The following is a 902,846-nucleotide window of genomic DNA, read 5'->3' as shown; positions in this document are numbered from 1 at the left end:
ATCCGAAATACTCGGAAAAACAATTAATGTTTTTCTTTTCTCTTCGCTGCAGTGTTTCTTTATTCTATTTCATCCGGACCGTGTTTGGCAATTCGGGATAATTCCCGGTTACCGTTTCATCCGGCTGGACGAACCCATCACAAAGCATCCGGATTATCTCCGCTGCTGTGTTGTGGGATGTTGCCGGATCCGGGAGTCTCGCTTGCAGACCATGTCCGCTGGGCGCTCTCCGGGGCAACTCACTCAACTTTACACAGAGTTGCCGGACCGTGCAAACCGCTGGAGTGTGACCTCCTGCACTTTGCCGAACCGCTTTCCCGGTAAGGCCTGAGCTTCGCTGAAAACCAACGATTAATAGTGTGCAACACGGCTTCGGCGCCCTGCAAGCCTCCTACCCGTTGCCTCACTCACAGCAAAGCTGCCTACAGCGGGGCGCCGCCCCGCAGGTACTGCAGCTGCGCCGCCACTGACAGTTCGGCCGCCCGCCGCACGTTGGCCGGCACCTCGGCGTACACCAGGTCCGCGACCGCTGAGACAGAAGCATCGGCGCCTGCGCTCTGCAGTGCCGAGCGGATTTGTTCGAGCCGTTCCTGGCGGTGGTCGCGGTAGGTGAGGACCACTGTACTGAGATCAGGCAGCACCGGACCGTGGGCCGGAAGCACCGTGGCGTGCCCCAGCTCGGAAAGCCGGTCAAGCGAGGCGAGGTAGTCGCCCAGAGTTCCGTCCGGATAGTCGAGCACCGTGGTGCCGCGCCCGAGGATGGTGTCCCCGGTCAGCACGGACCCGCCCGGACCGTCGTCCGGAAGGTGAAAGCAGACGGAGTCCGAGGTGTGGCCCGGCGTTGCCAGCACGGTGATGTCCACTCCCCCGGCCTGCAGCTTCTCGCCGTCGGCCAGCGGATCCCCGCCCACGCAGTAATTCGGATGGAAGGCCCGGACCGGAGCGCCCGTCAGTTCGGCGAAACGCTCGCTGGCCTCGGTGTGATCGGGGTGGCGGTGTGTGATGAGGACCAGCTCCACCGTCCCGGCGGATGCCAGAAGCTGCAGGTGGTCCTCATCCAGAGGCCCCGGGTCCACCACCACCACATGGCTTGATCCCTCAGCGGCAATGACATAGCTGTTGGTCCCCTCCAGGCTCATGGGACCGGGATTCGGCGCCAGGGCAAAGCGGGTCAGCGGGCTGCTGCGGGTCAGGGTGGTGGCGGACATCGGGTTCCTTTGTTGAGCTTTAGGCCAGGCGGGTCAGCCAGCCGTGGGTATCTTCCACGGTGCCGGTCTGGACGCCCAGGAGCTGTTCACGGATGGACATGGTGACCGGGCCGGCAACGGCGTCGGCCGAACCGATGGTCTCGGTTTCAGTCTTCAGCTCGCCCACCGGTGTGATGACGGCTGCGGTTCCGCAGGCGAAGACCTCGGTGATGTCGCCGGAGGCAACGCCGTCGCGCCATTCGTCCAGGGTGATTTTGCGTTCCTGGACGTTCAGGCCGCGGTCCCGGCCCAGCTGCAGCACCGAGGAACGGGTGACGCCGTGCAGGATGGTGCCGGAGAGTGCCGGAGTAACCAGGGTGCCGTCCTTGAAGACGAAGAAGACGTTCATGCCGCCGAGTTCTTCCACGGCGTTGTCATTGGCTGCATCCAGGAAGAGCACCTGCTTGCAGCCGTGTGCCTCGCCTTCCATCTGGGCGATGAGGGAAGCGGCGTAATTGCCGCCGCACTTGGCTTCGCCGGTACCGCCGATGCCTGCGCGGGCGTACTTGGTGGACAGCCAGATGGAAACGGGCTTCAGCTCGCCGCCGAAGTAGTTGCCGGCCGGGGAAGCAATAACCCGGTAGGAAACCTCACGCGCGGGGCGAACGCCCAGGAACGCCTCGGTGGCGATCATGAACGGGCGCAGGTACAGCGCGGCGCCGTCGCCCTCGGGGATCCAGTCCGCATCCACGGAGACCAGCTGGCGCAGCGACTCCATGAACAGCTCTTCGGGAAGTTCCGGCAGGGCCAGGCGGCGGGCGGAGAGATTCATGCGCGCGGCATTGGCTTCGGGCCGGAAGGTCCACACGGAACCGTCGGCGTGCCGGTAGGCCTTGAGGCCTTCGAAGATTTCCTGGCCGTAGTGCAGCACGGCAGCGGCGGGGTCCATGGCGATGGGGCCGTACGGTTCGATGCGGGCGTTCTGCCAGACACCGGTGCCGGTTTCATCGACTTTGTAGTCAATGACGGCCGTGTGGTCCGTGAAGTAGTCTCCGAATCCGGGGTCCGCCAGAATGGCTGCACGCTCCTCGGCCGGTTTCGGGTGGGCAGAGAGCTGCTGGGAAAATTCCAGAGCGCTGACAGACATTTTTCCTCCACGGTGGGCGGCGCGGGCCGCCCGACGAATTGGTTATTGGTACTTCCCGAGCTTATGACACCGCTGCGGCAATCGCATTGCCGACGTCCGCCGTCGTCCGCGGTTCACCGGTGCGCGCAGCGACGTCGTCCGCCACCGCCTGTTCCACGCGGGCGGCCTCCTTTTCCCTGCCAAGGTGGCGCAGCAGCAGTGCGGCGGAGAGGATGGCGGCCGTGGGGTCGGCTTTCTGCTGGCCCGCAATGTCGGGGGCGGAGCCGTGCACCGGTTCAAACATGGAGGGGAAGGTGCCGTCCATGTTGATGTTGCCAGAGGCCGCCAGTCCGATGCCGCCGGTCACAGCGGCGGCCAGATCCGTAATGATGTCGCCGAAGAGGTTGTCCGTGACGATGACGTCAAAGCGTGACGGATCAGTCACCAGGAAGATGGTTGCCGCATCCACGTGCAGGTAGTCGTGGCTCACTTCCGGGAATTCGACGGCGACGCGCTCCACCGTGCGCTTCCACAGCCGGCCGGCGTAGACCAGCACGTTGTGCTTGTGGACCAGGGTGAGCTTTTTGCGGGGGCGCTCGTTGGCACGCCGGAAGGCATCGCGGACCACGCGCTCCACTCCGAAGGCCGTATTGAGGGACACCTCGGTGGCCACCTCCTGCGGGGTTCCCTCGCGGAGCACTCCCCCGTTGCCGGTGTACGGACCTTCGGTGCCTTCGCGGACGACAATGAAATCCACGGTGCCCGGGTTGGCCAGCGGACTTTCCACCCCGGGGTACAGCCGGGACGGACGCAGGTTCACATAGTGGTCCAGGCTGAAGCGCAGTTTGAGCAGCATTTCCCGTTCGATGAGTCCGGACGGAATGTTTGTGTCCCCGGGAGCTGCGCCGACGGCGCCGAAAAGAATGGCGTCATGGCCCTTGAGCGCCTCCAGCGTGTCCTCCGGCAGGGTTTCCCCGGTGGCCAGCCAGTGCTCGGCACCGAGCGGATACTCGGTCAGCTCAAACTGCACGGGACCGCCTTGGGTCACGGCAAGGAGCACCTTGACGGCCTCGGCGGTGACTTCCGGGCCAATGCCGTCGCCGGGAACGACGGCCAGGGAAACGGTGGAGGACTGTTCGCTCATTTGGCCATTCTAGGAACGCAGTCCACATCCCGGGCAAACCATCCCACATGCTGGACAGCATGTGGAGCTCCGGGATAGCAGCGCGATGATAGCTCGCCACCCGGAGTGCCCCATCCGGATTGCCCGGCCCGGTATCAGACCGTGGCATGAGGCGCCGGGGCGCGTGCTGGCCCTAAAGTTGTTGTTCATGCTCGTGCACCGCCGAATTCAAGCCTGGCTCCAGGCCAACCCGTTCAAGGTCGACCTCACCCTGATGCTTTTCGGTGTCCTGATCTTCGTGCTGTCGGCTACTGCTGTTGGAAGCACGCATCCGGTCTTCGATGTCGCCCTATCCCTGGGCATCGTGGTGCCCCTGGCCTGGCGCCGGACCCGTCCGGTGCTGTCAGGAAGCATTACCGCCTTCTTCTGTCTCGTGCAGATTGCCTTCAGCGGGTTCCCCCTGCCGGCGGATATCCTGCCGCTGGTTACCGTCTATACGCTGGCTGCCTACGGCCCGCGCTGGGCGAGCCTGGGCGGATTGGCCCTGGCCCTGGCGGGCGGCGTGCTGTTCGTTTTTCGGTACTTCGGTTTCCCTTATGCAGCCTCAAGCCCGGTTGAACTGGCCATGTACTTTTTCAGCTTGGTGGCCTTTGAAGCCGTAATCCTGGTGGCCTGGACTTTCGGCGACCTGGCCCGCACCCGCAGGCTCGCCATCCAGGCGCTGGAGGACAGGGCACGGCGACTGGAAACCGAGCGCCAGCAGGAACGGGACCTTGCGGCTGCCGACGAACGGACGCACATTGCCCGCGAAATGCACGACATTGTGGCCCATTCCCTCTCGGTCATCATTACCCAGGCTGACGGCGCCAGGTATGCGAGCGCCTCGGATCCGGAAATTGCTGCGAAGACCCTGGCCACCATTGCGGAGACCGGCCGCGGCTCTCTGCGCGAAATGCGCCGCCTGCTTGGAGTCCTCCGCGGGGACGAGCTGGCCTCCACCCGTCCGCTGCCCTCGCTGTCCGACGTCGGAGCCCTCGTGGACGCGGTCAAACGCGCCGGCGTGGAGGTGGTGTTGACCGAAACGGGAACGATGCGCCGGCAGCTTCCCGCCGGGGCCGAGCTGACCGCGTACCGGGTCATCCAGGAAGCGCTGACCAACGTCCTGAAACATGCCGGCTCTGCGGCACAGGCAGCAGTCGATCTGGAATGGACATCCCGCGGAGTGGAGATCAGCGTCCGTGACGATGGCCGCGGCGCCGGGGCAGACAGCGGGCCGGCTTCCCCGGCCTCCGGTTCCGGGCAGGGCATCAACGGCATGGCCGAGCGGGTGGCCCTCTACGATGGGAGACTGAAAGCGGCCCCTGTGCCCGGCGGAGGATTCCGCGTTGAAGCATTCATTCCCTACACGGAGGCCTAGGCTCGTGCCCCACTCCCCCTGGACCCCTGAGTCCGATTCCGCCGACACCTCCGCGGCCCCCATCCGCGTGGCTTTGGTTGATGATCAGCAGTTGGTGCGCGGCGGTTTCAAGATGCTGATCAACTCCCAGCCGGACCTGACGGTGGTGGCCGAGGCCGGCAACGGAGGGGAAGCCCTGCACGCGCTCTCCGCCGTGCGCGCCGACGTCGTCCTGATGGATGTGCGTATGCCCGGCATGGACGGCATCGAGGCGACCGCCCGGCTGCTGGAGCGGGCGGCCGCACAGCCCAAGGGATCCAGCGACGCCGAGCTCAAGGTGGTGGTGCTGACCACCTTCGACCTGGACGAGTACGCGCTGTCCGCGATCCGCGCCGGAGCCAGCGGTTTCCTGCTCAAGGACGCCCCGCCGGAAGAACTCCTCGAGGCCATCCGCACCGTGTACCGCGGCGACGCGGTGATTGCGCCGTCGACCACCCGCAGGCTGCTGGACCATGTGGCGCCCCTGCTCCGCGAGCCCACCGCCGAGGTCAGCCGGCACGCGGCCGACGTCGAACGCCTCACCCCCCGCGAGCGCGAAGTCTTCGGACTGATCGCGCAGGGACTCTCCAATCCCGAGATTGCCGCGCGTCTGTTCCTCTCGGATGCCACCGTAAAAACGCACGTGGGCCACATCCTGGCCAAGCTTGGCGCCCGGGACCGCGTGCAGGCTGTGGTGATTGCCTACGAGACCGGTATCGTCGCCCCGTAGACAGGGGCCGCCCCGGCGCCCCGGAGCCAGGGGAGGCTGCCGTGTCCGCTGAAGCCGACGTCCGTTCCTTCTGCCTTGGGCTGCCCGGAGTGACCGAACGGCTCAGCTGGCAGCAGCCGGCGTGGTTTGCCCGGACCCTGATGGCGCGCATCTGGGATGACGGGGTGCTGACCGTCAAGTCTCCCGAACGGGAGGCACTTGCGGGCACCAGCCCGGACACCTTCTTTTGGACGCCGCACCACGACCGTTCCCCGCTTTTGCTGCTGGTGCGCCTGGACCGGGTGGACCGCGGCGAACTGGAGGAACTGCTGCTGGAGTCCTACCAACTGGCGGGCCCGCTTCCACCCACGGTATGAGACGGAGCGGGCTGATCCCCGTCCCTCCTCCGATGCTCCGGCAACCGGCCGCCGCATAACGTAGCAGGTATGACAACCCTTACTGAGAAATCTTCCGTGCCCGGCGGCACCACGGCCGCCGCTGCCGCGCAATCCCTGAACAAGACTTACGGCTCCGGGGATACCGCGGTCCATGCCCTGCAAAACGTGGACGTCACTTTCCAGGCCGGCACCTTCACCGCCATCATGGGCCCCTCCGGCTCCGGAAAGTCCACGCTCATGCACTGTCTGGCCGGGCTGGACACCGCCGACTCAGGAAAGATCTGGATCGGTGACACGGAGATCACCGCCCTCAAGGACGCCGAGCTGACCCGCCTGCGCCGCGACAGCGTGGGCTTTGTGTTCCAGTCCTTCAACCTGGTGCCCACCCTCACGGCAGAACAGAACATCACCCTGCCCGTGGCGCTGGCCAACGGCAAGGTGGACCGGAAGTGGCTGGAAGAGATCACCGGCATTCTGGGCCTGACCGGGCGGCTCAAGCACCGCCCCCACGAGCTCTCCGGCGGACAGCAGCAGCGCGTGGCCGTGGCCCGCGCCCTGCTGACCCGCCCGCACGTGGTCTTCGGCGACGAGCCCACCGGCAACCTGGATTCGAAGTCCGGCGCCGAGGTGCTCTCCCTGTTGCGCCGTTCCACCCGCGAAATGGGCCAGAGCATCATCATGGTCACCCACGACCCGGTTGCTGCTTCCTATGCGGACCGCGTGGTCCTGATGAACGACGGCGCCCTGGTGGGCGAGTTGTCCGAGCCCACCCCGGAAACCGTGCTCGCAGCCCTGACCAAGCTGGGGGCCTGATCATGCTGCAGGTAGCGCTGGCGCAGGTGCGCCTGAACGCCCGCCGGTTCATCGCCGTTTCCCTCGCCGTGATGATTGCGGTCGGGTTCCTGACCGCCACGCTGATCATCAACTCCTCCTCCAAGGCCTCCCTGACGCAGAGCATCGGCGAGGGCTACCGGAATGCAGACCTGGTGGTCACGCCGGAAGTTTCTTACGACGATCCACCCACCGTCATCACCCAGCAGATGGCGGACGCCGTCAGGGAAACTGACGGGATTGCCGGAACGTACGCGGTCATTTCGTCCTACGTCAACATGGACGAAGGGAAAAAGACCTCCTTCGCCGAGATGAATAACACCGCCGAAGACCGCGCCCTGTTTCCGGTCGACATTGTGACAGGTGACCTGCCCGCCGCCGGGGAGGTTGCCGTGGACCAGGACACCGCAGACCGTCTGGGGCTCTCGCTGGGTTCGGTCCTGACGCTCGCTGCAAGCGGCGAACAGGATGCCGCCGCCACCGAGCTCACCACCAGTGCCATTGTGTCCACCTCCCGGGATCCCATGAAGATGGGAGCGCCGCAGCTTTATGCCGCCACGGCAACGGTGGAACAGTTCCCCTCCACGGAGCAGGGGTTCCGCAGTGTGCAGGCAGCTCTGGAACCGGGAGCCAAGCTGGAGGATGTCCAGGCCGCGCTCGAACAGACACTGACGGACGCCGGATTCACCGGCCTTTCGGTGCGCACCGCGGCCGAGCAGACCGAGGCAACAGTGGCCGGTTACACGGGCGGTGAGGACCAGCTGACAGTGATCCTGCTGGCCTTTGCAGCTGTTGCGCTTCTGGTCTGCGCCCTGGTGGTGTCCAATACGTTCTCGGTGCTGGTGGCCCAGCGGACCAGGGAGTTGGCGCTGCTGCGCTGCATTGGAGCCGCCCGCTCGCAGATCCGCCGCTCGGTAATCGTTGAAGCACTGCTGGTGGGCGTCGTCGCGTCAATTGCCGGCGTGCTGGTTGCCGTGGCCCTGGTGGGTGCGACCGTGGCCTATCTCCGGAGTATTCCGGAGAGCGGCTTCGCAACACTGTCCGTTTCCCCGCTGTCCGTCGTTGTTGGCCTGGGCGTCGGTGTGGTGATGACCGTGCTGGCCGCCCTGGTTCCGGCGCGGGCCGCCACTGCTGTGGCACCGCTGGCCGCACTGCGCCCGGCGGACGACGTCCGTGCCGGTACGCGCCGCGGCAAGATCCGGCTGGTGAGCGGGCTGGTCCTGCTGGCCGTTGGAGTTGCCCTGTTGGCAGCCGGGGCTGTCCGTTCCGATCTGCTCCTGGCTCTTCCCGGCGGCATGCTGAGTTTTGTGGGCGTGCTGATGTGCGCCACTCTCTTTATTCCTACCCTGGTCCGTGCCGTTGGTTCCCTGGCAGCTCCGCTCGGAGTCCCGGGCAAACTGGCGGCAGTCAACGCAGTGCGCAACCCGCAGCGGACCTCGGCAACGTCGTCGGCCCTGCTCATCGGTGTGACCCTGGTGGCCATGATGATGACCGGCGCCGCAACCGCCAGGGATTCGTTAAGCACCCTCCTGTCCCAGGAGTTCCCGGTGGACGTTGCCATCAGCGGCGGCCTGTCGGACGGCTCGCCCTTCACCGGTGACGACGCCGATATTGCCCGGGCGGTTCCCGGCGTGACCTCTGCGGCGCTGCTGCCGGTGGCCGGCACCACCGATATGGACGGTTACCCTGCGGAGGTTTACGCACTGGATCCGGCGGATCGAGGGGTACTGCAGGACACCACGGTGGACATCGCACCGGGCAGCATCCTCATGCCCCAGGGCACCAAGGAAAAGACCGTCACGGTCAACGGCGCCAAGGGTGACGTAACACTGGACGTGGTTCTGAGTGAAAGCGGCGCCATGCAGCCGCTGGTCGCGGGCTCAACCTCTGATGAGCTGGGCGGTGTTCCGAAGACCACAGATCCGGACGCCTATCTGTCCGGGCCGCAGCTGTGGCTCTCCGTTGACGACACTCTGACCAGCAACGAACTCCTGAACCTGCAGTCGGACCTCGCCGAAGCCCTGGGCGTGGACGACTACATGGTTTCCGGGGCTGCCATTGTGCGCGCGTCCTTTGAACAGGTCATCGATGTCCTGCTGATGGTGGTCACCGGCCTGCTGGGCGTAGCCGTGGTGATTGCCCTGGTCGGAGTGGCCAACACCCTCTCCCTGTCCGTCCTTGAACGCACGCGGGAATCATCCCTGCTGCGGGCGCTCGGACTGACCCGAGGACAGCTGCGCGGAATGCTGGCGCTGGAAGCGGTGCTGATAGCCGGCGTCGCCGCCCTGTTCGGTACGGTGCTTGGAGCGCTGTACGGATGGCTGGGGGCCCAATCCGCCCTGGGTGCGTTCAGTCCGGTGGCTGCATCCATCCCGTGGGGACAACTCGGCGTGGTGCTGGCCGTAGCCCTCCTTGCCGGTCTGGCCGCCTCGGTGCTGCCGGCCCGCCGCGCTGCCCGTCTTTCGCCGGTGGCCGGGCTCGCCGCCGACTGACCTGCGGCTGAGCAGCGGTTGAGCAGCGGTTGAGCAGCGGTTGAGCAGCGGAGCAACCGCAGTCACCGCTGCTCAGGCCACCCCGCGGCGGTGCGCTCGCGGCGGTGCCGGTGATCTGACAGGATAATAAGCAAACTGATCAGCACGAGTTGAAGGAGCACCTGATGTCCAACCCCGGAGCCGCTTGGAAGCCCAAGCATCAGTCCCTGTCCGCCTACCTGGACGATCATCTGCTGGGTGCTGAAACCGGGGTCCGGCTTTTCGGTGCTGCCCGGCGAACCTGGGAAGGGTCCGGCTATGAGCAGACCTTCGCTGATCTGGAATCGGAGATTGCCGGCGAACGCGATGAGCTGGAACAGCTGATTGTGACTCTGGGCTACCGGCGCAGCAAGGTCAAGAAGGCCATGGCCATGGCGGGTGCGGCAGTCGGAAAGCTCGGTCCCATGAATCCGATGAGCACCGGCGGGGGTACCACCGGCCAGTTTGAGCTGGAAGGCCTGCAGTCCATTGTCCGCGCCAAGGAATGCCTGTGGCGCACCCTGCTGGCTTTGTCCGCACACGACCACCGGTTCAATCCGTCCCGGCTCCGGGAGATGATCGATATGGCCGGCAGGCAGCAGGATGCGGTGGCAAAGGTGATGGAGGAAACGGCACCGGCACGGTTCCTGACCGGTCCGCTCAGTTCCGTCTCCTAGGTCCCTACGCCCCTAGGCCCGCTCTCCCCGAAATAGCAGAAAGTGCCCTTCTGAGCGTTCAGAAGGGCACTTTCTGCTATTTCGGCGTGCTGTTTTCGCCGGCAGGGACTTGAGACCTATTCGGCGGGTTCTTCGTACCGCGGGAAGATCGGCGCCGGAGCCGGCAGCGGCGTGCCGGGCACGAGGGGCGTGCCGATCGCACTGAACCGGCGGGCGTCGTCGTCGGACTGGCCCAAAACGGTCAGCAGCTTGGATGCGCTGTCCGGCATCACCGGCTGAATGAGGATGGCAACGATCCGCAGCACCTCCAGCGTCACGTAGAGCACCGTGTTCATGCGCTCGACGTCGGTCTTCCGCAGCACCCACGGTGCCTGCTCCGCGAAGTAGGCATTCGTGTCGCCGAGGACCTTCCACGTGGCTTCGAGCGCACCGTGGAAGTCCTGTACGTCGTACGCCTTGCGGGAAATCTCCAGCAGCTCACCGGCGGCCGCCATGATGGCCTTGTCCTCATCGGTGAACTCGCCGGGCTGCGGAACCGCGGCGCCGCAGTTCTTGGCCACCATGGACAGCGAGCGCTGGGCCAGGTTGCCCAGGTTGTTGGCCAGGTCGGAGTTCATCCGGCCGACCACTGCCTCGTGGCTGTAGGATCCGTCGCCGCCGAAGGGCACCTCGCGCAGCAGGAAGAAACGCACGGAGTCCAGGCCGTACTGGTCCGCCCACTGTTTCGGCGCCACCACGTTGCCCAGCGACTTGGACATCTTGACGCCCTTATTGTGCAGGAAGCCGTGGATCATGATCCGCTTGGGCAGCTCGATCTTGGCGGACATCAGGAAGGCCGGCCAGAAAATGGCGTGGAAGCGGGAGATGTCCTTGCCAATCACGTGCACATCGGCGGGCCAGTACTTCTTGAAGGTCTCGCTCTCGGTGTCCGGGAAGCCGACGCCGGTGAGGTAGTTGGTCAGTGCATCCACCCACACATACATCACGTGATCCGGGTTGCCCGGAACCGGAACACCCCAATTGAAGGTGGTCCGGGAAATGGACAGGTCTTCCAGGCCGCCCTTGACGAAGCTGATGACCTCGTTGAACTTGGACTGCGGAGCGGCAAAGGTCGGCTGGGACTCATAAAGTGCCAGCAGCTTGTCCTGATAGGCGGAGAGGCGGAAGAAGTAGCTCTCCTCCTCGGTCCAGGTCACCTCAGTGTCGGTCTCCTTGGAGTACCGCACGCCGTCTTCGCGGACTTCGGTTTCATCCTCGGTGTAGTACGCCTCGTCCCGCACGGAGTACCAGCCGGCGTACTTGGAGAGGTAGATGTCACCGTTGTCCTCCATCCGCTTCCAGATGGCCTGGGCTGCGGCATAGTGGTCCGCGTCGGTGGTGCGGATGAAACGGTCGGGTGAGGTGCCCATGTCCGCTTCCATCTGCTGGAAGGCGGCCGAGTTGCGGTCCGCGAGTTCCTTGGCAGTAATGCCTTCCTTATCCGCGGACTGCTGCATCTTCAGGCCGTGCTCGTCCGTACCCGTCATGAAGAACACGTCGTAACCGTCAAGGCGCTTGAAGCGGGCCATGGCGTCGGTGGCGATGTGCTCATAGGCGTGCCCGATGTGGGGTTCGCCGTTGGGGTAGGAGATGGCAGTGGTGATGTAGAACGGGGTCTGGGAATCGGAAGAAGTCACATAAGAAAATTACCCTGTTTTGCCCGTCGGTGTCGCTTCGGCCCCGCCGCTGCGGGCAAGGAGCAGCAGGACGGCCGTGATCCGGGACTACACGTCGGCTTTCAGCACCCCGGTCAGCACCGAACCGGTGGCAGCGAGCCCGGCCCGCACCAGGGCCACCCCGACGGCGACCGACCCTACCAGGAACGCAACGGACACCGGGGCCACCAGCAGCGCTGCTCCCGTCAGCGGAAACAGCAGCACCGCGGGCACGGCGGTGGACACGATGCTGACCAGCAGCAGCGGCTGCATGACAGCACCGATGCGCGCAGCATCAATCACCTCGCGCGGCATGCCCATCCGGTCCAGGCTGCGGTAGAGGTCTGCCCGGTCCAGCACGGTGGCTGCCTGGTTGATTCCTGCCGAGCAGGCCACCATGAGGAAACCGGCAATGACCGTGATCAGGACGCCCGTCATGATGTCCTGCAGCAGAAAGTCCTCCGGCCCCTCGGCCTGCGCTCCCTGCAGGGCGGCGGCGCCGGCACCGGCAACCACTGCGGTGAAGCAGACCATTGACAGGGCGCTGACCTGCCGCCAGGCGGTTTTCGGCGCATCCAGGACGATCCGCGCGGACATCAGTGCCTGCGGTGTCGCGGCCCGGCGCAGCCGCTGCCGGGCGGAAACGGACACCAGCCAGGGTCCCACCAGGTTCAGCACTGCCAGCCCGGCTGCGAACGCGCCGAAGATAACGGCAAGGGCTATCGCGGCTGCGGCCACCGGGGTCATCAGGGCAAAAACGCAGAGGGCGAGAATGAGCACCGCCGCACCGGCCCGTGAGCGGCCCACCCTTTCGGGGGCGGAACGGGTGCGGATGCCCAGCGGTGAAACCACCACGCGCCGCAGGCCGACGGCGGAACTGACGGCGGCCAGGATCACCACCGCCAGGACGGCCATGGCGCCGGCCGCGGGGTTCAGCCAATAAGCCGCGCCGAGTGCTTCCCCGCGGAAGTGGATCAGCTGGACGAACGGAGCGAGCACCAGATATCCCACCACACCGGCCAGGGCTCCGGCGAGCGCCTGGGCGCAGGCCTCCAGCACCGTCACCTGGCGGACCGTCTTCGCGGAAGCACCCAGCAGGCGCAGTGTTGACAGATGTTCATTACGCCGGCGGGCCGACAGCCGCGCGGCCGAACCGCCAAGCGTGATCAGGGGCAGCACCAGCAGGATGAGTGCGAAACAGGCGAGCAGCAGGTAAAGATTGCCCTCGTCATCCCCCCACTGCAGGAAGGACAGGGCACCGGCCAGGACCGTCAGCAACAGGGTGGTGACGACGGCGAAGGACACCGCAGGCAGCAGCGCCGCCGCTCTCCCCGTGGTGCCGGGACGGTTCAGGAGCCAGGCAATCCGCAGCGGTACGGCCAGTCGGGAGGAGCCGGCTGCGCGGGCAAAAGCGGAAGAGACCGGGCTGCTCATCGGATCATTCCTGCCGCACCGGCTGTATCGGCCACGACCCGGCCGTCGGCCAGGGTGACTACCCTGCCGCACCAGCGGGCCACCTCGGAATCGTGCGTGACAACCACCAACGAGCGCCCGGTTCCCTCCACCGTGCCCAGCAGCAGCTTCATCACCTCCGCCGAGGTACGGGAATCGAGTGCACCGGTGGGCTCGTCGGCGAACAGCACGCGGGCGCCGGTGACCTGTGCCCGGGCAATGGCAACACGCTGCGCCTGTCCCCCGGACAGCTCACCGATCCGCCGTCCCTCCATGCCGGCCAATCCCAGGGCGGCCAATGCGCCGGCTGCAGCCTGTTCCGCCTGCGGGCGGGCCGTGCCGCCCAGCATGAGGGCCAGAGCAACGTTCTCCCCCGCAGTGAGCTCGGGAATCAGCAGCCCCTGCTGGAACACGAACCCGAAGTCGGTGCGGCGCAGGACCGACCGGGCGTCGTCGTTCAAGGCAGTGATCTCGACCGGAACACCGGCGCTGCCGAACAGCCGTACAGTGCCGGCGTCGGGCGAGATGATGCCGGCCAGGCAGTGCAGCAGGGTGGTTTTTCCGGAACCGGAAGCTCCCATCACTGCGATGGACTCACCGGGCCGGACAGTGAGGCTGACACCGGCCAGAGCGGGAGCGGTGTTGTAGGTCTTGACAAGGTTCTCGGCCGCCAGCAGTGGCATACCGGGCATGGGTGCAGTCATACCTTCATGGTGTCCCCGCAGGGCAGCCCGGCACCTCGGAGCCCGGCATGAACTCCATGCCGGGCTCATCCTACCCTGGGCGGAGAGTGTGATGGCGAGTGGATGCCCAACGGGTGGGCGCGACGGTCCTGCTGACCCGTTATCTGCACGAAAGAGGTCGCTTACCGGCCCAACGGGTCCAACCGGGATCTCTCGGACAGATCAAGGGCCTTCCCGAAATCCTTCGTACAGATGAAGGGCTCAAAACGGCGTTTTCGGGGCTCTTGGGCCCGTTGCCTGCACGAAAGATTGGTTCGACGGCGCTGAGTCCCCGTTATCTGCACGAAGGAACAGCCCGATGACGCCGGAGCTCCAGTATCTGCATGGAAGACAAGCTGGATGCCCGTCGGACGCACGACGGGACAAACCGCGAACAAGCCAGCAGGGACCGGCCCGCCGAAGCGGACCGGTCCCTGGTAGCGGTGGTGGTGCTGCTGCGTTGCGCGCGGACTCTAACCCTGCAGGTCAACCTCGCGGACCACCGTCGCGCCGATTTCCGTACGCAGGGTTTCCAGCACGTCCTGCGGTACGGAGGAATCCACGGTCAGCAGCGACAGCGCCTGGCCGCCCTCGGTGTTGCGGGCCACCTGCATGCCGGCAATGTTGATGCCCTTCTCCCCCAGGATCCGGCCCAGGGCGCCGATGACGCCGGGGCGGTCAGCGTAAATCAGCACCAGCAGGTGCTCGCTGATCGGAATTTCCAGGTCGTACCCGTTGACGCCCACAAGCTTTTCGATCTGCTTGGGTCCGGTCAGGGTGCCGGCCACTTCCAGCTGCGTGCCGTCCGAGAGCGCCCCGCGGATGGTCAGCACGTTGCGGTAGTCGTCCACTTCGGAGGTCTTGAGCAGACGCACTTCAATGCCGCGCTGCTCGGCCAGGACCGGAGCGTTCACGTAGGAGACCTGTTCGGAAACGATGTCCGTGAAGATGCCCTTGAGTGCCGCCAGTTCCAGCGCCTTGACGTCCAGGGCGGCAATCTCGCCGGCCACCTCAATGTCGATGGCGGTCACGGAGTCGGAGGAGAGCGCAGTGAAAATCCGGCCCAGCTTTTCGATCAGCGGGATGCCCGGGCGGACCTCCTCGGCGATCACGCCGCCGGCAACGTTGACGGCGTCGGGCACCAATTCGCCGGCCAGGGCCAGGCGGACGGACTTCGCCACGGAGACACCGGCCTTTTCCTGGGCTTCGTCGGTGGAGGCGCCCAGGTGCGGGGTGACAATGACGTTGTCCAGGGACTGGAACGGCAGGTCCGTGGAGGGCTCCTTGACGAAGACATCCACGCCGGCACCGGCAATCTTTCCCTCGGTCAGCGCGGTGTAGAGGGCATCTTCATCTACGAGGCCGCCCCGGGCCACGTTCACCACATACGCACTGTCCTTCATCTTTTCGAAGGCCTCGGCTCCGAGCATGCCCAGCGTTTCCGGAGTCTTGGGCATGTGGATAGTGACAAAGTCCGCCTGTTCCAGGAGTTCATCCAGGGTTACCAGCCGGACATTCAGCTGGGCTGCGCGGGCCGGGGTGATATACGGGTCATAGGCGAGGATTTCGGTGCCGAAGCCCTGCAGCCGGGCCGCCACCAGCGCGCCGATGCGGCCCAGCCCGATGATGCCGATTTTCTTTTCGAACAGCTCGGTGCCGGTGTACTTGGAACGCTTCCACTCCCCGCCCTTGAGTGCCGCGCTGGCCTGCGGAATGTGGCGGGCCAGGGACAGGATGTGGCCCACGGTCAGTTCCGCGGCGGAGATGATGTTTGACGTCGGGGCGTTGACCACCATGACACCGGCCTGAGTTGCGGCCTTAATGTCCACGTTGTCCAGGCCCACGCCGGCGCGGGCAATGACCTTGAGGTTCTTCGCGGCGGCAATGGCCTGGGCATCCACCTGGGTGGCCGAGCGCACCAGGATGGCGTCGACGTCGGCGATCGCGGAGAGGAGCTGGGAGCGGTCGGCGCCGTCCGTGGAGCGGATTTCAAAGTCAGGGCCGAGGGCCTCGACAGTGGCGGGCGAGAGTTCCTCCGCGAGGAGTACGACTGGTTTGGTGGCAGACACCGGTGACCTCTTTAGCTGTGGAAGATTCAGGTGGGGTTTTCGCGCAGGAGGCCGGACCCAACGGGTCCGGCCTCCTTGCCGATTCGGCTTGCTTTTCGAGCCTAGCGCCTGCCTCCCGGGCGGGCGTGAATCGGTGCTTCTGTTACGGCCGGCTACCGGGAAACGGAGCCCTCGGTGTAGTCATCATCGGACTTGATCCAGGAGAAGAGCTTGCGCAGTTCGCGGCCCGTGGCCTCGATGGGGTGGTCTTCGCCCTTTTTGCGCAGTGCCTTGAACTCCGGAGCGTCGGCGTCCTGGTCATCGATGAAGCGCTTGGCGAAGGCGCCGTTCTGGATGTCCGCGAGGACGGCCTTCATGTTTTCCTTCACGCTCTCGTCAATGACGCGGGGTCCGGAGACGTAGTCGCCGTATTCGGCGGTGTCGGAGACGCTCCAGCGCTGCTTGGCGATGCCGCCTTCGACCATCAGGTCCACAATGAGCTTGAGCTCGTGCAGCACCTCGAAGTAGGCAACCTCAGGCTTGTAGCCGGCCTCGGTCAGGGTTTCGAAACCGTACTGGATCAGCTGCGACGCACCGCCGCAGAGCACGGCCTGCTCGCCGAAGAGGTCCGTTTCGGTTTCTTCGGTGAAGGTGGTCTCGATGACGCCGGCGCGGGTGCCGCCAATGGCCTTGGCGTAGGACAGCGCCAGTTCCTTGGCCTTGCCGGAGGGGTTCTGCTCGACTGCGATCAGGTCGGGAACGCCGCGGCCGGCCTCGAATTCGCGGCGCACAATGTGGCCCGGGCCCTTGGGTGCCACCAGGGCGACATCGACATCAGCCGGCGGCTGGATGTAGCCGTAGCGGATGTTGAAGCCGTGGCCGAAGAACAGGGCGTCGCCGGCCTGCAGGTTCGGGGCGATGTCCTCGGCGTAGACAAAACGCTGGACCTGGTCCGGAGTGAGGATCATGATCAGGTCCGCCTCGGCGACGGCGTCGGCCACGTTGAGCACGCGCAGGCCCTCCGCTTCGGCCTTGGCGCGGGACTTGGAGCCTTCCTTGAGGCCAACGCGGACGTCGACGCCGGAATCACGCAGGCTGAGGGCGTGGGCGTGGCCCTGGCTGCCGTAGCCGATAACCGCGACGGTGCGGCCCTGGATGATGGACAGGTCGGCGTCGTCGTCGTAATACATGTCAGTCACAGTGTTCTCCTACTGAAGTTTCTTGGATAAAGGTTTGGATCGGAACAGCAGCTGTTGCCTAGGCGGTGCGCAGGTGCGCACGGTCTCCCATGGACTTGGCGCCGCGGCCGATGGCCAGCGTTCCGGATTGAACTATTTCGCGGATGCCAAAGGGTTCAAGCACTGCAAGGAGCGCGTTGAGTTTTTCGGCGGTGCCTGTGGCTTCAACGATCAGCGAGTCGGTGGACACGTCAACCACTGAAGAACGGAACAGCTCGGCTGCCTGGGTTACCTGCAGCCGGGTTGCGGCATCCGCGCGAACCTTGACCAAGATGTGGTCGCGTTGCACGGAAGACTCGGGAACCAGCTCAACAATCTTGATGACGTTGACGAGCTTGTTCAGTTGTTTGGTGACCTGCTCCAGCAGGTCGCCCTCGGCCTCGACCACCACGGTGATGCGGGACAGTCCCGGCACCTCAGAGGGGCCCACGGCCAAAGAATTGATGTTGAATGCCCGGCGGGCAAACAGCGACGCTACCCGGGTCAGGACACCGGGAACGTCTTCGACCAGTACGGAAAGGGTGTGGCGTGCCATGGCCCTAGTCCTCCTCTTCCCATTTGGGTGTCATGTTGCGGGCAATCTGGATCAGGTCGTTGGGGACACCGGAGGGAACCATCGGCCAGACCATCGAGTCGCGGCTGACCACGAAGTCGATGACCACCGGGCGGTCGTTGATCGCCAGCGCCTGGCGGATGGTGTCATCGATGTCCTCGTCCCGCTCGCAGCGCAGGCCCACGCAGCCGTAGGCGTCGGCAAGCTTCACGAAGTCGGGAACCCGGACGGTGCCATGGCCGGTGTTCAGGTCCGTGTTGGAGTAGCGGGACTCGTAAAAGAGGGTTTGCCACTGCCGCACCATGCCCAGGGAGGAGTTGTTGATGATGGCCACCTTGATCGGGATCTTGTTGATCAGGCAGGTGGCCAGTTCCTGGTTGGTCATCTGGAAGCAGCCGTCGCCGTCGATCGCCCAGACGACGCGGTCCGGGCTGCCCACCTTGGCTCCCATGGCCGCGGGCACCGAGTAGCCCATGGTGCCGAGGCCGCCGGAGTTGAGCCAGGCGCGAGGGCGCTCGTACTTGATGAACTGGGCCGCCCACATCTGGTGCTGCCCGACGCCGGCCACGTAGACGCCGTCGGGGCCGGTGAGGGCTCCGATGCGCTCGATGACCTTCTGGGGCGCAATGTGGCCGTCTTCCGGTTCGCTGTAGCCCACGGGGTAGATTTCGCGCAGCCGGTTGATGACTTCCCACCACGGCGCGATGTCCGGGCGTTCGACGGCGAATGCGGCGCGGACCGCCTCGGTCAGTTCCGGCATGATCTCCTTGACCGAGCCGACAATCGGCACGTCCGCCGGGCGGTTCTTGGAGATCTCGGCGGGGTCGATGTCCGCGTGGATGACCTTGGCGCCGGGAGCAAAGGAGGAGAGCACGCCGGTGACGCGGTCATCGAAGCGCGCACCGAGGGTGATGAGCAGGTCCGACTGCTGCAGGGCCGCCACGGCCGAGACCGAGCCGTGCATCCCGGGCATGCCGGCGTGCTGGGGGTGGGAATCGGGAAAAACGCCGCGGGCCTGCAGGGTGGTGACCACGGGCGCACCCACCAGCTCCGCCAGCTCCAGCAGTTCCGCCGAGGCGTCAGCCTTGAGCACTCCTCCGCCCACGTAGAAGACGGGGCGCTGTGAGGCGGCAATCAGGCGGGCCGCCTCGCGGACCTGCTTGGAATGGCCGCGGACCACAATCCGGTAGCCCGGCAAATCGATTTTGGGCGGCCAGGAGAACATCGTCTTCGCCTGCTGGGCGTCCTTGGAAATGTCCACGAGCACCGGGCCGGGACGGCCGGTGGTGGCAATGTGGAAGGCTTCGGCCAGGACCCGGGGAATGTCGTCCGGATTGGTGACCAGGTAGGAGTGCTTGGTGACGGGCATGGTGATGCCCACGATGTCTGCCTCCTGGAACGCGTCGGTGCCGATGAAAGCACTGGACACCTGGCCGGTAATGGCCACCATGGGAACCGAGTCCATGTGGGCATCAGCGATGGCCGTGACCAGGTTGGTGGCTCCCGGGCCGGAGGTGGCAATGCAGACTCCGGCGCGGCCGGTCACCATGGCATAGCCCTCTGCGGCGTGCCCGGCGCCCTGTTCGTGGCGGACCAGGATGTGCCGCAGCTTGGTGGAGTCCATGAGCGGGTCATACGTGGGGAGGATCGCGCCGCCGGGCAGTCCGAAAATGTCCTCCACTCCGAGTTCCTCCAGAGCCCGGACGATGGCCTTGGATCCGGTCATCTCGGTGGGGGGAACCACGTTGTTGGGGCCCTGCACCCGGTTGTCCGCGGCTTCGGGCGGGGTTGATACGGAGGAGGCAACATCACGTGTCTTTGCCGTGGCTGCCTTCGCAGCAACACTGACTTTGTTGGCCATCAGCGACGGGCTGATTGGCGATCCCTTACTCATAAAGACTTCCTTACGGATACTTATTCATGTGATCTGCTGCGGCGGCCGTCCGGACGGTTAGCCCGGGCCGGCTTTTCTGCTTTGTCTGAAGCCAATAAAAAAACCCCTCGTGCCGGTTGGCTCCGTAGGGGTTCGCGCGTGACGTTCTTGCAAGCTCGGCGGTTAGGCCACGCGCTTGGTAAGGACGACGGGTACGATCTGCATGCCTTTCATCCTTCCCGTCCCCTGCGGGGGTGTCAATCTAATGAGACGCCCGTCTCACTATGTGGACGTAATATCCACCTTTTGGACGCCTCCCCTTTCGCCGCTACGCCCAGGCGGCAGCTACCGGCTGCTGCCATGGGTGTCGGTGCCCCGCGGAACGAGGCACTAAGGCGGCAGGGCTTAATAAGGTTGAAAACCCTAAGGGGCCCCAAGCAGCAGGCGCTCCGGCGCCTGCTGCTTGGGGAGGGTTTTTAACCGCAGTACGCCCCGGTGGAGGCCGAGTTGACCAGCTTGGTGTACTTGCCCAGGACACCGGTGGTGAACTTGCCCGGCAGGGGCTTCCAACCGACCTTCCGCGCTTCCAGCTCGGCCGGCTCCACCAGCAGGTCGAAGCTGCGGGCGGCAATGTCCACGCGGATCCGGTCGCCGTCCTTCACAAAGGCGATGGGGCCGCCGTCGACCGCTTCCGGAGCGACGTGGCCGATGCACAGGCCGGTGGTGCCGCCGGAGAACCGGCCGTCAGTGAGCAGCAGGACGTCCTTGCCCAGGCCTGCACCCTTGATGGCGCCGGTGATGGCGAGCATTTCACGCATGCCCGGTCCGCCCTTGGGGCCTTCGTAGCGGATGACGACGACGTCGCCGGCGTGGATGTCTCCGTTGTCGAGGGCATCCAGGGCGCCCTGCTCGCGTTCGAAGACGCGGGCGGTGCCCTCGAAGACGTCGGCGTCGAAACCGGCGCTCTTCACCACGGCGCCTTCCGGAGCCATGGAGCCGTGCAGGATGGTGATGCCGCCGGTCTTGTGGATGGGGTTGTCCATGGCGCGCAGGACCTTGCCGTCCGGATCCGGCGGATCGATCTTCGCCAGGTTCTCTGCCACGGTCTTGCCGGTGACGGTGAGGCAGTCGCCGTGAATCAGGCCGGCGTCGAGCAGTGCCTTCATGATCACGGGCACGCCGCCGATCTTGTCGACGTCGTGCATCACGTACCGGCCGAAGGGCTTCAGGTCACCCAGGTGCGGAATCCGGTCACCGATCCGGTTGAAGTCCTCCAGCGTGAGGTCCACCTGCGCTTCGCGGGCAATGGCCAGCAGGTGCAGGACGGCGTTGGTGGAGCCGCCGAAGGCCATGGTGACGGCAATGGCGTTCTCGAAGGCCTTCTTGGTCATGATGTCGCGGGCGGTGATGCCCTTGCGGAGCAGGTTGACCACGGCTTCGCCGGACTTGCGGGCAAAGTCGTCCCGGCGGCGGTCTGCTGAGGGCGGCGCAGCGGAGCCGGGAAGGGACATGCCCAGGGCCTCACCGATGCAGGCCATGGTGTTGGCGGTGTACATGCCGCCGCAGGCACCTTCTCCCGGGCAGATGGCACGTTCGATGGTGTCCAGGTCCTTGAGGCTCATCTTGCCGGCGGCACAGGCACCCACCGCTTCGAAGGCATCAATGAGGGTCACTTCGCGCTCGGTGCCGTCTTCCATCTTGGCGAACCCGGGCATGATGGAACCGGCGTACAGGAACACGCTTGCGAGGTCCAGCCGGGCGGCAGCCATCAGCATGCCGGGCAGGGACTTGTCGCAGCCGGCCAGGAGGATCGATCCGTCCAGGCGCTCGGCCATCATGACTGTTTCCACCGAGTCGGCAATGACTTCACGGGAAACCAGCGAGAAGTGCATGCCTTCATGGCCCATGGAGATACCGTCCGAAACGGAAATCGTGCCGAACTGCATCGGGAATCCCCCGCCGGCGTGAACGCCTTCCTTGGCACCCTGGGCCAGGCGGTTCAGTGACAGGTTGCAGGGGGTGATTTCGTTCCAGGAACTGGCAACGCCGATCTGCGGCTTGGCGAAATCATCGTCTCCCATGCCGACGGCGCGGAACATGCCGCGGGCCGGGGCGGCATGGATTCCATCGGTGACTACTCGGCTTCGGGGTTTGATGTCAGGGGTATTCTCCACACTCATAGTCCCGATCTTAGGACCATTGCGATGTTTCCCGGGGGCATGTGACGGACGCGCTTCGCGGTTGTTACGGAGAGTTAAGAACGCGTGACAAGTGGATGTCCATGCGGGTGTTGCCGCCCGGGGCTTCCATCGATCGGGCCCGGTGTTCATAGACTGGGGGCATGACCTCGGCACCAGAACCCCGCAACCAGCCCTCCAGCGATGAGATCAAGGCTGTGCTCCGGCATGTGTTCGAGTCGCAGATTCCCAACTACGGCGATTACAACCTCGTGTGCGCAGGTCCCGGCGGGGACGGAGCCGACACGTTCTACGTCGTGGGCTACCGCTGGCGCCCCGCCGAGCTGGTCTTCGCACCCTTCTCCACCGGCACCCTGTCCGGTCTGGAAGCACCCACGGCAGTAAACTCGACCAACCTTTCACACACCGAGGAAGTGGAGGCCGGAGACTACGAGGTGGGGACGAACACCGGCCGCATCTTCCGTTTCCAGGTTCGGGCCAGCGCCCCGCTTCCCGATGACGGCGAGGCCGGCAGGGTCATTGAACAGGACGCCGACCTGGAGGACTTTGAGTCCTTCCTGGAGCATTTCCTGACCCTGGGCTGACTTCTCCCGGCCGGCACGGCGGCCGGTTAGGCCCAGGGGCCGGGTCGAACGAGGTTCTCGGGTTCCTCGCCGCGGGCAAGGCGGCCCACCTGCTCCTTCAGCAGCTTTTGGATGCGCGGCACAAAGGCTTCGGTGTTTCCGCCGACGTGCGGGGTGATGATGGCGTTGGGCGCCTTCCACAGCGGGTGATCGGCCGGCAGCGGCTCGGGATCCACGACGTCGAGCGCCGCATGCAGCCTGCCGGAAAGCACCTCTGCGGTGAGTGCCTCCGTGTCCACCACCGGGCCCCGGGCCACATTCACCACGAGGGAACCGTCCGGCAGTGCCGCCAGGACCTCCCTGCCGATGAGGTGCCGGGTCTGGCCGGTCAGCGGCGTGATGACCACGAGCACCTCCGCGGTCCGGGCAAGCTCCACGAGTTCATCGGTTCCGTGGACCGTTCCGCGCTCATCGGTCCGGGCCCTGGTTCCCACCCGGGTCAGCTCCACTTCGAAGGGCTCGAGCCGCTGGGCGATCGCGGCGCCGATGCCGCCCACGCCGACCATCAGCACGCGGCGGTCCGCGAGGCCGGGATAACGCCGGCTGCTCCAGGTTCCGCTCTGCGCGTTCCGCACGGCGTCGTCAATGCCCCGCAGGCTGGCAAGCATCAGGGTCAGTGCCAGCTCCGCAGTGCCTGCAGCATGCACCCCCGCTGCGCTGGCGATGGCGACGTCGGGTCCCACCAGCTCCGGGAGCCCGTCATAACCGGTGGTCTGGGCCTGGATCATCTTCAGCCCGGGTACCCGGTCCAAGGCCTGGCGCCAATTGCGGCCGGCAGCATACGGCAGCACGACGGCGTCGATCTCGCCGTAGTCCAGCCCCTGCGGTTCCCCGGCCAGATCCCAGACACCGGCCCGGATGCCTTCGGGCAGGGGGCGCAGCGACTCCAGGAGGTCTTCGCTGGGAACGGTAATGGTCTGCACGGGACGAAGTTGCTCAGTCATGCCTGACAGCCTAGTGCCGAAGGCCCAACTGTCCGCGGACCTCTGGACAGGGGACGGAAACCAACCGTAACGTCAAAGACCGAGCCGGTAGTGCCTCACCGCCTCCCCTTCGTTTCCCCTTTGTCCCCCTTTGTCCCCGCAGTGGTTTCCAGTTGCGGGAGAGTCCGGAAGAGCAGATACGTGAAACGTTCGTCCCTGTTTGCATCCGCCGCCGTTTCTGCAGCGGCACTCACCGCGGCGGCGTCGGTGCTGCGCCGGTTGCTGCACAACGGCGTGGTGGAGAAAGCCCTGCCCCCGGCATTGCCGGTTACGCCTGTACCCAGGGATTCCGTGACAGCCACAGCTGCCCAGACGCCCGCGGAAACAGATTCCGGCCCTGAGGATCCCGCAGCCGGGGGCGGCGGCAGTGCCGGTCTGCCGTCGCGGACCTGGCTGGTGGATAACAGCGAAGACTGGGACGGCAGCCCCGTGGAGCTCGTGGTCCCCCCGGGCACAGGCCCGCAGGCAACGGAACCGGGGGATCCGATGCCCTGAATTTCCCATCGATTTTTCTTTTGGGGAGAAGTACTGGTAGTGTTTCATGTCGTTGCGGAGAGCAAATCGAGCAGAAAAGTTCGGCTTGCACTACTAAACAAAATGCACCTCTAGCTCAATTGGCAGAGCATCTGACTCTTAATCAGAGGGTTCCGGGTTCAAGTCCCGGGGGGTGCACCAATCAAAACCCCGACTCATCGGCAGCACGCCGATCGGTCGGGGTTTTTTGTTGTCCACCTCCTTTTGCCTGCAGCCCCTGGCATGCCGGCATTCCCTGGTGGCCCGGGTTGGTCTGGCCCTTGCTACCTGTCCCTTCCTCCCCCGGCTCGATCATCCGCAGCACCGCCTCCTGATTGACGCCGGCCCCAAAACTGCACCCGCATCCTATGACCTGCATCTCACTGCACGATTTGAGGCTCCCTGCGTTCGCGGAACCCATAAAATGCTGGTAGTGTTGTTTGTCGTTGCGGATGACAAATCGCCGGTTTTACCGGGGAGGCGGTAACGCAGCAGATGCACCTCTAGCTCAATTGGCAGAGCATCTGACTCTTAATCAGAGGGTTCCGGGTTCAAGTCCCGGGGGGTGCACCAAAAGCAAGGAGCGGCTCAGCTCGGTGAAAACCGGCGGGGCCGCTCTTTTGTTGTGCGGGCACTTTGTTGCTTCAAGCTCCGGCGCCGCACCGCCGGGCAAAGCAAAAGGCACGCCCCGTTGCGGGACGTGCCTTTGCACAAAAAGCCTTAGGCGCTCTCGGCGGCTTTCGCGTCTGCACCGTTAACGGCTTCATCGGAGACAGGCTCCTGTGCCGTTGGGGCAACTGCTTCCTGCGGAACCACGGGAATTGGCAGGCCGGGAACATCCACAGCCAACTGCCAGCGCGGGTTTCCAAGCTCCCTGATGACATTGCGAAGCTGGCCGCGCAGCTGTTCGGACATCAGCTCCCCACCATCAATAAGTGTGCTCTCGATGTCCTGCGCCTCATGCAAAACGTCAATGCCCTGCGGCGTAATGGACACCATGTGGCTCCGCCGGTCCAGATCATTGCGGACGCGGACCACGTGCCCGTGAGTTTCCAGCCGGGAGAGGGTCTTACCCATTGTCTGTGCCTGAACGCGGACGATCTGAGCCAGTTGCGCCTGGGTCATGGGTCCCTGGGAGTCAAGAACTCCCAGCGCGATTACTCCCGCATGGGTCACGCCGATTCGAACAAGCCTCTCGTTCCAGGCGTGTTCAACCAGGCGTGCCGCCGTTGACAACAGGCGACCTGTGGGCCAGTGCTCCATATCGGGCATAAAACAGAACTCTTCCTTTCAGGGTGAGGATTCAGTGGCCATTCGGATAACCTACAAAACCCACCACATACTAGGATAGCCACCTTGGCCGTGCACTGTCGCCCTGTGACACAGCCGGATCTTCCATCGATACCAAGGAGTGACCTATGCCCCGCCTGTCCCCCGGTGATACTGCCCCCGATTTCACCCTTCCGGCAACGGACTCTGCTTCCGTCTCACTCGAGGGTTTCCGCGGCCGCAGCACAATTATTTACTTCTACCCGGCTGCAGCCACTCCCGGCTGCACCAAGGAAGCCTGTGACTTCCGTGACAACCTGAACAGCCTCCAGGATGCCGGGTACGCTGTCGTCGGAGTTTCTCCCGATCCGGTGCCGAAGCTCGAAAAATTCGCGGCGGCGGAGAACCTCAACTTCCCCCTGCTCTCCGACCCGGACCACGCCGTGGCCGAGGCGTACGGTGCGTGGGGCGAGAAGAAAAACTACGGCAAAACGTATGAGGGCCTCATTCGTTCCACCGTGGTGGTGGACCCGGACGGCAAGGTCTCCCTCGCCCAGTACAACGTCAAGGCCACCGGCCATGTGGCCAAGCTGTCCCGCGATCTTGGACTCGCCTAAACCTCAGGTAGACTGGAGGCTGGTTTTACGGCTTTCCGCCTTAAATGCGGCGGCGGCGTAATTCCGGGCGCGAGTGGCGGAATTGGTAGACGCGCTGGATTTAGGTTCCAGTGTCTTCGGACGTGTGGGTTCAAGTCCCTCCTCGCGCACCATTGGAATGGTCCGAGACATTGTTCACGGATGAGTCGCAACATAGAAAACACCCCGGTCTTCGGACCGGGGTGTTTTTCTTTTTAACCATTGTTCGCCGAGGGTGTTTGCCTAGGGAGCCGGCGGCTTTGCGGCCGGATCCGCAGCCGTCGGCGGCACACCCAAAAACTTTTCCGGCACTGCACCCATCCGGCTCCGCAGCCGGGCCGAAGACCTTCTGAGACCTCGCACCAAGAGGTATTCACACCAACCAGGAGGCCCCGCCGTGCGGGTCCTCGCCAGAAGGAGAAAAACAATGGCTTTCAAGACCCGCCGGAACATGTCCATCCTCGGAATCGCCGCTGTCTCCATGCTGGGCATGGCCGCCTGCAGCACCGACTCCTCCGACACCTCCTCCGACAGCTCCTCCTCGGGCATGGCTTCGGAATCCAGCATGTCCCCCTCCGCTTCCGAATCCATGAGCCCCGGCGCCACCTCCAGTGAATCCATGAGTGCGGATCCGGCAGCCAACCTGGTGGGCGGAAGCTGCGCCGACTACGCTGCGGCAGTGCCCGAAGGAGCAGGCTCCATCGAGGGAATGTCCCTCGACCCGGTCGCCACGGCCGCCTCCAACAATCCCATGCTGACCACGCTGACCGCTGCGGTCTCCGGCCAGCTGAACCCGGATGTCAACCTCGTTGACACGCTGAACAGCTCCGAATACACCGTCTTCGCTCCCACCGACGACGCTTTCGCCAAGCTGGACCCGGCCACCCTCGAAACCCTGAAGACCGATCCTGACCTGCTCTCGAGCATCCTGACCTACCACGTGGTTCCGGGCCAGGTCACGCCTGACGAGCTTGCGGGCATGTACACCACGGTCAACGGTGCCGATGTTGAGGTCACCGGCTCCGGGGACAGCCTGATGGTCAATGATGCGGCAGTGGTTTGCGGCGGCGTGCAGACCAAGAATGCCACCGTGTACCTGCTGGACACCGTCCTGATGCCGTCGATGTAATCTCCGCGAACGGCGCAGCCCAAAGGCACGGGCAAGCAGGCCTTTGCAGCCAAAGCTAAAGGCGGATACCCCTCGCGGGGTATCCGCCTTTTGCGTGACCAAATTGTGACCCTGCCGGGAGTCCAAATACCTTTGTAATCCCCGTCACCCATTAGGCTCGGTCCATACGTATGTGTCACACGACACACATTGACCCCACGCACCGCACTGCACCCGCCTTATTGCACGGGTATCTCTCGCCCCAGAGGAGTAAGACCATGTCACCTGTTGGCCGAACTATGAGCGGCTCCCGCCCAAAGCGGCGCGCCGCTGCCATCACCACGGGGATAGCCCTCAGCGCCCTGATTCTCTCCGGCTGCGCCCAGAGCGAGCGCGAGGAGGGAACGGGCGACGCCGCTGCGTCGTCGGACGTTGACGGAACCTTCGTCTTCGCAGCCTCGTCGGATCCCAAGTCCCTGGACCCGGCTTTCGCCTCCGACGGCGAATCCTTCCGCGTCAGCCGCCAGATCTTCGAGGGCCTGGTTGGCGTCAAGCCGGGAACCGCGGATCCGGAACCGCTGCTGGCCAAGTCCTGGGAGACTTCCGAGGACGCACTGACCTACACCTTCGAGCTGCAGGACGGCGTCAAATTCCACGACGGCACCGATTTCAACGCCGAAGCCGTTTGCGCCAACTTTGACCGCTGGTACAACTTCACCGGCATCCAGCAGGCTGAAAGCCTTGCCTACTACTACAGCAAGCTGTTCAAGGGCTTCTCCGATACCCCGGAGACCGCCACCTACGAGTCCTGCGAAGCCACCGGTGACACCGAAGCGGTAGTGACCCTGGCCAAGCCGTTCGCCGGATTCATCGCCGCGCTGTCCCTGCCGGCCTTCTCCATGCAGAGCCCGACGGCGATGGACCAGTACGCGGCCAACGAAGCTTCCGGCACGGCCGAGGCCCCCACGCTGACCGAGTACGCCAAGAGCCATCCCACCGGAACCGGCCCCTTCAAATTCGAGAACTGGGAAGTCGGCAACCAGATCACCCTCTCCGCCAATGAGGACTACTGGGGCGAGCAGGGCCAGGTCACGGACATCATCTTCCGCGTCATCGACGATCCCAACTCCCGCCGCCAGTCCCTCGAGGCCGGCACCATCGACGGTTACGACCTCGTGGCTCCGGCTGACACAAAGTCGCTGGCCGACGCCGGGTACAACGTGATAGCCCGCGAGCCGTTCACCATCCTCTACCTCGGCATGAACCAGAAGGTTGAGGAACTGGCGAACCCGCTGGTGCGCCAGGCCATTGCCCACGCGATCGATAAGCAGGCCCTGGTGGACCAGACCCTGCCCGAGGGCACCAAGGTGGCCACCCAGTTCATCCCCGACGTGGTCAACGGCTACAACGAGGACGTGACCGAGTACGACTACGATCCGGAGAAGGCCAAGTCGCTGCTGGCCGAGGCCGGCTACCCGGACGGCTTCTCGGTGGACTTCAACTACCCCACCGGAGTCTCCCGCCCGTACATGCCGACGCCGGAGCAGGTCTACACCAACATCACCGCCCAGCTCGAAGAAGTGGGCATCACCGTCAATCCGCAGCCGAACAAGTGGTCCCCGGATTACCTGGACCGCGTCCAGGCCTCCGAAGACCACGGCATCCACCTGCTGGGTTGGACCGGCGACTACAACGACACCGACAACTTTGTCGGCGTGTTCTTCGGCGGCGAAAAGCCCGAGTTCGGGTTCAACAACCCGGAGATCTTCGATGCCCTGGAGGAAGCCCGCCAGGTCAGCAGCCTCGAGGAGCAGACTCCGCTCTACGAGCAGATCAACGAGGACATCGCCGAGTTTGTACCGGCCATTCCGCTGGCACACCCGGCTCCCTCACTCGCCTTCAACGAGCGCGTGGTTTCTTACCCCGCCAGCCCGGTGAATGACGAAGTGTTTAACAAGATCGAACTCAACAAGTAAGCAGCACAGGGCCGGGGTCTCTTCGGAGATCCCGGCCCTTTCACTGTTTCCCTTCCTTCATCCAGCGCCTCTACCACGCTGAGAAAGGACACCTGTGCTGCAAGTCATCGGCAAACGTCTTCTCATGCTGATTCCCACACTCATCGGTTTGTCCATCCTGTTGTTCGTCTGGGTCCGCAGCCTTCCCGGCGGCCCGGCCACCGCGCTGCTCGGCGACAAAGCAACACCGGAAGCGATCGCAAGGATCAACGCCGCCTACGGCTTTGACCGCCCCCTTCTGGAGCAGTACTTCGTCTACGTCGGCAAGCTCCTGCAGGGCGACTTCGGCGTTTCCACGGTCACCGGCCGGCCCGTGCTGGAGGAGTTCGCGACCCGTTTCCCCGCGACCCTGGAACTGTCCGTGGTGGCGCTCATCTTTGCCATCGGCATCGGGATTCCGCTTGGCTACCTCGCGGCAACCCACTACGGACGCTTCTGGGATCATTCCTCGGTGGTGCTTTCGCTCGTGGGAATCACCATCCCGGTGTTCTTCCTGGCCTTCATCCTGAAGTGGCTTTTTGCCATCCAGCTCCCCTGGTTTCCCCCGGACGGCAGGCAGAATCCGCGCATTGACGCCACCCACATCACGGATTTTTACGTGCTGGACGGGTTGCTAACCCGGGAATGGGACGCGTCCTGGGATGCGCTGACGCACCTGGTCCTGCCCGGAATTGCCCTGGGCACCATCCCGCTGGCGATCATTGTGCGCATCACCCGCGCCTCCGTCCTGGAGGTCCAGGGCGCTGATTATGTGCGCACCGCGCGCGCCAAGGGCCTGATGGAGAAAACCATCCGCGGCCGGTTCGTCCTCCGCAACGCCATGCTTCCGGTGACCACCACCATTGGACTGCAGACCGGCCTGCTGATTTCCGGTGCCGTGCTGACGGAAACGGTATTTGCCTTCAGCGGTATCGGCAGATTCCTGCGTGATGCCATCTTCAACCTGGACTATCCCGTGCTGCAGGGATTCATCATTTTCATCGCCATCGCCTATTCATTGATCAATCTGATCGTTGACGTGTCCTATGGCTTCATCGACCCGAGGGTGAGGGTGCAATGAGTACAGTTCTCCCACCGGCTCCCGGCGGCGCCATCCGCCCCGACGAGCCCGCAGCGCCGATCCAGGCCGACACCCGCGGAACGGGTATGTGGCGTTCCGCGTTCAAGCGGCTGCGCCGCAATCCGGCGGCCATTGCCGGGGCCGTGATTATCGGCCTGTTCATCCTGGTGGCCATTCTGGCACCGGTACTGGCACCGTTCGGCGGTGACGATCTTCCGGGACGGACGGACATCACCCCCACGTCCATCCCCGGGCCCGGTGAGATTGACGCCTACCCGCTGGGGCTGGACCGGTTCGGCGGCGACGTCCTGTCCAAACTCATCTGGGGCGCCCGCGCCTCACTCATCATCGGTGTCATTTCCACAGCGCTGGGACTGGCGGGCGGCATGCTCCTGGGCATCATCGCCGGCGGAATCGGCGGCTGGGTGGACAACGTCATCATGCGTTTCGTGGACATCCTGCTCTCCGTCCCGAACCTGCTGCTGGCGGTGAGCATTGCCGCCATCCTGGGGCAGAACACCTACGCCATCATGATCGCCATTGGTGTCTCCCAGATCCCGATCTTCGCCCGGCTGCTGCGCTCGTCCATGATTTCCCAGCGCAGCGCCGACTACATCCTTTCGGCGCAGTCCCTGGGCCTGAGCCGGCGCACCATCACCATGAGCCATCTGCTGCCCAACAGCATGGGTCCGGTGATCGTGCAGGGCACCCTGACCCTGGCGACGGCTGTCATTGACGCCGCCGCCCTGTCCTTCCTCGGCCTCGGCGGCGGCAAGCCGCAGACGGCGGAGTGGGGGCGGATGCTGACCTACGCACAGAATGAACTGGCCGTGGCACCGCAGCTGGCGTTCCTGCCGGGCATCTGCATCGCCGTCACGGCCCTGGGATTCACTCTGCTGGGCGAATCCCTGCGGGAGGCCCTGGATCCCAAGACCCGGAAGAAATAGCCGGTCCGTACCACGAAAAAAGCGCCGCTCCTGTTCACAGGGGCGGCGCTTTTCCGTTCGTCGAGCAGATTAGGAAGCCAGTTCGTCTTCCCCGATGTTCAGCTCGTTGCCTGGGATCGAAGCCAGCAGTTTGCGGGTGTACGGGTGGCGGGGGTTGGAGAAGACTTCCTCCGACGACGCCGCCTCCACCAGTTCACCGTCCTTCATCACGCAGACATAATCCGAGATCAACCGCACCACGGCCAGGTCATGGGAGATGAAGAGGTAGCTCAGTCCCAGTTCTGCCTGCAGGTCCCCCAGCAGTTTCAGGATCTGCGCCTGCACCAGGACATCCAGTGCAGAGACCGGCTCGTCACAAACGATCAGTTCGGGCTTGAGCGCCAGAGCACGCGCAATCGCCACACGCTGGCGCTGCCCGCCGGAGAGCTCCGCGGGGTAGCGGCCCAGCATGGAATGCGGCAGCGCCACCTGGTCCATCAGCTCGCGCACGCGGGCCTCGCGCTCGCTCTTGGAACCGCGCTTGTAGGTTTTCAGCGGCTCGTCCAGGATTCGCGCAATGGTGAACATGGGGTCCAGGGAGGAGTACGGATCCTGGAAGATCGGCTGCACCCGCTGCCGGAAGTCCCTCAGCTTTGCCTTCTCCAGGGACCCGACGTCGATTCCGTCAAAAGTCATGGTGCCGCTGGTGGGTTCGACCAGCTTCAGCAGCATCCTGGCAGTGGTGGTCTTGCCGGAGCCGGATTCACCGACGATGGCCACGGTACGCCCGCGGGGGATGTCCAGCGTCACGTTGCGGGCAGCGTAGAAGTCCTCGGAACGGCCCCGGATTTTGTAGACCTTGGTCAGGTCCCGGATCTCCACAATGTTGTCCGGCGCTGCGGTTTCCGGCTGCCCCGCCGCGGTCACTCCGGCCCTGTGCTTCGGTGACGGAACCGCGTCAGCCGGGGCACCGCCGTCGTTCGCTCCCGGGCTTGCTCCGTCCGCGTGTTCGGCATACACCTGCTCCGCGAGCCGCAGGCGCTGTGCCGCCGGGGCCTTGAAGGCTCCCGGGCTCAGGCGCACCGCGGCGACGCTGGGCGCTGCGGCCACCAGCGACTGGGTGTAGGGGTGCTGGGGATCTTCGAGCAGCTGCCGGGCCGGGCCGTGTTCCACCACAAGGCCCCGGTGCATCACCACGAGTTCGGAGGCACGTTCGGCTGCCAGCCCGAGGTCATGGGTGATGAGCAGGACCGAGGTGCCCAGCTCCTCCGTCATGTTTCCGATCTGGTCCAGGATGGTCCGCTGCACCGTCACGTCCAGGGCGGAGGTGGGTTCATCGGCGATCAGCAGCTGCGGCCGGCAGGCCAGGCCAATGGCGATCAGTGCCCGCTGGCGCATGCCGCCGGAGAACTCGTGCGGATACTGCTTCGCCCGTTCGGCGGCGTCCGGCAGCCCGGCGGCGGTGAGGACCTCAATGACTTTGCGGTCCACATCCTTGGAGGTGGCCATGCCGTGGACGAGCAGGGTTTCCGCAACCTGGGTGCCGATCTTCGTGACCGGGTTCAGGTTGGACATGGGGTCCTGCGGCACCAATCCTATGGACCGGCCCCGGATGGCGCGCATCTTGGATTCAGGCATCCCCACCAGCTCAGTGCCGTCGAAGCGGATGCTTCCGGCCGCCACTTTCCCGTTTCCCGGCAGCAAACCAATTACCGCCATGGCCGTGGTGGATTTACCGGAACCGGACTCCCCCACAATCGCCAGGGTTCCTCCGCGCGGGAGGCTGAAGGAAGCATTCTTAACGGCTTGGACTTCACCGTCGGTGGTGCGGAAATTAACCGCGAGATCGGTCACCTCAAGCAGGGGTGAATCAAGGCTGATATCAGTCATTTCCCTATCCTGCCCTACTTACCGCGCCAATGTGAGCAGGGTCTCACCAGCGGGTGCCTGTTTTTTTATCATTTAGACTGGAAATCCACGCATAAAACCAAGAGAACCAGACGCGCCCATTGACGGAGCGTAGGAGAATAACCGCTGTGACAGATTCCGGCATGGGCCGCCGCTCCTTCCTCCGGGCCGGTGCACTGCTTGGCGCCTTGGCCCTCGCCGGATGCACGGCCACCCCTCCCGACGGCAATGCCACGGCCTCGCCCACCGGCAGCCCCTCCGCATCAGCGCCGCAGGCCACCTTCACCTTCGCCACTGCGGCCCGCCCGTCCACTCTGGACCCCTTCCTGGTCACGGACACCGAAAGCCACCGGGTCACCCGGCAGATCATGGAGGGCCTGGTGGGCGTTGACCCGCTGACCTCCGCACCCGCTCCCCTGCTGGCCGAAAGCTGGACGGAGTCCGAGGACGGACGCACCTACACGTTCAAGCTGCGCAGGGACGTCACGTTCCAGGACGGCGAACCCTTTAACGCCGACGCCGTCTGCGCCAACTTTGACCGCTGGTACAACCTTCCGGTTTCCGCCCGCGGATCAGGAAACCTTGCCTATAAGGCCGTCTTCAACGCCTTTTCCGACAGCCCGGAGCTCGCCGTCTACAAGGCCTGCACCGCGGTGGATGAATACACCGTCCAGGTGGAGCTGGCCACGCGCCTGACCGGGTTCATTCCCGCCCTGGCCACGCCGGAATTTGCCATGGCCTCACCGGCGGCCCTGAAGCAGCACACTGCCGACGCGCTCAGTGTGGAAAAAGACGGCCAGAAGATTTCCGCCTACGGCCTGCACCCCGTGGGAACCGGTCCGTTCACCTTGGAATCCTGGGAGGGTGATGAGGTCCGGCTCGCGGCCTACCCGGGGTATTGGGGCCGGCAGGGGCAGATCTCCACCGTGGTCTTCTCCACCATGGCCAACCCCCAGACCCGCCTCCGCGCCCTGAAGAACGGCGACGTGGACGGTTATGACCTGGTCACAGTGGCCGATGTGGACGACCTTGCCCGCAACGGCCTGCAGATCCTGCAGCGGGATCCGTATTCGGTGCTGTACCTGGGCATCAACGAGGCTTTCCCCGGCATGGACAACCTCAAGATGCGCCAGGCCGTTGCCCACGCCATTGATAAGGGCGCGCTCCTGGACGGGCTCTTCCTCAACGGCACCAAGCAGGCCAACCAGTTTGTGCCGGAAAAGCTCGGAGTCAGCTCGGGAACCGTCACGAGCTACGGATACGATCCGGAGAAAGCTGCGGACCTGCTCAAGGAAGCAGGGTACGACGGCGCCGAGCTGCCCTTCTACTACCCCCGCCACGTCACGCGGGCCTACCTGCCGACCCCCGAGCGTGTCTACGCCGAACTCAGCCGGCAGCTCACCGCGGCGGGATTCAACATCAAGCCCGTGCCGGTGGAGTGGTCCGATGACTACCTGCACAAGGTGCAGAGCAGCGGGGACCGCGCATTCCACCTGCTCGGCGTCAGCGGAACCTATGACGACCCGGACAACTTTGTGGGCACCCTCTTTGGCAGCTACACCGAGGAGCTCGCCTACGACGACACGCAGCTGCTGAGCAAGATTGACCGGGCACGGACCCTGAAGGCGGGACCGGAACAGGCGGAGGCGTATAAGGCGATCGCAGACCGCATTTCCACCCGGGTGCCGGCCATTCCGCTGGCCTTGCCCATCTCCGCGCTGGCACTCTCACCGCGGGTGGCCAGCTACCCCACGTCCCCGCTGCTCAACGAAGTCTTTAACCGGATCGAGCTCCGGAAGCAGTAGCCGGTTCCCCTCACAGGGAACTTGCAGGCCGCAGGTGATTTTAGTAAGGACGCTTGGGACGATACGCTTCTAGAGCTAGCGCCCTCGCGACTGGAGATACGAAGTTGACTGCTAATAGCCCGGCGGATAAGTCCGCAACTAAAACCGATGTACTGCTGATCGGCGGCGGCATCATGAGCGCGACCCTCGGGGCGTTCGTGAAGCAGCTTCAGCCCGATTGGGATATTTCCCTGTTTGAGCGCCTCGACCGCGCCGGACTGGAAAGCTCCGACCCCTGGAACAACGCCGGAACCGGCCACGCCGCGCTGTGCGAACTGAACTACAGCCCCGCAGCGGCCGACGGCTCCGTTGACCCGGCCAAGGCGGTGGGCATCAACGAACAGTTCCAGGTTTCCCGCCAGTTCTGGTCGCACATGGTCTCCTCCGGCCACATTACGAACAACTTCATCAACCCGCTGCCGCATATGAGCTTTGTCTGGGGTGACGCACACTCCGAGTACCTCCGCCGCCGCTACGAGTCGCTCAGCGCGCAGCCGCTGTTCAAGTCCATGGAATTCTCCGAAGACCACGCCAAGCTGGCGGAGTGGGCTCCCCTGATCATGGAGGGCCGCGACTCCTCCCAGCGCGTGGCCGGTTCCCGCGTAGTCGGAGGCACCGACGTCGACTTCGGTGCCCTGACCCGTGAGCTGACCGGTTACCTTGCCGCCAACGGCGTGGAAATGAACTTTGGCCACGAGGTCAGCAACGTTTCCCGTTCCTCCACCGGCGGCTGGGACGTGTCGGTCAAGAACCGCGCAACAGGCGAGTCCCGCACCGTTTCCGCCCGCTTTGTCTTCATTGGCGGCGGCGGCGGCGCCCTGCACCTGCTGCAGGCCTCCGGGATCCCCGAGGGCAAGGGCTTCGGCGGTTTCCCCGTCTCCGGCCAGTTCCTGCGCTCCACTGACGAGTCCATCATTTCCCGGCACAACGCCAAGGTATATGGCCAGGCCTCCGTCGGCGCACCGCCCATGTCCGTTCCGCACCTGGACACCCGGTTTGTCAACGGCAAGCGGTCGCTGCTGTTCGGCCCATATGGCGGCTTCTCTCCCAAGTTCCTGAAAACGGGATCGTTCCTGGACCTGCCGGCGTCAGTGCGCCCGGGCAACCTGGTGCCGATGCTGGCCGTCGCCAAGGACAACATGTCCCTGGTCAAGTACCTGGTCACCGAGGTGATGAAGACCCGCGAGGGCAAGACCGAGGCACTGCAGGAATTCATGCCCCGCGCGGTCACCGAAGGCTGGGAGCTCATCACGGCCGGCCAGCGCGTGCAGGTCATCAAGAAGGATCCGAAGAAGGGCGGCGTGCTGCAGTTCGGCACCGAGCTGATCACTGCCTCGGACGGAACCATCGGCGCCCTGCTGGGTGCTTCGCCGGGTGCTTCCACGGCCACCCCGATCATGATCAACCTGCTCAAGCGTGCCTTCCCCCGCCAGTTCGACGGCTGGGAGCCGAAGATCAAGGAAATGATTCCGGGCTACGGCGTCAAGCTCAATGAGAACGAATCCCTGCTGGAAGAACTCACCGGCGACACCAACCGTGTCCTGGGCCTGAACTAACCCGGTACTTCTTCCCCGCAAAAATTTCTTACCCGTTGGACCGGGCTGACCCATCCGGTCGGCCCGGTCCAACGAACGTTAAGTGCCGGAACCGGCTTTGGTCCGGAGTGTTTTGCCGATTTATCTCAGTTCAGCTTCTCTTAAAGGCAGGCTCATGGACCGTTTGGCCAAGTTTTCGCTCTCCAACCGGGCGCTCATCGCCCTGATCACGGTGTTCATAGCCGTGTTCGGCGTGATTTCCATGGGCTCGCTCAAACAGGAGCTCATTCCGTCGCTGGAATTCCCCCAGATCACCGTGATCACTGCGCTGCCCGGAGCCTCCCCGGAAGTTGTGGACAAGCAGATCAGCGAGCCGCTGGAGGGGGCCCTGACCGCCGTCGAGGGATTGGAAGATTCCTCCGCCACGTCCCGCAGCTCGCTCTCCACCATCAGCCTGACCTTCGCCTACGGAACGGATCTGGACCGTGCCCGAGGACAGGTGGACCGCGCCATCTCCAACGCCCGGCAGCTGCTGCCCGACGACGCGAATCCGCAGTCCCTCGCCGGCAGCATCAGCGACTTCCCGATTGTGTACCTGGCCGTGTCCTCGGACCAGCCGCTGGCGGAACTGAACGCCGATCTGCAGCGCCTCACCGTTCCGCGGCTGCAGAAAATCGAAGGGGTCCGGACCGCGGAAGTCACCGGCGGATCCACCCGGAGCATTTCCATCCTCCCCGACCAGGCAGCCCTCGCTGCCCGGGGTGTTACGCCGTCGGCCATTTCCTCCGCATTGGAAAACAGCGGCGCCCTGGTCCCGGCCGGCACCGTCACCGAAGACACCCGCACCCTGCCCATCCAGATCGGCAGCCCGCTGGACAGCCTCGAGAAGGTCTCCGCCCTGCCCGTTGAATCCGCCGGCAGCGGCTCCGCCTCCGGGGCCGGTCCCGTGACCATCGGCGACGTGGCCTCGGTGGAAATCGTCGAAGACGAGAACACCTCCATCACCCGGACCAACGGGCAGCCCACACTGGCCGTGTCCATCACCAAGACTCCGGCCGGCGACACGGTGGGCATTTCGCACCAGGTCACGGACCTGCTGCCGTCCCTGGAATCCGAACTGGGCAACGGCGCCAAGTTCACGGTGGTCTTTGACCAGGCACCGTTCATCGAAGAATCCATTTCCAACCTGACCACCGAAGGCATCCTCGGCCTGGGGTTCGCTGTCCTGGTCATCCTGGTCTTCCTGCTCTCCGTCCGTTCCACCCTCGTCACGGCGGTGTCCATTCCGCTGTCCCTGCTGGTGACGTTCATCGGCCTGCTGGCGTTCGGCTACTCGCTGAACATCCTGACCCTGGGCGCCCTGACCATCGCGATCGGCCGGGTGGTGGATGACTCCATCGTGGTGATCGAAAACATCAAGCGGCACCTGGGCTACGGCACCGACAAGCGGACGGCCATCCTGACGGCCGTGTGCGAAGTGGCCGGCGCCATCACCGCCTCGACGCTGACCACGGTTGCCGTCTTCGCCCCGATCGCCTTTGTGGGCGGCCTGGCCGGAGAACTTTTCCGGCCCTTCGCCATCACCACTTCCCTGGCCCTCCTGGCCTCGCTGCTGGTCTCCCTGACGATCGTGCCGGTGCTGGCGTACTGGTTCCTGAAATCCGGCAAACCGGTTGCGGACCCCGCCGCCTACCGCGCAGAGGTGGAAGCCCGCGAGTCCAAGTCGTTCCTGCAGCGCGGGTATGTGCCCGTCCTGCAGACCACCCAGCGGCATCCGGTCTACACAGTGGTGGCCGGACTCATTGTCCTGGCGGGAACTGCCGCCATGACACCGCTGCTGCAAACCAATCTCCTGGGCGACACCGGACAGAACACCTTCAGCGTCCGGCAGGAACTCCCGCCGGGCACCTCGCTGGAGACCACCTCCGCTGCGGCCCAAGACGTGGAGGACGTGCTGCGCGGAACCGAGGGCGTCAAGGACGTCCAGGTCACCATGGGCACCTCCGCCTCCGGTTTCGCCGCCTTCGCTTCCGGCGGATCCTCGGTGGCCTCCTACACCGTCATCACCGAGCCGGGTGTGGACCAGGTGGCGCTGCGGGAGACCGTCAGCAGTGAACTGGATTCACTGGACGACGACGCCGGGAACCTCACCCTGGGCAGCACCGGCGGCGGTTTCGGCACGTCCAACACGGTGGATATCAGTCTGTCCGCCGGGGATCCCAGCGAGCTGCAGCCTGCCTCCGAGCAGGTGGTGGAAGCGATGTCCTCGCTGGCTTCCGCCGGGGAAGTCACCAGCAACCTGTCATCCTCCTCCCCCGTGGTCCAGGTATCCATCGACCGTGCCAAGGCAGTGGCCGCCGGACTGAACGAACAGCAGATTGCCGGCCTGGTGGCCTCCACGCTGAGTCCGCTGCCCGCCGGAACCATCCGCATCGGCACCGATGACTTCCCCGTGCTCATCGGTGAAGGAACGCAGATCACCAGCGTGGAACAGCTCAGCCAGGTTCCCGTGCCCGCAGGGTCCGGCACCGTGCCGCTGAGTTCACTGGCCACGGTTGAGGAAGTGGACACGCCCACGTCGATCTCCGCCTCCGGCGGCGAACGCACCGCCGTCGTCTCGGTATCCCCGGCGGGCGAAAACCTGGGCGCGGCCATTACCGAAGTCCAGGCCAAGCTCGCCGAACTGGATCTTCCGGCCAGCGTGACGGCCACGCTGTCCGGTGCCGCCACCCAGCAGAATGAGTCCTTTACCCAGCTGGGACTGGCACTGCTGGCGGCCATCGCCATTGTCTACGTGATCATGGTGGCCACCTTCAAGTCCCTCATCCAGCCCCTGATCCTGCTGGTGTCCGTGCCGTTTGCCGCCACCGGCGCCATCCTGCTGCTGCTGATCACCGGCGTGCCGCTGGGGCTTCCGTCCCTGGTGGGCATGCTGATGCTGGTGGGCATTGTGGTCACCAACGCCATCGTGCTGGTGGACCTGATCAACCAGTACCGGCAGCCGCGCAACGGGCAGCCCGGCATGAACGTCGCCGATGCCATTACCCGCGGAGCCCGCCAGCGCCTGCGGCCCATCCTGATGACCGCACTGGCCACTGTCTTTGCCCTGACCCCCATGGCCTTGGGCGTCACCGGCGAGGGCGGCTTCATTTCCCGGCCGCTGGCGATTGTGGTGATCGGCGGCCTGGTCTCCTCCACCGTCCTGACCCTGATCCTGGTGCCGGTCCTGTACCGGCTGGTGGAGGGTGCCCGGGAGAAGCGGGCAGGCCGGCGCCGCCACTCCGCGAATCACACAGCGGAGGTTCAGCAGGGGCAGGTTTAAAGGCCGGCCGCTTCCCTCCTCAGCTGTCCTTTACGCCAACCGCGGGCGCCTCGGCGGCGCCAGGGTAATTTCGGCAAAGTAAAACACAGCGGGGTTCCCCCGGTCCGCCGGCCGTATCAACCGCTAGGGTGGGACCACTGTCAACATCTCCCGGGGGAACCATGAGAAAAGCCGTCGCCGTCCCTGCCATCGCCCTGCTGCTCATTACCGGTTGCAGTGCCGCAACCGCTGAACCGGGCGCACCGCATAACTCCGATCCCGCGACCTCCGCATCCGACAATTCCGCTCCTGCAAATTCCGCTCCTGCCGCCGCCGCCCCGCCGTCGATCCAGGCGTCGGTAGAGGACTCCGAAGAGCAGACCTGCTCCAAGCTCCTCAAGACCAATGGTGAGGGCCCCCTTTACCAGGCCACTTACATCTACCGGATTGATGACTTTGGTGCGAGCACTTTCCTGGGAAGTGCCGAAAGCGCCCGCACCCTCAACGAAGCACTGGATGGAATAGCCCGAGACGCTCCGCAGGACATGGGCGCTGCGCTGGCGGCGCTGGCGTCCCCCATGGAGGGCGCCATGCAGACGGCGGGGGACCCGGGCTCGCCCTGGGTTGCCGACTTCGTGACCTGGCAGGGCTCCGTCGCGGAGCTCCTGACCCGCTGCGCACCCTATGAGTCCGGCACGGGCGATGCGGCAGCTTCCTCTTCGGCAGCCCCGGCCGCGGCCGCCGAAGCCAGCGCCGCCTTCCCCGGTTATCCCTTGATCGTGGATGCCGCATCCCTTGACTACCGCGTTGGTGCCTGGTTCGGGGACAGGCTTGTTGCAGGACAGGTTGTGGCGCTAGCTCCTCGGCTCTACGCGCCATATGACCCCGCTGCCCCGGATCTGTTGTCCTACTACGCTGCGGACCGTGCGGTGGGAGACGGCGTCATGAAACACATCGTCTTTCCCGGCTCCGGAAACGCGGCCACGTTCTCGGGACTGCGGCCAGGGAGCCAGGAACCCCAATAGGCCCCACGGCAGTCCTGCGGGAATGAATCGCCGGCAGGCACCGTTGTTCCGCTATGTAGATGCAAATGCATATACTTGTAGCTGGACCAGCCACATCGGAGGACACCATGCAGATCGGCGTATTCAGCGTCAGCGACATCACCCGCGATCCTGTCACCGGACGGATTCCCACGGAGGGCGAACGGATCAAGGCTGCCGTCGCCATCGCCAAGAAGGTCGAAGAAATCGGCATGGACGTGTATGCCACCGGCGAGCACCACAATCCGCCGTTCTACGCGTCCTCCCCCACCACCCTGCTGGGCTACATTGCCGCACAGACCGAACGGATCATCCTCTCCACGGCCACCACGCTGATCACCACCAATGACCCGGTGAAGATTGCCGAGGACTTCGCCACCCTCCAGCATCTCTCCGACGGCCGCGTGGACCTGGTGCTGGGCCGCGGCAACACCGCCCCCGTTTACCCGTGGTTCGGCAAGAACATGCAGGACTCGGTGGAGCTGACGGTGGAGAACTACAACCTGCTGCGCCAGCTCTGGGACAAGGAGACAGTGAACTGGGAGGGGAAGTTCCGCACTCCGCTGAGGAACTTCACCGCCACCCCGCGCCCGCTCGACGGCGTTGCCCCCTTCGTGTGGCACGGCTCCATCCGCACTCCGCAGGTGGCCGAGATCGCCGCCTACTTTGGTGACGGCTTCTTTGCCAACAACATTTTCTGGCCGAAGGAGCACTACATGCAGCTCATCAGCCTCTACCGCGAGCGCTATGAGCACTACGGCCACGGCCGGGCCGACCAGGCCATCGTGGGCCTCGGCGGGCAGTTCTTCATGCGTAAAAACTCCCAGGATGCCGTCAACGAGTTCCGGCCGTACTTCGACAACGCTCCCGTTTACGGGCACGGCCCCTCTATGGAGGACTTCACCGCGCAAACCCCGCTCACGGTCGGCAGCCCGCAGGAAGTGATCGAGAAGACCCTTTCCTTCCAGGAGTACTTCGGTGATTACCAGCGCCAGCTGTTCCTGATCGACCATGCGGGGCTTCCGCTGAAGACGGTCCTGGAGCAGCTGGATCTGTTCGGCGAATATGTGCTGCCGGAACTGCGGCGCGAATTCGATGCCCGCCGGCCGGCCGACGTTCCCGAGGGCCCCACACATGCCGCCCGGGTGGCCGCGGCCCGGATTTCGTCACGTTCAACTGCTGCTCCTTCTCTTCAGTAGGCTAGAGGCATGTCCTTGGATACCAGCAGCGCACCCGTTCGACAGGCAGCAGAGACCTGGGAGTCCCTGTTCCGGACCCAGGTGGGAGTGATGCGCCGGCTTCAGAAGGATCCGGCGTTCAAGGAACTGTCCATGCGGGAATACGACGTCCTGTTCAATCTCACCCGCTGCCCCACCGGCTGGATCCGCCTGAATGAGCTCAATGTGCACCTGCTCATCAGCCAGCCAAGCCTCAGCCGGATGGTGGAGCGGATGGAGTCCAAGGGATTGGTCCAGCGCCGGCCCGCAGAGAACGACCAGCGGGGCGTCGAAGTGTCCCTGACCGAGGAGGGGCGTGCGCTGCAGCGGAAGCTGGGCAGCGCCCACGTCCGCGGCATCTATGAGCTGCTCACTCCCGCCCTCAGCGAAACCGAGATGCAGGAACTGAAGTCGCTGACGGACAAGCTGCTCGCCAGCCTGCCCGCGAACGACGGCTAAGTCCCGCCGGGACAGCCCTGAAACCGGAACGACGGCGGGAGCCACGTGGAGAATTTCAGCGCTGAGAGCATCCCGGACCTGTCCGGGACCAACGCCGTCGTTACCGGCGCCAACAGCGGCCTGGGCCTGGAAACCGCCCTGGTCCTCGCGGCGAAGGGGGCCCGCGTGGATCTGGCTTGCCGGGACCTCACGCGCGGGGCGGCTGCACAGGACCGGATCCGCTCCCAAACCGGAAACGACGACGTGCGGCTGCGCCGGCTCGATCTCGGTTCACTGGAATCCGTGCACCGGTTCGCTGCCGAGCAGGACGTCCCGGTGGACCTGCTGATCAACAACGCCGGGGTGATGGCCACTCCGCACCGGACCACCTCTGACGGCTTTGAGCTTCAGTTCGGGGTGAACCATCTGGGACATTTTGCCCTGACCGGCCTGCTGCTGCCGGCGCTGCGGCAGGCTCCGGCTGCACGCGTGGTCACCGTTTCCAGCCTGGCCCACCGCGGCGGGCGGATTGACTTTGAGGACCTGGCCGCGCAGCGCCGCTACCGCCCGTGGAGCCGGTATAACCAGAGCAAGCTGGCCAATCTGCTGTTTACGTTTGAATTCCAGCGACGGCTCGAGGCGCACGGTGAGAAGCTGCTGGCAGCGGCAGCCCATCCGGGCTTCGCCAACACCAACCTCACCTCGGGTATGAACCATCCGGCAACACTGGACATCCTGGGTTCCTTCTTCCGTCTGCTGGGCCAAAGCGGAACGTCAGGGGCGCTGCCCACACTGTATGCGGCCACCGCGCCCGGGGTCCGGGGCGGGGAGTTTTACGGTCCCGGCGGGCCCGGGCAGCTCCGCGGGCGGCCGGTCCGGGTGACCCCGGCTCCGCAGGCGTCGGACCCCGACACGGCCCGCAGGCTCTGGGAAGTCAGCACCGAACTCACCGGTGTTCGGTTCGCCGGGTTGGAGTAGCGCAGTCGAGGTAGCCTTGCTGCCACACCCCCGCATCCGCCGTTTCCGTTTCAGGAGGATAAATGACCAGCTCCACGGTCCTGGTGAGGCATCCGGTGGAAAGCGATGCTCCCCGGCTTGCCGACATCCATATTTCGGCGTGGCGGGCTGCCTACCGGAATGTCATGTCCGACGAATACCTGGACGGCCTAAACCTCGAGACTTCCGCGAGGGGCTGGCGGCGGAACATTCTGGAGCCCAGGCCCGGAATCTTCCATTTGGTCGCGGAGACGGACAGCGGAGTCGCCGGGTTCTGCATATTCGGACCCGCGGAAGGTACAGCCGGTCCGGAACCGGAGGGCGGCACAGCAGCTCCAACCGGACAGCTTTACGCAATCAATGTGTATCCGGATGCCTGGGCCCGGGGTGTCGGTTCAGCCCTGTTCGCCGCTGCGGAGGAAAAACTCACGTCGCTGGGATATCACCGGGCATTCCTGTGGGTTGAAGCAACCAACAAACGGGCCATTGATTTTTACACCAACCGGGGATGGCTGGACGACGGCGGAACCCTGCAGGACACCCGGTTTGATCCGCCCGTGTCAGAGCGCCGCCACAGCCGGGACCTGCTTTCGGAAGTCGCGAGCGTGTCGTTCAATCACCTGGACTTTGCCACGGCAGCAACCCGTCGTCGAGGACCGGGTGCAACGGAACAGCCACCACCGGACGGTGCTGATGGTGGGCAAGCTGAACCATGATGGAGGTGGTGAAAAACTCTTCAATTGAACCCCGGAAACCTGATTCGCGTGTGCCGACAACGATCATAGCCGCGTCCAGTTGGTCGGCCAGCCGGGCAAGCTCCTGCACCGGACCACCGGCCAGTGCACGGACGGACCACGTTACGGGGTGCGAATCCAATGCTCCCGCAATCTCTGCCCGAAGTCCGGGATCGAACTCCTGGGTCTCTTCGAAAGGCAGGTCGGGATTGATGGGCTCGGACACCACCGTTCCGTCGGCTCGTTGCTTGACTTCCTCGCTGGAGGCGTCGACAGTGGCGCAGACCAAGTCCGCCCCGAGCCTGTCGGCTAAGCCTCCCGCTACGTCGACCACCGCGGCAGCCGTACCGGGCACGACACCCACCAGGACCTGCGGCTTGGAATTGGGGCTCGTCATGATGTTGACTCCTTCTCTGGGACCGTCCATGAGTCTCATGTTGTACAGCTAAGGTGTCACAGCACTTCGAGCATGTGTACCGGATTAGAGCACCATCTGCCTCATGAGGCACGGATTGCTGGCGGGCGCTTGACTCGTTGGGCCTTGCCCGCTGCAAGCGGGCCCCGGCGCCAGTCCCCCCACTGCTTCGACGGCGGCGGCGACCGCCCGCGCGGCCCGGTCGACGTCGTCCTCCCGGAGCGCAGCTGTAAAGGTGAAGCGCACGGCCGTCTGCGCGGTCGCCCGGTCCAGCCCCATCGCTGTCAGGACAGCCGACGGTTCATCAGAGCCGGCGGCACAGGCCGAGCCGCTGGAGCACAGCACACCGGCCCGTTCCAGTTCCAGCAGCACCGCTTCGCCCGAGGTCCCCGGAAAGCAGAACGAGGCGTGGCCGGGCAGCCGTTCGCTGCGGTGCCCGGTCAGCAGGGCGCCGGGAACCCCGCGCAGCACGGCGTCAATCAGCCGGTTCCGCAGCATCTCCGCCCGCCGGGCGGCGTCGTCGCGCTCCGCGGCAGCCAGCGCCAGCGCCGCAGCCATCCCCACGGCCCCGGCCACATTCTCGGTACCGGAACGCCGGCCGCGCTCCTGCCCTCCCCCGTGCATCACCGGCTCAAGTGCCGGCGCTCCGCGCAGGTACAGCAGCCCGATCCCCTTGGGCGTGCCCAGCTTGTGTCCGGACAGGCTCAGCGCGTCCGCCCCCAGGCGAGTCGCATTCAAATCCAGCCAGCCGCCGGCCTGCACCGCGTCCGTGTGGAACGGCACGCCCGCCGTACGGCAGCGGGCGGCAATGTCCCGCACCGGCTGGACGGTGCCGACTTCGTTGTTGGCGTACATCACCGAGCAGAGCACCGTCTCCGGCGTCAGGGCCGCGGCGGCCTCCTCCGGATCCACCATGCCCGTTTCGTCCACGGACAGCAGCGTCACGCGGAAGCCGTGGCGGCGCTGCAGGTAGTCCAGGGACTCCAGCACCGCGGGATGCTCGACGGCGGTGGAGACCAGGTGCGGAGCGGCACCTGTGCCTTCCTGCGCCGGACGGTCCCGCCGGGCCAGGCGGTCCATCCCCGCCAGGGCCAGGCCCTTCACTGCGAGGTTGTCCGACTCGGTGCCGCCGGAGGTGAAAATGATTTCCCCGGGGCGGCAGCCGAGCACCCCGGCCGCTGTCTCCCGGGCTGCCGCGAGGGCACGGGCGGCCGATTCCCCGGCCGAGTGCGAGCTGGAGGGATTGCCGAACTCCGTGGTGAGGTACGGCCACATGGCCTCCAGCACTTCGCGCCGCGGCGGGGCGGTGGCGGCTGCATCCAGGTACATCACACCAGGTCCAACCCCAGGTCCAGGGCCCGGACGCTGTGGGTGAGTGCTCCCGCGGAAATCAGGTCCACCCCGGTGGCGGCAATCTCCGCAACTGTTTCCAGCCGGACATTGCCGCTGGCTTCGGTGAGCGCCCGTCCGGCGATCAGGTCCACGCCCCGGCGCAGATCCGCCGGAGAGAAGTTATCCAGCAGCACGGTGTCCGCACCGCCGGCCAGTGCTGCTTCGATCTGGTCCAGCCGGTCCACCTCCACCTCGAAGTGCACGGTGTGCGGCAGCCTCGCCTTGGCCGCCGCCAGGGCCTGCGCCAACTCCACGGTGCCGGCGGCCAGCAGCGCCAGGTGGTTGTCCTTGGCCATCACGGCATCGGAGAGACTGAACCGGTGGTTGTTCCCGCCGCCGCACCGGACGGCGTGGCGTTCCAGGATGCGCAGGCCCGGTGTCGTCTTGCGGGTATCCGTAATCCGGGCGGAGGTCCCGGCGGTCTGCGCAACAAAGGCCGCGGTCAGGGTGGCGATGCCGCTGAGCCGCTGCGCCAGGTTCAGGGCCACCCGTTCACCGGTGAGCACCGCGCGGGCGGGTCCGCTGATTTCCGCCAGGACTGTTCCGGCGTCGAAGGACTCGCCGTCCCGGAGCGGGAACTGAACTGCTGTTTCCGCAGAGGTGAGCCGGAACGCAGCCTCGATCACCTGCGCTCCGCAGAAGATGCCTGGTTCACGGGCGGTGAGGACGGCCGAGGCCCGGGCTTCCACCGGGACCAGGAGTTCGGAGGTGATGTCGCCCCACGGTGCGTCCTCGGCGAGCGCCGCGGCAACGATGCGGTCCACTGCATCCTGCGGAACAGGTGCCGGCAGATGAACGGAACGGGGAAGCGCTGTGCTGGTGGTCATGGAGGTGTTTCCCTTCGGGGAGCTCATGCGGTGAGGTGCAGGGTGTTGTCGGCGGGGCGGGTGCCGGCGGCTTCCTCGGCCGGGCGGATCTCGGCGTCGGTGCGGTAATGGGCGCCCACGGATTCGGTGCGCCGCAGTGCGGCGGCCAGGAGCAGCCGTGCGCAGGTCAGCAGGTTCGCGTCTTCCAGCACCCGTACTTCCGGTGCCGGCAGTGTCGTGGCTGCGTTCCCCGCCGCTTCCCGCTCCCAGCGGGCGACCTGGGCGGCGGCAGCGGCCAGCCCGTCGGCGCTGCGCAGCACCCCGGCCCGGGCGGACATGAGTTCCTGAAGGGCAGCACGGCTAAAGGCAGGCTCCTTCCGTCCGGACTCCGCCGGCAGGGACGATGCCCGTTCGGGGTCTGGCCGGGCGGCAGGAAAGGCAGCGGAAAGAGCCGCGCGTGAGACGGCGGAAAGTGCAAGGGTTCGACCGTCCGTTACGGCAGCGGCGCCGGCCCGGGAACCGAACACCAGTCCCTCCAGCAGGGAATTGGAGGCCAGCCGGTTTGCGCCGTGCACACCGGTGCAGGCACACTCGCCCGCAGCGTACAGTCCGGGCACCGTGGTGCGGCCCCGTAAATCGGTGGACACTCCGCCCATCCAGTAGTGGGCAGCGGGAACCACGGGCAGCAGGTCCCGCTCCCAGTCCAGCCCGTGCCGGCGGGTCAGGGCGTCCAGGCCGGGAAAGCGCCGGGCCAGGTATCCGGGTCCGCGGGCGGCTGCAACACCGGTGGCGTCCAGCCAGACGCACGGTTCCCCGCTGTCCAGCAGATAGGCGCTGACGGCCCGGGAGACGACGTCGCGCGGAGCCAGTTCAGCGTCCGGGTGGGCGGCCCGGGCTGTCCGGCCGGCCAGCAGGAAGCGATCCCCCGCGGCGTTGCGCAGCACGGCTCCCTCGCCGCGGACCGCCTCGGAAATCAGTGGGTTCCCCGGCACGTCCAGGGAGGTGGGATGGAACTGGAAGAACTCGAGGTCGCGCGTCGCCGCACCGGCTCCCGCGGCCAGTGCCACGCCGTCGCCGGTTGCCGGCTCCGGGTTGGTGGTGTGCGCGTACAGGACGCCCGCTCCCCCGGCGGCGAGGATCACGGCGTCGGCCGTCAGCGCCGTGATCTCGCCGTTCCGGAGCAGTTGCACGCCGGTGACCCGGCCGTTTTCCTGCCGCAGGCCGGCCGCGAAGGTGTGCTCGGCGACGGTAATCCGCGGTTCCGCCGCCACGGCCTGCAGCAGGGCGGCGGCAATGCCTGCTCCGGTGCTGTCGCCGTTGACGTGCAGGATCCGTCGGGCCGAATGTGCCGCTTCCCGGCCCAGCGCGAGGGCGCCGGCCGGATCGCGGTCAAAGGGCGTGCCCAGCTGCAGAAGGCGCCGGATCTGCTCGCCGGCTGCCGAGCAGAGAACCTGCACCGCCTCGGGGTCGCCTTTCCCGGCACCGGCGGCGAGTGTGTCCGCCGCGTGCGCCTGCACGGTGTCTCCGGGCGCCGCCGCGTCCGGTACGACGGCGGCAATTCCGCCCTGGGCCAGCCAGGTGTTGGACTGCTTCACCGCACCCTTGGCCAGCACGGTCACTTCCACGGCCGGGTCAGTCTGGACCGCGCTCAGCGCGGCCGTCAGTCCGGCGATGCCGGCTCCGACGACGGTGATCACGGGCGCGCCGCCAGCATCCGTTCCAGCGCGGTGCGGGCAGGAACGGCAACGGTGGCGGGAACAGTGATCCGGTTCAGGACTTCGCCCCGGACCAGGCCCTCCAGCACCCAGGCCAGGTAGCCGGGATGGATGCGGTACATGGTGGAGCAGGGGCAGATGACGGGATCCAAGCAGAAGATGGTGTGCTGCGGATACTGGGCCGCCAGCCGGTTGACCATATTGATCTCGGTGCCGACGGCAAAGATGCTGCCGTCTTCAGCGGCGTCGATGGCCTTGAGGATGTAATCGGTGGAGCCGGCCTCATCGGCGGCGTCCACGACGGGCATGGGGCATTCCGGGTGCACGATCACCCGGACGCCGGGATGCTCCGCCCGGGCCTTTTCGATTTGGGCGACGGTAAAGCGTTTGTGCACCGAGCAGAAGCCGTTCCAGAGCAGCACCTGTGATTCCCGCAGTTCCTCCGCTGTGTTTCCGCCCAGCGGCAGCCGCGGGTTCCACATGGGCATGGCCTCCAGCGGTATGCCCATCGCCTTGGCGGTGTTCCGGCCCAGGTGCTGGTCCGGGAAGAACAGCACCCGCCGGCCGCGCTCAAAGGCCCACTCCAGCACCGCTGAGGCGTTGGAGGAGGTGCAGACAATGCCGCCGTTCTCACCGCAGAAACCCTTCAGCGCGGCCGAGGAGTTCATGTAGGTGACCGGAATGACCGGGACCCGGCCGTCGTCGTCCGGCTCCGAGCCGAAGAGCGCGGTGAGCTGTTCCCAGCACGCAGCCACCGAATCGATGTCCGCCATGTCCGCCATGGAGCAGCCCGCGGCCAGGTTGGGCAGCACCACGGCCTGATTTGGCCCGGAGAGCAGGTCAGCGGTTTCGGCCATGAAGTGGACGCCGCAGAAGATGATGGCCTCGGCGCCGGGCTTGGACTTGGCTGCCTTGGCCAGCTGAAAGGAATCGCCCACAAAGTCCGCGTGCCGGATGACTTCGTCGCGCTGGTAGAAGTGGCCCAGGATGACGGCGCGGTCCCCCAGCTTTTCCTTGGCGGCTGTGATGCGCAGGTGCAGCTCGGCGTTCGACGCCTGCCGGTATTCCTGGGGAAGACTGCCCTGCCGGGGCGTGGCGGGCGGCGCGGCGTCATGCATGGAGGCGCCGGGGCCGTAGTCCGGCAGCGGGGCGCCGTCGAATTCCCACGGCGGCATCACCAGCTCCGGCGTGCAGGTTCCGGCGGAGGAGGCTTTTCCGGCGGCGGCGCCGGCGGCTGAAATCAGTGCGACGGCGGTGGCAACGCTGGGGGCGGAGGTGCCGGGGATGTTGCTCATGGTTCACTGCTCCGTTGCTGGGGTGGTGGATGTTTGGGTGCCGGCGGATGTTTCCGGGCCGGCGGATGTTTCCGGGCCGGCGACTGTTTCCGGGCCGGACAGGAGCGCTCCGGTGTAGCGGTAGAGGCGCGGCGGGCGGTGCCTGCCGCCCTGCAGATACTGGTCAGTGGGCTCGATGTCCGGTGCTGCCCGCAGCTGGCGGCGGAAGTTGGCCGGTTCCAGTTCGCGACCCAGCACTGCTTCATGGACTTCCCGCAGCTGCGCCAGGGTGAAGGTGTCCCCCAAAAAGGCGTAGGCGATGGAGCCGTATTCCATCCGGTTGCGCAGGCGCCACAGGGCGTACTCCACAATCTCGTTGTGGTCGAAGGCCAGCTGCCCCGGCGCGGCGGCCGGAAACCAGCGGACATTCTCGTCCTGCCGTGACAGCGCGGCTTCATCGGGCTGAACCAGGGCCCAGTACACGATGGACACCACCCGGGGCGACGGCGACCGGTCGGTCCCGCCGAAGGCATAGAGCTGCTCCAGATGCTTCGGCGCCAGCCCGGTGGTGGAGGCGAGGTTGCCGGCGGCGGCTTCCTGCAGCGACTCGCGGGCCCCGAGCGGGCCGCCGGGCAGTGCCCAGAGACCCCGGAACGGCTCGCGGATGCGGCGGACCAGGGGCAGCCAGAGGGCGGGGCGGCCGGTGTCCGGGTCCGGCCGCAGGGCAAAGATGACGGTGGAGATGGCCAGTGCCGGTGGCTGCCGGGCACGTTCGGAGACGTTGGCGTACCCGTGGGGTACCTGCTGGGGAACCATGAAGGCCCTTCCCTGCCGGCCGCCACGGCGGTGAAGCCCGGCGGGAAGAGTAAAAGTCAGAATGACTCTAACTCATTTTCCAGCTGTGCAAGGCGACCTGCGTCACAAGTGCAGGATTAGCCCGCAGCGGCCGGGCTTGCCGCCGGGTCCGCAGCGGAGGCGGCGTGCAGCAGCGGCAGGGTCCGGCCGTCAAAGTGCGTGTTCAGGACGATCACGGACGAGGACCTCACAATCGTGCGGGTAGCCACGATGGAGTCGATCACCCGCTGCAGGTCGGAGTTGGAGCGTGCCGCCACCCGGGCCAGGAGGTCGCTCTCACCGGAGACGGTGTGGATTTCCTGGATTTCCGGAATTTCGGCGAGGGCTCTCACCACTGCGTCGTGTCCGGTGTCCTGGCTGATGGTCAGGGAACAGTAGGCAAGGACTGCGTAACCCAGCGCCGCGGGATCTATCCGCGGCCCCCAGCCCGAAATCACCCCGGTGCGCTGCATGCGGTCCAACCGGGCCTGCACGGTGGCGCGGGCCACCTTCAGGGAGCGTGACGCTTCCAGGACGGACATCCGCGGTTCGTCGGTGAACAGCGCAATGATCTGGGCATCCAGGGCATCCGTTGACATGTTTTCCTCTCCGGCACCGCTTCTGCTGTGCAAACTGTAAGCATTGTGGCATGGATCATGAACAGCGTGGATAACGCCCAAGGCGGCATAAGATAGTTAGCTAGGTCCGGACCGGCTTGTTCCCGCCCGCCCTTCACCGGAATCCCCAACGTCAAAGGCTCCTTTTCCATGAGTACCCGAACCTCCGCGGCTGGCTCCACCGGACCGGCAGCGCCCGCCCCGGCAGGACCGCCCGCCGCACGGAAAATGCAGCCGCGCCACCTGGTGTTCATGAGCCTGGGCAGCGCCATTGGAACCGGGCTGTTTGTCGGGTCCGGCGCCGGCATCGAGGCAGCCGGACCTGCCGTCCTGCTGTCCTTCCTGATCGCGGGCACCATGGTTATCCTCGTCATGCGCATGATGGGCGAGATGGCCGCAGCAGATCCCACCAGCGGAGCCTTCTCGGTATACGCGGAGAAGGCCCTGGGCCGGCCGGTGGGAACGACCATCGGATGGCTGTGGTGGCTGCAGCTGGTCATCGTCATTGCTGCGGAAGCAACTGCGGCAGCTGCAATTGTTGCCTCCATGTGGCCCGGCTCGCAGCAGTGGCTGCTGGCGCTGGTGTTCATCAGCCTGTTCACGGCAATTAATCTGGGCGGCGTCGCCAGCTTCGGAGAGTTCGAGTACTGGTTTGCCCTGCTCAAGATCGTGGCCATCGTGGCCTTCCTCGCCGTCGGCATCGCCTTCATCGCCGGCTGGCTGCCCGGCGTCGATGCGCCCGGACTGAGCAACCTCACCGGCAACGGCGGTTTCATGCCCCATGGCTGGAGCGGGGTGGGCGCCGGCCTGCTGCTGGTGGTCTTTGCCTTTGGCGGAACCGAAATTGTTGCCGTTGCAGCTGCCGACACTGAGGATCCCGGCACCAACATCGCCAAAGCCATCACCTCGGTGGTGTGGCGCATCATCATCTTCTACATCGGATCCGTCCTGGTCATCGTCACCATCCTGCCGTGGGACAGCGAGTCGCTGAGCACCGGACCCTTTGTCGCCGCACTTGCCGCGGCCCGCGTTCCCGGTGCCGACGTCGTCATGGCGGTCGTGATTGTGGTGGCCCTGCTTTCGGCCCTGAACGCCAACCTTTACGGTGCCTCGCGTATGGTCTTCTCGCTGGCGGAGCGGGGCCGCGCTCCCAGGGCTCTGGCGCGCAAGGGCACCAGCGGCGTGCCGCGGGCCGCCGTCATCGCCTCGGTAACCTTCGGCTTCCTGACCGTGGTGCTGAACTACCTCTACCCCGAAACCGTCCTGATGATCCTGCTGAACCTGGTCGGGTCCACCTGCCTGGTGGTTTGGGGCGTATCGATTGTTTCCCAGATCATCCTGCGGCGCCGCGCCGAGGCCGCCGGAGTGAAGCTCAGCTTCAAGATGTGGGCCTTCCCCTGGCTCTCCTACTTTGCCCTGGCCCTGCTGGCCGGCATTGTGGTCCTTGGCTTCCAGGATCCCGCAGTGCGCATCCAGCTGGTGGCCACCCTCGCCCTGACGGCCGTCCTGGGGTTCGCCGCCTGGCTTCTGGACCGCAGCGCCGTGCGCTCCGGCCGCCAGCTGGGCTGACCCGGCGCCGGAATTCGAGTGCGGGCGTAAAGGCAGGTATTTCCCACGGCTTTTGAGTAACCTGCGGAGACTTTTACCGGCGCTACTTGGAAATCTCGCTAAAGGGCTTGCCCCGCTGTTGAATCGGGCAGCAGAAAGGGCCGCGGTAATCCGCGGCCCTTTCTGCTGCTGCCGACCGGCCGGCGGTTACCGGCCTACTGCTGCGGGCTAGAGGCCCTTGCGCTTCTTGGGAGCCACTTCTGCTTCGCTGGCACTCTTGGCTCGTTTTTCGGCCCGCTTATCCTTGATGGACTTGCCCGGCTTTTTCTCATTTGAACCCTGCGGGGATTTACCTGACATTTAGGCTCCTCTTGAAGAACAAATACGGATAGTCCCGACCATACGCTGTATAAAAATAAAAGCCAGTCCCCGTGCGTGCTGTTCTATTTCCCGCCCGGCATGCCCCGCCCTGCGTGCTGCGCCGGCGCCGCCGCCTGACCGAACATCTTCCAGTGTCGAGAGGACGCCGCTCTTTTCCGTCGAGAGTAGAAAAGATGACCCTTCGCGACGCTGAAAAGGTCACGTACGCGACACTTGACGAGGCAAACAACCGGAGGGCCGAAAGACACACCACGCAGACACTGCACAACTTGTACAGGCGCCCACTCGGTACCAACTCGAAAACGCACACTGTGTACAGATATCCCCGCGCGAATTGCATGCTTCGGCACTGCCGGACTAGGTTGCCACTATGGTCTCAGTCACAACACAGGTCCCGGAGCTTTCCGGAGACGAACTGCGCCGGCTGTATCGGTTGATCACAGCAGTGCGGCAGCTCGATCTCGCGGCGGTCGCCTGGCAGCGCCAGGGCATCATTCCCGGCTATGCGCCCGAACTCGGGCAGGAGGCCGCCCAGGTGGGCAGCGCCTTCGCCATGGACCGGAGCCGGGATTTCATCTTCCCCACCTACCGCGAAATGGGCACGGCCCTGACCCTCGGCGTAGACATGGTCCAGTACATGGCCACACACAAGGCCTCCTGGCACGGCGGTCTGTACGATCCGGTGGCCACCCGCCTTGCTCCCATTCAGGCGGTAGTGGGCGGTTCGGTGCTCCACGCGGTGGGCTGGGCCCACGGGCAGCGGCTGGATGCCCAGGCAGGCGGCGGCATTCCCGCCGAAGGTTTGCCCGCGGCACTCACCTACTTCGGTGACGGCGCCAGTTCCCAGGGTGACATCCACGAAGCGATGAACTTTGCAGCGGTGCTCAAGGCGCCGGTGATCTTCTTTGTCCAGAACAACGGCTGGGCCATCTCGCTGCCCACCGAGGCCCAGGTGGCCGGCGGCACCGTCGCCGCACGCGCCGCCGGGTACGGCATGAAGTCCCTGACGGTGGACGGCAATGATGCCCCCGCCGTCGTTATGGCCACCCGCGAAGCGCTGGCCCACGCCCGTGCCGGGAACGGTCCGGTGCTGATCGAAGCCATGACGTACCGGCGCGGCCCGCACTCGACCAGTGATGATCCCGGGCGCTACCGCACCCTGGAGGAAGAACGGCGCGACGCCGGCACCGACCCGGTGGAGCTGCTGGCCGGCCGGCTGCTCGCCGATGGCCACGCCGACCAGGAATTCCTGGCCGCCGCCAAGACCGATGCCATAGCCGGCGCAGACAAAATCCGCGATGGAGTGCAGGCCCTGGCACCGCGCCCCGGCGCGGAAATGTTCAAGTTTGTGTTCGCCGAATCCACTGAGCAGTTGAATGACCAGGCACTCACCTGGCGGAAGGAATCCGAACATGACTGACCAGATGACCGGCAGCTCGGACCTCGCCGCGGCGCAGGCCAACACCGAAGACACTGCAGCCCAGCAGCAGTCCGCCACCCCGTCCGTTCCTGCTGTTTCCGGAACCACCGAGACGCTGTCCATGCAGGCGGCGCTGAACCGTGCCCTGGCGGAGACCCTCGCGGACAATCCGAAGGCAGTGATGCTGGGCGAGGACGTCGGCCGCCTGGGCGGGGTCTTCCGCATTACGGACGGCCTGCAGCAGCGTTTCGGCGCGGACCGGGTCTTTGACACTCCGCTGGCCGAGTCCGGAATCCTCGGCATGTCCGTGGGCCTGGCGATGGCCGGCTTCCATCCGATTCCGGAAGTCCAGTTTGACGGCTTTGCCTACCCGGCCGTGAACCAGATTGTCACCCAGCTGGCCCGGATGAACTACCGCAGCCGCGGCACCATGCCCATGCCGGTGACCCTGCGGGTGCCCAGCTTCGGCGGCATCCGCGCTCCCGAACACCACGGCGAATCCCTTGAAGCACTGTTTGCCCACGTCCCGGGCCTGAAGGTAGTCTCCCCCTCGTCGCCGCACGAGGCGTACCACCTGCTCAAATATGCCGCCACGCGCCCGGATCCCGTGATCTTCATGGAACCGAAGTCCCGCTACTGGCAAAAGGGCGAGGTGGACACGGCCGACGGCGGCAGTCCCCTGGGCTCCAAGGTGGTGCGCAGCGGCAAGCACGTCACCCTGATCGCCTGGGGCGCCATGGTGGCGCGCTGCCTGCAGGTTGCCGAACTTGCCGCCGAGGACGGCATCGAGGTGGAGGTCCTGGACCTGCGCTGGCTCAAGCCGATCGACGCCGAGGGCCTGGCCGCATCCGTCAGCCGGACCCGGCGCGCCGTCGTCGTGCATGAAGCTCCGCTGACCTCCGGACTGGGAGCGGAAGTGGCCGCCCTGGTGACCGAGCGCTGCTTTGACACCCTGCGCGCCCCCGTTGAGCGGGTCACCGGTTTCGACGTACCGTATCCCTCAGGCGATCTTGAAGATGAATACATTCCGAACATTGACCGCATCCTGTTCGGAATCCAGCGAGTATTGGAGTACCGGCGTGGCTGAAATCCCCTTTCCCCTTCCCGACCTGGGCGAAGGCCTGATTGAAGCCACCGTGCTGGAATGGCTGGTGGCCGAGGGCGAGCAGGTGGAACGCAACCAGCCGCTGGTGGAAGTGGAGACCTCCAAGTCCGCCGTGGAGCTTCCCTCCCCGCAGGCCGGCCGCGTGGCACGCACCTACGGCCGGCCCGGCGAGAAAATCAACGTGGGCGAGCCGCTCATCGTCTTTGAAGTACCGGACAACACCGCAGGCATTGTTGGAACCGTGCCGGCCGAAGCGCCCGCCCGCCGGCGGGTCCGCCTCACCGCAGCCCTGGACGAGGACTAAGCCATGCAGCTGAATACCCATGCCGTGGAAGGCTCCGATCCGGGCCTGTTTGCCGAGGTCATCGCGCCCGACGGCGGTGCCCCCGCCTCGCGGCCGGTGCTGCTGCTGCACGGCTTTGCCTCCTCCTCGCAGCTGAACTGGCATGACACCGGCTGGGTAAGCGCCCTGACGTCCGCCGGCAAAACCGTGATTACCGTGGATCTGCCCGGCCACGGGCGCAGCGCAGCCCCTGCAGATCCGCAGGCATATCGCCCCAGCCGCATCCGCGCAGACCTGCTGCAGCTGCTGATGGATGCCGGGGTGCTCCCCCTCGCGGATGACAATCCGGCGTCGGGCGTGGACATCATCGGTTATTCGCTGGGCTCGCGCCTGGCGTGGGAATTCGGAGCCACCCAGCCGGAGATGGTGCACCGCCTGGTGCTCGGCGGCGGTCCGGGCATCACCGATCCCCTGACGGGCTTTAACCTGTCCGCGGCACGGGCAGCTCTGGCCGGCAACGGAGAGATTCACGATGAAACCACCGCCGAGATGGTACGGATGGCCCAGCTGGTTCCGGACAATGATCTGGCTGCGCTGCTGACCATGGTGGAAGCAGTGAAGGAGGAGCCGTTCATTCCGGATGAAGCTGTTCCCGGCATGCCTGCGCTGCTGGTGGCCGGAGACCGTGATTCCTTTGCCGAGGGCACAGCTGAGCTGGCCGATTTGTCCGGGAAAGCGGAAGTGCTCCTGCTGCCGGCCCGGACCCACGCCAATGCGGTAACCTCGCGGTCCTTCAAGCAGGCCGCACTGGAATTCCTGGCCTCACCGGATGCGGCCCCGGTCACCCACGGGTGAGAAGCGGCATATTAATAGTTGGTTCCCCGGCCTTGAGGCGCGAATCGCCGGGGACCCGCCGCGATAGGGTTAAACCGATAGCAGAGTACGATTCCTTTAGTCAGGCTGCTGATTAAATGTATTTCCGGTGCCACACAAGAACCCTGGGAAATCACTGCCGCTTCTTCATTTTTTCGACAGACCCTCAGGGAGGACACCCGTGGATGTACTCCTTGGGCAGCGCTACCGCACCACTGAACTCATCGGTTCCGGCGGCGCTGCGTCGGTCTACCGCGCGGTGGACCAAAACCTCGGCCGGGAGGTCGCAGTCAAGCGCTTCCGTCCCGAAAGCAGCGACACAGACGCAAACCGCCGGCAGCAGCAGGAAACCCTTCTGCTCGCCACGCTGAACCATCCCGGACTGGTGACGCTGCTGGATGCCGGAACCTTCGAGGAGGAAGACGGCCGCACCTCCACCTATCTGGTCATGGAGCTCGTGGACGGGCCGGACCTGCGGGGAACCCTGAAGTCCGGGCCGCTGACACCGGCGGGCACCGGCTCGCTGGGGGCCGATCTGGCCGACGCCCTGAATTACGTGCATTCCAACGGCGTGATCCACCGCGATGTAAAACCGGCAAATATCCTGCTCTATCCACAGGCGGAAAATGACACGCGGCTCTACCCCAAGCTGACTGACTTCGGCATCGCCCGGATGACCGACGCAACCCTGGCCACCGCCCACGGCGCCACCATCGGAACCGCGAATTACCTCAGTCCCGAGCAGGTACAGGGCGGCACCGTTGATCGGCGCACGGACATTTACTCCCTGGGCCTGGTGCTGCTCGAATGCCTCACGGGCGTGAAGGCTTTTCCGGGACCCATTGTTGAGTCCGCCGTGGCCCGCCTGCTCCGGGATCCCGAGGTCCCCGCCGAGCTGGGGTCGGACTGGGTGGAGCTGCTGCGCTCCATGACCGCCCGGACCGTTGACGCCCGGCCGGACGCACATGAGGCTGCCGAAGCCCTTCGTGCCCTTGCCGTGGAGCCGGAGGTTCTGCAGCATCTGGGGTTCCCGACGGATTCCGGTTCCGATGACGCCGTTACCGGCGGAATCACCACCGGCAACATCTACATTCCGCTGCCTCCGGCGCACGCCCCCAGCCTCGGCTGAACCAGCGCAAACAAAAGCCCGGGCCGGAAGAAACTCTCCGGTCCGGGCTTTTGTGCACCGGCTGATTTGCTGCCGGTTCCGCTTCTATTGGTTACAAAGCGTTACTTGGATCCGCCCTCGGCAGACTCCTGGTCTTCCTCGGGTTCAAAGTTCGACGCTTCACCGGTGGACGCGGCGGCCACGCCGTCTTCAGTGTCGGGGATGGTCCCTTCGGGTCCGGTGGTCTTCTCGCCGTCTTTCGAGGAACTCTCGTTGGCGTTCTTTTCGCTGCCCATGGTGGGTCTCCTCATCCGCTGCGGCTCTCGCCGATTGTTCCGGCGCTTACCTTCGATACTAAGCCACCTGTTGACCGCACCGACAGCTGAAGCGGATTTGCCGCCGCTGCCGGGGGCTTGTTCCGTGCCCCGGACAGCCCCGGACGCCCCCGAGAGCTCAGGCACGCCGCCGGCGGGCAGCAACGGCCCACCTGGTGCACAGGCTCAGGATCAGCAGCGCAGCAGCCGCTCCCACGGTGACCAGGAACGCTGCCTGATGCCCGTGACTGTCCGCCAGCCGCCCGGCCAGGGCCGCACCGAGGGCGGTTCCGGTGACGACGCCGCTGGCGAGCATGGTCATGACGGTTCCCATCAGGTGTCCGGGGGCAACCACGGCACCGATGCCGAAGATGCTCACCATGGTGGGACCCACCGGAATGCCCAGGATAAAGAGTGCCACCAGCATGGTGGGAATGTTTGTGGGCAGCAGCAGGAGCACCGAGAAGGCCGTCATGGCAGCCGCGGCGGCCATCCACCGTGCCGCCGGACCGAACCGCTCCGGCCAGAAAGCCACGGACAGTGCAGCGGCCGCGGAGCTGATGCCCATGACCGCGTACAGCAGACCGGCGGCAGAGGAAATGCCAAAGACACCGCCGAAGGCAGTGAGGCTGGTCTGGGTTCCCCCGAAGAACGTTCCCATGGCCACCATGCCCAGCACGGGAAGGGCGATCAGCAGCCAGTCGGCGCGCGGCTCTGCGGTTGCGGCCGGTTCCGGCTGGCCGGAGGCCGCTGCAGCGCTCCGGGCGGCCTTGGCAGCGCGGGCCGGGATGACCGTTCGCACCGTGGGGTGCACGGCAAAGGCGGCGACCATGGTCAGAGTCAGGACGGCGGCGAGCGTCAGGGGCAGCCAGGGTGCGACGGCGGCAGCCAGCAGGCCGACGAGGGCCGGGCCGAGAACGAAGCTCAGTTCGTCAGCCGTTCCTTCGTAGGACATGGCGGTATCCAGATCCCGGGCACCTTCGGTGCCGGCGGTACCGGTGGAGGTGCCGGCCGGACGCCGCGACGTCATGGACATCCAGCGCACGCGGGCCAGCGGACCGACCTGCGGGCAGGTGGCCCCCATGAGGAACGCTGCAGCCAGGATTCCGGCCGCGCTGGAACCGTCGGAGGCGGCGGATAGAAGGTGGGCCATGTAGAGCACCAGTGCCGTGGCCAGCGGGTTGACGATGGCAGCGGCCAGCAGAATCGGACGCTGTCCCACGCGGTCTGCCGCGAAGCCGAGGATCGGAGCGCCGATGGCCGAACCGATGCCGACGGCGCCGGCTGCCAGTCCGCCGGTGGCGTAGGAGCCGGTGACGCTGGTGACCAGGGTCAGGGCGCCCACCGTCAGCATGGCCAGGGGAAGCCGGGCGAGGAAGGCGACCGGAACGAAACCGCGGCCGGCGAGCGCAAAGATCCGTGCGTAACGGCCGGCGGTGCCTGCGGCAGCCTGGTCCGGCTCCTGCGGATGCGCCTGCTGCTGCCGGGGATCCTGCGGCTGCAGGGGGTGGGAAGAGGCTGAAATTGGGGTTTGTTGATTGCTCATGCGATATCCAGATACGTTGCATCGCGCATCGTCCCCCCTCCCGATGCGCCCAACCCGGCTACCCAGCAACCTTACCCTTTATCCGCGGTGCCGATCGAGTTCCGGGGCCCGCCCGCCGCTGCGTGGTTACACCCCCACCGGGTCTCCGGCGGTGAACCGCACGGTGGATCCGTTGCGGCCCTTGGTGATCTGCAGCTGCGCACCGATCCGCTGCTTCATTTCCGCCACGTGGCTCACCAGCCCCACCACGCGGCCGCCGTCGCGCAGTCCTTCCAGCGCGTCCATGACCTGTTCCAGGGAGGTGTCGTCCAAGCTCCCGAAGCCCTCGTCCACAAACAGCGTTTCAATGCTCACCCCGCCGGCTTCCTGCTGAACCACGTCAGCCAGGCCGAGGGCCAGTGCCAGGGAGGCCATGAAGCTCTCTCCGCCGGACAGGGTTGACGTGTCCCGGTGCTGGCCGGTCCAGGCATCCGTGACGTGCAGCCCCAGGCCGGCCTTCTTATTGCCCGACGTGGAGTCACTGTGCACCAGGGCGTAACGTCCGCCGGTCATGGCGGAGAGCCGTTCAGTGGCTGCCGCCGCAACCTGTTCCAGTCGGGCGGCGAGCACGTAGGTGCTCAGCGTCATCTTGTAGCCGTTCTCCCCGAGACCGCGCGCGGTGTCAGTCACCGAGCGGAGAAGCTCATGCCGCTGCTCCAAGGGCTGGATGCGTTCCGCGGCGCCGGCCAGCTCGCGGCTGTAAGACTCCAGCGCATGTGTGGAGGCTTCGAGGAGACCCAGCCGCACCGAGCACCGGGTCAGCTGCGCCCGTGCCGCCGCAGCTGCCTCGGACGCCAGGACCACATCCTCCTCCTCGGGAACCGGGAGGGGTTCCCCGTGTCCGTCCAGTGCCGCGGACGAGTCCTCGCCCTCCCGGCGAAGGGCAAGCCGCTGCCCTTCCTCGTCGTATCGGGCCACTGTGAGCTGAAAATCAGCGGCAGCTGCGGAATCCAGCAGGGCATCGCGCACATCCTGCACCGTGGCGAAGTCCGATCCGAGCAGCCTGGCCGCGAGATCTTCGCGGGCTTCAGCCTCGTTTTCCCGTGCCGTCTGCAGCTCCGCCAGGCTGCTGCGCGCGGCCGTCAGCAGGAGGTGAAGTTCAGACAGGCAGTCAACCCGCTCGCCGAGGGACGCGAAGCCGTCCCGGGCTGCTTCCACCCGGCCGCTGAGCTGTTCGATCTGCCGTTCGCCTGACAACCGCTGCTCATCGGCCTGCGCTGCAGCGAGCAGCGCGGAGGATTCATCGTCGGCGAGCTGCTCGAGCTGCCGGGACAGCTCGGTGCGCCGGGCTGTTGCCTCGGCCAGCTTGCCGGCGGCCGCTGCAGCCGCGGCGAGTTCGGCGCCGGCTGCTTCTTCGCGGGCCCTGGCAGCACCGGCATCGCCGTCGCCGCCCTGGACCTTGAGCTCGGCGACCCGGCGACTGTCCCTGTCTGCCTGCAGCCGCGCAGCCTCGAACTCTTTCTCTGCGGTTTCGGTGCTCTGGCGGGCCTTGTCCTCGTCCTCTTTGGTGACGGCGCTCTCGCCGTCGGGCAGGGCCGCAGGTGCGGGGTGTTCGGCGCTTCCGCAGACCGGGCATCCCTGTCCGTCAACAAGCCGTCCGGCCAGTTCAGCTGCTGCCTGCTCCAGCCGGCGCTGGAGCTTGTCCTGCCATTCCTGGCGCCGGTCCTGGTAGACGCCGCGCAGCCGTGCTGCCTCGGCTTCGGATGCCGCTGCCGTCCGGGACGCTTCGGTGAAGTCTTCGATGGCGCGGGTTAGGGAGCGGGCCTGTTCCAGCTCGCTGCGTGCTGATTCCTGCTTGGATGCCTGTTCGCGCAGGGTGTCCAGTTCCCGGGCAAGGCCGTCTTCTTCGGTGCGGAGTTCCCCGGCGGCAGCTTCCGCAGCCGCCGCAGCAGCACGGCTTGCTGCGGCCCGTGTGGCGGCATCCGCACAGTCCGCTTCGAGCTCGCCTATGCGCTGTTCCTCGGCCAGGGCGGCTTCCGCTGATCCGCGTTCGCTGGTCAGACGGGCATCCGCGGCCGACAGCACCGGCAGCACGGCTTCCCGTGCCCGGCCGTTGTCTGCAGCCGTTTCCTGCCTGATGCCAAAACCGGCCGCCAACGGATGCTCGACCAGGGCCTGACGGGCCTGGTCCGCAGCGCTTTCTCGGCTTTCCAGCCGTTCCTGCGCCGTATCGACGGCCCGGACATAGCCGCTGAGCACCTCTGCCTGCAGGTGGCGGGCCAGGCTCTGGCGCACCGGTTCCACTTCCTCGCGGTGCCGGAGGTGGTCCTGTTCATCGCGTTCGAGCTGCTCACGTGCGATGCCGCGGGCACGGCGGTGCTCCACGTCCTGACGAAGGTCCTCGGCTTCGCGAAGCGCCGTCTCCAGGGCGGCGTGTTTTTCCCTTTCCTGCGCGGTGCGTTCTGCCAGCCGGCGGCGGAATTCTTCGACGGATTCGATTTCGCCTGCGGCGTCCTCCCCTGCCGGGTCGGGCAGCAGGCCGGCTCCGTCAACAGCATCGGCGGCGGATTCGCCGTCGTCGCCGCTGTCCGCCCACCTGTCCATTTCATCGCGTGCCCTGCGCAGGACGTGCTCACTCTCCGCCCGGGCGGCGACCAGCTCCCCGGCGGCGACGGCGAGATCATCCCTCAGCTGCGCTTCAATGTTCTCGAACCGGGTGGTTCCAAACAGTTTCTGCAGCAGGGCGGCCCGGGTGAGCGCGTCAGCTCGCAGGAAGGCGGCAAAGTCGCCCTGCGGCAGCATCACCACGCGGGTGAACTGTTCCTTGTCCATGCCCATGAGGGCCTGGATCTCCGCACCTGCCTCATCGTTGCGGGCGGTTTTCTGGATCCATTCCCCGTTAGCAAACTCGCGGAGCGTGGTTTTGGCCTGCTCGACCACCGTTTTTCCGGTGCCGCGCTTGGCCGGACGGTTCCACGCGGGATTGCGCACCACTTCAAAGCGGCGGTCGCCTGAACTGAATTCACACAGGACTTCCGGCGCGGTGTCCGGGGCGGCATGATCACTGCGCAGCCGCTTGGAGGTCTGCCGGGCGCCGGGAACGGATCCGTACAGGGCATAGCAGATGGCATCGAGGATGCTGGTTTTCCCTGCTCCGGTGGGGCCGTTGAGAAGGAACAGCCCGTGTGCTCCCAGTTCATCGAAATCGATGACCTGACGTTCGGCAAACGGACCGAACGCCTGGATTTCAAGCCGGTGGATCCTCACTGTGCCGCCTCCGCTGACTGGACTTTCGACAGGACCTCGGCGAAGAGCTGTTTCTCCTGTTCATCGGCACGGCGGGACCGCACGTGGTCCAGGAAGCCGCAGCAGATGTCCAGATCATCAGTGGCCCGCGCCAGCCGCTGGCTGTAGGTCTGGGTGGCGGTCCGCGGGCCCGACGCCGGCTCAAACGTGAGCACGAGGGTATCCGGGAAACGGGTGCGCAGCCGTTCCATGGCTTTCGCCGGACGCTCGTCGTCGGTGAGCGTGACCTGGCAGTAAGCGTCTTCAGCGTCGGTGAGCCCCGGATCGGCGAGCAGGTGCTCCAGCGTCCCCTTGAGCACGGCGAGCCGGCGCGGCGCCGGCCAGAGGACCGGTTCCACCGATGCCGGCCCGCCGCCGTCGAATTCCACCAGCAGCCCGCCCTTTTGCTGCCGCGCTTCGGAGAAGGAGTACGGCAGCGGAGAACCGCTGTACCGGACTGAGGAGCTCAGTTCCTGCCGCCCGTGCAGATGTCCCAGCGCGGTGTAGGCAAAGTCGTCAAAGAGGTCCAGGGGAACAGCACCGACGCCGCCCACGGTCAGGTCACGTTCACTGTCCGAGGTGATGCCGCCGCTGGCAAAAACATGGGCCATCGCCACGGGGATGACCGGCTGCCCCTCCGCGGCGCGTCGCTCAACGTCCGTCCGGATCCGGCGTACGGCCTCGCCCACGACACTGGCATGGTGCGGAACGTCAACGCCGAGCTCCGGGGCGGCCAGCCGCGGCTCAAGATAGGCAATGCCGTAGACGGCGACGGGAGCGCCGCCGTCCTGCGAAAGCAGCACCGGTTCCGCGATCTCGCTGATCCGGGTCCGCAGGTAGACGCCTCCGCGCTCGAAGATTTTGCTGCCGAAGCCCAGCCGGGCCGCGGAGTCGTGGTTGCCGCTGGAGAGGATGACCTTGGCTCCCGCGGCGGTGATGCGTTCCAGGGCCGAGTCGAGCAGGCGCACGACGTCGACTCCGGGCAGCGCGCGGTCGTACACGTCACCGGCGATCAGGACGGCATCCACGTCCTTCTCGCGGACCGTCTCGACCAGGCGGTCGATGAACTGCTGCTGGGCGCCGAGCATCCCCACGCCGTGGAAGGAACGGCCCAAATGCCAGTCGGAAGTGTGCAGTAATCGCATACCAACAAAACTACCCCGAGGCACCGACACTCCCCGGCCACCGGGAACATAAGAACGCCCACCCCCTTCCGCGGGTCCTGCTGCGGAAGGGGGCGGGCGGGGTAATGCTCGACGCCGGCGCCTGGCTGGCGGCGCGGGCTGCCAGCGGCGCCGGCTGCCCGGGCTAGGCCTTGGCGCTGCCCGGACGGTCGCCGTCGTCGTCGCCGTCGTCGAAGAACCCGCGGGCGTCGTCCTTCTTCTCCAGTGACACCGCATGCGGCGCAGCGGGAGCGGAGGTGCCGGCAGGCGCTGCGGGAGCGGCAGCTACTGCATGATCTACGTCATCAACGTCGGTTTCGGTTTCGGTATCTTCTGCCATGCGCTCACGGGCGGAAACCGTCAGGTCGACGCTGCGGTAGATCAGTCCGGTGATCAGCGCACCCAGGATCGGTGCTACCCAGAAGAGCCACAGCTGTTCCAGGGCGTCGGTGCCGGCGAAGATTGCCGCCGCCGTTGACCGTGCCGGGTTGAGGGAACCGCCGGTGATCGGGGCCAGGAAGGTCAGCAGGACGGCGTAGGTCACGCCCACGGCAAAGGCGGCCGAGATGGCGGGGATCCGGCCCTTGGAGGCGCCGAGGAACACGGCCACCAGCAGTGCGGTGCCCACTACCTCTGCGAGCAGGGCGCTGGCCAGCGGAAGACCAAGCTGGTAATCGGGGCCGTAGCCGTTGGCGAGCGCGGTGAAGATGTCCGAGCGCTGTGCAATCTCGGCCGGGACGCCCTGGAACACTACCCACAGGATCAGGAACGCCAGGAGCGCACCGATAAGCTGTGCCACCACGTAGACGGGAAGGGCCTTCCAGGACGTGCGGCCGGCTGCGGCGCTGCCCAGGCTGATGGCGGGGTTGAAGTGGCCCCCGGAGACATAGCCGAAGGCCACCATGCCGGCTGCGGCGGCCAGTCCGACGGCCAGGGGCGCCGAGACGCCGCCGGTGGAGCTGAAGATGGCGGCGGCCGTGGCGAAGACCAGCAGGAAGGAACCGATGAATTCCGCGGCGCTGCGCCCCAACAGCCCGTAGCTGTGCAGCGGCTTGCGGCGTCCGGGTCCGACGGCAGGGCGCACAGCGCGTGCGCCGCCTGCAGAGATGGGATCAGCATTCATTGGCAAAAGTTTCCTCTTCCTAGTTATTGCGGCATGGCGGTCGGCTCTCCGTGGAGCCGCCGCCGCCCCGAGCCGTATCTTCGGCGCCGGGGCAAACTCCACCAGCCTCCCATCCCGCGCTGTGAAGTTCCTGTGGGCGCGCTCACTGGGGGACCCTCGATATGCTGGAACGGTGAGTCCTAACCCTGAAAATGTCCCTGCCGCCGAGTCCTCGCCTGCGGAGCCCGATGCAGCTTCCTTCCATCTTCCGTCGAACGGGCAGTCAGGCAAAGTAGTTGGCTGTCTGCTGGGCGGCGCGTTGGGCGATGCCCTGGGCTATGCCGTGGAGTTTTCCAAACTGTCCGAGATCCGGTCAGCCTTTGGCCCTGACGGGCTCCGGGACTTTGCGGCGCTGCCGTCGCCCGTCCCGTTTTCCGATGACACACAGATGACCCTCTACACCCTGGACGGACTGCTGGAGGCGCTGGAATGGGCCAACCAGGGCCTGGGCGCGGATGAGACAGCCTGTATCTGGCTGGCCTACCTGCGCTGGCTGAAGACACAGGGGGTCCCCCTGGATCCCGGTGCTCCCAGCCCGCCGCTGCGCTGGATTGATTCGCAGACCGTCCTGCACCAGCGCCGCGCACCCGGTAACGCCTGCATTTCCGGCCTTTCGGGACCGGACATGGGCACCAAGTTCCGCCCGGTCAACCCGGACTCCAAGGGATGCGGAACGGTGATGCGCTCCGCTCCCTTTGGGCTGCTCCCCTACGTCGAGTCCGAAATGGTGTACCGGCTCAGCGAAGATGCTGCGGCGCTGACGCACGGACATCCGTCCGCCCTGCACTCCGCTGCGGTGTTCTCCACCCTCATCCACGATCTGCTTGCGCCGGACGCCTCCCTGCAGCAGGCCGCGGATGAGGCTGTGCGCCGGGCCGCGGACAGCGGGGTGCCGGAACTGGCCGCCCGGCTCACCGCGGCGGTGGAGCTGGCCCGCTCCGGACCGGTCTCCCCCGAGGCGCTCACCGCTGCCCTGGGCGAGGGGTGGGTGGCCGAAGAAGCACTGGCCATCGGGCTCTACGCGGCCCTGGCCGCTGCCTCGGCCGGCTCGCCGCAGGAGCACTTCCGGGCAGCGCTGGCGCTGGCCGTCAACCACGACGGCGACAGCGACTCCACCGGCTCCATCACCGGCAACATCCTGGGCACTCTCTACGGCGCCGCCGCGCTGCCGGCCGCCTGGCTGGCAGCCCTGGAGGGCCGGGACGTCATCGAGGAGCTGGCGCGGCAGTTCACCGCCGCCACCGCGGGCTAAGCGCCGCCCAGCAGCCGCAGGAATTCCGGCTCGGAAAGCACCTCAATGCGCTGCCCCTTGCCATGCAGGTCCAGGACCCGGCGGGCCTTGCCCGTCAGGACGCCGTTGCGCAGGTCCCCGGCCTCAAAACCGTCCCCCATCACCAGCACGGTGGTGGCCCGGGTGACGTTGGAAGCAGGCCTGGCACCGAGATCGGCTGCCCGGTTCTTGGCGGACTGGCGTGACATGCCGAGGTTGCCGCTGAACACCACGGTCTGCCCGTAGAGGGGGTGGTCCGGGTCGGCCGCCGGGTTGGGGGCCGGGTTCTCCCCCTCGGACGGCCACCCTGCCCAGCCGGTGGCCGCTGCCTTGGCTTCGGTTCCGGTTCCGCGTTCCAGCGCTGCCCGGGTGGCCTTGGACAGGACATCCACGCCGGGGATATAGGCGGGCAGCCGGGACGGAACCATGCCCTGTCCCGTGAAGAACTCCGGCATGTCCGCCGCACCGCTGCGGCGCACAATGTCCAGCATGATTCCGGCGCACGCACGCGCGTCCTCGACGGCGTCGTGGTGGTTCTGCAGCGGCACCCCGGCGGCCTCGGCCGCGAACGGCAGCGAGTGCGATGCCAGGGAATAGGTCCGGCGGGAGTGGACCACTGAACAGGTGTAGTCATAGGCCGGGCCGGGCAGATCGGAGACCTCCAGCGCGGAGCGGATCACGCCCATGTCAAAGGCGGCGTTGTGGGCCACCAAAAGGTCCTCGCCGATGAATGCACCGATTTCCGGAAACAGTTCGCCGAAGCGCGGGGCTCCGGCCACCATCTCCGCTTCGATGCCGTGGATGCGGATGTTGCGGCGGTCAAAGAAGTCGTGGCCGGCGGGCGGGCGCATCAGCCAGGACGTCTCGTCGACGACGACGCCGTCCCGCACCTTGACCAGCCCCACCGAACAGGGAGAACCCCGGAATCCGTTGGCCGTTTCGAAGTCAATGGCCGTGAATTCAATTCCCACGCGGTGTTCGGTTCCTTAGATTTCTGCCTGCAGACACTGCTGCGGTGATGCGGTTTTTCGTACGTGCCGGGGTGCTGGTGAAACGGAGAGTAAAGGCCGGTCCGGACTATTCGCCGTCGACCGGCTCGGCCGGCTGGACCGGACCGACCGGCTGCTGCGCCGAAGCCGACTTCTTGCGGCGGTGCGAGCGGACCTTACTGATCACAAACCACACTGCCACCAGAACACACACAACAATGACGATCTTCTGGAAGACGCCGGCGTATTCCTCAACCACGTGCCAGCTCTCGCCCAGGTAGTAGCCGGAAAAGACGAAGATGGCGTTCCAGATGAGGCTGCCTGCAGTTGTCAGGCCCAGGAACTTCCAGATGGGCATCCGTTCGATGCCGGCGGGAATGGAGATCAGGCTCCGGAAGATGGGGATCATGCGCCCGAAGAACACGGCCTTGGATCCGTGGCGGTTGAACCAGGCTTCCACCTTGTCCACGTCCTCCAGGTCCACCAGGGGAACCTTGGACACCAGTGCCCGCATCCGGCGCCGGCCAAGCCAGGCACCGAGTCCGTACAGCGCCCAGGCGCCGATAACGGAGCCCAGCGTTGTCCAGATCAGGGCCGCGACGAGGGAGAAGTTGCCCTGGCTGGCGGTGAATCCTGCCAGCGGCAGGATGACCTCGCTGGGCAGCGGCGGAAAGAGGTTTTCCAGGGCGATGGCCAAACCTGCGCCCGGAGCACCGATGGTCTCCATGACGCTGACGGCCCAGTCGGCGACCCCTCCCAGCGCCGATCCGTCGGAATTGGCGGTGGCAACTGAGGCAAGAATCTGTGTAGTCATATTGCCCTCAATTCTGCCTTAGGAGCGGCCGGGGCGGAAACCCGACACCGCCGGCCCCGCGGATTGGCCCTTCTTCCCTGCTGCGCGAAGGCGGTGCGGAAGCCTGCGGGCACGCGGTGATCGGTCCGCGCAGGCTCCCGCAAAGACACTCAGGCCAGGGCCTCGATGATGGCCGGCAGCAGCGCCCTGAAGGCCTGCCCGCGGTGGCTGATGGCGTTTTTCTCCTCCGGGCTCAGCTCGGCGCAGCTGCGGTCCAGTCCCTCGGGCTGCAGGATGGGGTCATAGCCGAATCCCCCGTTTCCGCGCGGTGCGGCCAGAAGCGTCCCGCGCAGCTCGGCACGCTCCACCGTGGTGGCTCCATCGGGCAGCGCCAGTGCGGCGGCGCAGACGAAGGCTGCGCCTCTGTGCTCCTCGCCGATATCCGACAGCTGGGCGAGCAGGAGGTCCAGGTTGGCGGCGTCGTCGCCGTGCCGGCCGGACCAGCGGGCGGAGAAGATGCCCGGAGCCCCGCCCAGGACATCCACGGCCAGCCCGGAATCATCCGCGATGGCGGCCAGCCCGGTCGCCTCAGCGACCGCACGCGCCTTCAACAGCGAGTTGGCCTCGAAAGTGACGCCGGTTTCGGGGACATCCGGAACGCCCGCGGCGGCCGCATCAATCACCTGCGTGTCGACGTCGAGCCCCTCGATCCGCCCGCGCAGCAGTTCGCGCAGCTCCCGCAGCTTACCGGCGTTGCGCGTAGCCAGGACCAGGCGGGCCTGAGCGGGAACGACGGCGGTCATACCGTTTCCTTAAGGGCCTCACCGAGGGTCCGGCGCTGGATTTCGGCCAGTTCCGAAGTGCCCAGCAGGGCCAGGTCAAGGAGGGCGTTCAGCTCGTCGCGGTCAAACGGTGCACCTTCGGCAGTGCCCTGGACCTCCACGAACTTTCCGGATCCGGTCACCACCACGTTCATGTCGGTTTCGGCGCGGACGTCTTCCACATACGGCAGGTCCAGCATGGGCACCCCGTCGATGATGCCCACGCTGATGGCCGCTACCGTGTCCAGCAGCGGGTTGGCGTTCTTGGCAATGAGCTTGTTCTCCTTGGCCCAGGCCAGGGCGTCGGCGAGGGCCACGTAGGCGCCGGTGATCGCGGCGGTGCGGGTGCCGCCGTCGGCCTGCAGTACGTCGCAGTCCAGGACAATGGTGTTTTCGCCCAGCGCCTTGGTGTCGATGATGGAGCGCAGCGAGCGGCCGATCAGCCGGGAAATCTCGTGCGTGCGCCCGCCCAGCTTGCCCTTCACGGATTCACGGGCGTTGCGGGTGTTGGTGGCGCGGGGCAGCATGGCGTATTCAGCGGTGACCCAGCCCTTGCCTTCGCCCTTGAGCCAGCGGGGAACGCCGGCCGTCAGGGACGCGGTGCACAGCACCTTGGTGTTGCCGAATTCGATCAGCGCGGATCCTTCGGCCTGCTTGGACCAGCCGCGGGTGATGGTGATGTCGCGCAGCTGGTCGGGGGTGCGGCCGTCGGAACGGACGACGGCGGTGCCTGCGGAGGGCGTGGAGGAAGAACTGTTTGCGGCTGTAGTCATGCGCCCAGTCTATCGGCCGGCTCCGCGGGGCAGGCCGCAGCGGGGGCCCTGGTCCCCCCGGCTTTCCCTCGTGGCTGATACCTGCCTGAGGTTGTGCCATCACACGGATCCGCGACCGCCTGTTCAGGACCACCCAACAGGAAGACCACGTCAGATACAGCCCGGCCGATTTTCTCCATGACCGCTGCGATGCGTCCGGACTTGGGAACGGGGAATGGGAACGACATGGTCACAGCAAGGCGCCCGCCAAAATGCGTCATATTGCCGGACGTACACGTTCTAGGCTGCGCGACGGAGCCGACTACTGTTTGAGCTGGCTGTGGGCCGCCGCGGCTTCACCGGATGCGACCACTGACTCATCGTCATCATCCATGGGGAGAACCAACACGGCGCCTGCCGGCCGAGCTGCGACATCGCCCATCAGTTTCTCCAGTACCGCCCCGGTAGCCAGGCGGAAGGCCGCCGCCTGCCTGTCGGGTGAAGCCTCTGCTCCCGACACGTCGATGGAGGGCGGGTCAGGCAGGCTGGCAAGCTTCTTCACCGGAGCCGGTGTTTCACGGCCCAATTTTCCGTCGAGAGAGACACGCAGCCGCGCAGCCGAAATATCCCGCCCCAGTTCGGCCAGGAATTCAGCTGCCTCGTTACGGCTCAGCTTGTGCGTTTCGCTCATTGCCGTCCTCTCGGTCGCCCGTGTCGTTCCCATTGTGCTCTTCCTTGCCTGCCTCGTCCATGACCCGCTGGTACGCGGCTAAGTAGTCATCGCCGATGATGCCCTGGGCGGCCATGGCCTGAAGCGTACTTGACGCTGTATCCATGGTCTCCTCTGCCTGGGCAGCGCTTGATGCTGCCGTCGGACGCCATGCCGGGTCCAGCAGTGTCAGATCCTCATCATCGACCTTGCCGGCCGCAGTGAGTCGATCCAGCATCTTGAATCCAAGGTCCTGCCGCTTGACCTGATCGGACAGGGAAGCGTCCAGGGCCCATTGGACCCTCTTCCACCACTCAGCCCGGTCATCGGCGCGGCGGCGTTCAGCCATGGCGTTCCGGTTATCCTCAGACTGCTTTTCCGCATTGATTCTCTGCCTACGGACGGAAGCCAGCCCGATCCACAACGTAACCCCAGCACCAATGAGGACGGCCAACGGGCTCAGGGCAGCGGCGATTTCCCACCACGCCGGATCGGCACGGGCTAGTTCCGCCGCCTGACGGGCGATCTCTTCAAGCTGTTCCTCATCCATTGCGGGCCAGCCTAGCTGCTGTCCTGCCAGCTACGGGTGAGCGCCGCCACGTACTGGACATGCCCTCTCTGCAGCCCCGCGATCCAACTGGCCGGCCGCAGCGGGGGCGGTCAGCCCGCGGGCAGGACTCCGCGGTTGACTGCCAATCCCGCGGTAAAGGGGCTGCCGACGTCGTAGGAGACGCCCGCAACGGCCACCGCGAGGTCTCCGGCATAGGTTTCCCGCGCCTCGGACACTGAGGCGTTCGCGTCATTCCACACCGGCAGGTGGGTGAGCAGCAGGCGGCGGGCGCTGGCTGCCGAGGCGGCTGCGCCGGCGCGCTTTCCGGTCAGGTGCACGCCTTCAATCGCGTCGTCGCGGCCTTCGTGGAAGGCTGCTTCGCACAGGAAGACGTCGCTCTCACGGGCGGCCTCTTCCAGGCCGTCGCAGGAGTCCGTGTCTCCCGAGTAGGCCAGGGTGTGCACTACGGGGAGGCCCTCAGCGTCGAAGCCCGGTGCCTCCACGCGCAGGGCGTACGCTTCCTCGGCCGGATGCAGGACCGGGTAGGGCGTAACCGTGAACGGCCCGATGGTGACGGCCTCGCGGCTGGTCCAGTGCTGGAACTCGAAGTCCTCATGCATGCCCGGATCGGCGGGCAGGCCGTAAGCCGTGGCCATCCGGTCCGCCGTGTCCTTGGGACCCCACACCGTGATGCGGTCGCGGTTCCATCCTTCGGGGTCCCAGTGCACGGCCACGTGCAGGCCGCACAGGTCCATGCAGTGGTCCGGATGCAGGTGAGTCAGCAGGACCGCATCAATGTCGCGCAGGTCCATGTAGCGCTGCAGTGCGCCCAGGGAGCCGTTGCCCAGGTCCAGGAGGATGCGCCAGTCGCGTTCGCCGTCGTTGGCGGTCACGAGATAGCAGCTGGCGGGTGAGGCCGGGCCCGGAAAGGACCCGCTGCAACCCACAATGGTCAGTTTCATAAGGTGCCGTTCCGAAGGGCGCCGGGCGGCCTTCCGTGGTTGCGGTGAGTGGAGCGGTCTGCGGCGACCATGTCCGGAGTGATCCGGGCCATGCTGCCGGTGGGGTAGTGGGCGGCCACGTTGTCCACATGCTCAACGCTGAGGACTTCGGGGCCGAGGAAGCGCCGCGCGAGCAGTTCAAACGACGTCGAATCCCCGGTGGCCACGAAATGGTGCTCCGGAGCGGTTTGAGCCGTGCGCTGCAGATTATGGGAGATCAGTGCCCGGTAAACGTCCTTGGCGGTTTCCTCGGCACTGGAAACCAGCGTGACACCGTCGCCCATGACATAGGAGATCACACCGGTCAGCAGCGGGTAGTGCGTGCAGCCCAGCACCAGGGTGTCCACGTCCCGAGCCTTCAGCGGGGCCAGGTATTCTTCGGCCGTGGCCAGCAGATCGGGTCCGGCAGTGACACCGGCTTCCACGAATTCCACGAAGGCCGGGCAGGCGACGGAGGAGATCTCCAGGTGCGGGGCGGCGGCAAACGTGTCGTTGTAGGCCCGTGAGCCAACGGTGGCTTCGGTGCCGATCACGCCCACCCGCCCGGAGCGTGTGGCGGAGACGGCCCGCCGCACCGCGGGCTGGATGACTTCGATGACGGGAATGCCGTAGCGGCGGGTGTAACGCTCACGGGCGTCCCGGAGGACGGCGGCGGAGGCGGTGTTGCAGGCGATCACCAGAAGCTTGACGCCGGAATCCACCAGTTCATCCATCACGCCAAGCGCATTGGCCCGGACTTCGGCGATGGGAAGGGGACCATACGGCCCCTTGGCGGTGTCCCCCACGTAAAGAATCGACTCATTGGGCAGCTGGTCGATCACCGCGCGGGCAACCGTCAGGCCTCCCACGCCGGAGTCGAAAATACCAATGGGGGCGTCCTGGCGCTGTGCATTCGGCGATTCGGTCATCAGCATGGAACTACCCGGGTCAGAGCTCATAATGTAACGACAATAGCCCCCGGGCGGCCCGCCGCGTACTTAGGCCGGAGTGCTCTTGATCACAGCAGGGAGCGTGTCATCGCCTGCATGAGTGTCTCCTGGAGCCAGGTGACAAAGTTGTACACCAGGGCCAGGTAACCGTCCACGTCCTGTGCCTTCGACGGGTCCGTGATGCCGTGCAGGCGCTCGGCGTCTTCGTCCGTTTCCAGGTCCAGCCGGTCCGCGAGGACCAGCCGTACATCGTTGAGAGCCCGGGCAAAATACTGGGCCTGTTCGGGGTTCAGCAGCAGCGGCTTGGACTCCAGGAGCAGAGCAGATGCCCGCAGCGCACCGGTCTTGTCCTCCCTCAGCGAGCGCTCGGTCAGGCGGCGGAATTCGAGGGCTTCGTCGTCGTCGCCCATCACGCCGTCCGGCAGCAGCCGGCGCAGTGCGGAGTCGGACGGGACACGTGCACTGGTGTCCAAACCCACCATCGCGGCGAGCGGGTCGGTATCCGCAGGGGTGTCCGGTTCCAGCATGCCGAGCACATCGGCGAAAAGGCTGCGCAGCAGCTCCCGCTCCCCCGCCTCCAGCGATGCTGAGATTCCCTTGCGGGTGACCTTGAATCCGGTTGCCACGTTTGTCCTATCCGCCGGCCGGGGGCCGGTCTGTGCTGCGCGTTGGTGCTGCTCGGTGCTGGAAAGCCGGGCCGGCGGTGCGGCCTACGGCTCGTCCGTCTTCTGGAAGGTGGCCCAGAGGCCAAAGGAATGCATCGCCACGGTGTCGCGCTCCGCAGATTCCCGCGAGCCGGCTGCCACCACCGATTTTCCCTGTTCGTGCACTTCCATCATGAGCTTGTTGGCCTTGGCTTCCGAGTAGCCGAAATAGCTGCGGAACACGTAGCTGACGTAGCTCATCAGGTTGACGGGGTCATTCCACACAATGACCACCCAGGGCACGTCATTGTCCACCAGGGACTCCGTCCCGGTCCGCTCGAGGGTATCGGTGCCGGGCGACGTGCCCAGCACAGCGCCGGCTGCAGTGCTCAAAGTCATGACTCCAATTGTAGGTTGGACGAGGTTCCCGAACCGCCAGCGGATGCCTTCTACTCAATAAGCGAACGGAGGATAGAGTTTTGACTGTGAACAGTCCTTCCGCGTGGCGCCAGCCGAATGCCGCCCTCTATACCGACCACTACGAGTTGACCATGCTGCAGGCTGCCCTGCACTCGGGCACCGCCTCCCGCCGCTCAGTCTTCGAGGTCTTCGGCCGCAGGCTGCCGGACGGGCGCCGATACGGCGTGGTGGCCGGAACCGGCCGGATCCTCGAGGCCCTCGCCGCGTTCAGGTTCGACGATGAACAGCTGGAGTTCCTGGAGCGCACCTCCGTGGTGGACGCACGCACGCTCAGCTGGCTGGCTGATTTCCGGTTCTCCGGCAACATTTTCGGCTATGCCGAGGGTGAGGCGTATTTCCCCAATTCGCCCATTCTCACCGTGGAGTCCAGCTTCGCCGAGGCCTGCATCCTGGAGACCCTGCTCCTGTCCGTGCTGAACCATGACAGCGCCATTGCCTCCGCCGCGTCCCGCATGGTTTCTGCCGCCGGCGGGCGCCCGTGCATCGAGATGGGATCGCGCCGCACGCATGAGGAAGCAGCCGTGGCCGCAGCACGCGCCGCCATCATTGCCGGCTTTGACAGCACCTCCAACCTGGAGGCCGGCCGGCGCTACGGATTGAAGACGGTGGGCACCGCAGCGCACTCCTTCACCCTGCTGCATGACACGGAACGGGCCGCCTTCCAGGCACAGGTGGACTCACTCGGCTCCAACACCTCACTGCTGGTGGACACGTACGACGTCGAAGCCGGCGTCCGCAACGCCGTCGCCGTCGCCGGGCAAAAGCTGGGCGGCGTGCGGCTGGACTCCGGCGACCTGGTGGCGCAGGCCCGCTGGGTCCGCGAACTCCTTGATGACCTGGGGAACACGGAAACCCGCATCATGGTGACCTCCGATCTGGACGAGTACGCCATTGCAGCCTTGGCCTCCGCACCCGTGGACGCCTATGGTGTGGGGACGTCGCTGGTGACCGGTTCCGGCGCACCCACCGCCGGCATGGTCTACAAGCTGGTCAGCCGGGAAGGGGACGACCACGAGTTTGTCTCCGTGGCCAAGGCCGCCAAGAACAAAGCGTCCCGGGGCGGACGCAAGTACGCGCTGCGCCGGCTCAACGAGCGCGGAACCGCCACGGCGGAGGTCATCGGCATCGGCCACCGTCCGCTGGATGACGGCAATGACCGGCCGCTGCTGGAGCAGTTTGTTGCGGACGGTGAAATCCTTCCCGGCTGGACCGGAGCCGAGGCCGTGGAGCGGGCGGCCAAGCGCCATGCCGCCTCCCTGGCAGAACTTCCCAGCTCGGTGAACCGCCTGCAGCGCGGCGAACCGGTAATCCCCACTGAATACGAGGAGTAAGAATGACGCGTGCCCTGATTGTTGTAGACGTCCAGAACGACTTCTGTGAAGGGGGTTCCCTCGCCGTTCCCGGCGGAGCCGACACGGCGTCCGAAATCACCGACTACATCGAAACGACGCTGGGCCGCTACGCCGTCGTCGCCGCCACCCAGGACTGGCACATTGAGCCCGGCGCCCACTTCTCCGACACTCCCGATTACAAGGAGTCCTGGCCGGTGCACTGCGTCGCCGGCACGACCGGTGCCAATCCGCATCCGGACCTGGACACCGAACACATTGATGCATTCTTCCGCAAGGGACAGTACGAGGCAGCCTACTCGGGCTTTGAAGGCGTCCTGGCACCCGAGGATGAGGTGCCCACCGGCGATTTGGACGCGGCCACCGCACCGGTGGACCCCGCCGAAACGGTGAGCCTGGATGACTGGCTTCGGGACAACGACGTCGATGAGGTGGTCATCGTGGGCCTGGCCACCGACTACTGCGTCCGGGCCACCGCGCTGGACGCCATCGCTGCCGGCTATGACACCTACGTCATTCCGGACCTGTGCGCCGGGATCGACCGCGCGGACACCCGGGCTGCCCTGGCCGAGCTCGAAGACGCCGGCGTGGAGCTGCTGGACCTGTAACACCGGTTCGGGCGGGCTGCACAGAGCAGATCACAAAGACAGAAGAGGTGCCGGAGCGTATTGCTCCGGCACCTCTTCTGCGTCTTCCGGGAGCCTGCGGTCAGGGCTGCCCCTCCTGGGTGTGCCGATACGGCGCCCCGCCCGGTTCTTTCGTGCAGCTAACGGGGCTTGGAAAAATCCCTCGGACAGATACCGGGTTTATTTAGCCCGAATTCGCGGTTTCAGCCCGTCAGCTGCACGAAGGATTCGCCCCGAGCCCACCAGAGCCCGCTACCTGCCCGAAGGTTGCGCCCGAGCCCCTACTTGCGCCCGATGAACCAGTCCTGCAGCTTCTTGAGCCGCTGGTTGAGCTGTTCCTCGTTTGCCTGCGCCACGGGCGGCCCGCCGCAGATACGCCGCAGTTCGCTGTGCACCATGCCGTGCGGCATTCCCGACCGGGCAGCCCACGCGGACACATTCTTTGCCAGCTGCCCGCGCAGTTCGGTGAGCTGGCGGTGGTCCATGACGGTGGGGGCAGGTTCGGGCTCGGGTGACGCCGCTGCCTTGCGCCCGCGCCGGGACTGCTGCTCATGCTGGCGCTGGCGCAGCAGCATGCCCACCTGGTCTGCGTCCAGCAGGCCGGGGATGCCCAGGAAGTCCTGTTCCTCTTCGCTGCCCAGCTCTCCGCCGGTCCCGAACTCGCCGCCGTCGAACAGCACGCGGTCAAAGGATGCCTGCGATTCCAGTGCCTCGAACTTCTGCTTGGTGAGGGAATCGGAGGCTTTTTCCTCGCGGTTGGCGGCCTCCATGAGGCTGTCCTCCAGCGCGAACCCTTCCTCCTCGAGGTGGTTCTCCGGCCGGTCCAGGGCGTGGTCGCGTTCCAGTTCCAGCTGGTTGGCCAGGGCCATCAGGTTGGGCACCGACGGCAGGAACACCGACGCCGTCTCTCCCCGCTTCCGGGCACGGACAAACCGGCCCACAGCCTGCGCAAAGAACAGCGGCGTGGCTGTGGAGGTGGCGTACACGCCCACTGCCAGGCGCGGAACGTCCACGCCTTCGGACACCATGCGCACAGCCACCATCCAGCGGCGGTCCCCGGCGGAGAACTCATCGATCTTGTCCGAGGCCTTGGCGTCATCGGAGAGGATGACCGTGGGAGACTCCCCCGTGATCTTCTTCAGCTGGCCCGCGTAGGCGCGCGCGTCGTCGTGGTCCGTTGCGATCACCAGCCCGCCGGCGTCGGGCACTGCCCGGCGCACCTCGGAAAGCCGGCGGTCAGCGGCGGCCAGCACCGCAGGGATCCATTCACCCGTGGGGTTCAGCGCCGTGCGCCAGGCCTGAGCGGTGATGTCCTTGGTAACGGCGGCTTCGCCGAGGGAGGCGGCCATTTCATCACCGGCGCTGGTCCGCCAGCGCATGGTGCCGGAGTAGGCCATGAACATCACCGGACGCACCACGTGGTCCTTCAGTGCCTGCCCGTAGCCGTAGGTGTAGTCCGCCTTGGAGCGGCGGATCCCGTCGCGGTCCTTCTCATACTCCACAAAGGGAATGGCCGCCGTGTCCGAGCGGAACGGCGTACCGGTCAGGGACAGCCGCTTGACGGCCGGTTCGAAAGCCTCACGGATGCCGTCACCCCAGGACAGGGCGTCGCCGCCGTGGTGGATCTCATCCAGGATCACGAGGGTGCGGGCAGCTTCGGTCTTGGCCCGGTGCAGCATGGGTTTGGAGGCCACCTGCGCGTAGGTCACGGCCACGCCGATGAAACCGTCGCCGTGGCGGCCGTCGGCGTTCTTGAAGTTGGGGTCCAGGGCCAGTCCCACCTTGGCGGCGGCGTCGGCCCACTGGCGCTTGAGGTGGTCGGTGGGCGCGACGACGGTGATCCGCTTGACGATCCCGCGGTCCACCAGCTCGGTGGCAACGCGCAGGGCGAAGGTGGTCTTACCTGCGCCGGGGGTGGCGACGGCGAGGAAATCATCGGCGTCGGCGGCAAAGAACTTTTCGAGGGCTTCGGCCTGCCACTGGCGAAGCTTCGGGGCTGTGCCCCACGCGGCTCGTTCCGGGTAGGCGGGCGGCAGGGCCGGTCCGCCGAAGAGGGTGTCTGGGCTCACGCTGTGAACGGCACCTTTCCTGTGTTTGGGGTAACAATTGCACTGCGGGCACCGGAGACAATCCCCAGGCACGCGAAAACGGCCAGGACAAGCCACATGACGCGGAACACGCCGGTTTGTCCGGAAGCAGCGGGGTCCTGCAGGAGGGCGAAAAGAATTCCCGCCACTGTGGTTCCCGCAACGGCTCCAAGCTGGTCCGAAATCTGGAGGGACGCGGAGTTGCGTCCCCGGTCCGCGGAAGTGGACAGGGCCAGCACCATCACGGAGGTACTGGAGAGGGCCAGGCCCATGGCTGCTCCCGCGAAGGACCACACCAGGACGATCACCCAGAAGGGGACGGCCGGTGAGGCAAGCAGCCCGATTCCTCCCACGGCTGCGGCCAGCATGGTTGCGCCAATCACCAGAAGGCGGTGGCGGCGACCGGAGGCACGTGCCTGCAGGAAGGAACCCACAGCCCAGCCTACCGCTCCTGCGGTCAGGGCCAGTCCGGCAGTGGCGGGGTCCACACCGTAGGAGGCCAGCAGCATCAGCGGCAGGAAGGCTTCAGCCGCCACGAATCCGGCGCTGAGCAGTCCGCGCGTGGCAACCACGCTGGGCAGCCCGCGGGTCAGGCGCAGCGTGCCGGCAGGCAGCAGGCGGATCAGGGCGACGACGGCGGCTCCGGTCCCCAGTGCGGCAGCGGCCCAGACCGGCACGGCGGCCGACGGCGAGGAGGCAGCGGCGCTGCCCGCCCACTGGGCAACGAACACGGCAACCGCCAGCACGGTGCCCCAGAGTGCCCGACGGCGCCCGGCCGCCGCATCCAGGGCCGGGTTTTCCGGCGGACCGAGGCTGCGGACCCGCGGCCAGACCAGCAGCCCTGCAGCCAGCACAATCGGAATGACTGCAGCAAAGACCCAGCGCCAGCTCACGAACTGTGCCAGCAGGCCTGCTGCCAGCGGACCCACCATGGACGGCAGGATCCAGGCGGCCGCGAGCCAGCCGAACACCACGGGCTGCAGCGCCGACGGGTAGATCTCGCCGATGATGACGTATACCGCCACGATCATGGCCCCGCCGCCGAGGCCGGAGACGGCCCTGCCCGCGGTGACAATCCAGAACTCACCGGCCAGGGCGGACAGCAGCAGCCCGGCGGTCATCAGGACCATTCCCGCTCCCAGCGACGGCAGCGGCCCGTCCCGGTCGCATCTGCTGCCGGCCACCACGGTGCCCAGCAACGATGCCGTGAGGAACATGGAGAAGGCGAGCCCGTACCCGGCGCCCGCGGAAAGTTCCTGCGCCACCACGGGCATCGCCGTCGTCACCGCCATGGCTTCGAAGGCAGAACAGGTGATGATCGCCAGGATCCCCAGGGTGAGCGCGCGGTATTGGGCGGACATGGCGCCTGCAGGGCGCGGCTGCGCAGCCGAACCGCTCATGCGTGCACCGGAATTACTTCTTGCCGTCCTTGGGCGCGCTCAGCCCTTCGTAAATTTCCTTGCAGGTGGGGCACACCGGGAATTTCTTCGGATCCCGGCCCGGGGTCCAGACCTTGCCGCACAGCGCGATCACGGGCTCCCCGGAAAGCGCGGACTCCATGATCTTTTCCTTGCGGACGTAGTGGGCAAACCGCTCGCTGTCACCGGGCTCGGTGTACTCGCGCTGCTCTTCGCGCTCGATGACTGCAGTGGAACCGCCGCCGTCGTCGAGGCGGCGGGCGGGGTCATTTTCGAAAGGATCGGGAGGAAGACTCATGGTTTCCATCTTAGTACGAGGGGGCCTGTGCCGAGCCGATGCCCCGCCGCCCGGCATGGGCGGGCACAGGCCCGTGCCGGTCCGTGCCGGCGCATCATTTGTTGACCGATACTGCCTGCAGCAGCTCGGGTCCCCGCCGGTCCATCCAGCGGCCGCCGATGCGGATCCCGGCCACCAGCAGCCCGGCCCCGAGGAGCAGGCCGGCCGCCAGGGTCAGCCAGCTCAACAGCGCACTGCCGGTCAGGACCGCCGCCAGGGCCAGCGCCAGGACGGGCAGCACAATCACCACCTGCGCCGTCATGCCCAGGCCCTGCACCAGGAAGGTCCGGGCACCGGAACCCGGAGGTGTCTTAAAGGCGTTCTCCCCGGGCAACGGAACGTTGTAGGTGTAGCGGGCCGACACCACGCTGGACAGGCCGAAACCGCTCAGCAGCATCCCCAGCGAGACGCCGAGCACCACCGGCAGCAGCTCCGTCCGCCCCAGCAGCAGGTACGGCAGCACGCTAGCGATAAGCACCGTCGGAACGGCGAAAACGGCGCACGCGAGGACGCGTCCCGCGCGGTCGGCGGCACCGGAGACCCCGGTGCTGAGGTGCAGGGTGAAGGCGGTGTTGTCATAGGCGACGTCGGCCGACAGCCCATAGGCGAGCAGGAAAGCCACCAGCGGTCCCAGGAACAGGGGCAGCACCGGCTCCCCGTTGGTGCGGTTCAGGAACAACAGCACCACAACCAGCAGCGGAATGGTCAGCAGTGAGGCACCGTAGCGCGGATCCCGGATCCAGTAGGTCAGCGCCCGGGCGGCTACGGCGCCGGTGGGGGTGCCCGGGAACACTCCAAAGAATCCAAGCTTCCCGCCCTTGCGCCGGGCGCCTGCGTTGTGCGGAGGCGTCACCAGCGCCCGCACCAGGAGGACCTTCCAGGCCCAGGCGAGCAGTCCAAGGAAGACGACGGCGATGCCCAGCTTGGCAGCCGCGGATCCGGTCTGCCCCAGCGCCATGTCTCCCGGAACGGCCCACACGGCACCGAGCGGGGTCCAGGACACGGTGCGGGCCAGGGACGGCAGGTAGTCGGAGGCACTGCCGACGCCGGAGGCAATTCCGGCAATGGCAGGGCCCAGCAGCACCAGCGGGATGATGGCCACCAGACCGGATATGTCCTTGAACCTGCGGGAGGAGGACAGCGAGGTACTCGCCGCCACCGTCACCCGGGCTGCGATGACGCAGGTGAAGACCGCGATCAGGGCGCTCACCAAACCTGCGGCAACTGCGGCGGGAGAACGCCACCACACAACTGCGCTGGCCAATGCTGCCAGCAGGGTGACGGCACCGGGAATGCCGATGAGCCCTCCGATGGCCAGCCCGGCCAGCAATTTGGGCAGCGGAACGGTGAAGGTGACAAACCGCGCCGGGTCCAGGGTCAGGTCCACCCCGGTGGCCAGGAGGGGAATCAGGGCCCAGCCCAGTAAGGCAGCAGCTCCCACCAGGACGATTGCGGTGCGCGCCAGCTCCTGGTCGGTGGTGCTCAGGAAGAACAGTCCCGCGAACAGCCCGGTCAGGACAAAGAGCCCGTACAGAGCACCGAGGACAATGCCCACAATCTGCCAGGGGCTTCGGCGGAGGGAGTTGCGCAGCAGCGTGAGCTTGAGCCTCAGGAGGTGCGCAACCACGGCAGTCCCTCCGAGTGGGTGCGTCCGCCGACCAGCTGCACGAAGCGCTCTTCCAGGCTCTCGCCGGCGCGGACCTCATCCACGGTTCCGGCTGCCAGGAGATTGCCGCCGGCAACGACGGCGACGTGGTCACACATGCGCTGGACGAGGTCCATGACGTGGCTGGAGACAATGACCGTGCCGCCGGAGGCCACGTAGCCGGAGAGGATGTCCCGGATGTTGGCGGCGGACACCGGGTCCACTGCTTCGAACGGCTCGTCCAGAACCAGCAGCCGCGGCGCGTGGATCAGCGCCGATGCGAGGGCAATTTTCTTGGTCATTCCGGCGGAGTAGTCAACCACCAGGGTGCCGGCATCCCGGGTGAGGTCCATTGCTTCCAGCAGGTCCTGCACGCGGCTGGCCACAGTTTCCCGGTCCATGCCGCGCAGCAGGCCGGCGTAGGTCACCAGCTGCTCCCCGGTGAGCCGGTCGAAGAGCCGGACTCCGTCCGGGAGGACACCCATCAGGCGTTTGGCTTTCAACGGCTCGGCCCAGACATCAGTGCCGTGCACCCACACCTGGCCGTGCCCCGGACGCAGCAGTCCCGTTGCCATGGACAGCAACGTGGTCTTGCCGGCACCGTTGGGACCCACCAGGCCATAGAAGGAACCCGCGGGAACGTCCAGGCTGATCCCGTTGACCGCGATCTTGTCCCCGAAACGCTTGCCCAGTGCCCGCACGGCCAGAGCCGGGGCACCGGGAGCCGGGGCGGCGGGAACGGCGGGAGATTCCCCGGGCATGTACTCGGTCATGTCATCACCACGTTCATCATGGCTCCAAGGTACCGTCGCCCGGGGCCGGCAGGGATCATCCGCAGGGACCAATTCCGCCCGGCCCGTACCCGCCCTCCGGACCAGACTGTCCCCTCCCCCGGCGCCGGTCACCGGCGATCCGTCAGCCGCGCCGGAGGCATACGCCGGGGGTGTGCGTCAGGGGTGGGCCCTTTCGTACTGCGGCGCCCAGGGCAGCTTGGCATCCAGCTCGGCGGCAGCATGCAGCCACCAGTGCGGATCGCTCAGCGCGGCGCGGGCAATCAGCACGGCATCCGCACGGCCGGTGCGCAGTGTTTCCTCCGCTTCGGCGGCGGTGCGGATGAGGCCGACGGCGCCCGTCGGCACCCCCGCGTGCGTGCGGACGTGCTCAGCGAATCCGGTCTGGTATCCCGGTGCCACCGGAATGGAAGCGGCCGGAACGGCTCCGCCGGTGGAGACATCCACGAAATCGACGCCCCGGTTCCGTGCCTGGTCCGCCAGGCGGGCGGAGGTGTGCTCGTCCAGGCCGCCGGGGGTCCAGTCGGTTGCCGAGATGCGCAGCAGCAGGGGCATGGACTCCGGGATCACGGCGCGAACGGCGTCAATGACTTCGAGGGTGAGGCGGTTGCGGGCGTCCTCCGAGCCTCCCCAGCCGTCGGTGCGCGTATTGACCAGCGGGGTCATGAACTGGTGCAGCAGGTAACCGTGGGCGGCATGGATTTCTATCGTGTCAAAGCCCGCTTCCACGGCCCGCTCGGCCCCGCGGGCAAAGTCTTCGATAACCCCAGCGATGCCCGCCTCATCAAGTTCGCGCGGTGCTGCGTAGTGGCCGAAGGCTTCCGAGGTGGGACCAACAGTGCCCCAGCCGCCCTGGTCCACCGGGACACTGCCGCGGCCGGCGGCAAAGGGAGCATAGGTGGAGGCCTTCCGCCCGGCATGGGCGAGCTGTACGCCGATCTTTGTGTCCACCGCGCCGTACCGGTGGACAAAGTCGGTGATCCGGCGCCAGGCGTCCGTCTGCTCCTGATTGTAGATTCCGGTGTCCTGCGGACTGATCCGGCCCTCCGGGCTGACGGCGGTGGCTTCGGTGATGATCAGGGCCGCTCCCCCGGCGGCAAAGGAGCCAAGGTGCATCAGGTGCCAGTCATTCGGTACGCCGGGGGCGTTCACCTCATCGGCCGAGTACTGGCACATGGCCGCAACCCAGCCCCGGTGGGCCAGCTCGAGGCCGCGGAGGGCAAAGGGGTCAAACAGGCCGGGGAACAGGTTCTTCGGAGAGTTGGTCATGCCGGCCCGCTTAGAACAGTGCCCGGGCGAGGGCGGAGCGCGCCTTGGTCACCCGCGGATCGGCCACGCCCACCACCTCGAACAGATCAAGCAGCCGAAGGCGTGCCTTTTCCCGGTCGTCTCCGAAGACGCGGGAAATCAGGCGGACCACCCGGTTGAAGGCGTCCTCAACGTGGCCGCCGGAAATATCCAGATCCGCAACTGCCAGCTGCGCATCGACGTCGTCCGGGTTTTCCGCAGCGTCGGAGCGGAGCTTCTCTGCGTCAACTCCCTTGAGCCGGGCCATCAGCTCCACCTGGGCGAGCCCGGCCTTGGCTTCGGCGTCGGCCGGCGTTTCCGCCAGCGCCCGGCGGTAGGCGTCGGCAGCGCCGTCGTAATCCCCTTCAACAATGGCGTCGTACGCTTCCTGGTGAAGCGGAGACAGCGGAGCCTCTTCGGCCGGTTCGGACGCGCCGGCCTCATTCAGGCTTCCGGTGACGCCGTTGGCTGCGGCCACCTGGAGCAGCTCGGCAACCAGGGCGCGGATCTGTTCCTCGGGGACCGCGCGGTCAAAGAGCGGCACGGGCTGGCCCTTGAGGACCGCCGCGACGGTGGGAACAGCCACGGCTTGGAAGGCCTGGGCAATCTGCGGATGCGCGTCAACATCCACGCGGGCCAGGAGCAGCTTTCCGTCAGCCTCCGTGACCACGTTCTGCAGCACCGCACTGACCTCGGCGGACTCCGGGCTGCGCGGGGAATACAGGTCAATGATGACGGGCACCTGGGCGGAGAGCTGGACCACCTGCGGGAAGGACTGTTCCGAGACCTCCACAATGTAGGGGCTGGAAGCTGCCGGCGCTGCGCCGGCCGGTCCGGCAGCCGCTGCAGGGGGCGCCGTGGCCTTTGCCTTCAGGGCGGAAAGGTCAACGGCTCCCCGCAGGTTCATCGAGGAAGCGGCCGGGGCGGGACGGTGATTCGGAGTGCTCATGGCTTTACCTTAATACGCAGTCTTGGGTCACCGGCATCCCCCGGCTCTCCCTGACGGAGGGTGGGCTTACTTCAGGTTTGCGGACAGCAGTTCCTGGACGGCACCAATGACCTGAGCCTGGTCCGTGCTGCCGGCCGGCGGAACGTAGAGCATGACGCCTTCGCCGTATTTGACGTCGATTCCGGCTTCAGTGTTCGCCTTGCCCGTCAGCTTCTGGTAGATCGTGCCCTCCAGGTTGATGGAGTCACCGGCCTCGCGCGGAATGCTGGTGTAGGTGCTGTCCATGTAGCCAAAGACAATGGCGCCGCCGTCCGGGGTGCGCAGAGCGCGGGTATCGCCCGGGTTGGCGGTGTGCTTGAACGCAATTTTGGCGAACTTGTTGTCCGGGCTGGCCAGGACATCGGCCTGGAACTTGGTGACTGCCTCCGTGAAGGTGTTGGCGGAGAACGTGTCCTTGTTGGAGCCCTCGGGGTTGGTCAGGGCGTCCGCCAGGCAATCGACAGCAGTCTTCGGGGCTGCGGCCAGACCGTCGGAGGAGTCGGCCGGCGCGGGACTGACGCCCGTGTTAGCCGCCGGGCGGGCGGGGAAGGTGGTTCCGGGCAGCATCTTGATGGCCGAAACCAGCTTGTAGTTTTCACGGGCGGATTCCTGCACCATCAGAAGTGCCTGCGGAACCTCGTTGTCCGTTCCCTGGGTTACGGCAACAATGCTGCGCGGGAATTCCGTTCCGCCCATGACCAGGTCAGTCTTCAGGGGATCTGCAACCACCGGTTCCGGCGCGGCGTTCTCCGGCACCTTTGCTGCGGTGGCGTAGTTGGCCTCCCGCAGGGTGGCGGCGGCACCGCCGGCCCGCGTTGCCAGGAGTTTGGCGTCCTTGGCGGCATCTGCCTCGTTGACCGTGCCTGCCACCTCGGTGAGGATGCGCTCCAGCTGCGAGTCCAGAACCACGGGAGGGGTGGCCTCACTGTTCGCCTCCGCTGTGGGGCTGGCCGTCAGCGGCAGGGCCGCGACTGCGGGCACCGCGCCCAGCGACAGGGAAGCAACCAGGACGGCGCTGAAGGCCGTGCCGCGGCGGCGAAGGGCGGGAAGGACTGCAAAGGAGGAGACGGAACCGGAGTTTCCGGCATGCTTGCCGGCGCCTGCCTTAGCGGCTGCCGGCTTGTCGGCAGCCGGAAGCGACGTGGTGGTTCCGGTGGCCGGATGTGCGGCGGCCGCCGGAGTCTTAGCGTCGGGGCCTGCATTTACCGGACCGTTGCCGCCGGACGGGCGTCCGCTGCGGCCCCGCCCGGAGGTGAAGGCCAGGGCCAGGCCGAGAACGGCTATGAGCGCGCCCGCAACGATCAGCGGGATGGCGAACGGGGTGGAAGCGTCATTGGCGTAGGTGACGGAGACATCCGCAGGAGCGGCACCGGTGCCGTCGGTAGCCAGCAGGATCTGCCAGTCACCCGGCGCGGGGGCTTCCCAGGTGAAGGTGGTTTCGCCGTCAATGTCCTGTTCCGAGACCCAGAGGTCGGAGCCGGCGGGGTTGGGCACTGTCGCAGTGCCGTCCGCAATCTCCGAGGTCAGGGAGTCGCCGTCGGCTCCAATCCGCAGAACGGAGGCATCCCCCACCCAGGCATCGACGTCGTCGGCCCGGCCCACGGCCATCAGGAAGGTGCCGTCCCCTGCAACAGTCAGGTCCACGCCCCCGGAATGTTCGGTGAGGACATCCGAGCCGATGACGGTCAGAGGTGCTTCACGGTCTTGGGTCGGTGCTGCGGCGGTGAGGGTGGTGGGAGGAGCCCAGATGGTGCGCTGGCCGATGCCAACGAGCATCAGGAGCACTCCGATCACAATCAGCGGAACTGCAATTTTGTTTCGCACAACTTACCTATCTTCAGTCTCGGTGCAATCGCCTCACCTGCGGGCAGGCGGAACGGGACGTGGGCCTCTTGGCTGTCGGGGCGGTAACCGGTTTATAACCCAATGGTAACGAAATACATGTTGGGGTCACATTCGGGCCCCTGTGTTGGACTGTGACCCCCTCCTGCCGGGGCTCCTGCTGATAATGTGACGCTTCGTACGGCGGGCGTTCGCCAGAGCTAGGAGACTTGGAAAATTATGGCCGAGAACCAGGACCAGCCGGCTGAACAGCCTCCTTCCGGGCCGCAGCAGGCAGGGGAGCCGGCTCCGCAGGAACGCCCGGGGCGGCGGTTCCTGACGGGAGCCTCGGAGCGGATCCGGCTTGCGGTGCCCCGCAGTGTTCCCGGCCCCCTCCCCCGGCCCCGGTTTGAGGTCCCGCCCGAAGCCGCTGCAGCCGATGAAGCCCCCGGACAAGCCGGAACCCCGGCCGCCGGCTTGGACCGCGCAGGCACCGACGATCAGCCCCGCGGCATGAACGGCCATCCGATTCACTTTGGCTTCATGTTTTCAGTGGGCGTGGGAATTGCCCTGCTGGGATATTTCATTCTCACCAACGTGGGTGAACTGCTGGTGTGGATTGGCGCAGCACTGTTTATTGCCCTGGGCCTGGACCCGGTGGTCCGGTGGCTGGGGGCACGGCGCATACCCCGGCCTGCCGGAATTGCCATCACCGTACTGGGCCTGGCCGCCATCGTTATTGGTTTCTTCGCAACCCTGATTCCCACAATCGTCCGGCAAACCTCGGAAATCGTCACCAATGCGCCGGGTTACGTGGACAAGTTCCTGGAATCCGATTTCTTCGTCAGCATTGAAGATCAGTTCCATGTGCGCGAGCGGATAGAAGACGAGGTCAACAAATTCTTCACCAACGCCGACGCCCTCGGCGGAGTTTTTGGCGGCGTGCTCTCCGTGGGCACCGTCATTGCCAATGGTCTTTTCGGTGCCCTGATCATCCTGGTCCTGACTCTCTATTTCCTCTCATCCCTGCCCTCCATGAAGAAATGGGCCTATCGGCTGGCTCCGCGCAGCCGGCGGCGCCGGGTCGAGACATTGTCAGAAGAAATCACCAGCAGTGTGGGCAATTACGTAATCGGCCAGGGACTGGTGGCCCTGCTGGACGCCACTTACGCCTTTATCGTCATGTCCATCACGGGAGTGCCGTTCTCGGTCCTGTTGGCGTTTGTGGTCGCCCTGCTGGCCTTCATTCCGCTGGTAGGACCACCCATTGCGCTGGTCCTGGTTTCCCTGGTGGCGCTTACCGTCAGCTGGCAGACGGCCGTGGTCTTTGCCCTGTTCTACGTGGCCTACCTGCAGTTCGAGGCTTACTTTGTGTCCCCGCGCATCATGCAGCGCGCCGTGGCGGTGCCCGGAGCCGTAGCCGTCATTGCGGTCATCGCCGGCGGAACCCTGCTGGGCGTCCTCGGCGCCCTGATTGCCATTCCCACCGCTGCGGCGGTGCTGCTGCTGCTCAAGGAAGTGTTTATTTCGCGCCAGGACCGGCTCTAGCGGCGCCGGCCGCCGGTTCGCCGCGTGCGCCAGCACCGCTCGTGCCAGTGCCGGCGGTCTGCGACGGCGGTTTCACGGCCCAGGAGCGAATCCTCCTGCCACACCACCAGGTGCGGGATCCCCGGGGGGATAATCATGCCGCATCCGGGGCATTTGTACTCTTTTGCCGCGTTGCGTGCCGTGATTTGCCGCACTGACCATTCGCCGTCGGGCGCACTCTCGCGATGCGGAATGCCGGCGCGGGTCCGCTCCAGGTCCAGCTCCACGGCAGGCATTGCCCACTTACTGCGGGCACTTCGGCCCAGATTGGCGTTGGCTGCGCCCGGCGGGCGGCGGGGTCGGTTGGAACGGGGCATATAAATCATTTTGCCCGAGCGGAGCCGGTAAAGTGCAACTGTGCGTTTAGTAATAGCCCGCTGCTCTGTTGACTACATCGGCCGCCTCCGTGCCCATCTTCCGCTCGCCGTCCGTCTGCTGATGGTAAAAGCCGACGGTTCCGTCCTGATCCATTCCGATGGCGGCTCCTACAAACCCCTGAACTGGATGAGCCCTCCGGCCACCCTGCGCATCACCGCGCCCAGCGAGGACGACGCCGAAACGGGCGTGATCGAAACCTGGAACGTTCAGAGCGCCAAGACTGACGACAAACTGGTCATCAGCATCTATGAACGGTTCTCCGAGACCAACCATGACCTGGGTGTTGACCCCGGCCTGATCAAGGACGGAGTGGAAGCTGACCTGCAGCGGCTTCTGGCCGAGCAGATCACCAAGCTGGGCGCCGGCTACACCCTGATCCGCCGGGAATACATGACGGCGATCGGCCCCGTGGACATCCTCGCCCGTGACGCCTCCGGGGCCACCGTGGCCGTGGAGCTCAAGCGCCGGGGAGATATTGACGGCGTGGAGCAGCTGACACGGTATCTGGAACTGCTCAACCGCGATCCGCTCCTTGCCCCCGTCAAGGGCGTGTTTGCCGCGCAGCAGATCAAGCCGCAGGCCCGGGTGCTGGCAAATGACCGCGGCATTGAATGCCTGACGTTGGATTACGACGCGATGCGCGGCGTGGACGATTCGGAGTCGCGCCTCTTTTAGGCTGTTTTAGCCCACCGGCGTAATGCCCGGCCGGGGATCGGAACACCTGCAGACGACCCGGAAGAATACTCGACGAAATACTGGGAAATTTTTTGGGCCAATTCGTTGACCAGCCATTACGGGTGTGTAATCCTATAACCAGTCTTTGTGTAGGTGTTATTCATGCTCGCAAGACCGTTGCGAGCGTGAAGCTCCTCAAGGAACTGCTGAATGGCAAGGAACTTGAGCCTTCCCGTTTCAGTAACATAAGGCCGCCGCGGGGTGTGGCGGCCGGTAGTTCCACTTATGAGGAGAAACAAAATGGCACAGGGTACCGTCAAATGGTTTAACGCTGAAAAGGGCTTCGGCTTCATCACTCCCGATGATTCAGACGGAGACGTCTTTGTTCACTACTCTGAAATTCAGACCGGTGGCTTCAAGACGCTTGATGAGAACCAGCGCGTTGAGTTCGAAATCGGCCAGGGCGCCAAGGGCCCCCAGGCCACCGGCGTCACCGCCCTCTAAGCTTCACCACAAACTCAGCATTACCTGTCCGGGGTTTCCCGGATAGACAAAGGAAGTCCCCGGCACATGCCGGGGACTTCCTTTGTCGGTGCGGCCCGGAACCAGTCCGGATCGAAGGACCAGCAATCAGCTGCGCCGGCGCACGACCCGCGCTCCGAGTCCGCGCAGGTTCTCCATGAAGTTCTCGTAGCCGCGGTCAATGTGGTCGACCCCGCGGACCTCCGTGGTGCCCTCCGCCGCGAGCCCGGCAATCACCAGTGCAGCTCCTGCGCGGATGTCGTTGGCTTCCACCGGTGCACCCGAGAGCCGGGGAACGCCCTGGATCAGGGCGTGGTGGCCGTCGAGCCGAATCACTGCCCCGAGCCGGGCCAGCTCCGAAGTGAATCCCCAGCGCGCTTCAAAGACGTTTTCGGTGACCATCCCGGACCCGGTGGACACCGCGTTCATAGCCACCACAAAGGGCTGCAGGTCGGTGGGAAAGCCCGGGTACGGCAGCGTAGACACGTTGATGGGCTCCGGGCGGTCGTTGCCCTTGACCGTGAAGCTGTCCTCCCCCACTGTGACAGTGCAGCCGGCCTGGGAGAGCTTGTCCAGGACAACGCTCAGGGCGGAGGCATCGGCGTTGCGGACTTCGATGCAGCCGCCGGTAATGGCAGCGGCAAACGCCCAGGTTCCCGCCACGATCCGGTCCGGAACTACCCGGTGGACCACCGGGTTCAACCGCTCCACTCCCTCGATTACCAGGGTGTTGGTGCCTATCCCGGAGATCCGAGCGCCCATCTCGTTGAGCATCTCGGCAATGTCGGTGATTTCCGGTTCGCGCGCAGCGTTGTCGATCACAGTGGTGCCGGCAGCCAGGGTTGCGGCCATCATCAGGTTTTCGGTGGCACCGACGGAGGGGAAGTCCAGCAGATGGCGGGCACCGATCAACCCGTCCGGAACGGAGGCCACCAGATAGCCGTGGTCAATGGTGATGGTGGTTCCCATCAGCTCCAGCCCGGCGCGGTGCATGTCCAAACCGCGGGAACCGATGGCGTCGCCGCCCGGAAGTGCCACCTCGGCCTGCCGGCAGCGCGCCACAAGGGGGCCGAGAACGGAGATGGAGGCACGCATGGCCCGCACCAGGTCGTAGTCTGCCTGGTGGCCGGGCAGCTCGGGAACGTCGATCGAGACCGCGGCCGCGTCGACGTCGTAATCAACAGTGCACCCCAGCCGGCGCAGCAGCTCGGCCATGATCCAGACATCCTGGATATTGGGCACGTTGGTGATGGTGGAGCGTCCTTGGGCGAGCAGCGTTGCCGCCATAAGTTTCAGGACGCTGTTTTTGGCTCCGGGGACACTGACCGCTCCGTTGAGCGAGGCCGGGCCGGTAACAACAATGACGTCTTCCATCCCTCAATACTAAGGTGGCGGACGGTCAGCACCGACTCAGCGCCAGGTGCCGATGCCGATGACCGGTCCGGCTTCAAGCCATGAGGAAAGGCCGGTATAAACGTCGTACTTCATCGCCACGAGGAACTCAGTCTCCTCGTACCGCAGAGTGACAATAATGGCGCCGGGCTGGATTCGGGCGCGCTCCGCTTCGGTCGGCTCCCTCCAGCTCCCGATCTCCAGGGAGCTGCGCAGGAATCTGTGGGGCGGGCGGGGGCTGAGCGAAATCAGGCGCAGCCATTCCAGATGGGTGTCCGTATAACGACAAACCCCCATCTGCCACCCGCCGGGCGGGAGGCAAATGGAGGCATCGAAAGTACCGAGGGCGCGCCGCAGCTGGCTGCGGCGCACCCCGAACAGAACTACTGCCAGCAGCAGCAGGCAAAGCAGCCCTGCCAGCGCAATGAACAAATAAGAGCTGCTCATTGGGAAGGGTCAGCGAGTCCCAGCGTTGGCTGCGTCGTTCATCTGAGCGTTGTCAGCGACAATTACCACGCGGTTGCTGTCAACGGAGAAGAATCCGCCGTCGACGTTCACCGTGAAGCGCGCACCGGAAACCGGCTCGATGGCGATTTCGCCTTCAGCCAGGATGGCCAGCAGCGGAGTGTGGCCGGGAAGGACCCCGACATCGCCCTCGCTGGTGCGTGCCTTGACCATCTTTGCCGCGCCGGACCACACGAAGTGGTCCGCTGCGACAATCTCAACTTCGAGTTCAGCAGTGTTCGCCATAGGGCTTACTTCCCGGTCTGCTCTTGGATCTTCGCCCAGTTGGCCATGACATCGTCCATGCTGCCGACGTTGAAGAAGGCCTGCTCGGCGATGTGGTCCACGTCGCCGTCGCAGATGGCCTTGAAGCCCTCAATGGTTTCCTTGATGGTAACCGTGGAGCCCTCGACGCCGGTGAACTGCTTGGCGGTGTAGGTGTTCTGCGACAGGAACTGCTGGATGCGGCGTGCACGTGCCACAACAATCTTGTCTTCTTCGCCCAGCTCGTCAATGCCGAGGATGGCGATGATGTCCTGCAGTTCCTTGTTCTTCTGAAGGATCTGCTTGACGCGGACAGCCGTGTCGTAGTGCAGCTGGCCCACGTACTGCGGGTCCAGGATGCGCGACGTGGAGGTCAGCGGGTCCACGGCCGGGTACAGGCCGCGCGAGGCGATTTCACGGGAAAGTTCCGTGGTGGCGTCCAGATGCGCGAACGTGGTGGCCGGAGCCGGGTCGGTGTAGTCATCAGCAGGCACGTAAATGGCCTGCATCGATGTAATCGAGTGACCCTTGGTGGACGTGATGCGCTCCTGCAGGAGACCCATCTCGTCAGCCAGGTTCGGCTGGTAGCCCACGGCGGACGGCATGCGGCCCAGAAGCGTTGAAACTTCGGAACCTGCCTGCGTGAAGCGGAAGATGTTGTCGATGAAGAGCAGCACGTCCTGGTTCTGCACATCGCGGAAGTACTCCGCCATGGTCAGGCCGGACAGGGCCACGCGCAGACGCGTTCCCGGCGGCTCATCCATCTGGCCGAATACAAGGGCGGTGTCCTTCAGGACGCCTGCCTCTTCCATTTCAACCCAGAGGTCATTTCCCTCACGGGTACGCTCGCCAACACCGGCGAATACCGAGGTACCACCGAAGTTGCGGGCAACACGGGTGATCATTTCCTGGATCAGAACGGTCTTGCCAACGCCGGCGCCGCCGAACAGGCCGATCTTTCCACCCTTGATGTACGGGGTGAGAAGGTCGATCACCTTGATGCCGGTTTCCAGCATCTCGGTCGAACCCTCAAGGTCAGCGAAGTTCGGAGCCTTGCGGTGGATGGGCCACCGCTCGGTGATTTCCAGCTGGTCCTCGGCAACGTCGAGGGGCTTGCCCAGGACGTTGAAGATGTGGCCCTTGACGCCGTCGCCTACGGGGACGGAGATCGGTGCACCGGTATCCTTGACGGCTGCGCCGCGGACCAGGCCGTCGGTGGCCTGCATGGAGATGGCGCGCACGAGGTTGTCACCGAGGTGCTGGGACGTTTCGAACGTAATGGTGCGGGTCTCACCGTTGAGCGTCAGCTCGGTGGTCAGCGCGTTGTAGATGGTAGGAATTGCGTCAGCCGGGAATTCGACGTCGACAACCGGGCCGATGACACGGGCGATACGGCCTGTGGCACCCGAGGCTACGGAATCAGATCCGTGCTCGACAGTTTGGGCAGTCATCTCTCTCACTTCACTCAGTTAGATGGCGTGTGGACTAAGTTTGCTTCTGGTGGAACCGTGCGTATTGGGGCGGAGGCTAGGACGCGTTAAGCGCGTCGGCACCAGCCACAATCTCGGACAGTTCCTGGGTGATCTCGGCCTGACGGGCGTTATTGCGAAGTCGCGTGTACTTCTTAATAAGGTCTGTGGCGTTGTCCCCTGCGGACTTCATTGCACGCTGGCGGGCGGCGAGCTCGGAAGCGGCTGCCTGAAGCATGGCTGCGAAGATGCGCGACTCGATGTAGCGCGGCAGCAGTGCGTCAAGAACCTTTTCGGGTTCGGGCTCGTACTCGTACAGAGGCAGCAGCTCAGTCTCAGACTGTGCTTCTTCCTCCACTACCTCCAGCGGAAGCAGGCGGATCACCGTGGGTTCCTGGACAACCATCGACTTGAAGCGCGTGTAGACGATGTGGATTTCGTCCACGCCGCCGTCTTCGTAGTCGGTGTTGAAGTCGTCGAGGAGTGCCCGGCCGATTTCGCGGGCGGTTTCAAAGTCCGGTGCATCGGTATTTCCGGTCCAGACACGCGCAGACTCACGGTCACGGAAGTCGTAGTACGCCTGCGCCTTACGTCCCACCAGGTAGGTCTTGACCTCTTTGCCCTCTTCACGGAGCAGTTCGGCCAAGGATTCGCTTTGCTTGAGCACACTGGCGGAATACGAACCAGCAAGACCACGGTCGGAAGTCAGGACCACCATGGCTGCCCGGCGGATCTGATCCGGCTCGGTAGTCAGCGGGTGGTCGATTTCCGACTGGGACGCCACAGCAGAAACGGCACGGGTGATCGCATTGGAATACGGCAGTGACGCAGCCACACGGGTGCGTGCCTTTCCAATGCGAGAGGCAGCAATCAGCTCCATCGCCTTGAAGATCTTCTGCATCGACGTCGTCGAAGCGATCTTCTGACGGTAGACCCGAATTTGGGCTCCCATACTTTTCCTTTCAGTTCCTAGCGTTCTACTAGGGCTAAGGCAAAGGCCAAGGGTTCCGCGTCCGGATCCACAGGATCCGGACGCGGAACGACAAAGGCGTTAGCGCTTCTGCTTGACGATCTTTTCCTGGTCAACAGCGTCTTCGCCCAGGGCGGAGTGCTCTTCGTGGCCGGCAGCAACCAGGTGGTTGTCGCCTTCGCCGAAGAACCCTTCCTTGAACGAAACAACGCGCTTCTTGAGTTCCTCCACAGTGGAGTCCTCAAGCTTGCCCGTCTGTGCCAGGGTGGTCAGCACGGAAGTGGTGTGCTTCAGGTGGTCAATGAACTCGCCTTCGAAGCGGAGCACATCTTCCACGGGAACATCGTCCAGGTAGCCGTTCGTGCCGGCCCAGATGGAGACAACCTGCTCTTCAACGGGGTACGGAGCGTACTGACCCTGCTTGAGGAGTTCCATCAGGCGCGCACCGCGGGTGAGCTGCTGACGGGTGGCTGCGTCCAGGTCCGAAGCAAACATGGAGAATGCCTGCATGTCGCGGTACTGGGCCAGTTCCAGCTTCAACGTACCGGAGACCTTCTTCATGGCCTTCTGCTGTGCAGCACCACCGACGCGCGAGACGGAAATACCGACGTCGACGGCGGGGCGCTGGTTGGCGTTGAAGAGGTCCGACTGCAGGAAGATCTGGCCGTCGGTGATGGAGATGACGTTGGTCGGGATGTACGCCGAGACGTCGTTTGCCTTGGTCTCGATGATGGGCAGGCCCGTCATCGAACCGGCACCGAGGTCGTCGGAGAGCTTCGCGCAACGCTCCAGCAGGCGGGAGTGCAAGTAGAACACATCGCCCGGGTAAGCTTCGCGTCCCGGCGGGCGCCGGAGTAGCAGGGATACGGCGCGGTAGGCTTCAGCCTGCTTCGACAGATCATCAAAGATGATCAGGACGTGCTTGCCGCCGTACATCCAGTGCTGGCCAATGGCCGAACCGGCGTAGGGTGCCAGGTACTTGAAGCCGGCGGGGTCCGAAGCCGGGGAAGCAACAATGGTGGTGTACTCCATTGCGCCGCGGTCTTCGAGGGTCCGCTTGATTTCAGCAACCGTGGATGCCTTCTGGCCGATGGCTACGTAAATGCAGCGCACCTGCTTCTGGACATCGCCGGATTCCCAGTTGGCCTTCTGGTTAAGGATGGCGTCAACGGCAATGGCGGTCTTACCCGTCTTGCGGTCGCCGATGATCAGCTGGCGCTGGCCGCGGCCGATCGGAATCATGGCGTCAATGGCCTTGAGTCCGGTCTGCAGCGGTTCGTGGACCGACTTGCGCTGGGTTACGCCGGGTGCCTGGAGCTCCAGTGCACGGCGTCCTTCAGCCTGGATCGGGCCCAGGTCATCCATCGGCTCGCCCAGCGGGTCGACAACGCGGCCCAGGAAGGCGTCGCCCACGGGTACGGACAGAACTTCACCGGTGCGGTGAACTTCCTGGCCTTCTTCAATCCCGGCGAAATCGCCGAGTACAACGACACCGATTTCACGGGTGTCAAGGTTCTGGGCGAGGCCCAGTGTGCCGTCCTCGAACCGAAGCAGCTCGTTTGCCATGACGGAGGGCAGGCCCTCCACACGGGCAATGCCGTCGCTGGCGGTTGTTACGCGGCCAACTTCAACGCGCTCTGCGTTTCCGGGTTCGTAGGACGCCGCGAATTCGTTCAACGCATTACGGACGTCGTCGGCGTTGATGGTCAATTCGGCCATCTGCAGTCCCTGCTCTCCTGTGTTGTGATCATCGCTTCGTGCCAATGACCGTGATTAATTCTCAAATGTTCGTGAACTGGTCTCTTACCGTCCGAAAGGACGGCTAGACCGCGAGCTTCCGACGGAGGTCGGACAGACGGGAAACTACTGATGAATCCAGTATCTCGTCTCCCACTGCGATCCGCACGCCGCCGATTAGTGACGGGTCAACGTCGGCGTTGATCTTCAACTCACGGCCGTAGAGTCCGTTAAGAGAGGACTGCAGACGCGAAAGCTGCTCCTGGGTCAACGGACGGGCTGCCCGAACCTCGGCGATCCAGCGCTTCTGGCGCCCAGCGACGAGCTCCAGGAAACGTGCCACGAGGGCGCTGGGCTTCAGGCCACGCGGATGCGTGACTGCCTGGCGGATCAGCACCAGTGCTTCGGGAGTAGCCCCGGGCACCAGTGTCTCTGCCAGGCGGATCTTTGCCTCAGGCGATGCCTGCGGTTCAGACAGTGCCCGCTGCAGCTCGTGGCTGGAAGCTACCGTCCGGTTGAACCGGAGGAGGTCGTCTTCCAGGGTGTCGAGGCCGGCAAGGCCTGATCCCCTGTTTTCGGCCGTTGCTGAAACAACAGTGGCAGCCAGTTCCTCGAGCGCATCACCCAAGTCACGCGGAGACCGCCAACGCGAGGAGACCAGATCAGCCGCAATGGCCTCGGCGTCAGCCGAAACCTTGCCGCGTACCAGCTGTGAAACCAGCGCCGCCTTGGCATCGCTTTCACGGGCGGGGTCGGTCAGCGCGCGCCGGATACCGGCGCTGCTGTCGACAACGCCCAGGATTCCAAAGAGTTCCTCGGCCAGTGACAGCGAAGCAGACGGAAGCTTGGCTTCCAGGTGCTCATGCGCCACGGCCAGTGATTCGCTCGATACTCCTGCCATTACCTAGCTGCACCTGCGTTCTCGTTTTCCAGTTCCCCAAGGAAACGGTCAACCACGCGTGCAGCGCGGGCGTCATCCTCGAGCGTTTCGCCGATGATGCGTCCGGCCAGCTCGGTGGCCAGCGTGCCGACCTCAGCGCGGAGCGACGTAACAGCCGCCTGCCGCTCTGCAGCGATCTGCACCTGTGCCTGCTCGGTGATCCGTGCGGATTCCGCAGCTGCCTTGGCCTTCAGTTCCGCGAGGATCTGGGCGCCTTCGGCACGTGCTTCTTCACGGATGGTGTTGGCTTCTGCCCGGGCATCGGAAAGCTGTGCCTTGTACTCGTTCAGTGCCGCGCTGGCCTCAGCCTGAGCCTTCTCGGCCTTGGCGATGTTGCCTTCGATGGCTTCCGTCCGCTCTGCGAACGTCTTTTCGAAGGCCGGCACCACAAACTTGACGACGATGAACATCAGTATGGCGAAACTGACTCCCGTCACCAGGATTTCCCAGGGGTTGGGAATCAGGGGGTTGGCGCCTTCAGAGGCTGCCAACAGAACTACCTGATCCATAATTCACCCGTCCTATCTGCTTGGTGTGTCAGTGGGCTGTCTTTAGCCAAGGATGAACGCGAGAACCAGACCAAGGATAGCGAGTGCTTCGGTCAGTGCCAGACCCAGGAAGGCGATCGGCTGGAGGACGCGCTGTGCCTCCGGCTGGCGTGCAACGCCGCTGATGTAGGCGAAGAAGACAAGACCCACACCGATGGCGCCGCCGATAGCGGAGAGGCCATAGCCGATTGCGTTGAGGCTACCCGTGATTTCCATGTTCATTTTTCCTTTCAAGATGCCCTGAAGGGCAGGTTGCTTGGGGTTTCCCCGGAGGGAAGTTTTGGTTTTCCCTAAAGGGAAAGCTTAGTGATCGTCTGCCAGTGCGCCCTGGATGTAAATGGCGGTCAGCAGGGTGAAAACGTAGGCCTGGAGCACCATGATCAGTGCTTCAAGCATGTACATGGCGATGCCGCCACCCAGGACCAGCACTGAGGAAGCCTGGAGCAGGATGTTGTCCTGGAGGACCAGGAGGTATTCGATGCCGGCTCCGGCAAGCATGATGATCAGGTGCCCGGACATCATGGTGGCGAACAGACGCAGGCTGTGCGTGATCGGCCGGACCAGGAAGTTGGAGATGATCTCAATGGGAACCAGGACGGGAAGGATGTACCACGGCACGCCCGAAGGAACGGTGGCCTTCACGAAGTACTTCATGCCGTGCTTCTTGATGCCGATACCGATCCACGTGAAGTAGACGATGCCGGCAAGCAGGTATGCTCCGCCCGGATGGGAGAAGCTCGGCAACTGGATCAGCGGAATTGCACCGTAGATGTTGTTGACGAGGATGAAGAAGAACAGCGCGAAGAGGAACGGGACGTACTTGATGAATTCCCGCTCGCCGATCACATCCTTGGCGATGCTGTTACGGACAAAGCCGTACCCCGATTCGCCCAGGAACTGCAGCCGTCCCGGCACGAGCTTTCCCTTGCGGGAAGCGAGGATAAAGAACACGGCGATGATGATGACCGAGATGATGACCAGCAGCATCTGCTTGCCAATACCGGAACCGTATTCGGCGCCCCACGGGAAAATCTCAGGGAGGTGCATTTCGTCAATGGCCGGCGGAACGAATCCACCTTCATTAGTGGCCGGGAGTGCAAGCGCGATCAACGCGTTTCCTCTCTGCTGTGTCCTTCAGCGGGCGTGTGTATCGGGGCAAAGCTTGTTGCCCGGTCAAAAGTCTGTGGCATTACTGTTCGGCTTCTTCACGGTCGTGGGCTGGATGGCCGACGCTGGCTTTCGCAGGTTTGCTTCCGGTCAGGCCGTGCACTTTGGTCAGGTAAAATCCGGCGGCCGCTCCGAAGAGAAGACCGACGAGCACCAACCACTGAGTTTCGAACAGATTGTCCAAAAACCACCCTATCAAACCCCAGGCGACGATCCCGCCAATGATGTAACTGAAGACACGCATGCCGGAGTCGTAAGTGGACTCGGGGTCATAGTCAGGCTTTTCAGACATCCTTTTCCCCTTTATCAGATGGTGTATCCCCGGTTGCCGGATTCGTTCCCCGGTGACCGTCGGCCTCGTCGTTGTACAGCTGGAAACGGATCCGGGAAAAGGCACGAATTTCCGCGGCCTGCCAGACCACTATGGTTCCGATCGCCGAGACGAAGAACCACGTGGCATCCAGCCATGCCGGCCTGCCGATGAGCAGCAGCACCGCGGCGAAAACAACCACTTTGACGATGTAGATCAAAGCGAACATAGCCATGGCGCCGTGCGGGTTGTCCCGGCCCACCACGTGGACGATCAGGAGGCTGACCCCGCTGAACGCAATGATGAGAACCCAGCCGAAGAGTGCGCTGCCCAGTCCCGCAATGCCGGAGGCAACCAGAGAAGCCGCCGCCAGGACGACAAACAGCATGCCCGTCCATTTCATGGACGTGGCAAAGATACCGAGCCAGGGATCGGAAGTGGGCCCTGAGGCGGCCAAGGGACGTCCAGTCTGGGCTCCGTCTGCGGGGCTCATAACTTTAGGAACATCCTTCGGGCCTGGGCGGGTGATAGCAGTGGCGCGGGATTCCGCGACTGAAAGAATTCTACAACAGATAGAAGTGCCCGTGCTCCGCGTCAGTCATGCCGGCTCACACACTGGTGCGCACGCGGCCGAAGATCCGGGGCGCGAGCAGGTAAAACACCACTACCGCAAGGGCGAACAGAGTGACGGCGACCTTGACCACATCGCCGGCCTCAGCGATGACCAGGCCTGCCGCACCGGTCAGCAGCGTGCAGGCAGTCACAACCGACGCCGACTGCAGGTGACTGAGCCCGACGTCGGTCAGGCGCTGGTAAACATGCTGGCGGTGCGCTGCGTACCAGCGCTCCCCCCTGCTCATGCGCCGCAGGAGGGTCGAGAAAGTGTCGGCGAGGTAGATGACAATCGGGAACAGCAGATACTCCACGTTGACGCCGGCCAGGAAGGCTGCCACGGCGATGCCGGAGATCGATGCCCCCAGGAGATAGCTGCCGACGTCGCCCATGAACACTGATCCGCGGCCCAGGTTCCACGGCAGGAAAGCGGCGAAGGCCGCCGCGGTAACCGCTCCGGCCACCGTCATCCACAGCTGGTCCCCCAGCACTCCGGCCACCGAGTACAGGACGCCCACCGTGATGCCGTGCAGCCCGGAGATTCCGTTCACGCCGTCCATGAAGTTGGCAACATTGATGTAGGCGGCGATGGCAAGGGCGCCGACCGGAATCCACCAGTAGCTCTGCCCCATGGTCCACACCAGGGCAGCGGTCCCGGCAATGCCCAGCAGCAGCTGCAGGCCTGCGCGGACCCGAACGGACAACCCGCGGAAATCCTCTATCCAGCCCAGCAGCGAGGCCAAGGCAATGACCGCCATCAGGATCAGCATTATGGAGCGGTCCACCGCCAGCAGACCGGTGGCCAGGGACAGCCCCAGCCCCAGCAGGACGCCGACGGCAATGGTGACGCCCACGCCGCGGATAATCACCTTGGAGTGGGAAGAGCGCTCATTGGGGATATCCAGGACACCGAGACGGCGCAGGAAGGGCACGAACAAAAACGGCAGCAGCAGGCTGGCGAGGAACGCCGCGCCGGTGCACAGGGCAAGCAGCATCAGCCGGTCCGCCGTTCAGCCGTTCCGCCGTTGTAGCGGTGCAGGCCGGCACGGTCCCGGGCGGCTGCGTCGCCGATGCCGGTGACCGGAGGCAGCGTCTCGCCGTGGGTATTCACACCGCATTTGAGCAGCCAGTCCTCGAACTTCAGGTCCGAGGGATCCAGCTCGTCCACCGCGGTGTGGGAAATCTTCGGGTGCAGCGGCCGGGAGTCATCCTCGCCGGTCCCCACCAGGATTTCATGCATCTTTTCGCCCTGCCGCAGGCCGGTGAAGACAATTTCGATGTCCTTGCCGGACATGGCAATCATGCGCTTGGCCACGTCCAGGATTTTCACCGGCTCGCCCATGTCCAGGATCAGGACTTCGCCGCCGCGGCCGATGGCGCCGGCCTGAATGACCAGCTGGCAGGCCTCGGGGATCGTCATGAAGAAGCGGGTGACCTCCGGGTCGGTCACGGTCAGGGGTCCGCCCTGGCGGATCTGCTCCGTAAACAGCGGCAGCATGGAGCCGCGGCTGCCAATCACGTTGCCGAACCGCACTGAGACGTAACGGTCCTTGGTGCTGCCGGCCATCCAGGCGGTGAGCTTTTCAGCCACGCGCTTGGAGTGGCCCAGCACCGTGGTGGGGTTTGCGGCCTTGTCCGTGGAGATGTTCACGAAGTACCGGACCTTGGCCTTCTTGGCTGCCCGCAGGACATTGGCCGTGCCCAGGACGTTCGTCTTCCAGGCCTCCTGCGGGTACTGCTCCAGCAGGGAGACGTGCTTCAGAGCTGCGGCGTGGAAAACGACGTCGGGACGCCGCTCGGAGAAGATCTGGTCCAGGGCTTCGGGGTCCCGGATGTCGGCCAGGACAGTGTCCTTGCCGTTGAGCAGGCCGTGCCCGGTAATGGAGAGCTGGGTGAGCTGCAGGCCGGTTTCATCCCGGTCAACCATGATCAGTTCAGCGGGGTCAAAAGCGGTGATCTGGCGGCACAGTTCCGAGCCGATGGAACCTCCGGCACCGGTGACCAGGACCTTGCGTCCGGTGAGGTAGCCGGCCACTTCCTCCACGTGGATGTCCACGGGACGGCGGCCGATGAGGTCTTCGACGGCGACCTCGCGGAAATCGGTCAGCCCGGCGCCGGCGCCCTTGCTGAGCATGTCCTTCAGCGGCGGCAGCACCAGCACCCGCAGGTTGAGCCCCTCGGCGGTGTCGGTGACCTGCCGCACCTGGCGGGCTTCGACGTCGGCGATTGCAATGATCAACGTGGTGGCGCGGGTTCGCTGCACAATCTCGCGCAGGTCCTCCAGCCGGCCCAGCACCGGAACGGTGGACAGGCGCAGGTGCTTCTTGGCCGGGTCATCATCGATCAGGCCAACGGGGTAAAAGGGGGAATCGGGATCCTTCATCATGCGGGTGACCAGCGAACTGCCCAGGAAACCGGCTCCGTACACGAGTGCGCGCTGGGCCTCGTCGCCCGGCCGGGCCTTGCCCTCCACATACATGCGCTTCAGGTAGCGGATGGCAGCCATGAACAGGCAGGCAAACGGGAAGGCGATCATGCCGGTGGAGCGGGGAATGTCGATGGTCAGGCCGAAGAGTGCGCTTACCAGGACCAGGATGACGGCGACAACCAGGGTGACCATGGCCAGCAGCCGCATTTCATGAAAGCTGCCGAAGCTGTACCGGCCGCGGTACAGGGCGAAGGAATATCCGACCACCAGCTGCACCAGGACGGCCACACCGCAGAAGACTGCGAGACCGCCGAAATTGATCTGGTCCACCGTCAGTTCATAGCGCAGAACCAGTGCCAGGACCACTGCCACAATCCAGGCCAGGGAGTCCAGGATGTACTGTGACCACAGCCACAATGCGGGCTTTTCCTCGCGGAAGGACCCGCTTTCGTCCGTGCTTTTCTGGCTCATAATCCTCAACGGGTATTTCCCCGGTTCTCTTCTCGATGGTTGCAACACAGTTCGGAAGAATCCGGTGTAATAGACTGGAATCTCATCTGCATTCTAACTGCACACCCTTCTCCGTTCGGCTTGTGCCGCGCATCCGGGTTGCCTCGAAAGGACCATTTTGCCGGACTCCGTGGCCGTAGCAGCAGTAACTTTCGACCGCCCAGACGACGTATCCACCCTCCTGGACTCGCTGGCTGCCCAGAGTGCCAACATTACGTCAGTATCCTTGGTGGACTCAGGGAAGACTCCGGTTCAGGATATCGCTGAAGCCTCGCCGGCGCCGGTCACCTACATCCGTTCCAACACCAACCTCGGCGGTGCCGGCGGTTTTTCGCTGGCCATCCTCTCCGCCATGGCCTCGGGTGCCGACTGGATCTGGATCATGGATGACGACGCGCATCCGGAGGACCCCAACTGCCTGGCCGCCCTGCTTGAAGCCGCACAGGAACACCGGATGGACGTGGTCCTTCCCCTGGTGGTGGCCCCGGGACAGCCGGACACCCTTTCCTTCCACTTCCGGCTCGACGGCAAGCTCACGCACAGCCGTGCCGAAGTTGAAAAGCTGGGCTTCATTCCCGACGTCGGACACTTCTTCAACGGCGCGCTGATCCGCGCCGATGTCTTCTTTCGCGTTGGACTGCCGGACCTGCGCCTGTTCATCCGCGGAGATGAGACGGACTTCATGATCCGCCTGCGCCGCGCCGGGATCCGCTTTGGGACAGTCACCTCCGTGGCGCTGACCCATCCCGCGGCATGGGCGGAGGTGCAGCAGGTGGCCGGTGACCGGCTGCACGTCCTGGTTCCCGAAAACGCCTTCAAGCAGTTCTACTTCTACCGCAACCGCGGCCACCTGACCTGGAAGTACAAGCGGCTGCGGTCCTTCGCCGCGGACGCCGTCGGCTATCCCGTGCACTTCGCCAAGACCCGCGACCCGCGCGGTTTCGCCGCGTGGCTGCGTGCTTACGCTGCAGGTATGCGCGGACGCCGGTTCGGGCCACCGTCGGACTTCGGGTTCTGACGTGACCGCCGCCCAGGGTTCCACTGAAACTGCCGAGCTGACGCTTGTCATCACCACGTTCAACCGTTCCGGTTACCTGCGGGGCCTGCTGGATTCCGTGTCCGCGCTTAAGTCCGGACCGGAGCGGATCATTGTGGTGGACAACGCCAGCACCGATGACACGCAGGACGTCCTCGCCGCTGCTGCCAAGCAGCTGACCGTTCCGCTGGTGAACCTGCGCCTGCCCGTCAATGCCGGCGGTGCCGGGGGCTTCGCGGCGGGCGTGGAACGTGCCCTCGCCGAAGGTGCGTCCTGGCTGTGGCTGATGGACGACGACGTCGCCATCCTTCCCGGCGCGGTGGACGCGCTGCGCAAATGGACCGGCACGTATGAGTGCATCCATGGGCGGCGCCTGGACGGGGCGGGGCGGCCCTTCTTCTGGCAGCACCGCTTCCTGCCCTTCCTGGGCATCCACGTGCCGGTCCGCGGGAACGTCTTCCGGGACTCACCGGTGTTTGCCACCAATGTGGGCTGCTTTGAGGGCATGCTGATTTCCGCTGACCTGGTCCGCCGCATCGGCCTTCCGGACGAGCGCTACTTCATCAACGGCGACGACGAAATCTACGGCTGGCTGGCCTCCCGCCTGACGGACGTGGCCTACGTCAATGACTTTGTGCTGCAGAAGGTCCGCCCGCAGAAGCAGATTGATCTGGGCATCAGGCACCTGAATGACTCCAGCGACCTGAGCCGCTTCTATTCCATGCGCAACCGCGGCCACACCGCCCACTATCTGCAGGTGCACGGGCAGTTCAGCCGTCCGGGCTTTGCCCTGGGCACCGTGCTGACCGCCGCCAAGGAACTTCTGCGGCTGCTCGCCGTCGAACACCGGCTCACCGGCGTGGCCAGCCTGTGGCGCGGTTGGCGTGAAAGCCGCAGCATCCTGCACGATGGATCATGGCAGCCCATGCCGCCGCTTGTTCCAGCTCCGCCCAAATGATCGGAAAGCACCAGGTTTGACGCAGCACCCTTCCCCGCAGGAATCCGAAGTCCAGCAGTCCAACGAGTCCGACCGGCCTGAGCGCCCTGGCCCGTCTGAGCAGATTGACCGGCATCAGCAGATTGACCGCCCCGCGCAGTCCGCGAACCGCCGGCAGCCGCTCTGGGTGGTGCTCGGCTCCTCCGGTTTCATTGGCGGCGCCGTGTGCGCAAAGCTGAGGGAAGCCGGAATCACGGTCCGGAGCGTCCCGGCTCCCCGGCTGGAATCCGCTGCCGCTGATGCAGCGGGCCTGCTGGATGAGGCCGCTGACCTGCAGGATGTGCGGGCGAGCCTGGCGGCGGCCTTCGCCGGCGCCGAGGTGGTGGTCAACGCCGCCGGACTGGCCACGCCGGGCGGAGCCGACTCCCCCGCGCTGCGCGGTGCCAATTCGCTGCTTCCGGTGGTGATTGCCGATGCAGCCGACGACGCGGGTGTCCGCCGCTTCATCCATCTCAGCAGCGCAGCCGTCCAGGGGCACCGCCCGTTCCTCGACGAAACCAGTTACGTGCAGCCCTTCTCCGCCTATTCCCGGTCCAAGGCCCTGGGCGAACGGGCCCTGGCTGCCCGGGGCGCCGGTTCCTGCAATACAGTGACCATCCGCGCCACCTCGGTCCAGGGGCCGCGTCGCCCCACCACGGCGAAGCTTGTGCGGCTGGCTTCTTCTCCCCTTGCCACCGTCGCGGGGAGCGGTTCAGCTCCGTCGCCGGTCAGCTCGGTGGACTCCCTGGTGCAGTACGTCCTCACAGTCGGGCAGCATTCCGGAACCGTTCCCGCCGTCGTGCTCCAGCCCTGGGAACAGTCGACCGTGGCCGGCGTGCTGGAAGCTGCCGGCGGACGGAAGCCGCGGCGGCTGCCGGCCTGGCTGTGCCGGAGCGCGCTGTGGAGCGGCTACAAGGTGTCCTCCCTCGCGGGAGAACGGCTGCACGGTCCGCTGCGCCGCCTGGAGATGATGTGGTTTGGGCAGCGGCAGGTTCCGGGCTGGGCCGAAAAGACGGGCAACGTTCCGGAGCCCCGGGTGCAGGAAGTTCTTCGTTCCGTGCACGGCCGGGAACCCGCGGACCGCTAGTCCGGGTTAGGCCGCGTCCTCCGCGGGACCCTGCACGCCCGGCACAACTTCCTGCAGGCGCTCCAGGCTGATCGCACCGAGGCGGACCACGCGAAGAGTCTCGGAGGTGGCGTCCACGATGGTCGAGGGCACCCCGGGTTCGCCGTGCTCAGGCCGGTGCCCGGCTTCAAGGTAGACCTCCACGGACTCGCCCAGCTGCTCTCGGGCTTCCCCTGCGGTCTGCGCGGCGGGGTTTCCGGTGCGGTTGGCCGAGGAGACGGCCATCGGCCCGGTCAGGGCCAGCAGCTCCAGCGCAGTGCTGTCATCCGGCATGCGCAGGGCCACGGTGCCCAGGGTATCGCCCAGATCCCAGGTGAGGGACGGCTGGGACTGGAAGATCAGGGTCAGGCCGCCGGGCCAGAAAGCCTCGGCCAGGGCGCGGGCATCCGCGGAGACATCCACGGCCAGTCCGTCCATGGTCTGCATCCGGGGAATCAGCACGGGCGGCGGCATGGACCGGCCCCGCCCCTTCGCCGCGAGCAGCGTTGCCACGGCCTGCGGAGAAAAGGCGTCGGCGCCAATTCCGTAAACGGTGTCGGTGGGCAGGACCACGCACTGCTTGGCGGCAACGGCCTGCTGCGCTTTGGCCAGGCCCTCGCTTCGGCTCTGAGGATCAGTGCAGTCGTAAGTGGTAGTCACGGGCGTCTTTCATTCCTTCGTTTCGGATGGTTCACGTAAATTCAAATGTGGGGTGGGGTGCCTCAGGCGGCCGACCCCGTCCGCACCGCGGAGGTGGCCCGCGGGCGGCCGTTGAGGTCGGTATGCGAAGCAACGTCCCGCCAGCAGGGCTCCGCAGAGAGCAGTGCAGTGATCCGCTCGGCCTGGACCTCGGCGTGTTCCATCACAAAGTACCCCGCCGGCAGCAGCAGCCGGGCGGCGGTGCGGGCAGCAGCCATCGGCAGTTCCAGCCCGTCCTGCCCTCCCCCGTACAGCGCCATGGCCGGGTCGTGCTCGGCGGCTTCAGGCTCGTTGGGGACGGCATCAGCGGGAACGTAGGGCGGGTTGGACACCACCACGTCAAAGGTTCCGTCTTCATCCGCCAGCGCGGTCCGCAGGTCTGCGTGCAGGAGGCGGACTCCCAGCGGGTCCAGGTTGCGGCGGGCCCAGGCCAGGGCCAGCGGGCTCAGTTCGACGGCGGACACCTCCGCTTCCGGAACCTCGGAGGCCAGCGCCGCGGCGATCGCGCCGGAACCGGTGCCAAGGTCCACGGCCCGAACCGGTGACTTGCCGGCGGCGAGGACGCTGCGGATCCGGTCGATGGCCAGCTGGGCCACTGTTTCGGTCTCCGGCCGCGGAACGAACACGCCCGGCCCGACCTTCAGCTCAAGGTAGCGGAAGGACGCGGTGCCGGTCAGGTGCTGCAGCGGGATGCGGGCGGCACGCTCTGCCACGAGCTCGGCGTACCCCTCAGGCACCGGGGCGTCGGTGAACGCCAGCGCCTTGACCCTGCCGCGTGACTCCCCCAGCAGATGGGCGGCCAGCAGCTCGGCGTCGACGGCCGGGCTGGGCACCCCGGCCGCAGCCAAGGTGGCAGCGGCCTCGCGCAGGGCCGCTGCCAGCGTGGTGGATTCCATGGGCAGGTTAGTTCTCGTCACCAATGGCGTCGAGGCGGGCCTGCTCATCCATCTCGATGGCTGCCTGCACCACTGCCTCCAGTTCACCGTTCAGCACGGTGTCCAGGTTGTAGGCCTTATAGCCGGTGCGGTGGTCCACGATCCGGTTTTCCGGGTAGTTGTACGTGCGGATACGCTCGGAGCGGTCCATGGTGCGGATCTGGGACTTGCGGATGTCCGAGTTCGCGGCGTCGATCTTCTCCTGCTCATGCGCCAGGATGCGCGAACGCAGCACGCGCATGGCGGCTTCACGGTTCTGCAGCTGCGACTTCTCGTTCTGCATGGCCACCACGATGCCCGTGGGCAGGTGGGTAATGCGGACGGCGGAGTCGGTGGTATTCACTGACTGGCCGCCGGGGCCGGAGGACCGGTAGACGTCAATCTTGAGGTCGTTCTGGTTGATCTCGACTTCTTCGGGCTCGTCCACTTCAGGCAGCACCAGCACGCCGGCAGCCGAGGTGTGGATGCGTCCCTGGGACTCCGTGACGGGGACGCGCTGCACACGGTGCACGCCGCCCTCGTACTTCAGGCGTGCGTAGACGCCCTCGGCGGGGTCATTCGAGTTGCCCTTGATCGCCATGGAGACGTCCTTGTAACCGCCCAAGTCTGACTCAGTGGCCGAGATAATCTCGGTGCGCCAGCCGCGGTGCTCCGCGTAGCGGGTGTACATGCGCAGCAGATCACCGGCAAACAGGGCTGCTTCGTCGCCGCCTTCACCGCCCTTGACCTCGATGATGACATCGCGGCCGTCATTGGGGTCGCGGGGAATCAGCAGGCGGCGAAGGGTCTCCTGGGCGTCGTCGAGCTGTTCCTTCAGGACCGGAACCTCGGCGGCAAATTCGGGATCCTCGCCTGCCATCTCCGAAGCGGCCGCAAGGTCGTCTTCAAGGGCGTGCCACTTGTTGTAGGCGTCCACAATGCGGCTGAGTTCGGCGTAGCGCCGCCCAAGCCGCCGGGCCAGGCCCTGGTCCGCATGCACTGCGGGATCGGAAAGCCGCAGCTGCAGCTCTGCGTGCTCATCCAACAGACCCTGTATGGACTCAAACATGTTTTACGTTCCTCTTTCGACGGTGGATCCGGTCCCGAACCGGGACGGATCCGTGACAATTTCACGACGGATAATTTTCCAACTGCCTTCAGCAGTTTATCCGTGCACAGCGTCCGGGCGTGCGCCGCGAATGGACCTGCGCGTTAACTGCCAAGCCGCCCAGACTCCGGCACATCCGCAAAGCGCGGAGGCCGGAGTATGAGCGGCTTGGTAAGGCAGCTAGTTGTCCTTGGTGCCCAAGGTGGTCTGCTGGACCTGCATCAGGAACTCAACGTTGGACTGCGTCTCCCGGATCTTTCCGGTGAGCAGTTCAAGCGCCTGCTGCGTGTCCAGGCCGGACAGGACGCGGCGGAGCTTCCACATGATCTTGACTTCATCAGGCGAGAGCAGGTTCTCTTCGCGGCGGGTACCGGACGCGTTGACGTCCACGGCCGGGAAGATGCGCTTGTCCGCGAGGTTGCGGGACAGGCGCAGTTCCATGTTGCCGGTGCCCTTGAATTCCTCGAAGATCACTTCGTCCATCTTGGATCCGGTTTCCACCAGGGCCGTGGCCAGAATGGTCAGCGAACCGCCGTTTTCGATGTTGCGGGCAGCACCGAAGAAACGCTTGGGCGGGTACAGTGCGGACGAATCCACACCACCGGAAAGGATACGGCCCGACGCCGGAGCGGCCAGGTTGTAGGCGCGGCCCAGGCGGGTCATGGAGTCAAGGAGGACGACGACGTCGTTCCCCATTTCCACGAGGCGCTTGGCCCGTTCGATGGCGAGTTCGGCAACCGTGGTGTGGTCATCGGCGGGACGGTCGAAGGTGGAGGCAATAACCTCGCCCTTCACCGTGCGCTGCATGTCCGTGACCTCTTCAGGGCGTTCGTCCACCAGGACCATCATGAGGTGGACCTCAGGATTGTTGATCGTGATGGCGTTGGCGATTGCCTGCAGGATGAGGGTCTTACCGGCCTTGGGCGGGGAGACGATCAGGCCGCGCTGGCCCTTGCCGATCGGAGCCACGAGGTCGATGACACGCGGGCCGATCACCTTGGCGGAGGTTTCCAGGCGCAGGCGCTCGGAGGGGTACAGGGGAACCAGCTTGGAGAACTCCACGCGGTCCTTGTTGTCTTCGGCCGGCTTGCCGTTGACGGAGGTCAGGCGGACCAGGGCGTTGAACTTCTGGCGCTGGTTGCCGCCCTGGTTTTCACCTTCACGCGGTGCGCGGATGGCGCCGACGACGGCGTCGCCCTTGCGCAGGTTGTACTTCTTGACCTGGGCCAGGGAAACATACACATCGTTCGGGCCCGGCAGGTAGCCGGAGGTCCGGACGAAGGCGTAGTTTTCGAGGACGTCCAGGATGCCGGCTACGGGCAGCAGGACGTCATCTTCGGTGACCTCGACGTCGTCCACATCCGGGTTCTGGTTCCGGTTGCGGCGGCGCTCGTTGCGGTCCCGGAAACGATCGTTGCGGTCATTGCGGTCGCCGCGGTCGTTCCGGTCATTGCGGTTGCGGTTGCGGCGGTTGCGTCCGCGCCCGTTCTCGTCGTTGTCGTCACGGCTGTCGCGGCTGTTATTGTCGCGGTCGCTGCGGCTGTTCTCACGGTCCGCACGGTTGCTGTCGCGGTCGCTGCGGTTGTTGTCACGCTCCGCGCGGTTGCTGTCGCGGTTGTTCTCGCGGTCGCCCCGGTTGTTCTCACGCTCCGCGCGGTTGCTGTCGCGGTTGTTCTCGCGGTCGCCCCGGTTGTTCTCACGCCGGTTTTCACGGGCGTTGTCGCGGTTGTTCTCGCGGGAGTTGTCCCGGTTGTTCTCGCGATTGCGGTCCTCGGACACGGAACCGTTTGCCGAAGCGCCCGTTCCGTTGTCGGAAGAGGCGGACGGTGCTGCCTCGGGAGCCTGCGTCTCCGACTTGGAGTCCGTCCGGCTGTTTTCCGAGGTGCCGTCGCTGTCAGCGCGGCGGCTGCGTGAACGGCGGTTGCTGCGCTCGCGCTGCGGCTGCTCCTCGCGACGGCTTTCCTCGCGCGGGGTCTCCTCACGCGGAGCTTCGGCCTGCGCCGGCTCGCTCTGCGCAGGTGCTTCCGCGGCCGGGGCAGTGACAACGCCGTCACTGGCAGCACGGCGGTTGCGGTTGCGGGTACGGGCAGGACGCTCGGGGGCGGACTGCTCGGCGGCGGGGGCTTCGGCCGCGGCCGGAGCGGCCTTGGCGACGTCAGCCTGGGGGGCTTCGGTCTTGGCACCGCGCACCGGGCGATCGGCTACTGCGCCGCCGCGCTGATGGTTGGAGATGGCGGTCACGAGATCGCCCTTGCGCATGCGCGAACCGCCGGTGATGCCAAGCTGTCCGGCCAGTGCCTGCAGCTGGGCGAGCTTAAGGCCGGCCAGTCCTGAGCTTTTTGAAGTCGCTTCGCCGTTGTTTCCGGCGGTAGCTGAGTCCACACCTGTTGTCAGGTCAGTGGTGTCTGTCACGAAGGATCCTTCCCCCTCGTCGGGCGGTCCGGCGCAGTGCCGGCCGCGGATGATTGGCCCTGGTTCCCCTATGGTCAGACATGGGGATCAGGGTTCGCCGGTCCGGCATGTGCCGGGCAACGGCGAATCTACTTGGGTGCCTCTTGGAAAGAAATCCACAGGAGTTTGGTCAGCTTCGCTGCCGAACTTGCGGCATTCAAGGGAACTGACCTTTTCTTGGCAGTACCCGGAAGGCTGCACCGAGAATTCGAGCTCCCGCACTTGAAACAGTTTTCAACACGGTGTTTGGACACTATGCCCTTGACAACGGGTTTTCAACAAATTTTCAGGGCGGCCCAGAAGCGGACGGCCTGGATGCGGGTGCACAAAAGACGGTTAGTACCGCTGGTGCTCTTCCACTCTAGCACCATCTCGGTCCACACTCAGCCGTAAAACACGCCAGAATTCGCCACTTTCAGCGGCCTTCAGATGCTCGGCAATCAGTGTCTCGGCCCGCTGCGCAGAGGCGGCCCCGTGGGCCAGGGCCATGACGGTGGGCCCGGCGCCCGAGATGACAGCAGCAATCCCGTTGGCGCGCAGGTGCCTCATCAGTGCAGCACTGGGTGCCATGGCCGCTGCGCGGTAATCCTGATGCAGGAAATCCACGGTTCCCGCCGGCAAGAGCGCGGGCTCCAAGGACAGGGCGTGGATGAGCAGGGCAGCCCGCCCTGAGTTCGCTGCAGCGTCCGGATGCGGAACCTGCGCAGGAAGCAGGCCGCGGGCGCTCTCCGTGGACAGTTCAGTGGCCGGCACTGCCGCCACCGGGATGATGTCCGCGTGAACGGGCGCAGTGACGGACCGGAATTTGCCCTCTTCTTCCCAGGAGATCGCCAGCCCGCCAGCCAGTGCCGGTGCCACGTTGTCCGGGTGGCCTTCCAGCCGGGAGCACAGGTCCAGCAGGGCTTCGGCGTTCAGCCGGTGCCCTGCTGGGAGCAGTGCGTTGCCCGCCAGCACGCCGGACACGATGGCAGAGGCCGAAGAGCCCAGGCCGCGGCCGTGCGGAATGACGTTTTCGGCCTCCAGTTGCACGCCCGGCAGGCAGAATCCTGCGGACTCCACGGTTTCCCGGATGGTCTTCACCACCAGGTGGGTGTCATCGGTGGGCAGTGTGGCCGCGCCTTCCCCGCTGATGCTCACCAGGGTGCCCGGCTCCGCCGAGGTCCGGACCCGCACGGTGTCATACAGGCCCACCGCCAGGCCCAGGCTGTCAAAGCCCGGGCCCAGATTGGCGCTGGTGGCCGGCACCCGGACCGTTACATCCTGGCCGGCGGCCACGGCGGGGGCTGCGCCCGCTCGGGACGCTGTCCCGGCCTCAGCGCGCGGAAGTGCTGCGGAATCGCTCACGTGCATGTCCGCTTAACCCGCGGCCTGGGCTTCCAGTCCCAGCGCAGCGGCAACGGAAACGACGTCGAACTCCACCTTGGTGGGTTCAACATCCGAGCCGTCGGCGGTGCGCAGGGCCCACTGCGGATCCTTGAGCCCGTGTCCGGTGACGGTGATGACGATCTTCTTGCCCGCGGGTGCTTCCCCGGCGGCGTGCTTCTTGAGCAGCCCGGCCACCCCTGCAGCGGAAGCCGGCTCCACGAAAACGCCCTCACGGGAAGAGAGCCAGCGGTGCGCTTCGAGAATTTCAGTGTCCGTGACGGCTTCGATCAGTCCGCCGGACTCATCGCGGGCAGCAATCGCCTGCTCCCAGGACGCCGGGTTGCCGATGCGGATGGCGGTGGCAATGGTGTCCGGATCCGTGACCGGATGGCCCTTGACCAGCGGCGAAGCGCCTTCGGCCTGGAAGCCCCACATCACGGGAGTCTTGGTAGCCACGGGAGCCAGTTCGTCTCCGGCAAGGTTCGTGTAGGGGGCGGCGTACTCGGTGTAGCCCTTCCAGTACGCGGTGATGTTTCCGGCGTTGCCCACGGGCAGCAGGTGGAAGTCCGGAGCGTCGCCCAGGGCGTCCACCACCTCGAAGGCAGCGGTCTTCTGGCCCTCGATGCGGGCCGGGTTCACGGAGTTCACCAGGAACACCGGGTAGGCCTCGGCCAGTTTGCGGGCCACATCCAGGCAGTTGTCAAAGTTGCCGTTGACCTGGAGCAGTTCGGCACCGTGGGCGATGGCCTGGCTGAGCTTGCCCATGGAGATCTTGCCGTCCGGAACCAGCACGGCGCAGGTGATGCCGGCCTGCGTGGCATAAGCGGCAGCCGAGGCGGAGGTGTTGCCGGTGGAAGCGCACACCACGGCCTTGGCGCCGGATTCGACGGCGGCCGTCATGGCCATCGTCATGCCGCGGTCCTTGAAGGACCCGGTGGGGTTCATGCCTTCGACCTTGAGGTAGACCTCGTTGCCGGTCAGCTCGGAAAGCGCCTTGGCCTTCACGAGCGGAGTACCGCCCTCGCCGAGGGTGATGATCTCGGTGCTCTCGGTTACGGGAAGACGATCGGCGTATTCGCGGATGACGCCGCGCCATTGATGAGCCACGGTATTAGACCCCTTCTACCCGCAGGACGGATGTGACTGAATTGATGATGTCCAGGCCCTTAATGGCCTCGACGGTGGCTGCCAGCGCAGCCTCGGATGCCCGGTGCGTGACGAAACGCAGCTCGGCGGATGATGCAGTGCCGTCGGCATGGATGCTCTGGCGCATGGTTTCGATGGAGACACCGTGTTCGGCGAAGACCTGGGCCACTGCGGCCAGGACACCGGGCTGGTCGGTGACCTGCAAGCCGATGCTGTAGCTGGTGGTGACCTTGCTGAACGGCAGGGCCGGTACGGAGCCGGTGGGCGTCTCCGCACCCAGCGGCCCGCCCAGGACCACCCGGCGGGCGGTGGACACGACGTCGCCCATCACGGCCGACGCGGTGGGGGCGCCGCCGGCGCCCTGGCCGTAGAACATCAGCTCACCGGCATTTTCGGCTTCCACGAACACGGCGTTGAAGGCGCCTCGCACCGCGGCCAGCGCGTGGGTGCGCGGCAGCAGCGTGGGGTGTACGCGCACGCTGACGCCGGGGTCGCCGTCGTTGTCCAGCTTTTCGGCGATGGCCAGCAGCTTGATGACGAACCCGGCATCCTTCGCCGCGGCAATGTCATCAGCCGTGACGGAGGAGATGCCCTCGCAGGACACATTCGCCAGGTCAAAGTTGGTGTGGAAGGCCAACGAAGCGAGGATGGCACCCTTTGACGCAGCGTCATGGCCTTCGACGTCGGCGGTGGGATCGGCTTCGGCGTACCCGAGGCGCTGGGCTTCGGCCAGGGCGTCGGCGAACTGGGCGCCGGTGCTGTCCATGGCATCCAGGATGTAGTTGGTGGTGCCGTTGACGATGCCCATGACCTTGGTGATCCGGTCACCGGCAAGGCTGTCCCGGATGGGGCGCAGGATGGGAATGGCGCCGGCGACGGCCGCTTCATAGGCCAGCCGCACGCCCGCGGCGTCGGCCTTCTCGAAAAGCGCGGCGCCGTCGGCGGCGAGCAGGGCCTTGTTGCCGGTGACCACGGAGGCTCCGTGGCCGATGGCGTGCAGCATCAGCGTGCGGGCCGGCTCCATGCCGCCCATCAGCTCAATGACGATGTCTGCGTCCTCCACCAGCTTCTCGGCGTCAGTGGTGAAAAGGTTCCGCGGCAGGTCCGCGTCCCGCGGTGCGTCCGGGTTGCGGACGGCAATTCCGGTCAGTTCCAGCCGGGCGCCGGTGCGCGAAGCCAGGTCTTCGGCATCGTCAATGAGGATCCGGGCAACCTGGGAGCCAACGTTTCCGCAGCCCAGCAGGGCAACTTTGAGGGTCTTCATAGTGCGTGCCTACTCCTTCAGCAATTCGGGCGAACGTGCGCCGGCGGCGTCAACGTCCCGGGCCAAGAGATCATCTTCAGTCTCTCCGCGGATGATCAGCCGCGCAGTGCCGTCCAGCACGGCAACCACGGGCGGACGGGCAATGTAGTTGTAGTTGCTGGACAGGGCCCAGCAGTACGCACCCGTTCCCGGAACCGCCAACAGGTCACCGTCGCCGGTGTCGGCCGGAAGATAGACGTCCCGGACCACTATGTCCCCGCTCTCGCAGTGTTTGCCAACCACGCGTGACATAACGGCGTCATCTTCGGACGTCCGCGAGGCGAGCACAGCCGAGTAGTCGGCGTCGTAGAGCACGGGACGGGCGTTGTCGCTCATCCCGCCGTCCACTGAGACGTAGCGGCGTTCGGCGGTGCCGCCGTCGGCCGTGTCAACGCGGACCGTCTTGACGGTGCCGGCGCGGTACAGCGTAAAGGTGGTGGGGCCAACAATGGCGCGGCCGGGCTCAATCGAGATCCGCGGCACGGCCAGTCCCAGCTCCTCACAGGTGGAGCCGACGACGGCGGCCATCGCCTGCGCGATTTCCGCCGGGGGGCGCGGGGTGTCCGCTTCGGTGTAGGCGATGCCGTAGCCGCCGCCGAGGTCCAGCTCCGGCAGTTCCACGCCGTGGGCCGCCTTGATTTCGGCCAGGAAGCCGAGGAGGCGCTTGGCGGCCAATTCGAAGCCTTCGGGTTCAAAGATCTGCGAGCCGATGTGGCAGTGCAGGCCCAGCAGGCGGATGCCCTTGGCTTCCAGCGCGGCTGCCACGGCGGCGGCTGCGGGCGACTCCCCGCCCGCGGCCGGATCCGGTGCCATGGAGAGGCCGAACTTCTGGTCCTCGTGCGCGGTGGCAATGAAGTCGTGCGTGTGTGCATGCACTCCGGGGGTCAGGCGCAGCATGACGGGAGCCTGCTCTCCGCGGGAGGCCGCAAGGGCATCCAGGCGGTGCAGTTCTGCCATGGAATCCACGACGATCCGGCCCAGGCCCATGTCCAGGGCCCGGATCAGTTCGGCGTCGGACTTGTTGTTTCCGTGCAGGCCCAATTCGCTGCCCGGAATCCCGGCGCGGCGGGCCACCGCCAGCTCGCCGCCGGAGCAGGTGTCCAGGCGCAGACCCTCCTCACGCACCCAGCGGGCCACCGCAGTGCAGAGGAAGGCCTTGCCTGCGTAATAGACGTCCACGCCCCCGCACAGATCAGCGAAGGCGGCATCGAAGGAGTCTTTGAAGTCCCGGGCGCGGGCGCGGAAGTCTGCTTCAGACATCACGAACAACGGGGTGCCGAACTCGCGTGCCAGCGCTGATGCCGCTACACCGGCCACTTCGAGTTCGCCGTTGCTGTTCCGGGCAACGTCGCGGGCCCACATCTGCGGGCGCAGCGCATCGGCGTCCGCCGGGTGGCTGAGCCACTCGGGGGCGAGCGGGGAAACAGTCATGGATTACATCCGTTCCGGAGCGGAGACTCCCAGCAGGCCAAGGCCGTTGGCCAGGACCTGGCGGGCGGCAAGGTTCAGCCACAGGCGGGTGCGGTTCACGTCGGTGACCTCCTCATCGCCCTGCGGAGCAATGCGGCACGCGTCGTACCAGCGGTGGTACGTGCCGGCGATGACCTCCAGGTGGCGGGCCACGCGGTGCGGTTCGCGGAAGGCGCTGGCCTGCGCGACGACGCCGGGATACTGTCCCAGCGCGGCCAGCAGTTCGCCTTCGGTGGGGTGGGTCAGCAGGGAGGCGTCGAACGCTGAATCGTCCACGCCGGCGGCCTCGGCGTTGCGGGCCAGGGCATAGGTGCGGGCGTGGGCGTACTGGACGTAGAACACCGGATTCTCGTTGCTGCGCTTGGTCAGCAGGTCCAGGTCAATATCAATGTTGGAGTCGGCGGAGAAGCGGGCCAGCGTGTAGCGGGCGGCGTCCACGCCCACGGCTTCCACCAGGTCCTCCAGGGTGACCACGGTGCCGTTGCGCTTGGACATGCGCACGGGCTTGCCGCCCTTGACCAGGTTCACCATCTGGCCGATCAGCACCTCAACGCACTCCGGGTCGTGTCCCAGGGCGGCGGCAGCGGCCTTGAGCCGGGCCACGTAGCCGTGGTGGTCGGCGCCGAGCATGTAGAAGTTCAGGTCGAAGCCGCGGTCGCGCTTGTTCTGGATGTAGGCGATGTCCCCGGCAATGTAGGCGGCGTTGCCGTCGGACTTGATGACCACGCGGTCCTTGTCGTCACCGAACTCACTGGAGTTCAGCCACCAGGCGCCGTCCTTCTCATACAGGTTGCCGGAGCCCTTGAGCTGCTCCAGGAGCTTGTCCACCTGGCCGTTCTCGTGGAGCGAGTCTTCGTGGAAGAAGACGTCAAAGTCCACGCCGAAGTTATGCAGGGATTCCTTGATGTCACCGAACATCAGGTCCACGCCGACGGCGCGGAAACGTTCCTGGGCCTCGTCGTCGGGCAGGTCGGTGATATTCGGCTCGGCGGCCAGCACGCGGTTGGCGATGTCTTCGATGTAGGCTCCGGCGTAGCCGTCCTCGGGAGCGGGTTCGCCCTTGGCCGAGGCGAGCAGGGACCGGGCGAAGCGGTCAATCTGCGCTCCGTGGTCGTTGAAGTAGTACTCGCGGGTGACTTCTGCACCCTGCGAAGAGAAGACCCGGGCCAGGGCGTCGCCGACGGCGGCCCAGCGGGTTCCGCCGAGGTGGATCGGTCCGGTGGGATTGGCGGAGACGAACTCGAGGTTGATCCGGGTGCCCTTGAGGATTTCGGACGTGCCGTACGCAGGACCGGCGTCAACGATCGTCTTGACCAGCTCACCGGCGGCACCGGCGTCGAGCGTGATGTTCAGGAACCCGGGGCCGGCGATGTCGACCTTGGAGACGCCGTCGATCTTTTCCAGGCGGCCCTTGAGGATCTCCGCGAACTGGCGCGGGTTCATGCCGGCCTGCTTGGAGAGCTGCAGTGCAATGTTGGTGGCCCAGTCGCCGTGGTCGCGGTTCTTCGGCCGCTCCACGCGCACCTCCCGGGGCACGTCGATGCTGAAGTCACCAGCATCGATGGCGTCTTGGAGGCAGGCAGTTACGGCGGAGGAAAGTTCTTCAGGAGTCACCGGTTAAGCATAGCGTCCGGGCAGGCGGCGTTCCGCGAACTGTGACGCCGCCCGCGGACCCCCTCGCGCTGCCCCTCGGACCGCCGGGTGGGCAAGTCAACACCGCGTGCACAGGCGAAGCGCAACCGGATACGTTGTAATGGATAGGGATCCCCACCCCAGGAGAGATATGACCCCCTCACGCAAAGCCCTGCTGTTCACCGCCGCTTCCCTCACCCTGGCCTCCACCGCCTGCGCCGGAACGGCCGACGACGGCGCCTCCGCCGCCGCGGAGTCCACCGCTCCCGCCCCGACCGCTCCCGCAACTGCTGCCGCAGCCGCACCGGCCGGCAGCTACGCCGACGGAGAGTACTCCGCGCAGGGCAGCTACATTCCCCCGTCCAACCAGACGGAGGAAGTCGACGTGACCCTGAGCCTGAAAGACGGCGTCGTCACGGACCTTTCGGTCACCACCTCCGGCAACAACCCCACTTCCAAGCAGTACCAGCGCGAATTCACCTCCGGCATCCAGGAGCAGGTAGTGGGCAAGCCCCTGAATGAGCTGGACGTCCACAAGGTTGCCGGTTCCTCCCTGACCAGCTCCGGCTTCAACAAGGCTCTTGACTCCATCCGGACCGAAGCCGCGAGCTGACCGGCCCCGCCATGCCGGATTTCACGTTCGACGCCATCGGCACGGCCTGGACCGTCAGCACTGCTGAACCGCTGACGGGTCCGCAGCGGACAGCCGTACTGGAACTGGTGGCTTCCTATGACGGCATCTACTCGCGTTTCCGGCAGGACTCGGTCATTTCCGCACTGGCGGCGGCGCCCGGCACCGTGGACCTGCCCCGCTCCGCCGCGCCGCTGCTCAGCCTCTTTGACACGCTCCACCGGCTCAGCGGCGGAGCCGTTAATCCTCTGGTGGGCCGCTCGCTGGAGCAGCTCGGCTACGACGCGGCGTACTCGTTTTCCTCCGCGGGACCCTCCCCCGCACCGGAGTGGCCGGCTGCAGCATCATGGCAGGCGCTCGGGGACCGGACCGTGCTGAGCACCACGGTGCCGGTGACCCTGGATATAGGTGCAGCGGGCAAGGGGCAACTGGTTGACCTGGTCTTTGCGCTGCTGCGCGGGGCCGGGCACCGGGAGCTGACCGTGGATGCGGGCTCTGACCTGCGCCATGCCGGATCCGATCCCCTGCGGATAGCGCTGGAGCATCCGTATGACCCGGCCCGCGCCATCGGCGTCGTTCCCCTGCAGGGCCGGGCCCTGTGTGCCTCCGCCGCAAACCGCCGGCAGTGGGGTGACGGGCTGCACCACATTGTGAACGCGCTGACCGGCCGCTCCGTGAATTCGGTGGCGGCCACCTGGGTGCTGGCCGATGACGCGATGACCGCCGACGGCCTGGCCACCGCCCTGTTTTTCACCGACCCCGGCACCCTTGCCGAAGACTTCGCCTTTGACTATGTGCGGATGTTCTCGGACGGGCGGGCCACCTTCTCACCTTTCATGGCTGGAGTCCTGTTTTCATGAGCGTTTCCCTGTCCGCCTCAACCCGCCGGCTGGACGCCCTGACCGGACGCTGGACCATGTACCGGATCACCGTTTTCCTGCTGCTGGCCCTGACGGCGTGGTCTTTTGTGCTGTCCGCCGCCGGACTGCTGTTCTACACCCCGGCAGAGCTCGCTGCCACGGCCGCCACCGCCGTCGTCGCCTCGCTGGTGGCCAGCCGCGTCATGGGGCTGCTGTTCCGCACCCGCCCGCAAACGGATTCCTCGCTGATCACCGGGCTGCTCCTGTTCTTCCTGTTCTGGCCCACCACCGAAGGCTCCCAGCTGCTGACCGTGGCGCTCGCCGCCGGGGCTGCGACGGCATCAAAGTACCTGCTGGTCTGGCGCGGACGGCACATCTTCAATCCCGCGGCCTTCGGTGCCGCGCTGCTGGCCGTCACCGGCCTGAACAGCGCTGTCTGGTGGGTGGCGGCACCGCTGATGCTGGTGGTCGTCCTGCCCGCCGCCGCCCTGATCCTGTACCGCAACCGCCTGCTGCCCATGGCCGGAGTGTTCCTGCTGGCCTCGGGCGCCATCATCATTGCGCGGTTCCTGGCCGGCGGGGAACCGCTGACAACGGCGCTGGCCACCCTGTTTGCCTCCTATCCGGTGCTGTTCTTCGCCGGCTTCATGTTGTCCGAGCCGCTGACCCTGCCGCCTCGGCGCTGGCAGCGGCTGCTCGAGGCCGCCGTCGTCGGCGTCCTGTTCGCCGTCCCGCTGAACCTGGGCCCGGTCTACATGTCCCCGGAACTGGCCCTGCTTCTCGGGAACCTGCTGGCCTTTGCCCTGGCACCGCGTGCAGGTATCCGGCTGCGGCTGCGGGAAAACCGGGCCCTGACGCCCACCGCGCGGGAACTGGTGTTTGAACCGCAGCGTCCGCTGAAGTTCCAGCCCGGACAATATGTGGAGCTGAGCCTGCCCCACGCCACCCCCGACGGGCGCGGCACCCGCAGGATTTTCAGCCTCACCACAGCGCCGGAGCAGCCGGAAACCGTGGCCGTGGGACTGCGGGTGTCCGATCCGTCCAGCTCGTTCAAAACCGCCCTGCTCAAGCTGAAGCCCGGAGCCGTGATCACCGGAACCTCGGTGGCCGGAGATTTCCTGCTTCCCCGGAACCCCGGGGTCCCGCTGCTGTTCATCGCCTCCGGGGTGGGTGTTACTCCGTTCATCAGCCAGCTGCGGTCCCTGGCCGCCGGAAGTCCGGGCGGTTCCGGCGGTACTGCGGACGGACTGCCGGGACGGGATGTGGTGCTGGTTTATGCGGCCTCTTCCGTGGATGAGCTGGCCTATGCTGCCGAACTGCACCGGATGGGCGTCCGTGTCCTGGTCTGCACTCCGGCGGACCCGCAGATCACCGGATGGACCTGGCTGGGACCGGGGCTGCCGGATGCGCAGGTGCTGGCCCGGGCGGTTCCGGATATTGCGCAGCGCGCTGCTTACGTCTCCGGGTCTCCGTCTGCCGTTGCCGCAGCGCGCGCCGCGGTTCGCGGAGCCGGCGGCCGAACCGTTAAGACGGATGCCTTTCTGGGATATTGATTTTGGCCACGTTTTCACACCGCGCGCCGGACCTGCTAAGCTTCTTGAGTCCCACAGGACCTGCCGGTTTACCGGCGTCCTTGCCCTCGTAGCTCAGGGGATAGAGCGGTTGCCTCCGGAGCAACAGGCCGTAGGTTCGAATCCTATCGAGGGCACTTTGGAACACAGAAGAACCCCGCACTGGTTGCGGGGTTCTTCTGTGTTCGGGGTCAGGCTCCAGTCAAACGCCGGGATCAGGTGCCGGCTCCAAGGGCGGCCACGGTTGCGCCCTCATCCGGTACGGTGTTTTCCCGCAGCACAAAGCTGTTCCCCCTCGCAGGTTTCTCCAGGAAGCGGCGGAAACGCAGCGGCAGGCCCCGTGCAGTCCAGGGATCAATTCCGTCCATGGCCTGCACATGCACGTGCGGCTGCGTGGAGTTTCCCGAATTGCCGCAGGATCCAATCCGCTCACCCTGCACAACGCCCTGGCCGACAGCAACAGTGACAGAGCCGGCCTGCAGGTGCATGACTCCCACCACCGGCGTACCGCCCGGCGGAGCCAACAGGACATAGTTTCCCGCGACGGCACCGATCCCGCTGCGAAGCCTGCCCGCCTGCCCCAGTATGTAGGACACCAGGGCAATCTGGGACCGGCGCGCTTCGTGGTCGGTTTCGCCTTCATGGACCGCCGCCACCTGCCCGCTGACGGGAGCCAGGACAGGACGGCCGTACGCAAAGAAAAGCTCGGGCGGCTCGGTGGCAAGGACGGTCCGCCAGCTGACCCCGGGAGCACAGGCGCCGCCGTCGTCCACCCCCACAAAATCTATGGCGTAAGTGGTCGCCAGCAGGTGGGTTCCGTGGCTGGGGACACGGCGGCGCGGGCTGTTCTCCACCCTCCACGTTCCGGTAAACGGAAGCGATATTTCCACGGGTTCAGGGTCCGGGTTCATGGTTCGCCCCTTGGGATTGGTTCTTCCCATTATGGGTTGACGGGCCAGCGCCGGGACCCTGGTTTTAGTACCGGATGGCGTCGATGACTTTCACCCGCACCGCCACCAGTGCAGGTATCAGTCCGGCCAGCGCGCCCACCGCTGTGGCCGCGCCGAGGCCGATCAGTGCAGCTTCCAGCGGAAACGGCGGCAGCTCCGTCAGCCCGGAGGCAACCGTGCGCTGGACGATCGGCAGCTTGACCACGGCCACCGCGGCCATGACGCCCAGCACGCCGGCAACAAACGTGGCCACCACCGACTCCAGCATGACGCCAAAGAAGATCCGCCCCGACGTCGCCCCGAAGCTGCGCCGAATGCCGATTTCCCGCACCCGGTACTTCACCGTCACCATGGAGATGTTCAGCAGCCCGACTGCGCCCAGCAGCATGACCAGCCCGGCGATTCCGGCCACCGCCCACTGCAGCCCGCCAAAGGGATCTCCCCAAGCGGCGTAGTCGCTCCGGTTCGCGTCAACCTGCATGCCGGGAAACTGCGCCGTCAGGTCCGCGGAGATCGACGCCGCCAGGGCTTCGCTCAGTTCCTCGGGCACCCAGAGTTCCAGGCTCGGATTTGCGGCTTCCAGTCCGAGCCGGTCATAGGCTTCGGAGAGCATGATCGCCTGGGGGTATTCCCCCTCGTAGCGGTCCCGGTTGACGCCAACCACCACCGCGGTGGTTTCCCCGCCCCGGGAGATCGGGAGCACGGGGTGGGAACCCAGGTCCGGGCTCCCCAGGCTGGCATAGAACGCTTCATTGATGACGACGGCGGGTGCCAGCCGCTGGGCGTCAGCGGGGGTAAACCACGATCCCTCGGCCATGGGCACCCGGCGCATCACGTCGTAATCGGAGTCCACCACCATCGTCTGGGTCTGGGTGACTCCGCCGGGCAGCTGAAACGGCACCATTGTCGAATAGATCAGGGAGGAATACTCCACGGCGTAGCGTTCGGGCAGCTCCCGGTAGGCCGCCGTGACCAGCTCGGGATCCGGGTTGGATCCATCGGCCGAGAACATCATCACAGACAGCGTTGCAGGCCGGCCGGACTGGGCTTCGCTGCCCTGGGCGATCGATTCGCGGACCATGTTTCCCAGCCCCACCACCGTGGTGAGGGCAGCGACGGACAGGGCGACGCCGATCAGCGCCAGCAGGATCCGGGTCTTATGGATCCTCAGTTCCGCCCAGGCCTCGACCAGCGTGCCGACTATCCCCGAAAGGCTCATGCCGCCACCTGCAATCCGGGTTCCAGCTGCCCGTCCTGCAGCAGGAAGTGTCGGTGGGCCAGGGCCGCGACGTTGGGATCATGGGTGATGGTGACCAGGGCGGCACCGGATTCGGCGGCCACCTCGGCGAGCAGGTCCATGACGTATTGGCCGGTGGCGATGTCCAGTGCGCCTGTGGGCTCATCGGCCAGGATGAGCTGCGGCGAGCGCACCAGGGCCCGTGCAATGGCAACCCGCTGCTGCTCTCCGCCGGACAGCTTGGACGGCCGGTCCTGGGTCCGGTCCCCCAGCCCTACCCGGTCCAGCATTGCTGCCGCGAGACGCTCCCGCTGCCAGAACTGCCGGCCGCGGGCATAGAGCAGCGGAGTCATAACGTTTTCCAGCGTCGTGCGTTCGGCCAGCAAATTGAACTGCTGGAAGATGAATCCCACTGCGGCTCCCCGCGCCTGCGCCCGGCGTTTCTCACTCATCTGGTCCACCGGCTCCCCCGCGAAGGTCATTGACCCGGAGGTGGGGACGTCCAGCAGCCCCAGAATATTCAGGAGCGTTGATTTTCCCGACCCCGAACGGCCCACAATCGACAGATGCTCCCCCGGATAAACGGCGAGGTCCACACCGGTCAGGATCTGCAGGGTGCCGTGATCCGGCAGCGACACTGAACGGGTGACCTGCGACAGCGCTGCCAGGGGTTCCGGCTGCCCGTCAAAATCGGCTTCGGCAACAGCTGCGCCGGTGAGTTCACCGAAGGTCATCCGCCCACCATTCCGGGCATGCCGTACATCTGTCCTTCGTCTGTGGGAGCAGGAGCACCGGGAACAAACTGAAGCACCATTTCCCCCTCGGCCAGGCCGGAGGTGATTTCCACCGTTTGACCGTCGTTCAGGCCCAGGGCCACTTCCCGTTCCACGGCACCCGCGGCTGACTGCAGTTCTCCGGCAGAGGCAGCTTCCGGTCCTGCGGCCGGGTCGATGTCGGCCGCCCCGTCGGCACCGCTTGCGCCGTCCGGCATTACCCAGACGACGCCGGTCTGGACCGATCCCCGGACCGCCGTCGTCGGAACCGTAATCACGTTTTCGGCCTGGCCTGCGGAAATGTCGATGGTGGCGCCCAGCCCGGCAAAGACGGCTGTTTCCTTTGGTACGGCGCAGCTCACGCTGCCCGCCGCCGTGGCGTCCGCAGCCGGGGGTCCTGCCGGTCCCATGGCCTGGGCGGAAATTCCGGTCTGGGCGGCGGGTGTCTTGCCCATGGTGACGTTGCTGCAGGGGAAGGGTGCAGGTCCGCCGTTGACCGTCACCATGGCAGTGTTCGCCCGGGAAAAGATGCGGAACTGCTGATCCGAGGTGAGTGTTCCGGAGACCGAGAAGGTGCCGGGATCAATCGAAGCAACCTCGGTGCCCACTGACAGCTGCTGTTTCACAAGCACCGACAGCTCGGCGACCGTGCCGTTCGAGGTCGCGACCACATCGGTGTAGGTGTAGGCCGGGGGTGCGGCGGCGGGAGGTGCTGCCGGTTCGTCGTCTTCGGCGCGGTCATCCGAAGGAACGACGGCGGCGGTTTCCGGCTCCGGCTCCGCGAGGGTCTTGACCTGGAAGAGCGGCGTCCCCTTGGCGACGGTCTCCCCTGCGTCCACGTAAATGAAGTCCACGGTCCCGTCGCTCGTGCTCTTGACCGTGACGGCGGGGTCGCTCACCACCGAACCCGGAACAGAGACAAGGTTGGTGACGGTTCCCAAGGCCGCGGGAACCAGCGGAGTACTGATCCGGGCGCTCGGCTGCTCAGAGCCGGCAGCGGCGTCGGCCTGCATCCCGTCCAGGAAGGCAAGCTTGAAAAGAGCCGCAGCCATCACGGCAAAAATCACCAGCCACAGCGTTGGAAAGACATAGCGGCGCACAATCATCGGTTCCCCCGTCGAAGTCATCACCCGGGGCAGTGTTCAGCACCGATTGAAACGGGACGCTACCAGCGCACAGCGGATCTGCAGGGCAAGACACGACCGGTGAAATACTCGAAGGCACCGAAACGCCATTCGGGGCAGGCCCTTCCGGATACTGCTGTTTGCGGTTTTCCGCCGAACCTCTTGCGCGGAGCGGGCCGGTCAGCGGTATGGTGAGCCGCATACCAACCGGTCGGTTCCTCTCCGGAGCCTTTCGGACGGGTACCTCCGAAGACTCCGACACTATGAGAAACACGGAACGCCGACGCATGAAAACCATGAACATCAAAGAGGAACTGGCCCGCGTTTCCGTGGACCTCTTTGCCGCCCAAGGCTATGCCAACACCAGCGTGCAGCAGATTGTCGACGCCGCGGGGGTCACCAAGGGTGCGCTCTACCATTACTTCAATTCGAAGGATGATCTCCTCTTCGATATTTATGACCGCCTCCTCACCCTGCAGCAGCGCAACCTCGAAGAGATCGCAGGCCGGGACCTTCCGCTGGAAGAGACCGTCCGGACAGTCTGCGAGGACGTCATCATTACTTCCATCGAGTGGATCCGTGAAGGTGCCGTTTTCTTCCGGTCCCAGCACATGCTCAGCCCCGACCGGATGGAAGAGGTGAAGACCCGCCGCCGCCGGTACAACGAGGTGTTTGCAGCACTGATCACCCGCGGCCGGGCCGAGGGCATTTTCCGCAGCGACATCCCCACCGCCGTCCTCGTAGCCAACTTCTTCGCCAACCCTCACTACCTCTCGTACTGGTACCAGCCGCACGGAGCCCTGACCAAACAGCAGGTCGCCAAACATTTAACCGACCTCTACCTCGCCGGACTGCGGCCCGCAGCACCTGAAGGAGCAGCACAATGAAAGCCTGGAACGTCGTCACCCTTGCCGAGCCCCGGGAAGCGCTGCAGCTCACCGAGCAGCCCTCCCCCGTGCCCGTGCCCGGCTCCCTGGTATTGAAGACCCGCGCCGTGGCCCTGAACTTCCCCGATGTGCTGCTGTGCCGCGGGGAATACCAGGAGAAGCCGGAGCTGCCCTTCGTTCCCGGCATTGAACTGTGCGGCACCGTCACGGGAATCGGCGACGGCGTCACGGGCTTCCGCCTCGGGGACCGCGTCAGTGCCACCCATCTGGGCGTCATGGCCGAAGAGGTGGTGGTTCCCGCCGATTCAGCTTTTCCGGCCCCGGAGCCGCTGTCCGACGCCGAGGCCGCCGCGCTGTGCATCGGATACCAGACCGGGTACTTCGGGCTGCACCGGCGGGCACGGATCTCACCCGGTGAAACGCTGCTGGTCCACGCGGCAGCCGGTGGTGTGGGCACGGCTGCCGTGCAGCTGGGCAAGGCCGCCGGAGCCACCGTGATCGGAGTGGTGGGCAATGAAGCCAAACGCCAGGTCGCAGAGAAGGCCGGAGCGGACATTGTGGTCAACCGGACCACCGAAGACTTCGTCGAGGTGGTCAAGGAAGCCACCGGCGGACGCGGCGCCGACGTCGTCTACGACCCGGTGGGCGGTGAAACCTTTGAGCGCTCCACCCGCTGCATCGCCTTTGAGGGGCGGATTGTCGTCGTCGGGTTTGCCGGCGGCACCCTGCAGACCGCCCGTATGAACCACGCCCTGGTCAAGAATTATTCGCTCCTGGGACTGCACTGGGCGCTCTACACCAAGAAGGCTCCGGAGCTGGTTGCCGAAGTCCATGAACAGCTCACCCTCCTGGCCGGCAAGGGGCTGATCCGCCCGGTGGTCACCGAAACCGTCCCGTTCAGCGACGCACCTGACGCTATCCAGCGCCTGGGCGACGGCCGGACCGTAGGGCGGGTGGTGCTGACCCTTTAGCGACGGGACCTGGAACCGGACAGGACGGTGCTGCTAGGCCAGCACGTACAGGGTGATCCAGTCGGCAACCACGGCAGGCTTTTGGGCCCCTTCCAGTTCGATCGTGACCCCGGTGACAACGCGGATGCCCTGGGCCGTGGTTGCGACCTTGGCCAGCTCGGAGACCAGCCGGACCCGGCTGTTCACGGGCACCGGGTGGGGAAACCGCACGCGGTCCAGTCCGTAGTTGATGCCCATGACAGTTCCGTCCAGACTTACCCGGTCCGCGGCCAGCGCCGGCAGCAGCGAGAGGACCAGGAATCCGTGCGCAATGGGAGCGCCGAACGGCCCTGCAGCGGCCCGTTCGGGATCAGTGTGGATCCACTGCTGGTCATCGGTGGCATCGGCAAACCGGCGAATCCGGTCCTGGTCGATCGTGATCCATCCGCTGGTTTCCCGCTGGCCCACGGCCGCTTCCAGCTCCTGCACCGAAGTAAAGTGCGCCATGGCTAGGCCCTCGGTCCGCCGGCTACGTACAACACCTGTCCGGAAATAAAAGAGGCTTCCTCCCTGATGAAGAAGGACGCCGCCGCGGCGATGTCCGCCGGCTTTCCGGCCCGGCCCACCGGGATTTCCGCCACGGCGTGCTGAACAAAGTCCTCGAACGGCACTCCGACCCGTTCCGCCGTTGCCCGGGTCATGTCGGTTTCGATGAAGCCCGGCGCAATGGCGTTGACGGTCACGTTGTACCGGCCCAGCTCGATGGCAAGGGTCTTGGTGAAGCCCTGCAGCCCCGCTTTGGCCGCGGCGTAGTTGGCCTGGCCGCGGTTGCCCAGCGCCGACGTACTGGAGAGGTTCACGATGCGCCCCCATTTCTGACGCACCTGGTGCGCCTGGACTGCCCGGCTCATCAGGAAGGCTCCGCGCAGGTGGACGCCCATGACGGCGTCCCAGTCGGTATCCGTCATCTTGAACAGCAGGTTGTCGCGCAGGATGCCCGCGTTGTTGACCAGGATGGTCGGCGCGCCGAGTTCCTCCGCGATCCGGGACACTGCTGATTCCACGGCGCCGGCATCCGACACATCCGCGCCCACGCCCACGGCCTTGCCGCCGGAGTTGTTGATGGCGTCCACCGTGGCCGCTGTGTCCTCTTCCCGCAGGTCGATGACTCCAACGCGGTGGCCGTCGGCGGCGAGCCGCGCGGCAATGGCCGCACCGATGCCGCGTCCGGCACCGGTGACGACGGCGGTGCGCTGTTCAGCGGGCGTCTGGGACTCTGTCATGTCTCTCCCTCAGAAGTGTGCTGCGTCATATCGTGAGCTGAGCGTACCGACCGGGCGGTACGGACGCAACGCATTCACTTCTTCTCCACCCTGCTCCCAAGCCTCGTGCCATGGCGTCTTCAGTAACCGCTAAGCCGGCCCGCGGTGCGCATAGAGATCCCGCAGCAGCGCCACCTCGGCAAGGTGGTGGATCATCTCGCGGTGGATGTGCAGAACCAGTTCCGCCATCGGCGCCTGCGCCCGTGCTCCCTCCGCTTCGCCCGCCGGAGCGGCGAGCGCAGCTTCATCCAGCGCTGGGACCGACCCGATCCAGGTCCCGTAATACTCATCCAGCCGATCCAGGGCTTCGGCCGCCGTGCCGGGATAGTCAAAGCTCTCATAGCTGACCGCCGGCCCGCCGAAATGAAAAGCGTTGCGGGTACCCAGCACACCCACCAGGATGTGCCCGATCCGCCAGGCAATGGTGGTCACCGGTGCCGGCACCGGCTCCGGATACTCAAAGTCGATGGTGAAATTCCCGCTCCCGCCCTGCATCCCGGCGGTTCCTGTTCCCCGCGGCCGGACGTTCCAGGCCTCCGGCACGGGTTCCCAGAAGTATTCGTCATCGGTCAGTCCCTGCAGCCGCGGCCGGGCCTGGTTTTCCCAGTGCCACTGCATCTGATCCGTCAGCAGCCGCGGAATGTCCAGCGGCCCCGCCCCGACTCCAGTGGATTTCTCCTGCTCGCGTTCCATGAATTCCGCCGTCCTTGGTTGTTGTGGGCTTTCGGACCTTTTTCCGTTTCTCACCCTAAAAACTGTTGCGGACAGCTTGTGTCCGCATACGGGAGTACTTTGGGATCATGTTGGAAACGTCCGCGAGACTGCTGCACCTGCTGTCGCTGCTGCAGATGAGACGCGAATGGACCGGAGCTGCGCTGGCGGACCGCATGACCGTCACCGAGCGCACGGTCCGGCGCGACATCAGCAAGCTGCGCAGCCTGGGCTATCCCATCTCGGCGTCCCCGGGCATCGCCGGGGGTTATCAGCTGGGATCCGGCGCCCAGCTTCCGCCCCTGCTGCTGGACGACGACGAAGCGCTCGCCGTCGCGCTCGGGCTGACCGCCGTCGCCACCGGACCGGTGTCCGGGATCGGCGAGGCATCGGTTCGTGCCCTGGCCAAACTCGAGCAGGTGCTGCCGGGACGCCTGCGGCCCAAGTTTTCCGCCCTGCGCCAGTCCGTCAGCGTTCTGGGCGGCAGTGCCGCCACTGTGGATCCGCAGACCCTGACCGCCCTGTCCGGCGCCATTGCCGAGAAGCGGGTGGTCGCATTCCGGTACACCGCGGCGGGAGCAGCACAGGGACGGCGTCTGGTGGAGCCGTACAAGCTCGTCAGCACCGGCCGGCGCTGGTACCTCGCGGCCTGGGACCTGGAGCGCCAGGACTGGCGGACCTTTCGGATGGACCGCTGCCAGAGCATCCCCTCCATCCGTGAGCGCTTCTTTCCCCGCCCCCTGCCCGCCAAGGACATGGCTGCCTACGTCCAGGACTCCATTACGCGCTTTCCCTACCGGTACGACGTCGTCCTGCGGCTGGCCGCTCCCCTGGCTGAGCTGCGGGACCGGATACCGCCGGAGGCAGCCGCCCTGGAAGCCGACGGCCCGGAGCACACCATCCTGCGCGGGGGCTGGGATTCCCTGGATCTTCCGCTGATGCGCCTCGCCGGGTTGAACGTTGAATTTGAGATCCTGGCTCCGGCGGAAATGCGGGACCGGGCAAGGGCCGCGGCGGCTCTGCTTCAGCGGGCCGCCGATGTCCAGCCCTCGGCGGAATACGGAAAAGCCGAAGACTCCAGCCATTAGACTGGAAGCAATCATGGCACTGACTATTTCTTACCCCGCCCAGCTGCCCGTTTCGGAGCGCCGCGAAGACATCATGGCGGCCATTGCCGCCAACCAGGTGACGATCATCGCGGGCGAAACCGGTTCCGGCAAAACCACCCAGATCCCCAAGATGTGCCTGGAACTCGGGCTGGCGGAGAAGGGTCTGATCGGACACACCCAGCCGCGGCGGCTGGCCGCACGCACGGTGGCCGAGCGCATCGCGGAGGAGCTCGACGTCGAGCTCGGCGCGGAGGTGGGCTACCAGGTGCGCTTCACCGGCGAAACCAGCCGGCAGACCAAGGTCAAGCTGATGACCGACGGCATCCTGCTGGCCGAAATCCAGCACGACCGCAAGCTCAAGAAATACAGCACCATCATCATTGATGAGGCCCATGAGCGCAGCCTGAACATCGACTTCATCCTGGGCTACCTGCGCAGGCTCCTGCCGGAACGGCCGGACCTGAAGGTCATCATCACCTCGGCCACCATTGATCCGGAACGCTTTGCCGAGCACTTTGCGGCCGACGGCAAGCCGGCCCCCATCATCGAAGTTTCCGGGCGGACCTTCCCCGTGGAAATCCGTTACCGTCCGCTGAACCAGCCGGCCGACGGCGGATCGGACGACGAAGAAATCGACGATGAGCTGGAAGAAGACCGCGACCCGGTGGACGCAGTCTGCGACGCCGTCGAGGAACTCTCCCGCGAAGCTCCCGGAGACATCCTGATCTTCTTCTCCGGCGAGCGCGAAATCCGCGACGCCGCCGACGCCCTGCGCTCCTCCGTGCAGCGCGTGCCCCGCCTGGCCAACACGGAGATCCTGCCGCTGTACGCCCGGCTCTCCCTGGCGGACCAGCACAAGGTCTTCCACCCCGGCAAGCACCGGCGGATTATCCTGGCCACCAACGTTGCCGAGACCTCGCTGACCGTGCCGGGCATCAAATACGTCATCGACACCGGCACCGCGCGCATCTCCCGGTACTCGCACCGCACCAAAGTCCAGCGCCTGCCGATCGAGCGCATCTCCCAGGCCTCCGCCAACCAGCGCTCGGGCCGCTGCGGCCGTGTCTCGGACGGCATCGCCATCCGCCTGTACTCGCAGGAGGACTTTGAGGCCCGTCCTGAGTTCACGGACCCCGAGATCCTGCGCACCAACCTTGCCGCCGTCATCCTGCAGATGTCCGCCATGGGTGTGGCCAAGGGGCCCAAGGACGTGGCGGACTTCCCGTTCGTCCAGCCCCCGGATTCCAAGGCCATCAACGACGGCGCCACCCTGCTGAAGGAACTTGGCGCCCTGCAGCCAGCCGGCGGCATCACCCCCGTGGGCCGCAAGCTTTCCCAGCTGCCGGTTGACCCCCGGCTGGGCCGGATGATCGTGGAAGCCGGAGCCCGGGGCTGCGCCAAGGAAGTCATGGTGCTCACCGCAGCGCTGACCATCCAGGATCCGCGTGAACGCCCTTCGAAGGACGACGCCGCACGCGCCCAGAAGGCAGCCGAACTGCACAAGCGGTTCGTGGATGAGAACTCGGACTTCACCGGATACCTGAACCTCTGGCGCTACCTGCAGGACAAACAGAAGGAACTCTCGTCGTCGGCCTTCCGCCGCCTCTGCAAAAACGAGTTCCTCAACTATCTGCGTATCCGGGAGTGGCAGGACCTTTTTGCGCAGCTGCGCCAGATCGCCAAGCCGCTGGGCATCACGCTCTCCCCCGGCCCGGTGGACCCGGTGGCCCTCGACAAAGAGATCCACATGAGCCTGCTCGCGGGCCTGCTCAGCCATATTGGCCTCTACGACCAGCGCAAGCGCGAGTACACCGGTGCGCGCGGCACCCGCTTTGCGGTCTTCCCGGGCTCGGCCCTGTTCAAGAAGTCCCCGGACTGGGTGATGGCCGCCGAACTGGTGGAAACCTCCCGGCTGTGGGCGCGGGTGGCGGCCAAGTTCGACCCCCTGTGGGTCGAGGAAGTGGCTCCGCATCTGATCAAACGCTCCTACAGCGAACCGCACTGGTCCAAGAGCCGCGGCTCGGTGATGGCGTATGAGAAGGTCACCCTCTACGGTGTCCCGGTCATCCCGCAGCGCAGCATCAACTACGGCCGGGTGGACCCCGAGCTGTCCCGTGAAATGTTCATCCGCCACGCCCTGGTGGAGGGTGACTGGCGCACTCACCACAAGTTCTTCCACCGCAACCAGGCGCTGCTCGCCGAGGTGGAGGAACTGGAAAACCGGGTCCGGCGCCGCGGCCTGCGCGTTGATGACGAGACACTGTTCGAGTTCTACGACGAGCGCGTGGGCAAGGATGTGGTCTCCGAACGTCACTTCGACAAGTGGTGGAAGAGTGCCCGGCATGAAAATCCGGCCCTGCTGGACTTTGATCCCGATGCGCTTCGCACCGACGACGCCGCCGGCCTGGATGAGAATGATTTCCCGAAGAGCTTCCGCTACGGCGACTTTGACCTGCCTCTGTCCTATGAGTTCTCCCCGGGCGTTGCCGGAGCCGGCGACGGCGTCAGCGTGGAGGTCCCGGTCCTGTTCCTCAACCAGCTGGATCCCGAACCGTTCAAGTGGCAGATTCCGGGGCTCCGCGCCGAGCTCATCACGGCGCTGATCAAGTCCCTGCCCAAGGCCGTCCGGAAGAACTTCATTCCGGCGCCGGACGTGGCACGGGCCGCCGCAGCTGCCCTGGCCGCTGACTTCGATCCAGCCTCGGACGCTCTGGAACCCTCCCTGGAACTGGCCCTGCGCCGGCTCAAGGGCCACATCATTCCGCCCGGCTCCTGGAACTGGGACGCCGTTCCCGAACACCTTCGCATGAGCTTCTGCGTGGTGGACGGCTCCGGCAAGGTCCTGGACGAAGGCAAGGACCTGGCCGCGCTGCAGGAATCCCTGGCCCCTGCCACCCGGCGCGCCATTGCCGAATCCCTCGGCGCCACACCCAAAACCGTGACGCCCAAGATTGCCGGCAAGCGCGGAGGCAAGTCCTCCAACCCGGGCACAAACGCCGGTCCGGGGCAGCGCTCCGGTGCGGCGTCGTCGGACGCGGTTTCCTCCGGGCCCTCGATGGCCGAACAGTCCGGGCTGACCGAGTGGAGCGTGGGCACCATCGAGAAGCAGGTGCAGCGGCTCGTGGCCGGACACACGGTCACCGGGTACCCGGCCCTCGTGGACGAAGGCAAAACTGCCGGCCTGAGGATGTTCCAGAGCGCCGGGGACCAGGCAGTCGCCATGCGCGGCGGCGTTATCCGGCTGCTGGTGCTGCGTGTTCCGAGCCCGGCCAAGTACGTGCTGGAGCACCTGAGCAATACCGAAAAGCTGACCTTCAGCCAGAATCCGCACGGTTCGGTGGCCGCCCTGATCGAGGACTGCACCCTGGCCGCTGTGGACAAGCTGACGCCTGAGGCACTGCCCTGGACCCGGGCAGAGTTCGATGAGCTCTACGAAAAGGTCCGGGCCGAGCTGATTGACACCGTCTTCACGGTGACCGCCACGGTGGAGAAAATCCTGTCCAGCACCCGGCGGATCACCAAGGCGCTCAAGGGAACCCAGTCGCTGGCCCTGATCAGCGCCCTGAACGACATCCGCGCCCAGCTGGATTCCCTGGTCTACCCCGGGTTCGTGGCCCGCACCGGGTACGCGCGGCTCACCCACCTGCCGCGTTATCTGGCGGGTATTGAGCGCCGGCTCGAGAAACTGCCCACCAATGTGCAGCGCGACGCCCAGCAGATGGCCGTGATCCAGGCCCTGGAGGACGACTACGACGACGCCGTTGCCGCCCTGCTGCCCGGCGCCGGAACCCCGCCGGCACTGACGGAGGTCCGCTGGATGATCGAGGAACTGCGGATCAGCTTCTTCGCGCAGGAACTGGGCACGGTGCGCTCTGTCTCGGAAAAGCGGATCCGTACGGCCTTGAACGCAGCCCTGGCTCCGTCTTAGGCCCCGAATCCCTCCGGTTTGGGAAATCCCTGCGCCGGCAAACCGGAGGGATTTCCCAAACCGGAGCAGAATTCCCGGGCGACGGCGGATCGCTCAACTAGGCTGATCCGATGCCGCACCCAACGCAGAACCGCGTCCCCGTCCCGGATTACCGCCGGACCGCAAACCGCCGCACCTTTTCCGAGCTGCCCGACGCCCTGCGGGAGCGGTTGTCCGCCCACGCCGGCGGACGCATCGTCTCGGTCCGCAGCGCGGGCGGCGGGTTCACTAACGGCTTCGCCGCCGTACTGGGCAGCGACACGGGCGTACAGGTTTTCGCCAAGGCGGCACCGGCCTCGGATTCGGTCATTTACCCGGCCTATGAGCGCGAGTCCCGGGTTGTCCCCCTCCTGCCCGAGGGAATGCCCGTACCCCGCCTGCACCTCGCGGAGCACCACGTGGTGGACGGCGTGGACTGGCAGCTGCTGGTCTATGAGGCGGTGGAGGGCCGGATGCCGGGACAGCCGTGGAACGAAGCCGACCTGGCCGCAGTGGAGAGCGCCTGCGTTAGAGCTGCTGAGCGCCTTTCAGGCTTCCCTGCGGCGCTGGCCGGGGACCCGCTGGCCGAGGATATGGCGCAGGTTCCCTCCCAGTTTGCGCCGATCATCGACGGCGGCCCCAGCCCATGGTTCCTGCCGGAGCTGGAGGCCGGTCAGGCCCGCCTGTTCCAGGCCTCACTGGATTTGTGTCCGGAGGCCCTGGCCGGGGACGCCGTCCTGCACGGAGATCTGCGGCCGGACAACATCCTGATCAGCTCCGGCAGGGCGCTCATTTGCGACTGGAATTTCCTGGGCACCGGTGCAGCGTGGACGGACTGGGTGGGGGTGCTCCCCTATGCCCGCGGCGGCGGGCTCGACGCCGATGCCTGGCTGCGGCGCTCGCGGCTCACCCGGGAGGTGCCGGCGGAATACATCGACGCCTGGCTGGCAGCACTGCTGAACTACATGATCAACTCGGGCACCTCCCCGGAGGTCCCGGCAAGCCCGCATCTGCGCAGCCATGGCCGCTACACCGCTGAGCTCATTTGGGACTGGGCAATCAGCCGGCAGGCCGGCAGGGACGGGTTGCCCCGCCCCTGAGCGGCACCCAGCGGAACGCAGCAGCTAAGCCTCCGGCACAAACTCCCCGTGTCCGGCATCGCGCAGCGCCTGGCGCAGCTTTTCCGCGTTGGCGTCCATGCGCTCGGGATCCGGGTTGGAATCGGCCCGGCTGAAGTCGAAGTCCTGCAGCGAATTGGTTGGCCACACGTGCAGGTGCAGATGATCGACTTCAAACCCGGCAATGCTCAGCCCGGCACGCTCGGAACCAAACGCGGCAATCTGCGCGGAACCGATGGCCTGCGCAACGGCGGTCAGCTTCTGCAGCAGATCCGCGGGGGCGTCAGTCCATTTGTCGACCTCCAGGCGGGGCACCACCAGGGTGTGGCCGTCGCTCAGCGGGCCGATGCTCAGGAACGCCGCCACGTCGTCGTCCTTCCAGACAAAGCGTCCGGGGATTTCGCCGTTGATGATCTTGGTGAACAAAGTGGGCATGGAAGCTCCTTGGACGGGGGAAGTGGACTCAGGCGCGGAGCCGGCGGCTGCGCCTGAGGGAACCTGCGCATCGGCAGGCACCCGCAGGTTCAGCGGCGGGGGTACGGGACGGCCGGTAATCATCCTTAGACGCTATCGCTTTTTCCCTGTGCCGGGCCATTCCCCGGGCTGCGGGCCAACGGCCACCGGTGAGCCTTTGGTGGATGACCACTGCGACCAGGATCCCGGATAAAGCGCCGCCTTGTAGCCGGCAACTTCCAGCGCCACCACGTCATGGGCAGCGCTGACACCGGATCCGCAGTACACCGCCACCGGCGCACCTCCGTGCACGCCCAGGGCTTCATAGGCCGCCCGCAGCTCCTCGGGGGAACGGAAGGTTCCCTCCTCCGTCAGGTTGTCGGCGGCGGGAGCGTTGAAGGCTCCGGGAATGTGTCCGGCCTGCGGATCGATCGGTTCGCGGTCGCCGCGGTAGCGTTCCTTCGCCCGTGCATCCAGCAGCCTTCCGGCTGCCACAACGCCGGGAACATCCCACATTTCCAGGACCGGCATCCGGCCCCAGGCCAGCTCAATGCTGCCTTCGGCAGGCACCACGTCCCCGCCTTCCAGAGCCAGGCCCGCCCGGTGCCAGGCGACGACGCCGCCGTCGAGCACGTAGACAGCGTCCACTCCCGCGTGGCGCAGCAGCCACCAGGCGCGGGCGGCCGAGGTTCCGCCCACGGCGTCATAGGCCACTACGGTGTCCCTGGGGTTGATGCCCCAGCGGCAAGCCGTGCGCTGGAAATCCTCCCGGTCCGGCAAGGGGTGGCGTCCTGCGGAGCCGGTCCCGGACGGCGCTGCCAGGTCCTTTTCCAGATCCACGAACACGGCCCCGGGAATGTGCCCGCGCTGGTACTGCTTGTGCCCGTCGGTATGGCCCAGGGCCCACCGCACGTCCAGCAGGACCACCGATTCATCCGAGGCCAGCAGCTCCTGCAGCCCCGGGACATCGATCACCGGGCCGGTCATACCTGCACCGATTCTCCGCTGTCCAGGTGGCGGAACTGCGTGCCGTACTGCGTACTGAAGCGGCCCACGTGCCCTTCGACCATCGTGCGTCCGGTGTCGTTAAGCAGGGCGTCGTGGATGGGGTAGGCATGCTCGGCTCCCGTCGCGATGACAAAGTCGATCACTTCGCTCATTTTTGACCAGGGTGCGTGCAGCGGCACCAGGACCGTCCGGGCCCGCAGCCCGTGCGGAACCACGAAGGAATCACCGGGGTGGTAGACCCGGCCCTCGATCAGGTAACCGATGTTGGCCACCATCGGAATCAGCGGATGAATCAGGGCATGCTGGCCGCCGAAGGAGGACACCTCGAAACCGGCCACAGTAAAGGTGCTGTCCGGTTCCGCGTCGTGGATCCGGGCAGCAGCATCGCCCTCCGCCTCGCTGCGCAGGGAGGCCGCCAGCGCCGCCGGGGCATGGAGCTCAAGACCGGTATTTTGCTGCAGCTGCGCCAGCACGCGCGTCCGGTCCAGGTGATCGACATGCTCGTGGGTCACCAGGACGGCGGATGCTCCGTCCAGGGCCTCTTCAACTTCGGAGAATGAGCCGGGATCCAGTACCAGGACGCTGCCGTCCCGCTCCAGGCGCACGCATGAATGGGTGTACTTGGTCAGTTTCATAGGGGTCACAGTACCCCGCACACCCGGATTCGTGCCCGTACCGGCAGTGCCGCGGCAGGGGCGTTGCGTCCCCGGTGCGATAATCTGGAAACTGCACCGGCGGCGCCGGACCGGCTGCACAGAATCAGTTGCTGCAAGCCGGGTCCGGGAACAACACTGCCAACCGGCTCCGGCATTACCGTTCCAAGGAGTGAGCATGTCATCCGAGACGTCCCGGCCAGCCAAGCGGGCCCCGGAACAGCGGGTCACACGCCAGCGCCTTGCAGTTGGCAGAACACTGGATGAGCTGGACGATTTTGTCAGCACGCAGGAGCTCTACCGCCTGCTGCATGACCGCGGCGACAGCGTCTCGCTGGCCACCACCTACCGCATCCTGCAGTCCATGGCTGAGGAAAACCAGGTGGATGTACTGCGCAACGGTGACGGCGAGGCGCTGTACCGCCGCTGCGCAGTGGAGCACCACCACCATCACCTGGTGTGCCGCCGCTGCGGTAAGGCCGTGGAGGTGGAGGCCCCGGCCGTTGAGGCCTGGGCCGCCGGGCTCGGTGCGCAGTACGGGTTCACCGATGTTGCCCATACCGTGGAGATTTTCGGGCTTTGTCCCGAATGCAGCGCCTGAGCGTTCAGCGCCGCTGATCGGTTAGGCGGCGACGGCCGCAGCCCTCGCCCGCCCCTTGGTCCGCAGCCGCTTGATCAGCCGGCAGATGAGGTAAATCAGGAACGAGATGGTGGTGATGTACGGGCTGATCGAGATTCGCCCGCCCAGCGCCAGCAGGATTCCGCCCACCGCCGAGGTCACGGCAAACAGCACGCTGAGCAGCACCACCAGCCGCGGCGAGGACGTCACCAGCAAGGCGGCGGCAGACGGCGTGATCAGCAGCGACAGCACCAGCAGGGCTCCCACCACCTGGATGGACAGCGCCACGGAGAGCCCCAGCAGAATCATGAAGACAATGGACAGCACGCGCACCGGAACGCCGCGTGCTTCCGCCAGCTCGGGGTCGGTGCTGGCGAAGGTCAGCGGGCGCCAGATCAGCACCAGCCCGGCCATGACGACGACGGCGGTGCCCGCCAGCAGGTTCAGCTGCACGGTGTCGACGGCGACGATCTGCCCGGTCAGCAGGCCGAATTTGTTGGCCGACCTGCCCTCGTAAAGCCCCAGGAACAGGATGCCCAGACCAAGCCCGAACGGCATGATCACGCCCGTCACGGAGTTGCGGTCCCGGGCCTTGAGCCCCATGACGGCCAGCAGCAGCGCCGCAATGACCGAACCCGCCAGGGAACCGATCACCACGTTGGCGCCGATCAGCAGGGCGAAGGCAGCGCCGGCAAAGGACAGTTCAGCGATGCCGTGCACGGCGAAGGCCAGGTCCCGCATCAGGACAAAAGTTCCGATCAGGCCGCCCACCAGGCCGAGGATTGCTGCCGCCCAGATGGAATTGCTGACCAGCGGGAGAAGCTGCCCGTAGTCGCTGAAGTCAAAGACTGCGGAAAACAAATCACTCAAGTCCATGGTCATCCTCGCTCTCGCCGTGGGCATGGGTGGTCGCGTCGGGGATCCCGAGGACCACAATGCGTCCGTGGCTGCGCAGGACTTCCACGCGGCTTCCGTACATTTCCGAGAGCACGTCCGACCGCAGCACTTCCGACGGCGTTCCGGTACGGAAGGTTCCCCCGGCCAGATACAGCACGCGGTCCACGTAATCGATGACCGGGTTGATCTCATGGGTGACAAAAACAACGGCCGAGTCCTGCTCATGGCAGCGCCGGTCAATCAGTGAGCTGATGGCCTGCTGGTGGTGCAGGTCCAGGGACAGCAGGGGTTCGTCGCACAGGAGGAGATCGGGATCGGTGGCCAGGGCCTGTGCGGCACGCAGCCGCTGGAGTTCGCCGCCGGAGAGCAGGCCCACCGGTTCGTTGGCATACCGGGTGGCACCCACCTGCTCCAGAAGCTCATCCACCCGTTTCCGCACGGGTGCCCGGTGCAGCCGCAGGCCCCACTTGTTGCCGTCGACGCCCAGGCCCACGAGGTCACGTGCGCGCAGCGGGGTTCCGGGACCGAACGCCTTCTGCTGCGGGATGTAGCCGATGTCGCGGCTCCCCCGCCGGGCAGGCACGCCGTTGATCTCCACGGTGCCCTGGGTGAGCTGCTGCAGGCCGAGCAGCACTTTCAGGAAGCTGGTCTTTCCGGAGCCGTTGGGTCCCAGCACAGCCAGGAACTCTCCGGCGTTGATATCCAGGTTCAGTCCGTCCCACAGGGTACGGGACCCGAAGGACAGGCCTGCGTCCCGGATCCGGACCACCGGACCGGTCATCGCAGCACGTCATCAATGGCGGCCACGTTTGCGCCCATCCAGCTCAGGTAGTCCTTCCCGTCGGGAAGGGTCTCGGAGAAGTCCAGCACGGGAACCCCGGCATCCTCGGCGGTCTCGCGGACCGCTTCGGTCTGCGAGGTTGAGGTTTGGGTGTTGTAGGCCAGGAAGGCAATGTCTCCGGACCTCAGCAGATCCTGCATTTCCTTGAGCACCGCAGGAGGAACGTCGGCGCCTTCCTCCACGGCGGAGGTGAAATCCGCAGGAGTGACGTTATGCAGTCCGGCAGCCTCGAACAGGTATTCCGGAACGGGTTCGGTGACAGCCACCTCGCGGTTGCCGGCCACTGCTTTGTCTGCGTCCAGCTCGGCCAGGAGGTCTTCGACACCGCTGTTGAAGGTGGCGGCGTTGTCCCGGTAGCCCTCTGCGTTGTCCGGGTCCAGGGTGGACAGACGTTCGGCTGCGGCTTCGGCCAGCAGTCCCATCGCCGCCGGGCTGTACCAAACGTGCTCGTTGAAGGAACCGTGCGAGTGGCCGCCGTGGTCGTGGTCTTCCTCGTGACCGGCGTCGCCGTCGTCGTGTCCCGCGGCGTCGTCGTGTCCCGCGGCGTCGTCGTGTCCCGCGGCGTCGTCTTCGTGCTCTTCCAGCCCGGAAATCTCCACCGCATTCAGGACATCGGCACTGTCCATTCCCGAATCGGCAACCAGCTGCTCCATGAACGTGTCGTAGCCGCCGCCGTTGAGGACCACAAGATCGGCCTCGGAGACGGCAAGCTTGTCCCGCGCCGTCGCTTCATAGGAATGCGGGTCCTGGCTGGGCCGGTTGATGACGGCGGTGACGCTGACGTTGTCTCCGCCCACCGTCTCCAGGATGTTTCCGTACACATTGGTGGAAGCAACAACGTCCAGCTTCCCTTCCCCGCCTCCGCCGGCGGGGGAATCGGTGTTTCCGGTGCAACCGGTCAGGGCGAGGGCGCCGGCGGCAAGGAGTATGCCGGGCAGGCGAACGGACGGTCGTCGCATAAGTGGTGATATCCCTGTCGCGCGAGGAGGGTTAAAAGAAGGAGGGGAGCTCCGCGAACGGAACTCCCCTCAGCATAACCTAAACGCGAATCATTCGCATCTAAGCTGCGGCCTCAGACTCGCGGAACTCCTATTCGGAGTAGCTTTCCCCCGAACGTCGGAAGCCCTGCGCCTGGGTGGCGTCGCGGATTTCACCGACGAGCTGCTCAATGACGTCCTCCAGGAAGAGTACGCCCCGGGTCTGGTTGTCCGGGCCAAGTACGCGGGCCAGATGGGAACCCGTGCGCTGCATCGTTGCCAATGCATCTTCAATGCCGTCATCCAGCCGCAGGTTGGCCAGGGTGCGGACCTTATTCTCCGTCAGCGGGCGGTCATAGGCGTCAGCGGGAATGGCCATGATGTCCTTCAGATGCATGTAGCCCGTCAGATTACCGTGCTCATCCATCAGCACAAAGCGCGAGAATCCGGTCCGGCCCACGGCCTTTTCGAACTCCGCCGGCGTGGTGTCGGTGCGCAGGGTGACAAGCTCATCCAGCGGAACCATCACGGTTCCGGCGGACTGACCGGAGAATTCCAGCGCTCCGGAAATAACGCCGGAGTCATCGGCCACAAGCCCGTGCTTGGTGGATTCCTCCACGATCGACTGCATCTCCTCCAGTGTGAAGGCAGAGGCGACCTCGTCCTTGGGAGTAATCCCCATGGCGCGCAGCGCGTGGTTGGCCAGCCAGTTCAGGCTGAAGATGACCGGCCGGACCACCCGGGAAATGAAGACCAGGGGCGGCGCCAGGAGCAGCACGGCCCGGTCGGCAACGGAAACCGAAATGTTCTTCGGGACCATCTCGCCAAAGGTCACGTGCAGGAAGGTGACAATCAGCAGTGCCACAAGGAACCCTGCTCCGTCGGCAAACTCCACCGGCAATCCCACGGCTTCCAGCGGTGCGGCCAGGAGGTGGTGGATGGCGGGTTCTGCCACGGAGAGGATCAACAGGGAACAGACCGTGATGCCCAGCTGTGCGCAGGCAAGCATCAGGGACACGTGTTCCATCGCCCAGAGCGTGGTTTTGGCACGTTTGGAGCCGGCATCAGCCAGCGGCTCTATCTGGCTCCGGCGTGCGGACATGACGGCAAACTCGCCGCCCACAAAGAAGGCGTTGCCGATCAGCAGCAGGACCAGCCAGAAAATGCCCATAACATCGGTCATCGCTGGGTCCCCCTGCCGGCGGTGTCCTTCAGGGCGGAGTTCTTCACTGCCGCATCCTTCGATGCGGGATCCTTCGATGCGGCATCCCCGGCAGCGCCCCCGGCGGCATCGGACGTCCGCCCCTTTGGCGCGCTTTCATCGGCAGCCGCCGGATCGTCATCGTTCTCCTGAGGAATGAAACTGACGCGGTCAATGCGCCGTCCGTCCATGCGCTCGACCTCCAGCAGCCCGCCGTCCGTTTCCACGCGGTCGCCCGTTTGGGCAATGCGTCCCAGCTCGGCCATGATGTACCCGCCTACGGTTTCGTAGCCGGATTCATCGGGGATGTGCAGCAGGGGCACCAGACGGGAGACTTCATCGGGACGCATGATGCCCGGGAAGTACCAGGCGCCGGCGGCACTCTGCAGCACGCCGGGCTTGATCTTGTCATGTTCATCCGAGACTTCGCCGACGATTTCCTCCACCAGGTCCTCGAGGGTGGCAACACCGGCGGTTCCGCCCCACTCGTCCAGGACGACCGCGAGCTGCAGGTTTGCGTTCCGCAGTTCCGACAGCAGGCTGTCCAGGTGCACCGTCTCAGGGACCCGCAGGACCTCGCTCATAATGGCTCCTGCCGGCAGGTCTGCCCGGCGGCTGCGCGGCACGGCCACGGCCTTCTTAACGTGGACAACGCCCCTGATGTCATCCGGGGAATCACCCAGCACGGGGAAGCGCGAATAGCCGGTACGCCGGGCTGCCTCAATAACATCGGCAACGGACTGTTCGGAATCGATGGTTTCGAGCCGGATGCGCGGGGTCATGACATCCGCCGCAGTCCGTTCCGCGAAGGAGAACGTGCGGGAAAGGAAGTTTGCCGTCCCCTGGTCCAGGGTTCCCATCTCGGCTGAACGCCGCACCATGGAGGAAAGCTCCGCGGGGGTGCGGGCTCCGGAGACCTCCTCCTTGGCTTCGAGGCCAAAGAGGTTGAGGACCTTGTTGGAGAAACCGTTCAGGACCACGATGGCCGGCTTGAACAGCACGGTGAAGGCCAGCTGCGGACGGGCCAGGGCACGCCCCATCCGGAAGGGCAGCGAGATGGACATGTTCTTGGGGATCAGTTCACCCAGAAGCATGGACAGGAACGTCGCGAGGACCATCGCCGCAACCACGGATACGGAATCCACTGCGACCGGGGGAAGCCCGAGACCTGCCAGCGGTGTTTGCAGCAGCCTGCCCACCGACGGCTCCATGACAAAGCCGGTCAGCAGGGTGGTGACGGTGATGCCCAGCTGGCAGCTGGACAGCTGGGTGGACAGTGAGGTGAGGCAGCGCAGCAGGGGCTCGGCCCCTTTGTCGCCGTTCTCCACGGCACGGCGGACCGTGGGTTGGTCAAGGGCGACCAGCGAGAATTCCACGGCTACGAAGAAACCGGTGCCAAGGATCAGCACCAGGCCGAAGACGAGGTAAAGCCATTCCATCAGGGCCTTCCCCCCAAAGTCCGGGGGTCGCCGGCGTCAATGCGCCTGGCAGGCGGAGGGTGATCAGCAGAGGCCGGACTGGAAGGCTCCGATGCGGCGGCGGGAGTGCTGTGGGTCTGGGTTCGGGCGTGGCCGGCTCTGTGCGTGCGGTCCGCAGCAAGTGCGGACGGGGACGCAGGCCGGCGCCTAGAGAAACTGTCCATGAGATTTTCAGTTTACAGGTTCGGCAATTGCGCGCCACCGTTACCCCTGCAGCTAAACCGGGCGCCGCGCAACGTGCGCGCGTGCAGCGGGTGCGCGGATGCGATAGCTCCCGGGGCACCCCGGATGTCAAACCAATTGGCCAGTTGTCCCGCAATGTCACTAGACTGGCATGAAGTCTCGGTCACAGCGCACCGGCCGGGCCGCACCAGTGAGCTTTGCGGCGCAAGCCCTCAGACATGGTGCCAAACAGGGCAAAAGGCAACTCATGGAAGAGGCGTATCAACAGTGCCAGACCAATCCAACCACCGGCTGCCGGAAGAATTCGGCGGCAACGAGTGGCTTGTCGATGAACTCTACGAGCAGTACCTCAAGGACAAGAACTCTGTTGACAAGAAGTGGTGGAGCATCTTCGATTCCTTCAAGGACGAGGAAGCACAGGCTTCCGGCGCAGCAGCGTCCAACGGAAACGGATCCGCGGCCGCAGGCCAGGCCGGAGCGAACCCCACGACCCGCCAGCTTCCGGTAGTGCAGGCCGAGTCCGCCAAGCCGAAGGCTTCCGGGGAGTCCCCCGCATCCACGCAGCAGTCCGGCAAGCCGCCGGTCGCCAAGGAAGCTGCAGCGTCCAACTCTGCAGCCAAGGATGCCAAGCCTGCCCAGGCCAAGAGCGAACCCGCGGAGAGCAAGACCCCGCCGATTCCCGCGCAGCTGCCCAAGACCCAGCCCAGCAGTGTTCCCACCGAGGAAGACAAGGTCAACGTCCTGCGCGGCCCGGCCAAGGCCATTGCCACCAACATGGACCTCAGCCTGAGCGTTCCCACGGCAACCACCGTCCGTGCCGTTCCGGCCAAGCTGCTGATCGACAACCGCATTGTCATCAACAGCCACCTCAAGCGCGCCCGCGGCGGGAAGATCTCCTTCACGCACCTGCTCGGCTACGCCATCATCCGCGCCGCTGCACAGTTCCCGTCCCAGAACGTGTACTACGACGTCGTGGACGGCAAGCCCGTTGCCGTCCAGCCGGCGCACGTCAATTTCGGTCTGGCCATCGACATGCCCAAGCCGGACGGCACCCGCCTCCTCGTGGTGCCGAACATCAAGAAGGCCGAGACGCTGAACTTCTCGGAGTTCTGGCATGCGTATGAAGACCTCGTCAAGAAGGCCCGCGACGGCAAGCTCACCGCCGACGATTACAAGGGCACCACCATCTCGCTGACCAACCCGGGCGGAATCGGAACGGTCCATTCCGTTCCCCGCCTCTCCAAGGGCCAGGCGTGCATCATCGGTGCCGGTGCCCTCGACTACCCGGCGGAGTTCCAGGGTTCCAACGAGAAGATCCTGGCCCAGAACGCGATCTCCAAGATCATCACGCTGACCTCCACCTATGACCACCGCGTCATCCAGGGTGCAGGCAGCGGCGAGTTCCTGCGCATCATCCACCAGCTGCTCCTCGGCGAGCAGGGCTTCTACGACGAGATCTTCGAATCCCTGCGGATCCCGTACGAGCCGGTGCGCTGGAGCCCGGACATTCAGGTCAACCCTGAAGAGCAGATCAACAAGGTTGCACGCATCCAGCAGCTGATCCACTCGTACCGTGTCCGCGGACACCTCATGGCGGACACAAACCCGCTGGAATACGTCCAGCGCCGCCATGCGGACCTGGACATCCTGAACCACGGCCTGACGCTCTGGGACCTGGACCGCGAATGGCCCACCGGCGGTTTCGGCGGCAAGCCGATGCTCAAGCTGCGCCACATCCTCGGCGTGCTCCGCGATGCGTACTGCCGTACGGCGGGCATCGAGTACATGCACATCCAGGATCCGGTTGAGCGCGAGTGGTTCCAGGAGCGCCTGGAAACCAAGTACAGCAAGCCGACAAACGAGGAGCAGCTGCGCATCCTCAGCAAGCTCAACGCCGCTGAGGCTTTTGAGACCTTCCTGCAGACGAAGTTCGTTGGCCAGAAGCGCTTCTCCCTTGAAGGCGGCGAATCACTGATTCCGCTGCTGGACACCGTCATTTCCGGTGCGGCCGACGACGGCATGGCCGAAGTCGGCATCGGCATGGCCCACCGCGGCCGCCTGAACGTGCTGACCAACATCGCGGGCAAGACCTACGCCCAGGTCTTCCGTGAATTTGAAGGAACCCAGGACCCGCGCAGCGTCCAGGGCTCCGGCGACGTCAAGTACCACCTTGGCACCGAAGGAACCTTCACCTCGGACAACGGCAACCAGACCAAGGTGTACCTGGCAGCCAACCCCTCCCACCTTGAGGCCGGGGACTCCGTCCTTGAAGGCATCGTGCGGGCCAAGCAGGACCGCCTGGACCAGGGCGATGACTTCCCGGTCCTGCCGATCCTCATCCACGGTGACGCAGCCTTTGCGGGCCAGGGCGTAGTCGCGGAAACGCTGAACCTGTCCCAGCTGCGCGGCTACCGCACGGGCGGAACCATCCACGTAGTGGTCAATAACCAGGTCGGCTTCACTACCTCGCCCACATCATCGCGCTCCTCGGTGTACTCCACCGATGTGGCCAAGATGGTCCAGGCTCCCATCTTCCATGTGAACGGCGACGATCCGGAGCAGGTGGTGCGCATTGCGCAGCTGGCCTACGACTACCGTCAGCGCTTCCACAAGGACGTTGTCATCGACATGGTCTGCTACCGCCGGCGCGGCCACAACGAGGGTGACGATCCCTCGATGACGCAGCCGATGATGTACAGCCTGATTGAGGCCAAGCGCTCCGTGCGCAAGCTGTACACCGAGTCCCTGATCGGACGCGGCGACATCAGCCAGGAAGAAGCAGAGCAGGCACTGCGCGACTACCAGGGCCGTCTGGAGCGGGTCTTCGCGGAAACGCACGCCGCGCAGACTTCTCCCCTGCCGGTCATCACCAAGGACACCGAAGCCGTCTCCGATCTGGAACGCCCGTCGTCCCAGCAGGAAGGCAGCACCATCGTGTCCCCGGCGTCCACGGCCATCTCCGCGGAGGTCCTGGCACATATCGGCAAGGCGCACGTAGCCGTTCCCGAAGGCTTCACGGTGCATCCCAAGCTCAAGGCCCTGCTGGAAAAGCGGGAGCAGATGTCCCGTGAAGGCGGCATTGACTGGGGCTTCGCCGAAATCGCAGCCTTTGGTTCGCTCGTCATGGAAGGCGTCCCCGTTCGCCTGGCCGGCCAGGACTCCCGCCGCGGTACCTTCACCCAGCGCCACGCCGTCTTCCACGACCGCGCCACCGGCGAAGAGTGGATGCCGCTGGCTGAACTGGATCCCAGCCAGGCAAAGCTGTGGATCTACGATTCCCTGCTGTCCGAATTCGCCGCCATGGGCTTCGAATACGGCTACTCGGTGGAACGCCCGGATGCACTCGTGCTCTGGGAAGCCCAGTTCGGCGACTTCGTCAACGGCGCCCAGACCATCATTGATGAGTTCATCTCTTCGGCCGAGCAGAAGTGGGGCCAGCGTTCCTCGCTGGTGCTGATGCTTCCGCACGGTTACGAGGGCCAGGGCCCGGACCACTCGTCCGCACGGATCGAGCGTTTCCTGCAGATGTGCGCCGAAGACAACATGATTGTTGCCAACCCCTCCACGGGTGCTTCGCACTTCCATCTGCTGCGCCGCCAGGCTTACAGCCGTCCGCGGAAGCCGCTGATCGTCTTCACCCCGAAGCAGCTGCTGCGCCTGAAGGCCGCTGCCACCTCGGTGGAAGACTTCACCTCGGGTTCGTTCCAGCCGGTCATCCCGGAGCACGCGGACTTGGACACCAACGCCGTGGACCGCGTACTGCTGGTCTCCGGCCGCCTGTACTACGACCTGCTGGCCAACCGGCAGAAAACCGGCGACCAGAAGACCGCGATCGTCCGCGTGGAGCAGCTCTACCCGATGCCCGCCGCGGAAATCCAGGCTGCCGTTTCCAAGTACCCGAACGCCGAAGTTGTCTGGGCGCAGGACGAGCCCGCCAACCAGGGTCCGTGGCCGTTCATCGGCCTGAACCTTCCGGCCGAACTGGATCGGCCGCTGCGCCTGGTTTCACGGCCGGCGTCTGCTTCCACCGCAACCGGCTCCGCCAAGCGGCACGCGGTAGAGCAGGACATCCTCGTCAAGAAGGCCTTCGAACGCCAGTAGGCTAAGTTGGGGTGGGGCGCTGCTGGCGCCCCACCCCGTTTTTTGTGACCGGAAAAGGTGACTAGTGGAACAACGCAAAATCAGGCTTGCAGCCGTCGGTGACGAGCTGCTGGCCGGGCACGGCGACCCTCGCGCCCTGGGCTGGCTGGGCCGGGTCCTGGCCCGTACCACCCCCGAGAACGTGAATGTCCAGGCCTATACGCTGGCGGCACCCCAGGAGGGAACCGAGGCCCTGGCAAACCGCTGGCTGCAGGAAGCCGGCCGCCGCTTCGACGACCGCTGCGAGAACCGTCTGGTCATCGGCCTTTCCGACCGTGACCTTGACCTGGACCTGTCGACGGCGCGAAGCCGGCTCAACCTGGCCAACATTCTGGACGGTGCAGCCCAGATGAGCATCAAGGTCTTTGTCGTGGGACCGCCTCCGGGGTTGAACGCGGAACGGAACCGGCGCCTGTCGGATCTCTCAGCCGCCTTCGGCGACGTGACCACCCGGCGGAAACACGTCTACGTGGACACCCTCACTCCCCTGCTGAACCATGAGCAGTGGCGCACGGATCTGGCATCCAACGGAGGCACCCCCGGCCAGGCCGGCTACGGCCTGATGGCCTGGCTGGTGCTGCACCGCGGCTGGTACCGCTGGCTTGACCTGCCGGACATGAACTAAATAAAGAACCGCTTCACGAAGGCCTCCGGCGACACGCCGGGGGCCTTCGGCACTTTACGACGTATTCCTTCACGAACCTCTTTGCACCCGGGTAGACGCCAGGGTTGCAATTCCTTGCAAAGTCAAGGGTCTGCCCCCGGAACCGCCCTCTCTGCAACTGCCTTGATATCTGTGCCGCAGGTAACAATCAGTTAACGTCCGCTCACAGTTAGCACAGTGGAAACATTTAGTGGCTAGTCTTTCGGAACATGTGGCGGTCATCACGGCCGCTTGGGGGAGCCGCCTGTGGTGGTTCCTGACGACTCATCACCAGTTAGGACTACGAATGCGTACGAAGCGCACGGCAACTCTTGCCGCACTTTCCGTGGGGGCCCTCTTCCTGGGCGCCTGCGGCTCAGCCGGAGGCGGCGAAACCGCCGACGCCGAAACCACCGAAGACGCCAACCTCGCGTCGTCCATTTCGGTTGCCATCAGCCAGGCGCCGGACTTCTACAACGGCGGCACGTCCAAGTCCAACAGCGTGTACAACACCTATGTTGACAACCTGGTCCACAGCAACTTCACCGAGTACAGCCCTGAGGGCGTTATTCGGAACGAGGAGTTCGGTACGTTCGAAAAGGTCAGTGACGACCCCCTGACCGTGAAGTACACGATCAACGAGGACGCACAGTGGTCGGATGGAACTCCGATCGACTTCGACGATATCCTGCTGAACTGGGCCGCTTTCTCCGGCAAGGTCGTTGATGGCGAGGCCGAAATTTTCGAGCCCTCCTCCAACAACGGTTTCGAGTACCTGCCTATGCCGGAAGGCGAAGCAGGCGCCAAGGAGTTCACATACGTTTTCGAACAGCCTTACGCCGACTGGGAAAACCTCATGATCGGCTCGCTCATGCCCGCGCACATTGCCGCTGAGCAGGGCGGCCTGAGCGCGGACAACGACGGCGAAGCACTCATCTCCGCCATCCAGGACACCAACCTGGCCGCTTTGAAGCCGGTCGCAGAGTTCTGGAACACCGGCTGGGGTTATGCCGAGGGCCTTCCCTCGCTTCCCGATGCAGCACTGATTCCCTCCTCAGGCCCGTACAAGCTGGACAACGCAGCCGGCGGAAACCTGACGCTGACCAAGAACGAGAACTACTGGGGCGACGAACGCGAGGGCGCCACCGAAAGCATCGTCTTCAAGACTATCGATGACACGGAAGCCGTGCAGGCGCTTCAGAACGGCGATGTGGACGTCATTGAACCGTCCGGTCCCACCGGTGACACCAAGGACCAGATCGAAGCCATCGGGGACTCTGTCTCCCTGATCGCCGACACCGGCATGACCTTCACTCACATTGACCTGGACCAGTCCGAAAACGGTGTCTTCAAGGACCTCAAGGTTCGCCAGGCCTTCTCCAAGTGCGTTCCGCGCCAGGACATCGTGGACAAGTTCGTCAAGCCGGTTGATCCGGAGGCCACTGTGCTGAACCTGCGCGATTTCCAGCAGTCGCAGGCGGAATATGACGAAGTTCTTGAAGCAGCCCCCGCTGCCAGCGAATACGATGAGGTGGACCTCGAGGGCGCCAAGTCCCTCATGGCCGAGGCAGGAAACACCGCTCCGGTTGACGTCCGCATGCTGTTCTCCGCTTCCAGCCAGGTACGCGCCGACATCACTGCCCTGATCAAGGATTCCTGCGACCAGGCCGGCTTCAACATCATTGCCACCCCGGATGCAGAGTGGAGCCAGAAGCTCGATGAGCTCGGCTCCTGGGACGCCGCACTCTTCGGCTGGGCCGGTTCAGGCCTGGTAGCAAGCGCACAGTCGATCTACGACTCCGAGGGTGTCCAGAACTACGGCAAGTTCAAGAGCGAAAAGGTCGACGACCTGTGGGACGAAGTTGCCCGGACCACCGATGCTGACCGCGTACTGGAACTGAAGAAGGAACTCGAACAGGAACTGGCCCAGAACGTCTACAACGTCGTTCTCTACACCCAGGCCGACATCGTTGCCCATAACTCCGGCATGGAGAACGTGGTGTACAACCCCACCCAGAGCGGCGTGACATGGAACGCCTACAAGTGGACCAAGCAGGCCTAACCAAGGCACCTCGCCATAACGGTTAGAAAGCGGGATGGGCAGACCAGTGGTCTGCCCATCCCGGCTTTGTGCCGCAACGGCTTTTCGTACCATCCCCATAGGAGCCATCGGTGTTCTTCTTCATCCTTAAAAGAGCGGTGACCTCGTTCTTTGTCCTCCTCGCAGCCACCGTGCTGATGTTCGTCCTGGCAGTCAACTCGGGAGATCCCCTAGCTGATCTCATCGAACTGCAAAGCGCCGAACGCGAATCACGTATCGCCCAGCGAACTGCTGCGCTCCATCTGGACCAGCCCGTGGCGGTTCGTTACCTGCTGTGGCTGCAGGAAATCGGCCGCTGCGTTATTCCCGGCGGTGCTGAGTGCACGCTGGGACTGAACCGCTCCGGCTCTCCGGTCATTGACCAGCTGCAGACTGCCATGGGGTCCACCTTCCGCCTCGTCGTCGTTGCTACCCTGATCGCCCTCGTCCTCGGCGTCGCCGTCGGTCTGGTCACGGCCCTTCGCCAGTACAGTGTTTTTGACTACTCCATTACCTTTGTCGCCTTCCTGCTCTTCTCCATGCCGCTGTTCTGGCTCTCCACACTGCTCAAGCAGTACATGGCGATTGATCTGAACACCTGGCTGGCCGATCCACAAATGTCCTATCTGGGCATAGCCGCTGTGGGCCTCATAGCCGGCGTCGTCGCGGCCGTGGCTCTCGGCGGCGACAGAAAACGACATCTGCGTGTCTTCGCCATCGTTGCCGTTGCCACCTCGGTCCTGTTCTACCTGCTGCTGGTCACCAACTGGTTCAAAACTCCGGGCCTGGGACCCATCGGCCTCCTGATCACAGCTTTCGGCCTGGCACTCGGCATCACCGCCATGCTGGCCGGCTTCCGCCGCCGCCGGATCGTCTACGCAGCCCTCGCCACAGCGGCGGTTGGCTACGTCGGTTACCTGGTGACTCAACCGCTCATGCAAGATCCCAACTGGGGCATTATTGCGGGCCTCACAGCGCTGACCCTCGTCGTCTCGCTGGCAATCGGTCACTTTGTGGGCGGGCCCTATGCCAAGCAGGCCCGCAACCTGACCGCAGTCATCGGGTTGGCTATCGGGTTCTTTGTGTTCATCGATGCGCTGCTGGGTGCCTACCCGTCGCTCGCCCGCAAAAACGGCGGCCGGCCCATTCCCACCACGGGATCCTCGACACCGAACCTGAAGGGCACTTTCTGGGAGATCAACCTGGACTACGCCCTGTACCTGATCCTGCCCACCATCGCGATCATGCTGATTTCCTTTGCCACCTACACCCGCTACACCCGGGCCAGCATGCTTGAGGTGATGAACCAGGACTATGTCCGCACGGCGCGGGCCAAGGGCTTGAGCGAGCGGACGGTGGTCGTCAAGCACGCATTCCGCAACGCCATGATCCCCATCACCACCCTGATGGCGTTCGACTTCGCCGGAGTGTTGGGCGGAGCCGTTATTACCGAGGCTGTCTTCGGCTGGAGCGGAATGGGACGCCTGTTCACGGAGGGCCTGCACGACGTGGACCCCAACGTGATCATGGCCTTCTTCCTCGTGACCGGCGTGGCCGCGGTGACCTTCAACATGCTGGCCGACATCGCGTACGCGTTCCTCGACCCGCGCATTAGCCTGAACTGATCGGCGGAAGACATGACTGAAAAAATACCGTCCGGAACCCCGGGCAGCAGCCCGGAACTGACGAGCATGACTCTGGAGAGCCAGAGGACGGACATCGCTGATGCGCCCGCAACCCAAGCTGTAATTGCCGATCCGCAGATCACCGCCGCGAAGAGCCAGGGCCAGCTGGTCCGAGAACGGTTCTTCCGCCATAAGGGCGCCCTCGGCGGCCTGACCGGACTGGTTTTCATCCTGCTTCTCTCCTTCACCTCCATCGGGATCTCCGTAGGCCCGCTGCACATCCCCGGCTGGTGGCCGCACACCTTCTCCTCCGTCATGGAGCTGGAAGACGGCGGTTCACCCACCATCTCCTGGACCGGGTTGGGCAACCATCCCTTCGGTCAGGACACTTTGGGCCGCGACTACTTTGCCATGACCATGCGCGGTGCCCAGATCTCCCTGATCATCGCTTTCGTCGTGGGAATCGTGGGAACAGTCGTGGGAACCGTCATCGGCGCACTCGCCGGGTACTTCCGGGGAATCACCGAGGCCATCCTGATGCGTCTGACCGACGTCATCATCACCATCCCCCTGCTGGTGGTAGCCGCCGTGCTGGCCAGCATCGTGGCCGACTTCGGCATCATTGTCTTTGCCGTCTTCCTGGGCCTGCTGACCTGGACGAACCTGGCACGCATCGTCCGCGGCGAATTCCTTTCCCTTCGGGAAAAGGAATTTGTCGAGGCGGCCAAATCCGTGGGCGCCAGCTCCCGCCGAATCATTTTCAAGCACATCCTGCCCAACACCGTTGGGGTCATCATCGTGTCCGCAACCCTGGCAATCTCGAGTGCGATCCTGTTGGAAACCGCACTGAGCTTCCTGGGTCTCGGAGTGCAGCCGCCGGACACCTCCCTGGGCAAGCTCATCAATGAGAACCGGGCCGCCATGACCACCCGTCCGTGGCTCTTCTTCTGGCCCGGCATCTTTATTGTGGCCATCGCCCTTACCGTCAACTTCATCGGTGACGGCCTCCGGGATGCGTTTGATCCCCGACAGACAAGGAAAAAGTAATGAGTTCGGCACCCCTGTACAGCGACGTCACTTCACCGGCGGGTACGGCTCCGATTCTTGAAGTATCGGGCCTGGGCGTCGACTTCAACGTGGACAACAAATGGGTGATGGCGGCCGAGGATGTGTCCTTCACCGTCAGCCCGGGCGAGATTTTGGCCATCGTGGGCGAATCCGGTTCCGGAAAAAGCATGTCGTCCATGGCCCTGCTGGGGCTCCTGCCAGGAAACGGGCGCTCCAAGGGCAGCGCAAAACTGCAGGGCAAGGAGCTCATCGGGGCTCCGCAGTCGGCACTGCGGAAAATCCGCGGCAATGACATTGCCATGATTTTCCAGGAACCCATGACTGCCCTGAACCCGGTGCTCACCGTAGGCGAGCAAATCAAGGAGATCATCGAACAGCACACCGATGCGTCTCCGGCCCAGGCGAAGGAACGGGCCATCGAACTGCTGCGGATGGTGGAAATCCCCGAGCCGGATAAGCGCTACGGCTCGTACCCCCACCAGTTCTCCGGCGGCCAGCGCCAGCGGGCCATGATCGCCATCGCGATTGCCAACGACCCCATCCTGCTGGTGGCGGACGAACCCACGACGGCTCTGGACGTGACTGTTCAGGCTGAAGTCCTGGAGTTGCTCCGGAACCTCAACAAGCGCCTGAACAGTGCGGTCATGCTGATTACCCATGACATGGGCGTCGTGGCCGACCTCGCTGACAAAGTTGTGGTCATGGAGAAGGGCCGCATTGTCGAAGCCGCACCCGTGGCGGAACTCTTCAGCAATCCGCGGGAAGAATACACCCGCCAGCTGCTGGCCGCCGTGCCGCACCTGGGGTCCGTCGTCGGCGGAGTCCTGTCCGCCGTCGAGGTGGAGGATGACGGCTCACTGCAGATAAGCGAGGCTCCCCGTGCCGTCATGCGTGAGTCCGTGGACCTTACGACTCCGGACACAGGCGTTGTCCCGGCCCTGCAGCTGTCGGGCGTTTCCATCGAGTATCCCGGCCGTTTCCGGCAGCCGGCCTTCAAAGCGGTCTCCGACGTTTCCTTTGTGATCAATCCGGGCGAAGTCATGGGTCTGGTGGGTGAATCGGGCTCGGGCAAGTCAACCATTGCCCGAGCCGTGACCGGGCTCCTGCCGGTCAGCGCCGGCAGCGTGGACATCAACGGCACCAACATTGCCGGGCTTTCTCCCAAGAAAATGCTGCCGCTGCGCCGGAAGTTCGCCATTGTCTTCCAGGACCCGGCCGCTTCCCTGAACCCGCGCATGTCCATCGGTGAATCCATCGGCGAGCCCCTGTTCCTGCATGAAAAGCTCTCGCAGAAGGATCTGGACCACCGGGTGGAGGGCCTGCTGGATGATGTCCAGCTGCCCACCAGTTTCCGCAACCGGTACCCGCATGAGCTCTCCGGCGGGCAGCGGCAGCGCGTGGGCATTGCCCGCGCGCTCTCGCTGCGCCCGTCGCTGCTCGTAGCCGATGAGCCCACCTCCGCACTGGACGTCTCGGTCCAGGCCCGGGTTCTGGCACTGCTGCAGGATCTGCAGCAGCAGTACGGCTTTGCCTGCCTGTTCGTCAGCCACGACCTGGCCGTGGTGGAGATTCTGGCCAGCCACATTGCCGTGCTGAACAAGGGCATCATGGTGGAGCAGGGATCCACGGAACAGGTGCTGCGGTATCCGCAGGACCCGTACACGCGCCGCCTGCTGGCGGCGGCGCCCGTGCCGGACCCGGCGGAGCAGGCCCTGCGCCGCGAACAGCGCAACGCCCTCATGGCCGCGGGCAGCTGAGTCCGGCATAAAACCCCGAGCCGCGGTCCGCCAGGGCCGCGGTTTAGGTTGTCGGGCTCACCCTGTGGGACACTGGAGGGCAGAACTTTCAGCAAATCGAAGGAGGCAGCTATGAGCAAGCGTGCACGCAAGCGTCGTGACCGTAAGCGCGGCGGCGCCAATCACGGTAAGCGTCCCAACACTTAAGTCTTGGACTAACCGTGTGGCCCATCGCCACTAAAGGAAGAACCCCCGGAGCCTTACGGCCGCCGGGGGTTCTTTTTTGCTGTCCTGTTAGTGGTCAGCGGTTTGGATCTGGCTGATCCTGGCCAAGATGCTGGCCTTCAGCGTTTCCGGAGCAGCTTCAGTGCAGGAGCGCTTAACAACCGACCGGATGACGCATTCAAGATCGTGTTCCTCGGCGCATTCGGGACACCCGTCGAGGTGCTCTTTGATTTCCACGATGTCCTCGTGGGACAAGGCACCGTCCAGATACTCATAGAGCCGTTCGATGCGGGCGTCCTCGCAATCACCCAGGCTTTGGCAATCGCTCATTGTGTGTTCCCCTGTTTCTTGTTTTGGCCGGCTCCGGCGGCGGCAGGTGCTGCCTTGCCGCGGATGCCGCGTTCATGTGCATATTCGGCCAACAGCTCACGGAGCATTTTGCGGCCCCGGTGCAGGCGTGACATTACGGTCCCAATGGGAGTGTTCATGATTTCGGAGATTTCCTTGTACGCAAATCCCTCCACATCGGAGAAATAAACGGCCAAACGGAATTCTTCCGGAATGGACTGCAGGGCATTCTTCACATCTGAATCCGGGAGATGGTCCAGGGCCACTGCTTCGGCGGAGCGAAGCCCGGAAGAGCTGTGCTCAGCGGCACGCGCCAGCTGCCAGTCCTCAACGCCGTCGGAGTTGGCCTGCAGCGGTTCGCGCTGGCGCTTCCGGTACAGGTTGATATAAGTGTTCGTCAGGATCCGGTACAGCCACGCCTTCAGGTTTGTGCCCGGACGGTACTGGTGGAACGCGGAGAACGCCTTGGTATAGGCCTCCTGGACCAGGTCCTCGGCGTCCGAGGGATTGCGGGCCATTCGCATGGCAGCCGAGTAGAGCTGATCCACATACTGCATGGCATCGCGCTCAAAGCGTATTTTGCGGGCCTCTTCCGATTCGGAAGCGACATCCAGTTCGGAGTCTTCCACTTGGGGGCTGCCTTCCGGCGCATCAGTTCTCATCACCTCCAAGTCTACGGTGCGAGGGACTGGTGATACCCGCAGCTGAACGGAAGACGCCGCAGCCTCCGGCTGCGCGTCTGCCAAGACCATGGCACCTGGCACGTTTACTCCTTACTGCTCCGCGGGTCCCGTTGCCGGGACTGCGCTGTCAACACGCTCTCCACAGTCTTCGCGGTTCCACCGGACGCAGCATCCGCCCGATCCAGCGGCGGCCAACATCCGGTATTCCCTTACGTTCCGAAGAATGCCTTACACTCCCCCAACGCCGTAACAGGGGAGCTTATTCCACGCGCTTCCTTTGGGACGTCCGCTTCTGCGTAAGGTGTGCACTCTGCGTAAAAGTGCCAGACTAGGAGTATTCTGCCCGGCTATTCCGAGACCGGGCAGCAAACAGGAGGCCAATATGTCGATTGTCCGTTTACTCGCCCGCCCGCTGCTTGCCACCGGTTTCATTGCCGCTGGCGTTGACCGCCTGCGCGATTCCGACCAGACTGCAGAACAGCTCCGCCCCGTACTGAAGCGCGCCGGCTCCATGGTCCCCTCCGCTGCCGCCGTGACCGATAACCCCCAGCTTGTTGCCAAGGCACTGGGCGCCACCCAGGTGGGCGCCGGCGCCCTCTTGGCCCTGGGCAAGCTGCCCCGCCTCTCCGGCCTGCTGCTGGCCGGCACCGCCGTGCTGAACGCGGTGGTCGAATACAAGAACGCGGAAACCGACACGAACGACGAGCGCAAGGCCCGCCGCGCGGCTCTTCTGAAGAACCTCTCGCTGATCGGCGCCGTCCTGCTGGTAGCGGTGGACACCAACGGCCGCCCCGGACTTGCCTGGCGTGCCGGCCACCTTGCCGATGACACCCGCCGCAGCGTTTCCTCGCTCGGCAAGGACGCCGGCCGCAAGTCACGCTCGGTCAAGAAGGACGCCGCCAAGCAGCTCAAGAAGGCCAACAAGGCCGTCCGCACCACCGCAGCCGGGATCGCGGGCTCCTAGTTCCATGCCCTCCCCCGCCGCACCGCAGACAGTATCCCCCTGGCCCGCTCCCCGGGTCACCGCCCCGCTGAATGCCGACGTCCGTGTCCCCGGTTCCAAGTCCCTGACCAACAGGTACCTGGTCCTGGCGGCGCTGGCCGACGGCCCCAGCAGGCTCCGGGCGCCTCTCCATTCCCGCGACACCGCCCTGATGGTCCAGTCCCTTCGGACCTTGGGCGCCACGGTCACGGAGGTCGACGGCGACGGAGCCTTCGGGCCGGACCTTGAGGTCCGGCCGATGGAGCAGGGAGGCACCTCCGGGGCCGGGATTGACTGCGGTCTGGCGGGGACGGTGATGCGGTTTGTACCGCCCCTTGCCGCACTGAAGAACGGCAGCACCGATTTCGACGGCGACCCGCACGCGCGGCTGCGCCCCATGTCCGCCATCATCGACGCCCTGCGCGGCCTGGGGGTGGCAGTGCACGACGACGGTGCGGGCGCACTTCCGTTCACCGTGGCCGGAACCGGGGAAGTCGCCGGCGGACGCCTTGAAATCGACGCCGGTGCTTCCTCCCAATTTGTTTCAGCCCTGCTGCTGTCCGGTGCGCGCTTCCGGGAGGGCCTGCATCTGGTCCACACCGGATCGTCGGTGCCGAGCCGGGAACACATCGGCATGACGGTGCAGGTCCTGCGCGGCGCGGGCGTGGAGGTGGATGACTCCGTCCCCAATGAATGGCGTGTGGCCCCGGGACCCATCCGCGCGTTCGACGTGGAAATTGAACCCGATCTGTCCAATGCCGGCCCTTTCCTGGCTGCCGCCCTTGTAGCCGGCGGAACCGTGCGCATGGCCGGCTGGCCGGAGCACACCACCCAGGTGGGCGACCGCTGGCGGGACATCCTTCCCCGCCTTGGCGGCACCGTCACCCTGTCCGGGGGCACGCTGACGGTTTCCGGGACCGGACGCATTACCGGAGCCGATCTGGCCGACACCAGCGAACTGGCGCCCACGGTGGCCGCTCTCTGCGCCCTCGCTGACTCCCCCTCAACGCTCACCGGCATTGCCCACCTCCGCGGACACGAGACCGACCGTCTCGCTGCCCTCGCCGCCGAAATCACCCGGCTGGGCGGCGATGCACGGGAGACCGCGGACGGCTTGGCCATCCGGCCCGCCCAGCTGCACGGCGGAACCTTCGAAACCTACGCGGACCACCGGATGGCAACAGCCGGGGCGCTCATCGGCCTGGCGGTCCCGGACGTTTTCGTCCAGGACATCGGCACCACAGCCAAGACCCTGCCGCAGTTCCCGCAGTTGTGGCGCGAACTCGCCGATTCGTCCGGCCTGCCCTCCGAAGCACACCAGGACGGAGGTGTCCGCTGATGGCCCGCTCCACTGACAGCTGGGATGAATCGGACGTCCGGATCCGGCCCAACAAAAAGGGCTCACGCCCCCGGACCAAGGACCGGCCCGCCTATGACGAGGCAGTCACCGGCCGGATCATTACCGTGGACCGCGGCCGCTACACCGCCGTCGTCGACGAGGACACGCCCACCGAACGCATTGTTACGGCAGCCCGCGCACGCGAACTGCGCCGGAACCCCGTTGTTGCAGGCGACCTGGTGTCGCTGGTCGGAGATGTCTCCGGCGGACCGGACACCCTGGCCCGGCTCGTGCGCATCCAGGACCGCCGCACGCTGCTGCGCCGCAGTGCCGATGACACCGATCCGGTGGAACGCGCCGTGGTGGCCAACGCGGACCAGCTGGTGATCGTGGTGGCCGCCGCCAACCCCGAACCGCGCACCGGGTTCATTGACCGTGCCCTCGTGGCGGCCTACGACGCCGGCATTTCGCCGCTGCTGTGCATCACCAAGGCCGATATCAAGGATCCCGCCGAACTGCTCGCCAACTACGAGCACCTGGATTTGGATGTCATCATCAGCCGCACCGCCGCGGACGACGCCTCCGGCATTGACGCCCGGTCCGACGACGGTTTGTCCGCCCGCCTGCAGGGCGACGCCGTTCAGCAGCTGCATCACCACCTCGAGGGCAAGGTGTCCGTCCTGGTGGGCCACTCCGGCGTAGGCAAGTCCACCCTGGTCAATGCGCTGACCGGCTCGGACCGCGCCACCGGCGGCGTCAACGCGGTAACAGGCCGCGGACGCCACACATCTTCCTCCGCCCTGGCGCTGAAAGTCCTGGATGCCCCGTCCGGCAGCTGGATCATCGATACCCCGGGCATCCGGTCCTTTGGCCTGGCGCATGTGGACCCCGACCGCATCCTGCAGGCCTTCCCGGACCTTGCTCCGGGAACGGACGCCTGCGAACGCGGCTGCCGGCACGATGACCAGGCCAAGAACTGCGGGCTGGAGCCGTGGGTTGAGTCCGGCCAGGCGGGAGCGGCTGGTCCGGCGCGTTTGGCCTCCCTGCGCCGGTTGCTGAGCTCCGGTACGCGCACAGAGAACCGGGCGTCCGCCAAGGAGCTCGGCGCGCAGTGAGGTCCGGAAGAACCGTCTCAGGGCCGGGCCGCTCCCCCAAAGCGGCGCCACAGGGCTTCACCGGCCCGGCAAACGTGGGCAGTGCCCGCCGAATAAGGATAAGTTGAACAGTATGCCGTTCGCTCAGAATTACAACGATGACCTTCGACTCGCCCATGTCATGGCCGACTCCGTGGATGACCAGACGATGTCGCGCTTCAAGGCCCTGGACCTCAAGGTGGAAACCAAGCCGGACCTGACCCCCGTCACCGACGCGGACAAGGCGGCCGAGGATGCCATCCGCGGGCAGCTCTCGCGTGCCCGTCCCCGTGATGCGGTGACCGGGGAAGAGTTCGGCTCCACCGGAAACGGACCGCGCCGTTGGGTCATCGATCCCATCGACGGCACCAAGAACTTCATCCGCGGCGTCCCCGTCTGGGCCACCCTCATCTCGCTGGTGGACGACGGCGTTCCCGTCCTCGGCGTGGTCAGCGCACCCGCCCTCGGAAAACGCTGGTGGGCTGCCACCGGAACCGGCGCCTATATGGGCCGCTCCCTCGCATCCGCCACCCGGCTCCGCGTTTCCAACGTCTCCAACCTCGCTGACGCCTCGCTCTCCTACTCCAGCCTCGGCGGCTGGAAGGAACGCGGGAACCTGGACGAGTTCATCGGCCTGACCGAATCGGTATGGCGCACCCGGGCGTACGGAGACTTCTGGTCCTACTGCATGGTTGCCGAAGGCGCCGTGGACATTGCCTGCGAGCCGGAGCTGAACCTGTATGACATGGCTGCCCTGGTGCCGATCATCACCGAGGCCGGCGGCCGCTTCACGTCGCTGGAAGGCGAGGACGGCCCGTTTGGCGGCAACGCCCTGGCCACCAACGGCGCACTCCACAGTGACGTGCTTCGCCACCTGAATCCCGGTCTGGACGACCTGCTCTAGCCGTGGCCCGTTCTGCCTCCGGCCCCCGCCTGGAAACCGTGCGCCGCCGCGAACTTGCGCGCAGCTACGAGGACGGCGGGGAGCATTATGACCGCATCCGGCCCGGGTACCCCGCCGACGCCGTCCGCTGGCTGTTTGCCGGCAGCCGCACCGCCGATCTTCGGCTAGCAGCAGGCAAGCCGCTCCAGGTGGCGGACATTGGCGCCGGAACGGGCAAGTACACGCGTTCCCTGATCGAAGCCGGATACCAGGCCACCGCCGTCGACCCCTCAGCCGATATGCTCCGGCAGCTGCAGCAGATGCTGCCCGGAGTTCCGGTTCGCGTGGGAACTGCAGAGGACACCGGCCTTCCCACCGCCTCGATGGACGCCGCCACTGTGGCCCAGGCATGGCACTGGTGTGATCCCCTCGCGGCCAGCACCGAGCTGGCGCGGGTCCTGCGCCCCGGCGGCATCCTCGGGCTGATCTGGAACCAGCTCGACGTCAGCGTGCCTTGGGTCCACCGCTATTCACGGATCATCCACGCCGGTGACGTCCTGCGCCCGGGGTTCCGCCCCGCCGTCGGGCCCGAGTTCATGCCCGACGATTCTCACGTCACGCGCTGGTCCCAGCAGATGACGCCCGAAGACCTGATGGAGCTGGCCAAATCCCGCTCCTATTACCTGTCGGCAGCAGAGCCCGTTCGGGACAAGGTCATGGCAAACCTGACCTGGTACCTCTTTGAGCATCTGGGTCACCAGCCCGAAGAGCCGCTGGAACTGCCCTACCTCACGCTTTCCTGGCGGATGGTGCCAACCGGGGCTTCGGACCTGTAACCTGATGCTCCGGCCCCCGTAGGGGCCCGCATGGATCCAGGCACACTCTCTGCTGCGGAACAGGGGCATTACGTGGTCACCTTCGGAATTGAAGAAGAATTCCTGCTCGTGGACCCGGTCACCGCACTGCCCAGTGCCCGCGCCGAGGAGCTGATCCACACCCTGGCTCCCGGCGACGGCAGCAGCTTTACCAGCTCTGCGGAGCTGCTGGCCTGCCAGGTCGAAAGCTCCACGCCCGTCTGTGCCGAACCGGACGAGGCCCTGGCCTCGCTGCTTGAATTCCGCTCCCGGCTCGCCGAAGCCGCCGCAGCGGCCGGGCTCGCTGTGGCTCCCACCGGAGCGGCCCCGACGGTTTCGGCCAGCCCTGCCGTGGTGAGCGGCACGGAACGCTACCAGCACATGGGTGTCATGACCGGTGCCGTCTCGGATGAGCACTACGTGAACGGCACGCACATCCACGTTGAGGTCCCCAGCCGCGACCGGGGCATCCAGGTCCTGAACCGCCTGCGCCCCTGGCTGGCCACGCTTGGCGCCATCAGCACCAATTCTCCTTATTGGCTGGGGCGTGACAGCAGGTTTGCGAGCTGGCGGCTCATCCAATACCGCCGCTGGTCCGTGCAGGGCACTCCGCCCTATTTTTCCGACGCCGCGGATTACGAAGCGCGGCTTGCCCGCCTGATAGCCACCGACGTCGTGCTTGATCAGGGCCATGTCGGATGGATCGCCCGCCTGTCCCACACCTATCCCACCGTCGAGGTCCGGGTGGCGGATACGCAACTGGAAGCCCGGGACGCCGTGCTGTTGGCCCTGATGACCCGGGGGCTGGTGACAACTGCCCTTGCCGAGGACGATGCACCTGTTCAGGGCAGCCCCGACACGCTCAGCGAACCGGAAATTTTGGACGCCGGGCTCTGGCAGGCGGCCCGCTTTGGCCTGAGCGGGAACCTGCTGGACCACGGTGCCGGCGGCGGACATGCCGGACGAACTGCGGCGCAGCAGGTGGGCGCCCTGGTGGACTACATTCGCCCCGCGTTGGAGGAATCGGGGGATTATCGGTATGTCCGCGCCGGGGTGGCCCACGTTCTGGATGTGGGCACCGGAGCGCGGCGGCAGCGCGAGGCAGTTCGCTCAGGCGGGTTTGCTGCCCTCAAGCCCCTGTTCGAACGGTCCCTTACGGCCTCCTAGGCGAAGATCAGCTACCCGTCCTCGAACCGTGAAATATCCATGATCCGTGCTTCCCAGGGCCGCAGCCAATGAGGTTCTCCGGGCTCCTCATAGTTGCCCAGGATGAGGTCTCCGACACCCAGATCGGTCGGGATTTCGAGGTTTTCGCCCGAGACATTGCACTCCACCAGGAACTGCTGGTCTCCGAGGCTCCGGCGGAACGCGTACAGCACCTCATGTTCGGGATGCAGCAGGTGAAAGTCGCCAAGGGCCACCACGGGAGACTCATGCCGCAGGCTGATCAGCTTTTGGTAATAGCGGTAGATGGATTTCTCAGCGGCCCGGTCCTTTTCCGCATTGATCCGGCTGAAATTCGAATTCACCGGAATCCACGGTGTGCCAGTGGTAAACCCGGCGTTTTCCCCGCCGTTCCACTGCATGGGGGTTCGTGCGTTGTCGCGGCTCATTGCCGCCAGCGCCTGCAGCGCCGCTTCCTCTCCCCAGCCGCGGCTCAGCGCGTCCGTATAGAAGTTGAGCGACTCCACGTCCCGGTACTGGTCAATGGAGGTGAAATTGGCGTTGGTCATGCCGATTTCCTCGCCCTGATAGACGTAGGGTGTTCCGCGGTGCAGATGCAGCAGCGTGGCCCAGAGTGTTGCCGATTCATACCGGTACTGCCCGTCATCGCCGAACCGGGACACGTGCCGCGGCTGGTCATGGTTCCCCAGGTAAAGGCTGTTCCAGCCCTTGTCCGCCAACCCCCGCTGCCACCGGTTCCAGCTGGTCTTGAGGTCTGTCAGGTTCAGCGGATGGTAGTCCCACTTGTTCCCCGGGCTCTGATCCAGGCTGACGTGCTCAAACTGGAACACCATGTCCAGCTCTCCGCGGTGCGGATCCGTGTACAGCAGCGCCTGGTCCACTGTTGCACCGGGTGTCTCCCCCACCGTCAGGTAGTCGCCGCTGCGGTCAGCAAACACTGCACTGCGCATTTCCTGCAGGAATTCGTGGATCCGCGGACCCGAGGTGAAGTACGGTGATCCGTCTCCCCACACCCCGCCGGGTTCCACCACTCCGTCCGGCAGCAGCGGATCTTTGGAAATGAAGTTGATGACGTCCATCCGGAATCCATCCACGCCCCGGTCAATCCACCAGTTCATCATTGCGTAAACCCTGGCGCGTACCCGGGGATTCTCCCAGAACAGGTCCGGCTGCTGCGGCGTAAAAAGATGAAGATAATACTGCTGGGTTTTCGGATCATAGGTCCAGGCCGACCCGCCAAAGTGGGATCCCCAGTTGTTGGGTTCGGCCCCGGGCTCACCGGGCTCAAACCCCTCCCGGGCATCGCGCCACCAGTACGCGTCGCGTTCAGCACTGTCGCGCGAACGTGCGGAGCTGATGAACGCCGGATGCTCACTGGAGGTGTGGTTCACCACCAGATCCATGATGAGTTTCATGCCGCGGGAATGAATCCCCTCCAGCAGTTCATCAAAGTCCGCCTCGGAACCGAACAGGGCATCAATGCGCCGGTAATCGCTGATGTCGTAGCCGTTGTCGAACTGCGGCGACTGGTGAACCGGGGACAGCCAAATGACATCCGCACCCAATTGCGCTATATGGTCCAGCTTTGCCGTGATCCCTGCCAGGTCGCCCGTGCCGCTTCCGGTGCTGTCCGCGAAACTGCGCGGATAGATCTGATAGACGACGGCGTTGGTCCACCACGCCGGCTGCCCGGGATCCCTCACGGCGGCCCCTCTCGCTCAGCCCGGCGAAACCGGGCGCGGCCCGCCGCTGACCGGACGGGGTTGCGAGCATAATACGTCTCCTGCGGGAGCCACGACAGGGGTATCGGGCACACTTCCCCGGTAGCCAACCGGTCCTGCCCGTTTCCTTGCCAGTGTCTTGGGAGCGTCATTAGTGTGGGCGCTACTTCGCCAGAGCCCAACCTGTGTGAGGTAGACGTTTTCTGAATCCCAATCGTTTGGAGACACTGCCATGGCAACATTGACCGTTTGGAAATTCCCGGATGCAGGAGCTGCCGAACAGGCAACCGAAACCCTTGATTCCCTGCAGTCGCAGGGTCTCATTAGCGTGCAGGATGAGGCCTACGTCACCTGGCCTCAGGATAAGAAAAAGCCCCGGACCGTTCAGGAACACCATCTGGTTGGGGCAGGGGCTCTCGGCGGCGGGTTCTGGGGCCTGCTTTTTGGACTGATTTTCTTTGTTCCGCTGCTGGGCCTGGTGGTTGGCGCTGCCGCAGGGGCCATCTCGGGTTCCATGGTGGACATCGGGATTGACGACAACTTCATCAAGCAGGTCCGCGACGAAGTGACCCCGGGGTCCTCGGCCCTGTTCGTCCTCAGCTCGGACGCCGTGGAGGATCGTGTTCTGGACGCTTTCCGCAGCAGCTTCCCTGATGCCAAGCTGATCTACACCAACCTCTCCAAGGAGCAGGAAGCCAACCTGCGGCAGGCCTTCGCGGACTAGCAGCACCGCACCGCTTCGGCCTAGTGCCGCCGCACAGGCCACTGGAGGCCGGACCGTCCCGCCGGGGATGGTCCGGCCTCCAGCTGTGCGCGGCTTGATGCCGGGGCCAGATACCCGCGAACCGGCTGAGCCGCCGGAGGGCGTGCCGAGTCCCGTATCGTTAATGGGGATGATTACCAGACGCCAAGCAGCACTTGCCCTCGATATCCCCGTTGAAATGGCCACCCGCCACGGAATTCCCGCCCGCCTCTCCGAAGAGGAGCTGGCCCGGATGCAGGCGGATCCTCCGGCCTGGCTGGTTCAGTCCCGAGCCAACAGGACAGGAAAACGGCCCATTTGGACCGAGCTGGTGTGCACTGTGTGCGGCTACTCGGAGAGCGCCCGTCCCAAGAAGTGGTGGCCCGAGTTCGCGTTCCTTGCCTGCGCCGATCATGCCCTTTCCGAGCTTCCGGAAGTACCGGCCGGACACGTACGCGGCGAGTACGACGGCATTGGCACCCGTTTTGTGGGTTACGTCCATGTCCCGGCCGACCAGGTGCCGGGACGTTCGGATGCTCCGGAGGATCACTAGGCGCTCCGACAGCCGCCTGCGCTGAAGCTTTGGCCGGATGGAAAAAAACCAGGCGTGCTGTGAGCACGCCTGGTTTTTTTACACCTGAGTTTGGAGCCTAGCTCCCGGGAATGGCCAGCCCGGTGCGTGCCATGGCGTCCTTGTAGGCAATCCGCATGGTGGCGAGGCCTTCCTCCTGGCGTTCAGCGGTGGCGCCGAAGGCCCGGCCGTCAACGGAGCGGGCCTTGTAGATCTTGAAGCTGCGCCGGTAAATCATCCGGTTCTCGGTCTTGAGGAAAGCGGCACACAGCCGCTGGGCCTCGGTGCCGTGGGCAACAATGACGGAGGCACGCGGCACCAGCGCGAGGAAGCGCAGCAGGGGCTTGAGCCCCTCCTGGATCTGTTCCTTGGTCAGCTTGCCGTTCGGCTCCCCCGGGACGTACCACGGGTAGGTGTTCCACGGCATGACGTACTCGGGGCGCAGGCCCACCTGCCAGTGCACTCCCAGAAGGCGGGCCACGGCGTCGTCGTCTCCGGCGGTAATGAAACCGGACTTGTGGGCCGTGCCGATGTTGGAGAACAGGCTCACAATGCGGGTCTCTCCCACGTCGTGCATCGGATCAACGTAGGGAACCTCTGTGCCGGGCTTCAGTGCTTTCAGCGAATCGCAGAGCTGATTGACTTCAGCCACGTTGTCGTCGTAGCGACGGTTCCAGATCTCTTCGGACTGTGTTCCATGGTCCAGGCTTTGCATAAAGTGGTGCGTCTCCTACAGGGTCGTATCGACCGGTTATAGCTCATGTGCCCGGACGGAGCACGTACGGGCGGATGCTGCCGAACCCGCAGCGCCGGTACGCGGCGGTTTTCACGGATCCGCCTAAAGCGGTAGGCCGGATGCGGTTCCTGCAACAGGTTTCCGGCTCCTGCCAGTCTAGCAATTCCTGCTGCCCCTCCTCCGCCCCTGTCCTGAAGACGGCCCGAATATGCGCGGCCATGTGACCAACGACTCCACCGGGCTGTACCCCGAAGGGCGGCCCGTCCGGCCGGGACGGCGGCAGCGGGAAACAGTGAAGTTAAACGAAAAGCAGGGAAGAAGCCAAAAGGCTTCTTCCCTGCTTTTCGTTTTATGGGTGGAGATGGGGGGAATTGAACCCCCGTCCGATGTCGTGTTGTCAGGGCTTCTCCGGGCGCAGTCTGCGGTGGATTTTCTCGGCCCCAGCTGTCATGCAGACAAGCAGCTGATCCGGGCCCAGCCGTTTAAGAGTCCCGAACACGCCAACGGCGAGCATGTTCAGCAGTGGCCCTCTAAATGACGCCAGGGTCCGGGACGAGAGCATTCCCGGTCTGACGGACTATGCCCGCTGCTTAGGCAGCGAGAGCGAAGTCAGTGCGCTTTGAATCGGCACTTATTGTTTTACAAGGAGCGTTTACGAGATAACCCTGTATCCTCGGCCCGCTTCACCTGTCTCGACTAACACCGTCGAAACCTGTCATCCCCAATGTATGGGTAACCCATATGTACTTATCAAGAACCGGTCCGTTAGCCGCACCGGTGCGTTAAGTGTAGCCCATCGCCGGACCCGGCGCGGATTGGCTGCTGCTCAGGCGCCGCGGTTCTTCTCCCGCATATCACGCAGGGCTTCGCGGTTGTCCTGCTTTTCACGCAGCGTCTGTCGCTTGTCATAGTCGCGCTTACCGCGTGCGACGGCGATTTCCACCTTCGCGCGGCCGTCCAGGAAGTACAGCTGGAGCGGAACGATAGTGAAGCCGGATTCCCGGATCTTCTGCGAGATCTTATCCAGCTGCTCGCGGTGCAGAAGAAGCTTGCGGCGCCTGCGGGCCGAATGGTTGGTCCAGCTGCCGTTGAGGTATTCCGGAATGTAAGCAGCCTCAAGCCACAGCTCATCGTTGTAGAAGGTACCGAAGCCATCCACCAGGGACGCCCGGCCTTCCCGCAGGGACTTGACCTCCGTCCCCATCAAGACCATGCCGGCCTCGTAGGTATCGAGGATTTCGTAGTTGTGCCGGGCCTTGCGGTTGGTGGCCACAACTTTACGGCCACTTTCTTTAGGCACGGGACAGCTCCTTTTCGACGAACGGAAAACTCTATTGTAGGCCTAGAGCAGGCCCATCGGGTCAACCAGCTCACCGTTGAGCACCGTTTCAAAGTGCAGGTGGCAGCCGGTGGAGTTGCCCGTGGTACCCACATAACCGATCAGCTGCCCGGCTTCCACCCATTGTCCCGGGGAGACTACAAACTTGGTCAGATGGTAGTAGTTCGTTGCCAGCGCACTGTTTCCGATCACGCCGTGGTTCAGGACCACGCGGTTGCCGGTGCCGATCATGCCGTCCGCCTGGCCCTGGTCTGCACGCCAGACCTCACCGGAGGCCGGTGCGTACACGGGAGCGCCGCAGCCGGGGGCGAAGTCGATGCCCGAGTGCAGGTACCCGCCGGTGCCGAAGAAGTCGATGGTTCCCGCCGGTGTGGCCCGCCAACCGAACCCGGAAGAAATGGGGGCCTTCACGGGAAGGCTCAACCCGAACGCCGACGGATTGGTGGGTTTGGTTGATGCAACTTCCGGTACCGGAGCCGGCCTGTTGTTGCGGGCGGCCTCTTCAGCTGCGCGCCTGTTTTCCTCCGCAATGCGGGCCTCTTCGGCCTTCTTAGCCTCTTCAAGCAGGCGGCGCTGGCGTTCCGCGATGTCCGCAGTTGCCTGGGTCTTCGCTGTTTCCAGTGATGCGAGCTGGGCCTGGATGGCCGGCTTCTTGGCCTCCAGGGCGGCGTTCGCCGCAGCGGTCTGCTCGATCAGCGTATCCACCTTGGCCTTTTCTGCGGCAGCCGCGTCCCGGGCCTGCTGTTCCGCTTTCAGGGCTTCTTCGGCCTGCCCCTTGAGCGTGGAGATTTCCTCTTCCACAGCTGCCAGGCGTGCCTCGGAATTCACATTCGTGGCGCTTTGCTGGGAAAGCTGCTGCATGGTGGCGTTCTGTCCGCGGAGGACCTGTTCCGCCAGTCCCATGGAGTCGGTGAGGCTGTCCGCCCCGTCTGCGCCGAGCATCAGCGAGAAGCTCGACGGTACGCCGCCGCTCTTGTAGGCCTGCGCCGCAATTTGGCCGATGACCTGCTGCGTGTCCTTTATGGCAGCCTGGTCCTTCTCAATCTGCGCCGAGATGGTGCTGCGCGTTTCCTGCGCCAGGGCCACCCGGTCCGTCAGTGCGCTGACCTTGCCCACGGCGGCGGAGACACGGCCTTCGGCGTCTGCAAGTGCCTGCTGAGCTCCGGGGAGCTGCTGCTGGTAAACCGCCAGCTCGGCAACCTTCCGGCTGGATTCGGCGTCGAGGTACTCGTAGGTTTCCTGAACTTTTTGCTGTTCGCTTTCGATGGCTGCCTTGCGGTCATCAAGCTCATCTGCGGATGCGGTTCCGCTGAATGCCAGCGTCAGGGCAAGCACGGCTGAAGCAACCACGCCGGCCGAGGTTTTGCGCAGGGCAGGCCGCTGCGCCGGCGGCATGCCCGCGTTAGTCATTGATGCAACCATCCATGGAAATCCGTCCGCTTTCTTTGAGAGTGAGCAACACTCTAAACCTTTAAGTACCGTCGGAGGGTCAGCAGAGAGGATACACCTGCCATTAAGGCCCCAACAATAAGTAGAACCGGGCTAAGCACCAGTACCTGCTGAGCTGAAATGAAGGCCGTTGCCGGGTAGGCCTTCGCCAATGCACCGATAAAGAAGTGTGCCACTGCCCACAGCGTACCCGATGCCAGCACGGCGCCAATGACGGCGGCGATAACGCCTTCCAAGACAAAGGGCAGCTGGATCACTGCCTTCGACGCTCCCACAAGACGCATGATTCCGGTCTCACGGCGGCGGCTGAATGCTGACAGGCGAATGGTGGTGGCAATCAGCAGGATGGCGCACACCAGCATTACACCGGCGATAATCAGTGCGATCAGCGACGCCATATTCATGAAGGAGAAGACTTTTTCCAGGAGTTCACGCTGGTCACTGACGGTTTCCACACCGGGCATCGATGAGAACGCTTCGTGAATAACTTCGTATTTTTCCGGGTCAACCAACGAAACGCGGAAGGATTCGGGCAGCTGGTCCGCGGTGACCGAATCAACCAGCGGGGAGTTTGCAAACTGCTCCCGGAAGTGACCCAGCGCCGTTGCCTGGTCCTCGTAATCAACCGAGGCAATGTACTGGGTAAACTCCGGGGACTTCAGCTCCCCTTCAATGGCGTCACGCTGTTCATCCGTGACGGGACCGGCGGCACAGGAGGCCGTGGTGGAGGAATCCGCGCACAGGAAGACCGCCACCTGGACTTTGTCATACCAGTAGCCCTTCATCTGCCCGATCTGCAGCTGCAGCAGTCCGGCCGCGCCCACGAAGGTAAGGGATACAAAGGTCACCAGGATGACCGAGACCACCATCGAGAGGTTGCGCCGGATCCCGGACCCGATCTCACCGAGGACGAATGCGAGCCTCATTCAGCTGCTCCCGTTCCGGCCGTGCGGCTGCCGTCAGCCGAGGGAGCGGCGTCAGGCGGGCGGACGCCGTCGTCGTCGTCGGATACGGTCACTGTTTCCTGCAGAATCACTGCCCCCTGCTGAGTCTGGGGCGCGCCCAGGTAAATGCCTTCGCGCTCGTCGCGCACGATCTTTCCGTGGTGGAGTTCGACGACCCGTTTGCGCATCGCGTTGACGATGTCGTCATCGTGCGTGGCCATGACCACGGTGGTGCCGTTCTGGTTGATCCGGTCCAGGATCTTCATGATGCCCTGCGAGGTGGTGGGGTCCAGGTTTCCGGTGGGCTCGTCCGCCAGGAGAATCGAGGGCTTGTTGACGATGGCGCGGGCAATCGCGACGCGCTGCTGCTCACCGCCGGAAAGCTCGTGGGGCAGGCGGTTGCCCTTGCCTTCCAGCCCCACAGTCTTGAGGACCTCGGGCACGGAGTCGCGGATCACCGCCCGGCTGCGCCCGATCACCTGCATGGCAAAGGCCACGTTGGCGAAAACGGTCTTGTTGGGCAGCAGGCGGAAGTCCTGGAAAACGACGCCGATGCCCCGGCGCAGGCGCGGCACGCGCCAGCTGGGAATCTTGGCAACGTTGGATCCGGCTACGTACACGGTTCCGCGGGAGGCATGCTCTTCCTTGAGGATCAGCCGTATGAAGGTGGACTTTCCTGAACCCGAAGCTCCCACCAGGAACACGAACTCGCCCCGGTCCACTTCGAGGTTTACGGAGTTCAGGGCAGGCCTGGATTTGCGGTCATAGACCTTGGTGACGTTATCGAAAGTGATCATGTCCGCTTCGCGCCCATCAGTGCAGCCGGAGCACGGGCCTTGGTTTGGGATGAGGGCACCGGCTGTTCGACTATATCGGCGCTTCAACGCGCCGGAGCAGATTAGGTCCGGTGTGTCGCAGGCCCGCTGACGCCGCTTTGCCTCCGGCTGCCGGAGGGCAGGCGCGGCCCTGCCGTAGAATCGGTACTCGTGCCCACATCCCCCTCCGCCAGCCCGACCACCGCACCCGACCAGGCTTCCGCGGTATCCGGCGCTGCAGACAGCGGCGGAAAGACGCGCATCTCCGGCCAGGCCTGCCCCGCCGCTTCGGCGGAAAAGCCTGCCCGGTTCCGCCCTGACATCCAGGGCCTTCGGGCACTCGCCGTCGGGCTTGTTGTGTTTTACCACATGTGGCCGGACGTCCTGCCGGGCGGATTCGTGGGCGTTGACGTCTTCTTTGTCATTTCCGGATACCTGATCGTGGGATCGCTGGTCCGCGAACTGACCCGGACCGGAACCATCGGTCTCCTCGCCTTCTACGGGCGCCGGATCCGCCGGCTCCTTCCGGCGGCGGCATCCGTGCTCCTGGCCACCCTGGCCGCAACCATGCTGATCTTCCCCGAAGGCAGATGGCAGGGGGTCGCCCGGGACACCGTGGCGTCCAGCCTGAACGTGCAGAACTGGAATCAGGCCGTCAACAGCACCAGCTATGCCGGTGCAACCTCCGCGGTTTCGCCGCTGCAGCATTACTGGTCCCTGGCCGTTGAAGAGCAGTTCTATCTCTTCATTCCGGTTCTGCTCCTTGCTGTTGCCGGGATCCTGCGGGCGCTGGGACGAAAAACCGGCAGGGCGACGGCGGCGCTGGCCGCAATTGGTGCAGTCACCGCCGCGTCCTTCCTCCATTCGGTGCTTTTCTCGGCTTCCTCCCCCGATCTCGCCTATTTCTTTACCACCACCCGAATCTGGGAACTGGGCCTGGGCGGCATCCTGGCGGTGGCTGCTGCCGGCCGGAACCTCCCGCAGCGGCTTTCGACGGCGGCAGGCTGGCTGGGGCTGGCAATGATCTGCTTTGCGGCCGCCGTGTTCAGCACGAGCATGGCGTTTCCGGGCTGGATCGCGCTGGTCCCCACCGTGGGTGCCGCGCTGTGCATCGCTGCGGGCAGCACCCCCGGCGCCGGATGGCGCAACGCGTCCCGGTGGCAGTCGCTTCGCCCCGTTACCTACGTGGGCGATATTTCCTACTCCCTGTATTTATGGCACTGGCCCGTCACCGTGTTCGGAGTCTTCCTGCTTGGATCGGCTCCCGGACCGCTGGCCGGCGCCGCCCTCATTGCCGTCAGCGTTGGCGCAGCAGCATTGTCCACGCGGTTTATTGAAAAGCCGTTCCGGACCTTCGGTGCCTCTGCGTCCGGGTTTGCCTCCTCCCGCGGACGGCACGGAGCACCTCGGCCCGCTTACCGTGCCGTCTATGTGCTCGCGGGCGTATTGATTGCCGTGCCGGTTGCTGCGTCCGCGGTTCCCTATCTGGCGGTGCAGCAGAAGATTGATGCCCTGTCGCAGGAGAACGATTCCGCTTCCTACCCCGGTGCCATGGCCTTTGACTCCGCCAATCCTGCACTGGTTCCGTCCGGCATGCCGCTGCGCCCTGATGCGGGTGCGGCCACCATGGACCAGCCGGACGTGAATCCCCAGTGCCTCAAGTACGACCCCGCAGTGATCGATTATTCCGACTGCGTCTACGGGGATACGGAGGCCCAGAAGAGCATTGTCCTTGTGGGAGATTCCCATGCTGGCCAGTTCGTGTCACCGCTGGACATCGCCGCGAAGGAAGCCGGATACCGGCTGTACATCATGACCCGCATCGGCTGCCCGTTCAGCGCCGAGCCCCTGCACAGCGACTCGCGCGTCTATGAGAACTGCTCCGCGCAGAACTCGGGGACCGTTCAGGACCTGCTGGAGATGAAGCCCGATCTGGTGGTCACCACTGCGATGCGGCCGGGCGGCTACAAAGATACCCTCGGCTGGACCTGGAACACGCAGGCGGATGCCGTGAACGGTTATTCGAAGCTGCTGGAACCGCTGGACAAGGCCGGAATACCGGTGGGCGTCATAGGCGACATCCCCTATCCCGAATTCAGCGCGCCCGAGTGCGTAGTGAAAGAGAAGGACCCGGCAGAATGCGCCGTGGACCGCTCGGACCACGCGTCGCAGGCGGACCCGTTGCTGACAGCAGCAGGCAAGCTGGCGAACAGCCGTCCGGTGGACCTGACGGATTACTTCTGCGACGAGACGAAGTGCCCGTCAGTCATTGGCAATGTCCTGGTCTACCGCGACAACCACATCACCAACACGTTCGCGCAGACGCTGAAGACCCCGCTTCAGGCCGGCCTCGGGCTGTAAGGCCCCTGCCCGGCGGTGCGGTCTTTACTTGCGGGCGGAGACGCTGCCGTTGGCACGCCAGCGGATGCCGGCGTCGATGAAATCGTCAATCTCGCCGTCGAACACTGCTGAGGTGTTTCCCACTTCATGTTCCGTGCGCAGGTCCTTGACCATCTGGTACGGGTTCAGGACGTAGGAGCGCATCTGGTCGCCCCAGGAAGCCTTCACGTCACCGGCGAAGGCCTTCTTCTCGGCGTCTTCCTGTTCCTTCTTCAGGATCAGCAGGCGGGACTGCAGCACGCGCATGGCGGCGGCGCGGTTCTGCAGCTGGGACTTCTCGTTCTGCATGGACACCACGGTTCCGGTGGGAAGGTGGGTCAGGCGCACGGCGGAGTCGGTGGTGTTCACGGACTGCCCGCCCGGACCCGAGGAGCGGAACACGTCCACGCGGATGTCGTTGTCCGGAATATCAATGTGGTCAGTGGGTTCGATCAGGGGAATGACTTCCACAGCCGCAAACGAGGTCTGCCGGCGGCCCTGGTTGTCGAACGGGCTGATGCGGACCAGGCGGTGCGTGCCGGCTTCCACCACCAGGGTGCCGAAGGCGTACGGAGCCTTGACCTCGAAGGTGGCCGATTTCAGGCCGGCTTCTTCGGCGTAGGACGTGTCCAGGACCGTGGTCGGATAGCCGTGGCGTTCGGCCCAGCGCAGGTACATGCGCAGCAGCATCTCGGCGAAGTCTGCCGCGTCCACTCCCCCGGCGCCGGAGCGGATGGTCACGACGGCTTCGCGGGCGTCGTACTCGCCGGAGAGCAGGGTGACCACTTCCAGCTGGGACAGCGACTTGCGCAGGGATTCCAGTTCGGTGACCGCTTCGGCCTTGGTCTCGGCGTCGGATTCGTCCTGGGCGAGCTCCACCATGACCTCAAGGTCATCGATCCGGGACTGGATCTTCTCCAGGCGCTCCAGCTCCGTCTGGCGGTGCGACAGCTTGGAGGTGATCTTCTGCGCTTCGGCGGGATCATCCCAGAGGTCGGGAACTCCCGCCATTTCGCTGAGCTCTTCGATGTCCTCTTTGATCTTGGCTACATCGGAGACCTCCTCGATGGAAGCAAAAGTGGACCTGAGGGCGCGGATCTCCGCGGGAAAATCAATTTCAGCCATGGTGCTTACAGCCTACGCCATGAGCCGTGGCCGGTGCTTTCCGAGTGTCCCGGGGGTGCCCGCGGACACGGCACGCCGCGCCTGTCCTCCGTTCAGCGGTCGTCGCCGGGGCTGGGTAAATTGGAAGTGTCAGCACATGCAGAAGGAGCCGACTGTGAGCAACCGCAAATCCGAAGGATCCGCGCAGTCCCTGCCCGTCCGTCATCCGGAATCGGGCCGCCGTTATTCGCTGGAAGAGCTGGAAGCTCTCGCCGCCGAGGGTGACCCCTGGGCGCTGACCAAGATGGACGAGTGGGATGTGCACTTCAGCAACGAGTACATTGGCCCGCTGAAGGACCGTTGCCCGGACCCGGAGTGTGACCAGTACGGGGAGCCGGTCACTCTCTGCTACGCGGAGAACGGCGTCCTGCTGGACATCGACCACGGCGGCTGGGGACACGCGCCGTCGGCTGAGCCGCAGGCCAAGGCCTCCTAGCGCCAGCCCGGCCCGCGAGACCTACTGGCTCAGGCGGGCGCGGGCTTCACTGACCGCGGTAATCGGGATTCCGTCCGGTACCAGGAAGTTCACCAGCGGCGGATGGACGACGCCGGTCAGCACCACCTTGGCCGTGCGTCCGTCCGAGGTTCCGGTTTCACCATCGATGCGCAGCCCCGGCAGCCGGTTGGTCGCGTTGATCTCCGCCAGATACCTGTTGGCCTCCGCACGAACCGCCGCCGGCGCCAGTACGGCGGCCGGCCCCTGCCCGGGTCTGCCTGGCCCCAGCTCGAAGGTATCGGCTGCAGCCAGGGCGGCACCGTCCGCAGCGGAGAGCAGCTTCTTGTGCCCGAGGTAGAGGGCGGAGGAAGCCATGACTACTGTGACAACCAGCAGGCTCACCAACATGTAGCCGATGATCAGGACGCCGATTTGCCCCTCCTCGCCGCGGCCAGTGGACTGCACAGAGGCCCGCAGCCGGTCGGCAAAGTTATGCCCCCTCACCCGTAGCGCTCCACAACCTGTGTGGAGGACGAGTCAACGGTTACCGGGGCAAAGTCCATCCCCGGCAGCCCCGGCATCAGCGGCAACGGAACATCAAAGCTCACCAGCGCGGTCACTGTGGATCCCGGAGCCAGGCACTCCGCGGAACAGGAGATGTCCAGCAGCATATTTTCGGGCTCGAACCCAAAATCGGCGAAGGCCAATTCGGCTGCCATCCGTGCCTGATGTTCGCCGGAATCCGGCTCCCCGGCGTCGGCGTATACCTTTGCCGCGGATTCGGCAGCTCCGACGGCGGCAAACGCAGCACCCTGCACCTGCCCCGCGGTGATGATGAGGTAGATGACCGGCACCAGCAGCACCAGACCCAGAAAGATGAACTCCACCAGGGCACTGCCGTTTTCCCCGTTGTCATCACCTTCGCCAGGATCATTCCCGGCGTTAGCCGTTCGCAGCGGTGTCCTGTCCCCAGAAGGCATGTCCCCTCACCTCCAATCCGTTGCTCGGCCCAATGAAACCAATCACCGGAAGCGGCGCCCGGACCGTGATTTCCAGCATCCGAACGCCGCCGCTGGTCGTTTCCGCATAACTGATGTCTCCGGCCAGCGAGTCGGTCAGTGCCACCTTGATCAGTTCACCGGTGCGTTCTGCGCCGTCGGCCGGGGTGCGGTCGGCCAGCGTCCCGTAGCGGGCCCCTGACGCAGCCGCGTCAGTAAGGGTATTGCGGACATGGAGAACCAGTGCCAGCTGGACAATCGATATGAACAACAGGGTCAGCAGTGCGCCGACCATGACAAAGTCCACCACTGCCGAGCCCGTCTCCCTGCCTCCGGCCCGCGGCCGCCGCACGATCAGGGAGTGCTGACCCTGGCGATTGCGGAGTTGAACAAATCTGTGAGGGCCGGCTTGGCCAGCCCCAGGATAAGAGCCACCAGGGTGGCTGACATGAGGGTGATCATGACCCACCCGGGGACGTCGCCGCGTTCGCGGTCCCCGCTTCGCACTGTCTGTTCGAAACGGACGAGCAGCGAGGTGCCGAGCAGGAGCAGGAGTCGTGGTGCGTGGATGGTGCGCATGGGTTGTTCCTTTCATTGGGTGTCCTAGAGTCCAATTCCCAGCAGGGAAAGACCGGGGAAAATCGAGAAGAGCACGGTGAGCGGAAGGACACCGAAAACCAGAGGGACCATCATGGCGATCTCCTTCTTCCCGGCGCTTTCCATCAGCTCGCGTTTAGCCAGGTCCCGCACGTCCTGGGACTGGGCACGCATCACGTCCGCCAGCGGGGTGCCGCGTTCAATGGCAACGGTCAGTCCGTCCACAAAACGCGAGAGCGGAGCGAGCCGAACACGGTCCGCAAAGTGCTGCAGGGCGCTGGTCAGCGGCACCCCGGAACGGGTTTCCGCGAGGATGCGGGCGAACTCCCCCGCCAGCTCCCCGTTGGCCGTGCGGGCAATGCGTTCCAGTGCCCCGTTGGCGCTTTCTCCCGCGCCGACGGCGAGCGCCATCATTTCCGCAAGGCTGGGAAACTCGGCCAGCATCCGTGTTTCGCGGTTCTGAATCTGGGAGGTAAGGCGGTAATCCCGGAGGACAAAGCCCAGGACCGCCCCCATGATGGTTCCGAGGACGACCCCTGTGGCGCCTATCCGGTCCACGCTGGCGAGCCAGACGGAAATGATGCCGCCGGCCAGGAATCCGCCGCCGGTCCACAGCACCTGCTCGGCCCTGAAGTCCAGCACACTCGTCCCCTGCCCGGACCGTTCCAGCCGGCGCTCCAAATCCCGTGTGACCGGATTGAATCGGTTCAGGCGGTGGACTGCCAGATGCAGGGCCGGACGCAGGATGCGTTCCAGCGGGCCGAAGGGAGTCAGATCACCCGCCGGCATCATCAGCAACCGTGATCCCTGGCCACCGGTGCGCAGCTGCGGGGCGATTCGTTCGCTGAACGTCACAGGCCGCATCCAGGGCATCCGCAGGACCGCGAACCAGAGCGAGGCGCCCAGCGCGAGGCCACAGAGGAGGGCCGGAAACCAAGGTGAACTCATCTCAGCACCCTCTCTTCTTCGGGAAGGGCACCGATGCGCAGCATGAGCCGGTAGCAGAGAACTGAAATGGCGATCCCTGCGGCCAGAACGGCCGCCCCCGCTGCGGAGTTGTAGGCGGCAATGGCTTCCGGCCGGCTGGCCAGGAGCATCAGCACAATCCACGGGGCGGCGACGGCCAGGCGTGCAGCGTTGACGGTCCAGGATTGACGGGCCAGCAGCTCGCTCCGGGTCCTGGCGTTATCCCGCAGGAATTCGTTGAGTGTCCCGAGCAAACGGCCTAAATCCGAGCCTCCCACTTCCCGGGTCAGGCGCAGTGCCTCCACGATCCGGTCCGCGACCGGATCCGCAAGGTTCGCCTTCAGCCTTGTCAGGGAATGGTCAAACTGCCCGCCGGAACGGTAATCCGCCGCGAAGTCGCGGAAAGGCTGCCTCAGCTCCTGCGGTCCGTTCTCCCCCAGCTGGATCAGTGCTTCGGGCAGGGACAGCCCGGCCCTGATGGCTGAGCGCAGGTGATCAACCGCATCGGGCCAAAGTTCGGCACGCGAGCTGCGTTGTTTGCGGGCCTGCCAGCGGACCAGGAACAAGGGGACGCCGGCGCCGAAGAGGCCAAAGCAGGCGGCGATGGGGATGCCGCCTGTTCCGGCGAGGACCAGCAGGGCCACCAAGAGTCCTGAGGCAACGCTGCTCGCGACAACGGCGCGGGGTGTCACGCGCTGAATTCCCGCCTGCAGCAGTTCATCCTCTAGCCTGCTGCTGCGGTGCGGGCGGACAGACGGTGCCGGCATAACCCAGCAGGACCGCCATATCAGGAACAATCCCAGTCCCAGCAACAGCCCGACGGCGGCACTCACGGGCGGGCTTCCAGCAGCTCGGCAACGTTGAACCCGGCACGGGCGAACTTTTCCGGTGCGGGCATAGACGCGGCAGTTACTTCGAGCCGCCCGTCGGTCCGCTGGAAAATGGACGAGGCTTCTATCACTCCGTTTTCCACTCGGTTGCCCAGCGCCAAAATTTCCATGACCTGGCGTTTGCCGGCGGCGTTGCGGGCACAGTGAACAACGAGGTCGATGCAGGACGCGACGGTGGGCACCACAAAGGCACTGGAGATGTTTTCCCCGGCCAGCAGTGGCAGGGTACAGATTTTCGTGACGGCATCATGGGCGCTGTTGGCGTGAACGCTGCACATCCCGGGTAGCCCGGTTATGCCTGAAGCACACTTCACGCTAAGCTTCGTGCGATGCAGCGCACAGCTTTTATTTACTGCCGGATAAGTGATGACAAGACGGGCGCGAAGCTCGGAGTGCAGCGACAGGAGGAAGACTGCCGTTTGCTCGCAGCAGACAAGGGTTACGAGGTCGTCCGTGTCTTCCAAGACAACGACATAAGCGCATACTCGGGCAAGGCGCGTCCGGAGTACGCCGCCATGCTCAAGAGGGTAGCGGCGGGTGAAGTGGATGCAGTGCTGTGCTGGCACCCTGACAGGCTCCACCGCCGTCCAATCGAGCTTGAGGCGTACATCGACGCTTGTCGTGAGGGCAAAGCGGTTACCCACTCGGTTAAGGCCGGGGAGATGGACCTCGCCACAGATTCCGGCCAGATGATCGCACGAATGTTGGGTGCCGCTGCCAGATACGAGTCCGATACCAAAGCAACCAGAATCCGTCGCGCATCGGAGCAGGCAATCCGGGCAGGCAAATGGACGGGTGGAACCCGGCCCTTCGGATGGACAATCACAGACGGCACACCAGAGCTCCACCCGGAGGAATCAAAAGCCATCGCTGACGCATGCACGCGAGTGCTAAAGGGCGAGAGCTTGGGGTCGATCATTCGCAAGATGAACGACCAGGGTCTGAAGACAACCCGGGGCAAGGAATGGGGATACGCACAATTGGCCCAAGCACTGGAGCGGCCCCGCAACGCCGGGCTGGCGGACTACCACGGGGAGATCGTGGGCCCTTCCACCTTCCCTGCCATCGTCTCCGAAAACGTGTGGCGGGGAGTCTGCGCCATTCTTGGGGACCCGTCTCGCAGGCGCTCGCAGTCCAACAAAGCTGTCCACTTACTTGCAGGAATCGCACAGTGCCACTGTGGTGCGTATGTTCGGTCAGCTACGGTGGCTGGCCGTGACGGCCAGAGGCACCGCATCTATCGGTGTGTTGTTCGCGGCCCGGGCCATATCAGCAAGCGGATCGAGTTCGTGGACCATGTTGTTAACAGGGTGATCGTCGCCGTGCGGGCTGCGCAAGCAGCCAAGAAGGATGCCGACAACTTGGGGCGAGACCCCGAAGGCGAGCGCCTGCAACTGGAGGCCACAGCCCTCCGTAAACGGCAAGACGAGGCGGGGACTCAAGCTGCTCTCGGCAAAATACCCATGCAAATGCTCAGCAACATCAACGCTGTCATCGAGAAGGAGCTGGCTGCCGTTACTGCTGCAATGGTTCGCATCGAGGAAGCGGCGGCCCGCCGCCCTCCGCAAGAAGGCGACATTCGCCCCCTCTCTATGGACTCACCGGAGGCGGCCGACTGGTTGAGCATGCACATCGACGATCGCAGGGACTACCTTCGCAGTATCTGCAACGTCGTACTGCTTCCGCATGGCAAAGGATCCACGAAAGTTTTTAACTCCGACACCGTGCAAGTGGTCATCAAGGCACCAGGGGAAGGTCCGGGGCCTTTGGATGAACGGGAAATTCAGCGTGTAGTTCGACAGACTGAGAACCTGAAGGGAATAGGGGGAGGGACGTTCGTAACTTTTCACGAGGATGACCGAGCTACTACCTACCGCATACCGGACGACGCACACGGTTCCCCAGCCATAGCGAGCGGCTGGCGCGCTCGCATGGTTTCTGTGGGAGATGGAAAACCAGAGGCCACAGGAGCCCCTGTGGCCCCCGTAACCCCTCCGAGGTAGTCACCCTCAATCTCCCATGTGGATCCCCTCAGGTCGTCTCCTGTAGGCGCTGAGGGGCCCATGACGGGTGACCCATATGGTCGCGCAGGTTTACCAGCTACTTTCGAGAGGGACGTGACAAGGATAGGGCTTCCAAGCGGCGGTAGAGCGTAGCCCTCGACATCCCTAGGTCGCGGGCAACTTCTGCGGCTGGCTCCCCTGACTCGATCAAACGTGCTGCCTTTTTGATCTGGCTGTCCGTGAACTGGACCCGACGCCCGCCCAGGTCCTTACCAGCCGCCCGGCGCTTGCTGACGCTATCAGTGATGCGCTCGCGTTTGATCTCAAGCTCCATTTGGCCAAGCGCGGCCATGACAGTGAAAACCATGGCCCCCATCGGGGTGCTGGTATCCACGTCCCCACCCCCGAGATTCAGCACCCGCAGCCCGGCACCTCTTGCCTTGATATCCTCTGCCAGCTTCAACATGTTTACGGTGGAGCGCCCCAAGCGGTCCAACGTTGTGACCACCAGCGTGTCCCCTTCATGCAGGGCCCCCAGTGCGTTGTCCAGGTTTAGTCGTGAGGCCCTTGCTCCGCTGACTCCGTGGTCTATATACAGGTCGTCTCGCCGCACTCCAGCGGCGAGCAAGTCGGACTCTTGCCTGTCCGTGTCCTGCGCCTTGGTGGAGACCCGGGCATATCCAATCAACTTTCCCATTTGCCTGCTCACATCCATATGTCTCGCAACAGTGTTTCGTCATCCCAAAAGTAACAAGCGGTTGTGAGACATTCAAGCAAGACACATTATGGGGTCATAAACGGTCAGAGCTGTCTTTCAACCAAAGCGTCTTGAAACTCAAGAGTTGAGAGACACCTTTCGCCGATTCCTCTTCCAACGCCTTCGTGACTGACTGGCAGGTTCGAACAGCACACGGGGAAGCTCTGCGTAGCCTCCACCTTTTAGAATCTCCAGAGGCACGATCTTGCCGTTGGCAGCCCGGACCCAATGAACCCCTTCATAGTCAATGAAGTCGAGTCGAATGGCGTGGTCGGCCCAAGCTAAGGGCTCGTGATAAGGCAAGTCCGTCCTTCGGAGTCGTTGTGTATATGTTTCGCCCGGTTCGACATACTGTCGCCGGAAGCGCAGGTTCCGGCTTGAGCTGCCTACCAGCTGTGAGCCCTCCTGCGTGGTCACGAAAGGTACGCCCTGAACACGAACCTGCCTTATGGGAAACGGGGAGGCATTTACGATGCTCCAACTTACGGTCGTATCGGTTACCTCGATATTTGCGAATGCTCTCGTCTTCTCCATTTTGGTGGCGAGCCGTCTCGCCGCCCTGTCTCGGTAACCCATGACAAGTGATACGAATGCCAGCACGAGGGATAACCCCAGCGTGCCCAGCGTCGCCAGGGCTGTGATCCCGTCGGCGGTCATCCAATTCGTCAAGACTGGCTGGCTATCTGATCCCATTCCGATACTGTGTCAGATTGGAGCCGGGGGGGTAGGAACCCACACCCCGCGCCGAACCCTCCCCGGTCGTCATAGCCGCTCCCTAACCGGACGGGTTGGAAAGTTTTGGGGCCTCCATCGGTCTGCTGGGCCGAAACAACTCGTACATGCCAAGCGTTTGACCTTCGTACGCAGGATGGAGCCGGGCAGCTGAAGTGAATTGATATAGGTGAGGAAGCAGGTCCTCGCCGTAAGCCATTGGCGGTCTTTTGCCGTCGCGCCCATAGGGCGGAAGGTCACCGTAGGGCAGGTCGTTGGCTGAGGCCCACCTCTCGACGTTACGCATGCGAGGGTGCACGCCAGCCGCATCACGCCAGTAGGTGAGGGACCCGGCCAAGGCGCGTGCATGTCGAAGCTGAGAGTTCAGTGTCTCGCTTATGGGCCACAGGTGATCAGGCCGAACGCAGCGCTTTCGGTTACAAAGATGATCCAATGTCTTTTGCCGACCGTGACCGCCGATGAACCACACGTATGAGAAGCGGTGGGCATACCAGTGCCCACCCGCGTGCATCTGACCATAGCCGTCCTCGTTCGGTTGCTCCACCCAAATCCAGCAGCCGGTATCCCAGTCCGCTTCGATACCCGCTCGGAATCGAGCTAGGGATTTTTCCTGAAGCTTCGGGCTTCGCGTCTTCAGGGCAAGCTGTTCATGTGGGCGACAATAACCATGACCCGCTGGAAGACTCTTGCAACCATCGGCCTTGCACTTCTTCTGGCTTCGAAGCCACTTCCTATAGTGCCGCTCACATCTCCCCCTACGTCCACCGCGATCCTGACAACCGTCCTCGATGCATGTCTTCGGATCGCTCATAGGGCTCCTCACCGTGTCCCACATTTATTGGACCTGTAAGCCTACATCAGCCCCGTTGCGCGGCGTGACGGGGCGGATTTTCGCACTCCAGCAGGATGCTTCCAGGCAAGCACCCTACTAAGGTTTTATCTGAGCTGTTCGGTCCTGCCCGCGTAGCCCCAAGCGGAGCGGGGTTTGACTTGCCCTCCCCTTGGTCAGGACGGCCAAGCTGAATAACCCACCCAGTCTGCCGGTCCGTAAGGGACAGGCCGGGCTGGGGCCTGTGGCCCAGCCCGGCAGAGGTTCCACTATGCTGAAAGCTCGTTTCGCAGGGGGGATGGAAGAGGTTGGCAGCTACGACAGAGTCTGATGTGGAGAAGTACGCCGAAATCTGCACAGTGGCCGTAACGCATACGCCTGCTGGCCGTGGCGGTAATGAAGGAGAAATCACCGAGACTGTTCTCGGCACCCTCAGGCGGATGGGCTATCAGGCTGCTGAGCACCCACTTTATGGCTTTGGGGCAGTGACCGGTGGTATGCCCGACGTCCCGCTCGGTGCGGCCATCACGATAGTTCGGCGGCTGACCCGATGGATTTCTGAATGGATCGAGGCAAAGCGGCAGCGGGAGATGGACGCGTTGCTCCCCCAATGCGTCGTCCAGCTCGTTGTCACCGCCAACGCGGGGACAAAATATGCAATCCCCAACCTCGCCGCAGAGCTGTTGGCAACGCTGCCTGCGGTCCTCACCGATTTGCAGGCGGCGGACTACCGCCGCCGGTACTCCTTCATGATTTACACGAGCGCTCCCGGATACGTCCAGGTGACGATGGATTTGTCGGATGAACATATGAGCAACAAGGACATTCTCAAGGTAGTGCGGGCTTGCGCAACAAAACCGGACGTTGAGTATGGACCCGCAGGAGCAACCCTGAGCCTAGGATTCGGCAAGAAACGCTGGGGGATGCCAAAGAAGGTGCGAAGGTCGGTCTCCCCCGTTAGACCGGGTGAGGCTCTGATCGGCCAGCGAGCCCCCCGCCACCCCTAGCCCTATATGGAGTAGTGAATCTTCTCCGACCCGACAGGTCAGCAGAGGTCTGCACTGTGTGTGAACGCGCCTCGGGAAGCCCGGAATTCAGCGCGATCAGCATGTCCAGACTTTCCGCCTCCCGCACTTCGCCAACAATGAGGCGGTCCGGCCGCATGCGCAGGGCCTCCTTGACCAGCCGCCTCAGCGGGATTTCTCCAACGCCTTCCAGATTGGACTGGCGGCACTGCAGTCCCACCACGTCCCGCAGCGGCAGTTGCAGCTCAAAAATCTCTTCAACTGTCACCACACGCTCGCGCGGACCAATGGAGGCACCCAGGCAATTCAGCATGGTGGTCTTGCCTGCCTGTGTTGCTCCGGAAACCAGGACATTCAGGCCGCTGGCGACAGCGGCACCAAGGAACCTTGCCGCTTGCGGTGTCAGGGTTCCCAGCTCCACCAGGTGCTCAAGCCTGCTGGCGCGGGCAATGAATTTGCGGATATTGACCGCCCAGTGCCGCCGGGTGATATCCGGAATCACCACGTGCAGGCGCGAGCCGTCCGGCAGTGAGGCGTCGACAAACGGAGAGGACAGATCCAACCGTCGGCCGGAGCTCTTGAGCATCCGCTCCACCAGGTCCCGCACCTGATCAGCCGAGAGCGACAGGGAGGTCAGTTCGGAGCGGCCGTCGCGTGCCGCGTAGATTTCGGTGGGTGAATTGATCCAGACTTCCTCCACCGTGGGGTCATCGAGCAGCGGCTGCAGGGCGCCGAAGCCGGCCACGGCGTCAAAGACACGGCGTCTGGCGGGCTCCAGCGCACCCAGCGGGGGCAACGATCCGAGGAGGGAGCGCTCGTCGTAATCCGTGACGGCGTCCTCCACCAGGCGCCGAACCTCGGCCAGCTGGCTCGCCGGATCCAAACCGCGCAGGCGGATCAGTTCCCGGACCTCATCCTCGACTATCGCAACGGCGTCCACTCGTTTCCCCCGGGCTAAGCACGGAAAAGGCTGCTGGTGAGCCTGGACCGCGAGACTGATGCGGCCCTTTTGCGGCCACGGCGGCCAGACTAGAAGCCGGACAGGGCGTTGGCTAGCGTAACTGTTGGTGCTGTGGACAACCGGGTAGCCGTACCCGCTTTACCCGCAGGCCGCTCAGTAGTTGGCGGCGGCCGGCAGGCCGGTGTACTCCTCCAGCGTCGCGAAGCCCTCCGCGTGCATTCCCTCGGCGATATCGGCCCCCACGTAGCGCAGGTGCCAGGGCTCATACGCGTAGCCGGTGACAGCCGAGGCTCCGTCCGGGTAACGCACAATGAACCCGAACCGGTGGGCGTTGGCCGCGGCCCACGCTCCGGCGGCCGTGTCCTCGAAACAGCCCTGAAGGGAGCAGGTGCCGTTCGGATCCGCGATGTCCACGGCGAGGCCGGTCTGATGTTCGCTGAACCCGGGACGCGCTGAGATGGTGTCTGCCGTTGATGTCCCGTACTGCGCCGAATAAGCCGCGTACAACGTTGCCTGGCTGCTGTAGGAGCGGTAGCCGCTGATCGCGGTGAAGGCCACGCCGTCTGCTGCCGCCGCCTCCTTCATCGAGGAATAGGCGGCAGCTGCGTCGGCGCGCAGCGGCTGCCCGTCCGCTGTCTGGAGATTCCCGGGAATGTAGTCTGCGGTGCTGAGCGGGCGTTGCTTATTGACGACGACGGCGGCCGAGGCTGGATCATCCACCGCCCGGCTGACGGTGATGCCCTGCGCAGCCGACCAAGAAATGGAACCCCGCTCATACTGCTGGGTGCAGGTTCGATGTCCGCAGCGCGGAGCGTCCAGCGGGTAGCCCAGCGTTCCCGTTTCGAAACCTTCCTCCAGCCAGGCCGAGCGGAGGGCGCCGAGCGACGGCTGCGCACCGGTCTCCGGGGACCAGACGATGGCGCCGTACTGATAGTTGCGGTAACACCCGCCGTCGCGCAGTCCGCACACCTCGCTTCCGGCGGGGCTTCCCAGGCCACCGGAGCTGCCGCCCAGCCGGCCGTAGGCCAGATCAATGGGCGAGGGGACCGAGGCTCCCGTGAGACCCAGCGAAACCAGGGCGCCCAGGAACAGCGGGATAACCTTGGAATGGCGCCGGGGCATAGGTCTCCTGATTCCGTTGGCCGGAGGTCACTGCCACAGCATACGCTTGAGCGGATTTCGCGCACCCTCCCGGTTGGCGCTTCCCCCCGTGCAGGCGTTAAGTTTCCGAGTACATGCCGCAGAGAACAGAACGCAGGTCCACCCAGAATGTCATTGAGCCCCAGGCTGAGTAACCGGCAAAGTAACCGGCTGGATAACCGGCCCCGCCTGGCATCCTTCCTCGTGATGCTCGGCCTCACCTTCGGTGGAGCCGCCCTTGCGTATTTCCGGATCCCGGCCCGCGCAGTCAGTAGGGTTTGGGCGGAGGACGGACCCTTGTTCCTTGCAGAGTACCTGGACCAGGGGCCCGGGCTTTTCACCCCCTATGCCGGATACCTCCACTTGCTGCCGCGCACCATTGTTGCCACGGTGGTGCCGATCTTCGGGCTGGAAGCATATCCGGTGGCGGTCACGGTTGCCTGCTGTATTGTTCTGGGCCTCATTTCAGCGCTGACGTTCTACTGTGCCTCGGCGCTGACCACCAATGCGGCCGCCCGGCTTTGCTGGGCTTCCATCCCGGTGCTTGTTCCGCCGGGCGCAGTGGAGACCCTGGGCAACGTCGCCAACCTGCACTGGTACCTCCTCTGGCTGGCTCCTTGGGTGCTGATGAAATCTTCGCCGGTCCTGAGCCAAAAGATCCTGCTCGGCGCGGTCGCCCTGGTGATCGGATTGACTGAAATCCAGGCCGCACTGTTCCTGCCGTTGATTTTCTTCCGGCTCAGGGACAGGAATCTCTGGTGGGCCAAGGCAGGACTCGCCGCCGGAACGGCCTGCCAGTTGTTCACCCTGTGGCGGTTTCCCCGCTTCCCCGGAGGCACCGGGGAAACCGGGGACCTGCTGTCCGTCGTCTACGGATATTTCCTGAACTCAGCAGCGGCCATTTTCTACGGCAGTGGATCCGTGATTACCGACCTGATACAGCGTTTCGGCGCCGCCCCCATCGTCCTCAGCGCCTTGCCCTTCGCCGCGGCCGCCGTCCTGACGGTGGCGGCGGGAAGGCCTCTGCACCGCATGGCCGGGGCCGTCTGGCTAGTGTCATCCATGGCCGTCTGGGCTGCAGCCGTGATAGTCAGCCCGGCAGCCTACTTCCACTACGCAACGTTTGAGTCGGCCCAAGACTGGGACGAATTCTTCCTCAGCCGCTACAGTGCGGTTCCTTCAATGTTTCTCCTGGCGCTGGTGCCGCTGCTGATCCCGGTCAGCGCGGACCGCCGTCCGGCCTCCGGACGGCTGGCAACATTAGTCAGCAGCTCGGGCTTTCGCGGTGGAGTGGCCGGCGCTTTTCTCATCCTGGTCACGGTCCATTTTTTCCCGCTTGAAACCCTGGGCTCCGCCGGCCCGGAATGGGCTCCCCAGATCCGGGAAGCACGGCAGGAGTGCTCAGCGGATCCGGCGCTGGAGAGCGTTCGGATAACTCAGGCACCGGGAAACTGGTTCACCACCATCGACTGCGCCGACCTGTAGCCCTCCCCGGGCTGCTTCCGCGCTTCAGGCCGCCAGGGCGGGCCGGACGCGTCGTTTCAGCCGCATGGCCGGTCCCTCCACCCAGGTGAAGCTTGCCCACGCCAGCGGCACAACACAGGCGAAGGTGAGGAGGAGATAGACGGGGAGCGACAGATCCGGAAGCCCAACTTCAATCAGGTTTTGAACGGGCACCCCGTAAATGTAGATGCCGTAGGACAGATCACGGTTGGCGCCGATCCGGTTCAGCGGCAGCACTGCCCCCAGGGCAAAGATCAGCAGCGCAAACGGAAGCGGAGCCAGAACTGTTGCTGTCCCAGTGGCCACAGAGATCAGCAGCACCGCGACGGCGACGGCGACCGCAGGCAGAACCCGGATTCTCCGGGCATGCAGGTACAGCAGTGCTCCGCCGCTGAAGGCGGCTATCAGCGGTGGCGCCAGAGTGAGTTCGCTGGCGGGAATCCATCCAACATGTGCGGCAAGGGACAAACAGGTGGCACCCGCAAAAAGCGTTCCCAGGATGGCGGTGCTGCGGCTGCGCAGCGCAGCAAACCCGAGCAGTCCGACGCCGATGTAGCACCCGGCTTCCCAGAAAAGGCTCCACAGGGCGCCGTTCCATATCTCGCCCTCGGGAAGCGTGGTGCCGATGGTGGTCTGCGAGAGGACGGGCGGATACAGGAAGAGATTCCGGACCACGTAGGACAGCGAGTCGCCCAGCGTGAAAGCGCCGGGCGAGCCAACGGCAACTGACAGGGGAGCAAAAACAAAGGCCACCAGCAGCAGTGCCACCAGGAATCCCGGATAGATGCGCAGGAAACGCGCCCGGGAAAACCGCGAAACGGGCTGTCCGTTCATCCTGCTGCGCGTAATCAGGTAACCGGAGATGCCAAAGAAGCCCAAAACGGACCATGCACCCAGCGTCCGGGCGCCCAGCGCGGGCTCCTCCCCCAAATTTCCAATAACCCAGGAATGGGAGACCACAACCAGGGAGGCCAACAGGAGTCGGAGAGCGTTCAGCGAGTTGTTCCGAGGATCAAACAACTCCCCCAGTGTCACCCGTGATCGCCGGTGAGCGGCGATGGGCGATTGGGCGGTACCGGGCATGGGTCAAACTTTCGGTTCAGTGTGGGAGCCGTCACGTGCGGGGCCGTCCTCAGCATAATGCACGTTGTCTCCGCAGCCCGTCCGGTACCCGGCGTGCCGGACGGATCAACCTCAGCTGTTAGTCGGCGGCAACCGCTGTTTCCCGATGGTCCTTCCGGCCGCTTGCAAGGGCCGGTGCGAACAGCTGCCGGTACACCAGGACCGCTCCAACAAGGAGCACGAGGAGGTAGGCCAGCGTCAGAAGCTGCCAAGTGAACGGCGGCTGCCACACGGGATGGAACATCTCGTTCCAGCGGACAGTGTCCTGAATGCCCACCGTGTAGCGGCGCAGCGTATAGACAAACGCGAAAACGTGGGCCGCAACCGCTCCTCCCAGCAGCCATTTTGCGGCGCCCCGGGCCCACGGCGAGGACGGGAAGGAATGGAACCGGAAGGCGACTCCGCATGCCAGCAGGAGCATGACCACCAGGGCCAGCAGATACCGGCCCTGCCAGATCCAGCCGAGGCTCTGGATGACCTGGGCCTGCATGATGGGCGGGACTGCCAGCACGGCAACCACCAGAAGATAAACACCGAACCGCCCGCGGACCGGACGTGCGCTGAGCCCGGTCAACAGGACCGCACCCATCAGCAGGTGCCAGAACATGTACACACCGGCGGGCAGCGGCGTATCCAGCCACCCCATGACACCCACGTAACCGGAGACATAATCGAAAGTGCGGTCAAACATGATGGCGGCTGCGGTATCCGGGGCCAAATCCACGGGGTTCCCCAGCAGGCTCTTGAAACTGTCGGCAATCACCAGCCAGGCGAGGCTGAAAGCGCAGGAGAGTCCAAGCAGGACAATCATCGCCTGGCTGAGCCGGTCGCGGAGTATCGGCAGCAGGGGGCGGAATCCGTATGCCAGAACGACGGCGGCGGCAGCCAGCGCCAGCCAGAGCAGGGACACCGGCCGTGTGTTGGCCAGCGCAGCCCCGGAGACGGCCACCATGATGATGTTTATTTTGACGTCCGACAGCGTCCGGTGCTTTTCGAAGGCCACGCACGTATTCATGAAGAAGGCTGCAGCGGCGGCGATCTCAAGGGCATTGGGGTTAATCGATGCGTTCAGGAACAGAACCATCGGAGTGATGGCCACATATCCGGCTGCCAGCGGCCATTTGGGCTTCCCCAACCGTCCTGCCGCCTGAAGCGCGGAGGCAAGGAACGCAACGCCGATCAGCCCGCTGAGGATTCGCATCCCGTAGAGGGCCGGTGCGCCGCTGAGCAGCAGTGTCGGAAGCCCCACGAAAAGGTAGTAGACGGGGTTGTAATTTCCCGCGCTGGTCTCTGCCTGCCGCAGCTGGGTATCCTCCCCGTCCACAGTGGGAGCGCAGGCAGCGGGCGCGGCGGCATCATGTGCGTAGCACTCCTGCGCCCGAAGGTCGGCGATGTAACCGGGAACCGTCACCACGGACTGTTCGCTTTGCTGGCCCGAGGAGTCCCCCAGCAGCTGGCCCTGGGCCACCGAAGCAGCCCGGATTGCGTGGGCCGATTCGTCCGGGACAGACATGAGAGGGGAAGCAAAGGACCATAAAACGGTCAATAACCCCAAGACCGTAAAGACCAGGGGGAAGGACACCGCCGAGCGTCGGGAAATGGCCGGAGGGGACAATCTGCGCATGGGCCGGTGGGCTCCTGATCTATCGCGGGGAGGGGCTGGTGCGGCGGAATTGACCGCAACGCACCAGCAAGTCTACCGATCCGCCGGATGTCGGCCGCAGGAGAAACCGCGGGGAATGCAGGGGAAGACCCGCGGGATACAGGGAATGCGAAGCGGACGCGGTCAGGCAGTCCCGGCGGCGGGATCCGGCACCGCATTCTTTGCCGTAAAGACCCAGTACTTGTAAGCGAAAAAGTTCCAGATGGTCATGGCAGCCGTAGAGATTACTTTGCCCAGCATGTAGCTGCTGCCCAGCGTCTCAAAGCCGCTCACGATAAAGCTGGCCGCAACAGTATTGAAAGCAACCAGCGCCATGTACTTCAGGAAACTGGTCCCCTTCACCGATGTCCCGGAAAAGGTAAAGGACCGCTGCAGCACATAATTCGCGGCGAGGCTGGTCAGGAAGGCAATGGGCGTGGCAAGCCAGAGATGAACACCGAAGACTTCGTGCAGGAGCAGCAGCAGCAGGAAATCGACGGCGAAGGAGAGCCCTCCCACCAAAAGATATTTGCCAGCCGGTCCCAGGATCAGTTCCCGCAGCGCTCCTGCGCGCGACGACTTTCGGGGCGCCCCGATATTCTTGTCACGCGACATATAAGGCTTCCGGCTCCTGGTGGTCCTAGTGGGAGACCCCGCAAGGTCGGCTACGATAATAGCACCCTGGGATCATTCGCCGGGGTGCTGCGTTCCCCGCCTGCACTGCTGCAAACACCACCGCAGCTGTCCAGGTTCTGTCTGCAGAGGCCCATCGGCATGACTGCGCGGGCAGTCCAGGCTGCCTGCGGACTATCCGGTCGGGGCCGGGCCCTCGAAGGCCCATAACTTAGGAATAGGACTAAAGACTTTTATGCTCGTGCCGGAACGCTCCGACGTCCTCGTGATTATGCCCGCTTGGAATGAGGGCGAAACCGTGGGGAACACCGTCCGCGAGGTGTTGGCCCAGCGCAAGGGATATGACGTCCTTGTGGTCGACGACGGCTCCACCGACAGTACGGCCCGGTTGGCACGCGAAGCCGGTGCTACGGTGCTGCGGCTTCCCTTTAACCTGGGCGTGGGCGGAGCGATGCGGGCGGGGTTCAAATATGCGCGCAGCCGCGGTTACCAGGCGGTCATCCAGGTTGACTCGGACGGACAACATGATCCCCGGGACATTGAACGGGTGCTCAGCGGGCTGTCAGGCGCCGATATTTCCATCGGAGCCCGCTTCGCCGACAAGGGAGACGAATACAAGGTGGCCGGGCCGCGCAAGTGGGCCATGGCAGTGCTCGCCGGCGTCATCTCGCATTTGGCCAAAACACGGCTCACCGACGTTACCTCGGGGTTCCGGGCCGGGAATGTCAAAGCAATCAGCCAGTACATAGACCACTATCCCGCCGAGTATCTGGGAGACACCATCGATTCGCTGATTGTAGCCATCCGCTCCGGCTGTACGGTCACTCAGGTTCCGGTCACGATGCGGGTCCGGCAGGGCGGCGTTCCCAGCCACAACCCGGCAAAGTCTGCCCTCTATCTGCTCCGCTCGGTTTTTGCCCTGCTGCTTGCGCTTACCCGCCGCAAGTCACAGGTTTCTTTAGATAAGGCTTAACAATGGCTGTCCTCGCTGCATTCGTGTTCTCCCTGGTCATCGTCGTCCTGGTGCTGGTGATGCTGCGCCGCAAGAAGCTGCGCGAGAAATACGCCGTGCTGTGGCTGCTGGTTGGCGGCGGATCGCTGGTTCTTGCCGGCTGGCCGAGTCTCCTGGCCCTGCTGGCCGGATGGCTGGGCGTTGAGGTGCCTTCAAACCTTCTCTTTGCCATGAGCATTGTGCTGCTCATGGGTGTTGCCCTGCACCTCTCGTGGGAGCTGTCCGTCGTGGAGGAGGAGACGCGCGTTCTCGCCGAAGAAGTGGCCATTCTGGAAACATCCCTGACACAGCTGCGTGCCGAGGTGCAGTCGCTGTCCTCGGCGAAGTCACCGGGCCGGTCCGAATCAGCTGTGCACCGCTCCGGTGAGCCGCCGCGGGACACCCCCTCCCCCACCAGCTGCTGATACTACGAAAGAAGGGCCCCGGATCTGCGGATCCGGGGCCCCTCTTTTCCGCACTGTGTCTTTTCTGCACTGTGCTGATCGGCCCGCAGCCGGCACCGTACTACTTCTTCAGCAGGTCCATCAGGTACTGGCCGTAGCCGCTCTTGATCAAAGGCTCGGCACGCTGGCGCAGTTCATCGTCGGTGATGTTGCCCAGCCGCCAGGAGATTTCCTCGGGGCAGCCGATGGACAGGCCCTGGCGCTTCTGGACCGTGCGGATGAAGTCCGAGGCTTCGTTCAGGGAATCAAACGTGCCCGTGTCCAGCCACGCCGTTCCGCGCGGCAGGATCTCCACCTGCAGCTTGCCCTTCTCCAGATAGATCCGGTTCACATCAGTGATTTCCAGCTCGCCGCGGGGCGAAGGCTCCAGGTTGCGGGCAATTTCCACAACGTCATTGTCATAGAAATACAGGCCCGGAACCGCATAGTGGCTCTTGGGCGCTGCCGGCTTTTCCTCGAGCGAGATGGCACGCCCGGACTGGTCGAACTCCACCACGCCGTACGCGCTGGGATCGGCGACCCAGTAACCGAACACGGCACCGCCGTCGATATTCGAGAACCGGCGCAGCTGGGTACCCATCCCCTGGCCGTAGAAGATGTTGTCGCCCAGGACCAGGGCCACCGGCCCGTTGCCGATGTGTTCCGCGCCCAGGACAAAGGCCTGCGCCAGTCCGTCGGGGGAAGGCTGCTGCTTGTAGGTGATGCTGATGCCGAACTGGCTGCCGTCCCCGAGCAGACGCTCAAACTGGTCCGCGTCGTGGGGGGTGGTGATGATCAGGATGTCCTTGATGCCCGCCAGGATGAGGGTGGACAAAGGGTAATAGATCATTGGCTTGTCATAGACGGGAACCAGCTGCTTGCTGACCCCGAGAGTGATCGGGTGCAGTCTGGACCCCGTGCCGCCTGCCAATATGATTCCGCGCATGAACCTCATCATCCCGGCTCGGTGGTGTCACGGCAAATCCGGTAACGTTGGTCTACATGCAGAAACTCCTGGTGACCGGCGGCGCCGGCTTTATTGGCTCCAACTTTGTTCACTACGCCCTTGAGCGCACTGACTATTCCATCACCGTGCTGGACAAACTCACCTACGCGGGCAACCGCGAATCGCTGGCGGGGCTCCCAGAAGACCGCTTCACCCTGGTTGAAGGCGATATCTGCGACGCCGCCCTGGTGGACCGCCTGGTCGCGGAGACCGACGTCGTGGTCCACTACGCAGCGGAATCCCACAACGACAATTCCCTGCATGACCCGCGTCCGTTCCTGGACACGAACATCATCGGCACCTACACGCTGATCGAAGCGGCCCGCAAGCACGGCACCCGCTTCCACCACATCTCCACCGACGAGGTCTACGGCGACCTGGATCTGGATGACCCGGCACGGTTCACCGAGTCCACCCCGTACAACCCGTCCAGCCCGTATTCCTCCACCAAGGCCGGTTCGGACCTGTTGGTGCGCGCCTGGGTGCGGTCCTTCGGCCTGAAAGCCACCATCAGCAACTGCTCCAACAACTACGGCCCGTACCAGCACGTGGAAAAGTTCATTCCGCGCCAGATCACCAACGTGATCGACGGCGTCCGGCCCAAGCTCTACGGCGCCGGCGAGAACGTCCGTGACTGGATCCATGCCAACGACCACTCCTCGGCCGTGCTGCGCATCATTGAAAAGGGCGAGATCGGCCAGACCTACCTGATCGGTGCCGACGGGGAAAAGAACAACAAGGAAGTTGTTGAACTGATCCTCAAGCACATGGGCCAGCCCGCGGACGCCTATGACCAGGTCATTGACCGGCCCGGACATGACATGCGCTACGCCATTGACTCCACCCGGCTGCGCACGGAACTGGGCTGGGAGCCGGAGTTCTCCAACTTTGACCAGGGCATCGAGGACACCATCGCCTGGTACCGGGCGAACGAGGCCTGGTGGCGGCCGCAGAAGGACCGCACGGAAGCCAAGTACAAGGAACAGGGCCAGTAACGCCATGGCCCCGGAATTCTCCAAGCCCCTTGCTGCCCGCCCGACGCCCATCCCCGGCGTCGTGCTTTATGACCTTCCCGTCCACGGCGACAACCGCGGCTGGTTCAAAGAGAACTGGCAGCGCGAGAAGATGCTTGCCCTGGGCCTGCCGGACTTCGGCCCGGTGCAGAACAACATCTCTTTCAACGAGAGCGCCGGCACCACCCGAGGCATCCATGCCGAGCCGTGGGACAAGTACATTTCGGTGGCCACCGGCCGCATCTTCGGTGCCTGGGTGGACCTGCGCGAAGGCCCGTCCTTCGGTGCCGTGTTCACCGCCGAACTGGATCCCAGCCAGGCCATCTTCATTCCCCGCGGCGTGGGCAACGCCTTCCAGACTCTGGAAGACAACACTGCGTACACGTACCTGGTCAATGACCACTGGAGCGCCGATGCGCAGGGACAGTACACGTTCCTGAACCTGGCCGACGAGACCGCTGCCATTGACTGGCCGATTCCCCTGGACCGGGCCGAGCTCTCGGACAAGGACAGGGCCCATCCGCGGCTGGCCGACGTAGTGCCCATGGCGCCGAAGAAAATCCTCGTGCTGGGTGCCGACGGCCAGCTGGGCAGGGCGCTGCGCGCCGCGTACGACGGCGAAGCGAACGTGGAGTTCGCCACCCGCACGGACCTGGACCTGACGGACCCCGCAGCTCTGGCCGGACGGAACTGGAAGAACTACTCCACGATCATCAACGCCGCCGCCTATACGGCAGTGGACGACGCCGAGTCCCCCGTCGGCAGGGCCGCCGCGTGGGCCATCAACGTCAGCGCAGTGGCTAACCTGGCCCGCACCGCCGCCGAACACCGGATCACCTTGGTCCACGTCTCCTCGGACTACGTCTTTGACGGCACCGCCGGCGAGCATCCCGAGGACGAACCCTTCTCGCCGCTGGGCGTCTACGGGCAGACCAAGGCCGCCGGCGATGCGGTGGTTGCCGCGGTTCCGGCCCACTACATTGTCCGCACCTCCTGGGTCATCGGTGAGGGCAACAACTTTGTCCGGACCATGGCGTCGCTGGCAGGGCGCGGCGTTGAACCCGCAGTGGTGGATGACCAGATCGGCCGGCTGACCTTCACCGAAGACATCGCAGCGGGCATCCGGCATCTGCTCGAATCCCGGGCACCCTACGGAACGTACAACCTGACCAACGACGGCGAACCCGCCTCATGGGCGGACATAGCGCGCCGGGTCTACGAACTCTCCGGACGCCCGGCGGACGCTGTCACCGGCGTCAGCACGGAGCAGTATTTTGCCGGCAAGGCGGCTGCCCCGCGGCCGCTGAACAGCATGCTGCCGCTGGACAAGATCAAAGCCGCGGGCTTTGCCCCGGCCAACGCCGCGGACCGGCTGGCCGCCTATTTGGCGGGCTCCGCCGCTGCCGGCAAAAGTTCCGCCGCACGCGGTATGGGATAATGGCACGGTGAGCACCACATGGATTGTTATCCCGATGTACAACGAAGCGACAGTTGTCGGCTCTGTCATTCAGGACCTTCGGCGGGTGTTCCCCAACGTTGTTTGCGTGGACGACGGCAGCCGTGACGGCTCCCAGGCAGTGGCCCGCGCGGCCGGTGCCGTGGTGGTGCAGCACCCCATAAACCTGGGCCAGGGCGCCGCACTGCAGACCGGCATGGAGTACGCTCTCCAGGATCCCAACATGACAAGCATTGTCACGTTCGACGCCGACGGACAGCACCGGGTGGTTGATGCCGTTGACATGGTTGCCCGCATCAATTCGGGCGAGGCCGAGGCAGTCCTGGGGTCGAGGTTCCTGGATGACCGGACCAAGCTCTCGCCGCAGAAACGCCTTGTCCTGAAGACAGCTGCCATTCAGTCCCGGATGGCAACCGGCATGAACCTGACGGATGCCCACAACGGGTTGAGGGCACTTAACCGCGACGTCGTATCGAAACTTCACCTGACGCAGAACCGGATGGCCCACGCCTCCGAACTGGTCAACCAGCTGGCAACCATCCGGCCCCGCTGGGTGGAGCACCCGGTCGAGATCATCTATACCGACTACTCCAAGTCCAAGGGCCAGTCGCTGCTCAACTCCGTGAACATTTTGGCCGAACTCTTCCTTAGGTGACCTAATTGCTACTCATCGTCCAGATTGCGCTCGTTTTCGCCGTCATCCTGGTTTCCCTGGTTCTGATGCGCGGTGGCGTAAACGCCAAACACCTGGCGGTACGCCGCATCATGCTGATGATCTTCGCCGTGGCGGCTGCACTGTCCATCTTCTTCCCGGACGTGCTGACCCGGTTTGCGGGGTTCCTCGGCATCGGGCGCGGCACCGACCTGGTGCTGTACGCGACCATCGTCAGCTTTTTCGTGTTCATGGCTACGACTTACCAGCGTTTCCGCAACATGGAAACGTCCATCACCTCGCTGTCCCGGCGCATTGCCCTGGATGAAGCACCCAAGCCGTGGCTGGCCAAGCACACCCCGGATGAGCAGAGCACCGACGGCCTCCAGCAGTAGTCTTCCCCCGCTTCGCGCCTGCACACGCCGGCGGGCAAGGGCGGATACAAAAAAGTGGAGCGGACCCCTGGCGGGTCCGCTCCACTTTTTTCTTGGGAAAGACTAGCCGACCACGTGCTTTGCCAGCTTGGGGATGTAGCCAAACTTGCCGCCGACGGCGGAGCGGGCAATCAAGGCAGCCGCGTTGAGGCGGGAGGTGGCATGCAGCCGCGCTGCGCGGGCCGCCCGGGTCCAGCCGATCTGCTCAAAGCGGGTGGCCTCACCCTCGAAGAAGCGACGCTCCTCGTCAAAGCGCCGGCCGTCGAAGGCCCGGACGGACGAATCCGAGCCGGAATGACGGCGGTAGAGGAACGCCAGCTCCGGGGTCAGCACCAGGGAACCGCTGGAGGCAGCAATGTCCAGCAGCAGCGCGAGGTCCTGGACGACGTCGAATTCTGTACGGAAACCGATTCGCTTGATGGTCTCGGACTTCCAGGCGATGGACGGGAAATAATGCCAGCCGGCCCGCAGCAGGCTCGTCGCCAGGTCTTCTCCGCCCAGGATGCGCCGCTCGTTGCCCCGGGGAAGGGCAACCCGCTTCACCCGGTCACCCAACGGGGCCGTGACCCGGCTCAGTTCGTCAATGACCTGAACACCGGGCTGGACAGCGTCTGCCTGGGGGAACTCGTCAAAGGACTCCACCACGGAGGTGAGGTAGTTGGGGAGCATAATGTCATCGGCTCCCATCATGACCGCGATGGGCGCCTCAATGAGGTCAACGGCCTTGCGGTAGTTGCCGTTGGCTCCGAGGTTCTTCTCGTTGCGCTGGTAACTGACGCGGGGGTCCTCGATTTCCGCAAACCAGCGGGCGGGTTCCGGATCGGGATAGCCGTCGTCGATGACAACCAGGCGCCAGTCCTGGTGCTGCTGGCCCATAACGCTCCGGGCGGCTTGCTTCATCAGTTCCACGTCCCCGTAGTACGGGAACATAACATCTACGGCAGTCACGGGTTGCTTCTTTCACTTCTTTGCGACGGCAGGCATAGCCGACGGACGGCGCCGCAATCAGTGGGCGACCAGAGGGAGGGGATCAACCTCCACTATAGGGAGGGCATGCCGCTAAGTCGAAACAGGCCAGCCGGTATGCTGGATCCGGCACTCCAGCCCATACCAAAGACCCACCAGGATAAGAATGAACACCAGCGTCCACCCTTCCTCCCCCAGCCGCGGCCAGGTCAGTGTCTGCATGGCCAGCTACAACGGGTCCGCGCATATAGCGGAGCAGATCGCGTCAATCCTGCCGCAGCTGCAGGCCGGAGACGAGCTGGTGATTGTGGACGACGCGTCCACGGATAACACCGTTGACACAGTTGAAGCCATCGGTGATCCGCGTATCCGGCTCATCCGCTCCGCCGTGAACCGGGGCTATGTGAAGACCTTCGAAGCAGCCCTGACTGCGAGCACCGGCGAGTTTGTTTTCCTTTCGGACCAGGACGACGTGTGGCTTCCCGGCCGCGTTGATGCCATGGTTGCGGCACTTGGGCAGGCCGACGTCGTTGCCAGCAACTTCGGTTACTTCGGGCAGGCACCGCGCCGGATTGAGTCGATCCGGCTGCGCAGTTCGGACAGTTCCCGGCGGTGGGCCAATCTGCTGGCGCTGTGGATCGGAGTGCGCCCCTACTACGGCTGCGCCATGGCGTTCCGCGGCTCGGCCCGGAACCTGATCCTGCCGTTCCCCGCGTTCCTGGTGGAGACCCATGACCAGTGGATTGCCCTCGCGGGCAACCTCAAGGGATCCATGGTGCATTTGGAGCAGAACACGCTGAACCGCCGCCTGCATGAGAACAACACCACACCCAAAAAGGCCCGCAGCCTATCGCAGATCCTGCGGGCGAGGATCATGCTGGCGCGGGCCTTCTTTGTGGCTTTGAAGCGGATTCAGCGCGGGAAATCGGCTGCCGCAGGGTCCTAAGGCGGTTTACTTCTTTCGGGGCGTCACGAGCGCGGCGTCCCGGGCGCTGATCCGGCCCATCCGGCCGGTCAGGGCATCACGGACACCGAGCACAATGGCGGCGACCTGACGGGCACGGTGCGGCCCGTACACCACGCGCACACCGTAGAACACCACCTCGAGGCCGATCCGGCGCAGGACCCACACCGGCTGTTTGGTCAGGTAGCGCTTGTACATCACCAATCCGTTGCGGGTGATGTAGTAGACGCGGAAGGGCGCATGGGAGTGGACAAAGCGTTTCTGCCCGCCCACCGTGACGTGCCAGGTGCCCAGACGCATGGGCCGGGCCTCTCCGACAGCGTGGGTGATGTTGCATCCGGGCGCCACAATGGCCTTGAGCCCGAGGTCCCGGATGCGGGCAGTGAACTCGGAATCCACGCAGTCGATGAACAGATCCTCTTCCAGCAGCCCGGCGGCATCGAAAGTGGCAGCCGGAATCAGGGTGCCCGACTGCATCGGATCGAAGGCCTCCGGATGCTCAACGCCGGCCTTCTGCACCATGACCGGCAGCTGGTTGTGGGACTCGGCGCAGACCATGCCCACAGGCACGCCCTGTGCCGTCGCCTTGTCGAAGGCTTCCAGTGCCAGGGCAACGTAGCCCGGGTCAAGCTCGGAGTCCTGGTCCAGGGTCAGATAGAAGTCCGGCGAGGAATCGGCTGCATAACGGATGCCTGCGTTGAGGGCGGCAGCGATTCCGCTGTTCTCCCCCTGTTTGAGGACGACGGCGCCCGCGGCTTCCAGCGCCTCGTAGACGGCGGGGTCTGCGGCGGGTGATCCGTCATCAACAACAATGACGCGTTCCACCTGGGCAGCGAGCCGCTGAACCTTTTCAACCAGGTCCGAGGGCGGGTTGAAGGCGGAAATCACCGCGGCAACGCGATGGGAATGGGTCATGCTGTACACCTTTGGTTGGAACGGGTCGGAGCTGATCGGCGGAAAGTCCGCACGGGCCTGCGCTGCTTATTTGCCCAGCTGCACGGTCCCGGACCGCAGCTGGCCGGGCCAGATGGTCCGCGGGGTGCGTGCGAGCCCCTCATACAGCCCCTTGGCGGCGCAGCGCAGCCACAGGGAGCGGTCCTGGGCCTGCACGCCCTGCCGCAGCGCGAGGACGGCCATTCCCGCTCCCCACCGGACCGGGTTTTGCAGCAGGGTCCGCGGCGCCGGGTCCAGGCGCCGGAGCCACAGGTTGTTGCGGAGGTAGTAGAACAGCCGTCCGGCCATGTCCGCCTGGTTTTGCTTCTCCGGATGGAGGATGCGGCTGTCCGGAAGAACCATCCCGTACGCACCGCGGTTCAGCCGCCGCGTGTATTCGGCATCATCAAACCAGATGAAGAAGTCGGCATAGGGCAGCGGCATTCCGGCGGCGGCCTTGAGATCGATCAGCACGCCGACAAAACTGGCGCTGTTCACGGCAATGCCGCCGAGGGAATGCGCCTTCAACTGACGGACCGGGTCCGTGGAGAGGTCGGGCAGGTGTCCGTTGTTCGGCTCCCCCTGGGGGTTGACCACGAGCGACGTAACGAATCCCGGACGTTCGGGTGCATTTTCCATGGCCTCGGCCAACGGCCGCAGACTGCCGGGAAGCGGTTCGGCGTCGTCGTCCATGAGCCAGGCCGCATCATGTCCGGCCGCTATCGCATGCTCAATGCCCCAGGCGAAGCCCCCGGCACCGCCCAAGTTGGCGCCTGTCTCAAAGACCGTGACGTCAGGGAACTCGTCACGCACCATGGCAACACTGCCGTCGGTGGAACCGTTGTCAACGAGCATAATCTCGTCCGGTTTCCGGTCCTGGGACTCAAGCGCCGAAAGACACTTGCGGAGCAGGTCCACGCGGTTATACGAGACAACAACTGCTGCTACAGACAAAGAGTTCCCATCTTCGGAGGATGCCCCCGCCAGGCGCCGGAAGGCATACTGAGAGCGGGCTGCGCTACCACGATGATATCAACCCGAACATGGCCCTGAGTTAGAATCTTGGACGGGACCAAGCACCGGAATCGATCCGCCGCTTACCGTCGCCCCTGTTACGGAGGACATTCTTGGGTCAGCGCACGATTCTGCCGCACCTCCGCCGATTGGGGGCCTTCGGCGCTTCCGTGGTGATCACCACCGTGGTGGGGGTCCTGGCCATACCTGTGGTGATCGCCAACACCGGTGACAAAACCTGGGGTGTCATAGCTCTCGGACAGTCCACGGCCCTGCTCTTCGGCGTCCTGGTCTCCTTCGGCTGGGGCACAACCGGACCGGCCATGGTGGCTGGCATGCCGGCCGAACGGCGGCCTCAAATGTACATGGATTCACTCGTCAGCCGCCTGTACCTGTTCTGCGCGGCGGCGCCGGTGGCTGCGCTGGTTGTCTGGCTGATTGCCCATTATGACAAGCCGGTGGCGGTGCTCGCCTGCATGGCCTACCTGCTTCCCTTCCTGGGGGCGTCCTGGTTTTTCGTTGGAGATGCCCGTCCCGGACGGCTGCTGTTTTTTGACACGCTTCCCGTCACGCTGGGAACGGTGTTTGGGCTCATCGGCCTCACTGTCACGGGCAACGTCTATGTCTATCTGTGGATCCAGCTGGCTCTGAACCTTGCCGCGGTAGTGGTGAGCGGGCTGCTGATCCGGACGCGGTCAGCCGTGGCCCCATCCTTCAACTTCAACCTCCGCAGTGCGGCCCGCCGCCTGCAGGGCCAGCGGCACGCCGTCGTCACAGCCGCCACATCCAGCCTGTACGTGAGCACGCCGCTAATGGTGGTGGCCGCAATCCTGCCGGGTTCCTTGTCGCTGTACGCCATGTCCGAGAAGTTCTTTAAGTACGGGCTGACTGCGGTGGGACCGGTGGTCCAGGTGCTCCAAGGGTCCATCGCCAGTCCGGATAAGGAACGCCAGAATGCCCGCGTTCTCCTGGCCGCCAAGCTGGCACCGTTCGCCGCAGCGCTCGGGGCCGTAGTGATGGCGCTGTGCATCCCCTGGGCCAGCCGTCTGCTCTCACAGGGGGAAATCCAGGTTGGCTTCGACCTCAGCGTGCCCATGGGAGTGGTCTTTGGCGCCGTCGCGGTCTCGCAGGTTGTGGGACTCGCCTGCCTGATCCCCATCGGGGAAGGAAAGGCCCTGGCGGCCTCCACCGTGCTGGGTGCCGCCATCGGCATTCCGCTGATCTGTGCGGGCGCTCTCACGGTGGGAGTTTCCGCTGTTGCCTGGGCCGTGGCAGTGTCGGAGCTGGCAGTTGCCGTCTACCAGCTCCGCGTCGTCTTCAGCCACTTCCGGCGGGCTGCCAGGAACGCCGAGGTCGCAGCCTCCTGAGCCCCGCCGTCCGGACAGACCGCTTGGCGGTTTGCTGCGGACTTAGCCGCAGGCCGTGATCCGGTAGAGCTTCGCGTCACCCTCGCTGTCGACGAGCTCCACCACCCCGCTGGATTCGAGGTCTTCCAGGCCCGGGTAGGGGTGGGTGCGGCCATGGACTTCCTGGTCGCCGAAGTCCAGGACGTAGTCAACCTGCTCTGCTTCGACGGCGGGGCACACCTCAGGATCCGTCAGGGCATTGCGCAGGTTCGTGTAGATTTCCACTTCCTCGGGAACCAGCGCGGCGATGGTGTGAAGCTGCATCGGCTCAAAGCCGGCAAGTGCGTAGACCAATGAACTCCCGGTCCACGGATTTCCCACCAGCCGGGCGCCTTCCTCAATCTCGTCGTCCAGCCGCTCCATCAGCTCGTACTCATCCTGTGACACGAGGGGCGATTCCTCGCTGAGACGGTAATTGCCCGCGGCGGACCGGGCCTCGGCGCGGAGGTTTTCCGACTGCGTGGCCGCGGTGGCTACAAGCATCAGCACCACCACTGCAGCAGCAGTGGCGCCGCGCATCATGTCCGCACGCGCCCCGCGGGCAGCCATCCGCTCCATGGCGGGACGCCACAGCGCCTTGTTCAGGCCTTCGATGATGAGCGTGCCGCCCAGGGCTGCCACGGGGAGAATCACGACCGGAAGGAGTGCGGCCAGCCGGTTCGTGTCCGTGTACCACCCGCCGGTGATGAGGTCACGGAAATCCCCGTCCGGCGCTCCGGTGGCCACGACGTAGAGGAATCCGCCGACGGCGTAGATCCCCGCGGTCCACCAGGGAGCCCGGCGAAGAATCAATGCGGCGAATCCAAACAGCGTGAGCACGAAGACGCCCCAGGAGACTGCAGTGCGCAGCGGGGCACTGGCCAAAACCTCACCCATGGCCTGTGCCTGGGTCTGGTACGGCAGCCAGATCAGCGTGTCATCCTCCGGCCGGACTGCATTCCACAGCATCACCACGCCGACGGCGTACAGCACGAAGACCAAGATGTAGAGCCATGCCCGCACGGCCCGCGACTGGGAGTACTCGATCCCGACCCGGCGGATGACAGCGGCCAGGACCAGAGGAACCGAGAAGGCGGTAACGGCCAGGAAGGCACTCGGGTGCCCCAGGCCCAGGCCTGGAAGCAGGGCTAGCAGAAGAAGCCAGGCCAGAGGAAGGGAAATATTGCGCCGGGCCAGTCCAAGGACGCTGAGCAGAACCCCAAGCACGGCAGGGATCAGGCTGACCCCGAGGAAGTTGGGGTAGAGGACTCCGAAGTTCACCAGCAGCAGCGGGAATGCGCCGAATGCACCGGACAGGACGCCTGCGATTAGCGTGGGCACGGCTTTCCGGCCGGCGATCTGCTGAACCAGGAAGATGCAGCCAAGCGGCCACACCAACGCGCCGATCACCAGGTTAACGGAGTTGACGCTGACCGGGATGGACGTGGAGGCGAGGGAATTGACGAGGGAAACAATCCCGTGCCAGCCCGAGGGATAGAAACCGATGCCGGTCATCCCGCCAAGGCTGAACGACGACGCGGAGCCGGTTTCCGCGATATAGCGGATCGCGTTGAGGTGAAAGATGTTGTCGAAAGTCTGCGAGATGTTCTCGGGTGCACCAAAGGCAAAGAGCAGGCGGCGCCCAATCAGGGCTGCAGCGCCCACCACGGCAACAGCCTCCACCACGTGGATTGTCGGATCGGTTGCCGCCGTCAAGATGTCCCGATCATGCCGCCTGCTCCGCCAAATACGCAGTACCGCCGCCACAGCCGTGGCCAGCACCGTGAGCAGGGCAACCGGAACCAGCGACCAGCCCACCCCTGCCACATCGGCCACCACGGCCGCTACCGAGATCAGCGAGACGGACAGGACCGGTGATATGGCCAGGGCTGCCAGCCACCGGAGACGGAATCCGGCGAAGGCCAGCAGCGCTCCCGGCGCCATGATGACGCCTATCGCGGTGAGTATCTGTGGCGTGACGGAAATCCAGGTCACGGTCTTCCTTCCGGTGCTGTGGTCCACACCGCACGTTGCAGCGGGTAAGTCATATGGTGTCGGTAAGCGGGCGAGAAAGCCTACGAATCGCCGCGCATCCTGCCAACCACGTCAGTAACTGATGCGTCCATGACAATCTGGCCGTGCTCCAGCAGGACACCCCGCTCACAGATCCGTGACACCAGATCCAGGTCATGGCTCACCACCACGAGTGTCTTGCCCTCGCCGGCCAGTTCCTTGATCTTGTCGATGCACTTCTTTTGGAAGGGCTCGTCGCCGACGGCCAGGATTTCATCCACCAGGAAGATGTCCGGGTCCGTATGGACCGCAACAGAGAAGGCGAGGCGCAGGTACATGCCGGAGGAGTAGAACTTGACCTCGGTGTCGATGAACTGGCCAATTTCCGAAAATTCAACGATCGAGTCGAACTTCTCGTCGATTTCCTGTTCCGTCATCCCGAGGATGGCGCCGTTGAGGTAGACGTTGTCGCGGCCGCTGAGATCGTGGTGGAAACCCGCGCCCACCTCGATCAGACCGGCCACGCGTCCGCGTGTCCCCACGGTTCCGCTGTCGGGGCGCATGACGCCGGAGATGTGCTTGAGGAGAGTGGACTTGCCGGACCCGTTCAGGCCCAGCAGTGCCACGGTCTCTCCCTGCTCAACCTCGAGGGACACGCCTTTGAGGGCATGGAACTTCTCGGACAAATCTCCCTTGCGGCCCTTGATCAGCCACACGAAGGCTTCCTTCATGGAACGGGTGTGCCGCAGGACAAACTGCTTGTTGACGTTATGTACTTCGATGGCGTTTGCCATGGTTCTACAGCTCCTGCGCGAAACGGCCTTCAAGGCGATGGAAGACGAGCTGGCCAAGCAGCAGCACAGCCGCCGAAATGGCCAGGGCAATAGGTATCCACACGGACAGCAGGTGCGGCGGAATCGCTTCGGCACCGTCAGTGGTGGGCAGCCAGAACGCGAAATGGAAGGTCTCCACGCCCACGGTGATGGGATTGAGCTGGTAGAGGTGGAAATACGTCTCCCCCAGCTTGTCCTGCACCATTTTCCAGGAGTACAGCACCGGCGACGCCCAGGTGGCGATCATCAACAGCATGTCCACCAGATTCTCGGCGTCACGGAAGTAGACGTTCACCGCACCGAAAAGCAGGCCGAGCCCCGTGGCGAGGAGCGCCACGATAATGAAACCGGCCACCGCGGCAGACAGCTGCAGCAGCGACGGCCGCCAGCCGTTGAACAGACAGGCCACCACCAGGATGAGCATCTGGGGCACGAAGTGCACGGCGGAAACCCAGACAGACGCCACCGGGAAGAGCTGGCGGGGCAGATAGATCTTCTTGATCAGCCCGCCGTTTCCCACAATGGATCTCGACGCATTGCCCAGTGCTTCGGTGAAAAAGTTGATCAGGACGATGCCGGAGAACAGATAAATGGCGTAGTTGGGCAGCCCGCCCGGATTTCGGGGGCTCTGCTCCAGGTTCAGGAAAACACCCAGCGCTACGTAGAAGACCACGAACTGCACGCCGGGCTTCACATAGGACCACAGCAGGCCCAGAACGGATCCGCGGTAGCGGACCTTCAGCTCCTTGGAAACGAGCAGCTTGAGCAGGAAGCGGGACCGGACGATGTCCGCCAGTCCCGCTCCCCGCCCCGGAGTTTCGAGTGCGCCGGTGGACAAGCTTATTTACTCTCTTCCGAGTGTTCGGCGAAGGTCTTCTTCCACGCCTCGAAGGATGTGATTTCCGGAAGTGCCTCCCGGTACTGGTCGCTGAGTTTCTGCCAGTTCTTGAGGATTTCCGCGTTCAGCTTCACTGCCTCGGCCAGCAGGACGCGCAGCTGCTTGGGATCGCGCTTGTACCAGGACGCGCCGGTTCCCTCGGCGTTGGACACCACGGCGCTGTCGTACTGGGACATCCGCCACCACTTGTTGTCCTGGTGGGCAATGTAGGCCTGCGGATGCTCCAGGCTCGAGGCCGGCACCTTCTTGGTCAGCTGACGGATAACCGTCTTCGCAGCCCACGGAATCAGGGTGGTGTAGGACGGTGCGGAGAATCCCTGGCCATGACGCGGGGGCTTGTGCATCACCGGGGCCGGGAAGGCCTCCGGTTCCGGCTGAATCTGCGAGTCACTGAACTTCTTGGTCAGGGCGCGGATTTCCGGCAGCTTCGTCGGAAGGATCTCATGCAGGTGCTCCGGGCCCTTCAGCAGGTCCCGCAGAGCCATGACACGGCCCTGCGCGGTGAAGTACTGCATGGAGATCAGGTGCTTGAGGTCGATGTATCCGGTCTCGCGGACCACACGGCCGCCGTGTTCGTACGGGCTGTGGATCAGCGCGGCAATCATGCGGTTGCGGGTGTGGAAGTAGGCCTGCCAGCCCACCAGGTCATCCTTGTCGATCCAGGACACATGCCAGACCGCTGAGCCGGGCATCGATACCGTGGGGTATCCGGCACTCTTGGCACGCAAGCCGTATTCGGCGTCGTCCCACTTGATGAAGACCGGAAGGGAGAGGCCGATGTCACGGATCACCTTGGTGGGGATCAGGCACATCCACCAGCCGTTGTAGTCCACGTCCACCCGGCGGTGGAGCCACGGCGTGTGCCGCAGGTTGGAGCGCACGAAGTCGTGTCCCAGCGTCATCTGGTCATGCGGCTGGTCGGGCTGGAACCGGTACGGGTTCACCGTTTCACCAAAGGTGTGCAGGACGGTGCGGTTGTACAGGTCAAACATGTGGCCGCCCACAATGGTGGGGGTCTTGCAGCGGTCGGCAAAGGCCAGGAGGCGGGAGATGCTCTCCGGCTCCATCACGACGTCGTCGTCCAGGAGCAGGACGTAGTCGCTTCCGTTCTCAACGGCCTCGTACATGCCGCGTGCGAAACCGCCGGATCCGCCCAGGTTGGCCTGGTTGATGATCCGCAGCTTGCCGTCCAGCATGGCTTCGACTTCAGCGAAACCCTCAGCGTCGGCAACCTTCTCGGTGCCCTGGTCAACGATCAGGACTTCCTTGACGAAGGCCAGGGCCTCGGGATGCTCACCGAGGATGCGCAGGTTGTTGATGCAGAAGGAGGTTTTGTTGAGCGTGGTGATTTCCAGCGTTACGGCGCCGGGCTTCACCGGCTCTCCGGGAGCCTGCCATTCCGCTTCCTCGAGGATCAGCGGCTCGGAGCCGGCAACGAGATCGAACCAGTACCAGCCGCCGTCTCCGAAGGGCTTCAGGCTCAGTTCAAAGGTGCTGGTGGCCGGGGAATCCACGCGCTGGGTTTGAACATGCTGGAGCGAGCCGCGGGCGTTGGACTTGTAGACGCTGACAGCACCGGTGCCCGTGGTGCGCACGCTGAGGCGTACGGTGTCCAAATTGGTCCAACGGCGCCAGTAGCTGGCCGGGAAGGCATTGAAGTACGTGCCGAAGGAAACGCGCTCGCCCGGGCGGACGGAGGTGGACCGCCGTGAGAGGAAGTCTTCAGCGTGTGCTTCCTTCCCCGGCATCGCAGCAGACGGCGACTGGGGGTTCGTGTGCGCATCACCGTTCATGGTGGACAGCTGCACGCCCGTAGCGCTGCCGGTGTCCATGTACAGGGGGATGGTGTCCAGCTGATCCGTGGACGGCAGTACTACCCGCTGCAGCGGTGACCAGACCTGGTCCGGTTCATTCACCTTCGGTGTCCGCTTTGCGGCTGCGTCACTCACGCGTCTACTCCTCCGCTTTGAAGTTTCGCCCCGCCGGTGAAGTGAGGCTTGATCTTATTGTCATACATCGACAACGCGGATCCGATCGCCATGTGCATGTCCAAGTACTTGTAGGTGCCGAGGCGTCCGCCGAACAGCACATCCTTTTCACCCTTGGCCAGGTCACGGTAGGCCAGCAGCTTGGCACGGTCCTCCGCAGTGTTGACCGGGTAGTACGGCTCGTCACCCTTCTGCGCGAAACGGGAGTATTCGCGCATGATGACCGTGGCGTCCTTGGTGTAGTCCCGTTCCGGATGGAAATGGCGGAACTCATGGATGCGGGTGAAGGGAACATCCTCATCCGGGTAGTTCATGACGGACGTGCCCTGGAAGTCTTCGATGGGTAGGACCTCTTCCTCGAGGTCGATGGTTCGCCAGGAGAGGTCGCCCTCGGCATAGTCGAAGTAACGGTCGACTGCACCGGTGTAAATGACCGGAACCTGGCCCACGGTGTTGTCACGGGAGAACTCGTGGCCGTCGTCGAAGAAGTCCGTCTTCAGGTGCACCTGAATGTTCGGGTGGTCGGCCATGCGCTCGATCCACGCCGTGTAGCCGTCTTTCGGCAGGCCCTCGTGCGTGTCGTTGAAGTACCGGTTGTCGTAGTTGTAGCGCACCGGCAGGCGGCTGATGATCTCGGCCGGCAGGTCCTTGGGATCGGTCTGCCACTGCTTGCCGGTGTAGTGCTTGATGAACGCCTCATACAGGGGCCGGCCAATCAGCTGGATTCCCTTGTCGTTGAGGTTGGCCGGATCTGTGCCTGCCAGCTCGCCGGCCTGTTCCTGAATCAGCGCGCGTGCTTCAGCCGGCCCCATGGACGAGCGGAAGAACTGGTTGATGGTGCCGAGGTTGATCGGCATGGAGTACACCTCACCCTTATGGCTGGTGTAGACCTTGTGCACGTAGTTGGTGAACTCGGTGAAACGGTTGACGTACTCCCACACACGCTCATTCGAGGTGTGGAAAAGGTGGGCGCCGTAACGGTGCACTTCAATGCCGGTCTGGACTTCGTTCTCACTGTAGGCGTTGCCGCCGATGTGGTGGCGACGGTCCAGCACTGCGACTTTGAGGCCCAGTTCCCGGGCAGCCCGCTCGGCTACGGTAAGGCCGAAAAAGCCCGACCCTACGACGACGAGGTCAACGTTCACTTGTTTCTCCTGTTTGTTTCGGTGCGGCCTATCCGGGCACGGACCCGACGGTCTAGGTTATCCGACAATCAAAGCATGGGCACTTTTACATGCCCCTGCTGCTGTTACCAAGGCACCGCTGCATGGAACCGTCGGTCGAATTCATCAGTCATTGATGCCGTGTAAGTGGTTGTGAGGTGGTTGCCGTCCAGATAAACATAGACGTTCCCCACCACCGGCATGCAGGTCCCGTCGGGACAGATCAAATCTGTCATGTCGATGAGTTCCAGGCCGGGCATGGAATCGAAAAGCGACGCCACCGCTTCAGGATCCGAAAGCTTCTGGTCCACGGCAGTATTGCAGTCATCCGACTGGGCACCGTTGGCCTCGGCACACTGCAGCATGTTGAAGACGTATCGGGGGTTGTCCCGCACACCGATGACCGGAACTCCTCCCTGACGCAGCATTTCTGCGGCTTCCGGAAGTCCGGCCACGGGAGGATCAGCTGGTTCAACCGGGTGGGCCGACGTAGCGACAGTCACGACGGCGTCGGGCTTCAGTTCCAACGCGTAGTTCACGGCAGCTTCATTGAAGCTGTTGCAGTCTTCTCCGCGGCCCTCGGTGAGGGCTCCGAACTGGCATCCGCCCAGCAGCAGGGAAACCAGCCGGTAGTTGTGCTCCTTGGCGAGGGGCTCCAGCGCTCCCAGCCACTGTTCGGCGTGGGAATCGCCAATCACCAGGATGGTTTTCTCCGGCTGCGGGGAAGGCTCTGTCATCATGCAGTTTCCGGCCAGCACCGGGTCCCCGGGCGCTGCCTCGAACTCGGAGCAATCACTCTCCAGGACGCCCCACTCCTGATCCAGCGCACTGAGCGCGGGAACGGGCCGGGCATCAGGGCTGCTGAGATCCTCGAACCCTGCGAGCAGGGAGCGTGCACCGGGATTATCCCGAATCGCCGCGGCCGCCTGCTTCTCGGCCTGCACTTTGAGTCCGTACTGCCAGCCGGCAATCGGAGCTGCGGCGACGGCGATGCACAGGCCTATCACCAGGGCGGCGCGGGCTGAGTTGCGGTTTACCCATGCGGAGGACCGGAGCGGGCGCTCCACCAGTTTGGTCGTCAGGTAGGCGAGGACCAGCGACACAGCAATGATCGCGGTTCCCCCCACGGGCCCCACCTCCTGGCGGTCCCGCCAAATCAGGTAGATGACCAGGACCGGCCAGTGCCATAAGTACAGGGCGTAGGACATGTCCCCCAGGCGCATCAGCGGTTTCCAGGACAACAGCCGGTCCGCTCCGAGGCGGCTGCCGGTCTGCCCGGCAATAATCACGAGCGACGCTGCCAGGAGCGGCATCAGAGCCACGTAGCCCGGGAACTGGCCCTGCACGTCAAGCAGGAAGCCCACGCTGAGCATGGCTGCCAAACCGAGCCAGCCGGCCGCGACACGCAGGCCCCGGGGAAGCTTCAGATACGGCAGCGCCAGGGCGAGCAGGGAACCCAGCGCGAATTCCCACAGCCTGGTGCGGGTGTCGAAGTAGGCATGGGCCTGATTGCCGTAGGTTTCAATAATTGAGAAGCCCAGGGACAGGGCAAAGACCGTTCCGAAGACAATCAGCACCATCCGCCGGAATCGGACCCGAAGAGTTTTGGCCAGAAGTGCCGCTGCCGCCAGGAGCAGCGGCCAGAGAATAAAGACCTGCCCCTGGATGGAAAGGGACCAGAAATGCTGCAGGGGGCTCGCAGTGCTGTGGTCTGCGGCGTAATAGTCCACGGACTGCGCTGCGAGCAGCCAGTTCTGGAAATACAGGAGGGACGCCCAGCTCTGCGAGAGGATCTCGGTCCATCGGCTCTGCGGAACAAACAGCGCCGTTGCCGTCAGAGTTCCGATGAGCACCACTATGACCGGAGGCAGCAGCCGCTTGAACTGGTGAAGCCAGTAGCGGCCCAGTGCCAGGGGCCGGCCGCCCTCCACCTTGCGGATGAAGGAAAGCGTCAGCAGGAACGCGGAGATGAGGAGGAAGACATCCACCCCGCCGGAAACCCGCCCAAACCAGATGTGATAGGTGACCACCATCAGTACCGCGAGGGCCCGCAGTCCCTGCACTTCGGGACGGTACGTGGACTTGGCGGCAGACGGAGTGGCGGCGCGAGCGGTGACCGGTTTGAGTTCCGTTTCTAGCTTCGACACACAGACCTCTCGTCAGGACAGCAATTCAGCCATAAACTGTACCCCCTCAAACTAGGGGGCTCAGGGCCACTGCCGTTGACGCGGCACATCCGTTGGGCCCGCTCGGCACCATTCTAAGGGCCTTGGCTTATCTCGCTAAAAAGCCACGCCCGCGCGGCTGCACATCAGAAAACCACTTGGAACAGGACACCTGCGCACAGGTATTCTCGGCCAGGCAGGGCCTCACCGGCGGAAGCCGGCGTGTGGCCGATTCCACTGCCGGTCCGGTTACAGGGCCGGGCCGGTTACAGGGCCTTTGTCTCCCCCGAGAGCCTTGAGGTGTGCCGGACGACGGGCCGGGTGAACAGCAGTACCAACACCGCCGCGGCAGGCAGCAGCAGGAGCAGCCCGGCAAGAAGGACTCCGCCCTGCAGGGTGGGGACGGCGATCACCAGGGCAAACAGCTGGAACACCAGCACTCCGGCCCGGGTCCAGCGGAAACCGCGGAAGAAGAAGTGGCCCAGCGCCAGCAGCCATCCGCCTGCAGCTGCCAGCAGGACGGTGGTGAACACTGCCCCGCCCATGGATACCGGGGTTTCCGTGAAGAGGTTGTAGACAAACCAGCCCGCCAGCACCAGGAGAGTGGCTGCTTCCAGGATGAGGACTGCGGAAATGAAGATAACTGCCGCTGGACGGGACGCGGGGCGGCCCTCATGCGGCTGCGGCTCTTGAAGTCTTGACACACTGGCACACTACCGGACATAGTCGGAGAGCTCTGCGACAGGCCGCGGATTGGCCGTCCCCGCTGTGACACATCCCTCACGGTTTCGGGCAAATTGGGAGCTCCCTAACCCTTGTATGAGGTTCCTTTACATGGAATCCTAGGAGCTGGGGAAATGTGGGGCCGGAGCTGGCCCCTTTCGTTTGCAGTTGCTCGTGAATGTTTTCACAAACGGGAGACAACTATTTAGAGGAGATTGTGATTAGCATGGATTGGCGGAGCCGCGCAGCGTGTCTGGACAAAGATCCGGAGCTGTTCTTCCCTGTGGGCAACACCGGCCCGGCTCTTCTTCAGATTGAAGAGGCCAAGAGTGTGTGCCGCCGATGCCCGGTCATGGATACCTGCCTCCAGTGGGCTATCGAAACCGGCCAGGACGCCGGCGTTTGGGGCGGCATGAGTGAAGACGAACGCCGCGCGCTGAAGCGCCGTGCCGCACGCGCACGCCGCGCTTCATAACGAGCCGGATTTAGTCCGGGAAACTTCAGGAAGGGCCGCTGCCAAGAGCAGCGGCCCTTCCTGTTAATTCGTTCATTTGCCGGAACTAAAACGCCTCAGCTCCGGCGCGACGCATTGTCCAAGCCCATTTCAATCCGCACTTCCGTTCCGCCTCCCGGGCGGGCGGACCATTCGATGGTGCCGTCCAGTTCGCTCTGCACCAGGGTGCGGACAATCTGGAGTCCCAAACCCTCCCGCCGCGGCCCCGGCGGCAGCCCCACGCCGTCGTCGGCCACTGTGACAATAAGGATTTCCTCGGCATAGGCGCCGTGCTGCCGTGCCGCACTGAGCCACACCGTGCCCTTGCGGTCGGACAACCCGTGTTCGACGGCGTTGGTCACCAGTTCATTGATCACCAGTGCCAGCGGGGTCGCGAAATCACTGGGCAGCTCTCCAAAGGATCCCTCCTTTTCGGTGCTGACCTGCTGGGTTGGCGAGGCTACTTCCGCGGCCAGGCGGAACTGCCGGTCAATGAGCTCATCAAAGTTGACATTCTGCGTCAGTCCCTGGGACAGGGTTTCGTGGACCAGGGCAATGGTGGCGACCCGCCGCATGGCCTGCGCCAGCCCCTGCTTGCCTTCTTCGCTTTCCATCCGCCGTGACTGCATGCGCAGCAGTGCGGCCACTGTCTGCAGGTTGTTCTTGACCCGGTGGTGGATCTCGCGGATGGTGGCGTCCTTGGACACCAGTTCCATTTCCCGGCGGCGCAGTTCGGAAACATCCCGGCACAGCACCAGGGCGCCGAACCGTTCCTTCTCGTCCCGCAGCGGAATAGCCCGCAGCGAGAGGCTGACTCCGCGGGACTCGATTTCGGTCCGCCACGGCATCCGTCCGGTCACCACCAGCGGCAGCGTTTCGTCCACCATGCGCCGGTCCTTGAGCAGTGCCGTGGTGATTTCCGCAAGGGCACGGCCTTCCAGTGCCTCCATCTCCCCCAGCCGGCGGAAGGCGGAGACGCCGTTGGGCGAGGCATACTGCACAATGCCCTCGGCATCCAAGCGGATGAGTCCGTCTCCCACGCGCGGGGCGCCGCGGCGGGAACCTGTGGGTGTGGCGAAGTCGGGCCACAGTCCCAGGGTTCCCATCCGCAGCAGGTCATAAGCGCACTGCCGGTAGGTCAGTTCCAGCCGGGACGGCATGCGGGAGGAGGACAGGTCCATGTGGCTGGTGACCACGGCCAGGGTTCGGCCGTTGCGGACAAAAGGAATGGCTTCCACCCGCATGGCCGTTTCCGCTGTCCAGTTCGTTTCCGGAGACCGTTCAATGACCTGGCTGTTCCACGCCCTGTCAACGAGGGGCTGCAGATCCGCCCGGATCCGCTCCCCCACGAAGTCGCTGTGGAACACGGTGTGCGACGTCGACGGGCGGGCATGAGCCAGCGCAACATAGCTGCCGTCCGGAAGAGGGAACCAGAGTGCGAGATCCGCAAACGCCAGGTCGGCGACCAGCTGCCAGTCGCCGACCAGAAGGTGCAGCCATTCCGCGTCCCCCGGTCCAAAATCGGCATGGTCCTTGATGGGATCGGTAAATATGGCCACTGTCTCTTTTTCTTTTCGTATCTAGCGTCGAACGATGGAGCGCAGCAGGCGCAGGGCAACCGAAAGGGATGCCATGTCCTCGTGCTCCAGCTTGTTCACATCTTCGAACATCACCCGGGCGCGCTCCAAATTATCCGAGTTCTGCTCTTCCCAGAGCGCCACCCGCTTCAACGGATCCTCGCCCGCCTGGCCCGCCGTCGCGGTCAGCGCGGCCACCGTCATGTCAGCGACGGTGGAGTACAGGTCGTCGCGGAGCGCGGCCCGTGCCAGCGCCTGCCAGCGGTCACCGCGCGGCAGCTTGGTGATCCGTTCCAGCAGATCATCAACACCGAACCGCTCGTAGAGTGCGAAGTAGACGCCTGCAACGTTCGCGGCCGGCTCATCCACCCGCTTTGCAGCCAGCAGTGCAATGTCCAGCAGGCCAAAGCTCTCAAACAGTTCCGCCCAGTAGGTGCCCAGGTTTTCCGGGACGTCCCATTCGCGGGAGCGTTCAAGGGCTGCCTGGAACCGGTCCAGGTCAGCGCCCTTGAGGTAGTGAAGGAGATCTGCCCGCAGCGGACCAATGACCGGCTTGAACGCCTCGATGTCTTCGTCGATGGAGCTGCCGCGCCCCACGTGGTTGACGAACCAGCGGACGGCCCGGTCCAGCAGCCGGCGCATGTCCAGATGGATGGTCGTCCAGTTTTCCGTGGGGAAGCTGGCCGGCAGGTGGTTGAGTTCGTCCACCACGCCGTCGATCTCGTAGATTTCCCGCAGGGCGGTGAAGGCCCGGGCCACCATGGATTCGGTGGCCGAGGTTTCCTCGATCACCCGGAAGGCAAAGGTGATGCCGCCGATGTTGATGATGTCATTGGCCACCATGGTGGAGATGATTTCCCGGCGCAGCGGATGGGTGTCCAGCTGGTCGTCAAAGCGTTCCACCAGCTGTTTCGGGAAGTACCGGCGCAGCGTTCCGCTGAAGTAGGGATCGTCGGCGAGATCGGACTGCGTCAGTGCCTTGGTCAGCTCGATCTTGGCGTAGGCGGCCAGCACCGAGAGTTCCGGCGAAGTGAGGCCCACGCCGGCGGCCACGCGGGCCCGCAGTTCCTCATTCGTCGGCAGCGCTTCCAGCTCGCGGTTCAGGTCCGAGTGCTTCTCGAGCCAGTCCATCAGCCGCTCGTAGCTGGGGCTCCACTCGATCACATGGCGGCGGTCATTGAGCAGGAGCATGTTCTGGTCCTTGTTGTCCTGCAGGACCAGGTGCCCAACCTCGTCCGTCATGGAGTGCAGGAACTCTGCACGCTCGGCCGGATCCAGCTTGCCGGCGGCAACCATGCGGTCCACGAAGATCTTGATGTTGACTTCATGGTCCGAGCAGTCCACGCCTGCCGAGTTGTCGATGGCGTCGGTATTGAGGATCACTCCGGCACGGGCCGCTTCAATCCGGCCGCGCTGGGTCATGCCCAGGTTTCCGCCTTCGCCGATCACCTTGACCCGCAGGTCCCGGCCGTCCACGCGGATGGCGTCGTTCGCCTTGTCCCCCACCTCCGTGTTGGTCTCCGTGGAGGCCTTTACATAGGTGCCGATGCCGCCGTTGTAGAGCAGGTCTGCCGGCGCCTTGAGGATGGCACGCAGCAGGTCCGGCGGGCTCATCTTGGTTACTTCACTGCCCAGCCCCAGCGCCTGGCGGACCTCGGCGCTGACCGGGATGCTCTTGGCCTGGCGCGGGAAGACTCCTCCGCCGTCGCTGATCAGCGACGCGTCGTAGTCGGCCCAGGAGGAACGGGGCAGCTCGAAGAGCCGGCGGCGTTCCGTGTAGGAGGCGGCAGGATCCGGATTGGGGTCCAGGAAAATATGCCGGTGGTCAAAGGCTGCAATCAGTTTGACCTGGTTGGACAGGAGCATGCCGTTGCCGAAGACGTCACCGCTCATGTCACCAACGCCGACGGCGGTGAACGGTTCGGTCTGCGTGTCGATGCCCAGTTCGCTGAAGTGGCGTTTCACCGATTCCCAGGCACCGCGTGCGGTGATGCCCATGGCCTTGTGGTCATAGCCCACGGAACCGCCGGAAGCGAAGGCATCGCCCAGCCAGAAGCCGTACTCGGCGGAAAGTTCGTTGGCGATGTCGGAGAAGGAAGCAGTGCCCTTGTCCGCGGCCACGACGAGGTAGCTGTCGTCACCGTCATGCCGCACGACGCGCTGCGGCGGAACCACCTGCTCCTCGCCGTCGGCGGACAGCACCAGGTTGTCGGTGATGTCCAGCAGGGCCCGGATGAAGGTGCGGTAGCTTTCCTTGCCTTCTTCCATCCACGCTCCGCGGTCCGCTGCCGGGTCAGGCAGCTGCTTCGCGTAGAACCCGCCCTTGGCGCCGGTGGGAACGATCACGGCGTTCTTCACCGTCTGTGCCTTGACCAGCCCGAGGATTTCCGTGCGGAAGTCTTCCCGGCGGTCGGACCAGCGCAGGCCGCCGCGGGCAACCTCGCCGAAGCGAAGGTGAACGCCTTCAACCCGCGGAGAGTAGACCCAGATTTCATACTTGGGCCGCGGGAACGGAGCACCCTCGATGGCCGCCGTGTTCAGCTTGAAACTGACGTACGGCTTGTCCTGGTAGAAGTTCGTGCGCAGGGTGGAGTTGATCAGGTTGGCCACGGTGCGCAGGACCCGGTCAGCGTCCAGGGTGGGGACCTTTTCCAGTCCGGCGTCCAGCGCCGCGCGGGCCGCTTCTTCGGCCGCGGCGCGTTCATCGTCGGACAGGTCCGGATCAAACCGCGCTTCAAACAGGGCAACAAGGGCACGGGCCACCTCCGGATTGCGGCGCAGCGTTCCGGCCACAAAACCGTAGGAATTGGTGTTGCCCAGCTGGCGCATGTACTTGGCGTAGCTGCGCAGGATGACCACCTGGCGCCAGGACAGTCCCTGCTCAAGGATCAGCCGGTCAAAGTAGTCCGACTCGCTGGCTCCGGACGCTTCGGCACGGAAGGCTTCAGCGAGCAGGGAACCGGTCTTGATGGGGTCCAGCCCCGCCGGGTATTTCAGCCCCAGATCGTAGAGGAACACCGAGGTGCCGTCTCCCCTGCGGATTTCATAGGGACGTTCGTCGAGAACCTCCAGGCCCAGGTTGTGCAGGGTGGGAAGCAGCTGGGTCAGGGACCGCGGCTGCAGCAGGTACAGTTTCAGCCGCGCGTCCTCGCTGCCGCTGATGCCGGTGCGCTCGGGAACGTAGACGAACAGTTCAGGGGAAGACTCGGGTGCGGCCAGCCGGGCCTCAAAGCGGGCAATGTCTTCCAGGGCATCTTCGACTTCGTATCCGACACGGTAATTTTCGGGGAAGGCTTCGGCCCACAGGCCTGCCAGCCGCTGCGCGTCGCTCCGGCTGTACTTGGCACGGAGAACTTCGCTGATGCCTTCGCTCCAGGAACGGGCGGCCTTCACCAGCCGCTGTTCCAGCGCAGCCGGATCAACGTCCTGGATTTCTGCGCCGCGCGGCAGCCGGATGCGGAAGAAGATGCGGGTCAGTGCCGATTCGGTCAGCCGCGCCTCAAAGTCAATTGACTCGGCGTTGAAGCTGGAGCGCAGTTCGTCCTGGATGCGCAGGCGGACCGAGGTGTTGTACCGGTCCCTTGGCAGGAAGACCAGGGCGGACATGAACCTGCCGTAGACGTCCGGGCGGAGGAACAGCCGGGTGCGGCGTCGTTCCTGCAGTCGAAGGATGCTCTGGGCTGTTTCCAGCAGCGTCTCCACGTCAATCTGGAACAGCTCGTCCCGCGGGTACGTTTCCAGGATGGACAGCAGGTCCTTGCCGGAGTGCGAATCGGCGGGGAAGCCGGCACGGCGCATGACTTCGCGGACCTTGTCCCGCACGATCGGGATATTGCGCACGGAGCCGGTGTAGGCGCCCGTGGAGAACAGTCCGATGAACCGGCGCTCACCGTTGACGTTGCCCTGCGCATCGAAGCTCTTGACGCCGATGTAGTCCAGGTAGGCGGCCCGGTGCACGGTGGACCGGGAATTGGCCTTGGTGATCACCAGTGCGCGCTTTTCGCGGGCCTTCGCCCGGCCGGCGCTGGTCAGATGCTGCACGCGTCCGGCTGCCGAGGCACGGCTGAGCAGTCCCAGTCCCTTGTCCGAGCTGACGCGCAGCAGGTCCTCGCCGTTTTCGGAGATGAGGTCGTATTCGCGGTAACCCAGGAATGTGAAGTTGCCGTTGTCCAGCCAGGAAAGCAGTTCGCGGGCCTGCGCCAAGTCGGGAATTTCCCGGGGATTGGCGGCATTTTCCAGGGAACGGGAGACCTCGTGGACCTTTGCCCGCATGGCGGGCCAGTCGGCAACTGCCAGGCGGACGTCTTCAAGGACCTTCTGCAGCCCGGCGATGAGTTCGCTGCGCTGGGCTTCGTCTGCCAGCCGGCCGATTTCCACCGCAATCCAGGATTCAACGCGGGTGGTTTCATTCTGCTTGCCCAGAAGGCTGGAGAGGTTGGGCATGGCCGCGGTGTCGCCGCTGGAAATACCCGCGCTGGCCGGCACCCGGTGCACGGCCTGCAGTTCGCCGGTCTCCCGGTCGCGGTTGGCCAGGAAAGTGGGGTGAACCACGAGCCTGATAGCGGCGTTGCGGCGCACAATTTCCGCGGTCACCGAATCGACAAGGAACGGCATGTCGTCGGTGACGATCAGGATGACGCTGGCATCGCCGTCGTCCATGATGTCCACGGACGCCTGGCCATCGGGCCGGACGGCTCCCAGGCTGCGGTGACGCACCGCCCTTTCCCGCAGGGCCGACGGCGGATATCCGTCTGCGTCTTCCCCTGCCAGATGCTCGTAGTAGTTCCCTATGAATTCATCCAGGGACTCGTCGATACCCGATAGATCCGAAATGGGGGATCCAGACGACATGTAATACGCCTCCGTTGTTGCCTTCTTTGCAACCCGCTTCTTTGCGGATGGCTTTCCTTGAGCCTATCCCGCAAGGATGAAAAGGTCACTTTGCCGCGGCGGCAATCCGTTTGCTCCGGCGCCGGGTGGAAATCCGGACCTCCGCGAGCGCCGCAATCGCATGCCGCAGGGGTGACGAGGGCGCCGTCTCCAGCAGTGCGGAACCGGCCAGCAAAGCTGCATCAACAGTGGCGTATTCCGCAGGGAGGAAAGCGGCCACGGGCATTCCCGGTCCGAAGCGTTCCCAGGCATCGCGCAGCTGCCGTTCCGGCGAGCGCCCCACCGAAGAGCTGCGCACTTTGTTCAGCACCACTTTCGGTGCAGTGCCGGGCACGGCGCTTTCCAGTTCCGTAAGTGCCCGGACAAGCCGCGGAACCCCCACGGAATCAGCAGCCCCCACGGCAAGCACTGTGTCCGCGAGCTCCAGGGCGCGCAGCGTGGCACCGTTGCGCCGCGGGGCCATGGTGTCGAAGCTCAGCTCCTCGTCCGCCTCCAGGCTGAAGCCGCAGTCGATGACGATCAGGTCCATGGACTTGCGCGCCTGCTCCACCACCAGGCCCAGGGCGGTGGGACGCAGTTCGATCCAGCGGTCCGACCGGGTAATCCCGGTCAGCACCAGCAGGCGCGGTCCCTTGATGGACACGCTGAGGGTGCTGCGGAGCAGTGATTCCCCGTCCAGCAGACCCTGTTCCGCGAGCCGGCAGGCCTGCGCAACTCCTGCCGATTCCTCCAGCAGGCCCAGGTGTGCGGCCACCGAGGATCCATACGTGTCCGCGTCCACCAACAGCACGGCTTTTCCTGCAGCCGCCGCCTCGGCGGCAAGATTGACTGCAACGGTGGTCCGCCCGGGGGCGCCGGCCGGTCCCCACACCGCGATAACTGAACCGGCTGCCCGGTACTCGTCAGCACTGCCCGTTCCGCAATCCCCCGTCCCGTCAGTGTTCGTGTCCCGCCCCTGCCCGGCGCGGGACTCCCCCGTCCAGTCGCTGAGGGCCCGGGAGGGATCGGCCAGGAGCGCCGCGCGCCCTGCGCCGTCGTCCAACCGGCCCACTGCGTCCGTCACCAGGTCCGACAGCACCTCGGGGCGGGAACTGCGCGGGGCATGGACGATGTCCAGCGTGTCGAGGCGGCGCTGGACATTCTCCTCGTCACTCAGCACCAGCAGTGCCACGCCCGACGCCGCCAGCCGGTCCGCCAGCGCGGCAGTGACTTCACCGGCGTCGTCAGTGATGATGGCAGCGCGGGCGATACCGCTCTGGCAGGCGGCGATCAGTTCGGGCATCTCGGCACAGCGGCGCACCACAGTCACGGGCCCGTGCAGGCGTTCCAGGTCCTGGACGAGGTTCCCCACCCCGCTGCCCGCCGTTACCACGGGAATATTCATGAGCCGGCCGCCGGATTGAGCACCACGGCAATCTTGGCACCGTTGGACCGTGCGCTGAGCAGGGCCGAAAGGTCGTCGTCCTCCACCAGAACCAGGATCTCTGTGGCCCGGGTGGCGCCCAGGACGGACTCATCGATGGTGAGCTCAGAGATTTCGGCTCCGGACAAAATCTGTTGTGGCTCCTTGAATCCGTTTTGTGCATCCGGCATGGAGGACCAGACGTCAACCCGTGACCCTGCTTGGGTTCCGGAGGGCAGCGGATCATCCACGCGCAGCCCCACCGGCTTCCGGTCGAGGTCATCCGCTGCGCCCAGGTCACTGCGGGAGACCAGTTCGCCCTTCCGCAGCAGCCCGGTGGCAACGGCTTTGTCCGGAATGCCGTCCGCCACCGGCAGATAGGATCCCTCCACATCGCCGAGCCGCACGGGCACCACGGCAAAATCCTCAGCCGTGACCGGGGTACCCAGCGGGATGGCCTCGTCAACGGCAAAGACCTCAGTGGTTTGGTCCGCTGATCCCACGAGCGCAACAACGCCCGCCGTGGACGCGAGGACCAGGAGTATCCCCACCAGCAGCCGCGGATCTTTCCATGACGGCTTTTTCAAACGGGGCGCGGCTGCCTGCGTGCCTGTTGCGAGACTCATTTCTTCCCCCTGGTTGTTCCCCTGGCGACCCCGGAGTCCGGGGCTGCTGGGCCCGGACTGGCAATCGCTGACATTGTTGACTACAAATACGCGGAAGGAAACGGTGATTTGGGGAAAAGTTCAAAGTGTGGATAACGTGACCAGCGCAGCTGCAGGAATGGGACACTGAAGGCAGCAGTGCGGCACCCGGATACGCGGTAAACGGATACAGAGGTGGATACGTGGGTGAGAAGAGGTTCCTGACGCTGGCCGATGTCGGCGAGGTGCTGAACATATCCTCGTCCCAGACGTATGCGCTGGTGCGGTCCGGAGAGCTCCCCGCCATCCAAATCGGAGGACGGGGACAGTGGCGGGTGGAAACCCGCGTGTTAGAGGAGTTCATCGCCGACGCCTACCGGCGGTCGGCTTCCGGCCAGCGTGAAGAAGCAGCCCAGGGCGCCCTCCCCGAGCAGTAAGGGGATGGCCGCAGGGCATCAGCGGACGGAGCTGACCGCCGCAACAGCAGAAAGCGGCAGCGTGTAGACGCCGCGCACGTTTTCCGCCCGGCGCGGTTCGCCGTGCGGTATCAGCGACAGTTCAAAGAAGTCCTTTCCCACCCGGTCCACGGTGCCTTCCAGGGCTGAGGCCGGCGGTACACCCGCCGGGTGCACCCGGACAAGGGCACGGTTCCGCGAGAGCCCGCGGAGCGCTGATGCCAGCCCCAGCCGTGCCGCTGGTGCTTCGACGTCGGAAAAGCGGTCCATTCCACTGATGGACAACGCGTGGTCAAGGGCGACAACGAAGGAATGGCCGCTGCCTTCCAGCACAACCCACCCGCGGCCCACATGGCTGAGCACCCCCTCAACGGTTCCCGGAAGCCCCAGATCAATTTTCAGGAGCCGCCCGGCCTGGCTGTGCAGCCGGCCAGCCAATTCCATTGCGGCGAAGTCCGTTCGCAGCCGCTCCGACACCTCGGACTCGAGGACCTGTTCACGCACCGAAGCAAGCTGGGCTTCCAAATCGGCAAAAAGAGCATCCCATCGCATCTGCACAGGCTAACCGCTCTCCGGGCCCCATCTACGGCACAGCGTTACCAACAATCTCGAAAACACCCTAGACACCCTCCGGGCGGGCCTGTAGACAAGTCCCATCAAACGAACTCATTCACTCTAAATGGCATCAAATAACGTCAAACTGCATCAAATTGCTGATGACCAGTCCGGAACCGAAGGGAGACCCAGGCATGAGACACCATCTGCGGGATCTCCTCACCCTGGCCGCCGGCACCATTGCCGCAGTGATTCTGGTCCGGGCAGGATTCGCAACTCGGCCCAACCCTGAAACGCTTCTTCGCGGCTCCGTTTCTTCGCTGCAGGAGCTTGCCGGTTTTACCGCTGCTGCGGCGGGGTTGGGCATCGCGGTGGTGTGGAGCGTTGGACTGGCCATGGCTGTGGCATATGCGGCGCTGCGCAAGGCGGGCCATGCTGCCGCCGCCGCTGCCGCCGGTGCACTGGCCCCCGCCTTCATGAAGCGGCTCGCCGTTGCTGTCATCGGACTGAATCTCGTCTCCGGAACGGGTGGGGCCCAGGCCGCTGAGTTCTTCCCGCAGGGAAGCCAGCCGCCGGCAATCTCCTCTCTGGAGCAACCTCCACAGACCGTCCGCCCCCAGTGGAATCCTGCCGCAGCGGACGGAAACGATGAGCACCCGACACCCCACTGGAAACCCCGGGCAGCACCGGATGCACAGAATGTCTTTGTCCGTCCCGGCCGGCCGGAAACCGAATCACAGGCAGTAGTGCAGGAAGGCGACTCGTTATGGAGTCTGGCCTCGGCGCAGCTGGGTCCGCAGGCCACGGAGGCGGACATCGCTGCCCACTGGCCCCGCTGGTATGAGCGCAACCGGGCAGTGATCGGCGACTCCCCGGACCTGATCCTGCCCGGCCAGGTCTTCGAGATTCCCGACGCTCCGGAAACACCGCCGCGGCACTGACCCGACGTACATGTTCGGCCCGCATCCAGTTATCGGCGCTCCCCGGAGCAGCCGTGCAGGAAAGGACAGTCACCATGACCACCGTGATCACATTTCCCGTCCATGAGGAAGCAGATGACCTGGCGGCTGCCTCGGGAGCCCCGCGTCCGCTGACTGTTCAGCGCATTGCCGTCACGGGCTACACCCCGCAGGATGCGCCGCCCGTCAAGCTGCTGCCGCGTCCCGTCGCGGTTGATTCCGAGACCCCGTCCGGGCCGGCGGCGGTGGAGGAGGCACATTGGCGCAGCGACCCCGCGGATGATTCACGGGTGGATGCCATCGCCAGGTCAGTTACCCAGGCAGCGTTGGAGGTGCTTGGAGGAACCCGCCCCCTGCAGCAGATGGCCCGCTGGCTGGATCCGGACAGCTATGAACGGCTGCAGCTGCGCGCAAACCTGGTGCGCAGCAGGAATGCGGCACCCGCCGGCCGCAAGGGCGGAGGCCCGCTCCCCGCTCCGGTGCGGCTGCACCGGCAGGTCGTGATCAGGTGCTGCCGGATCTGTCCGGTCTCGGAGGGCGTCTATGAGGCTTCAGTGGTTGCCGCCGAACAGAACAGAGTCCGCGCCGCAGCTCTGAGAATAGAACTGCGGCGCGGACTCTGGAAAATTACCGCCCTGGAAATCGGTTAGGCCGGACGGCTGCCGGCCTCACCCCTACTTGCGGCGCTTGGTTTTCTTCGGAGCGCCCTGTGCCTTCCGCTGCTGACCTTCAGCGCCGGATTTCGCAGGCTTGTCGGAAACGGCACGCTCAACACGGGTTTCCACGCCGCCCTCGGTGTTGGGCGCCGAGAACTGCAGGCTGGCAGGACGCTGGGGAGCCTCGAGGCCGGCAGCTGTCACCGTCGGCTGGCCGACGACGCCGCGTCCGTCCTTAAGTCCGGCCAGAGCCGGCGGAACATCCGCGGCAGGCTGGTTTACCTTTACCTCGGCATTGAACAGGTAGCCGATGCTCTCCTCGCGGATGGCCTCCGTCATGGTCTGGAACATGACGAACCCTTCGCGCTGGTACTCCACCAGGGGATCGCGCTGGGCCATGGCCCGAAGTCCAATACCCTCCTTGAGGTAGTCCATCTCATAAAGGTGTTCCTGCCACTTGCGGCCGATCACCGAAAGCACCACCCGGCGCTCGAGTTCGCGCATGGCCGGTGCACCCAGCGCATCTTCCCGGGCCTGGTAGGCCAGCTTGGCATCGGACAGGATTTCCTCCTGCAGGAATTCCCGCGTGACCTTGGAGCGTCCTCCGGCTTCCTCAACCACTTCGTCAATGGTTAGGCTCACCGGGTAGAGCGTCTTGAGGTTGGTCCACAGCTGTTCGTAGTCCCAGTCATCGCCATGGCCCTCGGCGGTCGCCTCGTTGACGATCGAGGTCACGACGTCCTCCAGGAAGAAGCCGATCTTCTCCTGCAGATCGTCGCCCTCCAGGATCCGGCGGCGGTCGCCGTAGATGGCTTCACGCTGGCGGTTCAGGACGTCGTCGTACTTCAGGACGTTCTTGCGCTGCTCGGCGTTGCGTCCCTCCACCTGGCCCTGGGCGTTCTGGATGGCCTTGGACACCAGCTTGGATTCCAGTGCGACGTCGTCGGGCATCGAGGAGCTGTTCATGATCCGCTCGGCGGCACCGGAGTTGAACAGACGCATCAGGTCATCGGTGAGCGAAAGGTAGAAGCGTGACTCCCCCGGGTCGCCCTGGCGGCCGGAACGACCGCGCAGCTGGTTGTCGATGCGCCGGGACTCATGGCGCTCGGTTCCGAGGACGTACAGGCCTCCGAGCTCAATGACTTCCTGCTGTTCGGCGGCAACGGCTTCACGTGCCTTTTCGAGGGCATCCGGCCAGGCTGCCTCATACTCGTCCGGATTCTCACTCGGGTCCAGGCCGCGCCGCTCAAGCTCGGCAATCGCGTTGAACTCTGCGTTTCCGCCCAGCATGATGTCGGTGCCTCGGCCGGCCATGTTGGTGGCCACGGTTACGGCGCCCTTGCGTCCGGCCTGCGCCACGATGGCGGCTTCGCGTGCATGGTTCTTGGCGTTGAGGACCTCGTGCCGGATGCCGGCCTTGGCCAGCTGCTTGGAGAGGTATTCGCTCTTCTCCACGCTGGTGGTTCCCACCAGGACCGGCTGCCCGGCGGCGTGGCGCTCGGCAATGTCCTGGACGACGGCGTCGAACTTGGCAATTTCGTTCTTGTAGATCAGGTCGGACTGATCGATGCGCGCCATGGGCTTGTTCGTGGGGATCGGCACCACGCCCAGCTTGTAGGTGCTCATGAATTCGGCGGCTTCGGTCTCGGCCGTGCCGGTCATGCCCGAGAGCTTTTCGTAGAGACGGAAGTAGTTCTGCAGGGTGACCGTCGCCAGCGTCTGGTTCTCCGCCTTGATGGCCACGCCTTCCTTGGCCTCAATGGCCTGGTGCATGCCCTCGTTGTAGCGGCGGCCGGCGAGGATGCGGCCGGTGTGCTCATCAACGATCATGACCTCACCGTTGAGCACCACGTAATCCTTGTCCCGCTTGAACAGTTCCTTGGCCTTGATGGCGTTGTTCAGGAAACCGATCAGCGGCGTGTTGGCGGATTCGTAGAGGTTGGAAATCCCAAGGTAGTCCTCGACCTTTTCGATTCCGGCTTCCAGCACGCCCACGGTGCGCTTCTTCTCGTCCACCTCGTAGTCGGTGTCCAGCGTCAGCCGCTGCACCACCTTGGAGAATTCGGTGTACCAGCGGTTGACATCACCGCTGGCCGCCCCGGAGATGATCAGCGGCGTGCGGGCCTCATCAATGAGGATGGAGTCCACTTCATCGACGATGGCGTAGTGGTGGCCGCGCTGAACCAGCTCGGCGGCGCTCCACGCCATGTTGTCGCGCAGGTAGTCGAAACCGAATTCGTTGTTGGTTCCGTATGTGATGTCCGCGCTGTACTGCTCGCGGCGGGTGGCGGGGTCCTGGTTGGACAAAATGCAGCCGCTGGTCATCCCCAGGAAGCGGAAGACTCGGCCCATCAGCTCCGACTGGTATTCGGCGAGGTAGTCGTTGACGGTCACGATGTGGACGCCGCGCCCGGTCAGGGCGTTCAGGTAGGCCGGGGCGGTGGCAACGAGGGTTTTACCTTCACCGGTCTTCATTTCGGCGATGTTGCCCAGGTGAAGCGCTGCTCCACCCATCAGCTGCACATCGAAGTGGCGCATGCCGAGTGTGCGGCCCGCGGCTTCACGGACGGCGGCGAAGGCTTCCGGCAGCAGGTCGTCCAGGCTCTCGCCGCCGGCGTACCGCTCCTTGAAGCGTTCCGTTTCCCCCCGGAGTTCGGCGTCCGACATGCCCCTGTACTCGTCCTCGAGCACGTTGATCGCATCGGCGTAATTGCGCAGTGTCTTCAGCGTCTTCTTATCGCCTGTACGAAGAACCCGTTCGAGTAGTGATGCCACTGATTTGCTCCCAATCTAGTGTTGCCTAATTCTGGCGTCCCCAGTCTACGTGAGAGACGTTTGGCAGAGTGCCGGTGTTCCCGCAGCGGGGCTATTCACGGCATACTGCCAGCTTTAGCGCGGAGGCAAGATTCCCCGACGGTTTTACGATAACGTCATGCAGCCCCAGCCAATCTGCCATCATACGTAGTTCTGCGGCAAGCTCAACGGCTGTATGCGGCGGAGCGTTGTCTTCCCGGTGGGCGGCCTGCACCAGCAGAGCACGGTTGGAGCGGTCCGCTTTGAGGTCCACCCGCGCCGCGAACTGCTCCCCCAGCAGGAAAGGCAGCACGTAATAGCCGTAGCAGCGTTTCAGCGGCGGCGTGTAAATCTCAAGGCGGTACCGGAAGCCAAAGAGCGACTCAAGCCGCTTCCGCTCAAAAACCATGGAATCAAAGGGGCTCAGGAGTGCGCGGGCCGAGGACTTGCGCGGGATGACCGCATCCGCGTGCAGATATGCCGGGGATCTGAGACCTGCGATGTCAACACGCCGAAGCCGGCCCTCCCGGACCAGTTGTTGGACCGCATCCGCCGTTTCCCGCTGCGGCAGCCGAAAGTAGTCCGCCAGACTGCGGATGGTTCCCACCCCGTGTGCCCGGGCAGCCAGTTCCGTGAGGCGCAGGACCGCCTGCCGGGGATCGGCGGGTTCCAGGGCCGCCGCCCCTGCGGGATGCACGGCGGCCGTGGGGGCGTAGATCCGCTCGAACTGCGGGGTGCGTCCGGCCGAGCTGAGGAGACCGGAAGCAAACAGGTCCTCAAGCACCCGTTTGGACGCACTCCAGTTCCAGCCCCAGTTGCTGGAGTCCCTGGCCTGGACCCCTCCGAGCCGGGCGGCTATCTCCCGGGCTGTCAGCGGCGGGCCGTCGGCGAGGAGCCCAAGGATTTCCGCGCTGAGCCGTTCCTTCAGCTCCGGCTGCAGGGAATGGGCGGTCATCCAAACCCGACTTTGGACCGTGCGCAGGTCGGCGAAAAGCTCGGGACGGATATAGCTGGCCTCATGCGCCCAGTACTCCACCATCCTGCGCGGGGCTTTGGAGGCCAACCGGTCCGGGACAGCTGTGTCGTAGGGTCCCAGCCGCGAAAACAGGGGCAGATAGTGGCTTCGGGACAGCACGTTGACGGAATCAATCTGCAGCAGCTGCAGCCGCTGCAGGGTCCGTTCCACGGACCTTGTGCTCGGGCTTCCGGGGCGTCCCTTCACAAGTCCCTGGGCACCCAGTGCGGTGAGCCGCGCCTGCCGGGGCGTGAGGGTCAGGGTCATACCGCCATCCTAGGCGCAGCAAGAAGGCCCCCGGGGGATGAACCGTTCAACACGTTCCATCACAGCCGGAGGCCTTCAGCGGGCCGTCACGTCAAGGGCGCTGCATCATGCAGTCTTGGCTTCTTCCCCTTCACGGTATCCGCGCACCTCTTCCTTGATGTCATCGGAACCTTCGGTGTCCCCGGAATCAAGGGTAATCACACCGTAAGTCCAGCCCCGGCGCCGGTACACCACGGAGGGCGCTCCGGTGGCGGAGTCCACGAACAGGTAGAAATCGTGGCCGACCAGCTCCATAGCATCCACGGCGTCGTCAAGGCTCATGGGGGCACCCGGGAAGACCTTGCGCCGAATCAGGACTGGGCAGTTCTCGGCCGGTTCCGCAGACTCTTCATCACTCTGAGCGGTGACGGCATCAGCGTTGGCTGCTTCCTTTTCCAACTGGGTGTGCAGCGGTTCGCTGGTACTTACCGTCGCAAGATCTGCGGTGGCAAGCCGGACTGCTACCGGGGTGTGGCGGCCATGGTGGACCTTTCTGCGGTCGCTGGCCCTGCGCAGGCGTTCGATGAGTTTGGCGTACGCAAGGTCGAAGGCGGCGAACTTGTCGCCTGAGGTGGCCTCTGCACGTACCACGGGGCCCCGGCCGACAACCGTCAATTCCACGGTCAGAGAGCTGTCGGCTTCACGGACGTTGGGCTGCTTGGTGACTCGTGCGTCTACCCGCTGGACCTTGTTCGCCAGGTTCTCCACCTTGGCGATTCGTTCTTCGGCATACTCCCGGAACCGGTCGGATACTGCAACGTTGCGTCCGCTAATCATGAATTCCATGGTGCCCTCCAATAGATTTCGGTGACACAGCACCGGCCGCTGTCAAAATCCTGCGACCGCTGCCGCAGGACAACTCCGCTTCTTGAAGCTGTCCATACCAACACGTTAGATCACTGCCCAGCGTTATTCACCTCCGGACATTCCGATTACCTTAGCCGTGTCCCGTGGACTACGATCCGCCCTCAATGTAATTTGCATCACTTGCCGGACCTGCAGTGGCTGCGATGACTACGGCACCTTCGACACGCGCCCCTGCAGCCCGCAGCGCACGCGTGGCCTCCGCCAGCGTCGCCCCGGTGGTGAGGACATCGTCGACGACGAGACACCGCGTGCCTGCCAGTGTGCCTGCAGGTCCGGCAGTCATAGTTCCGTAAACATTCCGGCGCCGCCCCTTCCGTCCCAGGCTCTTTTGGCTTGCCCCGGAGATCCCGGACGCAGCGGCAACCAGGGCGCCTGGCCGCAGCACGTCCCGCGGACCGCGTCCCGCCAAGCGGAGCACCGGCGCAACCCCCGTCCCGGCCGGCAGCAGCCCGCCGGTCCTCAGTGCGGCCAGCAGCATCGTCAATGGGTTATAGCCGCGGCGGCGCAGCGCGCGGCCCGTCCCCGGAACGGGCACCAGCAAAAGCCCGGTACTGCTGCCGATGTCCTGCACGGCATGATGAAGTGCTCCGGCGAGGACCGGACGGAGCACACCGGCGAGGTCGGTGTGGCCGTGGTTCTTATAGGCGAGCAGCACCCGTGCCAGGCCGCCCGCGTAGCGGCCGGCGGCCAGCACCGGCAGCGCCGACAGTTCCACATCGGGCAGATCCGGCTCGGGCAGAGTCTTCGGCCCGCAGGCACCGGCCTCCGGTTCCATCTGCCTCCCGGCCTCGGCGCGCGGAAGCAGTTCTGCCGCAGCCTGGGCGTAGTAGGGGCGGGTGCCGCTGCGCCGGACCCTGCCCCGGCAGCCGGGACACAGGGATGAATCCGGTGCTCCGCAGACCACGCAGGACGTCGGCAGCAGTACGGCAAGCAGATCAGCCCAAGCGGCGCCGACCGCGGCAGCCCACGGCTTCAGCCGCCACCGGTCCGCGGCGCTGCCTAAAAGGGCCGGGGCGCTGCCCAAAAGGGCCCGGAAACCGGCCCGGAGCGGAAGGCGAGCCCGCCACGGCGAGTCCGCAGCGAAGGGTGGTGAAGGATCCGGTATCTCCATGCCGTCATCCTGGGGCAGGGAACGCCGCGAATCAGTAAACGCTCATCCTGAGGTGGGAACCCAGGACCCGGCGGCGGTTTCGCTTCGCCTGTGCAGGACGGGTGCGCCTGGAAGGGGCTACCCGGGGAAGGCCGGATCCAGCAGTTCCTTGCCCACCTCGTACCAGCTGTTGCCCATCCGCTTGAACATGGCCTCGTCGGTCTGAACGTAGATGTCCTGTTCACCCTTGCCGGCACTGAGGCTGGTAATACCGGTCAGGCCGGCCAGCGGTTCAGGGCTGGAACCCAAACGCAGAATCACGGGCGTGACCTGGTTGTCCGGGGACGTCTGCAACGCGACGATGGAATCCTGCGAGACCCACTTGGCGCGGTTCACGGGAAGCGTCTGAGGAATTCCGGAGCCCGTGTTGGCGGTGACTGCCAGCTCCAGCGGAGTGGTCAGGGTCTTCGGGGTTCCGTCCGTGTCGCGCACGACACCGGCAACGAACACGTGGCTTTTCCCGCCCTGGCTTGTCACCAGCAGAGCACGCGCCCCGTCCCTGGAAATCCGAAGCTCGGAAACTGCCACTTCATTCAGCCAGGCCACCGGCAGTGACAGGACCTGTTCCGGTCCCCCGCCCGGCGGCAATGCAAGGATTTTGGCTCCGCCCGCGGTGTTCGAGGCCGTCCACGTCCACTTTTCCACATCAATACTCGGGGCGGTCAGCGCCGTGCCGTCAACGACTTTGCGAACGTCCTGGTTGGGTCCGGTAAGGAACAGGGACGTTCGATCCCTGTTGAGGAAGGCAACCGTGGCCAGATCCAGGGAGAGAGCCGGATCCCGCGGACCATACTCCGCAACACTGGGAATGCCCTCGATTGCCTGCGGCTCCACTCCCTTGAAGTAGGCCAGCTCATTTTGATGCACACCAATCTGGGTGCTGCCCGCTTCGGGGTCGGCGACGGCGTCGACCAGCGCACTGCTTTCCTTGCCCAGGTCCACGGCCCGCTGGTTGACCGTCATGCTGACCGAGTTCACGTTGTTGAGGTTGGTCAGGTTTTGCTGCAGCTGCAGGGCCATCTGCTGCCGGTTAAGGTCATTGGAGTCCTGCAGGACCTCAGCGGACAGATCCACCGTCGCCACGCCGGAGACCACCGGTACGGCATCCCGGGCAAGGGCCGTACCCGCCGGGAAGGCGCTGCTGACGGCCCCCTGGAGATAGGGTGCCGGCCCCTCCAGCATTGCCTTGACCACGTTGGCCGCAATGCCTGACTTTTGGACGAACCAGCGGGTGTCGGGAACCCAGAACTCAAAGTTGCTCGAATAGAAATAAAGGTTGTGGGAGAGGAACAGCAGCGAGAAATTGACCTCGGAGATCATGATTCCGTTGGGAATGGCGTTGATCCGCCACTGGCCGTCTTCCTGTTCCACGGAGGCGGAGACCGTTTCCGTGGTACCCAAGGCCTTGTCGGTGCGAATTCCGCGCGTATCCAGAGCTCCCACCACTTCCAGCTGGATGGCGTAGCTCGTCCCGTCAGCCGCCGGCACGATATCCGGATCCGCGCCGTAAATCAGCACCCGGTCATTCGGGGTCCAGGTTTCAGCCAGGGAGTCGGTCAGGAATTCGCGGGCCACGCTGTAATCATCTGCTGCACCAGTTCCTGCGGTGATGAAACCCTGCAGGATTTCCGCCGGAGAGTCTCCTCCGTTTTGGCTGGGTCCGCGCGGAGCCACGTCAAAGGTGTCCACCAGTGAGCTGCCGTCGCTGTCCGCGGAGGCCGTGCCCACGGGGCCGGTGGTGGGAATGGAGGAACATCCGGACAGGACCGCCATCAGCAGAGCCGCCATGAGCACCAGCTTCGCGAACGGCCGGGCGGAAGCGGAGTTTTCAGCGTCCATCGGTCGGCTCCTGGGCTGATGCGTCTGCGGGCGAGGTTACCGGTGTGATGACGGGAGCAGGTGCACGGGCGGTCAGCGCACGGGTTCCGGGGGCGCCGTCGTACGGTGACAACGGCACCGGCGATTCGGCAAACGGCACCCCGTGACGGCGGGGCAGGGTAAGCCGGAAGCAGGCTCCGTCTCCGGGGCGCCCCCAGGCCTGGAGCAGTCCCCCGTGCAGCAAAGCGTCTTCGACGGCGATGGACAGTCCAAGTCCACTGCCGCCCGTTGTCCGCGCCCGGGCCGGATCAGCGCGCCAGAAGCGGTCGAACACCCGTGAAGCTTCGTCGTCGGTCATGCCGATGCCATGATCCCGCACTGCCACCGCAACGGCGTCAAGGTTGGAGGCAATGGCAATCTCAATGGGCTTTCCTTCGCCGTGTTCCAGGGCGTTGACCACCAGGTTGCGGATAATGCGTTCGATCCGCCGCGGGTCCGCGTCCACCATGCAGCTGGTTTCCTTGGAGACCACAGTGATTTCCGATCCGATGTTCAAGGCCAGCGGTTCCGTCGCGTCGATGACGTCGCGGACCACGGTGAATATGTCGGTGGGCTCCAGATCAGGCGATGCCGCACCGGCGTCGAAGCGGGAAATTTCCAGCAGGTCAGCGAGCAGGGCCTGGAAACGTTCCACCTGGTGGTAGAGCAGCTCCGTGGAACGGCGGCTGATGGGGTCAAACCCGTCCCGCGCGTCGTAAAGAACCTCGGCCGCCATCCGCACAGTAGTCAGCGGCGTGCGCAGTTCGTGGGACACGTCCGAGACGAAGACCTGCTGCATCCGCGAAAGCTGGGCCAGCTGTGTGATCTGATCCTGCAGGGTGGCCGCCATGTGGTTGAAGGACGCGGCCAGGCGGGCGACGTCGTCCTCGCCCTTGACGACCATGCGTTCCTGCAGCTCGCCGGCGGCCAGCTTTTCGGAGACCGCCGCCGCGTCACTGATGGCTCCGACTCCGGCCTTGGCGACAATCCAGGCAATGGTCCCGATGATCACCAGGAGCAGCCCGCCGGCGATCCACAGGATGCGGTGGATGTCATCGAGGGTCTGCTGCATGGAGGACAGGTCATAGATCAGGTAGAGGGCGTATTCGGCCCGGTCCGGCGGGAGGGTGACCTTGGTGCCGAAGGCCAGCCCGGGCTCACCGTGGGACAGGGCCAGGGCGGACCAGTGGATGGTGTCGCGGTCGTCATCAACATCGATGCTTCGAACGGACTCGCTCAGGGTCAGCGGAATGCTGCCGGCAGTGATGCCCTCCCCCAGAGTCTGGGAGACAAAAAGGTCCTGTTCCTGGCCCGGCAGGGGGCTAAGCAGGTAAAGGCGGGGCGCGTCGGCCCCCTGTCCCTCCAGCAGCGAGAGCGTGTTGGAAACCAGCCGTTCGGTTCCTTCACGGTCCGTGGCTGCAGTGGTCCGGAAGTTTTCCTTGGCCGAGACGAGCCCTGCCGTGGCCTCTGACTGGAACTGCTTCAGGCGCTCTTCATAGAGCGCGCCGGCAATCTGATGCGAGAGGAAAGCACCCACGCCGCCGCAGGCGAGGGTGACCAGGAGCAGCGTGGAGACCACGGTCTTGAACAGCAGGGAACGCCGCCACATGCGGGCGATCCGGTGAAATGTTTCCTTGCGCAGCGCGTCGCGGAACTGCCTGAGCGTCCGCAGCAGTGCCGGGAGGACTTCGGTCTTCAGGACCGAAGTCCCCTGCCGCCTAGCTCTGACCGGCTTTGTAACCGACACCGCGCACCGTCAGGACTATTTCGGGTGCTTCGGGGTCGCGCTCGATCTTGGAACGAAGCCGCTGCACATGGACATTAACCAACCGGGTATCGGCCGCGTGGCGGTAACCCCAGACCTGCTCCAGCAGCATTTCACGGGTGAATACCTGCCAGGGCTTCCGTGCCAGGGCCACCAGCAGGTCGAATTCCAGCGGTGTGAGGGAAATGGTGTCAGCGCCGCGGGTGACCACGTGGCCGGCCACGTCGATGGACACCTCTTTGATGCTGAGGGTTTCCGGGGATTTCGTGTCGCCCGGACGCAGCCGTGCCCGAACCCGGGCCACGAGCTCGGCAGGCTTGAAGGGTTTCGGAACGTAGTCGTCCGCCCCTGATTCCAGGCCCCGGACGACGTCGGAGGTGTCCGACTTTGCGGTCAGCATGACGATTGGCACGTCGGATTCACCACGGATCTGCCGGCACACCTCGATCCCGTCGATCCCGGGGAGCATGAGGTCCAGCAGGACAAGGTCGGGCTTGGTATGGCGGAAAATGTCCAGCGCCTTGGAACCGTCCGCGCAGAAGACAGGGTCGAACCCGTCGTTGCGGAGCACAATGCCGATCATCTCGGCCAATGCTTCGTCGTCGTCCACGACCAATATGCGTGCCTTCATAACTCCCTGTCCCCAGTTGACTGCTCAAGCCGGTTCCTCGTTGCGGTGCTTGCCCGGACCATTTTCTCCGGCTGCCCGGCGGCCTGCGCGGGCTGCTGCCTGCTGTCCGGAATGCGGGGCATCCGGCATGTCCGAGGACAGCACGACAGCTGGCAGTATCCCTCTCATCCTAGAGGACGTAGAATCCGGCGGGTTTTCTCCGCGACGCCGGGACCGCTCTGGAACTATAGTCGGAGCACGGAAAACAACGGTTTGGGGGGCATGCTTTGGGTCAGGACAATCACAGCGGCGAGGAGCCGAAGGAACCCGTTCGGCCGCCTGCGGCCGGCCCGGAGTACAACGACGACGCCGGGACCGGCGACGGCGGGACCGGCGCTGGCGGAAGCGGCGGCACCGGGAGCGGCGGTACCGGGAACGCAGCGCAGCCGCCCTCCCTGTGGGCAGCACCGGGAGCGCAGAACTCCCCCGAACCCCCGTCCGCGTGGGGACCTCCCGCAAGCCAGCCACCCACCACTCCCCCGCTGCCCCGGCAACCGGAACCGCCGCAGGGCTGGGGACAGCAGTGGGGACAACCCGGCCAGCAGAACCCGTGGGGCCAGACCAATCAGCAGTGGCCGGGTCCGGGAGCTCCCGGTGCTCCCGGCGTGTTCCCGCCGGGGACTCCCGGCCAGCCCTGGGGCTCTCCCGGTTACCTCCCCCAGGGCGGATGGACACCTCCGCCCAAGCCCGGCGTTATCCCGCTGCGGCCGCTGGGCCTGGGCGAACTGCTGGACGGCGCCTTCCAGGCCTGCCGGAAAAACGCTGCGGCAACCTTTGGAACGGCCCTGCTGATTCAGGGCGTTATTGCAGTGCTGACCTATCTGGTGGCGGGCAGCTTCTTCTCTTCGGACCTGTTCAGCACCGATGTGGACGGCTCCGAATTCACTGTCGAGGAGTTCGAGTCCAGTCAGGGCTCCTTGGGCTGGTCCCTGACAGCTGTCTCCCTTCTGGGAGTGGTGTCCGTGGTGGGCGTCCTGCTGCTTCAGGGCATCCTGGTGGTGCCCGTCGCGCGCTCCATCCTGAACCTGAAAACGGGCTTTGCCCAAACCTGGCGGCTCTCCCGCTCCCGGCTCCTTCCCCTGGCCGGGCTGGGGCTGCTTCTGCTCGCGGCGATCGTCGTCGGGATTGTGGTGTTCTCCCTCCTCCTGGCAGTGATCCTGCAGTTCCTGGGCGCCGCCGGCATTGCCGTCCTGGTACTGGGCATCCTGGCGTTGATTGCTGTCTTCGTCTGGCTGGCAGTCAAGTTGGCGCTGGCACCGGCCGCACTGGTCCTGGAACCTGCCGGGGTTTTTGCCTCGCTGCGCCGGTCCTGGGAACTGACCAAACGAAATTTCTGGCGTTCGTTCGGGATCCTGGCGCTAACGGCGATCCTGGTGTCCATCGTTTCGTCCGTCATCAGCACACCTGTGGTCCTGATTCTGAGTTTCGTCACTGCTTTTGGCAGCGGTTCAGAGCCCGATGCCGGCACGGCAATGGCCCTTGTGGCGCTGAACGTGGCCATCAGTACTTTTTTCGGTGCCATCGGATACGCGTTCCAGTCAGCCGTCACCTCGCTGCTGTACGTCGATCTCCGCATCCGCCGGGAAGGCTTTGACCTCACCCTCATGAAGGAGCAGGAACTCGCGGGATCCACCCCCGATCTGGTGCCGGGGCGCCGCAGCGGGTCCGGCGGATGACGGTGCTGCCGCGTGCCGGAGTTCGCTTCGACGTGCCGGTGCTCCCCGACGGCGGCCAGGGACGCGGGTGGGCCGAAAAGGAACTCTCCCGGTCCGTGTACAAGGAGGCTGAGCCAAGCCTGCTCGACCGGTTTTGGCAGTGGGTGGGCGATTTTTTCTCCCGGCTGCTGGAGGGCATCACCGGCGTGGATCCCACTCTCGGTGTCCTCTTTCTTGCGGCGGGAGCAGCCGTTGTTCTGGCGGCTGCGGTTTTCCTGGTCCGGCCCCGGCTGAACGCACGGCGCCGCAAGGCGGTTTTCGACTCACCTGAAATCCGGATTGCACTAGACCACCGCAGATTAGCCGAGGAGGCCGCCTCCCGAGAAGAATGGGACACTGCCCTGACAGAGCGGCTGCGCGCCGTGATCCGCTCGGCGGAGGAACGCGTGATCCTTGAACCGCGTGCCGGCCGCACGGCGGCCGAGGCAGGGCAGGAGCTCGGCGGAGCCTTTCCCTCTGCTCGGGAAGAAATCCATTGGCTGGCCCGGCGCTTTGACGAAGTCCGATACGGGCATCTGTCCGCCGTTTCTGCTGACGTCATCCGTGCCCGGGACCTTGACGGGCTGCTGGAACGCTCCTCCCCGTCCGCCGGATCGGCTCCGCTTTCAGCCTTGGCGGTGCCGCGGTGAGCACAGTGCACAAGGCCGGCGCGCCCGCGGAAACGCCGGCGGATCCCGTGGCTGCTGAGGCAACGGCTCCTTCTGCCGCAGCATCCGGAGGCAGGGCCCTCCGGGCACGCCTGCGGGCCTGGCGGGTGTGGATCATCCTGGCACTGGTGCTCTGCGCCGTAGTTCTGCTGCGCATCCTGACCGGCTCCGGCAGTGACGGTGCCCCGCTCTCACCCGCCAATCCCGCCCCGGCCGGTGCCATGGCCGCAGCTCAAATCCTGGACGAGCAGGGAGTAGATGTGCATGCGCCGGGTTCCTTCGAGGAGGCGCTGGCCCTGCTGAAAGACGACGGGGACCAGTCAACGCTTCTGCTGTTCGACCCCGACGGCTTCCTCAGCCAGGAGCAGCTGGCAGAGCTGAACGGGCTGGCCCGCCGGCAGGTCCTGGTGGAGCCCACCTTTTTCCAGCTTTCCGAACTGGCGCCGGGCATCCGTTCGGCGGGCGTCCTGCCTGCAACAGATGCGCCGCTGAACGCTGACTGTGACGCGGCAGATGCCCAAGCGGCCGAGCGGATTACCGCAGGCGGGTATGCCTATCGTGCTCCCGCTGCCTGTTTCCCTCCGCCAGAAGACAGCCCCGGCGCCGGTGCGGACAGCAGTGCCGCCGCCGGCTCCTATGCAACGGACGACGACGCCGGCGTCGTCGTCCTGGGAAACTCGGCAGTCCTGGCCAATGAGACGCTCGCGGACCACGGCAACGCAGCCCTGGCACTGCGCACGCTGGGTTCCACCGGGACGCTGGTCTGGTATCTGCCCACTGTCGCCGACACACCGGCTGCGGCGGTGCCCGAAGATCCGCGGGCGCTGCTGCCCGGCTGGGTGGATCCGCTGCTGCTGTGGCTGTTGGTCGTAGCAGTTTTGGCAATGCTGTGGCGCGGACGCCGCCTGGGGCCGCTCGCGGCGGAACCGCTGCCCGTAGTGGTACGGTCCGCAGAGACGGCTGAAGGACGCGCCCGGCTCTATCAGGACGGCCGGGCGTTGGACCGCGCGGCCGCAACACTGCGCGCCGCCGCGCTGACACGGTTGTCCGCCCGGCTCCGGCTGGGCCCCGCCAGCAGCACCGACACCGTGGTGCGTGCAGTCGCGGCAGCCACCGGACGGCCGGTGCACGAGGTGGACCACCTGCTGAACCGTGCCGCCCCCGCCAGCGACGCCGCACTTGTTCAGTGGTCCCAGGAATTGCAAGCCCTAGAGGAAGAGGTCACCGCATCATGAGCCAGCAGGACCAACAGGACCAGCAGGAAGAGCAGTATCAGCAGGACGGGCAGGCTCCGGGCCCGGCGGCAACCGCTCCGGATCCCGTCCGCCAGGCGCTGCTGGATGTGCGGCGGGAGGTGGCCAAGGCAGTGGTGGGGCAGGACGCGGCGGTGACCGGACTGATCATCGCGCTGCTGGCCCGCGGCCATGTGCTGCTCGAAGGCGTGCCCGGTGTTGCCAAGACGCTCCTGGTGCGTTCCCTGGCCGCCGCCCTGGATCTGGACACGAAGCGGGTGCAGTTCACTCCAGACCTCATGCCCGGCGATGTCACCGGATCGCTGATCTATGACGGCCGCAGCTCGGAATTCACGTTCCGGGAAGGCCCCGTCTTCACGAATATCCTGCTGGCCGATGAAATCAACCGCACTCCGCCCAAAACCCAGGCCTCGCTGCTGGAAGCCATGGAGGAGCGCCAGGTTTCCGTGGACGGTGTCAGCCGCCGGCTGCCCGATCCCTTCATCGTGGCCGCCACCCAGAACCCCGTGGAGTATGAAGGAACATACTCCCTGCCTGAAGCGCAGCTGGACCGGTTCCTGCTCAAGCTCACCCTGGACCTGCCAGGACGCGACGACGAAATTGAGATCATCCGGCGGCACAGCGGCGGTTTCGATCCCCGGGACCTTGCTGCCGCCGGAGTCCGTGCCGTCGCGGGCGCGGCCGATCTCGAGAAAGCGCGGCAGGCGGCGGCCGCCGTGGCGGTGTCCCCCGAAGTCCTCGGCTACATTGTGGACCTGGTCCGGGCCACCCGGGCGGCGCCGTCGTTCCAGCTTGGCGTTTCCCCCCGCGGCGCAACGGCGCTGCTCAATACCTCCCGCGCCTGGGCCTGGCTTTCAGGACGGACCTTTGTCACGCCCGACGACGTCAAGGCCCTGACCCTGCCGGCGCTGCGCCACCGGGTGTCCCTCCGCCCCGAAGCGCAGATGGATGGCGTCAGCGTGGATGATGTCCTGGGCAGCATTTTGGCCACCGTTCCGGTTCCCCGTTAGGACGCCGGTTCGCGATGGCAATCTCCGGCCGGTTTGTCCTCCTCGCCGCGGCAGGCGTTGTTGCCATCCTGCTTTTTCCCGGCAGCACCGCCCTGTGGCTGTGGACAGCATTCCTGTGCGCGGCGGCCGCAGTTGACCTGCTTGCGGCCGCATCACCCCGCGCTCTGACCCTGCAGCGCACCGAACCCGTCAGTGTGCGCCTCACCGAGCCAGCCGCCGTCGTGCTGACCGTGCGCAACGGGAGCCGGCGCACCCTCAACGGGTGGTTCCGGGACGGCTGGCAACCCTCCGCGGGGGCCGCCAACCCGGTCCAGCGGATCCGCGTTCCGGCAGGTGAGGCCAGAAGATTCGAGGTGCAGCTGCTTCCCGAACGCCGGGGGGAGCTGCACAGCGGAACGGTCACCGTCCGCAGCTTCGGTCCGCTGGGACTGGCCGCCCGCCAGCGCACCCTGCGCAGCCCGGCGGTGCTGCGGGTCCTGCCGCCGTTCCATTCCAAGCGCCATCTGCCGTCCAAGCTGCGGCGGCTGCGGGAACTGGACGGCAATGCCTCGGTCCAGCTGCGCGGAGCAGGCACGGAATTTGATTCGCTGCGTGACTATGTGCGCGGCGACGACGTCCGGTCCATTGACTGGCGTGCCACTGCCCGGCGCCGGGACACCGTGGTGCGGACCTGGCGCCCGGAGCGGGACCGGCGGGTAGTTCTCCTCCTGGATACTTCCCGCACCTCCGCCGCGAGGATCGGGGAGGAGCCGCGGCTGGACACCGGGATCGAGGCCGCCCTGCTGCTGGCGATGCTGGCTTCCGGCGGCGCGGACCGCGTGGATTTCCTGGCCTTTGACCGGCGGATCCGGGCGCGGGTGAGCTCCGGCGGAAAGGGCAACCTCCTGAACCGTCTGGTCACCGCGATGGCGCCGCTTCAGGCGGAGCTGATCGAAGCGGACTTTTCCCTGGTGCCCGGAGCGGTCCAGTCGGTCTCCACCCGGCGGTCCCTGGTGGTGCTGATTACGGCACTGGACTCCGGCGCGCTGGAAGAAGGCCTGCTGCCCGTGCTGCCGCAGCTGCTGGAGAAACACCTGGTCGTGATCGCCTCGGTCCGGGATCCTGAATTGGAGGACCTGCGCCGGCAGCGGTCCACGGCAAGCGAGGTCTTCCGTGCCGCTGCCGCCGAGCGTGCCCTGCTCGACCGGGCTGCCGTGACGGCCTATCTGCGGTCCATGGGGGCCGAGGTGGTTGATGAGACTCCGCACGAGCTGCCGCCCAAACTCGCGGACCTGTATATCCGGCTCAAGGCCTCGGGAAGGCTGTAGATCATGGAAGATTCACCGTCGCCCCACACATCCGGCCCGGGCGGACCGGAATCGGTCTACCGCAGCGTCCTCGGAGCGGATTTTGAGCGGCTGCAGCCTGAGCTGCAGGAGTATTTTTCGGCAGCGCCGGGAGACGGAGTTTACGGGGAGGGCGCCGGAGTCTTCGAATCCGCCGGCTGCCCCCGGCCGTGGCTGCGGCCGCTGCTGAAACTGATGCCGGTCTCCAATGCGTTCTTCCCCGATTACGGCACCAATGTGCCCTTCACGATCCGCAACTATCCCCATTGGGATCCGGAGAACCGACCCTCGCTGACCGCGGTGCGGACCTTCCGGTTTCCGGCCGGGAACCGGGTCTTCGAGGACACCACCACACTGACCGGCCCCGGACAGCTCACGGATTATCTGGGCAGGAAACGGAACCTCGCCACCGATCTGGTGCTGACCGTGACTGGGGACGGGCACCTGCGGATGGATTCACCGGGCGGCCGGCTCTTCCTGGGCCCGCTGCGGCTGCCGCTGCCGGCCTTCGCTGCAGCGGATGCCCATGTGGAGCAGTGTTACGACGCCGGTGCCGGTCTCTTCCGGATCCGCACCCGCGTGGTGCAGCGGCAGGTGGGAACCATCTTCGTGTATGACGGGAGCTTCAGCTACGAACAGCGCCGGTGGAACGGCCAGCTGCCGGAGGACGCAGTGCCGGCCCGTTGGAAACGGCGCGTTTAAGCGGAGCTTCACAATGCCCGGCCTACCGGAAACGGCCGGCTAGCTTTCAGCGGCCACCTGGGACAGGGCCCCTGCAGCTTGCGTCAGACGGTTCAGGACTTTGCGGGCGGACGACGGCGACGTCTCCGCGAGCTCTCCGGCCGGTGTCAGGCGCAGTGCGGGCAATGCCTGAGGAGACAGGCCGATTTTGTTCCACGGCCGCAGCACATCCTCCACCAGGGCTTTCACCTGGCGCGGTTCAGCGTTGTCGGCGGGAGCGGAAAGGATACCCAGCCACAGACTCTTTCCACCTTCCACTGCTTCCGCAATGGCTTCCCAGTCCGCTCCGGTGAGGCCCGCGGCGGGCAGCGCCGCTCCGGCCGCACCGGCACCCAGTGCCAGCGAGAACGGCGTTTGCGCGCCGGGGCGCAGTGCCGCCGAGCGCCCGGATTCCGGGAGCCGCAGCACCGTCTGCGCAGCACCGGCGTCGGCAAGGGCCTCGATAATGGAGTTCCAGGCGGAGGACACCTCAGTGGAGGGAACCGAACGCAGCGTGCGGTAGCCGCTGGCCGTGGGGATGGTTCCACCCAGCACGTCGGCAATTTCCGGCTCATCCAGCTGGACAATGATTGAGGCGTCCGGGGCAGCCGTACGGGCGCGGGTTACGAAGTCCGCTGCCCCCGCGGCAAGGGACTGCAGCAGTTCGCGGCGGGCGCCGGCGTCGGAAAGGGCCCGCTCCCCGTTGTGCAGGTACAGTCCAGCCGCCAGCGACAGCGGGCCGCGCAGGGAGATCTTCAGCTGGTGGCCGGGGCTTTCCTCCCCGCCCACCACGTCCGCAAGCGCGTTGAGGTCCTGTCCCAGCAGCGAGAGGGCCCGCCGGTGGTCCTTCCCCGGCCGGGGAACCAGGCGCCAGCCGTGCGGCTGCAGGTCCACGGCCAGATCCACCAGCAGGGCTGCGGTGCGGCCCAGCGCGTCGGCACCGGGGCCGCGGTTCGGCAGTTCCACCAGGAACGGCAAATGCGGTTCCCCCAGCTCTCCGCGGATGATCCGCGTGGCTTCCACCGGGTCTGTGCCCGGCCACTGCCCCAGGGCAGTGGCTGTCACCGTGCTGCCGGCCTCAGGCTGCGCCGTACCCTGCCGGTTGCCCTCCTGCTGGCTGTCTTCGTGCTGCCAGTCTTCGTGCTGGTTAGCGTCCCGCTGCATTGCTGTTGCCGCCGTTGTGGTTGTCGGAGATCGCCTGGTGATGCCGGATGACCTCGCTGATGATGAAATTCAGGAACTTTTCGGCGAAGGCCGGGTCCAGGTGGGCGTCCTCGGCGAGGCGGCGGAGCCGGGCGATCTGCGCGGCTTCGCGGCCCGGATCTCCGGGCGGCAGGTTGTGCACCGCTTTGAGCATCCCCACCCGCTGGGTGGCCTTAAACCGTTCGGCGAGCAGATAGACCAAGGTCGCGTCGATGTTGTCGATGCTGCTGCGTACTGCCAGCAGCTCCTGCATGACGTCCTCGGACACGGTTCCGGCGAGGGAACTGGCCGAGGGATCGAACTCGAACTCATCTGCGGGCGTATCAGTCATGGATCCAGTCTAGGGTCCGCCCCGCGGCGGACGCCGCACATTACGTCCCGGAGATACCGCTTAGGACACCGCGGCGGGATTCCATTCCAGGGAACGCGCCGAATCGATCGTGGCCTGGCCCAGCACGCGGGTGCCCTGGTAGACCACCATGGACTGGCCCGGAGCCACGCCGCGCATCGGCTCGTTCAGGCGGACCACCAGCTCCTCGCGGACACCGCCGTCGGCCTCCTCGGAGGCAACGTCTTCCATCCAGCCGCGGGCCGGAACGGGGTCGCCGTGGGCGCGGACCTGCACCATGCAGTCGAACTCGGTGCGGGCAGCGATCTCGGGAATCGGCAGCCCGGCCCAGGAGATCTTGATGCCGCGCATCTGGTCGATGTTGAGCAGCTTTTCCGGACCCACCACCACCTTGTTTTCCTTGGGCCGGATTTCCAGCACAAAGCGGGGCTTGCCGTCGTCGGCGGGGCGGCCCAGCTTCAGGCCCTTGCGCTGGCCCACGGTGAAGGCGTTGGCGCCGGGGTGCGTGCCGATCTTCTCGCCGGAGGAATCCACAATGTCACCCTCCGTCATGTCGATGCGCTCTTCGAGCCAGCCGCGGGTGTCGCCGTCGGGGATGAAGCAGATGTCGTGGCTGTCCGGCTTGTTGGCCACGGACAGGCCGCGGCGTTCCGCTTCGGCCCGGACTTCGGCCTTGGACGGGGTTTCGGCCAGCGGGAACATGGAGTGCTTGAGCTGTTCGTGCGTGAGCACGCCCAGCACGTAGGACTGGTCCTTCGCCCAGTCCGCGGCGCGGTGCAGCTCGGGATTGCCGTCGGCGTCGGTGATCACCTTGGCGTAGTGGCCGGTGCAGACGGCGTCGAAGCCCAGGGCCAGCGCCTTCTCCAGCAGGGCGGCGAACTTGATCCGCTCGTTGCAGCGCATGCAGGGGTTCGGTGTGCGGCCGGCGGCGTATTCGGCGATGAAGTCATCCACCACGTCTTCCTTAAACCGCTCGGAGAAATCCCAGACGTAATAGGGGATGCCAAGGATGTCACACGCGCGCCAGGCGTCCCGCGAGTCCTCGATGGTGCAGCAGCCCCTGCTGCCGGTGCGGAGCGTTCCGGGCATGCGGGACAGCGCCAGGTGGACGCCGACGACGTCGTGCCCCGCTTCCACTGCCCGTGCTGCGGCTACTGCGGAGTCCACTCCGCCGCTCATTGCTGCCAAAACCTTCATGAAGAAAAACCTGTTCCTGCTGTTTGGATGCTGCTGACGTGGGAGGCCATTCCGGCTTTCTTGGCCCGTTCGTATGCTTCGGGAAGTGCCATCAACAAGGAGTCAACGTCCGCGGCGGTGGTTGTATGCCCGAGGCTGAAACGCTGGGCGCCGCGGGCTTCCGTTTCACTGAGTCCCATGGCCAGCAGGACGTGCGAGGGGCGGGGTACTCCCGCGGTGCAGGCCGACCCGGTGGAGGATTCCACTCCGGCCAGATCCAGCAGGAACAGCAGTGAATCGCCTTCGCAGCCGGGGAACGTGAAGTGGGCGTTGCCCGGCAGCCGGGCCGGCATTGCGCCGTCGGCCGTTCCGGCACTGTCTCGCGCACCGCGAAGCACTGCGTCGGGGACTGCCCGTTCCACACCGGCGATGAGGACGTCCCGCAACTCCCGCAGGCGGGCGGACTCGGCCGGAAGGTTCTCCGTGGCTTCGCGCGCTGCGGCGGCAAAGGCGGCAATGCCGGGGGTATCCAGGGTGCCCGAGCGGATGTCGCGCTCCTGGCCGCCGCCGTGCATCACCGGCGTAAGCTTCACGGCCCGGCCGACGACGAGCGCACCGATGCCCACGGGCCCGCCGATCTTATGTCCGCTGATGGCCATGGTGTCCACGCCGGAGGCGCGGAAGTCCACCGGCAGCGCACCGAAAGCCTGGACGGCGTCGGTATGCACAGGCACTGAATACTCATGGGCAAGAGCGGTCAGGGCCGGAATGTCCTGAACGGTGCCCACTTCATTATTGGCCCACATGACGGTCAGCAGGGCAGTGGTGTCCGCGTGTGCTGCAAGTTCGGCGCGGACGGCTTCCTCGGAGACCACTCCGTTGTGGTCCACCGGCAGCCATACCGCGGTGGCACCCTCGTGCTTTTCCAGCCACTGCACGGTGTCCAGGACGGCATGGTGCTCAATCGGAGAACACAGGATGCGGGTGCGGCGGGGATCGGCGTCCCGGCGGGACCAGTACAGCCCTTTGACTGCCAGGTTGTCCGCTTCCGTTCCGCCGGACGTGAAGATGATTTCCGACGGGTGGCAGCCGGCGGCAGCGGCGAGCGCTTCGCGGGACTCCTCCACCACCATCCGGGCGCGGCGGCCGGAGCCGTGCAGCGACGAGGGGTTGCCGCTGCGGCTGAGTTCTGACGTGAGTGCGGCGAGGGCCGAGGCCGAAATAGGCGTGGTCGCCGCGTGATCTAGGTACACGGGCACGTCCTTATTCTAACGGCCGCCGCAACCGGCGCGGGTTCCGTGCCGGAGACCGGATCTGCAGTTCAGGCCGATTTCCTCTCTCCCCGGGACTTTCCCCCGGACTTTCCCGGTCCCGGGCGGAAGGTGGCAGACTGCCCCTGTGACTGCGCTGCCCCCGAAAGCCGCGATACCCGGTGAAGAAGTGCCGGGCAGCCGTGCTGCTCTGCTGCAGGCGCTCGCCGGGCAGCTGTGCGATATGTCTCCCCGACGCCGCCTGCTCGCGGCAGTGGACGGCGTGGACGGCTCCGGCAAAACGACTTTTGCCGATGCCCTGGCGCTTGAGCTGGGCAGGACTGCGGTCCGTCCGGTCATCCGATTGTCCCTTGATGACTTTCATCACCGGCGTCAGGCTCGCTACCGCAGGGGCCGGACTTCGGCCTTGGGGTTCTATTCCGATTCCTACAACCTGGAGCAGTTCCGCAGCTACGTCCTGGATCCGCTGGGACCGGGCGGCAGCGGAAGGTACCGGCCGGCCGGGCACAGTCTGGAGACCGACGCCGTGCTGTCCCCGCCGGAGCTGCCCGCCGCTTTCAACGCCGTCGTCCTGGTGGACGGGCTCTTCCTGCACCGGGACGAGCTGGCGGCTTACTGGGATTTTTCGATCTTCCTCGACGTTCCGTTCACCGTGACCGCCGCCCGCATGGCCGTCCGGGACGGAACACCCGCGGATCCGGAACATCCGGACATGCACCGGTACGTGGGCGGCCAGCGGCTCTATTGTGCCGGCTGTGATCCTGCGGCACGGGCCGCAGTGGTGGTGGAGAATTCCCGTCCGGACCGTCCCCGGATCATTTCCGCGGCCGAAGCCAGCTACCGTGTGCGGCCCCCGGCGGCGGGCCCGGAAACATAGTTCGCTGCCGCAACGTTGTAGCTGCTGTGATGTTGCCTGCGGCAAACCTGCAAGAATGCAAACCGCTGCCTAATATCTGCTGCGCCAATCCGGTGCTGCGCCTGCCGGGCCTGCCGGCCCAACGAGAGGAACTGCTGTGAGCCCGTCCCCCAAGACGCTTTATGAGGTTTTGGGTCTTGCCCCCTCGGCCACAGCTGACGAAATCAAAGCGGCCTACCGCAGGGCTGCGCGCACCAGCCACCCGGACCGCGGCGGAAGCGCCGAAACCTTCCACGTTATTGCCGAGGCATACGAGGTGCTGTCCAACCCGCAGCAGAAGGCCGCCTATGACCTGTCCCTGGGCAGGAAAGGTGCCCGGTCCGGCGGTCCTGCCGCACCGCCGTCGGCCTCCCGCACCGCGTCCGCCCGCGCAGGTTCGGCATCCGCCGAGGAGAACTTGGGCAGCACCCCCCGCTTTGTTCCCGACTTCTCCCCCGGCTCCCCGCCGGTGCTGCCGCTGGCCCTGGCCGGGCAGCAGATCCACGGCGCTCCCCGCCGTCCCGGCTTTTTCGCCCGGCTGGGCTCCGCGGCCGCCGCCCGGTACGACGGCGAAAACCTCACCATAAACCTGCTGCAGCGAACCCTCCTGCCGGACTATCCCGCAGGCCGGCTGGTCAACGGACTGCATGTGCCGGACCGCTCTCCCCGCGGCGGAAACCTGGAGGTGGGCCATGTCCTGCTGGGCGGGTACCGGATGGCCGTGCTGGAATCGCAGGTGGCTTCGCCGGGCAACTACAACTGGGACGGCCGGCATCTGCGCTACCGCGGCCGGGAAGTGAACATCGGCCGCCTGCCGGATGCGGTGCGCACCCTCCAGGACCGCTTCCCGGAATGCAACGTCAGCGGCTGGGTGGTCCTGCACTCTCCCAACGGCAACCCGTTTGAACCGGTGATCGATTATCCGCCCTCGCTGAGCCGGAGCGCCCCGGCCACGGTGCACGTGGTGAACGCCGGAACGCTGCAGCGCGAACTCCGCCGCTTCTTCAACGACGGCCCGCAGCCCCAGGTGGTCCAGCTGCAGGTTCTTGGCGGCCTGCTCGATGCGCTGGCACAGTAGCCGCCGGGCTTAGGATGGGGTTGTGTTCCGCATTCTCTTCCACACCCCTGAAATCCCCGGCAATACCGGCAACGCCATCCGCCTTGCCGCCATTACGGGAGCCGAGCTCCATCTCGTCGAGCCGCTGGGCTTTGACCTGGAGGATTCCAAGCTGCGCCGAGCAGGCCTGGACTACCATGACCTCGCGGTCCTGCACGTGCACCCCACGCTCGAAGCTGCCTGGAAGGCACTGGCTCCGGAACGGGTCTACGCCTTCACCTCCGGCGGTGACACGTCCTACACGGATATCGCCTATCAGCCCGGCGACGTACTGATGTTCGGCCGCGAATCCGTGGGCCTGCCCGAGGACGTCATGCAGGATCCGCACGTCACCGCACGCGTCCGGCTGCCCATGCTGCCCTCACTGCGGTCCCTTAACCTAGCCAACTCCGCCTCAATTGCCGTCTACGAAGCCTGGCGCCAGCACGGCTTCGCAGGTGCCCAGCTCTAAGGACTTCCATGCCCGACACCAACATTGGAACCGCGTTTAACGACGGCGCCGCCGACTTTGAGCGCCTGGCGCCTTCGCTGTGGAATCCGATGGGCAATGCCCTGGTGGCGGCTGCTGAAATCACCATGGGTGAGAGCATCCTCGACGCGGGCTGCGGCACCGGTGCCACCACCATTCCCGCCGCACAGTACGCCGGACCGGAGGGCCGTGTGGACGGCATCGACCTGTCTGCGGAAATGCTGGCGCTGGCCCAGTCAAAGGCCAGCACCCTGTCCCTGGAGAACGTTGCCCTGCACGTGGGAGACATTTCCGACTGGTCCGGCGAGGAACCCTACGACGTCGTTCTCTCCGCCTACTCAATGTTCTTCCTTCCGGACATGGATGCCGGGGCTGCGCACCTGGTGTCCAACCTGCGCCCGGGCGGACGCCTGGCCCTGAGCACCTGGGCCGAGGGCGCCCTGAATCCCTTCACCGATCTGTTCATCGAGGAATGCCGCCGGGAACGTCCTGATGTTGCCGAAGGCCTCGCCGGGTCGCGGAGCAACGCCGAACGCCTCAACACCCCGGAGAAACTGACCTCGTGGCTGGAATCCCTGGGGTTCCAGGACATCAAGGTCCTCTCCACTCCGGGGCAGGTCCAGCTCACACCGCCCCTCGCCTGGGCCTTGGTGATGGGCAGCAGCCTGCGTTTCCTTCTTCCTGAGGACCCGGAAGCGGCGGGTCGGGTCAAAGCATCCTTCCTGGCCCAGTTGGGCGAAGAACACAACCTCAACGCCGACACCCTGATCGCCTCCGCCCGACGGTCCTGACGGTCGGGCGCCCGCTCCTGAGCGGAACCGCCGTTTCAGCCTCCTGAGCCGAACCTGCACCCATCCGGTGCTGTCCCCGCACCGAATAGGGAGTATGGGACTGGTTCGGGAGCAACAGGGAGTTACGGCGGTCGCTGACCGCCCGGCGGGCGGTCAGGCACCGGCTGCGGCCGACTTGCGCCGCAGTGCTGCATCCCCGGGAGGAGCTTTCCACGTATGCTGGACTCCTATGGACACGTCCAACAAAGGACGGCCCTCCGCCGCGCAAGACTCCACACCGGAGGGCGCCGCCGACGCCGCAAAGACCCAAGCGCAGCAGCCCGGCTCCGCAGCCTCGCTGGAGAAGCTTCTGGCAGGAATTGCCGGCGGCAGCCGTGATGACTTCGCAGAGTTTTACGCCCTGACCTCCCGGCGCGTCTACGGCTTGGCCCGGCGCGTGCTGATCGATGCCGAACTCAGCGAGGACACCACCCAGGAGGTCTACCTCCAGGTGTGGACCAGCGCCTCCCGGTTTGATCCCGCCGTCGGCTCGCCGCTGGCCTGGCTGCTGACGCTGGCTCACCGGCGCGCCGTGGACCGGGTCCGTTCCGAACAAAGCTCCGCGAACCGCGAGGCGCGTTTCGGTGCGGCCATGCAGGAACCGGACCATGACAACGTGGTGGATACGGTGACGCAGCGCCTGGACGCCGAAGCCGTGGTGCAGTGCCTGGACTCCCTGACCGACACCCAGCGGGAATCGGTCCGCCTCGCCTACTACGGCGGGCTAACGTACCGGGAGGTTGCCGAAAAGCTCGGAGCCGCAGTACCCACCATCAAATCGCGGATCCGTGACGGATTGATTCGACTCAAGAAGTGCCTGGGGGTGAACGCAGATGCCTGAGAACAGCTTTGATGCCTCCTCGGACGCTCTGGAATCGGACCTTGCACAGGGCCGAATGCTGGAGTGGGCTGAGGTGTATGCCCTGAACGCCCTGCCCGAAAAAGACCGGCAGGCTGTTGATGCGGCCGTGGAACAGGCGGATCCGGATCTCCGCCGGACCTTCCTCCAGCGCGTCTGGGCCACCCGGGAAGCACTGGCCGGAGGATACCGGGCCGAAGCCGCTCCCCCGGCTGATCTGCTGGACCGGATCATGGCCCGGATCCCGCAGGAGGAGAAGGCACCCAAGGATCCCCCTGCCGATCTGCCCAATTCTGCAGTGTCCAACTCCGATGTGTCCGGCGTCCGGCCGGGCGTTCAGCCCGGTGATGAACTTGCGGCCCGCCGCAACCGCCGTTCCCCGCGGTCCGCCGCCGGCCGCTGGATCCTCGCCGGCGCAGCAGCCGCCGCAATCATTGTGGGCGGAGTAACCGTCAGCAACCTCGGACCCGACAGCGTCAGGGAGGAAGTGTTCTCCGCCTCGGACGTGCAGCAGCGGACCATCGACCTGCCCACAGGCGGTACCGCGGAAGTGGCCACCTCCTCAGCGGAGAATGCCGCCGTTGTGACGCTCAAGGGGGTCCCGGCGCCGCCGGAGGGCTCGGTGTACCAAATGTGGCGGGTTCCGGCCGACGGTTCCGATCCGGTATCCGTGGGCACTATGACGGGCGAAGAAGTTTCCGGGACCAAAGCCACGGAACTGACCGACATTGATCCGTACAAGGCCGTGGCGGTCACGGTGGAGCCCGACGGCGGTTCGGTGACGCCCACGCTGCCCATCGTCCTGGTCATCCCCTTCTCTGCCGAAGCCGCCTGAGCCCTCTCTGGCACTGCGGGTGGGGCCTTGACCTTGACACTGCGGAGACCCCTACCGTAAAGAGAAGCAGCCGAACACCGGCTGCCTGTCCCGGAGGGAGCCCGCGATGATTTCGCCGCAGCAGGATGCCTGGCCCATCTCTGAGGTTGCGTCCGGGCGGATCATCGTCCGGGGTCAGAACCCGGCGATGGTCTGCTCGGTGTTGACCCCCACCGCGTGGAAGACTTCGGCACTGGTGCCGTCCGGCAGTCCGAACCGGCGGGCGTTGTCCTGCAGCATGGACTGCACGGCAGCCTCCATGCGGGCGACGTCGGGATGCTGGCTGGCATGGACCCGGATGGCGGCCAGCTTGGTGTCCACGAAGGCGCTGACATCCACGGCATGGTTTTCGCGTTCCCGCGGCGCTCCGTAGAACCACAGCCACGGAACCTTGTACGCTTCCAGGCCCTGCTGGGCCAGCCAGGGAAAGGCGAACGGGTTTTCAGCCGCCGGGTAGACCGCACGCGTGACGATCTCGCCGCAGGCCAGATGGTCCGGATGGCTGGCCTGGATCCGCTCCCAGTTGCGCTCGGGATGCATTGAAAGCACGACGTCGGGACGCACCTGGCGGATCAGCGCCACCACCTTTTCCGTCACCTCGGGGGTCACGGCCAGGAAGCCGTCCCGTTCGCCCAGGAAGTGGACGTTCCGCACACCGGCCAGTTCCGCGGCGGCCTGCTGTTCGCTGCTGCGCAGTTCGGACACGTTGCTCCGGTCCCCCGGCTCAAAGCCGCCGGCATCACCGGCGGTCATGATGCAGTACGTGACGTCGACGCCGGCGGCGGTCCAGGCGGCCACGGTTCCGGCGGCACCAAAATCAATGTCGTCCGGGTGTGCGGCGAAGGCGAGCACCCGCTTGATGCGCGGGGCGGTGGGTTCCATCGGTCAGGACCTGCGCTTCTTGATTTCCTCGGTGGCCTGCGGCAGCACCGAGAACACGTCCCCCACAATTCCGAAGTCCGCTATCTCAAACACCGGTGCATCGGGGTCCTTGTTTACCGCAACAATCACCTTGGCGGTCTGCATGCCGGCTTTCTGCTGGATGGCGCCGGAAATGCCTGCTGAGATGTACAGCTGGGGGGACACCGTTTTGCCGGTCTGGCCCACCTGCGCGGAATGCTCAATCCAGCCCGCGTCCGTAGCTGCGCGCGAAGCGCCGACGGCGCCTCCCAGGGCGTCCGCCAGGTTCTCCACCGGAGTGAAGTCTCCGTCCATGCCTCGTCCACCGGCCACAATGACCCGGGCGTCGGAGAGCTCGGGACGGCCGCTCACACGCTTTTCGGTGCGGGCGGTGACCCGTGCGGCGGGACCGGCATCGGTCACCGCAAGCCGGCGGCGCTCGGGTGCTGCGGGCGTTCCGGCAGCAGCGGGCTCAACGCTGTTGGCCTTGACGGTAATCACCGGAACTCCGGTCTGCACCCGGCAGGTTGAGGTGTAGGAGCCGGCAAGGACGGACTTGGTGACCGACAGATCCGGAGCAATAGCCACGGCATCGGTAATCACGCCGGAGCCCAGCTTCACGCCCACGCGCGCCGCCACCTCGCGGTCCTCGAAAGAATTGCCCAGCAGCACGGCGGCCGGCTCCGCTGCCCGCACCGCATCCGCCAGGAAAGCGGCTTTGGCCGCGATCAGGACATCGGGCAGGTCGCTCTCGGGTTCATATACGGCGTTGACACCGTATTCGCCCAGTGCCCGCAGGACATCATCGCCGAGGGCGCGGGGGCTGGCCACGGCCGGCTCCCCCAGCCCGCGGGCAATGGTCAGCAGTTCTCGGCTCGCGCGCGGCAGCGGCAGGCCCGGCACATCGATAAAGACCAGGACAGAGGCCATGGCGGCTCTCCTTAATACTTCGGGCGCTGCCGGAGCAGCGCCGGTGAAAAGATTCTCAGATCAGTTTGGAGGCGGCCAGGAAGTCCACCAGGGCAATGCCGGCATTGCCGTCATCGGTGATGACGGTTCCCGCGGTCCGCGGCGGACGCGGCGCGGAAGCAGCCACCGTGGTCCAGGAACCGTCCAGGCCAACCTGCGCGGGCTCCAGGCCCAGGTCCTGCAGGGAAAGGACAGTGACGGTCTTTTTCTTGGCCGCCATGATGCCCTTGAAATTGGGGTACCGCGGCTCATTGGCCTGGTCCGTGACGGACACCAGCGCGGGAAGTTCCGCTTCGAGGGTTTCCGAGAAGGAGTCTCCGTCCCGGCGGGCCCGGACGACGGCGGCGTCCCCGGTGCCGGTCACCTCAACCTCGGAGGCGAAGGTTATCTGAGCCAGCCCCAGGCGCTCGGCCAGCTGGGCCGGGACCAGCGATGTTTCGCCGTCCGTGGAGGCCATTCCCGTCAGCACCAGGTCCGGCAGGGCGGGAGCGCCCGGCTCCCCGGCGGCATGCTTCACAGCCTCAGCCAGCACCAGGGACGTTGCCGCGGCATCGGAGCCGGCCAAAGCGGCGTCGTTCACATGGAAGCCCTGATAGGCGCCCATCTGCAGCGCTTTCTTGACAGCGTTGACTGCCGCGTCCGGACCCATGGACAGGGCCGTCACCATATTCCCCGCTGCCTGGCCGCCGCGTTCCTCAGCCAGCTGCAGGGCCGCCTCCAGCGCGTACTCGTCCAGTTCGGAAAGAATGCTGTCGGAGCGGTCCAGGGTGTGGCTGGGGCCGGAAAGATGCCGGTCAAACTGGGCATCGGGGACGTGCTTCACCAAAACAACAATGTTCAGCGGCCTGTCGGCTGAGTCCTGCATGCGGGGCCTTTCTGCGTTGGAGATCCTCCCGGGCACGGATTCACCGACGGCGGGATGAGCCGCCCGGGGCGACAAACTTAAGCTAATCACACTGTGAAGCCGCCTGCGTGTCCTGGCCAGGCTCCGTTCCGTCAGCAGCGGACCGCCTCCCCCATGCACAGCAGGGACTGTTCCTCCCGCTGGAGGAACAGTCCCTGCTGCTTTTGCCGGTTACCGCCGCGGCGCCCGCGGCACCGGGTGAATGGCCCTGCCTATTGGTCGGCTGAGTTGCCCAGCGTCACGTCAGCGCTCTTGGTGCTTCCGCCGCTGGTGTAATCGATGGTCACCTTGCTGTTGGCTGCCTGCATCCGGATGGCGGCCGTCAGCGACTGCGCGTCGGTCACCGGGATGTCATTGACCGCAGTAATGACATCGCCCTCCTTCAGGCCAGCCTTGGCGGCCGGGGTTCCGCTGGCCGGGTTTTCAGCAACTTCCGCGCCGACGGTGAAGGTTGAGCTGCCGGAGGCTGCGGCCGGTGTAACTGAAACGCCAAGGAATCCGTGGGTTGCCGAACCGGAGCTGATGATCTCGTTCGCCACCCGCTCGGCGTAGCTCATCGGTACGGCAAACCCGACACCAATGCTTCCGCTGTCCTCGCTCGCCGAGGCAATCGCCACGTTGACGCCCACGATGTCGCCGTCGGTGTTCACCAGGGCACCGCCGGAGTTTCCGTGGTTGATGGCAGCATCGGTCTGGATCACGTCCAGGTAAATGGAGCTTTCAGCCGTGCTCTGGCTCTGGCTGGAACCGTCCGGCGGAGCAAAGCGGAAGCCGTTGCCGTTGTCATCCTGGCCTGTTCCGCCATCCGAGTTTGACTCGGGTGCTGCGGAGGACTGCACGCTGATTGTGCGGTTCAGGGTGGAAACGATGCCGTCGGTGACTGTTCCCGCCAAGCCCAGCGGAGCTCCGATGGCGATGACAGTGTCCCCAACGTTGAGGTCATCCGAATTCCCCAGCGTGGCCGGCGTCAGGTTGGAGGCATCCACCTTGATGACAGCCAGGTCGGAGACCGGGTCGGTTCCCACCACGGTTGCCGAGAAGACGCGCCCGTCATTGGCCTGTACCTCGATGGACGGATCGGAAACCGTGCCGCCCAGAGTGACCACGTGCGTGTTGGTCAGGATATGTCCGCTGTCATCCAAGACAATTCCGGAGCCCGTGCCGGAGCTGCCGCCACCCGATACGTCAATGGTGACCACGCTCGGCGAAGCCTTTACCGCGGCGGCTGTCACGGCGTTGACGCTGTCTTCTTTATTCACCACCACGGTGTTCGCCTGGCCGGTGCCCTGCGGCGCTGATCCGCTGTCCGTCCAGGAGTCGGCGGCCACTGCCACGCCGCCGCCCAGCAATCCTGCCAGCAGCATCCCGGTAATCAGGGTGCCGCTCCCGAACCTGCGTGCCGGAGCGGCCGGGGCCGGACGATATCCGGAACCGTACGGGTCCTGGCCGTAGCCGGAGTAGCCGCTGCCGGAAGCGGAGGGTGCGTACGCCGGCGGAGCAGAGGCTCCCGCAGGATGGGCGCCGCCGGTCGTGTGGGAGGTTTGTTCTGCGTTCGGTGCGGAATCTGGGGCCTGTGCCGCGGGATACGGCGGCAGCGGCTGGGTCGGCTCCTGCCGGCCCGAACTCTCAGGCATGCGGCTGTCAGGCATGCGCTGCGTCTGGCCCCCGCGCGCCTCGCCCCCAGCTCCGCCGTCGGACGATGCAGGCGGGGCAGGTGGAGTGGGAGGCAGTGGACGCCGTGGTTCCTCGGTGCCTCCGTATTGCTCAGACATGTGCTGTCCTTTCCAAATCTGTATACCCGCGTATCTGGTGCTTCCTCAACTATGACAGCTCTTTCTGTGACCGGTGCTGGAGATTCCTGAATGGTTCCTGAGAGTTAGCCGAAAGCTGATCTGCCCCGGACGTGGTGGACTGGCTATGCGGCGAACCATAGAATCGATCCAAGTGCCGGTCCGTCCCGCAGGGGAAAGAACGGACCCGGCGGAACGCAGCGGAACAGCCATAGGCCACTACGAACCTGAGGACAATTTATGCGGTTGAAGACCAAGCGGCTAGCTGCCGTGCTCGGTTTGAGTGTCACGGCGCTGCTGGTTCCGGCCACGGCCGCCTCAGCAGTTCCGCCGGTGACCATTCCGCCCGGGCAGTTCCTGGTGGACCAGGCCGGTGTACTCGGGTCGGATTCCAGCGAGGTCACCCAGGCCATCTCCGAGGTGCGCAGTGAAAGCCGCTACACCCTTTACGTCGTCTACGTGGATGAGTTCACGAATCCCTCGGACCCCACGGCCTGGGGTGACCAGGTTGTGGCCCAGAAGGGAATGGATTCCCAGGAAGTGCTGCTGAGTTTCTCCACGGACGGCCGCAGGCTCAACGTATCGGTCCCCGACAACAGCCCCCTGACCCCGGCACAGGGCGACGCCGTTATCGCGGCAGCCACTGACTCCCTGTTCGGCAAGCAGACCATTACCTCGGCTGACTGGGCTGATGCAGCCGTCAGCGCGGCGGACGCGCTGGTGTCCGGACGCAGCGGAAGTTCAAGCGGTTCCTCGTCCTCCGGCGCAAGCCTCGCTCCGATCGTGCTCATCGGCGGGATCATCCTGCTCGGCGGCGGCGCAATGTTCCTGTTCGTCCGCAGCCGCCGCAAGGGAGCCGTGACCGCAGGACCGGCCCGCAGCGAAGTGAGCGAGCCCGTGGACCCGCTGGATTCAATGAGTGTGGAGGACCTGCGCAAGCGGGCCGGCAGCCTCTTGGTGGCCGCCGACGACGCCATCAAATCCAGCGAGCAGGAGCTCGCGTTCGCCATGGCCTCCTACGGCGACGATGCCGTCAAAACCTTTACCGATGACCTTGCTGCGGCGAAGAACCATATGAGTGAGTCCTTCAAGATGCAGCAGCAGCTGGATGACCACATCCCGGACACCGAGGAACAGCAGCGCACCTGGCTCAAGGACATCATCCGCCGCTGCGAAGCCGTGAATTCCTCGCTCCAGGCGCACAAGGAAGACTTCGACTCCCTGCGGGAACTCGAGAAGAACGCACCCGCAGCCCTGGCTGCGGCACGGAGCAACGCCCAGCAGGCAGCCGGCCGGCTGGATGCGGCCGAGGCTTCGCTGGCCGGGCTGCGGCAGCGTTACGCAGATTCCGCCCTGGCCCAGGTTGCCGACAACATCGAGCAGGCACGCCAGCGGCTCGAGTTTGTCGACAACGCCGAAGAAACAGCCCAGGCGAAACTCGACGAGGGCGACACCGCCTCCGCCGTCGTCGCCGTGCGTGCGGCCGAGGAAAGCGTCCACCAGACCAACGTTCTGCTGGACGCCATCGAAAAGACAGGCCGTGAGCTCGACTCAGCCCGCGGTGAACTGCAGCGTGCCGTGGCGGATGCCCGGCAGGACCTCGCGCAGGCCCGTGCCTTTGCCTCCGACGGCGCCAATTCCGGGCTGGCGGGCCCCATGGCCGGTGTGGAAGCCGCGCTTACGGCTGTTGAACGCGAAACATCGGTCAAGAACAACCCGGTGGACCTGCTGCGCCGCCTGGAGACGGCCAACGCGCAGCTAGATACCGCTCTGGAGGGAATCCGTGACCGGCAGGAACAGGAACGCCGCGCGCGGGATTCCCTGCAGCACGCAATGATGTCCGCACAGGCCCAAATCTCCGGAACTTCCGATTACATCCGCGCCAGGCGCGGCGGTGTCGGCGCTGAGGCGCGCACCCGGCTCGCCGAGGCAGAGCGCAACCTCCAGCAGGCCGTTGCCCTGCAGTCCTCGGATCCGGTCAGCGCCCTGGCCTATGCCCAGCAGGCCAACGCACTGGCAGCGCAGGCTGCGGACATGGCCCAGCAGGATGTCGACGGGTTCGGCGGCGGCTTCGGGGGCGGCGGCGGAGGCATGTACGGCGGCAGGGGCGGCGGGTCCGGCCTCGGCGGCGCCATTCTGGGCGGTATCCTCATCGACTCCATCCTTCGCGGCGGCGGTGGAGGCTTTGGCGGCGGAGGCGGCTGGGGCGGCGGCGGCTTCGGCGGCTTTGGCGGCGGAGGTGGAGGCGGCGGCTTCGACGGAGGCGGAAGCAGCTTCTAATCCCTGCCCCGGGGATCTTCAAAATCGCGGAACAATTTCAGTGAAGGAATGACAAAAGTTTTTCTCAGCAGGCTCATCACCAAAAACCGAAAGGCAGACACCGTGGTAAAGCAGTCAATCTTTGGACGTATCACCCAGCTGGCCAAGGCCAACATCAACGCCATCCTGGATCAGGCCGAGGATCCGCAGAAGATGCTGGACCAGATGGTCCGGGACTACAGCAACAACATTGCCGAGGCTGAGAGCGCTGTGGCCCAGACCATCGGCAACCTGCGCATGCTTCAGGATGACTACAACGAAGACATCCAGAATGCCCGCAACTGGGGCAACAAGGCGCTGGCTGCCTCCCGGAAAGCCGATGAGTTCCGTGCCGCCGGCAATGCCGCTGACGCGGAGAAGTTCGACAACCTGGCCAAGGTGGCAATCCAGCGGCAGATGGCCTCCGAGAACGAGGCCAAGGGCGCCGAGCCCACGATCGCTTCCCAGGAAGAGATTGTGGAGCGCCTCAAGACCGGTCTGGATCAGATGAAGGGCAAGCTGAACCAGCTGCAGAGCAAGCGTGACGAGCTGATCGCCCGCGCCCGCAACGCCCACGCCCAGACCCAGATGCACGAGGCCATGAAGAGCATCGACGTCATGGACTCCACCTCGGAGGTGGGACGCTTCGAAGAGAAGATCCGCCGCGAAGAAGCACGGGTCCGCGGTGCCAATGAGCTGGCTGCCTCCAGCCTGGACGCACAGTTCGAAAGCCTGGAGGACCTGGGCGAGCAGACCGAGGTTGAAGCACGCCTGGCCGCACTGAAGGGCTCCGGCTCGGGCCAGTCGGCCATCGGACAGAACTAGGATCACCCGCGCCGCTCGCCGGCGCCGGGAATTGCGGGCGGTACTCCCCTGGGAGTACCGCCCTTTTTCTTGTCACGGCAGGATTTGCGCGCATGAGGACGGGCGGCGAAGGGCACGGCGGCGGATCCCCCGCGGCACACGGTCCACAGAAGAATCAGTACAACGGCCAGCACGACGGCGGCAACGGCTCCGCTCCCCGACCCCAGAACCGGGTCAAAGACGAGGCCGAGGGTACCGATGAGAACCAGGCCCATCAAGACGATGGTGATGCGCAGCAGGATGTCGCTGTAGCGGACCAGTTCGGCTTGATCCGGCGCTGGAAGAAAGTCCGGTGCATAACCACCGTGGACATCAGCAGCGCCGTAATCAGCACCGACAGGACCACCAGGGACAAATACACGCCCACCTGCAGTGGGGATAGATCGGCGAAGCGGCGGCAGTGGCCGCTTTCCCATTCCGTGAGTCTAGCGACAGGCTTGGCCTGTGGCATGGCTCCGTGCTAACCGGGGGCCCGCAACTGCAGCAGGCAGCGTGCCGGCACACAAAAAGTCCCGGCTGGCATTTCTGCCGACCGGGATTTTTTTGCTTATTACTATTTGGTTGGTTCAACCTTTGGTTGCGGGGGCAAGATTTGAACTTGCGACCTCTGGGTTATGAGCCCAGCGAGCTACCGAACTGCTCCACCCCGCGGCGTGTTAGTTAACTCTAACCCGCCGCGGGCTCCGGCTGCAAATTCACAGCCGGAGAGCAGTTGTCCTAGCTTCCCTCGGTGGGAGCCGGTGTTGCGCCCTCAGTGGGAGCCGGTGTTGCGCCATCGGTGGCTCCGGTGGCTCCGTCCATGGCTTCCTGAGCCGAGATCGCCCGCTGAATGGCGGCGTTGAGCTTGTCCTGCGCGGCACCGTACGCTGCGAAGTCTCCTGCTGCCAGCGCCGTCTGGCCTTCCTGGATGGCTGCTCCGGCGTCTGCCAGTGCGGCTGCCAGATCAGCTTCGGCCGTGGTGTCGCCCGGAGCCGGGGTTTCGGCGTCCGGTGTCTGTCCCACGTTCTGGGAGTCTCCGGTGATGGCACCGGAGTCTCCGCCGAAGACCTGGTTCAGGGCTTCGTCCAGTGTGGGGGCAAAACCGACCTTCTCGCCGAAGTTGACCAGCACACGCTGCAGTGTCGGGTAGGAGGCGTCACCGGAGGACTGCACGTAGACCGGCTGCACGTAGAGCATGCCGCCGCCCACGGGCAGGGAGAGCAGGTTGCCGTTGATGACCTCGGAGGCACCCTGGCGGAGCAGGTTCAACGCATTGGAGACCGTCGGGTCCGAGTTGAACCGGTTCTGGGCCTGGCCGGGGCCGGGAACCACGGTGTCAGTCGGCAGGGAGAGCAGCCGCAGCTTGCCGTAATCCTCACTCTTGACCCCTGCCTCGCCCGTTCCCGCGTCAGCCTCGGCCGACAGGAAGCCGTACAGCACGTTGCGTGCTTCGCCGTTGGGAGAAACGAAGGGGATGAACGGCGTGGTCAGGGAGAAGGTTGCCTTATCCTGGCCCGGCATCTGCAGGGACAGGTAATACGGCGGCTGCTTCACCGAGGAGTTCGCGACCGTGGGGTCGTTCGGAACGCTCCAGGCGTCGTCGTTCTTGAAGAAGGAGTCAGCGTTGGTGACGTGGTACTTGCCCAAAAGTTCGCGCTGAACCTTGAACTGGTCCTCCGGGTAGCGCACGTGCGCCATCAGGTCCGCGGACATTTCGCTGTACGGCTTCAGCGTGGACGGGAAGATGTCCTGCCAGGACTGCAGCAGCGGGTCCTGATCATCCCAGGCGTACAGGGTGACGGAGCCGTCATAGGCGTCCACCGTGGCCTTCACCGCGTTGCGGATGTAGTTCACCTTGTCCGCCGGCAGCGCTGCTGCTCCCGTGGTCAGGGAGTCCGTGGTGGCGGCCTGCAGTTCCTGCTGGGTGGAGTACGGGAAGTACTTGCTGGTGGTGTAGCCGTCCACGATCCACTTCACCCGGCCGTCAACGATCGCCGGGTAGGCATTGCCGTCCACGGTCAGGTACGGGGCAACCTTTTCCACGCGTTCGCGCGGATCCCGGTCATAGAGGATCTGGGACTCGGGGTTGATGGCGTCCGAAAGCAGAAGCTCGGTGGACTGGAACTTCAGCGCGTAGACCAGCTGGTTGAAGAGATTACCGATGCTGGGTCCGCCGTTACCGCTGAACGTGGTCTGGGACTCGGTATCCGAGTCGCCGGTCTGCGGGCGGTCAATTTCCTGCGGATCGGCCCCTTCGGGTGCTCCGACCACCGAGTAGTCGGGGGACGTCTCGCCAAAGTAGATCCGCGGTTCGTAGTCGCCCAATACGCCGGTGGAGGGGATGCCCGATTCGGTGAAGCTGGGCTTGCCGTCGGCCTGGACCGTTGATCCGCGGGCCGCGACCACGCCGTAGCCGTGCGTGTAAAGGATGTGCTCGTTGACCCAGCCGGAGGGGACGCCGTCCGTGTTCAGCTCCCGGACTGCAATCACCGTGTCCTGGACTTCGCCGTCAACGTCATAGCGGTCCACGTTCAGCGTTTCGGGGAACTGGTAGTACTGGCGGAACTGCTGCAGCTGGGAGAACGCAGGAGAGACGACGTTCGGATCCAGCAGGCGGATATTGGAGGTGGTGCCCGAATCGGCGGCGAGCGCGCCGGCATTGGCGTCCACCGTGGCCTTGTAGTCAATGACCTCGGTCTGGTCCAAACCGTATGCCTCGCGCGTGAGCTCAATGTTGCGCTGGATGTACGGGGATTCCTTGCTCAGCTCGGACGGCTTCACCTGGTACTGCTGCACGATCCACGGGTAAATGCCGCCGGCCACGATTGCCGTAATGATGAGCATGGCGGTACCGATGATCGGCAGGCGCCAGCGGCCAATGAAGGCAGAAACGATGAACAGCAGCGCCACGATTGCGGAGGCCACGGTGAGGATGGTCTTGGTGGGAATGACTGCTTCGACATCCGTGTACAGGGCTCCGGTCCAGGTCCCGGAGGTGCTCAGCAGGGTGTCATAGCGGTCCAGCCAGAAGTTCGCCGCCTGCAGCAGCAGGAAGCTGGCCGCGATGACGGCAATATGAATCCGCGCCTGGCGGGAGGTGAAAATGCCCTTTTCCTCCAAGCGGATGCCGCCGTAGAGGTAATGGGTCAGCAGGCCGGCGATGCCTGAAATGACCACAACGCTGATGAGGAAGCCCACGATGAAGCCGAGGAACGGCAGCTGGGTGAGGTAGAAGCTGAAGTCCAGGCCGAATTCGGGATCCTGCTGGCCGAAGTTGCGGCTGTTGAAGAACAGGAGCGCCTGCTGCCACATGGACATGGCAGCGGTGCCGGCGAACCCGCCGACGACGACGGGGATACCGATCATCAGAAGCTTGCGGACCGGTTCAAGCTGGGCCTGGTAGCGGTTCAGGTTGTCCTGGAGCGCGCTGTCCGGCGCGTAAACCGGACGTGAGACGTAGGCGGCCCTGATGCTCAGGAACACACATCCGGCCATGACCACGAAGGCACTGAGGAACATGACAATGCGGGTCAGGTTCTCCTTGACGAAGACACTGAGGTAGCCCAGCTGGTTGTACCAGAGGACATTTGCATATACCTGCGAAAAGTAGACAAATCCAATCACAAGGACTGCCACCACAATCAGCGTGGCGATCAGCGGACTGGGTCCGCGCCGCCTGCTTGGGCGGGCGCCCGCGCCGGGGCTGGGTCGGGAGAATGGGCCGTTTGGTCCGGAAGTCACTGTATCCTCATCGTTCGGTGCGTCGGTCCACGGCCCCTGCAAGGAATGCCAAGGACATTTTTCCGTCCTCTTTGCAAGTTGCCGTGCTCTCTCATTCTGCCTTGTCTTCCCTGCGCCGGGCACCTCGCCGGGCCCTTGGGGAAGAACCTTTTCAGGATCGTGATGGGCGGCGCGGCGCGGCGGCAGCCTTTCGGAGCCCCCGCCGCGCGCGCAGCAAGCGGTCTGCTGAGACTAGCTTGCGCACTGGGCCAGCCCCGCCGGGTCGGATCCCGAAGCCAACGCTTCAACGGCGGTGCGTGCTTCGTCAAGGGTAGCCACCCTGATGACGTCCAGCCCGTCCGGGATATGCCCCACGACTTCACCGCAATTGTCCGCCGGTGCGAGGAAAAAGTCGGCACCGGCGTCGGACGCGCCCACCATCTTCTGCGCTATGCCGCCGATGGCGCCAACGTTACCGGCGGAATCGATGGTGCCGGTGCCCGCAAAGTGCTTTCCGCCGGTCAGATCTCCGGGAGTCATCCGGTCGATGATGCCCAGGGCAAACATCATGCCAGCGGACGGACCGCCCACGTTGTCCAGGGCAATAGTGACGTCGAAGGGAAAATCGAAAGTCGTCGCGAGGAAGATTCCTAGCTGGTAGGAACCGGTGTCCCCCAGCACCGGGGTGATCTCCCCCGTTGCTTCCGCGCCGTCCCGGCGGTACGTGACCTGGACCGGTTCGCCGCCGTTGTCCTGCAGTTCCGCGCGGAGGGTGTCAATCCCGTCAATGTTCGTGTTTCCGATTCGCACCAGGGTGTCTCCGGCCTGCAGCACTCCGGCGGCCGGCGAGCCTTCCACCAGGTCCGCCACGGCGAGCTCCTCCGTGAAGGGAACATCCAGTTCACGCAGAGCTGCAGCGACGGCGGCTTCCTGCGATGAAGTCATGGCCGCTGCATTTTGCTGGTCCACGTCTTCGCCCGTTGTTCCGCGCGGGTACAGGAATTCCTCGGGAACGACGGCGTCTTCCGCATCCAGCCAGGCGCCGACGGCCTGAAGGAAACTCATGGCACTGCCCGGGCCTCCTGAAACATAGACGGTGGTCAGGTCAAGCTCACCGTCGGTGGGATAGGTGGTGGCCCCTTCAATATTGATAAGGGGGGAGTCTTCACCGTCTCCCGTTTGCACTGTTCCCACCGTGTTGAAGGTGGGTCCGGGCGCCTCCACTACATACGGTGCGGGCAGGAACACGGCGACGGCGCCCAGCGCCAGGGTCAGCGCCCCCGAAACCACCAGCGCACGCGACCGCGGGCTGGACCTACGGCGGGAGGGACGGGGCTGCAGCGGAGCAGGGGCGCCCGCGGCAGAGGGATCATGCGGATTATTTGAGGGGCGCAAGCGGCCTACCCTTTTCTGAGGCGGGATCCGCGGCAGCCTGCAGGGGCCGACACGGCGAACACTGGCACCAGCCTACCGTCCGGGATGCCCGGACGGGCGGGGCAGGGCGCTCCCTGAGCGCTTTGCCAACAGCGAACGTAACCGGGAATGCAGGACAGGCATCCCGGCGGGCCGGTAACGTAAGGAAACCAAGGCCGCCTTCCAGCGGTCCATGATCCGGAGCAGCTGCCCCCGCCCGACGGCGGGTTTCTGCACCGCGCAATGCACGTCAATCTTCCACAGGACCGGTGGTATCCATGAGCTCCAACCCTTCCGACTCCGGGGACACACCCCAGGATCCGCTTTCTGAGATGCTTGCCCGGCTCTTCGGCGGAGCGGGTGCCGGCGGTATGGATCCGCAGGACCTGGCCAAGGCCGCTGGCCTGCCCTCCGACCCCAACGCAATGGCGATGATCTTCCAGCAGGTGCAGGCCATGTTCAGCGCTCCGTCGGAAGGCCCCGTCAACTGGCAGCTCGCCAAGGACAACGCGCGCCGCGTCGCGGCAAGCGACAGCGACCCCTCGGTGCTGCCGGCGCAGCGCCGCGAAGTGGATGAAGCCCTGCACATCGCGCAGCTCTGGCTGGATCCGGTCACCGACTTCGCGTCGACTTCCGCGCTGGGCCAGGCGTGGAGCCGGGCCGAATGGGTGGAAGCCACCATGGATTCTTGGAAGAGGCTGACGGAACCGGTTGCGGTGAGCATTTCGCAGGCCCTCTCCGATGCGATCAGCACCCAGATGCCCGAAGAAATGAAGACCATGATGGGCGGAGCATCCTCGATGCTCGCTAACATGGGCGGCGCCATGTTCGGTATCCAGCTGGGCCAGGCCGTGGGCGCCCTCTCCAAAGAGGTTGTCAGCTCAACCGACATAGGCCTTCCGCTGGCGGGCGGAACCATGGCGCTGCTGCCTGCAAACGTCGCCAAGTTCGGCGAAGGCCTGGACATCCCCGAGACTGAAATCCGGTTGTACCTTGCCGTTCGGGAAGCCGCCCACGCCAGGCTCTTCACCCACGCCCCCTGGCTGGCTGCGCATCTTTTCGGTGCCATTGAAAGCTACGCCCGCGGAATCCACATCGACATTTCCAAGATTGAAGAAGTGGCCCGGGATCTGGACCCGTCCAATCCGGAATCCATTCAGGAAGCCCTGTCCGGCGGAGTGTTCCAGCCGGAGCGCACCCCGGCCCAGGATGCGGCGCTGGAGCGCCTTGAAACAGCGCTGGCCCTGGTGGAGGGCTGGGTGGACGAGGTCACCGCCGCCGCCACCGTGAATCTGCCCTCCGCCGGCGCCCTGCGGGAGATGATCCGCCGCCGCCGTGCCAGCGGCGGACCCGCCGAGCACACCTTCTCCTCCCTGGTGGGCCTTGAGCTTCGCCCGCGCCGGCTCCGGGATGCCGCAGCTCTGTGGTCGCAGCTGCGTGAGGAACGGGGCATCGAAGGACGCGACGCCGTCTGGGAGCACCCGGACCTGATGCCCACGTCCAAGGACCTGGATGATCCCCAGGGCTTCAGCAAGCGGCGCGAGCTGTTGGAGGCGTCGGATTCCGACGTCGATGCGGCGCTGCAGCGCCTGCTTGAGGGCGGTTTCGACACCCCCGCCGAAGATCCGGCCGCCTCCGGGGAAACACCGGAAGAGGGCTCGAACGAGGACCTGGATAACGGCGAAGACGGAAACCCGTCCGGCGAGGGCGAGACCCCCAAGCCCTAACCGCTCCCGGACGGGTGCGCTGTGTGAGGAGCCGGGCGGCGAGCGAAAGCTAGTCGCCCGGCTCTTCTGCACCCGTCTCTTCTGCTCCCGTCTCTTCTGCGCCCTGATCCTCCTGCATGGTGCCTTCCAGTCCGCGTGCGGAGGCAAAGGCCGCCCCCTGGAGGTAGGCCTTCGCTGTTTCGGTCTGCGGATAGGCCTCCAGCAACCGCCAAAACGCGGCTGAATGGGACGCTTCGATCAGGTGTGCCAGTTCGTGCAGCAGCACATAGTCCACCACCCAGCCGGGCATTCCCTGCAGCTTGTCCGACAACCGGATGGTGCCGCGGGCCGGTGTGGCGGAACCCCAGCGCGAATTCTGGTTGCTCACCCAACGCACCGATAACGGCCGGGCAGCCCCGCCCAGATACTGCCGGGATAATTCAGCCGCGCGCTCGGCAAGTTCGCCGGCACGGTCCTTTGGGTCGGGCAACCGTGCCGGAGCCGTGCGCTGCTCCAGGCGCATCACCATGCGAGAGACCCATTCCGCTTCCTGGGCCTTCGTGAAGTGGCCCGGAATCGAAATGACTGCCTTTCCATCCCGGAAGGCGGCGTTCACCGTACGCCGGCGCTTGGCCGACCGGCGCACTTCGATGGGGATGCCGGTGCTGGTAACCGACGGCACCGCACTCCCTCCGGGGTGGAGCCTGCGTTGTGCCGAGCGGGGTGCATCTTGCGAAGACATGACTTAACCCTAGGCGAGGCGACGGCGGACCCGGGCACCTGTGGATAACCACACGCCCGCTCCGGAACGCGTGCCAAGATGGCTCAGCAGGCCCCTCCCGCCTGCTGCAGAGCGGATTTCCACTTTGGAGGTTTCCATGCGGATCAATCCCGGACTTCATGTGCTGGAGGTTTCAGACTCAATCCGGCAGTACGGACTGGGGCCCAACGCCCTGATCCTGCGCGGACTGCAGGAAAGCGATCTTGCGTTCCTTGCCGCCCTGCGCGCCGGACTCAGTGACGGAGCGGAGGCCGCCGAGGCCCGCCGGTGCGCCGTTCCTCCGCAGCGGGCACACGCCCTGACACAGGCCCTCTCCCCGGTCCTGCTGCCCTTTCCGGATGCACCGGAACCGGGCGAAGCACCGGTGCCGGCACTGCGGGCCGAACGCCTCGCCGCGGACGCTGACCGGCTGTCGGCAGCGTACTCAGTGAACGGTTCCGCGCTTATCCGGCGCCGTGCCCGCGCCGCCGTTGAAGTCAGCGGGCTGGGCCGCACCGGAGCGCTGCTCGCCCGCACCCTTGCCTCAGGAGGGGTGGGCACGCTGATGCTCTCGGACCCCGGGACAGTCCTCCCCTCAGACCTTGGACCCGCTTATTCCCTCACCGATCTGGGCATGGGCAGGGCCGAGGCCGTCAAACGCCACATTTACCGGGTGGATCCCACGGTCCAGGTCCTGACCAATCCAGTCCGGCGTCCCGGCGTGCAGACCATGCACCTGGATCTGGCCATTTGCGTGGGAAACCCGCCCCTGGCCGGACGGAGGGAAGGCGTGCCGGCACGGGAGCATCCGCTGTTGACCGTCACCGTCCAGGAAACCGGGGTGGACGTGGGTCCGCTTGTTGTACCGGGGCTGACCCCCTGCCTGGAGTGCCTGGAACGGCAACTGGCCGACGGCGACACCACCTGGTACTCCGCCGCGGACGCCCTCAACCGGCAATCGGCCGAGACTGCACCTGAGGGAGAGGAAACCTCCGGGTCGCTTGTGGCCGCCGGCACCGCAGCCGCCCAGGCCCTGGCCTATTTGGACGGCGTGGTCCAGCCCGCCGTGTGGTCGGCCGTACTCGTGCTGCGGTCGGCGGACGGGTACATCGGGTTCAAGAAGCTCTCATTCCACCCCGGCTGCGGCTGCCGGCTGCAGCAGAAGGGTTCCCCGGCCCGGGCTTCCTAGCGCGCTTTTACGAGCATCCGTCTTCGCAGCGGCCGTCCACCTGTTCTGGTGCATGGTGTCAGATGCCTGCGGGGACAGCCGGGCAACGGCAAGCCGCCTCTGCCGGCCACAATGGCGTGGTGAACATCCATGCCCGTAAAATGGATCTTGGTACTTGCCGGGCAGGTGCGAATTCCAGCATTGGAAGGCGTACTGCATTGCTGCGGTAATTTCACCGTACTGTCCGCCGAGCACTTCCTGTAGCTTGACTGCGTAGACGACATCCGGCTTATCCGGCGTTGCATTGAACTGAAGTTCCTGCTTATGAAAAAACACTATTCACTTCCGCAGCTCAGGCCCGGTCATTGGCTGGGACTCCTCTGGCGACTACCCCGGACCAGTGCTGGATTCTAACCGGATAAGTAATAAGCAAACTTGGCAATAGCATCGAGGGTGGGGAGGACCACCAAATGAATCACCTGCAGGGGACCCCTACAGAGGTCAGGCATTCGATGGAGAGCCATACCGGATCATCCGAGACCCTGGACAGCTTCTTGCTGGACCGTTTGGAAGACGTCATTCTCTCGAGCTGCGCCGTTCCGGAGTTCCTGCATCGGCTGGCCGTCCTCACATCAGAGATTTTTTCGACGGACACCGACCCGATATTCACCGCCATAGCCCTGCTCCGGGACCGTAAGCCCGTCTGCATGGGGTTCAGCAGCGAGCCGCCCCCGTCCGTCGAAAAGCTGGAGTATGCCTTTCGCCGGGGACCGGCGAAAGCAGCCGTAAGCCAAGAGTCCACTGTGCACATATCCGACCTTTGGAACGACCCCGCCGGCGGTGCCTACGCCGACGTCGCGCACCGGCTTGGCGTGCGCTCCCTGATCTTCGTTCCCCTGAATCTCGATACCGAAGGATGTGCCGGGCTCACGCTGTACTCGGCCCGGCCAAACCGGTTCGATGCCGGCACCGTTTCCCGCGCCGAGGCGTACGCCCGCCGGATCCTCAAGCCGCTCCGCATCGCCGCACGCCTGGCATCAAGGGAAGAACAGTCCTCAGACTTGAGGGCGGCCATGGAGTCCCGCACCACCATCGATCTGGCCATGGGAATTGTGATGGGACAGAACCGCTGCGGCCAGGACGAAGCCTTCACCATCCTGCGGTCCGCCTGCAGCCGCCGCAACATGAAACTCCGGGATCTGGCGGCGCTTTTGGTGGCCTCAGTGGGCGAACGAGCACCACGGACACACTTCGATTTCTGACGCAGCCCGTCCTTCCGATTTGTTCCCGCCAAGCTCGGCCCTTTACCCTAGGAGCAGAGGCTCAGCAGTGTGCCCAGGAACTCTTCTTTTGGAGACCCGTGGAACACAAACTGCATGTCCTCGTCCAGCTTGATGCCGACCTCGCAGCGGCGGTCCTGCAAGTATCGGGCTGCCTGACGGCCGAAAGCTGCCAGGCCCTGCCGAACATCATTCAAAAAGCCGCTGCCCTTCTCCACCGGGACCGGATCACGGTTGACCTGACACGGGCACGGCACATCGAACGGGAAGCTGTTGCTTTTCTGCGCAGCGGCACCGGCTTCGGCAAGTCCGAACTCTTCGTGAAATGCCCGGATCTTCTGCCCCAATGCCCAGCACCGAAGACGGCCCCGCGGAGTCACCAGGTGAACCAGGAGCTTTTCCCCGCCCACCGCCCCTCTGCGCTGTCGTGGATGGACCTGCCGTCGGATCCGCTGGACACCGAGGCCCTGGAAGCCCTTCCTCAGCACACCCTGCAGGCCCTGACGGACCGGGTTTTTCACCAGTTGGATTCCGATCATCCATCTGCCTTCGCGCTCGAGTGGTACAGCGCGCTGTGCGGGGAATGGGCCCGTCGCACGGGACCCGGTGCAGGCCAAAGCGCCACGAAGATCTACGACCATGAGTATCCGTAAGCTGGCCCGGCACCCGGGACCGGGTTAAGATTTGTGCTGAGCGCCTCCTTGATCCGGTCCCCATGATCCATCCGGAGGACATCCCCGGAGCGCTCAAAGGTTACTCCTTTGGGGGAAGGAGTCTTTGATGTTCGGTGACGCAGCAGCGGATATTCCCTGCACAGCGTCTCAGGGCACGTCATCAAGAGCGTTGGGAAACGACAGCGCGGCTAGGGGCAGAAGATGGGTTTCGAGGCAGTTGAGCCGGAGCAGCGGCAGTTGCTCAAGAAAGCGCTCGACGACGCCCGGCTGTGCGTGCCCGATGTGTGGATGCAGTACGTCAGTCTCGGCGGCATTGTGGGCGAGTACGAAGTCGATGCCTACATCAACGGCTCTTTATCGCTTCCTCCGCTGCAGCGGGACATCCTCGCCCATGCTGCGAACGAGCTCATCGACGAGCTCCCGCCGCGTCCGCGCGCGCCGTACGGCGCCGACGTCGCCCGCACGCAGGCGGGCGGGCATCCGCTGGAAGACCGCAGGCACCCGGAATCCGCAGAGGACCAGGGCTACGGACGCGGCCGCGGCTCGAACCCGGGCGAGGACCAGCGTCCCGGCTAATTGTCCGCCAGCACCCGCAGCACGGCCTCGCCGTAGCGCTCCAGCTTTGAGGGTCCAACACCGGGAAGAGTGGCCAGCCGGTTCAGGGACGGCGGGCGGTCCTCGGCAATCGCCACCAGGGTGGCGTCCGTGAACACCACGAATGCTGGAATACCTGCTTCCGACGCCGCCTCCCTGCGCCACTCCCGCAGCGCTTCAAACGTGCTCTCTTCGTAGGTCACGGGACATTCCCCGCACCGGCCCACCTTGCGCTCGGCACCGGTGGTGAGCAGGGTTCCGCAAACGCGGCACTTGGCCGGACCGCTGGATTTGCGCCGTGCCGGTGTCTTGGGAGCGGCGCTGCGCTGCAGGTCGCGGGTGGTCTGCGGGCGCAGGCCGTCCAGGAACCGGGACGGTTTGCGGTTGGCCCGCCCGCCCGGGGTGCGTGCCGTGGACCAGGAAAGGCACAAGTGTTCCCGGGCACGGGTAATGCCCACATACAGCAGGCGCCGCTCTTCATCCACGGCCTCGGGGGTGTCGGCAAAGGAAATCGGCATGAGCCCCTCGCTCAGCCCCACCAGGAACACCGCATCCCATTCCAGGCCCTTGGCGGAGTGCAGGGATGCCAGCGTAACGCCCTGGACCGTGGGAGCATGCTGGGCGGCGGCACGTTCGTCGAGCTCGGCGACGAAGTCCATCAGGGTGAAGATCGCGTCGGGGTCCTGCGTGCGGTTGGTCGTGAGTTCGTCGGCCAGGGACACCAGTGCCGCCAGCGATTCCCACTTTTCGCGCACCGCCCCGCCGCCGGCCGGAGCCTCGGGGGTGTAGCCCAGGGAGGCCAGGATGTCGCGGACCAGCTGGGGCACCGGGTCGTTGCCCACGGAGCGTGATGCAGCGCGCAGCTGCAGCATGGCGTCGCGCACTTCGCGCCGCGCAAAGAACCGCTCTCCCCCGCGAAGCTGGTAGCCGATCCCGGCCGTGGCCAACGCCTGTTCATAGGCCTGGGACTGTCCGTTGGTGCGGAACAGGATGGCGATCTCCGCGGGCTGCACGCCGTCCTTGATCAGCACCTTGATGCGTTCGGCCACCGAGGCGGCCTCGGCGTCGTCGTCGGCGCATTCCGTAAACGTGGGCTCGGGACCTGCGGGGCGCTGGGCAATGAGTTCCAGCGGTTTGGGCCACGGCGGGGCAAAGCGCGAGCGCTCGCCCTCGGCGGTGCGGGCGGCCAGGATCCGGTTGGCCAGGCCCACCACCTGGGGCGTGGAGCGGTAGTCCCGCACCAGTTTGACGATAGGGGCGTTGGGGAACCGCGACGGGAAACCCAAAAGGTGCTTGGACGTTGCGCCGGTGAAGGAGTAAATGGTCTGGCTGGAGTCGCCCACCACGCACAGTTCGTCGCGTCCGCCCAGCCACAGGTCCAGGAGCCGCTGCTGGAGCGGGGACACATCCTGGTACTCGTCCACCACGAAGTGGCGGTACTGGTCCCGCACCGTGGCGGCGACCCGTTCATCTTCCTGGAGGATGCCCACGGTGATCAGCAGGACGTCCTCGAAGTCGATGACGTTGCGGTCCACCTTCACGTCTTCATAGGCCTGGAAGATGCGGGAAATGGTGATGAGGTCAAAACCTGCCGGAGCGTCCCGGCCCTTGGCGGCGGAGACGTAGCTTTCCGGGGTCAGCATGGACACCTTCGCCCACTCGATCTCGGCTGCGACGTCGCGGATGGCGGCGCGGTCCGTGGAGAGCCGCAGGCGCCGGGCTGCTTCGGCAATGAACTGGGCCTTGTGGCTGAGCAGGTCCGGAAGCTGCCCGCCCACGGTCTGCGGCCAGAAATACTGCAGCTGCTTCAGCGCGGCAGCGTGGAACGTCTTGGCCTGGACACCGCCGGCACCCAGATCGCGCAGACGGGTACGCATTTCCGCGGCGGCGCGCGCAGTGAACGTCACTGCCAGCACGCGCTGGGGCTTGTAGACCCCGGTGTGCACGCCGTACGCCATGCGGTGCGTGATGGCCCGGGTCTTGCCGGTTCCGGCACCGGCAAGGACACACAGCGGCCCGGTCAGGGAGGTGGCTACTTCACGCTGTTCATCATCCAGTCCCCCGAGGATGCGGGCTTCAACGGAGTCTGGGCTCATGCCTGCGCCTCGAGCTCCGGTTCCTTGATCGGTCCTCCGTACCAGCGTTCGATCAGGTTCCGGGCGATGGAAATCCCGCCTGCGATGGTGATCTCGCCGCTGGCCACGGCAGTTCCCAGTTCCTCCCGGGTAAACCAGCGCACGTCGGAGATTTCGACGCCGTCCGGGGTGGCTTCTGCATCCTCGGTGCGGGCGGTGAAGCCCAGCATCAGGGAGCAGGGGAAGGGCCAGGGCTGGGATCCCAGATACTGCGGCGAGTGGACGGTCAGCCCGGATTCTTCGGCGACCTCGCGGATGACGGCCGCTTCGAGGGATTCCCCGGGCTCGACGAAGCCCGCCAGGGTTGAGTAGCGGTTGCCCTTCCAGGCCGCCGCGGAGCCCAGCAGGATGCGGTCCTGCGGGTCGGTGATGGCAACAATGATGGCCGGGTCGGTGCGGGGGAAGTGCTGGCTGTTGTCCTCGGGGCAGCGGCGGACCCAGCCGCCCTGCTCCGGAACGGTGGCGGCACCGCAGCGGGGGCAGTGGGTGTGGGCTGCGTGCCAGTTGGAAATGGCGGCGGCTTCGACAAACAAGGCCGCATCCAGTTCGCCCAGCAGGACGGCGACTTCGCGCAGCGACGCCCACCGAGCACCGTCGGTCTCCAGCAGCGGATCTTCTTCGTCCAGGGTAACCAGAACGACGTCGGTGCCGGCCGGTTCCTGCGCGTCAGCCAGGGTGCGGCCCAGATAGACGGGCACCTCCCCGAAGCCGCTGTGCGCCACGGAACCGAGCACCACCTCGGTGTCGCTGATCAGGGCCTTGCCTCCGGCCATGTACATAACGCGTGTGGAGGGGTTCGCACGGATCTGCTCGAACAGGTCCGCTGCCACGCGGCGGTCCGAACCGCGGTCCACCGCTGTGCGGGCCAGCGGCAAAATTCCAAGAGGGGGTACAACTGCTACCGGTGCTGGGCTGCTCATGTCTCTACCGTACTGACTTGCGGCCAACAACCTGTAGTCGGACTTCCGCTACGTGCTCAGCCTGAGTTATTGCTCACGCATCCGGCGACTCGCCGCCAGCCTATGGTTATTCGCACCACATGTACCTCTACGGTTGAAGATGTGAAACGCACCCCCATGGAATTGGCCGCACTGGCCAGCGCCGCCGTCTCCGGGCTGGCCCCCACCGGCGTCGCCGGCTCCCCCGACGATGCCGCGGACTTTGACTCCGCTGTCCTGGTTGACGACGCCGGAAAGCAATGGCGGGTACGTTCCCCCAAGCACATTGATGCCAGCATGAGGCTGGAAACCGAGCTGCTGGTGCTCCGGGCCTTTGTGCCTGCGGTGCGCGCAGAGCTGCCGTTTGCCCTCCCGCATGTTGCCGGGACAGTCCGGCAGGGTGATCTGTGCACCTTTGTGTACTCGCACCTGCCCGGCTCCACCCGCGACATTGATTCGCTGGTGGCGGAGAACGGAACGCTGCCCCGGGAAGTGGGCCGGGCGATGGCTGCCATCCACAGCCTGCCGCATGATCTGGTGCACGACGCCGACCTGCCCAGCTACTCCGCGAACGAATTCCGGCAGCGCAAGCTCAACGAGCTGGACCAGGCCGCCACCACGGGCAAGATTCCGGCCGTGCTGCTGCGGCGCTGGGAACATGCCCTGGAAGACGTCACCCTGTGGCGCTTCAAGTGCTCCGTGGTTCACGGCGACCTTCATGAGGACAACCTGCTCGTCTCCCACGGTCGGATCAGCGCCGTCACCGGCTGGACGGATCTGCGCATCGGAGACCCCGCCGACGACTTCGCCTGGCTGATTGCCGCCAACGACCCGGCCTTTACCGACGCGGTGCATGCTGCCTACAACGAGGCCCGCCCGGAAGCGCCGGACCCGCACCTGATGCGCCGTGCCGCCCTGTCCGCGGAGTTTGCCCTGGCTCAGTGGCTGGTGCGCGGCGTGGCTGCCGAAAACTCCACCATGATTGCCGAGGCCGAGGAAATGCTCGCCACCCTCGAGGCGGACATCCTGGAGCAGGAAGCTGCAGAGAAGATTGAGGCGGAGGAAGCAGCGGCAGCCGCCGCTGAGGCCGCCGCCGAAGCCGCCGAAGCAGAAAGGGTGGCGGCCGAGGAGGCCATTCGTGCCGCTGCTGCTCTTTCCGCGTCCGCCGCCGCTCCTTCGGTGGTGCTGCCCGTGACCCATCCCGCGCCGACCAAGAGGCCTTCCGTAAGCGCGGGGGTGTGCGCGGTGTCCACCCGGGTGAGCGTCATGCCCATTGATGACGCCCCGGCAGGCTCCGCTGAGTCCGGCGGCGAATATCCGGCCGGTGCTGAAGCCGCGCCTGCCTCGGAATCCCCGGAGGCCGCAGACACCGGCGCGATCGCCGTCGTCGCCGTTTCATCCGAGGGCTCAAGCGCCGCAGCAGGCACCCAGGAGCTGGACCCGAATGGGAAGTCCGGCACGGCCAAGGCGCAGAAATCCGGTTTCTCGAAGAAATCAGGGCGGCTGAAGAAGAGGAAGTAGGGGCGGCCTGCCCTGTGCAGGCCTCCCCCGAACAGGCCGCCCTCTACCAGGCCGGGCCGCCCCGGCAGCTCCCTAGGAGTCCGCGGAGTTGGCCCTGCGGATGATGTCCTCAAGCTCCTTTTCGCCCAGCAGGTTGAACGGACGGATCAGTTTGTCCGCAGCCACGTAGTAGAACGCCGCATTGACCTTCTCCAGCGGCACCTGCTTCAGCCTGGCCCAGGCCAGCCGGTAGACGGCCAGCTGCACGGAGCGGACCTCAACCTTGTCCCGCGTGGGAGGTGCTCCGGTTTTCCAGTCGATCAGGTCCCAGGTGCCGTCCTCGTCCTGGAAGACTGCGTCGATGCGTCCGCGCACCACCACGGTATCCACCCGTGTCTCCACCGGAACTTCGATATAGGCCGGAGTCCGCCGGGCCCACGCAGAGGCCTCGAATGTGGCAATCATGTCATCGAGCTCGTAGGCCTCATCCACGTAGGCGTCGGCAGCTCCCGGGTGCTCATCGATGTCCAGCATTCCGCTGGTGCCGAAGAACTCCTCCACCCAGGCGTGGAATGCCGTTCCTTTGCGTGCTGCCATGCCCGGCTCCCGCGGCACGGGCCGGCGCAGCTGCCTGGTGACCTCTTCCGGATCATCTTTCAGGTCCACCAGCAGGGAAGCGGAAATGTGGGCGGGCAATTCGACCTCAACCACTTCGTCCGAGGGGCGGTGCCGGGCCAGGACCAGCTCTACTTCCTTGGCCCAGCGCGTAGGTTCAAACACACTCCCGGAGGACTCATGCGGGGCCTGGCCGGCGCTGCCGTCCACGTCGGTGAGGATGTCAATTTCCGACTGGCCCACGCGGGCCGTCTGCCGGGCTGCAGCTTCAAGTACGGCAACCCCGGCTGCCTCCATGCCGGGGCGCCGCTCCCCCAGGGGATCGATGGGCCAGCTTTTGCGCTGGACATCGGCGTTGGCCGGGTTGGTGTCCCCTTCGTCGCCCTCCTTCACCCAGGACATCAGGCGGAAGCCGGGTGCTCCGGCTTCCCCCAGATCGTAGAGGTCCTGCAGATAGCGCGAGACCGCAGTTGGTTTGGACCGTCCCCCTCCCCACACGCTCGAGGTGCAGATCAGCACGTACTTGGCCCGGGTGAAGGCCACGTAGGCCAGACGGCGTTCCTCGCGCTCGGCATGTCCGCGCGCGTCTTCACTGAAGGCCTTCTCGCTGTCCACCCAGCTCTTCTGATCCTCCTGTTCCCAGTCCCACTGGGGAAGATCGGGGGCGTCTCCGCGCAGCGGCCAGGGAATGGCCCCTTCTCCGCTGCTCCAGCGCGAATCACGGTCATTGGGGAACTGGCCCTCATTCAGGCCTGGAATGACCACTACGTCCCATTCCAGCCCCTTGGAGGCATGAACAGTCAGCAGCTGTACGGCTTCACGGCTGGCCTCAAGCTGCGTCACCGGAAGGCCGTTTTCTTCCTCATTGGCGGCCTCCAGCCATGCCAGGAAGGCCATCAGGTCCACCCGCTCGCTCGAGGAGCTGAAAGTCGCGGCGGCGTCTATGAAGGCATCCAGGTTCCGCCGAGACTCATGAATGGTGACCCCGGGCTTGGCCGCCACTTCAATGTCCAGCAGGATCCGCCGTTCAACTTCGCCGATCAGCGTGGTGAGATCTTCTCCGACATAGCTGCGCAGGTCCCGCAGCTCATCGCGCAGCAGCGCCAGCCGGCGCAGCCCTTCTGCGGAGATGGACCTGCCCGCGTTGGAAACCCAGTCCGGCCGCGGCAGGGAGTCCACAGCCTCCACCAGGGAGCCTGCTTCGGCCATGTCTGCCTCCACCACGGTTTCAGTGCCGTCCGGCGCCTCATCGGGACGGTGGACATCCGCAGCGTCCGCCACGGACATGGCCCGTTCCCGGACCCGGACCAGGTGCCGGGACCAGTCAGCCAAAGCCATCAGATCAGCGGGGCCGATCCTCCAGCGGGCTCCGGCCAGGATCCGCAGCATGGAATCGGACCGCCCCGGATCGCCGAGGACCCGCAGGACTGCCAGAACATCCACCACTTCCGGGGTGGACAGCAACCCGCCCAACCCAACAATCTGCACCGGGATGCCCCGAGCCTCGAGGGCTTCCCGGATGGGGCCGAACTGTTTGCGGCCGCGGCAGAGGACCGCCACGGTGGGCTGCAGATCCTTGCCCGCGTCATCGGTTTCGAACCGCCGTTTCCGGTGCTGCAGCACCTGCTCTGCCACGGCGTCGGCTTCGCCGAGGATTGCCTCGGATTCCCCGTGTGCAGGCACGGAAACGTCAGCCACGTAGCGGCCGAGGTACACCTCGCCGACCGGTGCCTTGGGCCGGGCCTGCAGCTCCGGAACCTGCGGGAGCCGCTGCTGCTTCAGCCAGGGCGCAATGGTATTCAGCGGTGTCGAGACGGCGTTCGCCGTGGCCAAGATGGAAGTGGCATTGCGCCAGGCCACCGACAGGTTGGCCACCGGTGCGAGTGCCCGCGAACCGTCGGGCAGGAACAGGGGGAACTGGTTCCGGAAGGTGCCCAGCTGGCCCGCTGATGCGCCCCGGAAACCGTAGATCGACTGATGCGGATCACCCACAGCGGTCACGGCACGGCCGTCGCCGAACAGCTGGGAGAACAGCACCATCTGGGCGTGGGAGGTGTCCTGGAATTCATCCAGCAGCACTACCTTGTACTTTGCCCGTTCCATCTCCACGGCTTCGGGGATGGTGGCGGCGATCCGGGCGGCAAGTTCCACCAGGTCGCCAAAGTCCAGCTGCCGGCGCTCCGACTTGGCCCTGCGGTAGTTCTCCACCAGCTCGGTAACGGAAATCCGGGTGCGCAGCCGGTCCATCAGCTTCTGCACTGCAGCGGTTGCGGCTTTGGTTTTGCCGTACTGGTACGGCAGGGCGGACACTGCTGCCAGGTGCGAGACCAGGTGCTCCCGGACGTCTGCGGGGTTCTGCAGATGTTCTGCGCATTCGCCGGCCATTTGGAGGACGCCGTTGACCAGGGTGGATTTGGCGGCGGTGAAGTGTTCAAAGTCCCCGGCATACCCCTCGACCACCTCGGTCGCCAGCTGCCAGGACTGGGCTCCGCCGAGCATCACGGAATCCCGTTCCACACCCAGCCGCAGGCCGTAGTCGTTGACGATTCCGTTCGCATAGGAGTGATACGTGGACACGGTGGGATCCAGGCGGGCGTCGGCGCTTTCATCCGGATCGGTTCCCGGCGGAATCAGGCCCGGATCCGCGGTGCCAACCGCAAGAACCCGGTGCAGCAGGTCAAGGCGCTGCCGGATTCGGGTCTCCAGCTCTCCTGCTGCCTTGCGCGTAAAGGTCACGCCCAGGATCTGTTCCGGGCGCACGAGCTGGTTCGCCACCAGCCACACCACCCGGTCGGCCATGGTTTTGGTTTTCCCCGAGCCGGCACCGGCAATGACAAGCAGCGGTTCCAGGGGCGCTTCGATGATGCCGACCTGGTCATCCGTGGGGTACTGCACCGAGCTTTTCGGATCGGTGTGCAGCATTTCAGCCAACTCGCGGGCCGAATACCGGGGGGAACCGGGGACCTCGGGGGGCAGGGTCTCACTCAGGGGGGCACTCATTCAGTGACCTGCTTTCCTTCGGGGCAGAGCGGGCAGATTTCAGGAAGACGGCAGCCGTGGCCGCCGAAACCGCTGCGGGTGGGGTCGTGCACGGTGTCGAAGGTGGAATCGGACATCAGCGCCGCCGCCGTCCGGATCATGTCCTGCGCCCGGGTGTCTGCGGGATCCAGCGGTTCCTGCTCCTGCACGGACACGCCTTTGCTGGTGGTGCCCAGCTGGACAAGTGCCGCCCCGCCCGGCAGGGACGACGGCGCGGGCGGCTCCGATGCGGGGCCCTCCCCTTCCGCTGCAGGCTTTTCCCGGTTTACTGCACCCTCCCGCACGGCCTCCTGATAGGCGGCCAGCTGCGGGTGCTCTTTGAGATCATCTTTCTTGGGTGCCGATTTACCGGTCTTGAGGTCAACAATGAACAACCGGCCCTCGCCGTCCATCTCCAGCCGGTCGATCTGCCCGCGCAGCAGGGCGGTCCGTTCCTGTCCGCGGATTTCCACCGGCAGCTCAGCGGCGAAGTCCCGTTCCACATCCACCAGGGAACGGCCCTCCTGCCGCATCTTAATGACGTATTCGGCGAGTTTCCGCACCATGGTTTCGGCACGCCTGAAATCCACTTTGCCTTCCCAGTTGTCCTTCATGCCCAGGGCCGGCCAGCGCCGCTGCAGCTCCGCGACGTATTCGCTGCCGGAAGCGTCCGGCAGGTCCTGCGCAATCTGATGCACCAAGGTACCCAGGGAACGGGCGAAGTCGGTGGCCTGCTCCCCGCCTGCAGCTGAAACAAACCAGCTGAGGGGAGACTTCAGTACGGCGTCGACCTTGGACGGCGATACGGGAATGGGCGTTTCCGCCGGAACCACCGGGGCGTCCGTGGAGAGCGGTGCCAGCCCCCACCATTCGGACGGCGCCGCGCCGGGCACACGGACGGGGTGGTTGAGCATGGTGCCCAGATGATGCACGGCCTCACGGGCGAGATCGGGTTTCTCCTGAGGCTGCTGGGCATAGGCACGCAGCTCGGCCACCAGCGAGCGCAGCGTGAGCGGACGCAGCACCTCCGTGCGTTCGCGTTTCATAGCTTCCGGCGGAAGGGGTTCCACCAGATCCAGGAACGGGGAAGGTTGTTCATCATCGGAGGACACCGCCGTGCAGATCAGCAGCTCACGGGCGCGCGAGACGGCGGTGGAAAAGCTCCGCAGTTCATCGTGCCGGGTGGCGTGCATCAGAGTTTGCGGGCTGCGGTGCTTGGCGAAGCCGTCGCCGTGCTCGATGGCGGCCACCAGGTCCCCGCTGCCCAGCAGTTCTCCGCGCAGCCGGAGGTTGGGCCAGACCCCGTCCTGGACGCCGGCAACAATGACCATGGGCCATTCGCGTCCGGCAGCACTGGCAGGAGTCAGCAGCTCCACTGCATCACGGCGCTGGGCCCGGGCAGCCAGGGTGTCCATGGGCAGCTCTGAGCTGGTCAGATACTCAAGGAACTGGGCCGGGGTGGAACCGGGCAGCTGGTCCACATAGCGTTCGGCAGTCTGGAACAGCGCCATGATGGCGTCCAGGTCCCGGTCCGCCCGTGCGCCGCCAGGCCCGCCGGACAGTGCGGCGTCGGCCCATTTCTTGGACCAGCCGGAGACCGACCACAGCGCCCAGAGCACGGTTTCGGCCGTGGCTCCGGGCTGGTCCGCGGCAGCACGCCCCGCGCGGAGCATGGCGGCCAGCCGCTGGGCGGCACGTGCTTCCCATGACAGGCCGGCGAGCGCGAGTCCGCTGGGTGAGAGCGGGTCCGTCAGGGCTTCCACCAGCAGTGCGTCGCTGGTGCGTCCGCCTCCGCCGCGCATTTCTTCCCGGCGCAGGGACTGGCGCAGGCGGCGCAGTTCGATGGAGCTGGCACCGCCGATTCGTGAGGTGAGCAGCGAGACCGCAGTTTCCGGTGTCAGCAGGTCCGGGTTCAGGACGACGGCGAAGGCCTCCAGCAGCGGCCGGACGGCGGCTTCATCGCGCACTGCCTTCTCCGCCACAGGAACCTTCACGTCAATGCCCTGGCCGCTGAGGTAGCGCTGAATGCGTGCCAGCTGGCCGCCCGTGCGCACGATGACGGCCATGTCCTCCAGCCTCCGCCCGTCCAGCAGCTGGGCTTGGAGGATTCGCTGCGCGATGTACCGCAGTTCGTGCATGGGCGAATCGACGACGTGGGCCTCGGCCCGGCCCGCAGCCAACGCGTCAGCGGGTACCTCACCCTGGACTGCGCCCTCGGCCGGTTCCTCCGGCCCGGTAACGGGAAGATCAGCGGCGGGAAGAACAGCAGCCCGGTACCGGGGAAGCTGCCCGACCACTGAAATGCGGGAGGCGGTCCGCAGCCAGGCCGAGGCTATCGATCCCGTGAGCCGGTGCGGGCCGGACAGGACGAAGGTCTGCAGCCCTTCACCCAGAGTGGATGCAAGCTTGCCCAGCAGATCCGGGCGGGCTCCGCGGAAACCCTGCACCACGGTATCCGGGCAGGCGGTCACCACGGCGTCCCTGTCCTTGGCGAGCAGACCCAGCAGAGCATGGATGGCAGGGTTGGCCTCCTGCAGGTCGTCCACGAGGATGAGCTGCAGCCGGGCGCGTTCCGCCGCCAGGAACTCCGGATCGGCTTCCAGGATTTCCAGTGCGGTGGTGATGATCCCGGCCGGGTCAAAGGCCTCCGGCATGCGGATGTCCAGGACATCCCGGTATTCCGCGTACAGGGCGGCGGCGGCCACCCAGTCCGGCCGGTTGTGCCGCCGTCCCAGATCGGCAACCTCTTCCGACGAGATCCCGTACTCGATGATGCGGTCAAACAGCTGCCGGATTTCCTGCCGGAAGCCCCGCGTCGGCAGGGCAAGGTCCAGTGACTCCGGCCAGGGCAGGGCAGGAATGCCCTCCTGGCCGTGTCCTTCCAGAAGTTCCTTGATGATGACGTCCTGCTCCGCACCCGACAGCAGCTTGGGGGCCCGCGTCAGGTAGGGCAGGCGGCCTTCCGCCTTGGCGCGCCGGATCAGGTCAAAAGCGTAGGAAGCCCAGGTGCGGGCGGGAGACGTGCTCAGCGTGCCCTGCAGCCGGGCGGAGAGCGCATCGCGCAGGGCTGCCGCGGCCAGGCGTGTGGGGGCCAGCAGCAGCAGTCCCGCCGGATCGAGCCCGCGGTTGATTCGGGCTGCGGCGGCTTCGACCAGCACAGTGGATTTGCCGGTGCCGGGGGCGCCCAGCACCAGGACCGGCCCGCTGCCGGCGGGCAGATCCACCACCGCCTGCTGGTCCGGGGTCAGCTCCGGGGTTTGTGCAGTTGCCGCCGAGGGCCCCAGCAGGTGCAGTTTTACGCTCATGCCTCTACTTCATCACGTCCTGCCGACACTTTCGGACCGGCTTCAGCCAGCCCGGCACGCAAGGCCTCGAGTGCTGCCCAGTCCGCTTCCGAGGGGAACCACCGGGCCCCGCCCATCCGCACCCGGTAGCCGCCGCCGTCGTCGTCCGGGGTCCCCTTCACCGGGGTGCCTTCGGCAGCGTAATGCTCCCAGGCCCGCAGGCCGTGGCACCGCGGAGGTTCACCGCCGGCGCGGATCACGCGCCACCAGGGCAGCCCCGCTCCGTGCCGGGACAAAACTGCGCCCACTTGCCGCGGACCGCCCTGGCTGAGGATCTCCGCCACATCCCCGTAGGAAAGGACATGTGCGGGCGGGATCAGCCCAACCACCGAACGCACGGCATCGACGTAGTTCCTGCGCATGTGTCCAGCGTAGACCGGACGGCAGGGACGCCCCGAATCTTCGAATGTCAGTGCCCAAAGGTACGTTTATTTGATGAACAGCTGGCATGAACTTCCCCACGCGGCCTTTGATCTTGAGACCACCGGCCGCGACCCGCAGACGGCACGCATCGTGACCGCGTCCATCATCCTCGTGAACGGCCGGGGGGAAGTTCTGCAGCACCATGAGTGGCTCGCTGCCGTGGAAGAAGACATTCCCGCCGAGGCGGCAGCCATTCACGGCATCAGTACGGAACACGCCCGTGCACAGGGCCGTCCCGCGGCCGAAGTAACCGCCGAAATCGCCGGCGTGCTGGGCAGCATGTTCTCCGCCGGCATTCCCGTCCTGGCGTTCAACGCCTCCTACGACTTCACCGTCCTGAACCGCGAGTGCAGCCGCTTCGGCCTAACTGCTCCGGTTCCCGCACCCGTGATCGACCCCTACATCCTGGACAAGCAGGTGGACCGTTACCGGCGGGGAAAACGCACCCTGACAGCGCTGACCGAGCATTACGGCATCGGCTTCGAGAACGCCCACACCTCCGCTGCCGATGTCATGGCCACGATCGGGGTGGCCCGGGCGCTGGCAGGCAAGTTCCCCGTACTGCACGGTGACGCCTCACAGCTCCACCAGGACCAGGTCCGATGGGCCAGCGAACAGGCTGCCAGTTTCCAGGACTATCTGCGGCGCAAGGATCCGGGCGCGGTGGTGGACGGGACCTGGCCGGCCCGCGGCTAAGGGACCCGCTGCACACGCAGCCGCCGCCGGCATGACGCTCCGGCAGGTTCACGGCGTAACACTAAGCCGCAGCCCGAAGCACTGCTTCACACAGAACCAACGAATCATGCCTTGGAGCCTCTGCATGAGATACTTGCAGCTGTGTTAGGCGCTGATGGCGCCCCAGGCGTGCCCTGGAGAACCCTGTGGCGGGGTTCCTCCCGAGGTCCCGCGTCTCGTGCCACGTGATTGGCAGACACCTCCAGTTGGCCCCGGCACCCGGACGGCCCCGGCACCGTTGCGTGCCCTGGCAGCTGTCCGATGACCAGCCCCCACTTACAGACCACGAGGATCAATGATCACAGTTACGGACCTGCGCAAGGTATACCGCCAGGGCGACCGAGACGTCACTGCGCTCGACGGCGTGAGCCTGAGCGTGCCCAGGGGATCCATTCACGGAATCATCGGACATTCCGGCGCCGGCAAGTCGACCCTGGTGCGGTGCCTGACGCTGCTGGACCGGCCGACGTCGGGCTCGGTCACCATCGACGGGCGGGAGTTGACCGCGGTTCGGGATTCGGAAATCCGCACCGCCCGGCGCCGCATCGGCATGGTCTTCCAGCATGCCAACCTGATGGATTCACGCACAGCGGCCGCCAACATTGCGCATCCGCTGGAACTGGCCGGAGCCAAAAAGCAGGACATCAAGGACAAGGTGTCCAGCCTCCTTCGCCTGGTGGGACTGGAAAGTTTTGCCGGCGCCTATCCCGCGCAGCTTTCCGGCGGGCAGAAACAGCGGGTGGGCATTGCCCGCGCGCTGGCGTCGGATCCGGACATCCTGCTGTGTGACGAGCCCACCTCGGCCCTGGACCCCGGCACCACCGATGACATCCTGGACCTGATCTCGGATCTGTCGCACCGGCTGGGCCTGACCGTGCTGATCATCACCCATGAGATGAACGTTGTGAAGCGCATCTGTGACTCCGTCTCCCTGCTCGAAGCAGGACGGGTGGCGGAGCACGGCCCGTTGAACGAGGTCGCCTCGAACCTGGGCGGCCGGCTGGCCAAGCAGCTCATTCCGCTGCCCGCCACTCCGCTTCTGCCCGGAGATCCCACCGGCCCCGTGCTGGAACTGCTGCTCACCGGCGGCAATGCCACCGAGCCGGTGCTCTCCGCCCTCACCCGGCGCTTTAACACCGATGTCAATGTCCTCGCCGGAAGCGTCGAGACACTGGCCGGCAGCCGCTTCGGCCGTCTGCGGATCCAGCTGGACGTGCATACGGACATGACCGCCGTAACCGACTACCTCGCCAATCAGGGCGTCGCCGTGGAGGTGGCCGCATGAATTTCCTGACTGAACTCTTCAACAACCCCGGCATCACCAAAGCCCTGCCGGACGCCCTGGTGGAAACCCTCCAGATGGTGGGAATCTCCGGGCTGGTGACCCTGCTGATCGGTGTTCCGCTGGGCATCTTCCTGCACACCAGCGCATCCGGCGGGCTGCGGCCCATGCCGGTCACCAACCGGATTGTCAGCGGCGTCATCGTCAACATCACCCGCTCGGTTCCCTTCGCGATCCTCATGGTGACGCTCATTCCGCTCGCCCGGTTCATCACCGGCACCTCGATCGGCCCGATCGCTGCGTGCGTGGCCCTGAGCATCGGCACCATCCCGTTCTTCGCCCGGCTGGTTGAAACCGCACTGCGGGACGTTTCCGGCGGCAAGATCGACGCGGCCCTGGTCATGGGCTCCACCAAAATGCAGATCATCACCAAGGTGCTGCTTCCTGAAGCGATGCCGGGCCTGGTTGCGGCCCTGACCACCACCATGGTCACCCTGGTGGGCTACTCCGCCATGGCCGGAATCGTCGGCGGCGGCGGGCTGGGCAAGCTGGCCTACAACTACGGCGTCCAGCGGTTCGACAGCGGGGTCATGCTGGTCACCATCATCGTGATTGTGGTGATTGTCCAGATCATCCAGATCGCCGGAGACATCGTGGCCCGCCGCGTTGACCACCGCTCGGCCGACGGCGGAGCCAGGCGCCGCCGTCGTTCAGCCGCCGCTGCCCCGGACGCCGGCGTCAGCGCTTCCATCGGCACGGCCGGCTCCGCCTCCTCCTCCGACCAGAGTGTGCAGGGCCGGACGGATTCGTCCTCCCTCTCCCGCTGATTGCCGCCGCTTCCATCCGACGGCGGCCCCGTGCCGCCCCGAAACCTTCCGTCCGGCAGGCCCCGCAGTTGCGGGGAATGCCGGACGTGAAACCGCAGCCAGTAGCCGCTAGCTGCCCACTGTCCGGGTTGGATGTCTCCTGACCCGTGTCATTTGAAAGGAACGCATCAAATGCGTAAATCACTGACCCTCGTTGCCACCGGTGTGGCCGCAGCCCTGGCGCTGTCGGCCTGCGGAGGCTCCGACGCCTCCAGCGACGCCGTCGACACCCTGGACCCGGCCAACCCGGTGACCCTGACAGTGGGCGCAAGTCCGCTGCCGCACGCCCAGATCCTGCAGTTCGTGTCCGATCATCTGGCACCGGATGCGGGCCTGGAGCTGAACATCAAGGAGTTCGACGATTACGTCACTCCGAACATAGCCCTTGATGACGGCTCCCTGGACGCCAATTACTTCCAGCACCTGCCGTACTTCGAAGAGCAGGTGCAGAGCCGTGGCTACGACTTTGAGCACGGCGAAGGTATCCACATTGAGCCGTACGCCGTCTTCTCCGAAAAGCACGAGGACATCTCGTCCGTGGGCGACGGCGCCCGGGTGGCCATCACCAACGACCCCTCCAACCAGGCCCGCGCACTGACGCTCCTGGAGGAAGCCGGCCTGCTGGAGAACGTGGAGGACGACGCCTCCGTGCTCGCCCTGACGGACGAGCAGAACCCCAAGCACCTGGAATTCGTGGAGAACCAGCCGGAACTGCTGGTCAATGACCTCAGCGATGACACTGTTGATCTGGCCATCCTCAACGGCAACTACATTCTGGCAGCAGGCCTGAACACCGACGATGCCCTGCTGGTGGAATCGGTGGAGGACAACCCGTACGCCAACTTCCTCGCCTGGAAGACCGGCCACAGGGACGCCCGGATCGACAAGCTTGAAGAGCTGCTCCACTCCCCCGAGGTGAAGGCCTTCATTGAAGAGACCTGGCCCAACGGTGACATGACCGCTGCCTTCTAGCAGCAGCTTTGGCATCAGGCGGCACCAGCCGCACTAAAGCTGCATCAAAAAACCCCGCACCTCCCGGATAAGGGACGTGCGGGGTTTTTTGTCGTGCCGCCGGGAACCGGCTGCGCGCTGAGGCGGCCGCCCGGCTACGGCGTGGCGTCCGCGGCAGCCTTCGCGGCCGCCGGAAGCGCCGCGTAGATGCGTTCCATGGCAGCGTCGTCGTGCGCACCGGAGAGGAACCAGGCTTCAAAGACCGAGGGCGGCAGGTACACGCCCGAATCCAGCATGGAGTGGAAGAAGGGCTTGTACCGGAAGGCTTCCTGCGCCTGGGCCTGCTCGTAGTTGTGCACGCCCGTGGCGGAGGTGCCGAAGGCAACGCTGAAGAGGCTTCCGGCCCGCTGGATGCTGTGATCCACTCCGGCCTCCGTCAGAGCGGCGGACACCGCGGCGGAGAGCTCGGCGGAGCGTGCGTCCACGGTGGCGTAGACCTCCGCGGTGGCGGCCTTCAGCGTGGCAACCCCGGCAGCCATGGCGATCGGGTTACCGGAGAGGGTGCCGGCCTGATAGACCGGGCCCAGCGGGGCCAGGTAGTCCATGACGTCGGCACGGCCGCCCAGTGCGGCGACGGGCATGCCGCCGCCGATGACCTTGCCGAAGGTGAACAGGTCCGGAGTCCAGCCTTCCTGCGCGCCGGTGAGGCCCCAGTAACCGGCCGGACCCGTGCGGAAACCGGTGAGGACCTCGTCCAGGATCAGCAGGGCGCCGTTTTCGGCGGTGATGCGGGACAGGGCCGCGTTGAAGCCCGGAGCCGGAGTCACCACGCCCATGTTGGCCGGCGCTGCTTCGGTGATGACGGCGGCAATGTCCGCGCCGTGGTCGGCGAAGGCCTTCTCAACGGCAGCGACGTCGTTGTACGGCAGCACCAGCGTCTCGGCGGCGGTGGCAGCAGTGACGCCGGCGGAGCCCGGCAGGGCCAGGGTGGCCAGGCCGGAGCCGGCGGAGGCCAGCAGTCCGTCCAGGTGGCCGTGGTAGCAGCCGGCGAACTTGATGATCAGGTTCCGGCCGGTGTAGCCGCGGGCCAGCCGGACCGCGGTCATCGTGGCTTCGGTGCCGGTGGAAACCATGCGCAGGCGCTTCACGCCCGGAACCCGGTCCATGACCAGCTGCGCCAGTTCGGCTTCGGCCGGGGTGGACGCGCCGAAGGACAGGCCGTTATCCACGGCGGCGTGGACCGCTGCGAGGACGTCCGGGTGGGAGTGGCCCACCAGGGCCGGGCCCCAGGAGCAGACGAGGTCCACGTATTCGCGGCCTTCGGAGTCCGTGATGTACGGGCCCTTGGCGGAGACCATGAAGCGCGGCGTTCCGCCCACGGAACCGAAGGCCCGGACCGGTGAGTTCACGCCGCCGGGCATCAGTGCCCGGGCGCGGTCGAAGAGTTCTTCGGAGGAAGACGGTGAGACAGGTGAGGACATTACTTGCTTTCCTTCAGCCAGGCCGCCAGCTCGGTGGCCCAGTAGGTGAGAATCATGTTCGCGCCGGCCCGCTTGATGCCCAGGACGGACTCTTCGATGGACCGGCGGCGGTCAATCCAGCCGTTGGCGGCGGCGGCTTCAATCATCGCGTACTCGCCGGAGATCTGGTAAGCGCCCACCGGGACCGGGGACATGGCGGCTACATCGGCCAGCACGTCCAGGTAGCTCATGGCCGGCTTGACCATCACCATGTCCGCGCCTTCTTCGAGGTCCAGTTCCACTTCGAGGAGGGCTTCGCGGCGGTTCGCGGCATCCATCTGGTAGGTGCGGCGGTCGCCCTGCAGCTGGGAGTCCACGGCTTCGCGGAACGGGCCGTAGAACGCCGAGGCGTACTTGGCGGCGTAGGCGAACAGCGAAACATCGGTGAAGCCGGCCTCGTCCAGGGCCTGGCGGATCACGGCGATCTGGCCGTCCATCATGCCGGACGGGCCCAGGACATGCGCACCGGCACGTGCCTGCTCCACAGCCATCCGGCCGTAGATCTCCAAAGTGGTGTCATTGTCCACGACGCCGTTTTCATCCAGCACGCCGCAGTGTCCGTGGTCCGTGAATTCGTCCAGGCAGACGTCGCTCATGATGACCAGGTCATCGCCGACTTCCTCGCGGACGGCGGCAATCCCGCGGTTCAGGATGCCGTTGGGGTCGGTGCCGGCGCTGCCCACGGCGTCGCGCTCTGCGGGAATGCCGAAGAGCATGATGCCGCCCACGCCCAGCTCAACGGCCTCGGCGGCAGCCTTCTTCAGGGAGTCCAGGGTGTGCTGGACGACGCCGGGCATGGAGGTGAGCGGGTTGGGCTCGGTGATGCCTTCGCGGACAAAGACGGGAAGGATCAGCTCGGCGGGATCCAGCCGGTATTCGGCGGTCAGCCGGCGCATGGCGGGCGTGGTGCGGAGCCGGCGGGGACGGTGCTGGGGGAAGCTCATAGAGGTAAATCTGCCTTCCGGTAATGATGGGGAACTAGTTTGTAGGACCCGTAGACATAGCAACAGACAGTGCCCGCGCTATTCCCTCAGGGGTTGGCTGGTTCGCCACTGCATCCGCCGGCATCTCGAGTTCAGCCATTTGCGCGGCGGTGCTGTCCCCGATGGCAACGAGCACGGTGCCCGGCGGCACGGGAGCACAGAGCCGCAGGAACCGGCGGACGATGCTCGGTGAGGTCAGCACCACGGCGCGGGGGCCTGCGGGTGCAGCGGCCGCGAATTCCTGCGGCGTCAGCAGGAGGTTTCCGCCGGAGGGGCCGGCCTCGGCGGCGGGGGTGAAACGGACGCCCGCGGCGGGATAATCCACGGTGCAGTATGCGGTCACGGCCCGAACGTCCCATCCCAGGGAGGTCAGCGCATCGCGGAGAGCAGGGTCCGCAAGGTCTGCCTGCGGCAGCAGGATGCGCAGTGCCCCGCCCTCGGGATCGGAGTCCTCGGGGTGCGGCCAGGATTCAGCGAGTCCGCGGGCGGACTGGTCGCCGTCGGGCATCAGGTCAAGGTCCAGCCCAATGTCCTCCAGCGCCTTCCGCGTACCGCTGCCGACAGCGGCGATGCGGGTGCCGGCGGGAATCACCGAGGCCACCGGCACGCCCAGAGCAGCGCAGCGCCGCACCATCGCACGCACCGTGGTCACACTGGTGAAAATCACCCAGGAGAACCGTCCGGAGCGCAGGGACCGCAGCGCACCGTCCAATTCTCCCGTGTCGGCGGGGAACTGGAAATCGATCAGCGGCATCAGGGACACCTTTGCGCCGCAGGCCGCCAGTTCGGCGGTCATTGCGGCGGCGCGGTCCGGGGTGCGCGGCAGCACGACGTTCAGCCCGGCCAGATTCGGCCGCGCTTCCTGCTGCTCCGGCATGTCAGCGGCTCCCGGTCAAGGACATTAGCTGACTGCGAGATCCGTCAGGGACGCTGCCCCGGCGGCGAGCAGATCCTCGGCCAGACGGATGCCCAGGCCCCGGGCGCCGTCTTCGTCGAGTTCGGCGGTAGCGGCCGATCGCCGCAGCACCTTAACGCCGTCGTCGCTGCAGACCACTGCTTCCAGGTGCAGGCGCGCGTCGGTCAAGGTGGCAAGCGCGCCGATGGGAGCGGTGCAGCCTGCTTCCAGCCGGTTCAGCAGCGCCCGCTCGGCAGTCACCGTCAAACGGGAGGCGTTGTTGTCATAGACGGCCAGCGCACGGCTCAGCGGACCTTCTGCGGCATCGGCGGTGCGGCATTCCACGGCCAGCGCGCCCTGGCCCGGGGCGGGCAGCATGACGGAGGGATCCAGGAATTCCGAAACCATCTGCAGCCGGCCCAGGCGGGCCAGTCCCGCGGCGGCCAGTACGACGGCGTCGAGGTCGCCGGGGGCGCCCTCAACCAGCCCTGCCACGCGTCCCAGGCGGGTGTCCACGTTGCCGCGGATGTCCACGATCTCAAGATCGGGACGGGCCGAGCGCAGCTGCGCGGCCCGCCGCGGCGATCCGGTGCCCACGCGCGCACCGGACGGCAGCTGGGCCAGGGTCAGGCCATCGCGGGCGCACAGGGCATCCCGGACATCCACCCGGGCCGGGATGGCGCCGATGGTGAGGCCGTCCGCTGCCCCGGTGGGCAGGTCCTTGAGGGAGTGCACGGCGACGTCGCAGTCTCCACGCAGCAGCGAGTCCCGCAGCGCCGCCACGAATACGCCGGTGCCGCCAATCTGGGACAGTGCTGCGCGGTTGATGTCGCCCTCGGTCCGGACCCGGACCAGTTCAACGTCAAAGCCGCCCAGTTCAGCAAGCGCGTTGGCCACTGTAGTGGTCTGGGTGACGGCCAGGGCACTGCCCCGGGTTCCAATCAGGACGGGCGAATGGGCCACTACTGGATCCCCACTGTGGAATCGGCGCCCGCAATGGTGGGCTTTTCGCCGCGCAGGTTGGCGCAGCAGCCGGGGCGGCAGACGTCGTACCAGGGTCCGAGCTTGGTCAGGGCCGGACGGTCGGAGATGTTGTTCTCGACGGTGCGCTCGCAGAGCAGGTCCACCAGGCCGGCGACGAAGGTGTCATGGATGCCGGGCGTGGGCGTGCGGTGGGCGGCCAGGCCCAGTTCCTTGCACGTGTCCATCGCCTCGGTGTCCAGGTCCCAGAGGACCTCCATGTGGTCGCTGACGAAGCCCAGGGGAACAATCACCACGCCCTGAACGCCCTTGGCGGGCAGTTCAGCGATGGCGTCGTTGATGTCCGGTTCCAGCCACGGGGTGTGCGGGGATCCGGACCGGGACTGGTAGACCAGCTGCCAGTCCAGGCCGGCAGCTTCCGGGATGCGGTCCATGATGGCGCGGGCGTTGGCCAGGTGCTGTGCCACGTAGGCGCTGCCCTCTTCGAACTCGCGGTCGCGCGGGCCGGAGGCTTCGGCGTCGGCCGTGGGAATGGAGTGCGTGGAGAAGAGGATCTCGATCTTCCCGCCCTCCTCGCCGCGTTCGGCCAGCTGGGCGCGGACCTGCGCCAGGGAGTCGCGGACGCCTTCGACAAACGGCTCCACGAAACCGGGGTGGTCGAAGTACTGGCGGACCTTGTCCACCTGGAGCTTCTTGTCCAGTCCGGTGGCCAGCAGGTTCATGCCCAGGTCCTCGCGGTACTGGCGGCAGCTGGAGTACGAGGAGTACACGCTGGTGGTGACCATCAGCAGGCGGCGGTAGCCGGTGTCATAGGCTTCCTGCAGCACGTCCTTGATGTACGGCGCCCAGTTGCGGTTTCCCCAGAGCACCGGGGTGTCGATGCCGCGGCGCTTCAGCTCAGCCTCGAGGGCTGCCTTCAGCGCGCGGTTCTGCTCATTGATCGGGCTGATGCCGCCGTTGGCGCGGTAGTGGGTGGCCACTTCTTCCAGCCGCTCGTCCGGGATGCCCCGGCCGCGGGTGACGTTGCGCAGGAACGGGATGACGTCTTCCTGCCCTTCGGGACCGCCGAAGGAGGCCAGCAGGATGGCGTCGTAATGCTTGGGCTCCATCCGGCCGTTCTCGTCCACACCCTCAAGCGGGTTGAAGGAAGCGGGCTCGCCGGCGGACTCGTGGTTCAGGGATGTCGTCATTTCAGTACCTCGGCAACCTCGGCGGCGGCGATGCGCCGGCCGGTATAGAAGGGGATTTCTTCGCGGACGTGGTTGCGGGCCTCGGTGGAGCGCAGGTGGCGCATCATGTCCACCAGGTCAACCAGGTTGGGAGCTTCCAGGCCCAGGATCCATTCCCAGTCCCCCAGGGCAAAGGAAGCCACCGTGTTGGCGAGGACCTGCGGGAATTCGCGGCCCAGCATGCCGTGGTCACGCAGCATCTTGCCGCGTTCCTCGGCGGGCAGCAGGTACCACTCGTAGGAGCGGACAAACGGGTAGACGCAGATCCAGGCTTCCGGATCGATGCCACGGGCGTAGGAGGGCCAGTGGTTCTTGGAGAATTCGGCGTCGCGGTGCACGCCCATGGCGGACCAGGCGATCTCCGTGCCGGTGAAGAGGCCGGAGCGGCGGATGTCGCGGACGGCGGACTGCAGGTCCTCCGCGCGGCCCCCGTGCAGCCACACCATGACATCGGCGTCGGCACGCATCGCGGAAACGTCGTACAACCCGCGAAGAGTTACGTGGCGATCAGCCAGTTGGGCAGCCAGCGCCTCAAAGGCCCTGACGTTTTCCTCGGAATCCTCAGCCGCTGCGGTTGCTCCACCTGCGGCGGACCGCTTGAAAACGGTCCAGAGGGTAAAGAACTGTTCTTCGGTGTCGGCTGTTTCTGCGGTGCTCTGACCCATGGGCTCACTCATGATTAACAGTCTGCCCTTTTGGACAGCCTTAGACGAAATACTCCACTTCTACTTCTTGTAGAAAGTGCTTAATGTCACACCCGGTCCAGCTGCTCCAGGAGGCGGTTCATCCGGGTGCGGGTGTCGGCAGTAACGGCAGCCAGCCCGGTTCCCGCCAGCCAGGCTCCCACCACTTCCAGGCCGGGCTCTTTTTCCACTGCGGCGCGCACCGAAGCCACCCGGTCACGGTGCCCGACGGCGGCCGAGGGCAGGGCGCCGACCCAGCGGACAACGTCCCAGCCAACAACGTCATCGACACCCAAGGGCACCTGGAGCAGCGCCGAAGCGTCCGCCAGTGCCTGGGCAAAGAGGTCCTCGTCGTTCCGGTCCACAGCGCTCGGCCGGGAAGCCGCGGCAGCGTCGGCAGCGTCGGCAGCACTCAGTGCCCGCCCGTAGGAGAGCCGCAGCACGTGCGTTCCCGGTCCGGTGGAGTCGGCAAGCCACTGCCATTTGGCGGTGGCGTGGGTCAGGGCTTTGGCATCCACGCCCTCAACATCTGCGGCAACCAGGATCCCGGTGCCGCGGGGGTGCGCGTCCAGGTCCGGCTGGTCCACCACCAGGGTGACGAGGGCGACGCCGGGTCCGGCTCCGGGGCGGGCCGCCGCCAGTTCCGGAACGCTTCCGGCCAGCAGGTCCACGGCGGACGGGCCGTCGGTGGCCGTCACCAGCACGTCCGCGGACACCGTTGACTCGGCGGTCGGGTCAGGTGCAGCCGGGGTAACCAGCCAGCCGCCGCCGCTGCGCCGCTCCACGGCGGCAACAGGTGTGCCGGTGCAAAGATTGACGCCCAGTGCCACCAGTTCCTTTTCCAGGGCGCGGGTAAGCATGCCCATGCCGCCGGCCAGGCCGGCTACAGCGGAGCCGGCCGGTGCCGAGGCACGCATGGAGGCCACTGCTGCGGCCAGGGAGCCGTGCTTGGCCAGCGCTGCGCGCAGTCCCGGGGCCACCGAGTCCACGTCCAGGACATCCGGATCCGAGGAGTACACGCCGCCCACTACGGGAGCCACCAGACGGCGCAGTACAACCTCGCCCATCCGCGCCCGGACCACTTCGCCCAGACTCACGGTGTCCCGGCGGGTCAGGCTGCCCACGGGCAGCACTTTGTCCAGCGCTGCCCGTGCGGCCGCGGTGCGTCCAATGGCCTGGACAATTTCCGGAGCGCGGGGATCGGCCGGAATGCCGAGCAACCCGCTCTGGGGCATCCGCTGGGCAGCGGACGGGAGGTCATCTCCGGCCAGCTGGAGCCAGGCTCCGCCGGGAACGGGGGCCACGACGGCGTCGCCCAGCCCAAGTTCCTCGATGAGCTCAGGTACTGCCCGGGAGCGGGTGGCGAAAGATTCGGCCCCGCTGTCCAGCGTCAGTCCCGCCACCTGATGGGTGCCCACGCACCCGCCCAGCTCGGTGCCGGCCTCAAACAGCGTCACGGCCAGACCGCTGAGGGCCAGGTCGCGGGCTGCTATCAGTCCGGAAATACCGCCGCCCACCACGACGGCGCTGACGCGCGGTGCAGCGGGCTCTGCAGCCTCAGCTTCCACAGCGGTCTTCCGTGCTGCGGGGAAATGGGGCAGTGCCGTGGAGAAATGGGGAAGAACGGGACGGTGCGGCATGGTTACGGCTCCACCGAATGGATGAGCTCGACCACCCGCGTCAGGACGTCAGGATCCGTCTCCGGCGGAACGCCGTGGCCCAGGTTGACCACGTGGCCCGGCGCAGCGGCTCCGGCGGCCAGGACCTCACGGACATGTGCTTCCAGGACCGGCCAGGGAGCGTTCAGCAGCGCGGGGTCAATGTTGCCCTGAAGCGGCGTGGTCCCGCCGAGGCGGCGGTTGGCTTCATCCAGCGGCAACCGGTAATCCACGCCCACCACGTCGACACCGACGTCGCGCATGGCACCGAGCAGCTCGGAGGTGCCTGTGCCGAAGTGCACCAGAGGCGCTCCAAGGTCCCGGACATGATCCAGTGCACGGGCCGACGCCGGAGCCACGTGGGCGGTGTAGTCAGCCAGACCCAGCGAGCCGGCCCAGGAGTCGAAGAGCTGCCCGGCGCTTGCCCCTGCTTCAAGCTGTGCACGCAGGAACATCCCGGAGGCATCGGCCGCCCACCGGGTGAGGGCGCTCCACGCTTCGGGGTCGGCGTGCATCATGGTGCGCGGACCGAGGTGGTCTCGGGACGGCTTGCCCTCCACCATGTAGGCGGCCAGCGTGAAGGGGGCACCGGCAAAACCGATCAGCGGCGTGTTTCCCAGCTCCGCCACGGTGAGCCGGACAGCCTCACGGATTGGTTCCAGCGCATCCTCGGTCAGGACGGGCAGGGCAGCCACGTCCGCTGCGGAGCGCACCGGAGTGCCAAGGACGGGGCCTATGCCGGGGACTATGTCCACGTCCACGCCGGCCAGTTTGAGCGGAATGACGATGTCCGAGAAGAAGATGCCGGCATCGACGTCGTGCCGGCGGACCGGCTGCAGGGTGATCTCCGAAGCCAGCGCCGGATCCAGGCAGGAATCCAGCATGGCGATGCCCTGCCGGAGCTTGCGGTATTCCGGCAGCGACCTTCCGGCCTGGCGCATGAACCAGACCGGCCGGCGGGACGGAGTTCCACCCCGGTATGCCGTTATCAGGGGGGAATCGGCCGTGCGGCCATCCATGAGCGGATGAGAGGCGCTAAGAGTCATACCCTGATTCTCTCCAAAATTCTCCGCGAAGGATAACCGGGCGGTCCTGACGAGCCTTTCCTTAGCTTTACGGTGACGGGAAACACGGCCCAAAAGGGCCCAGGTAAGGGCGTCCTATTGGGGTGATTCCGAAGACGGTGGCTAGTATTGAGGCACTGTGGTTCTACTTTCACTTATTGCGACGCACTCCGATGTTGATCTGGAAACCGTTGCCCGCCTCAGCGCCGGCGCCTCCCAGGTCTCTTCCTCCCTGCTAGAAACCGGATCGGCGGTGACCGGATCCGTGGTCCTGGCCACCTGCAACCGGTTTGAGGTCTACTGCGAGGCCAAATCGGAGGCGGACATTGAAGCAGCCCGCTCCGCCGTCGTCGCAGAAATCAGCCGGCATTCCGGACTCACCAAGGATCTGGTGTCCCGCTCCTTCGCCACGAATACCGGCGAATCAGTGGCGAAGCACCTTTTCGCTGTCGGAGCCGGCCTGGACTCCGCCGTCGTGGGCGAACGCGAAATCGCCGGCCAGGTTCGGCGGGCCCTGATCGAAGCCCAGGAAAAAGGCACCGCCAGCGGCGGCCTGACCCGGCTTTTCCAGACAGCCTCACGCACAGCCAAAGATGTTGGAGCACTGACAGCCCTCGGCAAACGGGGGCTTTCCATTGTGTCCGTGGCGCTGGAACTGGCCACTGACCTCTCGATGGACGCGGACTGGTCCGCCAAGGACGTTGTGGTGTTCGGCACCGGCGCATATGCCGGAGCCACCATGGCCCTGCTCAAGGAGCGCGGCTGCACCCGCGTCAGCGTCTATTCCTCCTCGGGCCGCGCCGAGTCCTTCACCGCATCGCGCGGCGGCACCCCGCTGACCCGTGATTCGCTGCCGGCAGCACTGGCCGCTGCGGACGTCGTGATTGGCTGCAGCGGCAGCGAAAGCCAGGTGGGAGCCAAGGACATCCGCCGCGTCCGCTCCGCCAGCAACAAGCCGCTGATCATCATCGATCTGGCCCTGACCCACGACTTCGACCCCGACGTCCGCGAAGTGGACGGCGTGGACCTGATTACTTTGGAGTCAGTGCGGCTGGCGGCCCCGGCAGAGCAGGCGGAATCGCTCAAACAGGCCAGCGGCATCGTGGCCGATGCAGCCAAGGCTTTTTCCGAGCTTCAGCTGAGCCGCCAGATGGATTCCGCCATTGTGGCCCTGCGCCGGCATACCCTGAACGTCCTGGATTCCGAGCTGGAAAAGGTGCGTGCCCAGCACGGCTGCACCGGCGCGGCGGAGGAAGTTGAGTTCGCCATGCGCCGCATGGTCAAGCAGCTCCTGCACGTTCCCACCGTCCGTGCCCGTGAACTTGCCGCCAGCGGGCAGCAGGATGACTACATCAAGGGCCTCGAGGCCCTGTTTGGAATCACCCCTGACCAGCCGGTGGAACGCCGGCGCCCGGCAGCGCCCCACGCGGAACACGGACAGCCCGACGCCGGTTCCTCCGCTTCCGAAGACGGCACGGACACCGCAGCCTCCGCCTGAACCGGCGCCCTGAATCAGTAGACGGTTTTCGGAATCAGTAGACGGTTTTCGCGGGTTCGATGTCCCGCACCCACTCCAGGATTCCACCGGAAACGTTGAACACCCGCTCGTAACCCCGGCTCTTGAGGAACGCTGCCACTTCCGCTGAACGTCCGCCGGATTTGCAGTGCACATACAGGTCGCGGCCGCGCTCGGGAAGGCTTTCCCCGGAGAGTATTCCGGCCCGCGGCATCAGCACCGAGCCGTCGATGCTCACGATCGCGTATTCCCCGGGCTCCCGGACATCCAGCAGATCAAAGTCCCGCTCCCCCGCGGTCCGGGCTGCCAGCAGCTGCTGCAGTTCCCGGACGCCGACGGCGGGAACCTCCTCCCGGTTTTCCGTGCTTTCCGCGCGGGGCGGCAGCCCGCAGAAAGCGTCATAATCCGCTTCCAGCTCCGTCACCGGCACGGCTCCCGGGTCCTTACGGACCCGGATTTCACGCCAGGACATGTCCAGGGCATTGAGCACCAGGACCCGGCCCAGCAGCGTTACTCCGGTGCCGGTGATCAGTTTGACGGCTTCATTGACCATTACCGCGCCGATCTGGGCACAGAGCACGCCGAGCACTCCGCCTTCAGCGCAGGAGGGGACCGAACCGGCCGGCGGCGCCTCGGGATAGAGGTCCCGGTAGGTGGGTCCGTGTCGGCCCCAAAACACGCTGACCTGGCCGTCAAAGCGCAGGATGGAACCCCACACATAGGGTTTGCCCAGGATCTCGGCCGCATCATTGACCAGATACCGGGTGGCGAAGTTGTCGGTGCCGTCCAGGATCAGGTCATAGTCCGCGAAGATCTCCAGGGCATTCGTGACGTCCAGGCGCACCGGGTGCAGCCGGACGTGGAGCAGGGGATTGAGTTCATGGATGCTCCGGCGCGCGGATTCGGCCTTGGAGCTGCCAACGTCGGACACTCCGTGGATGATCTGGCGCTGCAGGTTGGAGGCGTCCACGGTGTCGTCGTCGACAATGCCCAGGGTTCCCACTCCTGCCGCGGCGAGGTAAAGCAGCGCAGGAGATCCGAGTCCGCCGGCGCCAATGACCAGGACGCGGGCATTCTTCAGCCGCTGCTGGGCCGGAATTCCAAATTCCGGAATGATCAGGTGCCGTGAATAGCGCAGTGTTTCCTCGTCTGTCAGTCCGGCGGCGGGTTCCACCAGCGGCGGCAGCGCGGCGTTTGGCTCACTCATGACTCCCAATCTAGTCCCCAAACGTGCTGCGGAACCTGTTGGGCGCAGTACCCGTGGGTAAACTGGGGGCTATTGTCCGGCCACCTTGGCCCGCAGCCCTTGAGAGGTCCGTACACGTGAGCAACCAGCAAACCGGCAAGTCGACCAGGCTCCCCCGGGAGGAACGCCGGCGCCAGTTGCTGAACGCCGCGCAGGAAGTCTTCGTCAGCAATGGCTTTCACGGTGCGGCCATGGATGACATCGCGGAGGCGGCCCAGGTCAGCAAGCCGGTCCTTTACCAGCATTTCCCGGGTAAGCGGGAGCTGTATCTGGCGCTGCTGGAGGATCATCTGGGAACCCTGACGGAGTTCCTCACCACTGCCTTGAACTCTACGACGGACAACAAGCTGCGGGTGCGCGAAACCATGCGGGCCTACTTCCGTTTCGTGGCCCAGGACAGCCAGGGCCACCGGCTGGTTTTTGAGTCCGATCTGACGAATGACCTGGAAATCAGCGCACGGATTGAAGAATTCAATGCGCGCTTCGCGGCCAGCATCGCCGGTGTCATAGCCGAGGACACCAAGCTCTCCCCCGTGGAGGCAACCCTGCTGGGGCGGGCGCTGGCAGGAATGGCGCAGGTCAGCGCCCGTTATTGGCTCGAGACGGACGGGGACCTGGACATCGATGCGGCCTCCGAACTTGTCTATCGTTTAGCTTGGCGCGGAATCAGCCGGTTCCCCAAGGAAATCTAGAGTAGATTTTTCAGCAGCTACATTTCGTTAATACAGGAGGCACCACGGTGGAAGTAAAAATCGGTATTCAGAATGTTGGCCGGGAAATCGTCTTTGAGTCGAGCCAGAGCGCTGACGCCGTTGCCGACGTCGTGGCGGAGGCCCTGAACGGCCAAAAGGAACTGCGCCTGAAGGATGACAAGGGCCGCCTCATCATGGTTCCCGCAGGAGTCATCGGCTACGTGGAAATCGGCGCCGAAGAGGTCCGCCGCGTCGGTTTCGGCGCTCTGTAGGTTTCTCCGTCATTCACAGCGGGTCCGCACATGCGGTCCCGCGCACTACGTCCCGTCGCTCAGGAGTCCGGACAATGATCAGCCTGGTGGTTGCTGCACTCGCCGCGCTGTCGGCCGGTTTCCTGATCCGGGCAGTGGACCGCCGCCGGTCCCGCTACGGTCTTTTCCTGCTCCCGGGCATCTGCGTTGCCGCTGCCATGGTGCTGTGGGTTTTCCTGCAGCTGGGCGGCATCGGATCGGATCCGGATCTTCATTGGCTTGCGTGGGCGTTGCCGCCCTGTGCCGGTGGGGTGGCCGCAGTCATCACGGCGCTGGCAGTGGCTCCCCGGCGGGAATCGCAGGACACCGCCGAGCTCGAGCGGGTGCTGCGCCTCTAGCTGTCCCGGTTCAGCTGCCGGCTCCGGGGCTTCCCGAGCCGGCAGCGAGCAGGCTCCCGAGTTCGCGTGACAGGATACCGCCGGCCGCCTTCTGTCCGGCAGCAGTGAAATGCCGGCCGTCGGGCTCTAGATAGCCGCCCAGCCCAAAACTGGTCCACCAGTCTCCCACGCTCAGGAACTGAACGCCGTGTTTCGAGGCCACGTCGCCCAGCAGGGAGTCCACTGCAGTGCGCTGGCTTCCGAAGGGGTCAGTTCCGGAGGAAATGACCCCGATCATCACTAAGCGGGAGTGCGGATAGGTGCGGCGGACTTCGCCGATCATGCGAGCCGCCTCTGCGGCAATCTCCGCATCCGTTGCCCTCCCGGCATCATTTCCCCCGCCCTGGAGGACCACCAATTTGGGGTTCCCCCACGGCAGCAGCCACTGCTGCGTCGTTAAAGCGGTGTAATAGTTGTCGACCGTTCCGTTGCCCGAGACATAGCCCGTACCGCCGGCGCCCCGCAGGTACGTCCGGTAACCCAGCCCTGCCAGTCCCTGGTCCATCCAGCTGCCGGGGCCGGCCTGCGAGTCGCCGATGACGACGGCCGATCCGGCGACGTTGGCTTCCAGGGTCATGATCCGGTTCAATTCCGGCACGCGGACCAACGCACCGTGCTCAAAGTCGGTGCGGTACACGCCGGCACTGCTGTATTCGGAGCTCACCGGCCGGCCCAGATACGCAAAGTCCTCCCGCCGGCTCAGCTCATCCACCGATTTGTTCAGGGTCACGGCTCCCGTTTCGGCGGTCCAGCGGACCACTTCCGTGGGGAGCGGCCGGATGCAGGCGACCGGTGCCGGACAGGCTGCGGGCAAGTCCGGGCCGGCGGAAACTTCCGAATCTGTCCCCAGCCTCCCGACAGCGCCAAGGTCCTGCCGGCCCGTCCCGGAAAGTATTTCCTCGGCCTCGGCAGCCTCCTGACCGTTGCCTGCCGCGGCCTGCGCCGAAACGCGCTGCTCATCCGGTTGGGGGGCAGAGCTGTCCGTCGACGCTCCCGACACCGCCAGTGCCGCTGCGCAGGCATACAACACAGTGTGTTTCAAAGCAGATTTGCCGGCCATGCCGTCCCCCAAAGACTGTCCCCCCGGGGACGATAAGGTTTCGCCGGCGCTGATGACCGGCTTCGGGGCGGGAGAACAGTCCCCGCCCGACGGGCACAGCGTATATCGGCCGCCGTCCGGTTCAGGTGCGCCGCGCCCGCGCCAAAACTACGAATTTTTCCGGCTAGGCGGTGAGTCCCAGCCGGCTCATTCGGCGCGAGTGGTTGCGGGTCAACGCAGCGAACACAGACTTCAGCTCATCCTCATAGAGTCCCTGGTCCGTTCCCTGCAGCAGCCCGCCCAGGACCGCGCGTTCCAGGACCACGCGCTGGGCCTGGGTCAGCGCCTCGCCCACCAGCCGGCGGCCCCACAAGGCCAGCCGGGAGGCAAGCCGCGGATCATCGGAGAGCGCCTGCTGCAGCCGGGCTTCCAGGATGTCACCGGCGGGCTCCGGCTCCTGCAGCTCCAGCACCAGCTCGGCCGTCACGGCATCCAGCCGGGAGGCAATCTGCTGGTAAAAGTCATCGGAGATGGCCTCGGTTACATAGAACTTCATCAGCGACTCAAACCAGTCCGCCGGCCTGGTCCGGTCGTGGAATGCATCCAGCGACGCCTGGAACGGCCGCATTGCCGTCTCGGGGTCGATTCCCAGCGTGCGCAGGTGGCCGGTAACGCGCTCAAAATGCTCGTACTCGCGCACCGCCAGCCCGCCCAGAACCGTGCGGTCGTGCAGTGTCGGGGAAAACCGGGCATCCGAGGACATGCGTTCAAACGCAGAAAGCTCCCCGTAGGCCATGACTCCAAAAAGATCAGCCAGGAACCGGTGGTAAATGCCGCCCGAAACCGGCTGGGTGGTAACGGAATCAAGCTCAGGAGGAGTCCGGTGTGTCATGGAACCCAGCGTACCGCCGCCTGCGGACGAAACCCGCAGCCGCGAATCCGTGCCGCCGCGCCGTTCACGGCGGATCTGACGCTCCGCGCGCCTGCGCCGCCAATGCGCAGTCACCGGCGCCCACCGGGTAGACTTAAAGGGTAGTAATGGATGCCCGGTCGTCTTACACATCTCTGATAGACCTTAGCCAGACCCGCAATACCTACGCGATCTTGATATTTTTGGCCGTCGCCCGTGCCCGATGCACCGCGGCGGACCTGCAGTTGTTAGCCCGCGATCGGCTTCCGCTGGACGCATCCTGCGCGCGCCATTAGCTCCGGTATGGGCTTCCACAGCCACTCGTTGAGCATGGCGCCGCGATGCCTAACTGAACGGTATTTAATTGAACTCTGAACTCTCCCAGGTAGACGAAACCCGGCACCTCACCGCTGATGACAGCAATGAAGCTTTGAACGTGGCCGAAACACTTGCCACGTCGCAGGCAGCGGCCATTATTCCGGAACTGACGTTTGCAGATTTCGGCGTCCGCTCCGACATCGTGCAGTCCCTTTCCGAGGCCGGGATTACGCATCCCTTCCCGATCCAGTCGATGACGCTGCCCGTTGCACTGGGCGGCCATGACATCATCGGCCAGGCCAAGACCGGTACCGGCAAGACGCTCGGGTTCGGCATTCCCGCCATCCAGCGAGTGATCGCGCCCGACGACGAAGCGTACGCGTCCCTCGCCGTGCCCGGTGCTCCGCAGGCCCTGATCGTGGTGCCCACCCGTGAACTCGCAGTCCAGGTGGCCGGCGACCTGTCCACCGCAGCCAAGCGCCGCGGTGCCCGCATCGTCACGATCTACGGCGGCCGCGCCTACGAGCCCCAGATCGAGGCCCTCACCGCCGGCGTGGAAATCGTCGTCGGCACTCCGGGACGCCTGATCGACCTGTACAACAAGAAGCACCTTTCGCTGAAGAACGTTCGCATCGTCGTCCTCGACGAGGCCGACGAGATGCTGGACCTCGGCTTCCTGCCGGACGTTGAAACGCTGATGGCTGCTACTCCTGCAGTCCGCCAGACGCTGCTGTTCTCGGCCACCATGCCCGGCGCCGTCGTCGCCATGGCCCGCCGCTACATGACCAAGCCCACGCATATCCGGGCAGCGGATCCCGATGACGAAGGCATGACCAAGAAGGACATCCGCCAGGTTGTCTACCGTGCCCACAACTTGGACAAGAGTGAAGTTGTGTCCCGGATCCTGCAGGCCGAGGGCCGCGGCCGCACCATCATCTTCACCAAGACCAAGCGCACCGCCGCCAAGCTCTCCGAGGAGCTGACGGACCGCGGCTTTGCCGTCGCCGCCATGCACGGAGACCTGGGCCAGGGCGCCCGCGAACAGGCTATGCGAGCCTTCCGCAATGAAAAGGTGGACGTGCTGGTGGCCACCGACGTTGCCGCCCGCGGCATCGACGTCGACGACGTCACCCACGTCATCAACTACCAGTGCCCCGAAGATGAGAAGACGTACCTGCACCGCGTGGGCCGCACGGGCCGCGCCGGCCACAAGGGAACCGCCGTCACGTTTGTGGACTGGGACGACGTTCCCCGCTGGGGCCTGATCAACAAGGCCCTGGGCCTGGACCAGGGCGAGCCCGTGGAAACGTATTCCTCCTCGCCGCACCTGTACACGGACCTGAACATTCCGGCAGGCACCAAGGGACGGCTGCCGCGCAACAAGCGCACGCACGCCGGCATCGACGCGGAGAAGATCGAGGATCTGGGCGAGACCGGCAAGAAGAACGCCGCCGCTCCTGTCCGTGACGGCTCCCGCGACAGCACCCGCAGCGGAGACCGGAAACGCGCCGGCGGCACCCGCGGTGACCGGCCCCGCAGCGGCGGCGGAGATCGTGCACGCACCGAAAAGCGGAACGATTCACGCCGTTCGGATGACCAGCAGGCAGCACCGGTACGCACTGCCGAGGCACCGGCTGCAGCCGCTGATGCTGCTGCGGACCGTCCCCGCCGCAGCCGCAGCCGCACTCGCCGCCGCAACGGCGAAGTAGTGGGCAATTCAGCACCCGCAGCCGAATAGCCGGGCAGCACCACAGCCCATGAGCATTCCCCTTTGGTCACCGTCCGGCAGGTCGCTGGTGGTACACGCGGACAACGCGGTGTTCCTGCCAACCCTGCCGGACGGTGCCTTCACCATGATTTATGTGGACCCGCCCTTCAACACCGGCCGGTCCCAGCGCCGCCAGCAGACCACCATGATCCGCAACACCGACGGCAGTGGAGACCGCATCGGCTTCAAGGGCCGCAGCTACAGCACCGTCAAGGGCCTGCTGTCCAGCTACGACGACGCGTTTGAGGACTACTGGGCCTTCCTGGAGCCCCGGCTCGCTGAAGCCTGGCGGCTGCTCGCCGACGACGGAACGCTGTACGTGCACCTCGATTACCGCGAAGTGCATTACGCAAAGGTCATGCTGGATGCCCTGTTCGGCCGGGACTGCTTCCTCAACGAAATTATCTGGGCCTACGACTACGGCGGACGGGCCAAGAACCGCTGGCCCGCCAAGCACGACAACATCCTGGTCTACGTCAAGAACCCGGCTTCCTATCACTTCGACAATGCTGAAGTGGACCGCGAGCCGTACATGGCGCCGGGCCTGGTCACTCCGGAAAAGGTGGCATTGGGGAAGCTGCCCACCGATGTCTGGTGGCACACCATTGTTTCTCCCACCGGCAAGGAGAAGACCGGCTATCCCACGCAAAAGCCCGAGGGCCTGCTCCGCCGCACCGTGGCTGCCAGCAGCCGCGAAGGCGACTGGGTGCTGGATTTCTTTGCCGGGTCCGGCACCCTCGGCGCCGTAGCCGCCAAGCTGAACCGCAGGTTTGTCTGCGTGGACGCCAACCCGCAGGCCATCGAGGTGATGTCCAAGCGGCTCGGACATGCGGCCGACGTCGTTTCCCTCGGCTCAGCAGCAGAGTCAGCGGCAGCCGGCGCGGTGTAGCGCCTTAGGACCGGACCACGGGCGAGCCGGTGGCTCGGAACTCGATCTGTTCCAAAACCTCCGGCGCGGTGGTGCATTCACCGAGCCGGTTGGGTTTGCCCGTCCCGTGATAATCGCTGGAACCGGTCATCAGCAGCGAGTTCTCTTCGGCCAGCCGGCGCAGCCAGGCACGGCCCTGATCCGGATTGTCGCGGTGGTCCACCTCCACCCCCATGAGACCGGCGTCGATCATCTCCCGGAACGTCGCTTCACCCACAACGCGGCCCCGCGAAGAGGCCACGGGGTGGGCAAACACCGGCACTCCCCCGGCTTTCCGGATCAGTTCGACGGCGCGGGCCGGGTCCGGGGCATAGTGGGCAACAAAGTAGCGTGAGCGTGCCGTAAGAATGCCGGAAAAGGCGGCCGAGCGGTTCGGCACAACGCCCGCGGCCACAAGCGCATCCGCAATGTGCGGCCGCCCGATGGTGGCCCCTGGAGCCACATGCTGCTGCACCAGCTCCCAGTCGATGGGGAAATCCTCCGAAAGACGCTGGACCATCATCTCCGCCCGGGACACCCGCGCCGAGCGGGACCGGCCGATCTCTGCCAGCAGTTCCGGACTTGCGGGGTCATGGAGGTAGGAGAGCACATGCACGCTGATGCCTTCACTGCTGCGGCAGGACACCTCCATCCCGGGCACCAGGGTGATCTCCAGTTTCCGGGCGGCATCCGCAGCCTCCTGCCACCCCGCCGTGGAGTCGTGGTCCGTCAGCGCCACTGCGTCCAGCCCGGCTTCTTTGGCTGAGCGCATCACCTCCGCCGGCGGCTGGGTTCCGTCGGAAACTGTTGAGTGCGTGTGCAGGTCGATTCTCACCTGATCAATCTACTTGCTCCGGCGCTTTCCCGGGTTGGACCCGCAGGCAGAACCTTCCGCTGATGTTTGGCCGCCCCGTCCGCTCAGTGAGACCATTGAAGGGTGACTACTGATGCGAATCCATTGACCACCGCCGACACGTCGGGAATCGGGGAGTTGTCCGAAGGGCAGCCCTTGGATGACCGCGTAAACAACCGCTCGCAGAAGCCCTCCAACGAGGCCTACAAGGCATTCATGTCCACCGGCTGGGCCGAGGACAACGCAGAGCTTCCCGCCCGCGACGAAGTTGCCCCGTACGCCGCCAAGCGCCGTCGTGCCCTGTCCGAGCGTTTCCCGGGTGAGCGCCTCGTCATCCCCGCCGGACCGCTGAAGGTCCGCTCCAATGACACTGATTACCGTTTCCGGCCGCACTCCGGTTTTGCCCACCTGACCGGTTTGGGCCTGGACCGCGAGCCCGACGCCGTACTGGTCATGGAGCCGGTGGAACCGGGAACTGGCGACGACGGCGGCAACCACACTGCCGTCCTGTACTTCCGTCCGCTGGCCGGAACCGACAGCGAAGAGTTCTACTCCAACGCCCGCTACGGCGCGTTCTGGATCGGTTCCCGCCTGGGCCTGGAACAGGTCAGCGCCATGCTGGACCTGCCGACCCGCCACCTGGATGAGGCCGAAACAGCCATCACCAACAACGTTGGCGACCCCCAGTTCGGAGGCATCTCCGTGCGCCTGCTCCGCAAGGTGGACGAGATGGTTGATGCGCTGGTGGACACCGTCCGCTACAACACCGCCATGGATCCCGAAAACGTGGACCTCAGTGCCCTCGATGCTCTGGACGGTGAACTCACCGAAGCCCTGTCCGAGCTGCGCCTGATCAAGGATGAGTGGGAAGTGAAGCAGATGGAGGCCGCGGTTGCCGCCACCGTCAACGGTTTCACCGAGGTCGTCAAGGCACTGCCCCGCGCGATTGCCCATCCCCGCGGCGAACGCGTTGTCGAAGGCGCATTCTTTGCCCGTGCCCGGGAAGAAGGCAATGACCTCGGCTACGACACCATCGCTGCCGGCGGCAACAACGCCACCGTGCTGCACTGGATCCGCAACAACGGAACCGTCAACGCGGGTGAACTGCTGCTCCTGGACGCGGGCGTTGAGGCGGACAGCCTCTACACTGCCGACATCACCCGCACGGTGCCCGTCAACGGCACCTACTCGCCGGTCCAGCGCAAGATCTACCAGGCGGTCCTCGACGCCGCTGACGCCGGCTTTGCTGCGGCCAAGCCGGGCGCAAAGTTCCGCGATGTCCATGCAGCAGCCGTCAAGGTCCTGGCCGAGCGCCTGTCCGACTGGGGCCTGCTGCCGGTGTCCCTGGAAGAGGCCCTCTCGGATGAAGGACAGCAGCACCGGCGCTGGATGCCGCACGGCACCAGCCACCACCTCGGCCTGGATGTCCACGACTGCGCGCAGGCCCGCAAGGAACTGTATCTGGACGGCGTCATCACCGAGGGCATGGTGTTCACGATCGAGCCGGGCCTCTACTTCAAGAATGAGGACCTGTCCGTTCCCGAGGAGTACCGCGGCATTGGCGTGCGGATCGAGGATGACATCCTGATCACCGCAGACGGCCCCGTAAACCTCAGCGCCGCGTTGCCGCGCAACCCGGAAGATGTCGAAAACTGGATGGCCGGAATCTACGCCGCCGAATAACGCATCGCCTGCCCGCCGGAAGCCGTCAACCGTCATCCGGCCGACACCGGCAGCAGCAACAGCAGAGGCTCCGCACCTTGGGTGCGGAGCCTCTGCTGTTAATGCTGCCTGCTGTTAATGCTGCCTGCTGTTACCTGTTACCTGTTCCGGCGTCGCCGTCGGAATTCTGTCCCTCACCGGTGTGATGTGCAGCAGTAACCGGCGGCGTCTTCGGGGCGTCGGCGTCTTGGTTGGGCCGGTCATTTCCGGGGGCCGAGGCAGGAGCGGCGGGAAGCCGGACTCCATACTGCGGACGGCCGTCGGGCAGATCCGGGAACTGTCCGCGGGGCACGCCTCCGGCAGGTGCCTGAGCATCCGCAGCGGGGTTGGATCCGACGCTGTGCGCACCGTTGCCGGCAGACTGGTTTTGGCCGTTCCCGCCGGCGTAGGGATCGGACCATCCTGCGGGCCGTTCCGGTGCGGGACCGGCGGGCCCGCCCTGCTGGCCCTGGTACGGGCCCTGACCCTGCTGCGGGCCCTGGTAGGGAGGACGGTGCGGCGGCTGCGGATGGCCGTGCTGTCCTACCATCGGCAGCTGCTGAAGCAGCCGCCGGGCATCGTTGGCAGCCTTCGGTGCCACAATGACGTCATAGCTGGTGGCAACCACCTGGCTAATGGAGGTGAAGTCCCGCCTGCCGCGCTGAAGGGCATAGGCCAGCACCCCGAAAAGCAGCCAGAAGACCGCACCCAGTGCTATCGGCGGAAGCAGGGAAATGTAGCTCTCTCCGCCGGCGAAAAGCATTAGCGCCAACCCCACGAAAAGGCCGAACCAGGCACCGGTGGCGGCGGAGGACAGCGCCACCTTGGGATAGGACAAGCTCCCGGTGACGCGTTCCACCGACTTCAGCTCGTTTCCGATGATGGAAACCATCTGAACCGGAAACTTGTTGTCTGCCAGATAGTCCACTGCTTTCTGGGCGTCCAGATAGGCGGTGTAACGGCCCACCGTTTCCCCTTGTGGGAGGGCGCGGCCTTGATCGCTTGGCGGCTTTGAACCGAAGAGGTTAGACATTTCTCCATTCTCTCCCACAACGGGTCTGCGTGGTGGAGGTATCGCTCGAAGTGAACGAACGGCACCGGAACCGCTCCCGCCGGGTCGAGGCAGGGGTGGCGGGCAGTGGTCCCCGATACGGCGGAAGGGGCGGGCACCACGTAGCCTAAGAATGTGAGCAAAAATCCTACCCGAGTCTTCATCGCACGCCTGCTCGGCCTCGACGTTTTCGACCCCCTGGGTGACCGTCTGGGCCGCCTGCGTGACGCCGTCGTACTGGACCGCGGCCCCGGGCGCCCGCCGCAGGCCGTGGGCATTGTGGTGGAGGTTCCCGGCAAGAAGCGGGTATTCGTCCCGCTGACCCGCGTCACCTCGATGGATCCGGGGCAGATCATCTGCACCGGCCTCGTGAATCTGCGCCGCTTTGATCAGCGCGGCGCGGAGATGCTGGTGGTCGGAGAGCTTTTTGACCGTCGGGTGGAGCTGCGCGACGGCAGCGGCACCGCCACCATCGAAGACATTGCCATTGAACAGAACCGTGCCGGTGACTGGCACGTTTCCAACCTCTTCGTGCGCCGGGGCGGATCGGAATCCCGTCTGCGCCCGCTGCGCCGCCGCGGCGAACAGATGATCGTGGACTGGAAAGACATCATTCACTGGGATACCTCCGGTCCCCAGGCGGCCACCTCCTTTGTGGCGCAAAACGATGACCTGAAGGCCGCGGACTTCGCCGACGCGCTGCACGAGATGAGCGGCAAGCGCCGCATCGAAGTGGCCAGCGAGCTCCAGGACGAACGGCTCGCCGATGTGCTGCAGGAGCTGCCGGACAATGACCAGGTCCAGATCCTGCAGTCCCTGGACGTCGAGCGCGCGGCCGATGTGCTGGAGGAAATGGACCCCGACGACGCCGCGGACCTGCTCAACGAACTGCCGGAAGAGCAGAAGGAAGAGCTCCTGCAGCTGATGGACCCCGAGGACGCACGTGATGTCCGGCGGCTGCTGAATTACGAAGAGGACACCGCCGGGTCGCTGATGACCCCTGTTCCGGTCATTCTCCCGCCCGAGGCAACAGTCGCCGAAGCCCTCGCACATGTTCGCCGCGAGGAGCTGACGCCCGCGCTGGCCTCCTCCATCTATGTGTGCCGGCCTCCGCTGGAGACCCCCACGGGACGCTACCTCGGCGTCGTGCATATCCAGCAGCTGCTCCGCTCGGCTCCCCCCGAAGCGCTGGGGAATATCCTAGATACGGACTTGGAACCCGTCCGGGACTACGCGAGCATCAGCGAAGTCTCCCGGATGCTGGCCACCTACAACCTCAACTCGCTGCCCGTCGTCAACGACGGCGGCCGTCTGGTGGGGGCGGTGACAGTGGATGACGTCCTGGACCACCTGCTCCCCGATGACTGGCGTGCCTCCGACGACGCCCCCACAGATGCAAAGCAGGGAAGGACCCATGGCTGAAAAAATCAAGTCGCAGACCAGCGGCCTGGATACACCCCGGACCGCCCGTACCCGGTGGCTTCCCCGGCTGTCTCCCAACCCGGACGCCTTCGGCCACGCCACCGAGAATTTTGCCCGTTTTATGGGTACCCCGCAGTTCCTGGTCTACATGACCGTATTCTGCGCCGTCTGGCTGGCGTGGAACACCTGGGGCCCTGAACCCCTCCGGTTTGACCAGGCCGCGCTGGGCTTCACCGTGCTGACCCTGATGCTCTCCCTGCAGGCCTCCTACGCCGCTCCCCTGCTGCTGCTTGCCCAGAACCGGCAGGATGACAGGGACCGGGTCTCCGTACGCCAGGACCGCGAACGCGCCGAGCGCAACCTGATGGACACCGAGTACCTGACCCGGGAAATCGCGGAGCTGCGCATTGCGCTGCGGGAAGTCGCCACCCGTGACTATGTCCGATCGGAGCTGCGCAGCCTCCTTGAAGAATTACTCGAAGCCAACGATCCGTCCGATGATGCCCCTTCGAAGCGCAGCCAGCGGCGTCGTCCGGATAATTCGGGAGCCTCCGCGGTGACTGAACACATGCCCAAGCTCAATCCCGGCGGGAGGGAAAACTAAAGCGTGGCACCACTGCAATCCGCGGCCGACCGCGCCCTGGCCGCACTGGATGCGGTCCTGGACCCGGAGCTTCGACGGCCCATCACCGAACTGGGGATGGTTAGCGCCGTCTCGGTGGACGACGACGGCGTCGCCTCCGTAGGCGTGCTGCTCACCATTGCCGGGTGCCCGCTGCACCAGACGATTACCGCCGACGTCGAGCGCGTCCTGTCCGGCGTCGAGGGAGTCACCGGGGTCCGGGTGGACCTCGGTGTCATGACTCCTGATCAGCGCACCGCCCTGAAGGAAAAACTGCGCGGCCCCGGCGGCGTCAAGGACATTCCCTTCAACCGGCCGGGCTCGCTCACCCGCGTCTACGCGGTAGCCAGCGGCAAGGGCGGCGTGGGGAAATCAAGCGTCACCGTGAACCTCGCCGCGGCAATGGCCGCCGCCGGCCTGCGGGTGGGAATCGTGGATGCGGACGTGCACGGGTTCTCCGTTCCCGGCCTGCTGGGCATCACGCAGGCCCCCACACGGGTGGACGAAATGATCCTCCCGCCCGTGGCTTACGGGATCAAGACCATCTCCATCGGCATGTTCGTTGCGGACAACTCTCCGGTGGCCTGGCGCGGGCCCATGCTGCACCGCGCGTTGGAGCAGTTCCTCACTGACGTGTATTTCGGGGACCTCGACGTCCTTTTCCTGGACCTTCCGCCCGGAACCGGAGACATTGCCATTTCCGTGGCGCAGCTCCTGCCACAGTCGGAAATTTTGGTGGTAACCACCCCGCAGGCAGCCGCAGCTGACGTCGCCGAACGTGCGGGAACAGTGGCTTCCCAAACCGGTCAGAGCGTGGCAGGCGTCATCGAGAACATGTCCTGGCTGCAGCTGCCGACGGGTGAACGGATGGAGCTCTTCGGCTCAGGCGGAGGAGCTCTGGTGGCTCAGCGGCTCAGTGATGCGCTCGGCAAGGACATTCCGCTGCTGGGCAGCATTCCGCTCGATGTGGATCTGCGCACAGGCGGGGATTCCGGAGCGCCGGTGGTGCTCTCGGAGGCAGCTGCTGTGGAAGGCTCTGCGGGTGCCGAGCTGCGGCGGATTGCCGCGTCCCTGGCGCGCCGTCCCCGCGGATTGTCGGGTTTGCTGCTCGGCGTTACTCCGCGCTGAGCTGTCCGCCGGGTCTAGGTGGCTTCGGTGTCGAAGGGAGCGCGTTCGCCGTTCTGCAGCCGCATCAGCGGTTTGACCGCCGGCGGAGCAGACGGTGCCGCATTTTCCGTTCCCGGGGCGTGGGTGCTGCCGCGCGGAGCAGCGGCGGCTGGCCGTGTATTGACAGGCTTTACGGCGTTCTCGAAATCATCAAGCAGGGCTTCCTTGATAATTCGGCGCGGATCGTACTGGCGCGGATCAAGCTTGCGCCAATCCACCTCGTCGATTTCCGGGCCGACCTCTTCGCGGAGCTGCTCCCGTGCGCCGGTGGCCATCCGCCGCACTTCGCGGACAAGACGGGCAAGCTGGGAGGCATATTCCGGGAGCCGCTCAGGGCCCAGCACCGCCACGGCAAGGATTGCCAGGACGAGCAGCTCATAGCCGTTGATTCCGATCACCTGTGAAGACTACCTTTCCAGCGGCGCTGCAGGCCAGTTGACGGGCGAGTCGGATTCCCTCTCCGCAATCCGCTCATTCCCGCGGCCCTCCGCCGGCCATCACGGCCAGCCCGTTCCGAATGCGGTCCCATACCCCCTGTGCGGTGTCCGGTGCGTGCAGCACCAGGCGGGAAGACTCTGACAGGGAAATCTCGGAGACAGCTTCCTCCAGGACATCCCCCGGCGGCGCTGCCTCAATGGTGTAAGTCACCCGGTTCGAGGCCAGGACGGCCCGGTGCGGCCGCTGCGGATGCGTCCAAACCTGCGGCCGGCCGGGGGTCTGTTCCCGGAGGACGAATCCCTCCTCTGAAACGGGGCGTCCGCTCACCCCGTCCACCGCTGCTTCTTCGGACGAGGATTCGGGGTGTGTCTCGTAGACGGTCACTGTGCCGCCGTTGCCTTCCAGCGTCATGATCACGGCCGGCTGCCCGTCAACGCGTGCTGCCCTGGCCCCCACCATGGTCATGCCCGCGGAAGCCAGCTCGGGGCATGCCCAACCTCGCACCCGCAATTCTGCCAGCTGCTCCGGCGCCAGCGCGTGGACCTCTTCGCCCCCGGTGACTTCGGTCCACCCCGCAGCCAATCCCGGCGATGCCTGCTGGGGGGAGGAGTCCTGCGCCCATCCGCCCAAGAGGTAGGCAGTGGACAAGACCATCCCTGCTGCGGCTGCGAGGAGTCCTGCTGCCGTCACGATTCTGCGGCGATGTGTTCCGGAGGGGTAAGACGCAGGTTTGGCGGCATAGCCCCCGCTCTCCCCATTCCCGGCTGCCTGGTTCCCGGCTATGTGTACGGTGCGCTCAATCCGTGCACGCAGATCCGGGCTGGGCGCAGGTACTTCCAGGGAGCGCAGGCGGCTGCGCAGGCGGCGTTCCTTGGCTACGTCGGCTCGACACGCAGCACAACGTTGGAGGTGGGCCTGCACTGCCGCAGCGCGGGAGGGGGTTGCCTGACCGTCCAGATACTCCTGCAGGAGGCGTTTGGGATGTCGCATGGATGTCAGCTGGCGCCCGCCACTCGGGGAAGCTTGAGCCGCGGAGCGCTCTGGGCGCGAAGCCCGGGGTTCCTGTGTGCCAGCTTCTCTTTCAGCATGGTCCTGCCGCGGTGAATCCGGGACCGAACAGTGCCCAGCTTAACTCCGAGGGCATTCGCCACTTCGTCGTAGGACAGCCCTTCAAGATCACAGAGGACCACGGCAGCGCGAAAGTCAGGGGGAAGCTCGTCCAAAGCCCGGGCGATGTCGACATCAAGGTTGTTGAACTCGAAGCTCCGCTCGGGCCCGGGTCCGTTGCTCGGCAACCGGCTTTCCGCTTCTTCGGTCATGCCGTCAAATCGAATCCGGCTCTTGCGCCGGGCCTGGTCCAGGAAAAGATTCGTGGTGATGCGGTGCAGCCACCCGTCGAGGGTGCCGGGCTGGAAGTTCGCCAGGGAACGGAAGACACGGACAAACACCTCCTGGGTGAGGTCCTCGGCGTCATGCCGGTTACCGGTCAGACGGTAGGCCAGCCGGTAGACTTTGGCCGAATGTGCCGTTACCACTTCCTCCCAGGTGGGCCGAACCCACTCAGGTTCCACCGGGCCTTCGGCTGGCGCTGGGGACGTGTTCGTCAAGGTCTTCCTCCTTCCCTGGGGCAATGCCATCGCGCACGCGGCGAAACGAATCCCTTGCACTAATCCTGCATATAATGTTGACGCATCAATCTGGGAATTCTCTGTTAGCACCCCCAGCGCATGCGCACAAGGCAGAGCAGGCGCGGCGGAGCAGCCCAGGTCCCGGCTGGTGCGGAGCAGGCCGCCGCCGGGCCTTAAGCTTGACTGAGCACTGACCACTCCAATGAAAGTGACACCAATGAGCGCCGACAAGCAGACCAGCTGGTCCTACACGGAGGGGCTGCCCTTCGAGGACGAAGTGCTGCTGCGCGCGCGGGAACGTTCCCATGAGCTGGGCGTCACTCCGGTGTCCACGGGGGTCGGAGCCGCTCTCACCGTTCTGGCGGCAGCGTCCAAGGCGCAGACAGTGGTGGAAATCGGCACCGGCGCCGGCATCTCCGGCGTCTGCATGCTGCGGGGACTGGGCCGCCAGTCGGTCCTGACCACCATTGATTCGGACGTGGATCACCTGCGTGCAGCACGGGAGGCCTACCGTGAGGCCGGAGTGCCCGGGAACCGGACGCGCACCATTTCCGGACGGGCCGCCGAGGTCCTCCCCCGGCTTACCGACGCCGCCTATGACATGGTCTTCATCGACGCCGACAAGCCGTCCTTCCCGCTCTACGTGACGCAGGCCGTTCGTCTCCTCAAGCGCGGCGGGCTGCTGGTGGTTAACGATGCCCTGGACCATGACAAGGTTTCAGACCCCGCCATCCGCGAAGCCACCACGAACACCATGCGCAAGGTCGGAAAAGCCATCCGGGAGAATGAAGCGCTCGTTTCCTCCCTGCTCCCCACCGGCGACGGCCTGTTGCTGGCCGTGAAGATCAGCTAGCCGGACCGGTAGGGGCCCGGCTACTCCGCAGCCAGGTTCAGGCTCGACGCGTCCCGCAGGAAGCTGATCAGCAGACGCGTGCCGAAGCCGGTGGCGCCCCTCGCGGTTTCGTGGCTGTCCGTTCCGGCCCGCATTGGCCCTGCAATATCAAGGTGCACCCAGTGAGCACCGTCCACGAACTTCTCCAGGAACAAAGCGGCAACAATTGCTCCGGCACCGAACTTCAGGGCCGGAGGCGCCACATGGGCAAGGTCGGCAGTGTCCGAGGCAAGGGCGTAGTCATACTCCTGCACCAGCGGCAGCGGCCAGACCCGGTCACCTGAGGCGCTTCCCGCCTTCTCCATCGCGCTGAGCAGCTGCGCGGTATTGGAGAATACGGCCCCGTACTGCTGGCCCAGGCCCAGAGCCGCGGCACCGGTGAGAGTGGCGATATCCACCAGGACGTCCGGAGCCAGCTCGGCAGCTGCATAGGCGAGCGCGTCAGCCAGGACAATCCTGCCTTCAGCGTCCGTGTTGCCGATCTCCACCGTGGTTCCGCCGTACGTGGCAACAACGTCGCCGGGACGGTAGGCGGAGGCACCAATCGCGTTTTCGGCCAGGGCCAGGATTCCGGTGACCCGGTGGGGCAGCTCCAGCGCTGCGGCTGCCTCAACAGCGGCCAGGACTACGGCCGCTCCGGCCATGTCCATCTTCATGCTCATCATCGCTTCGCGCGGCTTCAGTGAAATGCCGCCGGAGTCGAAGGTGATACCCTTGCCGGCCAGCACAATATGCTGCCCGGAAGCAGCTGCCTCGCCGGAGGGCTGATAGGAGACCTGCACCAGCCGCGGTGGATTTGCCGAGCCGGATCCCACAGCCGTCAGGCCGCCGAATCCCTGCTGTGAAAGTTCAGCCTCGTCCAGCACAGAGATGGAAAGGCCGGAACGGTCAGCGACTACACGGCTTTGGGCCGCCATCCATTCCGGAGTGGCGACGTCCGGCGGAAGGTTGGTCAGGTCCCGCGCGAGCCAGACGGCGCGGGCAGTGATTTGGGCCAGACGGAGGGCCTCGGGATCCAGGCCGGTCAGCTGCATTTCCTGGGCCACGGGCGGCCCGGCCGGTGATTTACCCTGCCGCGGTGCGCGGTATCCGCCCAGGAAGAAGCCTTCCAGGAAGGCCTGCTGTGCCTCGGGGACCAGACCGTCAACCACGGCTGCCCGGATCCGGCGGGCGCCCCTGGTTGCCCGGGCAAGCGCCGCACCTGCGCGGCGCATGCCCGCAACGCTTTCGTCCCCGACTCCCAGATAAATCAGTTTTGCAGGCAACTCACCGGTTTTACCCGACGGCGGCTCCACCAAAAGGGTTTCCCCGGCCTTGCCGGTGATCCCCGCCGTTGCCGCCCGGGCGGCAACATCAACCCCGTACCAGAGTGCCGTTTCAACGGCACCCCTCCGGGGCTGCGGAGTGGGATGCAGCGCTTCCTCGGTATCGTCCCGCACTGAGGTTTCCGGAGCCGCCGCCATGGCCACGGCCAGGACGTCAATTCCCTCCTCAGGTGCCGGGTGCAGCCCGGTGCCGGCGGTGGGGGCGCCGGTCCGTGGGTGCAGCCGCTCCGCTGCGGACACCACCGTCATGGCGGTGTCCGGCATCGCAGGCCCGGAGGCCTCCCCGGTGGACGGGGCGGCCTTGGATGAACCTCTGGGAGCTCGCTGCATGGGTGGTTTCCTAGCTCGTAACGCCCAGAAGGCAGTCCTTGAGCATTCCCGCTTCCTCGGCATTCAGCTCAACAACGAGACGCCCCCCGCCGTCAATCGGCACCCGCAGAATCAGGCTTCGCCCTTCCTTGGTGACCTCCATTGGCCCATCCCCTGTACGCGGTTTCATAGCAGCCATGTTCCAGTTCCCCTTTCACAATGCGCTGCGGGCTGTCCCCCAGTCACATGTAATCCTCTGTCGCACGGCTTCAAAAGCTGCTCCGGCGGCAATTGCCTTCATTATTCCGCACAAAGGTGACGCAAACGAAATTTCGTGTGTTCCCCGCCACAGGCCTAGGGTGGATAATCCCCTCCGCCGGGCAGCGGAGTCCATCTCCACAGCCATGCCACCCATACGATCTGCAGTGCCAGGAAGGCCAGCGCCACAGCTGTGCGGTAGGCGCGGGAACCGCTGAGGGACGCCAGGGCCAAGCCCAGCGGGAAGAGCGGCAGCAGCAGCCGGAAGGTGCTGGTCAGCGGGTTCAGGAAAGCCAGCAGGTACAGCACGTACGCCGCACACCACATTTGCATCTCAACGCCGAGCCGGCGCACCGATTCGGACATCAAGCATGCTGCCGTAAGCGCCAGCAGCACCAGCAAGGCCGCCGGACCCATGACCGGCCCGAAAAGACGTTCAGCTTCACCAATCCACGGCTGAAACAACAGCAGGGTGTCTCCGCGCCATGCGGTCTCTGTGTCCGTGTATGCGCGCAGGTCCCCCGTATACGCCCAGGCGATTGCCGGCCAGGCGAGAGCTCCGATGCCGGAGGCCGCCGTCAGGATGCCCATCTGCAGCGCTTCGGCCCGGGGGAAGGCGGCCTGCTTCCGGAGCGCCCAGCGGCGCAGGAAGAGAATGCCCATCATCAGGGCAAAGGCCACGCCCACCGGCCGGGACAGGCACATCAGCAGGACCACGGGCACTGCGGGCAGATACCGGCGGGTCACCAGCAGATACAGCGACGCCGCCAGCAGGAGCAGGTTCAGCGACTCCGCGTAGGGTATCTGCAGGATGGGTGACACCGGGCTCACGGCCACGAACAAAACTCCCCAGAGCGCCGCTGCCGAAGAGGCCCGCAGTACAAAGAGGCGATACATCATCAGGGCGGCACCAAACCCCGCGGCGGTGGCGACCAGCGGGGCGAGGATTTCCCAGCCGAGCCCGGTGACGGCCGCGAGCGCCCGCACAAGTGCCGGAAAGAGCGCATAGAAGGCCCACTGATTCTCCTGCGCCCGTCCCGTCGCGTCGCGCGGGATTTCGTCGGGGTAGCCGCCGGCAAATATGCGCTGGTACCACTCGCTGTCCCAGGCTCCGATGAACTGCAGGTACGACGGCGGTCCCGCCCACCCCCAGGGGTTCAACCCCTGTTGTGCAGCCACTGCCACCAGTACGGCGAACGAGAAGAGGCGGGCCAGTGCCCAGATCGCCAGGACCTTCCAGTACCACGGCCATCGGTGGAAGACCGCAGCCGCGCGGCCCGCGGTGCGTATCAGTGCAGCGTTGACGCGCGACGGCGGACGGATCTCCCGTTCCGGAGCCGCACTATCCGGCATTGCGGACCCAGCAGCTTTCCAAATGGTCGTTCACATAACCCGTAGCCTGCAGCATTGCGTAGGCGGTGGTGGGCCCGACAAAACGGAAGCCCCGCTTCTTGAGGGCCTTCGCCAGGGCTGTTGACTCCGGCGTAATGGCCGGAACGTCGGAGATGTCCCGCGGTGCGGGCCGTTCAGAGGCCGGCCGGTGCGCCAGGAGCAGCGACTCCAGGCTCTCGCCGTCGGGCAGGTCCAGGAGCGCACGGGCGTTGGCGATGGCGGCGTCGATCTTTGCGCGGTTGCGGACAATGCCCGCGTCTGCCATGAGCCGTGCCCGGTCCGCGTCGGTGAACCGGGCCACCGCTTCCGGATCGAAGCCCGCAAAGGCCTCCCGGAAGGCGGGACGCTTGCGCAGGATCGTGATCCAGCTCAGGCCGGACTGGAAGGCCTCCAGGCAAAGACGTTCATAGAGGGCACTTTCACCCGTGACCAGACGGCCCCATTCCTCATCGTGGTACTGCTGGTAATCGGGGCTCGCGACGGCCCAGGGGCAGCGCAGCAGGCCGTCGGCTCCCGCCACAGTGCTCATGAAGGCGTCCCCGGATCTTGGGGAGCGCGGCCCGGAGGCCGTTCGGCCGCTGCCGCGAGCGCGGCATCACGCTCGGCGAGGGCGGATTCCAGCCGGGCCAGAACAGCGTCCACCTGGTCCATCCGGTACCCGCGCAGAGCCACGGAAAACCGGAGCCTGCCGATATCCGCCGGCTGGACGTGGTCCGGCAGCAGGACCGGCGGCAGCCGCGGATCAGGTTCGGCCAGACCGGGACCGCCGGCAGCAACCGGATCGGACGTCGGACCGGACGTGCGGCGGGGAAGGATCCCTGTTGCGGCCAGAGCCACGGCCCCTGCTGCTATTACGGCTACGAAGACCAAAAAGGTTGTCACAGGACCATCGTGCCAGACCGGGCCCGGACCCTTCCTGTTTCCGGCACCGAAGCCGGACTACGGCGAGATGTGCCCGGCACTGTCGCTGATCATCAGCTCAACGGCTTCCGCCGGGTCGTCCACGACGTGGATCAGGTCCAGATCCTTCGCGGAAACCATCCCCTCAGCCAGCAGGGTGCCCTTGATCCAGTCCATCAGGGGGCCCCAGAAGTCCGTTCCGATGAGCACGATCGGGAAGGAAGTGACCTTCTGGGTCTGGACCAGGGTCATGGCCTCGAAAAGTTCATCCATGGTTCCGAACCCGCCGGGAAGCACAATGAAGCCCTGGGCATATTTGACGAACATGGTCTTGCGCACAAAGAAGTAGCGGAAGTTGATGCCCAGATCCACCCACTCATTCAGGCCGGTTTCGAACGGAAGCTCAATCCCCAAGCCCACCGACAGTCCGTCGGCCTCGACGGCCCCTCTGTTCGCTGCTTCCATGGAGCCCGGTCCGCCCCCGGTGATGACGGCCAGTCCCTCTTCCGCGAGCAGCCGGCCTACTTCTTCGCCCAGCTTGTAATAGGGAGAACCCGGCACGCTGCGGGAGGAACCAAAAACACTGACCGCCGGACCCAGCTCCGACAAGCTGCCGAACCCTTCCACGAACTCGCTCTGAATGCGCAGCACCCGCCACGGATCCGTATGCGTGAAATGCGTGTGATCGGAGGAGTCAAGCAGGTAGCGGTCCGATTGGGGTGCCCGGGCCTGCGCCCGGCGCAGTTCCACGGGACCGCGCTTACGGGGTGCGCCTGTTCGTCCACGGGATGTGTTGTCGCTGAATTCCATGCTTCAAGGGTAGCCACATGCATGTCCGGGATCTCACACCCGCCGCCGGAGCGGTTTGGTTGCTCTTGCGTCACGATTGCGGACGAAATGTGGACCAGGACACATCTTGGACACAATCATTGGATATCTTTCTTCTTATGACCCGTGACACAACTGAAGGCGCGACGCCTGATTCTGCTGCTCCTCTTGTCTCGCTTAAGAACGTCAACAAGCACTTCGGCGACCTCCACGTCCTGCGCAACATCAACCTTGATGTTGCCCGCGGCGAAGTGGTGGTGGTGATTGGCCCCTCCGGTTCCGGAAAGTCCACACTCTGCCGCGCCATCAACCGGCTCGAGACGATTGATGACGGAGAAATCTCCATTGACGGCAAAGTGCTGCCGGCAGAGGGAAAGGCACTCGCAAAGCTTCGTGCCGACGTCGGCATGGTCTTCCAGTCCTTCAACCTGTTTGCCCACAAGACCATCCTCGACAACGTGTCCCTGGGCCCGGTCAAGGTAAAGGGCATGAAGTCCGCCGAAGCCAAGAAGCTCTCGATGGAACTGCTGGAGCGGGTGGGCGTGGCCAACCAGGCCAACAAGCTTCCGGCCCAGCTTTCCGGCGGCCAGCAGCAGCGGGTGGCTATTGCCCGTGCACTGGCCATGCAGCCCAAGGTCATGCTCTTTGATGAACCCACTTCGGCACTGGATCCGGAAATGATCAACGAAGTGCTGGACACCATGGTGAGCCTGGCCAAGGAGGGCATGACCATGATCGTGGTTACCCACGAAATGGGGTTTGCCCGCAAGGCCGCCGACCGCGTGGTGTTCATGGCCGACGGACAGATCGTTGAAGAGGCCACTCCGGAGGAATTCTTCACCCGCCCCCAGAGCCGCCGCGCCAAGGATTTCCTGGGCAAGATCCTCGCCCACTAGGGCGCCGCACCTCATGGCCGGAGCTCCACAGCTTCGGCAGTTTTCCTCGTTCCACCCGCACCAGATCCACCCGATTCACCAGATGGGGGCAACCCCTTGAAGAAGGCCAACCCGTCCGGGAGGCCGCTATGCAAGGAGAAATCATGCGCAAGACCCGTTACGCCGCAGTGGCATTCGCTGCTGCCGCCGCACTGTCCCTGTCCGCCTGCGGAGGCGACTCCGGCAACGAAGCCGGAAGCGGAGAGTCAGGCTCCGGAGACAAGGTCACCATCGGCATCAAGTTCGACCAGCCCGGCGTTGGCTTCATGGAAGGCAACGAGCCGAGCGGCTTCGACATTGATGTTGCCAAGTATGTGGCAAACGAACTGGGCTACTCCGAAGACCAGATCGAGTGGAAGGAAACCCCCTCCCTGCAGCGTGAGAATGTCCTGGAGAACGGTGAGGTGGACATGATCTTCGCGAGCTACTCCATTACCGATGCCCGCAAGGAACGCGTCGCTTTTGCCGGACCGTATTTCGTGGCCGGCCAGGACCTGCTGGTCAACGCGGACAACACTGACATCAACGGTCCCGAGGATCTGAACGGCAAGAACCTCTGCTCCGTCAGCGGTTCCACGTCCGCCCAGAAGGTCAAGGACACGCTGGCCTCGGACGTAAACCTGCTGGAACAGGGCGGCTACGCCAACTGCGTGACCGCCATGCAGGGCGGCCAGATTGATGCAGTGACCACTGATGACATCATCCTGGCCGGTCTGGCATCCACGGACGCCAACGCCGGCAAGTTCAAGGTGGTCGGCAACCCGTTCACCGAGGAGAAGTACGGCGTCGGCATCTCCAAGGACAGCGACCAGTGCGAGGCCATCAACACGGCCATCCGCAAGATGATTGAGGACGGTTCCTGGGAAGAGTCCATCAAGGCCAACACCGAAGGTGCCGACTACACGTACAACGAAGCCCTGAACCCGCCGGAGCCCGAAGCCTGCGCCTAACCGCGACATCCGGCCCGCCCGCCGGCTCTCCGCCACAGTGCATGTGCAGGGAGGGATCCTTCCTGCACATGCACCGGTTTCCACCATAGAAGAGGTACAACATGGGTGAATTCTTCGCCCTCTTCGAGGACGTTCCCGCCGCGTTCTGGGTCAACATCAAGCTCGCGTTCTGGGCCGGCCTCGCATCACTCGTGCTCGGAACGCTCCTGGCGGTGATGCGGATTTCCCCGATCGCCAGCCTGCGCTGGTTCGGCACCGCCTACGTCAACATCTTCCGCAACACTCCCCTGACCATCATCATGGTCTTCTCCGTGCTGGGTCTCTGGGGGCAGCTCCAAATCAGCCTCAGCTCCGACTTCACGCTCAACTTCTTCCTGCTGGCAGTGGTGGCCCTGAGCGTCTATCACGCCGCCTTCGTCTGTGAGGCGATCCGAAGCGGCGTGAACACCGTTCCCCTGGGCCAGGCGGAAGCAGCCCGGTCCATCGGCCTGTCCTTCCTGCCCGCTGCCCGGCTGATCATCCTGCCGCAGGCCTTCCGCGGGGCAGTGGTGCCGCTGGGCAACGTGCTCATAGCCCTGGTCAAAAACACCACTGTCGCCGCTGCGGCCGGCGTGGTGGAATCCTCCAACCTCATGAAGACGCTGATCGAATTCCGGCCCGATATCATGACCCAGATCTTCCTCGTCTTCGCGCTCGGATTCGTTGTGCTTGTCATCCCCATCGGCCTGCTCACCACCTGGGCTTCGAAGAAACTGGCGGTTGCCCGATGAGTACACAGGCAGTTCTGTTTGACGTCCCGGGACCCAAGGCACGCAGCCGGATCCTCATCTTCAACATCCTCGGCGCGCTCGTCGTGCTGGCAATCCTTGCCTTCATCGTGAACGGAATGGCGGCAAAGGACCAGTTCGAGGCGGCCAAATGGACGCCGTTCCTGGAATGGTCCACCTGGCGCTATACGCTGCTCCCGGGGCTGCTCCAGACCCTCAAGGCGGCCGGAGTTGCCGTGGTTACCTCCATTGCCTTCGGCCTGCTCTTCGGCTTCGGACGGCTCTCCGGGCTGGCTCCGCTGCGCTGGGTGTGCGACGTCGTCGTCGAGTTCCTGCGTGCCGTGCCGGTGCTGCTGATGATGATTTTCCTGTACCAGTTCTTCGCCAAATCCACCCCGATGGAGGCAGCGAACGCTCCCTTCGCAGCCGTGGTGGTGGCGCTGACCCTCTACAACGGCTCAGTGATTGCCGAGCTGGTCCGTTCGGGTGTCTTCGGGCTGCCCAAGGGACAGCGGGAGGCAGGGCTGGCGATCGGCCTGACCCCCGGGCAGTCCCTGCGCAGCATTGAAATACCGCAGGCCCTGGTGGCCATGCTGCCGGCCCTGCTGGGCCAGTTCGTGGTCATCCTCAAGGACTCGGCCCTGGGCTACATCATTGGCTACTCCGACCTGCTGGCCAACGCCCAGCGGCTGGGGGCAGGTGAAGGCAATATGCTGCCGGCTCTTCTGGTCGCAGCGGCCATTTTCATCGTGATCAACATCCTGCTGACCTTCACCGCGCAGCGGCTCTCGCGCCTGCTGGGCGCACGTGCCGGCAAGCTCCTGGTCCGTGAAGACGCCATTGACCCGGAAGGGGTGCAGGCTCCGGTGAAATAGCCGGTCGGTTGAAACAACAGAACCGCAGGAAACGTCATAAAGGGGGAGGTCCGGCAGATGCCGGGCCTCCCCCTTTATTGCATCGGCGCTAGCTCAGCCAGGTCCGCAGCGCGGCCAGGCAGGCACGCACCGCCCCGGCCGTAACATGCTCATTGTCGGTGTGGGCCAGCAGGGCATCTCCCGGACCGAAGTTCACGGCAGGGATGCCCAGCGCACTGAACCGGGCGACGTCGGTCCAGCCGTACTTGGGCTTGGGCTCCTCCCCCACAACGGCAACAAAGCTCGCCGCGGCAGGGCGGTCCAGCCCGGGGCGGGCCCCGGCGGCTGCGTCGGTACGGACCAGGTCAAAGCCGGACAGCAGGTTCCGCACATAGGCCTCCGCCTCCTCCACCGATTTATCCGGAGCGAAGCGGTAGTTGATTTCCACCGTGGCGGCGTCGGGAATGACGTTTCCGGCTGTGCCGCCCCAGATCTTCACGGCGTTGAGGGACTCACGGTAATCCAGGCCTTCCACGGAAACCGTGGCCGGTTCGTGGTCCCGCAGCCGGGTCAGGATCTCAGCGGCGGCGTGGATGGCGTTCTCCCCCATCCAGGCGCGGGCGGAGTGAGCGGCCCGGCCCGCGGTGCTGGCATGGAAGCGCATGGTTCCGTTACAGCCGCCCTCCACGGTGCCGTTCGTGGGTTCCAGCAGCACCGCGAAGTCGGCCTCCAGCCACTGCGGGTAGCTTTCCTGCAGGCGTCCCAGCCCGGACAGCGAGGCCTCAACCTCCTCATGGTCATAGAACACGTAGGTGACGTCCCGGGAGGGATCGGTCAGCTCTGCGGCCAGCGCCAGCTGTACGGCAACCCCGCCCTTCATATCCGTGGCTCCGCGTCCGTACAGCACTTCTCCGTCCCAGGACGAGGGCACGGTTCCGCGGGAGCCCGGAACGGTGGGCAGCGGAACGGTATCCAGGTGCCCGGCCAGGATCACGCGCTCGGCGCGGCCCAGCGAGGTGCGGGCCATGACGGAGTCGCCGTCGCGCACCACCTCCAGATGGGGCAGGGCGCGCAGGGCTTCCTCCACGGCGTCGGCCAGGCGCTTTTCGTTGCCTGACACGCTTTCAATGTCCATGAGGTCTGCAGTCAGCAAAGCCACGTCACGGGTCAGGTCCAGGGGTCCGGCGGAAGAATTCAACATGTTTCCACCCTACCGATGTTGGGGTGACGGGCCAGAAGCCGGGCCGGTGCCGCCATTGCCGACAGACACCGATCGGTAGACTTGATCCATGACTTCACGCTCTTCCTCCCCGACCGCCCGCATCGCCTCCGGCCTGGGCCTGGCCACCATCACCGAAGACGGCACGGTGCTGGATGTCTGGTACCCGCGGCCCGTGCCCGATGGCCGGGACGCAGCCGATTCCTCTGCCGGCAATACCCTCGCGCCCGAGCTGGAAGCGGCCGCAGCTGCCATGACCGATGCCGACCGCGGCACACACGGCGAGGTGCTGCGCACCGAAATCGACCTCGACGCCGCTCCGGCGGACACCGCCGACGCCTACCTGCGCCTGCACCTGCTCTCCACCCGCCTTGCCGCTCCCAATTCGCTCAATCTGGACGGCATCTTCGGCAAGCTGCCCAACGTTGTGTGGACCAACTTTGGGCCCTGCGCCGTGGAGGACTTTGAGACGGTCCGGCTGCGCCTGCGCGCGCGCGGCCCGCTGACGGTTTACGGCGTGGACAAGTTCCCGCGGATGACCGATTACGTGGTTCCCTCCGGCGTGCGCATCGCCGACGCCGGACGGGTGCGCCTGGGTGCGCACCTCGCCGAAGGCACCACCGTGATGCACGAGGGCTTCGTCAACTTCAACGCCGGCACGCTGGGCGTCTCCATGGTGGAGGGCCGCATCTCCGCCGGCGTCGTGGTGGGCAACGGAACCGATGTGGGCGGCGGCGCCTCGATCATGGGCACCCTTTCCGGCGGCGGACGCGAGAAGATCGCCCTGGGTGAGCGCGTCCTGCTGGGCGCCAATTCCGGCGTCGGCATCAGCATTGGCGACGAGTCCGTGGTGGAAGCCGGCCTCTACGTCACCGCCGGCACCCGGGTGTCCGTGCTGGTTCCCGGCAAGGAACCGAAGGTGGTCAAGGCCGTGGAACTTTCGGGTGTCCCCAACCTGCTGTTCCGCCGCAACTCAACCACCGGGGCGGTGGAAGCCCTCGCCCGCAGCGGTGCCAGCGTGGAACTCAACGCTGCCCTGCACGCCAACTAGCAGCAGGTGCCCGTGCCTCCGGATTCCCGCTCACGGAACCGCTTCGGTTATCTCCCGGTCATGGTGCTGGTGATCCTGTTCCTGGTGGCCGTCACCGTGTATGCGGTATCGGTGCTCAGGGAACCGGAGGAGAAGAGGCGGGCGCCTGCTGCCTGCACGGCAACGGCGAACGGTGCTTCCTATTCACTGCCTCCGTCGCGCGCTGAAGTGGCCGCGCTGATCTCGGGGATCTCTGTCCGACGAGGCATGCCGGCGCGTGCCGCTTCCATTGCAGTGGCCACCGCCATCCAGGAGTCCAGCCTCCGAAACCTCGACTACGGGGACGACGCCGGTCCGGACTCCCGCGGCCTGTTCCAGCAGCGCCCGTCCCAGGGCTGGGGCAGCGAAGACCAGGTGATGGATCCGGTCTACGCCGTCAATGCCTTCTATGACGCCCTGGAAAAAGTACCGAACTACGCGGATCTGCCGCTGACGGTCGCCGCCCAGACCGTCCAGCGCAGTGCATTCCCCGAGGCATATGCCGATCACGAGGCGGAAGCGAAGGCCTTCGCTTCCGCCCTGACCGGCCAGTCCCCGGCTGCCCTGACCTGCACCCTGGATCCGCCCACGGCCTCCGGCAGCCCGGATGCCGTCCTGGCGGCGGTGACCGCGGTGTACGGCTCGGTGGATGCCACTGTTGAAGGAGACCGCATCACCATTGCCGGGACCGGCACCTACGGCTGGTCCCTGGCCCAGTGGTCCGTGGCCAACGCCGCCGCGCTTTCCCTGGATTCCGTGGCGTTTGACGAACGGCGCTGGACCCGTGCCAGCGGTACATGGGATGCGGCGCCCTCCTCGGGAAGCGCCGTCGTCGTCACTGTCTTTCGGGCGATGGACCAGTCCTAACCCGGATTGATCCGGGGAATCCACTAGTCTGTTGGTATGCGAATACTAGTTACCGGAGGCACGGGATACATCGGATCCCATACGACATTGGCGCTGCTGGAAGCGGGCCACGACGTTGTGGTCCTGGACAATCTGGCAAACTCCAGCGAGGAATCCCTGAACCGGGTCCAGGACCTGGCCGGGCGCAGCGCCGTCTTCGTGCGGGCTGACCTGCTGGACGAGGACGCCGTGGACAGTGTTTTTGCCGAACACCGGGTTGACGCCGTCATCCACTTTGCCGGTCTGAAGGCCGTAGGCGAATCCGTGGCGAAGCCCCTGTACTACTACCACAACAACGTGGGCGGCACCCTGAATCTCCTGCGGATGATGGACAAGCACGACGTCCGGACCCTGGTCTTCAGCTCCTCGGCCACCGTCTACGGAGCCAGCGAAGAGGTTCCGCTGACCGAGAAGATGCCGATGGATGCCGTGAATCCCTACGGCCGCACCAAGGAACAGATCGAAGACATCCTGGCTGATCTGGGAGCTTCGGACGAGCGCTGGAACATTGCCCTGCTGCGCTACTTCAACCCCGCCGGCGCCCACGAGTCCGGCCGGATTGGCGAAGACCCCACGGGCGTACCCAACAACCTGCTGCCGTTCGTAGCGCAGGTGGCCGTGGGCCGCCGGGAGAAGGTCATGGTCTTCGGCAACGACTACGACACCGAAGACGGCACCGGGGTGCGCGACTACATCCACGTGGTGGACCTCGCCGCAGGACACCTCGCCGCGTTGGAATACATCACCACGAAGCCCGGCGTGCACCGCTGGAACCTGGGCACCGGCAACGGATCCTCCGTGCTGCAGGTCCTCGCCGCCTTCTCCAAGGCAGCGGACAAGGAGATCCCGTACGAGTTCGCCGACCGGCGTCCCGGCGACGCCGCCGTGAGCTACGCCGATCCCTCCGCCGCCCTGGCCGATCTCGGCTGGTCTGCGGAGCGCAGCCTGGACGCCATGTGCGAGGACCACTGGCGCTGGCAGAAGAACAACCCGCAGGGTTACGCCGCCTCCTGATCCAAGCGCTGATACGGAAAGGCCCCCGGAATCCAAGCGGATTCCGGGGGCCTTTCCGTATGTTCAGGCTTTTGCGGACCTAGCGAACGGGGTAGTTGCGCTCGGGTGAGCCCGTGTACAGCTGGCGCGGGCGGCCGATCTTGGTCTGCGGGTCCTGCATCATTTCGCGCCACTGGGCAATCCAGCCCGGGAGGCGGCCAATGGCGAACAGCACCGTAAACATCTTCTCCGGGAAGCCCATGGCCTTGTAGATCAGGCCGGTGTAGAAGTCCACGTTCGGGTACAGCTTGCGCTCGATGAAGTAATCATCGGCCAGGGCCTTTTCTTCCAGGCGCATGGCGATCTCCAGCAGCTCATCATTGCCGCCGAGCTTGGCCAGGATGTCGTGGGCGGTGGCCTTGACGATCTTGGCGCGCGGATCGTAGTTCTTGTAGACGCGGTGCCCGAAGCCCATGAGCTTCACGCCGTCTTCCTTGTTCTTGACCTTCTCCATGAAGGTTTCCGGTGCCATGCCCGTGGACTTGATCTCGCGGAGCATGTTCAGCACGGCCTCGTTGGCGCCGCCGTGCAGCGGACCCGAGAGGGCGCTGATCCCGGCGGAAACGGAGGTGAACATGTTGGCTCCGGCGCTGCCGACCAGGCGGACCGTGGAGGTGGAGCAGTTCTGCTCGTGGTCAGCATGCAGGACCAGCAGCTGGTCCAGGGCCTTGATCAGGTCCGGGTCAATTTCGTACGGCTCGGCCGGAAGACCGAAGCTCAGACGCATGAAGTTCTCCACCAGGTTCATGGAGTTGTCCGGGTAGAGCATGGGCTGGCCCATGCTCTTCTTGTGCGCGTACGCAGCGATGACGGGCAGCTTGGCCATCAGGCGGATGGTGGAGAGCTCCACCTGCTCTTCATCGAAGGGGTCCAGAGAATCCTGGTAGAAGGTGGAGAGTGCGCTTACCGCTGAGGAGAGCACCGGCATCGGGTGGGCGTCCCGGGGGAAGCCGCCAAAGAAGCTCTTGAGGTCCTCGTGCAGCATGGTGTGGCGGCGGATCCGCTGGTCAAAATCTTCCAGTTCGGAAGCGGTGGGGAGATTCCCGTAGATCAGCAGGTAGGAAGTCTCCAGGAAACTGGAATTTTTCGCCAGCTGTTCAATGGGGTATCCGCGGTAGCGCAGAATGCCGGCATCGCCGTCAATATACGTAATGGCGGACTTTGTGGAGGCGGTATTCATGAAGCCGGGGTCATACGTGACGGTTCCGGTCTGCTTCAGCAGCTTGGAGACATCAAAGCCCTCGTTGCCTTCCACAGCGCGAACCCGGGGAAGCTCCAGGCGGTCTTCGGTGTTTTCCCCGTAGTGCAGCTGTGCACTGGGACGCTCAGTCATTAAGTCTCCTTCAGGAGTTTGAAGAAACCAGAGCTACAGGCGCTGCATGGATGGGAGCGCCCATAGTGTCAATTCCGCTAAATCTATTTAGGCAAAACGCTACCCTTTAGGCGGGCTCTACGACTAATCGAGGAGCGCGTTGTTGTCTAGCCGATACATACAGCTTTTGGTGGTGAGGTTATAAGCCGGCGGCAGCGAGCCGGCCAGCGGCAGCGGCCACCCGCTCGTCGGAACCGGTCAGGGCTATCCGGACGAAGCCGGCCCCAGCGTCACCGTAGATGACGCCCGGTCCGGAGACGATGCCCAACCGGGCCAGCCGCTCCACCGTTGTCCAGGTATCCTCACCCGCTGTGGCCCAGAGATACAGGCCGGCCTCGGAGTGGTGGATCTGCAGCCCGAAGGCCTCCAGCGCAGGCACCAGCAGCTCGCGGCGTGCACGGTAGCGGTCCTTCTGCTCGGCCACATGCGCGTCATCCGCCAGCGCGGCCTGCATGGCAGCCTGCACGGGGGCGGGGACAATCATGCCGGCATGCTTGCGGCTGTTGACCAGGTTGGCCATGATCGCACTGTCCCCCGCCACAAAAGCGGCCCGGTACCCGGCGACGTTGGACTGCTTGCTGAGGGAGTAGACGGAGAGCAGCAGTTCATTGCTGCCGCCGCTTACTGCGGGATCCAGGATGCTCGGCACCGGGGAACCTCCGCGGGACGGGTCCCACTGTCCCCAGCCGAGTTCGGCGTAACATTCATCCGAAGCAACCACCGCGCCCACGGCCCGGGCGGCATCCACCAGGGTGCGCAGCGAGGACGCAGACCGCACGATCCCGGTGGGGTTGCCGGGCGAGTTGACCCAGACCAGCCGCACCCGGGCGCGGACCTCGTCGTCGAGCTCGTCCAGGTTGTCGGCGGCCACAGGGGTGGCGCCGGCCAGAACCGCGCCCATGTCATAGGTGGGGTAGGCAACCGTAGGACGGACGACGACGTCGCCCTCCCCCAGTCCCAGCAGCAGCGGCAGCCAAGCCACCAGCTCCTTGGAGCCTACGGTGGGCATAATGTCCTGCGGATCCAGCCCAGGCACATTGCGCCGTCGTGCGTACCACTGGGCAATTGCCTCGCGAAGGGACTGTGTTCCGTGCGTGGTGGGATATCCGGGAGCATCCGCGGCCGCAGCCAGGGCCTCGCGGATCACCGCCGGAGTGGGATCCACCGGTGTTCCGATGGACAGATTGACCGCACCGTCCGGGTGTTCGGATGCCAGCTTGGCGTACGGCGCCATGGCTTCCCACGGGTACTCCGGCAAATCCAGCCCGAAGGCGCGGGACGGTACGGTGCTCATGCCTCTTGGTTCTGCGGCGGCAGCACGGCAATGATCGGGTGATCCTTGTGCGTGTTGCCGATCTTGGCGGCTCCGCCGGGAGAGCCAAGGTCATCGAAGAACTCGACGTTGGCCTTGTAGTAGTCGGCCCATTCTTCGGGAGTGTCATCCTCGTAGTAAATGGCTTCGACGGGGCAGACGGGCTCACAGGCACCGCAGTCGACGCATTCGTCCGGGTGGATGTAGAGGGAGCGTTCACCTTCGTAGATGCAGTCCACCGGGCATTCCTCAATGCATGCCTTGTCTTTTACATCTACGCATGGCTGCGCAATTACGTACGTCACGTCCCTTGCCTTCCTGATCTGCGGACCGTCCCGAAGGGAAAATCCGCGAAGTGTTGGTTCCACGTTAGTAGCCCAGACCATTATCTCCCAGCCGGGCAGTGCCCGCGTACCATGTAACGGTGAACGTTCCGAGCCCCGCCGCCCTGCTCCAAGCCCTGCCCGACGGCGCACGGGTGGTGGTGCGGTACCGCATCGAAGGCGGCTTCACCGATGTGCTCGGTTACCTGGTTGCAACAGACGCAGCGGGCGTGACGGTCGCCGGGCGCCGTGGAAACGTGACGGTGCCCTATGCCCTGATAACCGCCGCGAAGCAGGTCCCCCCGCCCCCGGAACGGCGTGCTCCGCGGCTCTGAGGGCCGCACCCTCCGGGGCTGCCGGGACCGCCGCTGCCGCCGTCGTCAGGGCCACACCCCCGTTAAACAGAACAACGGACGCTGCGGTTTCCCGCGGCATCCGTTGTTCTGTTTAAAGACTTCTTGCTTTGACCTTGTTGCTATCCCGGATACGGGTGCTGTACGGCAATCTGCTCCGCCGCCGCATTTTCAGCGGCAGCACGGCGGTCACCGGCCAGGACCCGCGAGGTGATAGCCAGGGCGACGATGGTGGCCGCAGCCTGGCCAAAGAGCCAGATACGCCCGGCAAGGACTATGCCGGGCTGTTCCGCGAGGGAAGTGCCGGTGATGATCAGCGGACTGTCCCACAGGTCCAGCGTAAAGAGTCCCAGCACCAAGTAAGCCAGCAGCCCTGCCACCGCGCTCCACACCGCTTTGCCTGCCCAGAGGCCGGCGAACACGGTGGCAGCGCAGCTGAGAATCAGTGCGGCAAACGCACCCAAGGGCAGGCCCGTATCCCCGAGGTAGAGGATTTGGGAGTGCAGCCCGGTTCCCAGCACAGAGGCCAGCAGGCCGCCGAGCACCGCGGCAACCGGGCCCCGCCAACGAGGGACCCGGTGCAGCGGCGCTGATGCCGTGGTAATGGGATTAGCTCTTGGCGCGGGCGCGGGTAACCTTGGCACGCTCGGATGCACCGAGAACGAGCTTGCGGATACGGATGGCCTCCGGGGTAACTTCCACGCACTCGTCTTCGCGGGCGAATTCGAGGGACTCTTCCAGAGTCAGCTTGCGCGGCGGGGTCAGGTTTTCGAAGGTATCCGAGGAAGCGGCACGCATGTTGGTGAGCTGCTTTTCCTTGGTGATGTTCACATCCATGTCATCGGCGCGGGAGTTCTCGCCAACGATCATGCCTTCGTAAACCTCGGAGGTGGGCTCCACGAAGAAGGAGCCGCGTTCCTGCAGCTTGATCATCGCGAACGGGGTGACGACGCCGGAGCGGTCAGCGATCAGCGAGCCGTTGGTGCGGTACTCGATCGGACCGGCCCAGGGCTCGTAGCCCTCGGCGATGGACGAGGAGATGCCTGCACCGTGGGTTTCCGTCAGGAACTTGGTGCGGAAGCCGATCAGGCCACGGGCGGGAACGATGAATTCCATGCGGACCCAGCCGGTGCCGTGGTTGGCCATGTTGACCATGCGGCCCTTGCGGACAGCCATCAGCTGCGTGACGGCGCCGAGGTATTCCTCGGGTACGTCGATGGTCATGTGCTCCATCGGCTCATTGACCTTGCCGTCAATGACCTTGGTGACAACCTGCGGCTTGCCGACAGTCAGCTCGAAGCCTTCGCGGCGCATCTGCTCCACGAGGATGGCCAGGGCGAGCTCGCCGCGGCCCTGAACTTCCCAGGCATCCGGACGCTCGGTCGGAAGGACCTTCAGCGATACGTTACCGATCAGTTCCTTGTCGAGGCGGTCCTTGACCTGACGGGCCGTGACCTTGGCACCCTTGACCCGGCCGGCCAGCGGCGAGGTGTTGATACCGATGGTCATGGAGATCGCGGGATCATCCACGGTGATCAGCGGCAGGGGCTTGGGGTTGTCCACGTCGGTGAGGGTTTCACCAATGGTGATGTCCTCGATACCGGCAACGGCGACGATTTCACCCGGTCCGGCGGATTCGGTGGGAACCCGGTCCAGGGCCTTGGTGGCCAGCAGTTCGGTGATCTTGACGGTCTTCATGGTGCCGTCGTGGCGGGCCCATGCAACCATCTGGCCCTTGCGCAGGGTGCCGTTGAAGATACGCAGCAGTGCCAGGCGGCCGAGGAACGGCGAAGCGTCCAGGTTGGTGACGTGCGCCTGCAGGACACCTTCGGGGTCGTACGTGGGAGCGGGGATGTGCTCCAGGATGGTCTGGAACAGCGGTTCCAGGTTGTCGTTTGCGGGAGCTTCGCCGTCGGCCGGCTGCTCCAGGGAAGCGGCACCGACGCGGGCTGCGGCGTAGACAACCGGGACGTTCAGGATCAGGTCAAGGTCCAGGTCCGGAACTTCGTCCGCGAGGTCGGAGGCAAGGCCGAGCAGCAGGTCCATGGACTCGCTGACAACTTCGTCGATCCGGGCATCGGGACGGTCGGTCTTGTTGACCAGGAGGACTACCGGAAGCTTTGCGGCCAGTGCCTTGCGGAGCACGAAGCGGGTCTGCGGCAGCGGACCCTCAGATGCGTCCACGAGGAGGACAACGCCGTCGACCATGGACAGGCCGCGCTCGACCTCGCCGCCGAAGTCGGCGTGGCCGGGGGTGTCGATGACGTTGATGGTGATGGTTTCACCGTTGGCAGCCGGGCCGTTGTAGAACACGGTGGTGTTCTTGGCCAGGATGGTGATGCCCTTTTCGCGCTCCAGGTCACCGGAGTCCATCACGCGGTCTTCCACGTCACCGTGGGCGGCAAACGAGTTCGTCTGCTTCAGCATGGCGTCGACGAGGGTCGTCTTACCGTGGTCAACGTGGGCCACAATCGCAACGTTGCGGAGATCGCTTCGTACTGCGGTATTTACAGCCGTGTTGGTTTCTGACATGCGTGAGGACTCTCAATTCATAGGAGATAAGTTCGAAGGTGGTGCACAGTAGCCCGGTCATGTGTCCGGGTTGATCCGGCCGTTCTGTACGAATCCCGCTCTGCACGTATGCTCCGTAAGAATGTACCGAAGGCGCCGCCGTCAGCGGGCACGCTAATATTCTAGTCCGAAGAGCATAAGTTCCCTAATGGACGTGTTGTGCACCCCATGGCGGGGCCGCAGATACAGGGAAGGCAGGCGGCCCGACGGGCTGCCTGCCTTCCCTGTATATCGCGATGTACGAGCCGTTAGGCTACGGCCGGCGGGAGCATCAGCCCCGCACCGGGAATCGCTGCCAGCAGGGCACGGGTGTACTCCTGCTGCGGGTTGTCGAACACATCGTCGGTGGAGCCGGTCTCGACAATCCGGCCCTTCTGCATGACGCAGACCTGATCGGCGATCTGGCGCACGACCGCGAGGTCGTGAGTGATGAACAGGTAGCTCAGGCCCAGCTCCGACTGCAGGTCGGCCAGAAGGTTCAGGATCTGCGCCTGGACCAGGACGTCCAGGGCGGACACCGCCTCGTCGCAGATCACCACTTCAGGATCCAGTGCCAGCGCCCGGGCGATTGCCACGCGCTGCCGCTGTCCACCGGAGAGTTCATTGGGATAGCGCTGCATCATCGACGCCGGCAGGGAGACCTGGTCCAGCAGTGCGCGGACCTTCTTCTCCCGGCTCTTGGAGTTTCCGATGCCGTGCACCCGCAGGGGCTCTTCAATGGTCCGGTAGATGTTGTACATCGGGTCCAGGGAACCGTAGGGATCCTGGAAGATCGGCTGTACCCTTCGGCGGAAGTCGAACATCTTCTTGCGGTTCAGCGTGGTGATGTCCACGCCGTCAAACAGGATGTCGCCTCCGGTGGCCTTTTCCAGACCGAGCACCATGCGGGCCACGGTGGACTTGCCGGAACCCGACTCCCCCACCACAGCGGTGGTGGTGCCGCGCGGAATCGAGAAGGACACATCGTCAACGGCTGTGAAGTCCGTGGACTTGCCCAGCGCACCGCGCAGCTTGAACACCTTCGAGAGGTGCTTGACCTCGATGATGCTCTCGTTGTTGACCGCTTCAGGGCTGGAGGCCAGGACCTCCGAACCCTCCATGCCCAGGGACTTGGCCGTCTGAATCCGCCGGGAAGCGAGGGACGGTGCTGATTCCACGAGCTTGCGGGTGTACGGGTGCTGCGGGTTGGTCAGGAGCTCCAGTGCGGGGCCGGCTTCGACCACCTGCCCCTTGTACATCACCACAACCTTGTGCGCGCGCTCGGCGGCGAGGCCGAGGTCGTGCGTGATGAGCAGGACAGCAGTGCCCAGCTCATCCGTCATGCGGTCCAGGTGGTCCAGGATCTGGCGCTGCACCGTAACGTCCAGGGCCGACGTCGGCTCATCAGCGATGAGCAGGCGCGGACGGCAGGAGAGTCCAATGGCAATCAGCGCGCGCTGGCGCATGCCGCCGGAGAACTCGTGCGGGTACTGGTTGGCGCGCTCCGCAGAATCCGGCAGGCCGGCTTCGCTGAGGACCTGTGCAATGTCCTTGGCATCGTGCGGCAGGCCGTTGGCCCGCAGCGTTTCCTTGACCTGGAAACCGATCTTCCAGACCGGGTTCAGGTTGGACATCGGGTCCTGGGGAACCATGCCGATCGAGTTTCCGCGCAGTTCGATGATGCGCTTTTCACTCGCGTGGGTGATGTCTTCCCCGTCGAAGATGATGCTTCCGCCGGACACCGAACCGTTGGAGGGCAGCAGGCCGATGGCGGCAAGCGCCGTCGTCGACTTGCCGGATCCGGACTCTCCTACGATCGCGACCGTTTCACCGGGCATGATCGTCAGATGTGCGTTGCGGACGGCCGGAACATCGCCGTTGTTCGTCTTGAAGGTAATCGCGAGGTCCCGCAGTTCGAGCAGCGGTTGGGGCTGCCCGCCCAGGGCCTGCGCCTGGTTCATGCTTTGCGTAGACATGTTTAGATCCTTAGTCATCGCTTACGCGACTTGGGGTCGAGCGCATCCCGCAGGGCATCGCCAAGCATGATGAAGGACAGCACGGTCAGGGACAGTGCCAGGCCGGGCCAGAACATGGCCCACGGATTGCTGCGCAGGGAGGACTTCGCGGAGAAGATGTCATTGCCCCAGGACATGACGTCCGGCGGCAGGCCAATGCCCAGGAAGGACAGCGTCGATTCGGCCACGATGAAGGTTCCCAGTGAAATGGTCGCGATGACGATCACCGGGGCCAGCGCGTTCGGGATGACGTGCTTGATCAGCGCGGACATGCGGGATACACCCAGCGACTGGGCCGCCGTGACGAAGTCCGCGTTGCGGATCTCGAGGACGGCGCCGCGGGTAATGCGGGCCACCTGCGGCCATCCGAAGGTCACGAGGATCAGGACGATGGTCCAGACATTGCGGTTTTCACGGAAGAACGGGAGCTGGACGACGACGATTGCGCCCAGGATCATCGGCAGTGCAAAGAAGATGTCTCCCACGCGGGCCAGGATGGCATCCACCCAGCCGCCGAAGAAGCCGGCGAGGGCACCGATGACGCCGCCGAGGACCACGACGCCGAGAGTGGCGAAGAGGCCAACGGTCAGGGACGAGCGTGTTCCGTAAACCACCCGTGCCAGGACGTCGCAGCCCTGCTGGGTGAACCCGAGCAGATGGCCGGGAGCCGAGCCGCCGTCGGAGTTGATCAGCAGGCAGTTGTCGTTCGGCTGTTCATTGGTGAAGATGCCGGGGAAGAGTGCCACCACGAGCACGGCCAGCAGCAGCAGGGCACTGATGATGAACAGCGGCTGCTTGCGCAGGCTGCGCCAGGCTTCACTCCAGAGGCTGCGGGGAGCGCCGTCGGCGGTGGAACTGTCAACCGCCGCGACCGGAGTTTCCTCTACGTCGGCCACGAAGTGTTCAATCGGGTATTGCGAGACCTTGCCGCGGCTTGCGGGGGTCAGTGCTTGGTTATTCTCAGGCATATCGAATCCTCGGGTCCAGCCACGCGTACAGCAGATCTACCAAAAGGTTGGCGAGGCAAAAAATCAGGATCAGCACGGTGACGATCGAAACGACCACCGGAGCCTCTCCGTTAAGCACGGCGCGGTACAGGGTGTTGCCGACGCCGTTGACGTTGAAAATTCCTTCGGTCACGATCGCGCCGCCCATGAGGGCGCCAAGGTCCGCACCCAGGAAGGTGGCCACGGGAATCATGGAGTTGCGCATGATGTGTACGACGACGACGCGGCGGCGGCTCAGGCCCTTGGCCGTGGCCGTGCGCACGTAGTCCGCGTTGGCGTTTTCGATCACGCTGGTGCGGGTCAAGCGCAGTACGTAGGCAAAGGAAACCAGTCCCAAAACGATTGCGGGCAGCAGCAGTTCAGTGAACGTGGCGTCGCCGCTGACAGTCGGATTGGTCCAGGCGAGCTTGACACCGAAAACAAACTGCATGAGGAAGCCGAGCACGAAGATCGGAACGGCGATGACGACCAGGGAAAGGACCAGGACGGAGGAGTCGAAGATCTTGCCCTTGCGCAGTCCGGCCAGAAGACCGAAGACAATACCGAAGACGGCTTCGAAAACCAGCGCCATGATGGCCAGCTTCGCGGTGGTCGGGAAGACCTCGGCGATGATCGTGGAGATTTCACGGCCGGCAAAGTTGGTGCCCAGGTCGAAGGTTAGGACGCCTTTAAGGTACGTGAGGTACTGGATCCAGAAGGGCTGGTCCAGATTGTACTGGGCGCGGAGCGCGGCCTCGACGGCGGGCGTGCAGCCCTTTTCGCCGCAGATGGCTGCCGTGGGATCGCCCGGCAGGCTAAAGACCAGGAAATACAAAAGCAGCGTGGCACCCAGGAAGACGGGGATCAGCTGCAGGAAGCGCCTCAGGACATAGCCGGCCATCAGACGTCAGCCTCTGGCACGTGGCGCGCATGCTGTGGGGGGTTGGTGAAACTCATTCGAAAGAGCACCTTTACATTGGAGCGGCCCAAGGGCCCGGCTGCAGTCGCAGCCGGGCCCCTTAGGCTGTGAGGGATTACTTGCCGGTGATGGCGTGGTACAGCGGCACGCCGTTCCAGCCGAACTCAACGTTGTCGACGTTGGTGCTCCAGCCGCCCTGGGCAACCTGGTACCACAGGGGAATGGCGGGCAGATCTTCCAGGAGCATTTCCTGCGCCTGGTTCATCGTCTCGTTGCCTTCTTCAACCGAGGTGGCAGCCAGGCCCTTGTCCAGCAGGGCCTCGAACTCGGGGTTGTCGTAGCGCGCATCGTTGGAGCCTGCACCCTTGGTGTAGATCGGGCCCAGGAAGTTGTACAGCGACGGGTAGTCAGCCTGCCAGCCGGAACGGATGGAACCGGTCAGGACACCGTTGGTGGCCTCGGTGCGGGCTTCCTTGAAGGTTGCGTACGGCTTACCGGTGATCTCAATGCCGAGGTTGTTCTTGACACCGTTGACTACGGCTTCAACCCAGGTCTTGTGATCGCCCTTGTCCGCGTTGTACGCGATGGTCAGGGGCTGTGAGGCGTCGTACGGAGAGATCTTCTCCGCCTGGGCCCACAGGTCCTTGGCCTTGTCCGGGTTGAACTCGAGGTTTTCGCTGCCCGGCAGGTCGGCGTCGTAGCCGTCCAGCACCGGTGCGGTGAAGTCCTCGGCAGGCGTGCGGCCGCCGGCGAAGATCACCTGGGTGATTTCGTCACGGTTGATCGCCATGGAGAGGGCCTGGCGGCGGAGCTTTCCGGCTTCACCGCTCCAGTTCGGGAGGTAGTACGGGATGGCAATGGTCTGGTTGCCGGCGTACGGGGACTCGATGGAGCGGTCCTCGCCGAGGTCGCTCTTAAAGTTCTTGACGTCAGACGTCGGGATGGTCTTCAGGACGTCCAGGTTGTCGGAGATCAGGTCCTGGTAGGCCGTCGTGTCGCTCTGGTAGATCTTGAACGTCACGCCGGCGTTCTGGGCCTTCTGGGGTCCGTCGTAGGACTCGTTCGGCACCAGCTTGATCTGCTGGTTGTGCTCCCAGGCGCCTTCACCGTCGAACTTGTACGGGCCGTTGCCGACGGGGTTTTCGCCGTAGGCAGCCGGGTCCGCCAGCGCTGCGGCAGGCAGCGGGTAGAACGCGCTGTAGCCAAGGCGCAGCGGCCAGTCGGACTCGGGCTGGCTCAGGGCCACTGTGAAGGTGGTGTCGTCAACGACGGTCAGGCCGGACATGGAGTCCAGGGTGGAGCCTTCAGCGCTGGCTTCGGCATAGCCTTCGATGCTCTCGAAGAAGGTGCCGGAAAGCTGGGCGTTCTTGGCAGCTGCACCGTAGTTCCAGGCGTCCACGAAGGACGAGGCGGTAACCGGGTCACCGTTGGTGAAGGTCTTGCCCGACTTCAGCTTGATGGTGTAGTGCTGGGCGTCATCAGTCTCGATGGACTCTGCCATCTCGTTCTGCGGCTTGCCGTCTGCGTCATAGCTGACGAGGCCGGCGAACAGCAGGTCCAAGATGGCGCCGCCGCCAACCTCGTTCGTGTTCGTGGGGATCAGCGGGTTCTGGGGCTCGGAACCATCCGCGATGATGACGCGACTGGTGTCGCCTTCCGCGCCGGACTGGGCCGAATCGTCGCCGCCGCCGCAGGCGCTAAGCGCCAGTGCAGCAACTGCCGCGACGCTGAGCAATTTGGAAGTGCGTGTGTAGCGCATTCCGCCTCCTATGTTCTGAAATAAGGCTGACTGGGCGTCAGCACTGCGGCTCTCGGGACAGTGAGCCGACTCACAAGTTCAAAAGCATATTGCTTTGGAGTACACCGTACTAATCACCGGCGGGGGCAAATGACCGGCGGAGAGCTTGAGGCGGTTGTGAGGGGGGCCTCAATCGGCCGCTCGTGAGGGAATATATAGAAAAACATGCACATGTAACGATTTGGCATACGGCGGTCGTGTTACGACACAAAGCTATCTTTCTGCCTCACCGCGTGCCACTATTCCCGCCCGAAGCCCCGGGGCCGCGCGGGCCGTGCAGGCCGTACGCTGCTAGCGGGCAACAGACCATTCCCAGAAGTTCCACCACAAACCGGTGGAGTTGGGCATGTACTCCACATGTTCAATGGTGTCCGCCGAGGCCTGCAGGCCCGGAACCTGGTACAGCGGCAGCCCGTAGCGTGCCTCCCAGATCAACCGGTCGATGCGGGTTTGCAGCTCATCACGGCGCTGGGAACCGGTCTCGGCGAGAAGGTCATCCATGAGGGTGTCCGCCTCGGGGCTGGAGAACCCGTTGTAGTTGGACGCCGCGCCGGTGCGGAAAACCTGGGGTGTGCCGGAAACGCCCACGCCCGATGCCGTCCATCCAAAGATGGCTGCGTCGTAGGTGTCCGTCCCCAGTTGGGCGGCCCATTGGTCGGCCGGGAGGCCGCCGTCGACGACGTCGAACCCCGCCTCCTCCGCCGACTGTTCCATCAGCTTGAAAGCCGTTGCACGGTTGGCGTTGTCCCGGTTGTACAGGAGCCGCACCTGAGGCGCTGCAACGTCGAGCAGTTTCCGCGCGCGGTCCAGGTCCACCTTCGCAAACCCCTCGGATCCGTTCGTGGCCGCCGCATCCTCGTAGCCGGCCTGATCAGTCAGGAATACTTGCGAGTCCAGCGGTTCCACGCCGGGCTGGAGCTGCGCCGCGGTCTCTTCGACGATGGCCGCCCTCGGCACCGTTTTCAGGAAAGCCTCACGGACGCTTTCCTCGGCAAAAACACCGGTGAAGTTCAGGTCCACATGCTCATATGCGAGCTGGTTCCCCTGATGCAGGTTGATGTTGCTCATGGTGTTGAGGGCAGGCAGTGTGCCAGGGTCCGGCTGCGGCGAGATGATATCCACCGAACCGTTCCTTAGCGCGGACACCTGGGCCGAAGGATCCTGGATGAAACTGACGACGATTTCGTCCAGCTCCGGCGCCGGCCCCCAGGTGTAATCCGCGTTCCGGACCAGGGTCAGGGAAACGCCCGGATCGATCTTTTCCACAATGTACGGACCCGTGGAGAGGTAGAGGGCGGGATCCTCGGGCAGGGTCCGGGCCGTGAAGGCAGTGTTCCAGTAGTCGGCGACGGCGCGCAGCTGCGGATTCTCCGGCGCCGGTGCCAGGACATCCCCTGCCGGGGTGTCCCGGATCAGCGAGGTCAGCTCCTTTTCATCCGCCAGCCCGGCACGCTGGGCCACAATGTGCGCCGGAACGCCGATTCCGCCGTCGTCCGTCAGCGACCCGAACGCGGTCTCCCAGTCCGCATACGGCTGGGAGTAGATCAGCGTGATCGAGCGGTTGTCCTCGCTGACTTCAGGCAGGCCGGTCAGCGCCAGGGCTTCGGTGGATCCGGCGTAGTCAAAATAGCGCGTGCCGGAGAGGACCGTGCCGTTGGTGGCCCTGAGCTCGTCGTTGAAGCGGCCCGATGCCGCTGCCCACGCGAGCATCATGTCATCCGCTCCCACCGGGGCGCCGTCGGACCAGGCGACCCCCTCGTTGACCGTGTACTTAACCGTCAGCGGATCCTCGGATACTTTCTCGTACGTGCCGAACTCATCCAGTGGAACAATGTCCAGGTTGTTGTCCACATAGTTGAAGCCGGAGTGGGTGGCGTACGCGATCCGATGGTTGATTTCCGTGTTGCCGGATGCCGCCTGGGGATTGAATGAACTGAAAGTTCCGGACTCGGCAACCTGGACCTGGCCTCCCGGAGTGGGTGAGGCGCCGGGCGATTCCTCAGTGTTTTCAGCTTCGGCGGTACAGGCACTGAGTGCCAGGGCGGCGGCAGCGCATGCGGCGCCCAACTTGGTCAGGCGGTTCAAACGCATTTTGGGCTCCCCGGGATGTATGGCGTCGATCGCACACCCAGTGATAATTGCACACCGCCCGGGTTCCCACGAGCATTCGGGCGGGGCCCGGCCAGCCCCCGGCCCTGCTGCTGCACGCGGGGCATGGATACGATGGACACAGGCTTCAACAGCGCGGCCATCAAACCGGAGGACTCTCATGAAAATCACCATTGTCGGCGGGTCCAAAGGCACCGGAGCCCTCTTGGCCGCGCTGGCGCATGAAGCGGGCCATGAAGTCACCGTCGTTTCCCGCACCGGGAGCGCACCCGCCGGTAGCCGCGCTGTCGCCGGGGATGCCTCCGATCCCGCCGTGGCAGCGCAGGCCGTTGCGGGAGCCGACGCCGTCGTCGTCACCGTGGGCGGCGCCAAGGGAGCTCCCCGGCAGCGCGCTGCCGTTACCAAGACTGTCATCGGGGCGATGCAGGATGCCGGAGTGCGCCGGCTCCTGGTGCAGTCCTCGCTGGGCGCCGGAGATTCGGGTTCGCAGATGCCAGCCCCGCTGCGTGTTGTCATGCAGGCGGTGCTGGCCAAGGCGCTGGCCGACCACAACGAGCAGGAAGCTGCCGTTCAGGGTTCCGGCCTGGACTGGACCATCGTCCGGCCCACCGGGCTCACGAACAAGGAGCCGACCGGCACCTGGAAGGCCCTGGAAACGGGCGACGGCGGGCGGCTGGGCGGCTCGATCCCCCGCCGGGACCTTGCTGCCTGCATGCTCGGGATTCTCAGTGACAATTCCACCATTGGCAAAGCCCTTGGGGTGAGCAGCTAACCCTGGTTAGATTTTTCCGAGGCGGTAGAGGCTAAGCAGTATCGCCTGAATCTGTGGCGTGTACATGATGGAGTCGTATTGCTCCCCTGCACTGTTGGCCCGCTGTTCCACCACCGCGCCCAGTGTTCGGGCCAGCTTCGACGGCTCCCATGCACCCGGCTCTCCGTCGAGAACTCCTATCTCTCCGAGCCGCTTGTTCAGGGCAATGGCACTCATGCCGGCATCCTCCGGGCGAAGCTCGCCTGCTTTCGACCATGAACTGATAACGGCAGTCAGCGTCACGGCCCGCGGAAGCTCAGCGTCCAGGGGCGCGGACTCCGACGGCGCTTCACCCTCGAGTGCCTCGGTGCCTGTTGCCTTGCACTCCCCCTCCACTGCGGTATCGAACTCCTCAATGGGAGCGGGCACTGAAACTGAGCGCTGGGCGAAGGCGGACATCACGCTGAAGACTTTGCCGTTGTCCCATCGGTTCGCGGCCGCGAAAACCACAAGAAGGTCCTTCGCACGTGAAACTGCCACGTTCATCAATTCCGGATTCGCATCAATGAAGCCTGCCTGCGGACTGCCCTCACCGTACACAGCGGAAAAAAGAACAATTGGCCGCTCCGCACCTTGGAGACGGTGTGCCGTGCCCACCGTAATCTTTGTCCATAGCTGTTCCGGCAGATCCGCTGACGCCTCCGCCGCTTTCGCTGCCTTCTCCAGCTCCTGGCTGATCAACCGGGCCTGGGCGCTAAACGGCGTCACGACCGCGATCAGGGCATCCTCGGCAACGCGCTTGTTCGGATCCGGTTCAGAGGTGGAGTAGACATCCCGGAAGCGTGCATAGTTCTCCACGATCCAGGCGGCGACCGCTTCCGCCTCCGCCTGGTTGGTACGGCTGGACCCTTGCTGGGAGTCATGCGAGCCCGGCACGTCAATCCAGAGGAAGGCGGGAGACACCCCGTGGAGCTTGGATTCTTGTGCATTACGCTCCGCCTTGAGCAACCCGTCATACAGAAGGGTGTTGCAGAATCCAATAATGTCCGGGTGGCACCGGAAATGCTCCGCGAGGAACAGCCCCGGAGATCCTTTTCCGTAGCTCCAGCTTGAAGCATGGGCGGCCGTCCGCATCAGGCTTGAATGCTCGGAACACGTCACGCCGCGCTTCTGTAAATCCTCTGACCATGCGGGTGCAGAAATGCCGGCGCTCTGCGCCACTTCACAGTCCGTTTGCTCGTCAATGGACCACACGGGCGGCAACTGTTTCTCATCGCCGACTACCAGGGCACGTGAGGCCAGCGCGAAATTCGGCAGGCCAAGCGCGGTATCCACCTGACCGGCCTCGTCTACGATCAGCAGGTCAATGCGCCCGGTGTCAAAGCGGGCGGGTTCTCCTTGCTTTGTCCAAAGCTTGAAGTACTTCGGCACCTGATAGACGGTCATGACGAAGCACGGTGTCAGCGCAGCGGCCTGCCGCCAGTACCGCTCCATGACGCCTGAGGTTTGTTTGAACCGTTCTTCGGGCTCGATGAAGTCCTTGGTGAGAAGCCACTGGGCCTCGAAATAGTGCACGGCCAGCCAGAATTCGGCATACCGGAGCGTCACATCGAGCTTCTGATCGAGCAGCTCCAGGGAATCGCACTCCTTCAACTCCCGCACCCGACCGAGGGTCCGCAGATGCGGCGACGCCTCCACTTCTTCGCAAAGGCTGACGTAACGGTTAGAGCGCCCCTGCGACCTCATGGTGGTCACCAGTTCGACGCGGTACCCGTCCAATTCCGTCAGAGCGTCGTGAATCCACTGCTGCAGCTGGGGAATATCGGTGATGCTGCCGAAAAAGGCATGGGCGCTGAGTGCAAAGCGGTCCTTCGCCCCGGCTATGTAGGCTTGGCTGCTGTACGCGGAATACGTCTGGCCCTTGTCCTTTTGTTCGACCAGGAACTTCGTCCTGGCTTCGGCCAGCTTCCCTGTTGACGGACAGTAGACCGCCAGCGAGCGCAGCGCTTCATCGGCGGATGCCTCCCCGTTCCGCTCCTGCGGCAGCCAGCGGAACTCCAGCGGGCCGGGCTCGTCCTTCGCTACCGAGGCGAACGAGGAGATGATGTTGGTGACCGCCTGGTTGTTGGTGGAAGTGCCCACGATGACAGGCGGAGATCCCTTTTCCAGGGCACGGCGAGTCACGAGGTTAGCTACGACCGCCTGCAGCATCGTCGTCTTGCCGGTGCCGGGAGGACCGCTGACGGCGGTGACCTCACTGCCCGCCCCGTCGAGGAACGCATGCACAGCACGTCGCTGCGAATCCGCCAACGGGTTTCGGTCTCCCATTGATCCGCATGACATGAGGGCAGCCCCGTACAGCCCGCCGCCGTCGTGGATCCCCATCTGATGAGGTCTTTCGCCTGACCATCCGGCCGTCATCCGCTCCACCAGGGCTGGCATCTTCTTCGCCGTGCCGAGAAAGTCATAAAGGTCCAGGAGGGCAGCCACCGCGTAGATCCGGTCTGTCTTCTGGACAAAGCACAGCTCATGCTCAACCGTTTCACCGCGCTGCTTCTGCGTGGACACGTACTCCTCGATGGTTTGCTTTGCGACGTCCTCGAATAACCGGTCGGCCACCTTCATCGCGTCAGCGAAGGACTCGTTCTGGGAGACATCTGAACCGAGCACGGACCGTGCATACTGCCAGAAATCGCTCAGCGACCCGACCATGACCTTTTTGCCGCTGACCGAGGGTGATTCCAGACGTTCGGACGGTATCCATGGAGAGGAAGCCGTCTCCAGCACGGGCACCAGCCGGCCGTCCGGAAACAGGTTTGCGGCTAGGAGCAGCAGACCGCTGTGAGCTGCCGGGCCGCTATTGGTGAGTTGGTTCAGTGAAACGAGGGACACCACCACGGAAATCGGTGTGGCTTCGTTCGACTCAGCCTCGGTGGGCCGCGGCGAGCCTGATGCGTTCTGCTGAGCGCGGCGTCCGGCCTTCTCCTTGTCAGGATCGGAGAACAGTGTTGCGGTGTCCTCCGCACTCAAGGCTCCCGTGGCAAGCTGCTCGCGTCCCGTGACCACGTAGACGGAGGAGTCCTGAAAGGTGATCTCCTCCAACCGTCCGCGCCTGAGCACCCGCGAAAAATAATCTGCCACCTGCACCGCGTCCACCATGCCTGGTTCCTCCCCCGTCAGCCTCAGTCAGTGGTCGGTCACGCTACCGGAACCATCCGTCACTGCACAGTGCGTAGTTTTCTCAACCCCGGCCAGCCGCGCACCAAAGCCGGCACACAGGACGTGTGCGTCCTGCAACGGCATCCACCAGCACGTCCAGGACTGAGGTTCACCGCCGTCGGACGGGTGACCCTCTCCTGCGGTCCAGCGCTCCTCTAATGCCTCATCGACAAGCTCCAGCTGAAAGAAATGCCGCTCATGAACCTCGGGCTTCGAGGGCCACACGTCGTATTGCTCAACGCCGAGCGCCTGGACGACGCGCGTTCGCAGCCCGGTCTCTTCGTACACTTCACGGACCACCGCTTCGGCCGGCGGTTCTCCCGGCTCGATGGTTCCCGCGGGTACCTGCACGCCGGTGATTTCCATCGGTACGTGATTGTGCGTGAACACCAGGAGGCGCTCCTCGTGAAGAACGTAGCCGACAGCCTTCTGCACGGTACGCCGGTGAGAGTGGCCGGACGAGGATTTCGAAACCAGCGGCTTCACCATAATCAGGCAGGGCGTTCCAGCACCCCACAGGTCCGTTTCCTCCAGAGCAAGGAATCCCGACTTCTCGTAGAAGTGCCGGGTCAGCGCGTATCCTGCGTCCGGATGCGACGGACCGAGAGTCTTGACCTCCAGCAGACGGACGCCCCGCGTGATCGCATCTGCCTCGACGGCGGTGAGCATCGCGGTTCCGACACCGGTGCCGTGGACGGCGCGGTCCACCACCGTGAGGTGGATTTCGGCCGTGTGGGGAAAGTGCCGGTCAACCAGCGTGACTCCGACGACGCTGCCGGCGTCGTCGCGCACGGTCCACGTTTCCTTGCTTCGGGCGGCCTCGATGTACCCGGCATTCGACTCCGGCTGCCCGAACCACTCCGGCACGCTCGCCAGCAGGCGGGCGACGTCGTCGGGCACCTGGCGGTCCCTGGCTGCCCTCCACCTTGGGTATCTCTCCTCCGGTCCCCTGGTTCCGTCCTCCACAGCGCACCCCGTTCCGGCGATTGGTGCGTCCATATCGCCGAGCTGATCGTAGCTGTTCCCCGCCAAGAAAAAGGGCCGGTCCGGCAATGACGCATGCCAGGCCGGCCCTTTCAATCAGGATCTCCGGACAGAGGAGCGGGACTCCGCCGTCTTCCGTACCCGCGCAGCTCAGACCGTCGCGAGTGCTGCCTTTTTCCGGTCCTTGGCAGCCGCGATGCGCGGGCCGCTAAACCACAGCACGATCCCCGCCAACACCCAGATGCTCAGGGTCAGGGCCGCAGCGCCCCCGCCGACGCCGTCGAAGTACGCCACGGAACGGACCAGGGTGCCGGCAGCACCGGGCGGCAGGAGCTGGCCGATCATGGCCACCCCGGCGGGAAGCCACTGTGCGCTGGTGGAAATGCCGGCGAAAGGATTGCCCACAAACATCATGGACATGGCAGCAATGGTGAATCCTTTGGTGCCGAAGCACTCGTTGAGGCCGGCCAGGGGCAGGGCCAGCGCTGCGATGCCAAGGGCCACGCTTGCGGCAACTGGAACCAGGGGCCCCTCGATGCTGCCGAAGAGGTACTTCAACACGGCGGCCACCACGAATCCGCCCGCGACTGAAAAACCGGTGAGGCCGGCAAAGATCCACCAGCGTTTCCCGGACAGCATGGAGCGGAACGCTACCGCAGGGACAATGCCGCCGAAGACCAGGGGGAACGCCAGGCCGCCGATGCCCACGCCCGTCGGGTCTCCGGAGGGAAGCGGAACCACGTCCACAATCTCGGCCGTTTGCCCCATGCTGCCGGCCATCGTGGCACCGACATTGCTGACCGTCCCGGACACTGCGGTTGAGCCGGCGCTCGCCACGTACACCTGCATGTCTTCCGGATCCGAGAAGTCGACGCCGCCGACGATTTCCCGGTCCCGGATTCCCTGCTCCAGCGCGTCGGCACTTTCGTAGGCGTGGACGGCGAAGGCGCCCGGTGACTGCGACTCCAGCGTTTCCGAGACCGCCTCGGCTTTCTCCTGCGATCCGACTACGCCCAGGCCCAGGTCCCGCGGTCCGGAATGGAGGGAGGGTGAGATAAAAAGCATCAGCAGGGCAAGCAGGATGACCGAGAGTCCGACGGTCAGGCCCGCCCAAATGGCTGCGTGCTTGCGATGGGAGCCGGATGCCGGCGCTTGAGCTGTCATGGTCCTTCAAAGTTCCTATCTGGAGGAATTTCCTCCGTAACTAACGGATGATATTCCTCCGGTTTAGACTGGAAGTCAACTTGAAGGGAGCCGGAATGAGGGCTGACGCCGCACGTCGGAGAGAAGCGATCATTAGCCATGCGAGGCACATCTTTGCCCAGCGGGGCGGGGATGTTGCACTGGAGGCCGTGGCAGCGGCGAGCGGCGTGGGTATAGCCACCCTCTACCGCAATTTCCCGTCCCGCGATGATCTGGTCAGGGCCGTCGTCCAGGACACCGTCGAGGGCATCCTTGACGCCGCCCGCGAAGCTCAGGCGGGACTTGGGACAGATGCTGCCGCATCCTGGGAACAGCTTTTGTCGCAATTGATGTCGATGGAACTGGGTGCGCTGACCGACGGTCTCGCCTTGCAGGCAGGCAGCGCCTCCGATCTGGAAGCAACTCCCCTGGCGCAGGTGCAACGCCCTGCCGTAGAGGCGTTGGATGAGGTGCTGGCTGGCCTGAAGGCAAATGGGGCGGTCCGGCAGCCGCTTACGGCGCTGGAGGTTATTGTTGCGGTTGCGACGATCACGCGCCCGCAGGTCGCTGCCATCCGCAATGCTGCCCCGGATGTCCAGACGCAGCTGGCTCAGGCTTACCTGCTGTGGAGCCGTGCCGCGTAGGGCCGTGGAGCAGGAGACGCAGCGGGCCAATGCGTCCAATCGATGACGGCAATGGTGACGCCGCCCCGGGTAGCCACTCCCCTATTCGCGCCAGGGAACGTACTGAGACCGGCCTTCCCAGGAACCATGCTCTGACAACGGTCGAAAGCGCAGCGTGGTGAATTCGTGGTGGAAGTCCCGGCGTTCGCGTTCAACCATTGCCTTCGCGTGGCGGCGGGCTGCTTCCCCGTCGTCGCGGCCGGACACCATCCCGGTCATCGCGCGGGTACTGGTCCAGATGGAGAACGTTGAGACTGTCCGAGGGAGCCGGAGCCCTGCCAAGGCCAGTGTTGCGTCGGGGTGGTCCCGAATCTGGCTCTCCACCGGGCGGCCCCATTGGATGAACCGCGGCAGTTCCGGGAGGCGGAGCCGCGCAAGTGTCACGGCGACGACCGGCTCATCCGGCCTCGAGGGCTCCGCCGTTTCCTCCAACCCGCTGAACTCGGAAACCTCGCCCCAGCGGCGCAGGTACCGCAGCCGGACGTGCCACCCCTGGTCCAGTTTGCGTCCCAAGGGATCGCTGGAAAGAAAGGACGACAGCGCCTGCTCGTCCTCCCACTGAGCGAAAACCGCCGTGCGCTTTAGCTGCATCCGGCGAGGGGAAACGATCGGCGCACCCAGCGCCATTCCGGCGAACACTTCGGCGTGAACCAGGCCGGGCGCTCTCAGTGGCCGCAGCATGGCGCCGACGGCGGTGAGCGGCGGCAGGGCGGCGAGGTGGAACGAGTAAAGGCTCATGGCGCCGGTGCCGGTTGTTTCCCCATCCCCTGATCCTTGCCCGGACCGGCGACAGACGTCAAATGATAGCCAGCGCCGTGTTAGTCAGCCCGCCTGTAGTGCACAGAGATCGCACCGTTGCGCATCGGTTCGGTAGAGATTAGCTCCAGGCGGCGCGTGCTGGACAGAAGATCCTGATACAGGGTTGGCCCATGCCCCGTGATCATCGGGTGGACGAGGAACCTGTACTCATCAATCAGGTCCAGCCGGTCCAGCGCTGCGGCAAGCCTGCCGCTGCCGAGGAGAACGCCGTCGGGAGTCCGGTCTTTGAGTTCCTGCACTGCGGTGCGCAGGTCGCCCTCGATCCGGTGGCTGTTGTTCCACGGGAAATCGCTGCGTGTCGCGGACACGACGTATTTGGGTTTGGCCTCCAACTTGAGCGCCCAGTCGCGCATCGCCGTCGGCGCTTCGACGTCCCCGCGGGCGACCAGGGGCCAGTAGCTTTCCATTAGCTCGTATGTGGTCCGACCCCAGAGCATTGCCCCGCTTTCATCCAGAAGCCGCGTGTAATGGGCATGCGTCTCGTCGTCCGCAATCCCCTCCTGGTGGTCGATGCAGCCGTCCAACGTGACGTTGAAACTGAAAGTGAGCTGGCCCATAGGGCGATTCTCGGTCGCCCCCGGTCCACGCGCAATGCTCCACCGACGCAGCTTCCAAAGGAATCTCGGCCACCGCGGATGGGCACACATTCCTCCCCCAATCTCCGGACCGGGAATACGCTGCTCGCACCGGAAGTTCCCCTTTCGCCGGCAACGGCCGGCGAATAACTGCGAGGAGAGAACAGACATGTCACGAGTAGTCATCTTCGGCGGAACCGGATACGCCGGCGGAAACATCGCCCGCGAAGCGGTTTCCCGCGGACACCAGGTCGTCTCCTACTCCCGCAATGCCCCGGACCAGCCGCTGGACGGAGTCCAATACCGCACCGGTTCACTGGCCTCGCCGGAGGTCCTCGCGGCAGCCGTGGAGAACACCGACGACCTTGTCGTGGCCGTGCACGGAGCCAACGTCGACGGCGCCCCGCTCACCACCTACGTGCCACAGTTGGTCGACGCCGCGCGCACCAACGGCGTACGCCTCTCCTTCGTTGGCGGTGCGGGTTCGTCGCTGGTAGCTACGGACGGCCCGCGCCTGGTCGACACCCCGGACTTCCACGACGACTGGAAGCCTGAGGCCCTGGCACACGCGGAGGTTCTCGAGGCACTGCGGCGGGCCCCCGAGGATCTCGACTGGTTCTATGTGAGTCCGGCGGCCCTCTTCGGTTCCTTCGCTCCGGGCGAGACCACCGGCGCCTACCGGACCGGCGGCGACGTCCTGGTATCCAAGGACGACGGATCTTCGGAAATCTCGGGTACCGACTTCGCGCTGGCCTTCGTCGACGAGATCGAGAACCGCGCGCATCCAAGCCAGCGGTTCACCGTCGGGCACTGACGCAAGACCTCAGACGGGAAACACAGCACGGGACCGGAAGAACGACAGAAGAACAACACCATACAGAGGCAGCCCCTTTCCTCGGCTGGAGGAAAGGGGCTGCCGGCTGTTTTTCAGCGTCGACTAGACGTTGAAGCGGAACTCCACCACATCGCCGTCGGCCATGACGTAGTCCTTGCCTTCAATGCGGACCTTGCCGCGGGACTTGGCCTCAGCCATGGAACCCGCTTCCACCAGGTCGTCGAAGGACACAACTTCGGCCTTGATGAAGCCGCGCTGGAAGTCGGAGTGGATGACACCGGCAGCCTGCGGGGCCGTGTCGCCCTTGCGGATGGTCCATGCACGGGTTTCCTTGGGACCGGCCGTCAGGTAGGTCTGCAGGCCCAGGGTGTGGAAGCCAACACGCGCCAGCTTGTCCAGGCCGGACTCTTCCTGGCCGCTCATCTCGAGCATTTCGCGGGCTTCTTCTTCGTCCAGCTCCACCAGGTCGGCTTCGAGCTTGGCGTCCAGGAAGATGGCATCCGCAGGGGCTACCAGGGCGCGCAGTTCCTCCTGGCGCTCCGGGTTGCCCAGCACGGCGTCGTCCACGTTGAACACGTAGATGAAGGGCTTGGCGGTGAGAAGGCTCAGCTCGCGCAGGTGTTCCATGTCCAGCTTGTCCTTCTCCACGGAGGAGAAGATGGTGTCGCCGCGCTCCAGCACGGTCTGCGCGGCCTGCATGGCCGCAAGCTGCGCGGGGTCGCGCTTCTTGATCTTGACTTCCTTTTCGACCCGCGGGATCGCCTTTTCCAGCGTCTGCAGGTCGGCCAGGATCAGTTCGGTGTTGATGGTCTCCATATCGGAGCGCGGATCCACCTTGCCGTCCACGTGGATGACGTCGGGGTCATCGAACACGCGGATGACCTGGGCGATAGCCTCGGCCTCACGGATGTTCGCCAGGAACTGGTTGCCCAGCCCTTCGCCTTCCGACGCGCCCTTCACGATGCCGGCAATGTCCACGAAGGACACCGTTGCCGGGAGGATGCGCGCGGAACCGTGAATCTCGGCCAGCTTGGCCAGGCGGGGGTCCGGAAGGGACACGACGCCGACATTCGGTTCGATGGTGGCGAACGGATAGTTCGCCGCCAGAACGTTGTTGCGGGTCAGCGCATTGAACAGGGTTGATTTGCCGACGTTGGGCAGGCCGACGATGCCAATAGTAAGAGCCACGTTAACCAATCATACCGGTGGCCGTCAGGCTCCGGCGCGCCGCCCGCCCAGACCGCGGGAGGTGTCCCCCATGGCCTTGAGCGTGGCGCGGATTTCCTTGGGCAGGGAGAAGATGATGTCCTCCTGCGCGGTGACCACTTCCTCGACGTCGCCGTAGCCGTACTCAGCCAGCAGGTGCAGCACATCCTGAACCAGGTTTTCCGGCACGGAGGCTCCGGACGTCACACCAACGGTGGCAACGCCCTCAAACCAGCTCTCGTCAATTTCGTTGGCGAAGTCCACGCGGTGCGAGGACTTGGCGCCGTATTCCAGCGCAACTTCCACCAGACGGACGGAGTTCGAGGAGTTGGCGGACCCCACCACCAGCACCAGATCCGCCTCGGGGGCGATCTTCTTGATGGCAGCCTGCCGGTTGGAGGTGGCATAGCAAATGTCGTCGCTGGGCGGGTCCTGCAGGGTGGGGAACCGCTTGCGCAGCAGGTTTACCGTGTGCATGGCTTCGTCCACGCTCAGGGTGGTCTGGGACAGCCAGATCACCTTATCCGGATCCCGGACCACAACCTTGTCCACGTCTTCGGGACCGTTGACGATCTGCGTGTGTTCGGGGGCCTCGCCGTAGGTGCCTTCCACTTCCTCGTGGCCGGCGTGGCCGATCAGCAGGATGTCAAAGTCGTCGCGGGCAAACCGCACAGCTTCCTTGTGGACCTTGGTCACCAGCGGGCAGGTGGCGTCGATAGTCTGCAGGTTCCGGTCCTTTGCGGACTGCACGACGGCGGGAGAGACGCCGTGCGCGGAGAAGATCAGCCGTGCGCCTTCCGGGACCTCGTCGGTTTCATCAACGAAGATAGCTCCCTTTTCCTCAAGCGTCTGGACCACGTGGAGGTTGTGGACAATCTGCTTGCGGACGTACACGGGCGGGCCGTAGGCTTCCAGCGCCTTTTCCACGGCAATCACTGCGCGGTCGACGCCGGCGCAGTAGCCGCGCGGTGCAGCCAGCAGGACGCGGCGCGCCCCGGAAACGGGTGCGGCGGCGGCTACCTCCTGCGGACTGCGGCGCCTGCGCGGCACGGTGGGCATAGGCACGGAAACGGCAGTGCTGGTCATGCCTCCATGGTATCGGGTGCCCCGGCACCGAAAGTCCGTCCCGCACTTTCGTCCGCTGAGGGCGCAGGAGCTGTGACCAGGGCGATACCCGGAGCGGAACCGGACCGGCCGCGGGCCTGCACCGCCGGAGTCAGCGCCGCCGTCGCCCGCCCACGGCACCCAGGAGCAGCCCCAGCACCAGCAGCACTGCGGAGCCGAGCATGAAGGGAATGGTCCACGCCTGCAGGCTGCCCGAAGCTTCGGACGCAAAACCGGCGGCGAATGTTTCGGCGAGCGCACTGGCGTAGGCCGGGCGCTCGGCCAGCGACGGAAGACTGCCGGCGGCAAACCAGAGCGCTCCCCCCGCGAGCAGTGCACCCGTTCCCATCCAGGCCAGGGCCGAACCGCGGCGCCGGGCTGCCAGGAGCGACAGCACCGCGGCCACGCCGGCTCCCAAAGCCAGATAGGGCCAGGCCTTGGCGGCATTGACCGCCAGCTGAATATCATCGCGCTGGTCCGCTCCGCCCAGTTCAATCAGGGACTGCTCCGGCGCCGGAATATCAATCCCGGTTCCGCCGCCGAGCTCCTGCGACACGAGCCCGACCACCGGGGCGAGGTCCAGCGTGACTCCGCCGTCGCCGTCGAACGTCTGGGCCTGCGAGCGCCGCAGCGTCTCATCCCAGGCCTCGGGGTAGCCGGGCATCGACTGCACTCCCTGCACCGCGCTGGTGATCAGGGGCTCCACAAAGGAAGCGACGGCGTCGGGCAGCTGGATGCTCTGCGCCACCTGCGAGCCGATCTCCTCCGAGAGGTCCTGCTGAAAGGCTGCGTCCGTGCCCAGCGGCTGGCCCAGGGCAACAAACCCGTCTTCAGACACGACGCTGTCCGCCAGCCAGGCCGAACACAGCGCCGCCGCTGCCAGCAGGATGGCAACCAAACCCAGGATGGCCGAGCCGAATGTGCGCATCTGTTGTTTCCTCACTCGAGTTCCGGAACCACCGATGGGGGCGGCACCTGATAGACATTAACTTATGCAAGACCCCATAGACCGACCCGGTCCCGACGAGCCCGCCGTTCCGACGAGCCTGCCGAAGACTGCCGCGGAAACCAGTCCCGAGAATCCGTGGCCGCTGCAGCTGCTCTCACGGAACCTCAAAAGCTACATCGACCGCGCCCCCGCCACCTGGGTGGAGGGGCAGATTATCGAGCTGAACAAGCGCGCCAATGCCTCCTACATCACGCTGCGCGACGTCGATGCAGAGATCTCGCTGTCCCTGACCGTTTGGAGCACGGTCATGAACCGGCTGGAGCTGCCGCTGGAACGCGGCGCCCGGGTGGTAGCCCAGGTCAAACCGGATTTCTGGGTCAAGACCGGGCGGCTCTCCATGCAGACCCGGGACATCCGTCCGGTGGGCGTCGGCGATCTCCTGGCCCGGATTGAACGGCTGCGCCAGTCACTGGCCGCGGAGGGACTGTTCCGCGAAGACCGGAAGCTGCCGCTGCCGCTGCTGCCCGGACGCATCGGGCTCATCACCGGCCGCAACTCCGACGCCATGAAGGACGTCATGCGCAATGCTGCGCTCCGCTGGCCCGCCGTGGCCTTCGAAGTGCGTGAAGTGGCAGTGCAGGGCGTCAACGCGGTGGCGGAAGTTACCCGGGCGCTGGCACAGCTGGACGCCATGCCGGAAGTTGACGTCATTGTCATTGCCCGAGGCGGCGGCTCCCTGGAGGATCTGCTGCCGTTCAGCCATGAGGATCTGGTCCGTGCCGTTTCGGCCGCAGGCACGCCGGTGGTCAGCGCCATTGGACACGAAGCGGACCGCCCGCTGCTGGACGAGGTTGCGGACCTTCGGGCTTCCACACCCACTGATGCGGCCAAGCGGATTGTTCCCGATGTCGGCGAGGAACTGCAGCGCATCGGCGCAGCCCGCGCCCAGCTGCGCCGCATCGTGGAACTGACAGTCGGCCGTGAAACGGAACGTTTGAACCACATCCGTTCCCGGCCGGTGATGGCTGCTCCCCAAACCATGATCGATGTGCGCGCCCAGGAAGTCTCCCGGCTCCGGGAGCGCGCCCTGTCCTTCATGAGCTCCGAAGTGCGGCGGGACACCGACCGCATTTCCTATCTCCGCGCCCAGGTGCGCGCCCTGTCGCCGCAGAACACCCTGGACCGCGGCTACGCCGTCGTGCAGCTGGCAGACGGCGCCGTGGTCCGGGAAGCGGCAGCCGTACCGGAAGCAGCGCACCTGCGCATCCGGGTTGCCGTAGGCGAGCTGGCGGCCACCGCCGCAGCTCCCGCATCCTCAGCGCCGGAACCCTCAACGAACACCACGCCAACAGAAGGAAACACCCCATGAGCCCCGCAGCAAACGAAGCAGCAGCAATCCCCGCGGACATCGAAGCCATGAGCTATGAACAGGCCCGGGACGAACTCGTGTCAGTGGTGGGCCGGCTGGAAACAGGCGGCGCGTCGCTGGAGGAATCCCTGGCCCTGTGGGAGCGCGGCGAGCAGCTGGCCACCCGCTGCGAGTCCTGGCTGGAAGGCGCCCGCCGCCGCCTGGACGCCGCCCGGGAGCAGGCCAACGGGGAGTAGACCTACTGCTTGTAGGTGCTAAGGAACTCCGCGAGCCGGACCATGGCGTCCTCGATGTCGTCCACGTTGGGCAGGGTCACCATCCGGAAGTGGTCCGGCCGCACCCAGTTGAAGGCTGTGCCCACGGAGATCAGGATTTTCTGCTGCTTGAGCAGGTCCAGCGCAAACTGCTCGTCGCTGGCGATCGGATAGACCTCAGGGTCCAGCTTCGGGAACAGGTACAGGGCGCCCATGGACAGTTCGCAGCTCACACCGGGGATCTCATTGAGCATCTTGTGGGCCAGGTCGCGCTGCGCCTTGAGCCTGCCGCCGGGCAGGATCAAATCGTTGATGCTCTGGTAGCCGCCCAATGCGGTCTGGATGGCGTGCTGCGCGGGAACGTTGGCGCACAGCCGCATGTTGGCGAGCAGGTTGATGCCCTCAATGTAGTCCAGCGCCTCATGCTTGGGTCCGGAGATGGCCATCCAGCCGCTGCGGTAGCCGGCAATCCGGTAGGCCTTGGACAGGCCGCTGAAGGTCAGGCACAGGACCTCTTCGCCGGTGATCGTGGCTGAGTTCACGTGCACGGCGTCGTCGTACAGGATCTTTTCGTAGATTTCGTCCGAGAAGATGATCAGCCCGTGCTTGCGGGCAAGGTCAACGATGGCCTTGATAATGTGTTCCGGATACACCGCTCCGGTGGGGTTGTTGGGGTTGATGAGCACAATGCCCTTGGTGCGGTCGGTGATCTTGGACTCAAGGTCCTCGACGTCCGGCCACCAGTGCTGGTCTTCGTCGCAGAGGTAGTGCACGGCGGTGCCGCCGGCCAGGGAAACCGACGCGGTCCACAGCGGATAGTCAGGTGCGGGCACCAGGATCTCGTCGCCGTTGTTCAGCAGGGCCTGCAGTGAGAGCGTGATGAGTTCGCTGACCCCGTTGCCGAGGTAAACGTCGTCGACGTCGATATTCTGGATGCCGCGGCTCTGGTAGTACTGCACGACGGCGGTGCGGGCGGAGAAGATGCCGCGGGAGTCGCTGTAGCCCTGGGCCTTGGGGAGGTGGCGCATCATGTCCACCAAGATCGCTTCGGGCGCCTCGAAACCGAAGGGCGCCGGGTTGCCGATATTCAGCTTCAGGATCCGCTGCCCGGCCGCTTCCATACGCTGTGCATGCTCCAGCAGCGGCCCACGGATGTCATAGAGAACGTTATGGAGCTTGTGGGACTGCTTGAATTCGGCCATGAAAACATGGTGCCACAGGCAGGGACCCCTCCCCGCACGTGTGAAGCGGAAAGGGGTCCCTGCGACTCGGTTATCCGAAACCGGTTACTGCGGCGGCCCGGGCTGCCTACGGTCCGTCTAGGACTGGACGAAGCCCTTCTCTACCAGCCACATCTGGGCCGCTTCGCTGGGATCCAGCTTCTGGTCACCGCTGACTTCCTGGTTCAGCTGGATGAGGTCCTCGGTGGTCAGCTGTGCTGACACCTTATTGAGCACCTCGGCGGCTTCATCAGTGATCACCGCGGAAGAGCCGAGCGGAACCACCTGCTGGGCAGGCCAGTTCTGCTTGGGATCTTCCAGGACCACCAGATCATTCTCCGCAATCGCCGGTGTGGTGGTGAAGATGTCCGCCACCTGCACATCGTCCTTGAGCAGGGCATCGACGGTCAGCGGTCCCCCGCCGTCGCCGATGGGCGTGAACTCCTTGAACTCGCAGCCGTACTTGTCCTTGAGCCCGGCCAGCCCCTGGGCGCGCTCCGCGAATTCCGCCGGTGCGGCGAGGGTGAGCTGGTCGCACACCTTGGCCAGGTCCTCGATGCTCTCCAGATCGTATTTCTCCGCCGTGGCCTTGGTGACCACCATTGCGTCCTTGTCCTCCGCATCGGAGGGTTCCAGGATCTCCAGCCCCTCGGGCAGAGCCGCCGGCAGGGCGTCAACAATCTCACCGGCGTCCACAAGTTCGGTGTCCGGGTCCACGCCGACCAGCAGCGCGCCCGTGTACTCCGGAATCAGGTTGATGGACCCGTCCTGCAGTGCCGGCAGGTATACCTCGCGCGAACCGATGCTGAGCTTGGTCTCCGCGGGGATGCCGGCGCCGTTCAGGGCACCTGCATAAATTTCGGCGAGGGTCTCGGACTCGGGGAAGTCGGCGGAGCCCACCACAATGGTGGCGGCGGCGGCACCGGATGCTGCGCTCTCCGACGGCGATTCCGAGGCCAGGGGGTCCCCGCCTCCGCCGCTGCAGCCGGCCAGGGCGAGGGCGGTCAGAGTGAAGCCTCCGGCCAGGACCGTCAGGCCCTTGGGCCGGGAGTTCCGGCGCTTGTGCTGCATCATTGTTTTCCTCCTTGTGAGCCGGCGGCGGCAGATCCGCCGCCGGTCGGTATGGTTGCTGTCCCGGCGGCTGCATCCGCCGCGGAGACGCGGCCTTCCTGCAGTCCGGGCGAAATCAAAAGGCGTGCGGCCAACGCAATCACGCCGTCCACGGCAAGCGCCAGTGCAGCGATGATGACCGCTCCGCCAAAAACGCGTCCGTAATCGGCCAGTGCGACGCCGTCAATCAGGTACCGTCCCAGCCCGCCGAGGTTGATGGTTGCCACCACGGCCACTGTGGCCACCACCTGGAGGGTGGCTCCGCGCAGCCCGCCGAAGAGCACTTTCAGTCCGTTGGGGATTTCCACCTTGAACAGGACCTGCAGCTCGGTCATGCCCATGCTGCGGGCCGAGTCCACAATGCTGCGGTCCACGGAGGCAATGCCGGAATAGGTTCCCGCAAGCAGCGGCGGAACGGCCAGCAGGACCAGAGCCCAGATGGGCGGCATCAGGCCCAGACCGGCCAAGAGGACAAAAAGGGTCAGCATGCCCAGGGTTGGCAGGGCACGCAGCAGTCCGGACGCCGTCACGACGGCGAGCTGGCCGCGGCCGGTGTGGCCGATGTACAGGCCGATCGGCACGGAGATCACCACAGCGATCAGCAGGGTCAGGCCGGTGTACCCCAGATGTTCCAGGGTGCGCATCGGGATGCCGGCCGCGCCGGTCCAGTTGGCGGGGTCGGTCAGCCACTCCCAGCCCTGGCCCAGGGCGTTGGTGGAGGTGTATTGGGTGCGGGGAATGTTCAGGGCCACGGGTTATGCCCCCTTCAGTGCGGCGTCCGGGGCGGCCGGCGTGCCGTGTGCCGCGGCGGTTCCGGTGCTGCCGTCGGTGTCCGCGGCCGCCGAGCGGCGGTTCTTCCGCTTGCCCCGTCCGCCCGCCGCGCTGCCGCCGGTGTTTCCCGCGCGCAGCCAGGGGGTCAGCGCCCGCTGGAGCAGGACAAAGACCAGGTCCATGAGGAAAGCCAGGACCAGGGTGGCAATGATGCCCACCATGATCTCGGTGATGAAGTAGCGCCGCAGTCCGTCCCGGAAGAAGAAGCCCAGGTTTTCCACTCCGATCAGTGCCCCCACGCTGACCATGGAGATGTTGCTGACGGAGACCACACGCAGGCCGGCAATCAGCACCGGCACCGACAGCGGCAGGTCCACGGTCAGGAAACGCCGCAGCGGCCGGTAGCCCATGGCCACGGCGGCCTGCCGCACGCCGTCGTCCACTGAGTCGAAGGCATCCACCGCCACCCGCAGCATCAGCGCCACGGCGTAGATGGTCAGGGCAATGATGATGTTGCTGATGTCCAGGATGCGGGTGCCCAGGATGGCCGGCAGGGTGACGAAGAGCGCCAGGGACGGAATGGTGTAGAGCAGCGATCCGGTGGCGAGCACGGCCCCGCGCAGGCGTTTGTTTCTGCGGACCAGGGCGGCGAGGGGCACAGCGATGATGATGCCCAGGACCAGCGGAACGATCGACTGGTACAGGTGCAGCCCGGTCAGCCGGAACACCTGGTCAGTGTGGGCGAGAAACCACTCCATCTCAGCCCGCGCTCCGCTGCAGCCGGGCCGCCTCGATCCGGGCCAGCACCTCAGCGGGACGGATGGCACCGATTACCCGGTTGTCACCGTCCACGGCGACACCCAGGCCCGCGGGCGAGGACAGGGCGGCGTCAAGGGCCTGGCGCAGGTTTCGGCCTTCCCGGTACAGCGATCCGCCCGGGACCAGCTGCGCCGGTGTGGTGATTTGCGCCCGGCGGGAGGCGGGTACCCAGCCCAGCGGCCGCCCGCCGTCGTCCACTGCGAGCGCCCAGTCCCCCTCCACAGCCACGGAGGGATCGGCCAGCCGGGCGGGATCCAGCAGCTGGATGGGATGCAGCGGCACTCCCTGCCCCGTCTGGAAGGAGAGATGCCGGAAGCCCCGGTCACGGCCGACAAAGCCCGCCACGAAGTCGTCCACGGGGGCGCGCAGGATTTCCTCAGGGGCCGCGTACTGGGCCAGCCGTCCGCCCACGGCAAAAACGGCCACCTTGTCTCCCAGAATGGTCGCTTCATCAATGTCGTGGGTGACAAAGACGATGGTCTTGGCCAGGTCCCGCTGCAGCCGCAGCAATTCCTGCTGCAGCTCCGCCCGGACCACCGGGTCCACCGCGCTGAAGGGTTCATCCATCAGCAGCACCGGCGGATCGGCCGCCAGTGCGCGTGCCACTCCCACGCGCTGCTGCTGTCCGCCGGAGAGCTGGGCCGGGTACCGCCCGCCCATCGAGGAGGCCAGCCCGACGACGTCGAGCAGTTCCGCCGCGCGCGCCCGGGCGCTGGCCTTGGACTGCCCGTTCAGCCGGGGAATCGTGGCGATGTTGTCCAGAACCGTTCGGTGCGGCATCAGGCCGGCGGACTGCATGACGTATCCCATGGAGCGCCGCAATGCAGGGGCCTTGACGCCGCTGACATCCGTGCCGTCCACGGTGATGGAGCCGGCCGTGGGCTCGACCATGCGGTTGATCATGCGCAGCGAGGTGGTCTTCCCGCATCCCGAAGGCCCCACGAAGACCGTGATGGCCCCGCGTTCAATGTCCATGCTGAGGTTTTCGACGGCAGCTGCCGCAGACCCGGCAAAGGATTTGGTGACACCGCGGAAACTGATCATGGGCTGGGCGGCCCGCGGTGCGGGGTCCGGCGGGGTCATGGGGATACCTTCCGTTGGGTTGCGGGGAGTCCTGCGGAGCGAGTGTCCTGCCGTGTGTTCACGGTAGGACACACGGTGGACGCAGTCCAGCAGTTCGTTCTGAGTTCATTCGGAACCGGCGGGCGTCCGGATGGCCATCTCCAGCCCCACCTGTATCAGGGCGGCTTCGCCCAGCTCGGCAACCTGCTCCAGCGGCACCCAGGCCGCCTGGTCCGTGCTGCCGCCGAGTTCGTGGGTCAGCACCCCCGAGGTTACCCGTGCCCGGTAAATAATCCGCAGCGCGTGGAGGAGCCGGGGATGTTCACCGGGGAACCGGTGTTCGGGCGGGATGAAGATGCTGTCCACCCCGAGCAGCTCTTCCAGCTCCACGTCGTAACCGGTTTCCTCGCGGACCTCCCGGATGACGGCGGCGGGAGCGTCTTCGCGCATTTCCAGTCCCCCGCCGGGCAGGGTCCAGCTCGAATAGCCGTGGTCCCTCCAGTGGGACAGGAGGATGCTGCCGTCGCGGATGATGACGGCATAGGCGCCGACGCGCGTGTCGAAATCAGCCACGCTGGATGTCCTGTCCGGCCAGGTACCGTACGCCGTGGACGGGGTCCTGTGCCAGGAACCGGATGCCGGTCAGTCCGGACCGCTCCAGATCCTGCCGCAGGCGCTCCTGCAGCAGCGGCTGGTTCATTCCAAGCCCGCCGCCAACCACCACCGGTCCGTCGATGCCGAGCAGGCGCGCGGTATCCGCAGCCAGCCCGGCCAGGTGGCGTGCCGCGGCCGCCACAATTTCCAGTGCGGCGGCGCTGCCCTGCACGGCAGCAGCAAAGACGACGGATGATTTGGACGCCCAGTACCGCCTGCCGGTTTCGGCGGAGTGAAACAGGGAAATCAGCTCCTCCGGTTCGTCAACCGAGCAGGCGGCAAGCAGCAGGACGGACAGCTCATCGGGTTCCTGTCCGAGGTTGAAGCGGCGCAGGGTGTGGCGCACGGCTTCCCGGCCCACCCAGTAGCCGCTGCCCTCGTCCCCCAGGAGATAGCCCCAGCCGCCCGAGCGTGCCTCTTCGCCTGAGGGGCTCAGTCCCCAAGCCACCGATCCGGTGCCGGCGATCAGGGCAATGCCTGCCGGGCTTTCACCCGCCGCCAGAATGAGCCGCGTGTCGTGGATGACGTCCACCACCGCGCCCGGCACATGCGGGCTGATCAGCGTGCGGAGGGCGGCGGCGTCGTCGTCGGTGTCAATGCCGCCGGAGCCGGCAATGACGCGGTGCACCGTTCCGGCTCCCAGGGAGGCAAAGATTTCCGCCAGGTTGGCCGCTGCCTGCGCCGGGCTCACGTTCTGAACATTGGCGCTGCCGGCCATGGCCTCGGCCGCGGGGACGCCGTCCACCAGGAGCAGCCCGTGGGTCTTGGTTCCGCCGATGTCCAGCCCGATGACTCGGGTGCCGGAACCCGCGGCTGGTTCGCCCCGCAAAATATCCATTTGCCCAGCCTACTTTCCGTCGGCACCGATCGGCACGTCTTAGGCAGCGGTCAGGGGCCGCCCGGTCCTTCCGCAGGATCCGGAGCCAAAGCGGTCAGGCTCCGCGCCGGGCGGCGCGGACGGTCCGGACCAGGGCGAAAATGCACAGGACCATGCAGCTCACGGCAATAGCCGCGGCAAACCAGATGACCGACACCGACAAACCCCAGGCTGCACCGGCAGCACCCAGGCCCAGGACGGGAATCGCGCTGCCCAGGTAGGTAATGACGTACACCGTGCTGATGATCTGCGCGTGCTGGGCGGCCTCAACGCTCGCCGCAACGTCATTGAAGACGGCACGGAACGCCATGCCCTGGCCGAATCCTGCTGCCAGGGACGCAACCACCAGGAGGGGCACGCTGCCCAGGGCGCCGGCGGCCGGGATGAGGGCAACGCCCGTGGCCATCAGGGCCAGGCCGCCCGGAACCACCCAGCGGCCGCGGATGCCGGTGAGCTGGCTGACGGCGGAGGCGGCCAGGGCCAGGGCGGCCAGCAGTCCGATGACGGGCCGTGAGGATGTCCCGGCAATGCCGGCGAAGTACGTCGGCGCCAGGGACAGGTAGAAGCCGAAGACGGCGAAGCTCAGGAATCCGGTGACCGAAGCCATCCAGAACTGGGCCCGGGCCCGGTGGGAAACGGCCAGCCGCCGGGGCCGCAGTGCCTTCAGCGCACGGCCGGGCGGCGGAGCGGCAATGGCGGGACGGGCCTTGATCCGGCACAGGGGAATCAACAGCCCCGCCAGGACGGCGGAATGGATCAGGAACGGCGTGAGCGTGGGCGCGGGAAGCAGCGAGAGCAGGCCGCCGATCACCGGTCCCGCTGCCACTCCCCCGGCAGAAACCATCAGTGTGAAGCGGGTGGCCCATTCCGGACGGTGCGGCAGCAGTTCCCGCAGCGCCGCGGAGCTGGCACCCGTGGCCAGCGCCACCGATGCTCCCTGCAGGGCACGCCCGACAATTAGGGCGCCCATGCCTGTTGCGGTTCCAAACAGCACGCCGCCCACAAGGCTCACGACGCCGGCGAGCACCAGGGCTGCCCGGCGGCCGATGAAGTCGGACCAGTGCCCCACCAGCAGCAGTCCCGCCACCAGGACAATGACATAGGAGGCGAAGGCCACGGTGACACCAAAGGAGGTCAGCCCCAGGCGGTCTCCCAGCAGTGGATAGAGCGGGGTGGCGATATTGGCGCCCACCAGCAGCATGGTCATGACCGCGAGGGTCAGGAGCAGCCGCGGCCGGCGGGCAGCGTCCCATTCGCGGCGTCCGGCCGGAGCCGGCTGCATCCGCAGTTCACTAAGGACTGTCAACGCGCTTTTCCTACCCTTTTTGCTCGGTGCCGATGGCCCATCCATTTGTCACCGCGTGAACGGTTCTGATGGAATTCCCTTTAGGATGGAGCCTGCTGCACCCGATCCGAGCCAAATGTGCCCGATTTTGACGGTTTTGATCAATATCTCCGTTTTCGTTGAGAGGAGATGAGCGCTATGGGCAACCTCGACGCCCTTGACCTGAAGCTGCTGCTGGAACTGGTTCGGGATCCCCGCGCGCAGATTGGCGAGCTCAGTGAAACGCTGGGCATTGCCCGCAACACCACCCAAAGCCACTTAAAGCACCTGGACCGGGCCGGGCTGATCCGCTCGGGCGGACGCGACGTCGACCTGGCCCGCCTGGGATATGACGTCCTCGCCTTCGTGACCCTCGAGGTCTCCCACCGGGAACTGGATACGGTCATTGCGGGACTGCGGACCCTTCCGCAGATCCTTGAGGTGCATGAGATCTCCGGCCGCGGCGACGTCTGGTGCCGCCTCACCGCCACGGACACCCAGCACCTGCAGCAGGCCCTGCGCTCTGTGCTGCGGATCAAGGGGGTCATCCGCAGCGAAACGGTGCTGGCGCTGCACGAACACATCCCGTACCGGACCGAGCCGTTGCTGGAAAAGCTGGCGCCGACCTTCTAGGGCGGCCGCTTATCAGGAACTGCTGCGGCAGCGGCCCAGGAGTTCTTCTGCCGCGGCGAGCGTTTGTTCTGCACCCAGGCGTCCCCGGCCGGCGGCTCCGGCAACCAGTGTCAGTGCGACGGCGCCGGACCGCGAGTAGAGTGCCGCCGGGTCCGTCTGCGCTGCGAACGCTGCAGCGCACCGTTCGGCGGTGCTGCGCAGTGCATGGACACTGGGATTCAACGCGGCAAAAACGAACAGATGCCCGAGGAAACACGCCAAGTCATCCACCCGGTGTCCGGGTCCGAGCCCGTCCAGATCCAGCAGTCCGCTGAGTTCAGGACCGCCGCTGCCGGAAAGGGCCAGCAGGTTTCCACCGTGAAAGTCGCCGTGGACCGGCACCACCGGTCCGGCATCCGCGGCACGGACGGCGGCGTCGGCTTCCCTGGCACCGTTCATGATCCGCTCTGCGCAGGCCGGAAGCACTGCAGCCGAAGCCGCTGCATAATCCAGTACCCGCTCGGACCAGGACGGTCTGCGCGGAAATTCAAGGGCCGCGGCGGGGAGCCCGGCCAGAAGATCCGTCAGGGCGTCCGGATCAAAATCCGCATCATGGACGGAGCTGAGCCGGCGGTGGAGGGACTGGCCGGGCAGCGCGCCCAGCGCCAGGACCGACGTCGATGCGGGATTTTCTCCCGGTGCGATGGCCAGCAACGGCGGAACCGGCAGGCCGGCGGCAGCTGCCACTTCCACACGGCGACGCAGACCCGCGGCCAGATCCGGCTGCGGGACTTTCAGATACACGGTGGATTCTTTGAAGGTCGCCCGGATTACCGCCCGGCGCAGGGGGCGGTAAGCGGCCAGCTCCAGCACGGCGTGCTCGCCGTCCGTTTCTCCGCCGAACAGACCGCGCGCGACGGCGGCGGCATTGGTGGCCCAGGGCAGCCCCGTCAGGACAGGGTCGCGCGGGTGTACCCAGAGCCGCATGTCCGTGTTGCCCACTGCACCCCGCACCGTGTTCCTGCTTTGTTCCGGGGTAAGAGACGCCGTGGTGGCACCGATCTGAAGGCGCACCGGTCCGCCTGCCGCCTGGCCGGCGGAGCCCCGGCGGCGGGGCACGGCCTGCACCCGGTAGAGGGCGCTGACGCCGGCACCCGGCCGGTGATGGGAGCGCAGGTGGGTAAAGGAAAGCGGCACCAGCCCCAGGGGGCGCAGTGCCGCTGTCAGGGGCCCGGACATGTCCGGGCCCTCCAGCCTGGCTTTATGCACAGCTTCCGCGCCGGTCACGACGGTCCGGGCGCTGCGGTTCATGCTGCGGTTCATGCTGTGCGGTTCCTGCCGGTTCGGCGTCGACGCGGTGTTCTAGGCGCGGCGGCGCTGCAGGACATCATCCAGGTTGATCTTGCCGGTCACCGGGGCTGCACCGGGGCGCAGGGGGGTCCGGGCGGTGGACTTGGGCGTCTGCGGCGGGACCAGGGGTGCCGGAACGGGACGCTGTGCCACGGGTGCTTCAACATAGATGGGCTTGGGAACAGCTACGGGTTCCCAAGGCGTGGTGGAGGTTTTGGGCGGGCCTGCGGGACGGTCCGAAGACTTCTTCGCCGAAGCGGCTGCACTCTCAAGAGCGGCGGTGCGAAGTTCCGCCGGAGTCAGCGGGCGGTCCGAAGATCCCGGTGCCGTAATGATCTTCGCTTCGGCGGACGCGCCCTTGCCCGCGGCGGCTTTTGCGCCCGAGTTCTCTCGGTCGAACAGGACCGTTTCCCGCCGCTGCACGGGTTTCTCGGGAACAGGCAGGGGCTCCGGATCGGGCTGCGGCGCGGGCGGCAGCTGCCGGCCCACGCTCATGGCGTCACGGAACGCTGCCTCCACGCGAAGCCGCCGGTCCCGCACGGCCAGGGCGCGCAACGAGGCGACCGCCCCTGCAGCCACGAGCAGGGAGTTCACCGGCAGCCACCATGAGGCAGCACCGAAAACGGCCAGCGGCAGCCCAATGACGACGACGGCGAGGGCCAGGGCGCCGGCGAGGGCCAGGGCGGTCCGGCCGTAGCGGATCGAGAAATCGGAGTGCGGCTGAGCTGTTTCCGGCGTGCCCGCGGCGCCCCGGGCAGCGGGGGCGGAGCCGGTTCCTGTTGCGGGGTGTCCGGGCTGCTGGAAAGAGTCGTTATGCATGGTGTTCCCCTGCTGGGACAGTCCATCGGCGGAGATGGAAGAGCGGATGGCTGTTGACGAGGGAGCCGGCAGGACCGCGGGTGCGGCAGCTGCGGGTGCCGTAGCGGCAGGCGTGCCAGCGGTCTTGGATCGGCGGAAAAAATAGGGGGCAACCCACAGCAGCCAGAGACCAACGGTGACGGCCAGGATCAGGGAGCTGTTAAGAGGGAAGTCCACACCTATGACGGTATGAGAAAGTCCACATCGGACAGCGCATTACTGCCGGTGTGTCGGGCTTCACCGGCAAAAAAGATCCATTTTCCCTTATCGGGACGCCAGCCATCGTTTCAGCAGGCCGTCGGGCACGTCTTCGGTTGTCAGCGCAAAACTTCGGTGGTCCGCCCACTGCCCCGCGATATGCAGGTACCGTTTCCGCAGTCCCTCGTCACGGAAACCCAGCTTTTCAACAACGCGAAGGCTGGCTGCGTTTTCCGGCCTGATGTTGATTTCCATGCGGTGCAGTCCGAGCGACTGAAAACAATGGTCGGTGGCCAGTGCGACTGCCGTCGGTGCGATCCCGCGGCCGGCTCTTGCCTCGTCCACCCAGTAGCCCAGGGTTGCCATGCGGGCAGATCCCCAGACGATGGTCGAGACGGTCAGCTGGCCGGCAATCGCCGGCACCGAACGCAGATCGTCGCGTTCGGTGATGACGAACGGAAGCGCGGAATCCTGACGGGCCTGCTGATTCAGGCTGCGCACCATGCCCGCGTAGGACGGCAGGTCTCCGCCGGGAAGGGGGTTGCTCGCTTCCCAGGGTGCCATCCAGGCGGCATTGCGGCTGCGGAGGCCGGTCCATTCACGCTGGTCGCGGTAGCGGATGGGGCGCAGCCCCACGTCACCGCATTCCAGCGTTACCGGCCAGATGGCCGACCCCCACACAGCATCAGCTTTCGAGAGTCCCGGTGAATTCCTTGAGCCACTCGCGCAGGTCCGGGCCAAGGTCCTCGCGCTCGGAGGCCAGCGACACAACTGCCTTCAGGTAGCTGAGCTTGTCACCGGTGTCGTAGCGGCGGCCGCGGAACACGACGCCGTAAACTCCGGCGCCTTCGCCCTCTTCGCGGGCGGCGAGGGTCTGCAGCGCATCGGTCAGCTGGATTTCTCCGCCGCGGCCGGGGCCGGTGTTCTCCAGCACTTCAAAGACTGACGGATGCAGGACGTAGCGGCCGATGACCGCAAGGTTGGAGGGCGCCTCGTCAACATCGGGCTTTTCCACCAGCTTGTTCACGCGGACGTAATCTTCACCCTCGACCACGGAGATGTCGGCGCAGCCGTAGGCGCTGATCTGGGAGGGCTCAACTTCGATCAGTGCGATGACCGAGCCGCCGGTCTTGGCCTGGACCTCCACCATTTTCGTCAGAAGTTCGTCACGGGCGTCGATCAGGTCATCACCGAGCAGTACGGCAAATGGTTCGTTGCCCACGTGAAGCTTGGCACGCAGCACTGCGTGGCCCAGACCCTTGGGGTCGCCCTGGCGCAGGTAGTGGATTTCTCCCAGTTCGGAAGCCGCCCGGACCATGGCCAGCTTTTCAAGGTCGCCCTTGTCTTCCAGCGTTTTTTCGATGAAGGGAACGCGGTCAAAATGATCTTCCAGCGAACGCTTGTTGCGGCCGGTGATCATCAGGATGTCCGACATACCGGAATTTACCGCTTCTTCCACCACATACTGGATGGCGGGTTTATCAACTACCGGCAGCATTTCCTTCGGCATGGCTTTAGTTGCCGGCAGAAAACGGGTACCCAACCCGGCTGCGGGAATTACGGCTTTGGTTACGGTGGCGCGAGAAGTCATGTCCGTAAGAGTACATAAGCACGGCCCCTTTTTCCCAAATGCCCGTCATTTGGCAAGGGCCATTTGCGACAATGGACACATGATTGGCTCTGCTGTTCCCAAGGACGTTGCCCGGACCGCCTACCGCAGGCGCCGCCGGGAGCTTCCCGCTGACGTCCCGCCGGCTGCCGGCCGCGCACTTGCCGCCCGGGCGTTCAGCGCCATGGCGGATATTGTTCCTTCTTCGGCCACCGTTGCCGCGTATCTCTCGGCGGGACGGGAACCGGACACTGCGCCGCTGCTGACAGGGCTGCATGAGCGCGGATACGACGTCGTCGTGCCCGTCTGCGAGCCGGACCGGATGCTCTCCTGGTGCCGGTGGACACCCGGGGTGCCTCTTGTGCCGGGGTTGTTCCCATCCGTTCCCGAACCTGCCGGACCGCGCCTGCCGGTGGAGGATCTTCCAGACCTGAGACTTCTCCTCGTTCCCGCCCTGGCCGTCGACCGGGACGGAGTGCGGCTGGGGAAGGGCGGCGGCTACTACGACCGTTTCCTGGCGGAACTGCGGTCGGCCGGCAATTCGATTCCCGCGGTGGCTGTGGTCTATGACTCCGAATTTGCTCCCGCAGGGTCCTGGATCTCCGATTCCCTGGATCAGCCCGTCACCGGCGTGTTGACCCCCTCACAGTGGACGGAGCTCCCGGCACCCCCGGTGTATAGTTAGCACTCAAGGCCACCGAGTGCCAGCTGCCGTTTCCGACGGGCCAGCCCGGCCGGGGGCCTGACATCTTGGTTCTCAGGAGGAGTAAGTAACAGTGCCTACGTATGCCTATGCCTGCAAGGACTGCGGTCACGCTTTTGACATCCAGCAGTCCTTTACCGATGACACCCTGACGGTGTGCCCTGCCTGCAGCGGCAACCTGCGCAAGAAATTCAACAGCGTAGGCGTGGTCTTCAAGGGGTCCGGTTTCTACCGCACCGATTCGCGCGACGCGAAGAACTCGGTTCCCGCGGCCCCTTCCAAGACGGACTCATCTCCCGCCTCCGCCCCTGCCAAGGCATCTTCAGGTTCGGACTCTTCAGCTTCCTCCTCTGCAGCAGGCGCATCGGCCGGGGCCGGTTCCTCCGCCTCCTAGGTACCTCGATCGATAGCCCTCCTCCCCACCGGACGTCCGGGGAGGGGCCATCCACAATTCCCCGGGGCAGTCTTCGCCCGGCGTGCATCCGACCTACGGTCGGAGGGTGCATCCATATCCAGCGGTAACTTCCCGCTCTGCTTCCAGCCTTATGCTCCGTCTGCGGCGGTTCATGCTGCGTAGGCGGCGTCTGCTTGTCGCCCTGACGTGCTGCGCTGCAGCCGGAGTTGCCGTCCAGTCGCTGCTGCCTCCGGAGTCCGGCGGCCATGCGTTGGTGGTCTCCGCCGCGGATCTGCCCGCGGGTGCAGTGCTCACCGCCGGGGACCTCCGCACGGTCGCGGTGCCCGAGGCAGCCGTCCCGCCGGATTCCTTTACCTCGCCCGATCAGGCTGCCGGCCGGCGGCTGGCCACTCCCCTAACCCGCGGCAGTCCGCTGATGCAGACATCCCTGGTGGGAACCGGACTCCTGACCGGAGCTCCGCCCGGGACAGTTGCGGTGTCCGTCCGCCCCGCAGATCCGGCCATGGCGCGGTTGCTCTCTCCGGGGCAGCTGGTGGACGTGGTGGCGGGCAGTTCGGACGGCCAAGTATCCGCAGATCCCGTTCTTTTGGCCTCCGCTGTGCCGGTGCTGTGGACTGCGGCCGACGGCGCTTCGGCCTGGCCGGGATCTGCTGAAACCGGTGCCCTGGTGGTGCTGGCAGCAGCCCCCGCGCAGGCTGCCGCCCTGGCGGCGGCATCGGGGACCGGCCAGGTCCATCTCATACTGACCGGCGGCTAGTTCCCTGGCTTAGCCCCAGTGCGGGGGACGCTGTTCCAGAAGCCAGGAATCCCGATCTTCCGGTGCGTCCCCCCATACGCGGGGATCATCTTCGGCCGCCTTCACCTTCGGGACCGCCCGTTCAGCGGAAGGCTTGCCGGCAGCCGCCGGAGGCGTCTCCCGGTTTGCCTTCTCGCTGACGGTTCCTCCGCTGGCGCGGCGGTGCGGCTTCCTCGGCGTCACGGCCGGTGCGCCTCCTGTGCAGGGCCTTCCGAACCGTTAGCCTGCGCGGGCTGGGCTGAATCCGCAGTCCTTGCCTTCGCCCGGGTGCTGCCGTGAGGAGCTGAGCGAAGGCTGCCGCGGCGCGCAAGTGAGCCGCTCACCGAGGTGCCCCCGGTTCGGGCGGACCTTCCGTCATTTTCACGGGGAGCGGGCAGGTTCAGATAGCGTCCCACCAGGTCGGCGCAGGCGGACGGGTCGCTGAAGACCTCTATGGTCCACAGCGGCATGTAGCGCCACCCCATCCGTTCCAGCAGCTGCGGCCGCAGCCGGCTGCGTTCACGCACACTCATGGTCCGGTAATGCTCCGTGCCGTCAGACTCAATGGCCATGGGCACGGTCGGTTCACCGTCAGCGTTGCTGCGGTCAACCGTGGCCACAATGTCGATGGTTCCCTGATAGTGGTCCCAGACTTTGGCGCCGCGGGCGCGCAGCCGCTCCACCAGATCTGCCACCAGGGCATCTTCATCCATGATTCCGCCCGCGCCGTCGGACCTGCGGGAAGCGGAATCCGCTGCCGCGCTGCTGCGCCGGGCGGTGTTTGCTGCGGATGAATCCAGTTCACGGCTGATGAGCTCGTAGAAGTCCAGAGCACCGTAGCCCAACCGTGTTTTGTCCAGATCCTCAGGCCGGAAGCAGGTCAGGACGTGCATCCTGCTGCGTGCGCGGGTCATGGCGGTGAGGAACTTTCCACGCCCGTGGGACGAGGAGAGAGGACCGAAAGTGTGCAGCGCGCGGCCGTGCGGGGTGCGGCCGAAACCAAGCGAGAAGATCACGCTGTCCCGAACCAGCCCCGCTGCCCGGTCCACCGGAACCACACGGAAGGATTCCTTGCCCGGGGTGAAGAAGTCCGAGGCCCACGGGAAGTTGGCCATTTGGACTCGGATTGCTTCGGCAACCCGTACGGCGTGCCGCGGGCTTGCCGTAACCACGGCAAGTGACTCGTGGGGGCGGCGGCGGATGTGCTCGAACACCAGGTCAACCACTCGGTTCACTTCGGCCGCGACGCTTTCCACGCCTTCATGCTCCGAACTGGGCATGCCGGTGCCGTCCGCAAGATATTCGACAACCAGCGAGCGTTCGTTGGAGGAAATGTCGGAGCCGCGCGGAACAGTGGTCAGCCGGCCGTCGTAAAAACTGCGGCTCAGCTGGTTCAGCAGCGCACGGTCCGTACCGCGGTAGACAGTGGACAGGGTGCGGGTGGGAAGGATCTTGGTCAGGGCTTCAAAAATACTCACCATGTCCTGCTGCACCGCGGCTGCCGGTACGGGCTCCACGCCGATCGTGAAAGGACGCGGGCCGCCAAGCTGTCCGTCGCCGAACGCCACCACCTGCGCGGCACGCGCCAGGGCGGGAACAGCGGCCTGCAGGGAGGTGGACTCGGCGTCGAGCACCAGGACTGCGTCAAAGGACCAGTTGCCGGGCAGGACCATCGGCAGGACCAGCGGGCTGGCGGTCCAGACCGGCAGCAGCGAAGAAACCAGTTCCGGGGACTGCGTGCACAGGTCCGCCAGCGTCAGCGGACCGTTCTTGATGGCGTCACGCAGGATCGTGGCATCGGATTCCGATGCCTTGACGCCGCGGCGCCAGCGGTCAGCCAGGGAAGACCGGACCCGTGAACTGCCGGAGGCAATATGGGCGTTGTCTGCCAGCCGGTATTCGGCTTCCAGACGGCGCAGGCTGTCACCATCGGACATGGCGAGGTAGTCGTCGCCGCTGATCATGGCTTCAAGGGCAGACTGCCACCAGGCCAGTTCCAGCTCATAACCCACCTGGCGGGCCTCTACTTCACGGGCTTCAAGGTCGTCAAGCAGTTCGCCCAGGCCCTGGTCCCGCATTTCGTCCAGCAGCAGGGTGCGTTCCGGCAGCGTTTCCAGTGTCTCGCGGTCCCCGGCCAAAGCATCGAGCTGCTTCTCCAGCTCATCCAGGGGCAGCTCCGCGAGGTCCGGCTTGTTCGGGGTTCCCTCGAGGATGCCGGTGAGGGTGTCCAGCTGGTCCTTGACGGTGATGTAGGACCGGTTGATGTCCGCCAGTCCTGTAGGCACTGACGGATGGCGCTGGGTAGTGGCGTACCGTGCCCATACCGCGCGCTGCTGCTGGACCTCAACGAGGGAGGAATGCAGGTCCGAAATGTGCACGCCGGGACGGATGTATTCCTTGGCCACGCGCCGGAGCCGGGAGCGGGTCATGGAGCTCATGTCCACGGCGCGTTCGCGGCGCCAGGATGAAGAAGCTGTGGCGGAAATCAGGTCGCTCACCGGGCGGTCAAAGATATCCGGGGTGAACTTGTCCAGGCTTTCACGCACGGCGACCATCAGTTCAAGCTGCTCGCCCCACTGGGAAAAGGTTTCCCCCAGCCGGATCTGTGAGTGCTCGGCAACAGCCAGCACCTGCGCGCGGAGCTCGGGAAGGTCCTTGGCCAGGCTCTGGGTCAACTCGAAGGCTTCTTCGGTTTCCTTGCGGTTGAGCAGTTTGGCGCCGAACCAGGGGCTGCTGGTGGCTGCACGGCTGAAGCTTCCCAGCTCGGCGGCCCGGCGGAGCCGGCCGGTCAGCTCGGTGCGGTCAGTGATGCTGTCCAGCACACTCCGCTTCAGCCGGACAGGCGTGGCCGGTGCCGGGGACATGGAGGTGAGCTCCGCCAGGGACTGCATGGCCTGGTAGGGCGAGCAGCCCCAGCGGTCGCGGACGTTGTGAAGGGACTTCACATGGTCGCGCAGCTGATGCCGGTTGGAGACCAGGACCCGGTGCAGGCTCTCCAGCTCGGGAGCTGTGGACTTCTCGTTCCGGACAATGGCCCTCACCAGCTGGTCCTTGATCTGCTGCTCGGTCAAACCGGCGTTGAGCTGCAGGACCGCGGATCCCAGGTGGAGGGAATCAAGCTCGGAGACAAACTGGTTCAGTGTTCCCCGGCGTTCGGCAACCACAAGCACGGACTTGCCGGCATGCATCAGCGCGGCAGCGGCGTTGAGGGCAGTCTGCGTCTGGCCCGTCCCGGGAGGCGATGAGACCACCATGGACTGGCCGTCCAGGATCAGGTCCAGGACGTCCTGCTGCTCGCTGTCAGCGTCCAGGATCAGCAGCTCATCCGCGGGAAGCCGGTCGTCAAGGGGCGGGAGTCCGGGGTCCGTCATTTCCGGGATGGAGGGAGTCTTGCCGCGGGCAGCATCCATGAGCGCGCGCAGGATGGGGTGCGCCGGATCCAGGGCGCTGTCCTCGGCCAAATCCGAGAGGTCGGCGAAGGTGGACACCAGCAGCTGGTGTTCAATGTTGATGCCCCGGACACCCTCCGTGACAGCCCGCAGTTTCTCCAGCACGGGATGCGGATCAAGGCGCGCGGTGCCGTAGGCCAGGCGGGCCAGGGCTTCCGCATCGAGGTCCAGGTTCTGCTCGTACTGCAGGTGGCGGACAAATGCCGGGTTCAGGGCTGCCTTGTCCGTCAGCTGAAGCTCATAGTCGTCCTGGGACGGGTGTACGGTCAGTGAAATCGGAGTCAGCAGCACCGGAGCAGTGAGCGACTCGGGGCGGACGGCGTCGTCCGCGGCGTAGCGCCAGGAGGCCGTACCTGCAGCCAGATAGCCGACGTCGATCCCCCGGTCCGTGCCGAGTTCGTAGATTTTTGCGCGCAGGAGGCGCCCGGCCTTCATGGCCGCTCCGTACTGCTCCGAGTCACGCAGCAGGGTGGACAGCCGCGTGCGGCGTCCTGCCAGCAGCTGGGCCAGCCCTGAGGGATGCGCATGAGTCAGGTCGATGCTGTTGGACGCTGACGGGGTGAAGTGAAGCAACGTGTCCGATCCGGCATGCTGTCCCAGTTGTCCCAGCCACGGCAGCAGGAAGTCCGAGGCGTTGTCCCCGGGATTCTGCTCAGACACTGATGCCCTCTTTTCTGCACTTCCGCGCGACGATCTTGACCAAATTGGCATACCTTCCAAACTATCGCTTTTTGCCGGGTTTGCCCGACATAGCAACGCGGGGGACAGCCTGTTCGGCTGTCCCCCGCGGTCAATCTACTCCCACTCGATGGTTCCCGGCGGCTTGGAGGTGACGTCCAGAACCACTCGGTTGATCCCGTCGACTTCATTGGTGATGCGGTTGGAGATGCGTGCCAGCAGGTCGTACGGCAGGCGTGACCAGTCAGCGGTCATCGCGTCCTCGCTGGACACCGGACGCAGGACGATCGGATGGCCGTAGGTCCGGCCGTCACCCTGGACGCCCACGCTGCGGACATCTGCCAGCAGGACAACGGGCATCTGCCACACGTCATTGTCCAGGCCGGCTGCGGTGAGCTCGGCGCGGGCGATGGCGTCGGCGCGGCGCAGCAGATCCAGGCGTTCCTGGTTGACCTCGCCGATGATGCGGATACCCAGGCCCGGGCCGGGGAAGGGCTGACGTCCGACGATTTCCGCCGGCAGGCCCAACTCGCGGCCCACGGCGCGGACCTCGTCCTTGAACAGGGCGCGCAGCGGTTCCACCAGCTCGAACTTCAGGTCTTCGGGCAGGCCGCCCACGTTGTGGTGGCTCTTGATGTTGGCTGCACCCTCGCCGCCGCCGGATTCGACGACGTCCGGGTACAGGGTGCCCTGGACCAGGAAGCGGATGGGTTCACCGGTTGCTTCTGCCTCGGCCATAATGGCGCGTTCAGCTTCTTCGAACGCACGGATGAACTCACGGCCAATAATCTTGCGCTTGGTTTCGGGGTCCGTGACGCCGGCCAGGGCTTCCAGGAAGCGCTGCTGCTCATTGGCGACGTAGAGGTTGACACCGGTGGATGCCACGAAGTCGCGTTCCACCTGCTCGGCTTCGCCTTCGCGCAGCAGGCCGTGGTCCACGAAGACGCAGGTCAGCTGGTCGCCGACGGCGCGCTGTACCAGTGCTGCTGCCACGGCGGAGTCGACGCCGCCGGAGAGTCCGCAGATCACCCGGGCGCTGCCCACCTGCTCGCGGATCTTTTCGACCTGCTCTTCGACAATGTTCCCCGTGGTCCAGCTGCGGTCCAGTCCTGCACCCTTGAAGAGGAAGTTCTCCAGGACGGACTGGCCGTGCACGGAGTGCTTAACCTCGGGGTGCCACTGGACGCCGTAGAGACGCTTCTCTTCGTTTGCAATTGCGGCAACCGGAGCGCCGGCGGTGGTGGCCAGGACGTCGAATCCGGGAGGGGCTTCCTGGACGCTGTCACCGTGGCTCATCCAGGTGTTCTGGTGCTCGGGGGTGCCTTCGAGGATGGAGCGGGCGCCGCCCACCACTGTGGCGTCGGTGGAGCCGTACTCGCGCAGGCCTGTCTCGGCGACTTTGCCGCCGAGGACGCTGGCCATGGCCTGGAAGCCGTAGCAGATCCCCAGAACGGGGACACCTGCGTCGAACAGGCCTTCGCTGACAGCAGGTGCACCTTCCGCGTACACGCTGGAGGGGCCGCCGGAAAGAATGATGGCTGCCGGGTTCTTGGCCATGATCTGTTCCGTGGTCCAGGTGTGGGGCACCACCTCGGAATAGACATCTGCATCGCGTACCCGGCGGGCAATGAGCTGTGCGTACTGGGCGCCGAAGTCCACAACTAGGACAGGGCGCTCTTCTATGGGAGGGGTCGCGGAATTAGTCACCCTACAAGGATAGTCTCCGGAGCTTGCAAGCCGCACATCCGCCGGCGGGCTGTGGCGCGCAGCACTCCCGGTTTTTCAGTAGCGCTTAGCGGCTTCGGGGTGTGCAGCCAGCTCGGCGAGGACCTGCTTGTGCGTCCGGGCTTCCACAATGAAGGACAGGAAGGGGACGACACCGCCCAGGGCAATCAGGATGAACTTGGAGAAGGGCCAGCGCATAAGCTGCCACAGGCGGAAGTCGGACAGCAGGTACACCACGTACAGCCAGCCGTGCGCAATCAGGACGCCGGTGAACAGGTTCAGCGGGCCTACGGTGATTTCTTCGATTTTGAGGCCGTACTTGAGGATCATCTCCACGCACAGCAGCAGCAGGAAAACACCCGTGACGTAGGCGAACACCTTGTAAAACGTCAGGGCAGAACGGATCTGCGCGTGGGTGCCGCCGAAACGGCGCTTCTTCCGGCGCGGTTTCCGGGCTGCTGCAGTTGTGGGATCACTCACTTTTGTACCTCACTGGTTGGGGCCGGACGCACGGGCGCGGGGCCCTCATCGTCGTCTTCGTCGTCGTCTTCGTAGTACTCGTCGTCGTCCTCGAGGGAGCTCCGGTAGGCATCCGCCACGAGGCGCCACCACAGGAAAACAGCGAACCCGGCAAAGACAAACCACTCGACGGCATAAAAAATGTTCATCCAGTTTACCGAGGTTTCCTGGGGCTGGGCCGCCACGTCCACGGTGCGCATGCTGCCGGTCGGGACAGCCTCGCCGCCAACGGTGATCTCGTTCGCGGACACAAAGCCGGCATAGCCCGGGGTGTCCCAGACATTGATCAGTTCGGCGCTGGCGAGGCTGGGCAGGATGCCGTCCTCGTCCGGAGCCTGCGGAACCGGGCCTTCGGGCGGGAGAAGGCGTCCGACGACGGCGGCGGCACCGGAGGGGGCCGGCTCAACGTCGTCCGGATCGGCAACCCAGCCGCGGACCACCGGCATGACGGCGTCCTGAGGCGCTCCGTCGACGGCGAAAGCCGTCACCACCCAGTAGCCGGTCTCACCGTCGTACAGCCGCTCGCTGATCAGCACCGTGTCTTCGTCGTTGAAGGATCCGTTCATGGACACCACCTGGTCAGCTGCACTGCCCATCATTTCCACCCCGGGGGTGAAGACATCGGTCAGGGGCCGGACTTCCTCGGTGGTGGAGGCTGCGGGAGGCGGCTCGCTCTCGGCGGTTGAAAACTGCCACTGGCTCAGAAGGACAAATACCGCGGACAGCGCGAGGGCAAAGAGCAGCGCGAGGATCCAGCGGGGTTGCAGGGCAGTTTTCAGCACGCTTTAACCGTACGTCGTAAACGTGCGGAAAACCCAATGCCGGCGCCTTGGCCTCCGCAGCCCTCAGTGGTCAAAGAAGACCAGCGAGGAGTTAATCAGTTCGGCAATGACTTCGGGATCATTGGCCCGGCGGAGTGAATCCCGAAAGGCCGGGCGGAACAAAGACCGCGCCAGGGTGGCCAGGACTTCCAGATGTTCAGAGAACGCACCCGCGGGCGTTGCTATGAGCAGTATCACGGTGGCCGGGCCGTCGGACGCGCCAAAATCGATGCTGTGTCCGTAGCGGGTGATCCCCACGGCAATCGAGGTCTGCAGCACATGTTCACTGCGTGCATGCGGCACGCCGATTCCGCCGGGCAGCCCGGTGGCCATTTGATGTTCCCGGGCGTTTACCTGTTTGAGGAAGGCATCCAGCTCATCGATCCGCCCCTGCTCATACATCTTCTGGGCAAGCTGCGCGGCGGCGTCCGTGCGGTCGGCCGCCTCCATCTCCAGGATCACCATTTCAGGCACCGTCAGCACTGCGTCCCTTTCCTGCAGGGAGAGCTCTGGTTCCACCTCAGCTGAGCGGCGCAATATCGTGGGCCTTCAACCGGGCGGCGTCCGCCGAGATGTCGTCCGGCTGTTCCTGGCTGAGCCGTTCGGCTTCCACCCGTGCCTCGTAATGGGCCACTTCCTGCTGCACCCGCTCGGGCCCCCAGTTCAGGATAGGAGCCATCAGCTCCGCCACGACGGGAGCTGCGGACACTCCGCGGTCCCAGGACTCAATGGAGATGCGGGTGCGGCGGGCCAGCACGTCTTCCACATGGCGGGCCCCCTCGGCGGTGGTGGCGTACACGACTTCCGCGCGCAGGTAGTCGTCGGCTCCCGGCAGGGGCTCCCCCAGCTCAGGGTTCTGGCGGATCAGTTCCAGGACCTCGGTAGCCAGGGAACCGTAGCGGTTCAGCAGGTGCTCCACCCGTGCCACGTGCACCCCGTAGTGCTCTGCGGTGCGGTGCCGGCGGTTCCAGGCGGCCTTGTAGCCCACCGCACCCAACAGCGGGATGGTGGAGGTGCAGCTTTCGGGCACCTTCTCATCCAGGGCGCGGGCCGCCTCGTCCACGGCGTCCTTAGCCATCACGCGGTAGGTGGTCCACTTGCCGCCGGCCACCACCACCAGTCCCGGCACCGGATGCGCCACCACGTGTTCGCGGGACAGTTTGGCCGTGGAATCATTCTCGCCGGCGAGCAGCGGCCGCAGCCCGGCGTACACGCCCTCAACGTCTTCGCGCGTCAGCGGGGTTTTGAGGACCCGGTTCACGTGCTCGAGGATGTAGTCGATGTCCGCTGAGGTGGCCGCGGGATGTGCCTTGTCCAGGTTCCAGTCCGTGTCCGTGGTGCCCACAATCCAGTGCCTGCCCCAGGGAATCACAAAGAGGACGGACTTTTCCGTACGCAGGATCATGCCGACGGTGGACTGGATCCGGTCCCGCGGCACCACCAGGTGCACGCCCTTGGAGGCCCGGACCTTCAGCTGCCCGCGGTCGGTGACCATGGCCTGTGTTTCATCGGTCCATACCCCGGTGGCGTTGACCACCTGGCGGGCGAAGATGTCGAATTCCCGTCCGGACTCGGAGTCCTTGACCCGGGCGCCCACCACGCGTTCGCCTTCGCGCAGGAAATCCACCACGGAGAGCCGGTTGGCCACGGTGGCGCCGTAGTGCGCCGCGGTCCGGACCATGTTCGCCACGTACCGGGCGTCATCCACCTGGGCATCGTAGTAGCGGATGGAGCCGATCATGGCGTCATCCTTGAGGCTGGGCGCGGCCCGGAGCGTGGATTTCTTGCTGAGGTGCTTATGCATGGGCACGCCGCGGGAGTTGCCCGAGGTCAGTCCCATGGTGTCGTACAGCATGATGCCCGCACCCACATAGGGCCGCTCATAGAAGCGGTGTGTCAGGGGGTACAGGAACGGTACGGGCTTGACCAGGTGCGGAGCGATCCGCTGGATCAGGAGCCCGCGTTCCTTGAGTGCCTCCGCCACCAGCGCGAAGTCCAGCATCTCCAGGTACCGCAGTCCGCCGTGGATGAGCTTGGAGGAGCGCGACGACGTGCCCGAGGCCCAGTCCCGGGCCTCCACCATGCCCACCTTGAGCCCGCGGGTCACCGCGTCCAGGGCTGCTCCGGCGCCCACCACGCCGCCGCCCACAATCAGGATGTCCAGTTCCTGGCCTGGCTCTGCAGTGGACCGCAGCGCGGCCAGGGCGTCTTCCCGGTATTCCGGGCTGAGTGCATCTTTGCTCATGGAACAGATTCCTCTCTGGGACCCGCCGGCGCTGCGTCCGCTGCAGCCACTCTAGGGAACTACATGCTGGATAGGTAGGGCGCGACAAGCACCTCGATGCGCTGGAACGCTTTCACGTCCGAGTAACCGGTGGTGGCCATGGCACGCCGCAGTGCGCCCATGAGGTTGGACGTGCCGTTGGTGTGGTGCGAAGGTCCCCAGAGGACTTCCTGCAGCGGGCCAACCGTGTCCAGCCGGACCCGGTCCCCGCGGGGAAGTTCGCTGTGGTGTGCCTCCTGGCCCCAGTGCCATCCCTGGCCGGGAGCTTCCTCGGCGCGGGCCAGCGCGGAGCCGAGCATGACGGCGTCGGCGCCCATGGCGATGGCCTTGACGATGTCGCCGCTGGTGCCCATGCCGCCGTCGGCGATCACGTGGACGTACCGTCCGCCGGATTCATCCATGTAATCGCGCCGTGCCTCGGCGATATCGGCAATGGCGGTGGCCATGGGGGCGTGGATGCCCAGCGCGCGGCGGGTGGTGGTGGTTGCTCCCCCGCCGAAGCCGACGAGGACGCCTGCTGCGCCGGTGCGCATCAGGTGCAGGGCCGGGGTGTAGCCCGCGGCGCCGCCCACGATGACGGGAACGTCCAGTTCGTAGATGAACTGCTTGAGGTTCAGCGGTTCAACGGTCTTGGAGACGTGCTCGGCGGAGACGGTGGTGCCGCGGATGACAAAGATGTCCACGCCGGCGGCCAATACGGTCTTGTAGAACTCCTGGGTGCGCTGCGGGGTCAGGGACCCGGCAACGGTCACACCGGCGTCGCGCACTTCGGCGAGCCGGGAGGTGATCAGTTCCGCCTGGATGGGTGCGTCATAGATTTCCTGCAGCCGGCGGGTGGCTGCGGGGTTGTAGTTCTCCTGGCTCAGGACGGCGATTTCATCCAGCAGGGGCTGCGGATCCTCGTAGCGGGTCCACAGGCCCTCCAGGTTCAGCACGCCCAGTCCGCCCAGCTTGCCCATGGCAATTGCCGTAGCCGGGGACATCACCGAGTCCATGGGAGCACCCATGACCGGCATCTCAAACTGGTAGGCGTCTATCTGCCAGTTGATTGAAACGTCCTGCGGGTCCCGCGTGCGCCGGGACGGCACAATTGCCACATCATCGAGGGAGTAGGCTCGGCGCCCACGCTTGCCACGGCCAATTTCAATCTCATTACTCACACCCCTAGGTTATCCCAGGCACGCGCCCGGAGCTTAAAACAGCAGCAGCCGCGTCCTTCCCGGTGCGGGACGGGACGCGGCTGCTGCTGTTTCGCCGGTCTTGGCGGCTTAGCGGCGGGTGCCGTAATTCGGTGCCTCGGCAGTCATCATGATGTCGTGCGGGTGCGATTCCTTCAGGCCTGCCGGAGTGATCCGGACAAACTTGCCCTTCTGCTTCAGCTCCTCGATGGTGCGTGCACCGGTGTAGAACATGGTCTGACGCAGGCCGCCCACGAGCTGGTGGGCCACGGCGGACAGCGGTCCGCGGTAGGGAACCTGGCCTTCGATGCCTTCGGGGATCAGCTTCTCATCCGAGGGAACGTCCGCCTGGAAGTAGCGGTCCTTCGAGTAGGAGGTGTTCTTGCCGCGGCTCTGCATGGCGCCCAGGGAACCCATGCCCCGGTAGGACTTGAACTGCTTGCCGTTGACGAATACGAGGTCGCCCGGGCTTTCAGCCGAACCGGCGAGCAGGCCGCCCAGCATGACGGTGTCGGCGCCGGCAACGATGGCCTTGCCGATGTCGCCCGAATACTGCAGGCCGCCGTCGGCGATCAGCGGCACTCCGGCCGGGATGGCTGCCTTGGAGGCCTCATAGATGGCGGTGATCTGGGGAACGCCCACACCGGCCACTACACGGGTGGTGCAGATGGAGCCGGGTCCGACGCCGACCTTAATGGCGTCAGCACCGGCGTCGATCAGGGCCTGCGCGCCCTCGCGGGTGGCCGCCTGTCCACCGATGATGTCCACGTGCGCAACCGCGGGGTCCTTTTTCAGGCGGGCGATCATGTCCAGCACGCCTGCACTGTGGCCGTTGGCGGTGTCCACCACGAGGATGTCCACCCCGGCTTCAACCAGGGTCATTGCGCGCTCGTAGCCGTCACCGAAGAAGCCGATGGCGGCACCGACCCGGAGGCGGCCTTCCTCGTCCTTGGTGGCCAGCGGGTACTGCTCGGCCTTGTCGAAGTCCTTGACCGTGATGAGTCCCTGCAGGCGGCCGGCGTCGTCGACCAGCGGCAGCTTCTCGATGCGGTGCTTGCCCAGCAGTTCCATGGTCTCTTCGGCGCTGATGCCCACGCGCCCGGTAATCAGGGGCATGCGGGTCATGACTTCGTTGACCTTGCGGCGCGGGTAGTCTGCCCGCGGAATGAAGCGGGTGTCGCGGTTGGTCACAATGCCCAGGAGCTTGTTCTCCGCGTCTACGACCGGCAGGCCGGACACGCGGAAATGCGCACACAGGTCATCGAGTTCCTGCAGGGTGGCGTCCGGGGAAATGGTGACCGGGTTGGTGATCATCCCGGATTCGCTGCGCTTGACGCGGTCCACATGCTCAGCCTGGTCCGGAATGGACAGGTTGCGGTGGATAACGCCGAGGCCGCCCTGGCGGGCCATGGCGATGGCCATGCGGGATTCCGTGACCGTGTCCATGGCAGCGGAAAGCAGCGGCGTGTGCACGGTGATCCGCTTGGACAGCCGTGAGGAGGTGTCCGCCTCGGACGGAATGACGTCCGTAGGGCCGGGCAGCAGCAGGACGTCGTCGTAGGTCAGGCCGATGAAGCCGAACGGGTCATGCTCTGGGGACTGCTGGCTCAAAACTGCGCCTCTTTCGCGAAGGACCGGAGGGATGGAGAAATGGAAGAAAAAGCCGGAGAACGGACCGGCGGGCTTCTTACCATCCTAAAACGAAAGACGGCCGGTCCCTATTCCAAATCCTTACTGGTGGCATCCATCACAGCGGTTCCGCCCCCTGCTGCGGAGGGGCAGATCCCCGGACACGCGAAAGCCCCGGTGCCGCACGGGTTTTCCGCGGGCACCGGGGCTAACAGGTCACCTAGTGCTGGTGGCCGTTGCTTTCATCGTCGTCGTCGGCCGGCTTCTCCACCACAAGAGCTTCGGTGGTGAGGACCAGCGCGGCGATGGACGCAGCGTTGCGCAGGGCGGAACGGGTGACCTTGACCGGGTCAATGATGCCGGCCTCGATCAGGTTCTCGTACACGCCGGTGGCGGCGTTGAAGCCGTTGTTGACCTCGAGGTCGGTGACCTTGGCGACAACAACCATGCCTTCGGCACCGGCATTTTCGGCGATCCAGCGCAGCGGCTGTGCCAGGGCGCGGCGCACCAGGCCCACTGCAGTGGCGGCGTCGCCCTCAAGCTTGAGGACCTCGGGATCGGTGTCCAGGGCCTTGGCAGCGTGGACCAGCGCGGAACCGCCGCCGGCCACAATGCCCTCTTCCAGGGCAGCACGCGTCGAGGACACAGCGTCTTCGATGCGGTGCTTCTTTTCCTTCAGCTCAACCTCGGTGGCTGCGCCAACCTTGATTACGCCGATGCCGCCGGAAAGCTTGGCCAGGCGTTCCTGCAGCTTTTCGCGGTCCCAATCGGAGTCCGTGCGTTCGATTTCGGCACGGATCTGGGCGACGCGGTCCGCGACGTCGGATTCCGAGCCGGTTCCGTCAACAATGGTGGTGCTGTCCTTGGTGACCGTGATGCGGCGGGCGGAGCCCAGCACCTCCAGGCCAACCTGGTCCAGCTTCAGGCCCAGGTCCGGGGAGACAACCTGCGCACCCGTGAGGGTGGCGATGTCCTGCATCATGGCCTTGCGGCGGTCACCGAAACCGGGAGCCTTGACGGCAACCACGTTCAGGGTGCCGCGGATCTTGTTGACCACCAGGGTCGACAGGGCTTCGCCTTCGATGTCTTCGGCAATGATGAACAGCGGCTTGGAGGCCTGCAGCGCCTTTTCCAGCAGCGGCAGGAATTCGGCCACGGAGGAAATCTTGCCGGAGTTGATCAGGATCAGCGCGTCTTCGAGGACGGCTTCCTGGCGTTCCGGATCGGTCACGAAGTACGGGGACAGGTAACCCTTGTCGAACTGCATGCCCTCGGTGATGACCAGTTCGGTCTGCGTCGAGGAGGATTCCTCGATGGTGATGACGCCGTCCTTGCCGACGGTGTCAAAAGCCTTGGCCAGCAGCTCGCCGATCTCCATGCTCTGCGCGGAGATGGCAGCGACGTGCGCAACCTGGTTGCCTTCAACTTCCTTGGCGTTTTCCAGCAGGCGTGCGGCCACTGCTTCCACAGCGGTCTCCATGCCGCGCTTGAGCTGGCCCGGAGCTGCGCCTGCAGCAACGTTGCGCAGGCCTTCCTTGACCAGGGCCTGGGCCAGGACGGTGGCCGTGGTGGTGCCGTCGCCGGCAACATCGTTGGTCTTGGTGGCGACTTCCTTGGCCAGCTGGGCGCCGAGGTTCTCGTACGGATCATCCAGCTCAACTTCACGGGCAATGGTCACGCCGTCGTTCGTGATGGTGGGAGCGCCCCAGGTCTTGGCGAGCACTACGTTGCGGCCGCGCGGGCCGAGGGTCACCTTGACGGTGTTGGCCAGCTTGTCGACGCCGGCCTCCAGCGAGCGGCGGGCGGAGTCGTTGAACTCCAATTGCTTTGCCATGTGTGTGTCCTTTCCGACAGCTACATCTGCACCTGCATCAGAAAACCCCGGCCAGATTGGCCGGGGCTTCCCTTTTTCAACTACTTAACGACGATGGCCAGCACGTCGCGGGCGGACAGCACCAGGTACTCCTGGCCGCCGTGCTTGACTTCAGTTCCGCCGTACTTGGAGTAGATGACAACGTCACCTTCGGAAACATCCACGGGGACGCGGTTGCCGTTGTCATCAACGCGGCCGGGGCCTACTGCAACAACTTCGCCCTCCTGGGGCTTTTCCTTTGCAGTGTCCGGGATGACGAGGCCGGAAGCAGTGGTCTGCTCGGCTTCGAGGGGGCGGACAACAATGCGATCCTCAAGGGGCTTAATCGAGACCGACACTCGGGCTCTCCTTTGCGTAGTTACTAACGGATGGGGACCGTCGGTGGGCGCTGGCCGTCGTCGCGGTGCCGGTTGGCGCTTCCCTCGGGAATTAGCACCCTCCCTAGGAGAGTGCTAGGTCCGACTTTATGCAAGGGCTGGCACTCGGTCAAGGCGAGTGCCAATTTTCGCGGCATTCAGTGCCGCGGGGAGAATATGCGTTACCTCATGAGATGCCAAAGTTGCTTAGGCTGTCCTAACAAGGTAGTTTTCAAAGGCGCGCAGAATTAGCAAATGTTTTTGTGTCCTAATGAAAATATCTGTCCTATTGGTGGGGTTCCCCACCGGGCCGGACGATCGACCCAAGCAGTTGGAGCCCTACCGTGAAAACTCCCACCAAGTCCCGCCTTGTTGCCGGGACCGTATTTGCTTCCCTTCTTGCGCTGAGCGCCTGCGGATCGGAAACCGAAGCCTCGGCGGATGCCTCGGCCGAGCCGTCCATGATCACCGTGGAGCACGCCCAGGGCAGCACCGAGGTTCCGGTCAATCCTGAAACCGTGTACACCTTTGACCTGGGTGCGCTGGACACCATGGATGCCCTCGACGTCGATGTCGACGGTGTCCCTGCCGCCACGTATCCCGAAAGCCTCTCCAAGTACGCCGGAGACGAGTACGCGAAGATCGGCAGCATGAAGGAGCCGGACTTCGAAGCCATCAGCGAAGGCGACCCCGACCTGATCATCATCTCCGGCCGTGTTGCGGGCTCCTATGAGGAACTCAGCAAGATTGCCCCCACCATCGACCTCAGCGTGGACGCTGCGGATTCCATCAATTCCTTCAAGGAAGCGGCAGGCACCCTGGGCCGCATCTTCGAGAAGGAAGACACGGTTGAGGAAAAGCTCGCCGCGATCGACAAGCGCATCGAGGAAACCAAACCCGTTGCAGCGGAGGCCGGCACCGGCCTGATCGTCATGACCAGCGGCGGTGAAATGACCGCCTACGGCGCCGGTTCCCGCTTCGGCATCATCCACGACGTCCTCGGTGTAACACCGGTGGCCGACATCAAGCACGAGGGCTCCCACGGCGAGTCCATCACCGCGGAATTCATTGCCAGCCAGAATCCCGACCACCTGTTTGTGATTGACCGCGACGTCGCCGTGGGCCAGAGCGGCGAGGCCGCTTCCGCCGTGATGAGCAATGAGCTCGTGGACGGCACCAAGGCCGCGAAGAACGGCAACATCACGATGCTGGATGCCTCCAGCTGGTACCTCGTCGGATACGGGCTGAACAACGTGGACAGCATGGTTTCCACCGTTCAGGACGCCGTCTCCTAACCCTCTCTCACCGTTTGGGTTCCGGCGCCGGAGCCGGAACCCAAACGAGACCGGACAGAATTATGAGCGCCGCCGCCGTGCCCGCCCCCAGCCAGGTTCCTCCCCCGGCACCGCTTCCACCCTCCGCCGCCGTACCCCCCCGACGACGGCGGCTTCCGCGTACCGCTGCAAGCCTTGCCCTGGGTGCCGCTGCGGTCCTGGTGCTGGCCGTGGCCAGCATGTTCGTGGGGGTCAGCGACGTCTCCCTGTCCTCGCTGCTGTCCGGCGACCCGGTTGCCTGGCAGGTGTTCTGGGTCAGCCGGGTTCCCCGCACCCTCAGCGTCATCCTCGCGGGCACGGCGCTGAGCGTCGCCGGGCTGATCATGCAGCTGATGGCCCGCAACAAGTTCGTGGAACCGGGCACGGTGGGCACCGTGGAATCGGCGTCGCTGGGTATCTTGGTGGTCACCGTCCTGCTGCCCGGCGCGTCCCTGATGATGAAAATGTCCACGGCCACGGTGTTTGCCATGGCCGGGACCGCCTTGTTCCTGCTCATCCTGCGCCGCCTTCCGCTGCGCAACACCCTCCTTGTTCCCCTGGTGGGCATCATGCTCGGCGGCGTCATTTCCGCTGTCACCACTTTTTTCGCCTACCGCACGGATCTGCTGCAAACCCTGAACAGCTGGATGGTCGGGGACTTCTCCGGTGTCCTGCGCGGCCGCTATGAGCTGCTGTGGATCGTTGGAATCCTCACCGTCATCGGTTACCTGGCGGCGGACCGCTTCACGGTTGCCGGCATGGGCGCGGATTTCACCACCAATCTGGGCCTGAACTACAACCGGGTGATGGCCCTGGGCCTGGTCATCGTGTCCCTGATCAGCGCCGTCGTCGTTGTCAGCGTGGGCTCCATTCCGTTCCTGGGCCTGATAGTTCCCAACCTGGTGTCCCTGCTGATCGGTGACAACGTCCGGCGGGCCGTGCCCTGGGTGGCGGTCTTCGGCGCCGGGTTTGTGCTCGCCTGCGACATCATCGGGCGCACCATCCGCTACCCGTATGAGATTCCGGTGGGCGTGATCGTTTCCGCCATCGGCAGCGTCCTGTTCCTGTACCTGCTCCTGCGAAAGCGTGCCTCCCGTGGCTGAATCCGGCACCACATCCGGCGCTGAAGCCCCCACCAGCCCGCTTCCCACCGCCCTTGTCTCGCACCGCCGGCATCCGGTGCGGTCCCTGCCGCCCAAGTTCTGGATCATTACGCTCGGAATTGCCGCCGCCGCCCTCGTGGCCCTCTTCATGACCATCGAACTGCGCGGCAACCTCGGATACATCCTTCCCCGCCGCGCCGTCAAGGTTGCCTCCATGATCCTGGTGGCCTATGCCGTGGGCGTGTCCACCGTGCTCTTCCAGACGGTGACCTGCAACCGCATCCTGACACCCTCGATCATGGGCTTTGACGCCCTGTATGTGCTGCTGCAGACCGTTCTGGTCTTTGTCCTCGGCGGGCAGTTTGTCCTCACCATGTCCGAACCGCTGCGCTTTGTCATCGAAATCGTGCTCATGGTGGGTTTCTCGTTCCTGCTCTACCGCTGGCTGTTTACCGGCGGCGGCAAGTCCCTGCACCTCATGCTGCTGGTGGGCATCATTTTCGGCACCATGTTCCGCGGCTTTTCCTCCCTGCTGCAGCGGCTGATCGACCCCAGCGAATTCATCATCCTGCAGGATCTGTTCTTTGCATCCTTCAACAACGTGGACGGCGCGCTGCTGGGGTACTCCGCCGCTGCCGTGGTGCTGGTCAGCATCCCGGCCTGGCGGATGCGCCGGTCCTTCGATGTGCTGGCACTGGGCCGGGACACCGCCGTCAACCTCGGCGTGAACCATACCCGCGCTGTTACCGCCACGCTGGTGATCTGCTCCGTGCTGGTGGCAGTCTCCACCGCCCTGGTGGGTCCGGTGACGTTCTTCGGCCTGCTCGTTGCCTCGCTTGCCTACCAGCTGTGCTCCCACTTCCGCCATACGGCGGTGCTTCCCATCGCCGTCCTGCTCGGGATCATTGCCCTGGTGGGCGGACAGCTGGTCCTGGAACGGATCTTCGCGTTCGACACCGCGCTGAGCATCGTCATTGAGTTCGTAGGCGGCATTGTCTTCCTTATCCTGCTGCTGAGAGGCAACGTCAAATGATCTCCGTAACCGGCGTCTCCAAGTCCTACAACGGCCAGATGGTGGTCGACTCCGTCAGCTGCGAGATCAAGGAAGGCGGCATCACCTCCATCATCGGGCCCAACGGCGCCGGAAAATCCACCCTGCTGTCCATGGTTTCCCGGCTGCTGCGGATGGACAGCGGAACCGTGGAAGTGGATGGCTTGGATGTCACGGCAACCCCGGGCAAGGATCTGGCCCGCAAAATGGCCATCCTCCGCCAGGACAACACACTGACGGTCCGCCTCACCGTGCGGGACCTGGTGGGCTTTGGCCGCTACCCGTACAACGGCGGACGGCCCACCGCCGCCGACAAGGCGTTTATCGACGAAGCCATGGCCTACCTGGACCTCACGGCATTGGCGGACCGGTTTGTGGATGAGCTCTCCGGCGGCCAGCGCCAGCGGGCCTTCATTGCCATGGTGCTGGCCCAGGGCACCGATTACCTGTTGCTCGACGAGCCGCTGAACAACCTGGATATGAAGCACTCGGTGGAAATGATGCGCCTGCTGCGCCGGCTCACGGACGACTTCGGGAAAACTGTGGTCCTGGTCATCCACGACATCAACTTTGCCTCCTGCTACTCCGACGACATCATTGCCATGCGCGAGGGCCGGCTGATCCACCAGGGACCCCCGGCGCAGATCATGCAGCCGGCGGTGCTGCGCGACATTTATGACATCGATATCAGGATTGAAGAAATCGACGGCAACCGGATCGGCGTTTACTTCGCCTAGTCCGTTGACCCCGCCCCGCCCAAAGTGGGCTCCGTCTGACGGAGTATCGGGCTCCACCGTTGCGGCGCGCCACGGGCGCCTTTTAGCGTGGGGATCCGGCCAAAGGGCCGGGCACACTGAGGAAGGCCGTCCATGGAGCCCAAGCTGCGCGTCGTCATCCAGCTCGACATCGATCTGAGCCAGATACGGCTGGTGGTGCGGGGCAGGGTCACGGAACAGAACAGCAGGGTCCTGTATGTGCTGGCCCGCCGCGCCAATGCCACGCTCCCCGGGTTGAACGTGGTGCTGGACCTCCATCAGGCCACGAGTACCCCCGAGGCTCTCTCGGAGCTGCGCCGTACGTCCGAAACCGGGGCGCTGCCCCTTTTGGGCGGGCGCGGGCCGGCGGCTCTTGCGCCGCGGCAGCTGAGCATCCTGGCCCCGGCGGCCTAACTCCGCCCGGTGTGGCAGCCGGGCCGCCCAGTAGATCCCCCCGTAAATGAACCTGAGCAGGCAGCTGGAGAAGGTGGGCAGCACCCTTCCAGCCTGCCGGTCCTCAGGGCTGGTCGCCGCCCGCTGAAGTCTCCCGCACCCGGGCCAGGCGCGCCACGGCCTCGGTCAGTACCTCCGGTGAGCAGGCAAAGTTCAGCCGGGCAAAGCCTGCCCCCAGCCGGCCGAACTTCAGGCCCGGTTCCAGGGCCACCCGTCCCTGTTCCAGGGCCACTGCGGCGGGGTCCGCACCCCAGCCGAGGCCGCGGAAGTCCAGCCAGGCCAGGTAGCCGGCCGACGGCGGACGGTAGGTAACTTCGGGCAGCTCGGCTGCCAGCAGCTCGCCAAGCAGCCGCCGGTTGTCCGTCAGGGAGGCGAGGACGCCCGCCAGCCACGGTCCGCCGTCGTCGTACGCGGCCACCGCGGCGTGCAGTCCCAGGATGGAGGTCCGCGCGGACACCTCCGCCGGCATCGAGTCCAGCTGCAGGCGGGTGCGGGCACTGGAGGCAACCATCACCGCACACTTGGTTCCGGCGATGTTCCAACCCTTGCTGGCGGCCGTGACGCAGATGCCGAATTCGCGGGCATTGTCCGAGACCGAAAGGTAGGGGGTAAACGTGTTGGGCGCGTAGGTCAGCGGTGCGTGGATCTCATCGCTGATCACGGCAACCCCGTACTTGGCGGACAGGTCCGCGAGCGCGTGCAGGGTTTCCGCGGAGTGCACCATGCCCAGCGGGTTGTGCGGATTGCACAGCAGCAGGGCATCGGCACCGCGGGCAAAGGCCCGTTCCACTGCCGGCAGGTCCAGCTGCCAGCCCCTGCCGGTGAGCAGCAGGGGAACCTCAACCACTGAAGCCTCTGCTTCAAGCGGCAGTTCGTAGAACGGCGGGTAGACCGGCGGGGTAATGACCACCGAGCCGTCCACGGGCACGGTTTGGCGCAGGCATTCCACGATGGCCACGCTGACATCGGTGGTGGTCCGTACGTCCCCGGGGTCCGGATTCCAGTCCCAGGTCCGTCCGGCGTACCGGGTAAAGGCTGCGGCAACGGGATCGGGTCCGGCAACGTAGCCTGTGTCCGAGGCAAGGACCCTGCCGATGATCGCCTGCTGCACGGGTTCGGCCAGCGGATAGTCCATTTCCGCCACGAACAGCGGGAGGACGTCAGCCGGATAGGTCTGCCATTTGTAACTGGTGCGCGCACGCAGCACGGACAGCGGTTCGGCGGCAATCTTCGTCATGCCGCCCAACCTACAGCTAACGTGCGCGGCGGCAGAACTACTACGCTGGTAAGCATGCCCGATACCTCCCTTGCCCATGTTCTGACCTCCGAAGGCTGGGAGCTGCTGAACTCCCTGGGCCCGTATCTGGAGTCCGAGTCCTTCAAGCTGAACACTGACCTGCGCAAGGCCGGCCACTCCCCCGACGTCGTCGCCGCCGTCCTCACCCAGGCGAAGCTGCGGATGAAGGCGCGGACCAAATTCGGGCCGTTTGCTGAGCACATGCTGTTCACGGCACCGGGGCTGGAGCAGGCCACCCGCCTGAACGTCGCGGCCCTGCACGCCCAGCGCTATGTCCAGGCCGGGCTGGAGAAGATTGCGGACCTGGGTTGCGGCATCGGTGCCGACTCCCTGGCCCTGGCCACCCTGGACCGGAAGGTCACAGCCGTGGAGCTGGACGAGATCACCGCCGCTGCCGCAACCATCAACCTCATGCCCTGGCCCAACGCGTCGGTGGTGCAGGGCGCGGCCGAGGACTTTGACCTGAGCGGGTTCGACGGCGTCTGGCTGGATCCTGCCCGCCGCACCACCTCCACCTCGGGCACCACCCGTATTTTTGATCCCGAGGCCTTCTCCCCGCCCCTGTCCTTCGTGGAAGCGCTGGCCGGGCGCGGCCTGCCGGTGGGCGTGAAGATGGGCCCCGGCATCCCGCACGAGGCGCTGCCGGAAAACTGTGAGGTGCAGTGGGTATCCGTGGACGGCGACGTCACCGAGGCCACGCTGTGGTTCAACGCCCTGCGCCGTGAAGGGGTCCGCCGGGCGGCCCTGGTGATCGGGCCCAACGGTGCGGCCGAGCTGACCTCGCCCCTGGACTATGCCCCCGGCGAGGAGGATGTTTCAGTCGGCCCCGTTGATGCCTACCTGTATGAGCCCGACGGCGCGGTGATCCGTGCGGGCCTGGTCGCCGACATCGCGCGTTCCCTCGGCGGGCATCTGCTGGATCCGCACATCGCCTACATCGGGGCTCCCGAACTGCTGGAAACCCCCTTTGCCCGCGCCTACAAGGTGCTGGAAGTCCGGCCGTACAACGTCAAGGCGCTCAAGGCCTGGGTCAAGGCCAACGGAATCGGTGTCCTGGACATCAAAAAGCGCGGCATGTCCGTCACGCCCGAAGAAGTGCGCAAGCAGCTGCTGACCGGCTCCGGCAAGGGCCGCAACAAGGCCACCCTGATCCTGACCCGTCTGGGGGAAGACCGGGTGGCGGTTGTGGTGGAGCCGGTACCCGCGCCTGCCCCGGCCTAGGCGCGGGAGAACTCGCTGGCAGCCCGGACCTGTTCCGGGGTCGGGCGCACCCCGGTGTACAGCACAAACTGTTCTTCCGCCTGGATTGCTATCACTTCGGCACCGGTGATCACGGCTTTGCCGGCGGCCCGGGCTGCCGTGATCAGCGGCGTCTCGGCGGGCAGCGCGACGACGTCGAACACCGTGCGCGCGGCAGCCAGCGTGGTCTCGGAGAAGGCTTGGACATTTTCGTGTTCTCCGGCCATACCCAGCGGCGTCACGTTGATGATCAGGTCCGCGGTGCTTTCACCGGTCTCCGGCCGCCAGTTGAAGTCATAGAGATCAGCGAGCGCCCGGCCGGTCGCCTCGTTGCGGGCCGCGATGGTGACGTCCGAGAATCCCGCATCCCGCAGTGCCGCCGCCACAGCCTTGGCCATGCCGCCCGATCCCTGGAGCAGCACCGACCAGGAGACCGGGACATGGTGGTCACGGAGCAGCCGCGCGATGGCGAGGTAATCGGTGTTGTAGGCGGTGAGGACGCCGTCGTCGTTCACTATGGTGTTTACCGACCTGATTGCCTGCGCCGAGGGATCCATCCGGTCCACCAGCGCCATGACGTCTTCCTTGTACGGCATGGAGACCGCGCAGCCGCGGATCGGCAGGCCGCGGACGCCCGCGATGGCCTGGGCAAGGTCCGCGGGGGCAAACGCCTTGTAGACATAATTCAGGTCCAGCAGGTCATACAGGTAGTTGTGGAAACGCGTTCCGATGTTTGACGGCCTCGCCGCGAGGGAAATGCACAGCGTCATGTCTTTATTCAGGATGGGCATGCTCCCATTATGTCCGGGCACTCGCGCGAAGGGGCAGGGCTTCGGCGAGCGGACGGGCTTCGGGGAGTGGACGGCATCCCGGTTTCCCGCCGCTAGGATTGAATGAGGTTCTCACGCGCTTTGATGCGGGACCGAGTTCCTCCAACGGTTACGTATACAGCAGGAGACAGTTTGCACATCGGTTTCGCCCAGTCGGCACAGTCAACCCTCGGCGTTGAATGGGAGCTGGCACTTGTTGACCGGAAAACCGGCGAGCTGATGTCAGTAGCCGATGAGGTCCTGCGCGGCGTCAGCGCCGCCCACCCGGACATTAACGAAGGCGACGAGCATCCGCACATCAAGCAGGAACTGCTCGAAAACACCGTTGAGCTGGTCACCGGCATCTGCACCACCGTTGCGGATGCCAAGGCGGATCTGACCCGCTCCCTGGAAGTGCTGCGCCGGGTCACCGACCCGATGGGCGTTGAGCTGTTCTGCTCCGGTTCCCATCCGTTCAGTGCACCGCGCTCGCAGCCGGTCACGGACAAGGAACGCTACGCCAAGCTGATTGACCGCACGCAGTGGTGGGGCCAGCAGATGCTCATCTACGGAGTGCACGTCCACGTGGGCCTGGACAGCCGGGACAAGGTGCTGCCGGTCCTGGACGGGCTGGTGAATTACTTCCCGCACTTCCAGGCCCTGTCCGCTTCCTCCCCGTTCTGGTCCGGCGAGGACACCGGTTACGCCTCCCAGCGGGCCCTGATGTTCCAGCAGCTGCCCACAGCGGGCCTGCCCTTCCAGTTTGGCTCCTGGGAAGAGTACGAGTCCTATGTGCAGGACATGTTCACCACCGGGGTCATCGACTCCATCAGTGAAATCCGCTGGGACATCCGCCCGGTTCCGGGCCTGGGCACCATCGAAATGCGCATCTGCGACGGCATGGCCACCATTGAGGACGTCGGCGCCCTGGCAGCCCTGACCCAGTGCCTGGTGGACGAGTTCTCCACCATCCTGGAAAACGGCGGAACCATTCCCACCATGCCGCCCTGGCATGTTCAGGAAAACAAGTGGCGCGCCGCCCGTTACGGACTGGACGCCATCATCATCCTCGATGCCGCCGGCAACGAAAAGCTCGTGACGGACCATCTCCTGGAGGATGTCCTCCCCCGCCTGGCTCCCGTGGCTGAGAAGCTCGGCTGCTCTGCCGAACTGGCGGACGTAGCCGCAATCATTGAGCGCGGCGCCGGCTACCAGCGCCAGCGGAGGATCGCGGCAGAGAACGACGGCGATTTGCGCGCCGTCGTTCAGGACGGAATCCGGCAGCTGCGCGGCGAGGCCTAAGCAGGACCCGGGCCGGCTAGCCCCGGCGGCCCAGCCGGGCCAGGATGCGGGTCTGCCGGTCCGCATCCTCCGGAGCGGCCAGCGGGCCCCGGCAGATTCCCTCCGCGTACAGCTGGTCGCCAAACCCCGCGATGGCGGTTTCCAGATCGTCCATCTCGGCGTCGGAGAACACCCGGTCAGCTCCGGTTCCTGCGAGGACATCCCAGCCGTGCACCAGCATGTCAAAGCCGTAGAAATCGTTCAGGGTCCTGCCCACCGTGGTCTCTCCGGACCAGCCCTCAAACCGGTGTCCGGCAACATCGGGGTCCGAGAGAAGATCAGCCACGTCCTGCCGGTGGGTGCGCCATGCGGCCGCGGGATCACCGGTCTCCGGCGGCGGCCCGAGCCGTATTCCGTGGCCGGCGAAAAACTCGCGCTGGGTATCGATGAGGTGCAACACCACATCCTCCCGGCTCCAGCCCGAGCAGGCCGACTCGGCCGCCCACTGCTCAGCAGTGAGCTCCCCGACCGACTCGGTCAGGGGAGCACTGGTTTCCAGAAACTTCGTCTTGGCGCCGGGCACCATCGCATCAGGCATGACGTTCCTTCGTTAGGCAATTGCCACATAAACGCCAATATAGCTTCGGCCGCCGCCCCGCCGAAGAGGCGGCGGCAATATCCGGTGCCCGGGTGCTGCGGGTCAGAGGTGGACGCTCGTGACCGGCATGGACGGATCCGGCGCAAACCCGATGCCGGACGGCTCGGCACCTGCCATCACCACCTGGGCTCCCAGCGCGGCCACCATGGCCCCGTTATCGGTGCACAGGGAAATGGGCGGCACCCGCAGGGAAATGCCCTTGGCCTCGCACCGCTGCCGGGTCAGCTCGCGGAGCCGGGAGTTGGCCGCCACGCCCCCGCCCAAGAGCAGGTTCGTGATCCCGTGTTCGGTGCAGGCCAGGACCGCCTTGGCCGTAATGACATCCACCACCGCTTCCTGGAAGGAAGCCGCAATATCCGCCACCGGCAGTTCTTCGCCGGCGGCTTCGTATGCTTCCACGCAGCGGGCCACCGCAGTCTTCAGACCGGAGAAGGACCAGTCGTAGCGGTGCGGGCCGGGCTCCTCCGCGGAACCCATGTACTTGGCCTGGGTCAGGCCGCGCGGAAAGCGAATGGCCTTGGGATTTCCCTGCCGGGCCAGTTTGTCGATGGCCGGCCCTCCGGGATAACCCAGCCCGAGGATACGGGCCACCTTGTCATAGGCTTCACCGGCGGCGTCATCGATGGTGGACCCGAGCAGCTGCACGTCACCGGTCAGCGACTTCACGCTGAGGATTTCGGTGTGGCCGCCGGAAACCAGCAGCGCACCGAGATTGTCCGGCAGTTCACCGCCGTCGAGCACGCCCACGCCCACGTGCGCCACCAGGTGGTTGATCGCGTACAGCGGCTTGCCGGTGGCAACGGCCAGCGCCTTGGCGGCGCACACGCCCACCATCAGCGCCCCTGCCAGCCCGGGTCCGGAGGTCACGGCAATGGCATCAATGTCCGCCAGCGTCACCCCCGCCTCGTCCAGGGCCTGCTGCAGCGTGGGCACAAAAGCATCCAGATGGGCGCGGGAGGCAATCTCAGGGATGACGCCGCCGAAGCGGACGTGTTCATCCATGGAAGAGGACACCGTGTTGGTCAGCAGGGCACTGCCGCGGACAATGCCGACGCCGGTTTCGTCACACGATGATTCGATGCCAAGCACCAGGGGCTCGGTGCGGTTCATTTCCCGTCCTTCATTGTTGCGCGCGGCGACCCGTCCCAGGCGGAAAGGGCCAGCCGCATAATCAGTGCGTCCGTGCCGTCGCGGTAGTAGCGCGGCCGGATGTGGATCTGTTCAAACCCGAACCAGCGGTAGAGCCGCTGCGCCCGGGGGTTGTCCGCCCGCACTTCCAGCAGCACGTCTTCGGCACCGCGGGACTTGGCTTCGTCAATGAGCGTGGCCAGAAGAGCTGAGCCGATTCCGGCTCCTTCGGCCTCCGGCGCCACGGCGATGGTCTGCACGTCGGCGATCGGCAGGACGCACATCAGCCCGGCATAGCCGATCACTGTGCCGGCGGCGTCGCAGGCCACGTAGTAGGAGCGCGTATCGGCCTGGTTGAGCTCGTCATAGAACATCTGCAGCGGCCAGGCGTCCACCGGGAACAGTGCCCGCTCCAGGGTGTCCACTGCTGCTATGTCATCAAAGGTCATGGCCCGGATTGCGGTTCCGGCGGTTCCGGCTTCGCGGCTCACAGGGCGCGCTTCCGCGGTCCGGGAACCTTGGCGTCGGACTCGCGCAGGTATAGCGGCGTGGTGTCCAGCAGCGGCAGGCCGCGGACCAGGCGCACGACGGCGGTGCGGCCGAGGGCGGCGGCCGTGGGCTGGGTGCCGGCGAAGTCCGCGACGCCGCGCAGCACCTCCGGGTACAGTCCGGCGCCCGCACCGTAGGCCGGCAGGTCCGGAACCTCTGCGGGGTCAGTGACGAACGGTCCGGCCAGGAGCTGCGCTGTTCCTCCGGTGCTGCGGTAATGCGCCCAGTACACTTCCTTGCGCCGGGCGTCGGTGGTGACCACAAATTCGTCGACGCCCAGCCGCCAGGCGTCCAGGGCTGCATCCACGGCGATGGCATCAAGGCTCATGACCCCGTGCACGGGCTTGTTCCAGGCGAAGCCGAGCGTGCGTGCGGTGACAATGCCGGAGCGCAGCCCGGTGAAGGGCCCGGGCCCCACCCCGACCACAACTGCATCGATTTCCGCGGCGCTGACGCCGGCGGTTTCCATCAGGTCGGAGATGCCCGGTGCCAGCACTTCGGCGTGGGAACGGGTGTCCTCCGTGGCGAACTCGGCCAGGATCTCCCCTTCCCCGGTCAGCAGTGCCGCACTGGCAATAGCGGAGGTATCAATGGAGAGAATAAGCACGGTGCCTATTTTACGTCTCCTTTGGGTGCCCGCTTTCCGCGGCCGGCCGGGGAAAGCAATTGCTTAGGAGAGCCGGGTGTCCTTCCACCGCGGGCCGTAGGCGGCGATGCGGATGACACGTTCTTCGTCGGGATCGTCGTCGTAGTCGAAGCTGAGGCCGGCGGTTCCCTGTACCGGCGCGGACCCGCCGCCGGTGGGACGGATGATCGTGATGTCGAGCCGGCTGTCGGAAAGGTGCTCCACGAGGCCGCGGCCCCACTCCACGACGGTGACCGAGGTGTCCATCGTATTTTCCAGGTCGATGTCGTCAATCTCACCGCTGGAACCGAGGCGGTAGGCGTCAACATGCACCAGATCCGGGCCCTGGCCAAGGCTGGGATGGATGCGCACCAGCACGAATGTCGGGGAAATAATTCCAGGGCGGACTCCAAGTCCGCGGCCAAGGCCCTGCGTGAACGTGGTTTTGCCCGCTCCCAGTTCCCCGGTCAGCAGCAGCAGGTCCCCCGCCGCCAGCTGCCGGCCCAACCCTTCAGCCGCTGCCTGTGTCTGCAGTGCGTCCGTGGTGCGGATTTCTTCTTCCCATACCGGCGCCGATGCGCTGGTGCTGAATTCTTCGCTCATGCCTGGGCTGCCTCGGAGTCGATGTATTTCCGCTGAACGCGGGGGCTGATGCGGGTGATGATTTCGTAGTTGATGCTGCCGCTGGCTTCGGCCCATTCATCCACCGAGGGCAGGCCGACTCCGCCGAACAGCACGGCTTCCCGGCCCACCAAGTCCTTGCCGGTTCCCGCGATCCCGGTGGTCTGCAGGTCAATGACCATCTGGTCCATGGCAATGCGGCCCACCACCGGATAGACGTTTCCGTCCACCCAGACCGGACCGCCGGTGCCCACCCGCGGAACGCCGTCGGCGTAGCCCATCGGCACCAGGGCAAGGGTGGTGGGCTCGGTGGTGGAGTAGCGCAGCCCGTAGGAAACTCCCTGGCCGGCCGGAACTTCCTTGCAGTTGGCAATGGTGGTCTTCAGCGTCATGGCCGGGCGCAGGCCCAGCTCGTCCGGCGTCTGGCCGGGAAACGGCGAGAGGCCGTAGAGTCCCAGGCCCACCCGAACCATGTCAAAGTGTGAATCCGGGCGGGACAGCGCCGCCGGGGTATTGGCGATGTGCCGGACTTCGTGGTCCACTCCGGCATCTTCGGCGACGGCGACGGCGGTGCGGAACCGTTCCAGCTGCTCGTCGGTTTCCGGGCGGTCCGGTTCATCGGCCACGGAGAAGTGAGAGAAGATGCCCACCACGCGCAGGAGCCCCTCCTCCTGATAGGCCAGCGCCCGGCTGACAAGGGCCTCCCATTTGTCCGGCGGACAGCCGTTGCGGCCCAGCCCGGTGTCGATCTTCAGGTGCACGCGTGCCGGGATCTGCAGTTTCCGGGCGGCTGCCACCACGGATTCCAGTTCCCATCCGGAAATGCCGAGGTCAACGTTGGCGGCTACGGCTTCAGTGAAGGGGCTGTCCACGGTATGCAGCCAGGCCAGGACCGGCGCAGCCATTCCGGCGCTTCGCAGCGCCAGGGCCTCCGTGATGTGGGCGACGCCGAGCCAGGAGGCTCCGGCTTCCAGAGCGGTGCGTGCCACCTGCTCGGCACCGTGGCCGTAGGCATCGGCCTTGACGATTGCCATCACCCGGGCGGGGCTTACCAGCCGAACGAGGTGACGGACGTTGTGCCGCACGGCGGCCAGGTCAATGAGGGCCTGGCGTTCGGCGGCGGGAGCAGCTTGTTGGTCATTCACTCGACCATTATTTCATTTTCGACGAGGGCTCCCCTGCACAGGAAAATCCTGTGCAGGGGAAACCCTGCGGGAAAGGCCGCCGGCTGCAGCGCCAGGAGGCGGTTGCAGCCGCACGGATTAGGCTTCCAGCGCGGCGGCCCACAAATTGATGTCGGAATCAACGGCATGCTTGTCGATGGTTTCCAGTTCCTCGGCCGTGAAGTCGAGATTGTTCACCGCCGCCAGGCTGTCCTCCAGCTGCTTCACGCTCGAGGCACCCACCAGAGCGGAGGTAATGGCTCCGCCGCCGGCCTGCGGGCGCAGCACCCAGGCGATGGCCATCTGGGCCAGCGTCTGGCCGCGGGATTCGGCCAGGTCATTGAGCGCCCGCACCCGCCGGAGGTTGTCTTCGGAGAGCTGGGACTGATCCAGCGACTTGCCGGCAGCAGCCCGCGAGTCTTCAGGCACCCCGTTGAGGTACTTGTTGGTGAGCAGCCCCTGGGCCAGCGGCGAGAACGCGATTGAACCGGCCCCTGCCGTTTCCAATGCGGCAAACAGGTTCGGATCTCCATGCTCCACCCAGCGGTTCAGCATGGAATAGGAGGGCTGGTGGATCAGCAGCGGAGTTCCCATTTCCCGCAGGATCCGTGCAGCTTCAATCGTCTTCTCCGGAGAGTAGGAGGAGATGCCGGCGTAGAGGGCACGGCCGGAGCGTACGGCCGTGTCCAGGGCGCCCATGGTCTCTTCCAGCGGGGTTTCCGGATCGGGGCGGTGGCTGTAGAAGATGTCCACATAGTCAAGGCCCATGCGCTCCAGCGACTGGTCCAGGCTGGCGAGCAGGTACTTGCGGGATCCCCAGTTGCCGTAGGGCCCAGGCCACATGTCGTAACCGGCCTTGGAGGAGATGACGAGCTCGTCCCGGTACGGCCGGAAGTCGTCCTTGAAGTGGCGGCCGAAGTTTGTTTCAGCAGCACCGTAGGGCGGACCGTAGTTGTTGGCCAGGTCGAAATGGGTCACGCCCAGGTCAAAGGCCCTGCGGAGGATCTCGCGCTGGGTTTCAAACTTCTTGTCGTCACCGAAGTTGTGCCACAGTCCGAGGGACACGGCGGGAAGGTGCAGCCCGCTGCGGCCGACCCGTCGATAGGGCATGGAATCGTAGCGGTTATCCGCGGCAATATATGTCATGGCTTACATCCTGCCATTCGTTGCCGCGAGGACTGCAGCGCCGTAGCCGGGAAGCTGCAGGGCATCCCCGTACAGCTCGGCGGGTTCGGTCTGGAGCAGTACCTTGGACCCGGAGAAGGGAACCGGAACCTCGCGGGGAGCATCGGAGAAATTGAGCGCAACGGCGGTTTCCCCGCGCTGCAGCACCAGCCACCGGCCCACCTCGTCATACTCCACTTCCACGCTGCCGAGATCCGGATTCGTCAGGTCCGGCCGGTTCCGCCGGAGGGCCAGCAGCTGACGGTACAGGTCATGCAGCTTCGCGTGGTCGCCCTGGTCTACTTCCGACCAGTCCAGCTTGGAATTGCTGAACGTTGAAGGGTCCTGGGGGTTGGGCACGGTGTCCGGATCCCAGCCCATCCGCTCGAATTCCAGCAGGCGTCCCTCCGCGGTTGCCTTGCCCAGCTCGGGTTCGGGGTGCGATGTGAAGAACTGCCACGGCGTGGACGCACCGAATTCCTCGCCCATGAAGAGCATGGGCGTGAACGGGGACGTCAGGTTCAGCACGGATGCGAGAGCCAGCTGCGGGTAGCCCAGGCTTGCGCTCAGCCGGTCCCCTGCCGCACGGTTGCCGATCTGGTCGTGGTTCTGGGTTGCCACCACCAGCTGCCGGCTCGTCACGGCGCTCTTATCCAGGGGCCTTCCGTGGCAGCGGCCCCGGAAGGAGGAAAACGTTCCGTTGTGGAAGAACCCCTCGGTCAGCACCTTGGCGAGGGCGCCCACGGAATCGAAGTCCTCGTAGTAGCCCCCGTTTTCACCGGTGAGGTTGGTGTGCGCGGCGTGGTGGAAGTCATCGGACCACTGGCCGTCCAACCCGTAGCCGCAGGCGTCGCGGGGCATGATGAGGCGGGGATCGTTGAGATCGGATTCAGCAATCAGGAACAGGGGCTTGCCCAGTTCCAGTGCGCACTTTTCCGTTTCAACGGCGATCTCCTCGAGGATGTGGACGGCCCGCTCGTCATGCAGGGCGTGCACCGCGTCCAGGCGCAGTCCGTCCACGTGGTAGTCGCGGAACCACATGAGGACGTTGTCCACAATGTACTGGCGGACGGTGTCGGACAGCGGACCGTCCAGATTCAGCGAATCTCCCCAGGTGTTGGACTTGCCCTCGGTGAGGTACGGGCCGAACATCGGCAGGTAGTTCCCGCTGGGGCCAAGGTGGTTGTACACCACGTCCTGGATGACTCCCAGGCCGGCCTGGTGCGCGGCGTCGACAAAGCGCTGGTACGCCTCGGGGCCGCCGTAGGTCTCCTGGACGGCGTACCAAAGCACGCCGTCGTAACCCCAGTTGTGGGTTCCGTTAAAGGCGTTGACGGGCAGCAGCTCCACGTAGCGGACACCCAGGTCCACCAGGTAATCCAGCTTGCCGATGGCAGCGTCCAGCGTCCCTTCGGGGGTGAAGGTGCCGATATGCATCTCGTAGATCGCTTCGCCGTCGAGCCCGGGAGAGACCCAGCCGGCGTCGTTCCAGCGGTACTGATCGGGGTCAAAGGTGCGCGAGAGGCCATGGACGCCGTGCGGCTGGCGCCGGGACCGGGGGTCCGGAACCGGTGTCTCGGCGTCGTCAATGAGATAGCCGTAGTCAACGTCTCCGGTCAGCTCAGCGTGCTGGGCGTGCCACCAGCCGTTTTCGCCGCGGCTCATCGACAGCTTCCGCCCGTCGGCCACCAGGGTCATTGTGGTGGCTTTGGGTGCCCACACATCAAAATTGGTCCTCATTCGCCGTCCTCCCGAACCAGCAGTGCCACCGGATAAATACCAAACAGATCGGCAGCCGCCAGCTGGCCGCTGCTTTCATGGGACGTGCCCGTGAGCACGTCACGGTAGGTGCCGCTTTCCAGTACGACGGCGGTGTCCTGCCAACCGCCGCGCTGCAACAGGTTCAGCGGAAGACGGGTTACCAGGGCAATCGCACCGCCGCGGTTGAACCCGAACAGGTGCTGCGCGGCGGGTCCTTCAACCGACACCGGAACGTAGGAGCTGAACAGCTCCGGGCGTTCCCGCTTGAGCTGCAGGGCACGAGTGGTGAGAAGCAGCTTTGCCGCTGCGTCCTCGTCCGCTGCGGGGGCGGCGCCGTCGGTAAATGACGCCGCCACCTGCCGCCGGCGTTCAAAGTCGACCTCGCGCCGGTTGTCCGGATCCACCAGGGAGCGGTCCCAGAACTCCGTGCCCTGGTACACATCCGGCACGCCGGGCATGGTCAGCTGCAGGAGCTTGGCCGCGAGGGAGTTCGAGTACCCCGCGCTGCGGATCCGCTCCACCAGCGAGACCACCAGGGCGTTCACCTCAGGGTTATCGAAAGCGGCGTCGACGGCGGCATGCATCCGGTCCTCGAACTCGGAGTTGGGGGCCGTCCACGTGGTGCTGGCCCCTGCCTCCCGCGAAGCTTTCTCGGCGTAGGCATGGGCGCGGTCGCGGCTCAGCGGCCACGCGCCAATGACGGCCTGCCACAGCAGGTTGGCCATGGCTCCGTCACCCATGGGCGCCAGGTCCTCCAGCGCAGCGAAGGTTTTGGCCCATTCCTCGGGAATTTCCGCGAGGACCGAAATCCGGGCACGGGTGTCTTCGCTCCGCTTGGTGTCATGGGTGGTCAGCGCGGTCATGGCAGCCGGCTGCTCCAGCTGCCGGCGCAGCAGCCGGGCGTGCAGCTCAGCGGGTTCCACGGCAAAGTGGGCCGGGTCTGCGCCCACCTCGTTCAGCGACGTGAGGCGGGAATACCGGTAAAAGGCGGTGTCCTCCACCCCCTTGGCCATGACCATGCCCGAGGTCTGCTGGAAACGCGCAGCCAGTTCGCCCAGGTCGGAGAGCGAGACGGGTTCCGTGCTGCCGGCCTTCAGCGGGTTCAGCAGCCCGTGCAGAACCCGCAGAGCAGCGGCAAGGTCCGGACGGCGGACCGTAGCCGCAATGACGGCCTCCGTCAGATACTGCGCCCCAACGGGCAGGTAGCTGCGGTAGACCGGGAAGCAGGCCAGCAGTTCAGCAATGGCATCTGCGGCTGTCCGGGTATCCAGTCCCGAGTCCGCCGGCAACAGGCGCACCAGGCGCTGGACTTCCGAGTTCAGCAGGTGGTCCGCTATGCCGCGCTTGGTGCCGTGGATCATGTCCGGGTACGGCTCGGTGGGCACCAGTGCAGTGAGCTGGTCCTCGCCGGCCGGGTCCACGAACAACCGGTCAACGTCAGCCAGGGCGTCATAGCCCGTGGTGCCTTCCGTTTCCCAGTCCGCGGGGAGCTTCTCCCCCGGTTCCAGGATCTTTTCGACCAGGATGTAGGAACCGTTGGTGAGCTCCCGCAGCCGGGACAGGTAGGCCTTGGGGTCAGCCAGCCCGTCCGGATGGTCAATGCGGAGCCCGTCGACCAGGCTCTCGTCGAACCAGCGCTTCACTTCGGCGTGGGCTTCGTCAAAGACCCAGGGCTCTTCCACCCGGATGCCGGCCAGGGTGTTGACCCCGAAGAACCGGCGGTAGTTCAGCTCATTGTCCGCGCGGCGCCAGTTGACCAGTTCATAGTGCTGGCGGGCATGGACGTCCCGGGGAGAGTCGCCCTCGGATGCCGTGCCCGGTGCCACCGGGTACCGGTTGTCGTAGTAGTGCAGCTCGCCGTCCACCAGCTTCAGGGCGGACAGTTCGTCGTCACCGTCGCCCAGGACCGGCAGGCGCAGCTTTCCGTCAGCGGCGTCCCAGTCAATGTCGAAGGCTTCGGCGTAGCGGGAGCCGCGGCCCTGTTCCAGGACGGACCACCACCACTTGTTGGCAGCCGGAGTGGCAACACCCATGTGGTTGGGAACAATGTCCACCAGCACGCCCATGCCCGCCGCATGGGCGGCGTCGGAGAGGGCTTTGAGCCCCTCCGCGCCGCCCCGGGCGGGGTCAACCGAGAAGGGGTCCACCACGTCGTAGCCGTGGTCAGACCCTTCTTCGGCCGTCAGGATAGGCGAGAGGTAGACCCAGTCCACCCCAAGGTCCGCGAGGTACGGCACCAGCTCTGCGGCATCGAACAGCGTGAACGAGGGACGGATCTGGAGGCGGTACGTGGACAGCGGAGTCCTCATACCGCAGCCTCACCGCTGTGCTGCTTTGAACCGGCCAGTGCCGCCAGGGAAGCCGCAACCGAGTGGTCGTGCTCCTCTTCCTCTTCGTGCGCCCGCAGAACCACCATGGACTTGGCAGCGATGGTTATTTTGGCCTCGGCGGGAATGGAGCCCGAGTCGGCAAACTCACCCGCAGTGTCAATGACTTCGTCCCACATGGGGGCATATTCGCTCGACGGGAGGGTTACTTTGACCGCTTCCTCATGGGCGTTGAAGTACAGCAGGAAGTTCAGGTCCGTGATCCGCTCTCCGCGGGCGTCACGGCCCGAGATGCCCTGCCCGTTGAGGAAGACCCCCAGGGACCGGGACACCGGGGTGTCCCAATCGTCCTGGGTCATCGGGCTTCCGTCTTCGTTGAGCCAAACGATGTCCGGCAGTGCCTCGCCTTCACCGCGACGCACGGGACGGCCGTCGAAGAACCGGCGGCGGCGGAAGGTGGGGTGCTCGGCGCGCAGCGTGTTGACCGCGGCGGTGAACTCCATCAGCGGGGTATCCATGCTCTCCCAGTTGATCCAGCTCAGCTCGGAGTCCTGCGCGTACGTGTTGTTGTTGCCCTGCTGGGTGCGGCCGAGCTCATCACCGTGGGCGATCATGGGAACGCCCTGGGACAGGAGCAGGGTGGCCAGGAAGTTGCGCTGCTGCCGGGCACGCAGGGACAGGATCTCCGGATCATCGGTGGGCCCCTCCACTCCCGAGTTCCAGGACCGGTTGTGGGATTCGCCGTCGTTGTTGTCCTCGCCGTTGGCGTCGTTGTGCTTTTCGTTGTAGGACACCAGGTCATGCAGCGTGAAGCCGTCGTGGGCGGTGACAAAGTTGATGGAAGCCACCGGACGGCGGGCCGAGGACTCGTAGAGATCGGCGGAGCCGGTGATGCGGGAGGCGAACTCACCCAGGGTGGAAGGCTCTCCGCGCCAGAAATCACGGACCGTGTCGCGGTACTTGCCGTTCCATTCGGTCCACTGGGGCGGGAAGTTGCCCACCTGGTAGCCGCCGGGGCCAACATCCCACGGCTCGGCGATCAGCTTGACCTGGGAAACTACCGGGTCCTGCTGCACGAGTTCGAAGAAGGCTGACAGGCGGTCGACGTCGTAGAACTCACGGGCCAGCGTGGAGGCGAGGTCAAAGCGGAAGCCGTCCACGTGCATTTCCGTCACCCAGTAGCGCAGCGAATCCATCAGCAGCTGCAGGGAGTGCGGGTTGCCCACGTTCAGCGAGTTACCCGTGCCGGTGTAGTCCATGTAGTACTGCTTGTCATCCTCCACCAGCCGGTAGTAGGACGCGTTGTCGATGCCGCGGAAGGACAGCGTGGGGCCCATGTGGTTGCCCTCGGCCGTGTGGTTGTAGACCACATCGAGGATCACTTCGATCCCGGCCAGGTGCAGTGCGCGCACCATGGCCTTGAATTCCTGCACCTGCTGGCCCTTGTCGCCGGTGGCGCTGTAGGCGTTGTGCGGGGCAAAGAAGCCAATGGTGTTGTAGCCCCAGTAGTTGGACAGTCCCTTGTCCTGCAGCGTGGAGTCATTGACGAACTGGTGCACCGGCATCAGTTCGATGGCGGTGATGCCCAGCTTCTGCAGATGCGCAATAACCGACGGGTGTGCCACGCCGGCGTAGGTGCCGCGCTGTTCCTCGGGGACGTCCGGGTGCAGCTGGGTCAGGCCCTTGACGTGCGCCTCGTAAATCACCGACTGGTGGTACGGCACCTTGGGCTTGCGGTCGCCGTCCCAGTCGAAGAACGGGTTGATCACCACGCCCATCATCATGTGCGCAGCGGAATCCTCGTCATTGCGGGAATGCTCGTCACCGAAGTTGTAGCCGAACAGCGACTGATCCCAGTCGATCTCGCCGGCAACAGCCTTGGCGTAGGGGTCCAGCAGCAGCTTGTTCGGATTGCAGCGGTTACCGTTCGCGGGATCGTTAGGTCCGTCCACGCGGAAGCCGTACTTCTGCCCCGGCAGAACCTGCGGCAGGTAGCAGTGCCAGACGTATCCGTCGACCTCGGTCAGCTTGACCTGTTCCTCGTTGCCGTCCTCGTCGAACAGGCAAAGCATGACGGAATCCGCAACTTCGCTGTACAGCGCAAAGTTGGTGCCGTTTCCGTCGTACGTTGCGCCCAGCGGATAGGCTTCTCCCGGCCAAACTTCCATGTAGAGCTCCTGACTAGTTCCAGATGACAACACAAAAATAGTATGTCTACTTATGTTTTTACCCCAGATGGGGCCAAGCATTAAACGGATGGAATTACTACTCCCTATTTAACCCCTGCCCCGGCGGCGTATTCCCGGCCGTTCAGCCCCGTTCAGCGCCGACTCGAGCCGTCAGCAGCTCCGCGATCACGGCACGCACTGAGGCCGGCAGGGCCGACGGCGAGACCGGTCCCGCCTGCGCTGCCAAGCTCCCGGCCCGGCCGTGGATACTGGCGGCAGCGGCGGCGAGAGCGGCGTAATGCCCGGGCGGGGGCGGCCGCTGCGCGTCCCGGCTGCCCCGGTCCGTGGCCAGCAGGGCACCCAGGATTCCGGAAAGGGTGTCCCCGGATCCGGCGGCGGCGAGCCAGGGTGTGGCGTCGGCCTGGCTGTAGGTTTCCCCGGTGGGAGCGGCGGTAATGGTGGCCCAGCCCTTGAGCAGCACCGTGGCCCCGGTAAGTTCAGCTGCGCGCCGGGCGTACCGCAGCGGGTCGCCTTCGATCAGGTCGCGGCTGACAGTATCGCCGAGCCTGTGCAGGAGTGCGGCGAGCTCTCCGGCATGCGGGGTCAGGATCACCTGCGGGCCGAGTCCGCGTTCCACGCTGCTGATGGCATCGGCGTCAATGACCGCGGGAAGCCCGGAGGCCATGGCATCCACGGCCCGGCGGCGCTGCTCCTCATCCGTTCCCGCCCCGGGACCGGCCAGCCAGGCCTGCACGTGGGCGGGCGGAACCGTTCCGGTGGCGCAGACCGCCTCCGGATGGGCGGCGTTGATCAGCCGGCACACCGGTTCCGGGCCCAGGTAGCGGATCATGCCGACGCCGGCGGCCAGGGCCGCTCCGGTCGCCAGGACTGCGGCTCCCGGGTACGTTGCCGACCCGGCCGCAATGCCCAGCACGCCTCGGGTGTACTTGTGGTCACTCTTGCGGGGAACGGACAGCAGCTGTGCCACATCAGCTGTCTCGAGCCGCTGCAGCCGCGGACCCGGCGGTGTTCCCAGGCCTATGTCAATCGGCTCAATCCGGCCGGCGGCCAACGCCCCCGGTCCGGTCATCAGGCCTGTCTTAACCGCACCGAAGGTAACGGTGACGTCCGCCGTGAAGTGTTCGCCGACGGCCTGGCCGGTGTCTGCGTCCACGCCGCTGGGCAGGTCGCAGGCGATCATCAGCGGCCCGCGGCCGGTGAGAGGGGTGCGCGCAGTCAGCTCCTGCGCGAGGCGTGCGGCAGGTCCCCGCAGCCCGCCCCTGCCTCCGGTTCCCAGGACTCCGTCGATGACCAAGTCGGCAGCGGCGCAGATCCGGAGAGACTCCTCCCCTGCTGAAGCAAGGGACACGATTCTCCCGCCCTGTGCCCGGAAGGCGGCCAGGGCTTGGGGATGGGCGGAGTCCGTGGTCAGGACCGCCGTCGTCGCCGTGCCGCGGCCGGCCAGCCGTGCCCCCGCATAGAGGGCGTCGCCGCCGTTGTTACCGGCACCGGCGAGGACGGTGACCCGGGACCCGTACAGCGAACCGCGCCGGCGAAGCAGCTCCCGCGCGCAGACTGCGTACAGCCCGTACGCGGCCCGCTGCATCAGTTCCGGACCGTCCCCGGCGTCGAGCAACGGTTTTTCGGCGGCCCGCACAGCGGTGCCCGAATAGGCGCTGATCATGCCTACAGACTAACCCTCGGCTACCACCATGGCAGTGGCTACATCGCCGTCATGGCTCAGGGAAAGGTGCCAGGTGCGCACGCCCTTTGCCTCGGCGGCCGCAGCGACCGTGCCCCGCACGCTCACGCTGGGCGCGCCGGCAGCGTCAAGATCCACCTGGCAGTCCTGCCAGTTCATGCCGGCCGGAGCTCCAAGCGCCTTCGCGACCGCTTCCTTCGCTGCGAAACGGGCTGCGAGTGAACGCAGGTTCAGCTCCCGTTCAGCCGGCACGAACAGCCGGGCCCGCAGGCCCGGCGTCCGCTCCAGCTGGCGTCCGAACCGGGGCATGTCAACAACGTCAACGCCAATGCCAATGATCATCGGTTATTCAACCGTGACGGACTTGGCGAGGTTGCGCGGCTGGTCAACGTCAAATCCCTTGGCCGTGGCCAGTGCGCAGGCGAAGATCTGCAGCGGAACCGTGGTCAGCAGCGGCGCCAGCAGGGTGGGCGTTTCCGGCACATAGAACACGTGCTCGGCGTAGGCCTTCACGGCGTCGTCGCCCTCTTCGGCAATCACGATGGTCTTGGCTCCGCGGGCACGGATTTCCTGGATGTTGGAAACCACCTTGGCGTGCAGCGAGTCCCGGCCGCGCGGCGAAGGAACCACTACGAACACCGGCTGGCCTTCTTCGATCAGGGCAATCGGACCGTGCTTCAGCTCGCCGGCGGCAAAGCCTTCGGCGTGGATGTAAGCCAGTTCCTTCAGCTTCAGGGCGCCTTCCATGGCCACCGGGAAGCCAACGTGGCGGCCCAGAAACAGCACGGACTTGGTGTCGGCCATGAGTTCGGCCAGTTCCTTGATCTGCCCCGAGTTGTCCAGCACCTGCTGGATCTTGGCGGGAACCTTGCCCAGATCAGCCAGCAGGTCCTTGATCTCGCCCTGGAACTTGTCGCCGCGCAGCTGGGCGAGGTACAGGCCCAGCAGGTAGGCGGCGGTGATCTGCGCCAGGAACGCCTTGGTGGAGGCCACCGCGATTTCCGGACCGGCGTGCGTGTACAGCACGGCATCGGATTCACGCGGAATGGTGGAGCCGTTGGTGTTGCAGATCGCCAGCACCTTGGCACCCTGTTCCTTGGCGTAGCGTACGGCCATCAGGGTATCCATGGTCTCGCCGGACTGCGAGATCGCAACGATCAGCGTGTTGCCGTCCACGATCGGATCGCGGTAACGGAATTCGTGGCTCAGCTCCACCTCAACGGGGATCCGGCACCAGTGCTCAATGGCGTACTTGGCAACCTGTCCGGCGTAGGCGGACGTGCCGCAGGCCAGGACCATGATCTTGTTGACTGCCTTGAGTTCCTCGGGATCGATGCGCAGCTCGTCCAGGGTCAGCCGGCCGTCGACGTCGGAACGGCCCAGCAGGGTGTCCCCCACGGCCTGCGGCTGGTCATTGATTTCCTTCTCCATGAAGGAGGGGTAGCCGCCCTTTTCGGCAGCGGCTGCGTCCCAGTTGACCTCGAACTCGGTGCCGGAGGCCGGGTTTCCGTAGAAGTCAGTGATTTCCACTGCCTCCGGGGTGATGGTGACAATCTGGTCCTGGCCCAGTTCAACCGCCCGGCGGGTGAAGTCGATAAAGCCGGAGACATCGGAGCCCAGGAAGTTCTCACCGTCTCCGAGCCCGACGACGAGCGGGGAGTTGCGGCGGGCGGCGACGACGACGTCGGGCGAGTCCGCGTGAATGGCCAGGAGGGTGAAGGCGCCTTCCAGCCGGCGGCAGGCCAGCTGCATGGAGCGGGCCAGATCCCCTCCGCCTTCGCCGCGGTAAATGGTGGCCAGCAGGGCTGCGGCTACCTCAGTATCAGTTTCGGAGATGAATTCCGCTCCGGCTTCAAGCAGTTCGGCCTTGAGCTCCGCGAAGTTTTCGATGATGCCGTTGTGAATCAGGGCCAGGCGTCCTTCGTCGGCCAGATGCGGATGGGCATTCTCATCCGTGGGTCCGCCGTGCGTTGCCCAGCGGGTGTGGCCGATCCCGGTGGTTGCTTCGGGCAGCGGTGCGGCCTCCAGCTCGGCGACCAGGTTGGCAAGCTTGCCCGACTTCTTGCGGGACTCAATCCCGGCCTCGGTCAGTACTGCTACACCCGCGGAGTCATAGCCGCGGTACTCGAGCCGGCGCAGGCCTTCCATGACCACGTCAAGGGCTCCATGCTCATGACTGTTCAGCTGCGCTGCGGCGGCGGCACTGGGGCGGCGGCCTGCATATCCAACAATTCCACACATACCCGTAAGAGTACCGGGAAGAGCGGCAGCCGCGCCAAGCGGGCGCGCGCCCTCAGGCACCGCTCTGTGCCCGGGAGACGGCGTTTTGGTTTGACTGCTTGGCAGGGCAGAATCATAAAGTGGCAGACCGAACATCACACCCAGGCTCATATCCGGCGGCCAAGGGCTCCGGCAACGGAGCCGAGAACGGCAATACGCCGTTTGTGGAGCTGGACCGGCAAACATGGTCCCGGCTCTCCAACGAGATCAAGTCCCCGCTTAACCAGGACGATATCCAGAGACTGCGGGGCGTCGGGGAAAAACTGAACCTCGATGAAGTGCGCGAGGTCTACCTGCCGCTGTCCCGTCTGCTGAACCTCTATGTTGCGGCTGCGGGACGCCTGCACAGCGCCACCACCACATTCCTGGGCGAGAAGACCACCCGGACGCCCTTTGTCATCGGAGTTGCCGGCTCGGTGGCTGTGGGCAAGTCCACTACCGCCCGCGTGCTGCGGGAGATGCTGCGCCGCTGGCCGGAAACGCCGAACGTGGAACTGGTCACCACCGACGGTTTCCTCTATCCGAACGCCGAGCTCAAGCGGCGCGGGCTGATGGAGCGGAAGGGCTTCCCGGAGTCTTACGACCGCCGGGCGCTGCTGCGGTTTGTCAGCGCCGTGAAAAGCGGTGCAGAGGAAGTTCGGGCGCCGCGGTACTCACACCTGACCTATGACATTGTTCCGGATCAGGAGATCGTGGTCCGGCGCCCCGATGTGCTGATTGTCGAGGGCCTGAACGTCCTCGCTCCGGCCCGGACACGCGCTGACGGGCGCGCCGGCCTGGCGCTGAGTGACTTCTTCGATTTCTCCATCTATGTGGATGCCCGTACCTCCTACATCGAGGAATGGTATGTCCGGCGTTTCCTGTCGCTGCGCGACGGGGCTTTCGCGGATCCGGAATCGTATTTCCACCGGTACGCAGCCCTCACCGATGAGGAGGCCCGCTCCACCGCGCTGGATATCTGGAAGCGCATCAACGAACCGAACCTGGTCACCAATGTGCTCCCGACCCGCGGCCGGGCCCAGCTGGTGCTGACCAAGAATGCGGATCATGCGGTGACCCGGATGCTGCTGCGCAAGACGTAGGGCGCAGCAGCACCTGGGGCAGGCGCCGGTCAGGGCGCAGCAGCACCGGTCAGGCGCGGGCGAAGGGCTCCAGTGCCAGGTTGCTTTCAACGGTTTCGGCCAGCTTCGCGGCCACCGAAGCTGCGGTCTCCATGTCTGCCGCTTCCACCATCACCCGCACGAGGGGTTCGGTGCCGGACGGGCGGAGCAGTACGCGGCCGGTCTCGCCAAGGGTTTCCGCGGCGTCGAGGACCGCCTGTCGGACTGCTTCGTTGCTGTTGACGGCTGCTTTGTCCACGCCCTTGACGTTGATCAGGACCTGGGGAAGCTTGGTCATGACTTCGGTAAGTTCCTTGAGCGTGCGTCCGGTCCGCTTGACCTGCGCTGCGAGCTGAAGACCGGTGAGCACGCCGTCCCCCGTGGTGGCGAACTCGGAGAAGATAACGTGTCCGGACTGCTCGCCGCCCAGGCTGTACCCGCCTGCGCGCATGCCCTCCAGCACGTAGCGGTCACCCACACCGGTTTCGATGACGGAGATACCGGCGTCGCGCAGCGCGAGCTTCAGGCCAAGGTTGCTCATCACGGTGGCCACCAGGGCATTGTCCTTGAGTTTGCCCGCGTCCTTCATGGCAACGGCCATGATGGCCATGATCTGGTCCCCGTCAACCACGGTGCCTTCATGGTCCACGGCCAGGCAGCGGTCGGCGTCGCCGTCGTGGGCGATGCCCAGGTCCGCGCCGTGCGCCAGCACCGAGGCCTGCAGATTTTCAAGGTGGGTTGAACCGTAGCCGTCGTTGATGTTGATGCCGTCGGGGTCGGCACCGATGACAACCACTTCCGCGCCGGCGTCCGCAAAGACCTGCGGCGAGCAGCCGCTGGCCGCACCGTGGGCGCAGTCAAGGACAACCTTGAGTCCGTCCAGCCGATTGGGAAGAGTCTGGAGCAAATGGATCACGTAGCGGTCTTCAGCATCAGCGAAGCGGTGGATGCGTCCCACCTCGGCACCGGTGGGCCGCAGATTGGGCTTGCTCATTTCTAGTTCAATGTCGTCTTCAGCGGCGTCGTCGAGCTTTTGGCCGCCGCGGGCCAGGAATTTGATGCCGTTGTCGGGGGCCGCGTTGTGAGAAGCGGAAATCATGACACCGAAGTCTGCATCGAGGTCGGCGATCAGGAAGGCCGCAGCGGGTGTGGGGAGCACACCGGCGTCGTAAACGTCCACTCCGGAGCTCGCCAGTCCTGCTTCCACTGCAGCTGAGATGAAGTCACCGCTGATGCGGGGATCGCGGGCGACAACCGCGACGGGACGCCGGCCGCCTTCCACGCGCCTGTGCCCCAGAACGACGGCGGCCGCCTGTGCCAGGCCAAGGGCCACTTCAGCGGTGATCAGGCCATTGGCCAGTCCACGCACGCCGTCGGTTCCAAACAATCTAGTCATCGCACATAATCCTCAAACAGGGGGCAGGGCCGGAGGCCGCCTAACCGACAGCCCACTGGGCTATTGTGCCACCCTATCGGAGCAGGCTACTAAGCGAATGCCGGTAAGCGGCGGGTTTTTTGGAGCGGTTCAGCGGCCAACGTCACCCTCCCGGACCGCTGGCAGACCGCTAAAGAGGTACCTTTCCGGTTATCTTGGTCCTTCCCCGAAGCACCCGCCCAGGGGCAAAACGCTCCCGGATACGCCAAAAGGCCGCCCGCAGAAACGGACGGCCTTTTGAACAGCGACGAATTGGCGCTTGTGAAGCTAAACGCCAAAAAACGCCGAGGGCCCCTGGCTGCTGACGCGCAGCGGCAGCAGCCAGGGTAGGCGCTTTTTTAGCGCTTGGAGTACTGAGGTGCCTTGCGTGCCTTCTTGAGACCAGCCTTCTTGCGCTCGATGACGCGTGCGTCACGAGTCAGGAAGCCGGCCTTCTTCAGGGTCGCGCGGTTGTTGTCGCGGTCGATCTCGTTCAGCGACCGAGCCACGCCCAGGCGCAGAGCGCCGGCCTGACCGGAGGGGCCGCCACCGTGGATGCGTGCGATAACGTCGTAGGCGCCGTCGAGATCAAGGATCTTGAACGGTTCGTTGACGTCCTGCTGGTGCAGCTTGTTCGGGAAGTAAGCGGCCAGGTCACGGCCGTTCACCAGCCACTTGCCGCTGCCCGGAACAACGCGCACGCGGGCAATTGCCTGCTTGCGACGGCCAACAGCCGAACCGGCGACGGTCAGTGCCGGACGTTCCTTGACAGCAGCCTCAGCTGCATCAGGGGTTTCCGAGGTGTAGCTGGAAAGCTCCTCGGTTGTTTCATTGAGCTCTTCAGTGTTCTGAGCCACGATTCTCCTTGAATTAATTCTTTAGTTGGCGGGCCAGAACTACTGGGCGACCTGGGTGATTTCGAAGGTCTTGGGCTGCTGGGCTCCATGCGGGTGCTCTGCACCGCGGTAGACCTTGAGCTTGCTGATCTGCTGGGCAGCCAGGGAGTTCTTGGGCAGCATGCCGCGGATGGCCTTCTCAACTGCACGTACCGGGTTTGATTCCAGCAGCTCTGCGTAGTTGACGGAGGACAGGCCGCCCGGGTAACCCGAGTGGCGGTAGGCACGCTTCTGTTCGAGCTTGGCGCCTGTGAGGGCAACCTTCTCAGCGTTGATGATGATGACGAAATCGCCCATATCCATGTGGGGAGCGAAGGTCGGCTTGTGCTTTCCGCGCAGCAGTGTTGCGGTCTGGCTGGCAAGACGGCCTAGGACAACGTCGGTGGCGTCAATGACGTGCCACTGGCGGTTGATGTCGCCGGGCTTCGGGGTGTACGTACGCACGGTTTTTGCCTTCGTTTCTTCTTCTTAGGTGGCGCGGACCATATGGATGCCACATGTTCCGCAGCTTCTCTATGCGTTTACCGGATGGTCAGGTGAGGACTGATGTAACCAGTGGTCCTGATGTACTCGGCTATTTCCCCGGGGCCAGGTGGCTCTGCAACTGAGCCGCTCCCGTGGGCATAGACCTATCGAGGTAGGACACGCACAACGACTATAAACAATAGCCTGCTTCCCGGGCCAGGTCAAAAACCCGGCAGGGCCCGCATCGCGCGCGTGCTCTCCGCCCGGCGCCGCATCTCTTCCTCGGGTGGATACCTCACCTCTTCGAGGATCAAAGGGTGCGGCGGGGCCAGCATGGAGTCCGAGTCCCTGATGCGGGCCTGGAGCCTGTGCCCCAGCCATTCCGGGCTCCGCTCCCCCGCTCCCACGAGGACTGCTCCGCCAACCAGCGAGCGGACCATGTTGTGGCAGAAAGCGTCCGCCTGCAGATGGGCCTCGATCACGCCGTCAGGCCGCCGGAGGAAGGAGAACTCCTGGAGCTCCCGGATAGTGGTGGAGCCGGTGCGCGGTTTACAGAAGGACAGGAAATCCCGAACGCCCAGGACCTCTTCCGCAGCCCGGTTCATGCGGTGCTCGTCCAGGGCGAAGTCATGCCACAGGGTCACGGAGCGGGTCAGCGGGTCCCGGCTGGCTTCGCGGTCCGCTATCCGGTAGCTGTACCGGCGCCACAGGGCGGAAAAGCGGGCGTCGAACCCCTCGGGAGCCAGAGCCGCGGAGTGGACGGTAATGGCCCCCTCCATGGCATGTATGACCCGCTTGGCAGCCTTGGCTTTGCGCAGGGGCATGGTGAGGTCCTTGTTCAGGATTCCCCGCATGCGCCGAAGCAGTGCCTCTTCCGGGGTGAGCGCCGCTCCGCGGGTCAGACCGTTCCATTCCGCGCCGGTGAGGTCGAAATGGACCACCTGTCCGCGGGCATGGACACCGGAGTCCGTCCGGCCGGCCACGGTTACCCGCACGGGCCTGCGGATCAGGACTTCGAGGGCTGCCTCGAGGCTGCCCTGGACGGTGGGCAGGTCATCCTGGGCGGCCCACCCGTAAAAGGAGGCGCCGTCGTAGGACAGGTCCATCCGGACACGAAAAAGCCCGCCGTCCTCTACAGGTACGGCGGGCCTTTCGATACTCATGCCCTCAATATTAAGGGACGGAGTGCGAGAGGAAAAATTACTTCTTCTCTTCGGTTTCTACGACTGCTTCGGGTGCCTCTTCGGACACGACGACTGCCTCATCGGCGGAATCAACCGAGTCGGCAGACTCAGCGGAATCAACCGAGTCAGCAGACTCAACCGGAGCTGACACAGCAGCTGCGGTTTCGGCCTCGGCCACTACGGCCTGCTTGGCCGAGAGAGGCTCCAGAACCAGTTCGATGACAGCCATGGGAGCGTTGTCGCCCTTGCGGTTGCCGATCTTGGTGATGCGGGTGTAGCCGCCGTCGCGCTTCTCGACTGCCGGAGCAATGTCGGTGAAGAGCTCGTGGACAATACCCTTGTCCGAGATCAGGCCCAGGACGCGACGGCGGGAAGACAGGTCTCCGCGCTTTGCGAACGTGATCAGACGCTCGGCGTAGGGACGCAGGCGCTTGGCCTTCGTCACCGTGGTGGTGATCTGCTTGTGCTCGAACAGCTGGGCTGCCAGGTTCGCCAGCATCAGGCGCTGGTGGGCCGGGCTGCCTCCGAGGCGCTTACCCTTGGTGGGTGTAGGCATTACTTTTTCTCCTCAAACGGTGCCGCACGCGACGTTAGCGTCCGCACGGCAATATTTTGCGTGTGTTAGAGCTCGTCGTCCGAGTATTCGGACTCGTCCTCTTCAATAGCTGCGGCACGGGCGGCCAGATCAAACCCGGGAGGGGAATCCTTCAGGGACAGACCCAGCTCGACCAGCTTTGCCTTTACCTCATCAATGGACTTTGCACCGAAGTTGCGAATGTCCATCAGGTCAGCCTCGGAGCGGGCAACGAGTTCACCCACAGTGTGGATGCCTTCACGCTTGAGGCAGTTGTAGGAACGCACGGTCAGCTCAAGGTCTTCGATCGGCAGTGCCATGTCGGCGGCCAGTGCGGCATCCGTGGGGCTCGGGCCAATTTCAATACCTTCAGCAGCGCTGTTCAGTTCACGGGCCAGGCCGAACAGTTCAACCAGGGTGGTCCCGGCAGAGGCGACGGCGTCGCGCGGTGCAATGGCATCCTTGGTCTCAACGTCAACGATCAGGCGATCGAAGTCGGTGCGCTGTTCAACACGGGTGGCTTCCACGCGGAAGGTCACCTTCAGGACCGGTGAGTAGATGGAGTCAACCGGAATGCGGCCGATCTCCTGGTCACCGGACTTGTTCTGGCTGGCGGAAACGTAGCCGCGCCCGCGTTCGATGGTCAGCTCGAGTTCGAACTTGCCCTTCGAATTCAGGGTGGCAATGTGCAGATCCGGGTTGTGGAACTCCACGCCGGCCGGCGGAGCAATGTCCGCAGCCGTGACGACGCCGGGACCCTGCTTGCGCAGGTAGGCGACCACGGGCTCGTCGTGCTCCGAGGAGACCGACAGGTTCTTGACGTTCAGGATGATCTCGGTGACATCTTCCTTCACGCCCGGAACCGTGGTGAACTCGTGCAGCACGCCGTCGATGCGAATGCTGGTTACTGCAGCACCCGGGATCGAGGACAGGAGCGTACGGCGGAGGGAGTTGCCAAGGGTGTAGCCGAAACCGGGTTCCAGCGGTTCGATGATGAACCGTGAACGGTTGTCAGCTACGACTTCTTCAGTGAGGGTGGGGCGCTGTGCAATGAGCACTTGCATTTCCTTTCAGCGAGCGTCCGCTATATGACGCAACACAAATGGTGGAAACGACGACGACGGGTCTTTCCGCGGGCGTCTTGGACGGCTTAACAGCCACGTGCCCGGAGCCGGAGGCGTCCGATGGGCGGCCCGCCCCAAAAGGGTGGACCGCCCGCCGGATATTACCGGAACCGCAAGTGCTGCTTAGACGCGGCGGCGCTTCGGGGGACGGCAGCCGTTGTGCGCGCTCGGGGTGACGTCCGAAATGGAGCCAACCTCCAGGCCGGTGGCCTGGAGCGAGCGGATAGCGGTTTCGCGGCCGGATCCCGGACCCTTCACGAAGACGTCGACCTTGCGGACGCCGTGCTCCTGGGCACGCTTTGCAGCGGCTTCAGCAGCCATCTGCGCAGCGAACGGGGTGGACTTACGCGAGCCCTTGAAGCCAACCTCACCGGCGGAAGCCCATGAGATAACAGCACCGGACGGGTCCGTGATGGACACGATGGTGTTGTTAAAGGTGCTCTTGATATGCGCCTGGCCCAGCGCGATATTCTTCTTATCCTTGCGACGCGGTTTGCGGACCGCTCCACGAGTCTTGGGGGGCATTACTTCTCCTACAAAGAGTTTGGTTTTGGTGGCCCGCTAAAGGGGCCGTAGCCTCACACCGCTAGGTTTAGCGGGCGGCCTTCTTCTTACCGGCAACCGTACGCTTCGGGCCCTTGCGGGTACGAGCGTTGGTCTTCGTGCGCTGGCCGTGAACGGGCATGCCACGACGGTGGCGGATACCCTGGTAGCTGCCGATTTCAACCTTGCGGCGGATGTCAGCGGCTACCTCGCGGCGGAGGTCACCCTCAACCTTGAAGTTGCCCTCGATGTAGTCACGCAGCTGAACGAGTTCAGCATCCGTGAGGTCCTTGACGCGAGTGTCCGGGCTGATGCCGGTCTCTGCCAGGGTCTGGTCTGCACGGGTCTTGCCCACGCCGTAGATATAGGTAAGCGCAATCACTACCCGCTTTTCGCGGGGAATGTCAACGCCAGCGAGACGTGCCATATTGGCGGTTCTCCTCTTGTGTCACCGGAGGTCTGAAGCAGTGCGTCCCTGTTGCCAGGTCCCCGGCCTCCGTGCCGGGGGTATGCGCTACGCGTATCAGCGCTGCACTGCCATATTGAATTACTACTACGCGTGGGCCGTCCCTGAGAGCAGGAAATTAGCCCTGGCGCTGCTTGTGGCGCGGGTTCTCGCAGATCACCATGACTCGACCGTTACGGCGAATCACCTTGCACTTATCGCAGATCTGCTTGACGCTCGGCTGGACCTTCATGGTTATCCTTTGCGTGGTTGCAGGGTTGTACCGCAGGCAGCCGTCGTCCCAAATGTCCGGGACGCTGGCTGGTGCGGGTCTTTATTTGTAGCGGTAGACGATACGGCCCCGAGTGAGGTCGTACGGGCTAAGTTCCACCACAACGCGGTCTCCGGGGAGGATGCGAATGTAGTGTTGACGCATCTTTCCCGAGATGTGTGCGAGCACAATGTGGCCGTTGGCCAGCTCAACGCGGAACATCGCGTTGGGCAGGGCTTCGTTGACCGAGCCCTCAATCTCAATGACGCCGTCTTTCTTGGCCATATCCTCCGCTAACGTCTGTGTCCGTGCGCATGCGCGCAGGACGGTTTATGTCTTTGGTTCCCTCGGTGCTTCCGCCGCACTTCCCGCGCGGCAGGCCGTTTTGAAGCGGCCCGTGACGTTGGAATTGGGCACGAATGTAGAGACAACCAACAGATAACACTACTCGACACCGGCCATTAAGTTAAATCCCGCCGGCGCCGGTCCGCAAGCCGCAAAAGGCAGCAGCCCGCCCCGGGAATCCGGAACGGGCTGCGCGGCACGCGGGCGGGGCCTAGTCTTCGGGAATCGGCACCGGCGTCACGCCCAGCGGGGCAAGCCGTGAAGCTCCTCCGTCAGGGGACGAAAGAACCCAGATTCCCTTGTCATGGATGGCAACTGAATGCTCCCACTGGGAGGCACGCGACTTGTCCGTGGTCACCACGGTCCAGTCATCCTCCAGCGTGACAGTCTCAATCTTGCCCCGGACCAGCATCGGTTCGATCGCCAGGCAGAGACCGGGGCGCAACTTGGGTCCGTTGTGCGAGGTCCGGTAGTTCAGCACATCCGGGGCCTGATGCATTTCCGTTCCGATGCCGTGGCCGACGTAGTCCTCGAGGATTCCCAGCGGCTTGCCCGGAACGCCCGAAACATAATCGTCGATGGCCGCACCGATGTCCCCCACGAAGCGGCCCTTGGCGGCAGCGGCGATACCGTGCCACATGGCTTCCTCCGTGACGTCCGACAGCCGCTGGTCCTCCGGATCCGCAGTTCCGACAATGACCGTGCGGGCAGAGTCCGAATGCCATCCGCGGACCACGGCGCCGCCGTCGATCGAGAGGATGTCCCCGTCCTCCAGCACACGCTCCCCCGGGATGCCGTGCACAACCTCTTCATTGACCGACACGCACACCGTTGCCGGGTAGTCGTGGTAGCCGAGGAAGTTCGAGGTTGCGCCGGCCTCCTTGAGCACTGCTGCGAATGCTGCGTCAATGTCCGCGGTGGTTGCCCCCACCACCGCGGACTCGACAGCCGCATCAAGCGCCCGGATCAGCACGAGGCCCGCTTCGCGCATGGTGCGCATCTGCGAGTTGGTTTTGTATTGGATTCGAGGCTGGCCGAACATATCTCTTCTAACTCTTTAGTGAATATCCTTGAGGGCTTCCATCACGCGCTCGGTGACATCGTCGATGCCGCCCAGCCCGTCCACCCGAGCCACGATGCCGCGGCTGTCATAGCTGGCGACGACGTCGGCGGTCTGGGCTTTGTAGAGCTCCAGGCGGTGGCGGATGACTTCCTCGTTGTCGTCGGCGCGTCCTTCGATCTCGGCACGCTTGAGCAGCCGCTGCACGAGCTCTTCGTCATCGGCGGTCAGCTGCAGGACGACGTCGAGCTTCTGGCCCTTGCTGGCCAGGATGTCGTCCAGTTCCTCAACCTGCGCAGCGGTGCGCGGGTAACCGTCCAGGAGGAAGCCGTCCTTGACGTCGTCTTCCGTCAGCCGGGCGCGCACCATCTTGTTGGTGACGGAGTCCGGAACAAAGTTTCCGGCGTCGATGTACTTCTTGGCCTCGACGCCCAGCGGTGTTTCGTTCTTTACGTTGGTCCGGAAGATGTCACCGGTGGAGATTGCCGTGACTCCCAGCCGCTCCGAAATTCGGGCGGCCTGGGTACCTTTACCGGCGCCGGGAGGCCCGATAATGAGCATTCTTGTCATCGCAATAACCCTTCATAGTGACGTTGCTGCAGTTGTGCATCAATCTGTTTGACTGTTTCGAGCCCCACGCCAACCATGATGAGGATCGAGGTTCCGCCGAACGGGAAGTTCTGGTTGGCTCCGATCGCCACCAGGGCGATCAGCGGAATCAGGGCGACAATGCCCAAGTAGATGGCGCCGGGCAGAGTGATGCGGGAAAGCACGTACTGCAGGTACTCGGCGGTGGGGCGGCCGGCCCGGATGCCGGGGATGAAGCCGCCGTACTTCTTCATGTTTTCGGAGACTTCCTCCGGGTTGAACGTGATCGACACGTAGAAGTACGTGAAGAACACGATCAGCAGAAGGTAGACCGCCATGTAGACCGGGTGATCGCCCTTGGTCAGGTAGTTGTTGATCCAGACCACCCATCCCGGCGGAGTGCCTTCGGAGGGAGTGTTGAACTGGGCGATCAGCGACGGCAGGTAAAGCATGGAGGACGCGAAGATCACAGGAATCACGCCGGCCATGTTGACCTTGATCGGGATGTAGGTGTTGGTGCCGCCGACGGTACGGCGTCCGACCATCCGCTTGGCGTACTGGACCGGGATGCGCCGCTGGGACTGTTCGACGAAGATCACGAGGGCCACCACCAGCACACCAAGGGCCAGGACGCCCAGGAAGACCGTCCAGCCCTGGGCGCTGAGGATCGCACCGAGGGAGCTCGGGAAACCGGCGGCAATGGACGTGAAGATCAGCAGGGACATGCCGTTGCCGACGCCCTTTTCCGTGACCAGTTCACCCATCCACATGATGAGGCCGGTGCCGGCGGTCAGCGTGATGATCAGGAGCAGGATCGTGATGATGCTGTCGTCCGGGATGATCGGCACGGAGCAGGCGTTGTTGAACAGCGCACCGGTGCGGGCCAGGGAGACCACCGTGGTGGCATTGAGCAGGCCCAGGGCAATGGTCAGGTAACGCGTGTACTGCGTCAGCTTTGACTGGCCCTGCGCGCCTTCCTCATACAATGCCTGGAAGTGCGGGATCACAACGCGCAGCAGCTGAACGATGATGCTGGCGGTGATGTACGGCATGATGCCCAGGGCAAAGATGGAGACCTGCAGCAGGGCGCCGCCGCTAAATAGGTTAACGAATTCGTAGAGGCCACCCGAAGTGGCACCCAGAGCTAAGCACTGCTGTACATTGCCGTAGTCAACACCCGGGGCCGGGATAAAAGCACCCATGCGGAAGATAGTGATGATTCCCAGCGTAAACAACAGCTTGCGTCGCAGGTCTGGCGTCCGGAAAGCCCGGCCAATAGCGCTAAGCAAGCGTCCTCCTGAATGAGATCTGAAGTATATGAAGTCCGATTGGACTGGTAACAAAAACAGAGTCTATCCGCTCAAGCTCCGTACAACGTTAACGGAGCCCGCGGCGTGGTAGTGCCTTAAAACAAAACTAAACCCCCGGCGGGCCGCATTGCGACCCGCCAAGAGTTTAGTTCACGTCCTGCTTGCCGCGCAGGCGACGTCGGGGGCCGGTTTCCCGGCCGCCCGACGTCGCTGCACGAAACGGACACGGTGCTTAGAGCGCCGTGGTCGTTCCGCCTGCTGCGGTGATCTTCTCTGCCGCACTGGCGGAGAAGGCATCGGCGGTGACATTCACCTTGACGGTGATGTCGCCGGTTCCGAGGACCTTGACGGGCTGGTTCTTGCGAACGGCACCCTTGGCAACCAGATCGGCAACCGTGACGTCGCCGCCTTCGGGGAACAGCTCCGAGATCTTGTCCAGGTTTACAACCTGGAACTCGACGCGGAACGGGTTCTTGAAGCCGCGAAGCTTCGGCAGGCGCATGTGCAGCGGCAGCTGGCCGCCGGCAAAACCGGCCTTGACCTGGTAACGCGCAGCCGTACCCTTGGTACCGCGGCCTGCAGTCTTACCCTTGGAACCTTCACCGCGGCCAACACGGGTTTTGGCCGTCTTGGCACCGGGTGCCGGACGCAGGTGGTGGACCTTGAGCGCGTGCTCGTTGTTGTTTTCTTCGGCCATGTTAATTCGCCTCCTCAACCTTCACGAGGTGCGGAACCGTGTTGATCATGCCAACGGTCACGGCGTCTGCGGTACGAACGGTGGTAGCACCGATGTGTCGCAGGCCCAGTGAGCGCAGCGTGTCCTTCTGATTCTGCTTACCACCGATGGTGGACTTAATCTGAGTAATCTTCAGGGTTGCCGTGCTGACGGCAACGTTCTTCGGAGTAGTCATCAGGCACCTGCCTTCTGCATGTTGCGGAGCATCGCAGCAGGCACAACCTCGTCCAGCGGCAGGCCGCGGCGTGCAGCCACTGCCTGAGGCTCTTCGAGGCGCTTCAGCGCATCAACCGTGGCGTGCACGATGTTGATGGCGTTGGAGGACCCGAGCGACTTGGACAGTACGTCGTGGATGCCGGCGCATTCGAGAATGGCGCGGACCGGACCACCGGCAATAACACCGGTACCCGGGGAAGCCGGACGCAGCAGGACGACGCCTGCAGCAGCTTCACCCTGGACCAGGTGCGGGATGGTTCCACCGATGCGCGGGACGCGGAAGAAAGTCTTCTTGGCTTCTTCAACGGCCTTCGCAATTGCGGAGGGAACTTCCTTGGCCTTGCCGTAACCAACGCCGACCATGCCGTTGCCGTCACCGACAACTACCAGAGCGGTGAAGCTGAAGCGACGACCACCCTTGACAACCTTGGCAACGCGGTTGATGGTCACGACGCGTTCAATGAACTTGTCCTTCTCATCGTTGCGTCCGCCATCGCGGCCACCGCGGCCACCGCGTTCGCCGCGGCCTCCACGGTCGGAGCGCTGCTCGCCCTTGCGTCCGCCGCGGCGGTCGTCAGTGGCGGGAGCGGCGGCGTCCTTGGTCTCAGTTGCCTCAGCAGCTGTAGCTTCAGTCACCTGATTTTCCTTTTCCTTGTTTACCTCGGTCACAGTGCCAGCCCACCTTCACGTGCGCCGTCTGCAACTGCAGCAATGCGGCCGTGGTAGCGGTTACCACCGCGGTCAAAGACAACGGCTTCGACGCCGGCAGCCTTGGCGCGCTCTGCAACGAGCTCGCCAACGCGCTTGGACTTGGCGGTCTTGTCGCCTTCCAGTGCGCGCAGGTCAGCTTCCATGGTGGAAGCCGATGCCACGGTTACGCCGCGGGTGTCATCGACAACCTGGACGAATACGTGGCGGGCCGAGCGGTTTACCACCAGACGCGGGCGAGCCGCGGAACCGGAGATACGCTTGCGGATACGAAGCTGGCGGCGGTTACGCGCAGCCGACTTGCTCTTGGAATTGCGCTTCTTATTAATGCTGATGGCCATGGTTACTTACCAGCCTTTCCGACCTTGCGGCGGACAATCTCGCCGGCATAACGAATACCCTTGCCCTTGTAGGGATCGGGCTTGCGCAGCTTGCGGATGTTGGCCGAAACCTCGCCCACCTGCTGCTTGTCGATGCCGGACACTGTGACCTTCGTGGGGCCCACGACGGTGAGCGTGATGCCCTCGGGTGCCGAGACCGGAACCGGATGGCTGTAGCCCAGGGCAAACTCGAGGTCCGAGCCCTTGGCCACTACGCGGTAACCGGTACCAACGATTTCCAGGTCCTTCTTGTAACCCTCGGTCACACCAGTGATCATGTTGCTGATCAGGGTGCGGGTCAGGCCGTGAAGGGCACGGGATTCGCGCTCGTCGTTCGGACGGGCAACGGTGATGGTGTTGTCGTCAATGGTGACGGTGATCGGGCTGGGCACAGTGTGGCTCAGCTCTCCCTTGGCACCCTTGACGGATACAACGTTGCCGTTGATCGCGATATCTACTCCGGCAGGAACCGGGATGGGCAGACGTCCAATACGTGACATTTTTCTTTCCCTTCCCTGCTACCAGACGTAGGCGAGGACTTCCCCACCTACACCCTTCTTGGCGGCCTGGCGGTCGGTCAGGAGACCTGACGACGTCGACAGGATTGCGATACCCAGACCACCGAGAACACGCGGCAGGTTAGTGGACTTCGCGTAAACGCGCAGACCGGGCTTGGAGATACGACGCACGCCGGCGATGGAACGCTCGCGGTTCGGACCGAATTTGAGATCAAGGGTCAGCTTCTTGCCAACCACGGCTTCTTCTTCCTTCCAGCCGGCGATGTAGCCCTCGGCCTTCAGGATGTCAGCAACGCGCGCCTTGAGCTTGCTGTAAGGCATGGACACGGAATCGTGATATGCCGAGTTTGCATTGCGCAGACGCGTGAGCATATCTGCGACAGGATCTGTCATTGTCATTGGGCTCTTGCCCTCCCTCGTAACGGTTTCCTGCGGATATCCGGCTCAGGCGCACCTGGCCGGGAGTCCGTCGGACCTGTTACGTAGTAATTAATCTTCGGATTTGAACGGGAAGCCGAGCGCCTTCAGCAGCGCGCGTCCCTCGTCATCGGTCTTTGCGGTGGTAACCACGGTGATGTCCATGCCGCGTACGCGGTCGATCTTGTCCTGATCGATTTCGTGGAACATCGACTGCTCGGTCAGACCGAACGTGTAGTTGCCGTTGCCGTCGAACTGCTTGCCGTTCAGGCCGCGGAAGTCGCGGATACGCGGCAGAGCCAGGGTGACCAAGCGGTCGACGAATTCCCACATGCGGTCTCCACGCAGAGTTGCGTGGCAACCGATGGGCATGCCTTCGCGCAGCTTGAACTGTGCGATCGACTTGCGGGCCTTCGTGACCTGCGGCTTCTGACCCGTGATCTGGGTCAGGTCCTTGACTGCACCGTCAATGAGCTTGGAGTCCTTAGCGGCATCTCCAACACCCATGTTCACAACCACCTTGACAAGGCGGGGAACCTGGTTGACGTTCGAGTAGTTGAATTCGTCCTGCAGGGTCTGCTTGATTTCCGCTGCGTAGCGGGTCTTCAGACGGGGGACGGTCTTGGTGACGGTCTCAGTCATTAGAGGTCCTTCCCAGAGCCCTTGGCGACGCGGATACGCACAGTGCGCTCACGGCCGTCTTTTTCGACGATTTCCTGGCGGTAGCCAACACGGGTCGGCTTCTTCGTTTCCGGGTCAACCACTGCAACGTTGGAAACGTGGATGGGGGCTTCGACGGTCTCGATGCCACCGGTCTTGGAGCCCTTGGAGGACTGTCCGACCTTGGTGTGCTTCTTAACCGTGTTGACGCCTTCAACCAGAACGCGGTTGGTGTCGGTGTAAACCTTCAGAACCTTGCCCTGCTTGCCGCGGTCGCCGCCGCGGTCAGCCTTTGCACCGGTGATGACCTGAACCAGGTCACCCTTTTTGATTTTTGCCATGGACTACAGCACCTCCGGAGCCAGCGAAATGATCTTCATGAACTTCTTGTCGCGAAGTTCGCGGCCGACCGGGCCGAAGATGCGGGTACCGCGGGGGTCTCCGTCATTCTTCAAGATCACTGCAGCGTTCTCATCGAACTTGATGTAGGAACCGTCCTGGCGGCGGCGTTCCTTCTTGGTACGGACGATGACGGCCTTGACCACGTCGCCCTTTTTGACGTTGCCGCCGGGAATTGCATCCTTGACGGTGGCAACGATGGTGTCGCCAATGCCTGCGTAGCGACGGCCGGATCCACCGAGAACGCGGATGGTCAAGATTTCCTTGGCACCCGTGTTGTCGGCGACCTTCAGTCGCGACTCCTGCTGAATCACTTATTACTCCTGTCGTCGCGCCGGTTCTCAATATGAGCCTTGCGGAACGGATATGGGTGGACCCCGTAATACTGGTACTCAGCACCTCCCCGCCAGGGGTGCACCGCGGCGGACCGCGGCAAAGTGCCGAACAAGATTATCGGGCTTTTGTCTCATACGGCGGTGAGGAAGAGCAGTTCAAAACTGGACACACTTCCGCACCGCACAGACAAGATTTCAAGTTTATCGCGAAAGGGCCCCGGAAGCGAAATCGGATGATAACGCGGCCGGGGCCCTGTCGCCGGTTGGCGGTTGCCGGCGGGCTCATCCCAAGGGGATCAGCCCGCCGGCGCCCGGCCGGATGTACTGCTGGTTACTTAGCCTTTTCGAGGATCTCGACCAGGCGCCACCGCTTCGTAGCGGAGAGCGGCCGGGTTTCGGCGATCAGCACGAGGTCTCCAACGCCGGCAGCATTCTGCTCGTCGTGGGCCTTGAGCTTCGAAGTGCGGCGAAGCACCTTGCCGTACAGGGCGTGCTTGACGCGGTCTTCAACCTGAACAACGACGGTCTTATCCATCTTGTCAGAAACCACGTAGCCGCGTGCGGTCTTCCGGTCCCCGCGGGGCTCGGCTCCGTTTGCGTCAGTTGTCACTGCTGCCTCATTCTTGTTTTCACTCATTTGGCATCATCCTCAGCGACCTTGGCTTCAGCTTCAGACTCAGTAGCCTTCTTCTTGGACTTCTTCGCTGCCTTTTCAGGAGCTGCTTCCTCAACGGGAGCAACAACCTCGGGACGAATCCCCAGCTCGCGCTCACGCAGCACGGTGTAGATACGTGCGATGTCGCGCTTTACTACGCGCAGACGGCCGTGGCTTTCCAGCTGACCGGTTGCGGACTGGAAGCGCAGGTTGAACAGCTCTTCCTTGGCCTTGCGAAGTTCCTCAACGAGACGGTCCTTATCGAAGCCGTCAAGCTGCTTCGGTGCCAGTTCCTTTGAACCAATTGCCATTTCTATTCACCACCCTCGCGACGCACAATGCGTGCCTTCAACGGCAGCTTATGGATCGCCAGGCGCAGGGCCTCGCGAGCTACCTCTTCATTAACACCGGAGATCTCGAAGAGAACGCGACCCGGCTTGACGTTTGCAACCCACCACTCCGGAGAACCCTTACCGGAACCCATGCGGGTTTCGGCCGGCTTCTTCGTCAACGGACGGTCAGGGTAGATGTTGATCCAGACCTTACCGCCGCGCTTGATGTGGCGCGTCATGGCAATACGTGCAGCTTCGATCTGGCGGTTGGTGACATACGCAGGCGTCAAAGCCTGGATGCCCCACTCGCCGAAGCTGACTGCGGTGCCGCCGGTTGCAGCGCCGGAACGACCCGGGTGGTGCTGCTTACGGAACTTGACTCGACGTGGGATAAGCATTTAAGCCTGTCCTCCTTCTGCTGCGGGGGCAGCTGCCTCAGCGGCCGGAGCCTCTGCAGCAGCAGGAGCGGCAGCCTTGTCGCCGCGCTCGGGACGACGACGACGGTCGCCGCCACGGTCTCCGCGGTCAGCCGGGCCACGGCCCGGACGGTCGCTGGAGCGGCCGCGGGACGGTGCAGCAGCCTGCTGTGCAGCCAGTTCCTTAGCGATGNCCACGGTCTCCGCGGTCAGCCGGGCCACGGCCCGGACGGTCGCTGGAGCGGCCGCGGGACGGTGCAGCAGCCTGCTGTGCAGCCAGTTCCTTAGCGGTGACGTCGCCCTTGTAGATCCAGACCTTCACGCCAATGCGGCCGAAGGTGGTCTTGGCTTCGAAGAAACCGTAGTCGATCTGCGCGCGGAGGGTGTGCAGGGGCACACGGCCTTCGCGGTAGAACTCCGAACGGCTCATTTCAGCGCCGCCCAGACGGCCGGAGCACTGGATACGGATACCCTTGGCGCCGGCACGCTGTGCGGACTGGATGGCCTTCTTCATCGCACGGCGGAAAGCCACGCGGGAAGAGAGCTGCTCAGCAACGCCCTGGGCAACAAGCTGTGCTTCCATCTCGGGGTTCTTGACCTCGAGGATGTTCAGCTGAACCTGCTTGCCCGTGAGCTTCTCCAGCTCGCCGCGGATGCGGTCTGCTTCAGCGCCGCGGCGGCCGATAACGATACCCGGGCGGGCCGTGTGGATATCCACGCGGACACGGTCACGGGTGCGCTCGATCTCAACCTTGGCGATGCCGGCACGGTCCATGCCGGTGGACATGAGCTGACGGATCTTGATGTCCTCGCGGACAAAGTCCTTGTAACGCTGGCCCGGCTTGTTGCTGTCAGCAAACCAGTGCGATACGTGGTCAGTGGTGATGCCGAGTCGGAACCCGTGCGGGTTTACCTTCTGTCCCACTTAGCGTTCCTCCTCGATTTTGGGGGTTGCGACAACCACAGTGACGTGGCTGGTCCGCTTGTTGATGCGGTACGCGCGGCCCTGTGCACGGGGCTGGAACCGCTTCATGGTGGGCCCTTCGTCAACGAATGCTTCGCTGATGAAGAGGTCACCCTCGTCGAAGGCCACGCCGTCACGGTCCGCGAGGACTCGTGCGTTGGCCATGGCCGACTGAACTACCTTAAGTACCGGCTCCGATGCTGCCTGGGGGGCAAACTTCAGAATTGCCAGAGCCTCATTCGCTTGCTTGCCACGAACAAGGTTGACGACGCGCCGGGCCTTCATAGGCGTTACGCGGATATGACGCGCAATTGCCTTGGCTTCCATTGCTTTCCTTCTCTCGTCTTCTGCCGAAAGAGCAGCGCCTAGCGGCGCTTGCCCTTGCGGTCGTCCTTCACATGGCCGCGGAATGTCCGCGTCAGAGCGAATTCGCCGAGCTTGTGCCCGACCATCGACTCGGTGACAAACACCGGAATGTGCTTACGTCCGTCATGAACGGCGATCGTGTGCCCGAGCATGTCGGGGATGATCATCGAACGACGGGACCACGTCTTGATGACGTTCTTGGTGCCCTTTTCGTTTTCGGCCGCTACCTTAAGGAACAGGTGCTGGTCGACGAAGGGGCCTTTCTTCAGGCTGCGTGGCATGTTTCCAGGCTCCTATCGCTTGTTCTTGCCGGAACGACGGCGACGCACAATGAGGTTGTCGCTCTCTTTATTGGGGCGGCGTGTGCGGCCTTCGCGCTTACCGTTCGGGTTGACCGGGTGGCGTCCACCGGAGGTCTTACCTTCACCACCACCGTGCGGGTGGTCGACCGGGTTCATGGCGACACCGCGGACGGTCGGGCGTACGCCCTTCCAGCGCATACGGCCGGCCTTACCCCAGTTGATGTTCGACTGCTCGGCATTGCCGACCTCGCCGATGGTTGCGCGGCAGCGTGCGTCAACGTTGCGGATTTCGCCGGAAGGCAGTCGCAGCTGGGCGAAGCGGCCTTCCTTGGCAACAAGCTGAACCGATGCACCGGCGGAGCGGGCCATCTTGGCGCCGCCGCCCGGACGCAGCTCAACTGCGTGGATGGTGGTACCCACGGGGATGTTGCGCAGGGGCAGGTTGTTGCCGGGCTTGATATCAGCGCCGGCTCCGGCCTCTACGTGGTCGCCCTGCTTGAGCTTGTTCGGAGCGATGATGTAACGCTTGGTGCCATCAACGTAGTGCAGCAGCGCAATGCGAGCGGTACGGTTCGGATCGTATTCGATCTCGGCAACGCGAGCGTCGACGCCGTCCTTGTCGTGGCGGCGGAAGTCGATCAGACGGTACTGACGCTTGTGTCCACCACCCTTGTGCCTGGTCGTGATCTTACCGGTGTTGTTACGGCCGCCCTTTTTGGGCAACGGGCGTACCAACGACTTTTCCGGCGTCGACCGCGTGATTTCGGTGAAGTCGGCTACGCTCGAGCCGCGACGGCCCGGGGTAGTCGGCTTGTATTTACGGATTCCCATTATTTATTCCTCGTTAAAGTGGTCTCCGCCCTAGCTGAGCGGACCGCCGAAGATGTCGATTGTGCCGTCCTTCAGGGTGACAATGGCGCGCTTGGTGTTCTTGCGCTGTCCCCATCCGAACTTGGTCCGCTTGCGCTTACCGGCACGGTTGATGGTGTTGATCGAGTCGACCTTGACGGAGAAGATTTTCTCCACGGCCAGCTTGATCTCGGTCTTGTTGGAGCGGGGGTCGACCAGGAAGGTGTACTTACCTTCGTCGATCAGGCCGTAGCTCTTTTCCGAAACGACGGGTGCAAGCACTACGTCGCGAGGGTCCTTAGCGGTGGTCGCGCTCACTTGGCGTCCTCCTTGACAGTGTTCTTGCCGACGAACTCGTCGTAGGCAGCCTTGGTGAAGACCACGTCGTCGGCAACCAGCACGTCGTACGTGTTCAGCTGATCTACGTAGATCACGTGAACAGCGGTGAGGTTACGCACGGACAGTGCAGCAACGTCGTTGGCGCGCTCGATGACAACGAGCATGTTCTTGCGCTCGGTAAGTGAACGCAGGGACTCGCGTGCAGCCTTGGTGGACGGCGTTTCGCCGGCTACCAGGGTTTCCAGCACGTGGATGCGGCCGTTGCGTGCCCGGTCGGAGAGTGCTCCGCGAAGTGCGGCGGCAATCATCTTCTTGGGGGTGCGCTGGCTGTAGTCGCGGGGCGTCGGTCCGTGAACCACGCCACCACCGGTCATGTGAGGAGCACGGATGGAACCCTGACGGGCGCGGCCGGTACCCTTCTGCTTGAACGGCTTGCGGCCTGCACCGGAGACCTCTGCGCGGGTCTTCGTCTTGTGCGTACCCTGGCGGGCAGCTGCAAGCTGAGCAACTACTACCTGGTGCAGAAGCGGAACGTTCGTCTGAACGTCGAAGAGCGCTGCGGGGAATTCAACAGTGGTTTCGTTAGCCATGAGACTAAGCTCCCTTCACGGCGGTGCGTACGAGGACGACCTGGCCGCGGGCGCCGGGAACGGCACCCTTGATCAGAAGCAGCGACTTCTCAGCGTCCACACCGTGAACCGTGAGGTTCATCGTGGTGTGGCGGACGGCGCCCATACGGCCAGCCATCCGAACGCCCTTGAAGACGCGGCCCGGGGTGGATGCGCCACCGATGGAACCGGGCTTACGGTGGTTCTTGTGTGCACCGTGGGAGGCACCGACGCCGTGGAAGCCGTGACGCTTCATGACACCGGCAAAGCCCTTGCCCTTGGAGGTTCCGGTGACGTCGACCTTCTGGCCGGCTTCGAAAATCTCAACGGAGAGTTCCTGGCCCAGCTCGTAGGTGTCGGCGTCTGCGGTGCGCAGTTCAACAACGTGGCGGCGAGGCGTAACGCCTGCCTTTTCAAAGTGGCCGGCCAGCGGCTTGGTCACCTTGCGCGGGTCGATCTGGCCGTAGCCGATCTGAACGGCGGTGTAGCCGTCCTTTTCCGCGTTGCGCAGCTGAGTAATGACGTTGGAGTCAGCCTGGACAACCGTGACGGGGATGAGCTTGTTGTTCTCGTCCCAGACCTGGGTCATGCCCAGCTTGGTGCCCAGAAGGCCCTTGACCTGGCGTGTAAGTGAAGTAGACATAAGTATCCGCTCCCCCCCTACAGCTTGATTTCGATGTTCACGTCTGCAGGCAGGTCAAGACGCATCAGCGAGTCAACGGCCTTAGGCGTGGGGTCAATGATGTCGATCAGACGCTTGTGCGTGCGCATTTCAAAGTGCTCGCGGCTGTCCTTGTACTTGTGCGGCGAACGGATAACGCAGTACACGTTCTTTTCCGTGGGCAGCGGCACGGGGCCTACTACCGTTGCGCCTGCACGCGTGACCGTCTCAACGATCTTCCGTGCTGATACGTCGATGACCTCGTGGTCATACGACTTCAGCCGGATGCGGATTTTTTGTCCCGCCATGGCGTCGTGCCTCTTTCTTCGAGTATTGCTCTCTGTACAGTTTTTGTACCTAGCTGCCTTTACGGCCTGGCACTCCTCCAACAGACTGAATCCGGATAAATCCGGGTTCCTCACCCTGCCGAGGCTCCGACCCCCGCGCTCGGGCGTGTCGCGGATGCTGTATCTGCGACGCCCTGGGCAAGATTGGGGGCGGGTTATATATGGGCTTTTCCCCTGAAGGATTCGACCCTGCATCAGGCATTATCCTGACCGGGACGCAATCTCATCACGTTCCTTTTGCCGATCTGTTCAGATCAACCGGAGACATGTGGGCACAAAAGCGCTTGAACAACTTCTCTAGTCTGCCAGAACGGCGGCGATAGCGCCAATCGGCGGCATCGCTGCCGTCGGGCCCGCCGCGGTCATCCGCAGCTGTTTGGCCCTGTATTGCTTTGTCCGGACTCTGGGTGCGAGCACCCCTGCGCCATTGGCCTCCGCGTATGCGGCTGCCGTGGCCGGCCCTTGTCCGCTAAGCCAACGTTCCCCAGTTTAGCGCAGGGCAATGGCCGCGGAAAACCGCGGACAGCGCAGCCCCTTGCGCCTAGGGCCGGCGGTTTGATCGGCGAATCCGCTTTGTCCGGTCAATTTCACGGCGAAAAGTGCGCCGTCCCCAGACAACGGCTCCGGCCACAGCCACAATAACGGCAAGAATGATCAACAGTTCCATCAGACGATCCTAGACCAACCGCTGTCCGGTCCACAGACAGTGCGGCGAACGGAGGTTAGGGACCGGACTCCGCGGCAGCGTCTGTCCGCACCCGGTTCAACCGCCAGACGGCGAGGGCAATCAGTGCCGCGGCCAGCAGCGCCAGCAGCAGAAAGGTGTAACCGCGCAGGTACCAGAGGACGGCAAAGGCGACTCCGGCCGCTCCCCACACCGTAAAAACCCTCCTGCTGGTCAGGACTCCGAAGACCAGCAGCCCGGCATGGGCCAGCAACGCCCACACCTGTTCACCGGCATCGGCACTCGCCACTGTGGTCAATCCTGTGCCGGAAAGCAGTGCCGCTGATACCGACAGGACGACAGTTGCGCGTTGTCCGCGGTTCCGCAGAAACTCGTAGCAGGCAAGCACGGCCAGGGAGAGAACCCAGAATTGAAGAGCCCAAAACCATCCCATGTCCTCGGTGAAGTACCAAATGATGCGCTGTACCGCCACGGCGGCCACGAGTGCCGCTGCTTCGGCTGCGATTTCCCTGCGGGCAGGCGGAAATTGAGCGGCTGCGGCAGCTGCAGCGCAGACGAGGACCACTGATCCGTATACCGCGGAGACATTGGAGGTGGACATTGCTGCGGCAGCCGCTCCCGCGGCAATCACGCTGGCACCGGTACCAAGAATGCGCTGGCGCAGCACCGTTCCGGGATCCTGGGGCAGCACAGAGCATACGAAGCGAACGGCATACAGGCACAGGGCAGAGGTGAAGCCCGGCCACAGCTGGGCTGCACCTGGCAGCGGCCGGACTCCGAGAATGTCTTGGACCAGCCAAGCGTGGATCAGAAAGGCCGCGGCCAGGATCCCGAGAGGAGTCGCCGCAGCGAGCCACGGCATTTTCCTGGTGAAGGAAACACAGAAGCAGACACCGGCCAGCAGCAGGGCCCCCAACCCGGCAAGCAGGCTGTTGTTGTCCACCTCGGCAAGCGGCAGCACCAGAACCGGATAAGCAACGGCAGCGGCGAGCAGGGGATTGCGGATGCCGGGCCCGGCACCCCGCCGAGTCTCACCGAAGAGGGCTGCCGCCCCCAGCGCCAGCAACATTCCCGACGCTGCGGCAATGGAAAGAGGCGAGCCGGACGAGCCGGGTTCCCCCGGAGTGCCGCCGCCGGCGAAGCCAAAAACGGGTGAAAGCACCAGCGGCAGCATTCCCAGCGCATACGCCCCGGGGTAGAGGTCATTTCCGGTTCGGCTCTTCACTACGGCCGTGAGGCACACGCCGAGGAGCAGTATCAGCGACAGGGCCAGCACATGCCGTCTGGGCTGCGCACCGGTGATGAAGAAGTAAGCAAAGGGGAGCAACACCAGCACCGCGGTGCTCCCCCACCGGGCGGCCAAGGCCAGTTGTCCCAAGCCACTCTGGACAATCCGGTCCTGCAGCACCGTTCGCAGCATTTGCTGCACTGCCACCGAGACTGCAACGGCAACGAACAATCCGTGGACACTGACCTCCAGATCCGCTGCCACCAAGGCTGACAGCACCGTCAGAAGCACCTGGCCCGCCAGCAGATACACGCCCCGCACCTCCGCCCGCGCCCAGCGCATGGCCAGGAACCCGCAGTACAGCAGGCCCGCAGCGGCCAGTACTTCATACCCGCGCACGCCAAGGATTCCCGCACCCGCCGCGGCCGCGGCAGCAAAGCCTGCCGGAGCCACCCACTCAAGCCATGCCCTGACGTCAAAGAACCTGTGCAGCAACACCGATGTGAGGATGCTAACCACCAGTGCCGCTGCCAGAACGCCCAGCGTCACCGCGCTGCGGGGATCCTCCACGACGCGCAGCCACACCGTCAGCACCGGCACCAGCACCATTGCCACGCCGAGCGTTGCAACAGCCTCCCGCACCGGCCGGCCGGCAATTGTCCGGGCGACCGCAGCCGCCTGCGCAAAGAGTGTCAGTCCGGCCGCAATAGACAGCAACAGCAGATATGTCCGGGTTTGAGGCCGTGCAGCTATGAGGGTGTAGGCAAGCGGCAGCAGCACCAGCACCGCGACGCTCCCCCACTGGGCGACCAGCGCCAGCTGTCCCATGCCAATGCCGGCGAACCGGTCCTGGAGCACCGTACGCAGCATTTGCTGCGCCGCCACAGACACCGCAACGACAATAAACAACCCGTGAACGCTGACTTCCAGATCAGCCGCGGCCAGCGCCGCCAGCACTGTCAGCAGCACCTGGCCTGCCAGCAGATACACGCCTCTGGCCTGTTCCCTGGCCCAGCACATCGCCATCAAAGCGCAGTATGCCAGCCCCGCACCGGCCAGCACCTCATACCCGCGCACGCCAAGAAGTCCCGCACCCACCACGGCCGCAGCGGCAAATCCTGCCGGAGCCACCCACTCAAGCCATCCCCTGTCCGCAAAGAACCTGCGCAGGAACAACGACGTCAGGGTATTAATCACCAGTGCCGACACGAGGACTGCCAGCGTCACTGAGCTGCGCGGATCCTCCACAAAGCGCAGCCATACGGTCAGCAACGGCACCAGCGCCGCTGCGATGCCCAGAGTTGCATCAGCAAACAGCTTCGGCTTCCCCGCGGCTTCCAGATACACGGACATGGCCTGGTTCAGCAGCACCGCTGACGTCGTCAGCGTCAAAGACCAGATCCAGACGTCCGTTGCTCCGGCTCCCCCTGTTTCCAGGGAAGCAACCGCCAGGACGGGCACCAGGGCGGTGGCCGCGGCCCGTGCCGCCAGGGCAAAGCTCTGGCGGCAGGGGCCGGTCGCGCGCACAGCCCGGACGCACAGGTATGCAAGCAGGATCCCGCCCAGCAGGACAGCGGGCCACAGCGTTCCTCCGTCAGCATGGAAGATTCGCGGAATGAATCCGAGGATTATCGCTGCGGCTGCCGGGGCCGCGGTGGGTCCTGCAGTCAGTTTCGCCTCGGCTGTCATGAACGTCAGCAGCACCAGAACCGCCGTGGCCGTGAACACAGGGATGCTGCCGCCGGTGTGGTCCATGCCGTAGAACCCCGAGGCCAGGACCGTCAGTGCCTGAACTCCCAGCAGGACAGCGAGGTCCGCGCCGAAGAACTTCCTGCCCCCGGCGGCGTTGTAATACCGGCGCCAGGCAAACAAGCCGGCAACCTGCAGGGACAGGAGAAGGGCAAGAACCAGGAGGGCCTGGCCGGCGTCCCCGGTGAGTTTATAAGCCAGCACGCTCAGGCCGGCGGTGACGGAAATCCGGAATCCGTAGCTGTTGAAGAGACGTTCCCGACGCCTGCTCTGCAGGAGGACCACGGCGTAATAGCCGGCAAATGAGAGGAAAAGGAAGGAGAACTGCCACCCTCCCAGCTCCTTTGCAGTCAGCACCGCAACACCCGCCGTCGCCGGGACCAGGTAACGGTGGGAATGGACAAAGGCATCGAGGTAGATATTCCTGAGCCATGCCGGACGATGCATGGCCAACAGGGAGATTGCCGTGGCCAGCAGGACCGTGAACAGGAAGTACCAGACGATTCCGGATCGCATGGCGGCGCCGGAGGCCAGCGCGGTGGAAAGCAGGAAAGTCATGGACAGGTAAGCGACGACGCGGCTGTCCAGCTTCGCTGCCGCGTAGGCGAACGCTGCAGTCCCGATACCCGATGTGGCCAGCCATGCCAGCGGGGCATCGTGCAGCACAAGGTTATTCAGGGCCAGGCCCACCACCGGAATCAGCGCCAGCCCGGTTCCGGTAAATGCCACGCCGGCCGGGCGGAGCCGGCGGCTGCGGGTGTGCACGGTCAACCCGCCCCCGTAGAAAAACACTGCCACTGCCGTGACACCGGCAAAGCGTGCGGACTCGGGGATCGCCAGCCCGATAAACAGTGACGCCGCCGCGACCAGCAGCAGACAGGCAGCATAGAGCGTGATGTTGATGTTGCGCAGGTCGCGCTGTTGTTTACGGGCTTCTTCCACAGCAGCCGCTGCTGCAGCTTGTGCGGGATCCGGAAGCGGGACAGGCGGAGGAGCGGCCGCAGGCGGCCGGGCAGGGCCCGCCACCCGAGGGGTTGCCGGCGGAGGACCAGCCAGACGCGGCGTCGTTGGCGGACCGGCCGGCTGCGGCAGTTTCCGGGCGCCGGGAGTGGCGGGCAAATCAGCTGCAGCGGGTGACGAGGGTGAAGGCGCAGCAGCCCTTTCGGCGGGCGCTTTCGCGCTCACTGTGAGCACGCCTGCGCGAACGGCACCGGACGCTGTCCGGTAGCCAACGTCATACCCGTCGCCGTATGCCCGGGCAAGAAGTTCCGCCTGGTCCGGCTCCCCAAGTCCCTCGGCCTGCCCGGCCACCGCACCGGCGGCCGGTCTGCTGCCCCGAACGAACCAGCCGATGCCAAAGCCCAGCACCAGCACCAGCACCAGCACCAGCACCAGCATGACCACTATCCCCATTGCGAAACCCCCGGTAGGCGAGACCGAAACTGCTTCACAGCATAGTGGCGCCGTATGAACGCGCGGGCACTTGGTCAGTATCTGGGGATAACGGCATGCCCGGGAACCGCCGAGCTGAAGCCGCGTTAACGCAAGAACGTCCCCGCTGCTTGCGCAACGGGGACGTTCATCGGTTTGTTTCCAGGCCCGAAGGCCGGATCCTTACCGAAGATTCAGCAAGTAAATGAAATTACTTGATGATCTTGGTGACGCGGCCTGAACCAACGGTGCGGCCACCTTCACGGATAGCGAAGCCGAGGCCTTCTTCCATGGCGATGGGCTGGATGAGCTCAACGGTCATCTCAGTGTTATCGCCGGGCATAACCATTTCCGTGCCCTCAGGCAGGGTGATAACGCCGGTTACGTCCGTGGTACGGAAGTAGAACTGCGGGCGGTAGTTCGAGTAGAACGGGTTGTGGCGTCCGCCTTCATCCTTGGACAGGATGTAGACGTTGGCCTCGAAGTCGGTGTGCGGGGTAATGGAACCCGGCTTCACGATGACCTGGCCGCGCTCTACGTCTTCGCGCTTGATGCCGCGGAGCAGGAGACCACAGTTCTCGCCTGCCCATGCTTCGTCAAGCTGCTTGTGGAACATCTCGATACCGGTAACCGTGGTCTTCTGGACCGGACGGATACCGACGATCTCGACCTCGGAGTTGATGGCAAGGGTACCGCGCTCGGCGCGGCCCGTGACAACAGTTCCACGACCGGTGATCGTGAAGACGTCCTCGATCGGCATCAGGAACGGCTTGTCCTTGTCGCGGATCGGGTCCGGCACGTTGTTGTCAACGGCGTCCATCAGCTCTTCAACGGAAGCAACCCACTTCGGGTCGCCTTCCAGAGCCTTGAGGCCGGAGACACGTACGACGGGAGCGTTGTCTCCGTCGAATTCCTGGGAGCTCAGCAGTTCGCGAACTTCCATTTCAACGAGGTCCAGCAGTTCCTCATCGTCGACCATGTCGGACTTGTTCAGTGCGACCAGCAGGTAGGGAACACCAACCTGGCGGGCGAGCAGAACGTGCTCGCGGGTCTGAGCCATCGGACCGTCGGTAGCGGCAACCACGAGGATTGCGCCGTCCATCTGAGCTGCACCAGTAATCATGTTCTTGATGTAGTCAGCGTGACCGGGGGCGTCTACGTGTGCGTAGTGGCGCTTCTCGGTCTGGTACTCGATGTGCGAGATGTTGATGGTGATGCCGCGCTGGCGCTCTTCAGGTGCAGAGTCGATAGCAGCGAAATCGCGCTTTTCATTCAGATCAGGGTACTTGTCAGCAAGCACCTTCGAAATGGCAGCGGTCAACGTCGTCTTTCCATGGTCAACGTGACCAATGGTGCCGATGTTGACGTGCGGCTTAGTCCGCTCGAACTTTGCCTTCGCCACGGGTTCCTCCTAGAAAGGTTGAAGACTCAATCTCCAACAGCGCTTCTCGCTGCTGAAACTGATGTAAGTCTACTGGGGGCTGTTTATTTGATGAAATTGCCGTTTATCCGCAGCAGCCTGGCGAGGCCGCTCAGTCTGGCTATGCAGCGGGCTTCCGGCCGAAGCCCTGGCCCGCTGCACACGGCTGGTGTTCCGAAGTTTCCCCCGGAACACCAACCAGGGTTTTACTCTCCGCGCGTCTTCTGAATGATCTCGTCGGCAACTGCCTTCGGGACCTCGGCGTAGCTGTTGAACGACATGGAGTACACAGCGCGGCCCTGCGTCTTGGAACGCAGGTCGCCGATGTACCCGAACATGCCGGACAGCGGCACGTGAGCGCGGATGACCTTCACGCCTGCGGCGTCTTCCATGGACTGCATCTGTCCGCGGCGGGAGTTGATGTCACCGATAACTTCACCCATGTATTCCTCAGGGGTGCGGACTTCAACATCCATCAGCGGTTCGAGCAGCACAGGGTTCGCCATGCGTGCGGCTTCCTTGAAAGCCTGACGCCCGGCGATCTTGAACGCCATTTCCGAGGAGTCAACATCGTGGTAAGCACCGTCAAGCAGGCTTGCCTTGATACCGACAACCGGGTAGCCGGCGAGCACACCATCGGTGAGCGCGCTCTGGATACCCTGGTCAACGCTGGGGATGTATTCGCGAGGAATACGGCCACCGGTGACCTTGTTCTCGAACTCGTAGAACGTGCCGTCTGAAGTGTCCAGCGGCTCGATGGCGATCTGGACCTTTGCGAACTGACCCGAACCACCGGTCTGCTTCTTGTGCGTGTAGTCATGCTTGGCCACAGCGCGCTTGATGGTTTCGCGGTAAGCAACCTGGGGCTTGCCCACGTTGGCTTCGACGCGGAATTCGCGGCGCATGCGGTCAACCAGGATGTCCAGGTGCAGCTCGCCCATACCGGCGATGATGGTCTGGCCTGTGTCTTCGTCGAGGGAGACCTGGAAGGTCGGGTCCTCTTCGGAGAGCTTCTGGATGGCCGTGGAGAGCTTCTCCTGGTCACCCTTGGTCTTCGGCTCGATGGCCACGGAAATCACGGGCTCCGGGAAGCTCATGGATTCCAGCACGATCGGGTTCTGAAGGTCGCACAGGGTGTCACCCGTGGTGGTGTCCTTCAGGCCGATTGCAGCGTAGATGTGACCCGTCGTGATCTCGTCAACCGGGTTTTCCTTGTTGGCGTGCATCTGGAAGAGCTTTCCGATGCGCTCCTTCTTCTGCTTGGTCGCGTTCATGACCTGGGCGCCGGAAGCAGCGTGACCGGAGTACACGCGGATGTAGGTCAGACGGCCGAAGAACGGGTGCGTCACAACCTTGAATGCCAGAGCCGAGAACGGAGCGGTGGCATCAGCGGCGCGTTCGAGGATGACCTCTTCGTCGCGGATGTCGTGGCCCTTGATGTTCGGGACGTCAAGCGGGCTGGGCAGGAAGTCGACGACGGCGTCAAGCATCGGCTGAACGCCGCGGTTCTTGAATGCGGAGCCGCAGAGAACCGGGTAGACCAGCGAGTTGATGGTCAGGTGGCGGATGCCGGCCTTGAGTTCCTCGATGGAGATTTCTTCACCCTCGAGGTACTTGTTCATCAGTTCGTCGCTGGCTTCGGCAACGGTCTCGATCAGTGCGGCGCGGTACTCTTCGGCCTTTTCCTGCAGGTCTGCGGGGATCGGCTCGATTTCGTACTTGGCTCCCATGGTGACATCACCCTTGGAGTCGCCGCGCCAGGTCAGGGCGCGCATTTCGAGGAGGTCAACGACGCCCTCAAATTCGCTCTCGGCACCGATGGGCAGCTGGAGAACCAGCGGCTTGGCACCAAGACGGTTGATGATCGTGTCGACGGTGAAGTAGAAGTCAGCGCCGAGCTTGTCCATCTTGTTGACGAAGCAGATACGCGGAACGTTGTACTTGTCAGCCTGGCGCCAAACAGTCTCAGACTGCGGCTCCACGCCTTCCTTGCCGTCGAATACGGCTACGGCGCCGTCAAGCACGCGCAGGGACCGCTCAACCTCGACAGTGAAGTCAACGTGACCCGGCGTGTCGATGATGTTGATCTGGTTGTTGTCCCAGTAGCAGGTGGTTGCTGCGGAGGTAATGGTGATACCCCGCTCCTGCTCCTGTGCCATCCAGTCCATGGTGGACGCACCATCGTGCGTCTCACCGATCTTGTGGTTGACACCGGTGTAGAACAGGATGCGCTCGGTGGTGGTGGTCTTGCCAGCATCAATGTGGGCCATGATGCCGATGTTGCGGACCTTGTTCAGGTCGGTAAGCACGTCAAGTGCCACGGTTTCTCCCTATATTTGGTGTTCGCCGGTTCGACTGCGTTTATCTGCTTTGGGCCCCGCACCCCGCCAAAGCGGGATGCAGGGCCTTCAGGAGTGGCCGCCGTCGGCCAGGCTTTTTACCAGCGGTAGTGGGCGAAGGCCTTGTTGGACTCAGCCATCTTGTGGGTGTCCTCGCGGCGCTTCACAGCTGCACCAAGACCGTTGGAAGCGTCCAGGATTTCGTTGCGCAGACGCTCGGTCATGGTCTTCTCGCGGCGGGCCTTGGAGTAGCCAACCAGCCAGCGCAGGGCCAGTGCAGTTGCACGGCCCGGCTTGACCTCAACCGGAACCTGGTAGGTGGCGCCGCCGACGCGGCGGGACTTGACCTCAAGGCTCGGCTTGATGTTGTCCATAGCCTTCTTCAGGGCTGCAACGGGGTCTCCCCCGGTCTTCTCCTGAGCGCCTGCGAGTGCACCGTAAACAATGCGCTCAGCGGTGGACTTCTTGCCGTCTACGAGAACCTTGTTGATCAGCTGAGTGACCAGCGGGGAGCCGTAAACGGGATCCAGTACGAGCGGCCGCTTGGGGGCCGGACCCTTGCGGGGCATATTACTTCTTCTCCATCTTCGCGCCGTAACGGCTGCGAGCCTGCTTGCGGTTCTTAACACCCTGGGTGTCAAGTGCGCCGCGAACGATCTTGTAACGAACACCGGGCAGGTCCTTCACACGACCACCGCGAACGAGGACGATGGAGTGTTCCTGCAGGTTGTGGCCAACACCGGGGATGTAGGCAGTAACTTCGATGCCGCCGTTCAGGCGCACGCGGGCAACCTTACGGAGCGCAGAGTTCGGCTTCTTCGGGGTGGTGGTGTAAACGCGGGTGCAGACACCACGGCGCATCGGGCTGCCCTGGAGGGCAGGAGCCTTGGTCTTAGAGACCTTGGGTGACCGGCCCTTGCGGACCAGCTGCTGAATCGTAGGCACTTTCGTGTTCTCCGTTTTTTCTCGAGATAAATTCTCTTGGTTGCTCCGCCCCGCTGTCAGCTGTCGAAACAGCCGAGGCGATGCGCGTTAAGTCGTCGTTGCCGCAATGCCATGAAAGCTCAGAAGCTCTCACCGAAAGCGACCGTAGGCGTGCAAAAGTGTGGCATTCGTTGCACAGGAACCCTGCAACCCGGAAACAGGCCCGCTACGCTGAGCGTCCTTCATCCACTGCCACACAAACAATTGATTACCAGTCTAACAGACTTAAGCTCCGCCGCCCGCCGTTATGGGAGGAATCACATTCCACAAGCTAGCTCCCGGCCACCAGTGCGGCGGTAATCTTCGCCGACGTCTGCTGCAAATGCGGCAGCACCGCCGCCACAGCTTCTTCCAGCGTACTCCCGCCGGCGCCCAGAGTTGCCTGCATGGACGTATTGATGGCTGCAATCACATCGCCGCCGGGACCGCGGACCGGAACGGCAACAGACCGCAGCCCCGCCTCGAGCTCCTGGTCCACCACGGCCCAGCCAGCCCGGCGAACCCGGTTGATCTGTTTACGGAGAGCAGGAACGGAGGAAATGGTCCGCTCCGTGAGAGGCTCCGGCTGTACGTGGGCCAGGTACTGCTCCAGATCCGCATCCGGCAGGCCGGCCAGCAGCACCCGTCCCATAGAGGTGGCGTATGCCGGGAACCGGGTACCGACGGCGATGCCGACCCGCATCAGCCGGCGCGTGTGGATACGGGCTACGTAAACGATCTCCTGACCGTCCAGGATGGACGCGGACGTTGACTCCAAGACGGTGCGGGAGAGGTCTTCCAGCAAAGGCTGCGCCAGCTGCGGGAACGTCTGCCCCGAGAGGTAGGAATATCCCAGGTTCAGCACCTGGGCAGTCAGCTCAAACTTGCGGCCGTCGGTGCGCATGTAGCCCAAGTCCGCCAGAGTCAGCAGGAACCGCCGGGCGGTGGCGCGGGTAAGTCCGGTTCGGCGGGAAACTTCGCTGAGGGTCATGCTGACGTGGTCGGCGTCGAACGCCCGGATCACGCTCAGGCCGCGGGCCAGCGACTGGACGTGCTGGCCGCTGGCAGCGGAGTTCTCGCTCATGTCTCCCTTATGGATAACGGTGCCGGTCCTGTCTCAGGTGCCGGCCGGATCGCGGATCAGCGGAACGTCCATTGCGGCACTCAGCTCCTCGAAGCTGATTCCGTGGGTTTCGCGCACGTGCACGCCGCCGTCCTTCAGCAGGAAGACCGCTTCATTAGTGTAGACGCGGGTCACGCAGGCCACCCCCGTCAGGGGGTAGCTGCACTGGCGGACGAGTTTGCTCATTCCCTCGCGGGTGAAGAGGGACATCATGACGTAGACGTCTTTTGCGCCGGTTGCCAGGTCCATGGCTCCCCCGACCGCCGGGATGGCATCGGCGGCACCGGTGTGCCAGTTGGCCAGGTCACCCGAGGCGGAGACCTGGAAAGCCCCCAGCACGCAGACGTCCAGGTGCCCCCCGCGCATGACGGCAAAGGAATCAGCGTGATGGAAGTACGCCGCTCCCGGCAGCTCAGTAACCGGGATCTTTCCGGCATTGATCAGGTCGCCGTCGATTTCATTTCCCTGCGCTTCCGGGCCCATCCCCAGCATCCCGTTCTCAGTGTGCAGGGTGATGCCTTGTTCCGGCGCAAGGTAGTTGGACACCAGGGTCGGCTGGCCGATGCCCAGGTTGACGTAAGAGCCCGGAGCGATATCCCGCGCCACCAGTTCCGCGAGCTGAAACTTGTCCAGGCGCGCTCCGGGGTCCGTTCCGGCGGCTGTGCCTGAGAGTGAAGTGTTCATGCTGCTGCCGGCTCCTTATCCTGTGCCACGCGCACCAGGGTGTTCACGTAGATGCCCGGAGTGATCACGTTCTCCGGGTCGATTTCCCCGGTATCCACTACATCGCGGACCTGGACGATGGCGTTCGCAGCGGCCGCGGCCATGATGGGACCGAAGTTGCGGGCGGTCTTGCGGTAGACGAGGTTTCCGCTGCGGTCGGCACGCAGGGCTTTGACCAAGGCGAAGTCCGCAGCGAGCGGGGATTCAAAGACGTAGCCCCGGCCGTCGATCATCCGGGTCTCCTTGCCTTCGGCCAGCATGGTTCCATACCCGGTGGGCGTGAAGAAGCCGCCGATGCCGGCACCCGCGGCACGGATCCGCTCGGCCAGGTTGCCCTGCGGCACCAGCTCGAGTTCGATTTCTCGGGCCCGGAACTTCGCATCGAAAATCTGCGAGTCGGACTGCCGCGGAAAGGAGCAGATGATTTTCTTCACCCGGCCGGCTCCAATGAGCGCTGCCAGGCCGTGCTCGCCGTTGCCCGCGTTGTTGTTCACCACCGTCAGGTTAGCGGCCCCCTGCCTCAGCAGCGCCTCAATCAGCTCCACGGGTTGCCCGGCCTTGCCGAATCCGCCGATCATGACGGTCGCGCCGTCGGTAATGGGCGCAACGGCTTCATCCACGTCCTGCACAATCCTCAGCACGATTTCCCCTAGATTCCCGTAGTGGTTGAGTCCTGGACGTCGAGCTCTGCGAATACCTGCTGCGCCGTTTTGAACGCGGAGTTTGCGGCCGGAACACCGCAGTAGATGGCCGACTGCAGGATGATTTCCTTGATTTCATTCCGGGTCAGTCCGTTGGTCAGCGCCGAGCGGACATGCATCGCGAATTCCTCACTGTGCCCGTGGGCAATCAGTGCAGTGAGAGTAATCGCGCTGCGCATGGTCCGGGGCAGGCCCGGCCGGGTCCAGATACTCCCCCACGCGTACTTGGTGATCAGTTCCTGGAAATCTTCGGTGAACTCATCCGTGGCAGCGTTCGCCCGGTCCACGTGGGCTGCGCCGAGCACCTCGCGCCGAACCGCCATGCCCTCGTTGTACACGTCCTGCTGAGTCTTGCCTGCATCTTCAATCACGGCGTCCTACTGTCCTTCCTGGTTCGCGGCACCAAAAAAGCGGCGCAGCAGTTCGGCGGTTTCCGCCGGCTTTTCGGCGGGGAGCAGATGGGCGGCATCCCCGACGACGGCGCTGGCACCGTTGGGGGTGCGCTCGGCAATGAACTCCGCGAACGACGGCGGGGTGACCGCATCCTGCCCGCCCGCCAGTGCGAGCAGGGGCAGGGTGATGTCGCCGAGCCTGCCGCGGACATCGAATTCGGCCAGGGCTTCGCAGCAAAAGGCATAGGAGAACCGGTCTGCGTCCTGGAGGGAGTGCAAAAGCGCAGCGGAGGCGGCTGGCTCCCGATCGATGAAACCGGGGGCGAACCACCGCTCGGCGGAACCCGTCAGGACCGCTGGGGTGCCCTGGTTTCGGACCGTTTCGGCGCGCCCGGCCCAGCCGTCAGCATCGCCGATCTTGGCGCCGGAGCACAGGATCGCCAGCCCCTCGAAGTCGGCGGAGTGGTCCAGCCCCAGCTGCAGTCCCACGGCCCCGCCCAGAGAGACTCCGGCGTAGTACACGCTTTGCTGTTCAGTGATGTCACCGCCGGCACGTGCTCCGGCAACCAGCACGGCAACACTGTCGGACAGGTCGGCCACGCTGAACGGTTCGGCTGCCGCGGGGCTGAGGCCGTGTCCGGGAAGGTCCCAGGCAATCACAGTGAATGGTTCCAGCGCAGTTGCGGCCGCTGACCACAGTGCCGCGGCGGAGGTGCCCAGTGAGGGACCGGCGATCAGGACCGGAGCAAGCGGGCCGGCGGTGCTGAGCAGGCGGGCCTTGAGGACGGGCTGACTCACCGGGAGCTCCTTACAGGGGCGGCGACGGGGTAGGCGGCGAGAATTCGGTCAATCAGGGCTGCGGCCTCACCGACGTAGTTGGCGGGATTCAACTGTGCGGCAAGCTCGGCATCGGACAGCATCTCGGCCGGCACTGCCTTCCTGAGCAGTGCAGCCAGTGAATCGCCGGTGGTCTGGGAGGCGGTGACGAAGGCTTGCATACGGGCCTTGCCGCTGCCTGGTCCGGCTTCTTCCAGCAGCGGCGCGACTGTGGCCATGAGCCGTTCGCTGACCACCAGCGGCCCGGCCGCGGCCAGGTTCTCCCGCAGTGCGTCGGTGTTTACAGTGAGGCCTTCCGTCAATTCCGCCAGCTTCCCGGCTGCCCCCGAGGCCAGCCGCAGCAGGGAACGCAGCGCCTGCCACTCCGCGTGCCAGGAGCCGCCGGGACGCTCGTCGTCGGCCGCTCCGGCTGCTGTCTGGAGCTGCACGCCGAAGCCCGGCCCCGCCAGCGCGGCACTGCGGATGAGCACGGACAACACCGGGTTCCGTTTTTGCGGCATGGCCGAGGACCCCCCGCGGCCGGCCGCCCGGGGCTCGGACACCTCTCCCACCTCGGGCCTGCTCATCAGCAGGACGTCATTGGCGATCTTGCCGGCAGCCGCCAGCAGGTCCTGCAGGGCGGCACCGACTGCGGTGACGGGCAGCCGGTTTCCCTGCCAGGGCGCGGGTGGCGCAGCCAGTCCCAGCCGGACGGCAAGCTCGTCGGCAAGCTCCAGCGGTGCGGCTGCTGATCCGCCGGCGTCCACAGCAGTGCGCAGGGCGGCGAGTGTGCCGGACGCGCCTCCCCACTGCAGCGGCAGGCGGGCGGCTGCGGCTTCGAGGGCTTCGGCCGCCTGTCCCATCCCCTGCAGCCACTGGGCGGCGCGGAGGCCGAAGGTAGTTGGCAGCGAATGCTGGGTGAGCGTGCGGGCCACGCAAAGGGTGCTGCGGTGCTCCGCGGCGAGTCCGGCCAGAGCGGACATGGCTCGCCGCGCATCACCGAGGATGCCGTCCAGTGACTCCGCTGTGATCAGCATCAGCGCAGTGTCCAGGATGTCCTGGCTGGTGGCAGCAGTGTGCACTGCCTCCGCCGCTGCCGGGGAGGTTTGCCGCACCTGAGCTCGAAGATCTGCGAGAAGGGGGATCACCGGGTTGCCTCCGCCGGCGGACCGGGCGGCCAGGGATGCGGGGTCGTACAGTTCCGCGCGGCAGGAGGGGGCCGCGTCGTCGGGCAGCCGCGGCTCAATCACACCTGCGCCGGCCAGGACCCGCAGCCATTCCAGTTCTACATCCAGCGCTGCCTGGATGATCCGGCGGTCACCGGTTTGAGCTGCGCCGGCGGTACCTGCCCACACCGGTGACAGCAGCCCATAGTCTGCGGCGTCCGTCACGTCTGCTGATGCGGCCATCGTCTAGGCTCCGGGGAAGGTAAGGAAAACGGTTTCGTTTTCGCCCTGCAGGAAGATGTCGAACCGCAGCCCGCCGTCGGTTTCCCGTTCGGCAATAAGGCTGTTGCGGCGCTCCCGGGGCAGGGATGAGAGCAGCCGGTCCCCCGCCAGCGCCTGCTCGTCCTCCGGGAGGTAAATGCGGGTGTGCAGCTTGTTGGTTAACCCGCGGCCAAAGACCAGCAGCGAAATAAAGGGTGCCGCCCCTTCCTCAACGGCACCGGGATTCACGGTGGTAAAGGTGTAGTTTCCTGCTCCGTCGACGGCGGTGCGTCCCCATCCGGTGAAGGTGTAGCCGTCGCGCACCAGGGAACCGGCTTCCCGGGAAACAGTGCCGGCGGAGTCCGCCTGCCAGATCTCCAGGAGGACGTCCGGAATTGGTTCCCCGGCGCCGTCGCGCACCGTGCCGTGCAGGCGGATGGACCCGGGCAGGCCGGGGGCCAGCAGCTGGTTGTCCCGGTCAAAGGGCAGCGCGTACCCGTAGAACGGACCGACGGTCTGGGCCGGGGTCGGCTGGAGTTTCTGCTCGGGCGTCACTCTGCGTCCTCGTCTTCCATCCAGGTGCGGTTGCTGCCGCTGAGCACAATGTCCCAGGTGTAGCCGGTGGCCCATTCATGGGCTGTCACGTTGTGGTCGTAGGTCGCAATGAGTGCCTCCCGGGCCCTGGCATCGGTGATCGTCTGATAAATCGGATCCAGTGCAAAGAGAGGATCGCCGGGGAAGTACATCTGGGTCACCAGGCGCTGCGTGAAATCCGTGCCGAAGAGCGAAAAATGGATGTGGGCCGGCCGCCAGGCGTTGTAGTGGTTCTTCCAGGGATACGGTCCGGGCTTGATGGTGGTGAACTCATAGCTGCCGTCCTCGCCGGTGAGGCAGCGCCCGACGCCGGTGAAGTTAGGGTCGATCGGTGCGGGGTGCTGATCCCGTTTGTGAATGTACCGGCCGGCTGAGTTGGCCTGCCAGATCTCCACCAGCTGGTTGCGCACGGGGCGCCCGGCGCCGTCGAGGACGCGGCCCTTCACGATGATGCGCTCCCCCAGCGGTTCTCCGTTGTGTGCGACGGTGAGGTCGCTTTCCAGGGGATGGACGTCCTGGTGGCCGAATGCAGGGGACCACAGTTCAACGGACTCGGGATCGGCATGGTGCAGGTCCTTGGTGGGGTGGCGAAGGATCGAGCTGCGGTACGGGGCAAAGTCCCGCCGCGGCTGGGTCTCCGGCGGCAACCCGTCTTCCAGGCCCTTGCGGTAGGCGGAGTGAATCTCACGGATTTCCGACGAAATTTCATCTTGGGAAGCCTGGGCGGCATCCGGCCCCTCGATAACGCGGCTGTCCTGGAACAGGCCTTCATCCATTTCCATGGTTCTCCCTTGCTGGTGATCCCTGCCCTGCTGCGCCGCCGCCCGGCATTGCGTGGTTGAGATCACCCTACCCACTTGTTCGCCATGTGTACAGATGTTCACTATCCGAACAGGATGTGGCACGGGAGGAACTCCCGGAACGCAAAAGGTCCCGCACCAAACGGTGCGGGACCTTTCCTTACTGCAGCAGGCAGGGAAGCCGGCGGCAGCGTTGCGGGTTAGCGGAAGTCGCTGCCCATGTCGTAGTCATCCAGCGGGATGGCGTGGAACTCGGGGCTCAGGCCGCCGTCCACTCCGGCGTAGTCGAAGTCGCTGAAGGCGCTGGGGCCGGTGAACAGATTGGCCTTTGCTTCTTCGGTCGGCTCGACAGTGACCTCGGTGTAACGGGGCAGGCCCGTTCCGGCCGGGATCAGCTTACCGATGATGACGTTTTCCTTGAGGCCGAGCAGCGGATCGCTCTTGCCTTCCATGGCCGCCTGCGTCAGGACGCGGGTGGTTTCCTGGAAGGAAGCAGCGGACAGCCAGGACTCGGTTGCCAGCGACGCCTTGGTGATACCCATGAGCTCGGGACGGCCGGAAGCCGGTCGCTTGCCCTCGGAAACCACGCGGCGGTTCTCGTTCTCGAAGCGGCGGCGCTCGGCCAGCTCACCCGGGAGCAGGTCCGAATCGCCGGACTCGATCACGGTTACGCGGCGCAGCATCTGCCGGACGATGACTTCCACGTGCTTGTCGTGGATGCCTACACCCTGGCTGCGGTACACGCGCTGGACTTCGTCCACCAGGAATTCCTGTGCCTTGCGCGGGCCGAGGATACGGAGGATCTGCTTGGGATCCACCGCACCGAAGACCAGCTGCTGGCCAACCTCAACGTGATCGCCGTCGGCAACCAGCAGGCGGGCACGGCGCAGGACCGGGTACGCAATTTCTTCCGAGCCGTCATCGGGAGTGACAACCAGACGCATCTGGCGGTCGGACTCTTCGATGGTGACCCGGCCCGCGGTCTCGGAGATCGGAGCAACACCCTTAGGGGTACGTGCTTCGAAGAGCTCCTGGATACGGGGCAGACCCTGGGTGATATCTTCCGCGGAAGCAACACCACCGGTGTGGAAGGTACGCATGGTCAGCTGGGTACCCGGCTCACCAATGGACTGTGCGGCGATGATGCCCACGGCCTCGCCGATGTCCACGGTCTTACCCGTGGCCAGGGAGCGGCCGTAGCACAGTGCGCAGGTACCGACGGCGGACTCACAGGTGAGTACGGAGCGGACCTTGATGTCTGTGACACCGGCTTCGAACAGCTTTGCGATGAGGACGTCGCCCACGTCGTCGCCGCCCTTGGCCAGGACATTGCCCTGGGGGTCGACGACGTCGGTGGCCAGCGTACGGGCGTACGCCGAGTTCTCGACCTCTTCGTGCAGCTGCAGCTCACCGTTGGAGTCCGGAACCGCGATGGTCACGTTCAGGCCGCGCTCGGTGCCGCAGTCTTCCTCGCGGACAATAACGTCCTGGGAAACGTCCACCAGACGACGGGTCAGGTAACCCGAGTTGGCGGTACGCAGAGCGGTATCGGCAAGACCCTTACGGGCACCGTGGGTGGCGATGAAGTACTCCAGCACCGACAGGCCCTCGCGGTACGAGGACTTGATCGGGCGGGGGATGATCTCACCCTTAGGGTTGGCCACCAGGCCACGGATACCGGCAATCTGGCGAACCTGCAGCCAGTTACCACGGGCACCGGAAGACACCATGCGGTTGATGTTGTTTTCCTTGGGCATGTTCGCACGCATGGCCGCAGCAACTTCGTTCGTTGCCTTGTTCCAAATGTCGATGAGCTCCTGGCGGCGCTCGTCTTCGGCGATCAGGCCCTTGCCGTACTGGCTTTCAACCTTGGCGGCCTGTGCTTCGTAAACCTCCATGATGGCGGGCTTATCGATCGGCGCAGAGATGTCCGAGATGGCAACGGTAACGCCCGAGCGGGTGGCCCAGTAGAAACCGGCGTCCTTCAGGTTATCCAGCGTTGCCGCCGTCATGACCTTCGGGTAGCGCTCTGCCAGGTCGTTCACGATGGTGGACAGCTGGCCCTTGTCTGCAACCTTCTCAACCCACGGGTAATCCGCCGGCAGGGTCTGGTTGAAGATGACCTGGCCGAGGGAGGTCTGGATGAGGGCGGGAGTGCCTTCTTCCCAGCCTTCCGGAGCCGGCCGGTCCGAGGAGGGGACAAAACCGTCCAGACGGATGCTGACCTGGGCATTCAGGTCCAGCTCGCCGAGGTCGAACGCCATCAGGGCTTCGGACACGGTGGAGAAGAACCGGCCCTCGCCTGCTGCGCCTTCCTTCTTGGTGGTGAGGTGGTGCAGGCCGATGATCATATCCTGCGAAGGCAGGGTCACCGGACGGCCGTCCGAGGGCTTCAGGATGTTGTTCGAGGACAGCATCAGGATGCGGGCCTCGGCCTGGGCCTCCGGGCTCAGCGGCAGGTGTACTGCCATCTGGTCACCGTCGAAGTCAGCGTTGAACGCACCGCAGACGAGCGGGTGCAGCTGAAGGGCCTTGCCCTCCACCAGCTGCGGCTCGAATGCCTGGATACCCAGGCGGTGCAGGGTGGGTGCACGGTTGAGCAGCACCGGGTGTTCGGTGATGATCTCTTCCAGGACATCCCACACCTGCGGGCGGAAACGCTCGACCATGCGCTTGGCGCTCTTGATGTTCTGTGCGTGGTTGAGGTCAACCAGGCGCTTCATCACGAACGGCTTGAAGAGCTCCAGGGCCATCTGCTTGGGCAGACCGCACTGGTGCAGCTTCAGCTGCGGGCCAACAACGATGACGGAACGGCCGGAGTAGTCAACGCGCTTACCCAGAAGGTTCTGGCGGAAACGACCCTGCTTGCCCTTGAGCATGTCAGAGAGCGACTTCAGCGGGCGGTTGCCCGGTCCGGTGACCGGACGGCCGCGGCGGCCGTTGTCGAACAGGGAGTCAACAGCTTCTTGGAGCATGCGCTTTTCGTTGTTCACGATGATCTCGGGGGCACCGAGATCCAGCAGGCGCTTCAGGCGGTTGTTGCGGTTGATGACGCGGCGGTACAGGTCGTTGAGGTCGGACGTCGCGAAACGGCCACCGTCGAGCTGAACCATCGGGCGCAGTTCCGGCGGGATGACCGGGACAGCGTCCAGGACCATGCCCAGCGGGCTGTTGGTGGTGGTCAGGAATGCGTTGACAACCTTCAGGCGCTTCAGGGCACGCGTCTTGCGCTGGCCCTTGCCGTTCTGGATGATGTCGCGCAGCAGCTCGGACTCAGCCTGCATGTCGAAGTCCTCAAGGCGCTGCTTGATGGCTTCGGCACCCATGGAGCCCTCGAAGTACAGGCCGTAGCGGTCCCGCAGTTCGCGGTACAGGCCTTCGTCGCCCTCCAGGTCGCCGACCTTGAGGTTCTTGAAGCGCTCCCAAACCTGCTCGAGGCGCTCAATGTTGTTGTCGGCGTCGCGGCGGACCTTGGCCATCTGGCGGTCGGCGGAGTCGCGGGCCTTCTTCTTGTCTGCTGCCTTGGCGCCTTCACCCTCAAGGCGAGCAATTTCGCCCTCAAGGTCCTTGGCAATGGCAGCAATGTCAGCGTCGCGCTGGTCGACGAGGTGCTTGCGCTCCAGGTCGTGCTCGGCCTGCAGGTTCGGAAGTTCCGCGTGGCGGTTTTCTTCGTCCACCGAGGTGATCATGTAGGCGGCGAAATAGATGACCTTTTCGAGGTCCTTCGGAGCCAGGTCCAGCAGGTAGCCCAGACGGGACGGGACACCCTTGAAGTACCAGATGTGGGTTACGGGAGCTGCAAGCTCAATGTGGCCCATGCGCTCGCGGCGCACCTTGGCACGGGTAACCTCGACGCCGCAGCGCTCACAGATGATGCCCTTGAAGCGCACTCGCTTGTACTTACCGCAGTAGCATTCCCAGTCGCGGGAAGGACCGAAGATCTTTTCGCAGAAAAGACCGTCCTTCTCCGGCTTCAGGGTTCGGTAGTTGATGGTTTCCGGCTTCTTGACTTCGCCGTAAGACCAGCCGCGGATTTCATCCGCAGTGGCAAGGCCGATTCGCATGAGGCCGAACGTGGAATCGTTGGACATGGGTCCCTGTTCTCTCTTGTTCTCTAAATCTGAATGTCTCGGGTACGGGAAGGGGCTGCCGGAGGCCGATCCGCTGACGCGGACCGGCCGGCTCGGCTAAACCTCTTCTACGGAGCTGGGCTCTGCGCGGGACAGATCGATACCCAGTTCTTCCGCGGCCCGGAAGACTTCTTCATCCGAGTCACGCATTTCAATCGTGTTGCCCTCGGTGGAGAGTACTTCCACATTCAGGCAGAGCGACTGCATTTCCTTGATGAGCACCTTGAAGGACTCGGGAACGCCCGGCTCCGGGATGTTCTCGCCCTTGACGATGGCTTCGTAAACCTTCACGCGGCCATGGATGTCATCGGACTTGATCGTGAGCAGTTCCTGCAGCGTGTAGGCGGCGCCGTACGCTTCCAGGGCCCAAACTTCCATTTCACCGAAGCGCTGGCCACCGAACTGTGCCTTACCACCCAGCGGCTGCTGCGTGATCATGGAGTACGGGCCGGTGGAGCGTGCATGGATCTTGTCATCAACAAGGTGGTGCAGCTTCAGGATGTACATGTAACCCACGGAGATGGGTTCCGGGAACGGCTGGCCGGAGCGGCCGTCGAACATCTTGGCCTTACCGGAAGCACCGATCAGGCGGTTGCCGTCACGGGTCACGTTGGTGGAATCCAGCAGGCCGGTGATCTCGTCCTCGCTGGCACCGTCGAACACCGGGGTGGCAACCGTGGTGGGACCGGACTCGCGCGGCAGTGCCGGCAGGTTCTTGACCCATTCCGGATTGCCGTCGATCTTCCAGCCCTGCTTGGCAGCCCAGCCCAGGTGGATTTCCAGAACCTGGCCCACGTTCATACGACCCGGAACACCCAGGGGGTTCAGGACGATGTCAACGGGGGTTCCGTCTTCCATGAACGGCATGTCTTCGATCGGAAGGATCTTGGAGATGACGCCCTTGTTGCCGTGGCGGCCGGCCAGCTTGTCGCCGTCCGTGATCTTGCGCTTGTGCGCCACGTAGACGCGCACCAGCTGGTTCACGCCCGGGGGCAGCTCGTCGTCGTTGTCGCGGTCGAAGATGCGGACACCGATGACCGTGCCGGACTCGCCGTGGGGAACCTTCAGGGAAGTGTCGCGGACTTCGCGGCTCTTCTCGCCGAAGATGGCGCGCAGCAGGCGCTCTTCCGGAGTCAGTTCCGTTTCACCCTTGGGGGTGACGCGGCCAACCAGGATGTCGCCGGCTTCAACCTCGGCACCGATGTGGATGATGCCGCGCTCGTCCAGCTGGGAGAGCACTTCCTCGGACACGTTCGGGATGTCACGGGTGATTTCCTCGGCACCAAGCTTGGTGTCGCGGGCATCAACTTCGTGCTCCTCGATGTGGATGGAGGTCAGGACATCGTCGGAGACCATGCGCTGCGAGAGGATGATGGCATCTTCGTAGTTGTGGCCTTCCCATGACATGAATGCCACGAGCAGGTTCTTACCCAGAGCCAGTTCACCCTGGTCCGTGGAGGGACCGTCGGCGATGATGCTGTTGACCTCGACGCGTGCGCCTTCGGAAACCAGTACCCGCTGGTTGTACGCGTTGCCCTGGTTGGAGCGTGCGAACTTCATGATCGGGTAGTTGGACTCGGTGCCGTCGTCGTTCATGACGGTAACGAGCTCAGCGGAGACCTCGGTGACAACACCGGGCTTGACGGCGGTAACGGAGTCACCGGCGTCAACGGCGGCGTACTTCTCCATGCCGGTACCCACAACGGGGCGCTCGGAACGGAGCAGCGGCACAGCCTGGCGCTGCATGTTCGCACCCATGAGGGCGCGGTTGGCGTCATCGTGTTCCAGGAACGGAATCAGGGCCGTAGCCACCGACACCATCTGGCGCGGGGAGACGTCCATGTACTCGACGCCTTCGGGCTCAACGAGAACGGGCTCGCCGGAACCGCCGCGGGCACGGACGAGGACGAGGTCCTCGGCAAAGTGCTGGTCTTCGCGCAGCGGAGCGTTTGCCTGGGCAATGGTGCGCTCAACTTCGTCATCAGCGGTCAGGTAATCAACCTGGTCGGTGACAACGCCGTCGATGACCTTGCGGTACGGGGTCTCGATGAAGCCGAACGCGTTGATCCGGGCGTAGGACGCCAGCGAACCGATCAGACCAATGTTCGGGCCTTCAGGGGTTTCGATGGGGCACATGCGGCCGTAGTGCGAGGGGTGGACGTCTCGGACTTCCATGCCTGCGCGGTCACGGGACAGACCACCCGGGCCCAGCGCGGACAGGCGGCGCTTGTGCGTCAGTCCGGCGAGCGGGTTGTTCTGGTCCATGAACTGCGAGAGCTGGGAGGTTCCGAAGAACTCCTTGATCGCTGCCACGACGGGGCGGATGTTGATCAGCGTCTGCGGCGTAATGGCCTCGACGTCCTGGGTGGTCATGCGCTCACGGACAACGCGCTCCATGCGGGACAGGCCCGTGCGGATCTGGTTCTCGATGAGCTCGCCCACGGCGCGGATGCGGCGGTTGCCGAAGTGGTCGATGTCATCGACCTCAACGCGGATGTCGACATCTTCGCCGTTGCGCTTGCCCGGAACGGTCTTTTCACCGGCGTGCAGGGCAACCAGGAACTTGATCATGGCGACGATGTCGTCATTGTTCAGGACCGAAGCATCGGAATCCGTCAGCGGCTTGTCGATGCCCAGCTTGCGGTTGATCTTGTAGCGGCCAACCTTGGCCAGGTCGTAGCGCTTGGGGTTGAAGTACAGGTTGTCCAGCAGAGTCTGGGCAGCTTCAACCGTGGGCGGCTCGCCCGGACGGAGCTTGCGGTAGATGTCCAGCAGGGCATCCTCGCGGGTTTCCGTCGGGTCCTTTTCCAGGGTGGCGCGAATGGAGTCGTATTCACCGAAGGTTTCCAGGATCTGGCCTTCGGTCCAGCCCAGTGCCTTCAGCAGCACGGTGACGGACTGCTTGCGCTTGCGGTCCAGGCGGACGCCCACCTGGTCGCGCTTGTCGATCTCCAGTTCGAACCATGCACCGCGGGAAGGAATGATCTTCGCGGTGTAGATGTCCTTGTCACTGGTCTTGTCGGCGGTGCGCTCGAAGTAGGCGCCCGGCGAACGGACCAGCTGGGAAACAACAACACGCTCGGTGCCGTTGATGACGAACGTTCCCTTGTCTGTCATGAGGGGGAAGTCGCCCATGAACACGGTCTGCTGCTTGATTTCACCCGTGTTGTTGTTCATGAATTCGGCTTTAACGTACAGAGGGGCCGAGTACGTGGCGTCCCGGTCCTTGCACTCCGCCATGGTGTACTTCGGGTCGGCGAACTCCGGCTCGGAGAAGCTCAGGGACATGGTGCCCTGGAAGTCTTCGATCGGGGAGATTTCCTCGAAGATGTCAGCCAGACCGGAAGTAGTGGCAATGCCCTGCTCCCCGGTCTGCTTTGCCTTTTCTACGCGCGCTTTCCAGCGCTCGTTGCCGACAAGCCAGTCAAAGCTGTCGGTCTGCAGGGCAAGAAGATTGGGAACGTCAAGCGGTTCGTGAATCTTTGCGAATGAAATCCGGGGAGCGATGTTCTCCGGGATGTTAGCGGTTGCATTATTAGAGGTGCTCGAGGCGACCAAGAGGGATCCTTCCACAGACCTTCAGGCGTGTTTCGCGCCTCCTTCTCTGCACTAACGGACCTGGTCCGTGTGCGTCCTTGCGTCCTGCCGGGCGCGCGAAACGCTGCCTGGCACAGGACAAAGCCCACCGCTATATGAAGGCTGAAGGTTAAGAGAGGGAAGCAAATATCCACTATAGGGCATTGTGGGCAGACAAGTCTACCCGGTCCCTTACCCTGCGTCATGCTCAACCCGCCGGTCTGCTCTGGATTGGATCTCCGGAACACCGTTCTTGCGGGGAACTACAGGCTACACCGGCGCACCGCTGACGCATCGGATACAGATACCTTACCGCACGATGACCCGATTCCGTGCGTCGGGGGTGCCCTGTGCATCACCGCGCTGTGACCCTGCTCTCCACGGGCCCGATTGCTTGGCGTACCCTTGTTCCAGCGCGGAGTGTGTGCCCGGTGCCACTCCCCCTTGCGGGACCGGCGTGCTTCGGGTTCGCCCTGCGGGAACAATCGCCGGAAAACCCGAGATTTCAACTATAGATTTCAACGACGAAAGTGAATTCCCAGCCATGAGCAACCGCCCATTCCAAGATGCCGCAGCCGGAACCGACGTGGTCATTGTCGGCGGTGCCCGCACCCCCCAGGGCCGGCTGAACGGCCAGCTGGCACCGTTCACAGCCGTTGAACTTGGCGCCTTTGCCATCACGGGCGCACTGGAAAGGGCCCGCGTCCGGGCAGAAGACGTCTCCGCCGTGATCATGGGCCACGTGGTCCAGGCAGGCTGCGGGCAGAACCCTGCGCGCCAGTCCTCCATCAAGGCGGGCATCGGCTGGGACGTACCCACAGTCACGGTAAACAAGGTCTGCCTCTCGGGCTTGGCCGCAGTGATCGATGCCGCCCGGCTCATCCGGGCCGGGGAAGCCACCGTGGTGGTGGCCGGCGGGCAGGAATCCATGACACGCGGGCCGCACCTGCTGCCCGGATCCCGCCAGGGCTGGAACTACGGCAACATCGCAGCCCTTGATGCGGTGGCACACGACGGCCTCACCGACGCCTTCGACAATGACTCCATGGGTGTCTCCACGGAACGCGGCAACACCAAGCTGGCGATCAAGCGGATCGAGCAGGATGAAGTCGCCGCCGCCTCGCACCGGAGGGCCGCAGCCGCCGTCGCAGCAGGCATTTTCGACGCCGAGATTGTGCCGGTGACAGTTCCCCAGCGCCGCGGGGAACCCCTTGTCCTTTCCTCGGATGAGGGCATCCGGCCCAATACGACCACTGAAACACTGGCGGGCCTGCGCCCGGCCTTCGACGCCGAAGGCACCATCACAGCCGGAAACTCCTCCCCCCTGTCCGACGGCGCTGCCGCGCTGATCCTCACCACCCGCACCTACGCAGAGGAGAACGGCCTGGAGGTGCTCGCCGTCGTCGGCGCGCCGGGACAGGTGGCCGGCCCCGACAACAGCCTGCATTCCCAGCCCTCCAACGCTGTTTTTGCCGCCCTTGAGCGGGCCGGCTGGAGCACGTCGGATCTGGACTTCATCGAGATTAACGAAGCTTTCGGAGCGGTTGCCGTGCAGTCCCTCAACGAGCTCGGCATGGATCTGGAGCAGTGCAACCTCTACGGCGGAGCAATTGCCCTCGGCCATCCCATCGGTGCCTCCGGAGCCAGGCTGGCACTGACCGCGGCCCTCGAGCTGCAGCGCCGCGGCTCCGGGAAGGCTGCCGTTGCCCTCTGCGGAGGCGGCGGACAGGGTGAAGCGCTGCTGCTGTTCCGCGACGAAGCCTAACCCCGCATCAAGTGGCCAGCGTAAGGGCTGCCGTCGCCGCCACCACGGTAACGACGGCGGCAGCCAGGCCGGCAGCAATAAACCGTCCCCCGCGGACTCTCACGCCGAGCGAACGCATGCGGTCATACCAGAGCAGCGTCGCAAGCGAGCCCCAGGGCGTCACAATAGCGCCAAGGTTCACGCCGACCAGCAGGGATGCCAGCCGGACGGGACTCTCAGCCCACGGCTCCAGGGCAAGATAAGCAGGCAGGTTGTTCACAGCATTCGAAGCGACTGCACCTGCGCCCGCCAGCTGCAGGAGGGCGCCGAAGTCCTCTCCGGACCCCACTGCCTGAGCAAGGAACCCGGTTAGTCCCTGCGCGTGGGCGGTCTGGACCAGGACGAACAGGCTGACAGAGAGAATAACCGGCTGCACCGGCAGAATGTCCAGCCTCAGGGCAGTGCGCTGCTTGGCCAGGAATCCTCCGGCGAGCACCAGTGCCGCCAGGCCGGCGGGGATCCATACGTCGATGCCGCTGACCAGCGCGGGCAGCAGCAGGCCCACCACCACCGTGCTCAGCACGAGCAGACCGCGGTCCGGCACCGGCACCGGGTCCTGCGGCGGCAGATAGCGTCCCCGCAGCTGCCGGCGGAAGACCAGCCACAGCAACAGGGCAGGAACCAGGATCCCGGCCAGCGCGGGAGCCCAGACAAGTCCGGCGTAGGCGACAGGATGGAGGTCCGCCCGCTGCTGGGCCAGGAGATTCGTCAGATTGGAAACGGGGAGCAGCAGGGAGGCGGTGTTAGCCAGCCACACTGTACTCACCGCAAAGATGATGGGCGGAATCCGCGCGGACCAGGCCAGGGAAATTACCAGCGGAGCAACGAGCACAACGGCCGTGTCCAGCGACAGAAAAACACTGGAAAGAACAGTCAGCGTAAGCACCAGCAGCCACAGGACAAAGTTGCGGCCGCGGCCGGCCCTCGAAATGAAGCGGGTGGCCACCCGGAACAGGCCGGCTGCATCTGCGAGGCAGCTGACGACGGTCGCTGCCGTAACGAACAGCAGGACCGGCCCTATCCGGTCCAGCAGCTCCCGGGCCTCTGACAGCGGCAGCGCGCCCGTCAGAATACAGGCAGCCGCGCTGGCAGCCAGAACCCACAGCAGCACCATCCGTGCCATAGACCCTGTTCCCTCCCCCGGCAGATTCTCCGAAGCACGCCGTCAGATCCGCATCAACCGGGTCCACAGTAGTAGCCTGCGCCAGCGCAGTGTGCATCCTCCGGACCGGCGGCTTCACGGCAGAAAGCCCGGACATGCAAAAAGGCCGCGTTCCTTGCGGAACGCGGCCTTGATGAATCCGGCAGCCGAAGCTGCGGAGGAAAATCTACTACTTGACGGTAACCGTGGCGCCGGCAGCCTCGAGGGCTTCCTTTGCCTTCTCTGCGGCTTCCTTCGTAGCGCCTTCCAGGACAGCCTTCGGGGCGCTGTCTACAACGTCCTTGGCTTCCTTCAGGCCCAGGGAAGTCAGGGCACGAACTTCCTTGATCACTGCGATCTTCTTGTCACCGGCAGCTTCGAGGATGACGTCGAATTCGGTCTTCTCTTCCTCGGCGTCGGCAGCACCGGCGGCGGGACCGGCAACTGCAACAGCAGCAGCGGTAACGTCGAAGGTCTCTTCGAAGAGCTTCACGAAGTCGGAGAGCTCGATGATGGACAGTTCCTTGAAGGCTTCAATGAGCTCTTCGTTGGTCAGCTTCGCCATGGTGTGGCGTCCTTCCTATAAGTGGTGCGCGGGCACCTTATTGGTGCGTCGGCACCGGAGTGTGGATTGGAAGAGCGATTACTCTTCGGTGGCTGCTTCTGCGGCCGGAGCTTCTTCTGCGGCGGCCGGAGCCTCTTCCGCGGCGGGAGCAGAATCGCTTCCCTCTTCAAGCTTCACGCGCAGAGCGTCGACCGAGCGTGCCAGCATGGACATCGGTGCCTTGAGGACACCGGCGACGCGTGCAAGCTGGAGCTCACGGGATTCAAGGGCAGCCAGAGCGGCAACACCGGAAGCGTCCAGGGCATTGCCCTCGAAGACACCGGTCTTGATGATCAGCTGCGGGTTGGTCTTGGCAAAATCCGTCAGGCTCTTTGCAGCTGCAACTGCGTCACCCTTGATGAAGGCGATTGCAGTAGGGCCGGCAAGCTGGCCGTCGAACGCGTCGATGCCGGCTTCCTTGGCTGCAATGCCAGTCAGGGTGTTCTTGACGACCGAGTACTTGGTGTCCTGGCCGAGCGAACGACGCAGCTCCTTGAGCTGTGCAACGGTGAGCCCGCGGTATTCGGTTAGGACAGCAGCGGTTGATTCCTTGAAATCGGTGGTGATTTCTTCAACTGCCGTTACCTTTGTTGGCGTTGCCATAACCCTCCTTCCGGGGAATAGTGCCGGTGGATCGGGTCCCGAACATAAAAAACGCCCCGGGCAGATGCACGGGGCTTAGCAGCAGGCACGCGTTGAGGCGCACCATGTGGCTGAGTTCGTTCACCTGCGCAGGCCGCCCTCTGAAGGGACTTTCGGATGTCCGATCAACCGGAGTCCACCCGCGGTCCCGGAGATCCAGGATGAGAGTGGGATTGAAAGCACATCGACCGACGGTCTTTGGTATATCCAGCGTACGGGAGATTTCCCGGCGGGACAAATCCGGTCCGGTCAGGCTTGGGGAACTACCTTCTGCCACTCCCCGGAGTATCCCACCGCAGCGAAACCGAGCATCTCATTGATGGACAGCATGTATCCGTTCTCGGCCGCGTTCCAGGTCCAGATACGCGAGGCGCCGGGAAGTGCCTCGCGCAGCCGCACCAGGTTTGCAGCCTTGAGCAGCATGCCCAGCCTGTGTCCCCGGTGCTCTTCCAGAACCAGGGTGTCATCCTGGAAGGCCACCTCAGGGTTGCTGTTGAAAACCATGAGCACCGTGTGTCCGGCCAATTGTCCGGTGGGAACGTGGCGGACAGCAGTTACCAGCTCCTCGGCGTCCATTTCACGCACCTTCCGCTCCCCCTCGCGCAGACGCGCGGCGTCCCACTGTTCCTCCTCGAGGTCCAGGCCTGCCATCGGTGCATCGGTACTCATTTTCTGCCGCAGCAGCGCATAGGCATCCACAAGGTGTTCAGGGCAGGCCCCCTGCCAGAATTCCAGGGCGTACTCCTCTGAGCTGGCAGTCGCAGCCGAGTCCAGCAGTTCCTGCCAGTCAGTGGTGCCTGTCAGGTCCAGACGGCTCACGCGTTCCACTTGCTCCAGGTCAAAGTTCCGGTCCGCGGCGAAGCATGCGGCGCCGTCCCTGGGAATAGCCCCGGTCCCGCTCTTCGGGGCCAGCATGGAAGAGGCAACAACGCCGGCGAACACCGGATGGTCGGTTTCCGCCAAAAGGGTCGTTCGCCCGTCGGCTGCCGCCGCCTGTTCAGCTGCTGCATACAACCGGTAGCCCAGGCCGCAACGGCGGAAAGCCGGAGCCACGCTCACATGCACCCAGGCAGAGTGGGTGTTATCCATCAGCGGCAGTTTCAGCGTGGCCACCCCCGCCAGCTCATCACCGACCCATGCCCCGAGCAGGAGCCGCCGCCGCATCGGTGAAGGGTGGAAGCCAGCCAGCTGCGTCGCAGGCGCGTCCCGAAAGTCGTCGTTGCCCCAGATCTCCCGCAGATTCGCATTCAGGAGCTCGACCGCGGCAGTGAAGCCCGCCGCGGCAGGATCAGCTGAATCCAAGCTCGCAGGAATGGACATCAGTGCTATCTCTGCAACTGGAAGTGTCATGGCCCACATCCTGCCCGACCTGGAGCCAGAGCACAAAAAAGCGGCCGCAGCGAAATGCTGCGGCCGCCTCTAAGACAGATCCGGGACGCGGGCGCCCCTAAGCCGGACTATGCGTCGGCAAGAACCTTGGTGACGTTCGGGTCAACGGAGATGCCCGGGCCGAAGGTGGTGGAAACGGTTGCCTTCTGGATGTAGCGTCCCTTGGCCGCGGACGGCTTCAGGCGCAGAACTTCTTCAAGGGCTGCGGCGTAGTTCTCGGCCAGCTTCTGCTGATCGAAGGACACCTTGCCGATGATGAAGTGAAGGTTGGAGTGCTTGTCAACGCGGAAGTCGATCTTTCCGCCCTTGATGTCGCTAACAGCCTTGGCGACGTTCGGGGTAACCGTGCCGGTCTTCGGGTTCGGCATCAGGTTACGCGGGCCGAGCACGCGGCCCAGGCGGCCAACCTTGCCCATCATGTCCGGGGTGGCAACGGCGGCGTCGAAGTCGACCCAGCCTGCTGCAACCTTTTCGATCATGTCATCGGAACCGACGAAGTCAGCGCCGGCTGCAATAGCCTGCTCTGCCTTCTCGCCCGTTGCGAAAACCAGGACGCGGGCGGTCTTACCCGTACCGTGCGGCAGGTTAACCGTGCCGCGGACCATCTGGTCGGCCTTGCGGGGGTCAACGCCCAGTCGGAAAGCAACCTCAACGGTCGCATCAAACTTGGAGGGGTTGGATTCCTTTGCCAGCTCTACAGCCTCAACCGGTGCGTACAGCTTGTCCGCATCGATCTTGGCTACAGCTGCTTCATATGCTTTGCTGCGCTTTGCCATCTGCTTTTTCTCCTTGTGCAGTTGTGGTCTGTCGGACCGCGCTCGGCCCTGCCACGCGCCGTCGTGCCCTGTGGCACGAACAGCTTTTTGAAAGTGTAAATGTTTGCTCGGCGGGCGGACCCGCCTCACGAAAAAGGCTAATTAGCCTTCTACGGTGATGCCCATGGAGCGGGCGGTGCCGGCGATGATCTTGGCAGCAGCCTTGACGTCGTTGGCGTTGAGGTCTTCCATCTTCATGGTGGCGATCTCTTCGACCTGCGCCTGGGTCAGGTTGGCAACCTTGGCGGTGTGCGGGGTTGCGGAACCCTTGGCAACACCGGCAGCCTTCTTGATCAGCTGTGCAGCCGGCGGGGTCTTCGTGATGAAGGTGAACGAACGGTCTTCGTAAACGGTGATTTCAACCGGGATAACGTTGCCGCGCTGGGATTCCGTTGCAGCGTTGTACGCCTTGCAGAATTCCATGATGTTGACACCGTGCTGGCCAAGTGCCGGACCGATCGGAGGAGCCGGGTTGGCGGCACCTGCGTTGATCTGCAGCTTGATGAGGCCGGTGACCTTTTTCTTGGGGGCCATGAAAGGGTCCTTCTCTAAATTATGTTCCCGGGGAACAGGAGCGTCCGTCCGGGTTGGTGGCCGCCATGGCGTGGCGGCCGGACGCTGCCGGCAGGGTAAAGCGGACCTGCAGACAACGAAGTCTTTGGTACTACTGCAGTTTGGTGACCTGGCCGAAGCCAAGCGTCACCGGAGTCTCGCGCTCGAAGATGGTCACGAGGACCACCAGCTGCTGCGACTCGGGCTTGATCTCGGAGATCGTGGCCTGGAGCGTCTCGAACGGTCCTTCGTTGACCGTGACGGGCTCGCCAACCTCGAAGTCCACTGCGTAGTTCGAAGATTCCTGCGCGGGCTTGCCGGCTTCGATCTTCGGGGACACCACGGTGTGCTCCAGCATGGAGTAAACCTCTTTGAGGCTCAGCGGCACCGGGTTGTGGGCGTTGCCCACGAAGCCGGTAACACCGGGAGTGTGACGCACAACGCCCCAGGAGGCGTCGGTCAGTTCCATGCGGACCAGAACGTAGCCGGGAATACGGACCCGGTTGACGATCTTCCGGGTGGTGTTCTTGATCTCGACGACTTCTTCCATCGGAACCTGGATCTCGAAGATGTTATCTTCCATGTCCATGGTCTGGATGCGGGTCTCAAGATTGACCTTCACGCGGTTTTCATAACCGGCGTAGGAGTGGATGACGTACCAGTCACCCTCCTGGCGGCGCAGTTTGGCCTTGAAGGCTTCTGCGGGATCTTCCTCGGGCTCTTCTTCTGAGTCTTCGGAGTCTGCGGAATCAGAGTTCACAACCTCGTCGGCGGCGTCGGCATCCTCTGCCGGAACGTCAGCCTCGGCGGGCGCCTCAACGGCGTCTGCTGCGGTTGTTTCATCCTCGGCATCCAGATCAGCGGTTTCGTCATTGATCTGTGATTCGAGTTCTTGCTCGGACACGTAGATTCCTGCTTTCTTCTTCAGAGCTCTATGGGGTTTGTCACTGGCTCTAGCTCAAAGGCCTGAGGTTCCTGCCCTTGGGGCGAAACGCAGGCCCGGAGTCAGCTTTCGCCGCTGCCCGAGCCGAAGATCGCCAGCGCGCCTGCACCAAAGACAAAATCCAGAACTGTCACGATAATCATCATCACGACCACGAAGGCCAGAACCACAATGGTGTATCTCAGCAGTTCCTTGCGGGTGGGAGTGACCACCTTTTTCAGTTCCGCAATAACCTGACGCAGGAAGAGCGCAATTGCCGCGAAGAAGCCGCGCTTCTTGGGCCCGCTGGAGGGGTGTCCCTTGGAGCTGCTGGCAGCTGTCTCGGTCACCATCGCCTCACTCATCTGTTCGGTTCACAGCCGCAGCATGTGCTGGGACTGCTGCTTCATGAAGGACTTCTGCTGAGCTGCCGTGATGACAGCCGTGCGCAGGGCAGACAGGACTCGAACCTGCAACCTGCGGTTTTGGAGACCGCTGCGCTACCAATTGCGCCACTACCCTATGGAAGAACCCACTGTACCGGTAATACCCCTCGTCAGCGAACCGGCGACAGGCACAGACCAGTGTCATGACTTCAACACGAAGATCAAGTCTACTCAAAGATTCGCCTCCCGTCGAACCGGCGCTCCGGACGGTGCCCAGGCAGTGTCCCAGCAGTGCCCCGGTACCATCGCGCCGAGGGTTGCGGAATGGGTTGCGGGATACGTTACGGAAAGCGTTCCGGGAGCGCCTTCGGGGCAGGCAAAAGCGGCTCACCGGCCGTTTCTTCCACCAGATGCCGACGAAAGAAACGGCGGCCGCACGCTGCTGCACCTAAACTGGAAGTGGCCGCCGGGAAGTCGGCGGCCCTGCACGCCACAGGTCCCATTGGGAATCACACTGCAACCACAGACGGGAACGCCATGCCTTCCACCGGCCGAATTTCAGAGCGCATCGCCTCCATCGCGGAGTCCGCGACCCTTGCCGTAGACGCCAAGGCGAAAGCCCTCAAAGCCGCAGGCCGCCCGGTTATCGGTTTCGGTGCCGGTGAGCCCGACTTCCCGACCCCCGGCTACATTGTCGACGCAGCAGTGGAGGCCGCCCGCAACCCGCGCTTCCACCGCTACTCCCCCGCCGGCGGGCTCCCGGAGCTGAAGCAGGCCATTGCGGACAAGACCCTGCGGGATTCCGGTTATGCCGTGGAGCCGTCCCAGGTACTGGTCACCAACGGCGGCAAGCAGGCCGTGTATGAAGCGTTTGCCACCCTCCTGAATCCCGGCGATGAAGTCCTGCTGCCGGCCCCCTACTGGACGACGTATCCCGAGGCCATCCGTTTGGCCGGAGGCATTCCGGTGGAGGTCTTCGCGGGCCCCGAGCAGGGCTACATGGTTACCGTTGAGCAGCTGGAAGCTGCCTGCACCGATAAGACCAAGCTGCTGCTGTTCTGCTCTCCCTCCAACCCCACCGGCGCCGTTTATCCCGCCGAGCAGGTTGCCGAAATCGGCCGGTGGGCTGCTGCCCGCGGGCTGTGGGTGGTCACCGATGAGATCTACGAGCACCTGACGTACGACGGCGTGGAGTTCACGTCCATTGCGACGGCGGCGCCGGAGCTGGGCGACAAGGTGGTTGTGCTCAACGGTGTAGCCAAGACCTACGCGATGACAGGGTGGCGGGTGGGATGGATGATCGCCGCCCCCGACGTCATCAAGGCTGCCACCAATCTGCAGTCACACCTGTCCTCAAACGTTGCCAACGTGTCCCAGATGGCGGCCCTGGCCGCCGTCTCCGGTCCGCTGACCGCCGTCGAGGAAATGAAGCAGGCCTTCGACCGCCGCCGCAAGGCCATGGTTGCGGCGCTTAACTCCGTTGACGGCGTCGAATGCCCCATGCCCGAAGGCGCCTTCTATGCCTATGCGGATGTGCGCGGGCTGCTCGGCAAGGAGTTCCCGGGTGTGAACGGTCCGGTCCGCCCGCAGACCTCCGCTGAGCTGGCCGCCCTGATCCTGGAGACGGTGGAGGTGGCAGTGGTTCCGGGCGAGGCGTTCGGCCCCTCCGGTTACCTTCGTCTGTCCTACGCGCTGGGCGATGAGGACCTTGCCGAGGGCATGTCCCGCCTGACGGAATTCCTCGGCGGCGCCGCCTAGAGCAGGCGCCGGTCGGCGGCCCACCGGCTGAGCTCGTGCCGGTTGGAGAGCTGCAGCTTCCTCAGGACGGCCGAAACATGGGTTTCCACCGTCTTGACGGAGATGAACAGTTCCCGGGCCACCTCCTTGTAGCTGTAGCCCCGCGCGATCAGCCGCATAACCTCCAGCTCCCGGGTGGAAAGGCGGTCGAGTTCGTCGTCGACCGCCGCCACCGCCGCCGTCCCGAAGGCATCCAGCACGAATCCTGCAAGCCGCGGTGAAAACACCGCGTCGCCGCCGGCCACCCGGACGACGGCGTCGGAGATTTCTGCGCCGGAAATCGTTTTGGTGACGTAGCCGCGGGCTCCGGCGCGGATCACGGTCACCACGTCCTCAGCCGCATCCGAAACACTCAGGGCCAGAAAGCGCGTTGTTCCGAGCAGGTCCCGGCAGCCGGCGATCACCTCCGCTCCGCCGCCGCCCACCCCGCCGGGCAGATGGACATCAAGGAGGACGACGGCGGGGCGGTGCGTGCGGATCGCGGCAACGGCCGACTCCACCGTGTCCGCCTCAGCCGTCACGCGCAGCCGGGCGTCCAGGTCAGCCTTGAGGCCTGAGCGGAAAATTGCGTGGTCGTCCACGACCACAACGTCGATGGGGGCGGTAATCATGGTTGCTCCGATACGGGGGGAGTGTCTGATGGGTGGAGAGTGTCTGATGCGGGGTGGTTCTCCGTGTTTTCCGGGGGCGTGCGGGTGAGCGGAAGCGCCAGGCGTATTTCTGTTCCGTCCGGCCCGCTGCGGATAACGGCGGTGCCCCCATGGCGCTTCATTCGACCCACAATGGATTCGCGGACACCGAGGCGGTCAGCGGGAACCTGCTGCGGATTGAATCCTTCCCCCCGGTCGCGGATAAACACTTCCGCCCGGTCCGGGGTGCATTCAACATAGACGGACACCGGGCCCGGTGCGTGCTGGGCCGCATTGATCAGCGCCGCCCGTGCGGCCAGCACCATGGCTTCCGTTGCGGAGCTCAGCGATGCATCGCCAACGGCCACCACTTCCACGGGATACCCGTATTCGTCCTCGACATGCGCTGCGGCGGCGGTGATGGCCTCGGACAGCTGACCGGCCGTTCGCGGATCGTCGAGATAGAGCCAGCGGCGCAGCTCGCGCTCCTGTGCGCGGGCAAGACGCAGAACGTCCTGCTCCGAACCGGCCCGGTTCTGGATAAGGGCAAGGGTCTGCAGCACCGAGTCGTGCAGGTGGGCGGCAATTTCGGCCCGTTCACGTTCCCGGATACGCCCTGCCCGCTCTGCTTCCAAGTCACGCCAGTACTTGACGGCCCAGGGCGCGAGGACCAGCCCCACGCCGCCCAGGACAGCGGCGGCGGCCAGCAGCCCGGCGAGCAGGATGTCCCAGGCGAAGGCGTCGGAAACCATGAGCAGCACTCCGACAATAACCAGCAGCAACCCTGCCGCCAGCCGAAGGACCCCGGACCGGCGGTCCGCGCCCGCACTGCTGATGAGTCCTGCCCGCCGGGTTTCATCAAGCTGGGACCAGGCCAGGACGGCTCCGACGGCGATTGTCCCCACTGGGAGCAGAACCGGCCAGTTCACCTGTGCGCCGAACCGCTGGGCAATGAATGCGCCCCCGACAAACAGCAGCGCCAGGCCGCCCAGAACCTCTCTGCTGGCCGCCGCCGCAACCCAGCCGGAACGGGCGGCGCGGGCAGCCTCCGGATCGGATCCGGAAGCTGCAGGATCTTGTCGGCTGAGGTACTCCGCGAAGTTCCTTGCCACACTGCGCGGGCTGCGGTCCGCCTCGGCGCCGGCAGCCGCTTCCTCGGCTGTGGGCACCAGAACCCACAGCCACGCATACAGAACCACCCCGGCCCCTCCGGCCAGCGCGAGCACCGCCATCAGCACGCGGACCAAGGTTACGGACCAGCCCAGATGCGCAGCAACGCCGGAGCAGACGCCTGCCATCAGGCGGTGATCCGGACGGAGCAGCGGAGCGAACATATCCTCATCCAAGCACGTCCTCGCCCGCATCCGGGGACGATTACGGGTCTCCAGCTGATGTTCAGGCCGTTTTCAGGGTCCGCTCAGGGAAGTCCCCGATGCGCTCCGGCTGCTGCGCAAACAAAGATGGTCTTATGAACCCGCACCCAGCAGATCCGGATTCGTCCGGCTCCCCCACTGAACCGCTGCCGCCTTTCACCCCAGCGGACAACCCCACCCTGCCGCTTCCGCCGTTTTCGGCACCGGGCTCGCACCGGGTCCCCGGGGCAGGATTCGGTTCCGGCGCCGGAACCGGAACCGACACTGCTCCCCGCCCAAACGGATTCTTCACCTGGCTCCGGTCCCTGGGCATTGTCCGCGGAGAAGAAGACCGGTGGCTGGGCGGAGTCTGCTCGGGCATCGCGGCGCGGACAGGTCTGGATCCTGTGCTGGTCCGGGGCCTGTTCATCGTGCTGGGACTGTTCGGGGGCGGTCTGCTGCTCTACGGTCTGGCCTGGGCCCTGCTGCCGGAACCGGACGGACGCATCCACACCGAGGAAGCACTGCGCGGTTCCTGGACGTCCGGAACCACCGGAGCCCTGGTGGCCTGCCTCCTGGGTGCGGGCAGCCCCAGCATCTTCTGGGCGGGCGACGGCCTTCTGGGTGGATTCTTCTGGACGCTCTTCTGGATTGTTGGGCTGGCTCTGGTGGCCTACTGGGTCTTCACCCGTTCCCGCCGCAGCCCGGAAAAGCTCCGCACCAGCCCCTCTTCAGCGGGAGGCGCCGCCGGGCCGGCGTCGGACGCTCCGCCGGCGTCGTATCGGTATGCACCCGGCACGCCGACTCCGAATCCGCCGGACTTCCCCGAACCCCGAGGGGCCAAAGCGGCAAAAATTGACCGCGGCCGGACCCGGACCTCTCCGGCCGCGGCCGAAGCGGCGCTGGTCCTGGGAGCCGTGCTGCTGGTTATCGGCACGGTCCTGACCTTGGACTATGCCGGTTACGTCAGCATTGAACATCCCGTGGCCGTGGCCCTTGCAGCCGCTGCCGTAGCCAACGGGCTCGGAATAGTCGTCCTCGGTGCGCTGGGCAGGTCCTCCGGAATCCTGGGGCTGACAGCCATCGCCGCCTTGGTTGCGGCCGGCGTTGCCGGCACCAACCTCGGTACTTACGGCACCGTCGTCGTGGCCAACCAGGCCGACTGGGTGCCCACCACATCGCAGCCTGCCGCGGCCGGCTATACGCTCGCAGGCGTCGATGGGCAGCTGGACCTGCGCTACCTTTCCAACGAAACAGACTTTCCAGTGGAGGTACCGGTGGGCCTCGCTGCGAGCGACCTCACCATCCTGGTGCCGGACAACATCCCCGTGGTGGTCCGTGCAGACATGTTTGCCGGCAGTGTAATGATCGACGACGGTGTCAGCCTCACCGATTCCAGCGGATTGTGGAAGTCATCCGACCAGCGGCTGAATGACCCGGAGGGCGAGGCCCTCGTGCTGCGCATCAAGGGAGCCGCCAGCACCGTGCTGGTGACCGTGAACGAAAGCGACTTGAACCGATGACGACCTCCCCCTCCAATATTTCCTTCGACAGCTCCTCTGACCCGGTTCCCGGCAGGCGCCCACCCCGCACATCGACCATTGTGTGGGGGCTGCTCATCACCGCCGTCGGCGCGCTTCTGCTGGCCTGGCAACTGACCGCCGTCAGGCTCGATCCGCTGGCCGTCCTGCTCGGTCTGACCCTTGGCACAGGAGCCGCCCTGCTGATCGGCGGCGCCATTGCCGCTATGGGCGGCCGCAACCGGGAACGCCCCTGACAATCGGGCGCCGAACGCGATGCTGTTTCACCCCGGGCGGAAACGCCTTCCAACCACTTCCAGAACAGGCAGTCTGTAGATTATGAACCGTTTCTTTAATATGTTGCGTTCCTCCCCCGTCCGCAGGACCCGCGGCTGGGCAGGAGGCGTCTGTGCAGGAATTGCCGACCGGTACGGCTGGGATGTATCGGCGGTGCGGATCGCCGTCCTGCTCAGCTTCCTGCTCCCGTTCGTAGGCGTTTGGACGTACCTCGCCGCTTGGCTCCTGCTGCCCAAAACCGACGGCACCATTGTCCTGGAACGCCTGCTCGGAAACCGCTAGTCCGGCGGCTCACCTGGCCCGGGGGCATCTCATTTGCCCCGTATGACGCCGGTTGAGTCCCGCTGCGATGGCTGCCGGCCCGGCGGTGGCTAGAATCGAGGCTGAAGATCCACCAGCCGCGCACAACCGAACCAGAGGTTTCAACCATGAAGATCGGCATCCTGACCAGCGGAGGCGACTGCCCCGGACTCAACGCAGTGATCCGCGGAGCGGTTTTGAAGGGGATCAAGGTTCATGATGTGGAATTCGTGGGCTTCCTGGACGGATGGCGCGGAGTGGTGGACGGCGACATCATCGACCTGCCCCGCAGCAGTGTGCGCGGCATCTCGAAGCAGGGCGGAACCATTCTGGGAACCTCCCGCACCAATCCTTTCGACGGACCCAACGGCGGACCCGCAAACATCAAGGCCACGATGGACCGGCTGGGGGTCGATGCCATCATCGCGATTGGCGGCGAGGGCACGCTGGCAGCTGCGCAGCGGCTCACCGACGCCGGGCTGAACATCGTGGGCGTCCCCAAGACCGTGGACAACGATCTGGATGCGACCGACTACACCTTCGGCTTTGACACAGCGGTGCAGATCGCGACCGAGGCCATTGACCGGCTGCGGACCACCGGCGAATCCCACCACCGCTGCATGGTTGCCGAGGTCATGGGCCGCCACGTTGGCTGGATTGCCCTGCACTCGGGCATGGCTGCCGGAGCACACGCCATCCTGATCCCGGAGAACCCGCAGAGCCTGGACCAGATCGCGGAGTGGGTCACCCAGGCCCGGGACCGCGGCCGTGCGCCTCTTGTCGTCGTCGCTGAAGGCTTCGTCACCACCGATATGGAGTCCCCCCACTCCGAACGCGGGCTGGATGCCTTTGGCCGGCCCCGGCTCGGTGGAATCGGAGAACTGCTGGCCCCGGAGATTGAGGCCCGCACCGGCATCGAAACCCGCGCCACGGTCCTGGGCCATATCCAGCGCGGCGGCGTTCCCACCGCCTATGACCGCGTATTGGCAACCCGCCTGGGCATGGCGGCCGTGGACTCGGTCATCGACGGCCTGTGGGGCACCATGGTCGCCCTGCACGGCACGGACATCGCACACGTGGGCTTCGAGAAGGCGCTGGACAACCTCAAGACGGTCCCCCAGCGCCGGTACGACGAAGCAGCCATTCTGTTTGGCTAAACCGGCAGGCACCTTGGCAGCGGCCTCGTGCAATGGTGAACGGTGCTATGTGCAGACCGGTGTAATTTGAAACGTATGAATTTGGACCCCGGAACGATTGCGATCATTCAGCTCGCCTGGTCCCGGCGCCTCGGTCTGGCAGACGATGCACTGGCCGGTGCCCCAGACGGCACCCGCATTTACAGCGTCCAGGACCAGTCACCCAGCGTGTCCTTTACCCGGCTGTTTGGGCGCGAAGTTTTCTGCGGACCCCAATGGGCCATTCGGCGCGCACGCGGCAAGTCAGCGGACGAGCTGAGCCGGCACACTGCCCTCGCCGGCCTCTCACAGGAGTACGGCGGGCGGACGGTCAGTTCCGAACACCTGTGTTTTGCCGATTCGTTTCCGCCGCCGGTGGAGCCGGAGGACGAACTTGCCGTCAGCGAGGACCGTGGCTTAGCTGTTCAGCTGGAACGCCTGTGCCCGCCCGATGACGTGGCTGAGGCGGGCCTGGCACACCAGGAACAGCTGTTCATAGTGGTGGATGACAGTACGGACGCTGTTGTTCCCCTGGCCGGAGCGGGCTACAGCATCCGCGACGGGATCCTGGCGGACATCGTCTCACTGACCCCTCCGGCGTACCGCAGGCGGGGGCTGGGACGCCACATCACGTCCGTGGCCGTCGAGGAGTCCATGGCTGCCGGGCTGATCCCGCAGTACAGGGTTCCACTGGACAACGTTGGCGCCGCCCGGACCGCAGCAGGAGCAGGCTTCGTCGCGGCTGGCATCCGCTCGGAAGTCCGGCTGTCTTCTTAGCGCCGGCTAGAGCAGTTCCAGCAGTTCCTGCCGGGAGAAATACTCTGCGGTTGCCCGCGCGGAAGGCGTACCGGCGTCCGGATCCGCTCCGGCCGCGGCAAGGATCTTCACTATCTCCGGGTAGCCCTTGAATACGGCGCCTGCCAGCGGCGTCTGGCCCCGGTCATTCTGCGTATCCACGTGGGCGCCCCGTTCCACCAGCAAAGCGGTGAGGTCCGCATGCCCGTGGTAGGACGCGAGCATCACCAGGGTGTCCCCGGATCCGTTGGTCAGGTTCACCGGGACCCCGGCGTCCAGGTAGCCGCGGATTCCTTCGGTGTCTCCGGCCCGCGCGGCGTCAAACACCAGGCCCGCAAGCTCAATGATGTCGTCGTCGATCTCGGGACGGGGTTCCGGGGTGCTCATAGATCTCCTCTGGGGGGTGTATCCGGGTCTGACGTCTTTTTGCCGGGTGCTGCTAGGGCCGCGGTGTCCGCAGGAAGCCCGTGGCGCGTCCCACGACGGCGCCGGCGTCGGGAGCCACGATGGTTTCCTGGGCAGCCGCGTAGGGCTCGCCGTCGTCGTCGACCACCAGCTGGACGCTGGGATCCGCTGACCGTTTGATGACGGCCAAGGCAACCGCGCCCATTTCATAGTGCTGTGCCACGGACGTGACGGTGCCGATCTTGCGTTCACCCAGCAGAACCGTGCTCCCCGGGGCGGGAAGGGTGTGCTGGGACCCGTCCAGCTGCAGGAAAACGAGCCGGCGGGGCGGATGGCCCAGGTTGTGCACGCGGGCGATGGTTTCCTGGCCCTTGTAGCAACCCTTGGCCAGGTGAACCGCGGTACGGATCAGGTCCAGTTCGTGCGGAATGGTCTTCTCATCGGTTTCCGCACCCAGCCGGGGACGCCAGGCGGCAATGCGCAGGGCTTCGGAGGCCATGGTGCCGGCCAGCGAGCGGCCGGAGGCCTCCACTGCCTGTTCCAGTTCCGACGCCGGAATGAGGTACTCCTGCCAGGGTCTGTCACGTCCGGGATGGGAGTCCTCCGGCACCACTGAGTAGGCAAATCCGCCGGGGCCGACGTTGGGCCACGGATCGGTCCAGGAGCGGTACCCGGACCATTCCGGAACGGGCGAGGTGGTTCCGGCTACGGCCCAGTCGGCACTGACGTCGGCCACTTCCACCCGGAGCATGAATTTCATGCGCTGCAGGAACTCGGCAAGAGCCGGCGCTTCGGCTGCTTCGACGATCAGCCAGGCGGCGGCGCCGTCGTCGATAAGCCGTGCGTCGTGCTCGATCCGGCCCTGGACGCTCAGCAGCAGCAGCTCCGAGCTCTCCCCGGGCTGCAGGTTGGTCACGTTCTGGGAGGAGAGGGTGTTCAGCCAGCTCAGCCGGTCGGGGCCGCTGACCGTGACCACGCCGCGGTGCGACAGGTCGGTCACGGCGTTGCCCCGCGCCAGTTCGCGCTGTTCTCGCAAGGGGTCACCGTAGTGGGCGGCGACACCGGCATCAAGGCCGCCGGCTTCCACCGCGCCGTGGCGGGACAGGAGAGGGCTCACATAAGTCATAAAGCGTGCAACGTCCTTGCAGGGGCGGCTATTCCGCCCGGCAGCTGCGGTACAGGAATCAGGATTTTTTCTTGAGGATGGCGGAGGCGTGCGCCTTCAGGGCGTTGCCGCCGTCGGCCACGTCCCAGCGCCAGAACAGGTCACCGTTGACCAGGCCGAAGATCCGGGTGGCCGCGGTGTATTCCTTGGAGTTGACGCCCCGCATGACGAGGTCGGTGCTCAGCTGAATCTGCGGGCCCTTGATCTGCCCGTAGTACAGTTCGGCAATCCCGCCGGGATGAACAATGGTGGCAGTGATGTCGAAGCCCCCGCTGTCATTGCGGAGCTTCTCCACTTCGTCCGCGCTGCGCAGCGCCGGAACGATATCCGCAGGCGTCAGCCCGGGGCCGCCGTCGGCTTCATTAAGGGGACGGTCGAGCGCCCAGAAGCCCGTCTCGACGGCGAGCGGGCGCAGGACGGTGCCCTCCTCATCCGTGAGCCAGCTTTCTGCCTCATATTTCAGGTACGGCAGTCCGTTTTGGCTGAAGGTGACGCGCTGGGTGAAGTGCTCGGACTCAGCCTCACCTTCTCCCAGCCTGCCGGAACCTTCCCAGACACCAAGGAGCCAGGACAGCGGCACCAGTTCAGGGGTTAGATCTGTGGGGATCTCCATGGGCATGGCGCTCACCTGCTCCTTAGGTTGCTGCGGGTGGGTTACTTCTGCCCTTTGTACAGGCGACTGATGACCAGACCGGCAAAGCCGGCCATGGCAACGCTGGAGAGGCCCAGCAGGACGATGAAAAAGATTTCAATAGCTACAAGCGAATCCATAGCTACATCCTAACCGGAGCCGCAGACGTTTCCCCACATGACGTGCCGCTGCGCCTGCCCGGATGGAATCTTGGGCCCGCAGTGCTGCTTTGGGGATAATTCAGGGAATCAGCAGGGCGGCCATGAAGTAGACCACGGAGCCCAGCGCGACGACGGGCGCCAGTGCCAGCGCCAGCTGTCCGCGGCGGGTGGGGATGTCTTCACGGGAGAGCACCAGCCGGCGCACGGCCATGATTACCGCAGCACCGACCGCGCCCATCAACGCTGCGGCCGCGGGATGAACGCCGGCTTCGGACTGCACTACGCCTGCCAGTGCACCGGCCAGCGCGCCTGCAACAACACCCAACGGTGCGGCAATCCGGTCCGGCAGGGGGATGAGCGAGACAGCCAGGGCAACGAGGATGCCCGCCGCGGAGATGGTGAGACCGGCCGGGCTGCCGTCGGCAGCGGCGAGCCGGTCCGCTGCCACCCAGCCGGATCCGAACACCGTCAGCAGGACACCGGCAATGTTGCCAATGGTCGACTCCAGGCGCTGGGCCTGACCGGTTCCCCGGAGCAGCTGGATCAGGAAGATGGCGCCGACTCCCACCGCCGCTACGGCCGGCAGCCAGACAAGCAGGGCGGTGGCCGGGGCAACAAAGGCTGCGGCACACGCGGCTGCGCCGGCGAGCGCCAGGATTGCACCCTGGGTTTTCTTGGCAGGGACATCCAGCAGATGCGGCCAGCCGATTCCCACCAGCACCGCAAGCAGGCCGGTTACGACGGCGACTGCCGCCACTGACCAGTACGAAGCACCTACGATGCCAATGAGGGCTGCTGCCGCCAGCACCGCTACGCTCCAAAGTTTCACTTAAGCCATCCTGCCTTATTACGCGGTGCAGATGAAAGCTACAGGTCCGCCGGAGCGCCGTGGGTATACTTTCAACACTTCGCCCCCTGCGGATGTGGCCAAGCTTGTGCCCGATGATGTGCGCCCAAACTCTCGGAGGATCCATGTCGCACATACTGCTGCTGACCAACAGCCCGGGACCTTCTGTGGAGGTCCTGCCGGCGCTGGGCCTGCTGAACCACAAGGTCCAGGTGGTTCCCGCCGAGCCCACCGCCCTGCTGGACACCGAACCCAGCGACGTGGTGCTTATTGACGCCCGCAGGGATTTGGTTGGCGCCCGCTCCCTCACGCAGCTGCTCAAGGCAACGGGTCTGGACACGCCGCTGATCCTCATCCTGACTGAGGGCGGCATGGCCGCCGTGGCTGCCAATTGGCTCGCCGACGACGTCATCCTCGACTCCGCGGGCCCGGCGGAGCTGGAAGCCCGGCTGCGCCTGATGTCAGCCCGGCTCCATTCGGGATCCGACACGGCGGCATCGGAGATCCGCGCGTCCGGCGTCGTCATTGATGAGGCCAGCTACACCGCCCGCGTCAACGGCACCGCCCTGAACCTGACGTACAAGGAATTTGAGCTCCTGAAATACCTGGCGCAACATCCCGGGCGCGTCTTCACCCGGGACCAGCTGCTGCACGAGGTCTGGGGCTATGACTATTACGGGGGCACCCGGACGGTGGACGTGCATGTGCGGCGCCTGCGGGCCAAGCTGGGCCCGGACCACGAGAACCTGATCGGCACCGTACGCAATGTCGGATACCGTTTCACCCGCTCCCGCCTTGCCGGCGAATCGGCGCAGGCCGCAAGCCAGGACGCCTGAACTCTGCATGCAGGACAGGGCGTGGTATCCGGCACCCGCTTTCGCTGTTGCCGCCTTGCCCGCCGCCGTCCGGGCGCTACGCTTCTTCAATGAAAGACGAACGTGTGATGCCCTGGACCGTAGCCCTGACCAAGGGGACCCCCGAACCGGATCTGCTTGCCCAAATCCGTGAGCTGGCGGCTGCCGCCGCCGAGGCCGACGGCAATCCTCCGCTCTCCGAGCAGACCCTCGTTGACTTGCGCTCGGCCGAAACCGGCCCGAACGCACTGCTGGTTTTTGCCACCTGCGCCAATGATGAGTCCGCTGATCATTCAGCCGCCCAGGCGCTGGCCGGCGTCGCCGTCCTGACCGGCGGCACCGCGGAAGAAGCGGGAGTCCTGGAACTGGTGGTGCACCCTTCGTACCGTGAGAAGGGCGTGGGCACCGCGCTTGCGTCCTCTGTCCAGGAGCAGGTGAATGCCGGTTCCGTCCCGGCACCCCAGGCGTGGTCGCACGGAAATCATGAGGCCGCCGTCGAACTGGCCCGGATTTTCGGCTACCGTCCCGTGCGTGAACTCCTGCGCCTGCGCCTCACCCGGGGTGCGGACACCGCTGAACTGCCGGCTGCCTCCCTGCCCGAGGGCGTCTCCCTGCGCGCTTTCCGGCCCGGCGCTGATGAGGACGCTTGGCTGGCGGCCAACGCTGCAGCCTTTGCCCATCACCCCGAACAGGGCGGCATGACGCGTGCCGACCTGGACGCCCGGATGGCAGAGGACTGGTTTGATCCCGAAGGTTTCCTGCTGGCGGTCCGGGACGACGACGACGCCATCCTCGGCTTCCACTGGACCAAGGTCCATCCCGGCGCCGGCGGGCATCCGTCCATGGGAGAGGTCTACGTGGTGGGCGTGCTCCCGGAAGCACAGGGCATGGGGCTGGGACGCACCCTCACCGTTGCCGGCATCAGGCACCTGCAGGACGCCGGACTCCAGGCGATCATGCTTTACGTGGACGCCGACAACGCCCCTGCCATGGCGCTGTACAAACGGCTGGGATTTGTCCGCTGGGATGCTGATGTGATGTACGCGGCCGGCAAGGCCTAAACAGCTTGTAATGTTGATTTGACGGATATCACCCCGGGCACGAGCCCGGGGTATGTCCGAACCGCCGCCATACTGCAGGGAGAGACCATGGGATCCGATACCGCCGCTGAGCCGCACTACACTTTCGGGTCCGCGGAGTCCATGTCGGCACCCCGTGCCACGGAGGACCGGATTGATATCCCGGATTTTGGTCCGGCCCTGGTCCCCGAGGGAGATATCAGCCCGGAACGTTTCCTGGACCGCGAAATCAGCTGGCTCCACTTCAACGCCCGTGTCCTCGAACTGGCGGAAGATCCGGACCTGTACCTTCTGGAGCGGGTCAGCTTCCTGTCCATCTTTGCGTCCAACCTGGATGAATTTTTCATGGTCCGCGTGGCCGGCCTCAAGCGCCGCATTGCCACCGGGCTGGCGGTTCCCTCCGCCGCAGGCCTGAGCCCGGTTGAGCAGCTGGAGCACATCGTGGAGGCCGGCTACCGCCTCCAGCAGCGCCACGCGGAGGTCTTCGCCAAGCAGATCCGTCCCGCGCTCGCGGAGGAACAGATTTTCCTGGTGGGCTGGGACGAGCTTGACGACACGTCCAAGGCCTACCTGCACCGGCAGTTCGCGGCCAAGGTCTTCCCGATCCTCACACCCCTGGCCGTGGACCCCGCGCACCCGTTCCCCTACATTTCCGGGCTCTCCCTGAACCTGGCCGTGGTGGTCCGCAATCCGGTCAGCGGCAAGGAGTTCTTTGCCCGCGTCAAGGTCCCGGACCAGCTGCCCCGCCTGCTCTCCGTGGACGGCCCGCGCGCCGGAAACGTCGCCGGGCGGGTGGCCCGCTTCATTCCGCTTGAAGACGTCATTGCCGAGCACCTGGACCAGCTCTTCCCCGGCATGGACGTCATGGAACACCACGCCTTCCGCGTCACGCGCAACGAGGACCTGGAGGTGGAAGAGGACGACGCCGAGAACCTGCTGCAGGCACTGGAAAAGGAACTGCTGCGACGCCGCTTCGGCCCGCCCGTCCGCCTGGAAGTCACCACCGACATCAACCCCAGCATCCGCGAACTGCTGGTGCGCGAGCTGGGCGTTGAAGAGGACGAGGTGTATGCGCTGCCCGCGCCGCTGGACCTCCGGGGGCTGGCCGGCATCAGCCGGATCGACCGGGCGGACCTGCACTACCCCAAGCAGGTTCCTCACACCAGCGCGCTCCTGAAGGAATCCGAGACTTCCAAGCCGGCGGATGTGTTCGCCGCCATGCGCCGCCGGGACATCCTGCTGCACCACCCGTACGATTCCTTCTCCACGTCCGTCCAGGCGTTCCTGGAGCAGGCCGCGGCGGATCCGCGCGTGCAGGCCATCAAGCAGACCCTGTACCGCACCTCGGGCGACTCCCCCATTGTCGATGCGCTGATTGACGCCGCCGAATCCGGCAAGCAGGTGCTGGCCCTGGTGGAAATCAAGGCCCGCTTCGACGAGCAGGCCAACATTTCCTGGGCCCGCAAGCTGGAACAGGCCGGCGTGCACGTGGTGTACGGAATCGTGGGCCTGAAAACCCACTGCAAGCTCTCCCTGGTGGTCCGTCAGGAAGTGGACGGGCTGCGGCGCTACTGCCACATCGGCACCGGCAACTATCACCCGCGCACCGCCCGCTACTACGAGGACCTGGGACTGCTGACTTCCAACGAGCAGGTGGGTGAAGACCTCACGAAGCTCTTCAACCAGCTCTCCGGCTACGCCCCGAAGTCCACCTTCAAGCGCCTGCTTGTGGCTCCCCGGTCCGTGCGGTCCGGCCTGATTGACCGCATTGAGCGGGAAATCGCCAACAAGAAGGCCGGTCTTAGTGCCCGCGTCATCATCAAGGTCAACTCCATGGTGGACGAGGCGATCATCGACTCCCTGTACCGCGCCTCGCAGGCCGGTGTCCGGGTGGACGTCATCGTGCGCGGCATCTGCTCGGTGCGCCCGGGCGTCCCCGGGCTCAGCGAAAACATTACGGTCCGCTCCGTCCTGGGCCGGTTCCTGGAACATTCGCGCGTGTTTGCCTTTGCCAATGCCGGCGACCCGGTGGTGTTCATCGGTTCGGCGGACATGATGCACCGCAACCTGGACCGCCGGGTGGAGGCCCTCGTGCAGCTGGCCTCCCGGGACGACATCGCCAACCTCATCTCCCTCCTGGACCGCTACATGGACCCGACCACGGCAAGCTGGCACCTCGAAAGTGACGGCATCTGGACCCGGCACCACAAGGACGAGGAGGGCGAGCCGCTGCAGGACGTGCAGTCCTGGCTGCTCGCCTCCCGGTCCCGCCAGCGTGCCGTCGCCCGCCGCTGATGGCCATGTCCACCGAACAGCGGACTTCCATGAGTGAGCGCACCGAGGTTTCCTCTGTCCGAAGCACGAAAGGCGCGGAGGAGACGGGCGGCAAAGCCATCCCCAAGGAGGGCCCCGCCGCCTACGAAGACATCAAGGTGGTTGCTGCCGGAGGTCTGTGCTGGCGTATCCGCGGCGGGGAGCTGGAAGTCCTGATGATCCACCGCCCCCGCTACAAGGACTGGTCCTGGCCCAAGGGGAAGATCGACAGCGGCGAGACCACACCCGAGTGCGCCGTCCGTGAAGTCGAAGAGGAAGTTGGAGTGCGGATCCGGCTGGGCATCCCGCTTCCGGCCACGGTGTACCCGGTGTCCTCGGGCATGAAGATTGTCCACTACTGGGCTGCCCGCATCCAGGAGGGCAAACCCCATCCGGACGGCAAGGAAGTGGACGGAGTCCGCTGGTGCTCCCCCGCGGAAGCCCATGCCGAGCTGACCAATCCCTCGGACCGGCTGCCGCTGCGTGCCCTCGAAGAGGCCCATGCCGACGGCAGGCTGCGGACCTGGCCGCTGATCATCGTCCGGCATGCCAAGGCCAAGCCCCGCTCCTCCTGGACCCGCGCCGAGGGAGACCGCCCGCTGGCGGCGACCGGCCTGCGCCAGGCCCAGGCCGTTTCGCGGCTGCTGAGCGCCTGGCTGCCGGACCGGGTCATTTCCAGTCCCTGGGTGCGGTGCGTCCAGACGGTGCGCCCGTATGTGAAAACCCGGACTGTGAAGTTCAAGACGGTGGACGCCATTACCGAGCACAGCGCCAAACGGAAGCCGGGCAAGGCCCGCAAGGCAGTGGAAGCACTGTTCGACAAGGCCAAGCCCGTGGTGCTGTGCACCCACCGGCCGGTGCTGCCCCTGACCTTCGAGGTACTCTCCGGGCACATGCCGACGGGCCTGGCCATCGGATTGCCGGGGAAAGACCCCTACCTGGCCCCGGGTGAAGCGATTATCTGCCAGGTCAGTTCCGCCGAGGAGGGACGGATTGTTTCGTTGGAGCGGTTCCGGGCCTTCGACGACTGACCGTGACGGGCCGGCAGCTGAGCCGGCGGCCCGCGTCAGCGTGGCGCGCATCGCACTGCCGGCCGGGCCCGCTGCCCCCTTGCCGGCGTCGGCGGTGGCTAGACTGGAGCGGTGACTATCCCAACCCCGTACGAAGACCTGCTCCGCGACGTCATGGCCAACGGAACGCAGAAATCCGACCGTACCGGCACCGGAACGCGCAGCGTGTTCGGCCGCCAGATGCGCTTTGACCTCAGCGAATCCTTCCCGCTGATCACCACCAAACGGGTGCACTTCAAGTCCGTGGCCCTGGAGCTGCTGTGGTTCCTGCGCGGAGACTCCAACGTGCGCTGGCTGCAGGAGCGCGGGGTCAGCATCTGGAACGAGTGGGCGGACGACGACGGCGAGCTGGGCCCGGTCTACGGCGTCCAGTGGCGCTCCTGGCCCGCTCCGGACGGCGGACAGATCGACCAGATCGCCAAGGTGGTCGAAAGCATCCGCACCAACCCGGATTCCCGCCGGCACATCGTCACGGCCTGGAACCCGGCCGAGGTGGACAACATGGCCCTGCCGCCCTGCCACGCACTGTTCCAGTTCTACGTGGCCGACGGCAAGCTCTCCTGCCAGCTGTACCAGCGCTCCGCCGACCTGTTCCTCGGGGTCCCCTTCAACATCGCCTCCTACGCCCTGCTGACGCTCATGGTCGCCCAGCAGACCGGCCTGGAGCCCGGCGAATTTGTCTGGACCGGCGGTGACGTCCATATCTACGACAACCATGTGGATCAGGTCCGCGAACAGCTCAGCCGCGACCCCTTCCCCTACCCGCAGCTGCGGCTGGCACGGAAGCCGGATTCCATCTTCGATTACGCGCTGGAGGATTTCGAGGTGCTGGATTACCGCCACCATCCCGGCATCAAAGCTCCGATAGCAGTCTGAAAGGCCTCGTCTTGAGTGAATCCGCGGGTATCCGCTATTTCCCCACGGGCAGCGACAGCCGCGCCGAGGAGCATCCTGCCGGCATGGACCTGGACGAGGCACTGGCCGCCGCCGGTCCGTCCGGTGTACCGCAGCCGCTGGTGGGAATGATCTGGGCCCAGACGCTCGACGGCGTCATCGGCCGGGACGGCGGCATGCCGTGGCACCTGCCTGAGGACCTGGCGCATTTCAAGAGGACCACCGCCGGGCATCCCGTCATCATGGGCCGGCGCACCTGGGAGTCCTTTCCGGCCGCCTACCGCCCGCTGCCGAACCGCACCAACATTGTGGTGAGCTCCAGCGACACGCTGGCTGCGGAGATTTCCCCGGCGGGCGCCGTCGTCGTTACCTCGCTGGAACAGGCGCTGGACACTGCACGCCACAGCCCCGGCGGAGAGCAAATCTGGATTGTGGGCGGCGCGCAGCTGTACGAGGCCGCCGCCCCGCTGGCGGACGCCGCCGTCGTCACCGTCATCGATGCCAGCACGGAGGGTGATACCTACGCGCCGCATTTGGGCCCGGACTGGGGCTTCACCGCGGTCAGCCCCGCCGAGGGCTGGCACACGGCGGCCAACGGCACCTCCTACCGGATTGCCCTTTGGACCCGGGACCGGGACGCCGAGGACGGCGTCACCAATCAGCACGGCGGGCCAACCCTGCCCTAAACTGGGAAGCATGACTTTCGCAGCTACCCCTGTACCCACCGCGGGCTTCATCGGCTGGCGGGGCATGGTCGGTTCAGTCCTGATGCAGCGCATGCAGGATGAGGGCGACTTTGACCTGATCAACCCCGTGTTCTTCTCCACCTCCAACGCAGGCGGCGCCGCGCCGGCCTTCGCCGAAGGTGCCGGAGAGCTCCAGAACGCCTATGACATTGAGACGCTGGCCAAGCTGCCGATCATTGTCACGGCCCAGGGCGGCGGCTACACGTCCGAGGTTTACCCCAAACTGCGCGACGCCGGCTGGAACGGTCTGTGGATCGACGCCGCCTCCACGCTGCGCATGGAGTCGGACTCGATCATCGTCCTGGATCCGGTGAACCGGGATGTCATCGACGCCGGGCTGGCCCGGGGCGTGCGCAACTTTGTGGGCGGCAACTGCACCGTGTCCTGCATGCTCATGGGCCTGGGCGGACTGTTCCGCAACGGCCTGGTGGAGTGGGGCACGTCAATGACCTATCAGGCAGCCTCCGGCGGCGGAGCCCGGCACATGCGCGAGCTGCTGAACCAGTTCGGCTCGCTGAACTCCGTGGTTGCGGACCAGCTTGCGGACCCCGCCTCGGCCATCCTGGACATTGACCGCGCGGTGCTGGCCCAGCAGAAGAATCCGGATCTGGACACCTCGCAGTTCGGTGTGCCGCTGGCAGGTTCGGTGATCCCCTGGATTGACGCTGACCTGGGCAACGGCCAGTCCAAGGAAGAGTGGAAGGCCGGCGCCGAGACCAACAAGATCCTGGGCCGGGAGACGGCCGGACGGATTCCGTTTGACGGGCTGTGCATCCGCATCGGCGCCATGCGCTCGCACTCGCAGGCACTGACCCTCAAACTCACCGAGGACCTTTCCGTGGCGGAAATTGAGCGCATCATCGACGCGGACAACGAATGGGCCAAGGTGGTTCCCAACACCAAGGAAGCCTCCATGGCTGAGCTGACCCCCGTGGCCGTCAGCGGTAGCCTGGACATCCCGGTGGGCCGGATCCGCAAGCTGGAGATGGGCCCGCAGTACATCAGCGCCTTCACCATTGGGGACCAGCTGCTCTGGGGTGCAGCCGAACCCCTCCGGCGCATGCTGCGGATCGCAACCGGAAACCTCTAAGCCCCGCCAGGCCCCCAGGCCTCAAGCCTGCCAAGCTGCAGGCCTAACCAACCGACAAAGCGGACCCCTTCCTGAAGGAACGGGTCCGCTTTTGTCTGCCCATCGAGTGTCAGTGGCAGGTGGGAAGGTGCGGCTATGGACAAGTTCACCGTGGAAGAGATTCTCCGCACGTTCTTCACCTTCAGCGCCGAAGGCAGGCAGACAGCCACCGCAGCGCGGTACGGCAGGGTCCTGGCACAGTTGCGGCTGTACCTGGAAACGGACGGCTGGATGTACCTGACGCCGGACCGTGCCGCCCTGCTGGATCTGGAGCGGGCCTTTGCGCCGGAGAACGCCTTTGTGCGGCTCTTCGATGCCGAGGACCTGCTGTATACGCTGCACGGCTTTCTGGGGCCCCAGTGGCTGCTCCCGGGGCTGCAGGACCGCCGCACCCAGGTCAGCCTGACCTCCCGGCTGGTGCAGTGGCTCTGCAGCCGGGCGCTGGTGGACCGGTCCTGGCATGCCGGGCAGGTTCGGGACGTTCTGGCCGCGGCGGAAGTCATGCGCCGGAACCGGGGCACCCCGTCCTAGGCGGCACCGGGTTCCAGGCTGCTGCAGGTTCTGCGATGCGCAGCTGGATTCATGCAGTGCACAGCCAGACCCTGCAGTGCGCAGGGCATCCCTGCAGTGCGGTGCCGGGCCCTACAGTGAGCAGTTGATGAGCAGCGGCTCGGGATGCAGCCGGATGCCAAAGGCGTCCTCAACGCCGTCCGCCACAGCCCGCGCCACGGCCAGCAGATCCTCCGCGGAGGCATTGCCGCGGTTGGTGACGGCCAGGGTGTGCTTGGTGGACAGCGATGCCCGCCCTCCGGCCAGTTCCGTTCCCTGGCCCGTCTCCGGAAGACCGAAGCCCTTGGGGAAACCGGAACGGTCGATCAGCCAGGCTGCACTGAGTTTGACCATGCCCGGCTGCGCCACCGGATAGCGGGGTGCTTCGGGCGGCAGGTGGGCGGCGTCGGCCTCCGGAACCACAGGGTTCGTGAAGAAGGACCCGGTGCTGTAGGTGTCCGGATCCTCGGGATTCAGCACCATGCCCTTGCCTGCGCGCAACCGCAGGACCTCGCGGCGGACGTCGTCGGCAGCGGCACGCTCCCCCACCTCCACGCCCAGGGCGCGGGCCAGCTCTGCGTAGCGCACGGGTGCACTTTCCATACCCCGGGTCAGGGCAAAGTCCACGGTCAGGACCACGTAGCGCGGCGAGCCGTTGACCGTGGCCCGCTTGAGCACTGAGTCGCGGTAACCAAACTGCAGGTCTTCATTGGCGAAGTTCACAATGGTGCGGGTCTCGCGGTCCCAGGCCCGGACACCGGTGATGCTGTGCGAGACATCGGCACCGTAGGCCCCCACATTCTGGACCGGCGTCGCACCTGCCAGTCCGGGAATGCCGGAGAGCGCTTCAAGTCCGGAGCAGCCCTCACGCAGCGTTTGGGCCACCAGCTCATCCCAGGGGTGGCCCGCCTGGGCCCGCACAGTGACGGTGCCCTCATGCTCGGTGATCTCCAGGCCGCGGGTGGCGACGTGCACCACGGCGCCGTCGAACCCGGAATCGGCAATCAGCAGGTTGGAGCCGCCGCCCACCACCAGCAGCGGTTCCTTCGCTTCATCGGCGGCGCGTACCGCCCCGATCAGCTCGTCTTCGGTTTCGGCGCTGATGTAACGGCGGGCGGGACCGCCAACCCGGGACGTAGTCAGCGAGGCCAGGGGCAAAGAAGTTAGAGCACTCACCAGATCCGTACAACCGCCTGTGCCTTGACCAGGACCTTCTGGCCGTTGAACGTCACTGTGAGATCCACCCGGGCGGTTGAGTCGTCCGGGTTAAGCGCTCCGATCACTCCGGTGATATCGACGACGGCGCCTGCCTCTCCGTCGACGTCCTGCACGGGAACCGGGCGGGTAAAGCGGGTCTGGTAATCAAGGACGGCACCCGGATCGCCGATCCAGTCCGTCACCAGCTGCACGGCCGCACCCATGGTGAACATGCCGTGGGCGATGACGCCGGGCAGCTCCACGCTGCGGGCGAAGCGCTCGTTCCAGTGGATGGGGTTGAAGTCTCCGGAGGCTCCGGCGTAGCGGACCAGGTCCGCCCGGGAAATCTCCAGCGTGGCTGTGCCGATTTCCTGTCCGGTGGCGAGTTCGCTTAATGCAATCGACACGGCGTTACTGCCCTTCTCCGCGGACGAGGATGGATGACACGGCGGTGGTGATCTTCTCGCCCGCCGTGGTGGATATTTCCGATCGGGTGGTCAGCAGGGCGCCGTCGCCCATGGCCCGGACAGAATCCACATGAAGTTCGGCGACCAGTTCATCACCGGCCACGATGGGGCGGTGATGGGTGAAGCGCTGGTCCGCGTGGACCACCCGGGTGAAATCAATGCCGGCGTCCGGATCGGAAATGAGCTGCGCATCGGCCCGCTGGGCCACGATGACGGCGAAGGTGGGCGGAGCCACCAAATCCGAGTAGCCCAGGCGCTCGGCTTCCGCTACGTCGTAGTGGGCGGCGTGGCCGGCCTTGACGGCACGCGCGAACTCGCGGATTTTCTCGCGGCCCACCTGGTAGGGCTCTCCGGCGGGGTAGCTGCGGCCCTGCAGCTCGGGGTTGATGCTCATTTGCTTCCCTTCATCCTGCGCCGGGTATCCCTGGCTCGAACCACCATACCGCCGAGGTGCAGGCACATGCCCACCACAATCACGGGGGCGGCAATGTACATCAGCAGCGGAGCATCCGTCAGGGCGCCGATGAGAACCATCAACACTCCGGCGCCGGAGATAATGAGCGCGGAGACCACCAGCTTGCGGTACAGGGCGGAACCGGTCTCCCACGGGGTGTTTAGCATGCCCCCAGAATACAGGGGCGCCGCCTCAGGCCGCGAAACGGGACGTCCGTCACCTCCGCCGCACGGCGGCTCCCGGCGGCGGGTGAAAGCAACGGCTAAAAGAGCGCTGACTGCAGGGCCGGAAGCTGGCTCCGGTAGGAGCCAAGCTGCAGCCGCCTGCCCTTGAGACGGGCCAGATCCGCCAGGAAAGGTGTGTCGGAGCCGTCCACCGTGACCAGGGCCGAGGCACCCACCATCGCTTCGATGACCAGCCCGTGCTCCCCGGCGCCCGTGTCCAGCGGATAGGCAACGGCCGCGGCTGCACCCAGCACCCGGCCGGCCTGCTCTGGACGCTGCCAGGTCTCGTCCGCCACAGTGAACCCGTCGAGGCCGGATCCCGCGAGCAGCCCGCGCGCTGCGGCAGCGTGACCGGAGTTGGTGTGGTCCAGGACGGCGCCGGCCAGCGGCTGAGTCAGCGCAGCTGTCTTTGTGCCTGAGCGCACTGCCTGCACCAGTCCGGCTTCCGCCGTGACCAGGTCTTCGAGGATTCGCACCACCCGGCCATCGTCAGCGCGGGCGACGTACCGGGCGGCCACCGCGCCCTGTTCGACCAGGCGCAGGCGTTTGCGGCCCTCTGCGGCGGTGCCCACCTTGGTGGTGCCGTCCGCGAAGGTGGCGATGTACAGCCAGTGCGGCTGAGCCAGATAGAGCAACAGCCACGGCGAGGCAATTCCTGAGCGGTGGACGTTGTGGACCAGCCGCCAGTCGTCCCGGGCAAAACAGGACCCGCACTGGTAACCGCGCTCAGCGGGCGAATGCGCCGGGCAGGGCCGGGAAATCCTGCTGTGCCGGTCCTGCACCTGCACCGAGCCCAGGCAGTGCCTCAGCGCACCGCCGGCGCCGGGGAGCACCCGGTAGGACAACCGTGTTCCGGCGTCGAGCCGAAGCTGCCGGGAGGCACCGTCGGGAGAGCTCAGCGCAAGGTACGGGCCGCCGTCGTCCCAGGAAACACCAGCGCACAGATACCGGCCGGCAGCAGTGGTCACAAGCGGAGCTCCGATGTACGTCGTTAAAGCAATGGGGCGGGAGACGCTTTCGCGTTCCCGCCCCATTATCCCCGCCCGGACCGGACGGGCGCAGCGCTAACCGCCGCGTGTCCCGAAGGTTCTCAGGCGTGCTGTCCTTCGTGCTCGCCCTCGGCGATTTCTTCCAGCAGTTTGTCGTTGAAGGCCGGCAGGTCATCCGGATTGCGGCTGGTGACCAGGCCCTGGTCCACCACCACTTCCTCGTCGCTCCAGTTTGCTCCGGCGTTCTTCAGGTCCGTGGCCAGTGTGTAGTACGAGGTCACGTCCCGGCCCTTGACCACGCCGGCCTCGATCAGCAGCCACGGTCCGTGGCAGATGGATGCCACGGGCTTGTGCGCTTCGAAGAACGCGCGGGTGAAGGCCTGTGCGTCCTTATCCACGCGCAGGAAGTCAGCGTTGACTACGCCGCCGGGCAGGACCAGTGCGTCGAAGTCCTCGGCGCTGGCGTCCGCCACTGCCAGGTCAACGGTGAACGTCTCACCCTTGTCCATACCGTCGAATCCCTGGATGGTTCCAGTGGACGGCGAGACCAGGGTGGGTACGCCTCCGGCCGCTTTCACGGCCTCCCAGGGGCTGGTGAGCTCAATCTGCTCAACACCGTCGGTGAGGAGAAAAGCGACCTTCTTGCCGGAAATATCATGATCAGACATGTTGCCTCCGTTTCGCAGAGTTCCTGAGGCGGGGTCCGCACGGGAACGTAATGGTTCGGTGTCTTCACCCTAGGAAGGGAGGACCGCAATAAGCAAGCTGACTAAATTCTCAAGGGGTTCGACCGCGCAGCCACGCCAGGCTGGCCGCCAAGGGTTCCGGGCAACAAAAAAACCCCCGGAATCCTAAGATTCCGGGGGTTTTGCTGGTAGCGGTGGGGAGGCTCGATCTCCCGACCTCACGATTATGAGTCGTGCGCTCTAACCAACTGAGCTACACCGCCACTAAATGAGTGAAGCCCGTGTCCCTAAATGGCCTCTGCAAAAACAAACAGCCTTAGCAACACGGGCCCTCCCATTGAGAGCCCCGACCGGGAATCGATCCCGGGACCTCCATCTTACCAAGATGGCGCTCTACCACTGAGCTATCGGGGCAACGAGTAAATACTCTACCAGCACTTTTCGAGAACGTGAAATCGAGGAAAATCCGCGCCGATAAAGTGATCCGGCTCACTGCCGCAGAGAGGCTGGCGGCCCCTTTGCGGACCCCCGGGCGGCTGGATTTTGCCTCCCCCAAACGGCCGGAAAAGGTAAGAAGAACCAACCATTACTCAGTATGCTTAGGGAGCGAGAAAGTAGGGATAGGTGACAGATTCACCGCAGCACCCGGAAGGTGCCCTGTTGGGCGGCCGGTACTGCTTGGAAGAGAAAATCGGAGCGGGGTCCATGGGCACCGTCTACCGAGCACGGGATGAGTTCCTGGGCCGCAGCGTTGCGGTCAAACTGATCCGCTCCGCCGCTGCGACCCCTGAGGAACAGCGGCAGGCCGACGACGAGGCAAAGATCCTGGCCCGGCTGAACCACCACAGCCTGGTCACGCTGCTCGACGCCGGTACGCACCTCAGCAGCGCCGGCGAGCAGCAGGTGTACCTGGTCATGGAACTGGTTCAGGGAGCCGACCTGCGGCGGCGGCTGCAGGACGGGCCGCTGCCCGCCCGCCAGGTTGCCCAGCTGGGCTACGACCTGGCCGTGGGCCTGGACTACATGCACGGAGCCGGCGTTGTGCACCGGGACGTGAAGCCGGCCAACATCATGCTGTTCGACTACCGGGGAGACGACGAACGGCTGCGGGCCAAGCTCACCGACTTCGGCGTCGCTCTGATCGCCCGCGACCCGCAGCCCCATGGCGGAACCTTCACCGGCACCGCCGCTTATATGAGCCCCGAGCAGGCACGCGGCGACGCCGTGGGCACGCCGTGTGACATCTACTCGCTGGGCCTGGTCCTGCTGCAGTGCCTCACCGGCGTGCCCGCATATCCGGGGCCCGCCCTGGAAAGTGCTGTGGCACGCCTTCTGGACCCTCCTGCCATCCCCGACGGGGTCGAGGAGGGGTTCCGGGTGCTGCTGCGGGAAATGACAGCCCTGGCGCCCGGGGAGCGGCCCACGGCCCATGAGGTCTCGCTTGCCCTGTACGAGCTGGCCGTGGCACCGCGCGCCCGCCATCGCAAGAGTCTGCCGCTGATTCCGGCTAACGAAGCCGAGCGGCTGGAAGCGGTCCGGCGCTACAACCTGCTGGACACCCCGCCGGACGGCGCCTTTGACCGGATCACTGCCTTGGCCGCGAGGCTATTTGCCGTGCCGGTGGCCATCGTCAGCGTGGTGGACACGGACCGGATTTGGTTCAAGTCCCACCACGGAACGGATGTGGAACAGATCGCACGGGACCCGGGATTGTGCGCCTCGGCAATCCTGCAGGAGGATGCGTGGGTGGTCTCCGACGCACGCGCCGATCCCCGGACGCTGGCCAACCCCCTGGTCGCCGGGGAGTTTGGCCTGCAGTTCTACGCCGGCGTGCCGCTGCACACGCGTGAGGGGCACAATCTGGGCACGCTGTGCATTTTGGACCGGGAGCCGCGTGACTTCACCGACGAAGACGTGCGGACCCTGGAAGACCTGGCTGCCATCGTGATGAACGATCTGGAACTGCGGCTGGAGAGTCAGCGCACCCTCGCTTCCTAACCGCGCCGCTGGCCGGGCGCCTGTTGCACGACCTTGAAATGACAAAGGAAGGGCACCTCCGAAGAGGTGCCCTTCCTTTTTGCGTCAGTCCGCAGTGTCAGTGCGGCGCCTCTCGGCACCGCACCGGCTCATGCAGTGATTAGTCGCGGAAACGCGGTGCGCGGGTACCGGCCGGCTTGAAGCCGCCGCGGTCGCCGTCGCGCTTTTTGAAGCCGCCGCGGTCGCTGCCGCTGCGGTCACCGAAGCTGCGCTCGCCGTCGCGCTTCTTGAAATCCTTCTTGAAACCGCCGCGGTCGCCGCGGTCATTGAAGCCGCCGCTTTCGCGTTCGCGGGCCGGCTTGCGGCCGTTGTCCAGCTCGAGATGGATCAGCTCGCCGCCGATCCGGGTGCGGGACAGGGCGCGCAGCTGGTCCTGGCTGAGGTCGGCCGGGAGCTCGACGAGCGTGTGGTCGGCGCGGATGTCAATGCCGCCGATCTGTGCCGAGGAGAGTCCGCCTTCGTTGGCGATGGCGCCAACGATGGAGCCGGGCATGACGCGCTGGCGGCGGCCGACGGCGATGCGGTACGTTGCATTGCCCTCGGTCAGCGGGCGTGTCGGGCCGCGGGAGCCGTTGCCGTCGTTGCGGCCTTCGGAGCGCTCGCGCTGGCGGGCCGGAGCCTGGGGAATTTCTTCCATCAGCAGCGGGCGGCCGCCCTGGGCCATAACGGCCAGGGCTGCGGCAACTTCCTCGGCGGTGACGTCGTGGTCGGCCAGGTAGGTCGTGACCAGGTCGCGGAAGACCGAGACATCCTCGGATGCCAGGGTTTCGGTGATCTGCTCGGAGAACTTCGCCAGGCGCTTGTTGTTCACAATGTCGATGCTCGGAAGCTGCATGTGCTCAACCGGCTGGCGGGTGGCCTTTTCGATGGCCCGCAGCAGGTACTTCTCACGCGGGGTCATGAAGAGGATCGCGTCGCCGGTGCGTCCTGCGCGGCCGGTGCGGCCGATGCGGTGGACGTAGGACTCCGTGTCGTGCGGGATGTCGTAGTTGATGACGTGGCTGATGCGCTCAACGTCAAGACCGCGGGCGGCGACGTCGGTGGCAACCAGGATGTCAATCTTGCCGCTGCGCAGGGCCTCGACGGTGCGCTCGCGCTGCTGCTGCGGGATGTCACCGTTGATTGCTGCCGCGAGGTAGCCGCGGGCCTTCAGCTTGTCAGCCAGGTCCTCGGTAGCCATCTTGGTGCGGACGAAGGCGATAACGCCGTCGTACTCTTCGCTTTCCAGGATGCGGGTCATCGCGTCCAGCTTGTGCGGGCCCATGACCTGCACGTAGCGCTGGCGGGTGTTCGCACCGGTGGTGGTCTTGGACTTGACCGTGATTTCCGCCGGGTTGTTCAGGTACTTCTTGGCAATCTTGCGGATCGCGCCGGGCATGGTGGCGGAGAACAGTGCCACCTGCTTGTCGGCGGGGGTGGTCGCCAGGATCTGCTCGACGTCTTCGGCGAAGCCCATGCGGAGCATTTCGTCGGCCTCGTCCAGGACCAGGTACTGCAGGTTGGACAGGTCCAGGGAGCCCTTGGAGATGTGGTCGATGACGCGGCCGGGGGTACCGACAACAACCTGTGCACCGCGGCGCAGGCCGGCCAGCTGGGGGCCGTAAGCGGATCCGCCGTAGACGGGCAGGACGGTGAAGTTGTCCATGTACTTGGCGTAGGAAGCGAAGGCTTCAGCGGACTGAAGGGCCAGTTCGCGGGTCGGTGCCAGCACTAGGATCTGGGTGTCCTTGGTGGCCGGCAGGGCCGCCATCAGGGACAGGGCGGGAACGGCGAACGCGGCAGTCTTGCCGGTACCGGTCTGCGCCAGGCCGACGACGTCGCGGCCTTCAAGCAGGAGGGGGATGGTGGCTGCCTGGATGGGGGACGGCTTTTCGTATCCGACATCAACCAGGGCCTGCAGAACGCGGGAATCAAGACCGAGATCGGTGAAGAGAACCTGCTTCTCTTCAGCCTCGGGAGCGGCGTTTTCTGCGGTTTCGGTGTTTTCTACAGAGTCAAGCAAAAGAAATAATCCTCATTCATTTGGGATGTGCGGCCATAACGGCCGCAGGACGTAAGTCCGGCGCTATTGCAATCCCATGGCAGGACTTTCCGTCACAGCTGTAGACCAATTTCACTGGATTGTGATCAGTGGCCGGTGTGACGATTTCTTTGCCGGCGCTCCCAAAAGATGAATCTGCCCGCATTCGAGAATGCGGGCCCCAACACAACGTACCTTGCGATTAGAAACCGCAGGAAAATAAGGGAATACCGGAGTGGGGGATGTTTCAAGTGTACGGCATGCAGGGCCCGGACCGTCCATACCGGGCGGTGAGCTTGGGCACAGGGACCCCGCATCGGGTCCTACCGGGCCGGTGCCGGTGCGGAAATCCCTGCTGTTTCCCGTACCTTCAGGGTCCGCAGCACCTTGAGGATTTCCGGCGAGAGCTTGACCTTCCCGGCGGCTGCGGCAGCGCTGAGGGCGTCGGCCTGTTCGGGTGTCAGTCCCCGGAAGACGTCTCCCGAGGTGATTCCGTGCTCGGGCCGTGCAATGACGGTGACCGGATCGCCGGCGGTGATGCTGCCGTTGCGGATGACACGCAGGTAGGTTCCGGTCCGGCCCGCCTGAGCGAACCGGAGCACCCACCGCGGCTGCTTCATGCGCACAGCGAAGTTGCGGCACGGGGTGCGCGGACAGGTCACCTCCAGGACGGTGCCGTCCCCGATCTGCCAGCGTTCACCGATCACCGCCTCGGATACCGGCATGCCGCCGATGCGCAGGTTTTCTCCGAAGAGCCCGGGGCGGATGTCGGTGCCTAGTTCTGCTGCCCAGTAATCGGCGTCGTCCTGCGAATAGGCGTACACCGCCTTCGACTCTCCGCCGTGGTGCTTGCGGCTGGCCTGGATATCCCCGCTCAACCCGAGGCCGTGCACCTTCACCGGGCCCGTGACGGGGCGCTTGTCAATCGCGGTCACGCCGGTGTTGTCGGTGGTGGGCAGCAGTTCATGGACACGGCACACGGCCAGCAGGGTTCCCGGGGTCATGCGGATCATCCTACGAGCAGGCTTCCCGATTGGCACTCCTCCAAGACGGAGCATTTCGGTGCTGCTGACGGCCCGCCTCCCGAAAGTAGGGAAGATGCCGCAATGACCGCCCCAAAGCGGCATCGTCTCCACTCTCGATGGCCCGAAGCGGCATGAGGTCGACACTCGGCTCGTGCCCGCTGCTCCCGTAGTCCTCATACGTCCCTGCACAGGGCATCCAATTGGTTCGGCACGAGAACGGAAATCCACCGGGGCCGGCCGGCCGGCCGCTGGGCCAGTACCAGCACTGGAAGCATTCAGGGATGCGCACCGCACCTGAGCTTCCTCCCGCACTGGCCCGGCGATCATTTGCTCTGCCGGAGTCGGACGCTTGCGGTGTTCCGCGCAAACGAACCCGAGCCCGGGACCTGAGAACCGTCAGCCGTAGTTTGCGGGTACCGGTTGGTGTGGAGCTATCGCTGGTTCAACGGATCCGCCCTCATCTTGTTCTGCTGCCGGATGCCGTCGTCAGCGATGTGACCGCCGCGCAGTTGCACGGGATGCCGCTGCCTCCGCATCTGGAGGCCGAGAGCCTGTTGCACTTCACCCGCCCTGCTGGAAGTGCGGCAATAGCCCGAAAGGGGGTTCAGGGTCATCGCCGCAGCCTTCTTCAGTCGGACGTTGAGGACATCGAAGGGATTCCCCTGACCGGTCTTGCCCGCACTTGGGTCGATATAGCCGGCCGTCTGGATTTCGACAGCTTAGTAGCCGCTGCCGATTGGCTGGTGAGCGAGCACCGGCGGGACTTCGGCCCGCCGCGGATCCCCAACATTCCTCTGACAGAGCTGTATTCCTACGTTGCTTCTCTTCGCGGTGCCCGCTTCCTGCGGCGGATCAAAGAGGCCCTGACGCTCGTGCGGGTGGGAGTGGACTCGCCGCCGGAAACGCGTCTTAGGCTGATGATGCTGCGCGGAGGGTTGCCGGAATTCACGGTCAATTGCCCAATAGTGTCACCCCGCCACCGAGCAGTTTGGAGTGATTTAGGCAGTCCGCAGTACCGCGTTTGCGTTGAATACGACGGCTTGCATCATCTAACGCCTGAGCAGCAGGCCTCGGACAATGAACGGGATGCGCTGACGGCACTGGCAGGATGGCGCCAGATCAAGATCAACCGGTTGCAGCTGCGCCAATCCGAGGCCACCGTCCTTGCTCCGATCCGCAGGGCTCTCCGGGACAATGGGTGGCTCGGCTGACGTGCGGCCAATCGACGCAGGCTCATTCCATTTCGAGGAACGAGATCCGGCCGAATAGACCCTTCGATTGTCGAGGAGATTCACGAACAGCGCGTTGAAAACGGCACCATCGCGACACTCGACGGGCCGAACGGCACCATCGCGACACTCGACAGGCCGAACGGCACCATCTCTGCTAGGACTGGACCTCGTTCACCCGGGGCGCGGGGATCTGCTCGGACACGGCCTGCGTCCACCAGTGCTGCGGACGGCTCTTCCACAGCGCCACCAGCCACCAGGCCATCAGTCCGATGCCCCAGAACACCCCGACGCTGGAGGCCATGAGCCACGCCGTGGGCACCTGGGAATCAAGGTTGGGTGCTCCCATCAGCCAGCCGATGGCCTTGGGAGAAAGCAGGAAGACCACAAAGGAGGAAACCAGCAGAACCATCCCCCAGCGCCGCACTCCGCTGCCCTTCTGAGAATAATCCGCAATGTTGCGCCAGAGCACGGGAATGAAGAGGGCCACCCACACCCAGTGATGGGACCAGGAGACCGGGGAGATGAGGAGCATCAGCAGTGCCGTTGCCGCCAGGGCGGTCATCAGGTCGCCGCGGTTGCCGGCGAGCCGGATGATCACGGTGCAGGCAGCCACCGTCAGCAGCGCCAGCAGCAGCCAGGGCAGGTCCACCGGGAAATCCGGTCCCATGAAGTGCAGGATGGCGCCCTTGATGCTCAGGTTGTCCACATAGCCGGCCCCGCCGATCCGGGACGTGTCCGGCAGCAGCTCGGCCCAGTAGGTGCGGGATTCACGCGGCAGGATCAAAAAACCCAGCCCGAAGGTGGCCAGGAAGCCAAAGGCCATGTTGCGCAGCCCGCGCCAGTCACCGCGCGCCAGGTAGTACAGGCCGAAGACCAGCGGCGTCAGCTTCAGGCCCGCGGCAACGCCGGTGAGCAGACCGGCGGGCCAGCCTTCGCGCTTGATCAGGAAGTCCGCCATGATCAGCCCGAACAGCAAGATATTGATCTGCCCGAAGGCCAGGGTTTCCCGCCACGGGCCGAGCAGGATCACAAAGCCGATGGCGGCCAGGGCCAGCGGCCGCAGCCGGTGGTTCTTCAGGACTGCCCGGACGCTCGGCTGGCGGAAAGCGTAACGCACTCCCAGCACTGCCGTGGCTGCAGCGATCAGCAGCGAAATGCCGGTGAAGATGTTCAGCCCGATGCTTTGCCCGAAGGGTGCCAAAACAGCGAACACCAGGGCGGAGAACGGCGGATAGGTGAAGAGCAGGCTGCTGCCTTCGCGGTACTGCAGTTCCTTGGTATAAAGCGCGCCGCCGGCGTCGAGCACGCTCTGCCCGCCGGTCAGGTACACACTGAAATCGAGTCCGTGCCGCGGGGAAATTACAAAGGCGGCCACGGCCATGGCAACTGCTGCGAGGAGCGCCGCCAGGGTCACCGCCAGCCGGGCCGTTCCGGATCGGGTCTTCAGGCCCATGATTCTCCCTGCACTACAGCCAGCCTAGATATTACGTTCGCAAGTCTACCGGCGGGCCGCGCTTCCACGGACTTTACCGGGCGCAGGATAGGCTGGGCGCACTGAATCCGCCCTTGGAAGGTTGCTCATGTCCGCACCGGTTCTGGCCATCATCAATGCACATGTTGTTCCCGTCACAGCTCCTCCGTTCACCGGCACCGTGGTGCTGGGTGAGGGCAAAATCCGGGAGCTGGGTCCGGACGTGCAGGTTCCCGAGGGCGCGGAGGTGCTCGATGCCGGCGGCCGGTGGCTCCTGCCGGGCCTGGTGGACGCGCACACCCATCTGGGCGTGCATGAAGAGGGCGAAGGCTGGGCCGGAAACGACACCAACGAAATGACGGATCCGGTCATGGCCGGTGTCCGCGCAATTGACGGCGTGAATCCGTATGACCTTGGTTTTGATGACGCGCTGACCGGCGGAGTCACCGCGGTGAACATCAACCCCGGCTCCGGCAACCCGATCGGCGGACTCGCCGTCGCCCTGCACACCCACGGCCGGTATGTGGAGGAAATGGTCCTCCGCTCCCCCAGCGGGCTGAAGTCCGCCCTCGGCGAGAACCCCAAGCGGGTCTACAGCGACAAGAAGCAGACACCATCCACGCGCCTGGGCACCGCACTGGTCATCCGCAAGGCGTTCATGGATGCGCAGAACCACATGGGCAAGAACGACGACGACGACCGCGACCCCCAGCTCGAGGCCCTTGCCATGGTGTTGCGCCGGGAAATTCCGTGGCGCCAGCACGCCCACCGCGCGGACGACATCGGCACGGCCCTGCGCCTGGCCGACGAGTTCGGCTATGACCTGGTCCTGGACCACGGCACGGAGGCGCATCTGCTGGCCGATGTGCTGGCCGAGCGGGGCGTGCCGGTGCTGATCGGGCCGCTGTTCACCACCCGATCCAAGGTGGAGCTGCGCCAGCGGAGCATGGAAAACCCCGGAAAGCTGGCGGACGCGGGCGTGGAAATCTCCATCATCACCGACCATCCGGTGGTGCCCATCAACTTCCTGATTTACCAGGCGGCGCTGGCTGTGAAGGAAGGCTTGGACCCGGAGACGGCGCTGCGCGCGGTGACCATCAATCCGGCCAAGGTCCTGGGCCTGGCGGACCGCATCGGTTCGCTGGAACCGGGCAAGGACGCCGACGTCGTGCTGTGGAGCGGAGATCCGCTGGACGTGATGCAGCGGGCCCTGAAGGTGTGGATTGGCGGCCGTGAAGTGTACCGCTATGACACGGAGACCCGGACGCCCGTGGTGGCCGGCCGCCAGTGATCCGATCCGCCATCCGTCCGCCGGCGCCGCGCAGCCCGCGCACTCCCCTGCCCTCGATCATCCGTGCCGCGTCAGGCGCCTGGCTGGCCGCAGCATTCCTGGTGGGCGCAGCCGGAATTTCCTTCATTGTCTCTGCCCGCACCCAGCACCGGGACGCCGCAGCGCTGACCGGGCTGGGCTGCGTGGTGCTGGCGGTGGCACTGGTGATCGCGTTCACCATCCTGCGGCTGCGGACCGGCAAGCGCAGTGCACGCGAAACACTCACCACCGTGGGCCTGATCGTGGGGGTGCCGCTGCTGTTCCGCGGTCCGGCCCTCATCGCCCTGGCAGGCCTGCTGCTGCTGTGTGTGCTGATTCTCTGGCTTCCGCAGAGCAGCAGGTTCTTCCAGGAACGTGATCCGAAGGTCCGGCGGCGCTTCTTCGGCCGGCGGTAGCCCCCGGATCACGCTTTCCCCGGTTAGAGCGTGCCCAGCGCCTGCTCGAGGTCAGCGATGAGGTCCTCGACGTCCTCGATCCCGACGGAGAGCCGGAGCAGGTTCTCCGGCACCGCCAGCTCAGTGCCCTTGACGGAGGCATGGGTCATCTCTGACGGGTAGTTCATCAGGGATTCGACCCCGCCCAGGGACTCGGCCAGGGTGAACACCTTCGTTGCTTCCGCCACCTTCCGCGCGGCAGCTTCTCCGCCCTTGAAAGTCACCGAAACCATTCCGCCGAAGTCCTTCATCTGGGCCTTGGCCAGGGCATGGCCGGGGTGGTTTTCCAGCCCCGGATAGAGCACGTTTTCCACGGCCGGCTGGTCCTGCAGCCAGGTGGCAACGGCCATGGCGTTCGAAGAGTGCCGGTCCATGCGCACGCCCAGGGTCTTCAGCCCGCGCGTGGTCAGCCATGCTTCCATTGGTGCGGACACAGCGCCCACCGCAAACTGGATGAAACCGATCTTTTCGGCGGCGTCGTCGTCGTTCAGGATGACCGCCCCGCCCACCGCGTCCGAGTGCCCGCCGATGTACTTGGTGGTGGAGTGCACCACGATATCCGCGCCGAAGGCCAGCGGCTGCTGCAGATACGGCGACGCGAAGGTGTTGTCCACCACCAGCCAGGCTCCGGCGTCGTGCGCGGCCTGGGCGACGGCGGCGATGTCGGAAATCTTCATCATCGGGTTCGACGGCGTTTCCAGCCACACCATCTTGGTGTTGCCCGCCGCGATGGCTGCGGTGAGGGCGCCGGCGTCGGACATGTCCACCGCGGCGTTGGTCATGCCCCAGCCGGAGAGGACCTTGTTGATCAGCCGGTACGTTCCGCCGTACGCGTCGTTGCCCAGCACAATGTGGTCCCCCGGCGCCAGCAGCGCACGGATGAGCGCATCTTCCGCGGCCAGCCCGGAGCTGAACGAATACGCGTGGGCAGCGCCTTCCAGCGCGGCCAGCTGGTCCTGCAGTGCGTCGCGGGTCGGGTTGGTGCCCCGGCCGTATTCATATCCGTTGCGCAGTCCGCCAATGCCGTCCTGGGCGTAGGTGGTGCTCTGGTACAGGGGCGGAATTACCGCACCGGTGGTGGGATCAGGGGTTTGGCCCGCATGGATGGCGCGGGTGTTGAAGCCTTCGCTCATGGTTTGCTCCTTGCTCAACTGGCTTTTTGCTTAGACGCTCATGTAGGACAGCAGGTCGTGCCGCGTGAGTATTCCCACCGGCGCCCCCTCGGAGGTGACCATGACGGCGTCGTGCTCCCGCAGCCGCTCCCTGGCGGCCGTCACCGAATCCCCGGCGCCGATCAGCGGCAGCTGCGGTCCCATGTGTTCACTGATGCTGTCCGTGGCCTTGGCCTCGCCGCGGAACAGCTTTTCCGTCAGCGAGCGCTCGTCGACTGATCCGAGAACCTCACCGATCCGCACCGGCGGTTCCTGGGAGAGGACGGGAATGCAGGAGACCCCGTATTCGGTCAGGATGTTGATGGCGTCCAGGACGGTTTCATTCGGGTGCGTGTGCACCAAATCCGGCAGCGATCCGTCCTTGGTGGCCAGGACATCCTGCACGGCTGCCTCCTGCTCGGGCCCCTGCAGGAAACCGTAGGAGCGCATCCACTCATCGTTGAAGATTTTGCCCATATAACCGCGTCCGCTGTCCGGCAGTACCACCACCACGACGTCGTCCGGGCCCAGCTCGCGTGCCGCTCGCAGTGCCGCGACCACCGCCATGCCTGAGGAGCCGCCCACCAGCAGTCCTTCCTCGCGGGCGAGCCGGCGGGTCATGGCGAATGACTCGGCGTCGTTCACGGCAATGACTTCGTCCGGAACGGACGGGTCATAGTTGCCCGGCCACATATCCTCGCCAACACCCTCCACGAAGTAGGGACGTCCGGTGCCGCCAGAGTAGACCGAGCCCTCCGGGTCAGCCGCGATGATCCGCACGGGGCCGGAGGGGCGGTCCGCTGAAACATCCTTGAGGTACCGGCCGGTGCCCGTGATGGTGCCGCCGGTGCCTGTTCCTGCCACAAAGTGGGTCAGCGTGCCGTCGGTGTCGTCCCAGATTTCCGGACCGGTGGATTCATAGTGGCTGGCCGGGGCGGACGGGTTGGAGAACTGGTCCGGCTTGTAGGCACCGGGAATTTCGCGCACCAGACGGTCGGAAACCCCGTAGTAGGAGTCAGGACTTTCGGGCGCGACGGCGGTGGGCGTGACCACTACCTCCGCACCGTAGGCGCGCAGCACGTCGCGCTTTTCCACTCCGACCTTGTCCGGGGTGACGAAGATGCAGCGGTAGCCCTTCTGCTGGGCCACCAGGGCCAGGCCGACGCCGGTGTTGCCGCTGGTGGGCTCGATGATGGTTCCGCCGGGCTTAAGTTTGCCCTCCCGTTCCGCGGTCTCGATCATCCGGACCGCAATGCGGTCCTTGATGGATCCGCCCGGATTCAGGTATTCCAGTTTCACCAGCACGGTGGCCGCGATGCCCTCCGTGACGTGGTGCAGCTTCACCAGCGGGGTCTTGCCGATCAGGTCCAGGACTGTGTTGGCATACTTCATGTGCAACACGTTACTTGTTCACCCCGAACGGTCCAGCTTTCCCCGGAACGCGGCGTAGCAAAAACCACACCGGCCGTTCCCGCTCCCGGGGGAAAGCTGTCGGAGGTGCGTGCGACGATGGACTTATGTCCCTGTCTGTACCGGTGTCCGCTGCTTCCGGAACCGGAGCCGGATCCCTTTCCCTGCTCTGGGAATCGAACCGGCCGTTCCGTTTAGCCCAGTCGCTGGGCATCCTCGCCCACGGGCGGAAGGATCCGGCGGTACGGATCGGCCCCGGTATTGCGTGGCTGGCGTTCTCGACGCCGGAAGGCGACGCCACTCTTGCCCTCACCGAACAGCCGGCCCCCGCAACGGGCGCCCGTGTGCTGGCCCGCGCCTGGGGACCCGGTGCGGAGGCAGCGCTGGCAGGCGTTCCGGCCCTGCTCGGGGAAAACGACGACTGGACTTCCTTCGATGACCCGGATTTCGCTGCCACCCTCCCCGCCGGGGTGGCACAGACCCGGCGCCGGAACCCCGGACTGCGGCTTCCCTCGACCGGCCGGATGCTGGACAGCATTGTTCCCGTCATCCTGGAACAGAAGGTCACGGCCATGGAGGCCTATTATTCGTGGCGGTATCTGGTGGCCAGGTACGGTGTCGATGCACCCGGTCCGGCACCGGCCGGGCTCAAGGTTCCGCCCGGCGCTTCCGTCTGGCGCCGCATCCCGAGCTGGGACTGGCACCGCGCCGGGGTGGATCTGCACCGGTCCGGAACCATACTGCGGGCCTGCGCCGTCGCCTCCGGACTGGAACGCCTGGCTTCCGTTCCGCTCGGCGAGGACCTGACGGCCCGCCTGTGCTCGGTGTCCGGAATCGGTCCGTGGAGCGCTGCGGAAATTACCCAGCGCACCCATGGAGCCCCGGACTCGGTGTCCGTGGGCGACTTCCATCTGGCCGCGTATGTGGGCGACGCGCTGACCGGGCGCAGGACCGACGACGCCGGGATGCTGGCGCTGCTCGAACCCTGGCGCGGGCACCGGCAGCGGGTGGTGCGGCTGCTGGTCCTCAGCGGCTTCCGCAAGCAGGCCTACGGGCCGCGGCTAACCCCGGAGGACCACCGCAACCGTTAGGGCTGTGCCGGCACCGGTGCCTCCGCCGGGCCCGTTCCCAGTTGTTCCGTTGCTTCCGCCCGCATCTGCACTTTGCGGATTTTTCCCGACACTGTCATGGGGAAACTGCCGCGCACCTGCACGTACCGCGGGATTTTGTAATGGGCCAAACGTCCGCGGCAAAACTCTGCGATGGCTGCGGCATCGGGTTCCGGAGCCCCGGGAACGGCAATAATGCAGGCCATCAGCTCCTCCCCGTACCGCTCATCCGGCACACCGATCACCTGCACATCCTGAATGGACGGGTGGGAGTAGAGGAACTCCTCTATCTCACGCGGATAAATGTTCTCCCCGCCGCGGATCACCATGTCCTTGATCCGGCCTTCAATGCTGACGTAGCCGTCCTCATCCATCCGGGCCAGGTCGCCGGTGTGCATCCAGCCCTCGGCGTCGACTGCTTCGGCGGTTTTCTCCGGTTCATTCCAGTATCCGGACATCACGCTGTAGCCGCGGGTGCACAACTCGCCGATCTCACCCAGGGGAACCTGCTCGCCGGTGCCCGGATCCACCACCTGGGTCTCCAGGTGCGGCATGGTGCGTCCCACGGTGCGTGTCTGCCGCTCCAGGGAATCTCCGCGGCGGGTCATGGTGGACACCGGAGAGGTTTCAGTCATGCCGTAGCAAATGGCCACCTCGGACATGTTCATGTCCCGGATGACCCGCTTCATGATCTCCTCCGGGCAGGGCGAGCCTGCCATGACGCCGGTGCGCAGCGAGGAGAGGTCATAATCGGCAAAGTCATCCAGGGCCAGCTCGGCAATGAACATGGTGGGAACCCCGTACAGGGAGGTGGCCTGCACAGCCTGAACCGCTTCAAGTGCGGCAGCCGGGTTGAAGGTCCGGGAAGGAATGACCGTGGCAGCGCCGTGGGAGAGAGCCGCAAGGTTTCCGATCACCATGCCGAAGCAGTGGTAGAAGGGGACCGGGAGCACCACGGCGTCCGCTTCCGTGTAGCCGAGCAGTTCACCGATGAAGTAGCCGTTGTTCAGGATGTTGGAATGCGTAAGCGTGGCCCCTTTGGGGAAGCCGGTGGTCCCGGAGGTGTACTGGATGTTGATCGGGTCCTGCGGGCGAAGCCCGGCCATGCGTTCCGCCAGGAACCCGCCTCCGGCGCGGCGACCGTCGTCGGCCAGTGCATCGAAACCGTCATCGGCCTGCCCGGTGAGGACCACCAGCTCGGTCAGGGCTTCGGCGACGGTCAGTGTCCTGGTTGCCATGGCCTCGTAGTCGTTCCGGGGATCACTGGGCGCGGTGAAGAGCATCCGCATTCCGCTTTGTTTCACCACGAAGTCCAGCTCGCTCTGGCGGTACGCGGGGTTCACATTGACGAGGATGACGCCTGCTTTCGCCGTGGCGTATTGGATGAGGGTCCATTCCGGGCAGTTGGGTGCCCAGATGCCCACCCGGTCTCCGGCGCGGACTCCGCGCGCGATGAGCCCGGCAGCAAGATTGTTGACGTCGCTGTTGAACTCCGCGTAGGTCCAGGTCCGCCCGGACGGAACGTCAATCAGTGCACGGGAGTCCGGATAACGCAGAGCAACCTGGTTTAGGTTCGCTCCTATGGTTTCCTGCAGGAGCGGCACCGGAGAGGGCGACGAGGCATATGAGGGCAAGGCAGGCTCCTTCGGCTGCGGGGCAATCAGTGCCCCGAACGCTATCAAGAGTTGCCTTGCGAGCAAATAGCCCCGCCGCCCGGCCGATAAGTATGGAACCGGTGTTTAGTACGGCGTGATGGCCACCCGGTACATGCTTGCCGAATCGGCACCGAACCGTTTGAGCACTGCCGTCACGGACTCTTCGTGCTCGTCGTCCACGGCGACCTGGACCCGCAGCCGGTCCTCGAAGTCCATCTTCCGCTGGTCGCCGCGGAAGTTCTCCGTGCGGACCTTTCCGGAGTAGACGGCGGCATCGGCCAGTTCCATGGATCTGGCGCCGGCGAGCAGCAGCGCATCCCGCAGTCCGTCGATGCGGTCCGTGTCCACGGCTGCACTGATCAGATGGATGGGAGGATTGGGCGCGCCGTCCGTCCCGGTGCCTGCGGGCAGGCCGGTTTCCGCGCCCCGTCCGCTGGTGCTGGGCCGGGACGTTATGCCGCTGAGTGCATAGCCGGAAGCGCCCTGCTGGACGCGGTCCAGGTCATCCTGTTCCGGACCGGGCTCGCGCAGCCCCATGGTGCGGTCGATAATCACGGCGATAATCCAGCTGAGGACGAAGGAAAACAGCACCACGCAGACAACGGCCACAATCTGGTGCCAGAGCAGCACACCGCCGCCGCCGGAGAAGACGCCGTCCTCGCTGACCGAGTTGATCGAGCTGTCGGCAAAAAAGCCCAGCAGCAGTGATCCCAGCACACCGCCAAGGAAGTGGACAGCAATGACATCCAGTGCGTCGTCGTAGTGCAGCACGTGCTTGAGCCGCACGGCGAAGCAGCACACGCAGCCGGCAATCAGCCCGATCAGAAGTGCTGCTCCGGTGCCCACATAACCCGCGCACGGAGTGATGGTGGCCAGCCCAGCAACCGCTCCGGACACTGCTCCCACCAGGGTGGAGTGGCCGCTGCTCAGACGTTCCACGAGCAGCCAGGTGAGCATGGCGGCGCCGCCGGCAACATGCGTGTTGATCAGGGCCTGGGCCGCGATGTCATTGGCCTGCAGCCCGTCACCGGCGTTGAACCCGAACCAGCCGAACCACAGGATTCCTGCACCAACGAGCATGATCGGCAGGTTGTTGGGAGAGGTCTTCGGATTCGGCCAGCCCCGCCTGCGGCCCACGACCAGCAGCACGGCGACGGCGGCGGCACCGGCAGATGCATGCACCACCATTCCGCCGGCCCAGTCCTGGGCGCCCAGTTGCGTTAGCCATCCCTTGGGGTTCCACAGCCAGCGCGCCACCTGCGGGTAGACGATGATGGACCAGGCAGCCAGGAAAACGGTCCACCCCGCGAACTTCAGTCGTCCCGCCGTCGCCCCGGTCAGCAGCGCCGGAGTGATAATGGCGAACATCATCTGATAGGCGACAAAAGCGAGCGCGGGGATGGTGACACCTGCGGCCACGGTGTGGAACTGGGGGGTGTCGACGTCGATCAGGGCGAACGCGTCAAACTCCCCGACCAGTGAGTTCCCCTGGTTGCTGAACGCCAGCGTGTAGCCCACGAGCACCCAGGTTATCGTGATGATGCCCATCGGAATGATGTTCTGCATCATCATGGTCAGGACGTTGCGGACCGGAACCATGCCGCCGTAAAAGAGCGCCAGCCCGGGGGTCATGAACAGGACAAGTCCCGCGCATATGAGGACCCAGGCGGTATCCGCGCCGTTCACGGCCGGCCGTCCCGGTGAAATGCGGCCCCGTTGCATGCACTCTGCATGCGGGCACTGCGGCGAATTACTCGATCATCGTGAGGAGGTGGAGCGGCGGGCTTGCAAATGGACATGACATCCCCGTTTCCGGCTCTGCATCAGGTGAGTGAGGCACCGGAACCGCAGGCTCTGCTGGTCCCGGCGCATTGAGCTTACTTCCGGGCGCAAAGCCAGGAGAAGGCAACTCAGCACTGGGCGCATCCAAAGGGCCGAAACCGTTTCGGCTTCGGCCCTTCAGACTTCTCCGGCAGCAGGCACTGCCAAACCCGAGGTGCTGCCGCGGTTAAGCGCCCACCATTCCGTGCGGATCGATCACATACTTGCGCGCCACTCCGGAGTCGAACTCCCGGTAGGCCTCCGGGGCCTGGTCCAGGCTGATCGCCGTGGCATTCACGGCTTTGGCGATCTGTACCTTGTCATGCAGGATGGCCATCATCAGCTCCCGGTTGTACTTCATCACCGGACACTGCCCGGTGGTGAAGGACAGCGATTTCGCCCAGCCGGTGCCCAGATCAAGGCTCAGCGACCCCTTCTGCGCCGCTTCATCCACCCCGCCGGGATCGCCGGTCACGTAGAGCCCCGGAATGCCCAGTGCGCCGCCGGCAGCAGTGATGTCCATCAGGGAGTTCAGCACCGTGGCCGGGGCTTCCGTGGCCGAGCCGTGGCCGTGTCCGCGCGCCTCGAACCCGACGGCGTCCACGGCGCAGTCCACTTCGGGAACGCCCAGAAGCTGTTCGATCTGATCCTTGGGATCCCCGAGGGAGACGTCCACCGTCTCGCAGCCGAAACTGCGCGCCTGCGCCAGACGCTCCTGGTTGAGGTCACCGACGATAACGACGGCGGCGCCCAGCAGCTGCGCTCCGGCAGCCGCGGCCAGGCCCACCGGCCCTGCACCGGCGATATAGACGGTGGAGCCCACCCCTACCCCGGCTGTAACAGCACCGTGGTAACCGGTGGGGAAGATGTCCGAGAGCATGGTCAGGTCCAGGATCTTCTCCATGGCCTGATCCTTGTCCGGGAACCGCAGGAGGTTCCAGTCCGCATACGGAACGAGCACATACTCGGACTGGCCGCCCACCCAGCCGCCCATGTCCACATATCCGTAGGCGCTGCCGGGCCGGTCCGGATTCACGTTCAGGCAGATTCCGGTTTTCCGTTCCTTGCAGTTCTTGCAGCGGCCGCAGGAAATGTTGAAAGGAACCGATACCAGGTCTCCCACCGAGTGGAATTCCACGTCCGGTCCGGTTTCCACGATCTCCCCGGTAATTTCGTGTCCCAGGATCAGGTTCGGAGGTGCGGTGGTGCGGCCGCGCACCATGTGCTGGTCCGATCCGCAGATGTTGGAGGTCACCACCTTCAGGATGGCGCCGTGCGGCACTTTGCGTCCCACGTTGGCGGGATTCACTCCGGGCCCGTCCCGGAGCTCAAATGTTGGGTAGTCGATGTCCTGCACTTCCACGACACCGGGTTCGATGTAGGCAACTCCGCGGTTTCCGCTCATGGGTCTTGGCCTCGTCCTATCGTCGTTGATATGAACCCCGCGGCAGCCGCGGATGCCGGCATGGTGCACCGGCCCAGGCGGCTCCGCTCAGGGTGCGTCCGAGCCTACAACTCCCATGGGTCCGGGAACAGAGTGGCGCAGACGCAATAAAAAGCCGCGGAGGCTCCCCTGGGGGGAACCTCCGCGGCCGGACGGCCCGCCGTCGTCGTCGGACGGTGCCGTTATTGCGGTGCCTGGTACTGCTAGTTGGCCTGTCCGTCGGAACCGGCGGCTGCCTGACCGCTCTCGGAAGCGGCAATCTGCTCGTGGACGGCCTTCATGTCCAGTCCCTTGACCGCGTCCACCAGTTCGCTGAACTGGGAGGCGTTCAGTGCCCCGGGCTGGGAGAAGACGAGGACCTTCTCGCGGAAAGCCATCAGTGTGGGGATGGAGGTGATGCCGGCAGCGGCTGCCAGCCCCTGCTCCTTCTCGGTGTCCACCTTCGCGAAGGTGATGTCGTCATGCTTCTGGGAAACGGCGTCGTAAACCGGCGCGAACTGCTTGCAGGGGCCGCACCAGTCCGCCCAGAAGTCCACGAACACAATGTCGTTTTCCTCAATGGTCTCGGGGAACGTTGCCTCGGTGATGTCGATAGTTGCCATCCTTCAACGCTATCCGCCGCGCTCAGAGAAGTCTCTAGCTGTTCGCTCAACGGTGAAGGCGCTCCCCCGTCGCTGGGCAAGAAAAAACCCGCCCCAACCAGTTTCCTGGTGGAGCGGGTTCTTCCCGTTCGGTGGCAGATACTGGATTCGAACCAGTGAAGGCGTTGCCAGCTGATTTACAGTCAGCCCCCTTTGGCCGCTCGGGTAATCTGCCGAACATCTTCGCGATCAACCTCTTCGCAGAAGACTGCCGCAAGCGACTGCGGCTCAAATAACTTTACAGAACTTTTGCCCAAGATACGAATCGAGACCCAAACCCCTGTTCTGCGGGCCCCAAACACCGTGCTTCGACTACAGCCCGCGGGAGATCCTGGCCTGTATCTGCGCGTAGAAAGAGTCGGCCTGCTGCTGTGTCACCGATCCCCAGGCAACAGCATTGGCCAGGTCCTCCCGGATACCGGAAAGGCGCTTCGCTGCGGCACCTGCTGAGGCCGCATCAACATCGCCGGTTTCCGGTGCGGCGTCGTCGAAACCCTCGACCGGTGCCAGGAAGGACCGCAGCTCGGCCGCTCCGGCAGGGGCTGCGGAAACGCCGACGCCGGTGATGGAGACGGCTGCCAGAACGGAACCGGCTGCGGCGGTGCGCAGCTTGCTCAGCTGGGTGCGGCGGCGGCCTGCTTCTGCGGGGACGTTTGCGGTGTCAGTCACCCCCATACTGTCGCCCGCCAAAATGGGACAAGTCCCGGCGTTGCCTGAGCGCAGCCTGTGAGGGCTGCCACGGATGCCCGGAGCTACTAGGCTGGGAGCAGGAGAAATACAACTACTGCAAGGAGCGCCCATGGCCAGCGAGTCATCATTTGATGTTGTGAGCAAGATCGATAAGCAGGAAGTTGCCAATGCCCTGAACCAGGCGCAGAAGGAATTGTCCCAGCGCTACGACTTTAAAGGCGTGGGCGCCGAGGTGGACTTCAGCGGGGAAAACATCCTGATGAAGGCCAACTCCGAGGAGCGCGTGAAGGCGGTCCTGGACGTCCTGCAGTCCAAGCTGGTCAAGCGCGGCATTTCGCTGAAGTCCCTCGACGCCGGAGAGCCGTTTGCGTCGGGCAAGGAATACCGGATTGAAGCCTCCATGAAGGAGGGCATCGCCCAGGACCAGGCGAAGAAGATCAACAAGATCATCCGCGATGAAGGCCCCAAGGGCGTAAACTCCCGCATCCAGGGCGACGAACTGCGTGTGACCTCCAAGTCCCGCGATGATCTTCAGGCCACCATGGCACTGCTCAAGGGCGCTGACCTGGACGTTGACCTGCAGTTCATCAACTACCGCTAGGCCTTCCGCGGTTCACCCGCCGTCCCCCGGGACCCGGTGAACCAGTGAAAGTACGACGACGGCGCCGCTCCCCTTCCGGGGTGCGGCGCCGTTGTCATGCCCGGGCCGTGCCCGGGCTCAACAGGCCCCCCCCGTGAATCCTTCGTGCAGATAAGGGGCTCAACAGGGCCCGCCATGAATCCTCTGTACAGATAACGGGCTTAACAGGGCTCGCCATGAATCCTCTGTACAGATAACGGGTCCAAACGGCCCAAAAAGCTCCGAATAACCCCTTCATCTGTACTAAGGAATTTTCATAAGCCCGTTATCTGGACGAAGGATGCCTTGGGTCCGGTTTCGCTCCTAGAGCTGCACGTCTTCGCCGGCGGGGCCATCTTCGCCGTAGTCGCGCAGAGCGGTGCCGCCTACTGCTTCCCCCATCCAGGTCAGCAGTTTCCAGCTGCCGCGCGCGCCTGTGCCGTCGTCGCCGTCGCCGTCGCCGTCGCCGTCAACGGATTCCATCACGGCCACGCCGGTGTTGCTAAGTGCGTTCTCCACGATGAAATCCGGCGGCGTATTCGCGGCACGGGCGGTGGACCAGGCACGGATCATCGCGCCGTGGCTGACGATCACAGGGTTCTTCAGCCCGGATGCCCGCAGCTCATCGATGACGGCGTCGAACCGGTCAAAGGTCTCCCTGCCGTCGGGGCCGCCGGGCATCCGCACATCGAGGTCACCCCGGACCCAGCTGTAAATGGTCTTGAGGTAGGCGATGATGGCGTCGCGGTCATTGCGCATTTCCAACTCGCCGGCGGAGACCTCGCGCAGGCCGTCCCGCACTTCCACCGGCAAGCCCAGCGCAGCCGCCAGCGGACCGGCGGTGTGCTGGGTGCGAACCAAGTTGGAGGTGAAGATGCCGTCGATCGGCTCTCCGGCCAGAGCGTGAGGCAGGGCAGCCGCCTGGGCGAGCCCCAGCTCGGTCAACCCGGGGCCGGGCTCTGCGGTATCGAGGAAGTGCTCAACGTTGGAGGGGGTCTGGCCGTGACGGATGAGGATGAGACGCATGGCCCTGAGCCTACCCGCCGACCGCCGGCTCGCCGATCCCCGGCCAGGAGTCATGCCGGGTCAGGAGTCATGCCGTTCGGGTGCCGGGCGAATCGAGTGCCGCGAGTCAGCTGCCGAGCGGCCGGCCGGCCATGTTTTCCAGCCGGCGGATGCGGTCGGCCATGGGCGGGTGGGTGGCCATCAATCCTCGGACCCCGTTGCGGAACGGGTTCGCGATCATCAGGTGCGACGTGTTGACCAGCCGCTGGTCAGTGTTCGGAAGCGGTGCGCGCTGAGTACCGGTCTCCAGCTTGCGCAGGGCAGAGGCGAGCGCCAGCGGATCGTCGGTGAGCTTGGCGCCGTCTTCATCGGCGTCGTATTCCCGGGTCCGGCCAATGGCCATCTGGATCAGGGAAGCGGCGAACGGAGCCAGGATCGCCATGGCAATCATCGCCAGCGGGTTGGCGTTGCGGCGGTCACCGCCGCCAAAGAAGAGCAGGAACTGGCCCAGCGAGGTAATCACGCCGGCGATCGCAGCCGCCACGGAAGAGGTCAGGATGTCCCGGTTGTAGACGTGCATGAGCTCGTGGCCCAGAACCCCGCGCAGCTCACGTTCATTGAGCAATGCCAGGATCCCCTGGGTGCAGCACACTGCGGCGTGCTGGGGGTTGCGACCGGTGGCAAAGGCGTTGGGCGCCATGGTCGGCGAGATGTACAGCCGGGGCATCGGCTGGCCGGCACGGGCGGAGAGTTCACGCACAATCCGGTACATCTCCGGCGCCTGAGCTTCCGTCACGGGGACGGCCCGCATGGCGCGGATGGCGAGCTTGTCGCTGTTCCAATAGCTGTACGCCGTGGTAGCCAGCCCGATGAACAGAAAAATCCAGATGAAGCTGGAGCTGCCTGTTCCGCTGGAGAGCAGGGCGCCAATGCCCAGCAGCACGGCGAAGAGCACCCCGAACAGGGCTGCGGTCTTCAGTCCATTGAAATGTTGGTGCACGTGGGTGATCCTTCCTCGGCGGATCGGGGCGCAGCACTGCGGGCGACGACGACGGATCCGCGAAACATCAGTCTATCCACCGGTATCAACGCTCCACAGGGTGGGAGTGTTCCGGACGGCCCGGGTGCCGGAAACGTGCTCCGAAAAGACTGTTACGGCTCCGGATGCCGGGCGTCGTAGCGGGCGAAATTCGGTTGGCTCCGGGCCAGGACAGCCACCAGCGCCACGCAGACCAGTCCCCCGATGACTGCTGCCCAGCCTTCGCCGAGGAAGGACGCGTCCACGCCGGCCACCAGGTCGCCGAGGCGCGGGCCGCCCGCGACCACCACCACAAAGACGCCCTGCAGCCGTCCGCGCATGGCATCCGGGGTGGCTGACTGCAGGATGGTGGAGCGGAAAACGCCGCTGATCGAGTCTGCGATGCCGGCACAGCCCATGGCGACGGCGGCGGGAATCAGCCAGGCGGTGGGTTCGGCGCCGTCGTTGTGCCCGGCCATCACCACCACCACACCGAAGGCGGACACGGACAGGCCCCACGCCACCACTGACCACAGCACCGCCAGGCCCTGCCTCCGGACCGCGCCCAGCGGGCCGGAAAAGAGGCCGGCAAGGAAGGCGCCCACTGCGGTGGCGGCCAGCAGCACGCCCACCGTGGTGGCGCCCCCGCCCAGCAGGACCGCGCCGATTGCCGGGAGCAGGGCGCGGGGCTGCGCCATGACCATGGCCGCCAGGTCCACTATGAACGTCATGCGGATGTTCGGCCGGGTGGCCAGGAACCGGAAGCCCTCGAGCACTGACTTCAGTCCGGCTTTCTGGACCTCTCCGATGGGCGGCATCGGGTCCAGCCGGTACAGCGCCCACATGGCGGCGGTAAAGGTGACGACGTCGATCGTATAGGTCCAGCCGTAACCGACCCGGGCCACCAGGACCCCTGCCATCAGCGGGCCGATGGTCATGGCCAGGCCGAAGGTGATCATGCTCAGGGCATTCGCGGCCGGCAGCAGCTCCGGCCGGACCAGCCGGGGAATGATGGCACTGCGCGCGGGCTGGTTCAGGCCGCCGGCCCCGGCATTAATCGCCACCAGCGCGTAGAGCAGCCAAATGTTGCCCAGGCCCGCCCATGCCTGCGCTGCGATGCCGATGGTGGAGCCCCAGAGCAGCAACGAGGAAAAGAGGGCCACCTTGCGCCGGTCGTAGGCGTCCACGATGGATCCGCCGTACAGGCCGGCCACCACCAGGGGCACCAACCCCACCAGGCCAAGCAGCCCGACATAAAGACTGGACTGCGTCAGCGAGTAAACCTCCAGGCTGACGGCCACCAGGGTTAGCTGGGTGCCGACGGCGGAAAGCGCCGTTCCGGTCCAGAGCCGGCGGAAATCAGGGCTTTCACGCAGTGGACTGAGGTCAGCGAGGAGTCTGGGCACCCGAGCAGTCTAGACCGGCGCGGGTGCTGTTCCGGCCGCGGAAGTCCGGGGCGGGCGGCGGCTGTCTTCCGGAACCGTGCGCGTCAATAGACAGCATGCTTAGGATAGGGGAAACGCCGCTGTTGTCTTACCCGGGAGGCCAGATGTTTATTCGGAACGTTGCGGAGGGCATCCACCGCATTGAGCACGCCTACGTCAACACCTATCTTGTGGAGGACGAGGGCGGGCTCGCCATCATCGACGCCGGCCTGCCGGGCATGTGGCCGGAGCTGCAGCGGGCCGTCCGGGATCTTGGCTACGGGCCGGGGTCGGTCACTGCTCTGGTCCTGACTCACGCCCACTTTGACCACGTGGGATCCGCGGCCCGCATTCGCAAGGAATTCCGCACGCCGATCCTGGTGCACGACGACGACCGGTACATTGCTGCCCACCCCTACCGGTACGAGCACGAAAACAACCGGTTCCTGTATCCGGTCCGCTACCCCAAGGCGATTCCCTATCTGGGGGCAATGACCCTGGCCGGGGCGCTGAACGTCCGCGGTGTCACCGACGTGCACAGCTTGGACTCCGGCACGGGCGCCAGCCTTCCCGGCAAGCCCCGGGTCCTCCTCACTCCGGGTCACACCGCAGGCCACGTGGCCCTGCATTATCCGGACCGGAACGTGGTGATCTGCGGAGACTCCCTGGTGACCCTCAACCCGTACACAGGGGCAAAGGGACCGCAGATTGTTTCGGGCGCCGCCACCGCCAACAGCCCGCAGGCCCTCGCGTCCCTGGAACGGCTTGCCGAGACCGGCGCCGGCATGCTGCTGACCGGACACGGCGAGCCGTGGACGGACGGGGCACAGTCGGCCGTGGAGCAGGCCCTGGCGCGCGGGGCGTCCTAGTTCCTGAGTCCTAGTTCCCGAGTCCCAGGTCCCGAGGCCTAGTTCCGGCCGCCGTCCGGTTCGCTGGACACCGAGCCGCCGGCTGACGAGCCGTTCCCTGCGTCTGCATCAAGTTCCCGCTCCAGAACCTCCAGCAGCCGGGGATCTCCGATCGGCCGGAAGTGGCCCATGGTTTCCAGCTGGACGTTCCGCGCCCCGGGAAGACGGCTGCCGCCCGGAATGTGCGGGTCAAAGCGGCTGTACACCGAGGTAATGCGGGAGTTGATCTCCCTGCTGTCCTGCAGCCGGCGCAGGAATTTGTTCCGCGGCGAGAAGGCACGGATGGACGGCACCAGGAAGAACGTGGCGTACACGGATCCGGAGAAGGGGGTGTTGATGGCCACCATGCGCTTTACCCGGCGGCTGCCCTCCGGCAGGAGCATCAGCTCCTTTCCGATCAGCCCGCCCTTGCTGTGCGCCACCACCACGGCCCCGGTCAGGTCCCGCTCCACCAGATACTGCTGCACCAGCGCCGCCATGCGGTCAATCCGGCCGCGGTTGTAGCCCAGCGGCGCCACCGTGTGCACCGGATGGCCCTGCGCGGACAGCGCCTCGGCCAGCGGGCGGAGGAACTGCCAGTTTTCATATACGCCGGGAATCAGGATGACCGGAGGCTTGCGGGCTCCTCCCTCCGGCGTCAGATACGCTGCGGGATCCGTCCGGAAGAGGAAACCGTTCACCTGCCAGTACCCCACGTACGCGTAGTCCACGGCCCAGGCGCGGGCGTACGTGAACCACCTGCGCCAACGCTCCGGGTTCCGTTGCCGCCGGTTCACTGCGGAAGGGCTGCTTTCCGCAGCAGCGCAGCCGTCCCCGACGGCTCGGTGAACATGCACACGTGGGCCTGCCCCGGCATTTCCACGGCAACGGCCCCCGGCCGGGCGGCGGCCAGTTCCCGCAGCCAGCGGGAGGGCACAATCGGATCACGGGTGCCGCGCACCAGGGTCACCGGCACCGTCACCTCGCCGATGCGCTCCTCCAGCCGGTGCCCCACCATCTTCGGCAGGGTTTTCAGATACCAGCGGGGGCCGGCCCGCAGATAATCAGTGAGCAGGATCCAGTTGACGGCCGGGGGTTCGCGCAGGCAATCCTGCGCCAGCCGCAGGCCCTGCAGCACGGCATGGCGCTCGCCGCTGTTGATTGTGGGGCTCAGCAGCACCACGGACGTGACCAGCTCCGGGGCGCAGATCGCCATTTCCGTTACTACCTGGCATCCCATCGAATGGCCCACCCACTGCGCGGAGCCGATTCCCGCAGCGCGCAGCGCCTCGCAGTTGATCCGGGCGAAGTCCGCCATTTCCAGGCCCCTGCCCGGACTCGGAGCGGAGCCAAAACCCGGCATTTCCAGGGTGTGGACCGTGGCGGTCCGTGCCAGTTCCTCCACCAGCCGGGAGTAGTAGCGCCCGGACGCTCCAATCCCGTGCACCAGCACCACGTGGTCGGCGCCGCCGCCGTAGGTGCGGATGTCGACGTCGTACTCCCCCACCTGCACCCGCTGATGGACCGACCGCATCTTGGTGCCCGCCAAAGGATTCCCCTGTCATCTGTTGCGCCGTGTCCAAATACCTGAACAAGACTAGTGTGCCACCCCGCGTCTTATTATGAATTATTCATAATAAGTGGTTAGCTGGGGGACATGACCTCAACAGCAGCCTCCGCCAAGACCACCGCCAAGTGGTCCGAAGAGCTGCGTGCCCACGGACGCCGGGTCACGAAACAGCGGCTGGCGGTCCTCACCGCCGTCGAACAGTTCCCGCATGCGGTGGCCGACGACGTCGCTTCCGCAGTGCGCACCGAGCTTCCGGACATCAGCCTGCAGTCGGTCTATGTGGTCCTGGCGGACCTGACCGAGACCGGGCTGCTGCGGAAGATTGAGCCGCCGCACTCACCGGCCCGGTACGAGACCCGCGTGGATGACAACCATCACCACGCCATCTGCACCGGCTGCGGCCGGATCGAGGACGTGGACTGCGCCGTCGGGCACGCACCCTGCCTCACACCGGAAAACACCCACGGCATGACCATCCAGATTGCGGATGTGCTCTACCGCGGACTCTGCGCCGACTGCGCAGCAAAAGCTTCCTGACTTCCCCAGCATCACCTGAAAGAAAGAGAGAGTATGTCGAATTTCACCACCACCCAGACCGGCACTCCGGTTGGCAGCGATGCCAACTCGCTGAGCGCCGGACCCAACGGAGCCATTGCGCTGCACGACCGTTACCTGGTCGAGAAGCTCGCCCAGTTCAACCGCGAGCGGATCCCGGAGCGCATTGTCCACGCCAAGGGCGGCGGCGCATTCGGTGAATTTGTTGTCACTGAAGATGTCTCCAAGTACACGCGTGCCGCTGTCTTCCAGCCGGGCACCGTAACGGACACCGTTCAGCGCTTCTCCTCTGTGGCCGGTGAGCAGGGCTCCCCGGACACCTGGCGCGACGTCCGCGGCTTCGCGATGCGTTTCTACACGTCCGAGGGCAACTACGACATCGTCGGCAACAACACCCCGGTGTTCTTCATCCGCGACGGCATCAAGTTCCCGGACTTCATCCACTCCCAGAAGCGCCTGCCGGGCTCCGGCCTGCGCGACGCTGACATGCAGTGGGATTTCTGGACGAACTCCCCCGAGTCCGCACACCAGGTCACGTACCTGATGGGTGACCGCGGCATCCCGACGTCGTGGCGCGAAATGCCCGGCTTCGGCTCGCACACCTACCAGTGGATCAACGCCGCCGGCGAGCGTTTCTGGGTGAAGTACCACTTCACGTCCAACCAGGGCAACCACGAGATCAACGGTGCCGAGGCTGAGAAGATTGCCGGCGCGGACGCCGACTATTACCGCCGCGACCTGTACGAGGCCATCGCCGAAGGTAACTTCCCGTCCTGGGACCTGCACGTTCAGGTCATGCCGTACGAAGATGCCAAGACGTACCGGTTCAACCCGTTCGACCTGACCAAGGTCTGGCCGCACGCGGACTACCCGCTGATCAAGGTGGGTACCCACACCCTGAACCGCAACCCGGAGAACTTCTTCGCGCAGATCGAACAGGTTGCCCTGTCCCCCGCGAACCTGGTTCCCGGCATCGACGCCAGCCCGGACAAGATGCTGATGGCCCGCATCTTCTCCTACCCGGATGCACAGCGTTACCGCATTGGCGCCAACTACAACCAGCTTCCGGTGAACGCACCGAAGGCACCGGTTAACAACTACTCGCAGGACGGCGCCCAGCGTCACTTCTTCAACTCCCCCGAGACCCCGGTCTACGCGCCCAACACCCTGGGCGGCCCCGTAGCCGATGCCGCACGTGCCGGCGAGGGTTCCTGGGAGAGCGACGGCTCGCTGGTTCGTGCCGCCGCTACTCTGCACTCCGAGGACAGTGACTTCGGCCAGGCCGGCACGCTGTACCGCGAGGTGTTCGACGACGCCGCCAAGGAGCGTTTCCTCGAAACGATCACCGGTGCCGTCTCCGGCGTTCAGCGCCCGCACATCCGCGAAGCCGCGATCCAGTACTGGACCAACGTTGACGCGACCCTGGGCGAGAAGCTGCGCCTGAACCTGGCCTCCGGCGACACGACGCCGATCGAAAAGGCTGAGTTTGTGGGCGTTGCCGAGTAATTTCGGTTAGTTCCACACCTCGGGCTTGAGCCCGGACACTAAAGAGCGGCCGGCCCCTTCGGGGGCCGGCCGCTCTTGTCACTCCCCGGGATGGCAGAACGTGCACGTCCCAGCGCTCAGAGACGCACCTCCTGCCATGTCGCGCTGCCGGGGAGGGGCGTCTCGCGCTAGCGGTTGGGCCAGTACCAGATGATCAGCATGGTCACGAGGAAACCGGTAAGGAAATTCAGCTTCAGGAACCGCTTCCAGCCGGCATTGGCCCGCTCGGAATCGGCATCCGAGATTCCCAGGAACGGCAGCAGATTCAGGATGTACGGCAGTGCCAGCAGTCCGCCAAGCGGAGCCGGCCAGGGGGTCAGCAGCATCAGCAGGCCGCCGGCGAGGTAGGCAGCTGCCGCAATCCGGACCACGGCTTTCGCGCCGAGCACCGTGGCGATGGAGCTGATGCCGCCTTCACGGTCCGGCACCACATCCTGCACGGCACCAAAGGCCTGGCTGGCCATGCCCCAGAGGAAGAACGCCCCCAGCACGGCCCACAATCCGGGAGTGAACACGGCTCCGGCCAGGACCAGCCCGTAGACCGCCGGTGACACAAAGTGGGTGCTGGAGGTGATCGAGTCCAGGAAGGGACGTTCCTTGAAGCGCAGCCCGGGCGCACTGTAGGCGATGACGGCAAACACGCTGACGGCCAGCACCAGCCAGGACAGCGGGCTGCCCAGCAGCACCAGCGCGATGAGGAACGGCACATTCGTGACCAGCGCAGCCCACAGGGTGACGCGGTGGAACCCGCGGTCCAGCACTGCCCCCTCGACGCCGCCCTTGCGGGGATTGTGCAGGTCCGACTCGTAGTCGAAAACGTCGTTGATCCCGTACATCGCAAGGTTGTAGGGAATCAGGAAGTACAGGGTTCCCAGCACCCAGGTCAGGTCGATCCGTCCGGTGGTGATCAGGTAGACGGCAGCAAACGGATAGGCCGTGTTCACCCAGGACAGCGGCCGGGAGGAGACCAGCAGCATCCGCAGCGTCGAGCCCGGGGTCCGGGTTGATGTGCTCACTGGTTCTCCTTGGTGTTCGCGGCTGGATCGGTGACGTCGGCTGGATCGGTGACGTCGGCTGGTTTGCCGACGGCGGCGCTCTTGCGCGGCGCTCCCCGTCGGCCCAGCAGCATCCACAGCGCCGGCAGCAGCATGACCGCAGCCAGAGTGTAGGCGAAGTCTTCCAGCGGTGCGCTGCCCAGGAAGGCTCCGGAAATCCGTTCCGGGTTGTACCCGAACAGCCCGGCGGCAATCATCACGTTGTCGAAAACGGCGGTGAGGACCAGCAGGACGACGGCGGTGATCCCCAATGCGGCCAGGACGCCCTTTCTGCCCGGTCCGGGGACGGTGCGGCGCAGCAGCGCGAGGATCAGCACCGCGGCTGCCGGAATCAGGAAGACGGCGTTCAGCGCCCAGTAGGTCACCGGTTCACGTCCTGCCGGGAGGCGCGGCGCAGCACCATGGAGACCAGGCCAAACAGGACCATCGTCAGGTAGCAGAGGAAGGCCAGGAAGAAGACCTCCTCGACGGGCAGATGCGGGGCCAGGACGAGGCCGAGCATGATGGGGGTTTCACCGCGGTAGAAGATGTCCAGCCCAATGCCGCCCAGGTCCCACAGCAGGAAGAACGCCAGTCCGATGACCGTGACCAGTGCTGCCCGCCGCGCGTCAGCGAAAAAGAAGAGCTTAAATCGGTGGTCCAGAAGCCCCATGCAGGCAATTGAGGCCAGCAGCAGGAGAAGGTAGAGAATCCCCACTACGCGCCGCTTCCCGCGGCCCGGAACGTGCGGGACTGTCCCGCACCCCGGCCGGAGCCGCGGCCCGGAACCGGCAGCTCTTCGGTGCTGGTGTCTCCGCGCAGGCGCTTGAGCACCAGCTCGGCGCTGATCAGGCACATCGGCAGGCCGATTCCCGGAAGCGTGGAACCGCCGGCGTAGAGCAGTCCGTCCACTTTGCGGCTGGCGTTGGAGCCGCGGAAGAAGGCGCTTTGCTTCAGGACGTGGGCGGGGCCGAGCAGTGTTCCTCGCCAGGAGTTCAGGTCCGTGACAAAGTCCTGCGGTCCTACGGTTCTGCGGACGGTGATCCGTTCGGCGAGGTCCGGGATGTTGGCCCACTCGGAAATCTGGGCGATCACGGCGTCGGCCATCCGCTCGATCCGCTCGTCGCCGTCGCCGTCCATGCCGCCTGCGCCCAGCGACGGATCCGAGGGCACCGGCACCAGGACGAAAATGTTTTCAAACCCCTCGGGGGCGGCGTCCGGGTCCGTGGCGCTGGGCCGGCAGACATAGAGCGACGCCGGATCCGGCACGGAGGTTTCCTTGCCGAAAATCTTGCCGAAGTTCTCTTCCCAGTCCTTCGTGAAGAGCAACGTGTGGTGGGCCAGGGACGGCAGCTCTCCCCGGACGCCCAGATGCAGCAGCAACCCGCCCGGGCCCGGAATACGGTGTTTCCAGTAGCTTTCCGGATAGGTCTGCAGGTGCGGCGGCAGCAGCGAGGTTTCCGTGTGGTGCAGATCTGCGGCGGAAACCACCAGGTCCGCGTCCAGGACCAGTGCCTGCCCGGCGACGTTGGTGTATTCGACGCCGGTGGCCCGGGCAGCGGGGCCCCGCCGGAAACGGCTCAGGCGTCTCCGGCCTGCCGGGATCGCAGCCGGCTCCGTGGTGAGGATCCGGGTAACGGTGGCATCCGTGCGGATGATGACGCCCTCCGCGGCGGCCAGGTCAGCGATGACACTGATGAGCCGCGTGAACCCGCCCATGGGATAGAGCACGCCGTCGGCCAGGTCCAGCCTACTCATCAGGTGATACATGCTGGGCGTGGTGAACGGGGACGAGCCCAGGAACACCGCCGGATAGCCCAGGATCTGGCGGATCCGGGGGTCCGTAAACTTTCCTGCCACAAAAGAACTCAGCGGCTGCAGCAGCAGCTGGGCCAGCCGGGGGCCGCGCTTGAGCACATCGGCGCGCAGCAGCGGCAGGAAGGAAGCGAAGGTGGAGTACAGGAAGCGCTTCTTGGCCATGTCGTACACATCCACGGCGGAATCCAGATACTTTTCCAGCTTGGCTCCGGCGCCGGGCTCGAGGGATTCAAACAGCTTGACGTTCTCGGCGCGGGTGGCGGCAATGTCCACCGGCTCCTCGGCCCCCTCAAACAGGACCCGGTAGCCGGGATCGAGCTGGACCAGGTCCAGCTGCTCATCCGCGGAGGTGCCCATCAGGGCAAAAAAGTGGTCGAAGACTTCGGGCATCAGGTACCAGGAAGGGCCGGTGTCAAAGCTAAAACCGGCGCTCTGCCAGGTCCCGGTGCGCCCGCCCGGTACCGGCTGCTTCTCCAGCACGGTGACGCTCAGGCCTTCCCTTGCCAGCAGCGCGGCGGTGGCCAGGCCGGTGATGCCGCCGCCAATGACGACGGCGGTGCGGGGCGGTGCGGGAACGGTCCTGCGGGTCATGGTTGCCTTCCGGCCTTGGTGCGGCGAAGCGCCGGGCGGCGGACGCGGTGGGTGAGGAGAACTTCGGTGGCAATGCGCAGCTTCACCGGGTTGGGCACCCGGATGCGGGTGCTGCGCAGTTCGCTGGCCGGGGTGGCGCGCAGCCGGCGGGATAGTTCGCTGAAGAGTTCCTGCGCCAGTGCGACGGCGGCGCGGGCCGACGACGGGAGCTCGGCGATGGCGGCTCCGGAGACCAAAAGGTCCGCGTCGATGTCATCCAGCAGCCGGTGTTTGTCCGCCTCCGAAAATGACGCGACGCTGACGCCGGGAAAATAGCTGCGGCCGAGTTCATCAAAGTCGGCGGCGAGGTCGCGGAGAAAATTGACCTTCTGGAAGGCCGCTCCCAGGCGCTGGGCGCCCTCCCGCAGCCGTTTGGCGCGGTCCTCGCTGACCTCGGTGCCCTCCAGGAAGCAGAGCAGGCACATCAGGCCAATGACCTCCGCCGAGCCGTAGACGTAGTCGTCAAAGGACTTCGGGGTGTGCTCGGCGCGGAGCAGGTCCGCCCGCATGGAACGGAAGAAGGGGACCGTCAGTTCCTCGGTGATGCCGGTGCTCCGGGCCGTCTGTGCAAAGGCGTGCACCACCAGGTTCACGCTGTAACCGGTGCGCAGGGCCTGCAGGGTGTCAGCCTCCAGCACGTCCAGCACGCGGGCCACTTCGGCCGGCGGCAGGTCGGCAGCGGCTGCCACGCCGTCCACGATTTCGTCTGCGAGGCGCACCAGCGCGTAAATGCATTCAATCTGCAGCCGGGTTCCTGGCTCCAGCAGCCGCGAGGCCAGGCCAAAGGACGTGGAGTAGGAACGGATCACCACGGACGCCGTCTCCGCCGCCACTTTGTTGTAAAGCGCCAGTCCGCTTTCCGGGGCCATCACCTACCGACCCCGGTTCACGGCGCCGGCGACGATGCGTTCCAGCACCAGGCGCAGCGACGGCGGAATGGACGGGCAGTCCAGGTGTGACCGGGCGCGGTCTGCGTATTCCTCCGCCAGGGACCGGGCATAGTCACGGGCGCCGGAGCTGATCAGCAGTTCCCGGGCACGGTCCGCTTCCTCGGCGGTCAGGTCCGGGCAGCCGATCAGGTGCGAGAGTTCCGGCCAGGCTTCTCCCCGGGCTGCATGGGCAATGAGGACGGTGCGCTTGCCTTCGCGCAGATCACTCAGGTTCGATTTCCCGGTGGCGCTCTCTTTGCCGAAAACCCCCAGCAGGTCGTCCACCAGCTGATAGGCAATCCCGGTGTCCCGGCCAAAATCACCGAGGGTGGCCACGGCGTCGTCGTCCGCTCCGGCCAGCACCGCGCCGGCCTGCAGCGGGGCTTCGAAGGAATAGACGGCCGTTTTCAGCCGCTCCATGTCCAGGATCTCGGGGATCTGCGGGGCTCCCGGGGAGAAGGAAAAGTCGACGTCGATCAGCTCGCCGGCGGCGGAAGCAAACACTGCCTCGTCGAGGATCGCGGCCAGGCGGAGCCGGGTGGCCGAATCCGTGTTCACGGTATCGAGCATCCGGAACGCTCCCACCAGCGCCAGGTCCCCGGCGATGATGCCCGCCGACATGCCGCGGTGCCGGGCCGATTCAGCCGTCTGCCCGGAGGTCTCGGCCAGGGACCGGTAGGTGCCGGAGACGTTCTGGTGCCCGCGGCGCATGAAGTCCAGGTCGATGACGTCATCGTGCACGATCAGGGCGGTGTGCAGCAGTTCGAAAGCCGCACCAACTCTGGCCGCTGCCTCCGTGTCGGTGCCGCCCAGATGCTGGTAGGCAGTCATCAGGATGCCCGGACGGACCCGCTTGCCGCCGGCAGTGGATTTTTCCAGTGTTTCCCAGAGGCTAAGGTAGCTGGGACTGAGTTTGGCCGCGCGAAGCTTCGCCTGCCCAAAAAATTCCTGCAGGACACCTTCCACCTGCTCACGTCCGATGGCTGGGTCGAGCAGGGGTTCGGTCTCCATAGGTCCAGTAAACACGGTGAATATACGGAGGAGAAATGGCGCAACGCGGAGAACTGGTAGTTCTTGTGGATCCGGATGGCACGCCCGTTGGAACCCAGGAAAAATCCACGGTCCACACCACTGACACGCCCTTGCACCTGGCGTTCTCCACGCATGTCTTCAACCGAGCCGGCCAGCTGCTGGTGACCCGCCGCGCCCTGGGCAAGCTCACGTGGCCGGGAGTGTGGACCAATTCCTTCTGCGGACATCCGGGACCGGGAGAGTCGACGCAGGACGCGGTCCTGCGCCGGGCGGACCGGGAACTCGGGCTGGTGCTCGCTCCGGAACAGCTCACGCTTCGGTTGCCGGACTTCCGCTACCGGGCCGTGGACGCCTCCGGCATCGTGGAGCATGAGATCTGCCCGGTCTACACGGCCGTGACAGATGCAGACCCGGTGCCGGCAGCGGATGAAGTCATGGACTGGCAGTGGGCTGACCCGCTGGCCCTCGCCGAATCCGTACGGCTGACTCCCTGGGCGTTCAGCCCCTGGCTGGTGCTGCAGCTGCCCCTGCTCTATCCGCAGGTTTTCGCAGCCGGCAACTCTTCCCTGCCGGCGTAGCGGCGCGGCCAGCGCACCCACGGAGCCTCGGCGGGCCAGTGGGCGCGCAGGGTGTGGAACGCCCGCCGGAATCGCCGGCGAAGGTTTGCCGTTCCAATCAGGGCCCGCGGCGCCATTCCCACCACAAGGGTCCGTTCAAAACGGCAGTCATACCGCTGGCCGAGGTGCAGGCTCAGGCATACGTCGTCGTGCATCTCCGGGTCATGCCGGTGCACCTCGGAGCGGACCCGTTTCCACACCGAGGCCCGAAGCGCCAGATTCGAGCCGAAAAGCGGCAGATGGCCCAGCGCCGAGCCCATCGCGAGGTAGTAGGACCCCAGATACAGCACGCTGAGAACGCCGCCCAGCGGCTTGGCGAAACCGTAGAAGGAACCCGGTCCCGAGAGCGCTCCGAGGGCCGGGGCAGCGGCAAAGGTTTCTGCTATCCGCTGAACCCAGTCCGCCGGCAGGAGGCAGTCCGCGTCACAGCGCGCAATAATATCGCCGGCCGCCGCGTCATAGCCTGCTGCGGCCGCGGCCGGGATTCCCGGCTCCGCTTCGAAGACCACGCGGGCACCGAACCGGCGGGCGACTGCGGCGCTGGAATCGGTGCTGTTGTTGTCCACCACCACTACTTCGTGCGGTGGGATCGTTTGCCCGGCGAGGGAGGACAGGCAGGCTTCCAGGGCGGCTGCGTCATTCAGGCAGGGGATCACCACGCTGACTGTGGGAAGGACGGCAGACATGGGGGAAGTCTAACGCGCAGCTCTGCTTCCCCGGCACGGCACCTGCCTCACGGGCCGGCCTGCCTGCCGCCGGTGTGCGTGCTGCGATAGCGTGAGTCCATGATCGACGCACTCCTCCGCCGCCCCGCTGGTTCCGGAGAGTTCTTCGCCGACGGCGTGCGGCTGCTGTGCCTGTTCAGTCTCGCCGCTGCCGCCCTCTGGTACGGACCGGTGGATGTGGCCCTGTTCCTGCTGGTTCTGATGGGAACACTGATTTCCCGCTGCCTGGATATTTCCCGGCTCTTCGACGGCATTTACGGCCTGACCCTGCTGGCCGCGGCCTGGAGCAGCGTCCTGAATCTGTATGCGCGGGTGGGCTGGTGGGATCTTCCGGTGCATTTCGCCGCGACCGCCGTGATTGCCGCCATGACGTACTTCCTGCTGTCCCGGCTCGATGGGGTGCCTCTTCCGGCGGATCGTTCAGCGCCTGCCCGGGCACGCTTCGCGGTTCCGGTCCTGGTCCTGTCCCTGGGGCTGGCGGTGAGTGTCCTGTGGGAACTCGGCGAATGGTGGGGGCATTCCTACGTGGACTCAACCATCAACGTCGGTTACCAGGACACCATGGGTGATTTGGCTGCCGGCGGCCTTGGCGCACTCCTTGCCGGGATCGTCATGAGCGTCTCGGCGCACCGGTCCGGTGGGCCCGGCGGATCACCGCTTCAGGAGAACCCGCGGCCGCTGCGCCGTCTTCGGAGCTGACGGGGCAGCACAGGGGAAGAGCCGGCGTCGCAGCGCGGCGCCGGCTCTTGCCGTGAAATGCGTTAGGTGCGAGACCTAGTTGCGGATGTACTTCTCATGGGCGGTATGGGCACGGGCCACCTCGGCACGGATGTCCTCGATGTCCTTCACCTTGTCCCGGTACTTCTTGTCCATCTGGGAAATTTGCCGTTCCTCCTCGCAGAGGGCGGTGTAGATGCGCTCGCGTTCGCCGTCGTCGGCCGTGTAGGACAGGTCCAGATAGGCGTTGGCATGCCGGCGGGCGTTGTTGACCGCTGTTTGTGCCTTGCCCGCCGGGCTGACGAGCGAGGCGATGACGGTGATCACCAGGATGCCGACAATGACGCTGAGCGACAGTCCGGTGCTGATCTCGACAACCTCCACGTGCTGGCCGTTGTTGATGAAGCCCAGGGTGTTTTCATGCAGGGCGTGCAGCACCAGCTTCACGCCGATGAAGGCGAGGATTGCGGCCAGGCCAATGGAGAGGTAGATCAGGCGGTCCAGGAGGCCGTCGATCAGGAAGTAGAGCTGACGCAGGCCCATGAGGGAGAATGCCGTGGCGGTGAAGACGATGAATGTGCTCTGGGTCAGGCCAAAGATGGCGGGAATGGAGTCCAGGGCGAACAGGATGTCGGTTCCGCCGATGGCCACCATGACCAGCAGCATGGGGGTCAGGACCTTCTTGCCGTTTTCCATCGTGAACAGCTTGTCGCCGTCGTAATGGTCAGTGGTGGGGAGGACCCGCTTGGCGATGCGGATGATGAAGTTGTTCGCTTCATCCTTCTCCCCCTCCGGCTTGAGCAGGTTTCCGGCGGTAATCAGCAGGATCAGCCCGAAGATGTAGAAGACCCAGGAGAAGGAGTTGATCAGTGCTGCACCCAGGAAGATGAAGCCGGTGCGGGCAATCAGGGCAAACACGATGCCAAACAGCAGCACCTTCTGCTGGTCCTCGCGCGGAACCCGGAAGCTGGCCATGATGATCAGGAAGACAAAGAGGTTGTCCACCGAAAGGGCCTTCTCGGTGATGTATCCGGCGAAGTATTCCGCACCGTCTGTGGGTCCGCTGAAAACCAGAACCATGATGCCAAAGAGGACGGCCAGGCCCACATAGATGGCCGACCAGACGGCGGCTTCCTTGAGCGTTGGAATGTGCGCCTTGCGGATGTGGAAGAAGTAATCGAAGGCCAGCAGGCCCAGAATGACGATGATCGTCACTCCCCAGATCAAGGGGGAAACAGTCATGGATATCCACTTTCGTAGGGTCGTGAAAGAACCATAGGTCTCTCCGGCGCCCTTGTGAATGGGTGCCCGCTGCTTCCGGCTGGGGCGTCGGTGCCCAACGTGTTGACGGAATGCGGCGAGGTGGATACTCCCCTACGAAGGAATCAGTCTAACTGTTCCCCGGCGGATGCGGCCACTTAGGCATCGTGTCGGCCAGCAGCGGCAGGTCCGCGGGTGTGTCCACGTCCCGCCCGCGGTCCAGGTCCGAACAGTCGACGACGTCGATCAGGGATGGGTTGGCCCGCAGATATGCACGGGCACCGGCGTCGTCGACGGCCGTGCCTGCTGCTGCGGTTGCCAGGTCCGGGTCGAAAATGAGGGGGTGCCCGCGGCGGAGGACGTTTGAGCCGTCCTGAAAGTAACCGGCGGCCGTGATGCGTCCGGCCCGGTGGGCTCTGATCAGGCGGGCGACGGCGGCGGCGGTGATGCCGGGCTGGTCGGCCAGGGCCACCAACAGGCCTGCCGTATCCGGATTCTTGGCCAGTGACGCTTCCACCCCGCAGCGGAAGGACGAGCCCAGACCGGTCTGCCAGTCCGGATTCATAACAGTGCGGGCGGTGCCCAGCTGAGCGTGTTCAAGGACCTGAGGGGCCTGCGAGCCCAGGACCACGGTGAGACTGGCACAGCCGCCGTGGTCCAGCTGGGTGAGGATGTGTTCAATCAGGGGCCTGCCCCGAAAGGGCAGCAGCGCTTTGGGGCCCAGCCCGAGACGGGCGCCCGCCCCGGCCGCCAGGACAAGTCCGGCTATCGGGGCAGGCACTGTGTTTTAGCCTTCGCAGTCCGAGCAGTACTTCATGCCGTTCTTTTCGAGGGCCACCTGTGAGCGGTGGCGGACGAGGAAGCAGGAGGCACAGGTGAATTCGTCGTCCTGTGCAGGAACCACCCGAACCAGCAGTTCCTCGCCGGACAGGTCCGCGCCCGGGAGTTCAAAGTTCTCCGCGGCATCGGTCTCGTCAACGTCCACGGCCGTGGCGGACGGGGTGACACTGCGCTGGGCCTGCAGTTCTTCGAGGGAAGCCGTGGAGGCTCCGTCGTCCTCGGTCTTGCGCGGTGCGTCGTAATCTGTTGCCATTTGTGTTGGCTCACACTCCTTTTCTTCTGCTGTAACTTCGGATCCGGCCTCGATCGTAACGGATGGAAGGCACGTCTCCTGCCACGCGGGGCAACAATCGGCCGATATTCGCCGCAGGCCGAATATGTGTGTTCTGCCACGTCAAACGCACCCAAGACGCACCGAAGGGGCACCCCGTTGCCGGAGCGCCCCTTCGGGGATATCACGCTGCTGTTCAGCCAGCGCCTTTCCGCATCAGTGCAGTACCGATGCGGACAGAGAATTACTTCTTGGGTTCCGGCTGCACCTCTGCGGGCGTCATGGTGTGCTGGCCGCCCGTCGTGAAGGAACCGTTGCCGGTGGAGCTGGTTCCGCTGGCCTCAGCTGCCGTGGGGGTGGATCCCGAGGTACCTGTGGAGCTGCTGCTGGAACCGGTCGAGCTGCTGGAACCGGCGGATGAGCCCGAGCCCGATGCCGGCTTGCCGGAATCGGAGGAGTGCGAGACTTTGTCCTTGGCCGTGGAAGCAACCTCGGTAACCTTTTCCTGCAGCCCCGGAGCCTTTTCCTTGGCCCACTCAGTGCCGTGGGAAACCGTGTCCTGAACCTTGGGGTCCTTCCACAGTTCCATCAGCTTTTCACGGCCGCCCTTGGAGCCGACCAGGTAGCCCACGCCCATGCCGGCGAGAAATACGAACTTCTTAACCATGGTTTTCCTCAATCCTGCCCGCTAAGGGGCATTGCGAATACCGTCAGACACCGTTGTTCATATGCACACTACCGCCGTAAGCGGAAGAATCAACAGCAACCTTACTATGCTTGGCGGCTGTTGTGTTCACCCCCACCTGTGCCCGGCATTCTGCGGCGCCGTTTCCCGATCAGGCACCCATTAGACGGGAACGGATCAGGAACCGCTTGCCCTCCGGAGCTTCAACGGAAAACCCGCTGCCCCTGCCCGTAACAACGTCCACGGTCAGGTGCGTATGCTTCCAGTATTCGAACTGTTCCAGGGACATCCAAAAGTCCAGATGCTCCCCGGGGATCAACTCGAAGGTCCCCAGCAGCACGTCTGCTTCAGAGGTGATGAAGTCCCCGTCCGGATAGCACATGGGCGACGAGCCGTCGCAGCAGCCCCCTGACTGGTGAAACATCAGCGGACCGTGCTGTTCCCTGAGCTTCAGCAGAAGCTGCTGGGCTTCATCCGTCAGCGCTACCCGGGAGAAGTTCTCCCCGGGCAGCGTGACGGCAGCTTCCAGGACGGATCCCGCCGGTGCGGCCGAAAGACCCCGGCCGCTTTCCTGGTTCGGAAACATCAGTACTGAACAACCACTCGTCCGTCGACCTTGCCGTGCTCCAGCTCATCCATCACGGCGTTGATTTCGTCGAGGTTGCGGGTGCTGACCTTCGGATGGATAAGGCCCCGGTCATAGAAGTCGATGGCCTCGGCGAGGTCCTGCCGGGTGCCCACGATCGAGCCGCGGATAGTCAGTCCCTTGAGCACAATGTCAAAGATCGGTGCCGGGAAATCCCCCGGGGGAAGACCATTGAACACAATGGTTCCGCCGCGGCGGGCCATGCCAATTGCCTGGCCAAAGGCGGAGGGATGCACAGCAGTGACCAGGACGGCATGAGCGCCGCCAATCTTGTCCTGGATGACCTCAACGGGGTCCTCTTCGCGCGCGTTGACCACCACTTCGGCACCAAAGGACTTGGCCAGTTCCAGCTTGTCGTCAGCAACGTCCACCGCGGCAACCCGCAGACCCATGGCTTTGGCGTACTGGACCGCGATGTGGCCCAGCCCTCCGATGCCGGAGATCACCACCCACTGTCCGGGCCGTGCTTCGCTGACCTTCAGCCCCTTGTAGACGGTTACTCCGGCGCACAGCACCGGTGCAATCTCCACCGGGTCCGCACCCTTGGGAATGCGAGCGGCGAATTTTGCGTCAACCAGCATGTACTCGCCAAAGGATCCGTTGACTGAGTAGCCGCCGTTCTGCTGCTGCTCGCACAGGGTTTCCCATCCGGTGCGGCAGTATTCGCAGACTCCGCAGGCGGACCACAGCCACGCGTTGCCGACCATGTCTCCCACGGCAATATCCGTCACGCCCTCCCCCACCGAAACAACTTCGCCCACACCTTCGTGGCCGGGGATGAAGGGCGGAGTGGGCTTGACCGGCCAGTCACCCTGGGCGGCATGCAGGTCGGTGTGGCAGACGCCGGTGGTCACAAGCTTGACCAACACCTGTCCGGGACCCGGGTCCGGCACGCTGACTTCCTCAACGCTCAGTTCCTTGCCCAGTTCGTTGACGACTGCTGCTTTCATCTGTGTCATTTAGTGTCCGTTTCGTAGATAAAGGGGATTTATCGGAGGTGGGACGAAGCAGCAGGCTTAGAAGAAACCCTGCTTGTTTTCGGCATAGCTGACCAGCAGGTTTTTGGTCTGCTGGTAGTGGTCCAGCATCATGGCGTGGTTTTCGCGTCCGATGCCGGAAGACTTGTAACCGCCGAAGGCCGCGTGGGCGGGATAGGCGTGGTAGTTGTTGACCCAGACCCGGCCGGCCTGGATGTCCCGGCCTGCACGGTAGGCCGTGTTGCCGTTGCGGGACCAGACACCGGCACCGAGGCCGTACAGGGTGTCATTGGCGATGGCCAGGGCCTCACCGTAGTCGGAGAACCGGGTCACGGACACTACCGGCCCAAAGATCTCCTCCTGGAAAATGCGCATGTTGTTGGTGCCCTCAAACACCGTGGGCTTAACGTAGAAGCCGCCGGCGAGGTCGCCGTCGAGCATCAGCCGTTCACCTCCGGTGAGCACCTTTGCGCCTTCCTGCTCCGCGATGTCCATGTAGGAGAGAATTTTCTCCAGCTGGTCGTTGGAAGCCTGGGCGCCCACCATGGTGTTGGTGTCCAGCGGGTTGCCCTGGACTATCTGTGCCGTGCGGGCAAGGGCGTCGGACATGAAGGAGTCATAGATGGATTCCTGGACCAGGGCCCGGGAGGGGCAGGTGCACACTTCACCCTGGTTCAGGGCAAACATGTTGAACCCTTCCAGCGCCTTGTCGTAGAACGCGTCATCCTCCTGAGCGACGTCCGCAAAGAAGATGTTCGGGCTCTTGCCGCCGAGTTCCAGGGTGACGGGAATCAGGTTCTGCGAGGCGTACTGCATGATCAGCCGGCCGGTGGTGGTTTCGCCGGTGAAAGCGATCTTGCGGATCCGCTTGGAGGATGCCAGCGGTTTGCCGGCTTCCATGCCGAACCCGTTGACCACGTTGAGGACTCCGGCGGGCAGGATGTCCGCGATCAGCTCCATGAGCACCATGATCGAGGCCGGGGTCTGCTCGGCCGGCTTGAGGACAATTGCGTTGCCCGCGGCGAGCGCGGGGGCCAGCTTCCAGACGGCCATGAGGATCGGGAAGTTCCACGGAATGATCTGTCCCACCACGCCCAGCGGCTCATGGAAGTGATACGCCGTGGTGTTGTCATCAATCTGGGAGAGGGTGCCCTCCTGCGCGCGGACCGCTCCGGCAAAGTAACGGAAGTGGTCCACTGCCAGGGGCATGTCCGCTGCGAGGGTCTCACGGACCGGCTTGCCGTTGTCCCAGGTTTCGGCGACGGCGAGCATTTCGAGGTTTTCCTCGATGCGGTCCGCGATCCGGTTCAGGATCAGTGCCCGCTCGGCCACGGAGGTCTTGCCCCACGACGGAGCCGCCTTATGCGCTGCGTCCAGTGCCAGGTCGATGTCCTCGGAGGTGCCCCGTGCAACCTCGCAGAACACCTTGCCGGTGATTGGAGAGACGTTCTCGAAGTAGCCGCCCTTGACCGGCGGCACCCACTCGCCGCCAATCCAGTTCTCGTATCGGGGCTTGAAGGAAAGCTTGGATCCCTCGGTGCCGGGCTGCGCATATACGGTCATGTCTGCTCCTGAAGTCGTGACGTCGATGTCTGACGTACCCCGAGAGTACGGAACCGGACGTTGCACCAAGGTTGCATGGGGAAAGAACCGCTGTGCCGCAGTGCCGTGCGGCGGCGTCGGGCCTTATGGTTGCCTGAGAAAAGTATTCCTGGCCCCGAAGGAACGCGCATGTCCCAGCTCCCGAATTCAGAACCCGCCGCAGCGGACCGCTACCTTCGTTACCGCTGGTGGGGCCTGGTGGCCATCAGCCTGGGCGTGGCCGTCATCATCATGGACGCCACCATTGTCTCCGTGTCCATCCCCTCGATCGTGGCGGACCTGGGAATTTCCAGCACGCAGATCCAGTGGGTCCAGGAAATCTACACCCTCCTCTTTGCCGCCCTGCTCCTGACCTGGGGCCGGATAGCGGACCGGGTGGGCCGGCGGCGGATCATGCTCACCGGCGTCGTTATTTTCATGGTGGCCAGCGTCCTGTGCGCGCTGGCCGGCAGCGGCGGCCTGCTGATTGCCGGGCGTGCGCTCCAGGGACTCGGCGGATCGATGATCCTGCCCACCACGCTGGCACTGCTCAATGCCAACTTCACCGGCCGCGAGCGCGGAATCGCTTTTGCCGTGTGGGGCTCAACCATCGGCGGGATGGCGGCAGTTGGGCCGCTGCTGGGCGGCTGGCTGACCGAGCACGCGAGCTGGCGCTGGGCCTTCGGCATCAACGTGCCGATCGGGATTCTCGTGACCGTTGGGCTCCTGCTGTTCGTGGCGGAGTCTTCCGAACCCGTAACCGGTGCGATCCAGCGCCTGGACATCGTCGGAGCGCTGCTGTCCATCCTGGGTTTCGGCTCCCTGGTGTTCGGCCTGATCGAGGGCCGCAGCTACGGCTGGTGGACCGCCGACGACGACGCCTCCTTCACCGTGGGCAGCCTGTCACCGGTTCCGCTGGCCTTCCTTGTTGCCGTTCTGGCGCTGACCGCCTTTATCCTCTGGGAGCGCAAGCGGACCAACGAGGGCAAAGGCGTCATTTTGGACCTGTCCCTGTTCCGAATTCCTTCCTTCGCCAACGGCAACGTCACGGCGCTGATTGTCAGTTTTGGGGAATTCGGCCTGATCCTGTCGCTGCCGCTGTGGTTCCAGAACGTGCTGGGCTACTCGGCGTTCCAGGCGGGGCTGGCCCTGGTTCCCCTGGCCGCCGGTTCCTTCCTGGCCAGCGGCGGGGTGGCGGCACTCTCGCGCAGGCTCTCCCCCATTCTGGTGGTCCGCATCGGTCTGGGCCTGGAAATTGTGGCCATCGCCTCGCTGGCCCTGCTGCTGCGCCCCGACAGCACGGCGTGGCTGACCTCGCCGATCCTGCTGGTTTACGGCATGGGCGTGGGGCTGGCCACGGCACAGCTCACATCGGTGGTCCTGGCCGAGGTTCCGGTGGCCCGCAGCGGACAGGGTTCTGCAACGCAAAGCACCGCCCGGCAGACCGGGTCCGCTCTGGGAATCGCTGTTTTGGGCACGGCGTTCTTCACCACATTGAAGGAGGGTACCGAGTCCCGGCTTGCCGACGACATCGGCGCGAACCCGCTGCTGGCACCCCTCGTGGACTCGGTCAACGCCAGCTCCGGCGGCAGCATCGCGGCCCTGGCCGGGGACCCGCAGACCGCATACATTGCAGACGCCGCCCGTGCGGCCATGACCGACGGCGCATCCCTGGCCGGGTGGATTGCCGCCGCGGCCCTGCTGATCGGGCTGCTGACCAGTCTGCGGATCCGTCCGGTGACCGGGCCTCAGGCCGCTTCCCAGTCCCGCTCCCAGGACGTCACGCCGGACGACGGGGTGTCCCGACCGCGGGACGGGGAACGCCCGGGGCGCATCTGACGGTGGTCCGGGCCGGCCCCGGCTGAACGGAGCGAATCATGGCTGATCAGTCCCGGCTTACCCGCCGGCGCTTCATCCGTCTTGCCGCCGGAGCACCGGCGGCAGTCTTCCTTTCGTCCTGCACCGTCCAGGACCGTGACCGCCCGGATCCGGCTCCGCCGTCGGACACAACCCCGGAAACCGGCTGGCGGATTGTCTGGGAGGACCGTTTTGACGGGACGTCGCTCAATACGGCCTGGTGGACCGCCATGGATTATGGCGGCAACCGTGATCTTGGCGAACTGCAGTACAACGATCCGGCGATGGTTTCGGTCAGCGGCGGAAATCTGGTCCTGAAGGCGAAGTCCGGCGGCCGGAATGGATATGCGTACAGTGCCGGCGGGATCACGTCGCAGGACAAACTCAACGTTGGACCGTACGGGCGCCTCACCACACGGCAGTACGTCAGTTCAGGTGACGGCATCGGTGTGGGTGTCTGCCTCTACGGAGTGGATATTGACGAAGTGGGCTGGCCGGCCTGCGGCGAAATCGATGCCACCGAGATTGCCCTGGCAAGGGGCGCGAATCCCTTCGCGTCCCTGCACGGGCCGGGGTATTCCGGCGGAGCACCGATCACGGCGACCCGGCAGGGAAACACGCTGGTTGGCCGCTGGGCTGAACACACCCTGATGTGGGAACCGGACCGTATTTCCTGGGCCATCGACGGGGAAACCTATCAGGTGGCCGAGGCTTCGGATCCGCGCGCTGCAGGCGGATGGCCCTTCGATCAGCCCTTCTTCATCACCATCGTCATGACCGCAGGTTCAGGGCTGTCCGGTCCCGTGAACGAATCCACCTGGCCGTACACCGCGGAGGGCGTCAGGGAAGACCCCTACGCCGTTTTCGATTTCATCCGGTTCGAGCAATGGCAGCAGTGAACCGGGCCTAACCCAGCTCCCTTTCCAACCGCTCCAGATGCGCCACGACGGAAGCCCGCCTGGGTGAGCGCTGCGGCAGCAGCCGCAGCGCCAAAGCCCAGGCTTCGACGTCGTTCCGCGTTTCAGGCAATAAAAGGTAGTCCAGCAGTGAATCCGGACCTGCATCGGAGAGCATGGCCTCCCGGAGTACGGAACTGACCTCACTGCGCAGCGCGGCAATGGCAGGGGCTTCGGAGCGCGGCAGGACCGGCCCCCGGTACAGTTCCAGGGCCAGCCGGTACGCGCCTCGCTCCAGGTACCCGAGCACCTGCCGGGCATCGATCTGCAGCTCATGCGGCAGCCGGTAGGGGCGGGACTGCGGGATCAGGTGGGGTTCGGGCGTACCCTCGCTGTGTTTGCCCAGCAGGTTGCGCAGCCGCAGCATTTCCGCGCGGACGGTACTGACCGAGGTGCATTCCGGGTAGACCATGACGGAGAGTTCGTCGGCGGTCAGCCCCTGAGGGTGCAGTGCCAGCAGTGTCAGCAGCTCCGCGTGCCGGACGCTGAGCGGTGCGGGGCGTCCGCCGACGTTCACCACAGCCTGGTCCCGGCCCAGGATCTGCAGGCTGTCCCGGCGCAGAAGCGCCGGGCGCGGCGGACCCATTTCACGAGTGCGGGGTTGGGCCGGAACCGAATCCGCGGATGATCGGCGGGAGCGCGGCCGGCGGTTCCTGCTCCGGCCGGTGTTCTGCAGCCGCTCCACCCGCAGCTGGATTTGGGCCGCTGCCACAGTGGCTTCCACCAGGGCCAGGGTGTGGGCCGCCACCGCCTGCTCCCGGCCGGTGATGTCGACGACGCCGATCAGTGACCCGGTGTCCGGATCACGGACCGGCACCGCCGTGCAGCTCCAGGAGTGGACCTGCCGGCTGAAATGCTCAGCCCCGGAAATCTGGACGCTTCGCCCCGTGGCCAGCGCCGTTCCCGGAGCGCTGGTGCCGATGGAAGGTTCGGACCAGTCAGTACCCGGGACAAAGAGCATTCCCTCCGCGCGGCGTCGCAGTTCTTCATCGCCGTCCACCCACAGCAGCCGGCCGAGTTCATCGCCCACCGCTACGAGCAGTCCGCTGTCCGCGCCCGGACGGACCAGCAGCTGCCGGATGACCGGCATGATGGAGGCCAGGGGGTGGGAGCTGCGGTATTCGGCCAGCTCCGGACCGCTGAACACCAGCCGTGGCACCGCTTTGTCCGGATCCGTGTGGTGCTGCAGGGAGCGTTGCCATGATTCCCGGACCGGCGGCCGCAGCCAGCGGCTCAGCCCGTCGGGTGAGCCCAGAAGTTCATGCGCACGGAACGCGTCATGCTGCGTGGAGGCAGCCGTGCCCCGCGGCGGAACAAGAAAGTCCTGATTATGCACTGCCCCGACCTATCCACACTGATAAGGAGACCATTGAACACCGGCGTTATGCCGGGTTTCAGCACAGTCTACTCATGCGGCCTCCCTCCCATCCATGGGAAGGAGGCCGCAATGTGAAACCGGAGCGGAGGCCGCTACTGGCCGCGGGCGATGCGGACCATTTCTTCGCGGTCCACAACCTTTACCCGTTCGCGCACCAGTTCGCCCGTGGCGGGATCCGGGTGGATGTAGGAGGCACCAAGGCTCTTCTCATAGGCGTCCAGCTTCAGCCAGCCCTCCCAGGTGGTGTACTCCACGCCGCGCTCTTCGAGCAGTTTGATGATGGAGTCTTCCTCGGGTTCCTCGGCGGAGGGCAGGCTCAGCCGGTCCTCCAGCAGGAAGCCGATGGTTTCCAGGGCGTCACCCTTGGTGTGCCCGATCAGACCCACCGGACCCCGCTTGATCCAGCCGGTGGTGTAGATGCCCGGCACGGGATTGCCGGACTCGTCAATGACGCGGCCGCCCTCGTTGGGGATGACGCCGCGGCGGGCGTCAAAGCCCACCTCGGGCAGTTCGGAACCGAAGTAGCCGATGGCCCGGTAAACGGCCTGCACCGGATAATCAACAATCTCTCCGGTACCGCGGGCATTGCCGGTTCCGTCCAGTTCATTGCGCTCGAACTTCATGCCGGCGACCTTGCCGGGATTGGCGGGATCGTCGTAGATCTCCACCGGGCTGTGCAGGAAATGCAGGTGCAGCCGGCGCGAGGCGCCGGAGTCCTGCTCCTCGACCAGCCAGTTGGTCAGCGTGTTGACCATGGTCTTGGTCTGGTTGTTGGTGCGGATCTGCTCATCGGAGCCTTCGTCGAATTCGAAGTCCTCCGGGTAAAGCACAATGTCCACGTCGCGCGAATGCGAAAGCTCACGCAGTTCCAGCGGCGTGAACTTCACCTGGGCCGGGCCGCGGCGGCCAAAGACATGCACGTCCGTCACCGGGGACTTCTTCAGACCCTCATAGACATTGTGCGGAATCTCGGTGGTCAGCAGGTCGTCGGCGTGCTTGGAAAGGATCCGGGCGACGTCGAGGGCCACGTTGCCGTTGCCGATAACGGCAACTTCCTTGGCGTCCAGTGGCCATTCCCGCGGGACATCCGGATGTCCGTCATACCAGGAGACAAAGTCGGCTCCGCCGAAGGATCCCTCCAGCTCCACGCCGGGGATGCTCATGTCAGCGTCCTTGATGGCACCAGTGGCGAAGATGATCGCATCGTAGAAGTGCCGGAAGTCCGTCAGCGTGAGGTCTTTGCCGTAGTGCACATTTCCCAGGAACCGGATGTCCCCGCGGTCCATCACCTTGTGCAGGGCGTTCACGATGCCCTTGATCCGCGGGTGGTCAGGGGCAACCCCGTAACGGATCAGGCCATACGGAGCGGGGTACTTGTCAAAGAGGTCGATGCTGACCTCGAAGTCCCGTTCAGCTTTGGTGAGGATATCTGCGGCATAAACACCGGCGGGGCCAGCGCCGATAATGGCGACTCGCATGGGGCGCTGCGACCGGTCCGCGGCTGAATTAGACACTGATAGTCCTTCGTCTCGGGGGAAACCTCGTGCGGAATAACGCACAGTTTCCTATTCTAAATGCCGCGTACGACGGCGTCTAAACGGTTCGGTGCGAAGGCCGCCGCGGATGGTTGCCTCCCCGAGCCTCGTCCTGCGTCAGTTGCCTCCTGCATGCCGGGAATAGGCGGCAGCGCTGCCCGGTTGTGAATCACGTGTCTTCATCTAACGGAACAGACGCCCAGCGCGCCGCATCCTTATCAGAACCAATCCGTTCCGCTCCGGGTGCGCCGCCGGCGCAGCCTCCGGCATCCGGCCGCAGCGAAACAACAACCGGGATCTTTTTTGGCGCCGCCGCCTATGTGATGTGGGGTCTGCTGCCCCTGTACTTCCTCCTGCTGGTTCCGGCAGGAGCGGTGGAAATTGTTGCTTCGCGCATCGTTTTCTCGCTGGTGTTCTGTGCCGTTCTTCTCACTGTTATGCGGTCGTGGAAGGCGGCGGCTACCGCCGGCCGGGATCTGCGGCTGGTGGGGACTCTTGCCGGTGCCGCCGCGCTGATCGCCGTCAACTGGCTGACGTATGCCTGGGCGATCCTGAATGAACATGCCGTGGAAGCCGCCTTGGGTTATTTCGTCAACCCGCTTGTTTCCGTCCTGCTGGGCGTCATTGTCTTCAAGGAAAAGCTCCGGCCGCTGCAGTGGGTGGCGATGGCCGTGGGATTCATTGCGGTACTGGTCCTGACCTTCGCCTATGGCACGGTCCCCTGGGTGGCAATGATCCTCGCCTTCAGCTTCGGCCTGTACGGGCTCGTCAAGAAGGGAGTGGGCGGAAAGGTGGATGCGGTCTCCAGCCTCACCATCGAAACCGCAGCTCTGACGCCCCTGTCCATCGGCGTCCTGATCTGGCTGATGGTCAGCGGGGAGGCAACCATCCTCTCCAACGGTGCGGGCCACTTCTGGCTGCTCGCCGCTTCCGGCATTGTTACGGCCGTTCCGCTCATCTTCTTTGGTGCAGCTGCACGGCGGCTGCCCCTGTCCACGGTGGGAATGCTGCAGTATTTGGCCCCCACCCTGCAGTTCATTATTGCCCTGACCGTTCTCCACGAGGCCATGCCTCCGGAGCGCTGGGCAGGTTTCGGCCTGATCTGGCTGGCACTGGTCATCCTGTCGGTGGACATGATGGGCGGTCCCCGCCGCAACCGTATTCTGCGGACCGGTGCGGCAATACCAGCGGCAGCCGACTAAACATTTCGGCAGAAAAAAGCCCCCGCGGCCCGGTTCACCGGACTGCGGGGGCTTTTTACTGCGTCTTGACGTCTACCGCCGGGCCGCGGTTTGGCGCTGTCGCTGGACCACCGCGAGGGCACCGGCACCGGTCAGCGCCATCAGGGTTCCAATTCCGCCGATGGCCAGTTCGGCCGCATTCAAACCGGTGGCGGCCAGTTCCACAGTTCCATCCGCGGCGGCCGGACCCTGCTGCGCGGCGAGGACCGTGACTGCCTGTTCCACGCTGAAGGTGCTCCAGCCTGCGAGGATTCCGTCCCGGAACAGAGCCACCTTGTGTTCGCCGGCTGCCAAAACGGCCGGAATGCCTGCCTCAAGCGAGCCCGTGGCATCCGCAGTAACAGTGCCCAGGTTGACCCCTGCGGAGGGAATAGCCACTTCATAAGCGGCGCCGGCTCCGAGGCCGGAGATTCGCAGCTGGCTGCCGGAAGCAACTGCTGTCACGTTGCCCTGTGTCGATGCAGTGAGGAGCGAGTCCCGCCCGGAGACAACCTGTTCCACAGTAGCGACGGGGACGGCGGCCCGGGCCGCTGCCTGCTCGGCGGCCAGGCGCGCTTCCTGTTCGGCGGCAGCCTTTGCAGCGAGAGCCTGGGCTGCAGCATCATCGGCCTGCTTGGCGGCGGCCTGCTCAGCCACAGCATCTGCGGCGGTTTTGAGAGCAGCGGCGTCATCGGCGGACTTCCGAGCTGCTGCCTCTTCCGCAGCCCTGGCATCGGCTTCCGCGGCGGCTTTCTCAGCGTCGGCTTGAGCCGCGGCTTCGTCCACAGCCTTGGCTGCGGCTTCCGCGGCGGCTTTTTCAACGGCGGCGTTCTGGGCAGCTTCTTCAGCAGCGGCACGAGCGGCTGCTTCCTGAGCTGCCTTTTCAACTGCTGCCTTCTCAGCCGCAGCGTCGGCTGCAGCCTTCTGAGCAGCAGCCTCTTGAGCCGCCTGCTCGGCAGCAGCACGGGCCGCAGCCTCGTCCGCAGCAGCACGTGCGGCGGCTTCCTGAGCTGCCTTATCAACCGCAGCCTCGGCTGCAGCCTTCTGAGCAGCAGCCTCTTGAGCAGCAGCCTCTTGAGCAGCCTGCTCAGCGGCGGCACGGGCGGCAGCTTCCTGGGCAGCCTGCTCAGCGGCGGCACGGTTGGCTTCCTCGCGCGCTGCCGCTTCTTCCTCCGGAGACACCGAGTACCGGCCAAACTTGGCGGTTGCCAGATACGCGCCCTGGTTCGGGCCGGCGGTCAGCTGGACCGCACCCAGTCCAATATCCGTGTCCGAGGCTCCGAGCATGTTCGCGCGGTGTAGCGGCGAATTCACCCACCAGTTGAAGGCCTCATCGGCACTCATGTTCCAGACGATGTTTTCGTGGAAGGCATAGGACCCCGGGCTGTGCTGGAAGACACCGGCGCCGTGGACGTTGGCCTGGTCCGCTGACTGCTGGGTCCAGGACTGCGATTCCGCGGACATCTGGTCGTTCCAGCGCAGCGGTGCCAGCGCATACTGCGCCCGGTAATCGTTGATCAGGGTGTAGAGGCGTTGCGCGAACTGCGCATCCCCTGAGCTGCTTGCCGACGCGGACGGTATCGAGATCACCGCCGTCGTCAGTGCAATGGCAAGCGCCGCGAAGACGCTCACAAGTTTCTTTATGCGCATAGGGCATCCTTATGCCTCGAGACCCAGTGAAAACACCGAAGCCGGAACGTGCGCAGTTTCCCCCAAAAGCTGCGGTGCCCGGCAAAAAGGCACGGGGCAACCCAGTGAACTTACCGCAGGGGTCCCTAAATAAACAATGGCACCTCCAATATCACCAGTAACACTGTTAACAAATTGGACACGCTGAACTGTGATGAATAAGGCACGATCACACCAGGCGCGGACCGAAGCCGTCTTCAGCCTCCGCTTGTCTGAGAAACCCGATGGCCGCCGAACCCGCCAAAGCTGGACACTCGGCGACTCGCGGGCATCCTTCGTGCAACTAACGGGGCTATGGAAAATCTCTCGTGCAGCTGACGGGCTTAAAGGGGCTCAAATGAGGAGTTTGAGCCCGTCAGCTGCACGAAGGATTCCGCAGTGCGGGTTTTGAGCCCGTCAGCTGCACGAAGAATTCTTCGGCGGAAACTTACTGCTCCGAAGCCTGCAGCGCGGCACCCTTCCGCAGGGTTTCACCGCGGAAATATCCCGGGTTGCGCCAATACATCAGCAGCATCAACACGACACCGAGGGCGATGACGCCGGTTCCCAGAATGAACACCAGCCCAACACCGCCGATGGACGACCCGGACCCGTAGTCCGGGTCCAGGGAATCCACCGCGGTCTTGAGGAACATGACGAACAGGATGACGGCGCCGGCCAGCGGGGCGAGGAATTTCAGCAGGAAGCTGCGCAGCGAGCTAAACGCTTCCGCCCGGAAGAACCAGACACAGGCCATTGCCGTAATCCCGTAGTAGAAGCAGATCATCAGGCCCAGCGCGGTAATGGTGTCCCAGAGTGCGTTTTCCGAGAGCAGCCGGGTGAGCGTGTAAAAGCCTGCGGCGGCGACGGCGGAGGCCACCGTGGCGTAGCCCGGCGACTTGTGGACCGGGCTGATGCTGCCGAACCGCCGGGGCAGGGCACGGTAGTGGCCCATGGCCAGCAGTGTCCGTGCAGGCGACACGAAGGTCGACTGCAGCGACGCGGCAGAGCTGCTGAGGATGGACAGGGACATGAGGATGGCAAACGGTCCCATCACCGGACCGGCCAGCACCGCAAAGATGCTTTCCTGGTTGTCCGGGTTTCCTGCCCCCAATTCGCCCTCGCCCACTCCGGCATAGGCCAGCACGGCAAGGGACACCATCATGTAGACCAGCACAATCACGAACACCGTCACGGTGGCGGCCCGCCCCGGGGTCTTGTCCGGGTCCTTCGTTTCTTCGTTCATGGTCAGGGTGACGTCCCAGCCCCAGTACACAAAGATGGACAGCGACACTCCCGCGGCGAAGCTGGAGAAGGAGTCCACGGCGAAGGGGTTGAACCACTCGGCAGTGATGGGAGTGGCGTCAAACGCCGTTCCCGCTCCTACATGGATAAACGCTGCCACTGAGAACCAGCCCAGAACCAGCAGCTGGAACCCCACCAGGACGTATTGGAAGACCTTGGTGGTTTCCAGCCCGCGGTAGGAAATCCAGCAGGCGCCGGCAATAAAGATGCAGGTGGTGAGGATGTTAAGCGGCAGGTTGGTGGTCAGATCGGCAATGGAGTCATTGCCGGTGACCTGCGCGAGCATGAGGTAGAAGAAATCCACGGCCACCGCTGCGAGGTTGGAGAGCACGATGATGGTGGCCGCGATCAGTCCCCATCCGCCCATCCAGCCGATCCACGGACCAAAGGCACGCGTGGCCCAGGTGAAGGAGGTGCCTGAGTCCGGCATCGCGTTGTTCAGTTCCCGGTAGCCCAGCGCCACCAGGATCATGGGAATGAAGCCCACCAGGAAGATGGCCGGCAACTGCACGCCCACCTCGGAGACGGTTGGGCCCAGCCCGGCCGTCAGCGTGTACGCCGGCGCGATGCAGGACACGCCGATCACCACCGCCCCGAGCAGGCCTACTGTTCCCGCCTTCAGTCCCTTGCGGCTGAGACCGCCGGCGGCGCCTTCCCGGCCCGGAAGTATTTTGCTGGAGCTCATGTGGTCACCTCTGAGGGGCTGGATGTGCCGCCGGCCCGGAAATTCCGGGGCACCACGACCATGGGGACGGGGAGGCTGCGCAGCACCTTGCTGGCAGTGGGTCCGAGGAAAAGCTGATTGTTTGCAGCCAGCCTGCTGGAACCGATGAGCATGATGTCGCCGTCGTCGAAGTCCAGATCGTCGACCGCATTCTCGATCGTGCGGCCGGAGGCAACGACGGCGGTGACCGGGCACCGACCGGCGGCCAGCTCCCGGGCTTGGGCGAGGCGGTCCTCGGCATGCAGATGCGCCTCCAACACGGCATTTTCATCCCGGGACGGAGCATCGAGGGCCACCAGGGAGACCAGGCGCAGGGGTAGCCCGCTCCGCGCGGCGGTCCGCACCGCGGTTTCCAGGACGTCTTCGGCGCCGCGGCGGTTGCCCACCGCGCAGGTGATCCGGGTCAGCGGTGCGGTCCGGCTGTAGCCGTGCGGCGCCAGTGCCACCGGAACCTGCGCGGCGTGGAGCAGGGCATTCGCCACGCTGCCGACGGTGAAGCGCTTGAACATCCCGTTGCTCGAGGCGCCCACCACGATCAGGCCGGCGCCGAACTCCTCCGCGGCGTCAATGAGCCCGTGCGCGTCGGAGTCGGCGTTGCGGATGTATCCGGCGGCCCGGACGTCGTCGGGCACCTGGGCCAGACCTTCGGAGAGCCACTGTTCCAGCTGTTCTTCCAGCAGGTCCCGGTAGCCGCTTTCGGGCGGATAGACGGCTGTGTAGGGAGAGTGCACCGGGTCAACCATGACCAGGTCCAGCTCCGCGTCCTGGGTCCGGGCCAGGGCTGCGGCCAGGTTCAGGGCATCCCTGCCCCGTTCGTTGGCGGTGTATCCGACGACGTAGCGCATGGGCGTGCCTAGCCCTTCCCGGGGTCTGAGGCGAGGATGCGCTCGGCGGTGAGCTGGCCCATCCGGACCGCGCCGTCCACGTGCTGGTACCCCTCGGCCGCGAGGTCGGAGGAGGACCAGTAAATGGGTCCGACGGGCTTGAGCTGGTCCGGGCCGTAGCGGTGCAGGCCGCCGAGGTCATAGCTGGCCGCGTAGGCTCCCCGCGTCCACTCCTCCGAGCCCCAGTCCGATTCGTAGTAGACCTCGGGCGTCAGTGCCTCGTCACCCAGGAACGCCGCCAGGGACGCCAGGATGGCCTTGCGGCGGTCCTCAACCGACAGCTCGAACATCCGGTCGGCCTTCTCATCGGAAATGAAACCGACCAGGGTGCCGCGCGGGTCCTCGTGGTTGGTGTTGTCGTAGATTTCCTGGACCAGCTCGCCGGCGCCGAAGCAGGTGCCGGACAGCCCGGCTTCCCGCCAGAAGGGGGTGGAGTACACGGCATGGACCTTGATCACCAGGCCCAGGGACTGGTGCTGGTGCATCTGGTGCTGGCGGCGCGGCAGCGGCGGCTCGAAGGAGACCCGGGAATACAGGTTCGGCGGCACGGCCATAACGGCACGGCGGGCGTGAACGGTGACATTGTCGGCAACGGCGGTCACGCCGTCGTGCGCGGTGCCGTCCTCCCCCGGCCAGCGCACGAAGCGCACGGGGGCACAGAGGACGACGTCGTCGCCCAGGTCCGCGGCCATGCGCTCGGACACCTGCTGCATCCCGCCCGCCACGCGGCGGTCCAGGATGAAGTCCTCATCCACCAGGTTGGAGAAGGAGCCGGCGGAGGCGGCCATCAGCAGCGCCTGCAGTGCGGAGAAGGCGTGGGCGGGCTTGGTGAGCATGCCGCCGGCTACGAACAGTCCGATGTTGTTGCACGCTTCTTCATCGGCGGACTGCTCGCGGAGCCAGTGATGGAAGGAGATGGTGTCCAGTTCCCGGGCACGGGGATGGTTCCAGGGTGCCGCCGGATCCGTTTCCGCGGCCAGCACGTCCAGGAGTTCGATGAGGCGGAGCATTTCCTTTTCCGTCTCAGCGTTCACCGGGAAGATTTCACCGGTGTAGGTGCTGCGCGTCCCGTCCGGGGCAATGTAGACCGAGTCGCCGGAGCGGTAGCGTTCGAACGTTTCCAGGCCCAGTTCCTCAAGGAGGGCGATCAGGGCCGTCTGGTCGGGAGAAACCCACTGGCCGCCGATTTCCAGCATGGCGCCGTCGATGGTGTCCGTCCAGGTGCGTCCGCCCACCCGGTCGCGGGCTTCCAGCACCGCCACGCTCAGGCCTGCGGCCTTCAGCTTCCGGGCCGCGCTCAGGCCCGAGGGCCCGGCTCCAATGATTACAACGTCACGTTCCAGCGTTTTCACGGTGTCCTTTCCCGCGGCCGGGAGGGCCGCCGTTCTTCCAGTAAATGAATGATATTCATTTACTGGAAGAACTGTAGCGTGCGTCACGTGTGCAGGGAAGCCGGTCCATGGGCGCAATTCCCCGTGTGACACCATGAAGACCTGTACCGCCGAAGGGAAAAGGGCACATGACAAGGGACGAAACCCGCCGCAGGAGTGCCGGACGGCCGGTGAAACGGGTGCTTTCGCAGGAGCGGATTGTGACGGCAGCTCTGGCGGTCATCTCCTCCGGCGGTTACGGAGCCCTCACCATGTCCGCACTGGCCCGCCGTCTGGGGGTGGCGCCGTCGGCCCTGTACAACCACGTGGAATCCAAGCAGGAAGTGCTGCGCTGGCTGCAGGACTACGCGATGTCCTCAGTGGACGTGTCGGGGTTTGCCAGCCTGCCCTGGGACGAGGCGCTGCGCGAGTGGGCGCGTTCCTACCGGGATGTTTTTGCCCGGCACACGCCGCTGATTCCGGTCATTGCCGTGCTGCAGGTCAGCGGCGCTCCGCGCACGCTCGCGATGTACGAGACAGTCTCGGCAGGACTGGAACGTGCGGGCTGGCCCGCGGACCGCATAGTGCCCGCCATTGTCGCGCTGGAATCTTTTATTTACGGCTCGGCGTACGACGCCGGGGCGCCGGCTGACATTTTTGACACCGGCACGCTGGCGGCGGACAGCCCGCACTTCACGGCTGCGGTGCAGCAACAGCCGGGCCGTGCCGAAGGTCGGGCTGCCGACACCGCCTTCGAAGCGGGGCTGGACGCGCTGGTGACGGGCCTGGGCAGGCGCGCCGGACTCCGGGTGGAGTCCGGCGCCGCCTGAGCCTTTTTCTTGCGGGGGAACCGGCAGGTCAGGCCAGGGCGCGGACGGCCGCTTCCAGCACGTCCAGGGCGTCCGCCAGCAGTTCCTCGCCGATGACCAGCGGCGGGAGCAGGCGCACCACGTTGCCGTAGGTGCCGCAGGTCAGGACGATGACGCCCTCGGCCAGGCAGGCCGCGGCAACGGCCTTGGTGATGTCGGCGTCCGGGGTCTTGGTTCCGGGCTTCACGAATTCCAGCGCCAGCATGGCACCGCGGCCGCGGACCTCGCCGATTACGCCGGTTTCTTCCGCAAGCTGCCGCAGGCGCGGAACCGCCACTTCCTCGATCCGGCGGGCACGGCCGGCCAGGTCAGCGGTTTCCATGGTCTGGATGGCTGCCAGCGCGGCGGCGCAGGCAACCGGGTTGCCGCCGTAGGTGCCGCCCAGGCCGCCCGCGTGGACGGCGTCGAGCAGTTCCGCCCGGCCGGTCACGGCTGAAAGCGGCATGCCGCCGGCAATGCCCTTGGCCATGGTCAGGATGTCCGGAATGACGCCCTCGTGCTGCACGGCGAACCATTCCCCGGTGCGGCAGAAGCCGGACTGCACTTCATCGGCAATGAAGACGATCCCCTTGGACTTGGCCCATTCGGCCAGCCGCGGCAGGAAGCCTTCGGCCGGAACAATGAAGCCGCCTTCACCCTGGATCGGCTCGATCAGGATGGCCGCCGTCTGGTCCGCGCCGATCTGCTTTTCAATGGCCAGGATGGCCCGGTCCGCGGCTTCGGCGCCGGTGATCTCCGGATTTTCCTCGCGGAACGGGTAGCTCATGGGCATCCGGTAGATTTCGGAGGCGAACGGCCCGAATCCGGTCTTGTACGGCATGGCCTTGGCGGTCAGCGCCATGGTGAGGTTGGTGCGCCCGTGGTAGGCGTGGTCAAAGGCGACGACGGCGTCGCGGCCGGTGGCGGACCGGGCAATCTTGATGGCGTTTTCCACGGCTTCGGCGCCGGAGTTGAAGAGCACGGTGCGCTTTTCGTGGTCCCCGGGAGTGACTTCGTGCAGCTTTTCGGCCAGCGCAATGTAACCCTCATAAGGGGTCACCATGAAGCAGGTGTGGGTGAAGTGCTCCACCTGGTCCTTGACGGCGTCCACGACGGCGGGGTCCGAGGCGCCCACGCTGGTCACGGCAATGCCGGAGCCCAGGTCAATGAAGGAGTTGCCGTCCACGTCGCGGATGATCCCGCCGTCGGCATCAGAGACATAGACCGGCACCGAGGAGGCAACCCCCTTGGCGACTACGGCCACCCGGCGGCGGTTCAGTTCAGCGGACTTGGGTCCGGGGAAGGTGCCGTTGATACTGCGCTTCTGTTCCAGCCGGTAGGCGGGTGAGACGGCTTGGGTGCTCATGGGTTGTGCCTTTCAAACGGTGCTGCGGGTTGTTGGTGGTGCGTCTTGGCAGGGCATTCAGCGCCGCCGTGGCGGTGCGTGCCGGTTAGGCGTCCAGTGCGGTCATGACGTGCTTGATCCGGGTGTAGTCCTCCACGCCGTACATGGACAGGTCCTTGCCGTAGCCGGAGCTCTTGAATCCGCCGTGCGGCATTTCGGCCGTCAGCAGGATGTGGGTGTTGATCCAGACGGCGCCGAAGTCCAGGTCGCGGGCCAGGCGCATGGCGCGGCCGTGGTTGGAGGTCCAGACGCTGGAAGCCAGCGCGTATTCGACGTCGTTGGCCATTTCCACGGCTTCTTCCTCGGTGCTGAAGCTCTGCACCGTGATGACCGGGCCGAAGGTTTCCTTCTGCACAATGTCATCGTCCTGGCGTGCGCCGGTGATGACGGTGGGCTCGAAGAAGAAACCCTTGGCGCCGGCCCGCTTGCCGCCGGTGGCAATGCTGCAGTGCTCCGGCAGGGAGTCGATGACTGCATTGACCGCATTGAAGTGGTTGATGTTGTTCAGCGGACCGAAGTAGTTCTCTTCGGAATCCTCGTTCCCGGTCTGCAGGGTCTTGGTGTGTTCCACCAGGGCAGACACAAACTCGTCCTGCGCGGATTCCTCAACCAGGACGCGGGTGATGGCGGTGCAGTCCTGGCCGGCGTTGAAGAAGGAGAATTCAGCCACGGCCTGGGCGGTCTTCTGCAGATCCGCGTCCGCGAAGACCACTGCCGGTGCTTTTCCGCCCAGTTCCAGGTGGGCGCGCTTGAGCGTCTTGGCTGCGCCGGAAGCCACGGCGATGCCGGCGCGGACGGACCCGGTGATGGAGACCAGGCCGGGCACGGGATGCTCCACCATGGCGGCGCCGGTTTCGCCGGTGCCCAGGATGACGTTCAGGACGCCGGCGGGGAAGATTTCGCCGGCGAGGCGGGCCAGGACCAGCGTGGATTCGGGGGTGGTGTCGGAGGGTTTGAGCACCACGGTGTTGCCGGCGGCGAGCGCGGGGCCGATCTTCCAGATGGCCATCAGCAGCGGATAGTTCCAGGGCGCAACCTGGGCGACGACGCCGATCGGCTCACGGCGGACGAAGGAGGTGTGCCCCTCCAGGTACTCCCCTGCGGACTTGCCCTCCAGGAGGCGGGCCGCACCGGCGAAGAACCGCAGCTGATCAGCACCCACTGCTACTTCCTCCGCCGCGATGACGGAAGGAACCTGTCCCGTGTTGCGGTGCTGGGCCTCCACGAGCTCATCCGAATTGGCTTCCAGCGCGTCAGCCAGGCGCAGCAGCATCAGCTGGCGTTCGGACGGGGTGGTCCGCTTCCAGGTGGTGAAGGCCGCGGCGGCGGCGGCCATGGCGGCGTCGACGTCCGCCTGCACGGAGACGGGAGACGAGGCAACCACTTCGCCGTTGACCGGGTTGATGATTTCCAGCTGCTCGGTTCCCCGTGCCGGAACAAACTCTCCGTTGATAAAGTTCTGCAGCGTCTGGGCCATGGCTTGCACTGTCCTTTCAGAAGGCGGTCCCCGGACTCCGTTGCCCGGGGCTTTTCTCCCAACCTATGCCGTGCAACGCAGGTCACATAGGGGCAACAGGACAAGAACACACCGTGCCGCCTGTGCAGACGCCCAAATGGCCACCCCTATAGTTACCCCATGCCGATTTTCCTTTCCGACCTCCTGGCCGCTCCCGGGCTGGACCTGATCCAGCACGGCACCGCTGCGGTTGCCGCCGCTCCCCTGCAGTGGGTGGCCGTCACCGAACTTGAGGATCCGCTTCCCTTCCTCGGCGGCGGCGAGGTGGTCCTGACCACGGGACTTCGGCAGCGCACCGGGGCGGTGCAGCGCAGCTTCGTGGAGAGCGTGCACCGGGCGGGGGCACTGGCCATCGGCTTCGGCACCGGCCTGAGCCATGCAAAGGTGCCGGCCGCCCTGATCGATGCCGCCAACCGCCAGGGCCTGCCCGTGTTCGAAGTGCCGTATCAAACTCCGTTTGTGGCCCTGGGCAAGATGGTGGCCGATGCGCTGTCTGCGGACCACGTCACCCAGCTCCGGGAACTGCTGGCCGCCCACCAGTCCCTGGCCGGAGCACTGCTGGGCGGCAAGGGCCTGCCGGGACTGCTGCAGGAACTCGCCGGGCTGCTGGGCAACCACGTGTCCCTGCACCAGTACGGTGCACGGGTGTTCGCGACCGGTTCCGATGCCGGCGACACTGCGTCCAGGCACCGCGTTCCCATCGCCACCGGGCTGCGGGACCGCTGCGCCCTGGTGATCACCGAACCCTACCGGCGCCCCGACATCGTGGCCTACGCACAAAGCCTGATCAGCGTGGAGCTGAGCAACCAGGCCCGCCGCCGCGCCCGCGACCGGGCAGTGACCGGGCAGCTGCTTACCGACGTCGTGGCCGGGCGGCTGGCCGGAAACGACGCCGCGCTCCGTCTCCAGGGCGCCGGGATCTCCATGGCCAGGCGGCACCTGACCTTTCTGGTGGAGGTGGCCTCAGGCCAGGTGCGTTCGCTGCCCACGCTGCCGCTGCCCGCAGAGTTCGACGGCGCCGCCACCGCCGTCGTCGACGGGCGGCTTGCCGTGGTGGTTCCGGAGGGAGCCCGCACCGACCTGGCCGGCATCCTGCGCGATTATCTCTACGGCAGCGGGCTGACGGCGAAAATTGGCGTGGGCGGTTCCTATGCGGAGAGCGCCGGACTGCGCTGGAGCTATTTTGAGGCCAAGGAGTCCCTGCAGCGCGGACAAAGCATCAACGAACCCGAGCGGCTGAGCCTCACCTCGCTGCTGATGTCCGGCACCGACGTTCCGCTGGCAGATCTGGCCGCTGAGGCGCTGGACCCCTTGACGGATTTCGACGCCGGCCATGATGCGAAGCTGCTGGAAACACTGGAACAGTATTTGGCCCTGAACGGATCGGTGGCTGCAGTAGCCGATGAGCTGGGCCTGCACCGGAACACCGTGCGCTACCGGCTGGGGCAGATCACCGAGCTGACCGGCTACGATCCGGCAGTGACCGCGGACCGCGTGCATTTGTTCCTGGCGCTGAACGTCCGCAGGCTCGGCCTCGGCGCGGTGTGAGTGTAGAGATGACGCCGCACCGGCTCATCGAGCGTAGAGATGGCGCCGCATTGAGGCGCTGAAAAGAGTATCGCCTCGACACTCGGGGGGCGCAGGGGCATTATCTCCACATTCGGCGCGGTGTGAGCCTGCAAAAACCCTCGTTGCCCGTTACCGCCCGGTAACCATATTCTGGAGGGATGACCAACAGCGTGCAGCCGGCCCGAACCATCCGCTGGCAGGGCGAGGATGACTCCGCACGCCAGGACACCGCAGCGGTCTCCTTCCGCTCCCGGGAACTCGCTGCCAGCGGCACTTCCACCACCGGCGAGTATTCCGCGTCATGGTCGCTGTCCACGTCTCCGGGCTGGGTAACCACCCGCTTCTCCATCCGGGTGGAGGGACAGGGCTGGTCCAGATCGCTGGAACTGACCCGATCCGGTGACGGCAAGTGGTCCGCCGAGACCCAGGAATCCGGCGATGCGGGTCTGCCCGTCCCGGGAATCGAGGATCCCGGCGCCTTGGACAACGCCCAGGATATCGACCTGGCCCTGTGCCCCCTGACCAACACCATGCCCGTTCTTCGCCTGGACCTGCTGACTGCCTCCGCCCCGGCCGATGACACCAAGCTCACCGCAGCGCGGGTGGAAATGCCCAGCCTGCGGGTCCTGCCCAGCGATCAGGTGTATTCGCAGGTTTCCGCCTATGACCGGGACCGGGGCTACGGCGTGGTGCTCTTCAGTTCCACCTCCCACGGCTTCACCGCGGAGCTGACCGTGGACGCCGACGGAGTTGTCATTGACTACCCCGGGCTCGCCCGCCGCATGCACTGAGCCGGCCGCCGGGTGCACCGGGCTGCCTCCGGCCGCGGCTAGGATTGAAGTACACCACCCGCAATTTTGGAGACCCCATTGAGCCAAATGTTCCTGGACAAATTCAAAGCCCTGGTCCCCAAGTATCTTGAGGACGACTGGCGCGAAGAAGAAGACGGCATCCCCGCAGACATCCTGAATGAGATGCTGGACGCCCACGACTTCCCCATTCCCCTGGTGCTGCGAGAGTTTTACCTTGCCCTGGGCAACAGCGAAGACCTCATGGAGGCGTACCACTTCTTCTGGGATCCGGACGAGCTGGAAATCGAAGACGGTTACCTGCTCTTCCTGGAAGACGAGGACGAGAAGTTCGCGTGGGGCTTCCGCGTGGACCAGCTGGATGTCCCGGACCCGATCGTCTGGCGCCGCAACAACGCCCGCGGTGACTGGCAGAGCGAAGAGGGCACCTTCAGCGAATACGTCTTTGACATGTTCGAGTGGGTCTTCGAGGAAGATCCCAACTAAGCCCTACCCCCGGAAGGAACCTGAATGCAGCAGCACGGCACCGTTAATGATGTGTGGCCCAGCCACGCGCCGGAAAACTACCAGTGTCCGTTCTGTGACATGGCATCCGGGGATTTCACCTCCCCCGGGAACCTCTGCGAACCCGGGGACCTGGTGTATTCCGATGAGCTGGTGCTGGCGTTCATCGCATCGCACGGCTTTGATCCGGAGCCGGGCCACGTCCTGGTGACGCCGCGGGAGCACTTCGAGCTGCTCTATGAACTGCCCGACGACGTCGCTGCCCGCATCATGCTCGTCACCCGGGACATGGCGGTGGCCATCAAAAAGGCCTGGCGGCCCGACGGCGTGACCACCCGGCAACACAACGAGCCGGCGGGCAGCCAGCATGTGTGGCATTACCACCAGCATGTGCTGCCCCGCTGGACCGATGACGGACTGTATTTCACGCCGAAGCGGCCCATCGTGCCGCCGGCCGTCCGGGCCCGCAAGGCCGCCGAACTTCGCGCCGTCCTATCGGGCGGACCGACCCGGCATTGATGCTGCGCCGCGAGTATCGCCCCCGGCCCTACGGCCGTGACCGGTCAGTCTCGGGTTCACGGTCCCGGCTCCAGGCATGGGCGTAAAGGCCAAGCGCGGCTTCCTCCTGGGGAGTAATGCCAAACCGGTTGATCAACTTTCGGCTTTGATAAAGGGTCAGGAACTCCGCGCTGCGGCTGATGCGGGCCTTATCCGCCTGGTACAGGTAAGAATCCACGGCGCGGCTCCAGCGCTTACGCCAGGTGTCGACGGACGGCTCGGCAGCGATGGCGGACATGATATTGAGTGCGGGAACGATCTGTGCAGCCGTCCGCAATGTCAGGGCTTGGCGTGCGCGTTCCGCCTGGGGTCCAAAAGACTCCGTGCAGCTGCGCAGATGCCTCGTCCAGTAGTAGTCCCAGCTAAGCGCCCGGCGATCCGGCCACAGTGCCGAACGGGGTCCGCGCATCATGGCATAAGCCGTGTCGTGGAGAAGCAGGGCCGCGAACGCCGAGCGGGTGCCGGCCGCGGCAAAACGGCCCAGTGCCCAAGCCGCGAGGTCCGAGGAAAGTTCCGCCGCTTCGCTGGTGAGCGCAATACCCTTGATGCCTCCGAAGGAAGCCATGACTGCCTCGATGTGCGGCGTGGCTGGCTGCCCCTGGGGTGGCGGGTATTCGCCGCGGTGTTTCTCGAAAAGATCCAGCTCCCCCAGCTGGGGCGAGCACTGGATCGCGAGAGCCTGTGCAAAGCGCTTCAGGCGGCCCGCGATCTCGCCCCGGACCAAAAAATGCACCTGTACGCTCGGTTCCCTGGCATCCAGACGCCGTAAGTAGAAGATCCGCTCGGCCCCCCACAATTTGGCCTGGGCAGTCAGCGGCGTGACCACGTGCCTGACGACGCCGTCACACACCTCCGGACGCGCCGGCTGCACCGTCAGCACCCACCAGCCCGTCACCTCAGCCTTCTGCGGCAAGGACCTGGCCGGCACCGCCCCGGCCTGCTGCACTTCACGGCGCGTGGACACAACTTGGCTCATGATCACTCCCCTGGAATCTACTATGGCGTAGTGGTTCACAGCGTTGCAGAGACCCGGAAAGTGCCTTCTGACCTGCAGAAAAAATATAGTAAGTATGCTTACATGGCTTGCCGGGGGCGGCCGCTTCCGTTAAGGTCCGCCCCTAGACGTCCCGCTCCACCACGGCCACGGCAAAGCTGGCCAGTGCCTGCTTGACCACGGTGTCCGGCAGCGGCTGCAGCGCGGCGACGGCTTCGTCGGACCACTGCCGGGCTACGGCCCAGGCCTCGGCCGTGGCCGGGTTGCCGCGCAGTGCACGCACGGCGGCGGCCAGTGCGGCATCCGAGCTCAGGTCCCCGTCCACCAGTTCCAGGACGGCGGCCGCGTCGGCGTCCCCCGCAGCGGCGTTGCGGCGCAGCAGCAGCACCGGCAGGGTGGGCACGCCTTCCCGAAGGTCGGTGCCCGGGGTCTTTCCGGATTTGGCCTCGAGGCCGGTGACGTCAATGACGTCGTCGGCCAGCTGGAACGCGGTGCCCACCTTCTCGCCGTACTCCACCATCACGTTGATGGCCCGGCGGTCTGCGCCGGAGAAGAGCGAGCCGAACTCTCCGGCCGCCGCAATCAGCGACGCTGTTTTGCCGGAGATGACGGACAGGTAGTGTTCCAGCGGATCCTGGCCTTCACGCGGTCCCACCGTTTCATGCAGCTGGCCCATGCAAAGCCGTTCAAAGGTGCGGGCCTGAATGCCCAGGGCTTCGCCGCCGAGCTCGGACACCAGCGAGGAGGCACGGGCAAAAATCAGGTCTCCGGTCAGCACCGCCACCGAGTTTCCCCACACCTCGTGGGCGGTGGGCGCACCGCGGCGCATCGGCGCCGAGTCCATGACGTCGTCGTGGTAGAGCGTGGCCAAGTGCGTCAGTTCGACGACGACGGCGGCCTGGATGACGGCGTCGTTCACCGGCTCGGGACCCAGGTGGGCGGCCAGCAGCGCCAGCAGCGGGCGGATCCGCTTGCCGCCGGCCTGGGCCAGGTGGCGCGAAGTCGCATCGGCAAAAGGATCGGCGTTGGCGATCGCTTCCAGGAGCCGGGTTTCCACCAGTTCCAGGGATGCGGCAATGGAAGGGCCCAGCTGGGGGTCTTCGGCAATGAGCGCAAATCCTGCCGGCAGGGCGGGCGAGGCATCGTCAGCGGCAATGTCCGGGCTGGTGTTCGAGGATTCAGTCACGGTGTGAACTAACTTTTCGTCGGAGCGGGTTGGACTGCGGGCGGGAGGGCCCGTCTTGGTTCGAGGCTGCCGGGACAAGTGCTTCCAGCACGGCAATAACTCTATCCTCCAAAGCCTTGTCATTGCGGTCCGTGAGGTTGGCCAGCATCCGCACCACAAACTTCATCAGCACGGGAAGGGGCATGCCGGTGCGCAGGGCAAGCTTCATGATGGCCGGTTTGCCGATCAATCCGGCGAAGATCCGGCCCAGGGTGAAGTGGCTTCCCCACTCTGCGCGGATGTGGTCCGCGTAGCCGGAAAGCCGGTAGTCGAAGGCTGCCTGGGCGGACAGGATTCCCGGAGTGCGTGCCTCGGCTTCGGCGGCCACAATGAAGTCCGCCGCGAACCGTGCGGATTCCATGGCATAGGAGATGCCCTCGCCGTTGAACGGGCTGACCATGCCGCCGGCGTCGCCAAGCAGCAGCAGGCCCGGAGAGTAGTGCGGGGTGCGGTTGAAGCCCATCGGCAGCGCCGCGCCGCGGATCTCCCCCACCTGGTTTTCCGGCGTGAAGCCCCACTCGGCAGGCATGCCGTCAGTCCAGTCGCGCAGGACCTTGCGGTAGTCCAGCTTGCCGAATTCCTTGGAGGAGTTCAGGATACCCAGGCCCACATTGGACGTGCCGTCTCCCACGCCGAACACCCAGCCGTAGCCGGGCAGGGGGTTTCCGGCGGCGTCGGGCAGTTCCAGCCAGCCTTCCATCCAGTCATCGTTGGTGCGCGGGCTCTGGAAGTACGTGCGCACGGCAACGCCGAGGGGCCGGTCGTCGCGCTTTTCGATGCCGAGGCTCAGCGCCGTGCGGCTGGAGTTGCCGTCCGCCGCCAGCACCACGTCGGCAAAGAACTCACGGGTTTCCCCGGTGCGCCGGCCGGCGTCGTCGAGCACGTTGGCCACCACTCCGGTGACCCGGCCGTCGTCGCCGCGAAGGGCGGACGTCACCGAATGGCGCTCCAGGATGAGCGCGCCGGCGTCCTGGGCATGGCGGGCCAGGGCCTCGTCAAAGCCCAGGCGGGTGCGGATCAACCCGTAATCGGGGAAATTGGAGAGCACTGGCCAGGGCAGTTCAACGGTCCGGCCCGCAGCGATCAGGCGCAGGCCCTTGTTGCGGCGCCAGCCTTCGGACTCCTCATGAGGCAGGCCCAGGAGCTGGATTTCGCGGACGGCGCGGGGCGTCAGTCCGTCGCCGCACACCTTTTCCCGCGGAAAGGCGGTTTTTTCCAGGACCGTGACGTCCACACCCGCACGGGCAAGGTAGTAAGCAGCGGTGGAACCGGCTGGGCCGGCTCCAACAATGAGGACCTTCACTTAGCTGGCTGTCCTACCCGGCTTCACGGCGCGGTGGATAGCCACAATGCCGCCGGTGAGGTTCCGGTAAGCCACGTCGTCCCAGCCGGTTTCCGAGATCCAGGCAGCCAGTCCGTCCTGGTTGGGCCAGGCTCGGATGGACTCGGCGAGGTAAACATAGGCATCCGGGTTGGAGGCCACCTTGCGGGCGATGGCGGGAAGGGCCCGCATCAGGTATTCCGTGTAGACGGTGCGGAAGACGGGCACGGTGGGCGAAGAGAACTCGGCGATGACCAGGCGCCCGCCGGGCTTGGTGACCCGCAGCATTTCCGCGAGCGCCTTCTTGGGCTCGTTCACGTTGCGCAGGCCGAAGGAAATGGTGGAGGCGTCGAAGGAGTTGTCCTCGAACGGCAGGTTGGTGGCATCACCGGCAACAAAGTCAATGTCGGGACGGCGGCGCTTGCCCACCTTGAGCATGCCCAGGGAGAAGTCGCAGGCCACCACATCAATGCCGGCATCCGCGTACGGTTCACTCGATGTGCCGGTCCCGGCGGCCAGGTCAAGCACCCGCTGGCCGGGCTGGGCACCCACGGCATCCACCACCAGGCGGCGCCAGCGGCGGGTCTGTCCCATGGACAGCACGTCATTAACGATGTCGTATTTCGGTGCCACGTCATCAAACATGGCAGCGACTTCATCCGGGCGTTTTTCCAACGATGCGCGCTTCACTCGATCATTGTCTCAAAGAATGTCCTAGGGACCGAACGCGCGCCGTGTCTTTCGCCTCACGGGCAGGAGCCTCATCCCCCGCAGCGGCGCCGAAAGCACGCCCGGGCATACCGCCGCGAGGAGTAGGCTGGAGTCATTATGACCACCCTGCGTTCCCTGACCGTGCCCCTTGGTGAATTGTCCGCCACAATCGGGCTGCTGGAGTATCTGGTCCTCAATGACCAGCTTGCCTGGATACGCAGCGGTGAGGGGCTGGTGGGCTTCGGTGAAACGGCCCGCTTCACCGCCAGCGGACCCGAGCGGTTTGCCGATGCACAGCAGTGGTGGCTGAAGCTTGCTTCCGACGCCGAGATCGATGATCCGCTGTCCGTCCCCGGCAGCGGGCTGGCAGCCTTCGGATCCTTCGGCTTTTCCAAGCGCTCCCCCTTTGAATCCCGGCTGATCGTGCCGGAGATCGTGGTCGGCTCCCGGGACGGCGTCGCCTGGATCACCCAGACCACTGCGGACCCCGACGCCAAGCTGAGCCTGGCGTCCGCGCAGGCAGCCCTCGCCCTGCATCTGGATGCCCTCCCTGCCGCCCGTGAACCGGACACCCGTGACCGCCTTCTGCCCGGCATCCTCAGCGAAGCCGAGTGGAAGAACGCCGTCACGCGCTCGGTGGCGCACATCAGTGCCGGGGACCTCAGCAAGATTGTGCTGGCCCGTGACATTGTGGCCTCCCTCGCCTCCCCGGTGTCCGCGGCGCAGGTTCTGCGGGAGCTGGCCCTGCGTTACAGCAGCTGCTGGACCTATTCCGTGGACGGGTTGATTGGCTCCACGCCGGAGATGCTGATCAAGGTGGAGAACGGCGTCGCCCGCGCCCGGGTGCTGGCCGGAACATTGGACCGCGCCACTGCCCCCGCTGACGACCCCGAGTATCCGCTGCGGGTGCTGGTCGGCTCCGACAAGCAGCGCCACGAACACCAGATCGCGATTGATTCACTCACCCGCCAGCTGCTGCCCTTCACTTCCTCCATGACCTCGCACAGCGAACCCTTTGTCCTGGAACTGCCCAATGTGTGGCACCTGGCCTCGGACGTCACCGCCGAGCTGGCTCCCGGGCCCGACGGCGGGATCCCCACTTCGCTCGCGCTGGTAGAGGCGCTGCATCCCACTGCGGCAGTGTGCGGTTTCCCCACGAGTGTGGCCGGCGAGCTGATCAGCGAGCTTGAACACATGGACCGCGGACCGTACGCGGGACCCGTGGGATGGATGGACGCGGCGGGCAACGGAGAATGGGGCATTGCGCTGCGCGGCGCCGTGATCGAAGATCCCCATACTGTACGGCTTTATGCAGGCTGCGGCATCGTCGCTGGCTCCAACCCGGCCGCGGAGCTGGCTGAGACCTGGAGCAAGTTCCGCCCGATGCTGGAAGCCCTGGACCTGGACCGCGTCCGCCCGACCCCCGGACCTTAAGCGGCACCCTTGACGGTGCGACGAAGGTTGTGTATAGACATCGCCTCGGAGTGCGTATAATTGAGTGAGCGTGCATAACTATGCATCGCCCATCAAGGCAGCTGCACCGGCTCACCGGAGCCGGTCCCGTCCTTCCGATCTGAGGTTCTAACTCCCATGCAGTTCAAAGCTCGCACCGCACTGTCGGCCGTTCTGGCCCTCGCCGCCCTGACCGCAACCGCCTGCGGCGGCGGCGGCACAGCGGAAACAGAATCCGGGGCACCCCTGGTCAACGAGGGCACACTGACGGTGTGCTCCAATGTCCCGTTCGAGCCCTTCGAATATGTTGGCGAAGACGGCGAATACACCGGTTTCGACATGGATCTCAGCCGCGAGATTGCCGCCGGCATGGGCCTGGAAATGGAAGTCCAGAACGCCAGCTTCGACGGCCTGCAGAGCGGGACCGTCCTGGCCGCCAACCAGTGTGACATCATTGCCGCCGCCCTCACCATCACCGAAGACCGCGCAGCAAACCTGGCCTTCTCGGACCCCTACTACGACTCCCTGCAGTCGCTGCTCGTTCCCGCCGATTCGCCGGCCGCCTCCCTGGAAGACATGTCCGGCAAGAAGATCGGCATCCAGCAGGGCACCACGGGAGAAACCTACGCCCGCGACAACGCCCCGGACAGCGCCGAGGTCCTCGCATTCCAGACCGACGGCGAGCTGTTCCAGGCGCTGCAGGCCGGCACCATTGACGGCGTCCTCCAGGACCTGCCCGTCAACCTCGACCACACCGACGGCGGAAAGTTCAGCATCGCGGGAACCTACCCCACCGGAGAGTCCTACGGACTGGCCGCCAAAAAGGACGGCAGCGAGGAATTGATCAAGGAAATCAACGCCCAGCTGGCCGAGATGCGCAGCAACGGAAAGTACCAGGAAATCTACGACGAGTACTTCACCGAATAAATACCTGCCTCGGCAGGACGGGGCCCGGCGCGCGGCAATATTCATCTCAATGAAATATGACGTGCGTAGAATCTAGATTGCTTTCATCTGTTTATGAAGGAGCAATCGCCACTGGCTCCGTCCACGAAAAGGTTGTAGATCCATGCTGAACAAAGCACGCAGAACCGCGCTCACCGCTGTAGCCCTGAGCGCCCTGGCACTGACCGCCTGCGGCGGTGACGATTCAACGGCCGAGGGCGCGGGTGATTCCGGGCTTGGCCTGGTATCCGAAGGCACCCTGACGGTGTGCTCCGAGATTCCTTTTGAGCCTTTCGAATATGAAGAAAACGGCGAATACACCGGCTTCGACATCGATTTGATGAAGGCGATCGGCGCCGGCATGGATCTGGATGTGGAAATCCAGCAGCAGGGATTTGAAGCCATCCAGAGCGGCACGGCGGTGAACGCAGGAATGTGTGACATCAGCGCCAGCGCCATCACCATCACGGAGGAGCGTGCCCAGAACATCGAATTCACCGACTCCTATTTTGATTCGGTGCAGACTCTTCTGGTTCCGGCTGGCTCCGATATCAAGGGAATTGATGACCTGGCCGGCAAGACGGTAGGCGTACAGCAGTCCACCACCGGCGCGGATTATGCCAAGGAAAACACCAAGGACGCCGAGATCATCGAATACCCCGGCGACGGCGAGATGTTCCAGGCCATCAAGGCCGGCAGCATTGACGTGATTCTGCAGGACATCGCTGTCAATGCGAACCACACCAAGGACGGTGCCTTCGATATTGTCGAGGAGTACCCGACCGACGAGTCCTACGGCTTTGCAGCCAAGAAGGGCAACACCGAACTGGTCGAAAAGATCAACACCCAGCTGACCGAGTTGCGAGACAACGGGAAGTACACCGAAATCTACGACTCGTATTTCGCTGACTAAGCACTGACACAGCACTGAACGTTCCGCCGTCCCGGATAAGAAACCATCCGGGACGGCGCCTCATACATCTTCCCCGGAAGGCTCCATCTTGAAACCGTCCACCCGCAGACTCCTCTTCCGGGGAGTCCTGTATGCCGTCTTCATCCTGGTCATCGCTGCCATCGTCCTGCTCGCGGACTGGAAAGCCATCGGAGTGAACTTCTTTGATCCCGAGGTGGCCAAGAAGGCCTTCCCGACGATCATCACCGTGGCTGCGAAGAACACGATTATCTACACCGCCATAGCCTTTGCCGGCGGATTGGCACTGGGCCTCATCCTGGCCCTGATGAAGCTCTCTCCCGTGGCGCCCTACCGCTGGGCCGCCACTGCCTATATTGAAATCTTCCGCGGCCTTCCGGCCCTGCTGGTGATTTTTGCGTTTGCCTTTGCGGTGCCGATTGCGTTCTCCTGGCGTCCGCCGGGCGGCAACGCCGGTGCCGGCCTGATCGCCCTCATCGTGGTCTCGGCAGCCTATATCGCCGAAACCATCCGTGCCGGCATCCAGGCTGTTCCCGCAGGCCAGATCGAAGCCGCCCGTTCCCTGGGCATGGGTCCGGCCTGGACCATGGTGTCGGTGACCCTGCCGCAGGCCTTCCGCATCATCACCCCGCCGCTGACCAACGAACTGGTCATCCTGATCAAGGACACTTCGCTGCTGTTCATCGCCGGCATGGCGCTGGGCGACCGGGAACTCACCACCTTTGCCCGCGACGCAGTCTCGCAGAACGCCAATGCCACTCCGCTGGTGCTGGCCGCCCTGATGTACCTGATCATTACGCTGCCGCTGACACAGCTCGTGGCACGGCTTGAACGACACAACCAGAGAGGCCGGTGAAGGTCATGAGCACTGAAGCAACCAGCTCCCCCGCCGCCGCCAGCAACGCGGTGCCCGCCATCCAGGTGCGGGATCTGCACAAGACTTTCGGTTCCAACGAGGTGCTCAAGGGCATCGACTTCCATGTGGACCAGGGTGAAGTGGTCTGTGTAATCGGCCCGTCCGGTTCCGGCAAGTCCACTTTGCTGCGCTGCGTCAACCGCCTTGAGGAGCCCACCAGCGGCACCATCCTGGTGGAAGGCGTGGACATCACCGACCCCGAGACCGACCTGGACAAGGTCCGCACCCGGATCGGCATTGTGTTCCAGCAGTTCAACCTCTTTCCGCACCTGAATGTGCTGAAGAACCTCACCCTGGCCCAGCGCCGGGCCAAGAAGCGCGACAAGGCCGAGGCGGAGGAAGTCGCCCGCAGGAATCTGGCCAAGGTGGGCCTGGCGGACCGCGGCGATGCCTTCCCCGCCCAGCTCTCCGGCGGACAGCAGCAGCGCGTGGCCATTGCCCGGGCGCTGTCCATGGATCCGGACATGATGCTTTTTGACGAACCGACGTCCGCCTTGGACCCGGAGTTGGTGGGCGACGTCCTCGCCGTCATGCGCCAGCTGGCCGAAGAAGGAATGACGATGATGGTGGTGACCCACGAGATCGGCTTTGCCCGCGAGGTGGGCGACCGCGTGGTCTTCATGGACGGCGGTGTTGTCGTGGAGCAGGGAACCCCCGGCGAAGTCCTGGATAACCCGCAGCACCCGCGCACCCGCGAGTTCCTCTCCAAGGTGCTCTAGCGCTTTCTTCCGTAACAAACAGCAGCCCTTCCGCACTTGTGCGGGAGGGCTGCTGTTTGTCTTTCGAGGCCGGCCGGGTCAGGCCAGCACGGCGTTCACTGCGTCTTTGACCCGTGCATGCAGGTCCCGCAGCGCGCTGCGCTGCACCGGAACCTCGATGATGGACCGACCGGACACCGGGGCATCCAAGGCGGCGTCGAGCTCATCGACGCTGTGCACCAACCGGTGCGGAACGCCGTAGCCGGCCGCCAATGCGGCCAGGTTGGCGGTGTGCGGGGTGCCGAAGAAGCGCTCGACGGCGGCTCCGTATTCTTCGCGCTCCCCCAGTTCCCCGTGCTCCAGCAGGGAGAAAATACCGCCGCCGGAGTCGTTGAGCACCACAATCTGCAGGTCCGGTTCCGGTTCGCCGGTACCCAGCAGCAGGGCGCCGGCGTCGTGCAGGAAGGTCAGGTCCCCCAGCAGCAGCCGGGTGGGAATGCCGTTGGCCAGGGCAATGCCGGTGGCGGTGGAGATAGTGCCGTCAATCCCGGCCAGCCCGCGGTTGGCGTAGACGTCCAGCGGATGCCAGTCCGGAGCTGCCACCAGGTCCATGTCCCGGATGGTGTTGGAGGATCCGAGCACGAGGTTCCCGTCCGCATGGTCCCAGACCAGATCCGCCACGTGCAGGCCGGTGAGTTCGTGTTCCGCCTCGAGCAAGGCGGACACAGCGGCCATGGCAGCCGCCGATGCGTCCTGCCAGCGCCGCAGCCACCCCGGTGCCCCGGCGCCGGCGAAATCAAAGAGCCCGACCAGGTCCGTGATGACGGTTTCAGGCCGGCGGCCGGGCGTGAACCAGTTGACCGGGCGCGGAACGTACAGGGCTTTTCCGACGTCGCGGCGGGCCAGCAGTGCGGCCACCGGACGGGAGAGGGTGGGCCGGCCGAAGACGACCACCCGTTCAACCTCCGGGCCGAGCTCTTCCAGCAGCAGCCGGTACGCGCCGATCGCGTTCGGGCCGAAGCGGGCATTGGAAGAGGGCTCTGCCAGCAGCGGCAGACCCGCCCGCCGGGCAAACAGTGCCGCAATCTCTCCCGCGCCGTCGCCGGCCACCACCACGGTTCGGTGCGCATCGGAGCGGTTCAGCACCGATGCTTCCCGACCGGTGGCGGCGGGCTCGGAGGGCGGCGCAGCGGCGGCACCGCCGTCGTTCTCCGCTGCGGGCAGCTCCCCCTCATCCCCTGCCTGCGGAATCAGCGGGTCGCGGAACTGCAGGTTGATGTGGAGCGGCCCGGCGGGAGTTTCCGCACCCGCCCGGGCAAAGGCAGCGGCAATGGCGCCGGCAGGGTCCTCCCCCGCCCGGATGTCAGCGGCCGCAGCGGGGAACTGCGCGAAAATACCGGGCTGGACGGTGGTCTGGTTGGCACCGGTGCCGTGCAGTTCAGCGGGCCGGTCGGCGGAAAGCACCACCAGGGGAACACCGGAGTGGTGAGCCTCCATCACGGCCGGAACCAGTTCTCCCACCGCCGTTCCGGAAGTGGTGACGACGGCGGCGGGGCGGTGCCCGCCCCGGGCCAGGCCGAGGGCGGTGAAACCGGCGACGCGTTCATCGATCCGCACATGGACCCGGACCCGGCCCTGCACTTCGGCTTCCGCCAGTGCGTAGGCCAGCGGCGCGCTGCGGGAGCCGGGGGCGACGACGACGTCGGTCACTCCGGCGGCCGTCAGCGCGGATACCGCCGAGCGGGCGGCCTGCAGCGAGCTGAGGTTGGTTGCCGCCTTCGGTTCAGTGCTGCGGGCGGATGGGGTCAGGCTGGGGGACTTCGAGGATCCGGTCACTCTTCCATCCTAGGGTTTGGGACCCGTGCCCACACGAACACCGTGACCGCAGCAGCCAGGGTTATTGCACCTAATAATGCGGCCACCCACGCCTGGTACGGATCATGCGAACCAAAAAGTGCGGGCAGCGTCAGGACAAGTCCTGCACCCGCTGCCACCATTGCACTAAAGACAGCGAGAAATGCACGGCTCTTTGTCTGGTTCATGGCGTCCTCTCAGAGCAGCTATCGACGGCGACAAGGCCAGCCTAGCTCCAGGGGGTATTGGCCACGTCCCGCCGGGGCGCGTCTTTGGGCCCGACGGGACGTGGGTACCGGCTGCACGCCTGCCTCAGTACGCCCGAACCCGCTGCTCGACAACCAGGTGGATGAGCGCAAAGGTCTTGTCCTCATCAATGGCTCGAAGCGCAGCCTCCACAGCGGCGGGAACATCGGCGTCGTGTTCCACCTTGATGCCGAACCCGCCAAAGGCCTGGGCCATGAGTGCGAACTCGGGGTTTTTCAGCTGAGTGCCCGAGATCCGGTTCGGATAATGGCGTTCCTGGTGGGTGCGGATGGTGCCATATTCCCGGTTGTCCATCACGATCACCAGCGGGGTTGCCCCGTATTGGGCGGCAGTGGCCAGTTCCTGGCCGTTCATCAGGAATTCGCCGTCGCCGGCGATGGTCACGACGCGCCGGCCAGGATACGTCAGCGACGCTGCGACGGCCGAGGGAACGGAGTAGCCCATGGAACCGTTGCGGGCGCTGACCATGGAGGCGTAACTCCTGGTGGGGAAATAGCGGTGGGCCCAGTTGGTGTGCTCACCTGCGCCCAGGGTGATCATGGCGTCGTTCGGCAGCGTCGGCACCAGATGGGCCATCAGGGTGTCCATCCGGGCCTGACCCGTCCCGGGAGCGGCCGGCGGCAGGGCGGAGAAGGTCTCCTGTTCGCGGCGCATGCGGGAGGTCCAGGCCTTCCACTCATCCCTGACCGGCAAATCCATCAGCACCAGGTCACGGACAAAGACGTCCGGCTTGGCGACGATTTGGTAGGAAACAGGTCCGGACCGGCCCCGCATGGAGGGGTCAATCGTGACGAGGAAGTTCTTGTTGGTCCAGTCCTGGCGCACCAGGAAACCGTCAGTGATCACATCGCCGGGCACGGTGCCGACGAAGACCAGCAGATCGGTCTCTTCCAACAGGTCATAGGTCGGCTTCGGCCGGCCGTACCCGATCGGGCCCACGTATGAGGGTGAGTCGAACGGCACCGTGCCTTCGCACCGCCACTCGGCGGCGGCCGGGAGGTGGTGTTCCTCCAGCCACCGGGTGAGGGCGTCCGCTCCTTCCTGCGTCCAGTCGTTGCCACCGGTGACAAACAGCGGTTTGTCGGCTTCCCTCAGGGCGGCTTTCAGGGCTTTCCAGTCCGTCACGGTCATGCCGCCCGGGGCAACGGGAATCGGCGGATGCAGCACTGCGCTGATCTCCTGCCGGATGATGTCCTCCGGAAGCCCGACGACGACGGGGCCCGGACGGCCGCTCATGGCGGCGAAGATCGCTTCGGCCACAATTTCGGACGCCCGCTCGGCGTGGTCCAGCACCATCACGCGCTTGGCTCCGGTGCCGAACCAGGCCTTGATGTCGAATTCCTGAAACGCTTCACGGTCCCGGTGCTCAAACGGAATCAGGCCCACGAAAAGCACCATGGGCGTGGAGTCCTGCCAGGCCGTGTGCAGGCCAACGTGCGCGTTGGCGGCACCCGGCCCGCGGGTGACCATGGCGATGCCCGGCAACTGCTGCATCTTGCCGGCGGCCTCGGCCATGTAAGCGGCCCCGCCCTCGTGCCGGCACACGATGGTTTCAATCGGCGAGTCGGCCAGACCGTCCAGCACATCCAAGAAGCTCTCGCCGGGAACCACATAGGTCCGTTCCACCCCGTGGGCAGCCAGCGAATCGACAATCACATGGCCGGCCGACTTGGTGGCCCGGGAGGCGGTTGCAGCCATCGAGGGATCAGGCACGCGGGAAAGGGAGGATGCCTGAGGCAGCACTGACGTCATTGTCATCTAGTCGCTTTCGTTGCTCGGATACATCGGTCTATGCCGCCATGTTCTCGACGGCTGGTGTTGCCCCTTGTCGCAGCACATGCGGCGGGGGCCAGGGTGGGATCATCGTAACTGCCGCGCCGGCAGCGCGGGGAAGTGTGCCGATGGCCGGGATCACAGGCTGCGCGTCAGGGCGCCCGAATTATCCGGCGCCGCACGGCTGCTTAACGAGCAGAAGCGGGAACTCTGCGGTTCCCGCTTCTGCTTCCCGCCGACTCTGCCGCTAGTCGGTGACGCCAGCCTTCGCCTTATCCGGCTGTTCCTTCTCCGGATGCTGCATGCCGTCCGTGTACCACTCGGTCAGCGCCGGGTCGTCGCTCTCAAAACCGGCACCGGCACCCTCTTCCTCCGGCACGTGGGCGGCGCCGAACACAAAGTCGTCGCCGTGTTCGTCGATGCCGCGGCGCACGCCGCCCTTGATGGCCTCCAGCGCGTAACGGCGGCGGATCATGAGCGGATCATTCCGAAGGTCTTTGCCCCAGGAGATCATGACGCCAATCAGGATGACCACAAACGGCAGGGCGAACGTGACCATGATGGATTGAAGCCCGGACAGGGCATTGCGTCCGCCGGCCAGCAGCAGGAACATGGCGATCAGGCCCAGGGCTGCACACCAGACAATGGTGACCGGCTTTGACGGCACGGCCCGGCCGGACTGGGACATTGACCCCATGACGTTGCCGGCGGAATCGGCCGCGGTGACAAAGAAAACGAGGATGGCCAGCAGGCCGATGACGCTGGTCACCGAGCTGAAGGGGAGGTTGCCCAGCAGGTCGAACATGACGTTCTCCCCTGATCCTTCAACTTCCATGTCCTCGCCGTTCATGTTCATCCAGATGGCGGTGCCGCCGAAGACCGTGAACCAGACAACAGAGATGGCCGAGGGAACAAAGATCACCACGGTGACGAACTGCCGCAGGGTACGGCCCTTGGAAATCTTGGCAATGAACATGCCCACGAACGGCGACCAGGAAATCCACCAGGCCCAGTACAAGGTGGTCCAGGCCGTCAGGTATTCCTCTTCCACTTCGCCCTGGCTTGCGGAGACCGACAGCATGTCCGTCATGTTTCCGGCAAACGAGATGAGTGAGGACGGCAGCAGGTCCAGCAGGAAGAACGTTGGTCCGGCCACGAGGACAAAAACAGCAAGCAGAATCACCAGGGCCATGTTGGTGTTTGACATCAGCCGGATGCCCTTTTTGATGCCGGCCACGGCGGAGATGGTGAAAACAGCGGTGAGGAGGCAGATGGCTACGACGACGAAGCCGTTGCCCAGTTCCTGGCCCGTGATGATCGAGGTTCCGGTCCGGATCTGGAGCGCCCCGATGCCCAGCGAGGTTGCCGTGCCGAAGAGGGTGACCAGGACGGCCATGATGTCGATGGCCTTGCCCAGGACCCGGTTGTTGCCGTTCGGGAAGACCGGTTCAAAGAGCGAAGAGATCAGCGGCAGCCGCCCGCGGCGGAACGCGGCGTAGGCCAGGGCGCCGCCCACCAGGGCGTAAATGCACCAGGCAAGGGTGGCCTGGTGCAGGAAGGAATCCGTCATGGCCGGAAGGACGGCCTCCGAGGTGCCCGCCTCGGCGTCTGTGGACGGCGGCGGGGACAGGAAGTGGCTCAGCGGTTCCATCGGCCCGTAGAAAATGAGTCCGATGCCCAGGCCGGCGGCGAACAGCATGGAGATCCACGAAGCCGTGGAGTACTCCGGGGTGCTGTCGTCCGCGCCGAGGCGAATGTTGCCGGTGGGGCTGTAGCCGACCACCAGCATGAACAGCACGATTGCAACCACTGTGGCGTTGAACAGCCAGCCGAAGTGGGTGACCACCCAGCCCTGCATTGAGGTGCCCACCAGGTTGAGGTTGTCCGGGGCCAGGATGGCCCAGGCAAGGACCGCCGCCGTTACGGCCAGCGCGATGACGAAAACGCTGCGCCGGGTCGGAAAGCTGGCTCCGGTGTCCTCGACACTGATGCCGGGGACCAACCCGGGGTGAATGCCGAAGGAGGATTCAGAGGCGGCGTGGCGCAGCGCTTTTTTCATTCGGTCTACGGGCCGTCCGGCGGGCCTGCGTTCCGCAGCACCGGAACCGGATGACCTGTCAGTGCCGCCGGACAACTGGCTTGGCCGTGTTGGGTCAGAATTCATAACGTACGACAATAGCGCATGCATTGCAATTCATAACAATTCCGGTGAATTACATCGCGTCATTTAGCAATAGAACAATCCCCGCCATAGCATTCAATTCACGGTAATACTAATTACTTTCCTGCAAGGATGGGTGCCATACTTTCACGCATATAATCCGCGATCTCGCTTTGGGTGACGGCAACATCAAGCACAAAGAGCCCCTCGGCCCCGGCAGCGAGCCATTCCTTGAGCACCTGAAGGTCCGCAAGGGAATGCATTTTCACGCCCTGGGCACCCAGGGACCGGCCCAGGGCGCTAAAGTCCACCTCCGGAATTTGCATTGCCGTATCGTCGAGGCCCCGCGCCGCGTACTGATGGATTTCCGCACCGTACGCCGCATCATTGAAGATCACCATCACTCCGCTCGGAATGGCCCGGACGGCTGACTCAAGGTCCGCCAGCGCCATCAGGGCGCCGCCGTCGCCGGCGATCAGCACCGTGGTGCGGTCCGGGCGGGCCGCTGCCGCCCCTACGGCAGCGGGGATTCCCAAACCGATGGACTGGAAAGCCGTGCCCACCATCATGAGGCCCTGCGGGTCGGGCGCCTCGCAATACATGGGAATCCAGCCGCAGAAATGCCCGCCGTCCTGAACGATGGTTCGCTCGGCGGGCAGCAGGGCATCAAGCTGCTGCGCCACGGCACGGGGATTCAGCCGCCCGTCTGCTGCAAATTCATCCGCCGGCTGGTCGTGTGCAAAGGACTCGGTGCATACCTCCGGGTGCTGGCTCCGCCAGCCCCCGTCCACCGCGGAGACTGCAGCAGTGAGGGCCGAAGCCAGTTCCCGGGCGTCCGCCTGCACAAAACGGGTGACCCGCTCGTGGGTGGCCTCGTTGAGTTCATCAACCTGGATAATCTCGGCATCGTCCGCAAAGAGGGACCCGTAGCGCGTCTGGAAGGCGTTGAGGCTGGCCCCCAGAACAAGAATGAGGTCGGCCGACCGCATGAGGTGCAGCGGTCCGCTCCGCGCAAACCCTCCGGCAATGCCCAGGTCCCAGGGCGTGGCCAGGCTGTTGCGGGCCATAACGGAGGTGGCAAAGAGCGCACCGATTTTATCGCCCAGTTCTACGATCGCCGGCCCTGCCCCGGAGATTACGGAGCCGTTGCCGGCCAGGATCATCGGCCGGCGGGACCGGTTCAGCAGCGAGGCAAGCTGTTCGACGACGGCGGCGTCCGGCACCGCACGCTCACCCGGTTCCTGCGGTGCAGCCGGCTCCTGGGTTTCCGCAACCGCATTGGAGAGATCGTAGGGAATGGACAGGATGACCGGACGCCGTTCAGTGCGTGCCGTCGTGAAGGCCTCCTCGGTCAGGCGCGCGGCATTGCGTGCGGTGACGGTGAGGGTCTGGACGCCCAGCCCGCGGGCGACCATCAGCTGGTCAATGTCCCACGGCCGGGGGCCGGAGGTCGGGGCCTCGCCGATCACCAGGACCAGGGGGGTGCGGGCCTTGGCCGCCTCGGTGAGTGCGGTCAGGGAGTTGGTGAAGCCGGCGCCGTAGGTCACGGTGGCCGCTGCAATTTTGCCCGACGCCCGGTAATAGGCGTCAGCCATGGCCACGGTTCCGGCTTCATGCCGGGCGCTGATGTACGGCAGGCCCCGGGCCGTGAGGTTGGCCGTGAAAAACGCGTTGCCGTTGCCCATCAGGCCAAAAAGCACCTCGGTGTGCCGCATGCACACTTCAGCGACGACGTCGGATACGTTCAGATGTTCTGTCATGTCAGGTCCTTGGCGGGTTAGGGCAGGGGCGCCAGCAGCGCGGTTGCCTGCCGGGCCACCGCCAGGATCCTGTTGTTGGCTTCCGCATCACCAATGGTGATGCGGATGCCTTCGCCGGGAAACGCGCGGATGGAAAGGGCATTGTTCTCAAAGAGTTCGGCCAGCGTGCCGGTGTGGTCCCCGCTCTGGAGCCAGAGGAAATTCGCTTCCGAGGGCAGGACGGGCAGTCCGGCTTCCATTAGGGCGGCGTACACCCGCCCGCGTTCCGAAACAAGCGTGTCAATCCGCTCCTGGAGCTCATCTTCGGCCCGCAGCGATGCCAGCCCGGCTTCCTGGGCCAGCGCCGTGACACCAAACGGCACGGCCACCTTGCGCAGTGCAGTGACCAGGCCCGGTGCGGCGACGGCATACCCCAGGCGCAGCCCGGCCAGCCCGTAGGCCTTGGAAAAAGTGTGGAGCACGGCAACATTGGAATACTTGCGGAACATATCGATTCCAACGGCGGTGTCCTCCGCGCGATTGAAGTGGAGATAGGCCTCATCCAGCACCACAAGAATGCTGGAGGGAACAGCCTGGAGGAAGGATTCCACGGCGTCGGCGCTGAGCACATTGCCCGTGGGGTTGTTCGGATTGCAGACAAAGATCACCCTGGTTTTCGGAGTGACCGCGGCAGCCATTGCGGCCAGGTCATGGCCGCCGTCCGGACCCAGCGGTATGGGCTGCGGGATGGCTCCGGCTGCCGTAACCAAAAGCGGATAGGCCTCAAAGGACCGCCAGGCGAACATCACCTGGTCGCCCGGATTGGTTGCCGCGTGGATGATCTGGCTGGCGACTTCAACGGATCCGGTGCCAAGGGCTATGTTCTCCGGCTCCACCGCCCACCGAGCCGCAAGGGCGCCGGTGAGTTCTTCCGCAGCGATCTCCGGGTAGAGGTTGATGCCGGATACGGCCCGGGTCACGGCCTGCACAACGGAGGGAAGCGGCGGATAGGGATTTTCATTTGAGGAGAGCTTGAAAGCCTTCAAACCGCCTACATCCGCGGGGGTCTTCCCCTGACGGTAGGACGGAAAGTTCTCGAGCCCGGCACGGTGCGGGATGTTCATGGTTCTCCTCATGGACCGGAGCTGAAGGGTAGACGCAGCGCCAGCGCGCTTCCCGATGAGGGTAGGGAAGGGCTGTTCCATAAACAAGCTGCCTAGGTAGCACCGAACAATCTGCCAGTCGAAGGAACCCTTTACCTCTGCTTTTATGTACAAATTGTCTAGCTTGTCCCGGCAAAGTTGCTCATGGCCCCATTAGTGATTAGCGTCACCCCGGGACTGCCAGCGTTGTACATTCCCCGGCAAAGGGCGTGTGGCTGTCATTTCCATCATTCGAAGCGGAGCTTCTTCGCTTCCTGACGCTTGTGAGGCATCTGCATGACCACCGCTGATACGAAACCCGGCACCGCACTCCGCGAGCCGCGGTCCGGACTGGGACGATCCATGAGTTCCCGCCAGCTGACCATGATGGGTCTTGGCAGCGCCATTGGTGCCGGACTGTTCCTGGGATCCGGGGTGGGCGTCCAGGCAGCCGGGCCCGCCGTGCTGATTTCCTATCTTGTGGCCGGAGCACTCGTCATTATTGTGATGCAGGCCCTGGGCGAGCTGGCAGCAGCGAACCCCAGCTCGGGTGCATTCTCCGTCTATACGGAAAAGGCCTTTGGAAAGACGGCAGGTTCGGCCGTTGGCTGGCTGTGGTGGTTCCAGCTTGTTGTAGTGATTGCGGCTGAAGCAATCGGCGCTGCCGGCCTGCTCGCCTCGGTCTTCCCCAGCCTGCCGGTCTGGCTGATGGCACTGGCTTTCATCGCCGTCTTCTCCCTCATCAATGTGGCGGGAGTGAAGAACTACGGTGAATTCGAGTTCTGGTTTGCGATCCTCAAGGTCGCTGCCATTATTACGTTCCTGTTGATTGGAGCCGCCCTGATCTTCGGTTGGCTGCCCAACTCCTCTTCCCCCGGGCTCGGCAATCTTGTGGGGAACGGCGGATTTGCGCCGGCCGGGCTGCCGGGGATCGCGTCGGCCCTCCTTGTGGTGGTCTTTGCCTTCGGCGGCACGGAGATCGTAAGCGTTGCCGCAGCCGAAACCGCTGACCCCGTCCGCAGCGTGGGCAAAGCCATCAAGACCGTTGTGTGGCGGATCCTGGTGTTCTACATCGGCTCGCTTGCTGTCATCGTCACCGTGGTCCCCTGGGATTCCGAAGCGCTCGACTCTCCCTTCGCCGCCGTCCTGGCCATCGCCCGGATCCCGGGAGCGGAGACCGCAATCGTCCTGGTCGCCGCCGTCGCCCTGCTGTCCGCGCTGAACGCCAATCTCTACGGGGCGTCCCGGATGAGTTACTCGCTGGCCGAGCGCGGCGACGCGCCCAAGGCGCTGCTGCGGCTCAATAAGGCAAAGGCTCCCGTCCTGGCCGTCCTCGCGTCGGTGGCGGTTGGTGTGGTGTCCACGGTGCTGGAACTCTTCTTCCCGGACCGGGTCCTTCCCACCCTGCTGAACCTGGTCGGATCCACGATCCTTTTGGTGTGGGCCTCGGTTCTTCTGTCCCAGTTTGTGCTCCGCCGCCGGGCCGACCGTTCCGGCCAGGAGCTCAAGCTGAGGATGAGTGCTTTCCCCTATCTGACCGTCGCCGGAATCGTGCTTTTGGCAGCCATTCTGGTGCTGGCTTGCTTCGACTCAGCGGCCAGGACGCAGCTGCTGTCCACCGTAGCCCTCACCGGGTGTATCGCCGTCGTCTGCAAACTGGCGCACACCTCCCGTGCCCGGAAGATGCAAACCGTCAGGAACTAGGCACTGCCTGCCGGGCCCGCCCTCCCTGCGCGGGCCCGGCAGCCGCCAGCCCAAGCGTTGACTCAGGGCCGTGCCCTCCCTAGGCTTGCGGCCAAGCCGGAGCGGCGCCCCAGTCCCTCCGCGTCCGGCCCTTCCTACGGCTGTCAGAGAGGGAACCCATGCCGCTCTACTCCTACCGCTGCCCAAACTGCGTCGATTTTGACGTCCTGTTGGCGATGGGCGACGCCGTCGGTTCCGTTTCCTGCCCTGCCTGCGGAGCGCCTTCCCGCCGGCGGTACACCGCCGCGCATCTTTCCAGCAGTTCCTCCGGTGCCTACCGGCTCATCGAGGCTACGGAACGCTCCGCGGCCGAGCCCGCCGTCGTCCGCTCACCAGCAGGCAGCGCCGGCAAAGCCCGCGGCATCACCACCAATCCGCTCCATCGAAAGCTGCCCCGTCCCGACTGATCCGCGCCGCCCTTCCACTCGTATGAGGAGTAGCCATGCCCAAGACCGTCTTTCCCCTTGATTCGTCGAAGAAGTTCGAGGACCAGGAAAAGTTGGGACACAACCGCTGGCACCCCGAGATTCCGCCGGTGGCCGTGCTGAAACCCGGGGAATCCTTCCGCGTGGACTGCCGCGAGTGGTTCGACGGGGCCATCGTCAACGACGATTCAGCCGAGGACATCCTCAACGCGCCCCTGCTCACGGTCCACAAGCTCAGCGGCCCGTTTGCCGTGGAGGGCGCCAAGCCCGGCGACCTGCTGGTGGTGGACATCCTCGATGTTGGACCCATTCCGCAGGAAGACAGCGGCCCGCTGGCCGGCCAGGGCTGGGGCTACACCGGGATCTTCGCGCGTGAAAACGGCGGCGGTTTCCTGACCGAGCAGTTCCCCGACGCTTACAAAGCCATCTGGGATTTCAACGGCCAGACGGCGACGTCCCGGCATGTACCCGCTGTCTCCTTCACCGGACTGATCCATCCCGGGCTGATGGGGACCGCGCCGTCGGCCGCTCTGCTGGCAAAGTGGAACAAGCGCGAAGGGGACCTGATCGCCACGGACCCGCACCGGGTGCCGCCGCTGGCGCTGCCGCCGGAGGCCGAGCATGCGGTGCTTGGCGCCCTGCCGCGCGACCAGTGGGGTCGCGTCGGAGCCGAGGCCGCGCGCACCGCTCCGCCGCGGGAAAACGGCGGCAACCAGGACATCAAGAACCTCTCCAAGGGCAGCAGGATCTTCTATCCGGTGTTTGTGGACGGCGCCAACCTCTCCGTCGGTGACCTCCACTTTTCCCAGGGGGACGGCGAGATCACCTTCTGCGGCGCCATTGAGATGGGCGGCTTCATCGATCTGCGCGTGGACATCATTAAAGACGGGATGGACACGTACGGAGTTCAGGAGAACGCGATCTTCATGCCGGGAAACGTGGAGCCCCAGTTCAGCGAATGGATTGCGTTCTCCGGCACCTCGGTGACGCTCGACGGCGAGCAGCGCTACCTCGACTCGCACCTGTCCTACCAGCGGGCGTGCCTGCACGCGATCGATTACCTGACCAAGTTCGGCTACAGCCCGGAGCAGGCCTATCTGCTGCTCGGCGCCGCACCGATCGAGGGGCGGCTTTCGGGTGTCGTGGACATTCCGAACTCATGCTCCACCGTCTACATACCGACGTCGATCTTTGATTTTGATGTGCGGCCCTCAGCCTCCGGGCCGTTCCAGATCGATCCCGGCATCGGCGCGCCGCGGGCCGGCAGCCGGTAAGGAACCTCCCAGTCCGAGGTTCCGGCACCAGGACTGCACGGCCGCGTTCCACATCTCGGGAGCGGCGTTCCACTCCAGTGTGTGATGGGCGCCTTCGAATTCCACAAGTTCCGCACTCCGGCTTTGCCGGGACGCGAATGCCCGGGAGAGCTCCACAGGTACGGAGCGGTCCTGAGCGCCATGGAAGATTAGTGTCGGAATATTCGAAGGCTTATCCAGACGGGTTCCGGGCATATCCTGCCACCGGAGCACTGGCTCCCCCGGCGGACGAACCAGGTTGACGGTGTGCGGCAGCCAGCGTGCCAGGAATCCGGGGCAGCCTGCACGCCGCAGCTGCGCTGCAATGATCCCGGGCCAGTCCAGCGCCGGTGATATCAGGAGGACACCCGACGTGCTTTCCGCCGGGTGCTGCTCAACGGTGCGCAGCACGATGGACGCGCCCAGGGACCAGCCCGCAAACAGGATCCTGCGGGCACCGTGGTCCAGTGCGTAGCGTCGCGCGGCTTCAATGTCCTTCCATTCGCTGGCGCCCAGATGGCTGCGGCCCGGCGCCGGCGACAGGTCCAGCGACGTGCGGTACGCAGGCAGCAGCGAGGTGTAGCCCAGGGCGGCGAAGGCCGCCACGCCGCGCAGACACTGGCTGCGGGAACTGCCCAGCCCATGTACATGAATGACCCACACATCTGTGCTTCCCGACGACGACGGCGGCGGAATAACCCAGGCCGGAAGCCCCTGAATCAACGTGTCCTCAGCGGCAATTCCGAAATCGGCCGGAGTTTCACCCAGGTGGCCGCTGAGCCGGCCCGATCCGTCCCGAACAATTCGTGCGGCGTTCCCCCTCTCGACCATCCGCCGCGCCACTCGGCCGACAGCGGGCGGGCCGAGTACAACCAACTCACCGCCGGAGGCGGCACGCATACTCAACCGCCCGGGATGTGCACCGAATCCACTGGGATCAAAGTCCAGATACTCCTGCTCACCGCTCGTCCCATGTCCGCGGATCGCCACCAGCTTCCGGCCGGGACCTGCATCAGTGGCTTTGGCCCGGATTATCGAACCTGCCGCTGCGGGAAGGCAAACGGCACCAAGGACGACGGCCAGAACGGCCAGATGCGGCCGCGCCATCAGACGGGCCGCCCCTGCTTTAGGCACAGCGCCTCGGCCTCATCCACAACGCTCCGATGCGCGGCCGACAGCTGCCTGCCGCGGTTCTCGGCGAGGTCCATCCAGTCATGGATTTCGATCACCAGGCGGTGAATCGTATCAGCGGTACCCCGCGTGCTTTTTCGGCTCCGGGCAGTGACGGTCCGGGCAGTGGTTCCCACCAAGCTGACGGCGGGCGACTGAGCCACGGTGCCAAGCCAAATTTGCGTCAGCTGCGGCTCCAGGACCCTGATCCTGCGCCGGATGCTGAGATCACTGAAGATCCGGCACATCGGGGCGACCGCCAGGCCCGCGGAGAGCAGCACCACGGTCGCCGGGTTGGATACGTCATACACGGATCCGGCAGCCTGCCTGAGCTCCTCGTTGCCGCTCACGTTTGCCCCGTCCATAATCAGCACTGAAAGGGACAAGACGACTCCGGCGACACAGCCCAGGGCAATAATTCGAAATCCTGCCCGGAAGCGTTTGCGCCTCATCTTCGGCACATTCCGCCAGCAGGTGATGAGCGTTCCCACCATCACCGCCAGGATATAAAGGTACTGAATTCCGGAGTAGACGGCGGCTGCCGGCTGGTGGCCGTAGTCCAGCATGAAAGAGGCCGACGGATAGGGATCATCAATGAAATAGAAGCTCACTCCCATAATGACAACCGTGGCCACAGCAGCACGCCGTATCCACAACTCTTCCCTGCTGCTTAACGCGTCAGCGGACCTTGCCCCGCGGGCAATCGCCCGAGACAGGTAATAGACTCCGAAAATCAGCAGGACGTTGGCCGCCAGGTCCAGCCCGTTGGGCCAGGGCAATTCATGTGCTGCCCACAGGTACAGCCCGTCGATGTTGGTGGTCAGTGACGCGGCGATGACTATGGCCGCCTTCAGCATGGTGTTGTCCGGCCGGGATCCGGCCCGAAGTGCCAGCGTCACCACAAGCAGCCACATGAACAGGGCGACTATCAGGGCGTTCACTCGAAGTACATCTCATAGCGGCAGATCTCACGGTTGGATTCGCGGATTGCTGCGGCCAGCAGGTCGGCTAGATGTTCTGCCGCAGCTTCCAGGTCGGAGCGGAAGTCACCGCGTGCCAGGGCTTTGGCCACCATCTCACCGGAGAGTTCCCGGAAAACACTGACTCCCTGCCAGGTTGCCTCTTGGTATTCGTCATGCCGGAGAATCATGTGCGAGAGTTCGTGCAGAATCATCTGCTGGCGGTGCAGCTTTCCCCGGGCCGCAGAGTGGTAGACAACATCCGTATGTTCACGCGGAATCCAGAGACCGCAAATAGTCTTTCCGGAGAGGTTTTCACTCTGAACAATCTTGATGGGGCGTCCGCGAAGTTCTTCGATGTGACCGATGAGGGATTCCAAAGTTACATGAGCGGGCAATTGAAGGCCGCTAAACGCAGCTCCGGCCGTTTCTCGCACATCTTTGTCCATGGGTTCCTCAGTAATCCGAATATTCAAGGTCCTACGGTAAAAGTGTAGTTGCGCACTTGTTCCAATGCTTTACTTTCACATATGGAAGAAACACCGGGACAGCGCAGCGAACCGCATGAAGGCGGTGTGGCGGAACGTTTGAACTAGCTTCGTGCCGCAGTCCTTGGCGCGAATGACGGAATTGTGTCGACGGCGGCAACGGTGGTGGGCGTCGCCGGTGTTACGAACACCCTCGCTCCCATCCTGGTGGCAGGGACAGCTGCGGTTGTTGGCGGTTCGGTGTCGATGGCGCTCGGGGAATACGTCTCGGTCAGCAGCCAGCGCGACAGCCAAGAGGCATTGATTGAAAAGGAACGCCAGGAGCTGCGGGAAGACCCCGAGGGGGAACTGCTTGAGCTGGCCGGCCTCTATGAGCAGAAGGGGCTCTCTCCGGCGACTGCCCGCCTGGTTTGCGGACGAATTGACCGACCATGACGCCCTCGCAGCGCATCTCGCCGTGGAGCTGAACATCGATGAACTCGAAGTGGTCAACCCGTGGCATGCAGCGTTCGCGTCAGCCGGTGCGTTTGCGGCCGGGGCCGTTCTGCCGCTGCTGGCCATCCTCCTCATGCCGGCGGGAATCCGCATTCCCGTGACGTTCATCGCGGTCCTTGCGGCCCTTGCCATCACAGGTGCCGTCAGTGCCCGGGTGGGCGGCAGCTCGCGTCGCCGGGCCGTGGCCCGCCTCGTCATCGGGGACGCGCTGGCGATGGCTTTCACCTATCTGGTGGGAACGCTGCTGGGAACCACCGGCATCGCCTAGCCAGGAGAACGAACAAACAACTCTGGGTGAGGCCAGGCACGGGAGATGGATCTCACGGCGGCCCGTCCCCTGAAGTCAACGCAGCACTGACCACGGCATCCGCGGCTTGCAGTCCCACGTCGGCTGCCGTCTCCGTGTCCGCCCCGCGGAGGAGCATTCCCAGCACTCCGGTGTAAACCAGCACCAGCTGCCCTGCCAAAGCATCCGCATTGTCGGCACCGGCCACCGGGACTGCCAGTTCCCTCAGCCGCGCCTCCAGCAGGTCCGTGTCACTGGACAAGGCGTCGTCCAGGGCCTGCCCGGGACGCGGCGACTCGGCCGCCACCCCGAGAAAGGCGCACCACCGGGCAGCCGTCACGCTGGCCCGATAGTGCTTCAGGGCGGGAAAGACGGCCAGCAGCCGCTCCCTGGGCGTGGATGCGTCGGCTATCTCCTGCTGCCATGCCTCATCCCAGCGCTCCAAACGCCGCTGCAGGGCCTGAACAATAAGCCCTTCCTTGTTGCCAAAGTGTGCATAAAGGGTGGCCGGCGCAACATTGGCACGTCTAAGAATCTCATCCACCGGCGTAGCGGCGACTCCCTGTGTGAAGGCAAGCTCTTCCGCTGCATCAAGCAGACGCTGGCGGGGGCCGGGTTGTGCAGTCATCTTCCAATGCTATAACGTTCGTTTCAATGAAACGATCGTTACAGCCTCTCCAGCAGCAGGCAGGTCCGATGTTCACGGTCGGCGCCGCCGCCCTGATCGCGGCCACGTACGGCTTGGCCCGCCTCGGGTACGGGCTCTTCCTTCCTGTCTTTTCGACGGCATTCACCCTGACGCCCCTGGCGGGAGGATTGCTCGCCTCCGGGACCTCGGTGCTGTACTGCGCATCTGCCGCCCTCGGCTTCCGCTACGCACCGGCAAGACCCCGGCCCGTGGTCCTTCTGGCCGGAATGACGGCCACGCTGGGCAGCGCGGGAATCGCCGTCGCACCGGACACCGGCCTGTTTGTTGGAGCAGTTCTGCTGGCAGGCATGGGCGCAGGTTTCGCCTCGCCCGGGCTGGTGGAACTGGTGCAGCGCAACATCAGGAGTTCCGAGCAGGATCGGGTCCAATCAGTGGTGAACTCCGGCACCGGGTTTGGAGTCATTGCCGCCGGTATCCTCGCCCTGGCAGTGGGTCAGATGTCCTGGCGTCTGGCCTGGTGGTTCATTGCGCTGCTCGCACTGACGTCAATGGTCACGGTGCTTCGTGCAGACACCTCCCGGGACCGGTCCGGCCCGGCTGCTGAGCCCGCCCCGGACCGGGCGGTGCGGCTCGGGGGCAGCATAGGCGGCCTGCGCCATCCAGCAGCGGCTGCCTTTGTCTTCGGGATCGGCTGCGCCGCGGTGTGGGTGCACGGCCGCGCCCTCCTTGAAGAACGCGGCGGCCTGGCCACCGGTGAGTCCGCGGCTGTCTGGATTGCCCTGGGATTCGGTGGAGCCGCCGCCGTCTTCACCGCCCCGTGGCTGGCGAGGCACGCCCTCCGGGTTACCTGGCCGGCAACCGTTATTGCGACGGCTTTCGCAACCGCCCTCTTTGCCCTGGCTCCGCAGAACCTCGTTGCCGGCTTTGCTGCAGCCGCCCTGTTTGGGCTTTCCTATACGGCGGCAACATCCGTCCTCATTATCTGGGCCGCACAGGTATCACCGAGCAGCGCTGCCGGGACATCCGTCCTGTTCATGAGTCTCGTCTTGGGGCAGTCCGCCGGATCAGCGGTGACCGGTGCGCTGATCCAACCGGCGGGTTACGGCACAGCATTCCTTCTTGCCGCCGGCGTGTGCGCCGCAAGCATTCTGGGGCGCAGGCCGCAGCAGCCGCAGGCCCGAGCACGCTAAGGGGCAAGAGGATTCCCGCCCCTTAGCGTGCGCCCCGAATCACCATTCGGCGCGCGTCCGCGCCGGGTCTCCGGAGGTTATTTCTGTGCCGCCCAGGCGGCGTAGCTGCCGTCCAGTTCGACGACGTCGTACCCGGCGCGGCGCAGGCCGCTGGCCGCCACGGAATTCCGTACGCCGCTCTGGCAGTAGGTCACGATGGTCCCGCTCTCCGGAAGTTCGTCCAGGTGCCACAGCACGCGGCCGCCGCTGAGCTGGTGCGAGCCCGGAATGTGTCCGGCCGCGTGCTCGGTGCGGTTCCGGACATCCAGCACCATCGCGGCGTCAAAGTCCGGAAGGTCGGACGGCTGAACCAGCGGCGGCGTGAAGGCCGGCAGCCCGTCGAGGCTGGTGACGTATCCGGCCACGTTGTCGATGCCCACGCGGACCAGATGGTCCCACAGTTCCTGCGCCTGATCCCGGCCCTCGGCCAGCAGCACCAGCGGGGACTGGTCCTTCTCGGGATCCACCACCCAGGCGCCGAAACTGGCGACGGACTTTCCGGCGGGGATGTTCAGCGCCCCGGCGACGGTGCCCTCGTGGACGCGGGCGTTGGGGCGGGTGTCCACGAAGATGGCGCGGTCAGCGGCGAGATCTCGGACGACGTCGTCCGTGGCCAGTTCCTGCAGCGGTGCCCGCTCGCCCATGACGGCCGGGCCCTGCCGGTTTTCGCGCTTCATGCGGCCAAAGTAGGCGTGCGCGTCGGGCTGACCGTCCAGCAGTTCGTCAATGAAGCCCTGCTCGTCGTTGGCCTCAAGGTACGGGCCCCACCAGGCGAAGCGGCGTTCGTAGCCGACGGTGGAGGACGGGATGGCACCCAGCGCCTTGCCGCAGGCACTGCCGGCGCCGTGGCCGGGGTGAACCTGGACATAGTCGGGCAGGGTCAGGAACTTGTCCCGCAGGCTGGCGAACAGCTGCTTGGCACCAATGAAACGGGTGTCGACGCCGCCGGCTGCTTCGTCCAGCAGGTCCGGGCGGCCGAGGTCGCCGGAGAAGATGAAGTCACCGGAGAGCAGGTAGCCCGGGGAGTCGCTGAAGGCACCGTCGGTGATCAGGAAGGACAGGTGCTCCGGGGTGTGGCCGGGGGTGTGCAGCGCCTGGACCGTAATGTTGCCGAGCTTGACGGTATCCAGATCATGCAGGCGTTCGCCGTCGAAATCGTACTGCCAGTCGGCTCCGCCTTCACCGGACACGTAGATGGCGGCACCGGTGGCCGCGGCCAGTTCCCGGGTTCCGGAAAGGAAGTCGGCATGGATGTGGGTTTCGGTGACGGCCACGATCTTCATGCCGTTGGCGGCGGCGAGATCCAGGTAACCGGCAATGTCGCGGCGGGCGTCGACGACGATCGCCTCGCCCTTGGCCTGGCAGCCGATCAGGTAGCTGGCCTGGGACAGGTCTTCGTCATAGATGCGTTCGATAAGCATGGGTTTCTCTTTCTGTGGGAATGGGAGGTTGGAACTGGTGCCCGAAGGGGCGGGCGGGGTGGGTCAGCCCGTGACGGTGCTGACAATGACCCAGGCCGCGACCAGGAAGATGAGGATCGCGAAGGCCAGGCGGACTTGCTTGTCCCTGAGCCTGCGGGCCAGCCGGGCTGCAGCGAGGGATCCGACGACGGCGGGAACCGCGAACGCCAGGGTGGTGGACCAGTCAATGCTGAATCCGGACGCGTGAGCGCTGAATCCGGCCGCGGAATTGATGACGATGATGGCCAGCGACGAACCAACAGCCTGCTTCATGCGCAGCCCGAGGAAAATCGTCAGTGCCGGAGTAATCAGGAAGCCGCCGCCTACCCCCAGCAACCCGGTGAGGGATCCAACGAGCAGACCGACGGCGATTGCCTTGGGCGCGCAAGTCCGGAAGGACCTCGAAGGCCCGGTGCTGCAGGACCCCTCGCTCTCCCTGGCGCCGGAGAGCATCCGGATTCCGGCGATGACCATAATGGCTGCAAAGGCCAGCATCAGCAGGTCCGGGTCCAGGCGGCTGCCCACTGCGGCACCGCCCCAGGATGAAGGAATGCCTGCTGCACCAACCAGGGCGACCACCGGCCAGTTCACCGAGCCGAGGATCCGCGGGATCAGTGCAGCCAGCGAGGATACCCCCACCACCAGCAGAGAGGTGGGGATTGCCTCCGCAGGGCTGAGGCCCACACCGTAGACCAGCGCCGGAACGGCGATGATGGAGCCGCCGCCGCCGACTACGCCGAGGACAATCCCGACGACCAGGCCCAGCAGAAGGGCAACAATCACGACGCCGCTGCCTCCGGGGATTTCGCGGCTGCGGACGGCAGGCTGGCGAGGACATCGTCACGGGTGGGCTCGACGGCGGCCTTTCCTGTCCCTGGCGTAGTTCCGGCCGGGGAGCAGTTTCGGGAAAGTCTTGTTTTCGAGACCGTGGCCTGTGGACCCTTTAAGGGAGCAACAGCTCCGTCGAAGGAACCGGCATGAACTCCTCCCTAAAACTGGCTGCCGCCGCTGCCGCCGGCGTTCTCACGCTCTCTGCCTGCACCAACAGTTCAGGCGAGACTGCGGAAGCACCGGTCACGGTCACCGTGTCCGCGCCAGCCGTCTCGCCGTCGGATTCTCCCGGCCCGTCCACTGTTACGAGCAGTCCGCCAAGCACCGGACCGGGCCAGGCACCAACGGTCCCACCGGCCCAGCCCCCGCAACGTCCCAAATCAGCGCTGGAGATGACGCCGCGAGAGGCTATGGATGCGGTGATGAACGGGGACATCACCATGGCCGAATACTGCGCCCGGGACACCTTCCTTACGTCCGGCGACACTCAAATGTGTTATTTCTACAACAACCCGGAACAGCAATGGCCGGCGGATTATGAGGAGCTTTCCTGGCAGGACAGCCCCACCCGGTTTACCTTTACGTATGACCAGGCCTACGCGGCCTGGCAGCAGGGCACGCCGTATTACATTGCGTTCTGCCTCAACTACGAGCCGGTTACGCCGGGCGGGGTGTCCCAGTGCGAAGGCATCCAAGCGGGAACCGTGGACGGATACACGGGCGAATACATCGGCCCCTAGGAGGAGAGCGCCTGCTGCCGGCGGGCGACTCTATCCCTTCCCGCGTCGGCCTTTGTGTCCCGGGCGGCCCGGGTTGGCGTCCTTGCGGAACACCTGCACCACAGCCGGCCGGGGAACCCTCGCTTCACCGAATGCCGGCGCACCGCCGTCGGCCACATAGTCCGGGAAATAGGAGTTGTGGGCCCCGTAGGTTCCGTCCTCTCCCGGGTGCTGCACCGCCACGAACACCATGGATTCTTCATCGTGGATTACCGGGCCGCAGGTTTCGGCGTCCCGCGGCACTGACAGGAACTGCTCCACTTTGCCCCGCTCTCGCCCGGTCAGGCCCACCTTGAACAGTCCGTCGTTGAAGCCGATGCCCGAAGGTGCGCCGTCCGTGGAAATCCAGAGGTTTCCGGCGGAGTCAAAGGCCACATTGTCCGGGCAGGACAGAGGACTGACCTTGTCCTGCGGATAACCGCCGAAGTAGGTTGCATCGCCCTGGGCCGGGTCTCCGCACACCAGCAGAAGGTTCCAGCTGAAGCTGGTTCCGGCGGCGTCGGAACGGTTCTCGGTGATTTCCACGATGTGCCCGTCCCGGTTTTCCCGCCGCGGGTTTGCCTCGTCGGCTGGGGCGTTGGCACCGACGCCGCGGTTGGAGTTGTTGGTGCAGGCAACGTAGACCCGCCCCGTGGCGGGATTCGGCTGCACGTCCTCGCAGCGGTCCATCTTGGTGGCACCGGCCTTGTCCGCTGCAAGCCGTGTATAAACGAGCACCTGCTGCACAGTCATCCCGGCAACAGCGGATTTGCCGCCCACCACCAGCGGCAGCCATTTTCCGCCGCCGTCGAATGCTCCGTCCGACGGGACCTTTCCGGAACCGTCGATCTCGGTGACCGGAGAATTCCCGGAGAACTGCGCCACATACAGGTCTCCCTCCGTCAGCAGAGTCATGTTGTGGCGCCGGTCGTTCTTCCGGTACTTGTTCTTGGAGACGAACTTGTAGAGGTAGTCGAAGCGCTCGTCATCACCCATGTAGGCCACGGCCTTGCCGTTGTTGGCGATGATGACGTTGGCTCCCTCATGCTTGAGCCGTCCCATGCTGGTGTGCTTGCGGGGCGTGGACTTCGGGTCCTCCGGATCCACCTCCACAATGTAGCCGAACCGGTTGGGCTCGTTGCGGGTGCCGGAGGTGCGGGCATCAAACCGCGGATCCTCTTTTTCCCAGCCCATGGCGGTGGCTGCATTCCCAAGTCCGTAACGGCGTTCCTCGGTGCTGGTGCCCTCGGTACGGAAGAAACCGTTGAAGTTCTCTTCACCCGAAAGCACAGTGCCCCAGGGAGTGCTGCCCCCTGAACAATTGCCCAGGGTCCCGGCAACATACCGGCCGCGCGGATCTGCTGCTGTCTTCAAAAGCTCGGATCCGGCAGCGGGGCCGGTGAGTTCAAATACGGTGTCCAGGGTGATGCGCCGATTCAGCCTGCCGCCGCGGATGTAGGACCAGGGGGTGCCGGAGCATTTGCGTTCCAGCTCCACCACCGACATTCCAACGGCATTGCGGAAGATGTTGCGCCGTTCCGCTTCCTCGGCCGCGGAGGCCGGTGCGGCCGGGAACATGATCTCGGGGTTCACGTACTCGTGGTTGCAGACGAGCAGTCCCTTTTTGCCGTTGGGCTGGCGCAGTATCTCAAGATAGTCGTTGTTGTAGCCGAACTGGCGGGCCTGCGCGGAAGCGCTCTGGCCGGCGAAATTGAACTCCGGGGAATCGGCGAACAGCGGGTCCCCCCACCGCAGCAGCGGCTCCCAGCCGTAACCTTCGGGCACGTCAAAGCTGTCCACCGCCGCATCCACCGGGGCAATGGGGGCAAAGGCCAGACGTTTCTTGGCGGCATTGCCGCCGCCCTGCCCGGAGGGTCCAGCTATGGCAGGCGATGCACCGCCCATGGCCACCACCGCGGCGCTCAACACTCCGGCGGCGCCCAGGCCCAGCGCGGCGCGGCGGGAGAATTCCGTTGAAACGATATCCCGAAAATAACTGTTGGATGAGGTGTTGCAGACCGCTTTACTGCAGGCGTTGTCACACTTCAGCGCACAGGTAACAGCGCTGCGCTTGCCGCGGGTATGGCCGAGCATGGGGAGCAGCCGCCTCTTAGCCGCGGTACCCGCCGGCTGCGGGTTATCGCTCGCCGCGGGTTCCATAGCGGACGGCTGTGTATTGAGCAGGTCGGTCAAGGGTCGGGCCTTTCCTCCGGCGGATGTGTCGCTGCCCACCGTGGCAGTGCAAGACAACGCACAGGGAACTCCGGGTTGAACGACGAGTGAACAAACCAGCCTGCGCGGACAACGGAGCAGCTTCCGTGGAAATACCTGCCTAGAGGAAGAGTTTGAACCCCACATGGGACGGCGTGAAGCCCAGCCGTTCATAGAACCGGTGCGCGGCGCCGCGGGACTTGTCACTTGTCAGCTGGACCATCGAAGTTCCGCGGCGTCTACCCTCTTCTGCCGCCCATGTCATCATGGCCGAGCCCAGCCCGTTTCCGCGCAGCCGCGAGTCAACACGGACGGCCTCCACGTGCAGCCGGGTTGCCCCGGCACGAGCCAGTCCGGGGATGACGGTCAGCTGCATCGTGGCAACCACTTTGTCCTGCTCGTCGACTCCAACCACCAGCAACTGTGCGGGGTCGGCGTCGATCCGCCGGAAGGCCTCCATATATGCACCGCGCCGGTCGGGATCCGCGGAGTCGACCTCCCGCCGAAGCTCATCCGCGGCCAGCAGTTCAACTATCGGCCCGACGTCGGCGGCAGTTGCCCGCCGCAGGCGAAAGATCTGTCCGGTCAGGGTGAAGGCAGCCAGGGTCATGGGTCGATCCTTGCACGGGTGCGGTGCCGCAGCGGTTACTGCTTCGACCGGCTGCGCCGCCGGGACTCAGCCGGGAGACTCCGCCGGCCGCAGCCGGCGCAGCACGCCCGTCTGCTGCAGCAGGGAAAACCGGTCCGGCACACCCCAGTGTTCAATAATGCGCCCGCCTTCCACGGCGGCAATGTCGATGACAGTCAGCTCCACCGCCCTGCCGCTCGGCGGCCCAAAGAAGGGCCCGGTGTTGGTGCCGCGCCCGTAAAACCGCACCCACGCGGTGTGGTCCCGGGTGGCCCAGTCCTGCAGTTCATAGGTCAGGTCCGGCATGGCCTCGTGAACCTGGCGGATGGCCTCCTTGACGCCTGCGAGCGCCTCGGCACCGCGCCCCTCCAGGCCAAACTGGTGCTCTATCAGGTCCGGAGCGCACAGCTCGTCCACTATCCCGGTGTCACCGGCGGCAAATCCCTCAAAGAGAATCCGCCGCAGGACGCCCACGCTCTCCGGCAGGGTGGTGTCTTCCATATCTGCATCCTCATCAGTCAGGGTGCAGCCGCTGGGACGCACCGCGAAAGTGTCTCAGCCGTTGCGGATCGGCCCCACCAGGGATCTGCGGGTTGAGGCAGTGAACACCTTGACCATAAGTCCGGCGGCCGGCGCTGGGAAGAGCCGCGGGATTGGCCGTCGGCAGGACTCCGCGCCGGCCGGCGGCTACTTGCGCGCAGCGCGGATCCCGTCTGCAATGGTCGTTCCCGGGTTCTCCGCCCGATACTGCTTGACGTGCGCCGGGTCGGTTTTACCGGGGAGCCTGTTTGCCGTTCCCACCCGTCCAAGGATGCTCGGGGCAAAAGCACCCAGCACCAGGCCCAGGGCCGTCAGGCCGAGCCCGAGGAACAGCCTGTCCGCAAAGATCCACACGGCCAGCCCGGCAGCTGCCAGCACGCACGTTGATGCGGGACGTACGTACTTCATGCTGTCCCGTCCCCACTCATCAGCCGCCCGTACACGCGTTCCAGGCGGTCCAGCCACCACTGCCGGCGTTCGGGAGCCGCAGCGTGGCGCTCGAGCATGTCCTCGTCGACCAGCACGTCACGAACCGCCAGGGCACCGCCGTCGGGCACCATGGGTTCTTCGGCGACATCCCCCGCCATCAGCGAGAGCGTGCCCAGCCCGCACGCATACGGCAGCTCAGGCAGGGAGGCGGCCAGCGCCACACCCGCCCGAATTCCCACCGAGGTGTCCAGGGCAGAACTGACGACGGCGGGCAGCCCGGCCGCGGCAACGATCTTCAGCGCCCGGCGCACCCCGCCCAGCGGAGCCACCTTGACCACGATCAGGTCCGCTGCATCCTCGCGGGCCACGCGCAGCGGATCGGTTTCCTTGCGCACGCTCTCGTCGGCGGCAATCAGCACCGGGATTCCGCGGCGCTGCAGTTCCAGCCGCACCTCCCGGAGCCCGGAAATCTCCGGAACCGGCTGCTCCGCGTATTCCAGGCCGGATTCGGCCAGGGATTCCAGGGCGGCGACGGCGGTGGGCACGTCCCAGCCGCCGTTGGCGTCCACCCGGATGCCGGCATCGGGCAGCAGCCGGCGGACCTCGGCCACCCGGGCCAGGTCCTCGGCCACGGACTGGCCGCGCTCGGCCACCTTCACTTTCACAGCGCTCACCGCGCCGAACCGGGCGAGGACGCCTTCCACCTGCTCCACGCCCACCGCCGGAACGGTGCCGTTGACCGGAACGGAGGTGCGGACCGGATCCGGATACCCCTCACCCGCAGCCTCCAGGGCTGCCGCGAGCCACGGCGCGGCTTCGGCGTCGTCGTATTCGGGGAACGGCGAGAACTCGCCCCAGCCGGCCGGGCCGGGAACCAGCAGGGCCTCGCGGTGCAGGATCCCGCGGAACTTCACGCGCATGGGCACCGAAACCACGCGGGCGTCTGCGAGCAGGGCGGACAGGTCCGGACGGTATCCGGAGACGGGGGTCAAATCTGGGATAGCCACCCCGCCAGCCTAGCCCCGGCGCGCATCCCGTGCCTCCCGGCACCGGTTGCGGCCGGCATTCAGACAAGTGCCAAGGTCCAGTGGCAGACTAGTAGGCAATGAATACCCGTGATCTTCTGAACGCACGCGCTCCGGTCCGGCGCGCACCCGCCTCCAACCCCGCCGTGTTCCTGTTCGGGGCCCTGCTGTGCGCTGCTGCGGTGGCGGTGACTTACTGGGCGTTTGTCCGCACCACCACCGGCCAGCTGGCCGATGAATCGGCCTGGCGCGAAGCCGAAGGAGCAATGCCCGGAACAAAGCTTCCGGTGCTGCAGTTTTTGGACAACCTGCCGCTGCTGTCCCTCTTCATCGCCGGAGCGGTGGTGCTGGCCGTCACCATAAAACGACGCCGGCTGGCACCGGCAGTGATTGCGCTGGGCACGTTTACAGCGGCCAACGTCAGCAGCCAGCTGCTCAAACGGTTCTTCTTTGACCGCCCGGACCGCGGTGTGGTCACTCTGGATTTCAATTCGCTGCCCTCGGGCCACACCACCCTGGCAGCCTCCGCGGCAGCCGTGGTCTTCCTGCTTGCCTCGCCCCGCTGGCGGCCTGCCGTTGCGGCGGCCGGCGGCAGCTACGCCGTACTGGCCGGAGCGGCCACCTTCATCAACCTCTGGCACCGTCCCGCCGACGTCGTGGCCTCCTTCCTGGTGGTGGGCACCTGGACGCTCATCGGCGGTTTGGTCATGCTGCGGGTCACGCCCGACTGGAATTACTGGCCGCCCGGCGGCCGGGGCCGGGGCACGGCTCCGGTATTCGCGGCCGTGTGCTGGATCCCCGGACTGCTGGCCCTTGTGATCAGTGTGGGCTGTTACCTCTACGCCACGGAGAGCATGACGATGCTGGGCAGCAGCGAGGCGATGCTGCTGTACTTCTGGTCCGGACTGGGCCTGATCATCGGAGTGGGTTACGTGCTCAGCGCGCTGGCCTGCTGGCTGTTCTCTATGCAGGCGGGAGATCAGAACCGCTGACCGGCTGTGCCCCGGGCCCGCCTGTGCGCCCATACCCCGGCCGGCCCTTCGGAACCCATTTCCACAGCGCTGCAGCTCCCAGCAGTCCAAGGACGGCAGTGGCTCCGATACCCACCGAGAGACTCACCAGGGCGGTGACGGCGGAGAGCAGTGCCGGGCCGGCCATGGTGCCGCTGTCCGCCAGCAGGCGCCAGATGCCCAGGAACTGCGGGCGGCCCGGTGAGGGCGAGAAGTCCGCGCCCAGCGTCATGACGATTCCGGATCCGATCCCGTTGCCGAAACCCAGGATCAGGGACACCAGCAGCAACCCGGTGGAATTGGTGGCCAGCGGCATCAAGCCCAGGCCCGCAGCCATGGTCAGCATGCAGGGCACGGCCACCCAGCGCCGGCCCCACAGATCCATGACCTTGCCGGCGGGATAAAAGATCAGCATGTCAATTGCCCCGGAGACCCCGTAGATCAGGGCGGTCTGGGTGGGATCCAGGCCGATGTGCTGGGCCCAGAGCGGAATCACGGCCTGCCGGGAGGCCCGGACGGCGGCGATCAGCAGGATGCCCAGGCCCAGAGTCCGGAACACGGTACCGTGGCTGCGCAGCACGGAGCGCACGGTGGGTGTGGGAAGCGCAGGATCACCGGCACCGCGTCGGCTCTTCCCGGCACGTCCAGGGTCCGCGCCGCCGGGACGGCCCGGAGATCCGGGACCGGCCGCCACAGGTACGCGCAGCTCCGGCACCTGCAGGCTGATGATTCCGGCCAGCAGAGCCGCCGCGGTGCCCACCCAGTACGCGCCGGAAGTGCCGGAAAAATGGATGACGGCGGCAGCAGCGAACGGTCCGGCGAAAACGCCGATGCGGTTGACTCCGCCCAGGGTGGACAGCGCCCGGGCCCGGTAGTCCAGCGGAACGGCCTCGGTCAGGTAGCTCTGCCGGGCCAGTCCGAACACTGAGCCGGCCATGCCCACCATGAAGACGGCCAGCGCAAAGATCCACAGCACCGGCGCTAGCGCAGCAGTGGCCATGGCCGCCGCGCACCAGACCGAGGCAATCACCAGCGCCCATTTCTCCCCGAACCGGGTAGTGAGCACGGTGGCGGGCACATTGGTGAGCAGGGAACCGATTCCGGTCAGCGTGATGACCAGTGCGGCCAGCGCCACGGAGGCGCCGAGATCCCGGGCGGTCAGGGCAATCACCGGCAGGATGGCGCCGGTGGCCAGGCCGTACAGGAGGGTGGGCCCGAATGCCGGCAGTGCTATGGATTTGAGGCTGAAGGAATCGGCAGGCACCGGTTCAGGCTACCGCTTTACTGCTTCAGCCATTTCCAGCGGGCGAGCGTCCGCAGCCGCATCAGCAGGGAGCGGGACTGCTCCGGGCCGTACGGCAGGATGGGAATGGCCTTGGTCATGTCCACGGAGGCCTGGTCCATGGCGCTGCGGGTGACGGCGACGGCGGTGCGCATCTTGTTCATCTGCGTGGTCACGAAATCCACGGTCACGGGTTCACCGTGCCCGGGCACGAACAGTGTGTAAAGGTCCTCCAAGGCCGTCATTTTCCCCAGCGTGCGGATCCAGTCCTTGGGGAAGGAATCTTCAAAGGACGGATCGGCTCCCTGTTCCACGAGGTCTCCGGTGAACAGCACGTCCCCGGCACCAACGAGCAGGTCATGGTCGGTGTGCCCGCGGCCCAGGTGGAAAAGCGTCACGGAGATGCCGCCGAGGTCCAGGTCCACCGGAGCCCCGTCCACCAGGCGGTTGGGGGCCAGAATTTCCGTGTACGTGCCCTCACCGGCAGCCATCTCCGCTTCCACATCGGCGACGGCGGGGCGCTGGGATTCGCCGTGTTCCCGGATCGCCTCGGCGCAGCGGCTCGTGGCCCAGATGTCCTGCACACCGTTGGCCGCCAGCACGGCGTTGCCGAAGAAATGGTCAAAGTGCGCATGGGTGTTCACAGCGATCAGCGGCAGGTCCGTGCGTTCCCGCACCGCGGTGAGGATGGCGCAGCCCTGCCGGGGACCGGCACCGGTGTCAATGATCAGCGCCTGCTCGTCGCCGATGACGAGGCCGGTGTTCATGCCGAAGCCGGGATTGGAAAGCACCAGCACCCGCGGAGCCACCTCCTGCCACTGCGCGGTTGCCTGCCGGGATGCGTCCGTCATGGGTCCGTCCTTTGTGGGTCCGTGAACTGCCCGGGGCGTGGGGCGCACCGGCGGAAGTCTCTAGTTCCAACTGCTGGTTCCAAGGTATCGCGGCCGCGGCGGCCGGACCACGACGGCCCGCAAATGTTGCGGGACGTCGTGGTCCGGCCCGAGGCGCTGCGCCGTCAGAGGTCCGCGAGGACGCTGCCCGGGTTCTCGATGGCATCGGCCACGTAGCGCAGGAACCCGCCGGCTGTCCCGCCGTCGCAGATCCGGTGGTCGAAGACCAGGGTCAGTTCGGTCATTTTCCGCACCATGAGCGCTCCGTCCACGACCCAGGGCTTGTCGATGATCCGGCCGATCCCGAGGATGGCGGATTCCGGATAGTTGATGATGGCGGCGCTGCCGTCCACACCGAACACCCCGTAGTTGTTCAGGGTGAAGGTGCCCGAGGTCAGCTCCGCCGGGGTGGCTTTGCCGTCCCGGGCGGAGGCGGTGAGCCGCCGGATCTCCGCGTCCAGCTGGCGCGCGTTCATGGTGTCCGCCCTGCGGATGGAGGGAACCACCAGCCCGCGGTCGGTCTGTGCCGCAAAGCCCAGGTTGACGCCCTCATATGCGGTGATGCTTGCACCGCCGTCGCCGGTGTTTTCGGAAGCGGGATCGAAGCGGGCATTGAGCTCGGGGAACTTCGCCAGCCCGGCCAGCACAAAGCGGGCCAGGAAGGCCATCAGCCCGGGAGTGCTGTCCGGATGCCGGCGCTTGAGATCAGCGCGCAGTTCCAGCAGGGCGGTGGCATCGACATCCACCCACACGGTCGCTTCGGGAATGTTGGCACGGCTGGCGGTGAGGTTCGCGGCGACCGTTTTGCGCAGTCCCTTGACCGGCGTCCGTGATGCCACGGCCAGGCCGGTGCGCGGATCCTCACCGGCAGCGCTGACGGCCGTGACAGCTGTATCGCCGGGACCGTTACCGGTCAGAGCGGCTTCCACGTCACTGCGCAGGATCAGGCCGTTGGCGCCGGAGCCGTGCAGGTCGGCCAGCCGGATCCCGCTCTCGCGGGCGAGTTTCCGCACCAAAGGAGAGATGCAGCGGGGAGCTTCGACCGGACGGGCCGGTGCCAAGACCGGTGCCAAAACGGGGGCCGCTACCGGTACCAATACGGGAGCCGGGGCAGGAGCCGGTACGGGAAGTGTTCCCGTCCTTTCATTGCGCGGGCGGCGGGTCCGGCGGGCCACAGCATGACCGCCGGGTGTGCCGTAACCGATCAGCACGTTGCCGGATCCGGCTTTCTCTTCCTGCCGGTACGCTTCCCCGTCGGGGTCGCTGGCACCGGGTGCAGCAGGTGCAGAGGGCGCGGCCGGAACTTCGGGAGCAACGGGCGGCGGCGCCTGGTCGGCGGCACCGGAGGGCGAGACGCTGATCAGGGGACGGCCGACGTCGAGCGTCTGTCCCGCTTCTCCGTGCAGCTGCGCCACGGTGCCGGCAAAAGGTGAGGGAACTTCCACCAGGGACTTGGCAGTTTCCACCTCGGCCACCGGCTGGTCCACGCGGATCTCATCGCCCACGGCCACCAGCCACGTGACCAGCTCGGCTTCGGTCAGGCCCTCGCCGAGATCCGGCAGCAGGAAGGTGCGCGTGCTCATCGGTCCTCCCACTGCAGCTCGTCAACGGTGTCCAGGATCCGGTCCACACTGGGCAGGAACCAGTGCTCCAGCTTGGGGGCCGGATACGGAATATCAAACCCGGTGACGCGCAGTACCGGCGCGGCCAGGGAGTGGAAACAGCGTTCCTGCACACGGGCCACGATTTCCGAGGCCACGGAAGCGAATCCGGGGGCTTCGGAGATGACCACGGCGCGCCCGGTGCGGCGGACCGAGGCAGTGACGGTTTCATCGTCGAACGGCACGATGGAGCGCAGGTCAATCACTTCCAGCGACCGGCCCTCCGCCGCGGCGGCTTCCGCGGCTGCCAGGGCGGTGGACACCGAGGGTCCGTAGGCAATCAGTGTGGCGTCGGTGCCGGAGCGGGCTACAGCGGCGGTGCCGATGCCGCCGGGAAGCCGGCCGCCGTCGTCGTGCGCCGCAATGTCCCCCGTGCCGTCCGCTGAGACATCCCCCGCGTCGAACCGGCTGCGCAGCGCGGCCAGGTCCACATCCTCCTTGGTCCAGTACAGCTTTTTGGGTTCCAGGAACACCACCGGGTCATTGAGCCGGATGGCTTCGCGCAGCAGCGTGTAGGCATCGGAGACGGTGGCCGGAGCCACCACGGTCAGGCCCGGGGTGTGGGCGTAGTAGGACTCGGAGGAGTCGCAGTGGTGCTCCACTCCCCCGATGCCGCCGGCGTACGGAATGCGGATCACCATCGGCAGGCGGACCCGGCCGCGGGTACGGTTGGCCGTTTTCGCCACATGGCTGACCACCTGCTCAAAAGCCGGAAAGGCGAAGGCATCGAACTGCATTTCCACCACGGGCCGCAGCCCGTTCATGGCCATGCCCACAGCCATGCCCATGATGCCGGATTCGGCCAGCGGGGTGTCGAAGCAGCGGTCCGCACCGAAGCGGGCGGTCAGCCCGTCCGTGATGCGGAAGACGCCGCCGAGCGGACCCACGTCCTCGCCGAACATGACGACGGCGGGGTTGGCGGCCATCTCGTCGGCCAGTGCGGTGTTCAGTGCCTTGGCGAACGTGAGCGATTCCGGCGCGGCCGGATGCGGCGCGGCCGGTGCTTCAAGGGTGTCAGTGACGGTCATGGGGCTGCCTTTCAGGCCTGGCGCGAGAGTTCGTCGCGCAGCAGGTTTGCCTGCTCCGTGAGCTGCGGGGTGCGGCGGGTGTAGACGTGGGTAAAAAGTTCCTGCGGGTCCGGTTCCACCTCGGCGTTCAGTCCGTCGCGGATGGCGGAGGCAACGGCCTCGGCGTCGGCTGCGAAGCCGGCTTCGGCGTCGTCGTCCAGCAGATTCAGACCGCGCAGATAGGTGCTCAGACGGCTGATCGGATCCCGCGGCACCCACGCCTGAACAGCTTCCTGTGTGCGGTAGCGCGTGGCGTCGTCGGCATTGGTATGCGCCTGCATGCGGTACGTGTGCGCCTCGACCAGCGACGGTCCGGACCCTTCCCGCGCCCGGTCCACGGCCGCACCGAGGACGGAGAGCAGGGCGGCCAGATCATTGCCGTCCACCCGCTCGCCCGGCATGCCGTAACCGATGGCCTTATGCGCGAGCGACGGCGCCACGGACTGGTTCTTCAGCGGCACGGAGATGGCGTACTCGTTGTTCTGCACAAAGAAGACCACCGGAACGTGGAAGACGGCGGCGAAGTTCAGCGCCTCGTGGAAGTCCCCTTCACTGGTGGCTCCGTCCCCGCACATAGCCAGGACCACGGTGTCCTCGCCCTTGAGCTTGGCGGCGTGGGCCACCCCCACGGCGTGCAGCAGCTGCGTTGCCAGGGGTGTGGCCTGCGGCGCGGTGTGGTGCTCATAGGGGTCGTAGCCGGAGTGCCAGTCACCGCGCAGCAGCGTCAGGACCTGCAGCGGCTCCACGCCGCGGGCAATCACGGACACGGTGTCCCGGTAGGTGGGGAAGAGCCAGTCCTGTGTCCCGAGGACGACGGCGGCTGCCACCTGGCAGGCTTCCTGGCCGTGAGAGGACGGATAGACGGCCAGCCGGCCCTGCCGGACGAGGGCATTGGCCTGGTCATTGATGCGGCGGCCGAGCACCAGCCGGGCGTAGGCACTGAGCAGGGAGTCGCCGTCGGGCAGCGGATAGCGGTCATCGTGGCGGTGGACCCCGTCCGGGTCCACCAGCTGCACGGGAGAATCCGAGGGCAGCAGGTCCGAATAGGGGCCGGTGCCGGCGGCGCCGGTGCGCGGTGCGTTCCGGCGGCGGTCTTCCATGGCGCCGGGGGGCGGATTGCCCGTGGAAATAGTCATTGTGCCTCCGTCAGCCGCACTTCCACCGGCGTCTTCGCCGTGGATGTTCTGTTATCCCAGTATGCTGACGGCCCGTATTCGTATCCACATGAGACCAAAAACGTGGATGATTGCCGCCGCAGGGGCTAAGCTTATGGACGAAATGCAACGTGTGAGCTGGATTACCCGAAGGACGTAGACACTATGGCACGGGACACAACGGACCAGGCTGCTCCGCGGCTGGATGACATTGACCGCGCCATCCTGGCCGAGCTCACCGGAAACGGCAGGGCCTCGGTGACCGCCGTGGCGGAGGCCGTCCACATCTCCCGCGCCCACGCCTACTCCCGCATCGCGAAGCTAACGGAAACCGGCGTGCTGAGCCGGTTCACCGCCGTCGTCGATCCGGTGAAGGCGGGCCTGCGTTCCTCCGCCTACGTGACGCTGAAGGTGCGCCAGCATTCCTGGCGGGAGCTGCGCGAACAGCTTCGGGCCATACCTGAAATCCATCACATTGCGCTGGTGGGAGGCTCCTTTGACGTCATTCTTTTGGTGCGGGCCGAGGACAACGTCCATCTGCGCCAGGTCATCTTCGACCAGCTGCAGTCCATGCCCGGCGTCCTGGACACGCAGACGTTCCTGGTGTTCGAGGATTTGGACGCGAGGTAGGCCCCCATCCGATTCCCTGCGGATTCAGCCCGCCCGAGACACAGCAGCGGCCCGCCGCCGGGAATTCCGGTGACGGGCCGCAACTGCGTGCAGGGGCTTTATTCGTCGTGCCCCTGGTCGGTGCTCATCTGGCCTTCGGCGGGCGGAGTTTCTCCCGGAGGAACACCGCCGCCGGGTTCGAGCCCGGTGATGTTGCCGTCAGCGGGATCCGGATTGGGGTGTCCGCCCTTGTCCGTTCCGGGACCGGTGCCGGTTCCTTCGCGGCCGGATTCCTGCACCTTCTTGCCGGCGTCCTTGGGCTTGTCGGGATTGGCCGGGTCATTGTTCGGATCGTAGCTGTCCGTCATCTGTGCCTCCATCTCTCCGTCACTGCCTATGCCTCCGAAGTGTTCCGGAAAAACATCAGCATGCTGATCATTAACTTCCAACCTAGTCTCCTCCGGGTCCCGGGGACAACCCGGCCGGACCGATGGATTCTCAGCTGAAGAGCGCCTCCCCCACAAACCCGCCGTCCGCAGCGCCCGGCGGCACGGCAAACACCGCAGAGCCCACCGGCGTGGTCCACTCGTTCAGGATGTCCATCTGGTCCAGCCGCTGCTGGATCGGCACAAACTGCCGGTCGACGTCGGCCTGGTAGGACACGAAGATCTGTCCGGAGTTGGACACCCCGCCGGACGCGCTTCCGGCTGCGGGCGGATCGTCGTAGTTGTACGGGCGGCGGAAAATCCGCTGCCGCTCGTCATCGGGCCGGGCACGGCGCAGGTGGGAGGACTGCGCAATAACCGGGAATCCGAGGCTGGTGCGGGCCTCAAAGTCCGGTTCATCGTGCTCCGCGGTGCCGGTCAGCGGAGCTCCGGTGGCCAGCGTGCGCCCCACGGATTCCTCACGGCCCCGGCGGTCCAGCTCATCCCAGGCGTCAAGGTTCATGGCGATGCGCCGAACGACCATCGACGTCCCGTTCTCCAGCCACGGCGCAATCTCCGGGCTGCCCCAGACCACCCGTTCAAGCTCCGCGGTTTTCCGGGGGTTGCCGGTGCCGTCCAGCTGCCCAAACAGGTTGCGCGGCGTGGCGTCAGCTTCCTTTGTTCCGGAGGCGTGCAGGAAGCCGGACTGGACCCAGCGCACCGCGGCGAAGGCACGGGCATCCTTGAGCAGCATCCGCCGCGCGTGCGCCAGTGTCAGCGGGTCATCCGCGCACAGCTGCAGCAGCAGATCTCCGCCGGAAAAGGCCGGCTGCAGGCGGTCAATCCCGAAGGCGGGCAGCGGGCGCAGCCATGCCGGCGCCGCCTCAGGGGCGGCCAGCGCCACCAGTGCCCGGCCGAAGCCGAACGTCACGGTCAGCCGGGCAGGGTTCAGCGCCAATTCAGGCTCGGTGTCCGCCAGTGCCGCACGCCCGGAGGTGAGGGCGGCGGCGTCGTCGGACAGCAGGCGCAGCAGCGCCGCGAGGCGTTGCCGGGTCAGGTTCGGCATCAGGTCCAGTGCCAGGAAAACGGCGTGGGCCTGTGCCGGAGTCTCGATGCCCGCCTGCCGCGGTCCGTAAAAGGGCACGACGGCGCTTCCAACTCCGGCCGCCGCAGCTGCTGTCTGATCCCCCGATGCCTCCGTTCCGGATCCCGAACCGCCGCCAAGGCCTGCAGCGGCCAGCGCGCCGAGTCCCGCTGCGGCGCTGCCAAACAACAGGTGCCGGCGGTTTACGCCGCCGCGGGCAGGGGCGGTGCCGGAACCGCTGTGCGGGCTCGTTTCCCGGTTACGGTTTCCGGCGTCCGGGGCCCGGTCCCCGCTCATTTGCCGTGGTAGCTCTCGTTGGCCCCGGAGAAGTCTTTGGCGGTGGCGGTGAAGTCAACGGTGGTTCCGTCGGCAAGTTCCAGGGTGAAGGAGACTTCGTCGCCGGGCAGGACCGGGCCGCTGAGCCCCATCAGCATCAGGTGGTTTGCGCCCGGTTCCAGCACGAATTCACCGCCGGCCGGCACGGTGAATCCGTCCGCGGTTTCGGCCATGGCAAATTGTCCGTCCGCGCCCGCTGCTGTTTCGTGCAGTTCAACGGACGCTGCTGCCGGCGAAGAAGCTCCGATGACCTGGATGTCCTCCGCGCCGTTGTTGGCCAGGACGCCAAAGGCGCCGGTCATTCCGGTCTCGGCGGCTTTGATCCAAGGCTCACTGATGCTCAGCGGGGATTCCTTTGCCGGAGCGCTTTCGGCGGTTCCGCCGGCTGAGGCCGCCGGGGGCTGTGTGGACTCTGCAGATGACTCGCCGGAGCAGCCGCCGAGCAGCAGTGCCCCGAGGGCGGCAGCGGAGAGGATGCCCAGGGCTTTGCGGCCCTTGGAAGCGGTGATGGATTCTGTGGCTGCGGAAGAGGCAGAGGAGTTGAAAAAGGGCATGGTGAAGCTCCTGAAGGGCATGGGCGCGGGCCGGCTCGCTCCGGAGCCGGGCAGGGTGGTGCGCCGTGAGATGTGGGGGTGGAGGAAGCCGGGCGATTGGCCCGGCCCGGTACGTCCGGCTATTCGGTGCGGCTGCGCTTGCGGCGCGAGAGAACCGCGTACACCGCATAGACGGCCAGGCCTGCCGCACCGGCGATGACGATGGTAAGCCACGGAGTGTTCCCGCCGTCGTCGGACGTCTCGCTGCTCTTCGGGTTCTCTGCGCCGTCCGTGCTTTCTACGGGTGAGTCCTCGGCGTCGTTCTCGGCGCCGTTCTCGGCCGGAACGGCGGTGGCAGCCGAGCCGGCGACGGCGTTGGCACCCACCAGGTATTCAAACTGGCCCGTGATCGGGTGTCCGTCGGAAGAGACGGCACGCCAGCGGACGGAGTACTCACCCTCCGGCATGTCGGCGGGCAGCGGCTGTACCAGGTTTGTCCGGGTGAGCACCGGGGCGGCTTCCGCCCAGTTCCGGCCGTCGGCGTCGAGCACAATAATCTGGTTGCCCAGGTCCATCAGGGCGCTGCTGAAGACCAGCTCCAGCTCGGAAGGCGAGGTTTCAAAGCGTTCGCCGGCTGCCGGGGTGCTGCTCACCAGTTCGTCGTGGGCCAGTGCTGCCGGGGCGGTGGAAAGTGCTGCCGCGAGCCCGGCAAGCATCAAGGCGCCGAGCAGAAGGATCCGGACGGCCAGCGGCTGTCGTGCAGGTGTGCGGGAGTGGTGGCCGAAGGGAATCCGGCCGGAAATGATGGAGGAGGAGAGCTGAGGCATGGCTGCTTTCTGCGCCGGCTCATGACCGGCGGCTGCTGGAAGAAAGGCTCAGCACCGGAGGGTGCGGGCCTAGAAGGACACAGCAGCGGCCGGCGGGCCCCGGTGCCTCATTACCAGCAGCGGAACACCGAGGTTCGGCAGCGGATCAGCAGGAATCAGAGTGGAAAGCTTGGGGATCCGCGGTCCCAGCGGCAGCGGAAGGATCAGCGGGAGGATGGCGGTGATGGTCAGCCGCATGGCAGCCAGGATCCGCAGCAGGGCGGCCTCGCCGTTGCGCAGAAGCACCACGGTTGCCGCGGCAGCCAGAAGGTGTCCGAGCCACATCGCCGCCGAGGCGTGCCCGGCGGTCCCCATGGTGATGGCCGTACCGGCGCCGGTGTCAGCGAACTGCGCGGCCAGCGCGGCCGGATCCGCATGGGCTGCATGGCCTGCGTGGTCCGCACTCGCCAGGCCGGCGGCGGAAGTTCCGGCAGCTTCGGAGACCATTCCCGCCCCGCCGACGGTAAAGAGCAGGTGGAAAATCCCCTGGCTGGCCAGCACTGCTCCGGCAATCCTTGGCACTGACAGGGATTTGCCGGCCAGGGCACAGGAGACCATGGCGGACAGCGCAAGGCAGAACAGCACGATGGACGGATGGGGAATGACACCGCCGGCAAGAACGTGGGAGGCTGCAGCAACGGCCGTGGCCGACAATGCTGCGGCCCAGCCGCGCACCAGGCGTGCGGCGCGCGTGCTCATGTTCCCTCCCGGAGACGGTTCGAACCGGGTGGGCGGGTGCTCCGTCCGGCTGCTGATATTGTCCCCGGATTTCTACAGGTTGTCGAATACGCTGCGGTGCGTTCGGGCGGATCCTTCGTGCATATAACGGGCCCAAAACCCGCCGCCCAAAATCCTTCGTGCTGCTCACGGGACCAAAACCCGCGTTTAAGCCCTTTTAGGCCCGTCTTCTGCACGAGGGATTTTCCGTAGTCCCGTTATCTGCACGAAGGATGGCCGCGGCGCCACTGCGGGTGCAGCCGCTGCCGGGTCCGCGCAACCCACCGAGCTCCAGCCGCTGCAGGCTGATGACGTTGGTCGCGGCAGCGGGGTGAAGAAGCCTGCGGCCCGGGCCGGCCAGCTGTGACCAGCTGAACCGACAGCCGCTACCCCTGAAAGACGGGCTTGCGCTTGTCGATGAACGCTGAGAAGCCTTCGGCATAGTCCCTGGTCCGGCAGAGGTCGCCCTGAGCGGTGTTCTCGGCCTCCATCGCGGTCCACAGCCCCACCCGGGAATCCCGGATCTGCGCCACCAGCGACTTTGACGCCCGGAATGCTCCGGTTGCGCCGCTGGCCACCCGTTCCACAATCCCGCGGGTGCGCTCCTGCAGTTCATCGGCCGGGAACGAACGGCTGAACAAGCCGGCCGCTACGGCTTCGGTGCCGCTCATCAGATCCGCCGTATAGATAAGGTCCAGCGTCCGGTGGGCGCCGAGGCGTTCGGTGAACAGCCAGTGTCCGCCGGAATCCAGGGTTGCGCCCAGGTTCGCGAACGGTGACCCGATTTTGGCGTCGTCTGCCACGTACACGACGTCGGTCGCCACCAGCAGTCCGAGTCCGACGCCGAGGCAGGCACCCTGGGCGGCGGCGAAGGTGGGCGCCGGGAAGGCGGCCATTTTCTTCAGCAGCGGCGTCACCAGGCCGCCCAGATAGGCGTAGGCGTCGTCATTGGCGGGGTCGACGGCGGAAATGTCCCGCCCGGCGCAGAACGCCCGGCCTTCACCCCGCAGCAGGAGGGCCCGCACCCCGGCGGCTTCGGCGTCGTCGTACGCCTGTGAAAGCTCCGCCAGTGCCTCCTCGTCCAGGGCATTGAGCTTCTTTGGCGCGTTCAGGACAATTTCGGCGATGCCGCCGCTGATGCTCAGGTCAATCACGGGTGCTCCGTTCCTTCGAAAACTAGGCGTCGTAGTCGACGGTGACGTCGGGGCTGGTGGGACGGCTCTGGCAGGTCAGAACGTAGCCCTTTTCCAGTTCGTCAGGTTCCAGCGCGTAGTTCTCCTCCATCTCCACGGTGCCGGTGACCAGCTTGGCCCGGCAGGTGCCGCAGACGCCGCCGGCGCAGGCAAACGGGACATCGGGGCGCACGCGCAGCGCGGCATTGAGGATGGATTCGCGGGCGTGCGTGGGGCTGGCCACTTTGCCCTGCAGCCCGTCCAAGCGGAAGGTGATGGAGTAGCTGTCGCCGCAGGGTTCGACGGCGACGGGACGTCCCGCCGCTCCCTCCGGCTTGCCGGGCTGGCCGGTGGTGAACAATTCGAAACGGATCTTCTCCGCGTCCACGCCGCGTTCGGCCAGGGTGTCGCGGCACATCTGCACCAGTTCAAAGGGGCCGCAGAGGAACCACTCGTCCACCTGCTGCGTCGGCAGCACGGAGTCGATCAGCGCGGAAAGCTTCTCGGCGTCGATCCGTCCGGAGAGCAGGGGCGAGATCCGCTGCTCCCGGGAGAGCACATGATGCAGGGCAAACCGGGCGGGATACCGGTCCTTCAGGTCCGCCAGCTCCTCCAGGAACATGACGTCCATAGCCGCCTTGTTCGCGTAGACCAGGTCAAAGCGAGTGGTCTCCGACGCGGCCAGAATCGTGCGGGCAATGGCGATGACCGGGGTGATCCCGGAACCGGCCGCCACCGCTGCGAAGACGTTCTCGCCGGTGACGTCCAGGTCCTGCGGGTGGTTCAGCCCGTTCAGCGGATGCTTGGAGATGAAGCCGCCGGCCGGGCTCATCACGTCCAGCACGTCGCCGGCTTTGAGGGATTCGTTGGCCCAGGTGGAGAACCTGCCGCCCAGGTCCCGCTTGATGGCCACCCGGATCTCCCCGGGCTGCGGCTCGGCACAGATGGAGTAGCTGCGGCGGACCTCAGAGCCGTCCAGGGTGGTGCGCAGCGCAACATACTGTCCGGGCAGGTAGTCGAAGGACCCGGCCAGGGCCTCAGGCACCGCGAAGGTCACCTCAATGGAGTCCTCGGTCAGCCGCCGCACTGCGGCCACGGTGAGGGGATGGAAGGAGGTTCGGCGGGACGGCAAGGAGCCCGGCGACGGCGACGCGGCTTCCGCTGCGGAGGGCGCTGACACTGCGGACGGCGCCGGTGCGGGTGCAGGTGCAGGAACGGAGGTTGTCATGGGTTAGAGCACCTTGAAGTAGTCGAAGGGTTCGCTGCAGTCCTGGCAGACGTAGAGCGCCTTGCAGGAGGTGGAGCCGAAACGGGTCAGTTCGCGGGTGTTGAGGGAGGAACACTGCGGGCATTTGACGCTCAGGCCCAGCCGAACCGGTCCCGCAGCGGCCCTGCCGGTGGGCGGGGCGATGCCGTAGCTGTTGAGTTTGGCTTTGCCGTCCTCGCTCATCCAGTCCGTGGTCCAGGCCGGGGCGAGGACCAGGTTCACGCGCACCTGTTCATAGCCGGCGGCGTTGAGGGCAGCGGTGACGTCCTGGCGGATGGCGTCCATGGCCGGGCAGCCGGAGTAGGTGGGCGTAATGGTGACGGTGACGGAACCGGGTCCGGTCGGTTCAACCGCACGGAGCACACCCAGGTCCTCGATCGTCAGCACCGGAATCTCGGGGTCGCAGACCGTGGCGGCAATGTCCCAGGCGCGGGCAGCCGCGGGATCGGCCGGCCGGAGCGTCCGGACCTCAACGTCAGTCATGGCTGCCTACCAGCTGGCGCCGGGATGCTCCCGGGCCAGGACCTGCATCTCGGCCAGCAGATACCCCAGATGTTCGCTGTGCTTTCCGCGGCGTCCGCCGCCGGGAGCCGCGGGAACCGAGGGAACCTCAAGCTCGGCTTCGCTGAAGACCGCACCCACACCGGCGTCGAACCCGGCACGGAGCGAAGACGGCAGCACTGCCGCTCCGGTTCCGGCCAGGGACACAACCAGATCGTCGTCCTCAAACAGTTCGCCGACGTACGGCCACGTCAGTTCCAGCGCACGCGTGATGCGGCGCCGGGATTCCTCGGTGCCGCCGGCCAGGCGCAGGATCCACTGGGCGCTGTGGTCGCGGTGGTAGTCGACCTCCTTGACGGCCTTGGCGGCAATCGCGGCCAGGGTCGGATCGGTGGAGGACATCAGCGCGGTGTAGAGCTCGTAGAGGTAGAAGGACGCCGCCAGCTGGCGCGCAATGGTCCGGCCGAAGTCACCGTTGGGCTGTTCAAACAGGTGTGCGGAGCGGAATTCACCCTCGCGGCGCCAGTAGGCCAGGTCATCTTCGGTTCTATCGGAAGCCGACCCCGCGTAGGTCAGGAAGGACCGGGCGTGTCCGAGCAGGTCCAGCCCGATGTTGCCCAGCGCCACGTCCTCTTCCAGTTCGGGGGCGCGGGAAATCCACCAGCCCAGCCGCTGGGCCAGGATCAGGGAATCATCGCCAAGGCGCAGGGCGTATTCAGCGACGTCGGCGGGAGCCTTGATGCCCGACGCGGAGATATCCTCCGGACGCAGGGCGTTGCCTGGGGTGATGCGCGTGGCGCTATCCGAGCTCACAGGTGCTTCACTCCTTCGGACTTGGTGTAGTACGTGGCGTGCCGGTAGTCCTTGCCCTGCGGGGACTCAAAGAACTGCCCCTTGGAATCGGGGTCGGAGGCGATAATGGCCGACGCCGGCACCACCCAGAGCGAGACACCCTCGTTGCGCCGGGTGTAGAGATCGCGGGCGTTGCGGACGGCCATGTCCGCGTCCGGAGCGTGCAGCGAACCGGCATGGACGTGGGACAGTCCGCGCGAGGAGCGCACAAACACCTCCCACAGCGGCCAGGCCGTGCTCAGCGCAGCAGCCTCGGCAGCCGTCCCCGGCTCAGCGGAAGTCTGCGTACCCACCGGCTTGGCGCCGTCGTCGCCCGTTGTGGAACCGGAAACCATAACTCAAGCCACCTTCGTCTTTTGTGCCTGTTTCGCCGCATATGCGGCTGCTGCTTCGCGCACCCAGGCGCCGTCTTCGTGTGCCTCGCGGCGGCGGGCCAGCCGCTGCGCGTTGCAGGGCCCGCGTCCGGCGAGGACTTCCTTAAACTCGTTCCAGTCCAGCGGCGCGTGCTCCCACTGCTGTGTGTCCTCGTTGTAGCGGATGGAGTCATCCGGCAGGGTCAGGCCCAGGACCTTGACCTGCTCCACGATCATGCCCACAAAACGGGAGCGCAGTTCATCGTTGGAGAAGCGCTTGATGTTCCAGGCCATGGACTGCTTGGAGTTGGGCGAATCATCATCCGGCGGGCCGAACATCATCAGCGACGGGGCGTACCAGCGGTTGATGGCGTCCTGCGCCATGTCCCGCTGCGCCTGGGTGCCGTTCGCCAGTTCCAGGAGGATCTCGAACCCCTGCCGCTGATGGAAGGACTCTTCTTTGCACACGCGCACCATGGCCCGGCCGTAGGGACCGTAGGACGCACGGCAGAGCGGAACCTGGTTGCAGATGGCGGCGCCGTCCACCAGCCAGCCGATCGCTCCCATGTCCGCCCAGCTGAGGGTGGGGTAGTTGAAAATGCTCGAGTACCGGGCTTTGCCGGCAATCAGGTCTTCCGTCATCTTTTCGCGCGGGGTTCCCAGTGTCTCCGCTGCGGAGTACAGATAGAGGCCGTGTCCTGCCTCATCCTGCACCTTGGCCATGAGGATGGCCTTGCGCTTGAGCGAGGGCGCGCGGGTGATCCAGTTGGCTTCGGGCTGCATGCCGATGATTTCGGAATGCGCGTGCTGGGAGATCTGCCGGACCAGGGTCTTGCGGTAGGCCTCGGGCATCCAGTCCCGCGGTTCAATCCGCGAGTCTTCAGCCAGCAGCTGCTCAAAGTACGCCTCTGGTCCGGGGTCCGGGACGGTGTCCTCGGCCTGTGTGCCGGGGAAAGCGTCGGTATGCAACGACATTTTTGCCACCTCACTGTGCGGAAGGAGTCGGATGCCTGGGGCGCAGGAATAATTACCGACCGTTCGGTCAGAATATAGGTGTGACAGAGGGCACGTCAAGGCGGCAGGCGGTCGCTACATAGACAGGCTTACTAGTTCGTGAAAATATCTCAGCGTGCAGAATTTCTCCTGGCCCAGCGACTGGATGCGGGCGGCGCTCAGCCTGTGTGTGCTGAAGGCGCTCGACGGCGGTGCCGCCTATGGTTACGCGATCGCCTCCCGGCTCGAACGGCAGGGCTTTGGTGCGGTTCGGGGCGGAACCCTGTATCCGCTGCTGACCCGCCTCGAGTCCGCCGGCTGGGTCACCGTCTCCTGGCAGCCCGGTGACGGCGGTCCCGGGCGGAAGTACTTCTCCCTCACCACGGCAGGGCGGCGGGAACTGGCCGGACAGAGCGAACTGTGGACACGGTTCGCCGGCACGGTTGGGACCTTCCTGGACAATGAAGGACACAATGACCACATCTCCGGGGGAAGCCTCCATGACAGCCCATGATGGCCCAAATACTGCTGTACAGGTTCCCGGCGGTCAGCCCGGCTCCGCTCCGAAGCCCGATCCGTCCCGCCGCAGGGTATCCAGGACGGCGCTGGCCGCACTGCTGGTACCCACCTGTCTGGGCCTGCTCGGTTTCTTCGCGGTGGCCGCGGCCGTCAGCTCCACGGACTCCCGCGTTCAGGTGACCCTGCCGGGCTTCCTGCTGGTGGCCGCCGGACTTGCCCTGGCTGCCTGCGCTCCGCTGCTGCGGCGCCTGGCGGCCCGGACACCGCTCCGACAGCGCATCCTCGGAGCCGGAGCAGTGCTCCTGGTGCTCGCGGGGACAGCGGTGCTGGCCGCAGACCTGGTGCTTTTCAGCCTCCCGGCGGTGCCAACCGCCCTGATCGGCGGGCTGGTCCTGCTGTCCACCTCGCTCTGGGGACAGTTCCGCAAGGGCGCTGCCGCAGATCCCATCCTGGATCCGCCCGCCTGGCGGGCGGAGCAGCCCTTTGGCACCATCCTGCTCACGGTGCTCGGCAACTGGTTGCTGTTTTTGGCCGCCGCCGCGCTGACAGCCGGGCTGCTGCTGCAGGTCTGATTCCCGGCGCCCCGGCCCCGCCACAGCGCCGGACGCAACCGCAACGCAACACCACACACAGTGCCGGCCCCCGGTAAGCCCCGAGCATAAACACTGCGGGGTTCTTCGCCCGCCCGGACGGTGTCGATATATTCGGGACATGACTACTTCTGCCACACCTCCCGTTGCTCAAAAGGTTCCCACCGAACGCGTCCACCACGGAGATACCTTCGTTGACGACTATGAGTGGCTGCGGGAGAAGGAAAACCCCGACGTCGTGGCCCACCTCAAGGCGGAAAACGCCTACATGGAAGAGGTCACGGCCCACCAGGAAAAGCTGCGGCAGGAAATCTTCGACGAGATCAAGAACCGCACCGAGGAAACCGATCTGTCGGTGCCCGCCCGCAAGAAGGGCTGGTGGTACTACTCCCGCACCGAAGAGGGCCAGCAGTATGCCATTCACTGCCGCACCGCCGCCCAGGACACCGGGGACCTGGACGCGGACTGGACTCCGCCTGTCGTGACGCCCGGCGTTCCGGTTCCGGGCGAGCAGATCCTGATTGACGGCAACGCCGAAGCCGAAGGCAAGCCGTTCTTCTCCCTGGGCGGTCTGGCAGTGACCGAGGACGGCAACCTGCTGGCCTACTCCGAGGACAATGCAGGTGACGAGCGCTTCACGCTGCGGATCAAGGACCTGCGCACCGGCGAGCTGCTGCCGGACACCGTGACCAACGTGTTCTACTCCCTGGCCTTCTCCCCCGACGGCACCCGGGTCTTCTACACCGTTGTGGACGACTCCTGGCGCCCGTACCAGATCAAGGCGCACACCCTCGGGGCGCCGGTGGAGGACGACGTCGTCATTTACCAGGAGGACGACGTCGCCATGTGGACGGGCTTTGACCTTTCCGCGGACCACAGGCAGCTGCTGATCGGCATCAGCAACTCCGAATACTCCGAGTACCGGGTCCTGGACTTCGAGGATCCCGCCGGCGAGGTCCGTACCCTGATTCCGCGCAGTGAACGCATTCTCTACGAAGCCGAGCCCGTCACCATCGCCGGAGAGCGCCATTACCTGATCACGCACAACAAGGACGCCCTGAACTCCATGCTCTCCCTCGTGGCGGAGACCGAGTTTGCGCATCCGGTGGCCGAGCAGCACTGGAACACCGTGGTGGCGCACGACGACGCCGTCCGCGTCAACGGTGCGGCTGTCACCAAAACGCACGTCATCGTGTCGGTCCGCAAGGACACCACCGAGCGCGTGCAGGTCCTGCCCCTGGAGGGCCTGGGCACGGAAGTGCAGGGAGACCCCTTAGAGCCGGCCTTCGACGAGGAGCTGTACACGGCCAACCTGGCCAACGCCGAATACGATTCCCCGATCATCCGGCTCAGCTACACCTCCTACCTGACCCCGCCGCGCGTCTATGACTACGTGCTGGCCACCGGTGAACTGGAGCTGCGCAAGGAGACCCCGGTCAAGGGCGGCTACAACCCGGCCCAGTACGTGGCGGAGCGGGCGTGGGCTACGGCGGCCGACGGCGCGCGGATTCCGCTGTCCGTGCTGCGCCGGGCGGAGGTCAAGCAGGACGGCACCAATCCGGCCCTGGTCTACGCGTACGGCAGCTACGAAATCAGCATGGACCCGGCCTTCAGCGTGGCCCGGCTGTCCCTGCTGGACCGCGGAGTCATCTTCGTCGTCGCGCACATCCGCGGCGGCGGCGAAATGGGACGCACCTGGTATGACCAGGGGAAGAAACTGAACAAGAAGAACACCTTCACCGACTTCGTGGCTGCCACGGACTACATGGCGTCCTCCGGCTGGGTGGATCCGTCCCGGATTGCGGCCATGGGCGGCTCTGCCGGCGGACTGCTGATGGGCGCCGTGGCCAACCTGGCACCGGAGAAGTACAAGGCGATCGTGGCGCAGGTTCCCTTCGTGGACGCCCTGACCAGCATCCTGGATCCGGAGCTGCCGCTTTCGGCGCTGGAGTGGGAGGAATGGGGCAACCCGATCACCGATCCGGAGGTCTACCGGTACATGAAGGAATACTCCCCGTACGAGAACATCCGGGCCGTGGACTACCCGCGCATTGCCGCCGTGACGTCCTTCAATGACACCCGGGTGCTGTACGTGGAGCCGGCCAAATGGGTGGCCAAGCTGCGCGAAGTGACCACCGGATCCGAGCCGATCGTGATGAAGATCGAGATGGACGGCGGCCACGGCGGCGCCTCCGGCCGGTACGAGGCGTGGAAGGACCGCGCCTGGGACTACGCGTTTGTGCTGGACGCCCTCGGCGCGGTGGAGCCGATCGCCCCGGAAACCGGAAGCAACTAGCGGCCGGCCTGCTCGGCGGCCGCACGGCCGCTTCCCCGCTTCGGGGAAGCGGCCGTGCGGGCAAAGGCACTTCGGGCCGCGGGAGGATCGGTCTCTTCCGCTGCGTCGGCCGTTGGCGGCTTCTCGGCTGAAGTCTCCGCAGCAGTGGTTTCGTCCGCCGGGATCGAATCCACTGGGCCGGCCTCCGCAGCCTGCCCCGCAGTTCCGGAGCTCCCCGGGTTCCCGGCTCCGCCGTCGCTGTTGTCCCCGGCGTTGCCGGCCGTCGCACTGCCGCCGGCCTGCGTTCCGCCCTTGGCCGCCGCGCTCGCCCTGCGCCGCTGGCGCAGCAGACCCAGCCCAACGGGCACCACGGTCAGCAGGACCACCGCCAGGACCAGCAGATCCAGATGGTCGCGGATGAACGGGAAGCGGTTGCCCAGCACGTAGCCGAGCGCTGTGACCCCCACGCCCCAAAGCAAAGCGCCGAAGGCGTCGAACGCCATGTAGACGCGGTAGGGCATCCGCCCAATGCCTGCCACGACCGGAGTGAAGGTGCGCACCACCCCCACAAACCGGGCCAGCGTAACCGCTTTGCCGCCGTGCCGGGCAAAGAACTGCTCGGCACGGGCCACGTTCTCCTGCCGGAACACCCTTGAATCGGGGCGGGAGAAAACCGCCGGACCGGCTTTGCGCCCAATCCAGTAACCCAACTGATCGCCCATAAAGGCAGCGAGGGAAATCAAAAGCCCGAGCACCCAGATATTTATATGCACGGTGCCGGTAGCCACCAGCAGTCCGGCGGTGAACAGCAAAGAATCACCGGGCAGGAAGAACCCGACCAGCAGGCCGGTCTCGGCAAAGACAATGGCGCACACCACCAGCACCACCCAGGGCCCCAATGCCGGATCCGCCAGGAAAACCTGCGGATCCAGCCAGTCAGGAAGCACTGGGTTCCCGGAGCATCAGAGCCGTTGTCCAGAAATCGGCCGCAGCCTCGCACGCATCCACCTCCTCAAAGTACGCCACTGCGGGGGGCCGTGTCCTCCCGCCGCATAAACCGGTCCGGGCGGATGTGACACACAACTCCTCCGTGCTTGACAGCGCCGCCCCTCGCAGGATTACCTAATGAACATTCGGTAACTAAAACGAGAGGGCCCCATGGCTGACACCGGTGTCACCGCCCCAACGCAGGAAAACGGCGTGATCCATCCGATTCTGAAACATGATTCCGTTGCCCGCTGGCTCGGACTCACGGTGGAGCATCTCGCTCCCGGGGAGGCCAGCTGCCGCATGGTGCTGCGCCCCGAGATGCTCAACGGCTTCAGCATGGCCCAGGGCGGCATGGTCTTCGCGTTTGCGGACACGGCCTTTGCCCTGGCCTGCAACCCCTCCACGGCAGAGCTCGCAGAGGCGGAGCTGATCACCGTTGCATCCGGTGCGGACATCACCTTCATCTCCTCCGCACTGCCCGGCGAAACCCTGCGGGCCGTGGCCGCGCACCGTGCCTCCTCCGGCCGAAGCGGCGTATATGACGTCGAAGTCACAGCCTGCACCCCTGACGGCGCTACCCGGGTAGTGGCTGAGTTCCGCGGCCGTTCACGCTCCATTCCCAATCCCGCCCGCCGTCCCCGCAGCTGATCCGCTTCACCGCAGAGACGCTCCAACGCAAAGGCCCCTCCATGATTTCCTCCCCGTCGCTCCTGAAGTCCACCGCAGCAGATTCCGCCAGCCTTGATCCGGAAGAGCGGATGAGCCGCGACCAGATCGAAGCCCTTCAGCTGACCAGGCTGCAGCACACGGTCAAGTACGCCTACGAGCGCGTCCCGCTGTACACGCAGAAGTTCGACGACGCCGGCGTCCACCCCGAGGACCTCCGGGAACTCGCGGACCTCGCCAAGTTCCCGTACACCACCAAGGAAGACCTGCGCCAAACCTATCCGTTCGGCATGTTTGCCGTCCCGCAGGACCAGGTGGCACGGATCCATGCCTCCTCCGGAACCACCGGGCGGCCCACCGTCGTCGGCTACACCGCGGGCGATCTGGACCGCTGGAGCACGCTGGTCGCGCGGTCGCTGCGTGCCTCCGGAGTAAAGCCCGGCTACAAGGTCCACAATGCCTACGGCTACGGCCTGTTCACCGGCGGTCTGGGCGCCCACGCCGGCGCCGAGAAACTCGGCTGTACCGTCATTCCAATGTCCGGCGGACAGACCGAACGGCAGATCCAGCTGATCACCGACTTCCAGCCGGACACTATCCTGTGCACCCCCACGTACCTGCTCACCATTGCCGACGCCATGCGAGCCGCCGGCATCGATCCGCGCTCCACTTCACTGAAGAACGCCGTCCTGGGAGCCGAGCCGTGGACCGAGGAAATGCGCCACGAACTGGAGCTGTCCATGGGCCTGGACGCCTGCGACATCTACGGCCTCTCCGAAGTGATGGGCCCGGGCGTGGCCGGCGAATGCGTGGAATCCAAGGACGGCACGCACATCTGGGAGGACCACTTCCGCCCGGAAATCATCGATCCCTTCGATGACACCAAAGTGCTCGGCGACGGCGAACCCGGCGAACTTGTCTTCACCTCGCTGACCAAAGAGGCCCTGCCGATCATCCGCTACCGAACCCACGACCTCACCCGGCTGCTGCCCGGCACCGCACGCCCGGGCATGCGGCGGATGGGCCGGATCACCGGACGCAGCGATGACATGATCATCTTGCGCGGCGTGAACCTGTTCCCCAGCCAGATCGAGGAAATTGCCCTGCGCATCCCCGCCCTGAGCCCGCACTTCCAGCTGGAAATCACCCGCCCGGACCGCATGGACGAGCTCACAGTCAAGATCGAGCGCCGGGAAGACTCCTCCGCTGATGACTGCCGTTCGGCCGCCGCGGAGCTGAAGGCACAGATCAAGATCCATGTGGGCTCTTCCTGCATCGTCCAGGTGGCCGAGCCGGGCACCTTGGCCCGTTCCAGCGGAAAGCTGCGCCGCATTTATGACCTGCGGTCAAAAGAGTCCGGCCTGCTGCCCGGTTAATCCCCGGCAGGCCCGCGGCTCGAATAAACCTGCCGAACGTTCGTGAGAAAATGAGGCCCATGCCTTCCACACCATCCGCCGCCGCCGGAGCGGCGTCCGCCGCCGTCCGGCGGGGCCGCCCCGGATATGACCAGCAGTCAGTCCTCGCCATTGCCGTGGATGTGTTCAACAAGCACGGGTACGAAGCCACCTCGATGGGCATCCTGGCCGAGAACCTGGGCATTACCAAGTCCGCGATCTACCACCACGTTCCCTCCAAGGGGGACCTGCTGCGGCTGGCACTGGACAACGCGCTCGACGGCCTGGAGGCGGTGCTCGACGACGCCCGGGCCTCCAGCGGCGCCGCTGACGCCAAGCTGGAGTTTGTGCTCCGCGGAACCATCCAGGTCCTGACCGAGCGCCTGCCGTTCGTGACCCTGCTGCTGAGGCTGCGGGGCAACACGGAGATTGAGCGGGACGCCCTGGCCCGGCGACGGGAGTTCGACCACCGGGTGGCCAACCTGGTGGATGCTGCCCGCAGTGAAGGAACCCTCCGCAGCGACATCGATCCGCGCACCACCACGCGCCTGCTCTTCGGCACGATCAACTCCATTGTGGAGTGGTACAAGCCCGGCGGCCCCATTTCCCCGGAGCAGCTGGCCGATGATGTCATTTCCATCATGTTTGACGGGCTGCACGCGCGGTCCTGAGGCCGCCTGCGGGTTACTTCTCCACGAGGGTCAGGACATCGTAGGTGGCGACGACGTCGTCGTTCTGGTTGGTGAGCAGCGCATCCCAGGCCACTTCCCCGTACTCATCGGTTTCGCGCGGCGTGATCTTCTTGGCCGTGAGGGTCACCCGGATGGAATCCCCCGCGGCCACCGGAGTGATGAAGCGCAGGTTCTCCAGGCCGTAGTTCGCCAGCACAGGACCGGGCTCCGGGTCCACGAACAGGCCGGCCGCCCAGGACAGCAGCAGGTACCCGTGGGCCACGATGCCCGGGAAGAAGGGATTGGCTTCCGCGGCCGCAGAGTTGGTGTGCGCGTAGAAGGTGTCCCCGGTGCTGTTCGCAAACGCGGTGATGTCCTCGAGCGTGACCTCCCTCAGGTCCGAACGGACCGAGTCCCCGACCCGCAGTTCCGAGAGGTCCTTGCGGAACGGGTGGGCGCCGTCGAAGTTCCGGTCAGCCCCGGTGTGCCAGAGACCGGTGAGCGCCGTGAGCATGTTCGGTGAACCCTGCACGGCGGTGCGCTGCATGTGGTGCAGGACCGAGCGCATACCGCCCAGTTCCTCGCCGCCGCCGGCCCGGCCGGGGCCGCCGTGAACCAGATGCGGCACGGGCGAGCCGTGGCCGGTGGAGCTGCGGGCATCTTCACGGTTCAGGAGAAGCACGCGCCCGTGGTGTGCGGCGATGCTCAGGGTCAGCTCGCGGGCCGTGGCGGGATCATTGGTGCACACGGTTGCCACCAGCGATCCGCCGCCGCGGGCGGCCAGGCGCACGGCGTCGTCGGCGTCGTCGTAACCGATGACCGACGCCACCGGGCCGAAGGCTTCCACCGTGTGCAGCGCTTCATTCTCCGGATCCGCCCAGGTGAGCAGGACGGGAGCCATAAAGGCACCTGCTTCGGCCACGGCGCGCGTGCCGTCGGCCCGGACAACTTCGGGTGCGTCCAGGGAACCCCAGGCCAGGGCAGCTCCGGCGTCGAGCAGCGTCTGCACGGAGGAGCGGACTCCCTGGAGCTGTTCGATGGAAGCCAGGGCCCCCATGGTCACATCCCCGGCCCGGGGATCGCCCAGCACCACGCGCTGTTCAATGCGCCGGCCGGCGGCGGCAACGACGTCGTCCACCAGACCGGCGGGAACAATGGCACGGCGGATGCTGGTGCATTTCTGGCCCGCCTTGACCGTGATTTCAGTGACCAGTGACTTGACGAACGCATCAAACTCAGGGGTTCCGGGCACTGCGTCAGGTCCGAGGATGGCGGCGTTCAGCGAATCGGTCTCATTGGTGAAGCGGACGCCGCCCTCGGTGACGTTGGGGTGGGCCTTCAGCAGCTTGGCCGTGGAGGCGGATCCGGTGAAGGACACGTAGTCGCGGTAGTCCAGGTGATCGAGCAAATCCCGCGCAGAACCGGAGATCAGCTGCAGGGACCCGGTAGGCAGGATGCCCGATTCGATGATCAGCTTTACTGCCTCAGCGGCCAGATAGCCGGTGGGAGTGGCCGGCTTCACGATGCTGGGCAGGCCGGCCAGGAACGCCGGAGCCAGCTTTTCCAGCATGCCCCAGACCGGGAAGTTGAAGGCGTTGATCTGCACTGCCACCCCGGGAAGCGAGGTGTAGATGTGCTCCCCCAGGAACGATCCGTCCCGGGACAGCGATTCCGCGGGGCCGTCCACCAGCACGGTGGAATTGGGCAGCTCGCGCCGGCCTTTGGAGCCGAAAGTGAACAGCACGCCGATTCCGCCGTCAATGTCCACCAGCGAGTCCGTGCGGGTGGCGCCGGTGCGGGCGGACACCTCATACAGTTCGTCCCGGTGCGCGTTGAGGTACGTGGCCAGCTCCTTGAGCTTGAGTGCACGCTGGTGGAAGGTGAGATCCTGCAGTCCCTTCCGGCCCGTGGTGCGCGCGTGCTCGGCGGCGGCCGCCAGATCCAGCCCGGCCGTGCTGACCAGCGCCAGGGTTTCGCCGGTGCTGGCATCGCGGACTTCCGCAGGTTCCGCGGCGGTGAGATCCGAGCGGTCCGGCGTCCACCAGGAATCCCGGACGTAGCTGGGAACTATGCGGACGTCTATGGCGGTGGAGGTCATCGTTGACTGGCCCTTTCAAAACGGTGCTTGCGGCCGGCGGACCGGCCCCGGGCGGTACAGCATCCTGCGGAACGGTGCACCGTAGGATAACTGACCGGACGTTCAGTAATAAGATTTAGCGTACAGGAGGATGCTGCGCATCACACTATGATGTCGCTGGCAATCCGGTGCGCTGACCACGGAGCACCGGATAACTACCCGTTCCCGGCGGGTTGCCCCGCCCGCAGTGTCCGCGGGGAGTGTCCGGGACTACCTTGGAGCGCACACCCGCATCCTTAGAAGGAGCATCATGAACGAGTTCGAATCCCCGGCCGCAGCCTCACCGCCCCAATCCCCCGGCGAATCAGGCGAATCTCGTCAGCCCGCCCGGCGGCGCCACAGCATGCTGGTGGGCGCACTGCTGCTGGGCCTCACCGGCGCCCTGTCCGGCGTCGCAGCCGGCCCGGCTTCGGCTGCAGACACCGGGCCCGGTTCCGGGCAGCAGGCGCAGCGGACTCCCGGGCAACAGTCGCAGCCCGACGGCGGCCAAGGCTACGGGCGCGGGCACGGGAACGGTCCGGGCAGGGGTCACGGGCACGGGAAGGACAAGACGGTTGACTATGTGGCCTTTGGGGACTCCTATGCTTCAGGATTCGGCGGCGGTCCGTTGCTGGATGCCTGCCGCCGCACGGCCGAGGGTTATCCGACCCTGCTGGACGCTCTTCCGCGCGTTGAGCTGGACAGTGACCAGTCCTGCGCCGGAGCCACGGCACTGACCACCGAGCCGGCCCCGCCCGCCGGTCCGGTGGACCTGCCGGAGCAGATTTCCACTGCCATCTCGGCAGACCTGTTGAACCGGCAGACCGATCTGGTGACCGTGACGATCGGCGGCAACGACATTCGGTTCACTGATGTCATTGCCGCCTGCGCCGGACCCGCACTGCCGGACACCTGCGCCCCAGCACTGGCGGCAGCGCAGGCCTTCGCGGAAACCGCCGTCGTTCCCCAATTGCAGGCCAGCTTTGCGCAGATCCGCGAAGCGGCACCGCGGGCGGAACTGGTGGTGGCCGGTTACCCGCACCTGTTTGAGGGCAGCACACCCGGAATCCTGAGCGTCGAGGCACAGAACCTGTTCAATGCCGGCACCGATGCGCTCAACGCCGTCGTGGCCGGGCAGGTGGGCGACGGCACTTTTGTCGACGTGACCGCGGCCTTCGCCGGCCACGGCATCGGATCGGCGGACCCCTGGATTCTGGACATCACTGATCCCTTTGCCCTGCATCCTACGGCCGCCGGCTACAGCGAGGGCTACTTCGCGGCCATTACCTCAGCCGTTGACGTGGAGCGGCTGGGCAATCCGGGCCGGGGCCACTGCCGCGGACGCGGCTAGCCGAAACGGCTGGCCGCCCCGCTGGGGCGGCGCGGCCAGCTACGTCCCGGCCGGCGCGGTCAGCACTTCAGCGAGATCGAATTTGGCCGGTTCCTCCAGCTGCTCATAGGTGCAGGATTCCGGGCTCCGGTCCGGGCGCCAGCGCAGAAACTGGGCGGTGTGGCGGAACCGTTCGCCCTCCATGTGGTCGTACTTAACTTCCACCACCCGCTCAGGCCGCAGCGGAACAAAAGACAGGTCCTTGTTCCCGCTCCAGCGGCTGCCCTCTGAGTTGCGGGGCGTGCGGGTTCCGGTGTCCTGCTTGTCCGCCGTCCAGGGGTGGTCCGCCGAATCGGATATCAGCGGCTGCAGTTCCGAGAACAGTTCACGGCGCCGGGCCATGGTGAACGCGCCGGCCACTCCCACATTGGTGAGGACGCCGTCGTCGTTGTAAATGCCCAGCAGCAGGGAGCCGACGGCGTCCGGCCCTGATTTGTGCACCCGGTAGCCGGCCAGCACGCAGTCAGCGGTGCGCTCATGCTTGTACTTGGCCATGGTGCGCTTGCCGGGCTGGTAGGGATCAGCCAGCGGCTTGGCCACGATGCCGTCCAGTCCGGCACCCTCGAATTCCCCGAACCAGCGCTGCGCGGTGCCGGGGTCGGTGGTGCGGGACGTCAGGTAGACCGGGGCGGCGGCGCCGGCCAGTGCAGTCTCCAGCGCGCTGCGGCGCTCGGCATACGGCCGGTCCAGATAGCTGGTGTCATCCAGGGCCAGCAGGTCAAACGCTGCGAAGGCCGCCGGTGTCTGCTCGGCCAGGAGCTTGACCCGGCTGGCGGCGGGGTGGATGCGCTGCTGCAGGGCTTCAAAGTCCAGCCGCTTTCCGGAGGCGCTGATCAGGATGATTTCGCCGTCCACCACGCAGCGCTGCGGCAGGTTTGCCTTGAGCGCCTCCACCAGTTCCGGAAAGTACCGGGTCATCGGTTTTTCATTGCGGCTGCCGATCTCCAGTTCATCGCCGTCGCGGAAAATGATGGAGCGGAAACCGTCCCACTTTGGCTCGTAGGAGTATTCCCCCTCGGGCAGCGCAGAGACGGCTTTGGCCAGCATCGGGGCCACGGGCGGCATTACCGGAAGTTTCATGGGCCCATTCTTACCCGACTAACAGGTAAGGGGAATGGAAACGCCCAGCCCCGCGGCGAAGGCGGTCAGCAGGTCCCGGCCCTGCTGCCAGTTCCCGATGCCGCTTTCATCGTTGATGTGGGTAAGCGGGCCGGCGTCGATCACCGGAATGTTCCAGGCCTGGGCCAGCAGCCGGGCGCCGGGGAGCGTGCAGTAGGGATCGTTCTCGCTGGCGATCAGCAGCCCGGGCACCGGCAGCGGTTCCAGCCTCGGATCGCGGAATGAGCCGGCGGTGTCCGGGAAGGCGGGCTCGGCCGGGTCCGGCGGCGCAACCAGCAGCACGCCCCGGGCGCCGTCCGGATTGCGCAGCAGCCACTCCGCGGAAGCCAGGCAGCCCAGGCTGTGGGCCACCAGGATGGTGTCGCCGTTCCGGGACCCGGCGGCAGCATCCAGCGCGTCCATCCAGTTCTCCAAGTTCGGGTCGTCCCACGACGACGGCGAAATCCGGGACATATCCGGAGCGTCAGCCTGCCACCGGCTTTGCCAGTGCTCATCGTTGGAACCGCCGATGCCGGGGACGATGGTCAGGTGCATGCTGTCTGCCTTTCCGTTGACGGCCGCCGCCGGGCGGAAGCCGGGAATATCTCCTCGGAAACCGGTGCTGTTCCTGAACATGAAGAAAATCGGTTTCCTGTCCTTTGGACACTACCGCGATGTGCAGGGTTCTTTTGTCCGTACCGCCCGGGATGCCCTGCTGCAGACCGTCGAGCTGGCGGTTGCGGCGGAGGAGCTGGGGATAGACGGCGCGTTCCTGCGCGTTCATCATTTCGCCCCGCAGTTCGCTGCACCGTTCCCGCTGCTTTCCGCCATGGCCGCACGGACAAGCCGGATTGAACTGGGTACCGCGGTCATCGACATGCGTTATGAAAATCCGCTGTATCTCGCGGAAGAAGCCGCGGCCACGGATTTGATCAGCGGCGGCAGGCTGCAGCTGGGCCTGAGCCGCGGTTCCCCCGAGCCGGCCCTGCGCGGTTACGAGGCCTTTGGCTATGTTCCGGATGCGGGAAGCACCGACGCGGACGAGGCCCGCAAGCACACCCTGGTGTTCCGGGCTGCGATTGCCGGCGCAGGCCTCGCTGCGGCAGATCCGGTCATGACCGGCAGCTCCGGAACGCTGGCGGTTGAACCGCAGTCCCCGGGGCTCAGCGAACGAATCTGGTGGGGATCCGGAACGCGGGCCACCGCCAAGTGGACCGGCGAGCAGGGCATGAACCTGATGAGCTCCACTCTGCTAACGGAGGACACCGGGGTGCCCTTTGACCAGCTCCAGGCGGAGCAGATTCAGGTGTTCCGCAAAGCGCGGGCCGACGCCGGCCACGAGGGCACCGGGCTTGTCTCGGTCAGCCGGAGCGTCATTCCGCTGGTGACCGAGACCGACCACCGGTACTTCGGGCTGCGGGCCCAGACGGATTCCCGTGACCAGGTGGGCCGGCTGGACGGCGGGCTGGCCCGGTTCGGCAAGAGCTACATCGGTGAACCGGATGTAATCGCCGCGCAGCTTGCTGCCGATGCCGCGGTCCAGGCCGCCGACACCGTGCTTATTACGGTGCCGAACCAGCTGGGCGTGGAATACAACGCGCAGCTGCTGGAGAGCCTGGTGAAGCACGTGGCACCCGCGGCGGGCTGGCGCTGATGCCTCCGGTCCGGTGACAGTTCCCGACTGTCACCGGCATGCGCTATGGTTGTCTCAGCTTCACGAGAGGTGGCCAACACGCCCGGAGGAATCCGGGTCTGTAAAAGCTCCGACTGGCCTCACACCAACCCCACTGTTCGGCGGGTGGTTCGGATGACGAAGCGGCCCGCGGCCAACCGGTGCGGGCAAGGACAAACCGTAAAGGAACACACTGTGAGTATCTCCAGTGGCGCCCGCTGCATCAGCTACACCCCCGGCCACAACGTCCACCTCATTCACGGCAAGCGCCTGGCTGTTTACGATGACTGGGTGGATGCCCAGGCCTACGTCGATCTCGATCTGGACCTGATTCAGTTGGTCGTGGACGGCGAGCAGCAGCTGATGTGGTTCCACGACCTGCCCTCCCTGGCGCAGGCGCTGGCCCATTCCAACGGCCAGGTGCAGTGGTGCACACGCTATTCGTCGCTGCTGGTGCCCGGAGGCTTTGACAGCCCCGCACGGCGCTCTTTTTTCTACTTGGCGACGCCGGAAAGGGTCCATCCCTGTAAACAGCTCAACGCAAACGACTCCGAAGACGCCCAAGCTCAGCGGGGCTAAGCCCAGCTGAGCGGAGGTACTGCTCCGCGTCAAAACCGTCCAGGGCGCGGAGCAGTTCCTTCCGGCCGTCGGCCACCCGCGCGTCTTCCTGCTCCGCCGTCAGCGGTTTTTCCCGCGGATGCACCTGCGTGGTGTGGAAGGCGTTGATGCCGCGGACCGCCTGTTCGTAGTCGTCGGCGATGGCTTCAGGCGAGGCCCCGGCCAGCTGCAGCAGCAGCATGGCGACGAGTCCGGTGCGGTCCCGGCCGGCAGAGCAGTGGATCACCACCCCACCGTCACCGGCCTCCGCTATGGCACGCAGAACAGCGGCGATCTTCTCCGGCCAGCGGCGCAGGTTCTCCCGGTAGAAGCGCGGGGAGTCCATGTAGGGGCCGGTGAGCGCGGTGAACTCCGGATCCTTCGCTTCCTGCGTGGGCCCGGTGAGGAACGTGATTCCTGCGGCAGCCTCCGCGTCCGGCAACGGATCGGTGTCCCTGCGTCCCTGCTCCTCTTCGTTGCGGAGGTCGACGACGGTGCGGACTCCGGCGGCGCGGGCCTGTTCCCAGCCCCGCGTGGTGAGCCATTCGGACCGCCCCATGCGGAAGATCCGGCCCGGGAGGACGGCGCCGCCGCCGGCGACCGGGATCCCGCCCAGGTCCCGTGCGTTGGCGGCGCCCTCCCAGTGGACGTCGCGGCTGCTCATGACAGCCGGCTAGGACCAGTCAAAGAAGCCCTTGCCGGATTTGCGGCCGAGCTCCCCGCGGGCCACCTTGTCACGGAGGATCTGCGGCGGTTCGAAGCGCGGGCCGAGCGTGGACGCCAGATACTCGGCGATGCCCAGGCGCACATCCAGGCCCACGATGTCGGTGGTGCGCAGCGGGCCGGTGGGGTGCTTGTAACCCAGCACCATGGCAGCGTCGATGTCTTCGGCGGAGGCCACGCCCTCTTCGACCATGCGCATGGCTTCCAGGGCAATCGCCACGCCCAGCCGCGAGCTGGCAAAGCCCGGGGCATCATTGACGGTGACGGGTGTCTTTCCCAGATCCCGGGCCCAGGAAGCGGCGGCTTCGGCCAGCTCTTCAGAGGTCTGCTTGCCCAGCACCACTTCGATCAGGGCGGAGGCCGGCACCGGGTTGAAGAAATGCAGGCCGCAGAACCGTTCCGGACGCTGCAGCTTTTGTGCCAGCTCGGTGACGGACAGCGAGGACGTGTTGGATGCCAGCCAGGCCTCCGGTGCCAGCTGTTCCTCGACCGCGGCCAGGGCAGCGGCCTTGAGGCCAAAGTCCTCCGGCACCGCTTCCACCACCAGCCCGGCCGCAGCAAAAGCGGCGTAGTCGGTGGACACGGACAGCCGCGCGGTCAGGTCGGCCAGGCTTTCGGAAACGGTGGCGCGTTCAACACTTTTCGCCAGCGCGGACGCTACCCGGTCGTAGGCGGCGGAGGCGGCGTCGTCGTCGCGCTCCACGACGACGACGGCGGCTCCCGCGGTGCAGAAGGCGTGCGCAATGCCCGCCCCCATCCGGCCGCCGCCGAGCACTCCTACTGTGGAGGGAACTGCCATTACTTTTTCTTCCTCTCAAGGAACGCTGACATGCGGTCAAACTTGGCCTGCGATTCAAACAGAATCCCCTGCGCCAAATTGTCGATGGCGGGGTGGGCATCCGCCGGGGCCGCGAACACGGTTTTGGTGAGCCGGACGGCCAGCGGATCCTGGCGGGCAATCCGGTCCGCCAGCGCCTGTGCTGCGGCCAGCAGGTCTTCCGGTTCGGCGAGCTCGGTGACCAGATGCGCGGCCAGCGCTTCCTCGGCGTTCAGCACCCGTCCGGCCAACAGGATCTCCTTGGCCAGCGGTTCGCCCACAAGTTCCTTCAGCCGCCAGCCCGCGCCGGCGGCTGCCAGGATCCCCAGCGAGGTTTCCGGGTTGCCGATCTTGACGCGGGGTGTGCCAATCCGGAAGTCCGCGGCGAAGGCCAGCTCCGCCCCGCCGCCCAGGGCGTATCCGTCCACCGCGGCGATGACCGGCATCGGCAGCTTGGCGATCCGGGCAAACACGGTGGAGTTGATGCCGCGCAGGGCGTCGTCGCGGCGGCGTTCGCGCAGCTGGGCAATGTCCGCACCGGAGGCGAACACCCCGCCGCTGCCGCTGAGGATGAGGATTCGGGGGTTCTCTTCGAGATCGGCACAGAGCAGGTGCAGCTCATCGACCATGGCGGCGTCAATGGCGTTGCGGACCTCCGGGCGGTTCAGGACCGCGGTGACGCGCCCTTCCCCTTCCGTGACCTGCAATGTGGTGAAGGAAGAGTAATCAGCTCCCACTTAGACGGCCTCAATCAGCATGGCGGTGCCCTGGCCAACACCGACGCACATGGTGGCAATCCCGCGTGTTGCGCCCTCGCGCTCCATCCGGTTCAGCAGTGTGATGGCAATCCGGGATCCGGAGGAACCCAGCGGGTGCCCCAGTGCAATGGCGCCGCCGTCGTTGTTCACAATGTCCTCCTTCACGCCGAGCCGGCGGATGCAGGCCAGCGACTGAGTGGCAAAGGCTTCGTTCAGTTCGAAGGCGCCGACGTCGGCAAGTTTCACGCCGCTGCGGGCGAGGACCTTTTGGGTGGCCGGAACCGGTCCGATACCCATGATTTCCGGCGGCACTCCCGCGGACGCGCCTTCGATAATCCGGGCCCGGGCGGTGAGTCCGTATTCGCGGATGGCCCGCTCGGACGCGACGATAATGGCCGACGCCCCGTCATTGAGCGTGCTGGAGTTGCCGGCAGTGACAATGCCGCCGGGCCGCACCACCGGCCGCAGCTTCGCCAGCACCTCGGCCGTGGTGCCCTCGCGCGGGCCCTCGTCGGTATCCACGACGGTGTCGCCCTTGCGGCCGCGGACGGTGACCGGAACTATTTCGTCCTTGAAGTGTCCGGCGGCAATGGCGGCCAGCGCATTCTCATGCGAGCGGACGGCAAAGGCGTCGGCGTCGGCACGGGAAATACCGTCCACGGCGGCCAGTTCCTCTGCGGTTTCCGGCATGGAGTACGTCATCTTTCCGCCCCGGGACAGCTCCCCGGCGGTGAAGCGCTCGTTCACGAAGCGCCAGCCGATGGAAGTGTCAAAGGTTTCACCGGGCTTGGCGAAGGCCTTGGTGGGCTTTTCGGTCACCCAGGGCGCGCGGCTCATGGATTCAGTACCGCCGGCAATGACAATGTCCGCTGCTCCCGCCTTGATCATGTGTGAGGCCATGATGATGGCCGACAGCCCCGAAGCGCACAGCCGGTTCACCGTGATGCCGGGAACGTCGCTGGGGAACCCTGCCAGCAGGGCAGCCATCCGCGCCACGTTGCGGTTTTCCTCGCCGGCACCGTTGGCGTTGCCCAGGATCACCTCGTCAACGACGGCGGGATCCAGTCCCTCGCGCGCCACCAGTTCCTGCAGCGTCAGAGCCGCCAGGTCATCGGGCCGGACACTGGACAGCGCGCCGCCGTATCTGCCCACCGGGGTCCGTACTCCGCCCACCAGAAATGCTTCCGCCATGACTGCTCCCACCGTCTGCGTGTTGCCGGCCGACGCCGGCGGACACCAATTACTGACCATTCGTTCTGTAAAGAATTGCACGGCGGAGGAAAGCGGTCAATGTGGGCAAGCCAGCATGACGGCCAGCTTCTGCGGACAGAAGTTGTCCACAAACCGCCGGTGAGCGGGGTAACGGCTGGCTAGGCTCGCGGCATGACATCGACTATCCAGATATGCATTGACTGCGAAAACCCCCATGACCAGGCCGACTGGTGGGCGGAAACCCTGGGCTGGGTGCTGGAGCCCACTGACCAGGAGTTCATCGAGTCACTGCTGCAGCAGGGATTCGCCAGTCCGGAGCAGCTGATTGAACACAACGGACAGCGGGTATGGAGGGACGGCGCCGCGATCTGCCGCCCGGGTGAGGAAGCGGCACCGGACCGTCTGCGGATATTGTTCCAGCCGGTCCCGGAACCGAAGACGGCGAAGGACCGCATCCATTTAGACGTGCGCCTGGACGGCCGGACCAAGGACGAGGCCCGCTCGGACCTGGAGGCCAGGGGCGCTGTGTTTCTCTATGCGGCGAGCCAGGGGCCATCCTCCTGGTACACCATGGCCGATCCCGAAGGAAACGAATTCTGCATCGCCTAAGTCAATGGGGAGCGGCGGGAGGGTCCGGTGTGCGGCGATTCCGGCTTATTGCAGCAGCTCGGCCGGAATCGCGTAGGTCAGCAGGACGGCCAGCAGATTCTTCGCGGCGTGCACGGCATAGGACAGCATGAAGTTGCTGCCCGCCCATACAAAGACGCCCACCAGCACGGCCCCCATCACCAGGTACGGGAGCAGGACGGCCAGCGCGGGCGCTTCCTTTCCCGCAACGTGGATACCCGCGAACAGCACCACCGAAATGACACAGCAGACCCAGATGTTCAGGTACCTGCTCAGCTTGCCGATCAGCAGATGGCGGAAGATGTATTCCTCCACGAACGGGGCGATCAGCACCAAAAGGGGAATGATCAGCAGCGGCGGAAGGGACACCACCAGCCCTTGGACTGCTTCCTGGTTCACGGCCGTTTCCGGAGGCCCGGTGAGGGCCGCGGCCACGGCGGTGAGCACCAGCATGGCGAGGACGCTGGCAGGGATCACCGCCAGCGTCAGCCAGGGACGCGCGGCGAGGAGCCGGGCCTCCCGGACGGCAAACCGCCACGAGGCCCAGAGCGCCAACGCCCCGGCCGAGAGGTAAAACGCGAGATTCACCGCATAGCCCGCCAGCACCGGATCCGGTATCAGCCGGGTCAGTCCGGGAATGCCGAGTCCCGGTGCAAAACTGAAAATCCCAACAAACAGCACATAAAAACCGGCCGCAATAACGTCGCGGCGGGTGAACGCGCCGGACAGGGAGGCCTGCACGCGGGGGTCTGCCACGGCTAAACGGTCAGTTCCGCCATGACGCGCGGCATGGCTTCCAGCAGTTCTCCGGCCAGGAAGCTCATGGGACCCTGGGCCGCCGAGAGGCGGTCACCTGCCGTGGAGTGCAGATAGGTTCCCCAGCAGGCGGCCTGTTCGGGGCTGGCCTTCCGGGCGAGGAAACCGGCAATGGCGCCGGCCAGAACATCTCCGCTGCCGGAGGTGCCCAGGCCGGAGTTGCCGGCGGGGACCTCCCAGCGCCGGCCGTCCGGAGCCGCAATCAGTCCCTGGGCGGCCACTACTGCCTGGTACTTGGCCGCAATGTCGAGGGCGGCCTGTTCCATGTCCAGGTCTGTCTCCGGATCCAGCTCCAGGAGCCGGGCAGCTTCGTTCTTGTTCGGAGTCAGCACCAGGCGACCGGCCCACGACTTGTAGACCTCCGGATACTGGTGCAGGACACCGAGGGCGTAGGCATCCAGGACTATCGAGGTGCGCTCTTTCAGCAGCGGGGCGATCCCCTGAAGCAGTTCACCGGTGGAATCGGCATCATCCAAACCGGGACCCACCACCACAACGTCGGAAGTTTCCAGGTCGGCTTGCATGGCCTTCGCTGCCCGGCAACCGGAGATCACACCGTCATCTTCCGGCAGCGGGGCGCACCCTGACTCCGGAACAGCCACGGCAACAGCCACGGCCACGGATTCTGTCACGGCAAGGGTCAGCCGGCCGGCTCCTACGCGCAGGGCAGCCCGGCCGGTGAGCATGGCTGCACCGGGGGAACGGCGTGCGCCTCCCACCACCAGCACATTGCCGCGGTCGGATTTGCCGCTGGCCTCACGGTTGACCTGCCACCCCTTGAGGAGTGCCGGGGTTACGGGTTCAGCGGGGGTGGACATTATTTTCATCTCCTGCATGTTCGGTTACCGGGGCGCCGCCGGACTCCAGATGGTCCACGGCGTTGAAGTCCACCAGCTCCCAGCGGCCCCTGCCTTCCGGACGCACCAGACGGGTAAGGGAAGCATTGCGGACACTGGTAGTGGAGGCAATATCCAGCAGTTCGGCCTCGGTCAAATTCTCACAGATGTACCGGATCAGCAGGATTACCGCGTCGTGGCAGACGATGGCCACACGCCGGCCGTCCGCTTCGTCGTCAAGATCCCGCAGCACCGAACGCAGCCGCAGGGCGACGTCGGCCCACGACTCGCCGCCCGGCGGCCGGTAGGAAAACTTGCCCAGCCAGTTGCGCCGCTGCGCTTCCTCGGGAAAGCGTGCCTGGACCCCTGCGGAGGTGAGCAGGTCCAGGATGCCCAGCTCCCGGTCGCGCAGCCGTTCGTCAAGCCGCGCGTTCTCCAGCCCGGCGAGTTCAGCAGTTTGCCGGGCCCGCAGGTAGGGCGAGCACCAGACGGCTTCGGGGCGTTCATCCTCCGGCAGGGCTTCAAGCCAGCCGCCAAGGGCTTTCCCCTGGTCCCGGCCGGCGTCGCTGAGCGGAACATCCGCGTCCCGTATGCCAACCTCGATGACTTCCGCGCCGGAGCGCTGAGCCGCTGTGGCAGCGACGTTACCGGCGCTTTCGCCGTGACGAATGAGGACCAGTTCAATTGCACCCATGCCCCGACTCTACTCCGCGTCCGGGCGGCAGCCCCGCATCCTCAGACCCGGTCCTTGCGGACAGTGCCGGAGGACGTTTTGCTCTTCACGTCAGGGGAAGTGCCGCCCTTGCTGGCTGCGGCCGAGGTGCGCCCCTTCACCCGCTTTCCGGTGCCGGGCGTGCTGGAGGAAGACGTGATGTCCTGCCAGAAGTTGCTCCAGAACGCCTCCTGCTTTTTGAAAGTTTTGGGGACGGGGCCGCGCTCACCGCCGGGGCTGCCGGTCTCGGGAGGACCCGGAGGATTTTCTGCTTCCTCGGCCTGGACCGCCTTCAGTGCGGCGGCCACCGGAGCGTTAAAGGCGAGGTCACGCATGATCACATCAAATTCCGCCAATCCGAAGTCGCCGAACCGGCTCCGTGCCGTGACGGTATATCCGAACTTCATCCCCCGCAGCCGTGCCGGTTTGCTGAGGGTCAGGGTAAGCCGTGAACCGCTGCCCAGGTTGGCCGACAGGTTTCCGGTCCGCAGCAGTTCCCGGAAGTCCCGGACCCGGATCACCGGGGAAAGGGGAAAGAACTTCCGGAGCTTTGGAGCGAAGGCCGCTGCGTCTCTTTTGGCAGCGACGCCGCTGATCACCAGTCGGGTTACTTCCCTCAGGAACAGCAGGCCGGCCAGCCACAGCCACACGTCCCACTGGAGAAGGGACAGGGCGCCGTTGGGAAACGGCTGCCAGAGGTGGCACGCCAAGAGGGCGGCCAGCGCCGCTGCCCGGCGGAGCAGCCGGATCCGGCTGTAGGTACGCGTGTTGGTGACAAAGGAGAAGGTAGATGTTTTCACTTCAGTTCGTCCCGCCGCAGTGCCGCGAGGGCCTCCGCCTCGTAGGTGAGCCGGGTGGCATCACGCACTCTGCCCTCCAAGTCCCAGGTCACGGAGGCAGGGATCGGAGACAGCCCGGCAGGAGCAAGGTCAGGAACCTGTTGGTCCAGTGTCTGAAGCCGCTCCCGGTAGCCGTGTTTGAGGTCCCGGAGGCGGGCCTCGTTCTCCTTTTCAAGCCGGACCTGTTCAAGCCCGGCCAGAGCTTCGGTCAGGCGGGCGGCCGCGGCGTCGATCTTGGCCACTATTCCTGCCGCGCCGCGGTGGCGTTCCTTGACGGCGGCGCGCGCCTCGGCCACTTCCGTCCGGGCTTTCTCGACGTCCGCGAGCAGCGCCGCCGCGGTCCCCGCCAGTTCTGCGGCGGGTTCTGAATCCTGCGGCTGCGCCTGCACCGCGGCGAGCAGATGGTCCCGGCGGCGTTCAAAACGGGCTGCCACGTCCGCGAGATATTCCAGGTGTTTGTCCAAAAACTTCAGCTGGCCGGTCAATTCCCTGCGGGCTTGCGCGGCCGGGATCCGTGCCCGCTCCAAGCGCCGCATGGCGGCCTCAGCACCGATGACGTCAGACCGATTCCCCACAGCGCTCCCCCTGAATTAACCTGTTGTCCACGACAATACCAAGGCTCCGGCGGCCGGGCTGCGCAGGGCATGTTTTGCAAAGAATGCGGAATATCCACAACAGAATTACACCGGACAATTTTGCGGAAACCTTGATTCCGGCTCCCCGCCTGTGTTTAGGGTCTGATATGGACACCATGAGAACAAATGCCCGCGGACCATTCAGCACGTCCGGCTGCTTTTCGACGAGTGGAAAAACCGGTAAAAGCCGCACCGTTCAGTTTCTCGTGGCGTGCTCCCTTACCGCTGCCCTCGCGTCCTGCTCCGCTGGGTCGGGTAGCTCGGCTGGCTCGGATGGCTCGGCTGGCGCTGCGGACGAGCCGCCGTCTTCACCCCTTGCACCCTCCGCGGAGCCGGCAAGTCCAACCACCTCCCCCAATGCGGACATGGACGCACTTCAGGACCCTCTCGCGGACAAGCCTTTGGGGACCACTCCGGCACGGACGGTAGTTTCCGAGAAGGGCATGGGGAACGGGACTTACCAGGTGAAAGGCGGGCTGGCGCCCGGACAAACGGTATTGGTGACCGTGTCCTGCCGGCCCGGGTCCCGTGCCGCGGTGACGGCTACGACCACGCCACTGATTGATTCGAATTTTCCCTGCAGAAATAAATCGCAGTCCTCGTATACCAGCGCCCCGGCCCCTGAGTCCCTGCCGGAATTCACAGTCACCATCACCACCGATGAGGAAACCCCCTACTGGCTTGGCATTAGGGTTGCCGATGCACAATAAGGCGGACTTCTAAGCCCTTGCCTAAAACACCCGATTAGCCAAACCCCTTGAATCAGGCCTGGCGAATGTGTTTAGGGTTATCAACGGAAAATACACTTTGGAGGGCGGATTGAAGGAGGGCCAATACCTCACCCTTGCGGTGTACGCCACGTGCCCCCCGGGTGAAAAGATTGCCCTGAGGACGGAACCCGCCATCGGCGGCATCAGCAACCATTCCTGCGAGAACTTGCCCTTCGTGATGTACAACCGCGCCTCGGCGGTGGCAGTTCCGGATTTGGAGGTCGCGGTCGAGACTTCAGCCGGTGGCACCTTCTGGGTTCAGGCGCGGTTTTCCTATGATGCAACTGTCGTTGAGACAAAGGCGGGCACCGGCCAGTAGCTTCCCCGGGAAAGCAGCTTACGTGCGGGTGCGTTGGTCCACTTTGCCGCCGTTGCGCACTGTGAAGGTCAGAAGGAAGGCGACGGCGGCGAAGGCCGCCAGCAGCATCAGCCCCACAAAGTAGCTGCGGTCGGCTGGATCATAGGTGGCGCCCATGACCAGCGGCGGGAAATAGCCGCCCAGTCCGCCGGCGGCCGCGATGATCCCGCCCACGGTGCCCACGTCCTGTGCCGGAGCTGCGCGGCCCACCCAGGCAAACACGCCGCCGGTGCCCAGCCCCAGGAACAGGGCCATCAAAATGAACGCCGTGCCGTACACGCGTTCCTCTTCCGGCCGCAGCGCCACGACGACGGCGAGGACCACGGTTCCGGCCAGCGAGGTCAGGGTGACCAGCTTTGGGCCCACCTTGTCCGCAATCGTTCCACCGATCGGACGGGCGATCACGGCGGCCACGGCGAAGCCGGCGGTGCGTGTTCCGGCCGCGGTGGCGTCGTAGTCGTAAACGTTGCCCAGATAGGTGGGCAGGTAGTTGGAGAACGCCACGAACGCACCGAACACCACTCCGTAGAGGAAGCACAGCTGCCAGGTCACGCGCAGGGTGAAGGCGTGGGTGATCTTCGGCAGCACCGGTTCGGTGGGCGCGGACCACGCCGGTGACTCGCGCAGGATCAGCCAGCTCAGCACCGCCATGACCGCCACGACGACGGCGATGGTGATGTGGGTGCCCATGTAGCCGACGGCGGTGACCAGCCGCGGGGTGAAGAAAGCTGAGACTGCCGTGCCCACCATGCCGGCCCCGAAGACGCCGGTGGCGAATCCCTTCCGGTTGCGCTCGTACCAGGCCGAGCAGAACGGAATGCCGATGGCGAACACTGTGCCGGCAATGCCCAGGAAGAACGCAATCACCACCAGGAACGGGAAGTTCCCCATTTGTCCCACGATCCCGGTGAGCAGTACCAGGGGCGCGGTGATGCCCAGAATGACGGTGAACATGACCCGTCCGCCGAACCGGTCGGTCAGGGCACCCACGGGGATGCGTGCCACGGACCCCACCAGGATGGGCATGGCCACCAGAATGGAGGTCTGGCCGGCTCCCAAATCCATGTCCGCGGCATACCGGCTGGAAAGCGGACCGATAATCGTCCAGGCCCAAAACCCCACCGTGGACGCCACCGTGGCAACAATGAGGTTCTTCAGCTGCCCGGATTTCAGGTTGACGGCGGGCGCCGGGAACTGCGCTGAAGCTGGCATGGCAAACTCCTCTCGCTCCGGGCTGGTGCCGGGATGTCAGTCGCGGGTTACTCCCGGGCGGTTGCGGTCCGGGGTGCCCACCGGAGCCCAGCCCCGCCGCGGAGCAGCAGCTCCGGGAACGGGCCGCCGGCCACGGGAGCGGTACACGATGTACGGGCGGAACAGGTACTGCAGCGGAGCGGTGAAGGCATGGACCAACCGGGTGAACGGCCAGAGGGCAAACAGTGCCAGGCCCCACAGGGTATGGATCTTGAAGGAGAGGGATGCGCCGGTCATCGCGGCGATGTCCGGCTGGAAGATGAAGATGGAGCGGAACCACGGGGCCACGGTGTCCCGGTAGTTCACGATTCCGGCATCAAAGACGGAGAAGACGGTGGTGGCCAGGCCGGCAAGGATGGCGGCAAGCAGGAAGATGTACATCACCTTGTCATTGCGGGTGGTGGCCATGAAGACCGGGCCGGTGGTCCGCCGCCGGTAGATCAGGAGCACAATCCCCACGAGCGTGGCGAACCCGGCGATGGATCCCACGCTCAGGGCAAAGAAATGGTACCGGTCCTCATTGATCCCGATGTCGTCCATCCAGTTCTTCGGGATGACCAGCCCCACGAAGTGGCCCACGATGACCGCGAGGATGCCGAAGTGGAACAGCGGAGAGGCCACCCGCAGCAGCCGGGATTCGTACAGCTGGGAGGAACGGGTGGTCCACCCAAACTGGTCATACCGGTAGCGCCAAATTGATCCCAGAATCAGCACGGCCAGCACCACATAGGGCAGCACGCCCCAGAGCATCACATCCCCCAGACCCACCTGCACATCGGCGGGCGGGGGTACGTCCGCACGTATCATGGCGCGTTCCTTTCATGCACCGGCAACAGCCGGGAGCTGTACGGTTCCAGCCCCACGGTTTCCGTGGGCGGCCCGTAGCCGGCGGTCTGCATCACCGTTTGCCGGTCCTCGGGAGAGACTCCGGGCAGGGTCGAGCACACCAGCGCCAGGGCGCCGGCGTAGGCCAGGCCGTCGTCGCGCAGCGCGAGCCGGAGCAGTTCCAGCGAGGGCCTGTAGCGCTGCAGCAGTTCATAGCCGTCAGCCGGGGAAACTTTGGCTGCAAATTCCAGCACCAGCGGCAGGTAATCCGGCAGCTCGCTGCCCTCCGGCAGCGCTCCGTGCGCCCGGTAAACCTCCTTGAAGGCTGCGAGTGCCTCGCCCCTGCGGCGGGTGTCGCCGTCTGTCCAGTAGGTCAGGTGCAGGCTGTGCCGCTTGGACAGGTCAAATTCCTGCACGTACTCCGCCTGCACCTGAGGCAGCGGTTCGGTGGTCAGCCAGGACAACAGTTCCTGGACCGGCCCGGCATCTGCACCGGCCTCGGCGAGCGCCCCCCGCATGGACGGCACCAGGTCCACCAGTTCCTGGTCCGGATATTCCAGCAGCAGGCCGCAAACCTGCCGGACGACGGCGCTGCGCCGGGGGTTGCTGTCCTTGTACGGTTCCGGCTCGACGGTTCCCTTGCCGGGCTTGCCGAGCAGTTTCTCCAGCAGGCTCACCTGCCACCTCCCTGCTGGTCAGGTCCGTCGCCCTCGGCCTGGTCATAACCGGCGCCGATGCCGCTGTCGGACTGGGTACCGCCGGTGGTTCCAGGCACGCCACGGTTCCCGTCAGCCGGAAACAGCCCCCTGGGTGCACCCCGCCCGTCCCAGTTCAACAGGTTGACCCGGCCGCCCAAATCACCGTTGCCGGTGGGATCGTCCCCGCGCTGGCGGGCCTGCAGGGCGGCGAAGTTTTCCACCGCCACCGGCATCGGCCGCCCGGAGGCCTCACCGAAGACACCCGTCTGGCCCATTCCCGGACCGCCTTCGCCATCCAGCGAGCAGCCGATTTCCTCCAGGTTGTGGGCATCCTCCAGATGGGCGCTGGGGATGACGTACCGCTCCTCGTACTTGGCGATGGCCATCAGGCGGTACATAGCCACGATCTGTTCCCCGGTCATTCCGACGTCGGAGGCAATCTGTTCATCGGGGGCATCGCCGAGGGTGATGTTCCGCATGTAGGCACGCATGGCGGCGAGCTTTCGGAGCACGCCGGTGACCAGGTCCGTGTCTCCGGCGGTGAACAGTTCGGCCAGGTACTCCACGGGGATCCGAAGCGCATCGATGGCGCCGAAGAGATTGTCCGCGCTCTCGCCGTCGTGCCCCTGTTCCTTCAGCACATCCACAATCGGGGACAGCGGCGGTACGTACCAGACCATCGGCATGGTCCGGTATTCGGGGTGCAGCGGCAGCGCCACCCGGAAGACCTTGGCCATCGCGTAGACCGGCGAGCGCCGTGCGGCCTCCAGCCAGTCCTCGGGGATGCCCTCGGCCCGCGCTGCGGCGATGACTTCCGGGTCATTGGGATCCATCATCAGATCCAGCTGGGCCTCGTAGAGGTCCTTTTCATCCGGAACGGACGCCGCCGCGGTCACCCGGTCGGCGTCGTACAGGAAGATGCCGATGTAGCGCAGCCGGCCCACGCAGGTCTCGGCGCAGACGGTGGGCAGGCCCACTTCGATGCGCGGATAGCAGAAGGTGCACTTCTCCGCCTTGCCGGAGCGGTGGTTGAAGTACATCTTCTTGTACGGGCAGCCGGTGATGCACTGCCGCCAGCCGCGGCAGCGGTCCTGGTCCACCAGGACAATCCCGTCCTCTTCACGCTTGTAGATGGCGCCGGAGGGGCAGGAGGCCATGCAGGAGGGGTTGAGGCAGTGCTCGCAGATCCGCGGCAGATAGAACATGAAGGTGGAGTCGAATTCCAGCTTCACCTTCTCCTCCGCCTCGCGGCGCATCTTTTCCAGCACCGGATCGCTGAGCTCGGTGCGTGCCGAGCCGCCCAGGTCATCATCCCAATTGGCGGACCACTGGATCTTCATATCTTCACCGGTGATCAGCGACTTCGGCTTCGCCACCGGAAAGTCATTGCCGGCCGGAGCGTTGATGAGGTTCTCGTAGTCGTAGGTCCACGGCTCGTAGTAGTCGTCCAGCTCCGGCTGCACCGGGCTGGCGAAAATACCGAACAGCTTGGCCAGCCGGCCGCCGGCCTTCAGCTTCAGCTTGCCGCGGCTGTTCAGCTCCCAGCCGCCCTTCCACTTCTCCTGGTCCTCGTAGCGGCGCGGATAGCCCTGCCCGGGCCTGGTTTCCACGTTGTTGAACCAGACGTATTCGGTTCCCGCCCGGTTGGTCCATGCCTGTTTGCAGGTCACGGAGCAGGTGTGGCAGCCAATGCACTTGTCCAGTGCCATCACCATTGCTGTTTGGGCCATGATTCGCATCAGTACGCCACCTCCTGGGAACGCTTGCGGACAACGGAGACAATGTCGCGCTGGTTGCCGGTGGGCCCAAGGTAGTTGAAGGCCCAGGAGAGCTGCGCGTAGCCGCCGATCATGTGCGTGGGTTTGACCAGGATCCGGGTCACCGAGTTGTGGATGCCGCCGCGCCGGCCGGTCGCTTCGGACTTGGGCACGTCGATGATGCGCTCCTGGGCGTGGTGGACGTAAATGACCCCTGCCGGCATCCGGCTGGACACAATGGCCCGGCCCACCAGGACCCCGTTGTTGGAGATGCACTCCACCCAGTCATTGTCATTGACTTCAATCAGTGCAGCGTCCTGCGTACTCATCCACACGGCCGTTCCGCCGCGGGAGAGCGAGAGCATCAGCAGGTTGTCCTGGTATTCGGAGTGGATGGACCATTTGTTGTGGGGGGTCAGGTAACGCACCGCCACCGACAGGTCGCCGCGGGTCCCCAGCTGCGGTTCCCCGAAGAGCCGGTGCATGTCCAGCGGCGGCCGGTAGATGGGCAGGGCTTCGCCCATGTCCTGCATCCAGTCGTGGTCCAGGAAGAAGTGCATCCGGCCGGTGAGTGTGTGGAAGGGCTTGAGCCGTTCAATGTTGATGGTGAAGGGAGCGTAGCGCCTCCCGCCGGTTTCAGAACCGGACCATTCCGGGGAGGTGATGACCGGGGTGGGGCGGTCCTGGGTGTCACGGAAAGTGATTTTCCGGTCCTCGGCGCCCTCGGCCAGGTCCGCCAGCGGGGTGCCGGTCCGCTTCTCCAAGGTCCGGAAACCCTGCACCGCCAGTTCCCCGTTGGTGGTTCCGGAGAGCCGCAGGATGGCCTCGGCCATCCGCGCATCCGTATCCACGGCCGGGCGGCCCGCCGCGGCGCCCCGGTCATACACCCCGTGCATCCGGGCCAGCTCCTGGACCGGCTTGGTGACGTCATACTTCACGAACTTGGTGACCAGGCCCAGCTTGTCCGCCAGCGGCCCGACAGCCACGAACTTCTGCGCAATGGCCGTGTAGTCCCGCTCCACCACTTTAAGGTCGGGCAGGTTCTTGCCCGGAATCGCCGGGATGTCGGTGCCCTTCCAGTCCGGGGCGTGGCCGCCGGGCTGGGCAATTTCACCCGGGGTGTCATGCGTCAGGGCCGTGGCCACCAGGTCCTTCCGGACGCCCAGGTGGGTCACGGACTGGCGGGAGACTTCCTCGGCCAGCAGCCGGAAAAGATCGTAATCCGTCTTCGCTTCCCACGGCGGTGCAATGGCGGGCGTGAACGCATGCACATACGGGTGCATGTCCGTGGAGGAGAGATCGTATTTTTCGTACCAGGTGGCGGCCGGGAACACGACGTCGGAGAGCAGAGTGGAACTGGTCATCCGGAAGTCGGCGGACACCAGCAGGTCCAGCTTTCCCTGCGGTGCTTTTTCGTGCCAGACAACGTCGGCGGGCCGGGATTCGCCGTGGTCCTTCCCCATCACGTTGTTCAAAGTGCCCAGCAGATGCTTCTGGAAATACTCCTCCCCCTTGGCCGAGGAACCCAGCAGGTTGGAACGCCACAGAACCAGGGTCCGCGGCCAGTTCTCCGGCGCATCAACGTCCTCCACGGCAAACCGCAGCCGGCCGTCCTTGAGCCGCCGGGCCGCCCAGGACGCTTCATCGGCTGCCTCGCCGCGGGCCACGCCGGCTGCTGCCTCATCGGCCACGTCCAGCGAGTTCTTGGCGTCAAACTGGGGATAGAACGGCATCCAGCCCATCCGGGTGGACTTCGCGATGACGTCGGCCGTGTGCATGCCGCGCAGGTGGCCCGAGGCCAGCGGCGACTGCATCGAATCAGAGGAGTAGCCGTCGGAACGGAACTGGTCGGTGTGCATGTACCAAAAGGCGGTGCCGATCATGAACCGGGGAGGCCGGTTCCAGTCTCCGGCCGAAGCCATTGCGGCCCAGCCGGTGATCGGCCGGCACTTTTCCTGGCCCACATAGTGGGCCCAGCCGCCGCCGTTGCGGCCCTCGCAGCCGGTGAGCATGAGCATCGCCAGGATCGCCCGGTAGGTAACGTCCCCGTGGTACCACTGGCAGATTCCGGCGCCGAGGATGATCATGGACCGGCCCTTGGACTTTTCAGCGTTGGCCGAGAACTCACGGGCGGTGCGGATGACCGCTTCCGGGGACACATTGGTGACTTCCTCCTGCCAGGCAGGAGTGTAGGGGGTTTCCGCGTCGTCATATCCGACTGCCCACTCCCCCGGCAGTCCGTCCCGGCCCACCCCGTACTGGGCGAGCATCAGGTCAAAGACCGTGGTCACCGTTCGTCCGGCGACGGTGGTCACCGGTACGCCGCGGCGCATCACGGAGCCCACGCCGCTGGGATCAGTAAAGGCCGGAAGGTCCACCCGGCTGGTTTCCCCCTGCCAGGAGGAAGCGTCAGCGATGGACAGTGCCGGAACCACGCCCTGCAGGTCCAGGTTCCATTTCCCGGCGTCTCCGTCGTTGTAGCGGAAGCCCACGGAACCGTTGGGCACCACGGGGGTACCGGCGTCGCGGTCCAGCAGCACCGTCTTGAAGGCGGCGTCTGCGGCTCCGGACTCACGCCCGCCGAGGTCCGCGGCGGTGAGGAACTTGCCCGGAACCACCGTTCCGTCGGTGCGGGTGTCCACGGAGACCAGGAACGGGAGGTCGGTGAACTGGCGGACATAGTCCTCGAAGAACGGAACCCTGCGGTCCACGAAGTTTTCCTTGAGGATCACGTGGCCCATGGCCATGGCGAGCGCACCGTCGGATCCGGCCTGGGCGGGGAGCCACTCGTCCGCGAACTTGGTGTTGTCCGCGTAGTCGGGGCTGACCGACACCACCTTTGTCCCGCGGTAGCGCCCCTCCACCATCCAGTGCGCGTCCGGGGTGCGGGTGACCGGGATGTTGGAGCCCCACATCATCAGGTAGGTGGCATCCCACCAGTCCCCGGATTCGGGCACATCGGTCTGGTCCCCGAAAACCTGCGGGCTGGCCACCGGCAGGTCCGCGTACCAGTCGTAGAAGCTGTTCATCACCCCGCCGATGAGGTTGATGAACCGCGCACCGGCAGCGTGGGACACCATGGACATGGCCGGAATGGGAGAGAAGCCGGTGCAGCGGTCCGGACCGTAGTTCTTGATGGTGGCCACGTGTGCCGCGGCGGTCATCTCCAGCGCCTCGGCCCAGCTGGAGCGGACCAGCCCGCCCTTGCCGCGGGCCTGCTGATAGGTGCGGCGGCCTTCGGGATCCCCGACCACCCGTTCCCAGGCCAGCACCGGGTCCCCCGTTTCACGCTTCGCCGCCCGGTACATCTCCAGGAGCACGCCGCGGATATAGGGATAACGCACCCGGGTGGGTGAATAGGTGTACCAGGAGAATGCGGCACCGCGCGGGCAGCCGCGGGGTTCATACTCCGGCCGGTCCGGGCCCACCGTCGGATAGTCCGTCTCCTGGGCCTCCCACGTGATGATGCCGTCCTTGACATACACCTTCCAGGAGCAGGAGCCGGTGCAGTTCACGCCATGGGTGGACCGGACCACTTTGTCGTGGCTCCAGCGGTTGCGGTAGAAGGAATCGCCCTTCCGCCCGCCTTCCCGGAACACGGCGCGGCCGTCGTCGGTCTCATCCCAGCGGGTGAAAAACCTGCCGAGTTTGAGCATTGCCTCTGTTGCCGGGCCATCGATCCCCGGAGCGGTGCCAGCCATGAATTCACGCTAGGCCCCGAGCCGGTATTCCCGACAGCCCCCAGCGCCAAATACCCGCGGCGGGCCGCAGACCGGCCGCCGGAACAAGGCCGGGCACGCGTCTTCGCCGCTCCGCGGGAGCCCCGCGCACCCGGTTTGGGCCGGAACGATAAACTCAGAAGTGTGAGCACAGAACTTCCAGAACAGGTGTCCGATATTTTCGACCCGCAGCAGTGGCGTCTCGTCTCCGGGTTCGAGGACCTGCAGGACATGACCTACCACCGCCAGGTGGAGCGCGCGGCCGACGGCGGCATCATCCGGGATCTGCCGACGGTGCGTATTGCCTTCAACCGGCCTGAGGTACGCAATGCCTTCCGTCCGGGCACCGTGGACGAGCTGTACCGGGCCATGGACCACGCCAGGATGACCCCCGACGTCGCCACCGTCCTGCTCACCGGAAACGGCCCCTCCCCCAAGGACGGCGGGCATTCCTTCTGCTCCGGCGGCGACCAGCGGATCCGCGGCCGTGACGGCTACCGGTACGCCGAGGGGGAAACCCGGGAAACCATTGACCCGGCCCGCGCCGGCCGGCTGCACATCCTGGAAGTCCAGCGGCTGATGCGCACCATGCCCAAGGTGGTCATCGCTGTTGTTAACGGCTGGGCCGCCGGCGGCGGGCACAGCCTGCACGTGGTCGCGGACCTCACCATCGCCTCGCGCCAGCACGGCAAGTTCAAGCAGACCGACGCCACCGTGGGCAGCTTCGACGCCGGATACGGCTCCGCACTGCTGGCCCGCCAGATCGGCCAGAAGAAGGCGCGGGAAATTTTCTTCCTGGCCCGCGAGTACTCGGCCGAAGACATGGTGGCCATGGGCGCGGTGAACGAAGCCGTGGATCACGAGAATCTGGAAAAGGTGGCCCTGGAATACGCTGCGGACATTGCCCGGCAGTCCCCGCAGGCCATCCGCATGCTCAAGTTCGCGTTCAACCTGGCCGATGACGGCCTGGCCGGACAGCAGGTCTTCGCCGGAGAGGCCACCCGCCTGGCCTACATGACGGACGAGGCGGTGGAGGGCAAGGAAGCCTTCCTTGAGAAACGCGACCCCGACTGGTCCTCCTTCCCCTACTACTTCTAGGCCGCCGACCATGGAATTGCTGACCGTCCACACTCCCGCCGGATTCAAAGCCGAGACGCTGCTGGCTCCGCTGGCCGCCGCCCTCGCCGGCGAAGGTCCGGCAGTTGCCCCGCACGCGGACCCGCTGCAGACGTTTACCGGCGAGCTGCCCAATGATGACATTGCCCTGGTGATCAGCACCTCCGGGTCCACCGGGACGCCCAAGCAGACCATGCTCAGCACCGATGCCCTCGCGGCGTCCTCCATGGCCACGGCCATGGCGCTGCAGGCGGACGGCCAGTGGCTGATGGCCCTGCCGGCACACTACATTGCCGGAGTTCAGGTCCTGATCCGGTCGCTGTATGCCGGCACCCAGCCCGTCTTCATGGACACCTCCGGGTCCTTCAGCGCCGCCCGCTTCACGCAGGCCGCAGCTGAGATGACGGACCGCAACCGGTTCACCTCCCTGGTTCCCACCCAGCTGCACCGGCTGCTGACCAACCCCGAACCGGAAACCCTGCGCGTGCTGCGCCGCTTCAACGCGATCCTGCTTGGCGGAGCACCGGCCGGCGCCGGCCTGCTGGCCAATGCGGCCGCACTGGGCCTGAATATTGTCACCACATACGGCATGAGTGAGACCTGCGGCGGCTGCGTGTACGACGGCGTTCCGCTGCCGGGCGTGGATGTGACGGTGGAATCCGGCGTCCTGTGGATTGCCGGGGATGTCCTTGCCGAAGGTTACATGGGCCAGCCGGAACTGACCGCCGAGCGCTTCCGTTTCAACTCCGGAAAGCGCTGGTACCGGACCGATGACGCCGGCAGCGTGCAGGACGGCCGGGTCAGTGTCTCCGGACGGCTGGATGACGTTATTGTCAGCGGCGGCATCAAGATTTCCGCCGCAGCCGTGGGAGCCGCGATCGAGCAGCTGCCCGAAGTTTCCGAAGCTGTGGTCCTGGGCCTGGACAGCCCGGAGTGGGGCAGCCTGGTGGGCGCCGCCGTCGTCGGCTCCATTGATCCTGAAAAGGTCAAAGACGCGGTCCGCGCGGCGCTGGGAAAGCCCGCCGTCCCCAAGGTGGTTCTGCTGCTGGAAGCCCTGCCGCTGCTGCCCAACGGCAAAACGGACCGGGTGGGGATCCGGCAGCTGCTGGCCGCCGCCGGGCACACGCACCCCTGAACCCACCGCGGCACCTTGCGCCGCGGATCACATCACCCACGAACCATCACTAGAACAAGAGGACGTTGATTGTGGCTACAGCCGCGCAATGGTTAGAAGGAGCCCGCCCCCGCACCCTGCCCATGGCGGTGGCGCCGGTCATTATCGGCACGGCGGCAGCCTATGACCTGGGTTCCTTTAAACCCCTGAACGCCGTGCTTGCCGCGCTGGTGGCCGTCCTGCTGCAGGTGGGCGTGAACTACGCCAACGACTATTCGGACGGCATCCGCGGAACGGACGACAACCGGGTGGGCCCGCTGCGGCTCACGGGTTCCGGAGCGGCGCCTGCCCAGCAGGTCAAGCGCGCTGCCTTTGCCTGTTTCGGCGCTGCCATGGTGGCCGGGCTGGTGCTGGTGATCCTCTCCTCCGCCTGGTTCCTGATCCTGGTGGGAGTGGGCTGCGTCGCCGCGGCCTGGGGGTACACGGGAGGCCGCAACCCCTACGGCTACAAGGGTCTGGGCGACATTTTCGTGTTTGTGTTCTTCGGTTTGGTGGCCACTCTGGGGACCACCTACACCCAGGCCGGCGAGATCAGCGCACCCGCCGTGATCGGCGCCGTCGGCACCGGCCTGATTGCCACGGCCCTGCTCATGGCCAACAACGTGCGGGACATCCCCACCGACCGCGAGGTGGGAAAGCGGACGCTGGCCGTGCGGCTCGGCGATGAAGCGGCCCGCATCAGTTACGTCATGATGCTGGCCGTCGCCATTCTCCTGCCGCTGTTCCTCACGGCGGATTACCCCTGGATACTGCTGGTGCTGCTGCTGATCCCGGCGTGCCTCATGCCCAGCTGGCTGATGCTCAGGGGAAAGGAACGCCGGAGCCTGATCCCGGTGCTGAAGCAGACCGGGCTGATCAACCTGGGCTTCGCTGCGTTGTACAGCCTCGGGCTGGTGCTGACCCGCCTGCTCGCCTAGGGCCGGACCCCGCCTAGGGCTGAACGCCGGGAGTCCAGTTACCGGGGCGCTCTTGCTGAGCAGCCTCGATTGAGGTCCTTTTACTGTTCGTCGCGGGGGCGGCGGTCGGAGTTGATCTGCACCTCGGGGTTGGAATCCAAAAGGCTGTCTTCGGCGCTGGCGTCTTCGCGTTCCACCCGGTTGGGGGTCCGCGGCGCCCCGCCGCGGAAGCGGTTCTGCACGGTGCGGGCTGCCTCATCGCGCATATCGCGGAAGAACAGGTACGTTACGCACCAGGCGAGCACGGCGCCGACGATGGCCGAGAGGACAAGGCCCAGTCCCAACCAGACGCATGCTGCAAAAAAGACGGCCACCAAACCAAGGCGGAGAGCGGTAAATTTCCAGAAAGCCACACGCTCATTCTAGTGGCTGTTCCTCCTCCGGGCGTCTGCTCGTGTTCCTCCACACCCCGTCCGACCCGCCCGGCACCAAACCCGAGGCCGCACGGGGGCCGCACTCCACTACAATTGGGGCATGCCTCGCCTCGTGCTTTTCGGTGTAATCATTGTCGCCGCCGTCATTATTTACGCCATCATCGACTGCATCATGTCGCGGGCGCAGGAGGTGCGGAGCATCTCCAAGATCGCCTGGCTCTTCACGATCGTGCTGCTTCCGGTCCTGGGTGCTCTCCTGTGGTTCCTTTTCGGACGCCCGATGAGCGGCCCGGAACCCAAGAACCGGAAGCCCCGGCATCCCACCGCACCCGATGATGATCCGGAGTTCCTCCGCAACCTGGCCATCCGTCGCCGCCAGCAGGAGAAGGAAGCCGAGCTGAAGCGCCGCGAGGCCGAGCTGCGTGAGCGCGAAAAGCAGTCCGGGAACAAGAAGAACGACGACGAAAAGCCCAGCGCCTGACAGCGTCCGGCTCTCACCATCACGCCCGTCTCCGGAATTCCGGAGGCGGGTTTTTGCTGTCCGCCGCTGTGGCTGTGCAGCGGACCGCCGTCGAGTGAGGCGACGATGCCGTCATGCGCGCGTCTAAGCGGCATCACCCCGACACTCGATGACCCAATGCCGCCGGAAACAGCAAAGCCCGCTCCCGGAGAACCGGGAGCGGGCTTTGCAGGGGCTGAGCAGCCGTGCAGGTGCTAGACGCCGGAGTAGCTGTGCAGGCCGGCGAAGAAGACGTTGACGATCGTGAAGTTGAAGACCACGCACAGGTAGCCGACGATGGACAGCCAGGCGGCACGGGTTCCGGTCCAGCCTCGGGTTGCACGGGCGTGCAGGTATCCGGCGTAGACCACCCAGATGACGAAGGTCCAGACTTCCTTGGTGTCCCAGCCCCAGTACCGGCCCCAGGCCTGTTCGGCCCAGACTGAACCGGCCATCAGGGTGAACGTCCATAGCACGAAGGCCACGGCATTGATGCGGTAGGCGAAGTTTTCCAGGCTCTGGGCGGACGGAACGATCCGCAGGAAGGACAGCTTGGAGGTTCCGCCGCTGCGGATCTTGGTTTCGCGGTCCGCCTGCAGCAGCTGCAGCACGGACATGGCGAAGGTGAGCGTGAAGAGTGCGGAGGCGATGACGGCTACTGATACGTGAATGATGAGCCAGTAGCTCTGCAGTGCGGGGATCAGGTGCGCCACCGGGGTCGGGAAGCCGATGGTGGCCACCATCATCATGATCAGGACCAGGCCCAGCACAAAGGTGCCGAGGAAGCGCAGGTCGCGGCGCAGCAGGACCACGAGGAAGACGACGGCGACAACGAGGGCGCCGGTGGTGCAGAACTCGTACATGTTGCCCCACGGAACGCGGTGGGCGGCCATTCCGCGGGAGATCACTGCTGCGGCGTGGATCAGGGCGCCGAGCACCGTCAGGGCCACGCCCACGCGTGCAGCGTTGCGGCGTGCTCCGACGTAGCCCATGGAGGCATCGGCAGTCTGCGCCACCGCTCCGCCGTCGGCGTTCCAGCCGCGGACGTTGCCGTCCGCCAAGTAGCTGTCATCGCCTGCACGGCTGTCGCTTCCGGCGCGGCCCGAACGGACCGATGCGCCGGCGGCAACGCCTGCGGGCACTCCGGATTTGTGCTGCGTGAGCTTGGACTCGACCGCTTGGATGGTCTTGCTGCTCTTGGCGAGGTCCCATGCGAAGGCGAGGAACGCCACCGTATAGGCGAACGCCGCCAGCAGCATGAACAGCTCACTGTATTCAGCGAGGGTGTAGTCGATGGGCATTACGAGTCCTTACCTGTTTCCTTCTCCGTAACGGCACTGCTGTCCGCCGCTGATGCTCCGGGCACTGCGTCCCGGTCTGTGTGCTGCTGTCCGGACTCCGGAGCAGAGGCTTCCCCTGCGCCATTGTCCTCCACCGTGCTGCCGCCCGCCAACCACTGCTTCTCCAGCAGGCTGCGGACCGCCGCGGCCTCGCCGGCCAGGCGCTGATCTTCACCGCGTGCCAGCAGTCCGTATTCGACCATGATGCGTCCGTCAGCGTGCGTGCCGGTGCGGATCCAGACGCGGCGGCGGGCCAGGAACAGTGAGGCCGCCAGCCCTGAGAGGGAAAGCACGGCGAAGACGAGAACCCAGATCTTGGCGGGGTCATAGTGGATATCCAACGCGGCGTAACGCTTGATGCCGTCAAAGGTGATCGAGCCCTTGCCCTCGGGCAGCTCGTAGGTCTGGTTCTCACCGAGGACGATGCCGCCGGCGTCCAGGTTGCGGCTGTTGATCTCCGTGAGGTCTTCGGTGTCCAGGACGTAGACGTTGCTGGGCACGCCTTCGTCCAGTCCGAGGTCTCCGTAGTAGGCGTTCAGGTTCAGCTGCGGATTGATCGGATCCGGATCGCCGGAGTAGGACACTCCCTCCTCGTCCAGCATTGCCGTGGGCAGGAAGAAGCCCACAAAACCGAGCTGGTCGGGCTTGGCATCCGGAGCCTTGATCACCATCAGGGAGGTGTACATGCCGTCACTGGGAATCGACACCACCGGGCCCTGCAGCGCAATGTTGCCTTCGCCGTCGCGCACCGTGACCACGGGCGCGTAACCGTTGCCGACGAGGTAGACGCGGCTGCCGCCGATGGTCAGCGGCGAGTTCACCTTGAGCGTTTCCGAATGTTCGGCGGCATCAGGGCTCTCCTTGACCGTCATGGAAGCGGTGAAGTCCAGCGGCTGCCCGTAGTGGGTGGTGGATTCACGGTCAAACGTGGCGTCGAAATCGTCCAGCGTCAGCGAGTAGGGGGCCAGCTGATCCTCGCTGAAGCTGGTGCCGGGGGTGAACGAGTCGTAGCCCACCAGGGTGTTGACGAACGACTCCCCCTCCACCACCACCTTCTGGCCGGTGTAACCAAAGAGTCCGCCGACGCCGATCGAGAACAGCACTCCGATCAGGGCGGTGTGGAAGACCAGGTTTCCGACTTCCTTCGCGAAGCCGCGCTCGGCGCCCACGGAGGGACGGTCGGTGTCCAGGTCGCGGACATCCACCCGGTACCCGCGCTTGCGCAGCATCTGCGCCGCCTCCTGGACGGCGGAAGCGGCGGTCAGCCCGGACGCCGCCGGAACGGCCAGCGTGCCGTATTCCGGCAGGCGGGAGAGGCGTTTGGGGGTGCGCGGCGGCTTGGACCGCATGGCGCGGTAGTGCGCCCGGGCCCGCGGAATGACGCAGCCGATCAGGGAAATGAACAACAGGAGGTAGATGGCCGAGAACCAGACGGAGGAGTACACGTCAAAGAGCTGCAGCCGGTCCAGCCAGGGGCCGGTGTCCGGGTTGTCCTTGAGGTACTGGGTCACGACGGCGGGGTTGGCCGGCCGCTGCGGGAACAGTGATCCCGGCACGGCAGCCACGGCAAGCAGCAGGAGCAGGAACAGCGCGGTCCGCATGCTCGTAAGCTGCGTCCATGCCCACCGGATCATGCCCAGCGGGCCGAGGGCCGGCATCTGGACGTCACCGTTGCGGCTCTTGCGGCCCTTCTTCCCGGGCACGCCGGAGGTACTCGCGCCGTTTTTCTCGGCTTCGGTCAAAACATCCGGTTCGCGGTTCAACTTGCTCTCATGGTTCTTTGAAGGGGTTCGTGCGGGATACAGGGTTCAGCCGGTTCCCGGTTGGATAGCCGGGAACCGCCGGTGCATCAGATTGGCAGGGTCACACTATCCAACCAACCTTGGAGATTGTTGATCCAGATGTTCCACACACCCGTGAGCATCAGGACGCCCAGGACAATCAGCATGCCGCCGCCAAAGCGCTGCAGTGCCAGACGGTGCCGGCGGAAGATGCCCAGGGCACCCATCCCCCGGCGGAATCCCAGGGCTATCAGCAGGAACGGAAGGCCCAGGCCGAGGCAGTAAATGAAGGTCAGGAACGCGCCCTTGGCGGCGGTGGCGTCATCCCCGGAAAAGGACAGGAGCTGCACGGCGGAGAGGGTGGGTCCGAGGCAGGGCGCCCATCCCAGTCCAAAGGTAATGCCCAGCAGGGGTGCGCCCCAGAGTCCGGCCGGCGGACGGGCGCTGATTTTCCGGTCCCGCTGGAACCAGCTCAGGCCGCCCATGAAGACGATGCCCAGGATGATGATGGCTGCACCCAGAACCTGGGGAATCCAGGCCTGGTCAGAGCCGCGGAGCCATCCGCCCAGCTGGCCGACGCCGGCTCCGATAATGACGAAGACCACGGAGAAACCGAGGACAAAAAGGCCGATTCCGGCCAGCATCCGTCCGCGGCGCTGTTTTTGCAGGTCCACTCCGGTCAGGCCGGTGACGTAGCCCAGATAGCCCGGGACGAGCGGCAGGACGCACGGGGAGAGGAAGGAAACGAGGCCCGCCAGGGCAGCCACGGGGATGGCCAGCAGCATGGAGCCGTTGAGGATGGTTTCGGCAAAGACATTGGCTGAGGGAACAGCGGCAGGCAGGGCGGTGGCGAGGTGGAGGGGGACCATGCCGGCTAGGCTGCCAGTGCGTCAGTGATAAGTGCCTTCAGGGTGCCCTTGTCCGCCAACCCCAGGATGCGGGCGGCGACGCGGCCCTCACGGTCCAGGACCAGCGTGGTGGGAACGGCCGACGGCGGGACGAACTGCGTCATGGCCAGCAGGATTCCGCCGTCCTTGTCCTGGAAGCTGGGGTAGGGAATCCCGAACGAGCGCTCAAAAGCCTCGGCCGTATTGGCTTCGTCCCGGATGTTGACGCCGTAGAAGCGGGCACCTTCAGGCTCAAACTGGTCGTGCAGTTCCACGAGGTCCGGAGCTTCCTTGCGGCACGGTGCGCAGGCGGCGTACCAGAAGTTCAAAACCACCACGTCGCCTTCAAACTCGGACGAAGAGACGGTGGTGCCGTCAAACAGGGTGCCCTCGAGCTGTACCGGTTCACCGCGCTGATCAGCGGCGTACTCGGTGACGGATCCGTCACCGGCAATGTAGTTCTTGTTGTCGCCTGCTTTAGCCTGTGCTGCCAGCGGATCCTCCACCGCGCAGCCTGCTGATGCCGCCACCAGGGATGCACTGAGAGCCAAGCCGGCGCCGAGCTTCAGGAAGGATCGGCGGCGCAAGGCTTCCGGCTGGGGGGTGCTTTGAGGATTCTTCAACTATTTCCAGCTTTCATCGTGGCAGGGGGCCACTTCTACAACGCGTAGTAATTCTATTATGCTCCCGGGATATTCGCGGCACCCGGCAGAAGGTCCGCAGAAGGCTCCGCATAACGCACGCCGATCAGCGTATCGCCGTCGAAGTCCAGGGTGGTGACCGAAGTCAGCGTGCACTCGCGGTTGCGGGGATCATGCCAGAGCTTCCGGCCCTCCGCGGACAGCCGCGTCACCCAGATGGGCAGCTGATGGCTGACGAGAATGGCTTCGGCGCGGTTCCCGCCCAGCTCGGTGGCGCGTATGCGTGCGTCGTTGACGGCTGCCATCACCCGTTCTGCCTGCGCCGCATAGGGTTCGCCCCAGGACGGCTTGAACGGGTTGTACATCAGCGGCCAGTAACGCGGGTTGCGCAGCCGGCTGGTGACACCCGAGAGCCCCTCGAACTTGTTCGTGGCCTCCAGGATCCGCTCATCGGTGGTGACTTCGAGGCCCAGGGAGGCGGCAATGGGAGCAGCGGTCTCCTGTGCCCGGGTCAGAGGCGAGGCCACGAGGTGGACCAGGTTGGCGCCGTCGTTCTTCTGGGCTTCAAAGTAACCGGCCACGCGGCGGGCCATTTGCTGGCCCAGCTCTGACAGGTGGAACTCCGGCAGGCGTCCGTAGAGGACTCCGTCGGGATTGAAGACTTCTCCATGGCGGACGAGGTGGATCGAGGCACGCGACATGTCCTAAGTTTCGCAGAGAGCGGGCGCAGGATTAAATCTGCCAAATACTTGAAGCTTGAACTTTTATGTGCGAGAGTAAATGCAAATGCATGAACATGCAGCGGGCAGCGTCCCGAAACCCACCAGCATTAGGAGCACACCATGATCCCCAGCGGACTCACCACCGGCACTTGGACCCTCGACGGCTCGCACAGCGAGATCGGTTTCACTGTCCGCCACGCCGGCATCAGCAAGGTGCGCGGCAGCTTTGACGACGTAACCGCTGTGATGGAAATCGGTCCGTCCCTGGAGGAATCGGCCATCAACGCCGTCATCCAGTCCGCCTCCTTCAACTCCAACGACGCCAACCGCGACGGCCACGTCAAGGGAGCGGACTTCTTCGACGTCGAGCAGTTCCCCCAGCTGACCTTCACCGTGACCGGCATCGAAGGTTCCGGTGAAACCTACCGGGTAGCCGGCGATCTCACGATCAAGGGCAACACCCGCCCGGTGGTCCTGGACACCGAATTCAACGGCGTGGCCGTGGACCCCTTCGGCGCCACCCGCGCCGGCTTCTCCGGTTCCACCGTCATCAGCCGCAAGGACTTCGGCCTGACCTGGAATGCCGCCCTGGAAACCGGCGGCGTCCTCGTCGGCGACAAGGTGACCATCAGCGTTGACGCCGCATTTGTGGCCGCAGCCTAGTTCCACCGCCGCCTCAACCGCCGCACAACTGACACTCCGCCCACACCGGGCGGGGTGTCAGTTGTTTTTGCCCCGCGATAGGCTGGAGCAATCCGATTGCGGTTCCCTGATCGGCACCCCGTAGGGAGCAGTACCTGCACCAACAAGCAAGTAGGCGGCAATGAGCACTCCTCCGAATAACCCGGACCCCCGTGACCCGACCAACCCGCAGCAGCCCGATGCCGACGAACCACGGTACGGACAGCGGCTGCCGCAGCCGCCCCGGTACGGGCAGCCCGACCAGCCGTACACACCGTACGGGCAGCCCGGCTCCGCCCCTGAGGGCAGCCAGCCCACGTCCCCCTACGGCCAGCCGTACGGCCAGCCCTACGGCCAGCAGCCGCAGAGCCCCTACGGCTATCAGGCCGCCCAGCCCTCCGGATACGCCTACCCGGGACCGGGCAACCCGGCTCCCGCCAAAGGGCCGGCACCCCGTGAAGTGATGACCGGGTTCTGGCTGATCGTGGCCGCAGGAATCCTCACGTTCATCTCCACCCTCGTCTCCACGTTTTCCGCAGCGGATGACCCGCTGGCCGCGCTCACGCCGGAAGAACGGCAGATGTTCGAGGACAACGGCGTCACGGATGAGCTGTTCCGCACTACGTTTGTCACGGCCGGCATTATCCTTTCCGTGATTGCGCTGCTGATCTACGTCCTTCTGGCTGTGCTCATCCGCAAGGGCAAAAACTGGGCACGTATTGTCGCCACCGTCTTTGCCGCGATTTCCGCCCTCGGCCTGCTGGCTTCGCTGGTGACGGGACTCGCATTTTCCTCACCCCTGAACCTGTTGTCCACCCTGAGCTCGCTGGCCGGAATTGCCGGAGTGGTGATGCTGTATCTGATGCCCTCGCGGCCGTATTTCCGCAGCCAGCCGCGCTTCGGCCCCTACTACTAAATCCGCCTCCGCGGCACCCACGGACCGGCCCCGCATCCTGGAATCCCCCGGATTCCAGCGGGCCGGTCCTTTTTTCTGCCTTTGCCCTGCCCTTACCGGCCGGCACTGGTCACAGCCGGTGGATACGGGCGTAGCGTTTGATCTCCCGCCGGGATGGACGCCCCGTTCCGGCGCTGAGAGCGTATCCCTTTTGGCAAAGGCGGCACCCGCGATGAGTTCACTTCCCGCTTCCCCGAATCCACAAAAATCCCGTGCATTCCGTCTTGGCCGCCGGGCCCGCAGTGCCCTGGCCACCGGCTTCCGCACCCCCGCCACTCTTCATGAGGACACCGCGGACGGAACCCGCACCACACCCGCTGCTGCTGTCAGTCCGGCGGCTTCGCCCGCGAAGCCGGCACCGGAACCAGAGGCACCGCTGAACGTCGAGGAAAGGTCAGTGCCGTTCGCGGTCCCGGCCTCCGTGGCGATCCCTGCGGCACCTGGTTCCTCCCCTGCCCCTGCCCTGCCCGCACGGATCCCCTACAGCGAGTGGAAGGGTCCGCGGCCGCGGACGGTGCGTCTGGGCTTTGCACTGATGATGCTGGCAGGCTTCATCAGTCTCGCCGGCGGGGTGGCTGCCAGCCGCCGTCCCCTCACCGAGCTGCCGCCGGACGCCGCGCAGCTGGGGCAGCTGGGGGTCACAGCCGCCGAATACTCCGCTGCCATGCAGGCTGTCACCCTTGCCGCCTCCCTGGTGGCCTTTGGACTCTATGTGCTCTTCGCATTCATGATTCGGGAAGGACGGAACTGGGCGCGCATCGGAGCCTCGGTGATTGCCGCCGCGGCACTGGTTCTGGCGCTGCGCGAGGACAACATGCCGCAGACTGCCGCGTTGCTCCTGGCAGCCGCGGGGCTTGTGCCGCTCTACCGGCACCGGTGTTCCCGGTACTTCCGGCCGCGCCGCAGCCAGTATCTGGGCGAGACCTGAACCAGGACGGACCGACGACGGCGCCGTAACGACGACAGTGCTTACGGCGCCATCCGGGCCCGGGCCTGGGCCGCGATGTCCGAAACCTGGGACCGCTGTGCGTGATAGGCCAGAATCTGGAGTTCGGTTGCCATATCCACCTTGCGCACCTGGACGTGGTCCGGAACCTGCAGCACTACTGGGGCGAAGCTCAGGATGCTGGTGATACCCGCGGCAATGACCCGGTCACACAGGTCCTGGGCCACCTCGGCGGGAACCGACAGGACAACCATGTTGGTCCGGGTCCGCACCAGCACATTGTCCATGTCATCCACGGAACTGACCCGGAGCCAGCCGACTTCCTGCCCGATCACCAGCTGGTCGGCGTCAAACAGGGCCACCACTTCAAAGCCGCGGGAACCAAACCCCGGGTACCCGGCCAGTGCCCTGCCCAGGTTTCCGGCACCGATGATGGCCACCCGCCAGTTGCGGGTCAGGCCCAGGGCAGCGGCAATCTGTTCGCTGAGGTAGGAGACGTCATATCCGACTCCGCGTGTGCCGTAGGACCCCAGATAGGACAGGTCCTTGCGCAGCTTGGGCGAGTTGACCCCAGCCGCTTCAGCCAGTTCATCCGACGACACACGCTCGATGCCGTCCGCCAGCAGGACGCTCAGTGCCCGCAGATAAATTGTCAGGCGGGCGAGCGAGGCAGGTGGGATGCGCCGGTCGGCTACTGCGCTCGCCGGCGGGGCTGGTTCCTCCGAGATGCTCACGTGTACCTATCCATAGTTGGTGTCCACGGCTGGCGGTAACCACGGCGCTGGCCCGTTTTCCCACTCTAAGCCCGCTGCGGGGTGTGGACAAAGCGTCCCGGATCAGGCTCCCAGGAGGCGCCGGATCCTGGACTCGTCAAGCTGCCAGAAGTCGCGCTGCACGCCGTCGATCAAGAGCACGGGAATCTCTTCACCGAAGCGGGAGGTCAGGTCGGTGTCCCCTTCGATGGACTGTTCACGCCAGCCCACGCCCAGGTCAGCGCGGATCCGTTCCAGCACTGCGCGGGCTTCCGCGCACAGGTGGCAGCCGGGCCGGGTGAGCAGGAGGAGGTCCGGGGCAGCGGCGGAAGAGGTCATACATCTAAACTAGCCGCTGCGTCCACCTGGTGCGGACGCCGGGCGGCCCATCGGCCACCGGAGCCAGTTTTTGCGTAGACTCGGGGTATGCCCAGAAGCAGCGCAGTACGAGCCGCCGAGCCCCTGACCGCTGCGGTCAAGCCCGGCGAGGCTGCGTTCTTCGACGTGGACAACACCCTCATGCGCGGAGCAAGCCTGTTCCACGTGGGGAGGAAAATGTACCAGCGCAGGGTCTTCACCCTCCGCGAAGCATTCGGCTTCGCCCGCAAGCAGGCGCGCTTCATGCTGCAGGGTGAGAATCTGAAGGACGTGCATTCGGTGCGCGACGCCGCGCTGACGCTGGCGACCGGCCTGGCGCAGGCGGACATTCGCATCATGGGCGAAGAAGTCTATGACGAAATGATCGAATCCAAGATCTGGCCGGGCACCCGCGCGCTCACCGAGCAGCATCTGAAGTCCGGCCGTCCGGTCTGGCTGGTCACCGGTACCCCCGTCGAAGTGGCCTCAGTCATTGCAGAGCGGCTGCACCTGACCGGTGCACTGGGAACAGTCAGCGAGATTTACGACGGGCGTTACACCGGGCGGCTGGTAGGCGATTTCCTGCACGGACCGGCGAAGGCCGAAGGCGTCCGGATCCTGGCCGAGAAGGAAGGCCTTGAGCTGGAGCGCTGCTGGGCCTACAGCGATTCCTACAACGATGTCCCCCTGCTGAGCATGGTTGGTCATCCGGTGGCCATCAATCCCGATGCGCGGCTGCGCCGTCATGCCCGGGACCGCAACTGGCCCATCTACGACTTCAGGTCCGGCCGGCGCGCCGCAACCATGGGTCTCAAGGGTGCCACGGTGGCCGGCAGCGCCTACGGTTTGTGGCGCGGGTTCTCCTGGGTCCGTTCCCGCTAGCAGTCCGGGCGGACACACCGCGTCGTTAAATAACAAACCCGCCGGCCCGGTGGGCGGCGGGTTTGTCCAGGAAAGATCCTGCTTACTTCTTGTTGCGACGCTGGTGGCGGGTCTTGCGAAGCAGCTTACGATGCTTCTTCTTTGCCATACGCTTGCGGCGCTTCTTAATTACTGAACCCACAGAGTCCTCACAAACTTGAAATAGTCAGACGCCGGCTCCAACGCTTCGGTACCGTTGGCACCCGCGCGTCGACACCGGCAGTTGGTTGCCACGATGTAAAACGTTCTTTAACAGGGTACCGCCTCGCCGCGGTATCCAGTGACAGCGCTACGCAGTGTCCGTTCGCCGGTCAATCACGGCGTTTTTCAGCACCTGCTGCACTGCGGATTCCGGTACTCGGTAGGACCGCCCGAAGCGCACGGCAGGCAGATCCCCCGAGTGCACCAGACGGTACACAGTCATCTTGGAGACCCGCATGACCTCCGCGACCTCTGAAACGGTTAGAAACCGTACGTCCGAGAAATTCCCCTCGTCTGCCATATGACTTACGTTCCTTTGCTGATGTGCAACAACCGGATGCACTGCAGCGTCATCGGGGAGACGCGTGTGCCTGGCACTGGGATTGTCGTCCGGTCTTCCACTCTAGTGTCTTGGGTCACGGTAGCGGAAGTTCAGATGCCGTCTTCAGGTCCCGTCCGATTGCTTCCGGCCGGCTAGATGATGCCCTGGGCGAGCATGGCGTCGGCCACCCGCACAAAGCCGTTGATGTTTGCACCCACCACGTAATTCCCGGGGGCGCCGTATTCCTCGGCGGTTCCGGCGCAGTTGTCGTGGATGTTGACCATGATTTCCGTCAGGCGCCTTTCGGTGTGCTCAAAGGACCAGGAATCGCGGCTGGCGTTCTGCTGCATTTCCAGGGCCGAAGTGGCCACCCCTCCCGCGTTGGCGGCCTTGCCCGGGCCAAAGAGAACTCCGGCCTCCTGGAAGATTTCAATCGCCCCGGGAGTGCAGGGCATATTCGCTCCTTCGGCCACAGCCACCACACCGGAGGCAACCAGCGCGCGGGCATCGGCGTCGTTAAGTTCATTCTGCGTGGCACACGGCAGCGCCACCGTGGCACCGGCGTTCCAAATGGAGCCCCCGGAAACATAGGCGGCGGAGCTGCCGCGGCGCTTGGCGTAGTCCGTCATGCGTCCGCGCTCCACCTCTTTGATCTGGCGCAGCAGGGCCACGTCGATACCCTTTTCATCCACGACGTAGCCCTGGGAATCGGAGCAGGCAATGACATTGGCTCCCAGGAACTGGGCTTTCGCGATGGCGTTGATGGCCACGTTGCCGGAGCCGGAGACAATGACGCGCTGCCCGTCCAGGCTCATGTTCCGGGTCTTGAGCATTTCCTCCACGAAAAGCACCACACCGTAGCCGGTGGCCTCGGGGCGGACCAGCGATCCGCCCCAGCTGATGCCCTTGCCGGTCAGCACACCGGACTCGTAACGGTTGGTGATGCGCTTGTACTGGCCAAAAAGGTAACCGATCTCGCGGCCGCCAACACCGATGTCGCCGGCGGGCACGTCGGTGTATTCACCGATGTGCCGGTAGAGCTCCGTCATGAAGGACTGGCAGAAGCGCATGACCTCAGCATCCGATTTGCCGCGGGGATCAAAGTCGGAACCGCCCTTGCCTCCGCCGATGGGCATCCCGGTCAGGGCGTTCTTGAAGATCTGTTCGAAGCCGAGGAATTTGACGATGCCCAGATACACGGAGGGATGGAACCGCAGGCCGCCCTTGAAGGGACCGAGAGCCGAGTTGAACTCCACCCGGAAGCCGCGGTTGATCTGCACCTGTCCCTTGTCATCAACCCAGGGCACCCGGAAGATAATCTGGCGTTCCGGCTCGCAGATGCGCTCCAGAATGGCGGCGTCGCGGAACTCGGGGTGCTTGCGGAGCACCGGCTCCAAGCTGTCAAAGACCTCCAGCACCGCCTGATGGAATTCAGTTTCGCCGGGATTCCGGCGAAACACTTCATCGCGCACGCTAACGAGTGATGGCTCCATTTTCAGTTGCTCCTTCGAAGTTTTCCCACCTTCAAAGCTAGCGTTCGCGTGCCCGGCTTGCGATGTGTGACGGGGAAAACCGGTCTAGGAGCGGCGACGCCGAAACTTCGGGAACTGCCCCAGCAGATCTGCTGCCCGTTCCGCGGCCCGCCCAACGGTGCGTCCCAAATTGGGTGCCGATGCCGGATCCGCGCCGGCCGGCACGATCTCGGCGCTGCCCGGTTCCAGTCCGGCAGCCACAACCTCCGCTGCGGAGCGCGGAGTCGACGACGTCGTGGGCCGTGCCGTGAACAGCGGCCGGTTGGTGCGCATTCCCACGGATCCCGCACCGCTTCCCGGCGCGCCTGCTCCGGCGCTTCCGGCGGCAACGGATGCCAGGCGCTGTCCGGAAGCCGCGCCAGTTTGCAGCGACGGGAGATCAAAAGCCTTCAGCCACAGCACGATCTCCTCCAGCGGAGCCGGCTGCAGCGAATAGTAGCGTTTCTGCCCTTCGGCCCGCATTGTTACCAGCCCGGCTTCACGGAGCACCTTCAGGTGCTTCGACACCGTGGGCTGGCTGACTTCCAGCTCCTCCACGAGGGCGCCTACGGATTTATCCCCGCTGCGCAGCGCGCCAAGCAGTTCCCGGCGGGTGCCTTCCGCAATGACGGCAAAAACATCATCGATGACCATGGGCACCACTTTATCCGTTCCGCGGACAAAGCCTGGCTTCACCGCTGCCCGTCCCTCAGGGCGAGCCGCTGCGTTCCGCTGCCACCAGTCAGTCAAACCAGGGATCAAGTCCGTACAGCGGGAAAATCTCTTTCCGGGTGGCCATCACGGTGCGGTCAATTTCGTCATTGGGGTCATATCCCACTTCCCAGGACCGCCACCACAACTCGACGCCGTCCCCCATCAGCGGCGGGGTGTCCTCCCCGTAGCGTTCCTTCACATATGCCCGCCACGGTGCCGGCACCTCGGTGTTGCAGCGGATTTTTCCGTTGGCCGCCACAGACATCAGCAGGGACCAGGAGCGCGGCACCACGGACGCCACGTTGTAGCCGCCGCCGCCGGTGGCTATCCACCGGCCGCCGCAGAGGGTGGCGGCGAGATCGGCAATGGACAGTGCAGCCTGCCTTTGGGTTTCCACGCTGAGCCGCAGATTGGTGAGCGGATCATGGAGGTGGCTGTCACAGCCGTGCTGGCTCACAATCACCTCGGGGGCAAAGGCTTCGGCAAGCTGCGGAACCACCGCGTGGAAGGCACGCAGCCATCCGGCGTCGGAAGTCCGGGCCGGCAGGGCCACGTTGACCGCCGTCCCTTCGGCCCCGGGGCCGCCGGTTTCATTGGCGAATCCGGTGCCCGGGAAGAGGGTGAGCCCGGTCTCGTGCAGCGAAATGGTCATGACCCGCGGATCATTCCAGAAGATGCTCTGGGTGCCGTCACCGTGGTGGGCGTCGACGTCGATGTAGAGGACCTTGCTGACGCCGTTGTCCAGCAGCCGCGCGATGGCGGCAGCGGCGTCGTTATAGATGCAGAAGCCTGAGGCGCGGTCCGCGGCCGCGTGGTGCATGCCGCCGCCAAAGTTCACCGCATGCACGACCTCCCCGGACAGGACGGCGTCCGCGGCGGCCAGGGAGCCGCCCACCAGCCGTGCGCTGGCGTCGTGCATGCCGGCGAACGCGGGATTGTCCTCGGTTCCGAGCCCGAATTTCTCATTGGGCGACGCCGGGTCAGCGCTGACGGCGCGAACTCCGGCAATGTATTCGCTGCCGTGCACCGTGCCCAGTTCCTTGTCGCTGGCGACAAAAGGCTCACCCACGGAAACGCCGGGCAGCTCAAAGATTCCCAGCTCACGCGCCAGCCTGGCGGTGAGGTCCAGGCGCAGCGGACTCATTGGATGGCCGGGACCAAAGTTGTAATCCAGCATGGACTCATGCCAGATGATGCGGGTTGGCATGATCGGTTGGCTCAATCCGCGGGTGATCATGCTGAACAGGCTACGCGATCTGCGCGATACTTGGAGGTTGAAGCTGCGGCCGCAGTGGCGGACCGGCTTCGGTGGGTCTGCGCAGTGGTGTACTACTGTTGAGCACCGCGCCGCAGAACAGCGTCTCTCTTGAACAGCGCCCCTTTGAGCCAAGGAAACAAGCACGATATGGCAACCATCCGGCAGCCCCGGCTGAAGCTGCAGCAGTTTCGACCCGCAAACGTTTTCTCCGCCGTGCGTGATTTTGTGGATTCCCTGGCCGCCGGCTCCCCTGCCCGGCTTGCCCTGATGGTGTTCGCCCTGGTGATCCTGCTGTTCACGGCACTGCTGTCATTGCCCGCGTCCTCCAGTACCGGCGTCGTGACGCCCCTGCACGATGCCCTTTTCACCGCCGTGTCAGCCGTCTGCGTTACCGGACTCACCGTGGTTTCCACCGCTACGCACTGGTCCGGTTTTGGCCAGGTCCTGATCCTGATTGCCATCCAGGTGGGCGGGTTGGGCATCCTGACCATGGCATCGCTGCTGGCCCTGGCCGTGAACCGCCGGCTCGGTGTGCGCGGAAAACTGATTGCCCAGGAAGGCATGAACACCGGCCGGCTCGGCGAAGTCGGTTCGCTGCTGCGCATCGTCGTCAGCACCACCGTTGCCATTGAGCTGATCCTGGCCGCGGTCATGGCGCCGCGGTTCATGATCCTGGGTGAACCCGCCGGCCAGGCGATCTGGCATGCAGTGTTCTACTCGGTGTCCGCGTTCAACAATGCCGGCTTCACCCCGCACTCGGACGGGCTGGTCCCCTATGACGAGGACCTGTGGATCCTCGTCCCCCTGATGGTGGGGGTCTTCATTGGAAGTCTTGGCTTTCCTGTCATCATGGTCCTGCTGCAAAGCAAGCTGAACGTGCGCGCGTGGAACCTGCACACCAAGCTCACCCTGCTGGTCACGGGCATCCTGCTCGTGGGCGGCAGCATCCTCTGGGGTGCCTTCGAGTGGTTCAACGAGCGGACCATCGGCGAGATGAACGTGGCGGACCGGATCCTGCACTCGGTGTTTGCCTCCGTCATGACCCGCTCCGGGGGCTTCAGCCTGGTCAACATGTCCGACCAGGATTCCAGCACCCTGCTGATCACCGACATGCTCATGTTTGCCGGCGGCGGCTCGGCCTCCACCGCCGGCGGCATCAAGGTGACCACGCTTGCCGTCATCTTCCTGGCCATCGTCGCGGAAGCCCGCGGTGACTCCGATGTCCGGGCCTTCGGCCGCACCATCGCCTACAGCGCCATGCGCGTCGCCATTTCCGTGGTCATCCTCGGTGCCACGCTGGTGGCTGTCTCCACCGTGGCGCTGCTGGCCATCACCAAGGAGACACTGCAACCCGTGCTGTTCGAGGTGATTTCCGCGTTTGCCACCTGTGGGCTGAGTATTGGACTTAGCGAAGCGCTGCCACCGGAAGGCAAGTACCTGCTGTCCGCGCTGATGTTTGCCGGCCGCGTGGGTACCATCACCCTGGCCGCGGCACTGGCGATCCGGCAGCGCAGCACGCTTTACCACTACCCCGAAGAAAGGCCGATCATTGGCTGACAGACCAGCTCACAATGCTCCCGTCCTGGTGATTGGGCTGGGACGCTTTGGCTCCGCCACCGCCGAACAGCTGGTCAAGCAGGGCCGGGAGGTCCTGGCCATTGAGCGTGATCCGGCTCTGGTCCAGAAGGCGTCGGGCATCCTCACCCACGTGGTGCAGGCCGATGCGACCAACATCGACGCGCTCAAGCAGCTCGGTGCGCAGGACTTTTCCTCCGCCGTCGTTGGCGTGGGAACGTCCATTGAATCCAGTGTGCTGATCACCGTAAACCTGGTGGATCTGGGCATCGAGCACCTGTGGGTCAAGGCCATCACGTCCGCCCACGGAAAGATCCTGGCCCGCATCGGCGCCAACCACGTGATTTATCCGGAGGCCGACGCCGGCCGCCGGGCTGCACACCTGGTGGGCGGCCGGATGCTGGACTTCATCGAGTTTGACGACGATTTTGCGATCGTGAAGATGTATCCGCCCCGGGAGACCCAGGGCTTCACGCTCGGCGAGTCCAACGTCCGCTCCAAGTACGGCGTGACGGTGGTGGGCGTGAAATCACCCGGCGAGGACTTCACCTATGCCCGGGCCGACACCAGGGTGTCCTCCCGCGACATGCTCATTGTGTCCGGCCACGTGGACCTGCTGGAGCGGTTCGCCGCCCGCCCGTAGCGCTGAGTACGCAGGTCCGGCGGGGTTCCGACGACGGGAAGCACCCGGCTGCTGCCCGCCGGATCCTTCGGGCAGATAACGGGCTCTGCGGAAATTCCTCGTACAGATACGGGGCTCAAAACATCGGGATTAGCGGATTTGGCCCCGTTATCTGCACAAAGGATTCCAGCACAGGCCGAATAAGCCCGTTATCTGCACGAAGGATTCCAGCACAGGACGAATAAGCCCGTTATCTGCACGAAGGATTCCAGCACAGGACGAATAGCCCCGTTATCTGCACGAAGGATTCCAGGGATCGGACGCGGAAGCAGGCTGTCCCCCGCAAAACCCCGGCGCCTGCCCGGAAAACCCGGACCAGTCCGCTGCGGACTCCGCGACGGGCACCGCCGGAAGCCCTATTTCTTGGCGGAAAGTTCCGCAGTGATTTCAGCTGCGCGCTCGGCTGCGGCACGCGCCCCGCGCGCAATGACGCCGGGCAGGTCCTGGGCGTCGAAGCTCTTGATGGCCGCTTCGGTGGTGCCGTTGGGGCTGGTCACTCCGCGGCGCAGCGCGGTGGCATCCGCGCCGGGCTCGGCGAGCATGTAGCCGGCTCCGGCGACGGTGTCACGCGCCAGGACGGCTGAGAGCTCGGGGTCCAGACCCAGTTCCACGCCGGCGCGGGCCATCGCCTCGGCCAGATAGAAGGCGTAAGCGGGACCCGATCCGCTCACCGCGGAGACGGCGTCCACCTGGTCCTCGGGAACCTGAACCACGCGCCCGGTGGCCGAGAGCAGCTCGGCGGCCAGTGACATCGTGGCCTCGGTGGCGCTGTTTCCGGCGGAGATGGAAACCACTCCGCGGCCCACTTTGGAAGGCGTGTTGGGCATGGACCGGATAACCGGCTGTCCCGCGGGAAGACCGGCCTCGAGCATCTCCAGCGACACCGCAGCAGCCACGCTGATCACCACGGCGCCGTGCGGCAGGGCCGGCGAAATCTCGTCCAGCAGGTCGGCTACTCCCACGGGCTTGACGCCGATGATGACGACGTCGGCGTCCGCGACGGCGCTGCGGTTGGCCGCGGCGTCGTCGCTGCCCGCCAGCACGGTGATGCCGTGGCGCTCACGCAGCTCGGCGGCGCGCTCGGGCCGCCGCACCGTGGCGGTGACCTGCGAGGCGGGAAAACCGCCCGCGAGGATGCCGCTGAGGATGGCTTCGTTCATTGAGCCGCAGCCCAAAAAGGTCAGGTGGATTTCTTCGGTCTCCATGTCCCCGATTCTGTCACGGCAGGCGTGCAGCCCTGCTATTCGGAGATCTGGCCCAGGTTCATGCGGGCAAAGTCCAGTGTCTGCTTCAGCTGGTCCTCCCGCTCTCCGGCCCCCTTGACCTTGCGGGTGCTCACTTCAATGGCCACAACGCCGTTGAACCCGGTTTCGCTCAGGTACTGCAGTGCTTCGGCACATCGCTGGGTGCCTTCGCCGGGGAGCATGTGCTCGTCCTTGCCGTTGGGTGTTCCGTCGGTGAGGTGCACGTGGTGCAGCCGCGGGCCGAGCTTGAGCAGCTCCTCATAGGAGTCCATTCCGGCGATGGCAGCATGGGAGAAGTCCCAGGTGACGTGTTCGTAGGGTTCCGGAATCGGATTCCAGTGCGGCAGGTAGGCCTTGGCTTCACGGCCGCGGACCCGCCAGGGGTACATGTTCTCCACCGCAATGGTGACGCCGTACTGTTCGGCAATATGCCGCACGCCCTCGGCAAAGTTCTCCGCATAGCCTGACTGCCAGCGGAACGGCGGATGGGCCACCACGGTGCGGGCGCCGACTTCCGCGGCCATGGCTGCGGAGAGTTCGATCTTGGTCCAGGCCTTGCCCCATACCTGCTGGGTCAGCAGCAGCGTGGGCGCATGGATGGCCAGGATGGGCTGCTGATACTGCTCGCTCAGGGCGTTCAGGGTCTGCGGGTTCTGACTGTCGCTGTTCCCGGTGACCATGACCTCCACACCGTCATAACCCAGGTCATGGGCCATGGCGAAGGTGTCATGAACGCTCAGGGGATAAACGGAAGCACTGGAGAGGGCTACCGGGATGGCCGGGGAGGTGCTCTCCTGCTCCGGTGACAGTTGGGATGAAGTGGACATCGTTCAGCTGGACTTTCCGTAGAGGAGGCTGTGCCGGTCATCAAAGCCGGACCGGCCGCCGGCGGCGCCGACGGTTTCCAGGCCGTCGAATGGGGCGATGTCAGCTGCACTTTCAAGCCGGGAAACCCCGGGAATGCTGGTTGCCGCCGGGCTGTCCGGAAGAGGTCCGTCGGTCTCGAACCGGAGGGTGTCGAAGCGCTGCAGGATCAGGCCCTCGCGCAGCGCCCACGGGCAGATTTCCAGCTCGAAGAGGTCAAAGGCCTTCATGGCGGCATGGGCCGTCATCGCCCCGGCCAGCACCTGCGCTGCGCGGATCTGTGAAACCCCGCCCAGGTTGCTGCGGTCATCGATGGTCATGGTTTCCAGCCGCTTCATCCACAGGCGAAGGTCCTCGCGCTGCAAACGACGGCGGACGTAGGGGCCCGCCGCGGACGGCGCGGCTCCGGCGATGCGTGCCAGCGACCGGAAGGTCTTGGAAGTGCCGACGGCGAGGTCCGGGCGGCCCAGCGGCTCAAACTCCGCGGCGGCTTCCTGGACGGAGGAACGGATGTACTTGCGGAGTTTCTTGATGCTCTTGGCCGTGGGCGGATCCTCTGCCAGCCAGTCCCGGGTCAGCCGGCCGGCCCCCAGCGGCAGGGACAGGGCTGTTTCAGGCAGTTCATCGGCACCCTGGGCCATCTCGAAGGACCCGCCGCCAATATCCAGGTCCAGGAGTGTTCCGGCGCCCCACCCGTACCAGCGGCGCACGGCCAGGAATGTCAGGGACGCTTCCTCGGGGCCGCTGAGTTCGCGGAGATGAACGCCGGTTTCGGCCACCACCCGGGCAAGCACGGCCTCGCCGTTGGGTGCTTCACGGATTGCCGAGGTGCAGAAGGACAACAGGTCCTGGGCACGGTGCCGGCGGGCGAATTCCTCGGCTTCGGCCACAAAGTTGATCAGCTCGCGCTGGCCCGCTTCGGTGATCGCGCCGTCGTCGTCCAAATGCGCGATCAGTGACAGCGGGCGCTTGTGGGAGGCAAACGGTACCGGCCGGGCACCCGGATGGGCATCCACCAGCAGGAGGTGGACGGTGTTGGAACCAATGTCGAGTACGCCTAATCGCATGGTTCCATTATCCCGCCCCGGGACGCAGCCGACGTACACGGCAACTGCGTCCCGGCAAGGGGATTTTCACAGCACGAGTCCGTGTGGCCCTACTTCTTGGCCGTTGCGCGCTTGCGGGCAGCGGGCTTGCGGGCTGCCGGTTTCTTGGCCGGACCCTTTTCGCGCTTCTCGGCCAGCAGTTCGATGGCCTGCTCGCGGGTCAGCTCCTCGATGGCCGTGGACCGCGGCACCGTGATATTGGTAATGCCGTCGGTGATGTACGGACCAAAGCGGCCGTCCTTGACCACAATGGGCTTCTCCGAGACCGGGTCCGTGCCAAACTCGGCCAGCGGAGCCGCAGCCTGCCGGCCGCCGCGCTGCTTGGGCTGGGAATAGATCTCCAGCGCCTGTTCCAGCGTGATGGTGAAGATCTCTTCCTCGGAGCCGATGGACCGCGAGTCCGTGCCCTTCTTCAGGTACGGACCAAAGCGGCCGTTCTGCACGGTGATCTCGTTGCCTTCGGCGTCGGTGCCCAGCACGCGCGGGAGCTTCATCAGCTTCAGCGCTTCCTCAAGCGTGACGGTGTCCACGCTCATGGATTTGAACAGCGATCCGGTGCGCGGCTTCTGCTTCACGGGCTTCTTCGGCGGCTTGGGCTTGCCGTTCTTGTAATACTCCACCGGCTGGTTGGCCAGTTCCTCGGCCGTGACCTCGGGGATCAGCTCAATGACGTACGGACCGTAACGGCCGTTGCGCGCCACGATGGTGCGCCCGGTTTCCGGATCCTCGCCCAGGACGCGTTCTTCCGGTCCGGCGGTTTCCATCAGTTCGATCGCCTTTTCGGCGGTCAGCTCATCCGGCGCCAGGTCCTCGGGGACGTTGGCGCGCTCCGGTTCGGTGCCTTCCGGCGCGTCCGCGGGCAGCGGGCGTTCCAGGTAGGGTCCGAACTTGCCCACGCGCAGCACGATGCCCGGTGCAATTTCGATCGAGTTGATGGCCTTGGCATCGATCTCGCCGAGGTCGTTCACGATCGTGTGCAGGCCGGTGTCCACGCGGTCACCGTAGTAGAACTGGTTCAGCCACTCGACGCGGCCGGCTTCGCCGCGGGCAATGCGGTCCAGGTCCTCTTCCAGCTCGGCGGTGAAGTCGTAGTCCACGTAGTCCGTGAAGTGCTCTTCGAGCAGGCGGACCACGGAGAACGCAATCCAGCTGGGCACCAGCGCCTGGCCGCGGTTGGTGACGTAGCCGCGGTCCATGATGGTGGAGATGGTCGCGGCATAGGTGGACGGGCGGCCGATGCCGAGTTCTTCGAGCACCTTCACCAGCGAGGCTTCGGTGTAGCGCGGCGGCGGTGAGGTTTCGTGTCCCACGGCGTTCAGTTCGGCTGCCGTGAGGACGTCGTCGGCCTTCAGGACCGGCAGGCGTGCGCCCTCGGTGCCCTCGGCGTCGTCGTCGCGTGCCGCGTCGCGGCCCTCTTCGTAAGCGGCCATGAAACCGCGGAAGGTGATGACCGTACCGGAGGCGGAGAACTCGGCGTCCCGGCCGTCGGAGGCCACGGCGCCGAGGCGCACGGACGCGGTGGAACCCTTGGCGTCGGCCATCTGCGAGGCGACGGTGCGCTTCCAGATCAGTTCGTACAGCTTGAATTCGTCGCCGCGCAGCGAGGACGCCACCTGTGCCGGGGTGCGGAAGGAGTCACCGGCGGGGCGGATGGCCTCGTGGGCTTCCTGGGCGTTCTTGGACTTGCCCTTATATACGCGGCGGGCTTCGGGCACGTACTCGGGGCCGTACAGTTCCGAGGCCTGGCGGCGGGCGGCGTTGATTGCCTGGTCCGACAGGGCCGGCGAATCGGTACGCATATAGGTGATGTAGCCGTTTTCATACAGCCGCTGGGCCACCTGCATGGTCACCTTGGAGGAGTAGCGCAGCTTGCGGCCGGCTTCCTGCTGCAGGGTGGAGGTGGTGAACGGGGCGGCCGGACGGCGGGTGTACGGCTTGGTGTCGACGGAGCGGACAGTGAACGACGACGATTCCAGGTTCGCGGCCAGCGAGGTGGCTGCCGCTTCATCCAGGTGGGCCACGGACTTGGCCTTGAGCTGGCCCAGGTCGCTGAAGTCCTTGCCGGTGGCCACGCGGGCGCCGTCCACGGAAACCAGCTTGGCCTTGAAGGATTCAGCAGCACCGGTGGCGAAGGTTCCCAGCAGGTCCCAGTAGGACGCGGGACGGAAGGCCATGCGCTCACGTTCGCGCTCCACCACCAGACGGGTGGCAACGGACTGCACGCGGCCGGCGGACAGGCCGCGTGCCACCTTGCGCCAGAGGACGGGGGAGATTTCGTAGCCGTAGAGGCGGTCCAGGATGCGGCGGGTTTCCTGGGCATCCACCATGGCCACGTCCACGTCGCGCATTTCCAGCAGGGCACGCTGGATGGCTTCCTTGGTAATTTCGGGGAACGTCAGGCGGTGCACCGGAACCTTGGGCTTGAGCACCTGGAGCAGGTGCCAGGCAATGGCTTCACCTTCACGGTCACCGTCAGTTGCGAGGTAAAGTTCGTCGGCGTCCTTCAGGGCTGCCTTGAGCTCGGCAACCTTCTTCTTCTTGTCCGTGGACACCACGTAGTACGGCTCAAAGTCGTTGTCCAGATCCACCGCGAACTTGCCCACGGCTGTCTTCTTCAACTCGGCCGGCAGGTCAGAGGGCTGCGGCAGGTCCCGGATATGGCCCATCGAAGCCGTCACCTCAAAGCCCTCCCCCAAATAGCCGGCAATGGTCTTGCCTTTGGCGGGAGACTCGACAATGACTAACTTCTTCTTGCCGGTCTTCTTGTCCGTGGCCTTAACTGGCACTGTTCTCCTACGTAACGAAGGTGGTTCTCAAAGTATGGGGTTGTGGTGTCCGGGCTCTGCTGCCTGGCCCGGTTCATCCTCAGACAGTATGCGGGATGCCCCAGCACTAGGGTAACCGCATTGAATGGGAGTTGCTGACGAGCCGCCCAAATTCCCGGAGGCCCGCCGGGAGGCACTAGTCAGCTGCCGGCAGCAGGAATCCGTCCAGCACCAGGTTGCGGACCTCGGCTTCCAGACCGGCGGCGAAGTCCGGATCGGAGCGGCCCAAAAGTGCCGCCAAGGCTCCGATAATCTGTCCCGCGGACAGTTCGCCGTCGCTGGCGGAGACAAACCCGGTCAGCTCGGTGCTCATCAGGTTGGTGCGCCGCAGCCCGGCACCCTGGCGCAGCAGGATGACACCGGGATGCTCCGCTCCGGGACGGGCGTGGCGTTCCTCCGTGACGTCGTCGGCCACTTCCAGATGCTCCTCGGCCAGCGAGGGATGCGCGGCCAGCCAGTCAAAGCGCTCGACGGCGGCCCCCAGGTGCGGTCCCACAGGCTGTTCCAGCGGGTGGGTGATTTCTTCAAAACGGCGCAGCGGAGCAGCTTCGGGGGCGGGGCGCCGGCGCAGGAACAGGGAGCCGAAGCCGATGGCCGAGACGTTCCGTGAGGCGAAATCCTCCAGATAGGCGGCGTAGGACGCAAGGTATTCGTCACGGTCCCGGTTTTCGGCGGCGTCCCGCAGCCACATCTCCGCGTACTCTGCCGGTTCCAGGACCTCGCGCTGAATGACCCAGGCGTCCGTCTCCGGCGGCAGCCAGGACTCGATCCGGCGGGACCAGCGGAAGGAGTCCGCAGTGTCGGTTTCCTGCGGCGCAGTGTCGGCAAGATCACGTGCCGGAATCTCCCAGTTGCCGAGCATCTGCGCCGTTCCGCCCGGAACCAGCACGTCCTGAAGCGTCCCGACGAGCGTGGACACAATCGCATCGCCGGCCAGGCCGCCGTCGCGGTACGTGAAGCGGTCCTGCGGGCTGTCGGATGAGCTGCGCGGAGTAATAACAAAGGGAGGGTTGGACACCACCAGGTCGAACTGCTCACCGGCCACCGGTTCCAGCAGGCTGCCCAGGCGGAGCGACACGCGGTCCTGAAGATTCCGCGGATCCAGGTCCAGCGACTCGGCATTGAGCACGAGGTTGAAGCGGGTGAAGGCGAGCGCCCGTTCGGAGATGTCCGTTGCGGTCACGTGCCGGGCATGGCGCAGGAGGTGGAAGGCCTGGATGCCGCAGCCGGTCCCCAGGTCCAGCGCCCGTTCCACCGGGCGGCGGACGGTCAGCTGCGCCAGGCTCAGGGAAGCCTGGCCGATCCCCAGTACATGGTCATGGCGAAGCACCCCCGGACGCTGATGTGCGCCGAGGTCACTGGCCACCCAGAGGTTGGTGCCGGCAGCTCCTGCGGTTTCGGAGCCGGTGGGGCCGGAATCTGCGGTATCGGAGCCGGTGGCGGCGTCGTCGTCATCCGCAGCGGCGGCGTCGTCAATTTCATACGGGCGAAGGTCAACCGCAGCGCGGACGTCTCCTCCGGGCACCGTCTCCACCAGTCCCAGTTCCTGCAGCCCTCCGGTCCCGGTCCGCGGCAGCGCTGCGTCCAGCTCAGCGGCCGCAACGGTTTCCCCGGCAAGCCAGAGCCGGATCAGTACGGAAACCGGGTCCGGATGTTCCGCTGCAGCCTCTGCCCGGCAGCGCAGAATGGCCGGCACCAGCTGATCCCGGCCCAGGGCGGCGGCAGCGGACTCCCCCAGGAAGTCCGCCACGCCGTCCACCGTGTAGCGGGCCGCCGCCAGATCCGAGGCAAGGCTCCGGATCAGCGGCAGGTTGGAACTCTGGGGTGCATCCGGTACTCCGGCGAAATCAGTCACTCCCCCAGTTTATGGCCGCGCCGTCCCTGCCGCCGGTTCGGGCTCGCGTGCCGGCTCACGGGCGGGCCCCCCGATTGCAGCGGGCCGGGCTGCCGCATGCCGCGCGGCCAGGTAACCGAAGACCGCCGCCGGGGCGATGGTGGCACCGGCGCCGGGATAGGTCCGTCCCATGACCGAGGCCGTAGTGTTCCCGGCCGCGTAGAGGCCTTCCATCACGGATCCGTCTTCGCGGAGCACCCGGGCATCCGGATCCGTCACCAGTCCGCCCTTGGTACCCAGATCCCCCGGATAGAGGCGGACGGCGGTGAACGGCCCCTTCTCCAGGGCGCCCAGGTTGGGGTTGGGCTTTACCCCGGGGTCACCGTAGTAGTTGTCATACGCGGTATTGCCCCGCCCGAAGTCCTCATCCACGCCGGTGCGGGCAAATCTGTTGAACCGCTGCACGGTGGCCATCAGGCTTGCCGCCGGAACACCCATTTTGTCCGCCAGCTCTTCCACCGTGTCCGCCTGCACCAGCAGCCCTTCGGCAGCCCACTTCTTCTTTCCGACCATGATGGCGGAGAACAGGTAGCGCCGCCGGTGCCGGGCCTCCATCACCAGCCAGGACGGGTTGGCCGTCACCGTCTTGTTGCGTTCGAGCATGTGGTGCCCAAAATCGACATAGGACTCGGACTCATTGAGGTACCGTTCGCCGGAGGCATCCACCACCAGGGAGTGCGGCATGGAGCGCTCGGCCAGCGAGAACGCGACGCCCCCGCCCGGAGCCACCGTGGACGGACCCCACCAAGCATCATCCATGAGCGCCAGGGCTCCGCCGCGCCGGGCCACCAGGTCAATGACATCACCCCGGTCGCCCTCCGGCGCAGAGGAGTACTCCTGCTCCAGCCCGTGGTACTTTTTCCGCCATTCGGCGTTGCGCGCGAATCCGCCGGCGCCCAGCACCACGCCCTTCCTGGCCCGGATGCGCACGCTGCGCCCGCGGCGGGTGACGACGGCGCCCACCACGGCGCCGTCGTCGTCCTGGATCAGGTCCGTCAGCGGGGAGGACAGCCACACCGGGGTCTGCTGCTGGCGCACAATGTGCATCAAGGAACAGGACAGGGCGCCGCCCAGCCCGTACAACCGCTTGCCGCGGGCCAGCCCGCCCAGGGTGCGGAACACAAAGCGCGCACCGCGGATAAAACCGCTGGGAGTGGACCACGCACGGGAGAGCTCCCATACGTCGTCGGTCATCAGCGGCACCGGGATCCCCGATTTGGCGGCGCGGGACTGCTTGAACCAGGCGCCGAGCACTTTGGTGTCAAACGGCTTCACCTCCAATGACCGGCCGATCATGCCGCCGGGCTTGTCCGGGTAATAGTCCGGATAATCCTTGGACCGCATCCACTGCACGCCCAGCGAGGAAAGCATGGTCACGACGTCGGGGACGGCATTGAGGAACGCCAGCTTGCGCTCGCGGGAGGAGACCGGGCCGACGTCGGCGATCACCGTCTCCATATAGGTCAGCGCTTTTTCGGTGCTGTCGGGAACACCTGCAGCGGCCATCAGCGGGTTGTTCGGCATCCACAGTCCGCCGCCGGAAATGGAAGTGGTGCCGCCCCACACCTCGGTGCTCTCCACCACCAGCACATCCAGCTCTTCCTCGGCCGCGGCAACGGCGGCCGTGAGCGCGGCGGCTCCGGTGCCCACCACCAGGACGTCGACAATCCGGTCCCAGTCCCGGCGTCTGCCGGAACCGGTGTTGTGGATCGGCGTTGGATTCTCTCCGCTGCCGGAAAGATCAGTGTTTCCGGAGTACTCCTGCGTCATGGTCTGCTCCCCTGTATGGGTCCGTTGTGCCGGACGGCGTTGTCCGGGATGGCGCGAATGCTACAGGGCGGCAGGCGGGACGGCACGGGAGTTTCCAGGCAAGTGGAAAAGTTGGAGAAATGTTGCCTGCGTCACATTTGTGAATTAGAGTCCAGTTTCAGTTCATGATCGATAAACCAGCGCTGCGCCCTCCGGGAAATTCCGGCCTCCGCCGCGTTTCTATGACATTGGAGTCATTAAATGGCACTGGCCCTCACCGAAGAGCACGCGGATCTGTGTGCGGTCGCTGCAGATTTCGCTTCCCGATTCGCGGATATCCGGGCAACACGAGAAATCCTTCCGGCATACGGAGCAGGTGAGCGGCCTTCCTTCTGGGATGAACTGGTAGCCAACGGGCTGCATGCACTGCATATCGGCGAAGAGCACGGAGGCCAGGGCGGAACCGTCGCGGACACCGTCATTGTGGTGGAGGAATTTGCCCGGCGGCTGGTCCCCGGTTCCTTTGCCTCCACCGTTTTCGCCAGCGCGGCCGTGGCCGCAGCGGACAACTGCAAAGCCAATACCCGCGGACTGGCCGCCTTCGCCGAGGGCGCCCAGGGCGCCGTCGTGCTTGCCGGGGGGATCAGCGGCACCGCCGGCGCCGGCGGCTGGGTTCTGCAGGGCAGCGCCCGGGTGCTCTCCCTTCTCTCCGCGGATCTTCTCGTCATCGGCTTCTCCGCCGAAGGAATCGTCCGCTTTGCCCTGGTCGATGCAGTCGCCCCCGGAATCACCAGCACTGCCGAAGCGTGCACCGACCTCACCCGCGATGCCGGAACCCTTGACCTGTCCGGCGTCGTCGTCGGGCAGGAAGCAATTCTGGAAGGTTTGAACGCCACCCGGGTGGACACCCTGCAGTCCTGCCTGCTGGCCGCAGAAGCCGCAGGCATTACCCGCTGGGCGGTGGAAGCCTCCACGGAATACGCCAAGCTGCGCGAACAGTTCGGCGCCCCGATCGGTTCCTTCCAGGCCATTAAGCACAAATGCGCCAACCTGCTCATCACGGCCGAACTCGCCGCTGCGGCAGCCTGGTCCGCCGTCGTGTCCCTGGACCAGGATGAGGACCAGCAGAAACTCGCAGCCGGAGCCGCCCTGCAGGCTGCCGTCTCCCCCTCGGTGGAAGCGGTCACCGAAGCGGTGACCATCTTCGGCGGCATTGGCTTCACCTGGGAGCATGATGCCCACCTCTACTGGCGGCGGGCGATGACGCTTGCCGCGCAGGCGCCGTCCCGGGGCGACCGCGGCGTGGCGCTGGGCAGGACCGCCCTGGGCCTGGACCGCCGCATTGACATTGAATTGCCGGATGAAGACCCGGCCTTCCGCGCCCGCATCGGCCAGCTGCTTGACCACGCCCGGACACTGACCAATGAGCACGACGGCGGCCGCTGGTACTCGCGCGGATCGCAGCGGACCTTCCTGGCCGAAGAGGGCCTCGCCGCCCCGCACTGGCCCGCACCCTACGGTTTGGGCGCCACTGCCGCCCAGCAGGTGGTCATCTCCCAGGAGTACGCCCGCCGCGGGATGACGCAGCCGTCGTCCGTAATCGGTGAATGGGCGATGCCCACCATCCTGGCCTACGGCAGCGACGCGATTAAGGAACAGTTCGCGCTGCCGACCCTGCGCGGCGAATTGATCTGGTGCCAGCTCTTCTCTGAACCGGGAGCAGGTTCGGACCTTGCCGGCCTGGCCACCCGGGCCGTCAAGGTGGACGGCGGATGGGAACTGCGGGGGCAGAAGGTCTGGACCTCCGGCGCCCATGAAGCCGACTGGGGCATCTGCCTGGCCCGCACCGATGCCGAGGTGCCCAAGCACAAGGGCCTCAGCTACTTCCTTATAGACATGCGAAGCCCCGGCGTGGACGTGCGCCCCCTGAAGCAGTCCACCGGCGACGCCGAGTTCAATGAGGTTTTCCTGGATTCGGTCTTTGTCCCCGACGCCTATCTGCTGGGTGAACCAGGCCAGGGCTGGCGCATCACTGCCATGACCCTGCAGAACGAACGGACCCAGATCTCCTCGGGTGTTTCGGTGGGCACGGAAGAAGCCCTGCGCACGCTGATCAGCCAGGGCAGCTACTTCGGCAGCGAGGAGGAGGCCCTCACCTCCCTCGGACGGATCGCGTCCGTCAGCTCCGCCATCGGGGCGCTGAACCTGCGCGAGACCCTGCGCCAGGTCAACGGCATGGCGCCCGGAGCCGGATCCTCGCTGGCCAAGGTGGCCCATGCCCGGCTGACCCGCGAGGCCGCCTCCACCGTTCTGGCCCTGGCCGGACCGGGAGCACTCTTTGCGCAGGCTCCCGGCGACGCCGTGACCGCCCAGCTTGCCGTTCCGCAGGTCCTGATCGGCGGCGGAACGGTGGAAATCCAGCTCAATGTTATTGCCGAACGCATCCTCGGCCTCCCCCGCGGCTGACGGCCCCGGGAGCACCACCCGCAGCATCCGCAGCATCCGCAGTGCAGTTACCCCGACCGCTGAGTTTCACCGAGAGGAACCGTTTCGCATGACAACGTTGACGAGCGAGACCGACAGCCCGCAGATCCTGGACCCAGCCCGCCTGCGCGAGCTTCTGGAGCCCAAGTCCATTGTGATCATCGGAGCGAACACCCGGTCCACCTGGTCCCACTTCACCTACAGCAACCTTGTGTCCGGAGGATTCGACGGCGACCTCTACCTGGTAAACCGCCGCGGTGAAGAGTGTCACGGCCAGTCCACCTTCGCCTCGATCGCGGACCTGCCGGTTACCCCTGATCTGGCGATTGTCCTCACCGGAACAGATTCACTGGCGACCATCCTCGAAGAAGCCCGGCTCAAGGGCATCCGGAACCTGATCCTCCTCGCAGCCGGACTGGGTGAGGCCGGTGCCGAGGGCGCCGCCCTGCAGGCGAGTCTGGTGCAGCGTGCCCGGGCAGCGGACCAATTGATCCTGGGACCGAACAACCTCGGTTTCCTCAACACCCACTCCAAGGTGGCCGCCTTCAGCCACATGACGCAGATGCCCATGATCAGCGGCGGTGTGGGAATCGCCACCCAGTCCGGCGCCCTGGCCATTTACCTGCTGCCGTACATGGCTTCCCGCGGCGTGGGCTGTTCCACTGCCGTGACGGTGGGCAATGAGGCAATGATCTCCGCCATTGACGTGATGAGCCTGCTCGTTGATGATCCCAACACCACGGTCATCGCCGCCTATCTGGAACAGATCTCCGACCCCGCGCAGTTCCTGGACGTGGCCAGCCGCGCCCGGGCAGCGGGCAAGCCGATCGTCGCGTTCAAGGCCGGCCGCAGCGAGGCGTCCGCGCGGGTGGCTGCCGCCCACACCGGTTCGCTGGTGGGCGATGACACCGTCATTGACGCTGCCTGCCGCCAGTACGGAGTCATTCGGGTGGAGAGCATTGAAGACCTGGTGGCCACCGCGGGCCTCATCGAGGCGTACGGAGCCCTGCCGGGACCGCGCATGGGCGTGGTGACCGGTTCCGGTGCCATGTGCGCGCTGGTGGCGGACAAGGCCGACGCCGCGGGCCTGGATTTGCCCGCGCCGCACCCGGCGACGGTGCAGGGACTGCACGACGCAGGGCTTCCAGCCTTTTCCACCGTGAACAATCCGATGGACACCACCGGGTATGTCTCGGTTGACCCGACCATCCTCACGAAGGCCGCCCAGTGTTTCATCGACGACCCGAATTACGACTTTGTGGTGGTCAACGGTTCCTGGCCGGCCACCCAGGCCATGGCGGACATGAGCCGGGCCACGCAGGATGAGATGCTCCGCCAGCTCACCTCCTCATCCAAACCGGTCATCGCGATGAGTTTCCTGCCGACCGAAGTCACCGAGTTCGGGCGGACCTTTGCCGCTGAGCACGGCTTCCCGCACGCCTCGGATTCCTTTGACCGAGGCATCCCCGCGGCAGCCCGCAGCGCGTGGTGGGGACGCCGCGCCGCTGAACTGGCGGCCGACGGTGAAACACCCGCAGCAGCACCCATCGCCAAACCTGTTGGCGCCGAAACGTGGACGGAAGTGCAGAGCGGTGCCTTCCTGCGCAGCCACGGGGTGCCGTACGTTCCGGCCACGGTGGCATCATCCGCCGAAGAAGCCGTGGCAGCCGCCGAGGACCTGGGCTACCCGGTGGTCCTGAAGATCGCGTCGGAAGATATTGCCCACAAGACCGAGGTGGGCGGCGTCCGTTTGATGCTTTCTGATGCCGACGCGGTGGCCGAGGCCTACCGGGTTATCCGCGCCTCGGTGGCCGAACTGGCGCCCGGGGCACGGATCCAGGGCGTTGCGGTATCCCCCATGCGCCCGGCCGGCACCGAAATGCTGGTGGGCGTGGTCCGGGACCCCCGCTGGGGGCTGGTCCTCGCCGTCGGGTTCGGCGGCGTCATGGTGGAACTGCTGAAGGACTCCGCCGTCCGCCTGCTGCCGGTGGGACCGGCAGAAATCCGCCGCATGCTCGAATCCCTCAAGGGCATCGATCTGCTGACCGGATTCCGCGGCAGCGAGGCCACCGACCTGGACGAACTGGCCGAAGCCATCTTCAAAATTTCCCAGGTTGCCGTGGGGCTCGGCGATGAGCTTGAAGAACTGGAGATCAATCCACTCCGGGTTTCCGGAAACCAGATCGAGGCGCTGGACGCGCTGATCCGCTGGAAGGACCGGTAGATCGGTGAGCCACGGCATAAGACGCCGGGAGGCGGTGATAACGTTGCAAATTCCGCGGGTGTCCAGCCAGGAGGCAAGTAATGGTTCGGCAATTCACACGCGAGACTACCGACCTGCCCGCCTATCAGGTGGAACGCCGGCAGCGGATCTTGGACGCCGCCAAAACCCTGCTCCGCAGCACCGATTACGAGTCCATTCAGATCCGCGATGTGGCCTCCGAGGCGAACGTAGCCCTTGGCACCCTGTATCGGTACTTCTCCTCGAAGGAGCATCTGTACGCGAACGTGGTCTACGACTGGGGCGTGCCGTTCAATTCAGCGGATCAGGGATGGCCGGCAAGCCTCGGCACCGCCGAACGGGTCGCCCATCGGCTGCGGCAGGCGGTGGCAGCCTTCTCGCGGCGGCCGAACTTCTATCAGACGATCCTCGTGCTGCGCACCTCTTCCGATCCGGAGGTGCGCGATCTGATGCAGCAGCTGGTCCTGGTCCTCGAGGAACCCTTCCGCAGCGATTTCTCCACCCTGTCTCCGGACGAGGCTGCGGACATTACCGCCATGGTGTGGGCCGTCCTTATGGATCTGGTGGGACGCCTGCTGACGGACTACTACACCCTGGCCGATGCCAACCGGGTCCTGGGCCGGTTTGTGGAAATGATCGGGTTGCGGCTGGAGCAGGTCGAAGCGCGCCGCTGACCGCGATTCTGCGCGGGGCGTTCGCATGAGCGCCCATGAACTGGACCACGTTGCCTTTGCCGTTCCCGCCTGGGGCCCCGCCGGCGAGTTGCTGAACCGGGAGCTCGGTGCGCGTTTCGTCACCGGGTTCAGCCTTCCGGCCTTCAACCCGTGCCAGCTTGCCCTCGCGGAGGACATGCGCCTGGAGCTGCTGGAACCGGGCAGCTCCCCCGCGTCCTTTATTGACCGCTTCCTCGCCGGCAACGCCGGAAACGCCGTGCCGCACCACGTCACCTTCAAAGTGCAGGATATCTTCGCGGCCATCACCCTGGCACAGGACGCCGGAATTGAACCCATCCTGGTGAACACCGAGCAGCCGCTGTGGCGGGAAGCCTTCCTGCATCCCAAAGACACCGGGCTCGGATTCCTGGTGCAGATCGTCCAGGCCCTTGAAGCGCCGGAGGACATCACCGCGGGCAACGAATTCACCGCGGACTGCCCGTGGAAGGAACACCCCGCACCGCAGGCCCGGCTGCCCGTTGTCTTTGGACAGGTCGCCGATCTGAGGCAGGCCGGCCGCGTGCTTGTCGACGTTTTGGGCGGAACAGGTCATTCGCTGCCCGTGGTCGGCGGCGGCGCCCCGGCCCGGATATTCCGGTGGCCCCAGGGCGCCGACCTGATCCTGCAGGAAACCGCCGATGCTGCCGGGCCCTCGGGCCTGAAGGCTCTGGGATTCGTGCCGGAGGGCGAGCCCTGGGCGGAACCGGGCCACCCTGCGCTGCTGGAACTGCTCGCCGGCGGGTCCTTTTATCCCGAGCTGGGAATCAAGCTGTCGTTCCTGCGCCTTCCTGCCTCCGCCCACCCCCGCTAACCGGAGTTTCCGCGCCGCACCGCCGGCCGGCGTCGCACACCAACACCGAACTTTTACACCGCTATAAAGGAGAACGATCGTATGGGACTTCGTGGAGAAGCCGCTATCCTCGGCTATTTCGAATTGCCGCCCGAACGCAAGCTGGCCCGTGACAAGACCTTCAACCTGGAGCAGTGGGCCCGCCTTTCCAAGGCGGCGCTGGACGACGCCGGACTGGACGCCACCGACGTCAACGGCATTGTGACGCCAATGATCGGGGAAGCGGACATGTTCGTGCCCTCCACCATCACCGAATACCTGGGTATCAACGCGAACTTCGCCGAGATCGTGGACCTGGGCGGCGCAGGTTCCGCGGCCGGAGTGTGGCGGGCCGCTGCAGCGGTGGAGCTGGGGCTGTGCGACGCCGTGCTGGTCACCTTCCCGGGCACCCACGACGTGCCGACGGACGCCCGCCGCCCGTTCGTGATGGACGACAAGATGTACTTCGGGGCTTCCTCCAACGCCTACGGCTCGCCGCAGGCCGAATTTGAAATCCCGTACGGCAACCTGGGACAAAACGGTCCCTACGGCCAAATCGCCAAGCGCTACGGCCACGAATTCGGCTACGACGAGCGTGCCATGGCGAAGATCGCGGTGGACCAGCGCAGCAATGCCTGTGCTACCCCGGGCGCCGTGTTCCACGGCAAGCCCATCACCATCGAGGACGTGCTGGCCTCGCCCATGGTTGCTGATCCCCTGCACATGCTGGAGATCGTGATGCCCTGCCAGGGCGGCGCCGCCGTGGTGATCGGCAACCGGGAACTGGCGGCCAAGTCCAGGAACCGTCCGGTGTGGATCAAGGGCTTCGGTGAGCGGGTTCCCTACAAGACCCCCACCTACGCCGCGGACCTGATGTATTCACCCATGATCCACGCCGCGGACCAGGCCTTCGGCATGGCCGGCATCAGCCGCTCCGAGGTGGACATGGTCTCCATCTACGACTGCTATTCGATCACCGTGCTGATGAGCCTGGAAGACGCGGGTTTCGCTGAAAAAGGCAAGGGCATGCAGTTCGTCAACGACCACGACCTGACTTTCCGCGGAGACTTCCCGATGAACACCGCCGGCGGGCAGCTTTCCTTCGGCCAGGCGGGCATCGCCGGCGGCATGCACCACGTGATCGACGGCGTACGCCAGATCATGGGGCGCGCCGGCGAGGCGCAGGTTGCGGACTGCAACCGGGCTTTTGTCACCGGCAACGGCGGCATCATGAGCGAACAAACGGCACTGATTCTCGAAGGCAACTAGGAGCACCCCCATGAGCACCGCATACACCCCGCCGGTCCTGCAGCGTCCCATGCCGGTCCCCACACCGCTGACCAAACCCTTCTGGGACGCCCTGGCCGAACACCGGGTCCGCGTCCAGTATTCGCCTTCCCTCGGCGAGTACATCTTCTACCCCCGCCCGCTGGCTCCCGGAACGCTGGCGGACGACCTGGAATGGCGCGAGATTTCCGGCGCCGGCACCCTGTACACCTACACCGTCTCCACCCGGCCCGTGGCACCGCACTTCGCCAACGAAGGCCCGCTGGTGCTCGCCGTCGTGCAGTGGGACGAAGGCCCCAAATTCTCCACCGAACTGGTCAACGTGGCCCACGAAGACATTCAGGTGGGCATGCGGGTAAAGCCCGTTTTCTGCGATTACCCGGAAGCGGGAATCACCATGCTGCGCTACGAACCGGAGAGCTGAAATGATCACCACCACTGATTTTGTCCTCCCCCCTGTCACCCTGCGCATCGGCGGCGAGACCCGCAGCACCGGCGGCGGCGTCCACTCGCACGTGGATCCGGCCACCGGGCGGGTCAACGCGCAGATTCCCCTGGCGAGTGCGGCCGACGTCGACGACGCCGTCCAGGCCGCGCACGCGGCCTTCGCCGTCTGGCGGGCCACCCCGGCAGGAACCCGGGCCAAGGCCCTGCTCAAGCTGGCGCAACTGGTGGAGGAGCACACCGAGGATTTTGTGGAGCTGGCCATCGCCGACAACGGCATCGCCCGCTCCAACGCCTACCCCACGGTGAGCGCGGCCGTGGAGTGGATCCGGTACTACGGCGGCTGGGCGGACAAGCTCCCGCTGGGCCGGATTACTTCGGTGGCCGGGGCCGGAGGGTCCTTCGGGCACACGCTGCGCCAGCCGTACGGCGTCATCGGTGCCATCATCACCTGGAACGCGCCGCTGATGTCCCTGTCCATGAAGGTCCCCGCAGCCCTGGCCGCAGGAAACACCGTGGTGGTCAAGCCCAGCGAGCTGACCCCGTTCAGCGCCATGCTCTTTGCCGATCTCGTCACTGAGGCGGGGATCCCCGACGGGGTGTTCAACGTGGTTCCCGGCGGCGCCGAAGCAGGGGCCGCCCTGGTGGAACACAAACTGGTCAAGAAAGTCACGTTCACCGGCGGCCCGGAGACGGCACGCAAAATCACTGCGGCCTGTGCACAGACCTTCAAGCCGGTGGTCCTGGAACTGGGCGGCAAATCCGCCAACCTCATCTTCGCCGACGCGGACCTCGAGGCAGCAGCCATGCACTCCACGTTCATGGCTTTTGGCATCATGAGCGGCCAGGCCTGCGCACTGCCCACCCGGCTGCTGGTGCAGGACTCCGTCTATGACTCCTTTGTGGCCACGGTCGGCGCCATTGCCTCCTCCTTCAAGACCGGAAATCCGCAGGAACCGGACACCATCTGCGGCCCGGTCATCAACGAGGCCGCCATCGACCGGATTCATGCGATGGTCACCCGTGCCCGCGACGACGGCGCCCGCCTGGTCACCGGCGGACAGCGGCTTGCCGACGAACTGGCCGACGGGTTCTATTACCCGCCGACCGTCCTGGCCGATGTGGATCCCGCCAGCGAACTGGCGCAGAAAGAAGTCTTCGGGCCGGTGCTGGCCATCACCCGCTTCAGCGACGAAGCGGAGGCCATCGCCCTTGCCAACGGCACCGAGTACGGGCTGTCCGGATACGTCTGGACCTCAGATGCACGCCGCGCCGTCCGAGTGACGGAGGCCCTGGAAACGGGCGAAGTGACCATCAACGGCGCCCCCAGCGCGGTGGCTGAACGCCCCTTCGGCGGCATCGGCCACTCCGGCAACGGCAACGAAGGCGGACTGGAGGGACTCGAAGAGTTCTTCTGGACCAAATCAGTGGCTTACGGGAACGGCTAACATCCCTCCCTGCGGCCCGGCACCAAAGACGAAGCACTGAATACCGAACACCTTTCCAAAAGATTGTCTGCTCTACCGCCGCCGGATACTTCCATCCGCGGAGGCCAACGCATTCTTTTCACCCCGAAAGGCAGGACACCGATGTCCTCCACCACACGGGCGCTCAAGCGCCCCGGCTTCGCGCCGGTAGTCATAGTCCTGGTTCTGGCTGAGATCATTTCGGCCTTCGAACTGTCCATGATGTACGTCATGCTCCCGACCCTGATCAAGGATTTCCAGGTGGACGCCAACACCGTCGCCTGGGTAGTCACCGCTTATCTGCTGGTCTCGGCTTCCGCCGCAGTGCTGGGCGGCCGCTTCGGCGACATGTACGGCCGGCGGAAGGTCATGATCATAGTCCTGGCCATCGCCGCAGTCGGTTCGCTCATCTCCCTGCTCGGCGGCTCCCTCGGCATGATTATCTTCGGCCGGGCCATTCAGGGTGTTGCCGGCGCTGTCCTGGGCCTGGCCTTCGGCCTGGCGCGCGAGCACCTGGATGAAAAGCGCGTTCCGGTCGGCATTTCAATGGTCGGCGCCTCGGCCCTCATCGCCGGAGCCGCCGGGTCCATGATTGCCGGGTTCATGATCGATCTCTTCTCCTGGCACGGCATCTTCGTCTTCGCTGCGGTCCTCGCAGTTATCGCAGCTGTGGCCATCCGTGTGGTCATCCCGAGTGACACCAACGCGGCCACCACGGACAAGCCTGATTACATTGGTGCCATCCTGCTGCCCATCGCGGTCAGCGCCCTGCTGCTGGGGCTCTCCAACAGTTCCAAGACCGGCTTCCTGTCGGTGGAGTTCCTCGGCTTGTTCGGCCTGGGCCTCGCTGCTGCTGCGGTGTGGGCGTGGTGGGAGCTGAGGGTTGAAGCGCCGATCGTGAACCTGCGGATGTTCAAGAACAAGCAGATTGCCCTGGCCATGACCGCCACGGTGTTCGCCGCCGTCGGCCCCTTGGGCGGGGTGTCGGTTCCCTCCCAGATGATCATGCAGTCCCCCGAATCGCTGGGTTACGGGCTGGGCTTCACACCCACCGAGTCGGGCGTCATCATCTGCCTTACCGCGCTTGTGGGCTTTGCTCTCTCACCGGTGGGCGGCAAGCTTGCCTTCCGGTACGGGGCGCGGATTGTGTTTATCGCAGGGCTCGTGCTCATGGCCCTGGTCCTTCCCCTCATCCTGCTCACCTACGGAAACGTGGCGATGTACGTAGTGGCGATGACGCTGAACGGCGTCGGCATTTCCCTCACCTACGGTGCGCTGCCGAACCTGCTCGTTGAGGTGGTCCCGGAAACCCACACCTCGGAAACAGCGGGCACCAACACCATGATCCGCAATGTCGGCCAGTCCGCCGCGATCGCCATCGGTGCCTTGATCCTCGCCCGGAACACGGACCCGGCAACCCAGGCCATTTCGCAGCAGGGCATCAGTGCCGCCCTGCTCCTGGTCCTGGCCTTTGCCGTGCTCTCAGTAATCATGGGGCTGATGCTCAGCCGCAGTCCCAAGCCCTGGGTGCCCGAGACGGTTGGCGAGCGCGACATTCGCCGCGGAACGGCTGCCGACCCGGAAGACATCGTTTCCGCCACCGCATAGGCACCATCCGGCGGAACGCGCCGCCGCCGGCATGCACCGCGTCCCGTACGGGGTGCATGCCGGCCCCTTATTCTCCTCAACCCGAAAGGCTGGACACCGATGTCCTCCCCTGCACGGACGCTCAAGCGCCCAGGCTTCGCTCCGGTCGTCACGGTCCTGGTCCTGGCCGAGATTGTCTCGGCCTTCGAGCTGTCCATGATGTACGTAACGCTGCCCACCCTGATTCGGGACTTCCAGGTCGACGCCAACACCGTCGCATGGGTGGTCACCGCCTACCTGCTGGTCTCTGCCTCCGCCGGAGTTCTGGGCGGGCGGTTCGGTGACCTGTACGGCCGGCGGAAGGTCATGGTCATTGCCCTGGTGGTCGCCGGAATCGGTTCGCTCGTTTCCCTGATCGGCGGCTCGCTGGGCATGATCATCCTGGGCCGCGCCATCCAGGGCGTCACCGGCGCCGTGCTGGGGCTCGCCTTTGGCCTGGCCCGCGAGCATTTGGAGGAAAAACGGGTTCCGGTGGGCATCTCCATGGTGGGCGCCTCCGCGCTCATCGCCGGTGCCGGCGGAGCCCTGATTGCCGGCTTCATGATTGACGCCTTCTCCTGGCACGGGATCTTTGTCTTCGCAGCGGTCGTGTCCGTCCTGGCCGCTGCCGGCATCAGCATGGTCATTCCCCGTGACACAGTGGTGCCCACCAGGGAACGCCCGGACTATCTGGGCGCCGTCCTGCTGCCCGTCGCCGTGAGCGCCATCCTGCTGGGGTTCTCCGGTGCCTCCAAGACCGGCTTCGCCTCCACACAGTTCATCGGCCTCATCAGCGTTGGCGTTGCCGCCACCGCAGTCTGGGCCTGGTGGGAGCTGCGGGTGGAATCGCCGATCGTGAACCTGCGGATGTTCAAAAACCGCCAGATTGCCCTGGTCATGACCGCCACGGTGCTAGCCGCCGTCGGGCCCCTGGGTGGAGGCAACGTCCCCGCGCAAATGATCATGCAGGCCCCCACCTCGCTGGGCTACGGACTGGGGTTCTCCCCGACCGGAGCAGGCGTCCTGATCAGCTCCACCCTGCTGGTGGGCTATTTGTTCTCTCCCCTGGGCGGCAAACTCGCCTTCCGCTACGGCGCCCGCACCGTGTTCATCGCCGGCCTGGCGCTGGTGGCACTGGTGATCCCGATGATTCTGCTGACCTACGGAAGCACGGTGCTGTTCTTCATCGCCATGGTCCTGAACAGCACCGGCATTTCGCTGGCCTACGGCGCTCTGCCGAACCTGCTGATTGAAGTGGTGCCGGAAACCCACACCTCCGAAACCGCGGGAACCAACACCATGATCCGCAACGTGGGCCAGTCCGCCGCCGTCGCCATCGGCGCCTATATCCTGGCCAGCCACACGGACCCGGCCAGCGCTGCCGTTGCCCAGGAGGGCATCAGCGCCGCCTTCATTTTCGTGTTTATTTTTGCCGCGCTGTCCGTCGCGGTGGCGCTGATGCTGCGCCGGTCTCCCGCACAATGGGTTCCCGAGACGCCCGGTGAACGCGACATCCGCCGCGGCACCGTGCGCAGCGCTGACGAGACTCTTTCCTCGCCGTTCTAACCGCAGTGGGTGAAGGATCCAGCCCGGACCCCGGACAACCCGAGAACTTTTGAAAGGCAACACCATGACCATCCATATTGCCAACATCGGAAAAACATCAGAGGGCGCCCCCGTCTCCTGGGAGTCCAAGGACGCGCTCCTCTATGCGCTCAGTGTGGGTGCGGGAGCCCTGGACCAAACAGCCAACCTCGCCTTCACCACGGAAAACTCCCGCGGTGTCCAACAAAGCGTGCTCCCGACCTTCGCTGTCCTCCTGGGCAATTCTTCCCTGCCCATGGACCAGCTCGGAGACTTCAGGCTCTCCCAGATCCTGCACGGCGGACAGACCGTGACCGTCCACCGCTCCCTGGAACCGTCCGGGACCGTGATTCCGGTCAGCTTCATGAGCGCGGTTTACGACAAGGGCAAGAACGCCGTCATCGAGGTCACCACCCATCTGCTCGACCCCGAAACCCGCGACACCGCTGCCACCTCGGTGACGTCCATGATCATTCGCGGCGAGGGCGGCTTCGGATCGGAGCCGGCGCCGCGGGACGGATGGGAGCTGCCCGAGCGCCCCGCCGATTTCATCAGCACGCAAAGGACCGCCCTGGACCAGGCGCTGCTGTACCGGCTCAACGGGGACCGCAATCCGCTGCATTCGGATCCGGCCATGGCTGCCCTGATCGGCTTTGAGAAACCGATCCTGCACGGACTGTGCACCATGGGATTTGCCGGACGAACAGTGCTGGAAGCCGTGTCCGGTTCGGATGCGGACGTCTTCGGATCGCTCAGTGTCCGCTTTGCTTCGCCGGTGATTCCGGGCGATGAGCTGACCACAAGCATCTGGACGACGGAGTCCGGCGCCCTGTTTCAGGTGCGGGTGGGCGAGACCGTGGTCCTGGACCGGGGAACGTATCTTCGCCGCGACGCGCTGGGCACGGGGGAAGTCACCGCGGAAACCGCGGGGGAAGTCCGGCAGGAAGGTCTGCATACCGAGGGGGCGCTGGCCTAACGTCCCTGCACCACGGCCCATGGCCGGGGCGCTGCCCTGAGCGGGCGGCACCCCGGCCGGTTTGTTTCAGGTTTCGCTATTCCTGGCAGCCGTCGGGGCAGCGCAGGGTGGACGGGCCCGAGGCGCAGTCCGCGCAGTACAGGGTGAGCTTGCGGCAGGAGGGGTTGGAGCAGTTCTCGAACTTGCTGGTGGGCGCCTGGCAACGCACGCACTGTCCGATCGTGACGGCGTCGGGCGTAAATTCCGTGTGCATCCGCTTGTCGAACACGTACAGGGAGCCTTCCCAGAGTCCCTTGTCACCGTAGGCTTCGCCGTAGCGGACAATCCCGCCCTGCATCTGGTAGACCTCTTTGAATCCGCGGTTGACCATCAGCGAGGACAATACCTCGCACCGGATGCCGCCGGTGCAGTAGGTGACCACGGGCTTGTCCTTGAGGTCGTCATATTTGCCCGAGTCCAGTTCGGCAATGAAGTCGTGCGTGGTCGCAACATCGGGAACCACGGCACCCTTGAACTTGCCGATCTGGGCTTCAAAGGCGTTCCGCCCGTCAAAGAAGACCACTTCCTCGCCGCCGGCCTTCTTTTCTTCCACGAGCTCGTGCAGCTGCTCTGGCCGCAGGTGCGTGCCGCCGCCCACCACGCCGTTCTCGTCCACCAACAGTTCGCCGGGGGCGCCGAAGCTGACGATTTCCTTGCGCACCTTGATGCTCAGCCGCGGGAAGTCATCGGCTCCGCCCTCGGAGTACTTGATGTCCATCTTCTTGAACGCCGGATACTCGCGGGTGGCCTTCACATAGGCCTTCACGGCGTCGAGCTCACCGCCCACGGTTCCGTTGATGCCGTCCGGAGAGATGAGGATCCGCCCGCGCAGTCCCAGTTTTTCGCAGAGGGCACGCTGCCACAGGCGCACAGCCTCCGGATCGGGAAGGGGCGTAAAGGCGTAATACAGAGCAATTCGGTTCAAAGCCACTCATCAAGGGTAGACCGAGGTGAGAGCTGCAATTTCATCAGCATGCATACCGTTCGCCTGCCTGCGCCGTTAGTGTTCATTCATGAGAGTGCTGAACGACGATTTGCTGGAAACCTGGGTCACCGGATGGGCGCGCGCCCGGGGCTACCAAACCCGCAAGGAGGGCCGTTTTCCTGCGGCCCTCCTGCATGACAAGACGAACGACTGGGAGTACTTCGCGCTCGAGCCCTCTAATGACGAGTTTGCGGCGCTTGCCTCCTCAGCGCGGAAGAGTCCGGGGCGCCTCTTCACCATCGTCACCGGACAGATGAATGAATTCGACGGCGCGGCCCGTGTCTACGGACTGAACCTCCGGTCCGTGGATGAGGTTTTCATGACTCTGGACATGAGCGGCCAGGACATCGAAGATCCGCTCCCGCTGGACGGGTTCGAGGCTGAAACAGTCCGCAGCGGAGAAGTGGGAACTGTCACTGTGACTTTCAACGGCGAGCCCGCGGCGCACGGCAGCGTGGCCATGGTCGAGGGATACGCGGTGTATGACCGGATTGTCACCGAACCGGATTTCCGCCGCCGCGGGCTGGGCAGCTATGTGATGCGCGCGCTGACGGCGGTGGCATTGGAGCACGACGTCGACGCCGGGCTGCTGGTGGCCACCGTGGACGGGCTGGGCCTGTACACCTATCTGGGCTGGGAAAACCTGGCCAGCGTGGTGATGTTTGAACCGCGGCTCTGAACCGGCGTGTTTGGCCTGCTTGGGCGCGGGCAACGCGGGTTCAGCCTGAAGCTGAGCGGCCGCGTTTGGCTGCGGCCTCCCGGACATCCGGTGGGAGAATTGCACAGTGGCCCTACATGATTCCCTGATTCCCCTGCTCGGCTCCGGCGCCGACCCGGAACAGCTGGTGCATGTCCACGAAATTCCTGCCCGCCAGGCCGTGCCGGTGCCCTGGCCGGACTGGGCACATCCCGACGTCGTTGGCGCCTACGCCAAGGTGGGCGTCTCTGAACCGTGGCGCCATCAGATCGAGGCCGCAGAAGCTGCCCACTCCGGGCAGCACACGATTATTTCCACCGGCACCGCGTCCGGAAAGTCCATGGCGTACCTGCTGCCGGTGCTGGATGAAATCCACCGCACGGCACTGGATGACCGGGTCACGCTCGAGCCGACCGGTTCGGTGGCCCTGTATCTGGCACCCACCAAGGCTCTGGCCGCCGATCAGCTTTCCGCCGTGAACGCACTGCAGCTTCCCACGGTGCGTGCTGAAACGTACGACGGCGACACGGACACCGGTGCGCGGCGCTGGATCCGGGACCACGCCAACCTGGTGCTGGCCAACCCCGACATGCTGCATTTTGGCGTGCTCCCCAATCACGCCTGGTGGGCGCGGTTCTTCCGCCGGCTCAAGTACGTCATCATCGACGAGGCCCACAGCTACCGCGGTGTCTTCGGTTCGAATGTTGCCAACCTCATGCGCCGGCTGCGCCGGATCTGCCGCTATTACGGCGCCAACCCGGTGTTCATCGGCGCCTCCGCCACCTCCGCGGACCCGGCCTCCTCCTTCGGCCGGCTGATCGGCGACGAGGTCACCGCCGTCACCCGCGATGCCTCCCCGCACGGTGCCACCACCGTGGCACTCTGGGAGCCGCAGCTCACCGAGCTCAAGGGTGAGAACGGAGTACGCTCCCGCCGGACGGTCATTGCCGAAACCTCCGATCTGCTGGCGAACCTGGTGGCCGCCCAGGTCCGGACCATCGCCTTCATCAAGTCCCGCCGCGGCGCCGAGACCATTGCCACCATCACCCGGCGGCTCCTGGACGAGGTGCACCCGTCGCTGCCGGACCGGGTGGCCGCGTACCGGTCCGGCTATCTGCCCGAGGAGCGGCGTGAGCTGGAACGCCGTCTGCGCAGCGGCGAACTGCTGGGGATTTCCAGCACCTCCGCCCTGGAGCTGGGTATTGATATCTCCGGGCTCGACGCCGTGCTGGTAGCAGGCTGGCCCGGCACCCGGGCTTCCCTGTTCCAGCAGATTGGCCGTGCCGGCCGCTCCGGACAGGATGCGCTGGCGGCGTTTGTGGCCAGCGATGACCCGCTGGACACGTACCTGGTGCACCATCCGGAGGCGATCTTCGACATTTCAGTGGAAGCCACCGTCTTCGACCCCTCCAATCCCTATGTGCTGGGCCCGCACCTCTGTGCTGCAGCAGCTGAAATCCCGCTGACTCCCGATGAACGGGAACTGTTCGGTCCTACTGCTGCGGGCCTGCTCGATCAGCTGGTGGACCAGGGATACCTGCGCCGGCGGCCCTCGGGCTGGTTCTGGACGCATGCTGAAAGCGCCGCCTCGATGGTGAATCTGCGGGCGGACGGCGGCGGGCCCATCAACATCGTGGAGTCGGACACCGGCATGCTGCTGGGCACCATGGACTCGCCGCAGAGCCAGTATCAGGCCCATACCGGCGCGGTCTACGTGCACCAGGGACAGACTTTCCTGGTGGACGAACTCAACGAGGCCGACCACTGCGCCATGGTCACCCGCGGCAACCCCGAGTTCTACACCCAGGCCCGGGACATCACCCAGATCCAGGTGCTCGAAACGGAACGGACCTCGCACTGGGGGGAAATCCAGGTCTGCTTCGGCACCGTCAAGGTCACCACCCAGGTTGTCTCCTTCCAGCGAAAGGCCCTGATCTCCAACGAGATCCTGGGCGAGGAGCCGCTGGAGCTGGAGGCCAAGGAACTGTTCACCAAGGCGGTGTGGTTTGTCATCGACGAGCACCTGCTCACCGGTGCGGGCCTGATTCCGGCCGACTTCCCCGGCGCCCTGCACGCGGCCGAGCATGCATCCATCGGAATGCTGCCGCTGATCGCGACCTCCGACCGGTGGGACATTGGCGGTGTTTCCACGGCGCTGCACGCCGACACTGAGAAGCCCACCATCTTTGTGTACGACGGTCACCCCGGTGGTGCCGGCTTCGCCGAACGGGCCTACGAAGCGGCCGAGCTGTGGCTGACCGCCACTCGGGATGCCATCAGGGCCTGCGAGTGCGAGCGCGGCTGCCCCTCCTGCGTGCAGTCGCCCAAGTGCGGAAACAAGAACAATCCGCTGTCCAAATCCGGTGCGGTGACCCTGCTGCAGGTGCTGCTGGACAACGCCCGCAACAGGGAAACCGAACCCGGCCGGCGGCTGGATCCTGCTGCCGCCTCCGCCGCCCCGCCCACTGACTGATTCCGAACCGCGGAACATCATCGGTGACGCCCGGCCACGCCGTGTCACGGCGGCGGACCTGCCCTGGCATGACCGGTGGCAGAACCCATGAGCAGGGGAACCGGCACCTGGGTTTCCACCTGCACGCTCTTCTCACCGGCGGTTACCGTGCAGCCGGACAGCACGGCACCGTTGCGTCCGGCGACCTCCCCGGCCACCAGGCACGGGTCTCCCACCCGGAGTTCCCGCACGGCGTCTGCGGCCGCCAGCGCCGCCAGATCCGCGGCGGTGGCAGCCCGGCTGGCTGCCACTGAAGTCTGCAGCAACAGCAGGACCGTGCCGCAGAGGATCAGCAGCAGCAAACCTGTTCCAAGCATCAGCACGGTGCCCGCACCCTGCTCGGAGTTACCTCCTTTCCCGGTTAGGGCCTGAGCCCTCTCCTTACCCACGGCAGATTCCTTCCTGCTGGTTGTTCTGCTGGACGTCTACTTGCCCGGCGGCAGGGACTCCGGAAGTGCCGAGGCTGAGGCGGTCAGCTCGAGCGGCAGCCGGTCCAGCAGCGGCGCCGAGACGGACGAAATGACTTCCACCCGGGCCCATTCGCCGTCGGCCGAGACCGTTACCTGTGCTCCGTCTCCCGCGATTCGACGGGCCGCCGCTTCCGCTTCCACAGTGCTGCCGCGCATGACTTCACGGGCTGCAGCACGCGCTGCCTCCTCGACGCGGAGCTGGGTCGCCCCCGCAGCCACACCGGTCAGTACTGCGGCCAGCAGCAGCGCCACTGCGGGCAGGCCGACTGCCAACTCGGCGGTTACCGCGCCCCGGTCAGAGGCAGCAGAAGCAGCCGGATCCGTCCGCATCGCGGTTACCCCAGGGTGAGGGCGCTGCGGATCAGCCCCATCAGCAGGGAACGCACCTCCCCGCTGCCCAAGACGGCAACCAGCAGGGCGGCAAAGCCAACGGCCGCCAAGGTGGCAATGGCATATTCTGCAGTGGCCATTCCCGCTTCAGGGTGACGGAAGCTCATCCGGCTGCGGGCGGCGCCGGCAGCCGGGCCCAAAGGAACGTTCTCGGCTGTCCGCGGGTAGAGGACGGTCACGCTGCCCTTTCCCCTGCCATTGCCGCTGCCCTCCGCGGAAACCCGAGTTCCGGACAGCTCCTCGGCCTGTACGGCCCTGACATCCAAAGTCGGGACTGTTGCATCCGGGCAGCTGCGGCCGCGCTGAGCGGTGCTGGCGGATCTGCTTATACCTGGCATGGTTCCTCCTGGTGTGATGACGAGTATTCATAACTGCGCCGCTCTTGAAACGGTGACTTGATTCTTCAGCGGCCCCTGCTCCGGCAACAGAAACGATCCGGCCGTTCCGGATAACGCTCCAGCTCAAGTCGGCTGTGGAGGATGAGCAGGTTATGGAAGAGCGGGCAGGAGGGACAGCAACAGGGGCACCACGGTCAGCACCACAAAGGCGGGCAGCGCGCACAACCCCAGGGGAACCACGAGCCGCACCCCCAGAGCTGCCGCCCGGCGTTCCGCTTCCCGGGCGCGCCGTCGGCGAATCTGCGCGGCTTCCGCCAACAGGACCGCGGCGGACGGCGCCCCCGTGGTGGCAACGAATTTCAGGGCATCACGCAGATCGGCTGCCGGAGTTGTCACAGCACTCGAATGCGGTGCCGCCAGGTCCCAGGCTGCCGCCCAGGGAGCGCCGAGTTCCAAAGCGGCCTGCACCCGCCGCAGACATGCTGATGTACCCGGGTCGACCACATCGGACAGGATGCCAAGCGCCTGGAGCAGGGGTTGGCCGGCGTCCAGCATGGCTGCCGTCAGATCCAGCATCAAGGCAGGGTCCGCGATGCCCGGGGTGGCACTGGCAGGGTCCGCAACGTCCGCACGCCGAAGGGGGCCTGCCCCCGGCGCGGGCCGGACCCCGGAGCCAGAGAATCCGTCGGGCAGAAGATTCCGCCGCGCGGCATTCGTTTCTGTACCCCACAGCAGGCTGAAGGCTGCAGCCAGCAGGACCGCCACCAAAGCCCCTGCCATCAACTGCCGGCTGCCTGACGCACCAGCCCACGCGACCAGAATCTGCCGATCAGCGCCAAAGCAACACCGGCCGCTCCTGCCAGCCATCCCAACGGGCTGCCCAGCAGCACGCCGAGGGGGTCCCCGCCCACCACATATCCAAGGCCCAGCCCTCCCGCCGGCAGCCAGGTCAGCAGCTTGGCCGTTGCCTGCGGCCCGGCCATCGCCGTCTCGCGGGCAGCCTCACTGTCCAACCCGCTTTCGAGCTGCGCCGCGTACCTGCCGAGGACCCCTGCCAGGGCCGCCCCGCTGCGCTCGGACACTGCCACACAGGCCGCCAGTTCCACCCACAGCGCCGCCAGGGGATCGGTGCGTCCGTGTTCCTTTCTGCCTTTCGTCCTTTGAGCCGGATCCCGACGGCTCCGTTGACCGCCCCGGGCCGCCATCTGAAATACCGGTACCGGGCTCAGCCCCAGCGAAGCAGCCTGCGCCGCAGCGTCCAAAACCGGCAGCAGCCGTTGTGCCAACGAACCGTCAGACGGCGGACCGTTGGAGGTTTGCAGGGCGGCCGCGTCCGCCCACAGCAAGTGTGGTGCCCGTCCGGCGGCCAGCAGTCCGGTGAGCTGATGGATCAGCAGCGGCACATCCTGCAGCGCGGGATCGGAGCGGCGCCTGCGGAACCGTCGTCGAAACCGTCCGGGCACCGCATCGGCCGGTGATCGGGGGAAGCGCTGCCGCGAGAGCTGGACCGGCACACGGGAACTTGGCAGCAGCAGCGCCGCTCCCACCCCCAGCAGCACAGCCACCCACACTCCGGTCATGAGACGAAGGTTTCCAGCACTGCGGCAGGATCGGCGGGCTGCTGCCGTGTGCCCGGGGGAACAGGGACCGGCGCGGGTTGGCCTTCACCGCCGAGGCGTTCCTGCAGCGCTTCCCACCCCCGGGCATGGCGGCCGGGAGCGTCCGGGGGCAGCAGGGGCAACAGCGCAGGCACAGCCAGCAGCCGGCCGTCCGGGTCAGCGGTAATGGCGGCGATTTCTGCAATCCGGCGGCCGGAGGCACCGCGGGTAAGGTGTACCACCACATCCAGTGCACTTGCCGCCTGCAGGTTGACCGCGGTACTGCTCATCCCGGCCAGGGCACCGAGGGCTGCCAGCCGGGCTGGAACGCTGGCGGCGGAGTTGGCGTGGATGGTGCCGCCGGCGCCGTCGTGGCCGGTGTTCATGGCGGCCAGCAGTTCCCGGACCTCGGCGCCGCGGCATTCCCCCACGATCAGCCGGTCCGGCCGCATCCGCAGCGCCTGCCGGACCAGCTCGGCCTGGTCCACGGAACCGGCTCCCTCCACGTTTCCGTGCCGGCTCTGCAAACCAACAACGTGGGGATGACGGGGGTCCAGTTCTGCAGCATCTTCAACGAGCACCAGCCGCTCATGCGGCTGGCTGAGGGACAGCAGGGTGGACAGCAGAGTGGTCTTTCCGGTGCCGGTGGCTCCGCTGATCAGAAAGTTCAGGCGGGATGCGATGATCCGCCGAAGCACCACCGCGGCTTCCGGGTCCACGGCACCGCCGGCCTGGAGTTCCTCCAGCGTGAAGGTCAAGGTGCGTCGGATGCGGATGGAGAGCAGCGTGGAACCGGTGGAGACCGGACGAAGCACTGCATGCACCCGGTAACCGCGCAGCTGCACATCCACGCAGGGGTTGGCATCGTCCAGCCGGCGTCCACCAGCGGCAATCAGCCGGGCAGCCAGGGACTGGACCTCGGCATCGGAGCCGAACCGCAGGCCGGTCAGTTCCAAACCATGCCCGCTGTCCACCCACACCCGGTCCGGACCGTTCACCAGGATGTCACTGATGCCGGGCAACTCCGCGAGTTCCTGCAGCGGCCCCAGGCCCTGCAGTTCTGCCTGCACCCGGTCCACGGCGCGCAGGGCACCCTCGGCGCCCAGCAGCCGCCCGCTGGAGTGCACGGCTGCCGCCAGCCGTGCAGGGGTCACGGGTTCGCCGTCGTCGAGCATTCGCCGGCGGACCTCCCGAACCATCGGCGCGTCACCCGCACGGGGAGACTCTTGTTCACCGGATACCGCATGTGAGGCGCGGCGGCCCCGCTGCCCGCTCATGACCGGGCCTCGCCGGCTGCCGCAGCAGGCTCGGCCAGTTCAGGGGCCAGGTCTCCCACCAGCTGGCCGGTGACCCTGCGGATGTTCCTCCGGCGGCCACGTTCCAGCAGCAGCCCGCGCGCCTCGGCATGTTCGAGATTTCGGGCATGGGGCAGATATCCGGCCAGCGGCAACCCGGCTGAGTCCGCGGCTCGGGCGTCATCCAGACCGTCACCGAGCGGGCCCCGGATGACGGCTGCCTTCGGCACCCCGGTCCCAAGGCTCCGGTGCAGGGATCTGGCCGCCAGCACGGGCCGCAACCGTCCCATGACCACTACCAGCAGAGCGTCGCAGGAGAGCAGCAGCTGACCGGAACGGGCAGATGCACAGTCCACTACGGTCAGGGCGAAGGCGGCCCGGGCCGCATCCATGACCGCACGGTTGCTCTCCGGATTGGATTCACCGGAGGATTGCTCTTCGAAGTAGCCGGCTTCGGCACTTTCTGCCGGTTCGGCGGCACCGGAAAGCAGCGCGAAACCGGAGACGTGGGGAAGCGCAGAAACGAACTGCACCGGATTCAGGGCGCCGCGGACATCCGCCAGGTCCGGCCAGCGCACCCCGGGCACTTCGCTGCTCCCCAGGCTGGTGTCCAGTCCTCCTCCGCAGGGATCGCCGTCCACCAAAAGCGCGGACATCCCCTGTTCGGCAGCTTCGTGTGCGAGCCAGCAGGACAGCGTGGAGGCCCCCGCTCCGCCGCTGCCGCCAATCACGCCCAGGACAAATCCGGAGGCGTGGCTGCGTCGGCGGCTCAAAAACTCGGCCAGCCATGCGGAAGCATCCGGAAGCACAGCAACCCGAGCCGCTTCCAGCCGGGCAGCGTCCTGCCACAGGCCGGTGTCCTGCGCAGTGCCCACCAGAATTGTCTCAATGCCGCGGGGATCCAATCGGCTCTGCTGCCGGCGGCCGGGCAGGCCTGCAGCCGCCAGGTCGCTGCCCAGCAGCAGCACGTCAGGATTCCGGGCGAGGGCTGCGGCAGCTGTCGGCAGCACTTCAAGGTTGATGCCAGCCGCCGCAGCGATCCGCGCCACTTCATCCTGCAGCCGCTGTGATCCAGTGGCCAGGACCACCGCCGTCGAAGGATCTGAGGCTGAGGCCGCGGAATGAGCGGGAACCGAACGGCTTTGGGTTCGGAGCCGGAAACGTAAGGGCGCCCGAGGAACATCTCCGAGCATCTGCGCGGCCCGCTTCGCCGGAACCGCCCTGCGGGGTTGAGTCGCCGGTATCCACAGCTGTTGATCGCTCATGGTGCCACCCTGCCCCTGTCTTGGCAGGGAAAGGCAGGGGCCATTCCTTATGGGGACAAGGCGGAGCTCCCAGCAGGCTGTGGAGGAGGAGCCGGATGTGGTGGCCCGTCATGCTGCCGAAAACATCCGCCTCGCACAGCAGGGACAATGGAACCATGTACGTTCTCCTCACCCTTGCCGGGCCGGGCGAAGCCGCCGGGTCCCTGCTGCTGCAGGAAACGGACGACGCCGGGCAGCCCACCGCGCCTCCCGCCGTCGTCGCCCCCTCCTCGCTGGCCGCAGCAGTGCGCAGTTACGAGGACCGTCCGCAGAACGTCCGCTGGGTTTTCGGCAGCACAAGGGAGATTTACCCCCTGCTGCTCGAGGCCGGCGTCACGGTGGAACGCAGCCATGATCTGGCCCTGGTCCGCGGCATCCTGCGTTTTTCCGAAGCCGTTCCGGCGTCCCCTTATATAGAGAAACTGCGCGCCGAGACGCCGGGCGAGGACACAGACCTGCTCCCCCGCCAGCTGCTGCCGGTGCAGCCGGCACCGAACCAAAGCTCACTGTTTGAGGAACTCGAAGGCTTCGACGCCCTGGCCGGCACGCGAGGCCCCTCGCTGCAGGACCAGATGGGAGAGCTGCAGGACCAGCTCGCTGCCGCGGCCGGCTCCTCCGCCCCGCGGCGGCTGGCACTGCTGCTGGCGGCGGAATCCGCCGGCGGACTGATTGCCGTGGAAATGGAACACGCCGGTCTGCCCTGGCGGCGGGACATCCACGAAGCCATGCTGGAGTCCGAACTGGGACCGCGCCCGGCCGAGGGAGCGCGCCCGGTGCGGCTGGAACAATTGGCCGCGGACCTGCGGGACAAGCTGGGCAACCCGGGGTTCAATCCGGACTCGCCGCAGGAACTGCTGCGCGCCCTGCACCGGGCCGGCATTGAAGTGAAAACCACCCGGTCCTGGGAACTGCAGCAGCACGAGCATCCCGCCGTCGCACCGCTGCTGGAATACAAGCGCCTGTCCCGGCTGCTGACCGCCAACGGTTGGACCTGGCTGGATGCCTGGGTGGACGGCGGCCGGTTCCGGCCCGAGTACGTAGTGGGCGGGGTCGTCTCCGGCCGCTGGGCCTCCCGCGGCGGCGGCGCCCTGCAGATCCCCAAATATGTGCGCGACGCCGTGCGCCCGGATCCGGGGCACCGCCTCATTGTCGCCGATGCCGCCCAGCTTGAGCCGCGGGTCCTCGCCGCCCTGGGACAGGACAACGCCCTGGCCGCCGCAGCCCGCGGCAAGGACCTGTACCAGGGCATCGCCGACCAGAACTTCAACGGCGACCGGGCCCTGGCCAAGATGGCGATGCTCGGAGCCATGTACGGGGCCACTTCGGGCGAGGCCGGACGGCTGATGCCCGCCCTGACCCGGTCCTATCCGCAGGCCATTGCCGTGGTGGAGCGCGGGGCCCGGGCCGGGGAGTCCGGCAGTGTGGTCAGCAGCCATCTGGGCCGCAGCTCCCCTCCGGTTTCCGACCGCTGGCTGCGTGCCCAGCAAAGCACCTCCGCCGAAGAGCAGCGCCGTGCCGACTCACTGGCCCGCTCGCAGGGCCGGTTCACCCGCAACTTTGTGGTGCAGTCCACAGCGGCGGAATGGGCCCTGTGCTGGCTGGCGGAAATACGACGGCGGCTGCGGGCGGCGTCGTCGGCGGCGTCGTCGGCGGCACCTGCCGGACAGCTGGTGTTTTTCCTGCACGACGAAGTGATGCTCCATGTGCCGGCGGAGCGGGCCGAGGAAGTCAGCGCTCTGGTCACCGAGGCCGCAGCCGCCGCCACCCACCTGCTGTTCGGCCGGATTCCGCTGGAGTTCCCGGTGGTGGCCGTAACCGTGGACTCCTACGCGGAGGCCAAGTAGCACTCCTGTTGCCGCGGGAAGGCCGAAGCAGGTGCCGGGAACCAGCGGACCACGAGCAGGGAGTAGACCAGCGTAAAAGCCAGCGAAAACGGCAGGGCAGCCCACGCCAGGTCGGTGGCGTTCACATCGCTGAACCCGGCTGCGCCCAGGCCGAACGCTCCCACATTGTTGACGACGTGCAGGGCGATGGCAGCCTCCAGCCCTCCGGTGCGCCAGGTAATCCAGCCAGCCGCGACGGCAAAGACTGCAATATCAATCTGCCCGGCCAGCCCGTAGCCGTGGCCGGCGACGAACAGCGGAACGGGCAGCAGGACGGCAAAGGCCGGATGGCGCAGCCAGGATCCGATGCCCTGTATCAGCAGACCCCGGAACACGTACTCCTCAGCGGCTGCCTGCACCGGAACGAAGGCCAGGACCACGAGCAACAGCAGCCACACGTTGCCGGAGCTGCCGCCGCTGTGCGGCACTCCACCTGTTCCGCGCATGCTATCCGGCACCAGCAGACTCAGGGCGTTCACCGCTAGGAACAGGCCTGCTGCCAGGGTCAGCGGCTTGGGAAAACAGCGCCAACGCAGCCGGCCGGTGACAGAGGACAGTGTGCCGGCTGAACGCCTGGCGCCCCACCGCACACCCAGCGCTGCCGCGGGCCAGAGCAGGCCGACAGTTCCCAGCAGGAAGGAGAGCTGCCCCGGGTCGCCGAGGTCTGATTCCGCAGACAACGCCCGCTCAACCGTTGCGGAAACGCCCGGCACAAAGATCTCCGCCACCGCTGTCACCCCAATGGCCAACATCATCAGGACAAAAAAGAGAACGACAGTGACCAACACCGTGGTCAGCGGGTGCCACCAGCGGTAGCCGGGCAGCGAACGTGCCAGACGGTGAAAAGAATAGGAGGGAGAGGCTGCAGGATGCTCAGCGGAGAAAGTCATGCCTGAAGCCTCCCTGTTCAGGGTTGCGTTTCGCTTCAGCCATTAGGCTCCGGTTCCAGCCACTCGGCGGAAAGGGACTTCATGCTTTTGGCTAATTGTGGTCCGGCACACGCCTCACTAGGATTCATGGAATGCCGCTCCCGACTCAACGCCCCAGCGCCTGGAAGACGGCAGGCATCTGCGCAGCCGCCGCGGTTGTCGGGTTCCTGGTTTTCCTCGTCGTCCGAGGCTCAACGCTGCCGCCCGACGACGCCGATCCGCTGCCTTTCATGGGACTGATGTTCCTGGACTTCTTCCTGGGTCTCACCGCCGTCGGCCTCCTCCCCCTGGCCCTGCGCCGGGCACCGGTGGGTGCCGGACTTGCCATCATTGCCCTGAGCGGCCTTTCAACCCTGGCCTTTCCCGCTGCCTGTTTGTGCATTATCAATATCGCGGCCCTGCGGCGACCCCGTCTCCTGGCCGCCACCGCGCTTGTCTTTGGTGCAGCAGTGTTAGTCGACTTCGCCGTGAACCCGGTTGACGGTGCCGAAGACTACGGGTGGGTTCTCCTGATCGCTTTGGGCATGCTGGCCGTCCTGGTACTGATCGGGCTGAACCGCGGCGCCAAAAAAGCATTGATTGTCTCCCTCCGGCAGGAAGCGGACAGCGCCCGCCGGGAACAGGATGCTCGGGCAGATCAGGCACGGCTGGCCGAGCGCACCCGGATCGCCCGGGAAATGCATGACACCCTGGCCCACCGCCTGAGCCTGATCAGCATGCATGCCGGTGCCCTGGAATACCGCACCGATCTGGATCCGGAGACCATCCGGTCCACGGCAGGAATCCTGCGTGAAACCGCGCATAAGGCCGCCTCGGAACTGCGCACCGTGTTGACCGTCCTGCGTGAAGAAGCCGCAGACACCGCGCCGCAGCCAACCATCTCTTCCATTCCGGCACTCGTGGAGGCAGCGCGGGCTGCTGGCACCGACATCATGCTGAATATTGAACCGGCTCTCCTGGCTGCCGACGGAAACTTTCCCGCGGATGCCACCTCCCGACACCTGTACCGCGTGGCGCAGGAGGGAATCACCAACGCCCAGAAACACGCTCCCGGGCATCCCGTGGCAGTCTCCCTGACAGGTGCGCCTGGGAAGGGCATCACCGTGACGGTCAGCAACCCGATTTCCGGATCCAGGCCGGCCGCGCCGGACGGGCTGGGCCTGATTGGACTGGCAGAGCGTGCCCGGCTCTCGGGCGGCTCCTTCGAATCGGGCACTAAGCGCGGAATCTACACCACCGCCGTGCAGGTTCCCTGGTGAGCGCGGCGTCAATCAGAGTCCTGATCGTGGACGATGAACCCCTCATCCGCGCAGGGCTGCGGCTCATCCTCGACGGGGCGCCGGATATTGCCATCATCGGCGAGGCGGATGACGGCGAGACCGCCGTTCCGATTGCCACCGAGTTGACGCCCGACGTCGTCCTCATGGATATCCGGATGCCCCGCCTAAGCGGCATCGCCGCCACGGAACGCATCACGGCGTTGCCGGAACCGCCCCGGGTAATCGTGCTGACCTCGTTCGACACCGATGATTTCATCCTGTCCGCGCTGCGTGCCGGTGCGAGCGGATTCCTGCTCAAGGACACGCCGCCGGCAGACATGGTCTCCGCCGTCCGCGCCGCGGCAGCGGACAACCTGCGTTTCTCCCCCGGCGTCCTCAAACGCATCGTCGCGGCTGCGGCCGCCTCGACAGTCGAATCGCCGGAGCTGACGAGACCACACAACCCGCTGGCGGCGCTCAGTGAGCGTGAATGCGTCATTGCCCGCGCCGTCGCCCGCGGGCTGACCAACACGGAGATCAGCGCCGAGCTCTACGTCAGCGTTGCCACGGTCAAAACCCACATCGCCAACGCCTTCACGAAGCTGAACGTCACCAACCGTGTCCAGCTCGCCGTGGCCGTCCTCTCATCACCGCTGCCCTCACCGGCACCGGCGACGTCCAGTGTCGGCGCAAGGGCAGGCCGTGCCTGACTTCATTCTCCTGAACGGGCCGCCCGGGATCGGAAAATCAACTGTGGCCCGACTGTTCGCCGATCGCCACCCCGGTGGCACGTTTGCCTAGTATTGCCCCATGAAGGAATGGGTTAGAACACATCCATATTTGACCCTGGCCGTCGGGTACCTGCTGCTCTTTATCGTCTATGCAGGTCTTTGGCTCGCTTTTACGGCAGGGGATCTGGAGGAAGCCGTTTTCAATGCTGCCATGTGGACGCTGGCGTACTGGCTCCTTGCTTTCTTCCAGACAAGACGGAGACGGAGGACCAAGGCCCGTCTCGATGAACGTGGCCAAACCATGGCCTACATCCGTTACCCGGACTCGCGTGCCGGTTCGCTGAGCAGCATATGGAACCAGGGGATAGCGACGCCCGGTGCCGGGTCCATCCACTTCCAGCCGGCCGTGTACGACACCCTGGAACCATCGGGGCGTGCCATAAACATGAAGGTTTACGATGTGCTGCCCCAACGCCGAAAACTGACAGGCAAGGACAGGAGATACATCCAGGTCCCGGGGATCCAGGCCCTGACGCTGGTGACAGATGGAGGCAAGGTGGAAATCGCCGCCTCCCCGGAATCCTTGGACAAGCTGAGCGAGGTTCCAGGGTGTCGGGGCGCAGCCACCGGCGGAGGTTCCTGAACCCAGCGCGCGTAACCCAGGCGACCTTACAGGGCCGGAACGATCTCCCGGCTTTCATCCCAGGGCAGGGTCCAGCCCAGTTCTTCAAGCACCCCGTTGAGGATGATTCCGGTGAAGCCCCACACCAGGACGCCGTTCACGAGGAACGCCGGCGAGCGGTGCTCCTGCCGGCCGTTGCCCAGCACCGCGGTGCGCCGGTTCTCCGGGTTCAGCAGGTCCGCGACCGGCACCCGGAACACGGACGCGGATTCGCCGTAATCCACCACATCCACCGGCGTGGGCCGGTCCCACCAGCCCAGCACCGGGGTCACCAGAAAGTTGCTGATCGGCAGTCCCGCTTCCGGCAGGGTTCCCAGCACGACGACGCCGGACGGGTCCAGTCCCGTTTCCTCCTGCGCTTCGCGCAGCGCGGCAGCCACCGGGCCGGAATCCGCGGCATCCACGGATCCGCCCGGAAAGGCCACCTGCCCGGGATGGTCGTTCAGGGTTGCAGCCCGTTCCACAAGCAGCACGTCCAGTTCTTCCGGAACGCCGGCGGAACGAAAATCAGCGGGCTTGTCATCCAGGTTTCCAAAAAGGATCAGCACGGCGGCACGGCGGGCCGTGGCCGGATCCACGCTGCGGCGCAGCAGCTCCAGGTTCGCATCAAAACTGGTGGTGCGCGCGGAGGCCGAGGCCCCCAGCTCGCGCAGGTCAGCATAGGCACTCATGCTTCAAGCCCGTAGCCGGCGGCACGCAGCTGGGCACGGGTCTCCGCTGCCATCATCCGGGCGTGCAGCTCCTCGCGGCCGGGAGCCAGCTCATACTTCAACAGTTTCTTCGCCTTCACGGGATCCGTTTCACCCTCACCGTAAGAGGGGCACAGTGCCGCAACGGCGCAGGCTCCGCAGGCGGGGTTCTTGGCGTGGCAGACCCGGCGCCCGTGGAAAACTACCCGGTTGGACAGCGGAGTCCAGTCCTTGGGCTCAAACAGCTCGGCCACATCTTCTTCGACCTTCACCGGGTCCTTGGCGGTGGTCCAGCCGAACCGGCGCGAAAGCCGGCCAAAGTGCGTGTCCACCGTGATGCCCGGAATGCCGAAGGCATTGCCGAGCACCACGTTCGCCGTCTTCCGGCCCACTCCCGGCAGGGTGACGAGCTCTTCCAGCTTGTCCGGCACCTGGCCGTCGTACTCATCAACCAGCCGGGTGGACAGGGCCTTGATACTGGCGGCTTTGGCACGGAAGAAGCCAGTGGGCCGGATCAGTTCCTGCAGTTCTATCTCATCCGCCTCGGACAGGGCCTTGGCGTCCGGATAACGGGCAAAAAGCGCGGGAGTGACCGCGTTGACCCGGATATCGGTGGTTTGGGCGGACAGGACGGTTGCCACCAGCAGCTCAAAGGCGTTGGTGAAGTCCAGTTCCGCCACGGCGTAGGGATACAGTTCCCCGAGCATCCGGTTGATCTTCCGGGCCCTGCGTTTCAGTGCCAGCAGGGAGGAGTCGCTCCCGGTTGCCTTTGCCACGTGGTTGATGTCCTTCTGTTGCCGGTTACGCCGGTTCGGCTGGTGCGGACGGTCCCGGACTATTCGCCGGAATCTTCGCCCACACGCTCAATGTTGCTCAGGTCCCGCAGCACGCCAATGCGGCCGGTGCGCTTGTCCTGCACCAGGAACTCGGTGCCGCGGTCTTCCAGACCCAGCTCCCAGTCCCCCGGATGGAACATGAACAGCGGCAGGCCGGTGCGCTCATCCACGATCTGGCGCGGAGTGCCGACGGCAAACCAGAACGCTTCAACCACGTTCTCGGACTCTTCGCGGGTGGCGCTGATGGATTCGGTGGCAGGCGAGGACACCTGGGCCGACGCCTGGGCAGCAGGCTCGGCTTCGGCGGACTTTGCCGGTACCACCGAGTTAACCGTGGTGGCCGCGAGGGCATTGTCGCCGCTGGGGGCAGCGGCGGCCTGAGATGCCGCGGGAGTCTGGGAGGCCGCAGGAGCCTGAGAGGCGGCAGGAGTCTTGGCAGCAGCGGCTGCCGTGGGGGCAGCTTCCGTGCGGGCAGGTTCGGCGGCGGAAGAGCCCGGGGCGGGTACGGGGTTGGCGGCGGCGGGGGCCACGGCACCCTGGGCCGCGGATCCCTTGTTTACGGATCCCTTGTCTGCCGGCGCAGCCGTTTCAGCAGCAGCAGGTTCGACGGCGGCGGGTGCAGCACCGGTTTCGGCGGCTGCAGGAACGCCGTTGACTGCGGGTTCGTCGGCCTCGGGGGCAACGCCGTCGTCGGCCTTGCGGCCGAACAGGCCGGTCGGAGCCAGCTTGCCCATTCCCTTGCCCATTCCGGCGAAGCGCGACTCAGCCGGCTTGGCACCGTTCACGGCATTCTCGCCGGTTTCGGTGGAAGCCGCGGTGGAAGCGGCGGGGCGCTCCGGTGCGGGGCGTGCAGGGCGACGGGTCAGACGCACGGCATCGCGGGCCATCACGTGGGCAGGCGTTTCGGGGCGCTCAGCGAACTCTCGGGAGAAGGGCGGGATGTGCGGGGCGAGCGTGGTGGCAGCCACCAGGCCGAGGGAACCGATCAGGGTCAGCAGGGCACCGATGGTGAACTCGTTGACCAGCTGCAGGAAGAAGAAGGCAAGGGCCAGAAGTGCCACCACGGAACCGAACTGGTCAACCGACAGCGAGCCAACGCGGTATTTCAGCTCGGGGGCCAGCCGGCGGGCGGCAAAGAGTCCGGCGACGACCAGCGGCAGGATGATGCCGATGGCCAGGAAGAACAGCGGCGTTGCCGGTGCCCACAGATTGACTTCAAGCCCAAAGGCAAGGCTCCACGGCAGCAGGGATCCGATCAGCATGAGGAGGACCGAACCGCCAACCACGGTGTCGCGCAGGCCAAACGGGCCCAGAACTGCAGTCCGGGCTTTGTCCTGGCCGGCGGAAAGGCTCTCGGCTGGCGCCGGAGTCTCCGCCGCCTTTCGGGCGTCGTTCTCAACGGGGGGCTGATTCATTCTGTTCTCCATTCGCGGCCGCCGCCTGCGGACCCGCAGACAGCTGCGGATGACGGCAAAGGGCGGGTCGCTTGCACGGTTCAAAAGTGGTTGCTTCCCTGCACAGCCTAGTCAACACCCGGACGTCAGACTAGCCGAACTGCCGCACGCCCACCGGCCGTGATCGACCGCTCACCGCACGTTTGCCCCCGCTGCCGGGCGCAAATGTGACGGTTGACACGCAGGAGCACGATCAGCGTTAGGGTTGTTCCAACGCTACGGCAGCCCCCCGATCCGGGCTGGACCGTGGGCAAGCAGCTAGCGAAAGGGTTCACGATGTCTGAACAGTCCCCCGTCAAACAGCACGGCGACGCACTGGAGAACCTGCTCCATGAGCACCGCAGCTTTCCGCCCAGCGCTGATTTTGCGGCCAACGCAGTCGCCCAGCCCTCGCTGTATGAAGAGGCCTCGGCGCAGGGACCGGAGTTCTGGGCCAACCAGGCGCGCAGCCTGCTGACCTGGGACGAGGACTTCACCCAGACCCTTGACTGGTCGGACGCCCCCTTCGCCAAGTGGTTTGTCGGCGGAAAGCTCAACGCCGCGTACAACGCGCTGGACCGCCATGTTGAGGCCGGCCGCGGCGACCGCGTGGCCATTTACTTCGAGGGCGAGCCGGGCGACACACGCACCTACACCTATGCCCAGCTCACCGAAGAGGTCAAAAAGGCAGCCAATGCCTTCGAATCCCTCGGTGTGAGCAAGGGCGACCGGGTGGCCGTGTACCTGCCCATGATTCCGGAGGCAGTGATCACCATGCTTGCCTGCGCCCGGATCGGTGCCGTCCACTCGGTGGTCTTTGGCGGCTTCTCCGCCGACGCGCTGCGCAGCCGGATTGACGACGCCGAAGCCAAGCTGGTGGTTACCGCTGACGGCTCCTACCGGCGCGGCAAGCCCACCGCCCTGAAACCGGCTGTGGACGAGTCCCTCGTGAAGGAAGGCCACACGGTCAGCAGCGTCCTGGTGGTCCGCCGCAACGGCGAACCGGTGCAGTGGACCGAGGGCCGGGACATCTGGTGGGACGACGCCGTGGGAAACGCGAGCGCCGAGCACACCCCGGTGGCACACGATTCCGAACATCCGCTGTTCATCCTGTACACCTCCGGCACCACGGGAAAACCCAAGGGCATTCTGCACACCACCGGCGGATACTTGGCACAGACCGCCTTCACGCACCGCAACACCTTTGATCTGCGCCCCGAAAGCGACGTGTACTGGTGCACTGCTGACATCGGCTGGGTCACCGGGCACAGCTACGTGACCTATGCCCCGCTGGTCAACGGCGCCACCCAGCTCATTTACGAGGGCACCCCGGACACCCCCCACCAGGGCCGCTGGTGGGAACTGGTGGAAAAGTACAAGGTTTCCATTCTTTACACGGCTCCCACCGCCATCCGGACCTGCATGAAGTGGGGCCGGGACATTCCCGGGAAGTTCAACCTGGACTCCCTCCGCGTCCTGGGTTCCGTGGGCGAACCCATTAACCCCGAGGCCTGGATGTGGTACCGCACCGTCATCGGCGCCAACGGCGGCAAGAAGGAAAACCCGGCCCCCATTGTGGACACCTGGTGGCAGACCGAGACCGGCGCGCACATGATCGCTCCGATGCCCGGCGTGACCGCCACCAAGCCCGGCTCCGCGCAGGTTGCCGTGCCCGGCATCTCCATTGACGTGGTGGACGAAATGGGCGAATCGGTACCCAACGGCTCCGGCGGCTTCCTGGTGGTCAAGGAGCCGTGGCCCGCCATGCTGCGCGGAATCTGGGGTGACCCGGAGCGTTTCAAGCAGACGTACTGGTCCCGGTTCGACAACATGTACTTTGCCGGCGACGGCGCCAAGAAAGACGAGGACGGCGATATCTGGCTGCTGGGCCGCGTGGATGACGTGATGAACGTATCCGGCCACCGGCTCTCCACCACGGAGATCGAGTCGGCGCTGGTGAGCCACCCGTCGGTGGCGGAGGCCGCCGTCGTCGGGGCGCGGGACGAAACCACGGGTGAAGCCGTGGTGGCGTTTGTGATCCTGCGCGGCAGCGCCAAGGACGACGACGACATCGTCACCACCCTGCGCAACCACGTGGGCAAGGAAATCGGTCCGATCGCCAAGCCGCGGCACATCCTGGTGGTGCCGGAGCTGCCCAAGACCCGCTCCGGCAAGATCATGCGCCGCCTGCTCAAGGATGTTGCCGAAGGCCGCGAAGCCGGGGACTCCAGCACACTGGCGGACAACACAGTGATGCAGCAGATCGCGGAGTCGATGCGGAAGTAACCCCTCCAAGAAACTATCCCGCGAAATAGCAGAAGGTGCGCTTCCCAGACGTGGGAAGCGCACCTTCTGCTATTTCGCGCCGGGGGTAGGAAGGCAGTTAGCCGACGGTGACGTCGAGCTCGACGTCGATGTTGCCGCGGGTCGCGTTGGAGTACGGGCACACCTGGTGGGCTGACTCCACCAGCTTCTCGGCGGTGGCCTGGTCCACGCCGGACATCTCCACGTGCAGGGCAACGCCAAGCTTGAAGCCGACTTCCTGCTTGTAGATGCTGACGTCGGCGGTGATGGCGGCGTCGGCGATCGGAGCCTTTTCCGCACGGGCGATCATCTTCAGTGCGGACAGGAAGCAGGCCGCGTAACCGGCGGCGAAGAGCTGCTCCGGGTTGGTGCCGTCTCCGGCGCCGCCCATTTCCTTCGGAGTGGCCAGGTTGAGCTTCAGCTGGCCGTCGCTGGTCTGGGCTTCTCCGTTGCGGCCGTCTCCGGACGCGGTGGCAACTGCTGTGTACAAAGCGCTCATGGCAACTCCTTCAGGTTCGAGGTCAGGTAGACTAACTAGTACGTCTACCTGTCGCCCCAGTAAACGCGCCTTTGCAGCATTCCGCAACTCAGGAGGATTTCATGACCGTCCAGCCGCCGGTGCGCACCCGCATCCTGGATGCCGCCGCCGCACTGTTCTATTCCGAGGGCATCCGCGCCGTCAGCGCGGACCGGATTATCGCCGCGGCCAAAACCACCAAGGTGACGTTCTACCGCCACTTCCGCACCAAGGAAGATCTGGTGGTGGCCTACCTCCAGGCGCAGTCGGACCGGATCCGTGCGGCGGCAGAGAACCTGAGCCCGGACCCCTGCACCGGCCTGGCGGAACTCGCCCATGCCATGGGTGCCGAAACCTGCCTTCCCGGTTTCCGCGGCTGCCCGTTCATCAATGCTGCCGCTGAGTTTCCGGATGCCGATTCTCCGGTCCGGGCCGTGGTCAATGAGCATCGGCAGTGGCTGCACGCGGAGGTCAGCGGCCGGCTTGCCCGGCTGGGGGCGGCCGATCCGGATGCCCTGGCGGATCAGCTGCTGATGCTGCGCGACGGCGCCATGGTGCACGGCTACGTGGCCGATCCCGAAGGCGTAACCCAATCCCTGGTCAGCGCCGGGCGGGCCATCCTCGGCGGTGCACTGCACTGACCCGGACTGTTCCGAAACCCTGCCCCAATGTGACATCCCGCTCATGAACTTGGCAGCGAAGCACCCGGGGTAGCAGAATCAGTGCTCGTGTCTACCACCAGCACTTCCTCCCCAAGCCTCCCGCCCGCCTCTTCGGCCCCGCAGCAGCCGCTTCCCCGCCCCCGGCGGATGGCCCGCAAGGTTGCCGGCGCCTCCTTTGTGGGCACGGCCCTGGAATCCTATGACTTCTACGTCTTTGGAACCGCGGCCGCCCTGGTCCTGAACCGGATTTTCTTTCCGGAGGTCGATCCGCTGATCGGCACCCTGCTGTCCTTCCTGTCCCTGGGTATCGGCTTCATCGCCCGCCCCCTCGGTGCAATTCTCTTTGGCCACATCGGCGACCGGATCGGCCGCAAGAAGTCCCTGATCTGGACCATCGTCCTGATGGGCACCGCCACCGGAGTCATCGGCCTGCTGCCGAACTACAACACCATCGGTGTTTGGGCACCGGCACTGCTGGTCCTCCTGCGGCTGCTGCAGGGCCTGGCAGTGGGCGGCGAGTGGGGCGGAGCCGTCCTCATAGCCACCGAGCATGCCGAACCGCGCCGGCGCGCACTCTATGCCGCCATCCCGCAGATCGGTTCGCCCGTGGGAACCATCATGGTCACGGGCATCTTCCTGGCCCTGGCCAATGTTTCGCCGGAAACCATGGAGGCCGGGCTGTGGCGGGTTCCGTTCCTGCTGGCCTTCCCCTTCATGGCCGTGGCCCTGTACCTGCGCTTCGCCATTGAGGAAACTCCCGTTTTCAAGGACGTGGCCGGACACCAGGCCCTGCCCCGCGTGCCGGTGCTGGAGGTCCTGAAGACCCAGCGGCTGGCCGTACTGGTTGCCACCGCAGCCTCCCTGCTGGGCATCGGTTCCTACTTCCTCATGACCACCTACACCCAGGCCTACGGCACCGAGCAGCTGGGCCTGAGCAGCTCCACGGTGCTCAATGCCGCGCTGGTGGGATCAGTCCTGCAGCTGGCCACCATTCCGGCGTTCGGCTGGCTCGCCACCCGGATCGGCTCGGCCCGCATGGTGGCCGCCGGCGCCGTGGCCACCCTGCTGATTTCCTTCCCGCTGTACTGGATTATCAGCACGGCGGACCAGACCACCTATATCCTGACCATCCTCATCGGCGGCATTGCTCCCACCGCGGCCTGGGCAGCGCTGGGCGGCCTGATGGCCGACCTCTTCCCGGCCCGGACCAGCTTCACGGCCCTGTCCCTGGCGTACAGCTTCGCCGGCATCCTCGCCGGCTTTGCCCCTGCCGTTACCTCCGCCTTTGCTCAGGCGACGGACAGTGCATGGTGGCATCCCGGCGTCGTACTGGCCCTGATGTCACTGGTGACGATCATCGGCGCGCTGGCAGCGGGCCGCATGACACGCCGCCACGAGTCGGCCGCCGCATCCGATCGGATTGGCGCATAGTTAATCCATGACTGCCTCCCGCACCCGCAACCTGCTGATCCTCAACGGACCCAACCTGAACCTTCTGGGCATGCGTGAACCCGGAATCTACGGGACCGGAACGCTCGACGACGTTGAGGCGCTGGTGCAGGAGGCGGCGGAATCCTCCGGCTGGACGGTGGACTGCATCCAGTCCAACCATGAAGGGGATCTGATCGACGCCATTCACGGAGCCCCGGGGCTGGCCGATGCGATTGTCATTAATCCGGCGGCGTACAGCCATACGTCGGTGGCCATCCCCGATGCGCTCTCCGGCGTGGGCCTGCCCGTGGTGGAGGTCCACCTGAGCAACATCCACCGGCGCGAGGAATTCCGGCACCACTCCTACGTGTCCGCAGTGGCCGACGCCGTCATCTGCGGGGCGGGGATCGCCGGCTACAAGATGGCCGTGGACTACCTAACCGCCCGGCTGGACCGAGAAGCGGCGCAGGACTGAGCCCGGGTTACTCGCCGGAAATGCACTGACCGGAAGATACCGCGTCCTGATACCCCGGGGCGGCATCCGCCACCGGACCGAGTTCAGCCAGGGACAGCGCATAACCAATCGGCTGGTCTCCGGTGGTCTTGGCGAAGATGACGCCGGCCACCCGGCCGTCAACGTCCAGCAGCGGTCCGCCGGAATTGCCCTGCTGCACGTCGGCGGCGAGGGTGTAGACCTCCACGGTTTCAGGCGAAGACCCGTAGATGTTCCGGACGGAAACATCGGACAGGCGTTCCACGTTCGCGGCCTGGAGCCGGAAGGGACCGCCGGCGGGATACCCGGCAAAAGCGGCTTCGGTGCCGTTGGGCAGGACGTCCCCCAGCGGAATCGGATCAGCCTCCAGATTGTCCACGGCGAGGACGGCCAGGTCGTGTGCGCTGTCGAAGTACACCACTTCACCGGGGAGCGCACCGCCGCCCGGAACCTGAACCACGGGCTTGGAGACTCCGGCCACCACATGGGCGTTGGTAATCACCCGGTCATCGGCCACCACAAAACCTGAGCCGGTCTGGTTCTGCCCGCACTGGTATGCGGTTCCCGTGATCTTCACCACCGAGTCCGACGCCGTCTGCAGCGCTGCCGAGGACAGCTCCTGGTCGGGAGCAACCACGGTTTCGGGCGCCGCGCTGTCCAAGATGGTCGGCAGGCCTTCGGCCAGCGTGAAGGACCGCACCTCGGCGGTCCAGGTCTTCACCCGCTCCGGAGTGGCCTCGTCAATGGTGCTCAGCACCTTGGAGGAGGTGATCTGCTGCGAGAGGAACGGCACACCCAGCGTGTTGACGCTGAACGCCAGCATGGACATGATCACGGCGGACACCGCCAGGTTCACGGCGCCGCCCAGCAGACGGTCCAGGAAACGCAGCGGCGGAAAGTTGAGCCAGCGGCGGATTCCGCGGCCCAGCGCGGCTCCCGCCGCGTGGCCGCCCAGAACCAGCACCACAATAGTGGCAATGACCGCCACCAGGCGCCAGCCCTCGTCGGGCACCCAGGACGTCACCAGCGGGATCGCGAAGAAGGCAGCCACAGCTCCGGCAACAAAGCCGACGATGCCGCCCAAAGTCACCACCAGGCCATTGCGCAAACCGGCGATGAGATAGAACAACAGCGCCAAAAGCAGAATGACGTCGAGCAGTGAAAATCCGAGCAAAACAGCTCCAAATGCGTTGAAGAAGGGGTCGTGGAGGCCGTGGACAGGCGACTCCTGCCTCCCGAGTTTAGCGGCCCAAGCTGTGGGCGCCGTCCGCAGCACCTCCCGCAGGGCAGCACGTCGGGGCGTCCTTTTTATCATCCGTGGGCGAACAAAGCTATTACAGGTGTCACATGGGGCCGCAGTGCGAGAAGATAATAGAAGGGACAACTATTTACAGGAGATTTCATGGATATCGAGGTACTGCGCCGTGCGCCACTGTTCGCCTCACTGGGAGACGACGTCTTCGCAGCTCTGACCGACGAGTTGACCGAGGTCGACCTTTCGCGCGGTGCATCAGTCTTCCGCGAGGGTGACCAGGGCGACCAGCTGTATTTCATCGTGTCCGGAAAGATCAAGCTCGGCCGCTCGGCCCCGGACGGCCGCGAGAACCTGCTGGCCATCCTCGGCCCGGGCGAACTCTTCGGCGAAATGGCGCTGTTTGATCCCAGCCCGCGCAACGCCACCGCCACCGCGGTGTCTGAGACCCGCCTCGCCGGACTGCGTCATGACAACCTGAAGGCGCTGCTGGAAACGCGCCCCGAGGTGTCGGTCCAGCTGCTTCAGGCTTTGGCCCGCCGCCTGCGCCGCACCAACGAGTCCCTTGCGGACCTCGTTTTCTCGGACGTTCCCGGCCGTGTGGCAAAGGCACTGCTGGATCTCGCGGACCGCTTCGGCCGGCCGGCGACTGACGGCATCCTGGTAGCCCACGAGCTGACCCAGGAAGAGCTGGCCCAACTGGTCGGTGCTTCCCGCGAAACCGTGAACAAGGCACTTGCTGAGTTTGTCCAGCGCGGCTGGCTGCGTCTGGAAGCACGCGCAGTCGTCATTCTGGACGTGCAGCGCCTGCGCCAGCGCTCCCGCTAGGTCTTTTCGACCCGTAGACAACGACGACGGCGCCGCTCCCCTTAACCGGGGGCGGCACCGTCGTCGTTTTTAAGCCGTTGCCCATCCGGCAGCCCGGCCGGTCACCCGTCCAGCCAGTGCAGCGGCACCACCAGGTCCGGCGGAAGGACGGTTGCCGCATTGCCCCGGGCGGCGCTGAGCTGCGGCTGCGTCAGGTACAGGGCTCGAGAGAGGTCGGCGCCATCCAGCCGGGCGTCCCGGAAATCCGCGCCGAGCAGGTCCGCGCCGGACAGATCATTGCCGCGCAGGCCGGCGTGTCAGCGGCCCCGCTGCGCAGAACCTTCGGGGACGCCGCTGAGCGGCACCGCAAGCCAGTAGCCGCCGTCGGCCTGCACCAGCTCGGGCTGGAAAACGGCGGCGGGCCGGCGGGAGGTCAGATACGCGATGCAGCCGCGGGCCCGGGCCAGCTTTTCCAGGACCAGTTCCACCTGCGGAACCGTCAGTTCCGCCAGGGTCAGGCCGGTCGTGTCCGGCAGCCCGATTTCATCCCCCAGCGCGGTGGTGTCCCGGTTGGCTATCTCCGCCGCTGCGGAACGCCACTGCCCCCAGCTGCCCTTGCCCTCCAGCAGCGAGGCTTCCTGGCCCATGGGCTGCACCACGGCAAAGTAGCGGGTATCAAAGCGGCGCAGGGCAAAGTCGGCGGTCTGCCAGTTGGAGAGCGGACGCAGCAGATCGGTGCGCAGGCCCAGGCCGCGGCGGGTCAGAAGATCCAGGAAGGACGCGTCCGAGCTGGCAATCGCTGCGCGTGCAGCCATCCATTCCGGGCCGCGGTTTGCCTCGAGCAGGGTCGATTCGTCCGGACCGGCAAGGAGGATTCCGGTCTCCTCGAACAGTTCACGGATGGCGGCCACCACGTGGCGGCGGGCCAGCCGGGCATCGTCGATGCCCATGGTCTTGGCCCACACTGCCGGCGCCGGCCCGTACCAGGTGGCGGCGTCGTCGTCACCCGGATCGATGCTCCCGCCCGGGAAGGCCACCCTGCCCAGCGGAGATTCACCGCGGCGGTACGCCAGATAGGTCTCGGTGCCGCGCGGCGAATCCCGCACCAACACCACCGAGGATGCCAGGCGCGGCTTGCGCGGGGTGCGGTCACCATGTTCAAACCAGCTTTCCGCGGCTCCCCGAAGATACGGGGGAACCGGGAAAAGCCGTACGGAGGAGTTAGGCAAATTCAGCAATCACTTCTACTTCAACGGGAGAGTCCAGCGGCAGTACGGCCACCCCGACGGCGGAGCGGGCGTGGATGCCTGCCTCACCGAAGACCTTTCCCAGTAATTCGGATGCACCGTTGATGACGGCGGGCTGTCCGGTGAAGGACGGGTCCGAGGCCACGAAGCCCACCACCTTGACGATGCGGCTGATGCGGTCCAGATCACCGATCTGGGCCTTGATGGCGGCCAGCGCGTTCACGGCGCAGGTGGCAGCATAGGCGGCTGCGTCCTCGGCGGACACTTCGGCACCCACTTTGCCGGCCGCAGGCAACACGCCGGAGACAAACGGCAATTGGCCGGATGTGTAGACGTAGTTGCCGGTCACTACGGCCGGAACGTACGCGGCCACGGGGGCAGCGACGTCGGGCATGTCAATGCCCAGCTCCGCCAGCCTCCGTTCCACGGCCGAGACCGCTCCGGTCAGCTCAGTCACTGCGACTTCTCGCGTTTCATGTAGGCCACGGAGCCGGTGCCGTTGGGTGCAGGCGTGATCTGGACCAGTTCCCAACCTTCTTCGCCGTGCATGTTAAGGACAGCTCCCGGTGTGTGAAGAGGCAGCGGTGTAATGAAATATTCCCATTTGCTCATAATCCAAAGACTAACGCGTGCTTGTAGACTGATGCGCATGGCAGCTCGCAAATCACCCTTGTTTGACACGGCTACCACCCTGGGCAAGATTGTCGCGTTCTTCGGCGTCAGCGCGCTCTGTGGTGTTCTGGCCGCGGGACTCCTGGTTCCCGCCGCCGCAGCCGCGGGCACCGCCGCGTCCGGATCCCTGCAGTTCTTCGACGATCTGCCGTCGGAACTGCAGACCGAAGCCCTGGCCCAGCCGTCAAAGATCCTTGCCAATGACGGCTCCCTGATCGCCACTGTCTACGCGGAAAACCGCCAGCCGATCAATCTGGATCAGGTGTCCCCCACCATGATCGATGCGATGCTTGCCATTGAAGATGACCGCTTCTACGAGCACGGCGGCGTGGACATGCAGGGGATCCTGGGGGCACTGGCCTCCAACCTCACCTCCGACACGAACCGCGGCGCCTCCACCATCACGCAGCAGTATGTGAACAACGTCATCATTGACACGAACCTGCAAAATGGAAAAGAAGTTGTCCTCAGCGGCAGTGCAGACCGTAAGTACGGCGACAAGATCCGCGAAATGAAGCTGGCCATCGCGCTGGAAAAGCAGATGTCCAAGGACGAGATCCTTCAGGGCTACTTCAACATTGTTCCGTTCAGCGGCACCACGTTCGGGGTCCAGGCCGCTGCCAAGTACTTCTTCAACCTCGACGCTTCGCAGCTGAACCTTCCCCAGTCTGCCCTGCTGGCCGGCATCGTCAACGGGCCCACGGTCTACAGCCCCACCGGCAACCCGGACATGGCGCTGAAACGCCGCAACGTGGTGCTCCACGCCATGCTGGACAAGGGGCGCATCACCCAGGAAGAACACGACGCCGCCGCCGCCACCGGCCTGGACCTGAACGTCACGCCCGTCCCCAGCAACTGCACGGGAGCCGCCCAGGCACCGTACTTCTGCGACTACGTGGTGCACCTGATCCTCAACGATGAGCGTTTCGGTGCCACCCCGGAGGACCGGGAGAAGCTGCTGTACCGCGGCGGCCTCACCGTCACCACCACCCTTGACCCTGAGATCCAGGCTGCGGCGCAGACTGCAGTTTTTGAGACCGCGAATCCTGACACCACTGATCCTGAGATCGGCCATTCCATGACGTCCATGGAGCCGTCCACGGGCAAGATCCTCTCCATGGCGCAAAACACGCGGTACAACCCTGAAGCCGGCCCGGGCAACTCGGTCCTGAACTTCAACGTGGACCTGAACCAGGACGGCGATCCCAACAAGCCGCTGGGCGGTATGGGCGGTTTCCAGCCGGGTTCAACGTACAAGCCGTTCACGGTTGCGGCCTGGCTCGATGCCGGCAAAACCCTGAACACCACGCTGAACGGCAGCAAGCGCACCTACCCGGCCGGGTACAGCTGGAACGCCAGCTGCCTGCCCGGAGGCCGGTACGGCATTCCGGAAGCTTGGACGCCGATCAACTACGGAGACACCAACTACAAGACCACCACGGTCATTGACGGCCTGGCGAACTCCCTGAACACCATCACCATGGCAGAAATCAACCAGCTGGATCTGTGCAAGTTCCAGCAAATGGCCTTCGCCGCGGGCGTCCACGACGGCAAGAGTTCCAACGGCACCAATGACATGCTGGGCATCAACCCGCCGTCCTCCTTCGGCGGCGGCGGGGATGCTTCGCCGCTGTCCATGGCCACCGGTTTTGCGACCTTTGCGGCGGAGGGGCTCAAATGCGAGCCGCGCGCCCTGGTGTCGGTCAAGGCAGTGGACGGACGGGAATTCGATGTTCCGCCGCAGGACTGCGAGCAGGTCATGAAGAAGGAAGTGGCGCAGGGCGTCAACGCCGCCACGCAGCAGGTCATGACCAAGGGCTCCGGCTACTACCTTCAGAACGGCCAGCCGGTGGCCGGCAAGACCGGAACCAACGACTACCGTTCGCAGACCTGGTTCATGGGGTACACCACGGGCATGGTGACCGCTTCCTGGCTCGGCAACCATGTCTGGGGCAATGAGAAGGGGTCCATGGAAGGCAAGCAGATCGGCGGCCGGACCTATCCCGAAATTGACGGCTCCAAGATCGCCGGACCGTCCTGGAAGAACTTCATTGACCGGATCCCCGGCCAGTACGAGGCCAAACCCTTCACTGCCCCGCCCGCCAGCATCATGGGCAATGTCACCCCGGCTCCGGCCCCTTCACCGGCTGCCAAGCCTGCCCCGGCTCCCTCCCCCAAGGCTGATCAGGACAACGGCGGAGACAATAAGGACAGCGACAAAAAGGATGACGACGACTAGCCATGGCATCATCTTCCTGGGGAAAGGCCCTGCGTTCCGCTGCCTGGGTTGCAGGCGGCACGGCAGGCGCCGGAACCGCCGCGCTGGCCTACGCGTCGCTGATCGAGCGCAATCTCTTCGGCGTCCGTGAGGAAACGGTGGCCGTGCTTCCGGCGGGGAGCGCGCCGCTGCGGGTGCTGCACCTCTCGGACATCCACTTTGTTCCCCACCAGAACATCAAGGTCCGCTGGCTGCAGTCCCTTGCTGACCTGGAGCCGGACCTCGTGGTCAACACCGGCGACAACCTCAGCCATCTCGAAGCCGTTCCACCGCTGTTGGAGGCGCTCAAACCGCTGATGCGGTTCCCCGGCGTGTATGTGCCCGGTTCCAACGACTACTACGGGCCCCGGCTCAAGAATCCGCTGACGTATTTCACGGGTCCTTCGAAAATCACCAAGGACCCGCCCGCTCTTCCCTTCGGAGAACTGTTCGGCGCGTTCGAGGACGCCGGCTGGGCCGGGCTGACCAACCGCAGGGACTCCATGAACCTTGGCGGAGTGCGGCTGGACTTTTCGGGTGTGGATGATCCGCACCTGAACCGGGATGTCTATGCCGGGTTCCCCTCCTCCGATCCGGACAGCAGCGCTCCCTCCATCCGGGTCGGGGTGGCGCACGCGCCCTATCAGCGCGTCCTCAACTACTTCACCGACGGCGGTGCGGACCTGATTCTGGCAGGGCACACCCACGGCGGCCAGGTGTGTGTTCCGTTCTACGGCGCGCTGGTCAGCAACTGTGACCTGCCCACGCGTCTGGCCAAGGGCCTGGCCGTGTGGGAACACAACGGCCGGCGGGTGCCGATGAACGTCTCGGCCGGAATCGGTACTTCCCGCTTTGCGCCGGTCCGGTTTGCCTGCCGTCCCGAGGCAGTATTGCTAACCCTGACACCTCGAAACTAAGCAGGCTCCCGCCCCGGATCGCTGCCGGCTCCTCAGGGCGGGTGTCGAGTTCGTGCCGCTTTGCATCGTCGATTGTCGAGATAAGACCCTTCACAGCGCCGCAAAGCGGCATTATCTCTGCTCTCGACGAGCGGGAATGGACGAAAGCGGCATCATCTCTACTCTCGACGGCCGCAGATCTGCGCCCAATGCGCCAGCCATGACCAAACTCCGGACTGCCATCGATTCCTTCCGGGGTGAGGCTTAGGATTGAGCCCTCAAAGGGACGTCCTGCTGTGGCGGCACCCTCCATCCGCTTCAAAGAGGTTTCATGCCTGCGCAGACATCACTGTGGCTATCCCTTGCTCGGCTTTTTCCCCATTTGCGGCCCATCCTCCCCCGCTTAATCCTCGGACTGTTCTGTGCCCTCGGGGCCAGCCTCATGGCGCTGGCCATTCCGCAGGTGTTCCGGGTCCTGATCAACACCTCCCTCACCCCCGGCGCCTCCTCCTCAGCAGTGTGGGCCGCCGCCGGAGTGGTCCTGGGCCTGGGCATCCTCGAAGCAGGGTTCATTGCCCTGCGCCGCCAGTTTGTTATTGCCCCTGCCACCACGGTGGAAACCCGGATGCGCACTTCCTTCTACCGGCACCTGCAGGACCTCTCGGTGGCCTTCCACGACCGCTGGGGCAGCGGACAGCTGCTCTCGCGGGCCATGAGCGACCTGAACCTGGTCCGCCGCTGGATGGCTTTCGGAGCGATCATGCTGGTGGTTACCGCCCTGACCGTGGTGGTCGGCTTCATCATCATGCTGTTCACCAGCTGGATCCTGGCACTCATTTTCATAGCCGCCGCAATTCCCATTGTCATATACGGCTTCCGCTTCAACCGGTTCTACCGGCAGGTTTCCCGCCAGAGCCAGGACCAAACCGGCGACCTCGCCACCACGGTGGAAGAGTCCGTCCACGGCATCCGCGTCCTGAAGGCCTTCGGCCGCAGCCGCGAAGCCCTGGATTCCTTTGAAGAACAGGCGCAGGAGCTGCGCCAAACCGAGGTATTCAAGGCCAATTCGCTGGCGAAATTCTCGCTGGTGGTCACTCTCCTGCCGGAAGCCGCCCTGGCCGTCGCCCTGGTGGTGGGCATTATGTCGGTGGCTGACGGCACCACCAGCATCGGTGCCCTGGTGGCGTTCTTCGCCACTGCCGCCGTCGTTGCCGGTCCGGTGGAGGCGATCGGCCCGCTGCTGTCCATGACTCTCACGGCCAAAACAGCAATTGACCGGCACTACGAGGTGATGGACGCCCAAAGCAGCATCCAGAGCCCCGAGCATCCGGCGCATCTGCGCGACGTGCGCGGCGAGCTGGTTTTCGACAACGTGCACTTCGCGTACCCGGACACCAAGGAGGGCACCCGGGACCTGATTGACGGCGTGGACCTGTGCCTGCGCCCCGGCGAAACCATGGCACTGGTGGGCGTTACCGGCAGCGGAAAGTCGACCCTGCTGCAGCTGGTGCCCCGGCTCTATGACGTGACCGGCGGTGCAATCCGGATCGACGGAACAGACCTGCGGCAGCTGGACGTGGAAGAACTGCGCACCATCGTGGCTGTGGCCTTCGAGGACACCACGCTGTTCTCCAGCTCGGTCCGCGACAACGTACTGCTGGGTGCGGAACCGGACAGCCAGGCCGAAGCGGATCAGCTGCTCGCCCAGGCCCTGGACGTGGCGCAGGCCGACTTTGTCTATTCGCTGCCCAACGGCACTGACACGCTGATCGGCGAGGAAGGACTCAGCCTGTCCGGCGGGCAGCGCCAACGCGTCGCCCTGGCCCGCGCCATCGCCGCCCGGCCCACCGTCCTGATCATGGATGATCCGCTGTCGGCCCTGGACGTCAGCACCGAGGAGCTGGTGGAGGGCCGGCTGCGCGAGGTGCTCCATGACACCACCACCCTGGTGGTCGCGCACCGCCCCTCCACTGTCTCCCTGGCTGACCGTGTTGCCCTGATGGAGGACGGACGGATCAGCGCCGTCGGAACCCACGCGGAACTGCTGGCCGGCAACGACCACTACCGGTACGTCATTGCCAGCCTGCCGACCGAGCCGGAAGACCTGGACAGCAGCCTGGAGGAAGCAGGACCGCCCGTTGAAAACGCCGACGACGGCACCCTCGCGGCACCGCGCCTGGATGATGAGGAGATAGTCCGATGAGCCGCTTCACCGTGCGCCGCGGCGCCGATGATTCCGCCAAGCCTGCCAAGCCCGCCAGGCCTGCCAAGCCCGCCAGGCCTGCCAAAGGAGCCGACCCGGAGTACGACGCCGGCGCCCGGCTGGGAACTGCCGGCGAGGATGCCGTCCACCTGGGCAAGGAGGAAAACCGGGCGGTCCGGCGCCGTTCGCTGGCCCTGCTGGGGTCCCTGATCCGACCCAACCGCGGCCGGTTCATCGGCACGGTGCTGCTGGTGGTCTTCTCCCAGGCCGCCCGCGTCGCGGGACCGGCCATCATTGCCTACGGCATTGACCATGCCCTGCCGGACCTGCAGGCAGGCAACAATCTGCCGCTGATCCTTTCGGGGGCGGCGTATCTGGTGGCGGCCCTGCTGGCCGCGGGCTTGACCGCCGGTTACGTGCGGGCCACCGCCCTGCTGAGCCAGGCCATGCTGCTGGACCTGCGGCTGCGGGTCTTCCGGCACACCCAGCGGCTGAGCCTGGAATTCCACGAAAAGTACACCTCTGGGCGAATCATTTCGCGGCAGACCTCGGACCTTGAGGCGCTGCGCGAACTGCTGGACTCCGGCATCAGCTCGCTGGCTTCCGGCGCCATGTACATGCTGTTCACAGCCGCCAGCATCTTCCTGCTGGACTGGCGAACCGGGCTGCTGATGCTGGTGGCGTTTGTGCCCATGTACCTGCTGACCCGCTGGTACCAGAAACGCTCCCAGCTGGCCTACCGTGCCTCCCGGGTGACCTCCGCGAAGCTGATTGTGCACTTCATCGAAACCATGACCGGCATCCGTGCCGTCAAGGCGTTCCGCCGCGAAAAGGTGAACGCGGAGAAGTATGACGAGCTGGCCGAGGATTACCGGGTGGCCACCGTCCGCTCCATTAACCTCAACGGCGTCTTCCAGCCCGGACTGGTGCTGATCGGCAACGCCACCGTGGCCGTGGTGCTGCTGGCCGGCGGTTTCCGGGTGCTCGACGGCGGCCTCGAGGTGGGTGCCCTGCTGGCCCTGCTGCTGTACTCCAAGCGCTTCTTCCAGCCGGTGGACCAGATGGCCATGTTCTACAATTCCTTCCAGTCTGCCTCGGCTGCCCTGGAAAAGGTTTCCGGCCTGCTGGAGGAAGTGCCCACCGTCCGCCCGCCCAAGCAGCCGCTGGAGCTGCGCAATGCCAAGGGCGACATCCGGTTTGACGGCGTGGAATTCCGCTACGGCACCGGTCCCGTCATCCTGCCGCAGATGGACCTGCACATTCCCGCCGGCCAGACGGTGGCCCTGGTGGGGCAGACCGGCGCCGGCAAGTCCACGCTTGCCAAGCTGATCGCCCGCTTCTATGACCCGTCACAGGGCTCCGTGCTGCTGGACGGCGTGGACCTGAGGAGCCTGACCCAGCGGGACCTGCGCCGCGCCGTCGTCATGGTGACGCAGGAGGCGTTCCTGTTCAGCGGTTCGGTGGCGGACAACATTGCCCTCGGCAAGCCCGAAGCCACCCGGGCGGAGATTGTGGCCTCGGCCAAGGCAGTGGGCGCACACGAGTTCATCGAAGCGCTGCCGGAGGGGTATGACACCGATGTGAATAAGCGCGGCGGCCGGGTCTCCGCCGGGCAGCGCCAGCTGATCAGCTTTGCCCGGGCCTTCCTGGCCGATCCCGCGGTGCTGATCCTGGACGAGGCCACCTCCTCACTGGACATCCCCAGCGAGCGGCTGGTCCAGCACGGGCTCAAAACCCTGCTGGGCAACCGGACGGCGCTGATCATTGCGCACCGCCTGTCCACCGTGGAGATCGCGGACCGGGTCCTGGTGATGCACTCCGGCGAAGTGGTGGAGGACGGTACCCCCGCCGAGCTCACCGGCGGCACCGGCCGGTTCGCCAAGCTGCAGGCCGCCTGGCAGGAGTCCCTGGTGTAGGCGGGGAGGCCCGGTTTCGCGGAATCAGTGGTGATCGTCTACACTTGTAAAGTTGCTTCAGCGACGGGGAAACCCGGAGCAAAAGCAGTGGTTACGGGGTGTGGCGCAGCTTGGTAGCGCGCGTCGTTCGGGACGACGAGGTCGCAGGTTCAAATCCTGTCACCCCGACCAGAGTTGCTTTATTCGAACCATGGTTTGAGTAGACCGACTTTAGTTGAAACAACAGAGATGGCGTCGAGAAATCGGCGCCATTTTTGATATCCGGGAATTGCCGGGCAAGTACCCCTGAATCGCCCAAGAACGGTCCTATTTGGGACGATTGGGACGATTGGGACGATCCTGGAACAGATACCGCCCGTGGCGTTTTGAACAACCGGAAGGCCGTCTGGGCGGCGAAGATGTCATCAAACGGTTCGTTGAGGTCCGCACCAACCGAGCCGTCTTGATAGACAAAGAATTGCAAAGAGAATGATTCGTTGAGGAGCCTCCGAATCTTGTCCGTCGCCTTCTCGTAGTACGCCTTCGGGTCGGCAATCTGGTCGAGTGCCTTAGTTAGCAGCTGGCCGCCTACGGCAATCTCTTCACCGATATTTGCGAGACTGTCTTCAATGCGGGAACGCTGAACGCGTAGCTCATGTATCTTCTCGCGCACCTTCGACGCAGGCAGGATGCCGTCAGCGGCAACATCGCCGAGACGACTCTCTTGGCTTCGACTTCCTTCAGTTGATTGGTGTACCTCGCATACATTTCCTTGATGTCCTTCTGTTCACCCAGGAGGCCCTCTTCTAGTCGCCTGCGCACATCCTGTTTGAAGTCCTCGAGAACAAGTCGGCTGTAAGAGTCCGCCACACTGTCCTCGACGAGATAAGCCGGCAGATACGGAAGATCGCACTTGCCCTCCTGACGAGCCCGGCAAAAGAAGTATTCGTGAATGGTGCCGCCTCTCCCCTTCGCCTTCGTGTAGATGACCCGGCTCTGTCGGCCAAGCTTGAAACACTTGCCGCAGTAAAGCATGCCCTTGAGGAAATGGTTGTGGATACGGTCACGCGAGCCCGCACCACTCCGGGAGCTCAAAATATCTTGCACGTGATCGAATAGGTCTTGGCCGATGATCGGCTCATGCCGTCCTGGATACGCGTCGCCCTTGTAGATGACATACCCGACGTAGTACGGATCTTTCAGCATCTGGTGCAGCTTGCTGGCCGAAACGGGCCAACCGACTGGAAGAGCTCTATTTCTGTTTAGTGGCGATGGAATTAGTACCTGTTGCGCCGGTATTGAATGACTGCCCATACGGCCCAAATGATCGACGCGACGCCCACATAGACCACCAGGAACGGCAGGATCGACTGCAGCACCTGCGTTGCGCAGTAGAGGGCGATCACAGCCAGCAAAACCGATATACAAGCTCCGATTGCCCGGTCAAACCAGGACTTGGGGCTCGGGTCGACGCTCAATGTTGACACTCCGATAAGGTGACAAATTCGGGCATCACAAATAGCCCCTTTCTAGAGGCATCTTCAAGTAAGTGGATAGGCCAGGAACGAACCGCTGCCGACGGCGGCGCATATCCTGCATCGCCCGGCGATATGCGGCTTCGAGGCGGTTTACCGATTCATGAGCATCCCGGGTGACATTGGTAATTCGGTCCCGGCTGGACAACGACCTGCCCGCCGGACACGTTGGGGCAAAAACGGGTAGTTTTCGGGCAAAATCTGGGTATGCCGGAAACCCATCTCCATCAACTCTTGGTGCAGGAGCTCAAGCTGATCTGCAAAGTCGGCCCGCACCGCGTGCGAGATCATCTCGATGAGCTTCCGGCCCTCGCCGAACTCGCCGAGCGCACCAGCGGCGCGCGAGCTGCTGAGCACATCGAAGGTTTACTGCGCTCAGCCTGGACGGCACGAGCCGAAGGCGCTCCAGGGACAGCGATCGGCATACTGTTAGGGCTCGAACAAGGCCGCAGAGGTGCCAGCCCGCCGTTCTTCGTGACGCGGCAGCGAAGCGCCTCGGTTACGAATCGGTCGACACATTCCGCAAGGCACCAAAAGCAAGCGCTATCGCCTACTTTGCCGACCTCATCGAGAGTTACTGCATCGACTACCTGCGTCAACCGAAACGAGACGATTACCGTATAGAAATCGCCATGAGAGCTATTGAGAATCTGAATGCGGTTGAATACGGCGAGCTCGTTCATCGACTGCGCGCTCGATATACCTGGTTCGGTGGAGGATCGGGTGCTAGTTGAAGGCTAAATTATGCATCGATTTGTGTTACAAGCAATACAGATACATACGCGTCGGCTAACGGCGGTCCTGACACCCGTGTGAGCTTCCCCTACCCCCGGGTCAAACAGCCGATTGTCCGTGTGCCTTAGTAGTGTGAAGAGGAGCAACCACGATCGCCAGGAGTAAACGCCCGCATGTCCATAACAAACGTTCCGGTAGCAACCACAGACAAGCAGGAAGCGCTACTCAATGAGCTTCGTGACCATATACCAGAAGCCTTCCGTGACGGTGAGCTGGACGCGACCTCGCTCCTCGAGGTGCTGGACGCCGGGCCAGAGCCCAAACCGGCCTTCACGTTCAGCTGGCCTGGCATCGAACGCGCCCGAAGTGATGCGCGCTCAGCAACCACCGCTACTCTGGTGCCGGACATCGATGCGTCTGTGCATTGGAAGGACGCTCGCGACACATTGATCGAGGGCGAGAACCTTCAGGTCCTAAAGCTTCTCAAAAATGGCTACGCGGGCCAGGTCAGCGCGATACGGGTCGAATCAATCGAGCAAATGGTTCAGGGCATCAGCTACGAACCCATGGACGAAGCATCATGGTGGGACGCTGAAGTGGTCTTCCTCGAGGTTGAATCCAAGAATCCGCCGCAGTCCCAGCCAGGTAATCTGGATCCAAAGAACGGCGTTGCACCGGCCCCAGATGACGGAGCCAACCTCTACGACTACGTTGACTACGACAGCCATGTCGAAAGGGCGTTCGCCTCCCAGCTTGAAAACAGTCGAGATCAAGTCAAGCTGTTCACTAAATTGCCACGCCGGTTCAAGGTTCGGACGCCAGTCGGAGAATACTCGCCGGACTGGGCCATTGTGCATGAAGACAACGGAACCCAGCGCCTGTATCTCGTCCGGGAAACGAAAGACACGCGTAATCTCGATGACCTGGACTGGGACGAAGCCATGCGTATCCGACTTGCTCGAAAGCACTTCGATTCCCCGCCGATAGAACCCGTTGACTATACATATACGACTGATTATGACGGGCTTTTGATTGAAGATACCGATGGGGATGCTGCGTGAGCGACTATGAACCACCTACTGGCGAGATCCTCAAAAAGCGTCAAAATGAGCCGGATGCACTTCGACTCCTAATCGCTCAACGACGTCTTTACAGTAAGGCAAAACGATGGCTGGGTGCGCGCTGGATTGGCATGCTTGTCATCGGCCTCGCCGCGCCCGTTATCTCGGTAATTTGGCCGTCGCTAGCTGTCGCCGCTGGTGCAATTGCTGGAGCGTGGCTGTTTCTTGGTCGAACCGTGCTATTGGTTCGACAGGCAGCGATTAGCGCACATGCAACAGCGCTTCGCGAGCAATTTGATCGTGATGTCTTTGGGATGCCCAACAGCGTGGCTGAGTCGACAATGCCATCCCCCGAAGATATTGCCGACGTTACCGGGCCGGATGAGGGCCTGGTCGCAATTGCCACTAAAGAAGAACTCATTGATTGGTACACAGGGATCGCAGATGAGGATCCAGGCCTCATAGCCGTGCCAATCGCCCAGCGCTCAAACGCGTCCTACACAGACCGGCTGTTACGCACGACAGGGGTTTGGTGGTCGACCCTGACGGCGGCCTGGATGATTATCCTGATCATTGTCAGCATAGCGGTCAATCTGTCTCTGTCGGCGTTCCTATTAGGTATCGTTCTACCTCTGCTCCCCGCATTCTTGGACGTCGTGCAATACCTAATGAGCGTCCCGAAATCGGCGCGTGAGCGAGCCGACCTCGCTAGTTCAATAGAGAAGAGACTCACTAGTGACGAAGATCCAATTGCCCCAGACGACCTCATCATTTGGCAGGAACGCCTGTACGAATCCCGTAAATCTGCGCCTGACGTACCGGATTTCATCTACAAGCTCCGCCGCAAGAAGAATGAGTCGGCTATGGCTATTACCGCTCGCAGACTAAGCAATCGCGCAAAGAAAAAAGACAATGACACAGACCACTAGCCAAGCAATGGCGGCATTCCTCGCCAACATCACCGTCACCGACTACCAGAAAACGTCGATCATCAACGGGCGGAAGGATCGAGTCGTTGAAAACCTGACCGCAGCCTTTCCGTCAACCAGCGATCTCCCGTTTTCCCATGCTGTCTTGATGGGTTCTGCTGCCAAGGGAACAATCGTACGTCCCATCGACGATATCGATGTCTTGGCAGTGTTCTCCAACGCGCAAGGTGCATGGAACAAATATCGCTTCGACTCTCAGTCCTTTCTCTACCGCGTACGCCGCGCTTACGATGGTCTTGAAATCGCCCAGGTTGGTGCCAGGGGTCAAGCCGTTCGCATCTTCTTCAAGAACGGCGGACACGTCGACGTAGCTCCTGTCTTTTGGTACGGAGGCGACATCTATGGGCTGCCTAGTGGCAAAGGCGGCTGGATAAACACCGCCCCTATCGTGGCTAATAGTTGGTTTGCCAACAAAAACTCCGAATTACAATACAACTTAGCCCCGCTCGTACGTCTCCTGAAGAAATGGAATAATTCCCATTCCAAACGAATTCGATCCTTCCATCTTGAAACTATTGCGGCACACACCTTCAGTTCACTAAACGGAAACCGACAAGAGGCGCTTGCTAAATTCTTCCAATGGGCTCCTGGACATCTGGACGTGAGCGATCCAGGAGGTCAATCGGGACTTTTGACCGCCGATCTCGCCTTTAGCGATCGCAAAGAAATCCTTGACTCCTTCAAATCAGCCGCAGACCGGGCCACCAAGGCGTTGGAAGCAGAGGCTCGAGGAGATCATGCAGAATCTAAGCGATTGTGGGGCATCATCCTAGGTTCCGCTTTTCCAACTAACTAAATAATCTAACAGGGGGCACTATGGCAAAGACCGTAGATGAAGCATTCAGTATTTTCATTGATCGACTAATTCCTACCGCAAATGAGCGCTCGAAGGCTTCTTCACATCGGCAAACGATCTATAACAAACTCGACAGCAAGTTCGGGCTTTACCGCATGTTTGAAAGTGGCTCATTCAAGCACGGTACTGGCATTAGTGGAAAAAGTGACGTCGACTATTTCGTTTCACTGAAAACATCTAAGCCGACGTATGCCTCATCAACCCTGTCAGCGGTTCGGGATGCACTAAAGGAGCGCTTTCCGTACACATACATCCACACTTCGAGGCCCGCTGTGGTGCTTGAGTTTGGACAAGGATACGAACGTGTCGAGATCATTCCAGCCTACGCCGACTTGTCAACGGACGATGGGATGAGATTCGATATCCCCGGTGCAGCAACTGAGTGGATGGAGTCAACCCCGGGAGCACACTTGAAGTATGTGAATGACTGCAACAACAAGGCTGGTGTTGCAGGCGGAGCAAAGCAACTGGCCCGTCTTGCCAAGGCCTGGAAATATTACAGAGACGTCCCGATCTCTTCCTTCTACCTTGAGATGCGAGCCGCCCAGTACATGGCAACGCAATCCTCCATCATCTATCCACTAGATTTCTGCTACTTCCTGAACAGCCTCCAACGCGACGCCCTCGCTGACATGAATGATCCAACCGGCAAAACCGGCCGCATCAGGGCGTGCTCCAGCGAAGCGAACTACACAATCGCCCGTTCCAAACTTGCGACTGCGTCTACCCGGGCCAACAAGGCCCTTGAACACAAGAACAACGGAAAGATTTCCGAAGCCTTCGCTCAGTGGGATCTCGTATTCAACGGAAAGTTCCCCGCCTACTACTAGCCCCCTCCCGTAGAACTTGAACCTCGCCGAAGATCCCAGCCTCGACAGAGCAGCAAGTCCGTGGGACTAGTTCTTGCACTGTCCTAGCAGGAAAATCCGGGCGGTGTCGTAGCTGCAACCGACCTGCTTGGCGATCTTGCGAATGATCATGTCCTGATTACGAAGTCGAAGAATTTCCTTCTTCTTGGCGGGAGTAAGGCCGCGAGGCCTGGCGCCGACACCATGCTCAGCAAGCAGGCGGAGGAATGTTGACTTCGCGATGCCGCGTTCGCGAGTTAACCCCGTGATCATTTCGCCGGCTTGGTAGCGGGCGACGAGTTGTGCCAGCTCTTCCATTGTGAAGCGGTCGGTGAGGCGGTATCTCTGAGTCTTGCGCGTTGCCTGATGCGGTCGCGGCTTTGCAAGCCCCGAGTCCATCCGCTGCAGGGCGGCCGCGATAGCCGTCATCTGCTCGATTCTAGGGCCACTTTGGTTCGAGTAACATCCTAGGACCTCGACCAAAACCAAATATCGAAGAGGTACCGGGAAATCGGCGCCTCTTCTGTTGCCCGGAATCCGGGTCGCTATCTTAAGGCGCATGATTACCATTGTCGCGGCCCCCGGTGACCTGATTATCGGTGTGAGCCACGGCGTCGCTGTCCGCTTTGCCGGCGTGGACATTGGGGCACGCTGGCCCCCGGCCGCCCAGCCGGATGGTGCGCCGTGTATCCAGATTATGTTGGAGGGCGTCAACGGCCGGGAAGTCCAAGAACGAAATCTGCAGCACGGCAAGACATGCGTCATCGAGCTCCGGGACAGGCAGCAGCCGGGAACCCTTTGACGCACCCGCCGCCGCGGCTAGGCTCGGCTTAGGACCGGTCAGTGCCCAGGAGGATTCCATGGTTGTCCGCGTTGATCTCAATATTTCCCTCGACGGCTTCGCCGCCACCACCGACCAGACCCCGGAGAAGCCGTTCGGTGAGGACTGGGGCCGCCTGGTGGGCCCCTACACCGCAACCCGGACCTTCCGCGAACGGGTGCTGCATGAGACCGGCGGTGAAGGCACCACAGGCGTAGACGACAAATACGCCGAGGCCTACTTCGAGGAGATCGGGGCGGAAGTGATGGGGGCCGGGATGTTCGGCCTGCACAACTTCCCCGATGATCCTGATTGGCAGGGCTGGTGGGGCGATGAACCGCCGTTCCGGGTCCCGGTGTTTGTCCTGACCCACGCCCCGCACCCGGCCATCGACATGGCCAACGGAACTCGGTTCGAGTTCCTCAGCGTGTCCCCCGAAGAAGCGCTTCGCCTGGCCGCGGACGCCGCCGCGGGCGGGGATGTGCGGATCGGCGGCGGTCCGACCCTCGCCAAGGAGTTCCTGGCAGCCGGGCTCGTGGACCGGCTGCACGTAGGCATCACCCCCATCCTGCTGGGACGGGGCATCAATCTCTGGGAGGGCCTGCGCGGCTTCGAGGCCGGCTACGAGGTCAGCGCGGAGACGGCGGAAAGCGGCGTCGTGCATCTAACCTTCCAGCGCTGAAGTCAGCGCGTCAGGCGAAGGTCCGCCCCGTCAGCCGCTCATAAGCTTCCACATAGCGGGCATGGGTCCGCTCGATCACGTCAGCTGGCAGCGCCGGCGGCGGCGTGTCCGAGGCCTTGTCCCAGCCGGATTCCGGAGAGGTCAGCCAGTCCCGGACGTACTGCTTGTCAAAGGACGGCTGGGCCTTGCCCGGCTCGTACAGCTCTGCGTCCCAGAACCGGGAGGAATCCGGCGTCAGCACCTCATCGCCCAGCGTCACTTCGCCGGTGGCCGGATCCAGGCCGAACTCCACCTTGGTGTCCGCCAGGATGATGCCGCGCTCCCGGGCAACCGCCTCGGCCGCCGTGTAGATGTCCAGCGTCAGCGAGCGCAATTTCTGCGCCGTCTCGGCACCGACAATCTTCACCACGGCGTCGTAGTTGATGTTCTCGTCGTGCTCTCCTACTTCGGCCTTGGCCGACGGCGTGAAGATGGCCGGATCCAGCCGGGAACCATCCACCAGCCCGTCCGGCAGCGGCACATCGCACACGGTCTGCGAGACGCGGTATTCCGCCAGGCCGGTCCCGGTGAGGTATCCGCGGGCAATGCACTCCACCGGATACATGTCCAGCTTTTTGCAGATCATGGCCCGGCCCGCCACCTCGGCCGGCACTCCCTCATCCGCGGAGATCACATGGTTGGGCACATTGAGCTGGTCAAACCACCACAGGCTCAGCTGGGTCAGGATCCGTCCCTTGTCCGGGATCTCGGAGGACAGCACATGGTCAAAGGCACTGATCCGGTCGCTGGCGACCACCAGGACCATGTCTTTTGCCCCCGGGGCGGACAGATCCGCGGGAACGTACAGGTCGCGGACCTTTCCGGAATAGGCGTGGGTCCAGCCGGCCAGCTCGGGGGCACTCATGCCAGGTCTCCTTCAACGTCGCTGTCCGCAATGTCGCGGTCCGTCATGCCCCTCGGAGCAACGTCGCCGTCGGGCAGGTCCCTGCCTGCTGCAGGTTCAACGCTCTGCGAACCTGCAGGAACCAAAATCTCTCCGCGCAGCGCCTTCAGGGCAATGTCGGTGCGGTGCAGGGATCCGTCCAGCCGGATTCTCTCCACACCGGCGTAGGCCTTGTCCCTGGCGGCCTCCAGGTCGTCGCCCAGCCCGACGACGGCGAGGACCCGCCCGCCGGAGGACACCACTTTGCCGTCCCCGTTGAGGCGGGTGCCGGCATGCAGCACGTGCACGCCGTCGATCTTTTCAGCCTTTTTCAGCCCGCGGACCCGGTCTCCGGTGCGAGGCGCCTCCGGATAGTTGGCGGCGGCCACCACCACGGACACCGCGGTGCGCGGATCCCATTTGAGCTGCTCCAGCTTATCCAGCTCTCCCTTGGCCGCGGCCTGCAGCAGCCCGCCCAGCGGCGTCCGCAGCCGGGCCAGGACCGCCTGCGTTTCCGGATCGCCAAAGCGTGCGTTGAATTCAATCACGCGCATCCCGCGGGAGGTCAGGGCCAGGCCGCAGTACAGCACACCCACAAACGGCGTTCCCCGGGCGGCCATCTCATCGATGGTGGGCTGGGCCACCCGGCGGACGACCTCCGTCACCAGGTCGGCCGGAACCCAGGACAGCGGCGAATAGGCGCCCATCCCGCCGGTGTTGGGGCCTTCGTCGCCGTCGTGGATGCGTTTGAAATCCTGCGCCGGGGCCAGCGGAACCACTGTCCGGCCGTCGGAGATGACAAAGAGGGACACTTCCGGACCGTCCAAAAATTCCTCGATGACCACGGTGCCGCCCACGTCAAAGCAGGACTGCGCGTGGGCCAGGGCTTCGTCGCGGCTCGAGGTGACCACTACGCCCTTCCCCGCGGCCAGCCCGTCATCCTTGACCACATACGGGGCGCCGAAGGTATCCAGTGCGTCGGCGGCCTGCTCGGGAGTGGCCGCCACACGGGCCATGGCGGTGGGAACGCCGGCCGCCGCCATCACCTGTTTGGCGAAGGCTTTGGAGGCCTCCAGCTGGGCCGCGGCTTTGGAGGGCCCGAACACGGGGATTCCCGACTCGCGGAGGGCATCAGCCACTCCGGCAGCCAGCGGAGCCTCGGGGCCGATGACCACCAGATTTGAGCCCAGCTGACGGGCAAGCGCGGTCACCTCCGCCGGGCTGGAGGCATTGACGGCATGGACCGGAACCAGCTGCGCTATGCCCGCGTTGCCGGGGGCTGCGTGCACCTCGCGGACATACGGATCGGCCAGCAGGGATCGGACAAGGGCATGTTCGCGGCCGCCGGGGCCAACAACGAGAACCTTCACAGTAGATCAGCGTACTGGCTGCGCTCCGGCAGCCGAAAGAACGCCGCCCGTGTGACGAAGTCCCCTGCATCCGCAGCTCCGCCCATACAAGCGGGCACCGGCTGCGAATAGGAGCCATGACCGCTTCCCCGAAGTACCCCGCCGTCCCCACCCGGCCCCGGCACGGAACCGTGCACCGGCCCGTGCACCGGGCCCTGTACGCTGCGCTTGCGGGAATCCTCGCCGCCGCAACCGTGCTGGCCGCCGCGGAACTGTCCGCCGCCTTCTTCTCGGCCCGGGCCCGTCCCCTGATTGCGCTGGGGTCCACGTTCATCGACTTCACACCCCTGTGGCTCAAGAACTTTGCGGTGGAAACCTTCGGCACCAATGACAAGGCCGCGCTGTTTGCGGGCATGGCCCTCACGATTGCGGTGCTTGCCGCCTGCGCAGGAGTGCTGGCGAGCAGGCGCTGGAAACTTGGGGTGGCCGCCGTCGTCGTCATGGGAGCGGTGATTGTGGCGTGCGTGCTGACGCGGGCGGGTGCAGCCGCCGTGGATGCGGCCCCCGCGGTGCTGGGCACCACCGTCGGAATCCTTGTCCTGCGGGGACTGATTCGGCGCATTCCTGCCTCCGCTTCCGGGCCAACCGTTGCAGTGCCCGCGGAGCAGGCGGATAGTGGGGACCTTGCAGCGGTTTCCCCCGAACGGTCTCCCGCTGTTCAGGCGGTCTCAGCGGGGGGCGGAGAGAACGACGGCGGTGCCGGGGCCGTCATCGGCGACCCGTCCCCCGCGCCCCGCCACCCCCTGAACACCACCCGCCGCGGGTTTTTCGCCGCCGCCGGACTCACCGCCGTTGTCGCTGCCGCCGCCGCTGCCGGCGGACGTGCCATCGCCTCGGCCCGCAACACCACCGCGTCCTTCCGAGCCGCCCTGAAGCTGCCAACCGCGGCGGATCCGGCGCCGGCGCTGCCCGCCGGACTGCAGTCACCGGTATCCGGTGTCACCCCGTGGCTAACGTCCAATGCGGATTTCTACCGGATTGACACTGCTTTGAGCGTGCCGGAAATTGACGCGGAAACCTGGGAGCTGCGCATCCACGGCCTCGTGGAACAGGAAGTGCGGATCAGTTTTGCCGAGCTGCTGGATTCTCCGCTGGTGGAACGCCACCTGACCCTGACCTGCGTCTCCAACCCGCTCGGCGGAGACCTCGCCGGAACCGCCAAGTGGCTGGGCCTTCCGGTGCGCGAGCTGCTGGCCCGGGCGCGGCCCACCGACGACGCGGACATGGTGCTCTCCACCAGCATCGACGGCTTCAGCGCCTCCACCCCGCTGGCAGTGCTGCGCGATGGCCGGGATGCGCTGCTGGCGGTCGGCATGAACGGTGAACCCCTGCCGCCGGTGCACGGCTATCCGGTCCGGATGGTGGTTCCCGGCCTGTACGGGTTTGTCTCCGCCACCAAATGGATCATTGACATGGAAGTAACCCGTTTCGATGCGCAGAAGGCTTACTGGACGGACCGCGGATGGGCTGAAAAGGCGCCCGTGAAAACCATGGCGCGGGTAGAGGTGCCGGGGTCCTTTGCCCGGGTCCCTGCTGGACCCGTGGACGTAGGCGGCACGGCCTGGTCCCAGCAGCGCGGCATCACCGGTGTGGAGGTGCAGGTGGACGACGGCGGCTGGCAGCCAGCAGTCCTGGCCGCCGAAGCTTCGGTGGACACCTGGCGCCAGTTTTCCTTCCGCACCGAAGCCCTGTCCCGCGGCAACCACACGGTCCGCGCCCGTGCCACGGACCCCCGCGACGGCGTACAGACCGAGGCACGGGCGGACACGGTTCCCGACGGGGCCTCCGGCTGGCAGTCGGTGCAGTTCATGGTGGAATAGAAGTATGCCTGCCACTTTTACCGCGTCCGATGCCGTTGAACTTGCCGTTGTGGAACGCAGCGGATTCATTGAGTCCCGCCATATCGGTTCCGCCGTGGTGATGGCCGCTGACGGAACCGTAGTCACCGCCCTGGGCGACATCACCACGCCCATCTTCCCGCGGTCCACACTCAAGCCTTTCCAGGCCATTGCCGCGATGCAGTCCGGGGTTCCGCTGCGCGGGCCGCAGGTTGCCCTGGCCGCCGCCAGCCACATCGGCGCCAAAGAGCACACCGACGTGGTGTTGACCATGCTGGCCGCCGCCGGCGTCACCGAAGACCATTTGCAATGCCCCGAAGACTGGCCCCAGGACGAGACCGCCCGCCACGAACTTATCCGTGCCGGCAAGGGCAAGAACCGGCTCGCCTTCAACTGCTCCGGCAAGCACGCCGCCTTCCTCTGGGCCTGCACCGAGAACAACTGGGACCACGCCACCTATCTGGACCCGCAGCATCCGCTGCAGCAGCGCATCAAAGACGTCATCGAGGAATTCACCGGTGAAAGCATCACCCACTGGGGCACTGACGGCTGCGGTGCCCCGCTGGCCGCGGTTTCGCTGACCGGCCTGGCCCGCGGAATCGGGCGCTTGTCCAAAGCTCCCTCAAACAAGCACGGCAATGCCCGGGCTGCCACGGTGGCGACCGCCATGCTGGATTACCCCTGGGCTGTCCACGGCCACGGCCGCGAAAACACCGTGGTGATGGAGGATCTGGGCATCATCTGCAAGAACGGCGCCGAGGGCGTGCTGGTTCTGGGCACTGACACGGGCGTATCTGTGGCCCTGAAGATGCTCGACGGCGACACCCGGGCCGCGTCCCTGGTGGGTCTGACCCTCCTGGCCGCTAGCGGTGCCGTGGACCCCGGAAAGATCAGTGCCGTGCTGGACAAGATTGTCCGCCCCATTCTGGGCGGCGGAGAGCCGGTGGGCAGCATCCGCTTGGGCGCTCCGGTGATGGCCCTGCTGGATTCAGCCCTGCTCGATTCCTGAGCGGCCGGCCCAAAAGAGATGGCACGACGACGGGTTCCCGCCCCTGACGGCGAATCGGCGCTGCGTGCGGCCCTGGCCGCCGCCGCCGCCGGAACCAAGACCGACCGCAACACCCTGGCAACGGCGGTCCGCTTCACCCTGGAGGAACTGGCGGAGCGCGCCCCGGGCAACAGCGTGGAGGTGCGGGTGCCGCCGTTCGGAGTCACCCAGTGCGTTGCCGGACCGCGGCATACCCGCGGCACGCCGCCCAATGTGATCGAGACCGACGCCGCCACCTGGCTGGCGCTGGTGTCGGGCGGGCAGTCCTGGGACGGTGCTGTCGGGGCCGGCAAGGTGGCGGCATCGGGACTGCGGGCCGACCTTTCCCAGTGGCTGCCGCTTTTCCGTGCAGCCCGATAATCTCTACTGCCGGTAGAATTTGGATATGAATTCCGAGCAGCACAGCCCCGAGCGCCGTGAGATCACCGTCCGCCGCGCTCCCCGCTTCGTTCCGTTCCTGTTGCTGGGCGTGGTCCTCGGCTTTATTGCCGCGCTGGTGGTCGCGTACAGCGGCCCGGAAGATCCCACCTACACGCGCACTGCAACCCTTGGGTTTTTCACCATCATGTTCGCGATTCCCGGCGTAGGCCTGGGCGCCTTGGCAGCCTTGCTGCTGGACTGGATCAGCGTCCGCAAAATGCGCCGCGCCGTGGTTGAACGGGACGAAGACTAAACCGTTTCTGCACGCGGCCGTAATGGTTGCGCATCAAGGTAAACCTTTCGCCGCGGCGTGAGAGACTACTCCCATGGCACGCGGTGATGGAAAGCTTTCCCACGATCTCATGCCCGGCGAAAAAGGTCCGCAGGATGCCTGCGGAGTTTTCGGCGTCTGGGCCCCCGGCGAAGAGGTAGCGAAGCTTACCTATTACGGGCTGTACGCCCTGCAGCACCGCGGACAGGAGTCCGCGGGCATTGCCACGAGTGATGGCAAAAGAATCAGTGTCTACAAGGACATGGGTCTGGTGTCCCAGGTCTTTGACGAGACAACCCTCAATACCCTCACCGGATACATTGCGGTGGGGCATTGCCGGTATTCCACTACGGGCGCTTCGCAGTGGGCCAATGCGCAGCCCACTCTCGGAGCAACCGCCAGCGGCACGGTGGCTCTGGCCCACAACGGGAACCTGACCAATTCCGCCGAACTGTACGAGCGGATCGTTGAACGCGAGGGCCACCCCCGTTCCGGCGAGATTGCCCAGGGCAACACATCGGACACAGCCCTGGTCACGGCCCTCCTCAACGGCTCGGACGGACGCTCCCTGGAAGCCACGGCGCTGGAACTGCTGCCTCAGCTGCGCGGAGCGTTTTCCTTTGTCTTCATGGATGAAGGCACGCTCTACGCCGCCCGCGACACGTACGGCGTGCGCCCGCTGGTCCTGGGACGGCTGAGCCGCGGCTGGGTGGTGGCCTCCGAAGGTTCCGCCCTGGCCACCGTTGGCGCCAGCTTCATCCGGGAAATCAAGCCCGGTGAATTCATCGCGATAGATGAAGACGGCATCCGGAGCACGATGTTCGGTGAGCCCACCCCCGCCGGCTGCGTGTTCGAGTACGTCTACCTTGCCCGGCCCGACGCCGTCATCAGCGGCCGGTCCGTCTATGAGAGCCGGGTGGAGATGGGCCGCCAGCTGGCCCGTGAGCATCCGGTGGAAGCCGACATCGTGATTCCGGTGCCGGAATCCGGAACCCCTGCGGCCGTGGGTTACGCCGAAGAATCGGGAATTCCCTTTGCCCACGGGTTCGTCAAGAACTCCTACGTGGGCCGCACCTTCATCCAGCCCAGCCAGACACTCCGCCAGCTGGGCATCAAGCTCAAGCTCAACGCCCTGGAATCCGTCATCCGCGGCAAGCGTGTGGTGGTGGTGGATGATTCCATCGTCCGGGGCAACACCCAGCGGGCCATTGTGCGGATGCTTCGCGAGGTGGGTGCCGCCGAAGTACATGTGAAGATCTCCTCCCCTCCGGTCCAGTGGCCGTGCTTCTACGGGATCGACTTCGCTTCCCGGGCGGAACTGATCGCCAACGGTGCTGCGGTGGAGGAAATCTGCGCCTCCGTGGGCGCGGACAGCCTGGCGTACATCTCCCAAGACGGAATGATCGGCGCCACCCAGCAGCCGCGCGAGCGCCTCTGCACTGCGTGCTTCACCGGCGTCTACCCCATTGAGCTGCCCTCGGCGGACAAACTCGGCAAGTCCTTGCTGGAAACCGCTGCCCCGGCCAATCCTGCCGAGGACAGCAGTGCCAACGGCTGCGACCCGGGCCCTGATTCCGAGTATGAGAACCTCCTCACCGAGTCCGACAAGAAGGAAGCCGTATGAGCTCGTCCAACACCGCCATCACCTATGCCTCTGCAGGCGTTGATGTTGAGGCCGGAGACAAAGCCGTTGAACTGATGAAGTCGGCAGTCAAGGCCACCCACAACTCCTCCGTCCTGGGCGGGGTGGGCGGTTTCGCCGGCCTCTACGATGTGTCCCGGCTCCTGACCTACAAGAAGCCGCTGCTGGCAACCTCCACCGACGGCGTGGGCACCAAGGTGGCCATTGCGCAGGCCCTGGACATCCACGACACCATCGGTTTTGATCTGGTGGGCATGGTGGTGGATGACATTGTGGTGGTGGGTGCCGAGCCGCTGTTCATGACCGATTACATCGCCTGCGGCAAAGTGGTTCCGGAGCGTATCGCCGATATTGTGCGCGGCATCGCGGCAGCGTGCGAGGTGGCAGGGACCGCGCTGGTGGGCGGCGAAACCGCCGAGCACCCCGGGCTTCTGGGCGAACACGAGTACGACGTCGCCGGTGCCGCCACGGGTGTGGTGGAAGCCGCCAACCTGCTGGGTCCCGAACGGGTGCGGAACGGCGACGTGGTGATCGCCATGGCGTCCTCGGGCCTCCATTCCAACGGTTACTCCCTGGTCCGCAGAGTCATCAATCATGCCGGCTGGCAGCTGGAGCGCCAGGTCAGCGAACTGGGACGCACGCTGGGTGAAGAGCTGCTGGAACCGACACGGGTTTATGCGGCCGACTGCCTGGACCTGGCCCGTCTGGAAGCCGCCGGAGTCCATGGGTTCAGCCATGTCACCGGAGGCGGCCTGGCAGCCAATCTGGCGCGCGTACTGCCCAAGGGACTCGAAGCCACAGTGGACCGCTCCACCTGGGAACTGCCGCCCATCTTCAAGCTGGTGGCCGAGCTGGGCAACGTTCCTCAGCCGGATCTTGAGCGCACGCTCAACCTCGGAGTGGGCATGGTGGCAATCGTCGATGCTGCCGGAGCGGATGCAGCCGTAGCCCGGCTGACAGAGCGCGGAGTTCCGGCCTGGGTGATGGGCACCGTGGGCGCTGCGGGCTCCGTACAGCCCGGCCCGGACTACGTTCAGGGCGCCAAGGGCGTTGACGGCGGAGCCGTCCGGCTCGTGGGAAACTACGCCGTCTAACCAAAGCGTCCGCTTCCCTCAGCGTCCTGTGCAAAGGGTGCCCATCGGCTTCGATGGGCACCCTTTTCCGTGCTGAAGATACGGCCTTGAGCAGTAAACGTGTCTTAACGGCCTTCAGCGGATCCACCCGGGGGTGATCCGCTGAAGGATAGCAATTGGCCGACGCTTTGAAGAGCCGCTTTAGCCGGTGCGGCGGGAAGTACCTTCATCGTCGTCATCGTCGCCAAATTGATCCGCGTACTTGTCTTCGTACGCCGAGTAGTCCGGCTCAGCCGGCTCCTCGGGATATCGACTCGATGGACGGCTCGTTGGTCCCGCAAGCTCACGCTGCAGTGCCGAGTAGTCCGTGGCCGGGGTGAAGTACTTCATTTCCCGGGCCTGCTTGGTTGCTTTTGCCTTTTGACGGCCGCGCCCCATGGCGTGACCCCCTTTTTGCGTCGATCCGGAGGTGGTCGCTCTGAGCAAATGAGCGAGGCCCCGGAATATTTGGTCAATTTGTCGTAAGTACAGGTTACATGTTTTCCGGGCACCTTGGTGCCCGCCTCGCCTTATAAGGCACTCGAAGCTACCGGATTGTTCACAGCCCGTGAAAGCCCCGGCCCTGCGGTCCTCCGGCAAGACTGGGTAAAGTCAGGGGTAGAGACCAATTCGGGGCCGCAGAAGGCCGTCTGCAGGGAGGAATGACGTTCACCATGAGCGATAAAAACAGCACACCGGAGAACCGTCCCTCGCCTGCGCACGGGGCTTCGACACCCGCGGCAAAAGCCACTCCGGAACCGTCACCGGAAGCAGCGGAGGCGGCTGCGGTTCTGCCCGATCTTGAAGCCCACGCAGAGCCGCCGCAGTGGCTCACGGGCGGCCAGAGCCACGACGGCGAGCTGTGGTCCACAGCCTTTGACGGCCAGGCGGAGAACCCCGCCGGCTCGCAGGATGAGCCCGCCCATACGGCAGCGGAACCCGAGCTGACCGATGACGTCACTTTGGCGGAGCCGGCACTGGAGAGCCCGGACATCAGCGCCGATGCCGCGGAAGCGTCCTCCCTCGCTGACGCCGAGGACGAGGTCAAGGCCGTGGAGGCCGAAGCCGCAGATGCAGCCGTTCTGACCGATCCGGCGGCCAATCACCCGGCCGCCCTGGCTGCCGGCCAGCCCGGGCCGGCGAAGGCCTCCCGCCCGGAGAGTGCAAAAGACGATGCCGGCGCTGCTGAGAAGCCAGCCGCCGCACCGGCTCCGGAGTCACGCCGATCCCACCGGACTGCAGAACAGCCCGCGGGAGCCGGCAGCAACAGCACCGGCAATGGCACCAGCGACGGCGGGAACACCAAACGGGTCCTGATCATCCTGGGCATCCTGGGCATCCTTGCCGTCCTCGTGGTACTGCTCTTTACGGTGGTGCTCCAACCGGAAAAGGCTCCCGGAGTCGTGGAAGAAAACGTGGAACCTCTGGATCTGTCGGCAGGCGACTGCCTGCAGGGATTTGAGGCGTTCGACCAGCCCGTCACCGTGGTGACCTGCGAGACGCCGCATAATGCTCAGTTGGTGGCAACTGACTCTTATCCGGAGGATGACGACTTTCCCGGCTCCGAAGCCCTTTCGGCCAAGGCCACCGAGGTCTGCTCCCAGGTGCAGTACTCAGAGACGCTGACCGCCAACCCCGATTTGAAGCTGCAGGAAACCAAAGTGGTTCCCACCGAAGACTCCTGGGATGACGGGGACCGCCGGGTCGACTGCTTTGTGGTCTCCAGCGGCGACCAGGACCTGACAGCCTCCCTGCTCCAGGAATAGAAGCGGGGAGGCTGTCAGGGAGAAGGCTGCTGTCGCCTAGGCGGCTTCCACCGTCAGCCCCGCCGGTTCAGCCACCAGCTCTTCGCCGTCCACGCTCATGCTGCCCTCGGGGCGGTCCACCAGCACAGTGTCACCGTCGGAGATCTTGCCGGCCAAAATGCCCTTGGCCAGTTTGTCTCCGATCTCGCGCTGCACCAGACGGCGCAGCGGGCGGGCGCCGTACGCGGGATCGTAACCCGTCAGCGCCAGCCATTCCCGGGCCGCATCGGTGACGTCGAGAACGAGCCGGCGTTCGTGCAGCCTGTTCGCCAGCGCCTGTACCTGGATGTCCACGATCTTGGAGAGGTCCTCCAGGCTCAGGGGATCAAAGAGGATGACGTCGTCGAGCCGGTTCAGGAACTCAGGCTTGAAGTTGGCGTTGACCATGGACATCACCGACTCCTGCTTCTGTTCTTCGGTCAGGCCCGGATCCACCAGGAACTGCGAGCCGAGGTTGGACGTCAGAATGAGGATGACGTTCCGGAAGTCCACCGTACGGCCCTGTCCGTCGGTGAGCCGGCCGTCGTCGAGCACCTGGAGCAGGATGTCGAAGACTTCCGGGTGGGCCTTTTCCACCTCGTCGAGCAGGATCACCGAGTACGGCCGGCGGCGGACCGCTTCGGTCAGCTGGCCGCCCTCCTCGTAACCCACGTAACCCGGAGGGGCACCCACCAGCCGCGAGACCGAGTGCTTCTCCGAGTACTCGGACATGTCAATGCGCACCATCGAGCGCTCGTCATCAAAAAGGAATTCCGCCAGGGCCTTGGCCAGCTCCGTCTTGCCCACACCCGTGGGGCCGAGGAAGAGGAAGGAACCGGTGGGACGGTCCGGGTCACTCACACCGGCACGGGACCGGCGGACGGCATCGGACACGGCATTGACCGCCTTGGTCTGCCCGATCAGGCGCGAGCCGATGTTCGCCTCCATGTCCAGCAGCTTTTGGGATTCGCCCTGGAGCATGCGCCCGGCCGGCACCCCGGTCCAGGCCGAAACGACCTCGGCAATGTCGTCGGCAGTGACTTCCTCCGACACCATCAGCTCATGCGTTTCCTCGCCGAATTTGCTTTCCTCCGCCTGCTGGGCAGCCTCCAGCTCCTTCTGGAGAGCGGGGAGTTCCCCGTAAAGGATGCGGGAAGCCTCGGTGAGGTCTCCGTCGCGCTGGAACTTTTCCGCCTCGCTGCGCAGCTCGTCGATCTGCGCCTTGATGTCACCCACGCGATTCAGGCCAGCCTTTTCCGCTTCCCAGCGGGCGTTCAGCGCCGCCAGCTGTTCCTTCTTATTGGCCATGTCTTCGCGCAGGACTTCCAGCCGCTCAACCGAGGCGGCGTCCGTTTCATTGGCGAGCGCCAGTTCCTCCATGGTCAGCCGGTCCACCGCCCGGCGCAATTCATCGATCTCCTCCGGCGCGGAGTCAATCTCCATCCGCAGCCGCGACGCGGCCTCATCCACCAGGTCAATGGCCTTGTCCGGAAGCTGACGGCCGGTGATGTACCGGTTGGACAGGGTGGCAGCCGCCACCAGGGCAGAGTCCGCAATGGCCACCTTGTGATGGGCCTCGTAACGTTCCTTCAGGCCGCGCAGGATACCGATCGTGTCCGGCACACTGGGCTCGCCGACGTACACCTGCTGGAACCGCCGCTCCAGCGCTGCGTCCTTCTCGATGTTCTCCCGGTATTCGTCCAGGGTGGTGGCGCCGATCAGGCGCAGCTCTCCGCGCGCCAGCATGGGCTTAAGCATGTTGCCCGCATCCATGGAACCCTCCGCCGCGCCGGCTCCCACCACAGTGTGCAGCTCATCGATGAAGGTGACAATCTGGCCTTCGGCGTTGGAGATTTCCTCCAGCACGGCCTTGAACCGTTCCTCGAATTCGCCCCGGTACTTGGCACCGGCCACCATGGACCCCAGATCCAGGGACAGCAGGGTCTTGCCGTTCAGGCTTTCGGGCACATCGCCGGCCACAATGCGCTGGGCAAGGCCTTCGACGACGGCGGTCTTTCCAACTCCCGGTTCGCCAATCAGGACGGGATTGTTCTTGGTGCGGCGGCTGAGCACCTGGATCACCCGCCGGATTTCCGCGTCGCGGCCGATCACGGGGTCCAGTTTGCCGCTGCGTGCCATCTCGGTCAGGTCGGTGCTGAACTTTTCCAGCGCCTGGAAGGTGTTCTCCGGATCGGCTGTAGTCACTTTTCGGTCTCCTCGTACGGATGGAAGGGCGGCCCGCAGGGCATCGTGGCCGGCGCCGTTGTCCCGCAGGGCCTTGCCCGCAGGCCCGCTGTCCAGCGACAGCCCCAGCAGAAGGTGTTCAGTGGACACATATGCGTCACCAAGCTGTTCGGCTTCCTGCTGCGCCGCGTTAATCACCTGCAGCAGCGGACGCGAAAACTGCGGCTGCGCCACGGATGAGCCGGAGGACGAGGGCAGGGCATGGATGGCGTTGCTGGCGGCGACGCTTACGGTGTCCGGATTGCCTCCCGCGGCCTTGAGCAGGGCAACCGCAACCCCCTGCCGCTGGTCCATGAGTGCCTTCAGCGCGTGGGCCGGCTCGATCTGGGGGTTGCCCGCCGTGGTGGCGTTCATGGCAGCTGCCTGCAGCGCCTCTTGGCTCTTGTTGGTGAATTTGGTGTCCACTACGGGCTCCTTCCAAGCTCAAACTGATCATTCAGCTCCCGGAAGGATGGCAAAGCAGAAGATCACCCGACCGGACGCAACAAACTTGAGTGTATTCCGCTCAACTTCGTCTGTAAAGTTATCCACAGCTTCTGGCAGGAGGTTTGCACCAATTCGAGCGGTGCCGGCAGAGAGCGGGCAACCGGGGTCAAAGACGGGTGTGCAGGGATCAGCCCGGAGCCGTGTCAGGGTGTGGGCCGGGTCCGGATCAGGAAGGTCCCGGAGTTGCTTCGTGTTCGCGGTCCCAGTGAGCCTTGGCCCCTTCCCACTGAGCGTTGCGCGTCTCATACAGTTCACGGCGGTCCCCTTCCAGGGACGTCCAGCCGATAATTCCCAGCGCCTCGTCGGGTTCGGTGCCGCCCAGATAGTCGATGAGGCTGTCGAGGAAAAACTCCCATCCGGGCCCTGCAGCCCATTCGCCTGATTTCGCGTCAATCAGAACGAAACCTGGCCGGATGGAGGCATACTTCAGCTCCGCCACGGTCCGGGAATTATCAGCCGTCAGGTGGATTTCCAGTTCCGCCGAGTGGCCGCCCGGACGTTTCACTGACACGGTCAACAGCCGCGGAGGGTCACACCGCAGGATCTCTCCCCGCGTTCCGTCTGGAAGTTCATAGGATCCGCCGCGTCGCAGGTCCCCCTCCGGCCGTCCAATGTAGCGTTCCAAAGAATCCGGATCTGAGATGGCGGACCAGACCTCTTCAATCGGATAATGGATGGGCCGGGTCAGCACCATCATGAGGGCGTGGCCTGCCTGGATCTGCCGCCGGCCGAAAGTGCGCTCGGTGGATGCGGTCGCGAAGTCCGGTTCGGACATGTTTTCCACTCCTCTGTAGAACAACAACCGGCCACCGGTTCCGGGTCCTCCGGCAGCCGTCAAGGCCGGTGGGCCGTCAGCAGGAATCAGCGGAAGCGGGGTTGGGCGCCGAGGCCGCGGACGGCCTGTTTTGCAAAACGGTAGCAGGGAAAACCAGCGGTGGACAGGGTCCGGCGCAGTCGCGGCAGTACCGTCCGGCCGTGACCGGAGCCGTGCAAATAGTGGTGCTGATCAGGCTTTTGATAAATTCGAAATGTCCTCCGCAGCCGCTCAGCCGTCCGCTGTCATGGGTCCCGCCGTGACGAAAAGTGCGGGCTGGTGCGTTGCCGGAACACCAACGCTTTTGGCTGCCGGAGTACTGCAACTCCACAGCAACCTGAAGGATTGTCCCCAATGAGAAAACTTGCGGAGCCGGAGCCTGCGGAAGCCGCTGAGCTGCGGACCCGCGTTAACAAGACAGTCTTCATAGGCTCCGCCGCCGGTGTCCTGTCCATTGCCCTGTGGGCCATGCTGGCCACGGACAACGCTGAGTCAGCCATCGGTTCCATGGTGAGCTGGGTCTCCGTCAACATGGGCTGGTACTACTTCCTGGTGTCAGTCTGGCCCTCATATTTGTCCTGGTGACAGCGTTGACCCGCGTGGGCAACCAAGCTCGGCCCGGACCATTCCAAACCCCACTTCAGCATGTTCACCTGGGCCGCCATGCTGTTCGCGGCCGGCATCGGCATTGACCTGATGTTCTTCTCGGTCTCCGAGCCGGTCTCCCAGTACCTTGCTCCGCCGGCCGGCGACGGCGGCACCGCGGAAGCGGCGCGGCAGGCACTGGTGCTGACCCTGTTTCACTACGGCATTACCGGCTGGGCGCTGTATGCACTGATGGGCCTGGCGCTGGGCTACTTCGCGTACCGGCACAACCTGCCCCTCAGCATCCGATCCGCGCTGCACCCCATCTTCGGAAAGAAGATCGACGGGCCGCTGGGACACGGGGTGGACATCGCTGCCCTCCTGGGCACCATCTTCGGCATCGCCACCTCGCTGGGCATCGGCGTCGTGCAGTTGAACTACGGGCTGAGCACCATATTCGGCCTGCCGGAAAACCTGACGGTCCAGATTTCCCTGATTGTCCTGTCAGTTCTCATGGCTACCATCTCCACGGTCTCAGGAGTGGAAAAGGGAATCCGCCGGCTCTCGGAGCTCAACGTAATCCTTGCCGTTGGACTCATGCTTTTTGTCCTGATAGCCGGCCGGACCAGCTTCCTGCTGGACGGCATTGTCCAGAACACCGGCGACGTCCTCAGCAGCTTCCCGTCCATGACCATGGACACCATGGCCTACGACCGCCCGATGACTGGCTGAGTTCCTGGACCCTGTTCTTCTGGGCCTGGTGGATTGCCTGGGCACCGTTCGTGGGGCTGTTCCTGGCCCGGATTTCACGCGGCAGGACCATCCGCGAATTTGTCCTGGGCACCATGATTGTCCCGTTTGCCTTCATCCTGCTGTGGATCTCCAGCTTCGGCAATTCCGCCCTGGACCTGGTCATGGGCGGCAACGCCGCCTTCGGGGACACGGCGATGAACCAGCCCGAGCGGGCCTTTTACGGGCTGCTCGAACAGTATCCGTGGGCACCGGTGACGGCTGCCATCGCCACTTTCACCGGCCTGCTGTTCTATGTGACGTCCGCGGACTCCGGTGCACTGGTGATGGCGAACTTCACCTCACATCTGAAGGACGCAGACTCCGACGGACCGAAGTGGCTGCGCATCTTCTGGTCCATGGCGACCGGGCTGCTCACCCTGGCCATGCTCATGGTGGGCGGGGTAACCACATTGCAGAACGCCACCATCATCATGGGGCTGCCTTTGTCCATCCTGCTGCTGTTCATCATGCTGGGCGTCTACAAGGCGCTGCGGGTGGAGAACTCGCTGACGGACAGTTACCGGGCCTCCCTGCCGAGCATCATCGCCGGACGCAGCATGGATGCCCGCGGCGGGCGCAGCTGGCGCCAGCGGCTTTCGCGCGTGATGACCTATCCGGGACCGCGGCAGGCAGCACGCTTCATCCAGGACGTGGCACGGCCCGCCCTGCTGGAAGTCCATGACGAGCTGAAGGAGCGCGGTGCCGACGCCGTCCTCTGCGAAGGCGAGGTGTCCCCGTACGGCATCCACCATCTGGATCTGCAGGTGGGTACGGCCGAAGAACGGGGTTTCAAGTACCAGATTTACCCCGTGCAGTGCGACACCCCGTCCTATGCCCACAACGCATCGGCGGACAGCAAGTATTTCCGCCTGGAGGTGTTCTCCCTCGAGGGCAGCCACGGTTATGACCTCATGGGCTACACCAAGGAACAGGTCATCACCGATGTCCTGGACCACTATGAGACCCATTTGGAGTTCCTGCACCTGAACCGGGAAATACCCGGCAACACGTCGATTGCGGAGGACCAGGCAACAAAAGACAACTGGGAATCGGATTTTGCCGGCGGAGCAGGACGCGCCTGACCAGGTGGGCGTCGCATCATCCCGATCACGGACCGGGTAGATTGTGCGAATGGGGAAAAACCACAAGCTCACATCTGTTTTGGCCGTATCGGCCCTGGCGCTGACGCTGATGTCCTGTTCGGAGCAAAAGTCCTCCCCCGACGACGCCGCGGCCGCCCTGGCCGAGGGCCTGGCCAAGGCGGACGTTGCGGCGTCGGCCTTTACCTCGGGAACCCCCGCGCAGGTGAACACCGAACTGGAGACGCTGCTGGCAGGCATGGGCACAGTCCGCCCCGCCGTCACCGTGGCCGGGATCGAGGAAGACTCCGAAAACGATGACGCCGCCACCGCCCGCCTGGGCTTCGCCTGGGACGTGAACATGGACTCGGAGCCGGACTGGCAGTACGAGACCACCGCGGATTTGCAGCGCGGGGAAGACGATGCCTGGCTTGTCCAGTGGGCTCCGTCCGTCCTCTTTGACTCCCTTGCCGACGGCGACCGCTTAGTCCGCACCACGTTCCGCGGGACTCGGGCCGACATCCTGGACCGCAACGGCCAGCCCCTGATGAGCTCCCGGCCGGTACTGCGGATCGGCATCAACAAGCCGGATGTGTCCGCGGACCAGCAGGCCTCCTCCGCCGCCGCGCTGGCCGCACTCGCCGGCCTGGATCCGGCGGCGTACACGGCCCAGGTTGAAGCGGCCGGCCCCGAAGCCTTCGTTGAAGCGATCGTCCAGCGTCAGGAAGCCGACGGCCCCACCACTCCCGAAGCGCTTGCCGCCATTCCGGGTGCCGTGACATTTCCCGATACCCGCACGCTCGCTCCCACCCGGACCTTTGCCCGCGCCCTGCTCGGCACCGTGGGCGAGGCCACCGCTGAGGTGATTGAGAAGTCAGACGGCAAGCTCTCACCCGGCGACCAGACCGGACTCTCCGGGCTGCAGCAGCAGTATGACGATCAGCTGCAGGGCAGTCCCGGCGTGGCAGTTAGCATCGAACATCCCACCGGCGTCACCCCGGTTTTTGACCTTCACCCGGGAACGAACGGCGTTCCCCTGCAAACCACCCTCGATCCCCGGCTGCAGACACTGGCGGAGGACGTCCTGGCTCAGGAGCCTTCGGCCTCCGCGATCGTGGCCGTCCAGCCCTCCACCGGCGACGTTCTCGCCGTCGCCAACGGCCCCGGAAGCGAGGGCCAGCAAACCGCACTGCTGGGCCAGTACCCGCCCGGCTCCACCTTTAAGATTGCAACCTCACTCGCCCTGCTCCGCCAGGGAAACACCCCGGACACCGCCCTGTCCTGCGCGGACGAAGTCAGCGTTGACGGACGAAAGTTCAACAACGCGAGCAGCTATCCGGCGGCGTTCGTGGGCAACATCCCTCTCCGTCAGGCCTTTGCACAGTCCTGCAACACCGCTTTCATCAATGCCCGGGACACCGTGCCCCAGGATGCACTGGCGGCTGCCGCCGCGGATCTGGGCATTGGGGTCCCCGCTTCCATGGGCGTGGAGGCCTTCTTCGGGTCCGTGCCTGAGAAGGCAGACGGCACAGCCCATGCCGCCTCCATGATCGGGCAGGGTGAAATCCTGGTTTCCCCGTTGACGCTGGCCATCGCCGCCGCCTCGGTGGGCAAGGGAGAACGGGTGACGCCTCGTCTGGTCACCCCGGCTGCAGCAACGGAGGCAGACGGCGGGGCAGCAACACCGTCTGCGACCGCCTCCCCCGAACCGACCGCCACAGCCGACGCGGGCTCACTCACCGCCACCGAGGCGGGCACGCTGCGCGAGCTCATGCGCGGGGTGGTCACCGACGGCGGCGCAAAGATGCTGCTGGACGTACCGGGTGAACCGGTGCTGGCCAAGACCGGCACCGCGGAGTTCGGCAGTGAGACGCCGCCGCGCACACACGCCTGGGTCGTTTCCCTGCAGGGCGACCTGGCAGTGGCGGTCTTCGTGGCCGAGGGCGAACTGGGCTCCACTTCCGGCGGACCGCTGATGAAGGCCTTCCTGGATGGCGCCGCCGGATAGTTTTAGCGGCCGTACTGCCCGTAGGCCGAGCCCGGACCGGATCCCTGGCCGGGACCGTACGCATCGTAAGGGACAGCCGAACCGTACGGCGTGATGCCCGCACGGCCCGTGGGAACAATAACTTTGCCCAGCGGCATCAGGGAAATCGGCACCATTTTGAGATTCGCAATGCCCAGCGGGATGCCAATGATGCTGAGGAACATCGGAATAGCCGTCATGATGTGCCCGGCGGCGATCCAGATTCCGGCCACCACCAGCCAGATCACGTTGCCCGCAGTGGAGAAAAGGCCCGGGGCGCCGCCGCGGTCCACCACCGTTCGTCCGAAGGGCCAGAACGCGTAAGCCGCGATCCGGAAAGAAGCAATGCCGAACGGGATGGTCACGATCAGCGCGCAGCACACGATGCCGGCCAGCACATAGCCCAGGGCCAGCCAAATGCCGCCGAACAAAAGCCAGATGATGTTCAGGATGAGGTTCATCGTCTCATTGTGGTGCACACTTCCGTGCGGCACCATGCTTCACGGCCGTGGCTGGCGGCGGTTCGGGCCGCTGCAACTAGACTGGGTGCATGTTGCCAATCAATGATGATGCCGGAACACCCGCCGCCAAGCCCGTGGAACTGACTGCCAACCAATGCTGGGATTACATCCGCAGCGCGGAGATCGGCCGGCTGGCCGTCATCACCGACGCGCATCCCGAGATTTTCCCGATCAACTTTGTCGTGGACCGCGGGTCCGTTGTTTTCCGGACCGCTGAAGGAACCAAGCTTCGGGCAGCCCTGGAAGGCAGCGCTGTCGCTTTCGAAGTGGACGGTTACGATGACACCCTCGGCTTCGCCTGGAGCGTTGTCCTGAAGGGATCCGCCGTACGACTGGAGTCCATCGAGGAAGTCCTCGCCTCGGATGAACTCCCCCTGTTCCCCTGGCAGTCCGGGGAAAAGAACCACTTCATGCGGATCGAGCCGGCAGAGACCAGCGGCCGCAGTTTCCGAATCAACAGCGCTGCCCGCAGGCATTACCTGCGCGGAGCCAATCCGCAGCCTTCGATCGAGTAAGAAACAGTTCAGCGAGTTAGGACACCGTGAGCAGTACAGCAGACATGGACAACACCGTCATTCGCTTTCCGGGGCTGGCCTCCGCCTCCTGGGGAAAGAACAACGGCCGGGTCAAGGAGCTCGCGGCAGGAGCGGGGTGGCGCCTGAGCATTGCGTCCATCGACAAGCCCGGCGCCTTCACCGCGTTCCCGGGAATGGACCGGATCACGGTGCCGGTGGAGGGAGAGCTGCTGGTCCTTTCCGTGGACGGTGTGGAACACGGCATGGAGAAATTCCGTCCTTTCCGGTACTCCGGCGACTCTGCGGCCGAGGCCGCTCTGCCCACCGGTCCGGTGACCGTCCTGAACACACTGGCGGACCGGAACACCACCGGTGCTGCGGTGATGGTGGCAGAGCTGTCCAAGAAGAACCCGCAGACCCTCGGCGAAGGCCAATTCCTGGTGCTGCTGCACGGAAACGCCACGGTCACCGCAGCGGACGGTTCCTCGGCAGCGCTGGAGCCGCTGGACGCCGTGGCCGGGGATGCGGAGCGTCCCGCGGTGCTGGGACGCGGGTTTGCCGCCGTCGTATCCTTTTACGAGCTGGACTAGGGCCGGAGCCCTTCAAAAGCCAAAAGGCGCCTGCTTCCCGAAGGAAGCAGGCGCCTTTTTGTGCTTTAGAGCTGAACCCTAGCGGGACCGGCGCTCATTGGAGGCCGGAGCCGTGGCACGGCGCGGGCCTGCGCCGCGGGCGGGACGGCCGGCACCGGAAGGTGCCTGTCCGCGTGTTCCGGCCGCGGGGCGGCCGGATGCTGCGCCCTCGCCTCCGGCACGCTGGCCGGTGGCCGGGCGGCGGTTGCGGCCCTGTGCGGTGGCAGCTGCAGCTGCTCCGCGGCGTCCGTCCTGGGTGCGCTGGGCGCGGGGTGCGTCGGGCGTGAAGTCGTTGCGGTCACGCTCGCTGCGGTCGGTGCGCTCAGCCGAAACGCGTCCGCGGCCGCCTGATCCGCCCCGGCCGCCGGCACGGGGTGCGGTGGTGGAACGGGCAGCGCGCTTGCGCTGGGCATTGGCGCCGGTGGAGCGGCCGCCGCCCTGCTGCGGGGACTTCGACGCCAGTTGGGCGGCGCGCACATGCGGCTCCACAACAGCGGCTCGGTCACCGATCAGCTTGGCGATGGACGGAGAATTGTGCGAAACCTTTTCAATGGAGACGTCAACGCCCGCAGCCTTCATCAGCTTGGACACTTCGCTCTTCTGCTCCGGCAGGGTCAGCGTGACGACGGTTCCGGAAGAACCGGCGCGTGCCGTACGGCCTGAACGGTGCAGGTATGCCTTGTGTTCCGTGGGCGGGTCGATGTGGACAACCAGCTCAACGTCATCCACATGCACGCCGCGGGCTGCGACGTCGGTGGCTACGAGTACGCGCACGTCACCGGAGGAGAATTCCGCCAGGTTCCGGTCGCGGGCGTTCTGGGACAGGTTGCCGTGCAGATCAACGGTGGGAATACCGCTGTCCGTCAGGAACTTGGCCATCTTGCGGGCGTGGTGCTTGGTTCGCATGAACATGATGCGCCGGCCGGAGCCTGAGGCCAGTTCCTTGACGAGCAGCTTCTTGGCCGTCTGGTCCTGGACCAGCAGCACGTGGTGGTCCATGGTGGACACCGCTGCCTGCGGCTCATCAACGGAGTGTGTCAGCGGGTTGGACAGGTAGCGGCGGACGATCTTGTCCACGCCGTTGTCCAGCGTCGCGGAGAACAGCATGCGCTGTCCCTTTTCAGGAGTGCGGTCCAGCAGGCGCTGCACAACCGGCAGGAATCCAAGATCAGCCATGTGGTCGGCTTCATCGAGCACAGTGATTTCAATGGATTCCAGGCTGATGACCTTCTGCTTCATCAGGTCTTCAAGCCGGCCGGGGCAGGCAATGACAATGTCAACGCCGGCCTTGAGTGCCTTTTCTTGGCGCTGCTGGGAGACGCCGCCGTAAATAACGGTGGTGGTCAGGCCCAGTTCCTTGGCGAGCGGCTCAATCACGTTGTTGATCTGTGTGGCCAGTTCGCGGGTAGGTGCCAGGACCAGCCCAAGCGGGCGGTTGGGCTTGCGGCGGTAAGCCGCTTCAGCCTCGGCCAGCCGGGTAACCAGCGGAAGTGAGAAAGCGAGGGTCTTGCCGGAGCCTGTGCGGCCACGGCCGAGCACGTCGCGGCCCTTAAGTGTGTCGGGAAGGGTTTCAACCTGAATCGGGAATGCTTCGTCAATTCCGGAAGCGGAGAGGGAGGAAACCAGAGCCTTGGGTACACCAAGGGCAGCAAAAGTAGTCATTAAAAGACAAGCAACTTTCGGTAAGTGGCCCCCAAAACCGTATGGCGCCGGGGGTTCGCCGAAGAAAAGTCAGACAGTGTCCAGTGGCTCGGCCGTAAGGGGCCGGCGGGACAAAAGAAAGCGTTCTATCGACGCAGGTTGCGCTGCTTACACACGCGCTTTGAGGCGCGGCAGTCACAACAACTTCGTCCAGTTTACCGGTTTGTTCCCAGTTTCCTAATCGGCGGCTCAGCGCAGGGCCTCGTAACCGTCCCACACCGGCCGGTTCCGGCCCGGCGGAGGGCTGCGAACGAGCCGCTGCGCAGCCGATAACATTAACAGTGATGACTACTGAACCAGCCCTGCCCGATGCCGGCTCCCTGAACGCTGAAGATCCGGCGGATGCCGGCGTGCCGGATGAAACCGGAGACGCCCGGCACTTCCGCTCGCCGGTCTCCTTTGTCCGCCGCGGATCCCGCCTCCAGGGCCGCCGCCAGCAGGCCTGGGACGAGCTGTCGGACCAGTTTGTCATTGACGTCCCCCGCGCCGAAGCGGACACCTCGGTGGATCCGGAGTACGTGTTCGACGCCGCCGCGGAGTTTGGGCGGTCCGCTCCCCTGGTGGTGGAAATCGGTTCCGGCTTGGGCGAAGCCGTCACGCACGCCGCAGAACAGAACCCGGACAAGAACTACCTCGCGGTGGAGGTTTACCTTCCCGGCCTGGCCCAGACCCTGCAGCGCATTGGCCAGAAGGAACTCACCAACGTCCGCGTGGTGCAAGCCAATGCTCCCGAGGTCCTGACCACCATGCTTCCGGCCGGTTCAGTGGACGAGGTCTGGGTCTTCTTCCCCGACCCCTGGCACAAGACCCGCCACCATAAGCGCCGCATGGTCAAGGACGAGTTCGCCGAACTGGTGGCCCGCGTCCTGGTGCCCGGCGGCATTTGGCGCCTGGCGACCGACTGGTCCGACTACGCGGTCCAGATGCGTGAAGTACTGGACGCTTCGGCCCGGTTTGAAAACCTGCACGACGGCGAGCGCGCCGGCGAAGACAGCCCGCTGACGCGCGTCAACCGGGAGGGGCTGGAAAAGAAGGCGCCGGTGAACGACGTCGACACCCGGGGCGGGTGGGCGCCGCGCTTTGACGGCCGCACCCTGACCAGTTTCGAGAACAAAGCCCACCAGGCCGGGCGCCTGATCTTCGACCTCACCTACCGCAAGGCATGATTCCCATGACAGAACCCAATGATGCCCGCGTCGGCCTCTACATAGACTTCGACAACATTGTCATCTCGCGATACCAGCAGCTGCACGGCCGCAATGCCTTCCAGCGCGACGGCATCCGCAACTTCGACAAGTTCAGCCGCGACGCGGATCCCGAGATTGCAGCCAAGCTGACCGCGGCAACCGTCGATTTCAACGCCATTATCGACTTCGCCGCATCCTTCGGCACGCTCGTCGTCAACCGCGCCTATGCCGACTGGTCCGTTCCGGTCAATGCCAGCTACCAGCGCCAGCTCATGTCCCGCGCGGTGGACCTGACCCAGCTGTTCACCACCACCACGAGGGGCACCAAAAACGGTGCGGACATCCGCCTTGCCGTCGACGTGGTGGAGGACCTCTTCCGCCTGCCGGACCTCACGCACGTCATTATCGTGGCCGGAGACTCCGACTACATCGCACTGGCGCAGAAGTCCAAGCGGCTCGGCCGCTTTGTGGTGGGCATCGGCGTTGCCGGATCCACCAGCACGTCTCTCGCCGCAGCATGTGATGAATTCGAGGACTACGATTCACTGCCGGGCATCGACAAGGGTGCTGCGGCCGCTGCCGCAGCGGACCGCCCCGCAGCAGGCGGGAAGCTTCCCCAGCCTGCGGAAATCCAGCCCGAGCCGGTCTCCGGCAAGACCCGGATTCTCACCACGATCCCCATGTTCTCCGACGCCGGTGACATCCAGCTCGACGAGCCGGAGGAACCCGAGGACATCGATCCGCAGACCATCGCCACGGAACTGCTCCTCCGGGCACTGCAGATCGGCCACGCCAAGGGCGATGCTGACGAGTGGCTCAATACCGGCACCATCAAGAACCAGATGCGCCGGATGGATCCCTCCTTCAACGAGAAGCCGCTCGGTTACCGGTCCTTCACGGACTTCCTCGCCTCGCACAGCGATCTGGTGGAGCTGGAGGAAAGCGGACCGCAGCGCCTCATCCGCCTGCGGCCGGACGCGGATACTCCAAAGCGCTGATTATCGGCTCCTGCACCCTTGCGCATCTGCGCATCGGAGACTTCGGGCAGGCGTTGTTTGCCATGGCGGCAAAAAGACTTTGCCGGCGGCATATCCCCGATGCATGCTTCAGTAATGGAACACAGAAATCATCACGCCGCGGACTCCGCCGAACCGGTTGAGCCCGGCATGACCCCGCCGCAGACGCCGGAAGCAATCAGGTCCTTCTGGGACCAGCGCTACACCGAAAAGCCCGCGCTCTGGAGCGGACAGCCCAACGCCGTCCTGGTGGGCGAGGCGAGCGGGATGCAGCCCGGCAGGGTATTGGACGTTGGCTGCGGGGAGGGCGCCGACGCCGTGTGGCTGGCGGAGCAGGGCTGGGACGTCACGGCACTGGAGGTCTCCCGGGTGGCCCTCGACCGGGCCGCCCGGCAGGCCGGGCAGCGGGGCGTTACTGTCCGGTGGCTGCACGCCGGCCTGGTGGAGGCGGCCCTTCCGCCGGCCTCCTTTGACCTGGTATCGGCTCAGTATCCGGCGCTGCTGCGCACCGGGACAAACGCAGCCGAAAGAGCCCTCCTAAATGCCGTGGCTCCCGGAGGCGTGCTCCTCATGGTGCACCATCCGCTGCCCACACCTGAGGAAGCTCAAAAGCACGGTGTTGATCTCCGCGACTACGTGGGCCTTAGGGACGTGGCGGACCTGCTCGACGGCAACTGGCGCATCGAGCTGGACGAGACCCGCCCCCGGCATGTGTCCACCGGAGCGGGCTCCCACCACACCGAGGACGTGATCCTGCGGGCGCGCCGCCTGAGCTGAGCAACAGCCTCCGTTGAGCAACAGCCTCCGTTGATTAGCGGCCCCCTTCATCGCCCCAGGGAACCTTGACAGGCCGGACGGGCGGTCGACAGCATGAAGGAACCGTGACTTCCATTCCCAGTTCCGCAACTCGGCCGGCCGGCTCCGCCGGCACCTCAGAGGTGTTGGCAGCTGCGCGGTCCGTCACTAAAAGCTATGCCGGGAAGCCTGCCCTGCGCGGGGTCAGCCTGGACATCCGGGCCGGAGAAGCTCTGGGACTGCTCGGCCCCAACGGCGCAGGAAAGTCCACCCTGCTGAACCTGCTGAGCGGGATCCGCACCCCGGAAGCCGGAACGGTGGAGCTCTTTGGCCGCAATCCCCGTGAGCCTGCCGCGCGGCGGCAGCTCGGAACAACACCCCAGGCAACGTCGGTGCCGCCCACGCTGCGGGTACGGGAAACCGTGGACTTTGTTGCTGCCCACTATGAACATCCGGTACCGGCGCCTCAACTGCTGGCCGAATTCGGGCTCACACATATTGCCGATAAACAGTGCGGCGGGCTCTCGGGCGGCCAGCAGCGCCGGCTGCTGGTGGCACTTGCGTTGGTGGGCCGGCCACGGCTGGTCATCCTGGACGAACCCACCACCGGGCTGGATGTCGAGGCACGCGAAAATCTCTGGGAGCGGCTGGGCCAGTACCGGCGGGACGGCGGCACACTGCTGGTGACCAGCCATTACCTGGAAGAGATCCAGGCCCTCTCCGGAAGGGTGACGGTTCTGAACAACGGAGAGGTGGTTGCTGACGGAACCGTGGACCAGATCCGCAGCCGGGTCTCCGTCAGCAGGGTGTCCTTCCACACCGACCGTCCGCCGTCGTGGTTTGAATCCCTGCCTGAAAGCGCAGGGGCCACCGCCGGGGCGGACGGCTCAGTGACGGTCCTGAGCCGGGACTCGGATGCAACGGTACGGCGCCTGGTCCGTGACAACGTTCCGTTTTCCCGGCTGGAGGTCCACACGGCCAGCCTCGAAGAGGCATTCCTGTCCCTGACGCATCTGGGTGCCGGCATGCAGGAACCCGCTGCCGAGGAGAAGCCATGAGTACGGCCGCTTTAATCCGCGCTCACACCAAGGCTCAGGTGCTGGAACAGCTGCGCATCCCGATTTCCGTCATCTCGTCGACGCTTTTCCCCACTCTGGCCCTGGTCTTCTTTGTCCTTCCGCAGCAGGCAGTGACGTCCAACCCCGTGGCCTCACTGATCGCCGTCGCGCAGCTGGCGCTCTTTGGCGTGATGAGTTCGTTCCTGTTCAACTACGGCATCGGTGTTGCCGAGGACCGCGCCAATCCGTGGAGCAGCTACGTGCGGACGCTGCCGGCCGGCGCGGTCCCGCCAACTGCGGCCCGGGCACTGACGGCCATGCTGTTCGCGTTCTTTTCCCTGATCCCCGTGATGCTGGTGGGCATGCTCACCACGTCGGCGCTGGACGCCTTCAGGTCAGGCGCGCTGTCCTGGTGGCGGGTGCCGGCTGCCATGCTCGCGTGGCTCGCCTGCGGGCTGCCGTTCCTGTTTTTGGGCCTGCTGATCGGCTACCTGTGCACCTCGAAGGTCGCAATCGCCGTGACCCAGGTGGTCTTCTTTCCGCTCGCTTTTGCCGGCGGGCTGATGCTGCCTCCGGAGCTGTTCAGTTCCGGGCTGAACAGTTTTTCCCTGTTCCTGCCCACCCGGGCTGCCCGCGACCTTTCAGTGGCGGTCTTTGCCGGTCAGCCGCTGAGCGCGGCGGCAATCCCCTGCCTCGTCGCCTGGACGCTGGTGCTGGGAGCCCTGGCTGTGTGGGCCAACCGGCGGGACCAGGGTCGGCGTTTCCGTTAGGCGCCGGGACCTGCCGTATCCGTGCCTAGAGCGATTGCACGTAGCCGTCGTCGGCGTAGTCCATGGCATCCTGCTTGCCGGCCGGAAGCGCCCGCAGCCTGCCGCGCCGCTGCACCAGGGAGGCCAGGCTCAGCTGGGTCCCGAACGGCCTCGACGCCGGCGGACGCTGTCCGCGGGTCAGGGTCACGACGTCGCCGGCCAGACCTGCGGCGAACACCCGGCTGCGGTCGGGAGTGCGCTGCTGGACCGCGTCCAGCTCGGCAGAGAGTTCATCAATCCGGGCGCGGAGCCCTGACACCTGGTTTTCCAGCTGCATGATGCGCTTGATGCCCTCCAGCGAGACACCCTCCTGGGACAGGCGCTGAACCTCGCGCAGCATGTCGATGTCATGCTGCGAATAGCGCCGGGACCTCCCGGGAGCGCGGCTCGGACAGACAATGCCCAGCCGGTCATACTGCCGCAGTGTCTGCGGATGCATGTCAGCCAGTTCTGCGGCAACGGAGATCACAAAGATAGGCGCGTTGACGTCTATTCCCATTGTTCCTCCTTGACAGCTGTTGAAGTAGTAACCATAGCCCGGTTCCGCTCCCGCGGCACGGGAAACCGGACCTCGAATTCGTCAGCTACAGGCGGGCCTTGGATGCCAGTCCGGCGCGGGGATCCTCGCCCTTGGTGGCATCGGCAAAAGCCTCAACCGCAGCCTTCGCTTCCTTATTGAGATGTGACGGAACGGCGACGTCGACCGTCACCAGGAGATCGCCGTTGCCTTTGGACGTCTGCACGCCGCGTCCCTTGACCCGCAGGGTGCGCCCCGACGGCGTACCGGCAGGAACCTTCAGCTTCACGGTCTCCGAGGTCAGTGTCGGCACCTCGATGGTGGCGCCGAGTGCGGCCTCGGGGAAGCTGACCGGAACATGGATGCGGATGTTGTTGCCGTCCCGGACAAAGAAATCATGCGGGGTGACGTTTACGGTGACCATCAGGTCGCCGTTGCCTGCGGCACCGGGCTGGCCCTTGCCGCGGACCCGGATCTTCTGGCCGTCCTTGACTCCGGCAGGCACCCGGACTTCCACCACTTCACCGCTGGGTTCCCGCAGCCCGATGACGGTGCCGTTAATGGACCCGGCAAAGGAGATGGTGGTGCTGGCCGTGCGGTCGGCGCCCTTCTGCGGCGGAGCGGAACCAAACCCGCCGCCGAAGCCTCCGCCGCCAAACAGGTCGGCGAACTCCGGCGGAATGTTGCTGCCGCCGGTGCTGTAGCTGGTGCGGCGGCCGCCTCCGGGACGCGCTCCCTGACCAAACAGTCCGCCAAAGAGATCCTCGAAGCCGGCTCCTCCTGCGGGGCCTGCGCCGCCGGGGCCGCCCGCGGAGAACCGTGCACCGCTGCCCATCGCGCGGATGGCGTCATACTGCTGGCGCTCCTCGGCGTCCGAAAGCACCGAGTACGCTTCCGAAAGATCCTTGAACATCCGCTCGGCCGAGGGATCGTCCTGGTTCTGGTCCGGGTGATACTTGCGCGCCAGCTTCCGATACGCCTTCTTGATATCGGCTTCCGACGCGTCCTTGGGAACGCCCAGAATCTTGTAAAAATCCTTATCGACCCAATCCTGACTAGCCAATTGGCGTCCCCTTCCTCGGTTTTACTGCTCCCGCCCGCAACCCGCGGGTTGCGGTCCGGACATGCACTGCTGAATGAGAAGTACCCGGGGCCGCCGTGAGACGGCCCCGGGTACCTGTTTCCTACTGCTCCGGAACGGAGACGATAACCTGCGCCGCCCGCAGGACCCTGTCGTTGGCCTTGTAGCCGGCCCGCAGAATCTGGGTCACAGTATCGAACTGCACGTCCGCGCTTTGCTGCTGAATCAACGCTTCGTGGATGTTCGGGTCAAATTCAACCCCCACCTCGTCAATCCGGGTCAGCCCGTAAGACTTCAGCGTGTTTTCCAGTTTGTTGGCGATTGAGGCAAACGGCCCCTCCACCAAGTCACCGTGCTGGCGTGCTGCGTCGATGTCATCCAGGACCGGCATCACGGAGTTCATTACTCCAATGACTGCCATTTCCCGGGCGACGTCGCGGTCACGCTCCACCCGCTTGCGGTAGTTGACGTATTCCGCCTGGAGCCGCAGCAGGTCATTGCGCAGTTCCACGGCCTCCGGTGATCCGGCAGCGGAGGGCTGCGGCGGAACATCGGCGCTGTTGAGGATCTGCTCGGCCTGCGCCAGGGCGTCGCCGTCGGCGCCGCCCTCAGGCTGCGGTGTTTCCTCGGATGCCGCCGACGCAGGGTCCGCCGCTTCGGAGTCCGCCGGCACCTGGCCGGCGGCTTCCTGCTCTTCGCCGTTCGGCTTGTCGTTGGGGAACTCGTTACCAGCCGTCATGATTACTTCTTGTCTTCGTCGTCGACAACCTCGGCGTCAACGATGTCCTCGTCGCCGGCGGAGGATCCGCCGGCTGCGCCCGCGTCACCGGCACCGGCACCGCCTGCGGCACCTGCAGCGCCTTCAGACTGGGCCTGAGCGTAAATGGCTTCGCCCAGCTTGGTCTGCGAGGACTGCAGCTTCTCGAACGCCGACTTTACTTCGTCGTCGTTCTCGGTGCCTTCGAGTGCCTTCTTCAGCGCGTCAACATCGCCCTTGACCTCGGTCTTGACGTCTTCGGGCAGCTTGTCGTCGTTGTCCGTGAGGAGCTTGTCCACGGAGTAGGCCAGCTGCTCGGCGGAGTTGCGGACGTCCGCAGCCTCGCGGCGCTTCTTGTCCTCCGCTGCGTGCTCTTCGGCTTCGCGGACCATGCGGTCGATGTCTTCCTTGGAGAGGGAAGAACCGCCCGTGATGGTCATGGACTGCTCGGCGCCGGTGCCCTTGTCCTTGGCGGACACGTGCACAATGCCGTTGGCATCGATGTCGAAGGTGACCTCAACCTGCGGGACGCCGCGAGGAGCCGGAGCAATGCCGGTCAGCTCGAAGGTGCCCAGCGGCTTGTTGTCGCGGGTGAACTCGCGCTCACCCTGGAAGACCTGAATGGCCACGGACGGCTGGTTGTCATCCGCCGTGGTGAAGGTCTCGCTGCGCTTGGTGGGGATGGCCGTGTTGCGCTCGATCAGCTTGGTCATCACACCGCCCTTGGTTTCGATGCCCAGGGACAGCGGGGTGACGTCGATCAGCAGAACGTCCTTGCGCTCACCCTTCAGCACACCGGCCTGCAGGGCGGCGCCAACGGCCACAACCTCATCCGGGTTCACGCCCTTGTTGGGCTCCTGGCCGCCGGCCAGTTCCTTCACCAGTTCGGACACGGCCGGCATACGGGTGGAACCGCCAACGAGGATGATGTGGTCGATGTCCGCAACCTTGATGCCGGCTTCGGAGATGACGTCCTTGAACGGCTTCTTGGTGCGGTCCAGCAGGTCCTTGGTCAGGTCCTGGAACTTGGCACGGGAAAGGTGCTCATCCAGGTGGACCGGGCCTTCGGGGGTGACCGAGAGGTACTGCAGGGAGATGTTGGTGGAAGTCGCGGAGGAGAGTTCCTTCTTGGCCTGCTCGGCAGCTTCCTTCAGGCGCTGCAGGGCGATCTTGTCCTTGGACAGGTCAGCACCCTTGGCCTTGGCCTGGCTCAGCAGGTAATCCACAATGCGCTGGTCCCAGTCGTCGCCGCCGAGGCGGTTGTCACCGGCGGTGGCGCGCACCTGGATGGTGGAGAAGCCGTCTTCATCCTTGCCGACTTCGAGCAGGGAGACGTCGAAGGTTCCGCCGCCGAGGTCGAAGACCAGGATGAGTTCGTCTTCCTTGCCCTTGTCCAGTCCGTAGGCCAGAGCTGCGGCGGTGGGCTCGTTGACAATGCGCAGGACGTTCAGGCCGGCAATCTCGCCGGCTTCCTTGGTGGCCTGGCGCTCGGCGTCGTTGAAGTACGCGGGGACGGTGATCACGGCGTCCGTGACCTTCTCACCCAGGTACGATTCGGCGTCGGACTTCAGCTTCTGCAGGATGCGTGCGGAGATTTCCTGGGCGGTGTACTTCTTGCCGTCAATGTCCACGTTCCAGTCGGTGCCCATGTGGCGCTTGACGGAGGAAATGGTGCGGTCAATGTTGTTCACGGCCTGGCGCTTGGCGATTTCGCCTACCAGGACCTCGCCGGACTTGGCGAAAGCAACAACCGAAGGGGTGGTGCGGCCGCCCTCTGCGTTGGCGATAACCGTGGGCTCGCCGCCTTCCAGGACAGAGACAACCGAGTTCGTGGTTCCAAGGTCAATACCTACTGCACGTGACATATTTGCTTCCTCTTTCCGTGGCAAACTGCGCCGGGAGGGCCAGGCACTCCCGCAGCGCGTCTTGAGCGTTCTGCACTCAACTTTACTCAGGACGCGTTCTTTGTCAACAAAGTTGAGTCGAACCGACTCAACTTCTGAGAGGTGGCCCGGACAGCTGAACAGCTCCGGGCCGTGAGAACAGCAGATAAGCCAGCAGGGCCAGCCCCCAGAGCAGGAACAGCGGATCCCACAGCCAGGCGTGTCCGGCCATCGCCGGGAAGTTGTATCCGCCGGCGGGCACAATCCATCCCGCGAGCACCAGGTTGCTGACCACGGTGTTGGCACCGCCGTAGAGCACCAGGAGTACTGCGCCTGACCAGCTCAGACGCCGCCACAGCTTTTCCCGGCCCAGCCGCCCGTACTCAACAGCCACCGGAATCACGGCGGCCGCCGCCTTGGCGAGGACAACCAGCCCCAGGCCGAGCCCGGTAAGCAGCGGTGAAGCCGAGGAGATCCGCACGGCCTCCGTGCCCACGGTGTCCAGCAGCCAGTGCCCGCCAAGCGCCCAGTAACCGCTGAACAAGGCATGCACCAGACCCGCTGCGCACGCCGTCCACACGCACACGCGCTGCGTACGCTCCCGCGATGCCTCCATCTCAGCCCTCCGGCCGAAGCCCCCGGGGCGTCAGCCCAGAGACCATCGTCCCGAACGGGAAAGCCCCGGCACAAGGGTCCCCGGGAATCTCCGGCCGCAGACACACGCAGCAATCTCCCGGCAATACGCCATCCGGTCCGCGTATTCTCCTCCTATGGCTCCGGAACAGTATTCGCACGGCCACCACTCCAGCGTGGTGGGGGCCCATGCGGTCCGCACGGCCGCCGACTCGGCAGCGTATCTGCTCCCCTACCTTGAGCCGGGCATGGCCCTGCTGGATGTGGGCTGCGGCCCGGGCAGCATCACCGCGGACCTGGCCAACCTGCTGGACCCGGGAACGGTCATCGGGCTGGACCAGTCCGAAGACGTGGTTGCGCAGGCCCGGAAGCTCACTGCATCCCGGGGTCTGGCGAACGTGGAGTTTGCGGCAGGCAACGTGTATGACCTGGATTTTCCCGACGCGGCGTTCGATGTCGTTCACGCCCACCAGGTCCTCCAGCACCTCGCCGATCCCGTGGCCGCGCTGCGCGAAATGCGGCGGGTCACCCGGCCCGGCGGAATTGTGGCCATCCGGGACGCGGATTTCCACGGGATGAGCTGGTACCCGGAACTTCCGGAGCTCTCCGAATGGATGGACGTCTATCAGCGCATAGCCCGCGGCAATGCCGCCCAGCCCGACGCCGGCCGCCGCCTGGTCTCGTGGACCCTCGAGGCAGGTTTCACCGAATTTGTTCCGTCCGCCTCCAACTGGCTGTACGCCACCGAGGACCGGCGCACCTGGTTCGGTGAAGGATGGGCGGAGCGCGTGCTGCACTCGGCGTTTGCTGATCAAGCGCTGGACCGGGAACTCACGGACAGGGCCGGACTTGAACGGATGGCGGCCGGCTGGCGGCGCTGGGCCTCGGCAGCGGACGGATGGTTCCTGCTCCCCTCCGGGGAAATTATCGCCTGGGCCTGACCATCCGGGCGCCCGCAGCCGGTCCGGGGCAGGTGCGGCGCTGGGTAGGCTTGGGGAATGTACCGAATCATCACGGTCTGCACCGGAAATATCTGCCGCTCCCCCATGGCCCAGTTCTGTCTGGCCCGCGCCTTTGAAGAAGCCGGGCTCGGGTCCGAAGTCTCGGTGGATTCCGCCGGAGTCACCGCCTGGGAAGCAGGCAACCCCATGGACCCCCGTGCCGTGGAGGAACTCCTGTCCCACGGCTATGACGCAGAGCGGGCGCGCCGTTTTCGCGCCCGCGAGTTCGAGGAGGAGTGGTTCGAGGACCGTGACCTGGTGCTGGCCATGGACTTTGGGCACCTTCGCCGGCTCCGGGAGCTGGCCGCCGATCGCCCGGACCGCGATAAAATCCGGCTGATCCGCAGCTTCGATCCCGCCTCGGCGGCTCTTCCCCCGGAGGAACAGGGCATCGAAGATCCCTGGTACGGGGACATGACGGACTTTGATTCCTCCTACGCCATGATCCAGGCGTCCCTGCCCGGCGTGGTGCAGCATGTCCGGACAGCCCTTGAGGCTGCCTCCGGGCAATCGTGACGTTTTTCCAGGCGGCGGCCGCCACCACGGCCGCTTCCCTGACGCTGCCCGTCCTCATCGCCGTCGACGGCTTTTCCGGTGCCGGGAAAACCACGCTCGCCACAGAACTGGCAGCGGCATTGCGTGCCCACCACACCGTTTCCCTGTTCCATCTCGAGGATGTTTACCCCGGTTGGGACGGACTCGCGGACGGAATCACCTATTTCAGTGAGCATGTGGCCGCTCCCCTGGCCGCGGGACGCACGGCCCACTGGCAGCAGTGGGACTGGGTGGCCGGCCGCTACGGAGAGCAGCGCACAACCGAACCGGCGGAGATCGTCATTTTTGAGGGCGTCGGGTCCTCCGCAGCTGCAGTGCGCCACCTGCTCGACGCCGCCGTATGGGTTGCTGCGCCCGCAGGACTGCGCCGCGAACAGGCACTGGCACGCGACGGTGACACCTATGCCCCGCACTGGGAAAGGTGGGCTGCGCAGGAACGGTCCTGGGCGTCGGACGATCCGGCGCCGGGCCGCGCGGACATCACGGTTGACCGGCAGCACGCCTCCGGAACTCCGCGGGCCGCCGCAGGTTACGTCCTGCGTGCCCTCGGCGGGTTCGCGCTGCCCAGACTCCAGCCGACCTGGGCCGGACGCAACGCCGCGGGCGCTGAAACCGTCCGGGTGGAACGGCTGGATACCTGGGTGGATCCCGAGCAGCTGTTCGGGGAACTTTTTGGTTCGGCTTCCCGCTCTGTGTGGCTGGACAGCTCCAGTGCGGGCGCGGAGTTCGAGGCGCCTGGGTTCGAGGCGCCGGGGCCACGGAACGCAGCGTCCGGCGCCGCCCATATTGCCTCCCGCAGCCGCTTCAGCATCATGGCGGACGACGGCGGCCCGCTGGGCAGGTACGCGGAGCACCGCAACGCAGTCACCACCGTTGTTTCGGGGCCGGTGACCCTTTCCCGTCCCGGCGCCTTCTTTCCGTGGCTCGATTCGGTCTGGGGCTCGGCCCGGGCGACGGTCCCGGCGGACTATCCCTGCGGCTTTGCCCTGGGTTGGCTCGGGTTCCTGGGGTACGGACTCAAGCGCGAAACCGGCGGAACACAAAATCCTGCCGGCCCCGGAGCCGATGCCCGTCCCGAGGCTGCGCCTGATGCTGCCTTGATTTTCGCGGGCCGGGCAGTGGTGCTGGACCATGAGCAGCGGTGCCTCTACGTCTTAGCCCTGACGGACGACGGATCCGGCAGCGGTTCCGTCGGAGACGAAGCCGGCGGCGAATGGACCGACCGGGTCCGGAAGGCAGCGCAAAGTGCTGCCGCCGCCCGGCCCGGAGCATCCCCGGGTGCGGTGCCCGTCGGCCTGCAGTTCTCCGTCCGGGATCACCGGAGCTCCTACCTGGCCAAGGTTCGCTCCGCCCAAACGGAAATCAGCGACGGAAACTCGTACGAGGTATGCCTGACCACCGCCCTGACCGCCCGGCTTAGCGCGCCCCTGGCAGCACCAGACATCTTGGCCGTGTACCGGGAACTTCGGCAGCGCAATCCGGCTCCGTTCGCATCGCTGCTGCGTTTTGGCGGCTATGCCCTGGCAGGCACCTCACCGGAGCGCTTCCTGTCCTTCACCGGAGCCGGTGCGCTGCGGGCCGAACCGATCAAGGGGACTCGGCCGCGCGGAGCCACGGAGCGGGAAGACCGGGCGCTGGAAGCTGATCTGGTCTCTTCATCCAAGGACCGTGCGGAAAACATCATGATTGTGGACCTGCTGCGAAACGACCTCTCCCGCTTCGCCGTTCCGGGGTCCGTCACCGTTCCCCGGCTCTGCGCGGTGGAAAGCTACGCCACAGTCCACCAGCTGGTGAGCACGGTGGACGCCCAGCTGCTCCCCGGAGCCTCCCGCGCCGAAGCCGTTGCCGCTGCCTTTCCACCCGGATCAATGACCGGTGCACCAAAAATCAGCACCATGGAAATTCTGGACCGGCTGGAGGGGGCTCCGCGCGGCGCCTATTCCGGCGCCGTCGGCTGGTTTTCCCTCACCGGCGCGGCGGACCTGTCCGTGGTGATCCGGACCCTGGAGATCCGGGATTCCTCCCTGACTTTGGGCGTGGGCGGAGCGGTCACGGCGGATTCGGATCCGGCAGCGGAATGGGACGAGGTCCGGGCAAAGGCCTTTGGTGTGCTGAGCGCGCTGGGGGCGGCGTTTCCGCAGTAGCCGGGCGGACTACTGCAGGGTGGCTGTCAGCCGGCAGACATTGTCGATGTAGCGCTGCCAGACGGGCCGCCCGATCCATTCGGACAGCAGGAGTTCCCGGGACAGGGAGCGGTAGGTGTCTTCGATGCGCCGCATGTTCTCCACGATGTCCCCGTCGAACATCATGACGGACACTTCCAGGTTCAGGGAGAAGGACCTCATATCCATGTTCGAGGAGCCCAGGACGGCCACCTCGTTGTCAATGGTGAAGTGCTTGGCGTGCAGGACCAGGGGTTTGGGATAGAGGTAGATCCGGATACCGGCACGCAGCAGGGCCTCATAGTAGGAACGCTGGGCGTGGTCCACCAGGAACTGGTCGCCGCGCTCGGACACGAACAGTTCCACCTGCACGCCGCGCTGGGCGGCGGTGGTAATGGCGTACAGCAGCGAATCGTCCGGGACAAAGTACGGGCTGGTAATGGAAATGCGGTCCGACGCTGAATAGATCAGGGACGTGAACAGCCGCAGGTTGTTTTCCGTGCTGAACCCGGGGCCGCTCGGAACCACCTGGCAGGTCACATCGCCGGGCTTGGTCTCCCACTCGTACAGGCTCAGTTCCCGTTCCAGGTTTTCATCTGTTTCGGCGTTCCAGTCGGTGGCAAAGACGACGTTGATCTCATCCACCACCGGTCCTTCAAGGCGGGCCATCAGCTCCACCCATTTGCGGCCAATCTTCTGGTTGTGCGGCTTGCGGTAGGAGGGCTCCACCAGGTTTTGCGACCCGGTGTAGGCCACCCTTCCGTCCACCACCAGGATTTTGCGGTGGTTGCGCAGGTCCGGCCGGCGCCACTGGCCGCGGGCCGGCAGGACGGGCAGCATGCGACGCCACTGGATTTCCGAGCTGCGCAGTTCCTTCAGCAGACTGCGGTACCCGTGCACCCGAAGCGTGCCGATGTGGTCGAACAACAGACGCACCCGCACTCCACGGGCCGCGGCCTCCTTGAGGGCCGCAAAGAACTCCCGGGTCACGTCGTCGTAGCTCATGATGTAGAACTCAACGTGCACGTACTTCCGCGCCCCGCGCACCACTTCGGTCATCTCACGGATGGACTCGTTGTAGTCCCGCTGCAGATGTACTTCGTTGCCGTCGAGGCTGGGAAAAGAGCCCAGCCGCCGGTTCAGTTCCGTGGCCGAGACCACCCATTCGGGCCCGGAATACGTGCTGCCTTCGGCCTCCAGCTCCCGGGTGTTCTCACGGACTGCACGGTTGATTTGCGCCTGGCGTTTCACCCGGTGCTGAGACAACCGGAAGTTACCGAAGAGCAGGAAGAGAATGATGCCCGGAAGCGGCAGAAAAAAGATGCACAGGAGCCAAGCCATGGCGGTAGTGGGCCGACGGTTCCCCGGCACCACTCCCAGCGACACAACGCGGATGACATAATCCAGCACGGTCAATACCGTGGCAATCCACACGGGGAGCGCTGATCCCGTTAAAGCCACCCACACACGACGCTCCTATCAGCAGATTTGTCCTTCCTTAGACTAGTCTGCCGGGACGGCAAACTAGTCTGGGTCCATGACTGTATTGGTATTCCTGGACCCAGAATTCCCCGAAGGCCGGCTGGCGGAGGCAGATGTTCCGCAGCTCAGGGCCACTGACCTCGGCGCCACGCGCGGCGACGGCATCTTTGAATCGATGCTCGCAGTGGACGGAGCCGCCCGCAAAATGGACGCGCATCTGGACCGGATGGCCTCCTCGGCGCAGGCGCTGGACCTCGTTGTGCCGGAGCGGGAAACCTGGGAACGAGCCGTTGCCACTGCCCTGACGGAGCTGACAATCCGGGAGGGAAACGGCGAGGCAGTGGTGAAACTGCTGCTGACGCGCGGCGTGGAAGGAGCGGATTCCCCCACTGCCTGGGTGGCGGCCACCCCCGTTCCGGCCGGAGCCCGGGAGCGCACGGCCGACGGATTGGCGGTCCTGCTGCTGGACCGCGGCTATGACAGCACCCTTGCCGACCGGGCGCCGTGGCTGCTGCTGGGCGCCAAGACCCTGTCCTACGCCGTCAACATGGCTGCCCTGCGGTATGCGAAAGCCAACGGCGCTGACGACGTCATCTTCACCTCCTCGGACGGCAAGGTCCTGGAGGGGCCCACCTCCAGTGTGATCCTGGCGGTGGAAGAAGACGGGCAGAAAATGCTGCTGACGCCCGAGCTGGAGAGCGGGATCCTTCCCGGCACCACGCAGCGCGCGCTCTTTGATGCGGCCGAGGCGGCAGGCTGGGCCCGGGGCTACGGCCCGCTGGAGCCGGTCCACCTGATGGAGGCCGACGCCGTGTGGCTGGTTTCCAGCATCCGGCTGCTGGCCCCGGTTACCTCCATTGACGGCACCCCGATCGGTTCGTCCCCTGCCCTGACGGAAGAGCTGACGGCGCTGCTGCGCGGCGCACTATAACCGGGCACGGCTGGGGCCTAGCTGAGGATGAAGTTGAAGCTCCCGGCCGCAACCGCCGCCGTCAGCGCCCCGGCTGCCAGCACCACTCCGTAAAGCGTGACCCAGGCGTCCAAACCGGTAAACACCGAGGTCCGGGCCCAGGTCCTGCCGCCGCTGCCAAAGCCGCGGGCTTCCATGGCCGAAGCCAGGCGGGTGGCGCGGCGCACGGCCTGGACCAGCAGGGCAACCGCCTGGCCGAAGAAGGACCGGATGCGTGTCAGGAGGCCGGAATCGGCGCCCACTCCGCGTGCATGCCGGGCCATGCCCAGGGACTGCCATTCCGAGACCAGCAGCCCCACCAGCCTCATGCCGGCCAGTGCCCCAAGCACAAACCGGTGCGGCAGATGCAGTTTTTGCGCCAGGGCGTCGGCCAGATCGGTGGGGTCGGTGGAAGCGAGCAGATAGATCCCGGGCAGCGCGATTGCCAGGCCCCGCAGCCCGATCGCGATGCCGGCGGCCACCGAATCGGAGGTGAAGAGGACGGGGCCGGCATCCAGCAGCACGGTGCCGGTCTTTTCCGCCAGCAGGGCCGTGCCCCAGGCGCCCACCAGCGCGCCGATGAGCAGCGGCCAGATGCGTTTGAGCAGGGTGAGCGGCGCAATCCGCAGCAGCGGAAGCAGGAGAAGTTCCCCGGCCAGGATGATGGTTGAACTGACCCAGTCAACGCTGACCAGCACGGCGAGCGTCACCGCCAGGGCGGCAGCCAGCTTGGAAAGCGGGTTGGCTCGTTCCAGCAGCGTTCCGGCGGGACGGCGGGAGGGATTGCGCAGATCCGCATGCGCCGCGACGGAATGTATGCCTGTTTCCGGCGCACCTGTGTCCGCAGCCCTCATGGACGCATCCCCCTTCCTGCGCGGCTCTTTCCTGCCCGGGCTTGCTCCACGGTTGCAGCGGTGCCGTCCTGTACGTGCAGCACGTCTCCGCCCAGGGCGGCCAGGAAATCCGCGTCATGCGTTACCGAAACCACCGAGCGGCCCTCGGCCAGCAGAGCGCGGAGCAGATTCACGAGTTCAGCCCAGGTATTGGCGTCCTGTCCGAAGGTGGGCTCATCAAGGAGCAGGATGTCCGGTTCGGTGGCGATCATGGTGGCCACCGAAAGACGGCGCTTTTCGCCGCCCGAGAGCGTGAACGGGTTGGCGTCCAGCAGGGCGGTAAGCCGCAGCCGGCCGGCCAGGGTTTCCACGAGTTCCTCGATCGCGGCTTCCGGCATTCCGGCGCGGCGGGGTCCGAATGCCAGTTCACCGCGGACGGTGCCGGTCAGGAACTGATGCTCGGGTTCCTGGAAAACAGTGCCGATCCGGGTTACCAGCTCAGTGGATTTCCAACGGCCCGGGTCCGCTCCGGCGGAACCGGACAGCGCCGGTGTTGCCTGCAGGGTGCCGGACACGGGTTTCAGCAGCCCGCCCAGCGTGAGGGCCAGCGTGGACTTGCCCGCCCCGTTGGGGCCGGTGATTCCCAGCGACGTCCCGGCACGCAGCAGCAAATCCACGCCCGCCACAACGGCAGGGGTGCGTTTGCTGCGCCCGGCTCCGAGCCCGCTGGCTTCCAGCAGTGCTGCCCCCGGCTCCTGCGGAAGCGGCGCGCTCACGGCAGGTGCGGATCCCGGAAGCCAGACCCCGGCAGCCGTCAGCCGGGTCCGGTGGCCGGGATCGGCCAGCACCTGTGACGGCGGACCGTCGGCGAGTATTCCGCCGTCGGCCGCCAAAACCACCACCCGGTCCACAATGTCCGCCCACACCGCAACCCGGTGTTCCACCACAATCAGTGTTGCACCGGTGCGCGCCAGGACGCGTTCGACGGCGGCACGGACTTCCGCCACCCCGTCCGGATCAAGGTTGGCTGTGGGCTCGTCGAGCAGCAGCAGGCCCGGCTGCATGGCCAGCACTCCGGCCAGGGCCAGGCGCTGCTTCTGTCCGCCGGAGAGGGCGGCCGTGGAATGGTGCAGCGGCACCCGCAATCCGACGTCGTCCAGGCTTGTCCGCACCCGCTGCCAAATCTCCTGCGGCGGCACCCGGAGGTTTTCCGCGCCGAAGGCAACCTCGTCCCCCACCCGGGAGAGCACCAGCTGGGACTCGGGATCCTGCAGGACCAGGCCGGCCCGGCCGCGGGCCTGCAGCGGAACAACCCCGTCCAGGGTGAGGCTGCCGTGTTCTTCTCCCGCCGCGTCCGGTCCGGAGCCCTCGCCGAGCACACCGGCCAGGGCATGCAGCAACGTGGACTTCCCGGCGCCGGAGGCACCGAGCAGGAGCACCTTTTCGCCCGGTTCAATGTCCAGGGTCAATCCCGAGATCGCGGGGGTGCTGCGTCCGGCATGCCGCCAGCCGTAGTCCCGTGCCCGTACGGTCACGGGGGAAGACACAGGGGAAGACACGGGGGACGAAGATGGATTACGAACGGGCATTGGATCCCGCGTCAGCTGCCCGTCCCGAGGCGAACGGAGCCAGGACGCCGGTCCGCGCCAGCGCGCGGGCGGCAAGCCAGGACAACACCCCGGCCAGGACGGCGCCGGAGACAGCGGCGAAGAGCGTGTAAAGCGCCTGCCACTGCAGCGCCCATTCAGGGCGGTAAAGGATGTTCTCGCTGACCCCCAGGAACACTCCGGAGACCAGGCCGGCCAGCATGGCCACGGACAGGGTGTACCGGACATAGAGGAAGGCGAGGAACACCAGCTCCGCGCCCAGCCCCTGGATGAATCCGGACAACAGCACCGAGAGGCCAAACTGGGTTCCGAGCACGCCGGACACCGCGGAGGCGAGAACCTCGCAGTAGATGGCGGCTCCGGGTTTGCGGATGATCAGCGCGCCCAGGACTCCGGCGATCAGCCAGCCGCCGGCGTACAGGCCGCCGAGCGGCGGAAAGGCCAGGAACACAACTTCCACCCCGTTGTAGGCCAGGGACCAGGCCCAAAAAATGACGCCGACGGCCACTGCGATCACGGAGGCCACCACAATGTCGACCACGCGCCACGGGCGCCGCCACGGTGAGTTTTGCCGGCGGGAACGTTGTGCCGGGGACATGTTCTGCTGCATGAAAAAACCTCCTGAGGTACAGGAGGGGAGGGATGGCTCACGACGGATTGCCGTGAGATCCCGTGAGATCTCGACTCCCTAGCGCCGGTACTAACCGGATCAGGTTCGAGGGTCTGCGGTTGTCCGCACTCTCAGCGCCTTGGTCCTCCCGCATCGTGCCGAAGCACGGGCGGGGAGGGCGCTCCCCTGTCGTATGTTTTGCGCTTCCCACTCTACACACGGGCAAACCACTTTGGGCGGCCCGGCGGGTAGGGTTAGGGAAACGGCCCCCACAAACTAGGAGCATCCATGAACCTGATCCTGAAACTGCTTGGTACCGGCGCAAGCGTTGGCGCGGGCATTCTGTCCGCTAAAATCCTGGACTTCATCTGGACCAGGGTGACGGGCAACGAACCGCCCCGGGACAAGGACGGAGTGCTGGACGTCAACCTCCGCACCGCGGTGATCTTCGCCGTCGTCTCCGGCGCCGTCAGCCAGGCCATCCGTGTCCTGACCAACCGCGGCACGCAGCGCGCCATCCAGCGTTACCAGAAGACGCCGGACGTCGTCTAAGCAGCAGCACCCTCCACCACAGGGCGCTCAGCCCTCGGGATTTCCTCCCGGGCGGCGGGCGCCCTGTGCTGTGTCCGGCCTCGATCCGGGAAACACTCCGTGATGTGCTTCGGTGGATCCCGTCCGCGGCAGGACGTCATCATCCAGCGAACTTTCCTGGTCCGGGGCCCCGGGATCGTCATCCACCAGCGGGTCTTCCCCTTCTCCGTCATCCCCGGGGCTGTCCGTCCTGGCCTGGATCAGCAGTTCCTGCGCGCGTCCCACAACATCATCCAGTTCGTCGATGCTGAGCAGCTCCGGGCGCAGGTGCTTTGTCCGGTAACCGGCGCGGCCCACCATGTGGGCGGACACCGGGGCGGTGAGGATCATGAACAGCCAGCACACTCCCAGCACGGGCAGCAGCACCCAGCTTTCAAAGCGGACCGCCATTGCCAGCAGGAACAGCAGCAGTCCCAGCACCTGCGGCTTGGAGGCCGCATGCATGCGGCTCATCAGGTCCGGAAACCGCGTCAGACCGATGGCGGCAGCAAGGGACATCAGTGCCCCGCCCGTCATCAGGATTCCCACGATCAAATCATTCAGTTCCTGGCTCACGGGCTACCTCCGGTCCGTAACAAAGCGGGCAACGGTGACGGAGCCGATGAAGCCAATCAAGGAGATCGAGACCAGCAGCGCCAGATAATCCAGGTTGCGCTCGATGATCATCTCCGTGGCCAGTGCCGCTCCCACAATCGTCAGCAGCACGTCCGCCGCCAGTACCCGGTCCAGGATGGAAGGGCCCCGGGCAATCCGGAAAATGGCGCCGGCAGCCGCGAGGGACAGCATGACGGCCACGAGGACCAGAAAAACGCTCATCATGAGTTTGCTCCCTTTGACGACTCGGCCTGTCCGGTGCGGAGGGCACTGCCCCGGCGGGCCAGCGCCTTTTCCGCTTTCAGCACCTCAAGATCCTCACGGGTTCCGATGGAACGGATCAGCCACGATTCGGTGTCCCGCACATCCTTGCGCACCTTGTCCGCCTGCTCGGGAGTGGAAACATTCAGGCAGTGCAGGTACAGGGTGGAGGTGGACCGGTCCACCTCCACCACCAGCGATCCGGGGATCAGGGAGAGCGCGTGTCCGGTGGCAGTGACCAGCAGGTCCGAGTGGCTGCGCAGCTTCACGCCGACCACGGCATTCTTGATCTTCGGGCCCTTGGCAATGGCCAGCCACAGCACCTCGAAACTGGCGTGAACCAGCTTGTAGAAGAACCGGACGGCGAAGCCCAGGGCGTAGAGCGGGTTGAAGCGTCCGCTCAGATCCACCGGGGGAAGATAGAAGATATTCGCCACCACAAAGGCGATGACAGCGCCGAAGATCAGGTTGCCGGCACTGAAATCCTGCCAGAGGGCTCCCCACAGGAAGACCAGCCAGACCAGCAGCGGGATTTCCTTGAGCAGCGGTACGCGCGGACGGTTGCGCATCTGGGCTCTGCGGGTCATTGTCCGGCCCCCTCTCCCAGCACGGCTTCAATGTAGGGCGTTCGGTCCAGCAGATCCTGAGCGGCGTTGTCGCTCAGTGAGAACAGCGGCCCGGCCAGGACTGTCAGTGCGACGCCGAGGGCCACCAGTCCCACCGTGGGATAAACCATGGTGCGCGGCAGCAGGTCCACTGCTTCGCGGCCGGAGAATTTTCCGGTGGACTTCTCGTTCACCTCGCCGGAGTGCCGCAGCGATGACCCGTCGGTGCCGGTGGCCAGCAGGATCGGGTCCGGATGGACGGCGTCCTCCGGTGTGCGCCAGAAGGCACGGTTCCAGACCCGTGCCATCACCAGCAGCGTCAGGAGGCTGGTCACCACGCTGGCCGCCATCAGGACGTAGGCCAGCGGAGTTCCCAGGTCCGCGCCGGCTTCCAAAAGGCCCAGCTTGCCCAGGAATCCCGAGAAGGGCGGGATCCCGCCAAGGTTGATGGCGGGGATGAAGTAGAGCACGGCCAGCAGCGGGGACAGCTTCGCCAGCCCGCCCAGCCGGTCCATGTTCGCGGTGCCGCCGCGGCGCTCAATCAGCCCCGTGACAAGGAACAGGGAGGTCTGGATCGTAATGTGGTGGACCACGTAGAAGACTGCGGAGCCAATGCCGATCACCGTGCCGACCGCCAGGCCAAACACCATGTACCCGATGTGGCTGACGAGGGTAAAGGACAGCATTCGTTTGATGTCGGTCTGCGCCAGGGCGCCGAGGATACCCACCACCATGGTCAGGCCGGCCACCACCATCAACAGTGTGTTGATCCGGTCGCCCGGGAAAAGCAGCGTCTCGGTGCGGACCATGGCGTAAACACCCACCTTGGTCAGCAGGCCGGCGAACACTGCCGTGACCGGCGCCGGAGCGGTGGGATAGGAGTCGGGAAGCCAGAAGGACAGCGGGAACACAGCCGCCTTGATGCCGAACGCCACCAGCAGCATGAGGTGGAGCATCAGCTGGGTTCCGGGATCCAGGTCGCCCAGCTTCAGCGCCAGGTCCGCCATGTTCACCGTGCCGGTGGCCGCGTAGATCATGGCGATCGTGATCAGGAACAGCAGCGAAGACACCACGCTGACCACCGTGTAGGTGATGCCGGCCCGGATCCGCGGCGTGGTCCCGCCAAGGGTCATCAGCACGTAGCTTGCCGTGAGCAGGATTTCGAAGCCCACGTACAGGTTGAACAGGTCCCCGGCAAGGAAGGCGTTGGACACGCCCGCCACCAGGATCAGGTAGGTCGGATGGAAGATCGAGATCGGGCCGTCTTCATCGCCGTCGGTCATGCCCTGGCCGGCAGCGTAGATCAGGACCGCCAGGCTCACGGCGGAGGACACCACCAGCATCAGGGCGGAGAACTGGTCCACCACCATGGTGATGCCCACCGGCGGAATCCAGCCGCCCAGGTCCACGGCCTGCGCTCCGCTGTCCCAGACGGAAAACAGCAGGATCACTTCAAGAATCAGCGTGACTGACAGGATGCTGATGCTGATGGTGCGCTGGGCGCGGGTGTGCCGGATCAGGATGAAGGCCAGCGCCGCACCAAGGAACGGCAGGACCACCGCCAGCGGGGCCAAACTTATCGTGTTCATTCCTTAGCCTCCGGGCTGGTGGTCTGACCGGTGGCGCGCAGGGATCCTGGCGCCTCCTCAGCCTCTTCGGGCGGGGTGAATTCGGTGGTGTCTTCGGGGACGTCGGCGTCGTCTTCCGCGTCGAAGCTGCTCTGGCTGGCCACGCGGCGGTCTTCGATGTCGTCCTGGACCTCGTCCTGCCGGCTCAGCACCCAGGACCGGTAGATGATGCCCAGCATGAAGGCCGTCACGGAGAAGGAGATGACGATGGACGTCAGAATGAACGCCTGCGGCAGCGGATCGTTATAGTCCTCCGCCGGGATGTCCGCGCTGAACAGCGGGGCCAGGCCCTGGAATCCGCCGGTGGAGAGCAGCAGGATGTTCGTGGCGTTGGTGAGCATGGTCAGCCCCAGCACCACGCGGGTCAGGCTGCGTTCCAGGAGCAGGTAAATGCCGCAGGCGTACAGCGCTCCCATGATGATCATGAAGGTGATGTTGACGCTCATCGGGCTACCTCCTCCTCTCGGCTGGCAATTTCCGGTTCGGGCTCAATCAGGTCCTCGTCATCGGCAGACCCGCCTTCGCTGCGTTCGTCGATCTCCGATCCCAAGCTGCGCAGTACGTCCAGGACCAGCCCCACCACCACCATGTAGACACCAATGTCGAAGATCGTGGAGGTCACAAACTTGACCTCGCCGAAGATCGGCCAGGTGAACTTGATGATCGCGCTCTGCAGGATCTGGCCGCCGAAGAACAGCGGAGCGGCAGCAGAGAGACTTGCCAGGCCCAGACCGCCGCCCAGGAGCAGCCCGGCGCTGACCGGGCTGGCTTCGGCCAGTTCAAACCGGCCGCCGGCAAGGTAGCGGATGGTCAGGGCAAGTCCGGCCATGAGTCCGCCGGCGAAACCGCCGCCGGGGATGTTGTGACCGGCCAGCAGCAGGTAGATGGAGAACAGGATCACGGAGTGGAACAGCAGGCGCGTGATCACTTCAAAGATAATGGAGCGGCGTTCCGGTGCCAGGGTCCGTCCGGCCACCAGCCACGCGTCGCGGCTCACGCTGGAGAACTTGCGGGCCAGCGCCAGGGTTGCTTCCTGGCGGCCGGAGGACGCGAAGTTTTCGCGTCCCCGGTCCACGGATCCGGTGGCAACGCCTTCGGCACGGCGGCGCTTGTCTCCGCGGCCGCGGACGAAGATCAGCGATGCCACACCCGTGGCGGCCATGGCCAGCACTGAAATTTCTCCAAAGGTGTCCCAGGCGCGGATGTCCACCAGTGTGACGTTGACGATGTTGGCGCCGCCCCCGCCCGTATAGGCGAGTTCCGGGAAGAGCAGGGAGATGGGCTCCGCAACACGGGAGGCCATGGCTGTCATGGCGATGATCACCATGGTGGCCCCGAAGGCGATCCCCAGGAGGGCGCGCAGCAGCCGGTGTCCGGCGGGCTCGCGCTTCCACAGCCGCGCCGGCAGCGAACGCAGTGCCAGCACGAAGGCCACCAGCACAATGGTTTCCACCAGCATCTGTGTCAGGGCCAGGTCCGGCGCACCCTGCAGGGCAAAGATCAGGGCGATTCCGTAGCCGGTGACGCTCACCATCAGCACGGCCAGGAAGCGTTTGTTGGCCCGGGCCGCCGCGACGGCGCCGAGGAGGATGCCCACTCCGATCACGGGCTGCAGCGGAGAATCAAACCAGTGGAACTGCTCCGGCAGCGGGGCACCTCGCCACACCAGGGCGGACAGCGGCGTCACGACCGCCACCAGCAGGATGACGAAGAGGTAGAACATCAGGGAACCGCGCTGCGTGCGGCCGGTGACCCACACCGCCACGTCGTCCAGCACGCCGATAATCTGGCGGTAGGAGCGCTCGGCATCCAGCGGGGCGGTGAACCGCGCCTGGGCTTTTTCCACCCGTCCGCGCTGCCAGAACAGCAGGACTCCGGCGCCGATGGTGATGACTGTCAGCAGCAGCGCCGCCGTAAAGCCGTGCCACAGCGCCAGGTGCGTGGGGTCGCCGTCGGCCGGGTACAGGTCCGCATAGGAGGCAATGGCGGCGTCGAGCGGGTGCGGCCACAGTCCGAAGATTACGGTCACCACGGCCAATACGGCGGGGGCTGCGATGAAGGCGCCGGGAACCCGCTTGAAGGGGGTGGGCTGGCAGCCGGGCTTGACCGCGAAGCCTCCCCACACGAAACGGGCCGAGTAGGCAAAGGTCAGGATGGAACCAACGACGACGCCGGCCAGCAGCACGACTGCGCCCGCGGTTCCCTGGTGCTCGGCGAAGTGGACAAAGGTCTCATAGACCGATTCCTTGGCCACGAATCCCAGGAGCGGCGGCACCCCGGCCATGGAGGCGGCACCGATCAGGGCCACCGCAAAGAGCTGGGGCGAGGAGCGGAAGATCCCCGACAGCTTGCGGATGTCGCGGGTACCTGCCTGATGGTCCACGATGCCCACCACGAGGAACAGCGTTGCTTTGAAGAAGCCGTGGGCCAGCAGCAGTCCCAAACCTGCCACCGCGGCTTCGCGGTTGCCCAGGCCCACCACGAGGGTCAGGAAGCCGAGCTGGCTGACGGTTCCGTAGGCAAGAATCAGCTTCAGGTCGTACTGGCGCAGGGCGCGCCATCCGCCCAGCAGCATGGTGGACAGCCCCAGGACCAGTACGACGGCGTGCCAGTAGGTGGAGTCGGAAAAGCCCGGTGCCAGCCGCGCAATGAGGTAGATGCCGGCCTTGACCATGGCTGCGGCGTGCAGATAGGCGCTGACTGGGGTGGGTGCGGCCATGGCCGCGGGCAGCCAGAAATGGAACGGCAGCAGCGCGGACTTGGAGACCGCGCCAACGAGCATCAGCACAATGGCCACGTCCACTATGGCGCCGCGCTCCAGCAGCTGCGGAGCCATGGCCAGGATCTCGGAAAGCCGGAAGGTTCCTGCGGCGTCGCCCAAGAGCACCATGCCCACGAGCATCGCCAGTCCGCCGAAGGTGGTGACAATCAGCGCCTGCAGTGCGGCCCGCCGGGCCGAAAGGCGGTGGGCCGAATACCCGATCAGCAGGTAGGACAGGACCGTGGTGATTTCCCAGAAGATGAACAGCAGGATCAGGTCATCTGCCGTCACAAGGCCGAACATCGCCGCCGCGAACGCCAGCAGCTGGGAACCGAAGGCGCCCATCTGGGTGTCACCGGGGCGGAAGTACCGCGCACAGTAGAACAGCACCAGCGAGCCGACGCCGAGGATGAGGATGGACAGAACCGCGGACAGCGTGTCCATCCGGAACGCGAGCTCAACTTTGAGGTCGGGAATCCAGGGGATCACTACGGACGGCGGGGCGTTGGGAGCGCCCGAGGCTACCATTTGGCTGGCCGCTGTGTAGCGGTGGAACGTGGCCAGCAGCCAAACAAAGGCGGCAGCGGGGACGGCAGCCAGGACGTAGAACGCCGACCGGCCGATCCTGCGGAACAATAAGGGCGCCACCAATGCCACCGTAAACAAAACGGTGAGCACAATCAGCACTAGGTCTCCCGAGCTTTATTGACAGTCTTCCAGCGGTGAATACAGCTGTAGTTATCAAGGTGGTGGTCAGAGGGCGTACGTCTATTCTACCCATGGCATACACCCGCGAAATTTCGTACACCCCTCGGCAGGCGTCCCGGAACCGCCGACGGGCCGCCGATCCCACGGCATCAGGCGGGTCGGAAGGACATGCCGGAGCAGCCAAAAAGACGATGCGGCTCCGGACACCTATAGCATTCGCCTATGGTCTCCACCACTCGATTGACCGGCCCGGCTTCCGGCACCGCCGCACATCGCATCCGCATTCGTCAGGTCCTGGCGTGGGCATCCTGGGACTGGGGCACTGCTGCCTTCAACGCCGTGATGACCACCTTCGTCTTCACGGTCTACCTCACCTCGGACAGCTTCGGGGGTGAAGCCCACGCCTCCTCCGTGCTGGGTTACGGCATTGCGCTGGCGGGAGTGGCAGTTGCAGTGCTGGCACCGGTCATGGGGCAGCGCTCGGATGCCGGCGGCCGGCGCCGGACCTGGCTGGGCATCAACACGGCCCTGGTGTGCCTGGTCACTGCCCTGTGCTTCTTCGTCTTTCCGCGGCCGGAGTTCCTCCTGTTGGGTGTGGCGCTGATCGCACTGGGCAACGTCTTCAGCGAATTCGCCGGCGTGAACTACAACGCCATGCTGTCCCAGATTTCGACGCCGGCAACAGTCGGCCGGATCAGCGGATTTGGCTGGGGCATGGGCTATGTCGGCGGGATCGCCGCCCTTTCTGTGGTGCTGGTGGGATTCATCAACCCCGAGACGGGATGGTTCGGCGTGACCTCCGAGGACGGCTTGAACATCCGCGCCGTAGCCGTGTTCTCGGCCGTTTGGTTGGCCGTGTTTGCGCTGCCCGTGATGTTCGCCGTTCCCGAGGTGTCCCGCCGGGAACGCGCCGCAGGCATTGGCTTCCTCGCCTCTTACGGACTGCTGTTCCGCCGCATCAAGGCCATTTACAAAACCAGTCCGCACACCATCTGGTTCCTGCTGGCCAGTGCCGTGTTCCGCGACGGGCTGGCCGCAGTCTTTACCTTCGGCGGGGTGATTGCCGGGGGAACGTTCGACTGGGCCCTCTCCGAGGTCATCATCTTTGCCATCTTCGGCAATGTGGTGGCGGCGGTCGGCGCCATCGCGGGCGGAGTCCTCGATGACCGGATTGGGCCCAAGAACGTCATCATCTTCTCGCTGGTCGGCCTGCTGATCTCCGGCGGAGTGATTGCGCTGCTCGGTCCCGAGCCGCAGAGCATGCTCGGACTGCAGTGGAGCGGGGACACCACGTTCTGGATCTTCGGGCTCCTGCTGTGCCTGTTTGTCGGTCCCGCGCAGTCAGCCTCCCGCGCGTTCCTGGCCAGGCTGGCCCCGGAGGGCGAGGAAGCGGAATTTTTTGGACTCTACGCCACAACGGGACGGGCCGTCAGTTTCCTGGCGCCCAGCCTGTTCGCCGCATTCATTACCATTTTCGGCGCCCAGCGGTACGGCATCCTCGGCATTCTGGCGGTTCTGCTGGCGGGCCTGCTGGTACTGCTGCCGGTCCGCTCCCCCGGCCGTGCGCCGCGCGCCGTCGTCCCGGAGGTTTAGACCGAGGTGCGGTGGAAGTTCAGGTGGCTGCGCGACGCCGTCGGCCCGCGCTGTCCCTGGTAGCGGTTGCCGTACTGCCCTGAACCGTAGGCGTATTCCGCCGGCGAGGTGAGGCGGAAGAAGCACAGCTGGCCGATCTTGGAACCGGGCCACAGCTTGATCGGCAGCGTTGCCATGTTGGAGAGCTCAAGGGTGACGTGCCCGGAAAAGCCGGGGTCGATGAAGCCTGCGGTGGAGTGCGTCAGCAGCCCGAGCCGTCCCAGCGAGGACTTGCCTTCAAGCCGGGCAGCGATGTCATCGGGAAGCGTGACCGTTTCGTAGGTGGAGCCCAGGACAAATTCTCCCGGGTGGAGGATGAACGGCTCATCCGGATCCACTTCCACGAGCCGGGTCAGCTCCGGCTGGTCCATCGAGGGATCAATGTGCGCGTACTTGTGGTTGTCGAAGAGCCGGAAGAACCGGTCGATGCGCACGTCCACGCTGGAGGGCTGGACCATCGAGGGATCATAGGGATCGAGGACGATCCGCTGGTCGGCAATTTCGGTTCGGATGTCGCGGTCAGAAATCAGCACCCTCTAAAAATAGCGCATGACGGCGCAGCCCTTTTCCGGCGCGGATCAGCGGCCGATCTCCGTCCTGACCGCATAAAGCTCAGGAAAAAACGTCAGTTCAAGTGCCCGCTGGAGGAATGACGCCCCGGAGGATCCGCCCGTTCCCCGCTTGAAACCAATGGTCCGCTCTACGGTCTTGAGATGGCGGAAGCGCCAAAGCTGGAAGTTGTCTTCCAGATCCACCAGCTCTTCACAGGCCTCGTAGATGTCCCAGTTCTCCGCGGCGTTCTCATAAACGTGTTGGTAAACACGCATCAGGGCCTCGTTGGGCACGTGCGCCTGGCTCACGTCCCGCTCCAGCAGTTCTTCAGGCACGGCGTATCCGCGCCGGTGCAGGAGAAAAATGAACTCGTCATAGATGCTGCTGCGTTCCAGCAGTTCGGTCAGCAGTGCCTGTGCGGCCGGGTCCGCTGCGAAGACCTTCAGCATGGCCGCATTCTTGTTGCCCAGCAGAAACTCCACGGCGCGGTACTGGTAGGACTGGAAGCCGCTGGATGCCCCCAGGTCCCCGCGGAACTCCGCATATTCCGACGGCGTCAGCGTGGCCAGCACGGACCACTGCTCGGTCAGCGAGCGCTGGATGTGCTTGATCCGGGCAATGCCCTTCATCGCCCCGCGCAAATCATCAGCGGCCAGCTTGCTCCGCACGGCCCGCAACTCGTGCAGGACCAGCTTCAGCCACAGCTCGGAGGTCTGGTGCTGAATGATGAAAAGCATCTCATCGTGGTGCTCGGGGCTACTCACCGGATGCTGGGCGGCCAGCAGATCATCCAGTGCCAGATAGGAGCCGTAGCTCATTTTGTCGGTGAAGTCCCGCTCAATGCCTGGCTCCAGGCTGCGGGTGTTCCTGCTGATGCTCATCGGATGCTCCATGCTGCTGGGATGGTCGGCCAGCTCCTACGGTAGCTTGTTCCGCCCCCGGTCCCCTGTGCCAGACTTTAAGGCTACGACTGTGGCCGAAACCAATATCCAAGGAGATACCCGTGGCAGAAAACATCGCAGAGAATACTGACAACACCGACGGCGGTGTAACCGGGCCGGAAGCTACCCTGCCCGGCTCGGCGCAGTATTCGGACCCCGCAGGCGCAGCTGCACTGGAAGAAGCCATCACCGCAGGCCAGGAAGGGCGCATCAGCAGCCAGGAACTGGTTGCCCGCATCTGCGAGTCGGAGCTCCTCAGCGTGGGCCGGCTCCTGGACGATGCGGATCCCGCTTCCTTCCAGGCACTGGTCCTGAAATCTCCGGAAAGCGACTCGGCCGTGGCCGCCACCTTCACCAGCGCTGAGCGGGTGCCGCCGCAGATCCGCGAAAAGGCGCCGGTTATGGTCAAGGCCGGCGGCGAGGCAACACTGCGGAGCATCGCCGAGGGCTACGGACTGGCCATCAATCCCGGCAGCAGTGTGGGTCTGGAAATGGGTCCCGAAGGCGTAGCGGCCATTGTTGCCGCCTATGACCAGGCGGCGGCCAATCAGGCAGCCGCCAGCGAGCGGCCGCAGGCGCAGTAACGTCCCGTTCGGCCCTCCTCCCTTGCGCTGTCAGAGGAGGGCCCTAGGCTGGGGCCATTGGTGCAGCAACCCGCCCATGGAACACCATGGATCGGAGCCCCACGGATCCCGGTACCCGGACCTCGGAGGACAGCATGACCTGTTCAATCGTTCCCCCTTACCTTCTGTCCCGCATTGTCGAGCATCAGCAGACGGACGGCTTCGGCCGGGCCGCGGAAGCAGCCCGGCGAGCACTGGCTGAGATTCCTCCGGTCCGGCAGGCCAGGGCCTCTGCCCGGCAGGCTCCGCCGCCGCAGCGGGACACTGCGGTGGTGCTCTCCCTTCGGCGGCAGGTTTCCGATGCCAAGCAGAGCGAGACGCTGCCGGGTGTCCTGGTCCGGTCCGAAGGGGATGAGCCCACCCGGGATGCAGCAGTGGACGAAGCCTACGAGGGCCTCGGCGCTGCGCACGCGCTCTTCCGTGACGCTTACGGCCGCCCTTCCCTCGACGGCGCCGGTTCAGCGCTGGCGGCCACCGTCCATTACGGCCGCGACTATGACAACGCGTTCTGGAACGGTGAGCGCATGGTCTGCGGGGACGGCGACGGCGAGGTTTTCCTGCGGTTCACCAAGTCCCTTACGGTGATTGGGCATGAACTCACGCACGGGCTGATCCAGTACACGGCCCGGTTGGACTATCAGGGGCAGGCCGGAGCGCTCAATGAGTCCGTTTCCGATGTCTTCGGCGTCCTGGTGGAACAGAAGCTCCTGCACCAGGAGGCGGCGCGTGCCACCTGGCTGGTGGGTGCAGGCCTGTTCACTGACCGGGTGTCAGGCTCGGCGCTGCGCTCCCTCAAGGCTCCCGGCACGGCGTACGACGACGACGTGCTCGGCAAGGATCCGCAGCCGGCCACCATGGCCGGGTACGTGGAAACTGCGGCGGACAACGGCGGAGTCCATCTCAACTCGGGCATCCCCAACCACGCCTTCTATCTGGCGGCCGCCACCCTGGGCAACTTCGCTTGGGAACGGGCCGGACAAATTTGGTATGACGCCCTTACCAAGCAGAACCTTCCGGCGGACTGCACGTTTACCCGCTTCGCCGCCGCTACGCTCTCCGCTGCCGACAAACGCTACGGATCCGCAGGTGCCGAGTACGGCGCGGTGTCGGATGCCTGGGAAGCAGTGGGCGTTCTGCCGTGAGGATCGTGGTGGTCCGCACCGGAGGCTTCGGCGGACTGACCCGGGTCTGGAGCACCCAGGTGAGCGCTGAGGAGGCCGAGCGGGAGTGGCTGCCCCTGCTGCAGGAGGTTCCCCCGGAAAAGCCTGCCGGTGCGGACCGGTTCATGTACGAGATCACGGTGGGCCCGGCCGCCGTGACCCTGCCCGAGCACTGCGTGCAGGGCAAATGGCGTGACTTGGTGGAACGCGCCCGGCAGGGCGGCGAGCAGGAGTGAGGCCCTGCAGTCATCCGTTCTTCCGAAGATCCTCAGCCTCCGCCTGCCGCCTTCGACGGCGCAGCATCAGCGGGAGAACGGTGAACGCAACAATGGTGACAGACACCAGCGTCGAGGGCCCGCGAACGATCCAGTCCTCCGCCAGATCGGTCCAAAAACCCGGTTCAGGGTTCTCCGGCAGGATCATCGCCAGCGCAAACGGGATGATCACCAGGAGCACGAGGATGCCCGCAACGTAGAATCTCCCCGCCTTACCGGCCCACAGCCGACGCCATACACTGCGCATGGTGTAGTAGTCCGCGGGCAGCTCACTGGCCGGCACTATCCTGTTCCCGGTCATCTTTTCCCCCTGGTCGCTGTCGGCAAACATGCCCAAGATACCGTCGAATTCGGTGCGGCCCGGGTTCCATGTAAAGTAGTTTTTTGTGCCGGAGGACTTCGGCGCTGCGGGCGTAGCTCAATGGTAGAGCGCTAGCTTCCCAAGCTTGATACGCGGGTTCGATTCCCGTCGCCCGCTCCACGGTGGAAGACCCCCGGAATCAGTGTGATTCCGGGGGTCTTCCTGTTGCGGGAGGGCCTTGCAGCGGAGGCTATACTTGCCCCGATGATCCGCTCCGCGTCCCGGCCCGCAGATGCCGCACCCCCAGTCCTCCGCCTTATTGCACCGGCCCCCGCTCCGCGCCGGCTGCCCCGCACCGCAGACAGCCGGTAGAGGCCGGTGCTGGGGGTACTGACCGGGTTCGCCGTTGTCTGGATCATCATTTTGGTGGGCTACCTGATCGGGCGGCTGGACGTCCTTGGATCCAATGCGCAAAACGTCCTGAGCCGGTTGGCGTTCTTTGTAGCCTCACCCGCGCTGCTGCTGGTAACCCTGAGCGACGCAGACCTGCACACCGTTTTCTCCCTGCCGCTGCTCGTTGCCGCGGCCAGTGCCTTCGGGACAGCCCTCGTTTTTGTCCTGTGCACCCGCTGGTGGCTGCGCCGGCCGCTGCCCGAAGCACTAATCTCCGCGATGTCCTCATCACTGGTCAACGGCGCCAACCTCGGCTTGCCGATTGCCGTCTATGTCCTGGGCGACGCCGCATACATTGCGCCCGTCCTGATTTTCCAAATGGCGTTCTTCACCCCGCTCTTCCTGATGCTCATGGACTCGGCCACGAGCGGCCGGCGGACTTCGCTGCTGACCTTCCTGGCCCAGATCGTGCGCAATCCGATCATCATCGGCACCCTGATCGGACTGCTCCTGGCCGCCACCGGCACTGCGCTGCCCGTCATCATCCAGGAACCCGTAAGCCTCATCGGCGGAGCCGCGGTCCCGGCCATGCTGCTTGCCTTCGGCATCTCGCTGGTGGGCTCGCGGCCGCTGACGCGCGACGGCGGGCGCCGCACCGACGTCGTTCTGGCCACCGTGTTCAAGCTGGGGCTGCAGCCGCTCCTCGCCTATGCGCTGGCGCGGTTTGTGCTGGGCATGGACGGGCACCTGCTGTTTGCCGTTGTGGTCACCTCGGCCCTGCCCACCGCCCAAAATGTCTTTGTTGCAGCCAGCCGCTACGGAGAGGGAGTCCTCGTGGCGAAGGACACCGTCCTGATCACCACCATCATGTCGCTGCCCGTGCTGGTACTCATTGCCGCCCTCCTGACCTGACGTTTCACTGCGGACACCCCCCTTGCGCAGTGGCGAAATTCACACCTAGGGCATAGTGTCTTTTGGAAGGCTGCTCAGCGTGCAGTCCCGCGGAAGCAATGGGGCCCGTCGCCTGATCCAGGCCCCCTAGATCCGCGCCTACGACGAGGTGGAGGCACTACACCGATGCCAACGGACGCAATACATTACGGCCGGCCCGGCAAGAGGGCACGGACAGCGGCAGGGCTAGCCCTCGCCGTCGGCGCCACGCTGCTGAGCGGCTGCGCTTCCTCGGAAGGTCCGCCCGTCCTGACGTGGTACATCAACCCCGACGACGGCGGGCAGGCTGCCATCGCGAAGATCTGCTCCGACCAAGCAGACGGGGCCTACACAATTGAGACTTCGCTGCTGCCCAGCGACGCGGGCGCCCAGCGGGAACAGCTCGCCCGGCGCCTCGCTGCCGGCGACGACACCATGGACATCATGAGCCTGGACCCGCCGTTTGTTCCTGAGCTCGCCGAACCCGGCTATCTCGCACCGGTGCCGGAGGACGTTGCGGAGCGCACCACCCAGGACGTGGTTGAAGGCGCAGTGACAGGGGCCAAGTGGAAAGACAAGGTGGTGGCCGTTCCGTTCTGGGCCAACACCCAGATCCTCTGGTACCGGAAATCCGTAGCCGCGGCGGCGGGCCTGGACATGACCCAGCCCGTCACCTGGCAGCAACTCATTGACGCAGCGGAAAGCCAGGGAAAGTACCTGGGCGTGCAGGGCGCACGTGCGGAGTCCATGACGGTTTGGGTTAACGCCCTCATCGAATCCGCCGGCGGCACCATCGTGGAAAACCCCGACGCCCCCGCAGACGAAATCAAGCTGGGCCTCGATTCAGAGGCCGGGACCCAAGCGGCGGAAATCATTTCCACCATCGGCAAGGCAGGCCTGGGCGGCCCCGGTTTGCCCACCCAGACCGAGAACACCTCGATGATCCAGTTCCAGGGCGACCAGGGATCCTTCATGGTCAACTATCCCTTTGTCTGGCCCGCCACCAACGCCGCAGTGGAGGCCGGAACACTGCCCGCCGACCTGATCGACGACATCGGATGGACCCTGTATCCGCAGGTCAACGCCGGCGAGGAAACTGCTCCGCCGCTTGGCGGTATTGATCTTGGGGTCGGCTCCGAAAGCAAGCACCAGGACCTTTCTTACCAGGCTATTGAGTGCATCGTCAGCCCGGACAACCAGTCCCTGTACTTCACGTCCAACGGAAATCCGCCGGCAAAGACGGAGGCGTACGACGCAGCCGGCGTGTCGGAAACGTTCCCGATGGCGGACACCATCCGTGAATCCCTGGAGCTGGCCAAGCCGCGCCCGCAGACCCCGTACTACAACGAGGTTTCAACCGGCATCCAGCAGACATGGACCCCGCCAAGCGCGGTTAATCCGGACACCACGCCGGCGACCAGCGCCGAGTTCATCCTTCAGGTCCTGAAAGGGGAGAAGCTGCTGTGAGTACTTCCGTAGAAGCTCAGCGGGGAGCACCACCCGCGCCGAAGCCGGCTAAGCCCCGCCTGAGTGACCGGGCCCGGTCCGAGCGGCGGCTCGGGCTGTTGCTGGCGGGCCCGGCCTTCGTCATCATGCTGGCGGTCACCGCCTATCCGATTCTGCTTGCTGTATGGGACTCGTTGTTCAAGTACCGCCTGACCGCTCCGTCGGACCGGGAATTCATCGGCCTGGGAAACTACTCGGTCATCCTGACCGACAGCGTCTTCTGGCGGGATCTGGGAGTAACGCTCCTGATCACGGTCATCACCGTTGCCGTCGAACTTGTTCTGGGCTTTGCCCTGGCCCTGGTCATGAACAGTGCTTTGAAAGCGGTGCGCGGCTGGCTTCGCACCGCCATCCTCGTCCCCTACGGCATCATCACGGTGGTGTCGGCGTTTGCCTGGTTCTATGCCTTCGACATCAATTCCGGGTATATAAACCACTGGTTCAACTGGGTGCCGGGTATCAGCCCGGATCTGAACTGGTTTGCCGACGGCCCCACCGCCCTGTTCGTCATCATCGCGTCCGAAATCTGGAAGACCACGCCGTTCATTTCCCTTCTGCTGCTGGCCGGCCTGGCCCAGGTTCCCGGGGAACTGACGGAAGCAGCCGAAGTGGACGGCGCCACCTGGTGGCAGCGGATGGCACGGGTGATTCTCCCGAACATGAAGGCCGCCATCATGGTTGCAGTCCTGTTCAGGGCGCTGGACGCCTTCCGGATTTTCGACAACGTCTACATCATGACCAACGGCGCCTACGGGACGGAAGTCCTGTCACTGCTGGCGTACCGCACCTCAATTTCCCGCCTGGAGATCGGAATGGGCTCCGCCATTTCGGTGCTGCTGTTCCTGTGCGTCATCATCATCTGTTTCATTGCCATCAAACTGTTCAAGGTGGACCTCACCGGTGCACGAGGGGGTAACTAATGAAAGCCTCACCCGTCCGTCGGAGACTCGTCTGGACCATCATCTCGATTGTGGTGATCGTCTACGCACTGTTCCCCGTGGCTTCCATTTTGGCCACGTCATTCAAAATCCCCAGCGACCTCACCTCGGGAACTTTCCTTCCCAACACCTGGTCCTGGAGCAATTACGAGGAAATCCTGGTGGGCGACGCCCAGGACCTTTTCCTCTCGGCACTGCGCAATTCCATCGGCATTTCCCTGATTGCGACCTTCGTTGCCGTGGTCCTGGCAACACTGTGTGCCTACGCGATTGCACGGCTCGATTTCCCGGGAAAGAAGCTGATCCTGACCACCGCACTGGGCGTCTCGATTTTCCCGGTCATTTCCATCGTGACCCCGTTGTTCAACCTCTGGCGCACCATTGGTTTGTATGACACCTGGCTCGGCCTGATCATCCCCTACCTGTCGCTGACGCTGCCGATCTCCATTTGGACCCTGTCCGCGTTCTTCCGGCAGATTCCCTGGGAACTGGAACAGGCTGCACAGGTGGACGGGGCCACTACCTGGCAGGCCTTCCGCAAGGCGATCGTCCCGCTGGCCGCACCCGGCGTTTTCACCACGGCAATCATTGCGTTCTTCATTGCCTGGAACGACTTCGTGTACGGCATTTCGCTGACCTCCACCGATGCGGCCAGGCCGGTTCCCGCGGCCTTGGCGTTCTTCACCGGCGCCTCCCAGTTCGAAGAGCCGACGGGCGCCATCTCGGCGGCCGCAATCATTGTCACCATTCCCGTTGTCATACTGGTGCTGGCGTTCCAGCGCCAGATCGTCTCCGGTCTAACCCAGGGCGCAGTCAAGGGCTAGTTCCTTTCGTCCGGTCGAAGAAAAGGATTTACTCTCATGGCATCGATCACCCTCAACCACCTCGTCAAGAAGTACGGAGACGGTTTCCCGGCCGTCAATGACGTCACCCTGGACATTGCGGATGGTGAGTTCATCATCCTCGTTGGCCCCTCCGGCTGCGGAAAATCCACGCTGCTGCGGATGATTGTCGGCTTGGAGGACATTACGTCCGGAGACCTGCTGATCAACGGGCAGCGCGTGAATGACAAAGCGCCCCGGGACCGCAACCTGGCCATGGTGTTCCAGAACTACGCCCTGTATCCGCACCTGACGGTGTACGAGAACATCGCATTCCCGCTTCGTCTGGCCAAGGGGAAGTACACCGACGAGCAGGTGAACAAACTGGTACGGGATGCCGCCGCCACATTGGAACTGACGGAGCATCTGGACCGCAAGCCCGCCAACCTCTCGGGCGGCCAGCGGCAGCGGGTTGCCATGGGGCGCGCAATCGTCCGCCAGGCGGATGCCTTCCTCTTTGACGAGCCGCTGTCCAACCTGGACGCCAAGCTCCGCGGACAGATGCGCTCGGAGATCTCCCAGATGCAGCGCCGTCTGGGCGTCACCAGCGTCTACGTGACCCACGACCAGACCGAGGCCATGACCCTGGGTGACCGGGTTGCCGTGCTGAAGAAGGGCATCCTGCAGCAGGTTGCCTCTCCCCGTGAGCTGTACGAGCAGCCCATCAACCTCTTCGTGGCAGGCTTTATCGGTTCACCGTCAATGAACTTCCTGCCGGCGACGCTGGACGGCAACATCCTGCGGACGGCGGTGGGCGACCTCACGATTCCAGCGGCGAAGGCAGAGAAGGCAGCCGGCAAGAAGATTGTGCTCGTGGGCCTGCGACCGGAATTCTTCGAGGATGCCAATTTTGTGGACGAGGCCAAGCGTCCGCACGGATCGCATTTCACGGCTCCGATCAGCCATACCGAATGGCTGGGCAACGAGCAGTACGGATACATTCCCTTCCACCCGGACCCCGAGGTGAAGGAACTGCTGGACAACCTGGCCCGGGACATGGACGCCGACGAGCTGCGCCCGCAGATCGTCGTCACGCTGGACGCCGCTTCCCGGATCCGCGGCGGCCGCGACGCCGAACTGTGGCTGGATACCCGCAAGGTGCATCTGTTTGATCCGGAAACCGGAGATAACCTGACCCGTGACGCACGTGCCGGAGCGGAGCTGACCGAGGAAGCGAACGCCGCACGGGCTGAAGAAATTGCCATGGCCCGTGAGAATGATGCGGTTACGAGCGGCGCCGATTCGTAGCAGCCGCACAATGAAATCCCGGGCCGGCGGAATTGCCGCTGGTCCGGGCTTTCAATGTTCCGGCCTGCATGCCTTTAGCCCGGTATTGTTTGAGCAGTGCACGGAACAACTCCAGTAATCAAGGCGGTGGCCACCTGGCTGCTCGCGGTAATGCTCACCATCGGGGCTGCTGCGGTAGTTATCCATTTCGTCAACGCCGATGTTTACGGACCGGAGCAACAGGTGGTCAGCTACCTTGAGGCGCTGCAGGAGGGCGACGGAGAGCGCGCACTGGGTCTGCTGGGCGCCAAGGTCCCGAACTCCAACGCAGTTCTTTTGGATGACGCCGGACTGTTGGCTTCCACAGCCGGTTTGCAGGTCCTGGACGTTTCAGAGGCGGCCCGCTCGGCAAACGACCGGGCGGATGTCCGGGCCAGGTACACACTGGGCGGTGAAGAACGGGAGAGCAGCTTCCGCCTCACCCGCACGGATAAGCAGTGGCTGTTCTTTGACCGCTGGTCCTTTGCCCCCTCCACGCTCCCCACGGTGACCGTGACGGCGGCCAGCCAGCGGGAAGCCACCGTCAACGGCGTCCGGGTTGCCCTGCCCGCCGAAACCACCACCTTCGCAGCCTTCTACCCCGCCCGGGTGGAGGCGTCCTACACCTCGGAGTTCCTGGCCGCACCTGCGACATCGGGGATTGTGGGTTCTCCCGCGGACACCGTTGACTTGGTTCTGTCCACGGAGGCAACCGAGGCCCTGAAGAGCGCGGTGGATGCAGAGGTTCGGGATTTCCTTGACGGCTGCACCAGCGCGCGGGACCGCCTCGCTCCCCCGGGCTGCCCCTTCTTCCACTTCACCGACAATCAGGTACAGCCGCCCATTGTCTGGGAAATCACGGAGTATCCCACCGTGGACATCAGGAACGTCGCCGGCAAATGGGTCCTCTCACCGCTGAACGGGAAGGCCCGGCTCACCGCCACGCAGACCGACCTTTTCAGCGGTGTGAAGAGTCCGCTGACGGTGGAAAAAGAGTTCAGCTTTGCGGCCCGGCTGTCCATGGGCTCCGGCGAAGTCACCGTCATTCCCCTCATCGACTGATCCCACGGCCGCGAGATAGCAGAAACGGCGCTTCCCAGCCCTGGGAAGCGCCGTTTCTGCTGTTTCGGCGGGAGGGAGGAGCGGCTAGTCGAGCCCGCGCAGGTCCAGGGTCAGCGCCGTGTCTCCGGCGGCGTCAATCGTCACCGGGATGCCCCAGTCCTGCTGGTACATGTGGCAGGCCGCGTGATCCGGGATTTCCCCGCCGGGCTCGCCGTCGCAGGCCGCCGCCCGGGCGGTGATGTGCAGGACACCGCCGGCAACGGAGTCCGACAGCACCAGCTCACGGGTCAGGCCGGTGGAGGTTCCGCCGCCCGAAACCAGCAGCTCCTCCGGGGACGAGGAGATTTTCAGCTGCGTGGGATCGCCCCAGCGGTCATCGAGCTTCTGGCCCTTCGGCGCGGCAAACCGGACGGACAGGCCCACCGGACCGGCCGCCATGGGACTGGCCGGGCGCTGCGTCTGGCGCGCTCCCTCGTCCACCGACTGTGCTTCCTTGGGGATTGCCACGCGTACCAGTTCGTGCTTGTTGGCTTCCACCACCACCAGCAACGGCTCTCCGGTGGTGGTGTCCACCAGGACGCCGGAAGGCTCCGACAGTCCGCGGGCAAGGGTTGATACGGTCTGCGTCACCGGGTCATAGCGGCGGACCGCACCGTTGTAGGTATCAGCGATCGCCACGGAGCCGTCCGGCAGCACTGCAACACCCAGCGGGTGCTGCAGCCGCGCTTCACCGGCGGCGCCGTCGCGGAAACCGAAATCGAACAGCCCGGCGCCGACGGCGGTGCTGACGGATACCCGGGTGTCGCCGTCGTCGCCGTTGAAGCTCAGCCGGCGCACTGCCGATGTTTCGGAGTCGGCCACCCAGATGTTGCCGGCAGCATCTTCGGCAAGGCCGGAGGACTGGGCAAACCAGGCCTCGCTGCCGTCTCCGTCCAGCAGGCCTTCCAGCCCGGTCCCGGCAAGGATGCCCACCGCGCCGGTGAGCGGATCAAAGGTGAAGATCTGATGGGTGCCGGCCATGGCCACCACCAGCCGTCCCAGCACCGTGGACCAGGTGAGGTCCCACGGAGAGGACAGTGAAATCTCCAGCGCATCGGTCCCGAGGAGTGCCGGTACGGTTTCCGTCCCGGCCACACCGCCCGGAGCCGCTGTGCGGGACTCGGAAGGATGATCATCACCCGGAGTGCGCTTTGCCTGGTTTCCGGCGTCCAGGAGGCGCTGAACACCGTTTCCGGCCACGGTGGTCACCATCCCGGAGGACAGGGACACCCCGCGCAGGCGGTGGTTAACCGTGTCCGCGACGACGACGTCGTACCCCGCCTGCTCGGCCACGGCGGCCGGCAGGACTGCCACGCCCTGGGGTTCATTGAAGCGTGCGGTCTCGGCAGTGCCGTCGCGCCAGCCCTTGGTGCCGTCGCCGATCACGGTCCGTACCGTAGTGAGGTCTGATTCCAGTTCCACCAGCCGGTGGTGGCCGGTGTCAGCGACGAGGAAGCTCCCGCCCGGCAGCGGAACTGCCTTGCCGGGGAAACGCAGGTTCCCGGCAGTGGGCTCGGCCGGCACGTACGGACCGTCGCCGCGGTGCAGGGTGCCCTTGGCCTCGTGTTCGGCTACGAGCTCGCTGACCAGGGATTCCAGGCCTGCCGCGTGGCCTTCGCCGGAGAGGTTGGCCACGATGTAGCCCTCGGGGTCCAGGACCACCAGGGTGGGCCAGGCGCGTGCGGCGTAGGCCTGCCAGGTAAGCAGCTCGGGGTCATCCAGGACCGGGTGGTGGATCTCATAGCGCTCCACGGCCGCTGCGAGGGCCACGGGATCCGCTTCGTGCTCAAACTTGGGCGAGTGGACGCCCACGGTCACCAGGACGTCGGAGAACTTCTCCTCCAGCGGCCGGAGCTCGTCCAGGACGTGAAGGCAGTTGATGCAGCAGAAAGTCCAAAAATCCAGGAGGACGATCTTTCCGCGCAGGTCTTCCAGCCCAAGCTGGCGGCCGCCGGTGTTGAGCCAGTTGCGGCCCTCAAGCGCTGAGCCTCGCACCCGGTATCCGGCACGCACGGTTTCAGTCATTAACGATCTCCTTCAGAGCTGCTGGCATCCCGCTTGGCCAGATTGGCGAACATATCGTTGTAAGCATTCAGCTCAGCATCATTATTCCGCTCGGCCGCCCGGTCTTTACGCCGTGTTTCGCGGGCGTCCGTCCGTGACCACTGCAGCGCGACGCCGATCGCCACCATGACGGTGGGAATTTCACCCAGTCCCCACATGATCGATCCGCCCAGCTGCTGGTCCTCAAGGACGCCCAGCCCCCAGTCCCGGCCCATGTTCCCGAAGTAGGAGGCTTCGATCAGCGAAGTGCCGCCCATCACCGCCACCCCGAAGAAAGCGTGGAAGGCCATCGTGGCCAGCAGGATGACCAGGCGCAGCGGATACGGTGCCCGGTAAGGCAGCGGATCGATGCCGATCATGGTCAGGACAAAGATGTATCCGGTCAGCAGGAAGTGGACCACCATCAGCTCGTGGCCCACGTGCTGGCGCAGGGCAAAGCCGAACAGCTCGGAGTAGTAGAAGATCACAATGGAGCCGGCAAAGTTCACCGCCGCGAAGATGGGGTTGGTGACCAGCTTGGAGAACCAGGAGTGCACCCCGACGAGGATCCATTCGCGGATGCCGCGGGTGCCGTCTCCGCGCGGGGTCAGCGCCTTCAGTGCCAGGGTCACCGGGGCTCCGAGGACCAGGAACAGCGGAATGACCATGGTCAGGGACATGTGGGCCAGCATGTGGGTGCTGAACAGGACCATGCCGTAGACGGCGGGAGCACCGGAAGTGACGTAGGTGAGTCCGGCCAGACCCACCAGCCAGCACAGGCCGCGGACCACGGACCAGGAGTCGCCGCGGCGCCGGACCTTGATCATGCCGGCAATGTAAGCGACAGCCAAAGTCAGCACAATCGCCACCCACAGCCAGTCCCAGCGCCACTCGGTGAGGTAGCGCTGAGTCGTCAGTTCCGGCGGAAGGTCGTAGCCGGTGAGGATGCGTGCCGGAGAGGCATCCGTCGGGAGTTCCTCCGGCCGCGGCGTTGCGGTGCGGCCCAGGGCCACTGCCACACCCGAGACGGCGGCCATGATCAGCAGTTCCACGCCTATCAGCTGCCAAAGGATGCGCTGGGCACCCTTCGACCGCGGTCCGCCGTATTCGCTGGATCCGGCCGCGGAGCCGGGAACCTTGGCCGGCAGCTGCGGAATAACCCAGCGGCGGTGGAGGAACCCGATGACGCCCAGGATCAGGGTCGCCGCTGCCTTGAAGATCACCAGTTGCCCCCACTCGGAGTTCAGCTGGGACAGTGACGTGATGCGCAGCGAGGCGTTCACGATGCCTGAAAGGAAGACCAGTACGAAGGCAAAACCAGCCAGCGCGGAGTAGCGGCGCAGCACCACTCCGGTGATGGGGCCAAGCTGGCGTGAAATGACGGCGAGCACAATGAGCCCGCCGATCCACAGGCAGACTCCGGCCAGATGCAGGCCAATCGAGTTCACGGCTGCGCTGTGGTCGTCGCCGCCGGCCGAGTGGCCCACCAGGGCAATGGGAACAATGGCCCCGAAAGCGAGCACGGCCGTGGCCGCCAGGGCGTTCAGGGACCGCACGCCGAAGCACAGGGTGGTTACCACTGCCGCAATGATGCTTACGGCCAGCCAGGCGCGGCCGGTGGAAAAGTCAGTAAGGAATGATCCCAGCCCCTGCGTGTAGGTGGCGTCCGCGCTCAGCGGCAGCCCGGAGACGTCCGAGTAGGTGAACAGCAGCACCGCCACGGCGGACAGCGTCCAGACGCCGGATGCGACCCCTGCCAGCGACATCGCCCTGGCAAAGGCCGGATGCTCCGGTTCATCCGCCCGGACCTTGCGGGCACGGGAGAGCTTCAGGGATTTCGGCAGGATGGCCACTGCAAACACCAGCGAGCCGATGACCGCTGCCATGGCACCGTTCTGCACGGCCTTGGCAACGGGCAGGGCCCAGCGGGTCAGCGCACCGGGATCGGAAAGCTCCTGCGCCGCGGCGGCACCGGAGAAAAGCAGCGCAGCCGTCAGCGCGAGGATCATGACGGCGGCGGCGGCAGCCAGCCAGCCGTTGCGGACGGCAGGGGCGGCCTGCGGAGCGCCGGGGGCCGGGCGGGTGTTCTTCGCCGTCCGCTCGGCGCCAGCGGTATCGGTGTTGGCAGTTTTAGGCACGTTACCTATTCTCTACCCGCGGTAGAAATTTGGGCGAATTGCGCAAAAAAGGCCGGCGCCCCCAGGCGCCGGCCTTGCCTCCGGAGAGGTTACTTCTTGGTGGAGACGGCAGCCTTCAGCTTGGAGCCGGCAGTCAGCTTGACGCTGTGGCCGGCGGGGATCTGAATGGTTTCGCCGGTCTGCGGGTTGCGGCCGGTGCGGGCAGCGCGGTCAGTGCGCTCGACTGCGAGCCATCCGGGGATGGTGATCTTCTCGCCGTTGGCAACAGAGGTTGCGAAGATGTCGAAGACAGCGTCAAGAACGCCGTTCACTGCGGTCTGGCTGTTGCCGGACTTCTCTGCGACTGCGGCAACAAGTTCACTGCGGTTCATAGCCAATTTATGTCCTCCTGGACTAGGTGTTAGCTCGAGCGGATCACGGATGCGAAACCGCCACTGTTGGAAAACTTACCAGTCCGACCCGGAAAATCAGGAAAAATCCGCTGTTTTTAGCGGTTTTTTCCGCTTTTAGCCCACAAACCGGTGCCATTTTCCCCTTCCGGCCTTCTAGTCTGCTTCCCAGCAACGGCGCGGAATTTGCGTTCCTCACCCAGCCGGGGGCCCGGACGCGCAAAAAGGGCGGCAACCCGAAGGTTGCCGCCCTTTTCAAAGCGGGATAAGCAGTGCTTACCAGCTGGACTTCTTGACGCCCGGCAGTTCGCCTGCGTGGGCCATGTTGCGGAAACGCACGCGCGAGATACCGAACTTCTGGAGGGTACCGCGGGGGCGGCCGTCAATCTGGTCGCGGTTGCGAAGGCGAACCGGGGAAGCGTTGCGCGGCAGCTTCTGCAGGCCGAGGCGTGCAGCTTCGCGGGCTTCGTCGGTAGCGTTGGCGTCTACCAGGGTCTTCTTCAGTTCGAGGCGCTTTGCAGCGTAGCGCTCAACAACGACCTTGCGCTGCTCGTTGCGGGCAATCTTGGACTTCTTTGCCATTCTTAGCGCTCCTCACGGAATTCGACGTGCTGGCGGATCTTCGGGTCGTACTTCTTCAGGACCATGCGGTCCGGGTCGTTACGACGGTTCTTGCGGGTCACGTAGGTGTACCCGGTGCCGGCGGTCGACTTCAGCTTGATGATCGGACGTACGTCCTTGTCCTTAGCCACTAGAGCTTCACACCCTTCGCGATAAGGTCAGTGATGACGGCGTCGATACCGCGCACGTCGATCGTCTTGATGCCGCGGGCCGAAACCTGCAGCGTCACGTTGCGGCGCAGGGACGGAACCCAGTAGCGCTTCTTCTGAATATTCGGGTCGAACCGACGCTTGTTGCGGCGGTGCGAGTGCGAAATGCTGTGACCAAAGCCGGGGATGGCTCCGGTTACCTGGCAATAAGCTGCCATGATCTCTCCTCCAGTTGTAGTAAATATGACGGTCCTCAAAAAACAGACACAAGGCCAAAGCGCCTAAGCACCTGCCATAAAGAGCGTCCCGCCACCAGTTTTGACACCGTTATTACTGCGACTTTCCGGAGGTTGACCTGGCGGGGTGAGATCCAGCCGAAGTGCCTCGCCGCGGGGAAGACGGTGAAGTTCAGGATGCCAAGCAGTATCTGCCGGGACAGCCTTCAATTCTAGGTTTATACGGGTGGCCGCGCAAATGTCCATTGTCCCTCTGTGGAAGCGGGCCCTCTGAACACAGGCGCAACTTAACGCCTCTCCATCCTAGGGGCAACCCGGCTTTCATTCAAACCGGGGGGATACTGTACCCGGCAAAGGTGCCTGACCTCACCCTCAGGACGACGACGACGGCTTTTCCACCGCTCCGTCCGCCCCGACAACCACCACCGCAGCATCCGGATCCAGCTCTGCGCCGTTCAGTTCGGTGCCGCCGCCGATCACGGCGCCGGCATCCACGATCGCGTTGCGGAGCTTAGCCCCGGAGCGGATCCGCACGTCGCCCAGAATCACGCAGTTTTCCACCTCGGCACCGGCTTCCACCAGGGAACCGGGGCCCAGGACGCTGCGGCGGACGCTGCCCTCCACCCGGGAGCCCGGTGCGAGCAGGCTGCTGGACACCCTGGCGCCTTCGCCGGCGAAACCCGGCAGCCGGCGCGGTGCCGCGCTGAGGATCGGCCACCGCGGGTCATCAAAGTTCAACCCCCGGCCGTCAATGAGGTCCATGTGCCCCTGGTGGTAGCTGCGCGGTGTGCCCATGTCCCGCCAGTAGCTGTCCAACCGGTGTTCGGCTACTTTTTCGGTCTGGACCAGGTAGGGAATCAACTGGTCGCCATAGTCTTCCAGCCGGCCGTCCCTCTCCATCAGGTCATCCATGGCCTGCAGCAAAACGTTGGCGTCATAGAGGAAAATCTCCGCGGCGACGAGGTCAGACTTCGGGTTCTCCGGCTTGTACTCAAATCCGGTGACCATGCCGTCCTCCACCTGCACCACCCCGTGGTCGGAGGGATTATGGCGAATCTTCGTGGTCACCACCGTGAGCGCAGCTTTGGTCCGCTCGTGGGTGTCCAGGACATCCCGGTAATCGAGCCGGTAGAGGTGGTCCGCGCTCAGGACGAGGACCAGGTCCGGATCATATTCCCGGATGTAGTCGGCCTGCCGGTACAGGGCGTCTGCGTTGCCATCGGAAAAACCTTCACCCTCGCCGCCCTGGTAGGGCGGCAGGACCCGCAGGCCTCCGTTGGTTCGGTCCAGGTCCCAGGGACGGCCGCTGACCAGATGGTCGTTGAGGGATTTCGGCTTGTACTGCTCCACAATCCAGACGTCGGTCAGGCCGCTGTTGTGCAGATTGGACAACGGAACGTCAATCAGCCGATAGGAACCGGCGACTGGCATGGCCGGCTTGGCACGGTGGTCGGTGAGCGCACCGAGGCGCCCGCCTGTTCCGCCGGCAAGGATGATGGTCAGAATTCGGGGGGCGTGCATGGGGGATTACCTCTCGAAGGGGACGGTAGTCTCTCTGCTGTCCTTCAAGGCTAACAAATGCCGCTATCCGGATTGTTGTCCTCAACGATGCTGTTGCCCGGCTCAATCCGGCTCAGGATGCGGCGGCCAATGCGTTCAAGGTCCGCCACATCCCGCGCGTCCAGTCCGTCAAAGACAAGGTTCCGCACCGAACGGACGTGATCGGGAGCGAGCTGCTCCAGGGCCGCCATGCCCTCGTCCGTCAGAGATGCGGTCGTGACGCGCGCATCATCCGGAGACGGAGAGCGTTCCATCCAGCCGCGGCCTTCCAACTTCTTGACCACATGCGAAAGCCTGGACAGTGATGCGTTGGACCGGGCGGCCAATTCGCTCATCGGCAGGTTACGGTCGGGAGCCTCGGACGTCATAGCCAGGACATGGTAGTCGAAGAGCGTGATCCGGGACCGCTTGAACAGCTCAGCGTCCAGCGTGGGATTGAGCCGTGTGGCCAAGGCGTACAGCGCGAGCCACGCCCGCCGTTCGTCGGAGGACAACCAGCGGACGGGGGTTGGCTCGCTTGTGTTCATGCTGCCATTCTCCCATGCGTGGTTGAGCCTTCAATGAAGGGCGGACGCGGCTCCCGCTGTCTCTGCTATTTGTCGGAAACGGCGGCTACGGTGTCGAACGGCAGGGAATCGACGTCGAGCCGGGGGTTTTCGTCCTGGGTCGCCACCAGTTCCCGGGCCTCGGCGGGCGTGTCCACGCTGGGCATGGAGCCGGGCATGGGCCGGTTGGCGGATTCACGCATGACGTAGACCGCCACGGCGCCGACCACGGACGTTGCCATCAGCCAGAATGCCGGCATCAGGTCGTTGTCCGTCAGGTTGATCAGACCCTGCATAATCAGCGGCGCAGTGCCGCCGAAGATTGCCACCGCGAAGTTGTAGGAGATGCCCATGGCTCCGTAACGGCTTGCCGTGGTGAACAGGGCCGGAAGCGCGGAGGCAAGGTTGGAGACGTAGAACGTTACGGGCACGGCCAGCAGCACCAGCCCCAGCAGGGTGGACCAGACCGGGCCCATGGCGATCAGCAGGAACGCCGGGACCGCCAGCACAATGGTGGAACCTGCACCCATCAGCAGCACCGGACGGCGGCCAATGCGGTCCGACAGCTTTCCGCACAGCGGAATGCACAGTGCCATCAGCACCAGGACGGGGATGGTCAGGAGCGTACCGTGCAGCGGATCGTATCCCATGGAATCCGTGAGGTAGGACGGCATGTAGGACGTGAGGGTGTAGCCCACGGTGTTGGCAGCGGCAACGAGCACCATGGCCACCAGGATCGGGCGCCAGTAGAGGCCGATCATGGCCAGGGTGCCGGGAGGTGCCGTTTCACTCTGGGGATTGCCTGAAGCCGCATTTTCTTCCTGCGCATCCAGGGTTGCCTGGAACGCCGGGGATTCTTCGATCTTCAGCCGGAAGTACACGGCAATCAGCCCCAGCGGGCCGGCGATGAGGAACGGAATGCGCCAGCCCCAATCCAGCATGGTTTCCTCGCTGAGGGAGAGCTGCATGATGGAGACCACGCCGGCACCGAGGGCGAACCCCATGTAGCTCCCCAGGTCCAGGATGCTGGAGAGGTAGCCGCGGCGCTTGTCCGAGGCGTATTCCGTGACAAAGGTAGTGGCACCGGCATACTCGCCGCCCGTGGAGAAACCCTGGATGAGCTTCATCAGGATCAGCAGGACCGGAGCCCACATGCCGATCTGGTCGTATCCGGGCAAGAGTCCGATCACGAAGGTGGAAGCTGCCATCATGATCAGCGTCACGGCAAGGATCTTTTGGCGGCCCAGCCGGTCACCGAGGCGGCCGAATACGACTCCGCCCAGGGGTCGGGCCAGGAAGGTGGCAGCAAAAACGCCAAGACTGAAGATCAGCTGGGCGGAGGCGTCAGCCTCGGAAAGGAAAACGGCGCCCATGGTGACGGCAAGGTAGCCGTAGACACCAATATCGAACCATTCCATGGTGTTGCCGACAACGGTGCCGCCAACGGCTTTTTTCATCATCGATTTGTCGACGACGTTCACGTCATCGACCTTCAGTCGCCGGCGCCTGAGGGCAGGACGGCGCACGGTGGGTGCATCTTTAGGCATGGTGGCTTTCTTTCCTAGAAGTCAGCTGCGTGTATCGGAAGCAACCGGCCATACGCCGTCAAAAAGGCGTCAGCAGACCATCAAGTTTAGGAAAAACAGCGGGGGTTGCCGAATCATCAGCACGCCTGGACCGAATTGAGTGCACTCATTCGGAGGCAAAACTCCACGAATTTACTGGGCTGGCAGGGAATTCTGTGAAACACCTCACCATAACCATTTTCAGCCCGTTAAAAACCCGATTCAGGAGCGCACGGGAACCGGCAGATGCACCGGAACCGGGTACTTGGGCGAGAGGTTGTCCCCTGAGGAGACCCCCCGCAGCCGGCGGCCCACCCACGGCCCCAGATACTGCTTGGCCCACCGGGCGTCCCGGCGCAGCTGATCCGCCCGGGTCCGGGCCGGCAGCTTGTCCAGCTCCGGCACATCAATGGCATCCGTGTACCGCAGGACCTCAAGGACTTTCTTGGCGGTAAGCATGTGTCCGGCGGGGGACATGTGCAGCCGGTCGACGTCCCAGTACCTTTCGTCCTGCAGTTCCTTCATCCGCCAGTAATCCACCAGTTCCGCACCGCGGCGGTCAACGGCTTCCCGCACCAGCTCGTTGTACAGGGCCGTACGTCCCCTGGTGGCCCCGAAGACGGGGGCGCGGCCGGAGTCGAACCCGGTGAACACGAGCACAGCGGCACCGGAGGCGCGCAGGGCCGCTATGCCGGCGTCGTACGCGTCCAGCAGGGCATCAATGTCCACTTTGGGCCGCAGGATGTCATTACCACCGGCGTACAGGGTCACCAGCGTGGGCTCCAGGGCGAGGGCGGCGTCGATCTGCTCCGCGAGCACCTGGTGGAGTTTCTTGCCGCGGATTGCCAGGTTGGCGTATCCCCAGGACTCGTCGGCAAGGATCAGCTGTTCGGCCACGCGGTCCGCCCAGCCCCGCACGCCGTTGGGGCGGGAATCATCCCAGTCCCCCACACCTTCAGTGAAAGAGTCGCCCAGGGCAACGTATCGAGAAGTAAAAGTCACTCCCACAGGGTACAAGCCGATTCACCACTTTCCGCATCCGCCCCGGGCCGGCGCCAAGGCGGATTAGACTCTGAACAAGCCGTACCGCAGCAATCAAAGGAACCCATGGCCAGCTCATCTGCCCAAAAGCGCCAGCGTGTCGCCGTCATCGTCAATCCCATCAAGAAAACGGATGTGGACATCCGCGCCCTGGTGGACGGAATCTGCCGGGACGAAGGCTGGGACGAGCCGCTCTGGCTGGAGACTACTGCGGAGGATCCCGGCCGCGGCATGGCTCGCCAGGCGCTGGAAGCCGGCGTTGATCTGGTGATTGCCGCCGGAGGTGACGGCACGGTGCGCTGCGTCGCCGCGGAGCTGACGGGTACGGATACTCCCCTGGGCCTGCTTCCCCTGGGAACGGGAAACCTGCTGGCCCGGAACCTGGACATTGCCGTGGATGATCCGGCAGCCGCCGTCACGGCCGCCCTGACCGGAACTGACCGCAATATCGACGTCGTCCACGTCACCCTGGACCGGGCGCTGAAAGGCGATGTCTTCCTGGTCATGGCCGGTCTTGGCTATGACGCGGCCCTCATGGGCGACACGAATGATGCGCTCAAGGACCAGGTCGGCTGGCTGGCTTACGTGGATGCCGGCATCCGCAACCTGCCCGGCAAACCCGTCAAGAGCACCATCCGGATGGACGGCGGGAAGGAAATTCACGGCTATCCGCGCAGCGTCATGGGCGGGAACTGCGGAAAGATCATGGGCGGACTTGAAATCTTCCCCGGCGCCCGGATTGATGACGGGCTGCTGGACATCATGACCATGGCCCCCAAGGGCCGGCTTGGCTGGCTCGGCGTGGTGGCCGGCCTGCTGCGCCGGGGCAAGGGCAAGCAGGCGTCGGTGGAGTATTACCAGTGCAAGGAAGCGGAAATCTTCACGGAAATTCCGCAGGAGTTTGAGGTCGACGGCGACAACCTGGGTAAGGCTTCCCACGTGGCCTTCCGGGTGGATCCCAGCGCGCTCCGGGTCCGCATGCCGCACGGACCCAAGGATCCTGCCATCCTCAGCAACCCGCAGGTCCAGTAAACGCCGGAGCCGGCCCCGAATGCGGGGCCGGCTCCGTGCGTATATGCAGTTTCAGGAATGTGCCTGTGAGGCAGGCGCAGCCTAGAGTCCCAGCCAGACAGCGGGATCCTGGTATTCCTCGTTCAACAGCACTTCAAAGTGCAGGTGCGGGCCGGTCGAGTTCCCGGTGCTGCCAACGGCGCCGATCACTTCGTTGAAGCCCACTTCCTGGCCCACCTCAACCCAGATTTCGTTGAGGTGGTTGTAGGTGGTCTGGACGCCGTCTCCGTGGTCCACCACAATCCGCAGGCCCCCGTACTGGTGGTACTCCGCGTAAACCACGGTCCCCGGGGCGGTGGACTTCACCGGGGTACCCAGAGCGGCGCCGAAGTCGATTCCGGTGTGCCATTCCAGGGCACCGTTGCCCAGCAGCGGGTTCTCCCGCCAGCCGAACGGAGACGTCACGCGCAGGGAGTCCAGGGGTACGGAGGCGGCTTCCTCTGCCGGTTCAGCCGCAGGTTCCGGAGCCGGTTCCGCAGCCGGTTCAGCCGCCGGTTCCGGGGCCGGTTCCGCAGCCGGAGCTTCCTCCGCCGGCGGAGCAGGCTGGGCGTTCTCTTCAGGGGCCGGCTGTGCCGGAGCCAGATCCGTCACTATTGCTGTCCGGTCCAGGGCCAGTGCGTTCTGGGACGCTTCAGCGGTCCCCAGAACCACCGAGCCCAGTGCGAGCACTGTGCCCGCGCTCAGGGCACAGGTCCTGCGGACCGGGTCGGACATCCGGTGCGGATTCAGCTGCGTTGCCAGATCCGAAACGCGTTCCCGGAGTTCGGACAGAAAGTGCGGGGTCTGCAATGAGTATTTCGTAATCCATCACCTCTGAGCAGTTGTCGGCCAAGGGGTAGTGAAAGGCAAAATCTCTATGAGGCGGGAGCCCTGCTCCCAGCGGTTTTAACTTTAAGACCGGGCACGGGCCAATTACACAAAAATGTGAGCAATTACCGGACCCTCGCAGATCCGCGTCACAGCGGAGCTTTCCGGCAGCGGCAGGCCTAAAGCACTACGACTCGGCGCGCCCGCTGCGCCAATACCCCATGAACGCAACCTGTTTCCGGTCGATTCCGGCTTCGGTGACCAAGTAGCGGCGCAGCCCGCGGACCACTGCGGCTTCGCCGGCAATCCAGGCATAGAACGGCAGCGCCCCTGACGGGGTATGCGGGTTCGGCGTTCCCTGCACCGCTGCCGGAGTCAGCCGCTGCGGGGTCTCCCAGAGGATGGTTTCATCCACGTTGACGTCTTCAATCTGCGGCCGGGGCGGCACCGGAGCTCCGTCCACGGAAGCCCAGCCCGGCAGGACGACGGCGTTGCGGACGGCGGCCTCGAGCAGTTCGCCGTGCGGCCGCGCGCCGCGGGGCAGCCAGGTCACCTCCACGGCGGATTCCGTGGATACCGGCTGCTCGTCGGTTCCGGAGGGAACCTCCAACAGCGCGTGCCCGGTGATATCTGCGGGCAGGGATTCCAAGATTGCGGTGATGGCCGGAACTGCGGTTTCATCCCCGGCGAGCAGAATGTGGCGTGCCATGCCCGGCCGCCATTCAATGCCGCCGTAAGACTCCGCGGTGACGCAGTGGGCAGCGTTGGGGCCAATAATGCTGACCCGGTCCCCGGGTTTCGCGTCGGCGGCCCAGCTGGAGGCAGGACCACCCCGTCCCTGCTCATCGAAGTGCAGGACAAAATCCACGTCGATTTCGGGTTCCCCACCGGAGCAGCGGGCTGCCCGGACCGTGTAGGTCCGCATGGAACCCCTGACGGCCGCATCCAGCTGCAGCCAGTTCCGGTACCAGGAGGTGTCGCTGCAGTCGAACTCCGGCACGGGGATCTGCCGGCCGTCGGCGCCGATGGAGGGAACCACCACTTTGATCCGCAGGTCATGGGTCAGCCCCTGCACGCCGAATTCCGCCAGGCAGGACCCTGCAAAGGTGATGCGCTGGAAGTTTTCGCTGAGCCGCTGGATCCGGCGTACTTCCACATCGAAGCACATCACGGCTCCCGCACTTGAGGCACGGCGGGCCTTGCGGGGTGCCGCAGTTGCTCCGGTGCGGATATTGACCTGCGTCACGATGCGGCCTCCAGGCGGGTTTCTGATTCGGGTTCGGGGCGGGCGTCCTGCGGGTTGGGCAGATAGCCCACGGGTTTAGGCGGTTCGGTCTCCGCACGCGGACGCGCATGGTGACGGCCGAGCGGCACCACCATGGGGGTTCCGGAGACCGGATCTTCAATGACCCGGGATTCAAGGCCAAATACGTCGCGGACCAGGTCCTCGGTCAGGATGTCCGCCGGCGCACCCTGGGCAGCAATGGAGCCGGACTTCATGGCGATCAGGTGATCTGCGTACCGGGCGGCAAGGTTCAGGTCATGCAGGACGATTGCCACAGTGGTGCCCGCCCGGCGGTTGAGGTCCGTGACCAAATCCAGCACCTCAATCTGATGGGTGACATCCAAGAAGGTGGTGGGCTCATCCAGCAGCAGGATCTCCGTCTCCTGGGCCAGGGCCATGGCAATCCACACCCGCTGGCGCTGGCCGCCGGAAAGCTCGTCCACGTTGCGTTCAGCCAGGTCCAAGGTTCCGGTGGCTTCCAGCGCGGCGGCGACGGCGTCATCGTCGTCCGGCGTCCACTGGCGGAACCATCCCTGGTGCGGATAGCGTCCCCGCCCCACCAGGTCGGCCACGGTGATGCCGTCCGGTGCGGTGGGCGTCTGGGGCAGCAGGCCAAGCGTGCGGGCCACCTCTCGGGCGGGCCGGGCATGGATGTCGCGGCCGCCCAGCAGCACGACGCCGCCGGCCGGCTTGAGCAGGCGTGACATGCCCCGCAGCAGAGTGGATTTTCCGCAGGCATTGGCCCCGACGATGATCGTGATCCGGCCGGCGGGCAGAGTGACGGACAATCCATCCACCACCACACGCTCGCCATAGGAAAGCACCAGATCCCGGGCACTCAGGGTGTTGTCGTTGGGTTTTGTGCCCATCTCAGCCTCCTCGGCCTACGCGGTTGGCGGTGACCAGCAGCCACAGCAGGAACGGGGCGCCGAGGGCACCGGTCACTACCCCCACGGGCAGTGATATTCCGGGTACCAGATTGGCTCCGGCAAAATCGGCCGCAAGAACGATCACCGCTCCCACCAGGGCTGATACGGCGAGGGAGTTGCGCCCGCCCAGCAGCCGGCGCGCAATAGGCCCGGAGAGGAACGCGATGAAGGAGATCGGCCCGGCAGCAGCGGTGGCCACGGCAGCCAGTGCCACTCCGGCGGCGAGCAGGCCCAGCCGTGACGCTTCCACCCGCACGCCCAGGCCTGCCGCTGTGTCATCACCGAGTTCAAGTCCGCGCAGCTGCCGCGCCAGGACCGCAGCCGCGGGGAGCAGGACGACCAATGCCGCGGCCAGGGGAACGGCACGGTCCCAGCTGCTGGAGTTCAGGGAACCGTTCAGCCAGATCAGCGCCTGGGAGGCAGTCCGCACGTCGGTGCGCGTCATCAGGAAGGTCACGATGGACTGCATGACGGCCGCGAACCCGATGCCCACCAGGATCAGCCGGTAACCGGCCGCGGCGCCGCGGCGGGACAGCAGGTAGATGGCCAGCGCCACCACCAGTGCCCCGCACAGGGCAGCCAGCGAAACCGTGCTCCCGGCGGCACCGAAAACCACAATGGCCGTTACTGCGCTGGCGCTGGCACCGTAGCTGATGCCGATGATGTCCGGGCTGGCGAGCGGATTGCGCAGCATGGTCTGGAAGATGCTGCCGGAAATCCCGAACGCGGCGCCCACCATGAGGCCGATGACCGCCCGCGGGAGCTTGCTCTCCATCACGATGAAGGTGGCGCCGGGAATCTGTTCCCCGCCAAGGATCCGGAAAAAATCCGGGATGGTGACGGTGTAGGTTCCCAGCAGGATGCTGACGGCAAAAAGGATGAGGACGGCGGCGGCCAGGACCGCGGTTACGGTGCGGCCGCGGCGGAGGGACCGGCGGCGGGCCGCCCGGACCAGGGCCGCTGCGGGCCCGGCATCCGTACGCCTGCGGGCACCGGATCCCCCCGGCGTTCCCGCCTGCTTCAGCAGCGCGCTCACAGTTGGGCCTGCTTCCGGCTGCGGACCAGCCAGATGAAGACCGGGGCGCCGATGATTGCGGTCATGACTCCCACGGGAACTTCACCGGGGGGCAGCACCAGACGGCCGATGATGTCCGCCGCGATCAGCAGCACCGGTGCCAGGACCAGGGAAAAGGGAAGGATCCACCGGTAGTCCGGGCCGGTCAGGGAGCGGACCATGTGCGGGATAACCAGCCCCACAAAACCAATGGGTCCGACGGCGGCCGTGGCGGCGCCGCACAACAGCACCACTCCCAGCGCAGTGACTGCGCGGCTGAGGCCCACCCGCTGCCCCAGTCCGCGGGCCAGGTCATCACCCAAAGACAACCCGTTCAGTGCCCGGCCTGCGCACAGGGTAATGACGGCACCAACCGCCAGGAAGGGAGCGACGGCGGTGATGACGTCCCAGCCCCGGCCGGAGAGGCTGCCCGCCTGCCAGAACCGGAAGATGTCCAGCGTCTGCTGGCTGGAGACCAGCACTGCGCTCATCAGTGAACCGAGTCCGGCGGACAGTGCGGCACCGGCCAGGGCAAGTTTCACCGGAGTGGCTCCCTCCCGGCCCAGACTCGCCACGGTATAGACCAGGACGGCGGCCAGTGCCGCCCCCGCCAGCGCAAACCAGACGTATCCGAGGAAGGTGGAAACACCGAAGCCGTAGATGCCGAGCACCACAAAGAACGCCGCCCCGGCATTGACGCCAAGAATCCCGGGATCCGCCAGCGGATTTCGTGCCACGCCCTGCATGGCGGCACCGGCGAGTCCCAGCGCTCCTCCGGCCAGCAGACCGAGCACGGTGCGGGGAATCCGGGACAGGACCACCGCGTGGTCGCCGTTCGCCGGGTCGTTGGCGGTCAGGGCGTCAATGACGGTTCCGAAGGGAAGAGCGCGGGCCCCGAAGGCAACCGATGCCAGGCAGGCCAGCGCCAGCAGACCGAGGGAGGCGGCCAGCAGGGCCAGCCGGCGGCCGTTCCGGGCAGGCCCTGACGGGGACGGCACTTGCCGCGCCGGCGCCCCGGACCGAATGTTCTGCGGTGCCGGTGCGGGGGAGCTGATGTTCACGCCCACGGCGGCACCTCCTTAAGACGGAATGGTCTTAAGTAAGGCTAACCTACGGTCGCGGCGCTTAAGAAACATTTCTGTGCCCTATTACCGTCCGGCTGACGTAATAGCCGCAGGACCGGTTGGACTCAGAGTGCTCCATGCCCCGGAGCGACCTCTTCACCCTCGCGCACCGGTCCCGGAGGCGTTCCGTCGCCGAACGGCCGGCCGCCGAGCTGCTCGCGGTGGTGTTCGGTCAGCCAGCCGGACAGATCCGGGCCCTTGGGCACGATCCCGGTGGGGTTGATGTCTTCGTGGACGATGTAATAGTGGGCTTTGATCTGCTCAAAATCCACGGTGTCCCCGAAGCCCGGCGTCTGGAAGAGATCCCGGGCGTAGCCCCAGAGGTTCGGCATTTCCGTGAGCTTGTTCCGGTTGCACTTGAAGTGGCCGTGATAGACCGCGTCAAACCGCACCAAGGTGGTGAAGAGGCGGACATCGGCCTCGGTGATCGTATCCCCGACAAGGTAGCGCTGGCGGGAGAGCCGGTCCTCGAGCCAGTCCATTGCCGCCCACAGGCGGTCGTAGGCGGCGTCGTACGCTTCCTGGGATCCGGCGAAGCCGCAGCGGTAAACACCGTTGTTGATCTCGGTGAAGACGCGCTTGTTGACGGCACGCATCTCCTCCATGTGCTCCGCCGGCAGCAGGTCCGGGGCTCCCTCGCGGTGGAAGTCCTTCCACTGCGTGGAGAAGTCCTCGGTAATCTGCGGGAAATTGTTGGTCACCACGGCGCCGCTGGGAATGTCCACGATGGCCGGAACGGTAATGCCGCGGCTGTATCCGGGCGTGCGCCTGAAAAAGGCTTCCTGCAGGCGCTCAATACCCAGCACGGGATCCCTGCCGTCCGGATCCAGGTCGAAAGTCCAGCTGCGGGCATCGTGGGTTGGCCCGGGAGTTCCCAGCGAGATGGCGTCTTCCAGGCCAAGGAGCCGGCGCACAATGATGGTCCGGTTGGCCCAGGGGCAGGCCCGGGCAGCGATCAGCCGGTACCGCCCCGCTTCCACCGGATAGCCGTCGCTGCCGTCGCGCGTGATCCGCGTTTCGATGTAGTTGGTGTCCCGGGTGTATTCCGTTCCGCCGGTGACATACGCTCCGCGCGTGCTGAACTCCGAGCCGTTGTCCTGGTCTGTTGCAGTGCTGTCAGCCATGGGATTTCCCGTTCTGGTGCGTGCTTCGTTCTGGTACTCAACCCTAACGGCGCCAATCGGTCCTGCATTCCCTGCTCCGCCGCCCGACTCACCGGTAGAGTCGAAGACAGCGCCAGCCGTATCCCATCACCATCAGCCGGAGGAATTGAGCCACATGCGAGTAGCTGTTATCGGAGCAACCGGAAATGTTGGCACAGCCCTGCTGCGGCGGCTGGCACAGGCCCGCGGTGAACGCGGAGGGGACCTGGAAATTGTGGGCATTGCGCGCAGGGTGCCCGACACCAGCGCCCCGCCGTACGACGGCGTCCAGTGGCACAGCATCGATATCGCCACCGGTGAGGGCCGCGAGAAGCTGACGGAGGCACTGAGGGGAGCCGACGCCGTCGTCCATCTTGCCTGGGCCATCCAGCCCAACCATGACGAGGCGGAGCTGCACCGCATCAACGTGCACGGAACTGAAAACGCGCTGGCGGCAGCAGCGGCGGCAGGAGTGCGCCAGTTTGTCTGCGCCTCCTCCGTGGGGGCCTACTCCCCTGCACCCAAGGACCGGCTCACCGACGAGTCCTGGCCGGCACGCGGTATCGCCAGCTCGCACTACAGCCGGCACAAGGGCGAGCAGGAAGCACTGCTGGACGCGTTTGAGCGTGAGTACCCCGAGATCCCCGTGGCCCGGCTTCGTCCGGGCCTGATCTTCTCGTCGGACGCCGGAAACGAAATCGGCAATTACTTCCTGGGGCCACTGGTTCCAAAATTCATCCTGAACAAGCTCAGCCTGCCGCTGATCCCCCTGCCGCAGGAGTTTTCCTTCCAGATTGTCCACGCCGATGACATGGCAGATGCCTACTGGCGGGTGCTGGACCAGCGCGCCGAGGGCGCCTTCAACATTGCCGCGGATCCGGTGATCACTCCGGAGATCCTCGCCGGGGTGCTCGGCGCCCGGCGCCTGCTGAACATTCCGGTGAAACTGGTGCGCGCCGTCGTCGGCCTGACCTGGGCTGCGCACCTGCAGCGCACCGATCCGGGCTGGATCGACATGGCTGCCGGCGCGCCGATCATGGACACCTCGCGGGCGCGGGAGGTTTTGGGCTGGAACCCGCGCCGCACCTCCGTTGAATCGCTGAAGTTTGTTCTGGACGGACTGACCCGGGGTGAAGGGGTCAAAGGCTCACCGCTTCTCGCTCCGCGGCGCTGAGCGCAGCCCGGACGTCCTCTTCCAGCAGCTCCGCGTTCAGGCCAACCGCAAGGCGGTAGGCGTCCCCGGCAGCAGCCACCACCTGGCTGGAAGGATCGGTGACGTTGCCAACGGCCCAGATGCCGTAGGCGCCGGTCCGCCCGGCGGCGTCGGTTTCCAGGCAGCCGTCGGCATCCCGGCGGCACCCCGGAACCGACCACGGCAACGGGTCCACCGAGGCGCCGGGTTCACAAAACACGGCCCGGCAATCCAGCTGCCGCCCGTCTGCCAGTGCCACGCCCGTGAGGGCATCATCATGCACCAGCAGGTTCTCCGCGGTGCCCTCCACGATCTGAACGCCCATGGCCGTCAGGGACCGGACATCCTCCGCCGTCAGGTCCAGTCCCTCCTGGACGAGCAGCGTCACCTCTGACGAAAAGCTGCGGACCAGGAATGTCTGCTGCACCGAGGACGGGCTTGAACCCAAGACAATCAGCGGACGGTCCGCCACCTCCCAGCCGTGGCAGTAGGGGCACTGCAGCAGGTCCTTGCCCCAGCGCTCCCGTGCCCCGGAGACCTCCGGCAGGACATCCCGCAGCCCGGTGGCAATGACCACGTGCCGGCCGCGCAGCACCCTTCCGTCTGCCAGCTTCACCGACCGGTCCGGCTGCAGCTGCGTGGCCTGCCCGGACAATACGTCCACGTCATACCGTTCCAGGTCGGAGCGGCACAGCTCCAGCAGATAGTCCGGAGCAACGCCGTCGCGGGAGGGAAAGCCGTGAACATGGTCGGCGGGAGAATTGCGGGGATGGCCCGCGTCGATCACCGCCACCTTGCGGCGGGCACGTCCGAGCACGGTGGCCGCCGTCAGGCCGGCGATTCCTCCGCCAATAATCACCACGTCATAGCGGGCAGCGGGGGCAGCAGAAGCAACAGTCATAATTCCTTTGTACAACAGATTTCGGGAAATAGTCAGCAGGCTTACTTTTGTCATAAAATTGCTCCCATGGACAACAGCACACAGGCCTCATCAGGCTCCAAACTCAAACAGGGGATCACCGGTCCCATGCTGTATCTCTTCATCCTGGGGGATGTTCTGGGAGCGGGAATCTACGCTCTGGTGGGCGAGGTCTCCGGCGAAGTCGGCGGCGCCGTGTGGGTGCCGCTTGCAGTGGCCCTGCTCCTGGCGCTGCTCACGGCTTCCTCCTATGCGGAACTGGTCACCAAGTATCCCCAGGCCGGCGGAGCAGCGGTTTTTGCCGCACGCGCCTTCAAACGCCCTGCCGTTTCCTTCCTGGTGGGGTACTGCATGCTGGCGGCCGGGGTCACCAGCGCCGCCGGGCTGTCCCTGGCGTTTAGCGGCGACTACCTGTCGCCGTTCCTGGACGTGCCGCCGGTGCCCACGGCCATTGTCTTCCTGCTCCTCATCGCCCTGCTCAACGCGCGGGGAATTTCCGAGTCCGTGCGCAGCAATGTGGTGATGACGGTTATCGAACTCTCCGGCCTGATCCTCGTGATTGTGCTGGTGGCGTTCATGGTGGGCCGCGGAGACGGTCACACCGAGCAGATCACGCAATTCACCGACGGTGTCAACCCCGCAACGGCCGTCCTGGGCGCATCGGTGATCGCGTACTACTCCTTCGTGGGCTTTGAAGTGTCCGCCAATGTTGCCGAAGAGGTCCGCGACGTCAGCCGCGTCTATCCGAGGGCACTCTTCGGGGCTCTGCTGACGGCCGGAGTGGTGTACGTGCTGATCGGCCTGGCGGCTGCGTCCGCCCTGCCCACAGAAGACCTGGCCGATTCCAGCGGACCGCTGCTGGACGTGGTCAGCGCCACCGGATACGGCGTACCGGATTGGCTGTTCAGCCTGATTGCACTGGTAGCCGTTGCCAACGGCGCCCTGCTGACCATGATCATGTCCAGCCGCCTGACCTACGGAATGGCCGAACAGGGCCTGTTCCCCGGGGTCTTCGCCAAGGTCCTGCCGAACCGCAAGACGCCCTGGGTGGCCATCATTGCCACCACGGCCGTCGCCATGATCCTGACGATGACCGGCGAGCTGGCCTCACTGGCTGAAACCGTGGTGCTGCTCCTGCTCTTTGTCTTTCTGAGCACCAACATCTCTGTCATTGTTCTGCGGAAGGACGAGGTGGACCATAAGCACTTCCGCGCCCCCCTGGTACTGCCCTACCTCGCCATTGCCTCCTGCATCCTGCTGCTGGCCCAGCAGTCCGGGGCGGTGTGGCTGCGGGCCGGAATCCTGCTCGCCCTCGGCGTGATCCTGTACTTTGTGCGCCGGGTGGTTAAGGCCAAGCAGCACTAGCCGCAGCAAATCCACAAGAGGCCGGCCCCGAGCGTTCAAGCTCGGGGTCGGCCTCTTGTGGAGTCAGCTAACGCAGGATGGCTGCGTTGTCAGCTAGCGCAGGTCGTCGTCGTAATCCTTGCCCGCGTGCTGCTGGCGCAGCTCGCGGCCCTGCTCAATGTCCTTTTCCATCTGTTCCTGGCGCTTGTCGATCTGGCGCGTGTCACGCGGGGGAAGCTGGACGGACTCCTCGGCCTGGATTCCGGCCTGCAGTTCGCGTCCGCGCTCCACCTCGGCGTCGAACTCGGCACCGAACAGCAGCGACACGTTAGCCAGCCAGAGCCACAGCAGAAGCACGATCACGCCACCAATGGCGCCGTACGTGGCGTTGTAGTTGCCGAAGTTTGCCACGTAGAAGCTAAAGCCCAGCGTGACGATCCCCAGCACGATCAGTGCGATGAAAGCACCCATGCTCATCCAGCGGAATTTGGGCTGCTTCACGTTGGGGGTGGCGTAGTACAGAATGGCCACGAGCAAAACGGCGAAGACCAGCATCACTGGCCATTTGGCGATGTTCCAGACCATGACAGCCTCGGAGCCGAGCCCAATAAAGTTGCCCAGCGTTTCGGCAACCGGGCCGCTGAGCACCAGCATCATCAGCAGTGCGGCAACCAGCAGGATGAGGATCAGGGTCACCAGGAGCTGGGTCGGCAGCAGCTTCCAGGCCGGCCGTCCCTCCTCCACTTCGTAGATGCGGTTCATGGACCGGCCAAAGGCTTTGACGTAGCCGGAGGCGGACCAAAGGGCGCCGACAATACCGACGATCAGCGCGAGTCCGGCGCTGCTCGAGGACGTCAGCTGTTTGATGGGGCCCTCCAGGACGTCCACGGCGCTGCCGGGGGCGAATTCCTTGAGAAGGTCCAGCATGGCGTTGGTGGTGCTCTCAGCCTGCCCCACCAGTCCAAGAATCGACACCAGCGCCAGCAGTGCCGGGAAGAGTGCCAGGACCGTGTAGTACGTCAGTGCCGCAGCGAGGTCGGTGCACTGGTCCTTGCTGAACTCGCGGAGCGTCTTCCGTGCAATGTACTTCCAGCTGGGCTTGGTGACCTCTGCCGGGCTGTCCGGTTTGCTCGCGTCGTCCGGGCTGGGAGCCGTTTGGGCCCCTTCCCGATTGTCCTGCTGTGCCATCAAGGCCTCCTGGATCCATTGGAATACTGGCTTTCATCCTATTGGTAAGTGTGCTTACTCCCAAAGGACCTACTTGTATGGATCCGGTTCCTGCGGCCGCCGGAGTCAAAACTTTTTGTAGTAGTCAGTCAGCAGCATCTCTTCCTCCGCGCTGAGGGCGCTGTCGGGGTCCACCTGCGGTGAGTCATCCACGGCCTGCAGGGTGTAGTTCACGTAGATGTCTTCGCCGTCGCGCCGGGCGCCGGCCAACGGAACAAAGTGCTGGCGCGTTTCAAAGAGCCCGAGCGCCACCGTAATCCACTCGGGGGCACCGGTTGCGCGATCCAGATGCACCTCGCCCACAAGTCCCAGCCGTTCACCGTCCTTGGCCCACACGGTGGAACCCTGAAGTTCGTGGACCACAAATTCATCAGCCATTGCTGCACCCCTCTTCAGTGCCCGCCGGCCGCGGGTCGCCTGCCCCAAGCCAGCCAGACGGCGCCCGGGTTGTCAACGGCGGGAAGCTGAACGGCCGCCTTCGAAACCGGCGCTACTCCTCGGAGGAGGATTCCTCACGCTCGTCAAAGACCTGCTGCCCCGGCCCGGTGAAGGAGTGGCGCTGGTCCACTGCTTCAAGGGAGCCGGTGAAGAACTGGGACGTGCTCGTGTCCAGCGGATCTCCGGCACCGGTGGAACGCGGACCCCGGTGCACCTCCGGGGCAGCCGGACGGACCTCTTCCCACCGCTGGCGAGGCAGCGCTCCGGGATGCCATTCCTGCAGATAGGTAACCATCGCTTCGCGCACCAGGCAGCGCAGGTCAAACAGGGTGCCGCTGTCCGCCGCGCTGACCAGGACACGCACGCGCACCATCCCGTTCACCGCGTCGGTTACCTGCAGCACAGAGGTACGGCCGTCCCACAGATCAGTGCCTGCGAGGGTTTCCGTCAGATGGGCGCGCAAATCACCCACCGGCGCCCGCCAGTCCAAATCCAGTTCCACTGTGCCAAGGATGGCGGACTGCTTCCGCGTCCAGTTCTCAAAGGGCGTGGTGGTGAAGTAGGCGGAGGGGAGGATCAACCGCCGGTCATCCCACAGATGCACCACCACGTAGGTCATGGTGATTTCCTCGATCGTGCCCCACTGCGTTTCAACCACCACCACATCGTCAACGCGGATGGCGTCGGTGAAGGCCAGCTGCATGCCGGCAAAGACGTTGGTCAGGGTGCTCTGAACGGCAAGGCCCGCAACAATGGAGATCAAACCTGCGGAGGCGAGAATACCGGCTCCCAGCGCCTGCACCTCCGGGATAGTGAGCAGGACGCAGGCCACCGCAATGATGACAATGACGGCCACGCCCACGCGGCGCCCCAGCATCACCTGCGTCTTCAGCCGGCGCATCCGGCGGTTGTCCTTGGTGTCCGTCTTGTACTTGGTGAGGAGCATCGCCTCAACGATGAGCAGGATCACCACGGCCAGCCAGGCAAGGGATGCAATAAGCGCCAGGGTCAGCCCGTAATTGATCGACGGGAACCACTCGGAGCCGCGCATCGTGACACCCACGGCAATCCGGATGCCTATCAGGGACAGCGTCAGCCGCAGCGGGTTGCGCCCCAGTGCGGTTACCTCGCGGATCCTCGGTACGCGCCGGAAAATCCTTGCGGTGGATTCCCTCACGATCCGGGCCAGCAGCAGGGCCACTGCCACGGCTATGAGAACACCTAAGAGGGGCTTGAACCCGGACACAGCGGAAAGAAGATCATGCATACGTTCGATCGTGACAGCTTCCCCGGGGGTCCTGTCCAATCGGCAGCGGCTGATTTCCGTGAGATCCGAAACACCTCAGCAACGCCGGAGGGCACCCCTGAATTCAGGGATGCCCTCTTGCGTCAGCCTCGCCCGCTCAAGGGGGCGAACGGCGGACCTATTTGGCGGCGTCGGCCGCAGCGGCCGCCTTGGCGACCATCGGAACTACGTTGTCCAGGGCGTACGGCACGCTGAGGATGTTGATTGCGGAGACCGAGAAGACGCGCTCGGCGTCGGAGTCTGCAACCAGGGCGCCGTTCTTCACGGCGGGGATCTGGCCCAGCAGCGGATCATTGACGATGGCAGCAGCGGCCTCGTCATCGGCAACCCACGTCACGAAGATGTCCGAATCCAGCTGGTTGGCATCTTCATCAGCCCACGGGAAGTAGAAGGCATCGGCGGGCGCATTCTCATCCACCACGGGGGCCTGGACCATGCCCAGCTCGGTCAGGAACTTGGGACGGTTGTCCAGGGAGGTGTAAACCGAGGAGGCTCCCTTGGCGAGGTTGCCGTAGATGAAGGACTTGCCGGCAAGTTCCGGGTACTGCGCACCGGCATCCTTGATGGACTGCTCAGTGTCAGCCACCAGCTTCTCCGCCTTGTCGCTGACGCCGAGCGCCGTACCGATCATCGTGGCGGTGTCCTGCCAGGAAGTGCCCCAGGGAGCATCGGGGTAAGCGACTACGGGGGCAATCTTGGAAAGCTTGTCGTAGTCTTCCTGCGTCAGCCCGGAGTACGCAGCAAGGATGACATCAGGGTTGGTGGCTGCCACATCGTCAAAGGCAATGCCGTCTGCTTCGGAGTACTGGACCGGAGCGTTTTCGGATCCGATCGGCGCATCCAGCTCTTCCAGCGCTTCATCGATCCACGGGGTGGTCCCCTGCTCGTTGCCGCCGTACACGATGGTGGGCATGCCCACCGGAACAACGTCCAGCGCCAGGGCAGTTTCCGCATTGGCCCAGGCAACGGTGGCTACGCGCTCGGGAGCGGATTCAATGGTGGTTTCACCGAAGGCGTGCTCAATGGTGACCGGAAACGAATCGGCTGCCGCTTCTGCGGAACTTCCGCTGTCGCTCGATCCGCCGGTAGAGCCGGTCGAGCAGGCGGAGAGGGACAAGACGGCGACGGCGGCAACGGCCGCAGCGCGGCGCATCCGGGACAGGGCCATGGGGGCTCCTTGACTAAGGGTGTGGATTTTTACGAGACGTTGCCCGGAAAATCCGGACAAAGTAAGGCTAACCTATCCTTAGCGTAATTACGCAACGTCTGTCTTGCGTAATCGGAAGTCCGCCCGGTTGTTATGCCGGGGCTTCTCCGGGGTACAGGTAGACCTCGCCGTCGCGAACTTCCACGCGGTGGGCCTTTGCGTTCACCAGGGCGGGCAGGCAGAGTGCCTCACCGGTGCGCAGGCAGAAGCGTGCGGAATGAATGGGGCACTCCACTTCGGTATCCTCGATCCACCCCTCGGACAGCGACGCTTCCTCGTGGGTGCACGTGTCGTTGAGCGCGTAAAAGTTTCCGTTATCGCTGTGGAACACCGCAATATCGTCGGCTGTTCCGGCAGCCTCGGCGTCGACCTTGACCGCCGTACCTTCTTCGATCTCATCGGCGGCGGCAACCCGAATGCCAACAGTCATTTTCAACCCTCTTCCGGCCTGGGGCCGTAACGATGTTTCCCTCTACATCAATCACGTTACCCGGCGCGGCCGGCACCGCGCACAAGCCCGCAGCGGGGCTGAGGCCTACAACGGGGCGGAGGCCCCGGCGCCGCGGTGAACTTCCAGTTCCCGGATCAGGGCAATAAGTTCGCTGCGAAGCTCAGGGCGGATATCAGCGCTGAATCCTGCCGCTTCAATGTCATCGGCCCGCACCAGCAGTTGGCGGCCAAGGTCGGAAATGGCCACAACCCTGCGCGGGGCCCCTGCAGCGGCAGGGGGCAATTCACGCACCAGTCCCTGGCGGGCCATGGTCACCAGCGACGTTCCAAGCGTTTGGGCAGTCACCCGCAGCCGCCGGGCCAGTTCGGCGCGCTTCATCGGCCCGTCCGTCTTCAGGACCCTCAGGACAGTGACCCGCTCCTGCGTCAGGCCCACATCTCTCAGCCGGTTGTCCACTTCGCGCCGCACCAATCGCGCTGCCGTGGACAGCAGCCGGACGGCTTCCCAATCCCCCTCGTTCTGCATTTGCCTGCTTCCCTGTACGTGTTCCGTGTTCGTGTCTCCAGTTGGCATGTAAATAATCAGTGTGCTTACCATTCCAACGCTAAGCAGGGGGGTCTTGTCAAGATTCTTACGTCCGGACCGAATGGGCGGACATACTCCCGAACACCCTTTCTGCCCGTGGTGACCGCGCGTATGCTGAGCCGCACGGCCAACGGGGGCTGCCTGGAGCAGCCCGAGCGAAGGGGAAGTGCCATGAGCACAAAGGACCTGCAGGATGCCCGCAGCACCTCGACCGACGGCGCCAAAACGGTCAGGGAACGGGTGGTCACCGCCCGGGATGCCAGGGCGCTGGCGGAGGAATCCCGGATCGCCGAGGACCGGCGCCCCAGTTTCGCCAAGGGCATTTACATGGGCAGCTACAACCTGGACCTCATCCGCCCCCAGCTTCCCGATCCGGAAGAAGCGATCCGGGAACGCGACTTCCTCGACCGGCTGGCCGCTTTCTGCAAGACGCTGGACGGACAGGTGATCGAATCCACCGGGGTTATCCCGGACGACTACCTGCGGGGCCTGACGGATTTGGGGGTTTTTGGCATGAAGATTCCCCGCCGGTATTCCGGGCTGGGACTGTCCCTGCTTGCCTACGGACGCGCCTTGATGCTGCTCGGATCCGTGCATCCCAGCCTGGGTGCACTGGTGTCCGCCCACCTGTCCATCGGTGTACCGGAACCGGTCAAGGTGTTCGGCACCGAGGCGCAGAAGGAAGAGTATCTGCCCCGCTGCGCGTCCGGAGCCATCTCCGCCTTCCTGCTGACAGAGCCCGACGTCGGATCCGACCCCGCACGGATGCGTGCCACCGCGGTGCCCTCCGAAGACGGCAGTGAATACGTCCTGAACGGGGTGAAGCTGTGGACCACCAACGGGGTCATTGCGGAACTGGTGGTGGTCATGGCAGCCGTGCCGCCGCACGGCACGGAAAAAGGCGGCATCAGCGCCTTCGTAGTGGAAATGGACACCCCGGGGATCACCGTGGAAAACCGGAACAACTTCATGGGCCTGCGGGGCATTGAAAACGGTGTGACCCGGCTGCGCGGCGTGCGGGTACCGGCTGCCAACCGGCTTGGCAGGGAAGGCCAGGGCCTGAAGATCGCCCTCACCACGCTGAACACCGGCCGCCTGTCCATTCCCGCACTGTGCGCCGGAGCGGGGAAGTGGTCACTGAAAATCGCCCGGGGCTGGACCGGCACACGTGAGCAGTGGGGCCAGCCGATCGGCCGGCACGAGGCGGTGGCGAAGAAAGTTGCCTTCATCGCCGGAACCGCCTTTGCCTTGGAGAGCGTCTTTGAGTTGTCAGCCACCATGGCCGACGCCGGGACCAAGGACATCCGGATTGAGGCAGCGCTGGCCAAACTGTGGGCTTCGCAGATGGCTTACCGGATCGCTGACGAACTGGTGCAGGTCCGCGGCGGGCGGGGATTTGAAACGGCTGCTTCCCTGGCCGCGCGCGGCGAGCGGGCGGTGGCCGCCGAGCAGCAGCTGAGGGACCTTCGGATCAACCGGGTTTTTGAGGGCAGCACGGAAATCATGCACCTTTTGATTGCCCGGGAGGCGGTGGATGCCCACTTGAAGGCCGCGGGCGATCTGGCCGTAGCCGACGCACCGCTGGGCAACAAAGCCCGGGCAGCCATGAAGGCCAGCGGATTCTACGGCCGCTGGCTCCCCACCCTCGCAGCCGGCCGGGGAACCGTGCCAACGGCCTACGCCGAATTTGGCCCCCTGGCCGTATACCTGCGCTACGCTGACCGCGCGTCCCGGCGTCTTGCCCGTTCCACGTTTTACGGGATGGCCCGCTGGCAGGCGGGGCTGGAGCACCACCAGGTATTCCTGGGCCGGATTGTGGACATTGGCGCTGAACTCTTTGCCGTGTCTGCGGTCTGCATGCGGGCGGAAACCATGCGGCTGAAGGACCCCGCCGCCGGCGCAGAAGCCTATGAGCTGGCCGCCGCCTTCTGCGCCCAGTCGCGGGTCCGGACGGACACGCTCTTTGATGACCTGTGGCGCAATTCGGATGCCGAAGACCGGCAGCTCGCCAAGGGAGTGCTGGCGGGTCGCTACACCTGGCTGGAAGACGGAGTGCTGGACCAGTCCGAGGGCACCGGGCCGTGGATCTCCGAGTGGGCCAACGGACCGGAGGCCGGTGAGAACCTCCACCGCCGGTACCGCTAAAGGCCCACTCTGCTCAACACCGCGCCTACTGAACACGGCACTTCCCCAGACCGCGCGCGGCCGGCGCTGGCTGCCGGCGCTGAAACCCTTGACACGCGATGGCTGCTGCTAAAGACTGGCCGTATCAGCGCGCCATACCGGTCGGTTGGTCGGTATCGCACCTCGCAGCATCCCAAGGAGCTCCATGCCAGAGAACACCGTCCCCGCCCGCCGGCTGGAAGGAAAAACGGCCATTGTCACGGGGGCCAGCAGGGGCATAGGCCTGGCAGTTGCCCAGCGGTTCGTCGCGGAAGGTGCCCGTGTTTGCATTACTGCACGCAAGCCCGGACCGCTCGCGGAGGCAGCCGCCCTGTTTCCGGAAGACTCTGTCCTGGCTCTTGCCGGCAAATCCGACGACGCCGAACACCGCGCCGAGGTTCTGGACACCGTCGCGGCAAATTTCGGCCGGTTGGACATCCTGGTCAACAATGCCGGCATCAATCCGGTCTACGGCCCGCTGATGGACCTGGATCCGGATGCTGCGCGCAAAATCATGGAGGTCAATCTCTACGGCACCCTCGGCTGGGTGCAGGCCGCCTACCACCACGAGAAACTGGATTTTGCCGGGCGGGGCGGATCCGTCATCAACCTGTCCTCAGTCAGCGCTCAGACGCCGTCCCCCGGCATCAGCTTTTACGGGATCAGTAAGGCGGCCATTGAGCAGCTCACCCGCTCCCTGGCAGTGGAGCTCGGTCCGGCTATCCGGGTCAACGCCCTGGCGCCCGCGGTGGTCAAGACTCAGTTTGCCCGGGCGCTTTACGAGGGACGCGAAGAGCAAGTTGCCGCTGCCTATCCGCTGGGCCGGCTGGGAACCCCCGATGACGTGGCCGCTGCGGCCGCCTTCCTGGCTTCCGACGACGCAGCTTGGATCACCGGACAGATCCTCAATCTCGACGGCGGCCTGCTGGCTGCCGGCGGCAACGCCTAAGTACGCAAAGGAAGCACCCCCATGACTCCGCTTTCCCCTCTGTTGTCCCCCGAAATCGAAGACCTGCGCCTGCGTACCCGCGACTTCATTCGTTCCGTAGTGATACCGGCCGAGCCTGCCCCCGGCGAGCGCCTGGAGGAATCCGAACGGACCCGGCTGCAGGCGGCAGCCAAGGACGCCGGAGTATTTGCCCCGCACGTTGCCCGGGAGTACGGCGGGCAGGGCGTACCGCTGGCCTCGTGGTCCCCCATCTTCCAGGAAGCCGGCTACTCGTTGATTGGCCCCACGGTGCTCAACTGCCAGGCACCGGATGAAGGCAACATGCACATGCTGGAGCTGATCGGCACGCCGGAACAGAAGGAGCAGTACCTCCGGCCCCTGGTTTCCGGCGCCGCCCGCTCCTGCTTCGGCATGACCGAACCCCATCCCGGTGCAGGATCGGATCCCGCCGCGCTGATGAGTTCTGCAGCAAAGGTGGACGGCGGCTGGGTCATCAACGGCCACAAGCGCTTCACCAGCGGAGCCAACAATGCGGCATTCTGCATCACCATGGTGCGCACTGCCGCCGTCGACGGCGCCGCCGGAGCGGACTCATCCTCCCCGGCGGCCGCTCCGGCCGGAGCCACCATGCTGCTGGTGGACATGGACACCCCGGGTGTGCGGATCGGCGAGCAGGTCTCCACCATGGACCGGGCCATTGGCGGCGGTCATCCGCACGTGCATTTTGAGGATGTCTTTGTCCCGGACACTGCCGTTTTAGGCTCCCCCGGACAGGGCTTCCGTTACGCCCAGGTGCGCTTGGGCCCGGCCCGGCTAACCCACTGCATGCGGTGGCTGGGGCTGGCGCGGCGGGCAATGGACATTGCCCTGGACCGGACCAACACGCGGGAGATCTTCGGTTCCGCCATGCACGAGCTGGGCATCGCCCAGGACATGCTGGCCCTGAACGTGATGGACCTGGAAACGTCCGACGCAATCATCACCAAAACCGCCGCACTGCTTGAAACCGATGCCAAGGCCGGTTCCGCCCTCTCCTCGGTGGCCAAGGCCCACACCTCCGAAGCGGTGTACCGGGTGATCGACCGCTCGCTGCAGCTGTGCGGGGGCGACGGCGTCACCAACAGTTTGCCGCTGGCGTCCTACCTGAACGAGGTGCGGGCCTTCCGCATTTATGACGGCTCCAATGAGACGCACAAGTGGGCCATCGCCCGCCGCGCTTCCGCAGCCCGACGGCGCGAAGTCGAAGCAGGCGCGCAGTTTCTGGCCTCCGTCGGTGCCGATCAGTCCTTCACCGGCGCGGAGGCCTGATGCCAGTCACAGCAGTTTCCCTGCAAACCGTCCCCGACGGCCGGGAAGTAGTCGCCACCGCGGCCGATGCCGCAGCACTGGCCTCACCTCCGCTGCTGATCGTGGACGCCGTCACGGCCTTCCTGGACGAGCACAGTCTCGGTTCCGGGCCCTTGTCCTGGGCACAGATCGGCGACGGACAGTCCAACGTCACGTACCGTCTGGAGCGCGGAGGCGAGGTTTTCGTGCTCCGCCGGGGTCCGCGGCCGCCCCTGCCCCGCTCAACCCATGACATGATCCGCGAAGCACGCATCCAGCAGCTCCTGCAGGACCGCGGCATTCCGGTACCCGCCATCCTCGCTGTCTGCGCTGACGAATCTGTCCTGGGCGTGCCCTTCTACGTGATGACGTTCCTGGAAGGACTGGTCATCACCAACAGCACTCCCGCCGCACTGAACTCGCCCGAACAGCGGCTGGCCACCAGCAACGCCGTCGTCGACACCCTGGTGCAGCTGCACCAGGTGGACGTCACCACCGGCGGCCTGGCGTCCTTCGGGCGGGCCGACGGATATCTGCGCCGGCAGGTGGAGCGCTTTTCCGCCCTCTGGGAGATCAACACCACCCGGTCCCTGCCCGATGTGGCCGTGCTGGGCAGCTGGCTGGCCGCCAACCTGCCCGCCAGCCAGCAGGCATCGGTGCTGCACGGCGACTACCGTCCCGGAAACCTGATGTTTCAGGCGTCCGCGCCGGCGCGGGTCGCCGCCGTCCTCGACTGGGAGATGGCGGCCATCGGCGACCCTTTGGCGGACCTCGGCTACCTCACCGCCACCTATTCGGAACCCGGCAGTCCGCCCAGTCCGCTGGAGCTGACTCCCGTCACCCGAAATCCGGGATACCTGCGCCGGGCGGACCTCATTGCCCGTTACCGGGAGCAGACGAACCTCTCCCTGGACGCACTGCCCTGGTATCAGACCCTGGCCCTGTGGAAGGCTTCCATTTTCTGCGAAGCCATCTACACCAGGTGGCTCAAGGGAGAGCGGCCCGGCGACACCCTGTTTGCGCCGTCGTTGGAGGCAGGCGTTCCGCAGCTGCTCGCCCAGGCCCGGGGCTTCGCCGGACTTTCACGGGCGCAGACCGGCCAGTGACCGCCGCCTCTCAGGGAACAACGACGGCGCGGCCAAGGATTTGGTTGTTCTTCAGCCTTTCGTACGCCTTGGGTGCCTCGTCGAGGGAGTAAACCTCCGTGTGCACGTTGATGCCGCTGGACCGCGCCAGGTCCAGGACTTCAATCAGCTCCGGACGGCTCCCCCAGTAGGGTGAACGGATGGAGGCTTCCCAGGCTCCGGCCATAAGGCCCACCGGCAGCGCTCCGGCGCCAACGCCCACCAGGACCTGATCCCCCTGCGGACGCATCATGGCCTGGCCCAAATCCATAGTGGCCTGATTGGCAACAAAGTCGAACACCACATTCGCGCCTTCCCCGTGGGTGAGGTCCCGCACCAGCGCCACTGTCCCCTGCTCCGACGGGAACGTGTACTGGGCTCCCACCTCGGTGGCGAGATTCAGCTTGTCTTGGCTGATGTCCAGCGCCACCACTGTGGCCGGAGTCATCGCCCTCAGCAGCTGCACCGCCACATGCCCCAAGCCGCCAACTCCGATCACCACGCACGTGGCACCGGCATGCAGTTTGGAGAGCGATCCCTTGATCGCGTGATACGGCGTCAGCCCCGCATCCGTCAGGGACACGTTCTGCACGGGATCCAGATCTCCCAGCGGCACGAGATGGCGGGGGTCATCCACGATCATGTATTCCGCCATGGCGCCGGGCGATCCAAGTCCCGGCGGCGTGATGCCGAATTTGGCCGCATTGGTGCAGTAGTTTTCGCTGCCCTTGGAACACTCATAGCAGCGTCCGCAGCCCCAGGGACCGTAGACGGCAACGGAGGTTCCCAGCTCCAGGTGCTCAACACCCTCGCCCAGCTTGTCCACCAAACCAGCACCCTCGTGTCCCAGTGTTTGCGGGCGGCCGTACACGTATTGGTCATCCGGCAGGCTCATGATGAAATCGTCCGAGTGGCAGACGCCGGCCGCAGTCACCTTAATGCGGACCTGACCCGGGCCGGGCTCCGGTGTTTCAATCTCGACTACTTCGGGCGGGGAACCGATGGTGCGGTATTGCAGGGCCTTCATGTCTAGCTCCTAGTCTCCGCGGCGGAACCAATGCTGGGCAGGCTGCAGCGCGGCTGGATGGTCGGGACCTAATAGTGACATTTCTGCCCCGCCGCGGGCAGCCCCCTGCTCCGCTTGGATGGCCGGGAGCAGGCAACCCGGGTCTGCCGGCAGCGGGCCTGTTGTCAGCCGCCGAAGAGAGCGGCGGCGCGGGAAAGTGTCTGGAAGACGCCGTAAGCCAGCGGGACGCCCACCAGCAGCCAACTCACCGCGATGCGGATACCTGTCTTGCTCATTTACGGTCCTCTTTCAGCTCAGCGGTCCCGGGGTTGCGCGCCGGTTCATGATGTTTGGCGTCCACCGGACGAACCATCAGGTTGGCAATGAATCCGATGACCAGCAGTCCAACCATCGTCAGCAGTGCCGGCTGGTAGGCACCGGCATCCAGCTCTCCCGGTTTTCCGCGGGCATCCAGGAACGAGTTCACGATCAACGGGCCGGCAATCCCTGCCGCGGACCATGCCGTCAGCAGCCGGCCGTGGATGGCACCAACCTGGAAGGTTCCAAACAGGTCCCGCAGGTAGGCCGGCACGGTAGCGAAACCGCCGCCGTAGAAGGAGATGATCACGAAGGCCAGCAGGACGTACAGAATGGTGGACGAGTCACCGAACAGCGAAAGCACCAGGTAGAGCGCGGCTCCGACGCCGAGGTACACCATGTAGATGCGCTTGCGCCCGATGAGGTCCGACGTGGCTGACCAGACAAAACGCCCTCCCATGTTGCCGATCGAAAGCAGCCCCACGAATCCGCCCGCAACGGCCGCGCTCACGAGGGAGACGCCGTCGGGCTGGCGGAAGAAGTCCTGGATCATGGGTGCGGCTTGTTCCAGGATGCCGATGCCGGCCGTGACGTTGCAGAACAGGACAATCCAGACGAGCCAGAACTGCCGGGTCTTGATCGCGTTGGCTGCGGACACATGGGCTGTGGTGACCAGCGACTTCGAGGCCACCGTCCGCGGGTCGAATCCCTCGGGACGCCATCCCTCCGCGGGCACCCGGATGGTTAATGCCCCGTAGAGCATATAGATGAGGTAGATCACGGCGAAGGTGAGGAAGAGTTTGCCGACGGCGTCGCCGGCGTTGGCTCCGGGCGTTCCAAAGTTCGGGTCGTAAAAGGTCAGCAGCGCGGAAGACAGCGGGCTGGCAATCAGGGCACCTCCCCCGAATCCCATGATCGCCATGCCCGTGGCGAGGCCCGGGCGGTCCGGGAACCACTTAATCAGCGTGGATACCGGCGAAATGTAGCCGATGCCGAGGCCGATTCCGCCGATGACACCGTAGCCGAGGTAAAGCAGCCACAGCTGATGGGTGAAAATTCCGAGCGCTCCCACCAGAAAACCGCCGGACCAGAAAACCGCGGACACGAACATTGCCTTACGCGGTCCGTTGCGGTCCACCCACGTTCCCATGACCGCCGCGGACAAGCCCAGCATCACAATTGCGACCGAAAAGATGATGCCGATCTGGGTGAGGCTGGCGTCGAAGTGCTCCACCAATGCGTTTTTGTAAACGCTCGTGGCGTACACCTGCCCAATACACAAATGAACAGCCAGTGCCGCTGGCGGAATCAGCCACCGGTTAAAACCCGGCGGGGCAATGGTGTTTTCACGGGCAAGCCAGCTCATCCAGAACTCCCTTGGAATGGTGAAACGCGCAGTTACTGCTGTGCCTGCCAGCATTCACCATTGCCGGCTGCAGGTTACGCGGACACGCCGGAGCCGCTTCCCAAGTAATTTGCCGGCACGGCGAACCTACCGGCCGGTAACTTTTTCATCAAAATCCCTTGCTTTGTTACCGAACAGTAAGTTAGATGTAACGGACATCACATTTGTGTCGGAGGAATTCGTCGTCAGAGCAGAGGCACTTCCGATCCGGCACCACCGAATGCAAGAGCCCACCCGCCCTCTTGCTTCCCGTCCGGATATCGGACCGGCTTATGACACAAAGGAATTTCAATGACGAGTTCTCCGTCCGAAAGGGCCGATTCCCGGCCGCATAAACTCCTAACGGCGCTGCTGGCGTTGTTCCTCATTCTGCTTCTGGCCTTTTTTGTCTTGTTCTCCAGCAAGGTTGCCGCCGGCGCCACCGAGCTCAGCGACGGTGCAGTGCGGGCTTCCACCGGCGCCGGTGATCTTCGGGACGGAGCGGCGAAGGCCCAGGAAGGTGCGGAAGAGGTAGCGGCCGGAACCAAAAAGGTCGACGACGGCGCCATCACCCTGGCCAAGGGCATCGCCAGCGCCAAGACCGGCGCCACTTCGCTGAAGGACGGTGCCGTTGCCCTGGACGAGGGCGCGGTGAAGCTTCAGACCGGCGCGGTTTCCGCAGCTGAAGGCGCACTGAAGATAGCGGACGGTGCCGGAACGGCTACCGCAGGCGCGGACCAGCTCGCCAGCGGCGGGATCCAGCTGCAGGACGGGGCGGTACGTGCTTCCAACGGCGCGCAGCAGCTTGCTGACGGCTCCGGCGAACTGAACAAGGGTGCACTCACTGCCGCTGAAGGGGCCGGTGCACTGAACGCCGGTGCCGTAAAGCTCAACGACGGCGGTTTGGCACTTCGCGACGGTGCCGGACAGATTGTGGGAGGCGCGAAAGCGCTGAACGACGGCGGCTTCAAGCTCCGCGACGGCGCCAAGGCAGCCAATGCCGGAGCGGGACTGGTGGCCGGCGGAGCTCGGGATCTCAGTACGGGTGCCAAGTCCGCGCAGGTCGGTGCGGAGCAGTTGAACGCAGGCGCCGGGACCGCCAAAGAAGGAGCCGACACGGTTTCCGCCGGCGCAGGGACCCTCGCCGATGGCGCGTTGACGCTGGAGGGTGGCAGCACCAAGCTGCAGTCCGGCATCAAGGATGCAGACGCCGGGGCCCAGCAGCTGGCGGCCGGCACCAGGGACCTGAGCGCAGGCACACAGGCAGCCAAGACCGGAGCAGATCAGGTTTCCGCCGGTGCTGTTGAGCTGAACGCAGGCGTTTCGAAGCTGGCAAAGGGCGCTGGCGACCTCCAGGTGGGCGCCGTGACCCTGTACGAAGGAACCGGCTCTGCAGTGGCCGGCACCGAAGCGCTGCTGGCCGGAGCCAACCGGGTAAATGCCGGGGCATCCGCACTCAGTGACGGCGTTAACAACGCTGCAGCTGGCTCAGCCGATTTGGCGACGGGTGCTCGCAACCTGTCCAACGGCATCAACGCCCTGGTCAACGGCGGACCGCTGCTGCGCGACGGGGCAGCGGCGCTCCAAGCCGGAATTCCTCTGGTCAACGGCGGCGCAGCCGCGCTGGCAACCAACGCGGATACCGTTGCCGGCGGTGCGGGAACTGCATCTGCCGCTGCAGCAAACATGGTGGATCAGCTGCAGAAGCTGCAGCAGGAGGCGCCCTCGCTGACTGCCGCCGAGCTGGCTGATCGGCTTGCCGCCGTCACAGCGCAGGCACAGGGCACCAAAGCCGGCGTGGACGGCATCGCTGCCGGTGCCACTAACTTCAGCAACGCCTACACCACCCAGCTTCAAGACGGCCTGGAGAAGGTTCGCTCCGGCGCTGTCGATGCCGGGGCCGGCGCGGCAGCGTTGTCCGCTGGAGTCCCTGCCGTACAGGACGGCGGAATGCAGGTAGCCGCCGGAGCCGAGTCGCTCAACAGCGGCATCCTCACCATCAAGGCCGGTTTCGACGGCCAGGGAACGGCTCAGGAACCCGGTCTGCGCAATGGAGCCAAGGGTGTGGCGGACGGTGCAGCAGCGCTTGCCGCCGGTTCCCTGCAGCTGCAGGGCGGAGCGAAGCAGATTGTTGACGGAGCCGGCTCGCTTGAAGCCGGTATTACACAGCTAAGTGCCGGTTCCGCCGCCTTGAAAACGGGATCCGCTGACCTCGCAGACGGCAATGGAAAGCTCGCTGCAGGCGTCGAACAGCTCGGTACCGGTGCCGAAACACTTGCCACCGGAATGCCGCTGCTCTCTGCGGGTGCGGGCGAGCTGGCCGCAGGCGCCGGAAAGTTGAACGCTGGAGCAACCGATCTCTCCACCGGAGCGACCAGCCTTTCCGCGGGTCTCAACGTTCTCCGCACCGGAGCCGGCAGCCTCGCCCTCGGGAACGCTTCCATTGCTGACGGGGCCGGCAGGCTGAATGCCGGTGCCACTTCCCTGGCCGCCGGAACTACGGCTTTGGAAACCGGCGCGGGGCAGCTGGCCACCGGTGCGAGCACCCTCTCCACGGGTGCAGAAAGCCTTTACGCCGGAACCGGTGAACTCTCCGCGGGCCTAATCACGCTCCGCGACGGTGCAGGAACCCTGGCCGCTGGAAACGGCGCCATTGCTGAAGGCGCCGGAAAGCTCAATACCGGAGCCTCCGAGCTGGCAGTGAAAACGCCGGAGCTGGTCACGGGAGCGGGCAAGCTGGCCACCGGCGCACAGACCCTCTCCACTGGTTTGGTAACGCTGCAGACCGGAGCGGTGACGCTCTCGGAAGGCAACGACAAGCTGGCCGAAGGCGCCACGACGCTGTCCGAAGGCACCAGCAAGCTGGTTTCCGGCAGCGGCTCACTCGCGGACGGCACCGTCAAGCTCGACGACGGCGCCAAGACGCTCGCCGAAGGAACCGGCAAGCTGAAGACCGGCACTGAGACGCTGGCCGACGGAAACACCCAGCTGGCCGAGGGCAGCGTCACTCTGGCCGATGGAAACGGGGAAATCTCCGAGGGAGCTGACACCATGCGGGCCAGCACCACGGCCATGACTCCGGGCGAAATCATCACGTCCCCGAAGGTCCTGGCGCTGCTCATTCCACTGCTCCTTTTGATGATTCCGGTGGTCATGCTGGCCTCCGGCCGCCAGCGCAGGAATCAGCGCTAGTAAAACTGAGCGCTGGAAAGACCCAGCATTCGAGGAAAGAAAAAGGGCGGAGCCGCAACACGCGGTTCCGCCCTTTTACCTGGCTGATTCCTGTTCGACCGAGCCTTCCCTGCTGGGGAGACCGCTCAATATTCTTCCCTGGGGCCGATGTCAGCGGTGCCGTAGGGGATGGGCCGAAACCTGAGGCTCAGTGCGCCGGCCGGAAGAGTTTCTGCTGAGAGCAGCTGCAGGCCCGAGGGAACGGATGCGTCGCTGAAGAGGCGCTTGCCCGTTCCCACCACCAGCGGCAAAAGGAGCAGCCGGTATTCGTCTACCAGTCCGGCATTGTGCAGTGCTTGAACCAGCCGGTGGCTGCCATGGACCTGCATGTCACCGGGGTGCTCCTTGAGCGCGGCAATTGCCGTCAGCGGGTCTCCGGAGACTACCCGCGTGTTGTGCCAGGGCGAGTCGACCGCCGTCGAAGTGACCAGGTACTTCGGAAGGTGATTGAGGGCGAAGGCCACCGCATCGTCCGGATCGGCCACCGGCTCCCAGAACGGCTGCATCTGGTCGTAGGTATTTCGGCCCATCAGAAACGAATCCGCCCTGCGGATCCAGCCACCGATGGTTCGGCTCACTTCGCGGTCCTCCAGCTGAGGGGCCAGCCAGCCCCCGCGGTCGAAGCCGCCGGAACGGTCCTCATCCGCGGCGCCCGGCCCCTGCATTACGCCGTCCAAGCTCAGATACACATTGACGGAGAGAGTCATGTACCACAACTTACGCCGCGAGGAAGGCAGGCGGCAGGCGTACTGCCCGTTTTGGTGGTGCCCGCCGCGTCAGTTCCAGAGGTGGGGCGCAGGCCGGCGGGTGCTGGGCAGCGCACCGTCGGTGCGCCACTGACGAACCCACTCAGGCAGATCAAGGTCCGACGGCGGGAGGACACCGGCAGCCTTGAAGATCTCCTCGTTGCTCACCGGGCCGGACTTGGACACGAAGCGTGCGGCGACATAAACACGCGCGTAGATTTCGCCGTCGGCCACCATCCGCTGCTCAATGTAGCTGGCGCGCTCATCGAAGCCGATGATCTTGGTTTCGATGGTGTATCGCTGGCCCAGCTGCAGTGATTTGCGGAAGCTGATCGTTTCATTGGCCACCACCGGATTCCAGCCCTTGCGGCGCATGGTGGCCCAGAATCCGCTGCGGATCATGAGGTCGAAGCGGCCCAGGTCCATCAGTGAGAAGTACATGCCGTTGTTCATGTGCATGGCGATGTCGATGTCGGTGGGCAGCACCCGCATTGGCAGTGTTGCAGAGTCGAAAAAGTCCAGTTTCGAACGCCGGCGTGAACGGAAGAGGACCAGAAGGGTGCGAAGGAGAAGGTGCATGGACGCTATATTACTGCTCAGTAACTTAGATCTTCTCCACGACGCCGTCACGGCAGCGAATCCGCCGAACAAGCAGCCGGCCGCAATCAAGCTCGTCATGGAGCAGATGGAGTCCATGGCTCTGCGGTTTGCGGAAGCCCGGGCGGGGTAGCTCCTGACTCATCCGGTGGCCCGGCTGTTTGTGCCGGGCCACTAGCCCGCCCTGGGCCTCCCAAGGTTAGGCCGGTTCGTCCTCGCTGAGCGGCAGGTTGGTGCCGCCATCCGTGCCGTTCATCCAGAGCACCACGTCCATCACACGCAGCTGGGACACCGTGTATGGCAATTCGGCTTGGTCCCGGATGTTGTCCAGACGGGTAGCTAACGCTTTGCCGTCTTTGGTGAGCACATCGTGCCACTCGCTCCACTGGGTGAGTGAGCTCTTCAGGTTGGTCTCGGCACCCACCACCGAATCCCAGATGGGAATCAGACGCGGACGCTTCCGCGCCATGAGCTTGCTGGCTCGAGTGGGGCCGATGCCCCAGCCGCCGTCTTCCTTGCCGCGGAGAATGTTCCAGAGCTTCCACGCGGGGCTTTCCTCGCCGAGCAGGGCTTTGAAGTCATCGTGGGTGACATCGGCCAGATCGAGATCAACGGGGATCTCCGTCAGCAGTGCGGTGATATCGAGGTGGCGCTCGGCCAGCACGCCAATCACCGCGGCAGGCTCAAACGGCACAGAGAGAAACGACGCAGCCAACATGTCGTCCGCTGTGAACGCGTTGACGACGCCAAGAGCATCGCCGCCGCCCGCCCACGAGTCGAAGCGCGCCCCGGTGCGGACCCGCCCCTTGGAGACGGGCTGGGTGTAATAGTCCTGGAGCAATCCCGCCGCTCGCGCGATCTGCTGGTCGGTGAGTATTTGCGGAATATGCACGTCTTGCCTCCCCATTGATGGCGGGGCAGCGGACGCTCCCCCGCCGCCGATCATACAGACGGCAGGAGTGGCCCCGCTGGGCGGGTCCCAGGCCACGGTGCTGGCGCTGCTTTTACTTCCAGCAACTGCGGAACCTACACGGTGGGTCGGCGTAGGTGTTCCAGAGTACGCAGACGTCCCCGCGGATAATCCCGCGGGGTTGAATTCCCTCCGCTTTGGGAAAAATCGCACGTTGTGGGAAATTCCGGCCGCTTTAAACCGACCGAATTTTCCCAAAGTGGCCGGAAATTCCCAAACCGGAGGGAAATGGCCCCGCTACCCCTATTTCATCCCAGCCCGCAGAGCCTTCCATGCTCCGGTGGCCCACAGGGCCCAGATCACCAGCAGCGGCTGGAAGAACAGCCGGCCCAACCGTTTGCCGTCCGAATCCAGCCCGAAAGCGTCGGTGTGCGTCACGTACTGGGAAATGTTGCCGGGGAAGATCCCGATAAAAAATGCCGCAGCAATAAGTCCCACAGGAACCCTCCGCTTGCGGAGCAGAATCAGGGCAGCGCCAAGGCTGATTTCCACAACGCCGGAAATCAGTACGACGGCGTCCTCCCCCACAGGAACCCACTCCGGAACCTGGGCCTGAAACTCAGACCTGGCGAAAGTCAGATGCGAGGTTCCGGCAAAAGCGAGGAACGCTCCCAGAGCAACGGCACCGATGCGCCGGGGTTTGGAGGTCGGCGGTGCAGGGCGGGTTGCCAGAGCGGCGAGGCGTGAGGCAAAGGACGTGGGAACCGAAGTCATGCGCCCAGCCTATGTCAGCCGGTTGTAAGCCAGCTGTGCGAGCGCGGCGGCCTGGTCTCCCAGCACCGAATCATCAAAGAGCACACGCGCCGAGTGGTTCCAGGCCACCGCGGCGGGATCCACCGACGGCGGCGTGGCCCCCAGGAACAGGAAGGTCCCGGGGATCTCATCCAGAACCAGGGAGAAATCCTCCGATCCCATCAGCGGGTCCCGTGATTCCAACACGCGATCCTCGCCGAAGACTCCGCGCAGATCAGCCATGGCCTCTGCGGTGCGGCCCGCATCATTGCGGGTAACGGGATAGCGGACGGTGAAGTCGACGTCGGCGCTGCAGCCGTGGGCCGCCGCAATACCTTCCGCGAGCGCCTTCGATTCCATGATGACCCGGTCCAGGGACTCCTCCGAGAGGGTGCGCACGGATGCCCCAAGCTTGGCCGTATCGGGAATGACGTTGATCGCCTCGCCGGCCTCCAGCTGGGTGACGGTCAGGACAATCGGATCAAAGACGGAAAAGCGACGGGTGGACATGGTCTGCAGCGCAGAGGCAATCTCGGTCAGGGCAGGGACGGGGTCGACGGCGGTCTGCGGCTGCGAGCTGTGGCCGCCGGAGCCCTTGACGGTAATGCGCAGCTCGTTGGCTCCGGCCATCAGCGTGCCCGGCTTGGTGCGGAACACTCCCAGCGGTCCGGGGCGGACGTGGATACCGTAGGCCGCCACCGGACGCTCCCCCGCGGCGTCGAGCACTCCCTCGTCAATCATGAGGCTGGCTCCGTTGTGTCCCTCCTCGCCCGGCTGGAACATGAAGATGACGCTGCCGGCCAAATCCTGCTGCTGCGCGCAGAGCAGTTTTGCGGCGCCCACCAGACCGGCCACGTGCAGGTCGTGGCCGCAGGCATGCATGTTTCCGTTGGCTGACGCGTACTCCAGGTCCGTCAGCTCCGTCACCGGGAGCGCGTCCATATCCCCTCGCAGCAGCACCGCCGGTCCGGGCTCGGCTCCCCGCAGCACGGCAACCACCGACGACGCCTTCAGTCCCAGGGTGATCTCCAGATCCAGCCCCTCAAGGGCCTGGAGGATGCGTTCCTGCGTCCGGGGAAGGTCAAGCCCGATTTCCGGATCCCGGTGAAGGTCGCGCCGGAGCGCCACCAGTTCCGGAAGGATTGCCTTTGCTTCTTCAACAAACATGCTTATGGTCCCGTCGTCCGCGCCGTTGCAGGATTGCCTTTTCGGCATCTGAGCTACTAGGCAGTAAATCATCCCTTGCCCGCCAGCACAGCCGCAGCAGCTCTCATGAGCGGCGCCGGCGGGCAACCTGATGCCGAACTGGCCGGCGGAAGTTTTCCACAACCACCCAAATACGCTGCCAAAGAAGGAAGATTTCGCCCTAGGGTGTGCCCCTGAGGAGTGGATTGATGAACGGCAGCAAGGTGAAGGTGTAGATCGATGGCCCCCCTCGAAGGCATCCCTGTTATTGATGTTCCCTGGACGGACCTGACGGACGCCGTGGAAGATATGCAGGCCCGCGCCTCGTCGACAGTCGGCATGTTCGATGCTGCGTCCTCAGCTTGGGATGGACTGCAGCAGGTTTACAGCGAACCTTCCACCCAGGGGAGGATTTACGCCGCGCTGAAGGAACTGCGGGATCCCCTGGTGAATTGGGCAGTGGCGCTTTCCGCAGCCTGCACCGTGCTGCAGGACTTCGCCGAGTCGGGAAAGCCTCTGCAGCGGGACGCACAAGAGTTGGCGGCAGAACGCTCCGGGCTCCTGAGAACCGTTGCCGCGGAGAACTGGCCTTCCGAGGACCGGTACGCATCGGACCGGGTCATATCCCTCTTCAACGAGCGGGCCCGGATCCTGCGGGACCAGTGGACCGTCCTGGTGGCGGAAACCGCGGCAGATCTGGCGCGCATTTCAGGCGGAACCGGAGAGGGTCTCCCCGGAACCGCTGCAGTGGACAGTCCCGCACTTTCCCCCGTGAACCGGATGCATCCGACCGGCTCCCTGGAGAACTTCGGAACCATGGACCCCGAATCAGTGGTGAACTCCATCATGGATCTCAGCGCAGATGAACTCCGGAAGTGGGCGGCGGCCCACCCGGATGCTGCACTGATGCTCGCGGAAAATAAGATGCCCCACCATGGCCGGGACCCCGAACGCACCTTCGGCAACATCAGCAGCGGCGGTTACCGGCGCCCGCGGGGCACTCTGGCTGCTGTCCTGGCTCCGGAAGGAATTGCATTGATTCGGAAAACCTGGCTGAACCTCACGGCCCGCGAACAAAAACGGCTGCTTCTCCTGTATCCGGGCGAGTTCGGAAACATGAACGGCATCCCGATGGCCCAGCGCGCCCTGGCCAACATCGTCACGGTTGCCGGCCAGCGGGAGCTCGTGACCCGGCAAATGGCCGCCATGGGAGGAGAACCCTGGCCGGAAAGATTCGCACAGAATCCCGGCGAACAGGCACTCTACGCAACGCTGCATGCTGTGTGGGCCGAACTGGACAGCAAGAAAACGGGGTTGGACAACGCCGTTGAGAATGAACGCCAGGTGGTCATGGTGAGCCTGGAAGGGGACGGCCGAATCGTCACCATGGAGGGGACACCCTCGGCCGGCACCGAATCCAGCACCGTCCTGGTTCCGGGGACCACCAGCAATCTGTCGAAGGTGGATGAGTATTCCGCCCGGCTGGACAGGGTCGCCGGGGAAAGGAGCGCTGACAGCCTCTCCTTTTATTGGCAGGGAACTGATTTTCCCAACAAAATTCAGGACAACGCTTCCAGCAGATACAACGAAACGGGAGGGCCGCTGCTCGCGGGCTTCGACGCCGCCCTGGACCTGGAGCTGCCGCCCGGAACAAGAAGCACGTACATCGGGTACAGCGCCGGCGCAGCGCTTGTGGGGACAGCTGAACGTGAAGGGCTGAACTCCACCAACATCATTTATCTCGCTCCTTCGGGTGCGGGAAACAACGTGAACAGCGTGGAGGACACCCAAAACATGGAGGCGAACCGGTACTGGATCCAGGCCCGGGACGATCCCATCTTGGCTGCACAGTTCCTTGGCGGCATCTCGCAGGGTGGAGATCCTGAACAGATGGGCGTCACCCGGCTTGAATCCGGATTCATCAACCATGACCGGGGCGGTCCGCTGGTCTCGGGCCATGACCAGTATTTTTCGCCCGACTCGACGTCCGTCCACAACATGAAAGCGGTGGTGCAAGGCAAAAACGTCTACCTGTACGTTCCCGATGAAACCTGCATAGACGAGGGAGGCGTGTGGTCGTACAGTCCGCTGCAGACCTCGCCGCAGGAATATGCGGGCCACAAAATGCCGTCGGTGCCCGTGGAAAGTACGGAGCGATAAATGCAGAAGAAAACTCCCGTGCTGCTGCACTGCGCAGCGGCGGCACTGTTGGTTCCCGGAATCGGAGGCTGCTCCTTGATCTCAAACACCGGAATGGGGCCCGCCGCTGAACCCCGCCCCAGCGCTGATGCCCGCCCCGCCGCTGAGCTGCTGCCGGAGATGGAAGTGATCCTGCCCGAACTCCTGGCCCTAGGCGGCGGCGATTCCCCGCTTGCCGTCCGGGAGTTTCGGGAAGTGTCCTGCCTTGACCCCATTGAGGATGACAACTGGAACACCGAAACCCGCCCCCTGGCGTGGATGACGGGCAGCTCTCCGGATCATGGGACTGCCCGGGCAACCATGGACGCGTGGAAAAGCCATCTCGAAGCAAAGCAGTGGATCCACGACAACGAGTGGAGCAATCCCCCGGATACCAACGGCGACGTCCAGGTCATGCTCTACCACCACGGCGACTTGGAGCTCACCGCCCGCTACGACCACGCCGAACTCGACGGGAGCCGAGTCCTGGAAGTACTGATCACCGGCTCCTGCACAGAAAACCCCGAAGACCACCAGATGATCCGCTCAAGACTGGACCCCGGTTATGGCCTGCACAGTTCGTACTACGACTACGCCGCGGAGAAGGCACAACGGGACCGCCCCTAGACTGGCTCCATGATTGAGAGCGCCACCATGGCCGAGGCAGCCCCGGCCCAAAGCACCGGCTGGATTCGGGACCGGCTGCGGAAGAAGAACGACGACGACTGGGAACGTCCCGCGCCCACCCGCGAACAGCTGCGGCGCGACGTACTGGGCACCGCCGTCGTGCTCCTTATCGCTGCCGTCACGCTGGAAATCAGCCGTGGTTTCGGCGCCATGGGCGGGGAGGACAGGCCGCTGTGGCTGCAGCATCTGGTGATGGCGCTTATGGTTGCGCCGCTGGCCGTTCGACGACGCTATCCCGTCACGGTACTGCTTGTGTCCTCCGCGCTTTTCCTTGGCCTGGCCGTGTACATGCCGATTCTCGCCGGCCAGCTCACCTTCCAGGCCGCGTATTTCGCCTCAATCTATACGGGAGTGGCCTGGGCACGGGACCGCCGGCTGCTGCGCCTTGCGCTGGCGGCGGTGATCGCAGCGATGGCGCTGTGGCTGATCCTTTCCTTCACCGTTTCCAACGCCTACGACTCCATCATTGAAATGTTCATGGAAGAAGATGACACGCACCGCGGCCTTTTGCCCCCGATGGTTTCCTACGCCCTCTACAGTTTTCTGATCAATGCCGCATACTTCGGCGGTGCTATCCTCTTTGGCCTGACCTCCTGGCGCAGCGCGCATCAGCGTGAACAGCTCGCGGCCCAGGCCGAGAAACTCCGCCGCCAGTCCGAGGACCTTGCCCACCAGGCAGTGGTGAATGAGCGGCTCCGGATAGCCCGGGAACTGCACGACGTCGTTGCGCACCACATCGCCGTGATCGGAGTCCATGCGGGAGCCGCCCGGCGCGTGATGGAGAAAAAACCCGAAACCGCGGCCGGAGCCCTGCAGACCATAGAAGACTCCAGCCGGGAGGCGGTGGAGGAAATGCGCTCGCTGCTCGGCGTGCTGCGTGCAGGCGACGAGGCGCCTGCCGGAACCCAGCGCAGGCCCGAACCGGGTTTGGCGGAGCTGGACGAACTGGTGGCAGAACATCAGGCAAACGGTTTGCGGGTGTCCTTCACCCGGGTTGAGGATGTCCCGGGTGCACTTGGCGCCGTCCCCGATCCCCTGGCCCTGTCCATCTACCGCACCGTTCAGGAATCCCTCGCCAACACGCGCCGGCACTCCACGGCCGCGTCCGCCGTCGTCGCACTGCGCACCGGGCTCAACGACGGGGTTCGCTGGGTTGAAGTGGAAACAGTGGACGACGGCGCTCCCCGGCCGAGCGGGCGTCCCGGGTCCGGATTCGGGCTGCGGGGAATCCGGGAACGGGCGGCCCTGCACGGGGGAACAGCGGAGATCGGACCCCGTTCCGGAGGCGGCTGGCGGGTGCGCGTGCGCTTCACGCAGCGCTGAGGCTTGGAGCGGGCCGAGAGGTTCCCGATAAGCTCGACGCCGGGGGCGGCAACGGGCTGCCGATATGAAGGATGCAATGAAACCGATTCGCGTGCTGCTCGCCGATGACCAGTCCCTGGTGCGGGCAGGCTTTGCCATGATGCTCTCCGTCGAGGAAGAGATCGAAGTGGTCGGCCAGGTGGTCAACGGCGCCGAAGCTACGGAGTTCGCCGCCGCACATCCCGTGGACGTCATCCTGATGGATGTTCAAATGCCGGTGCTGGACGGGATTGGGGCAACCGCACAGGTAGTGCGGGCCGGCACCGCCAAGGTCATCATCGTCACCACTTTTGAACGCGACGACTATCTCTTTGACGCGATCCGGGCCGGCGCGAGCGGCTTCCTGCTGAAGAATGCCGACCCCGATGACCTCGTTGCGGCCGTGCACGCGGTTGCGTCCGGCCACGCCCTGCTGGCACCGGAAGTCACCATCCGCGTTATCGAGCGCTTCGCTCGCTCCCTCGACGCCGAGTCCGCGGAGGGGGCCGGAGCAGCGCGCGTTCCTGCCCCGGCCCCGGCCCAGCAGAACCTCCTCTGCACCTTGACCGCCCGCGAGCGCGAGGTCCTCAGCCAGATCGCCGCCGGCCGGAGCAACGCCGAGATTGCCCGGGAACTGTTCCTGGCCGAAGCCACGGTGAAGACGCACATTTCCAATCTGCTTGCCAAGATCCAGGTCCGTGACCGGGTGCAGGCCGTGGTGTTCGCCTATGAGAGCGGCCTCATCCTTCCGGGGGAGAACCCCACGGATTCCGGCACCCGCAGCTGCCCTTGATGCAGCACGGGTTCACCCGCACGGCCGATCCGCGGTTCTCCCGCCGCAGCTAGGGTGAAAGGAGAAGATCCGCGTCACATACCCGGCCCTGCCGGGAAAGGAGCAGCCAGTATGCTGCAGGTTTCCAACCTGACCCGAAAGTTCGGGGACAAAACGGCGGTGGACAATGTCACCTTCGATGTCCCGGCCGGGCAGATGACCGGGTTCGTGGGCGGCAACGGCGCCGGCAAGACCACCACCATGCGCATGATCATGGGCGTCCTGACCGCCACTGAAGGACAGGTGCTGCTGGGCGGCTCCCCCGTCACCGCCGCGGACCGCTCCCGCTTCGGGTACATGCCGGAGGAACGCGGCCTCTATCCCAAGCAGCCCATCATCGACCAGTTGATCTATCTGGGCCAGCTGCACCGGATGAGCCAGGGCGATGCCCGCCGCGAGGCCATGGATTTGCTGGAACGCTTCACCCTGGCGGACCGGGCCAAGGACAAGCTGGAGTCCCTCTCCCTGGGCAACCAGCAGCGCGTGCAGATTGCCGCATCGCTGCTGCACCGCCCCAGCGTCCTGATCCTGGACGAGCCGTTCTCGGGACTCGATCCGGCGGCCGTGGATTCCATGGTGGAACTGCTGCGCGAACGCACCAGCGAGGGCGTGCCGGTGTTGTTCTCCAGCCATCAGCTGGATTTGGTGGACCGCCTCTGCGACAACCTGGTGGTACTCAAGGCCGGACAGGTCATGGCGGCAGGATCCAGCGACCAGCTCCGCGCCAACGCTCCCCGCAGGCACCGCCTCACTGTTTCTCCGGACGCCGGCTGGCTCCGGGATGAGCCGGGGCTGCGGGTTATCGACGTCGCCGGTCCCACAGCGCTGCTGGAGTTCGACGGCGGTGCCGCCGCCCAGCACGTCCTCGCCGCGGCCCTGGCCCGCGGCACCGTGGAAGAATTCACTCCGCTGCGGCCCACCCTCAGCGACATCTACCGGGAGGTTTCAGCATGAGCACCACGCCCGCCTGGGCTATTGTCACCCTTCGCGAAGTCATGGTGAAGGCTCGGGACCGCGGTTACCTCATCTCCACGGTGGTCACCCTCGTCCTGATCGTCGGCGCCGTGGTGTTCAACGCCTACATGAGCAGCCGCACCACCGACTACACCGTGGCGGTGACCTCCATGCAGAGCACCGCCCTCGAAAATCCCGCCGAAGAAATCGTGAATGCTGCCAATGAAGCAGGCCAGGCCGACGGCGGCAACACACGTTTCGAGGCCATCTCCGCGGACACGGCCGAGCAGGCCCAGGAACTGGTCCGTTCCGGGGAGGCCGACGCCGCACTCCTGGCGGCCTTCGACGGTTGGACGCTGACCGGCAACGAAGAACTTTCAACCGAACTGCAGCAGGGCATCGCCGACGCCCTGCGCGACTATGCCTTGGAATTCAACGCCGCCGGAGCCGGCACCACCCCCGAGGCACTGCTGGAAGGCAGCGAGTTCCAGACTGCTCTGCTAAACGGAAACGCAGAAAACGCCCTGCTGGCCACCATCGTCGGCTTCGTGTTCAGCTTCCTGTTCTACATGGCGTCCATCATTTTCGGCATGGCGATTGCCAACTCCGTCCTGGAAGAGAAACAGAACCGGGTGGTGGAGATTCTGGCCACCGCCATTCCGATCCGGCAACTGCTCTACGGCAAGGTAGCCGGCAACACCCTGCTCGCCATGATCCAGCTGGCCCTCTACGGAGGGGCTGCACTGCTGGCCCTGAATCTCACGGACACCGCCGATCTGGTGGGAAGCATCATTCCCGCCTCCGGCTGGTTCCTGGTGTTCTTCCTCGCCGGCTTCCTGATTCTCGCCTCTGCCTGGGCCATGCTCGGGTCCATGGCCAGCCGCAGCGAGGATCTGACCAACAGTTCCACGCCGGTGATGACGGTGATCATCGCCGCCCTGTTTGCCGGCATGTTCGCGAAGGGACAGCTTTTGGTCATCGCGTCCTATGTGCCGGTGATTTCTTCAGTGGCCATGCCCATCCGGATGCTGGGCTCGGAAGTCCCGCTGTGGGAGACTCTCCTGTCCCTGGCGGTTGCCCTGGCCGCCGCGTACGCCCTACTGCGCTTCGGTGAGAAGATCTACCGGCGGGCCGTCATGCAAAGCGGCGGTGCCCTCACCCTGCGCAAGGCCATGAAGCTGGAGTCCTAACCGAAGGAAGTTGTCCACAAGCGCGGCGGACACGGCCCCGCAACCCGCGTTCTCTGCCTAGGGTGGCGGTCCCTGCCCAAGGCGGGCAGGGACCGAGGAGTGAAAAGGATGAATTACACCGTAGATGTGCCTGCCGTGCAGGCAGTGCTCATGAGAGTCGCAGCGGAAGCCGCAGCACTGAACGAGGCGGCCAACGCCGCGGAAACGGCAGGCGGCACCGCTGCGGCCCTTTTGGGGACCGCAGCGGAGGTGTCGGAAGCCTTCACCGGGTTCTGGAAACACCGCGAAGATGTGGGGCAGCAGGTTTCCCGCCTGGTGTTCCGCAGGGCCGACAGCGTGGCGGACGCCGCCCGGGCCTTTGCTGCCGCCGACGGCGAGATGACGGACACCGCAGGGCGTGCGCTCGCCGCAACCGGCACCGGTTATACGGCCCGCGCCTAAATTGCGTCCTTCATCAGGTCCGTCAGAGAGTTGAACCGCTCATTGGACGGCAGGTCATCCAGCAGGATGGCCGAGCCGTCCGGTCCGCAGAGCGGAATGCGCCAGTTCGGATATTCATCCCCGGTGCCGGGCTGGTTCTGGGTGCGGCGCTCTCCCACAGCGTCAGCCAGAGCCACTCCAATGAGCACGGACGGAGTCTGCAGAATGTAGGCATGGAGCGCCTCGACCGTCTGCTGCACCTGTTCCGGAGCGCGGCCGTCTGCGTCCTCGGGCAGCAGTTCGCGGCTGCGCACCAGGGCCAGAACGGCTTCCTGGGCGGCGGCGTCTGCCTCCCGTTCCTCCTCCACCGGGCGGTTCAGCAGGCCGAGTGACTCGCGCAGGTCAACATGCTCCCCGGCCAGATAACCCGCGGTGGGCGGCAGGTCATGGGTGTTGACGCTGGTCAGTGCTCCCTGCCGGTAATCCTCCGGGGGCCGGGGTCCGTCATCGGTGTGTTCGAACCACAGGATGGAGGTGCCCAGTACGCCGCGCTCGGCAAGGTACTCCTGGACCCAGGGCTCAAACAGGCCCAGGTCCTCACCGATGACGACGGCGCCGGCACGCTGGGCTTCCAGGACCAGGATTCCGATCAGGGCTTCGTGGTCGAAGTGCACGTAGGCCCCCTCGCCCGGAGTTGAGCCTTCCGGGATCCACCACAGCCGGAACAGCCCCAGGATGTGGTCCACTCGGACACCGCCGGCATGGCGGAGGACCGTGCGCAGCATGTCCCGGTACGGGAGGTACCCGGCATCGGCCAGGCCCTGCGGATGCCACGGCGGCTGGCTCCAGTCCTGGCCCTGCTGGTTGAACATGTCCGGCGGCGCTCCCACTGAGACTCCGGGGGCAAGCACCGCGCGCAGCATCCAGGCGTCCGCGCCGGCCGGGTGCACACCCACCGCGAGGTCGTGAACGACGCCGATTTCCATCCCGGCGCTCCGGGCCGCGGCCTGTGCGCTCTCCAGCTGCTGGTCGCAGATCCACTGCAGCCACTGGTAGAACTGTCCGCGTTCTGCAAGCTCCTGCCGGTGCTCCCGGACCCAGCTGCTGTCCGGGCCGTCAATCTGCTGCCACCGGGGGTCTGAGGCCGGCACCTGCTCGGAAATGGAGCACCACAGGGCGAAGTCCTGCAACCCCTTGCCTTCCACCGCGCAGAACCGCTCAAACTGCTGCTGGCGGGAGATGCTCCGGGGTACGGAAAAAATCAGTTCCAGGGCTGCGAGCTTGGCGGCGTAGGTGGCGTCCCGGTCCAGCTGCTCGGCGGATGAGTTGGCCGCCGCCAGGGACTGCGCTGCAGCTTCCACGCCGGCCCGGTCCGCAGGGGAGAGATAGCCGTACTCGGGAATGTCCTCCACCCGGATGTAGAGCGGGTTGAAGAACCGTCGTGTGGTGGGCAGATACGGCGAGGGCTCCACCGGAGGCACCGGTTCGGCGGCATGCAGCGGATTGATCAGGAGGAATCCTGCATCATGTTCGGCGCCGGAGAGGGCAGCCAGATCTGCCAGATCGCCCAGGTCTCCGATGCCCCAGGACCGGGAGGAGCGGATCGAATAAAGCTGCGCCATCAGGCCCCATTTGCGGCGGCGGGCGAGCGCCGCCGTCGTCGTCAGCCGCTCCGGCGTGATGACCAGGACGGTCTCTGCCCGCCGGCTCCCCGCCTGAACCTCGAGGCGGTGCCAGCCCAGCGGCAGGTCCGCGGGAAGGACAACCAGGGTTCGGCCCGTCAAGGTTCCGTCAATGTCCAGTTCTTCCCCGGGCGCAGCCGGCCATTCGAGGTTTCGGCGACTGCCGTCTTCCAGGACGATCCAGACCTCTGCCCGGACCCTTGCCGGAAGGTGGACGGGAACCTGCCGGCTCCGGCCTTCCCGGACAACGACGGCGCCGGGCAGGATCCGGCGCCACGGCTTCAGCTGCGCATCCGCAACGGCCTGAGCCAGCTCTTCCTCGGTTTCGGTAGCCTCACCCAAGGCAGCCAGCACCCTCCGGAGAGTCTGGTCGGAGACCTCACGCCGGGTTCCATCCCAGCCGTTGAACGTTGTGGCCACGTGATGATGTTCGGCAAGACGGTGCAGGAGTGCGGTGCTTCCCTCGGATACGCCAGTGGAATTCGGTTCAGTCATGTTCTAAGGGTACTAAGCCGACCAATGGTACTAAGCCGCCTTAGCTTCGTTTGCCGGTGAGGCGCCAGCTGTCCTGATAATCAGGGTGGTCCTGGTATGCAGCCGCCATGGACGCCAGCGCCAATGTTGTCCACTCCAACTCATCCGCGAACTGTTTGCCTTGCCCCTCGGGATCAAGCAGCATGCGGGCCAGGGCATTGCGCCGGGCCCCGCCGATGATCTCGATCAGCATCAGCTTCGCCTCGCACTCGCGCAGCAGCCGTTCCTCGTACCACCGGTCGGACGGGGTAACACCCCTTGTAGTCAGGAGCTTTCGGGACTCCCCGGCGTCGTCCTGAAAGCGCGTCAGAAGGAAATCCACGATATCCATGTCCCCGATCGTACAGACGCGTAACTGGGCGCGTCAGGGCTGCAGGCGAAAACGCCCATGCCGGTGAGGGAATATTTTCCGCAGCTGCTTGGTTGACATAACTAGTCTAGAGAAAGAGGCCCCGTGCCACCAGTCAGCACGCCGCGATATTCCCCGGCCACCCGTTCCAAGCGGGTCCGCAACATTCGCTCCATCCGCCGCGGTGACCACGTTGAAGTGCGCAGCGGCAGCCATATCTATTACCGCGGTGAGGTCCGGGACACCGCTCCCGGGCTGGGCACCATCTGGATCCGCGAAGAAGATGAAGGAACCCGCACCGCAGTCAGCGTTGAGGACTTCAGTATCTGGAAGATTCCGGGCGGCGCAGGCCGCTAGCGGTCCATCAAGGCCCCGGCGCTGATGTTCAAGGTGGCGGCAGTCATGCTGGTGGCCCGGTCCGAGGCCGCAAACGCTGCCGCGTTTCCCACCTCCTTCAGGGTTGCCGCCCGGCGCAGCAGCGTGGCGTCTTTAATGCTGTTGGCGATGTCCTCCCGTCCGATCATTTCAGGCGGGAGGGATTCGGGAATTCCGCCGCTGCGCAGCGTCACGACTCTGATGCCGTACGGCCCCAATTCCACCGCAAGTTGTCGCCGCATGGCTTCCATGGCTTCGAAGGCCGTGAGGAGCCCGCCCAGATAGAGCCCCGGCTCCGGGTTGCCGGAACCGCCAAAAGCAAGGATCACCCCAGACTTCTGCTGCATCATGTGACGCGCCGCCGCCCGCGCGGTCAGGAACATGGTCTGCACAGCGGTGGCCACCGGCCGCAGATAATCCTCCACGTACATGTCCACCATCGGTGAGCCCTGCACATCGCCGTGCTGGATGACGTTCACGGAGATGTCCAGGCTCCCGGCCGATGATGCGACGTCGTCAGCGTGTTCATCCACGGCCCGGCCGTTGGTGGCATCCAGCACAGCTGTTTCCGCCAGGCCGCCGTTGGAGGCAATGTCCTCGGCGACCGCCTGCAGCGGTTCCGGGTGCCGCCCGGCCAAAAACACGCGGGCGCCCTCCCCGGCAAAGGCACGGGCGACTGCTCCGCCAATGGCTCCGCCGCCGCCGTAGATCACGGCATTCTTGTTGTTGAGCAGCATGGTGCCTCCCGGGCTTGCCGATGTGGGGTTCCGGCGGGTGTCCGGAGCTGAGGCTGTCCATCATGGCACTGCGCACCTTGGCGTGCACAGGGGCCCGGGTTATTGCCCGGGCCCCTGTGCCGTAGTGGAATGATGATTTATCCGCTGCTACCAGCGGACCTTTTTCTCCCTCCGGCCCTGTTTGCCGAAGCTGTGCGTGGGCTTATGGTCTTTGCCCATGCTCTGCCATCCGGGAAGGGCCGTCCCGGCTGCACCGGCACCGGTTTTGCCGGCGCTTTCCGTGCCAAGTTTGGCCGCCGCGGCGGGAGCAAGGTTGCCCGTCGCCGCCGGCACAGTGGGGTGGGCCATTCCCGGCACAACTGCCGGCAATGATACGGATCTGTTCTTTTGGGATGATGCCATGGTTAATCTCCGGACTCTTCAGGTACCGGCCGGGAACTGCGCTGATCATGGCTGGCCTACCCGGGCGATACGGGGATGGTGTCAGCGATAGAAGTGGTGACGCGGCGCCGCGGAGCGCCGGTGCAGCAAAAGTGCAGCAGCAATCCGGCAGATCGGCGCGGGGTGCACCTACTCGTAAATCAGTTCCATGGGCACAACTTAACAACAAAAGACGGCGCCGGGATAGACCCGGCGCCGTCTTTGTTCCCGGAATTTCCGTACCCGGGGAGTGGAGGTTAGATCAGGGCGTCCGACAAGTGGTTCGGCGTTCCGAAGCGGTGAGCCGTGATGCTGACGGCCTGCTCATGCAGGAACGGCAGGAGCTCCACGCGTCCGGCTTCGGTCACCGGGTTCGCGTAGACGGCCACGTCCGGCCGCCCGCCAAGGGCTGTCGCCAGCGCCGAGGCATCCGAGCCGATCAGCCGGATCCGTGTTCCGGAAACCGCCGGGTCAAACGTTGCAGCGGAGGCCAGCCAGTCGGCGTCGTTCTCCTCGGTCACCGGGATTCCCTGTTCCGTCAGGACAGCGCGCAGTGCCAGCGGGAGTTCGACGCCGGTGGAGACGCGGAGCGCGGATCCGGCCAAAAGCCCGGCAGCGGCAACCCGGACCAGCGCATCGATTGGCTGGTTTTCGGACAGCCGGATGGTGACCGGCAGCGGCCGGTACCGGAAGACGTTGCGTTCGGCGCTCAGCTCGGAGACGTCCTTGGCCGTACCAAACTCGTCGGCCCAGGCCGCGGCGTCGCTGCTCAGCGCCCGCTGCAGGAATCCGGCGTCGGCGGCAAAGCTGCCGGAAACTGCGGTGGCCAGCAGCTTTGCGGCGCCCTGATGGCGGACCGGAGCTCCGGTCGAGGTGGCCGCTGCGGGCTCCCACTCTCCCAGGCCCATGAGGTAGTTGGGGCCGCCGGCTTTGGTTCCGGTTCCCACTGCGGACTTCTTCCAGCCGCCGAAGGGCTGGCGCTGGACAATGGCGCCGGTGATGCCGCGGTTGACGTACAGGTTGCCCGCGGAGATGTTCTCCAGCCAGAGATCCATTTCCGCCGGATCCAGTGAATGCAGTCCGGAGGTCAGTCCGTATTCAATCTGGTTCTGCAGTGCGATGGCTTCTTCGAGGGTGTCAGCAGTCATCACGCCGAGGATGGGACCGAAGTACTCGGTGAGGTGGTACTCGGAACCGGGACGGACACCGGTGCGCACGCCCGGGCTCCAGAGACGGCCGGAGTCGTCGAGCTGCTTCGGTTCAATGAGCCAGGACTCGCCTTCGCCCAGCACCGTCAGTCCGCGCAGCAGTTTGCCTTCAGCCGGTTCAATGACCGGACCCATCTGCGTCACGGCATCCACCGGGTAGCCGACCTTCAGGGACTGGACGGCGTCCACGAGCTGGTTGCGGAAGCGCGGGGACTTGGCCACCGAGCCCACGAGGATGACCAGGGAGGCTGCCGAGCACTTCTGGCCGGCATGGCCAAAGGCGGAGGCAACGACGTCACGGGCCGCCAGGTCAAAGTCGGCGCTGGGCGTGACGATGATGGCGTTCTTGCCGGACGTTTCCGCCAACAGCGGCAGGTCGGTGCGGAAGGAACGGAACAGTTCTGCCGTCTCATAACCGCCGGTGAGGATGACCCGGTCGACGGACGGATCCGAGATGAGCTGACGGCCGAGTTCGCGCTCGCCCAGCTGCACCATCTGCAGGACGTCGCGGGGAACGCCGGCTTCCCAGAGCGCTTCCACCATGACGGCTCCGCTGCGCGCGGACTGGCGGGCGGGCTTGATGATCACGGAGGAACCGGCGGCCAAGGCAGCCAGGGTGGAACCGGCCGGAATGGCTACCGGGAAGTTCCACGGCGGGGTGACCACGGTGAGCCGGGCCGGGACGAAGCGGGCGCCGTCGATGTTTTCCAGGTCCTTGGCGCGCTCTGCATAGTAGTGCGCAAAGTCGATGGCTTCGGAAACCTCGGGATCGGACTGGTCCAGGGTCTTGCCGGTTTCGGCAGCCATGACCTCCATCAGGTCCGCGCGGTGATCTTCGAGGACGGATCCCGCACGGTGCAGGATTTCGGCGCGGTCGGCACCGCTGAGGGCGGCCCAGCCCTTGCTGGCCGAGACCGCTGTTTCGATGACGGCGGAGAGCGCTTCTTCGTCGGCGACCCGGGCATCAGCCACGGCTGCCTTGCCCAGGGGGGATTCCTCGACGCGGGTCAGGATGGAGCGGCCCCAGGCCTGGTTCGCCTGCAGCGACGGATCGGTGTCCGGAGTGTTGGTGAAGCCCTGGTTCACGGCATCGGCGCCGCTGGATACGGCGGGGCGGGGCTGGCTGCGGTCCTGGGTGCGGTTCGGGGCGGGAACCAGGTCATCCAGGTTTTCCAGCGAGCTGAGGAAGCGCAGCTTCTCCCGCTCGAAGAGGGCTTCGTTTTCGCTGAGCTCAAAAACGGCGGACATGAAGTTCTCTGAGCTGGCGCCCTCTTCGAGGCGGCGGATCAGGTAGGCGATGGCGACGTCGAACTCCGCCGGGTGGACCACCGGCGTGTAGAGCAGGAGCGATCCGACGTCGCGCTTGACCACCTCGGCCTGGCCCGTGGCCATACCGAGCAGCATCTCGAATTCGATGCCGCCGGTCACGCCGCGCTGCTGGGCGAGCAGCCAGGCGAAGGCGACGTCGAAGAGGTTGTGCCCTGCCACGCCGATGCGCACGTTGGCGACCCGCTCCGGGTGCAGGGCGTAGTTGATGACCCGCTTGTAGTTGGTGTCCGTCTCCGCCTTGGTGCCGCAGGTGGCCAGCGGCCAGCCGTGCAGGGATGACTCCACCTGTTCCATGGGCAGGTTGGCGCCCTTGACGACGCGGACCTTGATGGGCGCTCCGCCGTCCGCCCGGCGGGCGGCAGCGAATTCCTGCAGCCGCATCATGGCCGAGAGGGCATCGGGGAGGTAGGCCTGGAGCACAATGCCGGCTTCCAGGTCCTTGAATTCGGGCATGGACAGGAGCTTGGTGAAGACCGCCATGGTCATCTCCAGGTCCTTGTATTCCTCCATGTCCAGGTTGATGAATTTCTTCTGCGCGGAGGACGCGGCCCGGCGGTAGAGCGGGGTGAGCTTTTCCACCACATGCTCAACGGCTTCATCGAACGCCCAGTGCGAGTGGGGCGAGACGGTGGAGGAAACCTTGATGGAGACGTAGTCGACGTCGTCTCGGGCCAGGAGTTCGTGGGTGCCTTCGAGGCGGCGGGCGGCTTCGCGTTCGCCGAGCACCGCTTCGCCCAGGAGGTTCATGTTCAGCCGGATGTCATCCTTGCGGATCCCGGCAATGGCCTTGCCGAGGCGGGCGTCGGTGGCGTCAACGATCAGGTGTCCGACCATGCGGCGCAGCACCTTGCGGGCGACAGGGATGACAACGTGGGGCAGCACCGGCGCCATGACTCCGCCCAGGCGGACGGCGGAGCGCATGTACCAGGGCAGGAAGCCCGGCACGCGGGGTGCGAGGGCGGCGAGGTTCCGGCCGGCCACGCGGAGGTCTTCAGGGCGGATGACGCCGTCGACGAATCCCACGGTGAAGTCCAGTCCGGCGGGATCTTTCAGCACCCCTGCCAGCTGTGCGGCCGAGGCGTCAACGGGAACGCTTTCAGCCTCGGAAAGCCAGCGGCGCACGAGCGTCACGGCGTCGGCAGCGAGGTCCTGGGGGGTGTCCGATCCCGTGGTGGGTTCGGCGACGGTATTGCTCATGCGTGGTGCTCATTTCGACGTGCAGCGGGTGGGTATTCCTCTAAGTATCCGCACTATCTACCATTAGGCAAAGGTACGTTTTCTAACCGGTATAGGTTAGTTTTACTAATCAATCCGCTTGGAGGTGGAACCAGTGCTCGATGTGCGCCGCATGACCCTTCTGCGGGAGGTGAAAGTTCGGGGAACCCTGGCAGCCGTGGCCGAGGCGCAGGGGCTGAGCCCGTCCGCAGTGTCCCAGCAGCTGGGGCTCCTGGAAAAGGCAGTGGGTGTGGAGCTGCTGCGTAAAACGGGGCGGGGAGTGCAGCTGACGCCGCAGGCCGAGATCCTGGCGGCCCACGCCACGGACATCCTCGAATCGCTGGAACGGGCTGAAGCGGAGCTGGCCTCTTCGCTGACCTCGGTCACCGGATCCATCCGCGTGGCCGTGTTCCAGTCGGCGGCCCTGGCCCTGTTGCCGGGAGCACTGCGGACCCTGCGGCGCGAACATCCGGAGCTGCGGGTGGAGATGGTGCAGCGCGAACCCGAGACGGCGCTCTATGAAACCTGGGCGCGGGACTTCGATCTGGTGATTGCCGAGCAATACCCGGGACACTCAGCGGTTCGGCACGCCGAGCTGGACCGGATGCACCTGACATCCGATGCAATCCGGCTTGCCGTTCCCCATGAAGGTCTCCCTCCGGTGCAGTCTTTGGCGGACACCGCAGAGCTGCCATGGGTCATGGAACCAAGGGGTGCCGCCTCCCGGCACTGGGCGGAGCAAGCCTGCCGGCGGGCGGGGTTTGAACCGGATGTACGCTTTGAAACGGCTGATCTGCAGGCCCAGATCCGGCTGATCGAATCAGGGAACGCCGTGGCGCTGATGCCGGACCTCGTGTGGACCGGACGCGAGCCAAGCGTGCAGCTGCTGGATCTGGAGGGCACCCCGCGGCGAAGCATCTTCACTTCCGTGCGGCGGGCCGGAGCAAACCGGCCCGCCGTCCTGGCCTGCCGGGAGGTGCTGGAACGCACGGCACGGCAGGTGGCCGTCCTCTAGCCCAAAGGACATGCTTGTGACAAAGCAGGGCCCCAGCCGAAGCCGGGGCCCTGCCCATGACGAGCTTTTAGTTACTTGTCGGAACCGCGGTGCCCGCCTGATCCGTGGTGTCCGTCGGTTGAATCGGACCTGCGGATGCCGTCATCGGTTTCGATCTTCTCTTTGCGGACTTCCTCGGAGACGCTTTCCGTATCCGTGACTGTTTCCGTGTCCATCCGCACCCGCTCCACAGGAACCGTCTTCTTGTTCACAACGGGTTCCTCGGCGTGAAGCGTCACTTCATGCTCTTCTTCGCTGATCTCCGGTCCGGACATTGCCGAATCGACATTGGCGTCGGTGATCGGTTCCCTCTCGATCCGAACCTCTTCATGGCTGACCGGAACCTGAGTGGTCACCGTTTCCGTGACGACGTACTTGCGCAGCCGGGCCTTGCCGGTAACGCGGGACTGGGTCCCCACATCCAGCTGCTCTTCCGAACGGGTCATGGCGTCATCGGTGGTGGGCCCTGAAGTGTCCCGCCCAACGGTGGCGTCCGACGAGAATCCGGAACGGCTGATGTCGCTCTCATCGCTGAAATCCGAGTCGGCACCTGATCCGACGCCCGAACGCGTGTCCGTCATTGTTCCGGTGCTCATGCTGGTGGTGTCAGCGTCGGTGCTTCCGTCGTCGTACGAGAATCCGTAGTAGCGGTAAAGCGTCACTTCCTCTTCCGGGCTGATGGAGCCATCGGACTCAACCTGCGGAGAGTTTTTGATCTCTTCCTTGGAATACGGAACGAGGACATCCACGCCCTCCACCGTTGCTTCGCTGAGCGGAACAAAGGACTCGCTGCTGCCGAACAGGCCGGTGTTGACCGTGACCCAGGCGGGTTCGTTGGTCTGGTCATCCAGGTAGAACGTTCCGACGGCACCGATCTTGTCTCCGTTGGGTCCCAGGACGTTGCCTGAGCCGGCCATAAGACCTTCAACTTGCTGATTGCTGATCATGCTGTTCTCCTTCAGCTGCGAACTTCACCGTTGTCCGGTGCTTATTCACGTAGGTCCGGAGATTGACCGGCAGGTCGTCGGGCGAACGGTGAAGGGATCAGGACCTGATCGGCCTTCCGACTGCGCTCCAAAATCCGGATGAGCCTCGTGAGGACCCTGTTGGGCGGCTCGTATGGTAAACAGGCCCGGAATCCCAAGCCTGCTTACCATTCCAACCCAACGCGAACACACCGTCAATAGGTAGTGCAGCCGGAGAGCTACTTCGATTCGGTCAGCAGCTCGCGCACTTCGCGGCGAAGCACCTTGCCCAGCAGGGACTTGGGCAGTTCATCGATGGCCACGATGCGGCGGGGAACTTTATACGGAGTCAACCGCTCCCGGCTCCAGGCCCGGAGGGCTGCTTCGTCCAGTTCGGCACCCTCGGTGAGGACCACGGCAGCCACGACCTGCTCGCCGCCGTCGGCCCGGGGCAGTCCCACCACGGCAACGTCGGCAATGGCCTGGTTGCTGCGCAGCACTTCCTCCACCTCGGTGGGCGAGACGTTGAACCCGCCGGTGATGATCAGTTCCTTCCGGCGGTCCACCACCTTCACGAACCCGTCGTCGTCCACGGTGACAATGTCGCCGGTGCGCAGCCAGCCGCCGTCGAGCAGAACCTGCTCGGTGTCCTCCGTGTTGTTCCAATAGCCGGAGAACACCTGCGGGCCGCGGATCAGCAGTTCGCCCGGGGTGCCCTGCGGAACATCATTCTCCGGGTGTTCGGGGTCGGCCACGCGCATTTCGGTGCTCGGGAAGGGAACACCGATGGTCCCGTTGCGCCGGGTGTCAGCAAAGGGGTTGCCCAGGGCGACCGGAGAAGACTCGGTGAGGCCGTAGCCCTCCACCAGCAGACCGCCGGAAACCTCTTCCCAGAGCTTCACGGTCTTCGCCGGCAGCGTCATGGCACCGGAGATTGCAAAGCGGATGGTGGAGAGGTCAACGCCCCGCTTCTTCGATTCCAGCGCCGTCTTTTCGTAGATCGGCGGAACAGCGCAGAACACTGTGGGCTTGGACTTCTTGGCGGCATCCAGCACCAGGTCCACGTCGAACTTGGGGAACAGCACCAGCCGCGACCCGGTCAGGACGGAGAAGGTCAGGTACAGGGTCAGGCCAAAGGCATGGAACATCGGCAGCACGCCGTAAATGACTTCCTTCCCCTCCTGGGCACCGTGCATCCAGGCCTTGCCCTGCAGGGCGTTGGAGCGCAGGTTGTAGTGGGTCAGCATGACCCCCTTGGGGATGCCCGTGGTTCCGGATGTGTACTGCAGCGCGGCCAGGTCCCGCACCGAGGGACGGGGATGGGCGCTGTCGATCGGTCCGGACGAGAGCAGCTTTTCCCAGGACATGGTGTTTTCGGTCTTGGCGGTCAGCCCTGCCCGGGTGCGGCGGAGCGAGGGCAGCGGAAGCCTCAGCGCCATGCGCTTGAGCCGCGGCATCGCCTTGGTGATATCCACGGCAATGACCGTCTTCACGGCAATGTCGTCCGGGAAGTCCTGAATCTTTTCCGCGGCCTTGTCCCAGATAATGGCCACCTGCGCGCCGTGGTTTTCAAACTGGTGGCGCAGTTCGCGCTCCGTGTACAGCGGGTTGTGGCCGACGACGACCGCCCCCAGCCGCAGCACCGCGTAGAACGCGATAAGGTACTGCGGGCAGTTCGGCAGCACGATCGCAACGCGGTGTCCGCGGCGCACACCCAGCCTCCGCAGACCCTCCGCTGCGCGGTTTATCTGGTCTCCCAGCTGAGCGTAGGTGGTTTCGGCACCAAAGAATTCCAGCGCCACCTTGGGGCCAAAGCGGACGACGGCGTCCTCCACCATGGCGGTCAGGGACTCGGTGGGCAATTCAATGGTTGCCGGAACGCCGGGCTGATAGTTCTTAACCCACATCGGTTCCTGGGCGGCAGTCATTGAGGAAGCTCCTTCAGTTTGATTAATTCTGACTATAGCGACGGGCCGCGCCTGTGGATAAATTTCTTGTCCTGTGCCACTGGCCCGCCGCCCGGCCGTCGCCCGCCTCAGAGCTCGTTGAACTCAGAGCTGCTTGAGGTAGCGGGCCAGGGCGCGGGGAGCTGAACGCGGAGCTGCTGCTTCGACTGCCGCGTTGTAATTGGTGTTGGTGTTCACGTCATATGTGAGGATGCGCCCGTCAGCCGTTTCCATGAACTCAATCCCGCAGACCTCCAGCCCGGTGCGCCGGGCGAACTCCAGGTATTTGCCGATGATCGGGTGGTCGAAGTCCTCCCGCAGGCTGAACAGCTGCGTATCTTCGTCCGGGGCGATGGTTGCACCCGGAGGCATGATCGGCTTGCCGGTGGAAGGATCAATGGCGCAGGCATCCGCCGGGCAGAGCTGGAATCCGCCGCGGGCAGTGTCCGCTTTGATCGCGTAAATAAACTCTCCGCCCACAATCTCCACCCGGGTGATAAAGGGCTCGGCGGAGACAATGAACTCCTGGATCAGGGTGATGCCGTCGGCGGGTTCCTCAAAATCGGGACCGGCCACGTACTCGGCGAGCTCGCCGTGGGACTCGAACTTCCGCACGCCCAGTCCCTTGCCGCCCTGGTTGTGCTTGGTGATGAACGGGGTCGGGAATTCTTTGGCCGCGGCCAGGATCGCGTCGCGGCCAATCGCGGCAACGGTGCGCGGCGTATCGATGCCGGCGGCGCGCAGGGCAGTGAGCTGGTCCACCTTGCTCATTTCCAGTTCCAGGATCCGCCGCCCGTTGACGGTCCGCCGGCCGTGGGCTTCAAGCCAGGACAGCACCGCCCGGGCGTAGTCCTTGGACAGTCCGTGCTCCCGGGTGTGGGACGAGGCGCTGATGCGGGACCAGAAAATGCCTTCCGGCGGCACCGAGTCCAGGTCCAGGACGCCGTCGGTCAGCAGCCACTCCTCCACTTCCACGCCTTCGGCTTCAAAAGCCCGGGCAAAAGGCGGAAACCATTCGGGGTTCTCATGCAGGGCGTAGATTTTGGGGCTGGTGGAGCTCATCGCGTTCCTCTGTTCCTCTTGGACGGCCGGACACTGTTCCTTGGCGGTATCAGCACTTGATGTGATGCAGCGCCTAACCGTCGATGTATATTCCGTTGCCGGGACCCATGGGCAGGCCGAGAACGTAGAACACGGTCAGGACGGCCACCCACGCCAGCCAGAAAAGCACCGTGAAGGGGAGCATCCGCGCAATAACCGTGCCGAGCCCGGCCTGCGGCTCATATTTGCGGAGCATCGTCAGCAGCACAATCATGTACGGGTTCAGCGGGGTCAGGATCTGGGTCGCCGAGTCACCCACCCGGAAGGCACCCTGGATGAATGCCGGTTCAAAGCCCAGGAGTGCAAACATCGGCACAAACACCGAGGCCATCAGGGTCCACATGGCCGAGCCGGAAATGATGAACAGGTTCAGCACCGAGGCCAGCAGGATGAAGCCGATAATTGCCGGGTATCCGGTCAGCCCAATGGATTCCAGGCCGGAGGCGCCGGCGACGGCCAGCCAGTTGCCGATGCCGGACCAGTTGAACAGGGCAATGAACTGCCCCAGGATGAACGCCAGCACCAGAAATCCGCTCATGTCCTTGAGCGAGGCTCCCATCACCCGGGGAACGTCCTTGCCGCCGGCGATGGTGCCGGTGAGCTTGCCGTACACCAGGCCGGGCACGGTGAACATGATGAAGACAATGAAGACGATGGAGCTCAGCAGCGGCGACTTGGGCAGGTAACCGCCGTCCTCATTGCGCCAGGGCGAATCCGGCAGCAGTGCGCCCACCAGGATGACGGCGGCGACGGCCGCGCCTGCAACCACAGCCCACAGCACGCCCCGGCGCTCCGCCGGAGTCAGGACGGAGGACAGCGCTTCCGGAACCGCATGGGTGTCCTCGCCGTCCTCTCCGGCCGTTTCCTCGGTGGGGACGCCCTGCCGGCGGAGGCGGGGTTCCAGGATCCTGTCAATGATGAATCCGGCCAACACGATCAGCACGAGCGAGGACGCGATATTGAAGAAGTAGTTGGACAGCGGGTTCACCGGGGAGCCCGGGTTGGGCAGTGACTGGGTGACCGCCGTCGTAATGCCGGAAAAGAGGGCGTCCAGGCTGGTGATCAGCAGGGAGGTGGAGTATCCGGCACCGGCGGCTGCGAAACCGCCCAGCAGCCCGGCCACCGGATGGCGTCCCGCGGCCTTGAAAACCAGGGCGGCCAGCGGAGGAATCACCACAAATGCGGCGTCGGACATGATGGATCCGGTGACGCCTACAAAGCCGACGGCGTAGGGCAGTGCCCAGCGCGGCGCGGAACCGAAGGCCTTGCGGATCAGGGCCGAAAGCAGCCCGGATTTCTCCGCAACGCCCACGGCCAGCAGGATCGGCAGCACCGTGGCCAGCGGCGGGAAACCGAGATAGTTTGCGCCCAGGGTGGTGGTGAACCAGCTCAGCCCCTCGGCGGTGAAGAAACCTTTGATCACGGTTTCCTCTGTTGCTCCGGGCACGGTGACCGCAACGTTGGCCCAGGCCATGGCGGTGGAAACCACCGCCACAACAAGGAAGAGGATCAAAAAGAGCATAAACGGGTCCGGCAGTTTGTTGCCAACACGTTCCACGCCGCCCAGGAGGCGGTCGGAAAGGCTGCGGCGGAAACTGACGGGGGCAGCTGGAGTTGTGGTCATGCCGGTCTCATTTCCTGTCAGTCAAAGTAACGGGCAACATCAACGGGACCGCCGGCAGCAGCGAACTCCCGGGCCGCCGCAGCGCGCAGCTCCGGGTCGCAAAGGTAGTCCAGGGCGGTCAGGGCCAGGCCTGCGGCACCGTCCAGCGCACCGGATTCCGCGGCGGCTGATCCGGCGGCGTCCGCGAAGGCCCGGGTGTGCAGCGCCACGTCCGCCGGTGCAATGCCGATCAGCGGATGAATTCCCGGGATTCGGTAGCTGACATTGCCGAAGTCCGTGGAGGCGGCAATGGTTTCCGATACGACGCCGGCCGGCAGCGGACTGCGCCCGCGCCGCTGCTGGGCGCGAACCCACCGTCCGGTCAGCGCCGCGTTGGTGCGCACCGGCAGCGACGGCGGATGCTCATCCCAGTCGATGGACACGCCGGTGCCGGTCATCAGGGCGGCACCGCGGGCAACATCCTCCAGCCGGGCGCTCAGGTCCTTCAAGGTGTCCGGGTACTTGGAGCGTGCGTAGAGCTTCAGCACAGCCTTTTCCGGAATCACGCTGGGGCGCTGGCCGCCCTCGGTGATGATGGCATGGACGCGGTCCACCGGCGGCAGCTGCTGGCGCAGCAGGCCGATGGCGGTGTACGCCAGCGATGCGGCATCCAGAGCGTTCCTGCCCATGAACGGCTGCGCGGAAGCATGGGCGGCGACGCCGGAAAAGGTGACGGTCAGCAGCCGGCGTCCCAGCCAAACCTGCTCAGCCAGGTCCATTGCGTAGGGATGGACCATGATGGCGGCATCCACGCCGTCAAAGGCCCCGTTGCGGGCCAGGACTTCCTTGCCGGAGTGTCCCTCCTCCGCGGGCGTGCCCAGGAACACGACCCGGCCGGGGAACGCATCCGGGTTCTCGGCGACCGTCTGGGCCAGGGCAATAAACGCTCCGACTCCCGTAGCCGCAATGACGTTGTGCCCGCAGGCATGGCCCACCTCGGGGAGGGCGTCGTATTCACTGAGGATGGCGATGGACGGAACATTGTCAGCCGCGCCTGCCGCGCCGCTGACTTCTGCAGACCTGTCTTCCGCTCCGATTTCCGCCCGAATGGCCGTGGGCAATCCGTGTGCTCCCAGCTCCGCCTTAATGCCGTGGCGGCGCAGCAGGTCCACGAGGAACGCCGCGCTCCGGTGCTCCTCGTAAGCTGTTTCCGGGTCCCCGTGCAGGGTGTGGACAACGTCGTTGAGATCGGCGGCAAGCGCATCCACCCGCGCTTCCACCTGACCGGCAAGCTCTGCAGGTGCCCCGGCGAAATCGGAGACCGGACTCTGTGCGGTTTCCATCCGGCGCCCGGTTTCGGCGTCGAGCTGGTTGAGGTAAGCAGAGCTGGGGGATGTGATGCGCGTCATGGGGCACCACCCTAAGCGGCCGGCACCGGGGGTGCCAGTTTGATGACGCGGTGTTCCGCAGCGGCTTACCGGCCGCGGCCGGCAATGCGGGCCACGAGGGGCTGCGGCGCCCGGGCACCGATCCAGGCCAAAACCTTGTACCGCTTGCTGGGAATGGAAACGCCCTTGCCGGCGAAAGCATCCGCCAGTCCTTCACGGACCACGCGCTCGGCGTCGAGCCACATCCAGCCGGGGTACACCGTTTTATCCATGTCCATGCGCTGGTGGAACTCTGTGTGGACGAACCCGGGGCACAGGGCCGTCACATGCACGCCCCGGCCGCTGTACTGAATGTTCGCCCAGCGGCTGAAGGTAATGACCCAGGACTTGGCTGCACTGTACGTGCCGCGGGGGATGAATCCGGCCACTGAAGCAACATTGATGATGTGTCCGCCGGGCTGCTCCATCCGGGAGAGCATGGTGTTCAGCGCGGTGTGGCTCAGCTGCAGCGGCGCGGCTACCAGGACGTTGAGGTGGTCCATTTCCGCGGAGAGGTCATTGCGTTCAAAGTTGTTCTTCAGCCCGTAGCCGGCGTTGTTGACCAGCATGGTGATGTCCGGTTTTTCCAGTCTCCGGCTAACCCGCTCCACGCCCTCCGGGTCGGCCAAATCCGCCGCAATGTACTCCGTCTGCACCGCGTATTCACCGGCGAGCAGTCCGGCCGATTCCTTCAGCCGTTCCTCATTGCGGGCCGTCAGGACCAAGTTGTAGCCGCGGTTTGCGAGCTGGCGGGCAAATTCTGCGCCGATGCCGGATGTTGCGCCGGTGATCAAAGCTGTGGGAGTCATGGGTCCACCTTTCCACGCCTACCCTGCTATGGCACTGCGGCCTTTGGCAATGCGGAACACGGATCACGCCCGGGCACCTTGCCACCGGTCCCGGTCACACCTACCGTGACAAGAAACCAGCCCCCGCCAAGGAGGAGCCATGGCACCATCCCGGGGTTACCGGGACAGGCTGGACGCCGGGCAGAAGCTCGGCCTGCAGCTCAGCCCCTATTTTGGCGCGCCGAACCTGTTGGTGGTGGGGCTTCCCCGCGGCGGCGTTCCGGTGGCCGCCGCCGTGGCGGAGGTGCTGCGGGCACCGCTGGACGTGGTGGCCGTTCGGAAAGTGGGCTTTCCCCTGCAGCCGGAACTGGCTGCCGGTGCGCTGGCCTGGCTTGCGGGGACCGTTACCACTGTGCGCAATGACGCCGTCCTGGCGGACTGGCAGCGGTCCCTTGACGCCGCCGGCAATGACGATCCGGGAGCGGCGGAGGCGGCGTTCCGCAACGCCGCATCCATCCAGCAGCTCGAACTGATCCGCCGGGACAAGCTGTACCGCATGGGGCGCGAACCCCTGAACGCAGCCGGCCGGTCGGTGGTGGTGGTGGATGACGGGCTGGCCACCGGCGCCACCATGCGAGCCGCGCTGCTGGGACTCCGCGAGCAGAACCCGGCCTGGCTGGTGGCCGCGGCTCCCGTCAGCTGCGGCCCGGGTGCGGAAACAGCGGCTGGCCTGGCCGACGACGTCGTGATCCCCTGGCAGGGCATCGGCCTCAGCGCCGTGGGACAGGCCTACGAGAACTTTGATCAGACCACTGATGCCGAAATCCGGCAGTTCCTGAATACTCCGTGACTGAGCCCCCTCCCACCGAAGGCAGGAACCCATGAGCACAGCAGCACAACAGCCCAACGCTGCAGCCCGGACATCCGGCACACCCGGCGCACCCGACTGGAGCGGAGCCCGGTACGTTGCTTTGGGCAGTTCCTTCGCTGCTGCTCCCGGCCTGGGTCATCCGGTTCCGGGAAGCCCTCCGGAGGCCGGCCGCACAGACGCCAACTATGCCCACCTGCTGGCCGGACAACTGCAGATGTCCCTGCAAGACGCCACCAGCTCCGGGGCCACCACGGCGGACGTGCTGTGGCGCTCGCAGTACGGGCAGCCGCCCCAGGCGGACTCCCTCAGCGCGGACACCGATCTGGTGACCGTCACCATCGGCGGCAACGACATCGGGTACGCAGCCTCGCTGATGGCGGCCGGTTTGTCCCCGCTGGCGCGGCTCAAGCACCTGCCCACCCTGGAAATGCTCAAGGGCCTCACCCCGGCCGTCCAAAACCGGCGGCTGGCGCTGCTGCCGGCTGCCATGGCGTCCGTCGGGCAGCTCATCCGGCGGCGTTCCCCGCGCGCCGTCGTCCTGTTTGTGGAGTACCTGACCGTGCTGCCTCCGGATCCGCGCATCCGCGTGGCCGGCATGAAGCCCGCCTCCGCCGCCGCGGGCCGGGAACTGGCCGTGCATCTGGCGCTCGCCACCGAAGCCGGAGCCAACGCCACGGGGTGTTCCGTGGTGCGCGTGGCCAAGGCCAGCCTGGACCACTACGCCGGGTCGGAGGATCCCTGGACCGTGGGCGGATTCGTCCCCGTGGAAGGCGGCCCGCTGCCCTTCCATCCCAACCAAGCCGGGCACGAAGCCGTTGCGCAAATGATCAGGGAGCACCTCTCCCGGCTCGCCGCAACGGGTTCCGGAGGGCCGGGGAGGATGGATTAGATTGGGCCGATGACCAATGACACCGCAGTGGATTCCCGCACAGAACCGCCCGAGGCCGCCGGCGAAGCTCAGACGCTGACCGCTTTCCTGGACTACTTGCGCGCCACAGTGGTGATGAAGGCCTCCGGACTCAGCGATGCCGACGCCGCCAAGCGGCTGCTTCCCTCGCTCACCACCGTGTCGGGGCTGATCCGGCACCTGACCGACGTGGAGCGTTTTTGGTTTCGGAACCGGATGGACGGTCAGCAGGACGTTCAGGCCCGCTGGACGGCCGAGGATCCCGACGCCGAGTTCCGCGTGGCTGACGGAGAGAGCCTGGCGGAGATCGTGGCGGATTATGAGGCTGCCTGCCGGGAATCCCGCGGGGTGCTGGAACAGTACGGCTTGGAAGACCGCTGCCGCGGAGGCGACGGCACGCAGAACGTACGCTGGGTCCTCGTGCACATGATCGAGGAGACCGGCAGGCACTGCGGGCACCTGGACATCCTGCGCGAGCTGCTGGACGGGACCACCGGAGACTGAGCCGGATCCGCTGCCCGCACTGCCCGCACCGGACCCGGACACCGCCGTCTGCCCGTTCCAAGGCCGCCGGGGGGAGCCTGCCCTAGAGATCGAAGCACCCGCGGCCGGATAATTTCTTCAGCTGCGGTTCCGCTGATCCGACTCTGTGGGAGGTTCCAAATGTCCATGTCAGGAAGCACTTTTGGGTTGGGCGGGTTGAACCTGGACGTCAGTGAACTCACCCACAAGGTGGTCCGGGGCATCCGCGGGGGGATGGTTCTCACCGGCGTCCTCTCGGTGGTCCTGGGCGCACTTGTACTGTTTTGGCCCGAAGCCACCCTGGACGTGATTGCCGTCCTGTTTGGCCTCTATTTCCTTGTGTCCGGCGCGGTGCGCGTCGTGACCGGGCTCGTTACTCCGCTGCTCGGCGGCCTGCGGGTGCTCAACATCCTCGTCGGCCTTCTGCTCTTCATCGCCGGGGTGGCGGCCATCCGCAATCCGCTCGCTTCCCTGACCGTTCTGGCCCTCTTCATTGGAATCGCCTGGATTGTGGAGGGCATCATGTCCCTGACCGAGGTGGAGAGCGGCGGATCACGCTGGTATGCCATCGCCTATGGAATTATCAGCATCATTGCCGGCGTGGTGGTGTTGTTTTTGCCGGTTAGTTCCCTTGCCGCCCTTGTTGTTTTTGGCGGCGTTGCCCTGGTGGTGCTGGGCGTTGTGGAAGTGGTGCGGGCCTTTTCCTTCGGCCGCGGCCTGCCGCGTGCCTATTAGGAAACCTCCAGCAAGCTTCCAGCAGCTGTTAACACAGGCATAACCTGCCGGGAAACCTGGATGTAATACGGGGCGCCCACTCTGGGAAGGGTACGGTTTCCAACCGCCGCTTCCGGCCCGTTGGCCGGCCACCCCGAATGGAGCATCTCCATGGACTCTGGAAACACCGCCTGGCTGCTGGCCAGCGCCGCGCTGGTCTGTCTCATGATCCCCGGCATCGCCTTCTTCTATGGAGGAATGGTGGGCTCGCGCCGCATCCTCAACATGATGCTGATGTGCTTTGGCAGCGCGAGCCTCGTCGCAGTGCTGTGGGTGCTTTACGGGTACTCCGCAGCCTTCGGCAACTCTCTGTCCGGAGCAGGTCTGCTGGGCAATCCCCTTGAATTCGCTGGGCTGTCCCAGCTGTTGGCCGAGGACCCGGAAAACTCGATCCCGCTGGCATTGTTCGCGGCCTTCCAGCTAATGTTCGCCTGCGTTACCACGGCGCTGGTGGCCGGGGCAGCCGCCGGACGCATGAAATTCGGTGCGTGGATGCTGTTCGCCGGCCTCTGGGCCACGCTGGTGTACTTTCCGGTGGCCCACTGGGTTTTCGCCTTCAGCAGCGAGGACGGCTCCGTGACGGGCGGCTGGATTGCCAACCGGCTGGGGGCGATCGACTTCGCCGGCGGCACGGCTGTGCACATGAATGCCGGCGTGGCCGCCCTGGCACTTGCCCTGGTTCTGGGGCGAAGCCAGGGCTGGCCGCATGCCCAAGGGAAACCGCACAGCCGTCCGCTGGTGCTGCTTGGCGCCGGACTGCTCTGGGTTGGCTGGTACGGATTCAATGCCGGTTCGGCCCTGAGCGCCGGCAACTCCGCCGCCGTCGTTTTCCTGAACACCGCGGTGGCTGCTGCAGCAGGCCTGCTGGGCTGGATGTTGATGGACCGGCTGCGGCTGGGAACCTCGTCTTCCCTGGGTGCCGCTTCCGGACTGGTCTCCGCCCTCGTAGCCATCACTCCGGCGTGCGGCGCCGTCAGCCCGCTGGGCGCACTGGCCATCGGGCTGCTCGCCGGACTTGTCTGTTCGCTGGCCATTGAGTGGAAGTACCGGCTGGGCTACGACGATTCACTCGACGTGGTGGGCGTTCACGCCATCGGCGGCCTGCTGGGCACCCTGCTGATCGGCCTGTTTGCCACCGACGCCGCACCCAACGGTGTCAGCGGACTGTTTTACGGCGGCGGCTTTGAGCTGCTGGGCATCCAGGCGCTGGCCTCGGTGGCTGTTCTCGTCTACTCCTTCGTGGTCACCTGGGTCATTGCCAAGCTGCTGGCAGTCACCATCGGGCTGCGCATTCCGGAAGAGAGCGAACTGCAGGGCATCGACCTGGCCGCCCATGCGGAATCCGCCTACCTGACCGACGAGGAGGCCGTGGAGCTGGGCGCCCGGCCGTAGCGACCGCACCTCCGCCGGGATCAGTCCTCCAGGGACTCTTCCTGGCGGAGGTACACGGAAAGAAGGTCCCGGGCGTGCTGCGTCTGAGGACCTTCCTTTTCCAGTGCTTCCATCATTGACGCTCCCTGCGTCTTTCCGCCCGGGAAGGGCGGCAGCAGCGGCACATCAGGGTCGGAAACCACCTCAATAATGCAGGGCATGTTGGCGTCGAGCGCGGAGTCCCAGGCATCCCCGAGCAGCTCCGGATCCTCCACCCTGATGCCCTTGAATCCCAGCAGTTCCGCGTATCCGGCGTAGTTGAAATCCGGAAGCGCCTGGCTGTCCGCAAAACGGGGTTCCGTTTCCATCTCCCGCTGCTCCCAGGTCACCTCAGCCAGTTCACGGTTATTGAGGACGCACACGATGAAGCGCGGATCCTCCCAGTTCTTCCAGAGCCTGCTGACCGTGACCAGTTCGGTCAGCCCGGCCATCTGCATGGCTCCGTCACCGGAGAGAGCAATGAGCGGCCGGTCCGGATGCGCCAGCTTGGCCGCAATGCCGTAGGGAACCGCGCAGCCCATGCTCGCCAGCGTGCTGGAGAGGTGCGCGGGAACCCCCGCCGGCAGCCTCAGCTGGCGCGCGTACCAGTACACGCTGCTGCCTACGTCCACGGCCACCTGCGCGTCCGCGGGCATCCGCTGGCTCAGCTCGTAAAACGCGCGTTCCGGGTTCACCGGATGAGCGGGCGTGAAAGCCCGTTCGCGGGACAGGCCGTGCCAGGAACGGACGGCGTGTTCGACGGCGTTGCGCCAGCCCGATTCGCCGCGCTCCGTCAGCAGCGGCAGCAGCGCGTCCAAGCTGGCGGCCGCATCACCGGTAACGGCCACCTCCACCGGGTAGCGGTTTCCGATGGCCGCCGAATCGATGTCAATCTGCACGGCCCTGGCGGCCCCGGGCGGCGGGTAGAACTCGGTCCAGGGGTCATTGGAGCCGATGATCAGCAGCGTGTCCGCGTTGGCCAGCGCGAATCCGCTGGCGGAGGTGCCCAGATGGCCCATGACCCCTGCGGCCAGGGGCAGCGATTCATCCGCGTACGGCTTGCCGAGCAGGCTGGTAGTAATTGCAGCACCCAGCTTCTCAGCCAGGGCTGCCACCTGCTCCTGGGCGCCCTTTGCGCCCTGGCCCACCAGCAGCACCACCTTCTGCCCGCTGTTGAGCACATCCGCGGCGGCTTGGACGTCCTCCGGGAGGGGCAGGATGCGGGCCGGCCGCCAAACCGGGGCCGTGGTGAGCACGCCGTGTTCCTGGCCCAGTTCCGGCGCAGGTTCCTGCTGTACGTCATGCGGCAGGATCACCACGGACGGGGTGCGGGTGGCGAGTGCCTCTTTAAAGGCCCGGTCAATAACCAGCGGTGCCTGCTCGGGGCTGGAGACCTGCTGGCGGAAGCCGGAGGCAACGTCCCGAAACAGGTGCATCAGATCCACTTCCTGCATGTAGGCGGATCCAAGGACGCTCAAACTCTGCTGCCCGATGATTGCCACGACGGGAACCGAGTCCATGCGCGCGTCGTAGAGTCCGTTGAGGAGGTGGATGGCGCCAGGGCCCTGGGTGGAAACCACCACCCCCACTTCCCCGGTGTACTTCGCGTGTCCCACGGCCATGAAGGCGGCGTTTTCCTCATGCCGCGCCTGGACAAACTCCGGTCCGCCGGCCCGGCGGAGTGCTCCCATCACCGGATTGATGCCGTCTCCGCTGTATCCGAAGATCCGGCCCACACCCCACGCCTGCAGCCGCTGCACCACCAGGTCCGCCACCAGTTGGGGTTCGCCCTCCGGTGGGTTGCCGTTCACTTCAGTTCCGTCGGCCATTGCATGCCTCCCGTTAATGATCAGTGTGCTTGGTATCCCCCACTCTTCCATCCCCGGTGCGGGAATTGCACGTTTGGGCCGGCCGGAATTCGGCGACTTGGGACTTCCCGGAGGCCTGTGGCTTCGGCGCTGGTGTGCAGGGCCGGACCCGTCGCTATGCTCTGGAACATGGGTAAGGTCATCTACTACGTCGCGTCGTCACTGGATGGCTTTATAGCCGCCGAAGACTCCAATCTGGACTGGCTGCTGGCCTTCGGCTTCGAGCCGTTCCAAAGCCACTATGACCAGTTCCTGGCCACCATAGGTTCGCTGGTCATGGGATCGGCCACGTATGACTCCATACGGAGCCAGGATCCGGATTCCTGGCCTTACGGCACCCTGCCCTGCCAGGTGCTGACCAGCAGACAGCTCGAGGCTCCGCCGGACACCGGTGTGCAGTTCGCTTCGGGGAACATCCGCCGCATCTGTGAAGACGCAGCAGCCGCCGCCGGAGACCGGAATGTCTGGGTTGTGGGCGGCGGCCTCGTGGCAGCCCAGTTTGCGGAGGCCGGACTGCTGGACGAACTGTGGGTCACCTATATGCCGGTGGCGCTGGGCGCCGGCCGCCGGCTGCTGCCCGTCACCACACCGCTGGGTCCCATGCGCCTGGCCGGAACGACGTCGTTCAACGGCGGCGCCGCCGAGCTCCGGTTTTCGGCCACCTGAGTTCGCCCGGACCCCCGCCGGGGCCGGCCCGGCCTGTCGGCTCCATCACTGTAGAGTGTGGTTCGTGCACGCCCGCCGCAGATCCTGGCGCTTGCCTGCATACCCTCCGCCAGTCTCAGGAAAGTTCAAGGTCATCCCATGGGGACAGATATCCGCACCCGCAACAATGTCCGTGTTCTGGGCAATCAGGAGGGGCCGGTCATCATGTTTGCGCACGGCTTCGGCTGTGACCAGGGGATGTGGCAGCGGGTCCTGCCCCGGTTCACCGCGGATTATCGTGTAGTCCTGTTTGACCATGTTGGCGCCGGCAATTCGGACCCCGACGCATATCAGTCAGCCAAGTACTCCTCCCTTGAGGGTTACACTGCCGATGTGCAGGAGATCATGGCCGAATTGGATCTCCAAGACGTCACTTTTGTGGGACACAGCGTCGGCGGCATGATGGGTGTTGCCGCCGCAGCCGCGGACCCCGCCCGGTTTCGCAATCTGGTGTTCCTGGCGTCCTCTCCCAGCTACATGGACTATCCGGAAGACGGCTACGTGGGTGGCACGTCCCAGGAGGACATCCGCGAACTCCTTGCCTCGCTGGACAACAACTACATGGTCTGGGCCGCCGCCATGGCTCCGGTGATCATGGGCAATCCCGGGTCCCCGCGGCTGCACAGCGAACTTGAGGGCAGCTTCTGCCGCATCAACCCCACCGTGGCCCGCGAATTCGCCAAGGTGTCGTTCCTCTCCGACGTCCGCCATCTGCTTAAGGACGTCAGCGTTCCGACGCTGGTCATGCAGTGCACCGATGATTTGCTGGCTCCCGTGCACGTCGGTGAATACACCCGGCGCCATCTTCCCCAAGCCACGCTGTCCGTTCTGAAGGCCACCGGACACCTGCCCCATGTAAGTGCCCCGGAGGAGACAGCAGACACGATCCTCGGATACCTTAGCCTCGCCGCTTAGCCCAGCACATGGATGCCGTCCCCTCCGCCCGCCTGCCGATGGATTATGAGTCGCTTTTTCAGGATGCCCCGGCCGGATATTTGGTGACCGACGAACACGGCATCATCCGTGAAGCGAACCGCACCGTCCTCAGCTGGCTGGGCCTGACCCGCGCGGATCTCGTGGGCGCCAGCTTCCTCAAACTGTTGCCCATCGGTGACCGGATCCTGTACGCGACACATGCTTCGCCGCAGACGGGTGCTGCCGGTGCCTTGGCGGAACTGGCAGTGGACCTGATCGCCGGGGACGGTTCCCGGATTCCGTCCCTGCTTTCCGCCCGGCGTTTTCCCGCCGCTGAACCGGGCCATCCCGCCCTGGATCGAATCATCGTCTTTAACGCCTATGAACGCCGGCTCTATGAACAGGAGCTGGTCAGCACCCTGCGCAAAGCCGAGGAAGCGGATGCTGCACGCGCCAGCGCAGAAGCATCGGTTGCCGCCCAGCAGGAGGTGCTCCGGCACAAAGACGTGGTCCTGCAGGAAAGCCTCACGGAGAGCCGGCGCAAGGAATCCCCCTGCTGGAAACCATCCTGAACACCGTGGAAGTGGGTGTGCTGGTGGTGGACGAAACAGGAAATACCATCCTCAGCAACAGCCGGCAGGATCACAACCGCAGGCGTGCCACACCGCCGGGGCTCATGAAGCCCAAAGAATCCGAGCTGCTGATATTCGGTCCTGACCGCGTGACGCCCATTCCCCCCCGATCTGCGCCCCGTCCGGCGCGCGATCCTGGGCGAGTCCTTTTCCGACCAGCTGGTCTGGCTGGGAACGGGCGACCAGCAGCAGAGCCTGAGCGTGTCAGCCCGTTCCGTCCGGAACCAGGGAGCCTTCAGGGGGTCGGTCATCGCCTTCAGCGACGTCACCGGTCTTGTGGATGCGGTACGGGCGAAGGAGGACTTTGTAGCGAATGTTTCCCATGAGCTGCGCACGCCTTTGACGTCGATTATGGGTTACCTGGATTTGGCGCTGGAGGACGCCGATGAGCTGCCTGCCCACATCAATGCCTCCCTCCAAGTGGCGATGCGCAACTCGGAAAAACTGCTGGCCCTCGTCTCGGACCTGCTGACTGCGGCCACCGGCGACAGCGGTGTGGCCCTGATCCCGGCGGATCTCACGGAACTCATCCAGGCTGCCGTCACTTCAGCGGTTCCCCGGGCAGAAATCAACGGTGTACAGATTGTCACTGACCTCCCCGCCTCATTGGAGGACATTGTGGACCCCCGGCGGATCAGCCAGGTCCTGGACAATCTGCTCTCCAACGCCGTGAAGTACTCGCCCGATGGAGGCCGGGTCATGGTCAGCGCCCGCCGCACCGCAACCACCACGGTCATTGAGGTGGCCGACCCGGGTATTGGAATGACCGAAGCGGAGCAGGCCGAAGTGTTCACAAAATTCTTCCGGTCGGACACGGCCCGCAGGGCCGCCATTCCCGGCGTCGGCCTGGGCCTGGCCATCAGCCGCAAAATCATCGAGGAACACGGCGGCACGATCACCCTGCGCAGCGAAGCCGGCAAGGGAACTGTCTTTACCGTCACACTGCCCTGTGGCGCGGTCTGAGCCGATTTTGTGCCCCGACCCCGGTTGTGAAAATATCACCTTTGAACCCGGCACCCTACCGGGCAGATTCAGCAGGGGAACACCTCAATGGCCAACAATGGCACCTCTTCCGTCCGCAAAGTAATTAGGCGGCTGGGATCCTTCTCCCTCGTCGGCGCGGTGGCATTCGTCGTGGACATCACGATCTTCAACGTGCTGGCTTCGACCGTCCTCGACAGCCACCCGATCACGGCCAAAGTCATCTCGGTCGCCTGCGCGACAACGATTTCCTGGCTCGGCAGCCGGTACCTGACGTTCCGCGCCTCCAGAGGCCGGAGCGTACGCAGCGAAACCCTGCTTTTTGCCCTGACCAACCTGATCGGCCTGCTCCTGGCCACCGGCTGCCTGTACGTGTCCCACTACCTGCTTGGTTTCACCAGCCAGTTTGCTGACAACATTTCCGGCAACGTGGTGGGCGTGGCTGCCGGCAACGTTTTCCGCTATTTCGCCTACCGGTACGTCGTATTCACCACGGCCGAGGAACGCGCGGCGCGGACCGCACTGAAGCAGAACGTGTAAGCGGCGCTTCCTTCCCGCACCTTCCCAACCAGCCAGCCAACGACGACGGCGGCGCACCTCCGCTGGGAGGTGCGCCGCCGTCGTCGTACGTAGTGCTGAAGTACCGGCGGTGTTACTTGCCGGAGCGCGGCGTGCGGATGAGCTTCTTGTTCACGAATTCATCCATGCCGAAGCGGCCCAGCTCGCGGCCCACGCCAGAGCGCTTGACTCCGCCGAAGGGCAGGTCCGGCTGGGTTCCGGAGACACCGTTGATCGAGACCATGCCCGATTCCAGGCGGTCAGCAACGTCCAGGGCCTTGTCCTCGTCAGCGCTGAAGACGGCTCCACCGAGTCCGTACGGCGAGCTGTTCGCCAGGTCCACGGCTTCATCCGTGCTGGAGACCTTGTAGATGACAGCTACCGGGCCGAAGAGTTCCTCAGAGAAGGCGCGCATCTCCTCAGTAACGCCGGTAAGCACGGTGGGCTGAATGTAGGCTCCCGGGCCGTCGATCAGGGCGCCGCCGGTGTTGAGCGTTGCCCCCTTGTCCACGGCATCCCGGATCTGCTCGACCAGGCCGTCAGCGGCGGCCTGCGAGGAGAGCGGGCCGAAGCGCGTGGCCTCATCCATCGGATCGCCGGGCTGGATCTTTTCCATTGCGGCCGTGAATTTCTCCACGAAGTCTTCGTAGATCTCATCCATGACAATGAAACGCTTAGCCGCGTTGCAGGCCTGGCCCGCGTTGCCCATCCGGCCGGCGACGGCGGACTTCACCGTGGCGTCCAGATCCTGGGCGTCGAGCACGATGAACGGGTCGCTGCCGCCCAGTTCCAGCACGTACTTCTTCAGGTTCCGGCCCGCAACCTCAGCAACGGCGGATCCGGCCCGCTCGCTGCCGGTCAGGGACACACCCTGAATCCGGGAGTCGGCGATGATGTCGGCTGCCTGGTCATTGGTGGCGAACAGGTTGATGTAGGTACCCTGCGGCAGTCCTGCATCAGAGAAAATCTGCTCCATCGCCAGTGCAGACTGCGGGCAGTTGTTGGCGTGCTTGAGCAGCACGGTGTTGCCCAGCATCAGGTTGGGGCCGGCGAAGCGGGCCACCTGGTAGTACGGGAAGTTCCACGGCATGATGCCCAGGATCGCGCCGATCGGCTCGGTGCGGACGGTGGCTCCGCCGCCGCCCTTCACGTTCAGCTCCTCATCGGCCATGAAGCCGGGACCCTCGGTGGCGTAGTACTCGTAAATGTTTGCGGACAGCGCCACTTCACCCTTCGCTTCGCGCAGGGGTTTGCCCATTTCGGTGCTGATCAGGGCTGCCAGCTCATCGCTTCGTTCGCGGTACAGCTCAGCCACGCGGGTCAGAACCTTGCTCCGGGCTTCCACCGGCTGGGCTCGCCATGAGGCGAAGGCCGTATGGGCGGTGCTGATTGCTTCGGCAATCTCAGCGTCGGTAGCTTCAGCGAATTCCTTGAGTGTCTCCCCGGTTGCGGGGTTCACGGTCTTGTAAGCGGTCATTGGACCCACGTTACTCACGTGGGCACCAGAGGTCACAGCGGTTCGCTCCCGGCTCAATGTCCCGGCCGGCCGGCGCCGCCGTTCGGCTCCGGCGGTTTCCGACGCCGGGAGCGAGCCAGGGGAAGGCGTCCGAAGCGGGGGCGGGGCCAACCCTGTTCCCTCCTGCGGCTGGTCCCGGAACCGGTATCGACGTCGTCGCCGGTGCTCCTGCGCGTCCGTCGCGGCAGCCGCACGCTCAGCTCACCGGGTCCGGGCAGGCGCCAGCCGCGGCGGCGGGCCACTGTGCAGAGCACTGCAGCGGAGACAATGGCTGCCCCCATGCCCACATTCTGCAGTCCTAGGTTGTAGAGGATCACCATTTCCACGGCCGCAACCAGGGCGCCGGTGGCGTAGAGCGTGTTGCCGCCGAAGATGGCAGGCACCCGTCCCACGACAATGTCGCGGATCATGCCGCCGCCCACCGCGGTGGCCACGCCAATGAGGATGGCCGGCAGCCACTCCAGGTCCACGGCGAGGGCCTTGGACGTTCCCGTGGCTGCCCAGCAGCCCAGGGCAAAGGCATCGATCACAATCAGGAACCGGTTGGCCCACTTGCCCTTCAGCTCTATCAGGTAGGCAATGAAGGCTCCGGCGATGGCGGTCAGCAAATAGGCCGGATCAGCCAGGGCCACCGGCGTTCCCGCCTGCAGCAGGGTATCGCGCAGCACACCGCCGCCCAGGGCCGAGGTGAGCGCCAGCACCACAAAGCCCACCGGGTCCATGCGCAGCTGCCGCGCCACCGCCCCGCCAAGCACGCCGTTGGCCAGCACCCCGGCCAGGTCCACAAACCGAAAGACGGCCTCCGGATCAAAGATATCCACGCCGCTCCCGATGTGTTGTTGCTGCCGTGTTTTCCGGCGTCCATTCTAGCCCGGCGCAGCGCCGCTTCCACGGCGGTGAGGTGTGCGGGGACGGGCTACTTCGCCGAGAAGTGGTCCGCCAGCTTCTCCAGCGTCTGCTCCAGGCTGGCCGGATGCCGGCGCGTCACGCCCATAACCCGATACATGACGCGGTGCCGGAGGTGCCTGGCGTCCCACTGCTCGGTCACCAGAGTGCCGCCGTCCTGCGGTTCCAGAAGGTAGCGCCAGACATGTCCGCCGGCATGGCGCCACGCGATCCGGTGCCCCTCATCAAATTCCGTCACCGTGTTGAGGATCTTGTAGGGAACCCCCATCTTCATGTCCATCCCAAACTTGGCGCCGGGCGTCAGCCGGGCCGGACCGTTGGGCTGGGCATCGCGGACCGTTCCGGACCCGTCAATGACGCTGTGCATGGCGGGCCGGGCCAGCAAATCGAACACGGATTCCGGCGAAGCGGCAACTAGGCGCTCGCGGCTGATCAGGTAGGGGCTGTTCATCCGGTCAGTCTAACTGCACGCGGTTTCGGCAGCGGGGACTCCAGGCGCTACCGGGTCCGCTCGTAGCTCCATCGGTTTTCGTCCATGATGAGACGGTGTCGATGGGAAGGATCCCGGGGAGTTGTCCCCTCTCCGAGCGGTGCTGCCGGATCCGCGTTGTCCGGATACTCAGCGTCGCCGTGCCACACCATGGCCGGCGGCACGTGCCCGGGCAGCTGCCGCGTGGCGTAGGTTTCCGGTGCGGCAGCGCAGGCGCGAACGAGTGCCTGTTCAACGGTGTCTGCTCCCAGCAGTCCGTGCAGAGTCACCCAGGTGGGCGGAAAGAGGCTCATGGTTCCTGCCCGGTGCCGTTCCAAGGCCTCATCCGGGGCGAGCCAGATGGAGTCGACGTGTTCGTCGGGGCTGAGCAGAACAGCGCCGTCCGGTGCCGGAGCCAGGAAGAACCAGGTCCTGTAGCGGCGGGGTGCTTCAGGCGGCGGAACCCAGCAGGACAGCCGCCGGAGTTCGGGCAATTTCAGCTGCAACCCGGTTTCCTCCGCAGTCTCGCGCACCCCGGCCTGCCGCGCGGCGGCGAGTTCGACGTCGTCGTCCGCGGACTGGCCGTAGTCACCCGGGTCCACCACGCCGCCGGGAAAGACCCATGCCCCGGCGAAGGACCCCCGGTTGCGGGGCCGCTCCAGCAGCAGTACCTGCAGTCCCTCGGGGGCGTCGCGAAGCAACACCACGGTGGCGGCTGTGCCGTGAAACATGGACGGGTTCCGTTCGTCGGGGACTTGATGGCAGCTACAGGGAAATGGCGGGTTCCCTGCATGGATGCTAGCCGTTTCTGCGCTGACGGTAGCCCGGGGTGCCCGCCGGACCTACCCTGATTACCGGCGGAAAGGCGGAACACGGGATGGAAAAGTTTGACTTCAAGAAGGCCTACCCCGAGCTTTACGCGCCAAAACGGGGCGACTTTTCGCTGGTGGACGTTCCAGCCCTGCAGTATCTCGCCTACGACGGCCACGGGGACCCGAACACCTCAGCCGAGTATGCGGGCGCCCTGGGATGCTTGTACCCCACGGCGTACGCGGTCAAGTTTGCGTCGAAACAGGATCTGGAACGGGACTTCACAGTGGCTCCCCTGGAGGGGCAGTGGCGTGCCGCCGACATGGAAGCGTTCACCCGCGGCGACAAAAATTCCTGGGACTGGACCATGCTGGTTGCCCAGCCGCCCTGGATTACGCAGGATCTGGTCCTCGCCGCCATCGATGCCGTCCGCAAAAAGAAGAACCCGCCGGGCCTGGACAAGGTCCGTCTGCGCACTCTGACCGAAGGCACCTCGGTCCAGATTTTGTACTTCGGCTCCTACGACGCCGAGGGCCCGGTTCTGCAGCGTCTGCACCGCCAGTGGATGCCGGCGCACGGGCTCACATTCAACGGGGACCACCACGAGATTTACCTGAGCGATCCGCGGCGGACCGCCCCCGAAAAGCTCAGGACGGTGCTGCGGCAACCGGTCCGGCCGCTCGGTCCCTCCGACTGAGCCCAGGGCGAGCCGCTGACATCTTTGCGGCGAAGCAGAACACAGCTTGAAGTACAGCGGCGAACCGGCTTGTCTTAGGCCATGACTTGGATCAACCTTCGCCGCGCCGTCCAGCTGCTGTTCGGCCTCTTTTGCTACGGCTTCGCGATCGGCATGATGATCCAGGCGCATCTGGGCGTGTCTCCGTGGGATGTCCTGGGGCAGGGTGCCGCCGGGCAGGCGGGCATATCATTCGGCGTGGCCAGCATCCTGATCGGAGCACTGGTGCTGCTGTTGTGGATTCCGCTCCGGCAAAAGCCGGGTATCGGCACCGTCCTCAACGTCCTGCTGGTGGGCCCCAGCGCCGAAGTCTGTCTGGCCCTGATGCCCGCACCGGGGCCGCTTTGGGGGCAGGTGCTGGTTTTCACCGGCGGACTGGTGCTGCTGGCTGCGGCCACGGGCCTCTATATCGGTGCCCGAATGGGCCCGGGGCCGCGTGACGGGCTGATGACAGGCATGCACAGCCGGTTTGGCTGGCCCGTCTGGGCGGTGCGCACGGGCATTGAGGTGACAGTCCTTGCCCTCGGCTGGGCGCTCGGCGGCACCGTGGGACTCGGAACGGTGGCCTTCGCCCTGCTCGTGGGTCCGCTGGTCAACCGCGCCCTGCCGCTCTTTTACATTCCGTAAATCCCGCCGGCCGCCAAACGTTACGCCCGCGGCGCGTAGGTCAGGATGGCGTTGCCCGAGGCCGTGATCTGTGAATCCAGCAGTTTCAGCCGGGTCCGCGGGTCACCCGGCTGAAACAGGCGCTGCCCGTCTCCGGCCACCACCGGATGCACCATCAGGGTCAGGGAATCCAGCAATCCGGCAAAAAGAAGCTGCCGGACCAGGGAAATACTGCCGTTCACGGCGATGTCTCCGCCGTCTCGCTCTTTGAGCCGGCGGACAAACTCTTCCAATTCTCCGTCCATGAGCCGCGCATTGTTCCAGCCGAGGTCCGCATCGGAGAGCGTCCGGGACGCGACAATCTTCTCGACCGGATTGATGAACTCACCGAATCCGTCCTCCGTGTTTCCCGGCCAATAATCTGCCCACTGCTGGTACGTAACCCGGCCGAGCAGCACCGTGTCCTGCGTGGCCAGAACTGATTCCATCAGCGGTCCCATGTCCTCGTCAAAGTGGTCAAACTGCCACTCCCCCGGGTTCTCCACTACGCCGTCAATCGAGCTGAACAGTGCTGCCGTTACCTTGCGCATTGCGGGCCTCCTTCCGCTGCCGGTGTCCTCGTCCTGCTCCCAAACCGCTCTTTCCAGCGGACTCTATCGGGTTCATCGGATGAGGCATACGATGGCCGTGCGATTCACCTTCCGCAGGAGGAATGGCCATGGCCGAAGGAACATCTTCTGGAACGCAGGGTCCTCCTGCGAATTACGGCAATGTGCCGGTAATTATCTCCGCTGTCATGGCGGTGGTGGCCGGCGTGGCAGTGGCTGTCTTTTCCACCGGAGGAACCGAACGCGAGTTCCGGTGGGAACTGGGCGTTGCGGCCGCCTGCGCCACCTTCATTGTTTCGCTGCTGATTTTCCTCGTCCTGATCCTCACCGCCGCACCCAACCCCGAGGAGCTGGGCAAGGGCACCGGGGTCAAGCGCAGCTTTGGCTCGCTTCCGGACGCGTCCGACGGCGGCAGCGACCTCCGTGCCGATGGTCCCGAACGCTAGGCTGAGGGGTTCGGCCCGTATGGGGGTCCGGCTTCTTTCCCGCCGCCGGTAAATTGGAACACATGCCTGTCTTGCGCGAGGAGTTCCATCTCCCTGTCGGTGACCTCGAGGTTTCCGCCGCGTTTGCCGCACCCGATGACCCAACGGCCGCCGTCGTCGTCGCGCACGGGGCGGGAGCGGGGATGGACCATCCGTTCCTGACCGGCTTCACCGATGCACTGAACGCCGGCGGCGTGGCGACGCTGCGCTTCAACTTTCCGTATCGGGAGGCCGGCAAGAAATTTCCCGACCGGCCGCCGCTGGCGATCGATTCCTGGCGTTCCGCCATGGAGGCGGCGGCGTCCCGAACAGCGGGCCTGCCGCTGTGGAGCTGCGGCAAGTCTTTTGGCGGACGCATGGCCTCCATGGCAGCGGCGGAGGGCATGACGACGGCGGGACTCATCTTTCTGGGCTATCCCCTGCATCCGCCGGGCAAACCGGAGAAAATGCGGGACGAGCATCTGTACGGCCTGACCCTGCCCATGCTGTTTCTGCAGGGCACCCGTGATCCGTTTGCGCTTCCCGGGGAGCTTGAGCCGGTGGCGGAACGGATTGGACCCAATGCCCGGGTGGAGCGGGTCGAGGGTGCAAACCACATGTTCGAGGTGCGCGGAAACAAGCGGTCGCCGGATGTTGTGGGGGCCGGTCTGGCGGATCGGGTGCTGAACTATTTGAAGCACTAGGACCGGCGACCGGTCAGCGTGAGGTGAGTCGCAACCCCTGTGCCTGCACGCCCGAGGTTCGGTAAGCTGGCGCCATGCTGAAGAGAGTGGCAAAAAGAGTCGCGGTAGCAGCACTTATCGTTGCGGCCTTGGCCGCAGGCCTGGTCGCCGTATTGGGTTACGGCGCCCTCCAGCTTGTCCAGGCTGCCGTATATGGTGACGACGGCGACCCCTCGATCTGGTCCTTCTTCGCCGCCTTTTTCACCCCGTCGCTGTGCATCGGCGCGGCGGTGCTCCTGGGCATGGGTGTGCGCTCCTCCCGGCGCCGTGCCCGGGCCGCACAAAACCGGCGGACCGACGCCGCTGCGCAGGCCGAGTCCTGGCGTCGGCTGTACCTGCGTAGGGATGAGCTGCTCGTACAGTGGTCGCGTTATGAGACGGACGTTGCCCTGATGATCGATTACCCGGTGATGACCGATTACACGGATCCGGTGATCCGGGACGTCGTTGTTGCCATGCAGGGAATCCGGGCCGCCGAGGCCGAGGCTCTGGATTTGGACCGGGGACCGGCCGAGCGTTCCAAGCTCTTCTCCGCTGTAAACCGGTTTGAGGTCGCCTTCCTGACAGCGGAACGGTATGCCCGGCGCCGCGGCCAGTCCGATCTGACGGCGGCCGAACGCAGTAAGCTCGCCACCGCCCGGCAGGCCCTGAACATCATTCTTGATGACTCGGCGCCGCGGTCCGAAGTGGACGCGGCCTACCGCAGCCTGCGCGGTTCGCTGCGCGGCATCATTGATTTGCCGGACCGTGCCATCGCCGATCTGGAAGCCCACACCAGGCAGGTCCTTACCGGGCCGCTGCATGGTGCGACGGCGGCTTCAGCCCGACGAGCTGCCTGACGGCCGTCAGGGTTTTACTCCCGCTCGCCCTCGCTGCCGTGGGGGTAGTCATCCTCATCGGCAGTCGTTCCGCCGTCAGCATCCTGTTCCAGCCGGTCAGCCTCGGACCCGTCCGCACGCAGCGGATCTCCGTGCGCCCGAACGGAGTCCTGAATTCCAGAGTCTTCCTCGGCTTCGGGAACCGCCGGGGCCTGTTGGTCCAGCGCATCTGCTTCATTCTCCGTGGGTACGGCGGGACGGTCATCTGCTGCGGGCATCATGGTCTCCTCTGCTGAAAAGGTTTCCCCGGCTGAAAAACCTAAGGCTTCACAAGCAACGTCGGTACGTCTAAATTATAAGCCTGCTTACCACTTTCCCGGCGAGAGGAACACCATGAATCAGCCCGCTCAGCAGCAGGACAGTCCCGGCACCCAGGACAAGATGACGCCCACCCCGGACTGCGGTGAAAAGTCATACCGCGGCATGGACAAGCTCAAAGGCAAAACCGCGGTCATCACCGGCGGAGACAGCGGCATTGGACGGGCTGTGGCCATCGCTTTCGCCCGCGAAGGCGCCGACGTCGTCATCTCCTACCTGAATGAGGACGACGACGCCAGGGAAACCGCCCGCTGGGTCGAGGAAGCCGGCCGCCGTGCCGTTCTCGTTCCCGGAGACCTGGATACCGCCGAGCAGTGCCGGAAAGTCATCGAAACGGCCGTGCGGGAATTCGGCAAGATCGATGTCCTGGTCAACAATGCCGCGTACCAGATGGACCATGAATCGCTGGATGAGATTTCCGACGAAGAGTGGGAGTACACCTTCAAGGTCAACATCAACGCGATGTTCTACCTGGTTAAGGCCGCCCTGCCGCACATGGCACCCGGATCCGCGATCATCGGCAGTTCCTCAGTGAATTCGGATATGCCCAGCCCCACGCTGGCGCCCTACGCCGCCACCAAGGCGGCCATTGCCAACTTCTCCGCCAGCCTGGCCCAGCTGCTGGGCGAGAAGGGAATCCGCGTCAACAGCGTGGCGCCCGGCCCCATCTGGACCCCGCTGATTCCGGCCACCATGCCGCCGGAGAAGGTGGAGTCCTTTGGATCAGATGTGCCGCTGGGACGCCCCGGGCAGCCGGCTGAGCTTGCCCCGGTCTATGTACTGCTGGCGTCCGACGACGGCAGCTACATTTCCGGCGCGCGCGTCGCCGTGACCGGTGGCCGGCCCGTTTTGTAGCTGGCGCTAACCGGCCAGCCCTGGGAGGCTGGCCGGCCAGACCGTGCTCCTAGCCGTTACGCCTGATCACCATGCATCCGCCTGCAGGGATCTTGTCCCCCTCGCCCACTGCCGCTCCGGACAGCAGATCAGTGCCGAATGAAGGAACCGGCACCGGGACTGATCCATGATTGAGGGCGAAGTGATACTGCGCCGAGTCCGAGGATCTCGTCACTGTTTCCAGCGCCGGAACGCTTGCTGTGCCGCCGAGCCCTGCCTCCTCCAGGACGGATGAGAGGAAGGCGTCCAGGTATTCCGGCTCGGGCTTAGTGGAGATGTACCAGGACCGGCCCGCACCAAACTGATGAGTGGTGACGGCGGGCTGTCCTGCGGCCGGGCCGTCGGCATACCCGGCCAGCGCCGTCGCGCCCTGAAGGGTGAGGTCTTCCGCCCAGACCGTAGCGGCGGATCCGTTGTCCAGGGTCACGGTGACGCCTTCGCGCAGCGGAAGCCACTCGGAAACCACCAGGCCCAGTACCTCCCGCAGCTGGCCGGGGTATCCGCCCGCCGGTACGGCGTCCGCATCATCGACGATGCCGGAGAAGTAGGAGGCCACAAGATTTCCTCCGCCGGAGACATAGGCTTTGAGGTTCTCCTTCCCTGCGGGAGTGACCGCGTAGGACGCCGGAGCCAAAACAAGGTCGTACGCGCTGAGGTCATCTTCGGGGTGGGCAAAATCGGTGGCGATCCCGCGGTTGAACAGCACCGCATAGAAAGCCTCAATCCGTTCGCGGTGATCCAGGTCCACCGAGGGACGGTACTCCAGATCCTGCGCCCAGAAGGACTCAACGTCCCAGAGAATGGCAACCCGGGCCCGGACAACGGAACCGCGCAACTCCTCCAGCTGTTCCAGGGACCGGCCCAGCTCGAGGACTTCCCGCCAGATCCGGGACGAGGGACCCTCGTGGGGAAGCATGGCTGAATGGAATTTCTCCGCTCCGGAGCGGGATGCCCGGAACTGGAAGAACATGACGGCGTCGGCTCCGCGCGCCACGCTGCTGAGACTGTTGCGCATCATTTCACCGGCGCGCTTGGCCACGTTGCGCGGCTGCCAGTTCACGGCGGAGGTGGAGTGCTCCATGAGCATCCACGGCCTGTTACGGGCCAGGGACCGGGTGAAGTCCGCATCCAGTGCCAGCAGGACGTGGTTGTCCTCACGCTCGGCCACCAGGTAGTAATCGTTGGCGACAACATCCACTTCCCGGCTCCACTTCCAATAGTCCACAGAGGGACAGTTGGTGGCCATGAAGTTGGTAGTTACCGGCAGTTCGGGCGTGTGGGCCCGGATGGCGTCCCGCTCCGCGATAAAGCACTCCAGCATGGCATCCGAGGTGAAGCGCTTGAAGTCCAGCCGTTGGGCCGGGTTGACGACGCCGGCGGAAACCCTCGGCGCGTCGATCTCCTCCCATTCGCCGTACCGCTGGCCCCAGAAAGTGGTGCCCCACGCGAGGTTCAGGGCCTCCAGGGTGGAGTACCGGGCCTGCAGCCACGCACGGAAAGCGGCAACTGAACCCTCCGAGTAGCATTCGCTGACGGGCGCACCGTATTCGTTGTGGACATGCCACATCCGCAGGGCCGGATGCCCGGCGTAACGGCGGGCCAGCTGGGTGGTGATTGCGACGGCGTGTTCGCGGTACTCCGGAGAGCTGGGACTCGCCATCCCTCGTGAGCCGTGGCCGAGCGTCAGCCCTTCGCGGGTCACCGGACGGGCAGAAGGATACTTTTTCCAGAACCACGCCGGCGGGGCAGCGGTTGGCGTGCCCAGATCCACGCCGATACCAGCTTCGGCGAGCATCGCCATAATGTCATCGAGGAAGGAAAAATCGAATTCGTTTTCCCGGGGCTCCAGGATCGCCCAGGAGAAGATTCCGATGCTGACCAGGTTGATGCCGGCTTCCTTCATCAGGGCGATGTCCTCCACCCATACTTCCCGCGGCCACTGCTCGGGGTTGTAGTCGCCGCCGTACTTCAGTCCTTCGCCGGCGGGCCAGGAACGTCCCGTTTGAACGGTTGGCCCCTCGTGCGGATACCCGGTAGCCGGGCCAGCGTCGCCCGAATTCACTTCAATGGTCATAATCTCCCCTTTTGACTGTGCTCGCTCCCAGTTCTAACACGGGAAACTGAAACAGCAAACAAAATAATCACGACATTGACAGGAGCAATGACGGTGTGTGTAATTGGAACCGCTCACAGCCCCTGCTGAGAGGGTCCGTTTGGGCACAGTGGGGATTGCTTTCGACAAGGAGGACGAAATGCGGAAATTTCTGCGTGCCGGCGCTTTTGCCACTGCCGCGGCCACAGCACTGCTCACGGCAGGGTGCGGTTCATCATCAGGAGGCGACGAACCGGTCAGCCTGACATTCTGGACCTGGGCTCCAAACATCGAAAAGGTGGTGGATATCTGGAATGAGGAAAACCCCGATATCCAAGTCACCGTTTCCAAGCAGGACGGCGGCGATCCGGCCATCACCAAACTGCTCACCGCGATTAAGGCCGGAAGCGGCGCCCCCGATTTGATCCAGGCCGAATACCAGAAGATCCCCACTCTGGTTTCCTCCGACGCCCTTGCCGACATCTCCGACGGCGCCGGGGACCTTTCCTCAAAGTTCCCTGCGGGCATCTGGGGAAACGTGACACTCGGCGGAGACGGCGTATACGCAGTCCCTCAGGATTCCGGACCCATGATGTTCTTCTACCGCGAAGACATCTTCAAGGAACTGGGCCTCGAGGCACCCACTACCTGGGAGGAATACGCGGAGGCAGCTCGGGTGATCCATGCCAGCGATCCCAAGCGCTATCTCGGGACTTTCTCAGCCAATGACGCCGGTTGGTTCACCGGCCTGGCGCAGCAGGCCGGGACCTCTTGGTGGTCCGTGGACAGCGATGCCTGGGGCGTGGACATCGACAGCCCGGACAGCACTTCAGTGGCATCCTACTGGGGCTCCCTCGTGGAAGAGGGAGCTATCGACAACAAGCCGATGTACACACCGGAGTGGAATGCCGGACTCAACGACGGCACCCAGGTCGGGTGGCTCAGCGCTGTCTGGGCTCCCGGAGTGCTTGAAGGCAACGCCGCCGATACCGCCGGATTGTGGCGTGCCGCACCCCTGCCGCAGTGGGATACTGCCAACCCGGCGACGGGCGCCTGGGGCGGGTCATCCACGGCAGTGACATCCCAGAGCGAGCACGTGGATGAAGCCACCGAATTTGCGGCCTGGCTGAACACGGACCCTGAAGCCGTCAAGGTTCTGGCCGAGGAATCAGGGGTCTATCCGGCGGCCAGCGAAGAAGCGGCAGCCGCCTTGACTAAGGCTCCGGAGTTCTTCAGCAACCAGCCGGACTTCTACGACGTGGTCAACGAGGTGTCGACCACAGTCGCTCCGTTCACCTACGGACCCAACGTCAACGTGGCATTCAGCGCCTACAACGATGAGTTTGCCAAGGCTGCCGAAGCCAAGACCAAATCTGCGTTCCAGGCCGCTTTGAAAGCAATGCAGGACATCACAACAAGCAATCTCAAAGACAGCGGATTCAACGTTAAGTAAATGAAGTCGGGCGCTGCAGCCATTCGCTGCAGCGCCCCCTGTGAAGGGTTTTCCCGGTGACCGTTAGAACAAGTACCGAAAGGCCTGCAGCCAATCGGCAGCAGCGCAGCCCCAACCGGCCCGGATCTTTCAAGACCCGGGTCCTCACGCCTTATCTCATGCTGGCGCCGGGCATCGTGCTCTTCACGCTCTTCATGGCGGCCCCAATCTTTTACACCCTGTACCTGAGCTTCCGTAAAGTCGAGGTTTCCGGGCTGGGGCTGGGCTCAGGCAGCCGGAAGGAAGTCTTTGCCGGCTGGGAAAACTACGCCGGCGCCCTGGGGGATCCTGAATTTGGCGCCAGTGTTGGCCGTGTACTCCTCTACGGGCTGATCCTGATCCCGTCGATGCTCGGCCTGGCCCTGCTGTTTGCCCTGCTGCTGGACTCCCGGCGGGCGCGTGCCACCACCGCGTCCAGAGTGAGTATTTTTCTGCCCTACGCGGTTCCCGCAGTTATCAGTTCCCTGCTGTGGGGATTCCTTTACCTGCCCAATGTCAGTCCGGTTTACTTTATGGCCGGCAAGCTGGGCATTGACCTTCCGGAAATTCTCTCCTCGCAGCTGATCATGATCGGTGTGGCCAATATTGCCCTTTGGGGCGGCGTCGGCTTCAACATGATCGTTATTTACACCGCGCTGAAGGCGGTCCCGTCCGACATCTACGAGGCAGCCCGGCTAGATGGTGCCAGTGAAATCCAGATTGCGCTGCGCATCAAGATCCCCATTGTTCTGCCTTCACTGATCATGACCGGGTTGTTCTCCATCGTGGCCACCCTGCAGGTTTTCGCTGAACCCACCACGCTGCGCCCGCTGGCCAACACCCTCTCCACCACCTGGACGCCGCTGATGAAGATCTACCGGGATGCTTTTACCCGGGACGATGTTTATTCTGCCGCCGCAAGCTCCGTGGTTATCGCTGCGGCCACCCTGATTATTTCCTTTGTATTCCTGCGCATTGTCCAAAAGCGCGCCTTCGGACAGGAAGACTGACATGGCCGTCACCGCCGCCCCCTCCGCACCCCAAACCACACGGCATCACAGGGAAAAAGTGTCCCGGCCAGAGGACAAACCCAGTGCCGCGGCCACAGCCATCCTGGTTCTCGGTGCGCTGTACTGCCTGTTTCCCGTGCTCTGGGTAGTGATGGCCTCCACCAAAGATGCCGCCGAGCTGTTCTCCACCAACACCCTGCTCCCGAGCGGACATCTGTGGTCCAACATCACCGACCTGAGCGCGTACCGGGACGGGTTATTCTGGCGGTGGATGGGAAACACCGCCCTGTACGCCGGCGTCGGTGCAGTTGCCTCCACATTTGTCTCGGCCCTGTCCGGCTATGTGCTGGCCAAGTTCAACTTCCCGGGTAAGGGAGCGGTATTCAATGTCCTGCTGATGGGCGTCCTCGTCCCCGGTGTCATCCTTGCCATCCCGCAGTATTTCCTGCTGGCCCAAGTGGGGCTGACGAATACCTACTGGGCCGTTCTGCTGCCCCAGATCATCAGCCCCTACGGCATCTACCTCGCCCGCATCTATGCGGCGGCGGCCGTTCCCCGCGACGTCATAGAGGCTGCACGAACAGACGGCGCAACGGAGATGGGCATCTTTGGAAAGATCGCCGTTCCCATGATGCTCCCCGGACTGGTGACGGTATTCCTCTTCCAGTTTGTAGCCATCTGGAACAACTTCATGCTCCCCTACATCATGTTGGGCAATGACCAGCTATTCCCGATCACCGTTGGCCTGAACGGACTCCTGAATCAGGGTGCCTCCGCACCGGCCATGTACACCCTGGTCATCACGGGTGCACTGTTGTCCATCATTCCGCTGATCGTGATGTTCCTTCTCCTGCAGCGATTCTGGCGCGTGGACCTGGCCGCCGGTGCGGTCAAGGCGTGAAGGCGGTGGGATAGTCTTTGTCTGTGAGTGGCACTAAGTCCCAAAAACGCCCAACCATCAATGATGTGGCCCAGGAAGCCGGCGTTTCCCGCGGCACCGTTTCGAGGGTGCTGAACGGCGGACGCTGGGTCAGCCCGGATGCCTTGGCGGCGGTAAACCAGGCCATCAAAAAGACTGGTTACCGGATTAATCCCCATGCCCGGTCCCTGGCCACCAGCAGGACCAACACGGTGGCGTTCCTGCTCAGCGAGCCGCACGAGCGTCTTTTTGAAGACCCCAACTTTGCCACGCTGATGAGCGGAGCGGCCGGAGCCCTGGCCGAACATGACATCTCGCTGGTTTTGATTATGTGCGGAAGCCCTGATGAACAGCGCAGGGCGCGTGACTTCATCACCGGCGGCCATGTGGACGGCGTTCTCCTGGTTTCTTCCCATGCCCGGGGCCAGTCCATTGTGAGCGACATACACCGTTCCGGAGTACCCGTGATTGCTTGCGGTGTTCCTCTGGGGTTCGAAGGAAAGATCGGCTACGCAAGTGCTGATGACCATCAGGGAGCCCGGCAGGCGGTTGCCCATCTGGCTTCTCTCGGGCGACGGAACATTGCCACGATCACCGGTCCTGATGACACGTCCGGCGGCCGAGGCCGGCTCAGCGGATACCGGGAAGAACTGGGCAGTTCCTTCGATCCCCGCCTGGTTGCCGCCGGTGACTACAGCAGGGAAAGCGGCCGCCGGGCCATGGAAGAACTGCTGGAAACCGCCCCCGAGGTGGACGCCGTTTTCGCAGCCAATGACGTGATGGCCTGCGGCGCGGTTGAGGCCATCCGGAATGCCGGCAAGCGCATCCCGGAGGACATTGCAGTTGTGGGCTTCGACGATTCTCCGGCGGCGGCAAACGCAACTCCGCCGATTACCACCATGCGTCAGCCTTTTGACCGCATCAGCAAAGAGATGGTGCGTCTGCTGTTGTCCGCAATCGCCGGAGAATCCCCCGCAGCCACTATCCTTTCCACTGAGCTTGTGGTGCGGGAGTCCACAGTCGCAGCCGCAGCACCGACTCAGGCTTGATGACCCGCACCGCCCCTTCCCCTGCTAAGGAATCCATGACAGTCCACACCAGCACTCGGCTCTCCGACGGCCGGGAGCTCATCTACTTTGACTCTTCCGCCGAGACCGCGCAGCGCCGCGTCTCCGCGCCGCTGGACAGCCGCGGTCTTCCCGCCCGGCCGGGAAACGGCACCGCCCGCTACGACGCCCTAACCGGTGAGTGGATCGCCGTTGCGGCGCACCGGCAGTCGCGCACCCATTTACCGCCCGCGGACCAGTGCCCGCTGTGCCCGTCAACGCCGTCGCGCGCCTCCGAAATCCCCGCCGAAGATTACGAAGTGGTGGTCTTCGAAAACCGGTTCCCCTCTTTCGGCCCGGATCTGGGAACCCTGCCCGAGGGCCCGTCATGGGGCACGACGGCGCCGGCGTACGGCCGCTGCGAAGTGGTGGCCTTTGATTCGGCCCACGAAGGCTCCTTCGGATCCCTCTCCCCCGACCGCGCGCGGACCGTGGTGGACGCCTGGGCGCAGCGCACGGAAGCACTGTCCGCGATGGACGGAATCCGCCAGGTGTTCTGCTTTGAGAACCGCGGTGCGGACATCGGCGTCACCCTGCTGCATCCGCACGGCCAGATCTACGCCTACCCGTTCATTCCGCCGCGGTCCGCCGTCATGGCGCAGCAGGCGGCTGCCTATTATGAGGCGTCCGACGGCCGGCAGACCCTTGTGGGTGCGGCGCTGGAGGCCGAACGGAGCTCGGGAGAACGGATGATCCTCGAAGGCGAACACTTCAGTGCCTATGTTCCCTTTGCCGCCCGCTGGCCGCTGGAAGTCCATCTTGTTCCGCACCGCCAGGTGGCTGACCTCGCTGAACTCCGGGATGAAGAACGCGATGATCTGACCGCTGTTTATCTGGATCTGCTGGCCCGCGTGGACGGCCTCTATTCCACCCCCACCCCGTACATCGCCGCTTGGCAGCAGGCGCCGCTGGACGCCCGGTTCCGTCCGGCCAGCCGCCTGCACCTGCAGCTCACCTCGCCCCGCCGGGCCGAAGACAAGCTCAAGTTCCTGGCCGGGTCCGAAGCCGCCATGGGTGCCTTCATCAACGACACCATCCCGGAACAGGTGGCAGCAAACCTGCGCGCCGCTGTTCCCTCGACTTCCGGAAAGGTGCTCTCATGACCCTCTCGGCTCCCGAACTCTCCGCCGCATTCACCGCCCGCTTCGGCCGGGAACCGGCAGGTATCTGGTCCGCTCCCGGACGTGTGAACCTGATCGGGGAGCACACTGACTACAACGACGGTTTTGTCCTGCCCTTCGCCATTGACCGGTCAACGGTTGTGGCTGCGGCGCCGCGCCGGGACCGGACCGCCCAGGTGTACTCGGCCTTTGGCGAGGGCAGTTCCGCAAGCGCAGACCTGAACACCCTCAGCGCGGGCAGCGTGAAGGGCTGGGCAGCCTATCCGCTGGGCGTGCTGTGGGCTTTTGAAGACCGCGGCACGGGTGTCCCCGGCGTGGACCTTTATCTCGATTCCGATGTTCCGCTGGGGGCGGGTCTCTCTTCCTCCGCTGCACTGGAATGCGCTGTTGCGGTGATGGCCAACGACCTCTCGGATGCCGGACTGACCGGCCCCGAGCTTGCTGCACTGGGTCAGCGCGCCGAAAACCTGATGGTGGGCGCACCCACCGGCATCATGGACCAGTCCGCGTCGCTGCTCGGCGAGGAAGGTCACGCCGTTTTCCTGGACTGCCGGAGCAGGGAAGCGCAGCTGGTGCCGCTGGACCTGGCCGGAAACGGGCTGACACTGCTGGTGATCGACACCCGAGTGAGCCACGAACATTCCAGCGGCGGCTACGCGTCCCGGCGGGCCTCCTGTGAAAAGGGAGCCAAGGCCATGGGCGTGGATGCCCTGCGCGATCTGACCCTGGACGACCTGGCTGCGGCCGAGGAGGTTCTGGATGAGGAAACATTCCGGCGCGTCCGCCATGTGGTCACGGAGAACGCCCGGGTGCTCGCCGCCGTCGACGTCCTGCGGACGGACGGTCCGGGCAAACTCGGGAACCTGCTCAACGAAAGCCACGCCTCCATGCGGGACGACTTCGAGATTTCCTGCCCGGAGCTTGATCTGGCGGTGGAGTCGGCTCGAGGCGCCGGTGCGCTGGGCTCCCGGATGACCGGGGGCGGCTTCGGCGGTTCGGCCATTGCGCTGGTCACCAGTAACGACGCCGACGCCGTCACCGCCGCCGTTTCCGACGCGTTTTCTGCGGCGGGCTACGCCGCTCCCGCGGTGTTTACCGTGCTTCCCGCGTCCGGAGCCGGCCGGGTGGAAAACTGAGGAAAGCGCTCCGGTAACGGCCTCGGCAGCCGCCCTGCAATCTACCGCTGAGCTGCGTCCGGCCCATTGCTGACAAAGAACGGCGCCAGGTCACCGTGGGGATTGACTGCCGGATCGGCGTCGAACCCGTTGTACTGCTGGCGCAGGCCGATCACGGCGCGGGCGGCGTCGTCGTCAATGGTGGTGTTCCGGGCGATGCCCCAGGGACCAAGCTCGGCGTCCAGCACCAGGCGTGCATCCGGTTTGAGCAGGCCGCGCATGCTTCCCACCAAGTCAGCCGCCTCGTCTTGGTTGGCCGGGTCCAGCACCCAGGCCAGCGCATTTTCATAGGCGTCGCGGAACCGGGCTGCCGTGTCCCGGTTTTCCGAGTAGAAGTCTCCGTTCCAGGCAGCCACGCTGCCCACATACGGCATGCCGAGGGACGATTCATCGGCCAGCTGGTTCAGGCCCTCTTCGCGGGCCAGCGCTTCGAGGCCGTTGCTAAGCAGCGTGGCCGCGGTGTAGCCGTCATTCATGTGCCGGAAGCGCTCCGCCACACTGCCCTGGCCCACCACTGTGTAGTCGGTGTCCCGGCGGAGTCCTGCCTTTTCAAGGATCGAGTAGATCACGTAGGCGTATCCGCTGTCCGCGTCGTCCACGGCCACCTCACCGCCGCGGACCGCTTCCAGCGAGGTGATCTCCGGCGGGCTGATGACGCTGAGGCCCATACCCAGATCCAGGGCAAAATCTGCCACGACATTCAGCGGCCGGCCGAGGCTACTGGAGGCGTTGCAGCGGTAATTGACCACGTTGTCCCACGCAGTTTGCAGGACATCGTAGTTTCCGGCCGCGAAGTCGCGGAACTGCTGCTCCGAGGACTGGACCTGCTCCAACGTCACATGCACGTTATTGTCGGCGAAAAATCCCTTCTTCTCCCCTGCCGCCAGTGCGGGAGAGATGGAGAAAACGCCCATCTTCAACGGATTGTCGCTGCTGCCCGGCTGTGCCATGTGAGGTCCTTGATCTCTTGGAGGAGCCCCCCTGCCCGTATTCCAGCCTAGGGATTCGCCCCGGGTTGGAAAAGGGTGCGGGAAAAGAATGGGAGACATAGGCTGCACCGCAACCGTCGCCGCCATGCCCCGGATGCCATGGCGTGGATAGCCCGGCGCGGATTCCCCGGCGCATAGGCCAGACTGAAGCACATGGACCTGAACAAACAGATTCACGCCGCCGAACTCGAGCTTCTCCGCTCTTCGACCCGGAACAATTCCGGACGGGTTCGCGAATTGCTGCATCCGGAGTTCATCGAAATCGGCCGTTCAGGCCGGCGCTGGACCCGTGCAGAGATCATTTCCGCCCTCAGCACCGAGCAGCACCGGCCAACTCCGGACACCGATGACTGGGAATTCTTCCGGCTGGCACCCGAGCTCATCCTTGCCACCTACCGCCTCCGCACCCCGGCCGAGCCCGCAGCCGTACCGGGACCCCCTGTTGAGCCCGGCTCGGTCTCTCGACACTCGTCGGTGTGGGACGTCTCGGCTCCGCAGGTGCGGCTCCGCTTTCACCAAGGGACAGTAATTCTTCCCAACAGCTGAGAAAACAGCGAAGTCCTGCCCCTCCGCAGAGGGGCAGGACTTCGCAGTGGTGGAGATGGGGGGAATCGAACCCCCGTCCGATGTTGTATTGCCAGGACTTCTCCGGGCGCAGCATGCGTCGGATTTTCTTGGCCCCAGCCATCTTGCAAGCGAGTGGCTGATCCGGGCCCAGCCGTCCAAAAGTCCCGAACACCCAGACGGCGAAGGTGTTCAGCAGTGGCCCTCTAAACGACGCCAGGATCCGGAGCGAGAGCGACTCCGGGCTGACGGACTACTCCGGCTGCTTAGGCAGCGAGAGCGAAGTCAGTGCGCATAGGTTTGGCACTTATTTTTTTGCAGAGAGCGTTAACGAGATAACTCTGCGTTCTCGGCCCGCTTCCCCTGACTCAACAGACATCGTCGAAACCGATCATCCCCATATTCAGTTGCCAATCCCCGCATCCGCCGCCTCCGGCGTCTGCGCGGTCCACAAATAATAACGCCGCCGGCCCCCCAATGATTCCCGTTCAGGGAACCGTCCGCGGCCGCGCGGTCAGTGACTCGTGGTCCCCTGCCTGGATTCCAGATCAGGGCCAATCCAGGCGTCCGACACCAGTCCGGTAACCCACGCATAGACGGCCTTGTGCAGGACGTCCACCGCTTGTTCCTCCGCTGGCCAGGTTGCCGGCGGAGCCCCGATACCGGTGGCGTTTTCCAGGGTCTGGTCCGTTGCCAGCCGCACCGCGGTGAACCCGGTGTTGGCCAACGGACCGCGGATACCGGTGACTGACCATACGCCCCTCAGCGCGCCGAGCAGAGCACCCGTCCCCCAGTGCATGGCGTGGTTCCAGACCGGTGGCTGCGCATCCGGCTCGGGGTGCCTGCCGAGCAGGCTCAACAGCGTCCGGGCCGGAACATAGGAATTGGGACGGCCGGTCACTGCCTGTTCCAGTTTCTCGCCTGCCGTCATCGCCGCTACTCCGGCCAAACCGGCGACTGCACCTTGTCCGGCGGCCTTCAAGAGCATCTGTCCACGGGAATTTGCCACGTCTGCCTCCTGTCGGTGCGGGTGTGGTTCGTCGTGTTCTTCCACCACGTCTTCCACTCTAGGAGAACAACCGCAGGGTTTCCTCCCGGCTGCCGGTGCCCCTCCTTGCGGGCGGAAACTGGTTCCGCCGAAAGGGTGATGGGGAAGAATGCTCTCCATGGACACTTCTCCCACCGGCTGGACATCTGCGGACATGCCGGAACTCATTGCCCGGGCCCGCAGTATGGCCGCTGCCGGAAGCCGCCGGATTCTGGGCATCGCGGGAGCACCCGGAGCGGGAAAGTCGACGTTGGCGCGGCAAATGGTCGAGGCCCTTGGCCCGGGCACGGCGGTTCTGGTGCCCATGGACGGGTTTCACCTGGCCAACAGCGTGCTGCAAAGCCTGGGCAGGCAAGAGCGTAAAGGGGCCCCCGATACGTTCGACGACGGCGGATATGCAGCGCTGCTGCAGCGCCTGCGCCGGCAGTCGGAGGAGGAACCGGAGATCTACGCGCCGGAGTTCCGGCGGGAGTTGGAGGAACCGATCGGTTCCGCCCTTCCCGTCCGGGCGTCCGTGCCGCTTGTCATCACGGAGGGCAACTATCTGCTGCTGCAGCAGGGCCACTGGCCCCGCGCCCGGGCAGCCATCCACGAGGTCTGGTATCTCGAAACGGACGACGACGTGCGCCGGAACCGCCTGATCCGGCGCCATGCCGAATTCGGCAAGACACCGGAACAGGCCCGGGCGTGGGCACTGGGCAGCGACGAGGCGAATGCCCGCCTGATCCGGGATTCCGCCGGTCGGGCCGACCATCTGGTGCGGCTAACCGGGGAATCCTAAAGAACCCGTTACAGGCCGCGGCGGCGTCCGAAGATCAGCGAAGCAGCAGCAGTGGCAGCTGTGACTGTGTAGACCGAAGGCCAGGCGCCGAGCTTCTTCGCCAGCGGGTGGGACAGGCCGAAAGCGGCCACATAGCCTGCGGTGAGGGCTGCGGCCGTGCCGGTGCCGGCGTCGCGCTTCCACATCGTGAAGGCTGCCGCTCCTGCCGCGGCCAGGACGGCGCCGCCCAGCTGGCGGTTGCCGGTGTCCCGTGCGGTCTTGTAGCCGCCGATCAGGCCGGCGCTGGAAACGAGGGACGTCAGAACTGCACTCACAGTGTTTTCTCCTATTGGCTGGATATTTCCACCAGCCTATCCCCGCAGGAAGGACCGACGCTGCGTCTATGCTGTGAGGCAAGCCCCTCCCCGACCCTGAAGGACCGCGCATGTCAACGACGTCCGAAAACCTGCTCGCTGCCGACGCTGCACTGGAAAAGGTCGCCACCGGCGCCCAGTGGGCCGAGGGGCCGGTCTGGATTCCCGCCCGCGCCGCCGTACGTTTCAGCGATATTCCGGGCAACCGGATCCTGGAATACCGGGAGGCCACCGGCGCCCTTGAGGTCTATGCCACCGATGCGGAGTTCACCAACGGCCGCGCGCTGGACCTCGACGGTGCGGTGATCCAGTGCTCCCACGGCCGGCGCGCCATTGAGCGGGACACCGGAACCGGGCCCGACGCCGTTCCCTCCGTTCACACGCTCGTTGATTCCTACAACGGGCATCGGCTGAACTCGCCGAACGACCTGGTGGTGAAGTCCGACGGCACCATTTGGTTCTCGGACCCCTCCTACGGAATCCAGAAGGACACCGAAGGGCACCCGGGCCGCGAGGAATACGGAGACCGGTGGGTTTTCCGCTTCGATCCGGCCAGCGGAGAGCTGACGCCCGCCGTCGTTGACGTCGAAGTCCCAAACGGGCTTGCCTTCTCCCCCGACGAATCCATCCTCTACGTCTCCGACACCTCGCTGGGCACGCCCGCCATGGACGGCGGGCCGCGGCTGCACGGCCACGCCATCCACGCCTACGACGTCGTGCAGGGCAGGTTTGCGCGCAACGGACGGACCTTCGCCGAAGTGGGGCCGGGGGTTCCGGACGGTTTCCGGGTTGATGTCCACGGCAACATCTGGTCCTCCTCGGAGGAAGGAGTGCAGGTCTTTTCCCCTGCCGGTGAGAAGATCCTGCAGATACCGGTTCCGGAAACCGTCAGCAACGTCTGCTTCGGCGGAGAGGACGGCCGCACCCTGTATATGACGGCCTCCAGCAGCCTGTACCGGATCCGGACCACTGTGAGCGATGCGGCCGTCGCCCTGCGTTCCCGGTGAATCCTGCGTTCCCGGTGAATCCTGGGTTCCCGGCGCAGCTAGGCAAAGGGCAGCACCAGTGACGCGTAACGTTCCTTGACGGTTTCCAGCAGCTGGTCGCTGGGGGCATCCCAGATCTCCTGGTTGAAGATTTCCACCTCAATGTCACCGCGGTAGCCTGCCCCGGCCACCCAGCCGGTGATCGCGGCGAAGTCGATCACGCCGTCGCCCATCATTCCCCGGGAAAGCAGGGCATCGGAGGCGATGGGCAGATTGAAATCGCAGATCTGGTAGGACGCAATCCGGTCTTCCCGGCCGGCGCGGGCAATGGCCTCGCGCAGCTGCGGATCCCACCACACGTGGAAGGTGTCCACTGCCACGCCGACGACGGCGGCGGGGTAGGGCGCGGCCAGGTCCAGTGCCTGCCCCAGAGTGGAGAGCAGCGCCCGGTCCGCCGCATACATGGGGTGCAGAGGTTCCAGCACCAGCCGGACACCGTGCTCGGCTGCAAAGGGGGCCAGCTCCTCGAGCCGGTCCGCCACGCGCTGCCGGGCGGCGACGATGTCCCGGTCGCCGTCCGGCAGTCCGCCGACCACCAGGAACAGCTCTCCGGTGCCCAGGGTCTCGGCTTCCAGGATGGCCGCCCGGTTGTCCCGGAGGGCGGCCTCGCGGCCGGCCGGATCGGAGGCGGTCAGGAACCCGCCCCGGCACAGGGAGGAAACCCGCAGCCCGGCGTTGCTGATCAGTTTGGCCGCGCGCTCGGTGCCCACCTCCGCAACGCGGTCCCGCCAGGGGCCGATTGCCGGAATGCCGGTGCGGACGCACGCGTCAACGACCTGTTCCAGGGTCCAGTACTTGGTGGTGGCACTGTTCAGGGATAAGCGGGAAAAGTCGCTCATGAAGCCACTCCGTTCACGGTAAGCCACGCCTTCATCCGCGCGGTGCTGAGCTCCGGATTCAGGAGCAGGCCGGACTGGTCCGCCAGCTCAAAGGTGCGGGCAAGGTGCCGAACGGACCGGCCGTTCTGCAGCCCGCCCACCATGGAAAAGCCGGGCTGCCTTCCGTTGAGCCAGGACAGGAAGGCGATGCCGGTTTTGTAGTAGAACGTGGGGGCACTGAAGATATGCAGCCCCAGTTCCCGGGTGGAGTCCAGGATGACCCGCGCTTTCTCCGGCCGGCCGGCGTCGTAATTCTGCAGCGCAGCGGAAGCCGCGGGATAAATGGCCGCAAAAATCCCGAGCAGCGCATCCGAATAATGGATTCCGTCGCCCTCGATCAATTCCGGATAATTGAAGTCATCACCCGTGTAGAGCCGGACGCCTTTCGGCAGGACGGACCGCAGCGCTGTCTCGTGCGCGGCGTCCAGCAGCGAGACCTTTACCCCGTCAACCTTGGCCGCGGATCCTTCGATCAGTTCGCGGAAGGTGGCCGTGGCCGCGGCGACGTCCGCTGCGCCCCAGTAACCGGCCAGGGCGGGATCGAACATGTCGCCGAGCCAGTGGAGGATCACCGGCTCGCGAACTTCCGCCAGCAGGGTTGAATACACCCGAAGGTAGTCGTCGGGACCCGACGCCGCCTGCGCCAGCGCGCGCGAGGCCATCAGGATGACCTTGGCGCCGGAGCCCTCCACCACGGAAATCTGCTCCCGGTAGGCGTCCAGGACGGCGTCCACCCCTGCCCTTCCTGCCGGCAGCGATGACAGGTCAAGGTGGTCAGTTCCCGCTCCGGCGGCAATCAGGTCGCGGACGCCCTTGCCCGCAACCGCCGGTGATCCTGAGGCAACGACGGCGGCCGCCTCCGCCGCGGAGCGCTTGATCAGTTCCTGGGTTGCCGCCCAGTCCAGGCCCATTCCGCGCTGGGCGGTGTCCATGGCATCGGCCACGCCCAGGCCGTAGGACCACAGTTCATGCCGGTAGGCCAGGGTGGTGTCCCAGTCCAGGTCCGCGGGCGCACCCGGGATGTTGTTGCCCGCAACCCGTGGAATGACGTGGGCTGCGGCGTAGGCGCGCCGGGCGAGCAGCGGAGCGGTGGGGCGTTGCCATGACGTTGCGGGAGCCGGAACGTAGGCGCGGGTGCCGCCGTCGTCGGCCGGAAGCATCAGGTGCGGCATCAGAGTGCGATCTCCGCAATGTCCAGGGTGCGCCGCTGCGCGGAGGACTGCAGTCCGAGTTCGGCCAACTGCACGCCGCGGGCTGCGGAGAGCAGGCCAAAGCGGTGTTCGCGGCCGGCGACGACGTCGCGCAGGAATTCTTCCCACTGGAGCTTGAAGCCGTTGTCCAGATCCGCGTTCGCCGGAACGTCCTGCCACTGGCTGCGGAAGGATTCGGTGACGGGAAGGTCCGGGTTCCAGACCGGCTTGGGCGTATTCACCCGGTGCTGGGAGACGCATTTGGTCAGTCCGGCAACGGCGGACCCGTGTGTGCCGTCCACCTGGAATTCCACCAGTTCGTCCCGGTAGACGCGCACTGCCCAGGAGGAGTTGATCTGCCCAATGACCGGATCCCCCGCCGGGGTTTCCAGCTCGAAGATCCCGTAAGCGGCGTCGTCAGCGGTGGCGTCGTATTCGTTGCCGGCCTCGTCCCAGCGGCTGGGGATATGGGTAACGGTCTTCGCGTTGACCGTGCGGACCTTGCCGATGATGCCCTCGAGGACGTAGCTCCAGTGGCAGAACATGTCAGTGGCTATGCCGCCGCCGTCTTCCTTGCGGTAGTTCCAGGACGGGCGCTGAGCCGCCTGGTGGTCGCCTTCGAAGACCCAGTAACCGAATTCCCCGCGGATGGAGAGAATACGGCCAAAGAAACCTTCGTCGACCAGGCGGCGGAGTTTGACCAGCCCGGGCAGGTACAGCTTGTCGTGGACGACGCCGGCGGTCACTCCGGTTTCACGGCCGATCCGGGCCAGGTCAATGGCTTCTTCCAGGGTTTCCGCCGTGGGTTTTTCGGTGAAGATGTGTTTGCCGGCCAGCATGGCCTTCTTCAGGGTGGCGGCGCGCAGGTTGGTCATGGAGGCATCAAATACGACGTCGACCGTAGGGTCATCGATAACCGCGTCCAAGTCCGTGGTCCATTCGGCAACCTTGTGCTTTTCCGCCAGTTCACGGAGTTTCGCCTCATTGCGACCCACCAGGATCGGCTCCACTTGGACGCGCGTGCCGTCTTCGAGCAGGAAGCCTCCGGCTTCGACGATCGGCAGGATGGACCGCAGCAGATGCTGCCGGTAGCCCATGCGGCCGGTGATGCCGTTCATGGCGATCCGGATGGTGCGGGGCGGGGTCGCGGTGTTCTCCATGGGGCGGTCTCCGTTGACGGGAATGGGAAGGATGGGGAGGTGTGTGCTGCCGAGCGGAAAGAAAGAGGAAAGCGTTTGGTGCGCTTTTGTAAAGCCCGTGGAAAGGCCAGCTGGAAAGCACCGGTGGAAAAGCCAAAGTGGGAGCCAAGGTGGGAGCCAATCTGGAAAGCGCATTCCGAAGTGCCCATCCTGCCGCAGCGGGGCATTTCTGGCAAGCACTTTCCCGCGGTGCCATAATTGCGTTCTCACTACAGTGGAGGAAATGTGCCTGCTTGCACCTTGTACGAAGTCGCCCGGCACGCAGGGGTTTCCCTTGCCACCGCCTCCCGTGTGCTCAACGGATCCAGCCGCCGGCCGGGCGGTGCCATTTCCGAACGGGTTCGGGCTTCAGCTGCCGAACTGGGCTATATCGCCAACGCGCAGGCGCAGGGTCTGGCGAAGAAGAGCAGCGGGATCCTCGGGCTCATCCTGCATGACATCAGCGATCCCTACTTCTCCATGATTGCCCGCGGCGTGGAGGAAGCGGTGCAGGAAGCGGTGCAGGATCAGGAGAAGGTGGTCCTTTTGGCCAGCACGGGACGCGGGCTGGAGGCAGAACGCCACGCCATCGCCACCTTTGCCGCCCGCCGCGCCGACGCCATCGTGATTGCCGGTTCACGCACCGACAGCACAGCGGCCAGCGGGGAAAACAGCCTCATTCTTGCTGAACTGCGCCGATATAAGGCCAACGGCGGCCGCGTGTGTGTCATCGGGCATCCGGTGATCGGTTCCCGCCCCGACGACGGCTTCCGCACCGTTCCGGTCTCCAACCGGGCGCTGAGCTCCCGGCTCGCCGCAGACCTGGCCGCCGCCGGACACCGGCACTTTCTGGCCCTGGCGGGGCCCGAGGGCCTGGTCACGTCCGATGAGCGGCTGGACGGATTCCAGGAGGGACTTCGGCAGGCAGGGCTCGAACCGGCGGAGGTCCACCGGACGGAATTCAACCGCGACGGCGGATACGGTGCCGCCGTCGAACTGGGCGCCCGGCTGAAGGTGCCCGAGAGCCCGGAGCCACCGAGCGGGCCGGACGGCATGCCCGCCCTCTGCGTCTTTGCAGCCAGCGACGTCATGGCGATCGGGGCAATAGCCGGTTTCAGGGAACTCGGACTGCGTATACCCGAGGACATAGCCGTGGCCGGTTTTGACGACATCGAAACCCTGCGCGACTTCACCCCCGCATTGACCACCGTGCAGCTGCCGCTGGCCGAGCTGGGCCGTCAGGCGGTGGCCCAGGTGCTGGCGCAGGAAGCGCCGGCGGCTGCGAACAGCATCGAGGGAACCGTCATCCTGCGCCGCAGCACCGAGTTCCCCTAAGGCAGAAGCAATGAGCAGCTGGACCTGACCCGCTGCGGAACCGGACTCTGCGGAACAAGACATGACACTCTGGGAAACCGGAACCGGAACCGGCGCTCGTCCGCAGCCGCAGGTGCCCTTCGGCTCCCAATTTGCTACCGTGGGAAGCCAAGACCGGATCCCGGTCTCCGGACGACGGCTCAGTACCCGGACAGCGACAAGACTGGCCAAAGGAATCTGTCATGGCATGGGTCATTCTTGTTCTCTCCGGCATGCTGGAGGCGGTGTGGGCCACCGCGCTGGGAAAATCGCAGAACTTCCGCCGCCCTGTACCCACCGTGATATTCGCTGCCGGTGTCATCCTGAGCATGGCAGGGCTTGCCTGGGCCATGCAGAGTATTCCGGTGGGCACGGCATATGCCGTGTGGGTGGGAATCGGCGCAGTTCTCACAGCGGCCTACGCAATGGCCTTCGGCGGCGAAAAAGCCACGGCGATGAAGGTCCTGCTGCTGCTGGGCGTCGTGGGATGCGTTATCGGCCTGAAGTTGGTGGGCTAACGTGCCGTGGATCGTGCTGCTCCTGAGCGCAGTATTGGAAGCGGTATGGGCAACAGCCCTGGACGCTTCGGCCGGCTTCACCGTCCTGCTGCCCACCCTCGTTTTCCTGACCGCAGGCATCGCCTCCATGGTGGGCCTCTCCTACGCCATGAAATTCATCCCCGTGTCCACGGCCTATGCCGTGTGGACCGGACTGGGGGCTGTCCTGACCGTTGCTTACGCCATGATCTTCGGCAACGAGGCTCCGGGGATACTGAAAATCCTTTTCCTCGCCGGGATCATCGCCTGCGTGGTGGGTTTGAAATTCGTGGACTCCGCCCCGAAGGACCGGGACCAGCAGGCCGGAGCTCCCGACAGCGGGCAGTCCGAGACACCGCCGCGCGCCGTCGACTAGCGGCCCGCAGGCACGCTGGCTTCGACAGCGCCTCCTCCCGCCGGCAGGTTTTTAAGCGGCAGGCCTTTTCAAGGGAACCCGGCGGGACAATACTGCTCTGATTGCCGGAAAGTTCGTCTTTCCGGCCCCGGCGGTACCGGCAACGATGATCGGAGCCCTTTCATGACCACAGCAGAAAGTTCATCCTCCGCTTCCCTGTTCCGACGCAAGCCGATCGATGACGTGGAGGACGAAAAAACCGGCAGCAAGCTCTTCAAGAGCCTGGGCCTGTGGCAACTCACTGCCATCGGCGTCGGCGGCATCATTGGCATTGGTATCTTCACGCTCGCGGGATTGGTGGCCAACGGCGGCCCCGATGCTCCCGGCGTCGGGCCCGGTGTCCTCATTTCGTTCCTGATAGCAGGGCTCGCGAGTGCCGCTGCCGCACTGTCCTACGCTGAGTTCGCCGGTATGGTGCCGCGCGCCGGGTCGGCGTACACCTACGGCTATGTGGCACTGGGGGAAATTATCGGCTGGTTTATCGGCTGGGACCTGCTGTTGGAATACACGGCTATTGTTGCCGTGGTCGCCATCGGCATTTCCGGGTACTTTACGGAATTCATGTCCGGCATCGGCATTGACGTCCCTGCGTGGATGCAAGGCACCGGAGACACCGTGGAGGGCGGGGTAATCAACCTGCCTGCCCTGGTGGTCTGCCTCTTTATCACTTGGATCCTCAGCCGCGGCACCAAAACGTTCGGCCGGTTCGAATTGGTGGCGGTGGGCCTGAAAGTGGTGCTGATTCTTTTCATCGTGGGGCTGGGATTCTTCTTCGTGAACACCGCCAATTACACGCCGTTCCTTCCCAACGGTTTCGGCGCCGTCTTCACCGGTGCAGCTACGGTCTTCTTCGCCGTGTTCGGTTACGACGCCATGAGCACTGCGGCAGAGGAAGCAACTGACGGCAAGAAGCACATGCCCAAAGCCATCCTGCTTTCACTGGCCGTGGCCATGGTGCTCTACATCCTGGCCACGCTGGTCCTGACCGGCATGCAGAACTACAGCGACATCAGTCCAACCGCAGGCTTTGCCTCGGCCTTCCAATCCGTGGGGCTGCCGATAATTGCCACCATCATTTCGGCGTTCGCAGTGCTGTCCATCCTCACTGTCATGCTCACGTTCCTGCTGGGTGTCACGCGCGTGTGGTTCTCCATGAGCCGTGACGGCCTGCTCCCGGGCTGGTTTTCCGGAACCGACCGGCACGGCACTCCGCAGCGGGTGACGTGGATTGCCGGCGGCGCGTCGGCGCTGCTTGCCGGGGTGTTTCCCATCCGTGCCGTGGCGGACCTGACGAACATCGGCATTCTTGCTGCCTTTGTGGTGGTTTCCGTCGCCGTGATCGTGCTGCGCCGCCGGCAGCCGGACGTTCCCCGGGAATTCCGCCTGCCGCTGATGCCCTGGATTCCCGCGTTTGGCGTCCTGTCCTCGGGCTTCCTGATGCTGCAGCTGCACTGGGAGACGTGGCTGCGCTTCGCTATCTGGCTCATTATCGGCATTGTCATCTACTGGTTTTACGGCCGCCGGCATTCTCTGCTGAATCCCAACAGCCCGCGGCTGGCCAAGCCGCCGCCGGCACCGGAAGCCGCCTAGTTTTCCGGCGGCGCTTCGTGAGGTTGCGCTTCGTTTTCCCCTTGTTGTACCGATCCGTCCGGCCGCACAGGCATCCGGACGGTGAAGACGGTGTTCCCCGGGACGCTTTCCAAGGAAATCGTTCCGTGGTGGGCCGAAACAATGGCGTCCACAATCGCCAGTCCCAGACCTGAGGAGCCGGTCCGGTCCGAACGCGCGGCGTCACGGCGGGCGAAACGGGAAAAGATATGCTCCTGGAAGTCAGCCGGGATGCCCGCGCCGTCGTCGGCTACCCGCAGTACCGCATCGGTGCCGCCCTTCGCGCGGGGCGCCAAGGCGAGGGACACATCCACCGTGGTGCCTGGCGCCGTATGCACATGTGCGTTCGCCACCAGGTTGATGAGCACCTGGCGCAGCTGGCCGGGATCGCCCCATACTGTGACGGGCTCGTCCGGCAGCTGAATCCGCCAGTGATGGTCCCGAGCGGCTATCCGGGCGTCGCTCACGGTTTCGATCACAAGACGCGTGAGATCCACTTCGGTGCGTGTTTCCTCCCGGCCTTCATCCAGCCGGGTCAGGAGCAGCAGGTCTTCCACCAGCCCGGCCATCCGCCGGGATTCGGCTTCCACCCGCCCCAGGGACTGAATTCCTTCGGGACTGAGCTGTTCGGTGAGCCGAACCATCTCGGTGTAGCCGCGGATGGAGGTCAGGGGCGTCCGCAGTTCGTGGCTGGCGTCGGCAACAAACTGCCGGATTTTGGTTTCGCTGCGCTGGCGCACCTGCAGGGCGTGGGCGACGTTGTCCAGCATTTTGTTGAACGCGAGCCCCACACTGCCCACCTCGGTGCCGGAATGGACAAGGCTCTCCGGCACACGCTCTGCCAGCGCGACGTCGCCGACGTCCAGCGGCATCCGGGAGACGTTGGTGGCCACCGCCGCCACTTCCTCCAGCGGGCGGAGGCTCCGCCGAATGATCAGATAACCCAGGGCTGCAGTCAGGAGCAACCCCAAAATAGACACCACGGCGGTGCTGATTCCCAGCCACAGCAGGGTGTTGTTGGTGGCGGCCAGTGGCATTCCGGAGACCACGACGGCACCGGTTTGCTCCTGCATCTGGGCCACCAGGCGGTAATCCCCAAAGGAGAGGTCAGCGGAAACCGGAACCCGATCGGCCGGCACCGAGGCGAGGATCCCGACGTCGTCCGCGGACAGCGCCTGCCGTGTGCCGTCGTCGAGCGTCACGCCGTTGCTGAAGGCGGTGTTTCCGTAAAAGCGCACGTCCAGCAGGCCCGGGCCGCCCTGGCCCGGCGCGTCCAGCGGGTCTGTCCCGTTGACGCTGCCGGGAGAGTCCGACGGCGGCGCCCCTGCGGGCGGCAGCGGAAAGTTCAGGGCGCGGCCCGATGCCTCCAGCAGGGTTCCATCCAACTGCTGGACCAGGAACACGTTCATGACGACGTGGTTGAGGACGCCGATGGTGACACAGGTCAGGGTCAGCAGCCCCAACGTAGCCAGCAGCAGTTTGGTGCGGAGACGCCAGCCGCGCAGACGGGCCCTTATTCCGGTGCGCCTGCCCGCCTCGGTTGCGGTATTTTCAGGACTTTCCGGGTTTTCCGGAGCTGGCGGGTTTTCCGGGGCTGCAGCGTTATCCGGAGTTGGCGGGTTCTCCGGAGTTGGCGGGTTCTCCGGAGTTGCCGGGTTCTCCGGAGTTGCCGGGTTGCTCATGTTGCCGGTTTGAGCACGTATCCGGCACCGCGCACCGTGTGGATCATGGGCGGGCGGCCGGCGTCGATCTTCTTGCGCAGATAAGAGATGTACAGTTCCACGATGTTGGCCTGCCCGCCGAAATCGTAGTCCCACACATGGTTCAGGATCTGCGTCTTGCTCACCACCCGGCGCGCGTTTTCCATCAGGAACGTCAGCAGGTGAAACTCGGTGGCGGTGAGCTGGATATGCTCTCCGCTGCGGGTGACTTCGTGCGTATCCAGATTCAGAACCAGGTCCCCAACCACCAGTTCCGCGGTTTCGGCCGCAGCGACCCCCGACCTTTGCACAAGCCGGTGCAGCCGGAGCAGCACCTCCTCCATGCTGAAGGGCTTGGTGACATAGTCATCTCCGCCGGCGGCCAGCCCGGTGATGCGGTCCTCCACCGAGTCCTTTGCGGTGAGGAACAGTGCCGGCACATCCGGGGCAAAGCTGCGGATTTTCGCCAACACCTCCACTCCGTCAAATCCGGGAATCATAATGTCCAGAACCAGGACGTCCGGCCGGAATTCGCGTGCAGTATCAACCGCGCTGCGTCCGTCCGCCGCCACAGCCACCTGCCACCCGGCCATGCGCAGGCCCATGCGAACCAATTCCGCGAGGTTGGGTTCATCGTCAACCACGAGGGCGCGGATGGGGGTGCCGTCGGGGTGGGACAGTTTGGGCAGATCGCCCACAAAGGAGCCAGTGGCCTCGGACATGTGTTTTTCTTCCTATCGGTCCGCCCGCTCGGGGTTTGGTCCCAGCATAAACAGTTGGCCGACCGTCCTGCAGGCAGTTTGGGCCGCGCAGGCAGTTTGGATAGTTCAGGCAGTTTGGGTAGTTCGGTTCGGCCAGTATCCATCTTGCATCCCATGATTAGCCGAAACCTGTCCGTCTGCTGTGCACGGGCTGTGCAGGCTGGCCCCAAAGAGTTGGGCCGGAGGGTCACTGCCCGGGATCAATGGGGCGGGAAGGACGTCTGCAACCAGCAGCTGCCAAACGCTGCTCTTCCACCCAACGCGGATTGGAACCGTAATTTTATCCTTTTAGATAACAATGCAATCTCTTAAAGGGACTACTATCGGCTTGAGGACCCTTTACCCGGGTCTGCTAGCTGGGGAGCAGAAATGAGCGTGGAGTCTCACACGGTGCCATCGGTGCGGAAAAGATCCGCCATGCTTTTTCGGCGGGGGCGCACCATGCTGGTGCTCGTTGCCGTCTTCTGGTTCTGGATGCTGCTGGGCAGCGCCAACTTTATTGCCGCTCTCTTCAACGCTCCTTTTTATGCATTGCTTGCCCTTTACGGACTAGGCGTACTAACCCTTATTTCCCTGTCGGTCGCCGGAGTTTCCGTATTCTTAATGATCTCCAACCGACCGGAGCGCATAAATGGCTCCGAAGGTGATTCCGCCCGCCCGGGCTTCACGGATTTGGCACCTGTCATCCGTATGGTTCCGCGCCGCGTTGCCGACCACAGTGCTGCCCTAACCACTAAGGCCGCTGCCAAGTGGCGAGACCTGGCCTCCTAGCGGACTGGCTCCACCTCCCCGTCTGAACCGCTCTGCGTGCATATAGGTGCGCCAGGAATGACGGCCTCAAAGTGTCAGTGCCGCACGGCAAGGTGGTCCCATGACTCCCGCTGCGACTCCCAGTGCTCCGGCATCCGCTGGCCCGTGTCCCTTTGCCGCGTCCACAGGAACGGGTTTAGGCACCGGCACCGGAACAGGCGCAACACAGGAAGACACTCTCTCCTCCGCTGATTTTCATTCTCCGCTCTCACCTAGTGGAGTGACTGGCAGAGTCACGCATGCCCCGTACCGCCGGGAGCCGTACGTCCGGTGCCGGACGCCGTCGTCGCCGGCGTCGCCGGCGTCCGTCCTCGACGCGAAGGCTGCCGCGTGGACACGCACCGCAGTGCTCCTGCACTGGCTGGACGACGATGGCCGGGCACACAACAAGTGGGTCCCCGCGGAGTTTGTTCACCGGGTGCCCCGGGATGAGTCGGCCTGGCAGGACCCCTATGACGACTGGTCTTTCTACTATCCGCACCAACCCTCACCCCGCCTTGCTGCCGCAGCGTAGCTTCGGCTCCGGTCCACCACACGTTCGACACCGGTTCAACCTTGGTTCCCTTGACATGGAACGGCGCCGGCCTGCTTATGGATGTACGGGTGGTTTGCCCGGACTGACCAGCGATTGCAGCCCGAAGGGGAGCATTAGATGGAGTTCAAGGGCATTATTGAAGCAGCCGGAGAAGCAGTGGACCTTGCCGGGGTCGCAGTAATCATTGTTGGGACCATTCTTGCCACGGTGTCCGTGGTGCGAAAGCTTCTGCGACGCACCGGCAGCCCCGTTTATGAGGCGTACCGGCAGCAGCTGGGCCGGTCCATCCTGCTTGGCCTGGAACTGCTGGTAGCAGCCGACATCATCCGGACTGTGGCCGTCACCCCTACGTTCGAGTCGCTGGGGGTCTTGGCGCTCATCGTTCTGATTAGGACCTTCCTCAGCTACACGCTGCAGTTGGAAGTCACCGGCCGGCTGCCGTGGCAGCAGGCGCCGGGTCCGGAGCTAACTCCGCCTCAGAGATAGCCGGCTGTGGTCTGAGGCAGGTATAGAAGGCAACCGTCTGCAGGGCCGGGGCCATGAGACCGCAGGACCCGGAGGCCTCACTTCACCTCCATATGCAGAATGTTCCCTCCCGAAAGTCATCACAGGGGATGAGGTGCCGATTGAGAAGCAAACCTATTCTGGATTTGCACCGCTGGATCCAACGCATCCGCAGCGTTAATTATTAGTTGTCATTCTGTTCATGATGAAAGAGCATGGTTTATTTATGCCTGTCGAATACCTCATGTGGGCTCCTTTCGTGGTGCTGTCCCTGATTCTCTACGTCACCCTGTCCGCTGCTGCACTTTTCAGTTTGGCCAGCTCATCATGGGTTCCCGTTTCGTCACGGCGTGCGTGGATGGTGGGTGTTGTCCTGTTTCCGGTTCTGGGAGCGGTGCTTTGGTTCGCTGTGTCGCATCGTCGGACGGCGGCGCTGCCCGCCGAAGACGACCAGGTCGCCTAAGCCGTTATTTCAGAACTTATGCGAACGATTGCCTGCGACAAACGACCACGGAGAACGTATTCGAGAAACCTGGTCGCCGTGTCGTCCTCACGCTCAGCTAGGCCGATCGGGCAGCCGACCGCACCTTTACCGAGTTGGCCACACACGCCGCTGCCAGCACCGCGAGAGCTAAAACGGCCTGCGGAGCGGGCAGTAAGCTCACGACCAGGGACCCGACGAGAGCTACCCCTCCAACAACGGCCGTCGTCGAGTAGCGAGTCCTCACCGCCAACAGGATCAGCGCGATCCCATAGATGGGGCTGAATGGCAGGCTTACAGTAAACGGGACGGAAAATGCCGCCAAGCCGGCCAGAACGAGCAAGGCACCTCCCTGCTGGGCAATACCGGCCTTCCGTTCTGCGGGAGCAGCAATCAAGGCAGCGGCAAGGATCAGTGCGGGCGGAAGAAGCATCCACACAAAGCTCACCGCATCAGATGTCAGAGCATCTTCAGTCAGGAGCCGGACAACCGAAGCCAGGCAGCCGAGCGCCACGGCTCCGATAAGAGTCGATTCAGCCCTCCTGTCAGCGGCGACTTGCTGCGATGTGAGCTGAGTGGTCACGGGATCATCCATTCAGATTGAGGTGGCGGACAGATTCATTGTGTGACACGGTACCTTCCCCAGTGCGGCAGACGATGGACATACGGCACCGGGACGGTGGAGTGACAGATGCGTCAGAACGCTGTCGGTGCTGAGTGTCGTCAGAAGGGTGATCTCAGAAAGGAACGATCCCGGAAGGGGTCGATCTCAGAAGGGCGGCGGGCTGTCGCCGTAGTCGTAGGGATCGGGATCGTCAGGTGATCCCCAAAGCGACGACGACGGCGGGGGCGACTCGCTGCCAGCGCCCGGCGTCCCCGTGGAGGGAGAAACGGAATCCGTGCCCGTGCCCGAACCGGAGGCAAGGTGAAGATGGGGTTCGGTGCGGTAGGTACGGCCTCCCGGTGAGGTCCATTCAATAATGCCCGGTGAGGGCTGTCTGGCTTTCCAGAAGCCCTGGGTTTTGAACATGTGGTGGCGTCGACACAGGTGTTCGAGGTTGTCATGATCCGTTGTCCCGCCATGGGACCAGGGTGTGGTGTGGTCGATCTCGGAGATCAGGGCATTGGTGCGGCAGCCCGGGAACCGGCAGGTGCCGTCCCGTGCCCGCAGCCAGCGTTGGAGTCCGGGCGGGACTTTGCGTCGGCGGCCTACCCGAAGGATCTCTTCGGTGTGCGGGTCGCGTTCCACCGGAGTCCACCGGGCCGCCCGGCGTGCGAGCCTTCGGGCTGTTTCGGCGCTGATCGGCCCGTAACCGTGCAGTTCCGCAGGATCCTCATCGGCTCCGAGGAGGGTTTCGGCGGTGATCAGGACCAGAATCTCTGTGCGGGCACCGGAACCGTGCCTGACGGGACGGTCCTGGTCACTAGCGCTCTTCCCTGCGCCGGAACCCGAGTTCTCACCTGTGCCAGAACCCGGGCCAGAATCCGAGTTCTCGTTCTCACCCCGGACCCACACACCATCACCCTCACCGTTATCGCCCGGGTCTCCGGTTCTGCCGCCGCTGGTCAGCAGGTCCACGAGGATGTCGGCACGCAACTGATCCACGGGACGGGGATCCCCGGCAGCCTGCTCACCCCGTGCCGCAACACTGAGCTGGGTATAGATCGCCTGCGCTCTCTGCGCGGGCAAGAACGCCGACAACCAGGACATTCCGTCCGTATCGGGCTGCAAACACACCCGGCGGGTTTCGAACGCGCTTTTGTGCCGGACCGCAATGGTCTCCGGATACCGGGTTTCGCGCATCCTGCGGGCTTTGACCCGGAACTGCGCCAGGGTCAGACCCCCGTCATGCTGTCCGGCCGCCGTCAGCAGATCCTTCTCGAATCCGGGCAGGTCGGGGGCGGGAATGTTCTGGGACTGCTCCAGGACGGTCTGCACGTGCCCGTATCCGAGGGTTCCCGCTTCCAGGCGCTGCAGGGTGGCCGTGTGGGTATCGCAGAGGGTTCCGGCGTCGCTCATGAGCATCTTCGCGGTGCCGGTGGGCAGTTGCAGGATTGCTGCTGCTTCCTCCGCGGCGAGGCTGAAAGCCAGCCCCGGGTCCAACTGCCGGTCTTCATTCGATCCTGTTTCCGGCGGGAAGCCGTTCCGGAAGATCCCTTCCAGCCGGTTCAGGACCCTGGCCTGCTGGGCCTGCGCCCACCGCATCAAGTGATCCAACCGGGCCAGGACAGCACCGGCTTCGTCCTGGTCAAAGACTTCAACACCTTGCAGGGCCAGGCTTCCGGTGAACCCGTCCCGGCAGGACGGGACGGAAGGAAGACTCTCAACGATGCCGGGCTCAGCGGAATAAACGGCTATGTTCCGCGCCGTTGCCGTCCACGCACCTGACGTGTTCCCTGAAGAAGATCCGTGCTGATCCATGTCCTCAGGCTTTCACCCGCCACTGACATTCCCGACCCGAAAACAGCTCCGAAAGACCCAAAATCGGCCCTGCCGGTACGGGCCGAATACCCGTCTTTTCCCGAGCACAGACTGCTACCCCGCGGATGCCTCACCGCCACCCCCGCAACCATCCCAGCCCCTAGTTTCAGCCAGACCTCCACCCAGACTTCGGTGCACCGAACTTTCGTGCTAGCTTGCTGTCATGAGCCGTAAGACAATCCTGCAGACAGGAGCAAGACAGTCTGAGGATGCCGCTGAATCAGGGGGCGTCCACGAAAAAGGAACCCACAACAGCGGCATCCAAACACTGGCCATGCCGGCACCCAAACGGCTGATCTGGATGCTCGGACCGGCGCTGGTTGCCGGCGTTGCCTACTTGGACCCCGGAAATGTGGCCAGCAACATGACGGCCGGAGCGCGTTTCGGCTACCTGCTCGTATGGGTGGTGGTTGCTGCCAACGTCATGGCCTGGCTCATCCAGTACCTCTCCGCAAAGCTCGGACTCGTCACCGGCAAATCCCTGCCCGAACTGCTGGGACAGCGGATGGGCAGAAAGACGGGACGGAAGACGGGACGCCGCCTGTACTGGGTGCAGGCGGAACTCGTAGCAATGGCAACCGACATCGCAGAAGTGATCGGCGGCGCCGTCGCCCTCTGGCTGCTGTTCGACTTGCCGCTGTTGCTGGGCGGCATCATCACGGGCCTGGTTTCCATCGCAGTCCTCGGACTCCAGGGCAGCGGACGGCACCGAACGTTTGAGTACGTGATTGTGTCCATGATGGCGATCATCGCCGTAGGTTTCACCGCCGGAGTCGTCATTTCACCGCCCGATGCCGGAGGCGTGGCAGCCGGACTGGTCCCCCGCTTCGAGGGCAGCGAATCCGTGCTGCTGGCCGCGTCAATTCTTGGCGCAACAGTGATGCCGCACGCCATTTACGCGCATTCAGCGCTGACCCGGGACCGGTTCCCGGAACGCACCGCTGTGCTGACCACGCTGCGGCTGATCCGTGCCACAAAGTGGGATGTCACGATTGCCCTGGCGGTCGCCGGAACCGTGAATCTGGCAATCCTGCTGCTGGCCGCCAGCTCCCTGCAGGGCGTGGCAGGAACGGACACGTTGGAAGGTGCCCATGCAGCAATAGCCGCATCGCTGGGCGGCGCAGTCGCCACCTTGTTCGCCGTCGGGCTGCTGGCTTCCGGGCTGGCATCCACCTCCGTGGGCGCCTATGCCGGCGCCGAAATTATGCACGGACTGCTGAACATCCGGATGCCCATGATCCTGCGCCGGCTCATCACGCTGATTCCCGCGCTGCTGATTCTGGCGGCAGGAATCGATCCGACCTGGGCGCTGGTCCTGAGCCAGGTCATCCTCTCTTTCGGCATCCCCTTCGCTCTGATCCCGCTGGTATGGCTGACGTCGCGGCGTGACCTGATGGGCGCGCACACCAACCGCTGGTGGACGACGGCGCTGGGCACCCTGGTGGCGGTCCTCCTGGTGGGGCTGAACATCACGCTGCTGGTGCTGACCTTCAGCGGAGCCGCCTGAGCCCAGCGCCGCGAAAGCCCGGCAGGAGAACGACGACGGCGCGCCTCACCAGTCGTGGACGGTTCCGTCGGTCAGCCGGTTGTACGGCAGGTAGGCCTGCTGGTACGGGTACGACGCCGCTGCCTCCTCATTGAGCTCGACGCCGAGGCCGGGCTTGTCACCCGGGTGGAGGTAGCCGTCCTTGAAGACCATGGACTGCTCAAAGACCTCGTTGGTCCTGCTGCTGTGCTCCATGTACTCCTGGATACCAAAGTTGTGGATGGCCAGGCCCACGTGGCTCTGGGCCGCAAGACCGATGGGTGACACATCGGTGGGTCCGTGAAAACCTGACTTGATCTGGTACTGCGCTGCATAGTCCATGACTTTCTTCAGGGGTGAAATACCGCCGAAGTGCGTCGACGCTGCCCGTACGTAGTCGATCAGCTGTTCGCGGATCAGGGTTTGGAAATCGAACACCGTGTTGAAAACCTCCCCCACGGCCAGCGGCGTGGTGGTGTGCCGGCGGATGAGCCGGAAGGCATCCTGGTTCTCGGCAGGGGTGACGTCCTCGAGCCAGAAGAGGTCATACGGTTCCAGTGATTTGCCCAGCTTGGCGGCCTGAATGGGCGTCATGCGGTGGTGCCCGTCGTGGAGCAGCGGCAGCTCCGGACCGAATTCACTGCGGACTGCTTCAAAGACCGTGGGCACGTGGCGCAGGTAGGCGCGCGTGTCCCAGTCTTCCTCCGCCGGCTGGGCGCCGCGGCCTGCCGGCTCAAAGTCGTAGCGCTCTCCGGTGGCCTGCACCTGCGCGGCAACCCCGTACAGCGCCTTGATCCCGGGCACTGAGGACTGCACCCGGATGGATTTGTACCCGGCTTCAAGATGCTCGCGGATGGAATCAAAAAGCTCAGGAATGTCGCGGCCGGACGCATGGCCGTAGGTTCGCAGGCCCGTGCGCGAGGCACCGCCCAGCAGCTGATACACCGGCATGTTGGCGGCTTTGCCCTTGATATCCCACAGCGCCATGTCGACGGCGGCAATGGCCGCCATGGTCACGGGGCCGCGCCGCCAGTAGGAACTGCGGTACAGAAACTGCCAGGTGTCTTCGATCCGGTGCGGGTCCCGGTCAATCAGCAGCTGGGTCACGTGCTCGGTCAGATATGCGGCCACGGCCAGCTCCCGGCCGTTCAGGGTGGCATCCCCGAGGCCGGTGATCCCCTCATCCGTGGTGATCTTCAGGGTGACGAAGTTCCGGCTTGGGCTCGTCACAATGACGTCAGCCGCAGTGATCTTCACGAGGAGCCTCCAGTTGGATCATGGTGCTTGTCTGGAGATCCTACGGCCCAAAGCAGTAATTCAGTCCGACAGCGTACCTTCCACCAGTGCCGTGGCGATGCTGTCCGCGTCCTGCACTGCAGCGAGATACCGCTCCGCATCAAGGGCAGCGGCACACCCCGTGCCTGCGGCGGTAATGGCCTGGCGGTAGCGGTGGTCCACCGCATCCCCGCAGGCAAAAACACCGTCAGCGGTGGTGGCCGTGGTGGGAGCGGCAACGATGACGTAGCCCTCCGGGTCCAGGTCCACCTGGCCGTGCAGCAGTTCGGTGCGCGGCACATGTCCGATCGCCACGAACACACCCGTTGCCGCCAGCATCCGTTTTTCGCCGGTGACGGTATCCGTGAGGGTTACACCGGTGACCTTGTCATCTCCGTGCACTGCGGTCACTTCGCTGTTCCACTCGAACCGGATCTTCTCGTGGTTCTTCGCCCGCATGGCCATGATGCGTGACGCCCGCAGCTCACCGCGCCGCACAATTACCGTCACGGTCCGCCCGAACCGGCTGAGAAACAGCGCTTCTTCCATGGCCGAATCCCCGCCGCCCACCACCAGCACGTCCTGGTTGCGGAAGAAGAAACCGTCGCAGGTGGCACACCAGGAGATGCCGCGGCCGTTGAGCCGTTTCTCCTCGGGCAGGCCCAGTTCCTTGTAGGCAGATCCTGTGGCCAGGATGACGCTGCGCGCCTTGTATTTATCCCCGGCCCCGGTCTCCACCCGCTTGGTGTGCCCGCGCAGCTCCACCGACACGACGTCGTCGTACTGCACCACGGCGCCGAACTTTTCCGCCTGCCGGCGCAGGCTGTCCATCAGGTCCGGACCCTGGATCCCGTCCGGGAAACCGGGAAAGTTCTCCACCTCGGTGGTGTTCATGAGGGCTCCGCCGGCAGTCACCGAACCGGCAAGGACCCGCGGCTTCAAACCTGCCCGGGCGGCATAGATGGCCGCCGTGTATCCGGACGGCCCGGAGCCGATGATGAGAACCTGATCGGTATTCATGGGTGCTCCTTGGCGTGCGGTCAGCTCGGAAACCGGAAGCGTTCTGACTCCCAGTGTGAGCGCCCCGGCTCCGGCCGTGAAGAAGATTCGTGCCGGCGCACCCATAATGGACCGATGGCCACTCCGTCACCGACCCCCGACGCGCGGCCGGCAGCGCAGCACTGCGCACCGCAGCGCCCCACTTCCAAGCACCCCGCCTCCAAGCACCCCACTTCCAAGCACCCCGCCGTTGACCTGGTGCAGCTGCCGCCGGCCGCCATCAACGCACTGGCCGCAGGGGACCTGGACACCGCCAACCGACTTTCACCCGTCCCCCTGACCCGGCACTTTTCCTCCGACCGGCAGTCGCTGTGGAAATACCGCAGCGCCCAGCTGGCGGCCGCGCCCGACGACGCCGGCTGGATTACCGGGGCGATGGTGGACAGGACAACGGGCCAGGCCGTGGGTTGTGCAGGCTTTCACGGACCGCCGGATACGGACGGCATGGTGGAACTGGGCTATTCGGTGGATCCGTTGCTGCGCCGGCGCGGCTACGCCCGCGCCGCACTGGAACTGCTGCTTGCCCGCGCGGCGCGTGAACCGGCCGTCCGCACCGTGCGGGCCACCGTCAGCCCGGACAATGAAGCATCCCGGAACCTCGTGCTGCAGTACGGGTTTGTTGAAAACGGCTCCCAGTGGGATGACGAAGACGGGCTGGAAATCATTTACGAGGTTTCCGCGGGACACCAGTAGGCTAACCGGATGCTTCCCGGAAACCTCTTTGCCCATCAGGCCACCCTGACCACAGCACGGCTTCGGCTGGAACCGCTGGGGCCGGAGCACTTTGAGGGCGCATGGGCCGGCCTCCAGGATCCGGAAGCACGGCGACTGACCGGCACCCACGCAGAATTCACCCCCGAACAGATCCGCGCATGGCTGGCAGGGCTTGCCGCCCGGCACGACCGTGGAGATTGGGCGGTGATCCGTCGAGCAGACGAACAGCACCCGGACGAACGGTATCTGGGCGAAGTGGTCCTGAATGATCTCGACGCCGACAACGAGTCGGTGGGATTCCGGATCGCCCTGGCACCGGCGGATGTCCGGGGACAGGGGTACGGCACCGAGGCAACCGCCGCCGTCGTCGGGCATGCGTTTGATGACCTGGGCGTGCACCGGGTGGCACTGGAGGTTTTTGATTTCAATCCGCGCGCCCGGCGCGCCTATGAAAAGGCCGGATTCACGGTGGAGGGACGCCGGCGCGATGCCCTGCTGTGGGACGGCACCCGGGCGGACTCGCTGAGCATGGGAATCCTTGCCCGGGATCCCCGGCCCGCCCTGCCGTTGTAATGCCGCGGTAATACCGCCGTCAGTCAGCCGATCCGGCGGCGGATCTGGACAGCGGCCAACAGGGTGAACACCACAGTCATCGCGGCAAGAATGAACACCACATAGGTATTGGTGACTGCCCATTCCCCTACGGAGGCGGTGATGCCGAACAGTTCCTGCAGCTCGGTGACCGCTTCCGGGGAGCCGCCGGTCAGTGCCTGCAGGGAGTCCGCCGTCATTTCCTGCCGAACGGGCACCGCCGACTGCATGAAGGGCAGCGCGTTGACCACCGTGCGGACCCCCTCGGGCAGGGCACCCACTGGAATATAGGAGCCGGCGAGAAAACCGAGAATGGTGCCCACAATGGTTGAAAGGGCCGAGTACGCCCCGGCAGTGCGCACCAGGGACACGGCAAAGGCGCTCAGCGCCGCGAACGCTACGCAGCTCAGCGCCAGAAAGCCGTACACGGTGGCGATTGTTCCCGCATCGAAGCTGATTCCGTCCACCAAGTACAGGTAGACCAGGCTGATGATGAGCACCACCGTGGTCATGATCAGGGCGACGACGGCGGCGGAGAGCAGGTAGCCCACAATCAGCGTTTCACGGCGGATCGGGGAGACAAGGAAGTCCCGGAAACGGCCCGACGACGAGTCATCCACGAAAACGTTCATGGCGCCCAGGCCGGTGGTGACGGCGGTAATACCCACAATGCCAGCGAACATCCAGGTGTCCACGAAGCCCTTGACGTCGTCCCTCGTGGCTGCTGGAAAGGACTCCTGAAGCCCGTCAACCTGGTTGCTGCCGAGGAACAGCGTGTAGAGCAGGAAAAGGATCAACGCCGAGAGCAGCGAGAAAAACACGCCCATCCGGTCGCGGAAGAACAGCCGCAGGTTGCGGGACATCAGCGTTCCGACGATGTTCATGCCGCTTCCCCCTCATGCCCGGTCAACGCCAGGAAAACGTCGTCCATGGTGCCGTGCCGGAATTCAAAGTCCTCCACAGCGTCTCCGTGCTCCGCAAGGATCCGGCGGGCGGTCTCGGCGCTGTCGACGACGAGACGCACTACCCCGCCGTCGTCCTCCTCGCGGAGTTCTGCGCCCTGCGCCGCGGCAAGTGCCAGCAGGGCCGGACGGTCGGCAGTGGTGATGCTGAGGACGGAGCTGCTGTGCCGGGCCCGCAGCTGCGCCGGCGTGCCGTCAGCGATGATCCGGCCGCGCTCGATGATGCACACGCGGTCCGCCTCCTCGGTTTCCTCCATGTAGTGCGTGGTGAGGAAAACCGTGAGTCCGTGCCGGTCCCGCAGCTCACGGATGGTGGACCAGACCATGGCGCGGCTGGCCGGATCAAGCCCGGCGGTGGGTTCGTCCAGAAAGAGGATCGACGGCGAATGCAGCAGTGCACGGGCAATGTCGACGCGGCGCCGCTGGCCGCCGGAATAGGTGCCGTAGCGGCGGTCCATAAAATCATCGATCCCGATCAGGACGCTCAGTTCCTTGATGCGGGCGTCATTGTCTGCGGCGTCGTCCGAATAAAACCTGGCCCGCGTCCGCAGATTCTCCCGGCCGGTAAGCATCGGGTCCAGCACGGAATCTTGGAAAACAACACCAATGTCCCGGCGGACTTCACCGGCCTCGCTGCGCACATCATGCCCGCTGACCGTGGCCTGACCGGCGTTGAAGGGAATCACGGTGGTGAGGCAGGAAATGGTGGTGGACTTCCCGGCTCCGTTGGTCCCAAGGAAAGCGAAGACGCTGCCGGGTTCCACCTCAAAGGAGAGGTCGTCAACGGCTGTGGTGGCGCCGTATTTCTTGGTCAGCCCGCGCACGGATATAGCGGTGTTAGAGCTCATGGCCACGATTCCCCCGGATCCTCCGGCAGCAATGGCCGGTTGCGGAGAAGTCTAGCGGGAGGGCAGAGGCAGATCGTCCCATTCCAGGGGCGTGGTCACTTTGTTTTCCCAGTCCGGGCGGAGAATGGCGTAGGCAACCGATGCCATCCGCGTACCTTCCGCAGTAGGCCAGGCCATCCGGTAGTGGGCCTCTTTGATAAACCCCGTCTTCAGGAAAGTCCGGCGCATGGCAATGTTGTCCTCCCGCGTTTGGCCCTCAAACCGCACCGGTTCGGGAAAGTGTTCAAACACGAACGAACAAAGTGCTTTCAGGACCTGCGGACCCAGGCCCCGGCCGCGGTAGGCCTCGCCCAGCCGCAGATCGAACATGGGAGTTTCATCTGTAAGGTCATCGAGCACCACCAGTCCAATGGTTTCCGTGTCAGCAAGAATCCAGTAGCCGGCGGACTCCGCGGACCAGAAGCGGCCGCTGTCCACTGCTTCGCGGGCGGACTCCTCCGAGTGCTCCGCCCGCATATGGAACGGAAACCGGTTCGAGACGAGGAATTGCATAATGCTCCGCATTTCCTCCGCAGATTCGCTCATGGGCCGAAAGGTTATAACCATAGCCGGAGCCTATAAGACGCCAGTAGGGTGTGGGTCATTAGGCGTCCACCACCGTTCCTACTTCCATTTGGGGCATTCATGAAACGAGTTATTTCGACGGGGGAAATCACCGTTGAGTCGGCGGCCCGGAATCTGCAGGACTTTTTCACCGAAATCATGCCTCGCACCGGCCAGGTCCGCAGCAGTTCACGGTTTGATTCCTGGGCCGGCGGCGGCGACGCCTCCGCTGTGGTGAACCGGTTCACGGCCGACGACGTCGTGGCCGCCTCTTTCCGCTCGGTGAAGGTTCCGGCCCGGACGGCTGTGGCTTTGCTGGACACGCACGCCGCAGCCATCTCCGATTTGCTGGCCTCCATTCCGGCAGACCTTGATCTGCCCGACGCGGATCCCCTGCAGCATCTGGGCCCGGACAGTCCGGCGCGCCAACTCTGGAACCTCCTGCGCGGCAGGCACACCGACGGCGGGGGCTGGGGTGTGGGACCGAGCACCGCCAGCAAACTTCTGTCCCGGAAGCGTCCCCGCCTGATTCCGGTGTATGACTCCATCATCCGCAGGGTAACGGCGCTGCCCGGGCCCGAGAAACAGTGGCAGTATTGGCACGACTCCTTCTCCGACGGGGTGCTGTCCGAACGGCTGGAGGATATCCGCAGGTTGTCCGGGATTACCGAGCCCGTCTCGGATCTTCGGGTGCTGGATATTGTGTTGTCGATGCACGGAAAACGGCAGGGGTTCCTGGCGCAGGAGGAGGATCTCGAGTCATGAGGTCTCTCCCGTCCCCGGCATCCAGCGCCACTGGCCAAACTCCCGAAGGAACAGAGACGTGAATGATACGGATGCCGGCACGGAGCCGGAAAAGACTGCCTCGGCCGTGCGGCCGGGAGCCGACCGCACGTGGCTGGGCACGCCGTCGGGCATTATTGCCCTCACCGCGCTCGTTCTGTCCGTTTTCCTCACTCCCCTGTTCTTCCCCCTCGCCGGACTCTCCCTGGTACTGGCGGTCATCGGCCTGGTTCGACGACGCCCGCGGCCGCGCAGTGCCTGGGTGATCGCCATCATCAGCGGCGTCCTGCTTATTGCGGTCCTTGCCATCGGCATTCTGGCGTCAGTTTTCCTCTTTACGACGGAGTCGGGCAGCAGCCCCCAGTCGGCGGGCACCTCCGTGTCTGTGCCCGCGGACGCACCCTAAACCACATCCCTGCGGCGGCCGGAATCTGCCGGCGCGGCCCCGGAATCCTTCTCCTGCCATGCCGGAAGCAGATGAGATGGAAATGTTACCGGTGCGCAGCCTGTTTCCGGGCAGCGCGTGGGGCATTCTTTGACGTACCTGAATCCGCAGGTTCACTGCCCGCATTCCTAAAAGAGGATTCCCGTGCAACATTCACCGCGCGCTGCAGCGCTTTTTGCCGCTTTGTGTTTCTCCATTGTGCTCAGCGGGTGCGGTTCATCCGGTGAAGCTGAAGAATCTCCCGCAGCCAAAGACTCACCTTTGACTGAATTCCTGGCGTCCGCATATGGGGCTGACCTGAGCCCCGAGGAGCAGGAGAAGAAATATGCAGAGGAGGACCGCAAGCGGGAAGAGCTGGTGGCCCAGTGCATGAAGGAAGAGGGGTTCGAATACAAGCCGAACGTCCAGAGCATTTCCAGGGCCCCCGCGTCGGCTGAGCAGTGGGATCCCGATTCCTCGGAATGGGTTTCCCAATACGGCTACGGAATGGCGAACTACCCCGGCCGGGAGGACATGGAGTCCAACAATGCGACCGAGTATGTTGACCCCAACGCCGACTATGTTGCGACCCTTTCGGAGTCAGAGCAAACCGCTTTTTATGAAGCATTGAACGGTCCGTTCCCGGATGAGGAAGACATGCCGGCGGACGGTGAAGCCGTGGAATGGGACTGGTCAACTGCAGGCTGCTTTGGCTTTGCACAGCATGAAGTCGGCGGCGAAGATCCCACGTCATCCGAAGAGCACAAGCCCCTCATGGACGCCATGAACACTCTCTATGAAGACATGATGACATCCCCGGAATTGTCCGACCTCGATGCCCAGTGGGCTGCCTGCATGGCCGACGCCGGGCACCCCGGATTCTCGGCGCAGCAGGATGCGCAGAACAGCATCAACGAGAAGATGAATGCCGCCTACGAAAATTCCGTCCCGACGGCCACGGCCACCAGCGCCGCGTCTGACGAAACCGCCCCCGCCGGACCGGACGGAGCCGACATGTCCGAACTCGGCAAAGAGGAAATTGAGCTCGCCCTCGCCGATCTCGACTGCCGGGAAAAGACGGAATACCGGGACAAAATGCAGGAGGTTCAGTTCAAGCGCGAGCAGCAGTTTGTGGATGACCATAAGGCGGAACTCGAAGCATTCCGGGCTGACCTTGAGCAGGGAAGCTGAGTGGCGCGGCTCGGGCGCAGGCGCTCCCAACGGCAACCGGAAGACACCACAGATTTGGGTCTGCTCCTGGACGACACCGGCGGGCGGCAAAGCGAGCAGGAGGACACCTCCGGGTCATCACGGCGGGCAGGCCTCGCCGCGGTGTTCCAGCGCAACCGGACTCTCTGGATTGTGGCCGCCGCGGCAATACTGAGTCTGGCGGCCGGCCTGGTCCTGGGAAGGTTCCTGGTCTCCCCCGCCGACGCCACTGATGCGGAGGCACCCGCTCCCGGCCTGATTACCGTCCCCGTCCAGTACGGGAAGCTCAGTAACGACGTGACCATCCGCGGAGAAGTGGCATACGCGGACCCCGTTGAAGTACGCATCGACACCACGTCGATTGCCGGGCCGGCAGTCGTCACCGGCCAGGTGCCGGAAGTGGGAGCGGATCTGGAGGCACTGTCGGTGGCCCTGGAGGTTGCCGGCCGTCCGGTCATTGTTCTTCCCGGCGAGCTGCCTGCGTACCGGGCTCTTTCCCTCGGGGTCTCCGGCCCCGATGTGGTCCAGTTCAAGACGGCCGTCCGCACGGTGGGCATTGATGCCGGTGACCCGGCGGATCCGGTCTTCGGCATTGAGGCGGCCAACGCCGTCGCCGCCCTTTATGCGACGGCCGGATACTCGGTTCCCGAGTCGGAGGAAGGAAGCCCGGAGTCCCTCCGTGCAGCTCAGGAATCAGTCCGGATGGCGGAGCAGAACCTGGCCGCGGCACAGAGTGAGCTTGCGGCAACCCGTGTCGGCGCCACGCCCGTCGAAATCCGCGAAGCCGACAACGCGGTGGCCAGCATGCAGCGGGAACTCGCCGCAGCCCGGCAGGCCAAGCCCCAGGATCCGGTACAGATCGGCAACCTGACCGATGCACTCGGGCTGGCTCAGCTGCGCCGGCAGGAAATCGGCTCGGACCGGACCGATGCGCCGCAGCGGGCGGCGGTGGAAACCGCAACCGAACAGCTGGCTCAAGTGCAGGAGGAGCTCGTCCGTGCCGAGGAAGCCGCCCTGCCCGCTTTACCGGCCGGCGAGGTGCTGTACCTGGCGAATCTTCCCCGCCGCGTGGACGCGGTCACCACCCAGCGCGGTTCCGTTCTGGACGGTCCCGCCATGACGGTTTCCGGTGCAACCCTGGGGTTGTCCGGCTCCGCTGCTGAAGCAGATGCCCGCCTGCTCAAAGTCCAGGACAAGGCCACTTTTGACCTGCCTGACGGCACCGCGCATTCGGCCACGATCACAGCAGTGGCTCCGGGGGAAGGCGACTCTTCCCGGTGGGCCGTCGCGCTGCGGCCCGATCCCCTGACTCCGGAACAAATCCAGGAGCTCCAAGGCTCCAACGTGCGCGTGTCGATCGCCGTCGGCGCCACGGACGGCGAGGTGCTGTCCGTCCCCTATGCAGCACTCACCGCCGGTCCGGGCGGCGAGACCCGCGTGGAAGTTGCCGAAGGAGATCCCCGGGACGGTGAACAAACAGCCACCCGGCTGGTGGTTGTCCGCAGCGGCCTGGCAACTCCCGGCGCCGTGGAAATAACCCCGCTTGACGGGACGCTGGCCGAGGGCGACCTCGTTGTGGTGGGCAAGTGAGCGTCCCCCTTGTGGAACTGCGTGATGTCACCCGGTCCTTTCCCGGTCCGCCGGAAGTGCAGGCATTGAAAGGCATCAACCTCACCGTGCAGGAGGGTGACTACGTCTCGATCGTCGGCCCGAGCGGATCCGGCAAATCCACGATGCTCAATATCCTTGGGCTGCTGGACCGGCCCAGTGTCGGAGAATACCGTTTTGACGGCCATCTGACCGGCGTCCTGGACGAGGACCGGCGTGCGGCGGTCCGGGCACAGCGCATCGGATTCGTGTTCCAAGCCTTCCACCTGATGCCGCGGCGGTCGGTGCTGGAAAACGTCATGATGCCCATGCTTTACAGCGGAACTCCCCGCGGCGAACGTGTTGACCGTGCCCGCGAAGCGCTCGTCCGCGTGGGTCTGGGCCACCGCATCGATTTCCTGCCGGGCACCCTGTCCGGCGGTGAACGCCAGCGGGTGGCGGTGGCACGCGCCGTCGTCACCCGGCCCAGCCTGGTGTTGGCTGACGAGCCCACCGGCAACCTGGACGGAGCCACCACGCGCGATGTCATGGCACTGTTCGAGGAACTGGTCACCGACGGCCTGGCGCTGGTCATCATTACCCACGACCACGCCGTGGCGCAGCGCGCACCCCGGTGCGTTCGGATTGCCGACGGCCGGGTGAGTTCACCCGCATGAAATTCGCCCGCACAAAGCAACACCGGAACCCTGAGGACCCGGCAGCGACCGGACTCGTTTCACCCGTTCCCGCCGCAGACCGCTTCAGCTTTGTTGACCTGCTGCTCGAAGCGACGGCGGATCTGGGGACTCGACCAGGCAGGCTCCTGATGACCCTTGCCGGAACCATCCTGGGCATCGGAGCGCTGGTTGCCACTCTCGGGTTCGCCCAGACCACTGCGGGGCAACTCGCCCGGCAATTTGATGCCTTCGCCGCCACCCAGGTCATTGCGTCCCCGGCCACGGCACGGAACGCCGACGGCAACAGTATGGCAACAACTTCCCTGCCCTGGGACTCGGTGGAACGTATGGAGCGCATCGCCGGAATTGAACAGGCAGCGCTAATTGCGGAAGTGGAACTCCGGGACGGCACAGTGACGGCGGTGCCCGTCAACGATCCCTCCGCTGCCGCCGGCGCGGCACCGCGGGTCTTTGCCGCCTCCGCTGGACTCATCGACACGCTTGAAGGCAACGTCCTGTACGGGCGCCTCTTTGACTCCGGGCACGACCTGCGGCATGACCGCGTGGCGGTCCTGGGCAACAGGCTCGCAGACCGCCTGGGCATCACCCGGGTGGATTCCCAGCCGTCCATCTTCATCGACGGCCTGCCCTACGCCGTCGTCGGTGTCTTCGGTGACGTGCAGCAGCGTACCGAGCTGCTGGAGAGCGTGGTCATTTCCACCGGAGCGGCCCGTTCGGACTTTGGTCTCAGCGCACCCGGGGAGGTCCAGGCCCGCATCGTTATTGGTGCCGGTCCCCAGGTTGCGGACCAGGCCGCGCTGTCCCTCTCTCCCGATGAACCCGAACGCATCGACGTCGCCGCCCCGCAGGGACGGTCCCAGCTGGCGGGAAACATCCAGGCGGACGTCAATCTCATTTTTGTGGTGATGTCCGTGGTGGTGCTTCTTGCCGGCGGTGTGGGAATCGCGAACGTGACCATGCTCTCCGTCATGGAACGCACCGGAGAAATCGGTTTGCGCCGGGCCATCGGCGCCACCCGCCGCCAGATCGCGGCCCAGTTCGTCGCCGAGTCGGTGATCATCGGGCTCCTGGGCGGGATCCTCGGTGCGGCGGCGGGGGTCTTCGCCGTCATCACCATCTCCCTGTCCCAACAGTGGACGCCTGTCCTGAGCCCGTTGGTTGCGTGCGGCGGGGCGCTGCTCGGAGCGCTCGTCGGGCTCGTGGCCGGCAGCTTTCCGGCCCGCAGGGCGACGCGCATTGAACCCGTCGCCGCCCTGCGGGGAGCCTAGGTGTAACTCTCACGGACGTTGTGAACGCGTTCGATAGGTGAGAGGCCCTCGATCCCGGTATGCGGTCGATGATGATTGTAGTGATGAAGCCAGGCATCGTAATCAGCGATCCTGGCTTCTTCGCTCTTATAGGTTTTCGCGTACGCCCATTCCACGGCCAGGGTCCGGTTGAACCGCTCAACTTTCCCGTTGGTCTGCGGCCGGTAGGGTCTAGTGAATTTGTGTTTGATGCCCGGTCCCAGGGCCTGCGCGAATGCCCCGGAGCGGTAGCAGGAACCGTTGTCGGTGAGCACCCGCAGCACGGTGATCCCGTGGCCGTCGAAGAACTCCCGGGCACGCTGCCAGAAGCCGGCGGCGGTGTCCTTCTTCTCATCGGTGAGGATCTCGGAATAGGCCAGCCGGGAATGGTCATCCACTGCGTGATGCAGGTAGGCGTATCCGGGCCGGCGGTTGGTTTCGGTGCGGGTTTTATTCCGGTTCCCCGCTGA

The 902,846-nt window shown here is 65.1% G+C and carries 837 protein-coding genes, 11 tRNA genes, 2 other RNA genes, 9 pseudogenes and 3 riboswitches; of the genes and pseudogenes, 334 read left to right on the top strand and 525 right to left on the bottom strand.

All coding sequences use genetic code 11. From position 1 onward, the window contains the following. A partial coding sequence (locus AC4D2W_RS10410) for a hypothetical protein (RefSeq protein WP_490926800.1) occupies window positions 1–331 on the top strand: 331 nt, incomplete at its 5' end. A 91-nt stretch (window positions 332–422) separates the two neighbouring features. Here AC4D2W_RS10410 and AC4D2W_RS10405 read toward each other — a convergent pair. The 3 genes from AC4D2W_RS10405 to AC4D2W_RS10395 form a co-directional block, all read right to left on the bottom strand. Continuing rightward, window positions 423–1,208 carry an MBL fold metallo-hydrolase gene (locus AC4D2W_RS10405; protein ID WP_490926799.1) on the bottom strand — a complete coding sequence of 262 codons (786 nt, stop codon included), beginning with the start codon at window positions 1,206–1,208 and terminating at the stop codon, window positions 423–425. A 19-nt stretch (window positions 1,209–1,227) separates the two neighbouring features. After that, the gene (locus tag AC4D2W_RS10400; protein WP_490926798.1) at window positions 1,228–2,334 is read right to left on the bottom strand and encodes a branched-chain amino acid aminotransferase; all 1,107 of its coding nucleotides are present in this window, start codon (window positions 2,332–2,334) and stop codon (window positions 1,228–1,230) included. A 61-nt stretch (window positions 2,335–2,395) separates the two neighbouring features. Continuing rightward, on the bottom strand, window positions 2,396–3,457 hold the full coding sequence (locus AC4D2W_RS10395; protein WP_490926797.1) for a 3-isopropylmalate dehydrogenase: 1,062 nt from the start codon (window positions 3,455–3,457) through the stop codon (window positions 2,396–2,398). Window positions 3,458–3,644: 187 nt separating this feature from the next. On the opposite strand from AC4D2W_RS10395, the gene AC4D2W_RS10390 reads away from it, so the two are divergent. The 6 genes from AC4D2W_RS10390 to AC4D2W_RS10365 all read left to right on the top strand — a co-directional run bounded on the left by AC4D2W_RS10390 (window position 3,645) and on the right by AC4D2W_RS10365 (window position 9,996). Beyond that, entirely contained in the window at window positions 3,645–4,853 is a 1,209-nt protein-coding gene (locus AC4D2W_RS10390; protein ID WP_490926796.1) for a sensor histidine kinase, read from the top strand. Between the two features lie 67 nt (window positions 4,854–4,920). Beyond that, on the top strand, window positions 4,921–5,601 hold the full coding sequence (locus AC4D2W_RS10385; RefSeq protein WP_490926832.1) for a response regulator: 681 nt from the start codon (window positions 4,921–4,923) through the stop codon (window positions 5,599–5,601). A gap of 41 nt (window positions 5,602–5,642) precedes the next feature. Then, window positions 5,643–5,957 carry an MmcQ/YjbR family DNA-binding protein gene (locus tag AC4D2W_RS10380; protein ID WP_490926795.1) on the top strand — a complete coding sequence of 105 codons (315 nt, stop codon included), beginning with the start codon at window positions 5,643–5,645 and terminating at the stop codon, window positions 5,955–5,957. Window positions 5,958–6,026: 69 nt separating this feature from the next. Continuing rightward, entirely contained in the window at window positions 6,027–6,791 is a 765-nt protein-coding gene (locus AC4D2W_RS10375) for an ABC transporter ATP-binding protein (RefSeq protein WP_490926794.1), read from the top strand. A 2-nt stretch (window positions 6,792–6,793) separates the two neighbouring features. After that, window positions 6,794–9,301 (top strand): ABC transporter permease, encoded by a 2,508-nt coding sequence (locus AC4D2W_RS10370; RefSeq protein ID WP_490926793.1) that lies wholly within the window; start codon window positions 6,794–6,796, stop codon window positions 9,299–9,301. A 164-nt stretch (window positions 9,302–9,465) separates the two neighbouring features. Next, entirely contained in the window at window positions 9,466–9,996 is a 531-nt protein-coding gene (locus AC4D2W_RS10365; protein ID WP_490926792.1) for a hypothetical protein, read from the top strand. Between the two features lie 116 nt (window positions 9,997–10,112). Here AC4D2W_RS10365 and metG read toward each other — a convergent pair whose 3' ends face one another. From metG to ilvD, 8 genes are all read right to left on the bottom strand, one after another. Beyond that, window positions 10,113–11,672 carry a methionine--tRNA ligase gene (gene metG, locus AC4D2W_RS10360; RefSeq protein ID WP_490926791.1) on the bottom strand — a complete coding sequence of 520 codons (1,560 nt, stop codon included), beginning with the start codon at window positions 11,670–11,672 and terminating at the stop codon, window positions 10,113–10,115. A gap of 87 nt (window positions 11,673–11,759) precedes the next feature. Next, window positions 11,760–13,124: an FtsX-like permease family protein gene (locus AC4D2W_RS10355; protein ID WP_490926790.1), complete on the bottom strand. Its 1,365-nt coding sequence runs from the start codon at window positions 13,122–13,124 to the stop codon at window positions 11,760–11,762. Further along, window positions 13,121–13,834 (bottom strand): ABC transporter ATP-binding protein, encoded by a 714-nt coding sequence (locus AC4D2W_RS10350; protein ID WP_490926789.1) that lies wholly within the window; start codon window positions 13,832–13,834, stop codon window positions 13,121–13,123. Before AC4D2W_RS10350 ends, AC4D2W_RS10355 begins: the two co-directional genes overlap by 4 nt. A 503-nt stretch (window positions 13,835–14,337) precedes the next feature. Next, entirely contained in the window at window positions 14,338–15,933 is a 1,596-nt protein-coding gene (gene serA, locus AC4D2W_RS10345; RefSeq protein WP_490926788.1) for a phosphoglycerate dehydrogenase, read from the bottom strand. Between the two features lie 152 nt (window positions 15,934–16,085). Beyond that, entirely contained in the window at window positions 16,086–17,111 is a 1,026-nt protein-coding gene (ilvC, locus tag AC4D2W_RS10340; RefSeq protein ID WP_490926787.1) for a ketol-acid reductoisomerase, read from the bottom strand. A gap of 58 nt (window positions 17,112–17,169) precedes the next feature. Further along, window positions 17,170–17,685, bottom strand: a complete 516-nt coding sequence (gene ilvN, locus AC4D2W_RS10335; protein WP_490926786.1) for an acetolactate synthase small subunit — start codon at window positions 17,683–17,685, stop codon at window positions 17,170–17,172. Window positions 17,686–17,689: 4 nt separating this feature from the next. Further along, window positions 17,690–19,597, bottom strand: coding sequence for an acetolactate synthase large subunit (locus tag AC4D2W_RS10330; RefSeq protein WP_490926785.1), 1,908 nt, complete (start codon window positions 19,595–19,597; stop codon window positions 17,690–17,692). 455 nt (window positions 19,598–20,052) lie between these two features. Beyond that, window positions 20,053–21,756 (bottom strand): dihydroxy-acid dehydratase, encoded by a 1,704-nt coding sequence (gene ilvD, locus AC4D2W_RS10325; protein WP_490926784.1) that lies wholly within the window; start codon window positions 21,754–21,756, stop codon window positions 20,053–20,055. A 161-nt stretch (window positions 21,757–21,917) separates the two neighbouring features. Here ilvD and AC4D2W_RS10320 point away from each other — a divergent pair, with 161 nt between their 5' ends. Then, window positions 21,918–22,358: a hypothetical protein gene (locus tag AC4D2W_RS10320; protein ID WP_490926783.1), complete on the top strand. Its 441-nt coding sequence runs from the start codon at window positions 21,918–21,920 to the stop codon at window positions 22,356–22,358. Between the two features lie 26 nt (window positions 22,359–22,384). On the opposite strand, the gene AC4D2W_RS10315 is transcribed toward AC4D2W_RS10320, so the two are convergent. Next, window positions 22,385–23,341 carry a 2-hydroxyacid dehydrogenase gene (locus AC4D2W_RS10315; RefSeq protein WP_490926782.1) on the bottom strand — a complete coding sequence of 319 codons (957 nt, stop codon included), beginning with the start codon at window positions 23,339–23,341 and terminating at the stop codon, window positions 22,385–22,387. Between the two features lie 180 nt (window positions 23,342–23,521). Here AC4D2W_RS10315 and AC4D2W_RS10310 point away from each other — a divergent pair, with 180 nt between their 5' ends. From AC4D2W_RS10310 to AC4D2W_RS10300, 3 genes are all read left to right on the top strand, one after another. Continuing rightward, window positions 23,522–23,875 carry a hypothetical protein gene (locus tag AC4D2W_RS10310; protein WP_490926781.1) on the top strand — a complete coding sequence of 118 codons (354 nt, stop codon included), beginning with the start codon at window positions 23,522–23,524 and terminating at the stop codon, window positions 23,873–23,875. Between the two features lie 104 nt (window positions 23,876–23,979). Then, window positions 23,980–24,055: transfer RNA gene (locus tag AC4D2W_RS10305), tRNA-Lys, on the top strand. Between the two features lie 335 nt (window positions 24,056–24,390). Further along, window positions 24,391–24,466, top strand: a tRNA-Lys gene (locus AC4D2W_RS10300). A 147-nt stretch (window positions 24,467–24,613) separates the two neighbouring features. On the opposite strand, the gene AC4D2W_RS10295 is transcribed toward AC4D2W_RS10300, so the two are convergent. Continuing rightward, window positions 24,614–25,165, bottom strand: a complete 552-nt coding sequence (locus tag AC4D2W_RS10295) for a MarR family winged helix-turn-helix transcriptional regulator (RefSeq protein WP_490926780.1) — start codon at window positions 25,163–25,165, stop codon at window positions 24,614–24,616. A gap of 146 nt (window positions 25,166–25,311) precedes the next feature. Between AC4D2W_RS10295 and bcp the strand changes: the two genes are divergently transcribed. The 6 genes from bcp (at window position 25,312) to AC4D2W_RS10265 (ending at window position 30,927) form a co-directional block, all read left to right on the top strand. Continuing rightward, window positions 25,312–25,779 (top strand): thioredoxin-dependent thiol peroxidase, encoded by a 468-nt coding sequence (gene bcp / locus AC4D2W_RS10290; RefSeq protein ID WP_490926779.1) that lies wholly within the window; start codon window positions 25,312–25,314, stop codon window positions 25,777–25,779. Between the two features lie 67 nt (window positions 25,780–25,846). Continuing rightward, window positions 25,847–25,931, top strand: a tRNA-Leu gene (locus AC4D2W_RS10285). Window positions 25,932–26,224: 293 nt separating this feature from the next. After that, the gene (locus AC4D2W_RS10280) at window positions 26,225–26,926 is read left to right on the top strand and encodes a fasciclin domain-containing protein (protein ID WP_490926778.1); all 702 of its coding nucleotides are present in this window, start codon (window positions 26,225–26,227) and stop codon (window positions 26,924–26,926) included. A gap of 257 nt (window positions 26,927–27,183) precedes the next feature. Then, the gene (locus tag AC4D2W_RS10275) at window positions 27,184–28,881 is read left to right on the top strand and encodes an ABC transporter substrate-binding protein (protein ID WP_490926777.1); all 1,698 of its coding nucleotides are present in this window, start codon (window positions 27,184–27,186) and stop codon (window positions 28,879–28,881) included. A gap of 94 nt (window positions 28,882–28,975) precedes the next feature. After that, complete coding sequence (locus AC4D2W_RS10270; protein ID WP_490926776.1) at window positions 28,976–29,980, top strand: ABC transporter permease; 1,005 nt, start codon at window positions 28,976–28,978, stop codon at window positions 29,978–29,980. Continuing rightward, window positions 29,977–30,927 carry an ABC transporter permease gene (locus tag AC4D2W_RS10265; protein ID WP_490926775.1) on the top strand — a complete coding sequence of 317 codons (951 nt, stop codon included), beginning with the start codon at window positions 29,977–29,979 and terminating at the stop codon, window positions 30,925–30,927. Before AC4D2W_RS10270 ends, AC4D2W_RS10265 begins: the two co-directional genes overlap by 4 nt. Window positions 30,928–30,996: 69 nt before the next feature. On the opposite strand, the gene AC4D2W_RS10260 is transcribed toward AC4D2W_RS10265, so the two are convergent. Next, window positions 30,997–32,796, bottom strand: coding sequence for a dipeptide ABC transporter ATP-binding protein (locus tag AC4D2W_RS10260; RefSeq protein ID WP_490926774.1), 1,800 nt, complete (start codon window positions 32,794–32,796; stop codon window positions 30,997–30,999). A gap of 146 nt (window positions 32,797–32,942) precedes the next feature. On the opposite strand from AC4D2W_RS10260, the gene AC4D2W_RS10255 reads away from it, so the two are divergent. From AC4D2W_RS10255 to AC4D2W_RS10220, 8 genes are all read left to right on the top strand, one after another. Beyond that, the gene (locus AC4D2W_RS10255; protein WP_490926773.1) at window positions 32,943–34,619 is read left to right on the top strand and encodes an ABC transporter substrate-binding protein; all 1,677 of its coding nucleotides are present in this window, start codon (window positions 32,943–32,945) and stop codon (window positions 34,617–34,619) included. Window positions 34,620–34,723: 104 nt separating this feature from the next. Next, window positions 34,724–36,214 carry a malate:quinone oxidoreductase gene (locus AC4D2W_RS10250; RefSeq protein ID WP_490926772.1) on the top strand — a complete coding sequence of 497 codons (1,491 nt, stop codon included), beginning with the start codon at window positions 34,724–34,726 and terminating at the stop codon, window positions 36,212–36,214. 154 nt (window positions 36,215–36,368) lie between these two features. Then, window positions 36,369–39,515, top strand: coding sequence for an efflux RND transporter permease subunit (locus tag AC4D2W_RS10245; RefSeq protein ID WP_490926771.1), 3,147 nt, complete (start codon window positions 36,369–36,371; stop codon window positions 39,513–39,515). A gap of 161 nt (window positions 39,516–39,676) precedes the next feature. Continuing rightward, entirely contained in the window at window positions 39,677–40,519 is an 843-nt protein-coding gene (locus AC4D2W_RS10240; RefSeq protein ID WP_490926770.1) for a hypothetical protein, read from the top strand. A 107-nt stretch (window positions 40,520–40,626) separates the two neighbouring features. Further along, complete coding sequence (locus AC4D2W_RS10235) at window positions 40,627–41,736, top strand: LLM class flavin-dependent oxidoreductase (RefSeq protein WP_490926769.1); 1,110 nt, start codon at window positions 40,627–40,629, stop codon at window positions 41,734–41,736. Window positions 41,737–41,745: 9 nt separating this feature from the next. Next, on the top strand, window positions 41,746–42,213 hold the full coding sequence (locus tag AC4D2W_RS10230; RefSeq protein WP_490926768.1) for a MarR family winged helix-turn-helix transcriptional regulator: 468 nt from the start codon (window positions 41,746–41,748) through the stop codon (window positions 42,211–42,213). Between the two features lie 45 nt (window positions 42,214–42,258). Next, window positions 42,259–43,170, top strand: coding sequence for an oxidoreductase (locus AC4D2W_RS10225; RefSeq protein WP_490926767.1), 912 nt, complete (start codon window positions 42,259–42,261; stop codon window positions 43,168–43,170). 62 nt (window positions 43,171–43,232) lie between these two features. Continuing rightward, window positions 43,233–43,904 carry a GNAT family N-acetyltransferase gene (locus AC4D2W_RS10220; protein ID WP_490926766.1) on the top strand — a complete coding sequence of 224 codons (672 nt, stop codon included), beginning with the start codon at window positions 43,233–43,235 and terminating at the stop codon, window positions 43,902–43,904. Here AC4D2W_RS10220 and AC4D2W_RS10215 read toward each other — a convergent pair. From AC4D2W_RS10215 to AC4D2W_RS10185, 7 genes are all read right to left on the bottom strand, one after another. Beyond that, window positions 43,801–44,319 (bottom strand): universal stress protein, encoded by a 519-nt coding sequence (locus AC4D2W_RS10215; protein WP_490926765.1) that lies wholly within the window; start codon window positions 44,317–44,319, stop codon window positions 43,801–43,803. The two genes, AC4D2W_RS10220 and AC4D2W_RS10215, sit on opposite strands and share 104 nt — an antisense overlap. 84 nt (window positions 44,320–44,403) lie before the next feature. Further along, the gene (locus tag AC4D2W_RS10210) at window positions 44,404–45,669 is read right to left on the bottom strand and encodes a cysteine desulfurase family protein (protein WP_490926764.1); all 1,266 of its coding nucleotides are present in this window, start codon (window positions 45,667–45,669) and stop codon (window positions 44,404–44,406) included. After that, window positions 45,666–46,556 (bottom strand): carboxylating nicotinate-nucleotide diphosphorylase, encoded by an 891-nt coding sequence (gene nadC / locus AC4D2W_RS10205; RefSeq protein WP_490926763.1) that lies wholly within the window; start codon window positions 46,554–46,556, stop codon window positions 45,666–45,668. The genes AC4D2W_RS10210 and nadC overlap by 4 nt, the downstream gene beginning before the upstream one ends. Window positions 46,557–46,579: 23 nt before the next feature. Continuing rightward, a complete protein-coding gene (nadB, locus tag AC4D2W_RS10200; protein ID WP_490926762.1) occupies window positions 46,580–48,232 on the bottom strand; it encodes an L-aspartate oxidase in 1,653 nt (550 codons plus the stop codon). Further along, complete coding sequence (nadA, locus tag AC4D2W_RS10195; protein WP_490926761.1) at window positions 48,229–49,545, bottom strand: quinolinate synthase NadA; 1,317 nt, start codon at window positions 49,543–49,545, stop codon at window positions 48,229–48,231. Before nadA ends, nadB begins: the two co-directional genes overlap by 4 nt. 3 nt (window positions 49,546–49,548) lie before the next feature. Next, window positions 49,549–50,340, bottom strand: coding sequence for an NUDIX hydrolase (locus AC4D2W_RS10190; RefSeq protein ID WP_490926760.1), 792 nt, complete (start codon window positions 50,338–50,340; stop codon window positions 49,549–49,551). A 116-nt stretch (window positions 50,341–50,456) separates the two neighbouring features. Beyond that, window positions 50,457–50,957, bottom strand: a complete 501-nt coding sequence (locus tag AC4D2W_RS10185; RefSeq protein WP_490926759.1) for an Lrp/AsnC family transcriptional regulator — start codon at window positions 50,955–50,957, stop codon at window positions 50,457–50,459. Between the two features lie 168 nt (window positions 50,958–51,125). On the opposite strand from AC4D2W_RS10185, the gene AC4D2W_RS10180 reads away from it, so the two are divergent. Next, complete coding sequence (locus AC4D2W_RS10180; RefSeq protein WP_490926758.1) at window positions 51,126–52,544, top strand: amino acid permease; 1,419 nt, start codon at window positions 51,126–51,128, stop codon at window positions 52,542–52,544. A gap of 207 nt (window positions 52,545–52,751) precedes the next feature. Here AC4D2W_RS10180 and AC4D2W_RS10175 read toward each other — a convergent pair whose 3' ends face one another. Continuing rightward, window positions 52,752–52,883: a hypothetical protein gene (locus tag AC4D2W_RS10175; protein WP_490926756.1), complete on the bottom strand. Its 132-nt coding sequence runs from the start codon at window positions 52,881–52,883 to the stop codon at window positions 52,752–52,754. Between the two features lie 391 nt (window positions 52,884–53,274). Here AC4D2W_RS10175 and AC4D2W_RS10170 point away from each other — a divergent pair, with 391 nt between their 5' ends. The 5 genes from AC4D2W_RS10170 to AC4D2W_RS10150 all read left to right on the top strand — a co-directional run bounded on the left by AC4D2W_RS10170 (window position 53,275) and on the right by AC4D2W_RS10150 (window position 57,714). Continuing rightward, window positions 53,275–54,324 carry a thiamine pyrophosphate-dependent enzyme gene (locus AC4D2W_RS10170; protein ID WP_490926755.1) on the top strand — a complete coding sequence of 350 codons (1,050 nt, stop codon included), beginning with the start codon at window positions 53,275–53,277 and terminating at the stop codon, window positions 54,322–54,324. Between the two features lie 121 nt (window positions 54,325–54,445). Next, window positions 54,446–55,411, top strand: a complete 966-nt coding sequence (locus tag AC4D2W_RS10165; RefSeq protein ID WP_490926831.1) for an alpha-ketoacid dehydrogenase subunit beta — start codon at window positions 54,446–54,448, stop codon at window positions 55,409–55,411. Continuing rightward, window positions 55,404–55,733: a biotin/lipoyl-containing protein gene (locus tag AC4D2W_RS10160; protein WP_490926754.1), complete on the top strand. Its 330-nt coding sequence runs from the start codon at window positions 55,404–55,406 to the stop codon at window positions 55,731–55,733. The genes AC4D2W_RS10165 and AC4D2W_RS10160 overlap by 8 nt, the downstream gene beginning before the upstream one ends. A gap of 3 nt (window positions 55,734–55,736) precedes the next feature. Beyond that, window positions 55,737–56,567, top strand: coding sequence for an alpha/beta fold hydrolase (locus AC4D2W_RS10155; protein WP_490926753.1), 831 nt, complete (start codon window positions 55,737–55,739; stop codon window positions 56,565–56,567). A 199-nt stretch (window positions 56,568–56,766) separates the two neighbouring features. Next, window positions 56,767–57,714, top strand: coding sequence for a serine/threonine-protein kinase (locus tag AC4D2W_RS10150; protein ID WP_490926752.1), 948 nt, complete (start codon window positions 56,767–56,769; stop codon window positions 57,712–57,714). Window positions 57,715–57,815: 101 nt separating this feature from the next. On the opposite strand, the gene AC4D2W_RS10145 is transcribed toward AC4D2W_RS10150, so the two are convergent. The 5 genes from AC4D2W_RS10145 to AC4D2W_RS10125 form a co-directional block, all read right to left on the bottom strand. Beyond that, the gene (locus tag AC4D2W_RS10145; RefSeq protein WP_490926751.1) at window positions 57,816–57,989 is read right to left on the bottom strand and encodes a hypothetical protein; all 174 of its coding nucleotides are present in this window, start codon (window positions 57,987–57,989) and stop codon (window positions 57,816–57,818) included. A 157-nt stretch (window positions 57,990–58,146) separates the two neighbouring features. Continuing rightward, entirely contained in the window at window positions 58,147–59,553 is a 1,407-nt protein-coding gene (locus AC4D2W_RS10140; protein ID WP_490926750.1) for an MFS transporter, read from the bottom strand. 126 nt (window positions 59,554–59,679) lie between these two features. Next, window positions 59,680–62,799 (bottom strand): AAA family ATPase, encoded by a 3,120-nt coding sequence (locus tag AC4D2W_RS10135; RefSeq protein ID WP_490926749.1) that lies wholly within the window; start codon window positions 62,797–62,799, stop codon window positions 59,680–59,682. After that, window positions 62,796–63,962 carry an exonuclease SbcCD subunit D gene (locus tag AC4D2W_RS10130; protein ID WP_490926748.1) on the bottom strand — a complete coding sequence of 389 codons (1,167 nt, stop codon included), beginning with the start codon at window positions 63,960–63,962 and terminating at the stop codon, window positions 62,796–62,798. The genes AC4D2W_RS10135 and AC4D2W_RS10130 overlap by 4 nt, the downstream gene beginning before the upstream one ends. 163 nt (window positions 63,963–64,125) lie before the next feature. Further along, window positions 64,126–65,103 carry an MIP/aquaporin family protein gene (locus AC4D2W_RS10125; RefSeq protein ID WP_490926747.1) on the bottom strand — a complete coding sequence of 326 codons (978 nt, stop codon included), beginning with the start codon at window positions 65,101–65,103 and terminating at the stop codon, window positions 64,126–64,128. Between the two features lie 172 nt (window positions 65,104–65,275). Between AC4D2W_RS10125 and AC4D2W_RS10120 the strand changes: the two genes are divergently transcribed. Beyond that, window positions 65,276–66,394: an ADP-ribosylglycohydrolase family protein gene (locus AC4D2W_RS10120; protein ID WP_490926746.1), complete on the top strand. Its 1,119-nt coding sequence runs from the start codon at window positions 65,276–65,278 to the stop codon at window positions 66,392–66,394. On the opposite strand, the gene AC4D2W_RS10115 is transcribed toward AC4D2W_RS10120, so the two are convergent. From AC4D2W_RS10115 to clpS, 10 genes are all read right to left on the bottom strand, one after another. Next, complete coding sequence (locus AC4D2W_RS10115) at window positions 66,391–67,383, bottom strand: 3'-5' exonuclease (RefSeq protein WP_490926745.1); 993 nt, start codon at window positions 67,381–67,383, stop codon at window positions 66,391–66,393. The genes AC4D2W_RS10120 and AC4D2W_RS10115 overlap by 4 nt on opposite strands. A 106-nt stretch (window positions 67,384–67,489) precedes the next feature. Next, window positions 67,490–68,215, bottom strand: a complete 726-nt coding sequence (locus AC4D2W_RS10110; protein ID WP_490926744.1) for a DedA family protein — start codon at window positions 68,213–68,215, stop codon at window positions 67,490–67,492. A 149-nt stretch (window positions 68,216–68,364) separates the two neighbouring features. Next, complete coding sequence (gene rdgB, locus AC4D2W_RS10105) at window positions 68,365–68,997, bottom strand: RdgB/HAM1 family non-canonical purine NTP pyrophosphatase (RefSeq protein WP_490926743.1); 633 nt, start codon at window positions 68,995–68,997, stop codon at window positions 68,365–68,367. Continuing rightward, a complete protein-coding gene (gene rph / locus AC4D2W_RS10100; protein ID WP_490926742.1) occupies window positions 68,994–69,788 on the bottom strand; it encodes a ribonuclease PH in 795 nt (264 codons plus the stop codon). The genes rdgB and rph overlap by 4 nt, the downstream gene beginning before the upstream one ends. Before the next feature lie 301 nt (window positions 69,789–70,089). Continuing rightward, window positions 70,090–70,458, bottom strand: coding sequence for a hypothetical protein (locus AC4D2W_RS10095; protein ID WP_490926741.1), 369 nt, complete (start codon window positions 70,456–70,458; stop codon window positions 70,090–70,092). After that, window positions 70,430–71,026 (bottom strand): hypothetical protein, encoded by a 597-nt coding sequence (locus AC4D2W_RS10090; RefSeq protein ID WP_490926740.1) that lies wholly within the window; start codon window positions 71,024–71,026, stop codon window positions 70,430–70,432. The genes AC4D2W_RS10095 and AC4D2W_RS10090 overlap by 29 nt, the downstream gene beginning before the upstream one ends. A gap of 110 nt (window positions 71,027–71,136) precedes the next feature. After that, complete coding sequence (locus tag AC4D2W_RS10085; protein WP_490926739.1) at window positions 71,137–71,988, bottom strand: MBL fold metallo-hydrolase; 852 nt, start codon at window positions 71,986–71,988, stop codon at window positions 71,137–71,139. Beyond that, the gene (murI, locus tag AC4D2W_RS10080) at window positions 71,985–72,941 is read right to left on the bottom strand and encodes a glutamate racemase (protein ID WP_490926830.1); all 957 of its coding nucleotides are present in this window, start codon (window positions 72,939–72,941) and stop codon (window positions 71,985–71,987) included. Before murI ends, AC4D2W_RS10085 begins: the two co-directional genes overlap by 4 nt. Window positions 72,942–73,024: 83 nt before the next feature. Next, window positions 73,025–73,582: a DUF2017 domain-containing protein gene (locus AC4D2W_RS10075; protein WP_490926738.1), complete on the bottom strand. Its 558-nt coding sequence runs from the start codon at window positions 73,580–73,582 to the stop codon at window positions 73,025–73,027. A gap of 84 nt (window positions 73,583–73,666) precedes the next feature. Beyond that, entirely contained in the window at window positions 73,667–73,999 is a 333-nt protein-coding gene (gene clpS, locus AC4D2W_RS10070; RefSeq protein ID WP_490926737.1) for an ATP-dependent Clp protease adapter ClpS, read from the bottom strand. 86 nt (window positions 74,000–74,085) lie between these two features. On the opposite strand from clpS, the gene AC4D2W_RS10065 reads away from it, so the two are divergent. Both AC4D2W_RS10065 and AC4D2W_RS10060 read left to right on the top strand, forming a co-directional pair. Then, window positions 74,086–75,411, top strand: a complete 1,326-nt coding sequence (locus tag AC4D2W_RS10065) for a nicotinate phosphoribosyltransferase (protein ID WP_490926829.1) — start codon at window positions 74,086–74,088, stop codon at window positions 75,409–75,411. A gap of 2 nt (window positions 75,412–75,413) precedes the next feature. Beyond that, window positions 75,414–76,037, top strand: a complete 624-nt coding sequence (locus AC4D2W_RS10060) for a nicotinamidase (RefSeq protein ID WP_490926736.1) — start codon at window positions 75,414–75,416, stop codon at window positions 76,035–76,037. 299 nt (window positions 76,038–76,336) lie between these two features. Here the strand turns inward: AC4D2W_RS10060 and AC4D2W_RS10055 are convergent, their stop codons facing one another. The 8 genes from AC4D2W_RS10055 to AC4D2W_RS10020 all read right to left on the bottom strand — a co-directional run bounded on the left by AC4D2W_RS10055 (window position 76,337) and on the right by AC4D2W_RS10020 (window position 86,432). Continuing rightward, the gene (locus tag AC4D2W_RS10055) at window positions 76,337–78,124 is read right to left on the bottom strand and encodes a DEAD/DEAH box helicase (protein ID WP_490926735.1); all 1,788 of its coding nucleotides are present in this window, start codon (window positions 78,122–78,124) and stop codon (window positions 76,337–76,339) included. Further along, the gene (locus AC4D2W_RS10050; RefSeq protein WP_490926734.1) at window positions 78,121–79,542 is read right to left on the bottom strand and encodes an MFS transporter; all 1,422 of its coding nucleotides are present in this window, start codon (window positions 79,540–79,542) and stop codon (window positions 78,121–78,123) included. Before AC4D2W_RS10050 ends, AC4D2W_RS10055 begins: the two co-directional genes overlap by 4 nt. Before the next feature lie 13 nt (window positions 79,543–79,555). After that, window positions 79,556–79,867 (bottom strand): DUF3039 domain-containing protein, encoded by a 312-nt coding sequence (locus tag AC4D2W_RS10045; RefSeq protein ID WP_400931744.1) that lies wholly within the window; start codon window positions 79,865–79,867, stop codon window positions 79,556–79,558. Between the two features lie 85 nt (window positions 79,868–79,952). After that, the gene (locus AC4D2W_RS10040) at window positions 79,953–81,524 is read right to left on the bottom strand and encodes a transporter (RefSeq protein ID WP_490926733.1); all 1,572 of its coding nucleotides are present in this window, start codon (window positions 81,522–81,524) and stop codon (window positions 79,953–79,955) included. Continuing rightward, window positions 81,506–82,315, bottom strand: coding sequence for an ABC transporter ATP-binding protein (locus AC4D2W_RS10035; RefSeq protein WP_490926732.1), 810 nt, complete (start codon window positions 82,313–82,315; stop codon window positions 81,506–81,508). The genes AC4D2W_RS10040 and AC4D2W_RS10035 overlap by 19 nt, the downstream gene beginning before the upstream one ends. A gap of 177 nt (window positions 82,316–82,492) precedes the next feature. After that, window positions 82,493–83,602, bottom strand: coding sequence for an NADH:flavin oxidoreductase/NADH oxidase (locus AC4D2W_RS10030; RefSeq protein ID WP_490926731.1), 1,110 nt, complete (start codon window positions 83,600–83,602; stop codon window positions 82,493–82,495). 10 nt (window positions 83,603–83,612) lie between these two features. Further along, window positions 83,613–84,569 (bottom strand): co-chaperone YbbN, encoded by a 957-nt coding sequence (locus tag AC4D2W_RS10025; RefSeq protein WP_490926730.1) that lies wholly within the window; start codon window positions 84,567–84,569, stop codon window positions 83,613–83,615. A 66-nt stretch (window positions 84,570–84,635) separates the two neighbouring features. Further along, window positions 84,636–86,432, bottom strand: coding sequence for a DUF8094 domain-containing protein (locus tag AC4D2W_RS10020; RefSeq protein WP_490926729.1), 1,797 nt, complete (start codon window positions 86,430–86,432; stop codon window positions 84,636–84,638). A gap of 237 nt (window positions 86,433–86,669) precedes the next feature. Between AC4D2W_RS10020 and AC4D2W_RS10015 the strand changes: the two genes are divergently transcribed. Continuing rightward, the gene (locus tag AC4D2W_RS10015; protein WP_490926728.1) at window positions 86,670–87,977 is read left to right on the top strand and encodes an AI-2E family transporter; all 1,308 of its coding nucleotides are present in this window, start codon (window positions 86,670–86,672) and stop codon (window positions 87,975–87,977) included. Here the strand turns inward: AC4D2W_RS10015 and AC4D2W_RS10010 are convergent. Then, window positions 87,974–88,333 (bottom strand): Rv1322 family protein, encoded by a 360-nt coding sequence (locus AC4D2W_RS10010; RefSeq protein ID WP_490926727.1) that lies wholly within the window; start codon window positions 88,331–88,333, stop codon window positions 87,974–87,976. The two genes, AC4D2W_RS10015 and AC4D2W_RS10010, sit on opposite strands and share 4 nt — an antisense overlap. Before the next feature lie 40 nt (window positions 88,334–88,373). On the opposite strand from AC4D2W_RS10010, the gene nucS reads away from it, so the two are divergent. Beyond that, complete coding sequence (gene nucS, locus AC4D2W_RS10005) at window positions 88,374–89,069, top strand: endonuclease NucS (protein ID WP_490926726.1); 696 nt, start codon at window positions 88,374–88,376, stop codon at window positions 89,067–89,069. A gap of 300 nt (window positions 89,070–89,369) precedes the next feature. Further along, the gene (locus tag AC4D2W_RS10000) at window positions 89,370–89,573 is read left to right on the top strand and encodes a cold-shock protein (protein ID WP_104101230.1); all 204 of its coding nucleotides are present in this window, start codon (window positions 89,370–89,372) and stop codon (window positions 89,571–89,573) included. A gap of 126 nt (window positions 89,574–89,699) precedes the next feature. Here the strand turns inward: AC4D2W_RS10000 and murA are convergent, their stop codons facing one another. From murA to AC4D2W_RS09930, 14 genes are all read right to left on the bottom strand, one after another. Further along, window positions 89,700–90,965, bottom strand: a complete 1,266-nt coding sequence (gene murA, locus AC4D2W_RS09995) for a UDP-N-acetylglucosamine 1-carboxyvinyltransferase (RefSeq protein ID WP_490926725.1) — start codon at window positions 90,963–90,965, stop codon at window positions 89,700–89,702. A 36-nt stretch (window positions 90,966–91,001) separates the two neighbouring features. Beyond that, window positions 91,002–91,430: a DUF2550 domain-containing protein gene (locus AC4D2W_RS09990; protein WP_490926724.1), complete on the bottom strand. Its 429-nt coding sequence runs from the start codon at window positions 91,428–91,430 to the stop codon at window positions 91,002–91,004. Window positions 91,431–91,439: 9 nt separating this feature from the next. Next, a complete protein-coding gene (locus tag AC4D2W_RS09985) occupies window positions 91,440–91,733 on the bottom strand; it encodes a F0F1 ATP synthase subunit epsilon (RefSeq protein ID WP_490926723.1) in 294 nt (97 codons plus the stop codon). A gap of 5 nt (window positions 91,734–91,738) precedes the next feature. Then, on the bottom strand, window positions 91,739–93,202 hold the full coding sequence (gene atpD / locus AC4D2W_RS09980; protein WP_490926722.1) for a F0F1 ATP synthase subunit beta: 1,464 nt from the start codon (window positions 93,200–93,202) through the stop codon (window positions 91,739–91,741). A gap of 76 nt (window positions 93,203–93,278) precedes the next feature. Further along, window positions 93,279–94,172, bottom strand: a complete 894-nt coding sequence (locus tag AC4D2W_RS09975; RefSeq protein ID WP_490926721.1) for a F0F1 ATP synthase subunit gamma — start codon at window positions 94,170–94,172, stop codon at window positions 93,279–93,281. A gap of 99 nt (window positions 94,173–94,271) precedes the next feature. Then, entirely contained in the window at window positions 94,272–95,909 is a 1,638-nt protein-coding gene (gene atpA / locus AC4D2W_RS09970) for a F0F1 ATP synthase subunit alpha (protein ID WP_490926720.1), read from the bottom strand. A gap of 103 nt (window positions 95,910–96,012) precedes the next feature. Beyond that, the gene (locus AC4D2W_RS09965) at window positions 96,013–96,828 is read right to left on the bottom strand and encodes a F0F1 ATP synthase subunit delta (protein ID WP_490926719.1); all 816 of its coding nucleotides are present in this window, start codon (window positions 96,826–96,828) and stop codon (window positions 96,013–96,015) included. Next, window positions 96,828–97,376 carry a F0F1 ATP synthase subunit B gene (locus tag AC4D2W_RS09960; RefSeq protein WP_490926718.1) on the bottom strand — a complete coding sequence of 183 codons (549 nt, stop codon included), beginning with the start codon at window positions 97,374–97,376 and terminating at the stop codon, window positions 96,828–96,830. The genes AC4D2W_RS09965 and AC4D2W_RS09960 overlap by 1 nt, the downstream gene beginning before the upstream one ends. 42 nt (window positions 97,377–97,418) lie before the next feature. Further along, a complete protein-coding gene (locus AC4D2W_RS09955; protein ID WP_342024192.1) occupies window positions 97,419–97,631 on the bottom strand; it encodes a F0F1 ATP synthase subunit C in 213 nt (70 codons plus the stop codon). Between the two features lie 87 nt (window positions 97,632–97,718). Next, window positions 97,719–98,525: a F0F1 ATP synthase subunit A gene (atpB, locus tag AC4D2W_RS09950; protein WP_490926717.1), complete on the bottom strand. Its 807-nt coding sequence runs from the start codon at window positions 98,523–98,525 to the stop codon at window positions 97,719–97,721. Window positions 98,526–98,604: 79 nt separating this feature from the next. Continuing rightward, window positions 98,605–98,874: an AtpZ/AtpI family protein gene (locus AC4D2W_RS09945; RefSeq protein ID WP_490926716.1), complete on the bottom strand. Its 270-nt coding sequence runs from the start codon at window positions 98,872–98,874 to the stop codon at window positions 98,605–98,607. Then, window positions 98,867–99,385, bottom strand: coding sequence for a Cg1360 family ATP-synthase-associated protein (locus AC4D2W_RS09940; RefSeq protein ID WP_490926715.1), 519 nt, complete (start codon window positions 99,383–99,385; stop codon window positions 98,867–98,869). Before AC4D2W_RS09940 ends, AC4D2W_RS09945 begins: the two co-directional genes overlap by 8 nt. A 115-nt stretch (window positions 99,386–99,500) precedes the next feature. Next, window positions 99,501–100,499 carry an MraY family glycosyltransferase gene (locus tag AC4D2W_RS09935; protein WP_490926714.1) on the bottom strand — a complete coding sequence of 333 codons (999 nt, stop codon included), beginning with the start codon at window positions 100,497–100,499 and terminating at the stop codon, window positions 99,501–99,503. After that, window positions 100,499–102,403: a polysaccharide biosynthesis protein gene (locus tag AC4D2W_RS09930; RefSeq protein ID WP_490926713.1), complete on the bottom strand. Its 1,905-nt coding sequence runs from the start codon at window positions 102,401–102,403 to the stop codon at window positions 100,499–100,501. Before AC4D2W_RS09930 ends, AC4D2W_RS09935 begins: the two co-directional genes overlap by 1 nt. A gap of 157 nt (window positions 102,404–102,560) precedes the next feature. Here AC4D2W_RS09930 and AC4D2W_RS09925 point away from each other — a divergent pair, with 157 nt between their 5' ends. The 3 genes from AC4D2W_RS09925 to AC4D2W_RS09915 are packed head-to-tail and all read left to right on the top strand — an operon-like array spanning window position 102,561 to window position 105,541. Next, window positions 102,561–103,460, top strand: coding sequence for a glycosyltransferase (locus tag AC4D2W_RS09925; protein ID WP_490926712.1), 900 nt, complete (start codon window positions 102,561–102,563; stop codon window positions 103,458–103,460). 1 nt (window position 103,461) lies between these two features. Next, on the top strand, window positions 103,462–104,436 hold the full coding sequence (locus AC4D2W_RS09920) for a glycosyltransferase (RefSeq protein WP_490926711.1): 975 nt from the start codon (window positions 103,462–103,464) through the stop codon (window positions 104,434–104,436). Window positions 104,437–104,452: 16 nt separating this feature from the next. Next, window positions 104,453–105,541, top strand: a complete 1,089-nt coding sequence (locus AC4D2W_RS09915) for an NAD-dependent epimerase/dehydratase family protein (RefSeq protein ID WP_490926710.1) — start codon at window positions 104,453–104,455, stop codon at window positions 105,539–105,541. Window positions 105,542–105,559: 18 nt separating this feature from the next. On the opposite strand, the pseudogene AC4D2W_RS09910 reads toward AC4D2W_RS09915, so the two are convergent. The 9 genes and pseudogenes from AC4D2W_RS09910 to argS form a co-directional block, all read right to left on the bottom strand. Then, window positions 105,560–106,219 (bottom strand): annotated as a pseudogene (locus AC4D2W_RS09910) (L-threonylcarbamoyladenylate synthase); the annotation flags it as partial. 62 nt (window positions 106,220–106,281) lie between these two features. After that, the gene (gene prmC, locus AC4D2W_RS09905) at window positions 106,282–107,154 is read right to left on the bottom strand and encodes a peptide chain release factor N(5)-glutamine methyltransferase (protein ID WP_490926828.1); all 873 of its coding nucleotides are present in this window, start codon (window positions 107,152–107,154) and stop codon (window positions 106,282–106,284) included. A gap of 7 nt (window positions 107,155–107,161) precedes the next feature. Further along, window positions 107,162–108,241, bottom strand: coding sequence for a peptide chain release factor 1 (gene prfA / locus AC4D2W_RS09900; protein WP_490926709.1), 1,080 nt, complete (start codon window positions 108,239–108,241; stop codon window positions 107,162–107,164). 219 nt (window positions 108,242–108,460) lie between these two features. Continuing rightward, window positions 108,461–110,692, bottom strand: coding sequence for a transcription termination factor Rho (gene rho / locus AC4D2W_RS09895; protein ID WP_490926708.1), 2,232 nt, complete (start codon window positions 110,690–110,692; stop codon window positions 108,461–108,463). A gap of 375 nt (window positions 110,693–111,067) precedes the next feature. Beyond that, a complete protein-coding gene (thrB, locus tag AC4D2W_RS09890) occupies window positions 111,068–112,081 on the bottom strand; it encodes a homoserine kinase (RefSeq protein WP_490926707.1) in 1,014 nt (337 codons plus the stop codon). Between the two features lie 6 nt (window positions 112,082–112,087). Further along, window positions 112,088–113,203 (bottom strand): threonine synthase, encoded by a 1,116-nt coding sequence (thrC, locus tag AC4D2W_RS09885; RefSeq protein WP_490926706.1) that lies wholly within the window; start codon window positions 113,201–113,203, stop codon window positions 112,088–112,090. A 4-nt stretch (window positions 113,204–113,207) separates the two neighbouring features. Beyond that, window positions 113,208–114,506 (bottom strand): homoserine dehydrogenase, encoded by a 1,299-nt coding sequence (locus AC4D2W_RS09880; protein WP_490926705.1) that lies wholly within the window; start codon window positions 114,504–114,506, stop codon window positions 113,208–113,210. A 9-nt stretch (window positions 114,507–114,515) separates the two neighbouring features. Then, complete coding sequence (lysA, locus tag AC4D2W_RS09875; protein ID WP_490926704.1) at window positions 114,516–115,976, bottom strand: diaminopimelate decarboxylase; 1,461 nt, start codon at window positions 115,974–115,976, stop codon at window positions 114,516–114,518. A gap of 3 nt (window positions 115,977–115,979) precedes the next feature. Further along, the gene (gene argS / locus AC4D2W_RS09870) at window positions 115,980–117,629 is read right to left on the bottom strand and encodes an arginine--tRNA ligase (RefSeq protein ID WP_490926703.1); all 1,650 of its coding nucleotides are present in this window, start codon (window positions 117,627–117,629) and stop codon (window positions 115,980–115,982) included. A 169-nt stretch (window positions 117,630–117,798) separates the two neighbouring features. On the opposite strand from argS, the gene AC4D2W_RS09865 reads away from it, so the two are divergent. From AC4D2W_RS09865 to AC4D2W_RS09850, 4 genes are all read left to right on the top strand, one after another. Then, entirely contained in the window at window positions 117,799–118,260 is a 462-nt protein-coding gene (locus AC4D2W_RS09865; protein WP_490926702.1) for an FMN-binding protein, read from the top strand. An 11-nt stretch (window positions 118,261–118,271) separates the two neighbouring features. Next, a complete protein-coding gene (locus AC4D2W_RS09860; protein ID WP_490926701.1) occupies window positions 118,272–119,138 on the top strand; it encodes an FAD:protein FMN transferase in 867 nt (288 codons plus the stop codon). After that, the gene (locus tag AC4D2W_RS09855; protein WP_490926700.1) at window positions 119,135–120,691 is read left to right on the top strand and encodes an FAD-dependent oxidoreductase; all 1,557 of its coding nucleotides are present in this window, start codon (window positions 119,135–119,137) and stop codon (window positions 120,689–120,691) included. Before AC4D2W_RS09860 ends, AC4D2W_RS09855 begins: the two co-directional genes overlap by 4 nt. Before the next feature lie 82 nt (window positions 120,692–120,773). Next, window positions 120,774–120,846 (top strand) — tRNA-Arg (locus tag AC4D2W_RS09850). A 78-nt stretch (window positions 120,847–120,924) separates the two neighbouring features. Here AC4D2W_RS09850 and AC4D2W_RS09845 read toward each other — a convergent pair. The 4 genes from AC4D2W_RS09845 to AC4D2W_RS09830 all read right to left on the bottom strand — a co-directional run bounded on the left by AC4D2W_RS09845 (window position 120,925) and on the right by AC4D2W_RS09830 (window position 124,796). Then, window positions 120,925–121,620 (bottom strand): M23 family metallopeptidase, encoded by a 696-nt coding sequence (locus tag AC4D2W_RS09845; RefSeq protein WP_490926699.1) that lies wholly within the window; start codon window positions 121,618–121,620, stop codon window positions 120,925–120,927. A 64-nt stretch (window positions 121,621–121,684) separates the two neighbouring features. Beyond that, the gene (locus tag AC4D2W_RS09840; protein WP_490926698.1) at window positions 121,685–122,878 is read right to left on the bottom strand and encodes an ABC transporter permease; all 1,194 of its coding nucleotides are present in this window, start codon (window positions 122,876–122,878) and stop codon (window positions 121,685–121,687) included. Beyond that, window positions 122,875–123,630: an ABC transporter ATP-binding protein gene (locus AC4D2W_RS09835; protein ID WP_490926697.1), complete on the bottom strand. Its 756-nt coding sequence runs from the start codon at window positions 123,628–123,630 to the stop codon at window positions 122,875–122,877. The genes AC4D2W_RS09840 and AC4D2W_RS09835 overlap by 4 nt, the downstream gene beginning before the upstream one ends. Then, entirely contained in the window at window positions 123,627–124,796 is a 1,170-nt protein-coding gene (locus tag AC4D2W_RS09830; RefSeq protein WP_490926827.1) for an efflux RND transporter periplasmic adaptor subunit, read from the bottom strand. Before AC4D2W_RS09830 ends, AC4D2W_RS09835 begins: the two co-directional genes overlap by 4 nt. Before the next feature lie 260 nt (window positions 124,797–125,056). On the opposite strand from AC4D2W_RS09830, the gene AC4D2W_RS09825 reads away from it, so the two are divergent. Together AC4D2W_RS09825 and AC4D2W_RS09820 are read left to right on the top strand one after the other, a co-directional pair. Continuing rightward, the gene (locus AC4D2W_RS09825) at window positions 125,057–125,680 is read left to right on the top strand and encodes a TetR/AcrR family transcriptional regulator (protein WP_490926696.1); all 624 of its coding nucleotides are present in this window, start codon (window positions 125,057–125,059) and stop codon (window positions 125,678–125,680) included. Beyond that, window positions 125,677–126,651, top strand: a complete 975-nt coding sequence (locus tag AC4D2W_RS09820; RefSeq protein ID WP_490926695.1) for an NADPH:quinone oxidoreductase family protein — start codon at window positions 125,677–125,679, stop codon at window positions 126,649–126,651. Before AC4D2W_RS09825 ends, AC4D2W_RS09820 begins: the two co-directional genes overlap by 4 nt. Before the next feature lie 33 nt (window positions 126,652–126,684). On the opposite strand, the gene AC4D2W_RS09815 is transcribed toward AC4D2W_RS09820, so the two are convergent. The 3 genes from AC4D2W_RS09815 to AC4D2W_RS09805 form a co-directional block, all read right to left on the bottom strand. Beyond that, window positions 126,685–127,137: a MaoC family dehydratase gene (locus AC4D2W_RS09815; RefSeq protein ID WP_490926694.1), complete on the bottom strand. Its 453-nt coding sequence runs from the start codon at window positions 127,135–127,137 to the stop codon at window positions 126,685–126,687. A gap of 2 nt (window positions 127,138–127,139) precedes the next feature. Then, on the bottom strand, window positions 127,140–127,913 hold the full coding sequence (gene fabG, locus AC4D2W_RS09810) for a 3-oxoacyl-ACP reductase FabG (RefSeq protein WP_490926693.1): 774 nt from the start codon (window positions 127,911–127,913) through the stop codon (window positions 127,140–127,142). 129 nt (window positions 127,914–128,042) lie between these two features. Next, window positions 128,043–128,645 carry a DinB family protein gene (locus AC4D2W_RS09805; RefSeq protein WP_490926692.1) on the bottom strand — a complete coding sequence of 201 codons (603 nt, stop codon included), beginning with the start codon at window positions 128,643–128,645 and terminating at the stop codon, window positions 128,043–128,045. Window positions 128,646–128,752: 107 nt separating this feature from the next. Here AC4D2W_RS09805 and AC4D2W_RS09800 point away from each other — a divergent pair, with 107 nt between their 5' ends. From AC4D2W_RS09800 to AC4D2W_RS09790, 3 genes are all read left to right on the top strand, one after another. Then, window positions 128,753–129,751, top strand: a complete 999-nt coding sequence (locus tag AC4D2W_RS09800; protein ID WP_490926691.1) for a helix-turn-helix transcriptional regulator — start codon at window positions 128,753–128,755, stop codon at window positions 129,749–129,751. 13 nt (window positions 129,752–129,764) lie between these two features. Continuing rightward, window positions 129,765–133,700, top strand: a complete 3,936-nt coding sequence (gene hrpA, locus AC4D2W_RS09795; protein ID WP_490926690.1) for an ATP-dependent RNA helicase HrpA — start codon at window positions 129,765–129,767, stop codon at window positions 133,698–133,700. Window positions 133,701–133,810: 110 nt separating this feature from the next. Further along, window positions 133,811–134,818, top strand: a complete 1,008-nt coding sequence (locus tag AC4D2W_RS09790; protein WP_490926689.1) for a phosphotransferase family protein — start codon at window positions 133,811–133,813, stop codon at window positions 134,816–134,818. 24 nt (window positions 134,819–134,842) lie between these two features. Here the strand turns inward: AC4D2W_RS09790 and AC4D2W_RS09785 are convergent, their stop codons facing one another. The 3 genes from AC4D2W_RS09785 to AC4D2W_RS09775 all read right to left on the bottom strand — a co-directional run bounded on the left by AC4D2W_RS09785 (window position 134,843) and on the right by AC4D2W_RS09775 (window position 136,932). Then, complete coding sequence (locus AC4D2W_RS09785) at window positions 134,843–135,271, bottom strand: HIT family protein (protein ID WP_490926826.1); 429 nt, start codon at window positions 135,269–135,271, stop codon at window positions 134,843–134,845. A gap of 132 nt (window positions 135,272–135,403) precedes the next feature. Further along, window positions 135,404–136,276 (bottom strand): sulfurtransferase, encoded by an 873-nt coding sequence (locus tag AC4D2W_RS09780; protein ID WP_490926688.1) that lies wholly within the window; start codon window positions 136,274–136,276, stop codon window positions 135,404–135,406. Next, a complete protein-coding gene (locus AC4D2W_RS09775; protein ID WP_490926687.1) occupies window positions 136,273–136,932 on the bottom strand; it encodes an MBL fold metallo-hydrolase in 660 nt (219 codons plus the stop codon). Before AC4D2W_RS09775 ends, AC4D2W_RS09780 begins: the two co-directional genes overlap by 4 nt. Before the next feature lie 196 nt (window positions 136,933–137,128). Here AC4D2W_RS09775 and AC4D2W_RS09770 point away from each other — a divergent pair, with 196 nt between their 5' ends. Continuing rightward, a complete protein-coding gene (locus AC4D2W_RS09770; protein ID WP_490926686.1) occupies window positions 137,129–137,551 on the top strand; it encodes a Fur family transcriptional regulator in 423 nt (140 codons plus the stop codon). Window positions 137,552–137,572: 21 nt separating this feature from the next. On the opposite strand, the gene AC4D2W_RS09765 is transcribed toward AC4D2W_RS09770, so the two are convergent. From AC4D2W_RS09765 to AC4D2W_RS09745, 5 genes are all read right to left on the bottom strand, one after another. Beyond that, entirely contained in the window at window positions 137,573–138,445 is an 873-nt protein-coding gene (locus tag AC4D2W_RS09765; protein WP_490926685.1) for a metal ABC transporter permease, read from the bottom strand. Beyond that, window positions 138,432–139,247: a metal ABC transporter ATP-binding protein gene (locus AC4D2W_RS09760; protein WP_490926684.1), complete on the bottom strand. Its 816-nt coding sequence runs from the start codon at window positions 139,245–139,247 to the stop codon at window positions 138,432–138,434. The genes AC4D2W_RS09765 and AC4D2W_RS09760 overlap by 14 nt, the downstream gene beginning before the upstream one ends. Further along, window positions 139,244–140,266, bottom strand: coding sequence for a metal ABC transporter solute-binding protein, Zn/Mn family (locus AC4D2W_RS09755; RefSeq protein ID WP_490926683.1), 1,023 nt, complete (start codon window positions 140,264–140,266; stop codon window positions 139,244–139,246). The genes AC4D2W_RS09760 and AC4D2W_RS09755 overlap by 4 nt, the downstream gene beginning before the upstream one ends. A 130-nt stretch (window positions 140,267–140,396) precedes the next feature. Beyond that, window positions 140,397–141,467: a hemolysin family protein gene (locus tag AC4D2W_RS09750; protein WP_490926682.1), complete on the bottom strand. Its 1,071-nt coding sequence runs from the start codon at window positions 141,465–141,467 to the stop codon at window positions 140,397–140,399. Next, complete coding sequence (locus AC4D2W_RS09745; protein ID WP_490926681.1) at window positions 141,464–142,924, bottom strand: hemolysin family protein; 1,461 nt, start codon at window positions 142,922–142,924, stop codon at window positions 141,464–141,466. Before AC4D2W_RS09745 ends, AC4D2W_RS09750 begins: the two co-directional genes overlap by 4 nt. A 489-nt stretch (window positions 142,925–143,413) precedes the next feature. Here AC4D2W_RS09745 and AC4D2W_RS09740 point away from each other — a divergent pair, with 489 nt between their 5' ends. From AC4D2W_RS09740 to AC4D2W_RS09710, 7 genes are all read left to right on the top strand, one after another. Further along, window positions 143,414–147,247 carry a multifunctional oxoglutarate decarboxylase/oxoglutarate dehydrogenase thiamine pyrophosphate-binding subunit/dihydrolipoyllysine-residue succinyltransferase subunit gene (locus tag AC4D2W_RS09740; protein WP_490926680.1) on the top strand — a complete coding sequence of 1,278 codons (3,834 nt, stop codon included), beginning with the start codon at window positions 143,414–143,416 and terminating at the stop codon, window positions 147,245–147,247. Window positions 147,248–147,311: 64 nt separating this feature from the next. Next, a complete protein-coding gene (locus tag AC4D2W_RS09735) occupies window positions 147,312–147,911 on the top strand; it encodes a GDSL-type esterase/lipase family protein (protein WP_400931631.1) in 600 nt (199 codons plus the stop codon). A 325-nt stretch (window positions 147,912–148,236) separates the two neighbouring features. Then, window positions 148,237–149,991 (top strand): ABC transporter family substrate-binding protein, encoded by a 1,755-nt coding sequence (locus AC4D2W_RS09730; RefSeq protein ID WP_490926679.1) that lies wholly within the window; start codon window positions 148,237–148,239, stop codon window positions 149,989–149,991. A 110-nt stretch (window positions 149,992–150,101) separates the two neighbouring features. After that, entirely contained in the window at window positions 150,102–151,634 is a 1,533-nt protein-coding gene (locus AC4D2W_RS09725) for an ABC transporter permease (RefSeq protein ID WP_490926678.1), read from the top strand. 12 nt (window positions 151,635–151,646) lie between these two features. Beyond that, window positions 151,647–152,681, top strand: a complete 1,035-nt coding sequence (locus AC4D2W_RS09720; protein WP_490926677.1) for an ABC transporter permease — start codon at window positions 151,647–151,649, stop codon at window positions 152,679–152,681. Then, window positions 152,681–154,459, top strand: a complete 1,779-nt coding sequence (locus AC4D2W_RS09715; protein WP_490926676.1) for a dipeptide ABC transporter ATP-binding protein — start codon at window positions 152,681–152,683, stop codon at window positions 154,457–154,459. Before AC4D2W_RS09720 ends, AC4D2W_RS09715 begins: the two co-directional genes overlap by 1 nt. A 111-nt stretch (window positions 154,460–154,570) precedes the next feature. Further along, window positions 154,571–154,645, top strand: a complete 75-nt coding sequence (locus AC4D2W_RS09710; protein WP_369299106.1) for a 50S ribosomal protein bL37 — start codon at window positions 154,571–154,573, stop codon at window positions 154,643–154,645. An 87-nt stretch (window positions 154,646–154,732) separates the two neighbouring features. On the opposite strand, the gene rsrA is transcribed toward AC4D2W_RS09710, so the two are convergent. Next, a complete protein-coding gene (gene rsrA / locus AC4D2W_RS09705; protein WP_490926675.1) occupies window positions 154,733–154,993 on the bottom strand; it encodes a mycothiol system anti-sigma-R factor in 261 nt (86 codons plus the stop codon). Beyond that, entirely contained in the window at window positions 154,990–155,763 is a 774-nt protein-coding gene (locus AC4D2W_RS09700; protein ID WP_490926674.1) for a sigma-70 family RNA polymerase sigma factor, read from the bottom strand. The genes rsrA and AC4D2W_RS09700 overlap by 4 nt, the downstream gene beginning before the upstream one ends. Window positions 155,764–156,076: 313 nt before the next feature. Between AC4D2W_RS09700 and AC4D2W_RS09695 the strand changes: the two genes are divergently transcribed. From AC4D2W_RS09695 to AC4D2W_RS09670, 6 genes are all read left to right on the top strand, one after another. Further along, window positions 156,077–156,658, top strand: a complete 582-nt coding sequence (locus AC4D2W_RS09695) for a DoxX family protein (protein WP_490926673.1) — start codon at window positions 156,077–156,079, stop codon at window positions 156,656–156,658. Between the two features lie 4 nt (window positions 156,659–156,662). Beyond that, window positions 156,663–158,015 carry a 3-phosphoshikimate 1-carboxyvinyltransferase gene (gene aroA / locus AC4D2W_RS09690; protein ID WP_490926672.1) on the top strand — a complete coding sequence of 451 codons (1,353 nt, stop codon included), beginning with the start codon at window positions 156,663–156,665 and terminating at the stop codon, window positions 158,013–158,015. Then, complete coding sequence (rsgA, locus tag AC4D2W_RS09685; RefSeq protein WP_490926671.1) at window positions 158,015–159,130, top strand: ribosome small subunit-dependent GTPase A; 1,116 nt, start codon at window positions 158,015–158,017, stop codon at window positions 159,128–159,130. Before aroA ends, rsgA begins: the two co-directional genes overlap by 1 nt. 112 nt (window positions 159,131–159,242) lie before the next feature. Continuing rightward, on the top strand, window positions 159,243–160,052 hold the full coding sequence (gene hisN / locus AC4D2W_RS09680; RefSeq protein ID WP_490926670.1) for a histidinol-phosphatase: 810 nt from the start codon (window positions 159,243–159,245) through the stop codon (window positions 160,050–160,052). A gap of 2 nt (window positions 160,053–160,054) precedes the next feature. After that, on the top strand, window positions 160,055–160,867 hold the full coding sequence (locus AC4D2W_RS09675) for a class I SAM-dependent methyltransferase (protein ID WP_490926669.1): 813 nt from the start codon (window positions 160,055–160,057) through the stop codon (window positions 160,865–160,867). A gap of 30 nt (window positions 160,868–160,897) precedes the next feature. Then, window positions 160,898–162,052 (top strand): carboxylate-amine ligase, encoded by a 1,155-nt coding sequence (locus tag AC4D2W_RS09670; protein WP_490926668.1) that lies wholly within the window; start codon window positions 160,898–160,900, stop codon window positions 162,050–162,052. Between the two features lie 11 nt (window positions 162,053–162,063). On the opposite strand, the gene AC4D2W_RS09665 is transcribed toward AC4D2W_RS09670, so the two are convergent. After that, entirely contained in the window at window positions 162,064–163,773 is a 1,710-nt protein-coding gene (locus tag AC4D2W_RS09665) for a glycoside hydrolase family 13 protein (protein ID WP_490926667.1), read from the bottom strand. Between the two features lie 250 nt (window positions 163,774–164,023). On the opposite strand from AC4D2W_RS09665, the gene AC4D2W_RS09660 reads away from it, so the two are divergent. Together AC4D2W_RS09660 and AC4D2W_RS09655 are read left to right on the top strand one after the other, a co-directional pair. Beyond that, on the top strand, window positions 164,024–164,515 hold the full coding sequence (locus AC4D2W_RS09660) for a DUF1269 domain-containing protein (RefSeq protein ID WP_490926666.1): 492 nt from the start codon (window positions 164,024–164,026) through the stop codon (window positions 164,513–164,515). Between the two features lie 169 nt (window positions 164,516–164,684). Then, a complete protein-coding gene (locus tag AC4D2W_RS09655; RefSeq protein ID WP_490926665.1) occupies window positions 164,685–165,086 on the top strand; it encodes a hypothetical protein in 402 nt (133 codons plus the stop codon). Window positions 165,087–165,183: 97 nt separating this feature from the next. Here the strand turns inward: AC4D2W_RS09655 and AC4D2W_RS09650 are convergent, their stop codons facing one another. The 6 genes from AC4D2W_RS09650 to ftsE all read right to left on the bottom strand — a co-directional run bounded on the left by AC4D2W_RS09650 (window position 165,184) and on the right by ftsE (window position 170,369). Continuing rightward, on the bottom strand, window positions 165,184–165,819 hold the full coding sequence (locus tag AC4D2W_RS09650) for a uracil-DNA glycosylase family protein (RefSeq protein ID WP_400931602.1): 636 nt from the start codon (window positions 165,817–165,819) through the stop codon (window positions 165,184–165,186). A gap of 374 nt (window positions 165,820–166,193) precedes the next feature. Then, window positions 166,194–166,563, bottom strand: a transfer-messenger RNA (tmRNA) gene (gene ssrA, locus AC4D2W_RS09645). Between the two features lie 103 nt (window positions 166,564–166,666). Further along, complete coding sequence (smpB, locus tag AC4D2W_RS09640) at window positions 166,667–167,140, bottom strand: SsrA-binding protein SmpB (protein ID WP_400931600.1); 474 nt, start codon at window positions 167,138–167,140, stop codon at window positions 166,667–166,669. A gap of 42 nt (window positions 167,141–167,182) precedes the next feature. Next, window positions 167,183–168,589, bottom strand: a complete 1,407-nt coding sequence (locus tag AC4D2W_RS09635; protein ID WP_490926664.1) for a peptidoglycan DD-metalloendopeptidase family protein — start codon at window positions 168,587–168,589, stop codon at window positions 167,183–167,185. 53 nt (window positions 168,590–168,642) lie between these two features. Beyond that, window positions 168,643–169,554: a permease-like cell division protein FtsX gene (ftsX, locus tag AC4D2W_RS09630; RefSeq protein WP_490926663.1), complete on the bottom strand. Its 912-nt coding sequence runs from the start codon at window positions 169,552–169,554 to the stop codon at window positions 168,643–168,645. Next, window positions 169,551–170,369 carry a cell division ATP-binding protein FtsE gene (gene ftsE / locus AC4D2W_RS09625; protein WP_490926662.1) on the bottom strand — a complete coding sequence of 273 codons (819 nt, stop codon included), beginning with the start codon at window positions 170,367–170,369 and terminating at the stop codon, window positions 169,551–169,553. Before ftsE ends, ftsX begins: the two co-directional genes overlap by 4 nt. A 189-nt stretch (window positions 170,370–170,558) precedes the next feature. On the opposite strand from ftsE, the gene AC4D2W_RS09620 reads away from it, so the two are divergent. Further along, complete coding sequence (locus AC4D2W_RS09620) at window positions 170,559–172,748, top strand: acyltransferase family protein (RefSeq protein WP_490926661.1); 2,190 nt, start codon at window positions 170,559–170,561, stop codon at window positions 172,746–172,748. A gap of 24 nt (window positions 172,749–172,772) precedes the next feature. Here the strand turns inward: AC4D2W_RS09620 and prfB are convergent, their stop codons facing one another. Next, entirely contained in the window at window positions 172,773–173,891 is a 1,119-nt protein-coding gene (prfB, locus tag AC4D2W_RS09615; protein ID WP_490926660.1) for a peptide chain release factor 2, read from the bottom strand. 154 nt (window positions 173,892–174,045) lie between these two features. Between prfB and AC4D2W_RS09610 the strand changes: the two genes are divergently transcribed. Continuing rightward, window positions 174,046–174,366 (top strand): hypothetical protein, encoded by a 321-nt coding sequence (locus AC4D2W_RS09610; RefSeq protein ID WP_490926659.1) that lies wholly within the window; start codon window positions 174,046–174,048, stop codon window positions 174,364–174,366. 21 nt (window positions 174,367–174,387) lie between these two features. Here the strand turns inward: AC4D2W_RS09610 and AC4D2W_RS09605 are convergent, their stop codons facing one another. From AC4D2W_RS09605 to AC4D2W_RS09575, 7 genes and pseudogenes are all read right to left on the bottom strand, one after another. Continuing rightward, window positions 174,388–174,870 (bottom strand): pilus assembly protein TadG-related protein, encoded by a 483-nt coding sequence (locus AC4D2W_RS09605; RefSeq protein WP_490926658.1) that lies wholly within the window; start codon window positions 174,868–174,870, stop codon window positions 174,388–174,390. Continuing rightward, complete coding sequence (locus tag AC4D2W_RS09600) at window positions 174,867–175,346, bottom strand: hypothetical protein (protein ID WP_490926657.1); 480 nt, start codon at window positions 175,344–175,346, stop codon at window positions 174,867–174,869. Before AC4D2W_RS09600 ends, AC4D2W_RS09605 begins: the two co-directional genes overlap by 4 nt. Next, a complete protein-coding gene (locus AC4D2W_RS09595; protein ID WP_490926825.1) occupies window positions 175,309–175,722 on the bottom strand; it encodes a TadE/TadG family type IV pilus assembly protein in 414 nt (137 codons plus the stop codon). Before AC4D2W_RS09595 ends, AC4D2W_RS09600 begins: the two co-directional genes overlap by 38 nt. Further along, window positions 175,719–175,943 (bottom strand): hypothetical protein, encoded by a 225-nt coding sequence (locus AC4D2W_RS09590; RefSeq protein ID WP_400931582.1) that lies wholly within the window; start codon window positions 175,941–175,943, stop codon window positions 175,719–175,721. Before AC4D2W_RS09590 ends, AC4D2W_RS09595 begins: the two co-directional genes overlap by 4 nt. Before the next feature lie 24 nt (window positions 175,944–175,967). Then, entirely contained in the window at window positions 175,968–176,909 is a 942-nt protein-coding gene (locus AC4D2W_RS09585) for a type II secretion system F family protein (RefSeq protein WP_490926656.1), read from the bottom strand. Beyond that, entirely contained in the window at window positions 176,906–177,760 is an 855-nt protein-coding gene (locus AC4D2W_RS09580) for a type II secretion system F family protein (RefSeq protein ID WP_490926655.1), read from the bottom strand. Before AC4D2W_RS09580 ends, AC4D2W_RS09585 begins: the two co-directional genes overlap by 4 nt. Beyond that, window positions 177,757–178,110: pseudogene (locus tag AC4D2W_RS09575) on the bottom strand (CpaF family protein); the annotation flags it as partial. The gene AC4D2W_RS09580 and the pseudogene AC4D2W_RS09575, both read right to left, overlap by 4 nt. 36 nt (window positions 178,111–178,146) lie before the next feature. On the opposite strand from AC4D2W_RS09575, the gene AC4D2W_RS09570 reads away from it, so the two are divergent. Then, window positions 178,147–179,820 carry a recombinase family protein gene (locus AC4D2W_RS09570; RefSeq protein WP_490926654.1) on the top strand — a complete coding sequence of 558 codons (1,674 nt, stop codon included), beginning with the start codon at window positions 178,147–178,149 and terminating at the stop codon, window positions 179,818–179,820. A 97-nt stretch (window positions 179,821–179,917) separates the two neighbouring features. Here the strand turns inward: AC4D2W_RS09570 and AC4D2W_RS09565 are convergent, their stop codons facing one another. Further along, window positions 179,918–180,517, bottom strand: a complete 600-nt coding sequence (locus AC4D2W_RS09565) for a recombinase family protein (RefSeq protein ID WP_490926653.1) — start codon at window positions 180,515–180,517, stop codon at window positions 179,918–179,920. A 1,953-nt stretch (window positions 180,518–182,470) separates the two neighbouring features. Between AC4D2W_RS09565 and AC4D2W_RS09560 the strand changes: the two genes are divergently transcribed. Next, window positions 182,471–183,145, top strand: a complete 675-nt coding sequence (locus tag AC4D2W_RS09560) for a hypothetical protein (RefSeq protein ID WP_490926652.1) — start codon at window positions 182,471–182,473, stop codon at window positions 183,143–183,145. On the opposite strand, the gene AC4D2W_RS09555 is transcribed toward AC4D2W_RS09560, so the two are convergent. Together AC4D2W_RS09555 and AC4D2W_RS09550 are read right to left on the bottom strand one after the other, a co-directional pair. Further along, window positions 183,096–184,103 (bottom strand): TadA family conjugal transfer-associated ATPase, encoded by a 1,008-nt coding sequence (locus AC4D2W_RS09555; protein WP_490926651.1) that lies wholly within the window; start codon window positions 184,101–184,103, stop codon window positions 183,096–183,098. The two genes, AC4D2W_RS09560 and AC4D2W_RS09555, sit on opposite strands and share 50 nt — an antisense overlap. Before the next feature lie 174 nt (window positions 184,104–184,277). Beyond that, entirely contained in the window at window positions 184,278–185,246 is a 969-nt protein-coding gene (locus AC4D2W_RS09550) for a D-alanyl-D-alanine carboxypeptidase family protein (RefSeq protein WP_490926650.1), read from the bottom strand. Window positions 185,247–185,561: 315 nt separating this feature from the next. Here AC4D2W_RS09550 and AC4D2W_RS09545 point away from each other — a divergent pair, with 315 nt between their 5' ends. Further along, window positions 185,562–186,749 (top strand): hypothetical protein, encoded by a 1,188-nt coding sequence (locus AC4D2W_RS09545; RefSeq protein ID WP_490926649.1) that lies wholly within the window; start codon window positions 185,562–185,564, stop codon window positions 186,747–186,749. A gap of 24 nt (window positions 186,750–186,773) precedes the next feature. Here AC4D2W_RS09545 and AC4D2W_RS09540 read toward each other — a convergent pair whose 3' ends face one another. From AC4D2W_RS09540 to AC4D2W_RS09530, 3 genes are all read right to left on the bottom strand, one after another. Next, window positions 186,774–187,850 (bottom strand): acyltransferase family protein, encoded by a 1,077-nt coding sequence (locus AC4D2W_RS09540; protein ID WP_490926648.1) that lies wholly within the window; start codon window positions 187,848–187,850, stop codon window positions 186,774–186,776. A 118-nt stretch (window positions 187,851–187,968) separates the two neighbouring features. Next, complete coding sequence (locus AC4D2W_RS09535; RefSeq protein ID WP_490926645.1) at window positions 187,969–189,513, bottom strand: DUF2142 domain-containing protein; 1,545 nt, start codon at window positions 189,511–189,513, stop codon at window positions 187,969–187,971. A 162-nt stretch (window positions 189,514–189,675) separates the two neighbouring features. After that, entirely contained in the window at window positions 189,676–190,146 is a 471-nt protein-coding gene (locus AC4D2W_RS09530) for a GtrA family protein (protein WP_490926644.1), read from the bottom strand. A 253-nt stretch (window positions 190,147–190,399) separates the two neighbouring features. On the opposite strand from AC4D2W_RS09530, the gene AC4D2W_RS09525 reads away from it, so the two are divergent. Both AC4D2W_RS09525 and AC4D2W_RS09520 read left to right on the top strand, forming a co-directional pair. Next, window positions 190,400–191,137 (top strand): glycosyltransferase family 2 protein, encoded by a 738-nt coding sequence (locus tag AC4D2W_RS09525; RefSeq protein WP_490926643.1) that lies wholly within the window; start codon window positions 190,400–190,402, stop codon window positions 191,135–191,137. Window positions 191,138–191,139: 2 nt separating this feature from the next. After that, on the top strand, window positions 191,140–191,580 hold the full coding sequence (locus AC4D2W_RS09520) for a DUF2304 domain-containing protein (RefSeq protein WP_490926642.1): 441 nt from the start codon (window positions 191,140–191,142) through the stop codon (window positions 191,578–191,580). A gap of 100 nt (window positions 191,581–191,680) precedes the next feature. On the opposite strand, the gene rfbA is transcribed toward AC4D2W_RS09520, so the two are convergent. Next, a complete protein-coding gene (gene rfbA / locus AC4D2W_RS09515) occupies window positions 191,681–192,544 on the bottom strand; it encodes a glucose-1-phosphate thymidylyltransferase RfbA (protein WP_490926641.1) in 864 nt (287 codons plus the stop codon). Between the two features lie 56 nt (window positions 192,545–192,600). On the opposite strand from rfbA, the gene rfbB reads away from it, so the two are divergent. The 4 genes from rfbB to AC4D2W_RS09495 are packed head-to-tail and all read left to right on the top strand — an operon-like array spanning window position 192,601 to window position 196,120. After that, the gene (gene rfbB / locus AC4D2W_RS09510) at window positions 192,601–193,599 is read left to right on the top strand and encodes a dTDP-glucose 4,6-dehydratase (protein ID WP_490926640.1); all 999 of its coding nucleotides are present in this window, start codon (window positions 192,601–192,603) and stop codon (window positions 193,597–193,599) included. 4 nt (window positions 193,600–193,603) lie between these two features. Then, window positions 193,604–195,055, top strand: a complete 1,452-nt coding sequence (locus AC4D2W_RS09505) for a sugar nucleotide-binding protein (RefSeq protein ID WP_490926639.1) — start codon at window positions 193,604–193,606, stop codon at window positions 195,053–195,055. Between the two features lie 7 nt (window positions 195,056–195,062). Next, window positions 195,063–195,728: a glycosyltransferase family 2 protein gene (locus AC4D2W_RS09500; RefSeq protein WP_490926638.1), complete on the top strand. Its 666-nt coding sequence runs from the start codon at window positions 195,063–195,065 to the stop codon at window positions 195,726–195,728. A 5-nt stretch (window positions 195,729–195,733) separates the two neighbouring features. Continuing rightward, window positions 195,734–196,120 (top strand): DUF2304 domain-containing protein, encoded by a 387-nt coding sequence (locus tag AC4D2W_RS09495; protein WP_490926637.1) that lies wholly within the window; start codon window positions 195,734–195,736, stop codon window positions 196,118–196,120. 102 nt (window positions 196,121–196,222) lie between these two features. On the opposite strand, the gene AC4D2W_RS09490 is transcribed toward AC4D2W_RS09495, so the two are convergent. Next, window positions 196,223–197,107 carry a glycosyltransferase family 2 protein gene (locus AC4D2W_RS09490; RefSeq protein ID WP_490926636.1) on the bottom strand — a complete coding sequence of 295 codons (885 nt, stop codon included), beginning with the start codon at window positions 197,105–197,107 and terminating at the stop codon, window positions 196,223–196,225. Window positions 197,108–197,291: 184 nt separating this feature from the next. Between AC4D2W_RS09490 and AC4D2W_RS09485 the strand changes: the two genes are divergently transcribed. Further along, window positions 197,292–198,071, top strand: coding sequence for a glycosyltransferase (locus AC4D2W_RS09485; RefSeq protein WP_490926635.1), 780 nt, complete (start codon window positions 197,292–197,294; stop codon window positions 198,069–198,071). A 6-nt stretch (window positions 198,072–198,077) separates the two neighbouring features. On the opposite strand, the gene AC4D2W_RS09480 is transcribed toward AC4D2W_RS09485, so the two are convergent. Next, complete coding sequence (locus AC4D2W_RS09480; RefSeq protein WP_490926634.1) at window positions 198,078–199,004, bottom strand: glycosyltransferase; 927 nt, start codon at window positions 199,002–199,004, stop codon at window positions 198,078–198,080. A gap of 66 nt (window positions 199,005–199,070) precedes the next feature. Then, window positions 199,071–199,976, bottom strand: coding sequence for a glycosyltransferase family 2 protein (locus AC4D2W_RS09475; RefSeq protein WP_490926633.1), 906 nt, complete (start codon window positions 199,974–199,976; stop codon window positions 199,071–199,073). Window positions 199,977–200,149: 173 nt separating this feature from the next. Here AC4D2W_RS09475 and AC4D2W_RS09470 point away from each other — a divergent pair, with 173 nt between their 5' ends. Beyond that, entirely contained in the window at window positions 200,150–201,403 is a 1,254-nt protein-coding gene (locus tag AC4D2W_RS09470) for a polysaccharide biosynthesis protein (RefSeq protein WP_490926632.1), read from the top strand. Between the two features lie 42 nt (window positions 201,404–201,445). Here the strand turns inward: AC4D2W_RS09470 and AC4D2W_RS09465 are convergent, their stop codons facing one another. The 7 genes from AC4D2W_RS09465 to AC4D2W_RS09435 form a co-directional block, all read right to left on the bottom strand. Next, window positions 201,446–203,416, bottom strand: coding sequence for a DUF6541 family protein (locus AC4D2W_RS09465; protein ID WP_490926631.1), 1,971 nt, complete (start codon window positions 203,414–203,416; stop codon window positions 201,446–201,448). Window positions 203,417–203,496: 80 nt separating this feature from the next. Further along, the gene (locus AC4D2W_RS09460) at window positions 203,497–204,228 is read right to left on the bottom strand and encodes an ABC transporter ATP-binding protein (RefSeq protein ID WP_490926630.1); all 732 of its coding nucleotides are present in this window, start codon (window positions 204,226–204,228) and stop codon (window positions 203,497–203,499) included. A 4-nt stretch (window positions 204,229–204,232) separates the two neighbouring features. Then, a complete protein-coding gene (locus tag AC4D2W_RS09455) occupies window positions 204,233–205,105 on the bottom strand; it encodes an ABC transporter permease (protein WP_490926629.1) in 873 nt (290 codons plus the stop codon). Between the two features lie 2 nt (window positions 205,106–205,107). Next, on the bottom strand, window positions 205,108–207,114 hold the full coding sequence (locus AC4D2W_RS09450) for a glycosyltransferase (protein WP_490926628.1): 2,007 nt from the start codon (window positions 207,112–207,114) through the stop codon (window positions 205,108–205,110). Next, window positions 207,111–208,298, bottom strand: coding sequence for a UDP-galactopyranose mutase (glf, locus tag AC4D2W_RS09445; RefSeq protein WP_400931534.1), 1,188 nt, complete (start codon window positions 208,296–208,298; stop codon window positions 207,111–207,113). The genes AC4D2W_RS09450 and glf overlap by 4 nt, the downstream gene beginning before the upstream one ends. Before the next feature lie 104 nt (window positions 208,299–208,402). Further along, window positions 208,403–210,463: an acyltransferase family protein gene (locus AC4D2W_RS09440; RefSeq protein ID WP_490926627.1), complete on the bottom strand. Its 2,061-nt coding sequence runs from the start codon at window positions 210,461–210,463 to the stop codon at window positions 208,403–208,405. Window positions 210,464–210,747: 284 nt separating this feature from the next. Further along, a complete protein-coding gene (locus AC4D2W_RS09435) occupies window positions 210,748–211,185 on the bottom strand; it encodes a hypothetical protein (protein WP_490926626.1) in 438 nt (145 codons plus the stop codon). 245 nt (window positions 211,186–211,430) lie between these two features. On the opposite strand from AC4D2W_RS09435, the gene AC4D2W_RS09430 reads away from it, so the two are divergent. Beyond that, window positions 211,431–211,679, top strand: coding sequence for a WhiB family transcriptional regulator (locus tag AC4D2W_RS09430; RefSeq protein WP_104052537.1), 249 nt, complete (start codon window positions 211,431–211,433; stop codon window positions 211,677–211,679). A 95-nt stretch (window positions 211,680–211,774) separates the two neighbouring features. Here the strand turns inward: AC4D2W_RS09430 and AC4D2W_RS09425 are convergent, their stop codons facing one another. The 4 genes from AC4D2W_RS09425 to AC4D2W_RS09410 all read right to left on the bottom strand — a co-directional run bounded on the left by AC4D2W_RS09425 (window position 211,775) and on the right by AC4D2W_RS09410 (window position 220,192). Then, window positions 211,775–213,256 carry a sensor histidine kinase gene (locus AC4D2W_RS09425; protein WP_490926625.1) on the bottom strand — a complete coding sequence of 494 codons (1,482 nt, stop codon included), beginning with the start codon at window positions 213,254–213,256 and terminating at the stop codon, window positions 211,775–211,777. A gap of 21 nt (window positions 213,257–213,277) precedes the next feature. Beyond that, window positions 213,278–218,125, bottom strand: coding sequence for an NAD-glutamate dehydrogenase (locus AC4D2W_RS09420; RefSeq protein ID WP_490926624.1), 4,848 nt, complete (start codon window positions 218,123–218,125; stop codon window positions 213,278–213,280). An 85-nt stretch (window positions 218,126–218,210) separates the two neighbouring features. Beyond that, a complete protein-coding gene (locus AC4D2W_RS09415; protein ID WP_490926623.1) occupies window positions 218,211–219,548 on the bottom strand; it encodes a CpaE/TadZ family protein in 1,338 nt (445 codons plus the stop codon). After that, entirely contained in the window at window positions 219,545–220,192 is a 648-nt protein-coding gene (locus AC4D2W_RS09410) for a CpaB family protein (RefSeq protein ID WP_490926622.1), read from the bottom strand. Before AC4D2W_RS09410 ends, AC4D2W_RS09415 begins: the two co-directional genes overlap by 4 nt. Before the next feature lie 221 nt (window positions 220,193–220,413). Here AC4D2W_RS09410 and AC4D2W_RS09405 point away from each other — a divergent pair, with 221 nt between their 5' ends. Then, the gene (locus AC4D2W_RS09405; RefSeq protein WP_490926621.1) at window positions 220,414–220,647 is read left to right on the top strand and encodes a helix-turn-helix domain-containing protein; all 234 of its coding nucleotides are present in this window, start codon (window positions 220,414–220,416) and stop codon (window positions 220,645–220,647) included. Between the two features lie 18 nt (window positions 220,648–220,665). Here the strand turns inward: AC4D2W_RS09405 and AC4D2W_RS09400 are convergent, their stop codons facing one another. Continuing rightward, window positions 220,666–221,217 (bottom strand): hypothetical protein, encoded by a 552-nt coding sequence (locus AC4D2W_RS09400; RefSeq protein WP_490926620.1) that lies wholly within the window; start codon window positions 221,215–221,217, stop codon window positions 220,666–220,668. A gap of 197 nt (window positions 221,218–221,414) precedes the next feature. Here AC4D2W_RS09400 and AC4D2W_RS09395 point away from each other — a divergent pair, with 197 nt between their 5' ends. Beyond that, entirely contained in the window at window positions 221,415–222,161 is a 747-nt protein-coding gene (locus AC4D2W_RS09395) for a LysM peptidoglycan-binding domain-containing protein (RefSeq protein ID WP_490926619.1), read from the top strand. Between the two features lie 74 nt (window positions 222,162–222,235). Next, on the top strand, window positions 222,236–222,829 hold the full coding sequence (locus tag AC4D2W_RS09390) for an Rv3235 family protein (RefSeq protein ID WP_490926618.1): 594 nt from the start codon (window positions 222,236–222,238) through the stop codon (window positions 222,827–222,829). A 24-nt stretch (window positions 222,830–222,853) separates the two neighbouring features. Here the strand turns inward: AC4D2W_RS09390 and secA are convergent, their stop codons facing one another. The 7 genes from secA to mtrA form a co-directional block, all read right to left on the bottom strand. Beyond that, on the bottom strand, window positions 222,854–225,610 hold the full coding sequence (secA, locus tag AC4D2W_RS09385) for a preprotein translocase subunit SecA (RefSeq protein ID WP_490926617.1): 2,757 nt from the start codon (window positions 225,608–225,610) through the stop codon (window positions 222,854–222,856). A gap of 91 nt (window positions 225,611–225,701) precedes the next feature. Then, window positions 225,702–226,910, bottom strand: coding sequence for a winged helix-turn-helix domain-containing protein (locus AC4D2W_RS09380; protein ID WP_490926616.1), 1,209 nt, complete (start codon window positions 226,908–226,910; stop codon window positions 225,702–225,704). A 105-nt stretch (window positions 226,911–227,015) separates the two neighbouring features. After that, the gene (gene hpf, locus AC4D2W_RS09375) at window positions 227,016–227,735 is read right to left on the bottom strand and encodes a ribosome hibernation-promoting factor, HPF/YfiA family (RefSeq protein WP_490926615.1); all 720 of its coding nucleotides are present in this window, start codon (window positions 227,733–227,735) and stop codon (window positions 227,016–227,018) included. 169 nt (window positions 227,736–227,904) lie between these two features. After that, window positions 227,905–228,927, bottom strand: a complete 1,023-nt coding sequence (locus AC4D2W_RS09370) for a ComF family protein (RefSeq protein WP_490926614.1) — start codon at window positions 228,925–228,927, stop codon at window positions 227,905–227,907. A gap of 117 nt (window positions 228,928–229,044) precedes the next feature. Further along, window positions 229,045–230,805 (bottom strand): LpqB family beta-propeller domain-containing protein, encoded by a 1,761-nt coding sequence (locus AC4D2W_RS09365; protein ID WP_490926613.1) that lies wholly within the window; start codon window positions 230,803–230,805, stop codon window positions 229,045–229,047. After that, window positions 230,795–232,432, bottom strand: a complete 1,638-nt coding sequence (gene mtrB, locus AC4D2W_RS09360; protein ID WP_490926612.1) for an MtrAB system histidine kinase MtrB — start codon at window positions 232,430–232,432, stop codon at window positions 230,795–230,797. Before mtrB ends, AC4D2W_RS09365 begins: the two co-directional genes overlap by 11 nt. A 109-nt stretch (window positions 232,433–232,541) precedes the next feature. Next, window positions 232,542–233,219, bottom strand: coding sequence for an MtrAB system response regulator MtrA (gene mtrA, locus AC4D2W_RS09355; protein ID WP_490926611.1), 678 nt, complete (start codon window positions 233,217–233,219; stop codon window positions 232,542–232,544). A 266-nt stretch (window positions 233,220–233,485) separates the two neighbouring features. Here mtrA and AC4D2W_RS09350 point away from each other — a divergent pair, with 266 nt between their 5' ends. Genes AC4D2W_RS09350 through AC4D2W_RS09325 form a run of 6 tightly spaced genes read left to right on the top strand, consistent with a single transcriptional unit; the run spans window position 233,486 to window position 239,910 of the window. Continuing rightward, window positions 233,486–234,934 carry a DUF7847 domain-containing protein gene (locus AC4D2W_RS09350; RefSeq protein WP_490926610.1) on the top strand — a complete coding sequence of 483 codons (1,449 nt, stop codon included), beginning with the start codon at window positions 233,486–233,488 and terminating at the stop codon, window positions 234,932–234,934. Then, window positions 234,931–235,602 (top strand): DUF4129 domain-containing protein, encoded by a 672-nt coding sequence (locus tag AC4D2W_RS09345; RefSeq protein WP_490926609.1) that lies wholly within the window; start codon window positions 234,931–234,933, stop codon window positions 235,600–235,602. Before AC4D2W_RS09350 ends, AC4D2W_RS09345 begins: the two co-directional genes overlap by 4 nt. After that, window positions 235,599–236,855 (top strand): DUF4350 domain-containing protein, encoded by a 1,257-nt coding sequence (locus tag AC4D2W_RS09340; protein WP_490926608.1) that lies wholly within the window; start codon window positions 235,599–235,601, stop codon window positions 236,853–236,855. Before AC4D2W_RS09345 ends, AC4D2W_RS09340 begins: the two co-directional genes overlap by 4 nt. After that, on the top strand, window positions 236,852–237,883 hold the full coding sequence (locus AC4D2W_RS09335) for an AAA family ATPase (RefSeq protein ID WP_490926607.1): 1,032 nt from the start codon (window positions 236,852–236,854) through the stop codon (window positions 237,881–237,883). The genes AC4D2W_RS09340 and AC4D2W_RS09335 overlap by 4 nt, the downstream gene beginning before the upstream one ends. A gap of 14 nt (window positions 237,884–237,897) precedes the next feature. After that, window positions 237,898–239,190, top strand: coding sequence for a DUF58 domain-containing protein (locus AC4D2W_RS09330; RefSeq protein WP_490926606.1), 1,293 nt, complete (start codon window positions 237,898–237,900; stop codon window positions 239,188–239,190). 3 nt (window positions 239,191–239,193) lie between these two features. Then, the gene (locus AC4D2W_RS09325; protein WP_490926605.1) at window positions 239,194–239,910 is read left to right on the top strand and encodes a DUF4166 domain-containing protein; all 717 of its coding nucleotides are present in this window, start codon (window positions 239,194–239,196) and stop codon (window positions 239,908–239,910) included. 39 nt (window positions 239,911–239,949) lie between these two features. Here AC4D2W_RS09325 and AC4D2W_RS09320 read toward each other — a convergent pair whose 3' ends face one another. Genes AC4D2W_RS09320 through AC4D2W_RS09305 form a run of 4 tightly spaced genes read right to left on the bottom strand, consistent with a single transcriptional unit; the run spans window position 239,950 to window position 243,915 of the window. Further along, window positions 239,950–241,092: a uroporphyrinogen decarboxylase/cobalamine-independent methonine synthase family protein gene (locus tag AC4D2W_RS09320; protein ID WP_490926604.1), complete on the bottom strand. Its 1,143-nt coding sequence runs from the start codon at window positions 241,090–241,092 to the stop codon at window positions 239,950–239,952. After that, window positions 241,076–241,462 (bottom strand): chorismate mutase, encoded by a 387-nt coding sequence (locus tag AC4D2W_RS09315; RefSeq protein ID WP_490926603.1) that lies wholly within the window; start codon window positions 241,460–241,462, stop codon window positions 241,076–241,078. The genes AC4D2W_RS09320 and AC4D2W_RS09315 overlap by 17 nt, the downstream gene beginning before the upstream one ends. Window positions 241,463–241,522: 60 nt before the next feature. Next, the gene (gene mnmA / locus AC4D2W_RS09310) at window positions 241,523–242,677 is read right to left on the bottom strand and encodes a tRNA 2-thiouridine(34) synthase MnmA (RefSeq protein WP_490926602.1); all 1,155 of its coding nucleotides are present in this window, start codon (window positions 242,675–242,677) and stop codon (window positions 241,523–241,525) included. Next, window positions 242,674–243,915, bottom strand: coding sequence for a cysteine desulfurase family protein (locus AC4D2W_RS09305; protein WP_490926601.1), 1,242 nt, complete (start codon window positions 243,913–243,915; stop codon window positions 242,674–242,676). The genes mnmA and AC4D2W_RS09305 overlap by 4 nt, the downstream gene beginning before the upstream one ends. A gap of 139 nt (window positions 243,916–244,054) precedes the next feature. Between AC4D2W_RS09305 and AC4D2W_RS09300 the strand changes: the two genes are divergently transcribed. From AC4D2W_RS09300 to AC4D2W_RS09275, 6 genes are all read left to right on the top strand, one after another. Next, window positions 244,055–244,804 carry a nucleoside/nucleotide kinase family protein gene (locus tag AC4D2W_RS09300; RefSeq protein ID WP_490926600.1) on the top strand — a complete coding sequence of 250 codons (750 nt, stop codon included), beginning with the start codon at window positions 244,055–244,057 and terminating at the stop codon, window positions 244,802–244,804. 136 nt (window positions 244,805–244,940) lie between these two features. Then, complete coding sequence (locus AC4D2W_RS09295) at window positions 244,941–245,900, top strand: J domain-containing protein (RefSeq protein ID WP_490926599.1); 960 nt, start codon at window positions 244,941–244,943, stop codon at window positions 245,898–245,900. 22 nt (window positions 245,901–245,922) lie between these two features. Further along, on the top strand, window positions 245,923–246,390 hold the full coding sequence (locus AC4D2W_RS09290; protein WP_490926598.1) for a tRNA (cytidine(34)-2'-O)-methyltransferase: 468 nt from the start codon (window positions 245,923–245,925) through the stop codon (window positions 246,388–246,390). Window positions 246,391–246,398: 8 nt separating this feature from the next. Further along, window positions 246,399–247,199: a class I SAM-dependent methyltransferase gene (locus tag AC4D2W_RS09285; protein ID WP_490926597.1), complete on the top strand. Its 801-nt coding sequence runs from the start codon at window positions 246,399–246,401 to the stop codon at window positions 247,197–247,199. 229 nt (window positions 247,200–247,428) lie between these two features. Further along, complete coding sequence (sigK, locus tag AC4D2W_RS09280) at window positions 247,429–248,079, top strand: ECF RNA polymerase sigma factor SigK (RefSeq protein WP_490926596.1); 651 nt, start codon at window positions 247,429–247,431, stop codon at window positions 248,077–248,079. Then, on the top strand, window positions 248,072–248,932 hold the full coding sequence (locus AC4D2W_RS09275; protein WP_490926595.1) for an anti-sigma factor: 861 nt from the start codon (window positions 248,072–248,074) through the stop codon (window positions 248,930–248,932). The genes sigK and AC4D2W_RS09275 overlap by 8 nt, the downstream gene beginning before the upstream one ends. Window positions 248,933–249,106: 174 nt before the next feature. On the opposite strand, the gene AC4D2W_RS09270 is transcribed toward AC4D2W_RS09275, so the two are convergent. The 4 genes from AC4D2W_RS09270 to AC4D2W_RS09255 form a co-directional block, all read right to left on the bottom strand. Then, window positions 249,107–249,853, bottom strand: a complete 747-nt coding sequence (locus AC4D2W_RS09270; RefSeq protein ID WP_490926594.1) for a PIG-L deacetylase family protein — start codon at window positions 249,851–249,853, stop codon at window positions 249,107–249,109. A gap of 3 nt (window positions 249,854–249,856) precedes the next feature. Further along, complete coding sequence (locus tag AC4D2W_RS09265; RefSeq protein ID WP_490926593.1) at window positions 249,857–250,801, bottom strand: electron transfer flavoprotein subunit alpha/FixB family protein; 945 nt, start codon at window positions 250,799–250,801, stop codon at window positions 249,857–249,859. Between the two features lie 55 nt (window positions 250,802–250,856). Beyond that, entirely contained in the window at window positions 250,857–251,705 is an 849-nt protein-coding gene (locus AC4D2W_RS09260; RefSeq protein WP_490926592.1) for an electron transfer flavoprotein subunit beta/FixA family protein, read from the bottom strand. 251 nt (window positions 251,706–251,956) lie between these two features. After that, window positions 251,957–253,393, bottom strand: a complete 1,437-nt coding sequence (locus tag AC4D2W_RS09255) for a S1C family serine protease (RefSeq protein ID WP_490926591.1) — start codon at window positions 253,391–253,393, stop codon at window positions 251,957–251,959. A gap of 381 nt (window positions 253,394–253,774) precedes the next feature. Here AC4D2W_RS09255 and AC4D2W_RS09250 point away from each other — a divergent pair, with 381 nt between their 5' ends. Together AC4D2W_RS09250 and AC4D2W_RS09245 are read left to right on the top strand one after the other, a co-directional pair. Then, window positions 253,775–255,814, top strand: coding sequence for a TPM domain-containing protein (locus tag AC4D2W_RS09250; protein WP_490926590.1), 2,040 nt, complete (start codon window positions 253,775–253,777; stop codon window positions 255,812–255,814). A gap of 102 nt (window positions 255,815–255,916) precedes the next feature. Next, window positions 255,917–256,657 carry a PspA/IM30 family protein gene (locus AC4D2W_RS09245; RefSeq protein ID WP_400931904.1) on the top strand — a complete coding sequence of 247 codons (741 nt, stop codon included), beginning with the start codon at window positions 255,917–255,919 and terminating at the stop codon, window positions 256,655–256,657. A gap of 2 nt (window positions 256,658–256,659) precedes the next feature. Here AC4D2W_RS09245 and AC4D2W_RS09240 read toward each other — a convergent pair. The 4 genes and pseudogenes from AC4D2W_RS09240 to AC4D2W_RS09225 form a co-directional block, all read right to left on the bottom strand. Beyond that, a pseudogene (locus AC4D2W_RS09240) lies at window positions 256,660–257,147 on the bottom strand (DUF6328 family protein). 123 nt (window positions 257,148–257,270) lie between these two features. After that, a tRNA-Met gene (locus tag AC4D2W_RS09235) sits at window positions 257,271–257,347 on the bottom strand. 66 nt (window positions 257,348–257,413) lie between these two features. Continuing rightward, window positions 257,414–260,416: a UPF0182 family membrane protein gene (locus AC4D2W_RS09230; protein WP_490926589.1), complete on the bottom strand. Its 3,003-nt coding sequence runs from the start codon at window positions 260,414–260,416 to the stop codon at window positions 257,414–257,416. 231 nt (window positions 260,417–260,647) lie between these two features. Continuing rightward, a complete protein-coding gene (locus tag AC4D2W_RS09225) occupies window positions 260,648–261,790 on the bottom strand; it encodes a YlbL family protein (protein WP_490926588.1) in 1,143 nt (380 codons plus the stop codon). Between the two features lie 296 nt (window positions 261,791–262,086). Here AC4D2W_RS09225 and AC4D2W_RS09220 point away from each other — a divergent pair, with 296 nt between their 5' ends. Continuing rightward, window positions 262,087–263,535, top strand: a complete 1,449-nt coding sequence (locus tag AC4D2W_RS09220) for a zinc-dependent metalloprotease (RefSeq protein WP_490926587.1) — start codon at window positions 262,087–262,089, stop codon at window positions 263,533–263,535. Window positions 263,536–263,584: 49 nt separating this feature from the next. On the opposite strand, the gene AC4D2W_RS09215 is transcribed toward AC4D2W_RS09220, so the two are convergent. Beyond that, window positions 263,585–264,256: a M48 metallopeptidase family protein gene (locus tag AC4D2W_RS09215; protein ID WP_490926586.1), complete on the bottom strand. Its 672-nt coding sequence runs from the start codon at window positions 264,254–264,256 to the stop codon at window positions 263,585–263,587. Window positions 264,257–264,392: 136 nt separating this feature from the next. On the opposite strand from AC4D2W_RS09215, the gene AC4D2W_RS09210 reads away from it, so the two are divergent. Then, window positions 264,393–265,463: a ThiF family adenylyltransferase gene (locus AC4D2W_RS09210; protein WP_490926585.1), complete on the top strand. Its 1,071-nt coding sequence runs from the start codon at window positions 264,393–264,395 to the stop codon at window positions 265,461–265,463. Between the two features lie 126 nt (window positions 265,464–265,589). Here the strand turns inward: AC4D2W_RS09210 and AC4D2W_RS09205 are convergent. Further along, window positions 265,590–265,778 (bottom strand): annotated as a pseudogene (locus AC4D2W_RS09205) (manganese catalase family protein); the annotation flags it as partial. A 176-nt stretch (window positions 265,779–265,954) separates the two neighbouring features. On the opposite strand from AC4D2W_RS09205, the gene AC4D2W_RS09200 reads away from it, so the two are divergent. Next, complete coding sequence (locus AC4D2W_RS09200; RefSeq protein ID WP_490926584.1) at window positions 265,955–266,704, top strand: ANTAR domain-containing protein; 750 nt, start codon at window positions 265,955–265,957, stop codon at window positions 266,702–266,704. 47 nt (window positions 266,705–266,751) lie between these two features. On the opposite strand, the gene AC4D2W_RS09195 is transcribed toward AC4D2W_RS09200, so the two are convergent. Continuing rightward, complete coding sequence (locus AC4D2W_RS09195; RefSeq protein ID WP_490926583.1) at window positions 266,752–267,069, bottom strand: hypothetical protein; 318 nt, start codon at window positions 267,067–267,069, stop codon at window positions 266,752–266,754. Window positions 267,070–267,105: 36 nt separating this feature from the next. Here AC4D2W_RS09195 and AC4D2W_RS09190 point away from each other — a divergent pair, with 36 nt between their 5' ends. Both AC4D2W_RS09190 and AC4D2W_RS09185 read left to right on the top strand, forming a co-directional pair. Beyond that, window positions 267,106–267,375: a hypothetical protein gene (locus tag AC4D2W_RS09190; RefSeq protein ID WP_490926582.1), complete on the top strand. Its 270-nt coding sequence runs from the start codon at window positions 267,106–267,108 to the stop codon at window positions 267,373–267,375. 222 nt (window positions 267,376–267,597) lie between these two features. Further along, complete coding sequence (locus tag AC4D2W_RS09185) at window positions 267,598–267,972, top strand: hypothetical protein (RefSeq protein WP_490926580.1); 375 nt, start codon at window positions 267,598–267,600, stop codon at window positions 267,970–267,972. On the opposite strand, the gene AC4D2W_RS09180 is transcribed toward AC4D2W_RS09185, so the two are convergent. Together AC4D2W_RS09180 and nudC are read right to left on the bottom strand one after the other, a co-directional pair. Then, window positions 267,969–270,086 carry an ATP-dependent DNA helicase UvrD2 gene (locus tag AC4D2W_RS09180; RefSeq protein ID WP_490926579.1) on the bottom strand — a complete coding sequence of 706 codons (2,118 nt, stop codon included), beginning with the start codon at window positions 270,084–270,086 and terminating at the stop codon, window positions 267,969–267,971. The genes AC4D2W_RS09185 and AC4D2W_RS09180 overlap by 4 nt on opposite strands. Further along, window positions 270,083–271,045, bottom strand: a complete 963-nt coding sequence (nudC, locus tag AC4D2W_RS09175) for an NAD(+) diphosphatase (protein WP_490926577.1) — start codon at window positions 271,043–271,045, stop codon at window positions 270,083–270,085. Before nudC ends, AC4D2W_RS09180 begins: the two co-directional genes overlap by 4 nt. Before the next feature lie 141 nt (window positions 271,046–271,186). Between nudC and AC4D2W_RS09170 the strand changes: the two genes are divergently transcribed. Next, window positions 271,187–272,584, top strand: coding sequence for a macrolide 2'-phosphotransferase (locus tag AC4D2W_RS09170; protein ID WP_490926576.1), 1,398 nt, complete (start codon window positions 271,187–271,189; stop codon window positions 272,582–272,584). 72 nt (window positions 272,585–272,656) lie between these two features. On the opposite strand, the gene AC4D2W_RS09165 is transcribed toward AC4D2W_RS09170, so the two are convergent. Genes AC4D2W_RS09165 through AC4D2W_RS09155 form a run of 3 tightly spaced genes read right to left on the bottom strand, consistent with a single transcriptional unit; the run spans window position 272,657 to window position 279,902 of the window. Beyond that, complete coding sequence (locus tag AC4D2W_RS09165; protein WP_490926574.1) at window positions 272,657–276,178, bottom strand: ATP-dependent helicase; 3,522 nt, start codon at window positions 276,176–276,178, stop codon at window positions 272,657–272,659. Further along, complete coding sequence (locus AC4D2W_RS09160) at window positions 276,175–279,501, bottom strand: ATP-dependent helicase (RefSeq protein ID WP_490926573.1); 3,327 nt, start codon at window positions 279,499–279,501, stop codon at window positions 276,175–276,177. The genes AC4D2W_RS09165 and AC4D2W_RS09160 overlap by 4 nt, the downstream gene beginning before the upstream one ends. Beyond that, window positions 279,498–279,902, bottom strand: a complete 405-nt coding sequence (locus AC4D2W_RS09155; protein ID WP_490926572.1) for an MGMT family protein — start codon at window positions 279,900–279,902, stop codon at window positions 279,498–279,500. Before AC4D2W_RS09155 ends, AC4D2W_RS09160 begins: the two co-directional genes overlap by 4 nt. Window positions 279,903–279,975: 73 nt before the next feature. Between AC4D2W_RS09155 and AC4D2W_RS09150 the strand changes: the two genes are divergently transcribed. The 4 genes and pseudogenes from AC4D2W_RS09150 (at window position 279,976) to AC4D2W_RS09135 (ending at window position 283,818) form a co-directional block, all read left to right on the top strand. Further along, window positions 279,976–280,659 carry a 3'-5' exonuclease gene (locus AC4D2W_RS09150; protein WP_490926571.1) on the top strand — a complete coding sequence of 228 codons (684 nt, stop codon included), beginning with the start codon at window positions 279,976–279,978 and terminating at the stop codon, window positions 280,657–280,659. Window positions 280,660–280,993: 334 nt separating this feature from the next. After that, complete coding sequence (locus AC4D2W_RS09145) at window positions 280,994–281,983, top strand: methionine ABC transporter ATP-binding protein (RefSeq protein ID WP_490926570.1); 990 nt, start codon at window positions 280,994–280,996, stop codon at window positions 281,981–281,983. Then, window positions 281,980–282,657, top strand: a pseudogene (locus AC4D2W_RS09140) (methionine ABC transporter permease); the annotation flags it as partial. The gene AC4D2W_RS09145 and the pseudogene AC4D2W_RS09140, both read left to right, overlap by 4 nt. Window positions 282,658–282,978: 321 nt before the next feature. Further along, on the top strand, window positions 282,979–283,818 hold the full coding sequence (locus AC4D2W_RS09135) for a MetQ/NlpA family ABC transporter substrate-binding protein (protein WP_490926569.1): 840 nt from the start codon (window positions 282,979–282,981) through the stop codon (window positions 283,816–283,818). A 134-nt stretch (window positions 283,819–283,952) separates the two neighbouring features. Here AC4D2W_RS09135 and hemL read toward each other — a convergent pair whose 3' ends face one another. The 8 genes from hemL to hemE form a co-directional block, all read right to left on the bottom strand. Further along, on the bottom strand, window positions 283,953–285,278 hold the full coding sequence (gene hemL, locus AC4D2W_RS09130; RefSeq protein ID WP_490926568.1) for a glutamate-1-semialdehyde 2,1-aminomutase: 1,326 nt from the start codon (window positions 285,276–285,278) through the stop codon (window positions 283,953–283,955). Next, window positions 285,278–286,261 carry a porphobilinogen synthase gene (hemB, locus tag AC4D2W_RS09125; protein ID WP_490926567.1) on the bottom strand — a complete coding sequence of 328 codons (984 nt, stop codon included), beginning with the start codon at window positions 286,259–286,261 and terminating at the stop codon, window positions 285,278–285,280. Before hemB ends, hemL begins: the two co-directional genes overlap by 1 nt. A gap of 34 nt (window positions 286,262–286,295) precedes the next feature. Next, entirely contained in the window at window positions 286,296–287,177 is an 882-nt protein-coding gene (locus tag AC4D2W_RS09120; RefSeq protein WP_490926566.1) for a uroporphyrinogen-III synthase, read from the bottom strand. A gap of 24 nt (window positions 287,178–287,201) precedes the next feature. Further along, entirely contained in the window at window positions 287,202–288,158 is a 957-nt protein-coding gene (hemC, locus tag AC4D2W_RS09115) for a hydroxymethylbilane synthase (RefSeq protein WP_490926565.1), read from the bottom strand. Continuing rightward, entirely contained in the window at window positions 288,158–289,366 is a 1,209-nt protein-coding gene (locus AC4D2W_RS09110) for a ferrochelatase (RefSeq protein WP_490926564.1), read from the bottom strand. The genes hemC and AC4D2W_RS09110 overlap by 1 nt, the downstream gene beginning before the upstream one ends. Then, window positions 289,363–290,082, bottom strand: coding sequence for a hydrogen peroxide-dependent heme synthase (gene hemQ, locus AC4D2W_RS09105; protein WP_490926563.1), 720 nt, complete (start codon window positions 290,080–290,082; stop codon window positions 289,363–289,365). The genes AC4D2W_RS09110 and hemQ overlap by 4 nt, the downstream gene beginning before the upstream one ends. Window positions 290,083–290,156: 74 nt before the next feature. Continuing rightward, on the bottom strand, window positions 290,157–291,728 hold the full coding sequence (gene hemG / locus AC4D2W_RS09100; protein WP_490926562.1) for a protoporphyrinogen oxidase: 1,572 nt from the start codon (window positions 291,726–291,728) through the stop codon (window positions 290,157–290,159). 2 nt (window positions 291,729–291,730) lie between these two features. Continuing rightward, window positions 291,731–292,792: a uroporphyrinogen decarboxylase gene (gene hemE, locus AC4D2W_RS09095; RefSeq protein ID WP_490926561.1), complete on the bottom strand. Its 1,062-nt coding sequence runs from the start codon at window positions 292,790–292,792 to the stop codon at window positions 291,731–291,733. A 157-nt stretch (window positions 292,793–292,949) separates the two neighbouring features. Here hemE and AC4D2W_RS09090 point away from each other — a divergent pair, with 157 nt between their 5' ends. Then, window positions 292,950–294,308: a glutamyl-tRNA reductase gene (locus AC4D2W_RS09090; protein ID WP_490926560.1), complete on the top strand. Its 1,359-nt coding sequence runs from the start codon at window positions 292,950–292,952 to the stop codon at window positions 294,306–294,308. 34 nt (window positions 294,309–294,342) lie between these two features. Here the strand turns inward: AC4D2W_RS09090 and moeB are convergent, their stop codons facing one another. Further along, entirely contained in the window at window positions 294,343–295,533 is a 1,191-nt protein-coding gene (gene moeB / locus AC4D2W_RS09085) for a molybdopterin-synthase adenylyltransferase MoeB (protein ID WP_490926559.1), read from the bottom strand. 116 nt (window positions 295,534–295,649) lie between these two features. Here moeB and AC4D2W_RS09080 point away from each other — a divergent pair, with 116 nt between their 5' ends. The 3 genes from AC4D2W_RS09080 (at window position 295,650) to AC4D2W_RS09070 (ending at window position 296,913) form a co-directional block, all read left to right on the top strand. Then, on the top strand, window positions 295,650–296,264 hold the full coding sequence (locus AC4D2W_RS09080; protein ID WP_490926558.1) for a TetR/AcrR family transcriptional regulator: 615 nt from the start codon (window positions 295,650–295,652) through the stop codon (window positions 296,262–296,264). 47 nt (window positions 296,265–296,311) lie between these two features. Beyond that, window positions 296,312–296,536: a DUF3107 domain-containing protein gene (locus AC4D2W_RS09075; protein WP_290169651.1), complete on the top strand. Its 225-nt coding sequence runs from the start codon at window positions 296,312–296,314 to the stop codon at window positions 296,534–296,536. 74 nt (window positions 296,537–296,610) lie between these two features. After that, window positions 296,611–296,913, top strand: a complete 303-nt coding sequence (locus AC4D2W_RS09070) for a hypothetical protein (RefSeq protein ID WP_490926557.1) — start codon at window positions 296,611–296,613, stop codon at window positions 296,911–296,913. A 10-nt stretch (window positions 296,914–296,923) separates the two neighbouring features. On the opposite strand, the gene AC4D2W_RS09065 is transcribed toward AC4D2W_RS09070, so the two are convergent. Together AC4D2W_RS09065 and AC4D2W_RS09060 are read right to left on the bottom strand one after the other, a co-directional pair. Then, on the bottom strand, window positions 296,924–298,012 hold the full coding sequence (locus tag AC4D2W_RS09065; protein WP_490926556.1) for an SGNH/GDSL hydrolase family protein: 1,089 nt from the start codon (window positions 298,010–298,012) through the stop codon (window positions 296,924–296,926). Window positions 298,013–298,175: 163 nt separating this feature from the next. Beyond that, entirely contained in the window at window positions 298,176–298,883 is a 708-nt protein-coding gene (locus AC4D2W_RS09060; RefSeq protein ID WP_490926555.1) for a ferritin-like fold-containing protein, read from the bottom strand. Window positions 298,884–299,337: 454 nt separating this feature from the next. On the opposite strand from AC4D2W_RS09060, the gene AC4D2W_RS09055 reads away from it, so the two are divergent. Together AC4D2W_RS09055 and AC4D2W_RS09050 are read left to right on the top strand one after the other, a co-directional pair. Beyond that, the gene (locus AC4D2W_RS09055) at window positions 299,338–300,957 is read left to right on the top strand and encodes a DEAD/DEAH box helicase (RefSeq protein ID WP_490926824.1); all 1,620 of its coding nucleotides are present in this window, start codon (window positions 299,338–299,340) and stop codon (window positions 300,955–300,957) included. A 19-nt stretch (window positions 300,958–300,976) separates the two neighbouring features. Continuing rightward, on the top strand, window positions 300,977–301,876 hold the full coding sequence (locus tag AC4D2W_RS09050) for a DNA-methyltransferase (RefSeq protein ID WP_490926554.1): 900 nt from the start codon (window positions 300,977–300,979) through the stop codon (window positions 301,874–301,876). 4 nt (window positions 301,877–301,880) lie between these two features. Here the strand turns inward: AC4D2W_RS09050 and AC4D2W_RS09045 are convergent, their stop codons facing one another. Further along, window positions 301,881–302,729 (bottom strand): PHP domain-containing protein, encoded by an 849-nt coding sequence (locus AC4D2W_RS09045; RefSeq protein WP_490926553.1) that lies wholly within the window; start codon window positions 302,727–302,729, stop codon window positions 301,881–301,883. Between the two features lie 102 nt (window positions 302,730–302,831). Between AC4D2W_RS09045 and AC4D2W_RS09040 the strand changes: the two genes are divergently transcribed. Further along, the gene (locus AC4D2W_RS09040) at window positions 302,832–304,430 is read left to right on the top strand and encodes an aminopeptidase P family protein (RefSeq protein WP_490926552.1); all 1,599 of its coding nucleotides are present in this window, start codon (window positions 302,832–302,834) and stop codon (window positions 304,428–304,430) included. Window positions 304,431–304,560: 130 nt separating this feature from the next. Here the strand turns inward: AC4D2W_RS09040 and AC4D2W_RS09035 are convergent, their stop codons facing one another. Continuing rightward, window positions 304,561–305,415, bottom strand: a complete 855-nt coding sequence (locus tag AC4D2W_RS09035) for a YflT domain-containing protein (protein ID WP_490926551.1) — start codon at window positions 305,413–305,415, stop codon at window positions 304,561–304,563. A gap of 219 nt (window positions 305,416–305,634) precedes the next feature. Between AC4D2W_RS09035 and AC4D2W_RS09030 the strand changes: the two genes are divergently transcribed. The 3 genes from AC4D2W_RS09030 to AC4D2W_RS09020 are packed head-to-tail and all read left to right on the top strand — an operon-like array spanning window position 305,635 to window position 308,671. After that, window positions 305,635–306,921, top strand: coding sequence for a magnesium transporter (locus AC4D2W_RS09030; protein ID WP_490926550.1), 1,287 nt, complete (start codon window positions 305,635–305,637; stop codon window positions 306,919–306,921). After that, window positions 306,914–307,525, top strand: a complete 612-nt coding sequence (locus AC4D2W_RS09025) for a DUF1003 domain-containing protein (RefSeq protein WP_490926549.1) — start codon at window positions 306,914–306,916, stop codon at window positions 307,523–307,525. Before AC4D2W_RS09030 ends, AC4D2W_RS09025 begins: the two co-directional genes overlap by 8 nt. Window positions 307,526–307,528: 3 nt before the next feature. Next, complete coding sequence (locus AC4D2W_RS09020; protein ID WP_490926548.1) at window positions 307,529–308,671, top strand: Mrp/NBP35 family ATP-binding protein; 1,143 nt, start codon at window positions 307,529–307,531, stop codon at window positions 308,669–308,671. 14 nt (window positions 308,672–308,685) lie between these two features. On the opposite strand, the gene AC4D2W_RS09015 is transcribed toward AC4D2W_RS09020, so the two are convergent. The 3 genes from AC4D2W_RS09015 to sigE form a co-directional block, all read right to left on the bottom strand. Further along, entirely contained in the window at window positions 308,686–309,108 is a 423-nt protein-coding gene (locus AC4D2W_RS09015; protein ID WP_400931384.1) for a twin-arginine translocase TatA/TatE family subunit, read from the bottom strand. 73 nt (window positions 309,109–309,181) lie between these two features. Continuing rightward, the gene (locus AC4D2W_RS09010; RefSeq protein WP_490926547.1) at window positions 309,182–310,138 is read right to left on the bottom strand and encodes an anti-sigma factor family protein; all 957 of its coding nucleotides are present in this window, start codon (window positions 310,136–310,138) and stop codon (window positions 309,182–309,184) included. Between the two features lie 5 nt (window positions 310,139–310,143). Continuing rightward, on the bottom strand, window positions 310,144–310,755 hold the full coding sequence (gene sigE / locus AC4D2W_RS09005) for an RNA polymerase sigma factor SigE (protein WP_490926546.1): 612 nt from the start codon (window positions 310,753–310,755) through the stop codon (window positions 310,144–310,146). Between the two features lie 238 nt (window positions 310,756–310,993). Here sigE and AC4D2W_RS09000 point away from each other — a divergent pair, with 238 nt between their 5' ends. After that, the gene (locus AC4D2W_RS09000; RefSeq protein WP_490926545.1) at window positions 310,994–311,629 is read left to right on the top strand and encodes an O-methyltransferase; all 636 of its coding nucleotides are present in this window, start codon (window positions 310,994–310,996) and stop codon (window positions 311,627–311,629) included. 20 nt (window positions 311,630–311,649) lie between these two features. Here AC4D2W_RS09000 and AC4D2W_RS08995 read toward each other — a convergent pair whose 3' ends face one another. From AC4D2W_RS08995 to AC4D2W_RS08970, 6 genes are all read right to left on the bottom strand, one after another. Beyond that, window positions 311,650–313,323 (bottom strand): leucyl aminopeptidase family protein, encoded by a 1,674-nt coding sequence (locus tag AC4D2W_RS08995; protein ID WP_490926544.1) that lies wholly within the window; start codon window positions 313,321–313,323, stop codon window positions 311,650–311,652. Between the two features lie 10 nt (window positions 313,324–313,333). Beyond that, complete coding sequence (locus AC4D2W_RS08990; RefSeq protein WP_354177852.1) at window positions 313,334–313,501, bottom strand: DUF3117 domain-containing protein; 168 nt, start codon at window positions 313,499–313,501, stop codon at window positions 313,334–313,336. Window positions 313,502–313,656: 155 nt separating this feature from the next. Then, the gene (locus AC4D2W_RS08985; protein ID WP_490926543.1) at window positions 313,657–314,913 is read right to left on the bottom strand and encodes a hypothetical protein; all 1,257 of its coding nucleotides are present in this window, start codon (window positions 314,911–314,913) and stop codon (window positions 313,657–313,659) included. After that, window positions 314,903–315,481, bottom strand: a complete 579-nt coding sequence (locus AC4D2W_RS08980; protein ID WP_490926542.1) for a DNA-3-methyladenine glycosylase I — start codon at window positions 315,479–315,481, stop codon at window positions 314,903–314,905. Before AC4D2W_RS08980 ends, AC4D2W_RS08985 begins: the two co-directional genes overlap by 11 nt. Continuing rightward, the gene (locus AC4D2W_RS08975; RefSeq protein WP_490926541.1) at window positions 315,478–315,834 is read right to left on the bottom strand and encodes a DivIVA domain-containing protein; all 357 of its coding nucleotides are present in this window, start codon (window positions 315,832–315,834) and stop codon (window positions 315,478–315,480) included. The genes AC4D2W_RS08980 and AC4D2W_RS08975 overlap by 4 nt, the downstream gene beginning before the upstream one ends. Before the next feature lie 57 nt (window positions 315,835–315,891). Further along, entirely contained in the window at window positions 315,892–316,662 is a 771-nt protein-coding gene (locus tag AC4D2W_RS08970) for an LOG family protein (RefSeq protein ID WP_490926540.1), read from the bottom strand. 137 nt (window positions 316,663–316,799) lie between these two features. Here AC4D2W_RS08970 and AC4D2W_RS08965 point away from each other — a divergent pair, with 137 nt between their 5' ends. The 4 genes from AC4D2W_RS08965 to AC4D2W_RS08950 all read left to right on the top strand — a co-directional run bounded on the left by AC4D2W_RS08965 (window position 316,800) and on the right by AC4D2W_RS08950 (window position 320,207). Then, window positions 316,800–317,576, top strand: coding sequence for an amino acid ABC transporter ATP-binding protein (locus AC4D2W_RS08965; protein WP_490926539.1), 777 nt, complete (start codon window positions 316,800–316,802; stop codon window positions 317,574–317,576). Between the two features lie 143 nt (window positions 317,577–317,719). Next, on the top strand, window positions 317,720–318,565 hold the full coding sequence (locus AC4D2W_RS08960) for a glutamate ABC transporter substrate-binding protein (protein WP_400931366.1): 846 nt from the start codon (window positions 317,720–317,722) through the stop codon (window positions 318,563–318,565). 101 nt (window positions 318,566–318,666) lie between these two features. Beyond that, the gene (locus AC4D2W_RS08955) at window positions 318,667–319,335 is read left to right on the top strand and encodes an amino acid ABC transporter permease (RefSeq protein WP_490926538.1); all 669 of its coding nucleotides are present in this window, start codon (window positions 318,667–318,669) and stop codon (window positions 319,333–319,335) included. Next, window positions 319,332–320,207, top strand: a complete 876-nt coding sequence (locus AC4D2W_RS08950) for an amino acid ABC transporter permease (protein WP_490926537.1) — start codon at window positions 319,332–319,334, stop codon at window positions 320,205–320,207. The genes AC4D2W_RS08955 and AC4D2W_RS08950 overlap by 4 nt, the downstream gene beginning before the upstream one ends. Before the next feature lie 88 nt (window positions 320,208–320,295). Here AC4D2W_RS08950 and dapE read toward each other — a convergent pair whose 3' ends face one another. Beyond that, window positions 320,296–321,387 carry a succinyl-diaminopimelate desuccinylase gene (gene dapE / locus AC4D2W_RS08945; RefSeq protein ID WP_490926536.1) on the bottom strand — a complete coding sequence of 364 codons (1,092 nt, stop codon included), beginning with the start codon at window positions 321,385–321,387 and terminating at the stop codon, window positions 320,296–320,298. 88 nt (window positions 321,388–321,475) lie between these two features. On the opposite strand from dapE, the gene dapD reads away from it, so the two are divergent. Genes dapD through galE form a run of 3 tightly spaced genes read left to right on the top strand, consistent with a single transcriptional unit; the run spans window position 321,476 to window position 324,394 of the window. Further along, the gene (dapD, locus tag AC4D2W_RS08940) at window positions 321,476–322,456 is read left to right on the top strand and encodes a 2,3,4,5-tetrahydropyridine-2,6-dicarboxylate N-succinyltransferase (RefSeq protein WP_490926535.1); all 981 of its coding nucleotides are present in this window, start codon (window positions 321,476–321,478) and stop codon (window positions 322,454–322,456) included. Window positions 322,457–322,468: 12 nt separating this feature from the next. Continuing rightward, a complete protein-coding gene (locus AC4D2W_RS08935) occupies window positions 322,469–323,341 on the top strand; it encodes a hypothetical protein (protein ID WP_490926534.1) in 873 nt (290 codons plus the stop codon). A gap of 36 nt (window positions 323,342–323,377) precedes the next feature. Beyond that, window positions 323,378–324,394: a UDP-glucose 4-epimerase GalE gene (gene galE, locus AC4D2W_RS08930; protein ID WP_490926533.1), complete on the top strand. Its 1,017-nt coding sequence runs from the start codon at window positions 323,378–323,380 to the stop codon at window positions 324,392–324,394. Window positions 324,395–324,473: 79 nt separating this feature from the next. On the opposite strand, the gene AC4D2W_RS08925 is transcribed toward galE, so the two are convergent. From AC4D2W_RS08925 to fdxA, 3 genes are all read right to left on the bottom strand, one after another. After that, window positions 324,474–325,766 (bottom strand): citrate synthase, encoded by a 1,293-nt coding sequence (locus AC4D2W_RS08925; RefSeq protein ID WP_490926532.1) that lies wholly within the window; start codon window positions 325,764–325,766, stop codon window positions 324,474–324,476. Between the two features lie 178 nt (window positions 325,767–325,944). Next, window positions 325,945–327,099, bottom strand: coding sequence for a succinyldiaminopimelate transaminase (dapC, locus tag AC4D2W_RS08920; RefSeq protein ID WP_490926531.1), 1,155 nt, complete (start codon window positions 327,097–327,099; stop codon window positions 325,945–325,947). Continuing rightward, window positions 327,096–327,422 carry a ferredoxin gene (fdxA, locus tag AC4D2W_RS08915; protein ID WP_104052634.1) on the bottom strand — a complete coding sequence of 109 codons (327 nt, stop codon included), beginning with the start codon at window positions 327,420–327,422 and terminating at the stop codon, window positions 327,096–327,098. Before fdxA ends, dapC begins: the two co-directional genes overlap by 4 nt. A 119-nt stretch (window positions 327,423–327,541) precedes the next feature. On the opposite strand from fdxA, the gene AC4D2W_RS08910 reads away from it, so the two are divergent. Further along, entirely contained in the window at window positions 327,542–327,775 is a 234-nt protein-coding gene (locus AC4D2W_RS08910) for a putative acetyltransferase (protein ID WP_490926530.1), read from the top strand. A 140-nt stretch (window positions 327,776–327,915) separates the two neighbouring features. On the opposite strand, the gene AC4D2W_RS08905 is transcribed toward AC4D2W_RS08910, so the two are convergent. The 7 genes from AC4D2W_RS08905 to AC4D2W_RS08875 form a co-directional block, all read right to left on the bottom strand. Further along, the gene (locus AC4D2W_RS08905; RefSeq protein WP_490926529.1) at window positions 327,916–328,338 is read right to left on the bottom strand and encodes a hypothetical protein; all 423 of its coding nucleotides are present in this window, start codon (window positions 328,336–328,338) and stop codon (window positions 327,916–327,918) included. 64 nt (window positions 328,339–328,402) lie between these two features. Beyond that, window positions 328,403–330,325: a translational GTPase TypA gene (typA, locus tag AC4D2W_RS08900; protein WP_490926528.1), complete on the bottom strand. Its 1,923-nt coding sequence runs from the start codon at window positions 330,323–330,325 to the stop codon at window positions 328,403–328,405. A 287-nt stretch (window positions 330,326–330,612) separates the two neighbouring features. Then, entirely contained in the window at window positions 330,613–332,319 is a 1,707-nt protein-coding gene (locus AC4D2W_RS08895) for an ABC transporter ATP-binding protein (protein WP_490926527.1), read from the bottom strand. A gap of 14 nt (window positions 332,320–332,333) precedes the next feature. After that, window positions 332,334–333,326, bottom strand: a complete 993-nt coding sequence (locus AC4D2W_RS08890; protein ID WP_490926526.1) for an ABC transporter permease — start codon at window positions 333,324–333,326, stop codon at window positions 332,334–332,336. Next, window positions 333,319–334,245 carry an ABC transporter permease gene (locus tag AC4D2W_RS08885; RefSeq protein ID WP_400931337.1) on the bottom strand — a complete coding sequence of 309 codons (927 nt, stop codon included), beginning with the start codon at window positions 334,243–334,245 and terminating at the stop codon, window positions 333,319–333,321. Before AC4D2W_RS08885 ends, AC4D2W_RS08890 begins: the two co-directional genes overlap by 8 nt. Before the next feature lie 133 nt (window positions 334,246–334,378). Next, window positions 334,379–336,022, bottom strand: coding sequence for a peptide ABC transporter substrate-binding protein (locus AC4D2W_RS08880; RefSeq protein WP_490926525.1), 1,644 nt, complete (start codon window positions 336,020–336,022; stop codon window positions 334,379–334,381). 330 nt (window positions 336,023–336,352) lie between these two features. Further along, window positions 336,353–338,152, bottom strand: coding sequence for an ABC transporter family substrate-binding protein (locus AC4D2W_RS08875; RefSeq protein ID WP_490926524.1), 1,800 nt, complete (start codon window positions 338,150–338,152; stop codon window positions 336,353–336,355). Window positions 338,153–338,330: 178 nt separating this feature from the next. On the opposite strand from AC4D2W_RS08875, the gene AC4D2W_RS08870 reads away from it, so the two are divergent. After that, window positions 338,331–338,942 carry an NAD(P)-dependent oxidoreductase gene (locus AC4D2W_RS08870; protein WP_490926523.1) on the top strand — a complete coding sequence of 204 codons (612 nt, stop codon included), beginning with the start codon at window positions 338,331–338,333 and terminating at the stop codon, window positions 338,940–338,942. Between the two features lie 6 nt (window positions 338,943–338,948). Here the strand turns inward: AC4D2W_RS08870 and AC4D2W_RS08865 are convergent, their stop codons facing one another. The 3 genes from AC4D2W_RS08865 to AC4D2W_RS08855 form a co-directional block, all read right to left on the bottom strand. Then, complete coding sequence (locus AC4D2W_RS08865) at window positions 338,949–342,080, bottom strand: DEAD/DEAH box helicase (protein ID WP_490926522.1); 3,132 nt, start codon at window positions 342,078–342,080, stop codon at window positions 338,949–338,951. A gap of 27 nt (window positions 342,081–342,107) precedes the next feature. Beyond that, the gene (locus AC4D2W_RS08860; RefSeq protein ID WP_490926521.1) at window positions 342,108–343,040 is read right to left on the bottom strand and encodes a GNAT family N-acetyltransferase; all 933 of its coding nucleotides are present in this window, start codon (window positions 343,038–343,040) and stop codon (window positions 342,108–342,110) included. A gap of 234 nt (window positions 343,041–343,274) precedes the next feature. Further along, a complete protein-coding gene (locus tag AC4D2W_RS08855; RefSeq protein WP_490926520.1) occupies window positions 343,275–344,288 on the bottom strand; it encodes a hypothetical protein in 1,014 nt (337 codons plus the stop codon). A 95-nt stretch (window positions 344,289–344,383) separates the two neighbouring features. Here AC4D2W_RS08855 and AC4D2W_RS08850 point away from each other — a divergent pair, with 95 nt between their 5' ends. Further along, the gene (locus AC4D2W_RS08850) at window positions 344,384–344,950 is read left to right on the top strand and encodes a TetR/AcrR family transcriptional regulator (protein ID WP_490926519.1); all 567 of its coding nucleotides are present in this window, start codon (window positions 344,384–344,386) and stop codon (window positions 344,948–344,950) included. Between the two features lie 81 nt (window positions 344,951–345,031). On the opposite strand, the gene AC4D2W_RS08845 is transcribed toward AC4D2W_RS08850, so the two are convergent. Continuing rightward, window positions 345,032–345,727: a hypothetical protein gene (locus AC4D2W_RS08845; protein WP_490926518.1), complete on the bottom strand. Its 696-nt coding sequence runs from the start codon at window positions 345,725–345,727 to the stop codon at window positions 345,032–345,034. An 80-nt stretch (window positions 345,728–345,807) separates the two neighbouring features. Continuing rightward, the gene (locus AC4D2W_RS08840; protein WP_490926517.1) at window positions 345,808–346,365 is read right to left on the bottom strand and encodes a dihydrofolate reductase family protein; all 558 of its coding nucleotides are present in this window, start codon (window positions 346,363–346,365) and stop codon (window positions 345,808–345,810) included. A gap of 187 nt (window positions 346,366–346,552) precedes the next feature. Between AC4D2W_RS08840 and AC4D2W_RS08835 the strand changes: the two genes are divergently transcribed. Continuing rightward, window positions 346,553–347,197 (top strand): NAD(P)-dependent oxidoreductase, encoded by a 645-nt coding sequence (locus AC4D2W_RS08835; protein ID WP_490926516.1) that lies wholly within the window; start codon window positions 346,553–346,555, stop codon window positions 347,195–347,197. Between the two features lie 123 nt (window positions 347,198–347,320). On the opposite strand, the gene ychF is transcribed toward AC4D2W_RS08835, so the two are convergent. The 3 genes from ychF to AC4D2W_RS08820 form a co-directional block, all read right to left on the bottom strand. Continuing rightward, window positions 347,321–348,406 carry a redox-regulated ATPase YchF gene (gene ychF, locus AC4D2W_RS08830; RefSeq protein ID WP_490926515.1) on the bottom strand — a complete coding sequence of 362 codons (1,086 nt, stop codon included), beginning with the start codon at window positions 348,404–348,406 and terminating at the stop codon, window positions 347,321–347,323. 24 nt (window positions 348,407–348,430) lie between these two features. Beyond that, entirely contained in the window at window positions 348,431–349,510 is a 1,080-nt protein-coding gene (locus AC4D2W_RS08825) for a 4-hydroxy-3-methylbut-2-enyl diphosphate reductase (protein WP_490926514.1), read from the bottom strand. A 130-nt stretch (window positions 349,511–349,640) separates the two neighbouring features. Next, window positions 349,641–350,456 (bottom strand): hypothetical protein, encoded by an 816-nt coding sequence (locus AC4D2W_RS08820; RefSeq protein ID WP_490926513.1) that lies wholly within the window; start codon window positions 350,454–350,456, stop codon window positions 349,641–349,643. A 64-nt stretch (window positions 350,457–350,520) separates the two neighbouring features. On the opposite strand from AC4D2W_RS08820, the gene xseA reads away from it, so the two are divergent. Both xseA and AC4D2W_RS08810 read left to right on the top strand, forming a co-directional pair. Further along, on the top strand, window positions 350,521–351,846 hold the full coding sequence (gene xseA / locus AC4D2W_RS08815; RefSeq protein WP_490926512.1) for an exodeoxyribonuclease VII large subunit: 1,326 nt from the start codon (window positions 350,521–350,523) through the stop codon (window positions 351,844–351,846). Then, complete coding sequence (locus AC4D2W_RS08810; RefSeq protein WP_490926511.1) at window positions 351,843–352,082, top strand: exodeoxyribonuclease VII small subunit; 240 nt, start codon at window positions 351,843–351,845, stop codon at window positions 352,080–352,082. The genes xseA and AC4D2W_RS08810 overlap by 4 nt, the downstream gene beginning before the upstream one ends. 2 nt (window positions 352,083–352,084) lie before the next feature. Here AC4D2W_RS08810 and AC4D2W_RS08805 read toward each other — a convergent pair whose 3' ends face one another. The 8 genes from AC4D2W_RS08805 to AC4D2W_RS08770 all read right to left on the bottom strand — a co-directional run bounded on the left by AC4D2W_RS08805 (window position 352,085) and on the right by AC4D2W_RS08770 (window position 359,919). Next, window positions 352,085–353,302 carry a pyridoxal phosphate-dependent aminotransferase gene (locus tag AC4D2W_RS08805; protein WP_490926510.1) on the bottom strand — a complete coding sequence of 406 codons (1,218 nt, stop codon included), beginning with the start codon at window positions 353,300–353,302 and terminating at the stop codon, window positions 352,085–352,087. Between the two features lie 117 nt (window positions 353,303–353,419). Continuing rightward, window positions 353,420–354,394 (bottom strand): ABC transporter substrate-binding protein, encoded by a 975-nt coding sequence (locus tag AC4D2W_RS08800; RefSeq protein WP_490926509.1) that lies wholly within the window; start codon window positions 354,392–354,394, stop codon window positions 353,420–353,422. Next, on the bottom strand, window positions 354,391–355,182 hold the full coding sequence (locus AC4D2W_RS08795) for an ABC transporter permease (protein WP_490926508.1): 792 nt from the start codon (window positions 355,180–355,182) through the stop codon (window positions 354,391–354,393). The genes AC4D2W_RS08800 and AC4D2W_RS08795 overlap by 4 nt, the downstream gene beginning before the upstream one ends. 3 nt (window positions 355,183–355,185) lie before the next feature. Then, window positions 355,186–355,959, bottom strand: a complete 774-nt coding sequence (locus AC4D2W_RS08790) for an ABC transporter permease (protein ID WP_490926507.1) — start codon at window positions 355,957–355,959, stop codon at window positions 355,186–355,188. A 1-nt stretch (window position 355,960) separates the two neighbouring features. Continuing rightward, window positions 355,961–357,103: an ABC transporter ATP-binding protein gene (locus tag AC4D2W_RS08785; RefSeq protein WP_490926506.1), complete on the bottom strand. Its 1,143-nt coding sequence runs from the start codon at window positions 357,101–357,103 to the stop codon at window positions 355,961–355,963. 105 nt (window positions 357,104–357,208) lie between these two features. Further along, window positions 357,209–357,655 carry an NUDIX domain-containing protein gene (locus tag AC4D2W_RS08780; RefSeq protein ID WP_490926505.1) on the bottom strand — a complete coding sequence of 149 codons (447 nt, stop codon included), beginning with the start codon at window positions 357,653–357,655 and terminating at the stop codon, window positions 357,209–357,211. Continuing rightward, a complete protein-coding gene (locus AC4D2W_RS08775; RefSeq protein WP_490926504.1) occupies window positions 357,648–358,574 on the bottom strand; it encodes an N-acetylglucosamine kinase in 927 nt (308 codons plus the stop codon). Before AC4D2W_RS08775 ends, AC4D2W_RS08780 begins: the two co-directional genes overlap by 8 nt. Before the next feature lie 94 nt (window positions 358,575–358,668). Continuing rightward, window positions 358,669–359,919: an MFS transporter gene (locus tag AC4D2W_RS08770; RefSeq protein ID WP_490926503.1), complete on the bottom strand. Its 1,251-nt coding sequence runs from the start codon at window positions 359,917–359,919 to the stop codon at window positions 358,669–358,671. Between the two features lie 177 nt (window positions 359,920–360,096). Between AC4D2W_RS08770 and AC4D2W_RS08765 the strand changes: the two genes are divergently transcribed. Then, entirely contained in the window at window positions 360,097–360,570 is a 474-nt protein-coding gene (locus AC4D2W_RS08765) for an Lrp/AsnC family transcriptional regulator (protein WP_490926502.1), read from the top strand. Window positions 360,571–360,582: 12 nt separating this feature from the next. On the opposite strand, the gene AC4D2W_RS08760 is transcribed toward AC4D2W_RS08765, so the two are convergent. The 4 genes from AC4D2W_RS08760 to galU form a co-directional block, all read right to left on the bottom strand. Continuing rightward, window positions 360,583–361,872, bottom strand: a complete 1,290-nt coding sequence (locus tag AC4D2W_RS08760) for a phosphotransferase (RefSeq protein ID WP_490926501.1) — start codon at window positions 361,870–361,872, stop codon at window positions 360,583–360,585. 39 nt (window positions 361,873–361,911) lie between these two features. Continuing rightward, window positions 361,912–362,934, bottom strand: coding sequence for a hypothetical protein (locus AC4D2W_RS08755; RefSeq protein ID WP_490926500.1), 1,023 nt, complete (start codon window positions 362,932–362,934; stop codon window positions 361,912–361,914). Between the two features lie 87 nt (window positions 362,935–363,021). Further along, complete coding sequence (locus tag AC4D2W_RS08750; RefSeq protein WP_490926499.1) at window positions 363,022–363,636, bottom strand: GNAT family N-acetyltransferase; 615 nt, start codon at window positions 363,634–363,636, stop codon at window positions 363,022–363,024. Between the two features lie 4 nt (window positions 363,637–363,640). Beyond that, window positions 363,641–364,546, bottom strand: a complete 906-nt coding sequence (gene galU, locus AC4D2W_RS08745; RefSeq protein WP_490926498.1) for a UTP--glucose-1-phosphate uridylyltransferase GalU — start codon at window positions 364,544–364,546, stop codon at window positions 363,641–363,643. Window positions 364,547–364,625: 79 nt separating this feature from the next. Here galU and AC4D2W_RS08740 point away from each other — a divergent pair, with 79 nt between their 5' ends. The 3 genes from AC4D2W_RS08740 (at window position 364,626) to cpaB (ending at window position 366,439) form a co-directional block, all read left to right on the top strand. After that, a complete protein-coding gene (locus tag AC4D2W_RS08740; protein WP_490926497.1) occupies window positions 364,626–365,249 on the top strand; it encodes a 5-formyltetrahydrofolate cyclo-ligase in 624 nt (207 codons plus the stop codon). Between the two features lie 91 nt (window positions 365,250–365,340). Next, window positions 365,341–365,661 (top strand): FmdB family zinc ribbon protein, encoded by a 321-nt coding sequence (locus AC4D2W_RS08735; protein WP_490926496.1) that lies wholly within the window; start codon window positions 365,341–365,343, stop codon window positions 365,659–365,661. A gap of 172 nt (window positions 365,662–365,833) precedes the next feature. Beyond that, window positions 365,834–366,439 carry a Flp pilus assembly protein CpaB gene (gene cpaB / locus AC4D2W_RS08730; RefSeq protein WP_490926495.1) on the top strand — a complete coding sequence of 202 codons (606 nt, stop codon included), beginning with the start codon at window positions 365,834–365,836 and terminating at the stop codon, window positions 366,437–366,439. A gap of 9 nt (window positions 366,440–366,448) precedes the next feature. Here cpaB and AC4D2W_RS08725 read toward each other — a convergent pair whose 3' ends face one another. The 11 genes from AC4D2W_RS08725 to groES form a co-directional block, all read right to left on the bottom strand. Continuing rightward, entirely contained in the window at window positions 366,449–366,661 is a 213-nt protein-coding gene (locus AC4D2W_RS08725) for a hypothetical protein (RefSeq protein WP_490926494.1), read from the bottom strand. Then, window positions 366,658–370,566, bottom strand: a complete 3,909-nt coding sequence (locus AC4D2W_RS08720) for an AAA family ATPase (RefSeq protein ID WP_490926493.1) — start codon at window positions 370,564–370,566, stop codon at window positions 366,658–366,660. Before AC4D2W_RS08720 ends, AC4D2W_RS08725 begins: the two co-directional genes overlap by 4 nt. A 135-nt stretch (window positions 370,567–370,701) precedes the next feature. Beyond that, entirely contained in the window at window positions 370,702–372,291 is a 1,590-nt protein-coding gene (gene guaA / locus AC4D2W_RS08715; protein WP_490926492.1) for a glutamine-hydrolyzing GMP synthase, read from the bottom strand. Between the two features lie 75 nt (window positions 372,292–372,366). Next, window positions 372,367–372,789, bottom strand: coding sequence for a DUF3817 domain-containing protein (locus AC4D2W_RS08710; protein WP_490926491.1), 423 nt, complete (start codon window positions 372,787–372,789; stop codon window positions 372,367–372,369). After that, a complete protein-coding gene (locus AC4D2W_RS08705) occupies window positions 372,786–373,610 on the bottom strand; it encodes an SURF1 family protein (protein ID WP_490926490.1) in 825 nt (274 codons plus the stop codon). Before AC4D2W_RS08705 ends, AC4D2W_RS08710 begins: the two co-directional genes overlap by 4 nt. Before the next feature lie 63 nt (window positions 373,611–373,673). Continuing rightward, window positions 373,674–374,114 (bottom strand): PTS sugar transporter subunit IIA, encoded by a 441-nt coding sequence (locus tag AC4D2W_RS08700; RefSeq protein WP_490926823.1) that lies wholly within the window; start codon window positions 374,112–374,114, stop codon window positions 373,674–373,676. A gap of 55 nt (window positions 374,115–374,169) precedes the next feature. After that, on the bottom strand, window positions 374,170–375,894 hold the full coding sequence (locus AC4D2W_RS08695) for a glycerol-3-phosphate dehydrogenase/oxidase (protein WP_490926489.1): 1,725 nt from the start codon (window positions 375,892–375,894) through the stop codon (window positions 374,170–374,172). Window positions 375,895–375,953: 59 nt separating this feature from the next. Further along, the gene (locus AC4D2W_RS08690) at window positions 375,954–377,093 is read right to left on the bottom strand and encodes a GuaB3 family IMP dehydrogenase-related protein (protein ID WP_490926488.1); all 1,140 of its coding nucleotides are present in this window, start codon (window positions 377,091–377,093) and stop codon (window positions 375,954–375,956) included. Between the two features lie 108 nt (window positions 377,094–377,201). After that, complete coding sequence (guaB, locus tag AC4D2W_RS08685; RefSeq protein WP_490926487.1) at window positions 377,202–378,722, bottom strand: IMP dehydrogenase; 1,521 nt, start codon at window positions 378,720–378,722, stop codon at window positions 377,202–377,204. A 238-nt stretch (window positions 378,723–378,960) separates the two neighbouring features. Continuing rightward, entirely contained in the window at window positions 378,961–380,574 is a 1,614-nt protein-coding gene (groL, locus tag AC4D2W_RS08680) for a chaperonin GroEL (protein WP_490926486.1), read from the bottom strand. Window positions 380,575–380,654: 80 nt separating this feature from the next. Continuing rightward, window positions 380,655–380,951 carry a co-chaperone GroES gene (gene groES, locus AC4D2W_RS08675; protein ID WP_152219702.1) on the bottom strand — a complete coding sequence of 99 codons (297 nt, stop codon included), beginning with the start codon at window positions 380,949–380,951 and terminating at the stop codon, window positions 380,655–380,657. Between the two features lie 362 nt (window positions 380,952–381,313). On the opposite strand from groES, the gene AC4D2W_RS08670 reads away from it, so the two are divergent. The 5 genes from AC4D2W_RS08670 (at window position 381,314) to AC4D2W_RS08650 (ending at window position 385,605) form a co-directional block, all read left to right on the top strand. Next, entirely contained in the window at window positions 381,314–382,264 is a 951-nt protein-coding gene (locus AC4D2W_RS08670; protein ID WP_490926485.1) for a siderophore ABC transporter substrate-binding protein, read from the top strand. Between the two features lie 62 nt (window positions 382,265–382,326). Continuing rightward, window positions 382,327–383,385, top strand: a complete 1,059-nt coding sequence (locus tag AC4D2W_RS08665; protein WP_490926484.1) for an ABC transporter permease — start codon at window positions 382,327–382,329, stop codon at window positions 383,383–383,385. Then, a complete protein-coding gene (locus tag AC4D2W_RS08660; RefSeq protein WP_490926483.1) occupies window positions 383,378–384,418 on the top strand; it encodes an iron chelate uptake ABC transporter family permease subunit in 1,041 nt (346 codons plus the stop codon). Before AC4D2W_RS08665 ends, AC4D2W_RS08660 begins: the two co-directional genes overlap by 8 nt. Beyond that, window positions 384,415–385,173, top strand: coding sequence for an iron ABC transporter ATP-binding protein (locus AC4D2W_RS08655; RefSeq protein WP_490926482.1), 759 nt, complete (start codon window positions 384,415–384,417; stop codon window positions 385,171–385,173). The genes AC4D2W_RS08660 and AC4D2W_RS08655 overlap by 4 nt, the downstream gene beginning before the upstream one ends. 132 nt (window positions 385,174–385,305) lie before the next feature. Continuing rightward, window positions 385,306–385,605, top strand: coding sequence for a hypothetical protein (locus tag AC4D2W_RS08650; RefSeq protein WP_490926481.1), 300 nt, complete (start codon window positions 385,306–385,308; stop codon window positions 385,603–385,605). Window positions 385,606–385,708: 103 nt separating this feature from the next. Here AC4D2W_RS08650 and AC4D2W_RS08645 read toward each other — a convergent pair whose 3' ends face one another. After that, complete coding sequence (locus AC4D2W_RS08645; RefSeq protein ID WP_490926480.1) at window positions 385,709–386,881, bottom strand: MalY/PatB family protein; 1,173 nt, start codon at window positions 386,879–386,881, stop codon at window positions 385,709–385,711. Between the two features lie 54 nt (window positions 386,882–386,935). On the opposite strand from AC4D2W_RS08645, the gene AC4D2W_RS08640 reads away from it, so the two are divergent. Further along, window positions 386,936–388,162 (top strand): class I SAM-dependent methyltransferase, encoded by a 1,227-nt coding sequence (locus AC4D2W_RS08640; RefSeq protein ID WP_490926479.1) that lies wholly within the window; start codon window positions 386,936–386,938, stop codon window positions 388,160–388,162. Here AC4D2W_RS08640 and AC4D2W_RS08635 read toward each other — a convergent pair. Beyond that, entirely contained in the window at window positions 388,159–388,971 is an 813-nt protein-coding gene (locus AC4D2W_RS08635; RefSeq protein ID WP_490926478.1) for a shikimate 5-dehydrogenase, read from the bottom strand. The two genes, AC4D2W_RS08640 and AC4D2W_RS08635, sit on opposite strands and share 4 nt — an antisense overlap. A gap of 171 nt (window positions 388,972–389,142) precedes the next feature. On the opposite strand from AC4D2W_RS08635, the gene AC4D2W_RS08630 reads away from it, so the two are divergent. Beyond that, complete coding sequence (locus AC4D2W_RS08630; protein ID WP_490926477.1) at window positions 389,143–390,291, top strand: glutamate--cysteine ligase; 1,149 nt, start codon at window positions 389,143–389,145, stop codon at window positions 390,289–390,291. 16 nt (window positions 390,292–390,307) lie between these two features. Here AC4D2W_RS08630 and AC4D2W_RS08625 read toward each other — a convergent pair whose 3' ends face one another. The 13 genes from AC4D2W_RS08625 to glmS form a co-directional block, all read right to left on the bottom strand. Then, window positions 390,308–390,868 (bottom strand): maleylpyruvate isomerase N-terminal domain-containing protein, encoded by a 561-nt coding sequence (locus tag AC4D2W_RS08625; RefSeq protein ID WP_490926476.1) that lies wholly within the window; start codon window positions 390,866–390,868, stop codon window positions 390,308–390,310. Window positions 390,869–390,970: 102 nt separating this feature from the next. Next, window positions 390,971–392,038: a tRNA (adenosine(37)-N6)-threonylcarbamoyltransferase complex transferase subunit TsaD gene (tsaD, locus tag AC4D2W_RS08620; protein WP_490926475.1), complete on the bottom strand. Its 1,068-nt coding sequence runs from the start codon at window positions 392,036–392,038 to the stop codon at window positions 390,971–390,973. Continuing rightward, complete coding sequence (gene rimI / locus AC4D2W_RS08615) at window positions 392,035–392,505, bottom strand: ribosomal protein S18-alanine N-acetyltransferase (RefSeq protein WP_490926822.1); 471 nt, start codon at window positions 392,503–392,505, stop codon at window positions 392,035–392,037. Before rimI ends, tsaD begins: the two co-directional genes overlap by 4 nt. 38 nt (window positions 392,506–392,543) lie before the next feature. Further along, window positions 392,544–393,212 carry a tRNA (adenosine(37)-N6)-threonylcarbamoyltransferase complex dimerization subunit type 1 TsaB gene (gene tsaB, locus AC4D2W_RS08610; RefSeq protein WP_490926474.1) on the bottom strand — a complete coding sequence of 223 codons (669 nt, stop codon included), beginning with the start codon at window positions 393,210–393,212 and terminating at the stop codon, window positions 392,544–392,546. Window positions 393,213–393,275: 63 nt separating this feature from the next. Continuing rightward, window positions 393,276–393,833, bottom strand: a complete 558-nt coding sequence (gene tsaE / locus AC4D2W_RS08605; RefSeq protein WP_490926473.1) for a tRNA (adenosine(37)-N6)-threonylcarbamoyltransferase complex ATPase subunit type 1 TsaE — start codon at window positions 393,831–393,833, stop codon at window positions 393,276–393,278. Then, on the bottom strand, window positions 393,830–394,996 hold the full coding sequence (gene alr / locus AC4D2W_RS08600; RefSeq protein ID WP_490926472.1) for an alanine racemase: 1,167 nt from the start codon (window positions 394,994–394,996) through the stop codon (window positions 393,830–393,832). Before alr ends, tsaE begins: the two co-directional genes overlap by 4 nt. Window positions 394,997–395,113: 117 nt before the next feature. Then, entirely contained in the window at window positions 395,114–396,160 is a 1,047-nt protein-coding gene (gene mgrA, locus AC4D2W_RS08595) for an L-glyceraldehyde 3-phosphate reductase (protein ID WP_490926471.1), read from the bottom strand. 3 nt (window positions 396,161–396,163) lie between these two features. Continuing rightward, window positions 396,164–397,918: a malto-oligosyltrehalose trehalohydrolase gene (gene treZ, locus AC4D2W_RS08590; RefSeq protein WP_490926470.1), complete on the bottom strand. Its 1,755-nt coding sequence runs from the start codon at window positions 397,916–397,918 to the stop codon at window positions 396,164–396,166. Then, a complete protein-coding gene (treY, locus tag AC4D2W_RS08585) occupies window positions 397,915–400,248 on the bottom strand; it encodes a malto-oligosyltrehalose synthase (protein ID WP_490926469.1) in 2,334 nt (777 codons plus the stop codon). The genes treZ and treY overlap by 4 nt, the downstream gene beginning before the upstream one ends. After that, complete coding sequence (gene glgX, locus AC4D2W_RS08580) at window positions 400,245–402,434, bottom strand: glycogen debranching protein GlgX (protein WP_490926468.1); 2,190 nt, start codon at window positions 402,432–402,434, stop codon at window positions 400,245–400,247. The genes treY and glgX overlap by 4 nt, the downstream gene beginning before the upstream one ends. A 142-nt stretch (window positions 402,435–402,576) precedes the next feature. Beyond that, window positions 402,577–404,118 carry an NAD(P)H-hydrate epimerase gene (locus AC4D2W_RS08575; protein WP_490926467.1) on the bottom strand — a complete coding sequence of 514 codons (1,542 nt, stop codon included), beginning with the start codon at window positions 404,116–404,118 and terminating at the stop codon, window positions 402,577–402,579. 9 nt (window positions 404,119–404,127) lie between these two features. Then, window positions 404,128–404,478 (bottom strand): holo-ACP synthase, encoded by a 351-nt coding sequence (locus tag AC4D2W_RS08570; protein WP_490926466.1) that lies wholly within the window; start codon window positions 404,476–404,478, stop codon window positions 404,128–404,130. A 3-nt stretch (window positions 404,479–404,481) separates the two neighbouring features. Continuing rightward, on the bottom strand, window positions 404,482–406,377 hold the full coding sequence (glmS, locus tag AC4D2W_RS08565; RefSeq protein WP_490926465.1) for a glutamine--fructose-6-phosphate transaminase (isomerizing): 1,896 nt from the start codon (window positions 406,375–406,377) through the stop codon (window positions 404,482–404,484). A 203-nt stretch (window positions 406,378–406,580) separates the two neighbouring features. Between glmS and coaA the strand changes: the two genes are divergently transcribed. Continuing rightward, on the top strand, window positions 406,581–407,498 hold the full coding sequence (gene coaA / locus AC4D2W_RS08560) for a type I pantothenate kinase (protein ID WP_490926821.1): 918 nt from the start codon (window positions 406,581–406,583) through the stop codon (window positions 407,496–407,498). A gap of 49 nt (window positions 407,499–407,547) precedes the next feature. On the opposite strand, the gene glmM is transcribed toward coaA, so the two are convergent. The 49 genes and pseudogenes from glmM to rpoB form a co-directional block, all read right to left on the bottom strand. Next, a complete protein-coding gene (glmM, locus tag AC4D2W_RS08555; protein WP_490926464.1) occupies window positions 407,548–408,912 on the bottom strand; it encodes a phosphoglucosamine mutase in 1,365 nt (454 codons plus the stop codon). 377 nt (window positions 408,913–409,289) lie between these two features. Next, entirely contained in the window at window positions 409,290–409,787 is a 498-nt protein-coding gene (rpsI, locus tag AC4D2W_RS08550) for a 30S ribosomal protein S9 (RefSeq protein WP_400931210.1), read from the bottom strand. Window positions 409,788–409,826: 39 nt separating this feature from the next. Next, the gene (gene rplM, locus AC4D2W_RS08545; RefSeq protein ID WP_104052711.1) at window positions 409,827–410,270 is read right to left on the bottom strand and encodes a 50S ribosomal protein L13; all 444 of its coding nucleotides are present in this window, start codon (window positions 410,268–410,270) and stop codon (window positions 409,827–409,829) included. Between the two features lie 242 nt (window positions 410,271–410,512). Beyond that, window positions 410,513–411,454 carry a tRNA pseudouridine(38-40) synthase TruA gene (gene truA / locus AC4D2W_RS08540; protein WP_490926463.1) on the bottom strand — a complete coding sequence of 314 codons (942 nt, stop codon included), beginning with the start codon at window positions 411,452–411,454 and terminating at the stop codon, window positions 410,513–410,515. Between the two features lie 37 nt (window positions 411,455–411,491). Further along, entirely contained in the window at window positions 411,492–412,031 is a 540-nt protein-coding gene (rplQ, locus tag AC4D2W_RS08535; protein ID WP_490926462.1) for a 50S ribosomal protein L17, read from the bottom strand. A gap of 65 nt (window positions 412,032–412,096) precedes the next feature. Beyond that, window positions 412,097–413,107: a DNA-directed RNA polymerase subunit alpha gene (locus AC4D2W_RS08530; RefSeq protein ID WP_104052714.1), complete on the bottom strand. Its 1,011-nt coding sequence runs from the start codon at window positions 413,105–413,107 to the stop codon at window positions 412,097–412,099. A gap of 189 nt (window positions 413,108–413,296) precedes the next feature. Beyond that, the gene (rpsK, locus tag AC4D2W_RS08525; RefSeq protein WP_104052715.1) at window positions 413,297–413,698 is read right to left on the bottom strand and encodes a 30S ribosomal protein S11; all 402 of its coding nucleotides are present in this window, start codon (window positions 413,696–413,698) and stop codon (window positions 413,297–413,299) included. 67 nt (window positions 413,699–413,765) lie between these two features. Further along, window positions 413,766–414,143, bottom strand: a complete 378-nt coding sequence (gene rpsM, locus AC4D2W_RS08520) for a 30S ribosomal protein S13 (protein WP_104052716.1) — start codon at window positions 414,141–414,143, stop codon at window positions 413,766–413,768. A 157-nt stretch (window positions 414,144–414,300) separates the two neighbouring features. Beyond that, a complete protein-coding gene (gene rpmJ, locus AC4D2W_RS08515; RefSeq protein ID WP_012397712.1) occupies window positions 414,301–414,414 on the bottom strand; it encodes a 50S ribosomal protein L36 in 114 nt (37 codons plus the stop codon). 81 nt (window positions 414,415–414,495) lie between these two features. After that, the gene (infA, locus tag AC4D2W_RS08510; protein WP_055239372.1) at window positions 414,496–414,717 is read right to left on the bottom strand and encodes a translation initiation factor IF-1; all 222 of its coding nucleotides are present in this window, start codon (window positions 414,715–414,717) and stop codon (window positions 414,496–414,498) included. A 271-nt stretch (window positions 414,718–414,988) separates the two neighbouring features. After that, window positions 414,989–415,819 carry a type I methionyl aminopeptidase gene (map, locus tag AC4D2W_RS08505; protein WP_490926461.1) on the bottom strand — a complete coding sequence of 277 codons (831 nt, stop codon included), beginning with the start codon at window positions 415,817–415,819 and terminating at the stop codon, window positions 414,989–414,991. 15 nt (window positions 415,820–415,834) lie between these two features. Further along, window positions 415,835–416,407 carry an adenylate kinase gene (locus AC4D2W_RS08500; protein ID WP_490926460.1) on the bottom strand — a complete coding sequence of 191 codons (573 nt, stop codon included), beginning with the start codon at window positions 416,405–416,407 and terminating at the stop codon, window positions 415,835–415,837. After that, complete coding sequence (gene secY, locus AC4D2W_RS08495) at window positions 416,404–417,714, bottom strand: preprotein translocase subunit SecY (protein ID WP_490926459.1); 1,311 nt, start codon at window positions 417,712–417,714, stop codon at window positions 416,404–416,406. Before secY ends, AC4D2W_RS08500 begins: the two co-directional genes overlap by 4 nt. 253 nt (window positions 417,715–417,967) lie before the next feature. Then, entirely contained in the window at window positions 417,968–418,432 is a 465-nt protein-coding gene (rplO, locus tag AC4D2W_RS08490) for a 50S ribosomal protein L15 (protein ID WP_400931196.1), read from the bottom strand. A gap of 1 nt (window position 418,433) precedes the next feature. Next, window positions 418,434–418,646, bottom strand: coding sequence for a 50S ribosomal protein L30 (gene rpmD / locus AC4D2W_RS08485; protein WP_104052721.1), 213 nt, complete (start codon window positions 418,644–418,646; stop codon window positions 418,434–418,436). Beyond that, window positions 418,646–419,323, bottom strand: a complete 678-nt coding sequence (rpsE, locus tag AC4D2W_RS08480) for a 30S ribosomal protein S5 (protein WP_181032224.1) — start codon at window positions 419,321–419,323, stop codon at window positions 418,646–418,648. The genes rpmD and rpsE overlap by 1 nt, the downstream gene beginning before the upstream one ends. A 29-nt stretch (window positions 419,324–419,352) precedes the next feature. Then, window positions 419,353–419,736 (bottom strand): 50S ribosomal protein L18, encoded by a 384-nt coding sequence (gene rplR, locus AC4D2W_RS08475; protein ID WP_490926458.1) that lies wholly within the window; start codon window positions 419,734–419,736, stop codon window positions 419,353–419,355. Window positions 419,737–419,738: 2 nt separating this feature from the next. Then, window positions 419,739–420,275: a 50S ribosomal protein L6 gene (rplF, locus tag AC4D2W_RS08470; RefSeq protein ID WP_490926456.1), complete on the bottom strand. Its 537-nt coding sequence runs from the start codon at window positions 420,273–420,275 to the stop codon at window positions 419,739–419,741. 18 nt (window positions 420,276–420,293) lie between these two features. After that, entirely contained in the window at window positions 420,294–420,692 is a 399-nt protein-coding gene (gene rpsH / locus AC4D2W_RS08465) for a 30S ribosomal protein S8 (RefSeq protein ID WP_104052725.1), read from the bottom strand. 90 nt (window positions 420,693–420,782) lie between these two features. Then, window positions 420,783–421,352 carry a 50S ribosomal protein L5 gene (gene rplE / locus AC4D2W_RS08460; RefSeq protein ID WP_490926455.1) on the bottom strand — a complete coding sequence of 190 codons (570 nt, stop codon included), beginning with the start codon at window positions 421,350–421,352 and terminating at the stop codon, window positions 420,783–420,785. Beyond that, window positions 421,352–421,711: a 50S ribosomal protein L24 gene (gene rplX, locus AC4D2W_RS08455; protein WP_400931187.1), complete on the bottom strand. Its 360-nt coding sequence runs from the start codon at window positions 421,709–421,711 to the stop codon at window positions 421,352–421,354. The genes rplE and rplX overlap by 1 nt, the downstream gene beginning before the upstream one ends. A gap of 3 nt (window positions 421,712–421,714) precedes the next feature. Next, on the bottom strand, window positions 421,715–422,083 hold the full coding sequence (gene rplN, locus AC4D2W_RS08450) for a 50S ribosomal protein L14 (RefSeq protein WP_055239356.1): 369 nt from the start codon (window positions 422,081–422,083) through the stop codon (window positions 421,715–421,717). 352 nt (window positions 422,084–422,435) lie between these two features. Next, window positions 422,436–422,741, bottom strand: a complete 306-nt coding sequence (gene rpsQ, locus AC4D2W_RS08445; RefSeq protein WP_490926454.1) for a 30S ribosomal protein S17 — start codon at window positions 422,739–422,741, stop codon at window positions 422,436–422,438. After that, window positions 422,738–423,070: a 50S ribosomal protein L29 gene (gene rpmC / locus AC4D2W_RS08440; protein WP_268910959.1), complete on the bottom strand. Its 333-nt coding sequence runs from the start codon at window positions 423,068–423,070 to the stop codon at window positions 422,738–422,740. The genes rpsQ and rpmC overlap by 4 nt, the downstream gene beginning before the upstream one ends. Before the next feature lie 2 nt (window positions 423,071–423,072). Continuing rightward, window positions 423,073–423,489 (bottom strand): 50S ribosomal protein L16, encoded by a 417-nt coding sequence (gene rplP / locus AC4D2W_RS08435; RefSeq protein WP_104052731.1) that lies wholly within the window; start codon window positions 423,487–423,489, stop codon window positions 423,073–423,075. Then, a pseudogene (gene rpsC / locus AC4D2W_RS08430) lies at window positions 423,490–424,432 on the bottom strand (30S ribosomal protein S3). Further along, a complete protein-coding gene (gene rplV / locus AC4D2W_RS08425) occupies window positions 424,433–424,798 on the bottom strand; it encodes a 50S ribosomal protein L22 (RefSeq protein ID WP_400931181.1) in 366 nt (121 codons plus the stop codon). Window positions 424,799–424,836: 38 nt separating this feature from the next. Beyond that, a complete protein-coding gene (gene rpsS, locus AC4D2W_RS08420) occupies window positions 424,837–425,118 on the bottom strand; it encodes a 30S ribosomal protein S19 (RefSeq protein ID WP_104052734.1) in 282 nt (93 codons plus the stop codon). A gap of 12 nt (window positions 425,119–425,130) precedes the next feature. Then, window positions 425,131–425,970, bottom strand: coding sequence for a 50S ribosomal protein L2 (rplB, locus tag AC4D2W_RS08415; protein WP_152219783.1), 840 nt, complete (start codon window positions 425,968–425,970; stop codon window positions 425,131–425,133). 30 nt (window positions 425,971–426,000) lie between these two features. Continuing rightward, a complete protein-coding gene (gene rplW, locus AC4D2W_RS08410; RefSeq protein WP_104052736.1) occupies window positions 426,001–426,306 on the bottom strand; it encodes a 50S ribosomal protein L23 in 306 nt (101 codons plus the stop codon). Beyond that, window positions 426,303–426,917 (bottom strand): 50S ribosomal protein L4, encoded by a 615-nt coding sequence (gene rplD, locus AC4D2W_RS08405; protein ID WP_400931178.1) that lies wholly within the window; start codon window positions 426,915–426,917, stop codon window positions 426,303–426,305. Before rplD ends, rplW begins: the two co-directional genes overlap by 4 nt. Window positions 426,918–426,921: 4 nt before the next feature. Further along, window positions 426,922–427,578, bottom strand: coding sequence for a 50S ribosomal protein L3 (gene rplC, locus AC4D2W_RS08400; protein WP_400931176.1), 657 nt, complete (start codon window positions 427,576–427,578; stop codon window positions 426,922–426,924). A 17-nt stretch (window positions 427,579–427,595) separates the two neighbouring features. Beyond that, window positions 427,596–427,904 (bottom strand): 30S ribosomal protein S10, encoded by a 309-nt coding sequence (gene rpsJ, locus AC4D2W_RS08395; protein WP_003803825.1) that lies wholly within the window; start codon window positions 427,902–427,904, stop codon window positions 427,596–427,598. A gap of 580 nt (window positions 427,905–428,484) precedes the next feature. After that, entirely contained in the window at window positions 428,485–428,610 is a 126-nt protein-coding gene (locus AC4D2W_RS08390) for a hypothetical protein (protein ID WP_490926453.1), read from the bottom strand. 55 nt (window positions 428,611–428,665) lie between these two features. Continuing rightward, complete coding sequence (locus tag AC4D2W_RS08385) at window positions 428,666–433,018, bottom strand: hypothetical protein (RefSeq protein WP_490926452.1); 4,353 nt, start codon at window positions 433,016–433,018, stop codon at window positions 428,666–428,668. A gap of 229 nt (window positions 433,019–433,247) precedes the next feature. Beyond that, window positions 433,248–434,438, bottom strand: coding sequence for an elongation factor Tu (gene tuf, locus AC4D2W_RS08380; RefSeq protein WP_227892319.1), 1,191 nt, complete (start codon window positions 434,436–434,438; stop codon window positions 433,248–433,250). Window positions 434,439–434,662: 224 nt separating this feature from the next. After that, entirely contained in the window at window positions 434,663–436,777 is a 2,115-nt protein-coding gene (gene fusA / locus AC4D2W_RS08375) for an elongation factor G (protein ID WP_490926451.1), read from the bottom strand. Window positions 436,778–436,893: 116 nt separating this feature from the next. Beyond that, window positions 436,894–437,364: a 30S ribosomal protein S7 gene (rpsG, locus tag AC4D2W_RS08370; protein WP_104052741.1), complete on the bottom strand. Its 471-nt coding sequence runs from the start codon at window positions 437,362–437,364 to the stop codon at window positions 436,894–436,896. A gap of 1 nt (window position 437,365) precedes the next feature. Then, window positions 437,366–437,740, bottom strand: coding sequence for a 30S ribosomal protein S12 (rpsL, locus tag AC4D2W_RS08365; protein ID WP_104052742.1), 375 nt, complete (start codon window positions 437,738–437,740; stop codon window positions 437,366–437,368). 310 nt (window positions 437,741–438,050) lie between these two features. After that, complete coding sequence (locus AC4D2W_RS08360; protein ID WP_490926450.1) at window positions 438,051–438,842, bottom strand: IclR family transcriptional regulator domain-containing protein; 792 nt, start codon at window positions 438,840–438,842, stop codon at window positions 438,051–438,053. Between the two features lie 33 nt (window positions 438,843–438,875). Beyond that, window positions 438,876–439,565 (bottom strand): 3-oxoacid CoA-transferase subunit B, encoded by a 690-nt coding sequence (locus tag AC4D2W_RS08355; RefSeq protein WP_490926449.1) that lies wholly within the window; start codon window positions 439,563–439,565, stop codon window positions 438,876–438,878. Further along, entirely contained in the window at window positions 439,562–440,245 is a 684-nt protein-coding gene (locus AC4D2W_RS08350; RefSeq protein ID WP_490926448.1) for a 3-oxoacid CoA-transferase subunit A, read from the bottom strand. The genes AC4D2W_RS08355 and AC4D2W_RS08350 overlap by 4 nt, the downstream gene beginning before the upstream one ends. 8 nt (window positions 440,246–440,253) lie before the next feature. Continuing rightward, window positions 440,254–440,676, bottom strand: coding sequence for a 4-carboxymuconolactone decarboxylase (gene pcaC / locus AC4D2W_RS08345; protein WP_490926447.1), 423 nt, complete (start codon window positions 440,674–440,676; stop codon window positions 440,254–440,256). Window positions 440,677–440,682: 6 nt separating this feature from the next. Beyond that, window positions 440,683–441,495, bottom strand: a complete 813-nt coding sequence (locus AC4D2W_RS08340; protein WP_490926446.1) for an alpha/beta fold hydrolase — start codon at window positions 441,493–441,495, stop codon at window positions 440,683–440,685. After that, entirely contained in the window at window positions 441,492–442,922 is a 1,431-nt protein-coding gene (locus AC4D2W_RS08335; RefSeq protein ID WP_490926445.1) for a lyase family protein, read from the bottom strand. Before AC4D2W_RS08335 ends, AC4D2W_RS08340 begins: the two co-directional genes overlap by 4 nt. 3 nt (window positions 442,923–442,925) lie before the next feature. Then, window positions 442,926–443,495, bottom strand: a complete 570-nt coding sequence (gene pcaG, locus AC4D2W_RS08330) for a protocatechuate 3,4-dioxygenase subunit alpha (RefSeq protein ID WP_490926444.1) — start codon at window positions 443,493–443,495, stop codon at window positions 442,926–442,928. Continuing rightward, window positions 443,492–444,310 (bottom strand): protocatechuate 3,4-dioxygenase subunit beta, encoded by an 819-nt coding sequence (gene pcaH, locus AC4D2W_RS08325; RefSeq protein ID WP_490926820.1) that lies wholly within the window; start codon window positions 444,308–444,310, stop codon window positions 443,492–443,494. The genes pcaG and pcaH overlap by 4 nt, the downstream gene beginning before the upstream one ends. A gap of 224 nt (window positions 444,311–444,534) precedes the next feature. Further along, complete coding sequence (locus AC4D2W_RS08320; RefSeq protein WP_490926443.1) at window positions 444,535–448,425, bottom strand: DNA-directed RNA polymerase subunit beta'; 3,891 nt, start codon at window positions 448,423–448,425, stop codon at window positions 444,535–444,537. A 96-nt stretch (window positions 448,426–448,521) separates the two neighbouring features. Beyond that, entirely contained in the window at window positions 448,522–452,022 is a 3,501-nt protein-coding gene (gene rpoB / locus AC4D2W_RS08315) for a DNA-directed RNA polymerase subunit beta (RefSeq protein ID WP_490926442.1), read from the bottom strand. 562 nt (window positions 452,023–452,584) lie between these two features. Between rpoB and AC4D2W_RS08310 the strand changes: the two genes are divergently transcribed. Next, the gene (locus AC4D2W_RS08310; RefSeq protein WP_490926441.1) at window positions 452,585–453,805 is read left to right on the top strand and encodes an acetyl-CoA C-acetyltransferase; all 1,221 of its coding nucleotides are present in this window, start codon (window positions 452,585–452,587) and stop codon (window positions 453,803–453,805) included. A gap of 7 nt (window positions 453,806–453,812) precedes the next feature. Here AC4D2W_RS08310 and AC4D2W_RS08305 read toward each other — a convergent pair whose 3' ends face one another. From AC4D2W_RS08305 to AC4D2W_RS08265, 9 genes are all read right to left on the bottom strand, one after another. After that, complete coding sequence (locus AC4D2W_RS08305; RefSeq protein WP_490926440.1) at window positions 453,813–454,967, bottom strand: ArsB/NhaD family transporter; 1,155 nt, start codon at window positions 454,965–454,967, stop codon at window positions 453,813–453,815. 208 nt (window positions 454,968–455,175) lie between these two features. Beyond that, window positions 455,176–455,550, bottom strand: a complete 375-nt coding sequence (gene rplL, locus AC4D2W_RS08300; RefSeq protein ID WP_400931145.1) for a 50S ribosomal protein L7/L12 — start codon at window positions 455,548–455,550, stop codon at window positions 455,176–455,178. 78 nt (window positions 455,551–455,628) lie between these two features. Next, window positions 455,629–456,192, bottom strand: coding sequence for a 50S ribosomal protein L10 (gene rplJ, locus AC4D2W_RS08295; protein WP_268910939.1), 564 nt, complete (start codon window positions 456,190–456,192; stop codon window positions 455,629–455,631). 288 nt (window positions 456,193–456,480) lie between these two features. Continuing rightward, on the bottom strand, window positions 456,481–457,581 hold the full coding sequence (locus tag AC4D2W_RS08290; RefSeq protein WP_490926438.1) for a GNAT family N-acetyltransferase: 1,101 nt from the start codon (window positions 457,579–457,581) through the stop codon (window positions 456,481–456,483). 107 nt (window positions 457,582–457,688) lie between these two features. Then, entirely contained in the window at window positions 457,689–458,396 is a 708-nt protein-coding gene (gene rplA / locus AC4D2W_RS08285; RefSeq protein WP_400931139.1) for a 50S ribosomal protein L1, read from the bottom strand. A 141-nt stretch (window positions 458,397–458,537) separates the two neighbouring features. Continuing rightward, window positions 458,538–458,969: a 50S ribosomal protein L11 gene (rplK, locus tag AC4D2W_RS08280; protein WP_104052758.1), complete on the bottom strand. Its 432-nt coding sequence runs from the start codon at window positions 458,967–458,969 to the stop codon at window positions 458,538–458,540. A gap of 130 nt (window positions 458,970–459,099) precedes the next feature. Beyond that, window positions 459,100–459,891 (bottom strand): transcription termination/antitermination protein NusG, encoded by a 792-nt coding sequence (gene nusG, locus AC4D2W_RS08275; protein WP_490926437.1) that lies wholly within the window; start codon window positions 459,889–459,891, stop codon window positions 459,100–459,102. Window positions 459,892–459,992: 101 nt separating this feature from the next. After that, window positions 459,993–460,274: a preprotein translocase subunit SecE gene (secE, locus tag AC4D2W_RS08270; protein ID WP_400931134.1), complete on the bottom strand. Its 282-nt coding sequence runs from the start codon at window positions 460,272–460,274 to the stop codon at window positions 459,993–459,995. Between the two features lie 84 nt (window positions 460,275–460,358). Beyond that, window positions 460,359–460,431 (bottom strand) — tRNA-Trp (locus AC4D2W_RS08265). Between the two features lie 401 nt (window positions 460,432–460,832). On the opposite strand from AC4D2W_RS08265, the gene AC4D2W_RS08260 reads away from it, so the two are divergent. Further along, window positions 460,833–462,053 carry a pyridoxal phosphate-dependent aminotransferase gene (locus AC4D2W_RS08260; protein ID WP_490926436.1) on the top strand — a complete coding sequence of 407 codons (1,221 nt, stop codon included), beginning with the start codon at window positions 460,833–460,835 and terminating at the stop codon, window positions 462,051–462,053. Here AC4D2W_RS08260 and AC4D2W_RS08255 read toward each other — a convergent pair. Continuing rightward, window positions 462,050–462,703, bottom strand: a complete 654-nt coding sequence (locus AC4D2W_RS08255) for a LuxR C-terminal-related transcriptional regulator (RefSeq protein WP_490926435.1) — start codon at window positions 462,701–462,703, stop codon at window positions 462,050–462,052. The genes AC4D2W_RS08260 and AC4D2W_RS08255 overlap by 4 nt on opposite strands. Further along, a complete protein-coding gene (locus AC4D2W_RS08250; protein ID WP_490926434.1) occupies window positions 462,700–464,067 on the bottom strand; it encodes an ATP-binding protein in 1,368 nt (455 codons plus the stop codon). Before AC4D2W_RS08250 ends, AC4D2W_RS08255 begins: the two co-directional genes overlap by 4 nt. 122 nt (window positions 464,068–464,189) lie before the next feature. Between AC4D2W_RS08250 and AC4D2W_RS08245 the strand changes: the two genes are divergently transcribed. From AC4D2W_RS08245 to AC4D2W_RS08225, 5 genes are all read left to right on the top strand, one after another. After that, window positions 464,190–465,596 (top strand): PspC domain-containing protein, encoded by a 1,407-nt coding sequence (locus tag AC4D2W_RS08245; RefSeq protein ID WP_490926433.1) that lies wholly within the window; start codon window positions 464,190–464,192, stop codon window positions 465,594–465,596. Continuing rightward, on the top strand, window positions 465,593–465,850 hold the full coding sequence (locus tag AC4D2W_RS08240; protein WP_490926432.1) for a hypothetical protein: 258 nt from the start codon (window positions 465,593–465,595) through the stop codon (window positions 465,848–465,850). Before AC4D2W_RS08245 ends, AC4D2W_RS08240 begins: the two co-directional genes overlap by 4 nt. Window positions 465,851–465,932: 82 nt before the next feature. Beyond that, entirely contained in the window at window positions 465,933–466,172 is a 240-nt protein-coding gene (locus AC4D2W_RS08235; RefSeq protein ID WP_400931124.1) for a PspC domain-containing protein, read from the top strand. Window positions 466,173–466,318: 146 nt separating this feature from the next. Then, on the top strand, window positions 466,319–467,347 hold the full coding sequence (locus AC4D2W_RS08230) for a 6-phosphofructokinase (RefSeq protein ID WP_490926431.1): 1,029 nt from the start codon (window positions 466,319–466,321) through the stop codon (window positions 467,345–467,347). A 75-nt stretch (window positions 467,348–467,422) separates the two neighbouring features. After that, window positions 467,423–468,142 (top strand): GNAT family N-acetyltransferase, encoded by a 720-nt coding sequence (locus tag AC4D2W_RS08225; protein WP_490926430.1) that lies wholly within the window; start codon window positions 467,423–467,425, stop codon window positions 468,140–468,142. Between the two features lie 6 nt (window positions 468,143–468,148). On the opposite strand, the gene AC4D2W_RS08220 is transcribed toward AC4D2W_RS08225, so the two are convergent. The 4 genes from AC4D2W_RS08220 to AC4D2W_RS08205 all read right to left on the bottom strand — a co-directional run bounded on the left by AC4D2W_RS08220 (window position 468,149) and on the right by AC4D2W_RS08205 (window position 471,351). After that, complete coding sequence (locus AC4D2W_RS08220) at window positions 468,149–468,547, bottom strand: ankyrin repeat domain-containing protein (protein WP_490926429.1); 399 nt, start codon at window positions 468,545–468,547, stop codon at window positions 468,149–468,151. 52 nt (window positions 468,548–468,599) lie between these two features. Then, window positions 468,600–469,691 carry a CAF17-like 4Fe-4S cluster assembly/insertion protein YgfZ gene (ygfZ, locus tag AC4D2W_RS08215; protein WP_490926428.1) on the bottom strand — a complete coding sequence of 364 codons (1,092 nt, stop codon included), beginning with the start codon at window positions 469,689–469,691 and terminating at the stop codon, window positions 468,600–468,602. Window positions 469,692–469,749: 58 nt separating this feature from the next. Further along, window positions 469,750–470,349: a heme-binding beta-barrel domain-containing protein gene (locus tag AC4D2W_RS08210; RefSeq protein ID WP_490926819.1), complete on the bottom strand. Its 600-nt coding sequence runs from the start codon at window positions 470,347–470,349 to the stop codon at window positions 469,750–469,752. Between the two features lie 252 nt (window positions 470,350–470,601). Then, complete coding sequence (locus tag AC4D2W_RS08205; protein ID WP_490926427.1) at window positions 470,602–471,351, bottom strand: hypothetical protein; 750 nt, start codon at window positions 471,349–471,351, stop codon at window positions 470,602–470,604. Between the two features lie 143 nt (window positions 471,352–471,494). Between AC4D2W_RS08205 and AC4D2W_RS08200 the strand changes: the two genes are divergently transcribed. From AC4D2W_RS08200 to AC4D2W_RS08165, 8 genes are all read left to right on the top strand, one after another. Next, a complete protein-coding gene (locus AC4D2W_RS08200; RefSeq protein WP_490926426.1) occupies window positions 471,495–472,205 on the top strand; it encodes a winged helix-turn-helix transcriptional regulator in 711 nt (236 codons plus the stop codon). 89 nt (window positions 472,206–472,294) lie between these two features. Then, complete coding sequence (mshD, locus tag AC4D2W_RS08195; protein ID WP_490926425.1) at window positions 472,295–473,284, top strand: mycothiol synthase; 990 nt, start codon at window positions 472,295–472,297, stop codon at window positions 473,282–473,284. Between the two features lie 87 nt (window positions 473,285–473,371). Continuing rightward, on the top strand, window positions 473,372–475,597 hold the full coding sequence (locus tag AC4D2W_RS08190; protein ID WP_490926424.1) for an RNA degradosome polyphosphate kinase: 2,226 nt from the start codon (window positions 473,372–473,374) through the stop codon (window positions 475,595–475,597). A 29-nt stretch (window positions 475,598–475,626) separates the two neighbouring features. Further along, on the top strand, window positions 475,627–476,646 hold the full coding sequence (locus AC4D2W_RS08185; RefSeq protein WP_490926423.1) for an NUDIX hydrolase: 1,020 nt from the start codon (window positions 475,627–475,629) through the stop codon (window positions 476,644–476,646). Window positions 476,647–476,757: 111 nt separating this feature from the next. Continuing rightward, complete coding sequence (locus AC4D2W_RS08180; RefSeq protein WP_400931104.1) at window positions 476,758–477,561, top strand: thymidylate synthase; 804 nt, start codon at window positions 476,758–476,760, stop codon at window positions 477,559–477,561. 11 nt (window positions 477,562–477,572) lie between these two features. Next, window positions 477,573–478,265: a dihydrofolate reductase gene (locus AC4D2W_RS08175; RefSeq protein ID WP_490926422.1), complete on the top strand. Its 693-nt coding sequence runs from the start codon at window positions 477,573–477,575 to the stop codon at window positions 478,263–478,265. A gap of 10 nt (window positions 478,266–478,275) precedes the next feature. Further along, the gene (asd, locus tag AC4D2W_RS08170; protein WP_490926421.1) at window positions 478,276–479,415 is read left to right on the top strand and encodes an aspartate-semialdehyde dehydrogenase; all 1,140 of its coding nucleotides are present in this window, start codon (window positions 478,276–478,278) and stop codon (window positions 479,413–479,415) included. A 135-nt stretch (window positions 479,416–479,550) separates the two neighbouring features. Next, window positions 479,551–479,985, top strand: a complete 435-nt coding sequence (locus AC4D2W_RS08165; RefSeq protein WP_490926420.1) for a hypothetical protein — start codon at window positions 479,551–479,553, stop codon at window positions 479,983–479,985. Window positions 479,986–480,096: 111 nt separating this feature from the next. Here the strand turns inward: AC4D2W_RS08165 and AC4D2W_RS08160 are convergent, their stop codons facing one another. The 8 genes from AC4D2W_RS08160 to AC4D2W_RS08125 all read right to left on the bottom strand — a co-directional run bounded on the left by AC4D2W_RS08160 (window position 480,097) and on the right by AC4D2W_RS08125 (window position 484,434). Continuing rightward, a complete protein-coding gene (locus tag AC4D2W_RS08160) occupies window positions 480,097–481,179 on the bottom strand; it encodes a UDP-N-acetylmuramate dehydrogenase (protein ID WP_490926419.1) in 1,083 nt (360 codons plus the stop codon). Continuing rightward, entirely contained in the window at window positions 481,176–481,607 is a 432-nt protein-coding gene (locus AC4D2W_RS08155; protein WP_490926418.1) for a MaoC family dehydratase, read from the bottom strand. The genes AC4D2W_RS08160 and AC4D2W_RS08155 overlap by 4 nt, the downstream gene beginning before the upstream one ends. A gap of 4 nt (window positions 481,608–481,611) precedes the next feature. Beyond that, window positions 481,612–482,061, bottom strand: coding sequence for an FAS1-like dehydratase domain-containing protein (locus tag AC4D2W_RS08150; protein WP_490926417.1), 450 nt, complete (start codon window positions 482,059–482,061; stop codon window positions 481,612–481,614). Further along, complete coding sequence (locus AC4D2W_RS08145; protein WP_490926416.1) at window positions 482,058–482,288, bottom strand: hypothetical protein; 231 nt, start codon at window positions 482,286–482,288, stop codon at window positions 482,058–482,060. Before AC4D2W_RS08145 ends, AC4D2W_RS08150 begins: the two co-directional genes overlap by 4 nt. A 95-nt stretch (window positions 482,289–482,383) precedes the next feature. Beyond that, window positions 482,384–483,313 carry a DUF2797 domain-containing protein gene (locus tag AC4D2W_RS08140; protein WP_490926415.1) on the bottom strand — a complete coding sequence of 310 codons (930 nt, stop codon included), beginning with the start codon at window positions 483,311–483,313 and terminating at the stop codon, window positions 482,384–482,386. A gap of 122 nt (window positions 483,314–483,435) precedes the next feature. Next, window positions 483,436–484,002 carry a type 1 glutamine amidotransferase domain-containing protein gene (locus AC4D2W_RS08135; protein WP_490926414.1) on the bottom strand — a complete coding sequence of 189 codons (567 nt, stop codon included), beginning with the start codon at window positions 484,000–484,002 and terminating at the stop codon, window positions 483,436–483,438. A 204-nt stretch (window positions 484,003–484,206) separates the two neighbouring features. Next, window positions 484,207–484,283, bottom strand: a tRNA-Met gene (locus tag AC4D2W_RS08130). 79 nt (window positions 484,284–484,362) lie between these two features. Beyond that, window positions 484,363–484,434, bottom strand: a tRNA-Thr gene (locus AC4D2W_RS08125). A 210-nt stretch (window positions 484,435–484,644) separates the two neighbouring features. Here AC4D2W_RS08125 and AC4D2W_RS08120 point away from each other — a divergent pair. Beyond that, on the top strand, window positions 484,645–486,018 hold the full coding sequence (locus AC4D2W_RS08120) for a protein kinase domain-containing protein (protein ID WP_490926412.1): 1,374 nt from the start codon (window positions 484,645–484,647) through the stop codon (window positions 486,016–486,018). A gap of 139 nt (window positions 486,019–486,157) precedes the next feature. Here the strand turns inward: AC4D2W_RS08120 and AC4D2W_RS08115 are convergent, their stop codons facing one another. Together AC4D2W_RS08115 and AC4D2W_RS08110 are read right to left on the bottom strand one after the other, a co-directional pair. Continuing rightward, window positions 486,158–488,059, bottom strand: coding sequence for a DEAD/DEAH box helicase (locus AC4D2W_RS08115; protein WP_490926411.1), 1,902 nt, complete (start codon window positions 488,057–488,059; stop codon window positions 486,158–486,160). Window positions 488,060–488,400: 341 nt separating this feature from the next. Then, a complete protein-coding gene (locus AC4D2W_RS08110; protein WP_490926410.1) occupies window positions 488,401–489,081 on the bottom strand; it encodes an MOSC domain-containing protein in 681 nt (226 codons plus the stop codon). 446 nt (window positions 489,082–489,527) lie between these two features. Between AC4D2W_RS08110 and AC4D2W_RS08105 the strand changes: the two genes are divergently transcribed. Further along, window positions 489,528–490,313 carry a hypothetical protein gene (locus AC4D2W_RS08105; RefSeq protein WP_490926409.1) on the top strand — a complete coding sequence of 262 codons (786 nt, stop codon included), beginning with the start codon at window positions 489,528–489,530 and terminating at the stop codon, window positions 490,311–490,313. Window positions 490,314–490,488: 175 nt separating this feature from the next. Here the strand turns inward: AC4D2W_RS08105 and AC4D2W_RS08100 are convergent, their stop codons facing one another. Continuing rightward, a complete protein-coding gene (locus tag AC4D2W_RS08100) occupies window positions 490,489–491,787 on the bottom strand; it encodes a glycosyltransferase 87 family protein (protein WP_490926408.1) in 1,299 nt (432 codons plus the stop codon). 127 nt (window positions 491,788–491,914) lie between these two features. On the opposite strand from AC4D2W_RS08100, the gene AC4D2W_RS08095 reads away from it, so the two are divergent. Together AC4D2W_RS08095 and AC4D2W_RS08090 are read left to right on the top strand one after the other, a co-directional pair. Then, on the top strand, window positions 491,915–493,096 hold the full coding sequence (locus AC4D2W_RS08095) for an amidohydrolase (protein ID WP_490926407.1): 1,182 nt from the start codon (window positions 491,915–491,917) through the stop codon (window positions 493,094–493,096). Continuing rightward, the gene (locus tag AC4D2W_RS08090; RefSeq protein ID WP_490926406.1) at window positions 493,093–493,530 is read left to right on the top strand and encodes a hypothetical protein; all 438 of its coding nucleotides are present in this window, start codon (window positions 493,093–493,095) and stop codon (window positions 493,528–493,530) included. The genes AC4D2W_RS08095 and AC4D2W_RS08090 overlap by 4 nt, the downstream gene beginning before the upstream one ends. A 23-nt stretch (window positions 493,531–493,553) precedes the next feature. Here AC4D2W_RS08090 and AC4D2W_RS08085 read toward each other — a convergent pair whose 3' ends face one another. Together AC4D2W_RS08085 and AC4D2W_RS08080 are read right to left on the bottom strand one after the other, a co-directional pair. Continuing rightward, window positions 493,554–494,702 (bottom strand): cystathionine gamma-synthase, encoded by a 1,149-nt coding sequence (locus tag AC4D2W_RS08085; RefSeq protein ID WP_490926405.1) that lies wholly within the window; start codon window positions 494,700–494,702, stop codon window positions 493,554–493,556. Window positions 494,703–494,732: 30 nt separating this feature from the next. Beyond that, the gene (locus AC4D2W_RS08080; protein WP_490926404.1) at window positions 494,733–496,112 is read right to left on the bottom strand and encodes a cystathionine beta-synthase; all 1,380 of its coding nucleotides are present in this window, start codon (window positions 496,110–496,112) and stop codon (window positions 494,733–494,735) included. Between the two features lie 125 nt (window positions 496,113–496,237). Between AC4D2W_RS08080 and AC4D2W_RS08075 the strand changes: the two genes are divergently transcribed. Further along, window positions 496,238–497,221 (top strand): DNA-3-methyladenine glycosylase family protein, encoded by a 984-nt coding sequence (locus tag AC4D2W_RS08075; protein ID WP_490926403.1) that lies wholly within the window; start codon window positions 496,238–496,240, stop codon window positions 497,219–497,221. Here AC4D2W_RS08075 and AC4D2W_RS08070 read toward each other — a convergent pair. The 6 genes from AC4D2W_RS08070 to AC4D2W_RS08045 form a co-directional block, all read right to left on the bottom strand. Beyond that, window positions 497,218–498,873, bottom strand: a complete 1,656-nt coding sequence (locus AC4D2W_RS08070; RefSeq protein WP_490926402.1) for an AMP-binding protein — start codon at window positions 498,871–498,873, stop codon at window positions 497,218–497,220. The genes AC4D2W_RS08075 and AC4D2W_RS08070 overlap by 4 nt on opposite strands. Before the next feature lie 105 nt (window positions 498,874–498,978). Continuing rightward, window positions 498,979–500,580 (bottom strand): ammonium transporter, encoded by a 1,602-nt coding sequence (gene amt, locus AC4D2W_RS08065; RefSeq protein ID WP_490926401.1) that lies wholly within the window; start codon window positions 500,578–500,580, stop codon window positions 498,979–498,981. A 322-nt stretch (window positions 500,581–500,902) separates the two neighbouring features. Further along, complete coding sequence (gene fdhA / locus AC4D2W_RS08060) at window positions 500,903–502,120, bottom strand: formaldehyde dehydrogenase, glutathione-independent (RefSeq protein WP_490926400.1); 1,218 nt, start codon at window positions 502,118–502,120, stop codon at window positions 500,903–500,905. Between the two features lie 242 nt (window positions 502,121–502,362). Then, on the bottom strand, window positions 502,363–502,761 hold the full coding sequence (gene trxA / locus AC4D2W_RS08055) for a thioredoxin (RefSeq protein WP_400931058.1): 399 nt from the start codon (window positions 502,759–502,761) through the stop codon (window positions 502,363–502,365). A gap of 132 nt (window positions 502,762–502,893) precedes the next feature. Further along, window positions 502,894–502,975 (bottom strand) — tRNA-Tyr (locus tag AC4D2W_RS08050). Window positions 502,976–503,112: 137 nt separating this feature from the next. Next, window positions 503,113–503,469 carry a hypothetical protein gene (locus AC4D2W_RS08045; protein WP_490926399.1) on the bottom strand — a complete coding sequence of 119 codons (357 nt, stop codon included), beginning with the start codon at window positions 503,467–503,469 and terminating at the stop codon, window positions 503,113–503,115. A gap of 130 nt (window positions 503,470–503,599) precedes the next feature. Between AC4D2W_RS08045 and AC4D2W_RS08040 the strand changes: the two genes are divergently transcribed. After that, the gene (locus AC4D2W_RS08040; protein WP_341393307.1) at window positions 503,600–504,091 is read left to right on the top strand and encodes a YajQ family cyclic di-GMP-binding protein; all 492 of its coding nucleotides are present in this window, start codon (window positions 503,600–503,602) and stop codon (window positions 504,089–504,091) included. A 342-nt stretch (window positions 504,092–504,433) separates the two neighbouring features. Here the strand turns inward: AC4D2W_RS08040 and AC4D2W_RS08035 are convergent, their stop codons facing one another. From AC4D2W_RS08035 to AC4D2W_RS08025, 3 genes are all read right to left on the bottom strand, one after another. Further along, entirely contained in the window at window positions 504,434–505,135 is a 702-nt protein-coding gene (locus AC4D2W_RS08035) for a histidine phosphatase family protein (protein ID WP_490926398.1), read from the bottom strand. A 106-nt stretch (window positions 505,136–505,241) separates the two neighbouring features. Beyond that, window positions 505,242–506,114, bottom strand: a complete 873-nt coding sequence (gene htpX, locus AC4D2W_RS08030) for a zinc metalloprotease HtpX (protein ID WP_490926397.1) — start codon at window positions 506,112–506,114, stop codon at window positions 505,242–505,244. A 152-nt stretch (window positions 506,115–506,266) separates the two neighbouring features. Further along, the gene (locus AC4D2W_RS08025; RefSeq protein WP_490926396.1) at window positions 506,267–507,538 is read right to left on the bottom strand and encodes an MFS transporter; all 1,272 of its coding nucleotides are present in this window, start codon (window positions 507,536–507,538) and stop codon (window positions 506,267–506,269) included. A 143-nt stretch (window positions 507,539–507,681) separates the two neighbouring features. On the opposite strand from AC4D2W_RS08025, the gene AC4D2W_RS08020 reads away from it, so the two are divergent. Next, on the top strand, window positions 507,682–508,425 hold the full coding sequence (locus tag AC4D2W_RS08020; protein ID WP_490926395.1) for an MBL fold metallo-hydrolase: 744 nt from the start codon (window positions 507,682–507,684) through the stop codon (window positions 508,423–508,425). 38 nt (window positions 508,426–508,463) lie between these two features. Here the strand turns inward: AC4D2W_RS08020 and AC4D2W_RS08015 are convergent, their stop codons facing one another. Then, window positions 508,464–509,240, bottom strand: coding sequence for an esterase/lipase family protein (locus AC4D2W_RS08015; RefSeq protein WP_490926394.1), 777 nt, complete (start codon window positions 509,238–509,240; stop codon window positions 508,464–508,466). Further along, a complete protein-coding gene (locus AC4D2W_RS08010) occupies window positions 509,237–509,992 on the bottom strand; it encodes an alpha/beta fold hydrolase (RefSeq protein ID WP_490926393.1) in 756 nt (251 codons plus the stop codon). Before AC4D2W_RS08010 ends, AC4D2W_RS08015 begins: the two co-directional genes overlap by 4 nt. Window positions 509,993–510,100: 108 nt before the next feature. On the opposite strand from AC4D2W_RS08010, the gene AC4D2W_RS08005 reads away from it, so the two are divergent. Beyond that, on the top strand, window positions 510,101–510,550 hold the full coding sequence (locus tag AC4D2W_RS08005; RefSeq protein WP_490926392.1) for a Fur family transcriptional regulator: 450 nt from the start codon (window positions 510,101–510,103) through the stop codon (window positions 510,548–510,550). Window positions 510,551–510,583: 33 nt separating this feature from the next. Next, on the top strand, window positions 510,584–512,074 hold the full coding sequence (locus AC4D2W_RS08000) for a catalase (RefSeq protein ID WP_490926391.1): 1,491 nt from the start codon (window positions 510,584–510,586) through the stop codon (window positions 512,072–512,074). A gap of 167 nt (window positions 512,075–512,241) precedes the next feature. On the opposite strand, the gene AC4D2W_RS07995 is transcribed toward AC4D2W_RS08000, so the two are convergent. The 6 genes from AC4D2W_RS07995 to AC4D2W_RS07970 are packed head-to-tail and all read right to left on the bottom strand — an operon-like array spanning window position 512,242 to window position 517,535. Next, complete coding sequence (locus AC4D2W_RS07995) at window positions 512,242–513,090, bottom strand: prenyltransferase (RefSeq protein ID WP_490926818.1); 849 nt, start codon at window positions 513,088–513,090, stop codon at window positions 512,242–512,244. Window positions 513,091–513,125: 35 nt separating this feature from the next. Next, window positions 513,126–513,533, bottom strand: coding sequence for a lycopene cyclase domain-containing protein (locus AC4D2W_RS07990; RefSeq protein WP_490926390.1), 408 nt, complete (start codon window positions 513,531–513,533; stop codon window positions 513,126–513,128). Continuing rightward, window positions 513,530–513,865: a lycopene cyclase domain-containing protein gene (locus AC4D2W_RS07985; protein WP_490926389.1), complete on the bottom strand. Its 336-nt coding sequence runs from the start codon at window positions 513,863–513,865 to the stop codon at window positions 513,530–513,532. The genes AC4D2W_RS07990 and AC4D2W_RS07985 overlap by 4 nt, the downstream gene beginning before the upstream one ends. Beyond that, window positions 513,865–515,556 carry a phytoene desaturase family protein gene (crtI, locus tag AC4D2W_RS07980; RefSeq protein ID WP_490926388.1) on the bottom strand — a complete coding sequence of 564 codons (1,692 nt, stop codon included), beginning with the start codon at window positions 515,554–515,556 and terminating at the stop codon, window positions 513,865–513,867. Before crtI ends, AC4D2W_RS07985 begins: the two co-directional genes overlap by 1 nt. Continuing rightward, window positions 515,553–516,464 (bottom strand): phytoene/squalene synthase family protein, encoded by a 912-nt coding sequence (locus tag AC4D2W_RS07975; RefSeq protein ID WP_490926387.1) that lies wholly within the window; start codon window positions 516,462–516,464, stop codon window positions 515,553–515,555. The genes crtI and AC4D2W_RS07975 overlap by 4 nt, the downstream gene beginning before the upstream one ends. Before the next feature lie 3 nt (window positions 516,465–516,467). Beyond that, window positions 516,468–517,535 (bottom strand): polyprenyl synthetase family protein, encoded by a 1,068-nt coding sequence (locus tag AC4D2W_RS07970; protein ID WP_490926386.1) that lies wholly within the window; start codon window positions 517,533–517,535, stop codon window positions 516,468–516,470. A 35-nt stretch (window positions 517,536–517,570) separates the two neighbouring features. Here AC4D2W_RS07970 and idi point away from each other — a divergent pair, with 35 nt between their 5' ends. After that, window positions 517,571–518,134 (top strand): isopentenyl-diphosphate Delta-isomerase, encoded by a 564-nt coding sequence (idi, locus tag AC4D2W_RS07965; RefSeq protein ID WP_490926385.1) that lies wholly within the window; start codon window positions 517,571–517,573, stop codon window positions 518,132–518,134. Here the strand turns inward: idi and AC4D2W_RS07960 are convergent. After that, window positions 518,089–518,859, bottom strand: coding sequence for a glycosyltransferase family A protein (locus tag AC4D2W_RS07960; RefSeq protein WP_490926384.1), 771 nt, complete (start codon window positions 518,857–518,859; stop codon window positions 518,089–518,091). The genes idi and AC4D2W_RS07960 overlap by 46 nt on opposite strands. Before the next feature lie 99 nt (window positions 518,860–518,958). Between AC4D2W_RS07960 and AC4D2W_RS07955 the strand changes: the two genes are divergently transcribed. Then, window positions 518,959–519,597, top strand: a complete 639-nt coding sequence (locus tag AC4D2W_RS07955; protein ID WP_490926383.1) for a DUF2238 domain-containing protein — start codon at window positions 518,959–518,961, stop codon at window positions 519,595–519,597. Between the two features lie 75 nt (window positions 519,598–519,672). Here the strand turns inward: AC4D2W_RS07955 and AC4D2W_RS07950 are convergent, their stop codons facing one another. The 7 genes from AC4D2W_RS07950 to exaC form a co-directional block, all read right to left on the bottom strand. Next, window positions 519,673–520,857, bottom strand: a complete 1,185-nt coding sequence (locus AC4D2W_RS07950; protein ID WP_490926382.1) for a TerC family protein — start codon at window positions 520,855–520,857, stop codon at window positions 519,673–519,675. Window positions 520,858–521,005: 148 nt separating this feature from the next. Continuing rightward, entirely contained in the window at window positions 521,006–521,656 is a 651-nt protein-coding gene (locus AC4D2W_RS07945; RefSeq protein ID WP_490926381.1) for a nucleotidyltransferase family protein, read from the bottom strand. A 6-nt stretch (window positions 521,657–521,662) separates the two neighbouring features. Next, the gene (locus AC4D2W_RS07940; protein WP_400931017.1) at window positions 521,663–521,968 is read right to left on the bottom strand and encodes a DUF4193 domain-containing protein; all 306 of its coding nucleotides are present in this window, start codon (window positions 521,966–521,968) and stop codon (window positions 521,663–521,665) included. 262 nt (window positions 521,969–522,230) lie between these two features. After that, window positions 522,231–522,653, bottom strand: coding sequence for a hypothetical protein (locus AC4D2W_RS07935; protein ID WP_490926380.1), 423 nt, complete (start codon window positions 522,651–522,653; stop codon window positions 522,231–522,233). A 169-nt stretch (window positions 522,654–522,822) separates the two neighbouring features. Beyond that, window positions 522,823–523,257, bottom strand: coding sequence for a DUF779 domain-containing protein (locus AC4D2W_RS07930; RefSeq protein ID WP_490926379.1), 435 nt, complete (start codon window positions 523,255–523,257; stop codon window positions 522,823–522,825). Further along, a complete protein-coding gene (gene adhP / locus AC4D2W_RS07925; protein WP_490926817.1) occupies window positions 523,257–524,267 on the bottom strand; it encodes an alcohol dehydrogenase AdhP in 1,011 nt (336 codons plus the stop codon). The genes AC4D2W_RS07930 and adhP overlap by 1 nt, the downstream gene beginning before the upstream one ends. A gap of 66 nt (window positions 524,268–524,333) precedes the next feature. Continuing rightward, window positions 524,334–525,857 carry an acetaldehyde dehydrogenase ExaC gene (gene exaC, locus AC4D2W_RS07920; RefSeq protein WP_490926378.1) on the bottom strand — a complete coding sequence of 508 codons (1,524 nt, stop codon included), beginning with the start codon at window positions 525,855–525,857 and terminating at the stop codon, window positions 524,334–524,336. A 168-nt stretch (window positions 525,858–526,025) separates the two neighbouring features. Here exaC and AC4D2W_RS07915 point away from each other — a divergent pair, with 168 nt between their 5' ends. Further along, window positions 526,026–527,714, top strand: coding sequence for a DHA2 family efflux MFS transporter permease subunit (locus AC4D2W_RS07915; protein ID WP_490926377.1), 1,689 nt, complete (start codon window positions 526,026–526,028; stop codon window positions 527,712–527,714). A gap of 38 nt (window positions 527,715–527,752) precedes the next feature. Further along, complete coding sequence (locus AC4D2W_RS07910) at window positions 527,753–528,631, top strand: glycoside hydrolase family 16 protein (protein WP_490926376.1); 879 nt, start codon at window positions 527,753–527,755, stop codon at window positions 528,629–528,631. A 7-nt stretch (window positions 528,632–528,638) separates the two neighbouring features. Here the strand turns inward: AC4D2W_RS07910 and AC4D2W_RS07905 are convergent, their stop codons facing one another. Together AC4D2W_RS07905 and AC4D2W_RS07900 are read right to left on the bottom strand one after the other, a co-directional pair. After that, window positions 528,639–530,024, bottom strand: a complete 1,386-nt coding sequence (locus AC4D2W_RS07905) for a GAF domain-containing protein (RefSeq protein WP_490926375.1) — start codon at window positions 530,022–530,024, stop codon at window positions 528,639–528,641. A 134-nt stretch (window positions 530,025–530,158) separates the two neighbouring features. After that, entirely contained in the window at window positions 530,159–531,580 is a 1,422-nt protein-coding gene (locus tag AC4D2W_RS07900) for an FAD-dependent oxidoreductase (RefSeq protein ID WP_490926374.1), read from the bottom strand. Window positions 531,581–531,774: 194 nt separating this feature from the next. On the opposite strand from AC4D2W_RS07900, the gene rarD reads away from it, so the two are divergent. Continuing rightward, window positions 531,775–532,803, top strand: coding sequence for an EamA family transporter RarD (rarD, locus tag AC4D2W_RS07895; protein ID WP_490926373.1), 1,029 nt, complete (start codon window positions 531,775–531,777; stop codon window positions 532,801–532,803). Between the two features lie 72 nt (window positions 532,804–532,875). On the opposite strand, the gene AC4D2W_RS07890 is transcribed toward rarD, so the two are convergent. From AC4D2W_RS07890 to AC4D2W_RS07875, 4 genes are all read right to left on the bottom strand, one after another. Continuing rightward, complete coding sequence (locus AC4D2W_RS07890; protein ID WP_490926372.1) at window positions 532,876–534,471, bottom strand: CAP domain-containing protein; 1,596 nt, start codon at window positions 534,469–534,471, stop codon at window positions 532,876–532,878. A 466-nt stretch (window positions 534,472–534,937) separates the two neighbouring features. Then, window positions 534,938–536,479 (bottom strand): APC family permease, encoded by a 1,542-nt coding sequence (locus AC4D2W_RS07885; protein ID WP_490926371.1) that lies wholly within the window; start codon window positions 536,477–536,479, stop codon window positions 534,938–534,940. Continuing rightward, window positions 536,476–537,363: a universal stress protein gene (locus AC4D2W_RS07880; RefSeq protein WP_490926370.1), complete on the bottom strand. Its 888-nt coding sequence runs from the start codon at window positions 537,361–537,363 to the stop codon at window positions 536,476–536,478. Before AC4D2W_RS07880 ends, AC4D2W_RS07885 begins: the two co-directional genes overlap by 4 nt. An 8-nt stretch (window positions 537,364–537,371) precedes the next feature. Then, window positions 537,372–538,889: a flavin monoamine oxidase family protein gene (locus AC4D2W_RS07875; RefSeq protein ID WP_490926369.1), complete on the bottom strand. Its 1,518-nt coding sequence runs from the start codon at window positions 538,887–538,889 to the stop codon at window positions 537,372–537,374. A gap of 32 nt (window positions 538,890–538,921) precedes the next feature. Between AC4D2W_RS07875 and AC4D2W_RS07870 the strand changes: the two genes are divergently transcribed. Further along, window positions 538,922–539,602, top strand: coding sequence for a TetR/AcrR family transcriptional regulator (locus tag AC4D2W_RS07870; protein ID WP_490926368.1), 681 nt, complete (start codon window positions 538,922–538,924; stop codon window positions 539,600–539,602). 28 nt (window positions 539,603–539,630) lie between these two features. Here the strand turns inward: AC4D2W_RS07870 and gabT are convergent, their stop codons facing one another. After that, a complete protein-coding gene (gene gabT, locus AC4D2W_RS07865) occupies window positions 539,631–540,986 on the bottom strand; it encodes a 4-aminobutyrate--2-oxoglutarate transaminase (protein ID WP_490926367.1) in 1,356 nt (451 codons plus the stop codon). A gap of 85 nt (window positions 540,987–541,071) precedes the next feature. After that, window positions 541,072–542,502, bottom strand: coding sequence for a gamma-aminobutyraldehyde dehydrogenase (locus AC4D2W_RS07860; protein ID WP_490926366.1), 1,431 nt, complete (start codon window positions 542,500–542,502; stop codon window positions 541,072–541,074). 159 nt (window positions 542,503–542,661) lie between these two features. Here AC4D2W_RS07860 and AC4D2W_RS07855 point away from each other — a divergent pair, with 159 nt between their 5' ends. The 4 genes from AC4D2W_RS07855 to AC4D2W_RS07840 all read left to right on the top strand — a co-directional run bounded on the left by AC4D2W_RS07855 (window position 542,662) and on the right by AC4D2W_RS07840 (window position 545,942). Next, window positions 542,662–544,089, top strand: coding sequence for a PucR family transcriptional regulator (locus AC4D2W_RS07855; RefSeq protein ID WP_490926365.1), 1,428 nt, complete (start codon window positions 542,662–542,664; stop codon window positions 544,087–544,089). A 179-nt stretch (window positions 544,090–544,268) separates the two neighbouring features. Further along, the gene (locus tag AC4D2W_RS07850; RefSeq protein WP_490926364.1) at window positions 544,269–544,901 is read left to right on the top strand and encodes a putative glycolipid-binding domain-containing protein; all 633 of its coding nucleotides are present in this window, start codon (window positions 544,269–544,271) and stop codon (window positions 544,899–544,901) included. A gap of 78 nt (window positions 544,902–544,979) precedes the next feature. After that, the gene (locus tag AC4D2W_RS07845; RefSeq protein ID WP_354178213.1) at window positions 544,980–545,405 is read left to right on the top strand and encodes a hypothetical protein; all 426 of its coding nucleotides are present in this window, start codon (window positions 544,980–544,982) and stop codon (window positions 545,403–545,405) included. A gap of 24 nt (window positions 545,406–545,429) precedes the next feature. Beyond that, window positions 545,430–545,942, top strand: coding sequence for an HIT family protein (locus AC4D2W_RS07840; protein ID WP_490926363.1), 513 nt, complete (start codon window positions 545,430–545,432; stop codon window positions 545,940–545,942). A gap of 28 nt (window positions 545,943–545,970) precedes the next feature. Here the strand turns inward: AC4D2W_RS07840 and AC4D2W_RS07835 are convergent, their stop codons facing one another. The 4 genes from AC4D2W_RS07835 to AC4D2W_RS07820 form a co-directional block, all read right to left on the bottom strand. Further along, complete coding sequence (locus AC4D2W_RS07835; protein ID WP_490926362.1) at window positions 545,971–546,957, bottom strand: lantibiotic dehydratase C-terminal domain-containing protein; 987 nt, start codon at window positions 546,955–546,957, stop codon at window positions 545,971–545,973. Between the two features lie 142 nt (window positions 546,958–547,099). Then, entirely contained in the window at window positions 547,100–548,161 is a 1,062-nt protein-coding gene (locus AC4D2W_RS07830) for a polyprenyl synthetase family protein (RefSeq protein ID WP_490926361.1), read from the bottom strand. Continuing rightward, entirely contained in the window at window positions 548,154–549,503 is a 1,350-nt protein-coding gene (locus AC4D2W_RS07825) for a geranylgeranyl reductase family protein (protein ID WP_490926360.1), read from the bottom strand. Before AC4D2W_RS07825 ends, AC4D2W_RS07830 begins: the two co-directional genes overlap by 8 nt. Then, window positions 549,504–550,211, bottom strand: coding sequence for a demethylmenaquinone methyltransferase (locus AC4D2W_RS07820; RefSeq protein WP_490926359.1), 708 nt, complete (start codon window positions 550,209–550,211; stop codon window positions 549,504–549,506). Between the two features lie 138 nt (window positions 550,212–550,349). Here AC4D2W_RS07820 and AC4D2W_RS07815 point away from each other — a divergent pair, with 138 nt between their 5' ends. From AC4D2W_RS07815 to AC4D2W_RS07795, 5 genes are all read left to right on the top strand, one after another. Further along, window positions 550,350–551,666, top strand: a complete 1,317-nt coding sequence (locus AC4D2W_RS07815) for an isochorismate synthase (RefSeq protein ID WP_490926358.1) — start codon at window positions 550,350–550,352, stop codon at window positions 551,664–551,666. Window positions 551,667–551,822: 156 nt separating this feature from the next. Further along, the gene (locus tag AC4D2W_RS07810) at window positions 551,823–552,611 is read left to right on the top strand and encodes a basic amino acid ABC transporter substrate-binding protein (protein WP_490926357.1); all 789 of its coding nucleotides are present in this window, start codon (window positions 551,823–551,825) and stop codon (window positions 552,609–552,611) included. 142 nt (window positions 552,612–552,753) lie between these two features. Further along, the gene (locus AC4D2W_RS07805) at window positions 552,754–553,542 is read left to right on the top strand and encodes a transporter substrate-binding domain-containing protein (RefSeq protein ID WP_490926356.1); all 789 of its coding nucleotides are present in this window, start codon (window positions 552,754–552,756) and stop codon (window positions 553,540–553,542) included. Window positions 553,543–553,630: 88 nt separating this feature from the next. After that, a complete protein-coding gene (locus AC4D2W_RS07800; protein WP_490926355.1) occupies window positions 553,631–554,416 on the top strand; it encodes an amino acid ABC transporter permease in 786 nt (261 codons plus the stop codon). Window positions 554,417–554,421: 5 nt separating this feature from the next. Then, window positions 554,422–555,195: an amino acid ABC transporter ATP-binding protein gene (locus tag AC4D2W_RS07795; RefSeq protein WP_490926354.1), complete on the top strand. Its 774-nt coding sequence runs from the start codon at window positions 554,422–554,424 to the stop codon at window positions 555,193–555,195. Window positions 555,196–555,273: 78 nt separating this feature from the next. Here the strand turns inward: AC4D2W_RS07795 and menD are convergent, their stop codons facing one another. The 5 genes from menD to hisC form a co-directional block, all read right to left on the bottom strand. Continuing rightward, window positions 555,274–557,010, bottom strand: coding sequence for a 2-succinyl-5-enolpyruvyl-6-hydroxy-3-cyclohexene-1-carboxylic-acid synthase (menD, locus tag AC4D2W_RS07790; RefSeq protein ID WP_490926353.1), 1,737 nt, complete (start codon window positions 557,008–557,010; stop codon window positions 555,274–555,276). 330 nt (window positions 557,011–557,340) lie between these two features. Beyond that, window positions 557,341–558,993 (bottom strand): thiamine pyrophosphate-dependent enzyme, encoded by a 1,653-nt coding sequence (locus AC4D2W_RS07785; RefSeq protein ID WP_490926816.1) that lies wholly within the window; start codon window positions 558,991–558,993, stop codon window positions 557,341–557,343. A gap of 322 nt (window positions 558,994–559,315) precedes the next feature. Next, window positions 559,316–561,127 (bottom strand): BCCT family transporter, encoded by a 1,812-nt coding sequence (locus AC4D2W_RS07780; RefSeq protein ID WP_490926352.1) that lies wholly within the window; start codon window positions 561,125–561,127, stop codon window positions 559,316–559,318. Between the two features lie 218 nt (window positions 561,128–561,345). After that, complete coding sequence (locus AC4D2W_RS07775; protein WP_490926351.1) at window positions 561,346–562,989, bottom strand: thiamine pyrophosphate-binding protein; 1,644 nt, start codon at window positions 562,987–562,989, stop codon at window positions 561,346–561,348. A gap of 17 nt (window positions 562,990–563,006) precedes the next feature. Then, on the bottom strand, window positions 563,007–564,092 hold the full coding sequence (gene hisC / locus AC4D2W_RS07770) for a histidinol-phosphate transaminase (protein WP_490926350.1): 1,086 nt from the start codon (window positions 564,090–564,092) through the stop codon (window positions 563,007–563,009). 315 nt (window positions 564,093–564,407) lie between these two features. On the opposite strand from hisC, the gene AC4D2W_RS07765 reads away from it, so the two are divergent. From AC4D2W_RS07765 to fmdA, 3 genes are all read left to right on the top strand, one after another. Further along, the gene (locus AC4D2W_RS07765) at window positions 564,408–565,814 is read left to right on the top strand and encodes an amino acid permease (protein WP_490926349.1); all 1,407 of its coding nucleotides are present in this window, start codon (window positions 564,408–564,410) and stop codon (window positions 565,812–565,814) included. 158 nt (window positions 565,815–565,972) lie between these two features. Beyond that, a complete protein-coding gene (locus AC4D2W_RS07760; RefSeq protein WP_490926348.1) occupies window positions 565,973–566,260 on the top strand; it encodes an FmdB family zinc ribbon protein in 288 nt (95 codons plus the stop codon). Window positions 566,261–566,295: 35 nt separating this feature from the next. Then, entirely contained in the window at window positions 566,296–567,552 is a 1,257-nt protein-coding gene (gene fmdA / locus AC4D2W_RS07755) for a formamidase (RefSeq protein WP_490926347.1), read from the top strand. Here fmdA and AC4D2W_RS07750 read toward each other — a convergent pair. The 3 genes from AC4D2W_RS07750 to AC4D2W_RS07740 are packed head-to-tail and all read right to left on the bottom strand — an operon-like array spanning window position 567,490 to window position 570,097. Next, window positions 567,490–568,677: an alpha/beta hydrolase family protein gene (locus tag AC4D2W_RS07750; RefSeq protein WP_490926346.1), complete on the bottom strand. Its 1,188-nt coding sequence runs from the start codon at window positions 568,675–568,677 to the stop codon at window positions 567,490–567,492. The genes fmdA and AC4D2W_RS07750 overlap by 63 nt on opposite strands. Then, window positions 568,677–569,681 carry a hypothetical protein gene (locus tag AC4D2W_RS07745; protein WP_490926345.1) on the bottom strand — a complete coding sequence of 335 codons (1,005 nt, stop codon included), beginning with the start codon at window positions 569,679–569,681 and terminating at the stop codon, window positions 568,677–568,679. Before AC4D2W_RS07745 ends, AC4D2W_RS07750 begins: the two co-directional genes overlap by 1 nt. Next, window positions 569,678–570,097, bottom strand: coding sequence for a hypothetical protein (locus AC4D2W_RS07740; RefSeq protein WP_490926344.1), 420 nt, complete (start codon window positions 570,095–570,097; stop codon window positions 569,678–569,680). Before AC4D2W_RS07740 ends, AC4D2W_RS07745 begins: the two co-directional genes overlap by 4 nt. A gap of 132 nt (window positions 570,098–570,229) precedes the next feature. Between AC4D2W_RS07740 and AC4D2W_RS07735 the strand changes: the two are divergent. Continuing rightward, window positions 570,230–570,950 (top strand): annotated as a pseudogene (locus tag AC4D2W_RS07735) (VIT1/CCC1 transporter family protein). Window positions 570,951–571,002: 52 nt separating this feature from the next. Here the strand turns inward: AC4D2W_RS07735 and AC4D2W_RS07730 are convergent. Then, window positions 571,003–571,596, bottom strand: coding sequence for a TetR/AcrR family transcriptional regulator (locus tag AC4D2W_RS07730; protein ID WP_490926343.1), 594 nt, complete (start codon window positions 571,594–571,596; stop codon window positions 571,003–571,005). 68 nt (window positions 571,597–571,664) lie between these two features. Between AC4D2W_RS07730 and AC4D2W_RS07725 the strand changes: the two genes are divergently transcribed. Next, a complete protein-coding gene (locus AC4D2W_RS07725; protein WP_490926342.1) occupies window positions 571,665–572,807 on the top strand; it encodes an MFS transporter in 1,143 nt (380 codons plus the stop codon). A 77-nt stretch (window positions 572,808–572,884) separates the two neighbouring features. On the opposite strand, the gene AC4D2W_RS07720 is transcribed toward AC4D2W_RS07725, so the two are convergent. Both AC4D2W_RS07720 and AC4D2W_RS07715 read right to left on the bottom strand, forming a co-directional pair. Continuing rightward, window positions 572,885–574,267, bottom strand: a complete 1,383-nt coding sequence (locus tag AC4D2W_RS07720; protein WP_490926341.1) for an MBL fold metallo-hydrolase — start codon at window positions 574,265–574,267, stop codon at window positions 572,885–572,887. A gap of 63 nt (window positions 574,268–574,330) precedes the next feature. Further along, window positions 574,331–575,089, bottom strand: a complete 759-nt coding sequence (locus AC4D2W_RS07715; protein ID WP_490926340.1) for a sulfite exporter TauE/SafE family protein — start codon at window positions 575,087–575,089, stop codon at window positions 574,331–574,333. A 194-nt stretch (window positions 575,090–575,283) separates the two neighbouring features. On the opposite strand from AC4D2W_RS07715, the gene AC4D2W_RS07710 reads away from it, so the two are divergent. Next, window positions 575,284–575,877, top strand: coding sequence for a hypothetical protein (locus AC4D2W_RS07710; protein ID WP_490926339.1), 594 nt, complete (start codon window positions 575,284–575,286; stop codon window positions 575,875–575,877). Window positions 575,878–575,907: 30 nt separating this feature from the next. Here the strand turns inward: AC4D2W_RS07710 and AC4D2W_RS07705 are convergent, their stop codons facing one another. From AC4D2W_RS07705 to AC4D2W_RS07685, 5 genes are all read right to left on the bottom strand, one after another. After that, on the bottom strand, window positions 575,908–577,989 hold the full coding sequence (locus AC4D2W_RS07705; protein WP_490926338.1) for a PhoX family protein: 2,082 nt from the start codon (window positions 577,987–577,989) through the stop codon (window positions 575,908–575,910). Window positions 577,990–578,227: 238 nt separating this feature from the next. Next, window positions 578,228–578,716, bottom strand: coding sequence for a GNAT family N-acetyltransferase (locus AC4D2W_RS07700; RefSeq protein ID WP_490926337.1), 489 nt, complete (start codon window positions 578,714–578,716; stop codon window positions 578,228–578,230). Window positions 578,717–578,782: 66 nt separating this feature from the next. After that, complete coding sequence (locus AC4D2W_RS07695; protein WP_490926336.1) at window positions 578,783–579,235, bottom strand: ester cyclase; 453 nt, start codon at window positions 579,233–579,235, stop codon at window positions 578,783–578,785. 186 nt (window positions 579,236–579,421) lie between these two features. Continuing rightward, window positions 579,422–579,682 carry a hypothetical protein gene (locus tag AC4D2W_RS07690; protein ID WP_490926335.1) on the bottom strand — a complete coding sequence of 87 codons (261 nt, stop codon included), beginning with the start codon at window positions 579,680–579,682 and terminating at the stop codon, window positions 579,422–579,424. Continuing rightward, complete coding sequence (locus tag AC4D2W_RS07685) at window positions 579,679–580,623, bottom strand: o-succinylbenzoate synthase (protein ID WP_490926815.1); 945 nt, start codon at window positions 580,621–580,623, stop codon at window positions 579,679–579,681. The genes AC4D2W_RS07690 and AC4D2W_RS07685 overlap by 4 nt, the downstream gene beginning before the upstream one ends. Window positions 580,624–580,808: 185 nt before the next feature. On the opposite strand from AC4D2W_RS07685, the gene AC4D2W_RS07680 reads away from it, so the two are divergent. After that, a complete protein-coding gene (locus tag AC4D2W_RS07680) occupies window positions 580,809–581,720 on the top strand; it encodes a phosphatase PAP2 family protein (RefSeq protein WP_490926333.1) in 912 nt (303 codons plus the stop codon). Here the strand turns inward: AC4D2W_RS07680 and AC4D2W_RS07675 are convergent. From AC4D2W_RS07675 to pdhA, 5 genes are all read right to left on the bottom strand, one after another. After that, window positions 581,692–583,002 carry an MFS transporter gene (locus tag AC4D2W_RS07675; protein WP_490926332.1) on the bottom strand — a complete coding sequence of 437 codons (1,311 nt, stop codon included), beginning with the start codon at window positions 583,000–583,002 and terminating at the stop codon, window positions 581,692–581,694. The two genes, AC4D2W_RS07680 and AC4D2W_RS07675, sit on opposite strands and share 29 nt — an antisense overlap. Before the next feature lie 17 nt (window positions 583,003–583,019). Next, a complete protein-coding gene (locus AC4D2W_RS07670; protein WP_490926331.1) occupies window positions 583,020–583,871 on the bottom strand; it encodes an MBL fold metallo-hydrolase in 852 nt (283 codons plus the stop codon). Between the two features lie 164 nt (window positions 583,872–584,035). Then, the gene (locus tag AC4D2W_RS07665; protein WP_490926330.1) at window positions 584,036–585,493 is read right to left on the bottom strand and encodes a dihydrolipoamide acetyltransferase family protein; all 1,458 of its coding nucleotides are present in this window, start codon (window positions 585,491–585,493) and stop codon (window positions 584,036–584,038) included. Beyond that, window positions 585,490–586,599, bottom strand: coding sequence for an alpha-ketoacid dehydrogenase subunit beta (locus tag AC4D2W_RS07660; protein WP_490926329.1), 1,110 nt, complete (start codon window positions 586,597–586,599; stop codon window positions 585,490–585,492). The genes AC4D2W_RS07665 and AC4D2W_RS07660 overlap by 4 nt, the downstream gene beginning before the upstream one ends. Window positions 586,600–586,610: 11 nt before the next feature. After that, on the bottom strand, window positions 586,611–587,774 hold the full coding sequence (pdhA, locus tag AC4D2W_RS07655) for a pyruvate dehydrogenase (acetyl-transferring) E1 component subunit alpha (RefSeq protein WP_490926328.1): 1,164 nt from the start codon (window positions 587,772–587,774) through the stop codon (window positions 586,611–586,613). Window positions 587,775–587,957: 183 nt separating this feature from the next. Here pdhA and AC4D2W_RS07650 point away from each other — a divergent pair, with 183 nt between their 5' ends. After that, entirely contained in the window at window positions 587,958–588,422 is a 465-nt protein-coding gene (locus tag AC4D2W_RS07650) for an Lrp/AsnC family transcriptional regulator (protein WP_490926327.1), read from the top strand. 98 nt (window positions 588,423–588,520) lie between these two features. On the opposite strand, the gene AC4D2W_RS07645 is transcribed toward AC4D2W_RS07650, so the two are convergent. The 11 genes from AC4D2W_RS07645 to paaA all read right to left on the bottom strand — a co-directional run bounded on the left by AC4D2W_RS07645 (window position 588,521) and on the right by paaA (window position 597,482). After that, window positions 588,521–588,769, bottom strand: coding sequence for a DUF6480 family protein (locus AC4D2W_RS07645; RefSeq protein WP_490926326.1), 249 nt, complete (start codon window positions 588,767–588,769; stop codon window positions 588,521–588,523). A gap of 130 nt (window positions 588,770–588,899) precedes the next feature. Beyond that, entirely contained in the window at window positions 588,900–590,207 is a 1,308-nt protein-coding gene (locus AC4D2W_RS07640; protein ID WP_490926325.1) for a Dyp-type peroxidase, read from the bottom strand. Then, window positions 590,204–590,800 carry a copper chaperone PCu(A)C gene (locus tag AC4D2W_RS07635; protein ID WP_490926324.1) on the bottom strand — a complete coding sequence of 199 codons (597 nt, stop codon included), beginning with the start codon at window positions 590,798–590,800 and terminating at the stop codon, window positions 590,204–590,206. The genes AC4D2W_RS07640 and AC4D2W_RS07635 overlap by 4 nt, the downstream gene beginning before the upstream one ends. Window positions 590,801–590,919: 119 nt before the next feature. Beyond that, complete coding sequence (locus AC4D2W_RS07630; RefSeq protein WP_490926323.1) at window positions 590,920–591,606, bottom strand: copper resistance CopC family protein; 687 nt, start codon at window positions 591,604–591,606, stop codon at window positions 590,920–590,922. Between the two features lie 69 nt (window positions 591,607–591,675). Next, window positions 591,676–592,344 carry a hypothetical protein gene (locus AC4D2W_RS07625; protein WP_490926322.1) on the bottom strand — a complete coding sequence of 223 codons (669 nt, stop codon included), beginning with the start codon at window positions 592,342–592,344 and terminating at the stop codon, window positions 591,676–591,678. Between the two features lie 404 nt (window positions 592,345–592,748). Next, on the bottom strand, window positions 592,749–593,516 hold the full coding sequence (locus tag AC4D2W_RS07620) for an enoyl-CoA hydratase/isomerase family protein (RefSeq protein ID WP_490926321.1): 768 nt from the start codon (window positions 593,514–593,516) through the stop codon (window positions 592,749–592,751). 22 nt (window positions 593,517–593,538) lie between these two features. Then, window positions 593,539–594,762 carry a 1,2-phenylacetyl-CoA epoxidase subunit PaaE gene (gene paaE, locus AC4D2W_RS07615; RefSeq protein WP_490926320.1) on the bottom strand — a complete coding sequence of 408 codons (1,224 nt, stop codon included), beginning with the start codon at window positions 594,760–594,762 and terminating at the stop codon, window positions 593,539–593,541. 3 nt (window positions 594,763–594,765) lie between these two features. Beyond that, window positions 594,766–595,284, bottom strand: a complete 519-nt coding sequence (paaD, locus tag AC4D2W_RS07610; protein WP_490926319.1) for a 1,2-phenylacetyl-CoA epoxidase subunit PaaD — start codon at window positions 595,282–595,284, stop codon at window positions 594,766–594,768. A 6-nt stretch (window positions 595,285–595,290) separates the two neighbouring features. After that, the gene (gene paaC, locus AC4D2W_RS07605) at window positions 595,291–596,115 is read right to left on the bottom strand and encodes a 1,2-phenylacetyl-CoA epoxidase subunit PaaC (RefSeq protein ID WP_490926318.1); all 825 of its coding nucleotides are present in this window, start codon (window positions 596,113–596,115) and stop codon (window positions 595,291–595,293) included. Then, entirely contained in the window at window positions 596,112–596,489 is a 378-nt protein-coding gene (gene paaB / locus AC4D2W_RS07600; RefSeq protein ID WP_490926317.1) for a 1,2-phenylacetyl-CoA epoxidase subunit PaaB, read from the bottom strand. The genes paaC and paaB overlap by 4 nt, the downstream gene beginning before the upstream one ends. Before the next feature lie 3 nt (window positions 596,490–596,492). Further along, a complete protein-coding gene (gene paaA, locus AC4D2W_RS07595) occupies window positions 596,493–597,482 on the bottom strand; it encodes a 1,2-phenylacetyl-CoA epoxidase subunit PaaA (RefSeq protein ID WP_490926316.1) in 990 nt (329 codons plus the stop codon). Between the two features lie 154 nt (window positions 597,483–597,636). On the opposite strand from paaA, the gene AC4D2W_RS07590 reads away from it, so the two are divergent. The 3 genes from AC4D2W_RS07590 to AC4D2W_RS07580 all read left to right on the top strand — a co-directional run bounded on the left by AC4D2W_RS07590 (window position 597,637) and on the right by AC4D2W_RS07580 (window position 600,905). Continuing rightward, on the top strand, window positions 597,637–598,014 hold the full coding sequence (locus AC4D2W_RS07590; RefSeq protein WP_490926315.1) for a PadR family transcriptional regulator: 378 nt from the start codon (window positions 597,637–597,639) through the stop codon (window positions 598,012–598,014). Then, complete coding sequence (locus tag AC4D2W_RS07585; RefSeq protein WP_490926314.1) at window positions 598,001–598,591, top strand: hypothetical protein; 591 nt, start codon at window positions 598,001–598,003, stop codon at window positions 598,589–598,591. Before AC4D2W_RS07590 ends, AC4D2W_RS07585 begins: the two co-directional genes overlap by 14 nt. Window positions 598,592–598,730: 139 nt before the next feature. After that, window positions 598,731–600,905, top strand: coding sequence for a S9 family peptidase (locus AC4D2W_RS07580; RefSeq protein ID WP_490926313.1), 2,175 nt, complete (start codon window positions 598,731–598,733; stop codon window positions 600,903–600,905). Here the strand turns inward: AC4D2W_RS07580 and AC4D2W_RS07575 are convergent. Beyond that, on the bottom strand, window positions 600,902–601,831 hold the full coding sequence (locus tag AC4D2W_RS07575) for a DedA family protein (protein ID WP_490926312.1): 930 nt from the start codon (window positions 601,829–601,831) through the stop codon (window positions 600,902–600,904). The two genes, AC4D2W_RS07580 and AC4D2W_RS07575, sit on opposite strands and share 4 nt — an antisense overlap. A 211-nt stretch (window positions 601,832–602,042) precedes the next feature. Here AC4D2W_RS07575 and AC4D2W_RS07570 point away from each other — a divergent pair, with 211 nt between their 5' ends. The 3 genes from AC4D2W_RS07570 to AC4D2W_RS07560 are packed head-to-tail and all read left to right on the top strand — an operon-like array spanning window position 602,043 to window position 604,605. Beyond that, window positions 602,043–602,522, top strand: coding sequence for a hotdog fold thioesterase (locus AC4D2W_RS07570; RefSeq protein WP_490926311.1), 480 nt, complete (start codon window positions 602,043–602,045; stop codon window positions 602,520–602,522). A gap of 41 nt (window positions 602,523–602,563) precedes the next feature. After that, the gene (gene paaK / locus AC4D2W_RS07565) at window positions 602,564–603,916 is read left to right on the top strand and encodes a phenylacetate--CoA ligase PaaK (RefSeq protein WP_490926310.1); all 1,353 of its coding nucleotides are present in this window, start codon (window positions 602,564–602,566) and stop codon (window positions 603,914–603,916) included. Between the two features lie 59 nt (window positions 603,917–603,975). Continuing rightward, window positions 603,976–604,605: a TetR/AcrR family transcriptional regulator gene (locus tag AC4D2W_RS07560; protein ID WP_490926308.1), complete on the top strand. Its 630-nt coding sequence runs from the start codon at window positions 603,976–603,978 to the stop codon at window positions 604,603–604,605. 13 nt (window positions 604,606–604,618) lie between these two features. Here the strand turns inward: AC4D2W_RS07560 and paaZ are convergent, their stop codons facing one another. Beyond that, a complete protein-coding gene (gene paaZ / locus AC4D2W_RS07555; RefSeq protein ID WP_490926307.1) occupies window positions 604,619–606,703 on the bottom strand; it encodes a phenylacetic acid degradation bifunctional protein PaaZ in 2,085 nt (694 codons plus the stop codon). A 289-nt stretch (window positions 606,704–606,992) separates the two neighbouring features. Here paaZ and AC4D2W_RS07550 point away from each other — a divergent pair, with 289 nt between their 5' ends. After that, on the top strand, window positions 606,993–608,072 hold the full coding sequence (locus AC4D2W_RS07550) for an SGNH/GDSL hydrolase family protein (protein ID WP_490926306.1): 1,080 nt from the start codon (window positions 606,993–606,995) through the stop codon (window positions 608,070–608,072). 39 nt (window positions 608,073–608,111) lie between these two features. Here the strand turns inward: AC4D2W_RS07550 and AC4D2W_RS07545 are convergent, their stop codons facing one another. Then, a complete protein-coding gene (locus AC4D2W_RS07545) occupies window positions 608,112–609,191 on the bottom strand; it encodes an ATP-dependent DNA ligase (RefSeq protein WP_490926305.1) in 1,080 nt (359 codons plus the stop codon). Window positions 609,192–609,209: 18 nt separating this feature from the next. Further along, window positions 609,210–609,845 (bottom strand): RBBP9/YdeN family alpha/beta hydrolase, encoded by a 636-nt coding sequence (locus tag AC4D2W_RS07540; RefSeq protein ID WP_490926304.1) that lies wholly within the window; start codon window positions 609,843–609,845, stop codon window positions 609,210–609,212. Between AC4D2W_RS07540 and AC4D2W_RS07535 the strand changes: the two genes are divergently transcribed. Then, the gene (locus AC4D2W_RS07535) at window positions 609,844–610,863 is read left to right on the top strand and encodes an LLM class flavin-dependent oxidoreductase (protein ID WP_490926814.1); all 1,020 of its coding nucleotides are present in this window, start codon (window positions 609,844–609,846) and stop codon (window positions 610,861–610,863) included. The two genes, AC4D2W_RS07540 and AC4D2W_RS07535, sit on opposite strands and share 2 nt — an antisense overlap. 58 nt (window positions 610,864–610,921) lie before the next feature. Further along, a riboswitch (SAM riboswitch) is annotated at window positions 610,922–611,061 on the top strand. 15 nt (window positions 611,062–611,076) lie between these two features. Continuing rightward, a complete protein-coding gene (locus AC4D2W_RS07530; RefSeq protein ID WP_490926303.1) occupies window positions 611,077–611,460 on the top strand; it encodes a hypothetical protein in 384 nt (127 codons plus the stop codon). Here the strand turns inward: AC4D2W_RS07530 and AC4D2W_RS07525 are convergent. The 4 genes from AC4D2W_RS07525 to AC4D2W_RS07510 are packed head-to-tail and all read right to left on the bottom strand — an operon-like array spanning window position 611,417 to window position 614,967. After that, window positions 611,417–612,142, bottom strand: coding sequence for a tyrosine-protein phosphatase (locus AC4D2W_RS07525; RefSeq protein ID WP_490926302.1), 726 nt, complete (start codon window positions 612,140–612,142; stop codon window positions 611,417–611,419). The genes AC4D2W_RS07530 and AC4D2W_RS07525 overlap by 44 nt on opposite strands. A gap of 9 nt (window positions 612,143–612,151) precedes the next feature. Then, window positions 612,152–613,000 (bottom strand): 3-hydroxyacyl-CoA dehydrogenase family protein, encoded by an 849-nt coding sequence (locus AC4D2W_RS07520; RefSeq protein ID WP_490926301.1) that lies wholly within the window; start codon window positions 612,998–613,000, stop codon window positions 612,152–612,154. Continuing rightward, the gene (locus AC4D2W_RS07515) at window positions 613,000–613,755 is read right to left on the bottom strand and encodes an enoyl-CoA hydratase/isomerase family protein (RefSeq protein WP_490926300.1); all 756 of its coding nucleotides are present in this window, start codon (window positions 613,753–613,755) and stop codon (window positions 613,000–613,002) included. The genes AC4D2W_RS07520 and AC4D2W_RS07515 overlap by 1 nt, the downstream gene beginning before the upstream one ends. After that, window positions 613,756–614,967 carry a thiolase family protein gene (locus tag AC4D2W_RS07510; RefSeq protein ID WP_490926299.1) on the bottom strand — a complete coding sequence of 404 codons (1,212 nt, stop codon included), beginning with the start codon at window positions 614,965–614,967 and terminating at the stop codon, window positions 613,756–613,758. It lies immediately after the preceding gene. A 192-nt stretch (window positions 614,968–615,159) separates the two neighbouring features. Here AC4D2W_RS07510 and AC4D2W_RS07505 point away from each other — a divergent pair, with 192 nt between their 5' ends. Then, a complete protein-coding gene (locus AC4D2W_RS07505; RefSeq protein WP_490926298.1) occupies window positions 615,160–615,597 on the top strand; it encodes a VOC family protein in 438 nt (145 codons plus the stop codon). Between the two features lie 45 nt (window positions 615,598–615,642). Here AC4D2W_RS07505 and AC4D2W_RS07500 read toward each other — a convergent pair whose 3' ends face one another. The 5 genes from AC4D2W_RS07500 to AC4D2W_RS07480 are packed head-to-tail and all read right to left on the bottom strand — an operon-like array spanning window position 615,643 to window position 619,393. Next, window positions 615,643–616,371, bottom strand: coding sequence for a CPBP family intramembrane glutamic endopeptidase (locus tag AC4D2W_RS07500; RefSeq protein WP_490926297.1), 729 nt, complete (start codon window positions 616,369–616,371; stop codon window positions 615,643–615,645). A gap of 2 nt (window positions 616,372–616,373) precedes the next feature. Next, a complete protein-coding gene (locus AC4D2W_RS07495) occupies window positions 616,374–617,249 on the bottom strand; it encodes an NAD(P)H-hydrate dehydratase (RefSeq protein WP_490926296.1) in 876 nt (291 codons plus the stop codon). Continuing rightward, the gene (locus AC4D2W_RS07490; protein ID WP_490926295.1) at window positions 617,233–617,961 is read right to left on the bottom strand and encodes a histidine phosphatase family protein; all 729 of its coding nucleotides are present in this window, start codon (window positions 617,959–617,961) and stop codon (window positions 617,233–617,235) included. The genes AC4D2W_RS07495 and AC4D2W_RS07490 overlap by 17 nt, the downstream gene beginning before the upstream one ends. A 41-nt stretch (window positions 617,962–618,002) precedes the next feature. After that, window positions 618,003–618,779 (bottom strand): hypothetical protein, encoded by a 777-nt coding sequence (locus AC4D2W_RS07485; protein ID WP_490926294.1) that lies wholly within the window; start codon window positions 618,777–618,779, stop codon window positions 618,003–618,005. After that, window positions 618,776–619,393: a hypothetical protein gene (locus AC4D2W_RS07480; RefSeq protein WP_490926293.1), complete on the bottom strand. Its 618-nt coding sequence runs from the start codon at window positions 619,391–619,393 to the stop codon at window positions 618,776–618,778. The genes AC4D2W_RS07485 and AC4D2W_RS07480 overlap by 4 nt, the downstream gene beginning before the upstream one ends. An 879-nt stretch (window positions 619,394–620,272) precedes the next feature. Between AC4D2W_RS07480 and AC4D2W_RS07475 the strand changes: the two genes are divergently transcribed. Then, window positions 620,273–620,542 carry a hypothetical protein gene (locus AC4D2W_RS07475; RefSeq protein WP_490926292.1) on the top strand — a complete coding sequence of 90 codons (270 nt, stop codon included), beginning with the start codon at window positions 620,273–620,275 and terminating at the stop codon, window positions 620,540–620,542. A gap of 18 nt (window positions 620,543–620,560) precedes the next feature. Here AC4D2W_RS07475 and AC4D2W_RS07470 read toward each other — a convergent pair whose 3' ends face one another. Genes AC4D2W_RS07470 through AC4D2W_RS07450 form a run of 5 tightly spaced genes read right to left on the bottom strand, consistent with a single transcriptional unit; the run spans window position 620,561 to window position 628,813 of the window. Continuing rightward, on the bottom strand, window positions 620,561–621,793 hold the full coding sequence (locus tag AC4D2W_RS07470; RefSeq protein WP_490926291.1) for an MFS transporter: 1,233 nt from the start codon (window positions 621,791–621,793) through the stop codon (window positions 620,561–620,563). A gap of 36 nt (window positions 621,794–621,829) precedes the next feature. After that, entirely contained in the window at window positions 621,830–622,639 is an 810-nt protein-coding gene (gene narI / locus AC4D2W_RS07465; protein WP_490926290.1) for a respiratory nitrate reductase subunit gamma, read from the bottom strand. Beyond that, window positions 622,636–623,334 carry a nitrate reductase molybdenum cofactor assembly chaperone gene (gene narJ, locus AC4D2W_RS07460; protein WP_490926289.1) on the bottom strand — a complete coding sequence of 233 codons (699 nt, stop codon included), beginning with the start codon at window positions 623,332–623,334 and terminating at the stop codon, window positions 622,636–622,638. Before narJ ends, narI begins: the two co-directional genes overlap by 4 nt. Next, window positions 623,331–625,094 carry a nitrate reductase subunit beta gene (gene narH, locus AC4D2W_RS07455; RefSeq protein ID WP_490926288.1) on the bottom strand — a complete coding sequence of 588 codons (1,764 nt, stop codon included), beginning with the start codon at window positions 625,092–625,094 and terminating at the stop codon, window positions 623,331–623,333. Before narH ends, narJ begins: the two co-directional genes overlap by 4 nt. Further along, complete coding sequence (locus AC4D2W_RS07450; protein ID WP_490926287.1) at window positions 625,094–628,813, bottom strand: nitrate reductase subunit alpha; 3,720 nt, start codon at window positions 628,811–628,813, stop codon at window positions 625,094–625,096. Before AC4D2W_RS07450 ends, narH begins: the two co-directional genes overlap by 1 nt. 162 nt (window positions 628,814–628,975) lie before the next feature. Here AC4D2W_RS07450 and AC4D2W_RS07445 point away from each other — a divergent pair, with 162 nt between their 5' ends. From AC4D2W_RS07445 to AC4D2W_RS07435, 3 genes are all read left to right on the top strand, one after another. Further along, the gene (locus AC4D2W_RS07445; RefSeq protein ID WP_490926286.1) at window positions 628,976–629,929 is read left to right on the top strand and encodes a 1,4-dihydroxy-2-naphthoyl-CoA synthase; all 954 of its coding nucleotides are present in this window, start codon (window positions 628,976–628,978) and stop codon (window positions 629,927–629,929) included. Between the two features lie 10 nt (window positions 629,930–629,939). Beyond that, entirely contained in the window at window positions 629,940–631,082 is a 1,143-nt protein-coding gene (locus tag AC4D2W_RS07440) for an AMP-binding protein (protein WP_490926285.1), read from the top strand. Between the two features lie 71 nt (window positions 631,083–631,153). Next, window positions 631,154–632,038 (top strand): 1,4-dihydroxy-2-naphthoate polyprenyltransferase, encoded by an 885-nt coding sequence (locus tag AC4D2W_RS07435; RefSeq protein WP_490926284.1) that lies wholly within the window; start codon window positions 631,154–631,156, stop codon window positions 632,036–632,038. 80 nt (window positions 632,039–632,118) lie between these two features. Here the strand turns inward: AC4D2W_RS07435 and AC4D2W_RS07430 are convergent, their stop codons facing one another. Then, window positions 632,119–632,430, bottom strand: coding sequence for a DUF4229 domain-containing protein (locus AC4D2W_RS07430; RefSeq protein ID WP_490926283.1), 312 nt, complete (start codon window positions 632,428–632,430; stop codon window positions 632,119–632,121). Between the two features lie 121 nt (window positions 632,431–632,551). Here AC4D2W_RS07430 and AC4D2W_RS07425 point away from each other — a divergent pair, with 121 nt between their 5' ends. Then, window positions 632,552–632,932 carry a PLD nuclease N-terminal domain-containing protein gene (locus AC4D2W_RS07425; RefSeq protein WP_490926282.1) on the top strand — a complete coding sequence of 127 codons (381 nt, stop codon included), beginning with the start codon at window positions 632,552–632,554 and terminating at the stop codon, window positions 632,930–632,932. A gap of 233 nt (window positions 632,933–633,165) precedes the next feature. On the opposite strand, the gene ccsB is transcribed toward AC4D2W_RS07425, so the two are convergent. From ccsB to AC4D2W_RS07400, 5 genes are all read right to left on the bottom strand, one after another. Then, a complete protein-coding gene (ccsB, locus tag AC4D2W_RS07420) occupies window positions 633,166–634,251 on the bottom strand; it encodes a c-type cytochrome biogenesis protein CcsB (protein WP_490926281.1) in 1,086 nt (361 codons plus the stop codon). Further along, window positions 634,251–635,948, bottom strand: a complete 1,698-nt coding sequence (resB, locus tag AC4D2W_RS07415; protein ID WP_490926813.1) for a cytochrome c biogenesis protein ResB — start codon at window positions 635,946–635,948, stop codon at window positions 634,251–634,253. The genes ccsB and resB overlap by 1 nt, the downstream gene beginning before the upstream one ends. A 191-nt stretch (window positions 635,949–636,139) precedes the next feature. After that, complete coding sequence (locus AC4D2W_RS07410; RefSeq protein ID WP_490926280.1) at window positions 636,140–636,940, bottom strand: cytochrome c biogenesis CcdA family protein; 801 nt, start codon at window positions 636,938–636,940, stop codon at window positions 636,140–636,142. A gap of 5 nt (window positions 636,941–636,945) precedes the next feature. Beyond that, window positions 636,946–637,581 (bottom strand): TlpA family protein disulfide reductase, encoded by a 636-nt coding sequence (locus AC4D2W_RS07405; RefSeq protein ID WP_490926279.1) that lies wholly within the window; start codon window positions 637,579–637,581, stop codon window positions 636,946–636,948. A gap of 56 nt (window positions 637,582–637,637) precedes the next feature. Next, complete coding sequence (locus AC4D2W_RS07400) at window positions 637,638–638,300, bottom strand: histidine phosphatase family protein (RefSeq protein ID WP_490926278.1); 663 nt, start codon at window positions 638,298–638,300, stop codon at window positions 637,638–637,640. Between the two features lie 141 nt (window positions 638,301–638,441). Here AC4D2W_RS07400 and AC4D2W_RS07395 point away from each other — a divergent pair, with 141 nt between their 5' ends. The 3 genes from AC4D2W_RS07395 to AC4D2W_RS07385 all read left to right on the top strand — a co-directional run bounded on the left by AC4D2W_RS07395 (window position 638,442) and on the right by AC4D2W_RS07385 (window position 640,885). Further along, the gene (locus tag AC4D2W_RS07395) at window positions 638,442–638,984 is read left to right on the top strand and encodes a YceI family protein (protein ID WP_490926277.1); all 543 of its coding nucleotides are present in this window, start codon (window positions 638,442–638,444) and stop codon (window positions 638,982–638,984) included. A gap of 160 nt (window positions 638,985–639,144) precedes the next feature. Further along, window positions 639,145–639,918: a hypothetical protein gene (locus tag AC4D2W_RS07390; protein WP_490926276.1), complete on the top strand. Its 774-nt coding sequence runs from the start codon at window positions 639,145–639,147 to the stop codon at window positions 639,916–639,918. A gap of 211 nt (window positions 639,919–640,129) precedes the next feature. After that, window positions 640,130–640,885: a hypothetical protein gene (locus tag AC4D2W_RS07385; RefSeq protein WP_490926275.1), complete on the top strand. Its 756-nt coding sequence runs from the start codon at window positions 640,130–640,132 to the stop codon at window positions 640,883–640,885. 41 nt (window positions 640,886–640,926) lie between these two features. Here AC4D2W_RS07385 and AC4D2W_RS07380 read toward each other — a convergent pair whose 3' ends face one another. Both AC4D2W_RS07380 and AC4D2W_RS07375 read right to left on the bottom strand, forming a co-directional pair. Then, on the bottom strand, window positions 640,927–641,637 hold the full coding sequence (locus tag AC4D2W_RS07380) for a redox-sensing transcriptional repressor Rex (protein WP_490926274.1): 711 nt from the start codon (window positions 641,635–641,637) through the stop codon (window positions 640,927–640,929). Window positions 641,638–641,739: 102 nt separating this feature from the next. Further along, entirely contained in the window at window positions 641,740–641,994 is a 255-nt protein-coding gene (locus tag AC4D2W_RS07375; protein WP_490926273.1) for a glutaredoxin family protein, read from the bottom strand. An 87-nt stretch (window positions 641,995–642,081) separates the two neighbouring features. On the opposite strand from AC4D2W_RS07375, the gene AC4D2W_RS07370 reads away from it, so the two are divergent. After that, window positions 642,082–642,894 carry an HAD family hydrolase gene (locus tag AC4D2W_RS07370; RefSeq protein ID WP_490926272.1) on the top strand — a complete coding sequence of 271 codons (813 nt, stop codon included), beginning with the start codon at window positions 642,082–642,084 and terminating at the stop codon, window positions 642,892–642,894. A gap of 82 nt (window positions 642,895–642,976) precedes the next feature. Here the strand turns inward: AC4D2W_RS07370 and AC4D2W_RS07365 are convergent, their stop codons facing one another. From AC4D2W_RS07365 to AC4D2W_RS07345, 5 genes are all read right to left on the bottom strand, one after another. Then, window positions 642,977–643,075 carry a 30S ribosomal protein bS22 gene (locus tag AC4D2W_RS07365; RefSeq protein ID WP_003792170.1) on the bottom strand — a complete coding sequence of 33 codons (99 nt, stop codon included), beginning with the start codon at window positions 643,073–643,075 and terminating at the stop codon, window positions 642,977–642,979. 147 nt (window positions 643,076–643,222) lie between these two features. Then, a complete protein-coding gene (locus AC4D2W_RS07360; protein ID WP_490926271.1) occupies window positions 643,223–643,435 on the bottom strand; it encodes a helix-turn-helix domain-containing protein in 213 nt (70 codons plus the stop codon). Between the two features lie 173 nt (window positions 643,436–643,608). Beyond that, window positions 643,609–644,949 (bottom strand): NADP-specific glutamate dehydrogenase, encoded by a 1,341-nt coding sequence (gene gdhA, locus AC4D2W_RS07355; protein WP_490926270.1) that lies wholly within the window; start codon window positions 644,947–644,949, stop codon window positions 643,609–643,611. Between the two features lie 84 nt (window positions 644,950–645,033). Continuing rightward, window positions 645,034–645,621 carry an ArsR/SmtB family transcription factor gene (locus AC4D2W_RS07350; RefSeq protein ID WP_490926269.1) on the bottom strand — a complete coding sequence of 196 codons (588 nt, stop codon included), beginning with the start codon at window positions 645,619–645,621 and terminating at the stop codon, window positions 645,034–645,036. A gap of 88 nt (window positions 645,622–645,709) precedes the next feature. After that, on the bottom strand, window positions 645,710–646,918 hold the full coding sequence (locus tag AC4D2W_RS07345) for an acetoin utilization protein AcuC (RefSeq protein ID WP_490926268.1): 1,209 nt from the start codon (window positions 646,916–646,918) through the stop codon (window positions 645,710–645,712). A gap of 168 nt (window positions 646,919–647,086) precedes the next feature. On the opposite strand from AC4D2W_RS07345, the gene AC4D2W_RS07340 reads away from it, so the two are divergent. Both AC4D2W_RS07340 and AC4D2W_RS07335 read left to right on the top strand, forming a co-directional pair. After that, window positions 647,087–648,496: a TrkH family potassium uptake protein gene (locus AC4D2W_RS07340; RefSeq protein ID WP_490926267.1), complete on the top strand. Its 1,410-nt coding sequence runs from the start codon at window positions 647,087–647,089 to the stop codon at window positions 648,494–648,496. Next, the gene (locus AC4D2W_RS07335) at window positions 648,489–649,157 is read left to right on the top strand and encodes a potassium channel family protein (RefSeq protein ID WP_490926266.1); all 669 of its coding nucleotides are present in this window, start codon (window positions 648,489–648,491) and stop codon (window positions 649,155–649,157) included. The genes AC4D2W_RS07340 and AC4D2W_RS07335 overlap by 8 nt, the downstream gene beginning before the upstream one ends. Window positions 649,158–649,552: 395 nt before the next feature. On the opposite strand, the gene proC is transcribed toward AC4D2W_RS07335, so the two are convergent. The 6 genes from proC to AC4D2W_RS07305 form a co-directional block, all read right to left on the bottom strand. Further along, window positions 649,553–650,401 carry a pyrroline-5-carboxylate reductase gene (gene proC, locus AC4D2W_RS07330; RefSeq protein ID WP_490926264.1) on the bottom strand — a complete coding sequence of 283 codons (849 nt, stop codon included), beginning with the start codon at window positions 650,399–650,401 and terminating at the stop codon, window positions 649,553–649,555. A gap of 35 nt (window positions 650,402–650,436) precedes the next feature. After that, complete coding sequence (locus AC4D2W_RS07325) at window positions 650,437–651,267, bottom strand: sugar phosphate isomerase/epimerase family protein (protein WP_490926263.1); 831 nt, start codon at window positions 651,265–651,267, stop codon at window positions 650,437–650,439. A gap of 3 nt (window positions 651,268–651,270) precedes the next feature. Continuing rightward, window positions 651,271–652,371, bottom strand: a complete 1,101-nt coding sequence (locus AC4D2W_RS07320; RefSeq protein ID WP_490926262.1) for a Ppx/GppA family phosphatase — start codon at window positions 652,369–652,371, stop codon at window positions 651,271–651,273. 89 nt (window positions 652,372–652,460) lie between these two features. After that, window positions 652,461–655,196: a type I DNA topoisomerase gene (topA, locus tag AC4D2W_RS07315; RefSeq protein ID WP_490926261.1), complete on the bottom strand. Its 2,736-nt coding sequence runs from the start codon at window positions 655,194–655,196 to the stop codon at window positions 652,461–652,463. A 175-nt stretch (window positions 655,197–655,371) separates the two neighbouring features. Next, on the bottom strand, window positions 655,372–657,090 hold the full coding sequence (locus AC4D2W_RS07310) for a DUF7059 domain-containing protein (protein WP_490926260.1): 1,719 nt from the start codon (window positions 657,088–657,090) through the stop codon (window positions 655,372–655,374). A gap of 9 nt (window positions 657,091–657,099) precedes the next feature. After that, a complete protein-coding gene (locus tag AC4D2W_RS07305; protein WP_490926259.1) occupies window positions 657,100–658,899 on the bottom strand; it encodes an FAD-binding protein in 1,800 nt (599 codons plus the stop codon). 240 nt (window positions 658,900–659,139) lie between these two features. Between AC4D2W_RS07305 and AC4D2W_RS07300 the strand changes: the two genes are divergently transcribed. From AC4D2W_RS07300 to AC4D2W_RS07255, 10 genes are all read left to right on the top strand, one after another. After that, window positions 659,140–661,344: an acyl-CoA dehydrogenase family protein gene (locus AC4D2W_RS07300; protein WP_490926258.1), complete on the top strand. Its 2,205-nt coding sequence runs from the start codon at window positions 659,140–659,142 to the stop codon at window positions 661,342–661,344. Between the two features lie 88 nt (window positions 661,345–661,432). Next, window positions 661,433–663,586 (top strand): acetate--CoA ligase family protein, encoded by a 2,154-nt coding sequence (locus AC4D2W_RS07295; protein ID WP_490926257.1) that lies wholly within the window; start codon window positions 661,433–661,435, stop codon window positions 663,584–663,586. A gap of 80 nt (window positions 663,587–663,666) precedes the next feature. Further along, window positions 663,667–664,278 carry a TetR/AcrR family transcriptional regulator gene (locus tag AC4D2W_RS07290; protein ID WP_490926256.1) on the top strand — a complete coding sequence of 204 codons (612 nt, stop codon included), beginning with the start codon at window positions 663,667–663,669 and terminating at the stop codon, window positions 664,276–664,278. A 25-nt stretch (window positions 664,279–664,303) separates the two neighbouring features. Next, window positions 664,304–665,128, top strand: coding sequence for a VOC family protein (locus tag AC4D2W_RS07285; protein ID WP_490926255.1), 825 nt, complete (start codon window positions 664,304–664,306; stop codon window positions 665,126–665,128). An 81-nt stretch (window positions 665,129–665,209) separates the two neighbouring features. Further along, entirely contained in the window at window positions 665,210–666,415 is a 1,206-nt protein-coding gene (locus AC4D2W_RS07280; protein WP_490926254.1) for a thiolase family protein, read from the top strand. Between the two features lie 10 nt (window positions 666,416–666,425). Beyond that, entirely contained in the window at window positions 666,426–666,857 is a 432-nt protein-coding gene (locus AC4D2W_RS07275; RefSeq protein ID WP_490926253.1) for a Zn-ribbon domain-containing OB-fold protein, read from the top strand. 1 nt (window position 666,858) lies between these two features. Further along, complete coding sequence (locus AC4D2W_RS07270) at window positions 666,859–668,325, top strand: aldehyde dehydrogenase family protein (RefSeq protein WP_490926252.1); 1,467 nt, start codon at window positions 666,859–666,861, stop codon at window positions 668,323–668,325. Between the two features lie 141 nt (window positions 668,326–668,466). Beyond that, window positions 668,467–669,951: an MFS transporter gene (locus tag AC4D2W_RS07265; RefSeq protein WP_490926250.1), complete on the top strand. Its 1,485-nt coding sequence runs from the start codon at window positions 668,467–668,469 to the stop codon at window positions 669,949–669,951. Window positions 669,952–670,050: 99 nt separating this feature from the next. Next, window positions 670,051–671,535 (top strand): MFS transporter, encoded by a 1,485-nt coding sequence (locus AC4D2W_RS07260; protein ID WP_490926249.1) that lies wholly within the window; start codon window positions 670,051–670,053, stop codon window positions 671,533–671,535. Window positions 671,536–671,599: 64 nt separating this feature from the next. Then, the gene (locus AC4D2W_RS07255) at window positions 671,600–672,529 is read left to right on the top strand and encodes a MaoC/PaaZ C-terminal domain-containing protein (protein ID WP_490926248.1); all 930 of its coding nucleotides are present in this window, start codon (window positions 671,600–671,602) and stop codon (window positions 672,527–672,529) included. 76 nt (window positions 672,530–672,605) lie between these two features. Here AC4D2W_RS07255 and trhO read toward each other — a convergent pair whose 3' ends face one another. After that, window positions 672,606–673,499 carry an oxygen-dependent tRNA uridine(34) hydroxylase TrhO gene (trhO, locus tag AC4D2W_RS07250; protein WP_490926247.1) on the bottom strand — a complete coding sequence of 298 codons (894 nt, stop codon included), beginning with the start codon at window positions 673,497–673,499 and terminating at the stop codon, window positions 672,606–672,608. A gap of 82 nt (window positions 673,500–673,581) precedes the next feature. Between trhO and AC4D2W_RS07245 the strand changes: the two genes are divergently transcribed. Both AC4D2W_RS07245 and AC4D2W_RS07240 read left to right on the top strand, forming a co-directional pair. Continuing rightward, a complete protein-coding gene (locus tag AC4D2W_RS07245; protein ID WP_490926246.1) occupies window positions 673,582–674,232 on the top strand; it encodes a GNAT family N-acetyltransferase in 651 nt (216 codons plus the stop codon). A 106-nt stretch (window positions 674,233–674,338) separates the two neighbouring features. Continuing rightward, window positions 674,339–676,723, top strand: a complete 2,385-nt coding sequence (locus tag AC4D2W_RS07240) for a DEAD/DEAH box helicase (RefSeq protein ID WP_490926245.1) — start codon at window positions 674,339–674,341, stop codon at window positions 676,721–676,723. Window positions 676,724–676,767: 44 nt separating this feature from the next. Here AC4D2W_RS07240 and AC4D2W_RS07235 read toward each other — a convergent pair whose 3' ends face one another. The 7 genes from AC4D2W_RS07235 to ssd form a co-directional block, all read right to left on the bottom strand. Beyond that, complete coding sequence (locus AC4D2W_RS07235) at window positions 676,768–677,151, bottom strand: Rv3654c family TadE-like protein (RefSeq protein ID WP_490926244.1); 384 nt, start codon at window positions 677,149–677,151, stop codon at window positions 676,768–676,770. A 36-nt stretch (window positions 677,152–677,187) separates the two neighbouring features. Then, window positions 677,188–677,562 carry a TadE family type IV pilus minor pilin gene (locus tag AC4D2W_RS07230; RefSeq protein ID WP_490926243.1) on the bottom strand — a complete coding sequence of 125 codons (375 nt, stop codon included), beginning with the start codon at window positions 677,560–677,562 and terminating at the stop codon, window positions 677,188–677,190. 5 nt (window positions 677,563–677,567) lie between these two features. Continuing rightward, a complete protein-coding gene (locus tag AC4D2W_RS07225; protein WP_490926241.1) occupies window positions 677,568–677,801 on the bottom strand; it encodes a DUF4244 domain-containing protein in 234 nt (77 codons plus the stop codon). A 309-nt stretch (window positions 677,802–678,110) separates the two neighbouring features. Next, window positions 678,111–678,740 carry a type II secretion system F family protein gene (locus tag AC4D2W_RS07220; RefSeq protein WP_490926240.1) on the bottom strand — a complete coding sequence of 210 codons (630 nt, stop codon included), beginning with the start codon at window positions 678,738–678,740 and terminating at the stop codon, window positions 678,111–678,113. Next, a complete protein-coding gene (locus AC4D2W_RS07215) occupies window positions 678,740–679,540 on the bottom strand; it encodes a hypothetical protein (RefSeq protein WP_490926239.1) in 801 nt (266 codons plus the stop codon). The genes AC4D2W_RS07220 and AC4D2W_RS07215 overlap by 1 nt, the downstream gene beginning before the upstream one ends. Then, complete coding sequence (locus AC4D2W_RS07210) at window positions 679,537–680,835, bottom strand: TadA family conjugal transfer-associated ATPase (RefSeq protein ID WP_490926238.1); 1,299 nt, start codon at window positions 680,833–680,835, stop codon at window positions 679,537–679,539. Before AC4D2W_RS07210 ends, AC4D2W_RS07215 begins: the two co-directional genes overlap by 4 nt. Next, window positions 680,832–682,046, bottom strand: a complete 1,215-nt coding sequence (gene ssd / locus AC4D2W_RS07205) for a septum site-determining protein Ssd (protein ID WP_490926812.1) — start codon at window positions 682,044–682,046, stop codon at window positions 680,832–680,834. Before ssd ends, AC4D2W_RS07210 begins: the two co-directional genes overlap by 4 nt. Window positions 682,047–682,273: 227 nt before the next feature. Between ssd and AC4D2W_RS07200 the strand changes: the two genes are divergently transcribed. After that, window positions 682,274–684,001: a bifunctional 3'-5' exonuclease/DNA polymerase gene (locus tag AC4D2W_RS07200; protein WP_490926237.1), complete on the top strand. Its 1,728-nt coding sequence runs from the start codon at window positions 682,274–682,276 to the stop codon at window positions 683,999–684,001. Here the strand turns inward: AC4D2W_RS07200 and AC4D2W_RS07195 are convergent. Then, on the bottom strand, window positions 683,983–684,930 hold the full coding sequence (locus AC4D2W_RS07195) for a CPBP family intramembrane glutamic endopeptidase (protein ID WP_490926236.1): 948 nt from the start codon (window positions 684,928–684,930) through the stop codon (window positions 683,983–683,985). The genes AC4D2W_RS07200 and AC4D2W_RS07195 overlap by 19 nt on opposite strands. 131 nt (window positions 684,931–685,061) lie before the next feature. Between AC4D2W_RS07195 and AC4D2W_RS07190 the strand changes: the two genes are divergently transcribed. From AC4D2W_RS07190 to AC4D2W_RS07180, 3 genes are all read left to right on the top strand, one after another. Then, a complete protein-coding gene (locus AC4D2W_RS07190) occupies window positions 685,062–686,228 on the top strand; it encodes a sensor histidine kinase (RefSeq protein WP_490926235.1) in 1,167 nt (388 codons plus the stop codon). Further along, window positions 686,225–686,938, top strand: coding sequence for a response regulator transcription factor (locus AC4D2W_RS07185; RefSeq protein ID WP_490926234.1), 714 nt, complete (start codon window positions 686,225–686,227; stop codon window positions 686,936–686,938). The genes AC4D2W_RS07190 and AC4D2W_RS07185 overlap by 4 nt, the downstream gene beginning before the upstream one ends. A 100-nt stretch (window positions 686,939–687,038) precedes the next feature. Next, window positions 687,039–687,602: a hypothetical protein gene (locus tag AC4D2W_RS07180; protein WP_490926233.1), complete on the top strand. Its 564-nt coding sequence runs from the start codon at window positions 687,039–687,041 to the stop codon at window positions 687,600–687,602. Between the two features lie 26 nt (window positions 687,603–687,628). Here the strand turns inward: AC4D2W_RS07180 and AC4D2W_RS07175 are convergent, their stop codons facing one another. From AC4D2W_RS07175 to AC4D2W_RS07165, 3 genes are read right to left on the bottom strand one after another with little or no spacing between them, the layout of a single operon-like run. Further along, window positions 687,629–688,312 (bottom strand): NUDIX hydrolase, encoded by a 684-nt coding sequence (locus AC4D2W_RS07175; protein WP_490926232.1) that lies wholly within the window; start codon window positions 688,310–688,312, stop codon window positions 687,629–687,631. After that, window positions 688,309–689,106 (bottom strand): endonuclease III, encoded by a 798-nt coding sequence (gene nth, locus AC4D2W_RS07170; RefSeq protein ID WP_490926231.1) that lies wholly within the window; start codon window positions 689,104–689,106, stop codon window positions 688,309–688,311. Before nth ends, AC4D2W_RS07175 begins: the two co-directional genes overlap by 4 nt. A 59-nt stretch (window positions 689,107–689,165) precedes the next feature. Then, entirely contained in the window at window positions 689,166–690,581 is a 1,416-nt protein-coding gene (locus AC4D2W_RS07165) for a hypothetical protein (protein WP_490926230.1), read from the bottom strand. Window positions 690,582–690,896: 315 nt separating this feature from the next. On the opposite strand from AC4D2W_RS07165, the gene acs reads away from it, so the two are divergent. Then, window positions 690,897–692,885 (top strand): acetate--CoA ligase, encoded by a 1,989-nt coding sequence (gene acs, locus AC4D2W_RS07160; protein ID WP_490926229.1) that lies wholly within the window; start codon window positions 690,897–690,899, stop codon window positions 692,883–692,885. 97 nt (window positions 692,886–692,982) lie between these two features. Here the strand turns inward: acs and AC4D2W_RS07155 are convergent, their stop codons facing one another. Continuing rightward, the gene (locus tag AC4D2W_RS07155; protein ID WP_490926228.1) at window positions 692,983–693,402 is read right to left on the bottom strand and encodes an organic hydroperoxide resistance protein; all 420 of its coding nucleotides are present in this window, start codon (window positions 693,400–693,402) and stop codon (window positions 692,983–692,985) included. A 101-nt stretch (window positions 693,403–693,503) separates the two neighbouring features. Here AC4D2W_RS07155 and AC4D2W_RS07150 point away from each other — a divergent pair, with 101 nt between their 5' ends. The 3 genes from AC4D2W_RS07150 to aroQ all read left to right on the top strand — a co-directional run bounded on the left by AC4D2W_RS07150 (window position 693,504) and on the right by aroQ (window position 695,988). Beyond that, window positions 693,504–694,061: a TetR/AcrR family transcriptional regulator gene (locus tag AC4D2W_RS07150; RefSeq protein WP_490926227.1), complete on the top strand. Its 558-nt coding sequence runs from the start codon at window positions 693,504–693,506 to the stop codon at window positions 694,059–694,061. A gap of 87 nt (window positions 694,062–694,148) precedes the next feature. Then, window positions 694,149–695,513, top strand: a complete 1,365-nt coding sequence (locus AC4D2W_RS07145) for an MFS transporter (RefSeq protein WP_490926226.1) — start codon at window positions 694,149–694,151, stop codon at window positions 695,511–695,513. 7 nt (window positions 695,514–695,520) lie between these two features. Further along, window positions 695,521–695,988 carry a type II 3-dehydroquinate dehydratase gene (aroQ, locus tag AC4D2W_RS07140; protein WP_490926225.1) on the top strand — a complete coding sequence of 156 codons (468 nt, stop codon included), beginning with the start codon at window positions 695,521–695,523 and terminating at the stop codon, window positions 695,986–695,988. A gap of 7 nt (window positions 695,989–695,995) precedes the next feature. On the opposite strand, the gene AC4D2W_RS07135 is transcribed toward aroQ, so the two are convergent. After that, on the bottom strand, window positions 695,996–697,180 hold the full coding sequence (locus AC4D2W_RS07135; RefSeq protein ID WP_490926224.1) for a MarP family serine protease: 1,185 nt from the start codon (window positions 697,178–697,180) through the stop codon (window positions 695,996–695,998). Between the two features lie 228 nt (window positions 697,181–697,408). On the opposite strand from AC4D2W_RS07135, the gene AC4D2W_RS07130 reads away from it, so the two are divergent. Next, the gene (locus AC4D2W_RS07130) at window positions 697,409–698,086 is read left to right on the top strand and encodes a Crp/Fnr family transcriptional regulator (RefSeq protein ID WP_104053107.1); all 678 of its coding nucleotides are present in this window, start codon (window positions 697,409–697,411) and stop codon (window positions 698,084–698,086) included. 101 nt (window positions 698,087–698,187) lie between these two features. Here the strand turns inward: AC4D2W_RS07130 and AC4D2W_RS07125 are convergent, their stop codons facing one another. Genes AC4D2W_RS07125 through sp36 form a run of 4 tightly spaced genes read right to left on the bottom strand, consistent with a single transcriptional unit; the run spans window position 698,188 to window position 699,924 of the window. Beyond that, window positions 698,188–698,373: a pentapeptide repeat-containing protein gene (locus AC4D2W_RS07125; RefSeq protein WP_490926811.1), complete on the bottom strand. Its 186-nt coding sequence runs from the start codon at window positions 698,371–698,373 to the stop codon at window positions 698,188–698,190. A 9-nt stretch (window positions 698,374–698,382) separates the two neighbouring features. Continuing rightward, complete coding sequence (locus AC4D2W_RS07120; RefSeq protein WP_490926810.1) at window positions 698,383–699,294, bottom strand: NUDIX hydrolase; 912 nt, start codon at window positions 699,292–699,294, stop codon at window positions 698,383–698,385. After that, on the bottom strand, window positions 699,287–699,706 hold the full coding sequence (locus tag AC4D2W_RS07115) for a RidA family protein (RefSeq protein ID WP_490926809.1): 420 nt from the start codon (window positions 699,704–699,706) through the stop codon (window positions 699,287–699,289). The genes AC4D2W_RS07120 and AC4D2W_RS07115 overlap by 8 nt, the downstream gene beginning before the upstream one ends. Before the next feature lie 59 nt (window positions 699,707–699,765). Continuing rightward, window positions 699,766–699,924, bottom strand: coding sequence for a Sp36 family protein (gene sp36, locus AC4D2W_RS07110; RefSeq protein ID WP_400933078.1), 159 nt, complete (start codon window positions 699,922–699,924; stop codon window positions 699,766–699,768). A gap of 37 nt (window positions 699,925–699,961) precedes the next feature. On the opposite strand from sp36, the gene AC4D2W_RS07105 reads away from it, so the two are divergent. The 5 genes from AC4D2W_RS07105 to AC4D2W_RS07085 all read left to right on the top strand — a co-directional run bounded on the left by AC4D2W_RS07105 (window position 699,962) and on the right by AC4D2W_RS07085 (window position 707,427). Beyond that, window positions 699,962–702,223, top strand: a complete 2,262-nt coding sequence (locus AC4D2W_RS07105) for a transglycosylase domain-containing protein (RefSeq protein ID WP_490926223.1) — start codon at window positions 699,962–699,964, stop codon at window positions 702,221–702,223. 2 nt (window positions 702,224–702,225) lie between these two features. Then, entirely contained in the window at window positions 702,226–703,158 is a 933-nt protein-coding gene (locus tag AC4D2W_RS07100) for a metallophosphoesterase (RefSeq protein ID WP_490926222.1), read from the top strand. A gap of 310 nt (window positions 703,159–703,468) precedes the next feature. Beyond that, a complete protein-coding gene (locus AC4D2W_RS07095) occupies window positions 703,469–705,340 on the top strand; it encodes an ABC transporter ATP-binding protein (RefSeq protein ID WP_490926221.1) in 1,872 nt (623 codons plus the stop codon). Beyond that, window positions 705,337–707,256, top strand: coding sequence for an ABC transporter ATP-binding protein (locus AC4D2W_RS07090; protein ID WP_490926220.1), 1,920 nt, complete (start codon window positions 705,337–705,339; stop codon window positions 707,254–707,256). Before AC4D2W_RS07095 ends, AC4D2W_RS07090 begins: the two co-directional genes overlap by 4 nt. Window positions 707,257–707,350: 94 nt before the next feature. Beyond that, window positions 707,351–707,427: transfer RNA gene (locus AC4D2W_RS07085), tRNA-Pro, on the top strand. A gap of 396 nt (window positions 707,428–707,823) precedes the next feature. On the opposite strand, the gene AC4D2W_RS07080 is transcribed toward AC4D2W_RS07085, so the two are convergent. Both AC4D2W_RS07080 and AC4D2W_RS07075 read right to left on the bottom strand, forming a co-directional pair. Further along, entirely contained in the window at window positions 707,824–708,549 is a 726-nt protein-coding gene (locus AC4D2W_RS07080) for a recombinase family protein (protein WP_490926219.1), read from the bottom strand. After that, on the bottom strand, window positions 708,513–708,722 hold the full coding sequence (locus AC4D2W_RS07075; RefSeq protein ID WP_490926218.1) for a hypothetical protein: 210 nt from the start codon (window positions 708,720–708,722) through the stop codon (window positions 708,513–708,515). Before AC4D2W_RS07075 ends, AC4D2W_RS07080 begins: the two co-directional genes overlap by 37 nt. Window positions 708,723–709,678: 956 nt before the next feature. On the opposite strand from AC4D2W_RS07075, the gene AC4D2W_RS07070 reads away from it, so the two are divergent. The 4 genes from AC4D2W_RS07070 to AC4D2W_RS07055 are packed head-to-tail and all read left to right on the top strand — an operon-like array spanning window position 709,679 to window position 713,241. Next, window positions 709,679–710,566, top strand: coding sequence for a restriction endonuclease (locus tag AC4D2W_RS07070; protein ID WP_490926217.1), 888 nt, complete (start codon window positions 709,679–709,681; stop codon window positions 710,564–710,566). Continuing rightward, a complete protein-coding gene (locus tag AC4D2W_RS07065) occupies window positions 710,563–711,495 on the top strand; it encodes an S-4TM family putative pore-forming effector (protein WP_490926216.1) in 933 nt (310 codons plus the stop codon). Before AC4D2W_RS07070 ends, AC4D2W_RS07065 begins: the two co-directional genes overlap by 4 nt. Then, entirely contained in the window at window positions 711,479–712,351 is an 873-nt protein-coding gene (locus AC4D2W_RS07060) for an SMODS domain-containing nucleotidyltransferase (RefSeq protein ID WP_490926215.1), read from the top strand. The genes AC4D2W_RS07065 and AC4D2W_RS07060 overlap by 17 nt, the downstream gene beginning before the upstream one ends. Before the next feature lie 20 nt (window positions 712,352–712,371). Then, the gene (locus tag AC4D2W_RS07055; protein ID WP_490926214.1) at window positions 712,372–713,241 is read left to right on the top strand and encodes an SMODS domain-containing nucleotidyltransferase; all 870 of its coding nucleotides are present in this window, start codon (window positions 712,372–712,374) and stop codon (window positions 713,239–713,241) included. A gap of 66 nt (window positions 713,242–713,307) precedes the next feature. Here the strand turns inward: AC4D2W_RS07055 and AC4D2W_RS07050 are convergent, their stop codons facing one another. Next, on the bottom strand, window positions 713,308–713,688 hold the full coding sequence (locus AC4D2W_RS07050; RefSeq protein ID WP_490926213.1) for a hypothetical protein: 381 nt from the start codon (window positions 713,686–713,688) through the stop codon (window positions 713,308–713,310). A gap of 130 nt (window positions 713,689–713,818) precedes the next feature. Here AC4D2W_RS07050 and AC4D2W_RS07045 point away from each other — a divergent pair, with 130 nt between their 5' ends. Further along, window positions 713,819–714,061, top strand: coding sequence for a hypothetical protein (locus tag AC4D2W_RS07045; protein WP_490926212.1), 243 nt, complete (start codon window positions 713,819–713,821; stop codon window positions 714,059–714,061). A 58-nt stretch (window positions 714,062–714,119) separates the two neighbouring features. Then, on the top strand, window positions 714,120–714,761 hold the full coding sequence (locus AC4D2W_RS07040) for a dihydrofolate reductase family protein (RefSeq protein ID WP_490926211.1): 642 nt from the start codon (window positions 714,120–714,122) through the stop codon (window positions 714,759–714,761). Between the two features lie 10 nt (window positions 714,762–714,771). On the opposite strand, the gene AC4D2W_RS07035 is transcribed toward AC4D2W_RS07040, so the two are convergent. Next, entirely contained in the window at window positions 714,772–715,665 is an 894-nt protein-coding gene (locus AC4D2W_RS07035) for a phosphoribosylaminoimidazolesuccinocarboxamide synthase (protein ID WP_490926210.1), read from the bottom strand. Further along, on the bottom strand, window positions 715,662–717,053 hold the full coding sequence (purD, locus tag AC4D2W_RS07030; protein WP_490926209.1) for a phosphoribosylamine--glycine ligase: 1,392 nt from the start codon (window positions 717,051–717,053) through the stop codon (window positions 715,662–715,664). The genes AC4D2W_RS07035 and purD overlap by 4 nt, the downstream gene beginning before the upstream one ends. A gap of 116 nt (window positions 717,054–717,169) precedes the next feature. Between purD and AC4D2W_RS07025 the strand changes: the two genes are divergently transcribed. The 6 genes from AC4D2W_RS07025 to purM all read left to right on the top strand — a co-directional run bounded on the left by AC4D2W_RS07025 (window position 717,170) and on the right by purM (window position 723,405). Next, window positions 717,170–718,912 (top strand): molybdopterin-dependent oxidoreductase, encoded by a 1,743-nt coding sequence (locus AC4D2W_RS07025; protein WP_490926208.1) that lies wholly within the window; start codon window positions 717,170–717,172, stop codon window positions 718,910–718,912. Between the two features lie 4 nt (window positions 718,913–718,916). Then, complete coding sequence (locus AC4D2W_RS07020) at window positions 718,917–719,939, top strand: asparaginase (protein ID WP_490926207.1); 1,023 nt, start codon at window positions 718,917–718,919, stop codon at window positions 719,937–719,939. Between the two features lie 18 nt (window positions 719,940–719,957). Next, on the top strand, window positions 719,958–720,338 hold the full coding sequence (locus tag AC4D2W_RS07015) for a sterol carrier family protein (RefSeq protein ID WP_490926206.1): 381 nt from the start codon (window positions 719,958–719,960) through the stop codon (window positions 720,336–720,338). Between the two features lie 25 nt (window positions 720,339–720,363). Beyond that, entirely contained in the window at window positions 720,364–720,651 is a 288-nt protein-coding gene (locus tag AC4D2W_RS07010) for a hypothetical protein (protein WP_490926205.1), read from the top strand. A gap of 73 nt (window positions 720,652–720,724) precedes the next feature. After that, window positions 720,725–722,293: an amidophosphoribosyltransferase gene (gene purF / locus AC4D2W_RS07005; RefSeq protein ID WP_490926204.1), complete on the top strand. Its 1,569-nt coding sequence runs from the start codon at window positions 720,725–720,727 to the stop codon at window positions 722,291–722,293. Then, window positions 722,290–723,405, top strand: a complete 1,116-nt coding sequence (gene purM / locus AC4D2W_RS07000) for a phosphoribosylformylglycinamidine cyclo-ligase (RefSeq protein ID WP_490926203.1) — start codon at window positions 722,290–722,292, stop codon at window positions 723,403–723,405. The genes purF and purM overlap by 4 nt, the downstream gene beginning before the upstream one ends. A 180-nt stretch (window positions 723,406–723,585) precedes the next feature. On the opposite strand, the gene AC4D2W_RS06995 is transcribed toward purM, so the two are convergent. Beyond that, window positions 723,586–723,822: a DUF3073 domain-containing protein gene (locus AC4D2W_RS06995; protein ID WP_104102792.1), complete on the bottom strand. Its 237-nt coding sequence runs from the start codon at window positions 723,820–723,822 to the stop codon at window positions 723,586–723,588. A gap of 275 nt (window positions 723,823–724,097) precedes the next feature. Here AC4D2W_RS06995 and AC4D2W_RS06990 point away from each other — a divergent pair, with 275 nt between their 5' ends. Further along, a complete protein-coding gene (locus tag AC4D2W_RS06990) occupies window positions 724,098–725,189 on the top strand; it encodes a septum formation family protein (RefSeq protein ID WP_490926202.1) in 1,092 nt (363 codons plus the stop codon). A gap of 36 nt (window positions 725,190–725,225) precedes the next feature. Here AC4D2W_RS06990 and clpB read toward each other — a convergent pair whose 3' ends face one another. Both clpB and AC4D2W_RS06980 read right to left on the bottom strand, forming a co-directional pair. Then, the gene (clpB, locus tag AC4D2W_RS06985) at window positions 725,226–727,856 is read right to left on the bottom strand and encodes an ATP-dependent chaperone ClpB (protein WP_490926201.1); all 2,631 of its coding nucleotides are present in this window, start codon (window positions 727,854–727,856) and stop codon (window positions 725,226–725,228) included. 247 nt (window positions 727,857–728,103) lie between these two features. Next, window positions 728,104–728,712, bottom strand: coding sequence for an SRPBCC domain-containing protein (locus AC4D2W_RS06980; RefSeq protein WP_490926200.1), 609 nt, complete (start codon window positions 728,710–728,712; stop codon window positions 728,104–728,106). Between the two features lie 393 nt (window positions 728,713–729,105). Here AC4D2W_RS06980 and betT point away from each other — a divergent pair. Both betT and AC4D2W_RS06970 read left to right on the top strand, forming a co-directional pair. Next, window positions 729,106–731,210 (top strand): annotated as a pseudogene (gene betT, locus AC4D2W_RS06975) (choline BCCT transporter BetT). A 49-nt stretch (window positions 731,211–731,259) separates the two neighbouring features. Then, window positions 731,260–733,215: a penicillin-binding transpeptidase domain-containing protein gene (locus tag AC4D2W_RS06970; RefSeq protein ID WP_490926199.1), complete on the top strand. Its 1,956-nt coding sequence runs from the start codon at window positions 731,260–731,262 to the stop codon at window positions 733,213–733,215. Window positions 733,216–733,217: 2 nt separating this feature from the next. Here the strand turns inward: AC4D2W_RS06970 and AC4D2W_RS06965 are convergent, their stop codons facing one another. Beyond that, the gene (locus AC4D2W_RS06965) at window positions 733,218–733,694 is read right to left on the bottom strand and encodes a YccF domain-containing protein (RefSeq protein ID WP_490926198.1); all 477 of its coding nucleotides are present in this window, start codon (window positions 733,692–733,694) and stop codon (window positions 733,218–733,220) included. Between the two features lie 89 nt (window positions 733,695–733,783). Here AC4D2W_RS06965 and AC4D2W_RS06960 point away from each other — a divergent pair, with 89 nt between their 5' ends. Continuing rightward, on the top strand, window positions 733,784–734,269 hold the full coding sequence (locus AC4D2W_RS06960; protein WP_490926197.1) for a pyridoxamine 5'-phosphate oxidase family protein: 486 nt from the start codon (window positions 733,784–733,786) through the stop codon (window positions 734,267–734,269). A gap of 26 nt (window positions 734,270–734,295) precedes the next feature. Beyond that, the gene (locus tag AC4D2W_RS06955) at window positions 734,296–734,859 is read left to right on the top strand and encodes a HutD/Ves family protein (protein ID WP_490926196.1); all 564 of its coding nucleotides are present in this window, start codon (window positions 734,296–734,298) and stop codon (window positions 734,857–734,859) included. Between the two features lie 78 nt (window positions 734,860–734,937). Here AC4D2W_RS06955 and AC4D2W_RS06950 read toward each other — a convergent pair whose 3' ends face one another. After that, the gene (locus AC4D2W_RS06950; protein WP_490926195.1) at window positions 734,938–736,560 is read right to left on the bottom strand and encodes a DEAD/DEAH box helicase; all 1,623 of its coding nucleotides are present in this window, start codon (window positions 736,558–736,560) and stop codon (window positions 734,938–734,940) included. Between the two features lie 323 nt (window positions 736,561–736,883). Here AC4D2W_RS06950 and trmB point away from each other — a divergent pair, with 323 nt between their 5' ends. The 5 genes from trmB (at window position 736,884) to AC4D2W_RS06925 (ending at window position 741,425) form a co-directional block, all read left to right on the top strand. Next, window positions 736,884–737,765: a tRNA (guanosine(46)-N7)-methyltransferase TrmB gene (gene trmB, locus AC4D2W_RS06945; protein ID WP_490926194.1), complete on the top strand. Its 882-nt coding sequence runs from the start codon at window positions 736,884–736,886 to the stop codon at window positions 737,763–737,765. Between the two features lie 5 nt (window positions 737,766–737,770). After that, window positions 737,771–738,784 (top strand): NYN domain-containing protein, encoded by a 1,014-nt coding sequence (locus tag AC4D2W_RS06940; RefSeq protein WP_490926193.1) that lies wholly within the window; start codon window positions 737,771–737,773, stop codon window positions 738,782–738,784. A gap of 114 nt (window positions 738,785–738,898) precedes the next feature. After that, complete coding sequence (locus AC4D2W_RS06935; protein ID WP_490926192.1) at window positions 738,899–739,579, top strand: class I SAM-dependent methyltransferase; 681 nt, start codon at window positions 738,899–738,901, stop codon at window positions 739,577–739,579. Window positions 739,580–739,683: 104 nt separating this feature from the next. Next, complete coding sequence (locus tag AC4D2W_RS06930; protein ID WP_490926190.1) at window positions 739,684–740,655, top strand: ABC transporter ATP-binding protein; 972 nt, start codon at window positions 739,684–739,686, stop codon at window positions 740,653–740,655. Then, entirely contained in the window at window positions 740,652–741,425 is a 774-nt protein-coding gene (locus tag AC4D2W_RS06925; RefSeq protein WP_490926189.1) for an ABC transporter permease, read from the top strand. The genes AC4D2W_RS06930 and AC4D2W_RS06925 overlap by 4 nt, the downstream gene beginning before the upstream one ends. A 25-nt stretch (window positions 741,426–741,450) precedes the next feature. Here AC4D2W_RS06925 and AC4D2W_RS06920 read toward each other — a convergent pair whose 3' ends face one another. The 5 genes from AC4D2W_RS06920 to AC4D2W_RS06900 form a co-directional block, all read right to left on the bottom strand. Beyond that, a complete protein-coding gene (locus AC4D2W_RS06920; protein WP_490926188.1) occupies window positions 741,451–741,963 on the bottom strand; it encodes a heat shock protein transcriptional repressor HspR in 513 nt (170 codons plus the stop codon). 85 nt (window positions 741,964–742,048) lie between these two features. Continuing rightward, a complete protein-coding gene (locus AC4D2W_RS06915; protein ID WP_490926187.1) occupies window positions 742,049–743,044 on the bottom strand; it encodes a DnaJ C-terminal domain-containing protein in 996 nt (331 codons plus the stop codon). 121 nt (window positions 743,045–743,165) lie between these two features. Continuing rightward, window positions 743,166–743,801 carry a nucleotide exchange factor GrpE gene (locus AC4D2W_RS06910; RefSeq protein WP_490926186.1) on the bottom strand — a complete coding sequence of 212 codons (636 nt, stop codon included), beginning with the start codon at window positions 743,799–743,801 and terminating at the stop codon, window positions 743,166–743,168. A 2-nt stretch (window positions 743,802–743,803) separates the two neighbouring features. Continuing rightward, window positions 743,804–745,684 carry a molecular chaperone DnaK gene (gene dnaK, locus AC4D2W_RS06905; protein ID WP_490926185.1) on the bottom strand — a complete coding sequence of 627 codons (1,881 nt, stop codon included), beginning with the start codon at window positions 745,682–745,684 and terminating at the stop codon, window positions 743,804–743,806. 127 nt (window positions 745,685–745,811) lie between these two features. Beyond that, window positions 745,812–746,318 (bottom strand): DUF3995 domain-containing protein, encoded by a 507-nt coding sequence (locus AC4D2W_RS06900; protein ID WP_490926184.1) that lies wholly within the window; start codon window positions 746,316–746,318, stop codon window positions 745,812–745,814. Between the two features lie 154 nt (window positions 746,319–746,472). Between AC4D2W_RS06900 and AC4D2W_RS06895 the strand changes: the two genes are divergently transcribed. Genes AC4D2W_RS06895 through pabB form a run of 3 tightly spaced genes read left to right on the top strand, consistent with a single transcriptional unit; the run spans window position 746,473 to window position 750,035 of the window. Further along, window positions 746,473–747,276, top strand: coding sequence for a class I SAM-dependent methyltransferase (locus AC4D2W_RS06895; RefSeq protein ID WP_490926183.1), 804 nt, complete (start codon window positions 746,473–746,475; stop codon window positions 747,274–747,276). Between the two features lie 57 nt (window positions 747,277–747,333). After that, entirely contained in the window at window positions 747,334–747,852 is a 519-nt protein-coding gene (locus AC4D2W_RS06890) for a low molecular weight protein-tyrosine-phosphatase (RefSeq protein WP_490926182.1), read from the top strand. Further along, complete coding sequence (pabB, locus tag AC4D2W_RS06885) at window positions 747,849–750,035, top strand: aminodeoxychorismate synthase component I (RefSeq protein WP_490926181.1); 2,187 nt, start codon at window positions 747,849–747,851, stop codon at window positions 750,033–750,035. The genes AC4D2W_RS06890 and pabB overlap by 4 nt, the downstream gene beginning before the upstream one ends. 9 nt (window positions 750,036–750,044) lie before the next feature. Here pabB and cls read toward each other — a convergent pair whose 3' ends face one another. Next, entirely contained in the window at window positions 750,045–751,520 is a 1,476-nt protein-coding gene (cls, locus tag AC4D2W_RS06880) for a cardiolipin synthase (protein WP_490926180.1), read from the bottom strand. A gap of 70 nt (window positions 751,521–751,590) precedes the next feature. Between cls and AC4D2W_RS06875 the strand changes: the two genes are divergently transcribed. Next, window positions 751,591–752,466: an aminodeoxychorismate lyase gene (locus AC4D2W_RS06875; protein WP_490926179.1), complete on the top strand. Its 876-nt coding sequence runs from the start codon at window positions 751,591–751,593 to the stop codon at window positions 752,464–752,466. 17 nt (window positions 752,467–752,483) lie between these two features. On the opposite strand, the gene AC4D2W_RS06870 is transcribed toward AC4D2W_RS06875, so the two are convergent. From AC4D2W_RS06870 to AC4D2W_RS06860, 3 genes are read right to left on the bottom strand one after another with little or no spacing between them, the layout of a single operon-like run. Then, window positions 752,484–753,338, bottom strand: a complete 855-nt coding sequence (locus tag AC4D2W_RS06870; RefSeq protein ID WP_490926178.1) for an energy-coupling factor transporter transmembrane component T family protein — start codon at window positions 753,336–753,338, stop codon at window positions 752,484–752,486. After that, window positions 753,335–754,906, bottom strand: coding sequence for an ABC transporter ATP-binding protein (locus AC4D2W_RS06865; protein WP_490926177.1), 1,572 nt, complete (start codon window positions 754,904–754,906; stop codon window positions 753,335–753,337). The genes AC4D2W_RS06870 and AC4D2W_RS06865 overlap by 4 nt, the downstream gene beginning before the upstream one ends. Next, a complete protein-coding gene (locus AC4D2W_RS06860) occupies window positions 754,893–755,534 on the bottom strand; it encodes an ECF transporter S component (protein WP_490926176.1) in 642 nt (213 codons plus the stop codon). The genes AC4D2W_RS06865 and AC4D2W_RS06860 overlap by 14 nt, the downstream gene beginning before the upstream one ends. 58 nt (window positions 755,535–755,592) lie before the next feature. Next, window positions 755,593–755,732: riboswitch (TPP riboswitch) on the bottom strand. A 90-nt stretch (window positions 755,733–755,822) separates the two neighbouring features. Here AC4D2W_RS06860 and AC4D2W_RS06855 point away from each other — a divergent pair. Beyond that, window positions 755,823–756,086, top strand: a complete 264-nt coding sequence (locus AC4D2W_RS06855) for a DUF4235 domain-containing protein (RefSeq protein ID WP_490926175.1) — start codon at window positions 755,823–755,825, stop codon at window positions 756,084–756,086. A gap of 204 nt (window positions 756,087–756,290) precedes the next feature. On the opposite strand, the pseudogene mnhG reads toward AC4D2W_RS06855, so the two are convergent. From mnhG to AC4D2W_RS06825, 6 genes and pseudogenes are all read right to left on the bottom strand, one after another. After that, window positions 756,291–756,641, bottom strand: a pseudogene (gene mnhG, locus AC4D2W_RS06850) (monovalent cation/H(+) antiporter subunit G); the annotation flags it as partial. A 42-nt stretch (window positions 756,642–756,683) separates the two neighbouring features. Next, a complete protein-coding gene (locus tag AC4D2W_RS06845; RefSeq protein ID WP_490926174.1) occupies window positions 756,684–756,944 on the bottom strand; it encodes an MrpF/PhaF family protein in 261 nt (86 codons plus the stop codon). Then, window positions 756,941–757,567 carry a Na+/H+ antiporter subunit E gene (locus AC4D2W_RS06840; RefSeq protein ID WP_490926173.1) on the bottom strand — a complete coding sequence of 209 codons (627 nt, stop codon included), beginning with the start codon at window positions 757,565–757,567 and terminating at the stop codon, window positions 756,941–756,943. Before AC4D2W_RS06840 ends, AC4D2W_RS06845 begins: the two co-directional genes overlap by 4 nt. Beyond that, complete coding sequence (locus AC4D2W_RS06835; protein WP_490926172.1) at window positions 757,564–759,174, bottom strand: Na+/H+ antiporter subunit D; 1,611 nt, start codon at window positions 759,172–759,174, stop codon at window positions 757,564–757,566. Before AC4D2W_RS06835 ends, AC4D2W_RS06840 begins: the two co-directional genes overlap by 4 nt. Beyond that, window positions 759,171–759,659 (bottom strand): Na(+)/H(+) antiporter subunit C, encoded by a 489-nt coding sequence (locus AC4D2W_RS06830; RefSeq protein WP_490926170.1) that lies wholly within the window; start codon window positions 759,657–759,659, stop codon window positions 759,171–759,173. The genes AC4D2W_RS06835 and AC4D2W_RS06830 overlap by 4 nt, the downstream gene beginning before the upstream one ends. Further along, window positions 759,656–762,661 (bottom strand): Na+/H+ antiporter subunit A, encoded by a 3,006-nt coding sequence (locus AC4D2W_RS06825; protein WP_490926168.1) that lies wholly within the window; start codon window positions 762,659–762,661, stop codon window positions 759,656–759,658. The genes AC4D2W_RS06830 and AC4D2W_RS06825 overlap by 4 nt, the downstream gene beginning before the upstream one ends. 243 nt (window positions 762,662–762,904) lie before the next feature. Here AC4D2W_RS06825 and AC4D2W_RS06820 point away from each other — a divergent pair, with 243 nt between their 5' ends. Further along, on the top strand, window positions 762,905–764,275 hold the full coding sequence (locus AC4D2W_RS06820; RefSeq protein WP_490926167.1) for an MFS transporter: 1,371 nt from the start codon (window positions 762,905–762,907) through the stop codon (window positions 764,273–764,275). Here AC4D2W_RS06820 and dcd read toward each other — a convergent pair. Both dcd and kynA read right to left on the bottom strand, forming a co-directional pair. Next, complete coding sequence (dcd, locus tag AC4D2W_RS06815; RefSeq protein WP_490926166.1) at window positions 764,272–764,847, bottom strand: dCTP deaminase; 576 nt, start codon at window positions 764,845–764,847, stop codon at window positions 764,272–764,274. The genes AC4D2W_RS06820 and dcd overlap by 4 nt on opposite strands. A 45-nt stretch (window positions 764,848–764,892) precedes the next feature. Further along, a complete protein-coding gene (kynA, locus tag AC4D2W_RS06810) occupies window positions 764,893–765,747 on the bottom strand; it encodes a tryptophan 2,3-dioxygenase (protein WP_490926165.1) in 855 nt (284 codons plus the stop codon). 122 nt (window positions 765,748–765,869) lie between these two features. Here kynA and AC4D2W_RS06805 point away from each other — a divergent pair, with 122 nt between their 5' ends. The 3 genes from AC4D2W_RS06805 (at window position 765,870) to AC4D2W_RS06795 (ending at window position 767,826) form a co-directional block, all read left to right on the top strand. Continuing rightward, window positions 765,870–766,391, top strand: a complete 522-nt coding sequence (locus AC4D2W_RS06805) for an SseB family protein (protein ID WP_490926163.1) — start codon at window positions 765,870–765,872, stop codon at window positions 766,389–766,391. 134 nt (window positions 766,392–766,525) lie between these two features. After that, window positions 766,526–767,572 (top strand): M4 family metallopeptidase, encoded by a 1,047-nt coding sequence (locus tag AC4D2W_RS06800; RefSeq protein ID WP_490926162.1) that lies wholly within the window; start codon window positions 766,526–766,528, stop codon window positions 767,570–767,572. Window positions 767,573–767,580: 8 nt separating this feature from the next. Further along, window positions 767,581–767,826 (top strand): protealysin inhibitor emfourin, encoded by a 246-nt coding sequence (locus tag AC4D2W_RS06795; protein ID WP_490926161.1) that lies wholly within the window; start codon window positions 767,581–767,583, stop codon window positions 767,824–767,826. 10 nt (window positions 767,827–767,836) lie between these two features. Here AC4D2W_RS06795 and AC4D2W_RS06790 read toward each other — a convergent pair whose 3' ends face one another. Beyond that, a complete protein-coding gene (locus tag AC4D2W_RS06790) occupies window positions 767,837–768,166 on the bottom strand; it encodes a hypothetical protein (RefSeq protein WP_490926160.1) in 330 nt (109 codons plus the stop codon). Between the two features lie 106 nt (window positions 768,167–768,272). On the opposite strand from AC4D2W_RS06790, the gene AC4D2W_RS06785 reads away from it, so the two are divergent. The 7 genes from AC4D2W_RS06785 (at window position 768,273) to AC4D2W_RS06755 (ending at window position 775,142) form a co-directional block, all read left to right on the top strand. Beyond that, window positions 768,273–768,346, top strand: a tRNA-Gly gene (locus tag AC4D2W_RS06785). Between the two features lie 198 nt (window positions 768,347–768,544). Continuing rightward, window positions 768,545–769,471, top strand: a complete 927-nt coding sequence (locus tag AC4D2W_RS06780) for an AEC family transporter (RefSeq protein ID WP_490926159.1) — start codon at window positions 768,545–768,547, stop codon at window positions 769,469–769,471. Between the two features lie 165 nt (window positions 769,472–769,636). Continuing rightward, complete coding sequence (locus AC4D2W_RS06775) at window positions 769,637–770,956, top strand: extracellular solute-binding protein (protein WP_490926158.1); 1,320 nt, start codon at window positions 769,637–769,639, stop codon at window positions 770,954–770,956. After that, window positions 770,953–771,915 (top strand): carbohydrate ABC transporter permease, encoded by a 963-nt coding sequence (locus tag AC4D2W_RS06770; RefSeq protein ID WP_490926157.1) that lies wholly within the window; start codon window positions 770,953–770,955, stop codon window positions 771,913–771,915. Before AC4D2W_RS06775 ends, AC4D2W_RS06770 begins: the two co-directional genes overlap by 4 nt. Then, the gene (locus AC4D2W_RS06765; RefSeq protein ID WP_400930865.1) at window positions 771,915–772,757 is read left to right on the top strand and encodes a carbohydrate ABC transporter permease; all 843 of its coding nucleotides are present in this window, start codon (window positions 771,915–771,917) and stop codon (window positions 772,755–772,757) included. Before AC4D2W_RS06770 ends, AC4D2W_RS06765 begins: the two co-directional genes overlap by 1 nt. Window positions 772,758–772,793: 36 nt before the next feature. Then, the gene (locus tag AC4D2W_RS06760) at window positions 772,794–774,062 is read left to right on the top strand and encodes an ABC transporter ATP-binding protein (protein ID WP_490926155.1); all 1,269 of its coding nucleotides are present in this window, start codon (window positions 772,794–772,796) and stop codon (window positions 774,060–774,062) included. A gap of 96 nt (window positions 774,063–774,158) precedes the next feature. Then, window positions 774,159–775,142 (top strand): hypothetical protein, encoded by a 984-nt coding sequence (locus tag AC4D2W_RS06755; RefSeq protein WP_490926154.1) that lies wholly within the window; start codon window positions 774,159–774,161, stop codon window positions 775,140–775,142. An 84-nt stretch (window positions 775,143–775,226) separates the two neighbouring features. Here AC4D2W_RS06755 and AC4D2W_RS06750 read toward each other — a convergent pair whose 3' ends face one another. The 10 genes from AC4D2W_RS06750 to AC4D2W_RS06705 all read right to left on the bottom strand — a co-directional run bounded on the left by AC4D2W_RS06750 (window position 775,227) and on the right by AC4D2W_RS06705 (window position 785,429). Then, entirely contained in the window at window positions 775,227–777,206 is a 1,980-nt protein-coding gene (locus tag AC4D2W_RS06750; RefSeq protein WP_490926153.1) for an NHL domain-containing thioredoxin family protein, read from the bottom strand. Further along, window positions 777,206–779,233: a bifunctional copper resistance protein CopD/cytochrome c oxidase assembly protein gene (locus AC4D2W_RS06745; RefSeq protein ID WP_490926808.1), complete on the bottom strand. Its 2,028-nt coding sequence runs from the start codon at window positions 779,231–779,233 to the stop codon at window positions 777,206–777,208. The genes AC4D2W_RS06750 and AC4D2W_RS06745 overlap by 1 nt, the downstream gene beginning before the upstream one ends. Window positions 779,234–779,451: 218 nt before the next feature. Beyond that, a complete protein-coding gene (locus tag AC4D2W_RS06740) occupies window positions 779,452–779,739 on the bottom strand; it encodes an HU family DNA-binding protein (protein ID WP_104053170.1) in 288 nt (95 codons plus the stop codon). A 288-nt stretch (window positions 779,740–780,027) separates the two neighbouring features. Continuing rightward, entirely contained in the window at window positions 780,028–780,333 is a 306-nt protein-coding gene (rpsN, locus tag AC4D2W_RS06735) for a 30S ribosomal protein S14 (protein WP_400930857.1), read from the bottom strand. A 2-nt stretch (window positions 780,334–780,335) separates the two neighbouring features. Next, the gene (gene rpmG, locus AC4D2W_RS06730; RefSeq protein WP_013602737.1) at window positions 780,336–780,503 is read right to left on the bottom strand and encodes a 50S ribosomal protein L33; all 168 of its coding nucleotides are present in this window, start codon (window positions 780,501–780,503) and stop codon (window positions 780,336–780,338) included. Further along, entirely contained in the window at window positions 780,503–780,739 is a 237-nt protein-coding gene (gene rpmB, locus AC4D2W_RS06725) for a 50S ribosomal protein L28 (RefSeq protein WP_104053173.1), read from the bottom strand. The genes rpmG and rpmB overlap by 1 nt, the downstream gene beginning before the upstream one ends. A 390-nt stretch (window positions 780,740–781,129) precedes the next feature. Beyond that, complete coding sequence (locus AC4D2W_RS06720; protein WP_490926152.1) at window positions 781,130–782,278, bottom strand: glucose-1-phosphate adenylyltransferase family protein; 1,149 nt, start codon at window positions 782,276–782,278, stop codon at window positions 781,130–781,132. Between the two features lie 50 nt (window positions 782,279–782,328). Further along, window positions 782,329–782,844 (bottom strand): MarR family winged helix-turn-helix transcriptional regulator, encoded by a 516-nt coding sequence (locus AC4D2W_RS06715; protein WP_490926151.1) that lies wholly within the window; start codon window positions 782,842–782,844, stop codon window positions 782,329–782,331. 65 nt (window positions 782,845–782,909) lie between these two features. After that, window positions 782,910–784,409: an MFS transporter gene (locus AC4D2W_RS06710; RefSeq protein WP_490926150.1), complete on the bottom strand. Its 1,500-nt coding sequence runs from the start codon at window positions 784,407–784,409 to the stop codon at window positions 782,910–782,912. A gap of 240 nt (window positions 784,410–784,649) precedes the next feature. Then, window positions 784,650–785,429 carry an SGNH/GDSL hydrolase family protein gene (locus AC4D2W_RS06705; protein ID WP_490926149.1) on the bottom strand — a complete coding sequence of 260 codons (780 nt, stop codon included), beginning with the start codon at window positions 785,427–785,429 and terminating at the stop codon, window positions 784,650–784,652. A 105-nt stretch (window positions 785,430–785,534) separates the two neighbouring features. Here AC4D2W_RS06705 and AC4D2W_RS06700 point away from each other — a divergent pair, with 105 nt between their 5' ends. Continuing rightward, window positions 785,535–786,500 (top strand): diacylglycerol/lipid kinase family protein, encoded by a 966-nt coding sequence (locus tag AC4D2W_RS06700; RefSeq protein ID WP_490926148.1) that lies wholly within the window; start codon window positions 785,535–785,537, stop codon window positions 786,498–786,500. Window positions 786,501–786,581: 81 nt separating this feature from the next. Here AC4D2W_RS06700 and AC4D2W_RS06695 read toward each other — a convergent pair whose 3' ends face one another. The 6 genes from AC4D2W_RS06695 to AC4D2W_RS06670 form a co-directional block, all read right to left on the bottom strand. Continuing rightward, window positions 786,582–787,328, bottom strand: a complete 747-nt coding sequence (locus AC4D2W_RS06695; RefSeq protein ID WP_490926147.1) for a M23 family metallopeptidase — start codon at window positions 787,326–787,328, stop codon at window positions 786,582–786,584. 205 nt (window positions 787,329–787,533) lie between these two features. Beyond that, a complete protein-coding gene (locus AC4D2W_RS06690; RefSeq protein ID WP_490926807.1) occupies window positions 787,534–788,514 on the bottom strand; it encodes a siderophore-interacting protein in 981 nt (326 codons plus the stop codon). Between the two features lie 74 nt (window positions 788,515–788,588). After that, window positions 788,589–789,500, bottom strand: coding sequence for an ABC transporter ATP-binding protein (locus AC4D2W_RS06685; protein ID WP_490926146.1), 912 nt, complete (start codon window positions 789,498–789,500; stop codon window positions 788,589–788,591). 1 nt (window position 789,501) lies between these two features. Beyond that, window positions 789,502–790,515, bottom strand: coding sequence for a FecCD family ABC transporter permease (locus AC4D2W_RS06680; RefSeq protein ID WP_490926806.1), 1,014 nt, complete (start codon window positions 790,513–790,515; stop codon window positions 789,502–789,504). A gap of 77 nt (window positions 790,516–790,592) precedes the next feature. Further along, a complete protein-coding gene (locus AC4D2W_RS06675) occupies window positions 790,593–791,612 on the bottom strand; it encodes a FecCD family ABC transporter permease (protein ID WP_490926805.1) in 1,020 nt (339 codons plus the stop codon). A 191-nt stretch (window positions 791,613–791,803) separates the two neighbouring features. Next, window positions 791,804–792,862 carry a glutathione S-transferase family protein gene (locus AC4D2W_RS06670; RefSeq protein WP_490926145.1) on the bottom strand — a complete coding sequence of 353 codons (1,059 nt, stop codon included), beginning with the start codon at window positions 792,860–792,862 and terminating at the stop codon, window positions 791,804–791,806. A gap of 154 nt (window positions 792,863–793,016) precedes the next feature. Here AC4D2W_RS06670 and AC4D2W_RS06665 point away from each other — a divergent pair, with 154 nt between their 5' ends. Next, a complete protein-coding gene (locus AC4D2W_RS06665; RefSeq protein ID WP_490926144.1) occupies window positions 793,017–794,054 on the top strand; it encodes an NAD-dependent epimerase/dehydratase family protein in 1,038 nt (345 codons plus the stop codon). Here AC4D2W_RS06665 and AC4D2W_RS06660 read toward each other — a convergent pair. Beyond that, complete coding sequence (locus AC4D2W_RS06660; protein WP_490926142.1) at window positions 794,020–794,973, bottom strand: NAD(P)/FAD-dependent oxidoreductase; 954 nt, start codon at window positions 794,971–794,973, stop codon at window positions 794,020–794,022. The two genes, AC4D2W_RS06665 and AC4D2W_RS06660, sit on opposite strands and share 35 nt — an antisense overlap. A 66-nt stretch (window positions 794,974–795,039) precedes the next feature. Here AC4D2W_RS06660 and AC4D2W_RS06655 point away from each other — a divergent pair, with 66 nt between their 5' ends. Then, complete coding sequence (locus AC4D2W_RS06655) at window positions 795,040–796,356, top strand: APC family permease (protein ID WP_490926141.1); 1,317 nt, start codon at window positions 795,040–795,042, stop codon at window positions 796,354–796,356. A 93-nt stretch (window positions 796,357–796,449) separates the two neighbouring features. Here the strand turns inward: AC4D2W_RS06655 and AC4D2W_RS06650 are convergent, their stop codons facing one another. From AC4D2W_RS06650 to AC4D2W_RS06625, 6 genes are all read right to left on the bottom strand, one after another. Further along, window positions 796,450–797,523 (bottom strand): YihY/virulence factor BrkB family protein, encoded by a 1,074-nt coding sequence (locus tag AC4D2W_RS06650; protein ID WP_490926139.1) that lies wholly within the window; start codon window positions 797,521–797,523, stop codon window positions 796,450–796,452. A 105-nt stretch (window positions 797,524–797,628) separates the two neighbouring features. Next, complete coding sequence (locus tag AC4D2W_RS06645; protein ID WP_490926138.1) at window positions 797,629–797,940, bottom strand: PRC-barrel domain-containing protein; 312 nt, start codon at window positions 797,938–797,940, stop codon at window positions 797,629–797,631. 112 nt (window positions 797,941–798,052) lie between these two features. Continuing rightward, a complete protein-coding gene (locus tag AC4D2W_RS06640) occupies window positions 798,053–799,267 on the bottom strand; it encodes a mechanosensitive ion channel family protein (protein WP_490926137.1) in 1,215 nt (404 codons plus the stop codon). A 157-nt stretch (window positions 799,268–799,424) separates the two neighbouring features. Beyond that, the gene (locus AC4D2W_RS06635; protein ID WP_490926136.1) at window positions 799,425–800,474 is read right to left on the bottom strand and encodes an iron-siderophore ABC transporter substrate-binding protein; all 1,050 of its coding nucleotides are present in this window, start codon (window positions 800,472–800,474) and stop codon (window positions 799,425–799,427) included. Window positions 800,475–800,604: 130 nt separating this feature from the next. Beyond that, the gene (locus AC4D2W_RS06630) at window positions 800,605–800,943 is read right to left on the bottom strand and encodes a bifunctional 3-phenylpropionate/cinnamic acid dioxygenase ferredoxin subunit (RefSeq protein WP_490926135.1); all 339 of its coding nucleotides are present in this window, start codon (window positions 800,941–800,943) and stop codon (window positions 800,605–800,607) included. Between the two features lie 105 nt (window positions 800,944–801,048). Then, window positions 801,049–801,489: a MarR family winged helix-turn-helix transcriptional regulator gene (locus AC4D2W_RS06625; protein ID WP_490926134.1), complete on the bottom strand. Its 441-nt coding sequence runs from the start codon at window positions 801,487–801,489 to the stop codon at window positions 801,049–801,051. A gap of 231 nt (window positions 801,490–801,720) precedes the next feature. Here AC4D2W_RS06625 and AC4D2W_RS06620 point away from each other — a divergent pair, with 231 nt between their 5' ends. From AC4D2W_RS06620 to AC4D2W_RS06605, 4 genes are all read left to right on the top strand, one after another. Beyond that, window positions 801,721–803,694 carry an acyl-CoA dehydrogenase family protein gene (locus AC4D2W_RS06620; RefSeq protein ID WP_490926133.1) on the top strand — a complete coding sequence of 658 codons (1,974 nt, stop codon included), beginning with the start codon at window positions 801,721–801,723 and terminating at the stop codon, window positions 803,692–803,694. 184 nt (window positions 803,695–803,878) lie between these two features. Next, window positions 803,879–804,661, top strand: a complete 783-nt coding sequence (locus tag AC4D2W_RS06615) for an SDR family oxidoreductase (protein ID WP_490926132.1) — start codon at window positions 803,879–803,881, stop codon at window positions 804,659–804,661. A 21-nt stretch (window positions 804,662–804,682) separates the two neighbouring features. Next, window positions 804,683–805,969: an acyl-CoA dehydrogenase family protein gene (locus tag AC4D2W_RS06610; RefSeq protein WP_490926131.1), complete on the top strand. Its 1,287-nt coding sequence runs from the start codon at window positions 804,683–804,685 to the stop codon at window positions 805,967–805,969. After that, window positions 805,969–807,093 (top strand): phosphotransferase family protein, encoded by a 1,125-nt coding sequence (locus tag AC4D2W_RS06605; RefSeq protein WP_490926130.1) that lies wholly within the window; start codon window positions 805,969–805,971, stop codon window positions 807,091–807,093. The genes AC4D2W_RS06610 and AC4D2W_RS06605 overlap by 1 nt, the downstream gene beginning before the upstream one ends. 10 nt (window positions 807,094–807,103) lie before the next feature. Here AC4D2W_RS06605 and AC4D2W_RS06600 read toward each other — a convergent pair whose 3' ends face one another. The 3 genes from AC4D2W_RS06600 to AC4D2W_RS06590 form a co-directional block, all read right to left on the bottom strand. Continuing rightward, window positions 807,104–808,138 (bottom strand): NAD(P)-dependent alcohol dehydrogenase, encoded by a 1,035-nt coding sequence (locus AC4D2W_RS06600; RefSeq protein WP_490926129.1) that lies wholly within the window; start codon window positions 808,136–808,138, stop codon window positions 807,104–807,106. A gap of 164 nt (window positions 808,139–808,302) precedes the next feature. After that, complete coding sequence (locus AC4D2W_RS06595) at window positions 808,303–808,413, bottom strand: MFS transporter small subunit (protein WP_490926128.1); 111 nt, start codon at window positions 808,411–808,413, stop codon at window positions 808,303–808,305. Continuing rightward, window positions 808,410–809,801: an OFA family MFS transporter gene (locus AC4D2W_RS06590; RefSeq protein WP_490926126.1), complete on the bottom strand. Its 1,392-nt coding sequence runs from the start codon at window positions 809,799–809,801 to the stop codon at window positions 808,410–808,412. The genes AC4D2W_RS06595 and AC4D2W_RS06590 overlap by 4 nt, the downstream gene beginning before the upstream one ends. 330 nt (window positions 809,802–810,131) lie before the next feature. Here AC4D2W_RS06590 and AC4D2W_RS06585 point away from each other — a divergent pair, with 330 nt between their 5' ends. Beyond that, a complete protein-coding gene (locus AC4D2W_RS06585) occupies window positions 810,132–813,011 on the top strand; it encodes a beta strand repeat-containing protein (RefSeq protein ID WP_490926125.1) in 2,880 nt (959 codons plus the stop codon). Window positions 813,012–813,136: 125 nt separating this feature from the next. On the opposite strand, the gene AC4D2W_RS06580 is transcribed toward AC4D2W_RS06585, so the two are convergent. Next, on the bottom strand, window positions 813,137–813,757 hold the full coding sequence (locus AC4D2W_RS06580; RefSeq protein ID WP_490926124.1) for a dihydrofolate reductase family protein: 621 nt from the start codon (window positions 813,755–813,757) through the stop codon (window positions 813,137–813,139). 69 nt (window positions 813,758–813,826) lie between these two features. Then, window positions 813,827–814,375, bottom strand: a complete 549-nt coding sequence (locus AC4D2W_RS06575) for an acyl-CoA thioesterase (RefSeq protein WP_490926123.1) — start codon at window positions 814,373–814,375, stop codon at window positions 813,827–813,829. On the opposite strand from AC4D2W_RS06575, the gene AC4D2W_RS06570 reads away from it, so the two are divergent. Further along, complete coding sequence (locus tag AC4D2W_RS06570) at window positions 814,374–814,526, top strand: hypothetical protein (protein WP_490926122.1); 153 nt, start codon at window positions 814,374–814,376, stop codon at window positions 814,524–814,526. The genes AC4D2W_RS06575 and AC4D2W_RS06570 overlap by 2 nt on opposite strands. A gap of 66 nt (window positions 814,527–814,592) precedes the next feature. Here AC4D2W_RS06570 and AC4D2W_RS06565 read toward each other — a convergent pair whose 3' ends face one another. From AC4D2W_RS06565 to AC4D2W_RS06555, 3 genes are all read right to left on the bottom strand, one after another. After that, window positions 814,593–815,285 carry a DUF6308 family protein gene (locus tag AC4D2W_RS06565; protein WP_490926121.1) on the bottom strand — a complete coding sequence of 231 codons (693 nt, stop codon included), beginning with the start codon at window positions 815,283–815,285 and terminating at the stop codon, window positions 814,593–814,595. 321 nt (window positions 815,286–815,606) lie between these two features. Next, the gene (locus AC4D2W_RS06560; RefSeq protein WP_490926120.1) at window positions 815,607–816,077 is read right to left on the bottom strand and encodes a DoxX family protein; all 471 of its coding nucleotides are present in this window, start codon (window positions 816,075–816,077) and stop codon (window positions 815,607–815,609) included. 9 nt (window positions 816,078–816,086) lie between these two features. Next, window positions 816,087–817,262, bottom strand: a complete 1,176-nt coding sequence (locus AC4D2W_RS06555) for a M20 metallopeptidase family protein (RefSeq protein ID WP_490926119.1) — start codon at window positions 817,260–817,262, stop codon at window positions 816,087–816,089. Window positions 817,263–817,520: 258 nt separating this feature from the next. On the opposite strand from AC4D2W_RS06555, the gene AC4D2W_RS06550 reads away from it, so the two are divergent. The 7 genes from AC4D2W_RS06550 to AC4D2W_RS06520 all read left to right on the top strand — a co-directional run bounded on the left by AC4D2W_RS06550 (window position 817,521) and on the right by AC4D2W_RS06520 (window position 824,903). Continuing rightward, window positions 817,521–819,440 (top strand): hypothetical protein, encoded by a 1,920-nt coding sequence (locus tag AC4D2W_RS06550; RefSeq protein WP_490926118.1) that lies wholly within the window; start codon window positions 817,521–817,523, stop codon window positions 819,438–819,440. Further along, entirely contained in the window at window positions 819,441–820,085 is a 645-nt protein-coding gene (locus tag AC4D2W_RS06545) for a hypothetical protein (protein ID WP_490926117.1), read from the top strand. 9 nt (window positions 820,086–820,094) lie between these two features. Then, a complete protein-coding gene (locus AC4D2W_RS06540; RefSeq protein ID WP_490926116.1) occupies window positions 820,095–821,468 on the top strand; it encodes a sensor histidine kinase in 1,374 nt (457 codons plus the stop codon). Window positions 821,469–821,544: 76 nt separating this feature from the next. Then, window positions 821,545–822,279 (top strand): response regulator, encoded by a 735-nt coding sequence (locus tag AC4D2W_RS06535; RefSeq protein WP_490926115.1) that lies wholly within the window; start codon window positions 821,545–821,547, stop codon window positions 822,277–822,279. A 111-nt stretch (window positions 822,280–822,390) separates the two neighbouring features. After that, window positions 822,391–823,272 (top strand): ABC transporter ATP-binding protein, encoded by an 882-nt coding sequence (locus AC4D2W_RS06530; RefSeq protein WP_490926114.1) that lies wholly within the window; start codon window positions 822,391–822,393, stop codon window positions 823,270–823,272. Next, a complete protein-coding gene (locus AC4D2W_RS06525) occupies window positions 823,269–824,462 on the top strand; it encodes an ABC transporter permease (RefSeq protein WP_490926113.1) in 1,194 nt (397 codons plus the stop codon). The genes AC4D2W_RS06530 and AC4D2W_RS06525 overlap by 4 nt, the downstream gene beginning before the upstream one ends. A 108-nt stretch (window positions 824,463–824,570) precedes the next feature. After that, the gene (locus AC4D2W_RS06520; protein WP_490926112.1) at window positions 824,571–824,903 is read left to right on the top strand and encodes a DUF6507 family protein; all 333 of its coding nucleotides are present in this window, start codon (window positions 824,571–824,573) and stop codon (window positions 824,901–824,903) included. On the opposite strand, the gene malQ is transcribed toward AC4D2W_RS06520, so the two are convergent. Both malQ and AC4D2W_RS06510 read right to left on the bottom strand, forming a co-directional pair. After that, the gene (gene malQ / locus AC4D2W_RS06515; protein ID WP_490926111.1) at window positions 824,900–827,059 is read right to left on the bottom strand and encodes a 4-alpha-glucanotransferase; all 2,160 of its coding nucleotides are present in this window, start codon (window positions 827,057–827,059) and stop codon (window positions 824,900–824,902) included. The genes AC4D2W_RS06520 and malQ overlap by 4 nt on opposite strands. Window positions 827,060–827,099: 40 nt before the next feature. Beyond that, window positions 827,100–827,429: a DUF6221 family protein gene (locus AC4D2W_RS06510; protein WP_490926110.1), complete on the bottom strand. Its 330-nt coding sequence runs from the start codon at window positions 827,427–827,429 to the stop codon at window positions 827,100–827,102. 123 nt (window positions 827,430–827,552) lie between these two features. Here AC4D2W_RS06510 and AC4D2W_RS06505 point away from each other — a divergent pair, with 123 nt between their 5' ends. Continuing rightward, complete coding sequence (locus tag AC4D2W_RS06505; protein WP_490926109.1) at window positions 827,553–827,804, top strand: hypothetical protein; 252 nt, start codon at window positions 827,553–827,555, stop codon at window positions 827,802–827,804. Here the strand turns inward: AC4D2W_RS06505 and AC4D2W_RS06500 are convergent. The 3 genes from AC4D2W_RS06500 to AC4D2W_RS06490 all read right to left on the bottom strand — a co-directional run bounded on the left by AC4D2W_RS06500 (window position 827,801) and on the right by AC4D2W_RS06490 (window position 832,713). Next, window positions 827,801–828,559: an SDR family NAD(P)-dependent oxidoreductase gene (locus AC4D2W_RS06500; protein WP_490926108.1), complete on the bottom strand. Its 759-nt coding sequence runs from the start codon at window positions 828,557–828,559 to the stop codon at window positions 827,801–827,803. The genes AC4D2W_RS06505 and AC4D2W_RS06500 overlap by 4 nt on opposite strands. Window positions 828,560–828,706: 147 nt before the next feature. Further along, complete coding sequence (locus tag AC4D2W_RS06495) at window positions 828,707–828,961, bottom strand: hypothetical protein (RefSeq protein WP_490926107.1); 255 nt, start codon at window positions 828,959–828,961, stop codon at window positions 828,707–828,709. Between the two features lie 275 nt (window positions 828,962–829,236). Continuing rightward, window positions 829,237–832,713 carry a proline dehydrogenase family protein gene (locus tag AC4D2W_RS06490; RefSeq protein ID WP_490926106.1) on the bottom strand — a complete coding sequence of 1,159 codons (3,477 nt, stop codon included), beginning with the start codon at window positions 832,711–832,713 and terminating at the stop codon, window positions 829,237–829,239. Between the two features lie 133 nt (window positions 832,714–832,846). Here AC4D2W_RS06490 and AC4D2W_RS06485 point away from each other — a divergent pair, with 133 nt between their 5' ends. Further along, the gene (locus tag AC4D2W_RS06485) at window positions 832,847–833,746 is read left to right on the top strand and encodes a LysR family transcriptional regulator (protein WP_490926804.1); all 900 of its coding nucleotides are present in this window, start codon (window positions 832,847–832,849) and stop codon (window positions 833,744–833,746) included. 71 nt (window positions 833,747–833,817) lie between these two features. On the opposite strand, the gene AC4D2W_RS06480 is transcribed toward AC4D2W_RS06485, so the two are convergent. The 6 genes from AC4D2W_RS06480 to AC4D2W_RS06455 all read right to left on the bottom strand — a co-directional run bounded on the left by AC4D2W_RS06480 (window position 833,818) and on the right by AC4D2W_RS06455 (window position 841,636). Beyond that, complete coding sequence (locus AC4D2W_RS06480; RefSeq protein ID WP_490926105.1) at window positions 833,818–834,732, bottom strand: YsnF/AvaK domain-containing protein; 915 nt, start codon at window positions 834,730–834,732, stop codon at window positions 833,818–833,820. Window positions 834,733–834,989: 257 nt separating this feature from the next. Next, on the bottom strand, window positions 834,990–836,705 hold the full coding sequence (locus tag AC4D2W_RS06475) for a long-chain-fatty-acid--CoA ligase (RefSeq protein ID WP_490926803.1): 1,716 nt from the start codon (window positions 836,703–836,705) through the stop codon (window positions 834,990–834,992). A gap of 96 nt (window positions 836,706–836,801) precedes the next feature. Continuing rightward, window positions 836,802–837,758, bottom strand: a complete 957-nt coding sequence (locus AC4D2W_RS06470) for an ATP-grasp domain-containing protein (protein ID WP_490926104.1) — start codon at window positions 837,756–837,758, stop codon at window positions 836,802–836,804. Between the two features lie 73 nt (window positions 837,759–837,831). Next, the gene (locus AC4D2W_RS06465) at window positions 837,832–839,421 is read right to left on the bottom strand and encodes an AbgT family transporter (protein WP_490926103.1); all 1,590 of its coding nucleotides are present in this window, start codon (window positions 839,419–839,421) and stop codon (window positions 837,832–837,834) included. 17 nt (window positions 839,422–839,438) lie between these two features. Next, a complete protein-coding gene (locus AC4D2W_RS06460) occupies window positions 839,439–840,809 on the bottom strand; it encodes a M20 family metallopeptidase (protein ID WP_490926102.1) in 1,371 nt (456 codons plus the stop codon). A 65-nt stretch (window positions 840,810–840,874) separates the two neighbouring features. Continuing rightward, complete coding sequence (locus AC4D2W_RS06455) at window positions 840,875–841,636, bottom strand: SDR family NAD(P)-dependent oxidoreductase (RefSeq protein ID WP_490926101.1); 762 nt, start codon at window positions 841,634–841,636, stop codon at window positions 840,875–840,877. Window positions 841,637–841,775: 139 nt separating this feature from the next. On the opposite strand from AC4D2W_RS06455, the gene AC4D2W_RS06450 reads away from it, so the two are divergent. The 5 genes from AC4D2W_RS06450 to AC4D2W_RS06430 all read left to right on the top strand — a co-directional run bounded on the left by AC4D2W_RS06450 (window position 841,776) and on the right by AC4D2W_RS06430 (window position 846,081). Then, entirely contained in the window at window positions 841,776–842,465 is a 690-nt protein-coding gene (locus AC4D2W_RS06450) for a phosphoribosyltransferase (protein WP_490926100.1), read from the top strand. A 31-nt stretch (window positions 842,466–842,496) separates the two neighbouring features. Then, complete coding sequence (locus tag AC4D2W_RS06445) at window positions 842,497–843,375, top strand: SGNH/GDSL hydrolase family protein (protein ID WP_490926099.1); 879 nt, start codon at window positions 842,497–842,499, stop codon at window positions 843,373–843,375. Window positions 843,376–843,384: 9 nt separating this feature from the next. After that, window positions 843,385–843,897, top strand: coding sequence for a DinB family protein (locus AC4D2W_RS06440; protein WP_490926098.1), 513 nt, complete (start codon window positions 843,385–843,387; stop codon window positions 843,895–843,897). Between the two features lie 165 nt (window positions 843,898–844,062). Further along, window positions 844,063–844,650, top strand: a complete 588-nt coding sequence (locus tag AC4D2W_RS06435) for an HdeD family acid-resistance protein (protein WP_490926097.1) — start codon at window positions 844,063–844,065, stop codon at window positions 844,648–844,650. A gap of 150 nt (window positions 844,651–844,800) precedes the next feature. After that, window positions 844,801–846,081, top strand: a complete 1,281-nt coding sequence (locus AC4D2W_RS06430; RefSeq protein WP_490926096.1) for an ammonium transporter — start codon at window positions 844,801–844,803, stop codon at window positions 846,079–846,081. Window positions 846,082–846,101: 20 nt separating this feature from the next. Here the strand turns inward: AC4D2W_RS06430 and AC4D2W_RS06425 are convergent, their stop codons facing one another. After that, window positions 846,102–847,928, bottom strand: coding sequence for a thiamine pyrophosphate-requiring protein (locus AC4D2W_RS06425; protein WP_490926095.1), 1,827 nt, complete (start codon window positions 847,926–847,928; stop codon window positions 846,102–846,104). Between the two features lie 168 nt (window positions 847,929–848,096). On the opposite strand from AC4D2W_RS06425, the gene AC4D2W_RS06420 reads away from it, so the two are divergent. The 5 genes from AC4D2W_RS06420 to AC4D2W_RS06400 all read left to right on the top strand — a co-directional run bounded on the left by AC4D2W_RS06420 (window position 848,097) and on the right by AC4D2W_RS06400 (window position 851,740). After that, window positions 848,097–848,633, top strand: coding sequence for a dihydrofolate reductase family protein (locus AC4D2W_RS06420; protein ID WP_490926094.1), 537 nt, complete (start codon window positions 848,097–848,099; stop codon window positions 848,631–848,633). Window positions 848,634–848,771: 138 nt separating this feature from the next. Continuing rightward, a complete protein-coding gene (locus AC4D2W_RS06415; RefSeq protein ID WP_490926093.1) occupies window positions 848,772–849,587 on the top strand; it encodes an alpha/beta fold hydrolase in 816 nt (271 codons plus the stop codon). A gap of 8 nt (window positions 849,588–849,595) precedes the next feature. Continuing rightward, entirely contained in the window at window positions 849,596–850,159 is a 564-nt protein-coding gene (locus AC4D2W_RS06410; protein ID WP_490926092.1) for a PAS domain-containing protein, read from the top strand. Between the two features lie 261 nt (window positions 850,160–850,420). Continuing rightward, entirely contained in the window at window positions 850,421–851,182 is a 762-nt protein-coding gene (locus AC4D2W_RS06405) for a sensor histidine kinase (protein ID WP_490926090.1), read from the top strand. Window positions 851,183–851,269: 87 nt separating this feature from the next. After that, a complete protein-coding gene (locus tag AC4D2W_RS06400) occupies window positions 851,270–851,740 on the top strand; it encodes a GtrA family protein (RefSeq protein ID WP_490926089.1) in 471 nt (156 codons plus the stop codon). A 112-nt stretch (window positions 851,741–851,852) separates the two neighbouring features. Here the strand turns inward: AC4D2W_RS06400 and AC4D2W_RS06395 are convergent, their stop codons facing one another. From AC4D2W_RS06395 to AC4D2W_RS06380, 4 genes are all read right to left on the bottom strand, one after another. Continuing rightward, a complete protein-coding gene (locus AC4D2W_RS06395) occupies window positions 851,853–853,235 on the bottom strand; it encodes an NAD-dependent succinate-semialdehyde dehydrogenase (RefSeq protein ID WP_490926088.1) in 1,383 nt (460 codons plus the stop codon). 53 nt (window positions 853,236–853,288) lie between these two features. Then, window positions 853,289–854,095 carry a trimeric intracellular cation channel family protein gene (locus tag AC4D2W_RS06390; RefSeq protein WP_490926087.1) on the bottom strand — a complete coding sequence of 269 codons (807 nt, stop codon included), beginning with the start codon at window positions 854,093–854,095 and terminating at the stop codon, window positions 853,289–853,291. Window positions 854,096–854,190: 95 nt separating this feature from the next. After that, on the bottom strand, window positions 854,191–854,631 hold the full coding sequence (locus AC4D2W_RS06385; RefSeq protein WP_490926086.1) for an SRPBCC family protein: 441 nt from the start codon (window positions 854,629–854,631) through the stop codon (window positions 854,191–854,193). A gap of 47 nt (window positions 854,632–854,678) precedes the next feature. After that, window positions 854,679–855,380: an NUDIX hydrolase gene (locus tag AC4D2W_RS06380; protein WP_490926085.1), complete on the bottom strand. Its 702-nt coding sequence runs from the start codon at window positions 855,378–855,380 to the stop codon at window positions 854,679–854,681. A 146-nt stretch (window positions 855,381–855,526) separates the two neighbouring features. Between AC4D2W_RS06380 and AC4D2W_RS06375 the strand changes: the two genes are divergently transcribed. Then, complete coding sequence (locus AC4D2W_RS06375; RefSeq protein WP_490926084.1) at window positions 855,527–856,156, top strand: GyrI-like domain-containing protein; 630 nt, start codon at window positions 855,527–855,529, stop codon at window positions 856,154–856,156. A gap of 81 nt (window positions 856,157–856,237) precedes the next feature. Beyond that, window positions 856,238–856,822: a membrane protein YczE gene (yczE, locus tag AC4D2W_RS06370; RefSeq protein ID WP_490926083.1), complete on the top strand. Its 585-nt coding sequence runs from the start codon at window positions 856,238–856,240 to the stop codon at window positions 856,820–856,822. Between the two features lie 20 nt (window positions 856,823–856,842). Here the strand turns inward: yczE and AC4D2W_RS06365 are convergent, their stop codons facing one another. After that, window positions 856,843–857,391: a dihydrofolate reductase family protein gene (locus tag AC4D2W_RS06365; protein ID WP_490926082.1), complete on the bottom strand. Its 549-nt coding sequence runs from the start codon at window positions 857,389–857,391 to the stop codon at window positions 856,843–856,845. 128 nt (window positions 857,392–857,519) lie between these two features. Between AC4D2W_RS06365 and AC4D2W_RS06360 the strand changes: the two genes are divergently transcribed. The 3 genes from AC4D2W_RS06360 to AC4D2W_RS06350 all read left to right on the top strand — a co-directional run bounded on the left by AC4D2W_RS06360 (window position 857,520) and on the right by AC4D2W_RS06350 (window position 859,455). Continuing rightward, on the top strand, window positions 857,520–857,855 hold the full coding sequence (locus AC4D2W_RS06360) for a hypothetical protein (RefSeq protein ID WP_490926081.1): 336 nt from the start codon (window positions 857,520–857,522) through the stop codon (window positions 857,853–857,855). 62 nt (window positions 857,856–857,917) lie between these two features. Continuing rightward, a complete protein-coding gene (locus AC4D2W_RS06355; protein ID WP_490926080.1) occupies window positions 857,918–858,577 on the top strand; it encodes an alpha/beta hydrolase family protein in 660 nt (219 codons plus the stop codon). Between the two features lie 74 nt (window positions 858,578–858,651). Continuing rightward, on the top strand, window positions 858,652–859,455 hold the full coding sequence (locus AC4D2W_RS06350; RefSeq protein WP_490926079.1) for a hypothetical protein: 804 nt from the start codon (window positions 858,652–858,654) through the stop codon (window positions 859,453–859,455). Between the two features lie 14 nt (window positions 859,456–859,469). Here AC4D2W_RS06350 and AC4D2W_RS06345 read toward each other — a convergent pair whose 3' ends face one another. Then, window positions 859,470–859,715, bottom strand: coding sequence for a hypothetical protein (locus AC4D2W_RS06345; RefSeq protein WP_490926078.1), 246 nt, complete (start codon window positions 859,713–859,715; stop codon window positions 859,470–859,472). A gap of 112 nt (window positions 859,716–859,827) precedes the next feature. On the opposite strand from AC4D2W_RS06345, the gene AC4D2W_RS06340 reads away from it, so the two are divergent. Continuing rightward, window positions 859,828–860,667 carry an SDR family oxidoreductase gene (locus AC4D2W_RS06340; protein ID WP_490926077.1) on the top strand — a complete coding sequence of 280 codons (840 nt, stop codon included), beginning with the start codon at window positions 859,828–859,830 and terminating at the stop codon, window positions 860,665–860,667. A gap of 49 nt (window positions 860,668–860,716) precedes the next feature. Here the strand turns inward: AC4D2W_RS06340 and AC4D2W_RS06335 are convergent, their stop codons facing one another. Next, window positions 860,717–862,780: a beta-galactosidase gene (locus AC4D2W_RS06335; protein WP_490926076.1), complete on the bottom strand. Its 2,064-nt coding sequence runs from the start codon at window positions 862,778–862,780 to the stop codon at window positions 860,717–860,719. Window positions 862,781–862,958: 178 nt separating this feature from the next. Here AC4D2W_RS06335 and AC4D2W_RS06330 point away from each other — a divergent pair, with 178 nt between their 5' ends. The 6 genes from AC4D2W_RS06330 (at window position 862,959) to galK (ending at window position 869,561) form a co-directional block, all read left to right on the top strand. Further along, window positions 862,959–864,251 carry an ABC transporter substrate-binding protein gene (locus AC4D2W_RS06330; RefSeq protein WP_490926075.1) on the top strand — a complete coding sequence of 431 codons (1,293 nt, stop codon included), beginning with the start codon at window positions 862,959–862,961 and terminating at the stop codon, window positions 864,249–864,251. Between the two features lie 158 nt (window positions 864,252–864,409). Further along, window positions 864,410–865,279: a carbohydrate ABC transporter permease gene (locus AC4D2W_RS06325; protein ID WP_490926802.1), complete on the top strand. Its 870-nt coding sequence runs from the start codon at window positions 864,410–864,412 to the stop codon at window positions 865,277–865,279. A gap of 1 nt (window position 865,280) precedes the next feature. Beyond that, entirely contained in the window at window positions 865,281–866,180 is a 900-nt protein-coding gene (locus AC4D2W_RS06320; protein ID WP_490926074.1) for a carbohydrate ABC transporter permease, read from the top strand. 23 nt (window positions 866,181–866,203) lie between these two features. Beyond that, the gene (locus AC4D2W_RS06315; protein WP_490926073.1) at window positions 866,204–867,247 is read left to right on the top strand and encodes a LacI family DNA-binding transcriptional regulator; all 1,044 of its coding nucleotides are present in this window, start codon (window positions 866,204–866,206) and stop codon (window positions 867,245–867,247) included. A gap of 35 nt (window positions 867,248–867,282) precedes the next feature. Next, window positions 867,283–868,407 carry a galactose-1-phosphate uridylyltransferase gene (gene galT, locus AC4D2W_RS06310; RefSeq protein ID WP_490926072.1) on the top strand — a complete coding sequence of 375 codons (1,125 nt, stop codon included), beginning with the start codon at window positions 867,283–867,285 and terminating at the stop codon, window positions 868,405–868,407. Continuing rightward, the gene (galK, locus tag AC4D2W_RS06305; protein ID WP_490926071.1) at window positions 868,404–869,561 is read left to right on the top strand and encodes a galactokinase; all 1,158 of its coding nucleotides are present in this window, start codon (window positions 868,404–868,406) and stop codon (window positions 869,559–869,561) included. The genes galT and galK overlap by 4 nt, the downstream gene beginning before the upstream one ends. Window positions 869,562–869,602: 41 nt before the next feature. On the opposite strand, the gene AC4D2W_RS06300 is transcribed toward galK, so the two are convergent. Next, entirely contained in the window at window positions 869,603–870,550 is a 948-nt protein-coding gene (locus AC4D2W_RS06300; protein ID WP_490926070.1) for an ABC transporter substrate-binding protein, read from the bottom strand. A 192-nt stretch (window positions 870,551–870,742) separates the two neighbouring features. On the opposite strand from AC4D2W_RS06300, the gene AC4D2W_RS06295 reads away from it, so the two are divergent. Beyond that, window positions 870,743–871,135 carry a nuclear transport factor 2 family protein gene (locus AC4D2W_RS06295; RefSeq protein ID WP_490926069.1) on the top strand — a complete coding sequence of 131 codons (393 nt, stop codon included), beginning with the start codon at window positions 870,743–870,745 and terminating at the stop codon, window positions 871,133–871,135. 47 nt (window positions 871,136–871,182) lie between these two features. Here AC4D2W_RS06295 and ssrA (AC4D2W_RS06290) read toward each other — a convergent pair. Both ssrA (AC4D2W_RS06290) and AC4D2W_RS06285 read right to left on the bottom strand, forming a co-directional pair. Next, window positions 871,183–871,552: a transfer-messenger RNA gene (gene ssrA, locus AC4D2W_RS06290) on the bottom strand. Window positions 871,553–871,667: 115 nt separating this feature from the next. Next, window positions 871,668–872,162, bottom strand: coding sequence for a hypothetical protein (locus AC4D2W_RS06285; RefSeq protein ID WP_490926068.1), 495 nt, complete (start codon window positions 872,160–872,162; stop codon window positions 871,668–871,670). A gap of 157 nt (window positions 872,163–872,319) precedes the next feature. On the opposite strand from AC4D2W_RS06285, the gene AC4D2W_RS06280 reads away from it, so the two are divergent. Further along, complete coding sequence (locus AC4D2W_RS06280) at window positions 872,320–872,982, top strand: nucleoside/nucleotide kinase family protein (RefSeq protein WP_490926067.1); 663 nt, start codon at window positions 872,320–872,322, stop codon at window positions 872,980–872,982. Window positions 872,983–872,990: 8 nt separating this feature from the next. Here the strand turns inward: AC4D2W_RS06280 and AC4D2W_RS06275 are convergent, their stop codons facing one another. Beyond that, entirely contained in the window at window positions 872,991–873,296 is a 306-nt protein-coding gene (locus AC4D2W_RS06275; RefSeq protein WP_400930669.1) for a hypothetical protein, read from the bottom strand. A 110-nt stretch (window positions 873,297–873,406) separates the two neighbouring features. Between AC4D2W_RS06275 and AC4D2W_RS06270 the strand changes: the two genes are divergently transcribed. Next, window positions 873,407–874,342, top strand: a complete 936-nt coding sequence (locus tag AC4D2W_RS06270) for an SMP-30/gluconolactonase/LRE family protein (RefSeq protein ID WP_490926066.1) — start codon at window positions 873,407–873,409, stop codon at window positions 874,340–874,342. Between the two features lie 38 nt (window positions 874,343–874,380). Here the strand turns inward: AC4D2W_RS06270 and AC4D2W_RS06265 are convergent, their stop codons facing one another. From AC4D2W_RS06265 to AC4D2W_RS06255, 3 genes are read right to left on the bottom strand one after another with little or no spacing between them, the layout of a single operon-like run. Beyond that, the gene (locus AC4D2W_RS06265; protein ID WP_490926064.1) at window positions 874,381–875,220 is read right to left on the bottom strand and encodes a sugar phosphate isomerase/epimerase family protein; all 840 of its coding nucleotides are present in this window, start codon (window positions 875,218–875,220) and stop codon (window positions 874,381–874,383) included. Next, complete coding sequence (locus AC4D2W_RS06260; protein WP_490926063.1) at window positions 875,217–876,431, bottom strand: dihydrodipicolinate synthase family protein; 1,215 nt, start codon at window positions 876,429–876,431, stop codon at window positions 875,217–875,219. Before AC4D2W_RS06260 ends, AC4D2W_RS06265 begins: the two co-directional genes overlap by 4 nt. Continuing rightward, a complete protein-coding gene (locus tag AC4D2W_RS06255; RefSeq protein WP_490926062.1) occupies window positions 876,431–877,609 on the bottom strand; it encodes a Gfo/Idh/MocA family protein in 1,179 nt (392 codons plus the stop codon). The genes AC4D2W_RS06260 and AC4D2W_RS06255 overlap by 1 nt, the downstream gene beginning before the upstream one ends. 264 nt (window positions 877,610–877,873) lie before the next feature. Between AC4D2W_RS06255 and AC4D2W_RS06250 the strand changes: the two genes are divergently transcribed. From AC4D2W_RS06250 to AC4D2W_RS06235, 4 genes are all read left to right on the top strand, one after another. Further along, window positions 877,874–878,962 carry a LacI family DNA-binding transcriptional regulator gene (locus tag AC4D2W_RS06250; RefSeq protein WP_490926061.1) on the top strand — a complete coding sequence of 363 codons (1,089 nt, stop codon included), beginning with the start codon at window positions 877,874–877,876 and terminating at the stop codon, window positions 878,960–878,962. Window positions 878,963–879,108: 146 nt separating this feature from the next. Beyond that, window positions 879,109–879,172: riboswitch (guanidine-III (ykkC-III) riboswitch) on the top strand. 11 nt (window positions 879,173–879,183) lie between these two features. Next, window positions 879,184–879,498 (top strand): DMT family transporter, encoded by a 315-nt coding sequence (locus AC4D2W_RS06245; protein WP_490926060.1) that lies wholly within the window; start codon window positions 879,184–879,186, stop codon window positions 879,496–879,498. A gap of 1 nt (window position 879,499) precedes the next feature. Further along, entirely contained in the window at window positions 879,500–879,892 is a 393-nt protein-coding gene (locus tag AC4D2W_RS06240; RefSeq protein ID WP_490926059.1) for a DMT family transporter, read from the top strand. A gap of 162 nt (window positions 879,893–880,054) precedes the next feature. After that, window positions 880,055–881,521: an amino acid permease gene (locus tag AC4D2W_RS06235; RefSeq protein WP_490926058.1), complete on the top strand. Its 1,467-nt coding sequence runs from the start codon at window positions 880,055–880,057 to the stop codon at window positions 881,519–881,521. On the opposite strand, the gene AC4D2W_RS06230 is transcribed toward AC4D2W_RS06235, so the two are convergent. Both AC4D2W_RS06230 and AC4D2W_RS06225 read right to left on the bottom strand, forming a co-directional pair. Then, the gene (locus AC4D2W_RS06230; protein ID WP_490926057.1) at window positions 881,518–883,221 is read right to left on the bottom strand and encodes a sensor histidine kinase; all 1,704 of its coding nucleotides are present in this window, start codon (window positions 883,219–883,221) and stop codon (window positions 881,518–881,520) included. The two genes, AC4D2W_RS06235 and AC4D2W_RS06230, sit on opposite strands and share 4 nt — an antisense overlap. Beyond that, window positions 883,218–883,961: a response regulator transcription factor gene (locus AC4D2W_RS06225; RefSeq protein ID WP_490926056.1), complete on the bottom strand. Its 744-nt coding sequence runs from the start codon at window positions 883,959–883,961 to the stop codon at window positions 883,218–883,220. Before AC4D2W_RS06225 ends, AC4D2W_RS06230 begins: the two co-directional genes overlap by 4 nt. Before the next feature lie 408 nt (window positions 883,962–884,369). On the opposite strand from AC4D2W_RS06225, the gene AC4D2W_RS06220 reads away from it, so the two are divergent. From AC4D2W_RS06220 to AC4D2W_RS06205, 4 genes are all read left to right on the top strand, one after another. Continuing rightward, window positions 884,370–884,771, top strand: a complete 402-nt coding sequence (locus AC4D2W_RS06220; RefSeq protein WP_490926055.1) for a hypothetical protein — start codon at window positions 884,370–884,372, stop codon at window positions 884,769–884,771. A gap of 259 nt (window positions 884,772–885,030) precedes the next feature. Next, window positions 885,031–885,324, top strand: coding sequence for a hypothetical protein (locus AC4D2W_RS06215; RefSeq protein ID WP_490926054.1), 294 nt, complete (start codon window positions 885,031–885,033; stop codon window positions 885,322–885,324). Between the two features lie 138 nt (window positions 885,325–885,462). Further along, window positions 885,463–885,831, top strand: coding sequence for a DUF1622 domain-containing protein (locus AC4D2W_RS06210; RefSeq protein WP_490926053.1), 369 nt, complete (start codon window positions 885,463–885,465; stop codon window positions 885,829–885,831). Window positions 885,832–886,075: 244 nt separating this feature from the next. Continuing rightward, the gene (locus AC4D2W_RS06205) at window positions 886,076–886,312 is read left to right on the top strand and encodes a PLDc N-terminal domain-containing protein (protein WP_490926052.1); all 237 of its coding nucleotides are present in this window, start codon (window positions 886,076–886,078) and stop codon (window positions 886,310–886,312) included. A gap of 97 nt (window positions 886,313–886,409) precedes the next feature. Here AC4D2W_RS06205 and AC4D2W_RS06200 read toward each other — a convergent pair whose 3' ends face one another. Beyond that, a complete protein-coding gene (locus AC4D2W_RS06200) occupies window positions 886,410–886,913 on the bottom strand; it encodes a hypothetical protein (protein ID WP_490926051.1) in 504 nt (167 codons plus the stop codon). A 186-nt stretch (window positions 886,914–887,099) separates the two neighbouring features. Beyond that, complete coding sequence (locus AC4D2W_RS06195; RefSeq protein WP_490926049.1) at window positions 887,100–888,752, bottom strand: HNH endonuclease signature motif containing protein; 1,653 nt, start codon at window positions 888,750–888,752, stop codon at window positions 887,100–887,102. Between the two features lie 334 nt (window positions 888,753–889,086). On the opposite strand from AC4D2W_RS06195, the gene AC4D2W_RS06190 reads away from it, so the two are divergent. Further along, window positions 889,087–890,319 carry an Nramp family divalent metal transporter gene (locus AC4D2W_RS06190; protein ID WP_490926801.1) on the top strand — a complete coding sequence of 411 codons (1,233 nt, stop codon included), beginning with the start codon at window positions 889,087–889,089 and terminating at the stop codon, window positions 890,317–890,319. A 45-nt stretch (window positions 890,320–890,364) separates the two neighbouring features. Here the strand turns inward: AC4D2W_RS06190 and manD are convergent, their stop codons facing one another. Then, the gene (manD, locus tag AC4D2W_RS06185) at window positions 890,365–891,594 is read right to left on the bottom strand and encodes a D-mannonate dehydratase ManD (protein WP_490926048.1); all 1,230 of its coding nucleotides are present in this window, start codon (window positions 891,592–891,594) and stop codon (window positions 890,365–890,367) included. Between the two features lie 60 nt (window positions 891,595–891,654). Further along, entirely contained in the window at window positions 891,655–892,632 is a 978-nt protein-coding gene (trxB, locus tag AC4D2W_RS06180) for a thioredoxin-disulfide reductase (RefSeq protein ID WP_490926047.1), read from the bottom strand. Between the two features lie 114 nt (window positions 892,633–892,746). Between trxB and AC4D2W_RS06175 the strand changes: the two genes are divergently transcribed. Together AC4D2W_RS06175 and AC4D2W_RS06170 are read left to right on the top strand one after the other, a co-directional pair. Next, the gene (locus AC4D2W_RS06175) at window positions 892,747–893,364 is read left to right on the top strand and encodes a GNAT family N-acetyltransferase (protein WP_490926046.1); all 618 of its coding nucleotides are present in this window, start codon (window positions 892,747–892,749) and stop codon (window positions 893,362–893,364) included. A gap of 9 nt (window positions 893,365–893,373) precedes the next feature. Further along, complete coding sequence (locus tag AC4D2W_RS06170) at window positions 893,374–893,958, top strand: GNAT family N-acetyltransferase (RefSeq protein ID WP_490926045.1); 585 nt, start codon at window positions 893,374–893,376, stop codon at window positions 893,956–893,958. A gap of 23 nt (window positions 893,959–893,981) precedes the next feature. On the opposite strand, the gene AC4D2W_RS06165 is transcribed toward AC4D2W_RS06170, so the two are convergent. Genes AC4D2W_RS06165 through AC4D2W_RS06155 form a run of 3 tightly spaced genes read right to left on the bottom strand, consistent with a single transcriptional unit; the run spans window position 893,982 to window position 896,371 of the window. Further along, a complete protein-coding gene (locus AC4D2W_RS06165) occupies window positions 893,982–894,860 on the bottom strand; it encodes an ABC transporter permease (protein ID WP_490926044.1) in 879 nt (292 codons plus the stop codon). After that, entirely contained in the window at window positions 894,857–895,786 is a 930-nt protein-coding gene (locus AC4D2W_RS06160; protein ID WP_490926043.1) for an ABC transporter ATP-binding protein, read from the bottom strand. The genes AC4D2W_RS06165 and AC4D2W_RS06160 overlap by 4 nt, the downstream gene beginning before the upstream one ends. 51 nt (window positions 895,787–895,837) lie before the next feature. After that, entirely contained in the window at window positions 895,838–896,371 is a 534-nt protein-coding gene (locus AC4D2W_RS06155) for a GNAT family N-acetyltransferase (RefSeq protein ID WP_490926042.1), read from the bottom strand. A gap of 99 nt (window positions 896,372–896,470) precedes the next feature. Here AC4D2W_RS06155 and AC4D2W_RS06150 point away from each other — a divergent pair, with 99 nt between their 5' ends. The 6 genes from AC4D2W_RS06150 to AC4D2W_RS06125 all read left to right on the top strand — a co-directional run bounded on the left by AC4D2W_RS06150 (window position 896,471) and on the right by AC4D2W_RS06125 (window position 902,358). Next, on the top strand, window positions 896,471–897,154 hold the full coding sequence (locus AC4D2W_RS06150) for a DUF6308 family protein (protein ID WP_490926041.1): 684 nt from the start codon (window positions 896,471–896,473) through the stop codon (window positions 897,152–897,154). 58 nt (window positions 897,155–897,212) lie between these two features. Continuing rightward, window positions 897,213–897,578 carry a hypothetical protein gene (locus tag AC4D2W_RS06145; RefSeq protein ID WP_490926040.1) on the top strand — a complete coding sequence of 122 codons (366 nt, stop codon included), beginning with the start codon at window positions 897,213–897,215 and terminating at the stop codon, window positions 897,576–897,578. A 300-nt stretch (window positions 897,579–897,878) separates the two neighbouring features. After that, entirely contained in the window at window positions 897,879–898,787 is a 909-nt protein-coding gene (locus AC4D2W_RS06140) for a hypothetical protein (RefSeq protein WP_490926039.1), read from the top strand. Between the two features lie 54 nt (window positions 898,788–898,841). Continuing rightward, window positions 898,842–900,395, top strand: coding sequence for an efflux RND transporter periplasmic adaptor subunit (locus tag AC4D2W_RS06135; protein WP_490926038.1), 1,554 nt, complete (start codon window positions 898,842–898,844; stop codon window positions 900,393–900,395). Next, on the top strand, window positions 900,392–901,069 hold the full coding sequence (locus AC4D2W_RS06130) for an ABC transporter ATP-binding protein (protein ID WP_490926037.1): 678 nt from the start codon (window positions 900,392–900,394) through the stop codon (window positions 901,067–901,069). Before AC4D2W_RS06135 ends, AC4D2W_RS06130 begins: the two co-directional genes overlap by 4 nt. Next, window positions 901,066–902,358: an ABC transporter permease gene (locus tag AC4D2W_RS06125; RefSeq protein WP_490926036.1), complete on the top strand. Its 1,293-nt coding sequence runs from the start codon at window positions 901,066–901,068 to the stop codon at window positions 902,356–902,358. The genes AC4D2W_RS06130 and AC4D2W_RS06125 overlap by 4 nt, the downstream gene beginning before the upstream one ends. Here the strand turns inward: AC4D2W_RS06125 and AC4D2W_RS06120 are convergent. Further along, window positions 902,355–902,846: integrase core domain-containing protein (locus AC4D2W_RS06120; protein WP_490926035.1), on the bottom strand; the 492-nt coding region annotated here is incomplete at its 5' end. The two genes, AC4D2W_RS06125 and AC4D2W_RS06120, sit on opposite strands and share 4 nt — an antisense overlap.

Source organism: Arthrobacter sp. TJ-58, assembly GCF_058269295.1.
This window is presented reverse-complemented; position numbering and strand designations above follow the sequence as displayed.

Bases quoted from the DNA above. Each gene is read 5' to 3' on its own strand.
- AC4D2W_RS07910 (WP_490926376.1), top strand. From the start codon at position 527,753: ATGGCTGATCAGTCCCGGCTTACCCGCCGGCGCTTCATCCGTCTTGCC.
- AC4D2W_RS07705 (WP_490926338.1), bottom strand. From the start codon at position 577,989: ATGCTCGGCCATACCCGCGGCAAGCGCAGCGCTGTTACCTGTGCGCTG.
- AC4D2W_RS08965 (WP_490926539.1), top strand. From the start codon at position 316,800: ATGACCCGTGACACAACTGAAGGCGCGACGCCTGATTCTGCTGCTCCT.
- AC4D2W_RS07625 (WP_490926322.1), bottom strand. From the start codon at position 592,344: ATGAGCACGCGCGCCGCACGCCTGGTGCGCGGCTGGGCCGCAGCATTG.
- ssd (WP_490926812.1), bottom strand. From the start codon at position 682,046: ATGCTCGGAGATGTTCCTCGGGCGCCCTTACGTTTCCGGCTCCGAACC.
- AC4D2W_RS07150 (WP_490926227.1), top strand. From the start codon at position 693,504: ATGACCGTCCAGCCGCCGGTGCGCACCCGCATCCTGGATGCCGCCGCC.
- AC4D2W_RS06320 (WP_490926074.1), top strand. From the start codon at position 865,281: ATGGCCGTCACCGCCGCCCCCTCCGCACCCCAAACCACACGGCATCAC.
- AC4D2W_RS06205 (WP_490926052.1), top strand. From the start codon at position 886,076: ATGCCTGTCGAATACCTCATGTGGGCTCCTTTCGTGGTGCTGTCCCTG.
- AC4D2W_RS06910 (WP_490926186.1), bottom strand. From the start codon at position 743,801: ATGACGGCTGGTAACGAGTTCCCCAACGACAAGCCGAACGGCGAAGAG.
- AC4D2W_RS09820 (WP_490926695.1), top strand. From the start codon at position 125,677: ATGAAAGCCTGGAACGTCGTCACCCTTGCCGAGCCCCGGGAAGCGCTG.
- AC4D2W_RS08775 (WP_490926504.1), bottom strand. From the start codon at position 358,574: ATGGATATTTTGCGGGGCGAACCAGCCGCGGGTTCCGGCACCCGAGTC.
- AC4D2W_RS06460 (WP_490926102.1), bottom strand. From the start codon at position 840,809: ATGACGCGCATCACATCCCCCAGCTCTGCTTACCTCAACCAGCTCGAC.
- AC4D2W_RS06195 (WP_490926049.1), bottom strand. From the start codon at position 888,752: ATGGATCAGCACGGATCTTCTTCAGGGAACACGTCAGGTGCGTGGACG.
- tsaD (WP_490926475.1), bottom strand. From the start codon at position 392,038: ATGAACCGCACCGAGCCCCTGGTGCTTGGCATCGAATCATCGTGTGAC.
- AC4D2W_RS09955 (WP_342024192.1), bottom strand. From the start codon at position 97,631: ATGGAAATCACGGGTAGCCTCAACGCAATCGGCTATGGCCTCTCCGCT.
- AC4D2W_RS09180 (WP_490926579.1), bottom strand. From the start codon at position 270,086: ATGAGCCCAGACTCCGTTGAAGCCCGCATCCTCGGGGGACTGGATGAT.
- AC4D2W_RS08000 (WP_490926391.1), top strand. From the start codon at position 510,584: ATGTCGAATTTCACCACCACCCAGACCGGCACTCCGGTTGGCAGCGAT.
- AC4D2W_RS08995 (WP_490926544.1), bottom strand. From the start codon at position 313,323: ATGCAGCGAGCTCCCAGAGGTTCATCCAAGGCCGCCCCGTCCACCGGG.
- AC4D2W_RS07195 (WP_490926236.1), bottom strand. From the start codon at position 684,930: ATGACTTTCTCCGCTGAGCATCCTGCAGCCTCTCCCTCCTATTCTTTT.
- rplO (WP_400931196.1), bottom strand. From the start codon at position 418,432: ATGGCCGAAGAAAACAACAACGAGCACGCGCTCAAGGTCCACCACCTG.
- AC4D2W_RS09865 (WP_490926702.1), top strand. From the start codon at position 117,799: ATGACCCCCTCACGCAAAGCCCTGCTGTTCACCGCCGCTTCCCTCACC.
- AC4D2W_RS10230 (WP_490926768.1), top strand. From the start codon at position 41,746: ATGTCCTTGGATACCAGCAGCGCACCCGTTCGACAGGCAGCAGAGACC.
- trmB (WP_490926194.1), top strand. From the start codon at position 736,884: ATGACTACTGAACCAGCCCTGCCCGATGCCGGCTCCCTGAACGCTGAA.
- AC4D2W_RS07230 (WP_490926243.1), bottom strand. From the start codon at position 677,562: ATGCGGACGGATCCGGCTGCTTCTGCTGCCTCTGACCGGGGCGCGGTA.
- resB (WP_490926813.1), bottom strand. From the start codon at position 635,948: ATGCCGGCCCTCGGCCCGCTGGGCATGATCCGGTGGGCATGGACGCAG.
- rfbB (WP_490926640.1), top strand. From the start codon at position 192,601: ATGCAGAAACTCCTGGTGACCGGCGGCGCCGGCTTTATTGGCTCCAAC.
- AC4D2W_RS07375 (WP_490926273.1), bottom strand. From the start codon at position 641,994: ATGACCTCTTCCGCCGCTGCCCCGGACCTCCTCCTGCTCACCCGGCCC.
- AC4D2W_RS06540 (WP_490926116.1), top strand. From the start codon at position 820,095: ATGATTGAGAGCGCCACCATGGCCGAGGCAGCCCCGGCCCAAAGCACC.
- AC4D2W_RS06750 (WP_490926153.1), bottom strand. From the start codon at position 777,206: ATGACTGAAACCGTGCGTGCCGGATACCGGGTGCGAGGCTCAGCGCTT.
- AC4D2W_RS10125 (WP_490926747.1), bottom strand. From the start codon at position 65,103: ATGAATGCTGATCCCATCTCTGCAGGCGGCGCACGCGCTGTGCGCCCT.
- AC4D2W_RS08955 (WP_490926538.1), top strand. From the start codon at position 318,667: ATGGGTGAATTCTTCGCCCTCTTCGAGGACGTTCCCGCCGCGTTCTGG.
- sigK (WP_490926596.1), top strand. From the start codon at position 247,429: ATGGACACGTCCAACAAAGGACGGCCCTCCGCCGCGCAAGACTCCACA.
- AC4D2W_RS09520 (WP_490926642.1), top strand. From the start codon at position 191,140: ATGGCTGTCCTCGCTGCATTCGTGTTCTCCCTGGTCATCGTCGTCCTG.
- AC4D2W_RS09265 (WP_490926593.1), bottom strand. From the start codon at position 250,801: ATGGCCTCTGTCCTGGTCTTTATCGATGTGCCGGGCCTGCCGCTGCCG.
- AC4D2W_RS09565 (WP_490926653.1), bottom strand. From the start codon at position 180,517: ATGGGAAAGTTGATTGGATATGCCCGGGTCTCCACCAAGGCGCAGGAC.
- AC4D2W_RS08740 (WP_490926497.1), top strand. From the start codon at position 364,626: ATGATTGGCTCTGCTGTTCCCAAGGACGTTGCCCGGACCGCCTACCGC.
- AC4D2W_RS06160 (WP_490926043.1), bottom strand. From the start codon at position 895,786: ATGAGCTCTAACACCGCTATATCCGTGCGCGGGCTGACCAAGAAATAC.
- AC4D2W_RS09395 (WP_490926619.1), top strand. From the start codon at position 221,415: ATGAGACACCATCTGCGGGATCTCCTCACCCTGGCCGCCGGCACCATT.
- rpmJ (WP_012397712.1), bottom strand. From the start codon at position 414,414: ATGAAGGTCCAGCCGAGCGTCAAGCAGATCTGCGATAAGTGCAAGGTG.
- map (WP_490926461.1), bottom strand. From the start codon at position 415,819: ATGTTCGGCCAGCCTCGAATCCAATACAAAACCAACTCGCAGATGCGC.
- AC4D2W_RS06470 (WP_490926104.1), bottom strand. From the start codon at position 837,758: ATGAGCTCCACCAGCCCCAAAATCTACGCCCTGCATGAGAACCCCGAA.
- AC4D2W_RS06610 (WP_490926131.1), top strand. From the start codon at position 804,683: ATGACTCCGCTTTCCCCTCTGTTGTCCCCCGAAATCGAAGACCTGCGC.
- AC4D2W_RS09745 (WP_490926681.1), bottom strand. From the start codon at position 142,924: ATGGAATGGCTTTACCTCGTCTTCGGCCTGGTGCTGATCCTTGGCACC.
- AC4D2W_RS06575 (WP_490926123.1), bottom strand. From the start codon at position 814,375: ATGCACCTTCTCCTTCGCACCCTTCTGGTCCTCTTCCGTTCACGCCGG.
- AC4D2W_RS07270 (WP_490926252.1), top strand. From the start codon at position 666,859: ATGATCACCACCACTGATTTTGTCCTCCCCCCTGTCACCCTGCGCATC.
- AC4D2W_RS09535 (WP_490926645.1), bottom strand. From the start codon at position 189,513: ATGCGCAGATTGTCCCCTCCGGCCATTTCCCGACGCTCGGCGGTGTCC.
- AC4D2W_RS06410 (WP_490926092.1), top strand. From the start codon at position 849,596: ATGGATGCCGTCCCCTCCGCCCGCCTGCCGATGGATTATGAGTCGCTT.
- dapD (WP_490926535.1), top strand. From the start codon at position 321,476: ATGACTTCACGCTCTTCCTCCCCGACCGCCCGCATCGCCTCCGGCCTG.
- AC4D2W_RS08785 (WP_490926506.1), bottom strand. From the start codon at position 357,103: ATGACCCCGCCGGACCCCGCACCGCGGGCCGCCCAGCCCATGATCAGT.
- AC4D2W_RS10190 (WP_490926760.1), bottom strand. From the start codon at position 50,340: ATGGTTCCCCAGCAGGTACCCCACGGGTACGCCAACGTCTCCGAACGT.
- AC4D2W_RS06510 (WP_490926110.1), bottom strand. From the start codon at position 827,429: ATGGATATCGTGGATTTCCTTCTGACGCGCTTTCAGGACGACGCCGGG.
- AC4D2W_RS07580 (WP_490926313.1), top strand. From the start codon at position 598,731: ATGACTACTTCTGCCACACCTCCCGTTGCTCAAAAGGTTCCCACCGAA.
- AC4D2W_RS07870 (WP_490926368.1), top strand. From the start codon at position 538,922: ATGACAAGGGACGAAACCCGCCGCAGGAGTGCCGGACGGCCGGTGAAA.
- AC4D2W_RS08985 (WP_490926543.1), bottom strand. From the start codon at position 314,913: ATGCCGGATAGTGCGGCTCCGGAACGGGAGATCCGTCCGCCGTCGCGC.
- AC4D2W_RS07300 (WP_490926258.1), top strand. From the start codon at position 659,140: ATGGCACTGGCCCTCACCGAAGAGCACGCGGATCTGTGTGCGGTCGCT.
- AC4D2W_RS09635 (WP_490926664.1), bottom strand. From the start codon at position 168,589: ATGACTAACGCGGGCATGCCGCCGGCGCAGCGGCCTGCCCTGCGCAAA.
- AC4D2W_RS06835 (WP_490926172.1), bottom strand. From the start codon at position 759,174: ATGAACACGATAAGTTTGGCCCCGCTGGCGGTGGTCCTGCCGTTCCTT.
- AC4D2W_RS09320 (WP_490926604.1), bottom strand. From the start codon at position 241,092: ATGCAGCGGGACGCTAACCAGCACGAAGACTGGCAGCACGAAGACAGC.
- AC4D2W_RS07450 (WP_490926287.1), bottom strand. From the start codon at position 628,813: ATGGCTGGCACCGCTCCGGGGATCGATGGCCCGGCAACAGAGGCAATG.
- AC4D2W_RS09285 (WP_490926597.1), top strand. From the start codon at position 246,399: ATGCCCGACACCAACATTGGAACCGCGTTTAACGACGGCGCCGCCGAC.
- AC4D2W_RS06440 (WP_490926098.1), top strand. From the start codon at position 843,385: ATGACCAATGACACCGCAGTGGATTCCCGCACAGAACCGCCCGAGGCC.
- AC4D2W_RS08135 (WP_490926414.1), bottom strand. From the start codon at position 484,002: ATGTCTGATCATGATATTTCCGGCAAGAAGGTCGCTTTTCTCCTCACC.
- AC4D2W_RS09855 (WP_490926700.1), top strand. From the start codon at position 119,135: ATGAGCGTTTCCCTGTCCGCCTCAACCCGCCGGCTGGACGCCCTGACC.
- AC4D2W_RS09965 (WP_490926719.1), bottom strand. From the start codon at position 96,828: ATGGCAGGAGTATCGAGCGAATCACTGGCCGTGGCGCATGAGCACCTG.
- AC4D2W_RS10235 (WP_490926769.1), top strand. From the start codon at position 40,627: ATGCAGATCGGCGTATTCAGCGTCAGCGACATCACCCGCGATCCTGTC.
- AC4D2W_RS07395 (WP_490926277.1), top strand. From the start codon at position 638,442: ATGATCCCCAGCGGACTCACCACCGGCACTTGGACCCTCGACGGCTCG.
- AC4D2W_RS07700 (WP_490926337.1), bottom strand. From the start codon at position 578,716: ATGACCCTGGCTGCCTTCACCCTGACCGGACAGATCTTTCGCCTGCGG.
- infA (WP_055239372.1), bottom strand. From the start codon at position 414,717: ATGGCCAAGAAAGACGGCGTCATTGAGATTGAGGGCTCGGTCAACGAA.
- AC4D2W_RS08200 (WP_490926426.1), top strand. From the start codon at position 471,495: ATGTCGCACATACTGCTGCTGACCAACAGCCCGGGACCTTCTGTGGAG.
- rplK (WP_104052758.1), bottom strand. From the start codon at position 458,969: ATGGCCCCCAAGAAAAAGGTCACCGGCCTCATCAAGCTGCAGATCAAC.
- AC4D2W_RS08255 (WP_490926435.1), bottom strand. From the start codon at position 462,703: ATGATTACCGCCCCCATCGACGTTGTGGTCGTGGACGACCACGCAATT.
- thrB (WP_490926707.1), bottom strand. From the start codon at position 112,081: ATGCACGTGAGCGATTCCGCAGCACTTCCGCGCGCTGAGGCCGGGACA.
- AC4D2W_RS10375 (WP_490926794.1), top strand. From the start codon at position 6,027: ATGACAACCCTTACTGAGAAATCTTCCGTGCCCGGCGGCACCACGGCC.
- AC4D2W_RS08110 (WP_490926410.1), bottom strand. From the start codon at position 489,081: ATGACCCCGGGAACCCTGCTGGCCGTGTGCCGTGTCCATGAACTGCTG.
- AC4D2W_RS06520 (WP_490926112.1), top strand. From the start codon at position 824,571: ATGAATTACACCGTAGATGTGCCTGCCGTGCAGGCAGTGCTCATGAGA.
- typA (WP_490926528.1), bottom strand. From the start codon at position 330,325: ATGTCAGAAACCAACACGGCTGTAAATACCGCAGTACGAAGCGATCTC.
- AC4D2W_RS08950 (WP_490926537.1), top strand. From the start codon at position 319,332: ATGAGTACACAGGCAGTTCTGTTTGACGTCCCGGGACCCAAGGCACGC.
- AC4D2W_RS10165 (WP_490926831.1), top strand. From the start codon at position 54,446: ATGCAGGCGGCGCTGAACCGTGCCCTGGCGGAGACCCTCGCGGACAAT.
- mnmA (WP_490926602.1), bottom strand. From the start codon at position 242,677: ATGAAGGTTTTGGCAGCAATGAGCGGCGGAGTGGACTCCGCAGTAGCC.
- AC4D2W_RS09145 (WP_490926570.1), top strand. From the start codon at position 280,994: ATGATCACAGTTACGGACCTGCGCAAGGTATACCGCCAGGGCGACCGA.
- AC4D2W_RS09315 (WP_490926603.1), bottom strand. From the start codon at position 241,462: ATGACTGATACGCCCGCAGATGAGTTCGAGTTCGATCCCTCGGCCAGT.
- AC4D2W_RS07815 (WP_490926358.1), top strand. From the start codon at position 550,350: ATGACCACCCTGCGTTCCCTGACCGTGCCCCTTGGTGAATTGTCCGCC.
- gdhA (WP_490926270.1), bottom strand. From the start codon at position 644,949: ATGGAGCCATCACTCGTTAGCGTGCGCGATGAAGTGTTTCGCCGGAAT.
- secE (WP_400931134.1), bottom strand. From the start codon at position 460,274: ATGAGTGAGGCGATGGTGACCGAGACAGCTGCCAGCAGCTCCAAGGGA.
- AC4D2W_RS07410 (WP_490926280.1), bottom strand. From the start codon at position 636,940: ATGGTCCCCCTCCACCTCGCCACCGCCCTGCCTGCCGCTGTTCCCTCA.
- AC4D2W_RS09110 (WP_490926564.1), bottom strand. From the start codon at position 289,366: ATGACGACATCCCTGAACCACGAGTCCGCCGGCGAGCCCGCTTCCTTC.
- AC4D2W_RS09120 (WP_490926566.1), bottom strand. From the start codon at position 287,177: ATGCCGGAGCAGCAGGAAGCGCGGCCGAATCTGGCCGGGCTGAACGTC.
- AC4D2W_RS08290 (WP_490926438.1), bottom strand. From the start codon at position 457,581: ATGACACTTCCAGTTGCAGAGATAGCACTGATGTCCATTCCTGCGAGC.
- AC4D2W_RS09060 (WP_490926555.1), bottom strand. From the start codon at position 298,883: ATGACACACCGGACTCCTCCTGAGCTTGATTCCGTTACCACCCAGCCG.
- AC4D2W_RS10035 (WP_490926732.1), bottom strand. From the start codon at position 82,315: ATGACCGAGTACATGCCCGGGGAATCTCCCGCCGTTCCCGCCGCCCCG.
- AC4D2W_RS07650 (WP_490926327.1), top strand. From the start codon at position 587,958: ATGGCACGGGACACAACGGACCAGGCTGCTCCGCGGCTGGATGACATT.
- AC4D2W_RS10260 (WP_490926774.1), bottom strand. From the start codon at position 32,796: ATGACTGATATCAGCCTTGATTCACCCCTGCTTGAGGTGACCGATCTC.
- mtrA (WP_490926611.1), bottom strand. From the start codon at position 233,219: ATGAAGGCACGCATATTGGTCGTGGACGACGACGAAGCATTGGCCGAG.
- AC4D2W_RS08005 (WP_490926392.1), top strand. From the start codon at position 510,101: ATGACCTCAACAGCAGCCTCCGCCAAGACCACCGCCAAGTGGTCCGAA.
- treY (WP_490926469.1), bottom strand. From the start codon at position 400,248: ATGAGGACTCCGCTGTCCACGTACCGCCTCCAGATCCGTCCCTCGTTC.
- AC4D2W_RS08150 (WP_490926417.1), bottom strand. From the start codon at position 482,061: ATGAGCATCAACCCCGAGCTGCAGGGCCGCAGCTACCCCGCCGGAGAG.
- AC4D2W_RS06600 (WP_490926129.1), bottom strand. From the start codon at position 808,138: ATGAAGGCCCTGCAATACCGCACCATCGGTTCCCCGCCCGAAGTAGTC.
- rpmD (WP_104052721.1), bottom strand. From the start codon at position 418,646: ATGACTACTCCGAAGAACGTTGCCGTCAGCACGGCAACCCTGAAGATT.
- rsrA (WP_490926675.1), bottom strand. From the start codon at position 154,993: ATGAGCGATTGCCAAAGCCTGGGTGATTGCGAGGACGCCCGCATCGAA.
- AC4D2W_RS06860 (WP_490926176.1), bottom strand. From the start codon at position 755,534: ATGCAGCAGAACATGTCCCCGGCACAACGTTCCCGCCGGCAAAACTCA.
- AC4D2W_RS07505 (WP_490926298.1), top strand. From the start codon at position 615,160: ATGACATCGACTATCCAGATATGCATTGACTGCGAAAACCCCCATGAC.
- AC4D2W_RS06665 (WP_490926144.1), top strand. From the start codon at position 793,017: ATGCGAGTAGCTGTTATCGGAGCAACCGGAAATGTTGGCACAGCCCTG.
- AC4D2W_RS09155 (WP_490926572.1), bottom strand. From the start codon at position 279,902: ATGCGCAGGAACTACGTCGATGCCGTGCGTTCGGTGGTTGGGCTGATC.
- AC4D2W_RS06535 (WP_490926115.1), top strand. From the start codon at position 821,545: ATGAAACCGATTCGCGTGCTGCTCGCCGATGACCAGTCCCTGGTGCGG.
- AC4D2W_RS06350 (WP_490926079.1), top strand. From the start codon at position 858,652: ATGCTGAAGAGAGTGGCAAAAAGAGTCGCGGTAGCAGCACTTATCGTT.
- kynA (WP_490926165.1), bottom strand. From the start codon at position 765,747: ATGAGCATCAGCAGGAACACCCGCAGCCTGGAGCCAGGCATTGAGCGG.
- AC4D2W_RS09880 (WP_490926705.1), bottom strand. From the start codon at position 114,506: ATGAAGACCCTCAAAGTTGCCCTGCTGGGCTGCGGAAACGTTGGCTCC.
- AC4D2W_RS07995 (WP_490926818.1), bottom strand. From the start codon at position 513,090: ATGCTGCTGGTCTCCTCCCGGCCGCTGTCCTGGGTGAACACGGCCTAT.
- AC4D2W_RS08310 (WP_490926441.1), top strand. From the start codon at position 452,585: ATGAGCAACCGCCCATTCCAAGATGCCGCAGCCGGAACCGACGTGGTC.
- AC4D2W_RS06980 (WP_490926200.1), bottom strand. From the start codon at position 728,712: ATGTCCGAACCGGACTTCGCGACCGCATCCACCGAGCGCACTTTCGGC.
- AC4D2W_RS06445 (WP_490926099.1), top strand. From the start codon at position 842,497: ATGAGCACAGCAGCACAACAGCCCAACGCTGCAGCCCGGACATCCGGC.
- AC4D2W_RS07560 (WP_490926308.1), top strand. From the start codon at position 603,976: ATGCCTTCCACACCATCCGCCGCCGCCGGAGCGGCGTCCGCCGCCGTC.
- trxA (WP_400931058.1), bottom strand. From the start codon at position 502,761: ATGGCAACTATCGACATCACCGAGGCAACGTTCCCCGAGACCATTGAG.
- AC4D2W_RS09430 (WP_104052537.1), top strand. From the start codon at position 211,431: ATGGATTGGCGGAGCCGCGCAGCGTGTCTGGACAAAGATCCGGAGCTG.
- AC4D2W_RS10085 (WP_490926739.1), bottom strand. From the start codon at position 71,988: ATGAAACTGACCATTGTGGGTTGCAGCGGGTCCTTTCCGGGCCCGGCC.
- hpf (WP_490926615.1), bottom strand. From the start codon at position 227,735: ATGGAATTCATGATTAGCGGACGCAACGTTGCAGTATCCGACCGGTTC.
- AC4D2W_RS06190 (WP_490926801.1), top strand. From the start codon at position 889,087: ATGCCGGCACCCAAACGGCTGATCTGGATGCTCGGACCGGCGCTGGTT.
- AC4D2W_RS06935 (WP_490926192.1), top strand. From the start codon at position 738,899: ATGGAACACAGAAATCATCACGCCGCGGACTCCGCCGAACCGGTTGAG.
- AC4D2W_RS06235 (WP_490926058.1), top strand. From the start codon at position 880,055: ATGACCACAGCAGAAAGTTCATCCTCCGCTTCCCTGTTCCGACGCAAG.
- AC4D2W_RS06415 (WP_490926093.1), top strand. From the start codon at position 848,772: ATGGGGACAGATATCCGCACCCGCAACAATGTCCGTGTTCTGGGCAAT.
- nadA (WP_490926761.1), bottom strand. From the start codon at position 49,545: ATGAGCAACATCCCCGGCACCTCCGCCCCCAGCGTTGCCACCGCCGTC.
- AC4D2W_RS07345 (WP_490926268.1), bottom strand. From the start codon at position 646,918: ATGATCACCCGCGGATTGAGCCAACCGATCATGCCAACCCGCATCATC.
- AC4D2W_RS06710 (WP_490926150.1), bottom strand. From the start codon at position 784,409: ATGCCTAAAGATGCACCCACCGTGCGCCGTCCTGCCCTCAGGCGCCGG.
- AC4D2W_RS08165 (WP_490926420.1), top strand. From the start codon at position 479,551: ATGGACAAGTTCACCGTGGAAGAGATTCTCCGCACGTTCTTCACCTTC.
- AC4D2W_RS07885 (WP_490926371.1), bottom strand. From the start codon at position 536,479: ATGAGCTCCAGCAAAATACTTCCGGGCCGGGAAGGCGCCGCCGGCGGT.
- AC4D2W_RS06790 (WP_490926160.1), bottom strand. From the start codon at position 768,166: ATGACCGGGAACAGGATAGTGCCGGCCAGTGAGCTGCCCGCGGACTAC.
- AC4D2W_RS06760 (WP_490926155.1), top strand. From the start codon at position 772,794: ATGGCATCGATCACCCTCAACCACCTCGTCAAGAAGTACGGAGACGGT.
- AC4D2W_RS06210 (WP_490926053.1), top strand. From the start codon at position 885,463: ATGGAGTTCAAGGGCATTATTGAAGCAGCCGGAGAAGCAGTGGACCTT.
- AC4D2W_RS10320 (WP_490926783.1), top strand. From the start codon at position 21,918: ATGACCTCGGCACCAGAACCCCGCAACCAGCCCTCCAGCGATGAGATC.
- adhP (WP_490926817.1), bottom strand. From the start codon at position 524,267: ATGAAAGCAGCAGTCGTCAACGAACTGGGCAAGGAACTGAGCGTTGAG.
- AC4D2W_RS07010 (WP_490926205.1), top strand. From the start codon at position 720,364: ATGAATTCCGAGCAGCACAGCCCCGAGCGCCGTGAGATCACCGTCCGC.
- AC4D2W_RS06950 (WP_490926195.1), bottom strand. From the start codon at position 736,560: ATGACTACTTTTGCTGCCCTTGGTGTACCCAAGGCTCTGGTTTCCTCC.
- AC4D2W_RS07805 (WP_490926356.1), top strand. From the start codon at position 552,754: ATGCTGAACAAAGCACGCAGAACCGCGCTCACCGCTGTAGCCCTGAGC.
- AC4D2W_RS08210 (WP_490926819.1), bottom strand. From the start codon at position 470,349: ATGCCCATGGAGATCCCCACAGATCTAACCCCTGAACTGGTGCCGCTG.
- AC4D2W_RS07835 (WP_490926362.1), bottom strand. From the start codon at position 546,957: ATGAGCCAAGTTGTGTCCACGCGCCGTGAAGTGCAGCAGGCCGGGGCG.
- AC4D2W_RS08355 (WP_490926449.1), bottom strand. From the start codon at position 439,565: ATGAACACTTCACTCTCAGGCACAGCCGCCGGAACGGACCCCGGAGCG.
- AC4D2W_RS09825 (WP_490926696.1), top strand. From the start codon at position 125,057: ATGAGAAACACGGAACGCCGACGCATGAAAACCATGAACATCAAAGAG.
- AC4D2W_RS06690 (WP_490926807.1), bottom strand. From the start codon at position 788,514: ATGTGCTTCGATGTGGAAGTACGCCGGATCCAGCGGCTCAGCGAAAAC.
- AC4D2W_RS06800 (WP_490926162.1), top strand. From the start codon at position 766,526: ATGACCTGTTCAATCGTTCCCCCTTACCTTCTGTCCCGCATTGTCGAG.
- AC4D2W_RS08825 (WP_490926514.1), bottom strand. From the start codon at position 349,510: ATGACCAGCACTGCCGTTTCCGTGCCTATGCCCACCGTGCCGCGCAGG.
- AC4D2W_RS07325 (WP_490926263.1), bottom strand. From the start codon at position 651,267: ATGTCCACTTCATCCCAACTGTCACCGGAGCAGGAGAGCACCTCCCCG.
- AC4D2W_RS10355 (WP_490926790.1), bottom strand. From the start codon at position 13,124: ATGAGCAGCCCGGTCTCTTCCGCTTTTGCCCGCGCAGCCGGCTCCTCC.
- AC4D2W_RS06625 (WP_490926134.1), bottom strand. From the start codon at position 801,489: ATGCAGAACGAGGGGGATTGGGAAGCCGTCCGGCTGCTGTCCACGGCA.
- AC4D2W_RS07760 (WP_490926348.1), top strand. From the start codon at position 565,973: ATGCCGCTCTACTCCTACCGCTGCCCAAACTGCGTCGATTTTGACGTC.
- AC4D2W_RS08500 (WP_490926460.1), bottom strand. From the start codon at position 416,407: ATGACAAGAATGCTCATTATCGGGCCTCCCGGCGCCGGTAAAGGTACC.
- AC4D2W_RS07720 (WP_490926341.1), bottom strand. From the start codon at position 574,267: ATGCTTATCGAACGCATCTATGACGAAGACCTGTCCCAGGCCAGCTAC.
- AC4D2W_RS06550 (WP_490926118.1), top strand. From the start codon at position 817,521: ATGGCCCCCCTCGAAGGCATCCCTGTTATTGATGTTCCCTGGACGGAC.
- AC4D2W_RS09590 (WP_400931582.1), bottom strand. From the start codon at position 175,943: ATGCGCACCATCCACGCACCACGACTCCTGCTCCTGCTCGGCACCTCG.
- AC4D2W_RS08220 (WP_490926429.1), bottom strand. From the start codon at position 468,547: ATGAGCACCCCGGAACCCCGTCCCGAGATCGACGACGACATCATTGAG.
- nadC (WP_490926763.1), bottom strand. From the start codon at position 46,556: ATGACCACCAGCACAGCGCTTCCCCGTTCCGTTCATCTGCCGGCACCT.
- AC4D2W_RS08970 (WP_490926540.1), bottom strand. From the start codon at position 316,662: ATGGAATTCAGCGACAACACATCCCGTGGACGAACAGGCGCACCCCGT.
- AC4D2W_RS07890 (WP_490926372.1), bottom strand. From the start codon at position 534,471: ATGCGCATAAAGAAACTTGTGAGCGTCTTCGCGGCGCTTGCCATTGCA.
- AC4D2W_RS06220 (WP_490926055.1), top strand. From the start codon at position 884,370: ATGAGCGTGGAGTCTCACACGGTGCCATCGGTGCGGAAAAGATCCGCC.
- AC4D2W_RS07155 (WP_490926228.1), bottom strand. From the start codon at position 693,402: ATGAGCGCTTTGTACACAGCAGTTGCCACCGCGTCCGGAGACGGCCGC.
- AC4D2W_RS07385 (WP_490926275.1), top strand. From the start codon at position 640,130: ATGAGTTCACTTCCCGCTTCCCCGAATCCACAAAAATCCCGTGCATTC.
- AC4D2W_RS09585 (WP_490926656.1), bottom strand. From the start codon at position 176,909: ATGAGTTCACCTTGGTTTCCGGCCCTCCTCTGTGGCCTCGCGCTGGGC.
- AC4D2W_RS06425 (WP_490926095.1), bottom strand. From the start codon at position 847,928: ATGGCCGACGGAACTGAAGTGAACGGCAACCCACCGGAGGGCGAACCC.
- AC4D2W_RS08810 (WP_490926511.1), top strand. From the start codon at position 351,843: ATGAGCCCCGCAGCAAACGAAGCAGCAGCAATCCCCGCGGACATCGAA.
- AC4D2W_RS08855 (WP_490926520.1), bottom strand. From the start codon at position 344,288: ATGACAGCTCAAGCGCCGGCATCCGGCTCCCATCGCAAGCACGCAGCC.
- AC4D2W_RS09770 (WP_490926686.1), top strand. From the start codon at position 137,129: ATGTCATCCGAGACGTCCCGGCCAGCCAAGCGGGCCCCGGAACAGCGG.
- AC4D2W_RS09365 (WP_490926613.1), bottom strand. From the start codon at position 230,805: ATGGACGCTGAAAACTCCGCTTCCGCCCGGCCGTTCGCGAAGCTGGTG.
- AC4D2W_RS09960 (WP_490926718.1), bottom strand. From the start codon at position 97,376: ATGGATCAGGTAGTTCTGTTGGCAGCCTCTGAAGGCGCCAACCCCCTG.
- ygfZ (WP_490926428.1), bottom strand. From the start codon at position 469,691: ATGACTTATGTGAGCCCTCTCCTGTCCCGCCACGGCGCGGTGGAAGCC.
- AC4D2W_RS09550 (WP_490926650.1), bottom strand. From the start codon at position 185,246: ATGCCCCGGCGCCATTCCAAGGTTATCCCGCTGTTCCTGGGCGCCCTG.
- AC4D2W_RS06830 (WP_490926170.1), bottom strand. From the start codon at position 759,659: ATGAGCGTCAACATCACCTTCATGATCATCATGGGAGCGCTGTACGCC.
- AC4D2W_RS09815 (WP_490926694.1), bottom strand. From the start codon at position 127,137: ATGGCGCACTTTACTTCGGTGCAGGAGCTGGAAGCGGCCGTGGGCCAG.
- AC4D2W_RS09260 (WP_490926592.1), bottom strand. From the start codon at position 251,705: ATGCAGGACTCAGCCGACAGGCCGCTGAACATTGTTGTTTTGGTGAAG.
- AC4D2W_RS07390 (WP_490926276.1), top strand. From the start codon at position 639,145: ATGAGCACTCCTCCGAATAACCCGGACCCCCGTGACCCGACCAACCCG.
- AC4D2W_RS06620 (WP_490926133.1), top strand. From the start codon at position 801,721: ATGAGCACAAAGGACCTGCAGGATGCCCGCAGCACCTCGACCGACGGC.
- AC4D2W_RS09420 (WP_490926624.1), bottom strand. From the start codon at position 218,125: ATGTCGTCTGGATCCCCCATTTCGGATCTATCGGGTATCGACGAGTCC.
- proC (WP_490926264.1), bottom strand. From the start codon at position 650,401: ATGGAGACCGAAGAAATCCACCTGACCTTTTTGGGCTGCGGCTCAATG.
- AC4D2W_RS09785 (WP_490926826.1), bottom strand. From the start codon at position 135,271: ATGCCCACTTTGTTCACCAAGATCATCAACGGCGAAATCCCCGGACGC.
- AC4D2W_RS08080 (WP_490926404.1), bottom strand. From the start codon at position 496,112: ATGAAGTATGCCAACACAGTCCTGGACCTGATCGGCAAGACCCCGCTG.
- ftsE (WP_490926662.1), bottom strand. From the start codon at position 170,369: ATGATCACTTTCGATAACGTCACCAAGGTCTATGACCGCAAATCCAGG.
- AC4D2W_RS06560 (WP_490926120.1), bottom strand. From the start codon at position 816,077: ATGACTTCGGTTCCCACGTCCTTTGCCTCACGCCTCGCCGCTCTGGCA.
- AC4D2W_RS08835 (WP_490926516.1), top strand. From the start codon at position 346,553: ATGTCACGAGTAGTCATCTTCGGCGGAACCGGATACGCCGGCGGAAAC.
- rplJ (WP_268910939.1), bottom strand. From the start codon at position 456,192: ATGGCAACGCCAACAAAGGTAACGGCAGTTGAAGAAATCACCACCGAT.
- AC4D2W_RS06380 (WP_490926085.1), bottom strand. From the start codon at position 855,380: ATGTTTCACGGCACAGCCGCCACCGTGGTGTTGCTTCGCGACGCCCCC.
- AC4D2W_RS07025 (WP_490926208.1), top strand. From the start codon at position 717,170: ATGACCGCTTCCCCGAAGTACCCCGCCGTCCCCACCCGGCCCCGGCAC.
- AC4D2W_RS06270 (WP_490926066.1), top strand. From the start codon at position 873,407: ATGTCAACGACGTCCGAAAACCTGCTCGCTGCCGACGCTGCACTGGAA.
- AC4D2W_RS08320 (WP_490926443.1), bottom strand. From the start codon at position 448,425: ATGTCCAACGATTCCACGTTCGGCCTCATGCGAATCGGCCTTGCCACT.
- AC4D2W_RS06175 (WP_490926046.1), top strand. From the start codon at position 892,747: ATGGCCACTCCGTCACCGACCCCCGACGCGCGGCCGGCAGCGCAGCAC.
- AC4D2W_RS07875 (WP_490926369.1), bottom strand. From the start codon at position 538,889: ATGGTGTCACACGGGGAATTGCGCCCATGGACCGGCTTCCCTGCACAC.
- glmS (WP_490926465.1), bottom strand. From the start codon at position 406,377: ATGTGTGGAATTGTTGGATATGCAGGCCGCCGCCCCAGTGCCGCCGCC.
- AC4D2W_RS10130 (WP_490926748.1), bottom strand. From the start codon at position 63,962: ATGCGATTACTGCACACTTCCGACTGGCATTTGGGCCGTTCCTTCCAC.
- AC4D2W_RS06590 (WP_490926126.1), bottom strand. From the start codon at position 809,801: ATGAGCTGGCTTGCCCGTGAAAACACCATTGCCCCGCCGGGTTTTAAC.
- glmM (WP_490926464.1), bottom strand. From the start codon at position 408,912: ATGACTAGATTGTTTGGAACCGACGGCGTGCGTGGACTGGCCAATGGC.
- AC4D2W_RS07425 (WP_490926282.1), top strand. From the start codon at position 632,552: ATGCCTCGCCTCGTGCTTTTCGGTGTAATCATTGTCGCCGCCGTCATT.
- AC4D2W_RS06970 (WP_490926199.1), top strand. From the start codon at position 731,260: ATGGGGAAAAACCACAAGCTCACATCTGTTTTGGCCGTATCGGCCCTG.
- AC4D2W_RS09670 (WP_490926668.1), top strand. From the start codon at position 160,898: ATGGATCCAGGCACACTCTCTGCTGCGGAACAGGGGCATTACGTGGTC.
- AC4D2W_RS07490 (WP_490926295.1), bottom strand. From the start codon at position 617,961: ATGGGTGCAATTGAACTGGTCCTCATTCGTCACGGCGAAAGCGCCGGT.
- AC4D2W_RS07775 (WP_490926351.1), bottom strand. From the start codon at position 562,989: ATGACAGAACATCTGAACGTATCCGACGTCGTCGCTGAAGTGTGCATG.
- AC4D2W_RS07585 (WP_490926314.1), top strand. From the start codon at position 598,001: ATGACAGCCCATGATGGCCCAAATACTGCTGTACAGGTTCCCGGCGGT.
- AC4D2W_RS09210 (WP_490926585.1), top strand. From the start codon at position 264,393: ATGCGGATCAATCCCGGACTTCATGTGCTGGAGGTTTCAGACTCAATC.
- AC4D2W_RS07055 (WP_490926214.1), top strand. From the start codon at position 712,372: ATGGCAAAGACCGTAGATGAAGCATTCAGTATTTTCATTGATCGACTA.
- AC4D2W_RS09805 (WP_490926692.1), bottom strand. From the start codon at position 128,645: ATGGAACGCGAGCAGGAGAAATCCACTGGAGTCGGGGCGGGGCCGCTG.
- rplE (WP_490926455.1), bottom strand. From the start codon at position 421,352: ATGACTGAGACCGTCACCAAGACCGTCCCCCGTCTGAAGACCCGCTAC.
- AC4D2W_RS08020 (WP_490926395.1), top strand. From the start codon at position 507,682: ATGTTTATTCGGAACGTTGCGGAGGGCATCCACCGCATTGAGCACGCC.
- AC4D2W_RS07635 (WP_490926324.1), bottom strand. From the start codon at position 590,800: ATGCCCTTTTTCAACTCCTCTGCCTCTTCCGCAGCCACAGAATCCATC.
- hemQ (WP_490926563.1), bottom strand. From the start codon at position 290,082: ATGAGTGAGCCCATGGGTCAGAGCACCGCAGAAACAGCCGACACCGAA.
- AC4D2W_RS09845 (WP_490926699.1), bottom strand. From the start codon at position 121,620: ATGAACCCGGACCCTGAACCCGTGGAAATATCGCTTCCGTTTACCGGA.
- AC4D2W_RS07685 (WP_490926815.1), bottom strand. From the start codon at position 580,623: ATGCGCGTGAAGTTCCGCGGGATCCTGCACCGCGAGGCCCTGCTGGTT.
- asd (WP_490926421.1), top strand. From the start codon at position 478,276: ATGACTTTCGCAGCTACCCCTGTACCCACCGCGGGCTTCATCGGCTGG.
- galU (WP_490926498.1), bottom strand. From the start codon at position 364,546: ATGACTTCTCGCGCCACCGTAACCAAAGCCGTAATTCCCGCAGCCGGG.
- AC4D2W_RS06715 (WP_490926151.1), bottom strand. From the start codon at position 782,844: ATGAACACAAGCGAGCCAACCCCCGTCCGCTGGTTGTCCTCCGACGAA.
- AC4D2W_RS06900 (WP_490926184.1), bottom strand. From the start codon at position 746,318: ATGGAGGCATCGCGGGAGCGTACGCAGCGCGTGTGCGTGTGGACGGCG.
- AC4D2W_RS06965 (WP_490926198.1), bottom strand. From the start codon at position 733,694: ATGAACCTCATCCTGAACATCATCTGGCTTTTGTTCGGCGGCATTTGG.
- AC4D2W_RS06745 (WP_490926808.1), bottom strand. From the start codon at position 779,233: ATGATCCTCGCGCTGACGGCTGCGCTGCTTTTCTCCGGTGCCGCCGCG.
- AC4D2W_RS06335 (WP_490926076.1), bottom strand. From the start codon at position 862,780: ATGACCATTGAAGTGAATTCGGGCGACGCTGGCCCGGCTACCGGGTAT.
- AC4D2W_RS09275 (WP_490926595.1), top strand. From the start codon at position 248,072: ATGCCTGAGAACAGCTTTGATGCCTCCTCGGACGCTCTGGAATCGGAC.
- AC4D2W_RS06545 (WP_490926117.1), top strand. From the start codon at position 819,441: ATGCAGAAGAAAACTCCCGTGCTGCTGCACTGCGCAGCGGCGGCACTG.
- AC4D2W_RS07175 (WP_490926232.1), bottom strand. From the start codon at position 688,312: ATGAGTGCCTATGCTGACCTGCGCGAGCTGGGGGCCTCGGCCTCCGCG.
- AC4D2W_RS10170 (WP_490926755.1), top strand. From the start codon at position 53,275: ATGGTCTCAGTCACAACACAGGTCCCGGAGCTTTCCGGAGACGAACTG.
- rpsS (WP_104052734.1), bottom strand. From the start codon at position 425,118: ATGCCACGCAGCCTGAAGAAAGGCCCCTTCGTCGACCAGCACCTGTTC.
- AC4D2W_RS09835 (WP_490926697.1), bottom strand. From the start codon at position 123,630: ATGACCTTCGGTGAACTCACCGGCGCAGCTGTTGCCGAAGCCGATTTT.
- AC4D2W_RS09335 (WP_490926607.1), top strand. From the start codon at position 236,852: ATGAGCCAGCAGGACCAACAGGACCAGCAGGAAGAGCAGTATCAGCAG.
- AC4D2W_RS09765 (WP_490926685.1), bottom strand. From the start codon at position 138,445: ATGGACTTGAGTGATTTGTTTTCCGCAGTCTTTGACTTCAGCGACTAC.
- AC4D2W_RS08575 (WP_490926467.1), bottom strand. From the start codon at position 404,118: ATGATCAGCGCCTATTCGGGCACCGCTGTGCGGGCCGCCGAAAAACCG.
- AC4D2W_RS06465 (WP_490926103.1), bottom strand. From the start codon at position 839,421: ATGACCACAACTCCAGCTGCCCCCGTCAGTTTCCGCCGCAGCCTTTCC.
- AC4D2W_RS10015 (WP_490926728.1), top strand. From the start codon at position 86,670: ATGGCCGAGAACCAGGACCAGCCGGCTGAACAGCCTCCTTCCGGGCCG.
- AC4D2W_RS06820 (WP_490926167.1), top strand. From the start codon at position 762,905: ATGGTCTCCACCACTCGATTGACCGGCCCGGCTTCCGGCACCGCCGCA.
- AC4D2W_RS10330 (WP_490926785.1), bottom strand. From the start codon at position 19,597: ATGAGTAAGGGATCGCCAATCAGCCCGTCGCTGATGGCCAACAAAGTC.
- AC4D2W_RS06765 (WP_400930865.1), top strand. From the start codon at position 771,915: ATGAAAGCCTCACCCGTCCGTCGGAGACTCGTCTGGACCATCATCTCG.
- AC4D2W_RS08925 (WP_490926532.1), bottom strand. From the start codon at position 325,766: ATGACTGAGCGTCCCAGTGCACAGCTGCACTACGGGGAAAACACCGAA.
- AC4D2W_RS08385 (WP_490926452.1), bottom strand. From the start codon at position 433,018: ATGGGGATAGTGGTCATGCTGGTGCTGGTGCTGGTGCTGGTGCTGGTG.
- AC4D2W_RS06530 (WP_490926114.1), top strand. From the start codon at position 822,391: ATGCTGCAGGTTTCCAACCTGACCCGAAAGTTCGGGGACAAAACGGCG.
- AC4D2W_RS10295 (WP_490926780.1), bottom strand. From the start codon at position 25,165: ATGCCCGATATGGAGCACTGGCCCACAGGTCGCCTGTTGTCAACGGCG.
- rplB (WP_152219783.1), bottom strand. From the start codon at position 425,970: ATGGGAATCCGTAAATACAAGCCGACTACCCCGGGCCGTCGCGGCTCG.
- AC4D2W_RS09800 (WP_490926691.1), top strand. From the start codon at position 128,753: ATGTTGGAAACGTCCGCGAGACTGCTGCACCTGCTGTCGCTGCTGCAG.
- AC4D2W_RS07060 (WP_490926215.1), top strand. From the start codon at position 711,479: ATGACACAGACCACTAGCCAAGCAATGGCGGCATTCCTCGCCAACATC.
- AC4D2W_RS07795 (WP_490926354.1), top strand. From the start codon at position 554,422: ATGAGCACTGAAGCAACCAGCTCCCCCGCCGCCGCCAGCAACGCGGTG.
- AC4D2W_RS09655 (WP_490926665.1), top strand. From the start codon at position 164,685: ATGATTACCAGACGCCAAGCAGCACTTGCCCTCGATATCCCCGTTGAA.
- AC4D2W_RS08700 (WP_490926823.1), bottom strand. From the start codon at position 374,114: ATGGTGATCCTGGAGATGGAGGCGGCCGACCGCACGGACGCCGCCGCG.
- AC4D2W_RS08635 (WP_490926478.1), bottom strand. From the start codon at position 388,971: ATGCCCATCCTGAATAAAGACATGACGCTGTGCATTTCCCTCGCGGCG.
- AC4D2W_RS06525 (WP_490926113.1), top strand. From the start codon at position 823,269: ATGAGCACCACGCCCGCCTGGGCTATTGTCACCCTTCGCGAAGTCATG.
- AC4D2W_RS09650 (WP_400931602.1), bottom strand. From the start codon at position 165,819: ATGCAAAGCCTGGACCATGGAACACAGTCCGAAGAGATCTGGAACCGT.
- AC4D2W_RS06595 (WP_490926128.1), bottom strand. From the start codon at position 808,413: ATGAGCAAGACAGGTATCCGCATCGCGGTGAGTTGGCTGCTGGTGGGC.
- AC4D2W_RS07690 (WP_490926335.1), bottom strand. From the start codon at position 579,682: ATGAAGTACGTACGTCCCGCATCAACGTGCGTGCTGGCAGCTGCCGGG.
- AC4D2W_RS07200 (WP_490926237.1), top strand. From the start codon at position 682,274: ATGTACGTTCTCCTCACCCTTGCCGGGCCGGGCGAAGCCGCCGGGTCC.
- AC4D2W_RS08640 (WP_490926479.1), top strand. From the start codon at position 386,936: ATGCCCGATACCTCCCTTGCCCATGTTCTGACCTCCGAAGGCTGGGAG.
- AC4D2W_RS07470 (WP_490926291.1), bottom strand. From the start codon at position 621,793: ATGCCAGCTTCAGCGCAGTTCCCGGCGCCCGCCGTCAACCTGAAATCC.
- AC4D2W_RS08865 (WP_490926522.1), bottom strand. From the start codon at position 342,080: ATGGTGGACGCGGTGCAGGTGGCAGATTATTTTTCGCGGGTGCTCAGG.
- AC4D2W_RS07840 (WP_490926363.1), top strand. From the start codon at position 545,430: ATGCAGCAGCACGGCACCGTTAATGATGTGTGGCCCAGCCACGCGCCG.
- AC4D2W_RS10090 (WP_490926740.1), bottom strand. From the start codon at position 71,026: ATGGATGAGGAACAGCTTGAAGAGATCGCCCGTCAGGCGGCGGAACTA.
- AC4D2W_RS07960 (WP_490926384.1), bottom strand. From the start codon at position 518,859: ATGTCTGCCGTCCTTCCCACAGTCAGCGTGGTGATCCCCTGCCTGAAT.
- hemL (WP_490926568.1), bottom strand. From the start codon at position 285,278: ATGTCCTCACCTGTCTCACCGTCTTCCTCCGAAGAACTCTTCGACCGC.
- AC4D2W_RS10025 (WP_490926730.1), bottom strand. From the start codon at position 84,569: ATGAGCACTCCGAATCACCGTCCCGCCCCGGCCGCTTCCTCGATGAAC.
- AC4D2W_RS07970 (WP_490926386.1), bottom strand. From the start codon at position 517,535: ATGGAGACCGAACCCCTGCTCGACCCAGCCATCGGACGTGAGCAGGTG.
- clpS (WP_490926737.1), bottom strand. From the start codon at position 73,999: ATGACTTTGAGCACTGCAGCCGGCGCTGTGCTGGGCACGTCGCCCGGC.
- AC4D2W_RS07320 (WP_490926262.1), bottom strand. From the start codon at position 652,371: ATGCGATTAGGCGTACTCGACATTGGTTCCAACACCGTCCACCTCCTG.
- AC4D2W_RS09700 (WP_490926674.1), bottom strand. From the start codon at position 155,763: ATGGTCTTGGCAGACGCGCAGCCGGAGGCTGCGGCGTCTTCCGTTCAG.
- AC4D2W_RS08800 (WP_490926509.1), bottom strand. From the start codon at position 354,394: ATGATGCAGCACAAGCGCCGGAACTCCCGGCCCAAGGGCCTGACGGTC.
- AC4D2W_RS08095 (WP_490926407.1), top strand. From the start codon at position 491,915: ATGTCCGCACCGGTTCTGGCCATCATCAATGCACATGTTGTTCCCGTC.
- AC4D2W_RS07080 (WP_490926219.1), bottom strand. From the start codon at position 708,549: ATGGGCAGTCATTCAATACCGGCGCAACAGGTACTAATTCCATCGCCA.
- AC4D2W_RS06430 (WP_490926096.1), top strand. From the start codon at position 844,801: ATGGACTCTGGAAACACCGCCTGGCTGCTGGCCAGCGCCGCGCTGGTC.
- rph (WP_490926742.1), bottom strand. From the start codon at position 69,788: ATGACTACAGCCGCAAACAGTTCTTCCTCCACGCCCTCCGCAGGCACC.
- AC4D2W_RS06700 (WP_490926148.1), top strand. From the start codon at position 785,535: ATGGCCAGCTCATCTGCCCAAAAGCGCCAGCGTGTCGCCGTCATCGTC.
- murI (WP_490926830.1), bottom strand. From the start codon at position 72,941: ATGCTGATGACCGAATCGCCGAATGCACAGCGCCAGGACGCCCCCATT.
- AC4D2W_RS06345 (WP_490926078.1), bottom strand. From the start codon at position 859,715: ATGATGCCCGCAGCAGATGACCGTCCCGCCGTACCCACGGAGAATGAA.
- bcp (WP_490926779.1), top strand. From the start codon at position 25,312: ATGCCCCGCCTGTCCCCCGGTGATACTGCCCCCGATTTCACCCTTCCG.
- AC4D2W_RS07295 (WP_490926257.1), top strand. From the start codon at position 661,433: ATGACAACGTTGACGAGCGAGACCGACAGCCCGCAGATCCTGGACCCA.
- AC4D2W_RS10280 (WP_490926778.1), top strand. From the start codon at position 26,225: ATGGCTTTCAAGACCCGCCGGAACATGTCCATCCTCGGAATCGCCGCT.
- lysA (WP_490926704.1), bottom strand. From the start codon at position 115,976: ATGACTGTTTCCCCGCTCGCCCCCGAGTGGCTCAGCCACCCGGCGGAC.
- AC4D2W_RS09860 (WP_490926701.1), top strand. From the start codon at position 118,272: ATGCCGGATTTCACGTTCGACGCCATCGGCACGGCCTGGACCGTCAGC.
- fdhA (WP_490926400.1), bottom strand. From the start codon at position 502,120: ATGAGCGGAAACCGCGGAGTTGCCTACATCGAACCCGGTGTCGTGGAA.
- AC4D2W_RS08245 (WP_490926433.1), top strand. From the start codon at position 464,190: ATGAACCCGCACCCAGCAGATCCGGATTCGTCCGGCTCCCCCACTGAA.
- AC4D2W_RS09185 (WP_490926580.1), top strand. From the start codon at position 267,598: ATGGGTTTCGAGGCAGTTGAGCCGGAGCAGCGGCAGTTGCTCAAGAAA.
- AC4D2W_RS09760 (WP_490926684.1), bottom strand. From the start codon at position 139,247: ATGACCGGTCCGGTGGTCCGGATCCGGGACGCAGGCCTGTCCTTCGGG.
- AC4D2W_RS06365 (WP_490926082.1), bottom strand. From the start codon at position 857,391: ATGCGCAAGGTAACGGCAGCACTGTTCAGCTCGATTGACGGCGTAGTG.
- AC4D2W_RS08870 (WP_490926523.1), top strand. From the start codon at position 338,331: ATGAAAATCACCATTGTCGGCGGGTCCAAAGGCACCGGAGCCCTCTTG.
- cpaB (WP_490926495.1), top strand. From the start codon at position 365,834: ATGCTGCGTAGGCGGCGTCTGCTTGTCGCCCTGACGTGCTGCGCTGCA.
- AC4D2W_RS10095 (WP_490926741.1), bottom strand. From the start codon at position 70,458: ATGAGCGAAACGCACAAGCTGAGCCGTAACGAGGCAGCTGAATTCCTG.
- AC4D2W_RS06660 (WP_490926142.1), bottom strand. From the start codon at position 794,973: ATGACTGTTGCTTCTGCTGCCCCCGCTGCCCGCTATGACGTGGTGATT.
- AC4D2W_RS07710 (WP_490926339.1), top strand. From the start codon at position 575,284: ATGAACTCCTCCCTAAAACTGGCTGCCGCCGCTGCCGCCGGCGTTCTC.
- AC4D2W_RS06125 (WP_490926036.1), top strand. From the start codon at position 901,066: ATGAAATTCGCCCGCACAAAGCAACACCGGAACCCTGAGGACCCGGCA.
- rpsM (WP_104052716.1), bottom strand. From the start codon at position 414,143: ATGGCACGTCTCGCTGGCGTTGACATTCCCCGCGAAAAGCGGGTAGTG.
- AC4D2W_RS06775 (WP_490926158.1), top strand. From the start codon at position 769,637: ATGCCAACGGACGCAATACATTACGGCCGGCCCGGCAAGAGGGCACGG.
- AC4D2W_RS08390 (WP_490926453.1), bottom strand. From the start codon at position 428,610: ATGGAACTGTTGATCATTCTTGCCGTTATTGTGGCTGTGGCCGGAGCC.
- AC4D2W_RS09715 (WP_490926676.1), top strand. From the start codon at position 152,681: ATGAGTTCGGCACCCCTGTACAGCGACGTCACTTCACCGGCGGGTACG.
- AC4D2W_RS06170 (WP_490926045.1), top strand. From the start codon at position 893,374: ATGCTTCCCGGAAACCTCTTTGCCCATCAGGCCACCCTGACCACAGCA.
- AC4D2W_RS07130 (WP_104053107.1), top strand. From the start codon at position 697,409: ATGGATATCGAGGTACTGCGCCGTGCGCCACTGTTCGCCTCACTGGGA.
- AC4D2W_RS09255 (WP_490926591.1), bottom strand. From the start codon at position 253,393: ATGCCTGACAGCCGCATGCCTGAGAGTTCGGGCCGGCAGGAGCCGACC.
- rpsQ (WP_490926454.1), bottom strand. From the start codon at position 422,741: ATGAGTGAAAACAAGAATGAGGCAGCAGTGACAACTGACGCAAACGGA.
- AC4D2W_RS10215 (WP_490926765.1), bottom strand. From the start codon at position 44,319: ATGACGAGCCCCAATTCCAAGCCGCAGGTCCTGGTGGGTGTCGTGCCC.
- rpmB (WP_104053173.1), bottom strand. From the start codon at position 780,739: ATGGCAGCTTATTGCCAGGTAACCGGAGCCATCCCCGGCTTTGGTCAC.
- AC4D2W_RS07855 (WP_490926365.1), top strand. From the start codon at position 542,662: ATGCCGATTTTCCTTTCCGACCTCCTGGCCGCTCCCGGGCTGGACCTG.
- AC4D2W_RS08885 (WP_400931337.1), bottom strand. From the start codon at position 334,245: ATGGCCGGCTATGTCCTGAGGCGCTTCCTGCAGCTGATCCCCGTCTTC.
- rplQ (WP_490926462.1), bottom strand. From the start codon at position 412,031: ATGCCTACACCCACCAAGGGTAAGCGCCTCGGAGGCAGCCCGGCCCAC.
- AC4D2W_RS06265 (WP_490926064.1), bottom strand. From the start codon at position 875,220: ATGAGCGACTTTTCCCGCTTATCCCTGAACAGTGCCACCACCAAGTAC.
- AC4D2W_RS09695 (WP_490926673.1), top strand. From the start codon at position 156,077: ATGTCGATTGTCCGTTTACTCGCCCGCCCGCTGCTTGCCACCGGTTTC.
- AC4D2W_RS08075 (WP_490926403.1), top strand. From the start codon at position 496,238: ATGTCCCTGTCTGTACCGGTGTCCGCTGCTTCCGGAACCGGAGCCGGA.
- AC4D2W_RS07100 (WP_490926222.1), top strand. From the start codon at position 702,226: ATGGCATCATCTTCCTGGGGAAAGGCCCTGCGTTCCGCTGCCTGGGTT.
- AC4D2W_RS07665 (WP_490926330.1), bottom strand. From the start codon at position 585,493: ATGAGCACGCGCACCTTCCTGCTGCCGGATCTCGGCGAGGGCCTGACC.
- rplL (WP_400931145.1), bottom strand. From the start codon at position 455,550: ATGGCGAAGCTGACCAACGAAGAGCTCATTGAAGCCTTCAAGGAACTG.
- AC4D2W_RS09150 (WP_490926571.1), top strand. From the start codon at position 279,976: ATGAACAGCTGGCATGAACTTCCCCACGCGGCCTTTGATCTTGAGACC.
- AC4D2W_RS09380 (WP_490926616.1), bottom strand. From the start codon at position 226,910: ATGACCCTGACCCTCACGCCCCGGCAGGCGCGGCTCACCGCACTGGGT.
- AC4D2W_RS07765 (WP_490926349.1), top strand. From the start codon at position 564,408: ATGACCACCGCTGATACGAAACCCGGCACCGCACTCCGCGAGCCGCGG.
- AC4D2W_RS10395 (WP_490926797.1), bottom strand. From the start codon at position 3,457: ATGAGCGAACAGTCCTCCACCGTTTCCCTGGCCGTCGTTCCCGGCGAC.
- fmdA (WP_490926347.1), top strand. From the start codon at position 566,296: ATGCCCAAGACCGTCTTTCCCCTTGATTCGTCGAAGAAGTTCGAGGAC.
- AC4D2W_RS07545 (WP_490926305.1), bottom strand. From the start codon at position 609,191: ATGAAACTTCCGGTAATGCCGCCCGTGGCCCCGATGCTGGCCAAAGCC.
- AC4D2W_RS09755 (WP_490926683.1), bottom strand. From the start codon at position 140,266: ATGCGACGACCGTCCGTTCGCCTGCCCGGCATACTCCTTGCCGCCGGC.
- AC4D2W_RS09415 (WP_490926623.1), bottom strand. From the start codon at position 219,548: ATGAATATTCCCGTGGTAACGGCGGGCAGCGGGGTGGGGAACCTCGTC.
- rplR (WP_490926458.1), bottom strand. From the start codon at position 419,736: ATGGCCATCAGCATTAATAAGAAGCGCAATTCCAAGAGCAAGTCGGCT.
- AC4D2W_RS06890 (WP_490926182.1), top strand. From the start codon at position 747,334: ATGTACCGAATCATCACGGTCTGCACCGGAAATATCTGCCGCTCCCCC.
- AC4D2W_RS06635 (WP_490926136.1), bottom strand. From the start codon at position 800,474: ATGGCCCTGTCCCGGATGCGCCGCGCTGCGGCCGTTGCCGCCGTCGCC.
- AC4D2W_RS06875 (WP_490926179.1), top strand. From the start codon at position 751,591: ATGACTGTATTGGTATTCCTGGACCCAGAATTCCCCGAAGGCCGGCTG.
- AC4D2W_RS09000 (WP_490926545.1), top strand. From the start codon at position 310,994: ATGAGCGCCGACAAGCAGACCAGCTGGTCCTACACGGAGGGGCTGCCC.
- AC4D2W_RS08790 (WP_490926507.1), bottom strand. From the start codon at position 355,959: ATGGAGTGGTTTCTCGCCCACACTGACCAGGTGTTCCGGCTGACCGGG.
- rpsJ (WP_003803825.1), bottom strand. From the start codon at position 427,904: ATGGCGGGACAAAAAATCCGCATCCGGCTGAAGTCGTATGACCACGAG.
- mgrA (WP_490926471.1), bottom strand. From the start codon at position 396,160: ATGACATATATTGCCGCGGATAACCGCTACGATTCCATGCCCTATCGA.
- crtI (WP_490926388.1), bottom strand. From the start codon at position 515,556: ATGACCCGCAGGACCGTTCCCGCACCGCCCCGCACCGCCGTCGTCATT.
- AC4D2W_RS09325 (WP_490926605.1), top strand. From the start codon at position 239,194: ATGGAAGATTCACCGTCGCCCCACACATCCGGCCCGGGCGGACCGGAA.
- paaA (WP_490926316.1), bottom strand. From the start codon at position 597,482: ATGTCGTTGCATACCGACGCTTTCCCCGGCACACAGGCCGAGGACACC.
- AC4D2W_RS07285 (WP_490926255.1), top strand. From the start codon at position 664,304: ATGAGCGCCCATGAACTGGACCACGTTGCCTTTGCCGTTCCCGCCTGG.
- AC4D2W_RS08570 (WP_490926466.1), bottom strand. From the start codon at position 404,478: ATGATCATTGGCATTGGCGTTGACGTTGTTGACATGCCCCGGTTCGGA.
- AC4D2W_RS09165 (WP_490926574.1), bottom strand. From the start codon at position 276,178: ATGAGTGCCCCCCTGAGTGAGACCCTGCCCCCCGAGGTCCCCGGTTCC.
- purF (WP_490926204.1), top strand. From the start codon at position 720,725: ATGGCACGCGGTGATGGAAAGCTTTCCCACGATCTCATGCCCGGCGAA.
- AC4D2W_RS07360 (WP_490926271.1), bottom strand. From the start codon at position 643,435: ATGGCAGACGAGGGGAATTTCTCGGACGTACGGTTTCTAACCGTTTCA.
- AC4D2W_RS07660 (WP_490926329.1), bottom strand. From the start codon at position 586,599: ATGACCGTCACTGACACCCTTGAAGCACCGGCCGCGCCGCATCCGGCC.
- rplD (WP_400931178.1), bottom strand. From the start codon at position 426,917: ATGGCTAACGAAACCACTGTTGAATTCCCCGCAGCGCTCTTCGACGTT.
- xseA (WP_490926512.1), top strand. From the start codon at position 350,521: ATGCAAGACCCCATAGACCGACCCGGTCCCGACGAGCCCGCCGTTCCG.
- AC4D2W_RS07210 (WP_490926238.1), bottom strand. From the start codon at position 680,835: ATGAGCGGGCAGCGGGGCCGCCGCGCCTCACATGCGGTATCCGGTGAA.
- AC4D2W_RS09830 (WP_490926827.1), bottom strand. From the start codon at position 124,796: ATGACTTCGACGGGGGAACCGATGATTGTGCGCCGCTATGTCTTTCCA.
- AC4D2W_RS07930 (WP_490926379.1), bottom strand. From the start codon at position 523,257: ATGTTTCCGAACCAGGAAAGCGGCCGGGGTCTTTCGGCCGCACCGGCG.
- AC4D2W_RS07860 (WP_490926366.1), bottom strand. From the start codon at position 542,502: ATGGCCCAGACGCTGCAGAACTTTATCAACGGAGAGTTTGTTCCGGCA.
- AC4D2W_RS06685 (WP_490926146.1), bottom strand. From the start codon at position 789,500: ATGGGCACAAAACCCAACGACAACACCCTGAGTGCCCGGGATCTGGTG.
- dnaK (WP_490926185.1), bottom strand. From the start codon at position 745,684: ATGTCACGTGCAGTAGGTATTGACCTTGGAACCACGAACTCGGTTGTC.
- AC4D2W_RS06355 (WP_490926080.1), top strand. From the start codon at position 857,918: ATGCCTGTCTTGCGCGAGGAGTTCCATCTCCCTGTCGGTGACCTCGAG.
- AC4D2W_RS09540 (WP_490926648.1), bottom strand. From the start codon at position 187,850: ATGCCCGGTACCGCCCAATCGCCCATCGCCGCTCACCGGCGATCACGG.
- AC4D2W_RS09370 (WP_490926614.1), bottom strand. From the start codon at position 228,927: ATGGAGATACCGGATCCTTCACCACCCTTCGCTGCGGACTCGCCGTGG.
- AC4D2W_RS07265 (WP_490926250.1), top strand. From the start codon at position 668,467: ATGTCCTCCACCACACGGGCGCTCAAGCGCCCCGGCTTCGCGCCGGTA.
- AC4D2W_RS08895 (WP_490926527.1), bottom strand. From the start codon at position 332,319: ATGTCTACGCAAAGCATGAACCAGGCGCAGGCCCTGGGCGGGCAGCCC.
- AC4D2W_RS07340 (WP_490926267.1), top strand. From the start codon at position 647,087: ATGGCAACCATCCGGCAGCCCCGGCTGAAGCTGCAGCAGTTTCGACCC.
- AC4D2W_RS07975 (WP_490926387.1), bottom strand. From the start codon at position 516,464: ATGGCCCCGGAAAGCGGACTGGCGCTTTACAACAAAGTGGCGGCGGAG.
- AC4D2W_RS06455 (WP_490926101.1), bottom strand. From the start codon at position 841,636: ATGACTCCCACAGCTTTGATCACCGGCGCAACATCCGGCATCGGCGCA.
- AC4D2W_RS08190 (WP_490926424.1), top strand. From the start codon at position 473,372: ATGGGATCCGATACCGCCGCTGAGCCGCACTACACTTTCGGGTCCGCG.
- AC4D2W_RS07785 (WP_490926816.1), bottom strand. From the start codon at position 558,993: ATGGCTGCAACCGCCTCCCGGGCCACCAAGTCGGCCGGCCATGTGATT.
- AC4D2W_RS10405 (WP_490926799.1), bottom strand. From the start codon at position 1,208: ATGTCCGCCACCACCCTGACCCGCAGCAGCCCGCTGACCCGCTTTGCC.
- AC4D2W_RS07370 (WP_490926272.1), top strand. From the start codon at position 642,082: ATGCCCAGAAGCAGCGCAGTACGAGCCGCCGAGCCCCTGACCGCTGCG.
- rsgA (WP_490926671.1), top strand. From the start codon at position 158,015: ATGGCCCGCTCCACTGACAGCTGGGATGAATCGGACGTCCGGATCCGG.
- AC4D2W_RS06325 (WP_490926802.1), top strand. From the start codon at position 864,410: ATGCTGGCGCCGGGCATCGTGCTCTTCACGCTCTTCATGGCGGCCCCA.
- AC4D2W_RS10000 (WP_104101230.1), top strand. From the start codon at position 89,370: ATGGCACAGGGTACCGTCAAATGGTTTAACGCTGAAAAGGGCTTCGGC.
- AC4D2W_RS06245 (WP_490926060.1), top strand. From the start codon at position 879,184: ATGGCATGGGTCATTCTTGTTCTCTCCGGCATGCTGGAGGCGGTGTGG.
- AC4D2W_RS09160 (WP_490926573.1), bottom strand. From the start codon at position 279,501: ATGAGCGTAAAACTGCACCTGCTGGGGCCCTCGGCGGCAACTGCACAA.
- AC4D2W_RS09050 (WP_490926554.1), top strand. From the start codon at position 300,977: ATGAGCATTCCCCTTTGGTCACCGTCCGGCAGGTCGCTGGTGGTACAC.
- AC4D2W_RS10365 (WP_490926792.1), top strand. From the start codon at position 9,466: ATGTCCAACCCCGGAGCCGCTTGGAAGCCCAAGCATCAGTCCCTGTCC.
- narH (WP_490926288.1), bottom strand. From the start codon at position 625,094: ATGCGAATCATGGCCCAAACAGCAATGGTGATGGCACTGGACAAGTGC.
- AC4D2W_RS06995 (WP_104102792.1), bottom strand. From the start codon at position 723,822: ATGGGGCGCGGCCGTCAAAAGGCAAAAGCAACCAAGCAGGCCCGGGAA.
- AC4D2W_RS07050 (WP_490926213.1), bottom strand. From the start codon at position 713,688: ATGACGGCTATCGCGGCCGCCCTGCAGCGGATGGACTCGGGGCTTGCA.
- AC4D2W_RS06655 (WP_490926141.1), top strand. From the start codon at position 795,040: ATGGACAACAGCACACAGGCCTCATCAGGCTCCAAACTCAAACAGGGG.
- AC4D2W_RS09780 (WP_490926688.1), bottom strand. From the start codon at position 136,276: ATGACCGGCCCGGTGATCGATGTCCCGGGGCTGCAGGAGCTGCTGGCC.
- AC4D2W_RS06420 (WP_490926094.1), top strand. From the start codon at position 848,097: ATGGGTAAGGTCATCTACTACGTCGCGTCGTCACTGGATGGCTTTATA.
- AC4D2W_RS09010 (WP_490926547.1), bottom strand. From the start codon at position 310,138: ATGCGACATCCCAAACGCCTCCTGCAGGAGTATCTGGACGGTCAGGCA.
- ccsB (WP_490926281.1), bottom strand. From the start codon at position 634,251: ATGCCCATCGACTACACCCTCGCTGAATACAGTGAGCTGTTCATGCTG.
- AC4D2W_RS07695 (WP_490926336.1), bottom strand. From the start codon at position 579,235: ATGGAAGACACCACCCTGCCGGAGAGCGTGGGCGTCCTGCGGCGGATT.
- hisC (WP_490926350.1), bottom strand. From the start codon at position 564,092: ATGAACATCCCGCACCGTGCCGGGCTCGAGAACTTTCCGTCCTACCGT.
- AC4D2W_RS06260 (WP_490926063.1), bottom strand. From the start codon at position 876,431: ATGCCGCACCTGATGCTTCCGGCCGACGACGGCGGCACCCGCGCCTAC.
- AC4D2W_RS06360 (WP_490926081.1), top strand. From the start codon at position 857,520: ATGGCCGAAGGAACATCTTCTGGAACGCAGGGTCCTCCTGCGAATTAC.
- AC4D2W_RS06840 (WP_490926173.1), bottom strand. From the start codon at position 757,567: ATGACCCGCAGAGCCCAGATGCGCAACCGTCCGCGCGTACCGCTGCTC.
- AC4D2W_RS07670 (WP_490926331.1), bottom strand. From the start codon at position 583,871: ATGACGGACGCATCCCGGCAGGCAACCGCGCAGTGGCAGGAGGTGGCT.
- hemE (WP_490926561.1), bottom strand. From the start codon at position 292,792: ATGACTCTTAGCGCCTCTCATCCGCTCATGGATGGCCGCACGGCCGAT.
- nudC (WP_490926577.1), bottom strand. From the start codon at position 271,045: ATGAGCAGCCCAGCACCGGTAGCAGTTGTACCCCCTCTTGGAATTTTG.
- AC4D2W_RS06280 (WP_490926067.1), top strand. From the start codon at position 872,320: ATGGACACTTCTCCCACCGGCTGGACATCTGCGGACATGCCGGAACTC.
- AC4D2W_RS08845 (WP_490926518.1), bottom strand. From the start codon at position 345,727: ATGAGCCTTTACTCGTTCCACCTCGCCGCCCTGCCGCCGCTCACCGCC.
- AC4D2W_RS07245 (WP_490926246.1), top strand. From the start codon at position 673,582: ATGAGAGTGCTGAACGACGATTTGCTGGAAACCTGGGTCACCGGATGG.
- AC4D2W_RS09480 (WP_490926634.1), bottom strand. From the start codon at position 199,004: ATGACCCATTCCCATCGCGTTGCCGCGGTGATTTCCGCCTTCAACCCG.
- AC4D2W_RS09840 (WP_490926698.1), bottom strand. From the start codon at position 122,878: ATGAGCCTTTCGGGGATAGTCGGCACGCTGGTCGAGGCCTGGGCGGAA.
- paaZ (WP_490926307.1), bottom strand. From the start codon at position 606,703: ATGACCTCCACCGCCATAGACGTCCGCATAGTTCCCAGCTACGTCCGG.
- narI (WP_490926290.1), bottom strand. From the start codon at position 622,639: ATGATACGTGCGGACGTACCCCCGCCCGCCGATGTGCAGGTGGGTCTG.
- AC4D2W_RS06150 (WP_490926041.1), top strand. From the start codon at position 896,471: ATGAAACGAGTTATTTCGACGGGGGAAATCACCGTTGAGTCGGCGGCC.
- rfbA (WP_490926641.1), bottom strand. From the start codon at position 192,544: ATGCGCGGAATCATATTGGCAGGCGGCACGGGGTCCAGACTGCACCCG.
- ftsX (WP_490926663.1), bottom strand. From the start codon at position 169,554: ATGAGGCTCGCATTCGTCCTCGGTGAGATCGGGTCCGGGATCCGGCGC.
- AC4D2W_RS06960 (WP_490926197.1), top strand. From the start codon at position 733,784: ATGTTGCCAATCAATGATGATGCCGGAACACCCGCCGCCAAGCCCGTG.
- AC4D2W_RS09460 (WP_490926630.1), bottom strand. From the start codon at position 204,228: ATGGCAAACGCCATCGAAGTACATAACGTCAACAAGCAGTTTGTCCTG.
- AC4D2W_RS07350 (WP_490926269.1), bottom strand. From the start codon at position 645,621: ATGGTCATCGATGATGTTTTTGCCGTCATTGCGGAAGGCACCCGCCGG.
- AC4D2W_RS09065 (WP_490926556.1), bottom strand. From the start codon at position 298,012: ATGGCCGGCAAATCTGCTTTGAAACACACTGTGTTGTATGCCTGCGCA.
- AC4D2W_RS08960 (WP_400931366.1), top strand. From the start codon at position 317,720: ATGCGCAAGACCCGTTACGCCGCAGTGGCATTCGCTGCTGCCGCCGCA.
- AC4D2W_RS08085 (WP_490926405.1), bottom strand. From the start codon at position 494,702: ATGAGCGAAGGCTTCAACACCCGCGCCATCCATGCGGGCCAAACCCCT.
- AC4D2W_RS06555 (WP_490926119.1), bottom strand. From the start codon at position 817,262: ATGTTTGTTGAAGAAGCAAAGGCAATCCTTCCGGAACTGGTGGCGCTC.
- AC4D2W_RS06255 (WP_490926062.1), bottom strand. From the start codon at position 877,609: ATGGAGAACACCGCGACCCCGCCCCGCACCATCCGGATCGCCATGAAC.
- rplC (WP_400931176.1), bottom strand. From the start codon at position 427,578: ATGTCTACTTCACTTACACGCCAGGTCAAGGGCCTTCTGGGCACCAAG.
- AC4D2W_RS06865 (WP_490926177.1), bottom strand. From the start codon at position 754,906: ATGCCCGTTCGTAATCCATCTTCGTCCCCCGTGTCTTCCCCTGTGTCT.
- AC4D2W_RS08035 (WP_490926398.1), bottom strand. From the start codon at position 505,135: ATGCGTCTCATCCTCATCCGTCACGGCCAGACCCCCTCCAACGTTGAG.
- AC4D2W_RS06500 (WP_490926108.1), bottom strand. From the start codon at position 828,559: ATGCTGCTCAACAACAAGAATGCCGTGATCTACGGCGGCGGCGGAGCC.
- AC4D2W_RS07090 (WP_490926220.1), top strand. From the start codon at position 705,337: ATGAGCCGCTTCACCGTGCGCCGCGGCGCCGATGATTCCGCCAAGCCT.
- AC4D2W_RS08625 (WP_490926476.1), bottom strand. From the start codon at position 390,868: ATGCCTGATGCGATGGTGCCCGGCGCCAAGACGAAGTTTCTGGAAACC.
- AC4D2W_RS06720 (WP_490926152.1), bottom strand. From the start codon at position 782,278: ATGCACGCCCCCCGAATTCTGACCATCATCCTTGCCGGCGGAACAGGC.
- paaB (WP_490926317.1), bottom strand. From the start codon at position 596,489: ATGGTTTCCGGTTCCACAACGGGCGACGACGGCGCCAAGCCGGTGGGT.
- AC4D2W_RS08225 (WP_490926430.1), top strand. From the start codon at position 467,423: ATGAATTTGGACCCCGGAACGATTGCGATCATTCAGCTCGCCTGGTCC.
- AC4D2W_RS06895 (WP_490926183.1), top strand. From the start codon at position 746,473: ATGGCTCCGGAACAGTATTCGCACGGCCACCACTCCAGCGTGGTGGGG.
- rpsG (WP_104052741.1), bottom strand. From the start codon at position 437,364: ATGCCCCGCAAGGGTCCGGCCCCCAAGCGGCCGCTCGTACTGGATCCC.
- AC4D2W_RS07275 (WP_490926253.1), top strand. From the start codon at position 666,426: ATGAGCACCGCATACACCCCGCCGGTCCTGCAGCGTCCCATGCCGGTC.
- idi (WP_490926385.1), top strand. From the start codon at position 517,571: ATGGCGCAACGCGGAGAACTGGTAGTTCTTGTGGATCCGGATGGCACG.
- AC4D2W_RS10010 (WP_490926727.1), bottom strand. From the start codon at position 88,333: ATGCCCCGTTCCAACCGACCCCGCCGCCCGCCGGGCGCAGCCAACGCC.
- AC4D2W_RS08360 (WP_490926450.1), bottom strand. From the start codon at position 438,842: ATGAGCGAGAACTCCGCTGCCAGCGGCCAGCACGTCCAGTCGCTGGCC.
- AC4D2W_RS06400 (WP_490926089.1), top strand. From the start codon at position 851,270: ATGGCCAACAATGGCACCTCTTCCGTCCGCAAAGTAATTAGGCGGCTG.
- tsaE (WP_490926473.1), bottom strand. From the start codon at position 393,833: ATGAGCGAAGAATTCAGCACCAGCGCATCGGCGCCGGTATGGGAAGAA.
- AC4D2W_RS10030 (WP_490926731.1), bottom strand. From the start codon at position 83,602: ATGACCAACTCTCCGAAGAACCTGTTCCCCGGCCTGTTTGACCCCTTT.
- AC4D2W_RS08840 (WP_490926517.1), bottom strand. From the start codon at position 346,365: ATGGGCCAGCTCACTTTCAGTTTCAACGTCACGTTGGACGGCTGCATC.
- AC4D2W_RS10350 (WP_490926789.1), bottom strand. From the start codon at position 13,834: ATGCCCGGTATGCCACTGCTGGCGGCCGAGAACCTTGTCAAGACCTAC.
- AC4D2W_RS08805 (WP_490926510.1), bottom strand. From the start codon at position 353,302: ATGGCCGAATTCAAGCAGTCCCACAAGCTCCATAACGTTCTCTATGAC.
- AC4D2W_RS08335 (WP_490926445.1), bottom strand. From the start codon at position 442,922: ATGGCCGCATCAGCAGACGTGACGGACGCCGCAGACTATGGGCTGCTG.
- AC4D2W_RS07040 (WP_490926211.1), top strand. From the start codon at position 714,120: ATGGTTGTCCGCGTTGATCTCAATATTTCCCTCGACGGCTTCGCCGCC.
- AC4D2W_RS08230 (WP_490926431.1), top strand. From the start codon at position 466,319: ATGAAGATCGGCATCCTGACCAGCGGAGGCGACTGCCCCGGACTCAAC.
- AC4D2W_RS10390 (WP_490926796.1), top strand. From the start codon at position 3,645: ATGCTCGTGCACCGCCGAATTCAAGCCTGGCTCCAGGCCAACCCGTTC.
- atpD (WP_490926722.1), bottom strand. From the start codon at position 93,202: ATGACTGCCCAAACTGTCGAGCACGGATCTGATTCCGTAGCCTCGGGT.
- treZ (WP_490926470.1), bottom strand. From the start codon at position 397,918: ATGAGGACCAATTTTGATGTGTGGGCACCCAAAGCCACCACAATGACC.
- AC4D2W_RS10315 (WP_490926782.1), bottom strand. From the start codon at position 23,341: ATGACTGAGCAACTTCGTCCCGTGCAGACCATTACCGTTCCCAGCGAA.
- AC4D2W_RS07260 (WP_490926249.1), top strand. From the start codon at position 670,051: ATGTCCTCCCCTGCACGGACGCTCAAGCGCCCAGGCTTCGCTCCGGTC.
- groL (WP_490926486.1), bottom strand. From the start codon at position 380,574: ATGGCAAAGCAATTGGAGTTCAACGACTCCGCCCGCCGCTCGCTGGAG.
- rplX (WP_400931187.1), bottom strand. From the start codon at position 421,711: ATGGCAAAAATCAAAAAGGGTGACCTGGTTCAGGTCATCACCGGTGCA.
- AC4D2W_RS09720 (WP_490926677.1), top strand. From the start codon at position 151,647: ATGACTGAAAAAATACCGTCCGGAACCCCGGGCAGCAGCCCGGAACTG.
- AC4D2W_RS10155 (WP_490926753.1), top strand. From the start codon at position 55,737: ATGCAGCTGAATACCCATGCCGTGGAAGGCTCCGATCCGGGCCTGTTT.
- mshD (WP_490926425.1), top strand. From the start codon at position 472,295: ATGAAAGACGAACGTGTGATGCCCTGGACCGTAGCCCTGACCAAGGGG.
- AC4D2W_RS06295 (WP_490926069.1), top strand. From the start codon at position 870,743: ATGGACCTGAACAAACAGATTCACGCCGCCGAACTCGAGCTTCTCCGC.
- AC4D2W_RS10140 (WP_490926750.1), bottom strand. From the start codon at position 59,553: ATGAGCAATCAACAAACCCCAATTTCAGCCTCTTCCCACCCCCTGCAG.
- atpA (WP_490926720.1), bottom strand. From the start codon at position 95,909: ATGGCCGAATTGACCATCAACGCCGACGACGTCCGTAATGCGTTGAAC.
- AC4D2W_RS06640 (WP_490926137.1), bottom strand. From the start codon at position 799,267: ATGCATGATCTTCTTTCCGCTGTGTCCGGGTTCAAGCCCCTCTTAGGT.
- AC4D2W_RS10180 (WP_490926758.1), top strand. From the start codon at position 51,126: ATGAGTACCCGAACCTCCGCGGCTGGCTCCACCGGACCGGCAGCGCCC.
- paaK (WP_490926310.1), top strand. From the start codon at position 602,564: ATGATTTCCTCCCCGTCGCTCCTGAAGTCCACCGCAGCAGATTCCGCC.
- AC4D2W_RS09945 (WP_490926716.1), bottom strand. From the start codon at position 98,874: ATGTCTGAAAAGCCTGACTATGACCCCGAGTCCACTTACGACTCCGGC.
- AC4D2W_RS09400 (WP_490926620.1), bottom strand. From the start codon at position 221,217: ATGCGATGGGATGCTCTTTTTGCCGATTTGGAAGCCCAGCTTGCTTCG.
- AC4D2W_RS10275 (WP_490926777.1), top strand. From the start codon at position 27,184: ATGTCACCTGTTGGCCGAACTATGAGCGGCTCCCGCCCAAAGCGGCGC.
- purM (WP_490926203.1), top strand. From the start codon at position 722,290: ATGAGCTCGTCCAACACCGCCATCACCTATGCCTCTGCAGGCGTTGAT.
- AC4D2W_RS06990 (WP_490926202.1), top strand. From the start codon at position 724,098: ATGAGCGATAAAAACAGCACACCGGAGAACCGTCCCTCGCCTGCGCAC.
- AC4D2W_RS10245 (WP_490926771.1), top strand. From the start codon at position 36,369: ATGGACCGTTTGGCCAAGTTTTCGCTCTCCAACCGGGCGCTCATCGCC.
- AC4D2W_RS09525 (WP_490926643.1), top strand. From the start codon at position 190,400: ATGCTCGTGCCGGAACGCTCCGACGTCCTCGTGATTATGCCCGCTTGG.
- pdhA (WP_490926328.1), bottom strand. From the start codon at position 587,774: ATGACTATTTCCACGGGCAATCCGCCCCCCGGCGCCATGGAAGACCGC.
- fabG (WP_490926693.1), bottom strand. From the start codon at position 127,913: ATGACAGAGTCCCAGACGCCCGCTGAACAGCGCACCGCCGTCGTCACC.
- galE (WP_490926533.1), top strand. From the start codon at position 323,378: ATGCGAATACTAGTTACCGGAGGCACGGGATACATCGGATCCCATACG.
- AC4D2W_RS07645 (WP_490926326.1), bottom strand. From the start codon at position 588,769: ATGACGGACAGCTACGATCCGAACAATGACCCGGCCAATCCCGACAAG.
- AC4D2W_RS06340 (WP_490926077.1), top strand. From the start codon at position 859,828: ATGAATCAGCCCGCTCAGCAGCAGGACAGTCCCGGCACCCAGGACAAG.
- AC4D2W_RS07570 (WP_490926311.1), top strand. From the start codon at position 602,043: ATGGCTGACACCGGTGTCACCGCCCCAACGCAGGAAAACGGCGTGATC.
- AC4D2W_RS09200 (WP_490926584.1), top strand. From the start codon at position 265,955: ATGGAGAGCCATACCGGATCATCCGAGACCCTGGACAGCTTCTTGCTG.
- AC4D2W_RS08240 (WP_490926432.1), top strand. From the start codon at position 465,593: ATGACGACCTCCCCCTCCAATATTTCCTTCGACAGCTCCTCTGACCCG.
- AC4D2W_RS09135 (WP_490926569.1), top strand. From the start codon at position 282,979: ATGCGTAAATCACTGACCCTCGTTGCCACCGGTGTGGCCGCAGCCCTG.
- AC4D2W_RS10370 (WP_490926793.1), top strand. From the start codon at position 6,794: ATGCTGCAGGTAGCGCTGGCGCAGGTGCGCCTGAACGCCCGCCGGTTC.
- dapC (WP_490926531.1), bottom strand. From the start codon at position 327,099: ATGAGCACCGTACCGTCCCGCGCCTTCGGGCTGGATTTGCCGGAGTAC.
- AC4D2W_RS08980 (WP_490926542.1), bottom strand. From the start codon at position 315,481: ATGAGCACTGTGGCGGGAGCCGACGGCCTGCTGCGCTGCCCCTGGGCC.
- AC4D2W_RS10045 (WP_400931744.1), bottom strand. From the start codon at position 79,867: ATGGAAACCATGAGTCTTCCTCCCGATCCTTTCGAAAATGACCCCGCC.
- ilvN (WP_490926786.1), bottom strand. From the start codon at position 17,685: ATGGCACGCCACACCCTTTCCGTACTGGTCGAAGACGTTCCCGGTGTC.
- AC4D2W_RS10240 (WP_490926770.1), top strand. From the start codon at position 39,677: ATGAGAAAAGCCGTCGCCGTCCCTGCCATCGCCCTGCTGCTCATTACC.
- AC4D2W_RS07850 (WP_490926364.1), top strand. From the start codon at position 544,269: ATGACCAACAGCGTGCAGCCGGCCCGAACCATCCGCTGGCAGGGCGAG.
- AC4D2W_RS08305 (WP_490926440.1), bottom strand. From the start codon at position 454,967: ATGGCACGGATGGTGCTGCTGTGGGTTCTGGCTGCCAGCGCGGCTGCC.
- AC4D2W_RS08875 (WP_490926524.1), bottom strand. From the start codon at position 338,152: ATGCGTTTGAACCGCCTGACCAAGTTGGGCGCCGCATGCGCTGCCGCC.
- AC4D2W_RS06670 (WP_490926145.1), bottom strand. From the start codon at position 792,862: ATGGCTGACAGCACTGCAACAGACCAGGACAACGGCTCGGAGTTCAGC.
- AC4D2W_RS06330 (WP_490926075.1), top strand. From the start codon at position 862,959: ATGCGGAAATTTCTGCGTGCCGGCGCTTTTGCCACTGCCGCGGCCACA.
- AC4D2W_RS07290 (WP_490926256.1), top strand. From the start codon at position 663,667: ATGGTTCGGCAATTCACACGCGAGACTACCGACCTGCCCGCCTATCAG.
- AC4D2W_RS09660 (WP_490926666.1), top strand. From the start codon at position 164,024: ATGGCAACATTGACCGTTTGGAAATTCCCGGATGCAGGAGCTGCCGAA.
- AC4D2W_RS07095 (WP_490926221.1), top strand. From the start codon at position 703,469: ATGCCTGCGCAGACATCACTGTGGCTATCCCTTGCTCGGCTTTTTCCC.
- AC4D2W_RS08880 (WP_490926525.1), bottom strand. From the start codon at position 336,022: ATGCGCTACACACGCACTTCCAAATTGCTCAGCGTCGCGGCAGTTGCT.
- AC4D2W_RS06845 (WP_490926174.1), bottom strand. From the start codon at position 756,944: ATGATGAGCGTTTTTCTGGTCCTCGTGGCCGTCATGCTGTCCCTCGCG.
- AC4D2W_RS09975 (WP_490926721.1), bottom strand. From the start codon at position 94,172: ATGGGAGCCCAAATTCGGGTCTACCGTCAGAAGATCGCTTCGACGACG.
- rpmC (WP_268910959.1), bottom strand. From the start codon at position 423,070: ATGGCAATTGGTTCAAAGGAACTGGCACCGAAGCAGCTTGACGGCTTC.
- AC4D2W_RS09750 (WP_490926682.1), bottom strand. From the start codon at position 141,467: ATGACCGATGTTATGGGCATTTTCTGGCTGGTCCTGCTGCTGATCGGC.
- AC4D2W_RS10175 (WP_490926756.1), bottom strand. From the start codon at position 52,883: ATGTCAGGTAAATCCCCGCAGGGTTCAAATGAGAAAAAGCCGGGCAAG.
- AC4D2W_RS10145 (WP_490926751.1), bottom strand. From the start codon at position 57,989: ATGGGCAGCGAAAAGAACGCCAACGAGAGTTCCTCGAAAGACGGCGAG.
- truA (WP_490926463.1), bottom strand. From the start codon at position 411,454: ATGAGTATCGAAAGGCCCGCCGTACCTGTAGAGGACGGCGGGCTTTTT.
- trxB (WP_490926047.1), bottom strand. From the start codon at position 892,632: ATGAATACCGATCAGGTTCTCATCATCGGCTCCGGGCCGTCCGGATAC.
- AC4D2W_RS07035 (WP_490926210.1), bottom strand. From the start codon at position 715,665: ATGAGTGCCCCCGAGCTGGCCGGCTGGACCCACGCCTATTCCGGAAAG.
- AC4D2W_RS09220 (WP_490926587.1), top strand. From the start codon at position 262,087: ATGAGCTCCAACCCTTCCGACTCCGGGGACACACCCCAGGATCCGCTT.
- AC4D2W_RS07680 (WP_490926333.1), top strand. From the start codon at position 580,809: ATGAATACCCGTGATCTTCTGAACGCACGCGCTCCGGTCCGGCGCGCA.
- AC4D2W_RS06650 (WP_490926139.1), bottom strand. From the start codon at position 797,523: ATGGCACAGCAGGACAATCGGGAAGGGGCCCAAACGGCTCCCAGCCCG.
- AC4D2W_RS08260 (WP_490926436.1), top strand. From the start codon at position 460,833: ATGCCTTCCACCGGCCGAATTTCAGAGCGCATCGCCTCCATCGCGGAG.
- AC4D2W_RS09985 (WP_490926723.1), bottom strand. From the start codon at position 91,733: ATGGCGAACACTGCTGAACTCGAAGTTGAGATTGTCGCAGCGGACCAC.
- AC4D2W_RS07165 (WP_490926230.1), bottom strand. From the start codon at position 690,581: ATGAATCAGCCCCCCGTTGAGAACGACGCCCGAAAGGCGGCGGAGACT.
- AC4D2W_RS10050 (WP_490926734.1), bottom strand. From the start codon at position 79,542: ATGAGCGGTTCGGCTGCGCAGCCGCGCCCTGCAGGCGCCATGTCCGCC.
- AC4D2W_RS07180 (WP_490926233.1), top strand. From the start codon at position 687,039: ATGAAGGAATGGGTTAGAACACATCCATATTTGACCCTGGCCGTCGGG.
- AC4D2W_RS09505 (WP_490926639.1), top strand. From the start codon at position 193,604: ATGGCCCCGGAATTCTCCAAGCCCCTTGCTGCCCGCCCGACGCCCATC.
- AC4D2W_RS07280 (WP_490926254.1), top strand. From the start codon at position 665,210: ATGGGACTTCGTGGAGAAGCCGCTATCCTCGGCTATTTCGAATTGCCG.
- hemG (WP_490926562.1), bottom strand. From the start codon at position 291,728: ATGCCGCACCGTCCCGTTCTTCCCCATTTCTCCACGGCACTGCCCCAT.
- AC4D2W_RS07510 (WP_490926299.1), bottom strand. From the start codon at position 614,967: ATGGCGGAAGCATTTCTGGTGGGCGGAGTACGGACCCCGGTGGGCAGA.
- AC4D2W_RS10220 (WP_490926766.1), top strand. From the start codon at position 43,233: ATGACCAGCTCCACGGTCCTGGTGAGGCATCCGGTGGAAAGCGATGCT.
- AC4D2W_RS08655 (WP_490926482.1), top strand. From the start codon at position 384,415: ATGATCTCCGTAACCGGCGTCTCCAAGTCCTACAACGGCCAGATGGTG.
- prfA (WP_490926709.1), bottom strand. From the start codon at position 108,241: ATGTTTGAGTCCATACAGGGTCTGTTGGATGAGCACGCAGAGCTGCAG.
- AC4D2W_RS09485 (WP_490926635.1), top strand. From the start codon at position 197,292: ATGAACACCAGCGTCCACCCTTCCTCCCCCAGCCGCGGCCAGGTCAGT.
- prmC (WP_490926828.1), bottom strand. From the start codon at position 107,154: ATGGAATCCACCACGCTGGCAGCGGCCCTGCGCGAGGCCGCTGCCACC.
- AC4D2W_RS08235 (WP_400931124.1), top strand. From the start codon at position 465,933: ATGAACCGTTTCTTTAATATGTTGCGTTCCTCCCCCGTCCGCAGGACC.
- AC4D2W_RS08650 (WP_490926481.1), top strand. From the start codon at position 385,306: ATGGAGCCCAAGCTGCGCGTCGTCATCCAGCTCGACATCGATCTGAGC.
- glgX (WP_490926468.1), bottom strand. From the start codon at position 402,434: ATGGAAGTTTGGCCGGGAGAAGCCTATCCGCTGGGCGCAACGTACGAC.
- AC4D2W_RS06300 (WP_490926070.1), bottom strand. From the start codon at position 870,550: ATGGCACAGCCGGGCAGCAGCGACAATCCGTTGAAGATGGGCGTTTTC.
- AC4D2W_RS06375 (WP_490926084.1), top strand. From the start codon at position 855,527: ATGGAAAAGTTTGACTTCAAGAAGGCCTACCCCGAGCTTTACGCGCCA.
- rpsK (WP_104052715.1), bottom strand. From the start codon at position 413,698: ATGCCCCCCAAGACTCGTGGAGCGGTCCGCAAACCGCGTCGCAAGGAT.
- yczE (WP_490926083.1), top strand. From the start codon at position 856,238: ATGACTTGGATCAACCTTCGCCGCGCCGTCCAGCTGCTGTTCGGCCTC.
- AC4D2W_RS07520 (WP_490926301.1), bottom strand. From the start codon at position 613,000: ATGGCAGTTCCCTCCACAGTAGGAGTGCTCGGCGGCGGCCGGATGGGG.
- AC4D2W_RS07115 (WP_490926809.1), bottom strand. From the start codon at position 699,706: ATGCCCGACGTCGCTGCCCCCGTGGCCGCGTACGTTCCGGCCGTAGTG.
- sp36 (WP_400933078.1), bottom strand. From the start codon at position 699,924: ATGAGCAAATGGGAATATTTCATTACACCGCTGCCTCTTCACACACCG.
- AC4D2W_RS07525 (WP_490926302.1), bottom strand. From the start codon at position 612,142: ATGAGCAGCCGCGACGTCCACTGGGAGGGCGCCGCCAACGCACGGGAC.
- AC4D2W_RS07880 (WP_490926370.1), bottom strand. From the start codon at position 537,363: ATGCGCTACGTCGTCGGATACACCGCCAACGAACGGGGCAGGGATGCC.
- AC4D2W_RS06645 (WP_490926138.1), bottom strand. From the start codon at position 797,940: ATGGCTGATGAATTTGTGGTCCACGAACTTCAGGGTTCCACCGTGTGG.
- rpsN (WP_400930857.1), bottom strand. From the start codon at position 780,333: ATGGCAAAGAAGTCCAAGATTGCCCGCAACGAGCAGCGCAAGGTCGTT.
- AC4D2W_RS06870 (WP_490926178.1), bottom strand. From the start codon at position 753,338: ATGAGGGCTGCGGACACAGGTGCGCCGGAAACAGGCATACATTCCGTC.
- AC4D2W_RS07190 (WP_490926235.1), top strand. From the start codon at position 685,062: ATGCCGCTCCCGACTCAACGCCCCAGCGCCTGGAAGACGGCAGGCATC.
- AC4D2W_RS10265 (WP_490926775.1), top strand. From the start codon at position 29,977: ATGAGTACAGTTCTCCCACCGGCTCCCGGCGGCGCCATCCGCCCCGAC.
- AC4D2W_RS07495 (WP_490926296.1), bottom strand. From the start codon at position 617,249: ATGTCCACCCCCGCTGAACCCGTAACCCCGGCACTCCTCAAGGGGTGG.
- rdgB (WP_490926743.1), bottom strand. From the start codon at position 68,997: ATGACCGCCGTCGTTCCCGCTCAGGCCCGCCTGGTCCTGGCTACGCGC.
- AC4D2W_RS09990 (WP_490926724.1), bottom strand. From the start codon at position 91,430: ATGAGCAGCTCTTATTTGTTCATTGCGCTGGCAGGGCTGCTTTGCCTG.
- ilvD (WP_490926784.1), bottom strand. From the start codon at position 21,756: ATGAGTGTGGAGAATACCCCTGACATCAAACCCCGAAGCCGAGTAGTC.
- AC4D2W_RS06155 (WP_490926042.1), bottom strand. From the start codon at position 896,371: ATGAGCGAATCTGCGGAGGAAATGCGGAGCATTATGCAATTCCTCGTC.
- AC4D2W_RS08100 (WP_490926408.1), bottom strand. From the start codon at position 491,787: ATGGGCCTGAAGACCCGATCCGGAACGGCCCGGCTGGCGGTGACCCTG.
- AC4D2W_RS06435 (WP_490926097.1), top strand. From the start codon at position 844,063: ATGTCAGGAAGCACTTTTGGGTTGGGCGGGTTGAACCTGGACGTCAGT.
- AC4D2W_RS09410 (WP_490926622.1), bottom strand. From the start codon at position 220,192: ATGAGTCTCGCAACAGGCACGCAGGCAGCCGCGCCCCGTTTGAAAAAG.
- prfB (WP_490926660.1), bottom strand. From the start codon at position 173,891: ATGGCTGAAATTGATTTTCCCGCGGAGATCCGCGCCCTCAGGTCCACT.
- AC4D2W_RS07070 (WP_490926217.1), top strand. From the start codon at position 709,679: ATGTCCATAACAAACGTTCCGGTAGCAACCACAGACAAGCAGGAAGCG.
- AC4D2W_RS06490 (WP_490926106.1), bottom strand. From the start codon at position 832,713: ATGAGCAATACCGTCGCCGAACCCACCACGGGATCGGACACCCCCCAG.
- AC4D2W_RS07400 (WP_490926278.1), bottom strand. From the start codon at position 638,300: ATGTCGCGTGCCTCGATCCACCTCGTCCGCCATGGAGAAGTCTTCAAT.
- AC4D2W_RS06395 (WP_490926088.1), bottom strand. From the start codon at position 853,235: ATGACCGCTTACAAGACCGTGAACCCCGCAACCGGGGAGACACTCAAG.
- AC4D2W_RS07950 (WP_490926382.1), bottom strand. From the start codon at position 520,857: ATGACTGTTTCCCCCTTGATCTGGGGAGTGACGATCATCGTCATTCTG.
- AC4D2W_RS06225 (WP_490926056.1), bottom strand. From the start codon at position 883,961: ATGTCCGAGGCCACTGGCTCCTTTGTGGGCGATCTGCCCAAACTGTCC.
- AC4D2W_RS08185 (WP_490926423.1), top strand. From the start codon at position 475,627: ATGAGTGAGCGCACCGAGGTTTCCTCTGTCCGAAGCACGAAAGGCGCG.
- AC4D2W_RS06385 (WP_490926086.1), bottom strand. From the start codon at position 854,631: ATGAACAGCCCCTACCTGATCAGCCGCGAGCGCCTAGTTGCCGCTTCG.
- AC4D2W_RS07015 (WP_490926206.1), top strand. From the start codon at position 719,958: ATGGCACGACGACGGGTTCCCGCCCCTGACGGCGAATCGGCGCTGCGT.
- AC4D2W_RS10185 (WP_490926759.1), bottom strand. From the start codon at position 50,957: ATGTCAACGGATGCCCTGGATGCCCAGATCATTGCGCTGTTCACCGAC.
- AC4D2W_RS07935 (WP_490926380.1), bottom strand. From the start codon at position 522,653: ATGGTTAAGAAGTTCGTATTTCTCGCCGGCATGGGCGTGGGCTACCTG.
- aroQ (WP_490926225.1), top strand. From the start codon at position 695,521: ATGACTGCCTCCCGCACCCGCAACCTGCTGATCCTCAACGGACCCAAC.
- gabT (WP_490926367.1), bottom strand. From the start codon at position 540,986: ATGAGCACCCAAGCCGTCTCACCCGCCTACCGGCTGGAACAGAAGCGC.
- AC4D2W_RS06230 (WP_490926057.1), bottom strand. From the start codon at position 883,221: ATGAGCAACCCGGCAACTCCGGAGAACCCGGCAACTCCGGAGAACCCG.
- rplF (WP_490926456.1), bottom strand. From the start codon at position 420,275: ATGTCACGTATTGGACGTCTGCCCATCCCGGTTCCTGCCGGAGTAGAT.
- AC4D2W_RS07780 (WP_490926352.1), bottom strand. From the start codon at position 561,127: ATGAAAAAAGCGCTGCGCCACGCCGCCTCTGAATCCTCCTTCGGCATT.
- AC4D2W_RS07810 (WP_490926357.1), top strand. From the start codon at position 551,823: ATGCAGTTCAAAGCTCGCACCGCACTGTCGGCCGTTCTGGCCCTCGCC.
- AC4D2W_RS07020 (WP_490926207.1), top strand. From the start codon at position 718,917: ATGCCTGCCACTTTTACCGCGTCCGATGCCGTTGAACTTGCCGTTGTG.
- AC4D2W_RS08695 (WP_490926489.1), bottom strand. From the start codon at position 375,894: ATGAGCAAAGATGCACTCAGCCCGGAATACCGGGAAGACGCCCTGGCC.
- AC4D2W_RS06580 (WP_490926124.1), bottom strand. From the start codon at position 813,757: ATGACTCTCTCCGTCAATGTGTATCTGAGCTTGGACGGCGTAATGCAG.
- mtrB (WP_490926612.1), bottom strand. From the start codon at position 232,432: ATGTGGCGGCGTTCCCTGCTGTTCAAGACCGTGGTCTCCACGCTGCTC.
- aroA (WP_490926672.1), top strand. From the start codon at position 156,663: ATGCCCTCCCCCGCCGCACCGCAGACAGTATCCCCCTGGCCCGCTCCC.
- AC4D2W_RS09330 (WP_490926606.1), top strand. From the start codon at position 237,898: ATGGCAATCTCCGGCCGGTTTGTCCTCCTCGCCGCGGCAGGCGTTGTT.
- AC4D2W_RS10400 (WP_490926798.1), bottom strand. From the start codon at position 2,334: ATGTCTGTCAGCGCTCTGGAATTTTCCCAGCAGCTCTCTGCCCACCCG.
- AC4D2W_RS08760 (WP_490926501.1), bottom strand. From the start codon at position 361,872: ATGAACCGCAGCATGAACCGCAGCGCCCGGACCGTCGTGACCGGCGCG.
- hrpA (WP_490926690.1), top strand. From the start codon at position 129,765: ATGGCACTGACTATTTCTTACCCCGCCCAGCTGCCCGTTTCGGAGCGC.
- AC4D2W_RS09215 (WP_490926586.1), bottom strand. From the start codon at position 264,256: ATGTCTTCGCAAGATGCACCCCGCTCGGCACAACGCAGGCTCCACCCC.
- AC4D2W_RS06605 (WP_490926130.1), top strand. From the start codon at position 805,969: ATGCCAGTCACAGCAGTTTCCCTGCAAACCGTCCCCGACGGCCGGGAA.
- AC4D2W_RS07630 (WP_490926323.1), bottom strand. From the start codon at position 591,606: ATGCCTCAGCTCTCCTCCTCCATCATTTCCGGCCGGATTCCCTTCGGC.
- AC4D2W_RS08040 (WP_341393307.1), top strand. From the start codon at position 503,600: ATGGCCAGCGAGTCATCATTTGATGTTGTGAGCAAGATCGATAAGCAG.
- rplV (WP_400931181.1), bottom strand. From the start codon at position 424,798: ATGGAAGCCAAGGCAATTGCGCGTCATATCCGCGTAACGCCTATGAAG.
- acs (WP_490926229.1), top strand. From the start codon at position 690,897: ATGTCTGAACAGTCCCCCGTCAAACAGCACGGCGACGCACTGGAGAAC.
- AC4D2W_RS08665 (WP_490926484.1), top strand. From the start codon at position 382,327: ATGAGCGCCGCCGCCGTGCCCGCCCCCAGCCAGGTTCCTCCCCCGGCA.
- dapE (WP_490926536.1), bottom strand. From the start codon at position 321,387: ATGTTGAATTCTTCCGCCGGACCCCTGGACCTGACCCGTGACGTGGCT.
- AC4D2W_RS07640 (WP_490926325.1), bottom strand. From the start codon at position 590,207: ATGAGCGGGGACCGGGCCCCGGACGCCGGAAACCGTAACCGGGAAACG.
- AC4D2W_RS10110 (WP_490926744.1), bottom strand. From the start codon at position 68,215: ATGACTACACAGATTCTTGCCTCAGTTGCCACCGCCAATTCCGACGGA.
- rpsH (WP_104052725.1), bottom strand. From the start codon at position 420,692: ATGACAATGACAGATCCTGTCGCAGATATGCTCACGCGTCTGCGCAAT.
- AC4D2W_RS06615 (WP_490926132.1), top strand. From the start codon at position 803,879: ATGCCAGAGAACACCGTCCCCGCCCGCCGGCTGGAAGGAAAAACGGCC.
- AC4D2W_RS08890 (WP_490926526.1), bottom strand. From the start codon at position 333,326: ATGCCTGAGAATAACCAAGCACTGACCCCCGCAAGCCGCGGCAAGGTC.
- AC4D2W_RS09940 (WP_490926715.1), bottom strand. From the start codon at position 99,385: ATGAGCCCCGCAGACGGAGCCCAGACTGGACGTCCCTTGGCCGCCTCA.
- AC4D2W_RS08765 (WP_490926502.1), top strand. From the start codon at position 360,097: ATGGGCAACCTCGACGCCCTTGACCTGAAGCTGCTGCTGGAACTGGTT.
- paaD (WP_490926319.1), bottom strand. From the start codon at position 595,284: ATGACTGACGTTGAGGTCCGGACGCTCCGGCCGGCCGATCCCGCGGCT.
- AC4D2W_RS08990 (WP_354177852.1), bottom strand. From the start codon at position 313,501: ATGGCTGCTATGAAACCGCGTACAGGGGATGGGCCAATGGAGGTCACC.
- AC4D2W_RS09730 (WP_490926679.1), top strand. From the start codon at position 148,237: ATGCGTACGAAGCGCACGGCAACTCTTGCCGCACTTTCCGTGGGGGCC.
- AC4D2W_RS09070 (WP_490926557.1), top strand. From the start codon at position 296,611: ATGATCAGCCTGGTGGTTGCTGCACTCGCCGCGCTGTCGGCCGGTTTC.
- AC4D2W_RS06630 (WP_490926135.1), bottom strand. From the start codon at position 800,943: ATGACTGTTGGCATTCGGGTTGCCGCCGCCGATGAGATCGAAGAAGGT.
- AC4D2W_RS07940 (WP_400931017.1), bottom strand. From the start codon at position 521,968: ATGGCAACAGATTACGACGCACCGCGCAAGACCGAGGACGACGGAGCC.
- AC4D2W_RS06855 (WP_490926175.1), top strand. From the start codon at position 755,823: ATGAACCTGATCCTGAAACTGCTTGGTACCGGCGCAAGCGTTGGCGCG.
- murA (WP_490926725.1), bottom strand. From the start codon at position 90,965: ATGGAAGACGTCATTGTTGTTACCGGCCCGGCCTCGCTCAACGGAGCG.
- AC4D2W_RS06165 (WP_490926044.1), bottom strand. From the start codon at position 894,860: ATGAACATCGTCGGAACGCTGATGTCCCGCAACCTGCGGCTGTTCTTC.
- hisN (WP_490926670.1), top strand. From the start codon at position 159,243: ATGCCGTTCGCTCAGAATTACAACGATGACCTTCGACTCGCCCATGTC.
- pcaH (WP_490926820.1), bottom strand. From the start codon at position 444,310: ATGGATGAAGGCCTGTTCCAGGACAGCCGCGTTATCGAGGGGCCGGAT.
- AC4D2W_RS09530 (WP_490926644.1), bottom strand. From the start codon at position 190,146: ATGTCGCGTGACAAGAATATCGGGGCGCCCCGAAAGTCGTCGCGCGCA.
- AC4D2W_RS09790 (WP_490926689.1), top strand. From the start codon at position 133,811: ATGCCGCACCCAACGCAGAACCGCGTCCCCGTCCCGGATTACCGCCGG.
- rplP (WP_104052731.1), bottom strand. From the start codon at position 423,489: ATGCTTATCCCACGTCGAGTCAAGTTCCGTAAGCAGCACCACCCGGGT.
- AC4D2W_RS07215 (WP_490926239.1), bottom strand. From the start codon at position 679,540: ATGACCGGAGTGTGGGTGGCTGTGCTGCTGGGGGTGGGAGCGGCGCTG.
- AC4D2W_RS07045 (WP_490926212.1), top strand. From the start codon at position 713,819: ATGATTACCATTGTCGCGGCCCCCGGTGACCTGATTATCGGTGTGAGC.
- galT (WP_490926072.1), top strand. From the start codon at position 867,283: ATGACAGTCCACACCAGCACTCGGCTCTCCGACGGCCGGGAGCTCATC.
- AC4D2W_RS09270 (WP_490926594.1), bottom strand. From the start codon at position 249,853: ATGGAACCCACCGCCCCGCGCATCAAGCGGGTGCTCGCCTTCGCCGCA.
- AC4D2W_RS07440 (WP_490926285.1), top strand. From the start codon at position 629,940: ATGGAATTGCTGACCGTCCACACTCCCGCCGGATTCAAAGCCGAGACG.
- AC4D2W_RS08145 (WP_490926416.1), bottom strand. From the start codon at position 482,288: ATGCTAAACACCCCGTGGGAGACCGGTTCCGCCCTGTACCGCAAGCTG.
- AC4D2W_RS06920 (WP_490926188.1), bottom strand. From the start codon at position 741,963: ATGGGAATAGACGTCAACGCGCCTATCTTTGTGATCTCCGTTGCCGCA.
- AC4D2W_RS07550 (WP_490926306.1), top strand. From the start codon at position 606,993: ATGAACGAGTTCGAATCCCCGGCCGCAGCCTCACCGCCCCAATCCCCC.
- AC4D2W_RS07220 (WP_490926240.1), bottom strand. From the start codon at position 678,740: ATGGCAGGGGCTTTGGTGGCGGTCCTGCTGGCTGCAGCCTTCAGCCTG.
- AC4D2W_RS07305 (WP_490926259.1), bottom strand. From the start codon at position 658,899: ATGACGCAGGAGTACTCCGGAAACACTGATCTTTCCGGCAGCGGAGAG.
- AC4D2W_RS08645 (WP_490926480.1), bottom strand. From the start codon at position 386,881: ATGACGAAGATTGCCGCCGAACCGCTGTCCGTGCTGCGTGCGCGCACC.
- AC4D2W_RS06925 (WP_490926189.1), top strand. From the start codon at position 740,652: ATGAGTACGGCCGCTTTAATCCGCGCTCACACCAAGGCTCAGGTGCTG.
- AC4D2W_RS09390 (WP_490926618.1), top strand. From the start codon at position 222,236: ATGACCACCGTGATCACATTTCCCGTCCATGAGGAAGCAGATGACCTG.
- AC4D2W_RS07730 (WP_490926343.1), bottom strand. From the start codon at position 571,596: ATGACTGCACAACCCGGCCCCCGCCAGCGTCTGCTTGATGCAGCGGAA.
- AC4D2W_RS08820 (WP_490926513.1), bottom strand. From the start codon at position 350,456: ATGCGCACATTCGGCTCGGCCATCCTGGGTTTGGTTGCCATCCTGCTG.
- AC4D2W_RS06570 (WP_490926122.1), top strand. From the start codon at position 814,374: ATGGACGCTATATTACTGCTCAGTAACTTAGATCTTCTCCACGACGCC.
- AC4D2W_RS06940 (WP_490926193.1), top strand. From the start codon at position 737,771: ATGACAGAACCCAATGATGCCCGCGTCGGCCTCTACATAGACTTCGAC.
- rimI (WP_490926822.1), bottom strand. From the start codon at position 392,505: ATGACCTTTGATGACATAGCAGCAGTGGACACCCTGGAGCGGGCACTG.
- AC4D2W_RS07750 (WP_490926346.1), bottom strand. From the start codon at position 568,677: ATGGCGCGGCCGCATCTGGCCGTTCTGGCCGTCGTCCTTGGTGCCGTT.
- AC4D2W_RS06480 (WP_490926105.1), bottom strand. From the start codon at position 834,732: ATGATCAGCAATCAGCAAGTTGAAGGTCTTATGGCCGGCTCAGGCAAC.
- paaE (WP_490926320.1), bottom strand. From the start codon at position 594,762: ATGACAACCTCCGTTCCTGCACCTGCACCCGCACCGGCGCCGTCCGCA.
- galK (WP_490926071.1), top strand. From the start codon at position 868,404: ATGACCCTCTCGGCTCCCGAACTCTCCGCCGCATTCACCGCCCGCTTC.
- AC4D2W_RS07725 (WP_490926342.1), top strand. From the start codon at position 571,665: ATGTTCACGGTCGGCGCCGCCGCCCTGATCGCGGCCACGTACGGCTTG.
- AC4D2W_RS07105 (WP_490926223.1), top strand. From the start codon at position 699,962: ATGGCAGCTCGCAAATCACCCTTGTTTGACACGGCTACCACCCTGGGC.
- AC4D2W_RS07535 (WP_490926814.1), top strand. From the start codon at position 609,844: ATGAAGAAAATCGGTTTCCTGTCCTTTGGACACTACCGCGATGTGCAG.
- AC4D2W_RS07255 (WP_490926248.1), top strand. From the start codon at position 671,600: ATGACCATCCATATTGCCAACATCGGAAAAACATCAGAGGGCGCCCCC.
- AC4D2W_RS09935 (WP_490926714.1), bottom strand. From the start codon at position 100,499: ATGCTGCTTGCCCTGTGCACCGGCGCGGCGTTCCTCGCCAGCCTGCTG.
- hemB (WP_490926567.1), bottom strand. From the start codon at position 286,261: ATGAGCTTCCCCCAGCACCGTCCCCGCCGGCTCCGCACCACGCCCGCC.
- AC4D2W_RS08850 (WP_490926519.1), top strand. From the start codon at position 344,384: ATGAGGGCTGACGCCGCACGTCGGAGAGAAGCGATCATTAGCCATGCG.
- exaC (WP_490926378.1), bottom strand. From the start codon at position 525,857: ATGACCGTATATGCGCAGCCCGGCACCGAGGGATCCAAGCTTTCCTTC.
- AC4D2W_RS09775 (WP_490926687.1), bottom strand. From the start codon at position 136,932: ATGAAACTGACCAAGTACACCCATTCATGCGTGCGCCTGGAGCGGGAC.
- AC4D2W_RS06495 (WP_490926107.1), bottom strand. From the start codon at position 828,961: ATGGCATCATCCCAAAAGAACAGATCCGTATCATTGCCGGCAGTTGTG.
- AC4D2W_RS09345 (WP_490926609.1), top strand. From the start codon at position 234,931: ATGACGGTGCTGCCGCGTGCCGGAGTTCGCTTCGACGTGCCGGTGCTC.
- AC4D2W_RS09570 (WP_490926654.1), top strand. From the start codon at position 178,147: ATGCAGCGCACAGCTTTTATTTACTGCCGGATAAGTGATGACAAGACG.
- AC4D2W_RS09600 (WP_490926657.1), bottom strand. From the start codon at position 175,346: ATGCCTTCTGGGGACAGGACACCGCTGCGAACGGCTAACGCCGGGAAT.
- moeB (WP_490926559.1), bottom strand. From the start codon at position 295,533: ATGAGTGAGCCAAACGCCGCGCTGCCGCCGCTGGTGGAACCCGCCGCC.
- AC4D2W_RS10060 (WP_490926736.1), top strand. From the start codon at position 75,414: ATGACGCGTGCCCTGATTGTTGTAGACGTCCAGAACGACTTCTGTGAA.
- AC4D2W_RS09025 (WP_490926549.1), top strand. From the start codon at position 306,914: ATGGCTGAAAAAATCAAGTCGCAGACCAGCGGCCTGGATACACCCCGG.
- AC4D2W_RS06585 (WP_490926125.1), top strand. From the start codon at position 810,132: ATGACGAGTTCTCCGTCCGAAAGGGCCGATTCCCGGCCGCATAAACTC.
- AC4D2W_RS07540 (WP_490926304.1), bottom strand. From the start codon at position 609,845: ATGTTCAGGAACAGCACCGGTTTCCGAGGAGATATTCCCGGCTTCCGC.
- AC4D2W_RS07915 (WP_490926377.1), top strand. From the start codon at position 526,026: ATGTCCCAGCTCCCGAATTCAGAACCCGCCGCAGCGGACCGCTACCTT.
- malQ (WP_490926111.1), bottom strand. From the start codon at position 827,059: ATGACTGAACCGAATTCCACTGGCGTATCCGAGGGAAGCACCGCACTC.
- AC4D2W_RS06450 (WP_490926100.1), top strand. From the start codon at position 841,776: ATGGCACCATCCCGGGGTTACCGGGACAGGCTGGACGCCGGGCAGAAG.
- AC4D2W_RS09930 (WP_490926713.1), bottom strand. From the start codon at position 102,403: ATGAGCCAGAAAAGCACGGACGAAAGCGGGTCCTTCCGCGAGGAAAAG.
- AC4D2W_RS07955 (WP_490926383.1), top strand. From the start codon at position 518,959: ATGATCGACGCACTCCTCCGCCGCCCCGCTGGTTCCGGAGAGTTCTTC.
- AC4D2W_RS09250 (WP_490926590.1), top strand. From the start codon at position 253,775: ATGCGGTTGAAGACCAAGCGGCTAGCTGCCGTGCTCGGTTTGAGTGTC.
- rplA (WP_400931139.1), bottom strand. From the start codon at position 458,396: ATGGCAAAGCGCAGCAAAGCATATGAAGCAGCTGTAGCCAAGATCGAT.